The sequence below is a fragment of the Mycobacterium kubicae genome, assembly GCF_015689175.1.
Lineage (GTDB): Bacteria > Actinomycetota > Actinomycetes > Mycobacteriales > Mycobacteriaceae > Mycobacterium > Mycobacterium kubicae.
In genome coordinates this window covers 1,720,388-2,643,133 of the sequence record NZ_CP065047.1, presented here as the reverse complement: position 1 = coordinate 2,643,133, position 922,746 = coordinate 1,720,388, and the positions used below count along the sequence as shown (strand labels likewise).

831 protein-coding genes, 7 tRNA genes, 22 pseudogenes and 1 riboswitch (1 of these 861 running past the window's edge) are annotated in these 922,746 nt (G+C 66.8%); of the genes and pseudogenes, 298 read left to right on the top strand and 562 right to left on the bottom strand.

The annotated features are described in order from the left end of the window. The 7 genes in view from recN to I2456_RS12365 are tightly spaced (at most 44 nt apart) and all read right to left on the bottom strand, a layout consistent with a single transcriptional unit that may run on beyond the window. Positions 1–430: the start of a DNA repair protein RecN gene (recN, locus tag I2456_RS12395; RefSeq protein ID WP_085075423.1), read on the bottom strand. Its footprint begins 1,319 nt before the window's first position; only the first 430 of its 1,749 coding nucleotides appear in the window; its start codon is at positions 428–430; its stop codon lies beyond the left edge, outside the window. A gap of 4 nt (positions 431–434) precedes the next feature. Continuing rightward, positions 435–1,358 carry an NAD kinase gene (locus I2456_RS12390; RefSeq protein WP_082952199.1) on the bottom strand — a complete coding sequence of 308 codons (924 nt, stop codon included), beginning with the start codon at positions 1,356–1,358 and terminating at the stop codon, positions 435–437. Beyond that, a complete protein-coding gene (locus I2456_RS12385) occupies positions 1,355–2,164 on the bottom strand; it encodes a TlyA family RNA methyltransferase (RefSeq protein ID WP_068029907.1) in 810 nt (269 codons plus the stop codon). The genes I2456_RS12390 and I2456_RS12385 overlap by 4 nt, the downstream gene beginning before the upstream one ends. Positions 2,165–2,172: 8 nt before the next feature. Beyond that, positions 2,173–2,343: a hypothetical protein gene (locus tag I2456_RS12380; protein ID WP_116645642.1), complete on the bottom strand. Its 171-nt coding sequence runs from the start codon at positions 2,341–2,343 to the stop codon at positions 2,173–2,175. A gap of 24 nt (positions 2,344–2,367) precedes the next feature. Next, positions 2,368–3,387 carry an HAD-IIA family hydrolase gene (locus I2456_RS12375; protein WP_085075425.1) on the bottom strand — a complete coding sequence of 340 codons (1,020 nt, stop codon included), beginning with the start codon at positions 3,385–3,387 and terminating at the stop codon, positions 2,368–2,370. A gap of 19 nt (positions 3,388–3,406) precedes the next feature. Beyond that, positions 3,407–4,237, bottom strand: a complete 831-nt coding sequence (locus I2456_RS12370) for a tetratricopeptide repeat protein (protein ID WP_082965724.1) — start codon at positions 4,235–4,237, stop codon at positions 3,407–3,409. A 44-nt stretch (positions 4,238–4,281) separates the two neighbouring features. Continuing rightward, a complete protein-coding gene (locus I2456_RS12365) occupies positions 4,282–4,596 on the bottom strand; it encodes a DUF732 domain-containing protein (RefSeq protein ID WP_371869924.1) in 315 nt (104 codons plus the stop codon). 618 nt (positions 4,597–5,214) lie between these two features. Between I2456_RS12365 and I2456_RS12360 the strand changes: the two genes are divergently transcribed. Both I2456_RS12360 and I2456_RS12355 read left to right on the top strand, forming a co-directional pair. Then, positions 5,215–6,462, top strand: coding sequence for a YcaO-like family protein (locus I2456_RS12360; protein ID WP_085073103.1), 1,248 nt, complete (start codon positions 5,215–5,217; stop codon positions 6,460–6,462). After that, positions 6,459–7,892, top strand: a complete 1,434-nt coding sequence (locus tag I2456_RS12355; protein ID WP_085073104.1) for a TfuA-like protein — start codon at positions 6,459–6,461, stop codon at positions 7,890–7,892. Before I2456_RS12360 ends, I2456_RS12355 begins: the two co-directional genes overlap by 4 nt. On the opposite strand, the gene tyrS is transcribed toward I2456_RS12355, so the two are convergent. The 3 genes from tyrS to I2456_RS12340 all read right to left on the bottom strand — a co-directional run bounded on the left by tyrS (position 7,889) and on the right by I2456_RS12340 (position 11,024). Continuing rightward, positions 7,889–9,172, bottom strand: coding sequence for a tyrosine--tRNA ligase (gene tyrS, locus I2456_RS12350; RefSeq protein ID WP_085073105.1), 1,284 nt, complete (start codon positions 9,170–9,172; stop codon positions 7,889–7,891). The two genes, I2456_RS12355 and tyrS, sit on opposite strands and share 4 nt — an antisense overlap. A gap of 11 nt (positions 9,173–9,183) precedes the next feature. Then, complete coding sequence (locus I2456_RS12345) at positions 9,184–9,795, bottom strand: DNA-3-methyladenine glycosylase (RefSeq protein WP_085073106.1); 612 nt, start codon at positions 9,793–9,795, stop codon at positions 9,184–9,186. Positions 9,796–9,881: 86 nt separating this feature from the next. After that, positions 9,882–11,024 carry an NHL repeat-containing protein gene (locus I2456_RS12340; protein WP_139823042.1) on the bottom strand — a complete coding sequence of 381 codons (1,143 nt, stop codon included), beginning with the start codon at positions 11,022–11,024 and terminating at the stop codon, positions 9,882–9,884. Between the two features lie 185 nt (positions 11,025–11,209). Here I2456_RS12340 and I2456_RS12335 point away from each other — a divergent pair, with 185 nt between their 5' ends. The 5 genes from I2456_RS12335 to I2456_RS12315 all read left to right on the top strand — a co-directional run bounded on the left by I2456_RS12335 (position 11,210) and on the right by I2456_RS12315 (position 14,711). Continuing rightward, positions 11,210–11,560 carry a hypothetical protein gene (locus I2456_RS12335; RefSeq protein WP_139823043.1) on the top strand — a complete coding sequence of 117 codons (351 nt, stop codon included), beginning with the start codon at positions 11,210–11,212 and terminating at the stop codon, positions 11,558–11,560. Beyond that, the gene (locus I2456_RS12330) at positions 11,557–12,144 is read left to right on the top strand and encodes a hypothetical protein (RefSeq protein WP_139823044.1); all 588 of its coding nucleotides are present in this window, start codon (positions 11,557–11,559) and stop codon (positions 12,142–12,144) included. The genes I2456_RS12335 and I2456_RS12330 overlap by 4 nt, the downstream gene beginning before the upstream one ends. 416 nt (positions 12,145–12,560) lie before the next feature. Continuing rightward, the gene (locus I2456_RS12325) at positions 12,561–13,334 is read left to right on the top strand and encodes an ABC transporter ATP-binding protein (RefSeq protein WP_085073109.1); all 774 of its coding nucleotides are present in this window, start codon (positions 12,561–12,563) and stop codon (positions 13,332–13,334) included. A gap of 2 nt (positions 13,335–13,336) precedes the next feature. Next, positions 13,337–14,086 carry an ABC transporter permease gene (locus tag I2456_RS12320; protein WP_241007980.1) on the top strand — a complete coding sequence of 250 codons (750 nt, stop codon included), beginning with the start codon at positions 13,337–13,339 and terminating at the stop codon, positions 14,084–14,086. 1 nt (position 14,087) lies between these two features. Further along, positions 14,088–14,711, top strand: coding sequence for a TetR/AcrR family transcriptional regulator (locus tag I2456_RS12315; RefSeq protein WP_068026160.1), 624 nt, complete (start codon positions 14,088–14,090; stop codon positions 14,709–14,711). Here the strand turns inward: I2456_RS12315 and I2456_RS12310 are convergent. Together I2456_RS12310 and I2456_RS12305 are read right to left on the bottom strand one after the other, a co-directional pair. After that, complete coding sequence (locus I2456_RS12310; protein WP_085073111.1) at positions 14,677–14,889, bottom strand: Trm112 family protein; 213 nt, start codon at positions 14,887–14,889, stop codon at positions 14,677–14,679. The two genes, I2456_RS12315 and I2456_RS12310, sit on opposite strands and share 35 nt — an antisense overlap. Then, entirely contained in the window at positions 14,882–17,920 is a 3,039-nt protein-coding gene (locus tag I2456_RS12305) for an acyl-CoA synthetase (RefSeq protein WP_116672369.1), read from the bottom strand. The genes I2456_RS12310 and I2456_RS12305 overlap by 8 nt, the downstream gene beginning before the upstream one ends. 144 nt (positions 17,921–18,064) lie before the next feature. On the opposite strand from I2456_RS12305, the gene I2456_RS12300 reads away from it, so the two are divergent. Both I2456_RS12300 and I2456_RS12295 read left to right on the top strand, forming a co-directional pair. Next, positions 18,065–19,837 (top strand): ABC-F family ATP-binding cassette domain-containing protein, encoded by a 1,773-nt coding sequence (locus tag I2456_RS12300; protein ID WP_085073112.1) that lies wholly within the window; start codon positions 18,065–18,067, stop codon positions 19,835–19,837. Beyond that, positions 19,834–21,128 (top strand): annotated as a pseudogene (locus tag I2456_RS12295) (cytochrome P450). Before I2456_RS12300 ends, I2456_RS12295 begins: the two are co-directional and overlap by 4 nt. Here the strand turns inward: I2456_RS12295 and I2456_RS12290 are convergent. The 22 genes and pseudogenes from I2456_RS12290 to I2456_RS12185 form a co-directional block, all read right to left on the bottom strand. Beyond that, positions 21,111–22,172: a type III polyketide synthase gene (locus I2456_RS12290; protein WP_085073113.1), complete on the bottom strand. Its 1,062-nt coding sequence runs from the start codon at positions 22,170–22,172 to the stop codon at positions 21,111–21,113. The pseudogene I2456_RS12295 and the gene I2456_RS12290 overlap by 18 nt on opposite strands. 167 nt (positions 22,173–22,339) lie before the next feature. Continuing rightward, entirely contained in the window at positions 22,340–25,396 is a 3,057-nt protein-coding gene (locus I2456_RS12285) for a type I polyketide synthase (RefSeq protein WP_139823045.1), read from the bottom strand. Beyond that, positions 25,397–31,750, bottom strand: a complete 6,354-nt coding sequence (locus I2456_RS12280) for a type I polyketide synthase (RefSeq protein WP_139823050.1) — start codon at positions 31,748–31,750, stop codon at positions 25,397–25,399. It lies immediately after the preceding gene. 20 nt (positions 31,751–31,770) lie between these two features. Then, positions 31,771–38,115 (bottom strand): type I polyketide synthase, encoded by a 6,345-nt coding sequence (locus I2456_RS12275; protein ID WP_085073114.1) that lies wholly within the window; start codon positions 38,113–38,115, stop codon positions 31,771–31,773. A 66-nt stretch (positions 38,116–38,181) separates the two neighbouring features. Next, complete coding sequence (locus tag I2456_RS12270) at positions 38,182–39,243, bottom strand: type III polyketide synthase (protein WP_085073115.1); 1,062 nt, start codon at positions 39,241–39,243, stop codon at positions 38,182–38,184. Between the two features lie 108 nt (positions 39,244–39,351). Beyond that, positions 39,352–40,764: an argininosuccinate lyase gene (gene argH, locus I2456_RS12265; RefSeq protein ID WP_085073116.1), complete on the bottom strand. Its 1,413-nt coding sequence runs from the start codon at positions 40,762–40,764 to the stop codon at positions 39,352–39,354. A gap of 88 nt (positions 40,765–40,852) precedes the next feature. Further along, positions 40,853–42,049, bottom strand: coding sequence for an argininosuccinate synthase (locus tag I2456_RS12260; protein WP_068026193.1), 1,197 nt, complete (start codon positions 42,047–42,049; stop codon positions 40,853–40,855). A 38-nt stretch (positions 42,050–42,087) separates the two neighbouring features. Next, entirely contained in the window at positions 42,088–42,588 is a 501-nt protein-coding gene (locus I2456_RS12255; protein ID WP_068026197.1) for an arginine repressor, read from the bottom strand. Beyond that, positions 42,585–43,511, bottom strand: a complete 927-nt coding sequence (gene argF / locus I2456_RS12250) for an ornithine carbamoyltransferase (RefSeq protein WP_085073117.1) — start codon at positions 43,509–43,511, stop codon at positions 42,585–42,587. Before argF ends, I2456_RS12255 begins: the two co-directional genes overlap by 4 nt. Then, entirely contained in the window at positions 43,508–44,695 is a 1,188-nt protein-coding gene (locus I2456_RS12245; RefSeq protein WP_085073118.1) for an acetylornithine transaminase, read from the bottom strand. Before I2456_RS12245 ends, argF begins: the two co-directional genes overlap by 4 nt. Then, positions 44,692–45,573 carry an acetylglutamate kinase gene (argB, locus tag I2456_RS12240; RefSeq protein WP_068026208.1) on the bottom strand — a complete coding sequence of 294 codons (882 nt, stop codon included), beginning with the start codon at positions 45,571–45,573 and terminating at the stop codon, positions 44,692–44,694. The genes I2456_RS12245 and argB overlap by 4 nt, the downstream gene beginning before the upstream one ends. Continuing rightward, a complete protein-coding gene (gene argJ, locus I2456_RS12235; RefSeq protein WP_085073119.1) occupies positions 45,570–46,784 on the bottom strand; it encodes a bifunctional glutamate N-acetyltransferase/amino-acid acetyltransferase ArgJ in 1,215 nt (404 codons plus the stop codon). Before argJ ends, argB begins: the two co-directional genes overlap by 4 nt. Further along, positions 46,781–47,840: pseudogene (argC, locus tag I2456_RS12230) on the bottom strand (N-acetyl-gamma-glutamyl-phosphate reductase). The gene argJ and the pseudogene argC overlap by 4 nt, the downstream one beginning before the upstream one ends. 111 nt (positions 47,841–47,951) lie before the next feature. Then, entirely contained in the window at positions 47,952–55,055 is a 7,104-nt protein-coding gene (locus tag I2456_RS12225) for a PE family protein (protein WP_174814183.1), read from the bottom strand. 354 nt (positions 55,056–55,409) lie between these two features. Next, on the bottom strand, positions 55,410–55,748 hold the full coding sequence (locus tag I2456_RS28895; protein ID WP_176603531.1) for a hypothetical protein: 339 nt from the start codon (positions 55,746–55,748) through the stop codon (positions 55,410–55,412). Between the two features lie 8 nt (positions 55,749–55,756). Then, positions 55,757–57,592, bottom strand: coding sequence for a PE family protein (locus I2456_RS12215; RefSeq protein WP_085073120.1), 1,836 nt, complete (start codon positions 57,590–57,592; stop codon positions 55,757–55,759). A 174-nt stretch (positions 57,593–57,766) separates the two neighbouring features. Beyond that, on the bottom strand, positions 57,767–59,212 hold the full coding sequence (locus tag I2456_RS12210; RefSeq protein ID WP_068159303.1) for a PE family protein: 1,446 nt from the start codon (positions 59,210–59,212) through the stop codon (positions 57,767–57,769). Between the two features lie 300 nt (positions 59,213–59,512). Further along, positions 59,513–61,165 (bottom strand): PE family protein, encoded by a 1,653-nt coding sequence (locus tag I2456_RS28890; protein ID WP_085073121.1) that lies wholly within the window; start codon positions 61,163–61,165, stop codon positions 59,513–59,515. Positions 61,166–61,342: 177 nt separating this feature from the next. After that, a complete protein-coding gene (gene pheT / locus I2456_RS12200; protein WP_085073122.1) occupies positions 61,343–63,838 on the bottom strand; it encodes a phenylalanine--tRNA ligase subunit beta in 2,496 nt (831 codons plus the stop codon). Continuing rightward, on the bottom strand, positions 63,838–64,887 hold the full coding sequence (gene pheS, locus I2456_RS12195) for a phenylalanine--tRNA ligase subunit alpha (RefSeq protein ID WP_068026232.1): 1,050 nt from the start codon (positions 64,885–64,887) through the stop codon (positions 63,838–63,840). Before pheS ends, pheT begins: the two co-directional genes overlap by 1 nt. A 200-nt stretch (positions 64,888–65,087) precedes the next feature. Further along, entirely contained in the window at positions 65,088–65,894 is an 807-nt protein-coding gene (locus I2456_RS12190) for a rhomboid-like protein (protein WP_068159205.1), read from the bottom strand. Between the two features lie 9 nt (positions 65,895–65,903). After that, positions 65,904–66,758, bottom strand: coding sequence for an adenylate/guanylate cyclase domain-containing protein (locus I2456_RS12185; protein WP_277395766.1), 855 nt, complete (start codon positions 66,756–66,758; stop codon positions 65,904–65,906). Between the two features lie 269 nt (positions 66,759–67,027). Between I2456_RS12185 and I2456_RS12180 the strand changes: the two genes are divergently transcribed. Continuing rightward, a complete protein-coding gene (locus I2456_RS12180; protein WP_085073145.1) occupies positions 67,028–68,080 on the top strand; it encodes an oxygenase MpaB family protein in 1,053 nt (350 codons plus the stop codon). Here I2456_RS12180 and I2456_RS12175 read toward each other — a convergent pair. The 4 genes from I2456_RS12175 to infC form a co-directional block, all read right to left on the bottom strand. Continuing rightward, positions 68,077–68,853 carry a TrmH family RNA methyltransferase gene (locus I2456_RS12175; protein ID WP_085073123.1) on the bottom strand — a complete coding sequence of 259 codons (777 nt, stop codon included), beginning with the start codon at positions 68,851–68,853 and terminating at the stop codon, positions 68,077–68,079. The two genes, I2456_RS12180 and I2456_RS12175, sit on opposite strands and share 4 nt — an antisense overlap. Positions 68,854–68,861: 8 nt before the next feature. Further along, positions 68,862–69,251: a 50S ribosomal protein L20 gene (gene rplT / locus I2456_RS12170; RefSeq protein WP_068026243.1), complete on the bottom strand. Its 390-nt coding sequence runs from the start codon at positions 69,249–69,251 to the stop codon at positions 68,862–68,864. A 70-nt stretch (positions 69,252–69,321) separates the two neighbouring features. Further along, positions 69,322–69,516 (bottom strand): 50S ribosomal protein L35, encoded by a 195-nt coding sequence (rpmI, locus tag I2456_RS12165; protein WP_067409096.1) that lies wholly within the window; start codon positions 69,514–69,516, stop codon positions 69,322–69,324. Between the two features lie 47 nt (positions 69,517–69,563). After that, entirely contained in the window at positions 69,564–70,145 is a 582-nt protein-coding gene (infC, locus tag I2456_RS12160) for a translation initiation factor IF-3 (protein ID WP_082952081.1), read from the bottom strand. Positions 70,146–70,578: 433 nt separating this feature from the next. On the opposite strand from infC, the gene lysX reads away from it, so the two are divergent. The 7 genes and pseudogenes from lysX to I2456_RS12125 all read left to right on the top strand — a co-directional run bounded on the left by lysX (position 70,579) and on the right by I2456_RS12125 (position 79,075). Next, complete coding sequence (lysX, locus tag I2456_RS12155) at positions 70,579–73,905, top strand: bifunctional lysylphosphatidylglycerol synthetase/lysine--tRNA ligase LysX (protein ID WP_186246633.1); 3,327 nt, start codon at positions 70,579–70,581, stop codon at positions 73,903–73,905. Between the two features lie 90 nt (positions 73,906–73,995). Further along, on the top strand, positions 73,996–75,459 hold the full coding sequence (locus tag I2456_RS12150) for an alpha/beta hydrolase (RefSeq protein WP_371869923.1): 1,464 nt from the start codon (positions 73,996–73,998) through the stop codon (positions 75,457–75,459). Between the two features lie 5 nt (positions 75,460–75,464). Continuing rightward, positions 75,465–75,884 (top strand): DUF6653 family protein, encoded by a 420-nt coding sequence (locus tag I2456_RS12145; RefSeq protein WP_313958029.1) that lies wholly within the window; start codon positions 75,465–75,467, stop codon positions 75,882–75,884. Between the two features lie 9 nt (positions 75,885–75,893). After that, positions 75,894–76,127, top strand: coding sequence for a hypothetical protein (locus I2456_RS12140; RefSeq protein ID WP_068026253.1), 234 nt, complete (start codon positions 75,894–75,896; stop codon positions 76,125–76,127). Continuing rightward, a pseudogene (locus I2456_RS29130) lies at positions 76,120–77,184 on the top strand (serine/threonine-protein kinase); the annotation flags it as partial. The gene I2456_RS12140 and the pseudogene I2456_RS29130, both read left to right, overlap by 8 nt. A gap of 231 nt (positions 77,185–77,415) precedes the next feature. Continuing rightward, complete coding sequence (locus I2456_RS29125) at positions 77,416–77,862, top strand: sensor domain-containing protein (protein ID WP_169717182.1); 447 nt, start codon at positions 77,416–77,418, stop codon at positions 77,860–77,862. Between the two features lie 16 nt (positions 77,863–77,878). Continuing rightward, positions 77,879–79,075: a winged helix DNA-binding domain-containing protein gene (locus tag I2456_RS12125; protein ID WP_085073125.1), complete on the top strand. Its 1,197-nt coding sequence runs from the start codon at positions 77,879–77,881 to the stop codon at positions 79,073–79,075. Here I2456_RS12125 and uvrA read toward each other — a convergent pair. Next, the gene (gene uvrA, locus I2456_RS12120) at positions 79,065–81,977 is read right to left on the bottom strand and encodes an excinuclease ABC subunit UvrA (protein WP_085073126.1); all 2,913 of its coding nucleotides are present in this window, start codon (positions 81,975–81,977) and stop codon (positions 79,065–79,067) included. The two genes, I2456_RS12125 and uvrA, sit on opposite strands and share 11 nt — an antisense overlap. 83 nt (positions 81,978–82,060) lie before the next feature. Between uvrA and I2456_RS12115 the strand changes: the two genes are divergently transcribed. Further along, positions 82,061–82,738 (top strand): MBL fold metallo-hydrolase, encoded by a 678-nt coding sequence (locus I2456_RS12115; RefSeq protein ID WP_085073127.1) that lies wholly within the window; start codon positions 82,061–82,063, stop codon positions 82,736–82,738. A gap of 7 nt (positions 82,739–82,745) precedes the next feature. Here the strand turns inward: I2456_RS12115 and I2456_RS12110 are convergent, their stop codons facing one another. Continuing rightward, a complete protein-coding gene (locus I2456_RS12110; RefSeq protein ID WP_068026274.1) occupies positions 82,746–83,186 on the bottom strand; it encodes a universal stress protein in 441 nt (146 codons plus the stop codon). A gap of 307 nt (positions 83,187–83,493) precedes the next feature. On the opposite strand from I2456_RS12110, the gene I2456_RS12105 reads away from it, so the two are divergent. Further along, on the top strand, positions 83,494–85,086 hold the full coding sequence (locus I2456_RS12105) for a mannosyltransferase (RefSeq protein ID WP_085073148.1): 1,593 nt from the start codon (positions 83,494–83,496) through the stop codon (positions 85,084–85,086). Positions 85,087–85,098: 12 nt separating this feature from the next. On the opposite strand, the gene I2456_RS12100 is transcribed toward I2456_RS12105, so the two are convergent. The 4 genes from I2456_RS12100 to I2456_RS12085 all read right to left on the bottom strand — a co-directional run bounded on the left by I2456_RS12100 (position 85,099) and on the right by I2456_RS12085 (position 92,300). Next, positions 85,099–86,505, bottom strand: a complete 1,407-nt coding sequence (locus I2456_RS12100; RefSeq protein ID WP_068159222.1) for an MFS transporter — start codon at positions 86,503–86,505, stop codon at positions 85,099–85,101. Continuing rightward, complete coding sequence (locus I2456_RS12095) at positions 86,502–87,944, bottom strand: MFS transporter (RefSeq protein WP_085073128.1); 1,443 nt, start codon at positions 87,942–87,944, stop codon at positions 86,502–86,504. Before I2456_RS12095 ends, I2456_RS12100 begins: the two co-directional genes overlap by 4 nt. After that, entirely contained in the window at positions 87,941–90,097 is a 2,157-nt protein-coding gene (gene uvrB / locus I2456_RS12090; protein ID WP_085073129.1) for an excinuclease ABC subunit UvrB, read from the bottom strand. The genes I2456_RS12095 and uvrB overlap by 4 nt, the downstream gene beginning before the upstream one ends. Before the next feature lie 118 nt (positions 90,098–90,215). Beyond that, a complete protein-coding gene (locus I2456_RS12085) occupies positions 90,216–92,300 on the bottom strand; it encodes a serine/threonine-protein kinase (RefSeq protein WP_085073130.1) in 2,085 nt (694 codons plus the stop codon). A gap of 298 nt (positions 92,301–92,598) precedes the next feature. Here I2456_RS12085 and I2456_RS12080 point away from each other — a divergent pair, with 298 nt between their 5' ends. Then, positions 92,599–95,208: an FHA domain-containing protein gene (locus tag I2456_RS12080; protein ID WP_163703831.1), complete on the top strand. Its 2,610-nt coding sequence runs from the start codon at positions 92,599–92,601 to the stop codon at positions 95,206–95,208. Between the two features lie 10 nt (positions 95,209–95,218). Here I2456_RS12080 and I2456_RS12075 read toward each other — a convergent pair whose 3' ends face one another. Beyond that, the gene (locus I2456_RS12075) at positions 95,219–95,965 is read right to left on the bottom strand and encodes an SDR family oxidoreductase (protein WP_139823047.1); all 747 of its coding nucleotides are present in this window, start codon (positions 95,963–95,965) and stop codon (positions 95,219–95,221) included. Positions 95,966–96,136: 171 nt separating this feature from the next. Here I2456_RS12075 and I2456_RS12070 point away from each other — a divergent pair, with 171 nt between their 5' ends. Next, complete coding sequence (locus tag I2456_RS12070; protein ID WP_163703859.1) at positions 96,137–96,580, top strand: DUF402 domain-containing protein; 444 nt, start codon at positions 96,137–96,139, stop codon at positions 96,578–96,580. 55 nt (positions 96,581–96,635) lie between these two features. After that, complete coding sequence (locus I2456_RS12065) at positions 96,636–97,253, top strand: dihydrofolate reductase family protein (RefSeq protein WP_085073149.1); 618 nt, start codon at positions 96,636–96,638, stop codon at positions 97,251–97,253. On the opposite strand, the gene I2456_RS12060 is transcribed toward I2456_RS12065, so the two are convergent. After that, positions 97,232–97,729, bottom strand: a complete 498-nt coding sequence (locus I2456_RS12060; RefSeq protein WP_085073134.1) for a hypothetical protein — start codon at positions 97,727–97,729, stop codon at positions 97,232–97,234. The genes I2456_RS12065 and I2456_RS12060 overlap by 22 nt on opposite strands. A 67-nt stretch (positions 97,730–97,796) precedes the next feature. Here I2456_RS12060 and I2456_RS12055 point away from each other — a divergent pair, with 67 nt between their 5' ends. Further along, a complete protein-coding gene (locus I2456_RS12055) occupies positions 97,797–98,450 on the top strand; it encodes a TetR/AcrR family transcriptional regulator (RefSeq protein ID WP_163703858.1) in 654 nt (217 codons plus the stop codon). Here the strand turns inward: I2456_RS12055 and I2456_RS12050 are convergent. The 4 genes from I2456_RS12050 to I2456_RS12035 all read right to left on the bottom strand — a co-directional run bounded on the left by I2456_RS12050 (position 98,437) and on the right by I2456_RS12035 (position 103,261). Beyond that, positions 98,437–99,411, bottom strand: a complete 975-nt coding sequence (locus I2456_RS12050) for a DUF2889 domain-containing protein (RefSeq protein WP_085073135.1) — start codon at positions 99,409–99,411, stop codon at positions 98,437–98,439. The genes I2456_RS12055 and I2456_RS12050 overlap by 14 nt on opposite strands. A gap of 4 nt (positions 99,412–99,415) precedes the next feature. Further along, complete coding sequence (gene coaE, locus I2456_RS12045; protein ID WP_085073136.1) at positions 99,416–100,630, bottom strand: dephospho-CoA kinase; 1,215 nt, start codon at positions 100,628–100,630, stop codon at positions 99,416–99,418. A 12-nt stretch (positions 100,631–100,642) separates the two neighbouring features. Further along, the gene (rpsA, locus tag I2456_RS12040) at positions 100,643–102,088 is read right to left on the bottom strand and encodes a 30S ribosomal protein S1 (protein ID WP_068159245.1); all 1,446 of its coding nucleotides are present in this window, start codon (positions 102,086–102,088) and stop codon (positions 100,643–100,645) included. A 261-nt stretch (positions 102,089–102,349) separates the two neighbouring features. Continuing rightward, positions 102,350–103,261 (bottom strand): manganese catalase, encoded by a 912-nt coding sequence (locus I2456_RS12035; RefSeq protein WP_068032301.1) that lies wholly within the window; start codon positions 103,259–103,261, stop codon positions 102,350–102,352. 172 nt (positions 103,262–103,433) lie between these two features. On the opposite strand from I2456_RS12035, the gene I2456_RS12030 reads away from it, so the two are divergent. Then, on the top strand, positions 103,434–104,153 hold the full coding sequence (locus I2456_RS12030; protein WP_085073151.1) for a hemerythrin domain-containing protein: 720 nt from the start codon (positions 103,434–103,436) through the stop codon (positions 104,151–104,153). On the opposite strand, the gene polA is transcribed toward I2456_RS12030, so the two are convergent. Then, a complete protein-coding gene (gene polA, locus I2456_RS12025) occupies positions 104,150–106,813 on the bottom strand; it encodes a DNA polymerase I (protein WP_085073137.1) in 2,664 nt (887 codons plus the stop codon). The two genes, I2456_RS12030 and polA, sit on opposite strands and share 4 nt — an antisense overlap. Positions 106,814–106,964: 151 nt before the next feature. Here polA and I2456_RS12020 point away from each other — a divergent pair, with 151 nt between their 5' ends. Beyond that, positions 106,965–107,405 carry a Zn-ribbon domain-containing OB-fold protein gene (locus I2456_RS12020; protein ID WP_068032297.1) on the top strand — a complete coding sequence of 147 codons (441 nt, stop codon included), beginning with the start codon at positions 106,965–106,967 and terminating at the stop codon, positions 107,403–107,405. Further along, positions 107,402–108,601: a lipid-transfer protein gene (locus tag I2456_RS12015; RefSeq protein ID WP_085073138.1), complete on the top strand. Its 1,200-nt coding sequence runs from the start codon at positions 107,402–107,404 to the stop codon at positions 108,599–108,601. The genes I2456_RS12020 and I2456_RS12015 overlap by 4 nt, the downstream gene beginning before the upstream one ends. A gap of 94 nt (positions 108,602–108,695) precedes the next feature. On the opposite strand, the gene I2456_RS12010 is transcribed toward I2456_RS12015, so the two are convergent. Next, positions 108,696–109,301: an ANTAR domain-containing response regulator gene (locus I2456_RS12010; RefSeq protein WP_068032481.1), complete on the bottom strand. Its 606-nt coding sequence runs from the start codon at positions 109,299–109,301 to the stop codon at positions 108,696–108,698. Between the two features lie 80 nt (positions 109,302–109,381). On the opposite strand from I2456_RS12010, the gene I2456_RS12005 reads away from it, so the two are divergent. From I2456_RS12005 to I2456_RS11995, 3 genes are all read left to right on the top strand, one after another. After that, positions 109,382–109,455 (top strand) — tRNA-Leu (locus I2456_RS12005). A 69-nt stretch (positions 109,456–109,524) separates the two neighbouring features. Continuing rightward, on the top strand, positions 109,525–110,856 hold the full coding sequence (locus I2456_RS12000) for an adenylate/guanylate cyclase domain-containing protein (protein WP_085073139.1): 1,332 nt from the start codon (positions 109,525–109,527) through the stop codon (positions 110,854–110,856). Positions 110,857–110,904: 48 nt separating this feature from the next. Beyond that, positions 110,905–111,504: an HdeD family acid-resistance protein gene (locus tag I2456_RS11995; RefSeq protein WP_139823048.1), complete on the top strand. Its 600-nt coding sequence runs from the start codon at positions 110,905–110,907 to the stop codon at positions 111,502–111,504. A 33-nt stretch (positions 111,505–111,537) separates the two neighbouring features. Here I2456_RS11995 and I2456_RS11990 read toward each other — a convergent pair whose 3' ends face one another. After that, complete coding sequence (locus tag I2456_RS11990; RefSeq protein WP_068159253.1) at positions 111,538–112,404, bottom strand: acyl-CoA thioesterase II; 867 nt, start codon at positions 112,402–112,404, stop codon at positions 111,538–111,540. Continuing rightward, positions 112,405–113,823 carry a pyruvate kinase gene (pyk, locus tag I2456_RS11985; RefSeq protein WP_068032289.1) on the bottom strand — a complete coding sequence of 473 codons (1,419 nt, stop codon included), beginning with the start codon at positions 113,821–113,823 and terminating at the stop codon, positions 112,405–112,407. A gap of 216 nt (positions 113,824–114,039) precedes the next feature. On the opposite strand from pyk, the gene I2456_RS11980 reads away from it, so the two are divergent. Beyond that, positions 114,040–114,801: a cutinase family protein gene (locus I2456_RS11980; protein ID WP_068032287.1), complete on the top strand. Its 762-nt coding sequence runs from the start codon at positions 114,040–114,042 to the stop codon at positions 114,799–114,801. Positions 114,802–114,866: 65 nt separating this feature from the next. Here the strand turns inward: I2456_RS11980 and I2456_RS11975 are convergent, their stop codons facing one another. From I2456_RS11975 to I2456_RS11940, 8 genes and pseudogenes are all read right to left on the bottom strand, one after another. Beyond that, a complete protein-coding gene (locus tag I2456_RS11975) occupies positions 114,867–115,298 on the bottom strand; it encodes a DUF2752 domain-containing protein (RefSeq protein WP_085073140.1) in 432 nt (143 codons plus the stop codon). Then, the gene (locus I2456_RS11970; protein ID WP_085073141.1) at positions 115,288–115,680 is read right to left on the bottom strand and encodes an NINE protein; all 393 of its coding nucleotides are present in this window, start codon (positions 115,678–115,680) and stop codon (positions 115,288–115,290) included. Before I2456_RS11970 ends, I2456_RS11975 begins: the two co-directional genes overlap by 11 nt. A 486-nt stretch (positions 115,681–116,166) precedes the next feature. Then, a pseudogene (locus I2456_RS11965) lies at positions 116,167–117,579 on the bottom strand (prolipoprotein diacylglyceryl transferase); the annotation flags it as partial. Then, positions 117,576–118,388, bottom strand: a complete 813-nt coding sequence (gene trpA, locus I2456_RS11960) for a tryptophan synthase subunit alpha (protein WP_116645687.1) — start codon at positions 118,386–118,388, stop codon at positions 117,576–117,578. The pseudogene I2456_RS11965 and the gene trpA, both read right to left, overlap by 4 nt. A gap of 4 nt (positions 118,389–118,392) precedes the next feature. Next, the gene (gene trpB / locus I2456_RS11955; protein WP_085073143.1) at positions 118,393–119,661 is read right to left on the bottom strand and encodes a tryptophan synthase subunit beta; all 1,269 of its coding nucleotides are present in this window, start codon (positions 119,659–119,661) and stop codon (positions 118,393–118,395) included. 35 nt (positions 119,662–119,696) lie between these two features. Then, entirely contained in the window at positions 119,697–120,515 is an 819-nt protein-coding gene (gene trpC / locus I2456_RS11950; RefSeq protein ID WP_068032258.1) for an indole-3-glycerol phosphate synthase TrpC, read from the bottom strand. A 94-nt stretch (positions 120,516–120,609) separates the two neighbouring features. Then, entirely contained in the window at positions 120,610–121,272 is a 663-nt protein-coding gene (locus I2456_RS11945) for a TIGR02234 family membrane protein (protein ID WP_068032254.1), read from the bottom strand. Next, positions 121,269–122,804 carry an anthranilate synthase component I gene (locus I2456_RS11940; protein ID WP_068159260.1) on the bottom strand — a complete coding sequence of 512 codons (1,536 nt, stop codon included), beginning with the start codon at positions 122,802–122,804 and terminating at the stop codon, positions 121,269–121,271. The genes I2456_RS11945 and I2456_RS11940 overlap by 4 nt, the downstream gene beginning before the upstream one ends. A gap of 50 nt (positions 122,805–122,854) precedes the next feature. On the opposite strand from I2456_RS11940, the gene I2456_RS11935 reads away from it, so the two are divergent. After that, positions 122,855–123,319 (top strand): peroxiredoxin, encoded by a 465-nt coding sequence (locus tag I2456_RS11935; protein WP_068159262.1) that lies wholly within the window; start codon positions 122,855–122,857, stop codon positions 123,317–123,319. A 10-nt stretch (positions 123,320–123,329) separates the two neighbouring features. Here the strand turns inward: I2456_RS11935 and I2456_RS11930 are convergent, their stop codons facing one another. Next, entirely contained in the window at positions 123,330–124,412 is a 1,083-nt protein-coding gene (locus I2456_RS11930; RefSeq protein ID WP_068032246.1) for a calcium:cation antiporter, read from the bottom strand. A 154-nt stretch (positions 124,413–124,566) separates the two neighbouring features. On the opposite strand from I2456_RS11930, the gene I2456_RS11925 reads away from it, so the two are divergent. Together I2456_RS11925 and I2456_RS11920 are read left to right on the top strand one after the other, a co-directional pair. Further along, the gene (locus I2456_RS11925; RefSeq protein WP_085073144.1) at positions 124,567–126,078 is read left to right on the top strand and encodes a serine/threonine-protein kinase; all 1,512 of its coding nucleotides are present in this window, start codon (positions 124,567–124,569) and stop codon (positions 126,076–126,078) included. A 120-nt stretch (positions 126,079–126,198) separates the two neighbouring features. Continuing rightward, positions 126,199–127,281 (top strand): IS110 family RNA-guided transposase, encoded by a 1,083-nt coding sequence (locus tag I2456_RS11920; RefSeq protein ID WP_170291478.1) that lies wholly within the window; start codon positions 126,199–126,201, stop codon positions 127,279–127,281. 305 nt (positions 127,282–127,586) lie between these two features. On the opposite strand, the gene hisI is transcribed toward I2456_RS11920, so the two are convergent. From hisI to hisD, 8 genes and pseudogenes are all read right to left on the bottom strand, one after another. Continuing rightward, positions 127,587–127,934, bottom strand: coding sequence for a phosphoribosyl-AMP cyclohydrolase (gene hisI / locus I2456_RS11915; protein ID WP_068032239.1), 348 nt, complete (start codon positions 127,932–127,934; stop codon positions 127,587–127,589). After that, the gene (hisF, locus tag I2456_RS11910) at positions 127,931–128,728 is read right to left on the bottom strand and encodes an imidazole glycerol phosphate synthase subunit HisF (protein ID WP_082952281.1); all 798 of its coding nucleotides are present in this window, start codon (positions 128,726–128,728) and stop codon (positions 127,931–127,933) included. Before hisF ends, hisI begins: the two co-directional genes overlap by 4 nt. Beyond that, positions 128,718–129,518: an inositol monophosphatase family protein gene (locus tag I2456_RS11905; protein ID WP_068032236.1), complete on the bottom strand. Its 801-nt coding sequence runs from the start codon at positions 129,516–129,518 to the stop codon at positions 128,718–128,720. Before I2456_RS11905 ends, hisF begins: the two co-directional genes overlap by 11 nt. A 5-nt stretch (positions 129,519–129,523) precedes the next feature. Next, entirely contained in the window at positions 129,524–130,264 is a 741-nt protein-coding gene (gene priA, locus I2456_RS11900) for a bifunctional 1-(5-phosphoribosyl)-5-((5-phosphoribosylamino)methylideneamino)imidazole-4-carboxamide isomerase/phosphoribosylanthranilate isomerase PriA (protein WP_068032233.1), read from the bottom strand. Next, entirely contained in the window at positions 130,261–130,881 is a 621-nt protein-coding gene (hisH, locus tag I2456_RS11895; protein WP_068032230.1) for an imidazole glycerol phosphate synthase subunit HisH, read from the bottom strand. The genes priA and hisH overlap by 4 nt, the downstream gene beginning before the upstream one ends. Beyond that, entirely contained in the window at positions 130,878–131,516 is a 639-nt protein-coding gene (gene hisB, locus I2456_RS11890; protein ID WP_371869936.1) for an imidazoleglycerol-phosphate dehydratase HisB, read from the bottom strand. Before hisB ends, hisH begins: the two co-directional genes overlap by 4 nt. A gap of 212 nt (positions 131,517–131,728) precedes the next feature. Further along, positions 131,729–132,817 (bottom strand): annotated as a pseudogene (locus tag I2456_RS11885) (histidinol-phosphate transaminase); the annotation flags it as partial. After that, complete coding sequence (gene hisD / locus I2456_RS11880) at positions 132,814–134,130, bottom strand: histidinol dehydrogenase (protein WP_116672468.1); 1,317 nt, start codon at positions 134,128–134,130, stop codon at positions 132,814–132,816. The gene hisD and the pseudogene I2456_RS11885, both read right to left, overlap by 4 nt. A gap of 109 nt (positions 134,131–134,239) precedes the next feature. On the opposite strand from hisD, the gene I2456_RS11875 reads away from it, so the two are divergent. Then, positions 134,240–134,650 carry a nitroreductase family deazaflavin-dependent oxidoreductase gene (locus tag I2456_RS11875; protein ID WP_068032220.1) on the top strand — a complete coding sequence of 137 codons (411 nt, stop codon included), beginning with the start codon at positions 134,240–134,242 and terminating at the stop codon, positions 134,648–134,650. Positions 134,651–134,819: 169 nt separating this feature from the next. Here I2456_RS11875 and nadC read toward each other — a convergent pair whose 3' ends face one another. From nadC to nadA, 3 genes are read right to left on the bottom strand one after another with little or no spacing between them, the layout of a single operon-like run. Continuing rightward, positions 134,820–135,677 carry a carboxylating nicotinate-nucleotide diphosphorylase gene (nadC, locus tag I2456_RS11870; protein ID WP_068032468.1) on the bottom strand — a complete coding sequence of 286 codons (858 nt, stop codon included), beginning with the start codon at positions 135,675–135,677 and terminating at the stop codon, positions 134,820–134,822. Beyond that, on the bottom strand, positions 135,677–137,245 hold the full coding sequence (locus I2456_RS11865; protein ID WP_085075683.1) for an L-aspartate oxidase: 1,569 nt from the start codon (positions 137,243–137,245) through the stop codon (positions 135,677–135,679). Before I2456_RS11865 ends, nadC begins: the two co-directional genes overlap by 1 nt. Continuing rightward, complete coding sequence (gene nadA / locus I2456_RS11860; protein ID WP_085075684.1) at positions 137,242–138,288, bottom strand: quinolinate synthase NadA; 1,047 nt, start codon at positions 138,286–138,288, stop codon at positions 137,242–137,244. Before nadA ends, I2456_RS11865 begins: the two co-directional genes overlap by 4 nt. A 47-nt stretch (positions 138,289–138,335) precedes the next feature. On the opposite strand from nadA, the gene I2456_RS11855 reads away from it, so the two are divergent. Both I2456_RS11855 and I2456_RS11850 read left to right on the top strand, forming a co-directional pair. Then, positions 138,336–139,040 (top strand): NUDIX hydrolase, encoded by a 705-nt coding sequence (locus I2456_RS11855; protein WP_068032471.1) that lies wholly within the window; start codon positions 138,336–138,338, stop codon positions 139,038–139,040. 211 nt (positions 139,041–139,251) lie between these two features. Beyond that, positions 139,252–140,592 carry a lipase family protein gene (locus I2456_RS11850; RefSeq protein ID WP_068032466.1) on the top strand — a complete coding sequence of 447 codons (1,341 nt, stop codon included), beginning with the start codon at positions 139,252–139,254 and terminating at the stop codon, positions 140,590–140,592. 6 nt (positions 140,593–140,598) lie between these two features. Here the strand turns inward: I2456_RS11850 and I2456_RS11845 are convergent, their stop codons facing one another. From I2456_RS11845 to bioB, 3 genes are read right to left on the bottom strand one after another with little or no spacing between them, the layout of a single operon-like run. Next, positions 140,599–141,285 (bottom strand): DUF2567 domain-containing protein, encoded by a 687-nt coding sequence (locus I2456_RS11845; protein ID WP_371869922.1) that lies wholly within the window; start codon positions 141,283–141,285, stop codon positions 140,599–140,601. Further along, positions 141,282–141,521 (bottom strand): biotin synthase auxiliary protein BsaP, encoded by a 240-nt coding sequence (gene bsaP / locus I2456_RS11840; protein WP_082952279.1) that lies wholly within the window; start codon positions 141,519–141,521, stop codon positions 141,282–141,284. Before bsaP ends, I2456_RS11845 begins: the two co-directional genes overlap by 4 nt. A gap of 8 nt (positions 141,522–141,529) precedes the next feature. Continuing rightward, positions 141,530–142,579: a biotin synthase BioB gene (bioB, locus tag I2456_RS11835; protein WP_068032209.1), complete on the bottom strand. Its 1,050-nt coding sequence runs from the start codon at positions 142,577–142,579 to the stop codon at positions 141,530–141,532. A gap of 200 nt (positions 142,580–142,779) precedes the next feature. On the opposite strand from bioB, the gene I2456_RS11830 reads away from it, so the two are divergent. The 4 genes from I2456_RS11830 to I2456_RS11815 all read left to right on the top strand — a co-directional run bounded on the left by I2456_RS11830 (position 142,780) and on the right by I2456_RS11815 (position 146,566). Next, positions 142,780–142,938, top strand: a complete 159-nt coding sequence (locus I2456_RS11830) for a hypothetical protein (RefSeq protein ID WP_165605713.1) — start codon at positions 142,780–142,782, stop codon at positions 142,936–142,938. 115 nt (positions 142,939–143,053) lie between these two features. Further along, the gene (locus I2456_RS11825; protein WP_068162718.1) at positions 143,054–144,835 is read left to right on the top strand and encodes a hypothetical protein; all 1,782 of its coding nucleotides are present in this window, start codon (positions 143,054–143,056) and stop codon (positions 144,833–144,835) included. Between the two features lie 4 nt (positions 144,836–144,839). Next, entirely contained in the window at positions 144,840–145,205 is a 366-nt protein-coding gene (locus I2456_RS11820) for a hypothetical protein (RefSeq protein WP_085075685.1), read from the top strand. Further along, on the top strand, positions 145,202–146,566 hold the full coding sequence (locus tag I2456_RS11815) for a hypothetical protein (protein WP_085075686.1): 1,365 nt from the start codon (positions 145,202–145,204) through the stop codon (positions 146,564–146,566). The genes I2456_RS11820 and I2456_RS11815 overlap by 4 nt, the downstream gene beginning before the upstream one ends. 6 nt (positions 146,567–146,572) lie before the next feature. On the opposite strand, the gene I2456_RS11810 is transcribed toward I2456_RS11815, so the two are convergent. The 4 genes from I2456_RS11810 to I2456_RS11795 are packed head-to-tail and all read right to left on the bottom strand — an operon-like array spanning position 146,573 to position 150,212. After that, a complete protein-coding gene (locus I2456_RS11810; RefSeq protein ID WP_085075687.1) occupies positions 146,573–147,082 on the bottom strand; it encodes a 2'-5' RNA ligase family protein in 510 nt (169 codons plus the stop codon). Next, a complete protein-coding gene (bioD, locus tag I2456_RS11805) occupies positions 147,082–147,756 on the bottom strand; it encodes a dethiobiotin synthase (protein WP_085075688.1) in 675 nt (224 codons plus the stop codon). The genes I2456_RS11810 and bioD overlap by 1 nt, the downstream gene beginning before the upstream one ends. Further along, a complete protein-coding gene (locus I2456_RS11800) occupies positions 147,753–148,901 on the bottom strand; it encodes an 8-amino-7-oxononanoate synthase (RefSeq protein WP_085075689.1) in 1,149 nt (382 codons plus the stop codon). Before I2456_RS11800 ends, bioD begins: the two co-directional genes overlap by 4 nt. 6 nt (positions 148,902–148,907) lie before the next feature. Then, a complete protein-coding gene (locus I2456_RS11795) occupies positions 148,908–150,212 on the bottom strand; it encodes an adenosylmethionine--8-amino-7-oxononanoate transaminase (protein ID WP_085075690.1) in 1,305 nt (434 codons plus the stop codon). Positions 150,213–150,295: 83 nt separating this feature from the next. Between I2456_RS11795 and I2456_RS11790 the strand changes: the two genes are divergently transcribed. The 7 genes and pseudogenes from I2456_RS11790 to I2456_RS11760 all read left to right on the top strand — a co-directional run bounded on the left by I2456_RS11790 (position 150,296) and on the right by I2456_RS11760 (position 161,133). Continuing rightward, positions 150,296–150,739 carry a hypothetical protein gene (locus tag I2456_RS11790; protein WP_068032456.1) on the top strand — a complete coding sequence of 148 codons (444 nt, stop codon included), beginning with the start codon at positions 150,296–150,298 and terminating at the stop codon, positions 150,737–150,739. 354 nt (positions 150,740–151,093) lie between these two features. Further along, positions 151,094–151,771 (top strand): annotated as a pseudogene (gene ripD / locus I2456_RS11785) (NlpC/P60 family peptidoglycan-binding protein RipD); the annotation flags it as partial. A 326-nt stretch (positions 151,772–152,097) separates the two neighbouring features. Continuing rightward, complete coding sequence (locus I2456_RS11780) at positions 152,098–154,248, top strand: acyltransferase family protein (protein ID WP_085075692.1); 2,151 nt, start codon at positions 152,098–152,100, stop codon at positions 154,246–154,248. Between the two features lie 36 nt (positions 154,249–154,284). Then, positions 154,285–156,465 (top strand): glycogen debranching protein GlgX, encoded by a 2,181-nt coding sequence (gene glgX / locus I2456_RS11775; protein ID WP_085075693.1) that lies wholly within the window; start codon positions 154,285–154,287, stop codon positions 156,463–156,465. A 3-nt stretch (positions 156,466–156,468) separates the two neighbouring features. Then, a complete protein-coding gene (treY, locus tag I2456_RS11770; RefSeq protein WP_085075694.1) occupies positions 156,469–158,766 on the top strand; it encodes a malto-oligosyltrehalose synthase in 2,298 nt (765 codons plus the stop codon). Continuing rightward, on the top strand, positions 158,759–160,504 hold the full coding sequence (treZ, locus tag I2456_RS11765; protein WP_085075695.1) for a malto-oligosyltrehalose trehalohydrolase: 1,746 nt from the start codon (positions 158,759–158,761) through the stop codon (positions 160,502–160,504). Before treY ends, treZ begins: the two co-directional genes overlap by 8 nt. 26 nt (positions 160,505–160,530) lie before the next feature. After that, positions 160,531–161,133 carry a mismatch-specific DNA-glycosylase gene (locus tag I2456_RS11760; RefSeq protein WP_085075696.1) on the top strand — a complete coding sequence of 201 codons (603 nt, stop codon included), beginning with the start codon at positions 160,531–160,533 and terminating at the stop codon, positions 161,131–161,133. Here I2456_RS11760 and I2456_RS11755 read toward each other — a convergent pair. Continuing rightward, positions 161,111–162,436: an aminotransferase class I/II-fold pyridoxal phosphate-dependent enzyme gene (locus tag I2456_RS11755; RefSeq protein ID WP_085075787.1), complete on the bottom strand. Its 1,326-nt coding sequence runs from the start codon at positions 162,434–162,436 to the stop codon at positions 161,111–161,113. The genes I2456_RS11760 and I2456_RS11755 overlap by 23 nt on opposite strands. A gap of 41 nt (positions 162,437–162,477) precedes the next feature. Between I2456_RS11755 and I2456_RS11750 the strand changes: the two genes are divergently transcribed. Beyond that, positions 162,478–163,122, top strand: coding sequence for a pyridoxamine 5'-phosphate oxidase family protein (locus I2456_RS11750; RefSeq protein ID WP_085075697.1), 645 nt, complete (start codon positions 162,478–162,480; stop codon positions 163,120–163,122). A 101-nt stretch (positions 163,123–163,223) separates the two neighbouring features. Here I2456_RS11750 and ilvA read toward each other — a convergent pair whose 3' ends face one another. Together ilvA and I2456_RS11740 are read right to left on the bottom strand one after the other, a co-directional pair. After that, complete coding sequence (gene ilvA, locus I2456_RS11745) at positions 163,224–164,507, bottom strand: threonine ammonia-lyase (RefSeq protein WP_068032158.1); 1,284 nt, start codon at positions 164,505–164,507, stop codon at positions 163,224–163,226. A 33-nt stretch (positions 164,508–164,540) separates the two neighbouring features. Further along, complete coding sequence (locus I2456_RS11740; protein WP_068032449.1) at positions 164,541–164,978, bottom strand: nitroreductase family deazaflavin-dependent oxidoreductase; 438 nt, start codon at positions 164,976–164,978, stop codon at positions 164,541–164,543. A gap of 114 nt (positions 164,979–165,092) precedes the next feature. On the opposite strand from I2456_RS11740, the gene I2456_RS11735 reads away from it, so the two are divergent. After that, positions 165,093–165,323 carry a hypothetical protein gene (locus I2456_RS11735; RefSeq protein WP_068032155.1) on the top strand — a complete coding sequence of 77 codons (231 nt, stop codon included), beginning with the start codon at positions 165,093–165,095 and terminating at the stop codon, positions 165,321–165,323. Here I2456_RS11735 and I2456_RS11730 read toward each other — a convergent pair. Together I2456_RS11730 and fadD11 are read right to left on the bottom strand one after the other, a co-directional pair. Then, positions 165,295–167,202 (bottom strand): lysophospholipid acyltransferase, encoded by a 1,908-nt coding sequence (locus I2456_RS11730; RefSeq protein WP_085075698.1) that lies wholly within the window; start codon positions 167,200–167,202, stop codon positions 165,295–165,297. The two genes, I2456_RS11735 and I2456_RS11730, sit on opposite strands and share 29 nt — an antisense overlap. Before the next feature lie 13 nt (positions 167,203–167,215). Then, on the bottom strand, positions 167,216–169,042 hold the full coding sequence (gene fadD11, locus I2456_RS11725; RefSeq protein WP_068032149.1) for a fatty acid--CoA ligase FadD11: 1,827 nt from the start codon (positions 169,040–169,042) through the stop codon (positions 167,216–167,218). Positions 169,043–169,248: 206 nt separating this feature from the next. Between fadD11 and I2456_RS11720 the strand changes: the two genes are divergently transcribed. Further along, positions 169,249–169,599: a winged helix-turn-helix transcriptional regulator gene (locus tag I2456_RS11720; protein WP_085075699.1), complete on the top strand. Its 351-nt coding sequence runs from the start codon at positions 169,249–169,251 to the stop codon at positions 169,597–169,599. A 27-nt stretch (positions 169,600–169,626) separates the two neighbouring features. On the opposite strand, the gene I2456_RS11715 is transcribed toward I2456_RS11720, so the two are convergent. From I2456_RS11715 to I2456_RS29120, 3 genes and pseudogenes are all read right to left on the bottom strand, one after another. Continuing rightward, positions 169,627–170,457: an enoyl-CoA hydratase/isomerase family protein gene (locus I2456_RS11715; RefSeq protein WP_068032140.1), complete on the bottom strand. Its 831-nt coding sequence runs from the start codon at positions 170,455–170,457 to the stop codon at positions 169,627–169,629. 106 nt (positions 170,458–170,563) lie between these two features. Then, the gene (locus I2456_RS28885) at positions 170,564–170,689 is read right to left on the bottom strand and encodes a hypothetical protein (RefSeq protein ID WP_255322632.1); all 126 of its coding nucleotides are present in this window, start codon (positions 170,687–170,689) and stop codon (positions 170,564–170,566) included. A gap of 6 nt (positions 170,690–170,695) precedes the next feature. Further along, positions 170,696–170,890: pseudogene (locus I2456_RS29120) on the bottom strand (hypothetical protein); the annotation flags it as partial. Here I2456_RS29120 and I2456_RS11710 point away from each other — a divergent pair. After that, on the top strand, positions 170,829–171,971 hold the full coding sequence (locus I2456_RS11710) for a GMC family oxidoreductase (RefSeq protein ID WP_085075700.1): 1,143 nt from the start codon (positions 170,829–170,831) through the stop codon (positions 171,969–171,971). The pseudogene I2456_RS29120 and the gene I2456_RS11710 sit on opposite strands and share 62 nt — an antisense overlap. Positions 171,972–172,135: 164 nt before the next feature. Further along, complete coding sequence (locus I2456_RS11705; RefSeq protein ID WP_163703829.1) at positions 172,136–172,819, top strand: TetR/AcrR family transcriptional regulator; 684 nt, start codon at positions 172,136–172,138, stop codon at positions 172,817–172,819. 74 nt (positions 172,820–172,893) lie between these two features. Here the strand turns inward: I2456_RS11705 and I2456_RS11700 are convergent, their stop codons facing one another. After that, a complete protein-coding gene (locus I2456_RS11700) occupies positions 172,894–173,985 on the bottom strand; it encodes an alpha/beta hydrolase (RefSeq protein ID WP_085075701.1) in 1,092 nt (363 codons plus the stop codon). A 554-nt stretch (positions 173,986–174,539) separates the two neighbouring features. Between I2456_RS11700 and I2456_RS11695 the strand changes: the two genes are divergently transcribed. Continuing rightward, positions 174,540–175,190 (top strand): nitroreductase family protein, encoded by a 651-nt coding sequence (locus I2456_RS11695; RefSeq protein ID WP_068165840.1) that lies wholly within the window; start codon positions 174,540–174,542, stop codon positions 175,188–175,190. Positions 175,191–175,265: 75 nt separating this feature from the next. Next, entirely contained in the window at positions 175,266–176,234 is a 969-nt protein-coding gene (locus tag I2456_RS11690) for a nitronate monooxygenase (protein ID WP_068032445.1), read from the top strand. Between the two features lie 31 nt (positions 176,235–176,265). Here I2456_RS11690 and I2456_RS11685 read toward each other — a convergent pair whose 3' ends face one another. The 5 genes from I2456_RS11685 to I2456_RS11665 form a co-directional block, all read right to left on the bottom strand. Continuing rightward, entirely contained in the window at positions 176,266–176,991 is a 726-nt protein-coding gene (locus tag I2456_RS11685) for a TetR/AcrR family transcriptional regulator (protein ID WP_163703828.1), read from the bottom strand. Positions 176,992–177,057: 66 nt separating this feature from the next. Continuing rightward, positions 177,058–177,957: an SAM-dependent methyltransferase gene (locus I2456_RS11680; RefSeq protein ID WP_085075703.1), complete on the bottom strand. Its 900-nt coding sequence runs from the start codon at positions 177,955–177,957 to the stop codon at positions 177,058–177,060. A 2-nt stretch (positions 177,958–177,959) separates the two neighbouring features. Beyond that, entirely contained in the window at positions 177,960–179,411 is a 1,452-nt protein-coding gene (locus I2456_RS11675) for an aldehyde dehydrogenase (RefSeq protein ID WP_085075704.1), read from the bottom strand. A gap of 199 nt (positions 179,412–179,610) precedes the next feature. Beyond that, entirely contained in the window at positions 179,611–180,618 is a 1,008-nt protein-coding gene (locus I2456_RS11670) for an aldo/keto reductase (RefSeq protein ID WP_085075705.1), read from the bottom strand. Between the two features lie 112 nt (positions 180,619–180,730). Beyond that, positions 180,731–181,120, bottom strand: coding sequence for a MerR family transcriptional regulator (locus tag I2456_RS11665; protein ID WP_085075706.1), 390 nt, complete (start codon positions 181,118–181,120; stop codon positions 180,731–180,733). A gap of 59 nt (positions 181,121–181,179) precedes the next feature. Here I2456_RS11665 and I2456_RS11660 point away from each other — a divergent pair, with 59 nt between their 5' ends. Together I2456_RS11660 and I2456_RS11655 are read left to right on the top strand one after the other, a co-directional pair. Then, a complete protein-coding gene (locus I2456_RS11660) occupies positions 181,180–181,626 on the top strand; it encodes a PPOX class F420-dependent oxidoreductase (protein WP_085075707.1) in 447 nt (148 codons plus the stop codon). Continuing rightward, positions 181,623–182,558, top strand: a complete 936-nt coding sequence (locus I2456_RS11655) for an MBL fold metallo-hydrolase (RefSeq protein WP_085075708.1) — start codon at positions 181,623–181,625, stop codon at positions 182,556–182,558. Before I2456_RS11660 ends, I2456_RS11655 begins: the two co-directional genes overlap by 4 nt. A 34-nt stretch (positions 182,559–182,592) precedes the next feature. Here I2456_RS11655 and I2456_RS11650 read toward each other — a convergent pair whose 3' ends face one another. From I2456_RS11650 to I2456_RS11640, 3 genes are all read right to left on the bottom strand, one after another. Further along, entirely contained in the window at positions 182,593–182,916 is a 324-nt protein-coding gene (locus tag I2456_RS11650) for a hypothetical protein (RefSeq protein WP_241007923.1), read from the bottom strand. A gap of 540 nt (positions 182,917–183,456) precedes the next feature. Continuing rightward, on the bottom strand, positions 183,457–186,990 hold the full coding sequence (gene dnaE, locus I2456_RS11645; protein WP_085075709.1) for a DNA polymerase III subunit alpha: 3,534 nt from the start codon (positions 186,988–186,990) through the stop codon (positions 183,457–183,459). Positions 186,991–187,135: 145 nt separating this feature from the next. Next, positions 187,136–187,567, bottom strand: a complete 432-nt coding sequence (locus tag I2456_RS11640) for a type II toxin-antitoxin system Rv0910 family toxin (RefSeq protein WP_068032089.1) — start codon at positions 187,565–187,567, stop codon at positions 187,136–187,138. A gap of 85 nt (positions 187,568–187,652) precedes the next feature. On the opposite strand from I2456_RS11640, the gene I2456_RS28880 reads away from it, so the two are divergent. The 3 genes from I2456_RS28880 to I2456_RS11625 are packed head-to-tail and all read left to right on the top strand — an operon-like array spanning position 187,653 to position 193,065. Continuing rightward, a complete protein-coding gene (locus tag I2456_RS28880; RefSeq protein WP_085075710.1) occupies positions 187,653–189,533 on the top strand; it encodes a serine/threonine-protein kinase in 1,881 nt (626 codons plus the stop codon). Then, the gene (locus I2456_RS28875; protein ID WP_085075711.1) at positions 189,530–191,401 is read left to right on the top strand and encodes a serine/threonine-protein kinase; all 1,872 of its coding nucleotides are present in this window, start codon (positions 189,530–189,532) and stop codon (positions 191,399–191,401) included. The genes I2456_RS28880 and I2456_RS28875 overlap by 4 nt, the downstream gene beginning before the upstream one ends. Continuing rightward, complete coding sequence (locus I2456_RS11625) at positions 191,401–193,065, top strand: hypothetical protein (protein WP_085075712.1); 1,665 nt, start codon at positions 191,401–191,403, stop codon at positions 193,063–193,065. The genes I2456_RS28875 and I2456_RS11625 overlap by 1 nt, the downstream gene beginning before the upstream one ends. On the opposite strand, the gene I2456_RS11620 is transcribed toward I2456_RS11625, so the two are convergent. Both I2456_RS11620 and I2456_RS11615 read right to left on the bottom strand, forming a co-directional pair. Continuing rightward, the gene (locus tag I2456_RS11620) at positions 193,062–193,865 is read right to left on the bottom strand and encodes an SDR family NAD(P)-dependent oxidoreductase (protein ID WP_068032076.1); all 804 of its coding nucleotides are present in this window, start codon (positions 193,863–193,865) and stop codon (positions 193,062–193,064) included. The two genes, I2456_RS11625 and I2456_RS11620, sit on opposite strands and share 4 nt — an antisense overlap. 4 nt (positions 193,866–193,869) lie before the next feature. Then, positions 193,870–194,889 (bottom strand): SDR family NAD(P)-dependent oxidoreductase, encoded by a 1,020-nt coding sequence (locus I2456_RS11615; RefSeq protein ID WP_068032073.1) that lies wholly within the window; start codon positions 194,887–194,889, stop codon positions 193,870–193,872. Positions 194,890–195,095: 206 nt separating this feature from the next. On the opposite strand from I2456_RS11615, the gene I2456_RS11610 reads away from it, so the two are divergent. Both I2456_RS11610 and I2456_RS11605 read left to right on the top strand, forming a co-directional pair. After that, positions 195,096–195,506 carry a group I truncated hemoglobin gene (locus I2456_RS11610; protein WP_068032070.1) on the top strand — a complete coding sequence of 137 codons (411 nt, stop codon included), beginning with the start codon at positions 195,096–195,098 and terminating at the stop codon, positions 195,504–195,506. A gap of 86 nt (positions 195,507–195,592) precedes the next feature. Next, entirely contained in the window at positions 195,593–196,369 is a 777-nt protein-coding gene (locus I2456_RS11605; RefSeq protein ID WP_085075713.1) for a class I SAM-dependent methyltransferase, read from the top strand. Here the strand turns inward: I2456_RS11605 and I2456_RS11600 are convergent. Both I2456_RS11600 and lspA read right to left on the bottom strand, forming a co-directional pair. Next, complete coding sequence (locus I2456_RS11600; protein WP_082952274.1) at positions 196,352–197,278, bottom strand: RluA family pseudouridine synthase; 927 nt, start codon at positions 197,276–197,278, stop codon at positions 196,352–196,354. The genes I2456_RS11605 and I2456_RS11600 overlap by 18 nt on opposite strands. 50 nt (positions 197,279–197,328) lie before the next feature. Further along, entirely contained in the window at positions 197,329–197,940 is a 612-nt protein-coding gene (gene lspA, locus I2456_RS11595) for a signal peptidase II (RefSeq protein WP_082952273.1), read from the bottom strand. A gap of 66 nt (positions 197,941–198,006) precedes the next feature. On the opposite strand from lspA, the gene I2456_RS11590 reads away from it, so the two are divergent. Then, positions 198,007–198,933, top strand: a complete 927-nt coding sequence (locus tag I2456_RS11590; protein ID WP_068165865.1) for an asparaginase — start codon at positions 198,007–198,009, stop codon at positions 198,931–198,933. On the opposite strand, the gene I2456_RS11585 is transcribed toward I2456_RS11590, so the two are convergent. From I2456_RS11585 to I2456_RS11560, 6 genes are all read right to left on the bottom strand, one after another. Continuing rightward, positions 198,898–200,304, bottom strand: a complete 1,407-nt coding sequence (locus tag I2456_RS11585; protein WP_085075714.1) for a DNA polymerase IV — start codon at positions 200,302–200,304, stop codon at positions 198,898–198,900. The two genes, I2456_RS11590 and I2456_RS11585, sit on opposite strands and share 36 nt — an antisense overlap. Positions 200,305–200,344: 40 nt before the next feature. Then, positions 200,345–203,485, bottom strand: a complete 3,141-nt coding sequence (gene ileS / locus I2456_RS11580) for an isoleucine--tRNA ligase (RefSeq protein WP_085075715.1) — start codon at positions 203,483–203,485, stop codon at positions 200,345–200,347. Between the two features lie 357 nt (positions 203,486–203,842). Beyond that, the gene (locus I2456_RS11575; RefSeq protein ID WP_085075716.1) at positions 203,843–204,085 is read right to left on the bottom strand and encodes an Rv1535 family protein; all 243 of its coding nucleotides are present in this window, start codon (positions 204,083–204,085) and stop codon (positions 203,843–203,845) included. A gap of 276 nt (positions 204,086–204,361) precedes the next feature. Further along, a riboswitch (M-box (ykoK) riboswitch) is annotated at positions 204,362–204,531 on the bottom strand. Positions 204,532–204,682: 151 nt separating this feature from the next. Continuing rightward, on the bottom strand, positions 204,683–205,813 hold the full coding sequence (locus I2456_RS11570; protein ID WP_085075717.1) for an NAD(P)H-dependent flavin oxidoreductase: 1,131 nt from the start codon (positions 205,811–205,813) through the stop codon (positions 204,683–204,685). Positions 205,814–205,823: 10 nt separating this feature from the next. Beyond that, complete coding sequence (locus I2456_RS11565) at positions 205,824–206,417, bottom strand: carboxymuconolactone decarboxylase family protein (protein ID WP_085075718.1); 594 nt, start codon at positions 206,415–206,417, stop codon at positions 205,824–205,826. A 37-nt stretch (positions 206,418–206,454) separates the two neighbouring features. Further along, on the bottom strand, positions 206,455–208,203 hold the full coding sequence (locus I2456_RS11560; RefSeq protein WP_163703827.1) for an AMP-binding protein: 1,749 nt from the start codon (positions 208,201–208,203) through the stop codon (positions 206,455–206,457). Between the two features lie 552 nt (positions 208,204–208,755). Here I2456_RS11560 and pks2 (I2456_RS11555) point away from each other — a divergent pair. From pks2 (I2456_RS11555) to I2456_RS11535, 5 genes are all read left to right on the top strand, one after another. Next, a complete protein-coding gene (gene pks2, locus I2456_RS11555) occupies positions 208,756–215,043 on the top strand; it encodes a sulfolipid-1 biosynthesis phthioceranic/hydroxyphthioceranic acid synthase (RefSeq protein WP_085075789.1) in 6,288 nt (2,095 codons plus the stop codon). 628 nt (positions 215,044–215,671) lie between these two features. Then, positions 215,672–221,956, top strand: a complete 6,285-nt coding sequence (gene pks2 / locus I2456_RS11550) for a sulfolipid-1 biosynthesis phthioceranic/hydroxyphthioceranic acid synthase (protein ID WP_085075719.1) — start codon at positions 215,672–215,674, stop codon at positions 221,954–221,956. A gap of 55 nt (positions 221,957–222,011) precedes the next feature. Then, positions 222,012–223,457 carry a condensation domain-containing protein gene (locus tag I2456_RS11545; protein WP_068032038.1) on the top strand — a complete coding sequence of 482 codons (1,446 nt, stop codon included), beginning with the start codon at positions 222,012–222,014 and terminating at the stop codon, positions 223,455–223,457. Positions 223,458–224,098: 641 nt separating this feature from the next. Next, entirely contained in the window at positions 224,099–230,353 is a 6,255-nt protein-coding gene (gene pks2, locus I2456_RS11540) for a sulfolipid-1 biosynthesis phthioceranic/hydroxyphthioceranic acid synthase (RefSeq protein ID WP_085075720.1), read from the top strand. Positions 230,354–230,358: 5 nt separating this feature from the next. Continuing rightward, a complete protein-coding gene (locus I2456_RS11535) occupies positions 230,359–231,606 on the top strand; it encodes a glycosyltransferase (protein ID WP_085075721.1) in 1,248 nt (415 codons plus the stop codon). Here I2456_RS11535 and I2456_RS11530 read toward each other — a convergent pair. The 3 genes from I2456_RS11530 to I2456_RS11520 are packed head-to-tail and all read right to left on the bottom strand — an operon-like array spanning position 231,603 to position 234,484. Then, positions 231,603–232,388: a glycosyltransferase family protein gene (locus tag I2456_RS11530; protein ID WP_085075790.1), complete on the bottom strand. Its 786-nt coding sequence runs from the start codon at positions 232,386–232,388 to the stop codon at positions 231,603–231,605. The two genes, I2456_RS11535 and I2456_RS11530, sit on opposite strands and share 4 nt — an antisense overlap. Positions 232,389–232,435: 47 nt before the next feature. Next, the gene (locus I2456_RS11525; protein WP_085075722.1) at positions 232,436–233,680 is read right to left on the bottom strand and encodes a glycosyltransferase; all 1,245 of its coding nucleotides are present in this window, start codon (positions 233,678–233,680) and stop codon (positions 232,436–232,438) included. Between the two features lie 18 nt (positions 233,681–233,698). Further along, positions 233,699–234,484, bottom strand: coding sequence for a phthiotriol/phenolphthiotriol dimycocerosates methyltransferase (locus tag I2456_RS11520; protein ID WP_068032024.1), 786 nt, complete (start codon positions 234,482–234,484; stop codon positions 233,699–233,701). Positions 234,485–234,776: 292 nt separating this feature from the next. On the opposite strand from I2456_RS11520, the gene I2456_RS11515 reads away from it, so the two are divergent. Beyond that, positions 234,777–238,205 (top strand): MMPL/RND family transporter, encoded by a 3,429-nt coding sequence (locus I2456_RS11515; RefSeq protein ID WP_085075723.1) that lies wholly within the window; start codon positions 234,777–234,779, stop codon positions 238,203–238,205. Positions 238,206–238,571: 366 nt separating this feature from the next. Next, positions 238,572–240,812 (top strand): acyltransferase family protein, encoded by a 2,241-nt coding sequence (locus tag I2456_RS11510; protein ID WP_085075724.1) that lies wholly within the window; start codon positions 238,572–238,574, stop codon positions 240,810–240,812. Positions 240,813–240,833: 21 nt separating this feature from the next. Here I2456_RS11510 and I2456_RS11505 read toward each other — a convergent pair whose 3' ends face one another. Further along, complete coding sequence (locus tag I2456_RS11505) at positions 240,834–242,588, bottom strand: AMP-binding protein (RefSeq protein WP_085075725.1); 1,755 nt, start codon at positions 242,586–242,588, stop codon at positions 240,834–240,836. 143 nt (positions 242,589–242,731) lie between these two features. Here I2456_RS11505 and I2456_RS11500 point away from each other — a divergent pair, with 143 nt between their 5' ends. Continuing rightward, complete coding sequence (locus I2456_RS11500; RefSeq protein WP_085075726.1) at positions 242,732–244,045, top strand: hypothetical protein; 1,314 nt, start codon at positions 242,732–242,734, stop codon at positions 244,043–244,045. 22 nt (positions 244,046–244,067) lie between these two features. On the opposite strand, the gene I2456_RS11495 is transcribed toward I2456_RS11500, so the two are convergent. The 3 genes from I2456_RS11495 to I2456_RS11485 form a co-directional block, all read right to left on the bottom strand. Then, positions 244,068–245,180 carry a hypothetical protein gene (locus tag I2456_RS11495; protein ID WP_085075727.1) on the bottom strand — a complete coding sequence of 371 codons (1,113 nt, stop codon included), beginning with the start codon at positions 245,178–245,180 and terminating at the stop codon, positions 244,068–244,070. A 93-nt stretch (positions 245,181–245,273) separates the two neighbouring features. Continuing rightward, positions 245,274–246,254, bottom strand: a complete 981-nt coding sequence (locus tag I2456_RS11490; protein WP_085075728.1) for a glycosyltransferase family 2 protein — start codon at positions 246,252–246,254, stop codon at positions 245,274–245,276. 43 nt (positions 246,255–246,297) lie between these two features. Continuing rightward, positions 246,298–247,044, bottom strand: coding sequence for a GAP family protein (locus tag I2456_RS11485; protein ID WP_163703826.1), 747 nt, complete (start codon positions 247,042–247,044; stop codon positions 246,298–246,300). Between the two features lie 469 nt (positions 247,045–247,513). On the opposite strand from I2456_RS11485, the gene I2456_RS11480 reads away from it, so the two are divergent. Continuing rightward, on the top strand, positions 247,514–248,410 hold the full coding sequence (locus I2456_RS11480) for a glycosyltransferase (protein WP_241007977.1): 897 nt from the start codon (positions 247,514–247,516) through the stop codon (positions 248,408–248,410). A 32-nt stretch (positions 248,411–248,442) separates the two neighbouring features. Here I2456_RS11480 and I2456_RS11475 read toward each other — a convergent pair whose 3' ends face one another. Both I2456_RS11475 and I2456_RS11470 read right to left on the bottom strand, forming a co-directional pair. Beyond that, on the bottom strand, positions 248,443–249,444 hold the full coding sequence (locus tag I2456_RS11475; protein WP_139823340.1) for a rhamnan synthesis F family protein: 1,002 nt from the start codon (positions 249,442–249,444) through the stop codon (positions 248,443–248,445). A 125-nt stretch (positions 249,445–249,569) separates the two neighbouring features. After that, positions 249,570–250,346, bottom strand: a complete 777-nt coding sequence (locus I2456_RS11470; RefSeq protein WP_085075732.1) for a class I SAM-dependent methyltransferase — start codon at positions 250,344–250,346, stop codon at positions 249,570–249,572. A gap of 410 nt (positions 250,347–250,756) precedes the next feature. Here I2456_RS11470 and I2456_RS11465 point away from each other — a divergent pair, with 410 nt between their 5' ends. From I2456_RS11465 to I2456_RS11455, 3 genes are all read left to right on the top strand, one after another. Then, positions 250,757–251,770, top strand: a complete 1,014-nt coding sequence (locus I2456_RS11465; protein WP_085075791.1) for a glycosyltransferase — start codon at positions 250,757–250,759, stop codon at positions 251,768–251,770. 618 nt (positions 251,771–252,388) lie between these two features. Then, the gene (locus tag I2456_RS11460; protein WP_163703825.1) at positions 252,389–253,141 is read left to right on the top strand and encodes a class I SAM-dependent methyltransferase; all 753 of its coding nucleotides are present in this window, start codon (positions 252,389–252,391) and stop codon (positions 253,139–253,141) included. 274 nt (positions 253,142–253,415) lie between these two features. Next, positions 253,416–255,398, top strand: coding sequence for an acyltransferase family protein (locus I2456_RS11455; protein ID WP_163703824.1), 1,983 nt, complete (start codon positions 253,416–253,418; stop codon positions 255,396–255,398). Positions 255,399–255,405: 7 nt separating this feature from the next. Here I2456_RS11455 and I2456_RS11450 read toward each other — a convergent pair whose 3' ends face one another. The 4 genes from I2456_RS11450 to I2456_RS11435 are packed head-to-tail and all read right to left on the bottom strand — an operon-like array spanning position 255,406 to position 260,783. Beyond that, positions 255,406–256,992 carry a hypothetical protein gene (locus tag I2456_RS11450; protein ID WP_085075735.1) on the bottom strand — a complete coding sequence of 529 codons (1,587 nt, stop codon included), beginning with the start codon at positions 256,990–256,992 and terminating at the stop codon, positions 255,406–255,408. A 16-nt stretch (positions 256,993–257,008) separates the two neighbouring features. Beyond that, positions 257,009–258,478, bottom strand: a complete 1,470-nt coding sequence (locus I2456_RS11445; RefSeq protein ID WP_085075736.1) for a glycosyltransferase — start codon at positions 258,476–258,478, stop codon at positions 257,009–257,011. Between the two features lie 29 nt (positions 258,479–258,507). Beyond that, on the bottom strand, positions 258,508–259,527 hold the full coding sequence (locus tag I2456_RS11440) for an NAD-dependent epimerase/dehydratase family protein (RefSeq protein WP_068031968.1): 1,020 nt from the start codon (positions 259,525–259,527) through the stop codon (positions 258,508–258,510). Further along, positions 259,524–260,783, bottom strand: a complete 1,260-nt coding sequence (locus tag I2456_RS11435) for a nucleotide sugar dehydrogenase (protein WP_068031965.1) — start codon at positions 260,781–260,783, stop codon at positions 259,524–259,526. The genes I2456_RS11440 and I2456_RS11435 overlap by 4 nt, the downstream gene beginning before the upstream one ends. 215 nt (positions 260,784–260,998) lie before the next feature. On the opposite strand from I2456_RS11435, the gene I2456_RS11430 reads away from it, so the two are divergent. Both I2456_RS11430 and rfbG read left to right on the top strand, forming a co-directional pair. Beyond that, complete coding sequence (locus I2456_RS11430) at positions 260,999–261,457, top strand: GtrA domain-containing protein (protein ID WP_085075737.1); 459 nt, start codon at positions 260,999–261,001, stop codon at positions 261,455–261,457. A 50-nt stretch (positions 261,458–261,507) separates the two neighbouring features. Beyond that, positions 261,508–262,524, top strand: a complete 1,017-nt coding sequence (gene rfbG / locus I2456_RS11425; RefSeq protein WP_085075738.1) for a CDP-glucose 4,6-dehydratase — start codon at positions 261,508–261,510, stop codon at positions 262,522–262,524. Position 262,525: 1 nt separating this feature from the next. Here the strand turns inward: rfbG and lipL (I2456_RS11420) are convergent, their stop codons facing one another. The 4 genes and pseudogenes from lipL (I2456_RS11420) to mutA all read right to left on the bottom strand — a co-directional run bounded on the left by lipL (I2456_RS11420) (position 262,526) and on the right by mutA (position 269,013). Further along, a complete protein-coding gene (gene lipL, locus I2456_RS11420; RefSeq protein WP_085075739.1) occupies positions 262,526–263,812 on the bottom strand; it encodes an esterase/beta-lactamase LipL in 1,287 nt (428 codons plus the stop codon). Positions 263,813–263,864: 52 nt separating this feature from the next. Beyond that, positions 263,865–264,862 (bottom strand): annotated as a pseudogene (meaB, locus tag I2456_RS11415) (methylmalonyl Co-A mutase-associated GTPase MeaB). Positions 264,863–264,879: 17 nt separating this feature from the next. Next, a complete protein-coding gene (gene scpA, locus I2456_RS11410) occupies positions 264,880–267,144 on the bottom strand; it encodes a methylmalonyl-CoA mutase (RefSeq protein ID WP_085075741.1) in 2,265 nt (754 codons plus the stop codon). After that, positions 267,145–269,013 (bottom strand): methylmalonyl-CoA mutase small subunit, encoded by a 1,869-nt coding sequence (mutA, locus tag I2456_RS11405; protein WP_085075792.1) that lies wholly within the window; start codon positions 269,011–269,013, stop codon positions 267,145–267,147. A 178-nt stretch (positions 269,014–269,191) separates the two neighbouring features. Between mutA and I2456_RS11400 the strand changes: the two genes are divergently transcribed. Continuing rightward, on the top strand, positions 269,192–269,944 hold the full coding sequence (locus I2456_RS11400) for a TVP38/TMEM64 family protein (RefSeq protein WP_068031947.1): 753 nt from the start codon (positions 269,192–269,194) through the stop codon (positions 269,942–269,944). A gap of 47 nt (positions 269,945–269,991) precedes the next feature. Here the strand turns inward: I2456_RS11400 and I2456_RS11395 are convergent, their stop codons facing one another. From I2456_RS11395 to I2456_RS11375, 5 genes are read right to left on the bottom strand one after another with little or no spacing between them, the layout of a single operon-like run. After that, on the bottom strand, positions 269,992–270,843 hold the full coding sequence (locus I2456_RS11395; protein ID WP_085075742.1) for a hypothetical protein: 852 nt from the start codon (positions 270,841–270,843) through the stop codon (positions 269,992–269,994). Between the two features lie 22 nt (positions 270,844–270,865). Further along, positions 270,866–272,053: a hypothetical protein gene (locus I2456_RS11390; protein ID WP_085075743.1), complete on the bottom strand. Its 1,188-nt coding sequence runs from the start codon at positions 272,051–272,053 to the stop codon at positions 270,866–270,868. A gap of 2 nt (positions 272,054–272,055) precedes the next feature. Next, positions 272,056–272,340 (bottom strand): hypothetical protein, encoded by a 285-nt coding sequence (locus I2456_RS11385; protein WP_308203653.1) that lies wholly within the window; start codon positions 272,338–272,340, stop codon positions 272,056–272,058. A gap of 36 nt (positions 272,341–272,376) precedes the next feature. Further along, positions 272,377–273,855, bottom strand: coding sequence for a sensor histidine kinase (locus I2456_RS11380; RefSeq protein ID WP_085075744.1), 1,479 nt, complete (start codon positions 273,853–273,855; stop codon positions 272,377–272,379). Continuing rightward, on the bottom strand, positions 273,852–274,586 hold the full coding sequence (locus I2456_RS11375) for a response regulator transcription factor (protein WP_085075794.1): 735 nt from the start codon (positions 274,584–274,586) through the stop codon (positions 273,852–273,854). Before I2456_RS11375 ends, I2456_RS11380 begins: the two co-directional genes overlap by 4 nt. Positions 274,587–274,695: 109 nt before the next feature. Between I2456_RS11375 and I2456_RS11370 the strand changes: the two genes are divergently transcribed. Together I2456_RS11370 and I2456_RS11365 are read left to right on the top strand one after the other, a co-directional pair. Then, complete coding sequence (locus I2456_RS11370; RefSeq protein WP_139823341.1) at positions 274,696–275,001, top strand: hypothetical protein; 306 nt, start codon at positions 274,696–274,698, stop codon at positions 274,999–275,001. 74 nt (positions 275,002–275,075) lie between these two features. Further along, positions 275,076–275,510, top strand: coding sequence for a hypothetical protein (locus tag I2456_RS11365; RefSeq protein WP_241007921.1), 435 nt, complete (start codon positions 275,076–275,078; stop codon positions 275,508–275,510). A 33-nt stretch (positions 275,511–275,543) separates the two neighbouring features. Here I2456_RS11365 and I2456_RS11360 read toward each other — a convergent pair whose 3' ends face one another. The 4 genes from I2456_RS11360 to I2456_RS11345 form a co-directional block, all read right to left on the bottom strand. Beyond that, a complete protein-coding gene (locus I2456_RS11360) occupies positions 275,544–276,332 on the bottom strand; it encodes an alpha/beta hydrolase (protein WP_085075745.1) in 789 nt (262 codons plus the stop codon). A gap of 92 nt (positions 276,333–276,424) precedes the next feature. Continuing rightward, positions 276,425–277,972 carry a GMC family oxidoreductase gene (locus I2456_RS11355; protein WP_139823342.1) on the bottom strand — a complete coding sequence of 516 codons (1,548 nt, stop codon included), beginning with the start codon at positions 277,970–277,972 and terminating at the stop codon, positions 276,425–276,427. Between the two features lie 238 nt (positions 277,973–278,210). Then, positions 278,211–279,134, bottom strand: coding sequence for an alpha/beta hydrolase fold domain-containing protein (locus I2456_RS11350; RefSeq protein ID WP_085075796.1), 924 nt, complete (start codon positions 279,132–279,134; stop codon positions 278,211–278,213). Between the two features lie 263 nt (positions 279,135–279,397). Next, positions 279,398–280,114, bottom strand: a complete 717-nt coding sequence (locus I2456_RS11345; protein ID WP_139823343.1) for an SDR family oxidoreductase — start codon at positions 280,112–280,114, stop codon at positions 279,398–279,400. Positions 280,115–280,184: 70 nt separating this feature from the next. Here I2456_RS11345 and I2456_RS11340 point away from each other — a divergent pair, with 70 nt between their 5' ends. From I2456_RS11340 to I2456_RS11330, 3 genes are all read left to right on the top strand, one after another. After that, positions 280,185–281,081: a LysR family transcriptional regulator gene (locus I2456_RS11340; protein ID WP_085075746.1), complete on the top strand. Its 897-nt coding sequence runs from the start codon at positions 280,185–280,187 to the stop codon at positions 281,079–281,081. Between the two features lie 31 nt (positions 281,082–281,112). Next, positions 281,113–281,700, top strand: coding sequence for a TetR/AcrR family transcriptional regulator (locus I2456_RS11335; protein ID WP_068031910.1), 588 nt, complete (start codon positions 281,113–281,115; stop codon positions 281,698–281,700). Between the two features lie 167 nt (positions 281,701–281,867). Next, positions 281,868–282,785 (top strand): alpha/beta hydrolase, encoded by a 918-nt coding sequence (locus I2456_RS11330; protein WP_174814189.1) that lies wholly within the window; start codon positions 281,868–281,870, stop codon positions 282,783–282,785. A 36-nt stretch (positions 282,786–282,821) separates the two neighbouring features. Here the strand turns inward: I2456_RS11330 and I2456_RS11325 are convergent, their stop codons facing one another. From I2456_RS11325 to I2456_RS11315, 3 genes are read right to left on the bottom strand one after another with little or no spacing between them, the layout of a single operon-like run. Beyond that, complete coding sequence (locus I2456_RS11325; protein ID WP_068031904.1) at positions 282,822–283,175, bottom strand: DoxX family protein; 354 nt, start codon at positions 283,173–283,175, stop codon at positions 282,822–282,824. A 9-nt stretch (positions 283,176–283,184) separates the two neighbouring features. Continuing rightward, positions 283,185–284,330 carry an SPFH domain-containing protein gene (locus I2456_RS11320; protein WP_068031901.1) on the bottom strand — a complete coding sequence of 382 codons (1,146 nt, stop codon included), beginning with the start codon at positions 284,328–284,330 and terminating at the stop codon, positions 283,185–283,187. 21 nt (positions 284,331–284,351) lie between these two features. After that, entirely contained in the window at positions 284,352–284,786 is a 435-nt protein-coding gene (locus tag I2456_RS11315; RefSeq protein ID WP_068031898.1) for an NfeD family protein, read from the bottom strand. A 57-nt stretch (positions 284,787–284,843) separates the two neighbouring features. On the opposite strand from I2456_RS11315, the gene I2456_RS11310 reads away from it, so the two are divergent. Further along, complete coding sequence (locus I2456_RS11310; RefSeq protein WP_085075747.1) at positions 284,844–285,776, top strand: hypothetical protein; 933 nt, start codon at positions 284,844–284,846, stop codon at positions 285,774–285,776. Here the strand turns inward: I2456_RS11310 and I2456_RS11305 are convergent, their stop codons facing one another. The 3 genes from I2456_RS11305 to fabG1 are packed head-to-tail and all read right to left on the bottom strand — an operon-like array spanning position 285,777 to position 288,427. Continuing rightward, positions 285,777–286,796, bottom strand: a complete 1,020-nt coding sequence (locus I2456_RS11305; protein ID WP_068164689.1) for a ferrochelatase — start codon at positions 286,794–286,796, stop codon at positions 285,777–285,779. 6 nt (positions 286,797–286,802) lie between these two features. After that, entirely contained in the window at positions 286,803–287,612 is an 810-nt protein-coding gene (gene inhA / locus I2456_RS11300) for an NADH-dependent enoyl-ACP reductase InhA (RefSeq protein ID WP_068031886.1), read from the bottom strand. 47 nt (positions 287,613–287,659) lie between these two features. Next, complete coding sequence (fabG1, locus tag I2456_RS11295; RefSeq protein ID WP_085075748.1) at positions 287,660–288,427, bottom strand: 3-oxoacyl-ACP reductase FabG1; 768 nt, start codon at positions 288,425–288,427, stop codon at positions 287,660–287,662. A gap of 218 nt (positions 288,428–288,645) precedes the next feature. Here fabG1 and I2456_RS11290 point away from each other — a divergent pair, with 218 nt between their 5' ends. Further along, positions 288,646–289,491, top strand: a complete 846-nt coding sequence (locus tag I2456_RS11290; RefSeq protein WP_085075749.1) for a hypothetical protein — start codon at positions 288,646–288,648, stop codon at positions 289,489–289,491. A gap of 75 nt (positions 289,492–289,566) precedes the next feature. Here the strand turns inward: I2456_RS11290 and I2456_RS11285 are convergent, their stop codons facing one another. The 6 genes from I2456_RS11285 to I2456_RS11260 all read right to left on the bottom strand — a co-directional run bounded on the left by I2456_RS11285 (position 289,567) and on the right by I2456_RS11260 (position 295,798). Then, complete coding sequence (locus I2456_RS11285; RefSeq protein ID WP_068031877.1) at positions 289,567–290,574, bottom strand: VWA domain-containing protein; 1,008 nt, start codon at positions 290,572–290,574, stop codon at positions 289,567–289,569. Positions 290,575–290,620: 46 nt separating this feature from the next. Further along, positions 290,621–291,574, bottom strand: coding sequence for a DUF58 domain-containing protein (locus I2456_RS11280; RefSeq protein ID WP_068031874.1), 954 nt, complete (start codon positions 291,572–291,574; stop codon positions 290,621–290,623). Continuing rightward, on the bottom strand, positions 291,571–292,686 hold the full coding sequence (moxR1, locus tag I2456_RS11275; protein ID WP_068031871.1) for a chaperone MoxR1: 1,116 nt from the start codon (positions 292,684–292,686) through the stop codon (positions 291,571–291,573). Before moxR1 ends, I2456_RS11280 begins: the two co-directional genes overlap by 4 nt. A gap of 141 nt (positions 292,687–292,827) precedes the next feature. Next, positions 292,828–293,550: an NlpC/P60 family peptidoglycan endopeptidase RipB gene (gene ripB, locus I2456_RS11270; RefSeq protein ID WP_085075750.1), complete on the bottom strand. Its 723-nt coding sequence runs from the start codon at positions 293,548–293,550 to the stop codon at positions 292,828–292,830. A 9-nt stretch (positions 293,551–293,559) separates the two neighbouring features. Continuing rightward, positions 293,560–294,987: an NlpC/P60 family peptidoglycan endopeptidase RipA gene (ripA, locus tag I2456_RS11265; protein ID WP_085075751.1), complete on the bottom strand. Its 1,428-nt coding sequence runs from the start codon at positions 294,985–294,987 to the stop codon at positions 293,560–293,562. 238 nt (positions 294,988–295,225) lie between these two features. Continuing rightward, positions 295,226–295,798: an Rv1476 family membrane protein gene (locus I2456_RS11260; RefSeq protein WP_085075752.1), complete on the bottom strand. Its 573-nt coding sequence runs from the start codon at positions 295,796–295,798 to the stop codon at positions 295,226–295,228. A 248-nt stretch (positions 295,799–296,046) separates the two neighbouring features. Between I2456_RS11260 and I2456_RS11255 the strand changes: the two genes are divergently transcribed. Together I2456_RS11255 and I2456_RS11250 are read left to right on the top strand one after the other, a co-directional pair. Then, entirely contained in the window at positions 296,047–298,866 is a 2,820-nt protein-coding gene (locus I2456_RS11255) for an aconitate hydratase (protein ID WP_139823344.1), read from the top strand. Positions 298,867–298,888: 22 nt separating this feature from the next. Further along, positions 298,889–299,452, top strand: a complete 564-nt coding sequence (locus I2456_RS11250) for a TetR/AcrR family transcriptional regulator (protein WP_068164699.1) — start codon at positions 298,889–298,891, stop codon at positions 299,450–299,452. A 15-nt stretch (positions 299,453–299,467) separates the two neighbouring features. Here I2456_RS11250 and I2456_RS11245 read toward each other — a convergent pair whose 3' ends face one another. The 5 genes from I2456_RS11245 to I2456_RS11225 form a co-directional block, all read right to left on the bottom strand. Continuing rightward, the gene (locus tag I2456_RS11245) at positions 299,468–299,659 is read right to left on the bottom strand and encodes a helix-turn-helix domain-containing protein (RefSeq protein WP_068164703.1); all 192 of its coding nucleotides are present in this window, start codon (positions 299,657–299,659) and stop codon (positions 299,468–299,470) included. A 93-nt stretch (positions 299,660–299,752) separates the two neighbouring features. Further along, on the bottom strand, positions 299,753–301,381 hold the full coding sequence (locus tag I2456_RS11240) for an ABC-F family ATP-binding cassette domain-containing protein (protein WP_085075753.1): 1,629 nt from the start codon (positions 301,379–301,381) through the stop codon (positions 299,753–299,755). A gap of 20 nt (positions 301,382–301,401) precedes the next feature. Continuing rightward, positions 301,402–302,238: an enoyl-CoA hydratase gene (locus tag I2456_RS11235; protein ID WP_255322627.1), complete on the bottom strand. Its 837-nt coding sequence runs from the start codon at positions 302,236–302,238 to the stop codon at positions 301,402–301,404. Between the two features lies 1 nt (position 302,239). Then, entirely contained in the window at positions 302,240–302,602 is a 363-nt protein-coding gene (gene trxA, locus I2456_RS11230; protein WP_068031848.1) for a thioredoxin, read from the bottom strand. A gap of 7 nt (positions 302,603–302,609) precedes the next feature. Continuing rightward, complete coding sequence (locus I2456_RS11225) at positions 302,610–304,634, bottom strand: heavy metal translocating P-type ATPase (RefSeq protein ID WP_085075755.1); 2,025 nt, start codon at positions 304,632–304,634, stop codon at positions 302,610–302,612. Between the two features lie 203 nt (positions 304,635–304,837). Here I2456_RS11225 and I2456_RS11220 point away from each other — a divergent pair, with 203 nt between their 5' ends. The 3 genes from I2456_RS11220 to I2456_RS11210 all read left to right on the top strand — a co-directional run bounded on the left by I2456_RS11220 (position 304,838) and on the right by I2456_RS11210 (position 308,285). Continuing rightward, complete coding sequence (locus I2456_RS11220) at positions 304,838–306,667, top strand: acyl-CoA dehydrogenase (protein WP_085075799.1); 1,830 nt, start codon at positions 304,838–304,840, stop codon at positions 306,665–306,667. A gap of 72 nt (positions 306,668–306,739) precedes the next feature. Further along, entirely contained in the window at positions 306,740–307,477 is a 738-nt protein-coding gene (locus tag I2456_RS11215; protein ID WP_085075756.1) for a DUF5666 domain-containing protein, read from the top strand. 85 nt (positions 307,478–307,562) lie between these two features. Then, positions 307,563–308,285: an SDR family NAD(P)-dependent oxidoreductase gene (locus I2456_RS11210; protein WP_085075800.1), complete on the top strand. Its 723-nt coding sequence runs from the start codon at positions 307,563–307,565 to the stop codon at positions 308,283–308,285. 3 nt (positions 308,286–308,288) lie between these two features. Here the strand turns inward: I2456_RS11210 and I2456_RS11205 are convergent, their stop codons facing one another. After that, positions 308,289–309,179, bottom strand: coding sequence for an alpha/beta fold hydrolase (locus I2456_RS11205; RefSeq protein ID WP_085075757.1), 891 nt, complete (start codon positions 309,177–309,179; stop codon positions 308,289–308,291). A gap of 121 nt (positions 309,180–309,300) precedes the next feature. Here I2456_RS11205 and I2456_RS11200 point away from each other — a divergent pair, with 121 nt between their 5' ends. After that, positions 309,301–310,194, top strand: coding sequence for a LysR family transcriptional regulator (locus I2456_RS11200; protein ID WP_085075802.1), 894 nt, complete (start codon positions 309,301–309,303; stop codon positions 310,192–310,194). Here I2456_RS11200 and I2456_RS11195 read toward each other — a convergent pair. From I2456_RS11195 to I2456_RS11165, 7 genes are read right to left on the bottom strand one after another with little or no spacing between them, the layout of a single operon-like run. Continuing rightward, positions 310,184–310,531: a metal-sulfur cluster assembly factor gene (locus I2456_RS11195; RefSeq protein ID WP_068031834.1), complete on the bottom strand. Its 348-nt coding sequence runs from the start codon at positions 310,529–310,531 to the stop codon at positions 310,184–310,186. The genes I2456_RS11200 and I2456_RS11195 overlap by 11 nt on opposite strands. Beyond that, positions 310,506–310,994, bottom strand: coding sequence for a Fe-S cluster assembly sulfur transfer protein SufU (sufU, locus tag I2456_RS11190; RefSeq protein ID WP_085075801.1), 489 nt, complete (start codon positions 310,992–310,994; stop codon positions 310,506–310,508). Before sufU ends, I2456_RS11195 begins: the two co-directional genes overlap by 26 nt. Next, positions 310,991–312,244: a cysteine desulfurase gene (locus tag I2456_RS11185; RefSeq protein ID WP_085075758.1), complete on the bottom strand. Its 1,254-nt coding sequence runs from the start codon at positions 312,242–312,244 to the stop codon at positions 310,991–310,993. The genes sufU and I2456_RS11185 overlap by 4 nt, the downstream gene beginning before the upstream one ends. Before the next feature lies 1 nt (position 312,245). After that, positions 312,246–313,028 carry a Fe-S cluster assembly ATPase SufC gene (sufC, locus tag I2456_RS11180; RefSeq protein ID WP_085075759.1) on the bottom strand — a complete coding sequence of 261 codons (783 nt, stop codon included), beginning with the start codon at positions 313,026–313,028 and terminating at the stop codon, positions 312,246–312,248. After that, on the bottom strand, positions 313,025–314,197 hold the full coding sequence (sufD, locus tag I2456_RS11175; RefSeq protein WP_085075760.1) for a Fe-S cluster assembly protein SufD: 1,173 nt from the start codon (positions 314,195–314,197) through the stop codon (positions 313,025–313,027). Before sufD ends, sufC begins: the two co-directional genes overlap by 4 nt. Continuing rightward, positions 314,194–315,642 (bottom strand): Fe-S cluster assembly protein SufB, encoded by a 1,449-nt coding sequence (gene sufB / locus I2456_RS11170; RefSeq protein WP_085075761.1) that lies wholly within the window; start codon positions 315,640–315,642, stop codon positions 314,194–314,196. Before sufB ends, sufD begins: the two co-directional genes overlap by 4 nt. Then, positions 315,639–316,472 (bottom strand): helix-turn-helix transcriptional regulator, encoded by an 834-nt coding sequence (locus I2456_RS11165; protein ID WP_139823346.1) that lies wholly within the window; start codon positions 316,470–316,472, stop codon positions 315,639–315,641. The genes sufB and I2456_RS11165 overlap by 4 nt, the downstream gene beginning before the upstream one ends. 81 nt (positions 316,473–316,553) lie before the next feature. Here I2456_RS11165 and mptB point away from each other — a divergent pair, with 81 nt between their 5' ends. Genes mptB through I2456_RS11150 form a run of 3 tightly spaced genes read left to right on the top strand, consistent with a single transcriptional unit; the run spans position 316,554 to position 319,998 of the window. Continuing rightward, on the top strand, positions 316,554–318,290 hold the full coding sequence (gene mptB / locus I2456_RS11160) for a polyprenol phosphomannose-dependent alpha 1,6 mannosyltransferase MptB (protein ID WP_068031813.1): 1,737 nt from the start codon (positions 316,554–316,556) through the stop codon (positions 318,288–318,290). After that, complete coding sequence (locus tag I2456_RS11155; RefSeq protein ID WP_116645882.1) at positions 318,287–319,228, top strand: ABC transporter ATP-binding protein; 942 nt, start codon at positions 318,287–318,289, stop codon at positions 319,226–319,228. The genes mptB and I2456_RS11155 overlap by 4 nt, the downstream gene beginning before the upstream one ends. Continuing rightward, positions 319,225–319,998: an ABC transporter permease gene (locus I2456_RS11150; RefSeq protein WP_085075763.1), complete on the top strand. Its 774-nt coding sequence runs from the start codon at positions 319,225–319,227 to the stop codon at positions 319,996–319,998. Before I2456_RS11155 ends, I2456_RS11150 begins: the two co-directional genes overlap by 4 nt. Before the next feature lie 6 nt (positions 319,999–320,004). On the opposite strand, the gene I2456_RS11145 is transcribed toward I2456_RS11150, so the two are convergent. After that, on the bottom strand, positions 320,005–320,853 hold the full coding sequence (locus tag I2456_RS11145) for an aldo/keto reductase (RefSeq protein WP_085075764.1): 849 nt from the start codon (positions 320,851–320,853) through the stop codon (positions 320,005–320,007). 223 nt (positions 320,854–321,076) lie between these two features. Here I2456_RS11145 and I2456_RS11140 point away from each other — a divergent pair, with 223 nt between their 5' ends. Beyond that, a complete protein-coding gene (locus I2456_RS11140; protein ID WP_139823350.1) occupies positions 321,077–322,006 on the top strand; it encodes a COX15/CtaA family protein in 930 nt (309 codons plus the stop codon). Here the strand turns inward: I2456_RS11140 and I2456_RS11135 are convergent. Continuing rightward, complete coding sequence (locus I2456_RS11135) at positions 321,956–322,810, bottom strand: ATP-grasp domain-containing protein (RefSeq protein ID WP_085075766.1); 855 nt, start codon at positions 322,808–322,810, stop codon at positions 321,956–321,958. The two genes, I2456_RS11140 and I2456_RS11135, sit on opposite strands and share 51 nt — an antisense overlap. A gap of 20 nt (positions 322,811–322,830) precedes the next feature. Here I2456_RS11135 and I2456_RS11130 point away from each other — a divergent pair, with 20 nt between their 5' ends. After that, positions 322,831–323,808: a quinone oxidoreductase family protein gene (locus I2456_RS11130; protein WP_085075803.1), complete on the top strand. Its 978-nt coding sequence runs from the start codon at positions 322,831–322,833 to the stop codon at positions 323,806–323,808. 3 nt (positions 323,809–323,811) lie between these two features. Here the strand turns inward: I2456_RS11130 and I2456_RS11125 are convergent, their stop codons facing one another. Continuing rightward, positions 323,812–324,759 (bottom strand): heme o synthase, encoded by a 948-nt coding sequence (locus I2456_RS11125; protein WP_068031800.1) that lies wholly within the window; start codon positions 324,757–324,759, stop codon positions 323,812–323,814. A 261-nt stretch (positions 324,760–325,020) separates the two neighbouring features. Here I2456_RS11125 and tkt point away from each other — a divergent pair, with 261 nt between their 5' ends. The 6 genes from tkt (at position 325,021) to I2456_RS11095 (ending at position 331,934) form a co-directional block, all read left to right on the top strand. Further along, complete coding sequence (gene tkt, locus I2456_RS11120; protein ID WP_068031798.1) at positions 325,021–327,111, top strand: transketolase; 2,091 nt, start codon at positions 325,021–325,023, stop codon at positions 327,109–327,111. Positions 327,112–327,126: 15 nt separating this feature from the next. Beyond that, a complete protein-coding gene (gene tal, locus I2456_RS11115) occupies positions 327,127–328,245 on the top strand; it encodes a transaldolase (RefSeq protein WP_068032399.1) in 1,119 nt (372 codons plus the stop codon). Further along, a complete protein-coding gene (gene zwf, locus I2456_RS11110) occupies positions 328,242–329,786 on the top strand; it encodes a glucose-6-phosphate dehydrogenase (protein ID WP_085075767.1) in 1,545 nt (514 codons plus the stop codon). Before tal ends, zwf begins: the two co-directional genes overlap by 4 nt. A gap of 81 nt (positions 329,787–329,867) precedes the next feature. Further along, positions 329,868–330,779 (top strand): glucose-6-phosphate dehydrogenase assembly protein OpcA, encoded by a 912-nt coding sequence (gene opcA, locus I2456_RS11105; protein ID WP_085075768.1) that lies wholly within the window; start codon positions 329,868–329,870, stop codon positions 330,777–330,779. After that, complete coding sequence (pgl, locus tag I2456_RS11100) at positions 330,776–331,519, top strand: 6-phosphogluconolactonase (protein WP_085075769.1); 744 nt, start codon at positions 330,776–330,778, stop codon at positions 331,517–331,519. Before opcA ends, pgl begins: the two co-directional genes overlap by 4 nt. A gap of 16 nt (positions 331,520–331,535) precedes the next feature. Next, entirely contained in the window at positions 331,536–331,934 is a 399-nt protein-coding gene (locus tag I2456_RS11095) for an ATPase (protein WP_085075770.1), read from the top strand. A 17-nt stretch (positions 331,935–331,951) separates the two neighbouring features. Here the strand turns inward: I2456_RS11095 and I2456_RS11090 are convergent, their stop codons facing one another. Together I2456_RS11090 and ppc are read right to left on the bottom strand one after the other, a co-directional pair. Further along, on the bottom strand, positions 331,952–332,767 hold the full coding sequence (locus I2456_RS11090; RefSeq protein ID WP_085075771.1) for a DUF1206 domain-containing protein: 816 nt from the start codon (positions 332,765–332,767) through the stop codon (positions 331,952–331,954). A gap of 16 nt (positions 332,768–332,783) precedes the next feature. Further along, positions 332,784–335,591, bottom strand: a complete 2,808-nt coding sequence (gene ppc, locus I2456_RS11085) for a phosphoenolpyruvate carboxylase (RefSeq protein ID WP_085075772.1) — start codon at positions 335,589–335,591, stop codon at positions 332,784–332,786. A gap of 70 nt (positions 335,592–335,661) precedes the next feature. Between ppc and secG the strand changes: the two genes are divergently transcribed. Continuing rightward, positions 335,662–335,895, top strand: coding sequence for a preprotein translocase subunit SecG (secG, locus tag I2456_RS11080; RefSeq protein WP_068031776.1), 234 nt, complete (start codon positions 335,662–335,664; stop codon positions 335,893–335,895). 7 nt (positions 335,896–335,902) lie between these two features. After that, positions 335,903–336,319 (top strand): hypothetical protein, encoded by a 417-nt coding sequence (locus tag I2456_RS11075; protein ID WP_241007920.1) that lies wholly within the window; start codon positions 335,903–335,905, stop codon positions 336,317–336,319. 13 nt (positions 336,320–336,332) lie between these two features. Here I2456_RS11075 and I2456_RS11070 read toward each other — a convergent pair whose 3' ends face one another. Next, positions 336,333–336,899, bottom strand: coding sequence for an FKBP-type peptidyl-prolyl cis-trans isomerase (locus I2456_RS11070; protein WP_085075773.1), 567 nt, complete (start codon positions 336,897–336,899; stop codon positions 336,333–336,335). Between the two features lie 161 nt (positions 336,900–337,060). Here I2456_RS11070 and I2456_RS11065 point away from each other — a divergent pair, with 161 nt between their 5' ends. The 5 genes from I2456_RS11065 (at position 337,061) to I2456_RS28440 (ending at position 342,974) form a co-directional block, all read left to right on the top strand. Further along, positions 337,061–337,468 carry a VOC family protein gene (locus tag I2456_RS11065; protein WP_068164760.1) on the top strand — a complete coding sequence of 136 codons (408 nt, stop codon included), beginning with the start codon at positions 337,061–337,063 and terminating at the stop codon, positions 337,466–337,468. A 565-nt stretch (positions 337,469–338,033) separates the two neighbouring features. Beyond that, on the top strand, positions 338,034–340,787 hold the full coding sequence (locus I2456_RS11060) for a helix-turn-helix transcriptional regulator (RefSeq protein WP_085075774.1): 2,754 nt from the start codon (positions 338,034–338,036) through the stop codon (positions 340,785–340,787). A gap of 57 nt (positions 340,788–340,844) precedes the next feature. Continuing rightward, a complete protein-coding gene (locus tag I2456_RS11055; RefSeq protein ID WP_085075775.1) occupies positions 340,845–341,132 on the top strand; it encodes a hypothetical protein in 288 nt (95 codons plus the stop codon). 258 nt (positions 341,133–341,390) lie between these two features. Beyond that, positions 341,391–341,858 (top strand): lipoprotein LpqH, encoded by a 468-nt coding sequence (locus I2456_RS11050; RefSeq protein WP_085075776.1) that lies wholly within the window; start codon positions 341,391–341,393, stop codon positions 341,856–341,858. Between the two features lie 327 nt (positions 341,859–342,185). After that, complete coding sequence (locus I2456_RS28440; protein ID WP_241007919.1) at positions 342,186–342,974, top strand: MAP_0585 family protein; 789 nt, start codon at positions 342,186–342,188, stop codon at positions 342,972–342,974. Between the two features lie 45 nt (positions 342,975–343,019). On the opposite strand, the gene tpiA is transcribed toward I2456_RS28440, so the two are convergent. The 3 genes from tpiA to gap are packed head-to-tail and all read right to left on the bottom strand — an operon-like array spanning position 343,020 to position 346,069. Continuing rightward, positions 343,020–343,805: a triose-phosphate isomerase gene (gene tpiA, locus I2456_RS11040; protein ID WP_085075777.1), complete on the bottom strand. Its 786-nt coding sequence runs from the start codon at positions 343,803–343,805 to the stop codon at positions 343,020–343,022. Beyond that, positions 343,802–345,037, bottom strand: coding sequence for a phosphoglycerate kinase (locus tag I2456_RS11035; RefSeq protein WP_085075778.1), 1,236 nt, complete (start codon positions 345,035–345,037; stop codon positions 343,802–343,804). Before I2456_RS11035 ends, tpiA begins: the two co-directional genes overlap by 4 nt. Positions 345,038–345,049: 12 nt before the next feature. Then, positions 345,050–346,069 (bottom strand): type I glyceraldehyde-3-phosphate dehydrogenase, encoded by a 1,020-nt coding sequence (gene gap, locus I2456_RS11030; RefSeq protein WP_068031754.1) that lies wholly within the window; start codon positions 346,067–346,069, stop codon positions 345,050–345,052. A 924-nt stretch (positions 346,070–346,993) separates the two neighbouring features. Between gap and I2456_RS29115 the strand changes: the two genes are divergently transcribed. Beyond that, positions 346,994–347,530 carry a hypothetical protein gene (locus I2456_RS29115; protein WP_390639550.1) on the top strand — a complete coding sequence of 179 codons (537 nt, stop codon included), beginning with the start codon at positions 346,994–346,996 and terminating at the stop codon, positions 347,528–347,530. 118 nt (positions 347,531–347,648) lie between these two features. Next, positions 347,649–348,464: a L,D-transpeptidase gene (locus I2456_RS11020; protein ID WP_085075780.1), complete on the top strand. Its 816-nt coding sequence runs from the start codon at positions 347,649–347,651 to the stop codon at positions 348,462–348,464. Positions 348,465–348,487: 23 nt separating this feature from the next. Here the strand turns inward: I2456_RS11020 and I2456_RS11015 are convergent, their stop codons facing one another. Both I2456_RS11015 and I2456_RS11010 read right to left on the bottom strand, forming a co-directional pair. Then, a complete protein-coding gene (locus tag I2456_RS11015) occupies positions 348,488–349,918 on the bottom strand; it encodes a phytoene desaturase family protein (protein WP_085075781.1) in 1,431 nt (476 codons plus the stop codon). Further along, entirely contained in the window at positions 349,915–351,672 is a 1,758-nt protein-coding gene (locus tag I2456_RS11010; RefSeq protein WP_085075782.1) for a DUF3556 domain-containing protein, read from the bottom strand. The genes I2456_RS11015 and I2456_RS11010 overlap by 4 nt, the downstream gene beginning before the upstream one ends. A 179-nt stretch (positions 351,673–351,851) precedes the next feature. On the opposite strand from I2456_RS11010, the gene I2456_RS11005 reads away from it, so the two are divergent. From I2456_RS11005 to I2456_RS10995, 3 genes are read left to right on the top strand one after another with little or no spacing between them, the layout of a single operon-like run. Then, complete coding sequence (locus tag I2456_RS11005) at positions 351,852–352,592, top strand: lysophospholipid acyltransferase family protein (protein ID WP_276052442.1); 741 nt, start codon at positions 351,852–351,854, stop codon at positions 352,590–352,592. A 3-nt stretch (positions 352,593–352,595) separates the two neighbouring features. After that, positions 352,596–354,215: an acyl-CoA ligase FadD12 gene (gene fadD12 / locus I2456_RS11000; RefSeq protein ID WP_085075784.1), complete on the top strand. Its 1,620-nt coding sequence runs from the start codon at positions 352,596–352,598 to the stop codon at positions 354,213–354,215. Next, positions 354,215–355,483, top strand: a complete 1,269-nt coding sequence (locus I2456_RS10995; protein ID WP_068031734.1) for an alpha/beta hydrolase — start codon at positions 354,215–354,217, stop codon at positions 355,481–355,483. Before fadD12 ends, I2456_RS10995 begins: the two co-directional genes overlap by 1 nt. Before the next feature lie 3 nt (positions 355,484–355,486). On the opposite strand, the gene I2456_RS10990 is transcribed toward I2456_RS10995, so the two are convergent. The 25 genes and pseudogenes from I2456_RS10990 to I2456_RS10875 all read right to left on the bottom strand — a co-directional run bounded on the left by I2456_RS10990 (position 355,487) and on the right by I2456_RS10875 (position 377,607). Further along, on the bottom strand, positions 355,487–356,875 hold the full coding sequence (locus I2456_RS10990) for a WS/DGAT/MGAT family O-acyltransferase (protein WP_085075785.1): 1,389 nt from the start codon (positions 356,873–356,875) through the stop codon (positions 355,487–355,489). 40 nt (positions 356,876–356,915) lie between these two features. Continuing rightward, positions 356,916–357,893: a DNA-binding protein WhiA gene (whiA, locus tag I2456_RS10985; protein WP_082965732.1), complete on the bottom strand. Its 978-nt coding sequence runs from the start codon at positions 357,891–357,893 to the stop codon at positions 356,916–356,918. Then, a complete protein-coding gene (locus I2456_RS10980) occupies positions 357,890–358,918 on the bottom strand; it encodes a YvcK family protein (protein WP_085075786.1) in 1,029 nt (342 codons plus the stop codon). The genes whiA and I2456_RS10980 overlap by 4 nt, the downstream gene beginning before the upstream one ends. Further along, positions 358,915–359,826, bottom strand: coding sequence for an RNase adapter RapZ (gene rapZ, locus I2456_RS10975; RefSeq protein WP_068031721.1), 912 nt, complete (start codon positions 359,824–359,826; stop codon positions 358,915–358,917). The genes I2456_RS10980 and rapZ overlap by 4 nt, the downstream gene beginning before the upstream one ends. After that, complete coding sequence (uvrC, locus tag I2456_RS10970) at positions 359,823–361,769, bottom strand: excinuclease ABC subunit UvrC (protein WP_068158579.1); 1,947 nt, start codon at positions 361,767–361,769, stop codon at positions 359,823–359,825. The genes rapZ and uvrC overlap by 4 nt, the downstream gene beginning before the upstream one ends. 106 nt (positions 361,770–361,875) lie before the next feature. Then, entirely contained in the window at positions 361,876–362,190 is a 315-nt protein-coding gene (locus I2456_RS10965) for a hypothetical protein (protein ID WP_241007918.1), read from the bottom strand. A gap of 100 nt (positions 362,191–362,290) precedes the next feature. After that, positions 362,291–362,467, bottom strand: coding sequence for a hypothetical protein (locus I2456_RS10960; RefSeq protein ID WP_163703845.1), 177 nt, complete (start codon positions 362,465–362,467; stop codon positions 362,291–362,293). 19 nt (positions 362,468–362,486) lie between these two features. After that, positions 362,487–363,623: a hypothetical protein gene (locus I2456_RS10955; RefSeq protein ID WP_139823051.1), complete on the bottom strand. Its 1,137-nt coding sequence runs from the start codon at positions 363,621–363,623 to the stop codon at positions 362,487–362,489. Positions 363,624–364,175: 552 nt separating this feature from the next. Then, positions 364,176–364,649 carry a phage protease gene (locus I2456_RS10950; protein WP_085073153.1) on the bottom strand — a complete coding sequence of 158 codons (474 nt, stop codon included), beginning with the start codon at positions 364,647–364,649 and terminating at the stop codon, positions 364,176–364,178. 21 nt (positions 364,650–364,670) lie between these two features. Beyond that, positions 364,671–365,555, bottom strand: coding sequence for a major capsid protein (locus I2456_RS10945; protein ID WP_085073154.1), 885 nt, complete (start codon positions 365,553–365,555; stop codon positions 364,671–364,673). 20 nt (positions 365,556–365,575) lie between these two features. After that, positions 365,576–365,956 (bottom strand): capsid cement protein, encoded by a 381-nt coding sequence (locus I2456_RS10940; protein WP_085073155.1) that lies wholly within the window; start codon positions 365,954–365,956, stop codon positions 365,576–365,578. Positions 365,957–365,973: 17 nt separating this feature from the next. Then, positions 365,974–366,555: a hypothetical protein gene (locus tag I2456_RS10935; protein ID WP_241007717.1), complete on the bottom strand. Its 582-nt coding sequence runs from the start codon at positions 366,553–366,555 to the stop codon at positions 365,974–365,976. Then, entirely contained in the window at positions 366,552–367,010 is a 459-nt protein-coding gene (locus I2456_RS10930) for a helix-turn-helix domain-containing protein (protein ID WP_085073156.1), read from the bottom strand. Before I2456_RS10930 ends, I2456_RS10935 begins: the two co-directional genes overlap by 4 nt. Continuing rightward, a complete protein-coding gene (locus I2456_RS10925; protein ID WP_085073157.1) occupies positions 367,007–367,789 on the bottom strand; it encodes a hypothetical protein in 783 nt (260 codons plus the stop codon). Before I2456_RS10925 ends, I2456_RS10930 begins: the two co-directional genes overlap by 4 nt. A gap of 187 nt (positions 367,790–367,976) precedes the next feature. Next, on the bottom strand, positions 367,977–368,309 hold the full coding sequence (locus I2456_RS10920; RefSeq protein ID WP_139823052.1) for a hypothetical protein: 333 nt from the start codon (positions 368,307–368,309) through the stop codon (positions 367,977–367,979). 129 nt (positions 368,310–368,438) lie between these two features. Beyond that, the gene (locus I2456_RS28435; protein ID WP_169717183.1) at positions 368,439–369,740 is read right to left on the bottom strand and encodes a DNA primase family protein; all 1,302 of its coding nucleotides are present in this window, start codon (positions 369,738–369,740) and stop codon (positions 368,439–368,441) included. Between the two features lie 186 nt (positions 369,741–369,926). Beyond that, positions 369,927–370,514: pseudogene (locus tag I2456_RS28430) on the bottom strand (AAA family ATPase); the annotation flags it as partial. Between the two features lie 473 nt (positions 370,515–370,987). Beyond that, positions 370,988–371,344 carry a hypothetical protein gene (locus I2456_RS10910; protein WP_085073162.1) on the bottom strand — a complete coding sequence of 119 codons (357 nt, stop codon included), beginning with the start codon at positions 371,342–371,344 and terminating at the stop codon, positions 370,988–370,990. Then, positions 371,341–372,708, bottom strand: a complete 1,368-nt coding sequence (locus I2456_RS10905; protein ID WP_241007848.1) for a recombinase family protein — start codon at positions 372,706–372,708, stop codon at positions 371,341–371,343. The genes I2456_RS10910 and I2456_RS10905 overlap by 4 nt, the downstream gene beginning before the upstream one ends. Beyond that, positions 372,614–373,906, bottom strand: coding sequence for an HNH endonuclease signature motif containing protein (locus tag I2456_RS10900; RefSeq protein ID WP_241007917.1), 1,293 nt, complete (start codon positions 373,904–373,906; stop codon positions 372,614–372,616). The genes I2456_RS10905 and I2456_RS10900 overlap by 95 nt, the downstream gene beginning before the upstream one ends. Positions 373,907–373,957: 51 nt before the next feature. Further along, a complete protein-coding gene (locus tag I2456_RS10895; protein ID WP_085072981.1) occupies positions 373,958–374,617 on the bottom strand; it encodes a hypothetical protein in 660 nt (219 codons plus the stop codon). Continuing rightward, positions 374,614–375,075 carry a PH domain-containing protein gene (locus tag I2456_RS10890; RefSeq protein ID WP_371869920.1) on the bottom strand — a complete coding sequence of 154 codons (462 nt, stop codon included), beginning with the start codon at positions 375,073–375,075 and terminating at the stop codon, positions 374,614–374,616. The genes I2456_RS10895 and I2456_RS10890 overlap by 4 nt, the downstream gene beginning before the upstream one ends. Positions 375,076–375,077: 2 nt before the next feature. After that, entirely contained in the window at positions 375,078–375,560 is a 483-nt protein-coding gene (ribH, locus tag I2456_RS10885; protein ID WP_085072982.1) for a 6,7-dimethyl-8-ribityllumazine synthase, read from the bottom strand. Continuing rightward, positions 375,557–376,834, bottom strand: a complete 1,278-nt coding sequence (locus tag I2456_RS10880) for a bifunctional 3,4-dihydroxy-2-butanone-4-phosphate synthase/GTP cyclohydrolase II (RefSeq protein WP_068031704.1) — start codon at positions 376,832–376,834, stop codon at positions 375,557–375,559. The genes ribH and I2456_RS10880 overlap by 4 nt, the downstream gene beginning before the upstream one ends. 161 nt (positions 376,835–376,995) lie before the next feature. Next, the gene (locus I2456_RS10875) at positions 376,996–377,607 is read right to left on the bottom strand and encodes a riboflavin synthase (protein ID WP_068158463.1); all 612 of its coding nucleotides are present in this window, start codon (positions 377,605–377,607) and stop codon (positions 376,996–376,998) included. Positions 377,608–377,691: 84 nt separating this feature from the next. Here I2456_RS10875 and I2456_RS10870 point away from each other — a divergent pair, with 84 nt between their 5' ends. Continuing rightward, complete coding sequence (locus tag I2456_RS10870) at positions 377,692–378,396, top strand: LppX_LprAFG lipoprotein (RefSeq protein ID WP_068031699.1); 705 nt, start codon at positions 377,692–377,694, stop codon at positions 378,394–378,396. Positions 378,397–378,401: 5 nt separating this feature from the next. Next, a pseudogene (locus I2456_RS10865) lies at positions 378,402–379,931 on the top strand (MFS transporter); the annotation flags it as partial. 27 nt (positions 379,932–379,958) lie between these two features. On the opposite strand, the gene ribD reads toward I2456_RS10865, so the two are convergent. Genes ribD through fmt form a run of 4 tightly spaced genes read right to left on the bottom strand, consistent with a single transcriptional unit; the run spans position 379,959 to position 383,996 of the window. Beyond that, positions 379,959–380,981, bottom strand: a complete 1,023-nt coding sequence (gene ribD, locus I2456_RS10860) for a bifunctional diaminohydroxyphosphoribosylaminopyrimidine deaminase/5-amino-6-(5-phosphoribosylamino)uracil reductase RibD (RefSeq protein ID WP_085072983.1) — start codon at positions 380,979–380,981, stop codon at positions 379,959–379,961. Further along, on the bottom strand, positions 380,978–381,676 hold the full coding sequence (rpe, locus tag I2456_RS10855) for a ribulose-phosphate 3-epimerase (RefSeq protein WP_116645801.1): 699 nt from the start codon (positions 381,674–381,676) through the stop codon (positions 380,978–380,980). The genes ribD and rpe overlap by 4 nt, the downstream gene beginning before the upstream one ends. Before the next feature lie 23 nt (positions 381,677–381,699). After that, positions 381,700–383,067, bottom strand: a complete 1,368-nt coding sequence (locus I2456_RS10850) for an RsmB/NOP family class I SAM-dependent RNA methyltransferase (protein ID WP_085072984.1) — start codon at positions 383,065–383,067, stop codon at positions 381,700–381,702. Continuing rightward, positions 383,064–383,996: a methionyl-tRNA formyltransferase gene (gene fmt, locus I2456_RS10845; protein ID WP_085072985.1), complete on the bottom strand. Its 933-nt coding sequence runs from the start codon at positions 383,994–383,996 to the stop codon at positions 383,064–383,066. Before fmt ends, I2456_RS10850 begins: the two co-directional genes overlap by 4 nt. Before the next feature lie 119 nt (positions 383,997–384,115). On the opposite strand from fmt, the gene I2456_RS10840 reads away from it, so the two are divergent. Next, complete coding sequence (locus I2456_RS10840) at positions 384,116–384,931, top strand: class I SAM-dependent methyltransferase (protein ID WP_085072986.1); 816 nt, start codon at positions 384,116–384,118, stop codon at positions 384,929–384,931. A gap of 5 nt (positions 384,932–384,936) precedes the next feature. Here I2456_RS10840 and I2456_RS10835 read toward each other — a convergent pair whose 3' ends face one another. From I2456_RS10835 to I2456_RS10825, 3 genes are all read right to left on the bottom strand, one after another. Next, the gene (locus tag I2456_RS10835; protein ID WP_068159713.1) at positions 384,937–385,422 is read right to left on the bottom strand and encodes a MarR family transcriptional regulator; all 486 of its coding nucleotides are present in this window, start codon (positions 385,420–385,422) and stop codon (positions 384,937–384,939) included. Between the two features lie 83 nt (positions 385,423–385,505). After that, positions 385,506–387,449 carry a primosomal protein N' gene (locus I2456_RS10830; protein ID WP_085073022.1) on the bottom strand — a complete coding sequence of 648 codons (1,944 nt, stop codon included), beginning with the start codon at positions 387,447–387,449 and terminating at the stop codon, positions 385,506–385,508. A 52-nt stretch (positions 387,450–387,501) separates the two neighbouring features. After that, positions 387,502–388,227: a lysoplasmalogenase gene (locus I2456_RS10825; protein ID WP_085072987.1), complete on the bottom strand. Its 726-nt coding sequence runs from the start codon at positions 388,225–388,227 to the stop codon at positions 387,502–387,504. Here I2456_RS10825 and I2456_RS10820 point away from each other — a divergent pair. Genes I2456_RS10820 through I2456_RS10810 form a run of 3 tightly spaced genes read left to right on the top strand, consistent with a single transcriptional unit; the run spans position 388,226 to position 391,667 of the window. Further along, the gene (locus tag I2456_RS10820) at positions 388,226–389,185 is read left to right on the top strand and encodes an alpha/beta hydrolase (RefSeq protein WP_068159720.1); all 960 of its coding nucleotides are present in this window, start codon (positions 388,226–388,228) and stop codon (positions 389,183–389,185) included. The genes I2456_RS10825 and I2456_RS10820 overlap by 2 nt on opposite strands. Positions 389,186–389,210: 25 nt before the next feature. After that, positions 389,211–390,173 (top strand): alpha/beta hydrolase, encoded by a 963-nt coding sequence (locus tag I2456_RS10815; protein ID WP_068032376.1) that lies wholly within the window; start codon positions 389,211–389,213, stop codon positions 390,171–390,173. Positions 390,174–390,182: 9 nt separating this feature from the next. Continuing rightward, positions 390,183–391,667: a flavin-containing monooxygenase gene (locus I2456_RS10810; protein WP_085072988.1), complete on the top strand. Its 1,485-nt coding sequence runs from the start codon at positions 390,183–390,185 to the stop codon at positions 391,665–391,667. Between the two features lie 9 nt (positions 391,668–391,676). On the opposite strand, the gene I2456_RS10805 is transcribed toward I2456_RS10810, so the two are convergent. Next, the gene (locus I2456_RS10805) at positions 391,677–393,305 is read right to left on the bottom strand and encodes a GMC oxidoreductase (protein ID WP_241007916.1); all 1,629 of its coding nucleotides are present in this window, start codon (positions 393,303–393,305) and stop codon (positions 391,677–391,679) included. A 156-nt stretch (positions 393,306–393,461) separates the two neighbouring features. Between I2456_RS10805 and I2456_RS10800 the strand changes: the two genes are divergently transcribed. Both I2456_RS10800 and I2456_RS10795 read left to right on the top strand, forming a co-directional pair. Beyond that, the gene (locus I2456_RS10800; RefSeq protein WP_241007915.1) at positions 393,462–394,787 is read left to right on the top strand and encodes an alkane 1-monooxygenase; all 1,326 of its coding nucleotides are present in this window, start codon (positions 393,462–393,464) and stop codon (positions 394,785–394,787) included. Continuing rightward, positions 394,705–395,229 carry a pyridoxamine 5'-phosphate oxidase family protein gene (locus I2456_RS10795; RefSeq protein ID WP_241007975.1) on the top strand — a complete coding sequence of 175 codons (525 nt, stop codon included), beginning with the start codon at positions 394,705–394,707 and terminating at the stop codon, positions 395,227–395,229. Before I2456_RS10800 ends, I2456_RS10795 begins: the two co-directional genes overlap by 83 nt. A gap of 16 nt (positions 395,230–395,245) precedes the next feature. Here I2456_RS10795 and metK read toward each other — a convergent pair whose 3' ends face one another. From metK to pyrR, 12 genes are all read right to left on the bottom strand, one after another. Further along, complete coding sequence (gene metK / locus I2456_RS10790) at positions 395,246–396,457, bottom strand: methionine adenosyltransferase (RefSeq protein ID WP_068031672.1); 1,212 nt, start codon at positions 396,455–396,457, stop codon at positions 395,246–395,248. Positions 396,458–396,582: 125 nt separating this feature from the next. Beyond that, positions 396,583–397,836 carry a bifunctional phosphopantothenoylcysteine decarboxylase/phosphopantothenate--cysteine ligase CoaBC gene (coaBC, locus tag I2456_RS10785; RefSeq protein WP_371869934.1) on the bottom strand — a complete coding sequence of 418 codons (1,254 nt, stop codon included), beginning with the start codon at positions 397,834–397,836 and terminating at the stop codon, positions 396,583–396,585. A gap of 16 nt (positions 397,837–397,852) precedes the next feature. Then, complete coding sequence (rpoZ, locus tag I2456_RS10780; protein ID WP_068031669.1) at positions 397,853–398,185, bottom strand: DNA-directed RNA polymerase subunit omega; 333 nt, start codon at positions 398,183–398,185, stop codon at positions 397,853–397,855. Positions 398,186–398,223: 38 nt separating this feature from the next. Continuing rightward, positions 398,224–398,865, bottom strand: a complete 642-nt coding sequence (gene gmk / locus I2456_RS10775) for a guanylate kinase (protein WP_174814188.1) — start codon at positions 398,863–398,865, stop codon at positions 398,224–398,226. A 9-nt stretch (positions 398,866–398,874) separates the two neighbouring features. Next, the gene (mihF, locus tag I2456_RS10770; protein WP_067415791.1) at positions 398,875–399,192 is read right to left on the bottom strand and encodes an integration host factor, actinobacterial type; all 318 of its coding nucleotides are present in this window, start codon (positions 399,190–399,192) and stop codon (positions 398,875–398,877) included. 409 nt (positions 399,193–399,601) lie between these two features. Continuing rightward, positions 399,602–400,423 (bottom strand): orotidine-5'-phosphate decarboxylase, encoded by an 822-nt coding sequence (gene pyrF / locus I2456_RS10765; RefSeq protein ID WP_085072991.1) that lies wholly within the window; start codon positions 400,421–400,423, stop codon positions 399,602–399,604. Further along, on the bottom strand, positions 400,420–403,770 hold the full coding sequence (carB, locus tag I2456_RS10760) for a carbamoyl-phosphate synthase large subunit (RefSeq protein ID WP_085072992.1): 3,351 nt from the start codon (positions 403,768–403,770) through the stop codon (positions 400,420–400,422). Before carB ends, pyrF begins: the two co-directional genes overlap by 4 nt. Positions 403,771–403,879: 109 nt before the next feature. Then, on the bottom strand, positions 403,880–405,010 hold the full coding sequence (carA, locus tag I2456_RS10755) for a glutamine-hydrolyzing carbamoyl-phosphate synthase small subunit (protein WP_174814187.1): 1,131 nt from the start codon (positions 405,008–405,010) through the stop codon (positions 403,880–403,882). Beyond that, complete coding sequence (locus I2456_RS10750) at positions 405,007–405,516, bottom strand: PH-like domain-containing protein (RefSeq protein ID WP_068031656.1); 510 nt, start codon at positions 405,514–405,516, stop codon at positions 405,007–405,009. The genes carA and I2456_RS10750 overlap by 4 nt, the downstream gene beginning before the upstream one ends. Next, positions 405,513–406,817, bottom strand: coding sequence for a dihydroorotase (locus I2456_RS10745; protein WP_085072993.1), 1,305 nt, complete (start codon positions 406,815–406,817; stop codon positions 405,513–405,515). Before I2456_RS10745 ends, I2456_RS10750 begins: the two co-directional genes overlap by 4 nt. Further along, the gene (locus I2456_RS10740) at positions 406,814–407,770 is read right to left on the bottom strand and encodes an aspartate carbamoyltransferase catalytic subunit (RefSeq protein WP_068031650.1); all 957 of its coding nucleotides are present in this window, start codon (positions 407,768–407,770) and stop codon (positions 406,814–406,816) included. Before I2456_RS10740 ends, I2456_RS10745 begins: the two co-directional genes overlap by 4 nt. Then, positions 407,767–408,324 (bottom strand): bifunctional pyr operon transcriptional regulator/uracil phosphoribosyltransferase PyrR, encoded by a 558-nt coding sequence (gene pyrR / locus I2456_RS10735; protein ID WP_068031648.1) that lies wholly within the window; start codon positions 408,322–408,324, stop codon positions 407,767–407,769. Before pyrR ends, I2456_RS10740 begins: the two co-directional genes overlap by 4 nt. 151 nt (positions 408,325–408,475) lie before the next feature. Between pyrR and I2456_RS10730 the strand changes: the two genes are divergently transcribed. After that, positions 408,476–409,159 (top strand): class I SAM-dependent methyltransferase, encoded by a 684-nt coding sequence (locus tag I2456_RS10730; RefSeq protein ID WP_085072994.1) that lies wholly within the window; start codon positions 408,476–408,478, stop codon positions 409,157–409,159. Here the strand turns inward: I2456_RS10730 and I2456_RS10725 are convergent. The 5 genes from I2456_RS10725 to I2456_RS10705 form a co-directional block, all read right to left on the bottom strand. Next, positions 409,156–409,584, bottom strand: a complete 429-nt coding sequence (locus tag I2456_RS10725) for a cellulose-binding domain-containing protein (RefSeq protein ID WP_085072995.1) — start codon at positions 409,582–409,584, stop codon at positions 409,156–409,158. The genes I2456_RS10730 and I2456_RS10725 overlap by 4 nt on opposite strands. A gap of 115 nt (positions 409,585–409,699) precedes the next feature. Further along, positions 409,700–410,650, bottom strand: a complete 951-nt coding sequence (locus I2456_RS10720) for a sulfotransferase domain-containing protein (protein ID WP_085072996.1) — start codon at positions 410,648–410,650, stop codon at positions 409,700–409,702. A 5-nt stretch (positions 410,651–410,655) separates the two neighbouring features. Beyond that, positions 410,656–411,837, bottom strand: a complete 1,182-nt coding sequence (locus I2456_RS10715; RefSeq protein ID WP_085072997.1) for a type III polyketide synthase — start codon at positions 411,835–411,837, stop codon at positions 410,656–410,658. Then, positions 411,834–413,300: a cytochrome b5 domain-containing protein gene (locus tag I2456_RS10710; protein WP_139823027.1), complete on the bottom strand. Its 1,467-nt coding sequence runs from the start codon at positions 413,298–413,300 to the stop codon at positions 411,834–411,836. The genes I2456_RS10715 and I2456_RS10710 overlap by 4 nt, the downstream gene beginning before the upstream one ends. 197 nt (positions 413,301–413,497) lie before the next feature. Continuing rightward, the gene (locus tag I2456_RS10705; protein WP_085073026.1) at positions 413,498–414,379 is read right to left on the bottom strand and encodes an LppX_LprAFG lipoprotein; all 882 of its coding nucleotides are present in this window, start codon (positions 414,377–414,379) and stop codon (positions 413,498–413,500) included. A gap of 335 nt (positions 414,380–414,714) precedes the next feature. On the opposite strand from I2456_RS10705, the gene I2456_RS10700 reads away from it, so the two are divergent. Both I2456_RS10700 and I2456_RS10695 read left to right on the top strand, forming a co-directional pair. Continuing rightward, the gene (locus tag I2456_RS10700) at positions 414,715–415,920 is read left to right on the top strand and encodes a serine hydrolase domain-containing protein (RefSeq protein WP_085072998.1); all 1,206 of its coding nucleotides are present in this window, start codon (positions 414,715–414,717) and stop codon (positions 415,918–415,920) included. Beyond that, the gene (locus I2456_RS10695; RefSeq protein ID WP_085072999.1) at positions 415,917–416,456 is read left to right on the top strand and encodes a GNAT family N-acetyltransferase; all 540 of its coding nucleotides are present in this window, start codon (positions 415,917–415,919) and stop codon (positions 416,454–416,456) included. The genes I2456_RS10700 and I2456_RS10695 overlap by 4 nt, the downstream gene beginning before the upstream one ends. Positions 416,457–416,556: 100 nt before the next feature. Here the strand turns inward: I2456_RS10695 and I2456_RS10690 are convergent, their stop codons facing one another. From I2456_RS10690 to I2456_RS10640, 11 genes and pseudogenes are all read right to left on the bottom strand, one after another. After that, on the bottom strand, positions 416,557–419,256 hold the full coding sequence (locus I2456_RS10690; RefSeq protein ID WP_174814186.1) for a fumarate reductase/succinate dehydrogenase flavoprotein subunit: 2,700 nt from the start codon (positions 419,254–419,256) through the stop codon (positions 416,557–416,559). Next, positions 419,253–419,912, bottom strand: a pseudogene (locus tag I2456_RS10685) (ABC transporter ATP-binding protein); the annotation flags it as partial. The gene I2456_RS10690 and the pseudogene I2456_RS10685, both read right to left, overlap by 4 nt. An 89-nt stretch (positions 419,913–420,001) precedes the next feature. After that, positions 420,002–420,856, bottom strand: a complete 855-nt coding sequence (locus tag I2456_RS10680; RefSeq protein ID WP_068031623.1) for an ABC transporter permease — start codon at positions 420,854–420,856, stop codon at positions 420,002–420,004. Then, entirely contained in the window at positions 420,853–422,232 is a 1,380-nt protein-coding gene (locus tag I2456_RS10675) for an ABC transporter substrate-binding protein (protein ID WP_371869933.1), read from the bottom strand. The genes I2456_RS10680 and I2456_RS10675 overlap by 4 nt, the downstream gene beginning before the upstream one ends. 45 nt (positions 422,233–422,277) lie before the next feature. Beyond that, positions 422,278–422,508 carry a 4Fe-4S dicluster domain-containing protein gene (locus I2456_RS10670; protein ID WP_067413441.1) on the bottom strand — a complete coding sequence of 77 codons (231 nt, stop codon included), beginning with the start codon at positions 422,506–422,508 and terminating at the stop codon, positions 422,278–422,280. Beyond that, positions 422,505–423,242 carry a GntR family transcriptional regulator gene (locus I2456_RS10665; protein ID WP_085073002.1) on the bottom strand — a complete coding sequence of 246 codons (738 nt, stop codon included), beginning with the start codon at positions 423,240–423,242 and terminating at the stop codon, positions 422,505–422,507. The genes I2456_RS10670 and I2456_RS10665 overlap by 4 nt, the downstream gene beginning before the upstream one ends. Before the next feature lie 211 nt (positions 423,243–423,453). Beyond that, entirely contained in the window at positions 423,454–426,279 is a 2,826-nt protein-coding gene (locus I2456_RS10660) for an aminotransferase class I/II-fold pyridoxal phosphate-dependent enzyme (protein WP_085073003.1), read from the bottom strand. 130 nt (positions 426,280–426,409) lie between these two features. Beyond that, the gene (locus tag I2456_RS10655) at positions 426,410–426,817 is read right to left on the bottom strand and encodes an antitermination protein NusB (RefSeq protein WP_068031614.1); all 408 of its coding nucleotides are present in this window, start codon (positions 426,815–426,817) and stop codon (positions 426,410–426,412) included. Further along, positions 426,814–427,314, bottom strand: a complete 501-nt coding sequence (gene nusB / locus I2456_RS10650; RefSeq protein ID WP_085073004.1) for a transcription antitermination factor NusB — start codon at positions 427,312–427,314, stop codon at positions 426,814–426,816. The genes I2456_RS10655 and nusB overlap by 4 nt, the downstream gene beginning before the upstream one ends. Positions 427,315–427,316: 2 nt before the next feature. Further along, positions 427,317–427,880: an elongation factor P gene (efp, locus tag I2456_RS10645; protein ID WP_068031609.1), complete on the bottom strand. Its 564-nt coding sequence runs from the start codon at positions 427,878–427,880 to the stop codon at positions 427,317–427,319. Positions 427,881–427,894: 14 nt separating this feature from the next. Next, positions 427,895–429,004, bottom strand: a complete 1,110-nt coding sequence (locus I2456_RS10640; protein WP_085073005.1) for a M24 family metallopeptidase — start codon at positions 429,002–429,004, stop codon at positions 427,895–427,897. A gap of 33 nt (positions 429,005–429,037) precedes the next feature. Here I2456_RS10640 and I2456_RS10635 point away from each other — a divergent pair. Continuing rightward, positions 429,038–429,763, top strand: a pseudogene (locus tag I2456_RS10635) (B-4DMT family transporter); the annotation flags it as partial. Between the two features lie 88 nt (positions 429,764–429,851). Here the strand turns inward: I2456_RS10635 and aroQ are convergent. From aroQ to I2456_RS10585, 10 genes are all read right to left on the bottom strand, one after another. Beyond that, positions 429,852–430,295, bottom strand: coding sequence for a type II 3-dehydroquinate dehydratase (gene aroQ, locus I2456_RS10630; RefSeq protein ID WP_068031602.1), 444 nt, complete (start codon positions 430,293–430,295; stop codon positions 429,852–429,854). Continuing rightward, positions 430,288–431,379, bottom strand: a complete 1,092-nt coding sequence (aroB, locus tag I2456_RS10625; protein WP_085073006.1) for a 3-dehydroquinate synthase — start codon at positions 431,377–431,379, stop codon at positions 430,288–430,290. The genes aroQ and aroB overlap by 8 nt, the downstream gene beginning before the upstream one ends. Beyond that, positions 431,376–431,918 carry a shikimate kinase gene (locus tag I2456_RS10620; RefSeq protein WP_068165711.1) on the bottom strand — a complete coding sequence of 181 codons (543 nt, stop codon included), beginning with the start codon at positions 431,916–431,918 and terminating at the stop codon, positions 431,376–431,378. Before I2456_RS10620 ends, aroB begins: the two co-directional genes overlap by 4 nt. Before the next feature lie 7 nt (positions 431,919–431,925). Next, entirely contained in the window at positions 431,926–433,140 is a 1,215-nt protein-coding gene (gene aroC / locus I2456_RS10615) for a chorismate synthase (protein WP_085073007.1), read from the bottom strand. Between the two features lie 20 nt (positions 433,141–433,160). Further along, positions 433,161–433,589 carry a prepilin peptidase gene (locus I2456_RS10610; RefSeq protein WP_068165715.1) on the bottom strand — a complete coding sequence of 143 codons (429 nt, stop codon included), beginning with the start codon at positions 433,587–433,589 and terminating at the stop codon, positions 433,161–433,163. A gap of 11 nt (positions 433,590–433,600) precedes the next feature. Further along, positions 433,601–434,410 (bottom strand): shikimate dehydrogenase, encoded by an 810-nt coding sequence (locus tag I2456_RS10605; protein ID WP_085073008.1) that lies wholly within the window; start codon positions 434,408–434,410, stop codon positions 433,601–433,603. Next, positions 434,407–435,651, bottom strand: coding sequence for an endolytic transglycosylase MltG (gene mltG, locus I2456_RS10600; RefSeq protein ID WP_068031582.1), 1,245 nt, complete (start codon positions 435,649–435,651; stop codon positions 434,407–434,409). Before mltG ends, I2456_RS10605 begins: the two co-directional genes overlap by 4 nt. Next, the gene (gene ruvX, locus I2456_RS10595; protein WP_068031578.1) at positions 435,644–436,168 is read right to left on the bottom strand and encodes a Holliday junction resolvase RuvX; all 525 of its coding nucleotides are present in this window, start codon (positions 436,166–436,168) and stop codon (positions 435,644–435,646) included. The genes mltG and ruvX overlap by 8 nt, the downstream gene beginning before the upstream one ends. Next, a complete protein-coding gene (gene alaS, locus I2456_RS10590; RefSeq protein WP_085073009.1) occupies positions 436,169–438,865 on the bottom strand; it encodes an alanine--tRNA ligase in 2,697 nt (898 codons plus the stop codon). Between the two features lie 88 nt (positions 438,866–438,953). Beyond that, positions 438,954–439,343, bottom strand: a complete 390-nt coding sequence (locus I2456_RS10585; protein ID WP_172826616.1) for a secondary thiamine-phosphate synthase enzyme YjbQ — start codon at positions 439,341–439,343, stop codon at positions 438,954–438,956. 164 nt (positions 439,344–439,507) lie between these two features. Here I2456_RS10585 and I2456_RS10580 point away from each other — a divergent pair, with 164 nt between their 5' ends. Continuing rightward, the gene (locus tag I2456_RS10580; protein ID WP_085073010.1) at positions 439,508–440,131 is read left to right on the top strand and encodes a hypothetical protein; all 624 of its coding nucleotides are present in this window, start codon (positions 439,508–439,510) and stop codon (positions 440,129–440,131) included. A 14-nt stretch (positions 440,132–440,145) separates the two neighbouring features. Here the strand turns inward: I2456_RS10580 and I2456_RS10575 are convergent, their stop codons facing one another. Next, complete coding sequence (locus tag I2456_RS10575; protein WP_085073011.1) at positions 440,146–440,481, bottom strand: hypothetical protein; 336 nt, start codon at positions 440,479–440,481, stop codon at positions 440,146–440,148. Beyond that, the gene (locus tag I2456_RS10570) at positions 440,478–441,839 is read right to left on the bottom strand and encodes a replication-associated recombination protein A (RefSeq protein WP_085073012.1); all 1,362 of its coding nucleotides are present in this window, start codon (positions 441,837–441,839) and stop codon (positions 440,478–440,480) included. The genes I2456_RS10575 and I2456_RS10570 overlap by 4 nt, the downstream gene beginning before the upstream one ends. A gap of 158 nt (positions 441,840–441,997) precedes the next feature. Between I2456_RS10570 and I2456_RS10565 the strand changes: the two genes are divergently transcribed. Both I2456_RS10565 and I2456_RS10560 read left to right on the top strand, forming a co-directional pair. Then, positions 441,998–443,074: a hypothetical protein gene (locus I2456_RS10565; RefSeq protein ID WP_085073013.1), complete on the top strand. Its 1,077-nt coding sequence runs from the start codon at positions 441,998–442,000 to the stop codon at positions 443,072–443,074. Between the two features lie 146 nt (positions 443,075–443,220). Continuing rightward, positions 443,221–445,887: a circularly permuted type 2 ATP-grasp protein gene (locus I2456_RS10560; protein WP_085073014.1), complete on the top strand. Its 2,667-nt coding sequence runs from the start codon at positions 443,221–443,223 to the stop codon at positions 445,885–445,887. Positions 445,888–445,891: 4 nt separating this feature from the next. On the opposite strand, the gene I2456_RS10555 is transcribed toward I2456_RS10560, so the two are convergent. Both I2456_RS10555 and I2456_RS10550 read right to left on the bottom strand, forming a co-directional pair. Beyond that, complete coding sequence (locus I2456_RS10555) at positions 445,892–446,956, bottom strand: zinc-binding metallopeptidase family protein (protein WP_068031560.1); 1,065 nt, start codon at positions 446,954–446,956, stop codon at positions 445,892–445,894. Continuing rightward, positions 446,949–447,872 (bottom strand): transglutaminase family protein, encoded by a 924-nt coding sequence (locus tag I2456_RS10550; protein WP_139823032.1) that lies wholly within the window; start codon positions 447,870–447,872, stop codon positions 446,949–446,951. Before I2456_RS10550 ends, I2456_RS10555 begins: the two co-directional genes overlap by 8 nt. A 167-nt stretch (positions 447,873–448,039) precedes the next feature. Between I2456_RS10550 and I2456_RS10545 the strand changes: the two genes are divergently transcribed. After that, positions 448,040–449,287 (top strand): esterase/lipase family protein, encoded by a 1,248-nt coding sequence (locus I2456_RS10545; protein ID WP_085073015.1) that lies wholly within the window; start codon positions 448,040–448,042, stop codon positions 449,285–449,287. 63 nt (positions 449,288–449,350) lie between these two features. Then, positions 449,351–449,740, top strand: coding sequence for an MmcQ/YjbR family DNA-binding protein (locus tag I2456_RS10540; protein WP_068031555.1), 390 nt, complete (start codon positions 449,351–449,353; stop codon positions 449,738–449,740). Here the strand turns inward: I2456_RS10540 and I2456_RS10535 are convergent. Genes I2456_RS10535 through aspS form a run of 3 tightly spaced genes read right to left on the bottom strand, consistent with a single transcriptional unit; the run spans position 449,732 to position 453,072 of the window. Next, positions 449,732–450,808 (bottom strand): FUSC family protein, encoded by a 1,077-nt coding sequence (locus I2456_RS10535; RefSeq protein WP_085073029.1) that lies wholly within the window; start codon positions 450,806–450,808, stop codon positions 449,732–449,734. The genes I2456_RS10540 and I2456_RS10535 overlap by 9 nt on opposite strands. A 41-nt stretch (positions 450,809–450,849) precedes the next feature. Further along, complete coding sequence (locus I2456_RS10530) at positions 450,850–451,293, bottom strand: nitroreductase family deazaflavin-dependent oxidoreductase (RefSeq protein WP_085073016.1); 444 nt, start codon at positions 451,291–451,293, stop codon at positions 450,850–450,852. 6 nt (positions 451,294–451,299) lie between these two features. Next, the gene (aspS, locus tag I2456_RS10525; RefSeq protein ID WP_139823030.1) at positions 451,300–453,072 is read right to left on the bottom strand and encodes an aspartate--tRNA ligase; all 1,773 of its coding nucleotides are present in this window, start codon (positions 453,070–453,072) and stop codon (positions 451,300–451,302) included. 73 nt (positions 453,073–453,145) lie between these two features. Between aspS and I2456_RS10520 the strand changes: the two genes are divergently transcribed. From I2456_RS10520 to ypfJ, 3 genes are read left to right on the top strand one after another with little or no spacing between them, the layout of a single operon-like run. Continuing rightward, complete coding sequence (locus I2456_RS10520) at positions 453,146–454,033, top strand: oxidoreductase (protein WP_186246632.1); 888 nt, start codon at positions 453,146–453,148, stop codon at positions 454,031–454,033. 20 nt (positions 454,034–454,053) lie between these two features. Next, positions 454,054–454,557 carry an SRPBCC family protein gene (locus I2456_RS10515; protein WP_085073018.1) on the top strand — a complete coding sequence of 168 codons (504 nt, stop codon included), beginning with the start codon at positions 454,054–454,056 and terminating at the stop codon, positions 454,555–454,557. Positions 454,558–454,602: 45 nt separating this feature from the next. Next, positions 454,603–455,484, top strand: coding sequence for a KPN_02809 family neutral zinc metallopeptidase (ypfJ, locus tag I2456_RS10510; RefSeq protein ID WP_068031546.1), 882 nt, complete (start codon positions 454,603–454,605; stop codon positions 455,482–455,484). Positions 455,485–455,489: 5 nt separating this feature from the next. On the opposite strand, the gene I2456_RS10505 is transcribed toward ypfJ, so the two are convergent. Both I2456_RS10505 and I2456_RS10500 read right to left on the bottom strand, forming a co-directional pair. Further along, on the bottom strand, positions 455,490–456,374 hold the full coding sequence (locus I2456_RS10505; RefSeq protein WP_085073019.1) for a dihydrodipicolinate synthase family protein: 885 nt from the start codon (positions 456,372–456,374) through the stop codon (positions 455,490–455,492). A gap of 11 nt (positions 456,375–456,385) precedes the next feature. Then, complete coding sequence (locus I2456_RS10500; RefSeq protein ID WP_085073020.1) at positions 456,386–457,171, bottom strand: aldolase; 786 nt, start codon at positions 457,169–457,171, stop codon at positions 456,386–456,388. Positions 457,172–457,265: 94 nt separating this feature from the next. Between I2456_RS10500 and I2456_RS10495 the strand changes: the two genes are divergently transcribed. Beyond that, a complete protein-coding gene (locus tag I2456_RS10495) occupies positions 457,266–457,739 on the top strand; it encodes a helix-turn-helix domain-containing protein (RefSeq protein WP_085073031.1) in 474 nt (157 codons plus the stop codon). 6 nt (positions 457,740–457,745) lie between these two features. Here the strand turns inward: I2456_RS10495 and I2456_RS10490 are convergent, their stop codons facing one another. Continuing rightward, the gene (locus I2456_RS10490) at positions 457,746–458,186 is read right to left on the bottom strand and encodes a hypothetical protein (protein ID WP_068031536.1); all 441 of its coding nucleotides are present in this window, start codon (positions 458,184–458,186) and stop codon (positions 457,746–457,748) included. Between the two features lie 99 nt (positions 458,187–458,285). Between I2456_RS10490 and I2456_RS10485 the strand changes: the two genes are divergently transcribed. After that, positions 458,286–459,878, top strand: a complete 1,593-nt coding sequence (locus I2456_RS10485; RefSeq protein ID WP_085073032.1) for a purple acid phosphatase family protein — start codon at positions 458,286–458,288, stop codon at positions 459,876–459,878. Here I2456_RS10485 and I2456_RS10480 read toward each other — a convergent pair. Together I2456_RS10480 and I2456_RS10475 are read right to left on the bottom strand one after the other, a co-directional pair. Next, entirely contained in the window at positions 459,875–460,906 is a 1,032-nt protein-coding gene (locus I2456_RS10480) for an Rv2578c family radical SAM protein (RefSeq protein ID WP_085073021.1), read from the bottom strand. The two genes, I2456_RS10485 and I2456_RS10480, sit on opposite strands and share 4 nt — an antisense overlap. Before the next feature lie 44 nt (positions 460,907–460,950). Next, positions 460,951–462,309, bottom strand: coding sequence for an HNH endonuclease signature motif containing protein (locus I2456_RS10475; protein ID WP_163703819.1), 1,359 nt, complete (start codon positions 462,307–462,309; stop codon positions 460,951–460,953). A 79-nt stretch (positions 462,310–462,388) separates the two neighbouring features. On the opposite strand from I2456_RS10475, the gene I2456_RS10470 reads away from it, so the two are divergent. Continuing rightward, positions 462,389–462,970, top strand: a complete 582-nt coding sequence (locus I2456_RS10470; protein WP_139823021.1) for a hypothetical protein — start codon at positions 462,389–462,391, stop codon at positions 462,968–462,970. Here the strand turns inward: I2456_RS10470 and hisS are convergent. Next, on the bottom strand, positions 462,888–464,150 hold the full coding sequence (gene hisS, locus I2456_RS10465) for a histidine--tRNA ligase (protein ID WP_085072946.1): 1,263 nt from the start codon (positions 464,148–464,150) through the stop codon (positions 462,888–462,890). The two genes, I2456_RS10470 and hisS, sit on opposite strands and share 83 nt — an antisense overlap. After that, on the bottom strand, positions 464,147–464,821 hold the full coding sequence (locus I2456_RS10460) for an MBL fold metallo-hydrolase (RefSeq protein WP_068032344.1): 675 nt from the start codon (positions 464,819–464,821) through the stop codon (positions 464,147–464,149). Before I2456_RS10460 ends, hisS begins: the two co-directional genes overlap by 4 nt. 128 nt (positions 464,822–464,949) lie before the next feature. On the opposite strand from I2456_RS10460, the gene I2456_RS10455 reads away from it, so the two are divergent. Together I2456_RS10455 and I2456_RS10450 are read left to right on the top strand one after the other, a co-directional pair. Next, on the top strand, positions 464,950–465,831 hold the full coding sequence (locus tag I2456_RS10455; protein ID WP_085072947.1) for a peptidylprolyl isomerase: 882 nt from the start codon (positions 464,950–464,952) through the stop codon (positions 465,829–465,831). 47 nt (positions 465,832–465,878) lie between these two features. Beyond that, the gene (locus tag I2456_RS10450) at positions 465,879–467,576 is read left to right on the top strand and encodes a protein kinase domain-containing protein (RefSeq protein ID WP_255322622.1); all 1,698 of its coding nucleotides are present in this window, start codon (positions 465,879–465,881) and stop codon (positions 467,574–467,576) included. Positions 467,577–467,585: 9 nt separating this feature from the next. On the opposite strand, the gene I2456_RS10445 is transcribed toward I2456_RS10450, so the two are convergent. The 6 genes from I2456_RS10445 to yajC all read right to left on the bottom strand — a co-directional run bounded on the left by I2456_RS10445 (position 467,586) and on the right by yajC (position 475,918). After that, entirely contained in the window at positions 467,586–469,955 is a 2,370-nt protein-coding gene (locus I2456_RS10445; RefSeq protein WP_068032341.1) for a RelA/SpoT family protein, read from the bottom strand. 216 nt (positions 469,956–470,171) lie between these two features. Next, complete coding sequence (locus I2456_RS10440) at positions 470,172–470,729, bottom strand: adenine phosphoribosyltransferase (RefSeq protein ID WP_082966037.1); 558 nt, start codon at positions 470,727–470,729, stop codon at positions 470,172–470,174. Next, positions 470,711–472,396 (bottom strand): ABC transporter substrate-binding protein, encoded by a 1,686-nt coding sequence (locus I2456_RS10435; RefSeq protein WP_082966038.1) that lies wholly within the window; start codon positions 472,394–472,396, stop codon positions 470,711–470,713. Before I2456_RS10435 ends, I2456_RS10440 begins: the two co-directional genes overlap by 19 nt. A gap of 5 nt (positions 472,397–472,401) precedes the next feature. Continuing rightward, positions 472,402–473,730, bottom strand: a complete 1,329-nt coding sequence (secF, locus tag I2456_RS10430; RefSeq protein WP_085072948.1) for a protein translocase subunit SecF — start codon at positions 473,728–473,730, stop codon at positions 472,402–472,404. A gap of 4 nt (positions 473,731–473,734) precedes the next feature. After that, positions 473,735–475,498 carry a protein translocase subunit SecD gene (secD, locus tag I2456_RS10425; RefSeq protein ID WP_163703818.1) on the bottom strand — a complete coding sequence of 588 codons (1,764 nt, stop codon included), beginning with the start codon at positions 475,496–475,498 and terminating at the stop codon, positions 473,735–473,737. A 69-nt stretch (positions 475,499–475,567) separates the two neighbouring features. Next, positions 475,568–475,918, bottom strand: coding sequence for a preprotein translocase subunit YajC (gene yajC, locus I2456_RS10420; RefSeq protein ID WP_068165065.1), 351 nt, complete (start codon positions 475,916–475,918; stop codon positions 475,568–475,570). Positions 475,919–476,150: 232 nt separating this feature from the next. Between yajC and gabT the strand changes: the two genes are divergently transcribed. The 3 genes from gabT (at position 476,151) to I2456_RS10405 (ending at position 485,246) form a co-directional block, all read left to right on the top strand. Beyond that, positions 476,151–477,491: a 4-aminobutyrate--2-oxoglutarate transaminase gene (gabT, locus tag I2456_RS10415; RefSeq protein ID WP_085073300.1), complete on the top strand. Its 1,341-nt coding sequence runs from the start codon at positions 476,151–476,153 to the stop codon at positions 477,489–477,491. A gap of 188 nt (positions 477,492–477,679) precedes the next feature. Next, positions 477,680–481,198, top strand: coding sequence for a carboxylic acid reductase (gene car / locus I2456_RS10410; protein WP_085073299.1), 3,519 nt, complete (start codon positions 477,680–477,682; stop codon positions 481,196–481,198). Positions 481,199–481,424: 226 nt separating this feature from the next. Further along, positions 481,425–485,246, top strand: a complete 3,822-nt coding sequence (locus I2456_RS10405) for a PE family protein (protein WP_205880200.1) — start codon at positions 481,425–481,427, stop codon at positions 485,244–485,246. Positions 485,247–485,317: 71 nt separating this feature from the next. Here the strand turns inward: I2456_RS10405 and I2456_RS10400 are convergent, their stop codons facing one another. The 6 genes from I2456_RS10400 to I2456_RS10375 form a co-directional block, all read right to left on the bottom strand. After that, entirely contained in the window at positions 485,318–485,983 is a 666-nt protein-coding gene (locus I2456_RS10400) for a hypothetical protein (RefSeq protein WP_085073165.1), read from the bottom strand. A 152-nt stretch (positions 485,984–486,135) separates the two neighbouring features. Beyond that, complete coding sequence (locus I2456_RS10395; protein ID WP_085073166.1) at positions 486,136–486,522, bottom strand: DUF1304 domain-containing protein; 387 nt, start codon at positions 486,520–486,522, stop codon at positions 486,136–486,138. Between the two features lie 28 nt (positions 486,523–486,550). Next, positions 486,551–487,591, bottom strand: a complete 1,041-nt coding sequence (gene ruvB, locus I2456_RS10390) for a Holliday junction branch migration DNA helicase RuvB (RefSeq protein ID WP_068031495.1) — start codon at positions 487,589–487,591, stop codon at positions 486,551–486,553. Further along, positions 487,588–488,184, bottom strand: a complete 597-nt coding sequence (gene ruvA, locus I2456_RS10385; RefSeq protein WP_085073167.1) for a Holliday junction branch migration protein RuvA — start codon at positions 488,182–488,184, stop codon at positions 487,588–487,590. Before ruvA ends, ruvB begins: the two co-directional genes overlap by 4 nt. After that, a complete protein-coding gene (gene ruvC / locus I2456_RS10380) occupies positions 488,181–488,735 on the bottom strand; it encodes a crossover junction endodeoxyribonuclease RuvC (RefSeq protein ID WP_068032335.1) in 555 nt (184 codons plus the stop codon). The genes ruvA and ruvC overlap by 4 nt, the downstream gene beginning before the upstream one ends. Before the next feature lie 49 nt (positions 488,736–488,784). Next, on the bottom strand, positions 488,785–489,396 hold the full coding sequence (locus tag I2456_RS10375; RefSeq protein WP_085073168.1) for a TetR/AcrR family transcriptional regulator: 612 nt from the start codon (positions 489,394–489,396) through the stop codon (positions 488,785–488,787). Between the two features lie 39 nt (positions 489,397–489,435). Here I2456_RS10375 and I2456_RS10370 point away from each other — a divergent pair, with 39 nt between their 5' ends. Both I2456_RS10370 and I2456_RS10365 read left to right on the top strand, forming a co-directional pair. After that, positions 489,436–490,320 (top strand): alpha/beta fold hydrolase, encoded by an 885-nt coding sequence (locus I2456_RS10370; protein ID WP_371869919.1) that lies wholly within the window; start codon positions 489,436–489,438, stop codon positions 490,318–490,320. 45 nt (positions 490,321–490,365) lie between these two features. Then, the gene (locus tag I2456_RS10365; RefSeq protein WP_068160891.1) at positions 490,366–490,881 is read left to right on the top strand and encodes a DUF2617 family protein; all 516 of its coding nucleotides are present in this window, start codon (positions 490,366–490,368) and stop codon (positions 490,879–490,881) included. On the opposite strand, the gene I2456_RS10360 is transcribed toward I2456_RS10365, so the two are convergent. From I2456_RS10360 to I2456_RS10305, 12 genes are all read right to left on the bottom strand, one after another. After that, positions 490,878–491,630 carry a YebC/PmpR family DNA-binding transcriptional regulator gene (locus tag I2456_RS10360; protein ID WP_068160888.1) on the bottom strand — a complete coding sequence of 251 codons (753 nt, stop codon included), beginning with the start codon at positions 491,628–491,630 and terminating at the stop codon, positions 490,878–490,880. The genes I2456_RS10365 and I2456_RS10360 overlap by 4 nt on opposite strands. 213 nt (positions 491,631–491,843) lie before the next feature. Beyond that, the gene (pdxT, locus tag I2456_RS10355; RefSeq protein ID WP_085073170.1) at positions 491,844–492,440 is read right to left on the bottom strand and encodes a pyridoxal 5'-phosphate synthase glutaminase subunit PdxT; all 597 of its coding nucleotides are present in this window, start codon (positions 492,438–492,440) and stop codon (positions 491,844–491,846) included. Next, a complete protein-coding gene (gene tesB / locus I2456_RS10350) occupies positions 492,437–493,282 on the bottom strand; it encodes an acyl-CoA thioesterase II (RefSeq protein ID WP_068031477.1) in 846 nt (281 codons plus the stop codon). The genes pdxT and tesB overlap by 4 nt, the downstream gene beginning before the upstream one ends. A 9-nt stretch (positions 493,283–493,291) precedes the next feature. Beyond that, positions 493,292–494,140 (bottom strand): pyridoxal 5'-phosphate synthase lyase subunit PdxS, encoded by an 849-nt coding sequence (gene pdxS / locus I2456_RS10345; protein ID WP_241007972.1) that lies wholly within the window; start codon positions 494,138–494,140, stop codon positions 493,292–493,294. Positions 494,141–494,261: 121 nt separating this feature from the next. Continuing rightward, positions 494,262–495,311 (bottom strand): NUDIX hydrolase, encoded by a 1,050-nt coding sequence (locus I2456_RS10340; RefSeq protein ID WP_068031470.1) that lies wholly within the window; start codon positions 495,309–495,311, stop codon positions 494,262–494,264. Then, entirely contained in the window at positions 495,311–496,435 is a 1,125-nt protein-coding gene (locus I2456_RS10335) for a glycosyltransferase family 4 protein (protein ID WP_085073171.1), read from the bottom strand. Before I2456_RS10335 ends, I2456_RS10340 begins: the two co-directional genes overlap by 1 nt. After that, positions 496,435–497,373, bottom strand: a complete 939-nt coding sequence (locus I2456_RS10330) for a phosphatidylinositol mannoside acyltransferase (RefSeq protein WP_085073172.1) — start codon at positions 497,371–497,373, stop codon at positions 496,435–496,437. The genes I2456_RS10335 and I2456_RS10330 overlap by 1 nt, the downstream gene beginning before the upstream one ends. 11 nt (positions 497,374–497,384) lie before the next feature. Next, positions 497,385–498,038: a phosphatidylinositol phosphate synthase gene (pgsA, locus tag I2456_RS10325; RefSeq protein ID WP_085073173.1), complete on the bottom strand. Its 654-nt coding sequence runs from the start codon at positions 498,036–498,038 to the stop codon at positions 497,385–497,387. A gap of 9 nt (positions 498,039–498,047) precedes the next feature. Next, the gene (locus I2456_RS10320) at positions 498,048–498,629 is read right to left on the bottom strand and encodes an ATP adenylyltransferase (protein WP_068031462.1); all 582 of its coding nucleotides are present in this window, start codon (positions 498,627–498,629) and stop codon (positions 498,048–498,050) included. Continuing rightward, positions 498,626–500,677 carry a threonine--tRNA ligase gene (gene thrS, locus I2456_RS10315; RefSeq protein ID WP_085073174.1) on the bottom strand — a complete coding sequence of 684 codons (2,052 nt, stop codon included), beginning with the start codon at positions 500,675–500,677 and terminating at the stop codon, positions 498,626–498,628. Before thrS ends, I2456_RS10320 begins: the two co-directional genes overlap by 4 nt. Before the next feature lie 97 nt (positions 500,678–500,774). Then, the gene (locus I2456_RS10310; protein WP_085073175.1) at positions 500,775–501,398 is read right to left on the bottom strand and encodes a PaaI family thioesterase; all 624 of its coding nucleotides are present in this window, start codon (positions 501,396–501,398) and stop codon (positions 500,775–500,777) included. A gap of 24 nt (positions 501,399–501,422) precedes the next feature. Then, a complete protein-coding gene (locus I2456_RS10305; protein ID WP_085073176.1) occupies positions 501,423–502,289 on the bottom strand; it encodes an aldo/keto reductase in 867 nt (288 codons plus the stop codon). A 57-nt stretch (positions 502,290–502,346) separates the two neighbouring features. Between I2456_RS10305 and I2456_RS10300 the strand changes: the two genes are divergently transcribed. Next, a complete protein-coding gene (locus I2456_RS10300) occupies positions 502,347–502,850 on the top strand; it encodes a DUF1990 family protein (protein ID WP_085073177.1) in 504 nt (167 codons plus the stop codon). On the opposite strand, the gene I2456_RS10295 is transcribed toward I2456_RS10300, so the two are convergent. Next, positions 502,836–503,324: a DoxX family membrane protein gene (locus I2456_RS10295; RefSeq protein WP_085073178.1), complete on the bottom strand. Its 489-nt coding sequence runs from the start codon at positions 503,322–503,324 to the stop codon at positions 502,836–502,838. The genes I2456_RS10300 and I2456_RS10295 overlap by 15 nt on opposite strands. A 91-nt stretch (positions 503,325–503,415) precedes the next feature. Here I2456_RS10295 and I2456_RS10290 point away from each other — a divergent pair, with 91 nt between their 5' ends. Continuing rightward, a complete protein-coding gene (locus I2456_RS10290; protein WP_068165602.1) occupies positions 503,416–504,120 on the top strand; it encodes a helix-turn-helix transcriptional regulator in 705 nt (234 codons plus the stop codon). Here the strand turns inward: I2456_RS10290 and I2456_RS10285 are convergent. From I2456_RS10285 to I2456_RS10270, 5 genes and pseudogenes are all read right to left on the bottom strand, one after another. After that, positions 504,097–505,044: an NAD(P)H-dependent flavin oxidoreductase gene (locus I2456_RS10285; RefSeq protein WP_085073179.1), complete on the bottom strand. Its 948-nt coding sequence runs from the start codon at positions 505,042–505,044 to the stop codon at positions 504,097–504,099. The genes I2456_RS10290 and I2456_RS10285 overlap by 24 nt on opposite strands. Before the next feature lie 2 nt (positions 505,045–505,046). Further along, a complete protein-coding gene (locus tag I2456_RS10280) occupies positions 505,047–505,391 on the bottom strand; it encodes a cupin domain-containing protein (protein ID WP_068031441.1) in 345 nt (114 codons plus the stop codon). Between the two features lie 13 nt (positions 505,392–505,404). Continuing rightward, positions 505,405–505,830, bottom strand: coding sequence for a hypothetical protein (locus I2456_RS10275; protein ID WP_085073180.1), 426 nt, complete (start codon positions 505,828–505,830; stop codon positions 505,405–505,407). Then, positions 505,827–506,027, bottom strand: a pseudogene (locus I2456_RS28425) (transcriptional regulator); the annotation flags it as partial. The gene I2456_RS10275 and the pseudogene I2456_RS28425, both read right to left, overlap by 4 nt. Before the next feature lie 186 nt (positions 506,028–506,213). After that, a complete protein-coding gene (locus I2456_RS10270; protein ID WP_241007914.1) occupies positions 506,214–507,383 on the bottom strand; it encodes an alpha/beta fold hydrolase in 1,170 nt (389 codons plus the stop codon). Between the two features lie 243 nt (positions 507,384–507,626). Here I2456_RS10270 and I2456_RS10265 point away from each other — a divergent pair, with 243 nt between their 5' ends. Next, positions 507,627–508,889 carry a fatty acid desaturase family protein gene (locus I2456_RS10265; RefSeq protein WP_068031431.1) on the top strand — a complete coding sequence of 421 codons (1,263 nt, stop codon included), beginning with the start codon at positions 507,627–507,629 and terminating at the stop codon, positions 508,887–508,889. A gap of 208 nt (positions 508,890–509,097) precedes the next feature. Beyond that, positions 509,098–509,319, top strand: coding sequence for a hypothetical protein (locus tag I2456_RS10260; RefSeq protein ID WP_174814185.1), 222 nt, complete (start codon positions 509,098–509,100; stop codon positions 509,317–509,319). Here the strand turns inward: I2456_RS10260 and I2456_RS10255 are convergent. The 5 genes from I2456_RS10255 to I2456_RS10235 form a co-directional block, all read right to left on the bottom strand. Further along, positions 509,306–510,547 (bottom strand): lyase family protein, encoded by a 1,242-nt coding sequence (locus tag I2456_RS10255; protein WP_085073182.1) that lies wholly within the window; start codon positions 510,545–510,547, stop codon positions 509,306–509,308. The two genes, I2456_RS10260 and I2456_RS10255, sit on opposite strands and share 14 nt — an antisense overlap. Further along, the gene (pcaG, locus tag I2456_RS10250) at positions 510,544–511,116 is read right to left on the bottom strand and encodes a protocatechuate 3,4-dioxygenase subunit alpha (protein WP_068032326.1); all 573 of its coding nucleotides are present in this window, start codon (positions 511,114–511,116) and stop codon (positions 510,544–510,546) included. Before pcaG ends, I2456_RS10255 begins: the two co-directional genes overlap by 4 nt. 1 nt (position 511,117) lies before the next feature. Then, a complete protein-coding gene (pcaH, locus tag I2456_RS10245) occupies positions 511,118–511,834 on the bottom strand; it encodes a protocatechuate 3,4-dioxygenase subunit beta (RefSeq protein WP_241007913.1) in 717 nt (238 codons plus the stop codon). Between the two features lie 153 nt (positions 511,835–511,987). Next, positions 511,988–512,473, bottom strand: a complete 486-nt coding sequence (locus I2456_RS10240) for a hemerythrin domain-containing protein (protein ID WP_068031423.1) — start codon at positions 512,471–512,473, stop codon at positions 511,988–511,990. Continuing rightward, a complete protein-coding gene (locus I2456_RS10235) occupies positions 512,470–513,432 on the bottom strand; it encodes a Rieske (2Fe-2S) protein (protein WP_068031420.1) in 963 nt (320 codons plus the stop codon). The genes I2456_RS10240 and I2456_RS10235 overlap by 4 nt, the downstream gene beginning before the upstream one ends. Before the next feature lie 274 nt (positions 513,433–513,706). On the opposite strand from I2456_RS10235, the gene I2456_RS10230 reads away from it, so the two are divergent. From I2456_RS10230 to I2456_RS10205, 6 genes are all read left to right on the top strand, one after another. Beyond that, a complete protein-coding gene (locus I2456_RS10230; protein ID WP_068032320.1) occupies positions 513,707–514,990 on the top strand; it encodes an aromatic ring-hydroxylating dioxygenase subunit alpha in 1,284 nt (427 codons plus the stop codon). Further along, positions 514,987–515,505, top strand: a complete 519-nt coding sequence (locus I2456_RS10225) for a 3-phenylpropionate/cinnamic acid dioxygenase subunit beta (protein ID WP_068031417.1) — start codon at positions 514,987–514,989, stop codon at positions 515,503–515,505. The genes I2456_RS10230 and I2456_RS10225 overlap by 4 nt, the downstream gene beginning before the upstream one ends. Then, entirely contained in the window at positions 515,502–515,780 is a 279-nt protein-coding gene (locus I2456_RS10220) for a dihydrodiol dehydrogenase (RefSeq protein WP_068031416.1), read from the top strand. The genes I2456_RS10225 and I2456_RS10220 overlap by 4 nt, the downstream gene beginning before the upstream one ends. Beyond that, a complete protein-coding gene (gene hcaB, locus I2456_RS10215) occupies positions 515,764–516,570 on the top strand; it encodes a 3-(cis-5,6-dihydroxycyclohexa-1,3-dien-1-yl)propanoate dehydrogenase (RefSeq protein WP_068031413.1) in 807 nt (268 codons plus the stop codon). The genes I2456_RS10220 and hcaB overlap by 17 nt, the downstream gene beginning before the upstream one ends. Continuing rightward, positions 516,567–517,301 (top strand): 3,4-dihydroxyphthalate decarboxylase, encoded by a 735-nt coding sequence (gene phtC, locus I2456_RS10210; RefSeq protein WP_068031410.1) that lies wholly within the window; start codon positions 516,567–516,569, stop codon positions 517,299–517,301. The genes hcaB and phtC overlap by 4 nt, the downstream gene beginning before the upstream one ends. 155 nt (positions 517,302–517,456) lie before the next feature. After that, entirely contained in the window at positions 517,457–518,293 is an 837-nt protein-coding gene (locus I2456_RS10205) for a polysaccharide deacetylase family protein (RefSeq protein ID WP_068032318.1), read from the top strand. A gap of 6 nt (positions 518,294–518,299) precedes the next feature. Here I2456_RS10205 and I2456_RS10200 read toward each other — a convergent pair whose 3' ends face one another. Together I2456_RS10200 and I2456_RS10195 are read right to left on the bottom strand one after the other, a co-directional pair. Continuing rightward, on the bottom strand, positions 518,300–519,085 hold the full coding sequence (locus I2456_RS10200; RefSeq protein WP_085073185.1) for an IclR family transcriptional regulator: 786 nt from the start codon (positions 519,083–519,085) through the stop codon (positions 518,300–518,302). A gap of 111 nt (positions 519,086–519,196) precedes the next feature. Then, positions 519,197–520,834: an acyl-CoA synthetase gene (locus tag I2456_RS10195; protein WP_085073186.1), complete on the bottom strand. Its 1,638-nt coding sequence runs from the start codon at positions 520,832–520,834 to the stop codon at positions 519,197–519,199. 105 nt (positions 520,835–520,939) lie between these two features. Here I2456_RS10195 and I2456_RS10190 point away from each other — a divergent pair, with 105 nt between their 5' ends. Continuing rightward, positions 520,940–521,623, top strand: coding sequence for a DedA family protein (locus tag I2456_RS10190; protein WP_068031401.1), 684 nt, complete (start codon positions 520,940–520,942; stop codon positions 521,621–521,623). Here the strand turns inward: I2456_RS10190 and I2456_RS10185 are convergent. Beyond that, positions 521,596–522,222 carry a TetR/AcrR family transcriptional regulator gene (locus tag I2456_RS10185; protein WP_085073233.1) on the bottom strand — a complete coding sequence of 209 codons (627 nt, stop codon included), beginning with the start codon at positions 522,220–522,222 and terminating at the stop codon, positions 521,596–521,598. The genes I2456_RS10190 and I2456_RS10185 overlap by 28 nt on opposite strands. A gap of 158 nt (positions 522,223–522,380) precedes the next feature. On the opposite strand from I2456_RS10185, the gene I2456_RS10180 reads away from it, so the two are divergent. Further along, positions 522,381–522,818 (top strand): anti-sigma factor antagonist, encoded by a 438-nt coding sequence (locus I2456_RS10180; RefSeq protein ID WP_068031395.1) that lies wholly within the window; start codon positions 522,381–522,383, stop codon positions 522,816–522,818. A 2-nt stretch (positions 522,819–522,820) separates the two neighbouring features. Here the strand turns inward: I2456_RS10180 and I2456_RS10175 are convergent, their stop codons facing one another. Continuing rightward, positions 522,821–523,480: a TetR/AcrR family transcriptional regulator gene (locus I2456_RS10175; RefSeq protein WP_085073187.1), complete on the bottom strand. Its 660-nt coding sequence runs from the start codon at positions 523,478–523,480 to the stop codon at positions 522,821–522,823. Positions 523,481–523,702: 222 nt separating this feature from the next. Between I2456_RS10175 and I2456_RS10170 the strand changes: the two genes are divergently transcribed. After that, positions 523,703–524,824 (top strand): carboxylate-amine ligase, encoded by a 1,122-nt coding sequence (locus I2456_RS10170; protein WP_085073188.1) that lies wholly within the window; start codon positions 523,703–523,705, stop codon positions 524,822–524,824. A gap of 22 nt (positions 524,825–524,846) precedes the next feature. Here the strand turns inward: I2456_RS10170 and I2456_RS10165 are convergent, their stop codons facing one another. Further along, positions 524,847–525,614 carry a sulfite exporter TauE/SafE family protein gene (locus I2456_RS10165; protein WP_276052748.1) on the bottom strand — a complete coding sequence of 256 codons (768 nt, stop codon included), beginning with the start codon at positions 525,612–525,614 and terminating at the stop codon, positions 524,847–524,849. A gap of 164 nt (positions 525,615–525,778) precedes the next feature. Between I2456_RS10165 and I2456_RS10160 the strand changes: the two genes are divergently transcribed. Both I2456_RS10160 and I2456_RS10155 read left to right on the top strand, forming a co-directional pair. Next, on the top strand, positions 525,779–526,810 hold the full coding sequence (locus I2456_RS10160) for a nitronate monooxygenase (protein WP_085073234.1): 1,032 nt from the start codon (positions 525,779–525,781) through the stop codon (positions 526,808–526,810). Between the two features lie 15 nt (positions 526,811–526,825). After that, positions 526,826–527,617, top strand: a complete 792-nt coding sequence (locus I2456_RS10155; RefSeq protein WP_085073235.1) for an MBL fold metallo-hydrolase — start codon at positions 526,826–526,828, stop codon at positions 527,615–527,617. Positions 527,618–527,649: 32 nt separating this feature from the next. On the opposite strand, the gene I2456_RS10150 is transcribed toward I2456_RS10155, so the two are convergent. Next, positions 527,650–528,522 (bottom strand): hypothetical protein, encoded by an 873-nt coding sequence (locus I2456_RS10150; RefSeq protein WP_068160807.1) that lies wholly within the window; start codon positions 528,520–528,522, stop codon positions 527,650–527,652. A 223-nt stretch (positions 528,523–528,745) separates the two neighbouring features. Continuing rightward, a complete protein-coding gene (locus tag I2456_RS10145) occupies positions 528,746–529,036 on the bottom strand; it encodes a hypothetical protein (protein ID WP_085073190.1) in 291 nt (96 codons plus the stop codon). A gap of 137 nt (positions 529,037–529,173) precedes the next feature. Between I2456_RS10145 and I2456_RS10140 the strand changes: the two genes are divergently transcribed. Then, positions 529,174–529,635, top strand: coding sequence for a thiol-disulfide oxidoreductase DCC family protein (locus tag I2456_RS10140; protein ID WP_241007911.1), 462 nt, complete (start codon positions 529,174–529,176; stop codon positions 529,633–529,635). Between the two features lie 18 nt (positions 529,636–529,653). Here the strand turns inward: I2456_RS10140 and I2456_RS10135 are convergent, their stop codons facing one another. From I2456_RS10135 to I2456_RS10115, 6 genes and pseudogenes are all read right to left on the bottom strand, one after another. Then, the gene (locus I2456_RS10135; protein ID WP_085073191.1) at positions 529,654–530,460 is read right to left on the bottom strand and encodes an alpha/beta hydrolase; all 807 of its coding nucleotides are present in this window, start codon (positions 530,458–530,460) and stop codon (positions 529,654–529,656) included. Further along, positions 530,457–530,729 (bottom strand): annotated as a pseudogene (locus I2456_RS28420) (GMC oxidoreductase); the annotation flags it as partial. The gene I2456_RS10135 and the pseudogene I2456_RS28420, both read right to left, overlap by 4 nt. Continuing rightward, positions 530,725–531,015, bottom strand: a complete 291-nt coding sequence (locus I2456_RS28415) for a hypothetical protein (RefSeq protein ID WP_338106141.1) — start codon at positions 531,013–531,015, stop codon at positions 530,725–530,727. The pseudogene I2456_RS28420 and the gene I2456_RS28415, both read right to left, overlap by 5 nt. 26 nt (positions 531,016–531,041) lie before the next feature. Further along, positions 531,042–532,571 (bottom strand): GMC family oxidoreductase, encoded by a 1,530-nt coding sequence (locus I2456_RS10125; RefSeq protein WP_085073193.1) that lies wholly within the window; start codon positions 532,569–532,571, stop codon positions 531,042–531,044. Between the two features lie 15 nt (positions 532,572–532,586). Beyond that, on the bottom strand, positions 532,587–533,621 hold the full coding sequence (locus tag I2456_RS10120; RefSeq protein WP_241007910.1) for an AraC-like ligand-binding domain-containing protein: 1,035 nt from the start codon (positions 533,619–533,621) through the stop codon (positions 532,587–532,589). Between the two features lie 315 nt (positions 533,622–533,936). Continuing rightward, positions 533,937–534,008: transfer RNA gene (locus I2456_RS10115), tRNA-Val, on the bottom strand. A gap of 181 nt (positions 534,009–534,189) precedes the next feature. Here I2456_RS10115 and I2456_RS10110 point away from each other — a divergent pair. The 6 genes from I2456_RS10110 to I2456_RS10085 all read left to right on the top strand — a co-directional run bounded on the left by I2456_RS10110 (position 534,190) and on the right by I2456_RS10085 (position 535,524). Next, a tRNA-Gly gene (locus I2456_RS10110) sits at positions 534,190–534,262 on the top strand. Between the two features lie 29 nt (positions 534,263–534,291). After that, positions 534,292–534,365, top strand: a tRNA-Cys gene (locus I2456_RS10105). Positions 534,366–534,378: 13 nt separating this feature from the next. Further along, positions 534,379–534,453: transfer RNA gene (locus tag I2456_RS10100), tRNA-Val, on the top strand. Positions 534,454–534,517: 64 nt separating this feature from the next. After that, entirely contained in the window at positions 534,518–534,730 is a 213-nt protein-coding gene (locus tag I2456_RS10095; protein WP_068160867.1) for a hypothetical protein, read from the top strand. 130 nt (positions 534,731–534,860) lie between these two features. Then, positions 534,861–535,184 (top strand): hypothetical protein, encoded by a 324-nt coding sequence (locus I2456_RS10090; RefSeq protein ID WP_068025600.1) that lies wholly within the window; start codon positions 534,861–534,863, stop codon positions 535,182–535,184. 100 nt (positions 535,185–535,284) lie between these two features. Beyond that, positions 535,285–535,524: a DUF2510 domain-containing protein gene (locus I2456_RS10085; RefSeq protein WP_241007909.1), complete on the top strand. Its 240-nt coding sequence runs from the start codon at positions 535,285–535,287 to the stop codon at positions 535,522–535,524. Between the two features lie 5 nt (positions 535,525–535,529). Here I2456_RS10085 and I2456_RS10080 read toward each other — a convergent pair whose 3' ends face one another. Both I2456_RS10080 and I2456_RS10075 read right to left on the bottom strand, forming a co-directional pair. Next, positions 535,530–536,483, bottom strand: a complete 954-nt coding sequence (locus I2456_RS10080; protein WP_068025598.1) for an alpha/beta fold hydrolase — start codon at positions 536,481–536,483, stop codon at positions 535,530–535,532. 76 nt (positions 536,484–536,559) lie between these two features. After that, positions 536,560–536,868, bottom strand: a complete 309-nt coding sequence (locus I2456_RS10075) for a DUF732 domain-containing protein (RefSeq protein ID WP_085073194.1) — start codon at positions 536,866–536,868, stop codon at positions 536,560–536,562. A 99-nt stretch (positions 536,869–536,967) separates the two neighbouring features. Here I2456_RS10075 and I2456_RS10070 point away from each other — a divergent pair, with 99 nt between their 5' ends. The 3 genes and pseudogenes from I2456_RS10070 to I2456_RS10065 all read left to right on the top strand — a co-directional run. After that, on the top strand, positions 536,968–537,711 hold the full coding sequence (locus tag I2456_RS10070; RefSeq protein WP_085073195.1) for a Clp protease N-terminal domain-containing protein: 744 nt from the start codon (positions 536,968–536,970) through the stop codon (positions 537,709–537,711). An 80-nt stretch (positions 537,712–537,791) separates the two neighbouring features. Further along, positions 537,792–538,316: a hypothetical protein gene (locus tag I2456_RS28410; RefSeq protein WP_241007908.1), complete on the top strand. Its 525-nt coding sequence runs from the start codon at positions 537,792–537,794 to the stop codon at positions 538,314–538,316. Then, positions 538,309–538,839 (top strand): annotated as a pseudogene (locus tag I2456_RS10065) (GNAT family N-acetyltransferase); the annotation flags it as partial. The gene I2456_RS28410 and the pseudogene I2456_RS10065, both read left to right, overlap by 8 nt. Here I2456_RS10065 and zapE read toward each other — a convergent pair. Next, positions 538,823–539,938 carry a cell division protein ZapE gene (gene zapE, locus I2456_RS10060; RefSeq protein ID WP_085073197.1) on the bottom strand — a complete coding sequence of 372 codons (1,116 nt, stop codon included), beginning with the start codon at positions 539,936–539,938 and terminating at the stop codon, positions 538,823–538,825. The pseudogene I2456_RS10065 and the gene zapE sit on opposite strands and share 17 nt — an antisense overlap. Between zapE and I2456_RS10055 the strand changes: the two genes are divergently transcribed. From I2456_RS10055 to msrB, 4 genes are read left to right on the top strand one after another with little or no spacing between them, the layout of a single operon-like run. Then, complete coding sequence (locus I2456_RS10055; RefSeq protein WP_085073198.1) at positions 539,937–540,710, top strand: pyrimidine reductase family protein; 774 nt, start codon at positions 539,937–539,939, stop codon at positions 540,708–540,710. The two genes, zapE and I2456_RS10055, sit on opposite strands and share 2 nt — an antisense overlap. A 9-nt stretch (positions 540,711–540,719) precedes the next feature. After that, positions 540,720–542,297 carry an alpha/beta fold hydrolase gene (locus I2456_RS10050; protein WP_139823053.1) on the top strand — a complete coding sequence of 526 codons (1,578 nt, stop codon included), beginning with the start codon at positions 540,720–540,722 and terminating at the stop codon, positions 542,295–542,297. A gap of 22 nt (positions 542,298–542,319) precedes the next feature. Continuing rightward, positions 542,320–543,630 carry an arabinofuranan 3-O-arabinosyltransferase gene (aftC, locus tag I2456_RS10045; RefSeq protein WP_085073200.1) on the top strand — a complete coding sequence of 437 codons (1,311 nt, stop codon included), beginning with the start codon at positions 542,320–542,322 and terminating at the stop codon, positions 543,628–543,630. 11 nt (positions 543,631–543,641) lie between these two features. Next, positions 543,642–544,052 (top strand): peptide-methionine (R)-S-oxide reductase MsrB, encoded by a 411-nt coding sequence (gene msrB, locus I2456_RS10040; RefSeq protein WP_163703852.1) that lies wholly within the window; start codon positions 543,642–543,644, stop codon positions 544,050–544,052. A gap of 28 nt (positions 544,053–544,080) precedes the next feature. Here the strand turns inward: msrB and I2456_RS10035 are convergent, their stop codons facing one another. The 4 genes from I2456_RS10035 to hemE are packed head-to-tail and all read right to left on the bottom strand — an operon-like array spanning position 544,081 to position 547,947. After that, positions 544,081–544,836 (bottom strand): class I SAM-dependent methyltransferase, encoded by a 756-nt coding sequence (locus I2456_RS10035; protein WP_085073202.1) that lies wholly within the window; start codon positions 544,834–544,836, stop codon positions 544,081–544,083. After that, entirely contained in the window at positions 544,833–545,528 is a 696-nt protein-coding gene (hemQ, locus tag I2456_RS10030; RefSeq protein WP_068025565.1) for a hydrogen peroxide-dependent heme synthase, read from the bottom strand. Before hemQ ends, I2456_RS10035 begins: the two co-directional genes overlap by 4 nt. A gap of 5 nt (positions 545,529–545,533) precedes the next feature. Further along, positions 545,534–546,901, bottom strand: coding sequence for a protoporphyrinogen oxidase (locus tag I2456_RS10025; protein ID WP_082952043.1), 1,368 nt, complete (start codon positions 546,899–546,901; stop codon positions 545,534–545,536). Beyond that, entirely contained in the window at positions 546,898–547,947 is a 1,050-nt protein-coding gene (hemE, locus tag I2456_RS10020; protein ID WP_068025559.1) for a uroporphyrinogen decarboxylase, read from the bottom strand. The genes I2456_RS10025 and hemE overlap by 4 nt, the downstream gene beginning before the upstream one ends. A 52-nt stretch (positions 547,948–547,999) precedes the next feature. Here hemE and I2456_RS10015 point away from each other — a divergent pair, with 52 nt between their 5' ends. The 3 genes and pseudogenes from I2456_RS10015 (at position 548,000) to I2456_RS10005 (ending at position 550,811) form a co-directional block, all read left to right on the top strand. Beyond that, positions 548,000–548,806, top strand: a complete 807-nt coding sequence (locus I2456_RS10015; protein ID WP_139823054.1) for an enoyl-CoA hydratase/isomerase family protein — start codon at positions 548,000–548,002, stop codon at positions 548,804–548,806. Between the two features lie 36 nt (positions 548,807–548,842). Beyond that, positions 548,843–549,498 (top strand): annotated as a pseudogene (locus I2456_RS10010) (DUF3000 domain-containing protein). After that, on the top strand, positions 549,498–550,811 hold the full coding sequence (locus I2456_RS10005; RefSeq protein WP_085073203.1) for a ribonuclease D: 1,314 nt from the start codon (positions 549,498–549,500) through the stop codon (positions 550,809–550,811). Before I2456_RS10010 ends, I2456_RS10005 begins: the two are co-directional and overlap by 1 nt. On the opposite strand, the gene dxs is transcribed toward I2456_RS10005, so the two are convergent. The 4 genes from dxs to I2456_RS09985 all read right to left on the bottom strand — a co-directional run bounded on the left by dxs (position 550,808) and on the right by I2456_RS09985 (position 557,662). Next, entirely contained in the window at positions 550,808–552,727 is a 1,920-nt protein-coding gene (gene dxs, locus I2456_RS10000) for a 1-deoxy-D-xylulose-5-phosphate synthase (protein WP_085073204.1), read from the bottom strand. The genes I2456_RS10005 and dxs overlap by 4 nt on opposite strands. 71 nt (positions 552,728–552,798) lie before the next feature. Next, positions 552,799–554,262 (bottom strand): cation:proton antiporter domain-containing protein, encoded by a 1,464-nt coding sequence (locus I2456_RS09995; RefSeq protein WP_085073205.1) that lies wholly within the window; start codon positions 554,260–554,262, stop codon positions 552,799–552,801. 209 nt (positions 554,263–554,471) lie between these two features. Beyond that, a complete protein-coding gene (locus I2456_RS09990; RefSeq protein WP_139823055.1) occupies positions 554,472–555,668 on the bottom strand; it encodes a class I SAM-dependent RNA methyltransferase in 1,197 nt (398 codons plus the stop codon). Then, a complete protein-coding gene (locus tag I2456_RS09985) occupies positions 555,665–557,662 on the bottom strand; it encodes an APC family permease (RefSeq protein ID WP_068025538.1) in 1,998 nt (665 codons plus the stop codon). The genes I2456_RS09990 and I2456_RS09985 overlap by 4 nt, the downstream gene beginning before the upstream one ends. A 101-nt stretch (positions 557,663–557,763) precedes the next feature. Between I2456_RS09985 and I2456_RS09980 the strand changes: the two genes are divergently transcribed. Continuing rightward, a complete protein-coding gene (locus I2456_RS09980; RefSeq protein WP_116645718.1) occupies positions 557,764–558,435 on the top strand; it encodes a potassium channel family protein in 672 nt (223 codons plus the stop codon). Positions 558,436–558,567: 132 nt separating this feature from the next. Then, a complete protein-coding gene (locus tag I2456_RS09975) occupies positions 558,568–559,230 on the top strand; it encodes a potassium channel family protein (RefSeq protein WP_068025533.1) in 663 nt (220 codons plus the stop codon). Between the two features lie 101 nt (positions 559,231–559,331). Here the strand turns inward: I2456_RS09975 and I2456_RS09970 are convergent, their stop codons facing one another. Further along, on the bottom strand, positions 559,332–559,997 hold the full coding sequence (locus I2456_RS09970; protein ID WP_085073206.1) for a DUF3159 domain-containing protein: 666 nt from the start codon (positions 559,995–559,997) through the stop codon (positions 559,332–559,334). Between the two features lie 22 nt (positions 559,998–560,019). Continuing rightward, entirely contained in the window at positions 560,020–560,388 is a 369-nt protein-coding gene (locus I2456_RS09965; RefSeq protein ID WP_068025527.1) for an OB-fold nucleic acid binding domain-containing protein, read from the bottom strand. Positions 560,389–560,543: 155 nt separating this feature from the next. Between I2456_RS09965 and I2456_RS09960 the strand changes: the two genes are divergently transcribed. After that, positions 560,544–561,242: a hypothetical protein gene (locus tag I2456_RS09960; protein WP_085073207.1), complete on the top strand. Its 699-nt coding sequence runs from the start codon at positions 560,544–560,546 to the stop codon at positions 561,240–561,242. Here I2456_RS09960 and I2456_RS09955 read toward each other — a convergent pair. Together I2456_RS09955 and dut are read right to left on the bottom strand one after the other, a co-directional pair. Then, a complete protein-coding gene (locus tag I2456_RS09955) occupies positions 561,239–561,922 on the bottom strand; it encodes a DUF3710 domain-containing protein (RefSeq protein ID WP_241007969.1) in 684 nt (227 codons plus the stop codon). The two genes, I2456_RS09960 and I2456_RS09955, sit on opposite strands and share 4 nt — an antisense overlap. A 103-nt stretch (positions 561,923–562,025) precedes the next feature. Continuing rightward, the gene (dut, locus tag I2456_RS09950; protein ID WP_068025517.1) at positions 562,026–562,490 is read right to left on the bottom strand and encodes a dUTP diphosphatase; all 465 of its coding nucleotides are present in this window, start codon (positions 562,488–562,490) and stop codon (positions 562,026–562,028) included. 25 nt (positions 562,491–562,515) lie between these two features. Here dut and I2456_RS09945 point away from each other — a divergent pair, with 25 nt between their 5' ends. Further along, complete coding sequence (locus tag I2456_RS09945) at positions 562,516–562,998, top strand: DUF3093 domain-containing protein (RefSeq protein WP_068025514.1); 483 nt, start codon at positions 562,516–562,518, stop codon at positions 562,996–562,998. 9 nt (positions 562,999–563,007) lie between these two features. On the opposite strand, the gene I2456_RS09940 is transcribed toward I2456_RS09945, so the two are convergent. Next, positions 563,008–563,310, bottom strand: a complete 303-nt coding sequence (locus I2456_RS09940; protein WP_068025511.1) for a DUF4193 domain-containing protein — start codon at positions 563,308–563,310, stop codon at positions 563,008–563,010. A gap of 192 nt (positions 563,311–563,502) precedes the next feature. Here I2456_RS09940 and cei point away from each other — a divergent pair, with 192 nt between their 5' ends. After that, on the top strand, positions 563,503–564,153 hold the full coding sequence (cei, locus tag I2456_RS09935) for an envelope integrity protein Cei (RefSeq protein ID WP_068025509.1): 651 nt from the start codon (positions 563,503–563,505) through the stop codon (positions 564,151–564,153). Between the two features lie 4 nt (positions 564,154–564,157). On the opposite strand, the gene I2456_RS09930 is transcribed toward cei, so the two are convergent. Beyond that, the gene (locus tag I2456_RS09930; RefSeq protein ID WP_139823057.1) at positions 564,158–565,036 is read right to left on the bottom strand and encodes an inositol monophosphatase family protein; all 879 of its coding nucleotides are present in this window, start codon (positions 565,034–565,036) and stop codon (positions 564,158–564,160) included. A gap of 105 nt (positions 565,037–565,141) precedes the next feature. On the opposite strand from I2456_RS09930, the gene ppgK reads away from it, so the two are divergent. Then, entirely contained in the window at positions 565,142–565,951 is an 810-nt protein-coding gene (gene ppgK / locus I2456_RS09925; RefSeq protein ID WP_068025507.1) for a polyphosphate--glucose phosphotransferase, read from the top strand. Positions 565,952–566,128: 177 nt separating this feature from the next. Continuing rightward, on the top strand, positions 566,129–567,694 hold the full coding sequence (locus I2456_RS09920; protein ID WP_085073243.1) for an RNA polymerase sigma factor: 1,566 nt from the start codon (positions 566,129–566,131) through the stop codon (positions 567,692–567,694). Positions 567,695–567,715: 21 nt separating this feature from the next. On the opposite strand, the gene I2456_RS09915 is transcribed toward I2456_RS09920, so the two are convergent. Beyond that, positions 567,716–567,871 (bottom strand): hypothetical protein, encoded by a 156-nt coding sequence (locus tag I2456_RS09915; RefSeq protein ID WP_165605676.1) that lies wholly within the window; start codon positions 567,869–567,871, stop codon positions 567,716–567,718. A 74-nt stretch (positions 567,872–567,945) separates the two neighbouring features. Between I2456_RS09915 and I2456_RS09910 the strand changes: the two genes are divergently transcribed. After that, the gene (locus I2456_RS09910; RefSeq protein ID WP_085073209.1) at positions 567,946–568,317 is read left to right on the top strand and encodes a RidA family protein; all 372 of its coding nucleotides are present in this window, start codon (positions 567,946–567,948) and stop codon (positions 568,315–568,317) included. On the opposite strand, the gene I2456_RS09905 is transcribed toward I2456_RS09910, so the two are convergent. Continuing rightward, positions 568,302–568,667, bottom strand: coding sequence for a DUF952 domain-containing protein (locus I2456_RS09905; RefSeq protein ID WP_085073210.1), 366 nt, complete (start codon positions 568,665–568,667; stop codon positions 568,302–568,304). The two genes, I2456_RS09910 and I2456_RS09905, sit on opposite strands and share 16 nt — an antisense overlap. A gap of 124 nt (positions 568,668–568,791) precedes the next feature. Here I2456_RS09905 and I2456_RS09900 point away from each other — a divergent pair, with 124 nt between their 5' ends. Further along, a complete protein-coding gene (locus tag I2456_RS09900; protein WP_068025452.1) occupies positions 568,792–568,977 on the top strand; it encodes a DUF7455 domain-containing protein in 186 nt (61 codons plus the stop codon). A 67-nt stretch (positions 568,978–569,044) separates the two neighbouring features. Then, positions 569,045–570,034, top strand: a complete 990-nt coding sequence (locus I2456_RS09895) for a YihY/virulence factor BrkB family protein (protein ID WP_085073211.1) — start codon at positions 569,045–569,047, stop codon at positions 570,032–570,034. Here I2456_RS09895 and I2456_RS09890 read toward each other — a convergent pair whose 3' ends face one another. Then, entirely contained in the window at positions 570,035–570,274 is a 240-nt protein-coding gene (locus tag I2456_RS09890) for a DUF3039 domain-containing protein (protein ID WP_068025446.1), read from the bottom strand. It lies immediately after the preceding gene. Between the two features lie 57 nt (positions 570,275–570,331). On the opposite strand from I2456_RS09890, the gene I2456_RS09885 reads away from it, so the two are divergent. The 3 genes from I2456_RS09885 (at position 570,332) to I2456_RS09875 (ending at position 572,735) form a co-directional block, all read left to right on the top strand. After that, positions 570,332–570,748: a DUF3099 domain-containing protein gene (locus I2456_RS09885; RefSeq protein ID WP_082952041.1), complete on the top strand. Its 417-nt coding sequence runs from the start codon at positions 570,332–570,334 to the stop codon at positions 570,746–570,748. 164 nt (positions 570,749–570,912) lie between these two features. Beyond that, the gene (gene sigB, locus I2456_RS09880) at positions 570,913–571,872 is read left to right on the top strand and encodes a sigma-70 family RNA polymerase sigma factor SigB (protein WP_068025440.1); all 960 of its coding nucleotides are present in this window, start codon (positions 570,913–570,915) and stop codon (positions 571,870–571,872) included. Between the two features lie 170 nt (positions 571,873–572,042). Then, positions 572,043–572,735 (top strand): iron-dependent transcriptional repressor DtxR, encoded by a 693-nt coding sequence (locus I2456_RS09875; RefSeq protein ID WP_068025437.1) that lies wholly within the window; start codon positions 572,043–572,045, stop codon positions 572,733–572,735. A gap of 1 nt (position 572,736) precedes the next feature. Here the strand turns inward: I2456_RS09875 and I2456_RS09870 are convergent, their stop codons facing one another. Beyond that, on the bottom strand, positions 572,737–573,795 hold the full coding sequence (locus I2456_RS09870) for a DUF4192 domain-containing protein (protein WP_085073212.1): 1,059 nt from the start codon (positions 573,793–573,795) through the stop codon (positions 572,737–572,739). 111 nt (positions 573,796–573,906) lie between these two features. On the opposite strand from I2456_RS09870, the gene sthA reads away from it, so the two are divergent. Then, the gene (gene sthA, locus I2456_RS09865; protein WP_139823059.1) at positions 573,907–575,313 is read left to right on the top strand and encodes a Si-specific NAD(P)(+) transhydrogenase; all 1,407 of its coding nucleotides are present in this window, start codon (positions 573,907–573,909) and stop codon (positions 575,311–575,313) included. Here sthA and I2456_RS09860 read toward each other — a convergent pair. Continuing rightward, a complete protein-coding gene (locus I2456_RS09860) occupies positions 575,310–576,140 on the bottom strand; it encodes a trypsin-like serine peptidase (RefSeq protein ID WP_068160038.1) in 831 nt (276 codons plus the stop codon). The two genes, sthA and I2456_RS09860, sit on opposite strands and share 4 nt — an antisense overlap. A gap of 171 nt (positions 576,141–576,311) precedes the next feature. Here I2456_RS09860 and I2456_RS09855 point away from each other — a divergent pair, with 171 nt between their 5' ends. From I2456_RS09855 to I2456_RS09845, 3 genes are read left to right on the top strand one after another with little or no spacing between them, the layout of a single operon-like run. Further along, the gene (locus I2456_RS09855; protein WP_085073213.1) at positions 576,312–577,289 is read left to right on the top strand and encodes a proteasome assembly chaperone family protein; all 978 of its coding nucleotides are present in this window, start codon (positions 576,312–576,314) and stop codon (positions 577,287–577,289) included. A gap of 37 nt (positions 577,290–577,326) precedes the next feature. Beyond that, positions 577,327–578,352 carry an alpha/beta fold hydrolase gene (locus I2456_RS09850; protein WP_068025424.1) on the top strand — a complete coding sequence of 342 codons (1,026 nt, stop codon included), beginning with the start codon at positions 577,327–577,329 and terminating at the stop codon, positions 578,350–578,352. 19 nt (positions 578,353–578,371) lie between these two features. Then, positions 578,372–579,058 (top strand): PhzF family phenazine biosynthesis protein, encoded by a 687-nt coding sequence (locus I2456_RS09845; protein ID WP_085073214.1) that lies wholly within the window; start codon positions 578,372–578,374, stop codon positions 579,056–579,058. Positions 579,059–579,062: 4 nt separating this feature from the next. Here the strand turns inward: I2456_RS09845 and I2456_RS09840 are convergent, their stop codons facing one another. From I2456_RS09840 to I2456_RS09830, 3 genes are all read right to left on the bottom strand, one after another. Beyond that, positions 579,063–579,548 carry a peroxynitrite isomerase gene (locus tag I2456_RS09840; protein WP_068160045.1) on the bottom strand — a complete coding sequence of 162 codons (486 nt, stop codon included), beginning with the start codon at positions 579,546–579,548 and terminating at the stop codon, positions 579,063–579,065. A gap of 26 nt (positions 579,549–579,574) precedes the next feature. Continuing rightward, positions 579,575–580,039: a transcriptional regulator NrdR gene (gene nrdR / locus I2456_RS09835; protein ID WP_068025416.1), complete on the bottom strand. Its 465-nt coding sequence runs from the start codon at positions 580,037–580,039 to the stop codon at positions 579,575–579,577. A gap of 123 nt (positions 580,040–580,162) precedes the next feature. Then, positions 580,163–580,669 (bottom strand): LysM peptidoglycan-binding domain-containing protein, encoded by a 507-nt coding sequence (locus I2456_RS09830; RefSeq protein WP_068160064.1) that lies wholly within the window; start codon positions 580,667–580,669, stop codon positions 580,163–580,165. Between the two features lie 296 nt (positions 580,670–580,965). Here I2456_RS09830 and lexA point away from each other — a divergent pair, with 296 nt between their 5' ends. Next, entirely contained in the window at positions 580,966–581,673 is a 708-nt protein-coding gene (lexA, locus tag I2456_RS09825; RefSeq protein WP_085073215.1) for a transcriptional repressor LexA, read from the top strand. Positions 581,674–581,682: 9 nt separating this feature from the next. Here lexA and I2456_RS09820 read toward each other — a convergent pair whose 3' ends face one another. After that, complete coding sequence (locus I2456_RS09820; RefSeq protein WP_174814184.1) at positions 581,683–583,980, bottom strand: LGFP repeat-containing protein; 2,298 nt, start codon at positions 583,978–583,980, stop codon at positions 581,683–581,685. 290 nt (positions 583,981–584,270) lie between these two features. On the opposite strand from I2456_RS09820, the gene I2456_RS09815 reads away from it, so the two are divergent. After that, complete coding sequence (locus I2456_RS09815) at positions 584,271–585,452, top strand: TerC/Alx family metal homeostasis membrane protein (protein WP_068025410.1); 1,182 nt, start codon at positions 584,271–584,273, stop codon at positions 585,450–585,452. Between the two features lie 14 nt (positions 585,453–585,466). Here I2456_RS09815 and I2456_RS09810 read toward each other — a convergent pair whose 3' ends face one another. The 7 genes from I2456_RS09810 to I2456_RS09780 all read right to left on the bottom strand — a co-directional run bounded on the left by I2456_RS09810 (position 585,467) and on the right by I2456_RS09780 (position 592,733). Then, a complete protein-coding gene (locus I2456_RS09810; RefSeq protein WP_068160049.1) occupies positions 585,467–586,627 on the bottom strand; it encodes an acyl-CoA dehydrogenase family protein in 1,161 nt (386 codons plus the stop codon). 118 nt (positions 586,628–586,745) lie between these two features. Continuing rightward, positions 586,746–588,182, bottom strand: a complete 1,437-nt coding sequence (gene hflX / locus I2456_RS09805; protein ID WP_068025405.1) for a GTPase HflX — start codon at positions 588,180–588,182, stop codon at positions 586,746–586,748. Positions 588,183–588,228: 46 nt separating this feature from the next. Beyond that, positions 588,229–589,101, bottom strand: a complete 873-nt coding sequence (gene dapF, locus I2456_RS09800; protein ID WP_085073217.1) for a diaminopimelate epimerase — start codon at positions 589,099–589,101, stop codon at positions 588,229–588,231. Between the two features lie 4 nt (positions 589,102–589,105). Further along, complete coding sequence (gene miaA, locus I2456_RS09795) at positions 589,106–590,035, bottom strand: tRNA (adenosine(37)-N6)-dimethylallyltransferase MiaA (RefSeq protein WP_085073218.1); 930 nt, start codon at positions 590,033–590,035, stop codon at positions 589,106–589,108. Beyond that, positions 590,032–590,721, bottom strand: a complete 690-nt coding sequence (locus tag I2456_RS09790; protein WP_085073219.1) for a class III extradiol ring-cleavage dioxygenase family protein — start codon at positions 590,719–590,721, stop codon at positions 590,032–590,034. Before I2456_RS09790 ends, miaA begins: the two co-directional genes overlap by 4 nt. Positions 590,722–590,740: 19 nt before the next feature. Beyond that, on the bottom strand, positions 590,741–591,676 hold the full coding sequence (locus tag I2456_RS09785) for a DMT family transporter (protein WP_163703817.1): 936 nt from the start codon (positions 591,674–591,676) through the stop codon (positions 590,741–590,743). A 136-nt stretch (positions 591,677–591,812) separates the two neighbouring features. Next, positions 591,813–592,733 (bottom strand): DMT family transporter, encoded by a 921-nt coding sequence (locus I2456_RS09780; protein ID WP_082952063.1) that lies wholly within the window; start codon positions 592,731–592,733, stop codon positions 591,813–591,815. A 400-nt stretch (positions 592,734–593,133) separates the two neighbouring features. Here I2456_RS09780 and I2456_RS09775 point away from each other — a divergent pair, with 400 nt between their 5' ends. After that, positions 593,134–594,519, top strand: a complete 1,386-nt coding sequence (locus I2456_RS09775) for a DUF349 domain-containing protein (protein WP_068025394.1) — start codon at positions 593,134–593,136, stop codon at positions 594,517–594,519. Here I2456_RS09775 and I2456_RS09770 read toward each other — a convergent pair. From I2456_RS09770 to recA, 4 genes are all read right to left on the bottom strand, one after another. Next, positions 594,516–595,112 (bottom strand): Rv2732c family membrane protein, encoded by a 597-nt coding sequence (locus I2456_RS09770; protein WP_068025786.1) that lies wholly within the window; start codon positions 595,110–595,112, stop codon positions 594,516–594,518. The genes I2456_RS09775 and I2456_RS09770 overlap by 4 nt on opposite strands. After that, positions 595,109–596,629, bottom strand: coding sequence for a tRNA (N6-isopentenyl adenosine(37)-C2)-methylthiotransferase MiaB (miaB, locus tag I2456_RS09765; RefSeq protein WP_085073220.1), 1,521 nt, complete (start codon positions 596,627–596,629; stop codon positions 595,109–595,111). The genes I2456_RS09770 and miaB overlap by 4 nt, the downstream gene beginning before the upstream one ends. Before the next feature lie 101 nt (positions 596,630–596,730). Further along, positions 596,731–597,252, bottom strand: a complete 522-nt coding sequence (gene recX, locus I2456_RS09760; RefSeq protein WP_068025386.1) for a recombination regulator RecX — start codon at positions 597,250–597,252, stop codon at positions 596,731–596,733. After that, positions 597,218–598,258, bottom strand: coding sequence for a recombinase RecA (gene recA, locus I2456_RS09755; RefSeq protein WP_068025384.1), 1,041 nt, complete (start codon positions 598,256–598,258; stop codon positions 597,218–597,220). The genes recX and recA overlap by 35 nt, the downstream gene beginning before the upstream one ends. 169 nt (positions 598,259–598,427) lie before the next feature. Between recA and I2456_RS09750 the strand changes: the two genes are divergently transcribed. Then, positions 598,428–599,072, top strand: coding sequence for a (2Fe-2S)-binding protein (locus I2456_RS09750; protein WP_068025381.1), 645 nt, complete (start codon positions 598,428–598,430; stop codon positions 599,070–599,072). A 259-nt stretch (positions 599,073–599,331) separates the two neighbouring features. On the opposite strand, the gene I2456_RS09745 is transcribed toward I2456_RS09750, so the two are convergent. Then, positions 599,332–599,526: a DUF3046 domain-containing protein gene (locus I2456_RS09745; RefSeq protein ID WP_068025378.1), complete on the bottom strand. Its 195-nt coding sequence runs from the start codon at positions 599,524–599,526 to the stop codon at positions 599,332–599,334. 22 nt (positions 599,527–599,548) lie between these two features. After that, entirely contained in the window at positions 599,549–600,715 is a 1,167-nt protein-coding gene (locus tag I2456_RS09740; RefSeq protein ID WP_085073221.1) for a glycosyltransferase, read from the bottom strand. Positions 600,716–600,767: 52 nt separating this feature from the next. Between I2456_RS09740 and I2456_RS09735 the strand changes: the two genes are divergently transcribed. Beyond that, positions 600,768–601,199 carry a limonene-1,2-epoxide hydrolase family protein gene (locus I2456_RS09735; RefSeq protein WP_085073245.1) on the top strand — a complete coding sequence of 144 codons (432 nt, stop codon included), beginning with the start codon at positions 600,768–600,770 and terminating at the stop codon, positions 601,197–601,199. Then, positions 601,199–601,597 (top strand): DUF5313 domain-containing protein, encoded by a 399-nt coding sequence (locus I2456_RS09730; protein WP_068025369.1) that lies wholly within the window; start codon positions 601,199–601,201, stop codon positions 601,595–601,597. The genes I2456_RS09735 and I2456_RS09730 overlap by 1 nt, the downstream gene beginning before the upstream one ends. Positions 601,598–601,608: 11 nt before the next feature. Here the strand turns inward: I2456_RS09730 and pspM are convergent, their stop codons facing one another. The 4 genes from pspM to pgsA (I2456_RS09710) all read right to left on the bottom strand — a co-directional run bounded on the left by pspM (position 601,609) and on the right by pgsA (I2456_RS09710) (position 604,460). Continuing rightward, on the bottom strand, positions 601,609–602,424 hold the full coding sequence (gene pspM / locus I2456_RS09725; protein WP_068025366.1) for a phage shock envelope stress response protein PspM: 816 nt from the start codon (positions 602,422–602,424) through the stop codon (positions 601,609–601,611). An 11-nt stretch (positions 602,425–602,435) separates the two neighbouring features. Beyond that, positions 602,436–603,260: a phage shock protein PspA gene (pspA, locus tag I2456_RS09720; RefSeq protein WP_068025362.1), complete on the bottom strand. Its 825-nt coding sequence runs from the start codon at positions 603,258–603,260 to the stop codon at positions 602,436–602,438. 152 nt (positions 603,261–603,412) lie between these two features. Then, the gene (clgR, locus tag I2456_RS09715; protein WP_068025359.1) at positions 603,413–603,745 is read right to left on the bottom strand and encodes a transcriptional regulator ClgR; all 333 of its coding nucleotides are present in this window, start codon (positions 603,743–603,745) and stop codon (positions 603,413–603,415) included. Between the two features lie 124 nt (positions 603,746–603,869). Beyond that, positions 603,870–604,460, bottom strand: a complete 591-nt coding sequence (gene pgsA / locus I2456_RS09710) for a CDP-diacylglycerol--glycerol-3-phosphate 3-phosphatidyltransferase (RefSeq protein ID WP_068025356.1) — start codon at positions 604,458–604,460, stop codon at positions 603,870–603,872. 58 nt (positions 604,461–604,518) lie between these two features. On the opposite strand from pgsA (I2456_RS09710), the gene I2456_RS09705 reads away from it, so the two are divergent. Continuing rightward, positions 604,519–605,043, top strand: a complete 525-nt coding sequence (locus tag I2456_RS09705; RefSeq protein ID WP_068025353.1) for an amino-acid N-acetyltransferase — start codon at positions 604,519–604,521, stop codon at positions 605,041–605,043. 7 nt (positions 605,044–605,050) lie between these two features. Here the strand turns inward: I2456_RS09705 and I2456_RS09700 are convergent, their stop codons facing one another. Continuing rightward, positions 605,051–607,660 (bottom strand): FtsK/SpoIIIE family DNA translocase, encoded by a 2,610-nt coding sequence (locus I2456_RS09700; RefSeq protein ID WP_082966067.1) that lies wholly within the window; start codon positions 607,658–607,660, stop codon positions 605,051–605,053. Positions 607,661–607,763: 103 nt separating this feature from the next. On the opposite strand from I2456_RS09700, the gene I2456_RS09695 reads away from it, so the two are divergent. Genes I2456_RS09695 through I2456_RS09685 form a run of 3 tightly spaced genes read left to right on the top strand, consistent with a single transcriptional unit; the run spans position 607,764 to position 609,787 of the window. Further along, positions 607,764–608,078 carry a putative quinol monooxygenase gene (locus tag I2456_RS09695; RefSeq protein ID WP_085073222.1) on the top strand — a complete coding sequence of 105 codons (315 nt, stop codon included), beginning with the start codon at positions 607,764–607,766 and terminating at the stop codon, positions 608,076–608,078. Then, complete coding sequence (locus I2456_RS09690; RefSeq protein ID WP_068025344.1) at positions 608,078–608,911, top strand: mycofactocin-coupled SDR family oxidoreductase; 834 nt, start codon at positions 608,078–608,080, stop codon at positions 608,909–608,911. Before I2456_RS09695 ends, I2456_RS09690 begins: the two co-directional genes overlap by 1 nt. A 3-nt stretch (positions 608,912–608,914) precedes the next feature. Then, entirely contained in the window at positions 608,915–609,787 is an 873-nt protein-coding gene (locus tag I2456_RS09685) for an SAM-dependent methyltransferase (RefSeq protein ID WP_068025341.1), read from the top strand. On the opposite strand, the gene I2456_RS09680 is transcribed toward I2456_RS09685, so the two are convergent. From I2456_RS09680 to I2456_RS09640, 9 genes are all read right to left on the bottom strand, one after another. Further along, the gene (locus I2456_RS09680) at positions 609,784–611,460 is read right to left on the bottom strand and encodes a ribonuclease J (protein ID WP_085073223.1); all 1,677 of its coding nucleotides are present in this window, start codon (positions 611,458–611,460) and stop codon (positions 609,784–609,786) included. The genes I2456_RS09685 and I2456_RS09680 overlap by 4 nt on opposite strands. A gap of 7 nt (positions 611,461–611,467) precedes the next feature. Then, the gene (gene dapA, locus I2456_RS09675) at positions 611,468–612,370 is read right to left on the bottom strand and encodes a 4-hydroxy-tetrahydrodipicolinate synthase (RefSeq protein ID WP_085073224.1); all 903 of its coding nucleotides are present in this window, start codon (positions 612,368–612,370) and stop codon (positions 611,468–611,470) included. 69 nt (positions 612,371–612,439) lie between these two features. After that, positions 612,440–613,192 carry an FAD-dependent thymidylate synthase gene (thyX, locus tag I2456_RS09670; protein ID WP_085073225.1) on the bottom strand — a complete coding sequence of 251 codons (753 nt, stop codon included), beginning with the start codon at positions 613,190–613,192 and terminating at the stop codon, positions 612,440–612,442. Positions 613,193–613,203: 11 nt separating this feature from the next. Continuing rightward, positions 613,204–614,328, bottom strand: a complete 1,125-nt coding sequence (locus I2456_RS09665) for a restriction endonuclease subunit S (protein ID WP_085073226.1) — start codon at positions 614,326–614,328, stop codon at positions 613,204–613,206. Next, on the bottom strand, positions 614,319–615,719 hold the full coding sequence (locus tag I2456_RS09660; RefSeq protein WP_085073227.1) for a type I restriction-modification system subunit M: 1,401 nt from the start codon (positions 615,717–615,719) through the stop codon (positions 614,319–614,321). Before I2456_RS09660 ends, I2456_RS09665 begins: the two co-directional genes overlap by 10 nt. Beyond that, positions 615,719–616,957, bottom strand: coding sequence for a winged helix-turn-helix domain-containing protein (locus tag I2456_RS09655; RefSeq protein WP_085073228.1), 1,239 nt, complete (start codon positions 616,955–616,957; stop codon positions 615,719–615,721). The genes I2456_RS09660 and I2456_RS09655 overlap by 1 nt, the downstream gene beginning before the upstream one ends. Before the next feature lie 26 nt (positions 616,958–616,983). Continuing rightward, positions 616,984–617,718 carry a DivIVA domain-containing protein gene (locus I2456_RS09650; RefSeq protein ID WP_085073229.1) on the bottom strand — a complete coding sequence of 245 codons (735 nt, stop codon included), beginning with the start codon at positions 617,716–617,718 and terminating at the stop codon, positions 616,984–616,986. A gap of 90 nt (positions 617,719–617,808) precedes the next feature. Next, positions 617,809–618,303, bottom strand: a complete 495-nt coding sequence (locus tag I2456_RS09645; protein WP_085073230.1) for a dihydrofolate reductase — start codon at positions 618,301–618,303, stop codon at positions 617,809–617,811. Further along, the gene (locus tag I2456_RS09640; protein WP_085073231.1) at positions 618,300–619,100 is read right to left on the bottom strand and encodes a thymidylate synthase; all 801 of its coding nucleotides are present in this window, start codon (positions 619,098–619,100) and stop codon (positions 618,300–618,302) included. Before I2456_RS09640 ends, I2456_RS09645 begins: the two co-directional genes overlap by 4 nt. A gap of 154 nt (positions 619,101–619,254) precedes the next feature. Between I2456_RS09640 and I2456_RS09635 the strand changes: the two genes are divergently transcribed. Beyond that, positions 619,255–619,995, top strand: coding sequence for an alpha/beta fold hydrolase (locus I2456_RS09635; protein ID WP_085074513.1), 741 nt, complete (start codon positions 619,255–619,257; stop codon positions 619,993–619,995). 48 nt (positions 619,996–620,043) lie between these two features. On the opposite strand, the gene I2456_RS09630 is transcribed toward I2456_RS09635, so the two are convergent. From I2456_RS09630 to I2456_RS09615, 4 genes are all read right to left on the bottom strand, one after another. Next, a complete protein-coding gene (locus tag I2456_RS09630) occupies positions 620,044–620,421 on the bottom strand; it encodes a cupin domain-containing protein (RefSeq protein ID WP_085074512.1) in 378 nt (125 codons plus the stop codon). A gap of 234 nt (positions 620,422–620,655) precedes the next feature. Then, positions 620,656–621,759, bottom strand: a complete 1,104-nt coding sequence (locus I2456_RS09625; RefSeq protein ID WP_085074511.1) for an acyl-CoA dehydrogenase family protein — start codon at positions 621,757–621,759, stop codon at positions 620,656–620,658. After that, positions 621,756–622,940: an acyl-CoA dehydrogenase family protein gene (locus I2456_RS09620; RefSeq protein ID WP_085074510.1), complete on the bottom strand. Its 1,185-nt coding sequence runs from the start codon at positions 622,938–622,940 to the stop codon at positions 621,756–621,758. The genes I2456_RS09625 and I2456_RS09620 overlap by 4 nt, the downstream gene beginning before the upstream one ends. Continuing rightward, entirely contained in the window at positions 622,937–623,704 is a 768-nt protein-coding gene (locus tag I2456_RS09615) for an SDR family oxidoreductase (RefSeq protein ID WP_085074523.1), read from the bottom strand. Before I2456_RS09615 ends, I2456_RS09620 begins: the two co-directional genes overlap by 4 nt. A 102-nt stretch (positions 623,705–623,806) precedes the next feature. On the opposite strand from I2456_RS09615, the gene I2456_RS09610 reads away from it, so the two are divergent. Continuing rightward, positions 623,807–624,145 carry a PE-PGRS family protein gene (locus I2456_RS09610; RefSeq protein ID WP_085074522.1) on the top strand — a complete coding sequence of 113 codons (339 nt, stop codon included), beginning with the start codon at positions 623,807–623,809 and terminating at the stop codon, positions 624,143–624,145. Between the two features lie 6 nt (positions 624,146–624,151). On the opposite strand, the gene I2456_RS09605 is transcribed toward I2456_RS09610, so the two are convergent. From I2456_RS09605 to I2456_RS09570, 8 genes and pseudogenes are all read right to left on the bottom strand, one after another. After that, the gene (locus tag I2456_RS09605; protein WP_085074509.1) at positions 624,152–627,370 is read right to left on the bottom strand and encodes an acetyl-CoA carboxylase family protein; all 3,219 of its coding nucleotides are present in this window, start codon (positions 627,368–627,370) and stop codon (positions 624,152–624,154) included. A 27-nt stretch (positions 627,371–627,397) separates the two neighbouring features. Next, a pseudogene (locus I2456_RS29110) lies at positions 627,398–627,520 on the bottom strand (hypothetical protein); the annotation flags it as partial. Between the two features lie 48 nt (positions 627,521–627,568). Next, positions 627,569–628,711 (bottom strand): PPE family protein, encoded by a 1,143-nt coding sequence (locus I2456_RS09595; protein ID WP_085074508.1) that lies wholly within the window; start codon positions 628,709–628,711, stop codon positions 627,569–627,571. A gap of 316 nt (positions 628,712–629,027) precedes the next feature. Beyond that, the gene (locus I2456_RS09590) at positions 629,028–630,554 is read right to left on the bottom strand and encodes a class I adenylate-forming enzyme family protein (protein WP_085074507.1); all 1,527 of its coding nucleotides are present in this window, start codon (positions 630,552–630,554) and stop codon (positions 629,028–629,030) included. 3 nt (positions 630,555–630,557) lie between these two features. Then, entirely contained in the window at positions 630,558–631,010 is a 453-nt protein-coding gene (locus I2456_RS09585; protein ID WP_085074506.1) for a flavodoxin family protein, read from the bottom strand. Further along, positions 631,007–631,471 (bottom strand): hypothetical protein, encoded by a 465-nt coding sequence (locus I2456_RS09580; RefSeq protein ID WP_068025277.1) that lies wholly within the window; start codon positions 631,469–631,471, stop codon positions 631,007–631,009. The genes I2456_RS09585 and I2456_RS09580 overlap by 4 nt, the downstream gene beginning before the upstream one ends. Further along, entirely contained in the window at positions 631,468–632,205 is a 738-nt protein-coding gene (dapB, locus tag I2456_RS09575; protein ID WP_085074505.1) for a 4-hydroxy-tetrahydrodipicolinate reductase, read from the bottom strand. The genes I2456_RS09580 and dapB overlap by 4 nt, the downstream gene beginning before the upstream one ends. Positions 632,206–632,262: 57 nt before the next feature. Next, a complete protein-coding gene (locus tag I2456_RS09570; protein ID WP_085074504.1) occupies positions 632,263–633,078 on the bottom strand; it encodes an LLM class F420-dependent oxidoreductase in 816 nt (271 codons plus the stop codon). A gap of 203 nt (positions 633,079–633,281) precedes the next feature. Here I2456_RS09570 and I2456_RS09565 point away from each other — a divergent pair, with 203 nt between their 5' ends. Beyond that, on the top strand, positions 633,282–633,782 hold the full coding sequence (locus tag I2456_RS09565) for a YkgB family protein (RefSeq protein WP_085074521.1): 501 nt from the start codon (positions 633,282–633,284) through the stop codon (positions 633,780–633,782). 98 nt (positions 633,783–633,880) lie between these two features. Then, the gene (locus I2456_RS09560; protein WP_082965830.1) at positions 633,881–634,348 is read left to right on the top strand and encodes a GNAT family N-acetyltransferase; all 468 of its coding nucleotides are present in this window, start codon (positions 633,881–633,883) and stop codon (positions 634,346–634,348) included. Here the strand turns inward: I2456_RS09560 and I2456_RS09555 are convergent. Genes I2456_RS09555 through aldR form a run of 5 tightly spaced genes read right to left on the bottom strand, consistent with a single transcriptional unit; the run spans position 634,331 to position 639,082 of the window. After that, entirely contained in the window at positions 634,331–635,413 is a 1,083-nt protein-coding gene (locus tag I2456_RS09555) for a PDR/VanB family oxidoreductase (RefSeq protein ID WP_085074520.1), read from the bottom strand. The two genes, I2456_RS09560 and I2456_RS09555, sit on opposite strands and share 18 nt — an antisense overlap. Positions 635,414–635,415: 2 nt before the next feature. Next, positions 635,416–637,170, bottom strand: coding sequence for an SDR family oxidoreductase (locus I2456_RS09550; protein ID WP_085074503.1), 1,755 nt, complete (start codon positions 637,168–637,170; stop codon positions 635,416–635,418). A 3-nt stretch (positions 637,171–637,173) separates the two neighbouring features. Further along, positions 637,174–638,088 (bottom strand): metal-dependent hydrolase, encoded by a 915-nt coding sequence (locus I2456_RS09545; RefSeq protein WP_085074502.1) that lies wholly within the window; start codon positions 638,086–638,088, stop codon positions 637,174–637,176. After that, positions 638,085–638,546 (bottom strand): SRPBCC family protein, encoded by a 462-nt coding sequence (locus I2456_RS09540; protein ID WP_068162568.1) that lies wholly within the window; start codon positions 638,544–638,546, stop codon positions 638,085–638,087. The genes I2456_RS09545 and I2456_RS09540 overlap by 4 nt, the downstream gene beginning before the upstream one ends. Positions 638,547–638,566: 20 nt before the next feature. Next, the gene (aldR, locus tag I2456_RS09535) at positions 638,567–639,082 is read right to left on the bottom strand and encodes an HTH-type transcriptional regulator AldR (RefSeq protein WP_186246619.1); all 516 of its coding nucleotides are present in this window, start codon (positions 639,080–639,082) and stop codon (positions 638,567–638,569) included. Positions 639,083–639,149: 67 nt separating this feature from the next. Between aldR and ald the strand changes: the two genes are divergently transcribed. Further along, positions 639,150–640,265, top strand: coding sequence for an alanine dehydrogenase (ald, locus tag I2456_RS09530; protein ID WP_085074501.1), 1,116 nt, complete (start codon positions 639,150–639,152; stop codon positions 640,263–640,265). Here the strand turns inward: ald and bla are convergent. The 7 genes from bla to I2456_RS09495 all read right to left on the bottom strand — a co-directional run bounded on the left by bla (position 640,262) and on the right by I2456_RS09495 (position 648,036). Next, positions 640,262–641,080 (bottom strand): class A beta-lactamase, encoded by an 819-nt coding sequence (gene bla / locus I2456_RS09525; RefSeq protein ID WP_085074519.1) that lies wholly within the window; start codon positions 641,078–641,080, stop codon positions 640,262–640,264. The two genes, ald and bla, sit on opposite strands and share 4 nt — an antisense overlap. Positions 641,081–641,129: 49 nt before the next feature. After that, positions 641,130–642,152, bottom strand: coding sequence for a nitronate monooxygenase (locus tag I2456_RS09520; RefSeq protein ID WP_068162581.1), 1,023 nt, complete (start codon positions 642,150–642,152; stop codon positions 641,130–641,132). A gap of 61 nt (positions 642,153–642,213) precedes the next feature. Then, entirely contained in the window at positions 642,214–643,545 is a 1,332-nt protein-coding gene (locus I2456_RS09515) for a M16 family metallopeptidase (protein ID WP_085074500.1), read from the bottom strand. Continuing rightward, complete coding sequence (locus I2456_RS09510) at positions 643,523–645,802, bottom strand: polyribonucleotide nucleotidyltransferase (protein WP_085074499.1); 2,280 nt, start codon at positions 645,800–645,802, stop codon at positions 643,523–643,525. The genes I2456_RS09515 and I2456_RS09510 overlap by 23 nt, the downstream gene beginning before the upstream one ends. Before the next feature lie 342 nt (positions 645,803–646,144). Further along, the gene (lppU, locus tag I2456_RS09505) at positions 646,145–646,663 is read right to left on the bottom strand and encodes an LppU family putative lipoprotein (protein WP_068025243.1); all 519 of its coding nucleotides are present in this window, start codon (positions 646,661–646,663) and stop codon (positions 646,145–646,147) included. 12 nt (positions 646,664–646,675) lie between these two features. Next, positions 646,676–646,945 carry a 30S ribosomal protein S15 gene (rpsO, locus tag I2456_RS09500; RefSeq protein ID WP_066950523.1) on the bottom strand — a complete coding sequence of 90 codons (270 nt, stop codon included), beginning with the start codon at positions 646,943–646,945 and terminating at the stop codon, positions 646,676–646,678. A 119-nt stretch (positions 646,946–647,064) separates the two neighbouring features. Beyond that, positions 647,065–648,036 (bottom strand): bifunctional riboflavin kinase/FAD synthetase, encoded by a 972-nt coding sequence (locus I2456_RS09495; protein ID WP_068025241.1) that lies wholly within the window; start codon positions 648,034–648,036, stop codon positions 647,065–647,067. A 161-nt stretch (positions 648,037–648,197) separates the two neighbouring features. Between I2456_RS09495 and mntR the strand changes: the two genes are divergently transcribed. Continuing rightward, positions 648,198–648,890 (top strand): manganese-binding transcriptional regulator MntR, encoded by a 693-nt coding sequence (gene mntR / locus I2456_RS09490; RefSeq protein ID WP_085074498.1) that lies wholly within the window; start codon positions 648,198–648,200, stop codon positions 648,888–648,890. A gap of 47 nt (positions 648,891–648,937) precedes the next feature. Here mntR and I2456_RS09485 read toward each other — a convergent pair whose 3' ends face one another. The 5 genes from I2456_RS09485 to I2456_RS09465 form a co-directional block, all read right to left on the bottom strand. Then, positions 648,938–650,185 carry an acyl-CoA dehydrogenase family protein gene (locus tag I2456_RS09485; protein WP_085074497.1) on the bottom strand — a complete coding sequence of 416 codons (1,248 nt, stop codon included), beginning with the start codon at positions 650,183–650,185 and terminating at the stop codon, positions 648,938–648,940. A 9-nt stretch (positions 650,186–650,194) separates the two neighbouring features. Further along, positions 650,195–651,400: a lipid-transfer protein gene (locus I2456_RS09480; RefSeq protein ID WP_371869918.1), complete on the bottom strand. Its 1,206-nt coding sequence runs from the start codon at positions 651,398–651,400 to the stop codon at positions 650,195–650,197. 353 nt (positions 651,401–651,753) lie between these two features. Next, complete coding sequence (gene truB, locus I2456_RS09475; RefSeq protein ID WP_085074496.1) at positions 651,754–652,656, bottom strand: tRNA pseudouridine(55) synthase TruB; 903 nt, start codon at positions 652,654–652,656, stop codon at positions 651,754–651,756. After that, positions 652,653–653,333, bottom strand: coding sequence for a 4'-phosphopantetheinyl transferase PptT (gene pptT, locus I2456_RS09470; RefSeq protein ID WP_085074495.1), 681 nt, complete (start codon positions 653,331–653,333; stop codon positions 652,653–652,655). Before pptT ends, truB begins: the two co-directional genes overlap by 4 nt. After that, positions 653,330–654,289 (bottom strand): metallophosphoesterase family protein, encoded by a 960-nt coding sequence (locus I2456_RS09465; RefSeq protein WP_085074494.1) that lies wholly within the window; start codon positions 654,287–654,289, stop codon positions 653,330–653,332. The genes pptT and I2456_RS09465 overlap by 4 nt, the downstream gene beginning before the upstream one ends. A gap of 161 nt (positions 654,290–654,450) precedes the next feature. On the opposite strand from I2456_RS09465, the gene I2456_RS09460 reads away from it, so the two are divergent. Beyond that, a complete protein-coding gene (locus I2456_RS09460) occupies positions 654,451–655,026 on the top strand; it encodes a DUF3558 domain-containing protein (protein WP_068025220.1) in 576 nt (191 codons plus the stop codon). Between the two features lie 25 nt (positions 655,027–655,051). Continuing rightward, positions 655,052–656,677, top strand: coding sequence for a CocE/NonD family hydrolase (locus I2456_RS09455; RefSeq protein ID WP_085074493.1), 1,626 nt, complete (start codon positions 655,052–655,054; stop codon positions 656,675–656,677). Here the strand turns inward: I2456_RS09455 and I2456_RS09450 are convergent. Further along, complete coding sequence (locus tag I2456_RS09450; protein ID WP_085074492.1) at positions 656,674–657,219, bottom strand: DUF1802 family protein; 546 nt, start codon at positions 657,217–657,219, stop codon at positions 656,674–656,676. The two genes, I2456_RS09455 and I2456_RS09450, sit on opposite strands and share 4 nt — an antisense overlap. Further along, positions 657,216–657,491, bottom strand: coding sequence for a DUF2277 domain-containing protein (locus tag I2456_RS09445; protein WP_068025212.1), 276 nt, complete (start codon positions 657,489–657,491; stop codon positions 657,216–657,218). The genes I2456_RS09450 and I2456_RS09445 overlap by 4 nt, the downstream gene beginning before the upstream one ends. Before the next feature lie 190 nt (positions 657,492–657,681). Between I2456_RS09445 and I2456_RS09440 the strand changes: the two genes are divergently transcribed. Together I2456_RS09440 and I2456_RS09435 are read left to right on the top strand one after the other, a co-directional pair. Further along, positions 657,682–658,431 carry an enoyl-CoA hydratase gene (locus I2456_RS09440; RefSeq protein WP_085074491.1) on the top strand — a complete coding sequence of 250 codons (750 nt, stop codon included), beginning with the start codon at positions 657,682–657,684 and terminating at the stop codon, positions 658,429–658,431. 59 nt (positions 658,432–658,490) lie between these two features. After that, positions 658,491–658,817 carry a hypothetical protein gene (locus I2456_RS09435; RefSeq protein ID WP_139823187.1) on the top strand — a complete coding sequence of 109 codons (327 nt, stop codon included), beginning with the start codon at positions 658,491–658,493 and terminating at the stop codon, positions 658,815–658,817. 3 nt (positions 658,818–658,820) lie between these two features. Here I2456_RS09435 and I2456_RS09430 read toward each other — a convergent pair whose 3' ends face one another. The 7 genes from I2456_RS09430 to rimP all read right to left on the bottom strand — a co-directional run bounded on the left by I2456_RS09430 (position 658,821) and on the right by rimP (position 666,539). Next, positions 658,821–660,161 (bottom strand): MATE family efflux transporter, encoded by a 1,341-nt coding sequence (locus I2456_RS09430; protein WP_085074489.1) that lies wholly within the window; start codon positions 660,159–660,161, stop codon positions 658,821–658,823. A 6-nt stretch (positions 660,162–660,167) separates the two neighbouring features. Continuing rightward, positions 660,168–661,181, bottom strand: coding sequence for a DHH family phosphoesterase (locus I2456_RS09425; RefSeq protein WP_068025196.1), 1,014 nt, complete (start codon positions 661,179–661,181; stop codon positions 660,168–660,170). Next, complete coding sequence (gene rbfA, locus I2456_RS09420; protein ID WP_068025193.1) at positions 661,156–661,641, bottom strand: 30S ribosome-binding factor RbfA; 486 nt, start codon at positions 661,639–661,641, stop codon at positions 661,156–661,158. The genes I2456_RS09425 and rbfA overlap by 26 nt, the downstream gene beginning before the upstream one ends. Beyond that, positions 661,641–664,442 carry a translation initiation factor IF-2 gene (infB, locus tag I2456_RS09415; protein ID WP_085074488.1) on the bottom strand — a complete coding sequence of 934 codons (2,802 nt, stop codon included), beginning with the start codon at positions 664,440–664,442 and terminating at the stop codon, positions 661,641–661,643. Before infB ends, rbfA begins: the two co-directional genes overlap by 1 nt. A gap of 74 nt (positions 664,443–664,516) precedes the next feature. Beyond that, positions 664,517–664,768 carry a YlxR family protein gene (locus tag I2456_RS09410; protein WP_241007967.1) on the bottom strand — a complete coding sequence of 84 codons (252 nt, stop codon included), beginning with the start codon at positions 664,766–664,768 and terminating at the stop codon, positions 664,517–664,519. 188 nt (positions 664,769–664,956) lie between these two features. Further along, positions 664,957–666,000 carry a transcription termination factor NusA gene (gene nusA / locus I2456_RS09405; protein WP_068025188.1) on the bottom strand — a complete coding sequence of 348 codons (1,044 nt, stop codon included), beginning with the start codon at positions 665,998–666,000 and terminating at the stop codon, positions 664,957–664,959. After that, positions 665,997–666,539 carry a ribosome maturation factor RimP gene (rimP, locus tag I2456_RS09400; protein ID WP_085074487.1) on the bottom strand — a complete coding sequence of 181 codons (543 nt, stop codon included), beginning with the start codon at positions 666,537–666,539 and terminating at the stop codon, positions 665,997–665,999. The genes nusA and rimP overlap by 4 nt, the downstream gene beginning before the upstream one ends. 217 nt (positions 666,540–666,756) lie before the next feature. On the opposite strand from rimP, the gene I2456_RS09395 reads away from it, so the two are divergent. Beyond that, positions 666,757–667,287: a hypothetical protein gene (locus I2456_RS09395; protein WP_068157850.1), complete on the top strand. Its 531-nt coding sequence runs from the start codon at positions 666,757–666,759 to the stop codon at positions 667,285–667,287. Continuing rightward, positions 667,284–667,772 carry a ferritin-like domain-containing protein gene (locus I2456_RS09390; protein WP_068025180.1) on the top strand — a complete coding sequence of 163 codons (489 nt, stop codon included), beginning with the start codon at positions 667,284–667,286 and terminating at the stop codon, positions 667,770–667,772. The genes I2456_RS09395 and I2456_RS09390 overlap by 4 nt, the downstream gene beginning before the upstream one ends. On the opposite strand, the gene I2456_RS09385 is transcribed toward I2456_RS09390, so the two are convergent. The 8 genes and pseudogenes from I2456_RS09385 to mqo all read right to left on the bottom strand — a co-directional run bounded on the left by I2456_RS09385 (position 667,773) and on the right by mqo (position 678,451). Further along, positions 667,773–669,521, bottom strand: a complete 1,749-nt coding sequence (locus tag I2456_RS09385) for a proline--tRNA ligase (RefSeq protein WP_085074486.1) — start codon at positions 669,519–669,521, stop codon at positions 667,773–667,775. It lies immediately after the preceding gene. Between the two features lie 297 nt (positions 669,522–669,818). Beyond that, entirely contained in the window at positions 669,819–671,411 is a 1,593-nt protein-coding gene (locus tag I2456_RS09380; RefSeq protein WP_068025174.1) for an MFS transporter, read from the bottom strand. 22 nt (positions 671,412–671,433) lie between these two features. Continuing rightward, positions 671,434–672,641: pseudogene (gene cobA / locus I2456_RS09375) on the bottom strand (uroporphyrinogen-III C-methyltransferase). Continuing rightward, positions 672,638–674,026: a cobyrinic acid a,c-diamide synthase CobB gene (locus tag I2456_RS09370; protein ID WP_085074484.1), complete on the bottom strand. Its 1,389-nt coding sequence runs from the start codon at positions 674,024–674,026 to the stop codon at positions 672,638–672,640. Before I2456_RS09370 ends, cobA begins: the two are co-directional and overlap by 4 nt. After that, the gene (gene cobO, locus I2456_RS09365; RefSeq protein ID WP_085074483.1) at positions 674,020–674,634 is read right to left on the bottom strand and encodes a cob(I)yrinic acid a,c-diamide adenosyltransferase; all 615 of its coding nucleotides are present in this window, start codon (positions 674,632–674,634) and stop codon (positions 674,020–674,022) included. Before cobO ends, I2456_RS09370 begins: the two co-directional genes overlap by 7 nt. Before the next feature lie 21 nt (positions 674,635–674,655). Further along, a complete protein-coding gene (locus I2456_RS09360) occupies positions 674,656–676,500 on the bottom strand; it encodes a magnesium chelatase subunit D family protein (RefSeq protein WP_085074482.1) in 1,845 nt (614 codons plus the stop codon). Next, positions 676,497–676,967, bottom strand: coding sequence for a GNAT family N-acetyltransferase (locus I2456_RS09355; protein WP_085074481.1), 471 nt, complete (start codon positions 676,965–676,967; stop codon positions 676,497–676,499). Before I2456_RS09355 ends, I2456_RS09360 begins: the two co-directional genes overlap by 4 nt. Next, positions 676,964–678,451: a malate dehydrogenase (quinone) gene (gene mqo / locus I2456_RS09350; protein ID WP_085074480.1), complete on the bottom strand. Its 1,488-nt coding sequence runs from the start codon at positions 678,449–678,451 to the stop codon at positions 676,964–676,966. Before mqo ends, I2456_RS09355 begins: the two co-directional genes overlap by 4 nt. A gap of 84 nt (positions 678,452–678,535) precedes the next feature. On the opposite strand from mqo, the gene I2456_RS09345 reads away from it, so the two are divergent. Both I2456_RS09345 and mtr read left to right on the top strand, forming a co-directional pair. Continuing rightward, positions 678,536–679,546 (top strand): alpha/beta hydrolase, encoded by a 1,011-nt coding sequence (locus I2456_RS09345; RefSeq protein ID WP_085074479.1) that lies wholly within the window; start codon positions 678,536–678,538, stop codon positions 679,544–679,546. A gap of 11 nt (positions 679,547–679,557) precedes the next feature. Next, entirely contained in the window at positions 679,558–680,937 is a 1,380-nt protein-coding gene (gene mtr, locus I2456_RS09340; RefSeq protein ID WP_085074517.1) for a mycothione reductase, read from the top strand. Positions 680,938–680,939: 2 nt separating this feature from the next. Here mtr and I2456_RS09335 read toward each other — a convergent pair whose 3' ends face one another. After that, positions 680,940–681,473 (bottom strand): Fur family transcriptional regulator, encoded by a 534-nt coding sequence (locus I2456_RS09335; protein WP_082952057.1) that lies wholly within the window; start codon positions 681,471–681,473, stop codon positions 680,940–680,942. Positions 681,474–681,611: 138 nt separating this feature from the next. On the opposite strand from I2456_RS09335, the pseudogene nicT reads away from it, so the two are divergent. The 3 genes and pseudogenes from nicT (at position 681,612) to I2456_RS09320 (ending at position 685,212) form a co-directional block, all read left to right on the top strand. Next, positions 681,612–682,748: pseudogene (gene nicT / locus I2456_RS09330) on the top strand (Nickel transporter NicT). 47 nt (positions 682,749–682,795) lie between these two features. After that, positions 682,796–683,926, top strand: a complete 1,131-nt coding sequence (locus tag I2456_RS09325) for an alkaline phosphatase family protein (RefSeq protein WP_085074478.1) — start codon at positions 682,796–682,798, stop codon at positions 683,924–683,926. Between the two features lie 296 nt (positions 683,927–684,222). Continuing rightward, positions 684,223–685,212, top strand: a complete 990-nt coding sequence (locus tag I2456_RS09320; RefSeq protein WP_163703816.1) for a PPE family protein — start codon at positions 684,223–684,225, stop codon at positions 685,210–685,212. Here the strand turns inward: I2456_RS09320 and I2456_RS09315 are convergent. From I2456_RS09315 to dxr, 13 genes are all read right to left on the bottom strand, one after another. Continuing rightward, positions 685,194–685,970: a 3-oxoacyl-ACP reductase gene (locus I2456_RS09315; RefSeq protein ID WP_068025140.1), complete on the bottom strand. Its 777-nt coding sequence runs from the start codon at positions 685,968–685,970 to the stop codon at positions 685,194–685,196. The two genes, I2456_RS09320 and I2456_RS09315, sit on opposite strands and share 19 nt — an antisense overlap. Then, entirely contained in the window at positions 685,971–687,335 is a 1,365-nt protein-coding gene (locus I2456_RS09310) for an aldehyde dehydrogenase family protein (RefSeq protein ID WP_068025138.1), read from the bottom strand. A 2-nt stretch (positions 687,336–687,337) separates the two neighbouring features. After that, entirely contained in the window at positions 687,338–688,159 is an 822-nt protein-coding gene (locus I2456_RS09305; RefSeq protein WP_085074476.1) for a gamma-glutamyl-gamma-aminobutyrate hydrolase family protein, read from the bottom strand. Further along, positions 688,059–689,417, bottom strand: coding sequence for a glutamine synthetase family protein (locus I2456_RS09300; protein WP_085074475.1), 1,359 nt, complete (start codon positions 689,415–689,417; stop codon positions 688,059–688,061). The genes I2456_RS09305 and I2456_RS09300 overlap by 101 nt, the downstream gene beginning before the upstream one ends. A gap of 60 nt (positions 689,418–689,477) precedes the next feature. Continuing rightward, positions 689,478–690,032: an alpha/beta hydrolase gene (locus tag I2456_RS09295; protein ID WP_068025741.1), complete on the bottom strand. Its 555-nt coding sequence runs from the start codon at positions 690,030–690,032 to the stop codon at positions 689,478–689,480. A 73-nt stretch (positions 690,033–690,105) separates the two neighbouring features. After that, a complete protein-coding gene (locus I2456_RS09290) occupies positions 690,106–691,605 on the bottom strand; it encodes a cobyric acid synthase (RefSeq protein ID WP_085074474.1) in 1,500 nt (499 codons plus the stop codon). Between the two features lie 79 nt (positions 691,606–691,684). Next, on the bottom strand, positions 691,685–692,542 hold the full coding sequence (gene map / locus I2456_RS09285; protein WP_068157810.1) for a type I methionyl aminopeptidase: 858 nt from the start codon (positions 692,540–692,542) through the stop codon (positions 691,685–691,687). A 14-nt stretch (positions 692,543–692,556) separates the two neighbouring features. Beyond that, positions 692,557–693,153, bottom strand: a complete 597-nt coding sequence (locus I2456_RS09280) for a DUF1707 SHOCT-like domain-containing protein (protein WP_068025124.1) — start codon at positions 693,151–693,153, stop codon at positions 692,557–692,559. 82 nt (positions 693,154–693,235) lie between these two features. After that, positions 693,236–695,047 (bottom strand): penicillin-binding transpeptidase domain-containing protein, encoded by a 1,812-nt coding sequence (locus I2456_RS09275; RefSeq protein ID WP_068025121.1) that lies wholly within the window; start codon positions 695,045–695,047, stop codon positions 693,236–693,238. An 80-nt stretch (positions 695,048–695,127) separates the two neighbouring features. Then, positions 695,128–695,982, bottom strand: coding sequence for a GNAT family N-acetyltransferase (locus tag I2456_RS09270; RefSeq protein ID WP_068025118.1), 855 nt, complete (start codon positions 695,980–695,982; stop codon positions 695,128–695,130). Between the two features lie 50 nt (positions 695,983–696,032). Further along, the gene (gene ispG / locus I2456_RS09265) at positions 696,033–697,205 is read right to left on the bottom strand and encodes a flavodoxin-dependent (E)-4-hydroxy-3-methylbut-2-enyl-diphosphate synthase (RefSeq protein ID WP_085074473.1); all 1,173 of its coding nucleotides are present in this window, start codon (positions 697,203–697,205) and stop codon (positions 696,033–696,035) included. A 22-nt stretch (positions 697,206–697,227) separates the two neighbouring features. Continuing rightward, on the bottom strand, positions 697,228–698,442 hold the full coding sequence (locus I2456_RS09260) for a M50 family metallopeptidase (RefSeq protein ID WP_085074472.1): 1,215 nt from the start codon (positions 698,440–698,442) through the stop codon (positions 697,228–697,230). A gap of 8 nt (positions 698,443–698,450) precedes the next feature. Next, positions 698,451–699,638, bottom strand: a complete 1,188-nt coding sequence (dxr, locus tag I2456_RS09255; RefSeq protein WP_085074471.1) for a 1-deoxy-D-xylulose-5-phosphate reductoisomerase — start codon at positions 699,636–699,638, stop codon at positions 698,451–698,453. Between the two features lie 226 nt (positions 699,639–699,864). Here dxr and I2456_RS09250 point away from each other — a divergent pair, with 226 nt between their 5' ends. From I2456_RS09250 to I2456_RS09240, 3 genes are all read left to right on the top strand, one after another. Continuing rightward, a complete protein-coding gene (locus tag I2456_RS09250; protein WP_085074470.1) occupies positions 699,865–701,592 on the top strand; it encodes a cytochrome c biogenesis protein DipZ in 1,728 nt (575 codons plus the stop codon). 96 nt (positions 701,593–701,688) lie between these two features. Further along, on the top strand, positions 701,689–702,270 hold the full coding sequence (locus I2456_RS09245) for a fasciclin domain-containing protein (protein WP_085074469.1): 582 nt from the start codon (positions 701,689–701,691) through the stop codon (positions 702,268–702,270). Positions 702,271–702,351: 81 nt separating this feature from the next. Beyond that, a complete protein-coding gene (locus tag I2456_RS09240) occupies positions 702,352–702,606 on the top strand; it encodes a DUF2631 domain-containing protein (RefSeq protein WP_068025738.1) in 255 nt (84 codons plus the stop codon). 171 nt (positions 702,607–702,777) lie between these two features. On the opposite strand, the gene I2456_RS09235 is transcribed toward I2456_RS09240, so the two are convergent. From I2456_RS09235 to I2456_RS09205, 7 genes are all read right to left on the bottom strand, one after another. After that, positions 702,778–703,632: a cytochrome c biogenesis CcdA family protein gene (locus tag I2456_RS09235; protein ID WP_085074468.1), complete on the bottom strand. Its 855-nt coding sequence runs from the start codon at positions 703,630–703,632 to the stop codon at positions 702,778–702,780. Beyond that, positions 703,629–704,123, bottom strand: a complete 495-nt coding sequence (gene dsbE / locus I2456_RS09230) for a disulfide bond-forming protein DsbE (protein ID WP_068025098.1) — start codon at positions 704,121–704,123, stop codon at positions 703,629–703,631. The genes I2456_RS09235 and dsbE overlap by 4 nt, the downstream gene beginning before the upstream one ends. Positions 704,124–704,194: 71 nt before the next feature. Next, positions 704,195–705,289, bottom strand: a complete 1,095-nt coding sequence (rlmN, locus tag I2456_RS09225) for a dual-specificity RNA methyltransferase RlmN (protein ID WP_085074467.1) — start codon at positions 705,287–705,289, stop codon at positions 704,195–704,197. 34 nt (positions 705,290–705,323) lie between these two features. After that, positions 705,324–706,235 carry a phosphatidate cytidylyltransferase gene (locus tag I2456_RS09220; RefSeq protein ID WP_068025092.1) on the bottom strand — a complete coding sequence of 304 codons (912 nt, stop codon included), beginning with the start codon at positions 706,233–706,235 and terminating at the stop codon, positions 705,324–705,326. A gap of 23 nt (positions 706,236–706,258) precedes the next feature. Beyond that, on the bottom strand, positions 706,259–706,816 hold the full coding sequence (gene frr, locus I2456_RS09215) for a ribosome recycling factor (protein ID WP_068025089.1): 558 nt from the start codon (positions 706,814–706,816) through the stop codon (positions 706,259–706,261). A gap of 11 nt (positions 706,817–706,827) precedes the next feature. Next, a complete protein-coding gene (gene pyrH / locus I2456_RS09210) occupies positions 706,828–707,625 on the bottom strand; it encodes a UMP kinase (protein WP_068025086.1) in 798 nt (265 codons plus the stop codon). A gap of 143 nt (positions 707,626–707,768) precedes the next feature. After that, positions 707,769–709,259, bottom strand: coding sequence for an FAD-dependent oxidoreductase (locus I2456_RS09205; RefSeq protein ID WP_068025083.1), 1,491 nt, complete (start codon positions 709,257–709,259; stop codon positions 707,769–707,771). Positions 709,260–709,511: 252 nt separating this feature from the next. On the opposite strand from I2456_RS09205, the gene mbp1 reads away from it, so the two are divergent. Both mbp1 and I2456_RS09195 read left to right on the top strand, forming a co-directional pair. Next, positions 709,512–709,751, top strand: coding sequence for a microaggregate-binding protein 1 (gene mbp1, locus I2456_RS09200; protein ID WP_068025080.1), 240 nt, complete (start codon positions 709,512–709,514; stop codon positions 709,749–709,751). 213 nt (positions 709,752–709,964) lie between these two features. After that, positions 709,965–710,699 (top strand): winged helix-turn-helix domain-containing protein, encoded by a 735-nt coding sequence (locus I2456_RS09195; RefSeq protein ID WP_068025077.1) that lies wholly within the window; start codon positions 709,965–709,967, stop codon positions 710,697–710,699. A gap of 7 nt (positions 710,700–710,706) precedes the next feature. Here I2456_RS09195 and I2456_RS09190 read toward each other — a convergent pair whose 3' ends face one another. Further along, positions 710,707–711,675 (bottom strand): lysophospholipid acyltransferase family protein, encoded by a 969-nt coding sequence (locus I2456_RS09190; RefSeq protein ID WP_371869931.1) that lies wholly within the window; start codon positions 711,673–711,675, stop codon positions 710,707–710,709. Between the two features lie 108 nt (positions 711,676–711,783). Then, positions 711,784–712,260, bottom strand: a complete 477-nt coding sequence (locus tag I2456_RS09185; protein WP_068025071.1) for an MPT63 family protein — start codon at positions 712,258–712,260, stop codon at positions 711,784–711,786. Between the two features lie 185 nt (positions 712,261–712,445). On the opposite strand from I2456_RS09185, the gene I2456_RS09180 reads away from it, so the two are divergent. Continuing rightward, on the top strand, positions 712,446–713,174 hold the full coding sequence (locus I2456_RS09180) for a GAF and ANTAR domain-containing protein (RefSeq protein WP_068025067.1): 729 nt from the start codon (positions 712,446–712,448) through the stop codon (positions 713,172–713,174). 15 nt (positions 713,175–713,189) lie between these two features. On the opposite strand, the gene I2456_RS09175 is transcribed toward I2456_RS09180, so the two are convergent. Beyond that, positions 713,190–713,408, bottom strand: coding sequence for a hypothetical protein (locus I2456_RS09175; protein ID WP_068025064.1), 219 nt, complete (start codon positions 713,406–713,408; stop codon positions 713,190–713,192). Between the two features lie 95 nt (positions 713,409–713,503). Between I2456_RS09175 and I2456_RS09170 the strand changes: the two genes are divergently transcribed. Continuing rightward, complete coding sequence (locus I2456_RS09170; RefSeq protein WP_068025061.1) at positions 713,504–713,929, top strand: MarR family winged helix-turn-helix transcriptional regulator; 426 nt, start codon at positions 713,504–713,506, stop codon at positions 713,927–713,929. Here the strand turns inward: I2456_RS09170 and I2456_RS09165 are convergent. Genes I2456_RS09165 through rpsB form a run of 3 tightly spaced genes read right to left on the bottom strand, consistent with a single transcriptional unit; the run spans position 713,926 to position 717,015 of the window. Next, complete coding sequence (locus I2456_RS09165) at positions 713,926–715,332, bottom strand: amidase (RefSeq protein ID WP_068157771.1); 1,407 nt, start codon at positions 715,330–715,332, stop codon at positions 713,926–713,928. The two genes, I2456_RS09170 and I2456_RS09165, sit on opposite strands and share 4 nt — an antisense overlap. 11 nt (positions 715,333–715,343) lie before the next feature. Beyond that, positions 715,344–716,162 carry a translation elongation factor Ts gene (gene tsf, locus I2456_RS09160; protein ID WP_068025055.1) on the bottom strand — a complete coding sequence of 273 codons (819 nt, stop codon included), beginning with the start codon at positions 716,160–716,162 and terminating at the stop codon, positions 715,344–715,346. Between the two features lie 13 nt (positions 716,163–716,175). Beyond that, positions 716,176–717,015, bottom strand: coding sequence for a 30S ribosomal protein S2 (gene rpsB / locus I2456_RS09155; RefSeq protein WP_068025052.1), 840 nt, complete (start codon positions 717,013–717,015; stop codon positions 716,176–716,178). A 309-nt stretch (positions 717,016–717,324) separates the two neighbouring features. On the opposite strand from rpsB, the pseudogene I2456_RS09150 reads away from it, so the two are divergent. Further along, positions 717,325–717,789 (top strand): annotated as a pseudogene (locus tag I2456_RS09150) (M23 family metallopeptidase); the annotation flags it as partial. A gap of 64 nt (positions 717,790–717,853) precedes the next feature. On the opposite strand, the gene I2456_RS09145 reads toward I2456_RS09150, so the two are convergent. The 8 genes from I2456_RS09145 to I2456_RS09110 form a co-directional block, all read right to left on the bottom strand. Then, positions 717,854–718,762: a tyrosine recombinase XerC gene (locus I2456_RS09145; protein WP_085074465.1), complete on the bottom strand. Its 909-nt coding sequence runs from the start codon at positions 718,760–718,762 to the stop codon at positions 717,854–717,856. 33 nt (positions 718,763–718,795) lie between these two features. Continuing rightward, on the bottom strand, positions 718,796–719,968 hold the full coding sequence (locus I2456_RS09140) for a lactate 2-monooxygenase (protein WP_085074464.1): 1,173 nt from the start codon (positions 719,966–719,968) through the stop codon (positions 718,796–718,798). 22 nt (positions 719,969–719,990) lie between these two features. Next, a complete protein-coding gene (locus I2456_RS09135; RefSeq protein ID WP_085074463.1) occupies positions 719,991–720,842 on the bottom strand; it encodes a siderophore-interacting protein in 852 nt (283 codons plus the stop codon). Between the two features lie 33 nt (positions 720,843–720,875). Continuing rightward, positions 720,876–722,030, bottom strand: a complete 1,155-nt coding sequence (gene dprA, locus I2456_RS09130) for a DNA-processing protein DprA (protein ID WP_371869930.1) — start codon at positions 722,028–722,030, stop codon at positions 720,876–720,878. A gap of 14 nt (positions 722,031–722,044) precedes the next feature. Then, positions 722,045–723,556, bottom strand: coding sequence for a YifB family Mg chelatase-like AAA ATPase (locus tag I2456_RS09125; RefSeq protein WP_068025017.1), 1,512 nt, complete (start codon positions 723,554–723,556; stop codon positions 722,045–722,047). Further along, entirely contained in the window at positions 723,556–723,933 is a 378-nt protein-coding gene (locus tag I2456_RS09120) for a YraN family protein (RefSeq protein ID WP_068025732.1), read from the bottom strand. The genes I2456_RS09125 and I2456_RS09120 overlap by 1 nt, the downstream gene beginning before the upstream one ends. A gap of 103 nt (positions 723,934–724,036) precedes the next feature. After that, entirely contained in the window at positions 724,037–724,858 is an 822-nt protein-coding gene (gene fdhD / locus I2456_RS09115; RefSeq protein ID WP_085074461.1) for a formate dehydrogenase accessory sulfurtransferase FdhD, read from the bottom strand. Between the two features lie 34 nt (positions 724,859–724,892). Continuing rightward, the gene (locus I2456_RS09110) at positions 724,893–725,876 is read right to left on the bottom strand and encodes an NAD-dependent epimerase/dehydratase family protein (RefSeq protein ID WP_068025010.1); all 984 of its coding nucleotides are present in this window, start codon (positions 725,874–725,876) and stop codon (positions 724,893–724,895) included. A 126-nt stretch (positions 725,877–726,002) separates the two neighbouring features. On the opposite strand from I2456_RS09110, the gene I2456_RS09105 reads away from it, so the two are divergent. Further along, a complete protein-coding gene (locus I2456_RS09105) occupies positions 726,003–727,361 on the top strand; it encodes a WS/DGAT/MGAT family O-acyltransferase (protein WP_085074460.1) in 1,359 nt (452 codons plus the stop codon). A 104-nt stretch (positions 727,362–727,465) separates the two neighbouring features. Beyond that, positions 727,466–728,227 (top strand): GAF and ANTAR domain-containing protein, encoded by a 762-nt coding sequence (locus I2456_RS09100; RefSeq protein WP_068025004.1) that lies wholly within the window; start codon positions 727,466–727,468, stop codon positions 728,225–728,227. Positions 728,228–728,239: 12 nt separating this feature from the next. Here the strand turns inward: I2456_RS09100 and I2456_RS09095 are convergent, their stop codons facing one another. From I2456_RS09095 to rplS, 4 genes and pseudogenes are all read right to left on the bottom strand, one after another. Next, a complete protein-coding gene (locus tag I2456_RS09095) occupies positions 728,240–728,545 on the bottom strand; it encodes a DUF2469 domain-containing protein (protein ID WP_012393608.1) in 306 nt (101 codons plus the stop codon). Then, positions 728,542–729,362, bottom strand: a pseudogene (locus I2456_RS09090) (ribonuclease HII). Before I2456_RS09090 ends, I2456_RS09095 begins: the two are co-directional and overlap by 4 nt. 3 nt (positions 729,363–729,365) lie before the next feature. Next, positions 729,366–730,199: a signal peptidase I gene (lepB, locus tag I2456_RS09085; protein ID WP_085074459.1), complete on the bottom strand. Its 834-nt coding sequence runs from the start codon at positions 730,197–730,199 to the stop codon at positions 729,366–729,368. Between the two features lie 45 nt (positions 730,200–730,244). Next, positions 730,245–730,586, bottom strand: a complete 342-nt coding sequence (gene rplS / locus I2456_RS09080) for a 50S ribosomal protein L19 (RefSeq protein WP_068024994.1) — start codon at positions 730,584–730,586, stop codon at positions 730,245–730,247. Between the two features lie 349 nt (positions 730,587–730,935). On the opposite strand from rplS, the gene I2456_RS09075 reads away from it, so the two are divergent. Further along, complete coding sequence (locus I2456_RS09075) at positions 730,936–731,880, top strand: serine hydrolase (protein ID WP_085074516.1); 945 nt, start codon at positions 730,936–730,938, stop codon at positions 731,878–731,880. A 101-nt stretch (positions 731,881–731,981) separates the two neighbouring features. Here I2456_RS09075 and trmD read toward each other — a convergent pair whose 3' ends face one another. The 6 genes from trmD to I2456_RS09045 all read right to left on the bottom strand — a co-directional run bounded on the left by trmD (position 731,982) and on the right by I2456_RS09045 (position 735,022). Further along, positions 731,982–732,668 (bottom strand): tRNA (guanosine(37)-N1)-methyltransferase TrmD, encoded by a 687-nt coding sequence (gene trmD / locus I2456_RS09070; RefSeq protein ID WP_085074458.1) that lies wholly within the window; start codon positions 732,666–732,668, stop codon positions 731,982–731,984. A 4-nt stretch (positions 732,669–732,672) separates the two neighbouring features. Next, positions 732,673–733,194, bottom strand: a complete 522-nt coding sequence (gene rimM, locus I2456_RS09065) for a ribosome maturation factor RimM (RefSeq protein ID WP_085074457.1) — start codon at positions 733,192–733,194, stop codon at positions 732,673–732,675. Between the two features lie 22 nt (positions 733,195–733,216). After that, positions 733,217–733,459: an RNA-binding protein gene (locus I2456_RS09060; protein ID WP_003878715.1), complete on the bottom strand. Its 243-nt coding sequence runs from the start codon at positions 733,457–733,459 to the stop codon at positions 733,217–733,219. An 8-nt stretch (positions 733,460–733,467) separates the two neighbouring features. Then, positions 733,468–733,959: a 30S ribosomal protein S16 gene (rpsP, locus tag I2456_RS09055; RefSeq protein ID WP_068024985.1), complete on the bottom strand. Its 492-nt coding sequence runs from the start codon at positions 733,957–733,959 to the stop codon at positions 733,468–733,470. Positions 733,960–734,117: 158 nt separating this feature from the next. Beyond that, complete coding sequence (locus tag I2456_RS09050; protein ID WP_085074456.1) at positions 734,118–734,399, bottom strand: CDGP domain-containing protein; 282 nt, start codon at positions 734,397–734,399, stop codon at positions 734,118–734,120. Between the two features lie 203 nt (positions 734,400–734,602). Next, positions 734,603–735,022 carry a nuclear transport factor 2 family protein gene (locus tag I2456_RS09045; protein ID WP_068024979.1) on the bottom strand — a complete coding sequence of 140 codons (420 nt, stop codon included), beginning with the start codon at positions 735,020–735,022 and terminating at the stop codon, positions 734,603–734,605. A 52-nt stretch (positions 735,023–735,074) separates the two neighbouring features. On the opposite strand from I2456_RS09045, the gene I2456_RS09040 reads away from it, so the two are divergent. Beyond that, on the top strand, positions 735,075–735,947 hold the full coding sequence (locus I2456_RS09040; protein ID WP_068024977.1) for a D-alanyl-D-alanine carboxypeptidase family protein: 873 nt from the start codon (positions 735,075–735,077) through the stop codon (positions 735,945–735,947). 49 nt (positions 735,948–735,996) lie between these two features. Here I2456_RS09040 and I2456_RS09035 read toward each other — a convergent pair whose 3' ends face one another. The 4 genes from I2456_RS09035 to ffh form a co-directional block, all read right to left on the bottom strand. Continuing rightward, positions 735,997–736,602: a TetR family transcriptional regulator gene (locus tag I2456_RS09035; protein WP_085074455.1), complete on the bottom strand. Its 606-nt coding sequence runs from the start codon at positions 736,600–736,602 to the stop codon at positions 735,997–735,999. 1 nt (position 736,603) lies between these two features. Continuing rightward, positions 736,604–738,403 carry an N-acyl-D-amino-acid deacylase family protein gene (locus I2456_RS09030; protein WP_085074454.1) on the bottom strand — a complete coding sequence of 600 codons (1,800 nt, stop codon included), beginning with the start codon at positions 738,401–738,403 and terminating at the stop codon, positions 736,604–736,606. A 747-nt stretch (positions 738,404–739,150) separates the two neighbouring features. Then, the gene (locus tag I2456_RS09025; protein WP_085074453.1) at positions 739,151–740,239 is read right to left on the bottom strand and encodes a metal-dependent hydrolase family protein; all 1,089 of its coding nucleotides are present in this window, start codon (positions 740,237–740,239) and stop codon (positions 739,151–739,153) included. A gap of 6 nt (positions 740,240–740,245) precedes the next feature. After that, a complete protein-coding gene (gene ffh / locus I2456_RS09020; protein WP_068024964.1) occupies positions 740,246–741,838 on the bottom strand; it encodes a signal recognition particle protein in 1,593 nt (530 codons plus the stop codon). Between the two features lie 169 nt (positions 741,839–742,007). Between ffh and I2456_RS09015 the strand changes: the two genes are divergently transcribed. Together I2456_RS09015 and I2456_RS09010 are read left to right on the top strand one after the other, a co-directional pair. Next, the gene (locus I2456_RS09015) at positions 742,008–742,799 is read left to right on the top strand and encodes an alpha/beta hydrolase (protein WP_085074452.1); all 792 of its coding nucleotides are present in this window, start codon (positions 742,008–742,010) and stop codon (positions 742,797–742,799) included. A gap of 81 nt (positions 742,800–742,880) precedes the next feature. After that, positions 742,881–744,605 carry a DEAD/DEAH box helicase gene (locus tag I2456_RS09010; protein WP_371869917.1) on the top strand — a complete coding sequence of 575 codons (1,725 nt, stop codon included), beginning with the start codon at positions 742,881–742,883 and terminating at the stop codon, positions 744,603–744,605. A 12-nt stretch (positions 744,606–744,617) separates the two neighbouring features. Here the strand turns inward: I2456_RS09010 and I2456_RS09005 are convergent, their stop codons facing one another. The 7 genes from I2456_RS09005 to I2456_RS08975 all read right to left on the bottom strand — a co-directional run bounded on the left by I2456_RS09005 (position 744,618) and on the right by I2456_RS08975 (position 754,920). Further along, positions 744,618–747,047, bottom strand: coding sequence for a [protein-PII] uridylyltransferase (locus I2456_RS09005; RefSeq protein ID WP_139823189.1), 2,430 nt, complete (start codon positions 747,045–747,047; stop codon positions 744,618–744,620). A gap of 81 nt (positions 747,048–747,128) precedes the next feature. Continuing rightward, the gene (gene glnB / locus I2456_RS09000) at positions 747,129–747,467 is read right to left on the bottom strand and encodes a nitrogen regulatory protein P-II (protein WP_036354580.1); all 339 of its coding nucleotides are present in this window, start codon (positions 747,465–747,467) and stop codon (positions 747,129–747,131) included. Positions 747,468–747,469: 2 nt separating this feature from the next. Beyond that, complete coding sequence (locus tag I2456_RS08995; protein WP_116672338.1) at positions 747,470–748,897, bottom strand: ammonium transporter; 1,428 nt, start codon at positions 748,895–748,897, stop codon at positions 747,470–747,472. A gap of 144 nt (positions 748,898–749,041) precedes the next feature. Further along, on the bottom strand, positions 749,042–750,370 hold the full coding sequence (gene ftsY, locus I2456_RS08990) for a signal recognition particle-docking protein FtsY (protein WP_085074449.1): 1,329 nt from the start codon (positions 750,368–750,370) through the stop codon (positions 749,042–749,044). A 79-nt stretch (positions 750,371–750,449) separates the two neighbouring features. After that, complete coding sequence (gene smc, locus I2456_RS08985) at positions 750,450–754,049, bottom strand: chromosome segregation protein SMC (protein WP_085074448.1); 3,600 nt, start codon at positions 754,047–754,049, stop codon at positions 750,450–750,452. Positions 754,050–754,241: 192 nt separating this feature from the next. Beyond that, positions 754,242–754,520, bottom strand: coding sequence for an acylphosphatase (locus I2456_RS08980; protein WP_068024951.1), 279 nt, complete (start codon positions 754,518–754,520; stop codon positions 754,242–754,244). After that, a complete protein-coding gene (locus I2456_RS08975) occupies positions 754,510–754,920 on the bottom strand; it encodes an OsmC family protein (RefSeq protein WP_068024948.1) in 411 nt (136 codons plus the stop codon). Before I2456_RS08975 ends, I2456_RS08980 begins: the two co-directional genes overlap by 11 nt. 34 nt (positions 754,921–754,954) lie before the next feature. On the opposite strand from I2456_RS08975, the gene I2456_RS08970 reads away from it, so the two are divergent. Then, on the top strand, positions 754,955–755,731 hold the full coding sequence (locus I2456_RS08970; RefSeq protein ID WP_085074514.1) for a PIG-L deacetylase family protein: 777 nt from the start codon (positions 754,955–754,957) through the stop codon (positions 755,729–755,731). Positions 755,732–755,742: 11 nt separating this feature from the next. Here I2456_RS08970 and mutM read toward each other — a convergent pair whose 3' ends face one another. The 5 genes from mutM to I2456_RS08945 form a co-directional block, all read right to left on the bottom strand. Further along, a complete protein-coding gene (mutM, locus tag I2456_RS08965) occupies positions 755,743–756,630 on the bottom strand; it encodes a DNA-formamidopyrimidine glycosylase (protein WP_068024944.1) in 888 nt (295 codons plus the stop codon). Continuing rightward, positions 756,631–757,344: a ribonuclease III gene (gene rnc, locus I2456_RS08960; protein ID WP_068024940.1), complete on the bottom strand. Its 714-nt coding sequence runs from the start codon at positions 757,342–757,344 to the stop codon at positions 756,631–756,633. It lies immediately after the preceding gene. Next, entirely contained in the window at positions 757,341–757,934 is a 594-nt protein-coding gene (locus tag I2456_RS08955) for a YceD family protein (RefSeq protein WP_085074447.1), read from the bottom strand. The genes rnc and I2456_RS08955 overlap by 4 nt, the downstream gene beginning before the upstream one ends. An 83-nt stretch (positions 757,935–758,017) precedes the next feature. Then, positions 758,018–758,755, bottom strand: coding sequence for a cell division protein SepIVA (gene sepIVA, locus I2456_RS08950; protein WP_068025718.1), 738 nt, complete (start codon positions 758,753–758,755; stop codon positions 758,018–758,020). 183 nt (positions 758,756–758,938) lie between these two features. Next, the gene (locus I2456_RS08945) at positions 758,939–760,102 is read right to left on the bottom strand and encodes an AAA family ATPase (protein ID WP_085074446.1); all 1,164 of its coding nucleotides are present in this window, start codon (positions 760,100–760,102) and stop codon (positions 758,939–758,941) included. Between the two features lie 122 nt (positions 760,103–760,224). On the opposite strand from I2456_RS08945, the gene I2456_RS08940 reads away from it, so the two are divergent. The 3 genes from I2456_RS08940 (at position 760,225) to I2456_RS08930 (ending at position 764,127) form a co-directional block, all read left to right on the top strand. Further along, entirely contained in the window at positions 760,225–761,397 is a 1,173-nt protein-coding gene (locus I2456_RS08940; RefSeq protein ID WP_241007966.1) for a permease, read from the top strand. A gap of 84 nt (positions 761,398–761,481) precedes the next feature. After that, entirely contained in the window at positions 761,482–762,810 is a 1,329-nt protein-coding gene (locus I2456_RS08935) for an HNH endonuclease signature motif containing protein (protein WP_163703815.1), read from the top strand. A gap of 219 nt (positions 762,811–763,029) precedes the next feature. Continuing rightward, the gene (locus tag I2456_RS08930) at positions 763,030–764,127 is read left to right on the top strand and encodes an IS110 family RNA-guided transposase (protein ID WP_085072901.1); all 1,098 of its coding nucleotides are present in this window, start codon (positions 763,030–763,032) and stop codon (positions 764,125–764,127) included. 178 nt (positions 764,128–764,305) lie between these two features. Here I2456_RS08930 and coaD read toward each other — a convergent pair whose 3' ends face one another. The 6 genes from coaD to I2456_RS08900 all read right to left on the bottom strand — a co-directional run bounded on the left by coaD (position 764,306) and on the right by I2456_RS08900 (position 771,369). Beyond that, positions 764,306–764,788 (bottom strand): pantetheine-phosphate adenylyltransferase, encoded by a 483-nt coding sequence (coaD, locus tag I2456_RS08925; RefSeq protein ID WP_068024926.1) that lies wholly within the window; start codon positions 764,786–764,788, stop codon positions 764,306–764,308. A 24-nt stretch (positions 764,789–764,812) separates the two neighbouring features. Next, a complete protein-coding gene (gene rsmD / locus I2456_RS08920; protein ID WP_085073489.1) occupies positions 764,813–765,370 on the bottom strand; it encodes a 16S rRNA (guanine(966)-N(2))-methyltransferase RsmD in 558 nt (185 codons plus the stop codon). Further along, positions 765,367–768,750 (bottom strand): pyruvate carboxylase, encoded by a 3,384-nt coding sequence (locus I2456_RS08915; protein WP_085073400.1) that lies wholly within the window; start codon positions 768,748–768,750, stop codon positions 765,367–765,369. The genes rsmD and I2456_RS08915 overlap by 4 nt, the downstream gene beginning before the upstream one ends. Before the next feature lie 13 nt (positions 768,751–768,763). After that, positions 768,764–769,396 carry a vitamin K epoxide reductase family protein gene (locus I2456_RS08910; RefSeq protein WP_139823079.1) on the bottom strand — a complete coding sequence of 211 codons (633 nt, stop codon included), beginning with the start codon at positions 769,394–769,396 and terminating at the stop codon, positions 768,764–768,766. A 5-nt stretch (positions 769,397–769,401) separates the two neighbouring features. Then, positions 769,402–770,166, bottom strand: coding sequence for a DsbA family protein (locus I2456_RS08905; RefSeq protein ID WP_068024920.1), 765 nt, complete (start codon positions 770,164–770,166; stop codon positions 769,402–769,404). A gap of 84 nt (positions 770,167–770,250) precedes the next feature. Then, a complete protein-coding gene (locus I2456_RS08900; protein ID WP_085073401.1) occupies positions 770,251–771,369 on the bottom strand; it encodes an alpha/beta hydrolase in 1,119 nt (372 codons plus the stop codon). On the opposite strand from I2456_RS08900, the gene I2456_RS08895 reads away from it, so the two are divergent. Continuing rightward, positions 771,368–772,189 carry an aldo/keto reductase gene (locus I2456_RS08895; protein ID WP_085073402.1) on the top strand — a complete coding sequence of 274 codons (822 nt, stop codon included), beginning with the start codon at positions 771,368–771,370 and terminating at the stop codon, positions 772,187–772,189. The genes I2456_RS08900 and I2456_RS08895 overlap by 2 nt on opposite strands. Before the next feature lie 21 nt (positions 772,190–772,210). Beyond that, a complete protein-coding gene (locus I2456_RS08890) occupies positions 772,211–773,056 on the top strand; it encodes an aldo/keto reductase (RefSeq protein ID WP_116672334.1) in 846 nt (281 codons plus the stop codon). Here I2456_RS08890 and I2456_RS08885 read toward each other — a convergent pair whose 3' ends face one another. Genes I2456_RS08885 through I2456_RS08875 form a run of 3 tightly spaced genes read right to left on the bottom strand, consistent with a single transcriptional unit; the run spans position 773,057 to position 777,656 of the window. Then, complete coding sequence (locus tag I2456_RS08885; RefSeq protein ID WP_085073403.1) at positions 773,057–773,770, bottom strand: HNH endonuclease family protein; 714 nt, start codon at positions 773,768–773,770, stop codon at positions 773,057–773,059. Continuing rightward, positions 773,767–775,977: an ATP-dependent DNA helicase RecG gene (gene recG, locus I2456_RS08880; protein ID WP_085073404.1), complete on the bottom strand. Its 2,211-nt coding sequence runs from the start codon at positions 775,975–775,977 to the stop codon at positions 773,767–773,769. The genes I2456_RS08885 and recG overlap by 4 nt, the downstream gene beginning before the upstream one ends. Positions 775,978–775,979: 2 nt before the next feature. Next, positions 775,980–777,656 carry a DAK2 domain-containing protein gene (locus I2456_RS08875; RefSeq protein WP_085073405.1) on the bottom strand — a complete coding sequence of 559 codons (1,677 nt, stop codon included), beginning with the start codon at positions 777,654–777,656 and terminating at the stop codon, positions 775,980–775,982. A 209-nt stretch (positions 777,657–777,865) separates the two neighbouring features. Here I2456_RS08875 and rpmB point away from each other — a divergent pair, with 209 nt between their 5' ends. Further along, complete coding sequence (gene rpmB, locus I2456_RS08870) at positions 777,866–778,060, top strand: 50S ribosomal protein L28 (protein WP_067413144.1); 195 nt, start codon at positions 777,866–777,868, stop codon at positions 778,058–778,060. 11 nt (positions 778,061–778,071) lie between these two features. Here the strand turns inward: rpmB and I2456_RS08865 are convergent, their stop codons facing one another. From I2456_RS08865 to I2456_RS08850, 4 genes are all read right to left on the bottom strand, one after another. Next, a complete protein-coding gene (locus tag I2456_RS08865; protein ID WP_085073406.1) occupies positions 778,072–778,722 on the bottom strand; it encodes a nitroreductase in 651 nt (216 codons plus the stop codon). Between the two features lie 62 nt (positions 778,723–778,784). Then, complete coding sequence (locus tag I2456_RS08860; RefSeq protein WP_085073407.1) at positions 778,785–779,468, bottom strand: uracil-DNA glycosylase; 684 nt, start codon at positions 779,466–779,468, stop codon at positions 778,785–778,787. After that, a complete protein-coding gene (locus tag I2456_RS08855) occupies positions 779,465–779,755 on the bottom strand; it encodes a DUF1330 domain-containing protein (protein WP_068024894.1) in 291 nt (96 codons plus the stop codon). The genes I2456_RS08860 and I2456_RS08855 overlap by 4 nt, the downstream gene beginning before the upstream one ends. Before the next feature lie 100 nt (positions 779,756–779,855). Further along, positions 779,856–780,845 carry a GlxA family transcriptional regulator gene (locus tag I2456_RS08850; protein WP_068157397.1) on the bottom strand — a complete coding sequence of 330 codons (990 nt, stop codon included), beginning with the start codon at positions 780,843–780,845 and terminating at the stop codon, positions 779,856–779,858. Positions 780,846–780,915: 70 nt separating this feature from the next. Between I2456_RS08850 and I2456_RS08845 the strand changes: the two genes are divergently transcribed. Both I2456_RS08845 and I2456_RS08840 read left to right on the top strand, forming a co-directional pair. Beyond that, the gene (locus tag I2456_RS08845) at positions 780,916–781,644 is read left to right on the top strand and encodes an HD domain-containing protein (RefSeq protein ID WP_085073491.1); all 729 of its coding nucleotides are present in this window, start codon (positions 780,916–780,918) and stop codon (positions 781,642–781,644) included. Then, a complete protein-coding gene (locus tag I2456_RS08840) occupies positions 781,641–782,360 on the top strand; it encodes an MBL fold metallo-hydrolase (protein ID WP_085073408.1) in 720 nt (239 codons plus the stop codon). The genes I2456_RS08845 and I2456_RS08840 overlap by 4 nt, the downstream gene beginning before the upstream one ends. A 117-nt stretch (positions 782,361–782,477) precedes the next feature. On the opposite strand, the gene I2456_RS08835 is transcribed toward I2456_RS08840, so the two are convergent. After that, positions 782,478–783,434: a thiamine-phosphate kinase gene (locus tag I2456_RS08835; protein ID WP_085073409.1), complete on the bottom strand. Its 957-nt coding sequence runs from the start codon at positions 783,432–783,434 to the stop codon at positions 782,478–782,480. 63 nt (positions 783,435–783,497) lie between these two features. On the opposite strand from I2456_RS08835, the gene I2456_RS08830 reads away from it, so the two are divergent. Continuing rightward, on the top strand, positions 783,498–784,016 hold the full coding sequence (locus I2456_RS08830; protein WP_241007906.1) for a DUF3515 domain-containing protein: 519 nt from the start codon (positions 783,498–783,500) through the stop codon (positions 784,014–784,016). Positions 784,017–784,020: 4 nt separating this feature from the next. Here the strand turns inward: I2456_RS08830 and I2456_RS08825 are convergent, their stop codons facing one another. After that, positions 784,021–785,133: a D-alanine--D-alanine ligase family protein gene (locus I2456_RS08825; RefSeq protein ID WP_068024876.1), complete on the bottom strand. Its 1,113-nt coding sequence runs from the start codon at positions 785,131–785,133 to the stop codon at positions 784,021–784,023. 76 nt (positions 785,134–785,209) lie between these two features. Then, positions 785,210–786,217, bottom strand: coding sequence for an NAD(P)H-dependent glycerol-3-phosphate dehydrogenase (locus I2456_RS08820; protein WP_068025683.1), 1,008 nt, complete (start codon positions 786,215–786,217; stop codon positions 785,210–785,212). Between the two features lie 101 nt (positions 786,218–786,318). On the opposite strand from I2456_RS08820, the gene cofC reads away from it, so the two are divergent. The 3 genes from cofC (at position 786,319) to mutT1 (ending at position 790,283) form a co-directional block, all read left to right on the top strand. Next, entirely contained in the window at positions 786,319–786,969 is a 651-nt protein-coding gene (gene cofC, locus I2456_RS08815) for a 2-phospho-L-lactate guanylyltransferase (protein ID WP_085073410.1), read from the top strand. A gap of 93 nt (positions 786,970–787,062) precedes the next feature. After that, on the top strand, positions 787,063–789,264 hold the full coding sequence (locus I2456_RS08810) for an RNA degradosome polyphosphate kinase (RefSeq protein WP_068157426.1): 2,202 nt from the start codon (positions 787,063–787,065) through the stop codon (positions 789,262–789,264). 77 nt (positions 789,265–789,341) lie between these two features. Further along, entirely contained in the window at positions 789,342–790,283 is a 942-nt protein-coding gene (mutT1, locus tag I2456_RS08805) for an 8-oxo-(d)GTP phosphatase MutT1 (protein ID WP_068024870.1), read from the top strand. Between the two features lie 59 nt (positions 790,284–790,342). Here the strand turns inward: mutT1 and I2456_RS08800 are convergent, their stop codons facing one another. The 3 genes from I2456_RS08800 to leuC all read right to left on the bottom strand — a co-directional run bounded on the left by I2456_RS08800 (position 790,343) and on the right by leuC (position 793,270). Continuing rightward, entirely contained in the window at positions 790,343–791,008 is a 666-nt protein-coding gene (locus I2456_RS08800) for an HU family DNA-binding protein (RefSeq protein ID WP_068024867.1), read from the bottom strand. 217 nt (positions 791,009–791,225) lie between these two features. Continuing rightward, the gene (gene leuD, locus I2456_RS08795; RefSeq protein ID WP_068024863.1) at positions 791,226–791,822 is read right to left on the bottom strand and encodes a 3-isopropylmalate dehydratase small subunit; all 597 of its coding nucleotides are present in this window, start codon (positions 791,820–791,822) and stop codon (positions 791,226–791,228) included. A gap of 23 nt (positions 791,823–791,845) precedes the next feature. Beyond that, positions 791,846–793,270 carry a 3-isopropylmalate dehydratase large subunit gene (leuC, locus tag I2456_RS08790; RefSeq protein WP_068024859.1) on the bottom strand — a complete coding sequence of 475 codons (1,425 nt, stop codon included), beginning with the start codon at positions 793,268–793,270 and terminating at the stop codon, positions 791,846–791,848. Between the two features lie 79 nt (positions 793,271–793,349). Here leuC and I2456_RS08785 point away from each other — a divergent pair, with 79 nt between their 5' ends. Further along, positions 793,350–794,051, top strand: coding sequence for an IclR family transcriptional regulator (locus I2456_RS08785; RefSeq protein ID WP_068024857.1), 702 nt, complete (start codon positions 793,350–793,352; stop codon positions 794,049–794,051). Between the two features lie 136 nt (positions 794,052–794,187). Then, entirely contained in the window at positions 794,188–794,709 is a 522-nt protein-coding gene (locus tag I2456_RS08780) for a PPOX class F420-dependent oxidoreductase (protein WP_085073411.1), read from the top strand. A 1-nt stretch (position 794,710) separates the two neighbouring features. On the opposite strand, the gene I2456_RS08775 is transcribed toward I2456_RS08780, so the two are convergent. The 4 genes from I2456_RS08775 to I2456_RS08760 form a co-directional block, all read right to left on the bottom strand. After that, a tRNA-Glu gene (locus I2456_RS08775) sits at positions 794,711–794,786 on the bottom strand. Between the two features lie 72 nt (positions 794,787–794,858). Beyond that, positions 794,859–794,930: transfer RNA gene (locus I2456_RS08770), tRNA-Gln, on the bottom strand. 134 nt (positions 794,931–795,064) lie between these two features. Further along, on the bottom strand, positions 795,065–796,471 hold the full coding sequence (gltX, locus tag I2456_RS08765; RefSeq protein WP_241007965.1) for a glutamate--tRNA ligase: 1,407 nt from the start codon (positions 796,469–796,471) through the stop codon (positions 795,065–795,067). 74 nt (positions 796,472–796,545) lie between these two features. Then, on the bottom strand, positions 796,546–797,343 hold the full coding sequence (locus I2456_RS08760) for a fumarylacetoacetate hydrolase family protein (RefSeq protein ID WP_085073413.1): 798 nt from the start codon (positions 797,341–797,343) through the stop codon (positions 796,546–796,548). A 189-nt stretch (positions 797,344–797,532) separates the two neighbouring features. On the opposite strand from I2456_RS08760, the pseudogene I2456_RS08755 reads away from it, so the two are divergent. After that, positions 797,533–798,540 (top strand): annotated as a pseudogene (locus tag I2456_RS08755) (MFS transporter); the annotation flags it as partial. Positions 798,541–798,721: 181 nt separating this feature from the next. On the opposite strand, the gene I2456_RS08750 reads toward I2456_RS08755, so the two are convergent. Then, positions 798,722–799,738 carry a 3-isopropylmalate dehydrogenase gene (locus tag I2456_RS08750; protein ID WP_085073414.1) on the bottom strand — a complete coding sequence of 339 codons (1,017 nt, stop codon included), beginning with the start codon at positions 799,736–799,738 and terminating at the stop codon, positions 798,722–798,724. Next, a complete protein-coding gene (gene serA, locus I2456_RS08745; RefSeq protein ID WP_068165667.1) occupies positions 799,735–801,321 on the bottom strand; it encodes a phosphoglycerate dehydrogenase in 1,587 nt (528 codons plus the stop codon). Before serA ends, I2456_RS08750 begins: the two co-directional genes overlap by 4 nt. Positions 801,322–801,530: 209 nt before the next feature. On the opposite strand from serA, the gene wrbA reads away from it, so the two are divergent. Further along, positions 801,531–802,130, top strand: coding sequence for an NAD(P)H:quinone oxidoreductase (gene wrbA, locus I2456_RS08740; protein WP_068024825.1), 600 nt, complete (start codon positions 801,531–801,533; stop codon positions 802,128–802,130). 10 nt (positions 802,131–802,140) lie between these two features. Here the strand turns inward: wrbA and ilvC are convergent, their stop codons facing one another. The 3 genes from ilvC to I2456_RS08725 form a co-directional block, all read right to left on the bottom strand. After that, a complete protein-coding gene (ilvC, locus tag I2456_RS08735; RefSeq protein ID WP_068025677.1) occupies positions 802,141–803,142 on the bottom strand; it encodes a ketol-acid reductoisomerase in 1,002 nt (333 codons plus the stop codon). A 73-nt stretch (positions 803,143–803,215) separates the two neighbouring features. Continuing rightward, positions 803,216–803,731 carry an acetolactate synthase small subunit gene (gene ilvN, locus I2456_RS08730; RefSeq protein WP_085073415.1) on the bottom strand — a complete coding sequence of 172 codons (516 nt, stop codon included), beginning with the start codon at positions 803,729–803,731 and terminating at the stop codon, positions 803,216–803,218. After that, entirely contained in the window at positions 803,731–805,599 is a 1,869-nt protein-coding gene (locus I2456_RS08725; RefSeq protein WP_085073416.1) for an acetolactate synthase large subunit, read from the bottom strand. The genes ilvN and I2456_RS08725 overlap by 1 nt, the downstream gene beginning before the upstream one ends. Before the next feature lie 385 nt (positions 805,600–805,984). Between I2456_RS08725 and I2456_RS08720 the strand changes: the two genes are divergently transcribed. Continuing rightward, positions 805,985–806,323 (top strand): PH domain-containing protein, encoded by a 339-nt coding sequence (locus tag I2456_RS08720; protein ID WP_085073492.1) that lies wholly within the window; start codon positions 805,985–805,987, stop codon positions 806,321–806,323. A 2-nt stretch (positions 806,324–806,325) separates the two neighbouring features. On the opposite strand, the gene I2456_RS08715 is transcribed toward I2456_RS08720, so the two are convergent. Beyond that, complete coding sequence (locus tag I2456_RS08715) at positions 806,326–807,162, bottom strand: DoxX family protein (protein ID WP_085073417.1); 837 nt, start codon at positions 807,160–807,162, stop codon at positions 806,326–806,328. A 116-nt stretch (positions 807,163–807,278) separates the two neighbouring features. Here I2456_RS08715 and I2456_RS08710 point away from each other — a divergent pair, with 116 nt between their 5' ends. Continuing rightward, positions 807,279–807,482: a hypothetical protein gene (locus tag I2456_RS08710; RefSeq protein ID WP_139823080.1), complete on the top strand. Its 204-nt coding sequence runs from the start codon at positions 807,279–807,281 to the stop codon at positions 807,480–807,482. A 39-nt stretch (positions 807,483–807,521) separates the two neighbouring features. Continuing rightward, positions 807,522–808,643, top strand: a complete 1,122-nt coding sequence (locus I2456_RS08705; protein WP_068024811.1) for a PQQ-dependent sugar dehydrogenase — start codon at positions 807,522–807,524, stop codon at positions 808,641–808,643. 85 nt (positions 808,644–808,728) lie between these two features. Here the strand turns inward: I2456_RS08705 and gatB are convergent, their stop codons facing one another. From gatB to I2456_RS08645, 12 genes are all read right to left on the bottom strand, one after another. Beyond that, on the bottom strand, positions 808,729–810,258 hold the full coding sequence (gatB, locus tag I2456_RS08700; RefSeq protein ID WP_085073418.1) for an Asp-tRNA(Asn)/Glu-tRNA(Gln) amidotransferase subunit GatB: 1,530 nt from the start codon (positions 810,256–810,258) through the stop codon (positions 808,729–808,731). Positions 810,259–810,384: 126 nt separating this feature from the next. Next, positions 810,385–811,389, bottom strand: a complete 1,005-nt coding sequence (locus I2456_RS08695; RefSeq protein WP_241007905.1) for a MinD/ParA family ATP-binding protein — start codon at positions 811,387–811,389, stop codon at positions 810,385–810,387. A gap of 300 nt (positions 811,390–811,689) precedes the next feature. After that, the gene (locus tag I2456_RS08690; RefSeq protein WP_241007904.1) at positions 811,690–812,613 is read right to left on the bottom strand and encodes a MinD/ParA family ATP-binding protein; all 924 of its coding nucleotides are present in this window, start codon (positions 812,611–812,613) and stop codon (positions 811,690–811,692) included. A gap of 351 nt (positions 812,614–812,964) precedes the next feature. Beyond that, positions 812,965–813,996 (bottom strand): ATP-dependent 6-phosphofructokinase, encoded by a 1,032-nt coding sequence (locus I2456_RS08685; RefSeq protein WP_068024802.1) that lies wholly within the window; start codon positions 813,994–813,996, stop codon positions 812,965–812,967. Between the two features lie 116 nt (positions 813,997–814,112). Then, positions 814,113–815,594 (bottom strand): Asp-tRNA(Asn)/Glu-tRNA(Gln) amidotransferase subunit GatA, encoded by a 1,482-nt coding sequence (gatA, locus tag I2456_RS08680; RefSeq protein ID WP_068024800.1) that lies wholly within the window; start codon positions 815,592–815,594, stop codon positions 814,113–814,115. Further along, complete coding sequence (gene gatC / locus I2456_RS08675; RefSeq protein ID WP_085073421.1) at positions 815,591–815,890, bottom strand: Asp-tRNA(Asn)/Glu-tRNA(Gln) amidotransferase subunit GatC; 300 nt, start codon at positions 815,888–815,890, stop codon at positions 815,591–815,593. The genes gatA and gatC overlap by 4 nt, the downstream gene beginning before the upstream one ends. A 33-nt stretch (positions 815,891–815,923) precedes the next feature. Continuing rightward, the gene (locus I2456_RS08670; RefSeq protein ID WP_085073422.1) at positions 815,924–816,733 is read right to left on the bottom strand and encodes a hypothetical protein; all 810 of its coding nucleotides are present in this window, start codon (positions 816,731–816,733) and stop codon (positions 815,924–815,926) included. Beyond that, positions 816,730–817,794 (bottom strand): vWA domain-containing protein, encoded by a 1,065-nt coding sequence (locus I2456_RS08665; protein ID WP_085073423.1) that lies wholly within the window; start codon positions 817,792–817,794, stop codon positions 816,730–816,732. Before I2456_RS08665 ends, I2456_RS08670 begins: the two co-directional genes overlap by 4 nt. After that, positions 817,791–818,873: a hypothetical protein gene (locus I2456_RS08660; protein ID WP_085073424.1), complete on the bottom strand. Its 1,083-nt coding sequence runs from the start codon at positions 818,871–818,873 to the stop codon at positions 817,791–817,793. Before I2456_RS08660 ends, I2456_RS08665 begins: the two co-directional genes overlap by 4 nt. Then, positions 818,864–819,340: a hypothetical protein gene (locus I2456_RS08655; protein WP_085073425.1), complete on the bottom strand. Its 477-nt coding sequence runs from the start codon at positions 819,338–819,340 to the stop codon at positions 818,864–818,866. The genes I2456_RS08660 and I2456_RS08655 overlap by 10 nt, the downstream gene beginning before the upstream one ends. Beyond that, positions 819,330–820,202 carry a DUF58 domain-containing protein gene (locus I2456_RS08650; protein WP_085073426.1) on the bottom strand — a complete coding sequence of 291 codons (873 nt, stop codon included), beginning with the start codon at positions 820,200–820,202 and terminating at the stop codon, positions 819,330–819,332. The genes I2456_RS08655 and I2456_RS08650 overlap by 11 nt, the downstream gene beginning before the upstream one ends. A gap of 3 nt (positions 820,203–820,205) precedes the next feature. Next, a complete protein-coding gene (locus I2456_RS08645; protein ID WP_085073427.1) occupies positions 820,206–821,207 on the bottom strand; it encodes an AAA family ATPase in 1,002 nt (333 codons plus the stop codon). Between the two features lie 142 nt (positions 821,208–821,349). On the opposite strand from I2456_RS08645, the gene I2456_RS08640 reads away from it, so the two are divergent. Next, positions 821,350–822,006, top strand: coding sequence for an ACT domain-containing protein (locus I2456_RS08640; protein WP_139823083.1), 657 nt, complete (start codon positions 821,350–821,352; stop codon positions 822,004–822,006). Here I2456_RS08640 and I2456_RS08635 read toward each other — a convergent pair. The 7 genes from I2456_RS08635 to I2456_RS08605 all read right to left on the bottom strand — a co-directional run bounded on the left by I2456_RS08635 (position 822,003) and on the right by I2456_RS08605 (position 830,210). Further along, positions 822,003–824,900 (bottom strand): MMPL/RND family transporter, encoded by a 2,898-nt coding sequence (locus I2456_RS08635; RefSeq protein WP_085073428.1) that lies wholly within the window; start codon positions 824,898–824,900, stop codon positions 822,003–822,005. The two genes, I2456_RS08640 and I2456_RS08635, sit on opposite strands and share 4 nt — an antisense overlap. Continuing rightward, positions 824,897–825,328, bottom strand: coding sequence for an MmpS family transport accessory protein (locus I2456_RS08630; protein ID WP_186246616.1), 432 nt, complete (start codon positions 825,326–825,328; stop codon positions 824,897–824,899). Before I2456_RS08630 ends, I2456_RS08635 begins: the two co-directional genes overlap by 4 nt. Before the next feature lie 165 nt (positions 825,329–825,493). Further along, positions 825,494–826,102: a TetR/AcrR family transcriptional regulator gene (locus I2456_RS08625; protein ID WP_116645587.1), complete on the bottom strand. Its 609-nt coding sequence runs from the start codon at positions 826,100–826,102 to the stop codon at positions 825,494–825,496. Positions 826,103–826,126: 24 nt separating this feature from the next. Beyond that, positions 826,127–828,208, bottom strand: a complete 2,082-nt coding sequence (ligA, locus tag I2456_RS08620; RefSeq protein ID WP_085073429.1) for an NAD-dependent DNA ligase LigA — start codon at positions 828,206–828,208, stop codon at positions 826,127–826,129. Between the two features lie 96 nt (positions 828,209–828,304). Then, positions 828,305–828,640, bottom strand: coding sequence for an ArsR/SmtB family transcription factor (locus tag I2456_RS08615; RefSeq protein ID WP_085073430.1), 336 nt, complete (start codon positions 828,638–828,640; stop codon positions 828,305–828,307). Further along, positions 828,637–829,119 (bottom strand): SRPBCC family protein, encoded by a 483-nt coding sequence (locus tag I2456_RS08610; RefSeq protein WP_085073431.1) that lies wholly within the window; start codon positions 829,117–829,119, stop codon positions 828,637–828,639. The genes I2456_RS08615 and I2456_RS08610 overlap by 4 nt, the downstream gene beginning before the upstream one ends. Positions 829,120–829,184: 65 nt before the next feature. Further along, positions 829,185–830,210 (bottom strand): uroporphyrinogen decarboxylase/cobalamine-independent methonine synthase family protein, encoded by a 1,026-nt coding sequence (locus I2456_RS08605; RefSeq protein ID WP_085073432.1) that lies wholly within the window; start codon positions 830,208–830,210, stop codon positions 829,185–829,187. Positions 830,211–830,305: 95 nt separating this feature from the next. Here I2456_RS08605 and I2456_RS08600 point away from each other — a divergent pair, with 95 nt between their 5' ends. Continuing rightward, positions 830,306–830,935 carry a sensor domain-containing protein gene (locus tag I2456_RS08600; protein ID WP_068024758.1) on the top strand — a complete coding sequence of 210 codons (630 nt, stop codon included), beginning with the start codon at positions 830,306–830,308 and terminating at the stop codon, positions 830,933–830,935. 4 nt (positions 830,936–830,939) lie between these two features. Here the strand turns inward: I2456_RS08600 and mnmA are convergent, their stop codons facing one another. The 5 genes from mnmA to I2456_RS08575 are packed head-to-tail and all read right to left on the bottom strand — an operon-like array spanning position 830,940 to position 835,475. Next, positions 830,940–832,028, bottom strand: coding sequence for a tRNA 2-thiouridine(34) synthase MnmA (gene mnmA, locus I2456_RS08595; RefSeq protein WP_085073433.1), 1,089 nt, complete (start codon positions 832,026–832,028; stop codon positions 830,940–830,942). Further along, entirely contained in the window at positions 832,029–833,207 is a 1,179-nt protein-coding gene (locus tag I2456_RS08590) for a cysteine desulfurase family protein (RefSeq protein ID WP_085073434.1), read from the bottom strand. 57 nt (positions 833,208–833,264) lie between these two features. Further along, the gene (locus I2456_RS08585) at positions 833,265–833,765 is read right to left on the bottom strand and encodes a DUF427 domain-containing protein (protein ID WP_085073435.1); all 501 of its coding nucleotides are present in this window, start codon (positions 833,763–833,765) and stop codon (positions 833,265–833,267) included. Positions 833,766–833,790: 25 nt separating this feature from the next. Next, positions 833,791–834,630 carry a lysophospholipid acyltransferase family protein gene (locus I2456_RS08580; RefSeq protein WP_068156131.1) on the bottom strand — a complete coding sequence of 280 codons (840 nt, stop codon included), beginning with the start codon at positions 834,628–834,630 and terminating at the stop codon, positions 833,791–833,793. Then, entirely contained in the window at positions 834,630–835,475 is an 846-nt protein-coding gene (locus I2456_RS08575) for a GNAT family N-acetyltransferase (protein WP_085073436.1), read from the bottom strand. Before I2456_RS08575 ends, I2456_RS08580 begins: the two co-directional genes overlap by 1 nt. Positions 835,476–835,708: 233 nt before the next feature. Here I2456_RS08575 and I2456_RS08570 point away from each other — a divergent pair, with 233 nt between their 5' ends. Both I2456_RS08570 and I2456_RS08565 read left to right on the top strand, forming a co-directional pair. Beyond that, positions 835,709–837,190, top strand: a complete 1,482-nt coding sequence (locus I2456_RS08570; RefSeq protein WP_085073437.1) for a cryptochrome/photolyase family protein — start codon at positions 835,709–835,711, stop codon at positions 837,188–837,190. A 16-nt stretch (positions 837,191–837,206) separates the two neighbouring features. After that, on the top strand, positions 837,207–837,608 hold the full coding sequence (locus tag I2456_RS08565) for an SRPBCC family protein (RefSeq protein ID WP_085073438.1): 402 nt from the start codon (positions 837,207–837,209) through the stop codon (positions 837,606–837,608). Here the strand turns inward: I2456_RS08565 and I2456_RS08560 are convergent. Then, positions 837,605–838,561: an electron transfer flavoprotein subunit alpha/FixB family protein gene (locus I2456_RS08560; RefSeq protein ID WP_068024738.1), complete on the bottom strand. Its 957-nt coding sequence runs from the start codon at positions 838,559–838,561 to the stop codon at positions 837,605–837,607. The genes I2456_RS08565 and I2456_RS08560 overlap by 4 nt on opposite strands. 34 nt (positions 838,562–838,595) lie before the next feature. Beyond that, positions 838,596–839,387 (bottom strand): electron transfer flavoprotein subunit beta/FixA family protein, encoded by a 792-nt coding sequence (locus tag I2456_RS08555; RefSeq protein WP_068024735.1) that lies wholly within the window; start codon positions 839,385–839,387, stop codon positions 838,596–838,598. 206 nt (positions 839,388–839,593) lie between these two features. Between I2456_RS08555 and I2456_RS08550 the strand changes: the two genes are divergently transcribed. The 4 genes from I2456_RS08550 (at position 839,594) to I2456_RS08535 (ending at position 844,665) form a co-directional block, all read left to right on the top strand. Then, positions 839,594–840,403, top strand: a complete 810-nt coding sequence (locus I2456_RS08550) for a class I SAM-dependent methyltransferase (RefSeq protein WP_068024732.1) — start codon at positions 839,594–839,596, stop codon at positions 840,401–840,403. A gap of 26 nt (positions 840,404–840,429) precedes the next feature. Further along, positions 840,430–841,980 (top strand): 1,4-alpha-glucan branching protein domain-containing protein, encoded by a 1,551-nt coding sequence (locus I2456_RS08545; RefSeq protein WP_139823085.1) that lies wholly within the window; start codon positions 840,430–840,432, stop codon positions 841,978–841,980. 90 nt (positions 841,981–842,070) lie between these two features. After that, positions 842,071–843,300 carry a glycosyltransferase family 4 protein gene (locus I2456_RS08540; RefSeq protein ID WP_068024727.1) on the top strand — a complete coding sequence of 410 codons (1,230 nt, stop codon included), beginning with the start codon at positions 842,071–842,073 and terminating at the stop codon, positions 843,298–843,300. 9 nt (positions 843,301–843,309) lie between these two features. Beyond that, complete coding sequence (locus I2456_RS08535; protein WP_085073440.1) at positions 843,310–844,665, top strand: TIGR01777 family oxidoreductase; 1,356 nt, start codon at positions 843,310–843,312, stop codon at positions 844,663–844,665. A gap of 13 nt (positions 844,666–844,678) precedes the next feature. Here I2456_RS08535 and I2456_RS08530 read toward each other — a convergent pair whose 3' ends face one another. The 4 genes from I2456_RS08530 to I2456_RS08515 all read right to left on the bottom strand — a co-directional run bounded on the left by I2456_RS08530 (position 844,679) and on the right by I2456_RS08515 (position 847,714). Then, a complete protein-coding gene (locus tag I2456_RS08530; protein ID WP_085073441.1) occupies positions 844,679–845,758 on the bottom strand; it encodes an NAD-dependent epimerase/dehydratase family protein in 1,080 nt (359 codons plus the stop codon). Between the two features lie 20 nt (positions 845,759–845,778). Next, positions 845,779–846,459, bottom strand: a complete 681-nt coding sequence (locus I2456_RS08525; protein ID WP_085073494.1) for a catalase family protein — start codon at positions 846,457–846,459, stop codon at positions 845,779–845,781. 98 nt (positions 846,460–846,557) lie between these two features. Beyond that, positions 846,558–847,040, bottom strand: a complete 483-nt coding sequence (locus tag I2456_RS08520; RefSeq protein ID WP_085073442.1) for a DUF4383 domain-containing protein — start codon at positions 847,038–847,040, stop codon at positions 846,558–846,560. Beyond that, positions 847,037–847,714 carry an Rv1815 family serine proteinase gene (locus I2456_RS08515; RefSeq protein WP_241007903.1) on the bottom strand — a complete coding sequence of 226 codons (678 nt, stop codon included), beginning with the start codon at positions 847,712–847,714 and terminating at the stop codon, positions 847,037–847,039. The genes I2456_RS08520 and I2456_RS08515 overlap by 4 nt, the downstream gene beginning before the upstream one ends. A 505-nt stretch (positions 847,715–848,219) precedes the next feature. On the opposite strand from I2456_RS08515, the gene I2456_RS08510 reads away from it, so the two are divergent. After that, on the top strand, positions 848,220–848,714 hold the full coding sequence (locus I2456_RS08510) for an STAS domain-containing protein (protein ID WP_085073443.1): 495 nt from the start codon (positions 848,220–848,222) through the stop codon (positions 848,712–848,714). Between the two features lie 34 nt (positions 848,715–848,748). Here the strand turns inward: I2456_RS08510 and I2456_RS08505 are convergent, their stop codons facing one another. Continuing rightward, positions 848,749–849,246 carry a MarR family winged helix-turn-helix transcriptional regulator gene (locus I2456_RS08505; RefSeq protein ID WP_068024713.1) on the bottom strand — a complete coding sequence of 166 codons (498 nt, stop codon included), beginning with the start codon at positions 849,244–849,246 and terminating at the stop codon, positions 848,749–848,751. Between the two features lie 360 nt (positions 849,247–849,606). Between I2456_RS08505 and I2456_RS08500 the strand changes: the two genes are divergently transcribed. From I2456_RS08500 to I2456_RS08465, 8 genes are read left to right on the top strand one after another with little or no spacing between them, the layout of a single operon-like run. Further along, positions 849,607–850,713, top strand: a complete 1,107-nt coding sequence (locus I2456_RS08500) for a polyprenyl synthetase family protein (protein WP_241007902.1) — start codon at positions 849,607–849,609, stop codon at positions 850,711–850,713. A gap of 19 nt (positions 850,714–850,732) precedes the next feature. Further along, entirely contained in the window at positions 850,733–852,250 is a 1,518-nt protein-coding gene (crtI, locus tag I2456_RS08495; protein WP_085073496.1) for a phytoene desaturase family protein, read from the top strand. Then, a complete protein-coding gene (locus I2456_RS08490) occupies positions 852,247–853,188 on the top strand; it encodes a phytoene/squalene synthase family protein (RefSeq protein ID WP_085073497.1) in 942 nt (313 codons plus the stop codon). The genes crtI and I2456_RS08490 overlap by 4 nt, the downstream gene beginning before the upstream one ends. Further along, the gene (locus tag I2456_RS08485; RefSeq protein WP_085073445.1) at positions 853,185–853,508 is read left to right on the top strand and encodes a lycopene cyclase domain-containing protein; all 324 of its coding nucleotides are present in this window, start codon (positions 853,185–853,187) and stop codon (positions 853,506–853,508) included. Before I2456_RS08490 ends, I2456_RS08485 begins: the two co-directional genes overlap by 4 nt. Continuing rightward, positions 853,505–853,816 (top strand): lycopene cyclase domain-containing protein, encoded by a 312-nt coding sequence (locus I2456_RS08480; RefSeq protein ID WP_068024708.1) that lies wholly within the window; start codon positions 853,505–853,507, stop codon positions 853,814–853,816. The genes I2456_RS08485 and I2456_RS08480 overlap by 4 nt, the downstream gene beginning before the upstream one ends. After that, positions 853,803–854,522: a class I SAM-dependent methyltransferase gene (locus I2456_RS08475; protein WP_068024705.1), complete on the top strand. Its 720-nt coding sequence runs from the start codon at positions 853,803–853,805 to the stop codon at positions 854,520–854,522. Before I2456_RS08480 ends, I2456_RS08475 begins: the two co-directional genes overlap by 14 nt. Continuing rightward, positions 854,519–856,039, top strand: a complete 1,521-nt coding sequence (locus I2456_RS08470; protein ID WP_085073446.1) for a hydroxysqualene dehydroxylase — start codon at positions 854,519–854,521, stop codon at positions 856,037–856,039. The genes I2456_RS08475 and I2456_RS08470 overlap by 4 nt, the downstream gene beginning before the upstream one ends. Beyond that, positions 856,036–857,043, top strand: coding sequence for a DUF5914 domain-containing protein (locus I2456_RS08465; protein ID WP_068024692.1), 1,008 nt, complete (start codon positions 856,036–856,038; stop codon positions 857,041–857,043). The genes I2456_RS08470 and I2456_RS08465 overlap by 4 nt, the downstream gene beginning before the upstream one ends. On the opposite strand, the gene I2456_RS08460 is transcribed toward I2456_RS08465, so the two are convergent. Next, complete coding sequence (locus I2456_RS08460; protein ID WP_085073447.1) at positions 857,019–857,270, bottom strand: hypothetical protein; 252 nt, start codon at positions 857,268–857,270, stop codon at positions 857,019–857,021. The genes I2456_RS08465 and I2456_RS08460 overlap by 25 nt on opposite strands. Positions 857,271–857,394: 124 nt before the next feature. Here I2456_RS08460 and I2456_RS08455 point away from each other — a divergent pair, with 124 nt between their 5' ends. The 4 genes from I2456_RS08455 to I2456_RS08440 all read left to right on the top strand — a co-directional run bounded on the left by I2456_RS08455 (position 857,395) and on the right by I2456_RS08440 (position 859,107). Further along, complete coding sequence (locus I2456_RS08455; protein WP_241007901.1) at positions 857,395–857,871, top strand: hypothetical protein; 477 nt, start codon at positions 857,395–857,397, stop codon at positions 857,869–857,871. A gap of 6 nt (positions 857,872–857,877) precedes the next feature. Continuing rightward, the gene (locus tag I2456_RS08450; protein ID WP_068024682.1) at positions 857,878–858,093 is read left to right on the top strand and encodes a hypervirulence associated TUDOR domain-containing protein; all 216 of its coding nucleotides are present in this window, start codon (positions 857,878–857,880) and stop codon (positions 858,091–858,093) included. An 18-nt stretch (positions 858,094–858,111) separates the two neighbouring features. After that, positions 858,112–858,444, top strand: coding sequence for a DUF3140 domain-containing protein (locus I2456_RS08445; RefSeq protein ID WP_068158723.1), 333 nt, complete (start codon positions 858,112–858,114; stop codon positions 858,442–858,444). A 102-nt stretch (positions 858,445–858,546) separates the two neighbouring features. Continuing rightward, positions 858,547–859,107 (top strand): MarR family winged helix-turn-helix transcriptional regulator, encoded by a 561-nt coding sequence (locus I2456_RS08440; protein ID WP_085073449.1) that lies wholly within the window; start codon positions 858,547–858,549, stop codon positions 859,105–859,107. A gap of 8 nt (positions 859,108–859,115) precedes the next feature. Here the strand turns inward: I2456_RS08440 and I2456_RS08435 are convergent, their stop codons facing one another. Further along, positions 859,116–860,366: a glycosyltransferase gene (locus I2456_RS08435; protein ID WP_068024671.1), complete on the bottom strand. Its 1,251-nt coding sequence runs from the start codon at positions 860,364–860,366 to the stop codon at positions 859,116–859,118. A gap of 11 nt (positions 860,367–860,377) precedes the next feature. Then, positions 860,378–861,439 (bottom strand): type 2 isopentenyl-diphosphate Delta-isomerase, encoded by a 1,062-nt coding sequence (gene fni / locus I2456_RS08430; RefSeq protein WP_241007900.1) that lies wholly within the window; start codon positions 861,437–861,439, stop codon positions 860,378–860,380. 78 nt (positions 861,440–861,517) lie between these two features. Here fni and I2456_RS08425 point away from each other — a divergent pair, with 78 nt between their 5' ends. The 4 genes from I2456_RS08425 (at position 861,518) to I2456_RS08410 (ending at position 866,106) form a co-directional block, all read left to right on the top strand. After that, on the top strand, positions 861,518–863,605 hold the full coding sequence (locus I2456_RS08425; RefSeq protein WP_139823081.1) for an MMPL family transporter: 2,088 nt from the start codon (positions 861,518–861,520) through the stop codon (positions 863,603–863,605). After that, a complete protein-coding gene (locus I2456_RS08420) occupies positions 863,602–864,081 on the top strand; it encodes a TspO/MBR family protein (protein WP_085073451.1) in 480 nt (159 codons plus the stop codon). Before I2456_RS08425 ends, I2456_RS08420 begins: the two co-directional genes overlap by 4 nt. Positions 864,082–864,088: 7 nt before the next feature. After that, complete coding sequence (locus tag I2456_RS08415) at positions 864,089–865,420, top strand: cryptochrome/photolyase family protein (RefSeq protein WP_085073452.1); 1,332 nt, start codon at positions 864,089–864,091, stop codon at positions 865,418–865,420. A gap of 131 nt (positions 865,421–865,551) precedes the next feature. Beyond that, on the top strand, positions 865,552–866,106 hold the full coding sequence (locus I2456_RS08410) for an anti-apoptotic protein (RefSeq protein WP_085073453.1): 555 nt from the start codon (positions 865,552–865,554) through the stop codon (positions 866,104–866,106). 3 nt (positions 866,107–866,109) lie between these two features. Here the strand turns inward: I2456_RS08410 and I2456_RS08405 are convergent, their stop codons facing one another. Further along, the gene (locus I2456_RS08405) at positions 866,110–866,847 is read right to left on the bottom strand and encodes an acyltransferase (protein ID WP_068024654.1); all 738 of its coding nucleotides are present in this window, start codon (positions 866,845–866,847) and stop codon (positions 866,110–866,112) included. Between the two features lie 150 nt (positions 866,848–866,997). Between I2456_RS08405 and I2456_RS08400 the strand changes: the two genes are divergently transcribed. Continuing rightward, positions 866,998–868,299, top strand: coding sequence for an outer membrane protein assembly factor BamB family protein (locus I2456_RS08400; RefSeq protein ID WP_241007899.1), 1,302 nt, complete (start codon positions 866,998–867,000; stop codon positions 868,297–868,299). A 21-nt stretch (positions 868,300–868,320) separates the two neighbouring features. On the opposite strand, the gene I2456_RS08395 is transcribed toward I2456_RS08400, so the two are convergent. The 8 genes from I2456_RS08395 to ctaD all read right to left on the bottom strand — a co-directional run bounded on the left by I2456_RS08395 (position 868,321) and on the right by ctaD (position 876,751). Continuing rightward, positions 868,321–869,004 (bottom strand): esterase, encoded by a 684-nt coding sequence (locus tag I2456_RS08395; protein WP_068024648.1) that lies wholly within the window; start codon positions 869,002–869,004, stop codon positions 868,321–868,323. 73 nt (positions 869,005–869,077) lie between these two features. Then, complete coding sequence (locus I2456_RS08390; RefSeq protein ID WP_082952021.1) at positions 869,078–870,265, bottom strand: THUMP-like domain-containing protein; 1,188 nt, start codon at positions 870,263–870,265, stop codon at positions 869,078–869,080. Beyond that, complete coding sequence (locus I2456_RS08385; protein WP_068025645.1) at positions 870,262–871,245, bottom strand: class I SAM-dependent methyltransferase; 984 nt, start codon at positions 871,243–871,245, stop codon at positions 870,262–870,264. The genes I2456_RS08390 and I2456_RS08385 overlap by 4 nt, the downstream gene beginning before the upstream one ends. A 10-nt stretch (positions 871,246–871,255) precedes the next feature. Next, positions 871,256–872,020 carry an enoyl-CoA hydratase gene (locus I2456_RS08380; RefSeq protein ID WP_068162197.1) on the bottom strand — a complete coding sequence of 255 codons (765 nt, stop codon included), beginning with the start codon at positions 872,018–872,020 and terminating at the stop codon, positions 871,256–871,258. Further along, positions 872,017–872,787 (bottom strand): NUDIX hydrolase, encoded by a 771-nt coding sequence (locus I2456_RS08375; protein WP_276052965.1) that lies wholly within the window; start codon positions 872,785–872,787, stop codon positions 872,017–872,019. Before I2456_RS08375 ends, I2456_RS08380 begins: the two co-directional genes overlap by 4 nt. Positions 872,788–872,837: 50 nt before the next feature. Next, entirely contained in the window at positions 872,838–873,680 is an 843-nt protein-coding gene (locus tag I2456_RS08370) for an ABC transporter ATP-binding protein (protein ID WP_085073456.1), read from the bottom strand. A 61-nt stretch (positions 873,681–873,741) separates the two neighbouring features. Next, positions 873,742–874,977 (bottom strand): phosphoserine phosphatase SerB, encoded by a 1,236-nt coding sequence (gene serB, locus I2456_RS08365; protein WP_068024637.1) that lies wholly within the window; start codon positions 874,975–874,977, stop codon positions 873,742–873,744. A gap of 25 nt (positions 874,978–875,002) precedes the next feature. Beyond that, positions 875,003–876,751 (bottom strand): aa3-type cytochrome oxidase subunit I, encoded by a 1,749-nt coding sequence (gene ctaD, locus I2456_RS08360; RefSeq protein WP_068025642.1) that lies wholly within the window; start codon positions 876,749–876,751, stop codon positions 875,003–875,005. Between the two features lie 231 nt (positions 876,752–876,982). Between ctaD and I2456_RS08355 the strand changes: the two genes are divergently transcribed. Continuing rightward, positions 876,983–878,023, top strand: coding sequence for an iron-siderophore ABC transporter substrate-binding protein (locus I2456_RS08355; protein ID WP_085073457.1), 1,041 nt, complete (start codon positions 876,983–876,985; stop codon positions 878,021–878,023). Positions 878,024–878,103: 80 nt separating this feature from the next. Beyond that, a complete protein-coding gene (locus tag I2456_RS08350; protein ID WP_085073458.1) occupies positions 878,104–879,144 on the top strand; it encodes an NAD(P)-dependent alcohol dehydrogenase in 1,041 nt (346 codons plus the stop codon). Here the strand turns inward: I2456_RS08350 and I2456_RS08345 are convergent. Next, positions 879,133–879,543: a DUF3349 domain-containing protein gene (locus tag I2456_RS08345; RefSeq protein WP_068025641.1), complete on the bottom strand. Its 411-nt coding sequence runs from the start codon at positions 879,541–879,543 to the stop codon at positions 879,133–879,135. The genes I2456_RS08350 and I2456_RS08345 overlap by 12 nt on opposite strands. 163 nt (positions 879,544–879,706) lie before the next feature. Between I2456_RS08345 and I2456_RS08340 the strand changes: the two genes are divergently transcribed. Together I2456_RS08340 and I2456_RS08335 are read left to right on the top strand one after the other, a co-directional pair. Beyond that, entirely contained in the window at positions 879,707–879,871 is a 165-nt protein-coding gene (locus I2456_RS08340) for a hypothetical protein (RefSeq protein WP_165605707.1), read from the top strand. Positions 879,872–879,943: 72 nt separating this feature from the next. Beyond that, positions 879,944–880,510 carry a dihydrofolate reductase family protein gene (locus I2456_RS08335; protein ID WP_068162162.1) on the top strand — a complete coding sequence of 189 codons (567 nt, stop codon included), beginning with the start codon at positions 879,944–879,946 and terminating at the stop codon, positions 880,508–880,510. 61 nt (positions 880,511–880,571) lie between these two features. Here the strand turns inward: I2456_RS08335 and nrdF are convergent, their stop codons facing one another. The 12 genes from nrdF to I2456_RS08275 all read right to left on the bottom strand — a co-directional run bounded on the left by nrdF (position 880,572) and on the right by I2456_RS08275 (position 892,701). After that, positions 880,572–881,546, bottom strand: a complete 975-nt coding sequence (nrdF, locus tag I2456_RS08330) for a class 1b ribonucleoside-diphosphate reductase subunit beta (RefSeq protein ID WP_067417167.1) — start codon at positions 881,544–881,546, stop codon at positions 880,572–880,574. A 120-nt stretch (positions 881,547–881,666) separates the two neighbouring features. Next, positions 881,667–882,749 carry a YncE family protein gene (locus I2456_RS08325; protein WP_241007898.1) on the bottom strand — a complete coding sequence of 361 codons (1,083 nt, stop codon included), beginning with the start codon at positions 882,747–882,749 and terminating at the stop codon, positions 881,667–881,669. A 23-nt stretch (positions 882,750–882,772) separates the two neighbouring features. Beyond that, a complete protein-coding gene (locus I2456_RS08320; protein WP_085073459.1) occupies positions 882,773–884,338 on the bottom strand; it encodes a flavin-containing monooxygenase in 1,566 nt (521 codons plus the stop codon). A gap of 141 nt (positions 884,339–884,479) precedes the next feature. Then, complete coding sequence (locus tag I2456_RS08315) at positions 884,480–885,220, bottom strand: TetR/AcrR family transcriptional regulator (protein ID WP_068025639.1); 741 nt, start codon at positions 885,218–885,220, stop codon at positions 884,480–884,482. Positions 885,221–885,296: 76 nt separating this feature from the next. Then, positions 885,297–886,271, bottom strand: coding sequence for an AraC family transcriptional regulator (locus tag I2456_RS08310; protein ID WP_085073460.1), 975 nt, complete (start codon positions 886,269–886,271; stop codon positions 885,297–885,299). Then, positions 886,268–886,624, bottom strand: a complete 357-nt coding sequence (locus I2456_RS08305) for an LLM class flavin-dependent oxidoreductase (protein WP_085073461.1) — start codon at positions 886,622–886,624, stop codon at positions 886,268–886,270. Before I2456_RS08305 ends, I2456_RS08310 begins: the two co-directional genes overlap by 4 nt. Before the next feature lies 1 nt (position 886,625). Further along, on the bottom strand, positions 886,626–887,552 hold the full coding sequence (locus I2456_RS08300) for an NADP-dependent oxidoreductase (protein ID WP_085073462.1): 927 nt from the start codon (positions 887,550–887,552) through the stop codon (positions 886,626–886,628). A 123-nt stretch (positions 887,553–887,675) separates the two neighbouring features. Continuing rightward, positions 887,676–890,537 carry an MMPL/RND family transporter gene (locus tag I2456_RS08295; protein ID WP_085073463.1) on the bottom strand — a complete coding sequence of 954 codons (2,862 nt, stop codon included), beginning with the start codon at positions 890,535–890,537 and terminating at the stop codon, positions 887,676–887,678. Next, a complete protein-coding gene (locus I2456_RS08290) occupies positions 890,534–890,977 on the bottom strand; it encodes an MmpS family transport accessory protein (RefSeq protein ID WP_085073499.1) in 444 nt (147 codons plus the stop codon). The genes I2456_RS08295 and I2456_RS08290 overlap by 4 nt, the downstream gene beginning before the upstream one ends. 490 nt (positions 890,978–891,467) lie before the next feature. Beyond that, complete coding sequence (locus tag I2456_RS08285) at positions 891,468–891,848, bottom strand: DUF4267 domain-containing protein (protein ID WP_068024603.1); 381 nt, start codon at positions 891,846–891,848, stop codon at positions 891,468–891,470. A 21-nt stretch (positions 891,849–891,869) separates the two neighbouring features. Next, positions 891,870–892,187, bottom strand: a complete 318-nt coding sequence (locus I2456_RS08280; protein ID WP_068024600.1) for an NIPSNAP family protein — start codon at positions 892,185–892,187, stop codon at positions 891,870–891,872. Between the two features lie 37 nt (positions 892,188–892,224). Then, the gene (locus I2456_RS08275) at positions 892,225–892,701 is read right to left on the bottom strand and encodes a DUF1772 domain-containing protein (protein ID WP_085073464.1); all 477 of its coding nucleotides are present in this window, start codon (positions 892,699–892,701) and stop codon (positions 892,225–892,227) included. 102 nt (positions 892,702–892,803) lie between these two features. Between I2456_RS08275 and I2456_RS08270 the strand changes: the two genes are divergently transcribed. Beyond that, positions 892,804–893,379, top strand: coding sequence for a TetR/AcrR family transcriptional regulator (locus I2456_RS08270; RefSeq protein ID WP_085073465.1), 576 nt, complete (start codon positions 892,804–892,806; stop codon positions 893,377–893,379). Between the two features lie 2 nt (positions 893,380–893,381). Here the strand turns inward: I2456_RS08270 and nrdE are convergent, their stop codons facing one another. From nrdE to I2456_RS08250, 4 genes are all read right to left on the bottom strand, one after another. Further along, positions 893,382–895,547 (bottom strand): class 1b ribonucleoside-diphosphate reductase subunit alpha, encoded by a 2,166-nt coding sequence (gene nrdE, locus I2456_RS08265; RefSeq protein ID WP_085073466.1) that lies wholly within the window; start codon positions 895,545–895,547, stop codon positions 893,382–893,384. Continuing rightward, the gene (nrdI, locus tag I2456_RS08260; RefSeq protein ID WP_068024588.1) at positions 895,517–895,960 is read right to left on the bottom strand and encodes a class Ib ribonucleoside-diphosphate reductase assembly flavoprotein NrdI; all 444 of its coding nucleotides are present in this window, start codon (positions 895,958–895,960) and stop codon (positions 895,517–895,519) included. Before nrdI ends, nrdE begins: the two co-directional genes overlap by 31 nt. Positions 895,961–896,049: 89 nt before the next feature. After that, positions 896,050–896,289, bottom strand: a complete 240-nt coding sequence (locus I2456_RS08255) for a redoxin NrdH (RefSeq protein ID WP_068024585.1) — start codon at positions 896,287–896,289, stop codon at positions 896,050–896,052. 491 nt (positions 896,290–896,780) lie between these two features. After that, a complete protein-coding gene (locus tag I2456_RS08250; protein WP_068024582.1) occupies positions 896,781–897,347 on the bottom strand; it encodes an NAD(P)H-dependent oxidoreductase in 567 nt (188 codons plus the stop codon). Between the two features lie 89 nt (positions 897,348–897,436). Between I2456_RS08250 and I2456_RS08245 the strand changes: the two genes are divergently transcribed. Continuing rightward, a complete protein-coding gene (locus I2456_RS08245; protein ID WP_068024580.1) occupies positions 897,437–898,033 on the top strand; it encodes a TetR/AcrR family transcriptional regulator in 597 nt (198 codons plus the stop codon). 11 nt (positions 898,034–898,044) lie between these two features. Continuing rightward, positions 898,045–899,085, top strand: a complete 1,041-nt coding sequence (locus tag I2456_RS08240) for a DNA polymerase IV (RefSeq protein WP_085073501.1) — start codon at positions 898,045–898,047, stop codon at positions 899,083–899,085. Here I2456_RS08240 and I2456_RS08235 read toward each other — a convergent pair. Beyond that, the gene (locus I2456_RS08235; RefSeq protein ID WP_085073500.1) at positions 899,047–899,955 is read right to left on the bottom strand and encodes an SDR family oxidoreductase; all 909 of its coding nucleotides are present in this window, start codon (positions 899,953–899,955) and stop codon (positions 899,047–899,049) included. The genes I2456_RS08240 and I2456_RS08235 overlap by 39 nt on opposite strands. Then, the gene (locus I2456_RS08230) at positions 899,952–900,626 is read right to left on the bottom strand and encodes a TetR/AcrR family transcriptional regulator (RefSeq protein ID WP_085073467.1); all 675 of its coding nucleotides are present in this window, start codon (positions 900,624–900,626) and stop codon (positions 899,952–899,954) included. Before I2456_RS08230 ends, I2456_RS08235 begins: the two co-directional genes overlap by 4 nt. Before the next feature lie 117 nt (positions 900,627–900,743). Between I2456_RS08230 and I2456_RS08225 the strand changes: the two genes are divergently transcribed. Then, complete coding sequence (locus I2456_RS08225; RefSeq protein WP_085073468.1) at positions 900,744–902,246, top strand: cytochrome P450; 1,503 nt, start codon at positions 900,744–900,746, stop codon at positions 902,244–902,246. Positions 902,247–902,256: 10 nt separating this feature from the next. On the opposite strand, the gene I2456_RS08220 is transcribed toward I2456_RS08225, so the two are convergent. Next, entirely contained in the window at positions 902,257–902,793 is a 537-nt protein-coding gene (locus I2456_RS08220; protein WP_169717188.1) for a 2-isopropylmalate synthase, read from the bottom strand. A 404-nt stretch (positions 902,794–903,197) separates the two neighbouring features. Here I2456_RS08220 and I2456_RS08215 point away from each other — a divergent pair, with 404 nt between their 5' ends. Next, entirely contained in the window at positions 903,198–903,344 is a 147-nt protein-coding gene (locus tag I2456_RS08215; RefSeq protein ID WP_163703814.1) for a hypothetical protein, read from the top strand. A gap of 151 nt (positions 903,345–903,495) precedes the next feature. Here the strand turns inward: I2456_RS08215 and I2456_RS08210 are convergent, their stop codons facing one another. The 3 genes from I2456_RS08210 to I2456_RS08200 form a co-directional block, all read right to left on the bottom strand. Further along, a complete protein-coding gene (locus I2456_RS08210; RefSeq protein ID WP_085073469.1) occupies positions 903,496–904,464 on the bottom strand; it encodes a sensor histidine kinase in 969 nt (322 codons plus the stop codon). A 118-nt stretch (positions 904,465–904,582) separates the two neighbouring features. Next, positions 904,583–906,034 (bottom strand): FadR/GntR family transcriptional regulator, encoded by a 1,452-nt coding sequence (locus I2456_RS08205; RefSeq protein WP_241007897.1) that lies wholly within the window; start codon positions 906,032–906,034, stop codon positions 904,583–904,585. A 29-nt stretch (positions 906,035–906,063) separates the two neighbouring features. After that, entirely contained in the window at positions 906,064–907,257 is a 1,194-nt protein-coding gene (locus tag I2456_RS08200) for a thiolase family protein (protein ID WP_085073503.1), read from the bottom strand. 55 nt (positions 907,258–907,312) lie between these two features. Between I2456_RS08200 and I2456_RS08195 the strand changes: the two genes are divergently transcribed. Further along, on the top strand, positions 907,313–907,654 hold the full coding sequence (locus I2456_RS08195) for a Zn-ribbon domain-containing OB-fold protein (RefSeq protein ID WP_068164277.1): 342 nt from the start codon (positions 907,313–907,315) through the stop codon (positions 907,652–907,654). Between the two features lie 71 nt (positions 907,655–907,725). On the opposite strand, the gene I2456_RS08190 is transcribed toward I2456_RS08195, so the two are convergent. From I2456_RS08190 to I2456_RS08180, 3 genes are all read right to left on the bottom strand, one after another. After that, positions 907,726–909,891: an acyl-CoA dehydrogenase family protein gene (locus tag I2456_RS08190; protein ID WP_085073471.1), complete on the bottom strand. Its 2,166-nt coding sequence runs from the start codon at positions 909,889–909,891 to the stop codon at positions 907,726–907,728. Between the two features lie 98 nt (positions 909,892–909,989). Further along, positions 909,990–910,748 carry an SDR family NAD(P)-dependent oxidoreductase gene (locus tag I2456_RS08185; protein WP_068024563.1) on the bottom strand — a complete coding sequence of 253 codons (759 nt, stop codon included), beginning with the start codon at positions 910,746–910,748 and terminating at the stop codon, positions 909,990–909,992. Positions 910,749–910,911: 163 nt separating this feature from the next. After that, entirely contained in the window at positions 910,912–911,577 is a 666-nt protein-coding gene (locus tag I2456_RS08180) for a chemotaxis protein CheB (RefSeq protein WP_085073472.1), read from the bottom strand. A 96-nt stretch (positions 911,578–911,673) separates the two neighbouring features. Between I2456_RS08180 and I2456_RS08175 the strand changes: the two genes are divergently transcribed. The 6 genes from I2456_RS08175 to lipL (I2456_RS08150) all read left to right on the top strand — a co-directional run bounded on the left by I2456_RS08175 (position 911,674) and on the right by lipL (I2456_RS08150) (position 920,637). Then, on the top strand, positions 911,674–912,381 hold the full coding sequence (locus I2456_RS08175) for a Crp/Fnr family transcriptional regulator (protein WP_085073473.1): 708 nt from the start codon (positions 911,674–911,676) through the stop codon (positions 912,379–912,381). 48 nt (positions 912,382–912,429) lie between these two features. Then, a complete protein-coding gene (locus I2456_RS08170; protein WP_085073474.1) occupies positions 912,430–913,959 on the top strand; it encodes an ATP-dependent DNA ligase in 1,530 nt (509 codons plus the stop codon). Between the two features lie 51 nt (positions 913,960–914,010). Next, entirely contained in the window at positions 914,011–916,275 is a 2,265-nt protein-coding gene (locus I2456_RS08165; RefSeq protein WP_085073475.1) for a carbon starvation CstA family protein, read from the top strand. Positions 916,276–916,314: 39 nt separating this feature from the next. Continuing rightward, positions 916,315–917,841 carry an Hsp70 family protein gene (locus tag I2456_RS08160; protein ID WP_085073476.1) on the top strand — a complete coding sequence of 509 codons (1,527 nt, stop codon included), beginning with the start codon at positions 916,315–916,317 and terminating at the stop codon, positions 917,839–917,841. Between the two features lie 155 nt (positions 917,842–917,996). Continuing rightward, positions 917,997–919,238: a glycosyltransferase 87 family protein gene (locus I2456_RS08155; RefSeq protein ID WP_085073477.1), complete on the top strand. Its 1,242-nt coding sequence runs from the start codon at positions 917,997–917,999 to the stop codon at positions 919,236–919,238. Positions 919,239–919,362: 124 nt separating this feature from the next. Next, positions 919,363–920,637 (top strand): esterase/beta-lactamase LipL, encoded by a 1,275-nt coding sequence (gene lipL, locus I2456_RS08150; protein WP_085073478.1) that lies wholly within the window; start codon positions 919,363–919,365, stop codon positions 920,635–920,637. Between the two features lie 22 nt (positions 920,638–920,659). On the opposite strand, the gene I2456_RS08145 is transcribed toward lipL (I2456_RS08150), so the two are convergent. Then, on the bottom strand, positions 920,660–921,094 hold the full coding sequence (locus I2456_RS08145; RefSeq protein WP_085073479.1) for a DoxX family protein: 435 nt from the start codon (positions 921,092–921,094) through the stop codon (positions 920,660–920,662). Positions 921,095–921,184: 90 nt separating this feature from the next. On the opposite strand from I2456_RS08145, the gene I2456_RS08140 reads away from it, so the two are divergent. The 3 genes from I2456_RS08140 to I2456_RS08130 all read left to right on the top strand — a co-directional run bounded on the left by I2456_RS08140 (position 921,185) and on the right by I2456_RS08130 (position 922,733). Next, entirely contained in the window at positions 921,185–921,508 is a 324-nt protein-coding gene (locus I2456_RS08140; protein WP_085073504.1) for a DMT family transporter, read from the top strand. Next, positions 921,505–922,053, top strand: a complete 549-nt coding sequence (locus I2456_RS08135) for a TetR/AcrR family transcriptional regulator (RefSeq protein ID WP_085073480.1) — start codon at positions 921,505–921,507, stop codon at positions 922,051–922,053. The genes I2456_RS08140 and I2456_RS08135 overlap by 4 nt, the downstream gene beginning before the upstream one ends. A gap of 116 nt (positions 922,054–922,169) precedes the next feature. Beyond that, a complete protein-coding gene (locus tag I2456_RS08130) occupies positions 922,170–922,733 on the top strand; it encodes a hypothetical protein (protein ID WP_085073481.1) in 564 nt (187 codons plus the stop codon). Positions 922,734–922,746 lie beyond the last annotated feature (13 nt).

The following is a 922,746-nucleotide window of genomic DNA, read 5'->3' as shown; positions in this document are numbered from 1 at the left end:
TCAGCCGCAGTTGATCGTTTTGCCCGTGCAGGGTCAGCAGTTCGTTGGTGAAACCGCTCAGCGACTTGGCGGGCACGCTGCGACCGCCGAGGTAGGCGCGCGACGGCCCGTCGCGGTTGACCGATCGCAACGCAATGACGCTGCCGTCCTCGTCCCGTTCGGCGCCGGACGCGTCGAGAATCTCGCCGAGATGCGCGGCCGTCGCCTCGTCGAGATCGGTTGTGGTGAAGCGACCTTCGACGACCGCACGCTCGGCTCCGGACCGGACCCGGGTGGCGTCGGCGCGCGCCCCGCCGAGCAGATGCAGCCCGGTGACCACCATGGTCTTACCGGTGCCGGTTTCGCCCGTGAGCACCGTCAGCCCCCGATCGAACTCAGCGGTGGCAACGCTGATGGCGCCCAGCGACTCGATTCGGATTTCCGTCAGCACGCCATTACTGCCCGCGCCACCCGGTCACCGGCAACCGGAACTTCTTCACCAGCCGGTCGGTGAATGGCGCGCTGTCCAGCCGGGCCCATTTGACCGGCGTGTTGCAGCGAGTGACCTCGAGCCGACTGCCCGCCGGCACCACCATCTCGCGGCGGCCGTCGCAGAACACCAGGGCGTCGTGTCCACCGGCCTCGATCTCGATCGCGATGATGGCGTCGGGGCTGGTGACCATGGGCCGGCCGAACAGCGCGTGAGCGTTGTTGGGTACCACCAGGATCGCCTCCAGGTCGGGCCACAGGACCGGACCCCCGGCGGAGAAGGCGTACGCCGTCGACCCGGTGGGTGTGGAGACCAGTACGCCGTCGCAGCCGAACGTCGATACCGGTCGTCCGTCGATCTCGACGACTACACCGAGCACCCCTAACCGCGGGCCTTTTTCCAGGCTGGCTTCGTTCAGAGCCCAGCCCTGGTCGATGGTTTTGCCGCCTTGGCGTACCGCGACGTCGAGGGTCATGCGGTTCTCGACCTGGTAGTCCTTGGCGACGACGTGCTGCAGGACCAGGTCGAGTGCCTCGGCCTCGGCTTCGGCCAGGAATCCGATGCGGCCCAGATTGACGCCCAACACCGGAATGCCGACGTTGCGGGCCAGTTCGGCCGCCCGCAGGAAAGTGCCGTCGCCACCGAGTACCAGGACCAGTTCGCAGCCGTCCGCGGCCTGCGGGTCGGCGTCGATGACGTCGATCTCGACGCCCATGGCGCGCATGTCGTTGTCGTCCAGCCGTAGCGAGCCTCGGTCGACGGCCTCCGCGGACAGCGCGCGCATCGCGATGCCGTTGTCGTTCAACACCTTTTCGACACGTCGCGCGGTTTCGGTCGCTTCCTCGCGTCCGGTGTGCACGACCATCAGGACGGTGCGTTGAGCAGTCACTGCGGACCCTCCTTGACGGCCCCGCGCACAGCGTCGGCCAGTGCCGCATCGGCCAGCGCCCGATCAGTCTCGGCCCGCAACCACAGGAAGTATTCGACATTGCCCGACGGGCCCGGCAGCGGACTGGCGGTGACATCGACGGTGTGCCAGCCGAGCGCCTCGGCGCTGCGCGCGACGGCCAGCAACGCCCCCGCCCGCAACTGCGGGTCATGAACCACCCCACCGGGGCCCACCTGGCCCTTGCCCACTTCAAACTGCGGCTTCACCATGGGAACGATATCCGCGCCGGGCGAAGCGCAGCCAACCAGCGCGGGCAACACTGTCGCCAACGAGATGAAGGACAGGTCGGCCACCACCAGGTCGACGGGCCCGCCGATCGCCTCGGTGGACAGGTGACGCACATTGGTGCGCTCGACGACCACTACGCGCGGGTCGCTGCGCAGGGACCAGGCCAGCTGGCCGTACCCGACGTCGGCGGCGACGACTTGTGCGGCGCCCCGGTCCAGCAGGACCTCGGTGAAGCCTCCGGTGGACGCCCCGGCGTCCAGGCAACGACGGCCCTGCACGTCAAGAGCGAACGCGTCCAATGCACCGATCAGCTTGTGCGCCCCCCGCGACACCCAGGCGCGTTCGCCGTCGGCGCTCACCGTCAGCGATGCGGTCGCCGACACGGCGGTGGCGGGTTTCACCGCCGGCAGGCCGTCGATGCGTACCTTGCCGGCACCGATCAACTCGGCGGCCTGCTGACGGGACCGGGCCAGACCCCGCCGGACCAACTCGGCGTCAACCCGGGCATGCCGTGGCATGCGGCCACTCAGCCCTTCTCCGCCGACTCCAGCGCCGCCAGCAGTACCTCATGCGCCTCGGAGAGGCGGCGGGCGATGTCTTCCAGTTCGCTCAGCGAAGGCGGGTTGTCGGCGGCGTCGGGAAGTTGAGCCAGCAGCGCCTCAATTTCCCCGCGGATCTGGTCCGGATCGATAGTCATTGCGGTCCCTACGCTAGTGGTCGCCTAGTCGGCGCGCATTAACGACCAGCGCCGCAACCCCTCGCGGGCCTGGTCGTCGGCGCCCTCGATGTCGAAGTCGGGCTCGTCGAAGTCGGCGTCCCAGACCGCGCTGGCGACCGCCCGCACCATTGCCAGCCCGTCATCGTCGGCGCGGTCGTCTTCGCCCGTCGCACTCACCGTCACGGTCCGGTCTTGGATCTCGACGTGCCAGCCCGGCTGCGATCCCACCGCGAGCGTGGCGCCGTCGCGGTGCAACGAACGCAGATCGTGGCCGATGTAGGTGGGCCGGTGCACCGGTTCGGCGTACACGGCGTCGCGAGCGGAGTTCACCCCGGTCAGCACCATCAGGCTGGGCAGACCGGCGGCGTTGGCGCCCTCGATGTCGGTGTCCAGCCGGTCACCGACCACCAGCGGGTTGCGGAAGTCGCCGCGGCCGACCGCATCCTTCATCAATTGCGGACCCGGCTTGCCCGCCACCTGCGGCTGTGCCCCGGTGGCAGTGCGTAAGGCGGCCACCAGAGACCCGTTTCCCGGCAGCAGGCCTCGTTCGGTGGGCAGCGTCGGGTCGATGTTGGCGGCCACCCACACCGCACCGGCCTGGATGGCCAGCGCCGCCTCGGCGAGCTCGGGCCAGGCGACGGTCTTCGACAGGCCTTGTACGACCGCGACCGGATCGTCGTCGTAGTTGTGCACGGGGCACAGACCGGCCGCGGCGACCTCGTTGGCCAGCGCATCGGTGCCCACGATCAGCACCTTGGAGCCGGCCGGCAGCTGACCCGCCAACAGATGCGCGGCGCTTTGGGCACTGGTGACGACGTCATCCCCGGTGGCGGTGAATCCGAGTTCGCGCAGGTGCTCGGCCACTTCGTCGGCGCTGCGGGAGGCGTTGTTGGTGACAAACAGCGTCCGGCTGTTGACCGCATCCAGCGACTCCACCGCCCCATCGGTGGGCTGGTGGCCGCGAAACACCGTCCCGTCCAGATCCACCAGCAGGCAGTCGTATTCCTGGGCGAGTGTCTTGATGCCCTGCGAGCGCGTCACGTCAGCCAAGCTCGCTGACGCGATCTTCGGCATCGGTGACGCCTTCGACATCGGCGGCCGCCGATCGCAGGAACCAATCCAGCGCTTCGTTGGTGCGTCCCAGCGCCAGCAGGGTGTCGGCGTAGGCGTAGAAGAGCCGGGCTGCCGTCGAGCCGGTGCGGCTGGGGTCGAGTTGCGGGGTGGACAACACCGTCAGCGCCTGCTCGAGCTGCCCGAGGTCGGAGCGGGCCCCGGCCGCCACGATGCGCAACTCGTCGGCGTCATCACCGGTGAGCTGGGCAGCCTCCGGGCCGCGCGCCAGTTCGATGGCCCGTTCCGGACGGCCCAGGCCCCGTTCGCAATCGGCGATCAACGCCAGGAGTTGGGACTTGCTGCCCATGCGCCGGGCGGCGCGCAATTCGGCCAGCGCCTGCGCCCAGTCACCGGCCTGGTAGGCAGCGATTCCCACGGCTTCACGGACCGCGGCGATCCGGCTGGCGCGGGCCCGCGCGGCACGTGCGTGACTGAGAGCGGTTTGCGGGTCGTCGTCGATCAGCTCCCCGGCGGCCACCAAGTGCCGCGCCACGGCATCGGCGGTCGCGCGATCCAAGGTGCTCAGTTCGCGGCGGACTTCCGGCGCCAGCTGCCTGGCATCGATGTCGGGCGGGATCGGCGGACCGCTGTCGGTGGGGCGGTCGCTGTGCGCCGGAGTGCTGCGCGGTTGGGCCGTTCGCGCCCGGCCGGGACCGGACCACTGCCCGTCCTGCTCGCTCCGTGGCCGACGCCGAGGCGCTTCGCCAGATGCCGATCGCGGACGCCGCTCGTTACCGCGACCGTGCCGTTCGTCCACCACCTGGTCAGGTTACGGGCACGCGGGATCGGCGTGCACTTCCGGTGCTAGGCCTGCAGCCGGTGCGGCATGAGTGGGGCGATGACGGCGGGGCAGTATGTCGCAATCGCGACGATGGTGAAGGAGGCAGCCATGTCGCGGGCCATCCCGGTTTGTTCGGCCATTTCGGCAGTGATGAATTCGAACGTCCTGTTCCGCTCGACCACCATGGGGCAGACGGATCGGCCCAGCGCCATTGTGCTGGCCGGCTGGCTGTAAGGGATGCCCGCATTGTTCAAGGCCGTCAGAAACGCGTTGCCCATCATGTCGGCATGCGTCGGCGCCGCCACGACCGCCGACACGCCGAATGCCCCTGCAGTCACGCCCAGTACTCGCCAGGCTGCCGCAGTCCATGACGCACCGTGTGACGTTCCAAGCACCGTGACCACACTCCCTGTCCAGAGTCACGTTCTGCGCACAGTCCGGTAAAGGTTCGGCAGTGGCGCGTTGTGTCGTCAGTCTCGCGCCTGCACCAGCTAACGCGGTGGGTTTTCGCGAAGGTGGCACCGCGGTGTCCCCCGATCAGTGGACACCGCGCTCGGCAGGTTGGCGGAGCAGATATTCCACCCGACCATCAACTGGTTGTGGGATACCCGGGCGCTGCGATCGGCTCAATGATGGTTCTCGAAGCGGAAAACGGTTTCAGCGCAGATCCGCTCCCGATCGCATGAAAGTGAGGAGGTGACCACATGTCCCACGAGCTTCTGTTCTGCGAGACCGAGAACTCCTACTCGGCTCCGGCGTTCCGCGCCGATGACGCCGTCGAGTGACGTTCGCTGCCAGACCTCGGCGGGGGTCTCACCACCTCCCAGTCCCCCTCGAAGTGAGACCCCCGCCGAACATCCCAGACCCCCAGCGGGGTCTCATCGGTTCCCCCTCCCCCGTCCCCCCCGATGAGATCCCGCTGGATCATTTTTCCCACCCCTAAGTAGCGTGAGGCCATGTCGGAACTGCCAGGCCCAGGCACCGCCGCCCTGGCCGGACCGGATTGGTCGCACTGGCCGGCACGCATCCTCGGCCACGCCGATCCGCTGACCATCGACCACCAGGCCGGCACGCATCGCATCATCTCTCCGGAACGGACTTGGCAGGCTGTCCAGCCGCTACTGCAACCAGCCGGCATCACCCGGGTTGCCGACCTGACGTGGCTCGACGACCTCGGAATTCCTACCGTGCAGGCGGTGCGACCCGCCTCTCTGACGCTCTCGGTCAGCCAGGGCAAGGCCACCACCTACCGGGCGGCACAAGTCTCCGCCGTCATGGAGTCCCTGGAGAACTGGCACGTCGAGAACCTCACTCCTGATCTAAAAGCAACGGCCACAACAGATCTCGCCGCCGAGCTGACTTATGACCCGGCTGACCTCAACCGCCCGGCCGGCAGCCTGTATCACGCTGGCGCCAAGCTCGATTGGATGGTCGCCACGACCTTGCTGACCGGCCGTCGTACTTGGGTGCCGTGGTTGGCCACCGTCGTGAACGTGTCCGTCACCGACGCGTGGGGCCCACCGATGTTCGGCATGGACACCACGGGGTTGGCTTCGGGCAACAGCTATCACGAGGCCACCTTGCACGCGCTGTACGAGATCATGGAGCGCCATGCCATAGCCACCGCCATTCCGGGATCGACGTTGTTCGGTGTGCCACAACGCGAAGCGATTCGGTCCGACTGCGCTCAGTTGTTCGACATGGTCGAATCGGCCGGCAGCTCATTGCAGATTGCCCGCATCGACGCGTGGGACGGCTTCTATTGTTTTGCCGCCGAATTGACTTCGCCGATGATGGAAGTGCCGTTCAACGGCAGCGGGTTGCACCACGACCCGAACGTGGCGTTATCCCGCGCGATAACCGAAGCCGCGCAATCACGGCTGACCGCCATCAGCGGCGCCCGCGAGGACCTGCCGACCGCGATCTATCAGCGGTTCGCCCGCATGCACACCTACGCCCCGGCCACTCGGTCGATGCAGGCGATGCCCGACGCCGACCCGACACCCTGGCGCGCCGAGTACAGCAACAACCTGGCCGACCTGCTGGCGGCCGCCGCAACCGCCATCGCCGCCCGGACGGGCACCGAACCGCTGGCGGTGGTGTGTGACTTCCCCGCCGCCTGCGTTCCGGTGGTAAAGGCCGTCGCCCCCGGACTGGCGGCATCGATCAAGTCACCGATGCGTACCCCGCTGCAGGAAGCATGACGGGCCCCGGACGCGTCGTCGTCACCGCAGGCCCGACGATCAGCGCCGCAGACATCCACGCGATCATTCCCAACGCCGAAGTGGTGCCGCCGATCTCCTTCGGTCACGCGTTGGGATACGGGCTACGGCCAGGTGACACGCTGCTCATCGTCGACGGCTTGTTTTTTCAGCACGCATCGGTGCGGCACAAGGAACTACTCACCCTGATCGCCGACGGTGTGCGGGTGGTCGGTTCGTCGAGCATGGGCGCGTTGCGGGCGGCCGAGTTGCACCCGTTCGGAATGGAGGGCTACGGCTGGGTTTTCGAGGGTTACCGGGACGGGCTGCTCGAAGCCGACGACGAAGTGGGCATGGTGCATGGTGATCCCGATGACGACTACCCGGTCTTCGTCGATGCACTGGTCAATATTCGTCACACGGTGGCGCGGGCGGTCGAGTCCGGTGTTCTGTCCACGGCCTTGGCCGACCGCCTCATCGAGACGGCCCGCGCCACACCGTTCACCATGCGGACGTGGACGCGCCTACTGGATGCGGTAGGAGAGACCGAAAGTCGAAGCCTGGCAGCGCAATTGCGGTCGATGCGAGTCGACGTCAAACATGCCGACGCGCTGCTTGCCCTGGCCAAGGTGTTGCACGGTCCGCCCGCCGCCGCGGTGCGGCCGGGCCCGCCTCCGACGGTCTGGTCGGAGCGTTGGCGACAGCGCTGGGCACCGCCGACACCTGTACCTGCAGGCGACACGGTGGTCAAAGTCACTGATGCACAGGTCTTATCGCTGCTCAGTGTCTGCGCGATGGATCGATGGGCCTATCTGCCGGCACTGGAGCAAGTGGCCGCCTGGTATTGGCGCTCAATACATCCCGACGACGACAGCAGCGTTCGCGACCGTGCCGGGCGGGCGGTGGAACACGTCACCGCCGACACCTACCAGCGAGCCTTGGAAACCGTGGCACACCGCTACGCCGAGGCCACCGGAGTCATCGACGGCGACGGCTTCCCCGACACCATCCGTTCCTACTGGCTCACCGCCGCCGAGGAGCAGGAGCTGGCAGCCGACCCCGTGGGAGTGTCGGCCCGAATAGCGACCCGCACTTTGTTTTTCGCCCGGTCGTTGCCGGCCACACAGCACTTTCTCGATCTGGTGCGCCAGGATGCTCGGCTGTCCGAATGGCGCGCCGTCGCAGCGCACGCGTTGGCCAGGCGGGACGAATTGGCCCGGCAGAAGCCGCATTTGAATCTGCATCGGCCGGACCCGTTGCAGCTCAAGCGACTCTTCGGCCACCGGTGGGGCGCGCCGGTGGACCGAATCGAGCTGGCCTGCCGCGGCCTGATGAGCGACGACGCCTTCTACTCCGCGGCAACGCTGTTCGCGGTGGCAGCCGCCGACGACCAACTGCCCTCGATCGCGGTGGGCGCCTTGGGCAGCGGCTAACCGACGCGTTCTACCCCCGCAACGTTCCGCTTGCCGCGACGCAGCACCAGCCAGCGGCCGTGCAGGAAATCGCTGCCCTGCGGTGTCCATTCGTCGGACTCGATGCGGATGTTGTTGACCGACACGCCGCCCTCGCTGATCGTGCGTCGAGCCGCGCCCTTGCCCGCGGACAGCCCAGTGGCGACCAGCAGGTCGACGATCCCATCGGGAGCCCCGGGTTTCAGCTCCGCGACGGCGGTTTCGCGTAACGCGGCGGCCAGCGTCGCCTCGTCGAGTCGTTCCAGTTCACCGCGTCCGAACAGCGCCCGGCTGGCATGCTCGACGGCCTCGGTGGCAGCTTCCCCATGCACCAGCACGGTCAATTCGGTGGCCAGCCGGCGTTGGGCGGCCCGTTGCTGGGGACGCTCGGCGGTGGCCTGTTCCAGCTCGGCCAACTCCTCGGCCGACAGAAACGTGAACCACCGCAAGTAGCGGATGACATCGGCGTCGGCGGTGTTGATGAAGTATTGGTACCAGGCGTAGGGGCTGGTCATTTGCGGGTCGAGCCATAGGCTGCCGCCACCGGTGGACTTGCCGAACTTGGTGCCGTCCGCCGCCGTCACCAGGGGAACCGTCAGCGCATGCACGGTGGCACCGAGTTTCTGGCGTACCAGCCGCACCCCGGCGATGATGTTTCCCCACTGGTCCGAACCACCGATCTGCAGTGCGCAGCCGTGGCGTCGGTGCAGTTCCACGTAATCGTTGGCCTGCAGCAGCATGTAGCTGAATTCGGTGTAGGAGATGCCCTCGCCCTCGAGACGCCGCCGAATGGTGTCGCGGTCGAGCATTACATTGACCGAGAAGTGCTTTCCGAGATCACGCAGGAATTCGATGGTGGACATGGCTTGTGTCCACTCCAGGTTGTTCTCGACGATCGCCCCGGTCGGCGAGTCGTCGAAATCGACGAAGCGTTCCAGCTGTCCGCGAATCCGCTCGGTCCATTCGGCGACGGTGTCGACCTCCTGCAGGCTGCGCTCACCCACTTCGCGTGGGTCACCGATCATGCCGGTCGCCCCGCCGGCGAGGACCACCGGCCGGTGCCCGGCGCGCTGGAAGCGGCGCAACGCCAACAAAGGCACCAGATGCCCGGCATGCAGGCTCGCCGCGGTCGGGTCGAAACCGGCATACACGGTGATCGGGCCGCGCTGCGTTTCGGCGGCCAACGAGTCCAGATCGGTCGACTGCGCGATCAATCCGCGCCAGCCCAACTCGTCCAGAATCGGTGCAGACTGTGAAGACATCGCGCACGACTTTAGTCGCTGGCACCGGGTGCGGGCGCTCGCGGGCTGCGCCGGTAGGCCGACACCTCGGGTCGGCCCGCCAGCCACAATCGCCACGGCCGGTCGGCGGCTTGGGAGACGCCAACGCGCGGGCCTGCGGTGGCGGTGAGCGGTTCGCGCAGTTGCAGGGTCACCGCGGCGGCCGGGTCGAACACGTCGATGCCGTTGTCGTCCATGGTGATTCCCAGTGCAGAGCACAGATTTCCCGGCCCGCGGGCCAATGCGGCCGTGCGAACCAGTTCCCCGCGCCTTCGCCGTGCCACCTCTATGCCGTCCTCGATCGCGCAGGCCCGCAGCAACACCGCAGCGGCCGTCCCGTCGGGTCCGCAGGCGACGTTGGCGCACACATGGATTCCGTGGCTGCGGTAGGTGTACAGCCGCCCGGGCGGTCCGAACATGACGGCGTTACGGCCGCTGCGGCCGCGGTAGGAATGCGCCGCGGCATCGGGCCACGGCCCGTCGGGAACACCGCCGTATGCCTCCACCTCGACGACGAGGGCGCGCACGCCCCGGCTGACGAGGGTCGCGCCGAGCAGTCGATGCGCGGCCGCGACCGGGTCGACCAACAGCTCGTCTGCAGGCACCCACCGAACCTACCGGGGACGCGAGCAGCGCAATTTCCCGGTTGCTCCCGCGGCAAAGGTGGGCCTGCTCGCGGCGCCGTGGGCGATCAGCGCGCCGGTAGCTTGAGCACGAAACCCTCAGAGTCGTCGGACGCGAGTTCCCATTTATCGAATAGAGTTTCGGGCTGCCGCGAACCGGTGTGATCTGTGACGTACAGGTTTCCGCGGGTGTCCACGGCTAAACCCTGGGGGTCGACGAAGGGGAATCCCCCGGGCAACTCCGTCCAGGTGTCCGATCCCGGGGCCCACCTCATGACGCCTCCTTTGTCGCCGGACGTGATCACGTAGAGGTCGCCGGCGGGGCCCACGGCCACGTACTGCTCCGTGCCGGCGGACGGCAATGTGGTCCAGCCGCCCGCCCCGGGCGCCAGCCTCACCAGGTAACTGCAGTTGCTCTTTCTGCAGCTGGTGTTGACGCTGGCGTAGAGGGTGCCCATGGCATCGACCGCTAGATCGTTCGGACTGACCCATCGGCCCAACGACGGCAGCTCGGTTTGAGTTTTCGACCCCGCCGCAAGCTTCACCACCCGATAGTCATTACGGTCCGCGACGTAGACAGTGCCGGCGGCGTCCACCGCTAATCCCTCCGGAAAGTCCAGACCCCGGAACGGCAGCACAGTTTGGGAGCTCGACCCGACCGCCAGCTCGAGCACCCGATTGTGGCCGCTGTCGGTGACGTACACGTTGCCATCGCCATCCACCGCGATACCGCCGGTGGAGTTGTCGACGACGCCCGCGGAGAGGTCGAGTCCGGTAAACGGCAGCACGATTTGCGTGTTCGACCCGGCCATCAGCTTGAGCACCCGATTGGTGCGCCCGTCGGTGACGTAGACGTTGCCTGCGGCATCCACCGCCACGCCATGCGGAACACGCAGGTCGGTGAACGGCAGCGCGAACGGCCGTTCCCGGTCCGCCTTCAGCTGCTGGTCTTTGCGTTGCTGGCTGCCCCAGATGCTGCTAACGCTCATCATCATTGCGGGAACCACGACGAACATGACCGCGGCGACGATGACGCCATAGATCCAGAGCTTGCGTTTGGGCCGGGCCAGTGGCGCACCACCCGGGGTGGCCGCGACGTTGCCGTCGGCCCCGGCCCTGTCTTCCAACTGGGCCACCAGGCCGAATTTCTCGACGAGCGTCAGCCAATCGGCGTCCGAGACGATGAACGCCGGTTGATCGGCCGAAGGCACCTGGCCGCGCCACGCAAACCGGTAGGTGAGCTTTGCCTTGCCGCTGCACCCCGGCCTGTGGCGGACCGGCGAAATCAGGACACCCGATGGTCAGTGGATGCGAACTAGCAACGCGCACAATCAAAACCGCCATCGTCATCGCACCTGCGTAGGGAGCCGAGCGGGTACTTGCCGCCGGTGACGCGATGACGTGCGGTGGCGAAGCCGAGGCGATGCGGGCGTTGCTCGCCAGGTCGACCACCGAGATCGCGTCGTCACCAACGTCGATGGCCACGGTCGGTTGTGGCGGGTTGGTGTTGAGCCGCAGCGCGGTCGCGGTGTTCTTGAACGACCCGAAAACCGAGGAGGAGAACTTTCTCGCGACGTTCGGGACCAGCAGGCAGCGGGTCGGTTCTCCAGCTGCGGGCCCGCGTGCGTCGAGTGCCGACCGGCGACCGATAGCGGTGAGCAGGTCATCGAACTCCGGGGCCCACATTGTCGCGTCCACGCTGTCGACCGGCGGTGCGTCCAGCGGGGTTCCGGTGGCGACACGATGATCTTGTCCACCGATGACAAACCGGTGCGGGCCGCTTCGCAGGTGCAGCGCCGTGCCTTTCGCCGTTTCGCCATAACCCGCAATAGTCCATTTGCCCAACTGCGCCTCCCCGAACGGAAAATTATCGCCGGGGCTCGCGCTGATGGTCACACCTCCGCTGACGATGTCGACGACGACCGTCTTCTTGCGATTCATCCGCCGCTGGAACAGCCCGAAAGCCGGCATGGCAAGCAAGAGGAACGCGATGAACACCACGAAGCCGCCGACCTGCATGACACTTTCGGCGTCCAGCACGGCACCGACCCAAAAGAGCAGCAGGTAGATCACGCCGAGCGACGCCATGGCCCCGAGCATCATCAGGTTGGTGTACTTCATCATCTGCCTGGAGCTGGGCGGGGCGGCGGATATCAGGAAACGGCGCGAGGGTGCCGCGTCCTGCGGACCAGACGGCAGCAGACCTGCAGCCCGGTTTCGATCGGCACGCTGGTGGTCGAGATCGGCGATACGTTTTTCGGGATCGCCGTGGTCTGTCAGCACATCGTTCATGGCCGTTCCTTCCCCGCGGCAGCGGAGCCGTCCGTTTAGCGCGGACCGATTGCGGAATCCTTGCGTCGGCTTCGCGACCGATTCGGCCGTTGAACATGGCCGGCAAAATCGTCCCACCGCAACGCCGCCGGGTTACGCCCGCAGCTTTTGCACTGGCGGACGGCGGCCCGACCCGCCAGATTCGGTTGACAAGCCGCCATGTTCGGCGCTTGGGGGGTCGTGCGGCTACGCCGTTGCCGAGGCGGGCTGCTCCGGCAACTGTTGGCCAGCGTGCCCCAACAGGCCTGCCCAACTCATGGGGAAAACTCCCTATTTATGTCCGCCTGCTGCTCCGCCGGCGAGCGGTAACCGATCGCATCACCGCCCACACCTTTGCGGCGTGGTCGGCGCGGATTGCACATCCGCGCCGTCAGCAGGGTCTTGACAAGGGTGACCACACGGAGCATATTCATCGCATGATGACTTCATCACACGATGAATTACCTCGTCGCTCGCCTGAGCCGGCCGTCAGCATCAAGCACCTACGGGTGGTCCGCGGCAAACACACCGCGTTGCACGACTTCTCGGTGGACATCGGCGCGGGGTCCATCACCGGCCTGCTCGGCCCGTCGGGCTGCGGGAAGAGCACCCTGATGCGCTGCATCGTGGGAACCCAACTGGTGACCGGACCGTCAAAGGGCAGCGTCACGGTGCTCGGCCACCCGGCCGGGTCGGCTCCGCTGCGCCGGCGGGTGGGCTACCTACCCCAGGACGCGGCGATCTATCACGACCTGCGCGTGGTGGACAACGTCCGCTACTTCGCCGCGCTGTACGGCTTCGACGCCCACGCCGCCGATCACGCCATCGACCGGGTCGGCCTGGCCGACCATCGAGACGCTTACTGCGGCAACCTCTCCGGAGGTCAGCGCACCAGGGTTTCCCTGGCCTGCGCGCTGGTCTGTCAACCGGCCCTGCTCGTGCTCGACGAACCCACCGTCGGCCTCGACCCGGTACTGCGCGCCGACCTCTGGGAGCAATTCGCCGAACTCGCGCAGGGCGGCACCACGCTGCTGGTCTCCAGCCACGTGATGGACGAGGCCGATCACTGCCGCGACTTGCTGCTCATGCGGGACGGCCACCTGATCGCCCACACCACACCGGCCCAACTACGAGAGGAAACGGGATGCAGCTCACTGGAGGACGCGTTCCTGTCCATCATCAAACGCAGCACCGTGCGCCAAGCAGGCTGAGCCTGCACGGGTACACCTCGACCACGGCGCGCATCTTGCGTCAGTTGGCCGCCGATCACCGCAGCGTCGCGATGATCCTGGTGGTGCCGAGCGCGATCATCACGCTGATGTACTTCATGTTCGAAAACGCACCGCACCGCCCGGGCGCACCGACGCCGTTCAACGGCGCCTGCTTGATTCTGCTGGGCCTGTTCCCGCTACTGCTGATGTTTCTGATTACATCGATAACCATGCAGCGCGAACGTGCCTCCGGAACGCTGGAGCGCATCCTGACCACGCCGCTGCGCCGGCTGGACCTGCTGGCGGCCTACGGAACCGCCTTCTCGGTCGCGGCCGCGGCGCAGGCCACGCTGGCATGTGTGGTGTCCTTCTGGTTCCTGGGACTCGACACCTCCGGAAATCCTCTGTGGGTGTTCATCATCGCCATCATCAACGCGGTCCTCGGCGTCGGCCTGGGCTTGCTGTGCAGCGCGTTCGCCCGCAGCGAGTTCCAGGCGGTTCAGTTCATGCCGGTGGTGATCGTGCCGCAGCTGCTGCTGGCCGGGGTCATCGTGCCCCGCGCCACCATGCCGGACTGGCTGGAGTGGATCAGCAACGTCATGCCGGCCAGTTACGCGCTGGAAGCCCTGCAGCAAGTCGGCGCGCATGCAGAGTTGACCGACGTCGCGGTGCGCGACATCGTCGTCGTGTTGGCTTTCGCCATCGCTGCGCTGTGTCTGGCTGCCGCAACGCTGCACCGACGGACGCCATAACGTGGCAACGACAAAGGCCAGTCGCAAGCGACCCGGGCGACCCGCCGGAAATTCCGATACCCGTGACCGGATTCTGGCCAGCGCCCGAGAATTGTTTGCCCGCAACGGGATCGGAAATACCTCGATCCGCGCGGTGGCCGCGGCGGCCGGTGTCGATTCGGCTCTGGTGCACCACTACTTCGGCACCAAGGAAAAGCTGTTCGCGGCGGCCGTGCACATCCCTATCGATCCGATGAGCATCATCGGCCCATTACGGGAAGTGCCGGTCGAGGAAATCGGCCTGCGGCTGCCGTCGATGTTGTTGCCGCTCTGGGATTCTGAGATCGGCGCGGGGTTCATCGCCACCTTGCGGTCGATCCTGTCCGGCTCAGAGGTCAACCTGTTCCGCTCGTTCATTCAGGACGTGATCGCGGTGGAAGTCGGCAACCGCGTGGACAATCCCCCGGGCACCGGGATCATTCGCGTTCAATTCGTCGCGTCCCAGCTGGTCGGCGTGGTGATGGCCCGCTACATCCTGCAACTGGAGCCGTTCGCCTCGCTGCCGGCCGACCAGGTCGCGCGTGTCATCGCGCCGAATCTGCAGCGTTACCTCACTGGGGATCTGCCGGACGACCTCGTGCCATGAGCCGCTCGTGTTCTTTCTCGTCGACGTCGCGAGCCTCGTCCACCAACAGCACCGGAATGCCGTCTTCGATACGGTAGGCACGCCGCAGCCGCGGGTTGTAGAGCACGTCGTCGACCAAGATCAATGGACCCCGGTCGGCGGGACAGACCAAAATGTTCAGCAGTGCATCATCAAGCATCGGTGGTCGCGTGCTTTCCGCTCAGTTCGGTACGGACCCCGGGGGTCAGCTTCCGGAATTCCTTCGTGTTGGGGTCGAAATACCAGGCGTTTCGCCCCTTGGGGATCCCAGCCGCCCGCAGTGGGCTGGCCGTGGGGCGGTACGTCGCGCTCAGCGTCATGTCGGAAACCACGTGCACGATGTCGGGCCCCAGGCCCACCGGCATGCGGGCCGCGGCTTCGGTCAAATCGGCCGCGGTGATCGTCGCGCCCGGGCACAGCGTGACGGCCGAGACGGCGAACGTCTGTTCCCCCACCGAGACGTCGTAGGTCACGGCCAGTTCCACCGCGTCGATGAAACCTAGTGCGTCGGTGACCAATTCCGGGAAAACGAGGCCTCGGGCGGTGCGGATCACCGAACCTCGCCGAGCCGCAAGCCAGTAATCGCCGTCTTCGTCCCGGCGGAACAGGTACTCGGTGGAGATCCAGGTGTCGGCCGGCGCGAAGACACCGCGCTTGACCGAGGCGGTCGGGTCGATCGGCCCCCGGGATTGGGCCAGCAGCACGCCGATCTGGTTGACGTCGGCCACTTGCACGAAACCGCGATCGTCTTCCAGGATCAGGTCGTTTTCGGCGTCGTACGCCGCGAGTTCGACTCGCCCGACCCCGGGCAGCGGGCGGCCCTTACTGCCGGCCTTGGCGCCGGAGACGTTGGCCAGCACCGCTTGACCATCGGTGGTGGCGAAGAACTCGACGACATGCGCGGGCGCGAATTGGCTGCAGACCCGCTGCCACAGACCGGTCGGCATACCCGAGCCGATGAACAACCGAATGGGGTGATTGCCGTGCAAGGAGAACTCCGGATGATCGACGACATCGCGCAGCATCGCCCAGGTGTAGGACACGACGGTGACCCCGTACTGGCGTACTTCGGCGATGAAGCGGTCCGGGCGCATGCCGCGGGTCAGCGCGATGCGAGTGCCGCCGACTACGGCGCCGCCCAAGCTGACCAGCAGCGCCGATTCGTGATGCAGCGGCGTCAGGCAGTAGACGGTGTCTCTGCGGTCCAGCGCCGCGGTCGATGCGGTGCCGAACGCCGACACCGCCCAGCGGTAGTTGGTGATCTGCTTGGCCACCAGCTCACCGCCGACCGCGCTGAACGCGATGAACGCCAGGTCGCGGGCCAGTCCCGGGTTGGGCCGGTACCAGGCGGGCAGCTCGACCGCGTCCGGGTCGATCTGCTCCATGTCGATGACTTGGCCCTTGTCCACGGCATCGGCCGGCAGGTGTAGATCACGCGTCTCCCCGCCGCCGAGCACGAGAATCTGGCCAGGTAGTTCGCGAGCCGCGTCGAGATGGGTGGGGTCGGTCATGATTTCACTGACGCCCCCAAGCCGGACCGCGGCAGCCAAGTCGGAGTCGGGGCGCAGCAGCACGGCGATCGCGCCCAGGCGGGACAACGCGGCGATGGCGACCAGGGCGCTGGGCCGGGTCTCCATCAGTACGCCCACCCGGTCACCCTGGCGTACCCCGACTTCGATCAGGCCGCGCACGACATTGTTGATGCGGCGGTTGACGGCCTCGTAGGTGTGGACGCGGCCGTCGAACAACAGGAACTCACCGCGCGGCGCATCGTGTGCCTGCTCTTCGATGATGCGGCCCAGCGAGATCCGGGTGTGGTCGTTGAGCTGGCCGAGACGTGCCAGGCGCGGCAAGGTGCGAGCGGTTTCCACGGCCAGCGTCCGCATGGACTTGTTAGCGGCGACCACCGCGTCGGCGGCTCCGCGCGCCACCGACAGCGCCGCCTCGGACACCTCACCCAGGCCATGCGCGATCCGGGAACTGAACAGCACACCGCTGTCGGTGTGTTCAGCCGGCTGCTCGACCATCACGCTGATGCTCGGCGGCTTGTCGCCATCGCTGGAAATCCACCGCACCCACTCCGCGACGGTCGGCCAGCTCTGCACGGCTGCTTTGGTTCCGACGACCAGGCCGAAATGCCCTGTGCGGATGTCGCATTCGTAGACTTCGGTGTTGGGTGCCGCGCGCCGGATCCCGCGCACCGACGCCGGCTGACCGATGTCGTCGACCTCACCGACGAATGCCAGTATCGGGCAGGTGATGTCGGTGAGCGTCACCAATTGACCGTTGATGGCGAACCCGCCGGTCATCATCCGATTGTGCGCGATGAACTGCTTGAGTAGTTCGGAAACCGCCGGCCCGGACCAGGCGATCCATCCTTCGGACTCGAGGAACCTGCGCTGCTGTTCGCGCGGGAGCAAAGCCTCACGGTCGTGCAGCTGACGGACGAAGTCGATGCGGGCCTTCGCGGTCTTGAGTGGGTCCAGCAATTGAAAGCCGGTGCGGGCCAACCAGCTTGGGATGTCCAAGCGGTTGAAGACGTGGTCCGCCATGAAGTTGGCGGCGGCCGCGCCGAAGTTGGCCGGAATGCCCATCGGTAGTGCGGCCAACGTGTCCACCGGCGAGCCGAACGTGACGATGCTGGCAAGGTTTTTCGACCGCCGGTAGGCGGCGACCTGATAGCACCACATCCCGCCTTGGGAGTAACCGACGAGGTGCACGTCCTGGCCGGTGGCGTCCTTGACCGTGTCGATGGCTTGATCGAGCGCGACGATGTGGTCGGCCAGGTTGCGTCGCATGCCGCCCTCGACCTTGTCCGGTGAGCCGAAGTCGATGACCCAGGGGTCAAGGCCGCTGGCGTGCAGAATGCCCACCGCGCCGTCCTCGCGGGTCACGTCCCACATGTCCGCCGACATCATCATCGGGTGCACCATCAGCACCGGCGGGCCGACCCGAGGCTGACCGGGCCGCTTGTCCGGCGGGAAGTATCGCCGGAGCTTGTACATCGGCACACTCTCGACGATCTGTGACGGCGAGGGGACGCTGCCGGTTTCCAGGCCGCCGAGGCGCAGCACTTCCAGACCGTTCTGCGCGGTGGCCACCAGACGCTCGACGGGCCGGGTGACCATCGAAAAATTGAGATCCACTACTGCTCCTGGGTGCCCCTGAGTACGCCTTGACAGCTTGGTCATCATGGCACATCGGTCGCGCCCGCGGTTTTATGCCGGCTTCCGAGTCCGCCGCGGTCCTCTTATTTGCCGAGCCGGTACTTTCGCAGGCCGTCACTGGTACTTCTGCTGCAATTCTTCGGGCTGGCTTCGACTAGCGTCGGCCGGGTGGCGCACCTGCTCGGAGCCGAAGCGATCCACCTGGCCTACCCGAACCAGGTGGTGTTCGATTCGGTCACGCTCGGCGTCAACGACGGTGCACGCATCGGTATCGTCGGCCGAAACGGCGACGGGAAATCCAGCCTCCTCGGGCTGCTCACGGGTGCGCTGCAGCCGGATTCCGGCCGGGTCACCCGGCGCAGCGGCGTGCGCGTCGGCGCCCTGAGCCAGGCCGACACCCTCGACTCCGCCCGCACCGTCGGCTGGACACTGGTCGGCGACCGACCCGACCACCAATGGGCGGGCGACCCGCGCATCCGCGATGTCGTCGGCGGGCTGGTCTCCGATATCGCCTGGGACACAACAATCGCCACTCTCAGCGGCGGTCAGCGGCGTCGCGTCCAGCTGGCCCAACTGCTGGTCGGCGAGTGGGACATCATCGCCCTCGACGAGCCCACCAACCACCTCGACATTGAAGGCATCACCTGGCTGGCCAACCATCTGCAGCAACGCTGGGCGCGCAACTCCGGCGGTTTGCTGCTGGTCACCCACGACCGGTGGTTCCTGGACGAGGTCGCCACCACCACCTGGGAGGTCCACGACGGCATCGTCGAGCCCTTCGAGGGAGGTTATGCCGCCTACGTGCTGCAGCGCGTCGAGCGGGACCGGGTGGCCGCCGCCGCGGAGGCGAAACGACAGAACCTGATGCGCAAAGAGTTGGCCTGGTTGCGCCGCGGCCCACCGGCCCGCACGTCCAAGCCGAAGTTCCGCATCGATGCGGCGAACCAGCTGATCGCCGACGTCCCGCCGCTGCGCAACACCGTCGAGCTGGCGAAGCTGGCGACCGCCCGGCTGGGTAAAGACGTGATCGATCTGCTCGACGTGTCGGTCACCTTTGACGGCCGTCCGATTCTGCGCGATGTCGAATGGCGGATTGCACCCGGTGAACGCACCGGCATCGTCGGGGCCAACGGCGCGGGCAAATCAACGCTGCTGGGGTTGCTGGCCGGCACCATCCAGCCCGACACGGGCCGGGTGAAGCGGGGCAAGACGGTGCGTCTGGCCGTGCTCGACCAGCGCGGCGACGAGCTGGCCAAGTTCGCCGACGACCGGATCGTCGACCTACTGGGCAGCTTGCGCGGCGGCTATGAGGTCGAGGGCCGGGAAGTCACACCCACGCAGTTGCTGGAGCGGCTCGGTTTCGGCGGCGGTCAGCTCTCCTCACGCGTCGGCGACCTGTCGGGCGGCCAACGGCGGCGTCTGCAGCTGATGCTCACCTTGTTGTCCGAACCGAACGTACTGCTGCTCGACGAGCCCACCAACGACGTCGACACCGACATGCTGACCGCCACCGAAGACCTGCTCGACTCCTGGCCAGGCACCTTGATCGTCGTCTCCCACGACCGCTATTTGCTGGAGCGGGTGACCGATCAGCAATACGCGGTTCTCGACGGCAAGCTGCGGCACCTGCCCGGTGGGATCGACGAATATCTGCGGTTGGCCGCCCGTCCCGCTGACACCCGCGCGGCCGAACCGTCAGCGCCGCCAACCCAAGCCATGTCCGGCGCCCAGCGTCGTGCCGCGGAGAAGGAAATCACATCACTGGACCGCCAACTCGCTCGCCTCGCCGACCGGATCGCGGCCAAGCACACCGCGTTGGCCGAGTACGACCAATCCGATCACGTGGGATTGGCGCAGCTGACCCAGGAGTTGCGGGCGCTGGAAGAGGAGGTGACTGCCGTGGAGAGCCGCTGGCTGGAGGTGTCGGAGGTGCTCGAATGACGCTTGTCCGCTACCCACCTGGCGACGCCCTGCTGGCGCTGTACCGCAGACGGGGCCCGGTCATCAGCACCGGGGTCGGCAGCCACGGGTACACGTATCTGCTGGGGCCAGAGGCCAACAAGTTCGTCTTCGCCAACGCCGAGGCGTTCAGTTGGCGAGAAACCTTCGAGAATCTGGTACCTGTCGACGGGCCGACCGCGCTGATTGTCAGCGACGGCGAAGACCACCGCAGACGGCGCAGTGTGGTCGCCCCGGGGTTGCGGCACCGTCAGATTCAGGACTATGTGGACACGATGGTGTCCAACATCGACGCCGTGATCGACACCTGGCAAGTGGGCGAGAGAAACTGGATCTCTACCAAGCCTTCCGCAACACGATCCGGCGCAGCACCGCCGATAGCCTGTTCGGGCAGCGACTGGCCGCGCATTCGGATTTCCTGGGCGAACAACTCGAACCGCTACTAGCTCTGACGCGTCGACCGCCGCAGGTGATGCGGGTGCAAAAGCGGCTGAACTCCCCCGGCTGGCGGCGCGCGATGGCCGCTCGCAGGCGCATCGACGACCTCGTCGACGCGCGGATCGCCGAGGCGCGGTCACAACCGAGACCGGATGACCATATGTTGACGACGTTGATCAACGGCCGCTCCGATGACGGGGAAGGTCTGCAAGACAACGAGATCCGCGACGCGATCGTCTCCATCATCACCGCGGGTTACGAGACCACCAGCGGCGCCTTGGCCTGGGCCGCGCACACGTTGCTGACCGCGCCCGGTGCATGGGATGCCGCAGCGGCGGAGGTGGACGCCGTGCTGGGCGGCAGGCCCCCGACGGCCACCGACCTCACGGCGCTGACCTATCTCAACGGCGTGGTGCACGAGACACTTCGGCTCTACCCGCCCGCGGTGATATCGGCCCGCCGGGTGATCCGCGACCTGCGCTTTAAGGGGCACCGGATCCGAGCGGGTCGGTTACTGATCTTCAGCGCCTACGTCACCCACCGGCTCCCCGAAATATGGCCTGCTGCAACGGAGTTCCGACCGCGACGGTGGGACACCGACGCACCCGACTACCGTAAGCCCGCACCGCACGAATTCATTCCGTTCAGCGGTGGGTTGCACCGGTGCATCGGAGCGGCGATGGCGACAACGGAGATGACGGTAATGCTGGCACGGCTCGTGGCGCGCACGACGCTGCGGTTACCGCCTCAGCGCATCCGCGCCGCGCACTTCGCCGCGTTATCTCCCTCGCCGGGATTGACGGTCGAAGTGGTCGGCTCAGCGCCAGCGCAGTAGCACCAGTTCGGCGCAGAAGCCGGGTCCCATCGCCAGCATCAGGCCCGGGCTTCCGCTGGGCGGCCGCTTTTCGATGGTGTCGCGCAGAATGTGCAGCACCGACGCCGACGACAGGTTCGCGATCTCGCCGAGCGAGCGCCACGTCAGTTCGAGTGCGTCCGGGGGCAGGTCGAGACTTTTAGTGATCGCGTCGATGACCTTGGGACCGCCGGGGTGGCTCACCCAAGCACCGATGTCGTCCCTGGTCAGGCCGTGCATACCGAGGAACGCGTCGACATCGTCGGCCAGATACCGCTCCACAAGCGTGGTCAGTTCGGGCGAAAGGCGTAGCTGCAGGCCATGGGAACCGACGTCCCAGCCCATGATGTGCAAAGAGTCCGGGTAGAGGCTGCTGCGCGAGTCGAGGACGTCGGGTCCGCTCGGACTCAACTGTTCAGCCCGCCGGTCGCCCACCGCAACCACCGCGGCCGCGCCGTCACCGAACAGCGCGGTGCCGACCAGACCCGAAACCGTCGGCTTGACCGCCGGGTAAGTCAGCGAGCACAGCTCGACTGAGATCAACACGGCGACGTCGTCGGGTGCACCGCGCAGGTAGTCGTGCAACCGGGCCACCCCGGCGGCACCGGCGACGCAGCCCAAACCGAACAGCGGCGTGCGGCGAACGTCGGGGCGCAGGCCGATGCGCCCGGCGATGCGGGCGTCCAAGGACGGTACTGCTACCCCGGTAACGGTGGTAGTGGCGATCATGTCGATGTCTTGCGGTGTCAGACCGGCTTCGTCCAGGGCACCCATCAGGGCCTCAATGGCCAGGTCGACCGCCTTTTCGATGAAGATCTCGTTGGCGTCGCCGAAGTCGGTCAGCGTCGGATACTGCTCCAGCGGGAGGACGAAGTGCCGGCTGTTGACCTTGGCTGCGGCATGCAGGCGCCGGACGATTTCCTCGTGCTCTTCCAGGCCCGGGAACTTGACGAACTGGTCAGTGATCTCACTTTGGCTGTACCGGTGCGGCGGCAATGCACCGTAGACACCTGCAATGACGCTCATGCCCCTGCTCTCGCTTTGTTCACTTGACTCGGCCAGCCCGCCCGAACAGACTCCTTAAAAGTCAAAGTTTAAGCGGCTTCACCCAGTCCCGCAAAAGAGATCCCTATTACACATCTGTCGGATTTCGCCGCAACAGTAAGCCGATTTTATTGTCGACTGCCGCGCAGCTAATCCGAATCTCCATTTTCATTGTCTTGACGCAGCGCAAGCGCGATGAGCGCATCGGGACTCAACGAGTCGATCTCGTCGTCGCCGATATCGGCCGCCAAGCTGGCGTTTTCCGGCGCATCGGTTAACGCCATCAGTTTTTCCAGCAATCCGGTTCTGCGCAGCTCTGCGATGGGAATTGTCCGCAGTCGAGACCAAAGGTCTTTCTCGTTTGACTTAACCGGAAATTCATCGTGTGCCAGCTGCCGAGCAAGGTGATCGGCCAAAGCGGCGGGGGTGGGATAGTCGAATATCAACGTGCGCGAGAGTGACAATCCGGCCAGCCCGGTTACTTTCTTGAGGCGGTCGCGCAACTCGACTCCGGCCAGAGAAGTGAACCCGAGGTCTTGGAATGGGCGATAGGCGTCGATGTCGTGGCCGTTATGGTGACCCAGCACCGTCACCGCGTGCGAGCACACCAGCTCCACCAGTTCCCGGCGCTGCTCGGTCGGGGAAAGCCGGCGTAACCGGTCGATCGTGTCGGGGTCGCTCGGAGTCGGGTCGATCAGTAGATCTTCACCGCCGCCCAACCAATACCGCTGCCGCGCGAACCCGTACGTCGGCAATTCGACCCGGGCGGGACGCATTCCGTCGAACACCGGTCGCCAGTCCACACTCGCGCCGGCACTGAACAGCCGGCCCAGCGCGGAAAGCACCGACTCAGCCTCGGGACGATCCTGCGGCAGCGTCGTGACCGTCAGTGCCCGATCGTTACTCAACGACTGTTCCACGGCCGACGTCAGTCCCCCGCCGGGACCCACCTCGACGAAGACTCCGGCGCCGCGCGTCTGCGCGGCCGCGACGCTGTCGGCGAACCGGACCGGCCGACGCACGTGGTCCACCCAGTACTGCGCCGACCCGTAGCCGCGCTCGGCGAGCTGCCCGGTTACGTTGGTCAGCAAGCCGATTCGCGGTTCCTGGGCGGCAAGGCCCGAAAGTGCGTCAGCGAACCGCAGCAGCATGGGCTCCGTCAGCGCCGAATGGAACGCATGTGAAACCGCCAACCGATGCACCTGCCGGCCGTGGTCGACCAAGCGTTCGGCGACTGCGCCGACGGCTGCCTCCGGGCCGGAAATGACCACCGAGGTGGGGCCGTTGTACGCGGCGATTTCGACGCCGGCCGGCAACAATGGCGTCACCTCCTCCGCGCTGGCCAGCACCGCCACCATCGCGCCACCAGCGGGCAGTGCGGCCATCAATTGACCGCGCCGCGCCACCACCCGCGCGGCGTCCGGTAGCGCCAGTACTCCCGCGACATACGCCGCGGCGACCTCCCCGACCGAGTGGCCGATCACGAAGTCTGCCGTTAGGCCGCAGGACCGCAGTAACGCTGCCAGCGCGACCTCGACGGCGAACAGCGCCGGCTGAGCGAACTCGGTATTTTGCAGCAGCGCGGCGTCCGTGCCCCACATGACCTGCCGCAGCGGCATCCGCAGATGCGCGTCCAGCGCGCCTGCGGCTTCGTCGAATGCCGAAGCAAACACGGGAAACCGCTCATAGAGCCGTTGGCCCATGCCCAGCCACTGTGCGCCCTGGCCTGGAAACACGAACACCGTCTTACCCGTCCAGCCGACCCGACCGGTGACAGCTGGTTGAGCCAGCCCTGCCAGGAGGGCCGGGCGATCAGCGCCCACGACGACAGTCCGGTGCTCGAAGACGGCGCGGGTCGAAATCAGCGACCACGCCACATCGACCGGGTACAGGTCGGTGCGTTCATCCACCCAGGCCGACAACCGCGTGGCCTGATTGGCCAGCGCCTCAGCTGAGGCGGCCGACAGCACCCACGCGACAGCGGTATCCGCCTTGCTGGCAGGGCTTTTGGCTGCCTCGGGGGCCTGCTCGACGATCACGTGCGCGTTGGTCCCGCCCATCCCGAACGACGACACTCCGGCCCGTCGCGGCTGGCCTGCCCACGGGGTCAACGCCGTGTGAACGCGCAGTCCAAGACCTTGCAGATCGACGCCTGGGCTGGCGGCGGAATAGTTGAGACTTGCTGGCAGCTGGGCGTTTTCGAGGGCCAGGACCACCTTGAGCAAACCGGCTATCCCCGCGGCGGCCCCGGTGTGGCCGATGTTGGTCTTCACCGACCCCACGGCCACCGGATCGTCCCGGCGGCCGGTGAAGACGTCACCGAGAGCGGTCGCCTCAATCGGGTCGCCGATCTCGGTGCCGGTGCCATGTGCTTCGACATAGTCGATTTGGCCGCTGTCCAAGTCGGCGCTGGCCAGGGCCCGCTGTATGACGTTCACTTGCCCGGCAACCGAGGGGACGGTCAACCCAGCGGCACTACGTCCGGCGTTGCCCACGGCGCTGCCGCGGATGACGGCCCGAATCTGGTCACCGTCGGCCACCGCCGCGGCTAACGGTTTGAGCAGGACCAGGCCGGCGCCTTCGCTACGCACATACCCGTCGGCGCGGCCGTCGAAGGCATAGGTATGGCCGGATTCCGACACCGCACCGAATTCGGTTTCCAGTGGGGCTGTTTCACTTGCCAGGTTCAGGTGCACACCGCCGGCGACGACGAGCGGTGATGCACCGCCGCGTAGGGTTTCGCAGGCCAGGTGGACGGCGACCAGCGCCGAGGATTGCCCGGAATCCACCGTCACGCTGGGGCCGTGCCAGTCGAACAGGTACGACACCCGATTGGCGATCATGCCTCTGCTGATGCCGGCGAACGAGTGGTGGTCCACGTGGCCCGTCGCGGTGGTCAGAAAGGCGTAGTCGTCGTTCATCGCGCCGACGTACATCGCAATCGGTTGTCCGCGCACCGAATCGGGGACAACGAAAGCGTCTTCGAGCACCTCCCAGGTCAATTCGAGCATCAATCGTTGCCGCGGGTCCATGGCGCTGGCCTCACGGGGCGAGACGTTGAAGAAGTTGGCGTCGAACTCGGCGACGCTGTCCAAACCGGCCGGCGTGGCTTCGCGTGCTTCACACAACAGCCGCCAGAATTCCTGCGGGCTGGTCGCGCCGGGGAATCGGCAGGCAACGCCGATGATTGCCACGTCCTCAGACATCTACGGGCCGAAATCCTCGTCGAGGATGGCGAACAGTTGGCTGTCGGTGGCTGTGGTGATGTCGTCATCAACGACAGGCTCGACAGGCTCGTCAGGCAGCGGCGCCGGCACGGTCAGGCCGGTCACGATCGTCTGCAGGCGTGCGCTCAGGTGTGGCTTGTCGTCGGGCTTCCAGTCGGGCTGGTCGAGCAGGGTCTGCAGTTCTCTTGTGATCTCGTTGAAGCGGGCCAACAGGTTTGGTTCCGCTCCGGCGGCGACGGGAGCGCTGGCCAACTGGGCGTCGAGGTGCTCGGCCAACGCGGCCGGGGTCGGGAAGTCGAAGATCAGGGTCGGTGTCATGGTGAGCCCGGTCGCGGCCTTGATCCTGTTGCGCAACTCCACCGCGGTCAACGAGTCGAACCCCAGGTCTTGGAATGCGTCGTCGGCCTTGATGTCTGCGCTGCGCGCGTCCCCGAGCACGACGGCGGCGTTGCTGCACACCAGCTCGGTGAGTTCGCGGCGGCGTTGCTCGAGGGTCATGCCACGCAGGCGGGAGGCGACCGCCGATGTCGAGGCCACCGGTCCGGAGGCCGCACTGGCCCGCCGCGCCGAACCGCTGACCAACCGGCTGAACAGCGGCGGCACGGCGCCGCCGGCACCGGCGAGGGCGGAGCGATCCAGCCGCGCGCCCACCACCGACGCCCGGTCGGACACCAATGCCGTATCCAACAGCCCCAGGGCTTGGTCAGTGGGCAACGGCGCCAGGCCAACCCGTGTCATGCGGGTCAGATCCCGCTCGCTCAGGTGCCGCGTCATCGCGGACTCCTGCTCCCACAAGCCCCACGCGACCGACAATCCCGGCAAGCCGCGCGCACGCCGATACGCCGCCAAGCCGTCCAAGAAGGCGTTTGCCGCGGCGTAATTTCCCTGACCCGGCGCGCCCACCATCCCGGCCAGGGAGGAGAACATGACGAACGCCGACAGGTTCCGGTCCGCGGTGAGCTCGTGTAACGCCCAGGCCCCATCGACTTTGGCACGCAACACCACGTCGACCTGCTCGGGGGTCAAGCCGGTGAGCACCGCATCGTCGAGCACGCCGGATGCGTAGAACACCGCGCTGAGATCCGGCAGCTTCGCAACCACGCCTGCCAACGCGTCGCGGTCGGCCACATCGCAAGCCACCGCCTCCACTTGACCGCCCGCCGAAGCCAATTCGGCGATCAACTCCGAAATCCCGTCCGCCAACGGGCCACGACGGCTGAGCAACACCAGACGGCGCACGCCATATCGCTGCACCAGGTGACGCGCCAGCGCCGCACCGGCCATTCCGGTGCCGCCGGTGATCAGCACCGTGCCGCTCGCCCACGCATTCGGCATGGTCAATACCACCTTGCCGACGTGGCGGGCCTGACTCAAGAACCGGTAGGCCTCCGGTGCCTGGCGTACGTCCCAGGACTTGGTCGGAAGTCGGTGCAGCACACCCACTTCGAACAGTTCGATCAGCTCTGCGAGCATTTGCTCGATGTGCTGCGGGCCGGCCTCCATCAGATCGAACGCCCGATACCGCACCCCGGGATGAGCCTGGGCGATGACCTCTGCGTCACGCAGATCGGTCTTGCCCATCTCGAGGAAACGACCACCGCGGGGCAGCAGCCGCAGGGACGCGTCGATGAACTCTCCGGCCAGCGAATTGAGCACCACATCGACACCGCGGCCGTCGGTCGCCAACCAGAACTTGTCCTCGAAGGCACAGGTGCGCGAATCGGCGATATGGGTGTCGTCAAATCCCATCGCTCGCAACGTGTCCCACTTAGAGCGACTGGCGGTCACGAACACCTCCAGCCCGTAGTGCCGGGCCAGTTGTACCGCTGCCATGCCCACCCCACCCGCGGCGGCGTGCACCAGCACCGACTCCCCCGGCTGCACCTGCGCCAGGACGCGCAAGGCGTAGTAAGCCGTCAAGAACACGACGGGAATGCCCGCGGCTTCGGTCATGGACCAACCTGCCGGCACCTTGGTGACCATCCGGACGTCCACCACCGCCTCCGAGCCGGCCACGCCGAGCAGCCCCATGACCGCGTCACCGATGGCGAATCCGCCCACTTCCGGGCCGACTTCGGTGATGATTCCCGAACCCTCGGCACCCACCGACGCAGCACCGGGATACATGCCCAACGCCACCAGAACGTCGCGGAAGTTCACGCCCATCGCGGTGACAGCAACCCGCACCTGCCCGGGGGCCAGCTCCACGCTTTCCGCCGGCACCAATGCCAGCTCGTCCAAGGTTCCGTCGCCGCTCGCGACCAACCGCCACGGGCTTTGCGGCACTTGCAGCATCGGTTGCGGGGTGACGGGCACCAGGCGGGCTCCGTGTGCGACACCGGAGCGGATGACCAATTGTGTTTCACCGCAACCGACTACGTCCCTAACAGGAATGGAGTCATCGGTGTCGACCAGCATGATTCGATCCGGATGCTCCGCCTGGGCCGAACGCACCAGTCCCCATACCGCGGCTCCGGCCAAATCGGTGACATCGTCACCGGTCAAGCCGATCGACCCGTGCGTGAGCATCACCATCTTCTCGGGATGCTCCTCAGACAGCCACGCCTGTAGCTCTGCCAGGGCTTGATGGGTGGCCGAGTACACCGACTTCACATCCACGCCTGGTTGCGATGGGCATATCACGGCATTGTCGTCGCGGTCGGCCGCGGCCAACGCCACGGGCATCCAGGCCACCTCCAGCAGACCGCGACTGGCGTCGCCAGCGGCGGCGGCGGACAACTGCTTGGCCGATACCGCACGCATCACCAAGGTCCGCACCGACAGCACCGGTACCCCGGCCGGGTCGGCCAGCTCGACTGACACGGCGCCGTCCCCTGCCGGGGCGAGTCGCACCCGCACGCGGGACGCCCCGCTGGCGTGCAAGGAAACCCCTTGCCATGCGAAAGGCAACACCGTGGTCTCCTGCGCATCGTCCATCCCCTGGTCCATCCCCTGGTCCATCCCCAGGGCATGTAACGCCGAATCCAGGATCACCGGATGAATTCCGAAGCCGTTGAGTGTCAGGCCCGCATCGTCGGGCACCGCAACCTCGGCGAAGATTTCCGACTCTCGCCGCCACATGGCCGTCAGCCCGCGGAACGACTGGCCGTACGCGTAGCCCCGGGTTGAGAACCGGCCATAGGCATCCGCGACGTCGACCTGGTTGGCACCAGCCGGTGGCCACTCGGAGAGCTCGACCGCTGGAGTGACGGACTTGGCTCCGAGCACCCCTTGGGCGTGCAATGTCCATTGCGAATCCGGCTCGGCCACCCGGGAATACACCGCTACCGGACGCTGAGCCGACTCGTCTGCCGCACCCACCGTGACCTGCAACTGCACGCGACTGGTCGGCGGCAACACCAGTGGTGCCAGCACCGTCAACTCCTCAACCGCGTCACAACCGACCTCGTCGGCGGCCCGCAACGCCAACTCCACGAACGCCGCGCCGGCGAACAGCACGGAGCCGCCGATCATGTGGTCGCCAAGCCACTTCTGCTCGGGGACCGACAGCCGGCCCACCATCACCACGCCGCCGGACTCCGGTTGTTCGACCACCGCCCTGAGAAGGCCGTGCTGCGCTTCCGCCAGACCCATGCCGCTGATATCCGGAGATCCCGTCGCGCCCAGCGGCAACCAGAATCGGCGTCGCTGGAATGCGTAGGTGGGCAAGTCCACTCGCCGCCCGCCTGATTCGAACACCGCTGACCATTGCACTGGCATACCGGCGGAGAACAGGCGCGCCAACGCCTGAAGCAAACCCGGCAGTTCCGGACGATCCCGACGCACCGCCACCGCGCACACCGTCTCCTGGGTCGGCAGGGATGCTTCGATCAGTGCCGTCAATCCACCGCTCGGGCCGACCTCGAGGAACCGGGTGGCACCGGCTTGCGCCAGGGACTGCACGCCGTCGGCGAACCGGACCGGACGCCGCACGTGGTCCACCCAGTACCGCCCCGAGCCGTAGCCCGGTTCGGCCAGTCGGCCGGTGACGTTCGACAACAACGGGATTCGTGGTTCGCTGACTTCGATGCCGGAGGTCATCCGCGTGAAGTCGCCGAGCATGGGGTCCATCAACGGCGAATGAAACGCGTGCGACACGGCCAGTCGCTGCACGCGACGGCCTTGGCGTGCGAGTTCGGCCGCTGCGGCGTTGACCGCCGCCTCGGTGCCGGAGATCACCACCGACCGCGGCGCATTGATCGCCGCGATGGCGGCGCCATCGGCGAGCAACGGCAAGACTTCCCGCTCAGTGGCTTCCACTGCGACCATCACGCCACCGGCCGGCAGCTTGGCCATCAATCTGCCCCGCGCCGCGACCAAACCAGCGGCATCCGACAGTGACAACACCCCGGCCACATGCGCGGCCGCGATCTCGCCCACCGAATGGCCGACCACGAAGTCAGGGGTAATGCCCCAGCGCTGCAACATGTTTGCGAGCGCGACTGCCACCGCGAACAGCGCCGGCTGGGCGAATTCGGTGCTGGTCAACTGCTCTTGCGCACCGTCCCACAGCACGCGGCGCAGCGGTAGGCGCAGGTGGCGGTCCAACACGTCGGCTACCTCGTCGAACGCTGTCGCGAACGACGGCACCTGCGCGTACAGCTGCGCCCCCATGCCGACCCACTGCGCGCCCTGCCCGGGGAAGACGAAGACGGTCTTGCCCGTCGACCGGGCCCGGCCCACCGCCACATCGGGATTCGGTTCGCCTGCGGCCACCCTGGACAACTCGGCCATGAGTTCCTCACGGCCCTGGCCCACCACCACGGCCCGGTGGTCGAATACCGATCGCGTCGCCGCCAGTGACCACCCGACGTCGACGGGATCAAGCTCGGGACGCTCGCGCACCCAGTGCAGCAGTCGCGCGGCCTGCGCGGCCAGCGCCTCGCCCGACCGGGCGGATACCACCCACGGCACCGCCGGGGCACGGGTAGAGCTGTGAGCGGCAACGGGTTCCGCCGCGGCGGGTTGTTCGATGATGACGTGCGCGTTGGTGCCGCTGATGCCGAATGACGACACCGCCGCCCGGCGCGGCCGATCCACGACCGGCCACGGCCGCGCCTCGGTGAGCAACGACACCGCCCCGGCCGACCAATCCACATGCGGTGTCGGCTCATCCAAGTGCAGGGTCTGCGGCAGCAGGCCATGGTGCATCGCCTGCACCATTTTGATCAGCCCCGCCACCCCCGCCGCCGCCGACGTGTGGCCGATGTTGGATTTGATCGACCCCAACCACAGAGGCCGCTCGGCCGGACGGCCTTGACCGTACGTCGCCAAAAGCGCTTGAGCCTCAATGGGATCCCCCAACGTGGTGCCGGTGCCATGCCCTTCCACCACGTCGACGTCAGCGGTGCCCAGCTGTCCATTGGCCAGCGCCGCCCGGATCACCCGCTGCTGGGCGGGACCATTCGGGGCGGTCAAGCCATTGGAGGCACCGTCCTGGTTCACCGCCGTCCCACGCACCAGGGCCAGCACCGGATGCCCTAACCGCTGAGCATCGGCCAACCGTTCGACCACGAGCATGCCGGCGCCCTCTGACCATGCCGTCCCGTCGGCGGCGCCGGCGTAGGCCTTGCACCGCCCGTCCGGGGCCAACGCCCGCTGCCGGCTGAACTCCACGAACGCCGCCGGGGTAGCCATCACCGTGGTGCCTCCGGCCAGCGCCAGATCGCATTCCCCGGATCGCAATGCCTGCGCGGCCAGATGCAGCGCCACCAACGACGACGAGCAGGCCGTGTCCACCGACACGGCCGGGCCTTCCAGTCCGAGCACGTAGGCTATGCGTCCTGAGGCCACACTCAACGTCGAGCCGGTCAACCCGTAGCCTTCCAACTCGCCTTTCACCCAGCCGCCGTAGCCGGCGTGAATGACCCCGGCGAACACGCCCGTCGCCGAACCGCGCAACGTCGTCGGGTCAATGCCCGCGCGCTCCAGCGCCTCCCACGACACTTCCAGCAACAGCCGCTGTTGAGGATCCATCGCCAGCGCCTCGCTCGGTCCGATCCCGAAAAACCCGGCATCGAAATCACCAGCGTCACTCAAGAATTGACCGCGGCGGGTATACATCTTTCCCGGCGCATCAGGATCGGGATCATAGAGCGAGTCCACATCCCAGCCTCGGTCGTCGGGAAACGCCGACACCGCATCGCGGCCGTCAATGACCAGCTGCCACAGCGCTTCCGGTGAGTCGATGCCACCGGGATAACGGCAGCCCATTCCGACCACCGCCACCGGCTCGGTGAGCCGCGCTTCCAGATCCGCAAGCTGGCGACGAGACCGCCGAAGATCGGCGGTGAGGCGCTTGAGGTAATCGACATGCTTGGCTTCGCCCGGCATCGGCGCTCCTGGTCGGGTCATCAGTTGCCCAGCTCTTCGTCGATGATCGCGAAAAGCTCACTTTCACTTGCTGTTTCGAGGTCATCGTCAAGCGAGTCTGGGTATGGATCAAGGTCGATCAACAGGCTTTGGATACGAGCGGACAACTTCGCCTTTTCCTCCGGGTCCCAGTCGGGGCGGTTGAGCAGCGCTTCGAGTTCGCGGGCAATGTCGTCGCCCCGCGCGCGCTGCTCGGCTTGGTCGCCGGGGGTGGCGGCCAACCGCGTGTCCAGCAGATCAGCCAGCGCCACCGGAGTCGGATAGTCGAAGATCAACGTGGGCGAAAGCGTCAGTCCGGTGGCAGTTTTAAGCCGGTTACGCAGTTCAACGGCGGTCAGGGAGTCGAACCCCAACTCTTGGAAGCGGGCGTTGACGTCGGTGACGCTGGAGTGCCCGAGCACGGTCGCCGCATGGCTGCATATCAGCTCCACCAATTCGCGCTGCCGCTGCTCTGGCCGCATTCCCTGCAGTCGAGAGGCCAACACCGTCTTCGAGGTATCGGGTTCGATCTGGTCGATGACCCGCCGCACCGGACCGGTGACCACGTTGTGCAGCAGCGGTGGAACCGGCGTACCGCTGCTGGCCAGCGCCGCCGTGTCCACCCGAGCGGCCACCAGCATCGGACGGTCGGTTAGCAGAGCGGTGTCCAACAGTCGCAGCGCCTGCTCGGTCGTCAACGGCGCCAAACCGATTTGCACCATCCGGGCTTTATCCCGCTCACCCAGGTGGCGGGTCATCGCCGACGCCTGCTCCCACAGTCCCCAGGCCACCGAAAGTCCGGCCAGTCCCTGCGAGCGCCGATGAACTGCCAACCCGTCCAGGAACGCGTTGGCTGCCGCGTAATTTGCCTGACCGGGGGTGCCCACAACACCCGCCATCGATGAAAACAGCACGAATGCCGAGAGATTCAGGTGCGCGGTCGCTGTGTGCAGATGCCACGCGCCGTCCACCTTGGCGCGCAACACCGCGTCGACCTGCTCGGCCGTCAACCCGGTGATCACCGCGTCGTCCAATACGCCGGCGGCATGAAAGACACCACGCAGATCCGGCAGACTCGCCACCAGGTTCGTAACCGCCTCACGATCCGCCACATCGCAGGTGACCACCTGCACTGCCGCGCTGTCCTGACTGAGTTGCGCCACCAACTGCTCGGCACCCTCGGCCTGCCTGCCACTGCGACTCACCAGCACGACGCCGGCAACGCCGTACCGCTGCACCAAGTGACGGGCCACCGCCGCGCCGGCCATCCCGGTCCCCCCGGTGATGAGCACCGTACCGCCGGCCAGTCCCGCGCCGGCCCCACTGCTGACCTGATCGTCCGGGGCCGCCGGGACGGTCAGGACGACCTTGCCGACATGACGGGCCTGACTGACATAGCGATAAGCCTCCCGCGCACACCGCACATCGAACGTCGTCACCGGGAGCGGGGCCAGCACACCGGCTTCCGACAACCCGACGATCTCGGCCAACATCGACGCGATGCGTTGCGGCCCAGCATCGATCAAGTCGAACGCCTGATACCGCACTCCGTCATGGTGGGCCGCCACCCACTGCGGATCACGGATGTCGGTCTTGCCCATCTCGACGAATCGGCCACCCGGGCCCACCAAGCGCAGCGAGGCGTCGACGAATTCCCCCGCCAAGGAGTTGAGCACCACATCGACCCTGCCGGCGACCGCGCCGAACTTCTCCTCGAACTCACACGTCCGCGAGTCGGCGATGTGGTCTTCGTCAAACCCCATCGCGCGCAACGTGTCCCACTTGGGACGACTGGCCGTGGCGAACACCTCCGCCCCCCAGTGCCGAGCCAGCGCGACGGCGGCCATGCCCACTCCGCCCGTGGCGGCGTGCACCAACACCTTCTCCCCGGCCCGCAATTCCCCCAGCATCGACAAGCCGTACATCGCCGTCAGGTAGACCACCGGCACCCCGGCGGCCTGCACCAACGACCATCCTGCCGGCACCCTGGTCACCAACCGCTGATCGACGACCGCCTCAGAGCCGACCACCCCGAGCAGCCCCATGACCGCGTCACCCACGACCAGCCCGTCGACCGCGGGCCCTACCTCGACGACTACGCCGCCACCTTCCACGCCCAACTCACCGCCACCGGGGTACATCCCCAACGCAACCAGGACATCCCGGAAGTTGACGCCCACCGCCGACACCGACACCCGTACCTGCCCGGCCGCCAACGCGACCCGAGCGGATCGGGCCACCACCACGTCCTCGAGGGTCCCGCCGCCGCCGACGGCGAGCCGCCAATTAGCGGAACCGGCCGGCAGGTCGAGCAACGCCTTCGTGGCGACCAACCGCGCCGCGTAGGGCACACCGCAACGCACGGCCAACGCCGGCTCACCGCAACCCAAAACCGACGCCAGATCCACCGATCCGTCTGAATCGACCAGCATGAGCCGACCGGGGTGCTCGGCTTGCGCCGAGCGCACCAGGCCCCATACCGCCGCACCCGCAAGATCGGTGATGTCTTCGCCGCCGAGCGCCACCGCCCCCCGCGTGACGATCGCCATCACCCCGGCGTCGTCGCTGCGCAGCCACGACTGCACCGCAGTCAGCGCCTCGTGCACAGCCTGATAGACCGAGCGCAGCGCCCCGTCGCGCGCGGCGCTGACGTTCCATTGCTTAACGGGACCGCCACTCGCGGTGTCCGGCGACGGCGCCGGTGACCAGGCGACCTCGAACAGCCCGGCGACGCCGGTAGCCGCGGCCGACAGCGTCTGCGCGGTTACCGGGCGAACGGTCAGTTGCCGCACCGTCAGCACCGGAAGACCCGATCCGTCGGCGAGTTCCACCGAGACCGCATCCGTGCCCGCCGGGGCCAACCGCACCCGAGCCCGCGAGGCTTCCGCCGCGTGGAGGCTGACTCCCTGCCACGAAAACGGCAACACCGTCTGCGGCTCCGGTTCGGTCGCCACCCAGGCGTGCAAGGCTGCGTCCAGCACCGCGGGATGGATACCGAAACCGCCGACCGCGAGGCCCTCGGGTATTGCCACCTCCGCGAACACTTCGCTCTCCCGGCGCCATACCGCGCGCAGGCCGCGAAACGCCATCCCGTACTCGTAGCCGCGCGCCGCCAGCACGCCGTAGGCGTCGGCGATGTCCACCGGCTGGGCACCTGCCGGCGGCCACACCGACAAGTCGGCGGCGGCGGGCACCGCGGGCCCGGCCAGGAGGCCTTGGGCGTGCAATGTCCATCCCGAATCTTGCTGAGCCGCAGACGAATACACTGATACCGCGCGGGTGCCCGTCTCGGTCGCCGCATCGAGCACAACCTGTATCCGGGCGCCGCCGCTGGGCAACACCAGCGGCGTCACCATCGTCAATTCCTCGACCGCGCGGCAGCCGACCTCATCGCCGGCCCGCAGCGCCAATTCCACGAACCCGGCAGCCGGAAACAGTGCCACCCCGGACACCGCATGATCGGCCAACCAGGCGTGCGCGCTCACCGAGAGCCGGCCCGTCAGCACCAGCCCGCCGTCGTCGGGCCGCTCCACCAACGCGCCCAACAGCGGATGGTGCGCCTGCGACAACCCCACACCGCTGACATCGGCGGAACGCTCCTCAACCAGCCAGAACCGTTGGCGCGCAAAGCCGTAGGTGGGCAACTCGACGCGCTGTGCGCCAAGACCGGCGTATGCGGCCGGCCAGTCCACTGGCACACCGGTGACATGAGCTTGCCCGACCGATGACCAGAATCGTTGCAGCCCACCATCGTGGCGGCCCAGGGTAGGGATGACGACGGGCTCCCCGGCGCCACCGCTCGCCGCGCCGGCCAGGGTCTCTTCGATGCCGGCGATCAATACCGGGTGCGCACTGCATTCGATGTACACGCGATACCCGCCGTCACGGGCGTAGCGAATGGCTCTCTCGAAGTGAACTGGCTGCCGGATGCTGCGGAACCAGTAGTTGGCATCCAATCCGGCGGTGCCCATGGGAGCCCCGGTAACGGTGGAGACGAACGTGATCGGTGAAGGCCGCGGCGCAAGGCCGGCCAGCGCCTCGGTCAGGGGCGCACGAATCGCGTCCACCTGCGCCGAATGCGATGCGTAGTCCACGTCGATCCAGCGGGCGCGGATGTTGTCTGCCTCGCAGCGCTGCACCAGTTCGGCCAAGGCGGTGACGTCGCCCGCGACCGCGACCGCCGAAACACCGTTGATCGCAGCAATATTCACTCGATCGCCCCACTGAGTAATCAGCTGCAACGCCTGGCGCTCCGGGCAGGCCAGCGACACCATGCCACCGGCACCCGACAACCGCACCAGGAGCCGGCTGCGCAGCGCGACCACCCGCGCGGCGTCTTCCAGCGACAGCGCACCGGCCACGTAGGCGGCCGCGATCTCTCCTTGCGAATGCCCGATCACAGCGTCGGGACGCACACCCATCGAGCGCCACAGCTCGGCCAGCGACACCATGACCGCCCACAGGACCGGTTGCACCACATCGACCCGGTCCAGACTCGGTGCGCCGGGCGCGCCCCGGATCACATCGAGCAGTGACCAGTCCACGTACTCCCCGAGCGCTTTGCCGCACCGCTGCATCTGCTCGGCGAAGACGGGTGCCGCATCGAGTAATTCGGCGCCCATCCCGATCCACTGCGAGCCCTGTCCCGGAAACACGAACACGGTCTTGCCGGCCGAGCGCGCGCGACCGACCACCACCCCGTTACCCGGCTCGCCGGCGGCCAACGAGGCCAAGCCGGCCAGCAGCTGGTCCCGGTCGCTGCCCACCACCACGGCCCGGTGCTCAAACACCGAGCGGGTGGTGACCAGTGACCACCCCACATCGGCAGATTCAAGCTCGGGACGCTCACCGACCCAGGCCCGTAACCGTGCGGCCTGGCGGGCCAGCGCGTCGGCCGATCGACCCGACACCACCCACGGCACGGCGTTGTGCACTGGGCTATGCTGCCGGACAACGTCATTGGTGTCAGTGGGGGCCTGTTCGATGATGACGTGTGCGTTGGTGCCGCTGATGCCGAATGACGACACGCCCGCCCGCCGCAGCCGATCCACCGCCGGCCACGGACGTGGCTCGGTGAGCAATGACACCGCGCCCGCCGACCAATCCACATGCGGCGTGGGCACGTCCACGTGCAAGGTCTGCGGCAGCAGGCCATGCCGTATCGCCTGCACCATTTTGATCACCCCGGCCACCCCGGCCGCCGCCGAGGTATGGCCCATGTTGGATTTGATCGACCCCAACCACAGGGGCCGGTCCGCCGGACGGCTTTGCCCGTACGTCGCCAAAAGCGCTTGGGCCTCAATGGGATCCCCCAACGTGGTGCCGGTGCCATGCCCTTCCACCACGTCGACGTCCGCCGGACCCAACCGCGCACCGGCCAGCGCCGCCCGAATCACCCGCTGCTGCGCCGGACCATTGGGCGTGGCCAAGCCGTTGGAGGCACCGTCCTGGTTGACCGCCGTCCCGCGCACCACAGCCAACACCGGATGCCCCAACCGCTGGGCATCGGTCAACCGCTCCACCACCAAAACACCCACACCCTCGGCGAACCCGGTTCCGTCGGCCGCGCCCGCGTACGCCTTACACCGCCCGTCGGCAGACACCGCCCGCTGCCGGCTGAAGTCGACGAAGAACGCCGGGGTGGCCATGACCGTCACGCCGCAGGCCAACGCCAGGTCACATTCACCCGACCGCAAGGACTGAACCGCCAAGTGCAACGCCACCAACGACGACGAGCACGCGGTGTCCACCGACACCGCGGGGCCTTCCAACCCGAGCACGTAGGCCACTCGTCCGGACGCCACACTGAGCGTCGAACCGCGCAGCCCGTAGCGCTCCAGATCACCGGGCATTCTGCCCTGACCACCGTAGGAGCCGTGGAAAATTCCGGTGAATACGCCCGCTGGCGAGCCCTTCAGGCGCAGCGGGTCAATTGCGCTGCGCTCCAACGCTTCCCACGCCACCTCCAGCAGCAGCCGCTGTTGTGGATCCATTGCCAGCGCTTCGCTGGGTGCGATGCCGAAGAAGGTGTTGTCGAAACCGGCTACGTCAGCCAGGAATCCGCCGGCCCTGGCGTATGACTTACCGATCGCGTCGGGGTCGGAGTCGAACAGATTCGCCAGCTCCCAGCCGCGGTCAGCGGGGAACTCGGAGACGACGTCGCGGCCGGTCGCGACCATCTCCCACAGCGCGTCGGGTGAATCGACGCCACCAGGGTAGCGGCACCCCATGCCGACGATCGCGATGTCGGTTCGCGCCAGGAATTCGCGGTTTTCACGCTTGAGCCGCTCGTTTTCCTTCAGCGTTGCCCGCAGCGCCCTGACCAGTTCGTCTTGAGTGCTGTTCATCCAACCCAGCCTCTCGTACTGCTCAACCGAACCGGCAACGGATGCCTCGGCGTTGCCTGCGGCACATCAGGGCCAGCGCAGCAACACAAGCTCGGAACAGAATCCGGGGCCCATCGCGATCATCAGTCCCGGGCTGCCGCTCGGTGGTGGTTTGGCAAGGGTGTCGCGCAGCACGTGCAGCACCGACGCCGACGACAGGTTGCCGATCTCGCTCAACGAGCGCCAGGTCAATTCCAATGCGTCCGGGGGCAAGTCAAGGCTCTCGGTGATCGCTTCGATGATCTTGGGGCCGCCGGGATGGGTGACCCACGCGCCGACGTCGTCGGTGGTCAGGCCGTGCACGGACAGGAAGCCGTTGATGTCGTCGGCCAGATATTGCCGGACGACTTGGGCCAGGTCCTTGGACAGGACCAGTTCGAATCCGGCGGCGCCGACGTCGTAGCCCATGGTGCGCAGCGAGTCGGGATAGAGATTGCTGCGCGAGTCGATGATGGCGGGTCCGCGCGCGTCGATCTGCTCGGCGCGACGCTCGCCGACGGCCACCACGGCGGCGGCTCCGTCGGCGAACAGCGCGCTGCCTACCAGGCCGGCCACCGAGGGTTTGTATCCGGGGTAGGTCAGCGAACACAGCTCGACCGAAATGAGCGCCGCGATGCCGTCCGGCGCGCCGCGCAGGTAGTCGTGCAGTCGGCCTACCCCCGCCGCGCCGGCCACGCAGCCCAAGCCGAACAGCGGGACCCGGCGCACATCCGGTCGCAGACCGAGCTTTCCGGCGATGCGGGCATCCAGCGACGGCACCGCCAATCCGGTGACCGTCGTGGTGATCAGCACGTCGAGGTCCTGGGGTTGCAGCCCGGCCTCTTCCAAGGCGCCCAGGAGCGCTTGGCAGCCCAGGTCGACCGCCTTTTCGATGAAGATGGAGTTGGCGCGGCCGAAGTCGGTCAGCGTGGGATAGGTCTCGATCGGCAGGACCAGGTGGCGGCTGTTGACCTTGGCGCTGGTGTGCAGCTGCCGGACGATGTCTTCGTAGTCGTGGAAATCGGGAATGCTGACGAAGAAGTCAGTCAGCTCTCTCTGGGAATACCGATAGGGCGGCAGTGCACCGAATACGCCTGAAATGACGCTCATTGGATCCACCCCTTGGTGACGATCATCCAGGCCGACCGGTTCAACCCGCTTGCCATAAAGGTTGAAGTTTAGTCGGGCGGCCGCAGACCGACAAAGCAGCGACGCCGGTCAGCGCCTCAGCTGTTCACCCAGCCGTTGAGCGGTGACCCGTACCGCGTCCAGCTGCTTGGCGACCTGAGCCGGGGCAGTCCCGCCGCGGGAATCCCGCGACGACACCGAGCCCTCGATGGTCAGCACCTCCCGCACCTGCGGCGTCAGCTCGGGGCTGATGGCGGCCAGTTCGTCGTCGGTCAACTCCGGCAGCCCGACACCGCGCTGCTCGGCGACCCGCACCGCGGCGCCCGCCGCCTCATGCGCGGAACGGAACGGAACACCTTGTCGCACAAGCCATTCCGCGATGTCGGTGGCCAAGGTGTAGCCGGCCGGAGCCAACGCGGCCATCCGCTCGACGTCGAACGTCAGGCTGGCGACCAGACCGGCCATGGCAGGCAGCAACAATTCCAGCTGCGCCACCGAGTCGAATACCGGCTCCTTGTCCTCCTGCAGGTCGCGGTTGTAGGCCAGCGGCTGCGCCTTCAGGGTTGCCAGCAGGCCGGCCAGATTGCCGATCAGTCGCCCGGACTTGCCGCGGGCGAGTTCGGCGATATCCGGGTTCTTCTTCTGCGGCATGATCGAGCTGCCGGTGGACCAGGAATCATGCAGCCGCACATAGCCGAATTCCGTCGAACTCCACACGATGATGTCCTCGGCGAGCCGCGACAGGTCGACGGCGATCATGGCGAACACGAACGCGGCTTCGGCGGCGAAATCCCGGGCGGCGGTCGCGTCGACGGAATTCTCGGCGGCGGTGGTGAACCCGAGATCGGCGGCGATGGCGTCGGGGTCCAGGCCCAGCGACGACCCGGCCAGGGCGCCCGATCCGTACGGGGAGACCGCCGCGCGTTTGTCGAAGTCGACGATCCGGTCGACGTCGCGCAGCAGCGGGTGGGCGTGGGCGAGCAGATGGTGGGCCAGCAGGATGGGCTGGGCGGACTGCAGATGCGTCTTGCCCGGCATGATGGCTTCGGGGTGGGCGGCGGCCTGGTCGGCCAGTGCGGTGACGACGTCGAGCGCACCGGCGGCGACACGGCGTACCGCGTCGCGCAGCCACATCCGGAACAGGGTCGCTATCTGGTCATTGCGGGACCGGCCGGCCCGGAGCCGGCCGCCGAGGTCAGGGCCGACCCGCTCGATCAGCCCCCGCTCCAGCGCGGCGTGCACATCTTCGTCGGTGACCAGCGGGCCGAAGCTGCCGTCGGCGACATCCTGGGCCAGGCTGTCCAATCCGGCCAGCAGTCCGTCCCGTTGCTCGTCGGTGAGCAGCCCCGCGCGGTACAAGACCACGGTGTGGGCGCGGGAGGCGGTGATGTCGTAGGGCGCCAGGACCCAGTCGAAGTGGGTGGACTTGCTCAGCGCGGCCAGCGCGTCGGAGGGACCACCGGCGAACCGCCCGCCCCACAGCGACCCCTGGTTGGTGCTCACGAGGTCACCTTCGCCCGGCGAGCAGACGCAGACTCGTACCAAAGTGGGCCGTAATGTGCGACTTTGTGTCTGCTCGCGGCGGAGATCCTCACCGCAGATCCCGGCGGGCGGCCAGCTTGGACGACAACCCGTGTACGTACACGAAACCCTTGGCCGCGGACTGGTCGAAGGAGTCGCCTTCGTCGTAGGTGGCCAGGTTGAAGTCGTACAGCGACTCCGCGCTGCGCCGGCCGTTGACCGCGATGTGACCGCCGTGCAGCACCAGGCGCACCTCGCCGGAGACGTGCTCCTGGGTCTTGGCGACGAAACTTTCCAGCGCGATCTTCAGCGGCGAGTACCACAGCCCGTCGTATACCAGTTCGGCCCACCGCTGGTCGGTGGTGCGCTTGAACCGGCCCAGGTCGCGTTCCAGGGTGACGTGCTCGAGTTCGGTGTGCGCGGTGATGAGCACCATGGCTCCGGGCGCCTCGTAGATCTCGCGGCTCTTGATGCCCACCAGCCGGTCCTCGACGACGTCCAGGCGTCCCACCCCCTGCGCGCCGGCGCGGCGATTGAGCTCCTCGATGGCTTGCAGCATCGACACGCGGTTGCCGTCGATGGACACCGGGACGCCGCCCTCGAAGCCGACGATCACCTCGTCGGGCGTGTTCCAGTTGACGGTCGGGTCTTCGGTGTAGGCGTAGATGTCTTTGGTGGGCGCATTCCACAGGTGCTCGAGGAAGCCGGTCTCCACCGCGCGGCCCCACACGTTCTGGTCGATGGAGAACGGGGAGCGCTTGGTGACGTTGATCGGGATGGCGTTCTCCTCGGCGAACGCGATCGCTTTCTCACGCGTCCACGCGTAGTCACGGACCGGCGCAAGGACCTCCAAATCCGGTGCCAGTGAAGCGAATCCGACTTCGAACCGGACTTGGTCGTTGCCCTTGCCGGTGCAGCCGTGCGCGACGGTGCTGCCGCCGTGCTCGCGCGCCGCCGCCACCAAATGCTTGACGATCAGCGGCCGGCTGATCGCCGAGACCAGCGGGTAGCGGTCCATGTAGAGCGCATTGTTCAAGATGGTGGGCAGGCAGTACTGTTCGGCGAATTCGTCACGCGCGTCGACGACGACCGCCTCGACGGCGCCGCAGTCCAGCGCGCGTTGGCGCACCACCTCCATGTCTTCGCCGCCCTGGCCGAGGTCGATCGCCACCGCCACCACCTCGCGGCCGGTCTCCTTGCCGATCCAGCTGATGGCCACCGAGGTGTCCAGACCGCCGGAGTACGCCAGGATGACGCGATCTGACATGAACCAATCTCCTTAACTTCGGCCGAAACGGCAGCAGCTTATTTCAGGCGTTCCAGCGCGGCGGCCAGCTCGGCGCCGGTCATCGGCTCTCGGGCCGCCACGAATACGGTGTCATCGCCGGCGATGGTGCCGACCACGTACGCTAACGCGGCGCGGTCGATGGCGCTGGCCAAATAGTGCGCCCCGCCGGGTGGGGTGCGTAGTACCGCGAGGTTTGCGCTGGCGTCGGTGGACACCAGCAATTCGCCCAGCAACCGCGACAGTCGGCTGGTGCCGCCGGCGACGCCGCGCACGGGGCTGCCGTCTTCGGGCACGACGTAGACGCCGACGCCGCCGTCGGCCCCGCGCAGTTTGACCGCACCCAATTCTTCGAGGTCGCGCGACAGCGTGGCCTGGGTGACCTCGATGCCTTCGGCGGCCAGCAGGGAGGCCAGTTCGGTCTGGCTGCGCACCTGTTCGGTCGACAGGATGGCCACGATGCGGGCCTGGCGGCCGGCGCGGTTCGCGCTGACCTCGGGGGCTTTGGATGCGCCGCTCATCGGGACCGCTCCAGTAGCCACACCAGGAGGGCTTTTTGCGCGTGCAACCGGTTCTCGGCCTCGTCCCACACCACGCTGGCCGGGCCGTCCATCACCTCATCGGTGATCTCGTCACCGCGGTGGGCCGGAAGACAATGCAGCACAAGGGCTTCCGAATCGGCCAGGCTCAGTAGCCGGTCGTTGATCTGGTAGGGCCGGAAGGGTTCGACGCGATCCAGCCCGTCGTCTTCTTGGCCCATGGAGGTCCAGGTGTCGGTCACCAAGATGTCGGCGCCGCGGGCGGCCGCGTCACCGTCGGTGGTCACGGTCACCGAGGCGCCGGTCGCTTCGGCGCGCTGCTCGGCCGCGACCAGCACGTCGGCGTCGGGCAGGAACCCGTCGGGACCGGCGATGGTCACGTGCATCCCGGCGGTGACCCCGCCCAGCATCAGGGAGTGCGCCATGTTGTTGGCGCCGTCGCCGAAGTACGACATCCGCAGTCCGCTCAACGAGCCTTTGCGTTCGGCGATGGTCTGCAGGTCGGCCAGGACCTGGCAGGGGTGGAACTCGTCGGAGAGCGCGTTGACGACGGGCACGGTCGCGGTGGAGGCCATGGCGGTCAGGCGCTCCTGCCCGAAGGTGCGCCAGACGATGGCGTCGACGTAGCGGGACAGGACTCGTGCGGTGTCTTCCAGGGTTTCCGCGCGGCCGAGCTGGGTGCTGCGGGCATCGACGACGACGGCCTGGCCGCCGAGCTGGGAGATGCCTACCTCGAAGGAGAACCGGGTGCGGGTGGAGTTCTTGTCGAAGATGACCGCGACGCCGCGGGGTCCGTCTAGTGGGCGGCGGCTGAACGGGTCTTTCTTCAGTTCGGCGGCCAGCTGCAGGACTTCGGCCTGCTCGGCGGGCGAGAGGTCGTCGTCGCGCAGGAAGTGGCGGGTCACGAGTGCGCTCCAGCCGCATCCAGGATGCTCGGTAGGGCGGCCACGAAGCCGTCGAGCTGCGCTTCGGTGATGATCAGCGGCGGCGCCAGCCGGATGACGTTGGGAGCGGCCGCGTTCACCAGGTAACCGGCGTCGCGGGCGGCCGCCTCGGCGGCCTTGGCGTGGGGAGCGGTCAGGACCACGCCCTGCAGCAGGCCCCGGCCCCGGACGTGGTCGACCAGCCGATGACCGAGCGATTCCACCCCGTGCTGGAAGGACTTGCCCAGCGCCGCGGCGTTGGAGATCAGGTCCTCGGTCGCCAGCACCTGCAACACCGCCAAGGCCGCGGCGGTGCAGATCGGGTTGCCGCCGAAGGTGCTGCCGTGCAGGCCCGGGGTGAGCAAGTCCGCGGCCGGTCCCACGGCTAGGCAGGCGCCGATGGGCAGCCCTCCGCCGAGACCTTTGGCCAGGGTCACGACATCGGGGGTGACCTGCTCGTGCTGGTGAGCATAGAAGAGGCCGGTGCGGCCCATACCGGTTTGGACCTCGTCGAGGACGAGCAGCGCGCCGTGCTCGGTGGTGATCCGGCGGGCCGCGGCGAGGTAGCCCTCGGGAGGAACGACGACGCCGCTCTCCCCCATGATCGGTTCCAGGAACACCGCGGCGGTTTCGTCATCGACGGCGTCGGCCAGCGCGTCGGAGTCGCCGTACGGGACGTGGGTGACGTGACCGGGCAGCGGTTCGAACGGCGCCTGCTTGCTCGGCTGGCCGGTCAGCGCCAGCGAGCCCATGGTTCGGCCATGGAAAGCCTCTTGTGCGGCAACGACTTTCGTCCGGCCGGTGAGGCGAGAGATCTTGAAGGCCACCTCGTTGGCTTCGGTGCCCGAGTTGCAGAAGAACACCCGCGCCGGGGCTTCGGTGCTCAGGTGAGCGACCACTTGTTCGGCCAGCGCGATACCGGGTTCGGTGGCATACAGATTCGACGTGTGACCCAGGGTGGACAGCTGCCGGGTGACGGCTTCGATGACCGCGGGGTGGCGATGCCCGAGCACGTTGACCGCGATGCCACCGAGTAGGTCGAGGTAGGTGTTGCCGTCGGCGTCGCTGACAACGGCACCTTCGCCGCTGGCCAGCGCCAACGGCGGGGTGCCGTAGTTGTTCATCATCACGGCTTCCCACCGGGCGCGCAGGTCTGCGGTACTCATGCCTTGACCACCTTGGTGCCGGTTCCGGCGTCAGTGAAAAGCTCGACCAGCACACAGTGTTGGACTCGCCCGTCGATGACGTGCGCGCTGGGCACGCCGGCGTTGACCGCCCGCAGGCACGCTTCGACTTTGGGAATCATCCCTGTCTCCAGCGTTGGTAGCAGTTGCGCCAAGGTGCCGGTGTCGATCTCGCTGACCAACGAATCGCGGTTCGGCCAGTCCGTGTACAGGCCTTCGACGTCGGTGAGCATGAGCAGCTTTTCGGCGCCCAACGCCTCGGCCAGTGCCGCCGCGGCGGTGTCGGCATTGATGTTATGCACCACGCCGTCGGCGTCGGGCGCCAGCGTGGACACCACCGGAATGCGCCGCGCGGTGATGAGATCAAGCACCGCGGCGGTATTCACCAAGTCGACGTCGCCCACCAAACCGATGTCGGTGGCCACCCCGTCGACGGTGACACTGCGCCGCACCGCGGTGAACAATTGCGCATCCTCACCGGTGATGCCGACGGCGTAGGGCCCGTGCGCGTTGATCAGGTTGACCAATTCCCGGCCTACTTGGCCGAACAACACCATGCGCGCCACGTCGAGCACTTCGGGTGTGGTGACCCGGAATCCGCCCTTGAAGTCGCCTTCGATGCCCAGCCGGCGCAGCATGGCGGTGATCTGCGGCCCACCGCCATGGACGACGACGGGATGGATTCCGCAGTTGCGCAGAAATGCCATGTCGGCGGCGAACGCTTGCCGCAGCGTCGCGTCGGTCATGGCATTGCCGCCGTATTTGACGACGACGATCTGGCCGTGCAGCTGCTTGAGCCACGGCAGGGCCTCGGCGAGCACCTGCGCCTTGACGGGGGTGGGCAACACGTGGACGGTCATGAGCTGTAGGCCGAGTTCTCTTCGACGTAAGCGTGGGACAAGTCGGTGGTGCGGATCGTGGCGTGCCCGTCACCCACGGCAAGGTCGACGGTGATGTCGATGTCCGGCGTCGACAGGTCGACCTCGCGCGCGCCCGGCGCGCCGACGCTGTTGACGCAGACCGGGAAACCGTTGAAGGACACGGTAATCCGATCGGCATCCAAGGTGATCGGTGCCATGCCGACGGCAGCCAGCACTCGGCCCCAGTTGGGATCGGAGCCGAATACCGCGGTCTTGACCAGGCTGTCGCGGGCGATGATGCGGGCGGCGGTCAGCGCGTCGTCCTCGGTGGCCGCTCCGGTGACGGTGACGGCGACCCGCTTGGTGACGCCCTCGGCGTCGGCTTGCAGTTGCGCGCACAGGTCGTCGCAGACGCGCAGCACCGCGTCGTCCAGGTCGGCTTGCGACGGCGCGACCTCGCTGGCCCCCGATGCCAGCAACAACACCGTGTCGTTGGTGGAGCAACTGCCGTCGATGTCGAGCCGGTCGAAGGTTCGTGCGGTCGCCCGGCGCAGCGCCTGATCGAGTGCTGCGGAGTCAGCGACCGCGTCGGTGGTGAGCACACACAGCATGGTGGCCAGCGACGGCGCCAGCATGCCGGCGCCTTTGGCCATCCCGCCCACCGTCCAGTTGTTCTGGTGGTGCAGCGCAACCTGTTTGGGCACCTTGTCGGTGGTCATGATGGCGTGGGCCGCGTCGTCGCCCCCGGTCAGGCCACCGGCCATTTCGTGCACGATGTGGGTGACCCCGGCAAGCACCTTGTCCATCGGCAGGCGGTCGCCGATCAGCCCGGTGGAACAGACCGCCACTTCGATGGCGCCGGTCTCGGTTCCCCAGTCCGACAACGCCGCGGCCACCGCCTCCGCGGTGGCGTGCGTGTCCTGGAATCCGCCGGGGCCGGTGCAGGCGTTGGCGCCGCCGGAGTTGAGTATGACCGCGCGCAGCCGGCCGGTGGTGAGCACCTGTTGGGTCCACAGCACAGGGGCGGCTTTGACTTTGTTGCGGGTGAAGACCCCGGCGGCCGAGTAGTCCGGACCCTCGTTCAAGACCAAGGCCAGGTCCAGAGCACCCGACGCTTTGATCCCCGCAGCGATGCCGGCGGCGCGGAATCCGGCCGGCGCGGTGACGCCTTGGGCGCGCAGCAGTTTCGGGTGATCGGTGACGTCAGTCATGGCGCCACTCCCACCACCGACAGTCCTTCGGCCTCGGGCCAGCCCAGCGCCAAGTTCATCGACTGCACAGCGGCACCCGCCGTGCCTTTGACCAGGTTGTCGATGGCCGCGATCGCCACGAACGTTTCGGCGGCCTCGTCCACGGCGACGGCGATGTGCGCCGCGTTGCTGCCGATCACCGCGCCGGTGCGGGGCAGTTGTCCCTCCGGCATGAAATAAATGAAAGGTTCGGCGTCATAGGCCTTTTCGTAGGCCGCGCGCAGCGCCGACAGCGGCGCCCGGGTCCGCGCGGTGCACGTGGCCAGGATGCCGCGAGAGGTTGGGATGAGCACTGGGGTGAACGACACAGTGACTTCACGGTCGCTGACGGCCCGCAGGCCCTGGGCGATCTCCGGGGTATGCCGGTGGACTCCGCCGATGTTGTAGGCGCGCGCCGATCCGATGACTTCCGCGCCGAGCAGGTCAGTTTTGGCGGCCCGACCGGCGCCCGAGGTGCCGCTGACGGCGACCACCGTCACGGCCGGCTCGATCAGGTCCTCGGCCACGGCGGGCGCCAACGCCAGCAGTGCGGCGGTGGGATAACACCCCGGCACCGCGATGCGGCGAGCGCTCCTGAGCCGGTCACGGTGATCGGGCAACTCGGGCAGCCCGTAGGGCCAGCTGCCGGCGTACGCGGAACCGTAGAAGCGTTCCCACGCCGCCGCATCGGTGAGGCGGAAGTCGGCCCCGCAATCGATGATCACGGTGTTCGGATCGAGTTGTTCGGCCAGGGCCGCCGAATGTCCGTGCGGCAGGCCGAGAAAGACGACGTCGTGACCGGACAGTACGTCCAAGTCGGTGGGTTCGATGACGCGCTGCGCCAACGGCGTCAGGTGTGGATGTTGCTCGCCGAGTGTGCTGCCGGCGCTCGACGCGGCGGTCAACGAGCCGATTGTCAGACGCCCCTGGGCATAGGCTGGGTGCCCGAGCAGAAGCCGGAGAATCTCCCCACCCGCGTATCCGGTGGCGCCGGCAACCGCAATCCTGATCTCGTCGGCCATTTCGACGATTCTGCATGGTTATGCAGGTGTTTGCAAATCAATTCCTGCCGGGCTCGCGACGCCACGAGGGCTGGCCCAGAGGAGGCGGTGAGCCTGCCTGAACCAGCCCTCGATGACGTGACAGCGCCTAGCCGATGTTGACCCCGAAGCTCGCGCTCAGCGCGGCCTGGATGGCCAGTTGCAGGTTCGCCAGGGCAGCGCTCACGCTGGCGGCCAGCCCCAGCGCACCGGCATCCAGGGACGTGAGGATCGCCCCACCGGTCTGAGCAAGCCCCGCGATCGCGTTCGTAACGCCCGTAGCGAGCGCGACGCCGGTCTGTGCCAGGGCCGGGGCCGTGACACCGAGGCTGGCCCCCAGGGCGCCGCTCAGTGCCGAACCCACCTCGAGGACGGTGTTGCGCCAGATCCCCATCAGCGCTTCACCGGTCTGCAGCAGTCCGGAAGCGCCCGCGCCCAGGCTGCCTGCCAGAGCCTCACCGGTGTTGACCAGCCCCAGAAGCCCTGAGCCGAAGCCAGCGGCAAGGCTCTGACCCGTCTGCGCCAGCCCGGTCACCAACCCCGTCAAAGCGTTGTTGATGCCCGCCCCGAACATCGCGTTGAGCGACGCTGAGATGTTGGCGCTCAGGTTGGTCGAGAGCAACTGGTTCAGCAGCGCCCCGAGGTTCTGCCCGGTCTGAACGAGCGCATTCAACCCGCCAGCGAAGTTGGCTGCCAGGGTGCTGGCCAACGTTCCGCCGGTCTGCAGCAGGCCGTTGAGGCCGCCGTTGAACGCCGCGATCAGAGCCGGCAGTCCACCGCCGAGGTTGGCCTGCAACGCCGCACTCAGCTGGGCTGCCAACGTCGGCAAGCTGATGCCACCTGACAGCGCGGCCGCGAAGTTCTGGCCGAGCTGGATCAGGCCGTTCAGACCGCCGCCGAAGGTGGCCGCCAGGTTGGCCGCGAAGTTCTGCCCGAGCTGAGCCAAGCCGTTCAGACCGCCGTTGAGGGCCGCCACCAGCGCCGGGAAGGACCCGCCGAAGCTGGCCTGCAGTGCAGCGCTGAGGGAGGCCGCCAGGGCGGGCAGGCTGAAGCCGCCGGCCAGGTTGGCCAGGAAGACCTGGCCGGCCTGGATGAGGCCGTTCAGACCGCCACCGAAGGTCGCCGCCAGGTTGGCCGCCAGGTTCTGCGCGGCCTGGGCCAGCCCGGCCAGGTTGGCGTTGAAGCTGGCCACCAGCGCCGGGAAGTTGGCACCCAGGTTGGCCTGCAGCGCAGCGCTGATGGATGCCGCCAGGTTGGGCAGGTTGAAGCTGCCACTCAACGCGGCGCCCAGGTTCTGCGCCGCCTGGAGGAATCCGTTCAGGCCGCCACCGAAGCTGGCTGCGAGGTTGGCAGCCAGCGCCTGACCGGATTGGATCAACCCGTTCAGACCGCCGGTGAACGCTGCCACCAGGGCCGGGAAGTTGGCCCCGAAGTTGGCCTGCAAGGCGGCGCTGATCTGCGCGGCCAGCGCCGGCAGGTTGAAGCCGCCCGAGAATGCCGCCCCCAGGTTCTGCAGCGCCTGCAGGAACCCGTTCAAGCCGCCCCCGAAGGTCGCCGCCAGGTTGGCCGCGAAGTTCTGCGCGGCCTGGGCCAGCCCGGCCAGGTTCGCGTTGAAGCTGGCAACCAAGGCCGGGAAGTTGGCACCGAAGCTGGCCTGCAGCGCCGCGCTGATCGAGGCCGCCAGGTTGGGCAGGCTGAAGCTGCCCGCCAACGCGGCCGCGAAGTTCTGCGCGGCGTTGATCAGGCCGTTCAGACCGCCACCGAACGTCGCCGCCAGGTTGGCCGCGATGTTCTGCCCCAGCTGAGCCAGGTTGTTCAGGCTGCCGGTGAACGCCGCAACCAGATCGGGGAAGGAACCACCGAAGCTGGCCTGCAGCGCCGCACTGATCGATGCGGCCAGGTTGGGCAGGCTGAAGCTCGCGGCCAGGTTGGCTGCGAAGTTCTGCCCCAGCTGAACCAGTCCGGTGAAGCCACCGTTGATCGCGTTGACCAAGGCCGGGAAGTTGAACACCGCCGCCAGGTTGGTGGCGAAGTTCTGTCCCAGTTGCGCCAAGCCGTTGAGGCCACCGGTGAGGGTTGCCACCAACTGCGGGAAGTTGGCGCCCAGGTTGGCCTGCAAGGCAGCGCTGATCGAGGCGGCCAGGTTGGGCAGGCTGAAGCTACCCGCCAACGTGGCACCCAGGTTCTGCGCCGCGGTGATCAAGCCGTTCAGACCACCGCCGAACGTCGCCGCCAGGTTGGCCGCAATGTTCTGTCCCAGCTGGGCCAAGTTGTTCAAACCGCCGGTGAACGCCGCCACCAACGCCGGGAAGTTGGCGCCCAGGTTGGCCTGCAAGGCAGCGCTGATCGAGGCGGCCAGGTTGGGCAGGCTGAAGCTACCCGCCAACGTGGCACCCAGGTTCTGCGCCGCGGTGATCAAGCCGTTCAGACCGCCACCGAAGGTCGCCGCCAGGTTGGCCGCCAAGTTCTGCGCGGCCTGAGCCAGCCCGGCCAGGTTCGCGTTGAAGCTGGCCACCAAAGCCGGGAAGTTGGCACCGAAGCTGGCCTGCAGAGCAGCGCTGATCGACGCGGCCAGGTTAGGCAGGTTCAAGCTGCCCGAGAACGCGGCACCCAAGTTCTGCAAGGCCTGCAGGAACCCGTTCAAGCCGCCACCGAACGTCGCCGCCAGGTTGGCCGCCAGGGCCTGACCGGTTTGAATCAGCCCGTTCAGGCCACCGGTGAACGCTGCCACCAGGGCCGGGAACGATCCACCGAAGCTGGCCTGCAGAGCGGCGCTGATCTGCGCGGCCAACGCCGGCAAGCTGAAGCCGCCCGACAGTGCAGCCGCGATGTTCTGCGCCGCGTTGATCAGCCCGTTCAGACCGCCACCGAAGGTCGCTGCCAAGTTGGCCGCCAACGCCTGACCCGTCTGGACCAATCCGTTGAGACCGCCGGTGAAGGCCGCCACCAGGGCCGGGAAGTTGGCCCCGAAGTTGGCCTGCAAGGCGGCGCTGATCTGCGCGGCCAGCGCCGGCAGGTTGAAGCCGCCCGAGAATGCCGCCCCCAGGTTCTGCAGCGCCTGCAGGAACCCGTTGAAGCCGCCGCCGAAGGTCGCCGCCAGGTTGGCCGCGAAGTTCTGCGCGGCCTGGGCCAGCCCGGCCAGGTTCGCGTTGAAGCTGGCAACCAGCGCCGGGAAGTTGGCACCGAAGCTGGCCTGCAGCGCCGCGCTGATCGAGGCCGCCAGGTTGGGCAGGCTGAAGCTGCCCGCCAACGCGGCACCGATGTTCTGCGCGGCGTTGATCAGGCCGTTCAGACCGCCGCCGAAGGTGGCCGCTAGGTTGGCCGCGATGTTCTGCCCCAGCTGGGCCAGACCGTTGAGGCCACCGTTGATCGCCGCGACAAGCGCCGGGAAGTTGGCGCCGAGGCTGGCCTGCAACATCGCGTTGATGGTCGCGCTCAGGCTGGGCAGGCTGAAGCTGGCAGCCAGACTTGCCGCCAGGTTCTGCCCCAGTTGGACCAGCCCGTTGAAGCCACCGTTCAAGGCCGCCACCAGCGCGGGGGCGTTGAAGGCTGCCGCCAGGTTGGCCGCCACATTCTGTGCGGTGGTGACCAGCCCGTTCAGCCCGGCGTTGAGCGCCGCTGCCAGCGCGGGGGCGTTGAAGGCCGCCGCCAGGTTGGCCGCGACGTTCTGCCCCAGCTGGACCAGCCCGTTGAGTCCGCCGGTGAGTGCCGCGGCCAGCTGCGGGAAGTTCGCTCCCAGGCTGGCTTGGATTGCGGCGCTGAACGACGCGGCGAGGTTCGGCAGGCTGAAGCTGCCGGCCAGCGCGGCCGCGAAGTTCTGCGCCGCGTTGAGGAAGCCGGTCAGACCGCCGCCGAAGGTGGCCGCCAAGTTGGCCGCGATGTTCTGCCCCAGTTGGGCCAGCCCGTTGAGGCTTCCGGTGAAGGCCGCCACCAACGCCGGGAAGTTCGCCCCGAAGCTGGCCTGCAACGCCGCATTGATGGTGGCGGCCAGGTTCGGCAGGCTGAAGCCGCCTGAGAACGCGGCACCCAAGTTCTGCAAGGCCTGCAGGAACCCGTTCAAGCCGCCACCGAACGTCGCCGCCAGGTTGGCCGCCAGGTTCTGCGCCGCCTGGGCCAGTCCGGCCAGGTTCGCGTTGAAGCTGGCAATCAGCGCCGGGAAGTTGGTGCCGAAGCTGGCCTGCAGAGCAGCGCTGATCGACGCGGCCAGGTTAGGCAGGTTGAAGCCGCCCGAGAACGCGGCACCCAGGTTCTGCAAGGCCTGCAGGAACCCGTTCAAGCCGCCACCGAAGGTCGCCGCCAGGTTGGCCGCCAGCGCCTGACCGGTTTGAATCAACCCGTTCAGGCCACCGTTGAACGCGGCGATCAGGGCCGGGACCGAGCCGCCGAAGCTGGCTTGCAGAGCAGCACTCAGCTGGGCCGCCAGGGCGGGCAGGCTGAGGCTTCCGGTCAGGGCAGCCGCAAAGTTCTGGCCGAGCTGGATCAGCCCGTTGAGGCCGCCGAGGTTAGCCGCCAGATTGGCCGCCAGCGCCTGACCGGTTTGAATCAACCCGTTCAGGCCACCGTTGAATGCCGCCACCAGGTCCGGGAAGGCTCCGCCGAAGCTGGCCTGCAGGGCAGCACTGAGGTTCGCGGCCAGGTTGGGCAGGCTGAAGGCGCCGCCCAGGGCCGCGGCGAAGTTCTGCGCCGCGGTGAGGAACCCGTTCAGACCGCCACCGAATGCGGCGGTCAAGTTGGCCGCGAGGTTCTGGCCGAGCTGAGCGAGCCCGTTCAGGCTGCCGTTGAATGCCGCCACCAGCGCCGGGAAGTTAGCGCCGAAGTTGGCCTGCAGAGCAGCGCTCAACGACGCCGCCAGCGCCGGCAGGCTGAAGCTGCCGGCCAGGTTGGCCGCAAGCGTCTGACCTGCCTGGATGAGGCCGTTCAGGCCACCACCGAAGGCGTTTGCCAGGTTGGCCGCCAGGTTCTGCGCGGCCTGGGCCAGCCCGGTGAGGTTGGCGTTCAAGCTCGCAACCAATGCCGGGAAGTTGGTGCCGAAGCTGGCCTGCAACGCCGCGCTGAGCGACGCTGCCAGGTTGGGCAGGCTGAAGCTTCCAGCCAGGCTTGCCGCGAAGTTATTGCCCAGCTGTAGCAGCCCATTGAACCCACCGTTGAAGGCGTTGATCAATGCTGGGAAGTTGAATGCCGCCGCCAGATTGGCCGCGAAGTTCTGGCCTAGCTGAGCCAGCCCGTTGATGCCACCGGTGAGCGCCGCCACCAGCTGTGGGAACGACGCTCCGAAGTTGGCCTGCAGCGTCGCGCTCAGCTGAGCGGCCAGCGCCGGCAAGCTGATCCCACCGGAGAGGGCGGCCGCGAAGTTCTGACCCAGCTGGGCCAGCGCGTTCAGTCCGCCACCGAGGTTGGCCGCCAGGTTGGCAGCCAGTGTCTGACCGGTCTGGACCAGGCCGTTCAAGCCACCGTTGAGGGCCGCCACCAACGCCGGGAAGTTGGCGCCGAAGTTGGCCTGCAGGGTGGCGCTCAATTGCGCCGCCAGCGCCGGCAAGCTGATGCCACCGGTCAGGGCCGCCGCGAAGTTCTGACCCAGCTGCGCCAGGCCGTTCAGCCCGCCAGCCAGATTCGCCGCCAGGTTCGCCGCCAGCGTTTCACCGGTCTGGACCAACCCGTTGAGACCACCGTTGAGGGCGGCCACCAGAGCCGGGAAGTTGCCACCGAAGTTGGCCTGCAACGCCGCGCTCAATTGCGCGGCCAAGGCCGGCAGGCTGAACCCGCCGGACAGCGCCGCGGCCAAGTTCTGACCCGTCTGGATCAGCGCGTTGAGCCCGCCACCGAAGTTGGTCGCCAAGGTCGCTGCGAGCGTCTGACCGGTCTGGACCAGCCCGTTCAGGCCACCGTTGAGCGCGGCCACCAGAGCGGGGAAGTTGGCGCCGAGGTTGCCCTGCAACACCGCGCTCAGTTGCGCGGCCAGAGTCGGCAGGCTGATGCCACCGGTCAGGACGGCGGCGAAGTTCTGGCCCAGCTGTGCCAGTCCGTTGAGACCGCCGCCCAGGTTGGCCGCCAGGTTCGCGGCCAGCGTCTGACCCGTCTGGACCAGCCCGTTCAGACCACCGTTGAGGGCGGCTACCAGAGCCGGGAAGTTGCCGCCCAGGTTGGCCTGCAACGCCGCGCTCAGCTGTGCGGCGAGCGTCGGCAGGTTGATCCCACCGCTCAGCAGCGCCGCGAAGTTCTGACCCAGCTGCGCCAAACCGTTCAGCCCGCCACCGAGGTTGGCCGCCAGGTTGGCCGCCAAGGCCTGTCCGGTGTCGATGAGGCCGTTGATACCACCGCTGAAGGCAGCGACCAGCGCCGGGAAGTTAGCGCCGAGGTTGCCCGAGAGGGCGGCGCTGAGCTGCGCCGAGATGGCCGGCAGGTTGGCACCGAAGTTGGCGACCAGGTTGCCGCCGGTTTGGGCCAAGGCGGCCAGCCCGTTGGTGAAGCCGCCGATGAGGTTGGTGCTCAGCGTCTGGCCGGTCTGGACGAGTCCGCCCAGGCCGCTGTTGAACGCGGCGATCAGCTCTGGCAGACCGAGGTTCAAGTTGCCCGAAAGGTTGACTCCCAGGGAGGCGCTCAACTGAGCGCCCAAGTTTGCCGCTTGCTGCAAGGCCGCGTTCGCCTGCGCGCTCAGGTTGGCGCCGGCGGTCGACAGCAACGCGCCGAAGCCTTGCAGGTTCTGCCCGGCATTGACGATCGCCTGACCGGTCTGGGCGACTACCGTCCCGAAACCGCTCGTCAGTGCGCCGCCGGTTTGCAGTGCGAAACCGGAGATGCCCGCGGTGAACGCCCTGCCCAGGTTGCCGAGGGCCTCGAGGGCGAGTTCGACGTTCAAGCCGGCCGACAGGCCGCCGCTGAGGTTGCCACCGATCGCGGCGGCGGCGCCCGGGCTGGCCAGCAGGGCTGCGCCGTTGACGATTTCGGACTCCAGGTAGGAGGCCGCGCCGCCACTCAGCAGCTTCACGAACTCGCCATGGAAGGCGGACGCTTGCGTGCTGACCGCCTGGTACTCCTCACCGAAGGTGCCGAACAGAGCCGCGATCGCGGCTGACACTTCGTCTTCGGCGGCAGGTACCAGCCGTGTGATGACTCCCGCTGCGGCCTGATTGACCTCGGCTAGCGACGTGTTGATCCCAGCGAGACTCTGAGCCGCAGCTTCGACAGCTTCCGGCATTACGAGCACAAGTGACATGTCCATCTCCCCTAATGACCCAAATGAACCATGTGATCCGATGACCCCAAGATCATCGAAGCACAAGTGCGCAGTCGTTTTGCCCAAAAACGCGGATACATAAACGGGCAATTTTCACAAATTTTTCAACCGCGGCTCGAGGCGTTTGCGCAGCTCAGAGCATACGAATAGGTGAAGGCAGCGCCTAAGGTCTCGACGCGTGCAGCGCCGGCGCGGGTGCCTTCAACTGGGGTCTGTTGATGCGCAAGCTTATTTGGGGTTGCGACATTTCACTGGGTTTTCGCCAGATCCGTTGGATTCATAGGAACGACCCGCCGAGGTGGTTGCGAAGCAGAGCGGCGCAGCTTGCGGCCATCAGGAGCCGTCGCTGCCACGCGCGCCGGACTCACCGGAGGCGCCGGGTTGGCCGTGCGCTCCGGGTGGGTTGCCCTCCCCGCCTCGTCCTCCAGGTCCCCCAGTCCCGCCGATACCGCCGGGTCCGCCGGCGCCACCTGCACCGCCGGCACCGCCGGCGCCGCCGGCACCACCTGCGCCGCCCCGACCGCCCATGCCGCCGCGGCCCCCGGCTCCGCCTTGGCCCCCTTTACCACCGTGGCCGCCGGCTGTCCCGGGTTGGCCGGGAGCACCGTCCTGGCCGTCGGCCCCGGGCTGGCCGGGCTCGCCGTCGGCGCCGCTGTGCGCAGTGTTGGTCACTGACGGGCCTAGTTGGCGATCGCGTCGGCGAGGGTGCGGAAGCCGGTGTTGGCCAGGAGTTGGGCCAATCCGCCGAACTTCGTGCCGCCGAGCGTGAGGTCGATGGGAATCTGAATGCCTAGCAGGTCCAGCGGCACCGTGGCAGTTATGGCGTGCGGCGGAACGATCAGACCGTTGAACGGCAAGTGCACCTCGACCGGCACGTTGATGTCCAGTCCGAGCAAGCTGAAGCTCACCGGAAGCGGCAAGTTCACGATGGCTTCGCCGTTGAGCAGTCCGTCCAGCACGTAGGCGGGCGCGTCGATAAGACCGCTGAGCACTTGCAAAGGATTGCCCGTCGCGATGCCGCTGCCGATCACCGTTCCTGCCGTCGCGAGTCCATTGAGCCCGGCGACCGGCGTCCCCGCTACGCCGAAGAGCAGCTGCAACGGCAGGCCGAAGTTCGCGCCGAGCTGCAACTGCGGAGTCGGAAGTAGCGATCCCGAGATCGTCGTCGACACGCTCGTATCGGCAAGGGCGGTGAAGAACCGGCCCAGGTTGGCCGTCATCTGCGCCGGAATCGAGTGGGCGGGCATCAGCGTGCTGGCCCCGAGTATCTGCTGACCCGGAAGGCTCAGCACGGGGAACAGATCGCCCACCGGACCCACGAGTTTGATGTCGGCCAGATTGCTGGTGTCGAAGCCACTCAAGAAGACATTGAGGACGGCCCTGGTCCCGTCGCTGACCGCCAGGTTGTACTGCCCAGCGGCGATGTCTTGGCCGACCACCGACCAGTCGGCCGGGAACTTGGCCAGGTTGATCTGCAGGTCGCGGCTGAAGGCGGCAAACGACGTGTTGAGCGTCTGGAAGCTGCCCAGGGTGCCGTTGGCGAAGGTCTGCGCGTAGTAGGCCGGGTTGAAGGCCGCGAGAGTCTGCACGCCGTTTTGGATGGTCTGCGGGAGATTCGCGATCTCGGTGGGCAAGTTCTGGAAGGCCAGCGCGAGGTCCCGGCCGGTCAGGTAGGCGTAGCCCTGCTGATTGGCGATGACCTGCCGCAGCAACGGGAACGGATCGGCACCGAACGCGGCGCCAAGTGCCTGCAGGTTGGCTGAGGTGTGGAGGAAGAGCTGCTGCCACGCGCCCCCAAAGGCGGGAATGGCCGGCGCGCCCCCGGTCTGCGGGAAAAGCCCCGGCAGCAGGACTTGAAGCGGGTTGGTGAACAGGCTGCCGTTGATCAATGCCGACACGGTGTTGCCGAACTGCTGGCCGATACCGTTAAACAACGGGCCCAACGGTCCGCCGCCGATCAGCGAGCTCAAGATGCCGTTGCCGCCGATGAGCGGGCCGAGCAAGCCGCCGGTGCCGCCGAACAGGATCGGGTCGAGTATTCCGCCGCTACCGCCGAGCAGTCCGCCCAGGCCGCCGAGGAGGCCGCCGCCAGTGCCGCCACCGAGGACCGGCACTTCGGGCAGACCGGGAATTCCGAGGAGCGGCGCTGCCGCGGGAACCAGCGCCGCGGCGGCCGATGGCCCCAGCAGCGTCTGCGCAGGAGCGTTGACCACGTTGAGCAGGTTTTGCTCGGCGTTGGCCAGTTCAGTGCTCAGGTATGCGACCGCGCCGCCGTTCAGTAACCGCACGAACTCGGCGTGAAACGCGGCTGCCTGGGCGTTGATGGCCTGAAAATCTTGGCCGAAAGTGCCGAAAAGGCGGGAAACCGCCGCCGATATCTCATCGGCGGCCGCCGCGGCCACTTGGGTCGTCGGAGCCGCCGCCGCAGCGGCCGCCTCACTCAGAGCCGACTGAATGCCGGACAAATTGCCTGCCGCCGCGATCACTGCTCCCGAATCGGCGATTACATACGACACAGCAATCTCCTCTCGACGCAGCGCAGCACGCGCTCACCCGGTCGCTATTCAACCCAAACCCAATAAGGACCCTTACTCGGGTTCCCTCCGCAGCGCAATAGATTCCGCCGATGTGGTCGACGCCTTGGTTGCCAAGCGGCGGAAGTGATAGCGGCGTTGGCTGCTGCGCGGCGGCTACCCCACCGGCTTGATGACAGTGGCCAGCTGTCCTGAGGCACTCAGCAGACCGGGAAGCAGTCCACCAAACTGCGTGCCGCCCAACGGGATCTCCTGTGTGATGGGCGGTCCGATCAGGTGCACCACCGCCGTTGCCACGACTGGCTTGGCCGGAGCGAGGATGCCGCCAATCGGGATGGCGGCGGTCAGGGATTGCGTTCCCGCGACCGGCGACAGCGAAGTCGGCAAAGCCAGCGTGATAGCGCCTTGACCGTTCAAAAAGCCGTTGGCGATGACGGCAGGTGCGTCGACCAAGGCCCCGAATGCGCCGGCAGCATCACCTGCTTGGAGCGCGTTGAGGAATGTGGTGCCGCTTTGCAGCGCCGCCTGCGCTGACAGAATCGGCGCCCCGAGCGCATCCAAAGCCAGCGTCAACGGCAGGCCCGTCGTGAATGACGGATTGACCAGCGAAATGTTGGTGGTGATCGACGCATCCGTCATCGTCTTGAGGACGTTGGTCATGTTCTGCGAAATGACACCGGGGATAGCGGCGATCGGGAGCAGGTCGCCCAAGGCGCCTTCCAGCGTGACGGTTGGAACGTTGCTGTAATCGAACCCGGTGAAAACCAGGTTCAAATAGCCCTTTCCCAAGGCTTGAGCAGCGGCGCTGACGTCGCCCGCGGCGAGGGCTTGCAACGTTGCCTGATAAGCCGCCGGGAGCGCGGCCAGGCCCGCGCCGAAGTCGTGGGCGGCGCTTTGAAGAGCTGAGCCGAACGTTTGGGCATAGGACTGCTGGTTGGCGATGACCTGGGCGAGGAACGGCGCCGGATTGGCCGACCACGTCTGGTTCAGCAACGCCAGATTCGCCTGCGTAGTGGCGAACAGGCTTTGGTACGCACCACCGACAGCAAGCGGGCCCGTGGCTGCTGGGCGAAGCAGTGCCGGTGACCCGAACAATGCCGACTGTGCGCCTAACAGCGGTGCCGACACGGCCTGCACATCCGCGGCGACGCTGCCAGCCAGCAAGGACGCAGCACCGCCGCGCGATGCACTGGACAACGCATTCTTGACGCTGGCCCTAAGCGCGGCGGCGCCGGCATTCATACCGTCGGCGCCTTTCGCGGCTTGCGCCAATAGTGCTTGGGCGGGTGCGTTAATTGCGTGCAGCAGGTTTTGCTCCGCGTTTGCTATCTCGGTCGTGAGGTAAGCGTTCGCACTGCTGTTCAGCAATCGCACAAATTCGTCGTGAAACGCGGACGCTTGCGCATTGAGACTTTGGAATTGGTGACCATACGAACCGAAGAACTGTGAGACTGCTGCCGAAATATCGTCGGCGGCCGCCGCGGCAACGCTTGAAGTGGGGCCCGCCGCCGCGGCCGCCGCATCACCGAGTAAAGACCGAATACCGGCCAAATTGCCGGCGGCTGCGGTCAATGCTTCTGGCGCAGTGGTCAAATACGACATCATCGGCTCCCTCGACACCCCCGACGGCAATAAAGGTGAGAGTGGGAGCCTAGCCAGGCAAAGTGTTAACCGGAAGGAAATTGCGCGTTTTGTTATCGGAGCGCCCGCTGGGGGGCCGCTCGTCGGTCAGGGCGTATCGAATGCCGAGAGTGCATTCCTGGCTTTCAGTGTGCGGCCGTGGCGGCCGATCACCGCATATCGCTGCCTGGACGCTCACTCGGATGCGCTGTGGCACAGCCGATCCCGCGGCCGAGCTCGTCGGCCCGCCGAGCAGCGCTGGCGGGCCGACATCGGTGACTACTAGAAGATGAATTGCGGCAGAATCGGCGGCGGCAGCGCAATCGCCTGCGCCAGTTGCGACCCGAAGCTCAGGAAGCCGGGAATGATGCCACCAATCTGCGTGCCGGGAACCGGGCCTAAGCCACCACCGAGGTTGATCGGGCTTAGCGGAGTGAGCAGACCCCCTAGCGGCAGTTCGGCCGTCGAGGTCAAGGCGGTGACCGGAAAACCACCGGCTGTGACATTTATCGTCAGCGCCGGCAAGTCGATCAGCGTTTGCCCGTTGAGGAAGCCGTTGGCGACGTTCGCCGGAGCGGTTAGGAAAGCCGCTGCCGCGCCTGCTAAGTCACCGGTTTGTACCGCACTCGCCAATGCTGTGGCGCTTGAATTCGCTGCGCTCAACGCGTTGATCGGCGCGCCGATGCCGTCAAAAAGAACCTGCAGAGGTAATCCGAAAGTCACACCAAGATTTCCCGGATTGAATGTCGCACCGAAATCTGTGACCGTCGTCAGCACGTTGGTGAAGTTCTGCGCCATCAGCGCCGGGATGGAACCGGCCGGCAACAGGTTGGTGAAGTTCTGCGCCATCTGGCCCGGAATGGCGAGGATCGGCGCGAGGTCCCCTAGTGGTCCCAACGGGGTGATAGCCAGCGGCACGGCTGTCGGCGACCCGAGCTCGCTGATGTCGATGCTCAGCTGCTGGAAACCAGGTAGGAAGACGTTCTGGACACCCTGACTGACGGCGTTCACCGCACCCTGGAAGTCACCGGCGATAAGCGCGTTCCCGGCCGTTTGGAAAGCCGAGGGCAACCCGAGCAGGCCGTTGCCGAGGTCTTGGGCGGCACTTTGCAGCCCGGTGGCAATCGTCTGGGCGTATCCGACCTGGTTGGTGATGAACTGCTGCACCAACGGCGCCGGATTGAAGGAGAGCAGCTGTTGGACGCCGGCCTGGACGGTTGCTGGAAGGTTGGCCAACTCGGCGGGAAGGTTCGTGATGCCCGTTCCGATCGCGTTGGCGATCGTCTGGCCGTACAAGATCTGGTTGTTGACGAGTTGGTGCAGGAAGGGAAATGGGTTGGCGCCGAACGTGTTTTCGATCGCCTGCAAGTTGTTGACCGTATTGGCGACCAGCGCCTGATACGGGGCGGCAACCGTCGCGCCAAAGGCGTTCGCATTGTTGATCAGCGCCGGCAACCCGCCAGTCAGCGCATCGCCGCCGGTGGTCTCGAGTGCGCTGAGCAGACTTGACACCCCGGGCACGCCACTGATGCCGCCGGTGAGCGCCTGCACGCCCGCTTGGATCTGACCGGTCAAGGCAGCGCCGCCGCCGAGCAACGGCTGACCGAGGAAAGCCTCGACGGGCGCAACCGCAGCGCTCAGCAGCGTCTGGGTGCCCGCGGCTTCAGCGCTGGCATAGGCGCCGGCACCTGCATTGAGCAGGCTGACAAACTCCTCGTGGAAGGCCGCGGCCTGGGCGTGGAGCGCCTGGAACTCCTGGCCGTGCGCACCGAAAAGCTGGGAAATCGCCGCGGATACTTCATCGGCGCCAGCCGCCACCAAGTTCGTGGTCGGGGCCGCCGCCGCGGCAGTGGCCGTGCTCAACGCTGAGCGGATTCCAGCCAGGTCCTGAGCCGCCGCCTCGAGCAATTGGGGCGCCGCGGACACAAACGACATTACGTCTCCTCTCGACCCCCCGGTCTCCTCTTTGGCCCCCCGCACAGTGACCGCCGGTCACCACGACTGAGAATGTAATGACTGGCAGTCACTAAGACAACCAATATAAATGGCTGTGAGTCAACTCACAGGAAACTGTGCGGAAGCTCGCCTCAACGGCCCAGCTCAACCGCTAAGTCAGCCGCGCAACGCGGCCCCGACGCGGTCGGCGGCGCAGCGCACCGCGGCGTCACGGGCCGCGCTGGCGTCGTCCTCGGTGAGCGTGCGATCCTTCGCGCGGAAGCGCAACGAGAAGGTCAGCGATTTGCGTCCTTCCCCGATCTGCGGGCCCGCGAACACGTCATACAGCTGCACGTCTTCCAGCAGTTCGCCCGCCCCGTGGCGCACCGCGTCCAGCACCGATTGCGCGGGAACATCGGCGGACACCACCAAGCTGACATCCTGGAACACCGCGGGAAACGGAGACACCTTAGGCGCCGGCAGCGTTTCTACGATCGGGATCGCGTCGAGATTCAATTCCAAGGCGCAGGTGCCTTTCGGCAGTCCGGCGCGCTCGATGACGGCGGGATGCAGCTGGCCAGCGTGACCGATCGAAACGTCACCGATGAGCACCTCCGCACACCTGCCCGGATGCCACGGCAAGTACTGCGCCGCTTGCAACGTCAGGTCAACCCCGCTGGCGCGGGCGATGATTCGCACGGCCTCGAACGCGTCCCACGCCTGAGCCGGACGACCGGGACCCCAGGGCCCGCGCGGTTCGCGCAGCCCGGCCAACACCGCCGCCACGTGCTGGGGTTGCCGGGGCAGCGAGGCGTCGAGCAGCGCGATCTCGGCATCGGAGGGCCGCCGGTGCACCGGGATCAGTTCGACGCCGCGCGTCTGGTCGGTGGGTCGGACCACCTGGGCGACGGCGAACAACGCGACATCGACGAGTCCGCGAGAAACGTTGCGGTGCAACGCTTCCAGCAGTCCCGGGAGCAGGGTGGTAGCCAGCTGCGGCCGGTCCGCCTCCAACGGGTTGACCACGTCGGTGGTGGCGCGTCGCGCGTCGTCGTCCGGCAGTCCCCACAAGTCGAACACACCCGCCGGCAGAAACGGCGTCGGCAGGATCTCGACGAAGCCCGACTGCGCCAACGACTTGCCGACCGCCCGGCGACGCTTCTGCACCGCGGTGAGCCCTCGGCCCGCCGGCGCGGACGGCAGCACCGACGGCACGACTTCCAACCCTTCCAGCCGCAGGACCTCCTCGACCAGGTCGGCCGGCTGGACCAGGTCGGGCCGCCAACTGGGCGGCGTCACCGTCACCGTGTCACCGTCCGGTACCACCGCGGCGCCGATCTGGGTCAGGCGGCGGGCGGTCGTCCCGGGCGGATACGCCACACCGGCAAACCGGTCCGGCAGGTCGACGTCGATGCGGATCGGCGGCATCGACCAGTCCTGGCGCGGCGGGTCGCCACGCCAATCGGTCAGGCTGGGCGACACCGCTCCCCCGGCGATGTCGGCGAGCAGCGCGGCACACCGGTCCAGCGCGACGACGCTGATGGCGGGGTCGACGGCGCGCTCGTAGCGGCGGGCCGCCTCGCTGGGCAAATGCAGACGGCGTTGGGTGCGGGAAACCGCCGCGGCATCCCACACCGCCGCCTCGAGCAGCACATCGGTGGAGTCCGCCCGCACTTCGGTGCTGGCCGCGCCCATGACGCCGCCGATCGCAGCGGTCGCGACGTCATCGACGATGAGCACGTCGGCGGGGTCGAGGCGGCGCTCGACGTCGTCGAGGGTGACGACGGTTTCACCGGGCCGGGCAAAACGCACACCCAAGGCGCCGGTGATCCTGTTGCGGTCGTGGGCGTGCATGGGGTGGCCGAGTTCCAGCATCACGTAGTTCGTCACGTCCACCGCCGGCGACGTCGTGCGGATGCCGCACAACAGCAATCGGCGCTGCAACCACCACGGTGACACGGCGGCCGGGTCGATCCCGGTGACAGGCCGCAACGCGAACCGGCGCACGCCGGTCTCGGGTGCGACGCTCAGCGGCCACGCCTCGCCTTCCACCGGAAGCGGCGGCACCACGGCCGCGGAGGCGGGGTCGACGAAGTCCAGGTCATAGGCGCAGGCGATCTCGCGGGCCAAACCGCGCACCGACATCCCGTAGCCGCGGTCGGGGGTGATGGCCAGGTTGAAGACCACGTCGTCGAGACCCAGCACCTGGGCACCGTCGGCACCCGGTGCGGCGGTGCCCGGCGGTAGCACCAGGATGCCGGAATGGTCTGCGCCCAAGCCCAACTCAGCTGCCGAACAGATCATGCCGTCGGAGGGGCGGCCGTAGGTCTTGCGCGAGGTGATGGTGAAGCCACCCGGCAGTGTGGTCCCGGGCAACGCCACCACGACCAGATCACCCACCGCGAAATTCGTTGCGCCACAAACGATGTCTTGCGACGGGCCATTCCCGACGTCCACCACACAGGCCCGGATCGGCTTTTTGAACCCGGTGAGCTCCTCGATTTCGGCGACACGACCCACCGTGAGTGGTCCGTCGACCGGACCAAGGGTGATCACCTCTTCGACCTCGTGGCCGATGCGCACCAGCGCCTGCTCGAGATCGGCGGGGGCGACGTCCCACTCGGGTGCGCCAACGGCGACGACGTCGCGCAGCCAGCTATAGGGAACGCGCATCAGGCGCCCACCCCGAACGGCAACGAGAAGCGGACGTCACCTTCGACCATGTCACGCATGTCGGGAATACCGTTGCGGAACTGCAGAGTTCGTTCCAAACCCATACCGAACGCGAAGCCGGAGTAGACGTCGGGATCAATACCGGCAGCACGCAACACATTTGGATGCACCATTCCGCAACCACCCCACTCGACCCAGTCGGCGCCACCTTTCTTGTTGGCGAACCACACGTCGACCTCGGCCGAGGGTTCGGTGAATGGAAAGAAGTGGGGACGGATCCGGGTGCGGGCCAGCGGCCCGAACTCGGCGCGCGCGAAGGCGTCCAGCGTTCCGCGCAGGTGGGCCATGGTGAGCCCACGGTCCACGGCCAAGCCCTCCACCTGATGAAAGACGGGCGTGTGGGTGGCGTCGAGTTCGTCGGTGCGGAACGTGCGGCCGATCGAGATGATGTAGACCGGCAGCTCGCGCTCCAGCAGCGTGCGCACTTGTACCGGCGAGGTGTGGGTGCGCAGCAGCTGGCGCGAGCCTTCCGGCGCAATGTAGAAAGTGTCCTGTTCGCTGCGGGCGGGGTGATCCGGCGGGAAGTTCAGGGCATCGAAGTTGAACTGCTCGGTCTCGACCTCGGGCCCCTCGGCCAGTTCCCAGCCCATCGCGATAAAGGTGTCGGCGATGTGCTCGGCCAGAATCGTGATCGGGTGACGGGCGCCGAGCGGCTGCCGGGTCGAGGGCAGCGTCACGTCGATGCCTTCGGCCACCAGCACGGCCGCGTCACGCTCGGCGCGCAGCGTCGCCAACCGTTCGTCGTAACTGCGCTGGGCTTCGGTTCGGGCGATGTTCACCCGCTTGCCGGCGTCGGCACGTTCGGCCTTGGGCAGCGTGGCCAGCGCTTGTCGCGCCAACGCCAGGGGCGAGCGGTCACCGAGGTGCTCGGTCTTGATTCGCGCCAGCGCCTCCAAGCTGTCCGCCGCCGCGATGGCCTGCTGCGCGGCGTCGACCGACTTGGCCAATCCTTCCGGTGACAACACGGACTCGACGGGTTGATCACCCACGCGGCGACACTCTCCTTGTCAATCCTTTTCAATGAGGCTGAGCGCCCGCATCGTCGCGAGCGAAGCAGGAGCTGCCTACAAGAGCACTACGTGAGCACTGCCCGCGACGGCGTAGCGCAAAAGCCGATCATAGGTGATGCGGCGCGGCGCGCTTGGTGTGCGCGTTCCGGCGCGGAGAAAGCCGGCGAGTTGGGTGATCCTCAGGCGCTGAGCGCAGGTTGCGCGACCGTGAGCGCCTCATCGGGCGCCGCTGGGCTGCGTCGGTCAGTCCAACGAGCGAACTCGTGGGCTGCCACGGCTCCCAGCGCGCCCAACACCAGGCCGACGCCCATCGCCCACCAGGTGTGGGCCAGCAACAGGAAACCGAATCCTGCCGAACCCAGCAGCATCAAGCAGCGCACCGGCGTCCAGTGAATCGGCCGACGGATCCGGAGGGCAAGCAGGATGCCCAACAGGAGCGCGACCGCGTGACCCGCGTTGGTGAATTCGCCGCCGATGATGGCGGCGGCAACGCTCAGCGAAATCCACCAGCCGATCCACGCCGGCCGCCATCGCCGCGGAATCGCGGCGGTCAGCGCGCCCAGCGCGGCCAGCGCGCCGTAGCTCATCCCGACGTCGCTGGCTCGGGCGATCGACCGCGGCAGCCAGCCGAACTCGACACCCCCGGCCAAAGCGGCCGCCACCACCAGCGTTGCCCCGATGTGACCGACCAGGAATGCGGCGATGAGCCGAATGGTGCGCAGATGCAGCTCGACCAACGCCAGCAGGCAGGTCAGGAACGGCATCCAGAAGTACAGCGGACCCGCCTCGACGACGAAGGCGCTGCCCAGCAGCGTCAGCAGGCGCCCGTGCGCCAGGTTGTGCAGGTTGGTGCTGGCATGCCGAATCAGCCGGTCGTGCGCCTGGGGACTGAGCATCAGAATGGTAGTGCTGACGGCAGCCAACGAGGCGACATATCCGACGGTGAACCACACCCGGCCGAGCCGGGAGAAGAAAGCCGAAATCATCGCCTTCCACTATGCATCTGCGTTTGTCTCATCTTTGTTAGCGGAAGCTGTCAAATCCCTATTAGTTCTGAGCCGGTAGATCGCCAGGTCCGGCGGGATCCCGGTCAATTTGCTGGCGAACATGGGTTTGCGGGCCCGCTTGGCGACGACGCCCAACTCGTCCAATTCGTTCTGCGAGATGAGGTCGAGGGTGGGGCTGGAGATCATGATGCCGCCTTTGGTGGCGCGTTCCATCACGCGCGCGGCGATGTTGACGTCGACACCCAGCCAATCCGCACCCAACCGCTGCGGGCGCCCGGTGTGGATGCCGACGCGCATCCGGGGGGTGTAACCGTCCACTTCGACCGACTTCACCGCGTCGCGCGCGTTGACCACGGCTCGCACCGCGACGCTGGGATTACGGAACACCGCCATGATCCCGTCGCCCATACGCTTGACGATGTGTCCGCCGGCGTCCAACAGCGGCGGCTCGACGGCGCGGGCCACCTGCCGGAGCAACGTCAGGGCGGCATCGTCGCCGGCCTGCAGCGACCAGCTGGAGAACCCGACCAGATCGGTGAAGACCAGTGTCACCTCGGGATTTGCCGGCCGACGGGAAACGGCTTCGGTCAACGCCTGCCAGACCTGCAAGACACTCAGGCTGACCTCGCGCGAAGCCGCGTCGCGGTCCCCCAGCAGCCGGTCGGCGGCGCGGGCCGCCGCACGCGGGCCGCCATCGCCGGCGGTGGACAACGGATCGCCGAATTCGGGGTCTCCGGGCAAAAGCCGGCGTGCACGGCGAATGAAGTCGACAACGCCTGGATTGTGATTGGTGGAGCGCAACCACTTCGCCGGGGACCGGGTCCGATCGCCTCTTTCCGCCACCGCGGTCGCTGAGGCTGTCGAATCACCCGCCACGCCGGGCTCCGAATCGTCAGACTCGACCTCCACCTGGCCAGGGTAGGTGCTGTTGGTTGACGCAGGCAACGACACTATTGACGGTTGTGTCACAGCTCGCACGGAACGCGCTGATCACGCCGTGGCGGCAGCGCTATTGAGACTGAGTAACGCCCGCGCGGGGCATAATCGGAAATGGTAGACAACGTGCGTTGTCAACGCATATCGTGAGCCCAGGGACGCGCATGGAGGCCGTGATGACTGTTGTACCAACGACATCCGCGGAGCCGCTCGGTCCGGGGTCACTGACCTGGAAGTACTTCGGCGACCTGCGCACCGGCATGATGGGCATCTGGATCGGCGCCCTGCAGAACATGTATCCCGAACTCGGCGCGGGCGTAGAAGAGCACTCGATCCTGCTGCGTGAGCCGTTGCAACGGGTCGCCAGGTCGGTGTACCCGATCATGGGCGTGGTCTACGACGGCGACCGGGCGGCCAACACCGGTCAGCAGATCAAGAGTTACCACCGCACCATCAAGGGCGTCGACGCCCAGGGGCGTCGCTATCACGCGCTGAATCCCGAGACGTTCTACTGGGCGCACGCGACGTTCTTCATGCTCGTGATCAAGGTGGCCGAGTACTTCTGTGGTGGCCTGACCGAGGCCGAGAAGCGACAGTTGTTCGACGAGCACGTGCAGTGGTACCGCATGTACGGGATGAGCATGCGCCCGGTGCCCAAAAGCTGGGAGGAATTCCAGGAGTATTGGGAGCGGGTCGGTCGCGATGAGCTGGAGATCAACCAGGCGACCCTGGATATCTTCCAGATCCGCATCCCGAAGCCGAAGTTCGTGCTGATCCCCACCCCGATCTGGGACCAGATGTTCAAGCCGCTGGTGGCCGGTCAGCGCTGGATCGCCGCCGGACTGTTCGAGCCGGCCATCCGGGAGAAGGCCGGCATGCATTGGACGCCGGGCGACGAGGTGCTGCTGCGCCTGTTCGGCAAGTTGATCGAGTTGGCGTTCCTGGCGGTGCCCGACGAGATCCGGCTGCACCCGCGGGCGCTGGCCGCCTACCGGCGCGCCGAAGGACGCATCCCCACCGATGCGCCATTGGTCGAGGCGCCGGCCTTCATGGGCCCGCCCCGGGACCGGCGAGGGCTACCCATGCATTACTTCCCGCCGGGCCCCCGCTCTCCCCTCGACCCCGCGCGGGCGATCATGGAGCGCGCCGGATCGCTGGTCCACGGCACGTTGTCGCTGGCTGGGCTGCGCTCCGGCCGGGGGCCCAAGAAGGGCCCGCGGGCCGCCTAGGAAGGCTTGACGACGCCCAACGCCCGGGCGCTCTGATACAGACAAATCGCGGCGGCGGCCGCCACATTGAGGCTTTCCGCGCCGCCGGCCATCGGGATGCGCACCCGCCGATCGGCGGCGGCAGCGATGTCGGCGGGCAAGCCGTGGGATTCCGGCCCGAACACCCATGCCGTCGGGGCGGTGAGATCGGCGTCGTCGAGCAACGTTTCGCCGTCCACGGTCGTCGCGAGCACTTGCAGACCCGCCGACTGGACGGCGGCGAGGGCCGCGTCGGTTTCCGGCGCAACCACGACGGGGATGGCGAAGATGCTGCCGGTCGACGCGCGCAGGCACTTGCCGTTGTACGGGTCGACGCTGTGTCCGGCGAGGATCACGCCCGCGGCACCCATGGCGTCGGCAATGCGGATCACCGTCCCGGCGTTGCCGGGCTCGTTGATATCGACGGCAACGACGAGCAGTTGCGGTGCGGTCGCCAGCACGTCGTGCAGGTCGGTCGTCGGCATCTCGCACACCGCGACCAGTCCGGTCGGGGTCACCGTGTCCGACAACGCTTTTGCCGCACGCTCGGTGACCAGATGGACCGGTCCGGTCAACAAGGAGGCAAAGCGTCGGGCCGCGTCCTCGGTGACGAAGAGGTCGCGGACCAGCCCGCGAGCGGACGCGGCTTCGACCAGGTTCGGGCCTTCGGCCAGGAAACGGTTGGCCCGTTGCCGGCCGACGTGACGATGCAATTTGACCGCCGCGACCACCCGGGCCGAGCGTTCGGTGAGCACCTGGAAGGTCAGGCAGCCTCTCCGGACGGCGCGTTGACGTCCTCGGGCAGCGCGGCCCGGGCGACCTCGACGAGCGCGGTGAACGCCGCCGGATCGGTGATCGCAATGTCGGAGAGGTTCTTGCGGTCGACTTCCACACCGGCGGCCTTGAGGCCTTGGATGAGCCGGTTGTAGGTGATGTCGTTGGCACGGGCGGCGGCGTTGATCCGCGAGATCCACAGCTTGCGGAACTCGCCCTTGCGGGCACGGCGGTCGCGGAAGGCGTAGTTCAGCGAATGTAGTTGCTGCTCTTTGGCTTTGCGATAGAGCCGAGACCGCTGGCCGCGATAGCCCTTCGAAGCCTTCAGGACGGAGCGCCGCTTCTTGTGGGCGTTGACTGCCCGCTTCACGCGTGCCATGGATGTTCCTACTCTCGTTGGGACGAAATTTGGTCAGGGCCGGGCGTCAGCCCGGTGTGGCGGTCGCCGCTCAGCCGTTGAGCATCGCGTTGACGCGCTTGGCGTCGTTGGCCGAAACGTCGGTGCGGCCGGCCAGCCGTCGGGTACGCGTGGTGGGTTTGTGCTCGAACAGGTGGCGCCGGTTGGCTTTCTGCCGAACGATTTTCCCGGTCCCGGTGCGCCGGAACCGCTTGGAGGCCCCGCTGTGGGTCTTGGCCTTGGGCATGTTTCCTCTTCTGCTTCTTGATTTCGCCGCCAGCTAGTCGCTGACGGTCAGCTTTCGTCTGCTGTGTCGGTCGGCCCCGCAGCTTCGCCAGGTTGCCGCGCCCGGGCGCGGGTCTTGGCGCCGCGGTGCGGTGCCAGCACCATCGTCATGTTGCGCCCGTCCTGCTTGGCGGAGGTCTCGACGAATCCGTAATCGGCAACGTCAGCGCCCAGCCGCTGCAGCAAGCGGTATCCGAGCTCGGGTCGTGACTGCTCACGTCCGCGGAACATGATGGTGACCTTGACCTTCGACCCGGCCTCCAAGAAGCGGACCACGTGGCCCTTCTTGGTTTCGTAGTCGTGATCGTCGATCTTCGGCCGCAGCTTCTGTTCTTTGACGACGGTCTGCTGCTGGTTTCTGCGCGATTCGCGCGCCTTCTGCGCCGCCTCGTATTTGTACTTGCCGTAGTCCATGATCTTGCAGACCGGCGGCCTGGCGTTCGGGGCCACTTCGACGAGGTCGAGGTCGGCGTCCGCGGCGACGCGGAGTGCGTCTTCGATGCGCACAATGCCTACCTGCTCCCCTCCTGGGCCTATCAGTCGAACCTCAGGTACGCGGATGCGCTCGTTGACGCGGGTCTCAGTGCTGATGGGGCCTCCCTGGTCGGCTTATCTTTCGTCGCGGCCTGCCGGACGGTCCGAAACAGCAGTGGGAGGACACCAAGCCAACGGCAAAAAAGCCCTGCATCAGCAGGGCCCATTGCCGACCGATCGCGGCTTGAGGCTGCTCAAGCCGTCTACGCCTCGCGCAGACCAGGCATTGCACGATGCCTGTGACCGGACCGCTAAGCCTTGAAGAACGCTTCGTGACTCGCGGTGGGAGTGGGACTCCACTTAACTGTCCCGAGCCGTGGCCGGGATGGTCGCAACAGCCAGTCTAACAGCCAAGACGGCTCGTACTGACATCTTGCCCGCGCCCGCGGGAGCCCGCGGATCCCCCGCACGCGGAAAACGCGTCGGCGCAACGGGGGGATCGTCAGGAATTTCCGAGTTTCAACGAATATCCTCGCGGTCTGTGACCCTCATGAAGCCTCGCTCCAGGAGCAGGCCGGCGTCCCGGTATCACTGGGTTCCTCCGACCGCCGGCTGGATTGTCGGAGTCATCGCGACCTTGTCGTTGTTGGCAAGCGTGTCGCCGCTGATCCGTTGGCTCATCAAGGTCCCGCGCGAGTTCATCAACAGCTACCTGTTCAACTTCCCCGACACCAGCTTCGCCTGGTCCTTCGTGCTGGCGCTGCTGGCCGCCGCCCTGGCCGCGCGCAAACGGATCGCCTGGCTGCTGCTGCTGGGCAACATGGTCATCGCTGCCGGGCTGAACGTCGGGGACATCGTCGCGGGTGGAAACACCGCCGCGGAAAGCTTCGGCGAGAACCTGGGGTTCGCGTTCCATCTGGTGGCGATCGTGCTGCTGGTGCTGAGCTACCGGGAATTCTGGGCCAAGGTCCGCCGGGGCGCGCTGTTCAAGGCGGCGGCGACGCTGGTGGTCGGCGGCGTCATCGGCATTCTCGCGTCGTGGGGGCTGGTCGAGATGTTCCCGGGAACGCTCGCGCCGCAAGACCGGTTGCCCTACGTCGCCAACCGGGTCGTCGGGTTCAGCCTCGCCGATCCGGACTTGTTCACCGGCCGACCGCATGTCTTCCTCAACGCGATCTTCGGTTTGTTCGGCGCGTTCGCGTTGATCGCGGCGACGATCGTGCTGTTTCAGTCGCAACGCGCGGAAAATGCGCTGACCGGCGAGGACGAGTCGGCCATCCGCGGCTTGCTCGAACTGTGGGGAAAGAACGACTCACTGGGATACTTCGCCACCCGCCGCGACAAATCGGTGGTGTTCGCGCCCAGCGGCCGCGCGGCCGTCACCTATCGCGTTGAAATCGGTGTCTGTCTGGCCAGCGGTGACCCGGTGGGCGACCCTCGGGCTTGGCGCGCCGCCGTCGACGCGTGGCTGGAGCTGTGCCAGACCTACGGCTGGACACCCGGCGTGATGGGAACCAGTTCCCAAGGCGCGCAGACGTATCGGGAAGCCGGCCTCAACGCGCTGGAGTTGGGTGACGAGGCGATCCTGCATCCCTCGGAGTTCAAGCTGTCCGGGCCGGAGATGCGCGGCGTACGCCAAGCCGTGACGCGGGCGCGCCGGGCCGGCTTGACCGTGCGGATCCGACGGCACCGCGACATCTCCACCGAGGAGATGGCCGAAACCATCAGGCGCGCCGACGCGTGGCGCGACACTGAGTCGGAGCGCGGGTTCTCGATGGCGCTGGGCCGGTTGGGCGACCCGGCGGATTCCGATTGTCTGCTGGTGGAGGCCGTCGACCCGGCCGACCAGGTGGTGGCCATCCTGTCGTTGGTGCCGTGGGGATCCACCGGCGTCTCGCTGGACGTGATGCGCCGTTCCCGGCAATCCCCCAACGGCACCATCGAACTCATGGTCAGCGAGCTCGCGCTGCACGCGGAAACTTCTGGGATCACCCGCATCTCGTTGAACTTCGCGATGTTCCGGGCCGCCTTCGAACAAGGCGAACAACTCGGTGCCGGTCCGATTGCGCGGCTGTGGCGGGGGCTGCTTATCTTCTTCTCTCGGTGGTGGCAGCTCGAGACGCTGTACCGCTCGAACATGAAGTACCAGCCCGAATGGGTGCCCCGGTACGCCTGCTACGACGACGCCCGGTCGGTGCCCAAGGTGGGCGTCGCCTCGGCTTTGGCCGAGGGGTTCCTCAGTATGCCGTTCAGTCGGCGCGACAAGTCGCACACCGGTCACCATCCCGCCGTCCCGGAACGGTTGGCGGCCAGCGGCCTGTTGCACCCCGACGGCTCGGCGCCGGACGTCAGTGGCCTCAAACCGGCCGAGGGCATCAATGGCGACGAGCTCGTCGGTCGCCGCCTGCCCGAGCAGGTGCGGGTTCGGCTGAACAAGTTGCAGAACCTGCGCAATAACGGCGTCGACGCCTACCCGGTGGGCCAATCGCCCAGCCATACCGTCGCACAGGCGATGGATGCGGACGATCAGGACACCATTTCGGTGTCTGGACGCATCTTGCGAGTACGCAACTACGGCGGTGTGCTGTTCGCTCATCTTCGTGACTGGTCCGGCGAATTCCAAGTGTTGCTTGACAATTCGCGGTTGGAGCAGGGGCGGGCCGCCGACTTCAACGCGGCGATCGACCTGGGTGACCTGGTGGAGATGACCGGGCACATGGGTTCGAGCAAGACCGGCACCAGATCCCTGATCGTGACGCGCTGGCGGCTGATCGGTAAATGCTTGCGGCCGCTGCCCAACAAGTGGAAAGGGTTGACCGACCCTGAAGCGCGCGTGCGCACCCGCTACGTCGACCTTGCGGTCAACGCCGAGTCGCGAACGCTGATCACCGCGCGCAGCGCCGTGTTGCGATCGGTGCGAGAGACGCTGTTCGGCAAGGGCTTCATCGAAGTGGAGACCCCGATGCTGCAGCAGATCCACGGCGGGGCGACCGCGCGGCCGTTCATGACGCACATCAACGCCTATTCGCTAGACCTGTTCCTGCGCATCGCGCCCGAGTTGTACCTGAAGCGCTTGTGCGTCGGCGGCGTGGAGCGCGTCTTCGAACTCGGCCGGGCATTCCGCAACGAAGGTGTCGACTTCAGCCACAACCCCGAGTTCACCCTGCTGGAGGCCTACCAAGCGCACGCCGACTACCGGGTGTGGATCGACGGTTGCCGGGAATTGATCCAGAACGCCGCGGCGGCAGCCAACGGCACACCGACGGTGATGCGGCCTAAGACTCGCGATGATTCCAGCGGCGGAAGCCAACTGGAGCCCGTCGACATCTCGGGGGTGTGGCCGGTGAAGACGGTCCACGACGCCGTCTCGGAAGCGCTCGGTGAGCACATCGACGCCAACACCAGCCTCACGACGCTCCGCAAACTCTGCGACGCCGCGCACATCCCGTACCGGGCGCAATGGGACGCGGGCGCGGTGGTGCTGGAACTGTACGAGCACCTGGTCGAGTCCCGCACCGAGAATCCGACGTTTTACATCGACTTTCCGACGTCGGTGTCCCCGTTGACGCGACCGCACCGCAGCGAGCCGGGCGTGGCCGAACGGTGGGATCTGGTGGCGTGGGGCGTGGAGCTGGGCACCGCTTACAGCGAACTCACCGATCCGGTGGAGCAGCGTCGCCGGCTGCACGAGCAATCGCTGCTGGCGGCCGGCGGTGATCCCGAGGCGATGCAGCTTGACGAGGACTTTTTGCAGGCGATGGAGTATGCGATGCCTCCAACCGGCGGTCTGGGCATGGGCATCGACCGGGTGGTCATGTTGATCACCGGTCGCAGCATCCGGGAGACGTTGCCCTTCCCGCTTGCCAAGCCGCATTAGCTGCGACGCTCGGGGGCTTGCCAGTTAACTCACAGGAAATATTCTGGAAACATGCATCCCGATGGACCGTTACCAACCCACAATTGACTCGTGACCGCGCCGACGTCATCTGTCGCATCGCAGTCGCTGGCAAGCGCTCACACCTCGCTGATGCATGGCTGGGTGCCGCTCACCGTTCAGGCGGTGACCGCGGTGGTGTTGGTGGCGGCCATCGGCTGGCGATCCCGCCTGTGGCGGCAGCGTCGGCTGCCGGTGGCGGTGGCCGCCGGTACCGCATCGGCTTACGGGATCCGCTGGTACGTGACGGCCGACGGGCTGGCCGCCGAGCCCGCGCCCAGCGCGTTGTGGCTTTGGGTGGCGTTGTCCGGGCTGGCCGCAACGGTGGTGGTGCTGGGTTGGCGTAGCGCGCGCCGATGGCGTCGTGGCATGTCGCTGCTGGCGGTACCGCTCTGTGTGCTCTGCACGGCGCTGACGCTGAATCTGTGGGTCGGTTACTTCCCGACCGTGCAGGCCGCCTGGAACCAGCTGACCTCCGGCCCGCTGCCCGACCAGACCGATCAGGCCACGGTCACCGCGATGGCCTCCAAGGGCACACGTCCCGCGCACGGCAGCGTCGTGCCGGTGGACATCCCGTCGGACGCCTCCCACTTCAAGCATCGGGGCGAACTGGTGTATCTGCCCCCGGCGTGGTTCGCCAGCTCTCCCCCGCCACGGCTGCCGGCGGTGATGATGATCGGCGGCCAGTACAACACCCCAGCCGACTGGGCACGTGCCGGCAACGCGGTCAAGACGATTGACGACTTCGCCGCCGCGCACGACGGCAACGCGCCCGTCCTGGTGTTCGTCGACTCCGGCGGCGCGTTCAACAACGACACCGAGTGCGTCAATGGAAGGCGCGGCAATGCGGCCGACCATCTCACCAAAGATGTTGTGCCCTATATGGTCTCGAAATTCGGCGTCAGCGCCGAGCAGCCCAACTGGGGCATCGTGGGCTGGTCGATGGGCGGAACCTGCGCGGTGGATCTGACGGTGATGCACCCGACGATGTTCAGCGCCTTCGTCGATGTGGCGGGGGATCTGTACCCGAACGCGGGGAACAAGGCCGAAACGATCGCCCGATTGTTCGGGGGTGACGCCGAGGCCTGGGCGGCGTTCGATCCGACGACGGTCATCACCCGGCACGGGCCGTACACCGGTGTGTCCGGTTGGTTCGCCATCAACACCGGACCGCCGACGCCGCGACACGACATGCCGATCATTGACACTCCGACCATGCGGTGGGCCGGGCGGGATGCGGCCGCCAACCCGAGTAACCAGACCGCCGCGGCTAACGCGCTGTGTGCCGTCGGCCGGTCCAACGGCATTGATTGTGCCGTGATCCCCCAGCCCGGCAAACATGACTGGCCCTTCGCCGATCAGGTATTCGCGGCGTCACTGCCGTGGCTGTCCGGTCAGCTCGGCACTCCGGGCGTGCCCCGGGTTGCGCTGCCGGGCACGTCGCTTCCCCCCGCGCCGGCGGCGGGCCAAGCGCGGATCGCTGCCGCAGGTAAGTAGCTGTGGTGCCGTTGATCGCGCGTTTGCGCCGCGCCATGTTCGCCCGGCACTGCAATCCCTGGAGCGCCTGGAGCAGGTGGGCGAGCACGCCGCTGCTGCTGGTGCCGGCCTGGACCCGCCGACGCAGTCACGCCGTGCTCTTGGCCGGCTGGCTGGCGCTCAACCCGTTCGTCTTCGGCGAGCCCGCCGACCATCGCAATTGGGCGACCCGCGCCATGCTGGGTGAAGAGCTATGGATCATCCGGCGCCCCAAAGACGGCGCGACCGTAACCAGTTTCGTCACGTCAGCCGCCGCCTTTGTGGCCATCGTCGCAGCTCGACGCCATCGCCTGGGCATCGCGCTAGCCGCCACCGCAATTCAGATGGGGCTGACACTGGTGTACTGGCAGCAGATGGTGCGCTACTTCGACGGGCGGTCGCAGTAGCGTTGCTACATGCCCGACGAACCTGAGCCTGGATACGACAGCTCCGGAGTGCCGACCTTCGACTCCGTCCGGGAGAAGATCGAGACCCGGTACGGTGCCGCGGTGGGTGCGGAGGAACTCGACGCCGAGACCCCCGAGGGCCGGCAAGTCGAGGAGCAGTACGAGAAGCGCCAGCAAGCGGCGGCGGAACGGTTAGCGCAGATCCGGGAGTCGATGAAGAACACCACTCGCGCTGATGAGTGACACCGTGCCGACGTCGCGGGCCGGCACCCAATTGGGGCCCTACCGTCTGCGGCGGCTGCTCGGGCGCGGCGGCATGGGTGAAGTGTACGAAGCCCACGACACGGTCAAAGATCGCACCGTCGCCCTGAAACTCATGTCCCAACAATTGAATTCGGACGCGTCTTTTCGCCGGCGCATGCAACGCGAAGCGCACACGGCCGGGCGTCTGCAAGAACCGCACATCGTGCCCATCCACGACTACGGCGAAGTCGACGGGCAGTTGTTCATCGATATGCGCTTCATCGAAGGCAGCGACCTGGGAACGTTGCTGCACCGCGACGGCGCGCTGGACCCGCCGCGCGCGGTGGCGATCATCACCCAGGTCGCGGCCGCCCTCGATGCCGCCCATCGCGCCGGCGTCGTGCACCGCGACATCAAGCCGGAGAACATCCTGATCACCGGCGACGATTTCGCCTACCTGGTCGACTTCGGCATCGCCTCGGCGGCCAGCGATCAGAACTTGACCAAGATTGGCACCGCGGTGGGTAGCTGGAGCTACATGGCGCCCGAGCGATTCGTCGACGACGAGGTCACCTACCGGTCGGACATCTACGCGCTGGCCTGCGTGCTCTACGAATGCCTCACTGGCACACCGCCGTACCAGACGCAGAACCTCAGCGCGCTCATGGGCGCGCATCTGCTGCAGCCCATCCCCCGACCCAGTCAGCAACGGCGCGGGATCCCGGCCGCCTTCGACGCAGTCATCGCCCGGGGCATGGCCAAGACGCCCGCCGATCGGTATCCGACCGCCGGCGAGCTGGCGCGGGCAGCACAACAGGCACTGAGTGCACCCGATCGCGACGAAGCAAGGACGATGATCGCGCACAGCCAGCAAGTGGCTGCGCCCCCGAGCGGTCCTATCGCCTGGCAACCTCCACCACCGCAGCCCCCGCAGTGGGCTTCGCCGGTGCATGCGGCGCCGGGCGTGCCGGGTAACCGGCGGCGACCGTGGCTGATCGTCGGCGCGCTCCTCGCGGTGGTCGCGGTGCTGGCCGGCACCGGTATCTGGTTGGCGCTGGGCAACTCCGATGACGACCAGGCCACCAGCGACGGCACGAGCACCGGCGCGGTGAGCACCCCGGTCACGACTCCCACCACGACCGCGCCCAGCGCTGCCCCGACAGTGGCTCCGGCACAACTGGCTTCGCTGCTGCTGTCACCGGATCAGGTCAACTCGATCGTGGCCACGACGGGCATCATCGTCGATCACAATGTCACCGAGACGACCGATCCCGGTCCGTAGAACACGGTGTCGGACGAGAAGTGCCTTGGGGCGCTCATCGGTTACCAGACCACGACATACAAGAGCAGCGGCTACACGGCGATGCTTGCCCAACTGATGAAGAAGCCGAACAGCAATCCTGGCTATGTGGTGGTCCAAGGTGCGGTACTTTTCGCCTCCGCCGATCAGGCCCTCAATTTTGTGGCCGGTCAGGCCGAACAGTGGCGAAACTGCGCCGGGCGAACCGTGACTCAGGTGAACAACGGCAACACCTCAGAGTGGACCTTCCGCGAGGTGAGCGGCAATCCGCCCAATATCGCGCTGCAGCGCACGCTGGCCGGCAGCCCCGTGGTCTGCCAGCACGTGCTGAACGTCGTCTCGAATGTGGTCCTGGACGTCAACGTGTGCGCACCCGACACCGTCAACCAAGCAAGGCTGATGGCCAACCAAATGGCCGCCAAGGTGCCCAAGTAATCGCGTGAGTAGCGGCGTGCGAAAGTTCGGCGTCCCCGAGCGACGAAACCGATTGGCTCGCAGGCACTTTCTTCTCGCTGAGACGCAGTCGCTGCCGGAGATCACCGCTGGCCTGGTGGGGCTACATGCCACCGACGCGGCGACTCCCTATCTGTCACTGTGGGCGCGCGCCCCGGGTTTCGTGGTCACCGACCTCGACGACGAGCTCTACCAGAAGCGATCCCTGATCCGGCATTTGGCGATGCGACGGACGTTGTGGATCATTGCCGCCGACGATCTGCCGGTGGTGCAGGCCGCGGCCAGTGCACGGGTGGCCGACAACGAGCGGCGGCGGTTGATCGCCGATGCGCAAAAGGCCGGTGTAGCCGAGGATGGTCAGGGTTGGCTGGATCGGGCCAGCGCGGCGGTGCTGCGGCACTTGAATGCGCACGGGCCCGCCTCCGCCACGGAACTGCGCACGGCGTTACCCGAACTGGCGGGCAGCTACGACCCGGCGCCCGGAAAACGTTGGGGCGGTGAGGTTCCCATCGCGCCGCGGGTGCTCACCGTGCTGTCTGCCGGCGGCGACATCGTGCGCGGCCCCAACGACGGCGGCTGGACCACCTCGCGCCCGCGGTGGAGCGCCACCGCGGCATGGCTCCCCCAGCGCGGCGAGCCGTGGCCGGAAGCTACGGCGCGAGCCGAGCTGACCCGCCAGTGGCTGCGGGCATTCGGGCCGGCTACCGTCGACGACCTCAAATGGTGGCAGGGCACGACGCAGGCCGCGGTCCGCGCCGCGTTGGCCGATATCGGCGCGGTCCAGGTCGACCTGCACGGCAGCCCCGGGTATGCGCTGCCCGACGACCTCGAGCCCGAACCCGAGGCGCCGCCCTGGTGTGCGCTATTGCCGAGCCTGGATCCCACCACCATGGGCTGGTACGAGCGCGACTGGTACCTCGGCGAGCATCGCGGTAAGCTGTTCGACCGCAACGGCAATGCGGGTGCCACCGCGTGGTGGAACGGACGCGTGGTCGGCGGCTGGTATCAGGACGCCAACGCTCGCGTGCAGCTGCTCTTGCTCGAAGATCCCGGTCGATCCGGGCGGCAAGCGTTGGAGCGACGCGCCCGGGAGCTCACTTCGTGGCTGGACGGTGTGCGCATCAGCCCACGCTTCCCTTCACCGCTGGCGAAGTCGGCGATGGTGACGCAGGCCGAAAGCGCGATCAGGCGCTGACTTTGCGCCGCCGGCTGGCCCGAGGTGCAGGTGCGGCGGCGCGTCCCCCGGCCAGGACCTCGGCCAGGAACTTGCCGGTGTAGCTTTCGGGCACCACGGCGACGTCTTCTGGAGTTCCTTGCGCCACGACGGTTCCGCCGCCGGCACCGCCTTCGGGGCCCATGTCGATGATCCAGTCGGAGGTCTTGATGACGTCCAAGTTGTGTTCGATGACGATCACCGTGTTGCCCTTGTCGACCAGACCCGTGATGACCATCAACAACTTGCGGATGTCGTCGAAATGCAGACCGGTAGTGGGCTCGTCGAGAATGTAGATGGTCCGACCGGTCGAGCGCTTCTGCAATTCGGAGGCCAGCTTGACCCGCTGCGCCTCACCGCCGGACAGCGTCGGCGCCGGTTGGCCCAGCCGCACATAGCCCAGCCCCACGTCGACCAGGGTGCGCAGATAGCGGTGGATACCGGAGATGGGCTCGAAGAATTCCGCCGCCTCCTCGATCGACATGTCCAGCACTTCGGAGATCGTCTTGCCCTTGTAGTGGACTTCCAGCGTTTCCCGGTTGTACCGGGCGCCATGGCAGACCTCACACGGCACGTACACGTCGGGCAGGAAGTTCATCTCGATCTTGATGGTGCCGTCCCCGGTACACGCCTCGCACCGGCCGCCCTTGACGTTGAACGAGAACCGGCCCGGCTGGTAGCCGCGCACCTTGGCTTCGGTGGTGGCGGCGAACAGGGTGCGGATCTTGTCGAAGACGCCGGTGTAGGTGGCCGGGTTGGACCGCGGGGTACGGCCGATCGGTGACTGGTCGACGCGCACCAGCTTGTCCAAGTGGTCCAGTCCGGTGACCCGGGTATGCCGGCCCGGCACCTGGCGCGCGCCGTTGAGCTTGTTGGCCAAGACCGCGGCCAGGATGTCATTCACCAGAGTCGACTTGCCCGAACCGCTGACGCCGGTCACCGAGGTCAACACCCCCAACGGGAACGTGACGTCGATGCCGCGCAGGTTGTGTTCCCGGGCGCCGACGACGGTGATTTGCCGCTTGGCGTCGACCGGCCGCCGCATGGCGGGCATCTCGATGCTCTCCCGGCCCGACAGGTAAGCGCCGGTGATCGACTCCTTGTTGCGCAGCAGCTCGCTGTACGGGCCGCTGTGCACAATCCGGCCGCCGTGCTCACCGGCCCGGGGCCCGATGTCGACGATCCAGTCGGCGTGCTCAATGGTGTCCTCGTCATGCTCGACGACGATCAGCGTGTTGCCCAGATTCTTCAGCCGAGTGAGCGTCTCGATGAGCCGACGATTGTCCCGCTGGTGCAGGCCGATGGACGGCTCGTCGAGCACGTAGAGCACCCCGACCAAGCCCGAACCGATCTGGGTGGCCAGCCGGATGCGTTGCGCCTCACCGCCACTCAGCGTCGCCGCCGCCCGAGACAGCGACAGGTACTCCAACCCGACGTCGAGCAGAAAGCCGAGCCGCGACTGGATTTCCTTGAGCACCTGCCCGGCTATCGCCTTCTCGCGCGGGCCCAGGGTCAGGGCGTTCAGGAAGTCCGCACAGTCCGCGATCGACAGCTCACACACCTCGGCGATGGACATGTGTCCCCGCTCGCCCGCGGCCAGCGTGACGGCCAGGATCTCCGGCTTGAGCCGAGTGCCCTCGCAGACCGGGCAGGGCACGTCGCGCATGAAGCCCTCGTAGCGTTCCTTCATCTGCTCGGATTCGGTTTGCGCCATCTTGCGCTGCAGGAACGCCAGCACGCCTTCGAAGTCGGCGTAGTAGGACCGGGTGCGGCCGTAGCGGTTGCGGTAGCGCACGTGGACCTGCTCGTCGCAGCCTTCCAGAATCGCCTTGCGGGCCTTGGCCGGCAGCTTGCGCCAGGGGGTGTTGACGTCGAAGCCCATCGCGTCACCCAGTCCGGCCAGCATCCGGGTGAAGTACTCCGCGGTGTGCCCCGTCGACCACGGCGCCACCGCACCCTCGGCCAGCGTCAGGTCCGGGTCCGGCACCACCAGGTCGGGATCGACCTCCTTGCGGATGCCCAGGCCGGTGCACTCGGTGCAGGCGCCGTAGGGCGAGTTGAACGAGAAGGAGCGGGGTTCCAAGTCGTCGACCGCCAGGGCGTGCCCGTTGGGGCAGGCCAGCTTCTCGGAGAACCGCTGCTCACGGTGCGGCGCACCCGGCTCATGATCGACGAACTCCAGCACCACGATGCCGTCGGCGAGGCCCAGCGCGGTCTCCACCGAATCGGTGAGCCGCTGCTTGGCGGTCGCCTTGACGGTCAGGCGATCCACCACCACCTCGATGTCGTGCTTCTCCTGCTTTTTCAGCTTCGGCGGGTCGGTCAGCGGATGCACCACGCCGTCGACCCGGACCCGGCTGTAGCCCTGGGCGTTGAGCTTCTCGAACAGGTCGGCGAACTCACCCTTGCGGGTGCGCACCACCGGCGCCAGCACCAAAAACCGCGTGCCTTCGGGCATGGCCAGCACCTGATCGACGATTTGCTGGGGCGTCTGGCGCGCGATGCGCTCGCCGCAGACGGGGCAATGCGGTGAGCCCGCCCGCGCGTACAGCAACCGCAGGTAGTCGTATACCTCGGTGATGGTGCCGACCGTCGACCTCGGGTTGCGGTTGGTCGACTTCTGGTCGATGGACACCGCCGGGGAAAGACCCTCGATGAAGTCGACGTCCGGCTTGTCCATCTGGCCCAGGAACTGGCGGGCATACGCCGAGAGCGACTCGACGTAGCGCCGTTGACCCTCGGCGAAGATGGTGTCGAACGCCAACGAAGACTTGCCCGACCCGGACAGGCCGGTGAAGACGATCAGCGCATCACGGGGCAGATCAAGGTCGACACCGCGCAGATTATGTTCCCGCGCACCCTTGACGATCAGGCGCTCAGCCAATGGATTCCCTTCGCAAACAGACCTCGTTCCCCATGCTATGTGGCCGTACCGACAAGCGAGCGCAGACCAGTAACCTGACCCATATGACTGCCCTGGACGACAACTACACCGGACATGTCGACCCCGGTACCGCGGCCCGGCGCACCCTGCCGGGCGCCACCATCCTCAAGGCGTCGGTGGGCCCCATGGACAACAACGCCTACCTGGTGACATGTTCCGCGACCGGCAAAACACTGCTGATCGACGCCGCCAACGACGCCGACGTGCTGATCGACCTGATCCGCCGGTACGCGCCCAAGTTGACGCTGATCGTCACCAGCCATCAGCACTTCGACCATTGGCAGGCCTTGGCAGCCGTTGCCGAGGCCACCGGGGCCCCGACAGCCGCCCACGAGATCGACGCCGAGCCGCTGCCGGTCAAACCAGACCGTTTGCTGGCCAACGGTGACACGGTGCAGATCGGTGAGCTGACGTTCGATGTGATTCACCTGCGCGGCCACACGCCCGGGTCGATCGCCCTGGCCTTGACCGGTCCGGCCGCCGGCGGGGTCACCCAATTGTTCACCGGCGACTGCTTGTTCCCCGGCGGCGTGGGCAAGACGTGGCAGCCCGGAGACTTCACTCAGTTACTCGACGACGTGACCACCCGGGTGTTCGACGTGTACGACGACTCGACGGTCATCTACCCCGGCCACGGGGACGACACGGTGCTGGGCGAGGAACGCCCCCACCTCGCCGAATGGCGCGAACGCGGTTGGTAGCGGCCGTTTAGGTGGTGTGCACGATCAGCACGTCGACCTTGGCGCGGCGGGAGACGTTGGCGGGCACCGAGCCCAGCAACCGGCCCGCGATCGTGCTCAGCCCGACGTTGCCGACCACCAGCAGATCGGCCTTCTCTTCTTCGGCCAGGTGCACCAGTGCGTCGACCGGAGCACCGACGATCGGCCGCTCCTCGACGTTCCTCGCGCCGGCGTTGTGCGCCCGTTCCTTGGCGTCGTGCAAAATTTCGTAAATGGGCGCCGTGCCCGTGACTTTGTAGCTTTCGTCCTTCAGGACGTCGGCGGCTCGAGAATCCTCATGCTGAGGCAGGTACGCCGAGGCGATGATCAGCTTGCAGTCCGCTCCCGCCAGCCGGGCTGCCCGCTCTACCGCGCGCATCGAGGAGTCCGAGCCGTCGGTCCCTACGACCACGGTTTGATAGGCGCCCATATACCCTCCAGTGTCGTTGCTCAGCCAACCCAAGACAGTATCGCGTTGCCTGCTGAATTATTGGTCAGATTAACCACACCGCCATGGCGTGGCGCAATCCCGCTTTTGCCCGGCCGCTGCTCGGTATCGACGGCCCAGGCCCGGACGGAGTGAGCGGCGCGGCGGTCGTTGGGCGAAACCGGTTATAACGCAGTACATTTGGATTTCACCGAGATGACAACTAGGCGGTGGGCCCGTTGACCGGCGACGCACCGGCCGGACGGCTGGTGACCAGGATCATCGCGGGAACCTTAAGGTGACAGGCATCATGTCCGTTTCCACCGTTGAGCAGCCCGAGCCGGCCGTCGATGACGGAAATACTCCGCCGGAGCCGCCCGGACGGTTGCGCGACCCGTTAGTCATTGGCGTGCTGGCGGCTGTGATCAGCGGCGCCTGGGCGAGCCGGCCGTCGTTGTGGTTCGACGAGGGCGCCACCATTTCCGCAGCGGCCAGTCGCACCCTGCCCGAGCTGTGGAAGTTGCTGGGCCACATCGACGCCGTACACGGTTTCTATTACCTGCTGATGCATGGCTGGTTCGCCATCTTCCCGCCGACTGAGTTCTGGTCTCGCGTCCCGAGCTCTCTGGCGATCGGAGCCGCCGCGGCCGGTGTGGTGGTCTTCACCCGACAACTGGCACCACCGGCGTCCGCGCGAACCCTCTCGCTTTGTGCCGGTGCCGTTTTCGCGATTCTGCCGCGGGTGACGTGGGCGGGCATCGAAGCTCGTTCCTCGGCACTGTTGGTGGCGGCCGCCGTGTGGGTGACCGTACTGTTTGTCGCCGCGGCGCGGCGCAATCGGGCGCGGTTGTGGGTGGCGTACGCGTTCGCGCTGATGCTGTCGATCCTGATCAGCATCCACTTGGGGCTGCTCGTGCCGGTGCATGCCGTGATGCTGCCGCTGCTGACCCACGCGAAGGCACGCAAATCGCCGTTCCTGTGGTGGTTGGTAACCTCCGTGATCGCCCTTGGCGCCATGACACCCTTCGCGCTGTTCGCCCACGGCCAGGTGTGGCAGGTCGGCTGGATCGGTGGTCTGACCCGCAATCTCTTTCTCGACGTCGTGCACCGGCAGTATTTCGATCACAGCGTCCCGTTCGCCATCCTGGCCGGTGTGGCCGTGGTGGCGGCGGTCGCCGTCCATATGGTTGCGGCGAGGAGGGGCGGCAGACCGGACGCCGGCACCCGTCAGCTCCTGTTGATAGCCACGGCATGGATCGTCGTTCCCAACGCCGTGGTCCTCATCTACTCGGTGACCGTCGAGCCGATGTACTACCCCCGCTACCTGATCCTCACCGCTCCGGCGGCCGCCGTGGTGCTGGCGTTGTGCATCGTCACGATCGCCCGAAAGCCATGGCTTGTGGCCGGTCTCGTCATCGTGTTCGCCGGCGCCGCCTTCCCGAACTACTACTTCACCCAGCGCGGGCCGTACGCCAAGGAGGGCTGGGACTACAGCCAGGTCGCCGACCTCATCAATGCTCACGCCACGCCGGGTGATTGCTTGCTTGTCGACAACACCGTGCCGTGGAAGCCCGGGCCGATCCGTGCGCTGCTGGCAACCCGCCCCGCCGCGTTCCGTTCCCTGATCGACGTGGAACGCGGCGTGTACGGACCCAAGGTGGGCGCACTGTGGGACGGTCACATCGCCGTGTGGCTGACGACGGCCAAGATCAACAAGTGCCCGACGTTGTGGACGATCACCAACCGCGACAAGGCGTTGCCGGATCGCCAGGTGGGGCAGTCACTTCCGCCGGGCTCGGCTTTCGGACGTGCCCCGGTCTACCAGTTCCCGAGCTACTTGGGTTTCCGCATCGTCGAACGGTGGCAGTTCCACTATTCGCAGGTCGTGAAATCGACGCGGTGATCGCGGATCGACCTACGTACTGTGTCGGTGCGCCGCCTGGTAGGAGGCGATGAACCCGAGGGCGGCCAGCGCGGTGAATACCGCGTATAACCAGCGGGCTCCCACCACCTCCCCTCCCGGGGCGGCATTGACCACAGCTCCCGCCAGCCCGGCGCCGATTGCCGCTGAGCTCAGTTGGACGACATTGATGGCCGCTGCTGCCGCACTGCTTTCCACCGGGTCGTCGCCGGAGCCCATCGCCCGCACGGCAAGGTGGGGCCACCCGATCCCGATGCCTGCCCCCGTAATCAGTAGAGCCAGGGCCCACAGGGCCACGAACCCGAGCGGGGCGTACGCGCGCTGCGTCACCGCGCCCAGCCCCAGGCCCGCCGCCATCACGAGCGGTGCGGCCGCCACTGCATGCTTGATCACTTGCTGATCGGTGATCGAAGCGCTGACAATCTCACCGATCGTCCACCCCGTGGCGAGCGCCGCACCGAGAAAACCGGCCTCGACCGGGCTCAGGTCGGCGAGTTTCTGACCGAACAACGGCACGAAGATGTTGGCCATCGCCGCGGCCATCTGTACGGACATGGTCAAGTAGATCCACTTCAACGGTCCCGGCTTGAAGACATTGCGCGGCAACACCGCAACATGCATGCGCCGATCCATCAGCACGAAGATGGCGATCAAGACGGCACCGGCGGCGAGCAGCCCGAAGGTGCCGGGCAAGTTGTCGGGAAGCGACGCGACGCTGATCACCAGTGCGGCCGCGCCCATCAGCAGCAGTGACCAGATGGGCACCTTCCGGACGGGTGGCGCCGGTTGGTCTCCAGTCGAGTCGACTTCAGCGCGGTCCAGCACGGTCATCACCAACAGCGCCATCACTACAGCGATGACGCCCATTGCGGCGTAGGCCCACCGCCACAGGTCGAGCTGCGCGAAGATCCCGCCGGCCACCGGTCCGATCAGCGTCGACACACCCCACATGGCCGAAACCAGCGCCGAGCCCCGGGTCCACAGCGAACGCGGCAACGCGGAGTTGATCAAGGCATACCCGAGGCCGGCCAGCAGCCCACCCGCCACACCGCGCAACGTGCGTCCGGCGACCAGGATCTCCATGCTGGGCGCCGCCGCATTCACCGCGCTGGCGAGCGCGAACGCGCCCAACCCGACCAGATAGGACGATCGTGCCCCGATGCGCTGCAGCATCGGATGGACGACGGTCGCCGCGACCACCGAACCGACCAGATACAACGTCGTGGCCCAGGCGAACAGCCGACCACCGCCGATGTCGGTGACGATGGTCGGAAGCATGCTGACCGTGAGAAATTCGTTGGTGGAGTAGAGCAGAACGCCACCTGCCAGGACCGTGGCCGTACCCAGATGCTGGCCGAGCAGCTCACGCCAACTACCGGTCTCACTGGCCGTGTAGGTCACCCATACACCGTATGGGGCGTCCGGGCGTGTCGATTGCGCCGGCTCGCCTTCGCCGAAGCGACGAACCCGACCGCGGCAAGCACCGCGAACACCCCGTACATCCAGCGAGCCGCGGCCAGTTCACCGCCCGGTGCGTGGTTGACCACGACGCCGGCCACGCCCGCGCCAATGGCGGCCGAGATCACCTGCACCGTGTTGATCGCCGCGGCGGCGGCCCCGCTCTCAGACGGATCATCGACCGACTCCATTGCCTGCACGGAAAGGTGTGGCCAGGCCATCCCGATACCCGTTCCGGCGATCAACAACGCCAGCGCCCAGACGACCACAACCCCGACCGGCGCGTCGCCGCGTTGAGTGAGCGTCGCCAGGGCCAGCCCTGCGGCCATCACCAGCGGGGCGACCGCGACGACGTATCCAACCAGCCGTGGGTTGTTCAACGACGCGCTCGCGATCTCGCTGACCGTCCAGCCGACGGCCAGGGCCGCACCCAAGAACCCGGCCACGACCGGCGACAAATGCCCCAGCCGTTGACCGAACAGCGGCACGTAGGTGTCGACCAGCACCGCCATCATCTGCACCGCCATGGTCAGGTAAATCCAGCGCAACGGCCCGGAACCAAACACGCTGGGCGGCAGGACCGCTGCGGTGCTGCGCCGGTCCACCACGACCGCCGCCCCGACCAAGAGCAAGCCCGCCGAGAGCAATCCGGCGGTCGCCATGCCGTTGCGCGGCAACTGCGCAACGCTGAGCGCCAACGCCGCGGCGCCCACCAACAGCAGCGACCACACCGGCACTCCCGTGGCGGTGGGCCTGGAAACCGTAGCCGCCGGGCCACCACGCTCCGTGGGGCCGGCGGGCAGGGCGAGCGGCACCAGGATCGCCATCAGCACCGGCAGGACCGCCATGGCGCCGAACGCCCACCGCCACAGCCCGAACTGCGCGAACAGACCACCCGCAGCGGGTCCGATCACGGTTGCCACACCCCACATCGCCGATACCAGCGCTGAGGCGCGGGTCCACAGCCATTTGGGCAGCGCAGAGTTGATCAGCGCGTATCCCAAGCCCGCAAGCAGACCGCCGGCAACCCCTTGCAAGGCGCGGCCGGCGATCAACACCTCCATATTCGGCGCCACAGCGCAGATGACGCTGGCACTGGCGAAGACCAACAGCCCCAGCAGAAATGACCTACGGGCGCCGAAGCGCAGCAGCACCGTATTGACGGTGGTTGCCGCCACGACGGAGCCGACGAGGTAGAGGGTGACCACCCACGCATACAGCCGGGCGCCGCCAATTTCCGCGATTGCGCTAGGCAGCAGACTGACGGTCAGGAACTCGTTGGTCGCATACAGTCCGACACCGCCGGCCAGCACGGTGGCGGTGCCCAGATATCGCCCGAGCAGTTCGCGCCAACTACCGGTCCGGCTCTCTGCCTCCGTCACTTCAGGCCGGCCGCGTCCATCCCGCGCAATTCCTTTTTCAGATCGGCGATTTCGTCGCGGAACCGCGCCGCCAACTCGAATTGCAAGTCGCGCGCGGCGGCCATCATCTGCTCGGTGAGATCTTTGATCAGGTCGGCCAGCTCCGCGCGCGGCATGCTGGTGGTGTCGCGTCCCTCGAACACCCCGGCGCTGACCGCCCGACCGGCTTCACCGGGGGCCCGTCGGCCGCGGGAGGCGTTGCGTCCGGACCCGCCGATCTCGACGTCGGTGTCGTCGGCCTCTCGATACACCTGATCGAGGATGTCGGCGATCTTCTTGCGCAGCGGCTGCGGGTCGATGCCGTGCGCTTCGTTGTAGGCGATCTGCTTGGCGCGGCGGCGCTCGGTCTCGTCGATGGCCTCTTTCATCGAGTCGGTGATCTTGTCGGCGTACATATGCACTTCACCCGAGACGTTGCGGGCGGCACGGCCGATGGTCTGGATCAGGCTGCGGGTGGAGCGCAGGAACCCTTCCTTGTCGGCGTCGAGGATGGCCACCAGCGACACTTCGGGCAGGTCCAGTCCCTCTCGCAGCAGGTTGATGCCGACCAGCACGTCGTAGTCGCCCAACCGCAGCTGCCGCAGTAGCTCCACCCGCCGCAGTGTGTCGACCTCGGAATGCAGGTAGCGCACCCGGATACCCATCTCGAGCAGGTAATCGGTGAGGTCCTCGGCCATTTTCTTGGTCAACGTGGTGACCAGCACCCGCTCGTCGGCGTCGGTGCGTTTGCAAATCTCGCCGATCAAGTCGTCGATCTGGCCCTTGGTCGGCTTGACCACCACCTTCGGATCGACCAGACCGGTCGGGCGAATCACCTGCTCGACGAACTCACCGGCAGACTGGCTCAGCTCGTACGGGCCGGGAGTCGCCGACAGATACACCGTCTGCCCGATCCGGTCGGCGAACTCCTCCCACGTCAGCGGCCGGTTGTCCACCGCCGAGGGCAATCGGAATCCGTATTCGACGAGGTTGCGCTTGCGCGACATGTCGCCCTCGTACATGCCGCCGATCTGCGGCACGGTGACATGCGACTCGTCGATGACGAGCAGGAAATCTTCCGGAAAGTAGTCCAGCAGTGTCGCCGGCGGCGATCCCGGCCCGCGACCGTCGATGTGGCGCGAGTAGTTCTCGATGCCCGAGCAGAACCCGACCTGGCGCATCATCTCGATGTCGTAGTTGGTGCGCATGCGCAGCCGTTGGGCCTCCAGCAGCTTGCCCTGCGACTCCAATTCGGCCAACCGCTCGGCGAGTTCCTGCTCGATGGAGGAGATCGCCTGCGCCATCCGCTCCGGCCCGGCCACGTAGTGAGTGGCGGGAAAGATCCGCAGCGACTCGACCTGGCGAATCACCTCGCCGGTCAGCGGGTGCAGGTAGTACAGGGCCTCGATCTCGTCGCCGAAGAACTCGATCCGGATCGCCAGCTCCTCGTAGGAGGGGATGATCTCCACGGTGTCCCCGCGCACCCGAAACGATCCGCGGGTGAACGACAGGTCGTTGCGGGTGTACTGCACGTCGACCAGCAGCCGCAACAACCCGTCGCGCGGTACCTCCATGCCGACCTGCAGCTCGACCGACCGGTCCAAGTAGGACTGCGGCGTACCCAGGCCGTAGATGCAGGACACCGAGGCCACCACCACCACGTCGCGACGCGACAGCAGTGACGAGGTCGCCGAGTGCCGCAGCCGCTCGACGTCGTCGTTGATCGAGCTGTCCTTTTCGATGTAGGTGTCGGTCTGGGCGATGTATGCCTCGGGTTGGTAGTAGTCGTAGTACGACACGAAGTACTCGACCGCGTTGTACGGCAACATCTCGCGCAGTTCGTTCGCCAGCTGAGCGGCCAGCGTCTTGTTGGGCGCCATGACCAGGGTGGGCCGTTGCAGCCGTTCGATCAGCCAGGCGGTGGTCGCCGACTTCCCGGTGCCGGTAGCGCCCAGCAGCACGACGTCGCGCTCCCCCGCGCGGATGCGTCGTTCCAGCTCGTCGATGGCGGCGGGCTGGTCGCCGGCCGGTGCGTGCGGGCTGACCACCTCGAACGGGCGGCCGGTGCGTACGGCCGCCTCGACCGCGCGGTATTCCGAGTGCGCGACTACTGGGTGTTCGGTGGCGAAGGCCATAGCACCAGGGTAGAACCAGGTACCGACAACCTTTGTTCCGCGCGCGAGCGTGCGCAGAATGCCGCTCCCACCGGCGTGTTACTGAACAGACACGCACGCTCGCGGGCCGGCGGACTGCCTAGTGGTGGCGGTTCCACATCCGGGTGACCGGGTCACATTCGAGCAGGTAGCCGTCGTTGGACGCGGACATGGCGAACACCGGGATGTCGGGCCGGTCGCACGACGAGCCCGCAGCGTGCACGCCGGTGGTGATCGGCGCCTTGTCCCAGGTGTTGCCTTCGCAAACCACCTGCTCGTTGCTGGTCTGGTCGTAGCCCAGCTTGTCCGCGTCGCTGCACACCCCGCCGAGGACCGGCGGTGACGGCTTGCGGGCCGGCGAGGTGGGCGCGCTCAGCGTTTGCGCTGGATCGGCCAACTTGATGCCCGGCGGCACGTCACCGACCCGGGTGGCGACCACGGGCACCCGCAACACCGCGCCCTGGGCACCACATTCGTTGCTCACCACGGTCTCGGTCTCGACGCCGCGCAGCGTGCCGTCGGACTGCGGCGCCAGCGACCACGCGACCGTTTCCTGCTGAGTCGCCCGCACCGGCCCGTTCGGCTGTTTGCAGCCCACCCGCGCCTGCTGCGGAGTGCCCTGCCAGTACCCCGCGATGAAGCGCAGCGCGTTGGTCTGACCACCGTCGGCGGTGCTCACGACTTGGTGATTGGTGTCGTCGAGCTGGACACCGCTGGCCGCGCACCCGTTGGCGGTGCACACCGAGTGGAACGCCCACCAATTGGTGTCGGCGCCGTCGTGCCGGACTGGCACGCCGTTCGTTGTGCGCTTGGACCGGTCGTAGTTCAACCGGTAGGTGCCGTCGAGGACGCGCGCGGGCGGTCCGGCAACGGGTGTGGCCGGGTTCGCCGCGGGATCTCCGGGTCGGGCGGCCAGCGCCGGTTTGGGTTGCGTCGGATCGGTCTGAATGGTGTAGAGGGTCGACCAGGTCGCGGCCACCGCGATCAGCACCGCACAGACCAGCGCGGCGGCCACCCGGGTGCGCGCCGAGAACTTCTGGTGCAGCCCCCCCAGGATGCGGCGTTTGCCAGCCGGCTCCTGGATTTCATGCTCGGTGTCGACCGCGTCCTCGGCCACGCTGGCCAGCTGTTCGCGGACCGCGGCCGAAAACGCCCGACACCGCTCGAACCTGTCCTCGGGGTTCTTCGCCAGCGCCCGGAAGAAGATGTCGTCGAGGTGCGCCAGTTCCGGGCGGTATTCGCTGAGCCGGGGCGGGTCGTCGTGCAGGTGCTGGCTGATCACCGCGATCGGATTGGGATGCTGAAACGGCGGCGCCCCGGTCAGCAGGTGAAAAGCGGTGGCCGCCAACGCGTATTGATCGGCGCGGCCGTCGATATTGCCACCCGCCAGCTGTTCAGGCGCCGCGTAGGCGACGGTGCCCACCGCGACGTTGGTCTGGGTGATGCCGCTGATGTCCCCGAGGTGCCGCGCTACGCCGAAATCCGCCAACAGGATTCGACGATCGTCGTCGTCGACATGGGTGAGCAGGATGTTGGCGGGCTTGACATCGCGGTGCAGCAGTCCGCGGTCGTGGGCGTAGTCGAGCGCACCGGCCACCGCGGTCAGGATCGCGCACACCTCATCGGTCGGCATGCCGTCGGGGTAGCGCTCTTTGACCAGTCGGGAGGCGTCGGTGCCCTCCACGTAATCCATGGAAATCCAGAGCTGACCGTTGAATTCACCGCGATCGTGAACGCCGACGATGTGCGGGTGCCACAGCGTCGCGGCCAAGTCGGCTTCCCGGTTGAACCGCTCCCGGAATTCGCTGTCGGCCGTAATCGCCTCGGCCAGAACCTTGATGACGTCGCGGCGTGGCAACCGGGGATGCAATGCCAGATAGACCTCGGCCATGCCGCCGGCGCCCAGCCGCCGCAGGATCGTGTATCCGGCGATGCACGCGCCCCGATCCATCTCCAGGCGCGGCGTACTGCCTTCCCGCTCAGGCTTCGCGGGGCTGGCCGGGACGGGCGGAACTTCGGCATTGGGCGTCGAGTTCACCGGCGGGACGCGGCGCAGGAAGTGCGCGACGGTGGCCGACGGCAGTGACTGAAAGCCCGCTCGCAGCGCCGCTCGCGCCAGACCTGGGTTGCTCAACAACCGCCGGCCTGAGTTGAGACGCCGGGTACCGCCGGATTGATCGTCCATCTGCCGCTCCCCTCCCTTCACGCTGCCAGCCAGTCGCGGCTATGTGGTTGCGGTGCACTTGAGCGTTCCGCCGGCCTGGTCAACCTGACCGGCGCGGCCCTTCCGTCTGAGTACGCCGAGTTCTCGAGTTGTCTGCTCGGCCCTACAGACATTCCCCAACCTGAAATCATGCCGCAAGATCGCCAGTTGTGGTTCGGCATAGGCTGTGTAGCAGCTATGAGTGGCCGAACCGAAACAAAGCGGCGTCACAGGTGCGTCACACAGAGCACACTCAGAAACTCCACCGATACTAGTTGTCGTGAGTCGACCAGCCCCGCCTGCGCTGACCATCCGACATAACGGGTCCCAAGTCTCCTTTGAGGCCGGTTACGAGGTGGTCATCGGACGTGACCTGCACGCCGACCTGCGTATCCCAGATCCGCGCATCTCTCGCGCCCACTTGATACTTCGCTTCGACCAGGGCCGCTGGCTGGCCATTGACAACGGCTCCCTGAACGGGACCTACGTCAACGGCTACCGCATGCCCGTCGTCGACATCCACGACGGGCAAAGCATCCACGTCGGCAACCCCGCCGGTCCGCGGCTGACCTTCCAGATCGGACCTCAACGCGGACAAGCGAGCCGGCCACCGCACGCGGTCAAGGCCAGATCCATGCACGACAGCGGACCGCCGACGCTGGCTTGGTCGGTGACGCCGCCACCCCCACCGCCACCGGCACCGCCGCAGCGCCCGCACGGTGGTCCCCCGCCCGGTCGGCCCAAACCGCCCCCGCCGCCGCCCCCGCGGCGCCCGCAACGGCCACCCGCACCCGCAGCACGAGTGATGCCGCCGGAAGAAGCGACCTCGGTCAACATCGAGACACCGCCGGCCGAGTTCACCCTGGTCGACGCCAAGTCGGCCGATGTCTCCAATCTGGCGACCAGATTTGTGAAGATCCTCACCCAACGGTCCGCCGGGCCGACCAAGACGACCGGTTCGGCCACCATCGGTCGCGCTGCGGACAACGACATCGTCGTCTCCGACGTGTTGGCCTCCCGCCAGCACGCGACGCTGCAGACGACGCCGTTGGGCACCGAGATCCAGGACCGCAGCATCAACGGGACGTTCGTCAACGGCACCCGGGTGGGCTCGGCCATCTTGAGCGACGGCGACGTGGTCACCATCGGCAACGTCGACTTGGTCTTCAGCAAGGGAACGTTGGTGCCGCGCAGTGAATCTGCGACCCGCACCGGCGGCTTGGAGGTGCGCAACGTCAAGTACGTCGTCGACAACGGCAAACAACTGCTCGACAACATCTCGCTGACTGCACGGCCCGGCACCCTGACCGCCGTCATCGGCGGTTCGGGCGCGGGCAAGAGCACCCTGGCCCGGCTGATTGCCGGGTACGCCCGCCCTACCTCGGGGTCGGTCAGCTTCGAGGGCCACGACATCCACGCGGAGTACGCGTCGCTGCGCAGCAGGATCGGCATCGTCCCCCAAGACGACGTCGTGCACCGGCAGTTGACGGTGAACCAGGCGTTAAGCTACGCGGCCGAGTTGCGACTGCCGCCCGATACCAGCAAGGCCGACCGGGCCAAGGTGGTCGCGCGGGTGCTCGGAGAACTCGACCTGACCAAGCACGCCGACACCCGCGTCGACAAATTGTCCGGCGGGCAGCGTAAACGCGCTTCGGTGGCGCTCGAATTACTCACCGGCCCTTCGTTGTTGATCCTCGACGAGCCGACATCAGGACTCGACCCGGCCCTGGACTATCAGGTCATGATGATGCTGCGCCAGTTGGCCGACGCCGGTCGGGTGGTGATCGTGGTGACGCACATGCTGTCCTACCTCGACACCTGCGATCAGCTGCTGTTGGTGGCGCCGGGCGGCAAGACCGCCTACTGCGGTTCGCCCGACCAGATCGGCGACGCGATGGGCACCACCAACTGGGCGAAGATCTTCACCAAAGTCGGCGCGGACCCCGAAGAGGCCAACCGGCGGTTCGTGGCCCAGACCGAGGCCGAGAAGCGACCGCAGAAACTCGCACCGGCCCGCGACGACGAGGAGCCGGGCGAACTCGGGGAACCCGTGCACACCAGCGTGCGGCGCCAGATATCGACGGTGGCCCGACGGCAGGTTCGCCTGGTGATTGCCGACCGTGCGTACTTCATCTTTCTCGCGGTGTTGCCGTTCATCCTGGGTTCGCTCTCCCTGACAGTGCCGGGCAGCAACGGGTTTCACGCCCCCGGCCCGAACGCCGGGACGCCCGACGAGGCTGCGCAGATCCTGGCGCTGCTGCTACCGGCCGCGGCGTTCATGGGAACGGCGCTGACGATCCGTGACCTGGTCGGCGAACGGGCCATCTTCCAGCGCGAGCAGGCGGTCGGGCTGTCCACGACGGCATATCTGCTGGCGAAAACGGCGGTGTTCTGCGGCTTCGCCATTGTGCAGTCGGCGATTGTCACCGCCATCGTGGTGATCGGTAAGAGCGCGCCGACGCGGGGCGCGGTGCTGCTGGGACACTCGACGACCAGTGCCTCCGTGGAACTGTTTTTCACCGTCGCCGCGACGTGCGTCGCCTCCGCCGTGCTGGGTCTGGCGATTTCCTCGCTGGTGCGCTCCAGCGAGCAGATCATGCCGCTGTTCGTGGTGACGGTCATGGCGCAACTGGTGTTGTGCGGCGGGATGGTGCCGGTGACAGGCCGGCTCGGGCTGGACCAGCTGTCGTTTTCGATGCCAGCGCGGTGGGGCTACGCCGCGGCGGCGTCGACAGTCGATTTGCGCCACCTGGTGCCCGGCACGCTGGTGTCCCAAGACCGGTTCTGGGAGCACACCTCGAAGGGCTGGCTCATCGATATGGGGATGCTGGGCGCACTGTCGTTGTTCTACGCGACGTTCGTCAGGTGGAAGATTCGGTTGCGTCGATAGGCAGGGCTGCCTAGATCTGTTCGGCGCCGCCGTCGACGAAGATTTCGCTGCCAGTCATGAAGCTGCTCTCGTCGGAGGCGAGGAACAGCACCGCCGCAGCGACCTCCTCGGGCCTGCCGAGACGTCCCATGGGGACCGCGGCCGCTTGGCTCTCCCTGAGCTCCTGCTCTCGGTCCGCCGGTGCCAGACCCAAAAGTCCCGGCGTCTCGACCGGTCCCGGGACGATGGTGTTGACGCGGATCTCGCGGCCGACCAGCTCGGCGGCCCACGTCCGCCCGAACGAGCGAATCGCAGCCTTGGTCGCCGCGTAGACGCTGAATGCCGGGGTGCCGTTATAGGCCGCGGTTGAACCGGTCAGCACAATCGATGAGCCTCGATTGAGCAGTGGCAGCATCGCTTGCACGGTGAACAGCGTTCCCCCCACGTTGGTCATGAACGTGGAGGTGAAGTGTTCGACGGAAATCTCGCCCAAAGCCGCGAATTCACCGCCGCCGGCATTGGCGAAGATCACGTCGAGGCCTTGTCCGCGGGACTTGACGGCTTCGGCTACGGCCGCCAAGTCGTCCGGGTTGGCCACGTCAGCGCGGATGCCCGTCGCTCGGTCACCGATCGAAGCCACCGCGGCGTCGATGGTCTGCTGATTACGGCCGGTCAGGACCACGTGGGCGCCTGCGGCGGCTAACCGTTGCGCGGCTGCCAGTCCAATACCCGAGTTTCCCCCGGTGATGAGGGCTGTCTTTCCGCTGAGGTCGCTCACAGTTGCTCGCCCGCCCGAACTGACCTCAACATGGCGCCGCCTTTCTCCGCTGTGGTGGGATGACTGACCGGGACTCTCCCGTCGCGCGGCCGTTAGAGTGAGCCTATCCATCCCCCCAAACGCGAGACATTCGATTTGATCGCCCGCACGAACACCGATCCGAAGGGCATCGTGCGGGCCGTCGACGACTATGTCGTCCAACCGTGGGGGCTCTATTTGGCCCGGCCCACGCCCGGGCGCGCGCAATTCCACTACCTCGAGTCGTGGCTGCTGCCGTCACTTGGCCTGCGCGCCACGGTGTTTCACTTCAACGCTGGGTACGAGCGAGACCAGGACTACTACCTCGATGTCGGTGAATACACTGCCGGCGCCGCAGTGTGGCAATCCGAAGATCACTACCTGGACATCGAGGTGCGCACCGGACGCGACGTCGCGCTGGTCGATGTGGACGAACTCTTCGAGGCCGTCCGCCATGGCTTGCTCAGCGTCGACGTCGCCGAGCGGGCGGTGCGACGGGCCACCGCCGCCGTCGCTGGGCTGGCCGGCAACGGCTATGACCTGAACCGGTGGCTGGCCGGCGACGGCATGCAGCTCACGTGGCGCGGGGGGAGATAGTTTCCGTCGCGATCCTCACCCGATGAGTTATCAAGACTTGCGCGGTCTAACCGTCGTGAACAAAACGAATCTGTCGATGTCGATCTCCGCGGACGGCTACGTCGCGGGCCCGCATCAAAGCCTTGATGAGCCGCTCGGCATCGGCGGCCGTGCTCTGCACCAGTGGCACCTCGGTCCCACCAAGGATCATCCGGTCAACCGGCAGGTGGTGTCGGACATGATGGACGGGATGGGCGCAACCATCATGGGCCGCAACATGTTCGGCCCCATCCGTGGTGAGTGGGGAGACTCGGACTGGCGGGGATGGTGGGGTGACGTCCCGCCCTACCGGTGTCCGGTCTTCGTTCTCACCCACTATGCGCGTGACCCGATAACCATGGGGGGCGGCACCACATTTCATTTCGTCACCGACGGCATCCGATCCGCACATGCTCAGGCGCAGGCCGTCGCCGGCGACCGGCCCATCTCCATTGCCGGCGGCGCCTCCTGCGGGCGGCAAGCTATTGCGGCCGGACTCGTCGACGAGATCGACCTGCAAGTGAACCCGGTGCTTCTCGGTTCTGGTGAACGGCTGCTCGACGGCTTCGCCCCCGGTGAGCCCGAACTCGAACTCGTTCGGGTGCTCGAGGCGCCGGGCGTGGCCCACCTGCGTTACCAGGTGGTCCGGCGTTGATCGACCGAATTGGTCTGCGGCAGTTGCGGTGTCATATGCCGATGCACCAGTTTCCGCCAGCGCCGCTGCCGGTAGCGGTATATCTTGCTCGCAAGCGCGACCACGGCGCCCGTCATCATTCCGGCGTCGATGTCGACGGTGTCGCTGTAGCGGCAGGACTCGTGCCCAAGCGGTTCGACATGCAGAGTGTGATTCCACGCCTTCAGGACGCCGCCGTGTTCCCGGGTGCGGATCGTCCCGCTCGCCTCATCAACCTCCACCACCTCGATCGTGTGCCGATACGCGGGAATGACGTGGAACGCAAAAAGCCATCCGGTGCCCCGCTCACCCAGACGTAGCGCTTCGGTGCGCCCGGCCAACGCGGGAAAGCCGAACAGACCCTTGCAGACGTAGAGGAAGGTCGCCGGGGACAACATTGCCGACCAGACCCGGTCGGAGCTGGTCGGCAGGATGGTTTCCACGTGAACGGTGCGCACGGCTGGCTCCTTCGGACGTTAAGCTCCCTAAATCTTGACGGCCTCAGTGCCGGATGACTACTCGCTTTTGCTCAGGAGACGCGCCATCGCCCCTACGGACCGATTTCGCGAGCGCAAGCAGCCCAAACAGGTGCGGGCCGCCGAAACCAGGCAGCGCATCTTGGCTTCGGCCGCTCAGGTTTTCGCCGAATACGGCTACGCGGCGGGGACCACTAACCGCATCGCCGAGCGGGCCAGGGTGTCGATCGGATCGCTGTATCAGTACTTCCCGAACAAAGATGCCGTGCTGCGGGCGCTGATGGACGCACATGTGGAAGCGGGAGCTCAGTTGCTCGGCGAGCGCCTGTCTATCGGTCTGCCGGAGCGACTCGATGACCTGCTGCGGATGTTCGTGCGCGCCACCATCGACAACCATCGGGACAACCCGCGACTGCACCGCGTGCTGTTCGAAGAGGCGCCGCGGGCACCGCAGTTCCTTGATCGACTGCACCAATTGGAACTGTTCAGTGTGGATATGGCCGCACGGTTACTCCAGCAGCATCCTGATGTGCGGCCCACCAGCCGATTACACGCGCAAGTCGTGGTCGCCACCATCGAGTCGCTGGTGCACCGACTGGTCACGTCAGACGATCCGTCGGACTTCGACGAAGTCGAAGACGAGATCGTCGTGCTACTTTCCGGCTACCTGAGCCGCACAACCTCGCCTCTCATCGAAGATTGAGCAGGGCGTCCAAGTCCGCGATCGCCCGCAACGTGTCATTGAGATGCGTACACGTACTGGTGCCGACGAATTCACCGCGAACTCGGTCGCGTAATTCGGCGAGCGACATGCCCTGGATGCGCGCGGCACTTCCGATGGCGCCGGGGCATTCCTGCCACGGCAGCACCCGCACCTCGGCACGCACCGATTGAACGGTTCGCGTGGCCTCATCGACCGTGCCGGCGACCGTGTACTCGTGCACGATCGTCTCGACGAGGTCGTCGTCCATGTGCGAATCGCGAAAGTGCGCGTCGAAGTCCACCAAACCCGGTGCAGCCGGCCACATATCGAGCCGGCGGAACCTGCGCATCCCGTGCGCCCGAAGCGGTTCCACCTCATGAAGTCCGTGCAGCGTCGGCGCCTGCGGCCCGCGGCCCGTCGGAATCATTTCGTGGCGCCGGGCATACCCGATCAACGATGCCTGCGGCGCGAAACCCGCGCAGATTCCGGTGATCCGATCAGCGACGCCCGCGGGCAGCTTCTGCTCGGTGCCCGAGACGATCGCCGCGTACTGAGTCGCATATCCCGACACCAGCGCCGCACCGACCCAGTCGTCCAGCAGGAGGTGCAGCAGGCTTGCCCGCTGCACCTCCTCGGGGAGCAACTTGCTGACCTTCGATCGAAATCCTGGGCCGACACGGCTGCCCCGCAGTGCGCCCAGACCGCTCACCTTCGGCGCCGAACTGATGTCATCGATGACCTGATCACTCAGGTGTGCGCTGATGCGGATTTCGCCCACCACCTCGACGCCGCCAGCGCCGGCCCCCACCGCGTCACGAGCGCGTAGATCCACCACGGAGCCCCGGTGTTCGTCCGGATGGGTGTCGATGGTGCTGGTGCGTCGCCGCCGCCCCACTACCAGCGGTGGTGTTTCGTCACCGACAGGTCGCCGGGGTCCGAGGATGTCGGTGACGAAAGGCATGGATTCAGGGCGTCCAGCCGGTGGCGTCGGCCCACTCCCACGCCCGCCGGTAGGCCTCGGTGAACCACGGCTCCTTCGCGGTGACGTAACGGACGATGTCGCCGTCGGCGCCATCCGCTGCCGCCCGTTTCACCTGGGCGTAGTTGGCGCGCGCCTCCGGGTTGGCCTTGAGCCAGTCGACGAAGAGGAGGGCGAATTGCTGATTGGGCCGCCCCAATGCGCGGATATGCACGTTAGTCGGCCGGCCGGGATCCGCGGAGGCGTGAAGTCGCTTGTCCCACAACGACGTATTGACGCTGTGATCGTAATGCGTTGTTGTGCTGCGCAGGTCGACCTGGGCGGCATCCTGCATGATGTGCTCGAGGCGCGGGTAGCCGGCGGCCAGCAACGGTTCGACCAGTTCGTCGGCCACATCCAGTGACTCGACGGTGATTTGGATATCGATGACATCCTTGGCGTCGAAGTCAGGAACGGCGGTCGACCCGATGTGGTCGATCCGCACTGCGCGGTGACCGCATGCGGTTTTCAGCCGGTTGACGATGCGGCGCGCCTGGTCGGCCCAAGTGGGATGGGCCGGCACCAACCGTACGGGGGCACGGGCGTACTGGCGCGCGCTGAGGTTGTGCGCGAACGGAAGTATCCGGTTGTCCCAGACGTCACGGGCACGGTCGGCCAACGACTCTGGGCTACCCGAATTGTCCATCCAGATGTCGGCGACGGCGCGGCGCTGATCATCCGTGGCCTGGGCGGCGATCCGGGCCCGCGCGTCCTCTTCGGACATACCACGCTGCTCGACCAGGCGCTTCACCCGCAGTTCCACATCGGCGTGCACGATGACCACCAACGGAAACAGCGGCGCCATCCCCGATTCCACCAGCAGCGGGATGTCCTCGACCACAACCGCATCCTGGGACACCGCGGCGATGATCTCCGCTCGCCGCTTCCCGACCAGCGGGTGGACGATGCCGTTGAGCTTCGCGCGCGCTTCGTCGTCGCGAAACGCCTTGGCAGCCAACGCCGGTCGGTCCAAGGCCCCGTCCGGGCGCAAGATGTCCTCACCGAAGGCGTCGACGAGTGACGCCAATCCCTCGGTGCCTGGCTCGACTACCTCGCGGGCTATCACATCGCCGTCGACGATGATCCCGCCGCGCTGCGAGAACGTGGCGGACAGCGCCGATTTCCCGGCGCCAATGCCACCGGTGAGCCCGATCCGCAGCATCCGCTGACCGGATTACGCGCTGCCGGCGAGCTTTTCCCGCAGGGCGGCCAACTGCGCGTCGCTGGCCAGCGAACCGCCGGCGCTCTTCTCCGACGAGGAGCTGCTGGACGACGACTGGTCGCCGCCGCCGTGGCCGGCGGCTTCGGCAGCCGCGAACTTCTCCATCTGCGCGGTGTGCATCTTGTGCCGGCGCTCGGCCTCGGCGTACCGGGCCTCCCACTCGTTGCGCTGGGCGTCGAAACCTTCCATCCACTCGTTGGTTTCGGCGTCGAAGCCCTCGGGGAAGATGTAGTTGCCCTGCTCGTCGTAGCTGTCGGCCATGCCGTACTTCGCCGGGTCGAACTCGTCGGTGTAGTCCTCGTTGGCCTGCTTGAGCGACAACGAGATTCGGCGCCGCTCCAGGTCGATGTCGATGACCTTGACCATGGCGTCGTCGCCGACGGCAACCACCTGGTCGGGCACCTCGACGTGGCGCTCGGCCAGCTCGGAGATGTGCACCAGGCCTTCGATGCCCTCCTCGACCCGGACGAACGCACCGAACGGAACCAGCTTGGTGACCTTGCCGGGGACGATCTGCCCGATGGCGTGGGTGCGGGCGAAGTGCCGCCACGGGTCTTCCTGAGTTGCCTTGAGCGACAACGACACCCGCTCGCGGTCCATGTCGACGTCGAGCACCTCGACGGTGACCTCGTCGCCCACCTGAACCACCTCGGACGGGTGGTCGATGTGCTTCCAGGACAGCTCGGAGACGTGCACCAGGCCGTCCACCCCGCCCAGGTCGACGAATGCGCCGAAGTTGACGATCGAGGACACCACACCCTTGCGGATGGCGCCCTTTTGCAGCTGGTTGAGGAACTCGCTGCGCACCTCGGACTGGGTCTGCTCGAGCCAGGCCCGCCGCGACAGCACCACGTTGTTGCGGTTCTTGTCCAGCTCGATGATCTTGGCTTCGATTTCCTTGCCGATGTAGGGCTGCAGGTCGCGCACGCGACGCATCTCGACCAGGGACGCGGGCAAGAAGCCGCGCAGTCCGATGTCGAGGATCAGACCGCCCTTGACCACCTCGATGACCGTGCCCTTGACGGCCTCGTCCTTCTCCTTGAGCGCCTCGATGGTGCCCCAGGCGCGCTCGTACTGCGCACGCTTCTTGGAGAGGATGAGCCGGCCCTCTTTGTCCTCCTTGGTGAGGACCAGGGCTTCCACCTCGTCACCGACGGACACAACCTCGTTGGGGTCGACGTCGTGCTTGATGGAGAGCTCGCGGGCGGGGATGACCCCTTCGGTCTTGTAGCCGATGTCGAGGAGCACCTCGTCCCGGTCAACTTTGACGATCGTGCCTTCGACGATGTCGCCATCGTTGAAATATTTGATCGTTTTGTCTATTGCTGCGAGAAAGTCCTCGGCGGAGCCAATGTCGTTGACGGCTACTTGCGGCGAGGTGACGGCGGGACTCGGCATATTGTTGGGTTGCTCCGGACAGGGTGAGTCGTAGGGACGTGGGACTTGAGTTATTGATGTGACCCGCCATCGAGCATCGACGGGTATCTGTCGAGGCTACTCGACTGCATACATGCTGGACAAACTCGGCCAGCTCAGCTGGGAGATCATAGGCAGCTTAGCGGCCCGCTTGGGCACCCGCAGCAGGACCCGCCATACCCCAGCCCAGAGGTATGGCGGGTGGCTGCCGCAGTCAGATTCGATGCTGAAGCCCACTGAGGCCTAGGTTTTGTCGGGGTCGAACACGTCCTTGATCTTGCCGACAACACCTTTTTCGGTACCGAATGCAGGCGTACGGGGCTCGCCCCAACTGCCGTCATAGGTGACATAGAGCTTGGGGTCCGGCGGCGGCCCGTGCTGGAGGTCACCCAGCGGGGTCGTGTCGGTCCGGAACCGCATGGCGTGGCTGCCGTCGGGGCCGGTACCGAAGGCCCAGCGGCCCTTGTCGGCGTCGGGGCCGTCGGACAGGTGCCACAGCTCGCTGGCATGCTCCTGGTATTCCTCGTCCAGCAGGTCGTTGGGCGCCACCACGCCTTCCAACCCGTCGGCTTGAAGTTCCTCGATCGCGGCCAGCCACATGTTCTGGTGGTAGGTGTCGCGCGCCAGGTTGAACTTCAGCATGGCCTTCACGCCCGGGTCGTCAGTCATGTGCCACAACCGTGCGGTCTGCACCCGGCCTTGCGCTTCAGCGGCGACGTTGGCGTAGAAGTCAGCGAGCAGATTCCCCGATGCCACAACGTACTTGCCGTTCCACGACTGGCCTTGGCTGTCCGAGAGCGTCGGTGCACCGCCGGACACGATGGCCTGTTGCGGATCCATACCGCCCATCACGGCGGCCACTACCGGATCACCGAGGGCGTTCTGCGTGGCGTCGGTTGCTGGAGCACCTTCCAACAGCCGCGCGATCATGGTGGCGATCATCTCGACATGACCCATTTCCTCGGTCGCGACGTCCATGATCAGGTCCTTGTACTTACCTTTCATACGACAGTTCCAGCCCTGCATCAGGTACTGCATGGTGACTGTCATCTCCCCGAACGCGCCGCCGAGTAGTTCTTGCAGCTTGCGCGCGTAGACGGGGTCAGGCTTCTCCGGCTTGACGTCGAACTGCATGTAGTCGGTATGCCTAAACATCAAAAACCCCAATTCAATTGCCAATTGGTCGGCCCCGCAGGCCGCGACCCCGCACCAGGCTGTACGGGCCTCCACGCAGTACCCGGGCCCAAGTAAGGCAAACCTAAAACGTCGAAAAGCTTTGCGTGTTTAGGCACTCCCACGCAGGGAACCGCTGGCGGTGGAGGAGATCATGACATCGCTTGCAGACCAAAGCCTCACTGAACTGGGGGGCGCACGCAGTGTGCTCGCGCGGCAGAAGCGCGATCACATCGAACTCGACCGGCTGATCCAGGCCGTCGACGCATCCAGCGGACCGGAACGCCAAGAATACCTAACTCGCTTGTGCCGCTTGGTGTTTCCACACGCTTTCGCCGAGGAGTCGGTGCTGTGGCCGGCCATTCGCCGGTGGGTGCCCGAGGGGGAACACCTGACGCTGGAGATCGAGCGCGAACATCAGGAGATCAACCAGCTGTTCGCCAAACTGGAAAAGCTCAATCCGGACGGCGCTGAACATCACGAACTGTTCAAGCGCATTGTGCGCCTGCTACGCGAGGACGTCCGCGACGAAGAGGACCGGCTGTTGCCGATGCTGCAGCGTGCGATGAGCCGGCGCCGGTTGGTGGCACTGGGCTTCGCGTGGGAAGCGGTGCGCCGCACCGCGCCCACTCGGCCGCATCCCGTGGTAGCCCGGCGCCCACCGGGCAATGCATTGGCCGGCGCGCCGCTGACCGTCTTGGACCGCGGCCGCGACCGGCTCGACCGGGTCAGCCGCCGGTCCACCGGTCGGATGCACGGGGCCAGTCAGAGGTTGAGCAAGAGGCTGGCACGGGCGGCGGGCACGATCGAGCACGTGCCGCCGTTGACGCGCGGGGAAGATGCCAGCACGAACTATCGCCGCAACCAGGATTAGTGCGCCGCGGCGTCCCACGAACGGCCGTACCCCACCGACACCTCCAGCGGGACGTCCAGCGGGTAAGCGCCGCCCATCTTTTCGCGGGCCAGCGCCTCGACCTGCTCGCGCTCGCCGGGGGCGATTTCGAACAACAGCTCGTCGTGCACCTGCAGCAGCATGCGTGAGGCCAGGCCCGCTTCTTTGATGGCCTTGTCGACCTCGATCATCGCGACTTTGATGATGTCGGCGGCGCTGCCCTGAATCGGCGCGTTGAGCGCGGCACGTTCGGCGGCCTCGCGGACCTGCCGATTGCTGCTGTCCAGTTCCGGGAGGTAGCGGCGACGGCCCAGGACGGTGGAGGTGTAGCCGTCCTTGCGGGCCTGCTCCACCACCGCGAACAGGTAGTCCCGAATCCCGCCGAACCGGGCGAAGTACTGGTCCATCTGCACCTTCGCCTCCTCGGTGGAGATGTTCAGCTGCGCGGCCAAGCCGTAGGCGCTCAGCCCATAGGCCAGCCCGTACGACATCGCCTTGACCCGGCGGCGCAGTTCGGCGGTCACCTCTTCGATCGGGACACCGAAGGCTCGGGATGCCACGAACGAGTGCAGGTCCTCCCCGGTGTTGAACGCCTCGATCAAGCCTTCGTCTCTGGACAGATGCGCCATGATGCGCATCTCGATCTGGCTGTAGTCCGCGGTCATCAGCTCGGCGTAGCCTTTGCCGACGATGAACGCGTCGCGGATCTGCCGGCCGGCGTCGGTGCGGATTGGGATGTTCTGCAAGTTCGGTTCGGTGGACGACAACCGCCCGGTCGCGGCGATCGTCTGGTTGAACGTGGTGTGGATGCGGCCGTCGCCGGCTACCGAGTTCAGCAAACCGTCGACGGTGACTTTGAGCCGGCTGACGTCGCGGTGGGCCAGCAGATGCTGCAGGAATGGGTGCCCGGTCTTGTCGAACAGTGACTGCAACGCGTCGGCGTCGGTGGTGTAACCGGTTTTGGTGCGCTTGGTTTTCGGCATGCCGAGTTCGTCGAACAGCACTACCTGCAGCTGTTTGGGCGAGCCGAGATTGATCTGCTTGCCGATCACCGCATAAGCGGCCTCGGCCGCGTCGCGGATCTGATCGGCGAACTGGCTTTGCAGTTCGGTGAGCATGGGCAGATCGACGGCGATCCCGTGAGCTTCCATGTCGGCCAGCGCCCGCAGCACCGGCAGCTCCATGTCCCCCAGCAGTGCGGTGGAGTCGATGCGGGCCAACTCGGCGTCCAGCGCATCGGCAAGATCGATGACGGCCCGAGCCCGCAGAATGGCGGTCTGGACGGCCTGATCGTCCACCCCGTCCATATCGTCGAGTAACGAAAGTTGTTGCTGTTCAGGTGAATCCGCGCGGAGCTCGCGGCGAAGGTAGCGCAGCGACAAATCATCGAGGGCGAAACTGCGCTGGCCCGGCCGCACCAGATAAGCCGCCAGTGCGGTGTCGGAGGTGATGCCGTTCAAGGTCCAGCCGCGGCCCGCCACGTCGTGGATGGCCAACTTGGCCTCGTGTAGGGCCTTGGGCTTGGCGGGGTCGGACAGCCAGTCGCCGAGTGCTTGGTCGTCCTCGGGAGTCAGGGTGGCGGTGTCGATGTAGGCACCGTCGCCGTCGGCGGCGGCGATCGCCAGCGCGGTGGCGTCCCCACCGTGGGGCAGGTGGGTGCCCACCACGGTCAGGCCGGAGCGGCGCCCGTCGCCGGCGTGCTCGGCCAGCCACTGCGCGACCGTGCCAGGTTCCAGCGCGCCGCCGCGCACGTCGAAGCCCTCGTCGACTTCGGGTTCGACGGCGGCCAACGTCTCGAACAGCCGGTCGCGCAGCACCCGGAACTCCAGGTCGTCGAACAGGCGGTGGATGTGGTCGCGGTCCCAGGGCTGTAGCCGCAGCGTGTCCGGCGTCTGGGCCAGCGGTACATCGCGGATCAGTTCCGTCAGGTCGCGGTTACGGATCACGTTGGCCAGGTGCGCGCGCAACGCATCGCCCACCTTGCCGCGCACCGAATCGACATTGTCGACCAGTGATTGCAGGGAGCCGTACTCGATGATCCACTTCGAGGCGGTCTTCTCCCCCACTCCCGGGATGCCCGGAAGGTTGTCGCTGGGGTCGCCGCGCAGCGCGGCGAAGTCCGGGTATTGCTTCGGGGTGAGCCCGTATTTCTCCACGACGGCTTCGGGGGTGAATCGGGTGAGCTCGCTGACGCCTTTACGCGGGTAGAGCACCGTCACGTCCTCGGAGACCAGTTGCAGCGAGTCGCGGTCGCCGGTGACCACCAGCACGCGGTAGCCCTCATGCTCGGCTTGGGTGGCCAAGGTGGCGATGAGGTCGTCGGCCTCGAACCCGGGCTCGGACAGCACGGTGATGCCCAGCGCGTTGAGCACTTCCTTGGTGATGTCGATCTGCCCGTGGAACTCGTCGGGCGTCGCGGACCGGTTGGCCTTGTATTCGGGGTAGCGCTCGGAGCGAAACGTCTGCCGCGACACGTCGAATGCCGCCGCGATGTGCGAGGGTGCTTCGTCGCGCAGCAGGTTGATCAGCATGGCGGTGAAGCCGTAGACCGCGTTGGTGGTCAGCCCACCGCGGGTCTTGAAGTTTTCCGCGGGCAGCGCATAGAACGCCCGAAACGCCAGCGAATTGCCGTCCAGCAACATCAGAGTCGGCTTGGCGGAATCCTCACTGGCGGCGACGGCAGTACTCACGGCTCACACTCTAGGCACCCGGTGTGACGCACGACGCCGGCGTGGCCGCCCGCAGAACTGCAACACGTTTCAGTTTTGTGGTCGCTGCGGATAGGCTGGCCCGGTGCCAGAGGTCAGCTTGCAACAACCGGCAATCGACGGGTGGTTTGCCACCGACGACGCGGACAACCCGTATCTGATCGGCAGTAAGTGCCCGCAGTGCGGCACCTACGTATTCCCGCCGCGCGAGAACAATTGCCCCAATCCCGGCTGCGACGGCGACGAACTAGAGTCCGTCGCGTTGTCGCGCCGCGGGACGCTGTGGAGCTACACCGAAAACCGCTACGCACCGCCGCCGCCCTATCCCTCCCCGGACCCCTTCGAGCCGTTCGCGGTGGCCGCGGTGCAGTTGGCCGACGAGGGCCTGATCGTCCTGGGCAAAGTGGTCGAGGGGACCCTGGCCGCCGATCTCAAGGTCGGTATGGAGATGGAATTGACGACGATGCCGCTGTTCACTGACGACGACGGCGTCGAGCGGATCGTTTACGCGTGGAGGATCGCATGAGTGCTGAACCGCTGTACATCCTCGGCGCGGGCATGCACCCGTGGGGCAAGTGGGGACGCGACTTCACCGAATACGGTGTGGTCGCCGCCCGAGCCGCCCTTGCCGAGGCTGGGCTGGATTGGCGTCAGATCCAGTTGGTGGCCGGCGCGGACACCATCCGCAACGGCTACCCGGGGTTCGTCGCCGGCGCGACGTTCGCTCAGAAGCTGGGCTGGAATGGGGTGCCGGTCAGCTCCAGTTATGCGGCGTGTGCCAGCGGTTCGCAGGCCCTGCAGAGCGCCCGCGCTCAGATCCTGGCCGGGTTCTGTGACGTCGCGTTGGTCATCGGCGCCGACACGACGCCGAAGGGCTTCTTCGCCCCGGTGGGCGGAGAGCGCAAGAGTGACCCCGACTGGCAGCGCTTCCACCTGATCGGCGCGACCAACACCGTCTACTTCGCCCTGCTGGCGCGGCGGCGGATGGACCTGTACGGCGCGACCCTCGAAGATTTCGCGCAGGTGAAGGTCAAGAACGCCAAGCACGGGCTGAACAACCCAAATGCCCGTTACCGCAAGGAAAGTTCGATCGAGGATGTGCTGGCCAGTCCCGTCGTCTCCGATCCGCTTCGGCTGCTTGACATTTGCGCCACCTCCGACGGTGCTGCCGCACTGATCGTGGCGAGCAAGTCGTTCACCGAGAAGCACCTGGGCTCGACCGACGGGGTGCCGTCGGTGCGCGCGATCAGCACCGTGACGCCGCAGTATCCCCAGCACCTGCCCGAATTGCCGGACATCGCAACGGATTCGACGGCCGTGGTGCCTGCCCCGGAGCGGGTGTTCAAGGATCAGATCCTGGACGCTGCCTACGCCGAGGCGGGTATCGGTCCCGACGATTTGAGCCTGGCCGAGGTGTATGACCTGTCCACCGCGCTGGAGCTCGACTGGTACGAACACTTGGGTCTGTGCGCCAGGGGTGAGGCCGAGTCGCTGCTGCGCAGTGGGGCGACCACCATCGGCGGGCGTATCCCGGTCAACCCGTCGGGCGGGTTGGCGTGTTTCGGCGAGGCCATTCCGGCGCAGGCGATCGCTCAGGTGTGCGAGTTGACCTGGCAGCTGCGGGGACAGGCGACCGGCCGGCAGGTGGAGAATGCCAAGGTCGGCATCACCGCCAACCAGGGCCTGTTCGGACACGGGTCGTCGGTGATAGTCGCGCGCTAGTCGCTCCCCCGGGCTTTCTGGGTCGCGAGCGTGCGCAGTTGTACGGCCGTCACGGCGTGTCTGTGTACAGACACGCACGCTCGCGGCGGTGACGTCAGGTGTCGAGCGTCTCCAGCACCACTTCGGCGACGCGTTTCATCGTGGTGCGGCGGTCCATCGCGGCCCGCTGAATCCACTTGAAGGCTTCCGGCTCGGTCATGCCCTGCTTGGTCTGCAGCACGCCCTTGGCGCGTTCGACGAGCTTGCGGGTTTCCAGCCGGTCGGTGAGGGTTTCGACTTCGCGTTCCAGCGCGGTGAGCTCACCGAAGCGGCTGACCGCCAATTCGATGGCCGGGACCAGGTCGCTGGCGGTGAACGGCTTGACCAGATACGCCATCGCCCCGGCGTCACGCGCCCGCTCGACCAGGTCGCGTTGGCTGAACGCCGTCAGCACCACGATGGGCGCGATGCGCTTGCTGGCGATCTCGGAGGCCGCGTCGATCCCGTCGCGGCGCGGCATCTTCACGTCCATGATCACCAGATCAGGCGTATGCCGCTCGGCGAGCTCGACGGCTTCTTGGCCGTCGCCGGCTTCGCCGACAATCTCGTACCCCTCCTCTCGCAGCATTTCGGCCAGGTCCATACGGATGAGCGCTTCGTCCTCAGCGATCAGGACCCGGCGCGGCGGAGCGGCGTTGGCGTCGGTGGTGGGGCCCGTCATGACGGACATTGTCTCGTGGGCGGCTGTGAACAGTCACCTGGGGGCCTCATCTAAGGTAGGGAGCCGAAGAAGTCAGAGCCGCCCTCGTATCCCAACTGGCAGAGGAAACGGATTCAAAACCCGTACAGTGTGAGTTCGAATCTCACCGAGGGCACCGCGATAAGACGCCGTAAATCATTGCTGGCATCGCTAAACGTCGAGCTCAACCGTTACCCTTGGCTTTGTGGTGGCTAAGAGGTGCGGCGCCCCACCGACGGAAGCGGACCGACTGAATCAACGCCCCGACTGTGTAGCGGCGGTGCGGGCGCACAACCGCGCTCCCAGACAGCACTACGACGACACCGCCGCTCGCCGAGTCCGGGTCCTCAACATCACCGCGGCCATGGCCGTCATCGTCTGCGCCTGCTTCACCGTATTGGGCGTCTGGCCGGGTCCCTTGGTCTGGCACATTCAGGCGATCAACACCGCCGCCGCGATAATCTTCGCGACGGTGCCGCTGCTGCATCGCTTCGGAGAGCTGGTCGCGCCGCTGACCTTCACCTTCTCGGCGTACCTGGTGATCTTCCTGATCTGCTGGAATCTGGGCACCGGCTCGGGCGTGCAGTTCTACTTGATCACCAGCGCCAGCCTGGTGGTGCTGCAGCTCGGCGTTGAGCACATTCGGCTAGCCGTCGCGTTGGCGATCATCGGCGCCACCCTCGTCATCAGCCTGCAGTTCGAGGTGCCCCGCTCAACCGGCATCGAGTCGCCCCTGACGCTGTCCTTGAGCTTCATCGTGACGACGTTCTCCGCCTGCCTGATGGTGGTCGTGACGGTGTGGTTCGCGCTGCGGGACACTCAACGCGCCGAGGCGATCATGGAGGCCGAGTACGCGCGGTCGGAGGCCTTACTCGCCAACATGTTGCCGACCAGCATCGCCGATCGGCTCAAGGACCCGGAACGGCGCATCATTGCGGACAAATACGACGACGCTTCGGTGCTGTTCGCAGACATCGTCGGCTTCACCGAACGGGCCAGCAGCACCGCACCCGCCGACCTCGTCCGCTTCCTGGATCGCCTCTACAGCGCCTTCGACGCCCTAGTGGACAAGCACGGCCTGGAGAAGATCAAGGTCAGCGGCGACTCGTACATGGTCGTCAGCGGCGTGCCCCGACCACGGCCCGATCATCTGCACGCACTGGCCGACTTCGCCCTCGACATGGTCGCCGCGGCCGCCGAACTCAAAGACCCACACGGCCGATCGGTGCCGCTGCGGGTGGGCCTGGCGGCTGGACCCGTCGTCGCCGGCGTGGTGGGTTCACGCCGCTTCTTCTACGACGTCTGGGGCGATGCGGTCAACGTCGCATCACGGATGGAGTCGACCGACTCCGTCGGCCAGATCCAGGTTCCCGACGACGTCTACCAGCGCCTCAAGGACGACTTCGACTTCGAGGAACGCGGCCGGATCAACGTCAAGGGCAAAGGCATCATGCGCACCTGGTATCTCACCTGCCGTAAGCAGACCGAACAGGCCAGTGACACCCTCGTCGAGGACGCCGACACCGCCCGCGTCTGAGCCTGCAGACCCTGTACCAGACCCGCCACATGCGTCACACTGTTGGCCATGGAACCAAGCCACGTGTCCAGTCCCGCTCCCGCTCCCGCTCCCAACCCCGTCCCGAATCTGCTGCCGCATCTGTGGAAGTCGACGCTGGTGTCCGGTCTTCTGTCGGTGGCCCTGGGCATCCTCGTCCTGGCCTGGCCGGGGATCTCAATCCTGGTGGCCGCCATCGCCTTCGGCGTTTATCTCATCCTGACCGGGATCGCGCAGGTCTTCTTCGCGTTCAGCCTGCACGTGTCGGCCGGTAGCCGCATCTTGTTGTTCATCAGCGGCGCCGCTTCACTCATCCTGGCGGTGCTCGCCTTCCGTCACTTCGGCAATGCCGTTCTGCTGCTTGCGATTTGGATCGGCATCGGCTTCATCTTCCGCGGCGTGGCCACCACCGTTTCGGCGATCCATGATCCGACGCTGCCCGGCCGAGGATGGAACATCTTCATCGGCGTCATCAGCCTGATCGCCGGCATCGTCGTACTGGCCTCGCCGTTCGAGTCGATCCTCACCCTGGCGCTGGTCGTCGGTATCTGGCTGGTAGTGATCGGCGTATTCGAGATGGTGTCGGCGTTCGGCATCCGCAAGGCATCGCAGGAACTGGCTCCTCGTTAACCGCGGATCGGACGTACCGCGGTCGTCGGGGGTCTAGCGGCGGACGGCGGGAAAGTATTTCAGCACGCCTTCTTGCACCACGGTGGCGATGAGTTGCCCGCTGCTGTCGAAGATGTGTCCGCTGCCCAGACCGCGGGAATCGGCCGCGACCGGCGAGGACGTCGAATACAGCACCCACTCGTTGAAGTCGACCGGCCGGTGAAACCACACCGAGTGGTTCGCGGACGCCGCGAAGATGCGGTCATAACCCCAGGACAACCCATGGGTGGTGATCACCGAGTCCAACACGGTGGTGTCCGAGGAGTACAACATCGTCGCGGTGTGCAGGACCGGGTCGTCGGGCAGCACGCCCAGCGCCTTCACCCAGACCCGGTTGTAGGCGAGCCGTCCCCCCTTGTCCCGCATCACCCAGGCCGGGTCGTTGGTGTAGCGCCATTCGATCGGCTGCAAGGCGTTGACGAAGTGCGGGACCGTCTTCTCGTAGCCGCGCAACAAATCACCGATCGTCGGCAGGCTGTGCGGCGGCGGGACTTGCGGCGGCTCGACGGCGTGCTCGAGTCCCGCTCCGCCGGACATGTAGGAGATCATCGCCGACGACAACAAGACGCCGTCCTGGACCGCGTCGACGCGGCGGTTGGCGAAGCGCCGTTCGTCGCGCAGGCGCGTCACCTGAAATTCGATGTCCTTGGACGTATCGCCACCGTTGATGAAGTGCACCGAAAGCGCACTGGGCGGTAGGTCGTCGCGGGTCAGCGTGCGACTGCTCGCGACGAACGACTGAGCCATCAGCTGGCCGCCGAAGGTGCGCATCGGATTTTTGGTGGGATGGCACCCGATGAACCGGTCGTCGGCGACCCGGTTGAGATCCAGTCCCGCCAGCAACTCGTCGAAGTCGGACAACTAGACGTCGTCCTCCCCGATCCGGTGCACGTGGATCAGGTTGGTTGAGCCGACGGTGCCCGGCGGCGCGCCGGCCACGATGACGACCAAGTCGCCGCGCTTGTAGCGGCCCAGTTCGAGCAGCGACTTGTCGACCTGGCGGATCATGCCGTCAGTGGACTTCATGTGCCCGACGATGAACGTCTCGGTGCCCCATGTCATGGCCAATTGGCTGCGCACCTCGGGCAGGTCGGTGAAGGCGAGCAGCGGCAACGGAGTGTGCAGCCGCGCCAGTCGCCGGACGGTATCCCCGGATTGGGTGAACGCGACCAGGGCCTTGGCGTCCAGTCGCTCGCCGATGTCGCGTGCTGCGTAGGAGATAACGCCCCGCTTGGTGCGCGGCACGTGCGTCAACGGCGGCGCGGCCGTCGAATTCTGCTCCACCGCACACACGATCCGCGACATCGTCTTGACCGCCTGCAGCGGGTACTTCCCCACCGACGTCTCCCCAGACAGCATCAGCGCGTCGGCGCCGTCGAGCACGGCGTTGGCGACGTCGGAGGCTTCGGCGCGGGTGGGACGCGAATTCTCGATCATCGAGTCCAGCATCTGGGTGGCCACAATCACCGGCTTGGCGTTCTCCCGCGCGATCTGGATGGCCCGCTTCTGTACCAGGGGAACCTCTTCCAGCGGCAGCTCGACACCCAGGTCGCCGCGGGCCACCATGACGGCGTCGAAAGCCAGCACGATCGCTTCGAGGTTGTCGACGGCCTCCGGCTTCTCCAATTTGGCGATCACCGGCACGCGCCGCCCAATTCGGTCCATCACCTCATGGACCAGCTCGACATCCGAGGGCGAGCGCACGAAAGACAGCGCCACCATGTCGACGCCCAAGTTCAACGCGAAAGTGAGGTCCTCGATGTCCTTCTCCGACAGGGCGGGTGCGGACACGTTCATGCCGGGCAGCGAAATGCCTTTGTTGTTGCTGACCGGGCCGCCCTCGGTGACGGTGCAGACGACGTCGTCGCCGTCGACGTGATCGACCACCAGTCCGACCTTGCCGTCGTCGACCAACACCCGGTCACCGGACGTGGCGTCCTCGGCCAACCTCTTGTAGGTGGTGGAAACGCGGTCGTGGCTACCTTCGCAGTCGGCCACGGTGATCCGAATGGTTTCACCGTCCGCCCAGTAGGTGGGCCCGCTGGCGAATCGGCCCAGCCTGATCTTCGGGCCCTGCAGGTCGGCGAGCACACCGACCGCTCGGCCGGTCGCGTCCGAGGCGGCCCGCACCCTCTTGTAAGCGGTCTCGTGATCGCTGTAGTCGCCGTGGCTGAAATTCAATCGGGCGACGTCCATTCCGGCTTCGACCAGCGCTCTGACCAAGTCATCTTTGGCTGTGGCCGGTCCCAGAGTGCAGACGATCTTCCCGCGTCTAGTCACGACGACAAAGCATAGTCCCGCTAACCGGCCTGAGGGTGGCGCGACGGCGTCTACCTCGGGTTCTTCTGAGGATTCTTGTGATGATCGCCACGACGGGCGGAATCGATGCAGGTAGAACAGTCGACATCAGTCGCGTCACATTATTGCCACGTGCAACAATGGTGCGGCGAACAGGCACCAACTTCGAAAAATTGACCGGTTTGACGGAGGGCTGGTATGGGCACTTATCGCGACATGATTTCACGGCACGTTGCTCGCTTCGTCGGTCCGGCGGTGATCACCGCGTGGGGGATGAGCGCATCGATTCTTTCCGGCTCTGCCGTCCCGATCGCTTCCGCCGAGCCCTGCCCTGATGCAGAGGTGGTCTTCGCGCGCGGCACCGGTGAGGCTCCGGGTGTCGGGCCGACGGGCGAGGCCTTCATCAACGATTTACGTCCGCGCATCGGCGGGAAGTCGTTGGGCGTGTATGCGGTCAACTACCCCGCCAGCGACCAGTGGGCGACGGGTGTGGACGGGGTTCGGGACGCCGGCGCCCACGTGAACAACATGGCGCACACGTGTCCCAAGACGCAGATGGTGCTCAGCGGCTTCTCCCAAGGAGCGGCCGTGATGGGGTTCGTCACGTCGGCGGCAGTCCCGGACGGGGTGGACCCCAACACTGTGCCGCGACCGCTGGATCCCGAGGTGGCCAATCACGTCAGCTCCGTTGTGCTGTTCGGCTTGCCGAATACCCGCGCCATGGAGTTCTTGGGTCAGCCGCCGGTCGCTATCGGCCCGCTGTATCAAGCCAAGACGATGAAGATATGCGCCACCGATGACCCGGTGTGCTCGGAGGGGCTGAACTTCGCCGCGCACAACAGCTACGCCGACGGTGGGGCCATGATCGACCAGGGTGCGGCCTTCGCGGCCAGCCGCCTTGGCGCTGCCCCGGGCGGTCCGCCGCCTCCGCCGGCCGAGCCAAGCGGCTTCGGCGAGTGAGCTTCTGACCAGTCGGCGGGTGCTGCTGCGGGTCGCATGACCCAAGGCGGCACCCGCTTGCTGCGCTAACCGCCGGAAATTGTTGGCATCAAGGGGAAGCCCGGCAGATTGCGGACGACGGTCCAGGCGATCATCGCGACCACCACGGTGACGACGGCCGGGATTGATAACGCGGTCCGGCCGCGGTAGCGGCGCGTGATCACCCAGCCGGCCAACAGGGGTAGGCCGACCAGCAAGAAGATGTTGTCGTTGATGCTGGCGGCCAGGTCGCCGTGCAGCAGATCGTGCATCATCCGTAGGCCGCCACAGGCCGGGCAATTCCAGCCGGTGAAGGCTTTGAACGGGCACTGCGGGTAGACCGAGTTCGTGTTGTGCGGGTCCACGAGTGCGACGTATCCGAGCGCGCCCGCCAGCAGGACGGCCGAACCAGCAGCGGCGTATGCGCCGCCCCGGTGACCACGAAGCCCCGGTGGCCGGGAGGCTTGTTCAGGTTCCATCGCGCAACGGCCGACCGGACGGGTCGGCAACGCGGTCGGTCAGTATCAGTAATGCGTCGATGGTGCCCCAGACGATCGCGCCCACGCCGCAGGTGAACCAGCCCACCAACAGTTGGATGACGCCCAACCCGGTCTGACCGATGTAAATGCGGCCCATACCGGCGATTCCGAAGAGTCCGAGCAACTGCAGCAAGCCGGCCACCGTTTTCGACTTGTCCGAGAACGGTTGGCCGGTCACGGGATGACGACCGAACGGGGCCGAGGGGTCGTAGTAACCGCTCGGCCGCGAGTATTCGGGGTGGTATGGCGGTGGAAACGGCGGCGGGTATCCCGGCTGCTGGTACGGGGGGCCAGGCTCGGCGGCCGATGGCTGGTCGGTCACGGTCCCAGCATGCCAGAACAGCCGGCTTCTGCCAGCCGGCTATCGGCCCGAGCGCCGCCTGATGGTTCTCAGTCGATTCCGCCAACCCGGGCGCGTCGAGCCGGCATCGTCCGACGTGGGCCGCGCGGCGGGGCTGGGCGCGGCGTCGGCTTCGGTGGTAGGCGCTTCGGTCCCGGCGTCGTCCGCCTCGGTTTCCTGGGCGTCGGGCTCGCTCGGTGCCGCGTCGACGGCCTCCGCCTGCGCGGCCGCCCCCTCGGCTTCCGGCTCTGCCGCCTCACCCTCGGCAACGTCAGCCTCCGCCGCGGGCGCGGTCACCTCCGGCGCCTCCGGCTCCAGCTCCGGTTCAGCCTCAGGCTCGGACTCGCTCGGCGCTTCGTCGACGGCCTCGGCCTGCGCGGCCGCCCCTTCGGCTTCCGGCTCTGCGACAGGCTCCGGCTCCGGGGCCGCCGCCTCGGCCTCGGCCTCGGCCGGCGTTTCGTCGACCGCCTCGGCCTCGGCCGGCGTTTCGTCGACCGCCTCGGCCTGCGCGGCCGCCCCCTCGCCTCCCGGCTCCGCGGCAGGCGCCTCCACCTCCGCGACAGGCTCCGGCTCCACCACCTCCGGCTCCGCCTCGGCCTCGCTCGGCGTTTCGTCGACCGCCTCAACCTGCGCGGCCACCCCCTCGGCCTCTGGCTCCGCGACGAGCGCCGGCTCCGGGGCCTCGGGCTCCGCCTCGGCCTCGCTCGGCGTTTCGTCGACCGCCTCAACCTGCGCGACGGCCCCCTCGCCTTCCGACTCCGGCGAAGGCGCGTCAGGCGCATCGGCCTCAGCTGCATTCGGCGCCGCAACGTCTCCCTCGACGGTCTCCGCCTGCGTGGTCACTGCTTCCGTTTCGGGCTCGGCCGTCTCCGCCTGCTCCGTGGTGTCGGCAGCAGCACCCGACTCCGGACCCGCGGCGGTGTCCGCCGCAGCCCCTCCTGCGGCGGCGGCTGACCCGACGGTGACAAGCTCCGCGGCCGGCTCCGGCTCGGCTGCGTCCGCCTCTTCGTCGACGTAGCCGCGCACGGTCGCCGGATCTTCTCGGCCCTTCGGCGCCAGCATCACGTAGACGATCGCCCCGATGAACACAAACGTCGAGGTGAACGAATTGATCCTGATGCCGGCGATGTGTGTGGCCGTGTCGTCACGCAACAACTCGACGCAGAACCGGCCGACGCAATAACCCGCCACGTAAAGGGCGAACAGGCGGCCATGGCCGAGGGTGAATCGGCGGTCCAGGTAGATCAGGACGACGAAAACCAGCACGTTCCATAGCAATTCGTAAAGGAACGTCGGCTGCACCACGAGCGCCAACTGGCCCGTCGAGACGCCGTCGAGCGAATGGACATCGACGAAGCCGGCCGGGTCACGGCGGTAGAAGATTTCCAGCCCCCACGGCAGGGTGGTTTCCCGGCCGTAGAGCTCTTGATTGAAGTAGTTACCGAGCCGGCCGATCGCCTGAGCCAACACGATGCCGGGCGCTATCGCGTCGCCGAAGGCGGGCAGCGGAATCCCCCGCCGCCGGCAGCCGATCCACGCCCCGACACCGCCGAGCGCTACCGCACCCCAGATGCCCAGCCCGCCGTCCCAGATTCGCAGTGCCGCGCCCAACCCGGCGCCACCCCGACCGAAATACGTCGGCCAGTCGGTGGCCAGGTGATAGAGCCGGCCGCCGATCAACCCGAAGGGCACCGCCCACAGCGCGATGTCGTAGATCACGCCGCGCTCGCCACCACGGGCAGCGAACCGTCGGTCGCCGATCAGCAGGGCGACGACGATGCCGGTGATGATGAACAACGCATAGGCACGAATGGGTAGCGGCCCGAGGTGCCACACACCTTGGGGTGGACTCGGGAAGTATGCCAGCACGGTTGTCGTCATGCGGAGATCCTCTGCCGCACACCAGTGGCGAGTTCCTCGGTCAGTTTCCGCAGGGCAGGCAGACCCTCGCCCAACGCGGAGACCAAGGCCGAACCGACGATCACGCCGTCGGCGTAGCTGCCGATCTGCGCGGCCTGCTCTTTGGAGCGCACGCCCAGTCCGACGCCGACGGGTATGTCCGACACCTCCTTGACCCTGGCCACCAACTGTGGGGCGGCGTGCGAGACGGCGTCACGGGCGCCGGTCACGCCCATCGTGGATGCCGCATAGACGAATCCGCGCGACGCGTTGACCGTGTTCACCAAGCGCTCGGGTGTCGACGCCGGTGCCACCAGGAAGATTCGGTCCAACCGATGTTGTTGCGACGCCGCGATCCACTGCTGCGCCTCGTCCGGGATGAGGTCAGGGGTGATCAAACCTTGCCCGCCGGCCGCGGCCAGGTCTCGGGCGAACGCGTCGATTCCGTAGCGCAACACGGGGTTCCAGTACGTCATCACCACGGCGCTGCCACCGGCTTGACTGATCGCCTCGACGGCCGCCAGGGTGTCGCGGACCCGTACTCCCCCACTCAGCGCCGCCTCGGTGGCCCGCTGAATCGTCGGCCCGTCCATGCCAGGATCGGAATACGGCACACCCACTTCGACGATGTCACAACCGGCTTCGACGAGGGCGGTCATCGCCGCCACCGACGTCTTCACATCGGGATAACCGGTGGGCAGGTAGCCGATCAGGGCCGCGCGATCGTCGCTGCGACACGACTCGAACAGCGGCCCCAACCGACTTGTTTCGCTTTGTTCGACCGTCATCATCTGCTCAAGCCTGAGCGCCCGACGGGCCCATCAGGCCGAACCACTTCGCGGCCGTCTCGACGTCCTTGTCCCCACGGCCAGACAGGTTCACCACAATGACCGCCCCCCTTCCCATCTCCTTGCCCAACTTGAGGGCACCGGCCACCGCATGCGCGGATTCGATGGCCGGGATGATGCCTTCCATCCGACTGAGCAGGCCGAAGGCCTCCATTGCTTCCGAATCGGTGATGGGCTCGTATTGGACGCGTCCGGTGTCTTTCAGCCAAGCGTGTTCGGGGCCTACGCCGGGGTAGTCCAGACCCGCTGAGATGGAGTGCGATTCGATGGTCTGACCGTCTTCATCCTGCAGCAGGTAGGAGAACGAGCCCTGGAACGCGCCGGGTGAGCCGCCGGTGAATGTTGCCGCGTGACGGCCAGTTTCGACACCGTCACCCGCGGCCTCATATCCGACCAGGCGCACTGCGGGGTCATCGATGAACGGGTGGAAGATGCCGATGGCGTTGGAGCCGCCGCCGACACACGCCACCACCGCGTCCGGCAGTCGGCCGGCCTGTTGCTGAATTTGAAAACGCGCTTCCAGGCCGATGATTCGCTGAAAATCCCGGACCATGGTGGGGAACGGATGCGGTCCGGCGGCGGTGCCGAAACAGTAATAGGTGTTGTCGGCATTTGTGACCCAGTCCCGAAACGCCTCGTTGATCGCGTCTTTGAGGGTCCTGGAACCGGTCTCCACCGACACCACGTGGGCGCCGAGCAGGCGCATCCGTGCCACATTCAGCGCTTGACGGGCGGTGTCGACCGCGCCCATGTAGATGACGCATTCCAGACCCAGCAGCGCGCAGGCCGTTGCGGTGGCCACCCCGTGCTGGCCTGCGCCGGTCTCGGCGATGACTCGGGTCTTGCCCATCCTGCGGGCCAGCAACGCTTGGCCGAGCACGTTGTTGATCTTGTGAGAACCGGTGTGGTTCAGGTCTTCTCGCTTGAGGAAGATCCGCGCCCACCCGGCGTGCTCGCCCAGCCGAGTGGTTTCGTACATCGGCGACGGCCGGCCGGCGTAGTGCGTCTGCAGGTTGTCCAGGGTGTCCAGGAAGTCCTGATTGACGCGTTCCTTCTCGTACGCGGTGGTGACTTCTTCGATCACCGCCATGAGCGCCTCGGGAACGTAACGACCTCCGTAGACGCCGAAGTGTCCTCCCGAATCTGGCTCGTGCCGAGTGGGTTCGGCAATGGCGGCACTGGTGCGCGGAAGACCCGGGCGGGATAGATCTGCCATGACTAAGGCTCGATGCGGATGGGGCTCAACAACGGTTAGCGAACCGGTTTGGGACAGGACGGATGGGTGCCCGCGGTAACCAGGTCGGCAACCGCGGCGCGTGGGTCACCGCTCTTGACCAGACCTTCACCGACCAGCACAGCATCAGCACCTGCACCCGCGTAAGCCAGTAGATCACCGGTGCCCCGCACACCGGATTCGGCGATTCTGATCACCTTGCTGGGCAGCCCGGGGGCGATTCTCGCGAAACAATCGCGGTCGACCTTGAGCGTCATCAGATCGCGTGCGTTGACGCCGATCACGCTGGCGCCGGCCTGCAACGCGCGATCGGCTTCTTCTTCGGTGTGCACCTCGACCAACGCGGTCATACCCAGTGATTCGGTGCGGTCCAGCATCGACACCAAGGCCGATTGGTCCAACGCGGCGACGATGAGCAGCAACATGTCGGCGCCGTGCGCGCGGGCCTCGTGGATCTGGTAGGGCTGCACCACGAAGTCCTTGCGCAGCACCGGGATTGAGACGGCGGCACGGACCGCGTCGAGATCGTCGAGGGAACCGTGAAAGCGCCGCTCCTCGGTCAGCACGCTGATGATTCGCGCGCCGCCGTCCTCGTAGGCCTGGGCGAGCTTCGCCGGATCGGCGATGGTGGCCAAAGACCCGGCCGATGGGCTGGCGCGCTTGACTTCGGCGATGACGCCGATGCCGGGCTGGCGCAGTGCGGCCATCACGTCGCGCGGAGGCGGCGCTGCTGCTGCGGCCGCCTTGATTTCCGCGAGACTCACGCGGGCTTCGCGCGCGGCAACGTCGGCCCGGACCCCCTCGAGGATGGAGTCAAGCACGGTTGCCGGACTCATGCCTGCGGTTCCTTCCCGTCGTGACCCGCCGTCACCCAAACCAACCGAATGCGACGACGTTCAAGAAGGGTAGCGGTCTTCAGCGTGCCCCCCGTCACCGACCCTCGGTGTCCGACTCGCGCGGCGCGTCGGTTGGGTCTTCTCCCTCGTCGAGAGCATCCCAGATCATCCGCTCCGACATGTGAGAACCGCTTTCTTCGCCCGAGTCGGCGTCGGCCTGCCGCGCCATCGAACGCCGCGCGGCCGGGGTTACGTACTTGGTGGTGTCCCCGGAAGACGATGCGGAGGTGGCGGCTGACCGCAGCAATAGCACCGCGGCGATCAAGGTCCCCAGCGCCGCGACCACCGAGATCACCGCTCCGGGGTAGCGGCGTGCGCTGCCCACCAGGGTGACCAGTGGCACGTGCGCCAACTCTGCCCCCCGCGCCGCCACGTCGGGCACGACCCAGAAGCTGACGCCCAGGTAGCCGATCGCGAAACTCGCCGCGGCCAACAGCACGGCCAGCGCCCGCAGCGGCCAACCACGGACCGCGAGCGCGGCGATGGCCGCGGCCAGCAACAGCACCGCCAGCGGCAGCAACGCCGTCGACCAGGACGCACCGGACAAGGTCACGTCCTTGGGCGGGCCCAGCCCGTCGAACGAGCGGATGACCACCCACGGCAATCGCGACGCGGTCCATAACGCCGCAGCGGCCAGGACCAGCAACACCTGCGCGATCGCGACGGTGCGACGGCCCGGCCGACGTTCAGAACTCACCCTTGACCCGCATCCGGTGCCGTCAGGGTTTCGGCGGCGGCGATCGCGTTGAGCACCGCGCGCGCTTTGTTGCGCGCCTCGTTGTACTCGTAGGTTCCGTTGGAGTCGGCCACCACGCCGCCGCCTGCCTGCACGTAGGCGGTGCCATTGCGCATCAGGGCGGTGCGTATCGCGATCGCGAAGTCAGCGTTGCCGGCGAAGTCCAGATATCCGACGACACCGCCGTACAGTCCGCGCCGGGTCTTTTCGACCTCTTCGATGAGTTCCATGGCCCGCACCTTCGGCGCGCCGGACAAGGTGCCGGCCGGGAAGCAGGCGGTCACCGCGTCGAGGGCGGTGCGGCCCTCGGCGAGTGACCCGGTCACCGTCGACACCAGGTGCATGACGTGGCTATAGCGCTCGATGTGGCTGTAGTCCTCCACACGCACCGTGCCGGGCGCGCAGACCCGGCCGAGGTCATTGCGGCCCAGGTCGACCAGCATCAGGTGCTCGGCCAGTTCCTTCTCGTCGGACAGCAGTTCCTTTTCCAGCAACTGATCTTCTTCGTCGGTCTCGCCACGCCACCGGGTGCCGGCGATCGGGTGCGTGGTGGCCTGACCGTCGTGCACCGTGACCAGCGCCTCCGGGCTGGACCCGACGATGGAAAAGTCAAGCGCGCCAGCCTGATTCGGCACCTGCAGCAAATACATGTACGGGCTTGGGTTGGTCACGCGCAGCATTCGGTACACGTCGATGGCGTCGACGTCAGTGTCCATCTCGAAGCGCTGGGACGGCACCACCTGGAACGCCTCCCCGGCGGCGATCTGCTCGACCAGGTAGTCGACGATCTTGCCGTACTCCTCGACGGTGCGCTGCGCGCGGTGGCGCGGCTCAGGTTTGCTGAACGTGGCCACCGTGGAGGGCAACGGCTGACCCAGCGCGGCGGTCATGACGTCCAGCCGCGCGACCGCGTCGTCGTAGGCCCAGTCGACCCGTTCGTCAGTCCCGTTCCAGTTCACCGCATTGGCGATCAGGGTGATGGTGCCCTCATGGTGGTCGACCGCGGCCACATCAGTGGCAAGCAGCAGCAACATGTCGGGCAGGGCCAGGTCGTCGACGGCTAGCTCCGGCAGGCGCTCCAGGCGGCGAACCATGTCGTAGGCGAAGAAGCCGACCATGCCACCCGACAGCGGCGGCAGCCCCGGCAGCGCGGCGGTGGCCAGCAGCTCCAGGGTGGCGTGCAGCGCCTGGATCGGGTCGCCGCCGGTGGGCGCGTCGTGCGGTACGGCGCCCAGCCAAACCGCTTGGCCGTCCCGCACGGTCAGCGCGGTCGGCGCGCCCGCCCCGATGAACGACCACCGCGACCACGACCGGCCGTTCTCGGCTGACTCCAGCAGGAAGGTGCCGGGCCGGTTGGCGGCGAGCTTGCGGTAGGCCGAGAGCGGCGTTTCGCTGTCGGCCAGCACCTTCCGGGTCACCGGGACCACCCGGTGCTCGGCCGCCAGCGCGCGGAAATGTTCCCGCGTCGTCGTGGTGGCGAGGTTGGCGTGCACCGAACTATCCAACCAGATGTGCTGATCAGAGCGGGCGTAGCCTTGCCGCCATGAAAACTGGTGACACGGTGGCGGACTTCGAACTTCCCGACCAGACCGGCACGCCGCGCAAACTGAGCGCGCTACTCGCCGACGGGCCCGTGGTGCTGTTCTTCTACCCCGCCGCGATGACTCCCGGATGCACCAAGGAAGCCTGCCACTTCCGCGACCTGGCGCAGGAGTTCGCCGCCGTCGGCGCCAACCGTGTCGGTATCAGCGCCGATCCGGTGCACAAGCAAGCCAAGTTCGCCGACATGCAAGGCTTCGACTACCCGCTGTTGTCGGACACCGAGGGCGCCGTCGCCGCCCAGTTCGGCGTCAAGCGGGGCTTGCTGGGCAAGCTGATGCCGGTCAAGCGCACCACCTTCGTCATCGACACCGACCGCACGGTGCTCGACGTCATCGCCAGCGAATTCAGTATGGACAGCCACGCCGATAAGGCGTTGGCCACGCTGCGCGCGCGGTCCTCGGCCTAGCCGTCGGCACTTACGGGATGGCCTCGAGGAACATGTAGGCGGCCAGCAGCATCAGGTGCAGTTCGCCTTGCAGCCGGGTGGCCCGGCCGGGCACCACCGTCAGGACGCTGACCACTACCGTCAGCGCCAGCAGCGCCATCTGCGTGGCGCCCAGACCCAGAACCAGCGGGCCGCTCAACCACAGCGAGGCCAGCGCAATGGTGGGAATCGTGAGCCCGATGCTGGCCATCGCGGAGCCGTAAGCCAGGTTGAGACTGATCTGCACCCGGCCTTGGCGGGAGGCACGGGCGGCCGCGAGCGTCTCGGGAAGAAGCACCAGGGTCGCGATCACCACCCCGACGAAAGACTGCGGGAAGCCGATCGCCGATACCGCGCGCTCGACCAACGGCGATTCCACCTTGGCCAGGCCGACCACCGCAACCAAGGCCACCAGCAGCAACGCCAGGCTGGTGAGCGCCGCGCGGCGGCTCGGCGGGTCCGCGTGCCCGTCATCCTCGTAGGGTCCGTCTTCGCCCACCGGCAGGAAAAAGTCCCGGTGGCGGACCGTTTGGGTGAACACGAACATCAGGTAGAGGCTCAGGGAGGCGAGCGCGGCGAAGGTGAGTTGGCCCGGCGTGAACTCCGGGCCCGGGTGACTGGTGGTGAACGTCGGCAACACCAGACTCAACGTGGCCAGGGTGGTGACCGTGGCCAGCGCGGTGCCGCTGCCATGGGCGTTGAACAACGCCACCCCGTACCGCTGGGAACCCAGCAGCAACGACAGTCCGGCGATGCCGTTGGTGGTGATCATGACCGCGGCAAACACGGTGTCGCGCGCCAGCGTCGCGGCCTCGGTTCCGCCGGACACCATGAGCGTGACAATCAGTGCCACCTCGATGACGGTCACCGCGACGGCCAATATCAGCGATCCGAACGGCTCGCCGACCCGGTGTGCGACCACTTCGGCGTGATGGACCGCCGCCAGCACGCCCCCGGCAAGCAGCACTGCCTCGAACAGGCCCAGCACTGTTCCCACCTTGACGCCCCAGGTCAACACCAGCGCGACCAGGGCCAGCGGCGGCACCACTACGTTCCAGCTCATACGTTTCGACATCGTCGACCATTCTCATCGACGCCACCCCATTGCTGAGCACCCGCAATCGGCCCAGGACCGGTGTTCGCCCAATCGCCGCGTGAATCGCATTGCGGCTCAGTGTGAATCAGAGAAAAACGGTTTGCTGTGTTCCCCGTCTCTATAGCATGCTCACATGCCGCCAACGGATGGGCAAAGTGAAGGCCTCGCAGAAGGAGAAGTGTTCGCCGGGTACACCATTGTGCGGCGACTAGGCGCCGGCGGGATGGGCGAAGTGTATTTGGCGCAGCACCCCCGGCTGCCGCGACGCGATGCCCTGAAGATTTTGACCCGCGAACTGACCGCGAACGAGGACTTCCGGAAGCGCTTCAACCGGGAAGCCGACCTGGTGGCAAGTCTGTACAACGAGCACATCGTCGGCATCCACGACCGCGGCGAGTACGAGGGGCAGTTGTGGCTGTCCATGGACTACGTGGAGGGCACCGACGCCGGTGATTTGCTGTACACGCGGTATCCGTCGGGGATGCCGCCCGCGGACGTCATCGAGATCATCACCGCGGTCGCCGACGCGCTCGACTACGCCCATGCCCGCGGGTTGCTGCACCGCGACGTCAAGCCGGCCAACATTCTGCTCGGAGAGGGGACGCTGCGCCGGCGCATTCTGCTTGCCGATTTCGGCATTGCCCGCGAACTCGGGGACATCAGCCGCCTGACCGCGACCAACATGTTGATGGGAACCACCGCGTACTGTTCGCCCGAGCAGTTGCAGGGCGCCGATCTCGACGGGCGCGCCGACCAGTACGCGCTGGCGTGCACGGCGTTTCACATGTTGGCGGGCTCCGCCCCGTTCCAGCACTCGAACCCCGCGGTGATCATCACCAAGCACTTGACCGCGCCGCCGCCGCCGATCAGCGAGCGGCGGCCCGATCTCGCCGACCTCAATCCGGTCCTGGCCAAGGCGCTGTCCAAGAACCCCGCCGAGCGCTATGCGAACTGCACAGAATTCGCGGCCGCACTCGCCGGCCAACTCGGCGTCGGCACGCCTGAGGCGACCGCTCCCACGGGGTACGTCAGCATGCCGACCGAGGCGATCTCGACCACGGGAACGAAGCCGTTGAGCAAGCTGCGCAGCCGGGTGCGACCGGCCACAGTGGCCGCTGCTGTGGTCGCCGCCGTGCTGGTCACCGTCGCGGTGATCCTCGGGGTCAGAGTCTTCCGGTCCGACCGGCCCGCCAGCAGCCCCGCCCCGGCCCAATCAGTGGCTCCCGAGCAGGACGGTGCCGCGACCGCGACACCGGCACTGGAGCTGACCACCCTGGTCACCGACCAGGCCAAAGTGCTGACCCCGCCCGAGCACGCCGCGGTCGAGCGGGCCCTGGACAAGCTCTACGACGAACGCGGCACCCGGCTGTGGGTGGTCTACGTCAAGGACTTCGGCGGGCTCAAACCGGCGCGATGGGCAGAAGAAACGGTGCGCGCCAACGGTTTCGTCGACACCGACGCCATCCTTGCCGTGGCCACCGACCGGCCGGCGTTCGCGTTTCGGGTGCCGGCGGCGATCACCGTGGACAAACCCATCGACGTCGAGGTGATTCGCCGTGACCGCATCGAACCGGCCATTTCGCGGCATGAATGGACCCGCGCCGCGTTGGCGGCGGCCAACGGCTTGGACGTTCCGGTCCGCTAGCTAGACGGTATGGAGGCTGACTCGAGGCCGAAGGCCTCGGGCTGCAATCGGACGTGGGTTGCCGGTGTCGGGTGAACACTCGCACGGGTAGAGCCACAGTTGCAGATCAGGAGGCCTCCGGTGAGTTTCAACGGTACGAGTGTCGGGTTGGACGTGCACGCGCTTTCGGTGGTTGCTCATGCCGTCGATGAACAGACGGGTCGAGTCGAACGGGCGCGGTTGTGTCCTGATCACGGTGAGATCTTGGATTGGTTGCACCGGTTGCGAGGCCCGGTGCGAGTGGCCTATGAGGCCGGGCCAACGGGGTTTGGTCTGGCACGAGCTCTAGCGGATGCCCAGATCGACTGCGTGGTCGCCGCGCCATCGAAGCTGATCCGCCCGGCCGGGGATCGGGTCAAGACCGATGCTCGTGATGCTGCGCATCTGACCAGGTTGCTGCGGTTGGATGAGATCACTGCGGTTACGGTGCCCGACGTTGAGGTCGAGGCGGTGCGAGATTTGGTTCGTGCTCGCGAGGACGCCCGTGCGGATCTGATGCGTGTTCGGCACCGGTTGTCGAAGCTGTTGCTGCGCCAAGGCCGGGTCTACTCAGGTGGTCAGGCCTGGACCGGAGTGCACGAAACGTGGCTTAGGCGCCAACGATTCGACGATGTCCACACCGCGGCGGCGTTTGATCATCACTTTGACGCGGTGCTCACCGCTACCGCGGCCAGGAACCGTCTCGACGAGCAGATCGTCATGGTCGCGGCCTCACCGCGCTGGGCCGATCCGGTCAACCGGCTGGGCTGCCTACGCGGGATCTCGGCGTTGACTGGTCTGGCCTTAGCCGTAGAAATCGGGGACTGGACCCGATTCACCGGTGCCTCGATCGGCGCCTACGTCGGTCTGGTGCCCACCGAGTACTCCTCGGGGACTTCACGGGTCCAGGGTTCGATCACCAAGGCTGGCAACGCCCACGTCCGCAGACTGCTGATCGAATCGGCCTGGCACCACCGCGCCGGCTACCGCACCCCCGGTCCGACGATGCGGGCCCGATGGGCCAAGGTCGACCCAGCGCTCAAGGACCGCGGGCACGCCGGAAACCGCCGTTTACATCAGCAGTGGTGCCGGTTCAATGAGCGCAAGAAGCCCCACGTCGTGGCCAACGTCGCGGTCGCTCGTCAACTGGCCGGTTGGTGTTGGTCGCTGGCCACGCTGACATAAGCGCAGCCGCCCGAAGCTTGATCGGAGTCAGCCGGTCGGCGGTGAGGTAGGCGAACTGGACCTGCGTTACAGCTATGAGCAACAACAGCATTCGACCAATGCTGATGTGACGCCCGCCCCTAGAAAGCAGCCACCGTTCGCGCCGAACCATCGTCTTGCGGTACCCAACCCGCGTATATCAGTCTGACACCACCGTCGTTGACCAACGACCGCCGCGACGCCCGACTGACCCCGATCAAACGAAAGCCGCCCCGGCCCATACCGGGGCGGCTTTCACCTGCCTATTGACAAACAGTGCCTACATATCAGCTGTCCGGCGACAGCAACACGTCGCCGTCGAAGCAACTGTGGTCACCGGTGTGGCAGGCGCCGCCGACTTGGTCGACGGTCAGCAGCACCGTGTCGCCGTCACAGTCCAAGCGCACCGAGTGGACGTGCTGGGTGTGGCCGGAGGTGGCGCCCTTGATCCACTGCTCACCGCGGGATCGCGAGAAGTAGGTCGCCTCGCGGGTCTTGAGGGTTCTGGCCAACGCCGCGTCGTCCATCCACGCGACCATGAGCACGTCACCGCTGCCGCGCTCTTGCACGACGGCGGTGAACAGGCCGTCGGCGTTGCGCTTCAACCGCGCGGCGATCTGCGGGTCCAGCGTCATCGGACGGTGATCTGTTCTGCCGCCATGGCGGCCTTCACCTGACCGATGGTCAGCTCGCGGAAGTGAAACACGCTGGCGGCCAACACCGCATCGGCGCCGGCGGCCACCGCGGGCGCAAAGTGCTCGACGGCTCCCGCGCCCCCGCTGGCGATGACCGGCACCGTGACCGCGGCCCGCACCGCGCGCAACATGGCCAGGTCGAACCCCGCTTTGGTGCCGTCGGCGTCCATCGAGTTCAACAGGATCTCCCCTACGCCCAGTTCGGCGCCGCGAGCCGCCCATTCGACGGCGTCAATGCCGGTGCCGCGCCGGCCGCCGTGCGTGGTGACCTCCCAGCCCGACGGGGTGGGCGGTGACCCCGCCGGCACGGTGCGCGCGTCGACCGACAGCACAATGCACTGGGAGCCGAATTGGCGTGACATTTCGGCCAGCAACTCCGGCCGCGCGATGGCCGCGGTGTTGACCGAGACCTTGTCGGCGCCGGCTCGCAGCAGGACATCGACGTCGGCGACCGTGCGCACCCCGCCGCCGACCGTCAGCGGGATGAACACCTGTTCGGCGGTGCGGCGCACCACGTCGAGCATGGTGGCCCGGCCCGACGAGGAGGCCGTCACGTCCAGGAAGGTCAGTTCGTCGGCGCCTTCGGCGTCATAGGCGGCGGCGAGTTCGACGGGATCACCGGCGTCGCGCAGGTTTTCGAAGTTGACTCCCTTGACCACGCGGCCGCCGTCGACGTCCAGGCATGGAATGACCCGCACGGCAACACCTTCGCGCAGGTGCAGCTCAGTAGTCATCGGGCTCGCCTGTGTCGCGCAGGATTTCCAGGATCTCGGCATGTGCGCCGGGCGCGGCGGCCAGCGCGGACTTCGATGCGGGCGTCCACTGCTCACCGGCCAGATTGGTGACGACGCCGCCCGCCGCACGCACCAGCGCAACCCCGGCGGCGTGATCCCAGACGTGGCTGCCGAAACTGATTGCCGCACCCAATATCCCGTCGGCGACGTAGGCCAGGTCGATGCCTGTGGAGCCGTGCATCCGCAGCCGCGACGACACCCGGCTCAGATTCTCCAACAGGGCCACCCGATACTGTCCCGGGAAACGGCCGCGCGAATCCGCACTGAAGGAACCGGCCGCGACCAACGCGTCGGCCAGCTCGGTGTGGCCTAATTTTGGTTGTGCGACACCGTTTTTCATCAACGGGCCGCCTTCGACAGCGGTGTAGCGCTGGCTGGTGAACGGCAGCCAGGTCAGCCCTGCCACCGGCTCGCCATTTCGCAGCAGCCCCAACAGAATGGCGGCCATGGGTGACCCGGCGGCGTAGTTGAAGGTGCCGTCGACGGGGTCGAGTACCCACACCCACGGCGAGTTGACGTCGGGGCCGCCGAATTCTTCGCCGTGCACTCCGATTCCGGTCGCCTTGACCAGCGCGTCGACCACCTGCCGTTCGATGGCCAAGTCGACTTCGGTGGCGAAATCGTTGCCCTTCTTGGCAACCGCTGAGTCGGCGCGGTGACCGGCCAGGAAGGGTTCCGTGGCGTCATCGAGGATGGCCGAGGCCTCGGCCACCAGCGCCTCTAGATCCATCGCGCTTACCCCCGCACCGCGGCCAGCGCTTGCGGCAAGGTGAACCGCCCGGCATACAGCGCCTTGCCGACGATGGCGCCCTCGACCCCTTGGCCGGTGAGGGTGGCGATGGCGCGCAGGTCATCCAGGCTGGACACGCCACCGGATGCGATCACCGGGGCCTCGGTGCGCTCGGCGACTCGGGCCAGCAATTCCAAGTTGGGTCCGCCCAACGTGCCGTCCTTGGTGACGTCGGTGACCACGAATCGCGAACAGCCTTCACCGTCCAGGCGGTCCAGCACCTCCCACAAATCACCGCCATCGGTTTCCCACCCCCGGCCGCGCAGCCGGTGTTGCCCGTCGACGATCTGCACATCCAAGCCGACGGCGACCTTGTCGCCGTGCTCGGCGATCATCCGCGCGCACCACTGCGGGTTCTCCAGCGCGGCGGTGCCCAGGTTCACCCGCGCGCAACCGGTGGCCAGCGCCGCCACCAGCGAGTCGTCGTCGCGGATGCCGCCGGACAGCTCCACCTGCACGTCCAGCTTGCCGACAACGTCGGCCAGCAGTTCGCGGTTGGAACCGCGCCCGAACGCCGCGTCCAGGTCCACCAGGTGGATCCATTCGGCGCCGTCGCGCTGCCAGCCCAGTGCGGCGTCCAGCGCTGAGCCGTACTCGGTTTCGCTGCCGGCCTTACCCTGCACCAGGCGCACGGCGCGGCCGTCGACCACATCCACTGCGGGCAGCAGAATCAGGGGCGTCGTCACAAGTTCTCCACCCAGTTGCTCAGCATGGCCGCGCCGGCGTCACCGCTCTTCTCCGGATGGAACTGGGTGGCCGACAGGGCGCCGTCCTCGACCGCGGCCAAAAACGGCACCTGGTGGGTCGCCCAGGTCAGCCGGGCCTCAGGGGAACCTTCCCACTGTTGGGCGGCATAGGAGTGCACGAAGTAGAACCGGGTGTCGGACGGCAAGCCTTTGAACAGCGCGCTGTCTGGCGCGGATTGCACCACGTTCCAGCCCATGTGCGGGATGACCGGGGCCTCCAACTGCGTGACGGCACCCGGCCATTGCCCGCAGCCGGTGGATTCCACGCCGAACTCCACGCCGCGGGCGAACAGAATCTGCATGCCCACACACACTCCCAGGACCGGACGGCCGGCGGCGACGCGCTCGGCGATGATCTGTTCGCCGCCGATCTTGCGCAGCCCGGTCATGCAGGCCTCGAAGGCGCCCACGCCGGGCACGACCAGCCCATCGGCGGCGGCGGCCGCTTGGGCGTCGGCGGTGACCTCCACATCGGCACCCACGCGCTCCAGCGCACGTTGCGCCGAGCGCAGATTCCCCGAGCCGTAATCCAATACGACTACTGATTTCGTTGTCACAGAACACCTTTGGTGGATGGCACACCCGACACCCGGGGATCGGGTTCGACCGCTTGACGCAGCGCGCGGGCGACGGCCTTGAATTGAGCTTCGGTGATGTGGTGCGGATCGCGACCGTAGAGCACCCGCACATGCAGCGCGATGCGGGCGTTCATCGCCAGCGATTCGAACACGTGCCGGTTGATGACGGTGTGGTAGGGCACCGAGTTGCCGGCAATGGTGGTGTGCCGCAGGTGGTCCGGTTCTCCGGTGTGCACACAGTATGGGCGCCCGGAGACGTCGACGGCGGCGTGGGCCAGGGCCTCGTCCATCGGGATGAACGCGTCGCCGAACCGGCGAATGCCCTTCTTGTCGCCGAGGGCCTGAGCGAGGGCTTGGCCCAGCACGATGGCGGTGTCTTCGATGGTGTGGTGCGCTTCGATCTCCACGTCGCCCTTGGTGCGCACGGTCAGGTCGAAGCTGGCGTGGCTGCCCAGCGCGGTGAGCATGTGGTCGTAGAACGGGACGCCGGTGTCGATGTCGACCTGTCCGGTGCCGTCCAGGTCGAGTTCGATGACGATGTCGGACTCGCGGGTGCGCCGTTCGATGCGCGCGCGGCGGGTCGGAGTTGCGGTGGCTGTCACGGTGCTCCTAATACATGGTCGCGACCCGCTTCGCCCGGCTGCGCCGCGCTCGCGATCGCTCCTGAAACATGCTCGCGACCCGCTTCGCCCGGCTGCGCCGCGCTCACGATCGCTCCTGAAACATGCTCGCGACCCGCTTCGCCCGGCTTCGCCGCGCTCACGATCGCTCCTGAAACATGGTCGCGACCCGCTCTGACCGAACTGGGAGCGGCAACTTCCGCCGCGGCGATCCGGGCACTTGCTTGTAAGAACGCGTCGTTCTCCTCGGCTAATCCCGTGGTGACGCGCAGGTAGCCGGGAATGCCGACGTCGCGTATCAGGATCCCGGCATCCAGATAGCGCTGCCAGACCGCCGGGGCGTCGGCGAACTCACCGAACAAGACGAAGTTGGCGTCGCTGGGAATCACGCGAAATCCCAAGCGCACCAGCTCAGCCGACACTCGCTTCCGCTCGGCGATCAATGCGGCGACGCTGCCCAGCGTGTCGTCGGCATGGCGCAACGCCGCCCGGGCCGCGGCCTGCGTCACCGACGAAAGGTGATACGGCAGCCGCACCAGCAACATCGCGTCGACCAACGCCGGCGTGGCGACCAGATAACCCAGCCGTCCCCCGGCGAATGCGAATGCCTTGCTCATGGTCCGGGTGACGACGAGCTTGGTCGGGAATTCGCTGACCAGCGCGACCGCGCTTGGCTGCGAGGAGAATTCGCCGTATGCCTCATCGACGATCAGGATGCCGGGCACCACGTCGAGCAGCCGGCGCAGGTCATCCAGCCCAACGCTCTGTCCCGAGGGGTTATTGGGGCTGGCGATGAACACCACGTCGGGTTGACGGTTCACCACGGCCGCCACCGCGGCCGCCACGTCCAGGCTGAAGTCGTCGGCGCGGACGGTCTCGAGCCACTCGGTGTGGGTACCGTCGGAGATGATCGGGTGCATCGAATACGACGGGGTGAACCCGATCGCCGACCGGCCCGGCCCGCCGAACGCCTGCAGCAGTTGCTGCAGGATCTCGTTGGATCCGTTTGCCGCCCAGACACTTTCAACTCCGAGCCGGACACCGGTCTGGGCGGTCAGGTAGGCGGCCAAATCGCTGCGCAATTGCACCGCGTCGCGGTCGGGGTAGCGGTGCAAGTCGACGGCGGCCTGCTGCACCGAACGCACCACGTCCTCGACCAACGCCTGGCTGGGCGGGTGCGGGTTCTCGTTGGTGTTCAACCGCACCGGCACCGCCAATTGCGGTGCGCCATACGGTGATTTGCCGCGCAAATCCTCGCGCAGCGGCAAGTCGCTCAGGGTCGGTTCGCCGGTCATCGTTCGAACCTTCGCCGTATCGCCTCGCCGTGCGCGGGCAGATCCTCGGCCTTGGCCAACGTGATGACGTGGCCCGAGACGTCTTTGAGCGCCGCCTCGCTGTAGTCCACGACGTGAATGCCGCGCAGGAAGGTCTGGACCGAAAGGCCGCTGGAGTGCCGGGCGCAGCCCGCGGTGGGCAGCACGTGATTGGAACCCGCGCAGTAGTCACCGAGGCTGACCGGAGACCATGCCCCGACGAAGATGGCTCCCGCCGAACGGATCCGGCCCGCCACCTGCTGGGCGTCGACGGTCTGAATTTCCAAATGTTCGGCGGCGTAGGCGTTTACCACCTTGACGCCGCTGTCCACGTCGTCGACCAGGATGATGGCCGACTGTCGTCCGCTCAGCGCGGCCGTCACGCGCTCGCGGTGCACGGTGGTCTGCAGCTGGGACGCCAATTCGGCGTCGGTCGCGTCGGCCAACTCCGGGCTGGGGGTCACCAGCACACTGGCGGCCATCTCGTCGTGCTCGGCTTGGCTGATCAGATCGGCGGCAACATGGGCCGGATCGGCGGTGTGGTCGGCGAGGATGGCGATTTCGGTGGGGCCGGCTTCGGCGTCGATGCCCACCTGCGAGCGGCACAGCCGCTTGGCGGCGGTGACATAGATATTGCCGGGGCCGGTGATCATGTCGACGGGCGCCAACTCCGCGCCGTCCAGATCGGTACCGCCGTAGGCCAGCAGCGCCACGGCCTGCGCTCCCCCGACGGCCCACACTTCGTCGACTCCCAACAGGCGGGCCGCGGCCAGGATGGTCGGGTGCGGTAATCCGTCGAAGTCGCGCTGCGGCGGGCTGGCGACCACCAACGAGTCGACGCCGGCGGCCTGGGCGGGCACCACGTTCATCACCACGCTGGACGGGTACACCGCGTTGCCGCCGGGCACATACAGGCCCACCCGCTGCACCGGAACCCACCGCTCAGTGACCGTGGCGCCCGGGCCCAGCGTCGTGGTGACGTCGGAGCGGCGCTGATCGGCATGCACCACGCGGGTGCGCTCGATCATCACCTGCAACGCGTCGCGCACGCCGTGGTCCAACCGAGCCAGCGCGTCCTCCAAGGCGGAATCGGGCACCCGCACAGAAGCGGGGCGAACCCCGTCGAATGACGCGCCGTAGTCCAGCGCGGCCTGCGCCCCGCCTTCCGCGACCGCCTGCACGATGGGCCGCACCGTCGGCAGCACACTTTCCACGTCGGCGCCGCCACGGGGCAAAGCGGCCCGCAGCCGGGCCGCCGTCAACTGCGCACCCCGTAAGTCAATACGGGTCAGCACGGCCGGCGATGGGGTCACATCGACCATTGTCCCAGAGCAATTCAAGTTGATATCCGACCGGTACAGTGCCCGTGAGGCCGCTCACACTGCCTGACCTCTGGGAGGCGCCATGTCCGCGAAGGATCACCCCAATAACGCCCCGGGCGTGCCGATGTTGTACCCGCCCTGGTTCGAGCGCTGGCAAATCAAGTACATGAACCCGGTGGTCAAGCCCATCGCCCGCTACATGCCGGGCGCGGCGACCATCACCCACCGCGGCCGCAAGTCCGGGAAGACCTACCAGACCGTCGTGACGCCTTACCGCAAGGGCAATCTGCTGACCGTCGCGTTGGGCCATGGGAAAACCGACTGGGTCAAGAACGTGTTGGCCGCCGGTGAAGCGGACGTGCGGTTCAGCCGTCGCGAGGTACACATCACCAACCCCCGCATCTTGCCCGCCGGATCCGATGGCGAAGGGCTGCCGTTTCTGGCGCGGTTGCAACTGCGCCGGATCGCGGTGTTCGTCGCCGATATCGCCTGAGCCGCCGGAGGGCGACGAGTGTGCGCTGGTGGCTTCGGCTGTGCGCTCACGGTTGAATTTCGGCGGATTTGCCGCCCTGGACGCACACTCGACGCCCTAGACGCACGCTCGACGCCTCAAGCGCACGCTCGACGCCCCAAGCGCACACTCGAGCAGCTCAGGCGCGCCGCTACATATCCAGGCCGATGTCGAGCACCCGCACCGAGTGCGTCAGCGCCCCGACCGCCAGAAAGTCCACACCGGTGCTCGCATAGGTGGCAGCGGACTCCAAGCTCAGCCCACCCGAGGATTCCAGCAGCGTCTCGGGGGCGCGCGCGTCACGGCGTTGCACCGCAGTCTGCGTCTGCCACACCGGGAAGTTATCCAGCAGCACCAGCTCCGGTTTTTCCGCCAGCACCGCGTCCAGCTGCTCCAACGAATCCACTTCGACCTCGCACGGCAGGTCGGGGGCCGCGGCCCGTACTGCGCGCAGCGCATCGACCACAGATCCGGCCGCCGCCACGTGGTTGTCCTTGATCAACGCCGCGTCGCCCAGGCCCAGGCGGTGGTTGACACCGCCGCCGACGCGCACCGCATACTTCTGCAGCGCGCGCAGCCCAGGCAGCGTCTTGCGGGTATCGCGGATTCTGGCCTTGGTGCCCTGCACGGCATCGACCCACGCCGCGGTCACCGTGGCGATTCCAGACAGGTGACACACCAGGTTGAGCATGGTCCGCTCCGCGGTCAACAGGCCCCGCGTCTCGGCCCGCAGCGTCAACAGCTTCTGACCCGGATGCACCCGGACGCCGTCCTCGACGCGATGCAGCACCTGGTAACCGGATCGGCCCAGCACCTCGTCGAGCACCAGTAGCGCGACGTCCAGCCCGGCGATCACACCCGGTTCGCGGGGCACCATGGACGCGGTCGCCACGGAGTCGGCCGCCACCGTCGCGATGGTCGTGACGTCCGGCCCATAGCGAAGGTCTTCGTTGAGACCGCGCCGAATGGTGTCCAGCGCCGCAGCCCGGTCCAGCTCGGGCGGCGTCATCAGCACACCGCCGCCAGTGTCTGGACACACACCTGATCGGCGTTCCGGCGAACCAGGATGCTGCGCGCCTGCCCCGGGCATTCGGACGGATGCTCGGCGCGATGATGGCAGCCCCGGCTCTCGGTGCGTGCCAGCGCCGCGACGGCGACCGTCCGGGCGGCCATCGTCAGCGCGACGTCCTCGAAATCGCACCGGCCCGCGATGGTGCGCGGCGGCGCGGCGGACAGCGTCTCCGAAAGACGTTGCAGCCCAACCGCATCACGCACCACCGAGGCGTCTCGACTCATGGCGTGTTGCAGGTCAGCGCGGTGCGGCGCGGTGTGCTCGATCGGCTCCGGCATGGTTGCGCGCCGGTTCCCGGTCGCCTCGGCGTGGGCGGCCGCGGCTTTCCCGGCGCGCCCGCCGACTACCAAACCTTCCAGCAGGCTGTTCGAGGCCAGCCGGTTGGCGCCGTGCATGCCCGTGCGGGCCACCTCACCCGCGGCGAACAACCCGGGTAGTTCGGTCTGGCCGTAGACGTCGGCGACGACGCCGCCGCAGCTGTAATGCGCGCCCGGAACCACGGGGATGGGTTGACGAACAGGATCGATGCCCGCGGCGCGGCACGCGGCGGTGACCGTCGGGAACCGCGCTTCGAAACCGTTGATGGCTCGCGCGTCGAGGTATACGCACGGGTCGCCGATGGCCTTCAGCCGCGCGTCGATGGCGCCGGCAACCACATCGCGCGGTGCCAGGTCGCCCATGGGGTGGACACCGGCCGTGACCGAGTTGCCCTGGCTGTCGATCAAAACTGCGCCCTCACCGCGAATCGCTTCGGTGATCAGCGGTCGTCGCCCACCGCCACCGCCGAAGAGCATCGTCGGATGGAACTGGATGAACTCGAGGTCGCTGACCGCGACGCCGGCCCACAACGCCAATGCAATGCCGTCGCCGGTGGACCCGTCGGGATTAGTGGTCGCGGTGTAGAGATGCCCAAGGCCGCCGGTGGCCAGGATGACCGATGGGGCGCTGATGATGCCGCAGCCGGCGGGATTGCCCACGAGTACACCGGTCACCGCGCTGTCATCGTGCAAGATCCGTAGGGCGACGTGGCTGGTGCGGATGTCGAGCATGTCGGCGGCGTGGTCGAGGGCCCGCTGCACTTCGGCGCCGGTGGCGTCGCCACCGGCGTGCACGATGCGGCGCCGGGAATGCCCGCCTTCGCGGGTAAGGTCCCACCGGCCCGGTTGAGATTCGTCGAATCGTGCGCCGTCGCTGACCAATTCGCTGACCGCCCGGTAACCGTCGCCGACGATCGAGTAGACCGCATCCGGGTCGCACAACCCCGCTCCGGCGGTCAAGGTGTCAGCCACATGGGCGTCGATCGAATCGTCGTTGTCCGGGAGCACGACGGCGATGCCGCCCTGGGCGTAGTGGGTGGCGGTCACGGCGCGGGTATGCGCGGCCTTGTTGAGCACCACGACTTTGCGTCCGGCACGGTGGGCGGCCAATGCGGCGGCCAACCCCGCGACACCGGTGCCGACCACGACGACGTCGGCGGTATCGCGCCACGCCGGAGCGGTCGTCATTCGCCACCGCCGGGCTGACCGATTTCGATCATCCGCTGCACACTGCGCCGCCCGGCCGCGGCCGTTTCGGGGTCGACGTGCACTTCGTCGGCGCCTTCGACCAAACAGCGCAGCAGGGCTGCGGGGGTGATCATCTTCATGTACTTGCACGATGCGCGGTCGTTGACCGCCTGGAAGTCGACGCTCGGCGCAGCGCGGCGCAACTGGTGCAGCATGCCGACCTCGGTGGCCACCAGCACCTTGCGCGCGCGGGTCTCGTGCGCGGCGTCCAGCATGCCGCCGGTGGACAAGATCTTCACCCGCTCAGCGGGAAAGGCGCCTTCCCCAGCGAGGTACAACGCCGATGTGGCACAACCACATTCAGGGTGCACGTACAGTTCGGCGTCCGGATTTGCCCGCGCCTGTTCGGCGAGCTCGTCGCCGTTGATGCCGGCGTGCACGTGGCATTCACCGGCCCACACGTGCATGTTGGTGCGACCGGTCACCCGCCGCACGTGCGCGCCGAGGAATTGATCGGGGCAGAACAGCACCTCGCGGTCGGGGTCGATGGAGGCGACGACGTCCACGGCGTTGGACGACGTGCAGCAGATGTCGGTCAGCGCCTTGACCGCCGCGGTGGTGTTGACGTACGAGACGACGACGGCGTCGGGGTGTTCGTCTTTCCAGGCGCGAAGTTCCTCGGGCGTGATGGAGTCGGCCAGCGAGCAACCGGCCCGCTGATCCGGGATCAGCACGGTCTTTTCCGGGCTGAGGATTTTGGCGGTCTCGGCCATGAAGTGGACTCCGCAGAACACGATGGTGTCCTCGGGAGCTTCCGCGGCGATCCGCGACAGAGCCAGCGAATCCCCTACGTGGTCGGCGACATCCTGAATCGCCGGCAGTTGGTAGTTGTGCGCCAGCACGGTGGCCCCGCGCAGGCGCGCCAGTCGGCGAATCTCGGCGGCCCACTGTTCGTCGGCATCAATTCCGGTGTAACCGGTTTGGGAATTGACGATCTGGGCAGTCAGGTCGGCGGGCGTATCCATGCGGGTCAACACCGTCATGGGGGCTCCTTTCGCACCCGGGAGGTTTTCGACTTATGATCGAAAACATGCCCCATCGTAGCACCGCGCATGAAGTGCTGGCGGTCGTGTTCCAGGTTCGCGACCTGAAGGGAACCGCTCGTCTGGGGAAACCCCAGCTGAACGTGCTGTTATGGCAGCGTGCCCGCGATCCGCAGAAGGGCGCGTGGTCCTTACCGGGTGGCCGGCTGCGCACCGACGAAGACATGACCACTTCGGTGCGGCGCCAACTGGCGGAGAAAGTGGACCTGCGCGAACTGTCCCATCTCGAGCAACTCGCGGTGTTCTCCGACCCGAACCGAGTGCCCGGCGCCCGTGTCATCGCCTCGACGTTCCTGGGCCTTGTGCCCTCCCCCGCGACCCCCGAACTGCCCCCGGACACGCGTTGGCACCCGGTCGACGCGCTGCCGCCGATGGCGTTCGACCACGGACCGATGGTGACTCACGCCCACGCCAGACTGGTCGCCAAGATGTCCTACACCAATATCGGATTCGCCTTGGCGCCAAGGGAATTCGCTCTCTCGACGCTGCGCGACATCTACGGTGCGGCGTTGGGTTATCAGGTCGACGCGACGAATCTGCAACGCGTCCTGGCCCGTCGCAACGTCATCAGCCAGACCGGCACCATCGCGCAATCGGGCCGCAGCGGCGGCCGGCCGGCGGCCCTGTACCGGTTCACCGAATCCCAGTTACGGGTCACCGACGAATTCGCCGCGCTGCGGCCTCCCGGGTGAGTGCGCTTCGTGGTCGCTGTGACACGCCCCACTGCTCGCGGATGCCTGGATTGGCGTGGGTTACCGGTAAGTTGCTTAAGAGATAATTAAGAAACGGTGGCGTCGATGTGGGCGCTGGGCTAAGTGCCAGTGGCGCTGGACGCTCGTCAGTTGAGTTTGGTCGACGATCAATCGTGCGCCAGAATGCCGAAAGGCCATGAAGGGAGCCTCAATGGTTGAGCTCGGCAACCTGGCAGACGCGCGCGCCGCAGAGTGGATCGGCAAGCCGCCGCACGAAGAACTGCAGCGCAAGGTGCGCCCGCTGCTCCCGTCCGACGACCCCTTCTACCAGCCGCCGCCGGGGTTCCAGCACGCGCAGCCCGGGACGGTGCTGCGCTCGCGCGACGTCGAGCTGGCATTTCTGGGTCTGGTACCGCAGTCGGTCAAAGCGGTCCAGCTGCTGTACCGCACCACCGACATGAACGGTAATCCGGAGGCGACGGTGACCACGGTGGTCGTCCCGGCCGAACGTGCGCCCGGCCAGACCTGCCCGTTGTTGTCCTATCAGTGCGCGATCGACGCCATCTCCACTCGCTGCTTCCCGTCGTACGCCATGCGGCGCCGGGCGAAGGCTCTGGGCTCGCTGGCTCAGCTGGAGCTGTTGCTGGTCAGCGCCGCGTTGGCCGAAGGATGGGCGGTGTCGGTGCCCGACCATGAAGGCCTCAAGGGATTGTGGGGCGCGCCCTACGAACCCGGCTATCGCGTCCTCGACGGCATCCGGGCGGCGCTCAGCTCCGAGCGTCTGGAGCTTTCTCCGTCTTCGCCGATCGGGCTGTGGGGGTATTCCGGCGGCGGGTTGGCCAGCGCCTGGGCGGCCGAGATGTGCGGTGACTACGCGCCGGAACTCGACATCGTCGGCGCCGTGCTGGGGTCACCGGTCGGCGACCTGGGCAACACCTTCCGCCGACTCAACGGCAGTCTGCTGGCCGGGTTGCCCGCGTTGGTGGTCGCCGCGCTGGCGCACACCTATCCCGACCTGGACCGGATCATCAGGGAACACACCAACGAGGAGGGACGCGCTCTACTGCTGTCGCTGGAAAAGATGACCACCGTTGAGGCGGTCGTCCGGATGGCGCACAAGGACATGGGCGACTACCTCGACGAACCACTGGAAGACATCCTGTCGACTCCGGCCGTCTCGCACGTCTTCGAGACCACCAAGCTGGGCGCCGCGGTGCCCACACCACCGGTACTGATCGTGCAGGCAGTGCACGACTACCTGATCGACGTCCACGACATCGACCTGTTGGCCGACGCCTACTCGGCCGGCGGCGCCGACGTGACCTACCACCGCGACGCGTTCAACGAGCACATGATCTTGCACCCGCTGTCGGCGCCGATGACCCTGCGCTGGCTGACCGACCGGTTCGCCCGCCGCCCCCTCAGCGACCACATCATCCGAACCAAGTGGCCGACCGCGTTCAACCCGATGACCTATGCCGGGATGGCGCGCCTGGCGGTCATCGCGGCCAAGGTGATCACCGGCCGGAAGGTGTGCCGCCGCCCGCTGTGACGGCGCCTAGGACACCGCGGCTTCTGCCGGGCCGGGGCCGGGGGTGACGATGTTTTCCCGTTGCACAGCGGGGACCGGCGGATAGCCGCCCAGGTCGTCGCGCGCGGTACCGGCCGCCATAACCGCGTACACCAGTGACGCCGTGGCGACCGGCGACAGCAGCGTCGCGGCCACCTGCAGCGGCTTGCGGGCGAAGAACACCGGCGGGGCCTGCACCACGTACGTCACCGAGTGCTCACCGGAGGCCAGCGCAACGGTGTCGAAATCGAGTACGCCATAGCGCAGCCGAACCAGCAACACACCCACACCAGCCGCCACCGCGGCGGCGGCCACCAAACCCACCGCCAGGCCGACGACCATCTCGGGCCCGCGGTGTTCACGCCACTGCCAGACCAGGACCGCGGCCACCACCGCGACCACGCCCAGTAGGCCGAGCAGCAAGAAGGGTGCGACGAAGAAGTTCTGCGATTCGCTGCCCAGGTAGTCGTGCACCCGCTCCCCCTGCCGGGTGACGGCCACGACCGCATGAATCGGCGGAGCCATCCACGCCCACACCAGCCCGACCACCACACCGGTCACCGACAAACCGAGCACCACGGCGGTGAGCGCGCGCCTGCGCGACGTGCCAGGTCCCGGCGACGGCTGCACTGGCTCCACCGCGGGCGGCGGCGGCGCCACAGGTTGTTCGGTCACCGCTGTGCCTCCAGATCGGTCGAATCGACTTGGCCGTGCCGGGAGCAGCGCGCCCACCACCCGTCAGGGCGCACCTGCACCACCATGCGGCGGCCGCATTCGGCACAGAAGCGCGGCGGCTCCAACCCCAGCTGCGCTGCCGTCGGCAACGCCGTGCCAGCCCGCTCCCCGGTGTACACGTTGTAAACGCCGGCAGCCACCGGAGCGCCTAGCGGGCCCTTTTCCGATCCCACGATCGCGCTCTCTACAAGCTGGCGTTCAGCGCCTTGATCGGCATCTGCAGGTCGTCGAGCAGTTCCAGATCGGCTTCGGCGGGCCGACCCAGGGTGGTCAGGTAGTTGCCGACGATGACTGCGTTGATGCCGCCCAGGATGCCACGCTTGGCGCCCAGGTCACCCAGCGTGATCTCACGACCGCCGGCGAAGCGCAACATGGTCCGCGGCAGCGCCAGCCGGAAGGCCGCCACCGACTTCAGCGCCTCGGCGGCCGGCAGCACCTCGAGGTCCCCGAACGGGGTTCCGGGTCGCGGATTCAGGAAGTTCAGCGGCACCTCGTCGGGTCCCAGCTCGGCCAGGTCGGCGGCGAATTCGGCGCGCTGCTCCAGCGTCTCGCCCATCCCGAGGATGCCGCCGCAACACACCTCCATGCCGGCATCGCGCACCATCGTCAACGTCTGCCAGCGCTCTTCCCAGGTGTGCGTGGTGACGACGTTGGTGAAAAACGAGCGCGCGGTCTCGAGGTTGTGGTTGTAGCGGTGCACGCCCATCTCGGCCAGCCGGTCCACCTGTTCGGCGGTCAGCATCCCCAGCGAGCAGGCGATGTTGATCTCGACCTCGTTGCGGATGGCTTCGATGCCGGCGGCCACTTGGGCCAGCAGTCGCTCGTCGGGTCCGCGCACCGCGGCCACGATGCAGAACTCGGTCGCACCGGACTTGGCGGTTTGTTTGGCCGCTTCGACCAGGCTGGGAATGTCGAGCCAGGCGCTGCGCACGGGCGACGCGAACAGGCCGGACTGAGAGCAGAAGTGGCAGTCCTCGGGGCAGCCGCCGGTCTTGAGGCTGATGATGCCTTCGACCTCCACCTCGGGCCCGCACCAACGCATCCGAACCTCGTGCGCCAGTCCGAGCAGTTCCTCGAGGCGGTCGTCGTCGAGCTGCAACACCTGCAGCACCTGTTCCTTGCTCAACCCTTCGCCGCGTTCGAGGACTTGCCGGCGCGCTACCGCGAGGATGTCTGGGTCGAACACGCCATCCTGGCCGGCGTCGGTGGTCGGTCGAATCGGCGCTTGAGTCACTAGTACTCCCCTGCAATTTCCGTCGTGCCCCAGTGCGGACACAGCTACGTTCCGAAGGCCGCATGCGGATCGTGGCGACCCGAAGCTATCGGCGGTCAGGCCTAGGGTAACGGTCCCTACGTCGACCTATGCCGCTCGGGCGGTGATCGGCCACCCCGTCTGCACGGGTACGGAGTCGTCCGGCAGAGTAAGTAGTCGCTATGACCACGCAGCACCTCGAGTACCTGGCCGACCAGTACCTCGCCGACCACGGGATCTGGTTGGCGATACCGGCGTTTCTACCGGCGATAATCGTCGTCGGCGTGGTGTTGTATATCGCTATGCGAAACCGGCGAAGCTCGAACCAAAAGCAGGATTGACCAGCGCTGCAATTGGGCATTCGAGGTTCGTCTACGTCAGTCGGGCAAGACATGGGAGGCGATTGCGGTGGAACTGGCAGTGGTTGCGGAGGCGCCGGCGGCCCGCGGGGCCGCGCTGAATCAGGTCATCGGTTTGTCAGTTGCTGCGCTGGTCATCACGCTGATCATGCTGGCCATTGGCTGGGCGCACCGCAATCGTCGCATCACGTGGCTGGAGAGATTCGCTGACTGGCTGGGCGTCAAATTCAGGCGCCCGTCCTGGGTTGCGCTGCCGGTGCTGGTGTACACCACATCCATCATCTGCGCGCTGTTCGGCTTCATCTGGGACGTCAGCTGGCATATCGGAGAGGGCCGTGATCCCGGCCCGCTGGCAAACCCCGCGCATTACTTCATCATCATCGGCCTGTTCGGGATCTTCCTGGGCGGCATGATCGCGATCGTGCTGCCGTTCGACAAGCCCGGCCCCGCGTCGGTGCGGATCACCGACAATTGGCATGCGCCCGTCGGCGGTGTGCTGATGGCCGGGTGCGGTATATACGCGCTTTTTGGCTTCCCGCTCGACGACATCTGGCACCGCATCTTCGGTCAGGACGTCACCCTGTGGGGTCCCACCCACCTCATGATGATCGGCGGGGCGGGCCTGTCGCTGTTCTCGGTGCTGATGCTGGAGTACGAAGGCGGGCGCGCGCTTCCGGATGCTCCTCCGGAGAAGCCGTTCGTCCGGTTCCTGCGTTACCTGTCCTGCGGCGGGCTGTTGATCGGCCTGTCGGTTTACCAAATCGAATACGACTTCGGCGTTCAGCAATTCCGCCTGGCCTTCCACCCCATGATGATCGCCGGCGTCGCGTCGCTCGGACTGGTAGTCGCTCGCATGACGCTCGGCAAGGGCGCGGCGATCATCGCGGCCCTGTTCGCCATCGCCCTGCGCGGTGCGGTCGCGTTCACCGTCGGGCCCGTCCTGGGAGCGCCCCTCAACTGGTTCCCCCTGTATCTCGGGCCCGCGCTGATCGTCGAGCTACTGGCGCTGACTCCGTTGTTCAAACGCCCGATGGTCTACGGCGCCGTTACGGGCCTGCTGGTCGCGACCATCGGCCTCTGGCTGGAATCGCTGTGGATCGGGGCGGTCTACCACTACCCCTGGCCGACCAGCATGTGGGGTGAGGGCCTGGCGATGGCAGTGCCGGTGGCAGTGCTGATGGGGCTGTGCGGAGCGCTGACCGGAATGGTGCTCACCGGCCAGCCCCTGCCGCGCCGTGCGATCGGCATCTCGATTGTCGCGGCGACGGTCGTGGTGATCGGGGGCGCGATCGCGAACGGTCTGCACATCGTGATCCCGAGCAAGAACACCGCAACCATCAAGTTGACGGAACTGCCCAGCGAGCCCGGGAAGCGGATGGTGTCCGCCGACGTCCAGATCAACCCGCCTGATCTAATCAAGGACCAGCCTGACTGGGTGTCGATCACGTCCTGGCAGGGCAAGATGGAGAACAACCGCGGCCTGGTCATCGACCGGCTGCAGAAGGTCGGCCCCGGGCACTACCGCACCACAGAACCCATTCCCGTCTGGGGTTCCTGGAAGACGCTGCTGCGGGTACAGGACGGCTACACGATGACCGCCGTGCCCATCTATGAGCCGGCCGATGAGGCCATTCCGGCCGCCGAAGTTCCGGCCCAGGCTGAGATGACCCGGCCGTTCGTCCTGGAGAACACCATCCTGCAGCGCGAACGCGACCCGAGTGCCCCGGAGTGGCTGTTCACCGTCGGCTCGATTCTGGTGGCCATCTTCACGCTGATGGTCATCGCGGGGCTCACCTGGGGCGCTGGCCGGATCAACGGCGAAACGACCAAGCCCAAGCAGGTGGACGAACAGAAGCATCCGCTACCGGAAGCGGCGTAACTCGATGACCGTAGGACGCACCCTCGTTGCGGCGTGGGCGGGCTTGCTGATGTGTGCGCTTGTCGCCTGCGGCGGCAACTCACCCACCAAGCCCGCCAGCCAGGGCCTCACGATCGACGTCACCATCGCCAACAGCCAGGTCAACCCGACCAATGCCACGCTGCAGGCCAAGGTGAAAGAGCAGATCACGCTGCATGTCACCAGCGATGTCGCCGACGAGGTGCACGTGCATTCGGTGCCGGACCACAAATTCCAGATCGCCGCCGCACCCAACCAGACATTCCAGTTCAGCGTCGACGTCCCCGGCAACGTCGACGTGGAACTGCACCACCTCAAGCGCACGATCGCCACCATTCAAGTCCAGCCGTGACCGGCGGTGCTTCCGCGTCGGTGCTGGCGCATGGGCTCGGCGGGTCCAACGATCTCCCGGTGCCGTACACGTTCGCGTTGATCGGGGCGGCCTGGGCGCTGACGTTCACCTTCGCGTTGGTCGCCCTGGCGTGGAAGCGGCCCCGATTTGATCCCGCCAAGCCGGGGCGCCCCTTGCCCGACGCGGTGACCAGGGTGGTGGATGCCCGGGCCACCCGCTGGGCGGTGGCGGGCGTGGCGTTCCTGTTTGCGGTGTGGGTGGTCCTAGCCGGGGTGTTCGGTCCGCAGACCCAAGCGAACGGGCTGTTGGGCGCGTTTTACGTGTTGCTCTGGGTCGGGTTGGTCGCGCTCTCGTTGCTCTTCGGGCCGATATGGCGCGTCATCTCGCCGATCCGCACGCTCTACCTGCTGCTGCGCAGCTTGCCGGATCGGATCAGCCGGCCACGCCGTGCTTACCCCGAGCGTTGGGGATACCGGCCCGCCGCGGTAGGTCTGTTCGCGTTCGTCTGGATGGAGTTGGCCAGTCCCGATTCCGCCTCGTTGCCTGCAGTCAAGACGTGGTTGCTGGTCTATGCCGTGGTGACGTTGGGCGGGGCGTGGTTGTGTGGTCCGCGCTGGTTGTCGCGCGCCGACCCGTTCGGCGCGTACAGCATGGCAGTATCGCGGCTTTGTCCGTTCCGGCGGAATCCCGACACCGGCAAGATCGTCGTCGGCAACCCGTTCGACCACCTGCCGTCGCTGCCGGTACGCCCCGGCGTGGTGATGATGCTGGCCGTGCTGCTCGGGTCTACCGCGTTCGACAGCTTTTCGGCGGCACCGGCCTGGCGCAACTTCGCCGACGGTGTGGCCCGCGCCGCACACGGCGTTCCGGAGACGCTGACCTCCTCGGCGCTGCGGACCGTTGGCTTGCTCATCTTCATTTCCGTTGTGGCCGTGACCTTTTCGTTGGCCGCACGGGCCACCGGCGGAGTCGACGCCGAGCAGCGCCGCGCCCTGCCCGGTCAGATGGCGCATTCGCTGATCCCGATCGTGGTGGGCTACATCTTCGCCCATTACCTGACCTACCTGGTGGAACGCGGACAGCAGGCGATCATCGCGCTGGCCGATCCGTTCGGTCGAGGGTGGAACCCGTTCGGGCTGGCGCACGCGCACGTGGCGTATGTGTTGTCGATGCACCCCGCGGTGCTGTCGACGATCAAGGTCACCTGCGTGGTCACCGGGCACATCGTGGCGGTCATCGCGGCGCACGACAAGGCGCTGCGGTTGCTGCCGGCGGCACACCAGCTCACCGGCCAGCTCACCATGATGCTGGTGATGGTCGGCTACACGTTCATGGGCTTGTATCTGCTGTTCGGAGGTTAGCCCGCTTCAGCTGATGTGGTACTCGGCGCGCTTGTCGCCGTCCCAACGCCGCAGACCGGCGAAGTGGCCGTCAAGCTGTGCCGGCTTCCCCGCAACGGTCACCGCTTGTCCCAGATAAGCGGCGTCCACCCTGCGGGCCAGGGTGACGTGAGCGGTCCACTGTCCTGGCAGGCTGTTGGCCATCGGTTCGGGCACGAGATGCGGACCGCATAATCGATGCACCTCAGCGTGCAGGTCCAGTAGCTCCCGCGACGGCACGATCAGCCGGGTGAACACCACGTTGGCCCTGCCGAACAGCACCGGCGCGCCGATCATGCAGCGCAACGGCAACGTGTGGGCCACCGCGCGCAGCAGTTCGTCGACGTCCGCGTTGATGCGTTGGGCGACGGCCACCGTCACGTGGGGACGACCCGGCGGTATCCGGCTGGGGATGTCGGCGGCGCCCAACTCGTCCCACAACTGCCGAAGCGCGGATTCGGTTGCCGGGTCGAAGAGCAGCTCGATCGAGTGCACCATCAGCGCACCAGCGTCCGGACCCAGTCGGTGTCGAACGCTGCCGCGCTCATAGCGGCGAAGTCGGTCATCGTGGCGGCCCCGGCCGGCAGTGTCGCCCGCACCGGAGCCAGCCTGCTCAGGGCCGAGCGGTTGGACTCTTCGACCAGCCCGGGCTGGCGCGGCCAGCTGCCGATCACCAATCCAGCGCACGAAACCCCGCGTGCGGCAAGGGATTCCAGCGTCAGTGCGGTGTGGTTGAGGGTCCCCAGTCCCGCGCCCACGACGACCAGCGCCGCCGCGCCCAGTTCGACGGCGATGTCGCGGAGTGTGGCCCCCTCCTCGGCCAGTTCCACCAGCAGCCCACCGGCGCCTTCGACCAGCGTCAACCGGCCGGGGCGGTCCAGGTCAGTGATCAGTTGCACTAGCTGGTCGCGGGTGGGCAACGACATTCCCGCCTGTTCGGCCGCCGCGGCGGGCGCCATCGGCAACGGAAAGCGCGCCAGCCCGGCCAGCTCAGTGACCCCGGAGAGCCGGCCCACCTCGGCAAGGTCGTCATCGCCGTCTTGGGTGCCGGTCTGCGCCGGTTTGCACACCGCGACGTCGATACCGGCCTGCTGGGCATGAGCCGCCAGTGACGCCGTAGCGATGGTCTTGCCGACCCCCGTACCGGTCCCGGTCACGACCAGAACCGTCAACGGCGCGTCACAGACAGCACGTCGGTGAGCACCCGGCGGGCCAACTCGACATCGTCGGGGCTCAGCGATGCCCGCGCGGTCAGCCGCAGCCGGGATGTCCCGGCCGGCACGGTCGGAGGCCGGAAGCAGCCCACCTTGACCCCGGCATCGAGGCAGGCCGTCGCCGCGGAGAGCGCCACCTCCGGATCGCCCAGGATCACCGACACCACCGCCGACGTCGGCACCTCGGGTACATCACACGCCCGAGCCAGCTCAGCGGCGAAGCGCAGCACCGCATCCGGTCGCCACGGTTCGGCCTGCAAGACCCGCAACGCGGCAAGCGCAGCGCCCACCGCCGCGGGCGCCAGGCCGGTGTCGAAGATGAACGGACGCGCGGCGTCGATCAGGTGAGCCCGTACCGCGGCGGGCCCGAGCACCACACCGCCCTGGCTGCCCAGCGCCTTGGACAGCGTCGTCGTCATCACCACATCCGGCGCTCCCGCCAGACCCACCTCGTACAACAGACCGCGGCCACCGCCGCGCACGCCGAGGCCGTGGGCTTCGTCGACGATGAGCAGGGCGCCATGGCGGCGGCACACCGCGTACAGGTCCCGCAGCGGAGCCAGCGCACCGTCAGCGCTGAACACCGAGTCGGTGACCACGACGGCACGTTCCTCGTCCCTACTTGCCAGTGCCGCCGCTACCGCGTCGACGTCGCGGCTCGGCGTCACCACCACCCGGGCCCGTGAGAGCCGGCAGGCATCGACCAGCGAAGCATGCGAGTAGGCGTCGGACACCAATAAGGAACCGGGTCCGGACAGACTCACCACCGCACCCAGATTCGCCGTGTAGCCGGAGGAGAACAGCAGCGCCGAGGATGCGCCGACGAAGTCGGCCAGCTCTGACTCGAACTCCTGGTGCAGTTCGGTGTTGCCGGTGACCAGGCGTGACCCGGTGGAACCCGCACCCCAAACCCGCAACGCCTGTACCCCGCCGTCGATGACGTCGGGATGCTGGGACAAGCCGAGATAGTCGTTGGACGCCAGATCCAGCTCGGTCGCCACGGCGGGACGCGGCCGCAGCGAGCGGCGCAGTCCGGCGTTGCGGCGCTGCCGCTCGACCGTCTCCAGCCAGGCCAGCGGTGACGTCTCGATCTCTGCCTTCATCGGGGTTCAGCCTACGAGTCGCGCCACCTCGACCATCGCCGAGGTGATCTGGGCGATTTGCTCGGGTGGGCAGATGTAGGGCGGCATCGCGTAGATCAAGTTCCGGAAGGGGCGCAGCCATACGCCGCGGTCCAGCGCGGCGGGGGTGGCGATCGCCAGGTCCACCGGGCGGTCGCATTCGATGACACCGATCGCTCCGCACACCCGCACGTCGGTCACCGTCGGCAGCGCGCGGGCAGGCTCGAGACCGGCTGCCAGTCCCGCCGATATCTCTGCAACACGGGCTTGCCAGTCCTGGCTGAGCAGCAACTCGGTGCTGGCCACCGAGACCGCGCACGCCAGCGGGTTGGCCATGAATGTCGGGCCGTGCATCAGGGCGCCTGCCTCACCCGTGCTGATGGTGTGCGCGATCTCGGTGCTGCACAGGGTGGCCGCCAGGCTGAGGTAGCCCCCGGTAAGGGCTTTGCCGACGCACATGATGTCCGGGCTGACGCCGGCGTGGTCGGCGGCGAACAACTCACCGGTGCGCCCGAAGCCGGTGGCGATCTCGTCGAAGATCAGCAGCACCTGGTGACGTCGGCAGATGTCGCGCAGGTCCAGCAGATAGCGCGGGTCGTGGAAGCGCATGCCCCCGGCGCCTTGGACGACGGGCTCGACGACCACCGCCGCGAGTTCATCGGCGTGCCGCGCCAGTTGCTGCTCGAACGCCGCGGTGTAGTCGGGGTCGTAGTCGCGCGGCACATGCGGGGCGAACACCTGAGGCGACAGCACGTCGGTCCACAGGGAGTGCATCCCGCCCCCAGGGTCACAGATGCTCATCGGCGTGAAGGTGTCGCCGTGATACCCGCCGCGCCAGGTCATGAGCCGCCGCTTGGCGGGCAGCTGGCGGCTGCGCCAGTACTGCAGTGCCATCTTCACCGCGACCTCGACCGACACCGAGCCGGAGTCGCTGAAAAAGACGGTGTCCAGACCCGCCGGGGTGATGTCCACCAGCAGCTTGGCCAGCCGGGCCGCCGGCTCGTGGGTCAGACCGCCGAACATGACGTGGTTCATCGCGCTCAGTTGCGCCGCCAGCGCCGCGTCCAGGTCGGGGTGTCCGTGACCATGTATGGCGGTCCACCAGGAACTCATCGCGTCGAGCGCTTGAACCGGCCGGCCGTCGCGGATCAGCGTCAGCCAAGCCCCGCGGGCGGCGACCGCGACCACGGGCCGCACCGCCTCGGCACCGATCGTGCTGTACGGGTGCCACAGATGGGCGGCGTCGATCGCGCTGATCTGCTCGGGGGTCAACCCCGGACTCGCCGCAGCCATGGAGATCGAGACTAATGCAGCCGCACGACGGCCCTGTCGCTGGAAAGTCGCACAAACCCCGCCCATCGGGAAGCATGCATGGCATGGCTTCGCCGAACCAGCCCGACAACGCCCACCCCGGCCCTACCGCCGACTATCCGGTGGACGAAGGCCCGGTCGACCTGCCACCGAAGGTCCTCAAGCTGCGGATCGCCCCGTGGGACGTGTTCTGCACCCTCGCGCTGTTGGGTGTGCTTCTTTACCTGGTCACCAGCACCGGCTGGACGGAGCAGTTGTTCGCCTTCACCGACCGCGTGTGCCTGAACGAAGACTGCCCGCCGGTGCCCTACGGCGTTAACTACTACATCTTTCCGGTGATGTGGGGCGGCATCGGCGCCGCGGTCGCCGCCGCGGTGCTCGGACCGTTCGTCTCGATGTTGAAGGGCTGGTACATGTCCTTCTGGCCCATCATCGCCATCGGCGTCCTGACTCTGGCCTCAGTGCTCGGTTACGCGTTGACCGGCTTCAGCGAGCGTTACTGGCACTGAGCAACGGCACGCGCGGGCATTGCACGCTCTAGACCGAGCGTGCGGTGATGGCGTTGAGTGTGCTGCCACGTCGTCGACACGCCGAGTAGCCCCACCGCAGACGCACAGTCGACGCACAGTCGACGCCGCAGTCACCGTCCGATCACGTTCCGACAAAAAATGTTTGCATCGCTGGCTATCGCTCTTTTGTGTTGTCAGAGTGTCTGTAGTGACTGGTGTGAAATAGCGCGGGCTACCCGACTGCTTCACATGCCCCAATGTCATGCAGCGGCGTTAGCCCCGACGTGGCGGCCAACGCGCGCAGTCACCGCGCGACGGCACTAAGGGTCCCAGGGCCCAGGAGGTTGGAACCCCATGAAACGGATCTCGTCCTTCGCGATCGGCCTGGCCATGCTGGCCGCCCCGATCGCGGCTCCTATGGTGATCGTCCCCGGTGTGGCCGCCGCCGATCCGGCTACCCGGCCGATGGATTACCAGCAGGTCACCGATGCGGTGATCGCCCGCGGCCTGTCGCAGCGCGGCGTGCCGTTCTCTTGGGCCGGCGGCGGTGTCAACGGTCCCAGCCGAGGCACCGGGACCGGTATCAACACCGTCGGATTCGACGCCTCCGGCCTGATGCAGTACGCCTACGCCGGTGCCGGCCTGAAGTTGCCGCGATCCTCCGGTCAGATGTACCGGGTCGGCCAGAAGGTGCTGCCGCAGCAAGCCCGCAAGGGCGACCTGATCTTCTACGGCCCCGAAGGCACCCAAAGCGTCGCGATGTACCTGGGCAACGGTCAGATGCTCGAGGTCGGTGACGTCGTGCAGGTTTCGCCGGTCCGCTCCAGCAACATGGCGCCGTACCTGGTCCGCATCCTCGGCGCCACCAACCAGCAGGCACCGGCACCCCAGGCACCCGCACAGCAGGCGCCCGCGCAGCAGGCTCCCGCGCAGCAGGCGCCCGCGCAGCAGGCGCCCGCACAGCAGGCGCCACTGCCCCAGGCGCCCGGCCAGCAAGCGCCGCTGCAGCAAGCCCCGCTGCAGCAGGTCCCGGGTCAGCAAGCTCCGATGCAGCAGGCCCCGTTGCAGGCCGCCGCCCCGCAGGCACCGCTGCAGCCCGCGCAGCCCGCGGCGCCTCTGCAGCAGGCGCCGCTGCAGCAGATGCCGCTGATCCAGCCGCCTGGGCAACAGGGACCAGTGGTGCCCGCTCAGCAGGCACCGTTGTTGCCCGCGCCCGTCGGCCCGACCGGGTAAGCGCTCCCGGCGCCGCCACCTGCTTCCCCGCCGCGGAGCTGGTGATTCCCAGCCCGCTGAACAGCCACGCCGAGAAGGTGAGCGCCAGGAAGCCAGTGGCGCCTTTCGGTAAATTAACGGAGATCATGCAGACGCTGTCCCCGCCTCCCTCATCGGCTATCGCTACGGCCGGCATGGGTAGGCGGGATGCGGGTTTCTACCGGCATGATCTCGACGGTTTGCGCGGCATAGCGATTGCCCTGGTCGCCGTCTTCCACGTGTGGTTCGGCCGAGTCTCGGGCGGGGTGGACGTTTTCCTGGCGCTGTCCGGATTCTTCTTCGGCGGCAAGATCATTCGCTGCGCGCTGCAACCCACTCCGTCTTTGGCGCCGGTCACCGAAGCGGTCCGGCTGGTCCGGCGCCTGCTTCCGGCGCTGGTCATCGTGCTGGCCGGCTGCGCCCTGCTCACCATCGGCGTGCAGCCCGAAACCCGCTGGGAAACGTTCGCCGACCAAAGCTTGGCCAGCCTCGGCTACTACCAGAACTGGGAACTGGCCAACACGGCGTCGAACTACCTGCGCGCGTCCGAAGCCGTCAGCCCCTTGCAGCACATCTGGTCGATGTCCGTGCAGGGCCAGTTCTACATCGCCTTCCTGCTCCTGATCACCGGCTGTGTCTACCTGTTCCGCGGACCGCTGCACCGCCACCTGCGCACCGTCTTCGTGCTGGTGCTGAGCGCGCTGACGGTCGCGTCGTTCGTCTACGCCGTCTCCGCCCACCAAGCCGACCAAGCGACCGCTTACTACAACAGCTTCGCCCGGGCCTGGGAGCTGCTGTTGGGGGCTCTCGTCGGTGCGCTCGTCCCCTACATTCGCTGGCCCAGGTGGTTGCGTACCGTCGTCGCGACGGTCGCGCTAGCGGCCATCTTGTCCTGCGGCGCCCTGATCGACGGAGTCAAGGAGTTTCCCGGACCGTGGGCGCTGGTTCCCGTCGGCGCCACCATGCTCATGATTCTTGCCGGCGCCAACCGGCAAAGCCGTCCGGACACCAGCGACCGGATGTCGCTACCCAACCGCGCGCTGGCCGCCGCGCCGTTGGTCACGCTGGGCGCGATGGCGTATTCGCTGTACCTCTGGCACTGGCCGCTGCTCATCTTCTGGCTCTCCTACACCGGCCACCGCCGCGCGAACTTCATCGAGGGCGCGGCAGTGCTGCTGATCTCCGGGGTGTTGGCGTACCTGACCAACCGGTTCGTCGAGGAGCCGCTGCGATACCGAAAACCGGCCGGCACGACCGCGTCCGCCGCCGTCCCGTGGCAGCTACGGCTGCGCCGCCCGACGATTGCGCTGGGCTCGGTGATCGCGTTGCTGGGCGTCACGCTGACCGCGACGTCGTTCACCTGGCGCGAGCACCTGATCGTCGAACGGGCCTCCGGCAAAGAACTCAGCGGGCTCAGTGCCCTGGACTACCCCGGCGCCCGCGCCTTGACCGAGCACGTGCGGGTTCCGAAGCTGCGCATGCGGCCCACCGTGCTGGAAGTCAAGAACGACCTGCCCGCATCCACCCGAGACGGCTGCATCAGCGACTTCTTCAACCCTGCCGTGGTCAACTGCACCTACGGCGACACCGACGCCCCCCGGACCATTGCCCTGGCCGGTGGGTCGCACGCCGAACACTGGCTGACCGCATTGGATCTGCTGGGCCGGTTGCACCACTTCAAAGTCGTGACATATCTGAAGATGGGTTGCCCGCTGTCCACCGAGCAAGTTCCGCTGATCATGGGCAACAACGCGCCCTACCCCCAGTGCCGGGAATGGGTGGAGACGACGATGGCCAAGTTGGTCAACGACCGTCCCGACTACGTGTTCACCACCTCGACGCGTCCCTGGAACATCAAGCCGGGCGACGTCATGCCGGCCACTTACACCGGTATCTGGCAGACGTTGTCGGACAACAACATTCCGATCCTGGCCATCCGAGACACCCCGTGGCTGGTCAAGGACGGGCAACCGTTCAATGCCGCGGACTGTCTGGCCAAGAACGGCACCGCTGACTCCTGCGCACTCAAGAGGTCCGACCTGCTCTCGGATTACAACACCACGCTGGATTTCGTCGGGCAGTTCCCGTTGCTCAAACCACTGGACATGTCGGATGCGATTTGCCGGTCCGACGTGTGCCGGCCGGTGGAGGGAAATGTGCTGGTCTACCGCGATCCGCACCATCTCACGCCGACCTACATGCGGACCTTGGCCCCCGAGCTGGGCCGGCAGATCGCGGCCAACACCGGTTGGTGGTAGCACTCGGCGCGGCGCCAACCCCGTTAAGGTCGAATGATGTCGTCGACCGAGGGATCTTTCGACAACGCCGACACAGCCCCGTCACTGGCGACGGTTTGGCCCGGCACACCGTTTCCGCTCGGGGCCACTTACGACGGCACAGGGACCAACTTCTCGCTGTTCTCTGAGGTGGCGGAGGCGGTCGAGTTGTGCTTGATCGCCCGCAACGGCGAGGAAACCCGCATCGATCTCGACGAAGTCGACGGCCACATCTGGCATTGCTATCTGCCCGGCATCACTCCCGGCCAGCGCTACGGCTTTCGCGTGCATGGGCCGTGGGATCCCAATTCAGGTCATCGGTGTGATCCGAGCAAGCTGCTCCTGGATCCCTACGGCAAGTCGTTCGTCGGGGAGTTCAAGTTCGGGCAAGCGCTGTTCTCCTATGACCGAGAGGTCGCGGCCAAGGACCCGTCGGAAACCGGGACTCCCCCCATGGTCGATTCGCTCGGCCACACCATGACGACCGTGGTGATCAACCCGTTCTTCGACTGGGGCTCCGACCGCGCGCCCGGCACGCCCTATCACGAAACGGTGATCTACGAGGCGCACGTCAAAGGCATGACGCAAACCCATCCGGCCATCCCTCAGGAGTTACGCGGCACCTACGCCGGTCTCGCCCACCCGGTGATCATCGACCACCTGAAGTCGCTCAACGTCACGGCGATCGAACTCATGCCAATACACCAGTTCATGCACGACGAGCGGCTCCTGGACCTCGGACTGCGTAATTACTGGGGGTACAACACTTTCGGCTTCCTGGCGCCGCACTACCAGTACGCCGCCAACCGCCATGCCGGCGGCGCGGTGCCCGAATTCAAGGCCATGGTCCGCGCCTTCCACGACGCCGGCATCGAAGTCATCCTCGACGTGGTCTACAACCACACCGCCGAGGGCAACCACTTGGGGCCGACCATCAACTTCCGCGGCATCGACAACGCCGCCTACTACCGGCTCGTCGACGGTGATTTGCGCCACTACAAAGACTTCACCGGCACCGGTAACAGCCTCAACGTCCGCCACCCGCACACGCTGCAGCTGATTATGGATTCACTGCGGTACTGGGTGCTCGAAATGCACGTCGACGGCTTCCGCTTCGACCTGGCGGCGACCCTGGCCCGCGAGTTCTACGACGTCGACCGGTTATCGGCGTTCTTCGACCTGGTGCAGCAGGACCCGGTGGTCAGTCAGGTCAAGTTGATCGCCGAACCGTGGGATGTCGGTGAGGGCGGCTATCAAGTCGGCAATTTTCCAGGTTTGTGGACCGAATGGAACGGGAAATACCGCGACACCGTTCGCGACTACTGGCGAGGCGAGCCCGCAACCTTGGGCGAGTTCGGTTCCCGGCTGACCGGGTCGTCGGACCTGTACGAGGCTACGGGCCGGCGCCCCAGCGCCAGCATCAATTTCGTTACGGCGCACGACGGATTCACCTTGAAAGACTTGGTGTCTTACAACAACAAACACAATGAGGCCAACGGTGAGGACAACAAGGACGGCGAAAGCCACAACCGGTCCTGGAACTGCGGCGTCGAAGGCCCGACCGACGACCCGCAGATCGTTGAGCTGCGTTGCAAACAGATGCGCAACATCATGGGCACCTTGATGGTCAGCCAGGGCACTCCGATGATCTCGCATGGCGACGAGATCGGTCGCACCCAGCTGGGCAACAACAACGTCTACTGCCAGGACTCCCCGGTGTCCTGGATGGACTGGTCCTTGGTCGAGAAGAACGCCGACCAGCTGGCGTTCACCCGCCGGGTGACGGCTTTGCGCAAGAAACACCCGGTATTTCGTCGCCGTCGCTTCTTGAAAGGCCAGCCCATCCGCAGCGGCGCGGAAGTGCACGACATCGCGTGGCTGACCCCGGCCGGCAAAGAGATGACGGCACAAGACTGGGACAACTATTTCGGCAAGAGCATTACGGTGTTCCTCAATGGCGAGGCGCTGAACGAACGCGGCCGACGCGGTGAGCGGGTAGTCGACGACTCATTTCTGTTGTGCTTCAACGCCCACGAGCATGAGGTGAATTTTGTGATGCCCAACCACGACTACGCCCGACAGTGGACGGTGGAACTGGACACCACCAGTCCCACCGGCGCCGCAGAACTGGTGGTCAACGACTGCGACGAAATCGTGCTGCCGGCACGGTCTTTGCTCGTGCTGCGTAAGACGTTGTGACACATGGGATTCCCAATACTTTCCACTTACCGGCTCCAGCTGCGCGGTGAGTCCAGCGGATTCGCGTTCACCTTCGCCGACGCCGAAGGCCTGCTGGACTACCTCGACGACCTCGGTGTCTCGCACCTGTACCTGTCGCCGATCATCACTGCGGTCGGCGGCTCAACCCACGGCTACGACGTCACCGACCCGACGACCGTGTCAGCCGAACTCGGTGGCCCCGAAGGGCTGGCCCGGCTTTCCGCCGCAGCGCAGGAGCGCGGCATGGGCCTGGTGGTCGACATCGTGCCCAACCACGTCGGGATCGACAAACCCGAACAGAACCCGTGGTGGTGGGATGTCTTGCAGCACGGCCGGGATTCGCAATACGCCACCTACTTCGACATCGACTGGGACCTCGACGGCGGCCGAATCGTGTTGCCGGTGCTGGGATCTGACGAAGATGTCGCCGACCTGACCGTCGACGGTGACCGACTGCGGCTCGGGGACTTGGCGTTCCCGATCGCCCCCGGCACCGGCGAGGGCAGCGGACCCGACGTTCACGACCGTCAGCACTACCGACTGGTCGGCTGGAAACGCGGCATCTGCGGCTACCGCCGATTCTTCTCGATCACCTCGCTGGCCGGCCTGCGTCAAGAGGACCGCGCGGTGTTCGAGGCCAGCCACGCCGAAGTGGCCCGCTGGTTCACCGAGGGATTGGTCGCCGGGGTCCGCATCGACCATCCCGACGGCTTGTCCAACCCGTGCGGCTACCTGGAATGGTTGCGCGAACTGGTCGGCCCGGACGCCTGGATCGTCATCGAGAAGATCTTGGCGGTCGACGAGGCGCTCGAGCCGACGCTGCCCGTGGCCGGCACCACCGGATATGACGCGCTGCGCGAAGTGGGCGGAGTCTTCATCGACCCGAGCGGACAACCCGCGCTCACCGAGCTGGTCGAATCCGCGGGTGTGGACTACCACGAGATGCCAGAGGTGTTGCGAGAGCTGAAGATTCGCACGGCCACCAACACCCTGGCCAGCGAACTGGCTCGGCTGAGCAGAACGATCACCGCAACCACCGGCGCCGAGCAGCCACAGCTGCCCGAGGCGATAGCCGCCCTACTGAGCCACGTCGGCGTGTACCGATTCGACTACCCGGGTCTGGCCGCCATCCTGCCTACCGCGTTAGCGGAAACCCAAGCGGCGCAACCGGAGTTGGGGCCGGCGCTGCAGGTGATCGCCGCGGCGTTGGCCCACGGCGGTGAGCCGGTCACGCGCCTGCAACAGCTGTGCGGCGCGATGACCGCCAAGTCGGTAGAGGACTGCCTGTTCTACCGCGACGCCCGATTGGTGTCGCTCAACGAGGTGGGTGGCGAACCGCACCGCTTCGGGGTAGGCGCCGCGGAATTCCACCACAGCGCCGCCACCCGCGCCCGCAACTGGCCCCACACCATGACCACGTTGACCACACATGACACCAAGCGCGGTGAAGATGTGCGGGCCCGCATCGGCGTGCTCTCCCAAGTGCCCTCGCTGTGGACAGAGTTTCTGTCGCGGTGGGAGGCCCATGCCCCCTCCCCTGACCCCGCGACCGGACAATTCCTGTGGCAGAACATCTTCGGGGTGTGGCCGGTCACGGGCGAGGTGACCGACGAGCTGCGACAGCGCCTGCACGCCTACACCGAGAAGGCGATCCGGGAAGCGGCCTGGCACACCACCTGGAACGACCCGGAAACCGAATTCGAAGACGGCGTGCACCGCTGGATCGATTCGGTGCTCGACGGGCCGGTGGCATCCGAGCTCACCGGCCTGGTCGCCCAACTCAACCCGCACGCCGAAAGTGACGCGCTGGGTCAGAAATTGCTCGCGCTCACCGGCCCCGGCATACCGGACGTCTACCAGGGCACCGAGCTGTGGGACGACAGCCTGGTCGATCCGGACAACCGTCGCGAAGTGGACTATGCCGCGCGGCGTGCGGCTCTCAAGGAACTGCAGCACCCGAAGGTCCGCGTCGTCAACGCGGCTCTGCGGCTGAGGCGCGCTCGTCCGGACAGTTTCCTGGAGGGCGGTTACCTTCCGGTGTTGGCCACCGGTTCATCGAGCGATCACGTCGTCGCGTTCCGCCGCGGTGACGACGTCCTGGTCGCGGTGACACGGTGGACGGTGCGGTTGCACGACGAAGGATGGGGCGACACGGCGGTGCCACTGCCGGAAGGAACTTGGACCGACACCCTCACCGGCACCCGCCACAGCGGAACCACGCCGGCCGGCGATCTGTTTGCGCAGTTGCCCGTTGTTCTCTTGGAGCGTGCTGATGACTGAATTCCGGGTGTGGGCGCCGAAGCCGGAGCGGGTGCGGCTGGACGTCGACGGCACCGTGCATGACATGAGCCGATCGGATGACGGCTGGTGGCACACGACCGTGGACGCGGCCCCGGATGCACGCTACGGGTTTGTGCTCGACGACGACGAGACGGTGCTGCCCGATCCGCGCTCAGCGCGCCAACCCGACGGCGTCCATGAACGCTCGCAGTTGTGGGATCCCGCGGGTGCCACCTGGACGGACAGCGACTGGGAGGGCCGCCCGGTCGAAGGATCGGTGATTTATGAACTGCACATCGGCACGTTCACCGATGCGGGCACCTTCGATTCGGCGATCGAAAAGCTCGACTACCTCGTCGATCTCGGCGTCGACTTCGTCGAGGTGATGCCGGTCAATTCGTTCTCCGGCACGCACGGCTGGGGTTACGACGGCGTGTTGTGGTACAGCGTGCACGAACCCTACGGCGGTCCCGACGGCCTGGTCCGGTTCGTCGACGCCTGTCATGACCGCGGCTTGGGTGTGCTCATCGACGCGGTCTACAACCACCTCGGCCCATCCGGCAACTACCTGCCCAAGTTCGGGCCCTACTTGTCGTCGGCGAGCAACCCGTGGGGTGAAGGCATCAACATCGCCGACGCCGACTCTGACGAAGTACGCCGCTACATCATCGGATCCGCGCTGCGCTGGATGCGTGACTTCCACGCCGACGGCCTACGCCTGGACGCCGTGCACGCGCTGGTCGACACCACCGCCATTCACATCCTCGAAGAACTCGCCACCGAAACCAATTTGCTGTCAAGGCAATTGGGCCGTCCGCTGTCGCTGATCGCCGAAAGCGACCTCAACGACGCCAAGATGATCACCCCCAGCGACGGTTACAAGGGCGGTTACGGCATTACCGCGCAGTGGGACGACGATATCCATCACGCCATCCATACCGCGGTATCGGGCGAACGGCAGGGCTATTACGCCGACTTCGGATCCATTGCCACGCTGGCCCAGACGCTGCGCCATGGCTTCTTTCATGCCGGCACCTACTCGTCATTCCGGCGCCGCCGGCACGGACGTCCGCTGGACACCACCGCGGAGACCGGGACCCCGGCCACCCGGCTGCTCGCTTATACCTGTACCCACGACCAGGTCGGCAACCGCGCGCTCGGCGATCGCCCCTCCCAGAACCTGACCGGCGGCCAGCTGGCCGTCAAAGCCGCGCTGGTGCTGGCCTCGCCCTATACCGCGATGCTTTTCATGGGCGAGGAATGGGGTGCGTCCACACCGTTTCAGTTCTTCAGCTCCCACCCCGAACCGGAGCTGGCCCGCGCTACCGCTGAAGGCCGCAAGGCCGAATTCGCCGAGCACGGGTGGGACGCTGCAGAGATCCCCGACCCGCAGGACCCCGAGACATTTCAGCGCAGCAAACTGAACTGGGGCGAACTGGACTCCGATGAGCACGCCCGGCTGCTGCAGGTGTATCGGGACTTGATTATGTTGCGGCACAACGAAGCAGACCTATCCGACCCCTGGTTGGACCACCTCGCCGTCGAATACGACGAAGACGAACGCTGGATTGTGCTGCGCCGCAATACCATAACCGTCGCCGCCAATCTGGGCACCGCGGCGGTCAAGGTTCCGGTGAACGGTGAGCTGATGTTGGCCTGGGATGCGCCGAATATCGGTGCGGAGACCACTGAGTTGCCCGGACAGTCGTTTGCGATACTCCGCTCCCCCGTGAGGTAGCGGACCCCTGGTCAGGACGTTGGACTATGGATCAAGTCCGGTTCACCCGCGACGAACTCACGAAGTTCCGCGGCCGCACCGTGCCGGACTTGATCTCCGATGATGTCCGGCTACTGTTCGTCGGAATCAATCCGGGGCTGAGAACCGCTGCGGTGCAAGCGCACTTCGCCCCGCGCGGCAACAGGTTCTGGCCGGCGCTCTTCCGCGCCGGCATCACCGATCACCTGATCGACGCTTCGTCGGGGTTCACCGCCGCGGACCGGGAATACCTGTTGCGCCGCGGGATCGGCATCACGAACCTTGTGGAGCGAGCCACCGCGGGCGCGGACGAACTCACCCCCGGCGAACTGGTCGAAGGAAGGCAGAAGCTGGACCGGATGATCGCCGAGCTGTCGCCCCCGGTCGTCGCCATCCTCGGAATCAGCGCATACCGGGCGGCCTTCAACGACCGCGCAGCCAAATCGGGAAAACAGGCGACACCTTACGGCGCAAGCGACCTGTGGGTTCTGCCCAATCCGAGCGGCCGCAACGCCCACACGACTTTGCCCCGCCTGGCGGTCGCCTACGCCGAAGCCGCCCGAGCCGCCGGCATCCGCCTCGCGCCGGCTACACGCTACGACGACCCGTAGCCTGCACGGCCTGCGCGACGGCGTCGGCCAGCGGTTCAATCTCGTCATCGGCCAACGCGGCCACGGTGATGCGGATGCCCGGCGGTGTGCCGATTCGGAACCGGGTGCCCGGCGCCGCGGCCCAACCGGCGTTGAGCAGCCGGGTGATGGCCACCGCCTCGTCTGGCACCGGCACCCAAACGTTGAGCCCGGATCGACCGTGCGCAGTCACCGCGCGCTTGGCCAGCGCCGCGCGAAGCCGCTCCCGGTTGCTCGTGTACCGCTGTTCGGCTTTGCCTACCAACCGTGTCGCCGCCTCATCCGACCACAGACCGACCGCCAGATCTTGCAGTATCCGGCTCACCCAGCCCGGCCCGAGCCGCAACCGGCCGTGCACCCGTTCGACGGTGCGACGATCCCCGGCCAACACCGCCAACCGCAGGTCCGGCCCGTAGGCCTTCGCCACCGACCGTACGAACGCCCACCGGCGGGTGGCCCCGGCCAAGGTGTGCAGCGGCGCCCCGGCGATGCCGGCGCAGTGGTCGTCCTCGACGACCAGCACATCTTCGGACCGGCTGGCCAGCAGGCTGCGTAGCGCACCGGCGCGATCTGGGGACAACGCGGCTCCCGTCGGGTTATGTGCGCGACCGGTCACCACGACCGCCCGCACACCCCGCCGTAGCGCCCGCGCCATGTCCAAGAGCAGCGGGCCGTCGTCGTCGACCCGTACCGGCTCGACGGAATATCCATGTGCGGCAATAAGATCGAGCAGGTTGGCCCAGCCCGGATCCTCGACGGCCACTCGGTCACCAGGCCGCAAGTGCGCGATGAGCGCCCGTTCGATGCCGTCCAGTGCGCCGCTGGTGACCGCCAGGTGATCGGCCGGGACGCCGTCAGCGGCCAGGGCCGCGCGGGCGTGCTCGACCAATTCCGGCGACATCGCCGGCTCGCCATAGAGCACCGGCGCTCCCGACCGGATCGGCAACGCCGCCGTAGTGATGGGAAGCAGCGACGGGTCCGGATTGCCGGTGGACAGATCGCGCGCACCCGCCGGGACGCCCAGGCCGAGTGAGGACCGCGGCGTCGTCGCGGGCCGGTCCCGAACACGAGTCCCGCGCCGGCCGCCGGTTTCCACGGCCCCGCGATCACGCAAGATGCGGTACGCCGCCGCGACGGTGTTGGCGTTCACCCCGAGTTGGGCGGCGACCTCCCGAATCGACGGGAGCGTCGCGCCGGGCGGGAGGGCACCCTGGGAGATGGCCCCTTCGACGTTCGCGGCTATGGACTCCGCGCCCGTTCCCTCGATCCGGTATTGTACTGGCACACTCGTCATTATGTACTAGTACGAAAAAGAAGGCCAGTGCCATGGACTCCGCTTACCGACCGACGCCTCGCACCACCCCGACCCGCTATCGCGACCGGGCCAGCTACGAGCGGCAGACGGTCCACGGCATCCTCGATGAGGCGCTGATCTGCCACCTGGGCTACATCAGCGACGGTCGACCGGTGGTCTTGCCGACCACCCATGCCCGGGTGGAGGAAATCCTGTACCTACACGGCTCGACCGGAAGCGGGCCCATGCTGGCCGCGCAGCCCTCCGGCCTGTCGGTGTGCGTCACCGTCAGCTTGGTCGACGGGCTGGTCCTGGCCCGCTCGGCGATGCACCACTCGCTGAACTACCGCTCGGCGGTGGTGCTGGGCACCGCGCGCCTGGTCGAGCATCCTGACGAGAAGCTGCGTGCGCTCAACGCGCTGCTCGACCACATCCGGCCGGGTCGCGCCGCCGACTGCAGACCTCCGGATGCGCGTGAGCTGGCCGCGACGGCGCTGCTCGCCCTTGACCTGGTCGACGTGTCGGCCAAGGTGCGCGCGGGCGGGGTTTCCGACGAGCTACAGGACAGTACGCTGCCGCACTGGGCCGGCGTGGTGCCCCTGACGTTGACCGCCGGGACACCCGTCCCGGCCGAGGATCTCGACGCGGCCATCCCGGTGCCCGTCTACCTGCGCTAACCCCGACCGCGAAACCCCGCGAGCGTGCGTGTCTGCACAGCGACACGCCGCACAAGGGGTACAACTGCGCACCCTCGCGGCTGCAGCGGCGCAGCGTGGGGTTAGAACAGCAGGTACCGGTAGGCCGGTGACCCGGGCCGTAGCGCTTCGAAGTGGATCTCGGTAGCCCGCATCCGCGCCAGCAGACCGTCCAGGTCGGCGGCCGATCCCAGTTGGATACCGACCAGCGCCTCTCCGGTCTCCCGGTTGTTGCGCTTGACGTACTCGAACAGCGTGATGTCGTCGTTGGGACCCAGGACTTCGTCGAGGAAGCGGCGCAAAGCACCCGGCTCCTGCGGGAAATCGACCAGGAAGTAGTGCTTGAGACCCAGGTGGATCAGCGAGCGTTCCAGCACCTCGCCGTAGCGGGAGACGTCGTTGTTGCCGCCGGAGATCAGGCAGACCACCGTCGAGCCGGGCTCGATGTCGGTCTCCAACAGGCCGGCAACCGACAGCGCGCCCGCCGGCTCGGCGATGATGCCCTCGTTCTGATAAAGGTCGAGCATCGCGGTGCACACTGCCCCTTCGTCGACCGTGGTGATCGACACCATGTCACCGGCAGCCGCGAGTGCCGCGTAGGGCAACGTGCCCGCCCGGTTCACCGCGGCGCCGTCGACGAACTGGTCGACGTGGTCCAAGGTGACCGGCTCACCGGCGGCCAGGGCGGCCATCATCGCGGCGGCACCGGCCGGCTCGACTCCCAGCACCGCGGTGTTGCTGGTGCGCTCGGCCAGGTAGGTGGTGATGCCCGCGATGCAACCGCCGCCGCCGACCGGGACCACCACCCGGTCCGGCTCCTCGTCGAGCTGGTCGAGCAGCTCGACGGCAATAGTGCCCTGGCCGGCCATGGTGCGCAGATCGTCATAGGGCGGCACCAAGGTGGCGCCGGTGCGTGCCACGTCCTCCCGGGCGGCCGCAGCGGCAAGGTCGTACGTCGACCCGCCCACGATCAGCTCGATGAACTCCCCGCCGTGGTAGCGGATCCGGTCACGCTTTTGTTTGGGCGTTTTGGCCGGTACATAGATGCGCCCGTGCACACCCAGTGACCGGCAGGCGTAGGCGAAGCCCTGGGCGTGGTTTCCGGCCGAGGAGCACACCACCCCGTGCGCCAGTTCGTCGTCGGACAGCTGGACCAGCAGGTTGTAAGCACCGCGCAGCTTGTAGGACCGCACGACTTGCAGGTCTTCGCGTTTGAGGTAGACGTTCGCGCCGGTGATCTGCGACAGCCGGTCGCTGAGCTGCAGCGGGGTCGGGGTGACCACCGGCGCAATGCGCTTGGCAGCCCCGTCGATGTCGGCCGCAGACAGCGGCGACGTGCTCGGGGTCTGGCTCAGTTCAGCGGACACCGATCAATGGTGCCATGCCGCCCAACAGGTCTTTCAGTTCACCGGGGTCAGCACGAAGACCGGGATCTGGCGATCGGTCTTCGTCTGGTACTCGGCGTAGTCCGGCCACGCTTCGACGGCGCGCTCCCACCAGGTGGCCTTCTCGTCGCCGAACACCTCGCGGGCGTCGTAGTCGCGGGTGACGCTGCCGTCCTGCAGTTCGACCCGCGGATTCTTCTTGATGTTGTAGTACCAGACCGGGTTCTTGGGTGCGCCACCGAGCGAGGCGACCACGGCGTACTCGCCGTTGTGCTCGACGCGCATCAGGGGCGTCTTGCGAAGCTTGCCGGTCTTGGCGCCGACGGTGGTCAGCACGATGATCGGTTTGCCCTTCATGTCGGCGGCTTCAGCACCGCCGGATTCGGTGTACTTGTCGGCTTGTTCGCGAGCCCAGTCCCACGGGCTGGGGGCATATTCACCTGACAGCGGCATGTAACCCACTCTAAGCCGTGCCTTTTAACCGACTGCGCCGGCAGCCCGCCGGCAGCCCACCCACATCCAGGGTTTCGTTTGACCGAAAATTCAAGTGCCTAGTACTCTGAAACTATGACGACTTCCGAGCATGTCCGCTCACTCAGCGCTGCGAGCAGCTCTGATGTGCTGATCGCGGGTGTGCCCTGGCCGCGGCACAAGGTGTTCGCGGTGCTCGCCGGTGTCGTCGCGCTGCTCATCATCGGGGCCGTTACGGCAAGCCCGGCGCCGGCTGTTCTCGGCGCCGCCGGCCTAGCCGTCGCGGTAGGACTGGTTCTCAGGGTGCTGGAGCAACCGCGCGCCTGACCCGCGTTCTGGCGAGTTCGGCGATCACATTCACCCGCCGGGTGGCGGCGGCAATCTCGTCGGCGAATTCTTGACGCCGCTTGGCGATGTGTTCAGGGTCGGAACCGTCGACCAGCTCCCGATGCCGGGCCAACCGCAGGGCGGTTTTGAACAGCTCCATCGACCGCGACTCCGCGTTGGCGATCCTGCGTTGCAGCTCCCACTGCTTGCCCACCTCGAGGCATTCGGCCAGAAATGCTTCTTCGTCGAGAGATTCGTCTTCCAGGGCGGCCAGCCGGTCGGCGACGATGTGGTAGGCGTCCAGGAAGGGCCGCAGCACCAGATGCGCCAGCAACACGTCGGCCGATTCCAGTAACCCTCGCACCGCACCGGCGTCGGCGGCCTTGCTGGTGTCGACCGCACCGATCAAGCGAACCTCGTCGGCTAGCTCCTTCTCGAACTGCGCGCGGGCGGAGAACAAGAACTCGAACTTGAGCAGCTCCCGCAGCCGCAGCGCCTCGTCACGGACCGTTGCCGGTGCCACCGAGCCATCCCCCGCGCTCCCCGCGGTCTCTCCGACTTCTACGGCCGCAAGCAACGCCGTCTCGGCGATGGCGCGGTCGACGAGGATGTGGATCGCCGTGTTGCGGTAGAAAGCCGCAACCAGGTGCTTATCCGGGCAGATTCCCCATACCGCCTCGGTCCCGGCGTCGTAGACACTGAGCACGCCCGAGGCGACCATCTGGTGCAGGGTCCAGCGGATGGTCGACCGGTTCGTCAGATCGGCGGCACCAGCCACCGTCCAGTTGCGTGCCGCGATGTAGCTGGCCAAGGGTTGCACGGTGGCCAGCACTTCACTGATGGACAGGGATCGGTCCGCACCGAGCAGCGCCAGGCTCACCACCGCGGTGGGCGTCACCGGCGTAGCACGGTTGATTCGGTGTTCGACGTCCAAAGCGATGCGCTCGACTTCGGTTCCGGTCGCCGATTCTTCGGCGCGCAGTTCCTCGAGGCGCTTGCGCAGCGGAAGGGGTTCTCCGAAGTCGAGATACGCGCGGCCGAGCCGTTCGCCTTGCTGGCGAGCCAGCCTGATCAGGAAGCGGAAGTCCTCGGGTCGCTTCACGGCGCCGTAGGCCTCGTTGGTCATGGCCGCCACCTCGTGCAACTGGTCGTACACGATGGAGGTGGGGATCAGATACGCTTCCGGTCCGTCGATTTCGTCGACCGCATCGGTGAGGTAGCGCAGAATCCCGAACACCGGGGGACGCAGCTTGCCGGTGCGGGTGCGTCCACCTTCGATCGACCAGGTGAGGTTGGCGTGATTTTGCACCAGTTGTGCTGCGTAAGCGCGCAATACGAAGCGGTAGACCGGGATGTCCTTGGTCTGGCGCCTGATGAAAATGGTTCCGGTGCGCTTGGCCCAGCCGCCCATGGGGAAGAAATTCAGGTTCGATCCGCCGAAGGTGAGCGCCGGTGAAAGCCGGTTCGCGACGATCGCCTCGGGAAGCAGCAACCCGTCCAGGTAGGAGCGGTGCGAGAAGGCGAACGCCAGCGTCGCCTTGCGGTCCAGTTTGCGCAGCGCGGCGATCTGGTCCTCGTCGACCAGAACGTCGTAGGCCCGCATCAGCCAGCGACTGAAGCCGCGCCAGGCCTGTACCGGTCGTTCGTTGAGCGACGCCGCCATTTCGCGCAGATAACTTGCGGCCTCGGCGCGCACGCTGGCGGGTTCGCGGCTCAGCTCGTCGGCAAGGGCGTTGAGCCGATCGCCGAACCACTTGGCGCTGAGCAGTTGGGCGACCTCGTCGGGGTCGGTTGGCAACGCGGTGCCGGATTCCTCGACGATTCCGGTGCGCTGCAGTACTTTTCGTACTCCGACCCGGCCGACTTCGCGCACTGTCATATCCGCTCCCCCGTCACGCTGGTTGAGCCGTCGGCGCGGCCGTGGGCTCGTGGACATTCGGCCCTGGATCGGCGGCATACAGCTCTTCGATCTCGGCGGCGTATTTCTCTTTGATGGGTCGGCGCTTGAGCTTCATCGTCAACGTAATCTCGTCGCCACCGGGCTCCCACAAGGTGGGCAACACTCGGAACCGCTTGATCTGTTCGACCCGAGCCAGTTTGGCGTTGCCCTCGGCGACTCCGGCGGCAATCCGGGCGATCACTTCCGGGTTCGCCGCCAGCGCCTCGGGTGAGGCGTCCGGCAGTCCGTGTTGGGCCGCATACGGGCCTACCGAGTCGGCGTCGAAGACCAGCAGCGCGGTGTTGTACGGACGTCCGTCCCCGATGACGATCATCACGCCGATCATGGGGCAGGCGGCCAAGATGGTGTTCTCTATGTTGGCCGGGGACATGTTCTTTCCGGCCGCATTGATGATCAGCTCTTTCTTGCGGTCGACCACGCGCAAGAAGCCGTCCGCGTCGACATCGAAGATGTCACCGGTGTGCAGCCAACCCTCTGCGTCAATGGCCTCGGCAGTCTTGGCGGGCTCCTTGCGGTAGCCCTTCATCACCAGCGGTCCGCGGACCAGATACTCGCCGTCTTCGGCGATCTTGCCCTCCAATCCGGGCAACAATCTGCCGACGGTGCCCAGCCGCAGTTCGCGCGGATGATAGGCGGTGGCGGCACAGCTCAACTCCGACATTCCCCAGACCTCCGCGATGGGGATGCCGATGCCGGCAAAGAAAGCCAGCGTTTCCCGCGGGATGGGCGCTGCTCCGGAGATGGCCCAGCGCAGCTCGCCGAAGCCGAGGCGTTCCCGCAATTTGGACAACACCAGCTCGTCTGCCTGTGCCCACTCGGCGGCTGCGTCGTCCGACATCGGTTCCCCGGCCAACAAGGCGGCCGCACGTTTGTCGGCCACCGACATCGCCCACTGCAATGCCGCTCGCTTCATCTCGTCGGTTTCGTTGCCGACGGTGAACTCGATTCCGGCCTTGAGCTTCTCCCAAACCCGCGGCACTGCACCCCAGACGGTGGGCCGCACGTCCGGCAGGGCGGCGACGATGGCGCGCGGATCGGACACCGTGGTGATCTGGGTCCCGAACATCTCCTGGATGTACAGGTTGCACATCCGGTCGGCGATGTGCGCCGTCGGCAGGTAAGAGGTGCCTCGGTCCCCGAACTCAACGCCCAGCACGGCATCGATCGCGCGTCCCTCGAACAGCAGGTTGGTGTGGGTCATCTCCACACCCTTGGGGTTTCCGGTGGTTCCGGATGTGTAGATCAGGGTGACGATGTCATCAGGTTGTACCGCCCGCCACGTCGATTCGAAGTCGAAGTTTTCGTCGGCCGCCGCGTAGAGGTCAGTTACCGACAGCGTGCCCTCGGGGTGACCGTCGATGCAGATGATGTGCTCGATCGGGGCGCCGCTGGCGCGGATCCGGTCGACGTACTGCTCCTCGCAGATCATGACTTTGGTGCCGGCGTTGTCGAACACGTACGTCAGTTGCTCGGCGGGTAGCGTGTTGTACACCGAAAAAGACGTCGCGCCAACGTGTTGCGCACCCACCTCGAGCGGGTAGAACTCGACGCGATTAGCCATCATCAGCGATACCGTGTCGCCCCGGCGAACGCCCAGCCCTGCCAGTCCGGCCGCGACTCGCTGCACCTGCTCGGCGTACTCGCGCCAGGTCAGGGTCTGCGTATTTCCCGGCGTCCGGAGGGCCACGGCGTCTGGATCGATTGCTGCCGTGCGCTGGAAGGCTTCGCACATGGTGACCGGCCGCTCGGCTGCTGACATCTCCGCTCCCCTCAGGTGTGTCGCCGGCTTGCAGACCGGCCCCATCACAAAGCTGAGCCTACGTCCGGCGTCGGGAGCCGCGGAATACATCAAGAGATATCCAGTCGCTGAGAACATACTGGCGGTCCTCGGCGCGGTCTGTCAGGAGTCGGTCCAGGCCGCACACCGATTCGCGCCGGGCGGTTGGCGCCCGCTACACTGACTCCATGAGTTCAGCTTCTGCACTCAGTAAGAACGGCCCGCGAGTGTGTCCGATCGCCGACGCGCTGCAATTGATCGGCGACCGGTGGGCGTTGCTTGCGCTGCGCGAAATAGGCTTGGGTGTAACCAGGTTCAACGACATCTGCCAAAATACCGGCGCTCCACGGGCCAGTCTGGTCGCCCGGTTGCGTGAGCTCGAAGACGTCGGGCTGGTGCAACGCCGACCCTACAGTGACCACCCGCCCCGCGACGATTACCTGCTCACCGATGCCGGCCGGGACTTGGCCCCGGTACTGCGTGAGCTGCGCAAGTGGGGCGAGCAGCATGCCTCTCCCCAGGTACGCGCCGGCCGGTGACCAGCGACACCGCCCGCCACTGCGCCGCTAAGGGGCGATCCTGGCAAGTGCCGCTCCTAGATCGGCCTCGGTTGCGCCGTCGGTTTGAAGACCCTGCTCGAACAACGCCTTGATCCGGGCTTGGAACTCGGGCCGTTGGGCGCCCTGCAAGAACAACCGACCGTCCTCGTCCAGCTCAGAGACTCGCGCGAGGGTGATCTCGTTGACGCGTCGCTTGGTGTCGGCTAACGCAGCCAGGGGGAACCGAGCGATCCTGCGGGCGAGCGCGTCGACGAACGGACCGAGGTCTTCATCAGGCAAAGCGCGGTTTACCCACCCGTATCTCTCGGCGAGGTCAGCGGAATAGTCGTCTGAGCCGAGCAACACTTCCAGCGCGCGGCCACGCCCCAACAGCCGCGTAAGGTGCTGCGCTGCACCAGCTCCGGGAATAGCACCGACGCCGACTTCGGGTTGGCCGAACAGCGCATGTTCTCTGGACGCGAAGCGCATGTCACAGGCCAGGATGAATTCGCTCCCGGCTCCGCGAACCCTTCCGGCAATGGACGCGATCGTGACTTGATCGAGAGTGCTGATCCGGCGATACAGTCCGCCCAGGGTGCAGCCGTCGCCCAGACGGGCGGCTTCCGCACGTACTCCCGGAACATTCAACATGTCGACGTGCGCGCTGAAGAAGTGGCGATTGGCGCTGTCGAAGACCACCACCGCGACTTCGTCGCCTGCTGTCTGCAGATACTGAACCAGCGAAACAAGATCTCGAACCATTTCTGCCCCAACCAGGTTCAGCGGCGGCGCATCCAGGGTGGCAAAGAGAACTTTCTCTTCGAGGCGGGTTCGGAAGACCTCGAGCGATGGTGTCACGATTCTCCTTTCGGGTCGGGATCAGCAATCGGTGGTACCGGGTAGACGGTGTGGTGGGTAGCAGGGTTCGGTCTCTATGAACTCGGACCGGGTGAATTGCGGGACATCACACCAGCGGTGATATCCGTTCGGCAACGCCGAGCAACGACTTGCCGTAAATCTCGTACCCGACATGGACGTTGAGTGCGGCATGTCGCGCAGCGACGCTGGCATCACGCCAATATTGCTGCATCCGACTGGCCTCTGCGAATCCCCCGGTACCGCAGACATCGAGAAGAGTCTGAACGGCCTCCATTGTCTGCCGAGCGGCGAATGCGCATTGTGCCCGGACCCGAGCCCGCCGTGGGTATCCCGCTTCACCCGCGACGAGCGTGCCCGCGTCCAACTCGTCGGCGACGTCGAAAACCAGCAAGCCGGCCGACCGCAACTTCAGCTTCGATCCGTTGCACCCGATAGCGGCCGCGGGCCTGGATGCAGCGGCCGAATGCGGGTATCGGCGAGCCGTCGACATCGGTGGCGGCCTCGAGGTCGGCTTTGGGCCCACGTTGAACAACATCGTCGACGGGAAACGGCTGAGCGCTGCGGATGCATACCTATTGCCCGCGTTGAGCCGACCGAATCTGACCTTCGTTCCCGATGCGATGGTGCAGCGAATTCGCATTGAAAACGGCCGGTGTACGGGTGTCGAATTCACGGTGGGGCAAACTAAGTCGGCTACCGTCGTCCGCTGCGGCGAAGTCATGCTGGCCGCCGGCGCGATCGGATCGCCGCATTTACTGATGTTGTCCGGAGTGGGCCCGCACGGACATCTTCGCGAAGTCGGCGTCGGTGTCCAGCTCGACCTACCCGGCGTCGGCGCAAATTTGCAGAACCATGTGCTGGCACGGGTGGTGTACGACTCCGCAAGGCAAATTCCGCCAAGCTGCAGCGGGCATTGCGAGGTCATCGGATTGGTCGAGACCGAGTGCGCCACCGACGGCCCCGACATCCAAATCATGGTGATCAATTCCACCGGAATCGGCCTGCCGGGCGATGACGGCGCGGTGGCCGGTTACGCGATCGCAGCTGCACTCATGCAACCGTTCAGTCGCGGCACTATCAGGCTATCGGGGCCGGATGCCGGTGACAGACCGGCCATCGATCCGAACTACTTCAGCGATGACAGAGACTTGCGCACACTTGTCGAGGCGCTGCGGCGCGCACGTCAACTCGGCGAAGCGACCGCGTTCGACCGGTGGCGCTGTGCGGAGGCCGCGCCCGGGCCCGTCGTCGACGACGAGGAGGCCTGGCGCAGCTACGCCAAAAATGCCTTCCAGTCCTACATCCACCCCGTCGGAACCTGCGCCATGGGCGATACCGACATGTCAGTCGTCGACGCCCAACTACGGGTCCACGGCATCAGCGGCCTTCGAATCGCCGACGCGTCGATTATGCCGTCGACCCCCTCCAACAACACTGCTGCGACGGTGTATGCGATCGGTGAACGAGCAGCCGAATTGATAACCACCGCTTAGCATCGGCGGGCGCGCCCCGCAGTCAACCCCGGTGACCACATCCCCGGTCTTGCAACGCTTGGTAGCAACTACCCGATACCATCGTTAACATGCTAGAGCAGACTCGACGCCGTAAGTCACCTGGGGCAGGCGTCGACGCCGAACCCCCCACTCGGTCGGAGAAGGTGCTGCGGGCCGCCGCAGAATTGTTGCGAACCGGCGGCATTGAAGCCGTTTCAACTCGAGCTGTCGCGACGGCGGCGGGTGTGCAGCCACCGGTCATCTATCGGGAATTCGGCGGGAAAGACGAGCTGCTCGATGCGGTGTCACATTTCGTTCTGGCTGACTACATAGGAAGCAAGCGCCGTCGCCTCCTAAGCGCATCCGGTGACACCTTGCAAGACTTTCGCCAGTTATGGGATGCACACGTGGAATTCGGCCTTTCCCACTCAGATACCTATGTGTTGACATTCGTACAATCGCGCCCCGGTGCTCCGAGTTCAGGTGCAGCCGAGGCCATCAAACTCCTCGAGCAGATAGTCACCAAGCTCGCGGACGACGGCCGGCTGCGGATGAGTGTTGAGCGCGCGACCAAGCTGGTTCACGCCGCCGCAGTAGGTACGGTGTTGACGCTCATCGCCGTACCGCCCGAAGAGCGCGAGATGCAGTTGTCGGCACTGGGACGCGACAACGTGCTGTCGGCAATAACGAGCAAGAAGAGCGCGGTGGCCGCGAAATCTCCGGTGCTGACCGCTCGTGCTGTCGCCCTGCGGGAAGCGATCCGGCGTTCGGATGACACACCACTGACCTCCGCAGAACGGGACTTGTTGTTGGAATGGCTCGTCCGCTTGGCCAACCGCAACTCTTGATCCGTTGAGGTGCGCCGACACCAGTTGAGCGGTCGGGGAACAACTGGGAGCGGCGTTTCCCTAGAGCCAGTCAGTCAGCGTACCGGTGCGGCCCCGGCGCCCCTGCCGATATGGGCGCGCAGCGCGCACACCATCTCCGTAGTGGCAGCGGCGCTGTCGCCACCGATGGGAAATAACATGGCGAACCCGTGAGTCAGCGAACCGCACTCGCGATGATCTACGAAGACACCCGCAGCCCGCATGGCTTCCACGTACTGCTTACCCTCGTCGCGCAACGGGTCAAATCCCGCGGTCAGCACCAGCGCCGGTGGCAAGCCTGACAAGTCGTCAGCCAGCAGCGGTGAAACGCGCGCGTCGGACAACTCGACACCGGCGCCGTCGAGATAATTGTGCCGGAACCAAGCAAGATCGCTGCTATTGAGCAAGAACCCGTCGGCGAACAACGCTCTTGAGCGAGTCGCGTTGAGGTAATCGGTTCCCGGGTAGATCAGCAATTGCAGAGCAGGCAGTTGCAAACCCTGGTCGCGTGCGAGCTGCGATACCACGGCGGCGAGAGTTCCGCCCGCACTGTCGCCCCCAACCCCAACACGTTTCGGGTCCGCGCCGAGTTCGACAGCGTTATCGACAGCCCACCTGTATGCCGCGAATGCGTCGACGACGGCGGCAGGGAACTTGTCTTCCGGAGCCAACCGATAGCCGATGGATAGCACGGGAAGTCCGGCATCCCGACAAATCAACCGGCATTGATCATCGTGGGTGTCGACGCTGCCGAGTGTGAAGCCACCACCGTGGTAAAAGACCAAGAGCGCAGTGGAGACGCAATTAGATCCAGCCGCGCTTGCGTCCGGGCGGTAGTGCCGGGCGGGGATGGGTCCGGCAGGTCCGGGTATCGAAAGGTTGCAAACGGCAGCCACGTTGATGTCCTGTTTGATACTCGCGGTCAACAATTCAAGTCGTGAACGCTCGGCGACAACGTCGTCGCTTGACACCAGCCCTTCCCTTCCTGCGACGCGTTGCATGGCAAGCAACAGCTGCAGGGTGGTGTCGAGGGCATTGCCGTCGATGACGATCGAACGACCGCCCAGAAGCAGCCGCTTTACAGGGTTGGGTATCCGGGGAAGCGCGCGCATTGTGATGCCAGTCGCCGCGTTGACGATCGCATCCATGCGGCCGCTCTTAACGTTCACCTCAGTAACCTCCTAGCATTCAGAACATGTCTCGCTTCTCCATGCCACGACGGTATGGCGAAAAGGGCGATAGATAATCAGAGCGCGTGGCGGTTTGAACAAACCACTCACCCGGCGGACGTACTCCTGAAGCTGATTGATGCGCCGTCACGTTAAGGTCCTGCCCTGCGGTTGGTATGACCCACGCCGATTTTGGCCTGCGGGACGGGCCGGGTACGTATCGGCGCGGCGGCGCGCCCTCTCATCAAAATCTCCAAATCTCCGTAGCCGCAACACCTTCTGCATAGCCGCAACACCAGTATGCCCGGAGGTCTATGCGCGAGCAGGGATGAGCCATGGCGTAGCTGTTATGAGTGCCGCTCGTGGCCACCGCGGTACATGCCGACGGCGGTCAAGGAATGACAACCTCAGAAGGTCTGTGAGTGCGAGATGAGCTCCCCATGGTGCCCCCGCGGCGCTCCATTCTCTCGCGATGTTTTCGACGGTATCACTCATCTGTTTACATTGGAAACACCGCCCGTTAATCTCAAGCCATGGCATTGAATCTGTCCGTCGACGAAGTGCTGACCACCACCCGCGCGGTACGCAAGCGCCTCGACCTGGATAAGCCCGTACCACGCGAAGTGCTCTACGAGTGCTTAGACCTGGCGCTGCAGGCGCCCACCGGCGGCAATTCTCAAGGCTGGCAATGGGTATTCGTGGAGGATCCGGTGAAGAAGATGGCGCTCGCCGAACTCTACCGAGCGGCCGCGACACCATACATCGACGCAATACCGCAATCACCGTATGGCGACGGACGCGACAAATCGATGCCGTCGATCGTCAGTTCAGGCAGATACCTCAGCGAGCACCTACACGAAGTCCCGGTGCTTCTCATTCCCTGCCTCAACGGCCGACCCGAGAACGTTGACCACCTTCCTGGGGCCGGAGCTGCCTTTTGGGGATCGTTGCTCCCCGCGATATGGAGCTTCATGCTTGCATTGCGTTCGCGCGGGCTCGGATCTGTGTGGACGACGTTTCACCTCGGCGGCGATGGTGAGCAACGGGCTGCTGACATTCTGGGCATACCGCACGAGACGTACACCCAAGGCGGGCTCTTTCCGATCGCCTACACCAAAGGTGTCGACTTCCGGCCCGCCAACCGCATACCCGCTGCCCAGCTCACTCATTGGAACACCTGGTGACGGGCGTCCAAAGGGGTTGTTGTGTTTGACCGATTCAGTCTGGCCGACTTGACCGTTCGGGTGGTCGGCGCACCGATGGCCGGCGGCCCCACAACGCCATTGTTAGCCGCGGCGGTTAGCAATGCCGGCGGTCTCGGATTCTTGGCCGCCGGTTCCATGTCCGCAGACGAGTTGGCCGCCGCGATCGTTGCGACGAGGAAGCTCACGTCGGGGCCGATCGGTGTGAACTTGTTCGCCCCTCAGCAATCGACGAGCTGTCCGGAAAATCTCGCCGAGTTCGCGGCGGCATTGGCGCCGGATGCCGAACACTACGGAGTCACACTTGGCGAACCGCGGACGCACGACGATGAGTGGGCCACAAAGCTGGAGGTGGTCTGTGACTTGCGCCCGGAAGTTGTGTCGTTCACCTTCGGGTTACCGACCAGCGAGCTGTGCGCCCGCCTCACGAGGACCGGAATTGTGACCGTCGCTACGGTCACCACGGTCCTGGAAGGGGTGATCGCCTTGAGCCGAGGAATAGACGCACTGGTAGCCCAAGGGCCAAGCGCCGGCGGGCACCGGGCGACCTTCGACGCGCTCGCCACACCCCCCGACGACCCGCTCGACGACCTGGTGACCGCACTGGTCGCCTGTTTCGACTGTCCTGTCATCGCGGCCGGAGGCGTGGGTACGCCGAACGACGTAAGGCGGTTACGCGATGCCGGCGCTACTGCCGTGCAACTGGGAACCGCGCTGCTGCTGGCCGACGAGGCCGGAACCAACCCGGTGTACCGCGCGGCGCTACGCGACCCCTGCTTCACCGAGACAGTGCTGACGCGTGCCTTCACCGGACGCTATGCGCGCGCGTTACGCAACCGGTTCATCGAAGCGCATGAAGGACAAGCCGTGTCCGACTTCCCCCGGGTGGCCATGATCACCGCGCCGCTGCAGGCGGCCGCGATCGCCAAGGGCGATCCACACGGCATCGCCTTGTGGGCCGGCGCACAATTCCGGCACGCGAGGACGGGTCCGGCAACCGACATTGTCCGTGAATTGGCAGGTTGATCCTGCGCCAATACACTCGAGCACTACCTGGCTAGGCTTCGTCGGCCAGCCGCACTAACCATTCACCCAGCAGCTTTCGTTCAGCGTGGGTGAGCTTGCAATCCTCAGTGCTGCGTAGCTTTTCGTGCAATGCGAGGGCGCGCCCAGGGAGATCGGAAGGCGTTGACGGCAAGGCCGGTTCGTCATTGACGATCGCCGACAGAGTGTTGTCTCGCATGGTGTCGGATAACTGCAGGTCCCGCTCGTGTGGTGGTAACGCGATGAGCGCGAGAACCACACCCCGCGCGGCAGAACGAATCAGGTCGGCGGCACGCTCGACGCTCAACCGCAGGCGGCCCTGACTGCCCAGCGCAGTGACCACGTGCCGGAGCAGTTCGAACGACTGAGCCGCGCACGATGACAACCTGGTGTGCTCCGCGTGGATATAAGCACGCAAATAGCAATGCGGATTGGTCAGCCCGAAATCCACGTGCAACTCCCACATTTGCTCGAGTTTGCGAAGCGGATCGGTGCTAGCGGCTATCAGCCGTCGGTTTTCGCTGATGTACCTGTCGAAGACGAAAAGTGTCAGAGCATCGAGAAGACGCTTCTTACCGCCGAACTGGCGGTAGATGGCGGGTGGCTGGACGCCCGCCGCAGTTGCGACGGACCTCGTTGACAGCGCGTCGATGCCACCGGTATGCAACAGCTCGGCGGCCGCTTGGAGTATGGGATCCTGCGGCGCCGGTAAGTCGTCGGCCGTGGGTCCGGAGAACACGTTTCCAACGATATCAATATCCAGTTTCCGTCGCTACCATTGATGCGATGCCGACCATACTAGATTTCAAGCGAGCATCCCGGTGAGAAAGCGCATGAACTCCACGGCCGCGGGCCACGATGCCCTCGCCGGCGCCGGGCGCCCGGCGACCCGGAACAGATCAGTCAGCTGGGCGTTATGGGTGACCCAGCCGCGCTTGGCCAGGTGTACTGCCGGATCTTCGCGTCCCCCCGGGAAAGTCAGGTCGCGCAGATTGACGTTTGGGTCGCGCTGTCGGCAGATCTCGTGCATGTCGTTGAGGGATTCGGCCAGTATGTCGTGCCTCCCGCAGAAATGATCGGCCGCGATGCGACTGCCGCGGGCGCTCAATGCGGTCACCGAATTGAGTATCTGCTTCTGCGCCGACGGCGGCAGATAGCCGATCAGGAGCCCCTCAGCGATCCACGCGGTCGGCGTCGCGGGGTCAAATCCCGCTTCGCGCAACGCGATCGGCCAATCGTGCCGTAGATCGATGCCCACGGGGTGGTGCCGTACTGTCGGCGTATGACCGAGATCGGCCAGCATAGCCTGTTTCCAGTTGATCACCTCCGGCTGGTCGATCTCATAAACTGACATTGCCGACGGCCACTTCAACCGGTAGGCGCGGCAATCCAACCCCGACGCCAGAATTACCGCTTGGCGAATCCCGGCTTGGCAGGCCATGCCGAAGAATTCGTCGAAGGCGCGTCCACGAATACCGAAAAACCACGGCGCCCAGTCGGCACCGATCTCCTCGAAATCAACTGTGCCGTCGACGATCTGAGTGAAGAGGTCGAGATCTACGGCGCGCACCAGCAGCTCGGCAAACGGATCGTCTATTACCGGGTCCGATTGCCTGCTGGCTACCGCTCTGGCTGCGGCCACCATGGTCGCGGTGGTACCGACACCGGTCTTGAGATCCCAGCTGTCGTCGCTCGTTCGTGTCATCGTCACTCGCTTCCAATGCTATTCGGCGGGCCGGCCCGGAAAATCGACTTGACCGTCTGGTAAGCGGCGAGCCCTTCCGGGCCAAACTCACGCCCGACACCACTTGCCTTGACTCCGCCGAATGGCGCATCGATGTCCGGTTGATATTGGTTCACTCCGATGGTTCCGGTCTGCACCGCGCGGGCGATTTCCGTCGCCCGGGTCTCGTCAGACGAGAAGACGGTCCCGGCCAGACCGAACTCGGAGTCGTTGGCGATGTCGACCGCCTCACTATCAGACCCATACGGAATCACCGACACAACAGGGCCGAAGATCTCCTCGCGGGCGATGCGCGCTGAGTTGTCCAGATCAGCGAATACCGTCGGCGCGACGAACCAGCCTCGTGTGTGATTTGCCGGCTTGCCGCCGCCGGTGACCACTCGAGCCCCCTCGGCCTTGCCGGCCTCTATATAACCCAACACCCGCTCCTGTTGCCGTGAACTGACCAGCGGGCCGATGTCCACGTCGTCGTCGAGCGGGTTCCCGACGACCAGGGAGCTCGCCATGTCTGCCAGCGCCGTTACGACCTCGCTGTAACGCGATTTGGGAGCAAGCACGCGTGAGTTGGCGATGCAGATTTGGCCGTTGTTGCCGAAGGACAGCATGCGCAGCTCCCGCATGGTCAAGTCCAAGTCAGCGTCATCGAGCACAATGGCAGCGGATTTTCCACCGAGCTCCAAGGTGACGGGTCGCATGAGCCGTCCGCACGTCTCGGCGATTTGACGCCCAACCTCCGTTGAGCCGGTGAATGCCACCTTGTCGATGCCCGGGTGGCGGACGAGGTAGGCACCCGCTTCGTCGCCACCGGGAATGACGTTCAGTACTCCGGGCGGCAGTCCGGCTTCTGCGGCCGCTTCCCCGAATACCCTTGCGTCAAGCGCGGTCTCGGGTGCCGGCTTCAAGACCACGGTGCAGCCCGCGGCCAAGGCAGGGCCCATCTTCGCCGCGCCCAATACTTGGGGCACATTCCACGGAACGATGGCGCCGACGACGCCGACCGGCTCGCGGCGCACAATGGTATGTCCGGTGAGGCTCGGCCGAAACTCTTCTGAGTCCATCTTCGCCGCCAGCCCGGCATAGTAGCGAAGTATTGCCACCGGAAGCGCACTGTTGTAGGTCCGCGACATTGTGATCGGCATGCCGATTTCGCGCGTGCACAGCTCATTGGTGTGGTCGGCGCGCGACTCCACGGCGTCGGCTAGCCGTTCGATCAGCTGGGCTCGCTCGACCGCCGGCGTCGCCTTCCAGTCAGGCAACGCCTCGCGCGCCGAGGCAACGGCGTCGTCGACATCGGCGAGCGTCGCGCTGGGCCCCTTGCCGAGCAGAAGCTCCGTCGCGGCTTCTATGACTGGCTCGGCGCCGTCAGCGCGACGAAACTGTCCGTCTATAAAGAGCTCGGGTTCAACGACTTTCATCGCGGCCTCCATCGAAAAGCGGGTGTGATGCTTAAGGTGCACCGTGGCGCGGTGACACCCGTCAGCGTATCACTGGAAACGATAGAGAGATAGCGTTGAAAACATGTTCCTCTGCCGCCCGGCGTAGTGACACCCGGGCCGAGCACTGATTGCGTGGGCGATCAGCTACGCCACTGGAAGGTCGCCGGCTTCGACCGCGTCAGCTTTTGCCCCCGGCCAACTCCTGCGCCGAATCACCGATGACGCCGTAGGGATAGATCCGTGACACTGCGCTCACCTCGTCGAGGTGTGCGACTTGTTCGGCGGTCAGCACCACTTGGGTCGCGCCGAGATTATTTCTCAGCTGTGCCAGGGTGCGCGGTCCGATGATCGGCAACGACCCCTTGGCCGCAACCCAGGCGATGGCCACCTCACTGGGGGTCAGATCGGCCTGATCAGCGACGGTTAGAAGCCCGTCCAAGATGGCGGTGCGGTGCGGCGAGTCCTCGGGCTGAAACACCCTGCCGCCGAACCCCTCTGCCCGTCCCCGCTCACCCTGACGGTACTTCCCAGTCAAAATTCCGCCACCCAGCGGAGACCACGCCGCGACGCCGAGGCCAAGGGCGCGGGCCGCCGGGAGCAGCTCGAACTCCGTGCTTCGCTCGACCAAACTGTGTTCCAGCTGAAGTCCGACGATAGGGGCTAGGCTCCGCAACTCGGCGAGGGTTACCGCCCGTGCCACACGCCAGGCTGGGAAGTTCGACAGGCCCGCGTACAAGATCTTGCCCGCCCGGACCAAGTCGTCGAAGCCACGAACGATCTCCTCGGTGGGCGTGACGCCGTCGGCCATGTGCAGCCAATACACGTCGATCCGGTCTGTTTTGAGCCGCTTGAGGCTTGCCTCGAGCGAGGTAACCATGGCACGACGGCTATTGCCGGTAGCGAGCAGCCCAGCTTGGGGATTGGTGCCCATGGTGAACTTCGTGGCCAACACAAACTCGTCACGGCGCCCAGTGAGCAGGCCACCGAGGATTTCCTCTGATTGGCCGAATTGGTAGCTGTTGGCCGTGTCGATGAAGTTGCCGCCGGCGTCGGCATAGGCATCAAAGATCCGACCCGCCTCATCGGGTTCGGCCCCATGTCCCCATCGCGTGCCGAAGTTGCCAGTCCCCAGGATGAGCTCGGAGACCCGAAGACCGGTGTGTTGCCCGAAAAGCTTGTACCGCATGGCTGCCCCTTTCCCACCGCTAGTTAGTTCACTATCCGAACTCACCGGCGCCACGCTAGCCGGGGTGAGTCTGAAAATCAAACTCTGGTGTCGCCCGCGGGTAAAGTCCCGGTCAGCCCGGCGTTGCGGCGTGCACGCCACACGTGCAGGCATCGATTGAGGGACAGGTGCAGCGCATCCCCCACTCGATGACGGCTCGGGCCCGGGCCAACGCGGCCAATTGAGCGTCGATTTCGGCGAGTTTGGCTTCGGCCAGGGCGCGACTGGCCGGGCGTCCTGGAGCTTCGTCGGCGAACAACACCTGAATCTCCTCGAGGGCGAACCCGGCAGTCTTGCAGAGCCGAATCACTTCCAGGCGGGCCAGGACCGAACCGTCGTAACGGCGCTGACCGCCCAATCGGGATGGAGGCGGTAGCAGACCGATCTGCTCGTAGTAGCGCAACGTGGTCGCCGCTACCCCGGTTTCGCGTGCCACCTCTCCGATCGTCATGCCGCTGGCCATCACACCTCCGCTCATCGACGGCTTGACTTCGAGTTAACTCTAAGTTGTCCACTGAAGCTATGCATTCACTCGAGTTCGATGAACTTGCCCACTCGCGCTACGTTCTGCTGCGGTCGTACCGTCGAGACGGCACCGCCGTGGACACCCCGGTCTGGTTCGCGGTCGACGGCCGTACCCTACTGTTCCGCACCAAGGTCGGCCCGAAAACCCGGCGCCTGAAGACATGCCACGATGTGCAACTGGTTCCCTGCGACTATCGGGGCCGAGCGCACCCGAGTGCGCCCAAGGTAGCGGGCCGGGCGACGATCCTCGCCGGCGCGGAGGCTGAGCGCGCCAATGACATACTGCGGAAACGGTACGGCTGGCAGTGGAACATCGTCCCGCTGATCAGCGTTCCGGGCGTGACCAACGTGCACCAGGACCTGTGCATAGGTGAGAAGTTGCGTCGCGCCCGGTATCGCGGGGTATGGCCGGACAGTGTCATCGTCCGGGTGGACCTACCATGACTCAAGTGTCCGACCGGGTCCGCGTCCCCACCGTCTTCCAATGCTGTGCCGCTGCAGCCGGATTGGTGCACGGCTTGGTCCGCCCGAAGCGCCTCGACGAACGGTTCATCCGCAGCGTCGTCGACGCGGGACTGCCGCAACCCCGCAACACCGTGACGGTGGCTGCCCTGCCCCAGATTCCCCGGCCGGTGCCGACCGCCGCGATCGTCGAAGGCGTATTCACTCCTCGGCGGGTCGAAAACTCGCTGACATCGTTTGTCGTCGAGCATCCGCAAGCGTCGTTCATCATCGACCCCGCCGTGTGCCGGCACGCCGAACAGCGAGCCATCGCGCAACTACCCACCGTGTTGCGGGTGGCGGTCCGGCCGCCCGCGGCCACCATACCCACCGTCGATGCACTGCAACGGCTTCCGGAACCGCCGCGGCTGGATTTTGCTCTGCCCACCCACGCGCACTGGGACCATGTCTCCGGGCTGCTCGACATGCCGGGTCTCGCCGTGCATCTGCACCGCACCGAACAGGAGTGGATCGGCGCAGGGGGTGTCGCGCCGGTGGGCGGTGTCCGCGATTCGCTGCGCGATCGACCCGTAGTCCCCTTTGAGCTGGATGGTCCACCGGTGCTCACCTTCACCAGGAGCCGAGATCTGTTCGGAGACAACTCCGTCGTCCTCGTCGACCTGGCCGGGCATACTCCGGGCAGTATCGGTGTGCTGCTGCACACCGAAGGCGGCTGGGTGCTGATCGCCGGCGACGCGGCCTGGCACGAGCTGCAAATCGAGAGGGTTCGGCAAAAGGCAAGCTATCCGGGCCTTTTGGTGGACGATGATCGCGAGGAGACTTACCGGACGCTGCAGCGGTTGCATTTAGCGAGGCACGCGGTCACCATCATCCCGACCCACGACCACCAGGCCGCGCTACGGTTGGCCGGTTAACCGCCCAGCGGCGAACGCTCGACTTCGACAAGCATTACACTGCGCCGTCGCAGCCGCCCGGCGGTGCCGGCACCGGGTCCGGTGACCCATTGTCGATGACGCAATGCGTACCGATGTTGAGGTCGTCGGGCATATAAAAAGGTGTGTCGCCGATCTGCAAAAGAGTAGCGCGCCAGAAACTTCCATCCGGATACTTCGTCCCGTCGCAAGTCGCATTGCCGAAGAATGGCTGCGACTTGCCACCGGGGCAATAGGCAAAGGAGGGGTCCGGAACATGCGGGTCCGAATCCGCGCGCGCCATTGCCGGAAACAACGCACTGAACAGCAGCACGACGAAGAGCCACGATGCTTTTCTCACAACGCAAAGCATATAAAAAATGCCGGTAATTCTTAACCGCCCAAACAGCCCGGCCCCAGCAGCGCCTTGAGGTCACCCAGTCGGCAGACTGACCGCGGGTGTGCGGCTAGCCGCACAGTCAGACGCCAACGGGCGGCTAGCCGCACACTCGGCAGCCGCCCCTACTTCGTGGCTTGGCTTATTGCACCGCGCCGTCGCAGCCGCCGGGAGGCGCGGGCACCGGTGACCCGTTATCAACCACGCAGTTCGGCCCGACGGTATAGAAATCTTGCTCCCAAATAAGGCATCGGAGTTCCATAGCCGTAAACTTCGATATGCCAGTAACTTCCGTCCGGGTATTTGATTCCGTCGCAGTTCCCACTACCAAACAGCGGTGGATTCCCGCTTCCTCCACCCGGACAGAAGTTGGTGTGGGGGTCAGGCATGTGCGGGTCGGGATCGGCTTGGGCCACCGCCGGAAGTGAGATACTGAGCAAGAGAACAACGATCAGCAACCACGCGTTTCTCATCACCCAAGCGTATGAAGCGAAGCCAAGAGGCTCAACCGCCTAAACAGCCCGGCCCCAGCAGCGCTTTGAGGTCACCCATCAATGCGGGCGAGGGCGTCACCCGCAAGGACTGGTCCAGCTCCAGCGTGGTTATCCGGTCGCCGCTTATCAACCGCAGATGGACCTGCGAGGTACCGGGATGACGGGTCAGCACCTGCTTGAGCGCGCTCACCTTGTCCAACGTGCATTGCCGAGTCGGCAGACTGACCGCCAGTGGGCGGTTGACCTGGGCGGTGGAGAAGTCGGGCACCACGAGTTCGTTGGCAATCAGCGAGACCCGGTCATCGCGGATCGCCACCTTCGCGTTGACCAGCACTACGACGTCATCGGCGATCTCCGCACCGTAGTTGGAGTAGGTGTGCGGAAAGAACATCACCTCGATGCCACCGGTCAGGTCTTCCAATTGCGCTGACGCCCACGGCATCCCGTTCTTGTTGACGCGCCGGTTCACCGACGCCAGGATGCCGCCGACGCGCACTTGGGTGTCGTTGGGCACGTCCCCGTCCAGAATCGCCGGGATGGCGGTGTCGACCTGGGCGGCCAGCAGGTGCGCCACGCCGTTGAGCGGATGACCGGATACGTACAACCCAAGCATCTCGCGTTCCAGGGCGAGCTTGTGTTTGTCCTCCCACTCGTCCTCGGGGACCTTGATGGTGAAGACCGACTCGGTGCCGGCATCGGAGCCGCCGAACAGGTCGAACTGCCCCATCGCCTCGGCCTTCTTCGTGCCGAGCACGCTGTCGACGGCGTCGGTGTGCACCAGGAACAGGCCCTTGCGGGCATGCCCCAGGGAATCGAACGCACCGGCTTTGATGAGCGACTCCGTGACCTTCTTGTTGCAGGCCGAGATGTCGATCTTGTTGAGGTAGTCGGAGAAGTCGGTGAACTTGCCTTTGTCGCTCCGGGTTTGGATCAACGAACCGACGACGTTAGCGCCGACGTTGCGCACCGCGCCCAAGCCGAACCGGATGTCGTTGCCCACCGAGGCGAAGTTCTGCACCGACTCGTTGACGTCGGGGGGCAACACGGTGATGCCGAGCTTGCGGCAGTCCGCGAGGTATACCGCGGCCTTGTCTTTGTCGTCGCCTACCGAGGTCAGCAGGCCGGCCATGTACTCGCTGGGGTAATTCGCTTTCAGGTACGCCGTCCAGTAGGACACCAGCCCGTAGCCGGCCGCGTGCGACTTGTTGAACGCGTATCCGGCGAACGGAAGAATGGTGTCCCACAGCGCTTTCACCGCTTTGTCGGAGAAACCGTTGGCGGTCATGCCTTCGTAGAAGCCCTTGTACTCGGCCTCGAGCACCTCGAGCTTCTTCTTGCCCATGGCCTTACGCAGCGCATCGGCCTTGCCCATGGTGTAGGAGGCGACCTTTTGCGCGATGAACATGATCTGCTCTTGGTAGACGATCAATCCGTATGTCTCGGAGAGGATCTCGCGCAGCGGTTCTTCGAGTTCGGGGTGGATCGGCTTGATCGGCTGGCGGTTGTTCTTGCGGTCGGCGTAGTCGTTGTGCGCGTTCATGCCCATCGGTCCGGGCCGGTAGAGCGCAAGGACCGCGACGATGTCGTTGAACTCGGTGGGCTGCATGCGGCGCAACAGATCCCGCATCGGCCCGCCGTCGAGTTGGAACACACCCAGGGTGTCGCCGCGACCCAGCAATTCGTAGGTCGGCGCGTCGTCGAGTGGCACCGATTCCAGGTCGAGGTCGATGCCCCTGTTGGCCCTGATGTTCTCGATCGCGTCGCCGATGATGGTCAGGTTGCGCAGGCCAAGGAAGTCCATCTTCAGCAGGCCGATGGCCTCGCACGACGGGTAGTCCCAGCCGGTGATGATTGCGCCGTCCTGGGGCCGTTTCCACAGCGGGATGGCCTCAGTCAGCGGCTCACTGCTCATGATCACCGCGCACGCGTGCACACCGGCGTTGCGGATCAGCCCTTCCAGCCCCCGCGCCGTCTGGTAGATGGTGCGCACGTCGGGGTCGGTTTCGATCAGGCTGCGGACCTCGGCGGCTTCCTTGTACCGCTCGTGGGCGGGGTCGGTGATACCCGACAGCGGAATGTCTTTGGCCATGATCGGCGGTGGCAGCGCCTTGGTGATCCGGTCGGCGATCGCGAAGCCGGGCTGCCCGTAGTGGATGCGGGCCGAATCCTTGAGTGCGGCTTTAGTTTTGATCGTGCCGAAAGTGATGACCTGGGCGACCCGGTCGTGCCCCCACTTCTCGGCGGCATAGCGCACCATCTCACCACGACGACGGTCGTCGAAGTCGATGTCGATGTCGGGTGCCGACGGGCGCTCGGGGTTGAGGAAGCGCTCGAACAGCAGCCCGTGCGGGATGGGGTCGATGTTGGTGATGCCCAGCGCGTAGGCCACCAGCGAACCTGCCGCCGATCCACGGCCCGGGCCGACCCGGATATCGACCGACTTGGCGTGGTTGATCAGGTCGGCGACGATCAGGAAGTACGCGGGAAAACCCTTGTCGCAGATGACCTTGATCTCGTACTCGGCCCGGTCGATGTAGTCCTGACCGACCCCGCCCGGAAAGCGTCGTTGCAGCCCGGCCATCACCTCGTGGTGCAACCAGGAGGCTTGGTCGTGGCCGTCGGGAACGGGGAATATCGGCATTCGATCGCGCGGAGTCCACACGTCGGCGTAGGACTGCACCCGCTCGGCGATCAACAGGGTCGAGTCGCAGGCGCCGGGCACCTGGTCATCCCAGAGCTTGCGCATGTCGGCGGCGGACTTGAGGTAGTAGCCGTCGCCGTCGAACTTGAACCGGTTGGGATCCGACAGTGTCTTTCCGGTCTGCACGCACAGCAGCGCCTCGTGGTTGTGGGCGGCGTCGCGGGTGACGTAGTGACAGTCGTTGGTGGCCAGCGGCGGAATGTTGAGCTTGCGGCCGATCTCCAGCAGACCTTCGCGGACTCGCTGCTCGATCGACAGCCCGTGGTCCATGAGCTCGAGGAAGTAGTTCTCGGCGCCGAAAATCTCGCGCCACTTGGCCGCGGACTCCAGGGCTTCGCGGTGGTGTCCCAGCCGCAGCCGGGTCTGCACCTCGCCGGACGGGCAGCCGGTGGTGGCGATGATGCCCTCGGCGTGCTCGGCGACGAGTTCGGCGTCCATGCGCGACCACTTGCCGAGCTGGCCTTCGAAGGAGGCCAGCGAAGACAACTTGAACAGGTTGCGCAAGCCGGTCGCATTCTCGGCCACCATCGTCAGGTGCGTGTAGGAGCCGCTACCGGAGACGTCGTCACCCTTCTGGCTGGGGTCACCCCAGGTGATGCGACGGGTGTCGAAGCGGGAACCGGGCGCGATATAGGCCTCGACGCCGATGATCGGTTTGATCCCCGCCTTGGTGGCTGTGTTGTAGAACTCGCTGGCGCCGAACATGTTTCCGTGGTCGGTCATCCCGACCGCCGGCATCCCCAGCCGCTCCACCTCGGCCAGCATCGGCGTGATCTTCGCGGCACCGTCGAGCATCGAATACTCGGTGTGGTTATGCAGGTGCACGAAGGATGACTGGTTCATAGGGACGCCAGTCTATGACCGACCGCCGACAGGTTTCGGGCGTGTCGCGAAGTGTGTTGCGATGATTCCGCGGCGACCCGCCAGCTGATTCCGTGGCGACCCGCCGCGCCGGCTTACGCCGCGCTTGCGATCGCCACGGGGCGGTCTACCCGTACAGCTCGACGAACTGCTTGAGCGACTTCTGCACGTCTCCTTTGACCGCGCGCGCCGCGGCGGAACCGACCGGGCCGAACAGGGGACGTCCGCCCAGCTCAAGACGCAGCCCGAGGTTGGAACCGTCTTTGGTGGGCCGGACGGTGAGCGTGACGGCATACTTCGCGCCGCCCTTTCCGGCGCCCGACATCGCCACTTCGTGCGGCGGATCCCACTTGGTCACCGTCCAGGTAACCCGGTTGCGCAGGCCTTTCGAGCGCGCCACACCCACGATCTCGGTGCCTTCGGTGATCTCGTCGGGCAATTCGCTGCGCCAGCCCTCGTGCATGACCAGCCAATCGCCGAGTGTGGACAGGTCAGAGACGTGGTCCCACATCTTCTGGGGAGCCATCGGAACGTCCAGGGTCATGTCAACGGCGGCCATAGCCGCTGAGCGTAACGCCCCGTCATCTCCGGCGGAATTTTTGCTAATCGCGTTACGCTCGGCGGCGAGTGGAGGGAATACATAGTTGACCGAGGATCGGGCGGGTTCGGAGTTCGGGCCATATCGGCTGATTCGACTGCTGGGCAGCGGCGGCTATGGCGAGGTCTACGAGGCCGAGGACACCACCATGCACCGCACGGTGGCGCTCAAGCTGCTCAGCAGCACCTTCTCCCAAGACCCGGTGTTCCGGGAGCGACTCTTCCGGGAAGCCCACACGGCCGGGCGCCTCCGCGAACCACACGTCCTGCCGATCCACGGATGCGGGGAAATCAACGGGCAGGTCTACATCGACATGCGACTTGTGCGCGGCGTGGACCTGGACACCGTGCTCAAGCGCGATGGCCCCATGCAGCCCGCTCGGGCAGTCAATCTGATCCGCCAGGTTGCCGGTGCGCTGGATGCCGCGCACGCCGAGTCGGTGCTGCACCGCGACGTCAAACCCGCCAACATCTTGCTGTCGGGCCAGGCCGGGCAAGACTTTGCCAGCCTGGTCGACTTCGGTCTGGCCAACGCGGCAGGCGACGCCCGGCTCACCAAACCCGGCAAGGCCGTCGGCACCTTCGATTACGTTGCACCGGAGCGGCTTTCCGGCGGCGCGGTCGATCAACGCTGCGACGTGTATGCGCTGGCCTGCGTGCTGTACGAACTACTGACCGGGGCGCCACCGTACGCGGAGCGGCGCGACCTTCCTGCGCTCATGCAAGCTCACTTGACCGCGCCGGTGCCGCTGGCCAGCAAGCACCGCGCGGGAATTCCGTCCGAAATGGATACGGTGATCGCGCGCGGCATGGCCAAGAACCCCGATGAGCGCTACCCGAGCGCCGGGGAGTTGGCCGAGGCCGCTCAGCGAGCCTTGGCTCCGGCCGCGCCGACCAAGGAATGGCCGCTCAGCCCGGCTCCGCCGCCGCCGTGGGATGCCGGCCCAGTGCCATACCAGCCCGTACCCCCGCCGCCCGCGTGGGCTCAGCCGCGTAGCCGAAGAACCGGCCGCCGCACCACGATTGCGGTGGCCATCGTCGCCGTGGTGGCCGTGGTCGCGACGGTGGCGATTATCGTTTTCGCGCATCGCCCAGCGTCGTCGACGCCCGCCGCCAGCAGCTCGCCGCGACCCTCGTCGACCATCCCGACACCGTTGAAGTTTCCCGACCTGGTGCAAGTCCGCGGCGTGGCCGTCGACGAGGCCGGCGACGTGTACGCCGCCGAGCTGGGGTCACGGTCACCCGACGGTCGGGTGCTGAAGTTGGCGGTTGGCCAGTCCGCGCCCGCCGAGTTGACGTTCGGGGAGATCTATGCCGAGGGAGTCGCAGTGGACTCGGCCGGAAACGTCTACGTCGCCGACTACCATGCGCCGGGAGTTTGGAAGCTGACGCCCGGCGCCCGCGGACCGACTCCGTTGCCCTTCGGGCATCTCGGCCACCCGCTAGGCATCGCGATGGGCAAAGACGGCAGCATCTACGTCTCGGACAGCGTTCTGCGGCAGGTTCTCAAATTGCCACCCGGAGCATCGAGCGCGACCGTGCTGATGCCGACCACTCCACTGAGTACGCCCACGGGTGTGGCGGTGGACAGCGACGGCAACCTCTATGTCGCGGACGCAGAGGCGCGGCACGTGCTCAAGCTGGCTGCTGGGGCGGATACTCCCACCGAGCTGCCAATCGGCGGACTGCAACGACCCTACGGCGTGGCCGTCGACGGGAAAGGCACCGTCTACGTCTCAGATCTCGACACGCAGGGCATCTTCAAGTTGGCCCCCGGCGCAACCAGCGCCACCCGGGTAACCCGCCCCGGGCTGAACTACACGTTCGGGATAGCCGTCGACAAGAACGGAGACCTCTTCCTTACCGACTGCCACCGGGGCGATACGTGCGCCACCGGCAAGGTGTTGGAATTGGGTGCCCCGTCATGACTTCCGTATCTCGAGTGGGTAGCCGGTTCGGGCCCTACCTGTTACGGCGACTACTCGGCACCGGCGGCTTCGGCGAGGTCTACGAAGCCGAAGACACCGTGATGCACCGCGTGGTGGCGCTCAAATTGCTGTCCAGCAGTTACTCGCACAACCCGGCGTTTCGCGAGCGGTTGTTTCGCGAAGCCCGCACCGCCGGACGGCTGCACGACCCGCACGTGGTTCCCATCCACGGCTGCGGCGAGATCGAGGGCCAGCTTTACATCGACATGCGGCTCATCGACGGCACGGACCTGCAAAGCGTCCTGGAACGCGAAGGCGCACTGTCTCCATCGCGGGCCGTCACCATCGTGCGCCAAATCGCCGCTGCGCTGGACGCCGCGCACGCCGAGACGGTGATACATCGCGACGTCAAACCCGCCAACATCCTGCTGGGCAAAGACGACTTCGCTTGCCTGGTGGACTTCGGGCTGGCCAATGCCGCCACCGACACCAAACTGACCAGCGAAGGCACCACGATCGGCTCTTTCGCCTACCTCGCTCCAGAACGCCTGGCCTCCGGTGAAGTCACACCCGGCGCTGACATCTACGCACTGGCGTGTGTCCTGTACGAGTGCCTGACCGGGTCGGCGCCCTATGAGAGCCGTACCGAGATACCGGCCCTGGTCGCCGCCCACCTGACCAGTCCCCCGCCGCAACCGAGCCGGGACCATCTGGGAATCCCGATCGGATTCGACGAGGTGATTAGCCGCGGCATGGCCAAAGAGCCGCAGGATCGATACCGCAGCGCCGGCGAATTGGCGGGCGCCGCCCAGCGGGCCCTCGATACCCCGGTGCGCCAACGGAATTGGGCGGTTCCGCCGCACCAGGCAGCCACTACGCAACCTTGGACTTCCGGCGGTGCGCCGAGAATCCGGGCTCCGGCACTGATGCCTTCCCCGATGCATCGAAAGTCACGTCGCAACGTCCTCATCGCGGCCGCCGTCGCGGTGGTTGCCCTCACGGCGGCGGTGGTTGCGGTCGTGGCCGTTCCCGACTCCTCGCAGCACGCCACGGTCAGCACCAGCACGACAGCGGTGTCCAGCAGCACCGCACCGCCGACGACCAGCGCGGCCCCGCCGCTCAACGCCACCCGATTGACAATCATCGGCTACGGGGAGCTCAACGGGATAGCGCTCACGCCGGGCGGCGACATCTACGTCGTCGGTACCAGCGAGCCGCGCGTATACAAGTTATCGCCGAATTCCACTGCGCCGGTTGATGTTCCGTTCCCCGGGTTGACCCGGCCCAAGCGGGTCAGTGTGGACGGCGCCGGCGCCATCTACGTCACCGACTTCCCACGCGGCGACAACGTCGGCATGGTGATGAAGCTGGACCCGGGCGCCGCCAACCCGGTGGAATTACCCTTCGGACGGTTTTACCCCAACGGGATCGCCACCGACGCCGCCGGTACCGTTTACGTAGCGTCCAACGAACGGGTGCTGCAATTGCCGGTCGGGGCCACCACACCGAACGTCCTGCCTTTCGGTGGTGGACCATTCGAGGATGTCACCGTCGACGGCGCGGGCAATGTGTATGCGCTGCAAGCGGGTCGGGTGTTGAAGCTGAAGCCCGGTGACGCTGTCCCGAATCAGCTTCCGTTCGGCCAGTTGGGTTACGCCCAGAGCATTGCGGTCGACGCGCCGGGCAACATCTATGTCATCGACAATTCCGAAAGCATGGGCAGGCTGCTGAAATTGGCGGTCGGCGCCGAATCGGCCATTCGGATGTTCGCACCGGAGAACCAGCGATTCGGTGGTATGGCGGTCGATGCCACGGGCGCGATCTACCTGACGGAGAACAACCGAGTGCTCAAAGTCGGAGCCAGTTGATGGCCCACAGCCTCAAAGATCAACTCGCGCAGGGCGGCCCGCTCGATCCCACTCGCGCGGTCAACGTGGTACGCCAAGTCGCGGCCGCCATCGACCACGCCCATACGCACCACAGCAGCCACCGCGAGGTCACTGTGGACACCATCCTGCTCGGTGACGGGGACTCCGTGCACCTGACCGACACCCGTGGTGCCGCGCCGTCTTCCGACCGAACCCGCACGCTCGTCACCGACCCTGCGGCGACGTACCGCGCCGACATTGCCGCGCTGGCGGCGGTGTTGTACGAGTGCTTGACCGCGCGCCGGCTGACCACTTCCGGAACAACTCCGGTTCCGGCGGCGAGCGAACAACGCGCCGGGGTTCCGGCCGGGTTCGACGATGTCATCGCCCGTGGACTGCAGACCGACCCCCGTCAGCAATACCGGAGCGCCGCGGAGTTGGCTGCCGCCGCCGAAGGTGTTCTATCCGCCCTAGCCCCTGCGCGACCTGATCCGCCGGCGGCCGCGACCCGAAGCGTGCAACTGCCGCAACCGGCGCCATCCCCCAACTCGGCTGCGCCGCAATGGGACCCAATCCGCAGTCGCTTCCCCACGGTGTCATATCCGCACTCGCGTCCAGCGCCAATGCCGCTGCTGCCACCGGCGGGTCACGCATCTCGGTTGCGGCGTTACCTCGCCCCGACTATCGCAGCGGTACTAGTGGTCGCCGCCGTGGTGGCGGGTGTCATCGCCATTCCACGAATTGTCGGCCAGCACGGCGCCACCGCACCGAAGACCTCGTCGGCCCCTACTGGTTCCGGACCTCGACGGAGATATTCAGGCCAGCCCATCGAGTTGCCGTTCCCGGGTATGCACCCGACGGTGACCGTGGCCGTAGACGGCGCCGGCAACGTCTACGCGCTGGCCGGCCTCACGCCACCACCTGGGGCAGGCACGTTCGACCTCCCGCCGGAGCAGTTGTTCAAGCTGGCACCGGGCGCGAGCGGCCCAACGACACTGGAGTATCCCGGGGCAACGTTCCGGTACGCGTCGGATCTGACCGTCGACCACGCCGGCAACATCTACTACAGCTACGGTGCGCAGGTGTGGCTCGTGGAATCGGGCAAGACCATCCCGATTCGGTTGCCGTTCCGGGGGTTTTCGAAGATTGCCGCCGTCGCGGTCGATGCGGCCGGCGTCGTCTACGCGGCTGGTTCACTCCAAGAGGATTCAGGTCTGAAGTTCGGCGTCAAGAAGCTGGCTCCCCGGGACACCAGGCCGACCGACCTGCCCTTCGAAGGTCTCGACCTACCGCGCGGGATCGCAGTGGACAGATCCGGCGCCGTTTACGTCTCCGGCAGCGTGAAAGGCGCTGGCCGCGGTCGGATTCTCAAGCTGGGCGCCGGCGCCACCACATCCACCGCAGTGCCGCTGTCAGGGCTGCTCGAGCCCCGGCACCTGGTATTCGACAGCACCGGAAATCTGTTCATCACCGACGGCTTCAACCGGGCGCTGTGGGAAGTCCCGCCGGACGGCAATCCGATCAAGATCGATCTGCCGGCCTACACCCACGGGGTGGCCATCGACGCGGCGGACAACCTCTACGTGCTGACCGGCGCCATGAACAACAATTCCGACAAGATCACTCAGCCCGGCCAGGTGTTGAAACTCCCGCCCGATGCCTAACGGCCGGGGCCGCCGCGCAGCGCGTTGCCGATCCGAATTCCGGGCAGCAGCAGGCTACGTGGAATGAGTCGGCCGCTGGTGCTGACGGCCTTGGGCACCGCGCCGGGCACCACCGTGCGCTTACCGGCGAGCATGCCCTGAATCGCTTGCTTGGCCACCTCATGCGGCGAGGTCTGCAGCAACGGGAGGCTAAACCGCTCGGCGTCGGCGATCTGGGCCCACTCGGTGGGCACCGGTCCGGGACACAGGGCGGTCACCGACACCCCCGTGCCGTGCAATTCCTCCTGCACCGCTTCGGAGAACGTCAACACGAACGCCTTGGTCGCCGAGTAGACCGCCATGTACGGGATCGGCTGGAAGCCGGCGATGGACGCGATGTTCAGGACCGCCCCGGCGCCCCGCTCGACCATCCCGGGCAAAGCGGCCCGGGTGAGCTCCATCAGGGCCAGCGCGTTGAGGGTGACTTGGTCGCTCTCCCGTTCAGGGGGAAGTTCGAAGAAGCGCCCGCTGGTGCCGAAACCCGCGCTGTTGCACAAGCCGCCGATCGGATCGCTACGGAGGCGGTCGGCCAGCTGTGCCCGGCCGTCGGCGTCGGAGAGGTCCAGCGGCAGGACTTCCACCTCGACCTGATGCTCGGCACGCAACTTGCCGGCCAGCTCGTCCAGACGCTCGCGACGCCGCGCGACCAACACCAACGGAAAGCCACGGCCGGCCAGGCCGCGCGCCAACTCGACACCGATGCCCGACGAGGCGCCGGTGATGACGACGGGGGTCTCTTTGTTCGGTTTGGGCAGGCTCATAACGTCACCAATGTATTCCTCGTGTCGCGCGCACGAATGTTTCGCTTCGCTTGTCGATTTCCGATGGGTCCGTGTGGGATTGGTCGGATCCTCGGGCCGCCGCGGAGTCCTTGAACATGCTGAACGCGCGGTTGCGCACCCGGTCCATCACCGCGGGATTGACCGCGTCGGCCACGGCGGCGAATTGCCCGAACGGTGAACTGGACCGCCGCGGCCGGTGCACCAGGGCATCGGCGATGACTCCGGCGGCTTGATCCGGTGTCAGGGCCGGGAACTTGTCGTACATGGTGGTGGGGCTGATCATCGGGGTGCGCACCAGCGCCATGTGCACGGTGGTGAACCGGACGTTGTCGTTGACCGTCTCGGCTTGCAGCGCATCACAAAGGCTGTCCAGGGCGGCCTTGCTGGCGATGTAGGCGCCGAACCGGGGGGCGCGCGTCTGCACCCCGACCGACGAGACGTTCACGATGTGCCCGAAACCGCGTTCCCGCATGCCGGGGATGAACTTCAAGATGAGCTGCACCGCACCGAGATAGTTCAGCTGCATAGTCCGTTGATAGTCATGAATGCGCTCGTAGGACAGCTCCAGGGACCGCCGGATCGACTTGCCCGCGTTGTTGATCAGGATGTCCACGCCCCCGAGATCGGCGAGCACCTGGTCGGCCATCTCGGCGATGGCGTCCATGTCGGACAGATCGCACGGGTATACGTGGGCCGTGCCGCCCTCGTCGCGAATCTCCTCGGCGACCTTCTCCAAATTCTCCCGGGTCCGCGCGACCAGCGCCACGGCGCCACCAGCGTCGGCAATTTTCTTTGCCGCCGCCTCGCCGATGCCCGACGAACCGCCCGTGATCAGGATGGTCTTGCCGTCGACAGCCTCTTTCAGCGTGTGACCCTGCACCGCGTCGAGCAGGTTGCGCCAGTAGAACGGTCGGTATCGCCCAGCCGAGTTCGGGGTGTTGATGATGTGGGACACCGCCGCGATCGGCTTCTCCACAATGTTCGTCAGGTCACCAAGATTCATCGATTGTCACTCCTGATGGCTGTGTGGTTGATGTGACACAGGTCATAAATCAACCTAAGGCATGCATGAAACCGCGGCTGCACAGGGCTGCCTATCGGCGCGGAGCAGGCCGGTCGAGTCCGACGGAGGAGTGCTTGTTACGGCCAGTAATCCGGGCGTGACGGTGGCCTAACGGAGCGGCAATCACACGGTGCTGGGCTGGCGTGATGGGACTATTGCCACGCTTGCGCAAGCGGGAGCCGGCCAGCATCTACGACCGGATCGGCGGGTACGAGGCCATCGAAGTGGTGGTCGAGGACTTCTACGCCCGGGTGCTTGCCGACGACCAGCTGTCCGGTTTCTTCACCGGGACCAATATGAGCCGCCTGAAAGGCAAACAGGCCGAGTTCTTCGCAGCCGCTTTGGGCGGGCCGCAGCCCTACACCGGTGCCCCGATGAAGCAGGTGCACCAAGGACGTGGGATCACCATGCACCACTTCACCCTGGTTGCCGGCCACCTGGGCGACGCGCTGACGGCGGCCGAGGTGGCGCCCGGAACCGTCGCCGAGATCCTGGGAGCGATCGCACCGCTCGCCGCCGACATCGCTTCCGGTGAGAGCAGCACGGCGAAGGTTTGAGCGACTCGCAGTCCGCCGTGTGTGACGCACCGTGACGGCGGCATGCCGCACGACATGAGCGGCCGTCGCATACGACAATGCCTGACGTGGGTCGCACTTTTGAGCAACTAGTGGCCGAGGCGGAGTCCGCGCCGATTGCCGGCTGGGACTTTTCTTGGCTCGACGGCCGGGCGACCGAGCAGCGGCCGTCATGGGGCTATCAACGGATGATGAGCGCGCGCCTCGCGAATGTGTCTGCGGCACTTGACCTTCAGACTGGTGGTGGGGAGGTTTTATCCGGTGCGCAAACCTTTCCGCCGACCATGGCCGCCGTCGAGTCGTGGCCGCCGAACGCGGCGTTGGCCACTCAGCGCTTGCACCCGCGCGGCGTGGTGGTGGTCACCACCCCGTCCGAATCCGTGTTGCCCTTCGCCGACGAGGCGTTCGATCTGGTCACCAGCCGGCACCCCAACAGCGTGTGTTGGACCGAGATCGCCCGGGTGTTGCGACCTGGGGGCGGCTACCTTGGCCAACACATCGGACCCGCGACGGCAGCGGAGTTGGTGGAACATTTCATCGGACCACAGCCCGAGGCGTGGGCGCGGCGTCATCCCGACACCGAAGCCGCGCAGGCGCGGGCCGCCGGTCTTGACATCATCACCATGCGCGCCGAGCGGCTTCGGCAGGAGTTCTTCGACATCGGCGCCGTCATCTACTTCCTGCGCAAAGTGATTTGGACGGTGCCCGATTTCAGCGTGCAGCAGTATCGGCGGCAATTAGAAGAACTGCATGAGCGCATCCAAGCCGAGGGGTCCTTCGTCGCCCACGCCGCGCGCGTTCTGGTCGAAGCTCGTAAACCCGGCCCGTCAGCCTTCGGCGCGTAACACGTCCAAGGCGTGCTGCAGGTCGGCCGGATAGGGGCTCACAATCTCTATCCGCCTCCCGTCTGCGGGATGGGCGAACGCCAGCGAACGCGCATGCAGCCATTGACGTTCCAGCCCGAGCCGTTTGGCCAACACCGGGTCGGCACCGTAGACCAGGTCACCACAACAGGGATGATGCAGGGCGGCGAAATGCACTCGAATCTGGTGCGTGCGACCGGTTTCCAGGTGCACGTCGAGCAAACTGGCGGCGACGAAAGCCTCCACGGTGTCGTAGTGGGTGAGGCTGTGCCGGCCGTTCTTGGTGACCGCGAATTTCCACTCCGGGCCCGGGTGCCTGCCGATCGGTGCGTCGATCGTCCCGCTGGACGGATCGGGATGTCCTTGCACCAGCGCGTGATAGCGCTTGTCGACGGTGCGTTGTTTGAATGCCCGCTTGAGCACCGTGTACGCGCGTTCGGACAGCGCGACCACCATGACCCCGGAGGTGCCGACGTCCAGGCGGTGCACAATGCCCTGGCGCTCCGGCACGCCTGAGGTGGTGATGCGATATCCCGCGGCCGCCAACCCGCCGAGCACGGTGGGCCCGGTCCAGCCGACCGACGCGTGCGCCGCGACCGCTGCGGGCTTGTCGACGGCGACGATGTCGTCGTCGGAGTACAGGATGGTCATGCCTTCGATGTCGACGGGGGTGTTCTGCGGCGGCGCCGGTGGCTCGGGCAAGCGCACCTGCAGCCAGGCCCCTGGCGTCAGGCGGTCCGACTTTCCCGCCGCAACGCCGTCCAGTTCCACCCCGCCGTCTTCGGCAATGGCCGCGGCGGCGCTGCGCGACAGCCCCAGCAGCCGCGCCAATCCCGCATCGACCCGCATCCCCGCCAATCCCTCGGGGACGGGCATCGAACGATCAGTCACCCGTGCCGCTCCTCGTCATCGCCCCGCCTCGCATTTGTCGTCGGCAGGGATCAGGGCTGGTCGGGCTCACGCTGGGCGCCGGGGTCTTCACCGAATCTGCGGCGGCCCACGGCGTCGAAGTCGTACCCGAAGATGGACAGCACCACCAGCAAGATGGCCCCGCCGACCACGGCGGGGTCAGCGACGTTGAAAACCGGCCACCAACCGACCGACAAGAAGTCGACGACATGTCCGCGCAGGGGGCCGGGCGCGCGGAAGAAACGGTCGACCAGGTTGCCCATCGCTCCGCCCAGGATCATGCCGAGTCCGACGGCCCACCAAGGCGACACCAGGCGCCGGCCCATCCAGAAGATGCCGACCACCACACCGGTCGCAATCAATGTCAGGACCCAGGTGTAGCCGGTGGCCATGGAGAACGCCGCGCCGGAATTACGCACCAAGGTCCAGGTCACCGTGTCGCCGATGATGGATACCGGCTGGCCAGGCGGCAACAGCTTGACCGCCAGCACCTTGGTGATGATGTCCAGCGTCAACACCCCGGCCGCGACCGACATCAGCAGCCGCAGCCGCCGCGGCGACGCGGTGGGTTCGGACTCCCCCGTCGCCCTGGCGTCACCGGATGAAGTCAGTGGATCGGCCGATCCGGTTGGTTCGTCAGGCACTCAACCATCATCCCCTAAGTCCGGCGGCGCACGGCGCCCATGCCGCCGGTGCGAGATGATCCCACCATGAGCCGCCTCACCGTCATCACCACCGGAGGGACGATCTCGACCAGCATCGGTGCGGACGGCGTGCGCCGACCGGCGCGCAGCGGCGCGCAGCTGACGTCGGGTCTGGACGTCGATGTGGTGGACCTGATGGCCGTCGACAGCTCGCAGCTGGTGCCGGCCGATTGGGATCGGATGAGCGCAGCCATCCGGGCCGCCATCGCCGGCGGCGCCGACGGCGTGGTCGTCCTGCACGGGACGGACACCATGGAAGAGAGCGCGCTGTGGCTGGAACTGAGTCATGGGGCGGAGGTTCCGGTGGTGTTGACCGGTGCCATGCGCAGCGCCGACGCGCCCGACGCCGACGGGCCCGCCAACGTGCGGGACGCCTTGGCCGTGGCGGGCCACCCGGCGGCGCGCTCGCTGGGTGTGCTGGTGTGCTTCGCCGGGCGCATCTTGCAGCCGCTTGGCATGCGCAAGGTGGCGACCGAGGATCTGAGCGGATTCACCGGAGAGTTGCTGGGCACCACCCATGGTGGAGTGTCGCTGACGGAGGCCAAGACGCGACCGTATGTCGGTGAGGTCAGGGCCGCCGACGCGCCGCGGGTCGACATCGTTGCGGCCTACCTCGGCAGCGACGCGGTGGTGCTGGATGCGTGCGTGGCCGCCGGTGCACGGGCCGTGGTGCTGGAAGCTCTCGGATCCGGCAATGTCGGTGACGCCGTCGTCGACGGGGTGCGCCGCCATTGCCGCGACGGCGTGGTCGTCGCGGTTTGTACCCGGGTCCCCGGCGGGCGGGTAAGCGCGAGTTACGGTCCGGGACACGCCCTGATGCAGGCGGGCGCCGTGATGGTGCCGCGGCTGGCGCCCCCGCAGACCCGCGTGCTGCTCATGGCGGCACTGGCGGCGGGTTTACCGGTCGCCGACGTCGTTGACCGCTGGGGATGAGGCTTCGTCGTCATCGCGCAACGCGGCGACGTAGTCCGGCCAGTCCAAGGACTCGACCGGGTTGGCGCTGACCAGGTCTGCGGTGTCGGCGGGAAACGTCCGGGCCTGACCCGGTCCGGAAGCCCGGGTCTCAAACCGCACGGTCACCACCCCGTGGCCGGCGCCCTGCACCCACCCGTGCCCGAATTCGCGGTGCTTTACGTCGTCACCGATGCGCCACGGCGAGGGTTCGGCGGCGGGCGCGAACATGGCGGTGGTCGCCGTCTCGACGGTGTCCGACCGTTCCGGCTCGGACTGGTCGAGTTCCAAGTCGGGGAACAGCGACTCCTGACGGACGTCGCTCAACCCCGAGAATCCGACCCCCAGCAGCCGGATCGGACCGATCTGCACCGGATCGAGCAGCAGACGGCGCGCCACCGCGACCAGCGCACCCGCCTCGGTGGTGGCATAAGGCAGAGTCGCCGAGCGAGTCAGCGTGCTCATGTCGGACTTCTTCAGCTTGACCGTGACGGTGCGGGCGCCGCGGCCGTCGCGCACGAGCCGTTGATGGGCGTGTTCAGCGATCGGATCGATCGCCTCCCGCAACTGCTCGAGGGTGGTCAGGTCGGCCGCGAAAGTCGATTCGGAGCTGATCTGCTTGGCCTCGGCCCGCTCGGCAACGGGCCGATCGTCGATACCACGGGCCAGCCGATGCAGCGCGGGCCCGACCGTCGCGCCCAGGATATTGGCCGCCTCGGCGTCGGTCAGGGCGGCCAACTGTCCGATCGTCTCGATGCCCAGCCGATGTAGCTTGTCCTCGGCGACCGGGCCGATCCCCCACAGTCGGCGCACCGGCAACGCGTCGAGTAGCACCCGTTCTTCGGCGCGATCGACGACCCGGACGCCGTCGGGCTTGGCCAGGCCAGACGCGATCTTGGCGATCTGCTTGCCCGAGCCCGCGCCGACCGAGGCGATCAGCCCGGTCTCCTCGCGCACCCGTCGTCGCAGCCCCTCACAGAACGCCGCGACCTCGCCGACCGACGCACCGGCCAGCTGCGGCGGTTCGCCGAAACCCTCGTCGTGGGAGAGCTGCTCGACGACCGGAACCAGGCTGCGCACCGTGTGGAAGACCCGTCGGCTGGCTACGCCATACACCACGCCGCGCGGGGGCAATACCACCGCGGTGACGCCGACGAGCCGTCGTGCCTGGTGCATCGGCATGGCCGACCGGGCACCGAACACGCGCGCTTCATAGCTGGCTCCGGCCACCACGCCGCGCCCGCCAGTGCCTCCGACCAGAACCGGCCGCCCCCTCAGGGTCGGCCGGGTCAGTTGTTCGACGGAGGCGAAGAACGCGTCCATGTCCAGGTGCAGCACCCAGCGGGTCTCCACGAAACGCCATGCTATTCGTGCTCGCCAAAGTGGCGGCGCGTCAGCCCGCTTTCGCTATCGAAACCCGCACGCCGTCACCGATATCGACACCGTCGGGCGGATCACCGAATTCGAAACTGGTGGCAAGTATTTCGCCGGCAATCAGATCTCGATGGGTTTGTGCCCACGCGGCCCGCGCTGCGGGCACCGCCATCACCACGCTGATGCGGTCCGACACATCCAGACCGGTCGACTTGCGCAGTTCCTGCAGTTCGCGGATGCGATCCTTGGCCCAGCCTTCGGCTTCCAGTTCTTCAGTCACCGTGCCGTCCAACACGACAAGACCCGCGCCATCGGGCAGCGCTGCGGTGTAGTCAGGGTCGGCCGCCACCAGCCGAGAGCTGTACTCGCCGGGTTGCAGCACCGCCGGACCCGCGCTGAGCGTGCCATCCGGGTTGACGACACCTTGCCCTGCCTTGACCGCCTTGATGGCGGCCTGCACGTCCTTGCCCAGCCGGGGTCCGGCTACCCGGGCATTGACGGTGAGCTCGAATCGGCCGTAGGTGTCGATCGCGTCGGTCAATTCGACCTGCTTGACATTGAGTTCGTCACCGATCAGGTCGACGAACGGCTTGAGCCGCTCCGGGTGCTCTACCGCCACAGTCAGTTTCGGCAACGGCAAGCGCACCCGCAGCTTCTTGGCCTTCCGCAACGAGGACCCGGCCGAGCACACTTCCCGGACCTGGTCCATGGCTGCCACCAGGTCGGGGTCGGCGGGCAGGTCATCGGCGTCCGGCCAGTCGGTGAGGTGCACCGACCGCTGCCCGGTCAGGCCGCGCCAGATCATCTCCGTGGTCAACGGCAGCAATGGAGCGGTGAGCCGCGCGGTTACCTCCAGCACGGTGTGCAGCGTGTCAATGGCGTCGGCGTCTTCCTCCCAGAACCGCGAACGCGACCGCCGCACATACCAATTCGTCAAGGCCTCGGCGAACTGGCGCAGCTGCTCGCAGGCCCCGGAAATGTCGCACACCTCCATCGACTCGGTCAGCTCGTCGCGCAGCGCGGCCAGCTTGGCCAGGACGTAGCGGTCCAGCACATGCGTCGAATGTGTCCGCCAGACACCGACTTTGGGGGCGTAGAGAGCCAGGAAGCTGTAGGCGTTCCACAGCGGCAGCAGGACTTGGCGCACCCCTTCACGGATGCCCTGTTCGGTGACGATCAGGTTGCCACCGCGCAGGATCGGCGAGGCCATCAAGAACCACCGCATGGCATCGGAGCCGTCGCGGTCGAACACCTCGGTGACGTCCGGGTAGTTCCGCAGCGACTTGCTCATCTTCTGCCCGTCGCTGCCCAGCACAATCCCGTGTGACACACACGTTTTGAATGCCGGACGGTCGAACAGCGCGGTGGCCAGCACGTGCAGCGTGTAGAACCAGCCGCGGGTCTGGCCGATGTATTCGACGATGAAGTCACCCGGGTAGTGCCCGTCGAACCAGTCGCGGTTGTTGAACGGGTAGTGCACCTGTGCGTATGGCATCGATCCCGAGTCGAACCAGACATCGAGCACGTCGGGGATGCGGCGCATGGTGCTGTTGCCGGTGGGATCGTCGGGATTGGGCCGGGTCAACTCGTCGATGTAGGGCCGGTGCAAATTGCTGGGCCGCACACCGAAGTCGCGTTCCAATTCATCCAGGCTGCCGTACACGTCGATGCGCGGGTAGGCCGGGTCGTCGGATTTCCACACCGGAATCGGCGTGCCCCAGTAGCGATTTCGAGAGATCGACCAGTCGCGCGCGCCCTGCAGCCACTTGCCGAACTGCCCATCCTTGACGTGCTCGGGGTACCAGGTGATCTGCTGGTTGAGTTCCACCATGCGGTCCCGGAAAGTCGTGACTGCCACAAACCACGACGAAACCGCCCGGTAGATCAGCGGGTTGCGGCATCGCCAGCAGTGCGGGTAAGGGTGCTCGTAGGTTTCGTGGCGGATCAGGATAGCCCCGTTGGCCGCCGCCGGGCCGGTCTGGTTCTTCAGGTCCCGGATGATGTGCGGGTTGGCCTCAAAGACGTGCTGTCCCTGGTAGTCCGGAACGGTCGCGTCGAAGCGGCCTTTGGAGTCCACGGGTGTGACCGGCGCGATGCCGACGGTGTCGGTGGTCGCCATGTCGTCCTCGCCGTAGGCCGGTGCCATGTGCACGATCCCGGTGCCGTCCTCGGTGGTGACGAAGTCACCGCGCAGCACCTGAAAAGCGTTGGGCGCGTCCATGAAATAAGGAAACGGCGGCAGGTAACGGGTGCCCAGCAGGTCGGCGCCGCGGTAGGTGCCAAGGATCGCCGGTTCGTCGCCGAGTTCGCGGGCATAGGCGGCCAGTCGCGCCTCGGCCAATACGAATCGATGGTCGCCGACCTGGACGTGGACGTAGGTCATCGCGGGGTTGACCGCAACGGCGAGGTTCGACGGCAGGGTCCATGGCGTGGTCGTCCAGATCAGCAGGTAAGCGCCGGCCAAATCGCCGCCGACCACCTGGAAACCGACGGTGACGGCCGGGTCCTGGCGGCTTTGGTAGACGTCGTCGTCCATCCGCAATTCGTGGTTGGACAACGGCGTTTCGTCGCGCCAGCAGTACGGCAACACGCGGTAGCCCTCGTACGCCAGGCCCTTGTCCCACAGTTGCTTGAACGCCCAGATCACCGACTCCATGTAGGACGGATCCAGCGTCTTGTAATCGTTGTCGAAATCGACCCAGCGGGCCTGGCGGGTCACGTAGGCCTGCCATTCGTCGGTGTAGCGCAACACCGACGCGCGGCAGGCGTCGTTGAACGCGGCAATGCCCATGACGTCGATCTGCGATTTGTCGGTGATGCCCAGTTGGCGTTCGACTTCCAGCTCGGCCGGCAGGCCGTGGGTGTCCCAGCCGAAGCGGCGCTCCACCTTGCAACCGCGCATGGTGCGGTAGCGGGGCACGATGTCTTTGACGTAGCCGGTCAGCAGGTGCCCGTAATGGGGCAGGCCGTTGGCGAACGGCGGCCCGTCGTAGAACACGTACTCTTCGGCGCCGTCACGACGGGAAATGCTGGCGCGGAAGGTGTCGTCGTGGAACCAGTACTCGAGAACCTGTTGTTCGAGTGCCGGGAAGTCGGGGGCTCCCTCGGACAGCTTCGGATAGGCCTTGAAGTCGGCCTGCAATTCAACATTGTCGGTCAAAGTGCGTCGTCTCCCGTGTGCCCCTGTGGCTGCGTGCCTATGGCCAGGCTCCGGGGACGACGCTGCGCTGGTGCGCGAACGCCGCGGTACCACCCCGCTTGCCACGCTGGCGCGTGACCGCTCAAGTGTCAGGCTGTGACGGGCCCACCCGTTCGGCTCTACTGGGCCATGCTGGCTGTTCTTCCGAAGGCTCCCCGGTGATGGCCGGATCAGTGCCGATTGCCCAATTCTACGGGGCTGCGCAAATCCAGATGATGTGCCGAGTCCCAGGGGCTACCTGACCGCAGGCCAGTCCTGCAGTCGGGTAACCCCTGGGAGCCCGGGTTGTTCGCTATCCATTCGAACCATCGACCCTTATCAAGCTTGGACGTCCAGCACACCGGCCCGCCAAAGCGCCGCGTACAGGTGACGCAACGGCACGGTGAGCAGCCGAGCGGCACCGTCAACCAGCGGGTCGCCTCCGGCGCCGAAAGGCTGGTCCTCGCGGCGGCGCGTCACCTTCTTGACCACGGCAGCCTCGGTCGGCGCGACGTTCGGCACCACCGTCAGCTTCGGAGCGGGCGCGATGGCAACTACTTCGTCGTACAGGGCAGCGGTCATGATCGCCTCCTAGAGAATTTCGAAACAGGATTCTGTGGACTGTGTTCTGCTCAGTCCCGTCCCGTATCGGTTCGGATCCGATCGCTGCTGGTGAGTTTCGACTCAGCGTGCAACGTCGCGCCGGAGACCGGTTGGGGACGAAACGGAGCCCGGATATCGAGCCGGACTGTCACTGGAACTCATGCGTCCCTCACCTCCTCTACGGCCGCGAGCAGCGGTTGACCCGCTCTTTTCTGCGCGCACAAAGGAGTACAGAATTGCCGACTTCCGTCGGAATTCGCACCCCACTCGTTAGAGCTTTGGCACTACACGACGTGTCCGGTGAACCGGAAGCCACCTGGGCTCAACCCTTAAGCCGGGAGGAGCTGTCCTGACCCGGGGCGTCTTTCGACGTTCGGGGTCAGTGGCCTGTGTTCGTGTAGCCGCCTCACCTATCGAGGTGCTTACCGGACCGATGATGCACCACCGGTTGGACTGGGTCAACTCCACCACGCCGGGTTTTCCGGTTTTTATGGCAACCTGAGGTCCGCCCTCGGCTGCTGCCCAGCGAAGGCGCTGCGACCAGCGCAAACACCGGCAACCCGGCTGTGCGCGACATCACAGTCCGGAGTCGGTGAGGCCTTCGAGGCGGCTGACGGTGTCGATGTATTCCTCCACCATGTCCAGCACCACGGCGCGGGCGGGCCGCACTCGATCCAGCGACCCCACCACCTGGCCTACGAAGTAAGTCGCCAGTTCGCGAGCCTTGGCGCCGGGCTGAGCCGCGGCCTGGTTGATCCGGACCTGCGAATCGGTGACCAGAGCGGTCTGCAGCGGCATGCCCAACGGGTTAGGTGTGTCGGGCCGCTCCCACTCGTCGGTCCAGGCCGTGCGCAGCATGCGAGCCGGCTTGCCGGTCATCGATCGGGACCGCACTGTGTCCGACGATGTCGCAGCCAGGAACTTCTCTTTCACCACCGGCGCGGTCTCGGCTTCCTCGGTGGTCAACCACACCGACCCGCACCACACCCCTTCTGCGCCCAGAGCCAACGCCGCAGCGATCTGGCGGCCGCGGGCGATGCCACCGGCGGCCAGCACAGGGGTCGGCGCGACCGCATCGACGACTTCGGGAACCAGCACCATGGTCGCCACCTCACCGGTGTGCCCACCCGCCTCGGTGCCTTGCGCGACGATCAGGTCGACGCCGGCAGCGGCATGCCGGCGCGCGTGCTGCGTGGTCCCGGCCAGCGCCGCCACCAGCACGTCGTGGCTGTGCGCTCGCTCGACCAGGTCGACCGGCGGCGGCCCCAGCGCGCTGGCAATCAGCCGGATGCGGTGCGAGAACGCCACTTCCAGCAGTGGCTCGTAACCCTTGGGCGAGATGTTGAGACCGCCCCGGATCGCCAGGTCGGGATCGGCGTGCTGCGCCACGCCGTAGCGGTCCAACAACTCTTCGACGAACGCGCGATGCTCTTCGGGCAGCAGACCTTGTGCCTGCTTTGCGTTGACGCCGCCTTCGTCAGCGCCGACGTACTTCGGCGGCAGGAGCAGGTCGACGCCGTATGGTTTACCGCCGGTCTGCTCGTCGATCCAGTTCAGCTCGCTCTCCAACCGCCGCGGGCTGTGCGCGGTCGCGCCCAGGACCCCGAACCCGCCGGCGTTGGTCACCGCGGCGACCACGTCCCGGCAATGGCTGAAAGCGCAGATCGGAAACTCAACGCCGAGCATTTCGGCGACCCTGGTTCGCATGCCGCCGACGCTACGCCGAGCCGGTAGGTGACGGCGACCGGCCATCGGGAGGCCAGCTTGCCACCCCTTCCTCCAACGGGACCTGAAGGCTCTGCAGGATCGAGGCGACCATCCGCCAGGCACCGATGGCGGTGACAAGTTCGATGAGAACCGTTGTGTCGGAATTCAATTCCCGCTGACACTCGGTCCAGCTGGCGTCGCTCACCGCGCCGTGCCGCACTACGTCATCGGTCGCCGCCAGCACGGCGCGTTCCGTGGCGCCAAACCCGTTGCAACTGCGCCACTCCCGCACACCGAGCAGATCTTCGGCCGACACTCCCAAGCGCGAAGCGACGCGCCAATGCTGGGTCCACTCGTAGTCGCACCCAGTGAGCCAGGCGATCCGCATGATCACCAGTTCCCGCAATCTGCGGTCCAGAGCCCCATGCCAGAGCATGCTGGCCAGCAGGTCGTTGAAGACCCCGGCGAGCAGTGGATGATTCAGCAGCACCTGGAAGATGCTCAGCTCGGCCATGTAATCGGGCACGCCGGCTTGGTCGGCAGCAGCTTTGGCTTCGCCGACAGGCAGGAGCGGTATCCGGGGCGGCTTACTGGCTTGGGTCACGATGCAAGCCTCCCTGCTTGTGCCACAGGCGGTTTCGTCACACGTCCAGCCGGGCGAACGCCGCTTGCTGGTACATCTCGACCGACTGCGCCCGTCTGATCTTGCCGCTCGTGGTGATGGGAATCGATCCGGGCGACACCAGAACCAGGTCGGCGACGCTCAATCCGTGGGAGTCGAAGATCGCCGCGGTGATCTCGCGTTTGAGGGCATTCAGTCGCTGCGCCAGGTCTGGTGCCGATTCGTCTTTTTTCTGCTTGACCTCGACGATGGCGGCCAGTTTCTCCACCCCGTCCTGCGGAATGGCGATTGCCGCGCAACGGCCGGCGCTGATCTCTTGGATGGTGGCCTCGATGTCGTCGGGAGAGTGATTGCGCCCGTAGACAATCAGCAGGTCCTTGATGCGGCCCATGATGAACAGTTCACCGTCGGAGTAAAAGCCCGAGTCCCCGGTGCGCAGCCACGGCCCTTCGGGGGTCTCTGCTGACGGGTTGGTGATCTTCGCACCGAAAGTCCGCGCGGTTTCCTCCGGCTTCTGCCAGTAACCCGAAGCGACATTGCCCCCGTGCACCCAGATTTCCCCGACTGTTCCTTCCGGGCACTCCACACAGGTGTCCGCATCGACGATGCGCACCCGCGGCGACTTCGGGACGCCGTAACTCACCAACGGTGTGCCGCTCTCGACCCGTACCACCTGACCGTCGGGCAGCTTTTGCGGGTCGAAGTGGACGATCTCCGGCGGATGGCCCACCTGCCGAGTCGCGATGTACACGACCGCTTCGGCCATGCCGTAGGCCGGGCGCAACGCCTTGGACTGGAACTTGAACGGCGCGAACCGGTCCGCGAACCGCTTCAGGGTGGCGGGTTGTACCCGCTCACTGCCGTTGAGGATGGAGTGCACCAAGCTCAGATCCGAGCCCGTCATGTCCTCGTCGGATGTCTTGCGCACCGCGATTTCGAAGGCGAAGTTCGGTCCCGCCGAAATGGTGCGGCCGTAACGCGCCAGCAATTGCATCCATCGGGCGGGCCGCTGCAAGAACGCCACCGGACTGGTCAACACGGTGTGTCTGCCGGCCAGGATAGGCATGATCGTCCCCAGCAACAGCCCCATATCGTGATACAGCGGCAACCAGGACACGACAGTGAGGTCGGAGGGCGGCACGCCTCCCTCGTTGACGAAGAAGTCCGCCATGATCTGTTCAAAGTTGGCGAAGACGTTGTCATTCGAGACGGTGACGCCGGCGGGGGTCCGCGTAGAACCGGACGTGTACTGCAGATAGGCCGTGAGTGGTCCCTCGTCACCGGCACTTCGCGACGGGCGAGAGGATCGGGGCCGCGCATCCAGATCCAGCGAATCGACTTCGATGATGGCCGGCACGCGCTGCCCGCTCTGGGACTCGACGCAGTCCTTGACATTGGTGACGGCCGCCGATGTCGTCAGAATGACCGCCGGGGCCGTGTCTGCCAAGACTGACGTGGTCCGCTCGTCGTGGGCGCCGCCGTGCGGAACCGAAAGCGGGACCGCGATCAATCCGGACTGCATCGCCGCGAGAAATGCGACGACATATTCCAGGCCTTGGGGCGACAAAATCAGCGCGCGGTCACCGGCCGACCCAGATTGCTTGATTTGCTCGCCGACATTGAGCATGCGGCGGTACAACTGCGACCAGGACAGCGTTTCTTCAACGCCGTCCCAGTCGTGGTCATAGTCGATATAGGTGATCGCCGGGCCATTGGGGTTCAAACTGGCGCGCTCACGCAGCATGGCGGGAATCGAAGAGGCGACCACGGTCTCGCACATTACCTGCCGCCGGACTTCGTTCGTGGTCTGTATCGCGGAAACCCGGCCGGTGAACTGCGACGGCGCCGACGGAACCGTCGGTGCATCCGGGAGCTGAGCTCAGCCGCTTCACAGTCCTCGGTGCGCCACTTGTGGCCGCCCCTTCCCTGGCGGCAGGAGAGGGGGAAGGGGCTCGGGGACCGGTCGGGTGCCGCGCCTGCGAAACTCCGCCGGTGATGAGGCTGGCACCGCCCCTCAGCTGGCTCTTTGCGCTCGGACGAGCCGCTTAGCGCACGGTTGCGGGCGCCACATCCGGTTGGGGCGGACGATCTTTTTTTGTACGTCCGCACGATTTTCCCGGATGAGTCGAGCCGAACCGTTACGCTGCTGATCACGCCAACTACGACGTTGTCGTCTTGGACATCAGTGGGTGCGTCCGCTACTGCGGGTAGTCCGCGCGGACACTGCGACGAGCACCCGCCAGTAGGGCTTGACGCGCGGTTAAGGAGATGGGAAACAACCGTGGATAGGACGACCGTGACGCCGGTTGCTGTGATCGGGATGGCGTGCCGGCTGCCGGGGGGCATTGGGTCACCTGTCGAGTTGTGGGAAGCATTGCTGCGGGGCGAGGATTTCGTCACCGAGGTACCGCCCGATCGCTGGGACGTCGACGAGTACTACGACCCCGAACCCGGAGTGCCGGGACGTTCCCATTGCAAATGGGGCGCGTTCATGGACGACCTGGGCGACTTCGATCCTGACTTCTTCGGCATCTCGGAAAGAGAAGCCATTGCCATGGATCCCCAGCACCGCTTGTTGCTGGAGACCTCGTGGGAGGCGATGGAACACGCGGGTCTGACGTCGAGTCAGATGGCCGACTCGCTGACCGGGGTGTTCATCGGTTTCACCCACGCCGACTACCAGTTCGTGCAAGCCGAGACCGGCACCCTCGAAGGTCCCTACGGCAACACCGGAACCAATTCCTGCATGGCGTCGGGTCGCGTCTCCTATGCCCTCGGCCTGCGCGGCCCCGCGGTCTCCGTGGACACGGCATGCTCCTCCGGGTTGTTCGCCGCGCACTTGGCCGCCCGCAGCCTGAACGAGGGCGAAAGCGACCTCGCGTTCGCGGGCGGGGTCTACGCGATGCTGGAACCTCGCCGGTTCGCCTCGGGTTCGGCCAACGGCATGCTGTCGCGCAGCGGCCGCTGCCACGCGTTCGATGTCGAAGCCGACGGGTTCGTCTCCGGCGAGGGCGCAGTGGTGCTGTTGCTCAAGCGGTTGCCCGACGCCCAACGTGACGGAGACCGGATCTTGGCCGTCATTCGAGGGACCGCCGCCAATCAGGACGGCCACACGGTCAACATCGTGACGCCGTCGGCCGACGCACAGGAGGCTGTATACCGCGCGGCACTGGCCGCCGGTGACGTGGACCCCGCCACGGTCGGCATGGTCGAAGCGCACGGTCCGGGCACCCCGGTGGGTGACCCACTTGAGTACAAGAGCCTGGCCGCGGTCTATGGCGCCGACGGTCCCTGTGCGGTCGGGTCGGTGAAGACCAACTTCGGCCACACCCAATCGACCGCCGGTGCGCTGGGCCTGATGAAGGCGATCCTGGCCGTGCAGCACGGCGTGGTTCCGCAGAACCTGCACTTCAACACCATGCCCGACACCATCGCCGCGATCGATACGAATCTGTTTGTGCCGCAAGAGGTTACACCCTGGCCGATCAGCGACTCGGACCAGCCGCGGCGGGCCGCGGTGTCCTCGTACGGCATGTCCGGCACCAACGTGCACGCAATCGTGGAACAGGCGCCCGCCCAGGCACCCGCAGCCAGCGTCGTGGATTCCGACGGCAGCACCGGTCTGGACGGTGTCCTGGTCGTTCCGGTGTCGGCCAGTTCCGAAGAGGCGCTGCGCGAAACCGCAGGGCGACTTGCCGATTGGATCGACACACAAGACAAGACGAAGATTTCGGACCTGGCCTACACGCTGGCGCGCCGCCGCGGGCACCGACCCGTGCGGACCGCCGTGCTGGCCGGCACTACCGCCGAACTGTCCGCGGGGCTGCGGGAAATCGCCGCTGGTGAGCTGCCTCATCCGCCCGCGGTCGGCCAGGACGACAAGGGTCCGGTGTGGGTGTTTTCCGGGCAGGGCTCGCAGTGGGCGGAGATGGGCAAGGATCTGCTGGCCAGCGAGCCGGTGTTCGCTGCCAAGATCGCCGAGATCGAACCACTGATCGCCGCCGAATCCGGCTTCTCGGTCACCGAGGCGATGACCGCGCCCGAGAAAGTGACCGGCATCAACCGCGTCCAGCCCACCCTGTTCGCCATGCAGGTCGCGCTGGCCGCCACCATGAAGGCCTACGGCGCCGTACCCGGCGCCGTCATCGGCCACTCCCTGGGTGAATCGGCAGCCTCCGTCGTCGCCGGCGCCCTGTCGCTCGAAGACGGCGTCAAGGTCATCTGCCGACGCTCCCAACTCATGACCCGCATCTCCGGAGCCGGCGCCATGGCCTCGGTGGAATTGCCCGCCCAACAAGTCTTTTCAGAATTGTTGGGCAGCGGCATCACCGATGTGACCGTTGCGGTGGTCGCCTCGCCGCAGTCCACGGTGATCGGCGGGTCCACCGAGAAGGTGCGCGAGTTGATCGCGGCGTGGGAAGAGCGCGACATCATGGCCCGCGAGGTGGCCGTCGATGTGGCCTCGCACTCCCCGCAGGTCGACCCGATCCTCGACGACCTGACCGAAGCACTGGCCGACATCACCGGCTTGGAGCCCGAGGTTGCCTATTACTCGTCGACCTCCTTCGACCCCCGCGAAGAGCCCTACTTCGACGCCTATTACTGGGCCGACAACCTGCGCCACACCGTGCGCTTCGCGGCGGCAGTGCAAGCCGCCCTCGAGGACGGCTTCCGCGTCTTCACCGAGTTGTCCCCGCACCCGCTGCTCACCCACGCGGTCGACCAGACCGCGCGCGGCCTGGACATGTCGGCCGCCGCCCTGGCCGCGATGCGGCGCGAACAGCCGCTGCCGCACGGGCTGCGCGGGGTGGTGGGCGACCTGTACACCGCGGGAGCCGCCGTGGACTTCGGCGTGCTCTACCCCAACGGGCAACTCGTCGATGCGCCGTTGCCGGCATGGAACCATCGCCGGCTGTTGTTGGTGGAGAGCACCGATCGGCTCGCCCACGCCAATACCGTTGCGGTACATCCGTTGTTGGGTGCGCACGTACGGCTGCCCGAGGAGCCGGAGCGCCACGTCTGGCAGGGTGACGTCGGCACCGAGGCACAGCCGTGGTTGGCCGATCACAAGATTCGCGGTGCCGCCGCCTTGCCCGGTGCCGCCTATTGCGAGATGGCGTTGGCCGCGGCCCGCACCGTGCTGGGCGAGCATGCCGAGGTCCGCGACGTCCGCTTCGAGCGGCTGCTGCTGCTCGACGAGGTGAGTGCCATCGGCGCCACCGCCACGGTCGAAGCTCCCGGCGTGGTCCCCTTCGTGGTGGAAACGAATGACGGCGGCGAACGCTCGCGGCGCGCCTCGGCGATGCTGCATGCTGCGCCGAACGAACCGGAGGCGGACGCCGAGGCGAGCCCGGCCGCCTATGACATCGAAGCGCTGCTCGCAACGCACCCGAACCCCACCGAAGGGGACGACCTGCGCCACCAGTTCGACCTGCGCGGCATCCAGTACGGTTCGGCATTCGGCGGCCTCACCGCGGCGCACATCGCCGACGGTGCCGGTGACACTGTGCTGGCCGAAGTTGCGGTACCGAGCTCCATCCGCTCCCAACAGGGTGCCTACGGGGTACATCCCGCCCTGCTGGACGCCTGCTTCCAATCGGTGGCGGCGCACCCCAGCGTCCGCAATGCCGGCGGTGGCGGCCTGCTGCTGCCGCTGGGGGTACGCCGGTTGCGCGCCTACGGTCCGGCCCGCCATGCCCGCTACTGCCTGACGACGGTTACCCCCGCCGGCAACGGCGCCAACGAGCTGGTAGCGGACCTCGACCTCCTGGACGAGCACGGCACCGTCCTGGTGACGGTGCGTGGTCTGCAGATGGGCACCGGCGCCTCCGGGACCAGCGAGCGCGACCGCCTCCTCAACGAGCGGCTGCTGACCATCGAGTGGCGACAGCGCGACCTGCCGGAGAAGACCGTCACCGAACCCGGCAACTGGTTGCTGATCAGCACCTCCGACGCCGCCGACATGACGGCGACCCAGCTGACCGACGCCTTGAAGATGCACGACGCGCAGAGCACGACGCTGTCCTGGCCGCTGCGCGACGACCACGCCGCCCAAGCCGGCCGGCTGCGCGAACTGCTCACCGCCAGTGCGTTCAACGGCGTAGTCGTCGTCACCGCGCCAAGCAACGCAGACTCGGACAAGGAAGCCGCGGTACCCGTTGTTCGGGGCAGCGAATACGTCGAGCACCTGGTGCGCATTGCCCGGGAACTCCCCGACATCGAGGGCCAGACCGCTCGCCTGTATGTGATGACCCGAAATGCCCAGCCGGTGCTGAGTGACGACCGCCCCAACCTCGAGCAGGGCGGCCTGCGCGGTCTGTTGCGGGTGGTCAGCGCGGAGCATCCGCACCTGCGCGTCACCTACATAGATGTCGACGAGCACACCGGCGCCGAACAGGTCACCCGCCAACTGCTGCTGGCCGAATCCGACGAAGACGAAACGGCATGGCGGAACGACGATTGGTACACCGCGCGGCTGAGCCCTACTCCGCTGGGCCCAGACGAGCGTCAAACCACCGTCGTCGAACACCAGCAGCACGGTATGCGCCTGCAGATCCGCAATCCCGGGGATCTGCAGACGTTGGAGTTCGCCGCGTTCGACCGGGTGCCGCCCGGTCCGGGCGAGATCGAGGTCGCTGTCGGCGCATCCAGCATCAACTTCGCCGACGTGCTGGTCACGTTCGGCCGCTATCAAACGGCCGACGGGCAGCAGCCCCAGTTGGGGACCGACTTCGCCGGTGTGGTGAGCGCGGTCGGACCCGACGTCACCGACCTCAAAGTCGGTGACCGGGTCGGTGGGCTCTCCGCCAGTGGCTGCTGGGCCACCTTCGTCACCTGTGACGCGCGCTTGGCCACCCCCATACCCGACAGCTTGACCGACGCCGAAGCGGCCGCGGTCACCACCGCATCGGCCACGGCCTGGTACGGCCTGCAGGACTTGGCCCGCATCAGGTCCGGCGACAAAGTGCTCATCCACTCCGCAACCGGCGGGGTCGGCCAGGCCGCGATCGCGATAGCGCGCGCCGCCGGTGCCGAAATCTATGCCACGGCCGGCAGCGAGCAACGTCGACAACTGTTGCGCGACATGGGTATTGAGCATGTCTACGATTCCCGTAGCGTCGAGTTCGCCGAGCAGATTCGCCGCGACACCGACGGCTACGGTGTGGACATTGTGCTCAACTCGGTATTCGGCGCCGGCCAGCTGGCCGGAATCAAATTGCTGGCCCGGGGCGGTCAGTTCGTCGAGATCGGTAAGCGCGACATCTACGGCGACACCAAACTCGGGCTCTTCCCGTTCCGGCAGAACCTGTCCTTCCACGGCTTGGACCTGGGATTGCTGTCCAGCACCGACCCGGCCGCGGTTCGCGAGCTATTGAGCACGGTGTATCACGCCACCGCCGAGGGCGTACTGCCCAAGCCCGAGAGCACCAGTTACCCGCTCGCCGATGCGGCGACCGCAATCCGGGTCATGGGCGCAGCCGAACACACCGGCAAGCTCATCCTCGAGGTCCCCCATACCGGGCGCAGCAGCGTCGTACTGCCACCGGAGCATTCGCAGGTGTTCCGCAGCGACGGCGCCTACATCATCACCGGCGGATTGGGTGGCCTCGGCCTGTTCCTCGCCGAGAAGATGGCCACTGCCGGCGCCGGGCGCATCGTGCTCAGCTCCCGCTCGGCGCCAAGCCAAAAGGTCTTGGAGACAATCGAATTGGTCCGCTCGATCGGATCCGACGTGGTTGTGGAGTGTGGTGACATCGCCGCAGCCGACACCGCCGAACGGCTGGTTGCCGCGGCGACCGCCACCGGTCTGCCGTTGCGCGGAGTTCTGCACGCGGCCGCCGTCGTGGAGGACGCCACCCTGCCCAACATCACCGACGAACTCATCCAGCGCGACTGGGCACCCAAAGTGCACGGAGCGTGGCATCTGCACGAAGCCACCCGGGAACACCAACTGGACTGGTTCTGCTCGTTTTCCTCGGCAGCGGCCCTGGTCGGCTCACCGGGTCAGGGCGCCTACGCCGCGGCCAACAGCTGGCTGGACGCGTTCACCCACTGGCGCCGCTCTCAAGGGCTGCCGGCGACTTCGATCGCCTGGGGAGCTTGGGAGGAGATCGGCCGAGCGACCGCCTTCGCTGAGCAGTCCGGTGAAGGCGACGCGATCGGCCCGGACGAAGGCGCCTACGCGTTCGAGGCGCTGCTCCGGCACAACCGCGCCTACACCGGCTATGCGCCGGTGATCGGCTCCCCCTGGTTGACCGCTTTCGCGCAGCGCAGTCCATTCGCTGAGTTGTTCAAGTCGACGAAGGGTCGGTCGGGCTCGAGCAAGCTGCTCTCCAAGCTGATGGAGCTTCCGGAGGAAGACTGGCCGGGCCAGCTGCGACGCCTGATATCCGAGGGAGTGAGCCTGATCCTGCGGCGCGCCGTCGATCCGGATTGGGCGCTGTCGGAGTACGGGCTCGATTCACTAGGCAATCTCGAGTTGCGCACCCATATCGAGACGGAGACAGGGATCCGGCTGACCTCCAACGAAATCACCACGGTGCGGGATTTGGCTGACCGCCTTTGCGAACGACTCGCGCCCGCTCAGGACGCGTCGACGTCGTCGTAACAGGATCTGTCGCTCAAGCTCCGCCGAGGGAACCCGCCGCGCTCGAATTCGCAACCACGTGACGGTCAACGACCGATGACGCCGGGTGAATAATCCCGGAATTTCACCGTCGACCGCACCGCATTCGCCTAGCCTGATAGGCGGAGTTCGGTCTGCTCCCCCCACACTTCGGCGGTCCGTCCTCCAACGCAGGAAAACCGGATGCGCGGGGCCTCGATCAGCTACCTGAACGGTGCGACGACAGGTCGCCGCTCACCATGACATTCCTGCCGATCAGGCAGGGAAGGGAAGTTGAACCGCGAGGCGCCCAGCGCCTCCGGAACCACTCTCCATAGCGGCTCGCCAGCTCGATACGCTGGGAGTTTGCCGTTGAACGCGGGCGTCGTTCGGGCTGGCAGACGCTTGTGATTGCGGTCACTCTGGGCCGATTTTTTTGTACGTTCGCACGATTTTTCTCCATGCGACGTACCAACCCGTTACGCTTCTGCTCACGCAAAACTATGACGTTTGGCGGTGAGGTGTGGGGGGCCGGTGAGCGCATGCCGCCGCTGCGGATGCCGCAGCGCGGAGCGTGGTTCGACGAGCCGTTGAGGGCTTGAAGCGCGGGCTAAGGAGATGAAGTACGACCGTGGACAAAGCACGCGTTGCGCCGGTTGCAGTCATTGGTCTGGCGTGCCGGTTGCCAGGGGGCATCAACTCACCTGAACAACTCTGGCAGGCACTGCTGCGCGGAGACGACTTCGTCACCGAGGTGCCACTGGAGCGCTGGGACGTAGACGAGTACTACGACCCCGAACCCGGCGTTCCTGGGCGCTCTCACTGCAAGTGGGGCGCGTTCCTGGACAACATCGGCGACTTCGACCCTGATTTCTTCGGTATTTCGGAGAAGGAAGCCACAGCCATGGACCCGCAGCACCGTCTGGTGCTGGAGACCTCTTGGGAAGCCATGGAGCACGCCGGTCTGACGCCCAGCCAGATGGTGAACACCCAGACCGGCGTGTTCATCGGCCTCAACCACGGCGACTACCAATTCGTGCAGGCCGAGACGGGCGCCCTCGAGGGCCCGTACGGCAATACCGGCACCAACTCGTGCATGGCGTCCGGTCGCGTCTCCTATGCCCTGGGTTTGCGCGGCCCGTCGGTCACTGTGGACACCGCCTGCTCGTCCGGATTGTTCGCGGCGCACCTGGCGTTCCGCAGCCTCAGCGAAGGCGAAAGCGACCTGGCATTCGCCGGCGGGGTCTACGCGATGCTGGAGCCTCGCCGATTCGCCTCGGGCTCGGCCAACGGGATGCTTTCGCGCACCGGCCGTTGCCACGCGTTCGACGTCGACGCGGACGGGTTCGTGTCCGGTGAAGGCGCGGTGGTGCTGCTGCTCAAGCGCCTCGAAGACGCACAGCGTGACGGTGACCGGATCCTGGCCGTCATGCGGGGCACGGCCGCCAACCAGGACGGCCACACGGTCAACATCGTGACGCCGTCGGTCGACGCCCAGGAGGCGGTGTACCGCACGGCATTGGCAGCCGCCGACATAGACCCGAACACGGTCGGGATGGTCGAGGCGCACGGCACCGGCACCCCGGTCGGTGACCCGATCGAGTTCGCCAGCCTGGCGGCGGTGTACGGCAACGACGGCCCCTGCGCACTCGGGTCGGTGAAGACGAACTTTGGCCACACCCAGTCCACCGCCGGTGCGCTGGGCCTGATGAAGACGGTCCTGGCCGTGCAGCACGGCGTGGTTCCGCAGAACCTGCACTTCAACGCCATGCCGGACAAGATCGCCGAGATTGGCAGCAATCTTTTTGTGCCGCAAGAGGTTACGCCGTGGCCAAAGGACGATGCGGGGGCTCCTCGGCGGGCTGCGGTCTCGTCGTACGGCATGTCGGGCACCAATGTGCACGCCATCGTGGAGCAAGCGCCCGAACCCAGCGCGTCTCAGGATGCCGCCGGGACCAGCGGCTTCGGCGGCACGCTGATCTTCCCGATTTCGGCCAGTTCCGAAGACGCGCTGCGCGAGACCGCGGGCCAGCTCGCGGATTGGGTCGAGGCGCAGGGAAACGACTTGCCGCTGTCGGACCTGGGCTACACGCTGGCGCGCCGCCGTGGACACCGGCCCGTGCGCACCGCCGTGCTGGGCGGCACCTGCGCAGAGGTGCGTGACGCGTTGCGTGAGGTCGCCAACGGAGAGACGCCCTACCCGCCCGCGGTCGGGCAAGACGACAAGGGCCCGGTGTGGGTGTTTTCCGGGCAGGGCTCGCAGTGGGCGGAGATGGGCAAGGATCTGCTTTCCAACGAGCCGGTGTTCGCGGCCAAGATCGCCGAGATCGAACCGCTGATCGCCGCCGAATCCGGCTTCTCGGTCACCGAGGCGATGACCGCCCCGGAAAAGGTCACCGGCATCGACCGCGTCCAGCCCACTTTGTTCGCCATGCAGGTCGCGTTGGCGGCCACCATGAAGGCTTACGGGGTAAGCCCCGGCGCCGTCGTCGGCCACTCCCTGGGTGAATCGGCAGCCTCCGTCGTCGCCGGCGCCCTGTCGCTGGAAGACGGCGTCAAGGTCATCTGCCGACGCTCCCAGTTGATGACCCGCATCTCCGGAGCCGGCGCCATGGCCTCGGTGGAATTGCCTGCGCAACAAGTGCTTTCGGAGTTGATGGCACGTGGTATCAATGACGCCGTCGTTGCGGTGGTCGCCTCACCGCAGTCCACGGTGATCGGCGGGGCGACGCAGACGGTTCGCGAGCTGGTCGCGGCGTGGGAAGAGCGCGACATCATGGCCCGCGAGGTGGCCGTCGACGTGGCCTCGCACTCCCCGCAGGTCGACCCGATCCTCGACGACCTCACCGAAGCACTGGCCGACATCACCGCACTCGAGGCTGAGGTCCCGTACTACTCGGCGACCTCGTTTGACCCGCGCGAAGAGCCGTACTGCGACGCGTACTACTGGGCGGACAATCTGCGCCACACCGTGCGCTTCGCCGCGGCGGTCCAGGCTGCCCTTCAGGACGGTTTCCGCGTCTTCACCGAGCTATCCCCACACCCGCTGCTCACCCACGCGGTCGACCAGACCGCGCGCAGCCTGGACATGTCGGCCGCCGCGCTGGCCGCGATGCGCCGCGAGCAACCGCTCCCGCACGGGTTACGCCGACTAGTGGGTGACCTGTATGCCGCAGGGGCCGCGGTGGATTTCTCCGTGCTGTACCCCAGCGGACGGCTGGTCGACGCGACGCTGCCGGCGTGGGCGCACCGCCGGCTGATGCTGCTGGAAAGCACCGACCGCCTGGCACACACCCACGCTGTCGCCGTACACCCACTGCTGGGTTCGCATGTGCGGCTGCCCGAGCAGCCGGAGCGCCACGTCTGGCAGAGCGATATCGGCACCGAAGCGCTGTCCTGGCTGGCCGATCACCAAATCCACGGAGCGCCAGCCCTGCCGGGCGCCGCCTATTGCGAGATGGCGTTGACCGCGGCCCGCACGGTCTTGGGTGACGCCGCTGAAGTCTGCGACGTCAAGTTCGAGCAGTTGCTGCTGCTCGATGACGAGACCCCCGTCGGGACCACCGCAACCGTGGAAGCCCCGGGAGTGGTTTCGTTCACGGTGGAGACGATTCAAGCGGACGACCGTTCGCGGCGAGCGTCGGCAGTCCTGCGCTCGATCAAAGACGAAGATGTGCCGGCGTCACGCGACATCGATGCCCTGCTGACCAGCCACCAGAACTCCATCAAGGGCGACGACCTGCGCCAGGAGGCCGACGCACGCGGCATCCAGTTCGGACCCGCCTTCTGTGGCCTGGCCACCGCATACACCGCCGAAGACGAAGCAACGGTGCTCGCCGAGGTGGGGCTGCCCGGTTCCATCCGCTCCCAGCAAGGCGCCTACGGGATCCATCCGGCACTGCTCGACGCGTGCTTCCAGTCGGTGGCGGCCCATCCCAGCGTGCGTAACGTCGGCAATGGCGGTCTGCTACTGCCGTTGGGCGTCAGCCGGATTCGTTCTTATGGCCCAGCCCGCAACGCCCGGTACTGCCACACCACGGTCACCCCGGCGGGAAGCGGTGTGGACGCCGACATCGACATCCTGGACGACAACGGCGCGGTGTTGCTGTCGGTGCGGGGCCTGCAGATGGGCACCGGCGCCTCAGCGAGCAGTGAGCGCGATCGCATTCTGAGCGAACGGTTGCTGGCGATCGAATGGCAAGAGCGCGAGCTGCCCGAGAAAACCGTCACCGAACCCGGCCATTTCCTGCTCGTCAGCACCTCTGACGGCGCCGACATGATGGCTACTCAGCTGACCGACGCCCTGAAGATGCACGACGCCCAGAGCACGACCATGTCCTGGCCACTGCACGACGACCACGTAGCCCTGGCACAACGGCTGCGCGCGCAATTCGAGACCGGTGGATTCTCGGACCTGGTTGTGCTCACCGACCGGCAAGCAGGTGCGGATCGGGAATCGATCGCACGGGGCGCCGAGTACGTCAAGGCTGCGGTTCGCATCGCCCGGGAGTTGCCTGAGCTGGTGGGCCAGTCGCCGCGCCTCTACGTCATGACCCGCAACGCCCAGACGGTGCTAACCGAGGACCGCCCCAATCTCGAGCAAGGTGGACTGCGCGGACTGCTGCGGGTGATAGGCGCCGAGCACCCCCACTTGAAGGTCAGCTACATCGACGTCGACGAACAGACTGCCGCCGAGCAGGTGGCGCGTCAGCTCCTGCTGGCGACTGACGAAGACGAGACTGCGTGGCGAAACGACCAGTGGTACACCGCCCGGTTGTACCCGACGCCGCTGCGGCCGGAGGAACGTCACACCACCGTCGTCGAACACCAAAAGCAGGGCATGCGGCTGCAGGTCCGCACGCCCGGTGACCTTCAGACGATGGAATTCACCGCCTTCGACCGGGTGCCCCCTGGCCCGAACCAGATCGAGGTGGCGGTCAGCGCCTGCAGCATCAACTTCGCCGACGTCCTGGCGGCCTACGGTCGCTGCCCCACCTTCGACGGCAAGCAACCACCGCTCGGCCTGGATTTCGCCGGTGTGGTGACCGCGGTCGGTCCCGAGGTCAGTGACCACGAGGTTGGTGACCACGTCGGCGGCCTGTCCCCCGACGGCTGCTGGTCCACTTTCGTCACCTGTGACGCTAGTTTGGCCACGAAGCTGCCCGAGGGGCTCACCGATGCACAGGCCGCCGCCGTGACCACAGCGTCGGCCACCGCCTGGTACGGCCTGGTCGAGTTGGCCCGCATCCGGGCCGGCGACAAGGTGCTGATCCACTCCGGTACCGGCGGGGTGGGCCAGGCGGCGATCGCCATCGCTCGCGCCGCCGAGGCCGAGATCTACGCCACCGCCGGAAGCGAGAAGCGTCGACAAATTCTGCGTGACATGGGAATCGAGCACGTCTACGACTCCCGCAGCACGGAGTTCGCCGAGCAGATCCGCCGCGACACCGACGGCTACGGCGTGGACGTCGTCCTCAATTCCGTCACCGGCGCCGCCCAGCTTGCCGGCATCAGGCTGCTGGCCATGGGCGGGCGGTTCGTCGAAATCGGCAAGCTCGACATCTATTCGGACACCAAGGTCGGCCTCTTCCCGTTCCGGCAGAACCTCGCCTTCTACGGCGTCGACCTGGCGCTCATGTCGCGTACTCATCCGGCGCACGTTCGAGGCCTGTTGAACGCGGTCTATCAACAGACGGCCAACGGCACGCTGCCGCTGCCTCAAGCCACGCACTACCCGCTGGCTGAGGCGGCTACCGCCGTCCGGGTCATGGGTGCGGCCGAACACACCGGCAAGCTGATCCTCGACGTTCCGCACTCCGGTCGCAGCAGCGTCGTCCTACCGCCCGAGCAGGCCCACGTCTTCCGCAGCGACGGTTCGTACCTCATCACCGGTGGCCTCGGTGGGCTCGGCTTGTTCCTGGCCGAGAAGATGGCCGGCGCCGGCGCCGGTCGCATCGTGCTCAGTTCTCGCTCGCAACCCAGCCAGAAAGCCCTGGAAACTGTCGAGCTGATCCGTGCCATCGGGTCCGACGTGGTGGTGGAGTGCGGCGACATCGCCGAGGCCGGCACCGCGGCGAGGTTGGTGGCCACCGCTACCGCCACCGGCCTGCCGTTGCGCGGGGTACTGCACGCAGCCGCAGTCGTCGAGGACGCCACCCTGCCGAACATCACCGACGAGCTCATCGATCGGGACTGGGCGCCTAAGGTGTACGGCGCCTGGCACTTGCATGAGGCGCTGCAGGACGCACAGGCCAACGACTCGCTCGACTGGTTCTGCTCGTTCTCCTCGGCAGCGGCTCTGGTCGGTTCCCCCGGTCAAGGCGCCTACGCGGCGGCCAATAGCTGGCTGGACGCCTTCACCTTGTGGCGGCGGGCCCAGGGCTTGCCGGCCAGCTCCATCGCCTGGGGCGCCTGGGCGGAGATCGGCCGTGGCAGCACGTTCGCCGAGACCTCCGGAGACGCGATCGGACCCGACGAAGGCGCCTACGCCTTCGAGGCACTGCTGCGGCACAACCGGGCCTACACCGGCTATGCGCCCGTCAACGGCTCGGCCTGGCTATCCGCCTTCGCCCAGCGCAGTCCTTTCGCGGAAGCCTTCAAGTCCGCCGGCAAGGGCCGCTCGGGCAGCAGCAAATTCCTGGCCGAGCTCATGGAGCTGGACCGAGAAGAATGGCCGGCTCGCTTGCGGCGGATGATTTCCGAGCAGGTGGGCCTGATTCTGCGCCGCGCTGTCGACGTCGACCGGCCGCTCTCCGAGTTCGGATTGGACTCCCTCGGCAACCTCGAACTGCGCACGCACATCGAGTCCGAGGTCAAGATCCGCGTCACGACGACCGACATCACGACGGTCCGTGGTCTGGCAGATCACCTTTACGACGAATTGACATCAAAAGGCGACATAGCAACACCCTCATGATGTAGAAAAGGACGAGCGCCACTGTTTGACAGTCGGCTGATATCGAGGAGGAAGCGTGATCATAGGCGGGGGATCAGCAGACGTCACTCTCGGCGTAGGAATCGTCTACGACTGGGAGCCAGGACCGGGTTCGGTCGTGACGTGGCAGCCGACACCGGCATCGCGCGCGAAAGCCAAGCAAGCACCGGTCGTTGACGTGCCCCCGAGTTCCATGCAAGCCGGCCATTTACGCGGATATGTGGAATTCGGCGAGCGCGGTCTCGATTATTCACGGCTGGTTATGGGCTCCTGGGAGATTCCCGGCAAGTGCGACATCCGTACGATGACGCACGTCATCAATGCGCATGTGCGCCGGCACGAGACCTACCGCAGCTGGTTCGAGTACAACGGGCCGAAAGAAATCATTCGGCACAAAATTCAGAACCCCCGCGAGATTCAGCTCGCTCCGATTCAACACGGTCAGTTGACGCAGCCGGAATGGCGCGACCTCGTGGTTTCCACGCCGCCCCCGCTGGAATGGGATTGCTTCCGGTTCGGCTTGATTCAGCACGAAAATCACTGCTCGCTCTTTGCGATCGTCGACCACCTGCACTGCGACCCCGCCGTCGTTTCGTCGCTGTACGTCGAGATCCTGACCAACTACCGCGCGCTGCTCGAAGGCAAACCGCCGCTGGTCATGCCGGAACCGGGCAGCCACGACAACTTCTGCATCCGTGAAGCCAAGACATCTGCCGACTGCACCCTGGACTCCCCCGACGTCCGCAAATGGATCGACTTCGCCGAGAACAATGGTGGCGGGCTGCCCGAATTCCCGTTGCCGCTGGGTGAGCAGACGCTGACCTGCGGTGGCGACATCTTGATCGAGAAGCTGCTGACACCGGAGCAAACAGCGAAGTTCGAAGCCAGGTGCATGGCGGCGCAGGCCCGGTTCAGCGGCGGCCTGTTCGGTTGCGTCGCGCTGGCCCACCACGAACTGACCGGCCAGGAAACTTATTACGGGATGACGCCGGTCGACAAGCGCACTTCGCCCGAGGAATACCTGTCGATGGGCTGGTTCACCGGTGCGGTGCCTTACACCGTCGCGATCGACCCGAACTCGTTCGAGGAAACCGCCCGCTCCACCCAAGCCTCATTCGACGAGAACATGAATATGGCGAACGTGCCCTACGAGCGCGTACTGGAATTGGCGCCCTGGCTGAAGCGGAATTCGTCACAGTTCTTCATGACGAATTACATGGACGCCGGCCTGCCGCCCCTTTCTGCGGTTGTGGCCACCGCACTGAAAGGTGCGAATGCCACGGCATACAACGATGGCAGAAACCCGGCTTACCTGTATTTCTCGGTGATTCGCCTTTTCGATGAGGTTTCCGTCATGGTGAACTTCCCGAATAACCCAGTCGCCCGGGAGTCGGTGACGCGCTATCTCGAGGTTCTCAAGTCTGTGTTCGAGCGGGCCGCCGAGGGTCAGTTCGCAAACGCGGCAGTTCAGGTCGCGCAATAAAGATTTGACGCACCGGCTTTACGTTCCCGAGGCGGAAATAGGGAACGTAAAGCCGGGAATGCGTTAAGTTGGGTGTCGCGTCACACGCCAGTAATTCAACCGAAATTGCGCCGACATTGAATAACGGCGTCAGCAAACTCACTGACGGCGATATCCCGGTCGGCCGCGAGCTACCGTCATGGTCCCGCGGTACCGAGTGAGAAGCATATGACGTGGGCAGGATCCGCGTGAGCGGTTTCCAAAAATCGAGGACTTTCTTCCTTGCGTGCAGCAAGCCGGACCTGCCCGCGCGGGCAGGAGTGCGGCTGGCTCGAACTGCGGGGCCCCGGTCAAAGCCCAGATGAGACGGCATGTCGCCGGAAATCGATCAGGAACTTTTTAGTACGACCGCACGATTTTTCCACATCCGGCAAGCCGAGCAGATACGCTGCTGATCAGTCACGGACTGCAGGTGGGCTTCGACGCAGGGGTTGTAGCCGGCGCGAGCCGCCGCTCCGTTCCCCGGCCGGACGATGCATTTGGCACCGCTGCTGGGAAGGCCCATGCCACCAGGAAGCCCGCCGACATGAACCCAATACGTGGGTAGGGAGAGGTGAACGACCGTGGACCGGACTGGTGTCACTCCAGTTGCCGTCATCGGTATGGCGTGCCGACTGCCGGGAGGCATCGACTCCCCTGAGTCGTTGTGGGAAGCGTTGCTGCGTGGCGACGACTTCGTTACCGAAGTTCCCGCCCACCGCTGGGATGTCGAAGAGTTCTATGACCCCGAGCCGGGCGTGCCTGGTCGAACGGTGTGCAAGTGGGGGTCGTTCCTGGACGACGTCGCGGACTTTGATCCGGAGTTCTTCGGAATCACCGAGCGCGAAGCGACCGAGATGGATCCCCAGCACCGATTGCTGCTGCAGACCTCCTGGGAGGCGATGGAGCACGGCGGCCTGACGCGCGAAGCCTTGGCCAGCGTCCGGTCCGGCGTCTTCGTAGGCCTCATGCACGACGACTACTTGTTCATGCATGCCGATGCCGACACCTTGAGCGGGCCCTACGGGTACATGGGTAACAGTTTCGCCATGGGGTCCGGCCGGATCTCCTACGCCATGGGACTGAGCGGACCGGCGATGACCGTCGACACGGCCTGCTCCTCGGGCCTGTCGGCGATCCACCTGGCCTGCCAGAGCCTGCACGACGGCGAAAGTGACATCGCCCTGGCCGGCGGCGCTTCGGTGACACTGGAGCCTCGCAAAGCCGCTTCCGGTTCGGCCATCGGCATGTTGTCGGCCACTGGGCATTGTCACGCGTTCGACGTCCAGGCCGATGGCTTCGTGTCGGGCGAGGGCGCGGTGATGATGCTGCTGAAGCGCCTAGAGGACGCCCAGCGCGACGGCGACCGAATTCTGGCGGTGATCCGCGGTACCGCCGCCAACCAGGACGGCCGCACCGTCAACATCGTCACGCCGTCGCGGCCCGCTCAGGTCGCGGCGTACCGGGCGGCGCTGGCCGCCGGCAATGTCGATCCCACCACCGTCGGTATGGTCGAAGCCCACGGCACCGGCACGCCGATCGGTGACCCCATCGAATACGCGAGCCTGGCCGAGGTCTACGGGACGAGCGGGCCTTGTGCCCTCGCCTCGGTCAAGACCAATTTCGGGCACACGCAGTCAGCCGCCGGTGCGCTGGGGCTGATGAAAGCTGTTCTGTCCGTGCAGCACGGCGTGATCCCGCAGAATCTGCACTTCACCCAGATGCCGGAGAAGTTCGCCGAGATACAAACCAATCTCTTTGTGCCGCAGGAGAATACGCCGTGGCCGATAGAGGCGACGCCGCGACGTGCGGCCGTGTCGTCGTACGGGTTCTCCGGCACCAATGTGCACGCGGTGGTGGAACAAGCCCCGGTGCAGGCTGCCGCGGGTGCGGCCACGACGGTCGAGGCCGACGGCAGTGCCGCGCTGGACGGTGTGCTGATCTTCCCGTTGTCGGCGTCATCTGAGGATGCGCTCCGTCAAACGGCGGCCCGGCTCGCCGACTGGCTCGACGCACAAGACGACGTGGACATTTCGGACCTTGCCTACACGCTGGCCCGCCGCCGTACCCCGCGAGCGGTGCGCACCACCGTCCTGGCCGACAGTCGCGCACAACTGACTCGCGCGCTGCGCGAGGTCGCTACCGGTGAGGTGCCCTATCCGCCGGCCATCGGCCAGGACGACAAGGGCCCGGTGTGGGTGTTTTCCGGGCAGGGCTCGCAGTGGGCCGAGATGGGTAAGGACCTGCTGGCCACTGAACCGGTGTTCGCGGCCAAGATCGCCGAGATCGAACCACTGATCGCCGCCGAATCCGGCTTCTCGGTCACCGAGGCGATGACCGCGCCGGAAAAGGTCACCGGCATCAACCGCGTCCAGCCCACTCTGTTCGCCATGCAGGTCGCGCTGGCCGCCACCATGAAGGGCTACGGCGCCGCACCCGGCGCCGTCATCGGCCACTCCCTGGGTGAATCCGCCGCCTCCGTCGTCGCCGGCGCCCTGTCGCTCGAAGACGGCGTCAAGGTCATCTGCCGACGCTCCCAGCTCATGACCCGCATCTCCGGAGCCGGCGCCATGGCCTCGGTCGAATTGCCCGCCGAAGAGGTCATCACGCAGCTGGTTGCGCGCGGCGTCAGTGACGTCGTGGTGGCGGTGGTCGCCTCGCCGCAGTCCACGGTGATCGGCGGCGACACCCAGACGGTGCGCGACCTGCTCGCGGCGTGGGAAGAGCGCGACGTGCTGGCCCGCGAGGTGGCCGTCGACGTGGCCTCGCACTCCCCCCAGGTCGACCCGATCCTCGACGACCTGTACGAAGTGCTGGCCGATATCGAGCCGCTCGAGGCGCAGGTGCCCTACTACTCGGCGACCTCCTTCGACCCGCGCGAGGAGCCGTACTGCGACGCCGGTTACTGGGCCGACAATCTCCGTCACACGGTGCGCTTCGCGGCGGCGGTGCAAGCCGCCCTGGAGGACGGGTTTCAGGTCTACACCGAGCTGTCCCCGCACCCGCTGCTGACGAATGCGGTCGACCAGACCGCCCGTAGCCTCGACAAATCGGCCGCCGCGCTGGCCGGCATGCGGCGCGAACAGCCGCTGCCGCACGGGCTGCGCGGCCTGGTGGGCGACCTGTACACCGCGGGTGCGGCGGTGGACTTCTCGGCGCTCTATCCCACCGGGCGGCTGCTCGATGCGCCGTTGCCCAGCTGGAATCAGCGTTCGCTGTTCCTGGCGACCAGCGGTTTGGATTCGGTCGCGCGCCGCAGTGCGCTGGTTCCCGCCCATCCCCTGATGGGTGTCCACGTTCGCCTGCCCGAAGAGCCGGAACGCCACGTCTGGCAGGGCGAAGTCGGCACCCAGGCCATCCCCTGGCTGGCCGACCACCAGATCCGTAAGTCGGCGGCCCTTCCGGGCGCCGCCTACTGCGAGATGGCGCTGGTGGCTGCCCGAACCGTACTCGGAGACTCCGCCGAAGTGCGCGACTTGCGCTTCGAGCACTCCCTGGAACTCGACGAAGTGACCCCGATCGGGATCACCGCGACCTTCGAAGCGCCCGATGTGGTTGCTTTCACGGTGGAAAGCAACCAGGAGGGCCGCTACGAGCGGCAGGCGACCGCCGTGCTGCATGCGGCCGACCCGTCGGATGAGCCACAGACGCACGACTTGGCCGCACTGCTTGCAAAGCACCCTCGACCCGTCGACGGCGACGAGATCCGCAAGTGGTTGGACAAGCGTGGTCACCGGCTCGGCGCGGCGTTCACTGGCCTTGGCGGCGCGCACATCGCGGAAAGCGCCGGTAACACCGTGCTGGCCGAGGTTTCGTTGCCCGGCCCACTACGCCCCCAGCAAGGCACCTACGGCCTGGTCCATCCGGCGCTGTTGGATGCGTGCTTCCAGGCCGTGGCCGCCCATCCCAGTGTGGGTAGCCACGACAGTGCCGCCTCTGGTGGGTTGCTGGTGCCGTTGAGCATTCGTCGGCTGCGCGCCTACGGCTCGGCCCGCCACGCCCGGTACTGCTACGCGACCGTAACTGCCTGTGGCGCCGGCGGAGTCGAGGCCGACCTCGACATCGTCGACGAGAACGGCGCCGTCCTCATGGCCGTGCGGGGCCTGCAGTTGGGCACCGGCGCTTCCCCGGACAGTGAGCGCCGTCGCGTCTTGGGCGAGCGATTGCTGACCATCGAATGGCAATCCCGAGAATTACCCGAGAAGGCGGTGACGGAGCCCGGCGTGTGGCTGTTGATCAGCACTTCCGACGCCGCCGACCTGACCGCAACCGCGCTCACCGACGCACTCAAAGTCCATGATGCGCAGGCGAATACACTGTCCTGGCCGTTTGCCGGCGACCACGCCGCACACGCCCAGCAGCTGCGCAGCGAACTGGAGGCGGGCGCGTTCCACGGCGTGGTGCTGATCACCGCGCCGCAGCACAGCGCCGACCGGGAAGCAGCAGACCGCGGCGGGCAGTACGTCGAGCATGTGGTGCGGATCGCCCGGGAGCTGCCGGAGTTGCTGGGCTCGCCGCCGCGGCTGTATGCGTTGACCCGCAACGCCCAGACGGTACTGGCCGACGACCGCGCCAACCTCGAGCAGGGCGGCCTCCGTGGTCTGCTGCGGGTGATCGGCTCGGAGAATCCGCAATTGAAAGTCAGCTACATCGACGTCGATGAGCAGACCGGGGCCGAGCAGGTGGCGCGCCAACTGTTGCTGGCCACCGACGAGGACGAGACCGCCTGGCGCAACGACGAGTGGTACACCGCCCGAATGCTGCCCGCTCCGTTGCAGCCCGAGGAACGTCGGACCACCATCGTCGATCACGACGAAGCCGGCGTCCGCCTGCAGATCCGGGCCCCGGGCGACCTGGAGACACTGGAGTTCGCCGCGTTCGACCGCGTGGCGCCGGGCCCCGGTGAGATCGAGGTCGCCGTGAGTGCGTCCAGCGTCAACTTCGCCGATGTGCTGGCCACATTCGGCCGCTACCAAACCTTCGACGGGCAACTGCCCGAGCTGGGTATGGACTTCAGCGGCGTGGTGACCGCGGTCGGCTCAGAGGTCACCGACCACAAGGTTGGTGACCACGTTGCCGGACTGTCCAATAACGGCTGCTGGGCCACTTTCCTCAACTGCGACGCGCGCCTGGCCGCAACGGTGCCCGACGGGATGACCGATGCCCAGGCGGCCGCGGCCACCACCGCCTACGCCACCGCCTGGTATGGCCTGCATGAGCTGGCCCGCATCCGCTCCGGGGACAAGGTGCTGATTCACTCCGCGACGGGTGGGGTGGGCCAGGCGGCGATCGCAATCGCCCGCGCCGCGGGTGCCCAGATCTTCGCCACAGCCGGCAGCCCGGAGCGTCGAAAAATGTTGGGCGACATGGGGATCGAGCACGTTTACGACTCCCGCAGCACATCGTTCGCCGACGAAATCCGCCGCGACACCGAGGGCTACGGCGTCGACATCGTGCTCAACTCACTGACCGGCGCCGCCCAGCAGGCGGGAATCAAACTGCTCGCTCTGGGTGGACGATTCATCGAGATCGGTAAGCGCGACATCTACTCCAACACCCGGCTGGAGTTGTTCCCCTTCCGGCAGAACCTTGCGTTCTACGGCGTGGATCTGGCACTGATGGCCGACAGTCATCCCGCTCAGGTCCGCGAGTTGCTGAGCACGGTGTATCAGCAGGTCGCAACCGGCGCCCTGCCCGCCTCGGAGATCACCCGCTACCCGATGGCCGACGCGGCCACGGCCATTCGCGTGATGGGCGCTGCCGAACATACCGGCAAGCTGATTCTCGACATCCCACATGTGGGGCGCAGCAGCGTGGTGATGCCGCCCGAGCAAGCCCCGGCATTCCGGGGCGACGGCTCGTACATCATCACCGGTGGCCTCGGCGGCCTCGGGTTGTTCTTGGCCGAGAAAATGGCCAGCGCCGGCGCCGGCCGCATCGTGCTCAGCTCTCGCTCCCAGCCCTCCCAAAAGGCTTTGGAGACAATCGAAATGGTCCGCGCGATCGGATCCGACGTGGTGGTGGAGTGCGGCGACATCGCCGAGGCCGGCACCGCGGAGCGGTTGGTGGCCACTGCGACTGCCACCGGTCTGCCGTTGCGCGGGGTGCTGCATGCGGCCGCCGTCGTCGAGGACGCCACCTTGCCCAACATCACCGAGGATCTCATTCGCCGCGACTGGGCGCCCAAGGTGCACGGGGCGTGGAACCTGCATGAGGCGCTCCAAGAGGTGGAACATGACCAGCCGTTGGACTGGTTCTGCTCCTTCTCCTCAGCGGCGGCCTTGGTCGGTTCACCCGGCCAGGGAGCGTACGCCGCAGCCAACAGTTGGCTGGACGCATTCACCCACTGGCGGCGGGCCCAGGGCTTGCCGGCCACCTCCATCGCCTGGGGCCCGTGGGGTGAGATCGGCCGCGCTACGTCTTTCGCCGAGGCGGCGGGCGACGCCATCCAACCCGAAGAAGGCGCTTACGCCTTCGAGGCATTGCTGCGGCACAACCGCGCTTACAGCGGTTACGCGCCCATCATCGGCTCACCATGGCTCAACGCGTTCGCCCAGCACAGTCCGTTCGCGGAGGCGTTCCGCGCCACGGCCAAGCACGCCGGCAACAGCAAGTTCCTCAACGAACTGGACAGGCTGCCGCAGGAGGAGTGGCCGGCACGACTCCGTCGCATGGTTTCCGAGCAGATCGGGTTGATTCTGCGCCGCACCATTGATGTCGACCGGATGCTGACCGAGTACGGACTCGACTCACTCAGCAGCCAGGAACTGCGCACCCGTATCGAGTCCGAGACCGGGATACGCATCACCGCGACCAACATCAACACGACGGTGCGCAGCCTGGCCGATCTGTTGTACGACGAGCTGACCTCCGCCTGACGTCGATGAAATTTGTGCTGGCGACGCATGGCACCCGCGGCGATGTCGAGCCATGTGCCGCAGTCGGTATGGAACTACTACGTCGAGGACACGACGTCTGCATGGCGGTTCCGCCCAACCTGATCGGGTTCGTGGAGGCCGCGGGCTTGACCGGTGTCGCGTACGGGCCGGACTCCGGGATACAGATCAACCAGGTCGCAGCCTTCGTGCATAACCTCACCAAGGCGCAGAATCCCTTCAACCTGGCACAAGCGGGCAAGCAATTGTTCGTCGAAGGCTGGGCCGAGATGGGCAGGACGCTGACCGAACTGGCCGACGGCGCCGACCTGCTGATGACGGGTCAGACCTATCACGGGGTTGTCGCCAATGTCGCTGAGTATCACCACATTCCGATCGCCGCCCTGCACCACTTCCCCATGCACGTCAATGGGCAGGTGGGGCTGCCGTCGGTGCCGATGCCGGCCGAGGTCGCCCGTACCGTCGGCAAAGCGTCCTGGCGCCTGTATTCCTACACCACCAAGGACGCCGACCGCGCCCAGCGACGGGAGCTGGGCCTGCCGCCTGCCTCAGCCCCCGCGCTCAAACGCATCGTGGATTCCGGGGCGCCGGAGATTCAGGCCTACGACCCGGCGTTGTTTCCCGGACTCATCGAAGAGTGGAACGGCCAGCGGCCGTTCGTCGGTCCGCTGTCGATGCAGCTGCACACCGAACCCAACCACGAACTGGAAGCGTGGATCGCGGCTGGAACACCGCCGATCTACTTCGGTTTCGGTAGTACGCCGGTGCAATCACCGGCCGAGACGGTCGCGATGATCGCGGACGTGTGCGCGGAACTGGGCGAGCGTGCGCTCATCTACTCCCCCGCCGACCAGCCCATCGTCCGGCAGCCCGAACACGTGAGAATCGTTGGGCTGATTGACTATTCGGCAATCTTACCGAAGTGCCGCGCGGTGGTTCACCACGGCGGGGCGGGCACCACCGCCGCGGGACTGCGTGCCGGGATGCCGACGTTGATCCTCTGGGACGTGGCCGATCAGCCCATCTGGGGAGCGGCCATCCAACGATTGAAAGTTGGCTCGACTCGGCGTCTTTCGAGGATCAACCGGAAAGCTTTGGTCAAAGAGATCAGGTCCATCCTGGCACCGGACTACGTGGCACGCGCGCGGGACATCTCGGCAAAGATGGCCAATCCGGCGGATGCCGTGGCGAAGGCGGCGGATCTATTGGAGGAAACGGCGCGGGTCCGCGCCTAATCGCTGGTATTGCGGTCGAGCGGAAACGACTTGTACCACTTACGTCGATGGGCGGCGCCCATCTCCCGCAAGATGCCCATTGCGGCGGGCCACCCGTGCGTCCGGCTCAATCCCCGGATCATTGTGCTGCTGGCACCCCAGTGATACTGGCGGCCACCGAAGTGTGCGTTGGCGGTCTTGCGCCCGAAGTGGTTGATATATGCCATTTCCGTTGTGTACAAACCAAATCCGGACTTTCGAGCACGCAGCGCCAAGTCGAGGTCAAGTCCCCATCCGAAGCGCCCGAAGGTCGACAAATCCATACCGCCCACCGCATCCCAGCACTCCCGCGACATCGCCAGCGCCGTTCCCTCCACGGCCGGCACGACTCGGTACAGCGGACGAGGAATGTAGTCAGCGGCGTCTGCCTTCTCGCCGGCTACCGCGTACGGGAACCCCGCGTCGAACATCGGTCCCACGATTCCCGCGTCGGCCGGTAGCCGACGGTCGAGCAACCCGGCCACAAAGCCTTTCGAGATTCGGGTGTCGTTGTTGAGTGTCATCGCATGCGAGTAGCCCTCGCTGAACGCAGTCCGGAAGCCCAACTCACTGCCCCCGGCCCAACCGAGATTCTCACCGGGTGTGCTCACCCGCTCGTTGCTGATCCTCGGGTAATCGCCACGGTTGTCGACGATCAGATAGTCGGCACCCTCGCGCTCCAAGTCAGCGACTAGCGCGTGCGTGTACTCGTGCTGACCGTAAACCGGCACTGTAATCAGCAGGGACACAAGCGAATCGTACACTGATCGCCCTTCCATCGAGATCTATTCTGCAATCCGGTCAACTGGCACTAACGATGGCCGGCATGCTCTTCGAGCAAGTCGGCGGTGGCCACCACACTGGCATCCGCTTTCGTCATCCGGGACGCGAGTTCGCGCGCCCGGCTCACACATTCAGGGGTGAGGATCGCCTTGAGGTCGGCCACCAGAGTCCGGGTGGTGGCCGCCGAATATCGCCGACCTCGCCCAACCTTCAGCTGCTGCACTTGGGCCGCCCAGAACGGCTGATCGGAGGTGACCCAGAGAATCAGGCTGGGGATTCCGGCGCGAAGTCCTGCGGCGGTGGTGCCCGCGCCGCCATGGTGCACGACCGCGCGGCAAGCGGGGAAAATTGCCGCGTGGCTGACCGCGCGCACCACCTTCACGTGATCGAGCCGGGGTATCCCGGTCGAGTCGCTTGGGCCAGAGCAGATCAATGCCCGCTCGCCCAACTGCGAACACGCTGCGCCGATCATGTCGACCCGTTCCGCGAGGGATCCCACCGGCATGCTGCCGAAGCCGAAATAGATCGGCGGCGTACCCGCAGCGATCCACGACATGACCTCGTCGTCGGCGTCGGTGGGAAGACCCATGGTGAGCGCACCGACGAACGGCCGCCGGCCACCCCATTCAGCGGACAACCCGGGAAAGCAGACCTCGTCGTAGGCCTGGATCTCCAACGCTCCACGCGCGGCCATGCGCTTGGGCGCCGGACTGGACGCTTTGGGCAGACCAAGTTCACGGCGCTGGGCGTCCTCGACGCCCTTGGTCAGACGCCAGTAGAGCCAGTCCGTGGTGTGGATCGTGGAACGAACCACCGCTCCCGGTAACCGGGCCGCCGAAAATCCGAGCTGACCGTTGGCGCGCATCGGATAAAAATGCAGTGCGGCAAGCGGAATTTCGTAGTGCTCTGCGACGTTGGCCGCGACTTCCTGATAGATCTGACCGGTCAAGAGCAGGTCGGCGCCCGCGGCGACGGGAGTCAGCATGGCACTGAGTTCGAGCCAGCCCTCGGTCACCGGCGCCATCGCCTGCCGTGCCAGCTTGACCGGATTCTGGACTTTCCACCCGTTGTGCAGGAACTGCTCGTCCAGTTGCAGTTGCGAGTCACGAGTGCCGTAGGCAACAGCTTCAAGACCGGCTTCTTGTACGAAGCCAATGAGATTGGGCGGCACCGCAAGGCACACATCGTGCCCACGCCGCTGCAGCTCCTGGCCGACAGCGGCACATGGTTCGATGTCGCCGCGCGTGCCATAGGTGGCCACGACAAATCTCATGAGACGGACCGCTTTACGTTAGTCCTTGGCGAAGAGGTAGATCCGGTAGGTGAACCCGCCGCCGCGCTTCAGATCGCGGTCCAACACATTGACCGCATAACGGGTGAGACCGGTCAGGAATGATGGCGCCCGACGGCTGATGATTTCCTGCGTCCGTCGGGTGTTGGCGTCCAGCCCGCGCTTGGCCTCGTCTTGGATGTCGCGCTGAGCGACCTTCCGCAGCGGGATGTTGGCAAGCGCTGATTCCCATTCGGCCACAACGGGGTTGCGCCGCGAATCGGTGTACAGGAAGTGACCGCCTGGACGGAGCACGCGCGCTACTTCAGCCAGGAAGCCGGAAAAATCGGGGTACTGATGCGACGCTTCGACATTCACCACCGCATCGAAGGATTCGTCCGGGAACGGAAGGTTCTGCGCGTCACCCTGGACGAAATCGAGCCCCGGTAGCTGGTGCCTTTCCCGGCACTTCTCAATGCTGGCCGGATTCAGATCGAGCCCCGTGTACGAAGCGGGTCCCAGGTTGCGCGTGATGTACGAAGCGCCGCCACCGGCGCCACAGCTGACTTCCAGCACCTTCTTGCCGGTGAGGTCCACCTGGCTTGCTGTCTGATGATAGAGCTGGATGCAGTAGCGGTTCGGCTCGTCGGACGGGTCCAACGGCAAGCCCATCGGCGGGTCTTCCTCGTAACCGAAGTTGAAGAACACCACATCGTCGCCGACCTGGCGGGTGCCCAGGGGCAGCAGGTACCTCGTGGTGATCTTCCCGACCAAGGGATTCGATTGCAGGCGGTATCTGAGAGCCACGGGGGAGAGTGTCGCATGACTCGGCCGCGCGGCGTGCCAAAAAGGCCAACGTCGGTAACCGCCAGAACAGCACAGGCGTGCAACTTTCTTAACAGTGAGTTACCGTCCGCGGGACCGGACCCACTGCTCCGGAACCACCCGCGACCGCCCTGAGTTGCTCCCGGCACGAGCCCTGATCAGGTCTTTTCTTGCTCACGTTCGGCTAAGCCCGGTCACCCACCGGCACAGACGCGGTTAATGCCGAATTTTCGATTCCCCCCCTCACCCGCACTCTTCCTTGTACGTTTGAGAGGTGGCTGGGCAGGCGAGATCACACGACGAAGCAAAAATCGGGGGGGTCTTCGACCGGGTCGGAGACTTCGTCATCAAGTGGCCGTGGCTGGTCATTGCCGGCTGGGTTGCCGTCGTCGCTGTTCTGGCCCTGACCTTCCCTCCGCTGCAGGTGCAGGCCGCCAAGCACGAGACGAAACCGCTGCCCGACAACGCGCCGACCATGATCGCGCAGCGCGAGATGGACAAAGCCTTCGCCGCCCCCGGCAGTGACGGGTCCGGGGCGAAAGGCGGTGACGCCAAACCGGCTGGATCCTTGCTGTTGGTCATCCTGACCGACGAGAACGGGCTGGGTCCCGCCGACGAGGAGACCTACCGCAAGCTCCTGGCCAACCTGCACGAGGACACCCAGGACAAGATGTCCGTGCAGGACTTCATGGGCACGCCGGAATTGCGTCAACTGCTGGAAAGCAAAGACAAGAAAGCCTGGAACCTCCCGATCAACTTGCCGGGCCCGGAAACAGCTCCCGAGACGCAGGCCGCATTGATCAACATCAGGGCGATCATCAATAAGACGGTCGCGGGGACATCCCTGACCGCCAACGTCAGTGGTCCGGTAGCCACCGCCGCGGACGTCCAAAAGCTCGGTGAAGATGACGTGCAGATCATTGAAACCGGCACCATCCTCAGCGTCCTGATCATCCTGATCCTCGTCTACCGCAACCTGGTCACCATGCTGCTGCCACTGGCCACCATCGGCCTATCCATTGGTGGCGCGCAAGGCGTCTTGTCGGTGTTGTCGGAACTCGGCCTCACCGTGAACATGCAATGCATCGTGTTCATGAGTGCCGTCATGATCGGCGCCGGCACTGATTACGCCGTCTTCTTGATCAGCCGATATCACGACTACGTACGACATGGCGAAACCTCCGATCGTGCCGTGAAAAAAGCACTGATGTCGATCGGCAAGGTCATCGCCGCATCAGCGGCCACCGTGGCGGTCACGTTCCTGGCCATGGTCTTCACCAAGTTGGAAGTGTTCTCCGCAGTCGGCCCGGCGATCACCGTCTCGATCATCGTGTCACTGCTGACCGCCACAACGTTCCTGCCCGCCGTCATGGTCCTCACTGGGCGACGCGGCTGGATCAAGCCCCGCAAAGAGATGACCACACGCTTCTGGCGGATTTCGGGAACACGGATTGTGCGGCGCCCGAAGTCGCATCTCGTCGCGAGCCTGCTGGTGCTGGCAATTCTGGCCGGCAGTGCCGCCTTGATCCAGTTCAATTACGACGACCTCAAGACGATGCCACAGGACATGGACAGTGTGCGGGGCCTCAACGCATTGAATCGCCACTTCCCCATGAACTCAATGACTCCCATGATGCTCTTTGTCCACTCCCCACGTGACCTGCGCACCCCGGCCGCGCTGGGTGACCTGGAGGTGATGTCGCGCCGGATCACCGACCTGCCCGACATCGTCATGGTGCGCGGCCTGACCCGGCCCAACGGTGAACCGCTCAAGGAAACCAAGGTGTCGTTTCAAGCCGGCGAGGTCGGCGGCAAACTGAACGAGGCATCCAACGCCATCACCGACCACGGTGGCGACCTGGACCATCTAGTCGGCGGCTCCCGGCAGCTGGCCGACGCCCTGGCCGGAGTCCGCTCCCAAGTCAACGAAGCCGTCGCCAGCTCCGCCGGCATGGTCGCAATGCTGGAGAATATGCTGCAGCTGATCGGCGGCGACAAAACCATTCAGCAACTCGACACCGCCTCCCAGTACGTGGGACGGATGCGGGCACTAGGCAACAACCTCAGCGGAACCGTCCAGGACGCCGAGCAGACCGCGGTGTGGGCCAGCCCGATGGTGGCGGCGCTGAATGAAAGTCCCAGTTGTAATGCCGATCCCGCGTGCGTGCGGTCCCGGTCGCAACTGGCGGCGATCGTCGAATCCGGGAACAACGGCCTGTTGCGTTCTATCGCCGCCTTCGCCGTCACGCTGCAGCAGACGGAGGGGTACCAGAATCTGGCGATGACGGTCGGCAAACTGCATGACCAGCTGAAGCAGATCGTCGCCACGCTGAGGATGGTGCAGGGCCTTCCGAATACTCTGTCGCAACTCCAGGCGGGCGCGGGCGCCCTGGCCGACGGCAGTGGAGCCGTGGCCGACGGGGTGCAGGCACTGGTGGATCAGGTCAAGAAGATGGGCGGTGGGCTCAACGAAGCCTCCGACTTCCTGCTCGGAGTGAAGCGCGACGCGGAGCGGCCTAACATGGCCGGCTTCAACATCCCACCGCAGATCATGACGCGGGACGAATTCAAGAAAGGCGCACAGTTCTTTCTGTCGCCCGACGGGCACGCGGCGCGGTACTTCGTTCAGAGCGCGCTCGGCCCGTCCTCCAAAGAGGGCATGGATCAAGTCAACAAGATCCTCGAAGCAGCCCGGTCGGCGCAACCCAACTCCGAGTTGGCCGACGCCAAGGTGGAACTGGTAGGAGTCCCGAGTGGGCTTCGGGACACCCGCGAGTTCTACAACCACGACATCAAATTCATCGTCATCGCCACGATCATTATCGTTTTCTTCATCCTGGTCATCTTGCTGCGGGCGATTGTGGCACCGCTTTATCTCATTGCCTCAGTTTTGATTTCGTTCCTGTCAGCCTTGGGCTTAGCGGTCATTGTCTTCCAATTGATCTTGGGAGAGCCAATCCACTGGAGCTTGCCCGGGTTGTCGTTCATTTTGTTGGTCGCGGTCGGTGCCGACTACAACATGTTGCTGATCTCGAGAATCCGCGATGAGTCGCCGCACGGAGTGCGGGTCGGGGTCATCCGCACGGTCGGCTCCACCGGTGGTGTGATCACCTCCGCAGGTTTGATCTTCGCCGCATCGATGTTCGGTCTGATAGCAGCCAGCATCACCACCATGGCTCAGGCCGGTTTCACCATCGGCATCGGGATTGTGATCGACACCTTCTTGGTGCGCACCATTACCGTGCCCGCGGTTGCTGCATTGCTCGGCCAGAAGAACTGGTGGCCGTCCAAGGTGGGCCAAACCGGAAAGAGCAACCAACCCGGGCAACTGGAAGTCTGGCTCAACCGGGCCAAGCAAGTCTTGTCCGGCAAACCGCCGGCGAAAGCCACTGTCACGACAGCCAAAACGAAGCCGGTCCCAAAGACCGCGAAGCCGCTCTCTGCGTCGAGCGAGGCGCTACCACGACATTCGCTGCCTCTCTTCGGCCTCACCACCGTGCGGACCTACGACTTAGCAAAGTGTTTGTCGGTAGCCGAAGTCAAGGCCAACGGCATCGGCAACGAACCGGTCGACCACCTCCTGACTCACTCGCTGCCGTTGTTCGGTCTCGGTTACCAGCTTCTGGAACGCGAGTCGAACGGGAACGGCAAACGCGCCGTCAACGGGGTGAAGCCAAAGCCGGACAGGTCGGTAATCACCTAACCGAGAACCCGCACCTCGAGCATCGTGTGGACGCCGACGCGGGTTACCTCGAGTCACGACTCGTGCTTCGAAGAAAGTGTTGTGCCAAGGAAATTCAATCGCTCAGCCCCTTGCCAGCAACGAGTCATGAAGGCCGCCAACGCTTTCCACCGAGACCGCCGCGCTGACACACCGGGTCGGTCATCGTTGAACCTTAAAGACACCGGCACCCAACGGTGTTGGCGGCGCTGAACCCGGGCCGCATTGCCTTGACGCAACATTCGCCGGCGACCTTGCACTCAATCATGGCCGCCGAACGCTAATGACACCGAATATCCGATAGGCCACATTCCCGCGTCCACCTCCACTTAATATGAGTGCGTGACCATGCGCCAGTCAGACAGTGTCAGCCCTTCTGACGGCGTCCTCCCAGCTCCCGGCGCGCAGGAGAAGCGCACACCACAAAGCGGATTCCGCAACGACATCGAGGGCCTGCGCGGGTTCACACTGCTGGCCATTGTGGGCTGGCACATCTCCATGCCCGGTGTGAGCGGTGGCTTCGTCGGCCCGGACATATTCTTCGAGATCTCGGGCTTCGTCATCACGGGCCAGCTGTGGCGCCAGGTCAGTACCACCGGCACCGTCGGGCTGCGTAAGTTTTACGCGGCGCGGGCCCGCCGACTGCTGCCGGTGTCGGCCACAGTGGGCGTCGTCACCGCAATTGCCGCGGCTCTTCTGCTGCCCGTGGTGCAAGCCCAAGGGGCCTTGAAGGACGCCATTGCCTGCGCGTTGTATGTGCCGAACTTCTGGTTCATAGTCCAGCAGGTCGACTATTTCGCCGGGGGCGCGCCGTCGCCGTTCCAGCACTATTGGACGTTGGGCGTCGAGGAACAGTTCTACTTGTTATGGCCACCCCTGATTGTCGGCACGGCATGGTTGATCCGGCGGTTGCGTCGGCGCGCCAAGGACGACGCACCGTCGTCGAAGAGTCCGTCGAAGAATCCATACCTGGCGCTCGTGACGTTCATCGCGCTCTCTTCCTTCGTGTTGTCACTGCTGATCACCTACGTGATGCCGCTGGCGGCGTATTTCTCCCTTTTCACCAGGGCGTGGCAGTTGGCTGTCGGCGCCTTGGTGGCCCTGACCGCCGAGTACTGGAGCCGGCTTCCGGCGCGAGCTGCGGTAGCCACGGGATGGATCGGGACGGCCATGGTGCTCTGGGCCTGCACCGTTTTCACCCCAGACATCCCGTATCCGGGTACTGCCGCGCTATTGCCCGTGCTGGGCACTGCGCTCGTTCTCGGCGCCGGCTGTTCCACACCCAACCAAGGTGCGGGGCGCGTACTCGGCTGGTCACCGATGCGGGTCATCGGACGGTTGTCGTACTCGTGGTATTTGTGGCACTGGCCGGTGCTGGTGTTCGCACCGATCTTGGTGGGCCACCGGCTGGGTCTGTTCGGCAACTTCGTCGCGGCTGTGGTCGTCTCCGGTGGGCTCGGGTGGCTCACCCTGCGGCTCGTCGAGAACCCGCTGCGATATGCCACCGCCCTGAAGCGGTCCCCTTGGAAGAGTCTGGCGTTCGGCGGTGTCGCCTCGGCCGCAGCGGCCTGTGTGGGCGTGGCGCTGCTGATGTGGGTGTCTTCCATACCGATGCCCGTTGCGGTCGCGCACGGCGCGGCGGCCCCGCCTCTGACGATCACTTCGCCCCCCATTCCCACCGGGGACAACGTCGCCGCTTACGACGCTGCGGTGCAGAACGTGTTCGCGCAGGTCCAAGCGGCGGTCGCGGCATCTGCCGACGTCAAGGCCGTACCGTCGAACCTGAACCCGTCGCTTGCCGGAGCTGCGGGTGAACTGGGCAAAATGATGTTCGACGGCTGTCTGCGCCTGCCCGTCCAAGCAGGACAACCTGAGTGCGCGATGGGCGATACCTCTTCGAAGACGACGGTAGCCGTGATCGGCGACTCGCATGCGTCGATGTGGATCCCAGCCTTCGAGCAGGTGGGCAAGCAACGACCGTGGCGAATCGAAACCATGGCCAAAGCGGCCTGCCCGATGCTGGACCTGCCCATCGCCAACCGCTTCGTCGCCCCCATCGTCGAGTACCTGCAGCACTGTGAGCAATGGCGCGGGCAGGTCATGGACCGGTTACGTGCCGAGCACCCGCGGTTGGTCGTGTTGAGCGTGTTCCGGGGCTACACCGCCACCCACAGCAACGGCTTCCTATCAGGTTTCTCGTCATACGATTCGGCGTGGAACGACAGCCTCACCCGACTGGTGCAGCAGCTGCGCGGCATCGGCGCCAAGGTGCTGGTGCTGGGGCCGCTCCCCCACCTGGACACCGCGGTCCCGGGCTGCCTATCGGAGCACCTCGACGACGCGACGGCTTGCTCGCCGCCCATGTCATCTGCGTTCAACCGACCCGGCATCGTCGCCGAGTCCGCGGCGGTCAAAGCCGGTGGCGGGCAATACGTTGAGGTCGAAGGACTGTTCTGCACCAAGCAGCGCTGCCCAGTCATCGTCGGCAACACCTTGGTCTACGTCGATGCGGGCCACCTGACGCTCGAATACTCCAAGCTGCTGGCACCGGCACTGGCGGCGCTGTCTGACCGCGCCCTGCACAGCTGACGTCCGGGGGTTGTGGGCGGCTTAAGCGTCTAAGCGCGAAAAACCGTCCTGCCGGTAAATTTCTACGCACTGGGCGCGCCGGGGTTTGCCGCTGGTGGTGATTGGAATAGAACCCTGCGGCACCAGAACAAGATCGGACGCGCTCAGCCCGTGCCCTTTCGAAATTGCCGAGGTGACTTCGCGTTTCACAAAGCCATACCGCTCGGCCGCCTCCTCCGCCGACTCGTCCTTCTTCTTCAGTTCGATGATTGCGACGAGTTTCTCGATACCGTCCTGGGGAACCGCGATCGCCACACACCGGCCGGGACTGATCTGCTGGATGGTTGCCTCGATATCGTCCGGAGAGTGGTTGCGGCCGTAAACGATTAGCAGATCCTTGATGCGACCCACGATGAAAAGCTCTCCGTGGGAATAGAATCCGGAATCCCCGGTCCGCAGCCATGGCCCTTCCGGTGTGCCGGGAGTAGGGTTGACGATCGACGCACCGAAGGTTTTCGCTGAGGTTTCGGGCTTGTTCCAGTAGCCCGAGGCGACATTGCCGCCGTGCACCCAGATTTCGCCGACCGTTCCCTCCGGGCACTCGATGCTGGTGTCGGGATCGACGATGCGCACTAGTTGCGTGTCCACCGCGCCGTAGCTGACAAGCGGTGTGCTGCTTTCGCTTTCGCTTTCCAACCGTTCGGCGTGTCCGTCGGGCAACTTCGTGGAATCGAAGTGGACGATTTTAGGGGGCTCCCCCGCCTGGCGGGTTGCGATATAGACCGTGGTTTCGGCCATCCCATAGGAGGGACGGATGACCGCGGGGTCCAGTCCGAAGGGCGCGAACCGGTCGATGAATCGTTTCAGCGTGACGGGCTGTACCCGCTCGCTGCCATTGAGGATGGCGTGGATGCCGCTGAGGTCGAGACCTTCGAGATCCTCGTCTTTGGTTTTCCGCGATGCCAAGTCGAACGCGAAGTTAGGCGCGGCGGTGAATCCAAGGGTGTTGTTGGCGAGCATCTGCATCCATCGGGCGGGCCGCTGCAGGAACCCGATGGGACTGGTCAACTTCGCCGGCATGCCCGTCAGAATGGGCATGATCAGTCCCAATATGAAGCCCATGTCGTGATAGAACGGCAGCCACGAGACCACCGTCGATCCCGGTGGGGCGAGCTTGCCGTAGACGCCGTAATAGGCGGTCATGATTTGTTCGAAATTGGTCATCAAATTCTTGTTCGAAATCATGACCCCGGCCGGTGTCCGCGTGGAGCCGGAGGTGTACTGCAGATAGATGGTGTCCGGCTGGTCGTATTTGGCGCGCGCTGCGGCGCCCGGCCGACCATCGAGGTCCAGCCGATCGAGCTCGATGATTTGGGTCTTCTGCTCGCCTGGCTGCGCCCGTACGTACTCGGCGACATTGTCGACCACCGATGATGCCGTGAAAATTACGGCGGGCGAGGTGTCGGCCAGCACCGACGCCGTGCGTTCGTCGTGCGCGCCACCCATCGGAACCGAAAGCGGCACGGCGATGACGCCGGCATGCAATGAGGCAAGGAAACTCACCACGTAGTCGAGGCTCTGCGGCGCCAGGATAAGCGCCCGGTCACCTGTTGTCGCATGCTGCCGCATCAGCGCAGCAAGGTTCAGCATTCTCTTGTACAGCTGAGCCCATGTCAGGCTGAGTTCGACACCGTCCCACGAATGGTCGTAATCGATGTAGGTCAACGCAATGTCGTTGGGCTGCAAACTCGCACGTTCGCGTACCACGCTGGGAAGTGAGGATTCAACCACGGGCATCAGACTACCGTTGCCGGGGATGCATCTCTGCAAAATGCGGAACCCGCAAAGCACTGAACTTTTGCTAGCCGGCGCGGTTGCGCGCCGTTCTCCAAGCATAAGTAGTGGATAATTACCGTCTCGTGGACAACCGACTCGCACACATGGACCAGGTGTCATTCCTGGGAGTGCGGGCGCTCGGCTACGGCACCCTGGCGCAGGTCGTATGGATATACAACCGTCCGGCCGATCTGGAGGGGTTACGTCGCTTCCACCGCAACCTCGGCCGCAGCTTGCTGGGCCGCCGGATCGAACGCTCCCCGTTGCCGTTTGCGCGCGATCGGTGGGTCGCATCGCCCGGTCCCGCCGACCTCGAGATCGCGGAGACGCCGCGGCCGCGAACCGCGGTGAATGAATGGGCTTACGAGCGGGCGTGCCTGCCGATCGATCCGGAGGTCGGACCTGGCTGGCATTTGGGTGTGCTGCCCATCGAGGGCGGCGGAACCGCGGTGAGCCTCGTGGCGTCACACACGCTGGTAGACGGACTGGCGGTGTGCCAGGTTATTGCGGATGCGGCTCAGGGCAGGACCTATGATCTCGGCTATCCCTCGCCCGGATCGCGCACGCGGCCCAGAGCAATCCTCGAAGACGCCCGGCAGACGCTGGCGTCAACACCCGAACTGGCACGTGCCGTGGCGACCATGGTGCGACTGGCCCGGCAGGGTCGCCAAGAACTCGCCTCGTCGATCGCGGCGGCGCCACCGCCCCCAGGCGCACGCCGCGACGACCCCGCCGTGGTGCCCACCTTGGCCGCCTTTGTCGACTTAGCGGAATGGGATGACTGCGCGAAAAGACTGGGCGGTACGAGCAATTCGCTTTTTGCGGGATTCGCCGCACGGCTAGGCGTGCGGATGGGGCGCCGGCTCGACGATGGATCAGTCACGCTGGCGTTTCCGGTGGGCGAACGCAAGGACGGCGATACCCGGGGCAACGCCTTGACATTCGCCTCCATCACGGTCGACCCGACGAATGCGGCGGTTGATCTCGGGGAGATCCGCGGCAAGCTCAAGCGGGCTCTCACCGAGCTTTCGGCCGAGGCCAACGAAATGCTGGGTTCGCTTCCGTTGGCCGCAATGACCCCGAAGTGGGTAGCCCGGCGACTGGTGGGCGTTGGCCTGGGCAATGCCGGTCTGCCCATCGGGTGCTCCAACTTGGGGCAGTTGGATCCCGCAACGGTTCGACCGGATGGCACCGAAGCCGACTACGTTTACGGGCGTTTGATCGAGCCAGGCATCACCAGGGCGGCGCTGGAAAGGATGGGCGGGCAGCTGTTCGTGGCTTCCGGGCGAACCCCGGACAAAGTGTTCGTCACGGTGATCGCCTACCGCCCGGGCCGACCCAATTCTCCGGAGGAGTTGCGCGAGGCGGTATTCAAGACCTTCGCCGAGTTCGGGTTGAAAGCAGAGATCGATTGCTGATCGACCGGCGAATGAGGTGCCATCATTGAGCCGGCGCTGCCGAGATTGCTGGGTTGTGAGTTGCTCGAGCCCGCGCATTCATCAGCACCAGGGCTCCGATGAGAAGTGGTAGCGGGAAGGTGATATAGATGCTCCCTTCCCAATCCCAGCGGGGCGACTGGGCAAACTCCTTTATGGCTTCCGGTGTGAAGAGGGAGAACATCGTCAGGTACATGCCAAGCATCCAGTACGAGGGCGTCGGCTTCATGCGCAGAGCGATCCAGCCGAGGCTGCAGGCTAACAAGATGATCACCGCCACGCGCGCACCGAGTCCTGCACCGTTGGAGGCACGACCGAATATGTGCATCGGTTGATACATGTGACCCAAGCGGACAGACCAGAGAGCAAAGATCCCGTGTAGCACCAAACAGGTCAGCAGCATCGACACGGTGAAGTAGCAGCCCGTGCGGCGGTCCTTGCGGAAAACGCCGTACCCAAGGATGGTCGTCATCAACACAATCGGTATCCGGGCTGTGGCCACAACTCCCGCCAGTACTCCCAGTAAGACAGCCTTGCGGGCCGAGTCATCAAGTCGTGCAGCGGCGATCGCGAGGCAAACCAGCGCGATCGAGACGACAAACAAGTCCTGACCGTTGGTGATCTGCGCCTGGAAGCTGGGCTGGAGAAACATCAAGACGAAAAAGACACCGGCCGCGTATCGGTTCTCTCGTCGAAGAAGAAACACGACCAAACCGAGCGACAACGCGCCCAGGATGGCGGTCAGATGCGTAAGCGTTAAGGGAGACAACAACATAAACCAGCCGGGTCCAGGGCTGATCGGCGCGCCGTCGGCTAGGTGGTCACGATACGGTTCATGGCCGTGGACGAGCAGCCAAGCGGGCACTTCCAGTGCCGGAGCTGAAGTCGCGAAGTGCGGCGTGTTGCGCATCGCCAGGTAGTGCCGCTCGTTGCTTGCCGCCACCAGCACGAGGAGCACGACAATCGCTATGACCACGGGCAACCCGCCACCGAGGAACGACAGCTTGGCCGGCTCGCGCAAGGTCCACCAGGCAAGCGCCGTCAACAGGGCGGCATATACGGTCCCGATAACAAGGCCGTGTGATGATTGGACGGTGGTGACAGCAATCGAGCTCACCCAGGACAGCAGCCCGAATTGAACAAGTAGTCCGATTCTCCAGGCAGACGTATCGTCGTCTGCCGACGCCGAACGAGACACTTGCGCCACCCCCTAGGAGCCACTCACCGCCGAGGCCGGTTCGCGCACGCTGATGTTTGCGCGAAACTGACGGGCGCGCCGGAACTCACCGAACAACGCGGCGACCATTGCCTTAACGTGCCGCCACCGTTGCGGCCCGAGAATCGCCACCTCGATCAGCATTGCCAGCCAGGCGGGTAACCACCACGCGGCAGCAGTAAGTCGGACGCCGGGCGGTGCGGCGGGATCCAAGATCATCCAGGTGAGAATGCGGTGCTGGTCGAGCAGGTTGCGCCGAGCGGCCATGAGCCGCGTGGTTTCGGTGGCGGCGGTATGGCTTCGCACGGAAAGTTGCTCTGGCACAAAGCAGACAACTGATCGCAACATCAAACGCGACCAGAAATCGACGTCGACGAGTTGGTAGATGTCGGCACGGAAGCCTCCCGCATCCAAGGCCAGTTGCCGCCGGAACATTACGCAGGTCGGTTCTCCGATCCAGTTCTCCTTTCCACCGCGCAGCAACATCTGCTGCACCAGTGACGACCCGCAATTAAGGTCGCGGAGATTGCGGAAGCGGCTGTGGACGTTGCCATATCGCTCTGCCCACCGTCGGTCTTCGCCGGCAATCCGGCGGGGCGCGAACGCCATGCCGACGGTCGCATCGTCGAAGCGGGGCACCAGTGTCTGCAAGGCTCCGGGTAGCAACCAGTCGTCACCGTGCACGAATTGGATCAGGTCGCCGCGCGCCAGCTGCAGGCACTTGTTGTGGTTGTCGTTCAGACCCAAGCGCGGCTTGTTGCGGACCAGACGATCCTGAGGCCGCAGCAGCGCCGAGGCGATGGCGACACAGTCGTCGGTCGAATCGTCGTCGACCACCAAGATCTCGAACTCCACGCCCTGCTGATCGAGGATGCTGCGTAGGCAACGGTCGATCGTCGCGCTGTTGTTGTACATCGGCACGCACACCGAAACTCGCGGGGGCGCCGAAGACCGTTCAATCTCGTTGACGTTCATAGACTGTGAGGTCGGGCATCCTCGCTGGACGCCCGGGGCGACATCAGAGACGAGCTATACCCTGGAAGATCAGGATGACGCCGGTGAAACCGACGATGGTCTGGGTGATCTGTAGCCGGTACGTACGCAGCCAGTCTTGAATCCGCTCCATCACCGCATAAGTCTTCGCCGGCACCGCTAGATAGCAAACCAGTGGAATCTCCACCACCGCAAGCACCAGCAGCATGAACACCATCAACGCGCTGAACTGAGTCGTCACGGCGGCACCGGAGGCAAGGATGACCGTCACGATCACCCAGCCTTCGTAGGGCGGAAAGGACGAGGAAAGGCCGACAAAGAAGGCTGGCCAGAGGCGGTCGCCGCTCAAGATTTCCTGGGTGCGAGCACCCATCCGCTGGAAGATATTGGAGGGGCGCTCTTCCACCAAGGTGACCGTATGGCCGCCGCCCGCATTCAATCGCGCCGTCGCCCGTGCGCGTTTTGTCATCAGCGCGAGCATCAGCAGCGCGAATAACCCAATGGCTATATGCAGTCGACCACCCATGAAGATGACGGTTGTGGTCCGGATGTAGGTGAAGGTGTCGCCGACGAAGTGCAAGGCACCCAGTGTGACTTCGCGCATCAACACGAAGGCCGAGAGTCCAATCGCCAGCCCCATCGCGACGCCGCCGAGCCAGAACGCCATGAGGTTCCGGAAAGCCCGCCGCTGGGACATGATGACGATGGCGAGCGCGATCCGCACGGGATCAATCGCCATGCCGAGCCCGGTTATGATCACTATCGTCCACATCACTGGGGACGCTACTATGCGGCAACCAATCTCGCGGCGTAACTGAGAAATTGCCAATAAGTGTTGTCTGAACAGCCATAACACTCGGCGACGGCGGGTCATTCCGGACGTTCCCGCGGCTCAGGACCGGCACGCCCGTACGAGAAAGCTCTGACAGCTCGAGCTAAGTCACCAGCCGGTCGGACGAGCGCACCCGCTGCTTAATGCGCCCTTCAACTGTTCGATACACGCTGAGTGGATGACAGCATCCGATGTCATGGACTGCCCACGCCGGCAAACGCGGCTATCGGCCGTTCGACAGTTCGGCGCGCGGCTATGCTGACGGCGGTTCGTGTGAGGGACCGGCGACAGCCGCATGGATGCGATACAGCACATCGGCCTCGACAACTCGCTACGCAGACTAGGGAGCGTCACACCGTTGATCCCCAACCCAATCGAAGGGCACCCGCGGGTTTCGGTGTGTGTGCCGATGTACAACAACAGTGAGACGATCGAACGTTGCCTACGCAGCATCCTCGATCAGGACGGTGTCGACTTCGAGATTGTGGTCGTTGATGACGATTCGACCGACGATTGCGCTGCCATCGTTTCGGCGCTGCTGCGGCCTGAGGATCGTCTGGTTTGCAACAAGCCGCGCCTGGGTCTGAACGGCAACCACAACAAGTGCCTGGAGCTGGCACATGGCGACCTGATCCAGTTCGTGCACGGCGACGACTGGTTGCTCCCAGGGGCGCTGCGGACTCTTGTGACGAGCTTCGATGATCCAACTGTGGGAATGGCGTTTGCGCCTCGGCGGGTAGTCCAAGACGAAGGCTTGCCATGGCGTCGGAGGGTCGGCGCGGCTCACAAACATTTTTGGAGGCTGCGTGATCACAACAGCGGGCGGTGGTTAGCCGCGCAGATGATCGTGCGTGCCGGGGCGGGCAACTGGATCGGAGAACCGACCTGTGTCATGTTCCGGCGTGAGCTCGGACTCGACGCCGGGGGCTTCCGCACCGATATTTTCCAGCTTGTCGACCTCGATTTCTGGTACCGGCTCATGGTGAGGTCGGCGGTGTTCTTCATTCCACAAGAGCTGTCCGTGCGGACTCACACGGTGACCACCGAATCGATGCGCATCGTGAAGGCAGGGCAGAATTGGCTCGACCAACTGCGGATTCTGACATGGCTGATGGTAGATCCGGCGTCCCCCAACGCAATTCGCTTCCTCGCCGCCGTTCGTTGGTCGCTCACCTGGTTGTCCACCACAGTGAAGTCCGCGGCATTGGGACCGAATCGCAAGGCGCGCCTCAAGACCTTAGCGCGAGCGCCTGTTCGCGAGTTCGCCCATGCTCGGCAATGGCGTGAGGGCTTAGTCAACGCTTGAAGCCAAGGTCACAACGAGAATTTCGATTCGCGTCAGGAGGACGCGCCGGTTGGTCTGACCCACGATTGCGCTCCGCAGCCAAGCCTCATCACGTTTTGTTCGATGAGATCGTAGGGGTAACCGGTGTGCTGTTCTATGAACTCGCGTAGTTGTGCCATCGAGTCATGCCAGGGCTGATTGTGGCGCGGCAAGATCGTCTTGAGGAATGGGAACCGGTGGTGAGTGATTAGGCCGTCCCAGAAGAAGAGGGTGTTGTTGAACGGGTCCCCGGAAAACTTGCTCGCCCACTCATGTGACGGCGCTTGAGCATAGGTAGCTTTGATGCTCTCCGCTGAGACGAATGGCTTGATGCGCAGCCCAGCCGCACGAGCACGTTCGGTTAGGCCAATCTCGTACTCGCGGACCAGGTTGACCTTGTCGACGATGTACTGGAAGCTGTGCCAGAAGTCGTTGAGGAAGGGGCGGGTTCGCTCATTGAGGTCCCACGCCAGGAAGAAGGACTGGAGATGGAGGCCGAACTCTTCACTTTCGATGGCGCCGTACATGTCGGCGTTACGAAACGAACTCCACATTTCTGTTAACGGGAACAGAGGACCGAACACACTGTCGTTGGCCAGGACCAGGCGGTCGAACTGGTCGAGTGACCAACCGCGTTGTCGCAGAAGCTCGTACGCGAGGTGCCAGGATCCGAAATCCATCGCGAGCGTGCGGCGGGTATAGATCCCCGCGCACAGGGCACGGATGGGATCCACCGACTCCGGTTTGAGCTTCGGCGAACCCGAGACGAACACGATTGTGGCGCCTAGGGCGTGCAGCGCATTGAGGTAGTACGTGACGTACGGGTCGATCATCCGTTGGGGATCGAAGTGCGCGAAGAGCACAAGCGTGCGACGTCCAGAAGGCGGATCGGGCGGTAGCTCCTGATGAGTTTGGCGGACAAAGCGCAGGGCGTTGCCCCTCCAGCGATACGGCACTGCAGCGAGGTATCTGCGGTAACGGTCGGATTCGACACGCAACCTGTCGAAATGCTTCAAGGTGACTTCGCGGGCCCGGGCGATGCATTCGGCGTCACGGTCGAACCGTGCGGTGACGGCGGATCTCGTCTTCGAGACCACGAGCGGATGTCTATCGTTCGCGAGCGAGACTACCTCTAAGCTGGCTATGTCTCGTCAGCCTTACTTGCCAAGGCAAAGAAGTCACTGTCGGTGGCTGTTACGTCTTCCACCTCTAACCCGATGTGTTCCAGCATCTTCTCTATGAGGTTCACATCGAATACATGATGATGCAGCGTTCGGTTCTCGAAGTTCCTCAGGCTTCGCTTCCTGAAATGGTCTAAGTCACCGGCGGGTGGATCTAAGGCCAGATCATGGAGCTCCAAGATTTCATCCAGGTGGGTAAGATCATCCTCGCCAACGTCATGAGTGAAGTCGTCCAACAGGTGCTGAAACTGGGTAACCGGACGCCGGTGGTCGAAATTGCTGTCCTTGTTGGGGAGGACCAAGATCATCACACCGCCTTCCTTTATCACCCGTTTCCATTCTATGAGGGCTTTGAAGGGATTCGCGACATGCTCGAGGCAGTTCGATGAAAGCAGAAAGTCATAGTGGGCGGACTTGATTTCGCCTAAGTCGGTGGCGTCTGTAATAAACTGACGGCCTGATTTCTTAAAGTAGTACTTGTAAGCCTGACCATGTTCAATCTTGCCCTCCCAGATGGTATCGGTCGCGAAGTTCACACCATCCAACTCATTGACAAAAGGATACAGCGGCAGAACAGTTTTGAAGAGAACGCTTGGGCCACCGATCTCGATGCCGCATTTGCCTGCAACGGACACCCGATACTTGTCGCTATTGCGCAACCGGACAGGAGCGTATTTGAGGGAGTAGTAGAGATCGACCGCCGATTGTGGTCCGAGTTCTCTCAACGCTTGGCGCATTTTTCTCCCTTTTCATTCGGAAACTGTGGGGGCTCATAGATACTGCCGTCAGTGATTGCAACGACCGCGCTCGCCGCAGCTTGCACCCTCCCCCTCACAATCTTCCCAGACGCAGAGGTTGCAGTCTTGGTAATCCCATGAATCCCTCGGTTCTACTGAAGTGGCGCCAGCTCACCACATCGTTCGAGTCGCGTGGTGCTCGATTCCATCGCCATATCGAGGCCTTCTAGTTATGCTTCACGGGCGTGTGCTCAAGCTCCGGCAACCTGCCATGGCCGCTCGGAAATACTGCTACGCCTGGACGTCTCCCCACTAACCTCTGGCCAGGACGACGCTGTGCGCGGCCTGGCAGTCGCTTCTAGAGAAGGGATCCCGTAGTGACCGAAGGGAGCGCGGCGGACTCACCCAAGGTGAGTATCGTGTCGACCACCTACAATCAAGAGGCCTACGTCCGCCGAACCTTCGACGGAGTTCTCGCGCAGCGGACCGACTTCCCTGTCGAATTCGTAGTGTCTGATGATGCTTCGACCGACGCGACGCCCGCAATAATCCGAGAATACGCAGAGCAGCACCCACAATTATTCAAGCCCATTTTTAGAACCGAGAACGTCGGCTACAAGACAAACTTGATTGGCGCATTCGCGGCCACTCGCGGTGAGTACATCGCGTGGTGCGAGGGTGACGATTATTGGATTGATCCGACGAAGCTAACCAAACAGGCGTCGTACCTCGACCAGCATCCGGAGACGGCAGTCTGTTTCCACCCCGTACGAGTAAGTTGGGAAGGCGGCGTAGCCGAGGATTATGAGTTCCCCCCGCTCGACTGGCGCTTCGATCTGAGCCTGGAATGGTTGCTCAGGCGGAACTTCATTCAGAACAATTCGGTCATGTACCGTCGACTCGCTCGCTATGACGATGTGCCGGCCGCCGGGGCGTGTTTCGATTACTACTTACACTTGCTGCATGCGATCCACGGCGGCATCGTGATGTTGCCAGATACGATGGCAGTATATCGACGCCATCCGGAAGGCATGTTCACTGACGCCGTAGTGGATCGAAGAAAGTTCTGGCTAACCCACGCGCCGGGACATGCTGCGACATTCGACGTGATGATCGACTTGTTCGCTGACGATCCCGACCGAGAGGAAATTCTTGGAGAGCAGGTCGACCGAATTCTCTCCGAGATCGCTGGCATCCCTGGCCCCGAAGGGCGTGCAGTGCTCCTACAGACGATCGCAGAGCACCCGAAGTTTGCAATGGTGGCCCTGCGGTACCGCTGCGCCCAGCCGCGATGGCGGCGCTTGAAAAACAAGCTCTCTTACGAGGTTTCGGGCTTCAGAGCACGCGCCTATGTCAACTCCGGTCAAGTTATTCGTCGTATTGGACGAGGTATGCGTCGTGAGGACTCCTACGCCGACAGGTGATGAGCCGTCGCCTGCAAGGTCAAAACCGGACCGCTCGCCTGGTAAGGAAACGCTGCTATCGGGCTGAATCGATGTCACAACGCACAGCAATCGCATGAAGGTTCCGTCGATACGGCGGCCGGTTGGCCAGATCGTGGTGGACAGCGGACGTTGCAATACCGGGGTCAAGCGACTGGACCAAGTACGACCTGAAGGCAACAGCATCAAAGGCTAGGATCCGACGGCCCAAACTTAGTTAAGCACCTGCGCGCCGTGCTAGGCCTACCATACGTCGCGCTCAGCGCACACTTGCAACTCACGGCCAACGAGTCCGCCGCGTCTTCAACCCGCTCTCCGAGTGGCCCGGAGTTTGCAGTTAATAACACTAATTATGACGTGACTGGGGTCGGCTGCACCGGCGGCGACAGCAGGCCCATAGGTTCAGCGTACAACGACGACTTCCGCGGCATCCGTTGAGGCATGAAGCTCGGTGCGCATTTAGCCTGCCTCGACGAGCCAGATGAAGGACCTCAGGGACATGAGCAGACTTCGAACAGAAGCTCAGAACAGCGGCGCTTCACCCCGTATAGTGACTGCACAGGCGTTTCCGATGGGGCAGCGCTAGATAGGAATGAGCCGATGACCGCGCTATATGACGACCGCTTCTATGCCGATCAGCGCGGCATGTCGACCTCGTCGGCCAGTGTAGTTGTACCCATAATCCAGGAAATCGCCGATCCCCATTCTGTACTTGATGTGGGCTGCGGTGTGGGTACATGGATTAGCGTTTGGACAGCCGCCGGGGTCAGCGACGTGAACGGCGTTGACGGTAACTATGTAAACAGAGCCTTGCTTGAAATTCCGCCCGATCAATTCGTAAGCCACGATTTAACAAAACCCTTAGATATGGGTCGGAGATATGACTTGGTCACTTGCCTCGAAGTGGCCGAGCACTTGCCGCCCGCATCGGCGCCCGTCCTGGTCGAATCACTTGTGCGCCACGCCGACGTAATCGTATTTTCCGCCGCAGTTCCCGGTCAAGGTGGTACTGGACATGTCAATGAGCAGTGGCCGTCATACTGGGCCGAGCACTTCGCAGAGTTCGGATTTCGGCCATTTGACGTGTTTCGCGATCGCATATGGTTCAACGAGCGAGTTGAGTGGTGGTACCGACAAAACTGTCTTCTGTTTGCGACAGACAAAGCTGCGCTGAGGTTACGGCTTGCGTCTATTGCCGGCCCTTTGGACGTGGTCCATCCTCTGTTATATCAACGCGGCGCCGCGAGGCCCCTCTCACTTCATGCCCGACTAACAGTCAAGGCCCAGGCAGGAATAAAGGCTGTTAAGGACGCGCGACTGCGCCGTACTCTGCGGGGGATCAAACGGTCCTAATAGAGCATGTATCCTCAATTGGGCGCGCTATGCGTCCGCAATATAGGCGCCTTGCGATCGGTTAAAATCCGCCACGGTTATCTGCGGCGCCACCGCATCGCTGCCGGTCGCGCTGTTTGTTCAGCAGTGAATCCAGCGTATCCGTTGAGATCTCGATGGATGACCTGAACCAACGACTATGCGTGACAACTCTCTTACCGGCAACCACCACCCCTGAGGCATGGGACGTGCGCCCCGCACCACTGGCTCTTTCCGTGCACTAGTCTGGCTCGGCGTGATTGCCGTGGAAGGTGTGTCTCGGGCCGAGGGCCGTGCTCCTGGCGACAACCGGCGGTTCGACATCCAAGGGCTTCGCGCAGTCGCGGTCCTCCTAGTCGTCGCCTACCACGGCGGGTTCCCGGTGCCAGGGGGATTTGTCGGTGTTGATGTCTTCTTCGTGATCTCTGGCTTCGTGATCACCGGCATGATCGACCGAGAGCACCGAGCAACCGGGCGTTTCAAATTCGGCCGCTTCTATCTCAGGCGGTTCAAACGCCTCACCCCTGCTTTGTCGCTCATGGTTGGCGTGACGATGGTGCTGGCGTTTTGCCTACTGTCGCCTTTCGTCATCCAGCAGGTCACGGCGCAAACGGGCATGGGCGCCATGCTTCTCGTTGCGAACTTTGCGATCGCCCAGAACACCGGCGGCTATTTCGATGCGGCGGCGGAACTCAACCCGCTTTTGCACACCTGGTCACTGTCCGTTGAAGAGCAGTTCTACCTTGTATTTCCGGCGATTCTGCTGCTCGGTTGGGTGCTCACTCAACGCGGACACCGACGCGTGCCATGGACGATAGTCCTTGTCAGCGCGGCTGCTCTCATCTCTTTCTCCTTAGCAATGGCGGGCCCCGACGCACTCGGTTCATCCTCCGCGAAATTTCTCGTGGGTTTTTACGGCCCGGTCTCCCGGGCGTGGGAGTTCGGCGCAGGTGCGCTTCTCGCCTACTCCACCACGAGATTTGCTTTGGGATCCGACAGACGTGCCCAATACCTCGCGTGGCTGGGCGCGGCGTTGCTCGTCGCATCTGCGTGGTTCATCAACGGACACACGCCATTTCCCGGGCCGTGGACCACGCTTCCCGTCGTCGGGACACTTTTTGTGATCGCCGCTGGCACGCACCAGACACCCGTGGTCACTCGTGTCCTTGCACTCCCCGCCGTCGTCAAGATCGGAGACTGGTCCTACTCGATCTATCTCTGGCACTGGCCTTTCCGGGTTTTCGCCGATCACCTCTGGCCGGAAGTGCCGTATGCCGTTCCCCTAGCGACAACATTGTCCATTGTGCCCGCGGTCGCGTCCTACCGGTGGCTTGAACAACCGTTCCGGCGGCTGCCGCCACAATCGCGTAGCCGAACCACTGCGCTCATCGCCGCTGTGCTTTGCCCATCTCTCCTACTCGCAGCGGGTCTACATGTCGGCGCCAATGACTACTGGAAGCCGCGGTATAAGTCCGGCGCCGTACCCGTTATCCACCCGGGGGACATCGAGTGGACGGACTTCTACACCTATCTGCGCGACACCTACTACCCGTGCTCGGATCAGGCGTTGCGAGACATCGCCTACAACTGGGAAGGCATCACGCGCTGCCGGCAGTCCAAGCCCGGCACTCACATCGACGTTGCCGCCGTCGGTGATAGCCACGCCGAGCAATTGTTTCTTGGCTTGGCCGAGGCGCTTCCCGACAAAAACGTCGTGTACTACATCAGAGAACTTCCGGTCAGATCGATACGCGGGATGGACCTGATCATCGACCATGTCGCGGCAGACCCGGGGATAAAGACGGTGATCGTCACTGCGGAGTGGTCTTTCCGCGGTGTACCTGATCAGCTGGCGAAGACTTTTGAGACGTTCACCTCGAAAGGAAAATCCGTCTTCGTCACCGATGACGTCCCTACCTTCCCCTTCGACGCAGTTGCTTGCAAATACCGCCTTTCTCCGGTCCTGCCGTTTTCCAAATGCAGCGAGGACCTCAAGCTGTTTCGAAGCGCCCATGACAGATATGGCCCGCTACTCAAGAAGGCGGCGGACGAGGTGCCGGGAGTGCAACTGTTGAACACAGCGCAGTACTTCTGCGACGATTCGGTGTGCAGCATGAACAAGGGTCAAGCACTCCTGTACCGAGACACCAACCATGTCAACAACATTGGCAGCAGGTATCTGGTAGATCGGATGCTTGTCGATTACCCGCAGCTCAGTACGGCGCTAGGTCGAAGGTAAGCCGCCTCTAACGCTTCGGTACGCGGTCAGCAAGCGCGAGGCGTGTTGCCACCGCAAAGAACAGAGCCACCCCGACTGCCAAGAAAGCCGGACCAACGAAGAGCAGCAGGTTAACAACAGCGGCGGTGGCAGCCGCCGAGGATCCCTTGAGCCACATGTGGTTACGAGCTCCGGCGAGGTCGGCGTCCGCCGGCCGCAATTCGCCGGGCAGGATGGCCCGCACGTCAGGATCGCCCAATACCGCGGCCAGCCGCTGGGAATTCGGATAGGCGACGTCGATCGTCTGTCCTGGCTTGCGCCGCGACTTCAACTGGTCGAGATTTTTCGTGGCGAGGTAGGCCTGTGCGTTGGTCAGTTGCTCACGTGCGGAATCGCTCCATTGCGTGGCGCCAACGCCGAATATGTAACCCATTACCCCGAACATCGCTACGACAAGGAACACTCCGGCCGCGGCGCCGGGTGCTGCATACCGACCGAACCGCGTTGCGCCGTCTGTGTTGTCCACTAGCAAGAGCACCGCTACCACCGCCAAGGGGTAGACGAGAAGCACAATGTCCATATACCGCACGGCGATGTCGTTCCCGCGGCCGTAAGCCAGCAGTACGAGCTGAATCACAACCCATCCGCTGATTCCGATTGCCACCCAAGCGCGGTCGGATGCGGCCGCACGCCTCGCCAAGGTGTGACGCCAATACCAGGCGATCGGTATGAGTGCGATGACCGTTCTGGCGGCAAGCAACGCCAGCCCCTGCAGGAACGTCCACGGGGTGCTGGTCGGGTGCGCCCGGGAGGCCGACCAGAAGATCATCGCGCAGGCGACCAATGCCAGAGCGGCAACGCCGGCGAGCTCGCGACCACTTCGTTTCCTGATGCTGCTGAGCAACTGCAGACCCACCAGCGCGCCCGCCGCAAGGATCGTCGCGACACCTGTGGCGAAGGAGAAGTAACTGAGGATCGCCGCCGCTACGCCACACGTCCACCGCACGGAGAACGGCCGAGCCGATGCCAACGCCACCAGAGCCGCGATACCGAAAAGCAAGCTGAAGTACAGCTGGCATTGGAAGCCCGAGAGTGTGTTCTCGTACCCGAAGGGAATTGCGAAGAAGAAGGTGACGAAGCACGCCAAGAGCAACCGGCGCCGCGCCGCGACAAGAGGCATCAACAAAGCCAGGAACCAGGTAATCGCGGCAGTATGAATGATGGCGCCCAAAACCATTTCGAGGCGCGGGTTCCACTCGCCAGCGAGCTCGAGATGTGTCAGCGCGAACAAGCGGAAGACGAAGATTCGGTGCTCGTTGTGCGGGGCAAAGAGATCGCCGAAGGTCAGCGTCCCCTTCAGATACGGCGCATACAGCCCAGCGGCCTCGCCGTCCCACTGGTCAGCCAGCGGCATCGGTGACCCGAGGAGTGAGATCACGATCAGTTTGGCACCAAGAACCACACAGGCGACCGCAGCCAACACGGCGACCGTGCGGCTGCGTCGTGGCGGTGGGTCGGAACGGTCGGCGGTCGAAGTCGGGGAAGGTTCGTCGTGGTCGGGCGAACCTTCCGCGGGCGGTGTGCCCACACGTCGCTTGACCCAATTGGTCGTCATGACAAACCTTGCGCCTTCACTTCCGGCGGTCACCGCGCTGACGTCGCCGCAAGAGGCCTGCTGCCCCTAACGAGGCGAGACCTCCGCCAGCCAAGCGCAGCACGGGACGGCGCATGGCCAGCCCATACCAATGCAGATACGCGGGCAACCAGCCCACCAGATCGAATTTGCTTTCCCCCGCGGTGCGATCCTCCCAACTGCTGGGGATCTCATCGACTCGATACCCGAGGAGGTGAGCCTTGGTCGTTAGCTCCAATCCCACTTCGAAGCCACGCACACTCTCGACCGGGACCTGCTGAAGAAATCGGTGGCTGTAGGCGCGAAAGTTCGTGGTGGCATCGTGCGTCGGCACTCCGCCGACGTAGTGCAGACTCAGCCCGGCCGTGCGCGACATCAGTGTCTTCAAACGCGGACCGCCAGTCTGTGACCCGCCAGGCATGTAGCGCGAACCGCTGACGACGTCAGCGCCCTCGCGAATCTTGGCCGCCATCAACGGAATCACCGACGGCGGATCAGACAGGTCAGCCATGCTGGTGACGATGACATCACCACGTGCGGCCGCGAATCCGGCGATGAGCGCATTAGCCACACCCTTGCCCAACGAGTTGCGCACCAATCGCACCGTCGCGGGCTTGTCGGGCATGGCGGCCAATGCCGCGAGGGTGCTGTCTTCGTCGAAGTCGTAGCAAACGAGCAGTTCGTGCTCCATGTCCGTCAAGGCCTCGGTGAGTCGCCTGATGCAGAGCTGGATGTTCTCGCCCTCGTTGTAGACCGGAATCACCACGCTTACCAGACGCTGATCAATCGCGGTGGGATCCTGCACTTTACGAGCGCGAATCACGAACTGCTTGCCGAGGATGGGCCAAGCGAGCTGGGTACGCAGATACATTCGCACCAGAATCGGCGCTTGCGGCAGCGGGGATGCCGACGTGTAAGGCAGAAAGCGGTCATAGCTGTTGGTGATCTCGAAGTGACACGACTCGAGCAGCTCGGTAAGCGAACGATCGCTGATCGGCACATTGTGATCCCAGAAGTCCCAGTAGTCGCCGGGGACATAGCGAATGTTCGGTCCCATGGCGATCAGGTGGCCACCGGGCTTGAGCACTCGACGGGCTTCGGCGATTGTGCGCTCGACGTCTTCCTTGCTTCGCAGGTGTTCGAGCAAGTTGCTGGTGAAGACGACGTCCACCGACGCCTCGTCCAGGAACGACAGGTCATCGGCTGGGCCGTGGTGGAATTCGATGCCCGTCTCGAGCATGCCGGCGCTGTCCGGATTCAAGTCGACACCGATGCGGCGGGCAGCGCTCACGTGGTTGAGGAATTCGCCGTAGCCACAACCGAGGTCTACGACGGTATCGCTGCGCCGGATCCAGGCTTGAAAGAAGTCGCGAACCAGCACGGCCCAGATCGCCGAACGCGATTCGAGGGCATGGCCGAAGCGGTTGCGGTAGAGCTCCCCGAGGTCGGGCTTACCCGCAATGTGCATGGCGTTCCAGTGGCGCGAGCCAGTGCACGTCAGATGGTCCCGGCCTCAACGGCGTCGACGATCCAGGGTATGACTTCGTCCAGCATGGAATCGAGTGTGGTCCTCGCCTCGAACCCGAGCATCTCGGATGCTTTCTGCACATCCGGCGAGCGTAACTGCACGTCGTGTTCGAACGGCGGGTCACTTTCATAGCGGAACGGGGTGTCGGGGCGCATCTTCTTCCAGATGACTTCGGCCAGCTCCAAGACCGTGGTGGCCTCCGGCGTGGAAAGGTTGAAATCGCTGTTCAGCGCGGCAGGGTGTTCCATGCAGGTGCGGATGCCGCGAGCCAGGTCACCACCATAGGTGTAGTGCCGCACCTGGGTGCCGTCGCCGAGGACGTGCAACGGGTCTTGACCCTTTGCGACTTTCTGAATGAGGTCCGGTACCACGTGACTCATCGCCAATTTGACATTGCCACTGGGGATTTCGCGCCCACCAAGTGCCCGCTGTTCGCCCGTGCCGACGCAGTTGAAGGGCCGGATTATCGTGTAGGGCAGACCGTACTGTTCATACGCACCATGCGCGAAGTATTCACAGGCCAGCTTCTGAAACCCGTAAGTGCTTGTCGGCGGCGGGCATTCGGTGATGTGCTTCTCCGGCGTCGGGAACACGGAGGCGTTCTCAAACACCATCGACGAGCTGATCACGTTGATCTTCTTGAGCCAGCCCTTGCGGTAGGCGTATATCGCCGTGTCGAAGTGGGCCGCGGCGATGCGTTCATTTTCGGCTAGCAGGTCGTAGGCATACTCGTGGAAGTAGGTGATGCCGCCGATACGAGCCGCACTCGCCACCATCTGGTCGCACCCCTCGACCAGGCGGAACATCAGATCGATGTCTTTGACGTCTCCCTCGACGAAGTGATAGTTCGGGTGATCGTCATAGCTCTTCTTGACTTTGCCGTACTTCGAGTAGTTGTCGATTCCGACGACCTCGTGCCCGGCCCGGAGCAACTCGTCGACGACGTAGCCGTTGATGAACCCCGCGCTACCCGTTACGAGAACTCTCACTTGGCCGCGGCTCCGGTGCCCAGCGTCGCCAGTGGGGTCGCGTTGGCATTGCCTTCCTCGACCTGGCTCACGTCCAAACAACCCCAGACATCTTCGACGACCTTGCCCGGCTGGATCTGCACGCCCCGGTAGATCGAGTGTGGCACTCCGACGACGATCACATCGGCGCGACCAAGCACGGCGTCCAGGGGGTAGTAGTCCGGCCCCTCCAGGAATGGATCGTGCAGCATCACTTTCTTCGCTTCCAACATCAGCAGGTGCCGCAGTTTGAAGCTGAGCGAGTCACGGGTGTCATCACAATCAGCCTTGAACGTCATACCGAGGATGCCAACGGTCTTGTCCCGCAGGTCAACTCGACGCTTGAGCATATTGACGATGAATTGTGGCTGGCCTTCGTTGATCAGCATGGCCGCGTGTCCCAGCATGAAGTTGTTGTTGCTGAACGCGGCGAGCTGCATGGTGTCCTTGAGCAGGCAGGGGCCGGCCGCCAGCCCGGCTTTCGGCATACTGTCGACGCGACCGTTCTTGTAGGTAGCCGCATGGTGAACGCGGTTGAAGTCCAGTCCGGCTTCCCGGCTGAGCAGGTAGAACTGGTTGGCGACCGCGAATTGGATATAGCGGTAGCTGTTGCAGAACAGCTTGGCCAGCTCGGCTTCCTGCGGTTCCACCTCGATGATCTCGCTGGTGATGCGGGAGAAGAAGTCGCGGACGATCCGGCGCCCCTCCTCGTCGAAGCCACTGATGATCTGAGGGATCATCCGGAGCTCCCGTATGGAGTGGCCTTGGGCGATGCGCTCCGGGCAGAAGGTGACGTGGACGCCGATCCCCCGCTGCCGGAACATGTCGTTCACGCGTTGGCTCAGTCCCGGGTACACGGTGCTGCGCAGTATCAGCGTCTGTCCGTCGCGGAAGTAGGGGCTGATCTCGTCGATGATGCGAAAGAACGTGTGCGCCTGCGGTGTTAGGTATTCGTCGACCGGCGTACCGACGACGCAGATCACGATGTCGGAGTTTCTGACTGCCCAGGAGTCGGTGGTCGCCGAGATTCGTCCGGTCGGCAACAGACGTTTCAGTAGCTCCTCGGCCCCGTTTTCAACGAACGGCATCCGGCCGGCCATGATGGACTTCAAAGCAGCCGCGTTCGTATCCAAGATGTCGACGTGGAACCCCTCGTCGGCAAGCACCAGCGCCAGCGGGAGCCCGACGTGTCCGGCACCGCCGATGATGCAGACTCGTTCTGTGGGTTGAGTTGTCATGAGAAGCGCCCCCTCGGCGTCTTGCCACCTCGCCGCGAAGGCCATGACAAGATCGAGTTCTCGTTTGCAGTCGTCCCGTGGTGGGAGCCTAAAAGATCGCCCACCGCCCACGTGGCGTTTTCGGCCAAAATCGGCGTCGGGTTTCTGGACAGCTGGCCGAAATCGCTTGCCCATTTCGGCCACGACTAAGTGCTTCGGCGAGTATTTTCTTGTGCATGCAGGTCGCGGGGGGCGTGATCGCGGGCGCCGACTCGATGGGTGCGCACAAGAAGTTGCGCTACCTTGCCGTGGCGCTTGCCTTCCTACCGATCGGCCAGGGCTTGATCCAACTTCTGGGCCCGTGGCTTGACGACTACACCGCAGCCTCACTGTTGGCGGCATCCATCGTCACGGTGCCCAATTTCTTCGCCAACAAGCGCTTCGTATGGCGAGTCACGTCGTCAGACAATCTGCGCAAACAGGTGCTGGTCTTTTGGGTAGTGGTGATGCTGGCGGTGTCGCTGGCCACGGCGTTGACTTACCTGGTCGACAACGCGCTGACCGGCCAGACTTCTGCGGTTCGCGGCGCAGCGGTGTTCGTGGTTCAGGTGCTCGGATTCGGCGTGGTGTGGATCGGCCGGTTCCTCATCTTGGATCGCTGGTTCTCGATATCCAGTCCCGACGCGGTGGGTTGAGCCGACCACTTGTCTAGCGGGCTGCGCAGGCTGCCGAATACTAGGGAGCCGTGCACTACCTGATCACCGGGCACACCGGATTCAAAGGACCGTGGCTCGCGCTGCTTCTGCTCAGCCGCGGACACCGGGTGTCCGGGCTCGCGCTGAATCCGACCCCACGCAGCTTGTTCGAGCGAGCCGGGATCGCCGATCACCTTGTTTGCGACTTGCGGGTCGACATCAGGGACGCCCCGGCCACCGCGGCCGCGGTGTCGGCGGCGGCTCCGGACGTTGTCCTGCACTTGGCCGCCCAATCATTGGTCCGGGAGTCCTACCGCAATCCGCGCTATACCTACGAGACCAACGCGATGGGCACGCTGAACGTGCTGGAGGCCGTTGCGGCGACCCCGTCCGTGCGCGCGCACCTCGTCATCACCACCGACAAGGTCTACCGCAACGTCGATCAGGAGGCCGGCTACGTCGAAACCGACCCCCTGGGCGGCGACGATCCCTACAGTGCGTCGAAGGCAATGGCCGATCTGTTGAGCCAATCCTGGATCCGTAGCTTTCCCGGCTCCCCTACCGCAATCGCCCGCGCGGGCAACGTCATTGGCGGCGGCGACGTCAGTCCCGATCGGCTCTTTCCGGACCTGATGACCGCTTACGCGAATGGTCGAGCCCCGCTGTTGCGGTTCCCGCGCGCAGTGCGGCCCTGGCAGCACGTGCTCGACTGCCTCAACGGCTACCTCACCTTGGCCGACGCGCTGTTAGCCGGCTCTGGGTTGGGCGAGTGGAATTTCGGGCCGGGCCGCGACAGCTTCGTGGAGGTGGGTCAGGTGGCCACGCTGGCTGCCGAGCTGTGGGGCGGCGGCGCCCACTGGGAACGCCAACCCGGTGAGCACCCGCATGAGGCGAACCTGCTGGCTCTCGACAGCACCAAGGCCCATCGGGAGCTGGCCTGGCGCAACCGACTTGGCTTCCGCGACGCGGTGGGCTGGACTGTCGACTGGTACCGACGCGTGCACGCCGGCGAGGACCCGCTAGCGGTCACCCAGCAACAGATCGCGGCATTCGAAAACCTCGAATGACTCAGCCGGCGACGGCTCCCGGCTCACTCAGCGGCGACCCGAACTCGGTGATCGCATCGAAGCCGCGCCTACGAGCGCGCTTGGCCCCTTGGCGAATCAAGTTACCCAGCGTGGCCAGGCCCGCGTGATCCAGGGCGAAGAACGGCGACAGCAACCGGTTGTGCACGTAGGCGAACGACATCCCGGTTGCCGGATCCGCCCAGCCGACCGATCCGCCCATCCCGACATGTCCGAACCCGGGCATCACATTGCCGAATGGCAGGCAGTGGTAGCCCAGGTGGAACGACAACGGCAAGAACAGGTTTGCGTCTCTGCGCAAACTCTTGCGACCGGTCAGCCCCGCAACCAGGTCACGGGACAAGAACTGGATGCCGTCGATCTCGCCGCCGTTGGCGATCGCCCCGTACATCCGCGCCAGCGCACGAGCGGTCACCACGCCGTTGGCAGCCGGCATTTCCGCATCGAGCAGCGGGATCTCGCCCCGCACCGCGGCCATGACGCCGTCGAAGTACATGGAGCGGAAGCCGCCGGACAACCGGGAGGCGGCTTTGTGGACGGCATAGTTGACCGCCGGGTGCCCCGGCATGCTCTGCGGCATGATGATCTGCGCGACCTTGGTCGGCGATTCGGCGGGTGGCCGGCCCAGATGGATGCCTTCGGCGCCCAACGGCTCGGCGAGCTCTTCGCGGAACAGCGTGCGCATGCCCTTGCCGGTGACCGCACGGGCCAGCCCGGACATCAGCCAGCCGAACGTCAGCGCGTGGTAGGCGGGTTTGCCCAGCAGCCGTCCCGGCGGCGCTGCGGCCAGTCGTTGTTCCATCACCAGGTGATCCAGCAAGTCTTCTTGGGTGGCGCCGCGCAGCCCCGACAAGCCGGCGCGGTGTCTCATCACCTCGCGCACGGTCAACTGTGACTTGCCGTTGGCGGCGAACTCCGGCCAGTACTCGGCGACCGGGACGTCGTAGTCGATCAGTCCGCGATCGTGCAGGCGATGAATGACCGTAGCGGCCATGCCCTTGGTCGCCGAGAACACCATCGGGGCAGTGTCTGCCGTCCACGGCCGCTGACCGGCACGATCTGCCCACCCGGTCCACACGTCGACGACCGGTTGGCCGTCGAGGTAGACAGCCAGAGCGCCGCCGCCGAACCGACGACCGGGAAACAAGCTGGAGAAGGCACGAATGACGCAACCGAAGTTTGAGTCCGCCGTGCCGAACACACGATGACCTGCGTCAGGGCCGTCGTGGGAAGGGACCGCGCGGCGATTGACTCCTATGTCTACCGTCACAACTTTGAATTTACTTCCTATTGACTCCGGCGAAGCGCAAACAAAGATTAATTTACCTATCCGTTAGGACGACGCGATGTCGATTATTTGCTGGGCGGCTAGGGCCGGGGTCAACTCCCCCGCACGGACTTGCCGTTCGACGTCACCGCGGGCCTTGCGAACCGCCGGGTTCGACAGCACCCGGTCGAGCACCGTGTCGCGAACCATCTGCCACATCCAGTCCACCTGCTGGGCGCGCCGCCGCGCCTCGAACTCGCCGGCTTCGCTCAGCACCTCGCGGTGCCGCTCGACGGTTTCCCACAGCTGCGCCAGACCAGTCCCTTCGACCGCGCTCATGGTGAGGACCGGTGGGCGCCACAGGCTTTCGCGCGGATAGATCAATCGGATCGCCGCCGAGAGCTCGCGGGCGGCGGACTTCGCGTCGCGCAGGTGCGCGCCGTCGGCTTTGTTGACCACGACGATGTCGGCCAGCTCCAAGACACCCTTCTTGATGCCCTGCAGCTGATCTCCGGTGCGCGCCAGCGTCAACAGCAAGAACGTGTCGACCATATTGGCCACCGCCACCTCGGACTGGCCGACGCCGACCGTTTCGATCAGAATCACGTCAAATCCCGCTGCCTCCAACAAGACAACAGTTTCCCGGGTGGCCTTTGCCACCCCACCCAAGGTCCCCGATGTCGGCGACGGCCGAATGTAGGCATCAGGGTGCATCGCCAACCGCGCCATCCGTGTCTTGTCACCGAGAATCGATCCACCGGTGCGTGTGGACGACGGGTCGACGGCCAATACCGCCACGCGGTGGCCTCGTTCGATCAGATGCATGCCGAGGGCTTCGATGCTGGTGGATTTCCCGACCCCGGGCACCCCGGTGATGCCTACCCGGTGGGCGTTACCGGAATCCGGCAGTAACTCCAACAACAGCTGTTGTGCCTGCTCGCGGTGGTCCGCGCGGGTCGACTCCAGCAGGGTGATCGCCCGCGGCAGCGACGCGCGGTCACCGTTGCGGATCGCCGCGACCAGCTTGTCGACCGGGCTGCTATCAGACGTCATCTACCGGAGGAACCGCGTCAGTCCAGCGCGTATCCGAGCCGCTCGGCGAGCTTGTGCAACAAGCCGACCGCGGCGTCGGCGATCACCGTTCCCGGCGGGAAAATAGCGGCCGCCCCGGCTTCGTAGAGTTCGTCGAAGTCACCGGGCGGAATCACGCCGCCAACCACCACCATGATGTCGGGTCGCCCCACCTCGGCCAGCGCATCGCGCAGTGCCGGCACCAAAGTCAGGTGCCCGGCCGCCAGTGAGGACACCCCGACCACGTGTACGTCGTTGTCGGCGGCCTGCCGGGCCACTTCCTCGGGTGTGGAAAACAGCGACCCGACGTCGACGTCGAAGCCGATGTCGGCGAAGGCTGTCGCGATCACCTTCTGGCCGCGGTCGTGCCCGTCCTGACCCATCTTGGCCACCAGGATGCGGGGCCGGCGACCGTCGGCCTCGGCGAACTTCTCGACGAGTTCTGTGGCGGTAGCGATGTTGGCGGCCTTTCCGACTTCATCACGGTAGACGCCGGCGATGGTACGGATCTCGGCCTGGTGGCGCCCGTAGACCTTCTCCAGCGCGTCGGAGATCTCCCCGACGGTGGCCTTGGCGCGCGCCGCATTGATGGCCAGCGCCAGCAGGTTGTTGCCCAGCCCGTCTTCCCCGGCGCGGCCGTGCGCCGCGGCGGCTCGACTCAACTCCGCCAGAGCTGCCTCGACCGCCTGCGGGTCCCGGTTGGCCCGCAGCTCTTGCAGTTTCGCCAGCTGCTCGGCGCGCACCCGGCTGTTCTCGACTTTGAGTACCTCGACTTCTTGGTCCTCGTCGACCTGGTACTTGTTGACCCCGATGACCGGCTGTTGACCGGAGTCGATGCGGGCCTGCGTGCGTGCCGCGGCTTCCTCGATGCGCAGCTTCGGGATGCCGTCATTGATGGCTTGCGCCATGCCGCCGTGCTCGGCGACCTCGGCGATGTGGGCCCGCGCCCGCTGTGCGAGTTGGTGGGTCAGCCACTCCACGTAGTACGAACCGCCCCAGGGGTCGATGGGCCTGGTGGTTCCGGACTCCTGCTGCAGCAGCAGCTGGGTGTTGCGGGCGATGCGGGCGGAGAAGTCGGTGGGTAGCGCCAGCGCCTCGTCGAGGGCGTTGGTGTGCAGGGACTGGGTGTGCCCCTGCGTTGCGGCCATGGCCTCGATGCAGGTGCGTGCGACGTTGTTGAAGGCGTCCTGAGCGGTCAGCGACCATCCCGAGGTCTGGGAATGTGTGCGAAGCGACAGTGATTTCGGGCTCTTGGGTTCGAACTGGGCGACCAGCTCGCTCCACAGCAGCCGGCCGGCCCGCAACTTGGCCACCTCCATGAAGAAGTTCATGCCGATGCCCCAGAAGAACGACAGCCGGGGTGCGAACTTGTCGATGTCCAGGTCGGCGGCCAGGCCCGCCTTGATGTAGTCGACTCCGTCGGCCAAGGTGTAAGCGAGCTCCAAATCGGCTGTGGCACCGGCTTCTTGGATGTGATAGCCGGAGATGGAGATCGAGTTGAACTTGGGCATCTTGGCGCTGGTGTAGGCGAAGATGTCGGAGATGATGCGCATAGACGGCTCGGGCGGATAGATGTAGGTGTTGCGCACCATGAACTCTTTGAGGATGTCGTTCTGGATGGTGCCGGCCAGCTTCTCCGGCGGCACCCCCTGCTCCTCGGCCGCCACCACATACAGAGCGAGGATGGGCAGCACCGCGCCGTTCATCGTCATGGACACCGACACCGTTGACAGGTCAATCCCGTCGAACAACTGCCGCATGTCGAGGATGGAATCGATTGCCACCCCGGCCATTCCGACATCGCCTTGGACGCGGGGATGGTCGGAGTCGTAGCCGCGGTGTGTCGCCAGGTCGAAGGCGACCGACAAGCCTTTCTGCCCAGCGGCCAGATTGCGGCGATAGAAGGCGTTCGAGTCGGCGGCGGTGGAGAATCCGGCGTACTGGCGGATGGTCCAGGGCTGGTTGACATACATCGTCGGGTAGGGCCCGCGGACGAAGGGTGGCTCACCGGGGAAACTGTGCAGCGGGTAGCCGTCGGCTTCGGCGGCGCGGCGATCGGCGGCGATGTAGACCGGGTTGACGTCGATGCCTTCGGGCGTGTGCCATTGCAGTTGGTCGGGTGTGTACGAGTGCGCCGCAGCAGCCGCGGCGACATACTCTTGCACCGCGGCTTCGGTGGCCGGTTGCGCGGCGCGCTCACCATGCAGGGGAACATCGGCGAAGCTGCCGACGAAGCTGCCGGGTACAGGTGTTGTGGTCGTCATCTACGCTCCCAACCGAGTTAGCAGGTCCGAGAGTGCTTGTACCGCATTGATTTTGGCAGTCAGGTAGTCGTCGGGCCGGTCGCTGGCATCCCCGATCGCCTTCTCCGGCCCGGCCAGGTAGATACGTGATATTCCGGCAGCGCGGGCGGCCCGCACCACACCGGCGGCTTCTTCGTGATAGCGCTTGTCAGTGCCGCAGACCACCGCCACCGAGGGCGACTGTGCCTCCTTGACGGCGTTGCCCACGCCGTCGGCATCGACTGGGCCCGGGTTGATCGCTTCGATACCGCCCGACGCCAACAAGTTTGACGCGAAGGTGGTCCGGATGTTGTGCTCGGCCAACGGGCCCAGCGGCAACAGCAGCACCTGAGGCCGCGCCCCGGTGCGGGCCAGGTAGACGTCCGAGCGGTCGCGCAGCGCCTCGAATTGCGTGGCGTAGCGCACCAGATTTCCGACGCGGTTCAGCGAGTTCGTCGAATCGTCCTGTGCCCTGGGCGGTTCGGTGAGATTGGGGAACTCGTTGACACCGGTGATGGCGGTACGGCGGTGTGCGATGTCCTCAGCGCGGCGAGCCGCGATCTCGGCGATCTGGCCGGCGACGTAATCACGGGCGTCGGCGAATCCGCCGCGGGCCTCGATGTCCTGGAAGTGCTGCCACGCATGCTGGGCCAACTCTTCGGTGAGGTCTTCGACAAACCACGAGCCTCCGCCAGGATCCAATACCTGCCCCACGTGCGACTCTTCCAACAGCAGAAGCTGCACATTTCGGGCCATGCGGCGCGCGAAACTGGCCGCCACTCCGGGGAAGCCGCCGGGAATGGCCACATCGAAGGGGAACACCAGGACGGTGTCGGCTCCGCCGACCCCCGCGCCGAACGCGGCCAGCGTAGTGCGCAGCATGTTCACCCACGGATCGCGCTGGGTCATCATCGGCAGCGACGTCTCGGCGTGAATGCGCACCGCGCCGCCGTCCGCGTCGCCGGCCACCTCGGCGACGCGTGCCCACAACTGCCGCGCGGCCCGCATCTTGGCGATCGTCATGAACTGGTCGTCGTCGGCAGCCAACCGGAAACTGATCTGTCGCAACGCCTGGCTGACCGAGAGTCCGGATTCGGTGAGCAGCCGGACATAGGACACCGCCGCGCCGATGGTGGCCGCCAGTTCCCAGGCGGCGTTGGCACCCAGGTTGTGGAAGCTGGGCCCGTCGACGGTGATCGCACGGATCCCATGGTTGTCGGCGACCTGGGTGGCGATGGCGACGATCTCTTCGACCGATGGAGCGGGACGCCCGCTCAGTGCCGCGGTGAGCGGGTCACCGCCCAGGTCGATCGACAGCGTCGCCCGTTGGTCGGGTTCCAGCCGGGCCGCCAGGGCGACCATGACGTCGCTGGCCGCGGCGAAATCGGCGCCGGAGTCCAGAATGATCGGCGCCAGCTCGAGGTAGACGCCGTTGAGCAGGGCGTCGAGCTGTTCGGGTGGGACACCGGACCCGCCGACGCGGATCAGCAGCGCGCTGACACCGTCACCCAGTGCGCCCAGCAACGCTGCGTTGGCGTCCGCGGCGGCCGTGCCCATGACCGGATACGCCTCAGCGACCTTCCAGCCGGCATTGACGTCGCGCCGCGCGTCGCCGCCGCGTACATACGGCCACTCGCCCGGAAGGGGCTGCTCGGGCAACTCGTCGAACGCGGTGTACAGCGCCCGAACGGCGAACCCCTCATAGGTCCGCGTCTCCAGCAGCTGCTCGGGCTGCTCCCCCAGCTCTTCTGGGTCCTTGCGGCTGCTCTTGGCCAATACACCGGCGACCGCACTGCGCCAACGCCCGCGAACCTGTTCTAGGTCCGCCAGCTCGGGTACGTCAATGGACACCGACTGCTCCTGTTTTCCCAGCAACTAGCGACTTTGCTCCGGGGTGTTAAGTGTTAATAAGGCTAATTGATGAGCGTCGCGATCCGGTCGCCCAGGTGCTCAGAATGGTGCTTTCCAGCGTGGAAACGCCAGCCTCGGGCAACGAGATATTCACCTTCGGCCCGTACCCTTGGAACCCGTGACGGCCCCCGCGACCTGCAAAGCCACCGGTACGGTGCGCGGCGTCGTCAACGCCGTCGGCGCTGTCGCACGGCAAGTGTCTCCGTTGCGCCTCCTGGCCTCAGTGGCCGGAATCACAGCTCTGATCGCCATAGCGGTGCTGGTGCCGCTCCCGACCGCGGTGCAGATGCGGGACTGGGCGACGTCGGTGGGCCCATGGTTCCCGCTGGCGTTTCTAATGGCCCACATCGTCGTCACGGTCGCGCCGTTTCCGCGGACCGCCTTCACGCTGGCCGCCGGGCTGTTGTTCGGGCCGGTGTTCGGGATCGTGATCGCCGTTGTCGCCAGCACGGCGAGCGCGGTCCTTGCCCTGCTGCTGGTGCGGGCCACGGGGTGGCGACTCAACCGCCTGGTGCGCCGCCGCGCCATGGAAAGCCTCGACTTGCGGCTGCGCGAGCGAGGCTGGATGTCCATTTTGTCGCTGCGTTTCATTCCCGCCGTCCCGTTCTCGGCCATCAACTACGCCGCCGGCGCATCGTCGATCCGAGTGCTGCCTTACACCTGGGCCACACTGGCTGGTCTGCTTCCCGGCACCTCGGCGGTGGTGATCTTGGGTGACGCGCTCGCCGGTGACGGCAGTCCCCTGCTGGTGCTGGTGTCGGTCTGCACGGGCGCGCTCGGGGTGGCCGGGTTGATTCTGGAGATCCGGCACTACCGGCGGCAGCACCGGTCGTCGCACGATCCCACGCCGGAGCCTGCCGTCGCTTCCTGACGGGTTGCGTCGACGCCGCGCTCACAGTGCCCAATCGGGTGCGCGCGTTACTCGGCGACGCGGTAGGCGCTGTCTCGGAACAATGCGGATCGCTCGGGAGTGACGACCTTCCGCTGGATCGAGCGGAGCAGTGGCGCGGCCTTCTCGTCGCGAATGTTGGTCGCGAAGTCAATTCCCGAGCCAACTACGTCACTAGCCCAGCCGATCTCGGTGAGGAACACTGCTTGCGCCCAGTCAAGGTCGGACAGCGGCTCCTTCCTCTTAACGCCGTCGATGAGTCTCGACAAGAATCCACGGAACTCTTCGGTATTTGACAGCCCCACCAGCGGCGTCAACAAGGGCATTGCTCGTTTTGCTGACCCGCGGTACTCGTTCAGACCATGAACGATGAGCAAGCGCTCGTCGTCCGTGAGATCGATTGCGACGGCGCGTCCGGTGGGCGTCACCCGCGAATTGGGCTGAGTAGACGGCGTCGAGGAGCCCACAAGCGGCAGACTCCACTTTGTGCGGCCGACCGACGTCGCGTTGTCTTGGAGCATTTGATACCGGCCGAGGAACATGACCTCGCGCTGGATTGAACGCAGCAGCGCAGTTGCAACTTCATCGGGGACCTTGGCCGCGAGAATGCTTCCGGCACCGGCCAGTTCACTGGCCCAGGAGACTTCAGTGAGGAACAAGGCGCGCGTCCAGTCGAGTTTGGACATCGGTGCCTGCTCACGAATGGCGTCGTACAGCCTTTGCACGAGCGTGTTGAACTCGTCGCTACCGGCGACGCCGAGGATCGGACCCAACAGCGGTTCAGCTCTTGTCGCCGAATTGAGGTACTCGTTGAGCCCGTGGAGCATCAGCATGCGCTCGTCATCGGTCAGATCGAACGCAATCACCTCCCACGCGGTCATATGGGTAACCTCTCCGGTGCCGTCATGGTGATTCGTTGAACTCATCTAAGTCCGGGAGCTCGTCCTTACCGAGGACCGGTGGTCCGTGGTGGCTGTGCGGTGGATGCACCGGGTGCGGGGTGGATTCGGGCGGCACCGGGCCGCCGCCAAAGGCCCCCGGAGTTCTCACGGCCGGTGGTGCCGGACGTACTGGTGGCTCAATTGGGCGTGGCTGTGCGGGACTTGGTGGACGGGCAGGTGCGTCCTGCAGTTCCCCGGGAGGTATCGAGGTGACTCTGGTCGGCGCTTTCTCAGCCACATATTTCGGAATGTCGGGCGCATCCGGCTTGTAGACGGTCCCAGCGTCGAGCGCTTTCGGGTCACGGATGACCAGCACGTTAGTTTTCGGGTCGTACAAGACAGGTGCGCCATCCGAGGTGCGTCCGATCACGAGGCTGCCGGGATTGTCGAAGTTCCGCCTGAACATGTCTTCAACGATTCGCGCCAGCTCGTCTTTGGAAAGTCCGGGGAATTCCTTGGCATGGTCGGTACCAGCATGCCCGTACGCGATCTTCTGAGCCGCCCGTTTGAGCGGGTCGCTGCTCCACCCGCCCGGCGGCGGCTCCGGCTCAACCTTGGGCCGCTCGGGTATCGGTGCGTGGTGGTCGACGGCTTGCACGGACGGCTTTCCATGGGTTCCGCCCGCGCCGAACTTGACGTCGCCAATCCCGCTCACCGCGTTGGTAATTCGCCCGGCCACGTCTTGATCAAGGTGCACGAGTTGTTGCGCGCGGCCGCGAATCTCGACCGCCAACGCACGCGCTCTGGCTGCTCGCACTGACCGGAGCGCCGGCGAACCTCCGACGAAGCGATCGGTTACCGAGAGGTCCTCCCCCACAGCGAATCCGGCCGTACGGGCGTCCTCGACGGCATACTGCAAACTCGAGCGGGCCGCATACAGCTCGGATGCGGCACCGCGAGCAAGCTTCGCTGCTGCCTCTAGTTGATCGTGTACCGCGCTGACCGTCGTCTTGTCGGCGAGGGTTCGAGCGTGCAGGCCGCCGGCGGCCTCGCCGCTCCAGTCCACCGACATCGAGTCGAGCCACACCTGGTCGGCCATGTCATAGCATCGGACACCGGTGGCGTGCCAATAATCGGCCGCCTCCGTCAAATGTTCGGTCGGCCAAGCCACCAGCTCCGCAAGACTGGGGAAGGACCCGACGGTCACCATCGCTAAACCACCACTGCAGCAAGATTCCCAGCCGATCCTGCCTCATTGGCCACGTACCCAGCATCGGCCTCGGCGACTTGGCTTGCCCGTGCCCGCATGCGCCCGACCAACGCTGCCCGGAAAGCCGCGACGTCAGCATGAGCGGCCGACACCGCCACCGCGCTGGCCTGACAGGACAACCCCGAACATGCTGGCGTTGCAACCTGTTTCAGCTCCCCCGCCAAACCGTCCCAGCGTCCCGACATCACCCGCACCTCTGCGGTATTTACCCGAAGCTGCTCAGCCACGCCAAAAGTGTAGAAACGGCCGCCGATTGGCGCTATTCACCCGCCGGCTATCGGCAGACTCAATCGGAACCGTGCGCCCCCGTCGTGCGGTACACACTCCAGCTCGCCGCCGTGCGCGCGGGCCAGCGCGCGAGCGATCGGTAGACCCAATCCCGCACCGCCGTTGTCGCGGGCGCGACCGGCGTCCAACCGCACCAACCGCTTGAAGATGCGCAGACGCTCGTCGTCGGGCACCCCGGGGCCGGTGTCGGTGACGGTCACCTCGATGGCTCGAAGACCGGTGCTGAAATCGACGGTGATCGAGCCGCCCGGTGGGGTGTACCTGCGTGCGTTGTCGAGCAGATTCGACAGGATCTGCGCGATACGAGTCGGATCGGCCCGGAGGTGGACCGCATCAGCGCCCGTCCGGATCACCTCGAGCTGCGGGGCGAGCATCGCCGCACGCTGCACTTCGGCATCCACGATCGCGGATAGATCGGTGTCTTGCAGGTCTAGCGGTAGACCCGCGTCGATGCGGCTCAGATCCAGCATGTCGGCCACCAGCCGGCCGGCGCGACGGGCATCGGACTGCAGCAGGCTCGCCCGGCGATGCTGCGCGCTGGACTCCGAATCATGGGCGGCCAGTTGCTCCGCGGCAGCCTGAATTCCGGCGATCGGGGTGCGGAGCTCGTGTGCGGCGTCCACGAGGAATTGCCGCGTCTGCGCCTCGGCGCGCTGGGCGTCCGCCGCGGCCTGTCGGGCCCGCGTCTCTGACTGCTCAAGCGCGTCCAGCATGCCGTCGAATGCGCTTGCCGCACGACCCAATTCAGTCTCGGATCGGTCCGGCCGTAGGCGCCGCCCACGATCTCCAGTGGTGATGTCCTTGGCCAGCGCGGTGAGCCTATCCAGCGGCCGCAGGGCCGCCCGGCTCACCGCAATCAGCAACAGTGCCGCCACCCCCAACGTCACCACCACCGCGGCGATCATCAGCTGACGCAGCTGGCGAGTCACTTGGGTGGTTTGCGTGGTGTCGGCGACCAGGATGACCCGCGCCCCGTCGGGCAATGGGTGCACCACCACCGTCGCGGTCCCGTCGGGCGGCATCCCGGGCGGCGGAGGCGGCGGCAAAGGCGGAAATCCGTTTGGCGGGACCGGCGGAGGCCCCGGAAGTTCGGGTGGCGGAAGACCGGGTGGTGGGGTCATCGGCCCCGGCTTGGTATCAGGGCTGATTCCCGCGTCGCCATACGCTGTGCCGTCGGCGGTGACCACCAGCGCCCGCACGCTACCGCCATTGAGCTGAGCGGCAATGAGATTGGGAGAGGTCCCCGCCGCGGCCAACGCATCCGCGCGCGAGGTCGCGGCCACCAGCCGGTCGTGCAGGTTGCGGCGCGCTTGCAGACCCAACGTGAAGTCGATGGTGAGGGCCAAGGCGACCAGCAGCACCGCCAGCAGACCCACCACCAGGACGACCACACGTCGCTGCAACGACGGTGTCGGGGTGGGCGGGTCGAGCGGCGAACCGGTCGCTGCGGTCATGACCGCAGCGGACGCAGTCGGTAGCCGATGCCGCGAGCGGTATGCAGAATCCGTGGCCCGTGCGCTTCGAGTTTGCGCCGCAGTCCACTGACGTGCACCTGCACCAGGTTGGGGTCGTAGGCGTCATAGCCCCAGACCGCGTTGAGGATCTGGTTGGCACTGACGATCCGGCCGCGCTGTTCCACCAGAAACCGCAGCAGCCGTAGCTCGGTGGCGGTCAGGTCCAACGGCTGGCCGTTGCGGGTGGCGACGCCCGCCTCGACGTCGAGCACCAAGTCACCGACCTGCACGACCTGGGGCAACCGACCCCGTCGGCGCAGTACCGCGCCGACCCGCGACACCAGTTCGGCGAGCTCGAATGGTTTCACGACGTAGTCATCGGCCCCGCCGTCCAGCCCGCGCAATCGATCCGATAACCCGTCGCGAGCGGTGATCAACACGATGCCGATGTCACCCCATTCCCGGATCACATCGATGAGGGCGAACCCGTCTCGCCCCGGCAACATCACATCCAGCACCACCAAATCGGGTCGCAAACCTTCCAGAGCTTCCTCTAAATCGGTTCCATCGCAGAGATTTTCGGTGAGGTAGCCGGCGTCGGCCAGCGCCTCACTGACCATCTCGCGGATCGTCTCGGAGTCTTCTACGACCAGCACTCTCGGCGCACCGACACTGAACTGATCGGCAACCGAGCGGGTGCCGGCCCGGCCGGTCCGCGAGCAATCAGTCATGAGCCCATTCTTAACGCGTCCCGCTGAGATGAGCCTGAAGAACGCTAGTTTCCGGCGTTTCCGACCATTACCGTCTCGGTTAGCCACTTCCGACGACATGGGAGCCGCGATGACCTCCGGCAACACCAATCGGCCGCCAGTCGCGGCACCACCGGCCGCCGCCGCGGCACCCGGGCGACATTCCACCGCCGTGGTGATCGGCGCGGGCCTTGCGGGCGCGGTGCTTGGCGCGATCGCCGCCTTCGCCATCACCGGCCTGGTATTCACCGTCCGAGTTGAGCTGCCGCCGCCGCCCTACCCGCAGGTGTCCTCGACCCCGCCGGTAACTCCACCCCCTGCTCCGACGCCGAGCGCCAGCCAAGTCCCCGGGGTCGTACCCGGCCCACCGGCGCCGCCCAGACTCCCAGGGCCATAACTTTCTTCAGATCCACTTCAACTTCGCTCACTACCGTCCCCGGTATCGACGAACTGAAGGAAGTGGAGGTCCGCATGACCAGCGAAGACACCGGTGCCCGCGGCACAGACCAAGGCTCGGTCGCCAATCCCCCGCCGACTGTTGCCCCGGCCGTGCCCCAGCCGGCGCCGCAGCGCCGGGGCCACTCCACCGCGACGGTAATAGGCGCCGGCGTGGGGGGATTAGTCGTCGGCACGCTTGCCAGCGCGGTGACGTCCCTGTTCCTCTGGGCCTTTGCTGTCGAACCACCCCCGCCGCCACCGGGACCCATGGGACCGGCGGCCGCGCCGATGGGTCCGATGAATTGGCAACATCAGGGACCGCCCCCCGGCTTCGGCGGTCCGCCCGGATTCCACTTCGGCCCACCGCCGGGCGCACCGGCGCCGGGACAGCCTCCGGGCGCCGGTGCGCCCGGTCCGCAGCCGCCCGCGCCGACACCGGGTCCGACCACCTCGGCACCACGCCCCTGAGAACAGCCCCCTCACAACGGCTAGGCGTAAGGGTCATAGTCGTAGGTTGCCCAGCCAGGAAGCGATTGTGTGGGCGACCGTGGCCCAACCTGGTTCCAACATGAGCTCGTGTCCCATCTTCGGGAAAAACACGGGTTCCGTGTTATAGGCCTTGGCGGTTCGGCGCACGTCGCTGGTGGCATAGATCCGGTCCTCTTGTCCGCCCAGCACAAGTACCGGTGTGCTTACCTTCCTGGTGTTGACCAAGTTGGTGGCGACCATGTCGAAAAAGATGGCGCGTGCGCTTTCGGGCTGGAGTCGCGTTGTGACGGCTTCGACGAGCGAATCGGAAGCCTGGCCGCCGAAGAACAGTGCTCGAGCGCCCGCTGTAGAGCCGTACAAGTGAGCAGGATTACCGGTGAGCGCAAATCTGGTGCAGCGTAGAGGATGTCGGCGCATCGACCGCAGCAAGGAGTGTAGCTGTCCTCGCGGTGGCGTTGAGGCGATAAGTATCGCGGCGGGGAGATGGTGGGTCTCCAGGTACTTCTGAACCAAGAAACCGCCCATTGAATGGCCCACCAACACCGGGGTCTCGGGAAGGTTCTGTACGACGGATGCTAAGTCGGTGAGAAAGTCTGAAATTGAACTGGTATGAAGCGATCTCTCAATCGGACTCCAGCCGTGCCCACGCAGACTCAGGGCAATCGCGCGGAACCCCCGGTTAGCAAAAAAGTCCAGAAAATGTTCGTTCCAACACCATCCACCATGCCACGCACCGTGAACGAAAAGCAGCGGGTAACGGTGGAGCTCGCTGGTTTGCCCCTTCTCGAACATTTCCAGCATGGGGTTTCTCCTCACACTCAACGTTAAGTCCCTGCTTTGTTCGTTAGATACTTGTGTCGCAGAACATTTCAGACCTGCGGCCGGCAGGAATCTCAGATTCGGTGTTCGGCTTGGATGAATTGAGCGGCGCGTTCACCGACGACGACGCACGGTGCCATGGTGTTTGACGTCGTGATTCGGGGAATGATGGACGCATCGGCGACGCGCAGGCCCTCGATGCCGTAGACCTTGAGGTGTCCGTCGACCACCGACATGGAGTCGCGGCCCATCTTTGCTGTACCGCATTGGTGCCAGTATGTGGTGACGGCGTCACGCAGATAGTTCTCCAACTCAACGCCCGTCAGGTCACCCGGCATCACCTCGCGCGCGACAAAGGGGCGAAGCTCTGGGGAGTTGCCGATTTCGCGCAGCGTCTCGATGCAAGCGATCGCGGTCTTGAGATCTTCGGGATCCGATAGCGCGTTGGCTTCGACCCGGATGGGATCGGTCGGGTCGTTGCTCGACAGCCGAAGCCGACCGCGGCTGCGGGGGTGTGTGGGTGAGCCGAACAGGGTCCACCCGCTCTGCGGCAAGCCGTATTTCGCAGCGTTTTCCGCGGTGGCTTTGGGGAAGGGTCCGGAACATGCGAACAGGTCTGGTCCTTGGACGTCGGCCGCTCCCGAGTCCCAAAATAGTGCCGTCCCTACCTGAGTGCTGCCCTGGATGGTCTCGGGAAACTCCCACACGCAGTCGAACCCGAAGTGGTCTTGAAGGTTGCGCCCCACTCCGGGCAGGTTCTGGCGAACGGCGACGCCCACTCGACACAGTTCGTCTTCATCACCGATGCCGGACTGCATCAGAACCTTGGGCGTGTGAATGGCACCGAGCGACAGGACAACTTCCGCACTAGCAGCCACCCGATGAACCGCGCCGTCATGGACGACCTCGACACCGGTGGCCCGCTCGCCGTCGAAAATCAAGCGAGTGACCAGCGCGTGCGGCACGACGGTCAGATTCTGCTGATCTGGGCCGGTGTAGGTGCGAAACACCGATAGGCGTTTTTCGTCGCGCCAGCGCAGATCGACAATGGCAGCGCCGCGGGTCTCTTCCATCAGGCGGCCATTGGGGCTTTGGTAAGTCGGGATCCCCAACGCCCGGGCCGCTTTCAACGTTGCCGCGGCGAGCGGATGAGCGTCCGGCGCTGGTTGGACGAATACCGGCCCACCCTTGCCCCGATGATTGGGCTCGCCGACACCGTGCCAATCCTCGATCCGACGGTAAAGATCGAGGACTGGCTCGTATCCCCAGGCGGGCTCGCCGGATTCGGACGCGTAATAGTCCCAGTCGCTGCGGTGTCCTCGGGCCCAGATCATCAGGTTGATGCTGGACCCGCCGCCTAGTACTTTGCCCATTGAAAATGGGATCGTGCGCCCATGAAGCCGCGGGTCCGGATCGGAGACAAATCCCCAATCACGTTCGCTGCCAAGATTAGATGGCCACTGTCTGGCATCGGTTACGCTGGGAACCTCGTCGCTTCCGCCGGCCTCCAGAAGTAGGACCCTGACGTCGGGGTTTTCGGCCAACCGACCGGCGATCACCGATCCTGAGGACCCAGCACCGCACACGATGACGTCGTACCACGGCTCGAGCACAGTATTCACGCAGTTCTCCTGACTTCTTGCTGGGTATAGCGGCAGATACTTAAAGTCACGGTCGGAAATGGCCTGCGGTTCAATTGATCTACGTCCCAGTGCGGCCATTGAACGCGTGCCCGCGGCGGTTTCCGCGGGAACTTCGACGCGCAGCACCGTCACCTCGTCGAATGAACGGCCGGAGTTTTTGCGCGTACGCGAAGTCACGACTCCGTAGGTGAACTCACGAGAGTTGTTGCGGTAGAGGCTACGCCACCGCGGTTTGAAGTCCTAGCGTAGAGCGCAACCAAAGACCCATTTCGGCGATGGCGCGGTCCACCTCATCTACACGACCGGCTCCGATAATGAAAGAATGCTGACCCTCCTCCACCCGCCGGACGACGACGTCATTGCCTGCCTCCTTTGCCTTTTGGGCGAAGGCGACGGCGTCCGACGCGAGCAGTTCATACTCGCCGTAGTACACCCCGAGTGGAGGTAACCCGGACAGGTCGGCACCGAGCAGGTGCACCCGTGGGTCGGCGAATCCCACATCGGTTCCGTCGAGCCAGCAGGACCGGAACAGCTCGAGCAATCCTCGCGTGAGCAGCTTGTCCCGCTCGGCGTTGGTTTCGATGGATTCGCCCGACAGTGTGACGTCGGCCCAGGGCGAAATGGACAATACCGCGCCAGGCAACGCCTCACCCCGATCTCGCAGTCGCAGCACGAGTTCGACCGCGAGAAAGCCGCCGATCGAGTGGCCGACGCTGGCAATCTTGTTGGGCCGGTAGCCCTGATCGAGTAGCCAGCGGTAGGCGCGTTGCACGTCTTCGACCTGCGCCGGGTACTTGTGCTCCGGAGAACGACGGAAGTTCAGGACCAGCGAGCGCGCGCCGGCCGCCTTCGCTATGTGCGCGGCGGCCTTTCGGTCCGAATGCATCGACATCAATACGCTGCCACCCATATGCGTGTGCAGGAGAGCCGATTCCGGGTCACTGTCGACAGGAATACACCACAATGCCTCAACCCCGCCGGCGTCGACCTCGGCATAGGTGACTCCTTCGGGTTCCTTGGTCGCCTGATGGATGTTCTCAGTCACGTCACGAATCGTCTCGAGCCCGAAGTTGGGATTCGAGGCTCGCCGGCCGATATCGGCCAGGAACTCGGCGAACTCGACCGCCTGCTTGCTTGCCATGATGCTGCCTTCCCTCGGAATCATAGAATAACGATCAATATATAACGATCGATATCTTATGGCTAGCCCTTGCCCGCACTGCAAGAAAGTATCGCCGCCGCGTCCGGCATCCTGAAATCTGCTTGGTGCAAGCGCTTTTGAAGGTAAGTAGCCACGGAAGGTCCGCACTGCGGGTGTGCACCGCTAGGTACGCCGCCACGACGACGTTATGCAAAGCCAGGTAGTGGCGAACGGCGTCACCGGCGCTGGACCACGGCTGACGTCTAGACGAGGACGCTGCCGCCGTCGACCTTGACGACCGCTCCGGTGGAGTACGTCTGCTCGATGCAGAACAGGTAAGCCCGCGCCACCTCCTCGGCATCGGCGACCCTGCCTAACGGAATCCGTTCTGCCGCATCGGAAAACATCGCTTCTCGGTCCTCCTCGCCCATGTTGCGCCACAGCGGGGAGCGCACCATGCCCGGCGCGACACTATTGACCCGCACCGGTGCCAGTTCGACGGCCAGGGCGGCGGTCAGCGCGTTCATCGCGCCGCACAGGCTGACCGGCAACGCACCGAAATCCGGTTGCTCGGCGGCCGATCCACTGGTCAGCGTGATCGAGCCGCCCGCGGCCAGTCGTCGGCCGAACACCCGAACCGTGCTGCACGCCCCGATGAAGCGGGTTTGGTAGAAGGCGGCGATGACGTCCGGCGTCAGACTTGCCAACGGAACCGTCTCTAGCGGCTCGCCCGCGGTGTAGACGACGTGATCGACGGGGCCGGCCCACTCGGCCAGCCGCTCGATGGATGCGGGGTCGGCGAGGTCGACCGTTGCGCCACGAGCCCCGGCGGGCAGCAGTCCCAGCGCGCGGTCGACGCTGGATGATCGGCGCGAGGCGACGACGGGCGTGGCGCCACGCTCGGCGACCGCGGCGGCCACCGCCAGGCCGATGCCCGACGTCCCCCCGATAATCAGGACGATTTGGTTGCACAGACTCATGCATCCAGGGTCAAGGCGTGGGCTTCGCTCGTCCAACACTCTTTTCGTCCAGGCACGATACCCTTTCGGTATGACCACGGTGGATCTCGACATACGCAAACTGCGCTACTTCGTCGCCGTGGCGGAGGAGCTTAACTTCGGCCGCGCCGCCGCGCGGCTGCACATTGCCCAGCCTGTGCTCTCGCGTCAGATTCGCGCGCTCGAGCGCGAACTGGGGATCAAGCTGCTCAATCGGGACACCCGCGGGACGACGCTGACCCCCGCTGGATCGCGGCTGCTCGACGAGGGCCGGTTCCTGCTTACCGAGGTGCAGGCGCTGCGGCAGCGGCTATCGCAGGCTGAAGCCCCCGCCGTCGTGATCAAGGTCGGGGTCCTGCCCGGGCTGTTGGCGACCGCTGCCGCACGGGCTTTCGAGGCGGGTGACCCGGCGCGGCGCGCGGTGATCGTGCCGGTGACGTGGAACGAGCAGGCCGAGGTGATCCGTCGCGGCGACGTGCACGTGGTCTACGCTCGCTCGCCGTTCGACCTGTCCGGCCTGGCGACGGCGCCGTTGCTGGAGGAGCCACGTGACGTAGTACTCGCCGCCGGTGATCCGCTGGCCGAACGGCGGTCGGTATCGCTACACGATCTGGCATCGCGGCGGCTGCTGCAGAACCCCGCGTCGGTGCCCGAGTGGTATGCCGTCGCCAGCCCGGAGCAGCGCCGCGCGGCGGTGCAGTCCTCGGTCAGCGGGATCGAGCAGAAGCTCGAATTAGTCGCCGCGCGCGCCGGTTTCGCGGTACTTCCCCGGTCCATAACCACGTCGTACCGAAGGCCGGACTTGCGGGTGGTGCCGGCCGATGGCCTCGCGCCCAGCCGGATAGTGCTGGCCTGGGACGCAACGGTCCAGGACGCGGCGCGCGACGAGTTCATCGCTGCGGCGCTGGCCTGTGCCGGACAGACGATCGATCCGGTCTCTCTATCGTAAGATATCGATAGTTATACTAAGAGTCACAGCCATGAGATACCCCGCAGACCAGAAGGCCAAAGCGCGCGCCGCGTTACTACGTGGGGGCACGCGCTCGATGAAGGTCGCCGGCTTCAACGGGATCGGGGTGGACGGGCTGGCCGCCGCGGCCGATGTGACGTCGGGGGCGTTCTATTCGAATTTCGCCAACAAGGAAGCGATGCTCGAGGCCATCGTCGAGGCCGCCGTCGGTGAGCCGTTCGTTTCCGATACGGAGTCCGGCAGCAAGGCCGAGCGCCGCTCCAAACTGAAAGCCTTTGTCGCCGAATACCTAAGCGCCTACCACGTCAACAATCCGGCTGAAGGATGCGTGATGCCGACCCTGAGTGCCGACGTGGCACGGGCGGGTTCGGCCACGCGGGAGGCATACGAACACAAGATCGCCGCGTTGGCAGGTCGAATGGCGGAGTTGCTCGACGGCGCGGACCGCGAACGCCGGGCGTGGAGCATCGTCGCGCTGATGGTTGGGGCGGTGTCGATATCGCGTGCCATGGCCGACGCCGCCACGCAGGTGGAAGTGCTCGACGCCGCGCGGGAAACCGCGGACATACTCATTTCTCCCGGCAAGCGACGCAAGTAAGTCGGGCCGCCTGGTTGCAGATCGTGACCAACGCAGGCGCCTAACCAAGAAGCCAAAACCAAGGTGATGCTTCAAAGGTATTACCGCGCGCCCGATTCGGTATTGGACCGAGTTCGATTCGCTGTGGAAATGTGGGCGCTGCAAGCCATTTCGAGGAGTTATGAGCAATGCTGCGCGAAGACGTCACGTTCGACGCCGAGGGAGCCACTCTCCACGCGTGGTGGTATCCCGCCCGGCAGGAACACCAAGCTGGGACGGCGAGCCCCTGTGTGGTCATGGCGCATGGGTGGACGTCGACGAAGAAGATGTACCTCGACAAGTTCGCCGAAGTGTTTGCGGAGGCGGGAATTTGCGTGCTGGTCTTCGACAATCGGGGCTGGGGTGACTCCGGGACAGCGCGCGGCAAGCCGCGCCATGAGGTCGACCCGTGGGAGCAGATCGGCGACTACCGGCATGCGATCACCTTTGCGCAGAACCGACCCGAGGTTGATCCCGATCGCATCGGCGTGTGGGGAACCAGTTTCTCGGCCGCGCACGCTTTCGTCGTCGCGGCGATCGACCGGCGGGTGCACGCTGTTTGCGGCCAGGCCCCCTTCATCAGCGGCAGGGTCACCTACGCCAGCCTGGCCCGGGTGAACAACCAGGTGGTCGGCCCGGAGCGCTTCACCGCCGACCGGCGCGCCCGCGCACGCGGCGACGCGCCGACCATGGTGCCGGTCATCGGTAAGGACCCGACCACGCTGGTGGGTTTGCCCACGCCCGACGCCTACGCATTCTTCACCGAAGCACGCGTAACGCTGGATCAGCAATGGCCCAACGAGGTGACGTTGCGCAGCCTGGACAACTTTTACGGCTACGAACCGGCGCGCCACCTGCCCGACATCGCGCCGACCCCGCTGCTGATGATCGTCGCCCAAGAGGATGGCCTGACCGGCGGGAGCCTGGCGGCGGCCGCGTACCAGACTGCGGCCGAACCGAAACGAATCGTCTTCATTCCGGGCGGCCACTTCGCGGCCTACACCGGCCAGGGGTTCAAACTGGCGTCGCAGGCCGCGCGGGACTGGTTTACGACGCACCTCTGTTAGGACAGCGCGTCGTGCTGTCGTCGCGGACGGAGTGAACTAGCTACCGTCCGGGCCCTTGGCCGTCATCGCCGCGAACAGCGTCAGAAACGACACCGCGGGAATGGCACGAAGGAAATCCCGGACGCGAAGATGCGCCGCGACCGCCAACACGAAGTACAGCGTCAGCATCGCAGTGGTCAGCCGGGCCAGGCCCGGGAATCGGGTGACGGCCGCCAGACCCACCGCTGAGGCGGCCTTGGCGATCGGCATGACGGGCCGCACACTTTCCGGGACGCCGAGATCGTCGAGCAGCTCGGCGATCGGCGGCAACGGGATGGCACACGCCACCGCATCACCAGCCTGGAATGCGGCGAGCGCCGCATAGGTTTTCGGTGCAGTCAAAAGGCTCATGGGCCAAGCCTATTGCCGAAGCTCCGGCGGCGACGCCGCCGCACCGTCGACCGGTTTGCCGGCGATCGCCTCGGCCTTGGCCACCGCCTGCGCGACCGCGGGGTCGGTTTCGGTGGAGAACCAATCCGCGACCTCCGCGTCGTCGCCGTCGGCGGCATGCCGGGGCGCGTCCTCGACCGGAGACGGTTCGAACCGGAACACCCCGTCCTCGCCGGGCGTGCCCAACAGCCGGGTGAACCCTTGCAGCGCGGCGCTGAAGTCGCTGGGCACCACCCACACCTTGTTCGCGTCACCACGCGCCATCTCAGGCAGTGTTTGCAAGTACTGGTAGGCCAACATCTCCGGAGTGGGCCGGCCCGCCTTGATGGCGGCGAATGTCTTCTCGATCGCTTTGGCCTGCCCCTGCGCCCGCAGGTAGGCGGCCGCTCGCTCACCCTGAGCGCGCAGCACCCGTGACTGGCGGTCGGCTTCAGCGGTCAGGATGGCGGCCTGCTTGGCGCCTTCGGCGGCGAGGATCTGCGCAGCCTTCTGTCCCTCCGCCTGCATGATCGCTGCTTGCCGGGTGCCTTCGGCGGTCAAGATCATCGCGCGCTTTTCCCGGTCGGCCTTCATCTGCTTTTCCATCGAGGCCTGAATCGATGGCGGCGGGTCGATGCTGCGCAGCTCCACGCGTGCGACCCGCAAACCCCAGCGGTTGGTCGCCTCGTCCAATACGCCGCGCAGCTGTCCGTTGATCATGTCGCGGGAGGTCAGCGTCTGCTCGAGGGTCATGCCGCCGACGACGTTGCGCAGCGTGGTGGTGGTGAGCTGCTCGACGCCGACGATGTAGTTGCTGATCTCATACACCGCGGCCTGCGGAACGGTGACCTGGAAATAGACGACGGTGTCGATGTTGAGGGTCAGGTTGTCCTCGGTGATGACGGGCTGCGGCGGGAACGACACCACCCGCTCCCGCAGGTCCACCCGGGCCCGGACACGGTCGATGAAGGGCACCAACAACGTCAACTGCCCGCTGACCGTGCGGCTGTACCGCCCGAGCCGCTCGATCACCGCGGCCTCGGCCTGCGGGATCAGCGCGACCGATTTGGCGACGATGATGATGGCGAATATCACCAAGACGACCAACAACACCAACCCAGCAACTGCACCGTTCACCCGAGTTCCTTTCTCGATGCGTTACACGTTCTTGAAGACCACCGCCGTGGCGCCGTCGATGTGCACGACGGTTACCTGCTGGCCGGGCTCGTAGGTATCACCCTCGTTGAGCGGGCGCGCCGTCCACACCTGACCGTCCAGCTTGACCTGCCCTTCGTCGCGGGCCACCCGGTCCAGCACGAGCGCGTTCTTGCCCTCCAGCGCCTGCACACCCATCACCGCGCCCTTGGCCGGGGTCAACCGCCGCCGCAGGGCCGGGCGCACCGTCATCACCAGCAGGACCGAGACGACGAGGAACACCGCCCCGTCCGCCCAGACCGGCCAGTCCGTCAGCCAGCTGGTCCCGGCGGCCGCCAACGCTCCCCCGCCGAGCATCAACAAGAACATGTCGCCGGTGAGCGCTTCCGCGCCGGCTAGCACCAATGCTGCAATTAGCCAGATCAGCGCCACAGGCATGGCTTGAGAATACTCGTGATCGGCCTTAGTCGTGGCAAACAACTACACTGCGAGATCATGTGGTGTCCCAGTGTTTCGCTGTCGATGTGGGCCAATGCCTGGCTCGCCGGCAAGGCCGCGCCCGACGACGTCTTGGACGCGTTATCCCTGTGGGCGCCAAAGCAATCCGTCACGGCCTACGATGCTGTCGCCGCCGGTCACACCGGCTTGCCGTGGCCCGACGTGCACGATGGCGGCACGATGTCGCTGCTGCAGACCGTGCGTGCGGCGGCGGGCCGGAACACGGGCTGCGCGGCGGACCGCCTGCACGGGCCGATCAGCGTAGTCCTGCCGGTCCCCGGTGACGTGCGAGGCTTGGCCGCCGGCACCCAGTTCCAGCGCGACGCGCTGACCGCCGGCGAGGCGGTGATCATCACCAACGCAGCGGACCCGAGCACCGCCATCGGGCTGGTTCCGGAATTTTTCTACGAGGACATTGAAGACGGCGAGGCCGACGACAGTTCCGCAATTCCGGAGATAACCGCGCTGTCCTGGGTCGTCTACTCGCTGCCCGCTACGCCGCTGACCGACCACTACGAGCTGGGTGACGCGGAATACGCCTTGCGCTCAGCGGTGCGTTCGGCCGCCGACGCGTTGAGTGCCATCGGATTGGGCTCGGCGGCAACCGGCGTCGACAATCCGCGCGCGATGGTCGAGCAACTGCTGGAATCCACGCGACAACATTGCGTTCCGGACCACGCCCCGTGCCGCGCATTGCGGGTGCTGGAGAACGCGGCGCACGTCGACGCCATCATCGCGGTCAGCGCCGGCCTGAGCCGGCTACCCGACTCCACGACCTCACGCATTGCGGCCGGCATAGAGCCCCTTGGCACGCAATCGACCTCGGAAGCGCACATGGCCAACAGTGCGCTGCGACCGCTGACCGCCGTGGTGCGTTCGGCGCGGTTGGCTGCCCTGAACGCGATCCTGCACTCGGCTTGGTTCGACTGATTACTCGCTGCCGTCGGCGTTTTCGCGCGCGCAATGCGGTGGACGGCACGCCTCGCCGTTGACACTGGCCAAACAGCCCGGCACCGGGTCTGAACCGAGCACCCGGGCGGGCGCGCGGCCGTACCGCAGCTCGTCCATCAAATCGATTGCCAGCCGGGCGAATCGAGGGTCGGCGTTCGGGGTGGTGGCTCTGGCCAACGCGATTCCCATGACCTGGGCCTCTTCCTGCAGCTCCTGATCAAGGTCCCACACGACTTCGATATGGTCGGCGACGAAGCCGATAGGGCAAACGATGACGGCGCGGACACCGTCGTCGGACAGTGCCTTGAGATGATCGGCGACGTCGGGTTCCAGCCAGGGCACCCGCGGCGGGCCCGAGCGGGACTGCCAGGCCAGGTCATAGTCGTCGTATCCGGCGGCCTTAGCCACAAGACTTGCGGCATAGGCGACTTGGCGGCTGTAGAGGTTCGGCCCCAGCCGACGGTCCGCGGCGAGCGGAATGGAATGCGCGGTGAACACCAATCTGGCGTCGGCCGGTCCGGTCGCGGCGGCCGCGGCGACGGCGTCGGCGAACATCTCCACGAACAGTGGATGGTCGAAGTAGGGGCGCAGTTTGGTCAATCGCGGCGCCTGGGGGCCGGCGGCTTGGCGGGCGCGAGCTAGGTCTTCGACGTACTGTGTGCAGCTGGAATACCCGCTCCACGCCGACGTGGTGAACACCGCTGCTTGTCGAATCCCATTGTCCCGCATGGTAGTAACGGTCTCTTCGACATAGGGTGCCCAGTTGCGGTTGCCGAAGTAGACCGGCAGATCTTGCTGAGCGCGGATCTCCTCGATCAGCGCGCGGTTGATCCCGTTGATCGGTGACACCCCACCGAAGTGCAGGTAGTGCTCGGCGACCGCGTCCAGCCGCTCCGGCGGCACCCCGCGGCCGCGCGTGACATTTTCCAGGAAAGGCCGCACCTGCTCGGGACCTTCCGGCCCGCCGAAAGACAACAGCAGGACCGCGTCGAATTCCATTGCCGGTTACAACAATTGGGTGTGTGCGCCGCCGTCGGCGAAGATGATGTCGCCGGTGGTGGCCGGTAGCCAGTCCGAAAGCAGGGCGCACACGGTCTTGGCGACCGGCGTGGGGTCCTTCATGTTCCAGCCGACCGGAGCGCGCTGATCCCAGCCCTCTTCAAGCAACTGGATCTGCGCACCGGCTTCCTCGCCCAGCGCCCCGCCGACGATCGCGGCCATCGCCAGCGTCCGGATAGGCCCGGCAGCAACAAGATTGGAGCGGACCCCGTACTTACCTGCCTCACGTGCCACGAACCGGTTGACCGACTCCAGCGCACTCTTGGCCACAGTCATCCAGTTGTAGGCCGGCATGGCGCGGCTCGGGTCGAAGTCCATGCCGACGATCGAGCCCCCCGAGTTCATGATCGGCAGCAGCGCTTTGGCCAGCGAGGCATAGGAATACGCCGAGATGTGGATGCCCTTGGAGACGTCCTCGTACGGGGCGTCGAAGAACGGGTTGATACCCATCCCGCTTTGCGGCATGAAGCCGATCGAGTGCACGACGCCGTCGAGCTTGTTGCCTTCACCGATCACCTCGGTGACGCGGGCGGCCAGCGTGTTCAGGTGCTCTTCGTTCTGGACGTCGAGCTCGATCAGCGGCGCCTTTTCTGGCAGCCGGTCCACGATGCGCTGGATCAGCCGCAGCCGGTCGAATCCGGTGAGCACCAGTTGCGCGCCCTGCTCCTGGGCCACCCGCGCGATGTGGAAGGCGATCGAGGAGTCGGTGATGATCCCGCTGACCAGGATTCGTTTGCCTTCGAGCAGTCCTGCCATGTGTCGTCCTTAATGTGATGGTTGAAGCCCTTGTGTCGCGGTTGCGGTCAGTGGCCCATGCCCATGCCGCCGTCTACGGGGATGACCGCACCGGAGATGTAACTGGCGTCCTCGGATGCCAGGAAGCTGACCACCCCGGCGACCTCGGCGGCGGTGCCAACCCGCTTGGCCGGGATGAATTGCAGCGCCCCCTCTTGAATGCGCTCGTCCAGCGAACGGGTCATGTCGGTGTCGATGTAGCCCGGCGCCACCACGTTTGCGGTCACGTTGACCTTGGACAGCTCGCGGGAGATCGAGCGGGCCATGCCGATCACACCGGCCTTGGAGGCCGCGTAGTTCGCCTGGTTGCCGATGCCCCAGGTGCCGGAGACCGATCCGATGAAGATCATGCGGCCGAACTTCTTTCGCTGCATGCTGCGCGCAGCCCGTTGCGCGACCCGAAAGGCCCCGGTGAGGTTGGCGTCGATGACCTTTTCGAACCTTTCCTCGGTCATCCGGATGAGGAACGCGTCGGCGGACAGGCCGGCGTTGGACACCAGCACCTCGACCGCGCCCTGGTGCTCCTCGACCTCCTTGAAGGCGCGGTCGACGGTGTCGTTGTCGGTGACGTCGCACTCGACGCCGAACAGGCCCTCGGGCGCCCCGGATCCACGGTGGGTGACGGCAACCTTGTGTCCGTCGGCGGCCAGCCGCTGTGCGATCGCCAGACCGATCCCCCGGTTTCCGCCCGTCACCAGTACAGAACGGGATACGAATGCGGGTTTGCCGCCGTCTGCAGCACTTTCGGTGGTGTTGTCAGTGGCCGTGTCAGTCACCCCGTCAACCTATCGCCTCCGTCCGGTTGGCCGAAATCGGCTCGCCAGCTACCCCGAGCACCGCGAGTGGAACCAGGCTGCCAGTCTCAGGCCTGAATACGTCGGTGAGGTTCCATTCGCGGTCCAGGCCATCCTCAGCTCGCCGAATATCCACAACCAGGCACCATTCGCGGCGCAAGGGCCGCCGATCCGTCGGAGTGGCAAACCACGCTACGGCCATGATCGAGCCCTTTTTGGGCAGCGAAGCCCTATCTTCGGGCGCCGTTACGCCCTACCAATTGCGCAGCCAATACGTCGCGCTCCATAAAGACGTCTACGTGGCGGGCAACCAGGAGCTGACCGCGTCGCTGCGGGCAAAAGCGTTATGGCTGCGCTCGCGCCGCCGTGGCGTGTTGGCCGGCTATGCGGCCGCCGTATTACATGGAGCCAGATGGATCGGCGGGGATAAGCCTGTGGCGATCATCGACACAAACCACCGTCAAGCACCGGGAGTGCAGGTCTGGAGAGACCGGATCGAGGCCGACGAAATCGGCGTCATCGACGGCATGCGCGTGACGACACCCGACCGGACGGCTCTTGACCTGGCCAGCCGATATCCGCTGGTCACTGCGGTCGCCGCGGTCGACGCCTTGATGCAGGCGACCCAGGTGAAGGTGGCTGATGTCAACCTGTTGGCCGAACGCTATCGAGGCCGTCGCGGCATCAAGTCCGCGCGCGCGGTCCTCAACCTGGTTGACGGCGGCGCCCAATCTCCCAAAGAGACCTGGCTGCGTTTGTTGCTCATCCGCGCCGGCTTCCCCCGTCCACAGACACAGATTGCCGTTCGCAACCAATGGGGTTGGGCGGAGGCTTATCTGGATATGGGCTGGGAGGACATCAAGGTCGCCGCCGAATACGACGGTGACCACCACCTCGCCGATCGCTACCACATCAAGAAGGACATTCGACGACACGAGAAGCTGACCCACCACTACGGATGGATCGTGGTGCGGGTCGTCGCGGGCGACCATCAGGCCGACATCATTCGCCGGGTAAGAGATGCGCGGGCGTCGCGAGGGGCCTGAAGTCCCCGCGAATGGAACCACACCGTGACAATCTCAGCCGAAAACCTCAGCCAGGGTCCACTCGCGGAAGAGAAACTAGGTCGGCAGCCGCCGGTTGATCAGCAACGCCGCAAAGCCCGCAATCGCCAGCACCAAAGCGCCCAGCCGCAGCCAACCCACGCTGGCGTCGCCCTTGATGGTTTCGTAGCCGATTTGCTGTTGTAGAGAGGAGTAGACGGCCTTCAACTCTTGCAGCGTCGCGGCGTTGTAGGAGTTGCCCCCGGAAAGTTGAGCGACCTTCTTCATCGTCTCGTCGTCGACGGGCACCGGTTGGCGCTGGTCGTTGATCTCGACGAAGCCGTATGGCGTGCCGAAGGAGATCGTCGAGATGGGTACGCCCTGGTCTTTGGCGGTGCGTGCCGCGGTGTAAGCGCCCTTGGGGTTGTCCGGGTTGGTCGGCATCGTCTCCTTGCCGTCGGAGAACAACACCACGCGCGCCGGCGGCGGGGTGTCGCCGCCGCCGATCACCGCGCCCACGGTCGCGATGGCCTGCAACGCGGTGAAGATGGCTTCCCCGGTCGCGGTGCGGTCGGCGAACTGCAACCGGTCGAGCGCATTCTTGGTCGCCTCCCGGTTGGTCGTCGGGGACACCAGCACAGTGGCCGTGCCCGCGTAGGCGATCAATCCGAGGTTGATGCCGGGGGTCAATTCGTCGGCGAACTGCTTGGCGGCCTCCTGCGCGGCGGCCATCCGGTTGGGTTCGACGTCGGTGGCCCGCATCGACTGCGACACGTCGATCACCAGCATGACCACCGCGCGGTTGCGGGGAATCCGTACGTCGTTGGTGGGTCCGGCCATCGCGACGGTGAACAGCACCAGCGACAACGCCAGCAGGATCGCCGGGAGGTGCCGCCAGCGCGACGGCCGTTTGGGCGCAACGCTTTCCAGCAGTTCCATGTTGGCGAACCGCAGCATCCGCTTCTGGCGCGCCAGTTGCAGGATCACATACAGCGCGATCAACCCGGCGACCACCAGCAGGAACAGGAAGAACCAGGAGTGTTCGAAGCCGGACAGTGTCATCGGCCCAAGCAAGGGCAACGTCATATCAGACCCGTCATTGTGTCAGTGCTCGGCACCGCAACTGCGCCCGTCACCGTCGGCCCGCCATTGCCCCGCGCCGGCGGGAAGCGACGAAACGGACGATGTCAGCGATCCAGTCGCGGTCGGTGCGCAGCGTCATCACCGGTGCCCCGCAGCCGCGGATGGTGCGGGCGACGTCGGCGCGATGAGCCGCTGCGGCCTTGGCGAAGTCGGTTTGCAGTTGGGAATCGATGGTGAATTCGCGGGTGACGCCGGATTCGGCGTCTTGCAGGATGACGTCACCGATGTCGGGCAGTTCGATGTCACGGGGATCGAGCACCTCGATCGCCAGCACCTCGTGCCGGGCGGCGATGCCACGCAGCGGCCGCATCCAGTTGATTGGGCCGAGGAAGTCGCTGATGATCACCGCCATCCCGCGCCGGCGTTCGGGGCGCCGCAGCGCGTCGATAGCGGCAGCCAGGTCCCCCCGCACCCCGACCGGCGCACGCGGGGTGGTGGCGATGGTGCGCAACATGGTCTGCACGTGCTGGCGTCCGGACCGCGCGGGTACCCGAATGGTGTTGACGCCGTTGGAGATCAGCGCGCCGAGCCGGTTGCCGCCGCCGGTGTTCAGGAACGAGATCGCCGCTGCCGCCGCGACCGCGAGGTCACGCTTTTCGCACACGGCGGTGCCGAAGTCCAGGCTGGCCGACATGTCGACCACCAGCCAGGTTTCCAGTTCCCGGTCGGCGATCATCTGCCGGACATGCGGGTGGGTGGTGCGCGCGGTGACCGCCCAGTCCATCCGGCGGACGTCGTCACCGGGCTGGTACATGCGCGACTCGCCCGGCTCGGACCCCGGTCCTGGAATCAAGCCCAGGTGGTCGCCGTGCAGGATGCCGTCCAGCTTGCGGCTGACGGTCAGTTCCAGGGTGCGCAGCGCCGCCGCGAGCTTCGGGTCGTCGATGGAGCCGCGTTGCATCGACGGCGGGTGGACGACCGCCGGCGTCTTGCTATCAGTCACCGACCGGCCGCGGCCGTGGCGCCCTGCATCACCGGCGGCACCGAATGACCTGACTGCGGAACGGCATTCACCTGCGGTAGGGCCACCGTCTGCAGGACGCGGTTGATGACGATCTCCGGCGAGATCTCGTCGGCCAGGGCGTCATAGGTCAGCACCAGGCGGTGCCGCAGCACGTCGGGCACCACCTCGATGACGTCCTGCGGGATGACGTAGTCACGCCCGCGGACCAGGGCCAGCGCCCGGGACGCGGCGATGATGCCCAGCGACGCACGCGGCGAGGCGCCGAAGGCGATCCAGCTCTTGACGTCGTTGAGCCCCAGCTGTTCGGGATGGCGGGTCGCGGTAACGACGCGGACCACATAGTCGACCAGCGCGTGGTGGACGAAGTTGTTGGCCGCGATGTCCTGCAGGCGCAGCAGGTCGCCCGAGTTGAGGATCTGCTTGGCCTGAGGCGGCTTGACGCCCATCCGGTAGATGATCTCGCGCTCTTCTTCGGGCGAGGGGTAGCCGACGTTGATCTTGAACAGGAAGCGGTCGCGCTGCGCCTCGGGCAGCGGGTAGACGCCCTCTTGCTCGATCGGGTTCTGGGTCGCCATCACCAGGAAGGGGTTAGGCAACGGGAAGGTCTTGCCACCGATCGACACGTGGCGTTCGGCCATGACTTCCAGCAGCGCCGACTGGACCTTGGCCGGCGCACGGTTGATCTCGTCGGCGAGCAGGAAGTTGACCACCACGGGTCCGAGTTCGGTGTCGAACTCCTCCTTGCCCTGCCGGTAGATGCGGGTACCGATGATGTCGGTGGGCACCAGGTCGGGGGTGAACTGGATACGTGCGAACGTGCCGCCGACGACGCGCGCGAAGGTCTCCACGGCCAGCGTCTTGGCGACGCCGGGTACGCCTTCGAGCAGCACGTGGCCTTTGGCGAGCAGGCCGACCAGCATCCGCTCGACCAGCTGGTCCTGGCCGACGATGATGCGCTTGACCTCGAAGATGGCGCGCTCGAGGGTGTGCACCTCGGCGGCCAGACCGTCGGCACCACCTACGTGCCCCTCTTGGGTCGGGGGTGCCGAATGGGCACCCGGACCCGAGTAACCGCCACCTGCTGATGTCATCAACAACCCTCCACAGCTCTTCCGACACGACTGCCGACCCGACCAATGTCACCGGGCAGCGACGTGCCCGCGTTCAACTATTCCAGGCGTCTGGGATTCCGTCGACGCCGGGCAAATGCCCCTGGACCGCACAGACCCCGGTTAGTAGTCGATGATGCGGGTGACGAACGGAGTCATACCGGGTTTGCGCACCGGGCTGATGGTGACCTTGCCGGCGCTGCCGGAAGCCTCCAGCATCTGACCGTTACCCAGGTACATGGTCACGTGCTGGCTGCCCCCCGGGCCATAGAAGATGAGGTCGCCGCGGCGGGCCTGATCAGGGGGAATGTGCTTGCCGGCGTTGTACTGGTCGCCGGAGAATCGCGGGATCAGCACGCCGACGCCAGAGAAGGCATAACGCATCAGGCCCGAGCAGTCGAAGCCGACGGTGTTGGCGCCGGAGTCGATACCCTTGCTGGGGCCCTCCAGCGTGCCGCCGCCCCACGAATACGGCACGCCCATCTGCGATCCGGCGCGGCGGATCACGTATTCGATGGCTTGCTTGCCGTTGGCGCGCGGTATGCGGCTGGGGCTGGTGTTGCCGCTGCTGGCCGCGGGCACGTCACCGCCGAGGTTGATGCCCAGCCCACCGAGGAACTGCTTGCCCAAGTCGAGCGTGGTCTGGGTGGCCTGAGCGGTGGCTTGCAACGACGCGTTGGCCACCGCGAGCGGATCCCCTGGGGCGCCCGCACTGATGGTGGCTGGCAGGGTGGGATCCCACTGGCCGGGGTCGGCCTCGGCGGGGGCCGCTAAAGCGATCAGCAGCCCGGTCACCAAGGCGGTGATCCAGGCTAGGCTGATCAAGCGAATTCGTCTGTGGCGCATTGATCCTCGTCAGTACTCGATGTAGCGGACCACGAAGGGCGTCATGCCGCTGGTGCGCACCGGCGCCACCCGCACCTTCAGACCGATGTCGGGCGCCTCGAGCATCTGTCCGTCGCCGAGGTAGATGGTCACGTGCTGGCTGCCGCCCGGGCCGTAGAAGATGACGTCGCCGCGGCGCATCTGCGCGGTGGGGATCTTGCGGCCCATGTTGTATTGCGACCCCGAGTAGTGCGGCAGCTTGATGCCGACGCCGGCGAACGAGTACAGGACCAGGCCCGAGCAGTCGAAGCCGGTGATGTTGGCCCCCGAGTCGATGCCTTTACTGGGCCCGGCAGCGTTCCCGCCACCCCAGGAATAAGGAACACCGATCTGGGACATGCCGCGACGGATCACGTACTCGGAGGCCTGCCGCCCATAGACGCGAGGGATCCGGCTTGACGTCCCACCGGTCGGGGCGTTGGTGATGCCGGTGTCGTTGGGCTTGAGGATGCCCAGCTGTTGCAGGAAGTTGCGCCCCATGCTGGCGGTGACCTGGGCGGAGGTGGCGGAGTAACCCAGCACCTGATTGACCACCGCAATCGGGTCGCCCTGGATGTTGGCGCTGGGGACCTGCGGCAGCGTGGGATCCCAGCCGTCCCACTTGCGCGCGCCGGGTTGGGCCGCGTGGTCCCACTGGTCCGCTGCGGGCGGCGAGCCGGGTGCGCCGGCGCCCACCGACCAGCTGTGCGCGGCCGCCAGCCGGGCGGTTTCCAACTTGGCTTGCGCCGCGTCGCGCTCGGCGGCCAGCCGATTGACTTGTTCGCGCTGTTCGTCGAACTTGTGCCGGGTGTCGTTGAGGGCCGCGACCGCCGCCTCCTGGCTTGCCTTGGCGTCGGCGGCGGCCTTGTCCGCCTTGTCCTTGGCGGCCCGTGCGGCCGACTCCTTGTTCACCTGCTCGGTGCGGGCGCGCTGCAGGTTGGCCATCACCGCTTGGGCGCTGGCAGTGAGGGTCCGGGTGGCCGTCGCGGCGGCGATGATGTCGTCGGGGCTTCTCGCGGTCAGGTAGCCGTCGGATGGACCATTCATATAGGTGGCGGCGGCGAAGGTGTTGAACCGGTGCTGCGCGGCCTCGATCGCCGCGTTGGCGTCCTTGACCGCCTGCTGGTTGGTTTCCAGTTCATGTCCGGCCTCGGCGGCGTTGTCGCGGGCGGTTTCCACCGCGACCATCGCCTTGTTGACGCTCTCCTGTTCGGTCTCGACGGTCGCGCTCAGGTCTTCCAGACGCTGGTTGGCCCGGGCGACATCGGCAATGAGGGTGGCGATTGAATCGGTGCCGGGGTCACCGGCGGCCAGACCCGGGGTGCACAGCAACAGTGCCACACTCAGCACCGACGGAATCGCCGGTCGCACCAGTCGGGCGACCGGTCGCGAGGCAGAGCCACGGCGTGTCTGTCTCATCAGACTCAGGTCTCCTAATGGCTCAACACGGGCAAGCGGCAACAGGCCGGACTATCGGAAAAAGCACTAAACAACAACTGCATCATTTGCACCGTACGTCACACCAGACGCCTCGGAAACGAGCGTCACAAACTGCGCTCAGGACGTGTGTTTACTGTGACCGAATGGTGATCTGCCGGGTTTGCCCAGCTGCAGACCGAGCTACGGCGCCAGGGCCGTCGGCCGCCGATACGTGAGGCTAGAGACCTTGACCGGGTTCATCCGCCGGGGTTTCGCCGGTCGGTGGCGTCGTTGCTGACTGCTTGAAGCGGCGCTGGGCAAACCGGGTGCCGACCGCCGCGGCGAGCACGGCGATCAGCACCACGATCGTCCAGGCGGTCCACGGAAATTCGGGCGTGCTCAATTCGTTGAGGAAGTTCTGCGCCGATTGCACCGGGTTGCCGGTTTTCGAGTGATCTTCACCGGCCTCCAACGTGACCCGGGGGAAGTGGGTGCTGTAACTGCCGACATAACTGGGGCTGAGCGTGAGGACGGTGGCGTCGGGGTAGTCGGCTCCCACCACGGTCGAGATGTCACGCAGCGGGGTGTCGTTGGGCGGGTTGTGGTCGAGCAGCACGATCTTGAGGTCGATGCCCTCCTCGCGCGCGTGATGGACCACATCGAGCAATCCCGGGAGGGCCGCTGGTGGGGCGCTGACCCCGGAAGCGGCGACCTGGGCCTTGATCGCGTTCATGTCGACGTCCTGCGGGATGTAGGCCGGCAGGAACGGAATGAACTGCGGTAGCTGCCCGACGAACTCTTGCCCGGTCATCTTCCTCGCTCCTCTCGCACCCGCCGCAGCGCTAGGAGCACCGTACCCGCCGGGTCTGACACGCGGCCTGGCACGCTCCGGTGCAGTCGGTCAGTCAACCGGGTCTTCCAACCCGCGGCCCACGCGACAAGACTGGACTCAGCGAGGGCCACGCAATGCAGGACAAGCGTACTGTTAAAGTGGCTCACGCATTCGATGCACCCGTCGACACGGCCCGTCGGCGGAAGAACTTAATCCTGGGAGTTGAAGTGACTAGCAAAGATTCGGTGAATTCGTTCGGCGCCCGTGACACCCTGAAGGTCGGCGACAACAGCTACCAGATCTATCGCCTTGATGCGGTCCCCAACACGGCGAAACTCCCTTACAGCCTGAAAGTCCTGGCGGAGAACCTGCTGCGGAACGAGGACGGCAGCAACATCACCAAGGATCACATCGAGGCCATCGCCAACTGGGACCCGGAGGCGGAGCCCAGCATCGAGATCCAATACACGCCGGCGCGGGTGGTTATGCAGGACTTCACCGGTGTGCCCTGCATCGTCGACCTGGCCACCATGCGTGAGGCGATCGGCGACCTGGGCGGCAAGGCGGAGAAGGTCAACCCGCTGGCACCGGCCGATCTGGTGATCGACCACTCGGTGATCGCCGACCTGTTCGGCCGCGCCGACGCGTTCGAGCGCAACGTCGAGATCGAGTACGAGCGCAACGGCGAGCGCTACCAGTTCCTGCGCTGGGGACAGGGCGCATTCCGCGACTTCAAGGTGGTGCCGCCGGGCACCGGCATCGTGCACCAGGTCAACATCGAATACCTGGCGCACGTGGTGATGGAACGCGACGGGATCGCCTACCCGGACACCTGTGTGGGCACCGACTCCCACACCACGATGGTCAACGGCCTCGGCGTGTTGGGCTGGGGCGTCGGCGGCATCGAAGCCGAAGCCGCGATGCTGGGCCAGCCCGTGTCGATGCTCATCCCGCGAGTGGTCGGGTTCAAGTTGACCGGTGAGATCCAACCGGGCGTGACCGCCACCGACGTCGTGCTGACCGTGACCGAAATGCTGCGCAAGCATGGCGTGGTCGGAAAGTTCGTGGAGTTCTACGGCGACGGTGTCGCCGAGGTCCCGTTGGCCAACCGCGCCACGCTGGGCAACATGAGCCCCGAATTCGGTTCTACCGCAGCCATTTTCCCGATCGACGAAGAGACCATCTCTTACCTGCGCTTCACCGGTCGCAGCGAGGAGCAGCTGGCCCTGGTCGAGGCCTACGCCAAAGAGCAAGGCATGTGGCACAACTCGGAGCACGAGCCGGCATTCTCCGAATACCTCGAGCTGGACCTGTCCGAGGTGGTGCCGTCGATCGCCGGGCCCAAGCGCCCGCAGGACCGGATCGCCTTGTCGGAAGCCAAGTCCACGTTCCGCGGCCAGATTCCCAACTACGTCGGTGACGACCCGGAGAAGAAGGACTACTCCAAGCTCGACGAGGCGGTGGACGAGTCCTTCCCGGCCAGCGATCCCGGCCAGCCGCAGAACGGCCATGCCGACGACAAGCCGAAGGTGCATTCGGCTGCCGCGCATGCCGAAGGAAGGGTCAGCAACCCGGTGCGGGTGAAGTCCGACGAATACGGCGAGTTCGTACTGGACCACGGCGCCGTGGTGATCGCCGCGATCACCTCGTGCACCAACACCTCCAACCCCGAGGTCATGTTGGGCGCAGCCCTGCTGGCCCGCAACGCCGTCGACAAAGGCCTGACCTCCAAGCCGTGGGTGAAGACCACCATGGCGCCGGGCTCCCAGGTGGTCAACGACTACTACGAAAAGGCCGGTCTCTGGCCGTATTTGGAGAAGCTCGGCTTCTATCTGGTGGGGTACGGCTGCACCACCTGCATCGGCAACTCCGGCCCGCTGCCAGAAGAGATCTCCAAGGCCGTGAACGACAATGACCTCTCGGTGGCGGCCGTGCTGTCGGGCAACCGCAACTTCGAAGGCCGGATCAACCCCGACGTGAAGATGAACTACCTCGCGTCGCCGCCCTTGGTGGTCGCCTATGCGCTGGCCGGGACCATGGACTTCGACTTCGAGTCCGAGGCGCTGGGGCAGGACAAAGACGGCAACGACGTCTTCCTCAAAGACATCTGGCCGTCGCAGAAGGATGTCTCGGACACCATCGCGTCGGCGATCAACCAGGAGATGTTCACCAAGAACTACGCCGATGTGTTCAAGGGTGACGAGCGGTGGCAGAACCTGCCGACGCCGAGCGGTGACACTTTCGAGTGGAACCCGGAGTCGACGTACGTGCGCAAGCCGCCGTACTTCGACGGGATGTCCGCCGAACCGGAACCCGTCACCGACATCAAGGGCGCTCGGGTGCTCGCGCTGCTCGGCGACTCGGTGACCACCGACCACATCTCCCCCGCCGGCAGCATTAAGCCGGGCACCCCGGCGGCGAAGTACCTCGACGAGCATGGCGTCGAGCGCAAGGATTACAACTCCTTCGGTTCGCGGCGCGGCAACCACGAGGTGATGATCCGCGGCACGTTCGCCAATATTCGGTTGCGCAACCAGTTGCTGGACGACGTCTCGGGTGGCTACACCCGCGACTTCACCCAGGATGATGCGCCGCAGGCGTTCATCTACGACGCCGCGCAAAACTATGCGGAGCAGGACATTCCGCTGGTTGTGCTGGGCGGCAAGGAGTACGGATCCGGTTCGTCACGCGACTGGGCCGCCAAAGGCACCTGGCTGCTGGGCGTGCGCGCGGTGATCACCGAGTCGTTCGAGCGTATTCACCGCTCCAACCTGATCGGAATGGGCGTCATACCGCTGCAATTCCCCGAAGGAAAGTCGGCGGAATCGTTGGGGCTCGACGGTACCGAGGTTTTCGACATCACCGGCATCGAGGAACTCAACGACGGCAAGACGCCCAAGACCGTGCACGTCAAGGCCAGCAAGGACTCCGGCGATCCGATCGAGTTCGACGCGGTGGTGCGCATCGACACACCCGGTGAGGCGGACTACTACCGCAACGGCGGCATCTTGCAGTACGTGCTGCGCAACATGCTCAAGTCGGGCTAGCCGGCGACCCCCGCCCTGGCCCATGCCCAAAGTCAGCGAGGACCATCTGGCGGCTCGCCGCCGCCAGATCCTCGACGGCGCTCGCCGTTGTTTTGCCGAATACGGTTACGACAAGGCCACGGTCCGGCGGTTGGAGAAGGCGGTCGGCTTGTCGCGCGGTGCGATCTTCCACCACTTCCGCGACAAGGACGCGCTGTTCTTCGCCCTGGCCCACGAGGATGCCGAGCGAATGGCCGACGTCGCCTCCCGCGAGGGGCTCATCCAGGTGATGCGCGACATGCTCGCCGCACCGGACGAGTTCGATTGGCTGGCCACCCGATTGGAGATTGCGCGCAAGCTGCGCAACGATCCGGCGTTCAACCGCGGCTGGGCGGAGCGTTCGGCGGAACTGGCAGCGGCAACGCACGATCGGCTGCGCCGGCAGAAGGAAGCCAACCGGGTCCGCGACGACGTCCCCGATGACGTGTTGCAGTCCTATCTGGAGCTGGTCCTGGACGGCTTGGTGGCCCGGCTGGCTTCCGGTGAGGACCCGCAACGACTGACCGCCGTATTGGATTTGGTGGAAAACTCGATGCGGCGCAGTTGATTCGAGTGGGCGCGGCTACGTCGCGCGTGACCGGTGGTTGGGCCCACCGCGGCTGCGCATCGTCGTTCCCGACTCGCGCAGCATGTTGTGGATGCAGCCGTAGGAACGTCCGGTGGTGGCGGCCAGATTGCGGATGCTGGCCCCGCCCTCATAGGCGTGGCGCAACTCGAGCAGCAACTGCTCGCGTGTTTTTCTCGGCTTCCGCATCGGCGCCTCCCCGTCTCGTCCCGATCTCAGCCACTCAGCGTAAGAACCAGGTGTCGACGGCGGGCGAATTTGGCCGAAAATGGGGGGACGGTTTCAGGCCAGCTCGATCAGATCGCGATACTCCTCGGACCAGTAATCCTCGGTGCCGTCCGGCAATAGCACCACGCGTTGCGGCTCGAGGGCCTCGGCCGCGCCCGGGTCGTGCGTCACCAGCACCACCGCGCCGCGGTAGCTGCGCAGCGCATCGAGGACCTGCTCGCGCGATGCTGGGTCGAGGTTGTTGGTCGGCTCGTCCAGCAGCAGCACGTTGGCGGTCGAGGCCACCAGCCCGGCCAGCGCCAGTCGGGTTTTCTCACCACCGGACAGCGTGCCGGCGGGCTGGTCGAGTTGCGCGCCGCTGAACATGAACGCGCCCAACAATCCCCGTAGATCCTGCTCACCGGATTCGGGCGCTGCGTGCCGGATGTTCTCCCACACCGTCGCGTCGTTGTCGAGCGTGTCGTGCTCCTGCGCGAAATAGCCGATGCGCAAACCGTGTCCAGGCTCCAGGCCGCCGGTGTCCGGCTTCTCGGTACCCGCCATCAGCCGCAGCAGCGTGGTCTTACCGGCACCGTTGAGACCCAGCACCACCACGCGCGAACCGCGGTCGATGGCCAGGTCGACACCGGTGAAGACCTCGAGGGATCCGTAGGACTTGCTCAGCCCCTTGGCCACCAACGGGGTGCGCCCGCACGCGGCGGGCTCGGGGAATTTGATGCGGGCCACCTTGTCAGCGACGCGCTCCTCGTCGAGTGCGGCCATCATCCGGTCGGCGCGACGCAACATGTTTTGTGCCGCAACGGCTTTGGTCGCCTTGGCGCCCAGCTTGGCGGCTTGGGTGCGCAGCGCGGCGGCCTTACGCTCGGCGTTGGCGCGTTCCCGGCGACGACGCTGCTCATCGGTGGCGCGCGCGTCGAGGTACTTCTGCCAGCCCATGTTGTAGACGTCCATCTCCCCGCGCACGGCGTCGAGGAACCAGACCCGGTTGACCACGTCGGATATCAGGTCGACGTTGTGGCTGATCATGATCAGCCCTCCGGTGTGCGATCGCAGGAAATCCCGTAACCAGCCAACCGAATCCGCGTCGAGGTGGTTCGTCGGTTCGTCGAGCAGCAGGGTGGTGGACGAGCCGGCACCGGACTCGGAGGCGGAGAACAAAATGCGCGCCAGTTCCACCCGGCGGCGCTGACCACCGGACAGCGTGCGCAGCTTCTGCGTCAGAACCCGTTCGGGCAGGCCAAGACTCGCGCAGATGCGAGCCGCTTCGCTTTCGGCGCCGTAGCCGCCCAGCGCGACGAAACGCTCCTCGAGTTGGCCGTAGCGGCGGATCGCGCGGTCCCGCGCGTCGTCGTCGGCGACCTCGGCCATCAACGCCTGCTGCTTCTCCAAGTCGGTGAGCAGCACGTCCAGACCGCGCGCCGACAGCACCCGGTCGCGGGCCAACACATCGAGGTCGCCTTCTTTGGGATCTTGTGGCAGGTAACCGATTTCGCCGTTACGCAACACCGATCCGGCGTACGGCTCGCTCTCGCCGGCCAGGATGCGCAGGGTCGTCGTCTTGCCGGCCCCGTTGCGCCCGACCAGACCGATGCGGTCGCCGGGCTGCACCCGCAGGTCGGGGCCGTCGGGTGAGAGCAGGATGCGCGCTCCAGCGCGGACCTCGAGGTCCGTAGCCGTGATCACGATCGCTCTCCTTGTCCTGACTACTTGTCGTCGGTGAAGACCGCCGGCCGCTTCTCTGCGCGCGCGGCGACCGCCTCTTCGAAGTTGGCGGTGAGCAGACGGACGAAAAGCTGGCCCAGGCCTTCGGCCTGCATGTGCCCCTCCAGACTGCCAGCGTCCAGTCCACTCCATAGTGTGCGTTTGGTCAATTCGATCCCCGGCCGGGAGAACGCCGCCATCCGGGCCGCGATCGCATAACAGGTGTCCAGGAGCTGATCCGGAGGCGCCTGACAGGACACCAGCCCGATCCGCTCGGCCTCCTCGGCGCTGACGTCGCGGCCGGTGAGCATGATCTCGAACGCCCGTGACGATCCGATGGCGCGCGGCAGCAGATAGCTCAGCCCCAATTCGCTCGCGGTCAGGCCGTTGTTGATGCCGGCAGCCCGGAAGTACGCGCTGGTGGACGCCACCCGGATGTCTGCGGCCAGCGCCAGGCACAAGCCCCCGCCGATGGCCGGTCCGTTCACCGCGGCGATGACGGGCTGGTGCATCCGTCGCAGCGACAGGATGACGTCGTCCAGCAGCTCCATGGACCGCAGCGCATAGGTGGGCCGCGTCAGGTCCTCGACGTGCGGCACCGAGCCGGCTGACTTGTGGTCTGCGCCGGAGGAGAACCCTCGGCCCGCCCCGGTCAGCACCACGACTCGCACGGAGTTGTCGTAAGTGACCTGTTCCAGCGCCGCCTTGAGCGGAACCATGACGTCAAAAGCCATGGAGTTCATCCGCTCGGGGCGGTTCAGGGTGATCAGCGCTATTTCGGGCCGCGGGTGCTCGACGAGGACCAAACTCACCTGTCGAAAGTAGCCCACCTGCGGCAAATCAGGCTTGTTCGGCGTCTCCGGGCTGGGCCACGGCGTCCACGTCGAAAGCCTTGAGCTGCTCGATCAGGTCCTCCAACGCCGCGGGAGGCAGCGCGCCGGCCTGATTGAACAGCAATTTGCCCTTCTTGAAAGCCATCAACGTGGGGATGGACCGGATCTGAGCGGCCGCCGCCAGTTCTTGCTCGGCTTCGGTGTCGACCTTGGCGAACACCACGTCCGGGTGCTTCTCCGAGGACGCCTTGAACGTCGGCGCAAAGGCGCGACACGGGCCACACCAGGAGGCCCAGAAGTCGACCAGGACCATATCGTTGTCGTTGATCGTGTCGTTGAACTGCGCTGCAGTGATGTCTTGGGTAGTCACGTCTGCGCTAACGCCCCGGGGCGCTCGGTTGTTCCAGCAACGCGGTTCCAGCGGGCGTCAGCAACGCCGGGGCCGCCGCCGCCCGCCAGGACCGGTCGGTCAGGAGGCGCATGCCGTTGAGCGCGACCAGCAGAGTCGATCCCTCGTGCCCGGCCACCCCGACCGGCAGTGGCAGGTCACCGAGCAGGTCCCACAGCACCAGGACGGTGATGAACGTGGCGGCGATGGCCAGGTTAGCGGCCATTACCCGGCGCGCCTGCCGAGCCAGGGCGATGATCGTGGGGATGGCGTGCAGTTCGTTGCGGACGGTGACCGCGTCGGCGGTCTGCAAGGTGAGGTCCGCGCCGGCGCCCATGGCGATCGAGGCGTGCGCGACGGCCATGGCCGGTGCATCGTTGACGCCGTCGCCGACGACCAGCACCCGGTGGCCGCCGGCCTGCAGGTCACGCACCGCGTCGACCTTCTGCTCCGGCAGCAGCGCGGCGCGCACATCGCCGATTCCGGTGTCCTGGGCGATTCGGGTGGCCGCGCGCTCGTGGTCGCCGGTCAACAGCACCGGCGGCGTACACGTCATCGCCGCCAGGGATGCGATGGACCGCGGCGCGTCCTGCCGGATCTGATCGGTCAGTCCGAGCAGCCCAACCGCCACTCCGTTCACCAGCACGATGGCCGCGGTGGCGCCGGCGCCCACGATCGGGGCGACCTGGGGCAGCGGGGCACCGGTGTAGCCGTGCGCGCTGCAGACTTCGACGAAAGCGCGGCCTACCGCGGCGCGGACCCCGCGCCCTGGCAACGCGCGGAAATCCTCGGCCGCCGGGATGCTGACGCCGCGCCTGCGCGCCTCGTCGACAACGGCTCGACCGAGGGGATGTTCGCTGAATTGCTCTGCCGCTGCGGCTAACTCGAGCAGGTGGTGTGCGCTGTATTGTTCGGGGCGCAACGGCTCGACGATGGTCAGCTGAGGGTTACCGCCGGTCAGTGTGCCGGTCTTGTCCAGCGCGACGATGCTGGTTTCGGCGAGGCGTTCGACGACCACCGCCGATTTGAGCAGCACCCCATGTCGGCCGGCGTTGGCGATGGCCGACAGCAGCGGCGGCATGGTCGAAAGCACCACTGCGCACGGCGACGCGACGATCATGAACGTCATGGCGCGCAGCAGCACCGGCTGCAAGGCGGCACCCATCAGCAGCGGAACAGCGATCAGGGCCACCGTGGCGGCGACCACACCCACGGAGTAACGCTGCTCGATCTTTTCGATGAACAACTGGGTTCTTGCCTTGCTGGCCGAGGCTTCGGCCACGAGTTCGACGATGCGCGCGACGACGCTGTGCGCCGGGTCGCGGGTGACCACGACCTGCAGCACACCGGATCCGTTGCCCGTGCCGGCGAAGACCTCGTCACCGGCGCTTTTCGCCGCTGGCATCGACTCGCCGGTGATCGAGCACTGGTCCACCTCGGAGGAGCCGCAGGCGACCACCCCGTCGGCGGGAATCCGCTGCCCGGGCCGCACCACGACGCGGTCCCCCACCACCAAGTCACCGGCGGGCACGACGCGCTGGGTGCCGTCGCCCCCGACCAGCACGGCTCGGTCGGGCGCGAGGTCTAGTAAGCCTTTTACCGAGTCCGCGGTGTGCTTGGTGGCCACCTCGTCGAGCGCGGTGGAGGTGGCGAAGATGACGATCAACAGCGCACCATCGAAGATCTGACCAATGGCGACGGCGCCGATCGCGGCAACAACCATCAGCAAGTCCACGTCAAGGGCCTTGTTGCGCAACGCTTGCGCCCCAGCCCACGCCGATCCCCAGCCGCCGGCGAGGTAGCAGGCCAGATACAGGGTCCAGCAGAGCGCGTGCGGAGCACCGCAGACCTGACCCGTCACGCCGGCCAGGAAGAGGCCCAAAGCGGTTGCGGCCCAACGCACCGAGATAACCGACCACAGCACCGTCCGCCACTGCGCGGGCCGTCGGGTGATGGCTGGACCAACACCCGATTCGGCTGTAGCAGTAGTTCTTTCGAGCGTAGGCAAAATCATGCCGGGCGGCCTCGCAGCGGATCGGTGGCAATGACCCGGCCGAGTCTATCGACGCAAAGATGTTGGTAAGTCTCGGTTTTGTTGCGGTATGCCATTGGATCGGATTGCGCAGCACAATCGGCTGCGCCGAGGTTACGGTTGCGTACGTTTTCCGGCGTCGGCCACACTGAGGGCCTGATTCGCCGGAAGTGAAGGGAACCACGTTGGGCCACTACATCGCCAATGTGCGCGATCTCGAGTTCAACTTGTTCGAGGTCCTCGACGTGGGCGCCGTCCTGGGTACCGGTCGCTACAGCGATCTCGACGCGGACACGGTGCGCACCATCTTGACCGAGGCGGCGCGGCTAGCCGAGGGCCCGATCGCCGACTCGTTCGCGTTCGCCGACCGTAATCCCCCCGTCTTCGACCCCAAGACCCACAGCATCAGCGTGTCCCCCGAACTGGTGAAGACCGTTGACGCGATCAAAGAAGCGGGATGGTGGCGGCTGGGACTGGCCGAAGAGATCGGCGGCATGCCCGCCCCAGCGCCGCTGATCTGGGCGGTCAACGAAATGATCTACTGCGCCAATCCATCCGCTTGCTTCTTCAACCTCGGCCGCACGCTGTCTCAGTCGCTCTACATCGAGGGCAACGAGCAGCAGCGGCACTGGGCGGCGATCGGCGTCGAGCGCGGATGGCAGGCCACCATGGTGCTCACCGAGCCGGACGCGGGCTCCGACGTGGGCGCCGGACGCACCAAGGCCGTCGAGCAACCCGACGGCACCTGGCATATCGAGGGCGTGAAGCGCTTCATTTCGGGCGGCGACGTCGGCGACACGGCGGAAAACATCTTCCACCTGGTCCTGGCCCGGCCGGAAGGCGCCGGCCCAGGCACCAAGGGGCTCAGCCTGTTCTACGTTCCCAACTACCTGTTCGACCCCGACACCGGTGAGCTGGGTTCCCGCAACGGCGTCTATGTCACCGGCCTGGAACACAAGATGGGCTTGAAGTCCTCACCAACCTGCGAGCTGACGTTCGGTGCCACCGATGTGCCGGCCGTCGGTTATCTGGTGGGCGGTGTGCACAACGGCATCGCGCAGATGTTCACGGTGATCGAGCACGCGCGCATGACCATCGGCGTGAAGTCCTCTGGCACGTTGTCCACCGGTTATCTCAACGCGCTGGCGTACGCCAAGGAGCGAGTGCAGGGCGCCGATCTGACCCAGATGACCGACAAGACGGCGGCGCGAGTGACGATCATGCATCACCCGGACGTACGCCGCAGCCTGATGACGCAAAAGGCCTACGCCGAAGGTCTGCGCGCGCTGTACCTCTATGCCGCCGCGCATCAGGATGACGCTGTGGCGCAACGTGTCTCAGGTGCCGACCCGGACATGGCGCATCGTGTCGACGACCTGCTGTTGCCGATCGTCAAAGGCGTGGGCTCCGAGCGGGCCTATGAGATTCTGACCGAATCGCTACAGACGCTGGGTGGTTCGGGCTTCCTGATGGACTATCCCATTGAGCAGTACATCCGCGACGCCAAGATCGATTCACTCTACGAAGGCACCACGGCCATCCAGGCATTGGACTTCTTCTTCCGCAAGATCGTCCGCGACCACGGCAAGGCGCTGCAATTTGTGACGAGTCAGATCAACGACAGCATCGAAAACTTCGACCCGTCGCTGAAACCACAAGCCGAGCTGCTGCAAACCGCATTGGACGACGTCACCGCAATGACCGGCGCGCTCACCGGATACCTCATGTCGGCCGCGCAGCACGCCACTGATATCTACAAGGTGGGGCTGGCATCGGTTCGCTTCCTCATGGCGGTAGGAGACCTGTTGATCGGCTGGCGGTTGCTGGTGCAGGCCGACGTCGCACACGCCGCTTTGGCCGACAGCCCGTCCCGTAACGACGAGGCGTTCTACCAGGGCAAGGTGGCGGTCGCGGCCTTTTTCGCCAAGAACATGCTGCCCAAGCTGACCGGCGTGCGCGCTGTCATCGAGTCGATCGACGACGAAATCATGCGCATTCCCGAAGACGCGTTCTGAACACACAGCAAGCACAAAGCTGCCGGGGGTAGACCCGTTCGTTGGGACCCGCCCACGATTGGAGCAGCTTTGATGTCTGGCACTTCACCCACTGTCCGGCCCGCCCGGTTCGCCGTCCTGGCCGTCGCCGCGGCAGCGGCCCTATCGGTTGCCGCTTGCGGTTCATCGTCGAACACCTCAGGCCCCACCACAACACCAAGCCCGCAGAGTTCGGCACCGAGCACGTCGACCGCCGCACCGCCGCCAGCCCACGGCCAAGCGCGGGTCAGCGGCCTGATCGCATCGGTGTCGGGCAACGCCGCCCAAGTTACGCAGGAAAACGGCAATGCCACAGTGAATTTCACGCCGTCCACCAAGGTCACCGATGTCACCCCGGCCGCGCTGACCGATGTCGCGACGGGCAGTTGTGTCACCGTGCGGCCCGGGGACACCGAAGGCAACCAACCCGTCACGGCGGTAGCGGTCCAGGTCAGCCCGGCAGTCGACGGCAAATGCCCGCAGGCTAAACAACCCACACCCGGATCACCCGCGAAACGACCCCCGATCAAGGGCACGGTCGCTTCGGTGGCGGGAGACACCATCAACGTCACCAGTGGCGACAACACCAAGACCGCGGTGACCGTCAACGGCAAAACCCGCTACACCAAGCAGAACGCCGCCACTACGCAAGCCATCGCCGCGGGCAAATGCCTGACCGCACAGGGAAATCAAGACAACGGCGGCGCGCTGCAGGCAACGTCGATCAACCTGCGCCCGGCGAACGACGGCAAGTGCGGACCCAACGGCAAGCCGCACGGGCATGGCGGGTGACCCATTGGTGTGACCTATGGGCAGCATCGCGGATCGGTATGGCGAGGACGGATGGTTGCGACCGATCGGCGACTTCAATGTGGCTATGGAACTTGAATCGCATATCGCACTGATCACCGGCGGCACCGCGGGCATCGGTCTGGAAACCGCACGATTGTTCGCCGCGCACGGCGCCGAAGTAATCCTCACCGGTCGCGATGACGAACGCGGAGCGAACACCGTTGCCGATATTGGCGGCAAAACCCGGTTCGTGCGGGCAGATCTGGGCGACATGGGTTCGATCGCCCACCTGGCGAGCGAAGCCGGAGAGGTCGACATACTCGTCAACAACGCCGGCGCATTCCCGGTGGCGCCCACCGTCGAGCAAGACTTGGCGTCGTTTCAGTCGATGTTCGACACCAATGTGCGTGGCAGCTACTTCCTGGTCGCCGAACTGGCCAAGGGCATGCTCGCGCGCGGGCGCGGCAGCATCGTCAACGTCACGTCGTTGGCTGCGGTGAAAGGCATGCCTGGAGCGTCGGTGTACGGTGCGACGAAGGCGGCGCTGGCATCCTTCACCCGCACCTGGGCGGCCGAGTTCGGCCCCAAAGGCGTTCGGGTGAACAGTGTTTCGCCGGGTCCGACTCGCACCGCAGGAGTGCTGGCCGAGTGGGGCGAATCCATCGAGGGACTCGGCGCCGCGTTGCCGTTGCAGCGCACGGCAGCACCGGCCGAAATCGCCGAAGCCATATTGTTTCTGGCCTCACCGCGGGCCAGTTATGTGACCGGCTCCACCCTGTACGTCGACGGCGGCGGTTCGGCGGTGTGACACCTAACCGTCGCCGGCGGCGGCGATCCGGGCCACCGCCGCGGCGATTTCTTCTGGACAGTCTTCCTGCAAAAAGTGCTTGGCAGGCAACAACATCGACGTACTGACCCCGGAAGCGCGCTGCGCCGCAACCCCATAGCGCCGCCACGGGAGCATGGTGTCGCGCGCGCCCCACACCACTTGCACCGGGTAGGACCTGCCGCCAACCGCATCCAGGTACAAGCGCTGTTTGTCCGCGGTCAACTCGAAGCCACGCATGATTTTCAGGAAAGCGCGGCCACCGTCGTCACCGAACAGCAGTGGCAGCCAGCATGCTAGTTCGGCACTCGGTACCCGGCGGCTGACCCCGACAAGTCGCATGATCGACGAAAACGCACCCGGCACCCGTAGCGATGCCAACCATGCCTCACCGATCCCTCGGTGCGCGAACGGCTCCATCGGCCACGGCCGGTGAAACGACGACACCTCGATGATGGTGTTGAGCAGTGTCAGCGACAGCACCCGCTCGGGTACCGCGGTCGCCACTTCGAATCCGATGGGACCGCCGATGTCATGCACCAGCAGATGGAAGCGGTCGAGGTGCAGGGCGTTGATTGCCGACAACAGCCACCGGCCGAGGCCGGTCCAGGTGTAGTCGGCGTCGGGCGGCCGGCCGGCGAAGCCGAGCCCCGGCAGGTCCACCGCAATGCCGCGCAAGCCGGCCGCGGCCAGTTCGGGGACCACCTTGCGGTAGAGGTATGCCGAGGCGGGCACGCCGTGCACACACACCACCGCGGGCGCGTCGTGCGGCCCCTCGTCGAGCACAAACGACGTGATGCCGTCGGCGCGAAAGGACCGGCCCGAGGACCGATACCGCTCGAGCAATTGATTGACCGCTGCGGATTTGGCTGCCATGTTCGTGTACCACGAGACAACGCGGCGCGGGGTTGTGTGTCAACCCGTTCCGGTTCGCGATGACCGCTATCACAAACGGCAATGGATCTCGTGCCGCTGCGCCACTAACGTTTGCGGGTGCATGGACATCTGGGATTTGCGAGCCTTCGTCGCCGTAGTCGAGGACGGCGGGCTGTCGGCAGCGGCACGTCGTCTGCACATCAGCCAGCCGTCACTGTCCCAGACCATGCAAGCCTTGGAGAAGCATCTGGATGTGCAACTGCTGACCCGCAGCAGCGCCGGGGTGACGCCGACCCCTGCCGGCATGACGCTGCTGGCCGAGGCCCGTGCCGTCATCGCCCGCTACGACCAGGCGATGGCGGCCATGGCGAAGTACTCCTCGGAAGTCGGCCGATCGTTGCGGATCGGGGTGCCTCTGGAGTTGCCGCCCCAGCCGTTGTCCGGGGCATTGGCGTCGTTGGCGACGGCGTTCCCGCTGACGGTCGTGGAGATCCGGCATCTGTCCTCTGCCAAGCAGATTGAGGCGCTGAACGCCGGCGAGTTGGATGTCGGCTTGGTGCGAGAGCGACCGCTGGGTGATCACCTGGATGTCACGACGGTGCTGGAAGAACCACTTGGTGTGTTGCTGGCGGTGGAGGATGCCGAAGCATTCTCGGATGGAGCGGTTCGTCTGGACCGGTTGTCCGGGCTGCAGTGGTTGGGCTTTCCGCGCGAGGGCAGTCCGGCTTGGTATGACGAGCTGACGGCGGTGCTGCGCAGTCACGGCGTGCAGCCGGGTCCGGCGACGTCCTACACCCAAGACCTGTTGCCGGAGGTGAAAGTGGCCACGGTCAGCTCGGGCGGCAGGTTCGCGTTGGCGCCGGCCGGCCGCTTCGAGCCGCTACCGGACTCGGTGCGCTGGCTGCCGCTGGCCGGACGGCCGCTGGTGCGCCGCACTTGGGTGGCGTGGCCGGCGTCGTCGCGGCGGCGGGATATCGCGCACCTGGTCGCAGCGCTGGAAGACGTCAGACAGTGAAGCCGAGAGCGCGCAGCTGTTCGCGCCCGTCCTCGGTGATCTTGTCCGGGCCCCACGGCGGATTCCACACCCAGTTGATGCGGATCTCGTCGACCAGGCCACTGCCGACCAACGCGCTGCGCGACTGGTCCTCGATGACGTCGGTGAGCGGGCAGGCCGCCGACGTCAGCGTCATGTCGATCAACGCAACGGTTCCCTCGTCGCCCTCTTCCAGGTTCATCCCGTAGACCAGGCCCAGGTCGACGACATTGATGCCGAGCTCCGGGTCGACGACGTCGCGCATCGCCTCCTCCAGGTCGGCGAGGAATTCCTCACCCGGCGCGGTGGTTTCGCTCATCTGACACCTCCTCCAAGGCGTGGCTGGCTTGGGCCAGTGCGTCCTTAAACGCCATCCATCCCAGCAGCGCGCATTTGACCCGCGCGGGATATTTGGCGACTCCCGCGAACGCTACTCCGTCACCCAGGACGTCTTCGTCGCCTAACACGGTGCCGCGGGAGGACACCATTTCGGTGAAAGCATCGACGGTCTTCAGCGCCTCGGGGACGCTTTGGCCGATCACCTGCTGGGTGAGCACCGACGTCGCCGCCTGGCTGATCGAACAGCCCTGTCCGTCATAGGAGATGTCCGCAACGCTGGCGCCGTCGTCGGACAAGGCGACTCGCAGGGTCACTTCGTCACCACAGACCGGATTGACGTGGTAGACCTGCGCGTCAAACGGTTCACGGAGTCCGCGGTGCTGTGGGTGTTTGTAGTGATCGAGGATCACGTCTTGGTACATCTGCTCGAGACGCACGGTCAGGGTCTCCCGAAGAAGTCGAGCGCGCGACGGACACCGGCCACCAACCGAGCGACCTCGTCGGCGGTGTTGTAGATCGCGAACGACGCTCGGGCGGTAGCCGCCACGTTGAATCTGCGGTGCAGCGGCAGGGCGCAATGATGTCCCACCCGCACGGCGACGCCTTCGTCATCGAGCACCTGCCCGACGTCGTGCGCGTGCACCCCGTCGACGACGAACGACACCGGTGATCCGCGATTTTCCATTGCGGTCGGTCCGATGATGCGGACCCCTTCGATGCCGGTCAGACCGTCGAGGGCCGCGGCGACCAGTGCGCGTTCGTGGGCTTCGACCGCCTCCATGCCGATGGCATCGAGATAGCGCGCCGCGGCGGCCAATCCGACGACCTGCGAGGTCATCGGGGTACCGGCCTCGAAGCGCTGCGGCGCCGGCGCGTAGGTGGCGGACTCCATGGTCACCGTCTCGATCATCGAACCGCCGGTGAGAAATGGGGGCATGGTGCTCAGCAATTGACGACGCCCATAGAGCACACCGATCCCGTTGGGCCCCAGCATCTTATGACCGGAGAAGGCGGCGAAGTCGACACCGAGTGCGTGGAAGTCGACGGGCTGGTGCGGCACCGACTGGCAGGCGTCCAAGACGGTCAGCGCACCGACGGCCGTGGCGCGGCTGACCAGCTCGCTCACCGGCGCCACCGCGCCGGTCACGTTCGAATGGTGGCTGAAGGCAACCACTTTCACCCGCCCATCGAGCTGCAGGCTGTCCAGGTCGATGCGGCCGTCTTCGGTCACGCCGTACCAGCGCAAGGTGGCGCCGGTACGCCGGGCCAGCTCCTGCCACGGGATGAGGTTGGCGTGGTGCTCGAGTTCGGTGGTGACGATGACGTCGCCCGGACCCACCGCCCTTTCGAAACGGTCGTCGCCCAACACATAGGACACCAGGTTCAGCGCCTCGGTGGCGTTCTTGGTGAACACCAGTTCGTCGGTGTCGGCTCCGACGAAGGCGGCGATGTCGGCACGGCCCTGTTCGTAGGCGTCGGTCGCCTCTTCCATCAGCTGGTGCGCGCCCCGGTGCACCGCGCCGTTGGAGGTGAGCAGGAATTCCCGCTCGGCGTCGAGCACCTGCAGCGGTCGCTGCGACGTCGCGCCGGAATCCAGATATGCCAACTGATTTCCGCTGCGCATCACGCGCTGCAGGATGGGGAAATCGGCGCGGATCGCCGCGATGTCGGGCCGGCTCACCGAAAGGGTCATCTCAGGCTCCGGTTGCCGCCGCTTGGCTGAAGCGAACGTAGCCGTTTTCCTCGAGCTCGTTGGCCAGCTCCGAGCCGCCGGATTCGGCGATGCGGCCGCCGACGAAGACGTGCACGTATTCGGGCTGGATGTAGCGCAGGATCCGGGTGTAGTGGGTGATCAGCAGAATGCCGCCGTGCTCGGTTTGCGCGTAGCGGTTCACACCCTCGCTGACGACGCGCAACGCGTCGACGTCCAAGCCGGAGTCCGTCTCGTCCAGGATGGCGATCTTGGGCTTGAGCAGCTCGAGTTGCAAGATCTCGTGACGCTTCTTCTCGCCGCCGGAGAATCCTTCGTTGACGTTGCGCTCGGCGAACACCGGATCGATGTCCAGGCCGCTCATCGCCGCCTTGACCTCTTTGACCCAGTGCCGCAGCTTCGGCGCCTCGCCACGCACGGCGGTCGCCGCCGAGCGCAGGAAGTTGGATACCGAGACCCCAGGCACCTCGACGGGGTACTGCATGGCCAGGAAGATGCCGGCCCGGGCGCGCTCGTCGACGCTCATGGACAGCACGTCGGCGCCGTCCAGCGTGATCGATCCCGATGTCACCCGGTACTTGGGGTGACCGGCGATGGCGTAGGACAAGGTGGACTTGCCCGAGCCGTTGGGACCCATCAGCGCGTGCGTCTCACCTGATTTCACGGTCAGGTCGACCCCTCTGAGGATGGGGATTTCTCGCTCCCCGTCGGCCGCGTTGGGATTGTCGACGCTGACGTGCAGGTCCTTGATTTCCAGTGTCGTCATGAAGTCGTCTTTTCCGTGATTTCCAGTTCGTGTTCGATGGCTGTGGTCAGGCGCTCGCGTATGTCGGGCACCGCGATCTTGGAGATGATCTCGCCGAAGAAGCCGCGCACCACCAGTCGGCGGGCCTGCTCTTCGGGAATGCCGCGCGAACGCAGGTAGAACAACTGCTCGTCGTCGAATCGCCCGGTGGCACTGGCGTGTCCGGCGCCGACGATTTCTCCGGTCTCGATTTCCAGGTTGGGCACCGAGTCGGCGCGGGCGCCGTCGGTGAGCACCAGATTGCGGTTCACTTCGAACGTGTCGGTGCCGGTGGCTTCGGCGCGGATCAGCACATCGCCCACCCAGACGGTGTGCGCGTCGGGCCGCGACGAGCCCGGATCTCCTTGCAACGCACCCTTGTACAGCACATTGGATCTGCAGTCGGGCTGGGCGTGGTCGACGAGCAGCCGCGACTCCAGATGCTGGCCGTCGTCGGCGAAGTACAAGCCCAGCAGTTCGGCGTCGCCGCCGGAGGCGGTGAACCGCACGTTGGCGGTCAACCGCACCACCTCGCCGCCCAGGGTGACGGTGACGTGCCGCAGCACCGCATCCTTGCCCAGCCGGGCGTGGTGGGCGCTGACGTGTACGGCGTCGTCGGCCCAGTCCGCGATCCACACCACGGTGAGCCGCGCGGCGTCATCGACGACGAATTCGACGTTCTCGGCGTACGTTCCGCTCCCCCGGTTGTCGATGACCACCACGGCCTCGCCGAGTTCGGCGACCCGGATCTGGATGTGTCCGTAGGCCACCGCTCCCTCGCCAGGACCGGTGACGACGATCTGCACCGGCTCGCCGACCTGTGTGTCGCGGCCGACGGTCACCACCGTGGCGACGTTGAACGAGGAAAACGCTTGTGCGGCAACGCGATCGGTTGGCACACCGCCCTGCCCGAGGCGCTCATCCCCGCGGCGCACGGATTCGACCTGGACGCCGGGACGCTCGCTGACGGTGATCTGCGCGCTGCCCGTGGCGTGCGCGGTTCCGTCGTGCAATCCACGCAGCCGCCGCAGCGGGGTGAACCGCCAGATTTCGTCGCGGCCGTGCGGAACTTCGAAGGCGTCGACGTCGAAGGAGGCGAAGAGCTCTCCCTTGTTCAGCGCGGCAATCGACGATCCCACTGGTGCGGTCATCCGACCGCACCCTCCATCTGCAGCTCGATCAGCCGGTTGAGTTCCAGCGCGTATTCCATGGGCAGTTCCTTGGCGATCGGCTCGACGAAGCCGCGCACGACCATCGCCATCGCCTCGTCCTCGGTGAGCCCGCGGCTCATCAAGTAGAACAGCTGGTTGTCGCTGACCTTGGACACGGTGGCTTCGTGGCCCATCGTGACGTCGTCCTCGCGGATGTCGACATAGGGGTAGGTGTCGCTGCGGCTGACCGTGTCCACCAGCAGCGCATCGCATTTCACGCTGGAGCGCGACCCGTGGGCGCCCTTGTTCACCTGCACCAGGCCGCGGTAGGAGGTGCGGCCACCGCCGCGCGCCACCGACTTGGACACGATGTTGCTCGACGTGTTCGGTGCCAGGTGCAGCATCTTGGCGCCGGTGTCCTGGTGCTGGTCCTCTCCGGCGAACGCCACCGAGAGCACCTCGCCCTTGGCGTGCTCGCCGGTCATCCAGACCGCCGGGTACTTCATGGTGACCTTGGACCCGATGTTGCCGTCGATCCACTCCATGGTGGCGCCGGCCTCGGCGCGGGCCCGCTTGGTGACCAGGTTGTAGACGTTGTTAGACCAGTTCTGGATGGTCGTGTAGCGCACGCGCGCATGGGGTTTGACGATGATCTCGACCACCGCGGAGTGCAGCGAGTCCGACTTGTAGATCGGCGCGGTGCAGCCTTCGACGTAGTGCACATAGGAGCCCTCGTCGGCGATGATCAGCGTCCGCTCGAACTGGCCCATGTTCTCGGTGTTGATCCGGAAGTAGGCCTGCAGCGGGATGTCGACGTGCACGCCCGGCGGGACGTAGATGAACGAGCCGCCGCTCCACACCGCGGTGTTCAGCGCCGAGAACTTGTTGTCGCCGGCCGGGATGACGGTGCCGAAGTACTCCTTGAAGATCTCCGGGTGCTCCCGCAGGCCGGAGTCGGTGTCCAGGAAGATGACGCCCTGGGCTTCCAGGTCCTCGCGGATCTGGTGGTAGACGACCTCGGACTCGTACTGCGCCGCCACACCCGAGACCAGGCGCTGCTTCTCGGCTTCCGGGATACCCAGCTTGTCGTAGGTGTTGCGGATGTCTTCGGGCAGGTCATCCCACGTCGCGGCCTGCTTCTCGGTGGAGCGCACGAAGTACTTGATGTTGTCGAAGTCGATGCCCCCGAGGTTGGAGCCCCAGTTCGGCATCGGCTTCTTCTCGAAGATGCGCAGCGCCTTGAGCCGGGTTTCCAGCATCCACTCGGGCTCGTTCTTCTTGCCCGAGATATCGCGGACCACCGCCTCGGACAGCCCGCGCTGTGCGCTGGCACCCGCGACGTCGGAGTCGGCCCAGCCGTAGCCGTACTTGCCCAGGGAGGCGATCGCCTCCTCCTGGCTCAGCGGCGCGGCCGGAACCTTGCTCGCCTCGGGTGTGAGAGTCATACGGACGCTCCTTTATTGCTCGTGGTGTCAGTCATGTGGCGCCGCTCCTGCGCATCGCTTCGCTTTGCATCGTCGACGGCGCGGCGCGGGCTGGGCGCCGGGATAAGAGGGACATGGGTGGTGCAGGCGCAGTCGCCGTTGACGATGGTCGCCAGCCGCTGCACGTGGGTTCCGAGCACCTCGGCCATCGCCTGCTGCTCGGCTTCACACAACTCGGGGAATTCCTGAGCGACGTGCGACACCGGGCAGTGATGTTGGCAGATTTGCACACCGTGGACCGGGCCGCCCACCCGGGTGGTGGTGGCGATGTAGCCGGCTTTGCTCAGTGCACCGGCGATGCGCTCGGCGGCGTCTTCCACCGCGTCTTCGTCGGGCCCGTCGGCGGCGGCCACCCCGGACAGGATGCCGTCGATGCGGCGCCGGGCGAACAGTCGCACCGCGTCGTCGCCGCCAATTTCGCGCAGTTGACGGATAGCGGCGGCCGCCAGGTCGTCGTAGGCGTGGTCCAACTTGGTTCGACCGGCCGGGGTCAGGCGGTACCGCTTGGCGGGCCGCCCTCGACCCACCTGCTGCCACGCGGCGGCCGGCGCGGACTCGGCGTCCCCGGCGTCGATCAGCGCGTCGAGGTGGCGCCGCACCCCAGCGGCCGACAAGCCCAGACGGTCACCGATCTCGCTGGCGGTGATGGATCCGGACTCGACCAACAGGCGCACGATCGCGCGGCGCGTGTGACCATCCGAACCCGCAGCGGCGGCTGCGCGCACAGCAGCGTCCTGCGATTGGATTTTCACAACACCAGTGTGACGCAATTCCGGCCGACGGTCCAGCAAGGGTGCCCTGGGTACGGGGTCGTATCGGTCACACCAAGTGGGATTGCGTGGCGGTTCTCGGCGTGCCGTTAGGCTGCAGAAATGGCAGCCCGCCACCACACGCTGAGCTCGTCGATCGCCAGTCTGCACGGCGACGAGCAGGCGGTCGGCTCGCCGCTGAACGCCGCCGAACTCACCGCACTTCGGCGTACCCGCCTGTTCGGCGCCACCGGCACGGTGCTGATGGCGATCGGTGCGCTGGGCGCGGGGGCTCGGCCGGTGGTGCAGGACCCGACATTCGGAGTGCGACTGCTCAACCTCCCGTCGCGGATCCAGACGGTGTCACTGACCATGACCACTACCGGAGCGGTGATGATGGCGCTGGCGTGGTTGATGCTGGGCCGGTTCGCGATGGGACAGCGACGCATGTCGCGCGGCGATCTGGACCGCACGCTGCTGTTGTGGATCCTGCCGCTGCTCATCGCGCCCCCGATGTACAGCAAGGACGTCTACTCCTACCTGGCGCAGAGCCAGATCTCGCTGCAGGGACTCGATCCCTATCGGGTCGGTCCGGCGTCCGGTCTCGGCCTGGGCCACGTGTTCACCCTTTCGGTGCCCAGCTTGTGGCGGGAGACCCCCGCGCCCTACGGACCGCTGTTCTTGTGGATCGGACGCGGCATCTCGGCGTTGACCGGCGAGAACATCGTCGCGGCCGTGCTCTGCCACCGGCTGGTGGTGTTGGTCGGTGTGGCGTTGATCGTGTGGGCCACGCCGCGGCTGGCCCGGCGGTGCGGGGTCGCCGAAGTCAGCGCCCTGTGGCTGGGAGCGGCCAACCCGCTGCTGTTCATGCATCTGGTGGCGGGCATCCACAACGAGGCGCTGATGCTGGGTCTGATGCTGGCCGGCGCGGAGTTCGCGCTGCGCGGCGTCGATGCTGACCGTCCGCTCAAGCCGGCGTCCTGGCAGGCCTCCGACTGGCAACCGCTGGGCATGCTGCTGGCCGGGTCGACCCTGATCATTCTGTCCTCCCAGGTGAAACTGCCCTCGCTGCTGGCGCTGGGCTTCGTCGGGACGGCGCTGGCCTACCGGCGCGGGGGCAACCTGCGGGCGCTGGCGCAGGTCGGTGGGCTGATGGCCGGGTTGTCGGTGGCCGTGATGGCCCTCGTCGGATGGGCCAGCGGACTTGGTTTTGGGTGGATCTTCACGCTGGGCACCGCGAACGTGGTGCGCAGCTGGATGTCACCGCCGACCCTGCTGGCCTTGGGCACCGGGCAGGTGGGCATCCTGCTGGGCCTGGGTGATCACACCACCGCCGTGCTGTCGCTGACCCGTGGCATCGGCGTGCTGATCATCATGGTGATGGTGTGCTGGCTGTTGCTGGCGGTGTTCCGCGGCCGGCTGCACCCGATCGGCGGTCTGGGCGTGGCGCTGGGGCTGACGGTGCTGCTGTTCCCCGTCGTCCAGCCCTGGTATCTGCTGTGGGCCATCATTCCGCTGGCCGCCTGGGCCACCCGGACGGGTTTCCGCGTCACGGTGATCATCATCACGCTCATCGTCGGCATCTTCGGCCCGACCGCCAACGGGGACCGGTTCGCGCTGTTCCAGATCGTGGACGCCACGTTGGCCAGCGCGCTGATCGTCGTGGTGCTCATCGCGCTGACCTACCACCAATTGCCTTGGCGCGCCCTGCCGTTCCTCACCGACGCGCCGGACCGGGAGCCGGTCGTCGCGCCGGAGCCGCAGCCCGAACCCGTCGCGGCCGCTGCGACCGGGCGGGCCGCCCCTGGTTCCACCCCTTCCTCAGGCGCGGCAACCGACGCCTACGCTGATTCCACGTGAGCTCGGACCCGAATGCCCGCCCGGTCGTCCTGCGACTGCGCGGCGTCAGCAAGCGATACGGGTCCGTGGCCGCCGTCAACAACCTCGATCTCGACGTGCACGCCGCCGAGGTGATGGCCTTGCTGGGTCCCAACGGCGCGGGCAAGACCACGACGGTCGAGATGTGTGAAGGCTTCGTCCGACCCGACGCCGGGTCCATCGAGGTGCTGGGGCTCAACCCGATCACCGACAACGCCCGGCTGCGGGCTCGGATCGGGGTGATGCTGCAGGGCGGCGGCGGCTACCCGGCCGCGCGCGCCGGCGAGATGCTCAACCTGGTGGCCTCCTATGCCGCCGACCCGCTGGACCCGCAATGGCTGTTGTCCACGCTGGGTCTCACCGAGGCCGCGCGCACCACCTACCGGCGGCTGTCCGGGGGTCAACAGCAGCGGCTGGCGCTGGCCTGCGCGCTGGTCGGACGGCCGGAGCTGGTGTTCCTCGACGAGCCCACCGCGGGCATGGACGCCCACGCCCGGCTGCTGGTGTGGGAGCTGATCGATGCGCTGCGTCGCGATGGCGTCACCGTCCTGCTGACCACGCATCAGCTCAAAGAGGCCGAAGAGCTGGCCGACCGGCTGGTCATCATCGACAACGGCGCCAAGGTGGCCGAAGGCACGCCGACGGAGTTGATGCGCGCCGGCGCCAAAGACCAACTGCGGTTCACCGCCCCGCCGCGGCTGGACCTGTCGTTGTTGGCGTCCGCGCTGCCGGAGGACTATCAGGCCAGCGAGGTGACCCCGGGCGAGTATCTGGTCGAAGGCCCGGTCGATCCTCAGGTGCTGGCGACCGTCACCGCCTGGTGCGCCCAGATCGACGTGCTGGCCACCGACATGCGCGTCGAGCAGCGCAGCCTCGAAGACGTGTTCCTCGATCTGACCGGCAGGAAGTTGCGGCAATGACCGACGTTTTCCCCGCGGGCACCTTCACCCCAGATCCGCGTCCCAACGCGGTCTCCCGCATGCTGGCCGCGCAATTTGGGCTGGAGCTCAAGCTGTTGTTGCGCAACGGCGAGCAGCTGTTGTTGACCATGTTCATCCCCATCACGCTGCTGGTCGGGCTGACGCTGCTGCCGCTCGGCTCCTTCGGCCAGCATCGCGCCGCCACCTTCGTGCCGGTCATCATGGCGCTGGCGGTGGTGTCGACCGCGTTCACCGGACAGGCCATCGCCGTGGCTTTCGACCGCCGCTATGGCGCGTTGAAAAGGCTTGGCGCAACGCCACTTCCGGTGTGGGGCATCATCGCCGGCAAGTCGTTGGCCGTGGTCGCCGTGGTCTTCTTGCAGGCTCTGATCCTGGGCGTCATCGGGTTCGCGTTGGGCTGGCGACCGGCGCTGGCCGCCCTGGCGCTCGGCGCGGCGGTGATTGCCCTGGGCACCGCCGGTTTCGCGGCGCTGGGGTTGCTGCTCGGCGGCACGTTGCGCGCCGAGATCGTGCTGGCCGTCGCGAACCTGATGTGGTTCGTGTTCGCGGGGTTCGGCGCCCTCACTTTGGAAACGGACATGATCCCGGCGTCGGTGAAATGGTTGTCGCGGCTGACGCCGTCCGGCGCACTGACCGAGGCCCTGTCGCAAGCGATGATCCTGTCGGTGGACTGGTTCGGGATCGTCGTACTCGCGGCGTGGGGCACGCTGGCCGCGCTGGCCGCGCGACGCTGGTTCCGTTTCACCTGACGCCGGTCAGTCCGGTATGTAGTCGAACGTATCGGGGTTGCCACCGGTTCTGCCGGCTTCGCCCTTGTCGAGAGCGGAGATCGCGTCCATATCCGAGGTGGCCAGCTCGAAATCGAACAGCTCGAAATTCGACTTCATCCGCTCGGGAGACACCGACTTGGGAAACACGATGTCACCGCGCTGGATGTGCCAACGCAACACGACCTGCGCGGGCGACTTGCCGCATTTGTCGGCGATTCGCCCGAGGACCGGGTCATCGAGAACCTTGCCCTGAGCGATCGGCGACCACGCCTCGGTCGCGATTCCGTGCTCCTTGCCGTAGGCGCGGACCTCGTCGTTCAGGAAGTAGGGATGTGCCTCGATCTGGTTCACCGCGGGCACGGTGTCGGTTTCTTTGGCCAGCAACTCGAGGTGGGCCGGCTGAAAGTTCGAGACGCCGATGCTGCGGGCCCGCCCGTCCCGGGCGAACTCTTCGAGCACCCGCCAGGTGGAGACGAAATCGCCGCCGTATCGCGTGGGCAACGGCCAGTGGATGAGGAACAGGTCGACGTAGTCGGACTCGATGGCGCTCAGCGTGGCGTCGAACGCGCGGCGGGCGTCGTCGGGCTGGTGAAAACCGTTGTTGAGCTTGCTGGTGATGAAGACATCGGCCCGGTCCAGGCCCGCCTTTTGGATGCCCTGAGCGACTTCCTTCTCGTTGCCGTACATCTGCGCGGTATCGATGTGCCGATAACCGATTTCCAGCGCGGCTGCCACCGCCGCGGCGGTTTCCTTGGGCTCGATCTGGAAGACACCGAAACCGAGTTGCGGGATGTGCGCGCCGTCGTTGAGTTCGATGGTCGGGATCTTGCTCATGTAGGTTTCCCTCTTCTGTCGCTCCGCTGATGTCTGGCCTACCGTCCTCGTCCATAGTGCCCGCCGGTAGGCCCGCCCAGCAGTCAGCGAGATCACCGTCACGGTCGCGGCAACGCTCACGGCACAACCCTCACCGCAATCTCGGCGCCACCCGCCCGCTTCTACTACGCCCCGTAGTCGTCGCTACCATCGGGCGGTGCCCGTCAAACGAACGCTGAGGCGGTTGGTGGATCTGCTCCCCGACCCCAGTCTTGGTGTCCAGCGGGTCATCGCCTTCGCCGTCATCCTCACGCAGGGCGGCATTGCTGTCACCGGCGCCATCGTCCGGGTCACCGCCTCCGGGCTCGGCTGCCCAACCTGGCCGCAATGCTTCCCCGGTAGCTTCACCCCGGTAGCGGTCTCTGAGGTGCCGCGCATCCACCAGGCGGTCGAGTTCGGCAATCGCATGATCACCTTCGCCGTGGTGATCACCGCGGCGCTGGCGGTGCTGGCCGTCATCCGGGCGCGTCGGCGCACCGAGGTGTTGGTCTACGCCTGGCTGATGCCCGCCTCGACGGTGGTGCAAGCCGTGATCGGCGGGATCACCGTGCGCACCGGCCTGCTGTGGTGGACGGTGGCCATTCACCTGCTGACCTCGATGACCATGGTGTGGCTGTCGGTGCTGCTCTACGTCAAGGTCGGGGAACCCGACGACGGCGTGGTCACCGAGCGCGTCCCCAGGCCGCTGCGTCTGCTGACGGTGTTGAGCGCGCTGAATCTGGCGGCCGTGTTGGTGACGGGCACGCTGGTCACCGCGGCCGGGCCACACGCCGGTGACAAAAGTCCCAGCCGGACGGTGCCCCGCCTCAAAGTGGAAATCACCACGCTGGTGCACATGCATTCGTCGCTGCTGGTGTCCTACCTGGCGCTGCTCGTCGGGCTGGGTTTCGGACTGCTGGCGGTACAAGCCAGCCGCGCGGTGGTGCTGCGGCTGGGGGTGCTGGTGGCGCTGGTCTTCGCCCAGGCGGGCGTCGGCACGACCCAGTACTTCACCGGGGTGCCGGCCGCGCTGGTCGCCGTCCATGTGGCCGGTGCCGCGGCGTGCACGGCGGCCACCGCCGCCCTATGGGCGTCGATGCGAGAACGGGCCAAGCCCGAGCCGCTGCAAAGCTGACTCCACGGCCAACGCGAAGTTGCGTTGAGCCAGGCCGCGGGTATGGGCGTCCAAGTGCCGCCACCCCAGCGACGGGTCGATCAACTGCACTTCGAGCACCCGCACGCCTACCAATTCGACTCGGGCACAGAGCAATTCGTCGGCCCCGACACCGGCCTGGCCCGCGGCGGCGGTGAGCGCGAGGGCGCCGGCGTCCCAGATCTCGAAATCCGCCTCGCCTTGATGCAGCGCGTCGCCGCGGGGCACGAACGCGTGCGACGGTGTGCTGCCGACGAAGACCAGCACCGTGTGCGGCTCTGAGGAACCCGGCTGCACCAGCACGCCGCGGCCGGTGGCGTGCAGCTCGGCGATATAGGTATGCGCCGCGGACCGGTCACTGAAGCGCCGCGACCCGGTCCCGACGGACGGTCCGACGAAGACGTGCTCGGCGTCGGGCCAGTCGACCTGCTCCCCCGGCCGATAGGTGCGCCCCGCCACGGTCGGCACTCCCCCGTTCGCCAGGTCCTGCAAATACCGGCGGTCGGCGTTCCAGGCCACCACGGCCGCCGGGTTGAGCAGGTTGGGCACCGTGGTGGTCCAGGCTAGGAAATCGTCGAGCCGCTCGCCGTAATCGCGGGGGGCTCGCAAGATCACCAGATGCGCGTCGGCGGTGTCCGGGTCGTCCCAGGACAACCACCGGGCGTGCAGGCCCCGGCTGCGCAATGCCGCCACCAGCCCGGCGTCGTCGCCGTCACCGGCGACCTTACGCGGACAGCCGGCCAAGACGATGCGCGGGTGGAAGACGTCCGGCCGGGCCAGTCTCATGCTCGGGCATGATATTCCACGTGCACGCAATCGAAGTCGGCCAAACCGGCGGCCCCGAGGTCCTGAACTACGTCGAGATGCCCGCGCCCGAACCAGGGCCCGGCGAACTGGTGATCAAGGCCGAAGCGATCGGCGTCAACTACATCGACACTTACTTTCGCTCCGGCCACTATCCGCGTTCGCTGCCGTTCGTCCTCGGCTCGGAGGTCGCCGGGACGGTGTCGGCGCTGGGTGAGGGCGCCGATTCGGGTTTCGCCGTGGGCGACCGGGTGGTGAGCGCCTCGGCGGCGGGGGCGTATGCCGACTTCTCGGTTGCGCCAACGACGTTGACCGCCAAGCTGCCCGACCACGTCACCGCCGAGGTGGCGGCTTCGGTCCTGTTGAAGGGACTGACCGCCCACTACCTGCTGACGTCGGTATATCCAGTGCAGGACGGCGACAGGGTGCTGGTCCACGCCGGCGCCGGCGGCGTCGGGCTGATCCTGACGCAGTGGGCCAAACACCTGGGCGCGCGGGTGATCACCACCGTGTCCACCGACGAAAAGGCCCGCCGGTCCAAGGAGGCCGGCGCCGAGGAAGTGCTTCCCTACCCTGACGACCCCCAGGCATTCGGCGACAAGGTGCGTGCGCTGACCGACGGCGCAGGTGTGGCCGTCGTTTACGACGGCGTCGGCGCCAGCACCTTCGACGCGAGCCTGGCCAGCCTGGCCGTGCGCGGCACCTTGGCGCTGTTCGGTGCCGCCAGCGGACCGGTCCCGCCGTTCGATCCGCAACGGCTCAACGCCGCCGGGTCGGTATACCTCACCCGGCCGTCGTTGGCGCACTTCATCCGCAGCGGCGAGGAATTCAGCCGGCGCGCCGGCGAGCTTTTCTCCCTGATCGGCGATGAAGCCGTCACCGTCGAGGTCTGTGGGCGTTACCCGCTGGCCGACGCGGCTCGTGCGCATCGAGATCTGCAGGGCCGGAAGACAACCGGCTCGATCGTGTTGCTGCCGTGAGCGTCAGAGCAACGTCGGCAGCGCGATGACCGAGTCGACGGCGAGCGCGCAGAACACCACGGCCAGGTAGTTGTTCGATTGCAGGAACAGCCGTAGCGGCTTCACCGGTTCACCGGCGCGGACCCCGGCATAGAGCTGGTGCGCCATCGCCAGGAACCACACCCCGGCTACCAACGCCACGGCCGCGTACAACCAGCCAGTGGCCAACGCCAGCGCCAGCGTCGCCAGCACGGTCAGCCACGTGTAGATGAGGATCTGTTTGGTCACCTTCTGCTCGGTGGCCACGGCGGGAAGCATCGGCACCCCGGCCGCTTTGTAGTCCTCTTTGTATCGCATCGCCAACGCCCAGGTGTGCGGCGGCGTCCAGAAGAAGATGATCGCGAACATCACCAGAGCCGGCCAGGTGATGGTGCCGGTGATCGCCGACCAACCGATCATCACCGGCATGCAGCCGGCCGCGCCGCCCCACACCACGTTCTGCGAGGTGCGGCGCTTGAGCAGCAGCGTGTAAACGAAGACGTAGAACGCGATGGTGGCCACGGCCAGCAGCCCGGACAGCAGGTTCGCCGTCCACCACAGCCAGAAGAACGAGCCGACACTCAGCAGCAACCCCAGAACCAGGGCGTTTCGGGTGGGTACCGCGGCCCGCGCCAAAGGTCGCCGCGCCGTGCGTTTCATGACCTTGTCGATATCGGCGTCCGCCACACAGTTGAGCGTGTTGGCGCCGGCAGCGGCCATCATGCCGCCGATGAGCGTGTTGAGGATCAACAGCGGATGAACGGCGCCACGGTCGGCCAGCAGCATCGCCGGGATCGCGGTGACCAGCAACAGCTCGATCACCCGTGGCTTGGTCAACGCCACATAAGCCAACACAGGGGCCAGCACCCGTGCCAGAGCCCGGCGGGCGGTGCCAGTGCTTCGGCTCGGCGCGACGCGCCCGCGAACGCTCACGCATTAACTCCTCGGGGATTGCAGCCGCGCGCAGCTTCTACTACGCACGATGGTAGACCGGATGACCACCGTGGCAGCGCCGCAGGGTCGGTTCAGGCGATTTTTCCGGTATCGACGCCCGGAATGCAAAGCGGGAATCGTCAACAACAATTTTTCACAACGCGCGCGTTGGGTACACCCCATTCTGGGCCTGCACCAGCCCCCCATCCGGCACTAGGGTGGGATTGATCAGTTTGATGACCCAGTACTGAGGACTGAACTTTGACCACTACCGAAGAGATCTCCGCCCTCACCCGACCGAGCCACCCCGACGACTGGACCGAGATCGATTCGGCTGCGGTCGACACCATCCGGGTACTGGCCGCCGATGCCGTCCAGAAGGTCGGTAACGGCCACCCCGGAACGGCGATGAGCCTGGCGCCGCTGGCCTACACCTTGTTCCAGCGCACGATGCGCCACGACCCCAGCGACGTGCACTGGCTGGGCCGCGACCGGTTCGTGTTGTCGGCCGGACACAGCAGCCTGACCCTGTACTTGCAGCTCTACCTCGGCGGGTTCGGCTTGGAACTGGACGACATCGAGTCGCTGCGGACCTGGAAGTCGAAGACACCCGGGCATCCGGAGTTCCGGCACACCAAGGGCGTGGAGATCACCACCGGCCCGCTGGGCCAGGGACTGGCTTCCGCGGTCGGCATGGCCATGGCGTCGCGCTATGAGCGCGGCTTGTTCGATCCCGACGCCGAACCGGGCACCAGCCCCTTCGACCACTTCATCTATGTCATCGCCTCCGACGGCGACATCGAAGAAGGCGTGACCTCCGAGGCGTCGTCGCTGGCCGGTGTCCAGCAACTGGGCAACTTGATCGTCTTCTACGACCGCAACCAGATCTCGATCGAGGACGACACCAACATCGCGCTGTGCGAGGACACCGCCGCCCGCTACCGCGCCTACGGCTGGCACGTGCAGGAAGTCGAAGGCGGCGAGAACGTCGTCGCCATCGAGGAGGCCATCGCCAACGCCAAGGCCGTCACCGACCGGCCCTCGTTCATCGCTGTGCGCACCATCATCGGCTATCCGGCTCCCAACCTGATGAACACCGGTAAGGCGCACGGCGCCGCGCTGGGCGACGAAGAAGTCGCCGAGGTCAAGAAGATCCTCGGCTTCGACCCGGACAAGACGTTCGAGGTGCGCGACGAGGTCATCGCCCACACCCGCAAGCTGGTGGATCGGGGCAAGGAAGCGCACGAGAAGTGGCAGACCGAGTTCGATGCGTGGGCGCAACGCGAGCCCGAGCGCAAGGCGCTGCTGGACCGGTTGACCGCCGAGGAGTTGCCCGACGGCTGGGATGCCGAGTTGCCGCACTGGGAACCGGGCTCCGATGAGATCGCCACCCGTAAGGCCTCGAACGAAGTGCTGAACGTGTTGGGCTCGAAGCTGCCCGAGCTGTGGGGAGGTTCGGCCGACCTGGCGGGCAGCAACAACACCACGATCAAGGGCGCCGATTCTTTCGGCCCGCCGTCGATCTCGACCAAGGACTACACCGCCCACTGGTACGGCCGCACCCTGCATTTCGGGGTGCGCGAACATGCCATGGGCGCCATCCTGTCCGGCATCGTGCTGCACGGTCCCACCCGCGCCTACGGTGGCACCTTCCTGCAGTTCTCCGACTACATGCGCCCGGCGGTGCGGTTGGCGTCCCTGATGGACATCGACACCATCTATGTGTGGACGCACGACTCGGTCGGTCTGGGCGAAGACGGCCCGACCCATCAACCGATCGAGCACCTTTCGGCATTGCGCGCCATTCCCAACCTCTCGGTGGTGCGGCCCGCCGACGCCAACGAGACCGCCTACGCGTGGCGCACGGTGTTGGCCCGCGGCAACGGCAGCGGGCCGGTGGGGTTGATCCTGACCCGCCAGAATGTGCCGGTGCTCGAAGGCACCAACATCGACGGTGTCGCTCGGGGCGGCTACGTGTTGGGCGACGATAGCGGTGAGGATCCCGACGTCGTGCTGATTGCCACCGGCTCCGAAGTCCAACTCGCCGTCGCCGCGCAGAAGTTGTTGGCGGACAAGGACATTGTCGCCCGGGTGGTGTCGATGCCGTGTGTGGAGTGGTTCGAAACCCAGCCGCAGGAGTACCGCGACAGCGTGCTGCCGCCGTCGGTGTCGGCCCGGGTGGCCGTCGAAGCCGCCGTCGGGCAGTCCTGGCACAAACTGGTGGGTGACACCGGCGAGATCATCTCGATCGAGCACTACGGCGAATCCGCCGACTACAAGACCTTGTTCCGTGAGTACGGCTTCACCGCTGAAGCCGTCGCCGACGCGGCGGAACGAGCACTGGACAACTGAGAAAGGGTGATCCAGATGACCCAGAACCCTAACCTTGCCGCGTTGAGCGAGGCCGGAGTATCCGTTTGGCTCGACGACTTGTCCCGCGACCGGTTGAAGTCAGGCAATCTGCAAGAGCTGATCGACACCAAGAGTGTCGTCGGCGTGACGACCAACCCGTCGATCTTCCAGAAGGCGTTGGCCGACAGCGACACCTACAACGATCAGATCGCCGAATTGGCCGAGCGCGGCGCCGACGTGGAAGCCACGATCCGCACGGTGACCACCGATGACGTGCGCAACGCCTGCGACGTCTTGCGGCCGCAGTGGGAGTCCTCCGATGGAGTCGACGGCCGGGTGTCCATCGAGGTCGACCCGCGCATGGCGCGCGACGCTGACAAGACCATTCAGCAGGCCATCGAGCTGTGGAAGATCGTCGATCGGCCCAACCTGTTCATCAAGATTCCCGCCACGGAGGAAGGCATTCCGGCCATCAGCTCCGTTCTCGCCGAAGGCATTTCGGTCAACGTCACCCTGATCTTCTCGGTGGAACGCCACCGCGCGGTCATGGATGCTTACCTCGAGGGACTGGAGAAGGCGAAGGAAGCCGGCCACGACCTGTCCAAAATCCATTCGGTGGCCTCCTTTTTCGTCTCCCGCGTGGACACCGAAGTGGACAAGCGGCTGGAGAAGATCGACTCCGACGAAGCGCGCGCACTGCTCGGGCAGGCCGCCGTCGCAAACGCGCGGCTGGCTTACGCGGCCTACCAAGAGGTTTTCGAAGGCGGCGAGCGCTTCGAGGCGCTCAAGGCCGACGGCGCCCGGGTGCAGCGACCGCTGTGGGCGTCGACGGGCGTCAAGAACCCCGACTACTCCGACACCCTCTATGTCACCGAGCTGGTGGCGCCGAACACCGTGAACACCATGCCGGAGAAGACGATTGAGGCCGTCGCCGACCACGGCGAGATCAAGGGCGACACCGTCAGCGGCACCGCGTCGGAAGCTCAGCAGGTCTTCGACAAGTTGAAGGACATCGGCATCGACCTGGACGACGTGTTCATCGTGCTGGAGAACGAGGGCGTGGATAAGTTCGAGGAGTCTTGGAACGAGCTGCTCAAGGAAACCCAGGCGCAGCTCGACTCCGCGGACAAATGAGTTCGAATTCCGCCGCCACTCAATGGCAAAACCCGTTACGGGACAAACTGGATAAACGGCTTCCCAGAATCGCGGGCTCGTGCGCGATGGTGATCTTCGGTGTCACCGGCGACCTGGCCCGCAAAAAGGTGATGCCGGCGATCTACGACCTGGCCAACCGCGGGCTGCTGCCGCCCACCTTTGGCCTGGTCGGCTTCGCCCGGCGGGACTGGGAAACCCAGGACTTCCAGAAGGTGGTGTACCAGGCCGTCAAGGAACACTGCCGCACTCCGTTCCGGCAGGAGAACTGGGATCGCCTGGCCGAGGGATTCCGTTTCGTCCCAGGGGCTTTCGACGACGACGACGCGTTCGACCGACTCGCCGAGACGCTGGACAAGCTGGACGCCGAGCGGGGCACTGGCGGCAACCATGCGTTTTATCTGGCGATCCCGCCCAAGTCGTTTCCGGTGGTCTGCGACCAGCTGCACCGGTCCGGGTTGGCGCGCCCGCAGGGTGAGCGCTGGAGCCGCGTGGTCATCGAGAAACCCTTCGGCCACGACTTGGACAGCGCCGAGGACCTCAACAAGTCGGTCAACGCGGTGTTCCCCGAAGAGGCCGTCTTTCGCATCGACCACTACCTGGGCAAGGAGACGGTTCAGAACATCCTGGCGTTGCGGTTCGCCAATCAGTTCTTCGACCCGATCTGGAACGCGCACTACGTCGACCACGTGCAGATCACCATGGCCGAAGACATCGGCCTGGGTGGCCGGGCCGGCTACTACGACGGTATCGGCGCGGCTCGCGACGTCATCCAGAACCACCTGATGCAGTTGCTGGCGCTGACCGCCATGGAAGAGCCGGTCAGCTTCAACCCGCGAGCGTTGCAGACCGAGAAGATCAAGGTGTTGTCGGCGACCCGGTTGGCCGAACCGCTGGACGAGACCACCAGCCGCGGCCAATATGCCGCCGGTTGGCAGGGCGGTGAGAAAGTGGTCGGTCTGCTCGACGAGGAGGGGTTCGCCAAGGACTCCGTCACCGAGACATTCGCCGCCATCACCTTGGAGGTCGACACTCGCCGGTGGGCCGGGGTGCCGTTCTACCTGCGCACCGGAAAACGGCTGGGCCGCAGGGTCACCGAGATCGCCCTGGTGTTCAAACGCGCGCCCCATCTGCCGTTCGACGCCACCATGACCGACGAACTCGGCGCCAACGCGATGGTCATCCGGGTGCAGCCCGACGAGGGCATCACCTTGCGGTTCGGATCCAAGGTGCCGGGCAGCGCGATGGAAGTCCGCGACGTCAACATGGACTTCTCGTACGGATCGGCGTTCGCAGAGGATTCTCCGGAGGCCTACGAGCGGCTGATCCTCGATGTGCTGCTCGGCGAGCCGTCCCTGTTCCCGGTCAATGAGGAAGTCGAATTGGCCTGGCAAATACTGGATCCCGCCTTGGACAATTGGGCCTCGCACGGCAAGCCCGATCCGTACGAAGCGGGGACGTGGGGCCCGGAGTCGGCTTTTGAGATGCTGCGCCGGACCGGCCGCGAATGGCGGCGCCCGTGATTGCGCATGAGGAGGAGGAGCGGCGCCAATGATCCCCGCCGGCGACGATGCAGAGCGAAGCGATGAGGAGGAGCGGCGGAGATGATCGTCGACCTGCCTGAAACCACCACCACGGCGATCAACAAGAAGCTGGACAAGCTGCGTGACGAGATCGGCGCCGTCACGATGGGCCGGGTGCTGACGCTGATCATCGTGCCGGACAGCGATGCCGTACTGGAAGAGTCGATCAAGGCAGCCAACGACGCCAGCCACGAACACCCCAGCCGCATCATCGTCGCCATGCGCGGCGACCCGTATGCCGAGAAAGCCCGCCTGGATGCGCAACTGCGCGTCGGGGCGGACGCGGGCGCCGGTGAAGTGGTGATCCTGCAGCTTTCGGGACCGCTGGCCAACCACGCTGACAGCGTGGTCATTCCCTTCCTGCTGCCCGACATCCCGGTGGTGGCGTGGTGGCCCGACATCGCTCCGGCGAAACCCGCCGAGGATCCGGTGGGTAAGTTGGCGATTCGGCGAATCACCGATGCCACCAACGGGACCGACCCGTTGTCGGCCATCAAGAGCCGGTTGCCCGGATACACCGGCGGGGACACCGATCTGGCCTGGAGCCGCATCACCTACTGGCGGGCGCTCCTGACCTCCGCCGTCGACCAGCCGCCGCACGAGCCGATCGAATCCGCACTGGTGTCGGGCTTGAAAACCGAACCCGCGCTTGATGTTTTGGCAGGCTGGCTGGCCAGCCGGATCGACGGCCCGGTGCGCCGAACGGTCGGTGAACTCAAAGTGGAACTGGCGCGCAAGAGCGAGACCATCGTGTTGAGCCGCCCGCAGGAGGGGGTGACGGCGACACTGAGCCGCACCGCACGGCCCGATGCGCTGGTTCCGTTGGCGCGCAGGGAAACCGGTGAGTGTTTGGCCGAGGACCTGCGCCGGCTCGACGCCGACGAGATCTACTTGGCCGCACTCGAAGGCATCAAGAAAGTGGAGTACGTGTGAGCCCCGACGTCCTAGTCTTTCCCGACAGCGACGCCCTGGTCGAGGCGGCCGGAGACCGCCTGATCGAGGCCATCCGGTCCGCGGTGGCGGACCGGGGTCGGGCGCTGATCGTGCTGACCGGAGGCGGCAACGGCACTGCGCTGATGAAGTATCTGCGCGCCCGCTCCCCCGAGATCGATTGGTCGAAGGTGCATTGGTTCTGGGGCGACGAACGCTACGTGTCCGAAGACGACGACGAGCGCAACGAGAAGCAGGCCCGTGAGGCGCTGCTCGACCACGTCGACATACCCGCCAGCCAGGTGCATCCGATGGCTGCCAGCGACGGCGAATTCGGCGCTGACTTGGATGCCGCGGCCCTGGCCTACGAGCAACTGTTGGCCGCCAACGCCGACGGGGGCGACCCGGCCCCGGATTTCGACGTGCACCTGCTGGGCGTGGGGCCCGAGGGGCATATCAACTCGCTGTTCCCCGACACCCCGGCCGTGCGCGAGACCACCCGCATGGTGGTGGCGGTCGAGGACTCCCCCAAGCCGCCGCCACAGCGAATCACATTGACACTGCCCGCAGTTCAGCGTTCTCGGCAGGTGTGGTTGCTGGTGTCGGGGGCGGGAAAGGCCGAGGCGGTGGCCGCTGCGATCGGCGGGGCCGACCCGGTATCGCTGCCGGCGGCCGGAGCGGTGGGCCGCGAAGCGACGCTCTGGCTGCTTGACCAGGACGCCGCATCCAAGCTTTCGGGTTAGCCGCACCGGGGTCATAATGACCCACATGGCAGACAGAACCGCGCGCAACGGGCCCGAGCGAAGCCGGCTCAAGACTCTCACCCAGGCCGCGTTGAACGCCGACAAGACGGTGGTTCAGGTCGAAGACGTGCTCGATGGTCTGAGCAACACGATGAATGAACTGAACAATTCACTGTCGAATCTGAACGCCACAGTTGAACGTCTGGAGAGTGGGCTGGATCATCTCGACCGCACCATGTCCAGCCTGGACGACCTCGCCAAGCGGCTCCTGGTGCTCGTCGAGCCGGTGGAAGCCATCGTTGCGCGGATCGATGACATCGTGACCATGAGCGAAACCCTGATGTCGCCGCTGTCAGCCACCGAGCACGCGGTGCGAGGTGTTCTGGACCGGTTGCGTAACCGGTCGGTGCGTTAAGTCGCGCGTCCGGTCACTCACATCTTGGTTCGCCTCGCCAACGCGAAGCAATACAGGCCGTAGGTGATGATCCCCAGCCCTGCGGCAATCAACAGCGCGGTCCCGTAAGGCTGGGCCCCAAGGGTTTTGAGCGCGCCGTCGAGTCCGGTGGCTCTCTTGGGCTCCGAGCGCAACGCGGCAACGACGACCAGCGCGCCGGCCCCGGCGATCACCGCGCCCTTGCCGATGTAGCCGACGATGCCCAATCGCCGCAGCAGGTTCCCGGACCTGCCGTGCAGGTCGTCGAGGAAGTTGCGGCTGGCGCCCTTGTGAATGTGGTAGACACCGACTCCGACGATGATCAGGCCGCAGGCGATCAGCGCGAGGGTACCCGCGGTGTGCTGCATCAGCCGTGCACTGACCGTCGAGTTCTGCTCGCTGGCGGATTTCCCTGCGCCCCGGGCGAACCCGAAGGTGGAGTAGGCGAAGGCCAGATAGACGACGGCGACTCCGAAGGCCTTTGCCCGGTCCAGCGCACCCGACGACGATGAGCCGTCCCGGGCTCGATCCGTGGCCCGCCCGAGAAAGGTCTCGATCAACCGCCACAGACCCAACGTCAGCAACGCGGCGGCGGCGATCCACAGCGCCACGGGCCCACCTGGCTTGGTCGCCAACGTCGCCAGCGCCCCGGACTGGTCGGCAGCACCGCCGTCGCCGAAGGCCACCCGGATGGCGAGGTAGCCGACGATCAGATGCAACAGCCCGCTCGCGACGAACCCGGCGCGGGCCACTCGCTCGAACACCGAGTTCTGGGCCACCTGGGCCGCAGTGATGGACGACGCGTTGTCGGACATCTGGCCCGGATGCCCGTTATCCGCTGTTGCGTAACGCGCTGGCCAACCCGTTCATGGTCAACAGGATGCCGCGCTGCACCAGCTCGTCGTCCGCACCCGAGCGGTAGCGGCGCAGCAGCTCCACCTGGAGATGGTTCAGCGGCTCGAGGTAGGGGAACCGGTTGAACACCGAACGGGCCAACGCCGGATTGTCGGCGAGCAGGTCGTCTTGGCCGGTGATCAGCTTGTACATGGCGATGGTGCGGCGGTGCTCGTCGACGATCTTGTCAAACACCCTGTGCCGCAACGCCTCATCATCCACCAACTCGGCGTAGCGGGCAGCCAGACCCAAGTCGCTCTTGGCCAGCACCTGCGCCATATTGGACAGCACGCTGCGGAAGAACGGCCACCGCTGATACAGGTCGTGCAGGATCTGCTGCCGCTGCGCTGAACTCTCCGGCCCCGCCGCGATCCACTGCTCGAAGGCGGTGCCGGTGCCGTACCAACCCGGCAGCATCACGCGGGACTGGCTCCACGCCAACACCCAGGGGATGGCACGCAAGTCCGAGATCGACTCGGTGGGCTTGCGGGAGCTCGGCCGGCTGCCGATATTGAGCGAACCGATCTCGCTGACCGGCGTGGATGCCTTGAAATACTCCACGAAACCCGGTGTGTCGTGCACTAATTCGGCGTAGGCGCGCTGGGCCAGAGTGGCCACCTCGTCGAGCACCGCGTAGGCGGGTTCGGCTTCGTCGCCGAGTCCCTCGACATCGAGCAGGGTCGATTCAAGGGTGGCGGCCAGCAGGCTCTCCAAGTTGCGGCGGGCCATCTGGGGTTCGGCGTACTTAGCGGCGATCACCTCACCCTGCTCGGTCAGGCGCAGCGACCCGTTCACCGCTCCCGGCGGCTGCGCCAGAATCGCTTGGTAGCTGGGCCCGCCGCCGCGCCCGACGGTGCCGCCGCGACCATGGAAGAGCCGCAACCGGATTCCCGCCTTGCGGGCGGCTTCCACCAGCGCCAACTCGGCACGGTAGACCGCCCAACTCGAGGCCAGATAGCCGCCGTCCTTATTGGAGTCGGAATAGCCGAGCATCACTTCCTGAATGTCACCGCGGGCGGTGATCATCCCCCGATAGACCGGAAGGTCCAGCATCGCTTGCACAATCGCCGCCCCGTTGTGCAGGTCGTCGATGGTTTCGAACAGCGGCGAGATCCCGACCGGACAGTACGGCTCGGCACCCGAAGCGTCGAGCAGTCCTGCTTCTTTGAGCAGGATCGCCGCTTCCAGCACGTCGGACACCGACCGGCACATGGAAATGACGTAATTGGGCACCGCGGCCGGACCGTACCTTTTGACCGCGTGTGCGGCGGCGGTGACAATGTCCAGCTCGCTGCGGGCCAGGTCGGACAGTTTCGCTCCGGCGCGCACCAAAGGGCGGCGGGTGGCCAGCTCGGCAGCCAACAGTTCGACCCGTTCGTCTTCTGGCAACGACGCATAGTCGGGATGCACACCGGACCAGGCCAGCAACTCCGCGACGACTTCCTCATGGACGTCGGAGTTCTGTCGTAGATCCAGACCAGAGAGGTGGAAACCGAAGATGTGCACGCCTTCGCGCAGCAACGCCAGCCGGTCATCGGCCAGCAATGCGCTGCCGTGGGTGCGCAGCGACGCATCGATGGTGTCGAGATCGGCTCGCAGCTCGGCCGGGGTCGCGTAGGCCGGCAATCCCAGATCGAGGGTGTGCTGCGGTTGCTCGTCGAGGATGGCGGCGGCTGTCGCAGTAAGCCGGGACCGCACCACTCGCACTGCCCGCCGATAAGGCTCGTCGGCGCGCGCCTTTTCCTGGCACGCCTCGGCCAGGGCGTCCAGGTCCGGCGTGACTTTGAGCAGCCGCGACGACATGGACAGCTCCTGCTCCAACTCGGTGAGTTCGGCCAGATAGTGCGCCAACGCGGTGTAGGCGGCGCTGCCGGTGGCCAGCCGCACCACCTGGGCAGTCACGTTCGGGTTGCCGTCACGGTCCCCTCCGATCCAGGATCCGGGCTGCAGGATCGGCTGCGACAGCAGGGCGGCGTCAGGCCAGCGCTCCCGCAACGCTTGGCGGACCTCGGCGTTCACTTTGGGCAGCACCTCGAAGAACGCCGAGGAATACAACCGCAGTCCGACCGCGATCTCATCTTCGATCTGCAGCCGCGAGAGCCGGATCAGCGCGGTCTGCCACAAGGTCAGCACCTGGCGGCGCAGCTCCGATTCGACGCTGCGGCCGTTGTCGGTCTGGGTGTGTCCCTCGGCGTGCAGCCGCATCAATTCAGTGATCCGGCGCTGGGTGACGAAGACGGTGCGCCGTCGGGTTTCGGTGGGGTGGGCGGTGATGACCGGAGACACCACCGCACCTGTGAGGGCCTCGGCCACGGTGCTCGAATCCAGTTGCGCCTCTTCGAGTTTCCGGTACGTCGCGGCCAGGCTGCTGTCCTGCGGCGGCTCCCCTGCGGCGATGTGGACGGCGCGGCGACGCTCCCGATGGATGTCCTCGGCGACGTTGGCCAGCAGCGCGAAGTGGCTGAAGGCGCGGATGACCGGGATGGCTTCGTGGATGTCGATGCCTTCGAACATGCGCGACACCTCGGACCGGTCGATCTCGGATCGCCGCACCCGAAACGATTCCACCCGGGCGCGCTCGACCAGCTCGAAGACCTCTTCGCCGTTTTGTTCGCGCACCGTGTCGCCGAGAATGGCGCCCAACAGCCTGATGTCGGCCCGCATCGGCTCGGTCGCGTCGCGGCCCACCTTGGTGCGATGGACGTCGCCGATGGGCTCGAGTGCGGTGTCGGAAACCTCAACCATGCGTCCCAGTATTAGCGACCTTCCCGCCCGGCGCCTGTCGCGTGCTCCCGCATTCGGTAGGCTGCCGGTCATGGAATTGGCCCTGCAGATCACCCTGGTGGTCACCAGCGTGCTGGTCGTGTTGCTGGTGCTGCTCCACCGGGCGAAGGGTGGCGGCCTGTCGACGCTGTTCGGCGGTGGTGTGCAGTCCAGCCTGTCGGGGTCGACGGTGGTGGAGAAGAACCTGGACCGGTTGACGCTGTTCATCACCGGTCTGTGGCTGGTGTCCATCATCGGCATGGCCCTGCTGATCAAGTACCGCTGATCGGGCCTTGACCTATCCGCAGTACGGGCGGCCTCCCCAAGGCCTGGCCGTCACCACGCATTTCTCGCCGCTGTCGTTCATGCTGGCGCTGTTCAAGCCGAAGGTGCTGATCGACGGCTACGAGACACCGGTCACCGGGTGGGGCCGCACCGTGCTGCCGGTGCCGCCCGGCCAGCACCGGGTCCACGTGCACGTGCCCTACCTGCTGCCCGCACAGATCGGGGCGGCCGACACCGTGGTCGACGTCTATCCGGGTCGTCTGGTCGAACTCGAGTACAAGGCGCCGGTGTGGGGCTTCAGCCCCGGGTCCCTGGGTTACCCGCCGCAGCCCTACAACGGCGTCAGCATCCTGGTTGCGGTGCTGGCGATCCTGCTGGTCGTGCCGTTCTTGTTGCTGTTCCTGCTGGTGCTGATCGCTATCTGAACCGGCGCGCCGCTCAGCCGGCGGCGCTGAGGATCTTGATGGCGAACACCAGCGAGTCGCCCGGACGGATTCCCGCGCTGGATTGCCCGTCGGGGTAGCCGTCCGCGGGCGTCATCGCGACCCCGACCGTGGACCCGACTTTTTGTCCGGCGATGGCTTTCTGAAAGCCGGTGATCACGCCGGTGAGGGGAAAGTCGACCGGGGCGCCGCGTTCGTAGCTGTTGTCGAACACCGTGCCGTCACGCCCGTTGACGCCCATGTAGCAGACGGACACCCGGGCGATGTTCGAGACGACCGGGCCGGTTCCCGCCTGCAGAGTGTGCACTTGAGTCTGGCTGACGCTGAACGGTGTGGTGACGGTCACGCGGGGCGCTGTCGCATCCGTGGATCCGGTGACCGCGACGCTGCCGGTGGTGCCGCTCAGCGTCCAGTCCGGCGCTGCGCCACTCGGCGGCGCCGCGGTGGGGCAGGAACCGGCCGCGGTCGCCGTGCCCGACGCGGAGAAGGTCAGAACGGATGCTGCGGCACAGGCCGCCAGCGCGATAGCAGAGTAGATCCGCGAGGAAGTCACGGCCGTCACGCTACAGAGGCGAATTGCGTCCGCTGTTGGTGCCCGTGCGCTCGGTGACCGCGCCGAAGGGAGGCGCTGCGGTAGGCGCCCCCGATGAGTTCCACTCGGGCGGCGGGTCAAAGTGTCCGACGGCAGTCGAGGGAGAGTGCCGCGGACCACAGGAGCAATCGATGCACGCAATGATGTTCGTTCACCTGCCCGTTGCCGACATCACCCGCTCGCGAGAGTTTTTCACCGCTCTCGGCTACGGCTTCAACGAGAGGTTCTGCGATGAACGAGCCCTCGCACTGGCCCTGGGCGACAACCAGTTCGCCATGCTGACGCAGACCGACCTCTTTGACAGCTTCCATCCAGTTGCGACCACCGATGCGTCCAAGGCGAAAGAATGCGTCCTGTGCCTGAGCGTTGACAGTCGTGACGAGGTGGACGCGCTGGTTGAGCGTGCCATCGCCGCGGGGGGCACCGCCGGCGACACCGAGGATGAGGACTTCATGTACGGCCGCAGCTACGACGACCCGGACGGCCATTCCTGGCAGATCTTCTGGATGGCCCCGCAGACCGCCGAACGAGCGCAGTAGCCCGGCCTAATCCCGTCACGGGAGTGGCCCAGGCGCGCGTCGGCTAATCGCAGTACGAGAGTCGGCGATTTCAGACCAGGTAGCTCCGGCATCGGCCCCGGGTGACTATCGGCCCCGTCGGGTGTGCGGGACCGCCGCCAGCGACGATCAGGCGGCTGTGCATTTCAGAGCATCTTCGCGCACTCACCGGGTCCGGAGATTCGGCCAGCCGCGTCTGCCGGTAAAGCGTTGCCAAGACCAGTGGCACGTCTGGCCGCTTGCCGACTTGCCGCCGCGGCGGGACGAACGTACGTCGAACGGTGCACAACATCCAGCCGAACTTTGCTCCACCGGTCTCCATGCCGATTTCTATGTTTGCCGGATACGGCAGAGGTTGGGCGGCGCACGGTTTGCCGCACCGGTAAGAATCCCCAGGAGACGGGTTACTTCGACGCATTTATTGCCGGTGACCCGGAAAGGTGCCACAGTACAAGGGTGTCGGGCGCGCGCAGCCTCTCGGTTACTGGCGGCCGGAGCGGGCCTTTGCCCGACGCGGCCGGCTGAAGAGGGGACCGGGGGTTCGGGAATGGTGCCACACGTCATCGGCCGGCAAGCAGAAGAGCAGGCGCTACGTGAGTTCCTCGACGCGATCCCGCGTGAACCTCGAGCGCTGATCCTCGAAGGTGACCCGGGCATCGGCAAGACGACCTTGTGGCTGGAAACCCTCGAGTGCGCCCGAAGGACCGGCATTCAGACCTTGAGTTGTCGAGCTGCGGGCGCCGAATCTGTCATGGCCTACAGCGTGTTGGCAGATTTGCTGAACGAGATCGACGAGTCCAACTGGGCGAACCTGCCTGCGCCACAGCAACAGGCCCTGGACGGGGCACTGTTGCGCCGCCGCCTCGACGGCGAGGACATCGATCCGCGAGCGGTATCAGCCGCATTCTTGTCCGTCATCCGGCAGCTCTGCGCTGACCGGCCCTTATTGATCGCGATCGACGACTTGCAATGGGTGGATGCATCGAGCGCGAACGCGGTGTCGTTCGCGGCGCGACGGCTGCCCGTGGGTGCCGCATTGTTGTGTACGAAACGGACCGAAGAACCCGGGCCGCAGCTGCGGCTGCCAAAACTCGATGACGTGCACCAAATTCGGTTGCAGCCCTTGACTTTAGCGGAATTGCGGCAGGTATTGCTCGTTCGTTTGGGTACGTCGTTCCCACGGCCGACGCTGTTGCGTCTGCATCAGATCTCCGACGGCAACCCGCTTTTCGCTCTGGAACTGGCGCGGCAGCTGGGCCACGCGCTGGACGGTTCGGCAGCCGCATTGCCGCACAGTCTCAACGAGGTGGTGAGCGGACGGATCCAGCGAGTCTGCGCCGGCGCGGAAGAAGCACTGTTGGCCATGGCCAGCTTGCCCGACCCGACAACCTCGGTGGTGGCCCGAGCCGCCGGGACGACTCCGGACGACCTCGCCGAATCCCTCAGCGAAGCCGAGACCCAGCGAGTGGTGGTCATCGACGGCCACCGGCTGCGCTTCACCCATCCGATCCTGTCGCACGGCGTCTACAGCGAGGCGCCGCCCCATCGTCGTCGCGACATGCATCGTCGCCTGGCCGGACTGGTCGAGGACCCTGAGCTCAAAGCTCGGCACCTGGCCCTGTCCAGCACCACCGCCGAACCGGCGACCGTGGCGGCACTCGACGTGGCCGCCGACATCGCCCGCCGCCGCGGAGCACCCGCCGCCGCCGCCGAACTGCTCGAGCTCGCCATCGGGCTGGGCGCCGACGACCCACCGCGCAGAATCCGCTGCGCTGCAGATCATTTCGCTGCCAGCAACTCCGGTTCGGCACGGCAGATGCTCGAAGCGATCCTCGACGAACTTCCCCAGGGCACCACGCGCGCCGAGGCTCTGCTGCAACTGGGACTGGTCCGCCTCTACGACGACAGCTTCCCCGAAGCTGCGGAGATATTCGCCTCCGCGCTGCACGACGTCGACATCGATCCCAGCTTGCGGGTACGCATCCTGATCTCTTCGTCCTACGCGCTGCTCAACGCCGGCCAGGTCGCCCTGGCCTACGAGCACGTGCAGCGCGCGGTCACTGAAGCCGACGAGCTGGACCTGGCCGAGCTCAGCAGCTCGGCCCTGGGTATGCGGGCCATGATGGATTTCATGGCCGGCCGCGGCGTCGATCATGCGGCCCTGGAACGCGCCATGACCGCCGAGGTGCCCAACCGGCGCCTTCCGGTGCCATTTCGACCGCAAGTCCAAGTCATTCTCCTGCGCGCGTGGACCGGAGAACTTCAGGCTGGACGCGAGGGACTGGCGGCCCTGCATCACCAATGCACCATTTCCGGTGAGGAAAGCGAGCTGATCTTCGTCGACTTCCACCGCACCCTGATCGACATCTGGCTCGGCGACCTGGGTAGCGCGACCCAGATCGCCCACGAAACGGTGGAACGGGCAACGCAGCTCGGTGGCGACTTGCCCCTGTTCATCGCGCTGACGCTGCGTGCCGCGGCATCTGCCCATGCCGGTCGCTTCGCCGAGGCTCGCCGCGACCTCACCGATGCCATTGCGGCGGCCCAGCGCTGTGGTTCTCGGCGGCTGGCCGAGTGGCCGGCGACGCTCGGCGGGTTCATCGGCGTGTCCTGCGGCGACTACCAGGAAGCGCTCAACGCGCTCGAACCGCTGCTGCCGATGGTGCACATGTTCCCGGACGCCAGCGAAATGATCACCTCGTCGTTCGTGCCCGAAGCCGTCGAGGCGATGATCGGCCTGGGTCGGCTCGACGATGCCGAGCCGCTGATCGCCACTCTGGAACGCAACGGCCGCCGGCTGGACCGGCCCTGGACGCTGGCCATGGCGGCCCGGTGTCGGGCCATGCTGCAGGCGGGGCGCGGCGAATTGGCGGCGGCAACGAGCACCGCCGAGCTTGCGATGACGGAACATGAGCGCCTGCCCATGCCGTTTGAACGCGCCCGAACACAACTGCTACTCGGCCAGCTGCAACGACGACAACGTCACCGCGAGGCCGCCATAGCAACGCTGCAGGACGCCTTGCACACCTTCGAACGACTCGGCACGCAGGCATGGTCGGAGCGCGCCCAAGCCGAGCTGGCTCGGTGCGGGTCAGGCAAACGCCCGTCCACCGCACTTACGCCGACCGAGAAGTGTGTCGCCGATCTGGCACTGTCCGGCATGACCAATCAAGACATCGCCGCGGCCTTGTTCATCAGCCCCAAGACCGTCGAAGTCAACCTCACCCGCGTCTACCGGAAGCTGAAAATCCGTTCGCGCACAGAGCTGCACCGGGTGCTCAGCGCCGACATACAGATTTGATATGAGTAGGAATTCCCCTGATGTGAGCCGTCACCGACGCCGAATAACGTGACGCCAATGGCGACCACTGGCGCACACCCGGAGCAGTTCCTGGTCGAATGGTACGGACCTGATGCGCCGGTTCAGACCATCGTGGACACCGCCGGAGCCCTCGCCGACCAGGCGACCGCCATCTCCGCCCGCGGTGAAGAGGTTCGACTGCTGATGGCCATGGCCATCCCGGCGGACGATTACGCGTTCGGCGTTTTCGCCGCGGAGTCGGCGACCACTGTCGCGCAGGTGTGCAATGACGCCAACGCGCCTGCCGAACGCATCAGCAAAGCCATCGGCTGGGTGCACACCTAACCACTAAGCCGCGACGCGCCACAAGACCCGCGTTATCGAAAGTGTAGGGGAATCCCTAATTGATCGGCCGGCCGTCCGGGGCCTTAGCTAGCTGATAGCCATCGTGCGGGTGGTGGTTGCCGCAATCGGCTGGTGAGAGGCCGGCGTCGGTGGGCGGCCATTCCGCCGGACGCACTGGGGCGGACCGCAAGTGCCAACACATTTGCCGATGTTGAGGTGTGCGTGAACGAGGCACCCGTGACACATAGGAGAGCAGCGGTGAAGCGTGGGATCGTCGTAGGCGTAGCCGGCGTGGGCATCGTGGTCGCCAGCTGTGCCGGCTGTTCCAGCAACAAGTCGAATCAGGGCGCGTCGAATTCGCCGACGCCGGGAGCGGCCGCGCCGCAGGTCATCGTCGACGGCAAGAACCTGAATGTCACGGGTCCGGTCACCTGCAACCCCAACGGCGACAACATCAACGTCGGCATCGGCGACGCGGCCAACGGCATCGGCGCGGTGGTCAGCAAGGACAACCCGCCCATCGTGCACGCGGTCGGCCTGGGCACCGTCGACGGCATCACCCTCGGCTTCTCCGATGCCGCACAGGGTCAGGGCGGGAGCGCCGGAGCCGCAGCAAGCGGCAAGTTGTTGCAGATCAAGGGCACTGCGGTCGGTCCCGATCTGAGCAATCCGCAGGAGCCGCGGCAGGTAACCAAGCCGTTCGAATTGACCATCACCTGCCCGTAGCGCGGGCCCACAGACATCACGGGCAGAAGCCCTGGAGGGGACGCAACCAATGTCTATGAAACGTCTTGCCGCAGCAGCGGCGGTCGCCGCAGGCCTCGGGATGTATGCGACGGTGTTCGACTCGGGCTTCGCCAGCTCGGATCCGACGCCCTGCCCGAACTGGAACAAGGCCTGTAGCGGCGGCACAACTCCGCCTAACCCGGGTCCCGGGTACGGCGGCACCGGGACCGTGCCTCCGCCGGGTTCGAGTGTTCCGGGAGCCGGCAAACCGTCGGCGACGGTGACCAGTCCGGCGCCTAAGCCGACGGCCTCGGCACCGCCGACGACGTGGAGCGGCGCACCTGCGCCGACCACAACTCCGCCGACGACGGGTTGGACGACAACCATGGCGCCCCAGCCCACGACGACCGGGCCGTGGGGCGGCAGCACGCCACAACCCTCACCCACCGGACCTGGGGCGGCAGCACGCCACAACCCTCACCCACCGGAACCTGGGGCGGAAGCACGCCACAACCCTCACCCACCGGAACCTGGGGCGGAAGCGAGCCGCAACCCTCACCCACCGGGCCGTGGGGTGGCGGCACGCCCCAACCGACCGGGGCCGGACCATGGGGTGGCGGCACGCCCCAACCCACCGGGGCCGGACCATGGGGCGGGGGCCCGCAACCCACCGGCGCGAGCGGTGCCTACCCGTCGCCAGTGGTCAACGCGCCGACCACGCAGCCGCCACACCCGCCGTACTATCCGCCGCACGGTGACATCCCTCGCGGCAATTCCCAATACGGCGGCCCGGTCGACCTACCGGGTGGCTTCTGGCTCCCAGGCCGTGGCGCACCGACTCCACCCCGGCCGAGCGGCTATGGCTGGAACGACGGCCCGCCCCCTGGCTCTCCCCCGCCGAACTGGGAAGGCCCGCCGCCTGCTGGCGGCTGGAACGGGCCGCCGCCTCCCGGTGGTTGGAACCGTCCGTGGGTCGGACCGCCGCGCGACGTGAGCTACGGACAGCGCTTCTTCGCCCCGTTCACCTACAACACCTACACCGTCATTCCAGTTTTCAACTGGCAGTACGGGGGTTGGGGTTACTGGTTCGACGGAATCTGGGCGCCGCTGTACTGATACGCGAGCGCTGGTCGGACGACCGTTAGGCGCCGAATGGCGGCCCTAGGGCAACGGTCCCCCGGCGGCGATGGCCGCCAGCGTCGCGAACTGCTCTCCGTCCAGCGACGCCCCGCCGACCAGACCGCCGTCCACGTCTTCCTGGGCCACCAGGTCGCCGACGTTCTTGGCGTTCACCGAGCCGCCGTAGAGCACCCGCACGGTATCCGCGATCTGCGGCGAGGCCAGCTCGCATAGCTCCTTACGAATCGCCGCACACACCTCTTGGGCGTCGGCGGAACTGGCCACCCGGCCGGTGCCGATCGCCCAGACCGGCTCATAGGCGATGACGACCTGCCCGATCTGCTCAGCCGACAGACCGCCGAGCGATCCGCGCAGCTGCTCGAGGTTGTGCTCGACGTGGTTTCCGGCCTCGCGGACCTCGAGGTGCTCTCCGATGCAGACGATCGGGATCAGCTCGTGCTTGAGCGCCGCGGCGGCCTTGGCAGCGACCAGAGAATCTGACTCGTTGTGGTAGGTGCGCCGCTCCGAATGTCCAACGACGACGTAGGTGCAGCCCAGCTTCGACAGAAACGCTCCGCTGATCTCGCCGGTATAGGCGCCGGCGTCGTGCTGGGACATGTCCTGTGCGCCGTAGGTGAGGCGGAGCTTGTCGCCGTCGACCAGGGTCTGCACGCTGCGCAGGTCGGTGAAGGGCGGGATCACCGCGACATCGACCTTGTCGTAATACTTGTCCGGCAAGGAGAAGGCGATCTTCTGCACCAGCGCGATCGCCTCGAAGTGGTTGAGGTTCATCTTCCAGTTGCCGGCGATCAACGGCTTGCGCGTCACGACTCTCCTCCGGTCGGCTGAGGGCTGCCAAGCACTTCGATGCCGGGAAGTGACTTGCCCTCGAGGAATTCCAAGGATGCGCCGCCACCGGTGGAGATGTGAGAGAACGCGTCCTCACCGATGTCGAGCGCGCGTACCGCGGCCGCCGAGTCGCCGCCGCCGACCACGCTGAACGCACCCTTGCCGGTGGCGGCGACGATGGCCTCGGCCACACCTTTGGTGCCCGCGGCGTAGGCGGGGAATTCGAACACGCCCATGGGTCCGTTCCAGAACACCGTCTTGGCGTTGGACAACAAGTTGGTGAACCGTTTGACCGAGCCGGGTCCGATGTCCAGGCCCATCAGCTCGTCGGGAATGGCGCCGGCGTCCACGGTCTGCGGCGGCGAATCGGCGGCGAAGTTTTCTGTCGCGACGATGTCGACCGGCAACCGCAGCACGTCGTGGTATGTCTCGAGAAGCTGCCGACAGGTGTCGACCATTTCCTCTTCCAGAAGTGACTTGCCAACCGAATGTCCTTGTGCGGCAAGGAAGGTAAAGCACATGCCGCCGCCGATCACGATGCTGTCGGCCTTGGTGGCCAGCGACTCGATGACGCCGAGCTTGTCCGACACCTTCGATCCGCCGAGCACCACCGCATACGGCCGCTCGGTGGAGCTGGTCAGCTGCTCGAGCACCCGGACCTCGTCGGCGACCAGCGTGCCCGCATAGTGCGGCAGCAGGGTGGCCACGTCGTAGACCGACGCCTGTTTGCGGTGCACCACACCGAAGCCGTCGGAGACGAAAGCGCCTCCCGGACTGACCAATTCGGCCAGCTGCCGGGCCAGCGCCAAGCGCTGGCCGTCGTCTTTGCTGGTTTCACGCGCATCGAAGCGGACGTTCTCCAGGAGCAGGATGTCACCGTCGGTCAGGCCCTCGGCACGGGCCAGCGCGTCGCTTCCGACGACATCACCGGCCAACTGCACGTGCCGACCCAGTTGCTCACCCAGCGCCGCGGCGACGGGCGCCAGCGACAGTTTGGGGTCGGGGCCGTCTTTGGGACGGCCTAGGTGCGCGGCGATGACCACTTTGGCGCCGGCGTCGACCAGCGCACGCAGCGTCGGGACCGACGCGGTGATGCGGCCGGGATCGGTGATTTCGCCGTCATCGAGCGGGACGTTGAGGTCGGAGCGCACCAACACACCGCGACCCGAAACACCCTCGGAGAGAAGATCTTCCAGCGTCGGAATAGCCACGGCTGCCCTGTCCTACAGGGACTTGCCGACCAGCTCGACCAGGTCAACGAGGCGGTTGGAGTACCCCCACTCGTTGTCGTACCAGGAGACCACCTTGGCTTGGCTGTCGATCACCTTGGTCAGGCCCGAGTCGAACAGGGAGCTGTGCGGGTCAGTGACGATGTCGCTGGAGACGATGGGTGCGTCGTAGTACTTCAGGATGCCCTTGAGCTTGCCCTCGGCTGCTGCCTTGAACGCCGCGTTGATGTCCTCGACGCTGGCCGACTTCGACAGATCGGCGGTCAGGTCGGTGACCGAGCCGGTGGGAATCGGCACCCGCAGCGCGTACCCGTCCAGCTTGCCCTTGAGGTTGGGCATGACCAACCCGATCGCTTTGGCCGCTCCGGTGGAGGTCGGCACGATGTTCAGCGCGGCGGCGCGGGCCCGGCGCAGATCCTTGTGTGGCCCGTCCTGCAGGTTCTGGTCCTGGGTGTAGGCGTGGATGGTGGTCATCAGCCCCCGCACGATGCCGAACTCGTCGTCGAGGACTTTGGCCAGGGGGGCAAGGCAGTTGGTGGTGCACGAGGCGTTGGAGATGATGTTCTGGCTGCCGTCGTACTTGTCGTCGTTGACGCCCAGCACGATGGTGATGTCTTCGTCGGTGGCCGGTGCGGAGATGATCACCTTCTTGGCGCCGGCCTCCAAGTGGCCCTTCGCCTTGGCTGCATTGGTGAACAGACCGGTGGATTCGACGACCACGTCGACGCCGAGGTCGCCCCACGGCAGTGCCGAGGGCCCCTCTTTCACCGCCAGCCCCTTGATCTTGTTGTTGCCCACGACGATGGTGTCTTCCCCGTCGAGGCTGACGTCGTAAGGCAACCGGCCCAAGATCGAGTCGAACTTGAGCAGGTGGGCCAGGGTGTTGTTGTCGGTGATGTCGTTGACCGCCACCACCTCGAGGTCGGCACCGCCATGCTCTTTCTGGGCCAGCAAGGCCCGGTAAAAGTTGCGTCCGATTCGACCAAAGCCGTTGATGCCTACTCGGACCGTCACGTCTTTCTCCCTTGTCGTATTACTCGGCTGAAGAACCGCTCGTGTTCAGCCTAGTTGAGTAGGACGAACCCTTGCCGGGCCGGTCAGCGGGGGTGGCTCCGGCAGGTATGCGGAATGGTTGAAGGGCACCGACGGACGTATGTGACAACCATCCGTGATGCCCTTCCATTTGGAAGATTAAAGGACTGCCGACCGGCCGCGCGACGGAATGGAAGTGCGTTCCGTCACACCCGATTCCGGGTCGGCGGCCAGCCGATGTCACGGGCGAGTGTCACGCCGCCGAGGACAGCTCAGCCGCCTGGCCCGACAAACCGCTGGCCACGACCACGAGCCCGAGCCAAACGTAACAATTTGAAACGACGCGGTGCGCCGTGGCATGTCTTCCACATTTGCTTCTGACAATCGTCTCGTTCGGCTAGACACGAGTTCAGTAAGGCATATGCGTGTTTGCTGACCAACTGCGGAATTACGAGCGCTAATAAAGAGGAGTCAACGCTGATGACGGTCTTTGATCGGTTCAACATCAAAGTTGTTGCCACCGTTGGGTTGTGTGGGATCGCTATAGCGTTGAGCCCGGAAGCGGCCGCCACCCCGCTGAAGACCGGCGGCGGTTATGCGTGCTACCAGGGGCAGTCGGGCGAGCTAGCGCCGACTGCCGGCGGACCAGGAGCAGCCGGCGGAGCGGGAGCCGCCGGCGGGGCCGGAGCGGGCGGAGCCGGCGCGCCGGCACACCCTGGGTGCTATCCGTGTGACACGGCAACGGCACCCGCAGCCGGCGGCCCGGGCGGACCCGCGGGCGCCGGTGGCGCTGGCGGACCTGCCCCCGCCGGCGGACCTGCCCCCGCCGGCGGACCGGCGCCGGCCGGTGGACCCGCACCGGCTGCGACCGGCCAAGTGTGCACCGCCAGCGCTCTGCTCAATGACATGTCCGGCGTACCCGCGGTGGTGCCGGGCCCCGTACCGGCGCTGCCGGCGGGTGCTCCCCTGATTGACCTTGCGGGGCCGGTCCCGGTTGGCGCTCCCGTCCCGGTCGGCGCCCCGGTCCCCGTCGGCGCCCCGCTCCCCGTCGGCGCCCCGCTCCCCGTCGGCGCCCCGGTCCCCGTCGGCGCACCCGTCCCCGTCGGCGCACCCGTCCCCGTCGGCGCACCCGTCCCGGTCGGCGCTCCCGTCCCGGTCGGCGCCCCGGTCCCGGTCGGCGCCCCGGTACCCGTCGGCGCACCCGTCCCGGTCGGCGCCCCGGTCCCGGTCGGCGCACCGGTCGTCGCGCCGATGCCCGCTGGAGTTCCGTTGATTGCGCTGGGACCCGTGCCAGCGGGTGCGCCGTTGCCGGCGGGTGCTCCGGTCACCGACATGTCCGGCAGCTATGCGGGCAAGGGTGACCCGACCGGTCCTGCGCCGACTGGTGGCCCGGTGCCCGGTCAGCCCTACCGCCCTGGCCCCGCGGGTGGTGGCGCGAGCTGAGTCGAAGCGGCCACCCAGTCAGCGGTGACAAGTCGCGCTTGGCCAAGTAACAAGCGCTCGCAGCGTCACTGCCAGCATCACCTAATTGAAAACTTCGTTGATTAAAGGATTCGGAGTCATGCGTGCGGTCGTTCGCTGTTTTCTTACTGTCATCGCAATTGCTGCGACTGTCCTTTCGGGTCAGGGCGGCGTAAGCCTGACAGCGGCGAGCCAGTCGTATGGCTTTGCCATCGCGTCGGTTCTACCGAGGCGGGGTGACACGGTTGGCGTTGCGCATCCCGTCGTCGTCACATTCAGCGCGCCCATAACCGACACAGCTAAGCGGCGCGCGGCCGAGCGGGCCATCAAAGTCACATCGGCCAATGGGATGACAGGTACGTATGAATGGCTCGACGACCACGTCGTGCAATGGAGCCCGTCCAGATTCTGGCCGGCGCACAGCACGGTGGCGCTGTCGGTGGGCAGCGTGGCAACGGACTTCAAAACCGGTCCGGCCGTCGTCGGCGTGGCGAATATCTCCAATCACACATTCACCGTGAGCGTCGACGGAGTCGGGGAAGGACCGCCGCCTTGGCTGCCGGCGCCACATCACCGGCCGCATTGGGGAGAAGAAGGCGTGATGCCGGCTTCGATGGGCAGGCCGGAATACCCCACGCCCGTCGGCTCCTACACGGTGTTGGCCAAGGAACGGTCGGTGATCATGGATTCCAGCAGCGTCGGCATACCCGTCGACGATCCCGACGGATACCGGATCTCGGTGGATTACGCCGTGCGCATCACCAACCGGGGTCTCTACGTCCATTCGGCGCCCTGGGCGCTCAATGCGATGGGACTGGAGAATGTCAGCCACGGCTGCGTCAGCCTGAGCTCGCAGGACGCCGAGTGGTACTACAACACGGTCAACATCGGCGACCCGGTGATCGTGCAGGAATGACCACGGCGGCGCGCCAGCCCCATTCAGCGCGAGCGCAACCACCGCAGCGCCGACTGCGCGGCGTGGTATCCGCACAACCCGTGAATGCCGGCGCCCGGCGGCGCGGACTGCGAACACAGATACACCCCCGGCACGCCGATCGCGTAGGGGTCGAGGGCAATCCGCGGACGAAACAGGACCTGCAGCCGGTCATTGGCCCCGCCGATGATGTCGCCGCCGATGAAGTTGGGGTTGTAGGCCTGCAACTCGCTGGTCGACTTGCTGACCGAGGCCACGATGCGGTCGCGGAACCCGGGAGCGAACCGCTCGATCTGGGCGGTGACCGCGGCGGTCGCATCCCCGCGGTAGCCGAAGGGCACGTGCGCATACGCCCAGATCGGGTTGATGTTGCCGGCGCTGCGCGACGGGTCGGCCAGGTACTGCTGGCCGAGCAGAACGAACGGTCGCTGCACCATCTTTCCTTGTGTCCGTTGACGTTCGGTGTCGGCAACTTCCTCGGCACTGCCGCCCAGATGCACGGTGCCCGCGCGCCCGCAGTCCGGATTGGTCCAGGGAATGTCGCCCTCGATGGCGTAGTCGACCTTGAACGCCGACGATCCTTCGCGATACCGCCGGTAAGACCGCTGAATCCGGGTGGGCATGGCGTCGCCATAGATTTGCAGCACAGCCGTCGGGCTGAGGTCGAGCATCACGATGTCGGCGGTGGGAATGTCACGGCGGCGGGTGACGGTGACGCCGGTCTCGACGCGTCCGCCGTAAGCCCTCAGAGCGCCGGCGAGCGCCTCGGTGATCGCGCCCGATCCGCCTTCTGCCACCGGCCAGCCGTAGCGGTGGCCGCTGGCCAGGATCATCAACCCCAGTGACGCGGTCAGCGGGCGGTCCAGCCGGGTGTAGACGTGGGCGGCCGTGCCGGCGAACAGCGCGCGCGCCTGCTCGGTCTTGAACCAGCGGGCCACCACCGTCGCGGGCAACAGCGCCCGCGGACCGAATGCGGCCAGCCGGATCGGGTGGCGGGGAATGTTGAGCACTGGCCGCAGCAGGTCCTCGGACAAATCGTCGAACCCGGCGGCCAGACCACCAACGGCGGCGCGCCAGCGGTTGCCGTCTGGCCCCAGGCGCGCAACGGTCTCCTCGATCGAGCGAAGCAGCACACCTGCGGTGCCGTCGTCCAGCGGATGGGCGCAGTCGATCTCGGGCCACTTCCACCTCAGCCCGTACTGGGCGAGGTCGATGTCTTTCCAGAACGGCGAACCGACACCCATCGGGTGGAACGCCGAGCAGTGGTCGTGGATGACCCCGGGCACGGTCAGTTCACCCGAACGCGCTCCCCCGCCGATGGTGTCGGCGGCCTCGAGCACCTGAACGTCGATGCCGTTGCGAGCCAACTGGATCGCGGCGGCCAGCCCGTTGGGCCCGGCGCCGACGACTATCGCCTTCTCCGAGGCTTTCGTCATGAGCGGCCGGCGCTGCTGCGTTGATTCGTGACGTGGACGGGGAATTCGTCGCCGGGCTCGGGCCATGGTTGGCGGGTGAGCATGTCCTTGACCTCGACGTAACCCTCCTCGATCAGCCCGGTCTTGGCGTCGAAGATGCGATACCACTGCCGCTGGCTGTGAATGGGTTGGCCTTCCAGGACGATGAGGCGAACCTCGCCCTCGTCGAAGTGACAGCGCCGCTGCAGGGCCTCGAGCAGTTGCTCGTTGTGCAGGTGGCCTTCGCCGAAGTTCCATCCGACCAACGGCCCGGCGACGATTTCACCCTCGCGGATCTTGTAGTCGGCTTCGTTGTCGATTGCGCGGGGCAACAGGCCGTTGAGCGCCCGGCCGTGGGTGTGCATCGCCCGGAACGCGGCGGTCTTGTCGGCCATGATCTCCGCGGTCTCCGCGTCATACAGCTTCGCCAGCTGATTGACCACCAGCGCAGAGCTTTTCACCACGTTGGCCTCGATCTTGTCCTCGGCGCCGGCGCGGAAACACCACACGCTGGTCGCCCAGTTGCCGGCGTAATAACGCATGGCGGGCAAAAACGAGATCTTCTTGGGGAACATGTTTCCCACGATCACGACGACTACCGCGGCGGCGATCAAGGCGAGCAACAGCGGTGACCGAAGATCGGTGGCGCGGATCGCGCCGTAATGGCCGAACAAATAGAAGAGCGAGAAGATGAAGAACACGTTCCACTCCAACGGCACCCCCATGGGCAGGTTGGACAGGATGTTGAAGTGGAAGATCACCATGAACCCGATGAGGAACCAGCGCCAGGGTTGATCGCCGGCGACGAACACCAGCACCGTCGGCACGATGAACTCCGCCGTGGTGCCGCCGACATGGGCCATCATCTTCGGCAACCAGGTGGGGCGCAGGTCGTTCACCGGGTCGAGGTACAGCCGATGCTTGATCGGGGTGAACAACCGGCTGCGCAGCAACGCGTTGTTGCTTGTCATCACCGACACCACGTACGGGAAGTGGTGGTTGAGCTTGGAGGTCGCCGCACCCCACCACAGGAACAGCATGATGATCTTGAAAGCCGCGATCTGATCGGTGAACGGAAAGAAGAACACGAACAACTTCAGCCAGTAGTGTTCACCGCGAGCGGCCAGGAATATGGTCTTGTCCCGCAGACCCACCAGGGCCAGAGCCACGATCGTCGGGATCACCCGCACGGGGTCCATCAGACCCACGTCTCCGGCGGCGGTAACCGACCCGCCGTGACCGGGTGACAGCAGCGCCCACACCCCGCCGATCAGGACGACGGCATACAGCGCAACATCGACGATGCTGCGGCTGTCACCGCTGGTGAAGGGCACCTTCCCCGGCCACGGCGGAAGCCGAATTGTCTTGGGCCGCAACCAGTACAGGATCCCGCCGATCGGCGGCATGAATCGTCCGGTCAGCGGACCAGAGCCGCAGCCCAGGCCCGTCACCTCGAACAGCAGCGTGAAGATGATGACCTTCTGATAAACGATCGGCTGAGTCCACCAGTCCCCGATGCGCCCTAATCCGCCCAAGCCGGGGGTGAACGAAATGATCACCGCGGGGACTGCGACGTACAGGGCGATCTTGATCAGATACAGCAGGTACACCGCGTACGGCGTACCGAAGCCGTGTTCGGCCCAGTGCCGGGTCACGACCTGCAGTCGCTCCGCCCGTGGCCGGTCGGGCCAGGTCTTGGCGTCGACGTCGGGAAGCTCCGGTGACATGAATCCCATGGCGGCCTCATTCTCGGGGTGAAACCAGATGGTGAGTCCAATGTATCGCCCTGGTCGCTACGATCTAGGGACTCGATGGCAAAGACGCCTCGAGGGAGCCGCTAAGGAGGAACGTGAGCGACACCGACAACGGCGAACCGGAGATCGGCAAATATGATCCCGGCCTGACACAACGGCTCATGAGCGTGATGCGTCCCGTGTTGAAGACGTACTTCCGCGCCGAAGTCCGGGGCCTGGACTCCTTCCCGCCCGGCGGCGCCCTGGTGGTGGGAAACCACTCGGGCGGCATGTTCCCGATGGACGTCCCGATCTTCAGCGTCCACTTCTACGAGAAGTTCGGTTACGACCGGCCGGTCTACACGTTGAGCCACGACATCTTGTTCATGGGGCTGACCGGGTCGCTGTTCCGGCGCACCGGCTACATCCGGGCCAATCGCGAGAACGCGGCCGAGGCGTTGCGCTCCGGTGGCGTGGTCGTGGTGTTTCCGGGCGGGGACTATGACGCCTACCGGCCCACGACGGCGGAGAACGTCATCGACTTCAACGGCCGCAAGGGATACGTCCGGACCGCGATCGAAGCCGGCGTGCCCATCGTCCCGGCGGTGTCCATCGGCGGCCAGGAAACGCAGCTGTATCTGTCGCGCGGCACCTGGCTGGCCGAGCGGCTCGGCATAAAACGGTTGCTGCGCAGCGATATTCTGCCGTTGTCGTTCGGTTTCCCGTTCGGGCTGAGCGCGGCGATCCCGCCCAATCTGCCGTTGCCGGCCAAGATCGTGACCCAAGTGCTCGAACCCATCGACATCGCCGCGCAATTCGGCGACGACCCCGACGTCGACAAGGTGGACGAACACGTCCGCTCGGTCATGCAGCAGGGGCTCAACGAACTGGCTGCCCAACGTCGCTTCCCGATTCTGGGCTGAGCCATGGCATCTCGTATTTCGCAAACCCTCGAGCTCGTCTCCACCATGAGGCGGGCCCGGTTGATCGCGCCGATGCGGCCCGACCGCTACCTGAAAATCGCCGCGGCCATGCGCCGCGAAGGCCTGGGGTTCACGTCCGGTTTCGCCGGGGCCGCGCAACGCTGCCCCGACCGGCCCGGACTGATCGACGAACTGGGCAGCCTCACGTGGCGGCAGCTCGAAGAGCGCAGCAATGCCCTCGCCGCGGCGCTGCAAGGGCTGCCGGGCGGGGCGCCGCGAGTCGTCGGGGTCATGTGCCGCAACCACCGCGGCTTCGTCGATGCACTGTTGGGAGCCAACAGGATCGGGGCCGACGTCTTATTGCTCAACACCTCGTTCGCGGGCCCCGCGCTGGCCGATGTGGTGACCCGCGAAGGTGTCGACGCCGTCATCTACGACGAAGAATTCACCGACACGGTCAACCGCGCGTTCGCCGACAAGCCCGACGCCACCCGCATCGTGGCGTGGGCCGACCAACAGCATGACTTGACCGTCGAGAAACTGATCGCCGACCACCGAGGCCAGGGTCCCCAGCGCACCGGCGACAAGGGCAAAGTTATTCTGCTCACCTCCGGAACGACCGGAACTCCTAAGGGCGCCAAGCACTCTGGGGGTGGCGGTGGAGTCCAGACCCTCAAGGCGATCCTGGACCGCACACCGTGGCGCGCCGAGGAACCGATCGTCATCGTGGCGCCGATGTTTCACGCCTGGGGCTTCTCCCAACTCGTGCTGGCTTCCTCGCTGGCGTGCACCGTGATCACCCGGCGCAAGTTCGACCCGGAAGCGACGCTGGACCTGATCGATCGGCATCAGGCGACGGCCTTGGCGGTGGTGCCGGTGATGTTCGACCGGATCATGGACCTGCCCGAAGAGGTGCTCAACCGCTACAGCGGCCGCTCCTTGCGGTTCGCCGCCGCGTCGGGCTCGCGGATGCGTCCCGACGTGGTCATCTCGTTCATGGACCGGTTCGGCGACGTCATCTACAACAACTACAACGCGACCGAAGCCGGCATGATCGCCACGGCGTCCCCGCAGGACCTGCGCGCCGCGCCCGACACCGCGGGCCGGCCCGCCGAAGGAACCGAAATCCGCATCCTGGACCAGGATTTCAACGACCTGCCCACCGGTGAAGTCGGCACCATCTACGTCCGCAACGACAGCCAGTTCGACGGCTACACCTCAGGTGCCACCAAGGACTTCCATGCCGGCTTCATGTCGTCGGGCGACGTCGGCTATCTCGACGAGTCCGGGCGGCTGTTCGTGGTGGGGCGCGACGACGAAATGATCGTCTCGGGCGGGGAGAACGTCTATCCGATCGAGGTGGAGAAGACGCTGGCCGCTCACCCCGACGTGGCCGAAGCCGCGGTGATCGGCGTGGACGACGAGCAGTACGGCCAGCGGCTGGCGGCCTTCGTGGTGCTGGAGCCGGGCGCACGGGCAACCGTCGACGCGCTCAAGCAGCACGTCCGGGACAACCTCGCCAATTACAAGGTGCCCCGCGAGATCGCCATCCTCGACGAGCTGCCCCGCGGCAGCACCGGCAAGATTCAGCGAGCCGAGCTGCAGGCGAAGGCCAGCGGCTGATGGCGCACTGGTTACGACGGCCCCGGCCGCTGGTCCGTGCCGCTGTCGAATTGGCCAACGCCGCCAACGGATTACGACCCTTGGCCCGTAAGGGTTACACCACCGTGCTGGTGTTCTGGTTCGGCTGGCCGACCTCCGAAGTGCCGGGCGTGTACTTCACCGTGTCCGCACTCGATGCGCTGCGTCGCGGCCGCCGCGGTGACTTCGCCGGCCGCCGCGGGAAAGTCGCGCTGGCGCTGACCGCGGCGTCCTGGGCCATCCTCGGGGTCATCCGCTATCGCGGCGCCACCACGCCGGGCCCGGTGCTGGAAGCGGGGCTGCGCCAAGAGCTGGGCGACGACTACGCCGACGCGTTGTCCGAGCTGCCGGAGCAGCCGACGCGGCGCGGACGGCGCAACCTACCGCTGCGCAACGTCGTCGTGCGCCGCCGTTACGTCGAGAAGGACAACATCGTGTCCTACGGCCCGCACGGACGGGCCAATCTCGCCGACATCTGGCGGCGCCGGGACCTGCCGCGCGACGGCAAGGCGCCGGTGTTGGTGCAGGTGCCCGGCGGTGCCTGGGTGATCGGCTGGCGCCGCCCGCAGGCCTATCCCCTGATGACACATCTGGTGGCCCGCGGCTGGGTGTGCGTGTCGCTGAACTACCGGGTTGCACCCGCGCACACCTGGCCGGACCACATCGTCGACGTCAAGCGCGCGCTGGCCTGGGTCAAGGAGAACATCGCCCAATACGGCGGTGACCCCGACTTCGTGGCGATCAGCGGCGGGTCCGCGGGCGGTCACCTGTCCGCCCTGGCGGCGTTGACGCCCAATGACCCGAAGTTCCAGCCCGGCTTCGAAGAAGCCGACACCTCGGTGGTGGCCGCCGTCCCGGTCTACGGGCGCTACGACTGGTTCTCCACCGAGGGTGAGGGCCGCCCGGAGTTCGTGTGGCTGCTGGAAAAGCTGGTAGTGAAAAAGGAACTCAGCACCGACCGGGACGTGTTCCTCGATGCATCGCCCATCCGGCAGATAAAGCCCGATGCGCCACCGTTTTTCGTCTTGCACGGCCATGACGACTCGCTGATTCCAGTGGGGGAAGCGCGCGAGTTCGTCGACGAATTGCGGGCGGTGTCAAAGGCACCGGTGGCTTACGCGGATCTGCCCAACGCCCAGCACGCCTTCGACATCTTCGGGTCACCGCGAGCGCACGCATCCGCCGACGCGATAGCGCGGTTCTTGTCCTGGGTGTATGTGACAACCCGAGGGTCCGCCGGCGGTCAGTAGCGCCTATTGCAGTTCGGCGGCGCGCTCTAGTTCGGTCAGTGCGAAGTCCAGCGCGTCGGCCATCTCGTCGATGTCGTTGGCGACTTCCGGTGTCGTCACGAAACCGAAGTCCAGGTGGTCCTGGTAGGAGAAGCAGGTGATGTTCAGCGCCACGTCCATGACCGGCGGGCCAAGGGGCACAAGGGATTCCAGCTTGGCCCCGGCCATGTACAGCGGGAACGGCGGACCCGGAACGTTGGACACCACGAGGTTGATCGGGGCCAGGTTGGACGATAGCCCGGTCGCCGTGTAGGCGCGGGCGGCCAGTTGCAGCAGTCCCGGCGGTGTGGTTTCGGTGAGCCCCATGATCTGATGCGCCGAAAGCGCCTTGGCCATTTCCTTGGCGCTCTGCGTGCTTTCGAAGATCGCCTTGAGCCGCTCGGCGGGGTCCTCGATGTCGGTGGCAAGCGATGCGGTCATCGAGCTGATCTGGTTGCCCACGTCGGACTTCGACTCCTCGGTCCGGGTGGAGACCGGGATCTGCGCGATCAGCGGTTTGGTGGGTAGCTCGTCGCGCTTCTTCAGGTACTCGCGGGCCGCCCCGGCCACGATGGCCAGCACGACGTCGTTGAGCTTGACCCCGAAGGCGTCCTTGACGGCCTTGGCCCGGGCCAACTCGACGCGCGCGCTGGTGACCCGCCGGTGCGGGGACACCGGCGCGTTGAACCGCGTCTTGGGCGCATCGAAGTAGCCCGGCGGTCGGGAATTGACGCCCAGGGCGGCGATCTGTTGGCGCACGGTCTGCTCGAGCAACCGGGCGATGCGAAACGGTGTCATGATGCCGACATTGATCAGCGCACCGATCGCCCGCCGCTCCAGCCGGGGAAGCTGAAAGCCGGTGAGAGATCCCACTTTTTCTATTTGGGTTGGCCGTGGTTGCGGAGTGACGTCCAGCAGAATTTCGCCCAGCCCGGCACCGGAGACGCCGTCGACGATGGCGTGATGCATCTTGGTGAGCGTCGCGATACGGCCACCTTCGACCCCTTCGATGACCCACAGTTCCCACAGCGGCCGGGAGCGGTCGAGTTTGTAGGACATCAGTCGGCCGACGAGTTCGTCGAGTTCGCGCCGGCCGCCCGGAGCCGGAACACCGATGCGACGGACGTGGAAGTCGACGTCGAGTTCCTCGTCCTCGACGAACCACGGCCGGTCCAGTCCCAGCGGCGCTCCGGTGACCCGCCAGCGCAGCTGCGGCAGTTCGGTCAGCCGCTCGCTGATCAGCTCGCGGAGTCGTTGAAAGCTGTAGTCCGGCGCGTCGCTCGGATCGCAAACCGCCAGCGCGCCCACGTGCATGTGCCAGCCTGCTGTCTCCGCCGACCAAAACGCCGCGTCAACACTCGAGAGCCGCTTCATGCCATGAACCGTAGCTCCCGGATGCCGCGGCCGGAAGGGTTTAGGCGTCCTCCAGCAAATCCGGAGTGACCGCCGATTCGGTGTCCGGAATACCCTCGACCTTGGCTTTGCGGTCGGCCATTGACAACAAACGCCGAATACGACCCGCCACCGCGTCTTTGGTCATCGGCGGATCAGCAAGGCGGCCCAGCTCCTCCAGCGAAGCCTGCCGGTGCTCGACGCGCAGCTTCCCGGCGGTGGCCAGATGATCGGGCACGGTGTCGCCGAGGATCTCGAGTGCCCGTTCTACTCGGGCGGCCGCGGCGACCGCGGCCCGCGCCGAGCGGCGCAGGTTGGCGTCGTCGAAGTTGGCCAGCCGGTTCGCCGTTGCCCGCACCTCGCGGCGGAGCCGGCGCTCCTCCCAGATCAGCCTGGTGTCCTGGGCGCCCATCCGGGTCAGCAAAGCGCCGATCGCTTCGCCGTCGCGCACCACGACACGGTCGGCGCCGCGCACTTCGCGGGCCTTGGCGCTGACGCCGAGCCGGCGTGCCGCACCGACGAGCGCGAGCGCGGCCTCGGGCCCGGGGCAGCTGACCTCCAAGGCCGAGGAGCGCCCCGGCTCGGTCAGCGAACCGTGCGCCAAAAACGCTCCGCGCCAGGCGGCTTCGGCGTCACCGATGCTGCCGCCCACCACTTGCGCGGGTAGGCCGCGCACCGGGCGCCCGCGCATGTCGAGCAGGCCGGTTTGCCGGGCCAGCGCTTCGCCGTCGTTGGCCACCCGCAACACATATCGGGTGTTCTTGCGAATGCCGCTGGCCGACAACACATGCACCACGGCGTTGTAGCCGTACAGGTCGAAGATGTCTTTGCGCAGTCGCCGAGCGATGCTGCCCAGGTCGACTTCCGCCTCGACGACCACCCGGCCCGCCACGATGTGCAGCCCGCCGGCGAACCGCAGCAGGGAGGTGACTTCCGCGCGTCGTGCGCTGACCGATTTGACTACCAGACGGCTCAACTCGTCTTTGACTTCGGTCGTCATCGCCACGCGTCGTCACCCCTTGGTCGTGCACTCTCGTGTGTGGCTGTCACCTGTGGCACCGCCGGGTCCCGGTCGCGGGCTCGCACCCCGTCCAGGACCGCCGCCAGCTTGCCCGGGTCATGTAAAGGTGTACCAGGTCTGGCCACGTCGGCGAAGTGCACCTCGGCCCGCAACAGCTTCGCGGTGCGGCGCAATTGCTCCCGCTCCCGATCGCTGGGCACCGAGTCGGCGTCGATGATGATGTCGTGCACCGAAAAGCCCGGCGCGTGCTGGGCGAGCACATGCAGGTGCCGCTCCACCGAGAAGCCGGCCGTCTCCCCCGGTTCGGCGACCAGGTTGAGCACCAGGGCGCGGCGGGCGGTGGTCTCTTGCAGCGCCTTGCGCAGGCCGGGTACCAGGACGTGCGGGATCACGCTGGTGAACCATGACCCGGGCCCCAGCACCACCAGGTCGGCGGCCATGATGGCGTCGACGGCCTGCCGGGTGGCGGGCGGGTCGGCCGGCAGTAGCCGCACCCGCCGCACCTTGCCCGGTGTGCTCGCGATTGCCACCTGACCGCGCAACACCCGGAACATGCGCGGGTCGGATTCCAGGCCGGACACGTCGGCCTCGATCTGCAGCGCGATCGGGCACATCGGCAGCACGCGGCCCTTGACGCCGAGGATGCGACCGAGTTCGTCGAGTGCGGCGACCGGATCGGCCAGCACCTCCGACAGCCCGGCAAGCAGCAGGTTGCCGATCGGGTGTCCGGCCAGCGCGCCGTTGCCGCCGAACCGGTGCTGCAGGATGGTGGCCCACAGTCGTCCGTAGGGGCTGTCGGATGCCAACGCCGCCAACGCCATTCGCAGGTCCCCTGGCGGGACCACGTCCAGTTCGCTGCGCAGCCGGCCCGATGAGCCGCCGTCGTCGGCGACGGTCACCACGGCGGTGACGTGGGGGGTGAGCCGGCGGGCCGCCGAGAGCGTCGCGTACAGGCCGTGGCCGCCGCCCAGCGCGACGATGCCATCGCTCGTCGGCGGGCTCATTCGCGCCCCAGATCCCGGTGCAGCACCCGCACCGCCAGTTGCGAGTCGGCGTCCAACAAGCCCATCAGCGCCTCGGCGATCGCGACGCTGCGATGTTTGCCGCCGGTACAGCCGATGGCGACCGTCATGTAGCGCTTTCCCTCCCGGCGGTAGCCCTCGACGACTTGGGATAGCAATCGATGGTAGGTCTCGAGGAACTCCGCCGCGCCCGGTTGGCCCAGCACGTAGTCGCGCACTTCGGGATTCTGACCGGTCAGGGGGCGCAACTCGTCGACCCAGTGCGGGTTGGGCAGGAACCGGACGTCCATGACCATGTCGGCGTCCATGGGCAGGCCGTACTTGAAGCCGAACGATTCGATGGTGACGCTGGTGGTCGCGCCGACGCTGCCGCCGAATGCCCGCTCGATGCTTTCCCGGAGGCCCCGCACCGAGAGGGTGGAGGTGTCGATGATGAGGTCGGCGGTGGCGCGGACGGGCGCGAGCATGCGGCGCTCTGCGGCGATGCCTTCGGCGAGCGTCTGCTGTCCCTGCAGCGGGTGGCTCCGGCGATTCTGCTCGTAGCGGCGCACCAACATGTCGTCGGAGGCCTCCATGAACACCACGCGCGGGGAGATGTTGCGGGTGGCCAATTCGTTGCGTACCTCGTCGAGGTCCCCGGTGAATCCGCGGGAGCGCACATCCATCACCACCGCCAACTGGGTGATGCGGGAGCCGGCGGCGAGACCGAAGTCCACCATGCGGGTGATCAGCTGCGGCGGCAGGTTGTCGGCGACATACCAGCCGAGGTCCTCGAGCACCTTGGCGGCCGTGCCGCGTCCGGCCCCCGACAGTCCGGTCACCAGTACGACATCGATGCCTGCGTGGTTGTCGCTCCGCGAATTCTCGCTGTCGGCAACGTGATTGGTCATTCGGCGGCCGCCTTCGTTTCGGTGGGCCGCAGCGCCTCGAGGACGGCGGTGGCGGTGGCCACACCGATTCCGGGAACGGCGGTGATCTGGTCGACGGTGGCCTCCCTGAGGCGGGCGATGGAGCCGAAGTGGGTGACCAGCGCTTTGCGCCGATGTTCGCCCAGACCGGGGACGGAATCCAGCGCCGAGGCGGTCATCCGCTTCGAGCGTTTGCTGCGGTGGTAGGCGATGGCGAACCGGTGGGCCTCGTCGCGCACGCGTTGCAACAGGTACAGGCCTTCGCTGTTGCGCGGCATGATGATTGGGTCGGGCTCCGAGGGCACCCAGATCTCTTCCAACCGCTTGGCCAGGCCGATGACTGCGACGTCGGTGATGCCTAGTTCTTCCAGGACGGCACTGGCCGCGTTGACTTGCGGCGCGCCGCCGTCGACGACGTAGAGGTTGGGCGGGTAGGCAAATCGGCGTGACTTGCCTTCTGCCGAGAGCATATTGGGGTCCTGCTTGTCATGCAGGTGGCGCATGAACCGGCGCCGGGTGACTTCGGCGATGGAGGCGACGTCGTCAGAGCGTCCTTGCCCGGCCGCTTCTCGGATGCCGAAGTGCCGGTAATCCGATTTGCGGGGCAGGCCGTCTTCGAACACCACCAGCGAGCCGACCACGTCGGTGCCCTGGACGTGGCTGATGTCGACGCACTCGATGCGCAGCGGCGCGTCGGCCAGACCCAGGGCGTCCTGAATGTTCTGCAGCGCGGCCGATCTGGCGTTGAAGTCACCGGCCCGCTTGAGTTTGTGCTGCTGCAGCGCGTCTCTGGCGTTGCGTTGCACGGTGTCGGCGAGTGCTTTCTTGTCACCCCGGCGCGGCACCCGCAGCGTGACCCGCGAGCCGCGCAGGTCGGACAGCCAGCTGCTCAGTTCTTCGGTGTTGGACGGCAGACACGGCACCAGGACCTCGCGTGGGACCGGGTTGGTGGATTCGTCGGCGGCGCCATCGAGTTCGGCCTGCTCGCCGTAGAACTGGGTGAGGAATTGTTCGACCAACTGCTCTTCGCCGGAATCGCTGGGATCACCGGGCTTTTCGACGATCCAGCCACGCTGACCGCGGACCCGGCCGCCGCGGACGTGGAACACCTGGACCGCCGCTTCCAGTTCGTCGTCGGCGAAGGCGACTACGTCGGCGTCGGTGCCGTCGCCCAGCACGACGGCCTGTTTTTCCATGGCCCGCTTCAGCGCGCCCAGGTCATCACGCAGCCGGGCGGCCCGTTCGAAGTCCAGTTGTTCGGCCGCGGCGTTCATCTGCTGTTCCAGCTCGCGGGCGAACCGGTCGGTTTTGCCGGAGAGGAAGTCACAGAAGTCCAGCACGATCTGGCGGTGTTGTTCGGCGCTGACCCGGCCCACGCACGGGGCCGAGCATTTGTCGATGTAGCCGAGCAGGCAGGGGCGATCGATCTGCCTGTGCCGCTTGAACACTCCGGCCGAGCAGGTGCGGGCGGGGAACACTCTGGTCAGCAGGTCGAGCGTTTCGCGGATGGCCCAGGCGTGGGAGTAGGGCCCGAAGTACCGCACGCCCTTGCGTCGGGGTCCGCGATAGACCATCAGCCGCGGATATTCCTCGTTGAGGGTGACGGCGAGCGCCGGGTAAGACTTGTCGTCGCGGTAGCGGACGTTGAAGCGCGGATCGAACTCTTTGATCCAGTTGTATTCCAGCTGCAGCGCCTCGACCTCGGTGTTGACCACCGTCCACTCGACCTTGGCGGCCGTGGTGACCATTTGCCGGGTGCGGGGATGCAGGCTGGCGATATCGGAGAAGTACGACGTGAGCCGGCTGCGCAGGCTCTTGGCCTTGCCGACATAGATGACGCGCCCGTGCGGATCGCGGAACCGGTACACGCCGGGCTCGACCGGGATGGACCCGGGCGCGGGGCGATAGGTTGCGGGATCTGGCACGTATCCAGGCTAGTGGTCGCTCACCGGGCGCGGGGTCGTCGGGACCGGGCGACGAGTGCAAAATCTTGGACTCCGACGCGCCCTCACATAAGCCGGTGACCGGTCGTCAAAACGGTGGCGGCTCGTCGTCGGCGCTGTCGGGCGGGGCGAGCCCGCGGTAGCTGACGGATTCGGCGCGTGCGGCCACGCGGGCGTCTCGGTTGTGGCGGCGTTCGGCGGCGATCGCCTGGGCGCGGTTTTGTGCGCGAGTCCGCTTGCGCAGCGGCATCCTGGCCAGGCGCTGGGCGCAGTGCTCGGCGGGTGGGGCGGGAGTGAGGTCGCCCGTCGGGGCGCACAGGCCGGGAAACAGCAGGACGCTGCCCGGCGTCGTCACGTATGTCTGGTTGCCGGGCAGTCGCCAGATGACGGTGCCGTCGGGCAACTGTTGATCGCGCCAGCCCCAGAACGTCTTCAGCAGATGATGGCACTAGCGGCGCGAAGTACATTTCACGCATACAAACGCGGCGCCGCCCACCTCACTATCAGGAGTCATCATCCCTGGTCGCGGCAATCACCCGACGCAGCACGTCAAGCATGGGTTCCTTCTCGACGGGCAGAGCAATTTGCTCGCCTTCAAACACGTCGCCGTAGCTATGGGCGGTGGCCGTGTATGTGACTGCTATCTCGTCGGCCTCGAGACCGGGGTCCACAACAACCACTATGTCGTCTCCGTACTCGTCACTTCGCCACTCTGGATGCGGCCTTAGCTGCGGCAACGTGACCGTCACTTCGAGGTCCCCGTCGTCGTTGTGCCGCCATTCGATTGGGTAGTCCGACGGCGGGGCCAGCCGGGGCATAGCCGGCAGTGCGGTATAGAACAGCGGGTCCACCGGACGCTGCCAACTCGGGTCCGGAACCTTGTCGAATTCGAAAGCCTTCGAGATCCTCGAAGTTGACACCCCGTGCCCCGTGGAAGGTCAGGATGACCTGTACATCGTTGAGGAAACTTCTTGCCTCGTTCTTGATCCGAAACCGCAGGCCCGGCCACGCGACACCAGCGAGGTAGTCCCGGCACGCGGGCCAGCGCGCTTCTAGGCCTGCCCGGTATGCGGCTACCCTTTCCGTGATCTGCGCCTCGTCCAGCGGCTGTGGCGGCGTCGGCGGATTGATCCCCAGCGTCTTGTACAGCAGTTCCTCCCGTTTGGCGTCGTCCATCAGAGAGTCACGGCCTTGAACCTGACCAAGGTTGTAATACGGACGTTGACCGAGCATGTCGGTCATCCGTGGGATGGGGGTACCAGCTAGATCCCACGGCCTCTTTGGCCCGAGTTCCCGCAGCCTTTCCTGCTGCGCCTCCTCCGCCGCCTCGCGCGCCGCGGCCGCGGCCGCGCGCTCTCGTCTTTCGCGTTCGGCGCGTTCCTTCGCTTCGCGTTCGGCGCGAACGCGCGCATGCCCCTTATCGGACCGTTTTCGAATCCGCTGCTCATACATCTTCACGAAGGTTTCGAGTACAACCCTGTCATCAGTGAATGCATGAGCAGGCCCAAGTATGGACGCCTTGATTAGCATCGGCGGGGGGCCGGCGACGATATCGAGAAACTCCTCGCGGGTCCGGGCGTACTGAGGTTCGTTGAGGATTTGGGTGACCTTCAACAGATGGAACAGGTGGACCTTGAGGTCAGGGTCCAATTGCTCCCATTGCTCGCGCTCCGCCAGGGTGATCTCCTGATTGGTGACGAACGCGATGCCCACCCCGCCCTTGGCTTTCGCGCCCTTCATGTCTTGCAACAGCTTCTTCTTGATCGTGGCCGGCGTCTTCTGACCTAACGGGAAATAGGCCGCCATCACCCACGTCTCGCCATCCCGCTCACACATGGCGTCCCCACCACCGTCAGGGCCTCCGTGTGTATGTGCCGGGTCAATACGGGTGTAGCCCTCAGCCCCAATCACCTGCCACGCCAGCATCTCGGACTTGGATTGGCCACCTGTCCAATCGCGTAGCCGATGCCAGGTCTCGTCAAATCGGTTTCTCGGGACAGTCACGGTGCTCCACTTCGCCCCCGAATCGGGGATTCGTCACATCACAGCCCAAACGCTACATCCGCCATCAGACGGCACTCGTTGCGCTTCGAGCCCGATCTTTTTCGAGCCGCGCAAAAAATCCATGGCTACCCCGTGGGAGCCACCCCGAGGGGGGAGCCGAAGATTTTCGGGGGTGGGTGGCATCGGTGTGCCGCCGAGCCGAGGGCTGGCCGCGGCCCGCTGGCTGCTGGCTGTCTGGGCGCCCACCGCGGGCCTGGGCCGCCGTCTCGGGGGTCGTGGGCGGCGCCCCGGCAGCCAAGGACGAGTCGGAACCGGGGCGCCTGCCCACGCCGCGCCGGGGTGTGTGCGGGCTGTTGCACCCACCCGGCAGCGCGGTCTAGGTGGTCAGTAGAACCACTGGCCGGATGGGTTGGGGTCGGGCGTTGCGTCGGCGCTGTGCCCGACTTCGCTGAGTGGGACGGCGGTGCCGGGTGCGATGGAGGCCAGGTGCGGCAGCATCGTTTCGTCGTTTTCGCACAGGGTGATCCAGTGTTTCTTGCTGCTGGCCATGATGCGGCCGGTGTCGATGGCGTGGTCAACGGCGGCCTCGACTTTGGCCTTGGCTGCCGCGGCGATGACCCGTCTGCCTTCTTGGGCGTCGCGGCGCAGTGCGTCGGCGGTGGGCTTGTCGATGACCTCCATGCCGTGCCGTGCGGCTGCGGCGACGACGGCGCTGGCCTTGGCGGTGTCGAGGCCCTGGACCTGGGTGGCGAGGTCCTTGGCGGTGTCCACCACCAGGTTGGCGTCGTCGGTGTCGGCTGGTAGGCCCAGTGCGTCGAGTAGCGCCGCGGTCTGGGTGTCGTCAAGCGTGAGTGCCATGGTGTGCGTTTCCCTTCTGGGCTAGCTGAGGCCGGTGATTTTCTTGGCGGCGTAGGGCCGGTCGACGGCCATGGCGGGCACGGCGTAGACCTGCAGCACCCACGACCGGGTGCCCTTCTCTTCCCAGATGTCCACGGTGAGCGGCAGTTCGAAGCCGACCGTGCCCACTGCGCCCTGTTCGAGGACGAAAGCTTGCCCGATGGGGATGCGGGGGTTGGCGAACATGCCGTTGGTGAAGCCCGCGGATTCCAGTGCGGCGTCCAGGTTCTCGGCGTAGGCGACGCGTAGCTGCTTGGCCTGCTCTGGGTGCACAATGAGCAAATCGTGTTGCACACCAAGCTCTTCCAAATCGGCCATCTCTTGCGCCTCGGCCCAGTGGGCACTTGGCCGGTCTGCCGATGGGGTGATGGCATCCAGCGGCCCCACCATGACCAGGTCATCCCATCCGGCCGCGGGTGCCAGGCTGCCGATGCTGGCGGCCTGGAGGGCGGCCACCGCACGGGTATCCAACTTACGAGCAAGGGTATTCGAGAGCTGAGTTACAGTGTTGTCCAACAGGTTTGCGTCATTCCGCAAGATCGCCTCGGCAGGCAGGATGGCCTTGGCGCCCCAGTCCTCCACGGGTGCTAGCCGCGGCTCGGGTGCCACGCCTTCGATGACGGCGTACTCCGCGCCCGGTGTGCGCTTCTCCATGCCACCTGCGGCGTAGTAGTCGGCGGCGGTGATGGTGCTGTAGAGCAGCGCGCCGCCCTGCACCTGCGTTCCCAATTGGCGGAAGAACTTGCCGAGCAGCAGTTGCTTGTCGGCCAGCTTGGCGATGCGGGTCTGGATGATTGACGGATGCTTGAGCGCGGCATCGACGGTCAACTGCTGCCCGGACAGGGTGGGGATGAGCGGTGAAGTCATGGCGGTTCGGTTCCTTTCGGTTAGGCGTAGAACGCCACTTCGGCGACGGCGCCGTCGGCGGCCCCGGTGACGGCGAACCCGACCACGACGCCCGCCGCGGCGGTTGAGGCTGCACCCCCTGCGCCGACCTGGACGGCGGCACCGGCGGCGATGGCCCCGGAGGCAAGGACTTTGACGACGCCGCCGCGGGCCACGTGCACCAACTGACCGGTCGCGGCGTCGTGGGCGGCCACTCCGAACGCGCGGTCCCCTGCTGCGGCTGGCGCTACCGCGAGGTTGCCTGCGGCGGTGCGGTTGCCGCTGATCTTGACGAACTTGCGGGCGCTGATGGTGGCGGTGGCTTCGCCGGTGATGTTCGCGCCGGGGGCATACGAGTAGGGGTTGATGCGGGTAGTCGACATGCGGGTGTCCTTCCGGGTTAGACGGCCAGGGTTCGGGTGCTGCGGGTGCGTCGGGCACGTGCCACCGCGACAGCGCGGGCACGCTGGCTGGTCGCCTCGCCGCGCGGTGGTGCGGCCAGCACTAGGCGGCGCGCTGATGCTGCTGCGACGCCGTACAAGTCGGTGATGTCGGCCAGCGTCTCGATACCCGGCGCGGTGGCACCGAGTAGCGCCACCGCGGTCAGCACCAGCGGCCACACAGTGCCATCGGGTGCGGTGTAATCCACCAACGCCTCCACCGACCGCGAGGGATAGCTGTGCGGCAGCAGCGCGGCGATGGCGGCTGGCACGTCCACAAAGTCGCCGACCAACGTCGCACCGGCATCGGCCAGGCGCAGGTTATCGACGCGGCCAAGTGCGGGACCGCCGTCGAAACGGGGGTCGCTGTGCCCGATTTTGAGCCGAGCCCGCGGCAGCACACCCGCGGCGTGCGCGGCGACGACGGCGGCCAGATCGTCGGCCGTCACCGTCCAGCCATCGGGGTGGCTTGCGGTCTGCCACGTTCCGACCCGCATCAACTCCACGCCGCGGATGGTGCGCAGGTTAGGCACAACGCTCACCTGCCCTGCGCCGCGGCCCTCCGCTGGCTAAAAGCGGTGACGGCTGCGGCGTCGAACTGCCAGCGGGTGCCGGTGCGGCTGGCCGGTAGGCGGCCGCGGCGGGCAAGGTCGCGGACCCCGTTGGCTGAGATGCCGAGGAGGCGTGCGGCCTGGCCGGTGCCCATGGTGCCGGTGACATGCGGACCAGCGTGCACCGAATCACGTTGCAGTGCACGCACACTGGCGGTTGTTTCTGGCGGTTGCGCCGAATGCTGCTGCTCAGCAACCGAATCGGGCACTGGTGGTTGTGCTGGCGGTTCGGCCGAGTGGCGCACAGCGCGGCGCAGCTTCGCCGTCACCGACTCCAGGCGCGCCGGGGTCGGCCCAGCCGTCAACTGCGCCAAGCGGTCCAGCGCTTCCACAACAAACGCGCCGTCATAGGCATCGAGGTACACACCGGCCAGCCGCTGAATCACCGCGCACCCACATCGGCATCGGGGTAAACCATCAGCGAATCGAGGCGCACCAACTCCGCCTGCAACAACGCCACTAGGGCATCGGGTGCAAGGTCGGAGGCCATGCGCGCTACCGCAGGAGCGGCCACGCACCAGACGCCGCGGGGCGTCAGACCGCCGAACGGCTGTTCGCGGCACTCGCGCACGGTCAGGTCATGGGCAGCCGATGCCATGTCGTCAGCGTCGGTGATCTGTGCAATTGCTAGCACGTAACCCGCACGCAGACAACGTAACTCAAAGTCGTCATCGCCGCCTGTGCACCGCACCCGCAGGTCTTCGCGCTGGTGGTCGGTCAGCAGGTCGCGCAGCCGGTTGATGATGCGCCACACTAGCAACTCGACCTGCGGGCGGTCACGGGCACAGCACGTCGGCAGCACCACAGCGGCGCCGCGAATGACGGCATCGTCCAGCACCCGGCGGGCGTCACCGACCAAACGCACATCCGCGGCGCGGAACACTTCGTACGGCATTGACGCCAGGCCAACATCGTCCGGGCAGCACTCGCACGGCGTGCTGGCATGGTCCACAGCTGCCGCGAAGCCCACATCAAGGCCAGCCAGCCCAAACCACAGGGCCATGGCAGCCGTGGCATCGGCGCGCACCTGCCGCCGCACATCGGCGGGGTCGGCGTCGGTGACCGGGTTGACGGGCTTCCGCGGCCGGTTCCGCATCCGGGCAGCCACCCGCGCCACCACAGCCTCGTCATCGTCGGCCGGTTCGCCGCTACTTACCTCGCTCATTTTCCCTCCTGTGTTGTGCCGTGAACGGTTGTGCTGCGGAGTGTTTCGGCTGCCTCGACTAGTGCATCGGCCAATGCGAACGCTTCGGCCGGTGACACCGTCAGGATCACCGGCCCCGCGCGGATGCTCACGCGGCGTGTGCGGAGCTTGGGCACCACCGCAACCGCGTAGTCGCCGCCGTGGACGGTCAACCGCATGCCGCACCGGCATTGGGGTGCTCGTGTAGCGGCTCGCTGGGATCGCGCGCGACGGGCGGGTCGGCGGCGTTGTGGCCGCAGCGCACGGCCGGGTCCAACGGCACTCCATCCGCGCCCAGACGCCACCCTGACGGGTCGCAGCCGCGGCAAGCACGAATGGCTGCCGCGCGCGCCGCCCGCGCCGCCTGCGCCGCACCACGGCCAGTACGGCCCTCCAGGGCGGCGGCCACCTCGCGGGGCTCCGCTCCCGCGGCCAAGCCCGCAACGGCAACGATGCGAGCCCAGTCCTGCGTGCTGACCCAGCGGCCACCGGGCATGCTCACCGCACACGCTCGCCGCTGCGCTGGCCGCCCTCGGGCCTTTGACCTGCGGCAGTACGCAAAGCACGCAATTTCTGTATGACGACATAGGCGCGCGCGTACTGGTGAACCCCCAATTGCGTACTTTGCGTGCTATTCGCCTTCATCGTCGCTCACCTTCACCGCAATTCCGGTGCGCCATCGTTTGCCGTTGGTAGGACGCCCGGCCTGGTAGCCAAGGCGGTCTAGCGCTGAACCGAACGCCCGCTGCGACATCGCCTCGGCGCCATCACGCACCCGCCACCGCTCGAAGGCCTCGTGAAGCTGCGCGGTGGTTGCCTTGAGCGCCGGACTCGTCGTCACGCACTCTTCCGCTATGAAGCGGCGCGCCGCATCGCTCTCGGACTGGTAGTCGTCGGTTGCCGTGCGCACCTGTTCGGGTTCGTCAAGGCCCCAGGCAAGGTAGTCGGCAAGGCCCGCGACAGCCCAGGACAGAATGCCGTCAGCTTCGCAGTGCAGCTTTGTGTCCAGTTCGGTGTCCTGGTCGTGGCTGGGGATGCAGACGGCGAACGGCACCACGCGGATACGCGCCCAGACGGCCGGGTCGTCACCGGACACCTTCGGCAGGTGGTTGGTGACCAGGATCGGCAGGTGCGACGGGGTAAAGGTGACGAAGTTGCGGCGCATGTGGCGGGCGGTGACGGGGTCGCCCCCGGTCAGCCGCTTCATGGTGGCCTCGGCCAGTCGGCGGTCGCGGTCAGACTCCGACACCACTATCAGGCGCCGCCCCAAAAGGTCCATCTGGCCGGTGGGATGCGCCCCTTCGCGGTGCATGAACAGATCCGGTTCAGCCACGTGACCGTAATCGTCCAGCGCGTACAACAGCGCCTTGTACAGGGTGCCTTTCCCGTTGCGGCCGGTGCCGGTGAAGATGGGCAGGATGTGTTCACGCACCTCGCCCAGCAGCGCAAGCCCGGCCAGGCGCTGCACGAATCCGCGTACAGCCCCATCGGGTAGCACCCGCGCCAGGAACGCCTCCCACACTGCTGGTTGTGCCGCCTCGGGGTGGTACGCGCCGCGGCACACCTTTGTGATGCGGTCGGCCGGGTTGTGCGGCCGAAGCTCCTGCGTGCGTAGATCAAGTGTGCCGTTGGCGGTGTTCAGCAGATATGGGTCGGCGTCCAAGTCGCGCACGGTGGCCGCGAAAACCGTTAGCGCAGCGGCGATCTCCAGCACACCTGCAAGCCCGGCAGCGGATTCGCACTTGCGCACGTCCGCCCGCAACTCCCTATCGCCCAGCGACTCTGCCAAGGCTCGCCGCAGCACATCGAGAACGGCGCGGTGGGCGGCCCCGGTGTCGTCGGCTGCCCACCGTCGCCCGTCCCACTGATGCCAGCCGATGCCGTGGACGTGTAGCAGCTTGTTCTCGTAGGCCGCGGCCAACAGGTACGCCATGCGCACCTGCCCGGAATGTTTGGCCTGCTCGGCGTCCCGGATGCCGTGCGCTTGCCCGCTGTCGCCGACCGGCAAACCATTGCGGGCCTCTTCGACTGCCACGAGGTCGTCTAATCCCAACCCGGCGGCGATGTGGTCCGCCAAATCCTTGCCAGCCCTGGCTTCCACGATGCGCACCGATGCGGCGATGCCTTGAAGTTGCTCGGCTACCTGGTAGGCATGCCGGCGGCCGGGCTCGTCGCGGTCGGCGACGATCACGACCGGATGGTCGCGCAGTGGCGTCCAGTCGAACTTGTGGGCTTTACCGGCGCCCATTGCGCCGCACACCGCGACTGCACCTACCGCCCTTGCGGCCTCGACGTCCTTCTCGCCCTCGACGGCGTACACGGTGCCGTGCGCACCGATGTTGTCCACGCCGTATAACGCGCGGCCGCTGGTGTTACCGGATTGCGCGAATTTCTTGCCGGGCTTTCGGTGCACCTTCCGTCCATCGGTGTAGGTGTAGGTGCGGCTTGGGTTGTACGCCGCACGGATACGCGGCTCGTCGAAAAGGTCGCGGTCCGTCAGCCCGATGGCGCCCAAAATGTCCCGGTGGTCGCAACCGGCGTGGCAGTACACCACCACACCTGTGCCGTCACGGCGTTGCTTGATCGACAGCGACGGGTTGCTGTCGTCGTGAGCAGGGCACTGCGCGGCAAGCTGATCACCGCGCTCAACGACGTGTTTTCCGTTGCTGCGCAACGCCTCTGCAATCGCTATCAGCGCCGCACTCATTGCCGACCTCGCTGCGCTGTTCCGGCGCTGCGGCCTAACAGCGTCCCGGCGGTACGCTCAGTGTGCAGTTGTTGTGATGAAGCCTCCCCGAATGCCCGTTCTGGGAGGCTTTTTCGTTCATTCACGCCTGCGCACCACCCAACGCGGCGGTGCGGGCTGGCTTCAGCAACTGGGCAAGTTTCGTCCGCTGGGCATCTGTGAGCGGCGGCGCCTTCGCAAGGGTGTCGCGTATGTAGTCATCGAGGCGAGCTGCGGCGAAGTCGCGCCGCGCCTCAGTCGTCTCGGCCGAATCTCGCCCAGTGGCGTGGGCAGACTGCGCCAACCTGGCGCGAGCGGACCGCGATTGCGGCGAAGTGGGCACAGGCATCGGAGGGAACTCCCAAGGGGCACAAGAAGTGGCCCCTCCGATGAGAGGGATTTCAACGCGTCAGCGGCTGATCGGCAATTGCTTCCGACCGGCGGCGTTACCCGCGCTAACGGGAAACGATACCAGCTATCGCATGTAGAGGAAGTTCCGTCTGACCTGTAGCCGCCCAGGCATCGAGCGCCTCCACCATGCGGGCGTGCGCGCGGGTCTCGCGGGTTTCGTCGAAGACGACCTGGGCGCTGAGGCGGCAACCGCCATTACCGCACCTCAAATCAATCCGGTCACGTCCTTGGCCGCTCTGGTCGGCTCCGTGTCCACGACCGCCGTCGCGTGCAACAGCCCACCCGCGCGCGTCGTCCATGCGAAGTGTTCGCACCATCCGCGCCACGTACAGCCGTGTGTGGGGCGCACCCGGCGCGCCGTCGCAATGAACCTCGATAAGGTGTACGTCATCGTCGCTCATTTCCAGTTCACCTTCACTCTCTCGGGATTGAACACCTTGCCGCCCTTGCCAACTGGGGCAACTTCGAACTCCACCAACACGTCGATGACCGCGCGCAGGCGGTCCGCGGACAGCGCCCGGACCCGCTCGGCGACTTCTGGTGTCCCGAGCGGCAATCCGTCGAATACGCGCAACCGTTCCTGATCGTGCTGGCGGCGCTCGATGCCGGCCAACTGCTCGTTAATGCGATCGGTCATGGCGCGGTAACCCTTGCCGTCGATCAGGCCGTCGGCCCGTTCGATGGCGATGTCGTCCAGGCGCGCCAGCAGCGTCGCCCGCTCACCGCGTAGCCGCTCCGCTTCGGTGGTGTCGTGCAGTTCGGCTTTCAACAGGTCCACCGCGTCCGGCTGCGCCAACCGCCCCGCTACGACGCCGTAGACCAGCGGCTCAACGTGCTCAGCGCGCACCGACACCCCGCGGCACGTCTTGCACGCGTAGGTGATTCGTTTGTCGAGGGTCTGCATCCCGGACAGGTAGCCGCCGCAACCGTCCTTGCCGCATTGCAGCACGCCGGTTAACAGGTGGCGGCGCACCGTCTTGCGGCCCGGTGCCCGTCCGGGCGCTTCCAGCACGCCTTGGACGGCGCGCCACGTGTCCTCGTCCACCAGCGCTGGCCACGTGCCTTTGCCGACGACGACACCGTTGTGGTCCCGCAAACCGGCATTGCGGGGCTTGCGCAGAAAGTTCGAGACCTGCGGCTGCGTCCACTTGCGCCGTTCCACTACGGGCTGCGCGTCGCGGATCGTTTGGCCGTCGGCGTTCTTGGGCTTCACCCAGCGCTGCGTCAGCGCGCCCGCGTCGTTCCACATCCGGCACACGTCGCCGAGAGAGGCCCCGGCAAGGACCGCCGCGTACGCCTCACGCACCAGCGGCGCCACCGCAGGATCGGGTTGGTAGGTGTCACCGATGTAGCCGAAGGCGCGCCGCCACTTCGGTGCGCCGCTCGCGGCTAACTGCTTGGCCGCGGCCCGCTGCCGCTCACCCTTGTGCTCGGACTCCTGCGTCGACACGCTGCCGATGATGGTGGCCAGCATGCGCCCGGTGGCGTTGGAGAGGTCCATGTCGCCGCCGTTGACGGTGCGAATCTCCACCCCGGCGGCCACGTCCAGCAACCGCACCAGGTCAGCAAGACGCCGGTAGAGGCGGTCGGGGTGCCAACAGATCAGCGAGTCGATCTCGCCGCGCTTCATCGCATCCAGCAGCGCCTCGAACTGCGGCCGCGTCTTGCCGTTATAGGCGGATAGGTCGTTGTCGTCGAAGCGGGCCACCACGTTCCAGCCGAGGCGTTCGGCCAGTGCGGTGCAGTCCTCGAGTTGCCTGGTCACGCCGTGGCGTTGGCCGGAACGGTCCAGGCTGATACGGGTGTAGATGGCGGTAGCTTGGCGCATCCTTAAAATGTACTACGGATATCAGGTGATGGTGCCGGCACAGGCACTTCAGGTTCGATGGATGAGTCGGGCCGCCGTCGGCATACGGGACGGTGTGGTCGATATCGGCCTGGCTCGCCGGGCGGTCACACCCTGGGGCGCGGCAGGTCAGATCCCGCGCCCGCACGAACGCTGCCAAACCGGCCGACGGCAGGTAGCCCGACTCGGCCCCGTCGGGGATATCCAATGGGCGCCGGCGCGCCGATTGCGCGAGCTCAGCGATGACCTCGGCCGGCAACACCGTGTCCGCGCCCAGCAGTGACCCCGGCGCCTGACCGCGCCCCTCGACCGTGGCCTGCTCGGCGAGGACGTGAATGATCACCGAACTGCTCGGCTTGGCTCCGCCGCCCGGGCAATCCGGTGTGCCGCAGCGACACTCCAACCGAACCGCGTTCGCCGCCAAAGCGCCCAACGCGTCGGCGCGCCGCTGCTCGCGGGTGCGCGGATCACCGGCACACACCGTGCCTGCCAGCGCGTTCAGGCGCTCGTCGAGCGCGCTGGCGTGCGGAGTCAGCAATCGTCCGTTCAACTCCGACATCCCATCGGAGGACTCCCAGATCGATACCGACCGATCACTGACCTCCTGGGCGCGTCGGCGCACTGCGTCGGGGTCGATCGCGCCGACCACCCGATCGATCTCCCCGGCCAACCGGCCCCGCGTCATCGACGGCCACCGCCGCGCCCGCACCGCCAACCTTGCATCCGCCGTCGCCAGGACCTCGGGGTCGCTGATCAGATCGGTGCGATACACCAGTGTCTGGAACAGCCTGAAGTCGATCTCACCGGCTCGAAACACCTCGGCAACCGCAGGCAATCGCTCGCGCATCGCCCGCGCATAATGCAAATAGCTTCCCGCGATGGCCAGACTGGTGCGCAACGCCGCGGCGACCTCCGCCCCCACCGCGGCCCAGGTATCCACCGCCCGGTCCGCGGACTCCCCCCGCTCCACGCGGCGCAGCTCGAACAATTCGCCGATCGCATCGAGCCGCGCAGCGCCAGCCCGCGCCTCGGCCCGCCCCGCCTCACGCATCCGCGCAATCAACGCCCGCGAGTCGGGCCCATCCGACGGGTCCCATCGCTCCGCTAATTCGAACATACGTGCGAGTATAGCGAGGGAGTACGACACAAACCCGGCGATCGGGCTGCGCTAGGCCGTGCGACGGTCCAACTGCGCCTTGCGTTTCGCCGCCCACTCCGCCATGGGGAATCCCGGCTGGGATTCGCACGCCGAGATCAGCAGGACCACCCGGGTCAGCGCCGCCAAGCCGTAGGTGCACGTCCAATCCGGTCGGCCCATGGCCCAGTGGAAGACGGTGTCTTGGGGTACGTCGAATTCGGTGACTCGCATCGGCTGGAATGTTCCGCTGGGGGTCACCCCGACGGCGTCGTCACGGCAGTCGGAGACGTCGCTGAATGCCCGCCAGACCACACCGTGGGTGTCCAGGTCCTGGTCGTAGACATCGATCGATTCGGCGTATAGGGCTGGGCCGCTGAACTGGAAGGCCGCGTCGGCGAAGTCCCGTGCGTCCGGTGGGCGCAGCGGCGAATTCTTGAACAGCAGGGCCGCCGAACATATGGACGGCTGAACGCTGGTGAAGTAGTTGTCGCCGACGGGCGTCGCGCGTGCCGGCCCCAACGGCGTGTCATCTCCGTCTTGCAGCAGCAATTCGCGAGCCGAAACGACAGTGGGCAACTTGCCCGCAGCCCGCACCGGCCGGCCCGGCACCGAGGTGGTGCAGGCGCCCAGCGCCATGGTGGCGACGAGCAGGGCCAGCGCCACCCCGCGACGCCGGCGACCCGCCGTCATCGCTCGGGCAGATCGGGCCGATAACGGGCCAGCAGCGAGCGCACGGTGTCCATGGCCGTGACGGCACGTTCCTTGTCGACGGCCTGAATGGCCATCAGGGGTATGTACTCATCGTCGGGCAGATCGATTCGCGCCCAACGACTACCGACCGGAAAAGACACACCGACAATGTCGCTCCACGGAATCAGCCTGTCGGACACCACATTACGCACCGAGAGTCCCGCCGCACCCACTCGTAGTCGCGGACGTGCGAGCAGCAGCACCAAGCCGGCGAGGATCAGCCCCAGGACACCCATCGCCACTTGATCGGCGGTCTGAAACACCACTCCACTGGAGCTGACCTTGAGCAGCAGGCCAACCACGATCAGGGCGACAGCGATCACCGCCGCCGCGGCGTAGGCGAACAGCGGGGTAAGTCGGGGACGCACCACGACATCCCAGTCGGAATCCGACTGCACCGTCACTTCTGCGCCCGCAGTTCCCGCAGGGTCAGGGCGGTGGTCAATGCCGCCGCGGCCGCTTGGGCGCCTTTGTCCTCTGTCGAGGTGGAAAGTCCCGCTCGATTGAGCGCCTGCTCTTCGGTGTTGGTGGTCAGCACCCCGTTGGCCACCGGCGTCGACGCGTCCAGCGAGACTCGCGTCAGCCCTTGCGTCACGGCGTCGCACACGTAGTCGAAATGGGGCGTTTCACCGCGGATTACCACCCCGAGGGCGACGACGGCGTCGTGATTGCGCGCCAACTCTTGTGCCACGACGGGGATTTCGATAGCACCGAGGACTCGGACGATGGTCGGGTTGTCCACGCCGGAGTCGGTCACTACTTTGCGCGCGCCGTCCAGCAGTGCATCACAGATCTTGGTATGCCAGGTGCTGGCGACGATGGCGACTCGCAGACCGGATGCATCCAGAGCCGGCATGTCCGGCACGCCGGCGGCGGGGCTCACAATGCCCCGCCGAATTCGCCTGGCATATGGGCTGATTCGTGGAACTCGTCGAGCCCCACCAGATCGTGGCCCATCCGGTCGCGCTTGGTCATCAGATAGCGGATGTTCTCGGCATTGGCCCGCACGGGCAACGGCACCCGTTCGATGATGTGCAGACCGTAACCGTCCAGGCCCACCCGCTTGGCGGGATTGTTGGTCAGCAGCCGCATCGATCGCACACCCAGATCCACCAGAATCTGCGCACCGATTCCGTAATCCCTTGCGTCAGCTGGCAATCCGAGTTTCAAGTTGGCGTCCACGGTGTCGTCACCGGCGTCCTGCAGTTGATAGGCCTGCAACTTGTGCATCAGCCCGATGCCGCGGCCTTCGTGCCCGCGCATGTACAGCACGATGCCGCGGCCCTCGCGGGCGACCATCGCCATGGCGGCGTCCAACTGAGGTCCGCAGTCGCAACGCCGGGAACCGAACACGTCACCGGTCAGGCACTCGGAGTGCACCCGGACCAGCACGTCGTCACCGTCGGCGGTGGGACCCGCGATCTCGCCGCGCACCAGCGCGACATGCTCCACGTCTTCATAGATGCTGGAATAGCCGATGGCCCGGAATTCGCCGTGCCGGGTGGGGATGCGCGCCTCGGCGATCCGCTCGATGTGCTTCTCGTGCTTGCGCCGCCACTCGATCAGATCGGCGATCGTGATCAGCGCCAGTCCATGCTCGTCGGCGAAGACCCGCAACTCGTCGGTCTGAGCCATCGCGCCCTCGTCCTTTTGACTGACGATCTCGCAGATGGCTCCGGCGGGCTGCAGCCCCGCCATTCGGGCCAGGTCGACAGCGGCCTCGGTGTGCCCTGGCCGACGCAGCACGCCACCGTCCTTGGCGCGCAACGGCACTACGTGACCCGGGCGGGTGAAATCGTCTGCGGCGCTTGACGGATTTGCCAGCAACCGCATGGTCGTCGCTCGGTCAGAAGCCGAAATACCGGTACCCACACCGAGTTTCGCGTCCACGGTCACGGTGTAGGCGGTGCCGTGCTTGTCTTGGTTCACCGCGTACATCGGCAACAGACCGAGCCGGTCACAGATGGCACCGTCCAGCGGGACACACAGATATCCCGAGGTGTAGCGGACCATGAACGCCACCAGTTCGGGGGTGGCCTTCTCGGCGGCGAAAATCAGGTCGCCCTCGTTTTCGCGGTCCTCGTCATCGATGACGACGACGGCCTTGCCGGCCGCGATGTCGGCAACCGCCCGTTCGACGGAGTCCAACCTCGTCATGTATTACCTTGCCCGCCCCCGCCCGCGGCGAGAACTTTGTTCAAACGGCTCACACGAGAAGCCCACGTGTCGCATTCAGTATGAACCACCAGTACACCCAACTTATTGCGATGGCGCTTCGTAGGCTTCAGAGGACCTGGAGAGGGCTTGGTCACACATATTCAGGGTGTCGAAGTGGCTTGCAGGAGCCGTTCCACATACTTCGCGATGACGTCCACCTCGAGATTGACCTGCGTCCCGACCGGCGCGGACCCCAGTGTGGTCAGTTCGCGCGTCGTCGGGATCAGTGAGACCTCGAACCAGTCCCGCGGTTGCGCCCCCAGGGCGGACACGGTCAGCGAGATACCGTCCACGGTGATGGAGCCCTTCTCGACGACATAGCGGGCCACGGTTGCGGGCACCTCGATCCGGACCACCTCCCAGTGTTCGGACGGGGTGCGGGACACGATTTGACCGGTGCCGTCCACGTGGCCCTGCACGATGTGCCCGCCGAGCCGGCTGTTCAGCGCCGCGGCCCGCTCCAGGTTGACCGAACTCCCCTGCGCCAGCGCACCCAAGTTGGACCGATTCAACGTCTCGGCCATCACATCGGCGCTGAACTGGCCATCGGGCAACACGTCCACGACCGTCAGGCAGACGCCGTTCACAGCAATCGAGTCGCCATGCCCGGCGTCGGCGGTGACGGTGGGCCCGCGGATGATCAATCGGGCGGCGTCCGCGAGGTCTTCCCGGCCGGTCACCTGGCCAAGTTCCTCGACAATTCCGGTGAACATCGCACCAGGTTAATGAGTATTCCCGGGCCGGTGCACCCCACTATGTCACCGGTCGCGTCACACCCACCCTTTACGATGCAGGGTATGCATTTTCGCCGCGGCCTTTTTGCCGCTCTCGCCGCCCTGGGCGTGGCTACCACCTTGGTGGCCGGATGCTCATCCGGATCCAAGCAGAGCGGCGGGCCGCTGCCGGACGCGACGACGTTGGTCAAGCAGGCCGCCGAGTCAACCAAGACCGTCAAGAGTGGTCACATCGTGCTGACGGTCAACGGCAAGATCCCAGGTCTGTCGTTGAAGACGTTGAGCGGTGATCTGACCACCACCCCCACCGCGGCCAAGGGCAACGCGAAGATCACTTTCGGCAGCTCTGACATAGACGTCGACTTTGTGGTCATCGACGGCAACCTGCTTGCCACGCTCACCCCCAACAAGTGGAGTGACTTCGGCCCGGCGTCCGACATCTATGACCCGTCGCAGATTCTGAGCCCGGACAAGGGCTTGGCCAACCTGCTGGCCAATTTCACCGACGCCAAAGCCGAAGGCCGCGAGACGATCAACGGGCAGAGCACCATTCGCATCACCGGAAAGCTCACCCCGCAATCGGTCAACGCCATCGCGCCTCCGTTCAACGCCACCGACCCGGTGCCGGCGACGGTCTGGATTCAGGAACAAGGTGACCATCAACTGGCCCAGGCCAAGATGGAACGCGGTTCGGGCAACTCGGTCCAGATAGCCCTGTCGAACTACAACCAGCAGGTTCAGGTGACGAAGCCACCGGTGAGCGGATGACCACCATGCGGGCAGGACGCAGAGTCGCAATCAGCGCGGGCAGCCTCGCGGTACTGCTGGGCGCCCTGGACACCTATGTCGTCGTGACCATCATGCGCGACATCATGGACAGCGTCGGTATCCCGGTGAACCAGCTGCAGCGGATCACCTGGATCGTCACGATGTATCTGCTGGGCTACATCGCCGCCATGCCGCTGCTGGGTCGCGCGTCGGACCGGTTCGGCCGCAAGCTCATGCTGCAGGTCAGCCTGGCCGGCTTCATCGTGGGCTCGGTGGTGACCGCCCTGGCCGGCCATTTCGGCGACTTCCACATGCTGATCGCCGGCCGCACCATCCAGGGGGTGGCCAGCGGCGCCCTGCTGCCGATCACGCTGGCCCTCGGCGCCGACCTGTGGGCGCAGCGCAACCGCGCCGGCGTGCTCGGTGGTATCGGCGCCGCGCAAGAACTCGGCAGCGTGCTGGGTCCGCTGTACGGCATCTTCATCGTCTGGCTGTTCCACGACTGGCGCGACGTGTTCTGGATCAACGTCCCGCTGACCCTGATCGCCATGGCGTTGATTCAGTTCAGCCTTCCCGCGCACGACCGTAGCGCCGAGCCGGAGAAGATCGACCTGGTCGGCGGATTCCTGCTGGCGCTGGCCTTGGGCCTTGCCGTCATCGGCCTCTATAACCCCAACCCAGACGGCAAACAGGTACTGCCCAGCTACGGGCTGCCGCTGGTCGTCGGCGCGATTGTGGCGACTGTGGCGTTCTTCGTCTGGGAGCGCTTCGCGCGCACCCGACTCGTCGAACCTGCCGGCGTGCACTTCCGGCCGTTCCTGGCCGCGCTGGGTGCATCGGTGTGCGCCGGCGCGGCTCTGATGGTGACGCTGGTCAACGTCGAGCTGTTCGGTCAAGGTGTGCTCGGCAAGGACCAGAACCAAGCGGCCGGCATGCTGCTGTGGTTCCTCATCGCCTTACCGATCGGTGCACTGGCAGGCGGCTGGATCGCCACCCGGGCCGGTGACTGGCTGGTGACCTTCGTGGGGCTATGCATCGCGGCCGTCGGATACTGGCTGATCTCGCTCTGGCGGGAGAACCTGCCCGATCAGGAGCACAACATCTTCGGCCTGTTCAGCGTGCCGGCCATGCACGCCGACCTGCTGGTGGCCGGCCTCGGCTTGGGACTGGTCATCGGTCCGCTGTCGGCGGCGACACTGCGGGCCGTCCCGGCGGCGCAGCACGGCATCGCCTCGGCCGCGGTGGTGGTGGCCCGCATGACCGGCATGCTGATCGGGGTCGCCGCGCTGAGCGCCTGGGGCCTGTACCGCTTCAACCAGATCCTGGCCGGCCTGAATGCGGCCATCCCGCCCAACGCCACGCTGATCGAGCGGGCGGCGGCGATCGCCGGCCAGTATCAGAAGGCCTTTGCGTTGATGTACGGCGACATCTTCAAGGTGACTGTGGCGATCTGCCTGATCGGCGCGCTGCTGGGCCTGTTGTTGATCGGCGCCCGCCATCGCGGGGTCGACGAGCCCGAGGATGTCGGCGAGCCGGTCGCCGTCGGTCACGGCGGCGGGTCGTTACCGCGCCACCAAGCTGAGCAGCAGGTCGGGTCCAACCTGTTCGACGGCGTCGAACTGCCACCGCAGCGCGTGGGCGATGGTCGTTACCCCGACGTCGTCGACCGCGGTGACGGGCCCGCCTAACAAGATCGGTGCCATGTAGGCCAAGATCCGGTTGATGCCGCCGGCCCGCAAGAAGGCGCCGGCCAGGGTGGGACCGCCCTCCAGTAGGACGTCAGTGCGGTCCGACAGCGCCCGCAGCACCTCTACGGGCTCGTGGGTGCGGATCACCATGGTGCGGGAATCGTCGTTGAGCACCTTGGCGTCCGGGGGGATGTCGCGCTTGCCCACCACCACGCGCAGCGGCTGCTGCGGGGCGAGTGAACCGTCGGGCAGTCGCGCGGTCAACGCCGGGTCGTCGGCGAGGACGGTGCCGGTGCCGACCACGATCGCGTCGGCCAGGGCGCGCCGGCGGTGCAGATCCATCCGCGAGGCCTCGCTGGAGATCCACTGGCTGGACCCGTCGGCGGCGGCGCTGCGGCCGTCGATGCTGGTGGCGTACTTCCATGTCACGTGCGGCCAGCCGGTGCGCTGCTTATGCAGCCACTCACGCAGCGGTCCGGCCGCCACCCGGTCGGCCAGGATGCCCGAACGCACCTGCACCCCCGCCGCCGACAGCCGGCCGGCGCCACCCCCCGCGATCCCGTTCGGGTCGTCGACGCCATAGATCACCGTGCCAACCCGGGCCTCGATCAACGCGTTCACACACGGCGGAGTCTTCCCGTAGTGGTTGCACGGCTCCATGGTGACCACCGCGATGCCGCCGGCGGCCAACCCCCCGGCCCGGCGCAGCGCCACCACTTCGGCGTGGTCGCCGCCGGCCGGTTGGGTGCCGCCGACCCCGACCACCCGCCCCTCTTGGTCGATGATGACGGCGCCAACGGGCGGGTTCGGATATGTGGTGCCCTTGACTTGGTAGGACTGCTGGATGGCGAGGACCATCGCCTCTTCGATGCTTTTGACCTGCTCCACTTCGCTCATAGCTGCAGATGAGGAGACGCGGCAGCGGCCTGGCGACGTAACGCCTCGACAGCGGCACTCGGATCCTGCGCGCCGTACACCGCCGATCCGGCGACGAAGCAGTCCACGCCCGCCTCGGCCGCCTGTTCGATGGTGTCGTCGTTGATGCCACCGTCGATCTCGACCAGGATTCGCAACTCCCCCGAGTCGACCATCTTGCGGACGGTGCGGACCTTGCTCAACACCTCGGGAATGAATTCCTGACCGCCGAAGCCCGGTTCGACGGACATGATCAGCAGCGTGTCGAACTGCGGCAGGATTTCCAGGTACGGGTCCAGCGGAGTCTTGGGCTTGACGCTGATGCCCGCCTTGGCTCCCGCCGCGCGGATGTCGCGGGCCACGCCGATCGGGTTGTCGGTGGCTTCGGCGTGGAAGGTGACGTTGTAGGCACCGGCCTCGGCGTACGGCGGCGCCCACCGGTCCGGGTCTTCGATCATCAGATGACAGTCCATCGGGATATCGGTGACCGCGAGCAAGCTCTCGACCACCGGCAGGCCGATGGTCAGATTCGGGACGAAGTGGTTGTCCATCACATCGACATGGAGCCAATCCGCCCCCGTCACCGCCGCCGCTTCGTCGGCGAGGCGGGCGAAATCGGCGGCGAGGATGGATGGCGCGATGAGTGGACCCCCCGTGCTGCCAGACATGTGCGACACATTACTGAGCCCGGGGCCCATCCTCACGTTAGGCGGCGCAGCGCGGCGGCGAACATCGCGTCGGTGCCGTGCCGGTGCGGCCACAGCTGCACCGCGGCGCCCTCGGGGGACTCCACGGGCTCGAACAGCGGCCGGGTGTCGATCGCCTCGACCGGATGGCGGCGCAGCGCGTCGGCCACCACCCCGGTGGTCTCCGCCAGGTGCGGCGAACAGGTCGCGTACAGCACCACGCCGCCCGGGCGGGTCAGCGCGATCGCGGCGGCCAGCAGCTCACGTTGCAGCTTGGCCAACCCCGGCACATCGGCCGGCTGGCGACGCCAGCGGGCCTCGGGCCGCCGGCGCAACGCACCCAGCCCGGTGCACGGCGCATCCACCAGCACCCGGTCGAAGCCCGGTTCCAGACCGGATTGGCGCCCGTCGACCCGCACTACCTCGACCGGCAATCCGCGGGTGTTCTGCACCACCAGGTCCGCCCGGTGGGCCGATGGCTCCACGGCGGTGACCCGGGCGCCCGACGCGACGGCGATCGCGGCCAGCAGCGCCGTCTTCCCGCCCGGACCGGCGCACAAGTCGAGCCAGCGCCCGGTGTCCCCGTCGACCGGCGCCAACGTCAGCGCTCGGGCCACCAGTTGGCTGCCCTCGTCCTGCACCAGGGCCTGACCGTCGCGCACCGGTTCGAGCGACGCCGGGTCACCACCCGGTAGATACACCGCATACGGCGAGTAGCGGCCCACGGTGCCGTGCACCGCCGCGGCCAGTTCGTCGGCGGTCAACACGCCGGGCCGGGCCGCCAGGTGCACCAGGGGCCGTTCGTCGTCGCTGGCCAGCACCGCGTCGACTTCCCCGGCGGCCGCACCCAACGCGTCGGCGAAGGCCTGGGCGATCCAGCGAGGGTGGGCGTGCACGAAGGCGGCGTGCCCGATAGGGTCTGCCCGCGGATCGGGCGCCAGTTCGGTCACCCACGACTGCTCGTCGCGACGGGAGATGGTGCGCAGCACGGCGTTGACGAATCCGGCTCGCGCCGAATCGAATTCGATGCCGGCTTGTTCGACGGTGGTTGACACCGCGGCGTGTGCGTCGACGCGGGTGCGCAGCAGTTGGTAGGTCCCCAACCTCAGCAGGTCGAGCAGTACCGGATCGATCGCCTGCGGGGAACGATTGGCGGCCGCGCCGATCACCGCGTCGAGCAGGCCCTGCGTCCGGCATGCGCCGTAGGTCAATTCGGTGGCGAATGCCGCGTCCCGTCCGGTGATCCCGCGCTCGCGCAGCAGCGCGGGCAACACCAGGTTGGCGTAGGCGTTTCGCTCGCTCACCGCCCGCAGCGCGTCGAACGCCGCCCGGCGCGCGGGGTCCAGCGGCCGGCGGCGCGGCCGGCGGTCTTTCGCGTTCACGACGCGCGCACAGCAGTGTCGAGCCGGGCTCCGCGCGCCCAGTCCGCGGCATTCATCAGTTTCTTACCGGGCGGCTGAATCTGCCCGAGCCGCACCGGATCCGATCCGGTGCCGACCCAGACGTGTTTGCGGTCGACATGAATCTCGCCGGGCTGCAACGGGATTGGCGCTTCGGTTGCCAGCTGCACCGGCCCCACCTTGACCCGCAGATCACCGATGACCGTCCAGGCACCCGGATTGGGCGTCACCGCCCGGATGCGCCGCTCGACGACGGGAGCGGGCAACTCCCACCGAATCCGCGCTTCCTCGACGGTGATCTTCGGCGCCAGGCTGACCCCGTCGGCCGGTTGGGGCCGCGCGGTCAACGTCTGATCGGCGATGCCGTCCAAGGTGGCCGACAACAGCGCGGCACCAGACACCGCAAGCCGCTCGAGCAGATCACCCGCCGTATCGGTCGGCCGGATGGTCTCGGTGACGACGCCGTACACCGGTCCGGAGTCCAGGCTCGGCTCGATCTGGAACGTCGTGGCCCCGGTGATGGTGTCGCCGGCCGCGATCGCCGCCTGTACCGGGGCTGCGCCGCGCCACGCGGGCAGCAACGAGAAGTGCAAATTGATCCAACCGTGCGGGGGGACCGCCAGCAGCCCTTCGCGCAGCAGCGCCCCATAGGCCACCACCGGGCAACACTCGGGCGCCAACTCCGCCAGTTCGGCCACGAACTCCGGCGAATTCGGCCGGGCGGGGCGCAGCACCGGAATCCCCCGGTCGAGCGCCTCACGGGCCACCGGCGACGGCTCGGGCTTACCGCGGCGGCCGGCAGCGGCATCGGGCCGGGTCAGCACGGCGACCACTTCGTGGCGGGGCGACTCGATCAGGCGACGCAACGCGGGCAGCGCGGGTTCGGGGGTACCGGCGAAGACAAGACGCACCGGGCCAGTCTAGGAAGGGCTGCCGCCGGCACGTCACGGCTAATCCCGAAACTCTTACCTCAATCTAATGTTGCATATGCATACTGTGTCCTACCAGAAGTCTTGTTCAAGGAGATGCGATGACGACCATGCACACTGACCCCTCCCTGGCCGCGACCCATCGGAAGATGTGGGCGCTGGGCGACTACGCCTTGATGGCCGAACAGGTAATGGCACCGCTGGGCCCCATCCTGGTCGCCGCCACCGGAATCGGTCCCGGCGATCGGGTGCTCGACGTCGCCGCCGGCTCCGGCAACATCTCACTGCCCGCCGCCAGGACCGGAGCCTGCGTCATGTCCACAGATCTCACCCCGGAACTGCTGCGCCGCTCACAGGCCAGAGCGGCCCGGGAAGGCCTCCGGCTGCAATACCAGGAAGCTGACGCCCAAGCCCTGCCATTTGGTGACGGCCAATTCGACATCGTGATCTCGGCGATCGGCGTGATGTTCGCGCCCGATCACCAACGCGCGGCCAACGAACTGGTCCGCGTCTGCCGACCGGGCGGCATCCTCGGGGTGATCAGCTGGACCCACGAGGGCTTCTTCGGCCGGATGCTGGCCACCCTGCGCCCCTACCGGCCCAGCCTGTCGGCGGCGTTGCCCCCGTCGGCGCTGTGGGGACGCGAGGCCTACCTCACCGGGCTACTCGGTGACCGGGTCGTCGGGGCCGACGTACGGCGCGGGCTGCTCAAGGTGGACCGGTTCAGCACCGCCCAGGCCGTCCACGACTACTTCAAACACCACTACGGGCCCACGATCGAGGCGTATGCCAACATCGGCGGCAACGCGGTGCTGGCCGCCGAACTCGACGCTCAGCTGGTCGAACTCGCCGAGGAATACCTGCACAACGGCGTCATGGCGTGGGAGTACCTACTGCTCGTCGCCGACAAGCGATGAGCCGCCTACAGCTGATCGATATCGACGTGGGCGTCGGGTTCACCGCCGGCGGCCGTGAACGCCGTCAGGGCGCGTACCAGCCCGTGTCGTTCGGCCGGCGGCATCTTCTCGACGATGCGCGCGATCTCGGTTCGACGGTTGGCGGTCACCTTGGCGACGACCTCTCGCCCCTTCTTGGTCAACGCGGCGAGCAGTTCCCGGCGTGACGTGGGGTGCGGTAGGCGATCGATCATCCCGGCGCTGACCAGCCGATCCACCATCCGCCCGGTCGCCGAGGGCTGCACACCGAGCAGTGTCGCCAAGGTCGCCAGGTTGATCGGGCCCCGATTGGACAAGATCACCAAGGTGCGGAACTGCGGGATGGTGAGGCTGTCGTCGACCATCGCGATGGAATGAGCCGAGATCGCGACCAGCAACCGCGACGCGGTCAGCAGCGCGTCGGTGATGACGTCGAGCGACTCGTCGGCTGCTGCTGCGTTCTGCGTGGTCATGGTGGCCCCTTCCCCGTGCACCGGGCACAGCAAAAGCAAAGTGTAACTATCTATTGCGGATAGTTGCTAGGGGGCATGGTCGGTTATCCAATGTGCAGGGGGTCGATTTGCACGCGCACCGGCTCTTGAGTCTGTCGAGCGCTGAGCACCCCGACGGCGCCGCGCAAAGCCGCCGCCAGCGCGAGACCGTGCTCACGACGCACGCGTACCAGCATTCGGGTGACCGGTCCGTCCGTGGGCGCGCCCGCGGGGCGACGTGCGCCCGGGGGTAGGTCTACCGGCCCCAACAGGTCCGCGTCGTCGGGCAACCGGGTCTCCTCGAGTAGAGCGGTCACCGCATGTGCCGGGCCGTCCAGCGCGGCGATATGCACGCTGGGCGGCAACCCGACCTCGGCTCGGGACGCCAGCTCACCGTCGGCATGACCCACCGGATCCCAGCGGATCAGCGCCTGCACGGTCGGAATGGACGATTCGGCCACCACCAGCACCACCCCACCGTCACCACGCGCGCGCACCAGCGCACCCGCACTCATCCAGCGCCACAGCGCGTGCTCGGCGGCGCGCAGATCTTGACGGCCCAGCAACGCCCACGTGTCGAGCAACAGCGCCGCGCCGTAACCGCCGTCGGCGTGCGGTTCGGCGCCCGGGGTGGCGACCACCACCGCCGGCTTGCCGCCGACTGCGGACACAATCGACTCACCGGCCGACGTGATCACCGGCGTCCCAGGAAACGCTCGGCCCAGTTCTTCGGCGGTGCGCCGCGCCCCCACCACCACCGCCCGCAAGGCATCCGACCCGCACCGCCCGCACCTGGGCGCCGCATCTACCCGGGCGCACCACCGGCACACCGTTGCGGCGCCGCCATCCAACAGCGACAAGGGACCCGTGCAGTGCCGGCAGCGCGCGATCGCCCGGCAGCGTCCGCAGGCCAGCGACGGGACGTATCCGCGCCGCGGCACCTGGACCAACACCGGCGCATCGGCCTCTAGTGCGGATCGGGCGGCGCGCAGTGCGATGGACGGCAGCCGGGCGGTGCGCGCCGCCGGATCACGTTCGTCGGCGTATCCGCTGTCGTCCAGCGCGACGACGCGCGGACTGCGTGCCCGCACCACCGGACGGGCCGCGACGATGTCGTGCGCCCACCCGCTGCGAACCAGCGCATGGGCTTCGGCGGTGCGGGCATAGTCGCCGATCAGCGCCGCGCAGCGGGCTTGATGCGCGCGCAGCATGGCGACCTCCCGAGCATGGGGATAGGGCGCGCGGGGCTCGGCCAGGCTGTCGTCGGCGTCCGCCCACACCATCACCAGCCCGAGGTCGCTCAACGGCGCAAATACGGCGCTGCGGGTGCCGATCACCATGCGTGCGCTGCCCCGCAGCACCGAAAGCCAGCGCCGGTAGCGGGCGGCCGGGCCGAGTCCGGCCGACAGCGCCGCGACTGCCGCCTCGTCGATATGTGCCGTGACGGCCTGCGACAACAGGTCCAGGTCGCGCTGGTCGGGCACGATGGCCAGCACCGAGCGGCCGGCCTGGACGGTGTGCGCGGCCGCTTCGGCGAACCGCTCGGCCCAGCGCTCCCCCGGCAGCGCCTGCCACACGGCCCGGGCAGCGCGCCCCTGGGACAACGCGGTCAGGAACTGCCCGCCGCGGTGGTAGGCCTGCCACCCCGCCGGGTCGACCGGCGCGACGACCGGCCGCTGCGCCACCGCGGTCGGTTCCTTCTCCACCCGGGCATGGCGGGCCGGGATGGCCAGGCGCAGCACGTCGGGTCGGGTGCCGGCATAACGGGCCGCCACCGCCTCGGCCAACCGCCGGATTTCGGCGGTGAGCACCGGTTCTGGAGACACCACGCGGTCAAGCCAGCCCAGCTTGCCCTGGTGATCGGTGTCGTTGCGGCGTTCCAGGACGAATCCGTCGACCAGCCGGCCGTGGAATCGGACCCGGACCCGCACTCCGGGTTGAGCGTCGTCGGACTGCTCGGCGGACACCAGGTAATCGAACTCGCGGTCCAGGTGCGGCACCGTGAGCATGGGCAGCACTCGCGCGATCGGCTCGACCTCGACGGGTGTGGGAGAGTTGTTGCTAGACAACAGGTTCCGGGGCGGACGTCGGGACCTCGCGGCCGAAGAAGAAGCCGGCGGTGATCAGGACAAGGGCGGCGGCGTAGGACCACCAGATCGGGACCGCCAGCGCCTCATTGCCGAGGACGAATCGGCTGATCGCGATCATCGAGTCCGACACCGCAAAACACACCGCGCCCACCGCCGTCCAGATGGTCGGCAACTCCGCTAACAGCGCGGCACACACCATGGCGCACAGCACGGCGATGTAGACCGTCACCGGAAGGGTCAGCTTCTGTTCACCGAGGTGCGGCCAGAACCAGACCAGCAACGACACCGACGCCACGCACATCAAGACGGCGGCAGCGATGCGTGGGCGCGACGGAGCGGCAAGAGGTACCAGCGCACCGAGAAAGCACAAGTGCGCCAACAAGAACGAGCCCAAGCCGAAGACGAACGACGGCGACCACCAGGGAATCGCCAGGAACCAGTCGCCGCAAGCCGAGAACACCAGCGCGGGAACCAGCCAGCGCCGTTCTCGGACAAGGGGATGGGCCAGCGCGGCCACGGCCAGCAACACCGCCATGGACGCCTTGAACGCGGGTTGGGCGACCCAATGTCCGGTCAACTCGCTCCCCGGCGGCAAACGCAGGGCCACCACCGTCAAGTAGATGCCGTAGGCCAGGGCCGCCCACCCGGCGACCACCCAGGCGCCGGCGACCACGCGGGGTGCGTACGGTACCTCCATGCCCAGTTTGGACCGCACCGCTGCGGAGAGACCCGCTATCGACCCCATCCTGCAGAAGGTACTGGATGCTGTTCCGTTTCAGCTATCCACCGACGACGGCATCGACGCGGCGCGGCAGCGGTTGCGCGACCTGCCCCGCCGACCGATACATCCGGAGTTGCGGGTGCAGGACCGGACCATCGAGGGGCCGGCGGGTGACATCGGCATCCGGATCTACTGGCCGTCAACCGAAGTGGCCGCAAATTCGCCGGCAGTGGTGTTCTTCCACGGCGGCGGCTTCGTGATGGGCGATCTGGACACCCACGACGGGACCTGCCGCCAGCACGCCGTCGGGGCCGACGCCATCGTGGTGTCCGTCGACTATCGGCTGGCCCCCGAGCACCCCTACCCCGCTGCGGTCGAAGACGCTTGGGCGGCAACGGTATGGGTGGCCGAGCACGGCGGGGAACTCGGCGCGGACACCACGCGCCTGGCCGTGGCCGGCGATTCGGCGGGCGGCACCATCGCCGCGGTGATCGCCCAACGAGCCCGGGACAACGGCGGACCGACATTGGCCTTTCAACTGTTGTGGTATCCCTCGACGCTGTGGGACCCGTCGCTGCCCTCGTTCACCGAGAACGCCGGGGCCCTGATCCTGGACGCGAAAGCCATTGCGGCGTTTTCTCGTTGGTATGCCGGGGATGTCGACATGACCAACCCGCCCCCGGGTATGGCGCCGGGGCGGGCGAAGGACCTGTCCGGACTGCCGCCGGCCTACATCGCCGTGGCCGGGTATGACCCGTTGCGCGACGATGGAATCCGTTACGGCGAATTGCTGAGCGCCGCCGGGGTGGCGGTGCAGGTGCACAACGCCGAGACCATGGTGCACGGCTACATCGGTTACGCCGGGGTGGTTCCCGCCGCTACCGCCGGGCTGGACCGCGGCCTGGCCGCGTTGCGTGCCGCTCTACACCCCTAGCGACGACGTTGCGTACGGTGAAGCCATGACGGAGCCGACCACCTCCCGAGCCGAGATCGACCCCTTCCTCAAGATGCTGCTGGACGCCGTCCCGATGACCTTCAGCGCCGAGGAGGGCGTCGAGGTTGCCCGCGCGCGGATGGCGCAATTGAAGGCACCCCCGGAGCTGTTGCCGGATCTGCGCATCGAGGACCGCACGGTCGGGTATGGCGAGTTGACCGATATACCGGTGCGCATTTATTGGCCACCGGTCGCCGCGCAGGAGAACCTTCCGGTCGTCGTCTTCTACCACGGCGGGGGCTGGTCACTGGGCAGCCTGGACACCCACGACCCCCTCGCGCGCGCCCACGCCGTCGGGGCCGAAGCCATCGTGGTGTCCGTCGACTACCGACTGGCGCCAGAACACCCGTTCCCGGCGGGCATCGAGGACAGCTGGGCGGCGCTGCGCTGGGTCGGCGAACACGCCGCGGAGCTGGGGGGTGACCCCAATCGCATTGCCGTTGCCGGGGATTCGGCCGGCGGCAACATCTCGGCGGTGATGGCCCAGTTGGCCCGCGACAACGGCGGCCCCCCACTGGCCTTCCAGCTGTTGTGGTACCCGACGTGCATCGGCGACATCACGCTGCCGTCGTTCACCGAGAATGCCAACGCCTACATCCTGGATCTCGAGGTCATCGGCGCCTTTCTGACCTGGTATGTGCCCGACGTCGACGTCAACGACTACACCAAGCTGCCTGCCACGCTGGCCCCCGGGAACGGCAACCTGACCGGCCTGGCCCCGGCCTACATCGGCACCGCCGAACACGACCCGCTGCGCGATGACGGCGCCCGCTACGCGGAGTTGCTGCAGGCCGCCGGTGTTCCGGTGGAGTGGCACAACGAGATGAACATGGTGCACGGCTACGCCAGCTTCGCGGTGGTCGTGCCGGCCGCGGCGGAGGCCACCAATCGTGGGCTGGCGGCGCTGAACAAGGCGCTGCATTCGTAGACTCAGGTGATGAGTGACACACCCGATCACCACGTTCTGATCGTCGGCGCCGGGTTCTCCGGCATCGGCGCCGCCATCAAGCTCGAAGAAGCGGGATTCACCGACTATGTGGTGATCGAAGCCGGCGACGGGGTCGGCGGCACCTGGTACTGGAACAACTATCCCGGCATCGCCGTGGATATCCCGTCATTCTCCTACCAGTTCTCCTTCGAACAGAGCCCCAACTGGTCACGCACCTACGCGCCCGGGCGCGAGTTGCGGGCCTACGCCGAACACTGCGTGGACAAGTACGGCATCCGGTCGCGAATTCGCTTCGGCACCAAAGTGATTGCTGCCCATTACGACGACGAGAACGACTTGTGGCGCGTACAAACCGATCCCGGTGGCGAAGTCACCGCCCGATTCATCATCAGTGCCAGCGGCGTCCTGACCGTCCCGAAGCTGCCCGACATCGCCGGAGTGGACTCCTTCGCCGGCATCACCATGCACACCGCGCGCTGGGATCACGGCCAAGACCTGACCGGTAAGCGGGTCGCGATCATCGGCACCGGCGCGTCGGCCGTACAGATCATTCCCGAGATCGCGCCAATCGTCGCTGCTCTCACGGTTTTCCAGCGCACACCGATCTGGTGTTTTCCCAAGCTGGACCTGCCGCTGCCGGCCCCGGCCCGCTGGGCGATGCGGGTGCCCGGCGGCAGCGCCGTGCAGCGGTTACTCAGCCAGGCGTTCGTGGAAGCCACCTTCCCGATCGCCGCGCACTACTTCAAGGTGTTCCCGTTGGCGCGCTGGATGGCCGCGGCGGGACGACGCTACTTGCGCCAGCAGGTGAAAGACCCGGTGGTGCGCGACCAGCTGACCCCGCGATACGCCGTCGGATGCAAGCGGCCCGGGTTCCACAACTCCTATCTCGCGACGTTCAACCGCGACAACGTGCGGCTGGTGACGGATCCGATCGACAAGATCACGCCCGACGCGGTGGTGACCTCCGACGGCAACCGCCACGAGATCGACGTGCTGATCCTGGCCACCGGATTCAAGGTGCTCGACACCGAAGAGGTGTTGACCTACACGGTTTCCGGCAGCGGTGGGCGGTCACTGAGCGGGTTCTGGGACGAACACCGCACCCAGGCGTACGAGGGTGTGAGCGTGCCGGGTTTTCCGAATTTCTTCACCGTGTTCGGCCCCTACGGCTACGTCGGGTCGTCCTACTTCGCGCTGATCGAGACCCAGGTGCACCACATCATGCGCTGCCTGAACCGTGCCCGCCGCGACGGCGCCACCCGGGTGGAGGTGACCGACGAGGCCAACGCCCGGTACTTCGCCGAGGTCATGCGCCGGCGCTACCGCCAGGTCTTCTGGCAGGATAGCTGCCGGCTGGCCAACAGCTACTACTTCGACAAGAACGGCGACGTTCCGCTGCGTCCCACCACCACCGTCGAAGCATATTGGCGCAGCAGGCATTTCGACCTCGACGACTACCGCTTCACCGCCTAGCGGTCGACCTCACTTGCGTCCCTGCAGGATGCCTTCGATATTGCGCTCGGCCAGCGCGGTGATCGTCATGAACGGATTGCAACCCAGGTACCCCGGCAGCAGCGACGCGTCGTTGACGTACAGCTTGGAATAGCCCTTGACTCTGCCGTAGCCGTCGGTGGCCCGACCGCGCACGCAGCCACCCATCGGGTGCACCGTGTTGGCCGCGAACACTTGTCCGGCGAACAGGTCGTCGCGGTAGTCCACGCCGTTGGCATGCGTCACCTTGTCGAAGACCCGTCGCGCCCGTGCGCGCAGATGTTCGGTGTAGTCCTCGGGCCACTTGATGGCGATCGAGTTCGACGCCCGGTTATAGGTGATGTCGGCCCGGTCGCCGGTCCTGACCATCACGTAATAGCCCAGCGCGAGCGTCTCCACCGGAAGGGGCAGCGAGAACATGCTGGCGTACACCGGGTTCTCGGGGTCGTCGCGGCCGTCGAGGTTGATCATGCCCAGCAAGGACTGTTGGGTGCCCGCCGGATCCCCCGCCGCAAGCATGTGGGACACCATGATGTCCCCGTTGTTGCCGTAGCCGCGGCCGACCTCCTCGCTCAGATCGGGCAGGGTCCCCGTTTCGCGGGCCCGCAGCAACAGTTCGGTCGTACCGAGCACTCCGGCGCTCAGATACAGCTCGTCACAACCGATCTCGTCTCGTCGCAGCTCCTTGCCGAACCGATCGATCTCGCGAGTGGACACCACGTATTCGCCGGATCGCTCCCGGCGGATCCCGGTTACCTCGGTCAGGGCCTTGAGGGTCACCTTGCCGGTGGCCAGGGCCGCGGCGATGTAGGTCTGGTCGACACTGCCCACCCGGCCGTAGTTGTTGCCGTACTGCTGCTCGAAATCGAGTGCCGAGCGCGGTACTTGACCGGCTTCTTCCCGACGCAGGTAATCGAATGAGTAGGCGCTGCCGTTGTAGTCGACCCGGTAGCCGGCCGCTGCGGCGTATTGCCTTCCCACCCTTGCGTATTGGAACCATGGCGTTCGCTCGAACCATTCCATGTCGCGATAACTGATGTGCAGCATCGATTTCGCGCGCTCGATATAGGTCCGGTGAAACACGGTGGGATCTATATCGGGAAACGCCGCCCGCAGCTGACCGGGAGTCGGGATGGCGGCGATGGCCGCGTTGATCATCGAGCCACCACCGACTCCGATGCCGCGGAACACCGAGTGCGCACCGTGCACCACCTTGTCGCAGATGCCGGCCTGGACCGGCTGCGGCGACGGCGCATGCTTGGCCACCTGCTCCATCGAGACGCCCCGGAACGACGGCACCAGACTGGGCGGCACCGAGGTGAACCATCCGGAGCGGTTATCCGCCGGCAGCATGCGGGAGAAGCGTTTGCCGTCGGTGTCGGCACTGTCCCACAACCTGCCCTTCTCCAGGATCAGGGTCTGAATGCCGGCCTGACCCAGCCGAAGCGCCGACACCCCACCGCCATAACCGCTGCCGATGACGACGGCCCGGTAGTGCGGCCGCAAGGGGGCGTCTTGTCGCGGCAGGAAGAATTCCAGCGCGCCCGCCCCGGCGGCCCCGGCGGCCAAGCCGGCTGCCGCGCCGAGGAAGCGCCGCCGGGAGAGGATTGTTCGTGGCACCGCGTCGCTCATGTGTGACTTAGCCCCCCCTCGCCTAGCCAACCAAAGGTCGCTTGATCTATCGTTAACCATACCGTAGGTATGGGAAGAGCGTAATCTATGGAGGGGGAAGTTTGGTATGAGTCTGAGTTACGGCCATGTAATAGAAATCACGCCATGGTCACCACCAGCTTTCGCGCCGGGCACGTAACCGGGCGCCTGACCAGCTCGGACCAGAGCTGGCGCGACCCCAAGAGGTACCTGTGGCTGCTGGGCGCGGGCGTGCCCGTCTTGGTCTCGGCGTCGTGGGTGCTGGTATTGACCACCGGCCAAGCCGTGTTCTGGTGGCTCGGGCCCGTCTTGGCATTCGGGCTGATCCCGGTGCTCGACCACATCGTCGGCAAGGACGCCGAGAATCCACCGGACAGCGTCCTGGCTTGGCTGGAAAGCGATCCGTTCTACCGCTGGACCACCTATCTCTATCTGCCCAATCAGTATGGGTCGGTGGTGCTCGCCTGTTGGCTGTGGGCCGGAGGTGGTTGGGTCGCAATGGATTTGGTCGACAAGGCCGGGTTGATGACGACGGTCGGGCTGATCGGCGGGCTGGCCATCAACGCCGCGCACGACTTGGGGCACACCCGCCAGCGATGGGAACGACGCTTGTCGAAGATCGCACTGGCCCAAACCTGCTACGGGCACTTCTTCGTCGAGCACAACCGGGGCCACCATGTCCGGATTGCGACCCCGGAAGATCCCGCCAGCGCCCGCTTGCAGGAGAGCTTGTACGCGTTCATCCCGCGATCGGTACTGGGCGGATTGCGCTCGGCGTGGCAACTGGAAAAGCACCGCTTGACCGGCCGGGGCAAATCACACTGGACGCTGCGCAACGAGGTGCTCAACGCCTGGCTGATCAGCGTCGTGATGCTGGCCGTACTGGCAGTCTGGTTCCGCCCGGTCGTGCTGCCCTGGCTGTTCGGCCAAGCAATCATCGGCTTCTGCTTGCTGGAGACGGTGAACTACATGGAGCACTACGGGCTGCGACGGAAGAAACTGCCCAGTGGTCGTTACGAGCGGGTACGGCCGGCGCATAGCTGGAACAGCAACACGGTGGTTGCCAACGTCTTTCTCTTCCACCTGCAACGACATTCCGATCATCACGCCAACCCATTGCGCCGGTATCAAGCCCTGCGGCATGTGGACGAGACGCCGCAGCTACCCAGCGGGTACGCCACCATGTTTCTGTTGGCCTTGCTCCCGCCGCTGTGGCGGCGCGTGATGGACCCTCGGGTGCTGGACTTCTACGGCGGCGATATCCGATTGGCCGCGTTGCCACCGAAGCGGAAGTTGCCCCAGCGACAACGCGTAGGCTCAGGCGATGGCCAAAGAGTTCTCGCGTATCGACGAGGCGCTGCGGGAGTTCATGGCAAAGCAGGCCATGTTCTTCGTGGCCACCGCGCCGTCGGTCGGCGGTCGAATCAACCTGTCGCCCAAGGGCTATCGTGACACCTTCGCGGTGCTCGACGAGCACACCGTGGCCTACCTCGACTTGTTCGGCAGCGGCGTCGAGACCATCGCGCATCTGCGCGACAACGGCCGCATCACCATCATGTTCTGCTCGTTCAGCCGCAACTCACGCATCTTGAGACTGTTCGGCACCGGGCGGGTGGTCCGGCCTGACGACGCCGAATTCGAGCGGGTGGCAACACATTTCGCGGAGCCTCACCCGGGCCTACGCGCCGCGATCGTCGTCGACGTCGAGCGCATCGCCGACGCCTGCGGATTCGCCGTGCCCTACTACGAACTCGTCGACGAACGGCCGGTGCTCGACGCGCACCACGCCAAGGCGCCGCCCGAAGCGTACGTAAGCGCGCTGGAACGCAATCAGCGCAGCATCGACGGCCTGCCGGGCCTAGACCCCGACCATCCCCTGCCGCCCGGCCGCTGAGAGCGCGGCGGGAAACCTAGATCGCGTTCTTGAGGTCGTCGACCTTGTCCAGGCGCTCCCAGGGCAGGTCCAGATCGCTGCGGCCGAAGTGACCGTAGGCGGCCGTCTGAGCGTAGATCGGCTGCAGCAGGTTCAGGTCGCGGATGATGGCTCCGGGCCGCAAGTCGAACACCTCACCGATGGCTTTTTCGATCTTGACCGGGTCGACCGCCTCGGAGCCGAACGTCTCGACGAACAGGCCGACCGGGGCCGCCTTGCCGATGGCGTAGGCCACCTGCACCTCGACCCGTTCGGCCAGGCCGGCGGCGACGACGTTCTTGGCGACCCAGCGCATGGCGTAAGCGGCCGAGCGGTCCACCTTGGACGGGTCCTTGCCGGAGAAGGCGCCGCCACCGTGGCGGGCCCAGCCGCCGTAGGTGTCGACGATGATCTTGCGCCCGGTCAGCCCGGCGTCTCCCATCGGGCCGCCGAGCACGAACTTGCCGGTCGGGTTGACCAGCACCCGCGTCGACGACGAGTCGAGGGTTTCGTGGGCGAGGTCCTCGAGGACCGATTCCAGCACGTGCCGGCGAATGTCGGGGTCCAGCTGCTTTTCCAGGTCGACGTCGCCGGCGTGCTGGGTGGACACCACCACGGTGTCCAGCCGTACCGGCACGTTGTCCTCATAGGCGATGGTGACCTGGGTCTTGCCGTCCGGACGCAGGTAGGGCAGGACGCCGTTCTTGCGGACCTCGGTCAGCCGCCGTGACAGCCGGTGCGCCAGCGCGATGGGCAGCGGCATCAGTTCGGGGGTGTCGTTGATCGCGTAGCCGAACATCAGGCCCTGGTCACCGGCGCCCTGGGAGTCCAGCGGGTCGGCAGCGCCCTCCACCCGGGCCTCGTGGGCGGTGTCGACGCCCTGGGCGATATCGGGCGATTGCGCGCCGATGCCGATGTTCACCCCGCAGGTGGCGCCGTCGAACCCCTTGTCCGACGAGTCGTAACCGATTTCGAGGATGCGCTCACGAACGGTGTTGGTGATGTCGGCGAACGCTTCCTTCGCCGAGGTGGTGACCTCGCCCACCACGTGCACCTGCCCGGTGGTCACCAGCGTCTCGACTGCGACCCGGGAGCGGGGGTCATCCGCCAGCAGTGCGTCGAGGACCGAGTCACTGATCGCGTCACAGATCTTGTCTGGATGCCCTTCGGTCACCGACTCACTGGTAAACAGCCGACCCTTCTCGCTCACCCTGTCATCCTTCCAGTCATGCCAAAAGCTTAGTTAGACGAATTATTATTTCATGCCCTTGCGCCCCCGGCCAGCCCGGCACGCACCCGCGGGGTCAACCCCGATGAGCCACGCTGCCCGGCACGCTACCCGCTGTCGTTATGCAGGAACGTGACAATCGCATCAACGATACGGCTAGCCATCAGCGTCTTGGATCCGTGCTCCAACGCGGACTCTGTTCCGTCCGCCGCCAGCAGCCAGCCGTCGTTGTTGTCCACCTCGAAGGCCCTGCCGTCGCCGACGGCATTGACGACCAGTAAATCGCAACCCTTGCGGTGCAACTTCGCCCGGGCATGGAACAACACGTCGCCGTTGGCGTCACCGGTCTCGGCCGCGAAGCCGACGATCGCTCGCATGTTGGGCAGCTGACCGTGAGCCCGTGCCCGTACCGCCCCAGCCAATACGTCGTCATTGCGGACGAGGTCGATGGCCGGCGGTGCGTCCTGGCTGTCGGGGCTTTTCTTGATCTTGGCGGTGGCCACCTGCGCGGGTCGGAAGTCCGCGACGGCAGCGGCCATGACCAGCACGTCGGCGTCGGGGGCGTGCTTGGACACCGCGTCGGAGAGCTGCTGCGCGGAGCTGACGTGCACCACGTCCACGCCAGCCGGATCGATCAGCCCGGCGGTGTGGCCGGCGATCAGCGTCACGTCGGCGCCGCGCTGGGCGGCCACTCGCGCCAGGGCGTAGCCCTGCTTGCCCGAGCTGCGATTGCCGATGAAGCGCACCGGGTCGATCGCCTCGCGGGTGCCGCCGGCGGTGACCAGCATCTTGCGGCCGGCGAGGTCGTAGGGCAGCGCGTCGTGCCGCTCCAGGAGCAGCTGGGCCAAGGTGGTGATCTCCTCGGCCTCGGGCAGCCGGCCCGCCCCACTGTCGGCGCCGGTGAGGCGACCCGATGCCGGCTCGAGCACTACCGCGCCGCGCCGGCGCAACGTGGCGACGTTGTCGACGGTGGCCGGGTGTAACCACATCTCGGTGTGCATCGCGGGCGCGAACAAGACCGGACAGCGGGCGGTCAGCAGCGTCGCGGTCAGCAGGTCATCGGCGCGCCCGGTGACGGCGCGGGCCAGCAGGTCGGCCGTGGCCGGCGCCACCACGACCAGGTCGGCCTGTTGGCCGAGCCGGACGTGCGGCACTTCGGACACATCGGAGAAGACGCCGGTGTGCACCGGCTGACCGGACAACGCTTCGAAGGTGGCGGCACCGACGAACCGCAGCGCGGACTCGGTCGGGATGACGCGAACTTGGTGCCCGGCCTCGCTGAGCTGACGGACAACGGTGCACGCCTTGTAGGCGGCGATGCCTCCGGAGACGCCGACAACAATCCGTTTGCGGTCCATCACCTCCGGCACTGCCTTGTTACTCGCCTTCGGTGTGTTCGAGCAGGTCGGCGTGAATTTCGCGCAATGCGATCGAAAGCGGCTTCTCTTGCAGACCCGGCTCGACCAGCGGACCGACGTACTCGAGGATGCCCTCGCCGAGCTGGTTGTAGTAGTCGTTGATCTGACGGGCCCGCTTGGCGGCGTAGATCACCAGGGCGTATTTGCTCGAGACGCGGTCCAGCAAGTCGTCAATGGGCGGGTTGGTGATGCCCAGTGGGGTGTCGTAGGCCTCGGCCGCCGGCGACGAGGAATCGAACTGATCCCCGGCTGGGACGGCGGTCAACGACGCGTCGGACGGCGAAATACTCACGTAGCTAATCTCCTGGCGGCTTGAATCGGCTTAAAAAGCTAAGAACTGGACGAATCTCGGGCTTCCGGAGCGGTTCCCACCAGCAAGGATACCAATTCTGCGCACGCAGACTCTAATTGACTGTTGACGACCACCGCATCGAAGTCCGGTTGAGCTGCCAATTCGATGCGCGCGGTGTCCAGCCGGCGCTGGATGACCTCGGGTGTCTCGGTGCCGCGACCGACCAATCTGGCTTCCAGATCCGCCCACGTGGGCGGCGCCAGGAAGACGGTGAGGGCTTCGGGCATCGCTTTCTTGACTGCCCGGGCCCCGGCCAGGTCGACCTCAATGAGCACCGGCACCCCGGCCGCGGTGGCGTCCCGGACCGGTTGGGCCAGCGTGCCCGATCGATGTAATCCGCCGTGAATTTCGGCCCACTCCAGCAGCTCGCCCTCGTCGATGAGGCGCTGGAACTCAGCCGGGCTGACGAAGTGGTAGTCGACGCCGTCTACCTCGCCCGGCCGCGGCGCCCGCGTGGTCGCTGAGACGCTGAAGTGCAGGTCGGGGATCCGCTCGCGCAGACAGCGGACCACTGTGGACTTACCGACAGCAGAGGGACCGGACAGCACGACCACCCGACCCGTAACGGGTCGCCCGAGAGGTGTGGCGCGTTGGTTGTCCGGTCCCCCGCTTGCGCTCACCGGCGCGAGCTAGGCAGAGCCGAACTTCTCCAGCAGCGCCTTGCGCTGACGGTCGCCCAGGCCCCGCAGGCGGCGGGTGGGGGCGATTTCCAGCTCGGTCATGATCTCCTGCGCCTTGACCTTGCCCACCTTCGGCAGGGCCTCGAGCAGCGCCGAAACCTTCATCTTGCCCAAGACCTCGTCGGTCTCGGCGTCCTTCAGCACCTGCGAGAGGTTGGTGCCGCCACGCTTGAGCCGATCCTTGAGCTCTGCTCGTGCTCGACGTGCGGCGGCAGCCTTCTCCAACGCGGCCGCGCGCTGCTCGTCGGTCAACTGGGGAAGGGCCACGATTCCTCCGTCTCTCATCGATAACAATCGATCGTCGTTTGTCTCAGCCGGGTACTCCAGGCCAGCGCAGACGACCGTACTCACGGTCCCTGACGAAATCTAACCCGACCCCCCGGTTTCGGGGGCATTTGTCCTGCATGGACCGCTCCTGACGGTCCCGTGAGCCGACGCTGAGCGCCCGGCCGGGCAACGCGGATACCGGCCGGGTGAACACCCGTTCCGGCACGGCAGCAGCCGTTCAGCCGACCCAGATACGAAGCTGACCTGCGCTTTTGTTCCGTGGAACCGCTTTGATCGGCCGCGCTGGTCGCCGACGATCGAGTCACCCGGTGACTCAGCGGCTGAGAATTGGACGTCGCAGTGCCGGGGATCACGGATTTTCGTCGGTGCTCGCGCGTGTCGCCGCGCGCTATCCCGCCAGGTAGGCGACGGCGTCGCGCATGCGTTCGGCCGCCGCGCGCAGGTCAGCAACGCTGGGGCCGGCGCGCAGCACCTCTCGCGACACCGCCGGCAGGAGGTGTTGGGGCGGTGCGCCGCCCAGTCCGGCGAGCGCGTCGGGCCGACCGCCCTGCGCCCCGACGCCGGGCACCAGCACCGGCCCGCCGATGTGGGTGAGGTCGGGGACCTGGAACACCGTCGCTCCGACGACCACGCCGATCGATCCGGGGGCGGGCTGCGCGGCCTGGTTGGCGCCTGCGACGTGGTCGACGATCAACTGGGCCACCGTGCGCCCGTCGGTCTGCGCGCGCTGCACGGTCGCGCCCTCCGGGTTGGACGTCGCCGCCAGCACGAAGACGCCGCGGTCATTGGCCGTGGCGACCTCCAGCAGCGGCCGTAGTGACCCGAAACCCAGGTACGGGGAGGCGGTCACGGCGTCGGCGGCCAGCGGCGAGTCAGCGGCCCAGGCGGCTGCGTACGCGGCCATGGTGGTTCCGATGTCGCCGCGCTTGGCGTCGGCGAGCACCAGCACCCCGTTGGCGCGCAGCGCCGCCATGGTGCGTTCCAGCACCGCAAAACCGGCCGCTCCGTACGCCTCGAAGAACGCGACCTGAGGTTTGACGATGGCGAATCCGACGTAGGCCTCGACGCAGATGTCACAGAACGCGGACAGCCCGTCGGCCGTAACCGGCAGGCCCCAGGCGCGCAGCAGTTCGGGGTGCGGATCGATCCCCAGACACAGCGGTCCGCACCGCGATTTGGCGTCGGCCAGCCGAACGCCGAAACTGGTCAACCGTCGCTCCGCGAGCCCAGCGCACGGTGCAGTTCCTGCAGCGACAGCACACCGATGTCACCCCGGATCCCCGCCTCGATGCCTTGCACGGCGGCCGAGGCACCTTGCACGGTGGTGACGCAGGGGATGTTGACAGCGACAGCGGCAGAACGGATTTCGTAGCCGTCGATGCGCGGGCCGGAATTGCCGTAGGGCGTGTTGATCACCATGTCGACCTCACCGGCGCGGATGGCGTCGACCGCGGACAACGCGGGCCGGCCCTGTTGCGGCCCCTCGAAATGCTTGCGCACTTCGTCGCAGGGAATACCGTTGCGGCGCAACATTTCTGCGGTTCCCTCGGTGGCCAGAACGCGGAAACCCAGATCGGCCAGTCGCTTGACGGGAAAGACCAGGGATCGCTTGTCGCGGTTGGCGACCGAGACGAACACCGTGCCGTCGGCCGGCAACGACCCGTAGGCGGCGGTTTGGCTCTTGGCGAAGGCGGTGCCGAAATCGCGGTCGATTCCCATGACTTCGCCGGTCGACTTCATCTCTGGGCCGAGCAGCGAGTCGATGGCCGCGCCGTCGATGCGGCGGAACCGGTGAAACGGCAGCACCGCTTCCTTGACCGCGATCGGGGCGTCGGGTGCGGCATTGGCACCGTCCCCGGCGGCCACCAGCATCCCCTCCTCGCGCAGCTGAGCGATGCTGGCGCCCAGCATGATTCGCGAACACGCCTTGGCCAGCGGAACGGCTGTGGCCTTGGATACGAAAGGAACGGTACGGCTGGCTCTGGGGTTGGCTTCCAGGACGTAGAGCACGTCGTCTTTGAGCGCGTATTGGACGTTGAGCAGGCCCACCACCCCGATGCCGTGCGCGATGGCCTCGGTTGCGGTGCGCACCTTCTCGATGTCGCTGCGGCCCAACGTCACCGGGGGCAGTGCGCAGGCCGAGTCGCCGGAGTGGATGCCGGCTTCCTCGATGTGCTCCATGATGCCGCCGATGTAGACCTCGGTGCCGTCGCACAGCGCGTCGACGTCGATCTCGACCGCGTCTTCGAGGAAGCGGTCGACGAGCACCGGGTGTTCGGGCGACAACTCGGTAGCGCGGGTGATGTAGCCCTTGAGCGTTTCCTCGTCGTAGACGATCTCCATGCCGCGCCCGCCCAGCACATACGACGGCCGCACCAGCACCGGATAGCCGATGTCGGCGGCGATCCGCTGCGCCTGCGCGAACGTGGTTGCGGTGCCGTACTTGGGTGCCGGAAGGCCCGCGGTGTGGAGCACGTCACCGAACGCGCCGCGGTCTTCGGCGAGGTCGATGGCTTCCGGCGGGGTCCCGACGATGGGAACGCCGGCGTCGGCAAGCCGCTGCGCCAGGCCCAGCGGGGTCTGGCCGCCGAGTTGGACGATGACCCCCGCGACGCCCGGCCCGCCCGCACCCGACTGCTCCTCGGCGCGGAACACCTCGAGCACGTCCTCGAAGGTGAGCGGCTCGAAATACAGCCGGTCGGCGGTGTCGTAGTCGGTGGACACCGTCTCCGGGTTGCAGTTGACCATCACGGTCTCGAACCCGGCTTGCGACAACGTCGTTGCCGCGTGCACGCAGCTGTAATCGAACTCGATGCCCTGCCCGATGCGGTTGGGCCCGGAACCCAGGATCAGCACCTTGGGCTTCTCGGTCTGCGGGGCGACCTCGGTCTCGGCGGCCGGGTCGAGTTCATAGCTGCTGTAGTGATACGGCGTCTTGGCCTCGAATTCCGCGGCGCAGGTGTCCACCGTCTTGTACACCGGGTGGACGCCGAGCCGCTCGCGCAGCGACCGCACCCCGTCTTCCCCGGCCAATTCCGGGCGCAGCGCGGCGATTTGGCGGTCGGAGAGTCCGTTGTGCTTGGCGCGGCGCAGCAGGTCGGCGTCCAGCACGGGTGCGGCGGCCACCTCGGCGCGGAGCTTGACCAGCTGGCCGATCTGGGCGACGAACCACGGATCCACCCCGCTGGCTTCGGCGACCCGCTCGATGGATGCGCCCAGTCGCAACGCCAGTTCCAGGTCGTAGAGCCGGCCTTCGGTCGGGGTCTGGAGTCGTTTGAGGACGTCGTCGACGGCGCCGTCGGGATCCGGCTTCGTCCAGAACCCGGCGCGGCTGGTCTCCAGTGACCGCATCACCTTGCCGAGCGCTTCAACGAAGTTGCGGCCCAACGACATCGCCTCCCCGACAGACTTCATCGTGGTGGTCAGCGTCGCATCGGCACCCGGGAACTTCTCGAAGGCGAACCGCGGCGCCTTGACCACGACGTAGTCCAGCGTGGGTTCGAAACACGCTGGGGTTTCCTTGGTGATGTCGTTGACGATCTCGTCGAGGGTGTAGCCGATGGCCAGCTTGGCGGCGATCTTGGCGATCGGGAAGCCGGTCGCCTTGGACGCCAGCGCACTGGAGCGGGATACCCGGGGATTCATCTCGACGACGATCAGCCGGCCGTCGCGCGGGTCGATCGCGAACTGGATGTTGCAGCCGCCGGTGTCCACGCCGACTTCGCGCAGGATCGCGATGCCGAGGTCGCGCATGCGCTGGTATTCCCGGTCGGTCAGCGTCATGGCCGGCGCGACGGTGACCGAGTCACCGGTGTGCACGCCCATCGGGTCGAGGTTTTCGATCGAGCACACCACCACCACGTTGTCGTGGCCGTCGCGCATCAGCTCGAGTTCGAATTCCTTCCAGCCGAAGATCGACTCTTCGATCAAGACATTGGCGCTGGGGCTGGCGGCCAGCCCGGCCCCGGCCATCCGGTCGACCTCCTCGGCCGATTGCGCCATGCCCGAACCCAGCCCGCCCATGGTGAAGCTGGGCCGCACGACCACCGGCAGACCCAGTTCCTCGACCGTTTCGCGGACCTCGTCCATGGTGAAACACACTCGGCTGCGGGCGGATTCACCACCGACCTTGGCGACGATGTCTTTGAACCGCTGGCGGTCCTCGCCGCGCTGGATCGCGTCGAAGTCGGCACCGATGAGTTCGACGCCGTAGCGGTCCAGCGCCCCGTTCTCGTACAGAGCGACGGCGGTGTTCAGCGCGGTCTGCCCGCCCAGGGTGGCCAGCAGCGCGTCGATTTTGTTGCCGCGCTCAGCTTGTTGGGCGATCACCTTCTCCACGAACGCCGGCGTGATCGGTTCGACGTAGGTGAAGTCGGCGTACTCCGGGTCGGTCATGATGGTGGCCGGGTTGGAGTTGATCAGGCTGACCTGCAGGCCCTCGGCACGCAGCACCCGGCAGGCCTGGGTACCGGAGTAGTCGAATTCGGCCGCCTGGCCAATGATGATCGGCCCCGAGCCGATCACCAGCACGTGGCGCAAGTCGGTGCGACGCGGCACTAGCGGTCCCCTTCCTGCGCGCGCCCAGCCTGGGCGCGAGGGTGCGCAGTTGTACGGATTGTGCGGCGTGTCGCTGTACAGACACGCACGCTCGCGAGAAGACGTTGGGTCATCGGTGCTCGCCCGCCATCAGGTCGATGAACTGGTCGAACAGGTACTCCGCGTCGTGCGGGCCGGCGGCGGCCTCCGGGTGGTACTGCACGGAGAACGCGCGTCCGTCCTGCAGTCTCACTCCCTCCACGACCCCGTCGTTGGCGCAGGTGTGACTGACGATCGCCGTGCCGAACGGTGTGTCGAAGGACTGCCCGGCCTCGCCTTCCAGTGCGAACCCGTGATTCTGGGAGGTGACCGCGACCCGGCCGGTGGCGTGGTCCATCACCGGGATGTTGATCCCGCGATGACCGAACACCATCTTGTAGGTGGACAGTCCCAGCGCGCGGCCCAGGATCTGGTTGCCAAAACAGATGCCGAACAACGGGATTCCGGCGTTCAGCACCTCCTGGGTCAAGGCGACGACATGGTCGGCGGTGGCGGGGTCACCGGGTCCGTTGGACAGGAACACCCCGTCCGGCTTGATGTCGGCGATCTGGTCAAAGCCGGCCGAGGCGGGCAGCACATGGCTGCGGATCCCGCGCCGGGCGAAGTTGCGCGGCGTGTTGGTCTTGATGCCCAGGTCCAGTGCGACCACGTTGAACCGTTGCGGCCCTTCGGGTTCCACGACGTAGATCTCGGGTGTGCTGACTTCACCGGCCAGATCGGCGCCCAGCATGGACTCTTGAGACCGGACCCGCCCTACGAGCTCGTCGGAATCGGCAAGCGCCGGGCCGGAGAATATCCCCGCCTTCATCGAGCCCCGGCTGCGCAGGTGGCGCACCACCGCCCGGGTGTCGATACCGGCGATGCCGACGATGTGCTGGCGGACCAGTTCGTCTTCCAGGGTGCCGCTGGCGCGCCAGTTGGAGGGCTGCGGCGACGGGTCGCGCACCGCGTAGCCGGCAACCCAGATCTTGTCGCCGCGGCTTTCGGCGTCTTCGCCGTTCCATCCGGTGTTGCCGATCTGCGGGGCGGTCGCCACCACGATCTGACGGTGATAGCTCGGATCGGTCAGCGTCTCCTGGTAGCCGGACATGCCGGTGCTGAAGACGGCTTCGCCCAGCGTCTGACCGATGGCGCCGAAGGGCGTCCCGGTGAAGATGCGGCCGTCCTCGAGCACCAGTAGGGCCCGGTTGTGGTCTGTCACGCGACTCCCTCCGGCTGGCCGTCCAGCCACTCCTCGTATTCGCTGCGGTTGTTCGCGCGGAACCCGGTGTCGATCTCGACACCCGCGGGCAGCCGCCACCGGATCGCCAGGATGCCGTTGCGGGCGGCGACCTTGCCGGCGATCCCCCGTTCGGTGCGGATCGCGGTGATCGACTCCTGCGGTATCCAGATCGGTTGGGCCCGAATGCGTTCCATCAAGATGCCCTCGGGGTAGCGGGTGAGCACGGCCTTGCTGCGGTAGCCGAGATCGCCGGCGGTGACCCGCTCGTTCCAGGCCGGCGCCAGGGTGGAGCCGACATAGAGGCCGCGGCTGACGCCCAGCGCCCCACCCACGACATCGGGCACGGTGGGCAGCGTGCCGATCAGCTCTTGTTGCCGCTCACCCCGACGCCGCCAGCCGAGCATCATCAGCTGAATCACGACGGCGATGGCGATCACCACGATCCCCGCGAAGATCAGCGACCCCACCAGTGTGCCTGAATTCATGCGGGGCTCTTTCCGTCACGGGCCGTGACCTTTCCGCGCAGCAGCGTCGCGGTGACGGTGGCGGGCAGGGTCATCGATTCGAAGGGTGTGTTGGCCGACCGGCTGGCCAGATCGGCCCCGGCGACGGTCCAGGTGGCGTCGGGATCGACCACGGTGAGGTTGGCCGGCTCCCCCACTTCCAGCGGCCGGCCCTGGTCGGGCAAGCCGACGATGCGTGCGGGGTTCTCGCTCATCACCCGGGCGACATCGCGCCAGGTCAGCAGTCCGGGCTCCACCATGGTCTGCACCACCACCGACAACGCCGTCTGCAGTCCCAGCATGCCGGGGCGTGCGGCGGAGAACTCGACGCACTTCTCGTGTTCGGCATGCGGGGCGTGATCGGTGGCCACACAGTCGATTACACCGTCGGCCAGCGCTTGGCGCAGCGCGACCGCGTCGTCGGCCTCGCGCAGCGGCGGGTTGACCCGGTTGGCCCCGTCGTAGCTGGCCAGTCTGCTGTCGTCGAGCAGCAGATGATGCGGGGTCACCTCCGCGGTGATGGAAATGCCCTGCTCCTTGGCCCATCTGACGATCTCCACGGTGCCGGCCGTGGAGGCGTGACAGATGTGCACCCGCGCGCCGGCGTCACGGGCCAGCAGTGCGTCGCGGGCCACGATCGACTCCTCGGCGGCCCGCGGCCAGCCCGCCAGCCCCAGCCGCGCGGCCGCAGGACCCTCGTGCGCGACGGCGCCGACGGTCAGCCGGGGCTCCTCGGCGTGCTGGGCGATCAGCACCCCCAGGCCGGTGGCGTACTCCAGCGCCCGGCGCATCACCAGCGGGTCGTGCACACAGATGCCGTCGTCGGAGAACATCCGAACCTGGGCCACACCGGCGTTCATCATGCCCATCTCGGTCAGCTCGACCCCGGCCAAGCCGACCGTGACCGCGCCGACCGGATGCACGTCGACCAGCCCGACCTGCTGACCGCGGTGCCACACGTGGTCGGTGACCACCGGCGTGTCGGCGACCGGGTCGGTGTTGGCCATCGCGAACACCGCCGTGTATCCGCCCAAAGCGGCTGCGGCCGAGCCGGTTTCGATGTCTTCAGCGTATTCGCGGCCGGGCTCGCGCAGATGGGTGTGCAGATCGACGAACCCGGGCAGCAGGACCTGTCCGGTGGCGTCGATGACGTCGGCCAGTTCCGGGATCGCCAGATTCGGGCCGATGTCGGCGATCTGACCGGCGTACCCGTCACTGTCGACGAGCACGTCGACTTGGTCGCCCTCACCGTAGAGCCGCACCCCGCGTAGCAGCACGCTCATGCCGCCCCCTCTTTCCCGGCCGATTCGGTCCCGACCAGCACATGGAACAACACCGCCATGCGCACGTGCACACCGTTGGAAACCTGTTGCAGCACCGCCGATTGCGACGAGTCGGCCACCGAAGAGGAGATCTCCATGCCGCGCAGCATCGGGCCCGGGTGCAGGACCACCGCGTGGCCGGGCAGCAGTGCCTGGCGCCGCGCGGAAAGCCCGTAGCGGGTGGAGTATTCACGCACCGACGGGAAGAACCCACCGTTCATCCGCTCGGCCTGCACGCGCAGCATCAGCACCGCGTCGGCGGCGGGCAGTTCGGCGTCGAAGTCACCCGCGACGGTCACCGGCCAGTCCTGGACGCCGACCGGCAGCAGTGTCGGCGGCGCCACCAGCACCACCTCGGCCCCGAGGGTGTGCAGCAGCATGACGTTGGAGCGGGCGACCCGGCTGTGCAGGATGTCCCCGACGATCACGATGCGCCGGCCTTCGATGGCCCCGAGCCGTTGCCGGATGGTCAGGGCATCCAGTAGCGCCTGGGTGGGGTGCTCGTGGGTGCCGTCACCGGCATTGATCACACAGGGGCCGCCGTCTTTCGTCGCGGTCCACTCGGCCAGCAGGTGCGCCGCCCCGGAGGCGGGGTGGCGGATGATCAGCGCGTCCGCGCCGGCCGCGCGCAGGGTCAGGGCGGTGTCGCGCAGCGATTCGCCCTTGCCCACCGAGGATCCGGCCGCACTGACGTTGATCACGTCGGCGCTCATCCACTTGCCGGCCACCTCGAACGACACCCGGGTGCGGGTGGAGTTCTCGTAGAACATCGTGACGACGGTGCGACCGCGCAGCGTCGGAAGCTTCTTGATCTCCCGGCCCACCAACGCCTGGGCGAAGCGATCGGCGTCGTCGAGGATGGCGATGGCCTCGTCGCGGGTCAAGTCGCCGGCGGCGAGCAGGTGCCTGCTCATGACGCATCCCGCTCGATGACGACACCGTCGCGGCCGTCGTGCTCGCTGAGTTGCACGTGCACACTTTCGGTGCGGGAAGTGGGAACGTTCTTGCCGACGTAGTCGGCGCGCACCGGCAGTTCGCGGTGACCGCGGTCGACCAGCACGGCCAGTTGCACCGCCCGCGGCCGGCCCACGTCGCGCAGCGCGTCCAGGGCCGAGCGCACCGAGCGGCCCGAGTAGAGCACGTCGTCGACGAGGATCACCAGTGCGTCGTCGATGCCCCCGGCGGGGATGGAGGTGGCTTCCAGCGGCCGGGGCGGCTTGATCATCAGGTCGTCGCGATACAGCGTGATGTCCAGCGCGCCGTGGTCGACCGCGACGCCGCTGTATTCGCCGATGTTGGCAGCCAGCCGATCGGCCAGCAGCACCCCTCGGGTCGGAATGCCGAGCAACACCACGCGCGGCGAATCTCCGCCGTCCAGCGCGGTTTTCTCGATGATCTGATGTGCCATGCGGGAAATGGTCCGACCGACGTCGGCCGCTGACATCAATTCTCGGGGTGCAGCACCCATGCGAGACCTTGACCTCCTTCTCCGCCTCTCTGGACGGGTCGTTAAAGGATGTCGACTGCGGGGCAGCCTAGCACTGACTGGGCCGACGGCAGCGAAGCGGGTCGCGTGACGCGTTCGGTGATGTGCCGCGATCGGGTCTACCCTGGCGAAAATGACGGGTCCGAGCTCTTCACGGCGTATTGACTTCGATGCCCTCTATCGCGGCGAAAGTCCCGGCGAAGGCCTTCCGGCGGTGCAGACACCACCGTGGGACACCAAGGAACCGAAAGAGAACGTCATCGCCTGGATGGCCGAGGGCTTGATTCACGGCGACGTCCTCGACATCGGCTGCGGGCTCGGCGACAACGCCATCTACCTGGCCAAAAACGGGTACCGGGTGACCGGACTCGACATCTCGGCGACCGCGCTGGCCACCGCGCGCCAGCGCGCCCAGGACGCCGGAGTGCAGGTGACGTTTGCGGTCGCGGACTCGACCAAGCTCGACGGCTACACCGATGCCTTCGACACCGTGATCGACAGCGGCATGTTCCATTGCCTCGACGACGACGGCAAGCGCAGCTACGCCGCGGCCGTCCACCGCGCGACCAGGCCGGGGGCCACCCTGCTGCTCAGTTGTTTCTCCGACGCCAATCTCGCCGACGAAGAGTGGCCGCGCCCCGCGGTGTCGGAGCAGACGCTGCGCGAGGTTTTGGGCGACGCCGGTTGGCAGATCACCTCGCTGGAGCCCAGCACGTGGCGTCGGGAACTGGACGGGACCGAGGTCGAGATGTCGTTCTGGTACCTACGCGCTCAGCGCGTCGACGCGGATGAGACCGGAGAGCAGCCCGGCCTCTAGCTGCACCGATATTGCCCGTTGAGCACGCAATTCGACGGTGGCGTGTAGGTACCGCTCAGCACGCCCCGGAAACCGCCGGTGGCCGACCCACCGGGTGCGATCATGCGATTCCAGTTCGCCGGGCTGAGCACGAAGTGGGTGCCGGATTGCGCAATGGTGCTGTTCCACGTGTGCAGGACGGATTGTCCTGCCGGCATGTCGAATTCGAGCCGCCAATCACTGAGCGGCGCCAGGCTCGCGTTCGTGATGGAGAAGTTGGCGATGAAGCCGGTCTGCCACGTCGATGTCACCGACAACGTCGCTGTGGCCGCAGCCGCATGAGCAAGGGGGGGCGTGCCGAGTCCGAGGACGGCGACGAAGAACGCCGACAAAGCTACGTGAAGTGCTGTGCGCCAGCGCTTCTCGCAACGGTTCAGTCCGGTCATAGGAGCCCACACTATAGCCGAACAGGCGATACCGGCCCTCAGATCGCCGGTTAGCTGCACGAACTTTGCTCAACCGAAACCGTCACGAGATTTCCCCGAAGCGGCGTAGCGGGTGCTATGCGGCCGGGTCGCAGCCCTGACGTCCCTCGTGCGCCCAGGCGAGCAGATCGGGCGGGGCGAGTTGGTTGATCCGGTCGTAGTAGCGCCGATACACCGCGTCGTCGAAGAAGTGTCGCCATTCGCCGCGGCTCCCGGCCCGGAAGAACTGCTCGTTGCTGCGCCAGATGCCTTCGGTGGCTTCGGGGGCCAAAGCCGAAGCGTGCGCACGCATCTCGTCGAGTCGGGCGTGTTCGGCGAGCTCGGCGGCGCGCTCGCGGCTCAGCTGGTAGCCCAGGGCGTGTCCCAGCCGTACCAGCTCACCGACCAAGTCGGTCTGCAGGTCCAGGTAGTGGAACATCGCCACATTGGGTTGGTGGCGTCGGGACCACACCGTCCAGAAGTGGTGCAGGATGTTCGACAGGGAGCCCATATGCTTGGCCGGCGGCAGAAAGCCCGGCCGGTCCGGCGGGACGATGGGGCCCTCCAGCCAGTCCCGGAACGCCTCGTGCGGGCTGCGGTCGCGCGGTGCGCCCGCGGCTTCGAGCGAACGGTTCAGCGTCGAGTGGTTCATGTTGTCCCACTGGGCCAATTCCGACATCGCGGCATCACGCGGATCGCGCCCGACGCCGAGGTAGGTGACGCGGTCGTCGAGAACCAGCCCGTCCAGCGGCGTATGCGTCTTGATGAACCGGCGGTGGCGCTGGGCCTCGAGGCCGGCGACCACTTCCTCGATCGGGCGCACGGTGCGGTCCAGCCACGGCGAGACGATCGACAGCGGCCCCGGCAATCGTGGCCCGTCGAAGATCAGCAGCGACACCAGGCGCTGGGTCCAGGTCACGCCGCACTTGGACGGCGCGGAGATGACGATGTCGCCCTCCCGTAGCGCCAGCGCGTCCCAGCGCCGGTTGTCGCTGATCCACGAGCGGTACTCAAACCGGTCGGCCACCGCGCTCGCGCCTCGACTCATCGCTCTCACCCGCCCACGATGTCGAACAGCATGCCTTCGACGGTGACCCCGGGTGCGAACGCAAACGCCACCCCGGTGGAAAGCGGTCTGGCCGCAACGGCTTGAGCCACCATCGATTCCAGAACGAACAGCAGCGAGACGCTCAGCATGTTGCCGAACCGGGCCAGCACCTCCCAGCTGTGCGCCGCCCGCTCGGTCGCCAACCCCAGTGAACGCACCGATTGCTCGATGATCCGCGGTCCGCCGGGGTGCACGGCCCACAGGTCGATGTCGGACTTCTGTAACCCGTTGTCGTGCAACATCGCTGACACCACGGGATCGACGCCGTCGTAAATGTAGTCAGGCAGATCCGGCGACAACTCGCAGGTGATGCCGTTGTGGTTGACGCCGAGCACAATGCCGTCCTCGGCGTCATCGAGCAGATGTGAGAAGCTGCTGCGGATCACCACCTTGCCCGGCTCCAGCTTTTCCTGCACCTGACTGGCACCGATGACCAACGCGCCGCACCCGTCACCGAACAGGCTGTGGATGACCACGTCGTTGATGTCGTCGGCGAAAACCGCGTTGACCGAGCTCAATTCGAGGCACACCACCATCGCCTTCATCGCGGGGTGGGAACGTACGTAATTGCTGGCCACCCGAATGGCGTTCATCGCGGCCGCGCATCCCATGAAGTTGACCACCACCCGCGACACCGAACGGGATAGGCCGAGTTGCTTGACGATGGCCGCGTCCACACCCGGCGCGATGAAACCGGTGCTGGTGACGAATACCAGCAGGCCGATGTCGGTGACGCCGTAGGGTACCCCGGCCAGGGCGCGTCTGCTGACCTCGACCGCCAGCGGCACCGCGTGCTGGTAGAACAGGTTCATCCGGTCCCGGATGCTCCCGACACTTGCTCGCAAGGCGTCGAAGTCGGGGCCGGTTGGGTCCACCGCCATCTGCCGGGTGGCTATCTGTGTGTTCTGGTATATCCGCGTGATGCGTTGCCGCTGTTCGGGATTGGTGAAGTAAGTGGCGATACGGCCAGCGGCCTGCGCCTGATCGACAACTCGCGGCGGCGTACCGGTGGCGATGCTCTCGATGACCGCCACCGTGGTGGGCGGCGCGGGCGGCAACTGGGTCAGGTCGTAGTGCGGTCCTTCGTCGGCGGGGCGTACCGCGTGGCCGTCAGTAGGGGTGCTCATACCGACCCGATTCCGACGAATCCCGAAGCCACGTATTCGGCGCTGGCCTTCCACGCCGTCGGCGAGAAGTGCTCGCGCACCACGCCCCAGTTGAGGTCTCTGGCCTGTCGCGACGGCGACAACAGGTAGGTGCGGCACAGTTTGGGCAAGCGGTCGGTGAGAAAGCTTTTCGCGGGCAGCCACTCGACACCGGATTTCGCCGCCTCCTCGCGCAGCACGTCCTCGGTGACGATGTTGGCGAACCCGCTGCGCTGGAACGGCAGCACGTGATGGACGCGGTGTGAGCTCAGGCCGGCCGACAGGAAGCAGTCGAGGTAGCGATTCCCCACCACTTTGAGGTCGTTGGCGTGGACCACTTGGTCGACGCCCCAGTCTTCACCGGCCAATTCGGGTTCGTGTTCGTCTTCGAACTCGTGGCTGGCCACCACCAGAAAAGTGCTGACCCACAGGGTGGCGACGAATTGCAGCGCCCAGGCCCAGAAGTCGCCGGCGGCCAGGAAGATCACCAGCTCACCGACCAGAAGGAGCCGGACCGCCGATGACCCGAGGAAGTGCGGGAGCGCGTTGCGCCAACTACCATAGCCTTCTTCCACACCGACCTTGCGTGTCATGTTCCACACGTCGGCGACGCGAAAGGCCATGCCGCTGAGCAGGTGTCCGAACTTGTGCAGCGTGTGAACGGGGACCCGGTACAGCCGGGGCAGCCGCATCATCATCGTGAAGACGTTCTTCTTGATATCGACGTCGCTTTGCGTATACGGGTGATGCAGCAGAGTATGTCCGTCGGCGACCACCAACGAAAGCGCCACATAGTTGAGATCAAAGGCGTTGGCGAAGAATCGGTTCATGCCCCGTTGCGCGCGGTGCAAAGCGTAGTGGCCGTACCCGACCAGCGAACTGCGCAGCAGGACCATCCCAGTCACGAACGCCCACAACGGCATCCAGTGCGGTGTGACCAGTCGCACGCCCTGCACTGCGAAGTAGGCGATGGCCAGCAACACGACGACGACGTTGAACAGCGTGTCCATGCGCCGAATCCGCGTCGCGAGCGCCGGTTCCTCGAGACGCTGCTTGACCCGGTGCATCAGGTCGTTGTCGTTGTCGAAGCGGTACCGGGGGGTGTCGCGCCAGCTGTTGAAGTCCTCTTTGAACAAGAACGGCGGCGCGTTGTGTTTGGGGTGGATGTCTCGCGGAGTTGCGTCGCGGCCCAACGCATATCGGCTTTCCAGGAGGCGCTCGACCTTGGCCGGATCGCGGTGGTAGGCCGCAATGATGGCGGTGATGTCGCGGTTCTTGGTGCGGCCGATGAAGAAGGCGCCGCCGGGGTGCTTGGCGATCCAGTCGCTCAGGTCGTACGCCCGTCCGTTGTACACCCAGACATCCGACAGCGGCGGCCCACCCGGCGGAGGCGCGGGCCGCGGACCGGCGGCACGCTCCCGGACTTCGGGAAGGTCGTTGGTCATCGCAGTTCCTCCAGGTCTGATCAGGCGAAATCGGGCTCGGGCCGGGGCTTTCCGGCTATCTGACTCAGATAGTGGGGCCACGGCCTTGGTGAGGCCTTGGAGGTTTCTCAATACATTCCTGGCCCGACGCGGACCGGGCCCGGGAACCGGCCCGCGACGAACTCGGACCGGTTCGCTCTCCGGGTTTCACTCCCGCACTAGCCCGTCGGGTTGGGGATGGTGACGGGTGCTCCCCAGTTGGACAGGGTGATGTTGACGTTGCCCTGGCCCTTGTTGATCACCATCTGCACCAGGTTCGCCGCCGCGCCGGGCGCCGGCGTCGGCGATGCAGGCGTGGAGATGGCCGGGGGGCCGGCGTTGACGTCGACGATCCACAGTGTGATCGGCAGCGTGCCACCGCCCTTGCCAAGCTGCGGCACGATCGGGTCGACGATCGAGGCGTCGATGGTGCCCGCCACCTTGACCGTCGCGATGCCGTTGACCGTCTCGTGACCCTGAATGTTGGGGTTCTGTACCTGCCCGATCACGGCGCCGAGACCGCGGTCCTTGTCCAGGATGATGCCCGGGTCGTAGATCCGTTCAGCGGGACCCACCGAGTTATAGGCGCCGTCCTTCTTGGTGTACATCGTCTTGTTGGAGACCAGGAAGTCGGTGTCGACTGCCGGGGTGTTGGGCTGCATCCGAACCTTGGCTCGTCCGACGGCCTGGCCATTGCCCTGCGGCTGATTGGTCACGTCCGCGTCGACGTTCTCGAACGGCAGATCCGGGAGGCCGATGACGTTGACCGTCACGTGGACCGAATGCAGGCCTTTGGTTGCCTTGGAGCTGTCCTGCAGGATCTGCTGGGCCTGCGGCGCGGCCGCTCCGGAGGTCCCGGATGCTCCCGAAGTCCCCGAGGTCGCCGACGACCCGGACGGTTGCGAGGTCTGCGATGACCCCGTGCTCGATTTCTGCCCGCACCCGGAAATGAGAGTTGCTAGGAGCGCCATGGCAAACAGCACGGCCATTGCCCCGAGCTTCGGAGTTTTATGTGAGTGACGTCGGTGGAAGGTTTGAACTGGGTAGATCAAGCCAATCATGGCCAGCCTTTGCTGAGTTGTCCAACCGGTGGTGATCAGTAGCGGGTCGCTCCGCTCGTCATTGGGCATGGACGGAGCCGGGAGTGCGGCCCGTCCATGGTTGCGGATCTTGGTGACTGCACACCCGCACCCTGGTTCACCAACAACGGCATCACCGTCCTCAGCGTGCCGTCGCGCTCGCAGCGTGTTCCCCAGATCGCATTTGCCGGAGAGCGCGACAGTAACATGCGTCGGGTACGCGGGAAACCGTTTCGAGCAACCAACGACCGGCACAGCGTTGCCAGCCGGTTCCTCCGGGATGCTTCGCCGGGCCGGGGGCGGCTACCCTGAGCCGCGTGAATCTCGACGGCAATCAGACCACCATCCGGGAGATTTGTGACGCCGGTTTGCTGTCGGGCGCGGTGACGGTGGTTTGGCAGCGCGGCGATGTGTTGCAGGTCAACGAAATCGGATACCGCGACGTCGACGCCGGCTTGCCGATGCAACGGGACACATTGTTCCGGATCGCGTCGATGACCAAGCCGGTGACCGTCGCAGCGGCCATGAGCCTGGTCGACGAGGGCAAGCTGACGTTGCGCGATCCAATCGCGCGGTGGGCGCCCGAATTGGCCAAGCCCCGGGTGCTCGACGATCCGGCCGGCCCGCTGGACCGCACGCATCCGGTACGTCGGCCCATCCTGATCGAGGATCTGCTCACCCACACCAGCGGACTGGCGTACAGCTTCTCGGTCTCTGGACCGATCTCCCGGGCCTACATGCAACTCCCCTTCAACCAGGGTTCTGATGCGTGGCTGGCCGAATTGGGCGCGTTGCCGCTGGTACACCAGCCCGGCGAGCGGGTGACCTACAGCCACTCCATCGACGTGCTGGGCGTCCTCTTGTCCCGCATCGAGGACAAGCCGTTCCATGAGGTGCTCGACGAGCGGGTGCTGGGTCCGGCGGGGATGCCGGACACCGGGTTCTTCGTCTCGAGTGAAGCCCGGGGCCGCGCCGCCACGATGTACCGACTCGACGAAAACGACACGTTGCGCCACGACGTGATGGGTCCGCCCCACGTCAAGCCGCCGTCGTTCTGCAACGCCGGGGGCGGGCTGTGGTCGACCGCCGACGACTACCTGCGGTTCGTGCGAATACTGCTGGGCGACGGATCAATTGACGGGGTTCGGGTGTTGTCGCCCGAGTCGGTACGGCTGATGCGCACCGACCGGCTGACCGAGGAGCAGAAACGGCACAACTTCCTGGGCGCACCGTTCTGGGTGGGGCGTGGGTTCGGGCTGAACCTGTCGGTGGTGACCGATCCGGCCAAGTCCAGGCCGTTGTTCGGTCCGGGCGGACTCGGAACGTTCAGCTGGCCGGGCGCCTACGGCACCTGGTGGCAGGCAGATCCCACCGCGGATCTGGTTCTGCTCTACCTGATCCAGTTCTGTCCTGACCTGTCGGTGGATGCGGCCGCGGCCGTCGCGGGGAATCCGGCCCTGGCGAAACTTCGCTCCGCACAACCGAAGTTCGTCCGCCACACCTATCGCGCACTCGGGCTGTGACCGACTTCCCGCCCGATCACATCACCGGCCCACGGCTGCTGCTGCGGCCGCCGGCGCTCGAGGACGCCGACGCCATCTACGACAGAATCGCCAGCGATCCAGAGGTCACCCGGTTTCTGCTGTGGAGTCCGCACCCCGACGTCGCCGAGACCCGCCGGGTCATCATCAACCAGTTGCTCAAGAACAATCACGAACGCAGTTGGGTGATCACCCTGCGCAACAGCGGCGATGTCGTCGGGTTGATCAGTTGCCGCCGGCAGGTGCCGCACTCGGTGGAAGTGGGGTACTGCCTCAGCCGGCAGTGGTGGGACAAGGGTGTGATGTCCGAAGCGCTCAACGCGCTGGTGGCCGAGCTGGCCAACGATCCTCGGGTGTTCCGCATCTGGGCCACCTGCCACGTCGACAATGCGCGGTCCGCGCGACTACTGCAGCGAGCGGGATTCGCCTTGGAAGGCCGGTTGGTCCGGCACGCCGTCTACCCCACCATGGGCGTCGAACCACACGACAGCCTGCTCTACGCCCGGATTCTGCGCTGAGCGCCACACCTGGGCGCTCACTGTTGCACCTGGGCGGGAAATCGCGCGAATCGTCGCCCTGGCGGCACACTGGGCGCCGCGGGTGCACACTCGAAACCGGCTAGACGGTCACCTGCTCCAATGCCCGACGCGCATAGGCGCGCACGTCAGCGTCGTTGTCCTTCAGCGCAATTCGCAACGCCTCGCGCGCCGCGGGGTGATCGGCCCAGCGGGTCAGGCTGAGCACCGCGGCTTTGCGGACATCGAGATGGGCGTCGCAGACCGCTTCGCTCAGTCGCGGTATCGCATCGTCGGCCGGCGCTCCCGCCAGGGCGCGAGCCGCGCCTTCGCGCACCTGCCACGCCGGCGCCCGCAACGCCTGTGCGACAACGCGCAAATTCGTTGCGTCACAACCGATCCGTCCCAACGCCGCCAACGCCGCCGCGCGCACCAGCGGATCCGGGTCGTCGATCAGCGCGCTGACCGCATCGGCGCCACCACCCAGCGTGGCCAGGCCACTGGCCGCGGCGATGCGTACCTCGCGGTTCTCGTCACCAGTGGCGGCTTGGACACCACCCACATCGTCGACGGAAACCAGTGCACGCACGGCTTCGATGCGCACCCGGTGGTCGGCGTCGGTCAGCGCGCGACGGTATTGCTCGGCGTCACCGACGCGCCGCGCGGCCAGCACATAGATCGCGGCCGCACGCACCACCGTGTCCGGGGACTCCGCGTAGGCCCGGACGTCGGTGGCCTCGGGCAGCACTTCGACCAGTTCGCGGATGCCCTCGGCGGCGCCGCGGCGCACCGAGGCGTCGGCGTCGTCGAGTGCGGCGATCAGCGCCTGCGCATAGCCGTCGGGCATGTGCTCGGTCAGCGTCGCCACCGCGGTCCGCCGTACTCCCGGGTCCGCATCGCTCAGGTAGGGGGCCAGCTCGGCCAGTCCGGGTTCTTCGAGGGCCAGCACCTCGGCGATCCGCGGCGACGGCGGGTTCACGGTCACCGCAGGGGCGATGCGGGATCCGGTGGCGGCCGGGGCCTGACCGCCGATCAGCGCCGGCTGCTCCACCTCGCGTACCGATTGATCGGACGGCGGCAACCCGTCCAATTCCGGAACCGAGACGAAATACGGCGCCACGGGCCGCTTCAGGAAAAGCATCTGGCCGTCGGGCCCCTGGTGCAGGTTGAGGTGATAACCCCACTGGCTGTCGTCGCGACCCGGCAGGTCGGCGCGGTCGTGGTAGAGACCCCACCGCGATTCGGTACGGGTGAGCGAGGACCGGGCGGCCATCTCGGCGCAGTCCCGGATGAACGACACCTCCACCGCACGCATCAGCTCATGCGGTGTCCGAGCGCCCATCTCGGCGATCTCCGCACGCATCCGCTCGAAGGTGCGTACCGCGATGGACAGCTTCGCGGCGCTCTTCGGCGGCGCGACATAGTCGTTGACGAAACGACGCAGCTTGTATTCGACCTGCGGCTGGGGCGGCCCGTCGGGATGGCGCAGCGGCCGGTAGATCAGTTCGTGCGCCGCGCGCAGCTGGTCATCCGGAAGGTGCTGCGGCGCTTCAATTTCCGCGGACGTGCCGGCGGCGTGGGCGCCGGCCAGGTCACCGAAGACGAACGCCCCGATCATGTAGTTGTGTGGCACACATGCCAGGTCGCCCGCGGCGTACAGGCCCGGCACCGTGGTGCGGGCATGCTCGTCGACCCATACCCCGGACGCGGAATGCCCACTGCACAAGCCGATTTCGGAGATGTGCATCTCGATGTCGTGGGTGCGGTAGTCGTGGCCGCGGTTGGCGTGGAAGGTGCCGCGGGTGGGCCGTTCGGTGGTGTGCAGGATGTTCTCCAGCGCGGTCAGCGTCTCATCCGGCAGGTGTGACACCTTGAGATAGATGGGACCGCGAGCCGAGTCGATCTCGGTCTTGACTTCTGCCATCATCTGCCCCGACCAGTAATCGGAGTCGACGAACCGCTCGCCCTGCGCGTTGACCTGATACCCGCCGAACGGGTTCGCCACGTACGCGCAGGCCGGGCCGTTGTAATCCTTGATCAGCGGGTTGACTTGGAAGCACTCGATGCCGGACAACTCCGCGCCGGCGTGGTAGGCCATCGAATACCCGTCACCGGCGTTGGTCGGGTTCTCGTAGGTGCCGTACAGATACCCCGAGGCCGGCAGACCCAGGCGCCCGCACGCGCCGGTCGCCAGGATCACCGCCTTGGCGCCGATGGCGACGAATTCGCCGGTGCGCGTGTGCAATGCGGCGGCACCGACGGCTCGGCGTTCCCCAGAAGAGTCGTCGGTGAGCACCCGCACCGGCATCAACCGGTTTTCGATCCGGATCTTCTCCCGCATGTTCTTCTGCCGCAGCACCCGGTACAGCGCCTTCTTGACGTCTTTGCCCTCGGGCATGGGCAGCACATACGAGCCGGATCGGTGAACGCGGCGCACCGCGTACTCGCCGTGCTCGTCCTTTTCGAACTTCACCCCGTAGCGCTCCAGCCGCTGGACCATGGCGAAGCCGCGGGTGGCGGTCTGATAGATGGTGCGCTGGTTGACGATTCCGTCGTTGGCGCGGGTGATCTCGGCAACGTAGTCCTCAGGTTCGGCCTTGCCCGGGATGACGGCGTTGTTCACCCCGTCCATGCCCATCGCCAGCGCACCGGAGTGGCGCACATGCGCTTTCTCCAACAGCAGCACCTGCGCGCCGTGCTCGGCGGCGGTCAGCGCCGCCATGGTGCCCGCGGTGCCGCCGCCGATGACCAGCACGTCACAGTCCAGCCGCAGCGGTGCGGCGGGGTCGGGAATTTGCATCATGCTGCTGCCTCCGAACTGTTCAGTGCGGCAATGACTTCGGCGCGCAGCGCGGCGCGGGACAGGTCAGTGCGCGGGTCCGGCACGTCGAGCAACGCGCGCAGCGGCTCACCGGCGCGGCCCAGCACCGCGATCCGGTCCCCGAGGATCAACGCCTCGTCGACGTCGTGCGTGACGAACACGATCGTGGTCGGGTGCGCGCGCCAGGTCTGAATCAGCAGCCGCTGCATGGCCGCGCGGGTTTGGGTGTCCAGCGCGCCGAACGGCTCGTCCATCATCACCGCGCGCGGCGCCCCGGCCAAACCGCGGGCCAGCTGGACGCGCTGGCGCATTCCGCCGGACAGGCTCTTGGGCAGATAGTGGCCGAAACCGGTCAACCCGACCTCACCGATCCAGCGCTCGGCCTGGGCGCGGCGGGACCCGCGCGGCTCGCCACGCAAGCGCAGTGCCAGCTCGATGTTGGACCGTACGGTGCGCCACGGCAGCAGCGCGTTGTCCTGGAAGACCATGCCGCGGTCGCCGGAGGTGGTGGTCACTTCGGCGCCGTCGGCCAGCACCCGTCCGGCCTGCGGCGCCATCAGGCCGGCCAGCGCGCGCAGCACCGTCGACTTGCCGCAGCCCGAGGGCCCGGTGAGCACCAGAATCTCCCCCGGACGCACCACCAGGCTCAGCCCGTCGATCACCGGGGCGCCGGTGTAGGACAACCGCACCCGGTCCAGTTCCAGGCTCATCCCGACGTTCTGTGCGCTCATCGCGCGTTCTCCTCACCACGCGGCAGCCACCGGGTCGCCCGGCGGCCCACCAGCTCCACAGCCGCCGACGTGGCGAAGCCGAGCACGCCGATGGTGATGATCCCGACGAACACCTGCGGGTAGGCCAGCACGGTGTAGTTCTGCCAGGTGCGGTACCCGACCCCGAGCCGCCCGGAGATCATCTCCGCCGAAATCACGCAGATCCAGGCGACGCCCATGCCGACCGACAACCCGCCGAACACCCCGGGCAGGATGCCGGGCAGCACGACCTGGCTCAGCACGTCCCGCCGCCGGCCGCCCAGGGTGCGCACCGAGTCCTCCCACAACGTGGGTAGCGCCCGCACCGCGTGCCGGGTGCTGACCATGATCGGGAAGTAGGCCGCCAGGAAGGTGATGAAGACGATGCCTTCCTCGTCGGTCGGAAACAGCAGGATCGCCACCGGCACCACCGCGATCGCCGGAATCGGCCGGGCCAGCTCGGTCAGCGGGCCGAACACGTCGGCGAACAGCCGCGAGCGGCCCAGCAACACGCCCGTTGCGACGCCGACGACAGCGGCCAGGCCGAAACCGGTGAGGATGCGCAGCAGTGACTGCGCTAGATCCAGCCAGTACTCGAAGGCACCCAGCCGCCGGGTCAGCGCGGTCGCGATCTCGGTGACGGTCGGCAGCGTGTCGAAGCGCAGCCAGAACCGGACCTTGCCGGCGGTGAGCAGCTGCCACAGCCCAATCGCGGCGATCACCGCCACCAACCGCAGCAGCCGCGAGCGCCATGGGGAGGCGGATCGTCGGGTCGTGACAAAGGCAGGTGCGGGCACCGCCCCGACCACCCGTTCGGTCAGCTCGGCAGTCATAGTGAACCTCCCAGTGCCTGTTGGTAACTCACGGCGACGCTGCCGGGGTGGGTGGTGGTGTATCGGCGCGCTCCGGCCACGGTGCCGAACGGGCGGTAGTCCTTGCCGTCTTGCACCCAGACCGCCTTGTCGGCGAACCATCGGGTGCCCAGTTCGGCGTCAGGAACATAGGCCGCCCGGACCTTAGACCCGCGTCCCGTCGCTGCCCTGATCGCCTGCAGCAGGTCGGTCGGGTTGGCGACGGTCTGGGTGGAATCGGCTCCGTCCAGCCACAATTCGCTGGCCAAAGCCGGATCGCCGCGCAGCAGTGACGGGTTGGTGGTTTGCGCCCTGGTCGCGTCGTAGTTCAGCCCGCGAGCGCCGAACACCGCCCGCAGCGGTTGGTCCTCGACGAACTTGGGCACGTCGAGGTCGGCGAAGTCACCGATCGACTTCAAGTACGGCACATCGCCTTTCAGCGCGTCGACCAGCGCGGGCTTGAGCGTGGTGTCGAACGACGTGCCACCGGGGCCGTTGTAGAGGTAGACGACTTCGGGCGGCAGGCCGCTGGCCTGCGCGACGATGCGGGCCGCCTCCAGCGGCTTGGTGTTCAGGAAGTCGGTGGCATCCAATTGCGCCTGCAAGAAGGCGGCGAGCACCTCCGGGTGCGCCCCGGCGTAGGAACGTCGCACCACCACGCCGTGCAGGGTGGGCACGTTGAGTTCGGCGCCGTCGTAGAGCAGTTTGGCCTTGTCCTGGTAAACCAACAGCCCCGGCCACGCGACGAATTGCGAAAGTGCCTGTACCTGGCCGGATTCCAAAGCCGACGCACCCACTTGGGGCTGCTGGTTGAGCACGTCGACGCCGTGGACGCCGGCTCTGTCGAGCGCGCGCACCAACGTGCCGTGCCCGGCGGAGCCCACGCTGGCCGAGACCTTCTTGCCGGCCAGGTCGGTCAGCGCGGTGGCCGACGAATCGGGCGTCACCACAACCATATTCAGCGCACCCTTGGGGTTGTAGCCGGTGACCGACACCATCTCGGTGCGCGCCAACGGGTTCGCCTGGGTCTTCGAGCCGTTGATCAGCATGGGGTAGTCCCCCATCGAGCCGATGTCGATCTTCTCGGCGAGCATCTGCGCGGTGATGGGAGCACCGGTGTCGTAGTCCTGCCACCGGACGGCGTATTTGGTGCCGGTGCGGGTGGTGATGTCGGCCAACCGGTGCTCGAGGTAGCCCTGCGCGCGCAGCAGCGTGCCGGCGGTGACGGTGTTGATGGTCTTGGATTGGTAGCCGACGACCACGTTGACCACACCCGCGGACTCCGACAGCGACTCGAGTGAGCACCCGGAGGTGAGTGTGGTGACGGGGCTGGTCATGGCGACCACGACCGACATCATCGCGACGACGTGTCGTTTCATGAGAGTTCCTGGGCTGTGACGAAACTAGCGAAGCAGATACGGCATGTTGACCGTGACCGCGCCGGTCGGACAGCGGGCCGCACATGGACCGCAGTACCAGCATTCGTCGACGTGCATGTAGGCCTTACCGGTGTCGGGATTGATGGCCAGCGCGTCCAGCGGACATACCTCGACGCACAAAGTGCAGCCGTCGATACACAGCGATTCGTCGATGGTGACCGGCACGTCGGCGCGCATGTTGTTGACCAGCGTCATGGCCTGCTCCTTAATAGGTTGCCCCGCATGGTGATTCGATCACCGCGCATCCGGATGTATTCCAGGTCGACGGGTCTGCCGTCGTCGAGGCTGGTGAGCCGCTCCAGCATGAGGAGCGGCACGCCGTCGGGAACCTGCAGCGTTGCAGCCGAATGCGCGTCGGCGGGGATGGCTTCCAGCGCCAGCGACGCGGCGCCGAGGCGTTGTCCGCTGACCTCTTCGATGAGCGCGAACAAGTCGTTGTTCTCCAGCGAATGATCCAGGATCTGCGCCCCGATGTCGGGCGCCAGGTAGGTGAGGTCGAGGCTGAGCGGCAGATCCCCGAGATAGCGCAGCCGCTCGATGAACACCGCCTGTTCGCCGGGCTTCAGTTGCAGCCGGTGTGCCACCGCCGGCGGCGCGGCCAGTAGCATGGCGGCTCGCACCTCGTTGCGGACCTCACCGTGATTTTTGAAGGTTTCCTTCAGCCCCAGCAGCGCTTCGAGCCCATGGTCGTACTTGCGTTGTGCGACGTGGGTGCCCACCTTGGGTCCGCGGTCGATCAGGCCTTCGTTCTTGAGGATGGCCAACGCTTGGCGAATGGTGTTGCGCGAGACGAAGAATTCGGCGGCCAGTTCGTTTTCGCCGGGTAGACCGTCGGGATACGCGCCGGCGTGGATCTGCTGGCGCAGCACGTCGGCGGCCCGACGCGCCCGGTCGGCCCGGGCTCCCTGGATCGGCACTGCTTCTGCCACGCCGTCACGCTAACCCAGCTCTGAGGCCTCTTTGCGCTGCTCAGTGGCCTGCCGCCGCCCAGCTTCAGCGTATTGCGCCGGTCCGGGCTCCGCGGCGACCAGCCAAAACCGGACGCCGGTCGGCTATTGCGCCACCGCGACCGCCGAACAGCCCTTCTGATCCCGCTGAGCGAAACCTCACCCGCCGAGGCTGACGTATCGCGAACGAAGCTCAGTTCACTTGCACGGTGTGCTCGTTGGCGACCAGCGTCGCTTCCGAGCCGGTGGCCGGCTCGGAGCCGTTGCCGTTCGCGCTGGCGACGGCGACCGCGCTGCGGGTGGCCTCCATGCGGGTCAACGCTTCCTGGGTGAACACCGACAACCCCAGTTCGGGGTTGTAGCCATGGATCTCTTTGACGTCGAGCTGGGCCAGGAAGTAGATGATCTCTTTGCTGATCACCTGACCCGGCACCAGGACGGGGAACCCGGGCGGGTACGGCACCACAAAGGTGGTCGACACCAACGTCTTTCCCTCGGCGAGCCGGCGTCCCGCCGTGCCGATCAACACATATTCCCGGTCGGACTCCTCGTAGCCGGCGTAGAACGCCGAGCGGGTGTCGCCGTAGGAGGTCGCCCCCTCCGGCCGGAAGGCCACGTCGAATTCGCTGAAGTCAGGCAGGTGCGGCAGATCCTCGGTGATCTCCTCGACGCGACGTTCGTGCAGCGACCAGTCGGCGGTGCTGGCCATCTTCTTGGCCCGGTCGAAGTCGGTGGCCACCCGGCGCAGCACGTCGAGCAGATGGTGCACGCTGGACCACGTGACGCCGATGGTGAAGATCAGCAACACACTGTTGATCGACGTCTTGTTGATCTGGATGCCGAATCGGTCCATCAGGATCTTTTCGCGGAAGTCGTAGCCCGTCATCCCGGTCTTGCCGAGGAACAGCGTGACCCGCGTCGGGTCCAGCACGAATTGATCGGAGCGCCACGCCTCGTTCCACTCGTCGAGGGCACCCTGCCTGACCTCGCGGTAGGAGCTGACGCAAGACGCCCGGTACTCCTCGGGCACGAGATCGGATTCGTCGAGGATGCGGAACCATTTGCTGATCAGCCGGTCTTTTCGAACGCGGTGCCGGAACACCAGCGCCATGTCGTAGACCTGCCGGACCAGCTGGAAACCCTCCATGTCGACCTGCCGCCTTGCCAGATCCAGGGAGGCCAACAACTGCTGGTTGGGCGAGGTCGACGTGTGGGTCAGAAACGCTTCGCCGAAGGCGTCCCGGGCGCGGGCGTTGAAATCCTGGTCCCGGATGTGAATCATCGACGCCTGCCGGAAGGCGGACAGCGACTTGTGCGTGGAATGGGTCGCGTACACGCGCACCCGCGCGCGGTCGGGATCGGGCAACAACCGCCGGTCGGCCCACTCCGCGCGGGGCACCCCTTCCATCGAGGCCACCCACTTGCGGTATTCGGCACGGTACTCCGGCGAGGTCAGCTTCTGCTCGAGGTGCTCGGCGGCCACCATCGCGGTGCGTTGGCGGGCCCACGGCACGGCGGTGGCGAACGCGTACCACGCCTCATCCCATAGGAAGCAGATGTCGGGCTTGATCGCCAGCACTTCCTCCATCACCCGGCGGGGGTTGTAGACCACCCCGTCGAAGATGCAGTTGGTCAACAGCAGCATGCGCACCTTGTGCAGCTGTCCGGCCGCCTCGAGGTCGAGCAGCGCTTTCTTGATGGTGCCCAGGGGTACCGCCCCATAGATCGCGAACTGCGGCAGCGGATAGGCGTCCAGGTACAGCGGGTACGCACCGGCCAGTACCAGGCCGTAGTGGTGCGACTTATGGCAGTTGCGGTCGATGAGGACGATGTCGCCGGGGCGGGTCAGCGACTGCACGACGATCTTGTTGGCGGTGGAGGTTCCGTTGGTGACGAAGTAGGTGTGGTCGGCGTTCCAGGTGACCGCGGCCTTGTCCATCGCCTTCTTGATGTTGCCGTGCGGGTCCAGCAGCGAGTCCAAACCGCCCGACGTGGTGGACGTTTCGGCCATGAAGATATTGCGGCCGTAGAACTCGCCCATGTCCTGTAACGACTTCGAGTTGAAGATGCTGGCGCCGCGGGCGACGGGCAGGGCGTGGAATTGACCGACCGGTGCGGCGGCGTAGACGCGCAGCGCGTCGAAGAACGGGGTGGCGAAACGGTTGCGCAGGCCCGCGACGACTGTGCTGTGCAGATCGGTGACGTCGTTGAGCCGGTAGAAGGTCCGGTCATAGATGTCTGGATCGTCGTCGGCGCCCGCCGCGATTGACTCGTCGGTGAGCAGGTACAGATCGATGTGGGGCCGCAACTCGCGGATCCACTCGCCGCATTCCACCCAGTCGTGGGTGTGCTCGGAGACTCCGACGTCCTCGTTGGCGCCCAGCAGCGTCGTCATCAACGGCACCCGGTCCCGGGACCGCAGCGGTAGGTCATGCCGGATGATGGCCGCCTGGATCTCGCCGTTGAGCGCCACCGCGGTGATGGCGTCCTCGACGCTGGGCGCCACCAAGATCTCAAATTGAATGTCGTCGGCCGGATTGCGCAGCGCGCGCAGGCATTCGACCAGGCTCTCCGGCGCGGTAGGCGGCGAATCGTCGGCGAGCAACACGGTGTAGAACTGCTGCTGCTTGGCCCGGGCCACCAGCTCCTGCTCGGCCAGTGGCGCCGAGATGTCGAAAAGCGCTGTGCGGTCACCGTATTCGGACAACAGGCGCACGGCCAACGCGACCTCTTCGGCGAGGCGCACCGTGGACAAGCTCTCCAGGTGAGCGCGGAAGGTCGCCAGATTCGCCGCACCGGGATACAGCCAGTACCGCTCGTAGGCGTCCAGCCGGTCCATCAGCCGTTTCACCTTGGCCAGGTCGTGGGTTTTGTCCAGCCCGGCCAGGTCGACTTCGGCGAGATGGGCGCAGGCGTCGTCGAGCATGTTCCAGGTGTCGACCCGCGTGTACGACGGGTTGGCCACCGCCGCCAGCGCCGAAACCCGGAGGCGGCGGGGTCGGGAGCTGTATTCGTTCATGTCGTCACCTGTTCTCGGGTAGCGGCCCCGGCGCCCGCTGTGAGTGCTCTCATCATTAGCAGCTTCCCATCGGTAAACCGCTATTGTGTCGCGTTCGCGAGTGCCGGCGCGATCATTTGGCTCAGGTCGATCAGCCGTTCAGCTCGTCGTCACCCGCGGTGGCGCGCTTGCTCGTCCAGCCGCCCAGCGGGTTCTCCACCCACCGCAGCACCGGCAGTTGCGGGAATTCCCAACGGCGCGACGGCAATTCGGTGACATCGCTGATCGATCGCACTACGGCCTGAGTCAGACCCATGATGGCGGCCATCACCGGAAGCAACGGCTGTAGCGGCTTGGCCGCGGTGCGTACCGTGCTGATGCGGCGGGCCACGACCAGGCGCTCGATCGAGTGATACAGCCAGGCGCCCGCCCCGAGCGCATAGATCGCCAGCACCGACGAGGCGATGGACCAGTCATAGGCCGCGCACACCACGGCGCCGATCACCACGGCCGCGGCCAGCCACGCCGCGATCACGACGCGCAGCTCCAGGCGCGTCATGACGCTGGGCCCCGCATGGCTTGGGCGGCCGCCCGGATCTGCGGCGTGACGAGCATGACCTGGCCCAGCACCCCGTTGACGAAACCGGGTGAGTCGTCGGTGGACAGCGCCTTGGCCAGTTCGACGGCCTCGTCGACGGCGACCGGTTCGGGTACGTCCTCGGCGTGCAGCAACTCCCACACCGCCACGCGCAGGATCGCGCGGTCCACCGCGGGCAACCGGTCCAGCGTCCAGCCCTGCAGATGCGAGGTGATCAGGTCGTCGATGTGGGCGGCGTGCTCGCTGACTCCCCGCGCGACGGTGGCCGTGTACGGATGCAGCGCCGCCACCTCCGGCTTGGCCTGCGCCAGCGCGGTGCGCGATTCGACCAGTTCGACCGGGCTCATGCCGCGGGCCTCGGCCTCGAACAACAGGTCGACGGCGCCCTTGCGGGCCTGATGGCGCCCGCGGACCGGTCGGGCCGGCTTCTCGCCAGACTTCTTTCGTCCGTCCGGCATCGTCAGGCGTTGACCCGGCCCAGGTAGCTGCCGTCGCGGGAATCGACCTTGAGCTTGTCACCGGTGTTGATGAACAGCGGCACGTTGATCTGCGCGCCGGTCTCCAAGGTGGCCGGCTTGGTGCCCGCGCTGGACCGGTCGCCCTGCAGACCGGGCTCGGTGTGGGTCACTTCCAGCTCCACGGTCACCGGCAATTCGAGGTACAGCGGCGCACCGTTGTGGAAGGCAATCTGGACCGGTAAGCCTTCCAGCAGAAACCGCGCGTGGTCCCCGACCAGGGATTCCGGCAGCGGATGCTGCTCATAGTCCTCGCTGTCCATGAACACGAAGTCGGACCCGTCGCGGTACAGGTAGGTGGCGTCGCGCCGGTCGACGGTGGCGGTGTCCACCTTCACTCCGGCGTTGTAGGTCTTGTCGACGACCTTGCCCGAAAGCACGTTCTTGAGCTTGGTGCGCACGAAAGCCGGGCCCTTGCCCGGTTTGACGTGCTGGAACTCGGTGATCTGCCACAGCTGGCCGTCAATGACCAGGACAAGTCCGTTCTTGAAGTCAGCAGTGCTCGCCACGATCGGTGAATCTCCTACAAAATGGCCAGTTCCTTGGGGAACCGGGTCAACAATTCCGGGGTCTGCCCGGCGGTTTGTGAAGCGCTGTCGGGCACGACCAAGGTGTCCTCGATGCGGACACCGCCGCGGCCGGGTAGATAGACGCCGGGCTCCACAGTTACCACGGAGCCCGCAAGAAGTGTACCGGCGGAGGTCGCCCCGATGCCCGGCGCTTCATGGATCTCCAAACCGACCCCATGACCGAGCCCGTGGCCGAAGTGGTCACCGTAGCCGGCGTCGGCGATCAGCCGGCGCGCCGCGGCGTCGACCTCGCGTAACTCGATTCCGGCCCGCAACGCCTCGCGGCCGGCTCGTTGGGCCTCGGACACCAACTGGTAGATCTCGAGCTGCCAATCGGCGGCCGAGCCCAGCACAAAGGTGCGCGTCATGTCGGAGTGGTAGCCGGCAGCCAGGGCGCCGAAATCGATCTTGACGAAGTCGCCGGCCGCCAGCACCGCGTCGGTGGGCCGGTGATGCGGGATCGCCGAATTCGGGCCGGCGGCCACGATCGTCTCGAACGACACCGCCTCGGCGCCGTGATCGAGCATCAAGGCCTCCAGCTCGCGGGCGACGTCGCGTTCGGTGCGGCCCGGCCGCAGCCCGCCGCGTTCGACCAGGTCGCTCAGGGCGGCGTCGGCGGCCTCGCAGGCCAGCCGCAGCAACGCCAGCTCGCCGGCGTCCTTGATCTCACGAAGCCCTTCGACGATGCCCGAAGCCCGCACCAACTCGGTGTTCTGCTCACTGACCGCCCCGGTCAACGCGTCCAGCCCGTCGACGGTGACCACGTGGGATTCGAAGCCGAGCGTGCGCACGCCGTCGGTGGCGGCGCGGCCGGCCAGGTACCGGGCGACGGCCCGTTCGATGACCACTTCGAGGTCGGGTGCCTGGTGCGCGGCTTGGGTGCGGTAGCGCCCGTCGGTGGAGAGCACCGCCTCGCGCTCGTCGGCAAACACCAGCAACGCGCCGTTGGAGCCACTGAAACCGGATAGATATCGCACATTTATCAGGTTCGTGACCAGCATCGCATCTAGTCCGGAGGCAACGATTTGGGCTTTGAGGTTGGCACGACGCTGGGAATGTGTCACACCCCTTGACGCTACTCGCTACGCTGATGCCCCATGAGCAACTGGATGGTGCGGGGATTGGCGTTCGCCGCCGCGATGGTCGTTCTTCGCCTGTTTCAGGGCGCGCTGATCAACGCATGGCAAACGCAGTCGGGCTTGATCAGCATTGTCCTGCTGCTGCTGTTTGTGATCGGCGCGGTGGTGTGGGGGCTGCGTGACGGCCGCGCCGACGCGCAAGCCAACCCTGACCCGGATCGGCGCGCGGACCTGGCCATGACCTGGCTGCTGGCCGGCCTGGCGGCGGGTGTGATCAGCGGCCTGGTGTGCTGGATCATCGCCCTCTTCTACAAGGGCATCTACACCGGCGGGTTGTTCAACGAGGTGACGACGTTCGCCGCGTTCACCGCGCTGCTGGTCTTCATCTTCGGCATCATCGGCGTGGCCATCGGCCGGTGGCGGGTGGACCGAAAGGCTCCCGAGCCGGACAAACGCGACCACGACCACAGCCACAAGAGCGAGGACCGAGCCGATACCGACGTGTTCACGGCCGTGCGCGGTGACGACAGTCCGACCGGGGAGATTCCGGTGGGCGACGGCGGCAAAACCGAGGAGCGGACCTCGTCGGTGGCCACCGCGGAACGCGGCAGGGAAGAACGCACCGCCGAACGCGAGGCGCCTACCGAAACCATTCCCACCCGCGACCACGAGGCGCGCACCGAGACGATCAACACCGGCGACCGCGACGCCCGCACCGAGACCATCAACACCGGCGACCGCGACACGCGCACCGACGCGATCTCGACTCACCACAAGGACGACGCGCCGACCGAGGTGATCCGCACCGACGATCACACCAAGCCGGGCGACGCTAAGAAGGGTTAGCGGCCAGATACCGCAGGGCCAGCAGATAGCCCTGCACGCCGAGCCCGACGATCACGCCGGTCGCAATGGGGCTCAAGTAGGAGTGCCGCCGGAAGTCTTCGCGGGCGTGCACATTGGAGATGTGCACTTCGATCAGCGGGGCGGTGAGTTCCGCGCAGGCGTCGCGCAGCGCCACCGAGGTATGCGTCAGACCGCCGGCGTTGAGCACCACCGGTTCCCCGGCGTCGGCGGCAGCATGAATCCACTCCAGCAGTTGGGCTTCGCTATCGCTTTGGCGGACAACTGCTTTCAATCCGAGCTCGGCGGCTTCCCGGTCGATCAGGGCGGCCAGGTCGTCATGGGTGGTGCTGCCGTAGACCTCCGGCTCGCGCCGGCCCAGCCGACCCAGGTTGGGGCCGTTGATGATCTGCACGGTCGCCGCGTCAGTCATGGGCGCACACCCCGGCATAGGCGGTGACCAACAGCCCCGGGTCGGGCCCGACCAAACGGCCCGGCTTGGCCAGCCCGTCGAGCACCACGAACCGCAGCACGCCGGCGCGAGACTTCTTGTCCCCGGCCATGAACTCCAATAGTTGCGGCAACGCGTCCGGGTCGTAGCTGACCGGCAGGCCCAGCGAGGACAGGATGGCCCGGTGGCGTTCGGCGGTGGCGTCGTCGAGGCGTCCGGTCAGCCGCGCCAGTTCCGCCGCGAACACCAGCCCGACGGACACCGCGGCGCCGTGCCGCCACTGGTAGCGCTCCCGGCGTTCGATCGCGTGGCCCAGCGTGTGCCCGTAGTTGAGGATTTCGCGCAGTTCGGATTCCTTCTCGTCGGCCGCGACGACCTCCGCCTTGACGGCGATGGCCCGGCGGATGAGCTCCGGCAGCACCTCATCGTTGGGATCCAACGCGGCTTGCGGGTCGGCTTCGATGAGGTCCAGGATGACCGGGTCGGCGATGAACCCCGCCTTGACCACTTCGGCCATCCCGGCCACGATCTCGTTGTGCGGCAACGTTTCCAGTGTCGCCAGGTCGACCAGCACGGCCAGCGGCTGGTGGAACGCGCCGACCAGGTTCTTGCCGGCGTCGGTGTTGATGCCGGTCTTGCCGCCGACGGCGGCGTCGACCATGCCCAGCAAGGTGGTGGGCACGTGCACGATGGATACCCCGCGCAGCCACGTTGCGGCCGCGAAACCGGCGACGTCGGTGGCCGCCCCGCCGCCCAGGCTGATCAGGGCGTCCTTGCGGCCGATGCCGATGCGGCCCAACACTTCCCAGATGAAGCCGACGACGGGCAGGTCCTTGCCGGCTTCGGCGTCGGGGATCTCGATGCGGTGCGCGTCGACGCCCTTGTCGGCCAGGTGGCTGCGAATAGCCTCGGCGGTGTGGGCCAGCACCGGCTGGTGCAGGATGGCGACCTTGTGCCGGTCGGAGAGCAGCCCTTCCAACTCGCTGAGCAGGCCGCGCCCGATGATGACCGGGTAGGGCGGGTCGACGGCCACCTCGACGGTGACCGGTGTGCTCGGATCGCTCATGTGGCTGCCTGGTTCTCGGTTGCGGCGGACTCGGTGGACTGCAGGCGCGAAACGATGTAGCGCACCACCGCCCCCGGGTTGCGCCGGTTGGTGTCGACCCGCAAGGTGGCGACCCGGCGGTACAGCGGCGCGCGTTTGGCCATCAGGGCTCGGTACTTCTCCGCGCGATCGGGTCCGGCGAGCAGCGGCCGTACGGCGCTGCCGCCTGTGCGGCGCACGCCTTCGGCGGCACCGATTTCCAGGTAGATGACGGTGTGGCCGGCCAGCGCCTCGCATACGCCGGGGCTGGTGACCGCCCCGCCGCCCAGCGACAGCACGCCGTCGTGGTCGGCGAGCGCGGCGCGCACCACCTGTTCCTCGATGCGCCGGAACTCCGCTTCGCCGTCGGTGGCGAAGATCTCGGCGATGCTGCGCCCGGTCTGCTGCTCGATCGCGACGTCGGTGTCGAGCATGCTCACGCCGAGTGCCTTGGCCAGCCGGCGCCCGATGGTCGATTTCCCCGAGCCCGGTAGTCCGATCAGTACCGCTTTGGGTGCCACTGGTGCGCTACCCCTGGCTTACCCGCGCCCGAGTGGCCGGAGCCTCCCGTTCGGCGACCGTCCGTTGGTAGGCCTCGATGTTGCGGCGGGTTTCGGCAAGCGAGTCGCCGCCGAACTTCTCCAGCACCGCGCGCGCCAACACCAGCGCCACCATGGTTTCGACGACGACGCCGGCGGCGGGCACCGCGCAGACGTCGGAGCGCTGGTGGATGGCGACGGCCTCGTCGCCGGTGGCCATGTCGACGGTGGCCAGGGCGCGGGGCACGGTGGAGATCGGCTTCATCGCCGCGCGCACCCGCAGCGGCTGGCCGTTGGTCATCCCGCCTTCCAGGCCGCCGGCCCGGTTGGTGGAGCGGACGACACCGTCCGGGCCCGGGTACATCTCGTCGTGGGCGCGGCTGCCGCGGCGGCGCGCGGTTTCGAATCCGTCGCCGATCTCCACGCCCTTGATGGCCTGGATGCCCATGACCGCGGCGGCCAGTTGGCTGTCGAGCCGGTTGTCGCCGCTGGTGAACGAGCCCAAGCCGATGGGCAGGCCCAGCGCCACCACCTCGACGATGCCGCCCAGGGTGTCGCCGTCCTTCTTGGCGGCTTCGATTTCGGTGATCATGGCCTGCTCGGCGGCCTTGTCGTAGGCGCGCACCGGGCTGGCGTCGATGGCGGGCAGGTCTTCGGCGTGCGGCGGCGGGCCGTCATAGGGCGCCGACGCGCCGATCGAGACGACATGGGACAGCACCTCGACGCCGAGCGCCTGACGCAGGAATGCCCGTGCGACGGTGCCCGCGGCGACGCGGGCGGCGGTCTCGCGGGCGCTGGCGCGTTCCAGCACCGGGCGGGCGTCGTCGAAGCCGTACTTGAGCATGCCGGCGTAGTCGGCGTGGCCGGGCCGGGGCCGGGTGAGCGGTTCGTTGCGCGCGCTGTTCTCCAGCTCAGCAGGGTCGACGGGATCGGCGGCCATCACCGTCTCCCACTTCGGCCATTCGGTGTTGCCGATCTCGATGGCGATCGGGCCGCCCAGGGTGGTGCCGTGGCGGACCCCGGACAGCACGGTCACCGCGTCCCGCTCGAACTTCATCCGGGCGCCGCGGCCGTAACCGAGCCGACGGCGGGCCAGCTGATCGGCGATTTCGGTCGAGGTGACCGCCACCCCGGCGACCATGCCCTCGACCACGGCGACCAAGGCACGGCCGTGCGACTCCCCCGCGGTAATCCAGCGCAACACCCGTCCATCTTCCCACGGGCTCAACCCAGCAGGGCCGACCCCGCCGCCCAAGCGCTGGCCACGCACATCGACGGACCGTGCGGCACCGACCGCGCGCCACGCGTCAGGGCCAGCAGTCCGAACAGCGCGGTGAGCAGCGGAGCGGCCAATGCCGCGAGGAACCACTGCGCCGCGCCGAAACAACCGCACAGCCCGCCCAACCCGATCGCCAGCTTGACGTCCCCGGCGCCCATCGCCGCCGGGGTGATCAGGTGCACCGCCAGGTACAAGCCGGTCAAGCCCGCGGCGCCGGCCAGCGCCGGCAGGCCGTCGCCCACGCAGGCGGCGCCCGCCAGGATCACCGCCGCGCCGGGCAGCGTCAGCCAGTTGGGCAGTCGGCGCTGCCGGAGGTCGTAGCAGCTCAACATCGTCAGCCAGGCCAGTACCACCGCGGCCGCCGCAATCCGCATGCAGCGGCAGGTTAATCCAGGCCGGTCAATGCGCAAGTCATCGCCTCGCGCGGGGCGGGCCGCCCGGTGAACTGTTCCACCTGCGCGAATGCCTGATGCAGCAGCATCTGCAGGCCGCTGATGACCCGTCCACCCGCGGCGCTCACCGCGGCGGCCAGCGGCGTGGGCCACGGGTGGTAGATGGCGTCCAGCAGGACTGGTATACCGGCGAACGTCGCGGCATAACGCGCTGCGACGTCGGCCGGGATGGTGCTGACCAGGACGCTGGCGGCCGCCACCTGCTCGGCCAGGCCGGGGCTGTCCAGGTCGGTGAAGCGGGTCGCCATGCCCAGTCGCGCGCCCAGGTCCTGCAAGCGGGCGGCTTTGTCCCGGTTGCGTGCCACCACGGTGATCTCGGTGACACCCAGCTGGGCCAGCCCGACGACGGCCGCCGGTGCGGTGCCCCCTGAACCGCAGACCAGCGCGTGGCCGCCGGCCTGTCCAAGCGCGCCGGCGACGCCGTCGACGTCGGTGTTGTCGGCCCGCCAGCCGCCCGGCGTGCGGACCAGGGTGTTGGCCGAGCCGACTTGTTCGGCGCGCTGGGTGCGCTCGTCGGCGAAGCGCAGGGCGGCGAACTTGCCGGGCATGGTGACCGATACCCCGACCCATTCCGGGCCGAAGGCGCCGACGACGCCGGGCAGCCGCTCGGCGTCGCACTCGATGCGGTCATAGGTCCAGTCGTGCAGTCCCAGCGCGCGATAGGCGGCCAGGTGCAGCTGCGGGGATCGGGAGTGGGCGATGGGCGAGCCGAGCACGGCCGCTTTTCGCGGCGCTTCACTCATCGCGCGGAATCGAGGACACCGTTGCGTTTGGCCAGTTCGATGTTGGCCAGGTGCTGCTGGTAGTCCCGGGTGAACAGCGTCGTGCCCTGTGAGTCGATGGTCACGAAGTAGAGCCAGTCACCGGGCTCGGGATGCTCGGCGGCACGCAGCGCGTCCACTCCAGGCGAGCAGATGGCGGTGGCCGGTAGTCCTTCGGACATGTAGGTGTTCCAGGGCGTGCGCAGGCCGCGGTCGCCGTCACTGGTGGCCACCTCCCGGCGGTCCAGCGGATAGTTGACGGTGGAATCGAATTCCAGCGTGCGGTGCTCATGCAGCCGGTTGTAGATGACCTGCGCCACCTTCGAGAAGTCCTGGGCGTTGGCTTCCTGCTGCACCAGCGATGCCACCACCAGGATGTCGTAGGGCGACAGGCTCAGCGCCTTGGCGGTGTCCACCAGACCCGACTTCATGTACGCCACGGCGCCGGCGTTGATCAGCGTCGCCAGAATGGTCTCGGCCGACGCGGACGGATCGATGTTGAACGTCCCCGGAGCGATCAGGCCCTCGATGCGGCGATGGTCGTCGCCCAGCTCGTTGACCGGCTCGACCGCCCAGGGCGGCACCTGCAGCGCGACGGGGGTGCTCTTGCTCGCCGCGGTGCGCAGGTCCGCCACCGATACGCAGCGCTGGTTGCCGTCCAGGTTCACGCAGGTGGCGCGCGAGATCAGCGTCAGGATTCCGGGGTTGACGACGTTGCTTTTCATGTCGGTGGTGTCGTCGAGCTGCCGGCCTTCGGGAATCACCAGCTTGCCGACCCGGCTCTTGGGGTCGGCCAACCGGGCGACGGCATTGGCCGCCGGAATCTCGGTACGCATGCGGTAGAAGCCTGGCTGAATCGAGGAGATCGCGGCGTTGCCGTGGGCGGCGTCGACGAACGCCCGTACGGTGCGCACCACTCCGCGATTGAGCAGGGTTTCCCCCACGGCGGTGGTCGAGTCACCGGCCTGGACCTGGATGACGACGTCGCGCTTGCCATTGCCGGTGTAGTCGTCGTCGGCGCCCGACAGGGACCGCCACAGCTTGGAGCCGAGGAAGACGGCGGCCACCACGACCACCACCAGGAGGCTGAGCGCGATGCCGCCCACGATTCGTCGCCGCCGCCGGTGACGCTCGGCGCGCTTGCGGTCGGCGCGGGACCTGCGGTGGCGGGTTGGCGCCACGGCCACGGGCTCGGCCCGGTGGCGGTGGTCCTCGTCAGCCATCGACACCTTCCCCAGTCCCCGAGATCGCCCGACTTTCGGTCACCATCTTGCGACGTTGATCCAACCACCCCTGCAGGATCGCCACTGCGGCCGCCTGGTCGATCACCGATCGCTGGTTGCGGGCCCGCACCCCGGCCTCGCGCAGTGATCGCTGCGCGCTGACCGTGGTGAGCCGCTCGTCGGCGAGGCGCACCGGGATGGGCGCGATCCGCTGGGCCAGCGCGTCGGCCACGTCGATCGCGTCGCGGGCCGACGGTCCGGTGCGGTCGGCCAGCGTGCGCGGCAACCCGACGATCACCTCGACCGCTTCGAACTCCGCGGCGAGTGCGGCCAGTCGGCGCAGGTGCCGGCCGGACCGCTCGCGACGCACTGTTTCGACCGGGGTGGCCAGGATGCCGTCCGGGTCACTGCTGGCGACGCCGATTCGCACACTTCCCACGTCGATGCCGAGGCGTCGTCCCCGCCCGGGGTCCTGGTCGCCGGGCCGGTCGGGTGGGCGGTGCTGCTGCGAATCCACTCAACCGACCCGTGCGATCTCCGCGCGTACCGCCTCGAGTGCGGCGTCGATGCCGGTCGGGTTCTTCCCCGAACCCTGGGCCAGGTCGGCCTTGCCGCCGCCGCGGCCCTCGACCGCCACGGCGAGTTGTTTGACCAGATCGTTGGCGCGCAACCCGAGGTCCTGGGCGGCGGAGTTGGCGGCGACGGCATACGGCACGGTCTGGCTCTCCCCCTCGGCGATCAGCGCCACCACCGCGGGGTCGCTGCCGAGCTTGCCGCGGATGTCGCCGACCAGCGAACGCAGGTCGGCGGCGGTCATGCCGGCCGACATGCGCTGCGCGACGAGCCGGACGTTACCGATGCGCTCGGCGCCGGCGGCGGCGTTGGTGGCGGCCGCGCGGGCGCTGGCCAGCCGGGCCCGCTCGAGTTCCTTCTCGGCGGCCTTGAGCCGGTCCACCAGGTTGGCCACCCGGGCCGGCACCTCTTCGGACGGCACCTTCAATGACGACGCCAGCCCCGCCATCAGCGCGCGCTCCTTGGCCAGGTGCCGGAATGACTCCAGCCCGACGTAGGCCTCCACGCGGCGCACACCGGACCCGATCGACGATTCGCCCAGGATGGTCACCGGGCCGATCTGCGCGGAGTTGTGCACGTGGGTGCCCCCGCACAACTCGAGGGAGAACGGGCCGCCGATCTCCACCACCCGCACCTGGTCGGGGTAGCTCTCGCCGAACAGCGCCATCGCGCCCATCGCCTTGGCCTTGTCGAGGTTCTCGAGGAAGGTGTGCACTTCGAAGTCGGCCTGCACCGCCTCGTTGGTCACCTCTTCGATCTGCGTGCGCTGCTGCTCGGTCAGCGGACCCTGCCAGTTGAAGTCGAACCGCAGGTAGCCAGGGCGGTTCAGCGAGCCGGCCTGAACGGCGTTGGGGCCCAACACTTGCCGTAACGCGGCGTGCACCATATGGGTTCCCGAGTGGCCCTGTGTGGCGCCCTTGCGCCAATTGGGGTCCACCGCGGCGATGACGCTGTCGCCCTCCACGAATTCGCCGGATTCCACGTTCACCCGATGCGCGTGCAGGGTTTTCGCGATCTTCTGCACGTCGGTGACCGCGGCCTTGGCACTGCCGCCGGCACCGGTTCCGCTGATCGAACCCAGATCGGCGATCTGGCCCCCGGATTCGGCGTAGAGCGGGGTCCGGTCCAGGATCAGCTCCACCCGGTCTGCGTTGACGCCGTCGGCGTGGGAGACCACCGGCACCCGCTTGCCGTCGACGAAAATCCCCAAAATCCTTGCCTCGGAGGCCAGTTCGTCGAACCCGGTGAACTCGGTGGGGCCGGCGTCGACCAGGTCGCGGTAGGCGGTCAGGTCGGCGTGCGCGTGCTTACGTGCGGCGGCGTCTGCTTTGGCGCGCCGACGCTGCTCGGCCATCAGTTCCCGGAACCCGGCCTCGTCCACACCCAGGCCCGCCTCGTTGGCCATCTCCAGGGTGAGTTCGATGGGGAAGCCGTAGGTGTCGTGCAAGGTGAACGCATCCGAACCCGAAACAACTACGGCGCCTGAGGATTTCGTGGCACCGGCCACCTCTTCGAAGAGCTTGGAGCCCGAGGCCAGGGTGCGGTTGAACGCCGTCTCCTCGGCCACCGCGATGCGATTGATGCGGTCGAAGTCGCTGACCAATTCCGGGTAGGACGGGCCCATCGAGTCGCGCACGCTGGTCATCAGATCGCCGACGATGGGGGTGTCGATGCCCAGCAGTTTGGCCGAGCGCACGACCCGGCGCAGCAGGCGGCGCAACACGTAACCGCGGCCGTCGTTGCCGGGGCTGACGCCGTCCCCGATGAGGATCGCCGCGGTGCGGCTGTGGTCGGCGATGATGCGGTAGCGCACGTCGTCTTCGTGGTTGCCCACGTCATAGGGGCGCGGTGCCCGGGCGGCGACAGTGTCGATCACCGGCCGCAGCAGGTCGGTTTCGTAGACGTTGTGCACGCCCTGCAGGACCAGCGCGATCCGCTCGACGCCCATGCCGGTGTCGATGTTCTTGCGCGGCAACGGCCCCAGGATCTCGTAGTCCTCTTTCGACGTTCCCTCGCCGCGCTCGTTCTGCATGAACACGAGGTTCCACACTTCGAGATAGCGGTCCTCGTTGACGATCGGGCCGCCCCCGGGGCCGTATTCGGGGCCCCGGTCGTAATAGATCTCCGACGACGGTCCGCACGGCCCGGGGATGCCCATCGACCAGTAGTTGTCGGCCATGCCGCGACGCTGGATACGTTCGGCGGGCAGACCGGCGATTTCCTGCCACAGCCCCGCCGCCTCGTCGTCATCGAGATACACGGTGGCCCAAAGTTTTTCCGGGTCGAGTCCGTATCCCCCGGCGTCGACGCTGTTGGTCAGCAGCGACCAGGCCAGCTCGATGGCGCCCCGCTTGAAATAGTCGCCGAACGAGAAGTTGCCGGCCATCTGGAAGAACGTGTTGTGGCGGGTGGTGATGCCGACTTCGTCGATATCGGGAGTGCGGATGCACTTTTGGATGCTGGTGGCCGTCGCGTACGGCGGGGTGCGCTGACCCAGGAAGAACGGCACGAACTGCACCATGCCGGCATTGACGAACAGCAGGTTGGGGTCGTCGAGGATCACCGACGCACTGGGCACCTCGGTGTGACCGGCCTTCACGAAATGATCAAGGAACCGCTTCCTGATCTCGTGTGTCTGCACTGTTTTCCGCTTCCTCGTTTGCTCAGCAGGTCACCCAACAGCCTATTCGCCGGCCAAGGCGCAGGCTGGCAGAGACCGATCTCGGCCTTCAGCCTTCCATAAAGCTCAACCGCACCGAGCGCTGCGGATTGTCCCGGTTCAGGTCGACAAGTACGACACTTTGCCAGGTGCCCAGCATCGGCTCGCCGTGCGAGACCGGCACCGTCACCGACGGCGACACGATGGCAGGCAGTACATGGTCAGCGCCGTGGCCTGGCGAGCCGTGCGCATGCCGGTAACGGTCGTCACGCGGCAACAGCCGCTCCAACGTGTCCACCAAGTCGTCGTCGGAACCGGCGCCGGTCTCGATGATGGCGACCCCGGCGGTCGCGTGCGGGACGAACACGTTGCACAGACCGTCTCCGTAGCTGAAGCAGAACCTGCGCACCGCGTCGGTGAGATCCACGATGCGGCGGCGCGAGGTGTCCACCTCCAGCACGTCGGTTTGCATCTGACCAGCCTACGGCGCAACCGCTGTAGGCAGCCAATCGTTTGTGAGCGCGACCACACCTGGCCATTGCGGCGGTCGCCGGTCAAGAGGAAGGTATCTGGTGGGACCGGTGGCGCCGCCGGGGCGCTGCCCCGACGGTTAAGGGAGCCAACGTGTACGCACGATCCACCACCATCCAGGCGCAACCCTTGTCGGTCGACATCGGCATCGCGCATGTCCGCGATGTCGTGATGCCCGCGCTGCAGGAGATCGACGGATGTGTCGGGGTATCGCTATTGGTCGACCGGCAAAACGGCACCTGCATAGCGACCAGCGCATGGCACACCTTGGAAGCGATGCGCGCCAGCGCCGAGCAGGTGGCGCCCATCCGCGACCGTGCCGGACTGATGTTCGACGGCAGCCTGCGAGTCGAAGAGTGGGAGATCGCCTCGGTGCACCGTGATCATCGGTCGCGGGAAGGTGCATGCGTGCGCGCCACCTGGCTGAAAGTAGTGCCCGACCAGCTCAACCGCTCCCTGGACTTCTACCGCACCGCCGTGCTGCCGGAGATGGAGCAGCTCGAAGGGTTCTGCAGCGCCAGCCTGATGGTCGATCACCCGGCCTGCCGACGGGCGGTGTCGTGCTCGACGTTCGACAGCATGGACGCGATGGCCCGCAACCGCGACCGGGCCTCGGAGCTGCGCAGCCGGCGGGTGCGGGATCTGGGCGCCGAGGTTTTGGATGTGGCCGAGTTCGAGCTGGCGATCGCCCACCTGCGGGTGCCGGAGCTGGTCTAGGCGGTCGCCTGCATTCAGGGCAGCGCGTCGCCGGGGAAGCCGAGGCAAGGGTGCACCTGGTAGGTGAACACTCCGGCCACCACCCCGGGGTCGGCGTTCATGATCGCGATGGTCTCCTCCACCGTCGCGGCGAACACCCCGATGCCGCACAAGTCGGATCCGTCGGTGACCGGCAGCACCACCGCGAGCACGCCGTCGTCGCGCAGGCCGAAGTTGCGGCGGCCGTGCTCCCACACGACTGCGGGCGTGGTGTCATCACCGAAGTTGGGCCCCTGCTTGAGGATCGCGACGCTGTAGGCCTTCGCGGTGGGCAGTAGCCGACCCATCTCCTCGTCGGTGAACGTCTTCATGCCCGTCCCCTCTTGCGGATGATCGCGCGCAGCCGGTCCAGGCGACCGACAAGCTCGCGCTCGGCGCCGCGGCCGGTGGGCCGGTAGTAGTCCACCCCGACCAGCTCGTCCGGCGGATATTGTTGTGCCACAACGCCGTCGGGGTCGTCGTGGGAATATTTGTAGCCCTGCGCGTGGCCCAGGCCCGCCGCACCCGAATAGTGCCCGTCACGCAGATGGGCCGGTACCAGGCCGGCCTTGCCGGACTTGATGTCGTTCATTGCCGCGCCCAGCGCGGTGGTGACGGCGTTGGACTTCGGCGCGGTGGCCAGATAGATGGTGGCATGCGCCAGCGTCAGCTGGGCTTCGGGCATACCGATCAGCGCCACCGTCTGCGCGGCCGCGACGGCGACCTGCAACGCGGTCGAGTCGGCCATGCCGATGTCCTCGCTGGCCAGAATCATCAGCCGGCGCGCGACGAAGCGCGGGTCCTCACCGGCGATCAACATGCGCGCCAGGTAGTGCAGCGCGGCGTCGACGTCGGATCCGCGCACCGACTTGATGAACGCGCTGATGACGTCGTAGTGCTGGTCGCCGTCGCGGTCGTAGCGGACGGCGGCCTTGTTCAGGGACTGCTCGATGGTTTCGACGGTGACCGGTTGGCCGGCCGCTTGGGCCGCCTCGGCGGCGACCTCCAGCGCGGTCAGCGCACGGCGGGCGTCGCCGGCGGCCAACTGCACCAGCACGTCGATCGCGTCGGGCGTCACTTCGACCCGCCCACCCAGGCCCCGTTCATCCTCGATCGCCCGGTGCACCACCGTGCGGATGTCGTCGGCCGTCAGCGGCCGCAACTGCAGGATGAGCGACCGCGACAACAGCGGCGCCACCACCGAGAACGACGGGTTCTCCGTCGTGGCGGCCACCAGCAGCACCACCCGGTTTTCCACCGCGGACAACAGCGCGTCCTGCTGGGTTTTGGAGAACCGGTGCACCTCGTCGATGAACAGCACGGTCTGCTCACCATGCAGCAGCGCTCGTCGCGCCCCGTCGATCACGGCCCGGACGTCCTTCACCCCGGCCGACAACGCCGACAGCGCCTCGAACCGGCGACCGGTGGCGTGCGAGACGAGCGCCGCCAATGTTGTCTTCCCGCTGCCCGGCGGTCCGTACAAAATGGCCGACGCGACGCCCGAACCCTCGACCAGGCGACGCAGGGGCGACCCGGCCGCCAGCAGGTGGTCCTGGCCCACCACCTCGTCCAGGGTCGCCGGGCGCATCCGCACCGCCAGCGGCGCGCCGGCCGATACGCCCAGGCCTGGGCGAGCGCCGTCATCGGCTCCCGCCGGTGCGCCGGGCAGGTCGAACAGACCATCGGACACGGTTCAGGCATACCACGCCGGGCGTCGAGGCAGCCGACACGCGGACGCGCTCAAAAATCAGACGAGCGCAATGCGGGCGTCGCGGACGCTTATTTGCTAAGTTCCGCATTGCTAAGTTCCGCGCGCCTACCGAACTACAAGCAAATTAGGACGGGGCAATGAGCCAGCCACCAGAGTATCCAGGTCATCATTCGGCAGATCCCCAGGGCGGAAGTCACAGCCCTTCGGGCTACCCGCCGCCCCCGCCTCCCGGTTACGGCGCCCCGCCACCACCACCGCCCGGATACGGTGCACAACCGCCCAGTTACGGCGCTCCCCCACAGCAATCTGGGTACGGCCAGCCGCAAGGCGGCTACTCGCCTCCGGGCTACAGTCCCCCGCCGCCCCCGCCACCCGGCTATGGCGAATACGGCGGCCAACCCGGCGGTGGGCCGTCCGGCGGCTACCCGCAACCGGGCTACGGCAGCCAGCAGCCGTTCAGTGTGGGCGATGCGGTCAGCTGGGCCTGGAACCGGTTCACCCAGAACATCGCCACGTTCGTGGTCCCGGTACTGCTCTACATCGTGGGGCTGGGCATCCTCGGCGGTGTGACGTTCGGGCTGGGCTTCGGCCTGTCGGACACCACCACCACGAGCTACACGAACGAATACGGCGGCACCAGTGAAGCGGTGAACTCCAGTCTCACCCCCGCCGGCGGCATCGTCTTGTTCCTCGGCTCCCTGGCCCTGGCTTTCCTGGCGCTGTACATGCAGGCCGGACTCGCCACAGCCAGCCTCGACATCGCCGACGGCAGACCGGTGAGCATCGGCACCTTCTTCAAGCCGCGCAATGTGGGCTCGGTGATCGTCACCGCGCTGCTCTCGCTCGTCGGTGTCGCCATCGGCTACGTGCTGTGCATCATCCCCGGCCTGATCTTCGCCTTCCTGGCCCAGTTCGCCATTCTGTTCGCCATCGACAAACGCACCTCGCCGGTCGATTCGATCAAGTCGAGCATCGCGACGGTCAGGGCCAACGTCGGCAGCAGCTTGTTGTCGTGGTTGGTGCAGTACGCAGCGGTGCTGATCGGCCAACTGCTGTGCTACGTCGGCCTGCTGGCGGGCATTCCGGTCGCCTCACTGGTGCAGACCTACACCTACCGCAAGCTGACCGGCGGCCAGGTCGTCGACCCGAACCAACAGCAGGGCGCCCCCGGCGGTTACCCGTCCGGCCCTGCGCAGGGCGGGCAGTTCGCCTAGTCTGCGCGCCGGCGCTCGGTGTGCTGCACACCGCTGAATCATGTGATGGGATCAGCGGTTATGAGGAGTCGGTCGCAAGGCCCGCACGGCGTGCGCCCGGGCAGCGAGCGCGCTGAGCTGCGACGCGTGGGCACGAAGTAGCGCTGATGGTGCCCGCGCACACCGCAATCGGCACCTCCGCCGCCGGGGCGGATAGCTACGACGCCGACCACCTGCTGGCCGGATACCGCAGCGCCCGCGCTCAGGAAGCGCTGTTCGACCTGCGGCCCACCGGCACCGTGGGCCCGGGCACGAACTACGACGAGTTCGTCGACGCCGAAGGTCACGTGCGGCCGGCCTGGGCCGAGGTCGCCGATGCGATCGCCGACCGCGGCCGCTCCGGATTGGATCTGCTGCGCTCGGTGGTGGACGGGCTGATCGACCACGACGGCATCACCTACACCGAGGTCGCGCCCCAGCGCGACGGACCCGGTCACGGCCTGGAACCGCGGCCGTGGAGTCTGGACACCCTGCCGGTCGTCCTGTCCGCGGGCGACTGGGATGTGCTCGAGGCCGGATTGGTGCAGCGGTCCCGGCTTCTCGACGCCGTGCTCGCCGACCTGTACGGACCGCGCCAGTTGCTGCTGGAAGGTTTGCTGCCCCCGCAACTGGTGTTCGCCCATCCCGGCTACGTGCGCGCCGTCAATGGCATCCAGGTGCCCGGCCACCACCAGTTGTTCCTGCACGCCTGCGACGTCAGCCGACTGCCCGGCGGCAGCTTTCAGGTCAACGCCGACTGGACCCAGGCGCCGTCGGGTGCGGGATATGCGCTGGCCGACCGGAGGGTCATCGCACACGCGGTGCCAGACCTGTACGAGCGGATCGGCCCGCGCCCCAATTCGCCGTTCGCTCAAGCGTTGCGACTGGCGCTGATCGACGCGGCACCCGATGTCGCGCAGGATCCCGTCGTCGTGGTGCTCAGCCCCGGCATCTTCTCCGAAACGGCTTTCGATCAGGCGTATCTGGCGTCGCTGCTGGGCTTCCCGCTGGTAGAAAGCGCGGACTTGGTGGTGCGCGACGGCAAGTTGTGGATGCGCTCGCTGGGCACGCTCAAGCGGGTGGACGTCGTGCTGCGCCGCGTCGACGCCACCTATGCCGATCCGCTGGATTTGCGGGCCGATTCGCGCCTCGGGGTGGTCGGTTTGGTGGAGGCACAACACCGCGGCACGGTGACCGTGGTCAATACGCTGGGCAGCGGCATCCTGGAAAGCCCTGGGCTGCTTCGGTTTCTGCCCGATCTCGCCGGACGCTTGCTGGGTGAAGATCCGCTGCTGCCCACCGCCCCGGTCTATTGGGCCGGCATCCCCAGCGAGCGTTCCCATGTGCTGGCCAACCTGTCCTCGCTACTGCTCAAGCCCACCGTCGGTGGGGAAACCCTGGTCGGACCGGCGCTTTCGTCGGCTCAGCTCGCCGAGGTGGCGGCTCGGATCGAGGCGCAGCCGTGGCAGTGGGTAGGTCAGGAACTGCCTGCCTTCTCCTCGGCCCCCACCGATCATGGCGGCGTGCTGTCCGCGGCCGGGGTCGGCATGCGGTTGTTCACCGTGGCACAACGCGGCGGATACGCCCCGATGATCGGCGGCCTGGGCTATGTCCTGGCCCCGGGTCCCGCCGCTTACACGTTGAATACCATTGCCGCCAAAGATGTTTGGGTACGCCCGACGGAACGGGCGATAGTGGAGACGGTGACGCTGCCGGCGGTGGGGCTGCCGGTGAAAACCGGAGTCGGCACGTCAGGCGTCAGCTCGCCGCGGGTGCTGTCCGACCTGTTCTGGATGGGACGATACGGCGAGCGCGCGGAGAACATGGCCCGCCTGCTGAACATCACCCGCGAGCGCTACCACGTGTTCCGGCATCATCCGGACGCCGAGGACAGCGAGTGTGTGCCGGTGCTGATGTACGCGTTGGGCCGCATCACCGGAACCGACCTGGGCGTCGAACACGACCATGCCGACATGATCGCCGTCGTCCCGTCGACCCTGTGGTCGATGACGGTGGATCCGGACCGGCCGGGCTCGCTCGCCCAGTCGGTGGAGGGGCTGGCGCTGGCCGCGCGGGCGGTGCGTGACCAGCTGTCCAACGACACCTGGATGGTGCTGGCCGGCGTGGAACGCGCGCTGGCGCACCAGCCTGATCCGCCCGAGTCGCTCGGCGAGGCCGACGCCCTGCTCGCTTCGGCCCAATTTCAGACGCTGGCCGGAATGCTGACGTTGGCGGGGGTGGCCAGCGAGTCGATGGTGCAAGACGTCGGCTGGACGATGATGGACATCGGCAAACGCGTCGAACGTGGGCTGTGGCTGACCGCGTTGCTGCGCGACACCCTGACCACGGTGCGCAGCAGCGCCGCCGAGCAATCCATCACCGAGTCCACGCTGGTGGCCTGCGAGTCGTCGGTGATCTACCGCCGCCGCACCCTGGGCATGGTCAGTGTCGCGGCGGTCACCGAACTGATGCTCTTCGACGCGCAAAACCCGCGGTCGCTGGTGTACCAACTGGAGCGGCTGCGCGCCGACCTGCGCAGCCTGCCCGGCTCGTCGGGATCCTCGCGCCCGGAGCGGCTGGCCGAAGAGATCAGCACCTGGCTGCGCCGGTTCGACCCCGCCGAACTCGAACAGGTCAGCGCGGACGGCCAGCGGGCGCAGTTGGCGGAGCTACTCACCGGGATCCACAACGCGCTGCGCGACCTGGCCGAGGTCATCACCGCCACGCAGCTGGCGCTGCCCAGCGGCATGCAGCCGCTGTGGGGCCCCGAGGAACGACAGGTGACGCCGACCTGACCGCCTAGCTCGCCGCGGCATTCGGGGCGGCCGGGCCGCGTGCCTGCGAGGTGACCTCGTCGATGACGGTGTAGATGAACTGCATCTTCTCCAGCACCGCGGTCGGTAACACGAACGGATACAGGTCGTCATGACCCATCGAGCGGTTCACCATGTTCAGCGACCAGGACAGCGGCAGCCACAGGTCGATGATGGTCTGAAAGGCGCTGGGCCCCAACAGCGGCCGGTCGAAAGTGGCCGACGCCGGCGCCAGCCCACACCAGGCGGAGGTGTCCAGCGCGTCGCGGATGTGCAGGTAGTGGGCGAAGGTTTCCGCCCAGTCTTCGGCCGGATGCATCGTGGCATACGACGAGACAAAGTTCTGCTGCCAGCCCTCGGGTGGACCTTCGCTGTAGTGACGGTCCAGCGCCTTCTGGTAGTCGGACTCGTGATCGCCGAACAATTCGTTGAACCGGGCCACATACTCACTCGACGGGCTGACCAGGCGGTAGTAGTAATAGTGGCCGATCTCATGACGGAAGTGGCCGAGCAGGGTGCGATACGGCTCGTCCATCTCCACCCGCAGTTGCTCGCGGTGCACGTCGTCGCCTTCGGCCAAATCCAGTGTGATGACGCCGTTTTCATGGCCCGTCATCACCGTCTCGTGAGCGCTGGACAACAGCCGAAACGCCAACCCGTAGTCCGGGTCTTCATTGCGTCCGATGATCGGCAGCTTCAACTCGTGCAACTCGGCGATCAGTCGTCGCTTGGCCGCCTCGGCGCGGGCGAACTCCGCCAGACCGACCGTGTCGGCGTCGTTGGGCCGCTCCACGGTCAGCGCGCAGGACACGCACAACCCGCCGGGCTGCCCTTTGGGCACCAGCCAATTGCATTCGGCCAGATACAGATTGGCGCACAGCTGGTATTCGTCCTCGGCCACCGCGCCGGCATGGTCGCTGTCGTCGCGGTTGGCGATCACCAACAGAGCCATCTGCTCGAGCGAGAAGCCCAGCGAGCTGCCACACGACAGACACTCCGAATTCTCGAACGTCAGACGCTGCCCGCAGTTCGGGCAGTGAAAGTCACGCATACAACACATCCCCTTCAAAAGGCACGACATCGACCGCGACGTCGATCACGCTGTTTTGTGAATTGGTGTAGATGATCCCGCGCAGCGGCGGCACGTCCGCATAGTCCCGGCCGCGGCCGACGACGATGTAGCGCTGGTCGACCATCTGATCATTGGTGGGATCCAGCCCCAGCCACTCGAATTGACCGGGTTGCTGCGGAGTCCAGACCGAAGCCCAGGCATGGGTAGCGTCGATTCCGATCATCCGGTCCTTCCCCGGCGGTGGGTCCGTTGCCAGATAGCCCGAGACGTAGCACGCCGCCAGACCGTTGGCACGCAGGCAGGCGATCGCCAGCCTCGCGAAGTCTTGACATACCCCTTCTCGGGCGGCCAGAACCTCGTTGACGCGGGTCGAAATGGCCGTCGACCCGGAGCGATAGGCGAAGTCGGTGTGGATCCGAAACGCGAGGTCGCGCAACACCTCCACCAGCGGGCGCCCGGCCGCGAAGCTCGGCGCGGCATAGTCCCGCACGGCGTCGGTGATCTCCGGCGGATCGAGGTCCAGGGTGAAGTCGACCGCCAACGCCCCCTGCCGGCCGGTGGGCCGGGCGGCCTCCCACGGCTGCAGCGCCGGTCCGCTGCTGTACAGCCCGGAAACCGGCGGCAACACGTCGACGATGGAGTCGCTGATGATCTTCAAGGTGCGGTGCGGTTCGGTGACATGAAAGTAGGAGCTGATGTTGCCGTAGCCGTCGCGGCTGGTGGAGCTGTCCGCGGGGGTGGGTTCGATGGTCAGTTGGTGGGCGACACACCGCTGCCGCTGGGAGTCGCGTGGCGTGAGGAAGCCACGGCCATAGGAGCTGGTGACGACGTCGGAGTAGCGATATTCGGTGCGGTGCGTGACTCTGTAACGCTGAGAGCCCGGCCAATCATCCAGATCTTCGAACGGAGCTTGCGACAACCCAATCTCCTTGCCTGACGCCGCCGCGGCGCTACTCGACCTGATCACACCACACGGCGGGTCGCCATGACGGGTGACAAGTGAGCCGCCGCGGGAAAATGGGAACCTTACGTCCAGTGGGCCCAACTGAGAGGAGCTGGCTCGTGCAGCGACAGGAAATCCGGTCACTGGCCGACCTTGCCGGTGAAGGCACCCGGGTGCTGACCACGTTGGTCCGCGACGTGCACCACGGGATCGCCAGCCGCGTCTTCGACTCCATCGGGCCGGCGTCCAAGCCGGTACAGGTGATTCACGACACCACCGCTGCCCTGACCTACCGCCTGGTCGACGGCGCCGTCCGCGGATCGCTACATGGCGTCGGCGCGTTGGCCGCGGAGACGTTGAGCAACGAGGACGACGACACGGTGCAGGCACGTCCCCGGATCGCCGGCGCGATCGCGGCAGTCAACGGCATCTACGGTGACGAGTTGACCAACCGGAACAACGGCTTCGCGCTGACGATGCAGATCCGCCGCAAGGGCAAGCCCGTCGACCTGACCGCCGACGCCATCGCGGCTGCTTTCCCGCGCGCCACCGGCCGGATAGTGGTCTTCGTGCACGGTTGGTGCATGACCGAACGGTCCTGGTGGCGTCCGCCGCGCACCGGAGAAACGCTGCGCCCCTACGGCAAACGGCTGCGCAAGGACCTCGGCTTCACCCCCGTCTACCTTCGGTACAACACCGGCTGGCACATCTCGGAAAACGGGCAGGCGCTGGCCGATCTGCTGCACCAACTGCAGGAGCTCTGGCCCACACCGGTGGAGGACACCGTGCTGGTCGGCCACTCGATGGGCGGGTTGGTCTCGCGCAGCGCCTGCCACTACGGGATGGAGCACAAGCACGACTGGACCAAAGCCGTTCGCCATGTCGTGTGCCTCGGCTCCCCGCATCTGGGCGCCGACCTGGAAAAAGGCGTCAACGCCGCTTCCTGGGCGCTGGCCAAGCTACCCGAGACCCGCGGCCTGGCCGCCTTCCTCAACGCCCGCAGCGCTGGGGTGAAGGACCTGCGCTACGGCTCCCTGCTGCACGAGGACTGGCGGGACTGCGACCCCGACGAGTTCCTGCGCGACCGTTGCCACGAGGTGCCCTTCCTGCCCGACGCCGTCTACCACTTCGTCGCCACCTCGGCCGCGCCGCGCGCGCTCGGCTTACTGTTCGGCGACAGCCTGGTGCGCCCGAACAGCGCGTCCGGGCGCGGCCGGTCGCGCCGGATTCCGTTCGAGGCGGCGCACGGGCTGACCTTGACCGGTCTGAACCACTTCGATCTGCTCAATCACCAGGCGATCTACGAGAAGCTGCTGGAATGGCTGGGTCAGCCGGCGCTGACGGCGAACACGGAGTCCGCGGGTTAGCAAATGCGGTAATCGGCACCGAAAACCTGTCGCGGCGGCGCGCGTCGGGCGCACAATCGAGTCGTGGCCACCTGGGACGACGTCGCCCGCATCGTCGGTGAGCTGCCGCTGACCACCGAGCAGGCACCGCATGAGTGGCGGGTCGGCAAAAAGTTGATGGCGTGGGAACGCCCGCTGCGCAAGTCGGACCGCGAGGCGATGGCCCAAGCCGGCGTAGCACCGCCGGCAGGCGACATTCTCGGTGTGCGGGTGTCCGACGAGGGCGTCAAGTTCGCCTTGGTCGCCGACGAACCCGAGGTCTACTTCACCACGCCCCACTTCGACGGCTATCCGGCGGTTCTGGTCAAGCTGGCCGAGATCGACGTCATCGCCTTGGAAGAGCTGCTTACCGAGGCGTGGTTGACTCAGGCGCCGAAGAAGCTGGTCAAAGAGTTCCTCGCCGGCTCACCCTGACGCCGGTCGGGCCGCTTTATCCGCCATGACGACCACCCGGTGCAGGTCGTCGACGCAGGCCGCGACGGCATCGGCGAGCAACACCTCCGTTCTGCGCTGCGCGATCGAAGCGAACTCGTCGGCGTGGCTGCGCGCCCTGGCGGCGTGCGCGGCGGCGGTCGCCGGATCGCTGTCGGCGACTTGCGTTCCGGCAACCAACTCCGTCAGCGCGGCGTGCACCGGCCGCGGCAGGGAACCGCAGGCGTCCAGCGCCGGCCCGACGGCCCGAGCCAGATGAACGACCGACACGGCGAACATCGCCACCCGGGCGGCTTGCTGGTCGGCTGCGGAGAAGGTCCCGCGCGCTGACCACCGTCGCGGCGCCACCCGCACGACCTGGCGGGCGGTGGTGCGGGCTTGGATCAGGCCACCCAGTTGCTCGTGCACCCGATCGATCGCCGAAGAGGGCCAGTCCCGCGGGGCCGTCGTTGCGCCGTCCGCGATCTGGGCGGTCCGCGCCAGCACGTCATGCAAGCCCGCCAGCACGCTGTCGCGCGCAGAGTGCAGCACCGCGAAAGGATTGGCCGGGAAGAGCAGGATGCTGAACACCAGGGCCAGGCTGCCGCCGATCAGCGAGTCGAAGAGGCGCTCGCCGACGATGCCGTTGTGCGGCAGGGCCAGCACCAGGATCGCTGACACCGCCGTCTGGTTGACGAACATCAAGCCTTGCGCGATGAAGCCGTGCCCGATCGACACCGCCGTGCTCAGCGCGATGAACACCGCGACACCGACCGCGACCGAGCCGGTACCCAGCGGCCCCTGCACCAGAGCGCCGATGCCGATGCCCAACGCCACGCCGATCATCATCTGGATGGCGCGGATCCCGCGCAGCACGTTGCTGGCCGACAGGCACACCGCCGCGGCGACGGGCGCAAAAAACGGCTGCGGATGTTTGAGCAGGTCGTGCGCGATCAGCCAGGCCAGGCCCGCGGCCACCGACGTCTGGGTGAGCGTGAACCACAGTCCGCGCAGCCGCCCGACGGCCGCCAGCGTGCCGTCGACAGCGGTGCTCAACAGCGAAGCGGTCATCAGGCTTGAATACCGCACACCCGCGCCGCAGCGCGAACCGGTCAGCGCGCTGGGGAGCGCTGCAACTCGAACAGCGGGATGACCCGGCTGGTCTTGTTCTGGTACTCGGCGAAGCCGGGCGCGGCCGCGGCGACCTTGGCGAAAATCTCGTCGCGCTCGGCGGGTGGCAGTTCGTGGGCGGTCACGTCGAACGACTCGGTGCCCACTTCCACGTGCGCCTGGGGGTTGGCCCGCAGGTTGTGCACCCAGGCCGGATTTACCGGGGCACCGGCGAAGGACCCGACGATGATCAGCTTGCCGTCGATGGTCAGGTAGGCCAGCGGTGAGGTGCGCTGCTCGCCGGACTTGGCGCCGGTGGTGGTGAGCAGCAGGAGGTCCGATTCGGCGAACTGGCCGCCGACCTTGCCGCCGTTGGCCCGGAATTCCTCGACAATGCCGGCATTGAACGCCTTGACCGTTTCGGCGTCTGGAATCTCTTGTGTCATGACCGGTCAAACCTGCTTCGGTTTGGCGTCTATTCCGGATTCCTTGCGTTGCTGGGCGGTGATCGGCGCCGGCGCATCGGTCAGCGGGTCGACACCGCCGCCGGTCTTGGGGAATGCGATTACCTCGCGGATCGAGTCGACCCGAGACAGCAACGCGTTGATGCGGTCCCAGCCGAAGGCGATCCCGCCGTGCGGGGGCGCACCAAAGGTGAACGCCTCCAACAGGAATCCGAACTTCTCTTCCGCTTCGGCTTGGTCCAGACCCATGACTTTGAAGACGCGCTCCTGGATGTCGCGGCGGTGAATACGGATCGATCCGCCGCCGATCTCGTTGCCGTTGCAGACGATGTCGTAGGCGTCGGCCAACACCGCGCCCGGGTCGGATTCGATGCGGTCCTGCCACTGCGTCTTCGGTGAGGTGAAGGCGTGGTGCACCGCCGTCCATGCGCCGGACCCCACCGCCACGTCCCCGGCGGCCGTGGCCTCGTCGGCAGGCTCGAACAACGGCGGATCCACGATCCACACGAAGGCCCACTCGTCGGGGTCGATCAGATCGAGCCGGTGCGCGATTTCGATCCGGGCCGCGCCGAGCAGAGCGCGCGAGGAGCGCACCGGCCCAGCCGAGAAGAAGATGCAGTCGCCCGGGTTGGCCCCGACATGGGCGGCCAGGCCGTCGCGTTCGGCGTCGGACAGGTTCTTGGCGACCGGGCCAGCCAGGGTGCCGTCCTCGCCGACCAGTACATAGGCCAGGCCGCGGTGCCCGCGTTGTTTGGCCCACTCCTGCCAGCCGTCGAGCGTGCGGCGCGGCTGCGAAGCCCCGCCCGGCATGACGACCGCACCGACATACGGGGCCTGGAAGACACGAAACGTGGTGTCGGAGAAGAACTCCGTGCACTCCACCAGCTCCAGCCCGAACCGCAGATCGGGCTTGTCGGAGCCGAAGCGGCGCATGGCCTCGGCGTAACTCATCCGCGCGATCGGGGTCGGGATCTCGTAGCCGATCAGCGCCCACAGCGCGGTGAGAATCTCCTCCGAGATGCCGATGATGTCCTCGGCGTCGATGAAGCTCATCTCCATGTCGAGCTGGGTGAACTCCGGCTGCCGGTCGGCGCGGAAATCCTCGTCCCGATAGCAGCGGGCGATCTGGTAGTACCGCTCCATCCCGGCCACCATCAGCAGCTGCTTGAACAGCTGCGGGCTTTGCGGCAGGGCGTAGAAGGAGCCCGGATGCAACCGCGCCGGGACCAGGAAGTCGCGTGCCCCTTCCGGCGTCGAACGGGTGATGGTCGGCGTCTCGATCTCGACGAACTGATGACGCGCCAGGACCGCACGGGCCGCGGCATTCACCCTGGACCGCAACCGAATTGCCACGGCCGGGCCGTCGCGGCGCAGGTCGAGGTAGCGGTACTTGAGCCGCAGCTCCTCCCCCGCCGGCTCGTCCAATTGGAAAGGCAGCGGCGCACTTTCGCCGAGCACGGTCAGGGTCCTGGCGTTGACCTCGATGTCACCGGTGGCGATCTCGGGGTTGGCGTTGCCTTCTGGACGCACTTCGACGACACCGGAGACGGCGACGCAGAACTCCGAGCGCAGCCGGTGGGCCTGGGCCAGCACGTCGGCCTCGCGGAACACCACCTGGGCCACGCCCGACGCGTCACGCAGATCGATGAAGATGACACCGCCATGGTCGCGGCGGCGCGCCACCCAGCCGGCCAAAGTGACCTGCTGCCCGGCGTCGCCCTCCCGTAATGAACCAGCGGCGTGGCTGCGCAGCACGAACACTTCCCTTCGGTTGGATGACTGCTCAGTCTAGAGGGCCGGTCGGATTGCCCGATCCGCCCGGTACGTTGGGCCTATCACGGAAAACATCGCGCTCGTCGGACCCGGCGCCGTCGGTACGACGGTCGCGGCGCTGTTGCACCGGGCCGGACATCCGGTGCTGTTGTGCGGGCGCACCGGCCGCGACGGCATCGAACTGCGGCCCGACGACGCGGACCCGATCTTGGTGCCCGGGCCGGTGCACACCGATCCCGCCGACGTCACCGCAGGGGTCGACGTGGTGATCCTGGCGGTGAAGGCGACGCAGAACGAGCAGGCCCGTGCCTGGCTGACCCGGCTCTGCGACGAGCACACCGTCGTGGCGGTGCTGCAGAACGGCATCGAGCAGGTCGAGCAGGTCGCGCCGCTGTGCCCTTCGTCGGCGGTGGTTCCCGGCCTGGTGTGGTTTTCGGCCGAGACCATGCCGGGCGGCTGGGTGCGGTTGCGTGGCGAAGCGGCGCTGGTGCTGCCCACCGGACCCGCCGCGGAGTCGCTTGCCCAACTGCTGCGCAGCGCGGGATGCCGGGCCGACTGCGACCCCGACTTCATCACCGCCGCCTGGCGCAAGCTGTTGCTCAACGCGCTGGCCGGTTTCATGGTGCTCTCCGGGCGGCGATCGGGCATGTTCCGCCGCGACGACGTCGCCGCGTTGTCCCGCCGCTATCTCGCGGAATGCCTGTCGGTGGCGCGCGCCGACGGCGCCCGCCTCGACGAGGGCGTGGTCGAGGAATTGGTGAACCTGTTCCGGTCCGCGCCGGAAGACATGCCGACCTCGATGCTGGCCGACCGGGAAGCTCACCGCCGGCTGGAGTGGGACCTGCGCAACGGGGTGATCATCCGCAAGGCCCGTGCCCACGGGCTACCCACCCCGATCAGCGACGTGGTGGTGCCGCTGCTGGCCGCGGCCAGCGACGGGCCGGGATAGCCGGCGTTACGCTCGCGAGCATGCACTCCTGCCAGCGGGTCGACCTGAGCTTCCTCGAGACGGCGCCATATGTCTTTCACAGCAGCGTCGATCTGGCCATCACCCCTAAGCAGTTGTTCGAGGTGCTTTCCGACGCCGAGTCGTGGCCGCAGTGGGCGCCGGTGATCACCAAAGTGACTTGGACCAGTCCCCAGCCTTATGGCGTCGGCACCACCCGCACCGTCCACATGCGCGGCGGCCTGGTCGGTGACGAGGAGTTCCTGGTCTGGGAGCCATTTACCCGCATGGCTTTTCGGTTCAATGAGTGCTCCACCCGAGCCGTGAGGGCGTTCGCCGAGGAGTACCGGGTGCAGGCGCAGCCGGGCGGCTGCCGGCTGACCTGGACCATGGCTCAGCAGCCTGCCGGTCCCGCCGGACTGGGGATGTTTCTGGCCCGTCCTTTGCTGCAGCGAGGGCAGCGACGTTTTCTGGCGAACCTGCGGAGGTATACCGACACTCGATACGCCACCGGCAGCCGGCGATAGGCTGGTTGCGCCGACTGCTAGGTCCGAACCCCGGGGAGCGATGCGATGGTTTTCAACGAGGGCATGCAGATCGACACGAGCACCGCGTCCTCCTCAGGTGGTGGGGGCGGCCGGTTGGCCCTGGGCGGCGGGCTGGGCGGATTGCTCATCGTGGTGGTGGCCATGTTCCTCGGAGTCGACCCTGGCGGCATCGTCAGCCAGCAACCGCTGAACACCCGTGACGACGTCGCACCCGGCTTCGACCTCAACCAGTGCAAGACCGGAGCGGACGCGAACAGGTTTGTGCAGTGCCGGGTGGTGGCCACCGGCAACTCCGTCGACGCGGTGTGGAAGCAGTTGATGCCCAACCGGTACACCCGCCCGCACATGCGTCTGTTCAGCGGGCAGGTGAGCACCGGCTGCGGACCCGCCAGCAGCGACGTCGGCCCGTTCTATTGCCCGGTGGACAAGACCGCCTACTTCGACACCGACTTCTTCCAGGTGCTGGTCACCCAATTCGGTTCCAGTGGTGGGCCCTTGGCCGAAGAGTATGTGGTGGCCCACGAATACGGCCACCACGTGCAGAACCTGCTGGGCGTGCTCGGTCGCGCCCAACAGGGAGCGCAGGGCGCCGGCGGCAACGGCGTGCGCACCGAGCTGCAAGCCGACTGCTACGCCGGGGTGTGGGCCCACTATGCCTCGACTGTCAAGCAGGAGAGCACCGGTGTGCCGTATCTGCAACCGTTGAGCGACAAGGACATTCAAGACGCGCTGTCGGCCGCGGCCTCGGTCGGCGACGACCGCATCCAGCAACAGGCGACCGGCCACACCAACCCCGAGTCCTGGACGCACGGCTCGTCGGCGGAACGCCAGAAGTGGTTTACCACCGGCTACCAGACCGGTGACCCCAACAAATGTGACACGTTCAGCGCCAGCGACCTCGGGTAGACGGCTTATTCGCCAGTCAGAAGGGTTTGCAACTCTTTTCGGCCCTGCTCATCCAGCGGCAGCAGTGGTGCCCGCGGGTCTCCGGCCGGGAAGCCGAGCAGGTCGAGGCCGGCTTTCACCGTGGTGGCCAGTCCGCCCGCGACGATGTATTCCAGCAAGGGCTTGAGGTCGTCGTAGAGAACCTGGGCCTTCTCCAGGTCGCCGGCGCGCACCGCCTGGTAGAGGTCGATGCACGGTTGTGGCCGCAGATTCGGTGCCGCCGTGCACCATCCGGATGCGCCGGCCTTGAGCGCCTCGAGCACCAAGGGGTTGCTGCCGTTGTAGAAGGGCAACTGGCCCCCGCTGAGTTCGGCGATGCGCCGCATCCGGGACAGGTCACCGGTGGATTCTTTGACCATGGTGAGGTTGTCGGTGGTCTCGAACATGCTGACCAGCAGTTCCGGGCTCATGTCGACGCCGCTGGTGGCCGGGTTGTTGTAGGCCATGATCGGTATGTCGATCGCCTCGCCGATGCTGCGGTAGTGCTGGGCGATCTCGCGCTCGGACAGCTTCCAGTACGACACCGGCAAGATCATCACGGCATCGGCGCCCGCGCGTTGCGCATACTGGGCGCGCCGAATCGTCTTGGCCGTGGTGACATCTGAGACACCGGTGACCACCGGCACCCGCCCGGCCACGGTCGCGATGGTGGTGTCGACGACGGTGTCGAACTCGGCCTCGTCGAGGTAGGCCAACTCGCCGGTGCTGCCTAACGGGGCGATCGCGTGGACTCCCGAGGAGACCAGCTTCTCCACCAGGGCGGCCAAGCGCTCGGTGTCGATGCCGCCCGAGCTCGCGAATGTTGTTACCGGATAAGCGATGATGCCGCGGATCTTCGGCGTCTCGGACACAGATGAGCTCCTTAGCTGGTCAGGGCGTCGGGATGGCGCTGCAATGCGCGGCGCGCGTAGTAGGCGAAGTTGGCCCGGCTCCGGGCCGGCGTGAGCGTCCAATCGTGGGCTTCGCGCGCCAAGGCTTCCGGAAGTTCTTTGACCGTACCGGCGGCCATGGCGGCCAGCTGCAGTTTGGCGGCGCGCTCGATCAGTACCGCCAGCGAGCACGCCTCTTCGATGCTGGCGCCGGCGACGACTTGGCCATGATGCGCGAGCAGCACCGCCTTCTTGTCGCCCAGGGCGGCGGTGATGATGGCGCCCTCCTCGTTGCCGACCGGAACCCCCGGCCAGTCGGGCAAAAACGCGCAGTCGTCGTACAAGGGGGTGGTGTCCATGTGTGAGACCACCAGTGGCACCTCGAGCATCGACAGCGCCGCCACGTGGAAGGGGTGAGTGTGCACGATGCACTGCACGTCGGGGCGGGCGCGGTAGATCCAACTGTGAAAGCGATTGGCAGGGTTGGCCATTCCGTCGCCGTCGAGCACGTTCAGGTCCTCGTCGACCAACAGCAGATTGTCTTCGGTGATCTCGTCGAAGCCAAGACCTAGGCGCTGGGTGTAGTAGGTACCGGGCTGCTCGGCCCTCGCGGTGATCTGGCCGGCCAATCCGGAGTCGTGTCCGGCGTCGAACAACGCCCGGCACGTCAGGGCGAGTTTTTGCCTGGTGCTCAATTGCGACTCGGCGTCGTGGGCGGCCAGCCGATCCTGCGCCCGTCGCATCAGCTCAGCTTTGGAGTCGGTGAAAGTGCTCGCCATGTGACACACTGTACTCAATAGGAAACTTTGTGTCATTGGGGGTGCCGCGGTGAAACTACGCGCCGTCCGCCGGCAGCGCGGCTTGACACTCGACATGCTGGCCACCCAAACCGGGCTGACGAAGAGCTACCTCTCCAAGATCGAGCGCGGCCAGAGCACGCCGTCGAGCGCGGTGGCGCTCAAGGTCGCCCGCGCACTGGACGTCGATGTCGGGCGGTTGTTTTCCGACGAAACGGCCGAGGAGAAGATCACCGTCGACCGCGCGGCCCATCGCATCGGCGACCGCTACCGGGTGCTGGCGTCACCGTTGCTGGGAAAGTCCATGTCGCCCTTCGTCGTCCGGCCGACCGCCGGGCCTGCGGACGATCCCCATCCCGAGCACGCCGGGCAGGAATTTGTGTTCGTGCACCAGGGCCGCGTGGAACTGGTGTACGGCGATACGACCATCACGCTCGACGCCGGCGACAGCGCGTACTTCGATGCGTCCGTCAGCCACAAACTAAGGGCGCTCGACGAGCAGCCGGCAGAGGTGATCGTGGTCGCCCATGCCGATCCCGGGAGACGCTGAGTCCAGTTACCAGGGCCGCGTCGAGCAGGTGACCCCGGTCGTCGCCCGTTGCTCGACCACCACCTGGCCGTCCACGGCGATCTGGCAGTGCAGTTCAGGGGTGCTGCCCGAGCCGCAGTCCGGCCAGTGACAGCCGCCGCTGGCGCTGACGATCGCCCACTGGTTCGGGTTCGCCAGCGTGGCGGTGTACACCAGCGGTTGGTCGGCGGTAAAGGTCGCCGGCGCGGTGGTCATGAACTGCGACGAGTTGGCGTCATAGGCCGCCTGGCTGGGCGGATCGCTGCTCATGTATCGCACGTTGCCGGTCAGATTGCCGGTTGTGGTGACGGTGTAGGTCACTTGATGTCCGGCCGGATCCGCGTATGAGGTCGCGGGCGCGATGAGCCCCACCACCGCTGCAACCAGCGCCATCGCGACCGCGCTTGCCAATATTCGCACGTTCGTCATATCGAAAACGCTACCGGATTCGTTACCCGTGCTGCTGCGGCCGCGGGCGCCAGCAGCGCGTTTACCGGGGGGTTGCCTGGCTCGGGTATGAAGCAGGGCATGAGCGACGAGGTGCCCCCGGCCGAGGAGGGAAGTCCCGCCCCGAGTGGAATCAGCCGCCGCAGACTACTGGCCACCAGCGCGGCCTCCGCCGTGATCGGTGCGGGTGTCGGCGCGGGCGGCGTTGCGTTGCTTCGAGCACGGTCGGCCAGCCCGGACGTCTGGTCCCAACCCGATCGCACCGGGGCGCCGCCGGTACACGGTTTGCACCTGCAGTTCGGCAGGAACGCCAGCACCGACGTGGTGGTGTCCTGGCACACCACCGACGCCGTGCGCAATCCGCGAGTCATGTGGGGCAGTCCGACCTCCGGGTTCGGTGAGGTGGTAGCAGCCGAAACACGAACCTATCGAGATGCCAAGTCCAACACCGAAGTTCGGGTGAACCACGCCCGCGTCAGCGGATTGAATCCGGACACCGACTACGTCTACGCCGCCGTGCACGACGGCACCGACCCCGCGCTCGGCACCGTGCGGACCGCGCCGTCGGGCCGAAAACCGTTCCGGTTCACCAGCTTCGGCGACCAAGGCACGCCAACTCTGGGCAAGTTGGTGAACGGCAAGTACGTCAACGACAACAACGGCTCCCCCGTGGCCGGTGACACCACCACAGCCATCGAACGCATGGCGCCGCTGTTCAATCTGGTCAACGGCGACCTGTGCTATGCCAACCTGGCGCAAGACCGGATCCGCACCTGGTCGGACTGGTTCGACAACAACACCCGCTCCGCCCGCTACCGGCCGTGGATGCCGGCCGCGGGCAATCACGAGAACGAATTGGGCAACGGCCCCATCGGATACGGCGCTTACCAGACCTACTTCGCCGTGCCCGATTCCGGCGCCAGCCAGGAGTTACGCGGCCTGTGGTACTCGATCACCGCGGGTTCGGTGCGGGTGATCGTCTTGAACAACGACGACATCTGTTTTCAGGACGCCGGCAACTCCTACGTGCACGGCTACTCCGGTGGCGAGCAAAAGCGCTGGCTGCAAAGCGAACTCGCCGCCGCACGCCGCGACCCGGCGATCGACTGGGTAGTTGCCTGTATGCACCAGACGGCGATCTCCACCGCCGACCACACCAACGGCGCCGACCTCGGCATCCGCCAAGAATGGCTGCCGCTGTTCGACCAGTACGAGGTCGACCTGGTGGTGTGCGGCCACGAACACCACTACGAACGGTCCCATCCGCTGCGCGGGACGATGGCCACCGACACCCGCACGCCCATCCCGGTCAGTACCCGCACCGACCTCATCGACCCGACCAAAGGCACGGTGCATCTGGTGATCGGCGGCGGTGGCACCGCCAATCCGAGCAACGCGATGTTCTTCCCCCAACCGCGTTGCCGCGTGGTCACCGGCGTCGGTGATTTCGATCCGGCGCTGCGGCACAAGGCGCCGATCTATGTGCAGGAGGACGCGCCCTGGTCGGCGTTTCGGGACCGCGAGCACCCGTACGGTTTCGTCGCTTTCGACGTCGATCCCGGTCCGGCGGGCGGCAACACGTCGATCACGGCGACCTACTACGCGGTCAGCGGACCGTTCGGCGCGGTCACCGAGGTGGACCACTTCACGCTGAGCAAGCCGCGCCGCGCTTAGAACAGCGTCGGCTGTAGGGGTTCGGGCGTTGTGGCGGCTTCGGCGACCGCGGGCACCTCGCGATGATGACGCCCGTTCAGCCGATATTTGGCGACCAGCGGTGCGGCGCGGTCGCGCAGCATGTCGCGGTAGTGCGGCGGCAGGTAGGCGCCGCGTCGATACAGCTCGCGGTACCCGGCGACCAGCTCGGGATGCGTGCGCGCCAGCCACGACATGAACCAGCCGCGGGTCGAGCCGCGCAGGTGCAGACCGAACACGGTTACGCCGGTGGCACCGGCGGCCGCGATCTGGCCCAGCAGCCCGTCGAGGTGCTCGACGGAGTCGGTGAGATACGGCAGCACCGGCGCGACCATCACATGGCAGTTCAGCCCGGCGTCGCGGATGGCGGTGATCAGCGCCATCCGCGCTTGAGGCGTGGGCGTACCGGGCTCGACGTCGCGGTGCAGGTCGGGGTCACCGACGGCCAGCGAGATCGACACCGAGAGCGGCACCAGTTGCGCGGCCTCGGCGATCAACGGTAGGTCGCGGCGCAGCAGGGTGCCCTTGGTCAGGATGGACATCGGCGTGCCAGATGCGGCCAGGGCGCCGATGATGCCCGGCATCAGTGCGTAGCGGCCCTCGGCCCGCTGGTAGGGGTCGGTGTTGGTGCCCAGCGCTACGGTTTCGCGCCGCCACGAGGGCCGACGCAGTTCCCCGCGCAGCACCTCGACGACGTTGGTCTTGACCACCAACTGGGTGTCGAAGTCGGTGCCGCAGTCGAAGTCGAGGTACTCGTGGGTGGGGCGGGCGAAACAGTAGCGGCAGCCGTGCGAGCAGCCGCGGTAGCCGTTGACGGTGTAGCGGAACGGCAGCGCGGCGGCGTTGGGCACCTTGTTCAGCGCTGACTTGCACAGCACTTCATGGAAGGTGATGCCGTCGAACTGCGGCGCCCGCACGCTGCGGACCAGGCCGAGCCGCTGCAGTCCGGGCAGCGCGCCGTCGTCGACCGGTGTGCCGTTCACCGCAACGGCTTGGTCAGCCCAACGCATACCATCAGTCGAACACTAGTTCGATGCACTGTCAAGCGTCGCCGTCACGGGTCGTCGCCTGTTTTCAGCAAGGCCTCCTCGGGGTGGTGGTAGGTGTTGGTGCGGGGTTGGCCGTGGTCCAGGTGTGGTGGGGGGATCCATTCGGTGTCGCCTCGGGTGTTGGTGCGGGTGGTGTAGCCCTGTTCGGCGAGGGGGTGGTGGCCGCCGCAGGCCAGGGTGAGTTGGTTGATGTCGGTGGTGCGGGATTGCGCATACGGGATGACGTGGTGGACTTCGCAGTAGTAGCCGGTGACGTCGCAGCCCGGTGCGGTGCAGCCGCGGTCTTTGGCGTACAACACGATGCGCTGGGCCGGGGAGGCCAGGCGCTTGGTGTGATACAGCGCTAAGGCTTTGCCGCGGTCGAAGATGGCCAGGTAGTGGTGGGCGTGGCGGGACAACCGGATGACGTCGGACATGGGCAGCAGCGTGCCCCCGCCGGTTAAGCCTTTCCCGGCGGCGGCTTCGAGGTCGCGCAGGGTGGTGGTGACGATAATGCTGGCGGGTAGGCCGTTGTGCTGGCCCAGCTCACCGCTGCACAGCAGGGCCCGACACGCGGCCAGCATCCCGTCGTGGTTGCGTTGGGCCGCCGAGCGCAGATCGTGGCGGACCGCGTCTTCGGACGGCGCCCCTTCGACGCACGGGGTGTCGTCGTCGGGGTTGCACATGCCCGGGGCGGCCAGTTTCGCCAGTACCGCTTCCAGGGCGGCGCGCGCTTCAGGGGTCAAATAGCCCGTCAGCCGCGACATGCCATCGACGTCCTGCTTACCCAACATGACCCCGCGGCGCCGCGCGCGGTCGTCGTCGGTGTAGTCCCCGTCCGGGTGCAGGCAGTCCATCAGGCGTTCGGCGAGTTTGGCCAACTGGTCTGGCCGGTACTGACCGGCCAAGCGCGCGAGATGGGCTTCGGCCTTCTCCTGCGTCTCCACATCCACATGGGCCGGCAGGTGCTTGACGAAATCCCGGATGACCCGCACGTGCCCGTCCCCGATTCGGCCGGCGCGCTGCTCCTTCGCCGTGGCGGTCAGTTGTGGCGCCAACGCCTCCCCGGTCAACGCGCGGCGCGCACCGAGATCGGCGGCTTCCCCGATCCGCCGACTGGCCTCACCGCGAGTGATCCGCAACCGCGACGCCAACGCCGCAGGCAACCGACCACCCAGTTCTTCCTCGCCGGCTTGGGCGGCGAGCTGATTGATCAACTCATGGCGCGCCGCCGGCAACCGTCGCGCCACCCGCTCCAACCGCTCCAACAACCGCAACCGCTCCGGAGTGGTCAACGCATCAAACGACAAACCACACAAGCGATCCAGGTCGGCATCGAGCGCGTCGAAGACCTCACCGATCTCCTCCCGCGTACTCGAACTCATGTTCGAATAATACGAGCACCCACCGACAAAACGCCGTGCATTGTTGCTCCTGAAACAGAAGTGGCACAAGATATTTGGCATGCAGGCAGACAAGCGACGCCGACTCCATTACGCCCTGGGCGCGGCGCTCCTCATCGTCGGCGCGCTCCTCACCATGATCCTGTTCGCCACCGCCGCGAAGCGAATCACCACCCGAGTGCCAACCGATGTCGAGGTCTTCAGCGACGGGCAGCGATCGATGCTGCGGGTGCGGGCCGGTGAAACGAAAACGATCTACGCCAAGGGCTCCTCCGGCCATGATGTGCGCTGCACCATATACGCGGCCCCATTGCCCACCCCGAACCTGTCCCCCTACGACTTCCGGCTGCGCCCGACACAATGGCGAGCGGTCTACCGTTTCACCCCTCAGGCCGACGGCAACTATGCGGTCAGCTGCACCGGCCCCGCCGATGCGCGCTATGCCGTCGGCGAGTACATCGGCGCCGAGCAGTTCACCGTCCCACTGGCAGGCATCGGCGCGGGCGTCGTCCTCATGCTCGCCGGGACGGTGGTCCTGGCCAGGACGGCCATGAAGAAGCCTACTGACCTAGCCGCGAAAGAACCTCTGCCACAACAGAATCGGATTCCACCGACACCTGATCCCCCGTCCCAAGGTCCTTGACGCCAATGGTCCCCGCCTCGATGTCGCGGTCCCCGGCGATCAACGCGAGGCGAGCACCGGAGCGGTCGGCCGCCCGCATCGCTCCCTTGAGCCCACGATCACCGTAGGCAAGGTCGACCCGCACACCGGACGAACGTAATTGGCCAGCCAGCACCGCAAGTCGCAGCTTCGCCGCGTCACTCAGTGGCACCGCGAACACCTCGCAGCGGGCGGTCTCCCCCACGCTCTTGCCCTCGGCGCGCAAAGCCAGCACAGTACGGTCCACCCCCAGCCCAAAACCAATGCCGGACAAGTCCTGTCCGCCGAGTTGACACATCAGGCCGTCATAGCGCCCGCCGCCGCCGATGCCGGATTGTGCGCCTAGCCCGTCGTGCACGAACTCGAATGTGGTCTTGGTGTAGTAATCCAGACCGCGCACCATGCGCGGGTTGATGACGTAGGGCACCCCGAGCGCATCCAGGTGAGCCAGCACCGTGTCGAAATGCTGCTTGGCGCCATCGGAGAGATGATCGAGCAGCACCGGCGCGTCGGCGGTCATCGCGCGTACCTCGGGTCGCTTGTCATCGAGCACCCGCAACGGGTTGATCTGGGCGCGCCGCCGGGTGTCCTCGTCGAGATCGAGCCGAAACAGGAAGTCCTGCAACAGTTCCCGGTACTGCGGGCGGCAGGTCTCGTCACCCAGGGAGGTGATCTCCAGACGGAACCCGTCTAGGCCCAGCGACCGGAACCCGGCGTCGGCCACGGCGATCACCTCGGCATCCAGCGCCGGATCGTCGACGCCGATCGCCTCGACGCCGACCTGTTGCAATTGGCGGTATCGTCCGGCCTGCGGGCGTTCGTAGCGGAAGAACGGGCCGGCATAAACCAGCTTGATCGGCAGCCCGCCGCGGTCCAGCCCGTGTTCGATCACCGCGCGCACCACCCCGGCGGTGCCCTCGGGTCGCAGCGTCACCGAGCGGTCGCCGCGATCGGCGAAGGTGTACATCTCCTTGGACACCACGTCGGTGGATTCGCCGACGCCGCGGGCGAAAAGCGCGGTGTCCTCGAAGATCGGCAACTCGATGTGGCCGTACCCGGCGCGGCGGGCAGCTTCCAGCAGACCGTCACGCACGGCGACGAACTGCACCGAATCCGGCGGGACGTAGTCCGGCACGCCTTTGGGGGCCGAGAATTCCGTCACGGACTCAAGCCTTCGAGGAACGGATTGAATCGACGCTCGGCGCCGATGGTGGTCGAGTTGCCATGCCCGGGTAGTACCACGGTCGTGTCGTCGAGCACCAACAATTTATCGACGATGGAGCGCAGCAGATCCCGGCCGCTGCCCCCGAACAAATCGGTGCGGCCCACTGAGCGCTCGAACAGGGTGTCGCCGGTGAAGACCACGTCGGCGTCGTTCTCGGCGGCCTGCAGGATGCGAAAGCACACCGATCCGCGCGTGTGCCCGGGCGTGTGGTCGACGTTGACCGAGATGCTGCCCAGATCGATCTTGTCGCCGTCGCGATCCAGCTCGACGACCTGCTTGGGTTCCCGGAAGAACGCACCGGCGACCAGCTGGGCCATTCGCGGACCCAGGCCGTAAATCGGGTCCTTGAGCATGAAGCGGTCTTCGGGATGGATGTAGGTGGGGCAGCCGAAGGTGTCGGAGACCTTCTGCGCCGACCACATGTGGTCGATATGGCCGTGGGTGATCAGTACCGCAGCCGGGGTCAGCCGATTCTCGTCGAGGATGCGCCGCAGCGGACCCATCGCACGCTGCCCCGGATCCACGATGATCGCGTCGGTCCCGGGGCGCTCAGCAAGCACGTAACAGTTGCACTGCAGCAACCCCGCGGGAAATCCGGTGATCAACACGCTGCCCAGTTTCCCATCTCCGCGCGATGCGGCCCGACCGCGGGCCACTTGACACGGGTCGCAGCGCCCACATTAGCCTGGGCTGGCCACTCGGCCCGATTCACCGGACAGCAGGGAGGACATCGGCCGTGCCCACCAATCAGCAGCGCCGTGCGAACGCCAAGCGCAAACTCGAACGGCAGCTGGAGCGCCGCGCCAAGCAAGCCAAGAGGCGCCGCCAGCTGGCGATCATCGGGGGCTCGGTCGCGGCGGTGGCCGTGATCGCGGCGGTGGTGATCACCCTGGTCGTCACCAAGCACGACGACAAGAGCAAGCCGTCGGCGAGTCCCACCTCGTCGGCGACCACGTCGGCACCCGCTCCGGGAGCCGCCCCGCCGTTGCCGTCGTTCAAGCCGTCGGCCAACGTGGGAGCGAATTGCCAGTACCCGCCGTCACAGCAGCCTGCAGCCAAGCCGGCCAAGCCGCCGCGCACCGGCAAGATCCCCACCGACCCGGCGTCCATCAGCGTCAGCATGGTCACCAGCCAGGGCAATATCGGCATCATGCTGGCCAACAACGAATCGCCTTGCACGGTCAACAGTTTCGCGAGCCTGGTGGGTCAGAGGTATTTCAACGACACCAAATGCCACCGGCTGACCACCTCGCCCAACCTGGGCGTGCTGCAGTGCGGCGACCCCACCGGCGAAGGCACCGGTGGCCCCGGATACCAGTTCGCCAACGAATACCCCACCGACCAGTACCCGCCCAACGATCCCGCGCTGCAGCAACCCGTGCTGTATCCGCGCGGAACGCTGGCCATGGCCCACTCCCGGGTCCCCAACAGCAACGGCAGCCAATTCTTCATGGTCTACAAGGACTCACAGCTGCCGCCTGACTACACCGTCTTCGGCACCATCCAGGCCGACGGATTGGCCACCCTGGACAAGATCGCCGCGGCCGGGGTAGCCGGCGGCGGTGAGGACGGTGCGCCCGCCACCGAAGTCACCATCAAGTCGGTGCTGCTCGACTAACGCACGTCCGCGCAGGCGGATGCGGGAAGGACACGGAAAGGACGCCGGTGACCGGTAGCGAATCCGAAACCACCTTCGGGCGATACCGTTTGCTCGGATTGCTGGGCCGCGGCGGCATGGGGCAAGTGTTCCGCGCCTACGACACCGAAACCGACCGGGTCGTCGCCATCAAGGTCCTGCCGCCCCACCTGGTGGAGGACCGCGAGTTCGAACATCGATTCCGCCGCGAGGCACGCACCGCCGCCGCCCTCAACGACCCGCACATCGTGCCGATTCATAGTTTTGGTGAAATCGACGGCCGGCTCTATGTCGACATGCGCCTCATCGAAGGGCGCGACCTGGGCGCGTTCATCGCCGAAAACGGCGGCCGGCTCGACCCGGCCACCGCCGTGGCGATCGTCGAACAAGTCGCCGGGGCGCTCGACAGCGCGCACCAAGTCGGGCTGGTCCACCGCGATGTCAAACCGTCCAACATCCTGGTCGCCAACGCCCGAAACTTCGTCTACCTCATCGACTTCGGTATCGCGCGCGCCACCACCGACACCGCCATCACCACCACTGGACACACCATGGGCACGCTGGCCTACATGGCCCCCGAGCGGTTCCGGGGCAACACCGATCCCCGCGCCGATGTGTACTCGTTGGCGTGCGTGCTCTATGAGTGCCTGACCGGCCGGCGCCCCTACCCCGGTGACAGCCTGGAAGAACAAATCAGCGCGCACCTCAACAACCCGCCGCCGCGGCCGTCGACCACCACAGCCGGGATACCACCGGCCTTCGACGAGGTGATCGCCCGTGGCATGGCGAAAGATCCGCAGCTTCGCTACCAGTCGGTGCACGAACTGGCCGAGGCAGCACGTGCGGCGCTGACAAACACCGCGTTACCGAACCCGCACGCCCCCAGCCCACCGGCCCCCGCACCGCCGCACGCGTCTAACTGGTCGATCTGGGTTGGCGTCGCCGCGGCGGCGGCGCTGATCTTGGTGGTGGCCGTGGTTGCTGTCTACGTGCTGCGCGACCACAAGACGTCGAACAACACCGCGTCGCCGGCGCCGAGCAGCGCCCGGGTGACCGACGTCCCCGGAACAGCACAGGCTGAGCCGAAGGTGCCTGCGCTGCCGGCTTTTTCGCCGCCGGCCAATGTGGGCGCCAACTGTCAGTACCCGCCCTCGACGGATGCGGCGGCCAGACCGGTCAAGCCGCCACGAACCGGCCGGGTGCCCACCGATCCGGCCGAGGTGGGGGTCACCATGACCACCAATCAGGGCGCTATCGGTCTGCAGCTGGCCAACAACAAGGCCCCCTGCACGGTCAACAGTTTCGTGAGTCTGGCGCAGCAGGGGTTCTTCGACGACACCGGTTGCCACCGCCTGACCGCGGCGCAGACGCTCAGCGTGCTGCAGTGCGGCGATCCGAAAGGTGACGGAACCGGCGGCCCCGGTTACGAATTCGCCAACGAGTATCCAACCAACCAATTCGCCGCGCGTGATCGAGCGCTGACCCAGCCGATGCTGTATCCGCGTGGAACCATCGCCATGGCCAACGCCGGACCCGACACCAACGGCAGCCAATTCTTCCTGGTCTACGACGACTCCGAATTACCGCCGCAATACACGGTTTTCGGCACCATGGACGAGGCTGGGACGGCCGTCGTGGAGAAGATCGCCAAGGGCGGCATCGTGGGCGGCGGAGAGGACGGAACCCCGGCAACCGCCGTCACGATCGCCTCGGTGCGTCTGGACTAGTTCGCGGCGCTAGGCGGCGGAGGTCACCCGGTAGACGTCGTAGACGCCTTCGACATTGCGGACCACGTTGAGCAGATGGCCGAGGTGCTTGGGGTCGCCCATCTCGAAAGTGAAGCGGCTGATGGCCACCCGGTCACCGGACGTGGTCACCGAGGCGGACAGGATGTTGACCTTCTCGTCGGCCAACACCCGGGTCACGTCGGAGAGCAGACGGTGCCGGTCGAGCGCTTCGACCTGAATCGCCACCAGGAACACCGATGACGGCGACGGCGCCCACAGCACCTCGATGATGCGTTCGGATTGCTGCTGCAGCGACGCGGCGTTGGTGCAGTCGGTGCGGTGCACGCTGACTCCGCCGCCGCGGGTGACGAACCCCATGATCGCGTCTCCGGGCACCGGCGTGCAGCACTTGGCCAGCTTGGTCAGTACGCCCGGCGCGCCGGGCACCGAGACACCGACGTCGTCGGTGCTGCGCTGGCGACGCGGAATGGTGGTCGGCGTGGACCGCTCGGCCAGGTCTTCCTCGGCCTGGTCGATGCCGCCCAGCTCAGCCAGCAGCCGCTGCACGGCGTGTTTGGCCGACACGTGCCCTTCGCCGATCGCGGTGTAGAGCGCAGAGACGTCGGTGTAGTGCAGTTCGCGCGCCACCGCCGACATGGACTCGGCATTGACCAAGCGCTGCAATGGAAGTCCGCCGCGGCGAACCTCGCGAGCCATGGCTTCCTTGCCGGCCTCCAGCGCTTCTTCGCGGCGCTCCTTGGCGAACCACTGCCGGATCTTGGTCTTGGCGCGCGGTGACACCACGAACTGCTGCCAGTCCCGCGACGGCCCGGCGTTGGGCGCCTTGGAGGTGAAAACCTCCACCACTTCCCCGTTTTCGAGTTTGCGTTCCAGCGCGACCAGCCGGCCGTTGACACGCGCGCCGATGCAGCGGTGCCCCACCTCGGTGTGCACCGCGTAGGCGAAGTCCACCGGCGTCGACCCGGTCGGCAAGGTGATGACGTCACCCTTGGGGGTGAACACGAAGATCTCTTGGACGGCAAGGTCATAGCGCAGCGATTCCAGGAACTCGCCGGGGTCGGCGGCCTCCCGTTGCCAATCGAGCAGCTGACGCATCCAGGCCATGTCGTCGATCTCGGCCGCGGCATGTGGATGCGGAACTCCGTTGCGGCCCTTGGCTTCTTTGTAGCGCCAGTGCGCGGCGATGCCGTATTCGGCGGTGCGGTGCATGTCGCGAGTGCGGATCTGCACCTCCAACGGCTTGCCCTCCGGCCCGACGACGGTGGTGTGCAGCGACTGGTATACGCCGTAGCGCGGCTGGGCGATATAGTCCTTGAACCGGCCCGCCATCGGCTGCCACAGCGAATGCACCACGCCCACAGCGGCATAGCAGTCGCGGATCTCGTCGCACAGGATGCGGATGCCGACCAGGTCGTGGATGTCGTCGAAGTCGCGGCCCTTGACGATCATCTTCTGGTAGATCGACCAGTAATGCTTGGGCCGGCCTTCGACCGTCGCCTTGATCTTCGACGCGCTCAGGGTGGCGATGATCTCGGCGCGGACTTTGGCCAGATAGGTGTCGCGCGACGGTGCGCGCCCGGCCACCAAGCGGACGATCTCTTCGTACTTCTTGGGGTGCAGGATCGCGAACGACAGATCTTCCAGTTCCCACTTGACGCTGGCCATACCCAGCCGGTGGGCAAGGGGCGCAATGACTTCCAGCGTCTCGCGGGCCTTGCGTGCCTGCTTCTCCGGCGGCAGGAAACGCATGGTGCGCATGTTGTGCAACCGGTCGGCCACCTTGATGACCAGCACGCGCGGGTCGCGGGCCATCGCAGTGATCATCTTGCGGATGGTCTCGCCCTCGGCGGCGCTGCCCAGCACCACTCGGTCCAGCTTGGTCACCCCGTCGACGAGGTGCCCCACCTCTTCGCCGAATTCCTCGCTCAGCGCCTCGAGGGTGTACCCGGTGTCCTCCACCGTGTCGTGCAGCAGCGCGGCCACCAACGTCGTGGTGTCCATGCCCAACTCCGCCAGGATGTTGGCGACGGCCAGCGGGTGGGTGATGTAGGGATCCCCGGAGTGGCGCAGTTGGCTGGCGTGGCGCTGGTCGGCAACCTCGTAGGCCCGCTGCAGCATCGACAGGTCCGCCTTGGGGTAGACCTCGCGGTGCACGGCCACCAGCGGCTCGAGCACCGGGTTCAGCGCGCTGCGCTGGGCGGTCATCCGCCTTGCCAGGCGGGCCCGCACCCGCCGGGATGCGCTGCTCGATGTCTTGAGGGTTTCGGCGGGCGGCTCGGGTGTTTCGGGCACCGCCTCGACGACAGCGCTGGCGTCCGAGGGCGCAACAGCCTGCACTGTGGTCTGGTCGTCGGCCACGGTCGTCACCTCCGACCTCGAGGATATCTCGTCAATTTCCCTTGCCCGTCGCTTCCGACGCTACGGGGCCAGTGTGCGCTGACGGTCTCGAGTGTGCACTCGCGGCGGGAAAACCGGCGCAATCCCGCCCTGGGCGCACACTCGGAACCGCCAACTCACCGTCGATGCCCGCCGCCGCCACCCCTGGCCGCCATGACCCGGAACAGGGACCCGGCCCTACGCCTGGCTCAAGCTGTGCACGGACAACGGCGCCACCGCCTCGCGGCCACCCAGCGCCGGAAGCTCCACCACCACCGCCGCCTTGGTGACGTTGGCGCCCGCCCGCTCGAGCAGCCGGTTGGCCGCGCCCAGCGTGCCGCCGGTGGCCAGCACGTCGTCGATGATCACCACGTTGAGGCCGGCGAGTTCCAGGCCGTCGGCCGGAATCTCGATGGTGGCCGGGCCGTACTCCCGCTCGTAGTCCTCACGCAGCACCGGCGGCGGCAGTTTGCCGCTCTTGCGGATGGACAGCACGCCGGTGCCCAGCCGGGCCGCGATCGCCGCGGCCACCAACGAGCCGCGCGATTCGATGCCGGCGACCAGATCCGCACCGGAGGCGATCTCGGCCAACGCGTCAATCACCGCGTTCATCGCTTCCCGGTCGGCGAACAACGGGGTCAGGTCTTTGAACTGGACCCCGGGCTGGGGGAAGTCGGCGACGTCGCGCGTCAACGCCGCAATCACCTGGGCCACAGAAGGGATGTCGCTAGCAGTCGTCACTGCACCAAAGCCCATCGGTCCATGTTCCAGCCCGCTCCCCAGCGGGTTGGGTTCCTGCTCACGGCATACATCTTCTTCGACATCAACAACGTCCGCTGCTGCCGGTACAGCGGCAACGTCGGCATGTCACCCCACAGTACCGGCGCACCATCGCCGAGCAATCGAACCCGCTCGGCGGGGTCAGCGGATACCGCCAGCGCCCCAATGATGCCGTCTACCTGCGCATTCGAATAGCCGGAGAGGTTGTTTCCGTTGCCGCTGTGCAGGTCGTAGGCATCGATCGGGGACGACCCGCTGGACCCGCTACCGGTGGCCCCGCCGGTGCTGGCCAGCAACGCGTCGATCTTGCCTTCCCGCAGCGCCTGTGGTCCCGGGGTCGTCAAGCTCACATCGGAGACGGTGATCCCGGCCGGTCCGCAAGCCTTCGCGATGGCACCCACGGTGGCGGCCAGGCGCGCGTTGGGTCCCCGATAGCCGATCCGCACGGTCAACGGCGCACCCCCAAGCGCGGTGCGCGCGGCGACGGGATCGGCCCGGGTGAACTGGCCGGCCTCGGCGGAACCGTCGGCCGCGGCAACGGCGTCGTCGGTCGCCGGGCTGAGCCGGGAGTTGGCGATCGCCACCCCCGCGTCCTTGGCGATGGTGTCGCGCGGTGTGCACAGCGCCACCGCGCGCCGGGTGCGCGCCTGTGCCAGCTCGCCCTGCGGCGCGAAGATCAGCTGCTGAATCCCCGCCGAGGCGTAGTCGGAGCGTTCGTAGTTGTCCGGGGTGGTCAGGGCGCCCGACGATCCGGCGGCGACGTCGACCACATCGACGTTGCGGCTGTTGATGCGGTCTTGGATATCGACCGCCTGCGGCCACACCGTGACACGTTTGGTGATCGCCTTGGCGCCCCACCAGCGGTCGTTGGCGACCAGCACCACGCCCCCACCGTCCAGGACGGACTCGATCTTGTACGGGCCCGACGACGGGAAGCGTTTGACGTCGATACCGGGCTTGAGGTCCCAGGTGGTGTTCCACGCTTTGGCGATCTGTTCGATCACCGGTGTCTTCTTGGTCAGCAACGCCGCGGTGACGTCGGTGCTCAGCAGGTCGCCGATCACATGTGAGGGCATCATCGAAGTCGCGGTGAACAGCTGCGTGTAGTCGACGACGCTGCGGTCCGGGATGAACGACACTCGGGCCTTCTTCTGCCCCGGCGCGCACTCGACGTTGGCGATGTCGGTGTAGCCGGCTTGGGTGGCGGCGTCGAAGCCGGGGAAACGCCCGGACTGCGCCGCCCACGCCAGCACCATGTCGTCGCAGGTCACCGGCTTGCCATCGGAGTAGACGGCGTTGTCGGCGATCTGGTAGTCGAGCACCAACGGCGCACCGCCGACCACCGAGATGGTGCCGAAGTCGTGGTCGGCGACCACCTGCCCGTCCGGCCCGTGATAGCCGAACCCGGTCAGGGTGCGGGCGAACGCCTGCGCTGTGGCCGAGGAGGCGCCGACGACCGTGTTGGCGTTGTAGGTGGGAATCGTCCCGTCGACCACGTAGTCGATTTGACCGGCCGCGCTACCCGAGCAGCCGGTGAGCGCGCCGGCCACCAGGACGGCCGCCACCGCGATGGCCGACAGCGCTCGCCGAAAGCCGGCCGACGAGCCAAGGTCTCCCCTAAGACGCCGACGCCAGCTGGCCATCGCCGCTACCGCCGACCGGCGTTTCGCTTGCCGGTCGGTCGCCGGGTGCCGGTGGGACGGACCGGACGGGCACCAGGCGCCGGCTTGCTCGACGTCGCCGCCTTGGTCGTCGCGGGTTCGGGCGCAGTGGCCGCGTTGGCTGCAGCGGTGTCAGTGGCTTCGATGGCTTCGGTGGCTTCCGGGGCTTCGGATGACTCGCTCGGGTCGGCGCCGGTGGCCGAGGCGGTACGGCGCCGACGTTCGACCCGGCGGGTGTGGTTGCGCACCAGTTCGGTGCGTTCCCGCAGGGTGACCAGCAGCGGCGTGGCGAAGAAGATGGAGGAATAGGTGCCGACGATGATGCCGATCAGCTGGACCAGCGCCAAGTCCTTCAGCGTTCCGACACCCAGCAGCCACACGGCGACGACCATCAGCGCCAGCACCGGCAGCACGGAGATGAGGCTGGTGTTGATCGAGCGCATGAATGTCTGGTTGACCGCCAGGTTGGCGTGTTCGGCGAAGGTGCGCCGGGTGGTGTGCTGGAAGCCGTGCGTGTTCTCCTCGACCTTGTCGAACACGATGACGGTGTCATAGAGCGAGAACCCGAGGATGGTCAGCAGGCCGATGACGGTGGCCGGCGTGACTTCGAAGCCCACCAGCGAATACACGCCGGCGGTCACGGTCAGGTCGAACACCATGGCCGCCAGCGCCGACAGGGTCATGTAGCGCTCGTAGCGCACGGTGATGTAGAGCGCGACCAGCACCAGGAAGACCACCAGCGCGATCACGGCCTTCTTGGTGATCTGACCGCCCCAGGTCTCGGACACCGCCGCGTCGCTGATCGCCTTCTTACTGGCCTTGCCGTCGGGCCCTCGCGGCTGGAACTCGTCGAACAGGGCGTTGCGCAGCTTCTCGGTCTGGTCGTTGGACAGCGTTTCGGTCCGGATCTGCACTGTCGCCGACGATCCCTTGCCGACGGTGACCACCGACTCCGGATCGTGGCCGAGGGTCTTCTTGAAGACGTCTTCGACCTGGGCGACCTGGACCGTGCCCTTATCGCCCGAGGCGGGGAACGACACCGTCGTGCCGCCCTTGAAGTCGATACCGAAGGTGAACCCGCGCAGGATGATGCTGAGCACCGCGATGGCCATGATCGCGCCGCTCACGCCGTACCAGAGCTTGCGCCGTCCCACCACCTCGAACGCGCCGGTGCCGGTGTAGAGGCGAGACAGGAAGCTGTGCTGGGGCGCCTTACTCTTCGCGGGGGTCAGCGGCGCCGCTTCCTTGGTGGCCTCCGTGATCTCGACCGCCTTGGTGTCAGCATCGCTCTTGTCAGTCTTGGCTTTTGCCGCCATCGCGCTATCCCCGTCCCGTCTTGGAAGCCACCGCGCGGCGTTCACGTGCGATCTGTTGCACGGCGCCCAGGCCGTTGTAGGTCGGCTTTGCCATCCGCGGGGACTTGGAGGCCAGATACACCAGCGGCCACGTCACCAGGAACACCACGACCAGGTCCAGGATGGTGGTGAGCCCCAGGGTGAAGGCGAACCCCTTGACCTGGCCGATCGCCAGGAAGTACAGCACCGCAGCGGCCAGGAACGTCACCGCGTTGCCCGACACGATGGTCTTGCGGGCACGCGCCCAGCCGCGGGGAACGGCCGACCGGAAGGAACGGCCTTCCCGGATCTCGTCTTTGATGCGTTCGAAGAACACCACGAACGAGTCGGCCGTGGTCCCGATACCGATGATCAGACCGGCGATGCCGGCCAGGTCCAGCGTGTAGTTGATATATCTTCCCAGCAGCACCAGGATCGCGAAAACCATTGCGCCCGAAGCTGTCAGTGACAGCGCCGTCAGCAATCCCAGTACCCGGTAATAGAGCAGCGAGTACGCCAGCACCAGTGCCAGACCGATCGCGCCGGCGATCAACCCGGCCCGCAGCGACGTCAAACCCAGTGTCGCCGAGACTGTTTGGGCTTCTGAGGATTCGAATGACAGCGGCAGCGATCCGTACTTCAGCACGTTGGCCAGCTGGCGGGCGGTGGCCGCGTTGAACGGCGGCTCCCCACCACTGATTTGAGTGCGGCCACCGGGAATCGCTTCATTGATCACCGGGGCGCTGACCACCTGGGAATCCAGGGTGAAGGCGGTCTGAGTGCCGACGTGCGCGGCGGTGTAGTCGGCCCAGACGTTGGCCGCCGGGCCTTTGAACTGCAGGTCGACGACGTAGCCGATGCCGCGCTGATCCATGCCCGACTGCGCGTTCTCGATCTGGTCACCGCTGATGATGGACGGCGCCAGCAGGTAGGCGGTCTTGTGATCGGTCGAGCAGGTGACCAGCGGCAATTTCGGGTCGTCATTGCCGGCCAGGATGTCCTCTTTGTCGCAGCGGGTGGCCTCGAACTGCAGGGCCACCATCTGGATGTACTGGCTGGTGCTTTGCCGCCACTTCTTCTCCTGGGCGATGCGCTCAGCGAGGTCCTTGCGCGGGTCCGGCGGCGCGGGCGCGTCGGCCGGCGGTGGTGTGTCTCCCGCAGGCGCGTTCGTCGGCGCCGGGGCGGGAGCCGGGCTCGGCGCGGGCGCGGGGCTCGGGGCGGGGGTGGGCTCTTGCGGATAGGGCCGCGGCTGTGGTGCCGGTCCTGGCGGCGGCCCCCCGGGCGCACCGGGCTGACCAGGGGGCGGAGCCGGTTGGGCTCCCGGCGCCGGCGCAGGGGCGGGTTTGGGTTCTGGCGGCGCCGCGCCTTGGGCCGGGACCGAGTTGAGAACCGGCCGGATGTACAACCGGGCGGTCTGACCGAGGTTGCGGGCTTCGTTGCCGTCGGTGCCGGGCACCGTGATGACCAGGTTGTCGCCGTCGACCACGACTTCGGAACCGGAGACCCCCAGGCCGTTGACGCGGGCGCCGATGATCTGCTGCGCCTGGGCCAGCGCTTCCCGGCTGGGGCGCGAGCCGTCCGGGGTACGCGCCGTCAAAGTGACCCGGGTGCCGCCCTGCAGGTCAATGCCCAGCTTGGGACTGGCCTTCTTGTCGCCGGTGAGGAACACCAGCAGATAGACGCCGACCAGCATGAGCAGGAACACCGACAGGTAGCGGGCAGGATGCACTGGCGCCGAAGACGATGCCACGTTCCTTATATCTCCTTGCGAATCGGTTTTGCCCCCGACAGAGCCTACGTGTCGTGTCGGCGACTTCGGTCAGGACTCTTTGCCCGAATCTTTGATGACGGGATCGGCGCCGGCCTCCTCGGCCGGTTCGACGTCGATGTCATCTTCATCGAATTCGTCGTCCGGCAGGATCCGGTCGCGTATCGCCAACTTCATCCACCTGGTCACCACGCCTTCAGCGATTTCCAGGTCGACGGTGTCGTCGGTCAGCGAAACGATGGTGGCTTCCATGCCGGAGGTGGTGTGCACCCGGTCGCCGGGCTGCAGCGACTCGTGCAGGTCGATGGTGGCCTGCATGGCACGCCGCTGGCGCCGCGACGCGAAGTACATGAACCCGCCCATGATGAGCAGGAACGGCAAGAACAGAACGAAACTCTCCATCAAAAACGCCTGTCTGTCGTATCGGTAGTCACCGGCCAGTCTGCCATTCCCGCAGGTCGTAAACCGACGGCCCCGCGCGACCCGCCTTGGCGGTAGCGGCCCGACCGTGAAGCCAGCCGCACGCTGGGCCGCGACCGTGAAGCCAGCTGCACGCTCGGCACGGCAACCGACGCCGGCCAGCAGCTAGGCTTTATCCGCGACGCGACTGGCGCGCCGCGGAAGAGGAGGATCCGTGGCCAGCCTGGAGCAGAGTCGCCATCTGGTCACCGAAATTCCCGGTCCCGCATCACTCGAGCTGACCAAGCGCCGCAACGCGGCGGTGTCGCACAGCGTGGGCATCAGCATGCCGGTCTACATCGCCCGGGCGGGCGGCGCCATCCTCGAGGACGTCGACGGCAACCGGCTGATCGACCTCGGGTCCGGCATCGCCGTGACCACCATCGGCAATGCGGCGCCCCGGGTGGTCGACGCGGTGCGCGCGCAGGTCGAAGAGTTCACCCACACCTGCTTCATGGTCAACCCCTACGAGGGTTACGTCGCCGTCGCCGAAACGCTCAACCGGATCACGCCCGGCTCCGGCGAGAAACGTTCGGTGCTGTTCAACTCCGGCGCCGAAGCCGTCGAGAACGCCATCAAAATCGCCCGATCCTTCACCGGCCGGTCCGCCGTCGTCGGGTTCGACCACGCCTACCACGGGCGCACCAACCTCGCGATGGCCCTGACCGCCAAGTCGATGCCCTACAAGAGCGGCTTCGGCCCGTTCGCCCCCGAAATCTACCGCGCGCCACTGTCCTATCCCTACCGGGACGGATTGATCGACAAGGAACTGGCCACCGACGGCGAGAAGGCCGCCGCGCGGGCCATCACCGTGATGGACAAGCACGTCGGCGCCGACAATCTCGCCGCGGTGATCATCGAGCCCATCCAGGGCGAAGGCGGGTTCATCGTGCCGGCCGAGGGTTTCCTGCCCGCGCTGCTGGACTGGTGCCACCAGAACGACGTGGTCTTCATCGCCGATGAGGTGCAGTCCGGCTTCGCCCGCACTGGAGCGATGTTCGCCTGCGAGCACGACGGCATCGAACCCGACCTCATCGTCACCGCCAAGGGCATCGCCGACGGCTTCCCCCTCTCCGGGGTCACCGGCCGAGCCAAGATCATGGACGCCCCCCATTCCGGCGGCCTGGGCGGGACATTCGGCGGCAACCCGGTCGCCTGTGCCGCCGCGTTGGCCACCATCGAGACCATCGAAGAAGAGGGCCTGGTCGAGCGAGCCCAACACCTGGAGGGGTTGATCACCGAACCGCTGCGCCGGCTGCAGTCCAGCGACGACCGCATCGGTGACGTGCGCGGCCGCGGCGCCATGATCGCGATCGAGTTGGTGAAATCGGGCACCGCCGAGCCGGATCCCGAGCTCACCAACCAGCTGGCCACCGCCGCGCACGCTGCCGGCGTCGTGATCTTGACCTGCGGCATGTTCGGCAACGTCATTCGCCTGCTGCCGCCCCTGACCATCAGCGACGAACTGCTCACCGAAGGCATGGAGATCCTGACCGGCCTGCTCGGTGATCTCTAGCCACACCTGGCAGTTACCTGACAGAACGCACCGCGCCGGTTTCTGCAACTGGGCGTGGGTAACCTCACACCGCCGCGATCGGCGTGACCGTTGAGGAATAGCCGTTAGTTTCGCTAACGTTTTATAGATCAGCGCCGCAGAGGCGCAAGCAACGCCTAAAGCATCTTCCAGTCATTAGAGGACCAGTTATGTCAACTCCCACTCTCGACGAGCGCCTGGAGCGCCGCATCGAGCAACTCATCGCCAACGACCCGCAATTCGCAGCCGCCGCTCCGGACCCGGCAGTCGGCGCCGCCCTGGAGCAGCCGGGCATGCGACTGCCGCAGATCATCCAGACGGTTCTGGATAGTTACGCCGACCGGCCGGCTTTGGCGCAGCGGGTGGTGGAGTACGTCAAGGACCCGGCGACCGGGCGCACCTCGATGGAGTTGCTGTCCCGCTTCGAGACCCTCACCTACGGCGAGCTGAGCGAGCGCGTCGGGGCGCTGGGGCGCGCCTTACTCAACGAGTCGGTGCGCGCCGGGGACCGGGTGTGCGCGCTCGGATTCAACAGCGTCGACTACGCGACCATCGACATGGCGCTCGGACAGATCGGCGCGGTGTCGGTTCCTCTGCAGACCAGCGCCGCGATCACCCAGCTGCAGCCCATCGTCGCCGAGACAGAGCCCACCCTGATCGCCTCGAGCGTCGCGCAACTCCGGGACGCCGTCGCATTGATCCTGTCCGGCGAGCACAAGCCCGCGAAGCTGATCGTGTTCGACTACCACCCGCAGGTTGACGACGAGCGGGAAGCCGTGGAGGACGCCCGTGCACAACTGAGCGACGCGGGGGTTGCCGTCGAAACGCTGTCCGACGTCGTGGAGCGCGGCAAGGGGTTGCCCGCCGCGCCGGCCCCCGCGTCCGACGACGACGACCCGCTGGCTCTGCTGATCTACACCTCCGGCAGCACCGGTGCCCCCAAAGGTGCGATGTACCCGCAGAGCAACGTCGGCAAGATGTGGCGCCGGTCCAGCCGCAACTGGTTCGGGGAAAGCGCCGCCTCGATCACGCTCAATTTCATGCCGATGAGCCACGTCATGGGACGCGGCATCCTCTACGGCACGTTGGGCAACGGCGGCACCGCCTACTTCGCCGCCAAGAGTGACCTTTCCACGCTGCTCGAGGACCTCGAGTTGGTGCGGCCCACTGAGCTCAACTTCGTGCCGCGGATCTGGGAGACGCTGTTCGGCGAGTTCCAGCGCCAGGTCGAGCGCCGCCTCGCCGAAGCCGGTGACGCGGCCGACCGGACGGCGATCGAGGCCGAGGTCCTGGCCGAGCAGCGCCAGTACCAGCTGGGCGGCCGGTACATCTTCGCGATGACGGGCTCGGCGCCCACCTCCCCTGAGCTACGGGCCTGGGTGGAGGCACTGCTCGAGATGCACCTGATGGATGGCTACGGCTCGACCGAAGCCGGCATGGTGCTGTTCGACGGTGAGATCCAGCGTCCCCCGGTCATTGACTACAAGCTGGTCGACGTCCCGGACCTGGGCTACTTCGGCACCGACCGCCCCTATCCCCGCGGCGAGCTGCTGCTGCGGACCGAGAACATGTTCCCCGGCTACTACAAGCGCCCGGAAACCACCGCCAGTGTCCTCGACGAGGACGGGTGGTACCGGACCGGGGACGTCTTCGCCGAGGTCGAACCCGACCACCTCGTCTACGTCGACCGCCGCAACAACGTGCTCAAGCTGGCGCAGGGCGAATTCGTCACCCTGGCCAAGCTGGAAGCCGAATTCGGCAACAGCCCGTTGATCCGGCAGATCTACGTCTACGGCAACAGCGCACAGCCCTACTTGCTGGCGGTCGTGGTGCCCACTGAGGAGGCGCTGGCGCGCTGGGACCTGGAGACACTGAAGCCCAAGATCGCCGACTCGCTGCAGACCGTGGCTCGGCAGGCCAACCTGCAGTCCTACGAGGTGCCGCGCGACTTCCTCATCGAGACCACGCCGTTCAGCCTGGAGAACGGTCTGCTGACCGGTATCCGCAAGCTGGCGTGGCCGAAGCTCAAGCAGCACTACGGCGAACGGCTCGAAGCGCTCTACGCCGAGCTGGCCCAGGGGCAGGCCAACGAACTGGCCGAGTTGCGGCGCAACGGTGCCGACGCGCCGGTGCTGCAGACGGTCAGCCGGGCCGCGGCCGCGATGCTGGGAACGGCGGCCAGCGACTTGTCTCCCGACGCCCACTTCACCGACCTGGGTGGGGACTCGCTGTCGGCCCTGACGTTCGGGAACTTGCTGCGCGAGATTTTCGACATCGACGTGCCGGTGGGTGTCATCGTCAGCCCGGCCAATGACCTGGAGGCGATCGCGGCCTACATCGAGGCCGAGCGCCAGGGCACCAAGCGGCCTTCGTTCGCGGCCGTGCACGGGCGTGGCGCCACCGAGGTGCACGCCAGTGACCTGACGCTGGACAAGTTCCTCGACGAAGCCACGCTGGCGGGTGCCCGCGACCTACCGAAGCCCACCGCGGAGGTGCGCACGGTCCTGCTGACCGGCGCCACCGGCTTCCTGGGCCGCTATCTGGCTCTGGAGTGGCTGGAACGCATGGACCTGGTCGACGGCAAGGTGATCGCGCTGGTGCGGGCCAAGTCCGACGAGGAGGCCAGGGCCCGGCTGGACCGGACCTTCGACAGCGGTGACCCGAAGCTGCTGGCGCACTACCAGGAGCTTGCCGCCGACCACCTGGAAGTCATCGCCGGCGACAAGGGCGAGGCGAACCTGGGCCTGGAACCCCAGGTGTGGCAGCGGCTGGCCGACACCGTCGATCTGATCGTCGACCCGGCCGCCCTGGTCAACCACGTGCTGCCCTACAGCGAACTGTTCGGCCCCAACGCGCTGGGCACCGCCGAGTTGATCCGCATCGCGCTGACCAGCAAGCAGAAGCCCTACACCTACGTGTCAACGATCGGTGTGGGCGACCAGATCCAGCCGGGCCAGTTCACCGAGGACGCCGACATCCGGCAGATCAGCGCGACCCGTCAGATCAACGACAACTACGCCAACGGCTACGGCAACAGCAAGTGGGCCGGCGAGGTGTTGCTGCGCGAAGCGCACGACCTGTGCGGGCTGCCGGTGGCGGTGTTCCGCTGCGACATGATCCTGGCCGACACCACCTACGCCGGTCAGCTCAACGTGCCGGACATGTTCACCCGGATGATGCTCAGCCTGGTCGCCACGGGCATCGCTCCGGCCTCATTCTACGAACTCGACGCCGACGGCAACCGGCAACGCGCCCACTACGACGGGCTGCCGGTCGAGTTCATCGCCGAGGCCATCTCCACGCTGGGCGCGCAGAACGTCGGCGAGGGATTCCAGACCTACCACGTCATGAACCCCTACGACGACGGCATCGGGATGGACGAGTTCGTCGACTGGCTCATCGAGGACGGCAACTCGATCCAGCGCATCGCCGACTACGGGCAATGGCTGCAACGGTTCGAGACCTCGCTGCGCGGGCTGCCGGAAAAGCAGCGTCAGGCCTCATTGCTGCCGCTGCTGCACAACTACCAGCAGCCGGAGAAGCCGCTGCGGGGATCGCTGGCGCCGACCGACCGGTTCCGCGCCGCCGTGCAGGACGCCAAAGTTGGCCCCGACAAGGACATTCCGCACATCTCCCCCGCCATCATCGCCAAGTACGTCAGCGACTTGCGCCTGCTCGGCCTGCTGTAGCACCGCACGACACTCCGATTGCCAGCCCAAAGTGGGCTGGCAATCGGTGTTTTGGCGCCCGGATGTTCTCTCACCCGGGAACGGCTATCAATGAATGACTTTCCTGATAGGTGCTGACGGCGCTGAACTTCCATGCCATTTAGCAAAATTGGCGCCACACCTCGTGCGGCTCGCGTAGCGTTCCCCGCGCAATCGTGTCGATCGCCTGAGGTCAGGAGGACCCGGAATGTCGTCTTTTGTGTTCGCAACACCTGAGGCGCTGGCCGCAGCGGCGGGCGATTTGCGCGGAATTGAGGAGGTGCTGCAGGCGGCCACCACCGCCGCGGCGCCGCTGACCACGGCGATCGTCCCGATGGCGAGTGATGAGGTGACTGCGGCTGTCACCAGGTTGTTCGGCACCTTCGGTCAGGAGTTCCAAACGCTCAGCGCGCAGGCGGCCCTGTTCCAGGACCAGTTCATGCAGGCGTTGGCGGCAGGAGGCGGCGCGTATGCGGCGGCCGAGGCCGCCAACGGCGGGTGGCTGCAGAACGTGGAGCAAAACGTATTGGGGTTGATCAACGCGCCCACCAACACGTTGCTGGGGCGCCCGCTGATCGGCGACGGTACCAACGGTGCGGCAGGCACCGGGCAAGCCGGTGGCGCCGGCGGGATCTTGTGGGGCAACGGCGGCGTCGGCGGGTCGGGGGCTGCGGGCCGGACCGGCGGTCGCGGCGGTGACGCCGGCCTGTTCGGAAATGGCGGAGCCGGCGGAGCTGGCGGAACGGGTGCGGCCGGGGCCGCTGGTGGTGTCGGTGGAGCGGGCGGTGCCGGCGGCCTGTTGAGCGGGTTCGGGGGCGTCGGAGGCGCGGGTGGCACTGGAGGTGCCGGGGCCGGCGGCGTCGGCGGAGCCGGCGGGGTCGGCGGTGCGGGCGGAGCCGGCCGGGCACTGTTCGGCGGAGGCGCCGGCGCCGGTGGCGCGGGCGGGATGGGCGGCGCCGGCGACATCGGTGCCACTGGAACAGCCGGTGCGGGAGCGGTGGGCGGCCACGGCGGTACCGGGTTCGCCGGTGGCGCCGGTGGGGCCGGTGGTGACGGCGGGGCCAGTTACGGGCTACTGAGTGCCGGTGGAGCCGGTGGGGTCGGCGGCACCGGAGGCACCGGCGGCCACGGTGGGACCGGCGGTACCGGCGTTGGTTACAGCGTCGACGGCGGCACAGGCGGCACTGGCGGCAACGGTGGCAGCGCCGGAGCGGGCGGGACCGGCGGCAGTGGCGGATTCCTGGGCGCCGCTGGACACGCTGGCGGCGCGGGCACTGGCGGTGTTGGTGGCACCGGCGGTACCGGCGGTCAAGGCGATGCTGGCGTGGCGGGCATGTCAGCTGCCGTGCCGAGCATGGGTGGGCAGGGCTGGCAAGGCGGGGCGGGCGGTCAAGGCGGCAATGGTGGCGCCGGTATCGGCGGGGTCGGCGGCGGCGCCGGCGGTCACGGCGGCACTGGCGGCGGCGGGGGCGGCGGCGGTAACGGCGGCAATAACACAGGCATCGCCAGTGGCGGAGTCGGCACCGGCGGCATGGGCGGCCAGGGCGGCACCGGCGGCGCCGCGGGAGCAGCGGGCATGGGCGTCGACGGTGGTGCCGCAGGCGCGAATGGCGCCGGCGGGACCGGCGGTCATGGCGGCAATGGCGGTATGGGAGCCACCGGAGCCGACGGCAAAAACAGCATGTTCAGCCCGACTGCGGGTGGACAGGGCGGTCAGGGCGGCGCCGGGGGCACGGGTGGCACTGGCGGGGCCGGCATTAACGGAGTCGGCGGCGGGCAAGCCGGCACCGGGGGCACGGGTGGCAGCGGCGGCACAGGCGGCAACGGCGGCACCAACACCGGCACGACCAGCACCGGAGCCACCGGCGGCGGCGCCGGCGCCCAAGGCGGCCAAGGCGGCACCGGCGGCGCTGCCGGCGCGGCAGGCGCCGTCACCGACGGCGGAAAAGCCGGCAGCATCGGCACCGGAGGCACGGGCGGCCACGGCGGCACCGGCGGCAATGGCGCCACCGGCGCCAACGGCGTCGACGACAGCACGAGTCCCACCGCCGGCGGGCAGGGCGGTCAGGGCGGCGCTGGCGGACGGGGCGGCACGGCCGGCGCCGGAATCAACGGCAGCGGTGGCGGGCAGGCTGGCACCGGCGGCACCGGTGGCAACGGCGGCGGCGGCGGTAACGGCGGCACGAACACCGGCATCACCAGCACCGGAGCCAGCGGAGGCGGCATGGGCGCTGATGGCGGTCAGGGCGGCACCGGCGGCGCCGCAGGCGCGGCAGGCGCCGTCACCGACGGTGGAAAAGCCGGCAGCGTGGGCACCGGAGGCACGGGCGGCCACGGCGGCACCGGCGGCAATGGCGCCACCGGCGCCAACGGCGTCGACGACACCACGAGTCCCACCGCCGGCGGGCAGGGCGGTCAGGGCGGCGCAGGCGGACGGGGCGGCACGGCCGGCGCCGGAATCAACGGCAGCGGTGGCGGACAGGCCGGCACCGGCGGCGCCGGTGGCAACGGCGGCGGCGGCGGTAACGGCGGCACCAACATCGGCATCACCAGCACCGGGGCCAGCGGCGGCGGCATGGGCGCCCAGGGTGGCCAGGGCGGCACCGGCGGCAGCGCGGGGGCGTCAGGCGCCGTCATTGACGGCGGAAAAGCCGGCGGCAACGGCACGGGAGGCAACGGCGGCACGGGCGGAAACGGCGGCGACGGCGCCACCGGTGCCGATGGCCTCAACGGCCTCGACCCCACCCCTGGCAACCAAGGCGGCCAAGGTGGCGCGGGCGGACAGGGCGGCAGCAGCGGCGCCGGCATCAACGGCGTCGGCGGCGGGAACGCAGGAAACGGCGGCATCGGCGGCCGCGGCGGCAACGGAGGTGACGGCGGCATCAATGCCGGCTACACCGAAACCGCACCTAGCGGCGGCGGCACGGGCGTCCACGGTGGTCAGGGTGGCACAGGAGGTACCGCAGGAGCGGCGGGCTCGCAGGTCGACGGCGGCGCAGCGGGCTTCAACGGCACTGGCGGCACCGGCGGCACGGGCGGGGCCGGCGGCACTGGTGCTTCTGGTCTAAACGGCACGTCGGGAGCCACACCTACCGAGGGCGACCAGGGCGGCGCCGGCGGGGCGGGTGGCGCCGGCGGCACGGGCGGGGCCGGCATCAATGGAATCGGCGGCGGGGCCGGCGGTCAAGGCGGCGTCGGGGGCTTCGGCGGATCCGGTGGACAGGGCGGCATTAACACCGGCAGTTCCCCGCTGCCCTTCAGCGCGAACGGCGGCCAGGGCGGCACGGGCGGCATCGGCGGTACCGGCGGAGCGGCTGGCGCTGGTGGCACCAGTGGTGGTGAAGGCGGAGCAGGCGGTACCGGCGGCAACGGCGGCAACGGCGGCCAAAGCGTTCTCCTCGGCGGGGGTGGCGGCGGTGGAGGTGCGGGTGGCCAAGGCGGCGCCACTGGAGGCGGCGGAGCCGCCGCTGGCCAAGGCGGCACTGGCGGTACTGGCGGCACCGGTGGCCAGGTCAACGCTCCCGCCCAAAATGCACTTGCCGCCGGTGGCAGTGGCGGTGGCGGAGGAGGCGGCGGATTGGCTGCAGGTGACGCGCCCGGCATGGGCGGAGGCGGCGGTGGTGGCGGCGCGGGAGGCGGTCTCGCGTTCGGCTCAATGCTGGGTGGAGGCGGCGGGGGCGGCGGTGCGGCGGGCGGCCCCGGCGGCACCGGCGGGAACGGCGGCGCCGGCGGTACCGCTGTTGCCCTGGACGCGGGAAACCTTGGTATCGGCGGGCCGGGCGGTGCCGGGTCCTCGGGTGGTACCGGCGGCGGAGGTGGCCAAGGTGCCGCGGCGAACGCCACCTATCCCAACTCGGCGGGCAACGGTGCTTCGGGCAGTGATGGGAGTGCCGGCGGTGCCGGCGGCGGACCCGAACAGACAGCGCAGGGCGGTCAGGGCGGCACCGCGGCTGGACAAGGCGGCAGTGGCGGCTTGGCGTACGAGCAATTCTTCTCCGACCACTCCGGCGGTGCGGGCCAGTCCAGCTGACGCCTGGCGCCATAGTGTCGAACACCCAGAACGCCCAGGCCGCGTGGCCTGGGCGTTCTGGTGGGGAGGTGTCAGGCGTTCACGCCGTGGTGCCGGCGCCACAACCCGTGTCGCCGTTGGGGCGCCGCGTCGGGCTCGTACTGCTGTGGCCGCGGGGCGGTCATCGCCTGCGAAGAGACATCGGTGTGATCCGTCTCGACCGGGTGGGCGTACGCCTGCGACGCCGGCGTGGCGGGCTCGACGGCAGTCGCCGGGGTGACGGGCACGACGTCGCGGGCCAGCCGGACCGCCAGGCGGGACAGCACGGCACCGCCCAGGAAGACGATCAGGGTGCCCAGCCCGGTGAAGTAGGCCAACTCCAGCACGGCGCGCTTGCGGTCGGTGACGGCCACCGGGTCGCCGACGGACCCGGTGCGCAGCAGCGGCGCGAGCGTGGTGCCGACTATGAACCATGCGCCGCCGAAGGTGGCCAGCCAGCCGCCGAGCATCGCGGTGGCACGGTTCCTGGAAACGATCAGGAGCAAGCCGCCGACCGCGGTGGCGGCACCCGGGAGCACCTCGAGCCAGCCGCGTGCCGCGGTCCAGGACTGCCCTGGCGTGTAGGCGAAATCGAAGTTGGGACCCACGAACGGGATCAGCGCACCCCAGGCCCCGAGGAGGACTAGCAGTAATCCGGTCACCGCGCCGCGGGAGCGTGGCATACGCATCCGGGCGGGACGGTCTTCTGTGTGCTTCATGACCGACGGATACCCGAGGAGTCGGCGGCGTAACCGGCTGCAGCACAGCGTTGGCCGACTCTTAGGAAATCGATACCAACGCTCTTATCGCCTTCCGTGCCAGGTCAAGCCGTTGCAGGTGTGACTCCAGTTAACAATGTGAAAGTTGAGTGTTAAGTCGCCAGCGCGAGAACCAGCAAGACGATGGCGATCACCGGGAACAGGCCTTGGGTCACCGCGGCGCGCGCCTTGTCGCGTGCGGAGATCAACAGAACCAGCGCAGCAGCGGCCATCGACCCCACGCCGGCGAATATCAGCGCCGACCCGATGCCATGGTGTCCGGTCGCGACGGCGGCGATGCCGATGCCGGTGATGATGGCTAGGAACAGGTTGTAGAAGCCCTGGTTGAAGGCCAGCAGCTTGGTGGTTTCGGCTTCCTCCCGCGTGGTCCCGAAGGTGGCTCGCGTGCGCGGCGAGGTCCAGGTCAGCGACTCCATGGTCCAGATGTAGACGTGCAATACCGCGGCCAGCCCGGCGACTATCAACGCGGCGGTGAGCATGGCGCCTCCTATCCTGTCGTCCGACCAGCTAGTCGAACAGCCCTGGTTGCGCCACGCCGGCTGGTGGCGTCATGCCCAAGTGAGTCCAGGCCAGCGCGGTCGCCACCCGGCCTCGCGGGGTACGGGCGACCATACCGGCACGCACCAGGAAGGGCTCGCACACCTCCTCCACGGTGGCCGCCTCCTCCCCGACCGCCACCGCCAGCGTGGACACCCCGACGGGCCCTCCGCCGAAACTGCGGGTCAGTGCCGACAACACCGCCCGGTCCAGCCGGTCCAGACCGAGTTCGTCGACGTCGTAGACCTCCAACGCGGCCTTGGCCACATCGCGAGTGATGATGCCGTCGGCGCGCACCTCGGCGAAGTCGCGAACCCGGCGCAGCAGCCGGTTGGCGATCCGTGGCGTGCCCCGCGACCGGCGCGCGATCTCCGCGCCGGCCTCGGCGCCCAACTCGATACCCAGAATCCCGGCCGAACGAGCCAGCACCCGCTCCAGCTCGGGCGGCTCGTAGAAATCCATGTGCGCGGTGAACCCGAACCGGTCGCGCAACGGACCCGTCAGCGCGCCGGATCGGGTGGTCGCACCGACCAAGGTGAAGGGCGCGACCTCCAACGGAATCGACGTGGCGCCCGGCCCTTTGCCGACCACCACGTCCACCCGGAAGTCCTCCATCGCCAGGTAGAGCATCTCCTCGGCGGGCCGCGCGATGCGGTGAATCTCGTCGATGAACAGCACATCGTGTTCGACCAAGTTGGACAGCATCGCGGCCAGATCGCCGGCGCGTTCCAGCGCCGGGCCCGAGGTCACCCGCAGGGAGGACCCGAGTTCGGCGGCGATGATCATGGCCAGCGACGTCTTCCCCAGCCCCGGCGGCCCGGACAGCAGGATGTGATCCGGAGTGCCGCCGCGGTTCTTGGCCCCCTCGATCACCAGCTGCAGCTGTTCGCGCACCCGCGCCTGCCCGATGAACTCCCCCAGCGAACGCGGCCGCAGGCTGACGTCGACGTCACCCTCACCCACCGTCAACGCCGGCGACACGTCGCGCTCCGGCAGGTCGTCGTCTCTCATCGGGCCTTGCCCAGCAGCGACAGCGCGGCCCGCAGCGCGCTGGACGTGGTGGCACCCGGCTCACCGGCCAACACCTTGTCGGTGGCCTCCTCCGCCTGCTTGGCCGCAAAACCCAGCCCGACCAAGGCCTCCACCACCGGACCACGCACCGCGTGCCCGTTGACCGCCGGGACTCCGGACGAGGATGCGCCGACCGGGCCGATCTTGTCCCGCAGCTCCAGCACCATTCGTTCGGCGCCACGTTTGCCGATACCCGGCACCCGCGTCAGAGCGGTGACGTCACCGTCGGCCAGCGCTTGCCGCAGTGCGGCCGCGTCGTGCACGGCCAGTGTGGCCATCGCCAGTCGCGGCCCGACGCCCGACACCGACATCAATGTCAGGAACAGGTCGCGGGTCTCGGTATCGCAGAACCCGTACAGCGTCATCGAGTCCTCACGCACGATCATCGCGGTGATCAGCCGCGCCTCGGCGCCTTGCCGCAGCGTCGCCAGCGTCGACGGGGTGGCGTTCACCCGATACCCGACCCCGGCCGCCTCGATCACCACGTGATCGAGCGCTATGCCGAGCACCTCACCACGGACCGAGGCAATCATCGGGCGGCTTTCAGCTTGTGCAGGTAGGCATTTCGTTGCTGGGCCGCCATCGCCTCGGCCTTGGCCAGACGGGCCAGCATCGGCGCCCGCCAGCAGTGGCAGATCGCCAGAGCCAGCGCGTCGGCGGCATCGGCTGGTGTCGGTTTGGCTTGTAGCGCAAGGATTCTGGTGACCATCGCGGTGACCTGAGCCTTGTCGGCGGCGCCGTTGCCGGTCACGGCGGCCTTGACCTCGCTGGGGGTGTGGAAGTGCACGTCGATGTCACGCTTGGCCGCGGCCAAAGCGATCACGCCGCCTGCCTGCGCGGTGCCCATCACCGTGGAGACGTTGTGCTGGGAGAACACGCGCTCGATGGCCAGCACGTCGGGCCGGTGGGTGTCCAGCCAATGTTCGACGGCGTCGCTGATAGCCAGCAGCCGTTTGGCCAGCGCCGCCTCCGCGGGGGTGCGCACCACGTCTACGTCGAGAGCCGTGATCTGTCGGCCGCGCCCACTTTCGACCAGGGATAGGCCGCATCGTGTCAACCCGGGGTCGACTCCCATCACCCGCACCGCAACCGCCCCTACCTTGTGCATTCGGCCCGAACAGCTGTTCGATAGCCTAGCGGCCCGGCCCGACACCGGCCGTCGCGACACGCGGTGCCAACGCCACGCCACGATATTGCGCGCCCAGCACGCGTCCGGCCGTCAGCAGCGGCTCGGTATCCCGCAGCGTGCGGGCCAGCACGAACGCCCCTTCCAGCGCCGCGACCAGTGCGACGATGACCTCTCTGGCGACCTCGGGCGCCACGCCGCGCCCGACGAAATACGCGGCGCCGTAGTCGAACCAGCCGCGGAACACATCGGCGCAGACGTCTCGAAGCGGCTCGACCGTGTCGGCTACTTCGGCGGCCACGCTGGCCACCGGGCACATGTTGGCGAAGCCCGTATCACGCATGTCCTCGGCGGCCTGGGTGAATGCCGCGTCAATGCCCTCGCCCAGGTCGGTGTAGCCGTCGATGATCGACGGGATGAGCAGTGCGTAGGCCGCTCCGGCGTTGGCCAGCGCTTCGCCGGCGATCTGCACCTTGCCGTCGCGGAAGTGGTGGTACAGCGACCCGATTGGCGCGCCGGACGCCGCGACCACGTCTTTCATGCCGACTGCGCCGTAGCCCTTGCGCCGCATCAGTTCGGTGGCCGCGGTGAGGATCGACTCTTTGGTGGTCCTTGCCATTTTCGCCTCCCAGTAACAGACTAGAGCATACGTTCTAGAATGATCGTTCTAAAGAAGGGCTCGCCGATGCGCACCGTGGAAGTCGCCGCCGGAACACTGGAGTACCGCGAGGAGGGCGACCCGCAGGGACCACCCGTCGTGCTGTTGCACGGCTTGCTGATGAACGACGCGCAATGGGACTTGGCGCTCCCGCTGTTGCCGTCGGGGTTTCGCTACCTGCTGCCGGTGCTCCCGATGGGCGGTCACCGCATCCCGATGCGCCCTGACGCCGACCTGACCATGCCCGGAATGGTCGGCATCGTCGCCGACTTCCTCGACGCGCTCGACCTGCGGGACGTGACGCTCGTGGTGAGCGACTGGGGTGGAGCGTTGCTGCTCACCGACAAGGGCCGCGACACACGCGTTGGCCGGCTGGTGATCTGCCCGAGCGAAGCGTTCGAGAATTTCCCGCCCGGGTTTCCGGGCAAGGTTGCCTGGCTGGCCACCCGCAATGCCGCCACGGTCTCCCTGGCGATGCGGCAACTCCGGATCGGCTGGCTGCGCCGCCGATGGCTGCTTTTCGGCCAGATGGCCAAAAAGCCGGTGCCACAGGGCATTGTCGAGAAATGGTTGGCGCCCGGCCTGGCCGACAAGCGGGTGCGCGCGGACCTGGTCAAGTACGGGCACAGCAAATTCCGGCGCGACGAGCTGATCCGGGCGACCAATGCGCTGGCCGGCTTCTCCGGCCCAGCGCTGGTGTTGTGGAGCGACAACCCGGTGATGCCGATGCGGCATGCGCAGCAGCTGACCAAGCTGATGCCCAACGCGCAGCTGCAGCTCATCGAGGATGCCTACGTGTTGACCATGCTGGACCAGCCCGAGGCGACGGCCGCCCGGATCGGTGCGTTCCTGCACCAGGTGATCGGCGCGCCACCGCCACGCTGAGGGCTGTTAACTTCGAAGCGTGTTCGTCACGGTAGGGCCGGCTCGGTGCCGCTGCATCGGCTCGCGGTAGCGCCGGCCGACGTGTCCGGGGCCCGGCTGGCGCTGGCGCTCAACGGGCCCGCACCTCAGCCGTTGGCCACCTGGCGACTGGACCACCCTGCCGGCGGCACGCTGTTGTTAGGCGTCCTGGGCGCATCCCATGTGATCACCATCGACCATGGCGGCCGCAGCTTCTCCGAGCAGGTGTCCTGCACCGCGAGCGTGGGCGGCGGCTTGCCGGAGCGCACCGAAGCCCCCGGCTACTGCCTGCAGTCCAAGACCGATAGCCAGGACGAGGCGACATTTCGGGCAATCGCCCAGAACCTACGCCGACGCTGCCGCGACGAGACCGGCTGGCTGGGCGGAGTCTTTCCAGGGGACGACGCCGCATTGACGGCGCTGTGCGCACACCCCGACGAATCCGGCTGGCAATGGCAGACCTGGCACCTGTATCCGCGCCGCCCGTTGGGCACCGGCGGGATGGTGGTGCACACCGCGAGCCGGTGGGCGCCCCGCGACTAAGCCTCGATCTGCGCCAGTATCTCGTCGGGGATGTCGGCGTTGGTGTAGACGTCCTGGACGTCGTCGCTGTCTTCGAGCGCGTCGACGAGTTTCATGACCTTGGCCGCGCCCTCGGCGTCGAGCGGGACGGTCACCGACGGCTGAAAACCCGCCTCGGCGGAGTCGTAGTCGATGCCCGCCTCCTGCAAGGCGCTGCGCACCGCGACCAGATCGGACGGTTCGGAGATGATCTCGAAGCTGTCACCCAGATCGTTGACGTCTTCAGCACCGGCCTCCAGCACCGCGGTCAACACGTCGTCTTCGGTGAGCCCGTTCTTCTCCAGGGTGATGACCCCTTTGCGGCTGAACAGGTAGGCGACCGAGCCAGGGTCGGCCATGGTGCCGCCGTTGCGCGTCATCGCGACCCGGACCTCACTGGCGGCCCGGTTGCGGTTGTCGGTCAGGCACTCGACCAGCACCGCGACGCCGTTGGGGCCGTAGCCCTCGTAGGTAATGGTCTGCCAGTCGGCCCCGCCGGCCTCTTCACCGGCGCCGCGCTTGCGCGCTTTCTCGATGTTGTCATTGGGCACCGAGCTTTTCTTGGCCTTCTGGATCGCGTCGTACAGCGTCGGGTTGCCGGCGGGGTCACCGCCGCCGACGCGGGCCGCAACCTCGATGTTCTTGATCAGCCGGGCGAACATCTTGCCGCGGCGAGCGTCGATCACGGCCTTCTTGTGTTTGGTGGTGGCCCACTTGGAATGGCCGCTCATCGGTGTCTCTTACCCCTCTTGTTGCATGAAAGTCGCCCAACGAGTCTATGTGGTGATCCGGGTGGGCGGCCCAGTGCGGTTGTCCGACCACTCCCCGACCGGCTTGGCGGCAGGTGCCGAAGTGCCCGCCTCACAGCGACACCTCGGTTTGTCGCTGTGAGGCGGGCACAAAGCCGAGTCACTGATCTGGCGACGCAAGTGACGAATGTGACGTCAGCGCCGCCCGTTGACGATGTCGACGAACAACTGATGGACGCGACGGTCGCCGGTCACCTCCGGGTGAAACGCGGTCGCCAACACCGATCCCTGCCGCACCGCCACAATGTGATCCGCCGCTCGGGCCAGGACTTGGACACCCTCGCCGGTTCGCTCCACCCAGGGCGCGCGGATGAACACCGCCCGCACCGGGTCGTCCAGCCCGGCGAACGGGATGTCGCCCTCGAACGAGTCCACCTGGCGGCCGAATGCATTGCGCCGCACCGTCATATCGATGCCACGCAGCGGCAGTGCGGCGCGCCCCTGCGCGCCGGCGTCCTCGATTTCGCTGGCCAGCAGGATCATGCCGGCGCACGCGCCGTAGGCCGGCAACCCCTCAGCCAGCCGCGCGCGCAGCGGCTCGAGCAACTCGAAGTCGGCCAGCAGGTGGCTCATCGCCGTCGATTCCCCGCCCGGGAGCACCAGCGCGTCCACCGAATCGAGTTCACTGCGCCGGCGCACCGTCATCGGCTCGGCGCCGGCTTCCTCCAGCGCCGCGAGGTGTTCTCGGGTGTCGCCTTGCAGCGCTAGGACACCGACGCGGGGTCCGCTCACTTCCCCGCGGGCTGATAGTCGCGCTTGAAGCGGGTCAGGCCCTCTTGCATCACCGCGGCCACCAGTTCACCGCGCTGGGTGAAGATCTTGCCGTGGCATAGGGCGCGGCCACCCCCCGCCGACGGCGAGGACTGGTCGTAGAGCAGCCATTCGTCGGCCCGGAACGGCCGCATGAACCACATCGCGTGGTCCAGCGACGCGACCTGCAGGTGCTCGCGCTCTTTCATGTGCGTGACCTGCGCCGAACCCAGCAGCGTGAGGTCGCTCATGTACGCCAGCGCGCAGATGTGCAGCACCGGGTCGTCGGGCAACGGGTCGCGGTGGCGGAACCACACCTGCTGCTGGGAGGCCTTGCCCGGCAACAACTGCAGGCGGTCGCGCGGCACGATGCAGACGTCCCACTCCTCGAACTGTTTGAAGCCGGCGTCGTCGAACACCTTGATCGAGCTCAGTCCGGGCAGACCGTCGGGAGGCGGCGCGGCCGGCATCGCGTCCTGGTGCTCGATGCCGTCCTGGTGGGTCTGGAAGGACGCCGCCATGCTGAAGATGGTTTCGCCGTGCTGGATCGCGTTGACCCGTCGGGTGGCGAACGAACCGCCGTCGCGGATGCGCTCGACGATGAACACCGTGCGCTCCTTGGCATCCCCGGGCCGCAGGAAGTAGCCGTGCAGGGAGTGCACCAAGAAGCCCGGCTCGACGGTACGCACCGCCGACACCAGCGACTGCCCGGCCACATGGCCGCCGAAGGTGCGCTGGAAGTAGCCGGATTCCGGGCTGAAGACGCTGCCGCGGTAGATGTTGATCTCGAGTTGTTCGAGATCAAGGATCTCTTCGATCGCCACGGAGAATTCTTACCAGCCGCGTTCGGCGAGGCGGTGTGACTGCGCGAGTTGCTCGACGTTGATGCCCACCATCGCCTCGCCCAGGCCGCGCGACACCTTGGCCAGCACGTCGGGGTCGTCGTAGAAGGTGGTCGCCTTGACGATGGCGGCGGCGCGCTGCGCGGGATCGCCGGACTTGAAGATCCCCGACCCGACGAACACGCCCTCCGCACCCAGCTGCATCATCATCGCGGCGTCGGCGGGGGTGGCGATGCCGCCCGCGGTGAACAGGGTCACGGGCAATTTGCCGGCCCGCGCGACCTCGACGACGAGCTCGTAGGGGGCCCGCAGTTCCTTGGCGGCGACGAACAACTCGTCCTCGGACAGCGACGTCAGGCGGCGGATCTCGCCGCCGATGGCCCGCATGTGCGTGGTCGCGTTGGAGACGTCGCCGGTGCCGGCCTCGCCTTTGGAGCGGATCATCGCCGCACCCTCGCTGATGCGGCGCAGTGCTTCACCCAGGTTGGTCGCGCCGCACACGAACGGCACGGTGAACTTCCACTTGTCGATGTGGTGGGTGTAGTCGGCCGGGGTCAGCACCTCGGACTCGTCGACGTAGTCGACGCCGAGGCTCTGCAGGATCTGCGCTTCGACGAAGTGGCCGATGCGGGCCTTGGCCATCACCGGGATGGTGACCGCGTCGATGATGCCCTCGATCATGTCGGGGTCGCTCATCCGCGACACCCCGCCCTGGGCTCGGATGTCGGCCGGCACCCGCTCGAGCGCCATGACCGCGACGGCGCCGGCGCCCTCGGCGATGCGGGCTTGCTCCGGGGTGACGACGTCCATGATGACGCCGCCTTTGAGCATTTCGGCCATGCCCCGTTTGACGCGTGCGGTCCCGGTCTGGCTGGCGCCCTGGACGTCCACTTACCTGCTCTCCTTCAAATTGGTGCCACTCCACTCTAGTGGTGGGGCGGCGACCGGCCTATTTGCTCGATCAGCGGATGGACTGCGGGACACCCGCGTCGCGTACCGCTGCGCCGTCGGCCGTCCCGTCGGCGAGCTGGTTGGCCAGCGGCAACAATTCTCCCAGCTGGACCGGGTACACCAGCTCACCGGCCGCGACCAGCCCGGCGATGTCGTCAGCATCACACCAGCGCGCGCCGTGGATGTAGCGGCGTTCCAGCTCGGTGCGCCCGTCGAGGGTGGGTTCGAAGCGGCGGGTGCGGTGCACGAGGTAGAACTCCTCGCTGTCGATCACCGACCCGTTGAACTCGAAGACTTCGTCGCGTCGCCAGATCGGGCCGACCATGTCCGCGGGGTCCACCCGCAGGCCGGTTTCCTCGGCCAGTTCCCGGGCGGCCGCCTCGGCCAGACGTTCGCCCGGCCGCACCTCGCCGCCCACGGTGAACCACCACTTCGGTGCGTGGCCGTCAGTGATGGCCGGGTCGGAACCGCAGAGCAGCAGCACTGCGCCGTATTCATCGAGCAGGACCACCCGCGCCGAGGTGCGGTGATTGACCCCGTGGTGGTCCCCGTGAGCCAACGCGTGCGGATGCTCGACGATCTCGAAGTAGGTGGGCAGGGTCGCCGTCCCGCCCAGGTGCAACTTGCGGACCAGCGGCCGCCCGCCCAGGGCCAGGGTGTCGCGTACGGCGTCGTTGTGGAAGCGGCGGGCCAGCAGGACCCGGGCCTCGGCGTCGGCCAGTTCGGCGATCAGCGCCGCCGGCAGCGACGCCGGATCCACCATCGCCAGCGCGGCCGACAGTTCGTTTTCGGCGTTCTCGCGTAGCTGCCGGGGCGCGCGTTCGGCGGCGGCGGCCAGGGCGGCCAACCGTCTGCCCTCCGGCGCGCCGCCGTAGGCGTCGGTGGCCACGGCCCGCGCCACCACCGCACGCCGGGCCAGCGCGCTGTCCAGCGCCTGCCAGGACAGGTCATAGCGGACGTTGAGCCGGTTCAACCGGTTGGCCGTCTGGTAACTCCAGGCGGCGAAGATCAGCAGCAGCACCAAGACCAGCACCGCGATGGCTGCCGCGAGCCACAGCATCAGCTGGCCACTTCCACCTTGACGCCCGACCCGGCGACCGTCTCGTACACCCGCATGATCTGACTGGCCACCACCGACCAGTCGTAGCGGCGGACCGCTTCGCGGCCGGCGGCCACGTAGCGCTCCTGCAGCACGTCGTTGCCCAGCATCGAGATCAGCGCGTCGGCCAGCGCGGCGCTGTCGTCCACGGCCACCAGGCAGCCGACTTCACCGTCGCGCAGCACCCGGCGGAAGGCGTCCAGGTCACTGGCCACCACCGGGGTGCCGGCGGCCATCGCCTCGACCAGGACGATGCCGAAGCTCTCGCCGCCGGTGTTGGGCGCGCAATAGACGTCGGCGCTGCGCATCGCCGACGCCTTGGCCGCGTCGTCGACCTGGCCGAGGAAGCGGATGTGCTTGGCCCACCGGCCTGCCTGCTGCCGCAGTTCGTCTTCGTCGCCGCGTCCGACGATCAGCAGTTGCACGTCGGGGAAGGACTCGACCACCTTGGGCAGCGCGTCCAGCAGCACCGCAACGCCTTTGCGAGGCTCGTCGTAGCGACCCAGGAACAGCACTGTCTTGCCCGGGCGTGGATAGCCGTCCAGCAGCGGCGCCGTGGCCAACGACTCGACGTCGACGCCGTTGGGAATTTCCACCGCGTCCGATCCCAGCGCTTCCATCTGCCAGCGCCGGGCCAGATCCGACACCGCGATGCGGCCGATGATCTTTTCGTGCCAGGGCCGCAGCACCCCTTGGAACACGCTCAGCGTCAGCGATTTGGTGGTCGACGTGTGGAAGGTCGCCACGATCGGGCCCTCGGCCACCCGCAGCGCCCACATGGACAGGCTGGGCGCGTTGGGCTCATGCAGGTGCAGCACGTCGAAATCGCCTTGGGTGAGCCACTTTCGGACCCGCCGATGCACGGCGGGGCTGAATTGCAGCCGCGACACCGAGCCGTTGTAGGGAATCGGGATGGCGCGGCCGGCGGAGACGACGAAGTCGGGCAGCGGGGTGTCCGGCGACGCCGGCGCCAACACGCTGACCTCGTGGCCGCGGGCGCGCATCACCTTGGCCAGCTGCAGCACGTGTGACTGCACCCCGCCCGGCACGTCGAGCGAGTACGGACAGACCATCCCGATCCGCATCAGCCGTCCCTCAGCCGGGCCTGTCGCTCATCGGACAGGTCGGCCAGCCACTGCGGTTGCAGCATGTGCCAGTCTTCGGGCTTCGCGGCGATGTTGCGCTCGAATTCGCGCGCCAGCGCCTGCGTGATCGCCTGCACGTCGCCGCTGCTGGTGTCCAGCGGCGTCTGCATGTTGCAGCTCCAGCCGTCGCCCTCGAACCAGCAATGCGACGGCAGCAACGCCGCCCCGGTCGCGATCGCCAGCTTCGCCGGCCCGGCCGGCATCCGGGTGGGTTCGCCGAAGAAGTCGACCTCGACTCCGGTGCGGGTGAGATCGCGCTCGGCCATCAACGCCACGATCCGGTTGTCCCGCAGCCGATCACACAGCACCTCGAAGGGCGGTCGGTCGCCGCCGGAATGCGGAATGACCTCGAATCCCAAGCCCTCGCGGTACTCGATGAAGCGCCGATACAGCGATTCGGGTTTTAGACGCTCGGCGACCGTGACGAAACTGTCATAGGTCTGCGCCAGCCACACCCCGTTCATGTCCCAGTTGCCACTGTGCGGCAACGCCAGCACCACGCCGCGGCCCGCGGCCAGGCCCGCGTTGAGGTTGTCTTGTCCGCCAGTTGAGCTGTCCAGGCGCTGCGTCAGTTCGCGCAGATTCATGGTCGGCAGCCGGAACGCTTCGCGCCAATACCGCGCATAGGACGCCACCGAGGCCCGCATCAGCGAGTCCGGCACTTGGGCGGGCTGGACCCCGATGACGCGCGCCAGGTTTTTGCGCAGCTGCTCTGGTCCGCCGCGGCGCGCCGCGTAGCGCGCTCCGGCGGCAAAGACGTTGCGCGCGGCGGATTCCGGCAGCGCGCGCACCGCCATCCAGCCGGCCGCGTACGACCAGTCCGTGGCGGCGCCGGTGACGACTTCGCGCGGCCGGCGCCCGGGCAACCTGAGGCTCACTGACGGTGGTATCACTGCTCGCTCTTTCCCGGTATGGCAATGCGATCCACGGCTCCCGGCGAGGTCCGAACCGCGTATATGCGCTGCGCGCAGGTGATCACACTGAGCACCGCCAGCAGCCACATCCCGATGGGCAGCGCCGGGGGCCAGGCGACGAACGGGAAATCGGACACTCCGGCGCCGCTGAGCACGATGATCAACCGTTCCGGACGTTCGATGAAGCCACCGTCACCGCGTAACCCGCTGGCCTCAGCCCGGGCCTTGATGTAGGAGATCACCTGCGAGGTGACCAGGCAGATGAGGGTCGCCACGGTCAACAGCCGGTCGTGCAGGTGAAAAGCGATCCACCACAACAGTCCGCAGAACACCGCCCCGTCGCTGATTCGGTCGCAAGCCGCATCGAGCACCGCGCCGAACCTGGTGCCGCCGCCGCGTTCTCGGGCCATGGCGCCGTCGAGCATGTCGAACAACGTGAAGAACCAGACCACGCAGCCACCGATGAACAACTTGCCCATGGGGAACAGGATCAACGCGCCGGCCACCGACGCGGCGGTGCCGATGACGGTGGCGGCATCCGGGGTCAACCCGACCCACAGGGCGGCCCGCGCGACCGGCTCGGTGACGCGAGCGAACGCCGCCCGCGACAAGAAGGGCAATTTACTCATGGTCGGGCCTCATGATTGCCGCGCCCACTCGGCGGCCAGCAGACGGCGGGTGTCGCGCAGCAACTGCGGGATGACCTTGGAGCCGCCGACGATGGTGATGAAGTTGGCGTCGCCACCCCACCGCGGCACCACATGTACGTGCAGATGTTCGGCCAGCGAGCCGCCGGCAGAGGAGCCCAGGTTGAGTCCGACGTTGAAGCCGTGCGGCCGCGACACCTTCTTGATGACGCGAATCGCCTTCTGGATGAACGCCATCAGCTCGGCGCTCTCCTCCTGGGTCAGGTCTTCGAGTTCGGATAGCCGGCGGTACGGGACCACCATCAGGTGACCGGGGTTGTACGGGTAGAGATTGAGCACCGCGTACACGAGTTCGCCCCGGGCGACTACCAGTCCGTCTTCGTCCGACAACTGCGGAATGTCGGTGAACGGCTGCGCGCGCTCGGCTTCGTCGCGTTTCATGGGCGCTTCGGCCAGATAGGTCATGCGGTACGGCGTCCACAACCGCTGCAGGTGATCGCGCTCGCCGACACCGCGGTCCAGGATCGTGTCGTCGCCGCGCTCGGCGCGCTCTGCCGGATCCTGCTCGCTCACCTGCCGGTCACCTTCACCAAATCGGCTGTCGGCGTTGCGTTTTCACGGTCGGCAAGCCACTTGACGATGGTGGACACCGCGTCGTCGCGGGGCACGCCGTTGATCTGGGTGCGGTCACCGAACCGGAAGCTCACCGCACCGGCCTGCACGTCCCGGTCACCGGCCAGCAACATGAACGGGACCTTCTGGTTGGTGTGGTTGACGATCTTCTTGGCCATCCGATCGTCACTGGCGTCCACTTCCACCCGCACACCGTGCGAAGCGAGTTGAGCCGCAACGTCTTCCAGGTAGGCGACGTGGTCGTCGGCGACCGGGATACCAACCACCTGCACCGGTGCCAGCCACGCCGGGAACGCACCGGCGTAGTGCTCGGTCAGGATCCCGAAGAATCGCTCGATCGAGCCGAACAGCGCGCGGTGAATCATCACCGGACGCTGCCGGGTCCCGTCGGCGGCGGTGTATTCCAGCTCGAAGCGGTCCGGAAAGTTGAAGTCGAGCTGAATGGTCGACATCTGCCAGGTACGGCCCAGCGCGTCTTTGACCTGGACCGAGATCTTGGGCCCGTAGAACGCCGCGCCACCGGGATCGGGGACCAGGTTCAGCCCGGATTCGGCGCCGACCTCGGCCAGCACGCTGGTGGCTTCCTCCCACACCTCGTCGGATCCGACGAACTTCTCGGGATCCTTGGTGGACAGCTCCAGGTAGAAGTCAGTCAGGCCATAGTCGCTGAGCAGATCGAGCACGAAACGCAGCAGTGAGCGGAGTTCGTCGCGCATCTGTTCGCGGGTGCAGAAGATATGCGCGTCGTCCATGGTCAGCCCGCGGACCCGGGTCAAGCCGTGCACGACGCCGGACTTCTCGTAGCGGTACACCGTGCCGAATTCGAAGAGCCGCAGCGGCAATTCGCGATAAGACCGCCCGCGCGCCCGGTAGATCAGGCAGTGCATGGGGCAGTTCATCGGCTTGAGGTAGTAGTCCTGCCCGGGTTTGCGCACCGAGCCGTCGTCGTTGTGTTCCGCGTCGATGTGCATCGGGGGGAACATGCCGTCGGCATACCAGTCCAGGTGTCCCGAGGTGTGGAACAGCTGCGCCTTGGTGATGTGCGGGGTGTTGACGAACTGGTAGCCGGCGTGCGCGTGCTTGCGCCGGGAGTAGTCCTCCAGTTCCCGCCGCACGATGCCGCCCTTGGGGTGGAAAACCGCCAACCCGGAACCGATTTCGTCGGGAAAGCTGAACAGGTCCAGCTCGACGCCGAGCTTGCGGTGGTCGCGGCGCTGGGCTTCGGCGATCAGCTCGAGGTGGTGGTCCAGCGCCTCCTGCGATTCCCACGCCGTGCCGTAAATCCGTTGCAGACTGGCGTTTTTCTGATCACCGCGCCAGTAGGCCGCCGAGCTTCGGGTCAGCTTGAAAGCCGGAATGTGTTTGGTGGTCGGGATGTGCGGGCCGCGGCACAGATCCCCCCAAACCCGTTCGCGGGTGCGGGGATTGAGGTTGTCGTAGGCGGTGAGTTCGTCGCCGCCCACCTCCATGATCTCCGCGTCGCCGGATTTGTCGTCGACCAGCTCGAGCTTGTAGGGCTCGTCGGCCAGCTCCGCGCGAGCCTCGTCCTTGGATTCGTAGACCCGCCGGGAGAACAGCTGGCCGTCCTTGACGATCTGGCGCATCCGCTTCTCCAGCGCCTCGAGGTCCTCGGGCGTGAACGGCTCCGCGACGTCGAAGTCGTAGTAGAAGCCGTCGGCGATGGGCGGCCCGATGCCCAGCTTGGCTTGCGGGAACAGCGATTGCACGGCTTGGGCCAACACGTGGGCGGTCGAATGCCGGATGACGCTGCGACCCTCGTCGGTGTTGGCCGCCACCGGCACGACTTCGGCGTCGACGTCAGGCACCCAGTTGAGGTCGCGCAGCTTTCCCTCGGCGTCGCGCACCACCACGATCGCGTCGGGCGTGCCGCGCCGCGGCAGCCCCGCCTCCCCGACCGCGGCGGCCGCGGTAGTCCCGGCAGGCACCCGGATAGGGGTTCCTGGCGTGGCGTGTGCGGGGGCGCTCATCAGGTCGCGGTCTCCAACAGTCGGTGTTCAAACGATCGCGACCATGCTATCGGTGCGCAGCTCGCCCAACCCAAGCCGCCGGATGGGCCGCAGCGGTTCAGGGCTGGCCCGGCTTGAGCCGCACGAACAGTGCGTCGGCTTCGGTGAGCACCGTGTCGCCGTCGCACAACCGCCCGGAGACGAAGATCTTGCGCCCCTCCACCTGGTCGATCCCCGCGTCGATCTGCAGTTCTTTCTCGATCGGCACGATGGCGCGGTAGTTGATCTTCAAATATGCGGTGCGCTGGCGCGGGCTGCCGGTGAGCACCGACGCCGTCAATCCCAGCACGGTGTCGAACAGCAGACCCAGCGCGCCGCCGTGTACCGCACCGTTTCGGCCGAGGTGAAACCGGGCGAAACGGGCCGTTCCCCCGATGCGCCCATCGGGGGTTTTCTGCGCCTTCATCGGCACCGTCAGGATGTTGCCGCGCACCGGCAGATCCATGCGCCGTCCCGACGGCGAACTCCACTCGTCGGCGTCGAACGGTTGCAGCAGCGCCGACACCTTCTCCAGCAGGTCCGCGGCCTCGGTGATGACGTCGTCGGGCGCGTCGACGGCGCGGGCGTGGTCTTGCAGCGTGCGCACCGCGTCGATGAACCGGCCGTAGTCCGGGCCGCCCTTGGTGGTCGGTTCCGGCGGGTTGAAGCCCCCGCCGGGATGCCCGGGCTGTTCGCTGCTCACCAGGACACCGTATTGGGCGCTTCTTTACTTCTCCGCGGCGGCCGCTATGGTGTCGAACTCCTCGTCGGACAGCGTGATCTCAGCGGCGGCGACGTTCTCCTCCAAATGCTTCACGCTCGAGGTGCCCGGGATCGGCAGCATGACCGGTGAGCGCTTCAGCAGCCAGGCCAGCGCCAGCTGGGACGGCGACGCGTCGTGATTTTCCGCGATCTGGTGCAGGGGACCGTCCGGGGCGGCCAGCGGTCCGGCGGCCAGCGGGAACCACGGAATGAAGCCGATGCCCTGCTCGGTCGCGGCGTCGACCAGCTTCTCGGCGCCCCGGGAGGCCAGGTTGTACATGTTCTGCACCGACACGAGGGTCGTGATCTGCTGTGCGGCGGTGAGCTGGTCGACGTCCACCTCCGACAGCCCGATGTGGCGGATCTTGCCTTCGTCCTTCAGTTTGACGAGCTCGCCGATCTGGTCGTCGAGCGGAAAATTCTTGTCGATGCGGTGCAGCTGGAAGAGATCGATGGTGTCCACGTCCAGCCGGCGCAGGCTCATCTCACACTCCTGGCGCAGGTAACTGGGATTGCCCAGCGGAACCCACACGTCCGGGCCGGTGCGCAGCAAACCGGCTTTGGTCGCGATCACCAAACCCGAATACGGATGCAGCGCCTCGCGAATGATCTCCTCGGAGACGTACGGACCGTACGAGTCGGCGGTGTCGATGAAGTTCACACCGAGTTCGACCGCGCGCCGCAAAACCCGCACGCACTCGTCCCGGTCGGCCGGCGGGCCCCACACCCCTTTGCCGGTCAGGCGCATCGCGCCAAAGCCCAGTCGATTGACCGTCAGGTCTCCGCCCAGGGTGAAGGTTCCGGATGCTGCAGCGACTGTTTGTGTGGTCATTTCACAGACCGTACGCGTCAACCCTGGAATTTGCTGTACGCGTGGCAAGCTGAGCGCATGGACCTCGACTCGCTCGCCGAGCTTCCGTTGACCTACTCCGAAGTGGGCGCCACGGCGTCCGGTCAGCTGCCTGCCGGCTACGCCCACTTGCGAATGTCCACCCAAATCGGCACGGGCCGAGAACGTTTCGAGGAGGCCGCCAACGCCGTGCTGCACTATGGCATGCAGCACGGGGCGGGACTGCGCGTGCAGGCCAGCTCGGAGGTCGCCGAGGTTTCGGCGATCGTGGTGGTCAAGATGATGGGCGTGCTCAGTGCGCCGTGCCGGGTGGTCTACGTCGTCGACGAGCCCGATGAGCGCGGGTTCGGATATGGCACCCTGCCCGGTCACCCGGCCTCCGGTGAGGAGAGGTTCGCGGTGCGCTACGACGCGAGCACCTCCGCGGTGTACGCGGAGGTGTCGTCGTTTTCGGTGCCCGCAACGTGGTGGGGCAAGTTGGGCAGGCCCGTGCTGCCGGTGGCTCAGCGCATGATCGCCAAGCGGTATCTACGTGCCCTGTGACTGGTCTGGCCGCGGCGGGCCAGCGTGGCCGATGGTGCGAATGTGGACGCCCTGCGCCAGCCGGGCCAGCGCGACCGCGCCCGCAAGCAAACCGAAATCGCGCAGCGCCACGTCGTAGAAGCCCGGCCCGCTGACCAGGTCGACGATGATTCCGGCCAGCCAGGCCGCGACCACCCAAGCACCGATGCGCGGCGCGACCGCAACCAGGACACCGGCCGCGATCTCGACCACTCCCACCACATACATGCATTGGTCAGCGGTGCCAGGAACCAGGCCGTCGATCCAGCCGGCCAGATACATGCTCCAGTGGTGAGGATGGGTCAGCAGGTTGAAGAACTTGTCCAGCCCGAACACGATCGGCGCGACGGTGAACACGGTGCGAAGCAGCAGGTACGCCGAGTAGGCCGGGTCCCTCAGCTGTGCGGATAGTGAGCGGGCGGCTTTGTCCTGGACGGTGTCATGTCGAGTGGCCATGGCTACTCCCTTCTATCGGATAATAATCTGTACGTTAGAACGGCTAGAATGTAGCGTCAAGATTTTTGTTCGTTAGAAAGTGGTTGCCGACATGGTTGCGCAGCGCGACGCCTCTGGCATCGGAGCCTTGGCGGACCCGGTTCGGCATCGGCTCTACGAGTTCGTCTGCGCCCAACCCGATCCGGTGAGCAGAGAGCAGGCCGCTGACGCCGTCGGCATCCCGCACCACCAGGCGAAATTTCACCTGGACCGACTCACCGCCGAGGGACTGCTCGAGACCGACTACGGGCGCTTGACCGGGCGAACCGGCCCCGGCGCCGGACGGACCGCCAAGCTGTACCGGCGAACTCGTCGCGACATCGCGGTCAGCCTTCCGCAGCGCGAGTACGAGCTCGCCGGCCGGCTGATGGCTGCGGCCATCGCCCGGTCGACGGCTACGGGTGAGCCCGTAGCAGAGGTGCTCGACGAGGTCGCTCACGACTATGGGCAGGCCATCGGCGCCACCGCCGACAAGCCCGCAGACACCGCCGCGGCGCTAGAGGTGGGGTTGGCACTGTTGGCCGAGTACGGCTACGAACCCCGCCGCAACGACGGCCACGTGGAATTGGCCAACTGCCCGTTCCACGCCTTGGCTCAAGAGCAAACCGCATTGGCCTGCGGCATGAACCATGCGCTCATCGCCGGCGTCTGCGACGCGCTGGCGCCGTATGGCCCCGACGCCGTCCTGGAGCCGGGTCCGGCTCGGTGTTGCGTGGTGCTCAAATCACGGAGGTCAAACGCGCCAGCGAGCCAGTAATTCCTCGGCGCCGGCGCACATTTGCCCGATGACGTCAGCCACCGACGCGTCGTCGCGGATCATTCCGACGCCCTGCCCGGCGTCGACGGGCGCAACGCGCGTGTCGTCGGCCGCGGCGGCCGCGGCTAGTTCATCGCGGACCGACCGGTCGGCGGCCAACACATCCTCCTTGCCGCTCCAGCGTTCGACGAACTCGTTGACCAACACGCGGGACGGGAACTGGGCCGGCCACGGCAGCCCACCGGCGACGTCGAAGACGCGAGTGGTGCGGGTATCGGTTTCGCGCGCCGCGATCAGTGCCCGACGGCTCGCGTCGCCCGTGAGCGCCTCGGGGCACGCCGCCAGCCGAGTGCCCACCCAGGCGCCGCTGGCACCGGCGGCCAGGACGGCGGCCAGGCTTCGCGGCGATGCGATGCCGCCACCGGCCAGTACCGGCACCTCTACGGCAGCCAGGACTGCGTCGAGCAACGGGAGCGTCCCCAGGCGCACCGCACCGTGGCCGCCACCTTCGGCCCCGCGCGCCACCAGCACATCGACCCCCGCGTCGGCCGCCTGACGCGCACCGACGCTGTCGTAAACCTGTGTCGCCGTGGCGATTCCGGCGTCGTGCGCTTCGCTTACCCAGGACCAGTCAGTACCGAAGCTGACCGAGAGCAACATTGGCCGCGCCGCCAGCGCGTCCTGCAGTAGCCCGGACTCTTTGCGCATCACCCAGTCCACCAGGCCGATGCCGAACCTGCCGCTGACGTGTTGGAGTTGGGCCGCCAGGGTGGCCCTGGTGGCGGTGCTGCCCATGCCGACCATGCCCAGGCCGCCGGCGGCACTGACCGCGGCGGCCAGGCGTCCACCGGCGACACCGCCCATGGGCGCATTGACAATCGGCACACGCAGACCGAAACTTTGCGACCACGCCGTAGCGAGCACTCCTAGTGCGCATCCGGCTGCGCTTTGAGCACGGTCAGAATCACCACGGAATCCTCGACGGCGTGCAGGGCATGACGCTGGTGTGGGATCGCCACGTAGTCACCGGTCTTGCCGTCCCAGCTGTCCTCGCCCGCGGTGAGTCGGACGTGGCCCTGCAGTACCTGCAATGTCGCTTCCCCGGGGCTGTCGTGTTCGGACAGGTCGTGGTCGGCCAGCAGGGCCACCACGGTCTGGCGCAGTTCGTGGGTGTGGCCGCCATGGATGGTGTGCGCGGCGCGGCCGCTGTGCGACTTGGCGGCCTCAGCCAACTTCTCCGATGCCAGCTCGGTGAGCGAAATGGATTCCATCAGGTGAGTCCTTTCAGCCGTTCAATAGCAGTATCCCCGCCGTCACCAGCGCCGCTACCTTGACCACCTCGAAGCCGACGTAGGCGTAGTGGCCGTGGGACCGCGGCGCGTCCAGGCCGGCGAGCACTTGGTCCGACCGGCGGGTCAGCCGGGGCCGCACCGCAATCAGCTGAACGGCCAATGCGGCGAACGCGACGCCGAAGGCGACCACGATGGAAACCGGTGTGGGGCCGGCCGCCGCGAAGGCCCCGAGAAGGAGCGCGAAAACCACTTCCACGGTGTTGAGCGCCCGAAAGACCAGTCGGCCGATGCTCAGGCCGATTTGCAGAGTCACATTGGGCGCCCGAAATTTCAGCGGCGCTTCCAGGAACGAGATGGCCAGCACCATGCCGAGCCACACGAAGGTGACGGCAACTTCGATCGCGCGTCCGGTGCTCACTTCTCTCCCCCTGTCGCGGCCAGATGGGCCAGACACATATCAGTTTTCACGAACGCGTCGAGCCGGTCGACGGTAACGGGCGCGCCCCACTGACGCAAAGCTCCTTGCATGGCACCTAGGTGAACCGAACACACTATCGGAGAACGGGGTTCGGCGAGTTCCACAGATTGGCAGTGCCGCACACCGATGCGTCGATCGCGGCGGGCGCCGTTCCGGAGAGTCGAGTCGCCTCCCCCAGTCCCGACCTGCGCTGAGCGAATCTCGTTAATTGGCAGGATATTCCATTTACCCACCGCCCGGAACATTGCCGGCGGCCGCTTCGGTCCGCGGTGGGCGTGTCACTCATTCCGACGCTGCCTCACGCGTCCGAATCTACACAAGGGTCAGTGTAAGAACGACAGCACCGACAGAGGCGGCAACACCCGCCTCCGCCCGGGCGCGGAGGTCCATCGCGCCGAGGATGAATCGGGGCGCACCGCAGGTTCGGTTCCGCCGCTGTCGAGACGAATGTCCGGGTGGGTGAGCCGGTCGACCCAGGACTCCTCTGAGTAACTGAAAGGGACCGTCGAGGACAGAAAGGCCTGCATTGGCGGGAGTAACTGAGCGCTGGCGGTCTCGTGCGGGTAGTGTCCCGCGCCCGGGATTTCGACCGTCAAGGCTGCGGGGACTCGTTCTGCGAACGCCCGGTGGTGGTGCGGGGGAATCGTGGTGTCGTCGGCTCCCCACGCCACCAGGACTGGCACGCCGTGCAACAGAGCGGTCTGCCGTTGCGCGCTGACCGCCTGCCCGCGCCAGTCGATCACTGAACGGGCTGTGCGAAGAAATGCGGTCCGTCGCTTGGTGCCGCGCAGTCCGTACAACAGGCCGGAGAGGAGGCTCGCGTCGGGTCCGGACAGGGATTTCGGCAACACGGCCAGGGCCCGGTTCGTCACTGCCGGGGGTATCGCGCTCAAGGCGGCGATGACGGCGTCGGCACCGGGCAGCGTTGCCGCTCGCAAGGCGATACTCACCTCTGAACCGAGTCCGCCGCTGCCGATCAGGATGAGCCGGTCGATGCGTTCGGGGAATTGATAGGCCGTTTGTAGGGCGATGCCGCCGCCCAGGCTATGGCCTACCAGCGAGAAGCGCCGATGCCCCAGCGACAACAGCAGATCCCGCAGGGCGCAAGCATGGGCGCCCAGCGAGTAGTCGCCGGCGGGCGCGTCGGACTCGCCGTGGCCGGGCAGATCCGGCGCGATAACAGTGTGCGTGCGGGCCAGGGTTCCGATGATCTGCCGCCACGTCCCTCGGTTGCCGCCGAGCCCGTGGATCAGCAACAGCGCGGGACCGTCACCGGCGACGGTGTAGGCGATGGAACCGCCGGAAAGGTGAATTCGGCCCTCGCGGATGTGGCGGGCCGAGACGGCATTGCGCGGGCCTGAACTTCTGCAGAGTGCGTTGATGGCTACTCCCGTGGTCGATGATGAGGTAAAGCCGCGCCATGGGCTGACGGCCGAACCCGAACCGCCGCTGGAATACCCGCTGCATGCGGAACTATCAGTGATGGCCGCCACTGTCGGTGTGCGTCCGGCTGCCCGGCCGTTTGAACTGGGCCAACGAACTGCTCGCGGTCTAGGAGGGGGCGCTGCCTTAGCTGTGGCGCGATATGATCGCGGGCGACGTCGTGGCGGCGCGTTTTATGCCTTCGCGGCCGGGTACTTGCCTGTGGACGTCGCGTCCTGTCTGGGCGTCGGTGTACATCTATGCGCATTTCGTCGACGGAGACGGCGCTGCTTGTAAAAGCGAGGAATTGATTGATGGCGATCTCAGACATCGCACAGTACGCGCATCTAAGCCCGGCGGACATCGAGGCGCTGGGCGCCGATCTCGACGAAATCCGCCGCGACATCGAGACGTCTCGCGGCCAGCGCGACGCGGCGTACATTCACCGCACCATCGCGTTTCAGCGAGCACTGGAGGTCGGGTCGCGCCTGCTACTCGGCGTTAGCCCCTCATGGGTGGGCTGGGCGGTAGGCACGGTGACACTGGCCTTGGCCAAAAGCGTGGAGAACATGGAGATCGGGCACAACGTGGGCCACGGTCAATGGGATTGGATGAACGACCCGGAAATCCATTCGAATACCTGGGAGTGGGACATGGCGGGGGTCTCCTCCCAGTGGAGATACGCGCACAACTACCGGCATCACGTCTTCACCAACGTCCTGGAGATGGACGACGACCTCGGCTTCGGGTTCATGCGCGTCACTCGTGATCAGCCGTGGCAACCCCGGCATCTGTTGCAGCCGATACGAAATGTGCTGTTAGCCATCACCTTCGAGTGGGGAATCGCCTTACACGACCTGCGCGCCGTCCAGACTCAGGCGTCCACGACTCCGCGGACGACGCACCTGAGAAACGCGCTGCTGCGCAAGACTGCCCGCCAGGCCGTCAAGGACTATCTTGTGTTTCCCGCGCTGAGCGGAAGACGGTGGCGCCGCACCCTCATCGCCAACACGACTGCGAACGTGCTGCGCAACCTGTGGGCGTACATGGTGATCTTCTGTGGTCACTTCCCCGATGGCGCCGAGAAGTTCACCGCCGCTGTCGTCGAGGACGAGAGCAAAGCCGAATGGTACTTACGGCAGATGCTCGGCACGGCGAATTTCGACGCAGGGCCTGCGTTGGCCTTCTGGAGCGGCAACCTCTGTTACCAGATCGAGCATCACCTGTTTCCCGATCTACCCAGTAACCGCTACGCCGAGATCGCCGAACGGGTGCGGGCGTTGTGTAACGACTATGACCTGCCCTATACCAGCGGATCACTGGTGCGCCAATTCTGGTTGACGATGCGAACTCTGCACAAATTGGCGTTACCCGACCGGGTCTTGAGTGCGACGCCCAATGACGCGCCGGAGACGGCATCAGAGCGAAAGTTCTTTGACACGGCACTGGCCCCCGCCCCGGTGGCCGCCGACGGGTCGTCGCGGCGAAGCGGTCTGCGTACCGCGTTGCGCAATCGCGCCACCAAGGCACCCGAACGAACAAAACGTGCCCGAAAAATGTCGATCAGTGCCGCATAGGCCGGCGCCCGGCAAGGGCGCAATTACGACGGCATATTCAGGTCAGTGAACCCGTAATCTTCTCCCTACCGCGGGTACCTGGTGCGGCCGTGGAAATCAATCCGCAATGTGGCCGTGACAAAACAACAACCTGGCGCCCGTAAGTTGACTGCGGCGGATGCCGACTCAAAAGGGGGAAATGACGCGTATGGGTGGAGTCCCAGCTGGATTGACCGATTCCGATGTCGAGCATTTAGCTTGGGAATTCCTCCAGTCAGGATATGTCGGTACGACTTTCGCCAACTGGTCGCTTGATCGGCGCCTCGACAAGTTTCTCCGGCGGCGCAGCCTGTCCCGCGTCGCCGACGACGGTGATCTTTCCAACATCGTGCTGGATCGCATCATGACCTATTTGGCGGGTCGGTCGCCGCTGCGGGCTATCCGCGTCTAGCCGGCCGGCGCGTCAGCGCCCGCTCGGCACGTTGCAGGCTCTCGTCGACCAAGCGCTCGGCCGCCCCGAAATAGGTTGTCGACGGGGCTATCTCGACCAGGTCGGCAATCGCGCGTTGCTCGCCACGCACGTCTGCGGCAGCCAGATTCTCACCCATCCGCTCGGTATGGATCTGCAGCCCCGACAGCAGTTCACTGCACTGAGAACCGGCGGCCACCGTACGTCGTGCCAAAGTGCGCACCGTCTCCCACTCGACATGCCATGCGCCGTCAGGGCGTTCGTCGTGAGCCAGTGCGGCGGCGGTGTGCAGCGTCGCCGCGAGCGGTGGGGCGGCGATGGCGGCGCGCCGAATCAGTATGGACAACACCGGGTTGCGTTTATGCGGCATCGCCGATGACCCGCCGCGGTGCGCGCTGACCGGTTCGTCCAATTCGCCGGTCTCGGGGCGAGCCGAGGTGACGACGTCCGACGCGATGTGACCCCAGCAGTCGGTGCAATCCACCAACGCGTCGGCCACCGCGGTGACCGGTGTGCGCGTCGTGTGCCACGGTAGCCTGAAGTCCAATCCCAGATCCGTTGTGGCGCTGCGGACCACATGGTCGGCGACTGCCGCCGGGTCGCCGCTGCCCGTCAGCAACGTCGCTAATTCCGTGGTGGCCGACCATATTCCGACCGCACCACCGAACTGCGCCGGAGTGGCAAGCTCGCTGAGCCGGTGATAGGCGTCGACGACGCCGTTGAGCCATCCGGCAGCTTTGGCGCCGAACGTGGTCGGCGCCGCGTGCTGGGTGAGAGTACGCGCCACCATGGGTGTGGCCCGGTGTGTTTGCACCAGGGCTGACAATGCCGAGATCTGTTCGCCGAGTTGGCCGCTGATTTCGTTGACGACACCACGCAACCCCACCATCAGGCTGGTGTCGACGACATCTTGGCTGGTCAACCCGCGGTGGATCCACGGCCCGATCACCGGGTCGGCGCGCTGGCGCAGTAACGAGACCAATCCGATGACCGGGTTGCCGCCGTCCTCGGCGGGCACGGCCAGTACGTCACAGTCAACGGAGCCGACGAGATGCGACAGATCGACACCGACACAGTCCGGCGGGGCCAAGCCGGCACCGGCCAGCGCCCGCAGCCATGCGGATTCGACCGCCACCATGGACCGCAGGAACGCTGGGTCGCTCATGTGCTCACCGGCCCGATGTTCGCCGGGCCACAGCAGGTTGGTCATGGCCAACCATCCCGGTAATCCAGGAACACGGTCTCGTGTGCGCCTTGCAAGTGGATGTCGAAACGCAGTGCGGGCCGGCCGGAATCGTCTTCGGCGACACAGGTCAGGGTCTCGCGCCGCGCTGCGGCGACACGCGCAGCCAACGGGTCGGCGGCCAGATCCTCCGCGGTCAAGTAGGCACGGGTGAACAAGCGATGCAACAGGCCTCGGGCGAAGACGGCGACGGCGAAGAACCTCGGCGCCCCCGGACTCACCGCACCCGGCGGCACTGTGGTGAAGCTGTATCGTCCGTCGGTGTCGGTCGCCGCTCTGCCCCATCCGGTGAAGGTCCAGCCGTCTCGCCGCAAGGAGCCGAACGACCGCGAGATGCGGCCTGCGGTGTCGGGTTGCCAGATCTCTACCAACGCGTCGGGCACGGCGTCACCGGCGCCGTCGTAAACGGTGCCGCGTAGACGGATCGCGCCGGGGAACTCATCACCGACCAATTCGCTGTCGCGCGGATATGACAGGCCGAGTCCGAAGAAGGGGCCTACCGTCTGCCCTGGGGTGCTGAGCGACTCGGCGCTGATCTCAGTCACCGCCGCCGCCTTGGGTCCGGGCACTGCCAGGCAACACGATGTCCCATCGGTAGCCGGTCGCGTATTCCGGTTCCGACAGGCCGTGGTCATAGGTGGCGACAAGGCGTTGGCGGGCAACGGGATTGAGGATTGACTGATAGATCGGGTCCAAATCGAACAGCGGATCACCTGGGAAGTACATCTGGGTGACCAGCCGCTGGGTGAATGCCGTTCCGAAAAGCGAGAAGTGGATGTGCGCCGGCCGCCAGGCGTTGTGGTGGTTGCGCCACGGATACGGGCCGGGCTTGACGGTTTTGAAGCGATACGACCCGTCGGGTCCGGTCAGACACCGGCCGACGCCGGTGAAGTTGGGGTCCAGCGGAGCGGGATGCTGGTCACGCTGGTGGCGGTAGCGGCCGCTGGCGTTGGCCTGCCAGATCTCGACCAGCTGGCCCGCCAATGGCTTGCCGGACCGGTCGAGCACCCGGCCGCTGACGAAGATGCGCTCCCCGATGGGTTCGCCGCGCTGACCGGCGGTGAGGTCGGCGTCGGCGGGGTCGACGTCTTGGTGCCCGAAGCAAGGCGCCCAACGCTCGAGTTCTTCGGGGTCGACGGCCAGCAGCGGGTTCTGCGGACAGCGCAGGGCGCTGCTGCGATAAGGCGGGTAGTGCAACAGGGGCTGAGCCTCGTCCCGGCCCGAGCGCCGCCGATCAGACGCGATGGCGGTCATTTCTGCGCTGATTTCACCTTGTGACGCAAGGCGCTCGGGTGGGGCCTCCACGAAGCGTGAGGCTACTCTGGTGCCGCCATTGCGGGCAGGCATAGCGGAAACGGCGTGCCGAGCGCTACGTCGAGGACCCAGCGTTTGCCGCGGCGCGGTGGGCTACAGCGTCCGGACCAACGCGGCCCTGCCCTTGGTGCGGAGTTTGTGCAACGTGGAACCGCGCAGCTCCTCGATGCGCGCCGCCATCTTGTTGCCCAGTTCCTCCAGCTCGGCGTCGGTGATCTTGACCTCGGGCGGCGCCGGAATCATGTCGCGTTCCTCTTCGTCGGCGTGTGCCTCGAGAACGGTCTTGAAGGAGTTCCACTCGTCCTCATAACGCGGGGAGGTCTGCGGGGTGCGCAGCAGCACGGAAAGTTGGTCGACCACCTGCCGATGCTCGGCATGAGCCACCGCGATCAATTCGCTGGCCGCCGCCAACGCCGGGTAGTACAGATCGTCCTCGATGCGAAAATGGATATCCAACTCCATCAGCATCTCGTCGAAAAGGCTATGGCGCTCTTCGCTGTTCACCGGCGCCTCACTGACCTTGCGTCCCAGGCCCTTGAGCACGACGTGGTGTTCTTTGAGAACCTCATATGCGTTCACTTGGCCACTCCATCCCCGCTTGTGAGTGCCGGCTCCCCACCGCGCACTTCGATGACTCCGTCGACCAGTCGGGCCTCGTAACACGGCAACGGTGCCGTGGACGGGCCGCGCAGCACTTCCCCGGAGTCCAAGGCGAACCGGGACCCGTGCCACGGGCACACCAGCCGGCCACGATCCACCCAGCCATCGGCCATCGGTGCGGCCAGGTGCGGACAAAACTCGCCGAACGCCGACACCTCGCCGGGCTTGGTCTGGCATACCACCAAACCCACCCCGTCGACCTCGACCCGAACCGGCTTACCGTTCAACGCACTCGCCGGCAACACCGGCGTCCAGTCCTTGTTGCGCAACCGCTGACCGGACTGGTCGATGCCGATACCCGACTCGAATACCAGGGCACCACCCAGATAGCTGCCGCCCAGCGTGACGCCGTAACCCAAAGCGCTGGTTGCCATTCCGCGAAGACGACGGCCACGACGCCGGTCCCACCACGACAGGGCGTACAGGGCGGTTGCGGCGGTGTTCACCACACCGTGCACCAGACCCACGCGACGGTCCTTGTCGTGGGTGTGCTGCCAGTCGGTCACCCCGGTCACCGCGGCGCCGACGCTGGCCAGAATGCCGAGCCCCAACGACCGCGACGCGAACTGTGCTGCCTGAACGTTCTCGGCGGCAGGCCGACCCGGGAGCAGGCTCAGCGCATCCAACGCAACCGTCGTGCCGAGCGCTCCGCTGGCGAAGGAGGCCAGCGGCGGGTGTACCGGGTGACCCAGCCAGACCCCGTTGAGCGCGTTGGCCACGCGGTCACGGGCATCACCCAGGCCGTTGTAGGCGAAACTGAGCAGGTGCTCAAGCCGATAACTGGGCCGATCGAGCCACTCCTGGCGCCCGATCGCGGCCAGCACTCGCGGCCCGAGCTTGCGCAGTCGACTATCGGCTCCTGCGGACCGATTGACCATGACACCAGTCCTTCCCACTATGGCGTTGCGCGCACCGATCGCCCTTACCTCCCGGTCTGCTCACGATCACGAGCGCGGCTAGGTTCACCGTAACGTCGTTGCGCATGCGCAATTTGTGAGCGGACTGTGAGTCAGCCACCGGGCTGCTGTATGGCAGAATTCTGGATAGCAGAAGGCGTGTCTGGGCAGCAGAGCAGCTGCGGGACGGAGATGACCTGCAGTGACCGGATACGCGGACGTCCTCAGCGACGTCGTCGCCAATGTGGGTCGGGGCATGATCCCGGCACACATCTACAACGACGCCGACCTGTTCGCGCTGGAAAAGGACCGTCTCTTCAGTCGTGCCTGGGTGTTCGTGGCGCACGAATCCGAGATTCCGCAGGACGGCGACTATGTGGTGCGCCGGATGCTGGAAGACTCCTTCATCATCACCCGTGACTCGGGCGGCGCGGTGCGCGCGCTGTTCAACATGTGCCTGCACCGGGGCATGCAGGTGTGCCGCGCGGAGATGGGCAACGCCTCCAATTTCCGCTGCCCCTACCACGGTTGGACCTACCGCAACGACGGCCGGCTGACCGGTCTGCCATTCCACCGGGAGGCGTATGGCGGCGACGACGGATTCGCCAAAGAGCAAACGCTGCTGCCCGCGCCAAAGATGGCCAGCTACAACGGCCTGATCTTCCTCAACATGGACCCCGCTGCCGAGCCGCTCGAGGGCTTCCTCGGCGACTTCCGGTTCTACCTGGACTTCTACACCCGCCAAAGCAGCCACGGCCTGGAAGTGCGCGGACCACAACGCTGGCGCATCAAAGCCAATTGGAAGATCGGCGCCGAGAACTTCGCCGGCGACATGTACCACACCCCGCACACGCATGCCTCGATCGTGGACATCGGTCTGTTCCGCGAACCACGCGCGCAGAAGCGCAAGGACGGCGCCACTTACTGGGCACGATGCGGCGGCGGTACCACCTACAAATTGCCCCCGGGCGGCTTCGCCGAGCGCCTGCGCTACGTCGGCTATCCCGACGAGATGATCGCTCGCATGCAAGGCGTGTGGAATCCAGCCCAACAACAGCTGGTTGGCGAGGACGGGTTCATGATCTCGGCCGCCACCTGCTTTCCCAACCTCAGCTTCGTGCACAACTGGCCGAAGCTGCCCAACAGCGATCAGGTGTTGCCGTTCATCTCGATTCGCCAATGGCAACCCATCAGCGCCAACGAAACCGAAGTGTGCTCGTGGTTCGCGGTGGACGCCGCCGCTCCGCCACAGTTCAAGAAGGACTCCTACAAGGCCTATTTGATGTGCTTCGGGTCCACCGGCATGTTCGAACAGGACGACGTGGAGAACTGGGTGTCGCTGACCACCACGGCGGGTGGCTCGATGGCCCGGCGCCTGTTGCTGAACAGCCGCATGGGACTGCTGGCGGACGACTCCCCCGTGATCGACGACCTGCCGGCCGAGCTGTTCCACGGGCCGGGTCGCGCCCAGGTCGGTTACAACGAGTACAACCAGCGCGCGCTGCTGAAGATGTGGGCACAGCATCTGGCGGCGTCATGACAAAGCCGTTGGCGTTCAACGATATCCGGCACTTACAAGCGCACCAATTCCTGGTTGACGAGGCATATCTGTTGGACGCCCAACAGTACGAGTCGTGGCTGGACACCCTGACCGAGGACGTGCGCTACCTGATGCCGGTTCGGGTGACCACTGCGCGTGGCGCCGGGTTCGACACCTCGCCGGGCATGGCCCATTTCGACGAGGACAAATACGCCCTGCGTCAACGCGTCGCCCGCTTTGCGACCGAGCACGCCTGGACCGAGGATCCGCCGTCGCGGCTACGCCATTTCATCACCAACGTGCGCACCTTCCCCACCGACGACGACACGCACCTGGCCGTGCAGTCGGCCGAGTTGCTGTTCCGCAGCCGTGGGGACGTGAACGAGAGCGCGTTGCTGTCCTGCGGGCGCAACGACCTACTACGCTGGTGCGAGGATCGCTGGAAACTGGCTCGCCGCACGATCACTGCCGACGAGTCGGTGTTGCGGATGCAGAACTTGGCGGTGTTCTTGTGACGGACGAGCTTGCGCAGCTACTGGCCGGCGCCGTTGGTGAACCTCTGGTCGTGGCAAACGAATTCACCGAGGTACAGCTACGCCGAGTGGATACCCGCAACGGGTCTCGGCTGCTGATCACCGCGCCGAAAAGCGGCCAGTGGATCAGCCTGGATGCGCTGGAAGTCGAGGCCCTCACGCGGCAGAACGCCCGCACGCTGGCGGCCATGGTGGGCAACACGCATGCTCCGCTGCTTCCTGACGAGCCGGAAGCCTCCGATGACCGGATGGCTTGACGGCAAACGGGCGCTGGTCGTCGGCGCCGGTTCCGGAATCGGCCGAGCCGTCGTCGAGGCGTTCCGGACCGAGGGCGCCAAAGTTGCTGTGTTGGAGCGCGACCCGACCAAGTGTGACCGGTTGCGCGCAGAGCTTCCAGACCTGCCGGTCACCGAAGGCGACGCCATCACCCGCGAGGCCAACGAGCGGGCGGTCGCCGCAGCGGCCGATGCCTACGGTGGCCTGGACACCCTGGTCAACTGTGTCGGCGTCTTCGACTTCTACCAAGGCGTCAAGGACATATCCGCCGACGACCTGCCCGCGGCGTTCGACGAGATGTTCCGCACCAATGTGCTCAGCCACGTGCAGTCGGTCAAAGCCGCTATCCCCTTGCTGCAGAGGGGAATCGGTCCGTCGATCGTGCTGACGGAATCCGCGTCCTCGTATTATCCTGGCCGCGGCGGACTACTGTATGTGGCGTCGAAATTCGCGGTGCGCGGACTGGTCACTTCCTTGGCGCACGAGCTGGCGCCGCACATCCGGGTCAATGGCGTGGCCCCGGGCGGAACGCTGAACACCGACCTACGCGGTCTGGCCAGCCTCGGTCTGGACGACACCCGACTCGACGAATCACCCAACCGGGCACGCGATGTGGCCGCGCGCAGCCCGCTCAACGTCGCGCTCTCCGGGCAGGACCACGCGTGGAGTTATGTGTACCTGGCGTCGGATCGGTCCCGCGGACTGACCGGAGAAACGGTTCACCCCGACGGCGGGTTCCGCCTCGGCGCACCGAAGTCGGCTCAGCCGTGACGAATGCGCTGGATCAACAGCGGGTCCTGGTCGCCCAAGCGTGCCGAGTCGCCGCGGCGCGCGGTTTGGTCGACGGCACCCTCGGGCATCTGAGTGTGCGGGTCGACGACGACCACCTCCTCATTCGCTGCCGCAGTGACGACGACACCGGGGTGGCGTTCACCCGCCCCCGCGACATTCGGTTGATCACCTTCGACGGGCGCCCCGGGGCCGCAGGGGAACTCGACGGTTACCGGGTGCCCAACGAGCTTCCCATCCATGTCGAGACCCTGCTGGCCGATTCCCGGCACCGGGCCGTCGCGCACTTGCACCCGCCGGCCGTCGTCGCCGCCGACCTGGCCGGCATCGAGATCCGGCCCATCTATGGCGCCTACGACATCCCCGGGGCCCGGTTGGCCCGGGGCGGGGTCCCGGTGTACAAGCGGGCCGTGCTCATTCGGAATTCGGCGCTGGGTAAGGAGATGGTGGCCGCAATGGGCGGCGCACCGGTGGTGATCTGCCGCGGGCATGGAATCACCAGCGCCGCGGGCAGTGTGCAGCAGGCGATCCTGCAGGCGATCAGCGTCAACGAATTGGCGCGGATGTCGTTGCGCGTGCGTGCCGCCGGTGGCACGCTGCGTGACATCGACGAATCCGACTGGGCCGACCTGCCCGACCTGGGATCCGCATTCACCGTTGCGTCGGCCTGGCGCCACGAGGTCGCCCGGCTCGGTACACCGCATCAGCGGTGAGTCCGATCGCAACGACTGCGTAACGCTTTGGCAGCCAACAGGTTTCATCGGGCCGTTAGCCGCCGACACTCGACGGATGTGCCGGGATCGCACCGGCGGTGCGCTTAGCCTAACCAGGTCTTCCATCCGACCTGAGGAGTACGCACGTGGGCGAGCTGGACCGGCGGCGCTTCCTGGTCGCGGTGGCGGCAACCGTCGCTGTCGCGGGCATCTCCTGGTCCGGCGGCGCGCCCGAACAGGCAGTAGCGAGAGCCGATGTTTCCGGAGCTGCGCCGAAGCCCGCGACCCCACCGCTGCCGCCGTTGTTGCCGCCGCCGCACCCGGGATCGCGGGTGCCGTTGCCTGGTGGCGGGGTGCTCAAGAAGCTTCCCGGACAAGGTGATCTGCTGGCATGGACGGTCGACGACGGCGCCAACACCGAGGTGGTGCGGGCCTATACAGAGTTTGCCAAGGACACCGGTGTGCGGCTGACCTACTTCGTCACCGGGTCCTACCACTCCTGGACCGACAATGCGGCCCTGCTCAGACCGCTGGTGGACTCGGGCCAGATTCAGCTGGCCAACCACACCTGGTCCCACCCGGACTTGACGGCCCTGCCGGCCAAGCAGGTCGCCGACGAACTGCGCAGTACCGATGTCTTCCTGCGCAATACCTATGGCGTCGACGCCGCTCCGTACTTCCGGCCGCCGTTCGGCCACCACAATGCCCTGGTCGACACAGTGGCCGCCGATCTCGGGTACCAGGTACCCACGCTGTGGTCCGGCGACCTGAGGGACTCCGCACTGCTGACCGATCAGCAGGTTTTCCTGACGGCCTACCAGTCCTTCACCGCGCAGAACATCGTGATCGGCCACCTCAATCACCCGACGATCACCCATGTCTACGGGCAGCTGGTCGACATGATCCGGGCGCGCAGCCTACGCACCGTGACACTCAATGACGTGTTCGTGCGACCGCCGATTGCGCGCCGGACGCCTGGCTTGGCCGGCTGAGCGGTATCAGCCGAGCTGAGCACCAATCTCGTTGGCGGCGTTGATCAGTGCGCTCACCATTACGGGGTGGTTTGCTTCGTCGATCCGGTGGCACGGGGCCGCGGCGTTCAGGGCCAGCCGTAGGCCCGGCGCCCGGGTGGGTATCGACACCGCAACAGAGGCGACTCCTTCTTCGCTCTCTTCCCGATTGACGGCGAACCCACGCTCGCGGATGCGGGCCAGCTCGGATTCCAGTTCGGCGCGGTCGCCGATCGAATGCTGGGTGATCCGCGTCAGGTCGTTGCCCGGAAGCGCTTGACGCAATTCAGATTCGGTAAGCTGCGCCAGCAAGACCTTGCCCGTCGAAGTGCAATGGGCAGGCATGGTGCGTCCCAATCGGGAGGCCACTCGCACCGCGGCGGGACCTTCCACCGCAGCGATGAACCGGACGTTGGCGCCGTCGAGCATCCCGATGTGAATCGTTTCGCGTAGCCGCTCACTCAACTCGCGCATGACGGGCGCGGCCGTGCGGGCGACGTCGATGCGACCGAAAACGGCGAACGCGACGCTGGTGAGCGCCGGACCGGGCAGGTACGCCTTGGACACCGGATCCTGCCGGACGAAACCTCGATAACTCAACATCGCCAGCAATCGGTGCGCCGTCGACGACGCCACCCCCAGATACCGGGTCGCCTCGCTCAAGCGGATCTCCGGCCGCTCCCCCAGTAACAGCAGCAGCTTCAACGCGTTGTCGACCGACTCGATCGGGTACTGCGGGACCGGCGGATCGATCGCCGGTTGCTCTTTCCGCATGACAGTGACGGTACCGATGCGGCACCTCGGGCAGCTACAGATCGGGCCCGAACAACTCCGGTATCGGCAGCTCCGGCGCCTACAACGCCAGCGACAACCAGTCAGCCTTCTTCAACTAAGCTGCGACGCAATCTTTTTGGCCCAACGATAATCGGCTTTGCCGGACGGGGAACGCTGCACCTTGTCGCAGAAGATAATGTCTTTGGGCAGTTTGTAGCGCGCGATATGCCGGGCGGCCTCGGTCAGGATGCTCGCGGCGTCGGCGTTTTGACCGGCGGCCATCTGCACAACCGCAACGACTTCGCTTCCCCACCGGGCGCTCGGCCGACCGGTGACCACCACGTCATAGACGGCCGGGTGTTCGGCAATGGCGGCCTCGACCTCTTCGGCGAAGATCTTCTCACCACCGGAGTTGATGGTCACCGAATCGCGGCCCAGCAACTCGATCTGACCGTCGGCATGCCAGCGCGCCCGATCGCCGGGGACCGAATGCCGGATTCCCTCGATGACGGGGAACGTCCGAGCGGTCTTGTCGGGGTCGCCGAGATAGCCAAGCGGAATGAAGCCCTGTTGAGCCAGCCACCCGATCTCGTCGTCGCCCGGTGAGAGGATCCGCGTCATGTCCTCGCTGACCACCACCGCACCCGGATTCGGCAGGAATCTGCCCGACGCGGCCTGCAGGCGAGACGAGACCTGACCCATCTGAGCGCCGGACTCCGAGGATCCGCCGGTGTCCAAAATCGTTATGTGGGGCAGCAATTCGACGAACCGTTGTTTGACCGGCGCGCTGAGTGCCGCCCCACCGGTGACCACCGCCACCAGAGCGGACAGGTCGTAGCTAGCGGCCGCCAGTTCCTCGACCAACGGCCTGCCGAAGGCGTCACCGATGAACGACAACGACATCACGCGTTCCCTGCTGGCCAGTGCCAAGGTCTCGGCCGGGTCGAAGTGGGTGGTCGTTGCCGCCATGACGAACGGGCGTCCGCTGCACATCGTCAGGAACGCCGCCCACTGCGCCGCGCCGTGCATCAGCGGGGCCGCGGTCAGCGAACCCGGTCCGCCCGGGCGCGAGCGTTCGACGATGTCGTCGAGAGTGGTCACCATGTCGTCGGCGCCGAAGCTCCGGCCGCCCATGGTGTTCATGTAGATGTCGTGCTGGCGCCACAGCACGCCCTTGGGCATGCCGGTGGTGCCGCCGGTGTAGAGCATGTAGAGGTCATCGGGGGACACGGCGAGGTCGAGGGGTTCCTCGGAAGCGGCCGCCAACACCTCCTCGTAACGCACCGCCGTAGGTAGCGGCTCGTTGCCGGATCCGTCGTCGACATGGATCAGGCGAGGCTGCCGGCCGTACTTGTGCAGCGCTTCGGCCAGTGTGGGCGCGAACCGCGCGTGGTACATGACCGCGTCCGCACCGGCGTTGTCCAATAGGTACACCAGTTCATCGGCGACGTAGCGATAGTTGATGTTGAACGGGGCGACCCGGGCTTGGTAGGACCCGATCATCGCCTCGAGGAACTCGTTGCAGTTGGCCATGTACAACCCGAGATGGCTTTGGCCGGACTCGTAGGGCGCCAAGTGCGCGCGTTCCCGGCGCGCACCCAGCCCCCAGTCGTGCAGTACCCGCGCGAATCGACGAGCCCGCTGGTCGGTCTGGGCGAAGGTCAACCGCCGGTCCCCGAACACGATGCAGTCGCGATCCGGGTTCGCCGCCGCGACCGCGGTGAACACTTGGGCAAGGTTGAATTCCACTGCGTCTCCCGAAGATCTCCGCTGACCCGGTAACGCCACGACACTATCGGCACCAACGCAAGCCAATGATGCGCGCATCGGCCGTTCGTCAGGCATCCTTTACGCATGGACGTCGAGGCCCTACTGCAGACGATCCCTCCTCTCGCGGTGTACCTGCTGGTTGGCGGTGTGGTCGGTGTCGAAAGTCTCGGCATCCCGCTGCCGGGTGAGATTGTGCTGGTGAGTGCCGCGCTGATGTCCTCGCATCACGATCTCGCCGTGAACCCCATCGGTGTCGGGCTGGCCGCGGTGATCGGCGCCGTGGTCGGCGACTCGATCGGCTATTCGGTGGGCCGCCGCTTCGGCATGCCGCTGTTCGACCGGCTGGGCCGGCGATTCCCCAAACACTTCGGCCCGGGTCACGTATTGCTGGCCGAGCGAACCTTCGAACGCTGGGGCGTGCGGGCGGTGTTCTTCGGCCGCTTCATCGCGCTGCTGCGCATCTTCGCCGGCCCGCTGGCCGGCGCGTTGAAGATGCCCTATCCGCGGTTCCTGGTCGCCAACATCTCCGGAGGCATCTGCTGGGCCGGTGGCACGACCGCGGCGGTCTACTTCGCCGGTATCGCCGCCGAACGCTGGCTGCAGCGGTTCTCCTGGATCGCGCTGGTCATTGCCATCCTCTGCGGTGTCACCGCCGCGCTGCTGCTGCGGGAGAGGACGTCGCGCGCGATTGCCGAGCTAGAGGCCGAGCACTATCGCAACGCCGGCAGCACCGGGCCAGATCAACCGGCCACCTCGTCGGCTTCCTGACGAGCTAGATTCTCGGGTCGGTGCTGCTCGATCAGGGCGCGCGCCATCGACTGAGCCCGCATCGCCGCATTCGCGTCACCCACGGCCGCCAGGATGATGGCGCCTTTCATCAGGATGTGCCACGACCACGCGAAGTCCTGGACGTCGGCCAATCCGGCCGCCAGCGCGCGCCGGCGCACGATGTCCCGGACGTTGTCGATATGAGCAATACAGGCCTGCCCGACGGGATGGTCGGCCCCCACTTCGAGCAACACGTTGATGAAGGAGCAGCCTTCGTAACCGTCGCCCTCCTGAATCCAGTCGTGCAAGACGTCGAAGATGGCCAGCAACTGTTCTTCTGGCGTCGTGCCGCGCCGCTCGGACTGCGCCTCGATCAAACCGTGGGTCCACAGCTGCTCGCGCCGCTCCAGCACCGCCAGGACCAGGTCGTTCTTTGTCGCGAAATGCCGATAGAGGGTCGCCTTGGCCACTGCGGCGCGTTCGATGACCTCGTCGGTGCCAACCGCACGAATCCCCCGTCGGCTGAACAGCTCATAGGCCGCAGTCAAAATCCGCTCGCGAGCAGGCACGAAAGGAGTTATCTCGTTAGGCGATGCCATAACGAGGATCACCATACCCTTAGCCCGCCTATATAGACAGACCGCCCTGTCTTGTTATAGAACTGAGACTCACAGGGCGATAAGTCTGTCTGTCTTCAGCCTCGCAGGACGGGCATCCATCGCGGCGGAAATATGCGCCAGTCGATTAGGAGTGCACGATGAGCCTGGTCATTGCAGAGTCGTTTTCGACGCACCTGACCCTCAGCACACGGCTGGTCTACGAACTCGGCGACCCGCGCAGCAGACTGCGCGCCACGACCGACCGCAGCGGCGAAGCGGTAGTGATCCACGCCGGCGGGGAGATCGACGCGTGCAACGAGCAGACCTGGCGTCATCTGGTGAGCGAAGCGGCCGCCGGCGTTACCCTGCCCGGCGTTTTGGTGGTCGACGTCCGCGATGTGGAATTCATGGGTTGCTGTGCTTTCGCCGTACTGGCCGAAGAAGCGCAGCGGTGCCGTCGCCGCGGGGTGGAGATGCGCTTGGTCAGCGCCACCCCGGTCGTCGCCCGGATCGTCGCAGCCTGCGGATTGAGCGACACCCTGCCGATTCACCGCACGGTGGACGACGCTCTTGCCACACCGACGGCCAGTTGGTGACGCTATGCGTTGCCGCCGCGGTGACCGCCGACCATGACTAAGTCGCGTTCCGCATTCGGCGGCGGTCCGACGCTCAGCACCGACTGCACCGCGGCCCGTAGGTAGCCACGCACCACGGGCATGCTGTAGCGCTTGCCGCGCAGGGCGATCCATTTCGGCAGATCGATGATGCACGCCGCAATCAGGTTGACCGCATCGTCGTCGCAACGACCCCACAACCGCTGCGCCAACTGCGTGAGGACATGAGCGAGTTCGCATTGCAGGGCAGCCAACTGGTCGGCCACCTCAGGCGGCATCGGCTGGGTGGTTACCTCATCCCGGCGCACCGTCATGAGCAACGCCGCGGACCCCGGATACATCTCGGGGTAGATCAGCGACGTCTCCGCTGCGGCGTGCACCGCCTCGAGCGGGTCCGCGGCGGACCGTTCGCGGGCCTCGTCGACCGCGCTGGTCAACAGGGTCAGAAAGCGGCGCTCGGCTCGAATCCAGGTGCGTCCCAGCAGGCCCCCGCGTGATTCGAATGTCCGGTAGATGGCGCCGTTGGACACACCAGTGGCCCTGGTGAGCGCCCGGATCGTCAGCGCCTCCGCGCCGTCCTGGGAAACCAATTGTTCGACAGAGTCGAAGACGTGGTCGGGGTCGTGCACCCGAGGACTTGACACAGCTTGACTACTCCCTCAACTGAACGTGCAATGCGCGCCGCGCATACGCAACCGGAGATGCCCGACATCGTCACGGTTTTCGTCCCAGTCATCTTCCCGAATGAATCTGGTCTCGACAGCAAAATGGTGAAGTTCGCCCACACCCGTCATGTCCGGTGAGATCTCGCTGACAGTACGTTGCCAACATGGTTTGCCGGACAGACCCAGGGGTAGCTTGCGCGTATGAGTCCGGGGTCCTTCGACAGCGACCTGCCCACCATTGGCGTCGAGGAGGAGTTCCTTCTCGTCGACCCTGGCACCGGTGAACCGGCCCCCCGCAACCAGGCAGTGGCCGAGGAGGCCGCGCGCCGAGGCGCCGAATTGCAGGTGGAGTTGAGCAGTTGCCAGGTGGAGACCAATTCCGGCGTGGTGGAAACGGCGTCGCAGCTGCGAGACGAGCTCGCCAGATTGCGCCGCGCCGCTGCACAGGCCGCCGAAGCCGCCGGGGTGCAACTGCTGGCGCTGGGGCTCCCACCGGTGACGCCGCACCAGTTCCCGGTGACCGATACCGAGCGCTATCGGCGCATCGGTGAGCAGTACGGCATGGTTGCTCATGAGCAAGGCATCTGTGGTTCCCACGTACACGTGCAGGTCCCCGATCAAGCGGCGGCGATTCACGTCAGCAACTGGCTGCGACCGTGGCTGCCGGCTTTGCTTGCGCTGTCGGCCAATTCGGCGCTGTACCGCAATACCGACTCCGGTTACGCCAGCTGGCGCAGCGTGTTATGGCGTCGGTGGCCGGTTGCCGGCGCGCCGCCGTACTTCACCTCGCCTGAAGAATTCGACCGCACGGTTCAGATGCTGGTGGACACCGGCGTGATTCTCGATCGAGGCATGGTCTATTGGGATGTGCGACCATCGGCGAATTTCCCGACCGTGGAGGTCCGGGTGGCCGACGTGCCCGCGACGATCGCCGAATCGGTGCTGCTGGCCACCCTGATTCGCGCGGCGGTGATGACGGCGCTCGACGAGCGTCACCGCGACGGCCCCGGATCGTCGGCGTTGCGGCTTGCGCCTGCAGCGCTGCGGGCAGCCTATTGGAAAGCCGCGCATGACGGGTTGTCCGGGTACGCCCTTGATCTGGTGGAAGGTCGCGGTGCCGTACCCGCCCGCGAACAACTGCACATGCTGGTGCGCCGCACTCGCCCGGCGTTGGAGGCGCTCGGTGAATTCGACCGTGTCGTTGCCGAACTCGATCGGCTCACCGTCGAGGGCAACGGCGCCATGCGTTCGCGGCGGGTCTGGCACCAGCGCGGCGAAATGATGGATGTCATCGCCGAGGCGGCAGCGGCCACGCTGAGCTGAATCAGTGCCGCAGGGTTTCTCGCTAGATGGTCATCAAGCGATACAGCCCTATGGCGCCGACCACGACGATGTTGGCGCGCAGCGCATTCGGGGAAAGCCGACGCCCATAGCGGGCTCCCAGCAGTCCCCCGACCCAGGAGCCGACGGCGATGACGCCTGCGACGGGCCAACTGATTCGATCGAACGCGACCAACGTATAACTCACTGCGGCAACGACGTTCACCACCAACGCCAGCAGGTTCTTCGCCGCATTCATGCGCTGCACCGACTCCGGCAGCAAGGCACCCATCACGCCGATCAACAAAATCCCTTGGGCGGCAGTGAAATAACCGCCGTAGACGCCCACGGCGAACGTGCCGAAAACCAGCGCAGCCATCCGTCCCGCGGTGATGTGGTCGACCGAGCGCCCGGCCTCTTCGGCTTGCCGCCGCGCCCATGCCTGGATCCACGGCCCAGTAACCACAAGAATCAGTGCGAGCACCAGCAGGGCGGGCACCACCTCGGCGAAAACCTTCTCGGGCAGGTGCAGCAGCAAAAACGCACCGACGACCGCTCCGGCCAGCGACGCCGGGATCTGCCACCGCAACCGGTGCCACTGGCCGCCCAATTCGGCGCGGTAGCCCCAGGTGGCCGATACGCCACCGGCCACCAGACCAACGGCGTTGGACATGGTCGAAGTGACAGGCGGATAGCCCAGGGCCACCAACGTCGGGAAGGTGATCAACGTGCCGGAACCGACGAGGGCGTTGATGACGCCGGCGCCGAACCCGGCCAGGCCGATCAAGGCCAAGTGGGAAAGCGACACGACGCGAACGTAACCTCACCGCACCCCCGCCTGCCAACTTCGTGATAATTCACACTTAACACTGGTCGAAAACACGTCGTGGACTTACGTTTCCAGCCAGTGTTGAGTAGACGCTGCACGGTCTTTCCGCCTGATCGATGGAGGTCGCCATGCACAGCACACTGGCCGGGCTGGGGATGACGATTCCGGTCCTGGCCGCCCCGATGGCCGGCGGTCCGACCACCGCCAAGCTGGTCGTGGCGGCCGCTCAGGCGGGCAGTCTCGGTTTCGTCGCCGCCGGCTACAAGCCACCAGACGTCCTCGCCGAGCAAATCGCCGAAGTGCGCTCCGCAGGTGTGCAATTCGGCGTCAATGTGTTCGCTCCGACCCCAGTCCCCGTGGACGCGGACGCCTATGCGCAATACCGCCGCACCATCGCGCCCGAGGCCGAGCGCTACCAGGTTGATCTGGAGCGCGTGCCGATCACCGAGGACAACGACTACTGGCAGGAAAAAGTCGACCTGCTGCTCGCCAACCCGGTACCGGTGGTCAGCTTCACGTTCGGGGTGCCCGAGGCATCGGTGATCGCGGCATTGCAGAAAGCCGGCAGCGTCGTCGCGCAGACCGTCACGTCGGCGCCGGAAGCCCAGCTGGCTACCGAGCGCGAGGTCGACCTGCTGCTGGTGCAAGCCTCCGCCGCCGGCGGTCATTCGGGGACGTTGACTCCCGAGCGGCTACCGGCCGAGGTGCCGCTGCCCCAACTGCTGAAGGAGGTGGCTACCGTGACCTCCTTGCCGCTGATCGCTGCCGGCGGACTGGGTACCGCCGACGACGTCGCCGCGGCGCTGGGCGCGGGTGCGGTCGCCACCGCCGTCGGCACCGCACTGTTGTGCAGCCAGGAAAGCGGAATATCGGCGCCCTACCGCAAGGCACTCGCCGAGGCCGCAGGCCGAACGACCGTGGTGACCCGGGCATTCACCGGCCGCCCCGCGCGGGGACTGACCAATGTATTCACCGATCGCTACACGGCCGTGGCGCCGCCCGGCTATCCCGCCTTGCATCACCTGACCAGCCCGATCCGCAAGGCGGCCGCCGCGGCCGGCGACCCGGAGCGGATCAATCTGTGGGCGGGCACCGGCTATCGGCACACCCGATCCGAACCGGCGGGCCGCATCCTGGCCGGCCTGGCGGCGAAGGCCTGAGTCATGGGCGTTTCCGTGGACGCGACGCGACGCGACTGTGCAATCAGCGTGCTGGGCGGTCCGACGACGGTGGTGGACATCGCGGGCCGCCGGATCGTGATGGATCCCACCTTCGACCCGCCGGGTGAACACGGCTATCTGACCAAACTCGCCGGCCCGGCGGTCGACGCGGATGCGCTGGGATCGGTGGACGCGGTACTGGTCAGCCACGACCAGCACCCCGACAACTTCGACGACGCGGGTCGACGGTTGGCCCTGGGCGCGCCGCTGGTCCTCACCCACCCCGGCGCCGCCGGCCGGCTGGGACCACCTGCGCACGGGTTGGCCGCCTGGGAATCGTACGAATTCGTCGGCGGGGCCGGTCCGCTTGTGGTGCAGGCGATCCCGGCCGTTCATGGGCCGGCCGACGGGCAGCGCGACGCGGGCGGTTTCGTCAACTGTGAAGTGACGGGGTTCGTGTTGTCCGGGCCCGGCCTGCCCACCGTGTACCTCAGTGGCGACAACGCCTCTATCACCGTGGTGCATGACGTTGCCGCTCGAGTCGGCCCCGTTGATGTCGCGGTGATCTTTGCCGGCGCCGCGCGAGTGCCGAGCAAGGAGCGGGGCCGCCCGCTCACCATGACCGGGGCACGCGCGGCCGCGGCTGCCGAGTTGCTGGGCGCCACGACGGTGATCCCGGCCCACGTCGACGGGTGGGCGCACTTCAGCGAGGGCGTCGACGACTTCGTCACCGCATTCGACCAGGCCGGCTTCGGCGGCGTCGTTCGGGTTGCCGACAACGGCAAGTGGATCGACCTAGCCGTCTAGAGCCTGAGTCGATCCACTCGGCCGCTGTGGTGTTATCCGCTGCCCGGATAGACGCCCGGCAGCCCCGGCAAATTCTGCAGTGACGGCATCGGGCCGCCCTGTTGGAACAATGCGGTGGCGGCGTCTTGCCCGTTGGTAGCGGCCACCAGGTCGCGCACCTGGACGTAGAGGTTGGTGGTGGCCTCGGTGGCGAGCTTGGCTGCCAGGTCGTACATGTTCATGTTGGTGCCGGGCACCGGCTGGCCGCCACGCGGTGTGTTGGGGCCGTCCTTGTTCAGCACCGAGTGGCACTCCTGGAATCCCGGCGGCGGGCCGCCCGCGGGGCAACCTGCGAGCGGGAACTGCTGGGAGAAGTTGATGCTGTAGTACCCGGTGTGCAGATCAGCGGGGAAGTCGGCCGGGTTGCAGGTCGGGAAGATCTGCGGCGCAAGGCGATCCAGCTGACCGATGGCGATGTTGTCCTCGACCCAGTTGGAGTGAGAGTAGAAGTCCTGCTGGGTATGTGCGAGGGCGCCGAATGCCGCACGGGCGGCCGGACCGTTGACCTCCGCGCCGTTGTTCAGCACCGAGCCGCTCAACACGACCGGGGAGAAGGTGTCCCATGCTTGCTGAGCGCGCGCGCACAGATCGACCGGATTGGCCGAGTTGTCGAGGTGACGGAATTCGTCGGTTGCGAAAGCGTCGCTGCCGACGGCTCCGGCGCCAGGTGGCGGGCCCAGCAGGATCTGGTTGACGGCCTGCGGGCTGACCTGGTCTGCCGGAAGCGCGTTACGGGTGATCGTTTCGTGGTTCTTGATGTAGAACGCATGTGCTTTCGGCGCGAACGTGCCGAAGGACGCGGCAACGGCGATGGTTGCCAGGATCGCGACGAGAGCGCCCAGTGGATGTCGGCGGGCAAGTGTCATTGAAACCCTCCCTGCTCGTGGAACGCGGCGTGCACCGCTTTGCTAGACGTTTCCTTATCCACGTCCCGAAAGCAACAGATTGGTCTCGGAATCGGATTTGCTAGAGCGCTGGGCGGGTGGGGATTGGTGGCGTGGTGTGAGTCAGATGTGTGTTGCCAGTGTGGAGGCGCGGCTCTATTGGACCCCTGCCGAATTGCGGTTAGCCAGGCGGCGGTTTTCGACGCTACGCAAAGGGCAGCGTGGTGGTGGCGACCGTCTGTGAGCCGTCGTCGAGCAAGGCGCGCAACCGGTCTTGCAGCGTCGCGGTGTTCTCCGCAACCGGTTTGTCGCAGAAGCGGCAGTGCGCGGTGAATCGCGGCTGCTCGCTTTCCTGCGGCCAGAAGCGGCGCGGACCCACCTGGGCGCCAGGGTCGAACTGCACGGCCTGATGAGCGACCTCTCTGAGAATCCTGCCCACGGGGTGGGCCTGCGGACACTCGAGTTTCAGCGTGCCGATTCCTTCGTTGTAGCTCATCGCTAATGGCCCTTCGTGTAATCCGACAGCAGCGGTCAGAGCCGAAGGTATGCCATTGATCCTTCGGCCGCTGCTTGGCAGGTTAGGCGCAGCCCAAGCAGGGGAACCCGCAGTGCATGAGTAAAAACGGACAGGTCGTGACTCGGGCGCCGAACGCCGCCACCAACGGGTCGGGCCCATACCTTGCCGCCGCACCGGTCCTGCTTTACGACGGTGTCTGCGGCTTCTGCAACCGCGGAGTGCAGACCATTCTGCGGTTCGACCGCAAGGGCACGCTGCGCTTTGCGGCGCTGGAAAGCGACTTCGCGCGAGCGGTCATCGAACGCCATCCCGATCTCGAAGACGTCGACTCCGTGGTGTTCGTCGACAAACCCGGCGAGCGGGCAGAGCGGGTGGCCATCCGAAGCGACGCCGTGTTCCGGGTGATCGACTACTTGGGCGGGCCCTGGCAGCTGCTCCACGTCGCCCGGGTCATCCCGTCACCGCTGCTCGACTGGCTCTACGACCGGGTCGCCGATAACCGGTACCGGATCTTCGGCAAGTACGACGCGTGTCCGCTCCCGGCGCCCGAGGTGCGGGCGCGCTTCCTGGACAGCTGAGCCGGCGCGGTCGGCCGCCTAGAGTCCGCGCTGAGCCAACCACCGGTGGATGTGGTCGGCGCCTATCGCCCATGGCGGTTCCAACATCATCTCGTGTCCGATATCTGCGATGACGGTTGCGTGGGTTCCATAGGCGGCAGCGGTCGCCACTATGTCGGATTCGGGATAGAGCGCGTCGTGGGCTCCCCCGAGCACAAGCATGGGCGTGCTGATGCGCGATGTCTTGACCAGGCCGTGTGCCACCATGTCGAACAGGAGCGCGCGCGTGCTCTCCGGTTGCAGCCGTGCGGTGATCGCACCGACCAGATCCGCCGATGTCTGTGGGCCGAAGAACAATTCACGGGCGCCCGCCACCGAACCGCTGAGGTGCTCGGGCCGGCCGGTGATGCCGAACTTCACCGAGCACCACGGGTGTTGTCGCAGCGAACGCAGCAAAGTACGTAGGTGTCCGCGCGGGGGCGCGGAGGCCAGGAGCACGCCGGCCGGGGCGCTGTGGCTTTCCAGATACTTCTGCACAATGAAGCCACCCATGGAATGGCCTACCAGAATCGGTTCTCTGGCAAGGGAGTTGGCGATCTGCGCGACGTCGGCGACGAAGTCTGCGATGGAACGCAGACGCAGCGGGCCGTCACGCTGGCTCGAGCCGTGACCGCGAAGGCTGGGGGCCACCACGTGAAAGCCTCGTGTTGCGAAGAAGTCGACGAAGTGTGCGTTCCAGCACCAGGCGCCGTGGAAGGCGCCGTGCACGAGAAGCAAGGGGTGTGGGTGCTCACTGCTGAGCTGGCCCCTTTCGATCACTTCGAGCCTGGGAACGTGTCGCTTCACAGTCCGTGCTCAATTCTGATGAATTGTGCTGCCCGCTCGCCGATTACCACACACGGGGCCATGGTGTTGCCGCTGGTGATCCGCGGCATTATCGAAGCGTCAGCGATACGGACATTCTCGATGCCATAAAGCTTGAGCCGCCCATCGACCACCGACATGGCGTCTCGGCCCATCTTCGCCGTCCCCGACTCATGCCAATATGTGTTGACACCGTTGCGCAGGTAGACCTCCGGCGCGTCGTGGGACAGATTGCCGGGCATCACCTCACGCGCAGCGCAGATTGATGCTCGACCCACCGCCCAGGACCTTGCCCATCGACAGGGGAATTCGGCGCCCATACAGGTTAGGGTCAGGCTCGGCGACAAAGGCCCAGTCGCGTTCCCCGCCCAGGTTGGCCGGCCACTGCGCCGCGTCGGTGACGCTGGGCACGCGGTCGGTGCCACCAGCCTCCAGGAGCAACACGTCGACGTCGGCATTTTCCGCAAGCCGGCGAGCGACCACCGAACCCGATGAGCCTGCGCCGCAGACGATGACGTCATAACGTGACTTCAACACACCATCCACCGCTATCCCCCTGTTGCCTAGTCCGCCAGCACGAAATCCGCCGCACGCTCGCCGATGAGGATCGACGGGGCGTTGGTGTTGCCGGAGGTGACGGCGGGCATGATCGACGCGTCGGCCACGCGCAGGCCCTCGACGCCGTGGACCCGCAGCCGTGCATCCACCACCGACGCCGCGTCGGCACCCATCTTGCAGGTGCCTGCCTGGTGGTGGTATGTCATCACGGTTCGGCGAACATAGTCGCGCAGGGCGGGCAGAGAAGCCGTCTCCGGGCCCGGATAGGTTTCCCGAAATGTCCAGTCGCGCAAGGATTTGGTGGCCGCTACTTCACGGCACAGCCGCACCGCGTCGACCAACGCGGTGAGGTCCTCCTCGCAGGTGAACGTCGCAGGATCGATCAGCAGCGGGTCGTCGGGATCAGTGCCCGTCAACCGGATGCTGCCGCGACTGTTCGGTCTGACCATGCCGGCCAGCAGCGAGATCCCATTGTCCGGTCCGGCCATCCATGGCTCGCTGTACAGCGGAAAGGAGAAGGCCAGTGGTTGAATGTCCGGCCCCGGCGCGTCGGGACGACTGCGGGTCCACAAGTGGGTCTGGGCCAACGGCAGCCCGGGTGTCGGGGGGCCGATGGGACGGTCGGTCGTCAGAATGACCGGGGCAAGGAGGTGATCGTGCAGATTGCGCCCGACTCCTGGCAGGTCGACGACGACATCGATACCCACCGCAGCCAGGTGGTCGGCGTCGCCGATCCCGGAAAGCATGAGCAGCCGGGGCGATTCGATGGCACCGGCTGAGACGATCACCTCCTGCCCGGCAGTGGCGGTTTCCACCCGGTTCCCTCGAACCCACTCCACCCCAACACATCGCGTGCCGTTCATCAGCAGCCGGCGGGCTCGGGCGCCGGTCAGCACGGTGAGAGTGGGGCTGGACTCGATAGGCCGCAGATACGCCGCAGCGGTGTTGTGCCGTCGACGATCCTTGATGGTGAACGCCATCGAGGAGACGCCGTCGAGCAGCCCGCTGTTGTAATCCGCGTTGAGCCGTAGACCGAGATCGACGAACCCGCCTTTTACCGCGGCGTGCACCGGATCGGGCGTGTAGCGGCTCAGGATGCGCAGCGGGCCGCCGACGCCGTGCAGGGCGCACGCGCCGCCGTCGTAGTCCTCCATGCGGCGAAATACCGGCAACACGTCCGCCCAGGCCCAGCCCGGGTTGCCCAAACAAGCCCACCGGTCATAGTCCGAGCGGGCACCGCGGACGTAGATCATCGCGTTGAGCGAGCTGGATCCGCCCAGCACCTTCCCGCGGGGCCACGGCAGCCGTCGGTTGGCGGCCTGCGGCTGCGGGACGGTCAGATAGTTCCAATCGTGCGGGGTTGACCATAATTCGAACATGCGCGCCGGGTCCGCGATGGCCGGATCACTATCCGCCCCACCGGCTTCCAGAAGCAGGACGCTGCACCCTGCATCAACGAGCCGACGGGTGACGGCCGCACCGGCTGAGCCTGCGCCCACCACGATCACGTCTGGGTTCGGGCGCGGTGGGGTCATTCGGGTCGTCACCTCTCAGTCGGCCGGCCGGGTCACCTCCCATGTTGGGTCGCTGAGGCATTCATGTTTGCGATCATCTGAATGCGGCTTTGCCGCCCCGCGCACGGGCGCCGGAAAGTGTCCCCGGGCGCGGTATGCCGTCGGGGCAACGCCATAGGCGGCCTTGAAGATACGAGAGAAGTGCGCGGCGTTGACCAGACCCCAGTTGGCGGCCACCGAGCTGACCGGCAGATGTCGGTAGCGGGCGTCTGCGAGGTCTCGGGCACACTGCTGGAGCCGCTTGGTGCGGATCCAGTCGGTCACCGTTTCACCTCTTTCCTCGAACAACTTCTGCAGGTACCGGATCGACATCCGGTTGGCCGCGGCAATATCCGACACTTTCATGCGCGGATTCCCAAGGTTGCGTTCGATATAGGCGCGCACCCGAGCGAGTTGCGCCCGCCGAGCGGCATCCGGATGAGCAGCGTCGGGCGGAAAATGGTCGACGAACAGCGCGCCAACCAAGTCGACGATGGCTTCGGCCAGTTGGGCATTGTCCGAGTGGTCGCCGCGCAGTATGCGACGCCCGACCTGCAACAGAAACGGTGACACCGATGCCCCTAAACCGTACCGGCCGTTGACACCTCGGGCGGTCAGGTAACCCAGCCGCCCAGAGGGCAGGCCCAGCAGCTGTTTTGGAAACATCACTACCAGCAATCGATACGCTTCGGCGAAACGCAGTTCGTACGGCCGGGAGGTGTCGTAGATGGCCAAGTCACCGGTCCCCAGTTCGGACTTGCGATCGTCTTGGTGCACTGTCGATCGGCCGGCGACCTGGATGCCGACCTTGAGGTAGTCCGGGTTGTTGCGGCGAATCAGCCGGTCGGTCCGCCGAACCACCACACCGTTCGACCCGACGTTGACCTCCGAGAGTTGCACCGCTCCCAGGCTGGCTGAGCGCAGCGACCCGCGGAATGTAGAGCGGTCATCGACCGACATGGCCAGCGGCACGAATGTGTCCGACACCGCGCAGCTGAAGGCATCGAAATGTTCGTCAGCGCCGTCGCTCACCATGGTTTCCACGAATCAGCGACGATGCGCCGGCATGTTCGGTTCACCGACGAGCCTCAGACGCTGCCGATCGCGAGCCAACTGCAGGCTCCCCATGCCCTATTGACCACTGCGGCAGGAGAACTGGCTGAGCACCGCCGCATGGGACATACGTTCGCGCCCAGTCAAATGTCGTTCGCGGGGATGCAAGATCATGGGCCGCCGTACGGGATGCCGGTCATCGCGGCTCACGAACTGGCTTACCGCTGCGGTAAGGCGGTGTTAGCGGACCCGGGATGTTTGCGACTTAATGGCGTCGAACCGGGGCTTGACTTGTGGTCCCGGCTGGGATCGAACCAGCGACCTTCCGCGTGTGAAGCGGACGCTCTTCCACTGAGCCACGGGACCGGCGCCGAGAGGCGAACGACGTCGAAGACTAGCACGGCCGGCCTGTGCGCCGGAGCGCGCCACTTGATCCCAGGATGCCGCTCGTCAGCATGGACACGCAAACCACCAAGAGATTTGTGTGCGCCCGCTGACGTGGACTATCGTCGTGCTTCGCACCGGACGATGATCTCGCCCGAGGCGCGCGGATGTAGCGCAGTTGGTAGCGCATCACCTTGCCAAGGTGAGGGTCGCGGGTTCGAATCCCGTCATCCGCTCGAAGGTGCAAGTGGCATCAATCCCCAGCGGTGGAGTGGCCGAGTGGTGAGGCAACGGCCTGCAAAGCCGTGCACACGGGTTCGATTCCCGTCTCCACCTCCAATTTTGTTCCCCAGCGCGATTAGCTCAGCGGGAGAGCGCTTCCCTGACACGGAAGAGGTCACTGGTTCAATCCCAGTATCGCGCACCATGTCTGACCTGGACGAATGGTCATCAGGAACCGGTCTAGCACGTCGCACCGCACGGGTATCGACGTGAGTTGGACGCGGTACCAAGGCAGGGCGCTGGCAGACCCGAGGCTGCACGGCGATGCGTTGCACGTTCAGCTGGAAGACCACGTTCGCGTACATAATCCGCAGTTGACCGACGTTCGGCTGGAGCGCGCCTGCGCGACCGACGAATACGACACCACGCTGCGCCCGCCCAGACGGTGGTACGTCGTCACGTACGTCGCCGAGGGCGTCTGAGTTTGCTGCAGCCGGTTGGGCCCACAAGTCTCGCGGCACACCTCCGTTCTTGGGATCGGTAGCAAACTGCCCCTTGTCTACTGCCCGCAAATGACGCCAACAATGGCGCAATACGGGAAGGAGCAAACACATGAAGCGAATCGTCGCCGCTGCATTGTTTTCGGGCGCCCTGGGTTTGGCCAACGTCGCGGCAGGTGCGGGCACTGCACAGGCCGACCCCGGCACCGGGATCTGCAACCAACTCGCGATGTGTAGCTACGTCTGGTGCCCCGGTAGCCCCTTGCCGATGCCCGACGTGGTGTGGGACATGAACGTGTGCCACCACTACTACGGCGGCAGCCCGGGTCACCCGGGTACCGAGGGCGGCATTCCGGTCGGCGCGCACATCATGGAAGGTGACCCGTCACCGGCCAACACCTGCATGGGAGCACCGATCTGCCTGCCTGGCCTGTGACGATCTGACCGGCGATCCGCCTTCTCTCGAGCGGACGCGATTCAATCACCGATAACATCCGTGTGGCGTCTGGTGTCCGCTTGGGGGAAGGAAGCATTCATTGCTGGCTTACCTACTGCTGGTAGTGGCCGCGCTGATTGGGGTCGTCGTCGTCGCCGGGTTCATCGTCTTGATGATTCGGTTGACCTCACCGAAGCCCGACTCGAATTCCTATGTGCCGCATGGCTGGCAAACTGCACCGACGAGCGCGCCGGGCTGGTATCCGGACGCCCACGATCCGGCTGTGCTGCGGTATTTCGACGGCCAGACGTGGACGGCGGCTACTCGCCGGCGCGGTTGACCGACCTAGGACTGCGCCGCGTAGAACGATTCGATGACCTCGACCAATTCGTTCGGCGCCTCCCAGTTCAGCAGGTGTCCCGCTTCGGGAATCGAGACGAGTCGGGCGCCAGGGATGCCCTCGGCCAGCCGGCGCGAATGGTGCGGCGGCGTCGTGCGGTCCGCGGCTCCAACCATCACCACGGTCGGCACCGCGATCTCGCCCAGCCTCGGATAGCGGTCCTCGCGGGAGAACGCGCGCACGATCGGCAGCAGCGGCCCATGCTGGTCGAGATGCTGCTTGAAGAACTGCTCGAACACCGACACCATCGCCGGGGAGGGCCGCTTCCCGCACTGTGCGGCCAGGAAGAGCACGGCGATGGTCTTGAAACGGATGAGCTGTTGCAGAATCCCGAACTGCAGCAGCGGGATCTGTAGCCGGTTCTGCGGCGCGTTCTCCAGGATGCGGCCCGCCCAGGTCGCAAACAGGACCAGGCCGCGCAGGCGCTCGGCGAGGTTAGGGTCATCGAGCACCGCGCGAATGGAGATGAACCCGCCCATCGAATGCCCGACGAGGACCCCGTCGCGCACCTCGAAGTGCCGCAGGACCGCGGCGAGGTCGGCCGCCATGGGCTGCGAGCCGATACCGTCGGAGCCCAGCGTGGACCGTCCGTGGCCGCGCTGGTCAAAGGCGATGACGCGATAACCCCGCGACAGCAATTCCTCCCAGACGATGTTCCACTCGACGACCGACGCGGTGTAACCGTGCACCAAGACGACCGGCGGTCCTTGGCCGGCGGTCAGCGCCCACAGCACCGTCCCGTCTGGCCGGGTGATGCGGACCTCCTCGCCCTCGGGTTCGACCCGAAGCCGTTCGGGCGGAAAGGGATCGGGGTTGCGTTCGATCTGCGCGACCAGCGCTCGCGCACCGCCCCAACCCAGAAGACCGGTCAATACCGCACCCATGGCCACGGCCCTCATCGCGCACCTCCATGTGCCGACGCAACACTGTGGGCGTCAGGTTACCGATGCCGACGTACACGGGAAGTCCGCCCGGCTAGGAACCGCCCGAAATGGCCTTCGGACAGTAGGCATTGGCCGCGATCGCGGTGAACTTGGCGGCGACTTCTTGGTCGACCGCCGGATTCTGGGATTGGACGGTATTGACGACTTCCATTCCCTTCTTGCCTTGGTCGACCAGCGTGCATACGTACTTGCCGGCACTGACGGCGCGGCTGGGGTCCTGAAATTTGATGCCGGCCGCGCGCAGCGAAGCGAGGAAGAGGTCGTCGGTGCTGTCGGCCTGGGCGGGTCCGGCGAGTGCGATCAACCCGATCGCGGCAGCTAGCGGGGGCAGAAGCCTCATGGGCCCAAATCGTCGCACTGCACCGAACACTTCGCATCTCGAGACGACGAACGTCAACTCCGGGTTGACACCATCGGTCGTCAACCTACCGTTGACGCCATGGTTGACCCCACGAAAATCGCCCATCCCGTCCGGCTCGACGAACTGATCAACGCCATCAAGCACGTGCACACCGATGCGCTGGATCAACTCGCCGACGCGGTGTTGGCGGCTGAGAGTCTGGGCGAGGTCGCCGATCACTTGATCGGCCACTTCGTCGATCAGGCTCGCCGGTCCGGGGCGTCGTGGACCGAGATCGGCAAGGCGATGGGCGTCACCAAGCAAGCCGCGCAAAAGCGATTCGTCCCACGAGCCGAGGCCACCACGCTAGACCCGAATCAAGGCTTTGGGCGGTTCACTCCCCGGGCCCGCAACGCGGTGGTCGCTGCCCAAAATGTTGCGCACGACGCCGGCAATGACGAAATCACTCAGGACCACCTGCTGCTGGGTGTGCTCAGTGATCCCGCCGCCCTGGCCACCGTGCTGCTGCATGCCCAGCAGATCGACACCGAGGCGCTCAAAGCGGCCGTCACCCTGCCCCCGGCCGCGGCCCAGACTCCCGCCCTCATCCCGTTCAGCGGCCCGGCTCGCAAAGTGCTGGAGCTGACCTTCCGAGAAGCACTTCGGCTGGGGCACAACTACATCGGCACCGAGCACCTACTGCTGGCGCTGCTGGAACTCGAGGACGGCGCCGGCCCGCTGCACCGATCCGGCGTCCACAAGGAACGCGTCGAGACCGACCTCGTCGCCGCGCTGGAATCGCTGACCGGCGAGGCGGGCAGTCCGGACGCTGGCGCTACCTGAGAGCGCCAACCCCTCCCCTTCCCGCGAGGGCGTGTGCAATCATGCGAGGGTCCCGGAAAAGGGAGCCGAGGAGGCAACAGGTGCACCGCTGGCTAATCGTCTTGTCCACGTTGTTGGTCGCCGCTGCCGGCGTTTCGGCGGCCGACGTTGCCATCCCGCGCGCCTGGGCCGGCGACGCACCCATCGGCCACATCGGAGACACCCTGCGGGTGGACACCGGCACCTACGTCGCGGACGTGACGGTCAGCAGCGTCGCGCCATGCGACCCGCCACCGGGATTCGGCTACACGCGCAGCGGAGTGCCGGTCAAAAGCTTGCCGGGTAGTTCGGTCAATCGCGCCGACGTGACGGTGCGCTCGGTGCGCGTCCCCAACTCCTTCATCATGGCGACCCACTTCGCCTTCAACGGCGTGACACCGTTCGCTGACGCATACAAGCCACGCGCCTCGGATGCCCCCGACGCGCTGGACAACGTCTTGGTCAACGCGCCACAAGGTGCCATCGTGCGTGGCGGTGTGTATTGGGACGCCTACCGCGACCCGGTTTCCGTCGTTGTGTTGCTGGATAAGAACACCGGTGAGCACCTCGCGCAGTGGAATCTGTGACCTGTACGTAGACCGTGCGACGGCCGACGCCGTCGAGGAACTGGCGACGGTTGCCGCACAGTGCTTTCCGCTAGCCTGTCCCCCGTCGGCGACACCGGAGAACATCTCCGCTTTCGTCGCGGCCAACCTGTCGGCGGCCCGCTTCGCGGAATATCTTTGCGACCCGCAACGGGCAGTTCTCACCGCACACCACGACGGCCGGATCGTCGGTTATGTCATGTTGATTCGCGGCGTCTCCGATGACCCCGACATTCAGCGCGCCGTTCAATTGCGCCCCACGGCCGAATTGTCGAAGATCTACGTGCTCAGCGACTTTCACGGCACCGGAGCAGCATCCGCCTTGATGGGCGCCGCGCTGAGCGCCGTCACCGACTGGGAGGTCCGGTCCGTGTGGCTGGGTGTCAATCAGGAAAACTTTCGGGCACAACGCTTTTACGCCAAGAGCGGCTTTGCGATCACTGGTACCAGAACGTTTCAGCTGGGCGCCGGGCTGGAGAACGACTACGTCATGGTGCGGCGGGTCCGGTCGGATCAACCGCAGTCAGCGCCAACAACCGAGAAGTGGCCCGCAGATACTTCTTTCGGTACCCCCCGGCCAGCATCTCCTCACTGAAGATCGTGTCAAGCGTCGCCCCGGATGCCACCACCGGAATGCCGGCGTCATAGAGGCGGTCGGTGAGCGCCACCAACCGCAGCGCCACATTCTGGTCGTCGATTCTGTGCACACCGGTGATGAACACCGCGGTGACGCCCTCGATCAACGTCAGATACCGCGACGGGTGCATCGTGGCCAGATGGGCGCACAGCGCGTCGAAGTCGTCCAGGGTGGCGCCGGGCACGGTCGCGGCGCGCCCGGTGACCTCCTCGTCGGCCAGCGGCGTGGGGGCCGGCGGTAACCCGCGATGCCGGTAGTCCGGCCCTTCGATGCGTACGGTGGTGAAAATGCTTGCCAGCGTGTTGATCTCACGCAGAAAGTCCTGAGCGGCGAAGCGGCCCTCCCCGAGTTGCTCGGGCAGCGTGTTCGACGTCGCGGCCACCGACACTCCGCGTTCCACCAGCGACGAAAGCAGCCGCGAGATGAGCGTGGTGTTGCCGGGATCGTCCAACTCGAACTCGTCGATGCACACCGCGGTGTAATTCGCCAGCAGCTCAATGCATTCGGCGAATCCGAACACCCCGGCGAGCTGCGTCAGCTCGCCGAAGGCCGCGAACGCCTTGGGATGTTCTGGCGCGTCGGGCCCCTCGCCGGGCAATTGGTAGTAGGACGACGCCAACAGATGGGTCTTGCCCACCCCGAATCCACCGTCCAGATAGAGCCCGACGCCGGGCAGCGTCGCTCGTTTGCCGAAGAGCCGCTTGCGACCGGCCCGACGTTCGACGGCCTGCCGGCAGAAGTCTTGACAGGCGACGACGGCGGCGGCCTGGGTGGGCTCGGCCGGATCGGGACGATACGTGTCGAAACTGACCGCGGCGAAGGTGGGCGGTGGACGCAGCTGCGAAATCAGCCGCTCCGGCGACACCGTCGGACGCCGATCCACCAGGTGGGCCACCTCGGCGGAACCCGTCGCAGAGGTGGACCCAGGCATGCTCGCACTGTAGCGACGTGCTGCAATCGAACTCATGCCCGATTCGGCGGCCGGCGGTCTCTCCCTGACCCTGCTCGGATCGGGCCGCGAAGTCGGCGACGGCGAACTCGCCCGGCTCTACGACTATCCGGCGCGCCACGACGGCACCTGGGTGCGAGCCAACTTCATCGCCAGCCTGGACGGCGGGGCCACCGTCGATGGCACCAGCGGCGCGATGGGTGACGCGGCTGATCGGCTGATCTTCAATACGCTGCGCGGCTTGGCTGACGTCATCGTGGTCGGCGCGGGAACGGTACGCACCGAGGGCTACTCCGGCGCGCACCTGGGCGTCGTCGAGCGCCAGCAACGGCAGGCGCGCCAGCAGCCAGAGGTGCCGCCGCTGGCGATCGTCACCAAGACGGGTCTGCTGGACCGGGACCTGCCGGTGTTCACCCGTACCGAAGTGCCGCCGTTGGTCCTCACCTGCACCGCGGCCCTCGCCGAGACCCGCCGCCGACTGGGCGGATCCGCCGAGGCGATCGACTGCTCCGGTGACGATCCGGGACGGGTCGACGAGCGCCTCGTCCTGTCCACTCTCGAGAGGCGCGGGCTGCGGCGAGTGCTGACCGAGGGCGGGCCCATGTTGCTGGGCGCGCTCGTCGACCGCGACCTGCTGGACGAGCTGTGCCTGACCGTCGCGCCCTGCCTGGTCGGCGGACGCTCGCGCCGCATCGTGACCGGCTCCGGACAACTGATGACGCGCATGCGCTGCGCGCACGTCCTGACCAACGACGCGGGCTACCTCTACACCCGCTACGTCAAGGCGTAGTCGGAGGGGGTGGCTACTGTGGTCGGCATGAGTCGGCGCATTACCTCGGCCACGATCCTGGTCGCGGTGTCCGTGGTGCTGGCCGGCTGCGTCCCGGTCCTGGGCGCCAACCCGCGTTTCGCCACCAATTCCGGCGCGCGCCCGCAGGGCGTGCCCACCTCGACCCCCGCGCCGCACGGCCCCCCGCCGATCGCGGCACCCAAGAACGACCTGTCCTGGCGCGACTGCACGTCGCGGGTCACCTCGGACGCCGGAGTGCCCGCCGCCGCGGGCGTCAAATTGGAGTGCGCCAACTTCGACGCCGACCTGGACCCGGTCAACGGCGGCTCCGGTTCGGTCACCATCGGCGTGGTCCGGGCCCGCTCGCCCCAGACCCCGAAAGACGCCGGTCCGCTGGTCTTCACCACCGGCTCGGACGTGCCGTCGTCGACGCAGCTGCCGGTGTGGCTCGCCCACGCGGGCAGTGACGTCCTCAAGAGCCACCCCATCGTCGCGATCGACCGCCGCGGCATGGGTATGTCGAGTCCGATCGACTGCCGCGACCGCTTGGACCGCGAAGAGATGCGTGACCAGGCGCAGTTCCAGACCGGCGACGACCCGGTGGCCAATCTGTCTGACATCTCCAACACCGCCACCACCAACTGCACCGACGCCATCTCGCCGGGCGCCTCCGCCTACGACAACGGACACGCCGCCTCCGATATCGAGCGGCTGCGCAACCTGTGGGACGTCCCGGCCCTGGCCCTGGTGGGCATCGGCAACGGCGCGCAGGTGGCGTTGGCCTACGCCGGCTCTCGTCCCGACAAGGTGGCCCGGCTGATCATGGATTCGCCGGTGGCGCTGGGGGCCAGCGCCGAAGCCGCCGCAGAGCAGCAGGTCAAGGGCCAGCAGGCCGCACTCGACGCGTTCGCCGCGCAATGCGTCGCGGTCAACTGCGCACTGGGCCCCGATCCGAAGGGTGCGGTGAGCGCGCTGCTCACCGCCGCGAAGTCCAACGGGGGCGCCGACCGGGTGTCGGCGGCGTCCATCGCCAACGCGCTCACCACCGCGCTGGGCTTCCCCACCGGTGATCGCGCCGGCAACACCACCAGCCTGGCCAACGCACTGGCCGCCGCGCGCTCCGGCGACATGAACCAGCTGTCGAACCTGATCAACCGCGCCCAGGCCACCCAGGACACCGACGGACAGTTCGTCAACGACTGCAGCGACGCGATCAACCGCCCCACCCCGGACCGGGTGCGCGAGCTGGTGGTCGCCTGGGCAAAGCTGTACCCGCAGTTCGGCACGATCGCCGCCCTCAACCTGGTCAAATGCGTCCATTGGCCGACCGGTCAGCCGGCGCAAGCACCCAAAGAGCTGAAGATCGACGTGCTGTTGCTCGGTGTGCAGAACGACCCGATCGTCGGCAACGAAGGTGTCGCCGCCACAGCCGCGACGATCATCAACGCCAACGCCGCGAGCAAGCGCGTGATGTGGCAAGGGATCGGCCACGGCGCCAGCATTTATTCGTCGTGCGCGGTGCCGCCGATGGTCGGATATCTCGATTCCGGGAAACTGCCCGGCACTGACACCTACTGTCCCGCCTGACAGTTCACCGCCGATCGCGCCGGTGTACGGTGCGCTGGTGACGGCAGCTGACTCGACCAAAACGGGCTTGCGCGATTCGTTGCAGGCCGCATTCCGTCCCCGCACCAGCACACCCAGCGCGGCGACCATCCTGCGTTCCGCGCTGTGGCCGGCGGCCATCCTGTCGGTGCTGCACCGCAGCATCGTGTTGACCACAAACGGCAACATCACCGACGACTTCAAGCCGGTGTACCGCGCGGCCCTGAACTTCCGGCAGGGCTGGGACATCTACAACGAGCATTTCGATTACGTCGACCCGCACTATTTGTATCCGCCCGGCGGCACGCTGCTGATGGCGCCGTTCGGGTACCTGCCGTTCGCGCCGTCGCGCTATCTGTTCATCTCGATCAACACCGTGGCCATCCTGCTCGCCGCCTACCTGCTGCTGCGGATGTTCCATCTCGCGGTGTCCTCGGTGGCCGCACCGGCGCTGATCCTGGCCATGTTCTGCACCGAGACGGTCACCAACACGCTGGTGTTCACCAACATCAACGGCTGCATCCTGCTGCTGGAAGTGCTGTTCATCCGCTGGTTGCTGGACGGGCGGGCCAGCCGGCAGTGGTGGGCGGGGCTGGCCATCGGTCTGACGCTGGTGCTCAAACCGCTGCTCGGCCCGCTGTTGTTACTGCCGCTGCTGAACCGCCAGTGGCGGGCCCTGATCACCGCGTTGGTGATTCCCCTGGTCTTGAACTTGGCGGCGCTGCCGCTGGTGAGCGACCCGATGAACTTCTTCACCCGCACACTGCCCTACATCTTGGGCACCCGGGATTACTTCAACAGCTCGATCGAGGGCAACGGCGTCTACTTCGGCCTGCCGACCTGGCTGATCGTGTTCCTGCGGCTGCTGTTCACCGTCCTGGCCGCCGGCGCGCTGTGGCTGCTGTACCGCTACTACCGCACCCGTGACCCGTTGTTCTGGTTCACCACGTCCTCCGGTGTGCTGTTGCTGTGGTCGTGGCTGGCGTTGTCGCTGGCCCAGGGCTACTACTCGATGATGCTGTTCCCGTTCTTGATGACGGTGGTGCTGCCCAATTCGGTGATCCGCAATTGGCCGGCGTGGCTGGGCATCTACGGGTTCATGACGCTGGATCGCTGGCTGCTGTTCCACTGGATGCGCTGGGGTCGCGCGCTGGAATACCTGAAGATCACCTACGGCTGGTCGCTGCTGCTGATCGTGACGTTCACGGTGCTGTACTTCCGGTATCTGGATGCCAAGGAGGAGAACCGGTTAGACGAGGGCATCGACCCGGCGTGGCTGACGGTCAAGGGTGAGCGCGCTAGCGTGGATGCATGAGCACCCCCGACTTGTCGCGCCCCAAACTCGCACTATCCGATGACGAGTGGCGCCGGAAGCTGACTCCGGAGGAATTCCAGGTGTTGCGCCGCGCCGGCACCGAGCGGCCCTTCACCGGCGAGTACACCGACACCAAGACCGAAGGCGTTTACCAGTGTCGGGCATGCGGCGCCGAATTGTTCCGCAGCACAGAGAAATTCGAGTCGCACTGCGGCTGGCCGTCGTTCTTCGACACGGCGAACTCCGACGCGGTGATCCTGCGGTCCGACAATTCCTTGGGGATGAAGCGCACCGAGGTGTTGTGCGCCAACTGCCACAGCCATCTGGGCCACGTCTTCGAAGGCGAGGGCTACCCGACGCCGACGGACCAGCGCTACTGCATCAACTCGATTTCGCTGCGCTTGGTCCCGGCAGGCGCGTAGCCGCCACGGGGCGGGTGGGGCGAAAGTGTCAGTCCACCCGGGTGGCGTGCACTTCCCAGAACGGCGCGTGCACCCGGCCGTTGACCAACCACGGCTCCATGGCCCGGAATCGCGCCAACAATTCCTCGGATTGCTCAGCCATATCGGGATTGCGCGCGGCCATCATCTGGATTGACTCCGCGCTGATGTTGACCTGATACGTGGTCTGTCCCAGATAGGTAATCTGCCAACCGCCTAGAGGTAGCACGTCTCGAAAGTCGCTCTGCGACAACGATCGCAGCATGGTGAACCCGTTGACGTTGTGTTCGCCGAACTCGTACATGTACAGCCGCGCGCCGGGTTTGGTGGCCCGGTGCAGCGCCTGCACATAGGACTTCCGCAATTCCGGTTCGGTGCTGAAGGTGTGGTAGAAGGCGCAGTCGATGACGGTGTCGAAGCGGCCGTCGAACCCGTCGAGCTTCGTGGCGTCGGCAACCTGGAAGTCCACCGATACCCCGGCCTTGCGCGCGTTGTCGCGGGCGCGCTCGATCGCGCCCTCCGAGCCGTCGATGCCGGTGGCCGAATATCCCTTGGCCGCGTAATAGATCGCGTGGTGACCGGGTCCGGTGCCGGGGTCGAGCACCTCGCCCTTGACAGCGCCGACGGCGACAAGCTGCTGAACGACGGGCTGCGGACCGCCGATGTCCCACGGTGTCGCTGCGGGCAAGCCGTGGGAGACCCGCTCGTCGCGGTACATCTCCTCGAACCGGGTCGGGTCGGTGGGATCGAACTGAGGATTGGTCATGGCAGGGCGCTCACCAACTGCTCGACGCCCACCCGCGGCCCGGTGAAGAACGGCGTCTCCTCCCGGGTATGCCGGCGGGCGTCGGTGGCGCGCAGCTCGCGCATCAGGTCGACGATGCGGTGCAGCTCGGGAGCCTCGAAGGCCAGGAGCCACTCGTAGTCACCCAGCGCGAAGGCGGGCACCGTGTTGGCGCGCACATCCTTGTATTCGCGGGCCGCCATGCCGTGCTCGGCGAGCATGCGGCGGCGTTCCTCGTCGGGCAACAGATACCACTCATAAGAACGCACAAAGGGATACACGCAGATGTAGGCGCCGGGCTCCTCGCCGGCCAGGAACGCCGGGATGTGGCTCTTGTTGAACTCGGCCGGCCGGTGCAGCGCCACGCTGCTCCACACCGGCGTGCACGCGCGTCCCAGCGTGGTGGTGCGCCGGAAGTCGGCGTACGTGGCTTGCAGGGCTTCCACCCGCTCGGAATGGGTCCAGATCATGAAGTCGGCGTCGGCGCGCAGGCCGGCCACATCGTAGAGGCCGCGCACCACGACGCCGCGTTCCTCCTGCTGCTTGAAGAACGTGGCGGCGTCGTCGATCACGGCGTCGCGCTGGTCACCGAGCTCGCCGGGCCGCACCGAGAACACCGAGAACATCAGGTACCGAACGGTGGCGTTGAGAGCGTCGAAATCGAGGCGGGCCATGGCTTCTATCGTGCCACTTCCGCGGCCGGGCCCTGGCAGGCCTCGATGACGCTGGTGACGGCGCGGCCGGCCGCCCCGATACAGGCCGGCACGCCGATGCCGTCCAGATAGCTGCCGGCCACGCCCAGCGTCGGGGGCAGCCCGGCGCGCAGGTCGGCAACCAGAGCCGCATGACCCGGCCCGTACTGGGGCATCGCGTCGATCCAGCGCTGCACCCGCATGTCAACGGGCTCCACCGCGACACCGAACACGGTGGCCAAATCCTCGACCGCCCAGGACAGAAACTGGTCGTCCGAGGTCGTCGCCGCCACCTGGTCACCGAAGCGCCCGAAGGACAATCGGAGTAACTGCACGTCACTGGATCCGCCCCATTTGCGCGACGACAGCGTAATCGCCTTGGCGCGCAACGGCTCTCCGCTGGCCACCAGAACACCGGAGTTCTGCGGGAACGGGGTGTCGGCGGGCACCGCAAGCGCCACCACCGCCGACGAGGCGCTCACCACCCGGGCGGCAGCGGCTGCGGTGCCCGCGACGTCGAGTCCCTCGACCAGGCGCGCCAGCCGAGCCGCGGGGATCGCGAGGATCACCGCATCGGCGTGCCAGCGGGCGCCGGTGTCGTCGTGCACCACCCAACCCGGCGCCAGCTTTGTCACCGCGGCGTGCACCCACTGCAGCCGGCTGCGCCGCACCAACTCCTCGATCAGCAGCTGGTAGCCGCCGTCCAGCGCGCCGAAGACCGGGGCGCCGGTGGCCGGCGGCATGCCCTGGCGGACCGCATCGGTCAAGCTGGTCGCGCCGCGGTCCAGTGCCGCGGCCACACTCGGCGCGGCCGCGCGCAGCCCGATCGTCGCCGACGAACCGGCGTACACCCCGCTCAGCAGCGGATCCACCGACCGCGCCACGGTCTGCTCGCCGAACCGATCGGCCACCAGCTCCGCGACCGACGGGTCACTGCCCGGCTCCCATCGCAACGGGCGGCCCGGCTCGGCGTCGATGCGGGCCACGGTCTCCTCGTCGACCAGACCGGCCATCGCGGCGGCCGACGACGGGATTCCGACCACCGTGCCCGTCGGCAGCGGGTGCAATCGGCCCTGGCTGTAGATCAGGGGTCGCGCGCCGGTGGTGGTGCGCTGGCGGTCGGCCAGGCCCAGTTCGGCCAGCAGCGCAGGCATTTCCGGGCGGCGTTGCACGAAGGCTTCGGCACCCAACTCCATCGGTTGTCCCCCGACCAGGTCGGTGCGCAGCACCCCGCCGAGTCGGTCGCCCGGTTCGAACAACGTGATCCGCGCGTCGGCCCCGGCCGCCAGCCGAAGTCGATACGCCGCAGTGAGCCCCGAAATACCGCCGCCCACAACGCAATACGAAGCCGTCACAGCGAGTGCACCAACGCCACCAACTCGGTCAGTACGCCCGGGTCGGTCTCCGGCAACACCCCGTGCCCCAGGTTGAACACGTGACCGGCAGCCCCCGCGTCGACGGCTCGGCGTCCGTCGTCGACCACAGCGCGGGCCGCGCCTTCCACCGCCGGCCAGCCCGCCAGCACCACCACCGGATCGAGGTTGCCTTGCAAAGCGGTACCCGGCTGAACCCGGGTCGCGGCGTCGGCCAGCGCGGTGCGCCAGTCCACGCCGACGACGTTCGCCCCGGCCTGCGACATCGCGCTCAGCAGCTCGGCCGTGCCGACCCCGAAGTGCGTCATCGGTACGCCGTATTCGGCCAGCGTGCTGAACACCCGCGTGCTGTGTGGCAGCACGTACTGCCGATACTGCGCGAGCGACAGCGTCCCGGCCCACGAGTCGAACACTTGGATGGCGTCCACCCCGGCGTCGATCTGGCTGCGCAGAAACGCGATGGTGAGGTCGGTGAGCTTCGTCATCAACGCATGCCAACTCGCCGACTCGGCCAGCATCATCGCTTTGGTGCGGGCGTGATTGCGGCTGGGTCCGCCCTCCACCAGGTAGGACGCCAATGTGAACGGCGCACCGGCGAACCCGATCAGCGGCACCTCGCCCAGCGCCGCGACCAACAGCTCAACGGCCGCGACGATCGGCTGAATAGCTTGGCGGTCAACGGGTTTCATGGCGTCGATGGCGGCCTGGGTGCGGATCGGTTGGGCGATCACCGGTCCGACGTCGGGAACGATGTCCAGGTCGATTCCGGCGGCGCGCAGCGGAACGACGATGTCCGAAAACAAGATCGCCGCGTCGACCCCGTAGCGGCGGATCGGCTGCAGCGTGATCTCGCACGCGACCTCGGGTTCGAAGCAGGCCGCCAACATGCTGTGCCGCTCGCGCAGCGCCCGGTATTCGGGCAGCGAGCGACCCGCCTGCCGCATGAACCAGACGGGGATACGGCTGGGCTTACGGCCGGCGACGGCGGCCAGATACGGCGACTGGGAAAGGTCGCGACGATTGCTCATTGGCTTCAATGCTGCCACGAGGCGTCAGCGGCACCTGCGTAACATCGACCCGGTGCCACTCTCCTACGACGACTTCCCGAGCCTGCGCTGCGAACCGCACGACAACGGCGTGCTCGAGGTGGTTCTGGACGCTCCCGGGCTGAACTCGGTCGGACCCCAGATGCACCAAGACCTAGCCGACATCTGGCCGGTGATCGACCGCGACCCGGCCGTGCGGGTGGTCCTCGTCCGCGGTGAAGGTAAAGCGTTCTCCTCCGGTGGCAGCTTCGATCTCATCGAGGAGACGATGGGCGACTTCGAGGGCCGCATTCGCATCATGCGGGAGGCCCGCGATCTGGTGCTCAACCTGGTCAACTTCGACAAACCGATGGTGTCGGCGATTCGCGGGCCCGCGGTCGGCGCCGGCCTGGTGGTGGCGTTGCTGTCCGACATCTCGGTCGCGGGCCGAAACGCCAAGATCATCGACGGCCACACCAAACTCGGGGTGGCCGCCGGCGATCACGCCGCCATCTGCTGGCCGCTGCTGGTGGGCATGGCCAAGGCCAAGTACTACCTGCTGACCTGCGAAACGCTGTCCGGCGAGGAAGCCGAACGGATCGGGCTGGTGTCGACCTGCGTGGACGACGACGAGGTGCTGGCCACCGCGACGCAGCTGGCCGAGAAGCTGGCTCAGGGCGCGCAGACCGCCATTCGCTGGACCAAACGCAGCCTCAACCACTGGTACCGCATGTTCGGTCCTACCTTCGAGACGTCGCTTGGTTTGGAGTTCATCGGTTTCAGCGGGCCCGACGTCCGAGAAGGCCTGGCAGCCCACCGGGAGAAGCGCCCAGCACGGTTTATTGACGGCCCCGACAGCTAGCGGTGGTTCGGCGCGCCTGATTACCCGCGTCGGAGGATGGCGCTACCGTCGGTGGTTGTGACCCGCCCCGACGACCCTGCTGAGCGCAGCGATGAGGAGGAGCGGCGCTCATGACTTCTACGGAACCGGCTCCTTTCCGGGAGGCGGTAGCGGCGATGAATGCCGTGACCGTCCGGCCCGAGATCGAGCTCGGCCCCATTCGTCCACCTCAGCGGCTCGCGCCGTACAGCTACGCGCTGGGAGCCGAGGTCAAGCATCCCGACCTCGACATCGTCCCGGAGCGCTCTGAAGGTGACGCCTTCGGCCGGCTGATTCTGCTGTACGACCCGGACGGCTCCGACGCGTGGGACGGCACCATCCGCCTGGTCGCCTACGTGCAGGCCGATTTGGACTCCCACGAGGCGATCGACCCGCTGCTGCCCGAGGTGGCGTGGAGCTGGCTGGTCGAGGCTTTGGAGTCCCGCACCGAACAGGTGACGGCGCTGGGCGGCACGGTCACCGCGACCACGTCGGTGCGTTATGGGGACATCTCCGGGCCCCCGCGCGCGCACCAGCTGGAGCTGCGGGCGTCGTGGACGGCGACCACGCCCGACGTCTCCAGCCATGTCGAAGCGTTCTGCGGGGTGCTCGAGCATGCCGCGGGTCTGCCGCCGGCCGGCGTCGTCGACCTGGGCTCGCGGTCACGGGCCTGATGGGTGGACCGGAGGCCAATCCGCCGGACAGCACGGAGAGCACGGAAAGCGCCGAAAGCGCGCCGGCCACTCCTGTCCCACTCGTCCACCCGGCCGACGGGATACCGGCCCTCTCGGTCAGCGCACGCCAGATCGAGGCGGCTGCCGCACTGCTCGACCGCGGACATGGGCCCTTCGCGGTGGACGCCGAACGGGCGTCGGGCTTTCGCTACTCCAACCGGGCCTATTTGATCCAGATCCGGCGGGCCGGGGCGGGCACTGTGCTGATCGACCCGGTCAGCCACGGCGGTGATGGGCCGACAGTGTTGGCTCCGGTCGCCGAGGTGTTGGCCAAAGACGAGTGGATTCTGCATTCCGCCGATCAGGATCTGCCGTGCCTGGCCGAGGTCGGCATGTACCCGCCAGCGCTGTATGACACCGAGTTGGCCGGCCGCTTGGCCGGATTCGAACGGGTGAACCTGGCCACCATGGTCGAGCGGCTGCTGGGTTTCGGGTTGGCCAAAGGACATGGTGCCGCTGACTGGTCCAAGCGCCCGCTGCCGATCGAGTGGCTCAACTACGCGGCCCTGGACGTCGAACTGCTCATCGAGTTACGCGCGGCGATCGCTGCGGTGTTGGCCGAGCAAGGCAAAAGTGATTGGGCCGCACAGGAATTCGAGTATCTGCGCACCGCCATTCCGGCGGCCGCCCGCAAAGACCGCTGGCGGCGAACGTCGGGTATCCACCGCGTCCATGACCGGCGCGGCTTGGCGGCAGTGCGCGAGCTGTGGACCATGCGCGACCGCATCGCCCAGCGCCGCGACATTGCGCCCCGAAGGATCCTGCCCGACTCCGCCATCGTCGACGCCGCCCTCGCCGATCCCAAGTCCGTGGCGGATCTTGTCGCGCTGCCGGTGTTCGGCGGGCGCAATCAGCGGCGCAGCGCGGCGATGTGGCTATCGGCGCTGGAAGCGGCCCGCCAAAATCAGCACCCACCGGACGAGGGCGAGCCGGCCACCACGCCGCCACCACCGGCGCGGTGGGGCCGGCGCAAACCCGAAGCGGCCGCCCGGCTGGAGGCGGCGCGCGCCGCCCTGGCGAAGGTGTCGCAACGGGTGACCGTGCCGACGGAGAATCTGGTCTCACCGGATCTGGTGCGACGGCTGTGTTGGGACTGGGACTCGGTGCACGACGGCGACGCCGAACAGGCGGTGGCCGAGTACTTGCGGGCCGGTCAAGCGCGACCGTGGCAACGCGAACTCGTGGTGTCGCCGTTGGCCACGGCGCTATCGCAGGCCGCCAATGTCGCCACCGATGTTCCCACCGACGACTAGTCGAGCGGCTCCCGCAGCTCCGCTTCGGAATCGGTCACCGAAGATCCAAGCGCCGCAACCCATCCCGTGATTCGGCGGGCGACATCCTGATCGGTCAGCCCGAGCCCGGCGAGCACTTCTCCGCGCGATGCATGCTCGAAGAAATCCTGCGGCAGCCCCACGTCGCGGCATGGCACGTCCACCTCGGCGCGGCGCAGCGCCGCCGACACGGCCGACCCGACGCCGCCGTTGACGCCGTTGTCTTCCAATGTCACCAGCAGCTTGTGCTGCTCGGCCAGTTCGCGCACCGCGTCGGAGACCGGCAGCACCCAGCGGGGATCGATCACCGTCACGCCGATGCCCTGGTTGTGCAGCCGCTTGGCGACCGCCAAGGCCATCGACGCGAACGCGCCCACCGCCACCAGCAGGACATCGTGGTTCAAGCCGCCAGCCGGTACGGCCAGGATGTCGACGCCGTCGCGCCGTTCCAGGGCTGGAATGTCTTCGCCCACATCGCCTTTGGGGAATCGCAGCGCCGTGGGTCCGTCGTCGATGTCGAGCGCTTCACCGAGTTCTTCCCGCAGGCGCGTGCCGTCGCGGGGCGCGGCTACGCGCATGCCGGGCACGATGCCGAGCATGGACAGATCCCACATGCCGTTGTGGCTGGGGCCGTCGGAGCCGGTGACCCCGGCCCGGTCCAGCACCATGGTGACCGGCAGCTTGTGCAGCGCCACGTCCATAATGATCTGGTCGAACGCCCGGTTCAGGAACGTGGAGTAGATCGCCACGACGGGGTGCAGGCCGCCCATGGCCAAACCGGCCGCCGACGTCAGCGCATGTTGTTCGGCGATGCCGACGTCGAACAACCGGTCCGGGAAGCGCTGCCCGAACGCGGTGAGCCCGGTGGGGCCGGGCATGGCCGCGGTGATGGCGACGATGTCACGCCGCCGCTGGGCATAGCCGATCAGCGCGTCGGAGAAGGTGGCCGTCCAGCCCGGGCCGGCGATCGTGGTGACTTCGCCGGTCAGCGGGTTGATCGGGACCGTGGAGTGCATCTGTTCGGCTTCGTCGGCTTCGGCCGGGGCGTAACCCATCCCCTTGCGTGTGACGACGTGCACGATCACTGGGCCGCCGAAGCCGCGCGCGCTGCGCAACGCGACCTCGACCGCGCGTTCGTCGTGGCCGTCGACCGGGCCGACGTATTTCAACCCCAGGTCGGTGAACAGCAACTGCGGGGACAACGAATCCTTGATGCCGGCTTTGACGCTGTGCATCAGGTGGTAGCAGACCTCGCCCACCACCGGAACGGAGCGCACGACGTCGCGCCCGCGCTCCAGCAATTGTTCGTAGGCCGGTTGCAGCCGCAAGGTGGCCAGGTGGTTGGCGACCCCGCCGATGGTGGGTGCGTAGCTGCGGCCGTTGTCGTTGACGACGATGACGACCGGACGATGCGATGCGGCGATGTTGTTGAGCGCCTCCCAGCACATGCCGCCGGTGAGCGCGCCGTCGCCGACGACGGCGACCACGTGCCGGTTGCGGTGCCCGGTCAGCTCGAACGCCTTGGCCAGTCCGTCGGCGTAGGACAGCGCGGCGCTGGCGTGGCTGGATTCCACCCAGTCGTGCTCGCTCTCGGTGCGCGACGGGTAGCCCGACAGGCCGCCCTTTTTGCGCAGCGTTTCGAAGTCTTGGCAGCGGCCGGTCAACATCTTGTGCACGTAGGCCTGGTGGCCGGTGTCGAAGACGATCGGGTCGTGCGGAGAATCGAACACTCGGTGCAGCGCCAGCGTCAGTTCGACGACGCCCAGGTTCGGACCCAGGTGTCCCCCCGTGGCGGCGACCTTGTGGATCAGGAACTCGCGGATCTCCTGAGCCAGGTCGCGTAGCTGCCGTTGGGAAAGGTGCTGCAGATCGGCGGGTCCGCGGATCTGTTCCAGCATCTCGTCAGTCTACGCAGCGCGCGCAAGTGGACAGGTCGCAGCGGCGGCGGTCGGTAACTGACCACAACCGGCTACGAGGAGCCGAACAGGTCGGCAAGCGTGTCGTGAAGTTCCGGGTCTGCCAATATGACGACCTCGTCGCCGGCTTGCAGTTCGGTGTCGCCGCGCACCGCCACCAGCCCGGTCGTGCGCACGATGATGCTGACCCAGATGTCACCGACACGCTCACCCAAGCTCTCGACCGTGCACCCCTGGGCAGCAGAACCTGGGGCGACGCTGAAGCGATGGACCCCTTCGGGTTCGTCCGCGAGCCGGACCCCGATCTGCCATGGCTGGGTCTCCACGGTCCGCATGGGCAGTTGCAGGAGCTTGGCGACGCCGGGCACCGAGCTGCCCTGCACCAGCACAGAGAAGATGACGACGACCACCACGATGCCGTACAGGCGCTCGGCGTCGGAGACGTGCGCGGCACGCAGAAACTCGCCGAGCAGGATCGGCACCGCCCCCTTGAGACCGGCGAACAGGATGAACAAGCGTTCGTTGCGCCGCAGTTGCACACCCACCAGGCAGGCGCTCACCGCCAGCGGACGAATCAGCGCCGTGAGGCCCACGCCGAGGATGAGCCCAGGAACCCAGACGTCGGGATGAGCAAGCATGCGGAGGTCGACGGTCAAGCCGAGAACGGCGAACGCGACGATCTCGGCCAGCCCGGCCAGGGCGGCGTGGAAGCGCTTGATCTCGGGCTTGTAGGGCGCGCGAGCGTCGCCGATCATGATGCCCGCGACGAACACCGCCAAGAAGCCGGAGCCGTGCGCCAGGGTGGCGATGCCGTACAACATCAGGGCGCATGCCAGCGTCCGCAGCGCGTAGAGGCCTTCGCTGGGCAATGCCACGCGCCGCATGAACGCCAGCAGCATTCGGCCGCCGAGCACGCCGACAACCGCACCGATAATCATTTGCAGCAGGAATTGCGTTCCCACGTCGATGAATCCGGCAGTGCTGAGACCGCCGGCGGCGATCAGGCCGGCCATCAAGGAGATGCCAACCGGATCGTTGGTGCCGGACTCACCCTCCAGGATCGTGCTGCTGCGGCCGGCGATCTCACGTTTGCCCAGAACAGAGAACACAACGGCAGGATCGGTGGGAGCCACCGCCGTGGCCACGAGCACCGCGAGATACCAGCTGATTCCGCACGCATAGTGCAGCAGCAAGGCGGCGCCGCCGGCGACCACACCGGTTGCCACGACGCCGACCGACAGGATGGGGACTGCTGCCGCGCGGAAGCGGGATACACCGATGTGCATGCCTCCGTCGAACAGCACCAGCACCAGCGCGATGGTGAGCACCCGCTCCACCGTCCGCTCAGAAGGCGGTTGTACGACGGGCACGGCGTGCACGGCCACGGCGGCTCCGACCAGAACCAGCACAGCCACCGGCACCTTCACCCGCTCGGTGAGCCGGTTCGCCAGCACTGCAACCAAACCGACGGCACTGCAGAACAAGACGATCAGCGCGTATCGGGCAGTCTCGTTCACGTTATCGGCCCATGCTCACCACAAACGTGGTCGACTGGCCACACACCCGCGGTCGTGGACCGTTGTTCAGTGGTAGGCACCAGAGCCTTTCGATCGGTCGACAAAGACATCGCCGACCAGACTTCCCGGCACTCCGCGACGGAGTCTAACCTTTCGCAGGACGTCCGTCGCGCTGGTGGTGCAGTACTTGCGCTCCGGCAGGTGGTTTCCTAGCGAATCAGCAGCGCAATGCATTCCACGTGATGAGTCAGCGGAAAGGCGTCGAAGACCGTCAGCTCTTCGACGGCGTAACCATGGCCGAGGTAGAGTCCGATGTCACGGGCGAAAGCGGCTGCCTCACAACCGATGTGGATGATGCGCGGCACGTTCGCCGCAGCCAGTAGGTCGATGACTTCCCGGCCGGCACCCGCGCGGGGAGGGTCGAGCACCGCGATGTCGGCGCTGGTCGGTTCCGCTGCTACCGCGCGGCGCACCGAATCGGTGACGACGTGAACCTGCGGTAGATCTTGCAGCGCCGCCCGCGCGGCACCGGAGGCCCCGCGGGACGTGTCGACGCTGAGCACTCGGCCGGACTCCCCCACCGCCGTTGCCAGTACCGCCGCGAAAATGCCTGCGCCGCCGTACAAGTCCCACGCTATCCCGCCGGCGGCCGGCTGCGCCCAGTGGGCCAGCACCTCGCTGTACACCGTCGCGGCATCGCGGTGTGCCTGCCAGAAAGCGGTCACCGGTAGCCGCCAGCTGCGCGGGCCCACCCGCTGCACCGCGTGATAGTTGCCCTCCTCGACCTGGGTCACCGTCCGCTTGCCGTGGCGCACGGTGCGCACTACGTGACGCTGATCGTCGTCGTCGACCACCACATGCAGGGCGGCGCCGGGCGGCCGGTCCTGTTCCGGCAACCCGTCGAGCATGCCGTCGGGCAGCTGCGCGCAGTACAAATCCGTCACCAACTCGTCGCTGTGATAGCGGTGAAATCCCGGGCGCCGATCAGCTCCCACATCCAAGCGCACCCGGGTTCGCCACCCCGTGGGGCCGGTCTGCGAAAGCGGTTGGGCGGCACCGGCCCAGTGATAGCCGCCGAGCCGTTCAAGCTGGTTGGCCACCACTTCGCCCTTGAGCTTGCGAACCGCCTCCGGGTCGGCGAACGCCAAGTCACAACAGCCGGCGCCGTCCACCCCGGCGATCGGGCACAGCGGCTCGATGCGGTCCGGCGACGGGTCGAGCACCTCCAAAGCTTCTGCGTGCCAATAGGATCCACGTTCGGCGGTGACGCGTGCCCGCACCCGCTCCCCGGGCAGCGCGTATCGGACGAAGACCACCCGGCCGTCGTGGTGCGCCACGCAGCTGCCGCCGTTGGCAGGTGCGCCGGTGACCAACGTCAGATCCTCGCGCACGGCTGCGCGATTCAATCGAAGATGCCTCGCCGTGCGTCGCCGGGAGCCGCATGGGGCTGCAACGTCTTGATTCGCTCCGACGAAGTCAATTGCCAGGGAACCGAAGTCACCATCACTCCGGGCATGAACAGCAGGCGGCCCTTGAGCCGCAGCGCACTTTGGTTGTGCAGCAACTGCTCCCACCAGCGGCCCACCACGTACTCGGGGATGAACACCGTCACCACGGTGCGTGGGGACTCCTTACTGACCCGTTTGACGTAGTCGAGCACCGGTCGGGTGATCTCACGGTATGGGGAGGCGATCACCTTCAGCGGCACGCTGATGTCGCTTTCCTCCCACTTGTGCACCAGTTCACGGGTTTCGGCGTCGTCGACGCTGACCGTGACGGCCTCGAGCACGTCCGGCCGGGTGGCGCGCGCGTAAGCCAGGGCACGCAGCGTCGGCAGATGCAGTTTGGACACCAGCACCAAGGCATGGTTGCGGCTGGGCAACACCACCTCGTTGTCGTGGGCGTCGGCCTGATCCGCGAGTTCACGCGTGACCCCGTCGTAGTGGCGCCGGATCAGCTTCATCACCATGAACAGCCCGGCCATGGTGACCACCGCGATCCACGCGCCGGCGAGGAACTTGGTCACCATCACCACCAGCAGCACCGCGCCGGTCGCGAGGAAACCGATGGTGTTGACCACCCGGGAGCGCATCATCCGCCGACGCGCCGACGGGTCGGTTTCGGTGCGCAGCAGCCGGGTCCAGTGCCGCACCATGCCGATCTGACTCAGCGTGAACGAAATGAACACGCCGACGATGTAGAGCTGAATCAAGGCCGACAGCTCCGCGCGGAACGCGATGATCGCCAGCAGCGCCGACAGCGACAGGAAGCCGATGCCATTGGAGAACGCCAACCGGTCACCACGAGTGTGCAGCTGACGAGGCAGGTAGCTGTGCTGCGCCAGCACCGAGCCGAGCACCGGGAACCCGTTGAACGCCGTGTTGGCGGCCAGCACCAAGATCAGCGCGGTGACCGCGGTGATCAACACGAAGCCGATGTGGAAGCTGCCGAACACCGTCTGCGCCAGCTGCGTGACCAGCGTTTTCTGGTAGTAGTTCGGCGGGGCGCCGGAAAGCTGGGTGGCCGGGTCGTCGACGAGCTGAACGCCGATCTTCTTGGACAACAAGATGATGCCCATCAACAGGGTCACCGCGATGCCACCCAGCAACAGCAGCGTGGTGGCGGCGTTGCGCGACTTCGGCTTTTCGAAAGCCGGCACGCCGTTGCTGATCGCCTCCACACCGGTCAAGGCCGCACAGCCCGACGAGAACGACCGGGCCACCAGAAACACCAGCGCGAAGCCGAGCACCTTGCCGTGCTCGGAATGCATTTGGAAGTTCGCGGATTCCGCCCGCAGCGGGTTACCCAGCACGAAGATCCGGATGAACCCCCAGCCGAGCATCACGATCACCCCGACGATGAACGCGTAGGTGGGAATGGCGAACGCCAGTCCCGATTCCCGCACCCCACGCAGGTTCATCGCCGTCACCAGCAAGATCGCCGCGACACAGAACCACACCTTGTGCTGGGCCACGACCGGGATGGCCGAGCCGATATTGGACATCGCCGATGCCGTCGAAACGGCAACGGTGAGCACGTAATCCACCATCAGGGCGCTGGCCACCGTCAACCCCGCATTGGCGCCCAGGTTGGTGGTCACCACCTCGTAGTCACCGCCGCCGGACGGGTAGGCGTGCACGTTCTGCCGGTAGCTGGCCACCACCACCAACATCACCGCGGCCACCGCCAGGCCGATCCAGGGCGTCAGGGTGTAGGCCGCCAGGCCGCCCACCGACAGCGTCAGGAAGACTTCCTCCGGGGCGTAGGCCACCGAGGACAGCGCGTCCGAAGCAAACACCGGCAAGGCGATGCGCTTCGGCAGCAACGTGTGGCTCAGCCGGTCGCTACGAAATGGCTGCCCAATGAGCAGTCGGCGCGCAGCGGTTGAAAGTTTGGACACGAGAGCCAAGAGTAAGCCCACGGGCGTTTGACGGTAGCGTTCCCTAGGCGAGAACCTGCCGATCCAGTAACGAGGCGCAGCAACAGCCGAAAGGACCTCAAGTGCGGGTGGTTGTGATGGGGTGCGGCCGGGTCGGGTCCTCGGTGGCCGACGGGCTGTCCCGGATAGGCCATGACGTCGCCGTGATCGACCGTGACAGCGCCGCCTTCAATCGGCTCAGCCCGGAGTTTGCCGGCGAACGGGTGCTGGGTCAGGGTTTCGACCGAGATGTGCTGTTGCGCGCCGGGATCGAGGGCGCTGACGCGTTCGCCGCGGTGTCCTCGGGTGACAACTCCAACATCATCTCGGCGCGGCTGGCCCGGGAGACGTTCGGGGTGCGGCGCGTTGTTGCCCGCATCTACGACGCCAAGCGCGCCGAGGTCTATGAACGCCTCGGCATTCCAACCATCGCCACCGTGCCCTGGACCACCGACCGGTTACTCAACGCGCTGACCCAGGAGACGGAAACCGCCAAGTGGCGAGATCCGACCGGGACGGTCGCCGTCGCGCAGGTGGTCCTGCACGAGGACTGGGTGGGGCACCGCGCGACCGAGCTCGAGCAGGCCACCGGCGCCCGCGTGGCGTTCTTGATCCGGTTCGGCACGGGGGTGCTGCCGGAGCCGAAGACCATCCTGCAGGCCGGTGATCAGGTCTATATCGCCGCGATATCGGGCCGCGCGGCCGAGGCGGTGGCCATTGCCGCGCTGCCGCCCAGTGAGGATTTGGACAAATGAAGCCCGCCGATGACGAAGACGCCGGCGTAGCCGGGGTCACGGGGGTACCGCCCGCTTGCGGGGGAGAGTGGCGCAAATGAAGCCCGCCGATGACGAAGACGCCGGCGTAGCCGGGGTCAAGGAGTGGCGCAAATGAAGGTAGCTGTCGCCGGCGCGGGGGCCGTCGGGCGCTCGGTCACCCGGGAACTGGTAGCCAACTCCCATGACGTGACGCTCATCGAGCGCAATCCCGAGCACCTGGACACCGACGCCATCCCGGCCGCGCACTGGCTGCTGGGCGACGCCTGCGAGCTGAGCCTGCTGGAATCGGCGCACCTGGAGGATTTCGACGTCGTGGTCGCCGCGACCGGTGACGACAAGGTCAACGTGGTGCTCAGCCTGCTGGCCAAGACCGAATTCGCGGTGCCGCGGGTGGTGGCCCGGGTCAACGACCCCCGCAACGAGTGGCTGTTCACCGATGCGTGGGGCGTCGACGTGGCGGTGTCGACACCGCGCATGCTTGCCTCACTGATCGAGGAGGCGGTGGCCGTCGGGGATCTGGTGCGGCTGATGGAGTTCCGCAAGGGTCAGGCCAACCTGGTGGAGATCACCCTGCCCGACGACACGCCCTGGGGCGGCAAGCCGGTGCGCAAGCTACAGCTGCCGCGCGACGCCGCGCTGGTGACCATTCTGCGGGGCTCGCGGGTGATCGTGCCCGAGGGCGATGAGCCACTGGAAGGTGGCGACGAATTGCTTTTCGTCGCGGTCACCGAGGTCGAAGAGGAACTGCGAAAGCTGTTGCTGCCCACGCCCTGATCGGCGGTGCGTTGACGGCTTTCAGTGTGTCGTCAGGGCGGCCAAACGGCCGGATCCCCGCCGCACACTCACACTCGAGGCCGTCAGTACCCGCTCGCCGGCTATTCGCGCGCGGTGTCCGTCTCCACCGTCTCCACCGGCTCGGCCGCGACTGGGTCGGCCGGAGCGACCCGCTGCACGGCCTTGATCGCGGCGTAGGTGACCAAGGCGGCCAACGCGGTCAGCGGCCAGCCCATGCCGATACGCGCCACGCCCAGCCAACCGGTTTCGTTGGAGTCGTAGAAGTGTCGCTGCACGACGAACCGCGCGACGAACACCAGCGTCCAGCACAGCGTGGCGACGTCGAAGGCGTACACCGCCCGGGGCACCGCACGCCAGCCCCGGTGGTTGCCACTGATCCAGGCGTAGAGGTAACCGACCACGGGCCGGCGGATCACCACCGAGACCGCGAACACGACCGCCCACACCAGCGACATCCAAATGCCCAGCAAGAAATAGCCCTTGGATTGCCCCAGCAGGTAAGCCACCAGCGCGCAGATCGCAACGCCGAAGAACCCCGACACCGCCGGTTGCACCGATTCGCGACGAATCAGCCGCCAGACCAGGACCAGCGCGGCCGCGCCCAGGGCACTGGCGATCGCCGGAATCAGTCCGGCGGCGCTGGAGATGATTACGAAGATCACGACGGGCAGCGACGAATAGATAAGGCCGCTCACCCCGCCGGCTTGGGCGAGTAGCCGCTCGGCGCTGGTGCGGTTAGCGTTCACGGCCGAAGCGTAACCGGCCGGATTACCGCTGAATTTCGTAGTGCGGGTTGTAGATGGCTTTGTGCCCGTTTTCCAGCTTCCCGACCCGCCCGCGCACCCGCAGGGTGCGGCCCGAGTCGATGCCTGGAATCCGGCGCTGGCCCAACCAGACCAGCGTCACGGTGTCACTGCCGTCGAACAATTCGGCGCGGACACCACCAGAACAACCTTTGCCATTGGTTTCGACGCTGCGCAGCGTGCCGATCATGGTGACCTCTTGGCCGCGTTGGCAGTCGATGACCCGCTGCGCCCCGGTATTGAGGACTTCGTCGGACAACTCTTCGACGTCGCGTTGCTCCGGGTCTTCCGTCAACCGACGGGTGAGCCGGCGCAGATAACCTTGGGCCCCCATGGCCCCTCCTGACAGTTCAACGTCGTTATGAAAGCTCTGCTAGCTATCAGCATTGCACTATGCCAACGGACACCGTAGACCTGTTGGTTCCCGATCGCCACACAGATCAAACTCCTGGTTTTTAATCACCCGAAAACGCAGGGCACTATCAAGGCATGGCTGTCGATCTGCGCGGTGCGACAGCCGTGCTGTTGCCGGGAACCGGTTCCGATGACGACTACGTCGCGCGGGCGTTCTCCGAACCTCTGCAGCGCGCCGGCGCCGTGGTGCTGACCCCTCCCCCGCGACCGGACAGCCTCATCGACGGTTACCGCACGGCCCTCGACGACGCCGCCCGCACCGGACCCATCGTGGTCGGTGGTGTCTCGATCGGTGCGGCGGTGGCAGCCGCATGGGCACTGGCCCATCCCGGCCGCGCCGTCGCCGTCCTGGCCGCGCTGCCGCCGTGGACCGGATCACCGGACTCGGCGCCCGCCGCGCACGCGGCCCGCTATACGGCTTCGCAGTTGCGCTGTGACGGCCTGGCGGCCACCACGACGCAGATGCGCGCCTCCAGCCCGCCCTGGTTGGCCGAAGAGCTGACGCGGTCGTGGCGGGCGCAGTGGCCGCTGCTGCCCGACGCGATGGAGGAAGCGGCGTCCTACATCGCGCCCAGTGCCGCCGAGTTGGCCGGTCTCACCGTGCCGTTGGCGGTCGCCGCCGCCGTGGACGATCCGATACATCCGCTGCAGGTGGGCCGCGACTGGACGAGTGCCGCGCCGCGCGCCGCCTTGCGGGAGGTCACGCTGGATCAGATCGGTGCTGACCCGGCCGCCTTGGGCGCCGCCTGTCTGGCGGCCCTGACCGAGATCTAGCCGCCGGTGCTGCTGCTGCGCAGCTGCTGCATGGCCGACCCTTGGGCGCTGCGCCGAGCGGCCGGCTCGTCGGGCTGCGGTTCGGGTTCGGCTTGCTGGGCGGCCGCGGCTTGGCGCAGCTGCTCCACCATCGGTTCGGGCAATTGCACCGGCAGCGGCGTGCGCACCGGCAACGGTGTGTCGCCGCGGCGAACCACCGTGTCCGCCAACGCTTCGCGAGCTTCCTCGGTCAGCGTGTCGATGGTTTCGTGGGGGCCGTTGACGACGCAGCGGATCATCCAGCGGTAGCCGTCGACGCCGATGAAGCGCACCGCGCCGGTGGCGGTGCCGATCACCTCGCGCCCCCAGGGGCCGTCCTTGATAGAGACGTTGGCACCGTCCTTGCGCAGCGAGTCGGCCAGCTCGCTGGCCACCTCCCGCCACAAGCCGGCGGTCTTGGGCGCGGCATACGCCGCAATGGTGAAACGGCCGTTGGGCGTCACCACCCACACCGCGCTGGGCACCCCGGTCTCGGTCAACTCGACCTGCACCTGGCCCGCGGCCGGCATGGGGATCAGCACCGACCCCAAGTCGAGCCGGGCGACCTCGGCGTCCGACGGGTCGTCGAAGTCTTCGATGTCGAACGGGCCGACCAGCTCCTCGTCGTTCTCGGGCGTCAAGGGTGCCTCGACGTCGGTCAGCGCCTCCTCGGCCGGACCGTTGCTGTCGTCGTCTCTGCGTCTACCGAAACCCACCACCAGCGCCGCTCCTCTTCATCGCTTCGACCTGCATCGTCGCCGACGGTCACAAACTCGCGTGGCCGCCGGAGGAACCGTGACCACCCTCGCCCCGGGAGGTTTCGGCCAACCCCGCCTCATCGAACGACGAAACCTCGACCAACTCAACCAATTCGACCCGCTGCACCAACAATTGCGCGATCCGGTCACCGCGGTGCACGACGATGGGCTCGCTCGGGTCCAGGTTGATCAACGCCACTTTGATCTCGCCACGGTAGCCCGCGTCGATGGTGCCCGGACTGTTCACGATCGACAGACCGACGCGCGACGCCAGTCCAGACCGCGGATGTACCAGGCCGACCATGCCCAACGGTATGGCCACCGCGACACCCGTGCCGACCAGGGCGCGGTGTCCGGGAGCCAGCTCGACGTCTTCGGCACTGAACAGATCCACCCCGGCATCGCCCTCGTGAGCGCGGCTGGGCATGGGAAGTTCCGGATCGAGACGGACAACGGCCAGACTGGTCGACACGGGGCCACAGACTACCCTTGACCCCGTGTCCGGTACGCGCGTCGCACCGCACAGCGTGCGATATCGCGAACGCCTGTGGGTGCCATGGTGGTGGTGGCCGCTCGGCTTTGCTCTCGCCGCGGTGATTTCGTTCGAGATCAATCTGGGAGTCCGCGCGCTCCCCGACTGGCTGCCATACGTATTGCTGTTCACGGTCGCCGCGGCCACGCTGCTGTGGCTGGGTCGCCAGGAGGTCCGCGTCACCGCCGACACCGAACAAGGCGGAGTCGAACTATGGGCCGGCGAGGCGCACCTGCCGGTAAGCGTCATCAGCCGCTCCGCCGAGGTTCCGCGCACGGCCAAGTCGGCGGCACTGGGCCGCCAACTCGATCCGGCAGCGTTCGTGCTGCACCGCGCGTGGATCGGACCCATGGTGCTGCTGGTCCTCGACGATCCCGACGACCCGACACCGTACTGGCTGGTGAGTTGCCGCCACCCCGAGCGGGTGCTGTCGGCCCTGACAAGGTGAGTGCAGCGATCAGGCTGCGCAGTCGGTACAGATCATTTCGCCGTTCTTCTCGCTGGCCAAACGACTGCGGTGCTGCACCAAAAAGCAGCTGGAGCAAGTGAATTCGTCGGCCTGCTTCGGAATGACGCGTACCGACAGCTCTTCGCCGGACAAGTCGGCGCCGGGCAACTCGAAGTTCTCAGCCGTTTCAGATTCGTCGACGTCGACCACGGCCGACGCGGCCTCGTTCCGTCGCGCTTTGAGCTCCTCGAGGGAGTCTTCGGAGACATCGTCGGTCTCGGTACGCCGTGGAGCGTCATAGTCGGTAGGCATTGTTCCGTCCCCTCACATGCCTCGTAATCCCAAGCAAGGTGTTGTACCAGCGTCGAACGCATCCACCAAACGATTCGTGCCCGTATCGCGGGGGGATGAACTGTGATTTGCATCACATTGGAGCATTGACCGTTGTCTTCGGCCTCAAACCGGCCCTAATCGGGCACGTGCAAGTGCGACTACAGTGCACCTGTGGTCGCACTAATCACCGAAGGTACCGCCTTCGACAAGCACGGGCGGCCCTTCCGGCGCCGCAACCCCCGACCGGCCATTGTCGTGGTGGTGTTCCTGATCGTGGTGACCGGCGTGGTGTGGACCGTGGCTCTGACCCGGCCGGTGGACGTGCGGGAGGCCGCGTCGTGCAACCCGCCGCCGCAAACCGCCGACGCGACCCCGACCAAACTCGGTGACGCGGTGTCGCGGACCGAGATGAGCGATGTGGCGCCGGCCAAACTCGCCGACACCAAGGTGCGCGTGCTCAACGCCAGCGGTCGTGGCGGTCAAGCCTCCGACATCGCCGGCGCCTTACAGGATCTGGGTTTCGCCCAGCCGACCGCCGCCAACGACCCGGTCTACGCCGGCACCCGACTGACGTGTCAGGGCCAGATCCGCTTCGGCACCGCCGGACAAGCCACCGCCGCGGCGGTATGGCTGGTGGCACCCTGCACGGAGCTCTACCACGACGGTCGCGCCGACGACTCCGTCGACCTGGCGCTGGGCACCGACTTCACCTCGCTGGCACACAACGACGACATCGACGCCGTGCTCGCCACCCTGCGTCCGGGAACCACCGAGCCCTCAGACCCCGCGCTGCTGTCCAAGATTCACGCCAACAGCTGCTGAGCGCTCAATCCTGAATCGGCTCCAAGCCGTCGAATCGCTGCAGTGCCGCCAACAATTCGTCGGCGACGCCCGGAGCGGCGGCCACCACTATTCCCGCCCCCGCCACATCGGGGCCTGGCAATATCACCCGTGCGCCCGCCTCGGCCGCGATCAGTGCCCCCGCCGCGCTGTCCCACACCTGCAGCCCGTGTTCGTAATAGGCGTCGAGCCGCCCGGCCGCGACCATGCACAGGTCCAGCGCCGCCGACCCGATGCGACGCACATCGCGCACCACCGGCAGCATCCGGGCCAGTAGCGCGGCTTGCACGGTGCGGCGTTGCGGCGAGTATGCAAACCCGGTGCCCACCAATGCCATTGACAGGTCGGCGGCCGTGCTGCAGCGCAACGGGTGGGTGCCCTGCTCGTCGGTGACGTGCGCGCCCAGCCCGCTGGCCGCCGAATAGACCCGTCCGCTCACGACATCGGCGACCGCGCCGGCCACCGACACCCCGCCGACCTGCGCGCCGATCGACACCGCGTACGCCGGGATGCCGTAGACGAAATTCACCGTGCCGTCGATGGGATCGAGCACCCAGGTGACGGCATCGTCGCGGGTGGCCGCGGAATCTTCGGGTCCGCCGCCTTCTTCGCCGAGGACCGGGTCGCCCGGACGGAGCTGCGCCAACCGATCCCGCAACAACCGCTCGGTGTCGGTGTCGACGACCGTCACCGGATCCGTCGGGGTGGTTTTGGTCTGCACGGCGCCGCTGTCCGAGCCGGCCGGTTGGGCGCCGAAGACCTCGGCGCGCCGGCGGCGCACGAACGCGGCGGCCTCTGCGGCAAGGGTTTCGGCCACCGCACGCAACTGCGCCGGCTCCCGGTCCGGTGGCGGAGGTGAGGTCACCGCCCTATCGCATCACAGGCTGGGCCGGCACACCGCGCGTCGTCGCGACTGGGGTCTTCGACTGGCTAAGGTGAGCGCACACCAGATTCTCGCCGAGGAGACGCGATGACCAGCACGGACCCCGGGGCCGACCGCTCGTCTGGCACTGCACCCGACGACAAGGCAGCGCGGCGCGCATTCGGCGTCGATGTCGGCGGCAGCGGCATCAAGGGCGGGATCGTCGACCTGGATACCGGGCAGTTGATCGGCGACCGCGTCAAACTGCTGACCCCGCAGCCGGCCACCCCGTCCGCGGTGGCCAAGACCATCGCCGAGGTCGTCAAGACGTTCGACTGGACCGGCCCACTCGGGGTCACCTACCCCGGCGTCGTCACCCATGGCGTGGTGCAGACCGCGGCCAACGTCGACAAGTCCTGGATCGGCACCAACGCACGCGACGTCATCAGCGCGGAGTTGCACGGCCAGGACGTCACGATCCTCAACGACGCGGACGCGGCGGGCCTGGCCGAGGAGCGCTACGGCGCGGGCGCCAACAAGTCCGGCTTGGTGGTCCTGCTGACCTTCGGGACCGGCATCGGGTCGGCCGTCATCCACAACGGAAAGCTGATTCCCAACACCGAATTCGGCCATCTCGAGGTCGGCGGGAAAGAGGCCGAGCACCGCGCCGCATCGTCAGTCAAGGAACGCAACGACTGGACCTACAAGAGGTGGGTCAAGGAGGTCACCCAGGTGCTGGTGGCCATCGAGAACGCGATCTGGCCAGATCTGTTCATCGCCGGCGGCGGCATCAGCCGCAAGGCCGACAAGTGGATTCCGCTGCTGGAAAACCGCACTCCGGTCGTGCCGGCGACGTTGCAGAACGCCGCCGGGATCGTCGGCGCGGCGATGGCGTCGACCGAGGACGTAACGCACTGATTTTCCGCGCTCGACCAGTACAAGCCCGCAGTGAAGTTACAATGGTCACCGGCGACCGCCCAACCGATAGCGCGCGAGTACTCACGCTGATATCAACGCCGACATTCGACATAGCAGACACTTTCGGTTAAGCACGCCCAGTACCCACCGGAAGTGAGTACGACCGAAGGGGTGTATGTGGCAGTGACTAAGGCAAGCCCGGCGACCGATGAGCCGCTGAAACGCACCGCCGCCAAGTCCCCGTCATCCTCCGCCTCACCCGCCAAGGCCGGCGCCAAGCGAACGGCCGCCAAAGCGGCCAACGGCTCTGCCCCCGCAAAGCGGGCCACCAAGACAGCGGCCCGGGCCGCCAAGACAGGACCACAGGACAGCGACATCGCTAAGAAGACGCCCACCACAGCCAAAGCCGCCAAGGCCGCCTCATCGCGCGGATCCGCCACGAAGGCCAAAGACGCCGCCGAAGACGGCGCCGACGTCGATGTCACCCTCGAGGGTGCCGAGGACTTCGAGAACGAAGACGATCTCGAGGTCGAGCCCGTTGAAGACCTCGAGATCGACGCGGCCGACCTCAGCCTCGACGACCTGGAAGAGGAGGTCGAGGCCGACACCGACGACGCCGAGGACACCGAACTCGAAGCGACCGACGCCGAAGACGGCGAAGAAGCCGTCGCCGTAACGACCACCGCCGCCGGAGTCGCTCCCGCCGAGGACGACGAGGAGATCGCCGAGCCCAGCGAAAAGGACAAGGCCTCCGGCGATTTCGTCTGGGACGAGGACGAGTCCGAGGCGCTGCGCCAGGCCCGCAAGGACGCCGAACTCACCGCGTCGGCGGACTCGGTCCGCGCCTACCTCAAGCAGATCGGCAAGGTCGCCCTGCTCAACGCCGAAGAAGAGGTGGAGCTGGCCAAGCGCATCGAGGCCGGGCTGTATGCGACGCAGCTGATGTCGGAGCTCAACGACCGCGGCGAGAAACTGCCTGCCGCGCAGCGCCGCGACATGCTGTGGATCTGCCGCGACGGCGACCGCGCGAAAAACCACCTGCTGGAAGCCAACTTGCGACTGGTGGTCTCGCTGGCCAAGCGCTACACCGGCCGCGGGATGGCCTTCCTCGACCTGATCCAGGAAGGCAACCTGGGCCTGATCCGCGCGGTGGAGAAGTTCGACTACACCAAGGGCTACAAGTTCTCCACGTATGCGACCTGGTGGATCCGCCAGGCGATCACCCGCGCCATGGCCGACCAGGCCCGCACCATCCGCATCCCGGTGCACATGGTCGAGGTGATCAACAAGCTGGGCCGCATTCAGCGCGAGCTGCTGCAGGATCTGGGCCGCGAGCCAACACCCGAAGAGCTCGCCAAAGAAATGGACATCACGCCGGAGAAGGTGCTGGAAATCCAGCAGTACGCCCGGGAGCCGATCTCGCTGGACCAGACCATCGGCGACGAGGGCGACAGCCAACTCGGTGACTTCATCGAAGACAGCGAAGCGGTGGTGGCCGTCGACGCGGTGTCGTTCACGCTGCTGCAAGACCAGCTGCAGTCGGTGCTGGACACGCTCTCCGAGCGCGAAGCCGGTGTAGTACGGCTGCGCTTCGGGCTCACCGACGGTCAGCCGCGCACGCTGGACGAGATCGGTCAGGTCTACGGCGTGACGCGCGAGCGCATCCGCCAGATCGAGTCCAAGACCATGTCCAAGCTGCGCCACCCCAGCCGTTCGCAGGTGCTGCGCGACTACCTGGACTGAGGCCGCACCGACCGGGCCGCCCTACCTGCGCGACTCGTCGGCCAGGTCATTGCGCGACTGGTGCAAACCGGGAGCGTTCGGGTCGTCCTCGTTTTGATGGTCCAGTTCTGCTTGCATTTCGCGCTGCTCGTCGGTCGGCTTGGTGGCGTCTTCGGGCTTCGAGGTGTTGTCGTCCATCGCAGGAGGATCTCCCAAATCGGCCGTCCGGAAACCGATCGCGTCGATCTGCGCCGGGACCGTACAGTCACCGCATGTCAGCACGCCGCAGATGTGTCTCGTCGGGATCGGACTTCGAATCGGCCGTCGGCTACTCGCGGGCAGTGCGCATCGGTCCCCATGTGGCAGTCGCCGGAACCACCGGCAGCGGCGACGACATCGCCGACCAGACTCGAGACGCCCTGCGTCGCATCGAGTCTGCGCTCGCCGAAGTCCAAGCGACGTTGGCAGACGTGGTGCGCACCCGCATATACGTGACCGATATCGGCCGCTGGCGCGAAGTCGGCGACGTGCACGCAGAGGTCTTCGGCGTCATTCGACCCGTCGCGACCATGGTGGAGGTCTCGGCGCTCATCGCGCCGCACCTGCTGGTGGAAATCGAAGTCGACGCCTACGTCGAGTCGTGAGCTTGCGCCGGCGCGAAGCTGCCGTCCCCGCCCGGCAGGTACGCGGTGGCCTTCGTCACCGCGCGCACCGGCAACGGTCCATACAAGTGCGGGAACAACATGGATTCGGGATCCGTTGGCACTCCAAGTTCCCACCGCAGCGGTGCGTCAAGCAACGAAGCATCGACATGCAGGAGAACCAAGTCCCGACGACCTCGGTACAGCCGGTTAGCCGGCAGGTGCACTTGGTCCAACGTCGACAGGTGAACGAACCCCTCGCCCTCGTCGGGATCAATCCGACCGACCGCCTGGGCCCGCGACCAATCCTGCGGCTCGCACAGGCGAACCAACCCCGCTGAAGTGACGGACATCTCAGCAAGCTTGCCTTATTCCCCCGGCGGGTACTGGTGAGAAACGACACACCCGACAACGGTCGGGGAACAAGGCGAAAACCCCCAACGTCTGACAGAGTGAAGAAACGAGAACGGAGAAGCCATGAACGCAACTCTGACCAGTCCCGAGCTAACTAGAGCAGATCGCTGCGACCGCTGCGGTGCCGCAGCCCGGGTGCGAGCCAAGCTGCCTTCTGGAGCTGAACTCCTGTTCTGCCAACACCACGCCAACGAGCACGAAGCCAAGCTGGTTGAGCTTGCTGCCGTGCTGGAGGTCAGCGGCCAGTAATTCGGGGAGAAACTCGCCACGCGTCAATGTCGATCGCGTGGGTAGTCTTCGGTAATGCTGGACTCGTATGAGTGACCAAGTCCCCGGGCAGACGCCGAAGACGTCCCGCCACCACATTTGGCAACTGGCCCAACGGACGCTCTCCAAAAGTTGGGACGACTCAATCTTTTCCGAGTCAGCACAAGCGGGGTTTTGGTCGGCACTGTCTACACCGCCGTTGTTGTTGGGGCTGCTGGGCGCTTTGGCCTACGTGGCACCGCTATTCGGTCCGGACACGATGGTGTCGATCGAGAAGAGCATCATCTCGACGGCCCATAACTTCTTCTCACCCAGCGTGGTGAACGAGATCATCGAGCCCACCATCCGCGAGGTCACCGTCAACGCCCGCGGCGAGGTGGTCTCACTGGGGTTCTTGATCTCGTTGTGGGCGGGGTCGTCGGCGATCTCGTCGTACGTGGACGCGATCGTGGAGGCCCACGACCAGACTCCGTTGCGACACCCGGTGCGGCAGCGATTCTTCGCGCTGTTCCTCTACGTGCTGATGCTGATGTTCGTCGTTGTGACGGCGCCGGTGGCGGTGATGGGACCACGCAAGGTGAGTGAACACATCCCGTTCAGCCTGGCGAACATCCTGCACTACGGCTACTACCCGGCGATCATCTTGGCCTTGATGGTCGGCGTGATCGTTTTGTACCGGGTATCGCTGCCGGTGCCGCTGCCAACCCACCGGCTGATCCCCGGCGCGGTGCTGGCGATGGTGGTGTTCCTGATCGCGACGTTGGGACTGCGGTTCTATCTGCGGTGGATCACCAGCACCGGCTACACCTACGGCGCGCTGTCCACCCCGATCGCGTTCCTGTTGTTCGCGTTCTTCGGCGGCTTCTCGATCATGATCGGCGCCGAACTCAACGCCGCCATTCAGGAAAGCTGGCCGGCTCCGGCAACCCATGCCCACCGGTTGCGCAACTGGCTGAAGGCCCACGTGGCCGGTTTGACCGGAACGAAGGAATCGGTGTCGCCGCCGCCGAGCGCTGCCGCGGTCGAACCGCCGGGCTGATCAGCCCTTCTTGAGCTGGTCGTAGATCTGTTTGCAGTCTGGGCATACCGGTGAGCCGGGCTTGGCAGCCTTGGTGACCGGAAAGACCTCGCCGCACAACGCGACAACGTGAGTACCCATGACAGCGCTCTCGGCGATCTTGTCCTTTTTGACGTAATGGAAGAACTTGGGAGTATCGCTGCCGGTCCCGTCGTCGACGCGTTCGTCGGTATCGGTGCGTTCGATCGTCTGGGTGTCCATACCTGACATTGTGCATCGTGGGGTATGGCCGGACACGTCTGAGCCGGAATCCGATTCTTGTGGAAGAGTGGAAGTATGACGCGCGGCCCAGAGTTGGGTTTCGACGACGATGGTCGGCCGGTACTGATCACCGCCGCCGCCCCTTCGTATGAGGTGCAGCACCGCGCGCGAGTGCGCAAATACCTGACGCTGATGGCTTTCCGCATCCCGGCGCTGATCCTGGCGGCACTCGCCTACGGCGCCTGGCACAACGGTCTCATCTCACTGGCCATCGTGGCCGCGTCGGTGCCGCTGCCGTGGATGGCCGTGCTGATTGCCAACGACCGCCCGCCCCGCGGCAAGGACGAGCCGCGACGCTTCGACGACATTCCGCGGCGCACTCCGCTGTTCCCGACGGCGGAACGCCCGGCACTCGAGGCGCGTCGCCAGCCGGCTCCGCAACCGGAATGGCGCGTCTTCGACGCCGAGGACTAATCGCGGTTCCGCGTAAATAGCCGCGCGCTCCACTTCTCAGCACATTCTCAGGTCGGCGGCACATTCCCGCACGTCACGGCGTGTGAGATGCGAAAAGCGTGGGAACTCTAGGCCCGGGCAAGTCGTTGAACTCATTGACAAGATAAGCCGATCGGGAGGGCGTAATGGCAAATGCCACCACAAGCCGGTTTGACAGCGATTTAGATGCTCAAAGCCCTGCAGCGGATTTGGTGCGCGTCTATCTGAACGGCATCGGCAAGACGGCGTTGCTCAATGCTGCAGATGAAGTAGAACTGGCCAAGCGCATCGAAGCCGGCCTGTACGCCGAGCATTTGCTGGAAACCCGGAAGCGCCTCGGCGAGAACCGGAAACGCGAACTTGCCGCCGTCGTGCGCGACGGCGAGGCGGCGCGCCGGCACCTGCTGGAAGCGAACCTGCGGCTGGTGGTTTCGCTGGCCAAGCGCTACACGGGACGCGGTATGCCGCTGCTCGACCTGATCCAGGAAGGCAACCTGGGTCTGATCCGCGCCATGGAGAAGTTCGACTACACAAAGGGTTTCAAGTTCTCGACGTACGCCACCTGGTGGATCCGTCAGGCGATCACCCGCGGTATGGCCGACCAGAGCCGCACCATCCGGCTGCCCGTTCATCTGGTGGAGCAGGTGAACAAGCTGGCCCGGATCAAGCGCGAGATGCACCAGAACTTGGGCCGCGAGGCCACCGACGAGGAACTGGCCGCGGAGTCGGGCATCCCGATCGAGAAGATCAACGACCTGCTCGAGCACAGCCGCGACCCGGTGAGTCTGGACATGCCGGTCGGTTCCGAGGAAGAGGCCCCGCTGGGCGACTTCATCGAGGACGCCGAAGCGATGTCCGCGGAGAACGCGGTCATCGCCGAGCTGCTGCACACCGACATCCGCAGTGTGCTGGCGACTCTCGACGAACGTGAGCACCAGGTGATCCGGCTGCGCTTCGGCCTGGACGACGGCCAGCCGCGCACGCTGGATCAGATCGGCAAGCTGTTCGGGCTGTCGCGCGAGCGCGTGCGCCAGATCGAGCGCGACGTGATGTGCAAGCTGCGCCACGGCGAGCGGGCCGATCGGCTGCGCTCATACGCCAGCTAACCGGGGTCGACGCGTCCGCCGCGCGTCGAGAACCGGCTTGATTCGCCAAGCTTGATAGGAGACGGTGTGCCCGCCGCGATCAGCGGCGGGCATACTGCTGCGGTGGAGCGTTTTGACGAACCACTCGCGCGGCTGGCGAAGTAGACTCGGCGGCAACGGAGGATGTGTGAATGAACGACTTGGTTGATACCACCGAGATGTATCTGCGGACGATCTACGACCTCGAGGAAGAAGGCGTCACGCCGCTGCGCGCCCGCATTGCCGAACGACTCGAACAAAGTGGGCCAACCGTCAGCCAGACCGTCTCTCGTATGGAGCGCGACGGGCTGCTGCGCGTGGCGGGTGACCGCCACCTGGAGCTCACCGACAAGGGTCGCGCGCTGGCCATCGCCGTCATGCGCAAGCACCGCCTCGCCGAGCGGCTCCTGGTCGACGTCATCGGCTTGCCCTGGGAAGAGGTGCACGCCGAGGCCTGCCGGTGGGAGCACGTCATGAGTGAGGACGTCGAGCGCCGCCTGGTTCAGGTGCTCAACAACCCGACCACCTCCCCGTTCGGGAACCCGATCCCCGGGCTGCTGGATCTTGGCTATGGATCCGACTCCCGCGCCGAAGACGCCCCCCTGGTGCGGCTCACCGAGTTGCCGCCCGGATCGCCCGTGGCGGTGGTGGTCCGTCAGCTCACCGAACACGTGCAGGGCGACATCGACCTGATCACCCGGCTCAAGGACGCCGGCGTGGTGCCCAACGCGCGCGTGACCGTGGAAACCAACCCGGGCGGCGGCGTGACCATCATCATCCCCGGCCACGAGAACGTCACCCTGCCGCACGAGATGGCGCACGCGGTCAAGGTCGAGAAAGTCTGACCTATCCGGCCCGCTGGCCGAACGTCCGTCGCGGCGGCAACTGCACGCCGAGCTGATCGGCAAGTCGGTACCCGGTGACCGCCAGCTCCCGGATCCGCTCGGGGCGCAGCCCGGACTGCAGCGCCGTGTCCAGCATGCTGGCCATCCGATGGCTCGGCCGGCAGCGCAGGGCGGCGTCCAGTGACACACCCGCCAGCGGCCCGTCGCCGCGCGCGTAGGCGCTGAAGGCCAGCAACACCAACGCTTCGACCCGCCACGGCTCGGGTAGTAGCCGCGTCAGGACCGCCCACAACGCTTCGGCGGCGCCGGCGTCCTCCCCCACGGCCAGCGCGTACAACGTGTCGCGCACTTGCACATCGCTCAGGGCACACCCGAGTTCGGTCAGTTCCGCATCCGACAGCGCCTGCCCATCGGCCACGCGGGCTGCGGCGGCCATCGCCTTTTGCACGTCCTGGCGGCTGCAACCGGCCGGATCCGCGCGACGGGCATGCTTTCGGACGGCTGAATACCGTTGCAGCGCAACACCAAGCTCGGCGCTGCGCGCCGGATCGTCTGCCGCGATGACGGCTTGCAGGTCCGCACGCCGGGCGTAGAGCCGCCGACCGTCCAGCACCGCGGCCGCCGCCAGGGGTGACGCGGCTGGATCGTCGATCACTCCCCCGGCGCCGCACCCGTCGACGCAATGCCACCGCCCGCCCACCGCTATCCGGTCCACCACATGGGCCGCCCACAACACGATGTCGTGCTCGGCCAACGCCTCGCTGAGCTGGTCACACAGCTGGCGATGTTCGGCGTTGCACACCGGACATTGCGCCGCGTCGGCGTCGACGATGACGGCGATCGCGGCTTCGGGCGCCGCCGCGGCGGCCACCTCCGCCAGATGCTCGATCTGGTCACCGAGAGCAGCGGACAGATCGGCGCGCATGACCGCACCCAGTTCACCGTCGTCCAGTGACACCAGCACCAAGGACTTCTCGGGTACGAAGCCGAGAATGGCCGGGATCGCCGCGATCAACGCTGCGGGGCGGTTGAGCTCGAAGTCAGGTCGATGTTTCGTCATGAGCCCACGCTGACGACCGACACCGTCAATTCGTGCTACCGCAACGTAAATCGGCCGCCGTCTGTGGAGAAAGTCCCGACTGTGGGCTCTATGGTCTATCTCATGAGCTCCATGCGCGAATACGACTTGGTCGTCATCGGTTCTGGGCCCGGCGGTCAGAAGGCGGCGATCGCTGCGGCCAAGTTGGGCAAGTCGGTGGCGATCGTCGAACGCGGACGCATGGTGGGCGGCGTGTGCGTCAACACCGGCACCATCCCGTCGAAGACATTGCGCGAAGCCGTCGTCTACCTCACCGGCATGAGCCAGCGGGAGCTCTATGGCGCCAGCTACCGCGTCAAGGACAAGATCACCCCGGCTGACCTGCTGGCGCGCACCCAACATGTGATCGGCAAGCAGGTCGACGTGGTGCGCTCACAGTTGATGCGCAACCGGATCGACCTGGTGTTAGGGCACGGCCGCTTCGTCGACCCGCACACCGTTCTGGTCGAAGAGGACGCCCAGGGTGAGCGCGTCACGCTCAGCGGCGACTACATCGTCATCGCCACCGGCACCAAGCCGGTGCGCCCGTCTGGGGTGGAGTTCGACGAGCGGCGGGTGCTGGATTCCGACGGCATCCTGGACCTGCGATCGCTGCCGTCGTCGATGGTCGTCGTCGGCGCCGGGGTCATCGGGATCGAATACGCGTCGATGTTCGCCGCACTGGGCACCAAGGTGACCGTGGTCGAAAAGCGCGAGACGATGCTGGACTTCTGCGACCCCGAGATCGTCGAGGCGCTCAAGTTCCACCTGCGCGACCTGGCGGTGACCTTCCGGTTCGGTGAAGAGGTCACCGCGGTCGACGTCGGCGCCGCGGGCACGGTCACCACGTTGGCCAGCGGCAAGCAGATCCCCGCCGAGACGGTCATGTATTCGGCGGGCCGGGAAGGCCAGACCGCCACCCTGGGCTTGGAGAACGCCGGCTTGGAGACCGATCACCGCGGACGGATCTTCGTCGATGACCAATTCCAGACCAAGGTCGACCACATCTACGCCGTCGGCGACGTCATCGGATTCCCGGCGCTGGCCGCGACGTCGATGGATCAGGGCCGGCTGGCCGCCTACCACGCCTTCGGCGAACCGACCGAGGGCATGACCGCGCCGCAGCCGATCGGCATCTATTCGATTCCCGAGGTGTCCTATGTGGGCGCCACCGAAGTCGAGCTGACCAAGCAGTCGATCCCCTACGAGGTGGGCGTGTGCCGGTATCGCGAGCTGGCCCGCGGCCAGATCGCCGGGGACTCCTACGGCATGCTCAAGCTGCTGGTGTCCACCACCGACCGCAAACTGCTCGGCGCGCACCTCTTCGGCACCAGCGCCACCGAAATGGTGCACATCGGGCAAGCGGTGATGGGCTGCGGCGGCACCGTCGACTACCTGGTCGACGCGGTGTTCAACTACCCGACCTTCTCCGAGGCCTACAAGGTCGCCGCGCTGGACGTGACCAACAAGATGCGCGCGCTCAGCCAGTTCCGCCGCTAGCAACTGTCGTCGTAATCGGCAGGCTGGGGATCGCCGGGCCCGCCGGCTTCGGCTCGCGCCAGCAGCTGCGCGGTGTGCTCGTCGAACGGCGGCGAGTACGACATGTCGTCGGCGCAACCACCGCCTTCCAGACCACCGATCACGCCGATGACCGTGGAACCGCTGAGCCACGGCGCACCGCTGGTCCCACTCACCAGCCCTTCGCACGGCAACGACGGGAAACCGCTTTCGGTCATCCCTGTGTTGCCCTGACAGCCGACCGGCTGGCCACCCACACCCGCCGGATAGCCCGTGACGGTCACGCGGCTGCCCCGCGCGGGAGCGGCGCCCAGGGTCAGCCCGGCGCCGGCGTGCCGCTCTACCGGTTCATCACCGCTGCCCCGCACCCGCGCGATCGCGTAATCGGCGCGCGGATCCCTGCTGGCAAGCCACCGGTTGTCGTAATAGATGTCGTGGACCGTCCACATGTCCGACGGCGCGGCATCATCGGCGAAGCCGGGCACGAACGCAGCGGTGGAGTCACCGAGCAAACAGTGCGCCGCGGTGAGCACCAGGTCCCCACCGGCCGAATGCAGCACCGAGGCGGTGCAGATGTGCAGCTTCGCCCCGTCGAGGAAAACCGCGCCGACGCGGTTGTCCGGCGGTACCGGACGCGCGGTGCCATCCAGTTGCGGCTCGCCGAGGCGCTGGGCGGGCAAACCGGCACGCGGTGGTGGGCCGCTGGGGTGCGCCGCCGGGCTCGCCGGGCGGCCGCACGATGCCAGAAGCATCGTCAGGCCGACCGACAGGCATAACATTGCCGTCACGCTGCGCATTGCTCCCATCATGCCCGACGCCCGCGTCCGGCAATCGCATCCGAAGCAATGCGCTGCGTCAACTGTCGCTCAGCAAATGACTCCGACCGCGTGACACAGTCGCGGTCGGTTTATGGGAGCCTCTCGATTTGAGAGACACTGGTTAGGGCACCCTGGAAGGGACCCCCGAAAGGAGGCAACACCATGGCCCAAGATCGCGACCCGAACGAGGCGCCCGGCTATTTGCCGGGGCAATCCGGCTTGTACGAGCTGGAGTTCCCAGCGCCCCAGTTGTCGACGAACGATGGCCGCGGCCCGGTGATGGTGCATGCCTTGGAGGGCTTCTCCGATGCCGGTCATGCGATCAAGCTGGCCGCTGCCCACCTCAAAGCCGCGCTGGACACCGAATTGGTCGCGTCGTTCGCGATCGACGAGTTGCTGGACTACCGCTCCCGGCGTCCTCTGATGACGTTCAAGACCGACCACTTCACCAAATACGACGATCCCGAACTGAGTTTGTATGCGCTGCGCGACAGCATCGGGACCCCGTTTCTGCTGCTCTCCGGCATGGAACCCGATCTGAAGTGGGAGCGCTTCATCACCGCCGTCCGACTGCTGGCCGAGCACCTCGGGGTGCGCCAGACCATCGGCCTGGGCACCGTGCCGATGGCGGTGCCGCACACCCGGCCGATCACCATGACCGCGCACTCCAACAACAAGGAACTGATCGCGGATTTCCAGCCCTGGATCTCCGAGATCCAGGTGCCCGGCAGCGCGTCCAACCTGCTCGAGTACCGCATGGCCCAGAACGGTCACGAGGTGGTCGGGTTCACCGTGCACGTGCCGCACTACCTGACCCAGACCGACTACCCCGCCGCGGCCCATGCGCTGCTCGAGCAAGTGGCCAAGACCGGTTCCTTGCAACTGCCGCTCACTGCGCTGGTCGAGGCGGCCGCGGAGATTCGGACCAAGATCGACGAACAGGTTCAAGGGAGCGCCGAAGTCGCTCAAGTGGTGACAGCCCTTGAGCGCCAGTACGATGCATTCATCGACGCTCAGGAAAACAGATCCTTACTAGCGCATGACGAAGAACTGCCGAGCGGAGACGAGCTTGGCGCGGAGTTCGAGCGATTCCTGGCTCAGCAGGCAGAGAAGAAGTTCGACGATGACGACTCGAATTAGACGCCGTTAGTTGGCCAGACAACGAGGTTGGGGCGAGATGACCGAGCGTAAGGGCAATCTTCGCCCAGTGCGGGAAGTGACTGCGCCGACGCTGCAGTTCCGCACGATTCACGGGTACAAACGCGCGTACCGGATCGCTGGATCGGGGCCGGCGATCCTGCTGATCCACGGCATCGGCGACAACTCCACGACATGGAGCGGCATCCAGGCCAAATTGGCCCAGCGGTTCACCGTCATCGCGCCGGACCTGTTGGGCCACGGCAAGTCTGACAAGCCCCGCGCCGACTATTCGGTCGCGGCATACGCCAACGGCATGCGGGATCTGCTCAGCGTGCTCGACATCGAGCGGGTGACCATCGTCGGCCATTCACTGGGCGGCGGTGTGGCAATGCAATTCGCTTACCAATTCCCGCATTTGGTGGAGCGGCTGATCTTGGTGGGCGCCGGCGGCGTCACCAAGGATGTCAACGTCGTCTTCCGGCTGGCGTCGCTGCCGATGGGCAGTGAAGCGTTGGCCCTGTTGCGCCTGCCGTTGGTGCTGCCGGCGGTTCAGCTGGCGGGCCGGTTGGCCGGCCAGGCGATCGGGTCCACCAGCCTGGGCCGGGACCTGCCCAACGTGCTGCGGATCTTGGACGACTTACCGGAGCCGACGGCGTCGGCGGCGTTCAGCCGCACGTTGCGAGCGGTGGTGGATTGGCGCGGGCAGATCGTCACGATGCTGGATCGATGTTATTTGACCGAAGCCATTCCCGTGCAGATCATTTGGGGTCGCCAGGACGTCGTGGTTCCGGTCCAGCACGCATACATGGCGCATGCGGCGATGCCCGACTCCCGGCTCGAAATATTCGAGCGCTCAGGCCATTTCCCCTTCCACGACGACCCGGCTCGCTTCATCGACGTGGTGCAGCGCTTCATAGACAGCACTCAGCCCGCCGAATACGACCAGACCGCGCTGCGTCAGTTACTGCGCACCGGCGGCGGAGAGCGGACCGTTACCGGCTCCGCGGACACCCGCGTCGCCGTGTTGAACGCGATGGGCTCTGACGAACGCAGCGCCACCTGAACCTTCGCAGGTTCCGACGATGGGCGTGGACGTCACCGTATTGCGGGTCTTCACCGACTCGGCCGGTAACTTCGGCAATCCGCTCGGAGTGGTCGACGCCAGCACGGTGGGACCCGGCGATCGCCAGCGACTGGCCACCCAATTAGGTTACAGCGAAACCATTTTCGTCCAACTGCCTGCCGCTGGGTCGACGACGGCGCATGCCACCATCTACACCCCCGGCACCGAGTTGCCGTTCGCCGGTCATCCGAGCGTCGGAGCGCCATGGTGGTTGCGCCAACTGGGCACGCCGATCAACACCTTGCGGGTGCCGGCCGGATTGGTGCAGGTGAGCTACCAGGACGACCTGACCTTCGTCAGCGCACGCGCGGCTTGGGCCCCCGAATTCGCTATTCACGACTTGGGTTCGGCCCAAGCGGTGCTGGCCGCTGACCCCGCCGACTTCCCCGACGACACCGCTCATTACTTGTGGGCGTGGACCGACGAGGACCTCGGAGCGCTGCGCGCCCGGTTCTTCGCCGCCAATCTCGGTGTGACGGAGGACGAGGCAACCGGTTCGGCGGCGATCAGGATGACCGACCACCTCAGCCGCGACCTGGCCATCACCCAAGGCATCGGGTCGGTACTGACCACCAGGTGGGGCGCCGATGGCTGGGTACGGCTCGCCGGGCGCGTCGTCAACGACGGTGTGCGAGAGATGAATTGACCACTCAGCGCTGACGGTGCAGCAGTGCGGCCAGGTGGTGTTGCAGTGGCTGACCGACGGCGCCCATGCGCAGCGAGTAGGACAGCTCGTCGCCGTCGATCCGCAGCGAGCGGCCAAGTGCGGACACCTCTTTGGCCGTCGGGGTCAGTCCGATCTCCGTGGTCGCCATGTCGACTTCGATGACGTTGTCGGTGACCGAATAGGTGCCGACCTCGATCTCGGTGATACCGCTGGGGTGTGCCAACACCAACTCGACGTGCCCGGGTTGTGGCACCCGCAGATATCCCGTCTCGGCGTGCAACGGCTTGCCGTCAGCGACCGCTTTGGTCTTTTGGCCGTACACCAGAAAGGGCTTGCCGACGTGACCGAAGACCACTTCCTCGAAGTATTCGAACGGCTCGATCGTCGGATACTCACCGGCGCCGCGACCCGACCAGACACCCAACAGGGGTGCCAGCGGCGCGACATCAGGATGCAGCTCGGGCGGCATGACAGCAGCCTAGCGGCGCGCGGCGGTCAGCTTGGGGTCGAGACCTGGCGGTGGGAGCGCAGCGCTTCGATCTCCCGTACGAAGTCGTCGGCCGACGAAAAGGACCGGTACACCGAAGCGAAGCGCAGGTAGGCCACTTCGTCCAATTCCCGCAACGGCGCCAGGATCGCCAAGCCGACTTCTTGACTGGGGACTTCCGGTGACCCCGCAGCGCGCACGGTGTCTTCCACCTGCTGGGCCAGCAGGTTCAACGCGTCGTCGTCGACCTGACGACCCTGGCACGCGCGACGCACACCGCTGATGACTTTCTCCCGACTGAACGGTTCGGTGACTCCGCTGCGCTTGACCACCGCCAGAACCGCGGTCTCAACGGTGGAAAACCGCCGACCACACTCCGGGCACGACCGTCGACGACGAATCGCCTGACCCTCGTCGGTTTCCCGGGAATCGATGACCCGCGAATCGGGATGCCGGCAGAACGGGCAGTGCATGGCCGCTCCTTTGCCGCGCTAGCGTCCGAAAACCGAGAACCACTCCGAGCGTACCGGTGCACAGTTTCGGCCGCCCGTCGCCATCACGCTCGGCAGAACCGGCGTGGACGCCGCGGCACGCCCTCAGCCGACCGGTGCGATGAGGGTCTGACCGGCGCTAACCGTCGAGGACGTCAGCCCGTTGAGGTCACGGATCTCCTCGGCGACCTGGCGAGCGGGCGCACCGGGAGCAACCCGGGCGGCGACGTCCTGCAGCGACTCGCCCGGTTCGACGCGCACCACGGCGAGTGAGTCGGGAACACGAGAGGAGGTATCGCCGGACTGGTTGTTCATCGCCCCGCCGAAGTCGGCGATGAGCCCGAGCCACAGGGTGATCAGGCCGGCAAGCACGGCCAACCCGATCGTGGTGGCCACACTGACCGCGCGGCGGCGATGCGGGGCCGTCGACATGGCGACCCCGGTCCCCCGGTACCGCATCGGAGCACCGGCCGGGCGCGACGATGCCGGCCGACGGGAGCGAACCTGCCCGGAGCGGCAGGCCGACGGCTCGTTCAGCGGCCGGGTGATCGGCCGGGAAAGAACCCTGTGCCCGTTCGGCATACGCGACGGGTCTGTGTAGATCATTGTCATTTCGAGTCCTCCGGTCGACTTCTTATCGCTCGTGTGTTCGACCATAGTCGCTCATGTGTTCGACATCCGAACATTTGATCGACGCGTGTCGCACGAGCCAAACGTTAGACGTGACCACCGACAAGCCCTTGCCGGCTGCTAGCAGCTGCATAAGTCGCGGATACCCGATCTATCAAAAAGTTACGCCTTTGTAATTCACTAATCTTTGCCGATTTGAGACATCTTTTTTCGCCCGCACGACACACCGGTCGAACACATGTTTGATTCCTGCCTCGGATGGCGTTACATTCGGTGCCATGAGCGAAAGCAATGACACGTCCGCCCCTGACGGAGTGGCCAGTGATGGCCGCTCGCATAGCTTCGATTCATCGCTGACCGAGCGGCAGCGAACCATCCTCAATGTCATCCGCGCCTCGGTGACCAGTCGCGGATACCCGCCGAGCATCCGGGAGATCGGCGACGCCGTCGGCCTGACGTCGACTTCCTCGGTTGCTCACCAATTGCGCACCCTGGAGCGAAAGGGCTACCTGCGGCGAGATCCGAACCGTCCGCGGGCGGTCGATGTGCGCGGCGCCGACGACGGGGTGACGCCGCCGGTGACCGACGTCGCCGGATCGGACGCGCTACCGGAGCCCACCTTCGTGCCCGTGCTGGGGCGTATCGCGGCCGGTGGCCCCATTCTGGCCGAAGAAGCCGTCGAGGACGTTTTCCCGCTGCCGCGGGAGTTGGTCGGCGAGGGAACGCTGTTCCTGCTCAAGGTGGTCGGTGACTCGATGGTCGAGGCGGCCATCTGCGACGGTGACTGGGTGGTGGTGCGTCAGCAGAACGTCGCGGACAACGGCGACATCGTGGCCGCGATGATCGAGGGCGAAGCGACGGTGAAGACGTTCCGCCGAGCAGGCGGTCAGATCTGGTTGATGCCGCACAACCCGGCCTTCGACCCCATTCCCGGCAACGATGCGACCGTGCTGGGCAAGGTCGTCACCGTGATTCGCAAGGTGTAGCGAGGAGGATCAGTCCGCCTTGACGAAGCCGTTGGCTTGCGCCACATCCTCATTGGCGAACCAGATTTCGGCGAGAGTGTCGTGATACAGCGCGCTGGTCGGCGTGTAGTACAAGCCGAAGCGGGCGCTGGCCTTGATCGGATATCCGTCGGGCGGCTGATAAGGATCGTGGTCCAGCGGCAGATGGATCATCGGGCGCCCTGACGCGTTTGCGCCGGCCGTCGCGGCGGCGACTTGGGTCTGCCCGCCGTATTCGTTGGCCCCTTGCCCGCCTTCTTCAACGGCATCGATGTCGGGGTCGGCGGCTGCATGCCGGCCGCCGCGGCCCTCAGCAGCGGCGTTCGCCCCGTCGGCCGCGGCGCTGTCCAGCACGAGGGACTCGGTGCGCGAGTCACTCGCATAGAAGGTGTCGGGGAACGCCGAGTCCGCCAGATCGTCGTCAGCCGCAACATCGGGTCGGGCGGCTTCTGGAACGTCGGATTCGGGCAGCTGAGTTTCGGGAACGACCACCTCGGCCACGACGGTTTCCGGAACGGCGAAGGCTTCCGGGGCGGCGGTCTCCGGCACGTGCGGCTCGAAAGAGATCGGCTCGGCCAAGTCGGCTTGGGTCACCGGGCGGATGGGTGTGGTGTCCACCGAGTCGGGATCTTCGTCGTCTTGGGACTCGAAGTGTTGCTCGGAGTCGGTGCCATAGGCGCCGCCGCTCGGTACCGGCTCCGGCTCCTCCGGCGGCCCGTCAGCGCCCCGGCGCCAGCTGACCCGCGGCACCACCTCGGCGTCTTCGGCCGCCTGCTCGGGCGGATTGTCGTCGCTCAGCGGGAAACGTTCCGAACCGTAGTCCAGGTCGTCGTGTGACCAGCGGCCCTCGGGATCCGGCTCGTATCCGGCGGCCGGCTCCGGTTCCCGTGCATAAGCGTCCAGGTCGGGCGGGTAGGCGGGGACGGCCGTGTCCTGCCGCGCTCGTCGCCGGCGCATCCCGTTGATCACCAGTACCGACATGACGATCAGCAGCAGCACCGGGACGGCGGCTGCCAGCCACCACCAGTGCCAGGTGAACGTCTTGCCGTGCGGCGGTGGAGTCGACGCGCTGGGCTGGTTCTGCCCGGACACCTGCAGGCCGGACAGCAGTGGTGCCAGGTTGGCCGGATCCGTGCTGAACGTGTTCTTCGCGCGGTTCCACGCGATCTTGCCGCCGGTGAACTTCTGGGCGATCACGTCGCCGTCGACGGTCTGGTCACCGACCGGTGCGCCCAGCTTCCCGCTGGCTCCTTTGAGCTTGTCCCACGCGGCCTTGATGGCCCCGCGCACGACGAACGCGCCATGATCTGGCGTCCAGAAAATCACCGGCTTGTCGGCGGCGGAGAACGTCGCCACCCGACTGGCCGGCCCGATGCCGCCGTCCGCCTCGTTGGCGATCGGGAAACCCAGGTCGCTGCTCACCGGTCCGCCCAGCGACTCGTACTTCGCCAGGATGTCGCTTTCGACGGCGTTGGCACCGGTAGCGGGGCTGAAGAACACCTTGCCGCCGGCGAAGTCCTGCGCTAACCCGTCCCCGCCGATCGGATACTGGCCGCCCTTCTTGGCGCCCAAGGGGCCGGTGGCGCCGCCAGCGGCGCGCCACGCCATATTGATGGCCGCGGTGGGGTCGATGGCAACCTGCAAATCCTTGAGCTGATCGGCCAGGGCCGGCGGAGTGGTGCTGAACTGTTTGGTCTTTCTGTTCCAGCTGATGTCACCGCCGCTGAACTTCTGCGAGGTGACCTCGCCGTCGTAGGTTTCGTCACCCACCGGAACGCCGATCGCACCCCCGGAGCTGCCCAATTTGTCCCAGGCGGCGTTGAGCGCGCCGCGCACCACGAACGCGCCGTGGTCGGGCGTCCAGAAAATGACCGGGTTGTCGCTGGCGGAGAAGGTACTGACCCGACTGTCCGGGCCGGCCAAGCCGGGTACCTCGTTGATGGTCGGGAATCCCAGATCGCTGCCGTCCGGCCCGCCCAGTGCTTGGTACTTGTCGAGGATCGGGCCGTACATGTACTTGGCGCCGGTGGCGGGAGTGAAGAACATTCTGCCGGCGTCGAAGTCGAGCGCGAACCCGTCGCCCACGGGGTAGACGTCGCCCTTGCGGGCGCCGAGAGTTGAAGTGTCGCCGCCGGCCTTGTCCCAAGCCGCCATCATGGCCGCTTCCGCGTCGCCGATCGGAGATGCCGCCACGGTGGGTGCAGCGAATACGGCCAGCACGGCGGTAGCCGCCAAGCTGACCAGTGCCCGTCCGACCAGCCTGCTCAATTGACCTCTCTGCCCGCTCACCAAGCCTCCCAGCCGCTGCCCTGCCCGCCTTGCGAGCCGGCGGTTTTCCCGCCGTGGGCCGTGACCCAGTTACGATCCGCATCGTCGCCAGGCGCGCACAACTTTGCTATGGCGAGCGACAAATGCGAAGCCAAATCAAAAATATTACGGAAACGGATACCCAGCCGATGTCGAAATGATGCCGGACCGCGCGCGCCGCGGGAACCACCGAGGTGCGCCCCTATGAGCGGGTGGGATACCGTGCCGAAGACCGCCGCCGGACCGATGCCCTGAGAGGAAACCCAGCAGCGATGGGTGTTTCCGGAGTTGTCTGGGCCTTCACGATCGTCATGATCGCGGGCCTGCTTTTCTTCGATTACTTCTTCCACGTCCGCGATACCCACGTGCCGACGCTACGTGAAGCGGCAATCTGGTCTGGCATCTATATCGGCATCGCGATCGTGTTCGGCGTCGGGGTCGCCGTCTTCGGCACCACCGGCATGGCCATCGAGTATTTCGCCGGTTATCTGAGTAATGAAGCGCTGTCGGTGGACAACTTGTTCGTGTTCCTGGTGATCATGAGCAGCTTCGCGGTACCCCGGGTAGCCCAGCAAAAGGTTCTGCTCTTCGGCATCGCGTTCGCTCTGGTCGCGCGCACCGTCTTCATCGTGCTCGGCGCAGCGCTCATCGACAACTTCAACATGGCCTTCTATTTGTTCGGGCTGGCGCTGCTGGTCATGGCCGGCAACCTCGTCAAACCCGAAGGGGCCGAGAGCCGCAACGCCGACAATGTGATCATTCGCCTGGCCAACCGGTTCCTGCGGACCTCAGAGCACTATGACGGTGACCGGTTGGTGATCACCGAGAACGGCAAGCGGGTGATGACCCCATTGCTGTTGGTGATGGTCGCCGTCGGTGGTAGCGACGTGCTCTTCGCATTCGATTCGGTACCGGCAATGTTCGGCCTGACTCAAAACGTCTACCTGATCTTCGCCGCTACCGCGTTCTCGCTACTGGGCTTGCGTCAGCTGTACTTCCTGCTGGACAACTTGTTGGACCGACTGATCTATCTGTCCTACGGCCTGGCCGCGATTCTCGGCTTCATCGGCATCAAGCTCATGCTGGAAGCCCTGAACGACAACAACATTCCCTTCATCAACCATGGCAATCCGGTGCCGGTGGTGGAAGTGAGTACGGCGATATCGTTGACGGTCATCGTTGTCGTTTTGGTGATCACCGCCGTGGCGTCGCTGTTCTCCGGGCGCGGGCGTAAGCAGAACGCCGCATCGCGCGCCCGCAGGCACGCCGTGGAATACCTCGATCTGCACCCTGAAGCCGACCGTGCCGAACGCGAGAAACTGTTCGCCGAATTTCTGGACGCCGAGCGCGAAATCGACTTGCTGCCAATGAAATTCCGCATCGAGATCGAGCAGGAAGCCGAACTGACCCAGTTACGGCAGCGCGCCCACGACGCGCACGAGGCACACGGGTAGGCCCACCGCAGGCGTCACACGCCGAGGCTGCGGCCGATGATCTCTTTCATGATCTCGGTGGTGCCGCCGTAAATGGTCTGCACCCGGGCATCGAGATAGGCGCGGGCCACCGGGTATTCGCGCATGTAGCCGTATCCGCCGTGCAGCTGCAGGCAGCGGTCGATCAGGTGGACCTGCTTCTCGGTCGAGTACCACTTGGCCATGGCGGCCTGCTCGGCGGTCAGCTTTCCCTCCAGGTGCAACGCGATGAACTGATCGACCATCATGCGCACCACGGTGGCCTCGGTGGCCAACTCGGCCAGCACGAACCGGCTGTTCTGAAAGTTGCCGATGGATCTGCCGAACGCCTTGCGCTCCTTGGTGTACTGCAGCGTTTGCTCGAGCACCGTCTCCATCGCGGCGGCGGCCATGATGGCGATCGAGATGCGTTCCTGCGGCAGGTTCTGCATCAGGTAAATGAAGCCCATGCCCTCCTGGCCGAGCAGGTTTTCGGCCGGAACATGCACGTCGGTGAACGACAGTTCGGCGGTGTCCTGGGCGTCCAGGCCGATCTTGTCCAGGTGTCGGCCGCGTTCGAAACCGTCCATGCCGCGCTCAACGGCGAGCAGCGAGAAGCCCTGCGCACCCTTCTCCGGGTCGGTTTGGGCGACAACCAGAACCAGATCGGCGTTGATTCCGTTGGTAATGAACGTCTTTGACCCGTTGAGCACGTAGTGGTCACCTTGCTTGACGGCGCGGGTCTTGATGCCCTGCAAGTCGCTACCGGTGCCCGGCTCGGTCATGGCAATCGCGGTGATGAGTTCACCGGTGCAGAACTTGGGCAGCCAGCGCTGCTTCTGCTCTTCGGTGGCCAGCGCCAGCAGGTAGGGCGCGACGATGTCATTGTGCAGGCCGAAACCGATCCCGCTGAAGCGTCCGGCGGTGGTTTCTTCGGTGATGATGGTGTTGTACCGGAAGTCGGGGTCGCCGCCGCCGCCGTACTCTTCGGGCACCGCCATGCCCAGGAAGCCTTGTTTGCCGGCCTCGAGCCACACGCCGCGGTCGACGATCTTGGCCTTCTCCCACTCGTCGTGGTACGGGGCGACGTGGCGCTCCAGGAAGCCACGGTAAGACTCGCGGAACAAGTCGTGCTCGGGTTCGAAAAGAGTGCGCTGGTATTTGACGGCACTGCCCATGCCTACGACCTCCGGCTAATCAATCGAAGCGATCTCTGCCGCCCAAGATATACCAACCAGACGGTTGGTCGGCAGCGGGCGCAGCGGGAGCCGGCGTCCGCGCGTCGCGGCTCGTCGGCTAGGTGGCGTATTGCTGCAGGCTGGCGGCCAGGGCCACGGGCACTCGGGCCTTGATCCGGGTGCCGTGGGAGTTGTGCTCGGCTTCCTGCACGCGGCCATCGGCGTGCACTCGGGCCACCAGGTCGCCGCGGTCGTACGGGATCACCACGTCCACGGCGGTGTCGGTGGGAACGGCAAGCTCGGCCATGCGTCGCCGCAACCCTGCGATACCGTCCCCGGTCCGGGCGGAGACGAACACCGCGCCGGGCAGCTCGTGCCGCAGCTGGGCGAGCATAAGGTCGCTTGCGGCGTCGACTTTGTTGACGACCAGCAGTTCGGCCGGCGCTTCGCCGTTGTGGTCGGCGACGACCTCGGAGACGACCTGCCGCACCGCGCTGACCTGTGCCAACGGGTTGACGTCGGACCCGTCGACGACGTGTACCAGCAGATCGGCGTCGAGGACCTCTTCCAGCGTGGACCGGAACGCCTCGACCAGTTGGGTGGGCAGGTGACGGACGAACCCGACGGTGTCGGTCAGCACAAACGGCCGGCCGTCCTCGAACGCGGCGCGGCGAGTGGTGGGCTCCAAGGTGGCGAACAGGGCGTCCTGCACCAGCACACCGGCATCGGTGAGGGCGTTGAGGATGCTCGATTTGCCCGCGTTGGTGTAGCCGACGATGGCGATCGACGGCATGTCGCTGTGCAACCGGCGGCTGCGCTGGGTGTCGCGGACCTGCTTCATCGCCTTGATGTCGCGGCGCAGCTTGGACATCCGTTCGCGGATGCGGCGCCGGTCGGTCTCGATCTTGGTTTCACCGGGACCACGCAGCCCTACTCCGCCGCCGCTGCCGCCGGCGCGGCCACCGGCCTGCCGTGACATCGACTCACCCCAACCGCGCAGCCGGGGCAGCATGTACTCCATCTGGGCCAGCGCCACCTGGGCCTTGCCTTCGCGGCTGGTCGCGTGCTGGGCGAAGATGTCCAGGATCAGCGCGGTGCGGTCGATGACCTTGACCTTGACGGCCTTCTCCAGCGCGGTCAGTTGGGCCGGTGAGAGCTCGCCGTCGCAGATGACGGTGTCGGCGCCGGTCGCGACGACCACTTGGCGCAGTTCGGCAGCCTTGCCCGATCCGATGTAGGTCGATGGATCGGGCTTGTCGCGGCGCTGGATGAGGCCTTCGAGGACCTGTGATCCGGCGGTCTCGGCCAGGGCGGCAAGCTCGGCGAGGCTCGCCTGGTTCTCGGCGGCGGTGCCGTCGGTCCAGACGCCGACAAGCACGACTCGCTCGAGTCGTAGCTGGCGGTATTCGACCTCGGAGATGTCGGCCAGTTCGGTCGACAACCCCGCGACACGGCGCAGCGCCGAGCGGTCTTCTAAGGCGAGTTCGCCGGTGCTCGGTTCGGCAGCCGGCGCAGTGGAATAAGGAATTTCGGGATGTCTCTCTGGTTGATTCATAGGCAACTTGCAATGTTGCACGCAAAATCGGTGTCGCGCACCTGAATTAACGCTGCTGGGACCGCCACCATTCCTCACTCAGTTCGCCGTGTGCCACCAGTACCGACGGACCGCGCAGGAAGCTGGTGGCGTCGGTGACGGTGACGGTGACGTCACCGCCTGGCACCCGCACGGTAAGCGTGCCGGTCTCGGCTCCGTCGGCTGCCAGTGCGGCGACGGCCGCCGCCACGGTCCCGGTGCCGCACGAACGGGTTTCTCCCACGCCGCGTTCGTGTACCCGCATCCAGATCACCCCATTCGCGGGCCGCGTGAGTACTTCGACGTTGACGCCGTCGGGGAACTGGTCGTGGTCGAAATCGACTGGCGCCGCGACGTCCAAGGCGGCCAGGTCTTCGACGGTCAGCGCCGTGTCGGTGCACGCCAGATGGGGGTTGCCGACGTCGACGGCCACCCCGGTGAACCGCCGGCCGCCGACGGTGGCTTCCCCGGCGCCCAGCTTGTTGGCCTTGCCCATGTCGACGGTGATGTCCGCGCTGGTCTGATCGGCGTGGTGCAGGGTGACCAGGCGTGGCCCGGCCAGTGACCCGACCACGAACTCGTCGCGCCCCTCCAGCCCGCTGGCCTTCAGAAAGTGCGCGAACACCCGGACACCGTTGCCGCACATCTGCGCGACGGATCCGTCGGCGTTGCGGTAGTCCATGTACCAGTCGGTCGCGCCCACACCGTCGGGCAGGCGGTCCAGTACGCCGGCGGAAACCGCGGCCCCCGCGGTGGTGACCCGCAGCACGCCGTCGGCGCCCAGTCCCCGGCGCCGGTCGCACAAAGCGGCAACCCCGGCGGCAGTCAGGGTGAGCTCGGCCTCGACGTCGGGCAGCAGCACGAAGTCGTTCTGCGTGCCGTGGCCCTTGGCGAATCTCACCTGTTCAGGTTACGTCCCGCCACACCCGCAGTGCGTCGTCGACGGCGCGATCGGCTCTGCCCACGTCGATCCAGTGCACGCGATGGTCCCGGCGAAACCACGAGCGTTGTCGGCGTACATAGCGCCGCGTGCCGATGAACGTCTGCTCCTGCGCCTCGTGCAGTCGATCCGGACCACCACCGGCGTCCAGGGCCGCGATCACCTGGGCATAACCCAGGGCCCGCGAAGCGGTGACGCCGTCACGCAGGCCGTGATCGAGTAGGCCGCGGACCTCGTCCACCAGGCCGTCGTCGAACATCGTCAGGGTGCGCCGCTGCAGCCTTTCGTCCAAAATTGTTGTCTCACAATCCAATCCGATGATCGCGGCACCCCAGCGCGGCGGGCCGATGCGTGGTGCGGACGCGGCGAACGGCTGGCCGGTGAGTTCGACCACCTCCAGCGCCCGCACCGTGCGGCGCGGATCGGTGGGCAAGATGACCGCGGCCGCCGCCGGGTCGCGGCGCGCGAGTTCGGCGTGCAGACCGGCCACGCCGACTTCGGCCAGCCGCTGCTCCCACTTGGCGCGCACGCTTGGGTCGGTCGCCGGGAAAGACCAGTCGTCGAGCAAAGACTGGATGTAGAGCATCGACCCGCCCACCACCACGGGCACCGCTCCCCTGGCCGCAATCGCCTCGATATCGGCGGCTGCCGCCTGCTGGTAGCGGGCGACCGAAGCGGTCTGCGTGACGTCCAAGACGTCGAGTTGGTGATGCGGGATGCCCCGGCGCTGCGCGACGGGCAGTTTCGCTGTCCCGATGTCCATGCCGCGATAAAGCTGCGTGGCATCGGCGTTGACGACCTCGGCGGCTACTTCGGCGGCGAGGTGTTCGACGACGTCAAGTGCTAGTTGTGACTTGCCGGTGCCGGTGGGCCCGATGATGGCCAGCGGCCTCATGGCTGCCAGACACCGACGAAATAACCAACCCCATAGGGGGCGCCACGGTAGAGCTCCTTGGCCGCGCGCGGCCCTGGTTCGGCGAGGCCGGCCAGCACCTGAAACGCCACCCGGCCGAGCACCTGTGGCGGTAGGCCGGTCAGGGCGGCGATATCACCGGTGGCCAGCGCCTCGTCGCAGGCCAGCTGCGCATCAGCGTTGGCGGGTTCGTACCCGCCGGGGGCGGCCCGGGTCAGGGTGTGGACGCCGTCGGCGACGACCAGCACACCGATTGATTTGGCCGCCTGGTCGATCTCGGACCGCAGCTGTCGGCCGCGGGCAAGCGCGGCGTCCCCCGCGAGGCCGTCGGCGTAGACGCGAACCTGGGCGCTGCCCTGCGGCCGGACCCGGCCCCGCACCCAGCCGGCCAGGAGCGCGCACAGCGGCAAGTCGCCGGGCGACTCGTTGTCCACCGCTGCCGGGGAAAGCCCCACCCGCAGATCGACGCCGAACCCCGCGAACGTGCCGGTGCGGTCCGTCAGGATTTGCTCGTCGGGGCCTACTCCGACGGCAACCCAGTGCTCGGGAAGCTGTGCTGCCGCCTCGGCCACCGCCGCCGCCAGGTCGGCCAGCTCAACGGCGGCCGTTCCGGCGAGCTCGGGAACGAGCACCGGCGCGCAGGGAATGATCACGATGGCGCTCAGCACGCCACCAAAGTAACTGGCGCTACGGCCGACCCTCTACGGCGACGACCGGGTCGGCGAGTGGCTCGTTGTCGTTGAGCTTGTCCAGGCCGGTCTCGGCGACCATGGTGGCGGCTTCACCGCGGGCCAGTGCGACCGTCGCCGTGATCACCACTGCCACGGCAGCGATCAACACCACCACTTCGGGGCCCTGGACGTGCAGGGTTTCGCCGAGCACGGTGACGCCCAGGATGGTGGCCACCACGGGCTTGGCCACCGTCATCGTCGGTAGGGACGCCGTCAGCGCGCCGGCGCGGAACGCGGATTGCTGAAACACCATGCCGACCAAGGCGACCAGCAACCACGGATAGAACTCCGGTGCCCGCAGCACCGCGCCGAAGCCGTCTTCGAGTACCTCCACGACACCTTTGGTCAGGACGGCGAACAGCGCCAGCGACGAACCGGACACCACGGCCAGCAGGATCGCGGCCACCGGACGGCCAGCGAAGATCCGCGCCAACACCACGCAGAGCACGAGCAGCGGCCCCATGACCGCGCCGACGATGATCCAGGTGTGCAACGACGCGCGCTGATGGCCGGCCGACGGGTCACCGACGCTGATCACCAAAGCCAATGCGGTGGCCAGCACGAGCGCCCACAGCCACTCGTAGCGGGTGATGCGGTGATGGGCGACGCGGGCGTAGATCGGTAGCGCGAACAGCAACGCTGTCACCTGCAGCGCGGTCACCAGCATCACCGACGCCCAGGCCAGCGCCAGGGCCTGCAGGCTGTAATTGAGCACCGCCGCCATGCCGCCGAGCCACCAGCGGGTGTCGCGCAGCGACATCCCGAACAGCGCCAAATGGCCGACCTCTTTGTCGGTGATCTGGTGGGCCGACCGCTGCCGGATGACATCACCGGTCGCAGACGCCAGCGCGGCGAACAGCGCAATGATTGCCGCGATCTCGACCTTTGACATGGGTGACCCCTCAAATCCCAGTTTCCCGCGCAGCGTTCCCCCGACCAGGTCCATGTACACCTGGTGTTAGCTGGCAGTTCAACAACTCTAACGTCCTCGATCCTTGCGCGCTGACCTGAGTATCACCTGTAGCCGGCTATGGGCGAGCTGTGTAAGCGCTGGGTGACAGGTGCGGGAGGTCGGCCTCGCCGGCCTCGTCGCTGGCCACGCTCGCGGCCTCGCCGCGGGCCAATGCGGTCGTTGCCGCCACGATCAGGACGATGGCCGCGACCAAGGTGACCAGTTCCAGGCCGCCGGCTCCGAGTGTCTCGCCGAGCACGGTGACTCCCAGCAGCGAAGCGATCACCGGCTCGGCGACCGTCATCGTCGGCAGCGAGGCAGTCAGCGCACCGGCACGAAACGCCGATTGCTGAAACACCGTGCCCAATGCGGCGACCAGTACCCAGGCGTAGAACTCCGGCGTGCCCAGCAGCGCGGTCAAGCCACCGCCAATCACCCCGACGATGGCCTTGGTCAGCACGGCGAACAGCGCCCACGACGCCGCTGACACCACCGACAGCAACACTGCGGCCACTGCGCCGGACCAGATTCGCGCACCCAAAACGCACAGCACCATGGCCGGACCGAGGATGACGGCCACTACCGCCCAGGCGCCCAGGGAAGCCCGTTGGTAACCGGCCGCGGGCTCACCGACGATGACAAAGATCGCCACCGCTGCGGCCAGCAGCAGCGCCCAGCCCCATTCCCGGCGGCTGAGTCCGTGTTTGGTCAGCCACGCGTATACCGGCAGCGCGAACAGCAAGGCCGTCACCTGCAGCGCCTGCACCAACACCACCGACCCCAACCCCAGCGCGACCGCCTGCAGGGCGGCGCTGACTACGGCCGCGACACCGCCGATCCACCATCGAACGTCGCGCAAGGACAAGCGGAGCAAGTCGACATGGCCGACCTCCTCCTCGGTGATCTCCTGCGCGCAACGCTGGCGAATCACGTCGCCGATACCGGAGATGAGTGCCGCGACCAGCGCGAGCAGCGCGGCGATTTCGACCTTGGTGATGGTGATCCCTCCCCCAACGCAACACAGCCACGGCGGCCCCGAAGCCGCCGAGTCAGCACGCCTTTGGCAACCGTACCGGCCCCGGCAGGCCCCCTGCGTGGTGCAACGGAACGGCAACTGAGTTGTTACCCGCCGCCCGCCAATCGATGCCAGATCGCAAGAGCGAAAAGCGTTTTGACGCCTGGCTCGCCGGGGAGGCCGCCCGCTGCCGCGAGGTGGGAACCCGGCACTGGTGTGAAGGTGGCGGCACGCAGGCCGCCAAGCTGCTTCAATATCGTTTGGAATCGGTTGGATTGATCCGGCAGGCATCGACTAACACCGGGACGGCCAACCGTAGTGGTGCCGCTTCGCGCGGCAGGTGCGCGGGTATTCGACCGCGCGAAGGGTAGGTGACGAGCGCATGACGGCTGACGAGCCCCGTATCGATGAATCGAACCAGCCGCCAGGACCGCAGGCCGCGCCGCTGCCGAGTCCCGCGCCCCGTCCCGTTCCCGGGCCGATACCCCGACCGGGACCGCGACCCGGCGCCCGCCCGGTAGCGCGATCCACCACTCACCCGGCGCCGATACACCCGCACAACGACCCGCACCGGTTCGGCCGCGTCGACGACGACGGCACCGTGTGGTTGGTGACTGCCGCCGGTGAACGCGTCATCGGCTCCTGGCAGGCCGGCGAGCCCGAAGCCGCGTTCGCCCATTTCGGCAGGCGATTCGATGACCTGAGCACCGAAGTGACCCTGCTCGAGGAGCGACTGGCTTCCGGGACCGGTGATGCCCGCAAGATCAGGGCCAGCGCCGCAGCGCTGGCTGAGACGTTGCCGACGGCCACCGTGCTGGGCGACGTCGACGCACTGGCGGGCCGGCTCAGCGCGATTCGAGAGCAGGCGGACTCGATCGCCGCCGCCGAGCGCTCCAAGCGCGACGAATATCGAGCGTCGCAGACCGCCCGCAAGGAAGCGCTGGCCGCTGAGGCCGAGGAATTGGCCGCCAACTCCACCCAATGGAAGACGGCCGGGGACCGGATGCGGGCCATCCTCGACGAATGGAAGACGATCAGCGGTCTGGACCGCAAGGTCGACGACGCCCTGTGGAAGCGCTATTCGGCGGCCCGGGACAACTTCAACCGGCGCCGCGGGGCCTACTTCGCCGATCTGGATCGGGAGCGATCCGGGGTGAAGCAGGCCAAGGAACGACTGTGTAAGCGGGCCGAAGAGTTGTCCGACTCGACTGACTGGGGCCCCACCAGCGCGGAATTCCGCAAGTTGCTGACCGAGTGGAAGGCCGCCGGGCGCGCCAGCAAGGACGTCGACGACGCCTTGTGGCGGCGCTTCAAAGCCGCGCAGGACATCTTCTTCGCCGCCCGCAATGCGGCCACCGCGGCCAAAGATGCCGAGTTGCGGGCCAACGCGTCGGCCAAGGAGGCGTTGCTGGCCGAGGCGGAGAAGTTGGACCCCAGCAACCATGACGCCGCCCGGGCGGCGCTGCGTTCGATCGCCGAGAAGTGGGATGCGATCGGCCGGGTGCCGCGGGAGCGGTCCGCCGAGTTGGAGCGACGTCTGCGGGCGGTGGAGAAGAAGGTCCGCGACGCGGGCGAGGCGGACTGGTCGGACCCGCAGGCGCAAGCCCGCGCCGAGCAGTTCCGCACCCGGGCCGAGCAGTTCGAGCAGCAGGCCGCCAAGGCCGCGGCCGCCGGCCGGACCAAGGAAGCCGAAGAGGCCAAGGCCAACGCCGAGCAGTGGCGCCAGTGGGCGCAGGCGGCAGCCCAGGCGCTGACCCGCAGGTCTTAGCCGGTCTCCCGGTTCTCGTCGCCCTCGTTGTTGAGGGTCTCCAGCAGAGTCATCGACTGCTGCTGGGCGACCAGGCGGCGACGCTGCTCCTCGGCGGCGAACTGCACGATGGTGCGCTGCCACACCACCCGGGCCCAGTGGAACGTCAAGGCGATCACGGTGATCCAGGCGACGATCAGCCCGATTCCGGGACCGGGGTGCCCGACGGCCACGGTTTGACGTGACCACACGGCCAACATTCCGGTGACGCTGGCCAGCGTCGACCCGGCCAGCGCCACCCAGGCCAGGGCCCAGCGCCGGGTCAACAGCGCCAGCATCGAAAAGCCGACCCCGAAGACCAGCGCCAACCAGGTGAACACCCGCGAGGGCAGCGCGACCGCGGCGGCACCGGCGTGATGACTGCTGAACAGCACGTCCCAGCCGCGCACGTCGCCGGTGTGCGGCAGGATGAACGAGGCCGCCAGGACAAAGACCAGGATCGCGACGACCAGAGCGCGGGCGCCCGGCTCGATCTCGCGAGCGACGCGTCGTTCCGCCGCCTCGATCTCGGCCCGAAGCGCCTCGATGTTTCGGGTTTCATGTTCGCTGTTCATCGGCATCCTCCGGCCGTGGTGGTGGGTTGCCCGACGCCGGGCATTCCCAGACCGACACCGTTTGGCCGCTGCCCGGCCTCGTGCATGTCGCCGGCACGAGTGCGGCGGTGGGTCAGGATGCCGGCGTCGGCAATGAGGTAGTGCGGGGCGGCGTCGGTGACCGTCGCGGTGACGATGTCGCCGGGGCGCGCCGGGGTTTCCCGATCGGCGGTGAAGTGCACCAGCCGGCCATCGCGGGCCCGTCCACTCATCCGCGCGGTCAGGTTGTCTTTACGCCCTTCCCCAGTGGCGACGAGCAATTCGACGGTCTGCCCGATTTGGGCCCGGTTCTCGTCCAGGGAGATCTGCTCCTGCAGTTCGATCAGCCGGTCGTAGCGTTCTTGCACCACGGCTTTGGGTAGCTGCTCGGCGAGTTCGGCGGCCGGGGTGCCGGGCCGCTTGGAGTATTGGAAGGTGAAGGCGGCCGCGAAGCGGGCTTGGCGAACCACATCGAGCGTGGCGGCGAAGTCTTCCTCGGTTTCACCGGGGAAGCCGACGATCAGGTCGGTGGTGATGGCGGCGTGCGGCATGGCCGCGCGCACCCGCTCGATGATGCCGAGGTAGCGGTCGGCTCGATAGGAGCGCCGCATGGCGCGCAGCACCCGGTCCGATCCGGACTGCAGCGGCATGTGCAGCGCCGGGCACACGTTCGGGGTCTGCGCCATCGCGTCGATGACGTCGTCGGTGAACTCGGCGGGGTGCGGCGAGGTGAACCGGACCCGCTCCAGGCCGTCGATGCGGCCGCAGGCGCGTAGCAGTTCGGCGAACGCGCCGCGGTTGCGCGCCACGGTGGGGTCGGCGAACGAGACGCCGTAGGCGTTGACGTTCTGGCCGAGCAGGGTCACTTCCAGCACTCCGGCCTGGGCGAGCGTTTTCACCTCGGCCAGGATGTCGTCGGGGCTGCGGTCGACCTCTTTGCCGCGCAAGGCCGGGACGATGCAGAAGGTGCAGGTGTTGTTGCATCCGACCGAGATGGAAACCCATGCGGCGTAAGCAGATTCGCGGGCGCTGGGCAGCGTGGAGGGGAACTGCTGCAGCGCCTCGGCGATCTCAATCTGGGCAACGTTGTTGTGCCGGGCTCGGTCGAGCAGTGTCGGCAGCGAGCCGATGTTGTGGGTGCCGAACACCACGTCCACCCACGGCGCCTTGCGCAGGATGGTGTCGCGGTCTTTCTGCGCCAGGCAGCCGCCGACAGCGATTTGCATGTCGGGGTTGCCGCGCTTGCGCGGCGCCAGGTGGCTGAGGTTGCCGTACAACTTGTTGTCGGCGTTCTCGCGGACCGCGCAGGTGTTGAAGACCACGACGTCGGCGTCGGCGCCGTCGTCCGCGCGCCGGTACCCCGCCGCTTCGAGCAGGCCGGCCAGGCGCTCGGAGTCGTGGACGTTCATCTGGCAGCCGTAGGTGCGGACCTGGTAGGTGCGCCCAACCGACGGCACGGCATTGCCCGCCACACCCGTCTGAGCCACCGTCGAAGTCACTGGGCCATGGTACGGCGACCAGGGCTTGCGGGATTAACCCGCAGGCCCGTGGCGATCGCCAGCGCGGCGAAGCCGGGCGCAGCGGGTCGCCACCATCAGGCCTACACGCGGCGGCGCTCCCGTTCGGCGGCCAGCTCGGCGAAGACCACCTCGCATGCCACGCTCTGGCTGTAACCGCGTCGGGCCAGCAGCGCCACCAGCCGCCGCGTGACCCGCGTGTCGTCCTCACCCAGCGTCTCGCGGCGCAGCTTGGTGCGGATCAACTCCTCGGCCCGTTCCCGCTCGGCGCCGGCGTCGATGCCGGCCAGTACCGCGGTGATCACGTCGTTGTCGACGCCCTTGGTGTGCAGTTCGGCCGCTAACGCGCGCTTGCTCTTGCCGGCCTTCGCTCGCCGCGACGACACCCACTGCTGGGCGAAGTCGACGTCGTCGATCAAGCCGACCGCCGCCAGCCGATCCAAGACTCGATTGCTGACGTCGTCGGGATAACCGCGCTTGGCCAGGTGACCGGACAGCTCGGCTCGCGTCCGAGATCTCGCGGTGAGCAGGCGCAGACACAGCGCCCGCGCCTGCTCTTCGCGGGATGGCTCAGAAGTCGACGGGGGCGGGCAAGACACCGTCATCGGTCACCACTGCGCCAATGCCAAGCTTTTCCTTGATCTTCTTCTCGATCTCGTTGGCCACGTCGGCGTTCTCCAGCAGGAAGTTGCGGGCGTTCTCCTTGCCCTGGCCCAGCTGCTCACCCTCGTAGGTGAACCAGGCGCCGGACTTGCGGATGAAGCCCTGATCCACACCCATGTCGATCAGCGAGCCTTCCCGGCTGATGCCGCGGCCGTAGAGGATGTCGAACTCGGCCTGCTTGAACGGCGGCGACACCTTGTTCTTGACGATCTTCACCCGGGTGCGGTTGCCGACCGCGTTGGTGCCGTCCTTGAGCGTCTCGATCCGCCGCACGTCCATGCGCACCGACGCGTAGAACTTCAGCGCCTTACCGCCGGTCGTCGTTTCGGGCGAGCCGAACATGACGCCGATCTTCTCGCGGAGCTGGTTGATGAAGATCGCGGTTGTGCCCGAATTGTTCAGTGCGCCAGTCATTTTCCGCAGCGCCTGGCTCATCAACCGGGCCTGCAGCCCGACATGGCTGTCGCCCATCTCGCCTTCGAGTTCGGCGCGTGGCACCAGTGCGGCCACCGAGTCGATGACCAGGATGTCCAGCGCGCCGGAGCGGATCAGCATGTCGGCGATCTCGAGCGCTTGTTCACCGGTGTCCGGCTGGCTGACCAGCAGGGAGTCGGTGTCAACACCGAGCTTTTTGGCGTAATCGGGGTCCAGTGCGTGCTCGGCGTCGATGAATGCCGCGACACCTCCGGCGGCTTGAGCGTTGGCCACCGCGTGCAGTGCCACGGTGGTCTTACCCGAGGATTCCGGGCCGTAGATCTCCACCACTCGGCCCCGCGGCAGGCCGCCGATGCCCAAGGCGACGTCCAGTGCGATGGACCCGGTCGGAATGACCGAGATCGGCTGACGCACTTCGTCGCCGAGGCGCATCACCGAGCCTTTGCCGTAACTCTTCTCGATCTGGGCCATTGCCAGTTCGAGGGCCTTCTCGCGGTCGGGGGCTTGCGCCATGATGCTTCTCCTGTGATCGGTGTTCGTGACCGGTTTCGGTCGGTTGGCCGTGACACTAGGCGTGGGGTCCGACAAGTCGGTTCCTCCGAACGCTCACCACAGTAGCCGAACAGGTGTTCGACCCCGGTCAGACACGCCGAGTGTGGCAATATCGCCTACCGAAGAGCACATGGACATCTCCGCGCAGCTTGCCGAAGTTTCCACCTATGGCGGTTTTTTCGCGCTGCCCGTCGGTGGCGATTCAGCCGGATGGCATCCGGTCACCCAGTCGTACGCCGACGGTTTCACCGATCTGATCGACGCCACCGTGCAGCGTTACCGCACCACCGAGCTGCGCGTCGGCGCCTCCCTGGTTCACCTCGGCCATGCCGCGCGATTGTGGTCCCCGGTGCTGGCATGCGTCGTGGGCCACGGCGTCCTTCCCGACCTCACCGGCCTGCAACGCGCCGACGACGGGACGCAGCTCCGGCTACCTGAGCCCGTTGGGCAACCCGTCTCCGTCTCCCCCGACCTGCTGTATGGCGCCGTCGTTCGGGACCACATGGAGCCGTTCGCCGCCGGCCTGCGCGTCAAGCTGGCGCCCGCGCTGCTGTCCGGGAACATCGCGTCGGCGCTGGTCGGAGCCTCGCGCGCGTTGCTTCGGGCACGGCCTGACTTACGCGAGGCGGTCGTCGAGGTCACTGGCGACCTGCTGGCCTTCGGCTGCCTGGCCGGTGCGGGCGTCATGGGCCCGGATTTGGCGTTCCGGCGTCGCAGCTGTTGCCTCTTCTATCGCATCCCCGGCGGCGGCATGTGCGGGGACTGCCCGCTGTAGACCGGGTGTGGGGTTAGGGCGGCGGGTGTGCGGGCCGCAGACCAAGTGTGCGGCTAGGGCGTCGCGTGTGCGGGCCGGCAGACCGAGTGTGCGGCTAGGGCGTCGCGTGTGCGGGCCGGCAGACCGAGTGTGCGGCTAGGGCGTCGAGTGTGCGGCTAGGGCGGCGACACGCCGGGGGTGATCCGCCGCAGGCTCACACTCGACGCCGCACGCTCACACTCGACGCCCCGGCAGCACACGAAACACCCCAGCAGCACACTCACCACTGCTCGCGAGGCACGTCGAAGTCGGCGCACAACGCCCGCCACACGTCGCGGGGCTCGACACCGTCCTCGATCGCCTGCGCGGCGGTGCGGCCACCGAAACCGGACAACACATGGTCGACCAACACCGACGCGCCATAAGCAGCGCCGAATCGCAGGGTGACCCGCTCGTGGAACTCCGTCAGCCGCACGCCAGCCAAGATACCCAGCCGGTTAACCGGCTAAAGCAAGCGCTTCGTGGCACACCCGCACCGGATCGGCGACCCCCGCGACGCTCGCCGCGGCCCGTTGCGCGGCCTCCCGATAGCGCGGCGAGGACAACACCTCGCCCACCGCCGCGACCAGAGCTTCGCTGGTCAGGGGCCGGATGAGCCGCCCGCTGCCTTGCCGCACCACCCGGTTGGCCATCTCCCACTGATCGCCGCCGCCGGGCACCACCACCAGCGGAACCCCGGCCAGCATCGTCTTGGACACCATGCCGTGTCCGCCCCCGCAGACCACCAGATCGGCGTGGGTCAACAGCTCCGACTGTTGACCCAATCCGACCACCGCCCACGGCGGCACCTGCAGATCCGCTCCACCCAACCGCGACACCACCAACCGCGACCCGGCCGGCAGCGTGTCTCCCGGGATCAGGCACTGCAGCGCCAACTCGGGCACGCCGGTGGTTCCGCCCACCACGGTGGACGGCGCGACGACCACCACCGGCCCGTCACCTGGCGGGATGTCGAAGACCCGCTGCGTCGGCTCGAAATGCAACGGCCCCACCACGACGGCTTCGGCGGGCCAATCCGGACGCGGCACCTCCAGGGCGGGCAACGTGGCGATCAGACGTCGCAACGGTCCTGGATCGCGGGCCGGCAGTCCGATCTCCACCCGCACCGCCGAGCGCTGCCGCAGTCCGGCACGCCAGGAACGCGCGGTGAACGCGCGCATCACGGTGTCGCGCAGCTTGCCCTGAATTCCGGTGCCGGGAGCCAGCCCACTACCGATCGGCGGCAGAGCCTTGGACGGCAGATACAGCGGATGCGGGTTGAGTTCGATCCACGGAATGCCCAGCAGCTCGGCGGCCATGCCGCCACCGGCGGTGATGACGTCGGACACCACCAGCTCGGGCGCCAGGTCGCGCAGGGCGGGCACATTGAGCACCGCCATCCGGGCCGCGCGCCGGTGAATCCGCGCCCCAGCGTCGACGTCGTCATCCTCGGCCACCAGGCCGTCCAGTTCGACGGCGTCGATACCGACGGCGCGGGCAGCATCGGTCCACTCAGCACCGGTGAACAGGGTGGGCGTGTCGCCGGCGGCGGCGAAGCGCTGGCACAGTGCGATCGCCGGGAACGAGTGGCCGGGGTCCGGCCCGGCGACCACGGCGACGCGCACCCGGCTAACCCTGCCACAGCGCTCGACGGCCTCGCTCGCCTACGCTGGGGTGATGACCGAGCTGACCGAAACAACCGCCAACAACATCCGCACGGTCGAGGACTTCCTCTACGCCCTGCAGGATCAGGATTTCGAGGCCGTGGCTGCGGGCCTGGACGACGACGTCGTCTACGAGAACGTGGGATTGTCCAGAATTCGGGGCGGCCGCAAGACGGTGAAAATTCTGCGCCAGATGGAGGGGCGCATGGGTTTCGAGGTGAAGATTCACCGCGTAGCCGCCGACGGCGCCGCAGTCCTGACCGAGCGCACCGACGCGTTGATCTTCGGGCCGCTGCGGATCCAGTTCTGGGTGTGCGGGGTGTTCGAGGTGCATAACGCGCGAATCACGTTGTGGCGCGACTACTTTGACTTCTTCGACATGCTCAAGGCGACCGTTCGGGGCTTGGCCGGAGTGGTGGTGCCGTCAGTGCGGGCGACGCTTTAGTGAGCGGTGAACGGGGCCGCACCAAGCCGAACGCACTGCAATACGTTCGCTACTGCTACGGCCACCGACTGCCCGACTCGATGCGGGAGTGGGTGCGCAACGACCTGGCGGGCAAGGGCGCCACGGCGCGGATGATGGCGCGCGTCGCGGTGCCCTGCGTCCTGGTGCTGCTTCCGTTTTGGTTCATCCCCACCACGCTCGACGTGCACCTGAGCATGACGCTGCCGATCTTGATCCCGTTCGTGTACTTCTCACATGCCCTGAACAAGATCTGGCGCCGGCATATGTTGCGGGTGCACGGCCTCAACCCGGACCTGGCGGACGAGCGGGCGCGGAAGCGTGACGCGCACATTCATCAGGCGTACATCGACCGCTACGGTCCGCGACCTCCGGCGTAGCCGACCCGCGGCTACGCCCGGCGCAGCCCGCCGAGTTCGTCGAACGCCTGCGCCCACCCGAGCAGGCGATCGGTCGCTCCGGTCAACTCGTCGCGGTACCGCTGCTGGGAAGCCGCCGCCCCCACCCCGTTGCCGTTGGCCGATGAAACCAATTGGGCGGCGGCGGTGACCATTTCGTTGTACTGACGGACGCCGGCGCCCAATTGCGCGGTGTAGGCGTTGATGGTCGGCACCAGATACTCCCGCGACGACGTCGAGTCGTGGGCGGCTCGTTCCATCGACACCACTTCTGCCGCGGTCGCCGCCATGGCCGCCGAAGTCCGCTTGGCCGCCTCCGTCAGATCAGCGATCTCGTCGGCCGGCAGCATCGCGCCGCGCTCGATCACACCGAGCAGCGAAAAGAATCCCCGTTCCGAGGCGCCCAAGGCGTACATCGCCGGTCGCGCCGCCGACCCCGGCGGCGGCAGCCGACGGCTAATCGCGGGTCGCTGAGCGGGCAGCGGCTCGGACTTCAGCCAGTGGTAGCGGAAGAACAGCAGCGTCGCCGGAATCACTTCGAGCACCGCGATCGCCCCGGTGATCTGCAACAGCAGCGCAAACCAGCCCCAGGCCGCCAAGACCGCGGTCACCAACGCCCAAAAGGCGACCCCGGCGGTGAAGATCCAGGCCCACCGCAATGCCCGCCTGCGGCGACGCAACAACCGGGCCCGCGGATCGGTGGCGGCGCTGATCTTGCGAGCGGCTAGTTCTGCCAGATCGCCGACGGTCTCGAAGCCGCGCTGCAGCAGACCCCGCCGATGCCCCCGCTCACTCGACCTCACCGCCATCTGCGCCGGCCTTACTGGCCGAACGGATTCTCGGGAACAGCGCCACGCTGACTTTCCACGGCCGGCGTGCCGGAGGCCGCGCCCGGCGTGGCCGTGCCGCCGGCGGGCAGCGCCTCGCCGCGCATCGACGCCCGGATCTGCTCCAGCCGAGAGTGACCGGCCATCTGGATGCCGGCCTGTTCGACCTCCATCATGCGGCCCTGCACCGAGCTCTGCGCAAGCTCAGCCGAGCCGATCGCGTTGGCGTAGCGGCGTTCGATCTTGTCGCGCACCTCGTCGAGGCTGGGAGTGTTGCCCGGCGCGGCCAGCTCGCTCATGGACCGCAGCGACGCGCTGACCTGCTCCTGCATCTTGGCCTGCTCGAGTTGGCTGAGCAGCTTGGTGCGCTCGGCGATCTTCTGCTGCAGCACCATCGCGTTGCGTTCGACGGCCTTCTTGGCCTGCGACGCCGCCTGCAGAGCCTGGTCGTGCAACGTCTTGAGGTCTTCGACGCTCTGCTCACCGGTCACCAACTGGGCGGCGAACGCCTCGGCGGCATTGTTGTACTCGGCCGCCTTCGCCGCGTCCCCGGCGGCCGTCGCCTGGTCGGCCAGGGTCAGCGCCTGACGGACGTTCACCTGCAGCTTCTCGATGTCGGCCAGCTGCCGGTTCAGCCGCATCTCCAGTTGGCGCTGGTTACCGATCACCTGTGCGGCCTGTTGGGTCAGCGCCTGGTGCGTGCGTTGCGCTTCCTCGATGGCCTGCTGAATCTGCACCTTGGGGTCGGCGTACTCGTCAATCTTGGAGTTGAACAGCGCAGTGAGGTACTTCCACGCTTTGACGAACGGATTGGCCATCAGTTAGCTCCGCCTTCGCTTCTTATGTGCCGGATCGGCCCGCATGGGCCGCGGACTCACCTAGTGCATACCCTGCCGCTCAATTTATCGGTTGCGGGCCGATCGCCCCACCCATGGTGCGCAACTGGTCGACACGAGTTTGCGGTCAGCGCTCAGGCCACGGCCAGGGAAGCGACCTGAGGAATGACCACCTTGGTGCTGACGTCGATGCTGGCGCGGCTGGCCGGCGCGGCCAGGGCGGCTGCATGTTCTTCACGCGCCATCCGTTCACCGGCGTCGGTGAGCACCTGGGACAACGGAACCTGCAACGCGTCACAAATCGCGTTGAGCAACTCGCTGGACGGCTCCTTGCGGCCCCGCTCGACCTCCGAGAGGTAGCCGAGGCTTACCCGGGCGGAATCGGACACCTCGCGCAACGTCCGGCCCTGCGAAGTCCGGGCTCCGCGCAGAACGTCGCCTATGACCTCGCGCACCAATGACGCCATCGTGCTCTCCTCTGTCAATCGGTATCAATCGCGCCCGCCTGGCACCACACGCAGCAGCCAAGAAAGCAGTAGTCATTTGGTGAACGCCGGCAACAGTGGTGTTGGTTCCCGCTCCGGGCGACGATTAACCGGTCGTCTGACGAATTCCTCGTAGCGTCGACGCCACATAATCGATACCGGTGACGATGGTCAGCACGATCGCGATGCCCATCACGACCACCGCGGCGGTGTGCAGCACACCGGAAAGCGGTAGCACGAACAGCCCGATCGCCACCGCCTGCACGAACGTCTTCAACTTGCCGCCCCAACTGGCGGGAATGACGCCACGGCGAATTACGGCCAGCCGCAACACCGTTACGCCCAGTTCGCGGACCATGATGACCACGGTGACCCACCACGGCAGCTCGCCGAGCATCGACAGGCCGATCAGCGCGGAACCGATCAGCGTCTTGTCGGCGACCGGGTCGACGAACGCTCCGAATTCGGTGGCCATCCCGTAATTTCGGGCCAGCTGTCCGTCGAACCGATCTGTGATGCACGCCACGGCAAAAATCGCCCACGCCACCACGCGGGCCGACGTGTGATGACCATCGGCATAGAACAGCGCCATCAAGAAAATGGGAACCAGCAACAGCCGCAACAAAGTCAGGACGTTGGCGAGATTGGCGATGCGGGCACGAGTCGGGGTCTGTCCAGTTTCCGGGTGCCCCGACACGGCATCAGAATAGCTGCTGACCAGCTCATGCGAATGTCGATGTCGATACTGTGGCGTCGTGACCGAAACTCCTCGGGAATTCCGGCCGTTGGTCCGGCGGGCGCGGACCTCCGATGTGCCGGCAATCAAACAACTCGTCGACACCTATGCCGGAAAGATCTTGCTGGAAAAGAATCTCGTGACGCTGTACGAATCCATCCAGGAATTCTGGGTGGCCGAACTGCCCGATGTACCAGGCAAAGTGGTGGGCTGCGGGGCGTTGCATGTCTTGTGGTCCGATCTCGGCGAAATCCGAACCGTCGCCGTTGATCCCGCCGTGACCGGCCACGGCATCGGCCACGCGATCGTCAACAAACTCCTGGAAGTGGCGCGAGACCTGCAACTGGAGCGGGTGTTCGTGCTGACCTTCGAGACCGAATTCTTTGGCAGGCACGGGTTCAAGGAGATCGAGGGCACCCCGGTCACCGCCGAGGTGTATGAGGAAATGTGCCGCTCCTACGACATCGGTGTCGCCGAGTTCTTGGATCTGAGCTACGTCAAGCCCAACATCCTGGGCAACTCCCGCATGCTGCTGGTGCTGTAGGCCCGCGCTAGTCGTCGTCGCTGCCGTCGGCGTTGGCGCCGCCCCGGATCAGCGCCAGCGTCCCGGCCAGCTCGTCGGGCTTGACCAGCACCTCCCGCGCCTTGGAACCTTCGCTGGGCCCGACGATGCCGCGGGTCTCCATCAGGTCCATCAGCCGGCCCGCCTTGGCGAACCCGACCCGCAGCTTGCGCTGCAGCATCGACGTCGAGCCGAACTGGCTGGACACCACCAGCTCGACGGCCTGCAGGAACACGTCCATGTCGTCGCCGATGTCCGGGTCGACGTCGGCGCGCTCACCGGTGGGTTTGGCGGCGGTGACGCCTTCGGTGTATTCCGGTTCGGCCTGGTCCTTGCACGCGGCGACGACGGCTTGGATCTCCTCGTCGGTGATGTAGGCGCCCTGCAACCGGATCGGCTTGCCCGCCCCCATCGGCAAGAACAGACCATCGCCCATGCCGATCAGCTTTTCCGCGCCGGCCTGATCCAGAATTACGCGGCTGTCGGTCAGCGACGACGTCGCGAACGCCAGCCGCGACGGCACGTTGGTCTTGATCAGCCCGGTGACCACATCGACCGACGGGCGCTGGGTGGCCAGCACCAGATGGATGCCGGCGGCACGGGCCTTCTGGGTGATCCGCACGATGGCGTCCTCGACGTCGCGCGGCGCGGTCATCATCAGGTCGGCCAGCTCGTCGACGATCGCCAAGATGTAGGGGTAGGGCCGGTACTCGCGCTGGCTACCCAGCGGCGCCGTGATGGCACCGGAGCGCACCTTTTCGTTGAAGTCGTCGATGTGGCGAACGCGGGAGGCCTGCATGTCCTGATAACGCTGCTCCATCTCCTCGACCAGCCACGCCAACGCGGCCGCGGCTTTCTTCGGCTGGGTGATGATCGGCGTGATCAGGTGCGGAATGCCTTCATAAGGCGTCAGTTCCACCATTTTCGGGTCGATCAGGATCATCCTGACCTCTTCGGGGGTGGCCCGCGTCAGCAGCGACACCAACATGGAGTTGACGAAGCTGGACTTGCCCGAGCCGGTGGAGCCGGCGACCAGCAGGTGGGGCATCTTGGCCAGGTTGGCCGAGATGAAGTCACCCTCGATGTCCTTGCCCAGCCCGATCACCAGCGGGTGGTGGTCGCGGCGGGTCGACGGCGCGGTGAGCACGTCGGCCAACCGGACCATCTCGCGGTCGGTGTTGGGCACCTCGATGCCGACGGCGGACTTGCCCGGGATCGGGGCCAGCATCCGCACGCTCTCGGTGGCGACCGCGTAGGCGATGTTCTTCTGCAGCGCGGTGATCTTCTCGACCTTGACTCCCGGCCCCAGCTCGACCTCGTAGCGGGTGACGGTCGGCCCGCGGGTGCAGCCGGTGACGGCCGCGTCGACTTTGAACTGGGTGAGCACTTCCCCGATGGCGTTGGCCATGTGGGTGTTGGCCGCGCTGCGCTTCTTCGGCGGGTCGCCGGCGACCAGCAGCTCCAGCGGCGGCAGCGTGTACGGGCCTTCGATGACCCGGTCCAGCGGTTGGGTGTCCTTCTTCTTCGAACGCCTGCGCGAGACCACCGGTTCGGGCACGGTCGGGGCTTCGTCCCCGGCCTCCTCGTCCGGCAGGGCGTTCGCGGACGGCCAGGCCCGCGGTTGGTCGTCGGGACGCGGCGGGGTCTCGTCGTAGTAGCCGTCGGAGAAGTCCTCGCGCGCAACCTCCACGGTGTCGGCGTCATCACCGGGGAAGTCGTCGTCGTATTCCTCGTCGTAGTAGTCCTCGTCATCGAGGAAGGGGCCTTGGAAGAGCCGGGTGCTGAACATGCCGCGCAGGGCGTCGGGCACCTCGCGGATGGTGATGCCGGTCAGCAACAACAGGCCGAACAACCCGCCGATGAACAGCAGTGGCGCGGCGATCCAGGCCGTCAGCCCGTCCGAAAGCGGCCCGCCGATCGCGAAACCGATGAATCCGGCCGCGCGCCTGCGCAGTTCCGGGGCTTCGGGCGAGCCGGCCCACAGGTGGCGCAATCCGAGGATGGACAGGGCGATCAGGCTGCCGCCCAGGATCAACCGAGGCCGGGTGTCGGGCGTCGGCTGGGTGCGCATCAGCACCACGGCCACCCCGGCGGCGACGAGGGGCAGCAGGACGACCGTGGAGCCGACGAACGTCCGCAACACCATGTCGACCCACGCACCCACCGGACGAGCGGCGTCGAACCACGAACTGGCGGCGATGATGACCGCCACGCCCAGCAGAACCAGCGCAATTCCGTCGCGGCGGTGTCCGGGCTCGATGTCACCGGCTCGGCCGATCGACCGCGCCGCGCTGCCGGTGCCTTTAGCGGCCATCAGCCACGCCGCGCGCAGGCCCCGACCACATGCCGATCCGGCCGAGATCAGCAGCGACTGGTTGCGCCGCCGGGTGGGCCGGTTGACCCGTTTGACGGGCTTGTTCGCGCGCTTCCTGGGCGCCCGAGTCGGCGTGGCGGCCCGCCCGCCCCGCGACGCGCCCCGCGAACTGCTGTTTGACCTGCTCGTTCGGCTTCCGGAGCGGGCGACGGTCTTACTAGCCATACCCGCTAGCCTAGTCGCAATAACACCATCTGCACCAACCGCCACACTGGTAACGGTCATGTCTCGGGTTGACGGTCAACGACTGTGAGTAGGGTGACAAACGGTAACGAATCTTTGCTGTGTCACGCCCGCTGAAACCCGCGGAATCCAGGAGGCCCCCCAGATGCCCGTTGTCGTCGTCGCCACGCTGACCGTCAAACCCGAATCGGTCGACACCGTCCGCGACATCCTGACCGCCGCAGTGGAAGAGGTACACGGCGAACCCGGCTGCCAGCTGTATGCGCTGCACCAAAGCGGTGAGACGTTCGTGTTCGTCGAGCAGTGGGCCGACGCCGAGGTGCTCCAAGCGCACAGCACCGCCCCGGCCATCACCAAGATGTTCACCGCGGCCGGCGAGCACCTCGCGGGGGCGCCCGACATCAAGATGCTGCAGCCCGTCCCGGCCGGCGACACCGCCAAAGGACAACTTCGGTCCTGATGGTCCGGCCGGCAGAAGGCCCGCTGAAAGGCCGGGTTGCGTTGATCACCGGGGCCGCCCGCGGCCAAGGGCGCGCACACGCGGTCCGGTTGGCCGCCGACGGAGCCGACGTGATCGCGGTCGACCTGTGCGAGCAGATCGCCAGCGTGCCCTACCCGTTGGCCAGCAGCGAGGACTTGGCGGCCACCGTCAAATTGGTCGAGGACACCGGCGCCCGAATCGTTGCGCGCCAGGGTGACGTCCGGGATGCCGCCTCGTTGTCGTCGGCGCTGCAGGCGGGGCTCGACGAGTTCGGCCGGCTCGACATCGTGGTGGCTAATGCGGGCATCGCCCCCATGGCCGCCGGCGCGGACGGCTGGCGTGATGTCATCGACGTCAACCTCACCGGTGTGCACAACACCGTGGAGGTCGCGAAACCCGTTTTGATCGAACAGGGCAGCGGCGGATCGATCGTGTTGATCAGTTCGGCCGCGGGTCTGGCCGGCATCGGCAGTGCCGACGCCGGCTCCATCGGATACACCGCGGCCAAGCACGGGCTGGTCGGGTTGATGCGGGTATACGCCAATCTGCTTGCAAGGCATAACATTCGGGTCAACTCCCTGCACCCCTCGGGGGTGGACACACCGATGATCAACAACGAGTTCACCCGCCAGTGGCTCGCTGACCTCGTCGCCGAGTCCGGTTCGCCGCCAGACATGGGCAATGCTCTGCCGGTGCAGATCCTCCAGCCCGAGGACGTCGCCAACGCGGTAGCGTGGTTGGCGTCCGACCAGGCCCGCTACATCACCGGTGTCACCTTGCCCGTCGACGCGGGCTTCATAGTTAAGAAGTAATTCATGGCACGAAATCCTGTGGCGCAGACCGCTTTCGGACCGATGGTATTAGCGGCCGTCGAACAGAACGAGCCGCCGCAACGGCGCCTGGTGGACGACGACCTCGCCGAATTGTTTTTGCCGGCCCCGCTGCGCTGGCTGGTCACCGCGACGCGTCCGGCGCTAGCCCGGCGTCTGTTCATCGGCGCGTCGGAATGGACCGGTCGAGGGTTATGGGCCAATCTTGCGTGCCGCAAGCGCTTCATCGGCGACAAACTCGCCGAGGCGATCGGCGATGTCGGCGCGGTCGTCATCCTGGGCGCCGGCCTGGACACCCGCCCCTATCTGTTGACGCGACAAGTTCGCATCCCGGTGTTCGAGGTGGATCTGCCGGTCAACATCGCCCGCAAGGCCAAGACGGTGCGCCGAGTGCTGGGCGGGCCGCCGTTGTCGGTTCGGTTGGTGGCGTTGGACTTCGAGCGCGACGACCTGTTGACCGCCCTGGCCGAACACGGCTATCTCCCCGACTACCGGGTCTTCTTCATCTGTGAGGGAGTGACGCAGTATCTGACCGAACATGCGGTGCGGCGCACCTTGGAGGGGCTGCGCCCGGCCGCGCCGGGCAGTCGCATGGTGTTCACCTACGTTCGGCGCGACTTCATCGACGGGTCGAATCGATATGGCACCCGCACGCTGTATCGCTCGGTGCGTCAGCGACGGCAACTGTGGCACTTCGGTTTACTGCCCGAAGAGGTCGAGGCGTTCATCGGCGAGTACGGGTGGCGGCTGGTGGAGCAGGCCGGACCCGACGAACTGGTGCAGCGCTATGTCGAGCCCACCGGCCGCAAACTCAAGGCCTCGCAGATCGAGTGGTCGGCGTACGCGGAGAAGATCTAGACCTCGATGACCGTGGGCACGATCATCGGCTGACGACGGTAGGTTTCGCCGACCCATTTGCCGACCGTGCGGCGCACGCCCTGAGCGATGCGGATGGGATCGGTGACATTGGCGGCCACCAACTGTTCCAGCTCCGCCTCCACCCTGCGCAACGCGGGCTCCAGCGCCTTGGGGTCTTCGGAGAAGCCCCGAGAGTGCAAGTGCGGGGCGGTAACTGGGCGCCCGGTGCCACGCTTGACCACCACGGTGATCGCGACGAACCCCGACGCCAGTATCAGCCGCTCGCCCAGCGTGATGTCACCGACGTCGCCGGTGATCAGACCGTCGACGAACATCTTGCCGACCGGCACCGCCCCGGCGATCGACGCCTTGCCGGCGACCATGTCGATGCTGACGCCGTTCTCGGCCAACAAGATCGACTCGGCGGGCACCCCGGCGCTGGCGGCCAGTTTCGCGTTGGCCCGCAGCATGCGCCAGGTCCCGTGCACCGGCATGACCTGCCGCGGCCGCACACCGTTGTAGAGGAACAACAGCTCACCGGCGTACGCGTGCCCGGAAACGTGAACGCGCGCTTGGGCATTGGTGACCACTCGGGCGCCGATCTTGGCCAGTGAATCGATGACGCCCAAAACCGCTTCTTCGTTACCGGGAATCAGCGATGAGGACAACACGATCAAGTCGCCGGACGTCAACGTGATGCTGCGGTGCTCGCCGCGCGACATGCGTGACAGCGCCGACATCGGCTCACCCTGGGTGCCGGTGGTGATCAGCACGATCTGATCGGGCGCCATCATCTCGGCGGCCGCGATGTCGACCACGTCGGAATCGGCCACCCGCAAAAAGCCCAGTTCCCGTGCGATACCCATGTTGCGCACCATCGAGCGCCCGACGAACGAGACCCGTCGGCCCAACGCCACTGCGGCGTCGATGATCTGCTGGACCCGGTCGACGTTGGAGGCGAAGCAGGCCACGATGACTCGCCCGTCGGCGCCGCGGATCAACCGGTGCAGCGTCGGGCCCACTTCACTTTCCGACGGTCCGACACCGGGGACCTCGGAATTGGTCGAATCACACAGGAACAGGTCGACACCGGCGTCACCGAGGCGCGACATGCCGGGCAAGTCGGTGGGCCGTTTGTCGAGCGGCAACTGGTCCAGCTTGATGTCACCGGTGTGCAACACCGTGCCCGCCCCGGTGTGCACGGCGATGGCCAGCGCATCGGGAATGGAGTGGTTGACGGCGAAGTATTGGCATTCGAAGACGCCGTGGGTGCTGCGCTGTCCTTCGGCCACCTCCACGAACACCGGTTTGATCCGGTGTTCGCGGCATTTGGCGGCCACCAGCGCCAGCGTGAACTTGGAGCCGACGACGGGAATGTCGGGACGCAGTCGCAGCAGGAACGGGATGGCGCCGATATGGTCTTCGTGCGCGTGGGTGAGCACCAGCGCCTCGATGTCTTCGAGCCGGTCTTCGATATGGCGCAGATCCGGCAGGATCAGGTCGACGGCGGGTTCGTCGTGGGTGGGGAACATGACCCCGCAGTCGATGATCAGCAGCCGGCCCAGGTGTTCGAAAACGGTCATGTTGCGGCCGATTTCGCTGATGCCGCCCAGCGCGGTGACCCGCAACCCGCCCGGGGCCAGCGGACCCGGCGGAGCGAGTTCTTCGTTCACGGTTTGCTCACCGAAGCACCGACGCCGCGCGCATGTCGGCGGCCAACGCCTCGATCTGCTGCGGTGTTGCAGGGACCTGCGGCAATCGGGGGTCACCGACGTCGATGCCCTGCAGCCGCAGGCCGGCCTTGGACAGCGTCACCCCACCGAGGCGACTCATCGCGTTGCACAGCGGCGCGAGCGCGACGTTGATCTTGCGGGCGGTGGGAACGTCGCCAGAGTTGAACGCGGACAACAGTTCCCGCAGCTGGCCGGCGGCCACGTGGGAGATCACGCTGATGAAGCCGGTGGCACCCATCGCCAGCCAGGGCAGGTTGAGCGCGTCGTCACCGGAGTAGTAGGCCAGCCCGGTCTCGGCCATCACCAGCCCCGCGCTGTGCAGGTCGGCTTTGGCGTCCTTGACGCCCACGATGTTCGGGTGGGACGCCAGCGCGCGCAGGGTTTCGGGTTCGATCGGCACCACCGAGCGCGGCGGAATGTCGTAGAGCACCACGGGCAACTCGGTGGCATCGGCGACGGCGGTGAAGTGGGCCAGCAGCCCGCTCTGCGGCGGCCGCGAGTAATACGGGGTGACCACGAGTAGTCCGTGCGCGCCTTCGGCCGCCGAGGCCTTGGCCAGCTTGATGCTGTGCGCGGTGTCATAGGTGCCGGCGCCGGCGATGACCCGGGCCCGGTCGCCGACCGCCTCCAATACCACCCGCAGCAGTTCGAGCTTCTCGTCATCGGTGGTGGTCGGAGACTCACCGGTGGTCCCGGATACCACCAGACCGTCACACCCCTGATCCACCAGATGGTTGGCCAGGCGTGCCGCCGCGGCGGTGTCCAGGGCGCCTTCCGGACCGAATGGCGTCGCCATCGCGGTCAGCAGGGTCCCCAGGCGCGCGGGAGCGTCGAATCCGACGGTGCTCACGGTTGTCCAGGTTACCTGGCGTCGGCAAGCTCTTGAGCAGGCGCGGCTGTGTCTTGGCTGAGCTTGGCGTCAGGCTTCGGTAGCCAGCGGGCTCGTGGCGACCTCGGTGCCGTCGGCCAGTGTGGAGACCTCGAAGTCGGCGAACACCGCGGGCGCGACCGCGACGAGTTGGCGCAGGCATTCGATGGCCAGTCGCCGGATCTCCACGTCGGCGTGCTCGCTGGCCCGCATGGCGATGAAGTGCCGCCAGGCGCGGTAGTTGCCGGTGACGACGATGCGGGTTTCGGTGGCGTTGGGCAGCACCGCGCGGGCGGCTTGCCGCGCTTGCTTGCGGCGCAGCACCGCGTTGGGTTGGTCAGCGAACTTGGCTTCCAGCTTGGCCAGCAGGTCGATGTAGGTGGCGCGGCTGGCGTCGGCGGCATCGGTCAGGATCTGTTGAAGTTCGGGGTCATCCTCCATGCCGGGTGGCACCACGACTCGCGAATCGGTTTCGGGCACATAGCGCTGGGAGAGCTGCGAGTAGGAGAAGTGCCGGTGGCGGATCAGCTCATGGGTGCAACTGCGGGAGATGCCGGTGACGTAGAACGACACGCTGGCGTGCTCGAGCACCGAGAAGTGCCCGACGTCGATGATGTGCTTGATGTAGCCGGCGTTGGTGGCGGTTCGCGGGTTGGGCTTGGACCAACTCTGATAGCAGGCGCGCCCGGCGAACTCGGTCAGGGCCGAGCCCCCGTCGGCGTCGGTGCTCCACGGCACGTCGGGGGGTGCCAAGAAGTCGGTCTTGGCGATCAGTTGCACGCGCAGCGGCGCGGTCTCGGCCACGGCGGTTAACCCTAGCGGGGCGCTCGGATCCGGTGCGAACCTGCGCCGGCGGCCACCACACCGCCCGCAGTGCCTGTTGCAACGCCGACCTGCCCCGACACCAGCAGCGGCAACAGCGTGTCGCGGACGGCGGCCAGCCGGATCTTCTCGGCGCGCCGTGCCTGACACAGGGCGCCCAGGTCGGTGATCAGCTGCGACTGGTCGCGGCTGAGCGCCCGAACGTCCGCGACGGCGATCTCGAGCAGGTCGCGCGGCTGGATCCGCTGGTGGCTGCCCGATGTCCCGGCCACCAGTTGCCGCACGCTGTCCACGACGTCGCGCTGGCGCAGCGCCGCCCACAGCGCCGACGTGTCAATGCCCGTCGGCCGCAGGACGACGAACTCGGTGCTGGCCAGCGCCATCTGCGCCGGGAGGCTGACCACATTCCAGATGCGCGGGACGTGGGGGTTGAGCTTGGCGAAGAGCACACAGGGCTGGGACAGGATGTATTTACCGCTTTTCACCGATGCCGCGGCGACCGGCTGCGGTTGGGCGCCGTCGTCGAACGCCGGCAGGCTGAAGTGGGCGACGACGGGGTCGAATGCGGCCGGCGTGCGCACCGCGGTCGACCGCGTCGCCAGCGTCGACAGCGCGACGCGTTGACCGGCGGCGACCACGGTCGCCACGGTGGCGACCATCACCGCTTCTGCCGACTCGATGACACGGTGGTTGACGGCGATTTTGTCGTCGAGCGCACCGAGCACCTCGGCGATCGCCCCACGCAGCCCGCGGGGCACCGTGCGCACCGTAACCTCGCGCAAGGTGCGCTGGTTGAGCAGCGGCTGGCCGGACCCGCAGCGGTGCTCGTTGAGCCGGCAGGTCTGCAATGCGTAGTACCAATACCGCGTCTGTGCCGGGTCTTCAGCCCGGCAGACGAACGCGTTGTCGGTGACCCACACATCCGATGCGCTGTAGCGCACGCTGCCGCAATACGACCCGACGCGTCCCAGCACGATCAGCGGCCCACTGGCGTTGCAGTCCGGCGCATAGCCAATGACCCCATTGGCGCCATAGACGGCGAAACGACCAGTCGCCGCACGCGCCGGGGCGCTGCTTCCCGTGCGAAAGTCGAGGCACTCCCCTAGCGTCACCTCCATCGCACCCGCTCCAGCTGCTGTCGTACCACCTTGTCGCACTGCGCGGAGTCGTCGAGTGCGGTGAGCAGATCCGCGCTCAACCGCGCAAGTTTGGCGTCCAGGGATTCGTACTCGTCGTCAGCCGCCGGAACACCGACGTATCGCGCCGGCGTCAGGGCGTAACCACACGTTCGGATCTCTTCGAGACTGACCGATCGACAGAATCCCGGAACATCTTCGTACTCAACGTCTTCGGGCGAGCGCGACCAGGCGCGGTAGGCGCCCGCGATCCGCGCGATCTCCGCGCTGGCCAGCACTCGTTCGGCCCGGGCGACCAGGTGACCCAGCTGCCGCGCGTCGATGAACAGCACCTGGCCGCGCCGCTCACCTTTGTCCATGGCGAACAACCACAGGCACACCGGGATTGCGGTGCTGCGAAACAACTGCGCCGGCAGGGCGACCACACCGAACACGAGATCGGCATCGACAATACGGGCCCGAATGTGCCCTTCGCCGTTGGCTTTTGACGTCAGTGATCCGTTGGTCATGACCACGCCGGCGGTTCCGCCCGGTGCCAGCTTGGACACGATGTGTTGAATCCAGGCGAAGTTGGCGTTGCCAGACGGCGGGATGCCGAAACGCCACCGCGGGTCCTGTTCGTCGCGGGCCCAATCCTTGATGTTGAACGGCGGGTTGGCCAGCACGTAGTCCATCTGGGTGCCGGCGTGCAGGTCGGTGACGAAGGTGTCGCCCCGTCGAATGCCGGTGTCGTCGATGCCGTGAACGGTCAAGTTCATCTTGGCCATCCGCCAGGTCTCCTCGACGCTCTCCTGCCCGTAGATCGTCACATTCCCGGCGGCGCCGGGACGAAGTTGAACGAACATCCCGCCCGAACCGCAGCACGGGTCGTACACCCGCCCACTGGACGGTTCCAGGATTTCCACCAGCAACCGCACCACGCTGGGCGGAGTGAAGAATTCACCGCCCCGCTTCCCTTCTGCGCGTGCGAAATTGGCGAGGAAGTACTCGTATACTTCGCCGATCAGGTCTCGCGGGCAGGCGCCGTCGCGCCCCCTGAAGTCCGCGCCGCCGAGCAGACCGACCACCTCGGCCAGCCGACGCTGATCGACGCGGTGATACAGCTGCGGCAACACGCCTGCCAACGTGGGATTGGCGGCCATCAGGGATCCCATTGCCGCGTCGAGGCGCCGACCGACATCCGGCGCCTCGGCGTTGTCTGCCAACGACTTCCATACCGCAGCGGCGGGGACGACGAACGAATTGTGCTCGACGCCGGAGACGTATCTGAGGAAGACCAACCCGAGGATGACGTCTTTGTACTGTGCGGCCGGCAGCGAACCGCGCAGCTTGTTCGCGGCCTTCCACAGGGTGTCTTTCAGTTCGGCAGCCATCAGCTGACTCGCCTTGCGGCACTGCCTAATTCGGCAGCGAGATCGCCGCGCTGCGACACCGTGATCCCGCCCAGGCCCAGCCAGGAGGCCATGGACTCCAGTTCACCGACCAGCGCGGCGGCCACCTGGCCTCGGTGCACGTCGGGTTCGGCGAAGGCGCCGACGACCTGCAGCGTGTCGGCGGCACGGTCGGCTTTCAGGTCGACACGGGCGACCAGTTGACCGTCCAGCAGCAGCGGCCACACGTAGTAGCCGTACTGCCGCTTGGCCGCCGGGGTGTAGATCTCGATGCGATAGTGAAAGCCGAACAGCCGCTCGACTCGGGGCCGGAAGAAGATCAACGGGTCGAACGGGCACAACAATGCGGTGCCGCGGTCCGCGCGTGGCACGCTCTGACCGCTGCGCAGATAGGCCGGCGCTGACCAGCCCTCGACATCGACCTTCTCGATCTCACCAGCCGCGACCAGGTCGGCGATGGCCGGCTTGACCTGCTGCGCGGACAAGCGGAAGTAGTCGCGGATATCCGCCTCGGTGCCGACCCCCAACCCGCCGGCCGCGCGCAACGTCAGTTCGCGGATCGCCTCTTCGTCGTCGACCTGACGGGCCAGCACGTCGGCGGGCAGCACTCGCTCGACCAGGTCGTAGTGGCGGGCGAAGCCGACGCGGGTCGCGGTGGTCAGCACTCCGGATGCGAACAGCGCTTCACACACCCATTTGGTGTCGCTGCGGTTCCACCATGCCCTTTTGATGCCCCCAGCGCCCTGCAGTGGCTCGGCGGCCAGATGTGCTTCGATCTGTCCGGCCGTGCTGGGGCCCAGCTCACCGACCGCGGCGACGACATCCTCGACGAGTTGGGGGTTGGCTTTGACGATGTGGGTGCCCCACCGGCCATGGCGATACTGGCGCATCCGCCAGCGCAGCAGCGGCCAGTCGTCGACGGCCACCAGCGCGGCTTCGTGCGCCCAATACTCGGCCAGCAGCCGCACCGGCCGCGGACCCCAGGCCGCAAGGTCGAGCACGTCACGGTCGTACGGTCCCAGCCGGCTGAACACCGGGGCGTAGTGCGCACGCACCGCGACCGAGACCGAATCCAGTTGCAGGACTTGAATGCGGGATATCAGGCGGCGCAGGTGCGCGCGAGTGATTTTGCCGCTGCGCCGCGGCTCGGTAAACCCTTGTGCCGCAACGGCTATCCTTCGGGCCTGAGCACCGGTGAGCCTGCCGCTAGGGTTCGACACGGCGCTGAGAATACCGGTCTTCGCGGCTAGCCCGTGCTGACTTTGTCGTCTGCGTGTTCGGCGCCGTTCGCCTCCGGGGAATTCTTGCCCTCCTGGTATGCCGCCTCCAGGGCGGCCGGCACCGCCGCGAGATCGCGGTTCACACCCATCAGTTGCTCCAGGATCCTGATGCGTTGCTGACTGGCCTCGTTCACCGCGCGACGCGCCTGCTCGCGCTCCCGATCAGCACGCTGCCTGGCGTCGGTCAGCAACTGTTCGCGCTCGCGCTGGGCGTCCTGCCATGCCTTGTCGATCGCCGCTCGGGCCTCGGCGCGCATCTCGCTCAATTCGGCGTCGAGCCGTTCCCTGGTTTCCTCGCACTCGGCGTCCAGCGATTTGCGTTGCGCCGCCATCTCGGCCAATAGATCTTCGTGCTTTCGCCGCTCGGCCTCGGCCTCGGCTTCGGCCGCCGCGATCAGCGCCTCGGCTTCGGCCCGCGCCTCGGCCTGCATCTGGGAAACCTCGTCGACCGCACTGCGCAGCATCTTGGCCATCCGCTGTTGCACCGCATGCGGCGACGGTGAGGTCTCGGTGAGAAGGGCTACCTCCTTGCGCAGCGCGGCCACTTCGTCGCCGGAGTTCCTCAGCCGGGCCCGTAGGTTCTCCACGTCGTCGCGCAGCAGCTGCTGCCTGGTGGTCAACGCCTCGATCTGGGCATCAACCGCGGCCGGATCGTAGCCCCAGAACTTGCGCGAAAACACTTTTGCGGGTTCGGTTACCACTCCCGATTCCCCCTTTCCTCGAACACCTGGTCAACCCGATGAGGGCCCAAGTTTTTGGTCAAGCCATGCCATTGGTCAGGACATGACCGGTTACGGCCGAGAGTAGCTGTGGAACCGGTAGCGCAGGCCACCGCTGCTGACCAGCCACTCCCCCGTTTCGCCCACCCACGCCTCGTCGAGCAAGGGGGCTAGCGCGTCATCATCGTCGCGCGGCAGATCGATGTCCACCTCGGTGACCTCACATCGGGTGGCCAGCGGCAGTGCCAGCGCATAAATCTCGCTACCGCCGATCACCCACGTGTCGTCATCGGTCAGGGCCTGCTCGAGGGAGCCCACCACCTGCGCTCCGTCCGCCGTGAAACCCCCCTGGCGGGACAGGACGACGTTGCGGCGTCCCGGCAGCGGTCGCACCCGAGCGGGCAGAGAGTCCCACGTGCGGCGGCCCATCACCACGGTGTGACCCATAGTGACCTGTTTAAACCGGGCGAGGTCCTCGGGTAACCGCCACGGGATGTCCCCGCCGCGCCCGATGACGCCGGACGTCGACTGAGCCCACACCAAGCCCAGTTCGGCTGCATGGGTCATACAGCGACGGGGGCTTTGATCGCCGGATGCGGGTCGTAGTTCTCGACTTTGATGTCGTCGTAGGTGTAGTCGAAGATCGAATCGCGCTCAGCCAGAACCAGTTTGGGGTAAGGCCGGGGTTGGCGGCCCAGCTGCTCGGTGACCTGCTCGACGTGGTTGTCATAGATGTGGCAGTCGCCGCCGGTCCAGACGAACTCCCCGACCGACAGGCCGGCCTGGGCGGCCATCATGTGAGTGAGCAGCGCGTAGCTGGCGATATTGAACGGCACCCCGAGAAACAGGTCGGCGCTGCGCTGATACAGCTGGCAGCTCAGCCGCCCGTCGGCGACGTAGAACTGGAAGAAGGCGTGGCATGGCGGCAACGCCATGCGCGGGATGTCGCTGACGTTCCACGCCGAGACAATGATGCGCCGCGAATCGGGGTCGGTGCGCAGCAATTCCAGCGCCGCGCTGATCTGGTCGATGTGCTCGCCCGACGGGGTCGGCCAGGAGCGCCACTGCACTCCGTAGATGGGGCCCAGATCGCCGGTCTCGCTTGCCCATTCGTCCCAGATCGTGACGCCGTGCTCCTGTAACCAGCCGACATTGGACTCGCCGCGCAGGAACCACAGCAACTCGTAAGCCACCGACTTGAAGTGCACCTTCTTGGTGGTGAGCAACGGGAAACCGGCCGACAGGTCGTAGCGGATCTGCTGGCCGAACAGACTGCGGGTGCCGGTGCCGGTGCGGTCGGATTTCGCCGTCCCCGTTTCGAGCACTGTGCGGAGCAGATCCTCGTAGGGTGTGGCGATCGGCACGCGGTCAGCTTAGCGGCGATCGCAAGCGCGGCGAAGCCGGGCGCGGCGGGTCGCCGCCCGAATCTCCCGCGGCGATCGCAAGCGCGGCGAAGCCGGGCGCGGCGGGTCGCCGCCGATGGCCAACCGTCTCGCCCGCAGGAGTAGAACGGGTGCCATGCCGAACATCAAAGACTCCGTCACTACACCGGACGGGACCTGCCCCGTCCAGCTCTTCACCCCCGAAGGACAGGGCCCGTGGCCGGGCGTGATCATGTTTCCCGACGCGGGCGGCGTGCGCGAGACCTTCGACCACATGGCGGCCAAGCTGGCCAGATCCGGCTACGCGGTGCTGCTGCCCGACGTCTACTACCGCGAGGGCGACTGGGCCCCGTTCGATATGGCGACGGCGTTCGGTGACGCCAAGGAACGGGCACGGATCATGTTCCTGATCGGCACCCTGACCCCGGATCGCATCACCCGTGACGCCGGGGCACTTTTCGACTACCTGGTCGCTCGCCCAGAAGTGACTGGGGATCGTTTCGGTGTGTGCGGCTACTGCATGGGCGGGCGAATTTCGGTGCTGCTGGCCGGCCGCCTTCCCGACCGGGTCGCGGCGGCGGCGTCCTTCCACGGCGGCGGACTGGTCACCGACGGTCCCGACAGCCCTCACCTGTTGGCCGACCGGATGAACGCCTTCGTGTACGTCGGTGGCGCGCGCAACGACGCCTCGTTCACCGCGGACCACGCCGAACAGTTGGAGAAGGCGCTGACCGCGGCCGACGTGGCGCACCGCATCGAGTGGTATGAGGCCGGCCACGGATTCGCGGTCCCCGACAACCCGCCCTACAGCGCCTCGGCCGCCGAGCGGCATTGGGAGGCGATGACCGAGGTCTTCGGTGCGGCACTATCGGGTTGAGACCCGCAATCACTCCCGTCCGCCGTGTGGTGAGAAATGCACTTCTCCTCAGGAGAAGTTGCAACCCGGGTCCGATGCGCTGTCAGATGTGGGCGCGCCGGCCGGGTCGACGTAGGTGACTTCTAGAACCAGCGGCACCGTGCCCTCATTGCGCCCGATGTGAACGTGGTCGGCACCGGTCGGGTCGGTGACTGGAGCTCCGACGCCATAAACGCCGTCCTGACGGCAGTCCGCGCCGTAGTGAGTCAGCTCGCCGGCCTTGACGATGCCGTAGATTTCGCCCTGGTGCGTGTGCCACCCGGTACTACCATTCGGCGCGATCGTAATCTGGCTGACGATGTAGTCCTTCCCATTCACGGTTTGTTTCGACAACACCACCGCGCTGACTCCGATGGGCGGCGTCGCGTTGGCCGGAGCCGCGGCCATTGTCGCGATGACAAACGCCAGCCCGGCAGCGAATGACAGCGCTGCACCAGGGGTGAACCTGGCAGTTCTTGTGTGCACGAGCTTCCTTTCGCAATTGTGAGCACGTCCGCTGTGAACAGTGTTGCTATGAACTCGGTTCGAGCGAAAGCGGCGCGGCCCCCACCTCACCCTCGCGAGCAGACGCAGAATCGCGTCAATGAGCCGCGTGTCGTGCGATTCTGCGTCTGCTCGCGGTTAGGTGGGCGGCAGGTCGACCAGGTCGGCTAACCGGGCGCGATGCTGATAAGCGGTGCCGAGGGCCAACTGGTCGCTCTTGGCCCGCTTCAGATACAGGTGTGCTGGATACTCCCAGGTCATCCCGATGCCGCCGTGCAGTTGCACGCACTCCTGGGCGGCGTGCACCGCCACACCGCTGCAGTACGCCTGGGCCAGCGCAGCGGCGACGGCAGCGTCTTGATCACCGCGGGCGCACGTGTCCGCGGCATACCGGGCCGCGGCCGTCGCGGAATTGACCTCCAGCCACAGATCGGCCAACCGGTGCTTGATCGCCTGATACGACCCGATGGCACGCCCGAACTGCTTACGCTGCTTGACGTAATCCAATGTGGTGGCAAAACACCACTGCGCCAGGCCGAGCTGCTCGCTGGCCAGCAGAGCCGCCGCCGTCTGCAACGCCTCCCCGATCGCCGCCTCCGCCGACCCAGTACCGACCCGCGACGACGCGGCGCCCGAGAACCGCACGTCGGCCAGCGGCCGGGTCATGTCGAACGCCAACCGAGGTGACACCTCCACCCCCGCGGCGTCAAGCGAAACGGTATGCAGCTCAACACCCTTCGCACCGGCAACCGGTATGACCAACACGTCGGCTTCGGCGGCACCCGCGACGCTGGCGACCATTCCGGTCAGACCATCGGCAGTACTGGTCACCCCGGCGACCGCGTCGCCCGGTGCGCTGAACCACGACACCACCAGCGCCGCGGTGGTCGCGCCCTCGGCCAGCAACGACACCGTCCCGGTATCACCAGCCAGCAACAGAGCAGTCGTGGCGAGCACCGCACTGGACAGGAACGGCACCGGGGCAACGGCCTGGCCTATCTCCTCCATCACCACGGCGGCTTCGCGGGCACTTGCGCCGGCTCCGCCCAGGGTTTCCGGCACCAACAGGCCGGCAACCCCAAGGTCGGCGGCCAGCGTGCGCCACAACCCGGAAAAGTCATGGGGCGCATCGTCATAGGCTGTAGCTACGGTCTCGGGCGCGCAGCGCTCGGCGAACAACTGGCGCACACTGTCGCGCAACGCCTCCTCGGTGTCGGAGTACAGCAGATCACCGGTGCTCATCGTGGGATGTCCTTCCACGCCACGTCCTTATCGACCCGATGTTCGCCGGGCAATCCGAGCACTCGTTCGGAGATGGTGTTGCGCAGGATCTCCGAGGTGCCACCTTCGATCGAGTTGCCGCGGGCGCGCAGATAGCGGTAGCCGGGGCCGCGGCCGGTCAGATCGACGGTTTCGGGTCGGCGCAGGGTCCAGTCGTCGTAGTGCAACCCGGCTTGGGGGTCCAACTCCAGTTCGAAACCCGAAATCTCCTGCGCAAGACGAGCAAATGCGATCTTCATGCCCGCGCCCTCGGGTCCGGGCTGACCGCTGGCGGCTTGCTGACGCAGCCGCTCGCCGCTGAGCCGCAACACCTCGGCTTCGACCCACAGCCGCATCAACTCGTCGTGCATGGCCGGATTGCGCAGCGTCGGGTCCGCGCGCCAGGCCGCGGTGAGCTTGCCGATGTGATTGCCCTCGCGCGGGGTGCCGGAGCGCGAACCGATGGCGACGCGCTCGTTGTTCAGCGTGGTGGTGGCCACCCGCCAGCCCCCACCTTCGGGGCCGAGCCGGTTGGTGTCGGGTATCCGGACGTCGGTGAGGAACACCTCGTTGAATTCGGCCTCTCCGGTGATCTGGCGCAGCGGGCGAATGTCGATGCCGGGTTGCCTCATGTCACACAGAAAGTACGTCAGGCCAACGTGTTTGGGCACAGTTGGATCGGTGCGCGCGACGAGGATGGCCATCTGCGCGTGCTGGGCCATCGAGGTCCAGACCTTCTGCCCGTTGACAACCCACTCGTCGCCGTCGCGCACCGCGCGCGTCGCCGCGGCGGCCAGATCCGACCCCGCGCCCGGCTCGCTGAACAGCTGGCAGTACAGGTGTTCACCGGTGAACAACGGCCGCAGGAACTTTCGCTTCTGTTCGTCGGTGCCGAACGCCGCGATCGTGGGTGCGGCCATGCCGATGCCGATGATGTTGCGCCCACCACCGGCCGGCGGTGCACCGGCGGCGGCGAGCTGGGCGTCGACTTGGGCCTGATAGGTGTGCGGCAGGCCGAGCCCGCCGAGACCGGGCGGAAAGTGCACCCAGGCCAGTCCGGCGTCGAACCGGGCACCGAGGAAGTCCTGGGCGTCCGTCTTCGCCGGGTCATGCTCGCCGAGCAGGGTGCGCACCCGCTCGGTCAGGTCCGCTTCGGTGCTCACCGGCTCTGGAACCCTTGCGCGGCGCCCAGCACCGTGCCGCCGTCGATGACCATGGTCTCGCCGGTGATCCAGCTCGCCGCATCGGACACCAGGAAGACGACCGCGTCGGCGACGTCGACCGGCTCACCGATCCGCCCCAGGGCGATCGACTGGGCCAGCGGGTCCTCGTGGTCCTTCCACAGCGCCTCGGCGAGCTTGGTTCGCACCACGCCGGGGCAGATCGCGTTGACGCGGATGCGTGGCGAAAGTTCCAGCGCCAGTTGTTTGGTGACGTGAATGAGGGCGGCTTTGGTGGCGTTGTACATGCCCATCGCCGGCGACTGGTGCAGCCCGCCGATGGAGGCGGTGTTGACGATGGCGCCGCCGTGCTCACCCATCCACGACTTGACCACGAGCGAGGTCCACAGCAGCGGGGCCCACAGATTGACGTCGAAGATCTTGGTGAAGCGCGCGTGGTCCTGGTCGATCAGCGGCCCGTATGCCGGATTTGTTCCGGCGTTGTTGATCAGGATGTCGATGCTGCCGAACCGGTCCAAGGTGATGTCGACACACCGGCGGGCGGCCTCCTCGTCGACCGCGTGAGCGCCGACCCCCACCGCGCGCTCGCCGACTTGCGCGGCGGCCGCGTCGGCCGACTCCTGCTTGCGGGCGGTCAGCACCACGTTGGCGCCCGCCTCGGCGAGCCGTTGAGCCGTGGCCAATCCGATTCCGCGGGAAGCGCCAGTGATGATGGCGGTGCGGCCGGTCAAATCCAATGAGGTCATTGCGTATGCCTTCTGTTGCACTTGGTTAGAGGGATTTTGCGGGCGACGTTTGACACGTTGTCGATGTGGTACGCGTCACGAATGGTAGCGATATCAAAGTTCATCAAACCACTAGCGGCTGCGGGGGCTCTGGCCACAGCGATCGCCGCGGCACCGATGGCATCAGCCGATGGCGTCGGGACCGGCCCGGCCATGACGGGCCCGGCCGGCACCCACGTCGTGTTCAAGAGCGACCCGCCCGGCCCGGGCGGGGGCGGTTGCGACGAAAACGGCAACTGCGGCTCCGGCGGCCAGAACAACGGCCCTAACGGTGGTCCGGGCGGCCAAGGTTGTATCCCCGGTGTCGGCTGTGGCGACGGAGGCCAGTTCTGGGGTCCCGGTGGTGAGCCGGGTGGCAGCGGATGCCTGCCGGGCGTCGGCTGCGGCGGCGGCCACGCATAACAACCGCTAAGACGACCGGCTGGCGCCCGCCAGCCTGGTGATCCAGGCCCGGGAGTCCGCCGGGTCGATCACGTCGTCAAGCTCGAAAGTGGTGGCCGAGCGCAGCGCTTTGCCGTGCTGATAGGCCGCAGCGACCAATCGGTCGAACAGCGCTTGCCGCTCGGCCTCATCCGTAGCGGCGGCCAGCTCTTTGCTGAAGCCAAGGCGCACAGCGCCTTCCAGCCCCATGCCGCCGATCTCCCCGGTGGGCCAGGCGATCGTGAACTGCGGTGCGCGAAAAGAACCGCCGGCCATGGCCATCGCGCCCAGACCGTAGCCTTTGCGCAGAATGATCATGCCCAGCGGCACCGTCAGCCGTGCACCGAGGATGAACATTCGGCCGAATCGTCGAACCGCCGCGTCTTTCTCGGCGTCGGGCCCGACCATGAACCCCGGTGTGTCGCACAGCGAGATCAGCGGCAACCGGAATGACTCACACAGGGTGAGGAAGTCGCCGACCTTGTCTGCGGCTTCTGCGTCGATGGCCCCACCGAGGTGGTGACTGCTGTTGGCGATCAGCCCGTATGCCACGCCCTCGACCCGCACCAGCGCGGTGACCACGCCGACGCCGTAGTCGGCGCGCAGCTCCAGCATGGACCCGACGTCGACGATCGACTCGATCGCGCGGTGCACGTCGTAGGCGCGTAACCGGTTCTCGGGAACGACATGTCGGGCCAGTCGCGGGTCGGGCGCCTCCCAATCGGTGCTAGGGCCCTGGAAGTAGGACAGATACTGCTTGGCCAGCGCCACCGCGTGCGGCTCGTCGCGCGCGACCAGACTGACGACACCGTTGTGCCGCTGCACGTCGATCGGCCCGATCGCCTCAGGCGGGTAGACACCGAGTCCCCCGCCTTCGATCATGGCCGGGCCACCCATCCCGATGTTCGCATCCGGTGTGGCGATGAGGACGTCACACACCCCGGCTAAAGCAGCGTTGCCGGCGAAGCACCGCCCGGAGACGATGGCGACCAGAGGGACCCGTCCGCTCAGGCCCGCCAACATCCGAAACGTCGGCACGTCGAGTCCGGCCATGCCACCCACATCGGTGTCGCCGGGCCGGCCGCCGCCGCCTTCGGCGAACAATACGACCGGCACCCGTTTGCGAGCCGCGAGGTCGAATACCCGATCGGTCTTGGCGTGGTTACGCATGCCCTGCGTGCCGGCGAGCACGGTGTAGTCATAGGACACCACCACGGCCTCGGCCGCGGTCGAGCCGAACCGATCCGCGCCGATCGTGGCCAGACCGGCCACCAAGCCGTCGGCGGGCGTGTTGGCGATCAGGTCCTCTTCGGAGCGCCTGCTGCGCTGCGCGGCGATCGCCAGCGCGCCGTACTCGACGAAGCTGCCCGCGTCGACCAGGTCGGCGATGTTCTCCCGTGCGGTGCGACGACCTTGGTTGTGCCGCTTGGCAACCGCGGCTTGGCGGCCCTCGTCGAGCGTCAAGCGATGCCGCTCCCGCACCTCGTCCAGATCGGCGCGGGACCGGTCGAGATCCAACGCGGACGTGGCGGATGTCCCGTCGCCACCGGCGTCGGTGCGGGTGAAGGCGACCAAGGGTTCCCCGGTCCCCACCACCTGCCCGGGCACCACCAGATTGCGCACGGTCTGCAACGCGCTCGGGGCGATCAGCACGTGCTGCATCTTCATCGCCTCGAGCACCACCACTTGCTCTCCGGCCGCGAGTTCGGTTCGCTCTGGGACGATTTCGACGACGGTGCCGGCCAGTTGGGTACGCAGGGCTTCCTCGCCGGGGTACAACTCGACCGGGCCGGCTTGCGGCTCGTGCCGATGCGAGAATGCCGCGGCCGCCAATTCGGGAAGCTTCTCGTCGAGGAAGGTCGTGGTGACCGAACCCGATTCGATCTCCCCGCTTCCCAGCAACTCTCGCAAGAAAGTCAGGTTGGTGCCGATGCCCTCGATGCTGAACTCGGCGAGCGCGGTGCGCGCCTTGCGGACCGCTGCGGGGAACGAGGACCCGTGGACGTGTGTGACGACCTTGGCCAATAGTGAGTCGTAGCGGGGGCTAATCGCCAGGCCGGCCCGGCCGTAGGTATCGACGCGTACGCCGGGACCGCTCGGCGGCGTGAACGCGGTCAGCGTCCCGGTCGTCGGCAGGACCGAGCCGTCGGCGGCAATGCTCTCGGCGTTGACCCGCGTCTGGATGGCGATGCCGCGGCGCCCAGCGGGTTCGCCGATGATCTCCGAACCGTCCGAAGCGATTCCGGCCGGTAATCGCAGCTCGTAATAGGACGCGCCACCGGCGATGGCTAGTTGGACGGCCACCAGATCGACGCCGGTGACCTCCTCGGTGACGGTGTGTTCGACCTGGATGCGCGGATTGATCTCGAGGAAGACGAATCTTTGTTCGGTGACCAGGAATTCGACGGTGGCCAGTCCGCGCAGTCCGACCCGGGCGCACAGCCGGGCCGCGGCCTGGTGCAGATTGCGGCGCATGGCCTCTGAGAGGTCTTGCGCCGGAGCGATTTCGATGAGCTTCTGGTAGCGGCGCTGAATGCTGCAGTCGCGGTCACCGAGCGCCAGCGCCCGCGTGTGGTGTCCCACCGGAGCGGCGACGATCTGCACCTCGATGTGCCGCGCGCCGGCCAGGGACTCCTCGGCGAACACCGCCGAATCACCGAAACCCAGTTGCGCCTCGGCCGCACATTGGCGGAAGGCGTCGTCGATCTGATCGGCGCGCTCGACTCGTCGCATGCCCCGGCCACCGCCACCGGCGAGCGCCTTGAGCATGATTGCGCCGTCGCGCGCGGCGAAGAACGAATGAACGTCCGCCACGGTGCTCGGCCCTTCGGTCGCGGCCAGCACCGGCACACCGGCCGCGACGGCCGCGCCGCGCGCCGACGACTTGTTGCCCACGAGCTCGAGCACGGCGGTGTCCGGGCCGACGAACGTTAGTCCGGCGGCCGCGCAGGCGCGGGCGAATTCGGCGTTCTCGCTGAGGAATCCGTACCCGGGATGGATCAGGTCGGCGCCGGCCTGCTTAGCGGCGGCCAACAGCGCGGCATGGTCGAGATAGGTGGGGACGCCGATCGCTTCGTCGGCCGCGTGCACATGCGGGCTGTCGGCGTCGTCCTCGGCGTAGACGGCGACGGTCGGCATGCCCAGTTCAGTTGCGGTCCGGACTATTCGGAGCGCGATCTCACCGCGGTTCGCGATCAGCAGGGTCATACCGGAAACCGCCGCATAGCGGCTAGGTTACGGCCTGCCCGAGCCGCGGCCCGACACCTCCCCGTCACACCCCACTTGTTTGGGCATCACCGTGGGCTGGAACCCGTATCTCGGGCGCGCGTAGGCGCTGGCGCCCTTGCCCGCCGCGGCGATAACCGACGCGGCCTCGCCAGCGCGGCGCCCACCCGCGGTTACCGGTCAAAACAGGCCTCGAGTGGGCATGACGATCGGCTTGACTCCGTACCGCGGGCCTGCGGCGGACGCGACATCGTCGTCGGGCGCCACCATGCCGGGCGCGGGGGCCCCTGCTGTCGGTTCGTCCTCCACGGGGACCGTCCAACCCGTGCCCTCCACGGGCGCGTCGGCAATCATCGCCGGTGCTGCGGTTGACCAGCCTGGCGGCACGGACAAGCGACCGACGGACGCTGCGGTGCCCGAAGTGGCCTGCAGCGGTGTTGCGGCGACGGTGGTGGGCGTCACCGCGCGGGTCACCTCGGCCGCCGCCGCCGGGCTACCGGCGCTGTCGGCGGCGGCGTCGTCGGCGGGCACAGCCATTTGGAGAAAGCCCACGCCGAAGTCCCAGTACGTCGCCCGGATGTGGTTGGCCGTCTCGAAGAAGGGATGGTCGAGGGAATCGATGCGGGACAGCAGTCCGATGATGTCTGCCACCCCGCCCGCTTCGGCCGCCGCCGGCGAGGCGAGGCTCATGACGGCGTCCGGGCCGGTGCTGACGACGCTGCCCAGAGCGACTTGCTCGGCGGAACCGGACGCAGCGGCCCGGCCGACCGTCGCGGCTTGACTGGCGATTCCGGCCGGATCCGTGGCGTCCGACGGGTTGGTCAGCGGGCTCAGCCGTCCGGCGGCCGCACTGGAAGCGGCGTAGCCGTACATGGCCGAGGCGTCCTGCGCCCACATCTCGCCGTAGCGCGCCTCGGTGGCCGCGATCGCCGACCCGTTCTGCCCGAAGACGTTGGTCGCGGTCAGGTGCGCCAACCGCGCCCGGTTGGCGGCCACCTGGGCCGGCGGCACTGTCGCCGTGAAGGCGGTCTCGAAAGCGGCCACCGATGCCGTGGCCTGTGCCGCCGCGAGCGTCGCGCATTCAGCGGCATAGGCCAGCCAGCTCACGTGGGCTTGCGCCGCGGCAACCATCGACAGCGACGCGGGACCCATCCACTGCTCGGTGGTCAGTCGTGTGACGACCGACTCGAAGGAGGCGGCGGCGGTGCTCAATTCGGCGGCGATGCCGTGCCACGCCGCAGCGGCCGCCAGCAGCGGCGCCGCGCCCGCGCCGGCGTACATGCACGCGGAGTTGATCTCCGGAGGTAGCGCTCCAAAGTCCACTTGGACATTCCGTATTTTCGTCGGGGGCGTCAGCGGCCGACGCTCCGGTTGAGGTGTCCGTTGCCTCGGGCGGACCCGCCGCCCGGATGGCGCCCAGCCCGTTGCAGTCCCCCGCGGCGCCGATGGCGCCGACGACCTCAAGCACGTCGGCGGCCTGAGTCACTAACAATCCGACCGTGTCATTGTTGCCGTAGTCAAGAACGGCGCCGCGTGCTCTAAGAATGTTCAAAAGATGTGAGCCGCGACCTAACACGGCCGTAGCGCACGCGTCATCTGACTGTGGTGCTAGCCCGCAGAAATGACGCCGTTGCTCACGTCAGCGCAGCGCCGGACCCCATTGAACCTGTTCGCGGAGTTTGCCTTTGAGCAGTTTCCCGCCGGCGTTGCGCGGCAGCGGCGACGTCATGACCGTGACGTACTGCGGCACCTTGAAGTCGGCCAGCTGCCCACGGCAGTGCTCGATGACCGCCGGCACGTCGATCTGCTCCCCGACCAGCACTGCGCCGACCTTTTCGCCCATGACGTCGTCGGGGACTGCGAGCACGCAGGCGTCGGCGACGTTGGGAGCAGCCAGGAGCGCGGCCTCGACCTCGACGCTGGAGACGTTCTCACCGCCACGGTTGATGATGTCTTTGAGGCGGTCGATGATGTGCACCCGGCCCGCCTCGTCGACGCGCACCACGTCGCCGGTGTGCAGCCAGCCATCCACGATGGTCGCCGATGTGGTGTCCGGGCGGTTCCAGTAACCCGCGGTGACGTTGGCACCGCGCGCCACCAATTCCCCGACATAAGGATCGTTCCCGTACGGCAGGACCCCGAGTTGCACCGAGGGGACCGCATAACCCACCGAGTCGGCATGCTCGACGGCATCGGCGTCCGGCAGCACGGTCATCAGGGACGCGGTTTCGGTCATGCCATAGCCGTTGAACACGGTCGCCTGCGGGAAAGCGGCTTTGACGCTGCGCACCAGCGAAGGCGCGATGGGTGCACCACCGTAACCCACCCAGCGCACACTGGACACGTCCGCATCGGCAAAGGTCTTGTGACGCAACAGCAGCGAATACACCGCGGGTACGGTCACCAGCGAGGAGATTCGTTCGGCCGCCACCGTGTCGATCAGCCGGTCGAGGTCCAGCGCGGGCATGATGACGGAGCTGCCGCCGGCACGCGCCGCGGTCAACAGCTGCGAGTTGCACCCGGTGACGTGGAACAGCGGCACCGAGATCAGGGTCCGGAACTGTTCACCGAGGTCACTGGATTGTCCGAACGAGCGGAGCATGTTCTCGGTATTGGCCAGGAAGGCTTCGTGTGTGGTCGGTACGCCTTTGGGGTGCCCGGTCGTCCCGGAGGTGTAGAACAGGGCGGCGATGTCGCCGGTTTTCAGGTGTTCGGTCACATACGGGTCGGCGTCGGGCAACGCGCCGTCGGGGGCCAGGTCCACGTGCGCGCCGGCGTCGGCCAATACGAACTCGACCTCGGGCTGGGTGAGGCGCGTATTGACCGGTACCGCAACGCCTCCGGCCATTACCGCGCCCCAGAACGCCAGCACCCAGTTGACGCCCGCGGGATAGCGGATAGCGACACGATCACCGGGGTTCAGCCCGCCGGCCCGCAGCCCTCCGGCAACCCGCGCCGAACGATCCCACAGCTGCCGGTAGGTCAACCGTTCGCCGCCGAGTTCGGCCACCGCCTCGCTGTCCGGGCGCCGATCGACGTGATCGGCGAGCATCTCCAGCAGCGTGGCCGGCAGGTGGTCGTAGTGCGGAATTCCATTGTCGTCGTAGACGACTCCGGTCAGCGGGTACGGGTTGTGCTCGCGGGAGATCGTGGTTATTTCAGGCATTCGTCACTCCATCACTGTCGCGGCCAGCGTGCCGCCCAATTCGTAAGCTCGTTCGCGCACCGCGGCGTCGACGGCTCCGGCGACCTCGAGCACGTCGGCAGCCTGGGTCAGCGCCAATCCGGTCGCAAGCTTGCCGACGGCAGCAGCGGCACCGACGGTGTCGTTGTTGCCGTGTACCCACAAGCCGTAGGGTCGGCCCGCGACGTGGTCCAGGCTCGGGTAGTAGACGGTGTCGAAGAAGTGCTTGAGCGCTCCGGACATATAGCCGAAGTTGGCCGTCGTGCCGAACAGATAACCGTCGGCGGCGAGCATGTCCGGCAGTGTCGCGGCCAGCGCCGGCCGGGAGATCACCTCGACTCCGTAGATCTCAGGGTCGTTGGCGCCGGCGAGCACCGCTTCCAGCAGCTCCCGCGTGGCCGGCGAAGGGGTGTGGTGCACCACCAGCAACGTGGTCATTGCCGCGTTTGCAGCTCGACGGCCGTCTTCATGGCTTCCCGCGCGCGGCGCCGGTCCCCGGCATAGTCGTAGGCCCGCGCCAGCCGGTACCACCGGCGCCAGTTGTCGGGGTCGCCTTCCAGTTCGCTTCGCACGGTGTCGAATAACGCGTCGGCCGCCGCTCTGTCGATGCGGCCTGAGGCGCGCCGGGGCAGGTCGCTGACGTCGAGTTCCATCCCGTCGGCGGCGATGATTTGGGCCAGCTTCTGGTGCGTGAAGCCGGCGCGCAAGGTGGCGATCATGGCCCACAGCCCGATGAACGGCATGACGAGCACCGCCAGTCCGAGTCCGACCGCGGCCACCCGCCCCGAACCGATCATGGTGACGGCGACCCGGCCGAGCATGATGAAGTAGGCCAGCATCGCCACGCACAGGAATGCGATGAGTAGCTGGATGCGCACGGCGCGCCAGGTCTCGGTCATTGCAGGTTGAGCAGCGGCTCGATGCCGACGGTGAGGCCCGGGTGCTCGCGGATGCGTCGCACCGCAAGCAGCACACCGGGAACAAACGACGTGCGGTCCAGACTGTCGTGGCGGATGGTCAGGGTCTCGCCCTCGGTGCCGAACAGCACCTCCTGATGGGCGACCAGCCCGGCCAGCCGCACCGCGTGCACGGGCACGCCGTCGACATCGGCGCCGCGCGCCCCGGGCAGGCTGGTGCTGGTGGCATCCGGATTGGGCGGCAGGCCTTTTCGCGCTTCGGCGATCAGTTTCGCGGTGCGGGTCGCGGTGCCCGAGGGGGCGTCGGCCTTGTTGGGATGGTGCAGTTCGATGACTTCGGCGGAGTCGAAGAACCGCGCGGCCTGTTTGGCGAAATGCATGGAGAGCACTGCCCCAATGGCGAAGTTCGGGGCAATCAGGATCGAGGTGCCGGGTTTGTCGGATAGCCAGGACCCGACTTGGTCCAGGCGCTCGGCGGTGAAACCGGTGGTGCCGACGACCGCGTGAATCCCGTTGTCGATGAGGAACTTCAGGTTGTCCATCACCACGTCGGGGTGGGTGAAGTCGATGACGACTTCGGTGTCGCCGTCGGTCAGCAGGCTCAGCGAGTCACCGGCGTCGACTTCGGCGGACAAGGTGAGATCGTCGGCGGCCGCAACCGCCCGCACCATCGTCGCCCCAACCTTGCCTTTGGCCCCCAGCACGCCTATCCGCATGGCTGCAGCCTACTGCGGCCACCATCGGGCGCTTTCGCGCACGCTCGCCCGGTTGGCTCAGCGGCTCTGATCCCGCCAGGCGATCATGTCCTTGAGCTCTGAGAAGTCATAGCCCTGGTCGGTGGGGTGGATTTCGGTGGTGAACAGGGTGACACCCTCGCGCAGGAATGCGTCGGCGTTGTCACGTCCCGTCCAGTGCACGGCTCGCTCGATCTGCTTCTCGTCGCGCCCGGCCTCGGCGACGAGGTCACGCAGGATGGCGTTCTTGCGCCGGTATTCGTCGACGCTGGCGAAGGTGTGCCAGATGTCGGCGTGCTTGGCCACGATCGGCAACGTCCGCCGCACGCCCATGCCGCCGATCAGGATGGGGATGTGGTGCACCGGGGGTGGTACCAACCGCTCGAGGCGCTGCTCGAGCCTGGGCAGCGACTCTTCGAACAGGTCCATCCGGGTTTTCACCGTGCCGTAGTCGTAGCCGTACTCGGTGTAGTCCTTTTCGTACCAGCCCGAACCGAGGCCCAGGATCAGCCGCCCACCGCTGATGTGGTCGACGGTGCGGGCCATGTCGGCCAGCAGTTCCGGGTTGCGGTATCCGATGCCGGTTACCAGGAGCCCGATTTCGGCGCGGTGGGTGATCTCTCCCCAGGACGCCAGCGCGGTCCACGCCTCGAAGTTGTTGACGTCGGGTTGTTCGGGCAGCAACTGCGGCAGCCCATCTTCGGAGGGGATGGCGAAGGGCTTGTGGAAGTGGTCGTAGCCGAAGATCGCGTCCGCCCCGAGTTCCTCGGCGGTGATGACCGCGGCGCGCCAAGTCTGGTAGTCCGGGGTGCCACCGGGCCATAGCTGGACGCCAACGCGAATGGGGTTCGTCACGGTAGTCCTCCTGGTTGTGCTTGCCGGAAGTGACGGTTTCCGCCGTCGGATCGAATAACTCCCCGGTCGCCGCGAACATGCCCGTCCCGGCTATTGGCATTGGTTATGGCCGCCATCGCCATGGGCAGGAATTGATCCGCCGCAGCCTCGGGTTGCGGGTCATCGGTGGCAGCTGGCCGCCGTTACGAGCACAGGAGGAACTCATGACGACCTACCGCGACGATGCGAGCTCATCTGCAAGCCAGACGCTCTCGAGGGTCGATGGTGTCGCGAGCGTGCTGAGCAGATACGGCTTAGTTGTTGTGATCGGGTGGATCGGCGCGTTGAAGTTCGCCGACTTTGAAGCGCACCAGATTCAGCCGCTGGTCGCGCACAGCCCCTTCATGGGCTGGCTGTACAGCTTCTTGCCGGTGTACACCTTCTCGGCGTTGTTGGGTGTGTTCGAGCTGACGGCCGCGCTGCTGCTGGCGCTCAAGCCGCTCTTCCCGAGGGTGTCTGCGGTGGGCAGCCTGATGGCCATCCTGCTCTTCGTGTCCACCCTGAGTTTTCTGTTCAGCACTCCGGGCGTCAGCGAGCCGGCCGGCGGCGGGTTTCCGGCGTTGTCCCTCACCGGTGAGTTCCTGCTGAAAGATCTGCCGCTGCTGGGTGTGTCGGTGTGGACGCTCGCCGACTCGATCCGCGCGGCCAGGAGCCGTCAGCTCTAGGCTTGGACCATGACCGCGCTACCGGAGGTGCTTGCGTGAGATCCGGGGAGATCCGGATCCGCGAGGCCAAGCCGGGCGATCTGGGCAAAGTCGCGGCGATGCACTATCCGGTATGGCGCCAATCCTGGGACGGCATGCTGGCGCCTTACCTACTGGACATGCTCGATACCCCCAAACGCTGGGTGCAAGAGTTCTACCCGCTGACGCTCAAGCGCGGCGGGTGGAGCATGTGGATCGCCGAGAAGGGCCGTCAACCACTCGGCATGGCGTTGTTCGGCCCGGACCTGTCCAATCCGGAGTTGATCCAGCTCGACGCTCTCTACATCGCCGAGGCAAGCCAGCGCCTCGGCCTGGGCGGCCGGTTACTCGACACGGCACTGCACCTTCATCCCGGCGCGGACATGATCTTGTGGTGCGCTGAGAAGAACCGGAAGGCCCGCGAGTTCTACGAGGGAAGAAACTTCCGGCTCGATGGCCGCAGCTACGTCTGGAAACCGCTGCCCGGGGTCAAGGTGCCGCACGTGGGTTATCGCCTGTACCGATCGGCATCAGGCGTCGATGACTAGCCGATCGCCTTTCGCCCGCGACACGCAGACCAGCATCTCGTCGTCTGCCTCGAGTACGCGGCCGCGCCGGTCGACTTGACCCGCAACGACTTTCACCTTGCACGTTCCGCAGAAGCCCTGCCGGCAGGAGTAAGCGGTGGTCGGGTCCTCATCGAGCATGACGTCAAGCGCCGATCGGTTCGCCGGAACGGCCACTACCCGCCGGGACCGTGCGAGTTCCAACTCGAACGGGATCCCGTCGATGACCGGCGGCGGGCTGAACCGCTCGTAGTGCAGTGGCGCGCTGGCGTGTTCGTCGCGGGCCACCCGCACCGCGTCGAGCATGGCACTGGGCCCACACACATAGACCGCCGTCGTCGACCCGGCACCGGCCAGCAGATCGTCGACGGTGGCGAAGCCGCCCCGCTCGTCATCGGCCCACACCGTGACCCGCTCGGGCGCCGTAGACACGACTTCGTCCAGCAACGGCATGTACTCGCGGCTGCGTCCGGCATAGACTGCACGCCAATCGATTCCGCGTTGGGCGGCCATCCGGATCATGGGCAGGATCGGGGTCACCCCGATGCCGCCGATCACGAACAACACATCGCGCTCACCGGTCCCGAGATAAAACGCGTTGCGGGGGCCCTCGAACACCAAGGTGTCGCCCACCTCGAAAGCGTCGTGCATTTCGATCGATCCCCCGCCGCCATCAGCGATGCGCCGCACCGCTATTCGGTAGTCGGTGCGCCGTCCTGGCGGGCCACACAGCGAGTATTGCCGACGCCGGCCCGAGGGCAGCTGGACGTCGATATGGCCCCCCGGCGTCCAGGACGGCAGCAATCCACCGTCGGGGTCGGCCATTGTCAACGCGACCACGTCGGGCGCCACCATCGCGCGGTCGGTGATTACCGCCGTGTGCGTTCGCCGCACCGGCGCTACCCGCGCGGGCGTCCACCGGGACGCCGAGGCGAATCCGTCGAACACCACGCGCAGACCCCACATCGCGGTGGCGAACCGGTCGCGGTCGCGGCGACCGTACAAGTCGCTCGGCCTGCTGGTCCAAATGCTCTGTGCCACAACCAGCCTTAGACCTGTCGAATGTCCCGGCGGGCGATCAGCCGCAGCACCGAAGGGCTGATGCGGCGCATGGCATAGCCGAGCCGGGATTCGGCGGCGACGGGCACCACCGGCGCCCCGGTGCGGACGGCTTTGACGATCGCTTTGGCCGTCGCCTCCGGGGTGAAGTTGCGCCGCCGGTAAGCCGCATCCGCCTTCGCCCGCGCCCGCTCCTGCTGCTCGGCCGACATGCCGGCGTAGATGGTGCTTTTGGCGATGTTGGTGTTGACGAACCCGGGACACACCGCGGTGACGGTGATCCCTTCGTCGGCGAGGTCGGCGCGCAGCGCTTCGCTGAAGGCCAGCACCGCGGCTTTGGTGGTGCCGTAGGCGATCATCGATTTCGAGGGAACGAAGGCGGCGGCGGAGGAGATGTTGATGATGGTGCCTCCTTCACCGCGCTCGACCATCTGGGCGCCGAACGCCCTGCTTCCGCTGATCACCCCGCGAACGTTGACCGCCATGATGGCGTCCCAGTGCTCGGGTGTCGTCTCCAAGAAGCGCCCCGCCATCCCGATGCCCGCGTTGTTCACCAAGATGTCGACCACGCCGTGATCGTCATGGACTTGTGCGGCAAGGTCATTCATCGCCGCCTCGTCGGTCACGTCGACTTGGTAGACCACGGCGTCGGTCCCGGCCGCGCGGACCGCCGCTGCCGTGTCTTCGGCGGCGGCGACGTCGAGGTCGACGATCACCACTTTGCGGGCGCCCTGGCGGGCCAGCTCGATCGCCGTGGCCCGGCCGATGCCGGCGCCGGCACCGGTCACCAGGGCGAGCTTGTCGGCCACCTGGCGCCTACCGGCGCGTACCACCGATGCGCCAGCGACCACCGCGCCGTTGGCCACCTGGTCCACCCACTGCCCGGTCAGCCGGGCGATGACATCCGGACGCGACGTCACCACCCAATGGCCGCCCTCGATCTCGATGACCCTGCCGCCCGACGGGATAGCACCGGTGAACCGCTGCAACGCGGGACTGACGAATACGTCTTGGCGGGGAATCAGCACCTGGGTGGGGACGGCGGTTTCGGGCAGTTCACCGACCGGCGACAGGAAGGGCGCCGGCATGTTCTCGCGGTACAGGCTGAGCCCGTTGATGTAGTCGCCAATCGAGCGCGGCGGCTTCAGGCGTTGGCTGCGGATGCTGGAGCGGCCGATACCTTCCAAAGCTTCAACGACTTTGACGCCGAGCCGGGATCGGAACGACAACTCCGGCACCACCGGACACAAGAAGAAGCCGATATAGCCCGAGGACAATAGTTGTTTGGCGACGTAGGCCAGGGTGCGCGGGGTTCGACCCGAGCGCAGGAACGCGCCCGCGTACTGCAGGTGTGGTCCCGAGACGGACGTGAACGAGGCGATTTTTCCGGCCACCGACTCGTCGGTGACGGCGGTCCAGGCTTGGATGGACCCCCAGTCGTGGGCCAGCAGATGCACCGGTCCGGCATCCAGGCTGTCGATGACGGCGCCGATGTCGGAGACCAGTTGGTCCAGCCGGTACCCGGATCGCTTTGCCGGACGCGATGATTCGCCGGCACCACGCACGTCGTAGGCGACCACGTTGTAGCGATCACAGAGGCGCTCGGCGACGCCGTCCCACACGTGGTGGTTGTCGGGATAACCGTGCACGGCCAGGATCGTCGGGCGCTGTGGGTCGATGTCGGCGTACCGGTGTACGGCGAGGTTGACGCCGTCGGATGCGGTGATGATGTTGGTGTGGGTCATGTTTCAGTGTGCTGCGCGGGCAGCGGGTGAGACTGCCAGGTAGTCGACGGCCAGCTCCAGCCCACCGAGCTGGGACGGATGGAATCGCGGTTTGTAGTAGTCGCCGACCACCCGCAGTAGTCGCAGCGGCCCGGGCACCAGGCCGCGTCGCGCGGCGCTGAGGTAGTCGCGCCAGCGCGCCTTGGTTCCCGGCGGCAGATAGGGATCGACCGAGTACAGGAACCGCACTCCGCGCACCCACAACAGCAGCAGCACCGGGGAGACGGCCAACTGCGTGCGGACCTGCCGCCAGTAGCCGGCCCGCAGATGCTTCATGGTGTCGAAGGCGACGGCTTTGTGCTCCACCTCTTCTGCGCCGTGCCAGCGCAGCATGTCCAGCATCACCGGGTCGGCGCCGACCGCGTCGAGTTGCGGGGAGTTGAGGACCCACTCGCCCAGCACCGCGGTGTAGTGCTCGATGGCGGCGATGAAAGAAACCTGTTCAAGCAGCCAACTGTGTTGGCGTCGCCTGCTGCGTCGTGGCTTGTCGCCGAGCAGCTTGTCGAACAACCACTTCATCTGGTCGGTGAACGGCGCCAGATCGATGCCTTGAGCCTCGAAGTGGGCCAGTACCGCGGAGTGCGCCTGCGAGTGCATGGCTTCCTGGCCGATGAAGCCCTGGACGTCCAGGCGCAGCTGATCGTCTTTGATCAGCGGCAGCGTCTTTTTGAAGACCTCAACGAAGAACTCCTCACCGGCGGGCAGCAGCAGGTGCAACACATTGAGGATGTGGGTGGCCATCGGCTCGTCGGGCACGTAGTGGAACGGCAGGTTCGCCCAATCGAATTCGACGTCGCGTGCTTCCAGCACCAGGCGCTCGTAGTCGGCGGCGCCGGATGCCTCGTGCGGGCCCACTGCCCGGTCATCGACAGTGCTCATCGCTCCTCCGCCCGTTGTTTGAGCCGCTGCAACGTCAGCCGAATGTTTTCGGTGTTGGTGCTCGCACGGTCCGAGACGCCGGTGGCCCAAGCGCCGACCTTCCGGAACCAGCCGGGCCGCCGGTCCCAGGTGCTTTCGGTGACCTGGCACCCCCCGTTGGCGGCGACCAGGTCGTACTGCCAGCGCGCGACCGGGATGACGGCGCTGCGCACGTCGAACGCGAAGGTGCGCCCGGGTTCGGCGTCGGTGACGGTGCATTTGGTCGTCCAGCGCCGCGCACCGTTGCGGTTGCGCCCGACGAAGACCGCGCCCGGACGAGCCTCCTCGCCCTTGCGCCAGGTCATGGCCACCGCTTCCTCGGCCAGCGTGGCCATTGTCGGTAGGTCGGTGATCAGCCGGTACACCCGCTCGGGGCTGGCGTCGATGTGCACGGTCGCCATTGCGGACGGGTCGGTCATCCGATGATCATATCCAGCGCCTAGATCGGGGCCGCCCCGCGCAGATGCTCGAAGATCAGGGAGGTCTGGGTGCCCGCGACGTCGGCGTCGGCGTTGAGATTCTCGACGACGAAGGCCCGCAGGTCCTCGGTGTCCCGGGCGGCGACGTGCAAGATGAAGTCGTCGGCGCCGGCCAGGAAGTACACGTCCATGACCTGCCGTCGTCGGCGGATCTGCGCGATGAAGCTGCGGATCTTCCCGCGGGCATGCGATTGCAGATTGACCGAAATCATGGCCTGCAGCGGTAATCCCACCGCGACGGGGTCGATGTCGGTGTAGAAGCCGCGGATGACGCCCAGGTCCACCAACCGCCGCACCCGGCCGTGGCACGTCGAGGGTGCGATTCCGACGGCGTCGGCCAGCGCATTGTTGGTGATCCGCGCGTCGCCGTGCAGCACGGTCAGAATGCGGCGGTCCACCTCGTCGATCTCGGCGGCCCGAACATCCTTCGATAGCTCGCCCGCCACACCGCCGTTTGTCGCGATCCCTTCGGTCACATTTGCAGACTACAGAATTATCGTCACGATAATTGCACCTAAGCCGAACGTTTTTCACACTGTAGACATGCGGGTGGGTGTTCCGACCGAGACCAAGACCAACGAATTCCGGGTGGCGATCACCCCGGCCGGCGTGGCCGCGCTGGTCAATCGAGGACACGAGGTGTTGGTTCAGGCCGGCGCCGGTGAAGGTTCGACGATCACCGACGCGGACTTCAAGGCCGCCGGCGCTCAACTGCTCGGTTTCGCTGAACAGGTATGGGAGCGGGCCGATTTGGTGCTCAAGGTCAAAGAGCCGGTAGCGGCCGAATACGGGTTGCTGCGGCGCGGCCAGATCCTGTTCACCTACCTGCATCTGGCCGCTTCGCGACCGTGCACCGAGGCGCTGTTGGCCGCGGGTACCACCTCGATCGCCTATGAGACGGTCCAATCCGCCGACGGCACCCTGCCGCTGCTGGCCCCGATGAGCGAGGTGGCCGGACGGCTCGCGGCTCAAGCCGGCGCCTATCACCTGATGCGGACTCACGGGGGTCGCGGTGTGCTCATGGGTGGCGTGCCGGGTGTCGAGCCCGCAGACGTGGTGGTAGTCGGTGGCGGCATTGCCGGGTACAACGCCGCGCGGATAGCCAGCGGCATGGGCGCGAGCGTGACGGTCTTCGACGTGAACATCAACCGGCTTCGCCAACTCGACGCCGAGTTCGGTGTCGCGGTCCGCACCCGCTACTCGTCGGCATACGAGCTCGAGGATGCCGTCAAGCGCGCCGACCTGGTGATCGGGGCGGTGCTGGTGCCCGGCGCCAGGGCGCCCCAGCTGGTGCCGAATTCGCTTGTGGCGCAGATGAAGCCGGGCGCGGTGCTGGTCGACATCGCCATCGATCAGGGCGGTTGCTTCGAGGACTCGCGACCGACCACCCACGACGACCCGACGTTCGCGGTGCACGACACGCTGTTCTACTGCGTGGCGAACATGCCCAGCGCGGTGCCCAAGACATCGACCGTGGCATTGACCAACGCGACAATGCCCTTTGTGCTCAAGCTCGCCGACCTCGGCTGGCGAGCGGCGTGCACGGCGGATCCCGCTTTGGCCCGCGGCCTTTCCACACACGATGGTGCGCTGCTGGCCCAGCAGGTGGCCGCCGATCTGGGCATGCCGTGCACCACCCTGGCGAGTGTGCTGGCCTAGCCGGCAAGCGCGGGTAACACCGCGCGTGTCACGTCGGCGATCAAGGGTTGGAGCGCGTCGGCGTCTGGGTCGGCCGCCTGCGAGCGGGTCATGATCGCCAGTAGCACCCGCTGCCCATTGGGCCCATAGGCGATCCCGACGTCGTTGGTGCTGCCGTAGTCTCCGGATCCGGTCTTGTCGGCGGTGGTCCATCCCGGCGGCAGTCCCGCCCGCATGGTGGAGGTGACGTTGCCGCGCATCCAGGTCTCCAGCTGGCGACGCTGCGGGGGCGCGAGAACGGTTCCGGCGAGCAGGTTTTGGATGCCGGCGCCCAGCGCCCGCGGCGTGCTGGTATCGCGCGGATCACCCGGAATCGCGGTGTTGAGTTCGACCTCCCACCGGTCGAGTCGGGTGCGGTCGTCGCCGATGGAACGGGCGAACTCGGTGATGGCCGGTGGGCCGCCGATAGCCTGCAGCAGTAAGTTGGCGGCGGTGTTGTCACTGCGCTGCAACGCCGCCGCACACAACTGCGCCAGCGGCATACTATGGCCGGCGTGCGGCGCCGTCACCGGCGAATTGGGTTGCAGCTCATTGGGATCGATGAACGTCGCCTGGTCCAGGTCCAGTTCGCCGCCCTGGGCTTTCTGCAGCACCCGGCCCGCGGCGTAGGCCTTGAACGTCGAGCACATCGCGAATGGGTCGTCGGCGCGGTGCGTCACCGTGTGACCTGAGTCGAGATCCTGCGCGTAGACACCGGCGAAGGCGTGGTACTGGGATTCCAGCTCATCGATCCGGTCGGTCGGCGCCGCGACCGCCCGCGGCCAGCCGGTCAGCATCGGCACCGCTCCCACACCGAAGAGGAGCTGTCGGCGAGAGACCTGCACCTCAGTAGGGACTGAGCGCGGCGACGATATCGGCCACCGGACCCGAGCGGGTAGCACGGTAGGCGGTGCCCGCCCACAGGGTCGTCCCGTGCGGGTCTTCGGCTTGCACCGCTGCCTCCCGGATCGGTTCGGTCATCTGGTGAACTTCCGGATAGCCCAGCGGCGCCACATGATCGAGCAACCGGGTGAAGTTGTTGGCCAGCCCACGTGCGTACCGGCCGGAGAACGCGCGAGTGACCACGGTGGAGTCGAAGTGGGGATTCTTCAGGGCTACCCGATACGCCGGGTCGGTGCCGGCCTCGTCGGCGAGCAGCAACGCCGTACCCACCTGTACGGCGACCGCGCCCCAGCGCAGCGCGGCCGCGACGTCCTCCACGGTGCCCAGGCCGCCGGCCGCGATCAGCGGCACGTCGTGCGTCTTGCCGATCCGATCCAGCAACTGGTGCAGTGATTCTTCCCCGGGCTCCATGTCGGGCGCGAAAGTACCGCGGTGCCCACCGGCAGCGGGGCCCTGCACCACCAGGTTGTCCGCACCCGCCGCGAGGGCCACGCCCGCCTCGTAGGCCGACGTGACGGTCACCGACACCAGCAGGCCAAGCGCACTCAACCGGCGAACGACATCCGGTGGTGGCGCACCGAAGGTGAAGGACACCATTTCCGGGCGGACGTCGGCAAGCACCTCGAGCTTGCGCTCCCACTCGTCGTCGTCGCCGTAGACGGGTCGTCCCACCTCCACGCGGTAGTGCTCGGCGACCTCTTCGAGTTCCTCCGCGTAGTACTCCAACTGGACCCAGTCGGCGACACTCGGTTGCGGCACAAACAGATTCGCACCGATCGGGCCGGTGGTGGCGGCGCGGGCGGCGACGATGTCCTCGGCGAATTGATCGGCGGTGAGGTAGCCACCGGCGACGAAGCCCAGCCCGCCGGCGTTCGACACCGCCGCGGCCAGGGCCGGGGTTCCCGGCCCACCGGACATCGGCGCACCGACGATGGGCACGTCGATATCCCAGAAGCCCAGTACCATCCGGCTAGTCCGTCGACGACGAGCGCCGGCACGGCGCGAGTGAGGAGGCGGACATTTGAGGCTACTTTACCATCGCCCGAAGTTGTTGCGGCAGCGTCCGTTTCGAGCCGTAGGGCCCCACGACGGCGGCGCCGTAGCGCTTACTGAGCAGCCGGCGTGCCACGGCGTTGACCTCCTCGACGGTGACCTGTTCGATCTGGCTCAAGGTGTGCTCGATGCTCCGGTGGGCGCCGTAGTTGAGTTCACTGCGGCCCAGCCGGCTCATCCGTGAACCGGAGTCTTCCAGACCCAGCACCAGGCCGCCACGCAACGAGCCTTTGGCGATCCGGCATTCGGCTTCGGTGATCCCGTCGCGCGCCACCGATTCCAGCACCGCCGTGGTGACCCGCATGACGTCCGGGAACCGTTCGGGCAGGCAGGCGGCATAGACCGACAAGGCGCCGCTGTCGGCGAACATGTCCAGCGCTGAGTAGACCGAGTAGGCCAGGCCGCGCGACTCGCGGACCTCTTGAAACAACCGGGAACTCAGCCCACCGCCGAGCGCGGTGTGTAAGACCGACAGCGCCCAGCGGTGCTCCCAGCCGCGCCCGGGCGTGCGCACTCCCAGCGACACGTGGGTCTGTTCGGCGTCGCGTTTGGCCAGCTGCAGCCCGGGGTGGCCGTTCACCCGGCCCGCGCCCTTGCGCGGGGCGACGGGTTTACGGCCGCGGACCAATCGTTTTCCGAAGTGCTCGCGCACCAACGCCACTACTTCGTCATGGTCGACGTTGCCGGCCACCGCGACAACCATCCGCTCCGGGGTGTAGCGGCGCACGTGAAACGAGTGCAACTGCGAGCGGGTCATCCCCGACACCGATTCCACGCTGCCGATCACCGGCCGGCCCACCGGGTGATCGCCGAACAACGCCGTCAAGAACATGTCCGCCAAAGCGTCCTCGGGGTCGTCGTCGCGCATGGCGATTTCCTCGAGGACGACGTCGCGTTCCAACTCGACATCGTCGGCCGCGCAGCGCCCGTTGAGGACCACATCGGCCACCAGGTCCACGGCCAGGGCGAGGTCGCTGTCCAGCACGTGGGCGTAGTAGCAGGTGTGTTCCTTGGCGGTGAACGCGTTGAGTTCACCGCCGACGGCGTCCATCGCCTGAGCGATGTCCACGGCGGTGCGGGTGGGGGTGGACTTGAACAGCAGGTGTTCAAGGAAGTGCGCGGCGCCGGCGACAGAGGCGCCTTCGTCGCGCGATCCCACCCCGACCCAGACCCCTACCGAAGCGGATCGAACCGCGGGCAAGTATTCAGTAACGACCCGCAGACCGCCCGGCAACGTGCTCCGTCGCACTCCCCCGGTGACCGGGTGCCGGGTGGCCGCAGAATCAGCTGCTGACCGTCGCGGCATCGGCTGTAGCTGCTCCTGAACCCGCGTCGGCGGCGGCGCCCGAGCCGTCGTCCTCGGCGACCAGGATCAGCGAGATCTTGCCCCGCTTGTCGATGTCGGCGATCTCCACCCGCAGCTTGTCTCCGACGTTGACCACGTCCTCGACCTTGGCGATGCGCTTGCCCTTGCCCAGCTTGGAGATGTGCACCAGACCGTCGCGGCCCGGCAACAGGGAGACGAAGGCACCGAAATCGGTTGTCTTGACGACGGTTCCGAGGAACCGCTCCCCCACGGTGGGCAGCTGCGGGTTGGCGATGGCGTTGATCCGGTCGATCGCAGCCTGCGCCGAAGGACCGTCGGTGGCGCCGACGAACACGGTGCCGTCGTCCTCGATGGAGATCTGCGCGCCGGTCTCTTCGGTGATGCCGTTGATGACCTTGCCTTTGGGCCCGATGACCTCACCAATCTTGTCCACCGGGACCTTGATGGTGGTCACCCGGGGAGCGAACGGGCTCATCTCATCCGGGGCGTCGATGGCCTCGGCCATGACCTCGAGGATGGTCAGCCGCGCGTCCTTGGCCTGTTCCAGGGCGCCCGCGAGGACCTGTGACGGGATGCCGTCCAGCTTGGTGTCCAGCTGCAAGGCGGTGACGAAGTCCTTGGTGCCGGCGCACTTGAAGTCCATGTCGCCGAACGCGTCCTCGGCGCCCAGGATGTCGGTCAGGGTGACGAACCGGCGCTCGGTGCCGCCACCTTCGGTTTCGACGTCGTCGGAAACCAGACCCATCGCGATGCCGGCCACCGGCGCCTTGAGCGGCACACCGGCGTTGAGCAGGGCCAGCGTGGAGGCGCACACCGAGCCCATCGACGTGGAGCCGTTGGAGCCCAGCGCCTCGGAGACCTGGCGGATGGCGTACGGGAACTCTTCGACGCTGGGCAGCACCGGCATCAGCGCCCGCTCGGCCAGCGCGCCGTGTCCGATCTCGCGGCGCTTGGGCGAACCGACCCGGCCGGTCTCACCGGTCGAATAGGGCGGGAAGTTGTAGTGGTGCATGTAGCGCTTGCTCGTCTCCGGACCGAGCGAGTCGATCTGCTGGGCCATCTTCATCATGTCCAGCGTGGTGATGCCCAGGATCTGGGTCTCGCCGCGTTCGAACAATGCGCTGCCATGTGCCCGCGGCACCACGGCGACTTCTGCCGACAAGGCGCGGATGTCGGTGATCCCGCGGCCGTCGATGCGGAAGTGGTCGGTGAGGATGCGCTGGCGAACCAGCTTCTTCGTCAGCGAGCGGAACGCGGCGCTGACTTCCTTTTCGCGACCCTGGTAGGTGTCGGCCAGCCGCTCGAGCACCTCGGTCTTGATCTCGTTGGTGCGCTGGTCGCGTTCGGCCTTGCCGCCGATGGTCAGCGCGGCGGCCAGCTCGTCGGTCGCCACCGAGGCCACCGAGTAGTAGACGTCTTCGCCGTAGTCCGGGAACACCGGGAAATCACCGGTCGGCTTTGCCGCAGCGTCGGCCAGTTCCTGCTGGGCGGTGCAGAGTGCGGCGATGAACGGCTTGGCCGCCTCCAGGCCCTCGGCCACGACGCCTTCGGTCGGCGCCTGCGCGCCGCCGTCGATCAGGTCGATGACGTGCTCGGTGGCTTCCGCCTCGACCATCATGATGGCCACATCTTTTTGGTCGCCGTCGCCGACGATGCGGCCGGCCACCACCATGTCGAACACGGCGCGCTCGAGTTGCTCGACGGTCGGGAAGGCAACCCAGGTGCCGTCGATGAGGGCCACCCGGACCCCGCCGATGGGGCCGGAGAAGGGCAGGCCGGCCAGCTGGGTGGAAGCCGACGCCGCGTTGATCGCCAGGACGTCGTACAGGTCGTTGGGGTCCAGGCTCAGGACCGTCACCACGACCTGGATCTCGTTGCGCAGGCCGTCGACGAAGGACGGACGCAGCGGGCGGTCGATGAGGCGGCAGGTCAGGATGGCGTCGGTGGACGGGCGGCCCTCGCGACGGAAGAACGAACCGGGGATGCGGCCCGCGGCATACATCCGCTCCTCGACGTCCACCGTCAGCGGGAAGAAGTCGAAGTGGTCTTTGGGGTTCTTGCTGGCGGTGGTCGCCGACAGCAGCATGTTGTCGTCGTCCAGGTAAGCGGCGACGGCTCCGGCGGCCTGCAATGCCAGCCGGCCGGTCTCGAAACGAATGGTGCGGGTGCCGAAGCTCCCGTTGTCGATGGTGGCGGTTGCCTCGAACACGCCTTCTTCTATTTCAGCTACAGACATGACGTCCGTGCGGCCCTCTCTGGTTATTTGGCTGTTTCGCGTGGTCACGCAAAACCCAGAGGGTTCGCAGCACAGCTCACGGGCTCGAAGCCTGCGAGCCGGCCCGCGAGAGCTTCCCTTAGAGCATGAGCCTGGATGCGGCTACGGCCGTCGATCGAAGCGGCCGACCTGCCCCAGATCCGGGGAGCCCGGCAGCCACTACCGAAGACCGCCCGATACAGGCCGGGGCGCTCCCGTCGTGACTCGCTGGAACGGCACGCGCGGATCTGCGCGAACCGCACCATTTGCTGGGCCGAACCGGCCCATAACGTCCTCACTCTACACGGGTGGCAAGTGCGGCCATTAGCCCCTGGCTCCGCTGACCACGTCCTCGACGCACACGGCGAACCGCCGCTGGGAGTAGGCGTAGCCGACGCCGCTGGCGCACTGGTCGACGCCGACGGGCGGGTCGAGGTCCTTGAGGATCTGAGTGGCTCGCTGGCGGTGCGGCACCGAGGCGTCGTTGCAGTCCACCCGAACCGGGTCGGACCGATGCTGAGGATCGACGCTCATGCAGCCGCCGAGGACCCAATCGATGTCCAGGCACAAAGTGCTGGTGGACCCGTTCATGGCGTTGTGCGTCGAATAGAACGAGTCGACGTCGGCCGGGCATTCCGAGCGGTCCGCGGCGGTGGCGACCACCTTGAAGTTGGACGCCGCGCTGCCGCAGGCTGCTTCGGTGGCCTGCGGGTCATCCGCCGTGCCGCCCAGCTTGAGACAATCACCGACCTTCACGTCGGCCAGGTCCGGGGTGTGGTTGGTCCAGGACGCGCACCCGGTCAGTCCCCCGGCCACCAGGACCGAGATGAGCAAGGCGCGCACCGCGGCCGCGAATCAGCGACGCAGGCCCAGGCGCTCGACGAGGGAGCGGTAGCGCGCGACATCGATCTGAGCCACGTACTTGAGCAGCCGGCGCCGGCGACCGACCAGCAGCAGCAGACCCCGGCGCGAGTGGTGGTCGTGCTTGTGCACCTTCAGGTGCTCGGTGAGGTCGGCGATCCGCTTGGTCAGCAGGGCGACCTGAGCCTCCGGGGATCCGGTGTCGGTGTCATGCAGGCCGTAGGTGCCCAGGATTTCCTTTTTTTGCTCGGCAGTCAGCGCCACGAAATATCTCCATCAATAGGTCCGCGATCAGCGATCTTTCCGGCGCGGCCACCGCGAACCGCAGCACGCGCCGATGTCGTCGGGCAGTTTAGCAGCGCAAGCGCACCGGCCCCGAATCGTCACCCTTTGAGCAGCGCGCGGGTGCGTTCGGTGTCGTTGCCGATTTCCTCGATCAGCTCGGGCACCGAGTCGAACTTGCGCTGACCGCGGATGCGGGCAACGAAGTCCAGCGCCACATGCTGGCCGTACAGGTCGGCGGTGGTGTCGAGCACGAACGCTTCGACCGTGCGGGTGCGCCCGGAGAACGTCGGGTTGGTTCCCACGGAGACCGCGGCCTGATAGCGCTCGCCGGGGACAACGGTGCCGGTCACCGGTCCGTGCCCGAGCACGGTGAACCAGGCGGCATAGACGCCGTCGGCGGGAATGGCGGAGTACATCGGGGGCGCGACGTTGGCGGTCGGGTAACCCAGCTCCACCCCGCGGCCATGCCCGCGCACCACGACTCCTTCGACGCGGTGCGGGCGGCCCAGCGCCTCGGTGGCCGCGACCATGTCGCCGGCGTCGACGCAGGCCCGGATGTAGGTGGAGGAGAACGTCACCGTCTCGTTGCTGTGGTGTTCGGAGAGCAGCGACATCGACTCGACCGCGAACCCGAACCGCTCACCGGCGCGGCGCAACGTCTCGACGTTGCCGGCCGCCTTCTTGCCAAAGGTGAAGTTCTCCCCCACCACCACCTCGACGACGTGCAGGTTCTCCACCAGCAGCTCGTGGACGTAGCGCTCCGGGGTGAGCTTCATGAAATCGGTGGTGAAGGGCATTACCAGGAACACGTCGATGCCCAGGTCTTCGACCAGCTCGGCGCGGCGGGTCAACGTGGTCAGCTGCGCCGGGTGGCTGCCGGGGTAGACCACTTCCATCGGGTGCGGGTCGAAGGTCATCAACACCGCGGGCACGTCTCGCGCGCGGCCGGCCTTGACCGCGTGCGCGATCAATTCGGCGTGGCCGCGGTGCACGCCGTCGAACACCCCGATGGTGAGCACGCATCTGCCCCAGTCCGTCGGGATCTCGTCTTGGCCGCGCCACCGCTGCACGCCGCCAGCCTACGGCTCTGCGGCGGCCGGTGGTGCCGGGGATACGCAGGCTTCACCTGTCTGCCGCTTCGCTGTGCCCGGTCCGTGCTTACCGGCTCGCGGACGGCGCCGTTTGCGGGGTCGACCGCAGAAGGCGGGTAGGTTGCCTAAACTTTCTGGTTGTGAGGACTGAGGAGGAGTCTGGCGGGCTGACCCCGGTCGCCCAGGACTATCTGAAGGTCATTTGGACCGCTCAGGAGTGGTCCCGCGACAAGGTGAGCACCAAGATGCTTGCCGAGAAGCTGGGGGTGTCGGCCAGCACCGCCTCCGAGTCCATCCGCAAGCTCGCCGAGCAGGGCTTGGTCGATCACGAGAAATACGGCGCGGTGACGTTGACCGAGGCCGGGCGGCGCGCGGCCCTGGCGATGGTGCGCCGCCACCGGCTGTTGGAGACGTTCCTGGTCAACGAGCTCGGTTACGCCTGGGACGAAGTGCACGACGAGGCCGAGGTGCTCGAGCATGCGGTGTCGGATCGCCTGGTGGCCCGCATCGACGCCAAGCTCGGCTTCCCCCAGCGCGACCCGCACGGTGACCCGATTCCGGCCTCCGACGGGCAAGTGCCGACCCCGCCGGCGCGTCAGCTGTGGGCCTGTCATGACGGTGACACCGGCACGGTGGCCCGGATTTCCGACGCGGATCCGGAGATGCTGCGCTACTTCGCCAGCGTGGGCATCAGCCTGGACTCGCGGCTGCGCGTGGTGACCCGCCGAGAGTTCGCCGGCATGGTGTCGGTGGCGATCGAGGCCAAGGACGGCGACGCGGCCACCGTCGACTTGGGCAGCCCGGCCGCCCGGGCCATTTGGGTGGTGGGCTAGCGGCGGTCCCAAGCGCGGCGCAGCCGGCCGCCGCCATCAGGACTAGCTCAGCCGGTGAGCAACCCCTTGGCGATGTGGGTGACCTGCACCTCGTTGCTGCCGGCGTAGATCATCAGCGACTTGGCATCGCGGGCCAACTGTTCCACGCGATACTCGGCCATATAGCCGTTGCCGCCGAACAGCTGCACGGCTTCCATCGCGACCTCCGTGGCGGTCTCCGACGAGTACAGCTTGATCGCCGACGCCTCGGCCAGGGTCAGCGGCTTTCCGGCCCGCTGCCGCTCGATGGTCTGAAAGACCATGTTCTGCACGTTCATTCGGGCGATCTCCATCTTGGCCAGCTTCAGCTGGATGAGCTGGAACTGCCCGATGTTCTTGCCCCACAGGGTGCGGGTCTTGGCGTAATCCACACACAGCCGGTGGCATTCGTTGATGATGCCCAGCGCCATCATCGCGATGCCGATCCGTTCGGCGGCGAAATTCTCGCGGGCACTGTCGCGTCCGTCGCCGCTGGCGTGCTGCTCGCTGCCGCCCAACAACCGGTCCGGTGTCAGTCGGACGTTGTCGAAGAACAATTCGCCCGTCGGCGAGGACATCATGCCCATCTTCTTGAACGGCTTGCCCTGCGTCAGACCCGGCATGCCGGCATCGAGCACGAAGACCAACACCGGCCGGTTGCGCCGGTCCACCGACGCATCCCCCTCGTCGAGTTTGGCGTAGACCACCAAGACGTCGGCGTAGGGCCCGTTGGTGATGAACGTCTTCTGCCCGTTGAGGATGTAATCCTCGCCGTCGCGCTTGACGTGAGTTTTCATGCCGCCGAACGCATCCGACCCGGAATCCGGTTCGGTGATGGCCCAGGCCGCGATCGTTTCCAGGGTCATCAGCCCGGGCAGCCAACGCTCTTTTTGGGCCAGCGTGCCGCGACTCATGATGGTCGCCGCGCCCAGACCGAGGCTGACCGAGGCGGTGCTGAGCAACCCGATGCTGACCCTGGCGATTTCGGAGACCAGGACCGCCACCATGGACGCCTGCTCGCCACCGCCGAAACCGCCTGAGCTGCTAGGCTTTTCGTCTGCCCTGCCCGCCTCTTTGGCGCGTTCGCGGTCCAGCATGTTCTTCACCGCCTCGGCCGCCATGGCGTCGAGACCGAACTGGCTGAACAGCTTGCGCGCGATCGGATAAGGCGACAGCTCACCGGTTTCCAGCTCGTCGAGGTGGGGGCGGATCTCTTTGTCGACGAATTGGCGCACGGCGTCGCGCACCATCAGATCGGACTCGGACCACTCGATCAAGGCGTGCCCCTAGCGTTCGGCGCGCTGATAGGCGGTGACGACGGCGGCGCCACCCAACCCGATGTTGTGTTGCAGTGCGGCGGTGACGTTGTCGACCTGACGCTTGTCGGCGGTACCCCGCAGTTGCCAGGTGAGTTCCGAACACTGCGCCAGCCCGGTGGCGCCCAGCGGGTGGCCCTTGGAGATCAAGCCGCCCGACGGGTTGACCACCCAGCGTCCGCCGTAGGTGGTGTCGCCGTTGTCGATCAGCTTGGGCGCCTCACCCTCGCCGCACAGGCCCAGCGCTTCGTAAAGCAGCAGCTCGTTGGCCGAGAAGCAGTCATGCAACTCGATCACCTGGAAGTCGTCCGGGCCCAGACCCGACTGCTGGTAGACGTGTTGCGCCGCTTGCACATTCATGTCGTAGCCGATGATGTTGCGGGCACTGCCGTCGAAGGTGGACTCGAAGTCGGTCGTCATGGCCTGCCCGACGATCTCCACGGCCTGCCCGCCGAGTTCGCGGCGGGCAACGTAATCCTCACTGGCCAGCACCACCGCGGCCGAACCGTCGGAGGTGGGCGAGCACTGCAGTTTGGTGAGCGGGTCGGAGATCATCTTCGCGGCAAGGATGTCATCCAGGGTGTACTCCTCCTGGAACTGCGCGTAGGGGTTGTTGACCGAGTGCTTGTGGTTCTTGAAGCCGATCTTCGCGAAGTGCTCGGCGGTGGTGCCGTACTTCTTCATGTGCTCACGCCCGGCCGCGCCGAACATCCAGGGCGCCACCGGAAACGCGAACTCGTCGATTTCAGAGAGCGCCTTGACGTGCTTGCCCATCGGCGACTCTCGGTCCTGGGCGCCGAGTTGCAGGGCTCCGGGCTGCATCTTCTCGAAGCCCAGCGCCAGCACGCAGTCGGCGAGCCCGCCGCGGATGGCTTGCGCGCCCAGGTAAAGGGCGGTAGAGCCCGTCGAGCAGTTGTTGTTGACGTTGACGATCGGAATGCCCGTCATGCCCAGTTCGTAGAGGGCGCGCTGGCCGCTGGTCGAGTCGCCCGCAACGTAACCGACATAGCCCTGCTCGATGTCGCGGTAGTCGACGCCGGCGTCGGCGAGCGCCTTGGTGCCCGACTCCTTGGCCATCTGCGGGTAGTCCCAGCCCTCGCGGCGACCCGGCTTCTCGAACTTCGTCATACCCACGCCGATGACGTAAACCTTGTTTGGCACCTTGCTAGGCATCATTGCCCCTTCCGAACGACGGTCCTCACAGTGTGCAACTTCGTCGCGGCGAGTGCGCGACGGGATGCCTGTTGTGGGGGCGTCGAGTGTGCGCTGGCGGCGTCGAGTGTGCGCTAGCGGCGCCGAGTGTGCGCTGGCGGCGTCGAGTGTGCGCTCACGGCGGGTTTGCGGCGATATCTCCGCCCAGCACGCACAGTGAAAGCCCACAATGCACGCTCGAGCCATCGACGGCCTTGCAGCGTCGCAGCACTAAAGCGTCGCCGGGCGGTATCCGATTGCCCGGCACCTCCTCGCGCCGCTACCCGGCGCGCATCGTCGCCGGGCGGTATCCGATTGCCCGGCTCCTCCTCGCGCCGCTACCCGGCGCGCATCGTCGCCGGGCGGATCACCACCACCGACTTGGTCCGCGAGCCCTCGTCGCGCAGCAGCGCGATCACCCGCCCACCCGCGTCGGTCGCGGCGTAGACGCCGTCGATACCGGCCGCCGGCAGGGCCCGGCCGTTGGCCGCGGCGTCGGCCTCCTCGGCCGTGAGGTCGCGCCGGGCGAACATCAGCAGACACGCCTGGTCCAGGTCCAGACTCAACCGGGGCCGCTCGCCCAGCTCCTCCAGCGACCACGCCTGGTCCAACCCGAAGCGGCCGACACGGGTACGCCGCAACGACGTCAGATGACCACCAACGCCAAGCGCCGCGCCCAGGTCGCGGGCCAGCGCCCGGATATAGGTGCCCGACGAGCAATCCACTTCGACGTCGAGGTCGACTACCTGAGCCTCGCGCCGCACGGCCAGCACCTCGAACCGGTCGATGCGCACCGGACGGGCTTGCAGTTCGACGGTCTGCCCCGCCCTGGCCAACTCGTAGGCACGCCGGCCGCCGACCTTGATCGCGCTGACCGCCGAGGGCACCTGGCTGATGTCACCGCGCAGACCGGCGACCGTCGCCGCAATCGCCGAGTCCGGGACGCGTTCGGCCGAAATGCATTGCAGCAGTTCCCCATCGGCGTCTTCGGTGGTCGTGGTCTGGCCCAGGCGGATGGTCGCGGCGTACGACTTCGACGCTGCCGTCAGCAATCCGAGGATCTTGGTGGCGCGCTCGACCCCGATCACCAGCACGCCGGTGGCCATCGGGTCCAGGGTGCCGGCGTGACCGACGCGGCGGGTGCCGAAGATGCGCCGACACCGCCCGACCACGTCATGGCTGGTCATGCCCGCCGGCTTGTCGACGACGACGATTCCCGGGCCCAGCGGGCCGGAGCTCATAACACGATCGCGGTCAGCACCAGCCCGCGCTGTACCGACCAGCGCCCGCTCAGCGTCGTCAGCGGCGGACCCGACAGCGCCGACGGGTCGATCAGGATGCGGGAGACGAAACGTCCCGTCGTCGAACTGTCGGCTTCGAAGGTGATGTGCGCGTCCTCGAAACCCAGCCACCGCTGGGTCAGCGGAAACCACGCCTTGTACGTTGCCTCCTTGGCGCAGAACAGGATTCGATCCCAATGCAGCTCGCTGGGCATCTGCTGGGGTATCTCGCCCCGCTCCGGCGGCAGGCTGATGGCCTCCAGCACGCCGTTGGGCAGCACGTCGTGCGGCTCGGCGTCGATCCCCAGCGACCGCACGGCGCTGTCGCGTCCCACCACCGCGCCCCGATAGCCGGTGCAGTGCGTCAAGCTGCCCACCACACCGGCTGGCCAGCACGGTTCGCCCTTCTCGCCCTTGAGGATCGGCACCGGCGGCAACCCCAGCTCGCCCAGCGCGACCCGGGCGCAGTGGCGGACGGTGATGAATTCGTGGCGACGCTTGGCCACCGACTTGGCGATCAGCGGCTCCTCTTCGGGCAACGGCGTAAGCCCCGGCGGGTCGGTGTACACCTCGGCGTACGCCAGGTCGTCATGCACCGTGTCGGGCAGCACCGCCGACACCAGCGTGCCGGCCGTCATCGGTTCTGCCGCTGCTGCAGCCGTTCCCGGAATTGCGTGGCCTGCTGTCGCATCTCGGGAGTGATCACGAAATGACCGCCGAAGTCATTCAAATACCCCGGCGCATACTGCGGGTCCGGCAACACCTGGCGCAACCAGCTGAACGGCTTGCGCCGGCGCCACTCCCGCGGATAACCCACCGACACCTCTTCGAAGCGCACGTCGTCATACCAGGTGGTCCGCGGAATATGCAGATGTCCGTAGACCGAACACACGGCGTTGTAGCGGGTGTGCCAGTCGGCGGTTTTGGTGGTGCCGCACCACAGCGAGAACTCCGGGTAGAACAACGCGTCGCACGGTTCACCCACCAACGGGAAGTGGTTGACCAGCACGGTGGGCTGCACCCAATCCAGGTCTTCCAGCCGGGCGCGCGTCGCTGCGACCCGCTCGTGACACCACGCGTCCCGGGTGGGATACGGCTCGGAGGAGAGCAGGAATTCGTCGGTGGCCACGACGTTGCGTTCCCGGGCGATGGCCAAGCCTTCGGCCTTGCTGGCCGCACCCGCCGGCAAATAGCTGTAGTCGTACAGCAAGAACATCGGCACGATGGTGGCCGGGCCGCCGCGTTCGGTCCATACCGGGAACGGGTGCTCGGGGGTGACGATGCCCATCTCGTCGCACATGTTGACCAGATAGTCGTAGCGGTCCCGGCCGAAGATCTGCATGGGATCGCGCGTAGTGGTCCACAGCTCGTGGTTGCCGGGCACCCAGATCACCTTGGCGAACCGCCGCCGCAGCAAGTCCAGCGCCCAGCGGATCTCGTCGGTGCGTTCGGCGACGTCGCCGGCCACGATCAGCCAGTCGTCCGGCGAGGACGGGTGCAGCGACTCGGTGACCGGCTTATTGCCGAGGTGACCGGTGTGCAGGTCAGAGATCGCCCACAGCGTCGGCTGTCCGGCGTGTTCCTGTCGGGTCACGACTAACCACCCTAACGGCTGCCCGTGCTGCCCTCTTTCTGGTGCGCGTCCCCTGACGCCGGTTTGCCGGCGGATTAGAACAAGTTCTCGTTTGCTCTGTGACGGCGCGGACGCGACTTGTACACTCCCGGCAAAGGGACCGCCAAAGGCAGGGGGATGTCGTGTTCGCCAAGGTGCGTCTGCTCGGGGGGCTTGCCGCGCTGATCACAGCGGTGGTGGTGGGCTGGCAGAGCATCCCGCCGGCGCCGACGGGCGGCGGGCATGTCGAGTTGCGGTCGACGGCCGCGCCGATGTCGACCACGATGAAGAGCCCGATCGTGGAGACCAGCAATCCCAGCCCGTTCGACCCGTGCAACGACATTCCGTTCGACGTGGTGCAGCGGCTCGGCCTGGCGTTCAGCCCGCCCGAGGCCGAGGAAGGGCTGCGTTGCCACTACGACGCGGGTAACTACCAGCTGGCCGTCGAGCCCGTCATCTGGCGCACCTACGCCCAGAGCCTGCCGCCGGACGCGGTCGAGACGACGGTCGCCGGGCACCGCGTCGCGCAGTACTGGGTGCTCAAGCCCACCCAGCGCAACAGCTACTACTACATGTCCTGCATGGTCACCTTCAAGACCAGTTACGGCGTCATCCAGCAGGCGCTGTTCTACTCGAGCATCTACTCCGAGCCCGACGTCGACTGCCCGTCCACCAACCTGCAGCGCGCCAACGACCTGGCTCCCTACTACAAGTTCTGAGCCGGGCGTTCCTTAACCTGGGCGGGTGAGCAAGACCAGGCATCGCGGCGGCAAAGCGGTCGGCAGCGCTCTCGGCCGGCTGCTGGGGCTGCGCCCGGCGACCACGGGGTACAGCGTGCGCACCGTCCGGATTCCGATGCGCGACGGCGTCGACCTGATGGCCGACCACTACGCGCCGGACACCAGCCGGCCCGCCGGGACTGTGTTGGTGCGCGGCCCCTATGGCCGCGGCGTTCCGTTTTCGCTGGTGTTCGCCCGGCTCTACGCCGCCCGCGGCTACCACGTCGTGTTGCAAAGCGTACGTGGCACATTCGGTTCCGGCGGCGAGTTCGAGCCGATGGTCAACGAGGCCGCCGACGGCGCCGACACCGTCGAATGGCTGCGTCGCCAACCGTGGTTCACCGGCCGCTTCGGCACGGTCGGCCTGTCCTACCTGGGTTTCACCCAGTGGGCGCTGCTGGCCGATCCGCCCCCGGAGCTGGCGGCGGCCGTCATCGCGGTCGGCCCGCACGACTTCCGCGACTCGGTGTGGGGCACCGGCACCTTTGCGGTCAACGACTTCCTGGGCTGGAGTGATCTGGTCGCCCGTCAGGAGGAACCCGGCCGCATCCGCGCCGCCCTTCGCCAGGTGCAGTCCCCGCGCAAGGTGGCACGGGCGGTCGCCGAGGTCCCGATGGGTCCGGCAGCGCGCACGCTGCTCGGAGACGGCGCTCCGTGGTTCGAATCGTGGGTGGAACATGCCGATCCCGACGACCCGTTCTGGGACCGGCTGCGCTTCCCGGCCGCGCTGGACCGCGTAGCGGTTCCGGTGTTGCTGCTGAGCGGCTGGCAAGACGTGTTCTTGCGCCAGACGCTGCAGCAGTACCGGCAGCTGCGCGACCGCGGCGTCAACGTCGCCCTCACCGTCGGGCCGTGGACGCACACCCAGATGTTGACCAAGGGCCTGCCGGTGAGCGCACAGGAGTCACTGGACTGGGTCGACGCGCATGTGGGTGACGCGCCGGCGCTGCGTCGGCCCAGCACCGTGCGCGTGTTCGTCACCGGCCAGGGTTGGCGGTATCTGCCGGACTGGCCCCCGGCCACCACCGAACACACGTGGTATCTGCAGCCCCGGGGGCACCTGGGTGTGACAGCGCCGCAGCCCGGCGCGGCCCCGGCGAAATTCCCTTACAACCCCGCCCACCCCACCCGGGCGATCGGCGGCCCGCTGCTGTCGCCCAAGGGGGGCTACCGCGACGACACCCGGCTTGCCGAGCGCGACGACGTGCTGTCCTTCACCGGCACCACGCTGACCCACGACCTCTTCGTCTATGGCAGCCCGGTGGTCGAGCTGACGCACTCCTCAGACAACCCCAACGTCGACGTGTTCGTCCGGGTCAGCGAGGTCGACGCCCGCGGCCGCTCGCGCAATGTCAGCGACGGATACCGGCGCTTGGGTGACGCCCCGCAGACGGTCCGGATCGAACTCGACGCCGTCGCGCATCGATTCCGCGCCGGCTCACGCCTGCGCGTGCTGATCGCCGGCAGCTGGTTTCCCCGCTACGCGCGCAACCTGGGGACCGCCGAGCCGGCGCTGACCGGACGCCAGGTCAAGCAGGCGACCCACGAGGTGCATTTCGGCGAATCCCGACTGCTGTTGCCGGTCGGCTAACCCACGGCGTCGCGGACGCGGGCGGCGACGTCGGCCAGGACGGTGTCGTCGTGCACCGGCGCGCCCAACGCCGGGTCGGCCGGCAACTCCACCCAGCTCCGGCAGCCGGCATATTCCGGGGTGCGGGCCAACCGGACCGGCTGCACCAGCGGCATCGCCGACACCACCAGCACCGCAAGCTTGTGTTTGGGCCGGAAATCGAGCCGGTCGGCGCGCACCGACTCCGCCGTCCAAATGTGCAGATCTTCGATCTTGTCCAGGCCTTCGGGCCGGTTGACCGGCAGCGCGGCCACGACCTTGGCGGCCGCCCGCAGCGTCAGGTCGGAATCAGTGCTGTCGGCGGCGGCCTCGGCCACCAGGTCGCGGTGCTCGGGGCGCACCCGCTCGGCGTGGCTGTGCGCGACCGTCGGGAACAGCAGGAATTCTCTTGCGGCCACGGTGAACCGCTTCTCGCCGATGCCGCCCTTGCGCAGGAGGACGCTTTGGCGCCCATCCAGCAGCGCATGGACGGCCGCGCTCCACTCCTTGAGCGCGGGCGTCACGGCGACGGCGCGGCGGCCAGCCGGGCGATCACTTCCGGCCGGCGCAGCGGCGGTACGGTTTTCGGCGGCTGGCGCCGAGGTGTCAGGGCGTCCAGCAACCGGGTGGTCGTGGCCGTGACCTCGGCGACGGCGGTCTCGAACGCCTCGACGTTGGCGGCCGACGGGTGGGTGATGCCGCTGACCTTGCGGACGTACTGCCGCGACGCGGCGGCGATCTCTTCGTCGGTGGCTGGGGGCTCCAGTCCCCGCAGCTCGGTGATGTTCCGGCACATGCTTCAACGATAGGCGGCAGAGGCGGTTGTCACAGCGGCCACACGTGTCGCTGTTGGGAAGGTGTGTCGTAATGCCCACCTCCGAGCGACAAATCCGGGCGACGGTCCGGAAGTCGCTGTGAGGCGGGCAGAACGGATGCCCCCCGAGGCAGAGACTTGTGGGGCTGATGTGACCGCTACGGTGAATGCCATGACCGACGACATCCTGCTGATCCACACCGAAGAGCGGGTGCGCACCCTGACCCTCAACCGCCCGCAGGCCCGCAATGCGCTGTCTTCGGCGCTTCGGGATCAGTTCTTCGGGGCCCTGTCCGACGCCGAAACCGACGACGACGTCGACGTCCTCATCGTCACCGGCGCCGACCCGGTGTTCTGCGCCGGATTGGATCTCAAAGAACTGGGCGGACAAACCGCGCTGCCCGACATTTCCCCGCGCTGGCCGGCGCTGACCAAGCCGGTGATCGGCGCCATCAACGGCGCAGCGGTCACCGGCGGGCTGGAGTTGGCGCTGTACTGCGACATCCTGATCGCCTCGGAGCAGGCGCGCTTCGCCGACACCCACGCGCGGGTGGGCCTGCTGCCCACCTGGGGGCTCAGCGTGCGGTTGCCGCAGAAGGTCGGCGTGGGGCTGGCCCGGCGGATGAGCATGACCGGTGATTACCTGTCGGCCGCCGACGCGCTGCGCGCCGGCCTGGTCACCGAGGTGGTGCCGCACGAGCAGTTGCTGAGCACGGCCCGTCAGGTGGCGGCGTCCATCGTCGGCAACAACCAGAACGCGGTGCGGGCATTGCTGGCCTCCTACCACCGCATCGACGACACGCAGACCAGCGGCGGGCTGTGGTTGGAAGCGATGGCCGCCAGAGAATTTCGCACCAGCGGCGACGACATCGCCGCCAACCGTGAGGCCGTGCTGCAACGCGGACGGTCCCAGGTCCGCTGACGACGATGGTGCCGCCACCGCGGCGACCGCCGCGGTCCACGGCCGACACCGTTGCGGCCGTGCTGCTCTCTTTCGCGTTGGTTGCGTTGTGCGCGTTGGGGTTGTTGGCGGCGCTGGTGCCGTCGCTGTGGGCGTTCCTGCCGATCTGCAGCGACAACTGCGACGATCCGAAGTTCTCGAAGTTCTTCGATCACACCTTCACCGGGGCGGCCGTCGTGGTCGGCGGTGAGGTGATCGCGGTTGGGGTGGGCGGCATCGGAATGGTGGTCGCGGGCGTCCGCCGATCGGTGTTGTGGATCTGGCCGGCGATCGGCGCGGCAATCGTCGTCGCGGCTTTCCTTGTGGCGCTGTTGATTTGGATCAATGGCATACCGAGCGGTCACTGAGTCCTACGCCGTTCCGGTCACCGCCCAGCGGCCGGACCACGACCGCCACCCCACGAAGATCAGCCGCAACACCACGAAGGTGCTCAACCCCGACCAGATCCCGGCCAGCCCCCAGCCGTAGGCCAGCGACAACCAGATCAGCGGCAGGAAACCGATCAGGGCGCTGACGACGGTGGCGGTCCGCATGAACGCCGCGTCGCCGGCGCCCAACAGGACCCCGTCGAGCGCGAAAACAACTCCGGCGCACGGTAACTGGGCCACCAGGAACCACCACGGCACGTCGATCGCGGCGAGCACCGACCGGTCGTGGGTGAACAAGGCGGGCAGCACCGGCGCCCCCGCGGCCAGCGCGCCCGCCAACACGGCGGCGGCCAGGAAGGAGAACGCGGTCACCCGCCACGCCACCGATTTGGCGTGCGCGACATCTCCGGCCCCCAGCGCGGCACCGACCAGCGACTGTGCGGCGATGGCCAGCGAATCGAGCACCAGCGCAAGAAAACTCCACAATTGCAGCACCACCTGATGGGCGGCCAGCGCCGCCGCACCGAACCGTGCGGCCACCGCACCCGCCGAGACGAAGCAGGTCTGAAACGCCAGGCTGCGCAGGAACAGGTCGCGGGCCAGCACCAATTGCGCACGCAGCACGGGCGCGTCGAGCCGCAGCGGCACCCGCTCGGCCAGCAGCGCGCCGCCGAAGAGCACCGCCGCCGACCACTGACCGGCCAGGTTGGCCACCGCCGAACCCGACAACCCGAAGCGTGGTAACCCCAGCCAGCCGTACACGAGCAGCGGGCACAGCAGCGCGGAGAGCGCGAAGCCGGCGACGACATAGCGTAGCGGCCGCACGGTGTCCTGCACGCCGCGCATCCAGCCGTTCCCGGCCAGGGAGACCAGAATCGCCGGGGCGCCCAAGATGGCGATCCGCAGCCAGGGCAATCCCGCCACCGTGATGTCGTCGGAGCCGCCACCCGCGATCGTCGAAACCAACTGAACCGCAGCGATTTCCACCACGGCGACGACCAAGGCACCCAGCCCCAGCGCCAGCCAGGTCGCCTGCACGCCCTCGTTGACCGCCGCCCCGCGGTCGGCCGCACCGAAGTGGCGCGCCGCGCGCGACGTCGTGCCGTAAGACAGGAAAATCGACTGGGAGCTGACGACGCCCAGGATCAGGCTGCCGACCGCCAGACCTGCCAGCGACACCGCCCCCAACCGTCCCACCACCGCGGTGTCGAACAGCAGGTACAACGGTTCGGCGGCCAACACACCCAACGCCGGCAGGGCCAGCGCGGCGATCTGGCGGCCTCCCGCGGTGGGACGGTCCCGCTCCGGCCGCTCCTGCGTCAAGAGCGGTCAGCCCAGGGCGCCGCGCAGCGCGGAGACGGCGTCGTCGATGGTCCCGCTGGTCGAGTACCCGGCGGCCAACCGGTGGCCACCACCGCCGAACTGCGCCGCCACGGCCGCCAGGTCAACGTCGTTCTTGGCCCGCATCGACACCGACCACTCCTGCGGGTCGATCTCCTTGAATACCGCCGCCACTTCAGCCTGCTGCGTGGTGCGAACGATATCGACGACGCTTTCCACTTCCTCGGGCCGAGAGGTCATCCAATCCTGGTGATGCACAACCGCATAGACCAGGCCGCGACCCCCGGCGGCCTCCGGCAGCAGCCGCGCCGAACCCAGCACCCGCGACAACATCGGCAACCACACGAACGGATGGGTGTCCATCAGGGACCGGCTGATGGCGGCGTTGTCCACGCCCAGATCCACCAGGCGAGCCGCCAGCCGCAGCGCCCGCGCGCTGGCCCACCGGAACGATCCGGTGTCGGTGGTCAGTCCCGCATAGATGCAGTGCGCGACCGCCCGGTCGATCGGCTGGCCCCAGGCATCGAGGACCTCGGCGATCAGCATCGTCGTCGAATCCGCCGACGCATCAACGAAGTTCGCGGTGCCGAACAGCTCATTGGAGGCGTGATGGTCGATGACCAGGATCTCCGGACCGTTGGTGGCCAGATCACTCAGGCCGCCCAGTCGGTTGATGCTCGGAACGTCAACGGTGACAACAAGATCGACGTCGCGACGCATGTCGTCCGGACTCACCAGCAACTGACAACCGGGCAGCGACCGCAACGACTCGGGCAAGTTGGCCGGCGTCGCGAAGCTGACCTCCACCCGTTTTCCGCATCGGTCCAGCACCGAAGCCAGCGCCAGTCCCGCACCGACGGTGTCGGCATCGGGATGGACATGACAGACGACCGCGGTCCGATCCGAATCGGACAACAGCCGGGCGGCGCCGACAGCGTCGACGCGCGCCCCCTTGAGGCGCTGCATGTGTGCCGGCTCAGTCTTCCGGTCGATCGTGGTCATCGCTGTCTTCCTCAGCCAATGGTCCCGTCGATGTCCTGTCTCGATAGGGGTCGGGGTCGCCGGCCGGCTTGGCGCCGACTCGCACGCGCGCCAGGTCCGCGTCTGCGGCACGGGCGCGGGCCAGCAACTCCTCCATGCGGTTGACGTTGTCCGTTGTGGTGTCCCGGAGGAACGTCAAGGTCGGCGTGAAGCGCACGCCGGTGCCGGCGCCGACCTTGGAACGCAGCACTCCCCTGGCCCGCTCCAGCGCCGCCGCGGCGGCCGCGTAGTCCGGCTCGTCGTCGAGGGTGGGTCCCATGACGCTGTAGTAGACCGTCGCATCGTGCAGGTCGGCGGTGACCTTGGTGTCCACGACGGTCACCCCGGCCAGGCCCGGATCCTTGATCTCGAACTCGATGGCCGAGGCGACAATCGTGTTGATCCGCTTGGCCAGCCGGCGCGCCCGTGCCGGATCGGCCATCAGACCCGCTCTTTCTCAACCAGCTCGTAGGACTCGATGACGTCGCCTTCCTTGATGTCCGAGTAACCCAGCGTCATACCGCACTCGAAACCTTCGCGGACCTCGGTCACGTCGTCCTTCTCCCGGCGCAGCGAGTGGATCGTCAGGTTCTCGGCGATCACGATGTTGTCGCGCAGCAGCCGCGCCTTGGCGTTACGGCGCACCACACCGGAGCTGATCATGCAGCCGGCGATGAGGCCCACCTTGGAGGACCGGAACAGCGCCCGGATCTCGGCACGACCGAGTTGCCGCTCCTCGTAGATCGGCTTGAGCATGCCGCGCAGGGCCTTCTCGATCTCGTCGATGGCCTGGTAGATCACCGAGTAGTAGCGGATCTCCACACCTTCGCGGTTGGCCAGCTCGGTGGCCTTGCCCTCGGCGCGCACGTTGAACCCGATGATCACCGCGTCCGAGGCCGACGCCAGGTTGACGTTGGTCTCGGTGATGCCACCGACACCGCGGTCGATGACCCGCAGCTCCACCTCGTCGTCCACCTGGATGCCCATCAGGGCCTCTTCCAGGGCTTCGACGGTACCGGCGTTGTCGCCCTTGAGGATCAGGTTCAGCTGGCTGGTTTCCTTCAGCGCCGAATCCAGGTCCTCGAGGCTGATCCGCTTGCGGCTGCGCGCGGCCAGCGCGTTGCGCTTGCGGGCGCTGCGCCGGTCGGCGATCTGGCGGGCGATGCGGTCCTCGTCGACGACCAGGAAGTTGTCACCCGCGCCGGGCACCGACGTGAAGCCGATGACCTGCACCGGCCGCGACGGCAGCGCCGCCTCGACGTCGTCGCCGTGTTCGTCGACCATGCGGCGCACCCGGCCGTAGGCGTCGCCGGCGACCACCGAGTCGCCGACACGCAGCGTCCCGCGTTGCACCAGCACCGTGGCGACCGGACCGCGACCGCGGTCCAGGTGCGCCTCGATCGCCACACCCTGGGCCTCCATGTCGGGGTTGGCCCGCAGGTCCAGCGCCGCGTCGGCGGTCAGCAGCACCGCTTCGAGCAAGGCCTCGATGTTGGTGCCCTGCTTGGCCGAGATGTCGACGAACATGGTGTCGCCACCGAAGTCCTCGGCCACCAGGCCGTATTCGGTGAGCTGTCCGCGGATCTTGGCCGGGTCGGCGCCTTCCTTGTCGATCTTGTTGACGGCCACCACAATCGGCACGTCGGCAGCCTGGGCGTGGTTGATCGCTTCCACGGTCTGGGGCATCACGCCGTCGTCGGCCGCGACCACCAGGATGGCGATGTCGGTGGCCTTGGCGCCGCGGGCACGCATGGCGGTGAACGCCTCGTGACCGGGGGTGTCGATGAAGGTGACCAGCCGCTCGGTGCCGTCGAGGTCCACGCTGACCTGGTAGGCGCCGATGTGCTGGGTGATACCGCCGGCCTCGCCCTCGCGGACGTTGGCCTTGCGGATGGTGTCCAACAGTCGGGTTTTACCGTGGTCGACGTGACCCATGACGGTCACCACCGGCGGACGGGTCTGCAGGTCTTCCTCGCCGCCCTCGTCCTCGCCGTAGGTCAGGTCGAAGGACTCCAGCAGCTCACGGTCCTCGTCCTCGGGGGACACGACCTGCACGACGTAGTTCATCTCGCTGCCCAGCAGCTCGAGCGTCTCGTCGCCGACCGACTGCGTGGCGGTCACCATCTCGCCGAGGTTGAACAGCGCCTGCACCAGCGCGGCCGGGTTGGCGTTGATCTTGTCGGCGAAGTCGCTCAGCGACGCACCGCGGGCCAGCCGGATGGTCTCGCCGTTGCCATGCGGCAACCGCACCCCACCGACGACCGGGGCCTGCATGTTCTCGTACTCGGCGCGTTTGGCCCGCTTGGACTTGCGGCCACGCCGGGGCGCACCGCCGGGACGGCCGAAGGCACCGGCGGCGCCGCCGCGCTGGCCCGGACGGCCACCGCCGCCACCACCACCGCCGGGACGGCCGCGGAAACCACCACCGCCACCGCCTGGGGCGGCACCAACGCCGCCGCCGCCGCGGTAGTTACCGCCACCGCCATCGGGGCGACCGCCAACGCCACCGGGCCGGCCACCGCCGGGACGAGGCGCGCCGGGACGCGCCGGGCGGGCCTGACCGCCGGCGCCGCCTGGACGCGGCGGCATGTTGCCGGGTGACGCGCCGCCTGGGCGCGGCGCTCCGGGCCTGGGCGCACCGGGTCGGGGCGCCATGGGACGCGGGATGGGACGGTCGACGGGTTGTGCCGACGAGAACGGGTTGTTCCCGACGCGCGGGGTGCGCACACCGGGCTTGGGCATCGGGCTGGGACGTGGTCCCGGGGTCATGCCGGGATGCGGCGCCCGATCACCGGGGGCGGGCTGTCCGGGCTTGGGTCCGGGACGGCCGGGAGGCGCGGTGGGGGTCGGCGGCGCCGGGGGCGCCGGCGTCGCGGTCGTCGGCGCGGGGGCGGGAGCCGCGGGAGCCGGGCTGCCGCCGTCGGCGGCTCTGGCGGGCGCACTGGCCGGCGCGCCGTTGCCCGCGACCGTGTCGATCGCCTTGTCGAGAGCCCGGTCGAGTGATGCGTCGGGCGCCTTGGCCGCCGGGGCGGCGGGCACCTTCGCGGGGGCCTTGGCTCCGTCTTTCGCGGGCGCCGGCTTGCTGCCGCCGAACGATTCACGCAGCCGGCGGGCGACGGGCGCTTCCACCGTCGATGACGCGGATTTGACGAATTCGCCCTGTTCACTAAGCCGGGCGAGCACTTCCTTGCTGGTTACACCGAGTTCCTTTGCCAACTCGTGTACGCGGGCCTTACCTGCCACTACATCTCCTGTCTGTGAGGCGACAGTCGTGGGCCGCGCCTCGGGTTTAGCTATGACGCATGGTCATCGGGACTTCACGGTGTGCTCATGTTCGTTGCTACCTGTTCTGTTGCCTGGTGAGCGGGCCTGTCTGAGGAACCGACGTGCTCGACCACCGCGGATGTGTCCGGTGAACCGGTGATGCGCAGCGCGCGTTGGAAAGCTCGCCGCCGAATCGCCTGATGCACGCACTGCGGTTGAGGATGCACCCACGCACCCCGCCCCGGCAGGCGCCTGCCTGTGTCAACGACCACGGCGTACGTGCCGTTCCCGCTCGACTCAGCCACCACGCGAAGCAGTTCGACGGCCAGCTCACGCTTCCGGCACCCGACACACGTCCGCACCGGTCCGCAGGGGTCCTCCGTGCTTTTGCGCGCCGAGTCCGAAGGCTCGCGCTGGATCACGGCTAAGTCTAGCGTCACTCGCGGGGTGGCCCGAACCACCCGGGACGCGCCTGTGGGTCCGCGACCGTTATTTAGTGTCCGTGCGCCATCCCATGGCTGGCGCCCTGTTCGGGGTGAGCCGCCGACTGGCCCGGCGAATCGCCGCGAATGTCGATGCGCCACCCGGTCAGCCGGGCCGCCAGCCTCGCGTTTTGGCCTTCCTTGCCGATGGCCAGGGACAGCTGGAAGTCCGGCACCACCACGCGCGCGGCCCGCGCGTTCGGGTCGATTACCGACACCGAGACGACTTTGGCCGGCGACAATGCGTTGGCGACGAACCGCGCCGGATCTTCGTCGTAGTCGATGATGTCGATCTTTTCTCCGGACAGCTCGCTCATCACGTTGCGCACCCGCTGCCCCATCGGGCCGATGCACGCGCCCTTGGCATTGAGGCCCGGGACACGGGAAGTGACCGCGATCTTGGAGCGGTGGCCGGCTTCGCGGGCCACCGCGACGATTTCCACCGACCCGTCGGCGATCTCGGGGACCTCCAGCGAGAACAGCTTGCGGACCAGGTTGGGGTGGGTGCGCGACAGGGTGATCAGCGGTTCGCGGGCCCCGCGGGTCACCCCGACCACATAGCAGCGCAGCCGGTTGCCGTGTTCGTAGCTTTCGCCGGGCACCTGCTCGGCGGCCGGGATGACACCCTCGGATGCCTTGGTTTCGGTGCCCATGCGCACGACGACCAGGCCGCGGGCGTTGGCGCGGCTGTCGCGCTGGATGACACCGGCGACGATCTCCCCTTCGCGGGTGGAGAACTCGCCGTAGGTGCGCTCGTTCTCGGCGTCGCGGAAGCGTTGCAGCATGACTTGACGGGCGGTGGTGGCGGCGATGCGGCCGAAACCTTCGGGGGTGTCGTCCCACTCGCTGATGAGGTTGCCGTCCTCGTCCACCTCGCGCGCGATGACGCGCACGACGCCGGTCTTGCGGTCGATCTCGATGCGGGCGTCCATCTGATGGCCCTGGGTATGCCGGTAGGCGGTGAGCAGCGCGGATTTGATCGTTTCCAGCAGCTCATTGACCGAGATGCCGCGGTCCACCTCGATCGCGTGCAGCGCAGCCATGTCGATGTTCATGTTCCGGCCTCCGTCCCACGAGCCCGACCCATTTCCGCCATTCCCGCCAGCTCCAGCTCGGCCGGGGTTGGCGGGGAAAACTCCACTTGCACCACGGCGGTCGCGATGTCGGCGAGCGGGATCTGCCGCACGGTCCACGTGCGGCCCTGCCGGACCACCAGCGCTGTCGCGCCGTCGCGTGTCTCTCCGATGCGCCCGGTCAGCTCGGCGCCGTCGGACATCTTCAGCTGGACCTTGCGACCGCGGGCCCGGCGGAAGTGTTTCTCGCTGGTGAGCGGGCGTTCCACCCCGGGCGAGCTCACCTCGAGGACGTAGCGGTCGCCGACATTGTCAAGCTCGTCTAGCAAAGTCGACGCCGAGCGGGACAGCGCGGCGACGGTGTCCAGGTCGAGGGCCGTATCGCCGTCGGCGATGACCGTTATCCGCGGTGGGCGGGACGCGGAATCGATGACCACATCCTCGATTTCATAGCCTGCACGCGCGAATTCGCCGCCGAGTAACTCGATCACCTGCATTTGCGACGGTAGCCCGGTGGTCACGGCGAGCTCCTCATCTTGAGTTGTCCCGGACACTGGCGGATCTCGCCGCCCTGTTGTTTTGCGTGCGGCTCCCGGCGTTCTTCGGAAGAATTCCGGGAGAACCAGCTATCAACGATACGCCAGAAACGGCGATCGACGAGGGCTTCGATCGCGGCACTACCTCCACAGGCGTCGTGCCCAGCGTCGTTGTGGCGCGCATCGATGGCAGGATGTTGCTGTGCCCAGAGCCGTACCCGTCATCAACAGGCGGGGCGTGCTCGCCGGTGGGGCCGCTCTCGCTGCACTGGGGGTGGTCGTGTCCGCCTGTGGCGAGCCCGCCTCCAAGCCACCGGCAGTCGAAGACCTGCTGGGGCCGCTCGATCAGGCTCGACGCGACAGCGCGCTGGCTACGGCTGCGGCCGGTGCGATCGGCAGTCCGCCGCAGATCGCTGCCGCGCTGACGGTCGTGGCCACCCAACGCGCCGCCCATGCGCGGGCGCTGTCGACCGAGATCTCTCGCGCCTCGGGCAAGCTGGTGTCGTCGAACACCGAGACCAGCAGCACCACTCCCAGCCCGGCTGGGACCGAGCCGCCGCCTCCCCCGCCTCCGGTGTCCGATGTCATCGATTCGCTGCGCGCATCGGCCGAAAGCGCCAGCCGGCTGGTGGCGAGCTCGTCGGGCTACCGCGCCGGGCTGTTGGCGTCGATCGTCGCGTCCTGCACGGCGTCGTACACGGTGGCGTTGGTGCCCGGAGGCCCGTCGATATGACCTCGGCCCAGCCCACGCCCGGCGCCCGGCCGAAACTGTCTCCGTCCGGCAAGGACGCCGACACCACCGCATTGAGCGACGCGCTGACCGTCGAGCACGCGACCATCTACGGGTACGGCATCGTCTCGGCGCTGTCGCCGCCCAGCGTCAACGACCTGGTGGTAGAAGCGCTGAACCAGCATCGGCAACGTCGCGATGACGTCATCGCGATGCTGAGTGCCCGCAAGGCCAACGCGCCCGTCGCGGCGCCGGGCTACCAGTTGCCGTCGCAGGTCGGCAGCCCGGCCGATGCGGCGCGGCTGGCGGTGCGGATGGAGAACGACGGTGCGACGGCCTGGCGCGCGGTGGTCGAGCACGCCGACACCGCTGATGACCGCGCGTTCGCTTCGACCGCCCTGACCCAGAGCGCGGTGATGGCCGCGCGATGGAACAAGGTGCTGGGCGCCTGGCCCATCACCACCTCGTTCCCGGGCGGCAACGAGTAGCTAGCCGCTGACGGCTGCGGCGATCTCGGTGGCCAGCGACTCGCCCGCGCGCAGCTCGCGGGTCTGGCCACCGAACCGGTCCCGCAGTTCGACTACCCCATCGACCCAGCCGCGGCCCACCACGACGACCCACGGCATGCCGAGCAGTTCGGCGTCTTTGAATTTCACCCCGGGTGAGGCCTGGCGGTCGTCGAGAAGCACCTCGATGCCCAGCCGGTCCAGGTCGGCGGCCAACGCGGCCGCGCCGGCGCGGGCTTCGGCGTCTTTGTTGGCGATGACCAGGTGCACACCGAAGGGCGCGACCGCGGCGGGCCAGCGCAGGCCCAGCTCGTCGTGGTGCTGTTCGGCGATGACGGCGACCAGCCGGGAGACCCCGATGCCGTAGGAGCCCATGGTCAGCCGTACCGGCTTGCCGTCCTCGCCGAGCACGTCGGCGGTGAAGGCATCGGTGTATTTGCGGCCGAGCTGGAAGATGTGTCCGATTTCGATGCCGCGGGCCATGACCAGGGGACCCGCACCGTCCGGCGAGGGGTCGCCTTCGCGTACCTGGGCGGCTTCGATGGTGCCGTCGGCGGTGAAGTCGCGGCCGGCCACCAGGCCGACGACGTGCCGGCCGGGCTCGTCGGCGCCGGTGATCCAGCTGGTGCCGTCGACCACTCGCGGGTCGACCAGGTAGCGAACGCCGTTGTCCCGCAAGGCTTTCGGGCCGATGTAGCCCTTGATCAGGAAGGGGTACCTGGCGAAGTCGTCGTCGCCCAGGAAGGCGTAGTCGGCGGGTTCCAGCGCCGCGCCCAGCCGCTTCTCGTCGATGTCGCGGTCACCGGGCACGCCGATGGCGAGCAGCTCCCAGTCACCACCGGGCTGGCGGACTTTGACCAGGACGTTTTTCAGGGTGTCCGCGGCGGTCACGGTGCGGCCCAGATCGGCGCCGTTGGCCCAGTCGACCAGTGTGGCGATGGTCGGGGTGTCGCCGGTGTCGTGCACCACCGCCTCGGGCAGGCCGTCGGTGGGCAAGGTGTCCGGGCTGGCGGTGACGACGGCCTCGACGTTGGCCGCGTAGCCCGATTCCACGCAGCGCACGAAGGTGTCTTCGCCGATCGGGCTTTCGGCGAGGAATTCTTCGGAGGCGCTGCCGCCCATCGCGCCCGATACCGCAGACACGATCACGTAGCGGACCCGCAGCCGGTCGAAGATGCGCTGGTAGGCCTCCCGGTGCGCGTGGTAGGAGTCCTTGAGCCCGGAGGCGTCGATGTCGAAGGAGTAGGAGTCCTTCATGACGAACTCGCGACCGCGCAGGATGCCGGCCCGCGGCCGGGCTTCGTCGCGGTATTTGGTCTGGATTTGGTAGAGGGTGAGCGGGAAGTCCTTGTAGGAGCTGTACTCGCCCTTGACGGTCAGGGTGAACAGCTCTTCGTGAGTGGGGCCCAGCAGGTAGTCGTTGCCCCGGCGATCCTTGAGCCGGAAGACTCCGTCGCCGTACTCGGTCCAGCGGTTGGTGGTCTCGTAGGGTGCGCGCGGCAACAGGGCGGGGAAGAGGATTTCCTGGCCGCCGATGGCGTTCATCTCCTCGCGCACGACGCGTTCGATGTTGCGCAGCACCCGCAGTCCCAGCGGCAGCCAGCTGTACAGCCCGGGCGCGATGGGCCGGACGTAGCCGGCCCGGATGAGCAGTTTGTGGCTGGGCACTTCCGCGTCGGCGGGATCGTCGCGCAGGGTGCGGACGAACAGCTCGGACATCCGGGTAATCACAGCGGGCCAGCCTAGTGGCGACTGCAAGGCCGGCTCTCAGCCGGGCGCAGCAGGTCGCCACCGTGGGAGCTAGTGGCGACTGCAAGGCCGGCTCTAAGCCGGGCGCGCACCGGCGTTGCGGCGGTGTCGAGGCAGGCGATTCGCAGTCACATCCGCCACAGCCGCCTCTGGCAGGGACAGTGGTCTTTTTGCCCACCTCCGAGCGACAACGGAACTTGTCGCTGTGAGGTGGGCACTTCGACTATCACCCCAGCCAGAAACAGACGTGGCTATTGTGACCAAAGAGAACCCGGCGAATTAGATCTCGCCGGCGTCAATCGCTTCCTTGACCTCTTGAGCGTGCGCGACCTGCTCCGGGGTGTAGCCGATGAACAGCGCCGCGGCACCGACGATGATCGCCGCGCCGGCCACCCACAGCAGGCCGTAGGTATAGCCATGGTCCAGCGCATTCAACTGCGCGTCGTTCATGAACTTCACCGGCCCAGTGGTTCCGCCCAGGTACAGCGTGCGGGAGGAGATCACCGCCTGAATGACGGCCAGCACCAGCGGCCCACCCAGGCTTTGTGCCATGAGCGCCATCGCCGACACCGGGCCGATCTGGTCGAAGCCGACCCCGGCGATGGCCGACAGGGTCAGCGGGACGACGGCCATGCCGATGCCGATTCCGCCCACCACGATGGGCGCCACCAAGTTCGGGAAGTAGGGCACGCCGCGGTGCATGGCGAACCAGCCGTACAGCATCGCGAGAACCAGCAGGTAGCCACCGGCGATGGTGAGCACGCGAGGCGAGAACCGCGACACCAGCTGCGAGGACACCCCCAGGCCGATGCCCATCGCGATGACGAACGGAATGAAGCCGACGCCCGCGCGCAGCGCGCTGTAGCCCAGGACGTCCTGCACGTACAGGCCGATGCAGACCGTCAGGCTGAACATGACGCCGCCGGCCAGCAGGATCGCCAGGAAGGTGACCGCCCGGTTGCGGTCCCGGAACAGCTCGAATGGCACGACGGGGTTGTCGGCTGTGCGCTCGACGATGGCGAAGGCCACTGCGGCGGCCAACGCCACCAGGCCCGAGCCGATGGTGGTGACCGAGATCCAGCCCTGTTCGGGCCCCATCGAGAAGGCGAACACGGCCGCGGTGCATGCCAGCGTGGCCAGCATGGCCCCGGTGGCGTCCAGCTTCATGCGCTCACGGTTGGTCTCGCGCAGCGCGGTGCGGGCCAGATAGATCATCACCAGCCCGATGGGCACGTTGACCATGAAGGCCAGCCGCCAGGAAAGCTCGGTCAGCGCTCCGCCGACCACCAGGCCCATCACCGAGCCGATCGCGGTCATCGCGGCGAAGACGGCGGTCGCGGCGTTACGCGCGGGTCCCTTCGGGAACGTCGTCGCGACCAGCGCCAGGCCGGTCGGGGAGGCGATGGCCGAGCCGATGCCCTGCAACAGGCGGGCGATGACCATGGTCACTTCATCCCAGGCCACCGCGCACAGCACCGATGAGATGGTGAACAGGGCCACGCCGACGATGAAGGTGCGCTTGCGGCCGATGGTGTCGCCGAGGCGGCCACCGAGCAGCATCAGCCCGCCGAACGTCAGCACGTAAGCGGTGATCACCCAGCTCCGGCCGGCGTCAGACAAGCTCAGCTCGTTCTGAATCTTAGGAAGCGCGACGATCGCGACGGTGCTGTCCATGGTGGCCAGCAGCTGCATCCCGCCGATGGCGATGACCGCGGCGATGAAGCGCCACGAGGGCAACCACGTCGGGGAATACCTGCTTATCCGCTCGGAGGCGGTCTCCGCCAAGCGCTGCGGGCGCGTCGGGGCCGGCCGTTGCGGGTGTCCGGCTGTCCAGCTCCGGACCGCCCGCTCACTGTCGTTGAGAGCCGTCATAGGAGGTTACCTTACAGTAATCTTAAGAATTGTTTAAAGCCCGAACGCCGCCACAGCCCCGATGACGATGATCGCGGGAGGTCGAATACCCTCCGCGCGGACCTTCTCCGGCGTGTCAATCAGGGTGGCCCGCAACGTCTGCTGAGCGGGCGTGGTTCCGTGCTGCACCACAAGCACCGGAGTATCTGCAGGTCGGCCGCCTTTCAGCAGCGCGTCGACGAAAAGTTCGATGCGTTCGACCGCCATCAGCAAAACGATGGTGCCGGACATTGCTGCCAAAGCGTCCCAATTGACTAACGATTCGGGATGGTCGGGCGCGATATGCCCGCTGACCACGACAAATTCATGATTCATGGCCCGATGCGTGACCGGAACGCCGGCCAAAGCGGGAACTGCTATGGCACTCGTCACACCTGGCACCACCGTCACCGGAATCCCCGCGTCGGCGCATGCCAGCACCTCTTCATACCCGCGGGCGAAGACGAACGGATCGCCCCCTTTGAGGCGCACGACGAATTTGCCGGCCTTCGCCCGATCGATCATCACCTCGTTGATGGCGTCCTGGGCCATGGCCCGCCCGTACGGGATTTTCGCGGCGTCGATGACCTCGACGTGCGGTGACAATTCGGCGAGCAGTTCCGGTGGCGCGAGCCGGTCGGCGACCACGACGTCGGCCTGGGCCAGCAAGCGGCGACCGCGCACGGTGATCAGTTCCGGATCGCCGGGTCCGCCGCCCACCAGCGCTACCCCGCCCCGGACGACGTCGGCGCTTTCGGCGGTGATGACACCTTGTTGCAGCGCCTCGCGGATGGCCGACCGGATCGCCGCCGAGCGGCGGTGCTCACCACCGGCCAACACGCCCACAGTGAGCCCGGCGTAGGTGAACGACGCCGGGGTGACCGCGGTGCCCTCGACGGCGATGTCGGCGCGGACACAGAAGATCTGGCGACGCTCGGCTTCGGCGACGATGGCCGCGTTCACCTCCGGGTCGTCGGTGGCCGCGATGGCGTACCAGGCTCCATCGAGGTCGCCGTCCTGATATTCGCGCAGCGACAGGGTGATCTGTTCCATGGCCTCGACGGCCGGAGTGGCCGAGCGGGAGATGACGTGGACGTCGGCGCCGCTGGCGATCAGGCGGGGCAATCGACGCTGGGCGACCGAGCCACCGCCTACCACGACGACCTTCTTGCCGGTCAGCCGTAGGCCGACGAGGTAGGGGTTCTCGGTCACCCGCCAAGCCTAAATGTCGACCGGTATTGGGCGCCGTGCGCGACGAACCGTGCCACCGCCTCGGGCGTGGCGGCCGGATGAGTGTGCAGGTATGCCGCATGCACGCCGTCGCGCACCACGCCGTCGCGAACGGCGGCCTCGTCGCGGTACACCCACGCCGGCTGGTACTCGTCGGCGAACGTCACTGCGGTGCGGTGGAATTCGTGGCCGACCACCCGCTGGCCGGGCGAGTACAACGCGGAATCGGCGACGGCCACCGCGTCGCGGTACGCCAGCTTGAGCTGCGAGGTGAACCGCGCCGACCCGCGCACCACGCCGCACATCGGGTATCCGTCGAGTTCGTCGACGAGGTAGATCAGTCCGGCGCATTCGGCGTGTACGGGCGCACCGGCGGCGGCCAGCTCCCTGATCTGGCGTCGGACGTCTTCGTTCGCGGACAGTTCCGCGGCCCACTGTTCGGGAAACCCGCCGGGCAGCACCACCGCATCGGTGCCGTCGGGCAGCGAGTCGGTGAGCGGGTCGAAGGGGATCACCTCGGCACCGGCGGCCGCCAGCAGCTCGGCATGTTCGGCGTAGCCGAAGGTGAAGGCTCGGCCCGCGGCCAGTGCGACGGTGGCGTGCCGGTCGGGCGTCTCCCCCACGGCCGTCGCCGCATCCCACGGGGCACCGGCGACGGCCCGGCTCGCGGCGGTCGCGACCACCGCCGCCAGATCGACGTGTTCGGCGACCAGGTCAGTCATGGCGTCGACGGCCTCGCGGGCGCGGCGGCCGTACTCGACGGCGGTGACCAGGCCCAGATACCGGCTCGGCACTTCCATCTCGGCCACCCGCGGGATGGCACCCAGAACCGGCACCCCGGCCTGCTCGCACGCTTGCCGCAAGACCTGTTCATGTCGGGCCGATCCGACCCGGTTGAGGATGACGCCGGCGATGCGGGTCGCCGCGTCGAAGGTGGAGAAACCGTGCAGCAGGGCGGCGATGCTCTGGCTTTGGCCGCGCGCGTCGACCACCAGGATGACCGGGACACCGAGCAGCGCGGCGACGTGTGCGGTGGAACCGGTGGCCGGTGTCGCGGCGACGGGATCGATGCGCCCGTCGAACAGACCCATCACCCCTTCGATGACTGCGAGGTCGGCGCCCTGGGTGCCGTGGGCGTACAGCGGACCGATCAGTTCCTCGCCCACCAGGTTCGGGTCGAGGTTGCGCCCGGGCCGTCCGGCGGCCAATCCGTGATAGCCAGGGTCGATGAAATCCGGGCCCACCTTGAAGGGTGCGACGGTGTGGCCGGCTCGTTGCAGCGCGCCGATGAGACCCGTTGCCAGCGTGGTCTTTCCGCTGCCCGACGCCGGGGCGGCGACGACGACGGCGGGGACCGGCTTTACCACTCGATGCCCTTCTGGCCCTTGCGCCCCACATCCATCGGGTGCTTGACCTTGGTCATCTCGGTGACCAGGTCGGCGGCCTCGAGCAACTGCGGGGGCGCGTCGCGGCCGGTGATCACCACATGCTGGTACCCGGGCCGCGACGCCAGCGCGGCGACCACATCGTCGAGGTCGACCCAGCCCCACTTGAGCGGATAGGTGAATTCGTCCAGCACATAGAAGTCGTGGCGTTGGGCGGCCAGTCGGCGCTTGATCTCGGTCCAGCCGTCAGCGGCCGCGGCGGCGTGGTCGGCGTCGCTGCCGGTCTTGCGCGACCACGACCAGCCCGCACCCATCTTGTGCCATTCGACTGCTCCGCCGACGCCGTGTTCGTCGTGCAGGCTCCCGAGGCGCCCGAACACCGCCTCCTCACCCACTTTCCACTTCGCGCTCTTGACGAACTGGAACACCGCGACGTTGAGCCCGATGTTCCACGCCCGCAAGGCCATACCGAACGCCGCCGTCGATTTGCCCTTGCCGGCACCGGTGTGGACGGCCAGCACCGGCGTGTTGCGCCGGGCCCGGGTGGTCAAGCCGTCGTCAGGCACTTGTAGTGGATTACCTTGTGGCATAGGCGGTTACCTGTTGGTCGCTCATGCCACGCTGCGCACGGCGTGCGTGAGGTGATCGGCGTGCAACTGTTCCAGGCGCAAGACCGGGGCCCCGAGCTTTGCGGCTAGCTCGCCGGCCAACCCCAAACGGACATAGGAGGTTTCGCAGTCGACCACCACCGCGGCCACGCCTTCGGCGGCCAACCGCGCCGCCGCCATTCGGCTGCGCCGCACCGGGTCCGCACCGGCGGTGGCGCGCCCGTCGGTCAGTACCACCACCAGTGGGCGCCGGGCCCGGTCACGCACCCGTTCCCGTAGCACGAGTTCGCGGGCGGCCAGTAGCCCCTCGGCCAGTGGGGTCCTGCCGCCGGTGTCGAATCGGGCCAGCCGCCGGCTGGCGATATGCGCCGACGAGGTAGGCGGCAAAGTGACCCGGGCCTCGTGCTGACGGAAGGTGATCACCGCGACCTTGTCGCGCCGCTGATAGGCGTCGCGCAACAGCGACATGGTGGCGCCGCCCACCGCGGCCATGCGATCTCGGGCGGCCATCGATCCGGACGCGTCGACGACGAAGATGACCAGGTTGCCCTCGCGTCCTTCGCGCACCGCGCGGCGAACGTCATCGGGACTAAGATGCAACCGTCCTGCGCCCCTGGCGTTTTCCGCCGCGGACAACACGGTGGCGAACAGGTGCACTCCGTGTGCCGCGGGATCGCCGGCATCGGCGGCCGCGACGACGCTGCCGGAGGTGTTGCGCGCGCGGGATCGTCGACCGGGGGCACCCTCTCCCACCCCGGGAACGGTGAGCGCGCGGGTGCGAAACGTCTTCGACGGCGGCGCACTGGGTTTGGGTGGTTGCGGCGTGGCCGCCGAGCTCGACTCATGAGGCGGCGCAGCATCATTGGCAGCTTGGCCGTTACCGCCGGGCGGGTCGGGGTCGGGGTCGGGATCGCCCGGTGCGTCGGCGCCGGCCTGGGCCAGCGCCTCATCGAGTTCCTTGGGGTCGATGCCGGGGTCATCGAACGGGTCGCGGCGACGCCGGTGCGGCAGCGCCAGCTCCGCGGCCACCCGAATGTCTTGTTCGGCGACGGTATCCGCGCCGCGCCAGGCGGCGTGCGCGGCCGCGGTGCGAGCCACCACCAAGTCGGCTCGCATACCGTCGACGTCGAAGGCGGCGCACAATGCCGCGATGCGGCGTAATTCGTTGTCGGGCAACGTGACGTCGTCGACGACCGCCCGCGCCGCGGCGATGCGGCGGGCCAGTTCGGCGTCCGCTGGGGCATAGCGTTCGGCGAACCCGTCGGGGTCGACCTCGTACGCCATCCGCTGCTTGATCACCTGCACCCGCACGTCGACGTCGCGGGACGCCTGCACGTCGACGGTCAGACCGAACCGGTCGAGCAGCTGGGGACGCAACTCGCCTTCTTCGGGGTTCATGGTCCCGATCAACACGAATCGCGCCTCGTGCGAGTGCGAAATGCCGTCGCGTTCGATATGCACCCGCCCCATTGCGGCCGCGTCGAGCAATATGTCGACGAGGTGGTCGTGCAGCAGGTTCACCTCGTCCACGTACAGCACCCCGCCGTGGGCGCGGGCCAGCAGCCCGGGTGAGAACGCGTGCTCCCCGTCGGTCAGCACCCGCTGCAGGTCCAGCGAGCCGACCACCCGGTCCTCGGTGGCGCCCAGCGGCATCTCGACCAAGCCGGTCCCGGGGCCGCCGGTGGCCGAGGACAGCAGCGCCGCCAGGCCTCGTACGGCCGTCGACTTGGCGGTGCCCTTCTCCCCGCGGATGAGGGCTCCGCCGATCTCGGGGCGAATGGCGCACAGCAGCAAGGCCAGCCGGAGCTGGTCATGTCCGACGATGGCACTGAACGGATACGGCTTCACCGCTGACCCGCCTGACCTGACCCTGGCCGCACCATCGGCATGTGCGGAACGCCGTCGTCCAGGAAGTCGTCGCCGTCGCGGACGAACCCGTGCTGGGCGTACATGTCGGCGAGATAGGTTTGCGCGTCGATGCGGCACGGGTAGTCGCCTACCTCGGCCAGCGCCGCGCGCAGTAACCGGGTGGCATGGCCCTGTCCGCGCGCGCTGCGCTTGGTGCACAGCCGGCCCAGGCGAAACGCCTTCTCCCCACCGGGGTGTTCCTCCATCAGCCGAAGGGTGCAAATGACCTCACCCTCGGGTGTTTCCAGCCAGAAGTGCCGCGTTTCGGCGAGCAGGTCGCGGCCGTCGAGTTCGGGATACGGGCAAGCCTGTTCCACTACGAACACCTCTACCCTCAATTTCAGCAACTCGTACAGTGTCTGCGCGGCAAGGTCTTTGGCCCAGACGCGGCGCAGGGCTTCGGTCATGAGGCCACACCCAATTGCAGGGCCTTGGCACTCCACGACCGCACCTCTTCGTAAAGCGCTGGCTCTCCGGACAGTTGGGCGCCGAGTGACGGCACCATCTCCTTGAGCGTCGGCAGCCAGGACTGGTATCGGTGACCGAAGCACCGCTGTAGCACGTCGAGCATGATCGGCACGGCGGTGGATGCGCCCGGCGAGCCGCCCAGCAGGCCGATGATGCTGCCGTCGGCGTCACCGACCAGCGTGGTGCTGAATTCGAGCACTCCGCCCCTGCGGTTGTCGCGCCGAATCACCTGCACCCGTTGACCCGCTATCGTCAGTTCCCAGTCGGAATCGCGTGCGCTGGGGGCGAATTCGCGCAGTGCGCGAACCCGGTCGGCCTTGGAGAGCCGCAGCTGACCCAGCAGATAGTTCAGCAGGGTCAACTCGGTGGCGCCCACGCCGAGCATGGACACCGCATTGTGCGGCTTGATCGATCGGGCCAGATCGCTGAAATGGCCGTGCTTCAAGAACTTCGGTGACCAGCCGGCGTACGGCCCGAAAACCAGCCATGGTTTGCCGTTGACGAAGCGCTGGTCTAGGTGCAGCGCACCGAGCGGCGGCGCTCCCGGCGCGGGGACGCCGTAGACCTTGGCGTGGTGTGCCGCGGTGAGTGCCGGGTTGGCGCTGCGCAGGAACCGTCCGCCGATCGGGAACCCGGCGAAGCCCCTGACCTCCCTGATGCCGGACTTCTGCAGCAGCGGCAGCGCGTCACCCCCCGCGCCGACGAAAACGAATCTGGCCTCGAGCTTGTCCCTCTCGCCGGTACGACGATTGCGGATGTTCAGCGTCCATCCGCCGTCCGACCGCCGCGACAGGCCGCGCACTTCGTGCCCGAACCGCGTGGTCGTGCCGTTGCGCACGGCGTAACCGATGAGCTGCTTGGCCAGGGCGCCGAAGTCGACGTCCGTGCCGTCGGCGGCCCAGTTCAGCGCGACCGGCTCGGAGAAGTCGCGGTGGGTGGCCATGAACGGCAGCCGGCGGGCGAACTCGTCGGCGTCGTCGATGAACTCCGTGCCGGCGAACAGCGGGTTGTGCGCCAGCGCGTCGCGGCGCCGTCGCAGGTAGTCCACTCCGGCCGCGCCGTGCACGAAGCTGGCGTGCGGGATCGGATGGAGGAAGGCGCGCACGTCGGTCACGATGCCGGTCTCTGCGGCGTAGGCCCAGAATTGGCGGGTGACCTGGAACTGTTCGTTGATGGCGACGGCTTTGGTGATGTCGATCGAGCCGTCTGCCCGCTGCGGGGTGTAGTTGAGTTCGCACAGCGCCGAGTGGCCGGTGCCGGCGTTGTTCCACGGGCCGCTGCTCTCGGCGCCGACGGCGTCCAGCCGCTCGATCACGGTGATGGTCCAGTCCGGCTCCAGCCGCCGCAGCAACGCGGCCAGTGTGGCGCTCATGATTCCGGCGCCCACCAGCACGACGTCAGCGGTCCTGGCTCGGTTCGACACCGGATCGATGGTTCCTTCCCTCGGGTGTGTCCCAGGTTATCCCGGTCGCGCCCGGCCTCGCGCCGCGCCGACTAAGCTGGCCTGGTGACTGGCTGGGTGCCCGATGTGCTGCCCGGCTATTGGCAGTACACGATCCCACTGGGGCCGGATCCCGACGGCGAGGGAGACGTCGTCGCCACCCTGATCCGGCGCGGGGAAGCCGCGGCGGCCGCCAACGCGGTGTTGGCGGTCCATGGTTACACCGATTACTTCTTCAACACCGCGCTGGCCGATCACTTCGCCAGCCGCGGCTTCGACTTCTACGCGTTGGACCTGCGCAAGTGCGGTCGCTCGCGGCGCCCCGAGCACACGCCTCACTTCACCACCAACCTGGCCTGCTATGACGCCGAACTGGACGAAGCCCTCTCGCTGATCTGCGCGCAGGGCCGCTCGGTCAAGACACTGGTGTACGGCCACTCGGCGGGTGGCCTGATCGTGTCGCTGTGGCTGGACCGGTTGCGGCGGCGCGGCGCCACCGACGACATGGGCGTGCGCGGTCTAGTCCTGAACAGTCCGTTCCTGGACTTGCAGGGGCCGGCGATCCTGCGCCTGGGCGTCACGTCGGCCATGATCGCCGCGATGTCCCGGGTGCGCACCAAAGGGATAGCCCGAGCCGGCGGCAACGGCGGTTATGGATCCAGCCTGCACCGCGACTACCACGGCGAGTTCGACTACAACCTGCAGTGGAAACCATTGGGCGGCTTTCCGGTTACCTTCGGGTGGCTGCATGCCGTGCGCCGCGGCCAGGCGCGGCTGCATCGTGGCCTGGATGTCGGTGTGCCCAACCTGATCCTGCGGTCGGATCACACCGTCTCCGAGGACGCCGGGCCACAAGCCCTGCAGTGTGGCGACGCGGTCCTCGATGTAACTCAGATCGCCCGATGGGCCGGGTGTATCGGCAACCGCAGCAACATGGTTCCGGTGGTGGACGCCAAGCACGACGTGTTCTTGTCGCTGGCAGCACCGCGCCACACCGCGTATCGCGAGCTGGACCGGTGGCTGACTGACTACCTGAGCACTGACACCGACGCCTCGGCATCGTCACGGAAAGGGTGAACGGCCCGCACATGGAAACCTATGACATCGCCATCATCGGAACCGGTTCCGGCAACACCATTGTGAACGAACGCTACGCGGACAAGCGGGTGGCGATCTGCGAGCAGGGCACGTTCGGCGGCACCTGCCTCAATGTCGGCTGCATCCCGACGAAGATGTTCGTCTATGCCGCCGAGGTCGCCAAAACCGTCCGGGAAGCGGCGAAGTACGGCGTCGACGCGCACATCGACGGCGTGCGCTGGGATGACGTCGTGTCGCGGGTCTTCGGGCGAATCGACCCGATCGCGGCCAGCGGCGAGACTTACCGCCGTTCATTGCCCAATGTTGACGTCTACCACCAACACACGCGGTTCGGCCCCGTGCAATCCGACGGGCGCTACCTGTTACGGACCGACGACGGCGACGAGTTCACCGCCGACCAGGTGGTCATCGCGGCGGGATCGCGCCCGGTCATCCCTCCGGCCATCCAGGACTGCGGGGTCGACTACCACACCAGCGACACCATCATGCGGATCAGCGACCTGCCCGAGCATCTGGCGATAGTCGGGAGTGGTTTCGTGGCAGCCGAATTCGCGCACATCTTCTCTGCCCTGGGCGTGCGCGTCACCATCGTCATGCGCGGCGGCACCCTGCTCAAACACATCGACGACACCATCTGCGAACGGTTCACCCGCATCGCCGCCAAAAAATGGGAATTGCACAGTCAACGCAACGTGGTACACGCCGAGAACCAGGGCCCGGGCGTGGTACTGGAACTGGACGACGGGTCCTCGATCGACGCCGATCTGCTGCTGGTGGCGACGGGCCGGGTGTCCAACGCCGACCGCATCGACGCTCCGGAAGCCGGCGTGCAGGTCGAGGACGGCCGGGTGGTGGTCGACGAATACCAGAGGACTTCAGCCAGAGGAGTTTTCGCCCTCGGCGACGTCTCGTCGCCATATCAGCTCAAGCATGTCGCCAATCACGAGGCCCGCGTCGTGCAACAGAACCTGTTGTGCGACTGGGACGACACCGGATCCATGGCCGTCACCGACCACCGCTATGTGCCGTCGGCGGTGTTCACCGATCCACAGCTGGCCAGTGTGGGTCTGACCGAAAACCAAGCGCTGGCACAAGGACACGACATTGCGGTTGCCATCCAAGAATACGGAGACGTCGCCTACGGGTGGGCGATGGAAGACAGCACCGGCACTGTAAAGCTGATCGCTGACCGCAGCACTGGTTTGCTGCTGGGCGCCCACATCATGGGTTACCAGGCCTCGTCGATCATCCAACCCCTGATTCAGGCGATGAGCTTCGGCCTGCCCGCCCAGCAAATGGCTCGCGGCCAGTACTGGATTCACCCGGCGCTGTCCGAGGTGATCGAGAACGCACTGCTGGGCCTGCGCTGAGGTCAGCGTCGGCGCTGGCGGGGATCGCGCCGCCGGGGCGGATGCGGATCGGTGAGGTCGTCGAGGTTCTGCACGTTGTCCTGACATGCCGGGCACAGGCCGCGCAGCGTCAGACCGCCCTGCTCCGACAGCGCGAACGAGCTGCCGGTCATCGCGTGGCTGAGCGCCGAACTGAGTTGCTGCGCTGGCACTTCGATGACGGCACCGCATTGGGTGCACACCGCGTGATGATGGGGCGCGGTCGTCATTCCATAAGTGGTGACGCCGCCGTCCAAGGTCAACGCGTGCAACACACCCTCGTCGACCAACGTGGTCACGGTGCGGTAGATGGTCGCCAGGTCCGGTGGCGACACGCCTGGAGGCAGGAAGGTGGGCAGGCGGTGCGAGATCTCGGCCACCGATAGGTGCCCGTTCACCGGCTCGAGCACCGCCAGCACCTGAATCCGCGACGGCATCCGGCGGAGCCCACGCGCGCGGAGCATCTCGCCGAACCGTTCGGTGACCGCCGGGTCCAAGCCCGACGGCTTAGGTGTCACCGCTTCAGTGTCGCGCCAGACTCGCCGGATTGGCAACGCAACCGCGACTACCGGGCGTTCCTGCAAGTCACTTGCATCGCACCAGAAGCCGACCCTACAGTCGGGACCATTGCGTCTGCCCGTGCGGAAGGGACATGAATGGCCAGCACTGAGCTGGACCGCCGCGACGGGCGGGGGTTGCGAACTCGGCTCAGCGCTGCCCTGTCGGCCTCGGAGTGGGGGCGGCTGGGGCTGATGCTGGCCGTGATCGCGACGCTGCACCTCATCGGCTGGCTCACCCTGGTGCTGGTGGTGGACCCGGCCGGTCTGAACCTGGGCGGCAAGGCGTTTGGGTTCGGCGTCGGGCTCACCGCATACACGCTGGGCTTGCGGCACGCGTTCGATGCCGACCACATCGCCGCCATCGACAACACCACCCGCAAGCTGATGAGCGACGGCCAGCGGCCCTTGAGTGTGGGATTCTTCTTCTCGCTGGGCCACTCGACCGTGGTGTTCGGTCTGGCCGCGCTGCTGGCCAGCGGGCTGAAGACCATCGTCGGGCCGGTCGAAGACGACTCGTCGTCCCTGCACCACTACACGGGGCTGATCGGCACCAGCATCTCCGGTGTGTTCTTGTACGTCATTGCCATCCTCAACGTCATCGTCCTGGTCGGCATCCTGCGCGTGTTCGCCCGGTTGCGCCGCGGCGATTACGACGCCGACATCGACGGCGCTCAACTGGAGCAGCAGCTGCGCAACCGCGGTCTGATCAATCGCTTCGTGGGCCGGTTTACCCAATCCATCACCCGGTCGTGGCACATGTACCCGATCGGCCTGCTGTTCGGGCTCGGGTTCGACACCGCCACCGAGATCGCGCTCTTGGTGTTGGCCGGCAGCAGCGCGGCGGCCGGTCTGCCCTGGTATGCGATTTTGTGTATGCCCGTGCTGTTCACCGCCGGCATGTGCCTGTTGGACACCATCGACGGCTCATTCATGAACTTCGCCTATGGCTGCGCATTCTCCAACCCGGTGCGCAAGATCTACTACAACATCACCATCACCGGGCTGTCGGTGGCGGTCGCGCTGCTCATCGGCAGCGTGGAATTACTCGGCCTGTTCGCCGACTAACTCGGATGGCACGGCCCGTTCTGGAGCTGGTTGGGCGGGCTCGACCTCAACACGGTCGGCTTCGTGGTCGTCGGGATGTTCATTGTCGCCTGGCTCGTCGCCGTCCTGGTATGGCGCTACGGCCGAATCGAAGACAAGTGGACTCCGGCTACTGAACCAGTCAGTTGACAGCGCGCCCGCTGGCGCACATCTAGTTAGTCCGTCAAACTGACCCCATGCCCGGTGCAGCGCCCAAGTCGATATGCGACGTGCTGCCCGCGGCCTCGGCGCTGCTTCATGTGCCCGGCGCGGCCGACCGGCTGGGATTGGCGGAGTGGACCGGTGAGGTGGACCGGGTGGCGGTGGTTCTGGTGGACGGGCTGGGCTGGCACCTGTTACCGCAACTGGCCGCCGACGCGCCGTTGCTCGCCGCGGTGCGCAACGGCGAGGTCGGACAGGCTCAACCGCTCGACTGCACCTTTCCATCGACCACACCGACCAGCTTGGTGTCACTGGGCACCGGCGCACTGCCCGGCCAACACGGCATCCTGGGCTTCACCGTCAACGTTCCCGGGACCGACCGGGTGCTCAACCACATTCGGTGGCGCGACGACCCGCCACACGACCAATGGCAGCCGCTACCAACCTGGTTCGAGCGGCTCGCCCACGCCGGCGTCGCCGCCCGCGCCGTGCTGCCGGAGTGGTTCATCGGCAGCGGGTTGACCGCCGCGGCCTATCGGGGTGCGCAATTCCGTCCGACCAATGCGGCCGAGGACTATCCCCAACGGCTGGCCGATGAGATCGCCATGGGACCGGGGTTGGTCTACGGCTACACAGCCGACCTGGACACCGCGGCGCACGTGTTCGGCATCGGCTCGCAACAGTGGCACGAGGCGGCGACGCGGGTCGACGCCCTGCTGACCAAACTTGTCGAGGCGCTGCCCCCCAGCGCGGCCCTGCTGGTGACCGCCGACCACGGCGGGCTCAACGTTCCGGCGAACGCCCGCATCGATCTGGACGCCGACCCGCGGCTGACGGCCGGTATCCGGGTGGTCGCCGGCGAACCGCGGGTGCGCTACCTGCACACCCGGCCGGGCGCGTTCGCTGACGTGCGGGCGACCTGGACCGAACTGCTCGCCGGGTGGGCCGACGTCCGCAGCCGCGACGACGCGGTGGCAGCGGGCTGGTTCGGGCCCGTGGACCCTCGTCACCTGGACCGAATCGGAGATGTCGTCGTCACCTGCACGTCGGATGCGGCGGTGCTGGCAACTGCGCACGAACCGCCGGAATCGGCACGCCTCATCGGGTTTCACGGTGCGGCCACCGCGGTCGAGGTGGGCATTCCACTGATTGTGTTCAGGCGCTGACTCGCCGGGAACCCGGCCCGCCGACCGAACGGCCGTGGGGGCGCCCTGACAGCTGAAATGGGCTTTCCTCCCACCGTTTTCACAGCTCAGCATCCGGGGTAAGGCAGTTTTCGGCGGTACAGTCGAGCCACTGTGAACGTTCGTGGCCCGGGTACGCGTCGGCGATGGCAATCAGCCATTCGTCGTCATCGCTGCGTTGCCGGGACCCGATCCGGTTCGCCCCCGGCCGATTACGCCAGACCGACGACGTTGACGCAACGGCGTGTAGCCCGATTTCGTCTTCGGGAGACACGTTGTTGACCACATCTCGAACCGTCAGCGAGCTGATTTGTTGCCAGTCAACGGATTTCGGCTCGTTGCCGCCGGAAGTGAACTCCGGCCGCATCTATGCCGGTCCCGGCTCGACACCCATGGCGGCCGCTGCCGCGGCCTGGGACCGGTTGGCCGAGCAGCAGGGCGAACTGCTGCGCACTTGCCGGTCGGGCATTGCCGGCCTGCCCGGCGGCTGGGAGGGCACGGCGGCGATCGCGATGAGGCAAGCCGCGGCACCCTACTTGATGTGGCTGCAGAGCACCGCCGCGCAAGCGGCGCAGACCGCCACTCAGGCCAGGGCAGCCGTGAACGCCTATGAGTCGGCGTATGCCGCGGTGGTGCACCCGCGCGCCATCGAGGCCAACCGGACGCTGCGGGGTTCGCTGGCCGCCATGAACTGGTGGGGCCACACCAGCGCGGCGATCGCGGCCGCCGACGCCGAATACGACGAAATGTGGGGCCAAGACGCCGATGCGATGTATGCCTATGCCGGTGCATCGGCCGCCGCCGCGGCGGTGCGACCATTCGCCGCGCCGCCCTACAACGCCATCGCCGTCGCGCAAGCGTCGTCGGTCGCCTCGGAGGTGATCGTCCGGGGCAACTCGGTGATCGCCGCCATTCCTGAAGTGCTGCACGCGCTGTGCGCCTCACCGCTGACGACGCTGGAGTGGGCCCTGGCGCCGGTGACGGCGGCGCTGTCGAAGTTGGCCTCGCTCTCGGCCCCGAGCGACCTGGCGATCAACCAGCTGAATCTGCTGAACCGAGGGGCCGCGCTGCGCACGCTGCTACCCGCCAAGAATCGGCCGGCCGGCGCGGGAGTTCGCGTGCGTCTGGGCTGCGGCATGTCGGTCGGAGCGCTGTCGGTCCCACCGGCGTGGCCAGCCGCCCACCCGCCGGCGACCCTTGCCGCGCCCATGGCGATCCGCCTCTGCGGCCCTCATGCCGTGCGGGCCGGTCAGAGTGGGGTCACGTAGGCGTTGCTGATGCCGCCGTCGACCAGGAACGTCGACGCGGTGATGAACGACGCGTCATCGCTGGCCAAAAATGCAACCGCAGCGGCGATTTCGTCAGGCTCGGCGAATCGGCCCAGCGGCACGTGCACCAGACGGCGGGCGGCCCGCTCGGGATCCTTGGCGAAAAGCTCTTGCAGCAGTGGAGTATTGACCGGTCCGGGGCACAGCGCATTGACCCGGATGCCTTGCCGGGCGAACTGCACACCCAATTCGCGGGACATGGCCAGCACCCCGCCTTTGGAGGCGGTGTAGGAGATCTGCGAGGTCGCCGAACCCAGCACCGCGACGAAGGACGCGGTGTTGATGATCGAGCCCTTGCCCGCGGGCACCATGTGCCGCAGTGCCGCGCGGCAGCACAGATAGACCGACTTCAGGTTGACGTCTTGAACCCGTTGCCAGGCGGGAAGTTCGGTGTGTTCGATCAGGTCGTCGTCCGGCGGCGAGATGCCGGCATTGTTGAAGGCGATGTCGACCGATCCGTAGGTCTGCGCCACGGTGTCGAACAGCCCGTCGACGGCGTCCTGGTCGGAAACATCCACGGGCACGAACAATCCGGCCAACTCGTCGGCGGCCGCCTCACCCGCCTGCGCATCAATATCAGCGACGACTACTGTGGCGCCTTCAGCGCGCATCCGTCGCCCCGCGGCCAGCCCGATGCCGCTGCCGCCGCCGGTGATGACCGCGACCCGGTCCGCCAGCCGTCGGGTGAGATCGACCACCTAGGCCTCCTTGATGGCGATGAACACGTTCTTGGTTTCGGTGAAGTGCAGCGGCGCGTCCGGGCCCAGTTCGCGGCCCAGGCCGGACTGCTTGAAACCGCCGAACGGGGTGTGGTAGCGCACCGACGAATGCGAGTTGACCGACAGGTTCCCGGCTTCGACCGCGCGGGAGACGCGCAGCGCACGGGACAGGTCGTCGGTCCAGATCGATCCGGATAAGCCGTACGCGGTGTCGTTGGCCAAGGCGATGGCGTCGTGCTCGTCGTCGAAGGCCAGCACGGTGACCACCGGACCGAAGATCTCTTCGGTCACGCTGCGGTCGGTGCGCTGCGGGGTGAGAACCGTTGGCGCAAACCAGTAGCCGGGTCCGGCGGGAGCGGTGCCGCGGAACGCGACGGGAGCGTCGTCGGGTACGTAGGAGGCCACCTTGGCGCGGTGCGCGGCCGACACCAACGGGCCCATCTCGGTGTCACGGGAGGACGGGTCACCCACCACCACGCCCTTGACGGCCGGCTCCAGCAGTTCCATGAACCGGTCATACACGTTGCGCTGCACCAGTATTCGGCTGCGCGCGCAACAGTCCTGACCGGCGTTGTCGAAAACGCCGGCGGGCGCGGTGGCCGCCGCCCGCTCCAAGTCGCAGTCGGCGAACACGATATTGGCGCTCTTGCCACCCAATTCCAGCGTCACCCGCTTGACGTGCGCCGCCGCCCCGGTCATCACTTTCTTCCCGACCGCCGTGGAGCCGGTGAACACGATCTTGCGCACGCCGGGGTGAGACACCAACCGCTCGCCCACCACCGGGCCCTGGCCCGGCAGCACCTGCAGCAGGTCTTCGTCCAGCCCCGACTCGACCGCCAGCTCACCCAGGCGCATGGTGGTCAGCGGCGTCCATTCCGCGGGTTTGACCAGGACCGCGTTCCCGGCGGCCAGCGCCGGGGCGATGCCCCAGGACGCGATCACCATCGGGAAGTTCCACGGGGTGATCACCCCGACCACACCCATCGGTTCGTTGAAGGTGACGTCGATACCGCCGGCGACCGGAATCTGCTTGCCGCTCAACCGTTCGGGGCTCGCCGCATAGTATTGCAGGACATCGCGGACGTTGCCGGCCTCCCACTGCGCCGAGGCGATCGGATGACCGGAGTTGGCCACTTCCAGCGCGGCGAGTTCGTCGATGTGGGCGTCGACCGCAGCGGCGAATGCGCGCAGCGCGCCGGCCCGATCGGCGGGCGCCAACCGGGCCCACCGACGTTGCGCGGCCTGAGCGCGGCGCACCGCGTCGTCGACGCGCGCGGCGTCGGTGTGCTCGACCGAGCGCAAAACCTGCTCGGTCGCGGGGTTGATCACCTCGATGGCGGCCATGATCAGCCGACGTAGGCTCGGGCGGCGTTCACCAGAGCGGTGAACAGCCGCAGGTCGTCCAGCGATTTCTCCGGATGCCATTGCACCGCAAGCGCAAATCCCTCGCCCGGCACTTCCAGCGCCTCGACCACGCCGTCGGTGTCGGTGGCGCTGACCACCAAGCCCTCCCCCACCTTGTCGATAGCTTGATGGTGATAGCACGGCGCGTCGGCGGATTCCCCGATCAGCGCCGCCAATCGGGTGCCGGGCACGGTCCGCACCGGCAACCTGGTGAACACCCCGTTGCCGGCTCGATGCCCGTTGTGGCCCAGCACTTCTGGCAGGTGCTGATGCAACGTGCCGCCGAATGCCACGTTGAGCACCTGCACTCCGCGGCAAATGCCCAGCACCGGCAGCCCCCGGTCCAGCGCCGCGCCCAGCAGCGCGAACTCCCAGGCGTCGCGGTCGGGTCGGGGCTGGTCGGTGGTCGGGTGCGGCTGCTGGCCGTAGGTGGCCGGGTCGACGTCATAACCGCCGGTGATGATCAGCGCGTCCAAGCTGTCCAGGGTGCGGGCGACGACCTGCGGATCGGCCGGCTGCGGCGGCAACAGCACCGCGATGCCGCCGGCCATGACGACGCCCTCGAAGTAGTCGGCGGGCAGGTAACTCGCGGGGATGTCCCAGATCCCGGTCCGCACCTGCTCGAGGTAGGCGGTCAGACCCACCACCGGCCGACTCGCGGATTCAGAGTCGTTCAAACCCACGCATCCTCTCCCAATCGGTGACCGCCGCGTTGAACGCCGCCACTTCCACGCGGGCGTAGTTGAGGTAGTGCGCGACAACATCGTCGCCGAAGGCCTCGGACGCCACCCCCGAGGCCTGGAACGCCGCGGCGGCGTCGGCCAGCGTGGCGGGCAGCCGCTGCAGGCCCGCCGTTTGGTAGGCGTTCCCGGCACTCGGCTCGGGTGGTTGCAGCCCTCGCTCGACACCGTACAGCCCCCCGGCGATCATCGCCGCCACCGCGAGGTACTGGTTGACATCACCGCCGGCTACCCGGCATTCGACGCGCAGGTTGCGCCCGTGCCCGACGACGCGCAGTGCGCAGGTGCGGTTGTCCAGGCCCCAGGCCAGTGCGGTGGGAGCGAAACTGCCGTCGGCAAAGCGCTTGTAGGAGTTGATGTTCGGCGCATAGAACAGGGTCAGATCGCGCATCGTGGCCAACAGGCCGGCGATGAAGCCGCGCAACGTGTCTGACATTCCGTGGGGTCGGCTATCGTCGGCGAACACCGCGGTGCCGTCGGCGTCCCGCAGCGAAAGATGAATATGGCAGCTATTGCCTTCCCGCTCATCGTATTTCGCCATGAAGGTCAGGCTCTTGCCGTGCTGGTCGGCGATCTCCTTGGCGCCGTTCTTGTAGACGGCGTGGTTGTCGCAGGTGACCAGCGCCTCGTCGTATCGGAACCCGATCTCCTGCTGGCCGCGGTTGCACTCCCCCTTGACCGTCTCGGGCCGCAGCCCCGCCCCCTGCATGCCCAGCCGGATATCGCGCAGCAGCGGCTCCATCCGAGACGACGCCAACATCGCGTAGTCGATGTTGTAGTCGCTGGCCGGGGTGAGCCCCCGGTAGCCGCTGGCCCACGCCTGCCGGTACGGCTCGTCGAACACCATGAATTCCAGCTCGGTGGCGACATCGGCGGACAGGCCACGCGCGGCGAGTCGGTCCAGCTGGCGGCGCAGAATGCTGCGCGGGGAGGCGACCACCGGGCGTCCGTCGGTCCAGGTGAGGTCGGCGATCACCAGCGCCGTGCCCGGCAGCCACGGCACCAGGCGCAGCGTGGACAGGTCGGGCACCATCACCATGTCGCCGTAGCCGGTGTCCCAGCTCGACATCGCGTATCCGGGCACCGTATTCATATCGACGTCGACGGCCAGCAGGTAGTTGCAGCAGTCGGCGCCGCCGGCGGCGACCTCGTCGACGAAGAACCCGCCCGCCACCCGCTTGCCGGCCAACCGGCCCTGCATGTCGGTGAATGCCACGATCACGGTGTCGACGTCACCGGCCGCCACCAGGCGCTCCAAGTCAGCCAGTGCCAGCCCGCTCATGAAAACCAGTCAACCATCGATGCGTCGCCGGTGACGGGTTCAGCGACAGCAGGAGGGCGTCTACCAGGCGCTGGCGCGCAGCACGATCTCGGTCGCCAGCTGCGCCGTCGACTCCTGCGCGCTGCGCCGGCCCAGCAGGTCTACCACCCGGTAGTCGGCGTAGACGAACCGCTGGCTTGCGCGCGCGGCTTCCCGGGTGATCGGCGAACTGACCAGCACGGTGGTGGCGACCTCCACCGGCGGGCATTGGCCGTCGCGTGCGGGTCGGCTGCCGTCACCCACCTGCGGGTGCCCGCGGTCGATAGCGACCAGCCCGACGAACCTGCCCAGCCTGGTGGCCGCGAGGTCCCAAGCGAGTTCGGCGCCGGCGCGATCTCCCACCAACACCGCCCAACTGACGCCCAGCGCGTCCAGGATGCCGATCACCGATTTGGCGGTCAGCCGTGGGTCGAACCCGATCACGATGGTCCGGAAGGACGCCGTGTGCAGGCGGTCGCACACCGCGTCATAGGCGGCGGGCGCGCGTTGCTCGGCGGCGAGCACAACCACGACGACGCCGGTTTCCGGGCCGCTCACCGCCACTGGAACAGGGAATCCGTCAAGCGTGGTCATCATCGTGGGCACTTCCCGCAAGTTACAGCATTTTGCCTGCTAGCGCGCCCCCCTCCAAGCGTTCTCTCAGGCCCGGTCACGCCAGCGCGGTGACCAGATGGGGCCGAGGCGGCGGCGGCCCGGCGAGCAGCTCGTCGATGGCCGCGGTGTCCAGGTGCGCCGTGAGCAGGTCGGCCATCAGATCCAATTGCGCATCCCGGCGCGCGGCGACGTCGGTGTCCCCGGCCGCGACGAAGCCGGCCCGACCGGCGGCCTGGGCGACTTGGGCCAGCCATGCCCGACGGAAGTCGTCGTTGTCGAGCAGGCCGTGCCAGTGCGTACCGTAGACCGCGCCGCGCACCACGCCCTGCGGGTCACCGTGGGCGTCGAACCAACTCTGCTCCCCGCACCGGACGACCCGCCCGTGATGAATCTCGTAGCCACGCAAGGGTTGTGCCCAGCGGCGCAGCACCTTGTCGGCGCAGAACACGATGTCGGCGTCCAGCAGTCCCAGGCCCGCGACCGCGCCGGTCCGGGTTTCCACCGTGTCCTCGATGGCGCGGCACAACATCTGGAAACCGCCGCAGATGCCCAGTAGCGGCTTGCCGGCACGGGCATGTTCGACGATTCCGCCGGCCAGGCCCCGCTCGCGCAGCCAGGCCAGGTCGGCCACCGTGGCCTTGCTGCCCGGAATGACGATGAGATCCGCGTCCGCCAGGTCGGCGGGGTCGGTGATCCAGCGCACCAGCACGCCGGGTTCGCAGGCCAGCGCCTCGACATCGGTGGAGTTGGAGATGCGCGGCAACCGGACAGCGGCCACCCGCAACCACTGTGTCCCCTTGGGTTCGGCGGGTGTGCCGACGACGCGGTGCGCGACGACCGACAGCGAATCCTCGGCGTCCAGCCACATCTGGTCCGCATAGGGCACCACCCCGTAGGTGGGGCGGCCGGTCAGCGTAAACAGTTGACGCAGGCCAGGTTCCAGCAGCGCGGGGTCGCCGCGGAATTTGTTGACGATGAATCCTGCGATCAGCGCCTGGTCCTCGGGTTCGAGGACCGCCACGGTCCCGAACAGGTGGGCCAGCAGCCCGCCGCGATCGATGTCACCGACCACTACCACCGGCAGGTTGGCGGCCCTGGCCAAGCCCATGTTGGCCAGATCGGTGGCGCGCAGATTGATCTCGGCGGGTGAGCCGGCGCCCTCGCAGATGACGACGTCGAATTCCGCACGCAAGCTGGACAATTCGTCGAACACAATGCGGGCCAGCCGCTCCCGGTGGGTGAAGTAGCCCGTGGCGGTCACCGAGTCGGCGACCTGCCCCCGGATGACCAGTTGGGACGTGCGGTCGCTGCCCGGCTTCAACAGGACGGGGTTGAACCGCACGCTGGGTTCCAGACCGGCCGCGCGGGCCTGAATCGCTTGGGCCCGCCCGATCTCGCCACCTTCGACGGTGACCGCCGAATTGTTCGACATGTTCTGCGCTTTGAACGGGGCGACCCGGATCCCGTTGCGGGCCAACAGCCGACACAGGCCCGCTACCACCATCGACTTCCCGGCGTCCGAACTGGTGCCGGCGACCAGCAGTGCCCCGCTCACCCCGCTACGACGAGCAGACGCAGAATCGCATTGAGCATGCCGAATCCATGCGATTCTCTGTCTGCTCGCGCAAGATCCGTCACGGCAGGGTGAGGATTTCGGCGCCGGTTTCGGTGACCAGCAAGGTGTGTTCGAACTGGGCTGTCCACTTGCGGTCCTTGGTCACCACGGTCCAGCCGTCGTCCCAGATCTCGTAGTCCAGTGCGCCCAGGTTGATCATCGGCTCGATGGTGAAGGTCATGCCGGGCTGCATGATGGTGTCCACCGCCGGCTGGTCGTAGTGCAGGACCACCAGTCCGTTGTGGAAAGTGGTGCCGATGCCGTGGCCGGTGAAATCGCGAACCACGTTGTAACCGAACCGGTTTGCGTAGGACTCGATGACCCGGCCGATGACCGACAGGGCGCGGCCGGGCTTGACGGCCTTGATCGCGCGCAAGGTGGCCTCGTGGGTGCGTTCGACGAGCAACCGGTGCTCCTCGGAGACGTCGCCGGCCAGAAACGTTGCATTGGTGTCGCCGTGCACGCCGTTGATGTACGCGGTGACGTCGATGTTGACGATGTCACCGTCTTCGATGACCGTCGAGTCCGGGATGCCGTGGCAGATGACCTCGTTGAGCGACGTGCAGCAGGACTTGGGAAATCCCTTGTAGCCCAGCGTCGACGGATAGGCGCCGTTGTCGATCATGTACTCGTGCGCGATCCGGTCCAGCTCGTCGGTCTTGACACCGGGCGCGACAGCCTTGCCCGCCTCGGCCAGCGCGGCTGCGGCGATCCGGCAGGCCACGCGCATGCGTTCGATGACCTCCGGGGTTTGCACCCACGGCTCGGAGCCCTCCTTGGCGGTCGGCTTGCCGACGTATTCCGGACGCGCGATCCACTTGGGCACCGGCAGCGTCGGTGCGAGCACGCCGGGGGAAAGCGCGGTTCGAACAGGCATGGTTGCCAGCTTAGTCAGCTGAATCCGACCCGGCGACGTAACGCCCGGCGGGGTCCCCGGATCACCACCGACCCGAACACCACCTGACCGGTGAGGACGACATGCGGCGTGCCTTCGGCCGGTGCGTCCTTGCGGCGATCGACCGCGCTACCCACGTACACCTCGACGTCGTCGATCGAGGCGCTGGCTCCCTCGGGCAGCCGCAGGTCCAGCGAGCCGAACTTCATGTCGAGTTCGATGACCACCACGGGACCGGCGAAGCGGGCTCTGGTCAGGTCGAGGTCGATGTTGCCGACCCGGCGCACCAGCGCCAGGCGGGTGGGCACCATCCACGCGCCCTGGCGTTTCAGGGAGCCGGCCCAGCCGCGCAGCTCCACCCGGTCGGTCGCGGAGGTGACGATGGCGCCCGGCCCGGGCAGATCGCCGACCAGCCCGTCCAGCTCGTCGCGGGTGCGGGCGAACGACACCCGAGACGACCGCTGCTCGAACTCGTCGATGTCGATCAGCCCGAGGGCCAAGGCGTTGTGCAGGCGGCGCATGGTGCCGTTGCGGTCGGCATCGGAGACGCGCAGTGGCATAGGAGCCACCATGTCCCCACCGCTGTCCGTCATGGCCTTCCCTGATGTCGCCGCCAAATCGAGCAAAGACCAGGTTACAGGCCCGCGCGGCGGCGAAACGCGGCGGAATTCGCCGCTAGGCCAGGTAGCCCGGCGGCAGCGATTCCAGCATGACTTTGGTCATCCGCACCGCGTATTCCGAGCTGCCGCCCCCGACGATCAGTGCCGCGAACGCCAGGTCGCCCCGGTAACCGGCGAACCAGGAGTGCGATCCGCCCGGGAACTCGGCTTCCCCGGTCTTGCCGAACACCTCGCCGCAGCCGGCGATGTCCTTGGCGGTCCCGTTGGTCACCACCAGTCGCATCATCGGCCGCAGCGCGTCCACCATCTTCGGGCTGATCGGCGTGTTGTCGCCGTCGACAGACGTCGGGCGACCGGCGATCAGCTGCGGAACCGGGGTCTTACCCGCCGCGACGGTGGCCGCGACCAGCGCCATGCCGAACGGGCTGGCCAACACCCGGCCCTGCCCGAAGCCGTCCTCGGTCCGCTCGGTCAAGTCGACCGTGGGCGGCACCGATCCGGTCACCGTGGTGATGCCGTCGACCTGGAAGTCCAGGCCGATCCCGTAGCGGGTGGCCGCCTGCGTCAGGCCGCGGGGCGGCAACTTGCTGCTCAACTCCGCGAACGTGGTGTTGCAGGAGCTGGCGAAGGCCCGGGACAGCGGCACCACGCCCAGGTCGAAGCCGCCGTAATTGGGGATGCTGCGGTGGCCGATGTCCAGGTGGCCGGGGCAGCCGAGCATCGTGTTGGGGGTGGCCATGTCGCGGTCGACGGCCGCGCCGGCGGTGACCATCTTGAAGGTCGAACCGGGCGGATAGAGGCCCGTGGTGGCCAGCAGCCCTTCGGCGTCCGCGCCGGCGTTCTGCGCGATCGCCAGAATCTCGCCGGTCGACGGTTTGATCGCGACCAGCATCGCCTTGCCGCCCCGGGTGTCCACGGCGTGCTGGGCGGCGTTCTGTACCGCCCGGTCCAACGTGATCGACACCGAGGGTGCCGGCGCGCCTGCGACTTCGTGCAACACGGCGACGTCGACGTTGTTCTGGTTCACGCTGACCACCCGCCAGCCGGCCTGGCCGTCGAGTTGGTCGACCACGGCCTTCTTCACCTGGCTCACCACCGCGGGCGCGAAGTGCGGATCGGTGGGCAGCAGCTCGGGCTGCTGGGTGATCACCACGCCGTGCAAGTTGCCGATCGCCGGGAAGACCTTGTTGCTGTCGTCGGGAAGCAGCGTGACCAGATCGACCGGTTTGGTGGCAGAGCTGGCCATTTCGGCGAGCAGTTGTGGGTCGTTGAGGGTGTCGTTGAACGGATGCAGGGCCTCCACGACCGCATGCGCTGTCGCGCTCAGGTCCGGACCGGCCGCGGCGGCGTCCAGCATGTAGTGATACAGGAACCCCGGCGCCAGCACGTCGCTGCCGCCCAGTTCGTTGACCGAGGCGCGCGGCGGCGGGTCGGACCGCAAGGCGAACGTCTGATGCTCGCCGAGCTTGGGGTGCAGTCCGGTGGTGGTCCAGCGAACCTGCCAGCGCCCCTCGTCGCGGGCCATCTTCAGCTGGCCGTCGTAACTCCAGCTCCGGTTCTTCGGCAGGTGCCAGGTGAACCGGTAGGCCACCGTGCCGACGTCCTCGGCGTACTTGGCGCTGAGCAGTTGGGCGTCCAAATGAGTGGCTTGCAGACCCGCCCACGCCGCGTTCAACGCCACGCGCGCCTCGTTGGCGTCGTCGGTCACCTGGGCGGCCGTAGCGGTGTCCCCGACCGACAGCGCTTTGAAGAACTTCTCCGCGGCCGGACCCGGGCCCTCGGGGCGGGGCGTGCAGCCCGGCACCGCGACCACCGCCACCGACAGCAAACACATCGCCGCTGAAACCAATGTTGTTCGAGTTACCATCGGTGCTGATGTTAGAGCTGTGACGGCCGCAGCGGCGCCGACACACCGAGATGGAACCGTTATGCGCGCGCCGGGCAGCGCTAGTCGAGCAGGACCGTGGCGAAGGTGCCGACTTCTTTGAAGCCGACGCGGGCGTACGCGGCGCGGGCCACGGTGTTGAAGTTGTTGACGTAAAGGCTGGCGATGCGTCCGCTGCCGACGATCACCGCGGCCAGGGTGGCGGTGCCGGCGGTGCCCAGTCCCAGCCCGCGCCACTCGGGATGCACCCACACCCCCTGGATCTGGCCTACCGACGGCGACTGCGAACCCACCTCGGCTTTGAAGACCACCTGGCCGTGTTCGAAGCGCGCCCAGGCGCGTCCGGCCGCGATCAGGCTGGCCACTCGGCGGCGGTAACCCCGCCCGCCGTCGCCCATGCGCGGGTCGACGCCCACTTCGCCGATGAACATGTCCACCGCGGCCACCAGATAGGCGTCCAACTCCTCGGGCCGCACCTGGCGCACGCCGGTGTCGAGCACACAGTTGGGATGGGTGTCGATCGCCATCAACGGCTGGTCGGCACGCACGTCGCGGGCCGGGCCCCAGGCGCGCTCGAGGCGCTGCCACATCGGCAGCACCAGGTCGGCCCGGCCGACCAGCGACGAGCAGCGGCGCGTGGTGCTCATCGCCTCGTCGGCGAAGGCGTTCAGATCGGCGGGCCCGCCGCGCAGCGGGATCAAGTTGGCACCGGCAAAGCACAGCGACTCGTCCGGGTGACGCCGCGTCCACAGTTCTCCGCCAATGGAATTCGGCTCGACCCCGTAATCGGCCACCCGCGCGGCGACCATGCAGGACTCGACCGGGTTCTCGCCGAGCACCCGCCACACGGCGGCGGCGTCACGCACCACGTTCACCCGTCGCTCGCCGACAAGGCGCATGAGGGGCGGAGCCGACATCCAATCAACTCTCTGTGATGCGAAGTGGCGGCCGGTGAGATTGGCCACTATCAGCTTACGGTCACAATAGGCGAACCGCTTGCCGTCGCGCCCGGATCTCCTCCGGTTTCTGTCTCCAACTCCGAAGCGATCCGCATCGCCTCTTCGATCAGCGTCTCCACGATCTGGGCTTCGGGCACGGTCTTGATCACCTCGCCGCGCACGAAGATCTGGCCCTTGCCGTTGCCGGAGGCCACACCCAGGTCGGCCTCGCGCGCTTCGCCCGGGCCGTTGACGACGCAGCCCATCACCGCCACCCGCAACGGCACCTCGAGGCCGTCCAGGCCGGCGCTCACCTCGTTGGCCAGCGTGTAGACGTCGACTTGGGCGCGACCGCACGACGGGCAGGACACGATCTCGAGCGACCGCGGCCGCAGGTTCAGCGATTCCAGGATCTGGTTGCCGACCTTGACCTCCTCGACTGGCGGCGCCGACAACGACACCCGGATGGTGTCGCCGATGCCCTTGGACAGCAGGGCGCCAAAGGCCACCGCGGACTTGATGGTGCCCTGGAACGCCGGACCCGCCTCGGTGACGCCGAGGTGCAGCGGATAGTCGCAATGGGCGGCCAGCTGTTCGTAGGCGGCGACCATGACCACCGGGTCGTTGTGCTTGACGCTGATCTTGATGTCGCCGAAGCCATGCTCTTCGAACAGTGAGGCTTCCCAGAGCGCCGACTCGACCAGCGCCTCGGGGGTGGCCTTGCCGTACTTCTGCATGAACCGCTTGTCCAGCGACCCGGCGTTGACGCCGATACGGATCGGGATGCCGGCCGCGGCGGCCGCCTTGGCGACCTCACCGACCCGGCCGTCGAATTCCTTGATGTTGCCGGGGTTGACCCGCACGGCCGCACAACCGGCGTCGATCGCGGCGAAGATGTACTTCGGCTGGAAGTGGATGTCGGCGATCACCGGGATCTTGCTTTTCTTGGCGATCGCCGGCAGCGCGTCGGCGTCCTCCTGGCGGGGACAGGCCACCCGGACGATGTCGCAGCCCGCCGTGGTCAATTCGGCGATCTGCTGCAAGGTGGCGTTGACGTCGTGCGTCTTGGTGGTGCACATCGACTGCACCGAAATCGGGTAGTCGCTGCCGACCCCGACGTCGCGCACCATCAGCTGACGGGTGGTGCGCCGGGGGGCAAGCGTGGGCGGCGGCGGCTGCGGCATGCCCAGGCCAGTGGTCACAGTGGACCTTTCTTCCCGGCCCTTACTGGAAGAGCCTGATCGGGTTGACCAAGTCGGCGGTGACGGTCAACAGCATGTAGCCGACGACGAAGACGAGGACGACGTAGGTCGCCGGCATGAGCTTGAGGTAGTTCACCGGCGCCGCGGCGACCTTGCCGCGGGCCGACCGGATGGTGTTGCGGATCTTCTCGTACACCGCGACGGCGATGTGACCGCCGTCGAACGGCAACAACGGCAGCAGGTTGATCGCCCCCAGGATGAGATTGAGCTGCGCCAGGAAGAACCAGAACGCCACCCACAGCCCGTGGTCGACGGTGTCACCACCGATGATGCTGGCTCCCACAACGCTGATCGGGGTCTGCGGGTCGCGCTCCCCCCCGCCGATGGCGTGCACCAGGGCGCCGACCTTGGTCGGGATGGTGACCAGCGCCTTGCCCACCTCGACGGTCAGGTCGCCGGCGAACGCCAGCGTGCCGGGTATGGCCGAGAACACCCCGTATTGCGTGGGCGCATTGCGGGGGGCACCGACGCCGATGGCTCCCACGGTCGCGGGCCGCACCTGCTTGCCCTGCCCGGTGGGCAGCCAGCGTTGCGTCGACTCGACGTTGACGTTGGTGGTGACGGTGGTCCCGTTGCGGTCGACGACGACCGGGATGACGCCGTGCATCTTGCGCACCGCCGCGGCCATCTCGTCGAAGCTGGACACCGGGGTGTCACCGACCTTGACGACGACGTCACCGGGCCGGATACCCGCGATCGCCGCCGGACCCGGGCCGTTGCACTTCTCCAACTTGCCCTGCGCGGTTTCGGTTGCCACACAACCGGTTTCACCGACCACGGCCTTGGTCGACGGGTGCAGGTTCGGCAGGCCCCAGATGACCGCGATGGCGTAGATCAACACCAGGCAGATGACGAAGTTCATGCCGGGGCCGGCGAACAACACCGCCACGCGCTTCCAGGTGGCCTGCTTGTACATCGCGCGGTCGCGCTCGTCGGGCTCGAGGTCTTCGACCGGTGTCATGCCGGCGATGTCACAGAAGCCCCCGGCCGGGATGGCCTTGACCCCGTATTCGGTTTCCCCGCGGCGGGTGGACCACAGTGTGGGACCGAACCCGACGAAGTAGCGCCGCACCTTCATGCCGGTGGCGCGCGCGGCCCACATGTGGCCGCACTCGTGCAGGGCGACCGAGAAGAGGATGGCCAGCGCGAACAGCACTATGCCGGTAACGAACATCATCGGGTGCGTTACGACCTTTCTAAAGCCATGCCGGAAACTTTCACTGGGCTTGCTGCGATCGCGCGTTGCGCTCGCTCGCGGGCCCAACGCTGCGCGTCAAGTACGTCATCCACGGTAGCGGGTGAAGCGGCCCATTGGTCGGCCCCGCGCAGCACGTCGGCGATTGTCGCGACGATGGACGAGAAAGCGATCCGGCCGGTCAGGAACGCTTCGGCCGCCTCCTCGTTGGCGGCGTTGTAGACCGCGGTCATGCAGCCACCGATCTCCCCGGCCTGACGCGCCAACTCCACGGCGGGGAAAACCGCACTGTCCAGCGGCTCGAACTCCCAGCTGGAAGCGGTGCTGAAGTCGCAGCTCAGGGCCGCTCCGGCGACCCGGTGGGGCCAGCCCAACGCCAATGAGATCGGCAGCTTCATGTCCGGTGGGCTGGCTTGGGCGATCGTCGAGCCATCGATGAACGTGACCATCGAGTGAACGATCGACTGCGGGTGTACGACGACCTCGATGCGCTCATAGGCAATGCCGAACAGCAGGTGGGTTTCGATGAGCTCGAGGCCCTTGTTGACCAGCGACGCCGAATTCAGGGTGTTCATCGGCCCCATGGACCAGGTGGGATGCGCGCCGGCCTGCTCCGGGGTGACATCGGCGAGTTGAGCGGCCGACCAGCCCCGGAACGGCCCGCCCGAAGCGGTGAGCACCAGCTTGGCGACTTCCTCGGGGGTGCCGCCGCGCAGGCATTGCGCCAGCGCGGAGTGTTCGGAGTCCACCGGCACGATCTGGCCGGGCTGCGCGGCCCGCAACACCAGCGGACCGCCGGCCACCAGCGACTCCTTGTTCGCCAGCGCCAGCCGGGCCCCGGAGGCCAGCGCGGCCAGGGTCGGACGTAGCCCCAGCGCCCCGACCAGCGCGTTGAGCACCACGTCGGCCTCGGTTTCCTCGACCAGCCGGGTCGCGGCGTCGGGTCCGCGGTAGGGAATGTCTCCGGCCACCTCGGCGGCATGATCGTCGGCGACGGCGATGTTGGTCACGCCGGTTTCGGCGCGCTGGCGCAACAGGGTGTCCAACTGCCGGCCCCCGGCGGCCAGCCCCACCACCTCGAAGCGGTCCGGATTGGCGGCGATGACTTCCAGCGCTTGGGTGCCGATGGAACCGGTGCTGCCCAGCACCAGCACCCGCAGACGGCCATCGGTAGTCACTCACCCATTGTGCCGCTTTCCCACGTCACAATTTCCGGCCCGTCCGGGACGGCTGCGGCTCCGAATCACTTCTGGTGTGTGCCGCGGGCCCATCGCCAATCGACAGCGTGGCGGCTCGTGCGGGACACTGAGGCTATCTCTCCTACGGCAAGGTAGCCCGGGCCGGCGGGCTACCTTGCCATTTCTTTTTGAACCAGCCCGCGGACAGGACCGTATCGAAGGAGACATGTTTACCCTCGCGTTGATCGGGTTCCTCGGCGGCCTCATCACCGGCATATCGCCGTGCATCCTGCCGGTGCTTCCGGTGATCTTCTTCTCCGGCGCGCAAACCTCAACGGGTATCGGTTCCGAACCGGCCGAGGGCGCCGTAGCGGTCCAGGCCCCGCCGGAAGCGAAGGCGCGGCCCTACCGGGTGATCGGTGGACTGGTGCTCAGCTTCAGCCTCGTCACACTGCTGGGTTCGGCATTACTTTCCGCACTGCACCTGCCACAGGACGCGCTGCGCTGGGTGGCGCTGGTCGCGCTGGTGGCGATCGGTGCGGGACTCATCTTCCCGCGCGTTGAGCAACTGCTGGAAAAGCCGTTCTCCCGTATACCGCAACTGCGAATCGCCAATCGCGGCAACGGTTTCGGGCTCGGCTTGGCGTTGGGCGTGCTGTATGTGCCGTGTGCCGGTCCGGTGCTGACAGCGATCGTCGTGGCCGGCGCCACCGCATCCATCAGCCTGGGCATCGTCGTGCTGACCGCGGCGTTCGCTCTCGGCACGGCGATACCGTTGCTGTTCTTCGCGCTGGCCGGTCAGCGTCTGGCCCAGCGGCTGAGCGCCTTTCGCCGTCGTCAGCGCGAAATCCGCATCGGCGCGGGCATAGTGACGATCCTGCTGGCGGTGGCGCTGGTGCTGGACGTACCGGCGGCGCTGCAGCGCGCCATCCCCGACTACACCGCGCCACTGCAGGAAAAGATCGGCGGAGCTGACCTCAACCAACTCAACACCGGCGGCAGCACCGGCGTGAATCCGCTGTTGTCGCTGTGCAGCGGCGGGGGCGAACAGCTGCAGAACTGTGGTCGCGCACCCGATGTCAAAGGCATCACCGGATGGTTCAATACGCCCGGTGATCAGCCGATCGCGCTGAACTCGTTGCGCGGCAAGGTCGTTCTGGTCGACTTCTGGGCGTACTCCTGCATCAACTGCCAGCGGGCCATCCCGCACGTGGCCGGTTGGTATCGGGCTTACCACGACAGCGGCCTGGAAGTCATCGGCGTGCACACGCCCGAGTACGCGTTCGAAAAGGTACCGGCCAACGTGGTCAAAGGCGCACAGGACTTGGGCATCACCTATCCGGTTGCGCTGGACAACAACTACTCCACGTGGACGAACTACAACAACATGTACTGGCCCGCGGAGTACCTGATCGACGCCAACGGGACAGTGCGTCACGTCAAGTTCGGCGAAGGCGATTACGACGTCACCGAACGGCTCATCCGGCAACTTCTTTCCGAAGCCAACCACGACGTCCGCCTCCCGGCGCCCGTCAACGCGCCAGACCGCACCCCGCACGCCATCCAAACGGCCGAGACGTATCTCGCCGTCGGCAAGATCGTCAACTACGGCGGTGGTGGTCATTACGACGAGGGAACGGCCACCTTCGGCTACCCGCCGACCCAGGCACCCGACACCTACGCCTTGACCGGGGTCTGGACGCTGGACCACGAGGGCGCCACCGCCGGCAGCGATGACTCGGGCATCAAACTCAACTACCACGCCAAGGACGTCTTCATCGTCGTCGGCGGGACCGGCACGCTGACCGTCACGCGAGACGGCAAGACCATCACCATGCCGATCAGTGGCCCACCGACGGCACGTCAGATCGTGGCCGACCCGCAGCAGGGGCAGGGCACGCTGGAAGTCCGGCCCAGCAAAGGGCTGCAGGTGTTCTCGTTCACCTACGGCTGACACCCATCCGAACGTCCCGTTGCTCCGAACAACTCATGTCGGGGGTCCACCGAGCCGGCACACCCGGCTCGACACTAACCGAAGGAGCGAACGGTAATGAAAGCTCAAACCAAAACTGCAGCAACGGGTTTCGCTGCGGCCACCCTCGTCGCACTGGCGGTGTCCGCATCCCCAACCGCGTCGGCGGGTGACCTGGTCGGCCCGGGATGCGCGGACTACGCCGCGGCGAACCCGTCTGGCCCGGCCTCGGTCCAGGGCATGTCGCAGGTTCCCGTGGTGGAGGCGGCTTCCAACAACCCGCAGTTGACGACGCTGACGTCGGCACTGTCGGGCCAGCTCAACCCGCAGGTCAACCTGGTCGACACCCTCAACGGCGGCCAGTTCACGGTGTTCGCACCCACCGACGCGGCGTTCGGCAAGCTGCCGGCCTCGACGATCGACCAGCTCAAGACCGACTCCAACATGTTGACCAGGATCTTGACCTACCACGTCGTGCCGGGGCAGGCCTCTCCGGCCAAGGTGGTCGGAACTCACAAGACCCTGCAGGGCGGCAGCGTGACGGTCACCGGACAGGGCAACAACTTGCGGGTCAACAACGCCAGCGTCGTGTGCGGCGGAGTCTCGACGCTCAATGCGACGGTGTACATGATCGACACCGTGCTGATGCCGCCGTCGTAACGATCCGGCCGGCGGGCGGTCGACGGGCGATATGCCAGAATGAGGGCAGCGTCAGTCCGCAGTTCGACCGAAGGGATCGCCGTGGCCAGTACTGAGGTGGAGCACTACACCGGCGTCGACATTGCCGAGGTGCCGTCCGCACAGTGGGGGTGGAGCAGGATCAACCACCGCACCTGGCACATCACTGGTTTGGTCATCTTCGGTTTCCTGCTGGCCATGCTGCGCGGTAACCACGTCGGCCATGTGGAGGACTGGTTTCTGATCGGATTCGCCGCGCTGGTGCTGGTGGTTCTGGTCCGTGACCTGTGGGGCCGCCGGCGCGGCTGGATCAGGTAACCACTGCTGTCACACCGGCCACTTCGCCCCCTGGCGAAAAGCATGTCCGATTTGCCCGCCTCACAGCGACACATCGGGCGTTGATCGCCGTTGTCGCGCTGAGGCGGGCAAATGGCATGCCCGTCAGCCGAGGGGCTGGTGACACCGATGGGACGTCGGAGCATTCCCGGATCACCGTTGCGCCCGCCGTGCCAATGCCGCGGCGAGCACCCCGACCAGCGCCAGCGCCACCAGCCACGGCCCTGCGCCGTGCTGGTGCACCCAGCCGGCCAGCGCGCCCTGCAGCCGACCGGCTCCGCTGATCACCCCGTCTCGGGGATCGGCAGCGGCGCCCAGTAGCCGCACCTCATAACAGCCGTAGTAACTCACGTACAGCCCGACCAGCACCAACACGGCACCGCTGATCCGGTTGAGGTAGGGCAACATGCGGCGCGCCCGGTCGATCACCGCGGAGCTGGCCGTGGCCGTGGCCACGGCCAGAACGCCCACGACCAAGGTCAGACCGGCCACGTACGCCAGGTATATCCCGACGCTGCGCAGCACCGAGCCTGCTCGCAAGCCGGCCCCGGTGACCGCCAGAAACGGCCCGACCGTGCAGGACAGCGAGGCCAGCGCGTAGCTGATCCCGTAGGCATACATCGAGCCCAGCCCGGCGGTCGGAGCCCACCGGGCGCCGAGGCCTCGGGGCGTCGGCGCCGTCAGCTCCCGACCCGAGAGCAGCCAGATTCCCAGCACCACAAGCACCACCCCGATCAGCACCGTCGCGTAGGGCAGATACCGCTGCACCGCCGCGGCGGCGGAGAGGGTCAGCGCGCCGAATGCGCCGAAGACGGTCAAAAAACCCAACGCCATGCCGACCGTCGCTGCCACGGCGCGCCCCGCCGCGGTGAGCGTGCTCTGCCGGTGAGCGGACTGCTGGCCGCCCACCACCAGCACCAGATAGGCGGGCAACATGGCGAACCCGCATGGGTTCAGCGCGGCGACCAGTCCGGCGGCGAAGGCCAAACCCAGCAGGGCATCGTTCACTGCGTCAGCGCGGCTACCCGGCCGGACAACTCCTGCTGCGACATGGCCGCGCTGGGGTTGTTGACGAACGTCGAGGAGCCGTCGGCGCGATAGAAAACCCACGCCGGCTGCCAGGGGACGTTGTAGCGCGCCCAGATGGCGCCGTCGGCGTCGTTGAGATTGGTGAAGTTCAGCCCGTACTTGGCGACGAAGTTCTGCATCGCCGCGACGTCGGAGTGGGCCGCGACGCCGACGAAGCTGACCGCCGGATTGGCGGCGGCCACCTGACTCAAGCCCGGCGCTTCGGAGTTGCAGAACGGGCACCACGGCGTCCAGAACCACAGCACCGCCGGTTTGCCCTGCAGGCTGGCGCCGTTGAAGGGTGCCCCGCTCAGCGTGGTCGCGGTGAACTGCAGACGCTCATCGGCGGCTGTCGCCCGCGGTGGCGTTGTCAGGGCGACCAACAGCACAACCGCGGCAACGGCAGCGAGAAGGGATCGGCGAAGGCTCATGGCGGGACCTCATTTGCTGGTGTTATGCCTTCATCACGAAGTACCCCGGTTGACGGTTCAGTACCGCACCGCTAGTTGCCTTCGGCGGCCAACTGCCCGCACGCGGCGCTGATCTCGCGCCCGCGCGTGTCCCGCACCGTGCAGGACACCCCTTGCGCGCGAACACGTTTGACGAACTCCCGCTCGACGGGCTTGGGGCTGGCATCCCAATCGCTGCCCGGGGTCGGGTTGAGCGGAATGAGGTTGACGTGCACCAGCGGACCCAGCGCCCGGTGCAGCCGCTTACCCAACAGGTCGGCGCGCCAGGGTTGGTCGTTGACCGCACGGATCAGCGCGTACTCCACCGATACCCGGCGACCGGTCACCTCGGCGTAATACCGAGCGGCGTCGAGGGCCTCGGTGACCTTCCACCGGTTGTTGACCGGCACCAGCGTGTCGCGCAGTTCGTCGTCGGGCGCGTGCAACGACAGCGCCAGCGTCACCCCGAGCCGTTCGTCGGCGAGCTTGCGAATCGCCGGCGCCAGGCCCACGGTCGACACCGTGACCGAACGCGCCGAGATTCCGAAACCCGACGGCGGCGCCTCGGTGATGCGCCGCACCGCGGCCACCACGCGGGCGTAGTTGGCCAGCGGCTCCCCCATGCCCATGAAGACCACGTTGGACAAGCGATCGTGGAAATCGTCGCGCAGCGCCGCGGCGGCCGCACGCACCTGCTCGACGATCTCGGCGGTGGACAGGTTGCGCAGCAAGCCGCCCTGTCCGGTGGCGCAGAAGGGGCAGGCCATGCCGCAGCCGGCCTGCGAGGAGATGCACACCGTGTTGCGCTGCGGGTAGCGCATCAGCACCGACTCGATCGTGGCGCCGTCGACGGCGCGCCACAACGTCTTTCGCGTCTGGCCGGCGTCACACGTGACGTCCCGGGTGGCCGTCAACAGGGTGGGAAACATCGTCTGGGCGATCTGCTCGCGCACAGCCGCCGGAAGGTCGGTCATCTGCTGCGGGTCGGCGATCAGCCGGCCGTAGTACTGGTGCGCGAGTTGCTTGGCACGAAACGCGGGCAGGCCGAGCTCGGTGACCGCCGCAGCGCGGCCCGCGGCATCCAGATCGGCCAGGTGCCGCGGGGGTTTGCCGCGGGTGGGAACCTCGAACATCAAATTTGCGACCATGACATGTCCAGTATCCCCGCAATCGGGGGCAGGCCTACGGCAACAGGGTCAGCACCGTCCACGCCGCCACCGCCGAGGGCAAGATGCCGTCGAGGCGATCCATCAACCCCCCATGCCCGGGTAACAGCCGGCCCATGTCCTTGATCCCGAGGTCACGCTTGACCTGGGACTCCATCAGGTCCCCCAGCGTGGTGGTCAGCACGAAGAGCAGACCGAGCAGCGCGCCGACCCACGGCGGCTGGTGGGCGAGGAACGTCGCGGACAGGATGGTGGCGGTGATGCCGCAAACCAGCGAACCGCCGAAGCCCTCCCAGGACTTCTTCGGGCTGATCTTGGGGACCATCGGGTGCTTGCCGAACAGGACGCCCACCGTGTAGCCACCGACGTCGGAGGAGATGACGGCGATCATCATGCAGAACACCCACGCCGCGCCTTCCTGCGGATAGACCAGCATCGCGGCGAAGGTGCCGAACAGCGGCACCCACACGGCCAGGAACACCGTCGCGGACACGTCGCGCAGATAGTTCGTGGACGATGCCGAGCCGTCGTCGTGCTCGCGCCGTTCATCCTGCATGAACAGCCGCCAGATCATGCAGACCACGACCATGCCGCCGAACCCGGCGAGCGCGCCGACGGCCCGATACGGCCAGGTCAGCCAGACGGTGAACTGCCCGCCGACCAGCAGCGGAATGACGGGGATCAGATAACCGGCTTCCCGCAACCGGCGGACCACCTCGTGACTGGCCACCAGGATGGCTCCGGCGCACAGCGCGACCCAGAACCGCGGCGCATAGAGCAGGGTGACGACCAGCACCGCCCCGATGCCGATCCCGACGGCGAATGCCGCCCGCAGGTCACGTCCGGCCCGCGACGTCTTCTTGGCCTGCTGCTGCGATGAATCGACCGGCTCGTCGGGAGTGCCGGCGCCGGCGTCAGTGGTGGCCATCGGACGTGGTTGCTGAGCGGTCGTCAGACCTCCAGCAGCTCGCCTTCTTTGTGTTTGACCAGGTCGTCGATCTGCGTCACGTACTGCTGGGTGGTTTTGTCCAGGTCCTTCTCGGCCCGGCCCACCTCGTCCTCGCCGGCCTCGCCGTCCTTGCGGATGCGGTGCAGCTCCTCCATCGCCTTGCGCCGGATGTTGCGCACCGAGACCTTGGCGTCTTCGCCCTTGCTCTTGGCTTGTTTGACCAGCTCGCGACGGCGTTCCTCGGTCAGCTGCGGCACCGCGACGCGGATGAGGGTGCCGTCGTTGGTGGGGTTGACGCCGAGGTCGGAATTGCGGATGGCGGTTTCGATGGCGTGCAGCTGACTGGCCTCGTAGGGCTTGATGACGACCAGGCGCGCCTCGGGAACGTTGATGCTGGCGAGCTGGGTGATCGGGGTGTGGGTGCCGTAGTAGTCGATGACGATCCGCGAGAACATGCTGGGGTTGGCCCGGCCGGTGCGGATGGTGGACAGGTCGTCACGGGCCACCGACACGGCCTTCTCCATCTTCTCTTCGGCGTCGAAGAGTGCCTCGTCAATCATTGCGCCGCTCCTTAAGTGGTGACCAGCGTTCCGATTTTCTCACCAGAGACCGCGCGGGCGATATTGCCGTCGATCAGCAGGTTGAACACCAGAATCGGCATGCCATTGTCCATACACAGGCTGAAGGCGGTGGCATCGGCTACTTGTAATCCCCGATCCAGCACTTCACGGTGGCTGATCGCGGTGAGCAGTTCGGCGTCGGGGTGCTTGCGCGGGTCGGCGGTGAACACCCCGTCGACGGCCTTGGCCATCAACACCACGTCGGCGTCGATCTCCAGCGCCCGCTGCGCGGCCGTGGTGTCGGTGGAGAAGTACGGCAGGCCCATGCCGGCGCCGAAGATCACCACTCGCCCCTTCTCCAGATGACGCACCGCGCGTAGCGGCAGGTACGGCTCGGCGACCTGACCCATGGTGATGGCGGTCTGCACCCGGGTGACGATGCCTTCCTTCTCCAGGAAGTCTTGCAACGCAAGGCTGTTCATGACGGTGCCGAGCATGCCCATGTAGTCCGATCGGGTGCGCTCCATGCCGAGTTGCTGCAGTTGCGCGCCCCGGAAGAAGTTGCCGCCGCCGATGACCACGGCAACTTGCACACCGCCGCGGACCACATCGGCGATCTGGCGGGCGACCTGCGACACCACGTCGGGATCCAATCCGACCTGGCCCCCGCCGAACATCTCACCGCCGAGCTTGAGCAGGACGCGGCGATATCTCGACGGTGCGTCAGACCCGGGAGAAGCCACCACGCCGTTGCTGCTCGCCGACTGCGGCTCAGGAGCCGCTACGCCGGCGGTCTCGGATTCCGTCATCAGACTCCTCGCATGGGGCTGTACACATGAAGGATCACCGTCCCGGCAACCAGCCACAACGGCATGTCACATCCTGCCTCATCCGGTTGCTGCCGCGTGTGCCGGGTGGACGACCAAGGCCGTCCCGGGAAGCTTTGCCCCGCCTAGGACGACGCTGACAGCCCATGCACCGCCGGGCCCTCCAACAACGTCCCATCCGGGGCGAACCGCGACCCGTGCAACGGGCATTCCCACGCTTTGGTGGCGTCGTTCCAGTTCACGATGCCGCCCAGATGCGGGCACACCGGCGAGACCCGGTGCTCGACGCCGTCGACCGAGCAGCGCGCCTGCAGGTGCCACGGCGGACCGGTGACCGCACCGTCGGCCCCGGACGGACCGCGCCGGACGATCGGCTCGAGCCAGCCTTTGGCCATGTGATAGCCGACCTCGAGGTTGGCCTGGATAGCGGTGGGAATGCCGGAGACCTCGTGCGGGCTCCAGGCCGAGAACGCGCGGCCCCAGTCCATCCGCCCGCCCAGGATGCGCGCGCTGAGCAACAGGCCGGCCGCTATCCCGTTGGTCATCCCCCACTTCTGGAATCCCGTTGCGACAAGGGTCTTTTCGTCACCGGGCAGGATTGGCCCCACGTAGGGCAGGTGGTCGACCGGTGAGTAGTCCTGGGCCGACCATTGGTGGGTCATCACCGCGCCGGGAAAGTGCTGACGCGTCCATGCCGTCAGCTCCTCGAGCTCGGAGACCGGGCTCTTGCGGCCCACCACGTGGCTGGCGCCACCGATGACCAGTCGCTCACCGTCGCCATAGGGCGCGTAGCGCACCGACCTGGTGGGCGAGCCTGCCGAGATGAACATCGGGCGGGTGATCTGACCTGGCACTTCGAAGGCCATGCAGTAGGACCTGCTGGGTTTGAGCCTGGCGAAGAATCCGCCTCGGTCGAAGATGGGCATGCCGGTGGCCAAGACGCAGCGTTGCGCGTCGACCTCGGATTCCCCGGTGCCCGACTTCACGGTCAGTCGCACCCGCCCCTGTTGATAGCGCAACTTCTGCACGCGGGCGCCCTCGACCAGGCGGCCGCCACGGTCGGCGAGCTCTTTGATGTAGCTGGCCAACAAATGCATCGAGTTGATCTGCGCTTGCTGGCGCAGCCGCACACCGCCGTGGAATGGGAATGGCACATCGGCGTCGTCCACCCACTCCACCTCCAGGCCCGCCCGGCGGGCGGCGGCCTGCACGGCGCGGGCCGACGGTACTTCCTTGGCGCTTTGTGCATAGAGGTGGTCGTCCTCGCGCTGCACCGGCACGTCGTTGGTTTCGCAATACCGCAGCAGCCAGTCCTGAGCTTCCCGGTTGCCCTGCACATAGTCGCGGGCCAGCCCGGCGCCGTGGCGAGGAACGATCTGACGCAAGGTCGAGCCCTGCAGCAGGCTGACCTTGCCGGTCGTGTTGCCGGTGGTGACCGCCCCCGCGGTGCGGGCTTCCAGGACCAGCACGTCTTTGCCGGCCCTGGCCAGCAGCACCGCCGTGGTCAACCCGGTGATGCCGGCACCGACGATCACCACATCGGCGGACTCGGATTGCTGAAGATGGTTGGTCTGATCCGTGGGCCGTTCGTGATCGGCCAGCCATATCGATGTCATCTAGGTGCAGTTGCCCGGCTCGGCACTACCGAAACGGACGGCCCCGGCTACCCGCGCCGCGACCAGGCTGTGCGGGGGTGCGCAAATCGTTTGCTGGGAGGCCGGGGGGTTCCGATGTTTAGCGGACATGGCCTTTGGGGAATTCGCTGGATCGCGCCGGCTGCGTGACTGGCCGCACGGGCGCGAGATGAGGACGCAGGACGCGATAGGCGCTGAGCGGAGGGCTCAGCGCACGGGTGATCGAGGAGGATCATGTCGGAGACGGACAAGTCCGGGCCAGCTGAGGCGGTCGAGGGAGTTGTTGAGGGCGTCAAGGGCAAGGCGAAGGAAGTCGTCGGGTCGGTGACCGGTCGTGGCGACTTGATCAACGAGGGCGAGGCGCAGCAGGACAAAGCGCAGGCCCAGCGCGACGCGGCGAAGAAAGAGGCTCAGGCAGAGGCAGCGCGCGCCAGCGCCGAGGCGGCCGAACAGCGCCAGAAGTCCAACCAATAGCTTGCGGGGAAGGATGGGTCCGGTCTGTGCGAAACGGACCGGGCCCATCGACTTTTCGCCGTAGCGCATGCGTTTGCGGCGCTCGGCTGCAACGGCGTTTTTCAGAGTTGGAATAATCGGTGTGACCGGGCACCGGTTGGCCGCGCTGGCAACATCTCCGTATGGGGTGATATCCCAGTAGTGGGCACGCCCTCATGAGTTTGGAGATGGCCGTTGGAAGTGTTGCTGCTTACCAATGAAGCCGATTTCGAATCGGCGCTGCCGTCGCTGGAATCGTTTGCCCTGCAGGTGCGCCGCGCGCCGCTGGAAGGACACGACCGGGCCGTATACGACGGCGTCGACGTGGCCGTCATCGATGCGCGCAGCGACCTGGCCACGGCGCGCCGGGTGTGCCGGCAGCTGAACGCCGACGCGCCGGTCATGGCGGTGGTCGCCGTGGTGGCGCCGCGGGACTTCGTGGACATCGACGTCGACTGGCATTTCGACGATCTGCTCTTGACGCCGGCCGGGGCGGCCGAACTGCAGACGCGCTTGCGGCTGGCGATCCGGCGGCGCCGCAGCGCGTTCGCGGGGACGCTGCAATTCGGTGACCTCATCCTGCATCCGGCCAGTTACAGCGTTTCGCTCAACGGCAAGGACCTGGGTCTGACGCTGACCGAGTTCAAATTGCTGAATTTCCTTGTGCAACATGCCGGTCAGGCGTTCAGCCGGACCCGGCTCATGCACGAGGTGTGGGGTTATGACTGCAACGGCCGGGTTCGCACGGTGGACGTCCACGTGCGCCGGCTGCGCGCCAAGCTAGGTAGCGCTCACGAGTCGATGGTCGACACGGTCCGTGGTGTGGGCTACATGGCGGTGACGCCGCCGCAGCCGCGGTGGATCGTCGGTGAGCCGATGCTCAGCCCGATCTGGACGTCGACGCCGACTACCGACCCCGTCGCGCAGTAGCGTTCACTCACCCGAACAGCGGCAGCGCACGTTTGCGGGCCAGCGCATCCATCCCCCGCTGGATGCTGTCTTCGACCTCGCGGTACTTGCTGTCGATGTAGTCCTCGTCGTCGGCGCGTGCCGGGTCGTGATCGATTTCGACCACCGGCATGAACCGTGTTCTGATCTTGGCCGGCAACGGCAACTGCGGCAGGGCCGCCGGCGCGATGCCCCAGGGCAGGGAGATCGCCACCGGAAATACCTTGAGCCGCAACATCTTGTCCAGCCGCAGGGTGCGCGAGAGGCGGTCACCGCGGATGAGCACCGGCATGGCATCGGCCCCGCCGACCGTGGCGATCGGGACGATCGGAACCCCCGCGCGAATCGCCATCTTGACGAATCCCTTGCGCCCGGCGAGGTTGGCCCGGTCGCGTTCCGACCACGGCCGCAACGAGTCCACTTCACCGCCGGGCCACAGTGCCACGTCGCGTCCTTCGGCCAGTGCGGTGGCGATGGCGTCCGGAGCCGCCGGCAACACTCCCATGGACCGGAAGAACCGGCCGATTCCGGGAATCGCCATCAGGGCGTCGTGCGCGGTCCCGTGCAGCGGACGGTCGGGGCCGAATCGGCGCCACCATTGCAGGCCCACGGTCCAGGCGTCCCACACGAACGGGGCACCGGAGTGAATGCCGATCAGCAGCGCCGGCGGTTCGGGGATGTTCTCCCAACCGTCGATCTCCATGCGAAACCAGTAGTCGACCAGAAGATTCCAGAAGAACTTCTGCCGCTGCAGCGACGTTTCGTCTTGACCGTCGAGGTCCCATTGCCCGGCCCGTGAAGCCACCCATCCGCTCAGGCCGCCGTCCTGTTTCTCGCGCTTCTCCTGCATCGACGAGCGAGCACGCTCGGCGTGTTGCTGCGCTTGGTCGAGGACTTCCGGGGGTCTGGGATCAGCGTGTTGTGCCATTTGCGGGGAGTACCCGATGTGCGTGCACAACTCACTCCAAGAATTCGCACACAAACGCAAACCTCCCCGCGTCACCGGTGACGCGGGGAGGTGTGTGCCCAGTCCGACGGCGATTAGGCCGTCGGGCTGTAGCACCGGTTATGCGTTGTTGGTCCAGACGAGAACGTCCTGGACACCGTCGTTGTAGGCCACGCCGTTCGGCGCCTCACCATTGACGTCGAAGTAGACGGTTCCGGTGGACTGGCCACCCTGGGGGATCGGCGCCGGGCTCAGTCCATTGGGTACCGGCACCGTGTTGACGACGTGGTACGTCTGTCCGGTGGCCGTGCGCGCGTTGAACGCCGACACCAGCGGGGTGACCGTGCCGCTATTGGCCACAGCGGTCACCTGTGCCTGCCACAACTGCCCCTGGGGCTGGTAGCCCGGGATCATCGCGGTGCTGGGCTGCAGGTCGCTCACCGTGTAGGCCGTCACGAGCGGGCCATTGGTGATCGGCGCGCTGGTGCCGAACCCCTGAATGCTGGGGTTGGCGATCGCCGGCGCGGCAGTGAATACGGCCGCCGCAATTCCGGCGGCCCCGATAGCCGATTTAACAGCGTGTTTTCCGAATTTCATACTGATTTTCCTCCCATTCAGTCGTTCGCGTTCCTTGCCCAGCGCACATTTCTGTGCGGATTTGGCAGGACGCCCCCCGTCGTGTTCCATAACCGCTTGTCCGCGCCGCCAAACATGGTCGTCGTGCGCGCAGGCACTAAAAAGCGACAAAACTCGCGCCCTGCTAACGGGTGCATACTTGTCGGATGCGGGGAAATCCTGAGGCGGCTGCCTATTCACAAAGCGAGCTATTTCGCCTCACCGAAATGGTCCGCAATCTGCCGCAACAAGGTGGCGCCGATGCACAAGCGACACTCGATGAGATCACCGAAAGTGCCGCCAAGTCCGTGCCGGGCGCCCAACACGCCGGCATCACCCTGACCAGACACTGCAAAGTCCTCGAGACGCCCTCGGCGACCGCGGGGTACGCCGTTCAGCTCGACGAGATCCAGGGGCGCCTCGGCGAGGGACCCTGTGTGTCGTCGGCGTGGCAGCATCACACCATTCACATCGACGACATCGCCACCGAGGACCGGTGGCCTCGCTATCGCGACGAAGTGCTGCGCCACACCCCCATCCGCTCCATCCTGTCCTTCCTGATGTTCAACGACCGCCAGACCGCCGGTGCGCTGAACTTCTACGCCGAACCGACCCACGCATTCGACGACGATTCGGTGGAAGTCGGTTTTGCGTTCGCCACGCACACGGCGTTGGCATGGAACATCGTGCGCCGCGACGAGCAATTCCACAGCGCGCTCGCCTCGCGCGACATCATCGGACAGGCGAAGGGCATGCTGATGGAACGGTTCAGCATCGATGCGATCGGCGCCTTCGATCTGCTGAAGCGGCTCTCGCAGGAGTCGAACACGCCCGTCGCCGAAATCGCCCGCCGACTGGTCGGTTCCGGGCGTCCCCGCGACCCGGACGTCCCCTAGCCACGCCGCACGCGTTCAGCGCCAAGCGGTTTCGGCTTCCTGCTCATAATTGTCGTATGCCGTGATCAACCCGATCAGCACTTCGGCAGTCGTCTCGAGCAGACCTTGCCCCCGCGGGTCGGCGACCTTCTCGATGATCTCCCGCGCGTGCAGCGCAGCGTCGTTCAGCATCTCTTTCAATTTCACCGTGTGGTGGCGAGGGTCCTCCTCGCCGTACTCTTGTCCATCCGCCATGACGCCTACATACCCTGACCGGTGCGTCGGCAACCAGACGGCGATCTGCGTGGTGCTACGCCATCTGACCGGCCATCTATGTCAAGATGCCTGACATGGGTCAAGTCGACGACGCCCCGTTGGGCTACCTGCTCTACCGGGTGGGCGCCGTGTTGCGGCCCGAGGTTGCTGCCGCACTGAGTCCGCTCGGCCTCACCCTGCCCGAATTCGTCTGCCTGCGGATACTTTCCCAGTCGCCGGGATCGTCCAGCGCCGAATTGGCGCGCCACGCAGGCGTCACCCCGCAGGCGATGAATACGGTGCTGCGCAAGCTGGAGGATTCCGGCGTGGTGGCCCGGCCCGCATCGGTGTCCTCGGGACGCGCGCTGCCGGCCACGCTGACCAGTCAAGGCCGCGCCCTGCTCAAGCGCGCGGAAACCGTCGTGCGCGGAGCCGACGCCCGCATCCTCGCGAAATTGACTGCGGCTCAACAGCGCGACTTCAAGCGGATGCTCGAGCGGCTCGGCTCCGACCAGCGTTAGGCCGGGTCCTGGATGCGCGGCCAAGGCTGCGCTTCCTCGAGCTCGTAGGCCAGTTCCAACAGTCGAGCTTCTTCGCCGATGTCAGCGGAGATCATCAACCCGACGGGCAGTCCGTCGGCGGATTGCCCCAGCGGCAGCGAGATCGCCGGTTCCCCGGTGACGTTCTGCAACGGCGTGAACGCCACCCAGCTGGATAGCCGGTCGATGATCTGCTGATAGTCGGTGGGCGCGAGATAGCCGACCTGGGGCGTCTGGTCAGCAAGCGTCGGCGTCAGAACCGCGTCGTAGGTGGAGAAAAACTGTGCGGTACGCCGTCGCGCGGCGCGCAGCCGCATGATCGCCAGTGGGATGCGATGCAGGTTGCGGTTGGCGTGGCGGAACAGGCCCAAGGTCAAGTTGTCCAGCCGGCTGCGATCGAAGGTCTTGCTGAGGGTGAAGCGGCCGGTACCGACCTGCGCCAGCGACAGCAGTCCCCAATACAGGATGAAGTCTTCTTCGAAACTGCTTGCCACGGGCGGTGTTTCGACGTGCTCGATGCGGTGGCCGAGTTCTTCGAGCAGGCCGGCGGCTTTGAGGGTCAGCTCCTTGACCTGCGGGCTGGCGTCCCGGTTGACCGAGCGGGTCACCACGGCGATCTTCAGCCGCTGTTTGCCCGGCCGCGTGATGTCCCCGATCGGCGGCAGCTTGCGGGGCTGGTAGGTGCGTTCGGCTTCCCGGTAGAAGGCCGCGGTGTCGCGGACGGAGCGACTCACCACGCCGTTGGCCACGACCACGACCGGCATGTGACGCAGCTCCGGGTTCAACGGCAACCGGCCCCGGGAGGGTTTCAGTCCGACCAGGCCATTGCACGCGGCGGGGATCCGAATGGATCCGCCGCCGTCGTTGGCGTGCGCGATCGGCACCACACCGGCGGCGACGAACGCTGCCGAACCCGACGACGAGGCACCGGCGGTGTAGTCGGTGTTCCACGGGTTGCGCACCGGCCCGATGCGGGGATGTTCGGCCGCCGCGCTGAACCCGAACTCCGACATCTGCGACTTGCCCAGCGGTATCAGTCCGGTCGAGGTGAAGACCCGGGTGAACTCGCTGTCAGCGGCGGCATTGCGGGGCGTCCAGGCGTCGGTGCCCAGCATCGTGGGCTGGCCCTCGACGTCGACGTTGTCCTTGATGTAGCTCGGGACGCCGTCGAAGAAGCCGAAGGTCTTCCCCTGCGCTCGGGCCCGCGCCCGGTCGAACGCCGCATACGCGACACCGTTGAGCGCGGAATTGACCGCTTCGGTGCGCGCGATAGCGGCCTCGACCACCTCGGTGCGGGACACTTGTCCGGTCCGGATGGCCTCGGCCAGGCCTACCGCGTCCAGGTCGCCGAGCGCGTCGTCGGCGAAGGCATGTATGCGGGGCATACCCCCAGCCCCTAGGCCTGGCCTACCTCGAAACGCACGAACCGCGTGACCGTGACACCGGCCTCCTCGAGCAGGGCCTTGACGGTCTTCTTGCTGTCGGACACCGACGGCTGTTCGAGCAGCACGGCGTCCTTGAAGAAGCCGTTGAGCCGGCCCTCGACGATCTTGGGCAGCGCCTGTTCCGGTTTGCCTTCGGCCTTGGCGGTTTCCTCGGCGATGCGGCGCTCGCTGGCGACGACGTCTTCGGGCACGTCCTCGCGGGACAGGTAGCGCGCTTTGAGCGCGGCGATCTGCAGCGCCACCGCGTGGGCGGCCTCGGCTCCCCCGTCACCGGTGTACTCGACCAGTACGCCCACGGCCGGCGGCAGGTCCGCGGCCCGCTTGTGCAGGTAGGTCTCGACGGTGCCGTCGAAGTTGGCGACGCGGCGCAGCTCCAGCTTTTCGCCGATCTTGGCCGACAGGGCGGCGATCGCCTCCTCGACGGTCGTGTCACCGGCTTTGGCGGCCTTGAGAGCGTCGACGTCCGCGGCTTTGGCCGAGGCGGCGGCGGTCACCACCTGCTCGGCCAACTGTTGGAATTCAGCGTTCTTGGCAACGAAGTCGGTCTCGCAATTGAGCTCGATCAGCGCGCCGCCCTTGGCCGCGACCAGACCCTCGGCCGTCGCCCGCTCGGCACGCTTGCCGACGTCTTTGGCGCCCTTGATGCGCAGCGCCTCGACGGCCTTGTCGAAGTCGCCGTCGCTGTCGGCCAGCGCGTTCTTACAGTCGAGCATGCCTGCGCCGGTCAGTTCCCGAAGCCGCTTGACGTCGGCAGCGGTGAAGTTTGCCAATGCTCAGCCTTTCTTAGGATGCGTCTGTGGTTGGTTCGGTGGGGCCGGTGCCGGCTTCACCGGCGGGGGTGGCAGTGGCGGTGGCGCCGGCCAGTAGCTCCTGCTCCCACTCGGCCAGCGGCTCGGCGGCGTCCGCCTCCGGTTTGCCGTCACCGCGGCCCACTCCGGCGCGGGCCTGCAGGCCCTCGGCGACCGCGGAAGCGATCACCTTGGTGAGCAGGGCGGCCGAGCGGATGGCGTCGTCGTTGCCCGGGATCGGGTAGTCGACCTCGTCGGGGTCGCAGTTGGTGTCCAGGATCGCGATGACCGGGATGCCCAGCTTGCGGGCCTCGCCGACGGCGATGTGCTCCTTGTTGGTGTCGACGACCCAGACGGCCGACGGCACCTTGGCCATGTCACGGATACCGCCGAGGCTGCGCTCCAACTTGTTCTTCTCGCGGGTCAGCATCAAGATTTCCTTCTTGGTGCGGCCCTCGAAGCCACCGGTCTGCTCCATGGCCTCGAGCTCCTTGAGGCGCTGCAGGCGCTTGTGCACGGTGGAGAAGTTGGTGAGCATGCCGCCCAGCCAGCGCTGGTTCACGTAAGGCATGCCGACGCGGGTCGCTTCGGCCGCGACGGACTCCTGCGCCTGCTTCTTGGTTCCGACGAACATGACGCTGCCGCCGTGAGCGACGGTCTCTTTGACGAACTCGTACGCCTTGTCGATGTAGGTCAGCGTCTGCTGCAGGTCGATGATGTAGATGCCGTTGCGGTCGGTGAAGATGAACCGCTTCATCTTGGGATTCCAGCGACGGGTCTGATGCCCGAAGTGGGTGCCGCTGTCGAGCAGCTGCTTCATGGTTACAACAGCCATTGTCGGCCATTCCTTTGTTCTCGGTTGTCGCCCGGCATCGGGTGAGGCCGGCCCCTGGCGTCTGCTGCGGTGCCGAACCCGTTCGGAAGGGATTCCGGTTGGGACCGCTCGGCATGCTGGTACGAGCTCGAGGAGCTGCGTGCAGGCGCGCGAAGTCAGCCCGCCGAAACGAGCTGCGTTAGGAAGTTTACACCGAGCCAGCTGGTGGTTTTCCCCAGCGGCGAGCCCGTGCACAGGACGGCGACGGGTGACTGGCCGGCGCGCGGGGTGTGTGACTGGACTCAACGGATGCGATGGGTAGCGCTGATCCTGCTGTGCTGGGTGCTGCTGAACGCTCCCCCGGCCGACGCCGACGATGCGCGGCTGAACTGGCCGCTGCGGCCGCCGCCGACCGTGGTGCGCGCCTTCGATGCCCCGTCACCGGATTGGCATCCCGGGCATCGTGGCGTGGACTTGGCGGGGACACCACGCCAGCCGGTGTTTGCCGCCGGTGCGGCCACGGTCGTCTTCGCCGGGTCGCTGGCGGGGCGCCCGGTCGTGTCTTTGGCGCACCCTGGCGGCTTGCACACCAGCTACGAGCCGGTGTGGGCGGCGGTGCGCGCTGGTCAGGTGGTGACGGCCCAGACCGTGCTCGGTGAGTTGGTGGCCGGGCATCCGGGCTGCCCGGTACCGGCCTGCCTGCACTGGGGCGCGATGTGGGGGCCGGCGTCGCGTGCCGACTATGTCGATCCGCTGGGCCTGCTGGTCTCGACCGCTATCCGGCTCAAGCCGCTGGGGGGCTGATTGTTCGCTTGACTCTGAGCGAGCGGCAGATCTGCTGGCGAAAAGCTGAGGCTATTCACGCCCGCGGATGGGCCTGATCATGGACCGCGCGCAACCGTGAGACCGCGACGTGGGTGTAGAGCTGGGTGGTCGCCAGGCTGGAGTGACCGAGGAGTTCCTGGACCACGCGCAGGTCGGCGCCGCCTTCGAGCAAATGCGTTGCGGCGCTGTGCCGCAACCCGTGCGGTCCCATATCGGGCGCGCCGTCCACGGCGGCGATCGTTTGATGCACCACCGTGCGGGCTTGGCGCACGTCGAGTCGTCGACCTCGGGCACCCAGCAGCAACGCCGGTCCCGACTCCGCGGTGGCCAATGCCGGACGCCCCTGGGTCAGCCAGGCATGCAGCGCCTCGGCGGCTGGTCGCCCGAACGGCGCGGTGCGCTGCTTGTTGCCCTTGCCCAGCACGCGCAGCAGCCGATGCCCGGCGTCGACGTCGTCGATATCGAGGCCGCACAATTCACTGACCCGAATCCCGGTGGCGTACAACAGTTCGACGATCAGCCGTTGGCGCAGCGCGAGCGGGTCGCCTTCCTGGGCGCCGGTCTGCGCGGCCGTCATGGCGGCCAGCGCCTGGTCCCGGCGCAGCACCGACGGCAGGATGCGGTGCGCTTTGGGCACCTGCAGCCGCACGGCGGGGTCGGTCGCCAGGATTCCGCGGCGGGTGGCCCACGCGGTGAACGCCTTGATCGACGAGGTGCGCCGGGACAAGGTGGTGCGCGCCGCGCCGGCACCGGCAGACGTCGCCAACCACGCGCGCAAGACCGGCAGGCTCAGCGCGTCCAGATCGGTCTTGCGGTCGTCGAGAAACGCGAACAGCGACCGCAGATCGCCCAGGTAGGCGCGACGGGTGTGCGCCGAGCGGCCGCACTGCAACGCCAGGTACTCGTCGAACTCCTCCAGGATCGCGTCGTAGTTCTGCGGCATGGGACCACGCTGGCAGAAAGGTCCCCGAGGGCATCAGCCGACGCGCCGCAGCGTGTCCGGGGTGAGATCTTTCAGGGTCGGATAGCCGTCGACGGCCATGATCAGGTCGGCCTCGGCGAGCAACATGCGCAGCACGTGCACGATCCCGTCGACGCCGCCCAAAGCCAGGCCGTAGGCGTAGGGCCGGCCGACACCGACGGCAGTGGCGCCCAGGGCCAGCGCCTTGACGATGTCGGCGCCGCTGCGGATACCCGAGTCGAAAAGCACCGGCAGCCCGTCGGCGGCCTCCACCACGCCGGGCAGGCACTCGATCGCGGCCAGGCCGCCGTTGGCTTGCCGGCCGCCGTGGGTGGAGCAGTAGATGCCGTCCACGCCGCCGTCCTTGGCGCGCCGCGCGTCGTCGGGATGGCAGATCCCCTTCAACAGCAGCGGGAGATCGGTCAGGGAGCGCAGCCAGGGCAGGTCATCCCACGTCAGTGGGTTGCCGAAGATCGCGCCCCAACGCAAGACGACGCCTTGCGGGTCTTCCTCGGGCGGGCGGGGCAGGCTGGCGCGGAACACTGGATCGCTGGTGTAGTTGGCCAGGCAGTGACCACGCAACTGCGGGAAGTTGGCGGTGCTCAGATCCCGCGGCCGCCACCCGGGCACCCAGGTGTCGAGCGTGACGATGATGCCCTGGTATCCGGCCGCTTCCGCACGGCTGACCAGGCTGGCGGCCAAGTCGCGATCCCTCGGCGTGTACAGCTGGAAAAACCCTGGCGTGTCACCGAATTCGGCCGCGACGTCTTCCAGGGGGTCGGCCATCAGGGTGGAGCCGACCATGGGGACGCCGGTGGCCGCGGCAGCGCGTGCGGTAGCCAGATCGCCGTGGCCGTCTTGGGCGCACAACCCGATGACGCCGATCGGCGCCATGAACAGTGGCGAGGGGAAGGCGCGGCCGAATAGCTCGACGGACAGGTCACGGTCGGCGGCACCGACGAACATGCGCGGTATCAAGCCCCAGCGTTCGAAGGCCTCGCAGTTGGCGCGTTGGGTGCGCTCGTCACCGGCACCGCCGGCGACATAGGACCACACCGACGGGGACATGGCCATCTCGGCTCGGGCCTCCAGCTCTTTGAACGCCATCGGCAACTGCGGCGCCACCCCGGCGAGGCCTTGGAAGTAGATCTCGAGCTGATAGTCGCCGAACGGCGGTGTCAGGGCCATGGAGTGAGGATGCCGTGACCCGTTACTGCGCGCCAGCCTCAGCCTCGGCGAGTTCCCGCTTCCATTGCCGGAACGTCTCTTCGGTCCGTCCGCGCCGCCAGTAGCCGGAGATCGACGACGCCCACTTCGCCTCGACGCCGCGCTCCTTGCGGATGTAGGGCCGCAGGTTGTGCATGACGGATTGCGCCTCACCGTGGATGAAGACCTGCACCTGCCCGGGTAACCACAGCGCGGTGGTGACCGCTTCGATCAGCGGCGCGTGGTCACCGGCGCGGTCCTCGGGTACCAGGTCGGCGCGCCCGCCCCGGTAGACCCAGTTGACCTGAACGGACTCCGGCGCGGTCAAGGCAATCTCGTCGTCGGGGCCGGCGACTTCGATGAACGCCTTGCCGACCGCATCGGGCGGCAACGCTTCCAGCGCCGCGGCGATGGCCGGTAGCGCGGATTCGTCGCCGGCCAGCAGGTGCCAGTCGGCTGCCGGGTCCGGGGCGTAGGCCCCGCCTGGGCCCATGAGGTAGATCCGCTGGCCGGGTTGGGCTGCTGCCGCCCAAGGGCCGGCCACCCCGTGCTCGCCGTGCAGCGCGATGTCGATGGCGATTTCGCGGGCGGTCGAGTCGACCTTGCGGACGGTGAAGGTGCGCACTGGCGGCTGTTTGACGGCGGGCAGGTCGGCGAAGCTGTCCATGGTCAGCGGCTGCGGTAAGGCGGCCACGTCGATGTCTTCGGCGACGAACGCCAGCTTGACGTAGGAGTCGGTGAAGTCGCTGGGGACGAAGGTGTCAAAGCCGCTACCGCCTAGCCGAACCCGGATCATGTGCGGTGTGATCTGTTGGGTCCCGACGACTTCGAAACTCTGCAGAGGTCGACCCGCCACTTGTCCTCCTGTCCAGTCCCAACCCTTCGTCGACTATACGAGTCGCGCCGTGGTGCTACCGGCCGTGGCCGCAGCCGCTCGGGTGCGGGCCAGCCGCCACCGGCCCTCGCGGCGTTCCACTAACCCGGCCACCTCCAGCATGGCTAGCGGACCGAACACCGACGCCGCTACCAGGCCCGACCCCACCGCGATCTCGTCGATGGTGGCCGCCCCGCGGCCCGGCAACGCCTCGTAGACCTGACGTTCGACCTCGCTGAGCTGGTCGAGTGCGGTCGTGGGGTGCGGCTGTTCGTCTGCCAGCTCTCCGATGTGACCGACCAACTCGACGACGTCGGCGGCCCGGGTCACCAACTGGGCGCCGTTGCGGATCAACACGTGACACCCCGCGGACGCCGATGACGTCACCGGCCCGGGCACCGCGGCCACCACCCGGCCCAATGCCCGTGCCCAGGCGGCGGTGTTGGCCGCGCCGCTGCGCAGTCCGGCTTCCACCACCACCGCCGCGCCGCTGACGGCGGCCACCAGCCGGTTGCGGGTGAGGAAACGATGCCGGGCCGGGCGCACGCCGGGTGGATATTCGGTGACCAGCAGGCCATCTCGGGCGATGCGGTGCAGCAACGCCGAATGCCCCGCCGGGTAGGGGATGTCCACGCCGCCGGCCAGCACCGCGACGGTGAGTCCGTCGCATTCCAGTGCCGCGCGGTGGGCTGCTCCGTCGATGCCGTAGGCGCCGCCGGAAACCACCGCGACGTCATGTTCGGCCAGACCGGTGGCAAGGTCATCGGCCACGCGCTCGCCGTAGCTGGTCGCCGCGCGGGTGCCGACCAACGCGGCCGCGCGCTGAGCGACCTCGTCGAGGCGCGCGGGCCCCAGGGCCCACAACACCAGCGGTGGCCCGCCGCGCGGTCTGGCTCGGGCAGCGGCCCCACCGAAGGAGGCGAACGCGATCACCGGCCACTCGTCGTCGTCAGGGGTGATCAGCCGTCCACCGCGGCGCGCGAGCAGCTCGAGATCTGCCGCAGCACAATCGACGTCGCGCCGCGACTCGGTCTGGCGGGCCAGGTCGTCATCCACCAAGCCGCGGCGCACCCGGTCGGCCGCCGCGACCGGCCCAACGCTGCTCACCAACGCGGCGAGCTCCGCACACGGTGGTTCGGCGACGCGCGACAGGTAAGCCCACGCCCGCATCACCTCCTCGGCGCTCATCGGGCCGCCCCCGCTTGCCGGAAGCTCAGCGCGGTCGCGACTTCGTCGAACCCCGGTGAGGTCCGCCCGGCCAAATCGGCCAAACTCCACGCGACCCGCAGTGTGCGATCCACACCCCGGATGCTGAGCATGCCCCGGTCCAGCGCGGTGCGCAGCGGCTTCATCGCGGCGTGGCTCAACCGGAATTCGCGCCGCAACAACGACCCGCTAACTTCGGCGTTGGTGGTGAACCCGTGCGGCTTCCAGCGTTGGGCGGCCACCTGCCGGGCGGCCGCGACGCGGCGGCGCACCTGCGCCGTCGCCTCGCCGGTTTCGGCCGAGAACGCTTTGGCTCCGGCCGGATGCATTTCCACCCGCAGATCCACCCGGTCCAGCAGCGGGCCGGACAGCTTGCCCAGATAGCGCCGCTTGACCGCCGCCGCGCAGATGCAGTCCTGCGGATCAGCCGGCGCGCAGGGGCACGGGTTGGCCGCCAGCACGAGCTGGAACCGAGCCGGATAGCACGCCACCCCGTCGCGGCGGGCCAAACGAATCTCCCCGTCTTCCAACGGTGTTCGCAACGCTTCCAGCGCGCTGACGCTGATCTCGGCGCACTCGTCGAGGAACAACACACCGCGGTGAGCTCGGCTGACCGCCCCGGGGCGGGCCATGCCCGATCCCCCACCGACAAGCGCTGCGACACTGGAACTGTGGTGCGGCGCCACGAACGGCGGCCGGGTTATCAACGGGGTGTCCCCCGACAGCAGCCCCGCCACCGAATGGATCGCGGTGACCTCCAGCGACTCGGTGTCCGACAATGGTGGCAGTATTCCTGGAAGGCGTTGTGCCAGCATGGTTTTGCCCACTCCCGGCGGCCCGGTCAACATCAAGTGATGGGATCCGGCGGCGGCCACTTCCACAGCGAACCGGGCCTGGGACTGCCCGACCACGTCCGCCAGGTCGGCCGAGTCGTCCTGCGGCGGGGCGGCGGCGACGAGCCTGTCGTCCAGATCGGCGGACCCGTTGAGCCAGTTCTGCAGTTGCCGCAGCGTGCGGACGCCCCACACGTCGATGCCGTCGACCAAGCTGGCCTCGGCCAGGTTGTCGGCGGGAACGACGACCGCGGGCCATCCGTCGCGTTTGGCGGCCAGCACCGCCGGCAGTACGCCGCGGACCGCCCGGACTCGTCCGTCGAGCGACAACTCCCCCAACAACACCGTCTTCTCCAGCTTGTGCCACGGTTTCTTGCGTTGCGCCGACAAGACCGCGGCGGCCAGCGCGATGTCGTACACCGACCCCATCTTGGGCAGCGTGGCCGGTGACAGCGCCAACGTCAGCCGGGCCATCGGCCAGGTGTTGCCGCAGTTGGTGACGGCGGCCCGGACCCGGTCGCGGGATTCCTGCAGCGCCGCGTCCGGCAGTCCCACCAGGTGCACACCGGGCAGCCCGGAGGTGATGTCAGCTTCGATTTCGACTGTCTCTCCGGCCAATCCGCGCACGGCCACCGAGAAGGCACGCCCGAGCGCCATCAGCCCACGCCTTGCAGGTGGGTGATCTCCGGGGTGCGCCGTCGCCCGATCTGCACACCGACCACGTCGAGGCGCACCGCGGCCCAGCGCCGATCTTGGCCGGCCAGCCACAACCCGGCCAGCCTGCGCAGCCGCCGGACTTTGCGCTCGGTGACCGCGTACGGCAACCCGCCGTAGCCCTCCCCGGTGCGGGTCTTGACCTCGACGAACACCACCGTCCGAGTGCCCGGGTCAGAGGCGATCACGTCGAGTTCGCCGTAGCGGCAACGCCAATTACGGTCCAGGATCTGCAATCCCATGCCGGTGAGGTAGTCCACTGCCAGCGCCTCGCCCATGGCGCCCAACTGGACGCGGGTCATTGTCTTCGTGGTGGTCATGGCGGTTAGCTTGCGGGCTGCCCCCGACATGGCGCGTCACCGAAGAGCATGCACCCCCAGGAAAACTATGGGTTATCCCCAGTTGCGGATTCGTCCACAGCGATTACGTGACGCGGTCCGGCCGGGTGTAGACGTTCATCGAGTCGTCGCGCAGAAACGCGACCAACGTGACGCCCGACTCCTCGGCCAACGAGACGGCCAGTGACGACGGCGCGGAAACCGCCGCCAGCACTGGGATTCCGGCCATCACGGCTTTCTGCGTCAACTCGAACGACGCCCGACCGCTGACCAGCAGGACCGTGGTGCCCAGCGGTATCCGGCTGTGTTCCAGCGCCCAGCCGATGACCTTGTCGACCGCATTGTGCCGGCCGATGTCCTCACGCACCACGAGCATGGTGCCGTCCACCGAAAACAGCGCTGCCGCATGTAATCCGCCGGTGCTGGCGAAAACCTTTTGGGCACTGCGCAGTTGATCCGGCATGGCCTGAACGGTGGCGGCGGTGACGGTGGCGGGATCGTCGCCGGGCGCATAGCGGCTGATCAGCCGGACAGCGTCCAGCGACGCCTTGCCGCAGACCCCGCAGGACGATGTCGTGTAGAAGTTGCGCGTGACGTCCAGGCCGGGGGGTTCGATGCCTGGCGCCAACGTCACGTCCAGAACGTTGTAGGTGTTGCGGCCGTCGTCGCCGCGGCCTCCGCAGTAGCGGACGGTCCGCACGTCTTCACGGTCGGCGATGACGCCCTCGGTCAGCAGAAAACCTTGCGCCAGTTCGATATCGGCGCCGGGGGTGCGCATGGTCACCGTCACCGGCGTCCCGTTGACGCGGATCTCCAGCGGCTCCTCGACCGCCAGTGTTTCGGGTCGAGTGATCGACTTGTCACCAGTGAGATGCTTGACCCGCCGGTGCGCCGTTACGTGGCTCACTGCCTCAACGTACCGGTCGAACGTTCGACGACGCTCAGCGAACGGCCGCGGCCAACTGCGCCAAGGTCTCGGCCGAGGTGTGCGTGGGATGCCAGCCCAGTTCGCGTTCTGCCTTGGACGTGTCCATCACCACCGAGGTGCGCGCCGTGTGCAGCCATTCCAGCAGGGACGGAATGAACGGGATCCGGGAGATGGCGGCAGAGGCCGCCGACGCGGCAGCCGCGGGAACCCGCACCGGTCGGCCGCCGAGGGCTTTGGCGACGTCGCTGATCGTGACCACGCCCTTGCCGGCGATGTTGTAGGCCCCCGGCGGCGCGGGAGCCGTGGCCGCCAGCGCGATCGCTTCGGCGACGTCGTCGTGGTGAACAAGCTGCAGCGGCACACCCGGATCGGGGATCATCGGTTTGAGCACCGGGACCGCGCACACCACCCCACGGACCGGAGCCGGAAGCTGGTTCCACGGCATGGCGTCGGCCAGTGCGTGCGCGTCGGGCCCGGCGACGATGCAGGGTCGCAGCACGAACACCTCCAGCGACGAGCCCTTGGTGACCTCGGCCAGCAACTCTTCGCACTCGGCCTTCTGCGCCGAGTAGTAGTGCTCGGCCGAGCCTCGCGTCGGCACGTCCTCGGTTATCGGCACGGGGTTGTCCGAGTGGTACCCATACGCCGCCACCGACGAGGTGTAGACCAGCCGGCGCGGCCGCTGCGCGGCCACCGTCGCTTCGAACACGTTGCGGGTGCCTTGCAAGTTGATGCGGGCGCTCTCCTCGCGGGAGCCCATGATGATGAACGCCAGATGGACCACGACATCGGCCTGTTCGACCAGCGCGTCGACCGCGTCGCGGTCGAGAATGTCGCCTTGCTGGTACTCGGTCTTGACCCAGCCGCGCAGCCTCGGGTCGAACGGCCGGCGCGCCATGCCGATGATTTTCTCGACGGCGGGTTCGCGCTCCAAGGCGGTGACCGCCGAGATGCCAATTTCCCCGGTCGGCCCGGTAACCGCAACAGTTAATCCCACCTGTCGGAGCTTCCCCGCCGCACCGGTACCCAAACCCTCGCAGACCTCCCCAAATTTGAACCGAATGTGTGCGAGCCGCTGGTCATGGTTATCCCGTTGGGAAAAGACCTACCAGGAGAGAAATCCATGAAGCTGATAGAGCCAGCCGATTCAATGTTTCTCGTCGGCGAGTCCCGCGAGCACCCGATGCATGTCGGCAGCCTGCAGCTTTTCCAACCGCCTGAGGACGTCGGTCCGGAGTTTGTGACCGAGGCCTACGAATCGATGCTCAAGTGCACCGATGTCCAGCCAACCTTCCGCAAGCATCCGGCGTTCTTCGGCCCGGTCACCAATCTGGCGTGGTCGTTTGAGAAAGAGGTCGAACTCGACTACCACTTCCGGCGGTCCGCCCTCCCCCGTCCGGGCCGGGTGCGAGAACTGCTCGAACTGGCTTCGCGACTGCATGGCAGCCTGCTCGACCGGCACCGCCCGCTGTGGGAAGCTCACCTGGTGGAAGGGCTCAACGACGGGCGGTACGCGGTGTTCACCAAGTTCCACCATTCGCTGATGGACGGAGTGTCCGCACTCAAGTTGATGCAGCGTGCCTTCACCAGTGATCCCACCGACGACGAAGTCCGGGTGCCGTGGGAGCTCAAGCCGCGCCAACGCCCCGACAACGGCCAGAAGTCCTCCCCGCTGGACATGATTTCCGGTGCCGTGGGATCGGCTGCCGCGCTTGCCCCTTCGACGTTGTCGCTGGCGCGGGCCGCGCTGATCGAACAACAGCTCACCTTCCCGTTCCGCGCGCCCAAGACGATGTTCAACGTCCGCATCGGCGGGGCGCGGCGCATTGCCGCGCAGTCCTGGTCCCTCGAGCGCATCAATGCGGTGAAGAAAGCGGCGGGGGTCACCTTCAACGACATCGTGCTGGCGATGTCTGCCGGGGCGTTGCGCGCTTATCTGGTGGAACAGAGCGCGTTGCCCGACGACCCGCTGATCGCCATGGTCCCGGTGAGCCTGCGCGACGAGAACGACGGCGAGGGCGGCGGCAACAAGGTGGGCACCGTGTTGTGCAACCTCAACACCGACATCGAGGACGCCGGTCGACGCCTGCAGGGGATTCACTCCTCGATGGCCGACAGCAAGAAGGTGTTCATGGGCCTGCCGCGCACTCAGCAGCTGGCACTGTCCGCTTTCATGGCCGGGGGCTTGTTCTTCGGGCTGATTCCGGGATTTATCCGCACGGCGCCACCCCCGTTCAATATCGTGATCTCCAATGTCCCAGGCACCAAGGACCCGCTGTACTGGCGGGGCGCACGAATGGTCGGCAACTATCCGTTGTCGATTGCGTTGGACGGTCAGGCGATGAACATCACCGTCACCAACAACGCGGAGAACATCGACTTCGGCCTCGTCGGCGCCCGGGGCAGCGTGCCGCACTTGCAGCGCATGCTCGGCCATCTGGAGACGTCTTTGAAGGATCTCGAGCGCGCCGTCGGAGTGTGACGTGGTGCTAGGGACCGCTAATCTACGGGAACCCATCGGGGCCGATCGGCTTCCGGTGCACAACGGGGCCAACGGGCCCCCAGGACGCAGAGGGGAGGGCAGACGTGGCGGACCAGCTGGACACCAGCGCCGAAGGGTCTACACCCGGCGGGGCGACGGCGGATCCGGCGACCGTATTCGCTGCCCTCGCCGAGATCATCTATCAAGGCACCGACGCGGCGCAGATGTACGCCGCTATCTGTGTGGCTGCCACGTTGATCGTTCCCGGCTGCGACCACGCCAGCTTGATGGTGCGCCGCAACGATCGCTACGTCACGGTGGGTGCCAGTGACCGGCTCGCGTACCGGATCGACGAACTGGAGCGGCGTGCCGGCGACGGCCCGTGCATCGACGCGATCGAGGAAGAAACTCCGCAGATCGATTCGGATCTGACCACCGGCTCGCAATGGCCCAAGTTCGCGTCGCTGCTGACCTCCGAAACACCGGTGCGCGGCGCTATGGGATTTCGGCTGCTGATCGACAAACGCAAAGGTGCGGCGCTCAACCTCTTCAGCGAAAAGCCCAACGTCTTCAACTCCGAGTCCGCGGGTCGAGCGGCAGTGCTGGCCGCCTTCGCCAGCGTGGCCATCAACGCGATCGCTCAGGGTGAGGACGCGGTGAGCCTGCGTCGCGGGCTGCTCAGCAACCGCGAGATCGGGAAAGCGGTCGGCATGCTGATGATGCTGCACGACCTGAACGAGGACCAGGCGTTCGACCTGCTGCGGCGCCACTCCCAAAGCCTGAACATCAAGCTGGCCGATGTGGCCCGCCGGGTGATCGACCGCCGGGGTCAACCTCCGTTCGACGGCTCGAACGGGAGCGGCTGACCGCTCGGCGGGCTATTCGGGGAGCCGCAGTTCGGGCTTCTCGACTTCCTCGATGTTGACGTCCTTGAACGTCACCACCCGCACCTGCTTGACGAACCGCGCCGGGCGGTACATGTCCCACACCCAGGCATCGGCCAGCCGCAGCTCGAAATACACCTCGCCGTCGGCGTTGCGCGGCACCATCTCCACGCTGTTGGCCAGGTAGAAGCGCCGCTCGGTCTCTACGACGTAGCTGAACTGGCCGACGATGTCCTTGTATTCGCGGTACAGCGAGAGCTCCATCTCGGTTTCATACTTCTCGAGATCCTCTGCACTCATCTGCCACTCATCTGCTCAGACGTCCTTCTCCCAAGCCGGCTTGCCCGGCTCTTGGCCCGCCCGGTCGCCGGGTGGAACCTCGTGTTCCCATCTTTCCTCACCGGTATTCGCCGCCCTCGGCGGGAGGGTCCGCTTTGAATTCGGCCACCACCTTCACCTCCGACCCCGTCGCCACCCGGCGCACGTTGATGAACGAGTACCGGTGTTCGGAGCAGGGCCCCAACTTGGCCAGCGCCCGGCTGTGCGCGCGGGTGCAGTACCCCTTGTGATCGGCGAAGCCATAGCCGGGATGTTCGGCGTCCATCGCGACCATCAACCGGTCCCGGCTGACTTTGGCCAGCACGCTGGCCGCGGCGATGCATGCGGCCGCCGCGTCGCCACCGATCACCGGCAGGGACGGCACGGCCAGCCCGGGCACCCGGAAGCCGTCGCTGAGCACGTAACCGGGCCGCACCGACAAACCGGCCACCGCGCGGCGCATCCCTTCGATGTTGGCCACGTGCACCCCGCGCCGGTCCACCTCGGTCGACGGGATGAACACCACGTGATAGGCCAGCGCGTAGCGGCAGATCAGCGGAAACAGCCGCTCCCGCGCCTTCTCGGTGAGTTTCTTCGAATCATTGAGCGCGGCAAGGCTTTCCAGCCGATTGGGGCCGAGCACGCAGGCCGCCACCACCAGCGGGCCGGCGCAGGCGCCGCGGCCCACCTCGTCGACCCCGGCCACCGGGCCCAGACCGCTGCGGTGCAACGCCGATTCCAGGGTGCGCAAGCCAGACGATTTCCGGATCACCGTCCGGGGCGGCCAGGTGGTGGCCACCGGCTACTGGCCCTGTTGAGGGTTCAGCGAGCCCACACCACCCCACCGCGACGGCGGCCACACGATGAATCTGGCCTTGCCGATGACGTTGGACACCGGCACGGTGCCCGCCGTCGGGTCACCGGTGCACAGCATCGGGCAGTGGGCCCGCGAATCCGCCGAGTGGGTGCGGTTGTCGCCCATCACCCACAGCCGACCCTGCGGCACGGTGACCGGCCCGAACTCGCTGCCCAGGCACGGATACACCGACGGGTCGGCCATCATGGTGCCCGGGTCCAGGTAAGGCTCCTTGAGGGGCTTGCCGTTGACGGTCAACCCGGTGTCGGACCGGCACTGCACGATTTGCCCGCCCACCGCGATGACGCGCTTGACCAGATCGTTCTCGTCGGGCGGGACGAATCCGACGAAGGACAGCGCGTTCTGCACCCAGCGCACCACCGTGTTGGAGGAGCGGATCGACTTGTAACCCAGGTTCCAGGACGGCGGGCCTTTGAAGACGACGACGTCACCGGGTTTGGGCGAAGTGAAGCGATAGGTGAGTTTGTCGACGAGGATGCGGTCCCCGACGCACGTGGCGCACCCGTGCAGCGTGGGTTCCATCGACTCCGACGGGATCAGGTACGGCCGGGCCACGAACGTCAACATGACGTAGTAGAGGACTACCGCGATGACCGCCAGGGTGGCCAGTTCGCGCAGCGTCGACTTCTTGGGTTTGGCCTCCTCGGCAGCCACCGGGTCGGACGCCGGGGCGTCGACGGTCTCCGGGTCGCCGGGCGACGGCGCGGGCTGAGCCGGGTTCGGCTGACGCTCGGGTGTCGGGCCGGAGGTTTCGGTCACGAGACCACCGTAGTGAGCCGGAGTCGGCCGCCGAGGCGCTGCAAGTCAGCGCTTCTCTTTGATCTTGGCTTTCTTGCCCCGTAGTTCACGTAGGTAGTACAGCTTGGCGCGACGGACGTCGCCACGAGTCACCACCTCGATATGGTCGATGTTCGGCGAGTGCACCGGGAAGGTCCGCTCGACGCCGACGCCGTAGCTCTCCTTGCGCACCGTGAACGTCTCGCGGATACCGCCACCCTGCCGGCGGATCACCACGCCCTTGAACACCTGGATACGTTCCTTGGCGCCCTCGATCACCTTGACGTGGACGTTGATGGTGTCACCCGGGTGGAAGGCCGGGATGTCGTCGCGCAGCGACGTCTGATCGACGAAGTCCAGCCTGTTCATTGGAAAGACACTTCCTCGTGGTCGCGGCTTGGTCAACGCTCACACGCGGGCGTGAGGCACTCACCAAGCCGATGGGTTCGGGCTTTATGGGCGTATCTCGCAGCAGGCGGGAAGCGGCCCGGCCGGCTGACACGTCGGAGACAACTGGTCAATTGTGCCAGACGGTGTGCATGCCATGAAAATCACAGGAAATCCGGGTGGTTCGTGCCCAACCGGAACCGGCTGCAAATGGTACATATGACTGGGATCAAACCGCGCAAATCGAACCCTTTGCGTGACGCCCGGGACGATGGCGATGCGGCCGCCCACACACATCTGCACCATGGCAACGGATGACAAAGGAAGTGGTATGCGAGCACGGCCGCTGACACTGCTCACCGCCGCGGCGGCGGTGACGTTGGTGGTGGTCGCCGGCTGCGAGGCCAAGGTGCAAGCGAAGACCTACAACACGCCTACCCGCAGTGTGCAGGACCAGCCCGCACCCATGCCTCAGCAGCAGGTGGTCGAGTTGCTGCTGCACGACGTCGGTCCGTTGCCCGAGGGGCGGGTGCCGATCAGCGGACTCAGCGGCGCGCAGGCCCGTATCCGGCATGCCACCGATCAGGCCGCCGCCAGTGGCGCCACCCTTTCCATCGCCATTCTCGATCGCGCCACCCACCAGCTGGTCTCCAACGGCAACATGCAGATCGTGGGCACCGCGTCGGTGGCCAAGCTGTTCATCGCCGACGACTTGCTGCTGCGCGAGGCCGAAGGCAAGGCCACGCTGTCCGCCGAGGACCATCAGGCGCTGGACCTGATGTTGCAGTCCTCCGATGACGGCGCGGCGGAACGATTCTGGTCGCTGGATGGCGAAGACGCCATCATCACCCAGGTCGCCAGCCGCTACGGCCTGTCGTCGACGCTGCCGCCCAGCGACGGGCGCTGGTGGAACACGGTCAGCTCGGCGCAGGACTTGATCCGCTACTACGAGATGCTGCTCGACGGCACCGGCGGACTGCCGGCGGATCGGGCCAGGGTCATCGTCAACGACTTGGCCCAGTCGACCCCGAACGGCGTCGACGGCTACCCGCAGCGCTTCGGCATCCCAGAGGGTCTGTACGCCGAACCCGTCGCGGTCAAGCAGGGCTGGATGTGCTGCATCGGCGCCGACTGGATGCATCTGTCGACCGGCGTGATCGGCGCCGATCGCCGCTACATCATGGTGATCGAGTCGTTGCAGCCGTCCGACGACGCCACCGCCCGGGAAACCATCACCCAGGCCGTCAAGACGATATTCCCCAACGGGCGCATCTGAGCGCTGCTGCTCCCGCTTTTCTTCCGCGAGCAGACGCAGAATCGCACTATTCGGGGTTCGTCGGGTGCGAGTCTGCGTCTGCTCGCGAGCCTGCGGCGAAGTCAGTCCAGCAGGTCCGGGCGGCGTTCCCGGGTGCGCTGCAGCGACACCTCCCGCCGCCACGCCGCGATCCGGGCGTGGTCACCGGAGAGCAGCACATCGGGAACATCCAGACCGCGCCAGCTCGGCGGCCGGGTGTAGCTGGGGCCCTCCAACAGCCGCTCTTGGCCCGGGGAGAACGAATCCTGTTGATGGGACGCGGGATTGCCCAGGACACCCGGAACCAGCCGGAGCACCGCTTCGATCATCACCACGGCCGCCGATTCCCCGCCGGGCAACACGTAGTCACCGATCGAGACCTCTGCCACGGGCATCCGCCGGGCGGCATCGTCGATCACCCGCTGGTCGATGCCTTCGTAACGGCCACACGCGAACACCAGATGCGCGTGCGCGCTCCAGCGCTGGGCGGTGTCCTGGGTGAACAACCTCCCGGCCGGCGTCGGAACCACCAGAAGCGTTTCCGGCGAACAGATCTCGTCCAACGCCGCGCCCCACACCGGGGCCTTCATCACCATCCCGGGACCACCGCCATAGGGCGCGTCGTCCACCGAATGATGCACGTCGTGGGTCCAGCGTCGCAGGTCATGCACCTGCAGGTCGACCAGACCCGACGCTATGGCCTTGCCGGGCAACGATTCTCGCAACGGGTCGAGGAAGGCCGGAAAAATGGTGACTACGTCGATGCGCACGTCTTCAGCCCATATCCAGCAGACCTTCAGGCGGGTCGATCTCCAGGGTGCCCGCCTCCAGCGACACCGAGGTGACGATCGCGCTGACGAACGGCACCAGCACTTCACCGGCGTCACTCTTGACTGCCAACAGTTCGCCTGCGGCGGTGTGCAACACCTCGGCCACCACACCGACCTCCTGGCCTGCGATGGTGAAAACCCGCAGCCCTTCGAGCTGATGGTCGTAGAAGGTGTCCGGCTCGTCGATCGGCGGCAGGTCCTCGGAGTCGATGACGAACAACATGCCGCGCAGCGCGTCGGCGCCGTTGCGGTCGTCGACACCGTCCAGACGCATCAACAACCGCCCGCCGTGCGCGCGCACACTGTCGACGACATAGTCGCGCTCGGGACCGTCACCACGAGATGGCTTGGCGTGCAGGGTGTTTCCCGGTGCGAACCGGATCTCCGGGTCGTCGGTGCGAACCTCGACCACGATCTCGCCGGTCACCCCGTGCGCCTTGACCACGCGCCCGACGATCAGCTCCATGGATACGCCACGAGCATGACCGTTACTGGTCGGTGTCCACCACGTCGACGCGGATGCCGCGGCCACCGATCCCGGCGACCAGCGTGCGCAACGCGGTCGCCGTGCGTCCTCCGCGGCCGATCACCTTGCCCAGGTCATCGGGATGGACATGAACTTCAACGGTGCGCCCGCGCCGGCTGGTCACCATATCGACGCGGACGTCGTCGGGATTGTCGACGATTCCGCGGACCAGATGCTCGACGGCGTCCACCACAACGGTGCTCATGGAGTCTGTCAGCTTTCCGTGGCCGGCTCGGGCTGCTCGCCACCCTCAGCCGGGGTTTCGGCCGAGCCCTCGGCGGTCTCGGTACCCGCGTCGGCCTTGGCGGCCTTCTTCGGCGCGGCCTTTTTCTTCGGCTTGGTGGCCTCGGTGGTGGGACCGCCCTCGGCCTCGGCCAGCGCGGCGTTGAACAGCTCGAGCTTGCTGGGCTTGGGCGGCTTGACCTTCAATTCGCCTTCGGCGCCGGGCAGGCCTTTGAATTTCTGCCAGTCGCCGGTGATCTTCAGCAGCTTGAGGACGGGTTCGGTGGGCTGGGCACCCACGGAAAGCCAGTACTGGGCGCGCTCGGAGTCGATCTCGATCAGGCTCGGCTCTTCCTTCGGGTGGTAGCGGCCGATGACCTCGATGGAACGGCCGTCGCGGCGGGTGCGCGCGTCGGCGACGGCGATGCGGTACTGGGGATTGCGGATTTTGCCCAGCCTGGTGAGCTTGATTTTCACAGCCATGGTCGAACTCCTGTAGGTGTCACGCTGCAATTCAGCAACCGGGGCGGGATGCCCGGGTCCGGTTTTGCCTCGAGTGTGATGACCGGGACGCGATCCTGATCGCGCCGCGGACAGCCGCCCATTGTGCCAGACAGCCCTGCCCAAGCAGAAATTCGCGCTCAGTCGTCGATGTGCGTGGGTGGGTTACTGAATTCGCCACCCCAAGGATGCAGGTCAGGACCCATCATGTCGCACCGAGTGGCGCCGCGGGAACCCGCTCCGCCGTAGGTGGAGTAGAACACCACGCAGCGTTGCCATTTGCCGTCCGGATCAATCGGTCCGTCACACCTACTCAAGGACAACCCGCCGTACAGGCAGCCGGCGCCGGCGGGTGGCGCCGAGACGATCGAAGCTGCCCCCACCAGTCCCGCCGCCAGCCCTGCCAATAAGGATCGCTTCATGCTCGTGTCCCCCGTTCAACCGTCGATGTGCGCCGCGGGTCGGCGAAGTTCGGGTCACCCGAAGGCTGGTCCAAGCCCACTTCATCGCAGCGCTTCTCCGGCATGAGAAATCAAACCCCCGCCGTGACGGCAGCGGCGAGTCCCCCGACGATGCTGCGCCTCATGGTGCCTCCCGTAACGAAATGGCTGAGCCGGCTCAATCTTCAGATGACCTTCTGGAAGGTCTTGGTCTCCACCCGTCGCGTCATCCGCCATCCCTCGGCCGTGCGGAGGAACTCGTCGTCGTACCACAGCCCGCAGAACAGGACCTGGTCCTTGTCCCCGGGCAACACCATCGGGTTGAAGCAGATGACCCGGGACGAGGCGGTGTCTCCGTCGATGCGGACCGAGAAGTTGCCCAGCATGTGCGCGTAGACCGGGAAGTTGGGCAACACTTCCGACAGCCACTTCTTGACTTCGGGGTAACGCCCGTCGATGCCGCCCAGTTCGCGGTAATCGATGTAGGCGTCCGGAGTGAAGACGTTGTCCAGATCGTCGAAGCGTCGCTGATCGATGGCGGTGGAGTAGTCGACCAGAAGCTGCTGGATCTCCAGGCGGTCCGAAATCTCGGCCAGGCTTAACATGTATCGATTGAAGCATCGTGCGCACGGCGTCAGGTAGATAAACTGTGCGCCCATGCGAAAGCTCCTGGCCGCGGCCGCCGTGTTGTTCGCGGTCGCCACCTTCGGCGCGGCCACCGCGTCAGCGGACACCGATGTGCAGCCCGTCGGCTCGGTGCCGATCCCGGACGGGCCGGCACAGACCTGGATCGTGGCCGACCTCGACAGCGGTCAGGTGCTGGCCGGGCGCGACCAGAACGTCGTGCACCCCCCGGCCAGCACCATCAAGGTGTTGTTGGCGCTGGTCGTGCTCGACGAACTCAACTTGGATTCGACGGTGCTAGCCGATGTCGCCGACACGCAGGTCGAATGCAACTGTGTCGGCGTCAAGCCGGGCCGTACCTACACCGCGCGCCAACTGCTGGACGGACTCCTGTTGGTTTCCGGCAACGATGCCGCCAACACGCTGGCGCACATGCTGGGCGGGCAGGACGTCGCCGTGGCCAAGATGAATGCCAAGGCGGCGTCACTGGGCGCGTCGAACACCCGCGCGGCCACTCCCTCGGGTCTGGACGGGCCCGGCGGATCGGGGGCCTCGTCGGCGCACGACCTCGCGGTCATCTTCCGCGCGGCCATGGCCAACCCCGTCTTCGCCCGCGTCACCGCTGAGCCGACGGCGATGTTCCCCGGGGACAACGGCGAGCAGCCGATCGTCAACCAGGACGAACTGCTGCAGCGCTATCCCGGTGCCATCGGCGGGAAGACCGGCTTCACCGACGCGGCCCGCAAGACGTTCGTGGGCGCTGCCGCCCGCGGGGGCCGCCGGTTGGTCATCGCGATGATGTACGGCTTGGTACATGCCGGCGGACCGACCTACTGGGATCAGGCGGCCAGCCTGTTCGACTGGGGGTTCGCGCTGAGCCCGCAGTCGAGCATCGGCTCGCTTTAGTGTCGATCGCAAGCACGGCGGAACGGCCGGGCGCAGCGGGTCGACACCATCAAGGCGACCGCAGGTCCGGCAGCGCCGCGGTGAGCAGCGCCATCAGCACCGGAATCCGCTGCTGCTCGATTTTCGGTTGCGGCAGAACGCCTTCCACCACGGCGGCACCGTCGAACAGGTTGGTCAGCAGCGCCACGATGACCGGCAACGTCTCCTGCGGAAAGCTGTCGGCCCCGGGCAACGCCCGCGCGGCGTCGTAGATCTTCGCCGAGTACTGCCCAAGCTCGTGTTGCATGGTGAGCTTGAGCTTTTCGTCGGTGCGGGCGGCGATCATCAGTTCGTAGAGGACGGCGTTGATGGGTCCGGTGGTGATGTCCCGCAGTATCGTCAGCCCGGCTTGCAGCGCCGGCCGGTCCGCCGGAATTTCGGCGACCTGCTTGGTGAACGTCTCGAGCTGACGGCGCAACACCTCCGAGGCGGTCGCCGCCATGAAGTCGCCCATGGTCTCGAAGTGCCGGAACAACGCACCCACCGACACCCCGGCGCGTTTGGTGATGACCGCAGCCGATGCCCGCGCGTACCCGACCTCCATGATGGTGTCGATGCAGGCTTGGATCAGCCGCCCGACGGTTTCCTCGCGGCGCTGCTGCTGAGTTCGGGCCATGTCAGGCGGTCGCGTGCAGAGCGGGCCGCTCGGTACCCGCGTGCCGCTCCCCCGCTCGCAGGTACCGGCCGGACTTGACGGTTTTCCCGTAGCCCTCGCGGAACTCACCGTTGCCGAACACCACGGTGCCGTTGACTCCGGTGGCGACGACGGTGGCGTCGTTGCGGTTGACCATGCGCCGCAGGCCGCCGTAGAACGGCACGGCCTCTTCGTTGTAGGCGTCCACCGAGTCGTCCAGGTGGGCCGGGTCGATCACCACGAAGTCGGCGCGGTCGCCCTCCCGCAAGGTGCCGGCGTTGATGCCGAACCACTCGGCGAGTTCACCGGTCAGCCGGTAGACGGCGCGCTGCAGCGTGAGAAACGGCGTGCCGGCAAGGCTGGCCTCCCGTGCGCGCTTGAGCAGTCGCAGACCGAAGTTGTAGAAAGCCATGTTGCGCAGGTGTGCTCCGGCATCGGAGAAGCCCATGTGGATGTTCGGGTCGGCGGCGAGCTTGTCGAGCAGCTTGGGCCGGTGGTTGGCGACGGTGGTGGTCCAGCGCACGTTGCGCTCACCGTTTTCCACCAGGATGTCGAGGAACGTGTCGAGCGGGTGGTGCCCGCGTTCGTCGGCGATGACCCCGAAGCTCTTGCCGACCAACGACTTGTCGGGGCATTCGACGATGACGGCGTCGTGGAAGTCGCGGTGCCACAACGACGGGCCGAGTTTCTTGCGGTCGAACTCGCGCCGGAACCGTCGGCGATATTCCTTGTCTGCCAGCAACTCGTTGCGCTGCAGCTGATCGCGCAGATGCAGGGCGGCGGTGCCCGCGCCGAACTCTTCGAAGACCGGCAGGTCGATGCCGTCGGAGTACAACTCGAACGGGACGGGCAGGTGCTGGAAACGCACGCTGGCGCCCAGGATCTTGTTGAGCAGCCGGGCGCCGCGGCCGAAGATGTGCACCGCCATCGGCATCGACTTGGCGTCGGCGGACACCAGCATGCTCATCCGCACGCCCTTGCGGCGGTTGAGGATTCGGCTGCTGGTCAGGAAAAACATGAACGGGGACACCGGGCTGGCGACGTTGGGGGCGCTCTGTAAAATTCGGCCGCGCCGGCGCAACACGGAGATCAGCCTGCGCCGCTCCCGCCATGTCGCGAACGTCGACGGCAGCGCCCGCGAGCGGAACCGGTCACCGTCGAGCTTGTCGATCGCTGCATCCATTCCTGACATGCCCAGCACCCCGGCGTCGAGCGCCTCGTCGAGCAGCTTGGCCATCTTCTCCAGTTCGGCCTCGGTGGGCCGGACCGTCTCGTCGGTGGCGCGTGCCAGCCCCAACACGGCCGTGCGCAGGTCCGAATGCCCAAGCAGCGAGCCAACATTCGGCCCCAGCGGCAACGCATCGATGGCGGCGATGTACTCCGCGGCCGTCGACCAGGTCTTGTTGGTTTCCAGCGCATCCAAGACGAACTTGCGCGGCACCGCCTCGACCCGGCTGAACAAGTCGGCGGCGTCTTCGGAGCTGGCGTACACCGTCGACAGCGAGCAGTTGCCCAGCAGGACCGTGGTGACCCCGTGCCGCACCGACTCGCGCAGGCCCGGGTCGAGCAGGATCTCGGCGTCGTAGTGGGTGTGCACGTCGATGAAGCCGGGAACCACCCACTTGCCCGCCGCGTCGATCACCTCGGGACAGTCCGTCTCGTCCAGCGACACCGACGACACGGTGGCCACTACACCGTCGCGGATGCCCAACGTGCGGGTCTGCGGCGCAGCGCCGGTGCCGTCGAACCACAGTCCGTCGCGGATGATCACGTCGTAAGTCACGGTTGCCTCCGGGTTTGTCGCGGTGCACCGACGCTATCATAGATAGTGATCACTCGCAATCTTTTGATCAAGGGGTTTCAGGGCTGGCAAGCGCGGCGGTGACATCCCTCTCGATCAGGTCGTGTGCGCGTCTGACAGGTGGAGACGATCACCCCGAACACATGAAGGGAAAGCCGCACCAGGGCTTCTGGGTCGCCTCGGGCGGCGGTGGATCAACACCCTCCCAGATACTGGGGGCAACGTTTCCATGCCCCCACAGGACGCCGTACCAGGTGTGGCAACTACTCATGTCCCAGTCAACTTTCGTGCCCGGACATCCCCGACCGGTATCGGGATGAAGTCCGGATTGTTGATCCCCAGGACAACAGGTATACGGTCCGGTTGCGCCAGGAGGTACTGGCCCGCTCTCCGGCGAGGACCCATGCATCGGCAGCACGGAGTCGGGCTGGGCTTGTGCGTCACCTGCGGCTAGTCCTACTCCGGCCACTGCTACGCCGCCCGACAACACCGCTGCAGCAATGGCTTTCATGAGTATCGGGGTTATACCCACGGTAGTGTCCTTTCGCTGTCTTCGGGCGAGTAGTCAACGCCGTAACTCGCATAATTCTTGGCGCGAGTACTGGCTACCGATCCCAAAGATGCCGATTTCCGGAGGACGGCAGACAGTCCGGTGAATAAGGTTGGCGAACCACCGCTGCGATGAGAAGAATGAGCCGCGGACGTCAAGGTCAGTGGTGCGGGGTGGCCTCAGCTGTGCGGCTGAAACACCCTGCCGCCCAGCACGATCAGATCGGGTCGAGTGAGCACGTCGGGGCCCAGCCGTGGATCTTGCGAGTAGCACAACAGGTCCGCCGGCGCCCCGTGGTCGAGGCCGGGCCGGCCCAGCCAGCGGCGGGCGTCCCAGCAGGCGGCGCCGAGCGCCTCGGTCGGGCTCATGCCGATGGTGGTGAGGGCTGCTACCTCCTCGGCGATGCGGCCGTGTCTGATCATGCCGCCGGCGTCGCTGCCCGCATACACCGGCACGCCCGCCGCCCACGCCGCGCTCAGTCGCTGGTTGCTGCGGGCGTACAGATCGCGCATGTGCGCGGCGTAGGTGGGATAGCGCCCCGCGGAGTCGGCGATGCCGGGGAAGTTTTCCAGGTTGATCATGGTGGGCACCAACGCGGTGCCGTGCTCGAGCATCAGGGCGATGGTGTCGTCGGTGAGGCCGGTGCCGTGTTCGATGCAGTCGATCCCGGCGTTGATCAGGCCGGGCAGCGCGTCCTCGCCGAAGACGTGTGCGGTGACGCGTGCGCCGTGGGCATGGGCGGCGTCGATCGCGGCCACGAGCACGTCGTCGGACCACAGCGGGGCCAGATCGCCCAGTTGGCGGTCGATCCAGTCACCGATCAGCTTGATCCAGCCGTCGCCGAGCCGGGCCTGCTCGACCACAGCGTCGGGCAACTGCGCTTGGTCCTCGAGTTCGATGGCAAAGCCGGGGATGTAGCGCTTGGGCCGGGCCAGGTGCCGGCCGGCCCGGATGATGCGGGGCAGGTCGGTGCGGTCGTCGAGGCTGCGGGTGTCGATGGGTACGCCGCAGTCGCGCACCAGCAGGACGCCGACGTCGCGTTCGGTCTCGGCCTGCGCGATCGCCTCGTCCATTTCGACGCCGCCCTGAGCGCCCAGCCCGATGTGGCAGTGCAGATCGACCAGCCCGGGCAGGATCCATCCGTCACCCGATGCCCCGAAGATGGTCTCGGCGTCGTCAACCGGCTCGGTGCTCAGGTGGCCGTCGGCGACCCACAGGTCGATGGTCTGCTCCTCGGGCAGGCCGACACCGCGCACGTGCAGGGGCACGCGCGGCTACTTCCGGCCGGGGTTGCCCGGGAACTTCAGCTTGGACAGGTCGAAGTCGGCCAAGCCGGGCGGCAGCTCATTGAGGCCTTCGGGCATCTGCGACAAGTCGGGGAAGCCTGCCGGCATCCCCGGCATGCCCATGCCCGGCATTCCGGCGCCGAAGGGACTCTTGACCTTCGGCGGTGTCGGCCCGCGGGCGCCGCCCTTCTTGCCCTTCTTGCCCGCCTTGCCCTTGGCGGCCTTGCTTTTCCGCGTCGCGGACTTACGGCCCATGCCGGGAATGCCCATGCCGCCGAGCATCGACGACATCATCTTGCGTGCTTCGAAGAAGCGGTCGACGAGCTGGTTGACCTCCGACACCGTCACCCCCGAGCCGTTGGCGATACGCAACCGTCGCGAGGCGTTGATGATCTTGGGGTCGGCCCGTTCTTGCGGGGTCATGCCGCGGATGATCGCCTGCACCCGGTCGAGCTGTTTGTCGTCGATTTCGGCCAGCGCGTCTTTCATCTGGCCGGCGCCGGGCAGCATGCCCAGCAGGTTGCCGATCGGGCCCATCTTGCGTACGGCCAGCATCTGCTCGAGGAAGTCCTCGAGCGTCAGCTCGCCGGCGCCGATCTTGGCGGCGGCCTCTTCCGCTTGTTGGGCGTCGAAGACCTGCTCGGCCTGCTCGATCAGGCTCAGCACGTCGCCCATGCCCAGGATGCGGCTGGCCATGCGGTCGGGGTGGAAGACGTCGAAGTCTTCGAGCTTTTCCCCGGTGGAGGCGAAGAGGATGGGAACGCCGGTCACTTCTCGCACGGACAGCGCCGCGCCGCCGCGGGCGTCACCGTCAAGCTTGGTCAGAACCACACCGGTGAAGCCGACGCCCTCGCCGAACGCCTGCGCGGTGGCCACGGCGTCCTGGCCGATCATCGCGTCAAGGACGAACAGGACTTCGTCGGGGTCGACGGCGTCGCGGATGGCAGCGGCCTGCGCCATCAGCTCCGAGTCGATACCCAACCGACCCGCGGTGTCGACGATGACGACGTCGAAGTGCTTCGACCGGGCCTCTTCCAGACCGGCCGCCGCGACGGCGACCGGGTCACCGGGGCCGGATTCCGGAGAAGCCCCGGGGTGCGGCGCGAACACCGGCACACCGGCCCGCTGCCCAACGACCTGCAACTGGTTCACCGCGGCAGGCCGCTGCAGGTCACAAGCCACCAGCAGCGGCGTGTGCCCTTGGCTGCGCAGTCGTGCGGCGAGCTTGCCGGCCAGCGTCGTCTTACCGGAACCCTGCAGACCGGCCAGCATGATCACCGTCGGCGGCGTCTTGGCGAACACCAACTCGCGGGTCTGACCGCCGAGGATGCCGATGAGCTCTTCGTTGACGATCTTGACGACTTGTTGCGCCGGGTTGAGGGCACCGGACACCTCGGCGCCGCGGGCCCGTTCCTTGATCCGGTGCACGAACGCGCGAACCACCGGCAACGACACGTCGGCTTCCAGTAGCGCCAGCCGAATCTCGCGGGTAGTGGCGTCGATATCGGCGTCGGTCAGTCGGCCCTTGCCGCGCAGCCCTTGAAGGGCACCGGTCAACCGGTCGGACAGCGATTCAAACACCCGACCAGCCTAGTGGTGATCGCGAGCGCGGCCTACCCGGGCGAAGCGCGTCGAGCTCGGCGCGAGTGTGCGGCTAGCCGCACACTCGGTACCGAACGTGCGGCTGGCCGCACGCTCGACGGCCCAGAGAGGGCTTGACGCCGCGCCCGCAGCAAACCACAGTCAGCACATGCTCGAGGTGATCGATAAAGGTTCGGCCTCGCCCGCGCATCCCACCCCGCTGCTGTTCGTGCACGGCGGCTGGCATGGCGCCTGGTGTTGGGAGCACTTCCTGGACTTCTTCGCCGACGCCGGTTATCGCGCCGTCGCGATGAGCCTGCGCGGTCACGGCGCCAGCCCGACCAGCAAATCACTTCACCGGTGTTCGATCGTCGACTACCTCGACGACATCGCCGAGACCGCGGACAGGCTCGGCCGCCCGCCAGTACTGATCGCCCACTCCCTGGGCGGCTTCATCGTGCAGCGCTTCCTGGAGACCCATCGCGTCCCGGCGGCGGTGCTGCTGGCGTCGGTGCCGCCCCAGGGTGTCCTCGGGCTGGCAACGCGGGTGTGGCGGCGCCAACCGTGGATCACCGTTCGGTCGTACGCGACGGGCAACTTGGCCGGATTCATCAACACTGCACCCTTGGCCCGGCGGAACCTGTTCTGCGCGCACACCCCGGAGCACATCGTCGCGTCGTGCGCGGCGCGCGTTCAGCCCGAGGGCCTTCGCGCCGCCATGATCGACGCGATGTTCCGCCGCGTCCGGACCAAGCGGGTCAGCACTCCGATACTGGTCCTGGGTGCCACGGAGGACGGCTTGGTCAGCCGCGCCGAGGTCCGCGCCACCGCGCGCGCTTACGGGACGCAGGCGCAATTCTTCCCCAACATGGGCCACAACATGATGATGGAGCCGGGCTGGGTGGACGTGGCCCAACGGATCCACGCCTGGCTGCAGCAGCGCGACCCGCTCATGTCGTAACTGCGCCGAAAAGCGTTGCCATGCTAGGTTTTTACAGCCGCGCACGGCAGGCGCGTCACCAGCAGCTACGGGGGGAATTTGTTGTCGACGCAGCCGGTCAGCGCCGCCGCCGGTGTCGTCGAAGCGACTCGCCCGTTGCGTGGCTGGCAGCGCCGGGCGCTGGTCAAGTACCTGGGCACCGAGCCGCGAGATTTCCTGGCCGTGGCCACTCCCGGGTCCGGCAAGACGCAGTTCGCGCTGCGGGTGGCGGCCGAACTGCTCGCCCATCGGGCCGTCGAGCAGATCACCGTCGTCGTACCCACCGAGCACCTCAAAGTGCAGTGGGCCCAAGCCGCAGGACGGCACGGTCTGTCGCTGGATCCCCGCTTCACCAATTCCAATCCGCAGACCTCGCCGGAGTACCACGGCGTGATGGTGACCTACGCGCAGGTCGCGGCGCACCCGACGTTGCACCGGGTGCGCACCGAACAGCGCAAGACGCTGGTGATCTTCGACGAGATCCACCACGGCGGCGACGCCAAGACCTGGGGTGAGGCCATCCGCGAAGCCTTCAGCGACGCCACCCGCCGGCTCGCCCTGACCGGGACGCCGTTCCGCAGCGACGACAGCCCCATTCCCTTCGTCGCCTACGAGAGCGGCGCCGACGGCATCTTGCGCTCCCAAGCCGACCACACCTACGGCTATGCCGAAGCGTTGGCCGACGGCGTGGTGCGGCCGGTGGTGTTCATGGCCTACTCCGGTCAGGCGCGCTGGCGCGACAGCGCCGGCGAAGAGCACGAAGCACGACTGGGCGAGCCGCTGTCGGCCGAGCAGACCGCACGGGCCTGGCGCACTGCGCTCGACCCGGCCGGTGAGTGGATGCCCGCGGTCATCACCGCGGCCGATCTGCGGCTGCGGCAACTGCGCGAGCACATCCCTGACGCCGGCGGCATGATCATCGCCTCGGACAAGACCGCGGCCCGCGCTTATGCCAAGTTGCTGGAGCGGCTGACCGGTGAGGCGGCGACGGTCGTGCTCTCCGATGACCCCGGATCCTCGGCCCGCATCTCGCAGTTCGCGCAGAGCACCAGCCGCTGGCTGGTGGCGGTTCGGATGGTGTCCGAAGGCGTCGACGTACCGCGTCTGTCGGTCGGGATCTACGCCACCAGCGCCTCTACCCCGCTGTTCTTCGCTCAGGCCATCGGCCGGTTCGTGCGGTCGCGCCGGCCCGGTGAGACGGCGAGCATCTTCCTGCCGTCGGTGCCGAACCTGTTGCAACTGGCCAGTGAACTGGAGGCGCAACGCAACCACGTGCTTGGCCAGCCGCACCGGGAAACACTCGAGGATCCCCTCGACGGCGATCCGGCCACCAAGACGCAGACCGAGCCCAGCGATACCGAGAAGGGCTTCACCTCGTTAGGCGCCGACGCCGAACTCGACCAGGTCATCTTCGACGGATCCTCGTTCGGTACCGCGACCCCGGCCGGGAGCGAAGAGGAGGCCGACTACCTCGGCATCCCGGGGCTGTTGGACGCCGAGCAGATGCGGGCGCTGCTGCACCGGCGCCAGGATGAGCAGTTGCAGCGACGGGCCCAGGCGGCGCAGACGGCGCCGTCGGCGCCCATGACCACGCATGGCCAATTGCGTGAGTTGCGCCGCGAACTCAACGCGCTGGTGTCGATCGCTCATCACCGCACCGGCAAGCCCCACGGCTGGATCCACAACGAGCTGCGCCGCCGGTGCGGCGGTCCGCCCATCGCCGCGGCGACCCGCGATCAGCTCAAAGCGCGCATCGACGCGGTACGCCAGCTCAACTCGGAGCAATAAGGGCAATAAGGCTTAATCCCCGACGGGCTCGTCGACCAGGACGTCCACACGCCCACCCAGCACGGCCATCAGGTGCTTCTCGACGGCGGCTTGCGCGTCGGCGCCCTCGGGCACTGTCACGCAGAAGACGTCGGCCGCGGTGGACCCGAACGTGTTGACCTTGGCCCACTCGATGTCTGCCTGGGCGCGCTCCATCGCTCGGGTGAGCAGCGCGAGCAGACCGGTGCGGTCCATGGCCCGCACTTCCAGGATCAGGTGACCGGGCGTGTCGGTGTCGAGCCACAGGATGCGCGGCGGGGCGGTCGATCGGGTGACGGGCACGCCTACCTGCACCTCCCCGGCGCGGGCGACCGCCGAACTGATGGCCTCGCTGTCCTTCTTCTCCAGCGCCCCGAGCACGTCGACGTCACCGTGCAGCGCGCCGACGAATTGCTGCCGCAGCAAGTCCGCCGCGGGCGGTGAGCCGAACAACGGGGACACCACGAACTCGGTGATCGCCACACCCTGGTGGATGTTGACCGTCGCCGAATGCACCCGCAGCGAGTTCAGGGCCAGCACCGCGGCGGCCTTGGACACCAGGCCGCGTTCGTCGGGTGCGACCATCACCGCCTGGAAGCGTTCGCTTGTGCCGGGCTTGAGTTCCACATGCACACCCTGCTTGGCGGCCAGCGAAAGATAGTGCGGCGCACTGGGTTCGGCCTGCGGCAGCCGCTCACCGGCCATCATCATCCGGCATCGCCGCACCAGGTCTTCGACTAGCGAGGCCTTCCAGTCGCTCCACACACCCGGCCCGGTCGCCTTGGAATCCGCCTCGGTCAGCGCGTGCAGCAGCTCCAGCAGTTGGCCGTCACCGCCCACGGCCTCCGACACGGCCTCGATGGTCTTCGGGTCGTTCAGGTCGCTGCGGGTGGCGGTGACGGGCAGCAGCAGGTGGTGGCGCACCATCTTGGCCAGGGTGTCGGTGTCCGCCGCGGACAGGCCCAGCCGTTCGCCGATCTGCACGGCCAGTTCGGCGCCCAGCACGCTGTGGTCGGTGCCGCGGCCTTTGCCGATGTCGTGCAGCAGCGCGCCGAGGGCCAGCAGGTCAGGTCGGGCGACCCGGGTGGTCAACGGCGCGGCGTGCACGCAGGTTTCGATGACGTGCCGGTCCACGGTCCATTTGTGTGAGACGTCGCGGGGCGGCAGGTCGCGGATCGCGCCCCACTCGGGCAGCAGCTGGCCCCACAACCCCATCCGGTCCAGCGATTCGATGGTCGCCACCGCGGTGGGCCCGGCCAACAGCACCACCAGCAGGTCGTCCAGCGCCTCCCGCGGCCACGGAATCGGCAACTCCGGGGCGCTATCGGCCAGCCGGCTCAACGTCGCGGCGCCGATCGGCACCCCGGTGTCGGCCGACGCGGCGGCAACGCGCAGGACCAGTCCGGGGTCGTGCTGGGGTTGGGCCTCCCGCGCCAACACGATCTCCCCGGCGTACTCGACGACGCCTTCGTCCAGCGGCCGGCGTTTGGGCCGCCGCACCAAAGCCGAGATGCCGCGCCGCGGCAGGGCGTTGACGGCCGTGCGCAGTCCGGTGACGGCGTGGAAGCTGATCGTGCGTCCGGCGTTGGACAACATGCGCGCCAAGTCGAACCGGTCCCCGACGCCCAGCGCGGCGCTGATGTCGTCGGCGAACTGGGCCAGCAGTTGGTCGCGGCCGCGGCCGGACACCCAGTGCAGTTCGGTGCGGACGTCCAGCAGCGTCCGGTAGGCGTCGTCCAACGACCCGGCCGGCACGTCCGGATTCGACATACCGCGGCGGTCGATGAGCTGCGCCAAGGCCAGCGCGTTGAGCAGCTGAACGTCGCGCAACCCACCGCGCCCGGATTTCAAATCGGGCTCGGCGCGGTGCGCGATCCGGCCCAGCCGCAGCCAGCGGGCGTGCGTTGTCTGGACGAGTTCGTCCATGCGAGAACGGATTCCGGTGCGCCACTGCCGCCGCACCCCGTCGATCAGCTCGGTGGACAGCCGAGCTTCACCGGCGATGTGCCGCGCTTCGAGCATGCCCAACGCGGCCGTCAGGTCGGCGTTGGCGGTGTTCAGCGCTTCGCTGACCGTGCGCACGCTGTGGTCGAGGCGGACGTTGGCGTCCCACAGCGGGTACCACAACTTGTCGGCGACGGGTCCCAGCACGTTGGCGGGCTTGCCGTCGTGCAGCAGCACCAGATCCAGGTCCGAATACGGCAGCAGTTCGCGGCGGCCCAGGCCGCCGACTCCGACCAACGCAAAGCCGCTGTCGTCGGTCAGCCCGATTTCTGCGGCCTTGGCGACCAGCCAGTTCTCGTGCAGATCCAGGCACGCTTGGCGCAATTCGGCGGGGTCGAGCTTGGGGTGTCCCTCAGACAGCAGCTCGCGCCTGGCGGCGGCCAAGTCACCCGCCGCGCAGGCGCGTCCTGCTTGTGGCACATCCGGCGTGGATTTGTCGGACGGGTCCGGCTGGTTCACCCCCAGCCGGCCCGTCCGATGTGGTTCAGCAATGTGCAGCTATCAGAGCGCGTCGGGTCCGCGTTCACCGGTGCGCACCCGCACGATGGTGTCCACCGGGCTCACCCAGACCTTGCCGTCACCGATCTTGCCGGTGCGCGCGGCCCGGACGATGCTGTCCACGACCTTGTCGACGATCGAGTCGTCGACGACGACCTCGATGCGGACCTTCGGCACGAAGTCGACCGAGTACTCAGCACCGCGGTAGACCTCGGTGTGGCCCTTCTGCCGTCCGTAGCCCTGGATCTCGCTGACCGTCATACCCAGGACTCCGGCGTCTTCCAGGCTGGTCTTGACGTCGTCGAGCGTGAACGGCTTCACGATTGCGGTGATCAGCTTCATTTCTATTCCGCCTCCACTTTCTCGCCCAATCGCTCTTCCAGGCCGTTAGCGCTGTCCGGGGGCAGGGTGGCCCGAGGAAGAACCGAACCGCTGGCGACTGCGAAGTCGTAGCCACTTTCGGCGTGCTCTGCCTCGTCGATGCCCGCGGACTCTTGTTCTGTACCCAGACGCAGCCCGATTGTGTACTTCAGGATAAGGGCCAAGATAAGCGTGACAATCCCAGAATAGGCAAGGACAGCAAATGCGCCGACCGCTTGCCGTTCCAGTTGGTCGAAGCCGCCGCCGTAGAACAGGCCCTTGGACACGCCCGAGACGCCGTTGATCGCGACGCTCTCGGGTGCGGCCAGCAGGCCGACCAGCAGCGTGCCGGCCAGACCGCCGACCAGGTGAACGCCGACCACGTCGAGCGAGTCGTCGAAGCCGAGCTTGAACTTCAGCCCGACCGCCAGCGCGCACAGCACACCCGCGACGACGCCGATCACCAGCGCGCCCACCACGTTCACCGACGAGCACGACGGGGTGATGGCCACCAGGCCGGCGACGATGCCCGACGCCGCACCCAGCGTCGTGGCCTTGCCGTCGCGGATGCGTTCGGTGAGCAGCCAGCCCAGCATGGCCGCCGCGGTGGCGACGGTTGTGGTGATGAACGTCGAACCGGCGGCACCGTTGGAGCTGGTCGCCGAGCCGGCGTTGAACCCGTACCAGCCGAACCACAGCAGACCGGCGCCGAGCATCACGAACGGCAGGTTGTGCGGGCGGAAGAGCGTGGTCGGCCAGCCCTTGCGCTTGCCCAGCACGATGGCCAGCACCAAGCCCGCCACACCGGCATTGATGTGGACCGCGGTACCACCGGCGAAGTCGATCGCGTGCAGTTTGTTGGCGATCCATCCGCCCCGTGCCGCGGCGAACTTGTCGAACGCGAAGACCCAGTGCGCGACGGGGAAGTAGACGAAGGTCGCCCACAGGCCGGCGAACAGCAGCCAGGCACTGAACTTCAGCCGGTCGGCCACCGCGCCCGAGATCAGCGCGACGGTGATGATGGCGAACATCAGCTGGAACGCGACGAAGACCGTCGCCGGCAGGGTGCCGGCCAGCGGGATGTTGACCGCCGCGGTCTGGGTGCTCGGGTCGGCGGCGACGGCGTTGCCTCCGATGAGCCCCTTGAGGCCGAAGTATTCGGTGGGGCTGCCGACGACGCCGGCCGTGTCGTCGCCGAACGCCATCGAGTAGCCGTAGAGCACCCACAGCACGGTCACCACGCCCATCGCGCTGATGCTCATCATGATCATGTTGAGAACACTCTTGGCACGAACCATGCCGCCGTAGAAGAACGCCAGTCCCGGCGTCATCAACAGCACGAGCGCGGAGCTTGCCAGCATCCAGGCGGTGTCGCCGGTATTTGGCACGCCCATGGTGGGGAAGTCACTCACTCGCTATCACCTCCAGTCAGCGCGTTGGGAGGGCCCCAGAATGATGACTGGTGACCTGTTCCAGAACCATGCGCATAAGTTGTTGCGGCAATGCGGCAGTGATGTTTCGTCAGGATTAACGTAAAAGTCGCTGTGTAATAGCTATTAGCCGAGCAGGGCGTCTACGAATGCTCCGGGCTCGAATGGCGCCAGATCGTCGGGGCCTTCACCCAGCCCGACGAGCTTGACCGGCACGCCGAGTTCTTGCTGGACGCGGAAGACGATGCCGCCCTTGGCCGTTCCGTCCAGTTTGGTGAGCACCGCGCCGGTGATCTCGACGACCTCGGCGAACACCCGGGCCTGGGCCAGTCCGTTCTGGCCGATGGTGGCGTCCAGGACGAGCAAGACCTCGTCGACGGCCGCGCGGCGGGTGACCACCCGCTTGACCTTGCCCAGTTCGTCCATCAGGCCGACCTTGGTGTGCAGCCGTCCGGCGGTGTCGATGAGCACGACGTCGGCGCCCGCGGCGATGCCCTTGTCGACGGCGTCGAACGCCACCGAGGCCGGGTCGGCACCTTCGGCGCCGCTCACCACCTCGGCACCCACCCGCGACGCCCAGGTCCGCAGTTGCTCGGCGGCCGCGGCGCGGAAGGTGTCGGCCGCCCCGAGCACGACGCGGCGGCCGTCGGCGACCAGAACCCGCGCCAACTTGCCGACGGTGGTGGTTTTGCCGGTGCCGTTGACCCCGACGACCAGCAGCACCGAGGGGTGATCGGCGTGGGGTAGGGCGCGGATGGAGCGGTCCATCTCCGGATGCAGTTCTTTGATCAATACCTCACGCAACACCGCGCGGGCATCGGCCTCGGTGCGGACGTTGCCGCTGGCCAGCCGGCTGCGCAACTCGGCGACCACCGACGTGGTGACGACCGGGCCCAGGTCGGCGACCAGCAAGGTGTCCTCGACGTCCTGCCAGGAGTCTTCGTCGAGGTCGCCGCCGCCGAGCAAGCCCAGCATGCTGCGTCCCAGCGCGTTCTGGGAGCGAGCCAGCCGCCCGCGCAGGCGTTCCAACCGGCCCTCGGTGGGCGCGATCTCCTCGATCTCCGGGGCCGCCGGGGCCGGCGGGGGTGCTACCGGTGCCTCGACCGGCGGGGCCGACGCAACCGGTGCCGTGGTCTGCGGCGGTGCTACGTCGGGCAGCTCGACGTCGGAGATGGTGCGCTTGGGCGCGTCACGCGGGATGGCGGCGTCGTCGCCGACCGCCGGCAACCCGGTGGTGTCGATGCGTTCGCGGGGTTCGAGCGTGGTGGTGGGCGTCTGGCTGAAGGTGATCCCCGACGACGCGGTGTAGCCGCCGGAACGGTCGAGGACGTCGGGCGTGGGCCGGGCCGACAGCCTGATCTGGCGCCGGCGGTAGCGCAGCAGGCCGAAGACCAGCGCGGCGATGATGACCAGGGCGGCGACCACCGCGATAGCGATCCAGAGACCTTCCGACACGCTGACTAATCCTTCCCAGGCTGAAATGGGGGGCTGAGGGGGCTGTGGGCCCCACGCTACGGGGGCCGCATAACGGGCCCTACGAGGACTGGGACACCAGCCGATCGACTTGCTGGCCGCGGATCCGCTGGGAGATGACGGTGGTGATGCCGTCGCCCTGCATGGTCACGCCGTACAGGGCGTCGGCGACCTCCATGGTGGGCTTCTGGTGGGTGATGATGATCAGCTGCGAGCGGTCCCGCAGCTGTTCGAACAGCCCGATGAGGCGGCGCAGGTTCATGTCGTCGAGGGCGGCCTCGACCTCGTCCATGATGTAGAACGGCGACGGACGGGCCCGGAAGATCGCCACCAGCATCGCCACCGCGGTCAGCGCTTTTTCGCCGCCGGACAGCAGCGACAGCCTGGTGACCTTCTTGCCCGGGGGCCGGGCCTCCACTTCGATGCCGGTGGCCAGCATGTCGTCGGGCTGGGTCAGCCGCAGCCGGCCCTCGCCGCCCGGGAACAGTGACGTGAACACCGTCCGGAATTCGCGTTCGACGTCGACGAAGGCGTCGCTGAACACTTGCAGGATGCGGGTGTCGACGTCGGCGACGACGTCCAGCAGGTCCTTACGGGCGGCCTTGACGTCCTCGAGTTGGGTGGACAGGAAGTTGTAGCGCTCCTCCAGGGCGGCGAACTCCTCGAGGGCCAGCGGGTTCACCCGGCCCAGTTCGGCCAGCTCCCGCTCGGCGCGTTTGGCGCGGCGCTCCTGGGTGGGGCGGTCGTAGGGCATCGGCGCGGGCATGGTCACCTGTTCGCCGCGTTCACGGGCCTGCTCGAACTCGGCCATTTCCAGCTCGGTCGGCGGCAGCGCGACGTCCGGGCCGTATTCGGCGATCAGGTCGGCGGGCGCCATGCCGAATTGCTCGAGCACCATCTGTTCGAGTTGCTCGATGCGCAGCGCCGCCTGCGCGTTGGCCACCTCGTCGCGGTGCAGCGAGTCGGTCAGCGCGGCCACCCGGGCGGTCAGGGTGTTCACCTCGTCGCGGACCGCCGCCATGGCCGCCGACCGGTGCTGGCGTTCGGCGTTGACCTCGTCGCGCAGCTGGGAGGCGGCGTCGACCACGCTGCGCAGCCGCGCGGCCAGCAGGCGCCCGGACTCGGCGACGGCCGCCGCGACCGTCGCCGCCCGCAGCCGCGCTTCCCGCGCCTGCTGGGCACGCAGTCGCGCCTCGCGTTCCGCGGCGGCCGCGCGGCGCAGCGAATCAGCCCGTCCGCGAACGGCATTCGCGCGTTCCTCGGCAGTGCGCACCGCCAGCCGGGCTTCGATCTCGACGCTGCGGGCGTGTTCGGCCGCCGCGGCGATGGCCTGCCGGTCGACCGGGTCTTCGGCTTGCACCTGCTGGCTCTGCTGAGCGTTGCGCAGCCGGGTCTCCAACTCGAAGACCTCGTCGAGGGTTTGGGCGCGCCCAGCTTCCAGCTCCTCGCGCTGCTGGACCAGCCGCGTCCACTCTTCGTCGGCCGCCCGCGCTTCCTGACCGAGGCGGCCCAGCTGTTCGTACATCGCCGAGATGGCGGTATCGGATTCGTTGAGCGCGGCCCACGCCTGCTCGGCGGAGTCCTGACGAGCGGCTTGCTCGGTGAGCGCCCCGGACAGTGCCGCGCTCAGTTGCGCCACCTGCTCTTCGGCGGCGGCCAGCTCGCTGCGGGCCTTGTCGATTTCCGAGGTGATCTCCAACGTCGACAGCTTGCGGTCCGACCCGCCGCTGACCCAGCCTGCTCCGACCAGATCCCCATCCAGGGTGACCGCGCGCAACTGCGGGCGCGCCGCCACCAGCTCGAGTGCTTGGGCGAGGTCGTCGACCACCGCGACGCCCGAGAGCATGGCCATCAGCGCACCGCGCAGCCGCGCCGGCACTTCGACGAGGTCGAGTGCCCAGTGGGCGTCACCGGGCAGCGGGTCTGGCGCGGGGGGCTCGGGCGTCGGCCAGTCCCCCAGCACCAGGGCGGCGCGGCCCGCGTCGGCCTGCTTGAGGGCGGTGACCGCGCTGCGAGCCGCGCCCAGACTGTCGGCGGCCAACGCGTCGGCGGCCGAGCCGAGCACCGCGGCCAGCGCCGCCTCGTAACCCGAGCGCACCTTCACCAGCTGGGCCACAGAACCGAACAGGCCTGTGCCGCCGTGATGTTGGGTCAACCACGCCGCGCCGTCCTTGCGTTCCAGACCGACCGAGAGCGCGTCGATGCGCGCGCGCAGCGACGCCACCCGACGTTCGGCGTCGCGTTCGGCCGCCTGCAGTTCGGTGACGCGTCCGTCGGCCAGCCGCAACGCGGTAACCGTCCGCTCGTGGTGCTCGTCGAGCCCCACCTCGCCCTGGTCGAGTTCGCCGACGCGGCCCTGCACACCTTCGAACTCCGCGCGGGAGCGCTCGGCGCGCGCGGCGGCCTGCTCGATGCGTTCGGTGAGGCGCGCGACGCTGTCGTCGATCGACTCCACCCGCGCCCGCATGGTTTCGACCTGACCGGCCAGGCGCGCCAACCCTTCTCGCCGGTCGGCTTCCGCGCGCACCGCGGCCAGGTGCGCTCGGTCGGCCTCGGCGGCCTGTCGCTCCCGGTCGGCCAGCTCCGCGCGTGCGGCGTCCAGCCGGGTGCGCGCCTGCGCCAGCTCGGCCAGCAGCTGTTGTTCGGCGACGGCCACCTGCTCGGCTTCGGCGTCCAGTGCGTCGGGGTCGGTGTCGCTGGTCGTCACTGGTTCGACGTCGAGGTGCTGGGCGCGCTCGCTGGCGATGCGGATCGTTGCGCTGACCCGCTCGGCCAGGGCGGACAGCCCGAACCAGGTGTGCTGGATCGACTCGGCGCGGCTGGACAGCTCGGCCAGGGCCGCCTCGTGGGTGGCCAGTTCTTCGGCGGCGATGGACAGCCGGGCGGCGGCCTCGTCGTGCTCGCGGCGCATCGTGGCCTCGGTCTCGAAGATCGCCTCCCGCTCGGTCTGCCGGTTGACCAGGTCGTCGGCGGCCAGGCGCAACCGCGCGTCGCGCAGGTCGGCCTGGATGGTCTGGGCGCGCCGGGCCACTTCGGCTTGCCGGCCCAGTGGCTTGAGCTGACGCCGCAACTCGGTGGTCAAGTCGGTCAGCCGCGCCAGGTTCGCCGACATCGCGTCGAGTTTGCGCAGCGCCTTTTCCTTGCGCTTGCGGTGCTTGAGCACGCCGGCGGCTTCTTCGATGAACGCACGACGGTCTTCGGGCCGCGACTGCAATATTTCGTCGAGCTTGCCCTGGCCGACGATGACGTGCATTTCGCGGCCGATGCCCGAGTCGCTCAGCAGTTCCTGGACGTCCATCAATCGGCAGTTGCTGCCGTTGATCTCGTACTCGCTGGCGCCGTCACGGAACATCCGGCGGGTGATGGACACCTCGTTGTAATCGATGGGCAGCGCGTTGTCGGAGTTGTCGATGGTGACGGTGACTTCGGCCCGGCCCAGCGGCGCGCGCGATGAGGTGCCGGCGAAGATGACGTCTTCCATCTTGCCGCCGCGCAGGGTCTTGGCCCCCTGCTCCCCCATCACCCAGGCCAGCGCGTCGACGACGTTGGACTTGCCCGAACCGTTGGGCCCGACGACGGCGGTGATGCCCGGCTCGAAGCGCAGAGTCGTCGGCGCGGCGAAGGACTTGAAGCCCTTCAGCGTCAGACTCTTGAGGTACACGGCGTGCCAGATTACCGGTGAACTCACTCGCTTCCGCCCGCTCCGGGCGTGTCAGCCGGGGTGGTTGGGTCCCTTAGGCACCGCTGGTCACGGCCGCCACGGGGGTCACTATCGTCTCTTCAGTACCTGGTCAGCCGACACCTATCTTTGTGCCCGCCTCACAGCGACAACGGCCACCGTCGTGCGGCTCGCCTACCGTTCGACGAATCCGGTGAACTGCTCTGTGGGCTCGGACCAGTCGGCAACCACCTTGTCGACGCGGCCCGGCGTGCCCTCACCCCGCAACAGCTCCAGTAGCCGCTCGCCGGCCTCGCGCGGCCCGTTGGCGACCACGAGCACGCGACCGTCGGATTGATTGGCCGCGTAACCGGTCAGCCCCTGCTCGAGCGCACGGCACCGCGTCCACCAGCGGAAACCGACGCCCTGCACATGACCGTGCACCCAGGCGGTCAACCGCACGTCATCCGACATCGGCGACCTCGAACTTCACTTCGGTGCCGGACTTCAGCGTCCGACCGACCGTGCACACAGCGTCGACGGCACGCTCGACGACCAGTCGCACCCGGTCCTTCTCCTCTTCGCTCAGACCGGACAGGTCGAGCTCCAAAGTCTCCTGCAGCAGCGGATAACGCTCCTGCTCGCGATCGGCCGCACCGGACACCTTGACCACCGCTTGGTAGCCGTCGCCGAGACGGCGGGCCAGTGGTTGATCGCTGGACATTCCGCTGCAGGCGGCCAGCGCGATCTTCAGCAATTCGCCGGGAGTGAACACCCCGTCGACATCCTCGGACCCGATGAGCACCTGCGCGCCGCGCGAGCTGTGCCCCGTATAGCGGCGCGTGCCGGTCCGCTCCACCCAGAGTTCGGTCATGGCTACTTTCTACCGGGCCGTCATACTGTCCTCCATGGCCACCGTCGTCGCCTTCCACGCCCATCCGGACGACGAGGCGATCCTCACCGGCGGCACCATCGCCCGGGCGGCGGCAAAGGGTCACCGCGTGGTCATTGTGACCGCGACCGACGGCCGGGTGCACAACGAGGACGAAGATTGCAGGTTGGCCGAATTGCGTTCCAGCGCAGACATTCTCGGAGCACAGCGAGTCGAGTGCCTGGGTTATGCCGATAGCGGGTTCGGGCCGGAGTTCCATCCAGACCCACCCGGACGAGTGCGGTTCGGGCGAGCAGATGTCGACGAGGCGGCGCAGCGGCTTGCGGCGATACTGCGCGAGGAAGGCGCCGACCTGCTCCTGAGCTACCAGGCCAACGGCGGCTACGGTCATCGCGATCATGTGCAGGTGCACCAGGTCGGCAAGCGGGCCGCCGAACTGGCCGCGACCCCGCGCGTACTCGAGGCGACCATGCCGCGCGAATTGCTATGTCCGATCAGCGATCTCGCGCATCTGCTGCGGCTGCCGGCACCCTATGACCGCGACATCGTCGGCAGCGCTTACGCGCCCCGGAAAAGCATCACCCACCGCATCGAGGTATTCCGGTTCGCGCGTCAGAAGCGCGACGCCTTCGCCGCGCACCGCTCGCAGATCGGCAACTCTGGTGTGGGCGCGCGCCTTTTCACCGTGCTGCTGCGGCTACCTCCGCAGGTGTTCGGCTTGCTGTTTCCGCGCGAGTGGTTCGTCGATCCGGCGTTGCCCGCGGGGACGGTGCGCCGCGACATCTTCGAGTGATCTCAAAGCCGTCAGCGCACCTTCGCTGCGCGCGACCGGGGCGCAGGCTGACACTTCGGGCAAAAGCAGGACGAGCGGTTCATGAATTTCTCGCGCCGCATCACCGCCCCGCAGCGCCGGCAGTTCTGGCCTTCACGGCCGTAGGCGTCCAGTGATCGGTCGAAGTAGCCGGATTCGCCATTGACGTTGACGTACAGCGAGTCGAACGACGTCCCGCCCTTGGCCAAGGCTTCGCGCATCACCTCGGCGGCGGCGTCGAGCACGGCCGTGAGTTGCCGGCGGGTCAGCGTGGAGGCAATGCGCGCACCGTTCACCTTGGCCCGCCACAGCGCTTCGTCGGCATAGATGTTGCCGATGCCCGACACCACCTGCTGATCAAGAAGCTGTCGTTTGATCTCAGAATGCTTGCGGCGCAACACATTCACCACCGCATCGGCATCGAATCGGGGATCCAGTGGATCCCGGGCCAGGTGCGCGACCGGGGCCGGCACCACGCTGCCGTCGACGGTCACCAGGTCGGCGAGCAGCCAACCCCCGAAGGTCCGCTGGTCGGCGAAGCTCAGCACGGTCCCGTCGTCGAGCAATGCGGAAATCCGGACATGGTCGGCACGCGGGACGACGCCGAGCAACATCTGCCCGCTCATGCCCAGGTGCACCACCAGCGCGGTATCGGGCGCCGCGGACTCGTCGTCGATATCGAGGTTCAACCACAGATACTTGCCGCGCCGATCGGTTCCGTGGATCCGCGCGCCCAGTAATCGGGCCGTCAGATCGGCGGGACCGGCTTCGTGTCGGCGCACGGCACGCGGGTGGTGCACTCGGACTGCCGTGATCGTCTTGCCCACCACGTGGGCCTGCAAGCCGCGGCGGACCACCTCGACTTCAGGTAGTTCGGGCATCTAGACGGAGGTTTTTCCCGGTACGGCGCTGTCGAGCTGGTTCCAGGCGGCGGCCGCGGCCTTCTGCTCGGCTTCCTTTTTGGAGCGGCCGACACCAGTGCCATATTCGGTTTCCATCACGACCACAACGGCGGTGAACTCCTTGTCGTGGTCGGGGCCGGTGGAGCTGACCAGGTATGAGGGCGCACCCAAACCGCGGGCGGCGGTGAGCTCCTGCAAGCTGGTCTTCCAGTCCAGCCCCGCGCCGAGAGTGGGCGCGGCGTCCAGCAGCGGTCCGAACAACCGCAGGATGGCCTCCCGGGCGACCTCGATGCCGTGTTGCAAGTAGATCGCGCCGAGCAGCGATTCCATGCCGTCGGCCAGAATGCTGGACTTGTCGGCCCCGCCGGTGTTGACCTCGCCGCGGCCGAGCAGCATGTGCGCGCCGAGGCCGTCTTCGGTCAGGTTGCGCGCGACTTCGGCCAGCGCCTGGGTGTTGACGACGCTGGCGCGCAGCTTGGCCAGGTCACCTTCGGAGCGGTCGGGATGACGGTGGTAGAGCTCGTCGGTGATGGTCAGCCCCAGCACGGCGTCGCCCAGGAACTCCAGCCGTTCGTTGGTGGGCAGGCCGCCGTTTTCGTAGGCGTAGCTGCGGTGGGTCAGCGCCAGGCAGAGAAGTTCGTCGGATAGGTCGACGCCGAGTGCGTCCAGGAGTGCTTGCCGTGACGGGCTCACCGTTCCCCCCGCTGCGCACTGTCGGGGTCGTCCGGTTGCAGCATCTGGGCGAGCTTGGCCCACCTGGGGTCAATCTGTTCGTGGTGGTGGTCGGGTTCGGTGGCCAGCGCGACACCGCACTGTGGGCACAGGCCCGGACAGTCCGGCTGACATACCGGCGAAAACGGCAGTTCCAGGCCGACGGCGTCGATGATCGGCTGTTCGAGGCTGATCGTCTCGCCGACGACGTGGCCCACCTCGTCTTCCTCCGTGGTGGCCTCGGTGGTGCTGTTCGGGTAGGCGAACAGTTCGGTCAGATACACCTGCACTCGCCCCTGGGTCTCGGCCAGGCACCGCGAGCATTCGCCGGAGGTGGGGGCGGTGACCGTCCCGGAAACCAGCACGCCCTCGGACACCGATTCCACCCGGAGATCGAGGTCGAGCGGAGCGCCGCGTTCGATCGCGATGAGGTCCAGCCCGATGCGCAACGGGCTGTCCACGGTTTCCCGGATGGCGAACATGGCCCCTGGGCGCCGGCCCAGGCGGGCGATGTCGACCGTCATGGGGGAGTGGGGATGCCGCTGCGTCGTTTGGCTGTGTTGCTTGGCCATAGTGGAAATCCTACGGCGCGTAGCATCCAGATCGAGGGTTCCCGCGTTCCCGGGCGGCGCTGGCCCCCGGTGAAGTGGGATTGTTACCGCGTCGCGTAGTCGTGGGTGCCGGCGGCGGTGCGCAGTTGGTGGCGCCCCCGACCGACCGAGCGAAGCGTTCCGTTGAGGAATTCCTCGAACTCGGCGAGTTTGTTGTCGACGTAGATGTCGCATTCGCCGCGCAACCGGTCGGCTTCGGCGTGTGCGGTGTCGATGAGGCGGGTGGCTTCGGAGTTCGCCGCCATGACCACCTCGTTCTGGGAGACCAGGCGCTGCTGCTCCTTGATGCCCTCTTGCACGGCCTTCTCGTAGGAGATGTTGCCGTTTTCGATCAGCCGGTCGCACTCGGATTTGGCCCGGCTGATGCTGGCCTCGTACTCCCGCTTGGCCGAGGCGGCGATGCGGATGGCCTCCTCGCGGGCCTCGCCGACCATGCGCTCGCTGTGCTGACGCGCCTCGCTGACCATCCGATCGGCCTGAGCCTTGGCGTCCGACAAGAGACGGTCGGCCTCGGCCCGGGCGTGGTTGAGCATCGACTCGGACTCAGTGGTCGCCGAGGACACCATGGAGTCGGCGTGCGTCTTGGCGTCGTGCAGCATCGAGTCGCGGGCGTCCAGCACGTCCTGGGCGTCGTCGAGTTCACCCGGGATCGCATCCTTGATGTCGTCGATCAGCTCGAGCACGTCGCCGCGTGGCACCACGCAGCCTGCGGTCATCGGCACGCCACGGGCTTCTTCGACGATCGCGCTCAGTTCGTCTAGCGCTTCAAAGACTCGGTACACGGCCATACCCTCCTGGCGTCTTGCCCACTGTTGTTATCAGTGTGCCTGGTGTTACGTGTGTGACGGCGGTGGCAACGCCGGTGTGTCGGGCATTGACTCAAAGGGAGTTGGCGCAACCCGGCCTACCGGCCGTTGTTGCTGAAGCCTACGCGTTCGGCTGCTGGTCGACATTTCTCTGGCTCGTCAGCGTTTGCCCCAATCCCACCGGGGTGTGGTCAGCAGGTCCTGGCCGCTGACGCGCGTCTCGCCGAAGTCCTTGTACAGCTCTATCTCCACCGCGTCGTCGCCCGCACCGAGGAAGTCGAGCAGCGCACGCGAATGCGTCACCACCACGATCTGGGTCTGGGTCGCCGCTACCCGGATGAGTGAGGCCAACGGTCCGACCAAGCTGGGATGCAGCGAGGTTTCCGGTTCATTGAGCACCATCAGCGACGGTGCCTGAGGGCTGAGCAGGGCGGCGGCCCAGAGCAGGAACCGTAGGGTGCCGTCGGACAGTTCGGCCGCCCGCAGCGGGCGCAGCATGCCGCGCTGCTGCAATTGCAGATCAAAGAGCCCATCGTTGACGTCGACAGCCAGGGTGGCACCGTCGAATGCCTCGGCGACGATGCGGCTCAGGTCGTCGAAGCCCGCCTCGATGATCGTTTGAATCGCGGCGGCCAGGTCATGACCGTCATCGGAGAGCACCGGCGTGCGGGTGCCCACTTGCCGCTGGCGCGCGGGCGCCGCAGCGTCGACACGAAAGCCGTCGTAGAAGCGCCAGCCGCGCAACCGCTCGCGCACGGCCGCCAATTCAGGCAACGCTTGCGGATGGGCGTATTCGGTGAGCACGCTGCGATAAGACGGCAGCGACCGGCACAGTTCGTCGAATCCGCGTCCTGTTTCGGCACTGACTTCGGCGAAGTCCCGGGTCCGGCGTACCAGCGTGGTGGCGTTGCGCAGCACCGGGCCGGCGAACAACACTTCTCGCTTGATCTCGGGATCGAGCTGGAAAGCCGATGCGATGCCCGCCATCTGGGGCATCCCGAGATCCACCAGGTAGCCGAAATCGTCTGCGGCGAAACCCAATTCGAGCGACACCACCCGGGTACGCCGGGTGCCTTCGGCTTTCCCGGTGCGCCGCGCACCGCTCAGTTGTTCCGGTCCGGCCCATAGCGCGGACTGCAGCCCGCCCTCGCGGGCCAGCGAGCCGATCACTTCACCACGGCCGCAATCGGCCAGCAGTCGCAGCGCGCGATACAGCGACGATTTGCCCGCTCCGTTGGCTCCGGTGACGATGGACAACCGACCCAGCGGCAATACCACCTCACGCAGTGACCGGTATCCCCGAATCGCCACCGTCTGCAGCATGGGGCCGACTGTAGCGGCCGGGTCCGACATCCGTTGCAGGATACCCTCAGGGGGTATAAGATCACCGGGTGGCGGAGAAGGTGCTCAGGGCGCTCGGGCATGCATTGGCGTTGACGGGCTCGATGACGTGGGAAATCCTGTGGGCTCTCATTGTGGGCTTCGCGCTGTCTGCGGTGGTGCAGGCCGTGGTTCGCCGCTCGACGATCGTGAGCCTGATGGGCGATGACCGTCCTCGCACCCTGGCGGTCGCCGCCGGCTTGGGAGCGGCCTCGTCGTCGTGTTCCTATGCCGCAGTTGCGTTGGCCCGCGCGCTGTTTCGCAAGGGCGCGAACTTCACCGCCGCCATGGCGTTCGAAATCGGTTCGACCAACCTGGTAGTCGAGTTGGGCATCATCTTGGCGCTGTTGATGGGTTGGCAGTTCACGGCGGCGGAGTTCGTGGGCGGACCGCTGATGATCATCGTGCTGGCCCTCCTGTTCCGGCTGTTCGTACGCACCCGGCTGATCGATGCCGCGCGCGTCCAGGCGGATCGGGGCATCGCGGGATCCATGGAAGGCCACGCCGCGATGGATATGTCGATCCAGACTCAGGGGTCATTCTGGCGGCGGCTTATCTCGCCGGCCGGGTTGACCTCGGTCTCACATGTATTCGTGATGGAGTGGCTGGCCATCCTCCGCGATCTGATCCTCGGGCTGTTCATCGCCGGGGCGATAGCGGCGTGGGTGCCCGAATCCTTCTGGCAGGACTTCTTTCTGACGAACCACCCGGCCGTGTCGGCACTGTGGGGTCCGATCGTCGGGCCGATCGTGGCGATCGTGTCCTTCGTGTGCTCGATCGGCAACGTGCCACTTGCCGCGGTGCTGTGGAATGGCGGCATCAGTTTTGGCGGTGTGATCGCGTTCATCTTCGCCGACCTACTGATCCTTCCGATCCTCAACATCTATCGGAAGTACTACGGCACCCGAATGATGCTCACCCTGTTGGGCACGTTCTATCTGTCGATGGTGGCCGCGGGCTATCTGGTCGAATTGCTTTTCGGTGCAGCCGATCTCATTCCCAGTCAGCGCAACGCCATGGTGATGGAATCGGGCATTTCATGGAACTACACCACCTGGCTCAACATCGTATTTCTGGTTGTGGCAGCGGTTTTGGTGGCGCGATTCTTCGCGACCGGCGGCATGCCGATGCTGCGGATGATGGGTGGTTCTCCGGACGCCGATCACGACCACGGGGGCCACGAGTGCCATGGCGACCAAGGCGGTCACGCACCCGAGCATGGGCATCACGGGCACTAGAGGTGTCGAATCGGGTTGCGACGCTGGTCTTTTGCCTGTGGATAACTTCGGACGATTGTCACCGTGTTGACGTAGAATTCGAACATGAGTTCGAGTACGCGGGAGGAGATCGCCGCCGCCTATGAGGCGTTGCGGGACGCGGTATCGGGCGTGCTCGACTTGTCATTCGATGTGCTGACTACCCCAGAACGGTTGGCGTTCCTGGTCAAGCTCGAAGATGAGGTGCGCCGGTTGCCGGCGGCGCGGCATCAGTTGATCAATCAGCTCGCCGAGCAGGCCAGCGAGGCAGAACTGGGCGGCCGATTGCCCAAGGCGTTGGCGGCGCGGCTACGTATTACCCCCGGGGAAGCCAGCAGACGCGTGGCCGAGGCCGCAGAACTGGGCGAGCGGCGCGCCTTGACCGGTGAACCGTTGGCGCCACAACTGACCGCCACGGCGCAGGAGCAGCGCGCCGGCCGAATCGGGGACGGACACGTGCGGGTCATCCGGGACTTCGTCAAGCACCTGCCCGCCCACGTGGACGTGGAGACCCAAGAGAAAGCCGAAGCCCACCTGGCGAAGTTGGCCGGCCAGTATCGGCCAGACCAGTTGGCCAAACTCGCCGAACGCCTGATGGACTGCCTACATCCCGACGGCGATTACACCGACGACGACCGCGCCCGCCGCCGCGGAGTCATGTTGGGGAAGCAAGACGTCGACGGCATGTCACGGCTGACCGGCTACCTGACCCCCGAAGCCCGCGCCACCCTAGAAGCGGTACTGGCGAAACTGGCCGCACCGGGCATGTGCAACCCCGACGACGACACCCCGTGTGTCGGGGGGACGCCGTCGGAAGACGCGGTCCGCCACGATCTGCGCTCGACAGCCCAACGCAACCACGACGGGATGCTGGCGGCGTGCCGGGCGCTGCTGTGCAGCGGTGAGCTCGGCCAGCACAACGGCCTACCCGCCTCCATCATCGTCACCACCACCCTGAAAGACCTCGAAGCCGCCGCCGGCACAGGCTTGACCGGCGGGGGCACCCTGCTGCCCATGTCCGACGTCATCCGGATGTCCCGCCACGCCCACCACTACCTGGCCATCTTCGACCGCGGCAACGCCCTGGCGCTGTATCACACCAAACGCCTAGCCTCCCCCGCCCAGCGCATCGTGCTGTACGCCAAAGACCGCGGCTGCACCGCACCCGGCTGCGACGTCACCGGCTACTACTGCGAAGTCCACCACGTCATCCCCTACGCCCAGACCCGCACCACCGACATCAACCAACTCACCCTGGCCTGCGGCGGCCACCACCCCCTCGCCGAACGGGGCTACACCACCCGCACCACCACCCAAGGCGACACCGAATGGATCCCCCCACCACACCTGGACCACGGCCAACCCCGCACCAACACCTACCACCAACTTGTCTAATGCGTGCAGGGAATCAGGTCTGCAGCCATGATTCCTAGGTGATGACCGGTCAAGGCTCGACCTTCCACTGTCGCCTGCTGGCTGACTCCGGGGTGGCTTGCCGGCCGGTCACCACCGCCTCAGGCAAGGAGTGGCTGAAGAGAGGCCTGCGTAGCCGAAAGTTGGTGTGCCCTCCTTGCTTCCAAATTGAGTTCATGAAGAAGGGTTGGTGCTCTTTCGGTGACGACAAATACTCACCTCCGCCGGGTAGTGATTGCCGTTGATCCTCACAAGGGGTCATGGACCGCTGCCGCTGTCGATGCCGCTTTGGTTCCTTTGGCCACCATTCGCGTCCCAGTTAGCCGCGATGGTTACCGGACGCTGCGGCGTTTTGCTCGTCGATGGCCCCACGCAGACTGGGCTATCGAAGGAGCCCCTGGTCTCGGGGCGCCGCTGACCACGCGGCTGCACGCAGAGGGCATCGAGGTCCTTGACGTGCCAGCCAAGCTCGCTGCACGGGTCCGGCTGCTGTCGAGCGGCCACGGCCGCAAAAATGACAATGCCGACGCACTATCAGTGGGTATCGCGGCGCTCACATCGCACGCGCTCAACAGCGCCCAGAACACCGCGGAGACCACGGCACTGCGTGCGATCGTCGAGCATCGCGATGACCTGGTCAAGGTTCGCACTCAGACCATCAACCGACTCCACGTCGTACTGACAAAGCTGGTTCTCGCCGGCGCCGGGCGCAACCTGACCGCAGACCAGGCTGCTGGACTCCTGCGCGCTGCTCGACCTCGCCACCCCGCCTCGAAAGCGTTGCGTAACCTGGCGCTCGATCTGATCAGCGAGGTGCGTCAGCTCGATCGCCGGATCACCAAAGCCACCAATGACATTGATGGCGCAGTCACCGCCACCGGCACCAACCTGACTCAACTAGCAGGCATCGGAGCCCTCACCGCAGGCAAAATCCTCGCGCGGGTTGGAGACATTACCCGTTTCCGCTCGGCGGCCGCCTTCGCCAGCTACACCGGCACCGCTCCCATCGAAGCCTCCTCCGGCGATGTGGTCCGCCACCGGCTATCCCGGGCAGGCGACCGCCAGCTCAACTACTGCCTGCACGTCATGGCGTTGACCCAGATCCGGCGCCCATCCCCAGGCAAGACCTACTACCTGCGCAAACGTTCGGAAGGAAAAAGCCGCAAAGAAGCCATGCGCTGCCTCAAACGGCGCCTATCTGACGTTGTCTACCGCCAATTACAGCGCGAAGCTCCCAGATTCAGGGCTGACCCGGCGGGACACATGGGGGCGGCTCAGAAGTCCCGCGCGGCCGGCTAAAACCCCAACACCGACGCTTCGGACTAAGTCACTCAACCGGGCCAGCTAACAACCACCATATAACCGAACCACCACACCATTGACACAGAGAGGCGCCACCCCGAGAACGTGCTCGCGCAGGAGGATCCGTAGCTACGCCAAAAGTGTTGTGGCGCAAGACAACAAGGCAGAGACGGCGCTAGAACTCCTGGCGTAACCGCTCTTGCATCCGCCGGTTCACCGGTTCGGGTAGCAGCTCGGAGACGTCGCCGCCCAGCATCGCGACCTCCTTCGCCAGTGAGGAAGACACGAAGGAGTATCGCGGCGCGGTTGCTACGAAGAACGTGTCGACTCCGGCGACATGTTTGTTCATCTGCGCCATCTGCACCTCGTACTCGAAATCGGTGCCGGTGCGCAGGCCTTTGACGATCGCGTTCATGCCGCAGGCCCGGACGAAGTCGACCACCAAACCTTCACCGGCCTCCACCGACACGTTGTCCAGGTGTGTCGTCGACTCGTTGATCATGGCGATCCGTTCGTCGATGTCGAACATGCCTCGCTTCGCGGGGTTCACCAGAATGGCGACCACCACTTCGTCGAATTGCGCCGCGGCGCGTTCGAATACGTCGATGTGGCCCAACGTCACCGGATCGAATGACCCCGGGCATACCGCGCCGCTCATGGTGCATGACGCTAGCAGGGGGCTTTAGGAGTCGTATTCGGCCAACTCCAAACGGGTGTCGCCGTACACCCGGTGCGGCCACTGCGCCCACCCCGCCGGCCAGGTCAGCGGCGGGCTCCCGACCCCGCGCTCCACGACGACGACGGTCCCCTCCCGCACCCAGCCGTTCGTTTGCAGCGCAACCACCAATGCCTCGACGTCGGCGGTCTCGACCGCATAGGGCGGATCTGCCAACACCAAATCGACCGGTGCCGAAGTTCCCGCCGCCAACACGGCGGCCACCGTCGCCCGCCGCAACGATGCACCGGCCAGCCCCAGAGCTTCGATATTGCGGGTAATGACCGCCGCCGTGCGCTGATCGGACTCCACGAACAACACCGAGGCGGCTCCCCGGGAAAGCGCTTCGAGTCCCAGGGCACCCGAACCGGCGTACAGGTCCAACACCGCCAGACCGGTCAGCTCCCGCCGCGCAGTCAGGATGTTGAACAGTGACTCCCGCACCCGGTCGGTGGTTGGCCGGGTTCCGCGCGGCGGCACGACGAGGCGCCGGCCCCCGGCGACGCCGCCGACGATGCGGGTCAGCTCACCACCACCAACAAATCGCCGCCCTCCACCTGGGCGGTGCTCGACACCGCAACCCGCTCGACGGTGCCGTCGCTGGGCACGGTGATGGGCGCTTCCATCTTCATCGCCTCGATGGTCGCGATCGTCTGGCCGGCGGTGACCTTGTCGCCCTCGGCCACTCCGACCGTGACCACCCCAGCGAAGGGTGCCGCGATGTGACCGGGATTGCCGCGGTCGGCTTTCTCCGCCGCCGGCACCTCGCTGGCAATGCTGCGGTCGCGCACCAGCACCGGCCGCAGCTGGCCGTTGATGATGCACATCACCGTCCGCATGCCGCGCTCGTCGGGCTCGGAGATGGCCTCCAAGCCGATCAACAATTCCACTCCCGGCTCGAGCTGCACCCGGTGCTCTTCGCCCTGCCGCAGACCGTAAAGGAACTGGTTGGCCGACAACAGCGATGTGTCGCCGTAGGTTTCACGATGGTCTTCGAATTCCTTTGTAGGACCGGGGAACAACAGCCGGTTCAGCGCCGCCTGGCGCTTGGGCCCAGACGAGGCCAGCGCCGCTTCGTCATCCTGCGTCAGATCCTGCACCGGTTTGGCCGGTCCGCGCCCCTGCAGCGCCTTGGTGCGCAGTGGCTCGGGCCAGCCGCCGGCCGGTTCGCCCAGCTCTCCCTGCAGAAAGCCCACCACCGACTCGGGTATGTCGAATCGGGCTGGGTCAGCAGCGAATTCGTCCGCGGTTATCCCGGACCCGACCAACGCCAGCGCCAGGTCCCCGACCACCTTCGATGACGGGGTGACTTTGATCAGCCGGCCCAGCACCCGGTCGGCGCCGGCATAAGCCTCTTCGACCTCTTCGAACCGGTCCCCCAGTCCCAGCGCGATCGCCTGCTGACGCAGATTGGACAACTGACCACCGGGGATCTCGTGGTGATAGACCCGCCCGGTGGGCCCGGGCAACCCGGATTCGAAGGGCGCGTAGACCTTTCGCAGCGCTTCCCAATACGGCTCGAGCGCGCACACCGCCGACAGCGACAGCCCGCTGTCGTAATCGGTGCGCGCGGCGGCCGCAACGATCGAGCTGAGTGCGGGCTGGCTCGTCGTACCGGCCAGCGGCGCGGCGGCACCGTCAACCGCATCCGCACCGGCCTGCCACGCCGCCACATAGCTGGCCAGTTGGCCACCGGGAGTGTCGTGCGTGTGCACATGGATGGGCACGTCGAACCGGCTGCGCAGCGCGGTGATCAAGGTGTGGGCGGCGGGCGCCCGCAGCAGTCCCGCCATGTCTTTGATGGCCAACACATGCGCACCGGCCTGCACGATCCGCTCGGCCAGCTTCAGGTAGTAGTCGAGCGTATAGAGCCGCTCACCGGGATCGGACAGGTCACCGGTGTAGCACATCGCGACTTCGGCAACGGCAGAACCTGTTTCACGCACCGCGTCGATCGCCGGGCGCATCGAGTCCAGGTTGTTCAGCGCGTCGAAGATGCGGAAGATGTCGATTCCGGTGGCCGTTGCCTCCTCGACGAAGGCTGACGTCACCGACTCCGGATACGGCGTGTATCCGACGGTGTTGCGGCCCCGTAGCAACATCTGCAGGCAGATGTTGGGCATCGCCTCGCGCAGCGCCGCCAGCCGCTCCCACGGATCTTCCTTCAGAAACCGCAGCGCCACATCGTATGTGGCCCCACCCCAGCACTCCACCGACAACAGTTGCGGCATCATTCGGGCGACATAGGGGGCCACCATGATCAGGCCGCTGGTGCGCACCCTGGTGGCAAGCAGTGACTGGTGGGCGTCGCGAAACGTCGTGTCCGTGACACCGACCGCCGGCGAGCCGCGGAGCCAGCGGGCGAAACCGTCGGGTCCCAGCTCGGTCAACCGCTGTTTGGAGCCTGCCGGGGGCGCCGCCTCCAAATCGATGTCGGGCAGCTTGTCCTGCGGGTACACCGTCGACGGGCGGCTGCCGTGCGGCTTGTTGACGGTGACGTCGGCCAGGTAGTTGAGGATCTTGGTGCCGCGGTCGGCCGAGGTTCGCGCGGTCAGCAGCTGCGGTCGCTCGTCGATGAAAGACGTGGTGACGCGGCCGGCTTGGAAGTCGTGATCGTCCAGAACCGCTTGCAGGAACGGGATGTTGGTCGACACCCCGCGAATCCGGAATTCGGCCATCGCTCGGCGGGCCCGGTTCACCGCCGTAGTGAAGTCCCGGCCGCGACAGGTCAGTTTGACCAGCATCGAGTCGAAGTGTGCGCTGATCTCCGCGCCCAGAATGGTGTTGCCGTCCAACCGGATACCCGCGCCGCCAGGGGTGCGCAGCGCGCTGATCCGGCCGGTGTCGGGCCGGAAGCCGTTGGCCGGGTCCTCGGTGGTGATGCGGCACTGCAGCGCCGCGCCGTGCGGCTGGATGGCGCCTTGGGTCAGTCCCAGGTCGTCGAGGGTCTCCCCCGCGGCGATGCGCAACTGGCTGGAAACCAGGTCGACGTCGGTGATCTCCTCGGTCACGGTGTGCTCCACCTGAATCCGCGGATTCATCTCGATGAAGACGTACTGTCCGTCCGGGTTCAGCAGGAACTCAACGGTTCCCGCGCAGCTGTATCCGATATGTCGGGCGAAGGCGACCGCATCGGCGCAGATCTTCATGCGCATCTCGGGCGGCAGGTTCGGCGCGGGCGCCAGTTCGATGACCTTCTGATGGCGCCGCTGCACGCTGCAGTCACGCTCGAAGAGGTGGATGACGTTGCCGGTGTTGTCGGCCAGGATCTGCACCTCGATGTGGCGGGGCCGCAGCACCGCCTCTTCCAGATACACGGTGGGATCCCCGAACGCCGACTCCGCCTCCCGGCTGGCGGATTCGATGGCGTCGGACAGTTCGCCGATGTCGGTGACCCGGCGCATGCCCCGCCCACCGCCCCCCGCAACCGCCTTGACGAACAACGGAAACCGCAGACCTGCTGCCGCAGAGACCAGTTCGTCGACCGATTCCGAGGGCTCGGATGACTGCAACACGGGCAGGCCGGCTTCGCGCGCCGCAGCAATCGCCCGGGACTTGTGCCCGGTCAGCTCGAGGACTTCGGCGCGGGGACCGACGAAGGAGATGCCCGCCGCCGCGCACGCCGCAGCCAACTCGGGATTCTCCGACAGGAAGCCATAACCCGGATAGACGGCGTCGGCGCCGGCGCGGCGGGCCGTTTCGACGATTTCCTCGACCGACAGATAGGCGCGCACCGGATGTCCGACCTCGCCGATCTGGTACGACTCGTCGGCCTTGGTCCGGTGCAGGGAATTGCGGTCCTCGTAGGAGTAAACGGCGACAGTCCCGACACCCAACTCGTAGGCGGCGCGGAATGCCCGGATCGCGATCTCCCCGCGATTGGCGACCAGCACTTTGGAGATCACGCCGCGGCCCCTCTCAGATGAGTGTCGACCAATAGTTCCAGAAGCGGACCATGACCAGCAGGAAGACCGCGGTGAACCACAACGTGACGATGGACCACCGCCACTGGTAGAGCACCCGCAGTCCGGCGTTACGCTCGAGCGTCGGGCGAAACGCAACCGTCGCCGCCACCACCAGCAGCGGGATGGTGACGGCCCACACCACCATGCAGTACGGGCACAACGCGCCGATGCGGTACAGGCTCTGGAAGATCAGCCAGTGCACAAAGGCTGCACCGATCAACGTGCCGACCGTCAGTCCGATCCAATACCATTGCGGCAACGGCACTTTGGTCACCGCGAGCAGCCCTGTCACCACCACCACGGTGAAGGCCGCGATACCGAGCAACGGATTGGGGAACCCCAGCACCGAGGCCTGCGGTGTCACCATCACCGACCCGCACGACACGATCGGGTTGATGTTGCACGACGGTACGTAAGACGAATTGAGCAGCAGCTCAATCTTTTCCACCGTCAGCGTCGCCGAGGCGACCAGGCCGGCAATGCCGGCGACCAGCACCCACCAGGCGCTGGGCGCGGGTACCCGCCACCGTGTGTCGTCAGCGGGTTCCACATCGCCGGTCTGCTCGGCAGGTTCGGCGGACACCACGGTGGTCAGGAGTTCGCGCCGGCGGCAACCGAGTCGATGCCCGGCACGTTGCCGACGATCTCTTTGATCTTGCCCACCAACGCGTCCGGCGTCGACCACTCGTACTCGGTGCCGTTGATCTTGACGGTCGGGGTCGCGTGGATGTTCGCGGCCGCCGCCAGGCCGGTGACCTTGGACAGGTACTTCCCGCTGTTGATGCAGTCCGGCACCTTGCCGCCGGCGCCGGATTCGCGGGCGATCTCGATCAACCGGGCATTGTCCGGGAAGGTCTTGGCCGTCTCGGCCGGCTGAATGTCCTTGCTGTACAACGCTTCGTGGAAGCGGCGGAACGCATCCATGTTCTCGTCGGCGACGCAGTAAGCCGCGGCGGCCGCGCGCGACGAATAGTTCTGGGTCCGCGGGCTGTCGAGGATGGTCACCATGGTGTAGTCGGCGGCGATGGCGCCGATGTCGATGAGTTTGGCGACCGTCGACCCGAAGCCGCGCTCGAAGTTGCCGCAGGCCGGGCACAGGAAGTCTTCGTAGAAGGACACCACGGCCTTGGGGTTGGTCGTTCCCGGGTCGGTCACCAACTTGCTCGACGTCACCCGCACCGAATCACCGGGGCCGGTGCCGCCGCCCTTTTTGTGCTGTGAGTTGACGGCGTAGAACACCACGGCGACCAGGAACAGCACGACGATCGCGGTGCCGCCGATCTGCAGCAGCCGGCCGGACTTGCCGTCGCCGGACTTCAGGTCGAATCGCGGGGGGCTTTTCTTCTTGTCGGCCACAGGTTCGCTGGTCCTCCCGTAGGTGGTGTCCGGGCCGCAGTCCGCGGCGGCGCCTCTAGAGTACCGGCGACCTCCGCACCCAGCTCATACCCGGCTCAGGTGCGCCCGCAGCGCCGAGATCAGCTCGTTGGTCGCGGCAGCGCTGCCACCCCCGAGGGGGAACAGGTTGACGAAGCCATGGGTCAGGGAACCGAAGTAGCGGAAGTCGACCGGGGTGCCGGCTTCGCGCAGCGCCTTGGCGTACTCCTCCCCTTCGTCGCGCAACGGGTCGAAGCCACCGACCGCGATCAACGCCGGCGCCAAGCCGGACAACGACTCGGCCAGCGCGGGCGAGACCCGCGGATCGTCGCGGTCGACGCCCGAGTTGCGCAGGTATTGCGACTCGAACCAGTCGATGTCCCGCTTGGTCAGCAAGAATCCGCGCGCGAACAGGCTCAGTGACCGGGTGCGGGCGGTGAAGTCGGTGCGGGGGTAGATCAGCCACTGCAGGACGGGGGTGGGTCCGCCCTTGTCCCGGGCCAGCTGGCTGACGACCGCCGCCAGGTTGCCACCCGCGCTGTCCCCGCCGACGGCCACCTGGCCGGGAATCGCGCCCAGTTCTGCGGCGTGGGCGTGGGCCCACTCGAAGGCCGCGAAGCTGTCGTCGACGGCGGCCGGCGCGGGATGCTCCGGGCCCAGCCGGTAGCCCACCGACAGCACGTGGACACCGGCGTCGCGGCAGGTCAACCGGCACAGCCGGTCGTGGGTGTCCAGGTCGCCGATCGTCCAGCCGCCACCGTGGTAGAAGACCAGCAGGGGCGCAGGTTCGCCGTCGACCGGAACGTAGTGCCGGGCCGGGATGTCGCCGGCCGGTCCCGGTATCGACAGGTCGCGCACCGTGACGTGGATCTGCGGGCCGGGCATTTCCATGCTCGTTTGGCGCATCTGGGCCCGGGAGGCCGGCGGATCGTCGTCGACGGCCAGTCCGTCGATCCCCACCGCGCGCAGCGCCGCCAGCATCAGTTGCAGCGTCGGATCCAGCGTGTTCCCGTCGATGATGACCGAGCGACCGCCCGTCAAGGCACGCTTGGCCGGGTTGGGAATCCACGGGATGACCTTGACGCCAACGTTGGTGATCCGGTTCTGCAGCCGACTCGTCCACCGGATAGCGGTGGCCTTTGCTCCCGGCTGCACATCGTGCGCACCTGGCAGACTTTTGGTCATGGCTGCTGCTCCCTCGATCACCCTCAACGATGGGCACTCGATTCCCGCCGTCGGATTTGGAGTCTTCCAGATCCCACCGCAGGACACCGAGGAGGCGGTGAGTGCTGCGCTGCACGCCGGTTATCGGCACGTCGACACCGCGGCGGTTTACCGTAACGAACGCGAAACCGGGCGCGCGGTCGCCGAGTCGGGCATCCCGCGCGAGGAACTGTACGTGGTGACCAAACTGTGGAACACCGACCAGGGCTACGACAGCACGCTGCGGGCGTTCGACGCCAGCATGCAGCGACTGGGCCTGGACTATCTCGACCTGTACCTCATTCACTGGCCCCAGCCCCGCTTGAACAAGTTCGTCGACACCTTCAAAGCGTTCGCCCACCTGCGTGACCAAGGCCGCATCGGGTCGATCGGTGTCAGCAATTTCGAGCCTGAGCACCTCACCGTCCTGATCGACGCCACCGGCATCGTTCCGGCCGTCAACCAGATCGAACTGCATCCCCGGCTGGCCCAGACCGAGCTGCGGGAGGTGCACGCTCTACGGGGCATCGCGACCGAAGCTTGGTCACCGCTGGGCCAAGGATCGCTGCTGGAACACCCGACAATCACCGCGGTCGCCGAAGGCTGTGGGCGGACACCCGCTCAGGTGTTGATTAGGTGGCATATTCAACTCGGTAATATCGTGATTCCCAAGTCGGTGAACCCCAAGCGGATTGCGAGCAACTTCGACGTGTTCGACTTCGAACTCAGCGCCGCAGATATGGCGTCGATTTCGTCGCTCGATGACGGAACCCGGCTTGGCCCAGATCCGAGAACCTTCTAATTCACAGGTAGGTGATTGACGTTGACTGGCGAGTCGGGCGCCACCGTCCCCTCGGTAACCCTGAACGACGAGAACACGATGCCGGTGCTCGGCCTGGGCGTCGCGGAGTTGTCTGAGGACGAGACCGAACGCGCGGTTTCGGCGGCGTTGGAGATGGGCTGCCGCCTCATCGACACCGCCTCGGCATACGGCAACGAGGCCGCCGTGGGCCGGGCGATCGCGGCGTCGGGCATCCCACGCGCCGAACTGTTCGTCACTACCAAGCTGGCCACGGCCGACCAGGGCTTCAACGGTGCGCAGGAAGCCTGCAGCGCCAGCTTGGAGCGTCTCGGCCTGGACTATGTGGACCTCTACCTGATCCACTGGCCGGCGCCCTCGGTGGGTAAGTACGTCGACTCGTTCGGCGGCATGATTCAGTCCCGCGGGAACGGACACGCGCGCTCGATCGGCGTCTCCAACTTCACCGAGGAGTACCTGTCGATCGTCATCGACCTCACCTTCGTCACCCCGGCGGTCAACCAGATCGAGTTGCACCCGCTGCTCAACCAGGCCGACCTGCGCAAGGTGAACGCGGAACACAACGTGGTGACGCAGTCCTACACCCCGCTGGTGCTGGGCAAGCTGATGGACAACCCGACGGTGACCTCGGTGGCCGGCGAGTACGGCAAGACCCCCGCGCAGGTGTTGCTGCGGTGGAACCTGCAGCTGGGTAACTCGGTCATCTTCCGCTCGGCGAACCCCGAGCGCATCGCCAGCAACTTCGACGTGTTCGACTTCGAACTGGCCGCCGAACACATGGATGCCATCAACGCGCTCGACGACGGCAGCCGGCTGCGTCCGGACCCGGCGACCTACACCGGCGCTTAACTACCTCGTCGGGCAGGTATCGGCGGCCTGACGCAACACCACCGTGGACGCCTGGTCCACCGGTAGCGAGTAACCGCGCAACACCGCAAGGAACTGCATCGCGTACTGGCACGCGAATGCGGTGTTGGGCGGCATCCACTGGGCCGGCGGCGCGTCGCCCTTGTCCTGATTGGCGCGGCCCTGCACGGCCAGCAAGTTGGCCGGGTCGTTGGCGAAGCGCAACCGCACGGGATCCGGCCAGCCATAGGCACCCATGTCCCAGGCGTAGGCCAGCGGGACGATGTGGTCGATCTGCACCGCCTCACCCACCTTGGCGCCGCGCTGGAAGGCGATAACCGTGTTGGTGTACGGGTCGTGCAAGGTGCCGGTGGCCACGGCGTTCGGGCACCGCTTGGTCACGACGAATGTCTTGTCGACGAGGTCGCGGTTGAGGATGTCGTCCCGGGTGTCGCAGCCGTTGTGGCCGCCCGGCGCGTCGTTGTCGTCGTCCCAGGCGTCACCGAACGCCGCCCGCCGGTAGTCGTAGCGGTGCAGCCGCTGGGGCAGCACCGCAATACCCGCGAGCACGTCGGCGCCCGGTTGCACGGTTGGCACGTCGGCGCGTGCGGCGAACTCCTCGGCGCGCTTGGCCGCGGTGGAGCCCAACGTCTGGTACGCGACCACGATGGCCACCACGGCGACGACCGCCAGCCACAGCAGGGTCCGGCGAGTCAAGACTTGTCCAGGTATTCGATGCGGTCGCTGTCGGTGAACCGCGCGGCCAGCAACGCCAGTCCGGGATGCGGGCCGGGCTCTTCGTACGCGCGGGTGCAGAACTCCCGGGCGGCTTCGATGTATTGCAGGTGATCGGCCAGGGACAGCAGTCGCAACGTGATGGCCCGGCCGGACTGGTTGCGGCCCAACACATCTCCCTCCCGGCGTTCCCGCAGATCCAGATCCGCCAGGGCGAAACCGTCCATGGTTTTCGCCACCGCCCGCAACCGGCGCCCGGCCGACGATTCCTCGGAGGCCCACGTCGCCAGCAGACACAGACTGGCATGCTCGCCGCGACCGATGCGGCCGCGCAGCTGATGGAGCTGGCTGATGCCGAACCGATCGGCGTCCATCACCAACATGACCGTGGCGTTGGGAACGTCGACACCCACCTCGATCACGGTGGTGCACACCAGGACATCGACGTCGCCGGCGCGAAACGCCGCCATCGCGGCGTCCTTGTCGTCGGCCGACAGCCGTCCGTGCATGAGACCCAGCCGCAGGTCGGCGAGCTCGTTGGAGCGCAGCCGGGCATACAGGCCCTCGGCGGTCGCCGACGGGCGGGCGTCTTGGGTATCGGCGTCGTCGGATTCGTCGATGCGGGGCGCCACCACGTAGGCCTGCCGACCGGCCGACACCTCCTCGATGAGGCGTTGCCAGGCCCGGGTCAGCCAGTTGGGTTTGTCATTGACGAAGATAACGTTGGTGGTGATCGGCTGGCGTCCGCGGGGCAGTTCACGCAGCGTCGACGTTTCCAGGTCACCGTAGACGGTCAGCGCGACGGTCCGCGGAATCGGTGTCGCCGTCATCACCAGCAGGTGTGGAGTGACGCCCGCACGAGCTTTGGCGCGCAACCGATCTCGCTGCTCCACCCCGAACCGGTGCTGCTCGTCGACCACCACCAGGCCCAGATTGTCGAAGTCCACCGCGTCCTGCAGCAGTGCGTGCGTCCCGATGACGATGCCCACCTGGCCACCGGCGATCTCGCCGCGTACCTGCTTCTTCTGCGCCGCGGTCATGGACCCGGTGAGCAGCGCCACCCGGGTGGCGTTGTCCGCCCCCCCGAGCTGACCACCCATCGCCAACGGACCCAGCACATTGTTGATCGACCGAAGGTGCTGGGCGGCAAGCACTTCGGTGGGGGCAAGCAGTGCGCACTGATAACCCGCGTCGACCAGCTGCAGCATCGCCAGCACCGCGACGATCGTCTTGCCCGAACCCACTTCACCCTGCAGCAGGCGATTCATCGGCCGGGTGGCAGCCAGGTCCGCGGCGATCACGTCGAGCACTTCGCGCTGCCCGGCGGTCAACTGAAAAGGCAGGCGCAACAACAACTGCGCGGCCAACCCGTCCGCCCGCGGCGGTGCCGGCGGGCCCGATTCGGACAACTCGCCGTGTCGCCGGGTCACCAGCGCCCATTGCAGTCCGACGGCCTCGTCGAAGGTCAGGCGCTCCCGGGCGCGATTTCGTTCGGCCTCATCCTCAGAGACATGGATCGCGCGAAGCGCTTGGTCTTCGGGCATCAGCCCGAGCTCATCGCGCAGCTCGGCGGGCAACGGGTCGTCGACGGGATCGAGGACCGCGAGCACCTGACGCACGCAGGCGAAGATGTCCCAGCTCTGCATCTTGGTGCTGGCCGGATAGATGGCGAAGAACCGGCGTTCGAGCGAGGAAGCCAGTTCCTCACCGCTGACCGAGGATGTGTTGGCGATGGTTTTCAGCGACTTGGTGCCGCGGTTCTTGCCATCCGGCGAGTCGAGGATGAGAAACGCCGGATGGGTCAGCTGCATGTCCCCTTTGAAGTAGCCGACTTCGCCGGACAGCATCACCTTGGTGTCTTTGGTGAGGCCCTTGCTCAGATACTTCGCGTTGAAGAACGTGGCGGTGACCTTGTTGCGCCCGCCGCCCACGGTGATGCGCAGGTATTTCTTCGACGGGTCCTTGCGCATCGGCTTGGTCACCGCTTCGTTGATGACGTCGACGATGGTGATGTGCTGACCCTCCTCGGGCCGCTCCCCGTCGGCGCCGAGCCGGGCCGCGCCCTCGGTGTAGCTGCGTGGATAGTGCCGCAGCAGGTCGTCCACGGTCCGAATGCCGAAGAGTTCACTTAGGTTGTCGGCAGCCTTGGCGCCGACGATGTAGTCGAGCCGATCATGCAGCGACACCACGGCTACTCGACCCCGATCAACAGCACGTCGCCGCGGTGGCCGGTGTAATAGGCGACCAACTCGGTGCCGGGGTGATGGTCGTGGATGTGCCTCTCCAAGGTGCGGCCCAACGCGGCGGCTTCCTCTTGTCCGGTGTCGGCGCCCACCAGCACCGTCACCAGATCACCGCCCGAAGCCAGCAGCAGGTCGAGCAGGCCGATCGCGGCCGCGGCCACGTCTTGGGCCACGATCAGCACCTCGTCACCCGCGATGCCCAGCCCGTCACCGGGCTCACAGGATCCAGCCCAGGTCAAGGCGTGTTCGGTGGCGATGCGCACGGATCCGTGCCGGGCGGCGCCGGCGGCGCGCGCCATGGTGTAGCCGTCGTCGACGGCCGGGCTGGCCGGGTCGTGCACGGCCAGCGCCGCCAGCCCCTGCACCATGGAGCCGGTCGGCACGGGTACCACGTCAACGCCCCAGCCGATCGCCGCGGTGCAGCCCGCGACCAGTTCCTCGGCGGCCACATACCCATTGGGCAACACCATCACCTGTGCCGCGCCGGTATCGACGACAGCCCGTACCAACTGGTGCGCGCTGATCTCCGCGGCCGGCGCAGGCGCGTCCGGGCTGGGCCGCAGCACACTGGCGCCTTCGCCGGCGAACAATTCGGCGGCGCCGTCGCCGTCGACGACGGCCAGCACGGCGCGTTCCCGGGTCCAGCCACCGGCGGGCAGTCCGCTGCTGCCCGAACTCAGCGCCGAGATCACGATCCGGCTCGGCCGCCCGGCCGCAAGCCCGGCTTCGACCGCGGCGCCGGCGTCGTCGGTGTGGACATGCACCGAATAACTGTCTTCGGTGTCCGAGGCGGCGATCGCCACCGAATCACCGAGCTCGGCCAGCCGGTCCCGCAGCACGTCGGCCTTCGCGGCGTCGCAGCCGGCCAGCAGGTACATGACCTCGAATTGCGGGGCGGGACGGGCGATGGCGGCCTCCGCGGCCACCGGCCGAGGCGAGGGCGCATACACCGTGCGAGCGGGCGTGTGTCCGGTGATCGTCGAGCGCAGCGCGTCCAGCAAGACCAGCAGGCCGCGTCCGCCGGCGTCGACGGCACCGGCCTCGGCCAGGACGTCGAGTTGTTCGGGTGTCTTCTCCAGCGCGACGACCGCTGCATCTCCGGCCGCGGTGATCGCCTGGGCCAGTCCCTCGCCGGCGTCGGCGCACTGCTCGGCGGCGCCGGCGGCAGCTCGCAGCACCGACACGATGGTGCCCGGTATCTCCTTACCGCCCATGGAGGCGACGACCAACTCGACGCCGCGCCACAGGGCGGCGGCCAGCACGGCGGCGTCGATGGCCTTCAGCGTTCCTCCGGCGCGGGCGGCCGAGCTGGCGGTCGCGTCGGCGATGCCCCGCAGAATCTGGGACAGGATGACCCCGGAATTGCCGCGAGCTCCGTTCAGCGCGCCCGTCGACAGCGCTGCTGCCACCCGGGCGACGTCGTCGTTTCCGGCGCCCGACCTAGAGTCGGCTTCGGCCAGCGCCGAACGCATGGTGAACAGCATGTTGGCGCCGGTATCGGAGTCGGGCACGGGAAAGACATTGAGCCGGTTGATCTCGTCGATATGGGTGATCAGGTCGCTGACCACGGTGTGCGCCCAATCGCGCAACGCCGAGGCGTCCAGGGGACGATCGGATGTGTTCACCCGGACCCCACCTCCTCTGCGCCAGCCCCCAGTGAGCCTAGCCAGACCGGCCGACAGCACCGGTTATAACGCGTCTGGGAGCTGTTGATCGTTTTGGTGCTTGCGCTCGACAGTCGCTATCCTGGGCTATCGTGTACACGCCCGGGTGCTGCCTGGGCTCTGCGCCGGCCAGGTCGCCGGCCCAGCAAGAGACTTGAGGAGTTCGAACAATGGCCGCTGTGTGCGATATCTGCGGGAAAGGCCCCGGCTTCGGCAAGTCGGTGTCGCACTCCCACCGCCGCACCAGCCGCCGGTGGAACCCCAACGTCCAGACGGTGCACACCGTGGACCGTCCCGGCGGCAACAAGAAGCGCGTCAACGTCTGCACCTCGTGCATCAAGGCCGGCAAGGTCACCCGCGGCTAGCCGCTGCTGACTCACTCGTCCACGAACTGGACGTGCTTATCCAGGCCGTCGCGTCCGATGTGTAACGAGTTGGCCGAGAAGTAGGGGTCGGGATAGCCGATCGCCAGTCCACACAGGATCGTTGTCTCAGGGGCTATGCCGAGCTCTTCGCGAACGATTTCGGGGTAGCCGGCGATCGACACCTGCACGCAGGTGCCCAGCCCGCGGGCGGTCAGCGCCAACAGCAGCGTCTGCAGGAACATGCCCACGCCCATGCTGTCGACCAGACCGAAGTCTCGATGCATGAACACCACCGCGCCCACCGGAGCGCGGAAGAATTCCCAGTTGCGCAGCACCGCGATGCGGCGGGCCTCGGCGTCGTCGCGGTCGATGCCCATCGATCCGTAGACCTGCGACCCGAGCTCGCGTCGTAGGTGAGCGAACGCCGCAGGCAGTTCGGGCACCCTGGGTGGCTCCGAGCGCGCCTTGCTCAGCAGCGCCGTCACCAACCGGTCGCGCGCCGGTCCACTGGTCACGACGAGTTGCCACGGTTGCACGTTGGAATTCGACGGCGCGTACATGGCCAGCCGCAGTGATTCCTCGATCAGGTGTCGCGGCACCGGGTCGGGTAGGAACATGCGCGACGAATGCCGCTGCCGGATCGTGTCTTCCAAGTCGTACATGTCTCAACAACCTCGTTCACCCAGGCCACCGCGGCGATGCGCCGCGGGCGCGGTCATCACCGTCACGGCAACCGCCAATCAATCGGTTCGGCACCCATCCCGGCGAGCAGTTCGTTGGCGCGACTGAACGGCCGCGAGCCGAAGAATCCGCGAGACGCCGAAAGCGGTGAGGGATGCGGTGATTCGATGGCGACACAATCACCGGCGGCCAGCATCGGCTTGAGCGTCGACGCGTCGCGGCCCCACAAGATGGCGACCATCGGCTGCGCGCGCGCGACCAACGCGCGAATTGCACACTCGGTCACCGCTTCCCAGCCCTTACCCCGATGCGACGCCGGGCTACCGGGACGCACGGTCAGCACTCTGTTGAGCAGCAATACGCCGCGCTGCGCCCAAGGAGTCAAATCGCCGCAGGAGGGTTGCGGGTGGCCCAGGTCGGCGGTGTACTCGTCGAAGATGTTGGCCAGGCTGCGCGGCAGCGGCCGCACGTCCGGGGCAACCGAGAAGCTCAGTCCCACAGCGTGTCCCGGTGTCGGGTACGGGTCTTGGCCGACGATGAGAACGCGGACGTTGTCGAACGGGAACGTGAACGCACGCAACACGTTTGGGCCTGCGGGTAGGTACCGCTGCCCGGCCGCGATCTCGGCCCGCAGGAACTCCCCCATCTTGGTCACCTGATCCGCGACGGGCTCCAGCGCGGCCGCCCAACCCGCCTCGACGAGTTCGCTCAGCGGGCGCGCGCTCACGCCAACCCCTTGGCCAGCAGCACTACCGTGTCGGCGCCCGCCCGACGGTCCTTCGATATCTCTTGATACTCCGGCGATTGCGCCCACCGGTGAAATGCGGACTCGTCAGGAAACGACATCAACACCACTTTGTCCCGGTCCCAGTCACCTTCGATCACCTGCGGTGACTCGTCGGCCGCCAGCAGCGTTCCTTCGTGACGCGCGAAGACGTCCAGAAATTTCGCCTGGTAACGGAGGTAGGCCGCCCGGTCGGTGAACCTCAGCTGGGCGATCGCATACACGCTCACCGCGCCACCCTAGCGTCCCGGCGCCGGAGGTTAGCCAAGCGCGTCGGCCACCCGCCGGGAAAATATCGGCGGCTCGGCGCGGCAGCGGCCCGGTCAAGCGTCATTGCGCGGCGACGTAGCCCTGTCGATACTTCTGCGGCGAGACGCCGACAGTTCGCAGGAAGTGGTGGCGTAGTGAGGCATACGAGCCGAATCCTGACTGCTCGGCGACCCGGTCGACCGGCAGCACGGTGGCCTCGAGCAGATGCCGTGCGCGGGCGACGCGCATGGAGGTGAGCATCCCCAGCGGTGTGGCGCCGAAGTGCTCTCGAAATTGGCGGTTGAGAGTACGCACGCTCACCGCCGCTTGATCGGCGATGGTCGGCAGATCAAGCGGTTTGGCGGCGTTCTCTTCCATCCAGGCGAGCGTCGGCTGCAACGGATGCTCAGCGACGGCGGGCGCCGCATGTTCGATGTATTGAGCCTGTCCGCCGGCACGCCACGCCGGTACGACGACCCGTCGCGCCGTTGCACCGGCCAGACCAGGCCCGGCGTCTTGGCGGATCAAATGCAGGCACAGATCAAGCCCCGACGCCACTCCAGCCGCGGTCAAGATGTCGCCCTCGTCGACGAACAGCACGCTCGGATCGACCTCGATTCGGGGAAAGCGGCTCGCCAGCTCATCTGCCCACTGCCAGTGGGTGGTCGCTCTTCGACCGTCCAGCAGGCCGGCTGCCGCCAGCGTGAACGCCCCGACACACATAGACGCCATCCGAGCACCAGCCGCGGCGGCATGGCGGAGTGCCGAAATGACCGGCGCGGCAGGTGTTTCCAGGAACGAATGCACTCCCGGCACGATCACGAGGTCAGCGCCGGTCAGCGCATCCAACCCGTAGGGGGTACGGAATTCGACACCGCCCCAGTCAGCGGTGGTAGCGACGCGGCGCTTGGGGCCGCACACCCGGACTTCGTATCGGCGGGCGGCGGGGGCGCCGTCGGTTACCGCGCGGGAAGCCTCCGCGCCTGCCTCGTTGGCCATACCGAAAACCAGGCTCGGAATCATGAGTTCGAATCCCATGACACCGTCTTGCGCGACCACGGCAATGATCATGGCCAGATCTTAAAGCAATATGACGATCTGGCCACTGGTCTGGGCCGTGCCGATCCCGCATGGTGACGGTATGTCACCAGCCAGCAGTTCCACCGAAAACCACGACGCGGACCGCGGCCTCGCCCTGCCGAGTTCGGAATTGGCGGTCGCCGCAAGGGAACTCGTCACCGCGGTATCGCCGCCGTTCGTCGCGCATCACGCGATACGTAGCTATCTCTTCGCCCGGGCGGTCGCCGCCGCCAAGGGTTTGCAACGCGACGTGGACTACGACGATGAACTGGTGTACTTGAGCTGCGTTCTACACGACCTGGGCGTTACCGACCACGGCAACGGTGATCAACGGTTCGAGGTCGACGGCGCTGACGCCGCCGCTCGGTTCTTGCGCACCCATGACGTCGATGAGGACCGCGTCGAAATCGTGTGGCAGGCGATAACACTGCACACCAGTGTCGGTCTGGCGCACCGCTTTGGTCCGGTCCAAGCCGTCAGTCAGATGGGGATCTCGACTGACATCATCGGCGTCGACCGGGGCCTGCTCCCACCCGGATATGCCGAGCGGGTACACGCTCAATGGCCGCGAGACAACCTTGGGTTCGCGCTCGCCGAGGTGATCGCCGACCAGATTGAACGCAACCCGCAGAAGGGTCCGCCGCTGACCTTCCCCAGCCACCTCCACCAACTAATGAAGGCAGCTACACCGGCGCCCAACTGGTTCGACCTCGTCGCGAGCTCAGGCTGGAACGACGAACCCGTCGCGTCACCATCCCACGCAGCGGCAGATCGAAGAAGCGGTTCATGACACCTACCGAGGTGGTCACGATCCCAGTGGTGGGCAGGGCAACGGTGAACGCCTTCCTGCTGCTGGGCCGCAAAGCGGTGATAGTGGACACCGGTGTGCCGGGCAGCGGTCCGCAGATCCTTGCCGCCTTGGCCAAGCGTGACGTCGGCGCGTCGGACGTAGCGGCCCTCGTGATCACCCACGGCCACATCGACCACCTCGGGTCCGCGGCTTACTTGCAGCAGGCGCTCGCAGCGCCGATCATCGCCCACGAAGCCGACCTCGAGGCGTACGCGTCCGGCCGGAGCATGCCAGGTTCGCTGCGACCAACCGGGCCGTTCGGCTGGGTGTTCGCCAAGCTGCCTCCGGCGAACGGTCGCACCGAGCCGTTCGTACCGGACATCGTCGTCGATGGGCCGATGTCGTTGGCGGACAACGGTGTTGACGCCGAGATCCTCATGACTCCAGGTCACACGCCCGGATCGATATCGGTGTTGACCGACGCCGGCGAACTCCTCGCTGCTGACCTGATTGCCGGCTCCTATCTCGGCGCCATTCGACGCAGGCCCGCCAACCCACCGTTTCACCAGGACAGGCTCCTCAACCTCGCCAGCCTGGATGCGGTGTTGAAACTCGATCTCACCGTCATCCATGTCGGCCATGGTGGACCCCTGAATCCCGCACAGGTGCGGAGGTGGGCCCGGCGTGAGCGCCAGAGATTGGCCCGCACAAGTTAGTGCCGCCGACGTGAAACGCGTTGCGGGACATCACGTTGATAGCCATCCTCGGCATTGTCGCTGTGAGGCGGGCATTTAGAGCAATACTTGCGCACACAGCTGCAGTGGCTGATGTGACTAGGCATAGGACTGCCAACCGGGGTTACCTTGCCACTCAGTGCCGTCGACCAGCACGCGGGCCGGCCCGTCGACGACCTCTCCGATCACCCGCCACCCGTCCGGCGGCGCGCCGGGAAAACATGCCACCAAGGCGTGGTCCTCGCCACCACCCAGCACCCATGACCACGCATCGGCACCGACGGCCGCCGCCACCTCGCCGAGCAGTCGATGGTCGGCAGCCAGTGCGGCGGTCGACAACTCGATGCCCACCCCGGACGCGTCGGCGACATGCCCCAGATCAGCGATCAGACCGTCGGAGACGTCGATCATCGCCTGGGCTCCGGCTGCCGCGGCCGCCGGTCCCTGGTCATAGGGTGGATCGGGCACCACATGGCAGCGTCGGAAGGCGTCGAAACCCTCAATACCGCTGTGCCACAACGCGTATCCGGCAGCTGAGCAACCCAGATGGCCGGTCACCGCCACCACGGAGCCGGGCCGAGCCCCCGACCGCAGGACTGGCGCCCGCCCACCCAAGTCACCCAGTACCGTCACCGAGACCACCCACTGTGGGCAGCTGACGAGATCGCCCCCGACGATGCCGGCCCCGATTCGCCCTGCCTCGCTCCACATTCCGTCCACCAACGCGGTCACCTGCGCGACCGGGGTGTCGCTGGGCGCGCCGAAGCCGACCACGAATGCCGTTGTCCGCGCGCCCATCGCGGCGATGTCGGCGCCGTTCTGGGCGATCGCCTTGCGACCGACGTCGTGCGGGGTAGACCAGTCCAGCCGAAAGTGCCGGTCCTGCACCAGCATGTCGGTCGACACCACGATGCGACCGTCACTGGACACCAGCACCGCCGCGTCGTCGCCGGGTCCGACCGCAACCGCGTCCGAAAGCAAGCGACCACGCACCAACCGGTCGATGACGGCGAACTCGCCGACCTGCTGCAGCGTTTCAGAGGCGTCGTCGCCCACGGCACCTCCTGCGAGCTGCGGTAAGTTGATTCCCTGCCGAGTGTAGGAGATCGGAGGTGGCAGGTGCCCGACGCCGACGGGCCGCCCCGCGCCCTGCTCATCGCCGCGGTGGCCCTCGCGGTGACCGCCATCGGCGTCGTCCTGTTCATCGCGGTGTCTCGCCGCCCGCCCCAGCAGCCGGTGACCTTCCCGCCGCTGTCCGCCCCGCACGCCAACGCGCCGGCCTGTCAGGCGCTGATGGCCGCGCTGCCGCAACAACTCGGCGACTATCAGCGGGCCGCCGTCACCCAACCCGCGCCCGACGGGGCGGCGGCCTGGCGGACCCAGGCCGACAGTGAACCGGTCCTGCTGCGCTGCGGGCTGGACCGGCCCGCCGAGTTCGTGGTGGGCTCACCCATCCAAGTCGTCGACCGGGTGCAGTGGTTCGAAGCACGGAAATCGACCTGGTACACCGTGGACCGGCCGGTGTATGTCGCGCTCACCCTGCCCGCGGGGTCGGGGCCCACGCCGATCCAAGCGTTGTCCGACGTCATCGACCACACCATCACCGCGGTGGCCATCGACCCGGCGCCGGCGCGCTGAACCGTCAGCGCAGACCCACACCGCGCGCCAGCGCTGTCTGCACCATGGTGGCGACCAGCGTGGGATAGTCCACTCCGCTGGCCGCCCACATCCGGGGAAACATCGAAATCGTGGTGAATCCGGGCATCGTGTTGATCTCGTTGATCACCGGCCCGTCCTCGGTCAAGAAGAAGTCCACCCGCGCCAGGCCTTGGCAGTCGATGGCTTTGAACGCGCGAATGGCCAACTGCCGCACCGCATCCGCAACGTCGTCGTCGACCTTGGCCGGCACGTCCAGTTCGGCGGCGTCGTCGAGGTATTTGGTCGCGAAGTCGTAGAAAGAGTCTTCCCGTCCCCGCACCCCGGCCACCCGGATCTCCCCCAGCGTGCTGGCTTCGATTGTGCCGTCGGGCATTTCGAGCACACCGCATTCCAGCTCCCGGCCGTTGATGGCCGCCTCGACAATCACCTTCGGGTCGTGGCGGCGAGCCTCGGCGATGGCGGCGGGCAGCTGATCCCAGCTCGTCACCCGACTCACGCCGATTGACGAGCCGCCGCGCGCGGGCTTGACGAACACCGGCAATCCCAGCCGCTCGCGTTCCTCGTGATCCAGGTCCACCCGGGCCGGGCGAAGCACCGCGTGGTCGCCCACCGGCAAGTTGTCGGCAAGCAGCAGCTTCTTGGTGAATTCCTTGTCCATGCCCGCGGCACTGGCCAGCACACCCGCGCCCACGTACGGCACCCCGGCCAGCTCCAGCAGCCCTTGCACGGTGCCGTCCTCGCCATACGGGCCGTGCAGCACGGGGAACACCACGTCGACCGAGCCGAGCACCTCACCGGCGCCGGGCGGCAGCGACACCAGTTGGCCGCCGCGACGCGGATCGGCCGGCAACGCCAACTCGGTGCCCGAGTCCGCGGTCACCGAGGGCAGCTGCCGATCGGTGATGGCCAGCGATTCCGGCGTGGCGTCGGTGAGTACCCAGGAACCCTCCGGGGTGATGCCGACCGCGATGACGTCGAAGCGCTCGGGGTCCAGATGGCGCAGGATGCTGCCGGCCGACACGCAGGAGATGGCGTGCTCGTTGCTGCGTCCGCCGAACACGACGGCAACGCGGATCAGCCGGTCGCTGGCACTCACAAGCTAAAGAGGCTACCGGGTGGGGCGCCGGCAGGCCGGACCTGCGGCGCTGAGCTGGGTTTCCCTGTGTCGCGTCTCATTCCGGCTTGGTTCTGCGGCCCAGCAGCAACGCTATCGCCTCGGTCACCGACAGGCCCCGGTGGCACACTTGGTGTACGGCGTCGGTGAGCGGCATCTCCACGTCGTAACTGGACGCGAGCGACAGAATCGATTCGCACGACGTCACACCCTCGACGACGTGCCCGTCTCGACCGTGCAACGCCACCTCGATGGACTCGCCGCGGCCCAGCCGTTCACCCAGCGAACGGTTGCGGGAATGCGGCGAGGTGCAGGTGGCGACCAGGTCCCCGACCCCGGCCAACCCGGCCAGGGTCGCGCCCTTGGCGCCGAGCGCCAGCCCCAGCCGCATGATTTCGGCCAGCCCGCGGGTGATGATGGCCGCCGCGGTGTTCTCCCCCAGCCCGACGCCCACGGCCATTCCGCAGGCCAAGGCGATCACGTTCTTGCAGGCGCCGCCGATCTCGGTGCCGACCACGTCGGAGTTGGTGTACGGGCGGAAGTAGCCGCTGTTGAAGAAGCGTTGTAACGTCACCGCGCGACCGGAGTCGCTGCAGGCGATGACGGTGGCGGCGGGCTGGCCCTGGGCGATCTCGCTGGCCAGGTTGGGTCCGGAGATCACCGCCACCTGCGACGGGTCCACTCCCGTCACCGAAACGATCACCTGGCTCATCCGCATGAGGGTGTTCAGCTCGATGCCTTTGGCGAGGCTGACCAAGGTCGCGCCCTCGGCCATCAAGCCGTTCCACTGCTCGAGGTTGGCCCGCATTGTCTGCGCCGGGACGCCCAGCAGCACGGTGGAGGCGCCGGCCAGTGCTTCCTGCGGATCGGCGGTGGCGTGGATGCCGGCGGGTAGCGGTGTGCCGGGCAAGTAGTCGGGATTGGAATGGGTGGCGTTGATCTGTTCGGCAACCTGGGGGCGGCGCGCCCACAACGTGACCTCTCCGCCGGCGTCGGCGAGCACCTTGGCCAGCACCGTGCCCCATGCCCCGGCGCCCATCACCGCGACGGTTCCCGTGCTGGCCATCACCACCCCATTCGTCTATCACGCCATCGGCAGCCGCTACACCCTAGAACAGCGACCCGCCGCCGTCACGCGGACGCGACGCTCGCTGGCAGGATGAGCCCATGAGCGGCACACGGGCCGACGGTACGGGTGATGTCGGCTTGATCATCGCCGTCAAACGGTTAGCCGCCGCCAAGACCAGGCTGGCTCCGGTCTTCTCCGCGCAGACGCGGGAGAAGGTGGTGCTGGCCATGCTGGTCGACACCTTGACCGCGGCAACCCGGGTCGACGCCGTACGCATGATCACCGTCATCACGCCCGACGAAGCGGCGGCGGCGGCGGCAACCGAGCTGGGCGCCCAGGTGCTGACCGATCCGACGCCACCCGACGATGTGGACCCGTTGAACACCGCCATCGCCGCAGCCGAACGTGCGTCGGCCGAATCGGCCCCCAATCTTGTTGTGCTGCAAGGTGATTTACCCGCCTTGCAAACCCAGGAGCTGGCGCAGGCAATCGCCGCGGCGCGCCAGCATCAGCGCAGCTTCGTCGCCGACCGGCTGGGCACCGGAACGGCCGCACTGTGCGCCTTCGGCGTCCCACTGGACCCGCACTTCGGCCCGGATTCGGCCGCGCGCCACCGCCGTTCGGGCGCGATAGAGCTCACCGGCGCGTGGCCCGGGCTGCGCTGCGACGTCGACACACCCGCGGACCTTGCCGCGGCCCGCCGCCTGGGCGTGGGACCGGCGACCGTGCGCGCCATCGCACCTCGCTGAAGTACCTCGGCAAAGATTTCCGACGGGTTAATGGCGCACCAACGGGCGGTGCATGCCGGTAATTAGTCCATGGACTGCTGGCAGCACCGCCGGGTGATGAGCAATGATCGCAAGGTGACCGATATCGAAGCCAGCCCAGAGGCCGAGGCCCGCACCGACGAGAATTCGTGGGCTCCAAGCGACTCACTGGCAGCGCCACCGGCCGCCACACCCGCCGCCATCACCGATCAGTTGCCAGATGAGCGGTACCTCAACCGCGAACTGAGCTGGCTGGACTTCAACGCCCGCGTGCTCGCCTTGGCCGCGGACAACTCCATGCCGTTGCTGGAGCGGGCGAAGTTCCTGGCGATCTTCGCCTCCAACCTCGACGAGTTCTACATGGTCCGGGTCGCCGGACTCAAGCGCCGCGACCAGATGGGCCTGTCGGTCCGCTCCGCCGACGGATTGACCCCCCGCGAACAACTGCGCCGCATCGGTGAGCAGACTCAGCAAATCGCCAGCCGGCACGCACAGGTCTTCCTCGATGCGGTGCGCCCGGCGCTCGCCGAAGAAGGCATATATGTAGTCACGTGGGCCGACCTGGACGAGCGCGAGCGCGATGAACTGTCGACCTACTTCAATGAGCAGGTCTTCCCCGTTCTCACCCCGTTGGCCGTCGACCCGGCTCACCCCTTCCCGTTCGTGAGCGGCCTGAGCCTGAACCTCGCCGTGACGGTCCGCCAACCCGAAGACGGCGGACAGCACTTCGCCCGAGTCAAGGTGCCCGACAACGTCGATCGCTTCGTGGAACTCGGCGGGCAGCGGGACGCCGACGGTGAAGAACGGCGGGTACACCGGTTCCTGCCGCTCGAGGAACTGATCGCGGCGTTCCTCCCGGTGCTGTTCCCGGGTATGGAAGTCGTCGAGCACCATGCCTTCCGGATCACCCGCAACGCGGACTTCGAAGTCGAGGAGGACCGCGACGAGGACCTGCTGCAGGCACTGGAGCGAGAACTCGCGCGCCGTCGATTCGGGTCGCCGGTTCGGCTGGAAGTCGCCGACGACATGACCGAAAGCATGCTGGAACTGCTGCTGCGCGAACTCGATGTGCATCCCGGCGATGTCATCGAGGTGCCCGGGCTGTTGGATCTGGCGTCGTTGTGGCAGATCTATGGGGTGGATCGGCCGGACCTCAAGGACCGCACGTTCGTTCCCGCCACCCACCCCGCCTTCGCCGAAAGGGAAACGCCCAGAAGCATTTTTGCCACCCTGCGCGAAGGTGACGTGCTGGTGCACCACCCCTATGACTCGTTCTCCACGAGCGTGCAGCGATTCATCGAGCAAGCCGCCGCGGACCCCAATGTGCTGGCGATCAAGCAGACGTTGTACCGCACCTCCGGTGACTCACCGATCGTGCGGGCTTTGATCGACGCCGCCGAAGCCGGGAAGCAAGTGGTGGCGCTGGTCGAGATCAAGGCTCGTTTCGACGAGCAGGCCAACATTCAATGGGCCCGCGCGCTGGAAAAGGTGGGCGTGCATGTGGCATACGGCATCGTCGGGCTCAAGACGCACTGCAAGACCTGTCTGGTGGTGCGCCGGGAGGGATCGATCATTCGCCGCTACTGCCATGTGGGAACGGGCAACTACAACAGCAAGACGGCGAGACTGTACGAGGACCTGGGTCTTCTGACGGCGGATCCCGACATCGGTGCCGACCTCACCGACCTGTTCAACACCCTTACCGGCTACTCGCGAAAGTTGTCCTACCGCAACCTTTTGGTGGCCCCGCACGGGATTCGCCGCGGCATCATCGAACGCGTCGAGCGCGAAGTCGCAGCGCACCAGGAGACGGGCAACGGCCACATTCGGCTCAAGATGAACGCTTTGGTCGATGAGCAGGTCATCGATGCGCTCTATCGGGCATCGCAGGCCGGAGTGCGGATCGAGGTGGTCGTGCGCGGGATCTGCGCGCTGCGCCCCGGAACCCCGGACCTTTCCGAGAACATCTCGGTGCGTTCGATTCTCGGGCGCTTCCTGGAGCATTCGCGGATCATCCATTTCGGCGCCATCGACGAATTCTGGATCGGCAGCGCCGACATGATGCACCGCAACCTGGATCGGCGGGTGGAAGTCCTGGTTCAAGTCAAGGACCCCAGGCTCACCGCGCAGCTCGACGATCTGTTCGAGTCCGCGCTGGATCCGTCGACCCGGTGTTGGGAACTGGGCTCCGACGGTCAGTGGACCGCGTCGCCACAGGATGGTGAAAGCGTGCGCGATCACCAGGTGTCGCTCATGGAGCGGCACCGCAGTCCCTGACAGCTGTTGTGACGGTAATCCCGGGTCACCGCACTCCCTGCGCGTGGCCCGGGCCGAATTGACCTGCAGGAGTTGAGGTGTCGAACCAGAGCTCGTCGGCGCGCCGGCGTTCCGGAGGCCGGACCGTCTATGCCGCCGGCGCCGTGTTGTGGCGGCCGGCGCCGTCCGAGGCGAAGTCGGTCGAGATCGCCGTGATTCACCGGCCCCGCTACGACGACTGGTCGCTGCCCAAAGGGAAAGTGGATCCCGGTGAGACGGCGCCGGTTGCGGCCGTGCGGGAGGTGCTCGAGGAGACCGGCCAGCACGCGCATTTGGGCCGCCGGCTTGCCACGGTGACATATCCGGTCGACCAGGGCATCAAGAAAGTGCACTACTGGGCGGCGCGCAGCAATGGCGGCACTTTCGCCAGTGGCAATGAGGTCGACGAACTGATCTGGCTGCCGGTGAAAGACGCCATGAAGAGACTTCAATACGCCCAAGATCGAAAGGTCTTGCGCCGGTTCGCCAAGCACCCGCCCGACACGAAGACCGTGCTCATCGTGCGACACGGCACCGCCGGCAACAAGTCGCGGTTCAAAGGCGACGACACCAAACGCCCGTTGGACAAGAAGGGGCGCGCCCAGGCCGAAGCACTGGTTGGCCAGCTACTGGCGTTCGGAGCCACCGATGTGCATTCCGCCGATCGGGTGCGCTGCTATCAGACCGTCGAACCGCTGGCCGCAGAACTGGGCGTGGCCGTCATCGACGAGCCCACCCTGAGCGAAGAGGCCTACGCCAAAAGCCCGAAACGCGGCCGGCACCGAGTGCTGGAGATCGCCGCCGCGCCGGGCACGCCGGTGATCTGCTCTCAGGGCAAGGTGATTCCGGACTTGATCGAGTGGTGGTGTCAGCGCGACGGCGTGCGTGCCGACAAGGCGCGGAATCACAAGGGCAGTACGTGGGTGCTGTCGCTGCGAGAGGGCAAGCTGCTGGCAGCCGACCACATCGGCGGCGCCCTGGCGGCCAACGTCAAGGCCTAGACGCGCGAATACCCTTCGCCAGGCATCGCTGCCAGGCGAAGGGTATTCGCGGTTGAGGACTACTTGCGCCCGCGGCGGGTGCTCGTGGCCTTCTTGGCCGGAGCCTTGCTCGCGGTCTTCTTGGCCGCCGAAGACGTGCTCTTCTTGGCCGGCGCCTTGGTCGCTGCCTTGCGGGCCGGAGCCTTGGTGGTCGTCTTCGAAGCCTTGGTCGCCGTCTTCTTGGCCGGAGCCTTGGTCGCCGCCTTCTTGGCCGGTGCCTTGGTCGCCGCCTTCTTGGCGGGCGCCTTGGTCGCTGCCTTCTTGGCCGGCGCCTTGCTCGCGGTCTTCTTGGCCGCCGAAGACGTGGACTTGCTCGCCGTCTTCTTGGCGGGCGACTTCTTGGCGGTCTTCTTGGCGGCGCCGGCGGTCGAGCCGCGCTTCACCGCGGGGCCCTCGGACGGGAGACGCTGTGCGCCAGAGACAACCGCTTTGAATTGAGCTCCTGGACGGAACGCCGGGACGGACGTCGGCTTCACCTTCACCGTTTCGCCGGTGCGCGGATTGCGAGCCACCCGAGCCGCGCGACGGCGCTGCTCGAAAACACCGAATCCGGTAATGGTGACGCTGTCACCCTTGTGCACCGCACGCACGATCGTGTCCACGACATTCTCGACGGCAGCGGTCGCCTGCCGACGGTCCGAGCCCAATTTCTGTGTGAGTACGTCGATGAGCTCTGCTTTGTTCATCCAAACCCTCCGAAGCTAGTGGGTTCTCGTTTTTCGGAACCGACTAGTGGACACGGTAAACCCTTACCCAGCAAATTTCCAAGAGCCACGCGCAATTTCACGGCCGCGCGACTGCCTATTTTCGCAATCCGGTTGCCGCCCTTGGTCGGTGGCGCACCCCAATTCGGGGGCTCGGGTAAGGCCGGAAGGAGGCCGGAATTCGGCTCCTTCGACGCCGTCAGGAGGTGGGTAAGGTGCGCGGTTTCCAGTCCGGGTAGGCCGCCTCGAAAGACTCGATTTCGTCGAGTTTCCGCAGCGTAAGGGCTATATCGTCGAGACCTTCCAGCAGTCGCCAGGCGGTGTGATCGTCAATCTTGAACGGCAGCACCGCCGTTGCGGCGGTGATATTTCGATCTTGAAGATTGACAGTGATTTCCAGCCCTGGATTCTGCTCGATCAGCTTCCAGAGAAGTTCGACACCATCTTGGTCCACTTCGGCCGCCAGCAGGCCCGCCTTGCCCGCGTTGCCGCGGAAAATGTCGCCGAACCGAGAGGAGATAACCACCCGGAATCCGTAGTCCATCAGCGCCCACACCGCGTGCTCGCGGGAGGACCCGGTGCCGAAATCGGGCCCGGCGACCAAGACCGAACCGCGGTCAAAGGGGCTGAGGTTTAGCACGAATGACGGATCCGAGCGCCAACTCGCAAACAAGCCGTCCTCGAATCCGGTTCGGGTGACACGCTTCAGATAGACGGCGGGAATGATCTGATCCGTATCGACATTCGACCGCCGCAGCGGCACGCCGATACCGGTATGGGTGTGAAAGGCTTCCATCTCTTCCCCTAATTTCGCTCAGGTCAATTCAAATCGGACGGGGCGGACAGGGTGCCGCGCACCGCGGTGGCGGCGGCGACTGCCGGAGACACCAAGTGGGTCCGACCGCCCTTGCCCTGCCGCCCTTCGAAGTTGCGGTTCGATGTCGCCGCACAACGCTCGCCCGGGGCCAGCTGATCGGGGTTCATGCCAAGGCACATAGAGCATCCCGCTTGCCGCCATTCGGCGCCGGCGGCGGTGAAAATCTCGCCCAGCCCCTCGGCTTCGGCCTGCGCGCGGACCCGCATCGACCCGGGCACCACCAGCATCCGCACTCCGTCGGCGATCTTGCGGCCCCGCAACACCTCGGCGACCACGCGCAGATCCTCGATGCGGCCGTTGGTGCAGGAGCCGACGAACACCGCGTCGACGCCGATATCGCGCATGGCCAGGCCGGGTCGAAGGTCCATGTAGGCCAACGCTTTCTCGGCCGCCTGGCGGGCCGCGTCGTCGGTCATCAACTCCGGATCCGGCACGGCGTCGTTCAACGGCACCCCTTGGCCGGGGTTGGTGCCCCATGTCACGAACGGGCTCAGCGAGGCGGCATCCAGATACACCTCGGTGTCGAAGACGGCGCCGTCGTCGGTGCGCAGTTGTTCCCAGTAGGCCAGTGCGGCGTCCCACTGGGCGCCGGTGGGCGCATGCGGGCGACCGCGCAGGAACTCGTACGTCGTTTCGTCCGGTGCGACCATGCCGGCTCGGGCGCCGGCCTCGATGCTCATGTTGCAGATCGTCATCCGGCCTTCCATGGACAGCGATTCGATGGCGCTGCCGCGGTATTCGATGACATGCCCCTGGCCGCCGCCGGTGCCGATCTTGGCGATCAGGGCCAAGATGATGTCTTTGGCCGAGACGCCGGGAGGCAGTTCACCGTCGACGTTGACCGCCATCGTCTTGAACGGACGCAGCCGCAGCGTCTGGGTGGCCAGCACGTGCTCGACCTCCGAGGTACCAATCCCCATGGCCAGCGCGCCGAATGCGCCGTGGGTGGACGTGTGGCTGTCGCCGCACACGACGGTCATTCCGGGTTGGGTGAGGCCCAGTTGCGGCCCGACGACGTGCACGATGCCCTGATCGAGGTCGCCCATCGGGTGCAGGCGGATACCGAATTCTGCGCAGTTGCGGCGCAATGTCTCGACCTGCGTGCGCGACACCGGATCGGCGATCGGCTTGTCGATGTCAAGGGTCGGCACGTTGTGGTCCTCGGTGGCGATCGTCAGGTCGGGCCGGCGCACCGGGCGCCCCGCCAACCGCAGGCCGTCGAACGCCTGGGGACTGGTGACCTCGTGCACCAGATGCAGATCGATGTAGATCAGGTCCGGAGCGTCGGAACTGGCGCCGGAGACCACCACGTGGTCTTCCCACACCTTTTCGGCCAAGGTGCGCGGTGCGCGGGTATCGGCGGACATTTGTGCCTCTATTCGTTCGGTGCGGCTCGCTGACCATCAGGGCTGGTGATCTCACAATGCGAGACGCTAGTATCTCCTTGTGAGACAGCATAGCGGTATCGGCGTGCTAGACAAAGCGGTGGGCGTGCTGCACGCGATCGCGGAATCCCCCTGCGGGCTAGCCGAACTGTGTGAGCGGACCGGCCTGCCCAGGGCCACCACGTACCGGCTCGCGGCGGCATTGGAGGTACACCGCCTGCTCGGGCGCGACGAGGAGGGCCGCTGGCGGCTGGGCCCGGCGGTCACCGAATTGGCCGCCCACGTCAACGATCCGCTGCTGGCGGCGAGCGCGGCGGTGCTGCCGCAGTTGCGCGAGACCACCGGGGAAAGCGTTCAGTTGTATCGCCGGGAAGGCACCTCCCGGGTCTGCGTGGCAGCACTGGAACCGCCTGCGGGGCTTCGCGATACCGTGCCCGTGGGCGCGCGGTTGCCAATGACGGCAGGTTCGGGCGCCAAAGTGCTGCTGGCCTACAGCGACGCCGCGACCCAGGCAGCCGTGCTGCCGGCCGCGAAATTCACCGACCGGGTGCTGGCCGAAGTACGCCGCCGCGGCTGGGCCCAAAGTGTGGCCGAGCGCGAACCCGGTGTGGCAAGCGTTTCCGCGCCGGTGCGAGACAGCCGCGGGATCGTCGTGGCCGCGATATCGGTATCGGGTCCCATCGACCGCATCGGCCGCCGCCCCGGTGCCCGGTGGGCCGCCGACCTGCTGGCCGCAGCCGACGCCCTGGCGCGCCGGCTCTAGCCCCAGTGTGCGCACACGGCTCCGAGTGAGCGGCCACGGCGGGAAATTCGCGGTGTTCCCGCCACCGGCGCACAGTCGGCGCCGCCACTTCACACTCGAAGCACACGGGCGACCCCCGGCCTGACAGACTGACGCCATGGGAACCAACCAGCGCGCCGACATCGTCATGTCCGAGGCGGAGATCGCCGACTTCGTCAACTCGAGCCGTACCGGAACCCTGGCCACCATCGGCCGCGACGGGCAACCGCATCTGACGGCCATGTGGTACGCCGTGGTGGACGGGGAGATCTGGCTCGAGACCAAAGCCAAGTCGCAGAAAGCGGTCAACCTCAAACGCGATCCGCGGGTGAGCTTCCTGCTCGAAGACGGCGACACCTACGACACGTTGCGGGGCGTGTCGTTCGAGGGCACCGCCGAGATCGTCGAGGACCCCGAAGCCCTGCACCGGGTGGGAATCAGCGTCTGGGAGCGCTACACCGGCCCCTACAGCGACGAAGTCAAGCCGTTCGTGGACCAGATGATGAACAAGCGCGTCGGTGTCCGCATCGTCAGCCAGCGGACCCGCTCCTGGGATCACCGCAAGCTGGGCCTGCCGAAGATGCCGGTGGCTGGGACGACGGCGCCGGCCGCGAAGGGCAACGGGCAGATCGGTCAATAACTGGTAGCCCCGATGGGATTCGAACCCACGCTACCGCCGTGAGAGGGCGGCGTCCTAGGCCGCTAGACGACGGGGCCAGAACCGATCCGAGCAGTCAGCATAGCTCACCGCGATACACCCGCCTAATCGCTTGGGCGGGCGAGATTTTGCTGGGGTACCAGGACTCGAACCTAGAATGGCTGAACCAGAATCAGCTGTGTTGCCAATTACACCATACCCCATTGGCCGCCTATAACCGCTGGTCACAGCACTTTTGCGAACTCTTGTCCGCGTGGGTCGAAGCGCTTGATGCCTGCCGTTGTGGGCCGACGTGCAGACTACCAAATCGCCCACTTGGTTCCTATTTAGCGCCGCGCTAGGCGGCTCCGACCTGCTCTCGCGCTGCCTGCAGTCGCTGCAGTGTGCGGTCGCGCCCCAATAGTTCGAGCGACTCGAACAGCGGTGGGCTGATCGTTGTTCCCGTCGCGGCCACCCGGATCGGCCCGAACGCCTTGCGTGGTTTGAGTCCCAGGTCGTCGATCAGCGCGGCCTTGAGGGCGACCTCGATGGCTGTCGTCGTCCAATCCGCGACCCCGTTCAGGGCGACAAGAGCGACGTCCAGCACCGGCCCGCCGTCGGCGGACAGTTCTTTGGCGGCGGCCTTGGGATCGATCGCGTACTCGTCGTCGTTGAGGAACTTCAGCAACTCCCACGCGTCGCTGAGGACGACGATGCGGGTTTGCACCAGGTCGGCGGCGACGGCGAAGGCGGTGTCGTCCAGATCAAGGCGCCGCCCATGGGCGGCGAAGTAGTCACGCAGCCGCCCGGCGAAGTCGGCCGGGTCGAGCAGGCGGATGTGCTCGGCGTTGAGCGCGTCGGCCTTCTTCTGGTCGAACCGGGCCGGGTTGGAGTTGACGTCGACCACATCGAAGGCGGCCACCATCTCCGCCACGCTGAACAGGTCGTGGTCGTCAGCGATCGACCAGCCGAGCAGCGCAAGGTAATTCAGCAAGCCTTCGGGGATGAAGCCGCGGTCGCGGTGGGCGAACAGATTGGACTGCGGGTCGCGTTTGGAGAGCTTCTTGGTGCCCTCGCCCAACACCGTTGGCAGGTGGGCGAATTGCGGTGTCCGCTCGGCAACCCCGATCCGGATCAGCGCCTGGTACAGCGCGATTTGGCGTGGGGTGGACGGCAGCAGGTCCTCGCCGCGCAATACGTGGGTGATTTTCATCAGGGCGTCGTCGCACGGGTTGACCAAGGTGTACAAGGGATCTCCGTTTGCCCGGGTGAGCGCGAAGTCCGGTACCGAACCGGCCGCGAACGTCGTCCGACCGCGCACCAGGTCGTGCCAAGTCAAGTCCTCATCAGGCATCCGCAGCCGCACCACCGGCTGCCGGCCTTCGGCCAGGTAGGTCGAGCGCTGCGCGTCCGTCAGCGTGCGGTCGTAATTGTCGTAGCCCAGCTTGGGATTGCGGCCGGCGGCCACATGCCGGGCCTCGACCTCTTCCGGCGTCGAAAACGCTTGATAGGCCTCGCCCGCCGCGAGCAGCCGAGCCACCACGTCGCGATAGATCTCACCGCGCTGCGACTGCCGGTAGGGCCCGTACGGCCCGCCCACCTCGGGGCCTTCATCCCAGTCCAGACCCAGCCACCGCAACGCATCCAGCAGCGCCAGATAACTTTCCTCGGTGTCGCGCTGGGCGTCGGTGTCTTCGATGCGGAAGACGAACGTGCCGCCGGTGTGGCGGGCGTAGGCCCAATTGAACAAGGCCGTGCGGACCATCCCGACGTGTGGGATGCCGGTCGGCGACGGGCAGAACCGGACCCGGACCGGGGCAGCGTCAGGATTCGGGGTGGTCACGATTTCCCTTTGCGCACAACGGGATTGCTCAGGGTGCCGATTCGTTCGATGGTGATGGAGACGGTGTCCCCATCCTCGATGGGGCCGACCCCCGCGGGTGTCCCGGTGAGGATGAGATCACCGGGCAACAGCGTCATGACGGCCGAAATCCATTCCACGATGGCGCCGACGTCGTGGATCATCAACGAGGTCCGCGAGTGTTGTTTCACGGCGCCGTTGACCTCGGTACGCAACTCGATGTCCGCCGGGTCGATGTCGGTGACGATCCACGGGCCTATCGGGCAGAAGGTGTCATGGCCCTTGGCCCGGGTCCACTGGCCGTCGGCCTGCTGTTGATCGCGCGCCGATACGTCGTTGCCGATGGTGTAGCCGAGGATGTTGTCGGCGGCCTGCGCGGCGGCGACGTCTTTGCAGGGCCGGCCGATGACGACGGCCAGCTCCCCCTCGAAGTGCACCGGTGATGCGTTGACGGGCAATCGGATTGGCACGTTGGGGCCGATGATCGCGGTGTTGGGTTTGAGGAAGATGATCGGGTCCGCCGCGGCGGGACCCGTCTGGCCACCCATTTCGGCGATGTGGTCGGCGTAGTTCTTGCCGACACAGACCACCTTGCTTGCCAATATCGGGGCGAGCAACCGGACATCGGCAAGTGGCCACGAGCGGCCGGTGAAATTCGGTGTACCGAAGGGGTGCTCGGCGATTTCTCGTGCCGTCATGTTGGTGGGGTCGTCGAGTTCACCTTCGATGCTGACGAAAGCGACTCCGTCTGGGCTGGCGATTCGACCAAGGCGCATTCGGATGAGCCTAACCAGTGTCGGGCACCGCCTCGCGGCGGGTCGTGCCGGGCAGTGGCCCTGGGCCGAACTGCATGGCACACCGGCCACACGCGACGTGTCATGCGCGACCATGGTTGATGCCTAGGGACCCGACCGGTGTTTCTGCGCTGCCAACAGGTGAACAGCGGTTTGTGTCAGCATGGTGGGATGCTCAAAAATCCGACCAGCTCCGCTGCCCGCTGGTCGATCGTGGTCGTCTCACTGCTGGTGACGGCTAGCTCGTTTCTGTTCATCAACGGGGTCGCCTTCCTGATCCCGGCGTTGCAGAGCAACCGCGAAACCCCATTGGCCCAAGCGGGTTTGCTGGCGTCGATGCCGAGCTGGGGCATGGTGGTCACCCTGGTCGCCTGGGGTTATGTGCTGGACCGCGTCGGTGAGCGGATCGTCATGACCGTGGGTTCGGTGCTCACCGCGGCCGCCGCCTACGGCGCGGCGTCCATGCATTCCCTGGTGATGATCGGCGTTTTCCTGTTCTTGGGCGGCATGGCCGCCGCGAGTTGCAACAGCGCCGGCGGCCGGCTGGTGTCGGGATGGTTTCCACCCGAGCAGCGGGGCCTGGCGATGGGAATTCGGCAGACCGCCCAGCCGCTGGGCATCGCCTTGGGCGCCATGGTGATCCCCGAACTCGCCGAACGGGGCGCCCAGGCGGGTCTGCTGTTTCCGGCCATCGCGTGCACGGTGGCCGCGGTGGCAAGCGTTATCGGCATCACCGACCCGCCCCGGAAAACCCGGCAGTCGGCCAGCGGCGAGGAGTTGGCCAGTCCCTATCGCGGCTCTTCGGTGTTGTGGCGCATTCACGCAGTGTCCGCGCTGCTGATGATGCCGCAGACGGTGACGGTCACCTTCATGCTGGTCTGGCTGATCAACCACCACCACTGGTCGGTCGCCGCGGCGGGCGGTTTGATGACCATCTCCCAGCTGCTTGGCGCGGTGGGCCGCATCGCCGTCGGCCGCTGGTCGGATCGCATCGGCTCGCGCATGCAACCGGTCGCGGTGATCGCGGTCGCCGCGGCCATGACGCTGTTCCTGCTGGCCTTGTCCGACCACATCGACTCGCTGTACGACGTGCCGCTGATGATGGCGATCTCGGTCATCGCGACGCTCGACAACGGGCTGCAGGCCACCGCGATCACGGAGTTCGCCGGGCCGTTCTGGAGTGGCCGCGCGTTGGGCATCCAGAACACCACCCAGCGGGTGATGGCGGCCGCCGGTCCCCCGCTGTTCGGTGCGCTGATCAGCGCGGCCCGCTATCCCTCGGCGTGGCTCCTGTGCGGCTTGTTTCCGTTGGCGGCGCTGCCTCTGGTGCCGGTTCGGCTGTTACCGCCGGGGTTGGAGCTCAGAGCGCGGCGGCAATCCGTTCGCCGACATCGCTGGTGGCAAGCCGTTCGTTCCCGCGACTTGCGAGGTAGGTCTCGACGGCTCGATCCACCCGAGCAGCAGCATCGTCCTCCCCCAAGTGAGCAAGCAGCAACGCCACCGACATGATCGCCGCGGTGGGATCGGCGATCCCCTGACCGGCGATGTCGGGGGCGCTGCCGTGGACTGGTTCGAACATCGACGGGTTGGTGCGGGTGGCGTCGATATTGCCGCTGGCCGCCAAGCCGATGCCGCCGCAGACCGCCGCGGCGAGGTCGGTGATGATGTCGCCGAACAAGTTGTCGGTGACGATGACGTCGAACCGGCCGGGGTTGGTGATCATGTGGATGGTAGCGGCGTCGACGTGCAGGTAAGCCACCTCGACGTCGGGGTACTTTTCGCCGATCTCCTGCACGGTGCGCCACCACAGCGCTCCGGCGAAGGTGAGCACGTTGTTCTTGTGCACCAACGTCAGATGCTTGCGGCGTTGCCGGGCGCGTTCGAAGGCGTCGGCGACCACCCGACGCACGCCGAAGGCGGTATTGACGCTGACCTCGGTGGCGACCTCGTTGACAGTCCCCACCCGAATCGCCCCGCCGTTGCCGGTGTAAGGCCCCTCGGTGCCCTCGCGGACCACCATGAAGTCGATCTCGGGGTCTCCGGCCAGCGGGCTGGCGACACCGGGGTACAACCGGGCGGGTCGCAAGTTCACATGGTGATCCAGTTCGAAGCGCAGCCGCAGCAGCAGTCCACGCTCCAACACCCCGCTGGGAACCGACGGGTCGCCGATCGCCCCGAGCAGGATGGCGTCGTGCTGGCGCAGCTCACCGATGACCGCTTCCGGCAGTACTTCTCCGGTGGCGTGGTAACGGCGCGCGCCTAGGTCGTACTCGGTCTTCTGCGCGCCGGGAAGCACCGCGTCGAGGACCTTGACGGCTTCGGCGACGACTTCCTGGCCGATGCCGTCGCCGGGAATGATCGCAAGGTTGACGCTCATGACAGGTCGACCACCTCGAGCTTGTTGGCGCCCACGGCCGCGGCGATCTCGGCGCGCACATCCTCGGGCACGTCTTGATCCAGCCGCAACAGGATCGTCGCGCTCGGCCCTTCGGCGTCCTCCGACAGCTGCGCGGCTTGGATGTTGACGCCCGCGGACCCGAGTAGGGTGCCGATCTTGCCCAGCGCGCCGGGCTGGTCGACGTAGTTGATCACCAGGTTGGTGCCCTGGGCCCGCAGATCGAAGTTGCGGCCGTTGATCTGCACGATCTTTTCCACCAGTTGCGGCCCGGACAGGGTGCCCGCGACGTTGACGACCGAGCCGTCCGCGGCAACCGCCCGCACGTCCACCACGCTGCGATGGTTGGGGCTCTCGGTGGCCTTGGTCAGCTCGGCGGTCACTCCCCGTTCGGCGGCCAACGCGGGCGCGTTGACAAAGGTGACCTGGTCTTCGATGACCGCCGAGAACAGTCCGCGCAACGCGGAAAGCTTCAGCACCTCGACCTCTTCGGCCGCCAGTTCACCGCGCACTTGCACCGACAGCGACGCCGGCAGTTCGCCGGAGAGCGCGGCGGTCAGCACGCCCAGCTTGCGCACCAGATCCAGCCAGGGGGCCACCTCCTCGCTGACCACACCGCCGCCGACGTTGACGGCGTCGGGCACGAACTCACCGGCCAGGGCCAGCCGCACACTCTTGGCGACGTCGGTGCCCGCACGGTCCTGGGCTTCAGAGGTGGATGCACCCAGGTGCGGGGTGACCACCACCTGCGGCAGCTCGAACAGCGGGCTGTCGGTGCAGGGCTCGCTGGAGAACACGTCGAGCCCGGCCGCGCGCACATGGCCGCTGCTGATCGCCTCGGCCAGCGCCGTCTCGTCGACCAGCCCGCCGCGGGCGGCATTGACGATGATCACCCCGGGTTTGGTCTTGGCCAGCGCGTCCTTGTCGATCAGGCCCGCCGTTTCCGGGGTCTTGGGCAGGTGCACCGAGATGAAGTCGGCGCGAGCCAGCAGGTCGTCGAGGGACAGCAATTCGATGCCCAGCTGCGCGGCGCGGGCCGCCGAGACGTACGGGTCGTAGGCGACGACGTGGGTGCCGAACGCGGCGATGCGCTGGGCCACGAGTTGGCCGATGCGGCCCAACCCGACTACGCCGACCGTTTTCCCGAAGATCTCGGTGCCGTTGAACGACGACCGCTTCCAGGTGTGTTCACGCAACGAAGCATCGGCGGCCGGGATCTGGCGGGCGGCCGACAGCAGCAGCGCCAGGGCGTGTTCGGCCGCGCTGTGGATGTTCGACGTGGGCGCGTTGACCACCAGCACGCCACGGGCGGTGGCGGCGTCTACGTCAACGTTGTCCAGCCCCACCCCGGCGCGGGCGACGATCTTGAGCTTGGGGGCCGCCGCGAGCACCTCGGCGTCCACCGTCGTGGCCGACCGCACCAGCAGCGCGTCGGCCTCGGGCACCGCGGCCAGCAGCTTTTCGCGGTCCGGGCCGTCTACCCACCGCACCTCGACCTGGTCTCCCAGGGCGGCGACGGTTGACTGGGCAAGTTTGTCGGCGATCAACACCACAGGCAAGTTCACGCGGACAGCCTAGCCGTGTAGCGGCGACCGTCGACGGGTGGACGTCGCCGTGATGCGAATCGCGCTGATTGTCTGGCGTTGAGTCACATTCGCCACAGCTGTCTCTGCTGGAGGCGGTGTGCTTTTCGCCCGCCTCGCAGCGACAACTCAGGCCGAAGGGCCCTTCGGCGACTCTTGGTGTGACCAGACCAGAGTCCTACGCTGACGCCATGACCAAACTCGCGATCATCTATTACTCGGCCACCGGCCACGGCACCACGATGGCCAACCGCGTCGCCGCGGCGGGCGAGGCCGCCGGCGCCGAGGTACGGGTCCGCCATGTCGAAGAAACCCGCGACCCCGCGTCGTTCGCGCAGAATCCCGCTTGGACGGCGAATTACGAAGCCACCAAAGACCTTCCGGCGGCCACCGGCGAAGACATCCTCTGGGCCGACGCGGTGATCTTCGGGTCACCAACTCGGTTTGGTTCGCCCGCAGCGCAATTGCGCACCTTCTTGGACTCCCTGGGCGGGCTGTGGGCCCAGGGCAAACTCGCCGACAAGGTGTACGCGGCCTTCACCTCGTCGAACACCAGGCACGGCGGCCAGGAGTCCACGCTGCTGTCGCTGTACTTCACGCTGATGCATTTCGGCGGGATCATCGTGCCGCCGGGCTACACCGACCCGCTGAAGTTCGTCGACGGGAATCCCTATGGCGTCAGCCTGATCTCCACGCACGACAACATCAACGACCTGGAAGACGCGACGAACAACGCGCTGGACCACATGGCGCGCCGAGTGGTGTCGATAGCCGCGCGCCTGGCCGCTTAGCCGCTGCGGCTCAGGCGGTTTCGGTGATCGGCCGGTCGACCCAGCTCATCAGGTCGCGCAGCTTCTTGCCGGTGACCTCGATGGGGTGCTCGGCGTTCTCCTTACGCAACTGCTCGAGCTGCTTGTTGCCGCCCTCGACGTTGGCGACCAGCTTCTTGGTGAAAGTGCCGTCCTGAATGTCGCGCAGGATGTCGCGCATCCGCTGCTTGGTGTCGGCGTCGATGACCCGCGGCCCGGACAGGTAACCGCCGAACTCGGCGGTGTCGGACACCGAGTAGTTCATCCGCGCGATGCCGCCCTCGTACATCAGGTCGACGATCAGCTTCAGCTCGTGCAGCACCTCGAAGTAGGCCATCTCCGGCGGGTAACCCGCCTCGACCATCACGTCGAACCCGGTCTTCACCAATTCCTCGGTGCCGCCGCACAATACGGCCTGCTCGCCGAAAAGATCGGTTTCGGTCTCGTCCTTGAAGGTGGTCTTGATGACGCCGGCGCGGGTACCACCGATCGCCTTGGCGTAGGACAGCGCCAGCGCCTCGCCTTCGCCGCGCGGGTCCTGATCCACCGCGATCAAGGCGGGCACGCCTTTGCCGTCGACGAACTGGCGGCGCACCAGGTGCCCGGGCCCCTTGGGGGCGACCATGGCGATGGTGACATTGGCCGGCGGCTTGATCAGGTCGAAGTGAATGTTGAGCCCGTGACCGAAGAACAGCGCGTCGCCGTCGTTGAGGTTGGGCTCGATGTCGTTCTTGAAGATCTCGGCCTGCGCGGTGTCCGGGGCCAGCAGCATGATGACGTCGGCCCACTTGGCGACCTCGGCGGGGGTGTCGACCTCGAGGCCCTGCTCCTCGACCTTGGGGCGGGACTTGGACCCTTCCTTGAGTCCGACGCGGACCTCTACCCCGGAGTCGCGCAAGCTCAGTGAGTGCGCGTGGCCCTGACTGCCGTAACCGATCACTCCGACCTTGCGGCCCTGGATGATCGACAGGTCTGCGTCGTCGTCGTAGAACATCTCCAACGTCTGCGCGGGCGCATCTGCCACCTCAATATCTCCTTCTCGTCGGTCTTTTCGAAAGTGTGCAAAATTACTTGGCGGTACCGATAACGCGAGGCCCGCGGGACAACGACACCATGCCCGATTGGGCGATCTCGCGGATCCCGAACGGCTCGAGCACCCGCAGCAACGCTTCGAGTTTGCCGCGATTGCCGGTCGCCTCGACGGTCAACGAGTCCGGCGATACGTCGATCACGTTGGCACGAAACAGGTTAACCGCTTCGATCACCTGACTGCGACTGCCCGCGTCGGCACGCACCTTGATCAGCGCCAACTCTCGCGACATCGAGTTCTCTTCGTCCTGCTCGACGATTTTGATGACGTTGATCAGCTTGTTGAGCTGCTTGGTGATCTGTTCGAGCGGCGTCTCCTCGGCGGAGACGACGATCGTCATGCGCGACATGTCTTTTTGCTCGGTGGCACCCACGGCCAACGACTCGATGTTGAAGCCGCGTCGGGAGAACAGTGCCGCCACGCGGGCCAGCACACCGGGGGTGTCCTCGACGAGCACCGACAACGTATGTGTCTTCGGCGAAGTGGTGGCCATCAGGCGTGTCCTTCGCTCTCGTCGTCGAACAGCGGACGGATGCCGCGCGCGGCCTGGATTTCGTCGTTGCTGGTGCCCGCGGCGACCATCGGCCACACCTGCGCGTCGGCGCCGACGATGAAGTCGATCACCACCGGGCGGTCGTTGATCTCGCGTGCCTGGTTGATCACGTCGGCCACGTCTTCGGGCCGCTCGCAACGCAATCCGACGCAGCCGAGCGCCTCGGCCAGCTTGACGAAGTCCGGGATGCGATGGGAGTGCGTGGCCAGATCGGTCTGGGAGTAGCGCTCCTCGTAGAACAGGGTTTGCCACTGGCGCACCATGCCCAGGTTGCCGTTGTTGATCAGCGCGACCTTGATCGGGATGCCTTCGATCGCGCAGGTGGCCAACTCCTGGTTGGTCATCTGGAAGCAGCCGTCGCCGTCGATGGCCCAGACCTCGGTGTCCGGAAGCGCGAACTTGGCGCCCATGGCGGCCGGAACGGCGTAGCCCATGGTGCCCAGTCCGCCGGAATTCAGCCAGGTGCGCGGCTTTTCGTAGGAAATGAACTGCGCCGCCCACATCTGGTGCTGCCCCACCCCGGCGACGTAAACGGCGTCGGGCCCGGCGATCTGACCAAGCTTTTCGATCACGTACTCCGGGCTCAGGCTGCCGTCGCTCTGTGGCCCGTAGCTCAGCGGGTAGGTCTCCTGCACACCGTCCAAGTAGGCCCACCACTCGCCCATGTCGAGGTGGCCGGGGACGTCGTAGTGGTGCAGCATCGCGATGAGGTCGGTGATGACGGCCTTGACGTCGCCGACGATCGGCACGTCGGCGTGGCGGTTCTTGCCGATCTCGGCGGGGTCGATGTCGGCGTGAATCACCTTGGCTTCCGGCGCGAACGAGTCCAGCTTGCCGGTCACCCGGTCGTCGAAACGGGTGCCCAACGCGATCAACAGGTCGCTGCGCTGCAGCGCCGCGACGGCGGCCACGGTGCCGTGCATGCCGGGCATGCCGAGGTTCTGGCGGTGGCTGTCCGGGAACGCGCCGCGCGCCATCAAGGTGGTGACCACCGGGATGCCGGTCAGGTCGGCCAACTCGCGCAGCTGCTCGGTCGCTTCGCCGCGGATGACACCGCCGCCGACGTAGAGCACCGGCTTGCGCGCCGCTGCGATCAGCTTGGCGGCCTCGCGGATCTGCCGGTTGTGCGGCTTGGTGTTGGGCTTGTAGCCGGGCAGATTCATCCGCGGCGGCCAACTGAACGTGCACTGGCCTTGCAGGATGTCCTTGGGGATGTCGACCAGCACGGCGCCGGGGCGTCCGGAGGCCGCGATGTGGAAGGCCTCGGCCATCACCTGCGGTATCTCGTCGCCGGAGCGGACCAGGAAGTTGTGCTTGGTGATCGGCATGGTGATGCCGGAGATGTCGGCCTCTTGGAAGGCGTCGGTGCCGATGAGTCCGCGCCCGACCTGGCCGGTGATCGCGACCACCGGGATGGAGTCCATCTGCGCGTCGGCCAGCGGCGTGACCAGGTTGGTCGCGCCGGGCCCCGAGGTGGCCATGCACACGCCGACCTTGCCGGTGGCGTGGGCGTAGCCGCTGGCGGCGTGGCCGGCGCCCTGCTCGTGGCGGACCAGCACGTGGCGCAGCTTCTGGGAGTCGAACAGCGGGTCATACACCGGGAGTACGGCCCCGCCCGGGATGCCGAAGATCACCTCGACGTCGAGCTCTTCCAGCGAGCGGATGACCGCCTGCGCGCCGGTAAGTTGGTGCGGTGCAACGTGTTTGCGTTGCGCCGTGGGGGCTGCCGCCGGCGTTTCCGCGGCGTCCGAGGCGATGTCGACCGCGCGCTGCGTCTGCGGGGAGTGCGGCCTGGTTGGTGCGCTCACTGTGCTGTTCGTCCTTAATCGGGTGGAAGTCTCGTTGGTGGGCAACAAAAAACCCCCGTCAGCTCAGCTGCTGCGAGGGTTGCGCGTTGGTGCTGGACCGCTTCGAATGCTAGTCAGGCACCAACGCGCCTACCAATTACTACGAGCATCCCGGGCTGTCCGGCGGTATCCATAGCGTCCGACGGTAGTCTTCGCACTGGTCAGCAGTCAAATCCGGGCCGGCGTATCCAGTGTGCGTCCAGGGCTTCGAGGGTGCGGTCACGGCGGCGACACGCCGCGTGGGGGCGCCGTGGGTTCACGCTGAGCGCGGCGGCAGCCCAGAGGTGGACAGTGAAATGATGCAGGGGTGGCTACTGAATCGCCTGTGGTGATCAAAGTGTCGCCGATGGCGCATCTCGCCGTCGGCTTCGTACTCCTGGCGTTGCTGATACCGGTGCTGACCTGGCCGGCAGCGCTGCCTTTGCTGCTGATCCCGGTGTTGCTGTCGGCATTGATCATTCGCCTGCGTACGGTTGCCGACGACCAGGGCGTGACGGTGCGCACGCTGCTGGGCAGTCAGGCGGTGCGCTGGGAGGACATCGACGGGCTGCGCTTTCACCGCGGGTCGTGGGCGCGGGCGCACCTCAAGGACGGCACGCAAGTGCGGTTGCCCGCAGTGACGTTCGCGACACTGCCGCAGCTGACCGAGGCGAGTCAGGGCAGAGTGCCCAACCCGTACCGCTGACCTCAGGCCAGCGGGTTGACCCCGTTGAGCATCACCCAGACGCCGATCCCGGCGGCCACGCCGACCAGTAACGCCACGAACGACCCGATGAACGGCCGGTGCGACCAGCGCCGGCCCGCGTCCAGTCCGTAGCGGCCGGGCCCGCTGAGGATGACGGCAACGGCCATCACGACCAGGGTGATCTGGTACTCGTGCCCGTTGGGGAGGAAGTAGGCGAACGGGTGCGAATGCCGGCCCGACATGCTGGCCAGCAGGCCGTTGATCAGGAAGGCCAACGCGCCTGCGGCGGCCAGCGGGGTGAACAGTCCGAGCACCAGCAGCACGCCGGCGATGATCTCGCCACCCGCACTGACGTAGGCCAGTACGTCGGCGTGGTGGTAGCCGATGTCGGAGAGCGAGTTTTTGAACCCGTTCAGGCCCGAGCCGTCCCACCAGCCGAACAGCTTCTGCAACCCGTGGGCGATCAGCACCACTCCGAGTCCGGCGCGTAGGACCAGCAGTCCGAAGTTCTGGGTGCCGCGCCGGCCTCCGACGCGCTCACGGTCGTCTTCCTCGTCGAAGTCAACCGCGGCGGGCATCGCCGAAGCTTGTTTGCCCGCTTGCGGCTGGACGTACGGGAGCGGCTCTTGGTGCTCGACCAAGTTGTATCCCGACCCGCCAACGTGGGCGCCCGGCTCGTAAGGCGGGATGACGGTGGTGGTTCCGGTGTGTTCGCGTTGGAACGCCGCCGGGGTCAGATCGTCTTCGGGATCGACCAGCCTCGCCGAGACGGGGGGAGCCGCAATCGGCCCGTGGGGATCGTCCGGGCGCTGCCAGAGTGCGTCATTCGAACTGGTCACGGGTCAAAGGGTAAAGGCACTTGGTCCTGAAACCCGGGATTTGAGCGGCGCTTCGGCCGGTTAAATCCGCAGTTCGCCCGCCGAAATGCGCAAAAAGGGCCGCACGGACCGATCCTTTGGCTCAGCTGCCGCCGCTGCCGCCGTTCCCGAGGCGCAGGCCCACTCCGGTGTTGGACACCCCACCACCGCCGCCGCCTAGGGTCGCCGAACCACCGCCGTTGCCGCCGTTGCCGCCGGTGCCGCCGGCGGTACCGTTGCCCGGATTGGTACCTGACTTCTGCGCGCGCCCCGTCTCCTATGCGTCCCTGCCCCGGTGGTAGGTGGCGGCCGCGATCCCAAATTCCCGTAGCCTGTCGGTCATGCGGATACGGCGGTCGGTTCGTTGCGCGCTCGCGGTGTTGAGCGCGGCGGTGCTGATGTCGAGCGGCTGCGCGCGGTTCAACAACGCCCAGTCGCAGCCGTTCACCACCAATCCCGAACTACGGCCGCCGCCCAGCTCCACGCCTCCCCCGCCGCCGCCACTGCCCCCGACGCCGTTCCCGAAGGCCTGCCCCGCACCTGGGGTGATGCAAGGGTGCCTGGAAAGCACCAGCGGCCTGATCATGGGCATGGACAGCAAGACCGCACTGGTGGCCGAGCGCACGACCGGCGCCCTCGTGGACATCTCGGTCAGCGCGGAGCCCAAAGTGAAAATGGTGATCCCGGTCGATCCGTCCGGCGATGGTGGGTTGATGGACATCGTCCTGTCGCCGACCTACTCGCAAGACCGGTTGATGTATGCCTACGTCAGTACGCCCAGCGACAACCGGGTCATCCGGATTGCCGAAGGTGACATTCCGAAGGACATCTTGACCGGCATTCCCAAGGGCGCGACCGGGAACATGGGCGCATTGATCTTCACCAGCCCCACCACGCTGGTCGTCATGACCGGTGACGCGGGTAACCCGGCGGCGGCCGCGGACCCGAAGTCGTTGGCGGGCAAGGTGTTGCGCATCGAGCAGCCGACCACCATCGGGCAGGCCCCTCCCACGACGGCGCTCTCGGGCATCGGCGCCGGCGGTGGCATGTGCATCGATCCCGTCGATGGCTCGCTGTACGTCGCCGACCGGACACCGACCGCAGACCGGTTGCAGCGCATCACCAAGAAGTCCGAGGTGTCCACGGTGTGGACCTGGCCGGACAAGCCCGGAGTGGCCGGGTGCGCGGCGATGGACGGCACCGTGCTGGTCAATTTGATCAACACCAAGCTCACCGTGGCGGTACGGCTGGCGCCGGCGACCGGTGCGGTCACCGGTGAACCCGACGTGGTGCGCAAGGACACCCACGCCCACGCGTGGGCGTTACGGATGTCCCCGGACGGCAACGTCTGGGGTGCGACGGTGAACAAAACCGCTGGCGACGCCGAAAAGCTTGACGACGTGGTGTTCCCGCTGTTCCCGCAGGGCGGCGGCTTCCCGCGCAACAACGACGACAAGGTCTAACATCTCGGCTTTTGCTGCGCGCGAGCGTGCTGCTGACAACGCCGTATGGGCGAGTCGCGTCGCCGCAACCACACGCGGCGGGTGGTCAGCCCTGCCCGCAGGCCGCTAAGACAAGTTCTCGCACCCGCGCCGCATCCGCTTGCCCGCGTGTGGCTTTCATCACCGCGCCGACGATCGCACCGGCCGCGGCCACCTTGCCGTTGCGAATCTTCTCCGCGACATCGGGGTTGGCGGCCAATGCCTCGTCCACGGCGGCCTGGGTCAGGGAGTCGTCGCGCACCAGCGCCAGACCACGCGCGGTCATCACTTCCTCGGGCTCGCCTTCCCCGGCCAGCACACCTTCGATGACTTGGCGGGCCAGCTTGTTGGACAGCTTGCCGTCGGCGACCAACGTGATCACCGTGGCGACTTGGGCGGGGGTGATGGCCAGTTCGTCGAGGCCGACCTTGGCCTCGTTGGCCTTTTGCACCAGGAAGCTGCCCCACCAAGCACGGGCCTGTTCGCTGGGGGCGCCGTGTTTGACGGTCTCGGTGACCAGTTCGACCGCGCCGGCATTGACCAGGTCACGCATCACCTCGTCGGAGATGCCCCACTCCTGCTGAATCCGCTTGCGGGTCAACCACGGGAGCTCGGGGATCGTCTGGCGGAGTTGCTCGACCAGTTCGCGGCTGGGCGCCACCGGCTCGAGGTCGGGCTCGGGGAAGTACCGGTAGTCCTGGGCGGTCTCCTTGGCCCGGCCCGGGCTGGTGTACCCAGCCTCGTGAAAGTGCCGAGTCTCTTGGATGATGTGGCCACCGGAGGTCAGCACGGCGGCTTGCCGTTGCATCTCGTAGCGGACCGCCACCTCAACGCTTTTCAGCGAGTTGACGTTCTTGGTCTCGGTGCGGGTGCCGAATTCGGTTGCGCCCTTGGGCATTAGGGACACGTTGGAGTCGCACCGCATGGAACCCTGGTCCATCCGGACGTCAGAGACGTCCAGGGCGCGCAACAGGTGCCGCAGCGCGGTGACGTAAGCGCGGGCGATCTGCGGCGCTCGTTCACCGGCGCCGACGATGGGCTTGGTGACGATCTCGATGAGCGGCACGCCGGCGCGGTTGTAGTCGATCAGTGAGGTCGTCGCGCCGTGGATGCGGCCCGTCTCACTGCCGATGTGGGTGAGCTTGCCGGTGTCTTCCTCCATGTGCGCCCGCTCGATCTCGACCCGCCAGGTGGTGCCGTCTTCCAGCGGCGCTTCGAGATAGCCGTTGATGGCGATGGGCTCGTCGTATTGCGAGATCTGGTAGTTCTTAGGCATGTCCGGGTAGAAGTAGTTCTTCCGGGCGAAGCGGCACCAGGGCACGATCTCGCAGTTGAGCGCCAGACCGATGCGGATCGCCGACTCGACCGCCGTCTGGTTGAGCACCGGCAGGGACCCGGGCAGGCCGAGGCACACCGGGCAGACCTGGGTGTTGGGTTCGGCGCCGAAGGCGGTGGCACAGCCGCAGAACATCTTGGTCTTGGTGGACAGTTCGACGTGCACTTCAAGGCCGAGAACGGGATCGAAACGTGCGATCACCTCGTCGTAATCGAGCAGTTCGGCCCCTGCAGCTTTGGGTGCGCCGGCAGCAACAGTCATGACGTTGATCCTAGTGGCGGTCGCGAGGCCGGCGTTGCCGGCCGAAGCGGGCCGCCACCGATCAGGACCCGTGGCGGTCGCGAGGCCGGCGTTGCCGGCCGAACCGGGCCGACTCGAGAGCCCGCCTCACCAAGACCGGTAGTCGTTGCGGCGCACGTCCCTACCTGGGAACCGCTCGGCCACCGCGGCCGCCAGCTCGAGGTAGCAGCGCCGACTCTCCTTGCTCAACCGGTCGATGCCGATCTCTCTACCCTCGTGGATGTGCCGGTCGAAGGGCAGCACCACCGTGGCGGCCACCTGCGCGGCTAACTGCTCGAGTTCCTTGCCCGCCAACGTGTCCAGTTCGCGCGGCTCGGTGTGATTGACCGCCAGCACGGTGGAGGCGATCAGCTTGGCATATCCGTTGCGCCGCAACCACTCCAGCGTCGTCTTGGTCTTCTTGATGGAGTCGATCGAGGCGCTGCTGACGACCACCAGCGCCCTCGACTCCGGCAAGACCGCTTCCATCACGGTGGAATTCAGCGCCTTGACGCAGTCGATGAGCACCAGCGAGTAATGCTTTCGGAGAATCGAAAACACTTTGATGAAATCTTGCCGCTCGACGCGCCAATTGGTGTTGACGTAGTCGGGCAGACCGAGTACCTCGAATCCCGAACTATTCATGTAGGTATGTGCCCGCACATCCGAATACCGCGTGACGGTGATGTCTTGGAGAAGGTCGAGCATGTTGAGATGGCTGCGACGACCATGCCGATCCGACAGGTCCCCACCGTCGAGGTCGATGCCGATGACCGGGTCCCTGCGCACACTGGCCAGCGTCGAGCCGAGCGCTTCGACCACCGACGTCTTGCCGACGCCACCTTTGAGGTTGAGGACCGCGATCGGGAACGCAGTCCCGACGCTGGTCCGGATCCGCTCGCGCAGATCGAGTTCGTAGTTCGCACCCCTGCCCGGGCCGAAATCCATCCGCTTGATCCGCCACACCAGGTCATGCCAGGAGAACTGCGCCGACTCGTCGACGTCTTGCTGATCGAGGCCATCGAGTGCGATCCCGCCGGGGACCCGCTCGCGGGGGCGAACCGGGGCAGGCGCCCGGATCGCTGCCGGCGTGGGCGCCGAGGATTCGCCCAACCTTTGGATCGGCCTGGGGCCGTCTATTCTGCGCAGTTCTGGCACTGTAGGGGCCGCCCAGTCGTCCCGGGCGCGCCAGTTCGGCGCCGCCCTTCGGGTGGCATCCGGTAACACCCCTCCGCGATAACGACCGCGGTTACTCATGACTGAGAAATTGCCAAATTACGTCGGCCGAAAACCTGTCCACGTCAAACAAACGTCCAAACATGCAGTGAACAAGTGCAGCGGCTACCAAGAATTTAGTTCGTCGTTGAATTCAAGCAACCGGTTGTTTGGCGTATTAGTGGCAGTAAAAGCCATTCAACCTGACCGCGCATACGCGCCAATGTGCCCGCGGTGCTCTCGCGGTATCGCGCGCTTGGCGGACATGTCGCTCAGAATCGCGGCCAGTTCCAGATAACGCAGCCTGCTCTTCTTGCTCAACCGGTCCATGCTGATCTCGGTCCCCTCACGCACGTGCGGGTCGAACGGAAGCATCACCACGGTCGCGACCCGAGCAGACAACTGACCGAGTTCGGTGCTCGCCGGGGCGGTCGGTCGACTTCGATCGGTTTGGTTGACCACGAGCACCGTGAACGGGAGCAAATTTTCGAATCCGTTGTCGCGCAGCCAATTCAGCGTAGCTCGAGTCTTCTTCAGTGCGTCCACCGATGAACCGCTGACAATCACCAGGGCTCCGGCTTCCAACAGCACGGCCCTCATCACGCTGCATTTCAGTGACTTGACGCAGTCCATCAGGACCAACGAGTAGTGATTCTTCAGTGCCGACACCGACTTGACGAAGTCGTCGTGCTCGAATCGCCACTCACTGGGCGCGTAATCGGGCAGCCCGAGCATGTCCAGCCCCGAGCCGTTTCGGTACGCGTCCGCGCGCTCATCCATGTACCGGGGAACCGATGCGTCGGTGAACAGATCGACCATGCTGACGTGGTTGCGCCGACCATGCCGTTCGGCGAGGTCCCCGCCATCGAGATCCACGGCGATGACGCGGTCATGGCGCGCTTGGGCGAACGTCGACCCCAGGGCTTCGACCACCGTGGTCTTCCCCACGCCGCCCTTCTGATTCAGCACGGCAATGGGAAAAGGGCGGTCCACGGGGATGGCAATCCGATGCCGCAGCCAATTCAAGTAGGCCTCGTCCCGCTCGGGACGCCGCCACAGCTTGGCGAGGCGACGCAGCAGCACCCGCCAATCGGCCTTGCCGCCGCCTTCGACGGCTTGCACGGACGGGACTGCGACCTCACCCGGCCACTGTGGCGTTGGCTCGGGCCGCACAGCCCGCGTCCGGGGACGTCTCAAGGGCGCTGTCGACGCGGGCGAACCCGGTGGCTGTGGGCGAGCCGCGACACCGGGCGGCCGTAACCTCTGGGGCACGGTGGCCACGTCGAAACGGGGCTGGACAGGGGTTGTCGGCAGGTGTGGCGAAGGCGGCGGGCCGGCAGGCCCGGGTACAGCAACGGGCCGCTGAACCACACCGCGAGCTGGACCGCGGTTGCGCATGGCCCGGCGGTTACCCGGTCGCCGGTGCCGATAACCGGTGCGACGACGCCGTCACACCAAAGTCACAGAGTCCCGTCAGCCGAAGAAGGCCGCCGCGTCGTCATAGCGGGTCTGCGGCACCAGTTTGAGCTGGCGCACTGCGTCGGCTAACGGCACCCGGCCGATGTCCTGCCCGCGCAGCGACACCATCTGTCCGTACTCCCCCGCGTGCGCGGCGTCGGCGGCGTTGACGCCGAAGCGGGTGGCCAGCACCCGGTCGTACGCCGTCGGGGTGCCGCCGCGCTGCACGTGTCCCAGCACGGTCACCCGGACGTCTTTGTTGATCCGCTTTTCCACTTCGACGCCCAGCTGGGCCGCCACGCCGGTGAAGCGTTCATGACCGAACTCGTCAATCCCGCCTTCCAGCAACGAGATTGAGCCAGGGATGGGTTTGGCGCCTTCGGCGACCACGCAGATGAAATGCGAATCTCCCCGCTGGAAGCGCCGTTTGACCAGCCGGCATACTTCTTCGACGTCGAAGGGCTGCTCGGGGATCAGCGTCATGTGCGCGCCCGATGCCAGCCCGGCGTTCAGCGCGATCCAGCCGGCGTGGCGGCCCATCACCTCGACCAGCATCACGCGCTGGTGGGATTCGGCGGTGCTGTGCAACCGGTCGATGGCGTCGGTGGCCACCGTCAACGCGGTGTCATGCCCGAAAGTGACGTCGGTGCAGTCGATGTCGTTGTCGATGGTTTTCGGCACTCCGACCACCGGCACGTTCTCCTCCGACAGCCAGTGCGCAGCCGTCAGCGTTCCCTCGCCGCCGATCGGGATCAGGACGTCGATGCCGTTGTCGTCGAGGGTCTGCTTGATCTGGTCGAGTCCGGCCCGCAGTTTGTCGGGGTGGACGCGGGCGGTCCCGAGCATCGTTCCGCCCTTGGCCAGCAGCCGGTCGTTGCGGTCGTCGTTGCGCAGCTGCATGCGCCGGTTCTCCAGCAGCCCGCGCCAGCCGTCCTGGAAGCCGACCACCGACGAGCCGTACCGGGAGTCGCAGGTACGCACCACCGCCCGGATGACGGCGTTGAGACCGGGGCAGTCGCCGCCGCCGGTGAGAATTCCGATCCGCATGTCCTTTATCTTGCCCCTCGGCGCTGGCCGGTGGCGCGAGCAGACGCAAAATCGCCCAAATCCGCGCGGTCGAGCGCGATTCTGTATCTGCTCGCGGGCGTGGCGCTAGCTGGGCGCTAGATCGCGGTCGGCAGCGGTCCGCGGGCGGCCTCGTAGGCCGCGCCCACCCGGTAGAGCCGGTCGTCGGCCAGCGCCGGCGCCAGGATCTGCAGGCCCACCGGCAGCCCGTCGTCCTCGGACAGGCCGGACGGCACCGACATGCCGCAGTGGCCGGCCAGGTTCAGCGGCAGCGTGCACAGGTCGAACAGGTACATCGCCAGCGGATCGTCGACCTTCTCGCCCAACCCGAACGCGGTTGTCGGTGTGGTCGGCGAGATCAGGACGTCGACGGACTGATAGGCGGCATCCAGGTCGCGCGCGATCAGGGTGCGCACCTTCTGGGCCTGGTTGTAGTAGGCGTCGTAGTAGCCGGCCGACAGCGCGTAGGTGCCGATCATGATGCGGCGCTTGACCTCCGGGCCGAAACCGGCGGCGCGCGTCAGCGCCATCACTTCCTCGGCGCTGTGGGTGCCGTCGTCCCCGACCCGCAGCCCGTAGCGCATGGCGTCGAAGCGCGCCAGGTTGCTGGACACCTCCGAGGGCAGGATGAGGTAGTAGGCGGGCAGCGCATATTCGAAGTGCGGGCAATCGACTTCGCTCACCTCGGCGCCCAGCGCGGTCAGTTGCTCGACCGCGGCCTGGAACGACGACAGCACCCCGGCCTGATACCCCTCGCCGCGCAGTTGCTTGACCACCCCGACCCGCACCCCGCGCAGATCGCCCGCGGCGCCGGCCTTGGCCGCGCCCACCACATCGGGCACGGCCGCCTGCACCGAGGTGGAGTCGCGGGGGTCGTGACCGGCGATCACCTGATGTAGCAGCGCGGTGTCGAGCACCGTGCGCGCACACGGCCCGCCCTGGTCCAGCGACGACGCACACGCCACCAACCCGTACCGCGAGACCGTGCCGTAGGTGGGTTTGACGCCGACGGTGGCGGTCAACGCGGCCGGTTGCCGGATGGAGCCGCCGGTGTCGGAGCCGATGGCCAACGGCGCTTGGAAAGCCGCCAACGCCGCGGCGCTGCCGCCGCCGGAGCCGCCGGGCACCCGCTCGACGTTCCAGGGGTTGCGGGTAGGGCCGTAGGCGGAGTTCTCAGTCGACGAGCCCATCGCGAACTCGTCCATGTTGGTCTTGCCCAGGATCGGTATCCCCGCCGCCCGCAACTGCGAGGTCAGCGTGGCGTCATAGGGCGAGCGCCAGCCCTCGAGGATCTTGGAGCCGCAGGTCGTGGGCATATCGAGGGTGGTGAAGACGTCTTTGAGTGCCAGCGGCACCCCGGCCAGGGGCGAGGGCAGCCGTTCTCCGGCGGCCACCGCGCTGTCCACGGCGGTCGCCGCCGCCAGCGCCTCGTCGGCCGCGACGTGCAAGAAGGCGTGGTAGCGGTCGTCGGTCGCCTCGATCTGGTCGAGGCAGGCCTGCGTGATCTCGACCGACGACAGCTCCTTGGCGGCGATCTTGGCGGCAAGGGTCGCCGCGTCGAGCCGGATGATGTCGCTCACTGACTCTCCCCCAGGATCTGGGGCACGGCGAACCGACCGTCGACGGCTTCGGGCGCCTGGTCCAGCGCCTCCTGCTGGGTCAGGCACGGCGTGGTCTCGTCAGGCCGCGTGACGTTGACGTCCTTGAGTGGATTGTCGGTGGGTTCGACGCCGGTGACGTCGACAGCCTGGATCTGACTGACGTGGGTCAGGATGGCGTCGAGTTGACCGGCGAAGCTGTCCAGCTCGCTGTCGGTCAACGCCAGCCGGGCCAGCCGGGCCAGGTGGGCCACCTCGTCACGGGAGATCTGGGACACGAGCGCACAGCCTAGTGGAGTGGGATCAGTTGTTCATTCCTGGTTGTCGCCGTAGGCGTTGGCATTGTCGAGCAGCTTTCGCAGCAGGTCGAGCGGATCGCCGGTGCCCAGCCGGTGCCCCGGGGGTGCCCCGCCGTCGACGACGGGGAGGCGGTCGGGCGAGATGGGAATCAGCTCGCCCGGGCCGTTCGGGTTCTGCTCGTTGCCGCCCTCCGGCAGCCCCGGCGGGTTGAGGGCCACCGGTGGTGGGCCCGGTGGCGGAGGCGTCGCGGCCGACGGAGGCGCCGGTGGCCGGCGCAGCAGGTCGAGTTTGTGTTGTAGCCGCGAGATGGCATCGGCCCGGATCGCCCGGCGGTCGGGGTCGGGATCGCTGTTGCCGGCGAAGCATGCCGAGGGCGCCTCGGTGGCCAGCCCGATGGCCGCGGTGTAGAACCGCTGTGCCTCTTCGATCTTGGCGGCGCGAAATGCTAGATCCCCCAGCGTCTCTCGTACGAGAAGCAGGTTGACCCGCACCGGGCACGACTGGCTTGCCGGAGTCTGGGACAGAGAGTGGGCGAAGCGGTCATCGGCCTCGTGCAGGCGCCCCTCCAAGACCTTCAGGTCACCGGCCGCAAACGAGGTCTTGGCCGGTTCGATAACGTCGGCGATGCCGAGCCAAGCCACGTCGTGGCGCAGCGCCTCGATGTCGTGGTGGGCGAAATCGGTTGCCGCCCAGTGCCCGACAACGCTGACCAGGATCATCCTGGCCGCCGCCAGCAGCAGCACGACGGCCACCGGCGCGGAGAACAGCCACAGGCGTCTGCGCAGCCGCAGGCGCGCCGACGGCGCCTTCTTCAGCATCATCGGCCGACATCCCGCGTGGACATGCGATTGCGCCGATAGTCTCGCACCGTCAACGCGACCTCGGCCAACACCAGCGCCGCGGCCAGCATGGTGAAAACCCAGTAGAGCTCGAGGCGCCCGAGCAACTGCGCCAGCTGGCGGTCGCTGTCGCTCTGCACGTCGGCGCTGGGTTTCGGCGGGGAGGCAATCCCGCCGAGCGGCTGTCCGCTGTCCCGGTGGACATAGGGAACGTCGAGTTGGGCGGCAATGCTTTGCAGGCGGCTTTCGTCGATCGCCGACATCAACGGCCCGCCCCCGTCCGGATCGCTCTGATACACCTTCCGGCCGCTGGCATAGCCTTGCGGGATCGGCCCACCCGCTGAGGTTCCGTAGCCCAGTACCGCACCGCCGGCGATCTTGGCCCGTCCCAACTCAATGGACGTCGCGGGCGTGCGCGAGCCCGGGGCGCCGGCACCAAGGTAGAAAACGAAGGTTTGCGAGCCCGGGAAAATCTTGCCGGCCTGCTCGACCTTGGTGCGCAACACATCTCGGGCAGCGACGGCGTTGGCCCGGTAAAGCGCGTCGGGGCCCGCCGCGGTGTAGGGCGAGAGCCCTTTGACGACCGATTGCAGGCTGGCCGCGTCGTCGGACAGCGGCCAATCCATTGTGGCGTTGCCCGCAAACGAGATCAGCGCGAACCGGGCGCGCGGATAGTGGTCGATCAGCGCGCCGAGGTCCGCGCGCATGCCCGCCATCCGCGATTTACCGTCACCGAAGTCTTCCACGCGGGAATTCACCGAACGGTCGACGACCAAGAACACGTTCAGGTTGGCCGCGGCCTGGTCGGTGGGCCCCGAATCGGGAGACCCACCGGCAGGATCGCTGTCGAAGCCGGGGCGGCAGGCGGCGATGACCAGCAGGATGACCGCCAGTGTCATGCCGCTCCACCGCAACAGCACCGGCCCGATCCGGCCCGCGCCGGCGCGCAGCAAGAGTCGGTACAAGGCCGCGATCCGGATCAAGACCAGCACCGCGCTGAGGATCACGATCCACAGCGCAGGCAGCACCGGGTAACAGGTCATCGCCGCAGCACCGCCAGCGAGATGGACAGCAGCGCGGCGACCACCACACTGGCGATCAGCAGGATCTCCGGTGAGTCCGCCGACTGGCTGGTGATGACTTTGCCCCCGGGCAACTGTGCGCCGGGCGCATTGGCCTCGATCTCGTCGAGGTGGTGGCTCAGCGTCGAGTCGCTGGTGCCCGCCGGGTTGTAGAGGAAGAACCTGCCGCCGCAGGCCTGCGCGGTGGCCCGTAACGCGTCGGTGTCTTCGGTGGACGAGGCGGCGATGTCTGAACGGACGACGACGTTGACCTGCACACCCTGCTGCACGGCCAGCCGCTGCAGGCTTTCGGAGGTGAACAGGGACGGACGCCGATCAGCGGGATCGCGAAAGGTGCTGTGGCCGAAGTAGATCAACTGCCGCCGGTGCCCGGTTTCGGCCTGGTAGGAGGGAAAACCCGTCATACACAGCGCCAGCACGTCGGCCACGCTCGGGGCATAGTCCACATAGTTGACCGGACGGGAGAATTCTTCGGACCCGCTGGTCAACAACGCACGATCGGCATCCGGCACCGGTTTCCTGGTGTCGAGGCTCTGCTTTATCCCGGCGAGCCGCGACAACGACCCCAGCCGGTCGGCGACAAAGCTATGGTCACGGGTCACCGGGATGACCCGCAAGGTGCTGGAGGTCAGCCCGATCCGGCGGGTGTCTTGCGGCTGCGACCGCTGCGCGGAATCGGCGTAATAGCGCAGGAAATCGGCCGTGCTGGGATCGCTCACGGGCTGACCGACACACAGCATGGTGTCTTCCGGGTGGGCGGCATCGAACGCCTGCTGCGACGACGCTAACCCGGTCGGGCGCGCGCTGGCCGTCAAGGCGGTCAGGAACGTCGCCGCGAGCAACCCGCCGGTCACCAGCACCGAGAGCAGGTACAGCCGGTAGACGCGCGCATATTCCGGGAGCCGGGTGAGTCGGTTCACGTGGGCGAGCGGTCGAAGTACCCGGCGCAGCCGGGCCATTGGCACCAGCGCCGCGGCAGCGACGACGCCCGCCAGGCACAGCAGCCCGACGTAGACCACCGGCCACCACTTCAGTTCCACGAGGAAATCAGCTCCTCGGCCGAGCGTCCCAGAGCGATGACGTCGACGTGCGCTTCCGGGTTGAACTGAGCGTCGTTCAGCCCGTCGATCAAGGGTGCTACCGGGGCGAGTCGGCCGGCGGCGAGTTGCTCGACGTGCAGGTATTGAGCCCTGATCCCGGTCGCCACAGCCAGGAAGCTGCGCAGGGTGCGGCTGATGCGCGCGCTGGCCTGGGCCGGTGTCAGGGTGCCGTCGCGGTATTGCGCTTCAATCCTGCGGATGGCGCGGGCGAATCTGAACCGGTTCACCCGCGCATGGATGCCCTTGACGACGGGCATGCTGCGCAGTCTCGACGGCGGCATCGTCCACACGAATACTGTTGCGTACCAACCGATGACGATGAGCAGCAGGACGATGCCCAGGACCAGCCACCAGGACGAGAACGGCACCGGAGCGCCGATGAAGTGCAGCAGATCGTCAGCCGGCATTGCGGTACGCTTCGCTCAATTCGACTATCCGGGGCCGGATTTCGTCGCTTCCGGTGATCCGCGCGAAGCGCACCCGGTGTGCGGTCAAGAAGGCGTCGAGTTGCTCGCACCGGCGCTCCTCGGCCGCCTGGTAGGCGGCGATCACGCGCGGACCCAGCGCCGAGCCGCCGAGCACGAAACGTCCGGTCGCTACGTCGAAGCCGCCCAGATCGCCCTCTCCCGCCCCGATCGCCGGCATGTCGACGATCATCAGCCAGATCAATTCGTGTCGTCCGCTCAGCCGCTTGAGCACGTCGCCCAAAGCGGGGGTGACGTCGGGCTCGTCGGACACCACGACCAGCAACAGGCGGTGGCGGTGGGACCGGGAGACGAAGTCGAGCTGTCCGACGATGTCGCTGGTGGCCGCATCCCGAGAAGCGTTGGTGTAGAAGCGATCCAGCAGGCTTTCGATGTGCGTCTCGCTGCGCCGGCTGCGGATCGTGACTGAGCCTCGGGAATCGCCGCACACCATGCCCACTTCGTCACTTCGGCCCATGGCGATGAGCCCGATGGCGCCCATCACGTTGGTGGCCACGTCACGCTTGACTTCGCCGCTGGCGGCCAGTGCCGACATGTTGCGGCCCGAGTCTGCCACCAGCAGGATTTTGTGGTGCTTCTCGGACACGAAGCGCTTGATGAGGACCGATCCGGACCGCGCCGAGGCCTTCCAGTCGATGTCGCGGACGTCGTCACCCGGGACATACGGCCGTAGATCGTTGAGCTCCAGGCTTCTGGTGTGCACCAAGGCGTAGCGGCCACCCTCGAGCAACCGGCGGGTGTCGGTTCCGAAATGGGACTTGGCGTGGTTGAGGTGTCGACCCATGATTCAGGGAACTCGAACCGCTTGCAGCACAGCGTCGATCACCATTTCGGGGGTGACGTTGACGGTGGCCGCCTCGAAGCCCAGGATCAGCCGGTGCCGCAGGACGCGATGCGCGAGCTTGCGGATGTCGTCGGGTATCACGTGGTTTCGCCCCGACAGCACCGCCAGCGCTCGGGCCGCCTGGCAGAAAGCGATGGTGGCTCGTGGGCTGGCGCCGTACTCCACCAGCCGGGCCAACTCGGAGGGCAGAAACTGCTCCGCGTTACGCGTGACGTGCACCAGATCACTGACGTAGCGGATCAACGTCGGGTCCAGGTGCACGTTGCGCACGGTGTTCTGCAGACGCACGATTTCGTCGAGGCTCACCACGGGGTGTGGCGGGGCGTCCCGGTCGTACACCCCGGCGTCGATGCGGGCGATCACTTCGACCTCGTCCTCGGGCCGGGGGTAACGCAGCACCTCCTTGAGCATGAACCTGTCGGTCTGCGCCTCAGACAAGGGATAGGTCCCTTCCTGGTCGACCGGATTCTGCGTAGCGATCACCAGGAACGGTTCCGGGATGCGATAGACCTGTCCGGCGATCGTGGTCTGGCGTTCCTCCATCGCTTCGAGCATCGCGCTTTGCGTCTTGGCGCTGGACCGGTTGATCTCGTCGAGCAGCACGATGTTGGCGTGCACCGGACCCAGTTGGGTGGTGAAGGTGTTGGTCGAGGAGTCGAAGATCTGGGTGCCGATGATGTCGCTGGGGAGCAGATCAGGCGTGCACTGGATGCGCTGGAAGCCCCCGGAGATGGCGTCTGCGACCACCCGGGCGGCGGTGGTCTTGGCCAGACCCGGCACCCCTTCGAGCAGGATGTTCCCCCCGGTGAGCATTGCCAGCAGCAGCGACTCGCGGAGATAGTCCTGTCCGACGACCTTGCGCGCGAAGGCCGCAGAGATGGCGTTGACCACGCGGTATGCGTGCTCCATCGCCTGCTGGTCGGGCTGGATGCGGGTAGTAGTCATTCTCTCGGGTACCGAATCGTCGGCCACTCAGTCATTGCGAACCCCCCAATTGTTTCTGTCGCGGATACTGTGGCGCCGCGTTCGGCCTAGGGCGTACCCGGTGAAAGTGCAGCGCATGCATCCCTGTGTAACAGTGTTGGCCGTGCCGTCGTATCTGTTGCGGATCGAACTGGTCGACCGACCAGGCAGTTTGGGGTCACTGGCGGTCGCGCTGGGCTCGGTCGGCGCCGACATTCTGTCGCTGGACGTGGTCGAGCGCAGCGGCGGGCACGCCATCGACGACCTGGTCATCGAACTCCCGCCGGGCGCCATGCCCGACACGCTGATCACCGCCGCCGAGTCGCTGACCGGCGTGCGGGTGGACAGCGTGCGACCGCATACCGGACTGCTGGAAGCGCACCGCGAACTCGAACTGCTCGACCATGTCGCCGCCGCCCCGGACAACCAGTCCAAACTGCAAGTGTTGGCCGACGAAGCACCCAAGGTGCTGCGGGTCAGTTGGTGCACGATCGTGCGCAGCGACGACGGGAAGCTGGTGCGTCTGGCCGTCAGCGCGGGGGCGCCGGAAACCCGGGCGGATTCCGCGCCCTGGCTGCCGATCGAGCGCGCCGCCACGTTGGACGGTGGTGCCGAGTGGGTGCCGAAGGCCTGGCGCGATATGGACACCACCATGGTGGCGGCGCCGCTGCGCGACCCGCATACCGCGGTGGTGCTGGGCCGGCCCGGCCCGCAATTCCGCCCCTCGGAGGTGGCTCGGTTGGGCTACTTGGCGGGCATTGTGGCGACGATGTTGCGCTAGCGCGATCCGGGACTCACCACCGCGTCGTCGTCTTCCCACAGCAGCAACTGGCGCACCGCCGGTCGCGGCCCGTACGGGCGGAGCATGGTGCTGGCCGGGCGCGGACGGACTCGTTGCGGCCACCAGAACCAGCGCCCCAGCAGCGTGGCGATCGACGGCGTCAGGAACGACCGCACGATCAGGGTGTCGAACAACAGCCCCAGCCCGATGGTGGTGCCGATCTGGCCGAGGACCTGGAATCCGCTGAACACGAACGCGCACATGGTGACGGCGAAGACCAGCCCGGCCGACGTGACGACCGAACCGGAGCCGGCCATCGCGCGGATGATGCCCGTCTTCAGTCCGGCGCCGGTTTCTTCTCGGAACCGCGAGATCAACAACAGGTTGTAATCGGACCCGACCGCCAACAACAGGATCACGGCCAACGCCAGCACCACCCAGTACAGCTGAATGCCCAGAATGTACTGCCAAACCAGCACCGACAGCCCGAACGAGGCGCCCAACGACAGGGCCACCGTGCCCACGATGACCAGGGCGGCAACCAGGCTGCGGGTCAAGATCATCATGATCAGCAGGATCAGGCTCAGTGCCGCGATCCCGGCGATCATCAGGTCGTACTTCGCGCCGTCCTGGATGTCTTTGTACGTTGCCGCGGTGCCACCCAGATAGAACTGGGCATCGGACATCGGGGTGCCTTTGACCGCCTCATGCGCGGCCTTGACGATCGGCTCGATGTGTGAAATGCCTTGCGGCGTAGCGGGATCGCCTTCATGGGTGATGATCATCCGGGCGGCCTTGCCGTCGGGTGACAGGAACAGCTTGAGGCCGCGCTTGAAGTCGGGGTTGTCGAACACTTCGGGCGGCAGGTAGAAGGTGTCGTCGTTCTTGGCGATGTCGAAAGCCCGCCCGAGCGCGGTGGCGTTCTCGATCGCGGCGGCCGTTTGCGAATAGATGCCGGACATGGTGGCGTAATTCGCCATCGTCAGGTTGCGGTTGGTCTCCTGGCTGGCGATCTGCGGGGGAATCAGCGCCACCAGTTTGGGCTGCAGCGCGTCGAGCCTGTCCAACGTGGCGGTCAGGTCCTCGAATTTCGCGCTGAGCTGATCGATGCCGTCGAGCGCGTCGAAAATCGACCGCAGCGCGTAGCAGACCGGAATGTCGTAACAGTGCTTCTCCCAATAGAAGTAGCTGCGGATGGGGCGGAAGAAGTCGTCGAAGTTGGCGATCTTGTCGCGCAGCTCGTTGATGGTGGCGATGGTGTCGCGGAAGTTCTGCGCCTCGCTGTGTGTGGTGGCCGCGAGTTCCTGCTGCAGGGTGTACTGCTGCTGAAGAACGTCGATCGTTTTCGACAGCTCACCGGCCTGTCGGAGCAGGTCGTTCGCCCGGTCCCGCTGGTAGGTCAGATTCTCCTGTTGCGTGGCGCTTTGCGTGCTGATCTGAAACGCCAGCGACGTATGGATGAGCGGGGTGCCCAACGGCCGGGTGATCGACTGCACCTGGGCGATGCCGGGGATGTGAAACACCGCCTTGGCCACCCGATCCAAAAGCAGCATGTCGGCGGGGTTGCGTAAGTCGTGATCGGTTTCGACCATCAGCAATTCGGGTTCCAGCCGGGCCCGGGAAAAATGCCGCTCGGCCGCGGCGTACCCGATGTTGGCCGCGGCGCTGTTCGGCATGTAAGGCCGGGTGTCGTAGCTCGTCTTGTATCCCGGCAGGGCAATCAGACCGATGAGGGCCAGCGCGCAGGCCGCCACCAGGACCGGGCCCGGCCAGCGGACGATGGCGGTGCCGATCCGGCGCCAGCCGCGAGTTCTCATCTGGCGCTTGGGTTCGAACACACCGACCAGCGCGCCCAACGTCACCACCGCCGGCGCCAAGGTCAGCGCGGCGGCCAGCGCGATCAGGATGCCCAGCGCGGCCGGCACACCCAGGCTCTGGAAATAGGGCAGCCGGGTGAAACTCAGACAGGCCACGGCGCCCGCCACCGTGAGCCCCGAACCCAGCACAATGTGCGCGGTTCCGCGAAACATGGTGTGATAGGCCGTTTCCCGGTCCTCACCGACGCCCCGCGCCTCCTGGTAACGGCCGACGAGGAATATCGCATAGTCGGTTCCGGCGGCGATGACCAGCAACGTCAGCAGATTGGTCGCGTAGGTCGACAGCCCGATGACCCCGGCGTTGCCCAAGAACGCGACGATGCCTCGCGCGGCGGCCATTTCGATGAGGACCGTGACCAGCACCAGCAGCATGGTGAACAACGATCGGTAGACGAACAGCAGCATCACCGCGATCACCCCGACGGTGATCGTGGTGACCTTCGCGGTGCCCTTGCTGCCGACGTCGAACTGGTCGGCGATCAGGGGTGCTGCGCCGGTGACGTAAGCCTTGACACCCGCGGGCGGTCGGATGTGGTCGACGATGTCGCGCACCGCACCCACCGACTCGTTGGCCAACGCCGAGCCCTGGTTGCCCGCCAGGTACACCTGCACGTATGCGGCCTTGCCGTCGGAGCTTTGCGAGCCCGCCGCCGTCAGCGTGTCACCCCAGAAATCCTGCACGTGCTCAACGTGTTTGCGGTCCTGGTCCAGCCGGTGAATCAGCGTGTCGTAGAACCGGTGGGCGTCGGCGCCCAGCGGCGCGTCGCCTTCCAACACGACCATCGCCGAACTGTCGGTGTCGAATTCGTGGAACACCTGACCGATCCGTTTGATCGCCTTGAGCGAGGGCGCATCGGGTGAGTTCAGCGCGACGTTGTGTGTCTCGCCGACCTTTTCCAGTTGCGGCACAGCGATATTCGTGATGGCCGCCAACGCCACCCAGAACAGCAGGATCGGTACGGCGAGCCGGCGGATGGTGTGCGCGATGCGGGGCCGCGCCGGTGGGGAGTCGCTCATCCGGATTTGTCCAAACAGAAGGTGTAGGCGGCCGGTGTGTTGATGGTGCGTTCGTCCTTCACTTTGCCGTTGACGGTGATACGGCAGCCGATGCTGCCGCCATCGCCTTGTGCCACAACGTTGCCGACGACGGCGGGCTCGGTGGTGGTGATGGTGAACGACCAGGGCAGCGGCGCGTTGCGAACCTGCTGCGGCTGAGCGTTGACATCAAGGTAGTTGATGGTTGCCACCGCACCCGGTGTGCCGAAGACCTCGAGAACAACATTTTTCGGGTTGAACGGAACGATTTCGTCGGACAAGCCCGCGGCGGCGGCCGTGTCGCTCTGCGAGCCGAAGATTCCGTGCAGGCGGTAGATCGCGAATCCCGCCCCCGCCACGACGACCACCGCAACGAACACCATCCATCCCCTTTTCACCAGGGTGGGCATTGAATTCCTCTGCACCCGTTGCCCTTTCGATGGTCGGCTGATGCGGCAGGGCCCGTTGCGGCGGTGCTGACATGCCGCCCCGGGCCGATCGATGGCTATGACAGTACGGTACTGGACCGTACTACACAAGAGACGCGGGCGTGCACTTTCTTGCGGCGGGAACGCCTATCTCGTGGGCCGGGTCAGACCGGGAATGATGAAGTCGTCGACCAGCCCCTGCACCGTTTCGCGGTTGGGCTCCTGCCCTGGCACGATGCACCGGAAGATGAGGTAGTTGGGCAGCAGGTCCCAGAGTTCGTCGTTGATTGCCGCTTCGGCGATCTCTCCCCGGTCGACGGCTTGACGCAGCACGTCCTGGAGCAACGCTTTGCGCTGGTCCAGGAACTGGTGCTGCAAGGCGTCGTTGAGCGCCGGGTGGCGAGACACCTCGACGAGCACCGCCCGAATGGTGCTGGCCTGCTGCCGGCCCTGCTCACAGATCGCCTCACCGAGGGTGAGCAGATCACCGCGCAGGGTGCCGGTGCCCGGCGGGACCGCGATGGGACGAATGCTCTCGATGAACGCGGCCAACACCAGTTCCGCTTTCGAGGGCCAGCGGCGGTACACCGTGGCCTTGCTGGCCCGGGCGGTGTTCGCCACCGCGTCGACGGTCAGCCGGTCGTAACCGTGTTCCTGCAACAGCTGCAACGTCACCGCGAGCAACTCTGCTTCGCGCGGTGACCACGGTGATGCGTCCGCGGACCGATCGGCGGTCTGGGTCATAGCGCCCACCATAGGCCTCGCTGCTGTGCAATGGCGTCAGTCGGTCGCGACGGCGGCGGGTCCCTCCTGCAGAAGCTTCCGGAACCCGTCTTCGTCCAGGATGGGCACACCGAGTTCGACGGCCTTGTCGTACTTGGATCCTGGCGAGTCACCGGCGACGACGTAGGAAGTCTTTTTCGACACCGAACCGGCCGCCTTGCCGCCGCGGGCGACGATCGCCTCTTTGGCGTCGTCTCGGGAGAATCCCGGCAGCGAACCGGTGACCACGACGGTCAGCCCGGCCAGGGTGCGCGGCACGCTGTCGTCGCGCTCGTCGGCCATCCGGACACCGGCGGCCCGCCACTTGTCGACGATCCCGCGGTGCCAGTCGACGCTGAACCACTCGGTGACGGCGGCGGCGATGGTGGGCCCCACCCCCTCGACCGCCGCCAGTTCTTCGGTGGAGGCGGCCATGATGGCGTCGAGACTGCCGAATTCGGTGGCCAGTGCGCGCGCGGCCGTCGGCCCGACGTGGCGGATGGACAGCGCCACCAGCACCCGCCACAGCGGCGCGGCCTTGGCCCTGTCGAGGTTGGCCAGAAGTCGTTTGCCGTTGGCGGACAAGCCCCCCGCCTTGGTGGTGAACAGGTCTGTGCGCAACAGGCTTTCCTCGGTGAGGGCGAACAGGTCGCCCTCGTCAGCGATCACGTTCGCCTGCAACAGCGCGATGCCCGCCTCGTAGCCGAGCACCTCGATGTCCAAGGCGTTGCGGCTGGCGACGTGAAAGACGCGCTCGCGCAATTGGGCTGGGCATCCACGGGTGTTGGGGCAACGGATGTCGGCGTCGCCTTCCTTGGCCGGCGCCAGCGTGGTGCCGCACTCGGGACACGTTGTGGGCATGACGAATTCGCGTTCGGACCCGTCGCGCAAATCGACTACCGGTCCCAGCACCTCGGGGATCACGTCACCGGCCTTGCGGATGACCACGGTATCGCCGATCAGCACGCCCTTGCGCTTGACCTCCGAGGCGTTGTGCAGCGTGGCCTGGCTCACCGTCGACCCGGCTACCTTCACCGGCGTCATCCAGGCGAACGGCGTGACCCGTCCCGTGCGGCCGACGTTGACCTTGATGTCGAGCAGTTGGGTCTGCGCTTCCTCGGGCGGGTACTTGTAGGCGATGGCCCAGCGCGGTGCCCGCGAGGTGGAGCCTAGCCTGCGCTGCAGGGCGACCTCGTCGACTTTGACCACCACGCCGTCGATTTCGTGAGCCACCTCGTGGCGATGCTCGCCCCAGTACTCGACCCGTTCTTGCACCGCGGCCAAGTCATCGACGAGCGTGGTGTGTTCGGAAACCGGCAGGCCCCAGGCGCGCAGCGCCAGGTACGCGTCGTGCTGCGTGACCGGGCGAAAGCCCTCGGTATGACCGAGACCGTGGCAGATCATCCGCAGCTTGCGGCGTGCGGTGACCGCCGGGTCTTTTTGTCGCAGCGAGCCCGCCGCGCTGTTGCGCGGGTTGGCGAACGGCGCCTTGCCCGCCTCGACCAGGCTTGCGTTGAGCGCTTGGAAATCCTCGACCAGGAAGAAGACTTCGCCGCGCACCTCGAGGACCTCAGGCAGGGGGTAGTCGTCGCTGGCGGCGAGGCGTTCGGGGATGTCTTGGATGGTGCGGGCGTTGAGGGTGACGTCCTCGCCGGTGCGGCCGTCGCCGCGAGTAGCCGCCCGGGTCAATCGCCCGCCCCGGTACACCAGGGAGAGGGCCACGCCGTCGATCTTGAGCTCGCATAGGTAGTGCGCGGCGTCGCCCACCTCGGCGTGCACCCGGGCGGCCCACGCACCGAGTTCCTCGGCGCTGAACGCGTTGTCCAGGCTCAGCATCCGCTCGAGATGATCGGCGGGTTCGAAGTCGGTCGCGAATCCGGCGCCGCCGACCAGCTGGGTGGGCGAGTCCGGGGTGCGCAGCTCGGGATGTTCGGCTTCGAGGGCTTCGAGTCGGCGCAGCAGCTGGTCGAATTCGGCGTCGGTGATGATCGGCGCGTCGCGCACGTAGTAGCGGAACTGGTGTCCGCGGACCTCTTCGGCCAGGTCCTGCCATTGCCGCAACACCTCGGGAGCGGTCTGGTCAGCCTCTGCTGAACTCACCCTCGCAGGCTATCGAAGCCGGCCGACACCGCCCAGATTGCCGTGGTGGTCGTCGACGGTGGCGCGATCACGACCGTGGCGGCGATCTCGGCGATATCAGCCCGCAGGGTCGCTCTCGACAAACGCCCGCAACCGGTCCACCGCCGCGTCCCACCGGCGCGACAACTGGGTCAAGTAGTCACTGGCCTGCGCGAGCTGCTCGGTTTGCAGGGTCCATACGCGCTCGCGTCCGCGCCGGACGCTGGTGACCAGTCCCGCCGATTCCAGCAGTTGTAAGTGCTTGCTGGCCGCCTGGCGGGTGACCGGTATCGCCTGGGTGATCCGTGACGTCGAACTGGGGCCTCCTTCGGAGAGGCCGACGACGATGCGCAGGCGATTGGGATCACCCAAGGCGTCGAACAGCGGCGCTTGCACCGCGACGGATCGGCTCACGATTCCACATACTGGCGCACCAGGTGAGTCTGGATTGCCCACCCTTCGGAGTTGGCCTCGAAAGAACTGCGCCGGCGGGCTTCGGGGATGGCGTCGAAGCCCGATTCCACAATGGTGAGCAACACCCCGTCGGGGACCTCGGCCAGCGTGAACTCGACCAGCGTGGTCGGTTCCTGGTCGTAGTCCACCTCAGGGGCGACGGCGAAGGGATGCCAGCGGTAGGCGAACCTGCGCTGGGGTTCCAGCGCGACGATCTCCCAGGTGCTCTTGACCCCGGTGTGCGGTTCCTGCCGCTTGGCGACCTCGTCGTCGACGGCGGTCGGGGTGATGACCGCGGTGACGAAGCCGCCCTCGACGAACGGGCCGTCGAAGCGGACCCCGAACCAGCGACCGAACTCTTCGGCGTCGCTGACCGCGCGCCATACCCGGTCCAAGGGAGCGCGCAGCACGACGCGCTTTTCGATGCGATCCGAACTCATGGGCAACCTCCTGGTTGCCTATCAGTACAACACGACTCCGGTATATACGCAACCAAATGGTTGCCTTATATGGCGTCGGGGTCCTCTGCGAACGCTTCGGCGGCCCGGGCGGCGAGCCCGATCGCGGTACGGGCCCACTGCTGCGTCGCCCCCGCCAGACCACATGCGGGCGTGACGCCGACGCGCGACCGCAACGCCGAGCGGCCGAAGCCGAGGCGGTCGGTCACAGCGACCACCGCCGCGGCCACCTCCTCCACGGACGGATTCCGCTCGGGCGCGCTCGCCGGGACCGCGCCCAGCATGACGGTGCGACCCGACTCGACGAACTCGGCGACGCTGTCCAGATCCGCCGCGCGCAGCGTGCCGGCATCCACCGAAACCGCTCCAATACTGCTGTCCTGCAACACCTTCCACGGCAACTCGGGGGCACAGCTGTGTAGCACCACATCGGTGCCCGCACCGCGGACGCAGGTGTCGAGCAACCCGCCCGCCACCGCTGGGTCCAGCGCGGCGACCGGGCTCAACGCGGTCACTCCGGTCAACCGCCCGCCCAGCGCGGCCGGCAGCGAGGGCTCGTCGAACTGCACGACTACCGGTGTGTCGAGTCGACGCGACAGCGTCGCGCGATGGGCGCCGACACCCTCGGCCAGCGACTCGGCCAGGTCCCGCACCGCACCCGGGTCGGTGATCGCCCGGTGGCCGTTGGCCAACTCGACCTCGGCTGCCAACGTGATCGGTCCGGGCGCTTGCACCTTCACCACCCGCCCGCTGCCCCGCAATCCGGCGATCTCCCATGCCTCTTCGAAGGCGTCCATGTCCTCGTCCAGGAGGCTGACCGCCCTGCGGGTCACCGCGCCAGGTCGGGCGGCGATGCGGTAGCCGCGCGGCACCGTGTCGATGGCGACGTCGACCAACAGGGCACCCGCGCGCCCCAGCAGGTCGGCGCCCACTCCCCTGGCCGGCAACTCGACCAGATGCGCCATAGCGCCGGCCAACTCACCGACCACTACCTCGGCAGCTCGCCGCGCGGCGGTGCCGGGCCACGATCCGATGCCGGTGCCGGTTGCGAACGGCGCTGCGAAATCACTCACCCGACAACCGTATTCGACATGACGTCGCCCGCCACTTGGTAGGGGTGTTTACCGCAATACGACCAGGGTAGTTTCGATGCCCAGAAGGGTGGCAGATGGCGAAACGAACATGGCCGCTGCTGGTGTGTTGGGCGATGGTCTGCACAGCGGCCTGCACGCGGGTGGTCAGCGGTGAAGCGCTGCCGATGTTCGGCGCCGTTCCCCTCGGAGTGCTCGATGCGTCCATGCTCTTACTGGACCAGTCCCGGATGCGCGCGATCACCGGCGCCGGAGACCACCTGACAATCATCCCGTCGATGGACGGCGCCTACCCGGTCGACATCGAGGACCTGGCTGCCACCACACCGCGCGAATGCCGATTCGTCTATGCCGAGACCGCGACCTTCGGTCCCGACGTGGCGGCGTTTCACAAGACGACGTTCCAGAATCCGCCCGAAGGCGGAATCATCTCCGAAGGCGCCGCGAGCTATCGGGACCCCGGCGCTGCGCGACGCGCCTTCGACGCGTTGGTCGCCACCGTGGGTGATTGCGCGTCGACGTCGAACGGCTGGCTGTACGTCGACAAGATGAAGGCCGAGGGTGATTCGCTGCGGTTTCGGCCTGGAGAGTGCGGCCGGGACTACCGGGTGCGCTCCGTGGCCTTGCTGGAAGTCACCTACTGCGGCTTTCCGCCCTCGGTGTCCGAGATCGTGATGACGAACATGGCGGCCAACGTGCCCGGCTGAAAACTCAGGCGCGAGCCAGTCGCGACGTACCGGTGATGGTCGCGCTGCCGAGCACCTCGTCGCCGTCGGGATCGGGACGGTACAGCACCAGCGTTTGACCGCGTGCCACGCCGCGTAGCGGGGTGTGCAACCGCACGACGAGCTCGTCGCCCACCAATTCGGCTTCGGCACTGGCGGTTTCGCCGTGCGCGCGCACCTGAACCGCGCAGTCCAGGCGTCCCGACGGCGCGGTCCCGCCAGTGAACACCGGGGCTCGTCCGGTCAGCGCGTGCACGTCGAGGTCGGCGGCATCGCCGACGTGGACGGTGGCGGTGTCGGCGTCGATGGCGGTCACGTAGCGCGGCCGACCGTCCGGGCCCGGCCCCGCGATGCCCAGACCTTTGCGCTGGCCGATGGTGAAGCCGTGCACGCCGTCGTGTTCGGCCAGCACGGCGCCCTCGGCGTTGACGACGCTGCCGGGGCGCACTCCGATCCGCTGACCCAGAAAGGTTCTGGTGTCTCCCGACGGGATGAAGCAGATGTCGTGACTGTCCGGCTTGTCGGCGACCGCAAGCCCCCGGCGCGCCGCCTCGGCGCGGATCTGCGGCTTGGGAGTGTCCCCGATCGGGAAGACGGCATGACGTAGTTGCTGTGCGGTCAGTACGGCCAGCACATAGGACTGGTCCTTGTCGCGGTCGACGGCCCGGCGCAGCCGGCCTTGCGACAGCCGGGCGTAGTGGCCGGTCGCGACGGCGTCGAAGCCCAACGCGAGGGCCCGGGCCGACAGGGCGGAGAACTTGACCTGCTGGTTGCACCGCACACACGGGTTGGGCGTTTCGCCGCGGGCGTAGGACTGCACGAAGTCGTCGATCACGTCGCGGGAGAACCGCTCAGCGAAATCCCATACGTAGAACGGTATTCCGAGCACGTCGGCGACGCGGCGGGCATCCGATGCGTCCTCCTTGGAGCAGCATCCCCGCGAGCCGGTGCGCAGAGTGCCGGGTGCGGTGGACAGCGCCAAATGCACGCCGACCACCTCATGTCCGGCTTCGACCATGCGGGCGGCGGCGACCGAGGAGTCGACGCCGCCGCTCATCGCGGCGAGAATCTTCACTTACGGTGCCCCCGTGGCGGCCAGGGCGGCGCGGCGCGCGCGAGCCACCGCGGCAGGCAGTACCTCCAGGGCCGCGTCGACATCGGCGTCGACACTGTTGTGCCCCAACGACAGTCGCAGCGAACCGCGCGCGCTGGCCGGGTCGGCGCCCATCGCGATGAGCACATGCGAAGGTTGCGCCACGCCGGCGGTGCAGGCCGATCCCGTCGAGCATTCGATTCCGTTGGCGTCCAGCAACATCAACAACGCATCACCCTCACAACCGCGGAAGGTGAAGTGCGCGTTGCCCGGAAGCCGCAGCGGGTCGCGAGCGCCGTTGAGCCGGACGTCGTCGATGGTGGTAAGCACTCCGTCCACCAGACGATCCCGCAACACCCGCATCCGGGCGCTGTTTGCTTCCAGCGCATCGACCGCAATCTGCGCCGCCGCCGCCATGCCGACCGCTCCGGCGACGTCCGGTGTGCCAGAACGGATGTCGCGCTCCTGCCCACCACCGTGCAGCAGCGGTACGCAGCTGACGTCGCGGCGCAGCAGCAACGCGCCCACGCCGGGCGGTCCGCCGAACTTGTGCGCGGCCACGCTCATCGCCGATAACCCACTGGCGCTGAACGACACCGGCAGTTGCCCGACGGCCTGCACGGCGTCGCTGTGCATGGGCACGCCGAACTCGGCTGCTAGGGCCGCGAGTTCGGCGGTCGGCATGATGGTCCCGACCTCATTGTTGGCCCACATCACCGAGACCAGGGCGACGTCGTCGTGCTCCTGCAGCGTGTCGCGCAGCGCGGCCACCGACACCGACCCGTCGGCCGCGGTGGGCAGCCAGGTCACCTCCGCGCCCTCGTGTTCGACGAGCCAGTTCACCGAGTCCAGCACCGCGTGATGTTCCACCTCGGTGGTGACGATGCGCCGCCGGTTGGGTTCGGCGTCGCGGCGTGCCCAGTAGATGCCCTTGAGCGCCAGGTTGTCGCTTTCGGTGCCCCCGGCGGTGAAGAGGACCTCCGAGGGACGCGCGCCGAGTTTCGCCGCGATCAGTTCCCGGGACTCCTCGATGCGCCGGCGCGCCGCGCGACCGGTGGTGTGCAGGGACGAAGCATTGCCGACGGTGCCCAGCACAGCGGTCATCGCCTCGATGGCAGCGGGGTGCATCGGGGTGGTGGCGGCGTGATCGAGGTAGACCATGACGGGCCCCACGATACCGGTCCAGGCACCGGTCCACCTCAGCCCCGATTGCGCCGCCTACCAGCCCGCCGAACCCGGGATGCCCTTGAACGGCCCGACGACCCAGCTGGTGATCCAGCCGCCGTAGAAGCCACCGGGCTGGGCAATCACCGTTTCGCCGTTGACCGTGCAGCGGTCGACCTGCGCGGCCATGACGGCGATGGCGCCGGCGATCGGCGTGAACGGCCCGGTGGGTCGTTCGTAGGTCCAGGCCGCCCTGGGGGCCTCGCGACCCGGCGTGACCAGGTCGAAGTAGGTGGCCTGCCCTTTCCACTCGCACCACGACGTTCCGGTGGCCCGGCGCAGCACACCCGGGCTGAACGCCTCGCGCGGTACGTAGTACGTCGGCGGGTGACTGGTTTCCAACACCCGGAAGGCTCGTGTTGTCGACGCGATCGTCTGGCCGCCCAGCTCGACGGTGATCGAGCCGGTGAAGTCTTCCAGGCGGGGCGGCCGTGGGTAATCCCACACCGACTCCTGTCCCGCAGCGGGCGGCTCGGGTGTGGGCCAGAGGCTCATGGCGTCAATCCTGCCCCCGAACCACTCAGGCCACCAGCGCGTGCCCTGCCGGGTGACGCACCGGCCCCAGTCCTATCGCGTCCTGACAGCGGGTGGCCAGGGCTCGCCGGTCGGTACCGGGCAGTTGCAGGGATGCCACCCGCACCCGGGCCACGGTGCGCGGTTCCCGCAGGACCCGGTAAACCGACTGCAACAGGGTGTCCTCGCCGACGTAAGCCGGTGCGGTGGACACGCTGCCGTCCACGCGGTGATAGGTCAACCGCACCGGCTGCACCGGTCGGCCGGCGTCGATGGCGGCCTGAAACATCGCCGGATAGAAACTGCCCGAGGCCAGCCCACACCAGGTGGTGCCCTCCGGGAAGGCCACCACGGTGTGGCCGGCCCGCAGTCGGCGCGCCACCGTCTCGACCACCGCGGGTAACCGCCGCAGGCTGGACCGCTCGATCGGGATGATCTGCAGGATGCGAGCCACGATCCCGGTCGCGCGCCCGGTGAACATATCGGCGCGGGCGACGAACGAGCCGGGCAACAGCGCGCCGATGGCGAACGCGTCCAGCCACGACATGTGACTGCTGACCACCAGCACACCTTGCAGGTTGCGAATCGGGCTGCCCGACACAGTGATTCGCACCCCGAAGCAACGCAGCACCAGGCGGCAGTAGGCGCGCTGCACTCGGGTCCCTCCGGGCAACGGGATGCCCAGCAGCGGCAGCCCCGGCGCCAGCAGCAGCGCCCACATCACCCGAAACGCCACCCGCAGCGTTATCAGCACCGTCGGTGACACGGCGGTGTCACCGGGGGCGACACAACTGGCGTCACACGATGCGCGCGGCAGCCAGGAGTGGGCGCGCGGCGGCCGGTCCATCACGCCGCTCCGCTTGCCATTTCGGCGGCCGCCGACACCGAGCGCAGGCGCTTGAGATATCGGGTGTCGGCCTGTCGCTTGTCCAGCAGCACGCAGAAGTCGCCGACGCCGAAGTCCGGGTCGTGGGCCGGCTCACCGCAGGCCCGTGCGCCCAACCGCAGATAGCCCCGCATCAGCGGCGGAACCGTGGGCCGGGGCGGCGGCGCGATATCGTCCAGCGCCCTGCCGTCGAGGACCACCGGCCGGTACGGGCGCACCCGGTACTGGGCGGCATGACGATTCAAGATGAAGTCGCGTACACCGCGCAGCTCGCTGCCCGGCGCTACACCCTGGGAGCCGTCACCGATCGGCACGGACACGCAGCCGGTCACATAGTCGTAGTCGCAGCGGTCGAGGTAGGCCAGGATGCCGGCCCACATCAAAAGCACCACCGCACCGTTGCGGTGGCCGTCGCGTACCACGGCCCGGCCCATCTCCACCAGCGACGGTCGCAGCGGGTCGAAGGCTGCGACGTCGAATTCCGTTGCGGTGTAAAGCCCTCCGGCGGCTATCGCGCCCGCTGGCGGCAGCATGCGGTAGCAGCCCACCAGCTCGCCGGTGTCGTCGTCGCGAACCAGCAGATGGTCACAGTGTTCGTCGAACCGGTCGACGTCTCGGCGCGATCCGTCCGACGTAGGGAGGGTGAAGCCGGGGGTGCTGGCGAAGACGTCGTATCTGAGCTCCTGGGCGGCCTCGATGAGAGTGGGATCGGTGGACAGCAGGAGGGAATAGTGCGGCCCGGTAGACGACCCTGTCGCCGTGCCTCTCGGTTTATCGCTGGCTATGAGGACGGAAGCAACGCTCATGGGTTCAACGTTGCGTAGCCGGTCGGCGTGTCGGCATCGCCGCTGTGACATGTCGGTGCACGTCAGATGACGAAATGACGCGCGAAATCGCTTGGACCTGGCGGTGTTCAGCCGTTGATTGACAGCTGGTCAGCGATCGTTAAGTTGGTGAACAGAGCAACCTTCGCCGCGGTCGAGCCCAGGCCGTCCATACGTAAGCATCTCGACCGAACCGATTCGAAACTGGCGTGGACATGAACCCTGTGGCGCGACGATGGTGTTTCGCTGATCAACTCGGACCGCACTTTCTTGACCAACCCGATCAGCCGGTGCTGCTGATCGAGTCTCGCGCGGTGTTCGAGCGCCGCCGTTTCCACCGTCGCAAGGCGCACCTGGTGCTTTCGGCGCTGCGCCACCGCGCCGCCGAACTCGGTGAGCAGGCGCTGTTCTTGCAGACCCGCACTTACCGCCAAGCGTTAGACCAGGTCGACGGCCCAATCAGCGTGTGTCAGCCCACGACCTGGGCGGCCGACCGGTTCGTGCGGTCGCTGCCCGAAGTCGAAGTGCTGCCGCCGCGCGGATTCTGCACCGGCCGCGACGAATTCGAGAAGTGGGCGGGACGCTCCCGCCACCTGTTGCTGGAGAACTTCTACCGCGATGCCCGGCGCCGTTTCGACCTGTTGATGCATGGCGACCAACCCGCCGCCGGCCGCTGGAACTTCGACGCCGACAATCGCGAGCCGCCCCCGAAAAACGTTGCTGCCCTTCCTATTCCCGCTCCCTGGCAACCAGAGGAAGACGAGATCGATGAACAGGTTCGCGCCGACCTGGACCGATGGGAACGCGAGGGCACCGTCGAGTTCGTCGGCCGGGACGGCCCACGCGAATTCGCGGTCACCGCAACCGAAGCGCAGTCCGCGTTCGGGGTCTTTCTGCGGGATCGGCTGCCGCACTTCGGTCCTCACGAGGATGCCATGCTCAGCGGCGACCGATTCCTGGCGCACAGCCTGTTGTCGGCGACGATGAACCTGGGCTTGCTGGACCCGCTGGACTGCGCGTATGCGGCCGAGGACGCCTACCGTAGTGGCGATGCCCCGCTGGCCAGTGTCGAAGGCTACATCCGCCAACTCATCGGCTGGCGCGACTACATTTGGCACGTCTATTGGCATTTCGGTTCGGACTATCGCCGGCGCAACGCGTTGCAAGCCAATGCGGGGCTGCCGGACTGGTTCACGAACCTGGACGCCGACGCGGTGGACGCGCGATGTCTCAAAGACGTGCTGGGACAGGTGCGCGATCACGGCTGGGTGCATCACATCCCCAGGCTCATGGTGCTGTCGAACTATGCGCTGCAACGCGGCTGGGATCCCGCCGCGATGACCGACTGGTTTCACCGCTGCTTCGTCGACGGCTACGACTGGGTGATGGTGGCCAACGTGGTCGGCATGTCCCAGCATGCCGACGGCGGTTTGATGGCGACCAAGCCCTACGCCGCAGGCGGGGCCTACATCAACCGGATGAGTGACTACTGCGGTCAATGCCCGTATCACCCCGGCGAGCGGGTGGGTGAACGCGCATGCCCGTTCACCGGTGGCTACTGGTGGTTCCTGAGCCGCAACCGGCAATACCTGGCAGGCAATCGCCGGATGAATCAGCCGTTGGCGGGAATGCAGCGGCTCAGCGATCTCGACGAGGTCGTCGAACAACAGCGCCGGCTCGGTCAATCCGCGCCATGACGGGTATCCCGCCAGGATGCCCCCGATAAGCCAAGCCGTCATGCTCACCGTCAACCGGGACATCGCTGCCCCGCCAGAGGCGGTATGGGACCTGCTGGTCGACCTCGATGCGTGGCCCAAGTGGGGGCCGACGATCAGCGGAGCCCGGCTCGACGAGCCGCACACCGAGCTGGGTCCGCAGGTGACCGGCACGGTGCAGACGCCGGTGCTGGTGTCCGCGCCGTTCGTGGTGACCGAGTTCGAGCCGGGCCGGGTGTGGGCGTGGAAAGTGGCCGGTGTCCCGGCCACTCGTCACGCGGTGCACCCGTTAGGCGATGGCGCCCAGGCCAGCATGGCCGTCCCGTGGTGGGCCGCACCGTATCTGACCGTGTGCGCCGTCGCCTTACGGCGTATCGATCACATGCTGACCAGGTCTTAGCCCTTGCGGGTCTTGATGGCCTCGGTCAGTTGCGGGGCCACCTTGAACAGGTCACCGACCACGCCGTAGTCGGCGATCTCGAAGATCGGCGCCTCTTCATCCTTGTTGACCGCGACGATGGTCTTCGAGGTCTGCATGCCAGCGCGGTGCTGGATGGCTCCGGAGATGCCCAGCGCGATGTAGAGCTGCGGGGACACCGTCTTGCCGGTCTGGCCGACCTGGAATTGACCCGGGTAGTAGCCGGAGTCGACCGCGGCACGGGAGGCGCCGACGGCCGCGCCGAGCGAGTCGGCCAGTTCCTCGACCACCTTGAAGTTCTCCGCGCTGCCGACACCGCGGCCACCGGACACCACGACCGTGGCCTCCGTCAGCTCGGGCCGGTCACCGGCCACCGCGGGCTCGCGCGAGGTAATCTTCGTCGCGTTCTCGGCGGGCTCGGGCACCTCGACCTTCACCACCTCGCCGGCGCCGTCAGCCGGCTCGGGGTCAACGGACCCGGCACGGACGGTGATCACCGGGGTGTCGCCGTTGGCCTGGGCCTCCACGGTGAACGAGCCACCGAAGATGGAGTGCACGCCCTTGCCACCTTCCTTGACGCCGACCACGTCGACCAGCAGGCCGGCCCCGATTCGGGCGGCGAGGCGGCCGGCGATTTCTTTGCCGTCGGCGTTGGAGGACAGCAGCACGGCGGCCGGAGCCGACGACTCGGCCAGCGAAGCCAGCACGTCCACATAGGGGGTGATCAGGTACTGGTCGACGATGTCGGACTCGGCGACGTAGATCTTGGCGGCACCGGCCTGCTTCAGCCCGTCGATCAGCGGCTCGGCCGTGCCGGGTGCACCGACCACGACGGCGGCCGGCTCGCCGAGGGCGCGCGCGGCGGTGATCAGTTCGGAGGTGACCTTCTTCAGGGCACCTTCGGCTTGTTCGACAAGCACCAATACTTCAGCCATGGGTTGTATTCGCTCTCTCGTCTATGAGGGTCGCTTAGATGATCTTCTGGGACACCAGGTACTGGGCGATCTGACTGCCGCCCTCGCCCTCGTCGGTGACCTTCTCACCCGCGGTCTTGGGCGGCTTGGGGGTCGAGGACAACACCGTTGAACCGGCGTTGGCCAGCCCGACCTCGTCGCTTTCCACGCCGATGTCGGCCAGGGTCAGGACGGTCACTTCCTTCTTCTTGGCGGCCATGATGCCCTTGAAGGACGGGAAGCGCGGTTCGTTGATCTTCTCGTTGACGCTGACCACCGCGGGCAGCGTGGCCTCGAGGGTGAATACACCGTCGTCGGTCTCGCGCTCGCCGGTCACCTTGCCGTCTTCGATCGCCAGCTTGCGCACGTGGGTGAGCTGCGGCAGGCCCAGGTACTCGGCGATGATCGCCGGCACGGCGCCGCCGGAACCGTCGGTGGCCTCGTTGCCGGCGATCACCAGCTCGGTGCCCTCGATGGTGCCCAGCGCGCGGGCCAGCGCCCAGGCGGTCTGCACGACGCACGAACCGTGCATGCCTTCGTCCTTGAGGTGGACGGCCTTGTCGGCGCCCATGGACAGCGCCTTGCGGATCGCCTCGGTGGCGCGCTCGGGACCTGCGGTCAGCACGGTCACCGACCCTTCGCCGCCTTCGCGTTCGCGGATCTGCAGCGCCTCTTCGACGGCGCGCTCGTTGATTTCGTCCAGCACCGCGTCGGCGGCCTCGCGGTCCAGCGTGTAATCGCCGTCGGACAGCTTGCGCTCCGACCAGGTGTCTGGGACCTGCTTAATCAGGACCACGATGTTCGTCATAAGTGTGGTTCGTCCTCCTCGACGGAGTCCCACAGCGGTCGACTGCGGGACCTAGGTCACCCGTTTGGCGACCGCACAGCCATGTTACTAGGCGGTAACTTTTTGCGGTCTGCTCTCACACCATAGCGGGTCGTAGTGCACGTTCCCGCGCCCGTATCAGGTGCCCGGTTCGCTAATCGGCCGCCACGGGCTAGCCTGCCTTAGCAATGAGCGCATTCGTTCCCGACGTCCCCCGAGCTGCGCCCGCCGACCCTCAATCGGCGGCCCCAGCAGCGTTGATGCTGACCGGCGAGCGCACCATTCCCGGCCTGGACATCGAGAACTACTGGTTTCGCCGCCACGAAGTCGTCTACCAGCGGCTGGCGCCGCGGTGCGCGCGCCGCGATGTTCTGGAAGCCGGATGTGGCGAAGGTTACGGTGCCAACCTGATCGCCGGGGTGGCGCGGCGCGTGGTAGCCGTGGACTACGACGAGACCACGGTTGCCTACGTGCGTCGCCGCTATCCCCGGGTCGAGGTGCTGCACGCCAATCTGGCCGAGCTGCCCCTGCCCGACGCGTCGGTGGATGTGGTGGTCAACTTTCAGGTGATCGAGCACCTGTGGGACCAAGGTCAGTTCGTCCGGGAATGTTTGCGGGTGCTGCGCCCCGCTGGGGTGCTGATGGTCTCGACGCCCAACCGGATCACCTTCTCCCCTGGCCGCGACACACCGATCAACCCGTTCCACACCCGCGAACTCAACGCCGGTGAGCTCACCGAATTGTTGGAGGAGGCCGGCTTCACCCACGTGTCGATGAGCGGCCTGTTCCACGGGGCTCGCTTGTGCGAAATGGACGCTCGCCACGGCGGCTCGATAATCGACGCGCAGATCGCGCGGGCGGTGGCCGACGCCCCGTGGCCGCCGCAGCTGGTCGCCGACGTCGCTGCGGTCACCACCGACGACTTCGACCTGATCGAGTCCGGCGACCGTGACATTGATGACAGCCTGGATCTGATCGCCGTCGCGGTGCGCCCGTGAGCACGCCGCACGACCGGGTGCCCGGGATGTTCACTCTGGTCTTGCACACCCACCTGCCCTGGTTGGCCCACCATGGCCGGTGGCCGGTCGGCGAGGAGTGGCTCTACCAATCGTGGGCGGCGGCCTACCTGCCGTTGTTCCGGGTGCTGCAGGTGCTGGCCGACGAACAGCGCCAAGGTCTGCTCACCCTTGGGATGACCCCCGTGGTCAACGCCCAGCTCGACGACCCGTACTGCCTGGACGGCATGCATCACTGGCTGGCCAACTGGCGGCTGCGTGCGACCGAGGCGGCCAGCATCGGGTCCGCGCCGCGGTCCAAAGCCGCAACCAATGCGTCATGCACGCCGGATGCATTGCGCAGCTTCGGAATTCGCGAGAGCGCGGAAGCCGATCAGGCGCTCGACGACTTCGTCACCGGGTGGCGCCACGGTGCCAGCCCCCTGCTGCGCCGGCTGATCGAGGCCGGCACCGTCGAACTGCTCGGCGGTCCGCTGGCCCACCCGTTTCAGCCGCTGCTCGCACCACGACTGCGCGAGTTCGCATTACGCGAAGGCTTGGCCGATGCGCACCTGCGGCTGGCGCACCGCCCGACCGGAATCTGGGCGCCCGAGTGCGCGTACGCCCCCGGCATGGAACACGACTACTCGGCCGCAGGGGTCACGCACTTCATGGTCGACGGCCCCTCGCTGCACGGCGACACCGCGCTGGGCCGGCCCGTCGGCGACACCGACGTCGTCGCGTTCGGCCGCGACCTGCAGGTCAGTTACCGGGTGTGGTCGCCGAAGTCCGGCTACCCGGGCCACGCCGCCTACCGCGACTTCTACACCTACGACCACCGCACCGGCCTCAAGCCGGCCCGGGTCACCGGTCGCAATGTGCCCTCGGAGGCCAAGGCGCCCTACGACCCCGAGCGCGCCGACCGGGCGGTGGACGGTCATGTCGCCGACTTCGTCGACGTCGTGCGCGCGCGGTTGCAATCGGAGTCCGAACGCATCGGGCGACCCGCGCACGTGATCGCGGCCTTCGACACCGAGTTGTTCGGCCACTGGTGGTACGAAGGCCCGACATGGCTGCAGCGGGTGCTGCGCGCCCTACCCGCGGCCGGTGTGCAAGTCGGGACGCTGCGCGACGCGATCGACCACGGCCTGGTCGGGGCCCCGGTCGAATTACCGCCCAGCTCATGGGGATCCGGCAAAGACTGGCAGGTGTGGAACGGCGAGCAGGTGGCCGATCTGGTTCAGCTCAACACCGAAGTGGTCGACACCGCGCTCACCACCGTCGACAAGGCGCTGGCGCAGACGGCAACCCTGGACGGGCCCATCCCCCGCGACCACGTCGCCGACCAGATTCTGCGGGAGACCCTGCTGACCGTGTCCAGCGACTGGCCGTTCATGGTGAGCAAGGATTCCGCCGCCGGCTACGCCCGCTACCGCGCGCACTTGCACGCGCACGCCACCCGAGAGATCGCCGGCGCGCTGGCCTCGGGCCGGCGGGACAGCGCACAACGACTCGCCGAAGGCTGGAATCGCGCCGACGGCCTGTTCGGCGCTCTCGACGCCCGCCGGCTGCCGCGGTGACCTCCCACCCCGCGAGCGTGCGTGTCGGTACGGCGACACGCCGCACCGCGCGGCATTCCGCGCACCCTCGCGCCGAACAGACCTAGCCGCATGAAGATCCTGATGGTGTCGTGGGAGTATCCGCCGGTGGTGATCGGCGGCCTCGGCCGGCACGTGCACCATCTGTCCACCGCACTGGCCGCCGCCGGCCATGAGGTCGTCGTCCTGTCGCGGCGGCCCACCGGCACCGACGCCAGCACCCACCCCGGTACCGACGAGATCAGCGAGGGCGTGCGGGTGATCGCGGCCGCGCACGATCCGCACGAGTTCACCTTCAGCACCGACATGATGGCCTGGACCCTGGCGATGGGCCATGCCATGATCCGCGCCGGCCTGTCGCTGCATACCAGCTGGCGCCCCGATGTGGTGCACGCCCATGACTGGCTGGTCGCCCACCCGGGGATCGCGCTGGCCCAGTTCTTCGATGTGCCAATGGTTTCCACCATGCATGCCACCGAAGCCGGGCGGCATTCGGGTTGGGTGTCCGGCGCCATAAGCCGTCAGGTGCACGCGGTCGAGTCGTGGCTGGCGCGCGAATCCGATTCGCTCATCACGTGTTCGGCGTCGATGCGAGACGAGATCAACGAGTTGTTCGGACCCGACTTGCCCGAGACCACCGTGATCCCCAACGGTATCGACGTCTCCCGGTGGCAGTTCGCACCGCGCCGCCCGCGGCAGGGACCGGCCGAACTGCTCTTCGTCGGTCGCCTGGAATACGAGAAGGGCGTGCACGACGCCATCGCCGCGCTGCCCCGCATCCGGCGCAGCCATCCGGGCACCACGCTGACCATCGCCGGTGAGGGCACGCAGCTGGACTGGCTCGTCGCGCAGGCCCGTAAGCACAAGGTGCTCAAGGCAACACGCTTCGTCGGGCACCTCAATCACACCGAATTGCTGGCGGCCCTGCACCGCGCTGACGCCGCGGTGCTGCCCAGCCACTACGAGCCGTTCGGGCTGGCCGCCTTGGAGGCCGCGGCGGCGGGCATCCCGCTGGTGACGTCGAACACCGGCGGCTTGGGGGAAGCGGTGATCGACGGGCAGACCGGCGTCTCGTTCGCCCCCCGCGACGTCGCCGGACTGGCCGCGGCGGTGCGAACGGTGCTCGATGACCCGGCCGCCGCTGCGCGACGCGCCCGCGCCGCCCGGGACCGCCTGACCTCCGACTTCGATTGGCAGACGGTCGCCGGCCGAACCGCGCAGGTGTACCTGGCGGCCAAGCGCGGCGAACGACACCCGCAACCGCGGCTGCCCATCGTCGAGCACGCGCTGCGCGGCCGGTAACGTCGACGCATGGGGCTGGTCTACGAGAGCGTGGTCGACGCGCCGCGCGACGAAGTGTTCGCCTGGCATACCCGGCCGGGTGCATTCACCCGGCTGTCGCCGCCGTGGCAGCCGATGAAGCTGGTCACCGAGGCCGAATCCGTCGAGGACGGGCGGGCCACCCTCGCCCTGCCCGGTGGACTGCGCTGGGTTGCCGAGCATCAGGCCGACTCTTACGATCCGCCACGGCGTTTCGTCGACGCCATCGGCGGTGACGGGCTGGCCTCGCTACCGGCACGCGTCGCCGTCAACTGGCGCCACACCCACGAGTTCGAAGAAGTCGGCACCGACCAGACCCGGGTCATCGACCGGGTGGCCACTCCGGTACCGGCCCGGGCGTTGCGCCCCATGTTCGCCTACCGGCACCGCCAACTGGCCGACGACCTGGCCGCGCACCGGCTGGCGGCCGCGCACGGTCTGGCCCCGGCGACAATCGCCATCACCGGGTCATCGGGACTGGTCGGCTCGGCACTGGCCGCGTTCCTGAGCACCGGCGGCCACCGCGTCATCCGCCTGGTCCGCGGTGCTCCCAATGGCAGCGCCGAGCGACGCTGGGACACCGATGATCCCGACCCAGCGCTGCTTGCCGGGGTGGACGCCGTCATCCATCTGGCCGGCGCATCCATCGCCGGACGATTCACCGACAAGCACCGAAAAGCCATCCGCGACAGCCGCATCGGGCCGACTCGCCGACTGGCCGAAGCCGTCGCCCTAACGCCCAACGGCCCCCGCGCGCTGATCTCGGCCTCCGCGATCGGGTACTACGGCTATGACCGCGGCGACGCGACGCTCACCGAGGACAGCGAGCGCGGCGACGGCTTCCTGGCCGACGTGGTCGTGGACTGGGAGGACGCGACCAGTGCCGCCGAGCAGGCCGGTGTGCGGGTGGTGCGGGTGCGCACCGGCATCGTGCAGTCTCCGCGCGGCGGCACACTGCGGTTGATGCGGCCGCTGTTCGGCGCCGGGCTTGGTGGTCGCCTCGGTGCTGGCCGGCAGTGGCTGTCGTGGATCGGCATCGACGACCTGATCGACGTCTATCACCGCGCGCTCTGGGACACCGACCTGTCCGGAGCGGTCAATGCCGTTGCCCCGCAACCTGTTCGCAACAGCGACTACACCCGCACCCTGGCCCGTGTGCTGCGCCGACCGGCGGTGCTGCCGGTGCCGCCGTTGGGTCCGCGGATTCTGCTGGGCCAGCAAGGTGCCCGTGAGCTGGCCTTGGCCAGTCAGCGGGTGCTGCCAGAGCGGCTCACTCGTACCGGGCATCGCTTTCGCCAGCCAGACCTGCAGTCGGCTTTGCGACACCTGTTGGGCCGCAACCGGTAAACCGGCGGGAGCGTTACGGCACCGGCCGTTGAGTCACCGGTCCGCGGGTCAGATTGCGCACGATGGCGGTGACGAATGAGCGAGGTTTGAGGACCGGACTCGGCGTCCCCTTGTCGTGGGTGAACCCGTCGATCAGTTCGGCCAGGGCGTCCAGCGATGTATACCGCGGCGCCCAGCCCAGTTCGTTTCGGGCGCGGTCGGTGTTGAGCAGCGGTGCCGAGAACGCCATGTTGAACCAGCCGCGGTCAATCGGCTGCAGGCGCGCACGCCACGACGCCTGAACCACCGGCCCGAGTAGACCCGCCGGCACATGAATCGGCTTGGCGCCCAGGATCTTCGCGATGTCGTCTCGCGTCACCGGCGGTTCGGCGGCGATGTTGAACGCTCCCAGCGCGCGGCGTTCGATCGCGCGCGCGCAGGCGTCCGCCACGTCGTCGGAGTGCACCATCGCCACGATCAACGAGCGGTCCAGCGGAAGCACCGGCAGCCAGCGCACCCAGCCCGGATCGATATAGGCGGGCAGCACATAGCGGCGCAAACCCGCAGCGGCATTGCGCTGCAGAATCAATCCCGGTCGCAGCCGGGTGATCCCGACGCCGTCGGGATGGCTGCGCTCATAGTCGTCGAGCAGTCGTTCCGCAGCGGCCTTTCCCCTGCTGTAGACCGAGGTGCTCAAGCCTTCCGTCGACCACGTTTCGTCGACCTTCTCCCCGTACCGGCCCGGCGCATAGGTGCCCAACGACGACATGTGCACCAGGTGCGGCACTTTGGCGCTGTCGGCCGCGCGCAACACCGCCGACGTCCCCCGCACACCTACGTCATGCAGATAACGCGCGTTGCGAGTCGGCTGAAAGCCCCACGCCAGGTGAACGACACAGTCCGCGTCGCCGAAGATGCCGCGTAGCTGCGTCTCCGCGCTGTTGTCGGCCAGATCCACTTGATGCCAAGCCACTTTGGCGTACACATCCTCGGCCGGCGGTTGGCGCCGGGTGACGCCGACCAAGTCGTAGTCGGCGCCGTTTTCGGTGAGCCTGCGCAATAAAGACGTGCCGACATTGCCACTGGCACCCGTGATGACGATTCGCTTGCTCACTGCTCTACCTCCCGCTCGGGTCATTCGGCCTCTCTGCCGTCACGGCTGCGCGCGTAGGCGCTGGCCCGCAGATCGGCTAACCACCCCGGATACAGCTTCACTCCTGGGGCGGTGTTGAGCACCGGGTCAAACGACACGTCGTTGCCTGGCCACGGCCCGACCAAGTCGTTGAGGGTCAGCTGCGCCACCTGGTCGAAATCCGCACTGCCGCAAGCCTGGTCGAGGACGACTTTGATGCCGCCGCCCTCGATGCGCTCGCGCACGGCGTCCAGCGACACTCCCGAGCCGTCGATGTCGGTTTCGATGCGTGCTCGCAGCCACCACTTGTGCCCCTGGTAGTTCAACGGCATCAACGTGGTCATGTTCTGGCCTGTCCACGAGGTGACGGGTCGCAGTGCCACCGCTCGGGTCAGCACGCCGGAGCCCGCGGACACCAGCAGGATGTCCCACGGTTTGTCGTCGTCCTGGCCGGACGGCACCCGGATGGCAAGACCGATGAAGTCGGGCAGCGAACCCGGGGTTCCGGTGGCTTTCGACACTCGGACGACCACGTCAGACGAAGGGATGGGCAAGCCATTGCCTTCCGGGGAAACCCGCTCAATGAAGCCTGTCGCGATGACACCGGCTGGGTGGAAGAAGCGCCGGCCCCGGATGGCGGACCCCCACTGAAACGGCAACGCGACGAGTTCGGAAACGTTCACGTCCGGCCGGGTTCCCGTTATCAGCGCCGGGAAACAGGTGGGCGAGCTGACCACCGGTCGCGAAATCGATGAGTCAGCCGCCCGGTCTGTCGACGTTCCTACATGGAATACAGATCGCGGCGCCGGGCGCCGAGCCACAGCCCGAGGCCCAGCATGCCGATGCCCAGCCCCAGGTGCAGCAGGTTGTCGGCGGTGTTGACCGGGATGAAGTTGGCGGCACTGTGATGATCGCCCATGGCCATGCCGTAGATCCACAGCAGGACATAGATGACGCCGCCTGCGATCAGGAACCACTGCGCCCCCTCGATCGTGCGGGCCAGCGCGATCCCCGCCACACCGAAGGCCAAGTGCACGAGATTATGCAATATCGACACGTTGAACAGGCCCAGGAGCAACGCCTGAGAATGATGCCCGGCCCAGCTGAGCTGGTCGTAGTGCGTGGTGAGGCCCGGGATGAAACCACCCGCGCCCACGATCAAGAATGTCGCGCCTACCACCAACGACGCCCTCTGCACTGGTGTGCGCCCTTTGCTAATGGACGCCTGCCTGACCGGATGAGCCGGTCGGTTGTTCGTTGTCATGGCCTTGGGTTCCTTTCTTGGTTCGTCACGCCGCCGTGCCGGCTGATCATGCGCACCTCTACCGGGGGCTGCGGCGCGGTGCGTGAGCGCGTATCGAGATAGAGCTGCTGCATGACGGCTTGCCACGATTGCGCCTCGGGCATCGATTCCCGGGAGCCGTCGAGCAAGCCGACGATGACGGCTCGGTTGTCGTCGGTGAGCACATACACCGGCCCGCCGAGATAACCCTTGTCGGTGGCCATGGCGGTCAGCACAAACCTGCCGTTGCCGGCGGAGCCGATCCGGCCGCAGGATTGCGCACCAACCGATGCCGAGCGACACACGGGTAGCGCCGGCTGCGGATGCACCGCGGGGGTGACATCCAGTGGACGGCCAATGGGCAGCTGCTGTGTCGCACCGACCGAGGGCGACAGCTTGATCACTTCGTATTCCACGCCCGCGGCGGGACCGTTCGAACCGGTGAGCGTGTCGGTGCGGGCGAGCAACACGACACCGATCACCCGATCACGGCTGTCGGTCACAATCGGGTCGACATCGCAGCGGCCGCTGGTCAGCGCTATGCGCATCTGCGGCTCGACGAAGCCCACCACGCACGCCGCGTTGCCCTGGTGAATTTCCATGCCCGGAAATACCGTTACGCCCGGGTCGGCGTTGGCCGGTGCGGGTCTGATCACCGCGAGCACGAGCACAATCGCGGCTGCGAAACCACACACATCACGTCGTAGCGTTTGCAATAGCCGCACCGTCCTCACCCACCGTTCGGAGCAGCGTCGCCGACAATTCTCAGGCGCTCTTGCCGTCCGATCGCCGCCGATTACCCGCTTGCATTCCGGCCAAACTGCGGTCGGGGGGCCAATTCAAGTCGTCGTACGGCCCACCCGGTACACGTGTGGTCACGCCGCGAGGCTCGGCCTGGCCAGTATGCGAACACACTTGCGCGCGGTCGGGCCGCAAAGCGAAATCTTCACCGGATCCTAGTGCCGGGGCTGGCCGGAAACGCCTGTGCGACTTGGGATTTGTTTCTGCGGTTGCGCTGGCGATCCGACGGTCCGACCAGCGGCACCTGCCGGCCGAAGGTAGCATCTTGCCCAGGTTGAGTTAACAGCTGGCACGTCGCGGAACGACGGTTTGGACGGCTGTCGCTCTCGCGCTCACAACCAACTCGATGGGCGCCAATCTATGCATGCTTTGCCGAGCACTGACTCGAAAGAAAAATCTCGCTACCGCTATGTGGTCGACTGCGCCGGCGCGCGACTGCACGTCTACGCGCGCAGCATTGCGACCGTGTTGCGCGTCGACGGCGAGATCGACGCGTCGAACGCCGAATATCTGGGCGCAGAAATCCGCCGCTTCGCCCGAATAAAGAGTCCGTTGATCCTGGATTTCCGGCACCTGGATTTTCTCGCCGTCGACGGTTTTCGGACGCTGCTGGTGCTCAACCACGAACATGAACGGGCGCGGTTGCACTGCAGCGTCATCCCCGGCCCGGCGCTGCGGCCCCTGTTACGCCTGGTGCCCAATCACGGCCTGACGGTGGTCGACTCCATCCCGGAGGCGCTGCAGATGATGCAAGACGCCTTAGGCACCCGCCGTAACTTCCTGGCCGGCCTGGCTCGCCTCCGGCAGCCGAGACAAGGCCCGTGCCTGGCCCGTACCGCCCGAGACGTCGGCTAACACCGCAGTCCCGTCACTTGGCTTGCCGCGGCATTCAGCTCAGCTCCGTTCTGAAGCCGCGCATCGCCTGAATCAGCGAGCAGAAGACGCGGTGCGCGGCCGCCAGGTCACCATCGGGCAGTTCGGTCAGCGCTGTGTGAGTATGCGTCCCCAAGGGCTGGAAGAAAGAGCGGGCGGTGGACAGTCCTGGCTCGGAGTAACGCAGAACTACTTTGCGGCGATCGGCGGGATGGTTCTCCCGTCGAATGTGACCGGACTCGATCATGCGATCCACCAAGTAGGTGATCGCCGCGCTGGACATGCCCATGCGTTGACTGAGGTCGCCAGAGGTCATCGGCCGCCCGGCCGTGTCAGCGACCAGGATGTGCAGCAAGGCCCGAAAGTCGCTGGGCCGCAGGTCGTGTGACACCGCGAACAAGCGGCCGATCTGGTCGGACTCCGTGGACAGCTCGCGTAGATCGGCCGCAATCTGCGACTCCAGTTCGTCCCGACTGGAGGCATGCTCGTCGGGTTTCATAGCTGTGTGCAGCATAACGCTTCATTTAAGTTATTTAACGATTCAGCCGATGAACTAATCTCAGCCGGCCTGGGCCATCCCGATGGCCGATTGAGCAGCGCAAACACCACCGCTACTGCGCCGGTGCGCGGATGGGTGACAGCACCTGGCTAGCGCGCAGCCAGATCGTTCACTAAATTAACTTTTAAGATGGTGAATGAGGGAGAGGCGCCAGATGTCACCGGCACGGACCAGGGCGGACGGAGGTTCCGCGCGCCTGTCAGGGGTTTTGACACCGCAACTGCAGGGTATGACGGGCCGGTGTTCGAAGCGTTCAAGCCGGCGGCTATCCAGCCTTCCGGGAGGGGGTGCGGGGCCACGGTGCGTACTTTTTCAGTGACCCCCCAACCCGATGTGTTGCCGATCGGCGGCACGTGGTCGGTCCCCGGCGACTTCGACGAATGGCGGTCCAACGTGCGACGGGCGGTTCTCGCCGATGTGAACGCGTTCGTCGCTGGACGCCGCGCGGAGTTGGACGGCGCGAGCATCGATGCCGCCGGCGACATCTTGTTGGAGTTCATTTCCGGCGGCAAGTGCCTGCGGTCGACCTTCATGTATCTGGGGTGGCGGTGCGGCGCGCCACCCGACCGCGCGGCGCTCTCGGCGGCCGCCAGCCTGGAGTTGTTGCACGCCTTCGCGCTCTTGCAAGACGACGTCATGGACGATTCGCCCGAGCGGCGCGGCCGGCCCGCCGCACACCTGCAATTCGAGACCTGGCACCGCGAGCGGGGGTTGTCCGGTTCCGCCCGGCGCTTCGGCGAGTCCTGCGCCATCCTGCTGGGGGATCTCTGCTTGATCTGGGCCGAGCAGATGCTGCGGGAGAGCGGGGTGGATCCCCAGTGCCTGCAGCGGGCGTGGTCGCGTTACGACGCGATGCGTACCGAGTTGGCCATCGGCCAGTTCGCCGACCTGACCAGCGACGCTCGCCGCCAGCCGTCCTTGGATACCGTCCTCGACGTGGCCCGGCGCAAGTCCGGCAACTACACGGTTCGCCGACCCCTGGAAATCGGCGCGGCGATGGCCTACTGCGACAACCACACCCTTGCCGGGCTTGGTCGTTACGGAACGGCGGTCGGTGAGGCCTTCCAGTTACGCGACGACATCCTCGGCGTCTTCGGTTCGCCCGCGGTGACCGGCAAGCCGTGCGCCGGAGATCTGCGTGAACGCAAAGCCACCAGCGTCGTGGTGGCCGCGCAGGAGCGAGCCGACACCGCGACCCGACGCGAACTGATGCACCTGATGGCAAGCGATGACCTCGACGATGCGGCACTCGAGCGCTGGAAGTCGCTGATCGAAGCGACCGGGGCGGTGCAACACGTCGAAGACATGATTCGGGAACGCGTCTCGTCTGCGCGAGAAGAGTTGCGCGAGTTGCCGATCGACGAATCCGTTCGTGATGCCCTGGCGAGCATGGCGACCGCCTGCACGGAGCGCGCCGTATGACCGCGGAGCCGAGTTGAGCATGCGTACCACCGGTGGACGCAGTGATCGGATTGTCGTCGTCGGCGCCGGACTGGCGGGCCTGTCCGCCGCACTGCATCTGGCCGGCCGGGGACGTGAGGTCACGGTCGTCGAGCGCTACCCGTGGCCGGGCGGGCGGGCCGGGCGCCTGGACATCGGCGGTTACCGGATCGACACCGGCCCGACGGTGATCACCATGCCCGACATCATCGACGACGTGTTCGCGGCCGTCGGTGAGACCCGGGCGGACCGCCTCGAGCTACTCCCCGTGGATCCGGCCTACCGGGCCGCGTTCGCCGATGGCAGTGCGTTACTCGTTCACACCGACGCCGAGCGAATGAGCGCGGCCGTCGAGGATTTCGCCGGGCCCGACCAAGCGGCGGGTTACCGTCGGCTGCGCCACTGGCTACAGCGGTTGTATCGCACCGAATTCGATGGTTTCATCGCCGCCAATTTCGATTCACCGCTGTCGCTGCTCACCCCGTCGCTGGCCCGGCTGGCCGCCATCGGCGGCTTCCGCAAATGGGACCGGATGGTCAAGCGCCACATCACCGATTCCCGCTTGCAGCGGGTGTTCACCTTTCAGTCGCTCTATGCCGGGGTGGCCCCGCGCGACGCTCTTGCGGTCTACGCCGTCATCGCCTACATGGACACCGTTGCCGGCGTGGTCTTCCCCCGCGGCGGTGTGCGCGCGCTGCCCGACGCCCTGGCCGGCGCGGGCACCGATGCTGGAGTTCGGTTCTGCTACAACGCCACCGTCACCGAACTGGAGCACTCGGGCGGACACGTCAGCGCTGTGCACACCGACCAAGGTGAGCGCATCGACTGCGACGCTGTGGTGCTGACCACCGAATTGCCGCAGACCTACGCACTGCTCGGACGAAAGCCGCGTCGCGTGTTGCCGCTGCGGCCCGCGCCTTCAGCGGTCGTGGCACATGTGGGCTGTGCGGCAGCACCCGATACTGCCCATCACACCATTCTGTTCGGTGAGTCGTGGGATCAGACGTTCACCGACATCATCGACGACGGGCAGCCCATGCGGGATCCGTCGCTGCTGGTCACCCGTCCCACCGCCAGCGATCCAACCCTGGCACCCGACGGACGGGACCTGCTGTATGTGCTGGCGCCCGCACCCAACCTCGACCGCGGCCGCGTCGACTGGGACGCCGACGGAAACCGGTACGTGGACAACATGATCGGCCACGTCCAAGAACGGCTGATGCCCGGACTGCGCGATCACGCGAAGGTGCTCGACGTGGTGACTCCGGCAGATTGGGCGCGGCAGGGCATGGCGGCCGGGAGCCCTTTTGCCCTGGCCCACACCTTCCTGCAGACCGGCCCGTTCCGTCCGGCCAACATGGTGCGCGGTATCGACAATGCGGTGCTGGCCGGCGGGTCCACCGTGCCTGGTGTAGGCGTGCCCACCGCGCTCATTTCCGGGCGGCTGGCCGCGGACCGCATCACCGGCATCGCCGAGCGGTCCACGACGCGCCTCGACATGAAAGCGAGGTGGCCATGATCCGCAGCGAGTTGGACGCCGCCGGGATCGACGATCCGCGCCTGCGCGACGGGTATCGCCGGTGCCGAGAGGTCAACGCCGCGCACGGGCGCACATTTTTCCTGGCGACCCGGCTGCTCGCACCCGACCAACGGCCACCGATCCACGCCCTGTACGGCTTCGCCCGCCACGCCGACGACATCCTCGACGACATCGATCCGCAGTTGGGCACCGACGTTCGCGCCCAACGTCTGCAGCAGCTGTCGGACCGGTTCTTCACCGGCGTTCCCAATGGTGCCGACCACCGCGACGATCCGATCCTCACCGCGGTCATCGACACCGCACGCCGTTACGACATCGGGCTCGAGCTTTTCGAAGACTTCCTGACGTCCATGCGAATGGACTTGACCGTCACCGACTATCCCAACCGGGAAGCGTTGAACCGCTACATGCGAGGCTCCGCGGAAGCGATTGGGCTACAAGTGCTACCGATTCTCGGCACGGTGGTACCCGTCGAGGAGGCCGCACCGTATGCCTCGGCGCTCGGCAGAGCGTTTCAGTTGACCAACTTCCTGCGCGACGTCGATGAGGACTTGCTGCGACACCGGGTGTATCTGCCCGCCGATGAACTGGCCGCACACGGGGTTGACCGAGACCTGCTGATGTGGTGCCACCTGCATCGCCGCAGCGATCCGCGAGTGCGCGCAGCCCTGGCTGCTCAGCATGAGATCGCCCGGCAGACATACCAATTCGCTGCGGACGGGATCGCCATGCTGGCGCCGCGATCACGACCTTGTGTGGCTACCGCGGCTGCGTTGTACGCTGAGATCTTGGACTGCATAGAGGCAAGTGACTTCGCGGTGTTCGGCCACCGGGCCACCGTGGGCAAGGCTCGGCGGCTGCAAGTCGCCGGCGTAGGCCTGATGCGGGCGTGGCGAGCGCGAAAAGCGGCCGCATGACTGATCGCTGGCAATATCTCCTGGTGCTGGCCGCGTGCCTGGCGATCACCGCGCCGCTGGAGATATTCCGGCCCGGCGTCTACCGCCAGTGGCGCCGGTTGCTCCGGGCCGTGGTGCCCGTCGCGGTGGTGTTCTTGATCTGGGACGAAATCGCGGTGGCCGCCAACGTCTGGAAGTACGACAGCACCTACCTCACCGGCCTGACCATTCCGTTCCGGGTACCGATCGAAGAAGTCCTGTTCTTCCTCGTCATTCCCGTCTGCGGCCTGCTGACCTACAACGCGGTCAACGCCATCCTGGACCGGGTCAACCGGCGATGATCGGCCTGGGCTACACGGTGCCGGCCGTGCTGGCGGTGGTTTTGGTCTGCGCCGCCGAAGTGGCTGTGCTGCATACCGGTCTGTTTCGGCGCCCGGCATACTGGCTGTCGATGTTGATCGTGCTCGGTTTCCAGATCCCGGTCGACGGCTGGCTCACCAAACTCAGCTCGCCGATCGTCATCTACGACGATCGCCACATCACCGGTGTGCGTTTCCCGTTCGATATTCCGATTGAGGACTTCTTGTTCGGCTTCGCGCTGGTGACGGCGGTCCTGCTGCTCTGGGAACGGCAACGTGCGCGTCGGTGAAGCGGGTCCCGGCGACCTGTCAAGCGCGTTCGACGCCGGAGCCCCCGCCTACGACCAGCTGGTAGGCGCCAACCCCGGCTATCACAGCGCCCTGCACCTCACCGCGCGGCGGATGCGAATACCTAATCGCGGCAAGGGATTACGACTGTTGGATGCCGGGTGCGGCACCGGCGCCTCCACCGCCGCGCTGCTCGCCGTTGCCCCGGAGGCAGAGATCGTCGCGGTGGACGCCTCACGCGGAATGCTGGACGCGGCGCAAGCCAAGGACTGGCCGCCGTCGGTCCGGTTCGTGCATACGCCCATCGAGGACCTGGCCGAGCACGGCATCACCGGGCCGTTCGATGCCATCCTGGCCGCCTACCTGGTGCGGAACCTGGCTGATCCGGACGCTCAATTGCGGGAATTCCGTAGCCTGCTCCGGCCCGGCGGCACCTTGGCCGTGCACGAGTACTCCGTGCGCGATTCGGCTGTCGCGACGCGCATTTGGCACGCGGTGTGCTGGGGCATCATCATTCCCGCCGGCTGGTGGCGCACCCGTGACGCCGGGCTGTACCGCTATTTGTGGCGCAGCGTGCTGGCGTTCGACGGTGCGACCGCGTTCCGACAACGTCTCACCGACGCCGGCTTCACCGGAGTGCACAGCGAAACCGTACCCGGCTGGGAGGCCAACATCGTGCACACCTTCCTCGCGGACGCGCCGCAATGACCGACCGTCGCCGCGAAACCATTCCCGCGCCAGCAGGTTTGGCGGACGCGCAGGCGCTGCCCAACCGGCCGCGAGTGATCGTCATCGGCGGCGGCATCGCCGGCCTGACCGCCGCCACCGGGTTGGCCGAACGCGGTGTCGCCGTCGAGGTGATCGAACGCGAGCCCTACCTCGGCGGGCGAGTAGGCGGCTGGACCGAGCGCCACGACGGCATGGGCCTGGCCATGAACCGCGGTTTTCACGCCTTCTTCCGGCAGTATTACAACCTGCGCACCCTGCTGCGCCGAACCGACCCGCAATTGCGGAGGCTGACGCCCGTCGAGGACTACCCCCTGATCGACGGCGACGGCCGCCGGGACAGCTTCCGCGGGCTGCCGCGCACACCACCGTGGAACGCGGTGGCTTTCGCCGCCCGCAGCCCCACCTTCCGGTTGCGCGACTTCACCTACATCGACGCTCGCGCGGCCGCACCATTGGCCGCGGTGTCGGTGCCAGAGACCTACCTGCGCCTGGACCACGTCGACGCCGAAACCTTCCTCAAGAACATCCGCTTCCCCGAAGCGGCCCGGCATCTGGCTTTCGAGGTCTTCTCCCGCAGCTTCTTCGCCGACCCGGCACAGCTGTCTGCGGCCGAACTGGCCACCATGTTCCACATCTACTTCCTGGGCTCCAGCGAGGGCCTCATCTTCGACGTTCCGTGCGCGAACTACGACACCGCGCTCTGGCAGCCGCTGCAACGCTACCTCGAACACCGCGAGGCACGGTTCCACCTCGGAGTCGGTGTGCAGCGTATCGCCAAGGACCGTGAAACCTTCACTGTCCACACCGATTCCGGGGAGCGGTTCGACGCCGACGCGGTGGTGCTGGCCACCGATGTGAGCGGCTTGCAGCAGATCGTCGCCGCATCGACCGACCTGGCCGATGCGCAGTGGCGAGCACAGATCGCGCGGATGCGCACCGCGCCACCGTTCGCCGTACACCGGTTGTGGCTCGACCGCCCCGTCGCGGCGGGCCGACCGGCGTTTCTCGGCACCTCCGGGCACGAGCCGCTGGACAACATCAGCGTGCTGGACCGCTATGAGAACGAAGCGGCCGGCTGGGCCCGCGCCCACGGCGGCTCTGTCGTCGAGTTGCATTCCTATGCGCTTGCGTCGGCGTCATCCAGCGCCGATGCGCTGCGTCAGTTGCATCGCATATACCCCGAAACGGCTGCCGCGCAGGTGGTTTGCGAGCGGGTGCTAAAGCGCAGCGACTGCCCGCTTTTTGCGCCCGGCACCTACCTGGACCGGCCCGCCGGGACGACGCCACTTCCGGGTCTGGTGCTGGCCGGTGACGCCATCCGCATCGATTTGCCGGTCGCGCTCATGGAACGGGCCGCCACCACCGGCTGGGCAGCCGCCAACCGCCTGCTGACCCGGTGGGGCCTGGCCGGACACCCGCTGCACACCGTTCCCAGGCAGGGCCGGTCGCGACCGCTGCGCTGGCTCGCCAATCGTGAAAAGGCCGCACTGCGATGAACATTCGTGACCGGATGCGGCAGTTGCGGCCCAGCAACTGGCCCAAAGACTGGCCTATCCAGGCGATCCCGCACATCACCTGGTCCGATCAGCGTCCCACCTACCGCGACGCGCAGCCCGCCATCATCCATGCCGCGCTGGAACGAGCCCAGCGCCGGCCCACCGGAAACTGGTATGTGTTCGCCGGAAGCCGCGAGGTGCGGTCCGATCGGCCGTTCGGTACGCGCGTCGCGGGCGTCGAGGTAGTCGCGTGGCGCGATCAGCAGCACCGACTGCGCGTCGGTCCGCGCAGCTGCCCGCATCTGGGCGCCGACTTGGCCACCGGTGTCATCGACTGCGGCACGCTGGTGTGCCGGTGGCACGGGCTGGCGCTGGACGGGACCACCCGCGAATTCGGGTGGAAACCGATGCCCAGCTACGACGACGGGACGCTGGTCTGGGTGCGGCTGGACCGGGTGGGCGGCGAGACACCACTGGACCAGCCCGTGATCCCGACGCGGCCCAGCGGTGACACCGTGGCCGCCGTGACCCGGTTGGAAGGCGTGTGCGAGCCCTCCGACATCATCGCCAACCGGCTCGACCCCTGGCACGGCGCCTGGTTTCACCCCTACTCCTTCACCCGGCTCGACGTGCTCACCACACCCACCGAGGAGAACGACCAGTTCCTGGTCGCGGTGACCTTCCGACTCGGCCGGGTGGGTGTGCCTGTGATAGCGGAGTTCACCTGCCCGACGGCACGCACCATCGTGATGCGCATCGTGGAAGGGGAAGGGAGTGGCAGCGTCGTCGAAACCCACGCCACCCCAATGGGATTGGCTGCTGACGGGCGGCCCCGCACCGCGGTGCTGGAAGCCGTCATCGCGCACTCGGAACGCCCGGGATTCAAGAAAGCCTGTCAGGTCGCGCCGGTGATCTCACCGTTGATGCGCTACGCCGCTACCAGGTTGTGGCGCGACGACATCGCCTATGCGGAGCGTCGCTACGTCGTGCGGTCCGAGAGCTGACCGGCCGCGGGCGGAACGGTATCCCCCGGCGGGTACGGCTGCGACGTCTCGGCCTGATGCTGAGCGGATCTGCGCTGCCATAACCGCCACGCCACCACCAGGGCCCCGACGACACCCAAGGCCGCGGTCGGGTACAGGGCCAGCTGCGCCAGCCACAACCGGCGTTGTACGCGCAACAGCTTCTGCTCGGCGCGCAACACGCGTCGGGACGCTTCTTTGACCGCCACAGCAACGCCTGTACCCGAGTGCGGACCGCACAAAACAGATCGGCCCATTCGCTTAAACATTAAGAAACTTAATAGATGTATGCCGTGCAGGGTTCGACGGCAGTGGGCGGGGAACCCGAGCAGGGTGAGCGTTGGTAGTAGCGACAACGATCGTCGGTCGGACCGCCCGGAGCGGTCCTTAGCGCGCCGTCCCGCGGGCGTCGACGATACGGCGGTGCAGGCGGCAGGCAAAGTGTCCGAAGCGCTGGAAACCGTCGAGCAGGCCCGCGGACACCTCTACGCGTTCCATCAGCTGATGGGCCGAGCCGACCTGCAGCTCGACGAGGCGGTGAGCACGCTGTGTGAAGGTGGACACGACGAGCTGGCCGAGCTCATCCGTCGGGACCTGATCGGTCGCAACGTGCTTCCGGGACGGTGGACCTTCCAGATTGTGGAGGAATACGACGACGGCTACTACCGGTGCTTCAAAGAGATCGAACGGCAGGTGCGCAGCCAACTCACCAACGGGCGCCGACACGTCTTCGAAGCAGAGATGAAAGAGCGCCGGCGTACCGCCGGCCACCCCGCGCACGCCGCCACACCGAACGATTCGAAGGAGTGACTCGCCATGTCCGACAAAAAGTTCCACAAGGGAGACAAGGTCGAGTGGCAGAGCCACGGCAACACCGTCAAGGGCAAGGTCGAGGGCGAGATCACCTCCGACACCGAGGCGGCCGGACGTAAAGTGCGGGCTTCCAAGGATGATCCGCAGTACCAGGTCCGCAGCGACAAGTCCGGCAAGGACGCGGTGCACAAGCCGAGCGCATTGCGCCCCGCCGACTGAGCCATCCCGGCGATCACAATGGCTGACGACAACGACAGCACATGGAAAGAATTTCGCGATGTGGTCAACATGACCCCGCGCGAGTTGGAGAAGTGGCTCGATAGCGACGAGTCCCAGCAGGTCGGACAGAAGCAAGGCGACAACGAGTCGACCGGTCACGCCAGTGGCCGTCGCATCGTCGAGATCCTCAACGCCAAACGGGCCGACCTGACCAACGATGACTACGCACACATGCGCAAAGTCGTCGGCTACGCCAAGCGGCACCTGGCCCAGCGACCCAACGGCGATGTCACCGACACCGCGTGGCGCTACTCGCTGATGAACTGGGGACACGACCCGGCAAAGTCGTGAGCGTAGGCTCGACACGACAGAAACGCCTCGTCGGTTCGCTGCGCCCATACTTGCGGTGGCCGATACGCTGTTCGGCGTATCGCTACAAAGGAATGCGGGTAAGTGACCAAAGGCGCAGCAGATCGGCGGCTGGACCGCGCCGAACTCGAACAGCTGATGTCGGCAGATCTGCGGGCTCTCACCGCGCAATCCGACCGCATCGGGCGCCATTTCGCGCGCCGCCACGACGTCACGGGCAGCGACTTCCACGCCTTGCTGCACATCATGGTCGCCGAAACGGCCGGACAGCCGTTGACCATGGCTCAGTTGCGCCAGCGCATGGACGTCTCTCCCGCCGCGATCACCTACCTGGTGGACCGCATGATCGAAGCCGGCCACATCAGGCGCGAACCCGATCCAGTGGACCGGCGCAAGTCGCTGCTTCGCTACGAGCAACCCGGAATGGCGCTGGCTCGCGCCTTCTTCGCTCCCCTGGGGTCCGAGGTCCGCGCGGCCATGGCTGACTTGCCCGACCGGGATCTGGTTGCCGCGCACCGGGTTTTCTCCGCAATGATCAATGCGATGGCGACGTTCGAAACCAAACTGGCCGCCGAACAAGACAAACCACCAGCCGCCGAGGCCAAGCGAGGCACGCCGACGGGCCGGCGCCGCGCGGCGCGATAACCCCTCGGTTAACGGATTTGCGGCTCCGCCGCACAGCCAAGTAGTCGCTGTTCGATCAAGTCAGCCCCACGCGAGACCCCGCCGGTTGCGGCCAGACCAGCGGCCACCCGTTGCGCACCGGCTGCCATCGTGACGGCCTGGCGTACCCGCGCGCGAAGCCGTGCGGCGGTCAGTCGCTTGGGGGCCAGCCGAGTACCGCAGCGCGCCACCTGCACGCGTCGAGCCACTTCGGCCTGGTCCCGGGCGAAAGGTACGACGCAGACGGGTACGCCGTGGTCGAGAGCTTTCAGGGTCGTTCCCATGCCGCCGTGCGTGATGGCGCAGCAAGCCCGCTCGAGTATCGCCGCGTGCGGGGCGAATTGGCGCACGGTGGCGTTCGCTGTCTTCGGCAGGTCATCGGGTACTCCGGCCGGGAACGTCGCCACCACATGGACGGGTTCGTCGGCCAGCGCCTGCAAGGCGGTGTGCCCCAACGCGGCATCGAACTGCCGGATCGAAGACGTGTTGACCAGCACCACCGGCCGATCGATGGCCGCCACCCAATCCGGAGTGCTGATCGGCGCCGGCTCGAACACGCAGGCACCGATGTGGTGCACCAGGTCCCCCCAGCCCGGGTGGGGGTACTCGAACGGCTCACCGCCGGCCGCCAACAGCAGCGGGGCCCGTCGCATGAACTCGTCCACCGATGTCACCGGGGGCACCCCCAGGTCGGCGCGAATCCCGTTGACCCGCGGCAGCACCGGCCGGTCGAACAGATACCGCACAAACGGACGCATCGAAGCGTCCCGGATAGCACCCAAAACGCCGGGCAGGGGCCGCAGTCCTGGGCCGAAGGGCGGCACTCCGCGAGAGCGCAGATACGGGGTGAAGGGCGAAAAGACCAGCCAGGGGGTATCTCCGGCGTCGGCTACCGACATGGCACCCCAGCAGTTCGCGTCCACGATGACCGCATCGGGGACGACCGCCGCTACCGCGCGCTGCAGGTCCTCGACTTCCAGCACCGCCCGTCGGCACAGAACTTCGATCGATAACTTCAGCACGCCCAGTGCGTTTCGCGCCTCCCAGTCGTGACCGACGATGGCCTCGATTCGCGGGTCGACGGGTTCGGCATGCAGGCCGGCCGCGCGCATCGTCGCGATGCCGTCGGACATGGTGCGAACATGCACCTCGTGACCGCGCTGGGCCAGCTCGCGCAGCAACGCCCCAAGGGGCAGCAGATGACCCAGCGCGGGCGAACCATAGGCAAGTATCACCGCCACGTCGCGAACACCTACACGCCACTCAACTGGACATTGCTCAACGCGCGCAGATCTTGCGCACCGCAGCCGTGCAGACAGACCCGAAGCTCTTCGATGAAAGGCTCCAGCCAATCCACTACGGCAGCAACGGATTCGATAGCGGCGGCGAGCAGCGGTCGGGCGATCGCCACGACATCGGCGCCTAGCGCTACGGCCTTCGCGGCGTCCATACCCGTGCGAATGCCACCGGAGGCGACCAACGGGATGTCGGGCAGCGCCGCACGCACCTCCACGAGTGCCCGCGCCGTGGGAATACCCCAGTCGGCCAAGTCGGGGTAACGCAGCTCCCCGTACCGGACGAATTGTTCGACCCGTGACCACGACGTGCCGCCGGCCCCGGCGACATCGATTGCCGCGACGGGTATTTCGGCGTCGTCGGCGGTGAGCGCAGCGACGGCCGCGGCACCGATCCCGTGACCGACCTCTTTCAACAAGACGGGGTAATCCAATGCGTCGGCCACCTCACGCAGCCGGTCCATCGACCCGGAGAAATTGGTGTCCCCGTTGTGCTGCATCGCCTCTTGCAGCGGATTGGTATGCACCGCAAGGACATCGGCACCGACTCGGTCGAGCGCCTTGGCGACGTGGTCGACGGCGGCCTTCGTCACCTGAGACAAGCCGATGTTGCCGAACAACAAGATATCCGGCGCAACGTCTCGCACCGTGAAACTGGCGGCGGCTTGCTCCCCCAACGCGCTGTCCAGCATGATGCGCTGGGAGCCCAGCATCATCCCGAGACCCAACTGGTGGGCCGCCGCGGCCAAGTTGCGGTTGATGGTGCCCGACAGTTCCGCACCACCGGTCATGGCGCCGATCAACACCGGCGCGTGCAGGCGTTTACCCAGGAAAGTGGTGGACACATCGATGTCGTCGAGGCTGGTCTGCGTCAACGCGTTGTAGGGCAACGCATAGCGTTCCAGGCCCGTGGTCAGCCCGACGTAGTTCACCTGCTCGGCAAGGCACACGTCGATGTGCCGGCGCTTGCGCGTCTTCATCCTCCCGTGCTCGCCGGGCCGCCCGTCCACAAACTCCATACTGCCTGCTCCTCGTTGGTACCGTCACCCACACTTCGTTAAATTGATTAACACTTAAATAACTGAAATAATAACGCGGTGCTGTGGGAGCGTCTGGCCGCCGGGGTGACGGGCCGACGGTCCTGGCTTATCGCCCTGGGCATCGTGGTCTTCGCGTCGGTGTTCATGGTGCTGATCGGCGCCAACGCCGCGGCAGGTCAGGCGCCGCGATCGGTGCCCACGACTGCCGAATCAGCGAAATCCGACGCGTTGTCGCGTCAGTTCCCGTCCGGGGACAAGGCGCCGGTCATCCTGGTGGTGAGCCGGGTGGACGGCATGGTGCTGGATGCTGCCGACCTCGACGCGACCCAACAAGCCCGCAATCGCATGCACGCGGTTGCCGAACCGGGCACCTCGGCGCCGACGGCACCCGCAGTGGTGTCCGCGGACGGCAAAGCGGGCATCGGGCTGGTTCCCGTCCGCGCCGACCTTTCGGGTCTGCCCCTCAGTGACGCCGTCACCGCGCTGCGCACCGCTGCCCGCGACGGGCTTCCCTCGGGTCTGAGCGCGCATGTCACCGGCGGACCGGCGTTCGGAGCTGACATCGCCAACGCTTTCGCCGACGCCAACATCACCCTGCTGGTGGTGACCGCGTCGGTAGTGGCGCTGCTGCTGATCGTCACGTATCGCTCTCCGGTGCTGTGGTTGGTGCCCCTGCTCGTCATCGCGTTCGCCGATCGGGTGGCAACGGCGGTGGCAACCGCGGTGGCGGCGGCGACCGGCCTGAGCTTCGACGGGTCCACCGCCGGCATCACCAGCGTGCTGGTCTTCGGAGCGGGCACCAACTATGCGCTGCTTCTGATTTCGCGATATCGGCAAGAACTCGGCCGCCACAACGAGCACCGCGATGCGTTGCGCCGCGCCGTGCGGATGGCCGCACCGGCGATCGTGGCCAGCAATGCGACGGTGGTGCTGGCCCTTTTGACCCTCATCTTCGCCTCGACACCGAGCACCCGCAGCCTGGGTGCACTGGCGGCGTGCGGGCTGCTGGTCGCGGCCGGGTCAGTGCTGGTTGTCTTGCCGCCGCTGCTGGCGCTGTTCGGTCGGCGGCTGTTTTGGCCATTCGTCCCGCGCCCGCACGACAATGTGGGAAACGACGGGGGCGGTTTTTGGCATGCCGTCGCCGCCGGCGTCGCCCGCCACCCGGTTCCGGTGGCAGCGGCCACAATCGTGCTGCTGGCGGCGTTGGCCGGCGGTCTGCTGGGCACGCGCATCGGGTTGTCGCAGACCGAGCAGTTTCGGGTCAGGGCGGATTCGGTCACCGGATTCGACATAGTCGCCCAGCACTTTCCGGCCGGGCTGGTGAACCCCACGGTGGTCGTGGCCCCGACAGCGCAGCAGGTTTCACCGGCGATCAGCGCTATCCCCGGCGTCGTCTCGGTCACCGAGGCCGGCAAGTCGGATACCGGCCTGACCAAGTGGTCGGTGGTCATCGATGCCGCGCCGTCATCGGATCGCGCATTCCAAACCGTCTCTGCCATAAGGCATTCCGTCTCCATAATCAGCCAGGACGCCGTGGTGGGCGGACCGGACGCGCAGGCGCTCGACGTGCGCGACGCCGCCGCCCATGACCGGCACGTGCTGATCCCGGCGATCCTGGCCGTCATCCTGGCTGTGTTGTACGTCCTGCTGCGCTCCGCGCTGGCGCCACCGATGTTGTTGCTCGCGACGATTCTGGGCGCACTGGCCGCGTTGGGCCTGGGCGGCTGGGTCAGCATGCATGCGTTCGGATTTCCAGCCCTGGACAACAGCACCCCGTTATTCGCGTTCTTGTTCCTGGCCGCCCTCGGCGTGGACTACACCATCTTCCTGGTGACCCGCGCCCGCGAAGAATCGGTGCACGGCGATACCCGTAGCGGCATGATCCGCGCGGTGTCGGCCACCGGGGGCGTCATCACCAGCGCGGGAGTCGTTTTGGCGTCGGTCTTCGGGGTACTCGGCGTGTTACCCCTGATCGTGATGACCCAACTGGGCATCATCGTCGGCCTTGGCGTATTGCTCGACACCTTCGTCGTGCGCACCCTCGTGATCCCGGCGCTGTTCGCCCTCGTCGGCGACCGCATCTGGTGGCCCACCTACCCTGCCGGGCCATCCCGCGCAGCCCAAACCGGAACGGAGACAACGTGAACAAATCCATTCTGGCCGGTACCAGCTTGGCCGTCGCCGCGGCGGCCGGAGTCGGAAGCGTCGCCAGCCCAGCCCGTCACCCCGCTTGGTACGCGCGCCTGCGCAAACCGCGGTACCAGCCGCCCGGCGCGGTTTTCCCGCTGGTGTGGACCACCCTCTACGCCGATATCGCGGGCACCTCCGCGGTGGTGATCGACCGGTTCGAAACAGCGGCACAACCTGACAAGTCCCGTGCGTACGCCGCAGCGTTGGCCGTCAATCTGATCCTCAACGCCGGATGGAGCTGGCTGTTCTTTTCTCACCACAAGTTGGGCGCCTCGGCGGTCGGCGCGGCAGCCCTCACGCTCAGCAGTGCAGACCTGGCCCGCCGGGCCGGTGAAGCCGACCCCCGGGCGGGGCGGGCGTTGCTGCCCTATCCGTTATGGTGCGCCTTCGCCACCGCGCTATCCACGCACATCTGGCTGCTCAACCGCTAAGCGAATCATGTCCGTACTGTTATGGTTTCGCCGCGACCTACGATTGCACGATCACCCGGCCCTGGCCGCTGCGGCCGAATCCGACGATGTTCTGGCCTGCTTCGTCCTCGACCCACGGCTCGAGGCCTCGTCGGGGCCACGACGGCTTCAGTTCCTGGGTGATTCCTTGCGCCGGCTCGACGAGGATCTCAACGGCCGGCTACTGGTGACCCGCGGGCTACCACCGGATGCGATCCCGCGGCTGGCCAACGAGATTGGAGCGTCAGCCGTGCACATCTCCGAGGATTTCGCGCCGTTCGGGCGCCGGCGCGACGAGCGGGTCGGCCAGGCACTCGGCTCGGTGCCGCTGATCGCGACGGGATCGCCGTATCTGGTTTCGCCTGGCCGCGTAATGAAAAGCGATGGCACGCCGTACCGGGTCTTCACATCCTTCTTTCACAGTTGGCGCGACGCCGGATGGCGTCCGCCGGCCCAAACAGGTGCCGAGTCAGCCCGGTGGATCGACCCGGCGTCCGTGAACGGCAAGCCATGCGACATTCCAGATCCCGGTGTCGCACTCGACCTGGTCGCGGGTGAGGCGGCGGCACTTTCGCAGTGGGCGGAGTTTGTCGGCGACGGGCTCAACCGCTATGCCGAAGATCGCAACCGGCCAGATCGGCCTGGCACCAGCCGTATGTCGGCGCACCTGAAGTTCGGCACGATTCATCCACGCACCATGGTCAGCACGCTGGACATGCAGCACAGTGGTGCCGGAAATTATCTGCGCGAGTTGGCCTTTCGCGACTTCTACGCAGCCGTGCTGTATCACTGGCCGGCCAGCGTGTGGCGGAACTGGAACAGCGATTTCGACTCCATAGAGATGGACACCGGAGATGAGGCCAAGCGGCGTTTCCAAGCCTGGAAGGCGGGCGAAACCGGATTCCCGTTGGTCGACGCCGGGATGCGCCAACTGCGTGAGATCGGATTCATGCACAACCGGGTGCGAATGGTCGTCGCGTCGTTTCTGGTCAAAGATCTTCACCTGCCCTGGCAATGGGGCGCCGAATGGTTCCTGGAGCAATTGGTCGACGGCGACATGGCCAACAACCAGCACGGCTGGCAATGGTGCGCGGGGTCGGGCACCGACGCCGCACCGTACTTCCGGGTGTTCAACCCGGCCCGGCAGGCGGAGAAGTTCGACCCGTCAGGCGATTACATCCGCCGCTGGGTCGCCGAACTGAGCGACGCCGACGATCCTCACTTGCTCAAAGGTCAACGCCCCCAGGGCTATCCAGAGCCGATCATCGATCACCGCACCGAGCGGGCCGAAGCGCTGCGCCGGTACAGCAGCATCAGCTAGCGCCCCGGTCAGTCGTCAACCTTTCAGTGGAGCACGGGTTCCGGCAAACGTTTTGCTGATTCGCTATTCACCAAGCAGCTTCGCATGTAATTATCAGCCGACTCACAGTTGGTTGACGCCAGGGAGGCGACATGGCTTGCTCGTTCGGACGGACGTTGGTGGTCGCGGGTGCTGCCGTGGGCCTGATGGCCGGCGCGAGCGGCTGTTCGTTCTTGGTCGGGAAGTCGTCGTCGCACGCGGTGAGCAAAAGCGATGTGGCCGGCCAGATCACGGCCAAGATGACAGACGCGGCGGGCAACAAGCCCGAATCGGTGACCTGTCCCGGTGACCTGCCGGCCAAGGTCGGGGCACAGCTAAACTGTGAGATGAAGGTCAAGGACTCCACCTACAACGTCAACGTGACGGTCACCAGCGTCGAAGGCAAAGACGTCAAATTCGACATGGTGGAGACGGTCGACAAGAACCAGGTGGCCCGCATCATCAGCGACAAGCTGTACCAACAGGTCGGCGAGCGGCCGGACGCGGTGACATGCCCGGACAATCTCAAAGGCTACGAGGGCGCGACGCTGCGCTGCCAGTTGACCGACGGCACCCAGAAGTACGGCGTCAACGTGACGGTCACCGCCGTCGACGCGGGCGACGTCAACTTCGACTTCAAGGTCGACGACCACCCCGAGCCGAGCTAGCGGCTAGTGCGCTGCCTTCTTGCGTTCGATATCGGCTAGCGCCGCCGCCAGCTCCGCGCGCTGGGCCGCCGAAGTCTCCCAGGACAGCTGCCGGTTCTTCACCACCTTGGCCGGGGCGCCGACCGCGATCGAGAAGTCGGGCACCACGCCTCGCACCACCGCATGCGATCCCAACACGCAGCCGCGACCGATCGACGTGCCGCGCAACACGGTCACCTTGACGCCCACCCAGGTGTCCGGACCGATCCGCACCGGGCTCTTGATGATGCCCTGGTCTTTGATCGGCAGCGTGATGTCGTCCATCCGATGGTCGAAATCGCAGATGTAGCACCAGTCAGCCATCAGTACCGATTCGCCGAGTTCGATGTCCAGATAGCAGTTGATGACGTTGTCGCGCCCGAGCACCACCTTGTCACCGAACCGCAGCGATCCCTCGTGAGCCCGGATGGTGTTCTTGTCCCCGATGTGCACCCAGCGACCGATCTCGAGCTGCGCCAGTTCGGGCGTGGCATGGATTTCCACCCCTTTGCCGATGAACACCATGCCGCGGGTGATGATGTGCGGGTTGGCCAGCTTGAACTTCAGCAGCCGCCAGTAGCGGACCAGGTACCACGGCGTGTACGCACGGTTGCGCAGCACCCACTTCAGGGATGCCACGGTGAGGAATCTGGCCTGGCGCGGGTCCCGCAGCCGCGAGCCGCGCCACCGGCGATGCAGCGGTGCACCCCACATGCTCGTCATGGCCGAAAAGCCTATCTGCACGCCGCGGGGCGCCGAAATGGCGGGCGCGGCAGCCCGGGCAATCGGCGACCGGGAACCGACTCCGGGTTACCCTCACCTGTACTCGATCGCTGCCCATGCCACGCCCGCGGAAGGATTTGGGAAACCGAGGTGCTTGCGCGACGTCTCCAGGCGGCCGTGTTCGCCGCTGTGCTCACGATTGCGCTCGGCGGGTGCGGCAACACCGACTCCTGGGTGCAAGCGGCGCCCGCCGAGGGGTGGTCGGCGCCCTACGGCGACGCCGCCAATAGCAGCTACACCGCCACCGGCGGCGCCAGCAGGCTCACGCTGGGCTGGACCCGGTCGGTCAAAGGCAGCTTGGGCGCCGCGCCGGCGCTGACTCCGCGCGGCTATGTCGCGCTCAACGCCCAGACTCCGGGCGGCTGCTCACTGATGGAGTGGGAGAACAACAACAACGGCAGGCAACGCTGGTGCCTGCGGCTGGTCCAGGGCGGCGGCTTCGCCGGCGCGGTGTTCGACGGCTTCGACAACCTCTATGTCGGTGAGCCCGGCGCGATCATCGCCTTCCCGGTCACCCAGTGGACGCGCTGGCGGCATCCGGTGATCGGCATGCCGTTGACGCCGCGGTTTCTGGGCGGCGGCACCCTGCTGGTCACCACCCACCTCGGCCAGGTGCTCGCGTTCGACGCGCACCGCGGCGAGGTGGTCGGCAGTGCCTTGGATCTCGTCGACGGTGTCGACCCAGGCGACGCCACCCGCGGTCTGGCCGATTGCGGACCGGCCCGGCCCGGCTGCCCCGTCGCGGCGGCCCCGGCCTACTCGCCTGCCAGCCAGACGGTGGTGCTGAGCGTCTGGCAGCCGAGTGCGCCGGCCGCGACGCTGGTCGGCCTCAAGTACCACCCCGGACAGGACCCACTGCTGTCGCGGGAGTGGACCAGCGACGCCGTCAGTGCGGGCATCATCGCCGGCCCGGTGCTGTCCGCCGACGGCAAGACCGTCTATGTCAACGGCCGCGACCAGCGGTTGTGGGCCCTGCACGCCGCCGACGGAAAAGTGAAATGGTCGGTACCGCTGGGCTTTTTGGCGCAAACCCCGCCCGCGGTCACCCCGCAGGGCTTGGTGGTGGCCGGCGGCGGCCCCGACACCCGGCTGGCGGCGTTCCGGGACGCCGGAGATCACGCCGACCAAGCCTGGCGGCGCGAGGATGTCACGCCGCTGACGACATCGAGCCTGGCCGGGGGCGGCGTCGGCTACACCGTTGTGTCCGGCCCCGCCCATGACGGCGGAGCGGGCATGTCGCTGCTGGTCTTCAACCCTGCGAACGGCCAGACGGTGAACAGCTATCCGCTGCCCGCGGCCACGGGTTTTCCGGTCGGGGTGTCTGTGGGCACCGATCGGCGGGTGGTCACCGCCACCAGTGACGGGCAGGTGTACAGCTTCGCGCCGGCTTAGCCCGGACGGTCCACCGCCGAGCTAGATCGCCAGCGGCGGGATGGCGCTGCGCGGCACCTGCGCCTGGGTGGCCCCGGCGAACGACGGCAGCAACTCGCCTTGGGCGAAGTAGAAGATCAGGTCGTCGTCGGTGATGGCGAAGTTCTGATAGTGCGTCGAGTCGAGGCCCGAGGAGGGCAGGATCGCCGCCCCGAACCCGGTCTGGCGTTCCAGTTCGCGCTGCACCACCGGGAAAATGGCGTCCAGCGCATTGGTACCCGGCGCGAACAGCGTGTCGAAGGTGATGGGCTGCTTGGTGCCGAGGTTGTAGTTGAACGCCTTGTACCAGGTGGACGGGTGCGCCCCGCCCAGGTCCTGGAACATCTTGAGCACGACGCTGCGGGTGTTGTGCGGCGGTTGGCCGGCGCTGCGCTGCTCGGTGGTCGCTTCTAACTGGTAGGGCTGGTCGCGCCGGCCCGACCCCTGCGCCACGTTGATGAAGCCGTCCCGGTTCTGCGTGATGTAGTCGGTCAGCGCCTGCTGGTCTGGGTAGTCGACCGGGAAATTCATGTCGAGGGTGTAGGTGGGCGCGGTGGCGTGCAAGTGGCAGATCTGACCGGGATCGACGGATCCGCCGAGGCTGGCGCACGACGGCGGCGCGGCGGCCGCCGGCCAGCTCGACACGACCGCAAGCGCCAACGCGGCGGCCGTCAAGAGATAACGCATGGTTTGAACTGTCCTCGCACAGGAGAAGGGCTGCAGGGCCACATAAAGTAATCGCCGTCAGCGTACCCGGGCGTTACCAAGTGGCTGAGCAAACGTAGGCCTTTGCGGTACCGGCGGTACCGGACCCGATGCGCGCGATCACCACCGACAGGGCTCGACTGCCGCGTAACCGGAGCCGTCGGCGCAGCGCGTCGGGGTCCACCCGGACCCCGCGGACGAGGATTTCCAGCGCCCCGCAGTCCATCGCCGTCAGTGTCTGCCGCAGCCGGCGTTCGTCGAACGCCAGTTGCTCGAGCACCTCGAACCCCCGCTCCCCCGCCGGCAGCCGGTCACCCGACAGGTAGGCGATGTCGGAGTCGAGCTGCCACAGCCCGTGCCGGGCCGCGTACTGGCGGACCAGGCCCGCTCGCACGACGGCGCCGTCGGGATCAACGATCCACCGCCCGGCCGGTGCCACCGGGCAGTCGTCGGGTTCGCCGTCGGTCAGCTGTTCGTTGCGGTCCAGGAGGCTGGCTCGGCGACGCACACCGGGCTCAGCCAACCCGCGCGACCACAAGCAGGCTTCGCGCACCGACCCGCGGTAGGACGTTACCTCGATTTCCCCATCGAAACCCAGGTTCCGCACCTGGCCGAAATCGATTCCGGGAGCACACTTTACGGCCAGATCTCGCGCGGCGTAGGTGTCGAGCAGCGGGCCCAGTGCCGGCTGGTAGTCGGCCGGGCGGAAGTGGCGACGCCCCTTGCTGCGGCGCGCGGGGTCGACGACGACGACCGCGTCGCGGGTCACCGGGCGCAGCGCGTCGGCGCGGCACACTGCGGTGCCCCCGCCCAGGTTGTGGCGCGCCATCAGCAGTCGTACCGGGTCGAGGTCACTGCCCACGACGTGGGCCGCCGTGCCGCGCAGAGCCGCCAGTTCGGTACCGATGGAACAGGTCGCGTCGTGAACGACGCGACCGGCCAGCCGCGCCGCCCGGTGTCGGGCGACGTCGGCCACGGTGGCCTGCTGCAGCGCCTCGTCGGTGAAAAGCCAGCCCGAGATGTCGCCCAGCGCAGCGAGTTTGGCGGCGGCGCGCCTGCGCAGCAGCGTCGTCTCCACCAGGATCGGCGCGCGGTCACCGAAGCGGGCTCGCACGGCCGCGACGTCGGCGATGCGGGTGGCATCGGTCAGCTCCCGCGCCGCGACCTCGTGCAGGGCCGCGACACCGGAGTCCGAGCGCAGGTACGTGACGTCGTCGACGGTGAAGGTGAGGCTGACGCTCAGGAGGGCTTAACCCCGGTCACCATCACGTTGTAGAACCAGCCTTTGGGCGCCACATGCCGCCACACGTTGGCGTCGACCCAGCTCAATGCCTTCCAGCTGTTGAACGCGAACTTCGCCCAGCCCCAGCCCAGCTTGCCCGGCGGCACCGTCGACTCGAACGTGCGTACCGGCCAGCCCAGCATCGCGGCGGTGAACTCCTCGCTGGCGGTGCGAACCTGAACCGCGCCGGCGTTGGTGGCCATCCGCTCCAAGTCGCTGGGCTCGAAGGTGTGCAGGTCGACAATCCACTCGAGGGCCGCCGCGCGCGAGTTCTCGTCGAGCTCGGCCTGAGGCCGGCGCCAGGCACCGAGGCCGGGCAGCTTCACCGCGCGGATGGTGACATTCCAGGTCAGGTCCGCCAGCGCACGGGCGTAGGTGTTGCCGACGGTGGTCGGCTCACCGGCGAATACGAACCGGCCGCCCGGCTTGAGCACTCGGATGACCTCGCGCAGCGACAGCTCGACGTCGGGGATGTGGTGCAAGACGGCATGTCCGACCACGAGGTCAAAGGTGTTGTCGTCGTAGGGAATACCTTCGGCGTCGGCAACCCGGCCGTCGATGTCCAGGCCCAGCGCCTGCCCGTTGCGGGTGGCGACCTTGACCATGCCCGGTGACAGGTCGGTGACTGAGCCGCGCCGGGCGACGCCGGCCTGGATCAGGTTGAGCAGGAAGAAGCCGGTGCCGCAGCCCAGCTCCAGGGCGTTGTCGTACGGGAGCTGGCCGATCACTTCATCGGGAACGATGGCGTCGAACCGACCGCGTGCGTAGTCGATGCAGCGCTGGTCATACGAGATCGACCACTTGTCGTCGTAGCTCTCGGCCTCCCAGTCGTGGTAGAGCACCTGGGCCAGTTTGCTGTCGTGGCGGGCAGCCTCCACCTGTTCGGCGGTGGCATGCGGGTTGGGGGCAGCGTCAGCGGGGGCTTTTGTACTCCTCGTCATGCAGGGCAGCCTAACGGCCGTCGCCGGTGCGGTGCTGGCCAGCACCGTGACCAGCGGCGAAGACCTCGACGTAGCGGCGGCTTTCGGCGGCCAGGCGTTCGTCCGGCGCCAACTCGAGCACGTCGTTGATGCCGGCTTTGGCCGCGGCCAGCGCGTATGCCGGGCCGTCCAGGAACCGCCGCGCCCACTGCGCCGCGGCGTCGTAGACGTCGTCGGGTGCCACCATGTCGTCGATCAGGCCCAGGGTCAGCGCCTCTTCTGCGTCGAAGAAGCGGCCGCTGAACACCAGTTCCTTGGCGCGGCTGGGGCCGGCTACCTGGGTCAGCCGGGCCATGCCCCCGCCGCCGGGGATCAGGCCCGCCAAGATCTCGGTGGCGCCGAACTTGACGTTGTCGCCGCTGACCCGCCAGTCGGCGGCCAGGGCGAGCGTCAGCCCGGCGCCCAACGCGTATCCGGTGATGGCGGCGACGGTCGGTTTCGGGATGGCGGCCACCGCGTCGATGGCCTCGCGCCGCACCCGTGCGGCGGTGTCGGCCTCTGCCGGGGTCAGGGTTCGCAGTTCAGGCATGTCGTCACCGGCGGAGAAGATCTCGTGCCCGCCGAACAAGATCACCACCGCGACGTCGTCGCGCCGGCCCAGTTCGGCGGCCGCGGCAGCGATCTCCCGGTAGACCTGGCGGGTCATCGCATTGGTCGGCGGCCGCGACAACAGCAGCATGGCCAGCCCGGCGTCCTGGGTGCCGTCGCTGACCACGACGTGGACGAACTCGCTCAAAGAGGCCACCCCATGAATCCGCCCGCTTTGCGCGCCTCGTGGTAGCGGTCGGAGTCGAAGAACTCGAAAACCCAATTGTCGCCGCGCATTTCGAGCAGCGGCTGCACCGGAACAATCTGGCGTTCCACGGCCAGCACATCGGCGACCGTGCGCCCGGCCAGCGAGTCGAGCTGAGTCCAGGTGGGCGGCAACAAGACGTTGCGGCCGGCCGCGAAGTCAGCGATCGCGTCGTGGGGCAACGCCCAGCCGGCCCGGTCGGACTCGGTGTTCTCCCCGTCGGCGCGTTGCCCCTCAGGCAGGGCGGCCACGAAGAAGTAGGTGTCGTAGCGGCGGGTGCGTTCGGCCTCCGGGGTGACCCAGTTCGCCCAGGGCCGCAGCAGATCCGAGCGCAGCACCAGGTTCTCACGGCGCAGGAAGTCGGCGAAGGACAGCGTCCGATCGGCCAGGTCGCGGCGGGCGTCGCCGTAGACCGAGGCGTCTTTGACGATGCCGTCGGGGTCGTCGGCAGGTCCGGCGAACAGCACGCCGGACTCCTCGAAGGTCTCCCGCGCGGCGGCGCATACCAGCGCCTCGGCCAGGTCCGGTTCGATCCCGAACCGCTGCGCCCACCACTGCGGCGGCGGACCCGCCCACGCAATATCAGTGTTGCGGTCGCGCTCGTCGACGCCGCCGCCCGGAAAGACGATCACCCCCGGCGCGAACTCCATCGCCGAGTGCCTGCGCATGAGGAACACGGCGATGCCCTCGGGCGTATCGCGCACCAGCATCACCGTCGCCGCCGGGCGTGGTGTCAGCGGCGGTTGGTCCTGCGGTGAACTCACGGTTGCCTCCGGTGGGCGGCGCGGGTGCGGACGCGACGGGCGAAATACCGCCCGTCGACGACGTCCAGGGCGATCTTCTGACCGAACGCTCGGGACAGGTTGTCGGCGGTGAGGACGTCGGGCAGCAGTCCGGACGCGACGACCTGGGCCTCCGACAGCAGCAGGCAGTGACTGAAGCCGGGCGGAACTTCCTCGACGTGGTGGGTGACCAGCACCAGCGCGGGCGCGTCGGGGTCGGCGGCCAGGTCGGCCAGCCGGGCCACCAACTCCTCCCGGCCGCCCAGGTCCAGGCCGGCGGCGGGTTCGTCGAGCAGCAACAGTTCGGGATCGGTCATCAACGCGCGGGCGATCAGCACCCGCTTGCGCTCCCCTTCGGACAGGGTGCCGTAGGTGCGGTCGGCCAGATGCTCAGCGCCCAGGCTTTCCAGCATGTCGACGGCGCGCTGATAGTCGATGTCCTCGTACCGTTCCCGCCACCGGCCCAGCACCGAATAACCGGCCGACACCACCAGGTCGCGCACCACCTCGTCGCTGGGCACGCGCTGCGCCAGCGACGCCGAGCTCAGCCCGATCCGGGCGCGTAGTTCGGAGACGTCGATTCGGCCCAGTCGCTCGCCGAGGATGAAGGCGACGCCGGTCGACGGGTGCTCGGAGGCGGCGGCGATGCGCAGCAGCGAGGTCTTGCCGGCGCCGTTGGCGCCGATGATGACCCAGCGTTCGTCGAGTTCGACGGCCCAGTCCAGCGGGCCGACCAGTACCCGGCCATTGCGGCGCAGCGATACGTTCCTGAAGTCGATCAGCAGGTCGGGGTCGGCCTCATATTCGCCGTTCTCGGGCACTCGACCATCGTGCCGTACCGGGGGGTGGCCAAGGTTGGCGGGTCATCAGCTTCGCGAGCGACTAGTCAGCGGGAATTTCGACGCGCCGCAGCACGCCGTCGGCCGCGTCGGCGGCTTCGATCTCACCGCGCGTCACGCCCAACAGGAACAGCACCGTGTCCAGGTAGGGGTGGCTCAGCGAAGCGTCGGCCACCGCACGCAACGCCGGCTTGGCATTGAACGCGATGCCCATACCGGCCGCGGCCAGCATGTCGATGTCGTTGGCGCCGTCACCGACGGCCACCGTCTGCTGCATCGGTATCCCGAACCGGTCGGCGAATTCGCGCAGTGCCACCGCCTTACCGGGCCGATCGACGATCGGTCCGATCACTCGGCCGGTGAGGATGCCGTCGACGATCTCCAATTCGTTGGCCGCGACGTAGTCCAGCATCAGCTCACGCGCCAGCGGTTCGATGATGCGCCGGAAGCCGCCGGAGACGACGCCGCAGCGAAAGCCCAAGCGCTGCAACGTCCGTACCGTGGTGCGGGCACCGGGCATCAGCTCGAGTTGGGCGGCGACCTCGTCCATGACAGTGGCGGGTAGTCCTGCCAGCGTGGCCACCCGCCGTTGCAACGATTCGGCGAAATCCAGCTCTCCGCGCATGGCAGCCTCGGTGATCGCCGCGACGGTGCCCAGCGCACCGGCGCGGGCGGCCAGCATCTCGATGACCTCACCCTGCACCAACGTTGAGTCGACGTCGAACACGATGAGCCGTTTGGTGCGCCACGCCAGGCCGTAGTCCTCGACCGCGACGTCGACATGTTCGTCGGCGGCCACCTTGGTCAGCGCGCTCTGCAGCGACGCCCCGACCCCGGGCGGCGCGGACACCCGCAGCTCCAAGCCGGTCACCGGATAATCCGATACGCCGCGGATGAAGTCGATGTTCACCCCGAGGCTGGCGACCTCCCGCGCGACCGCGCCGAAAGCGCCGGCGGTGATCGGCCGGCCCAGCACGATGATCGTGTGGGTCGACGGTTCCCGGATGATCGGTATGTCGTCGCTGCGCTCGACCGAGACCTCGAGCCCTTGCTCGTGGATGGCGGACTCGACGTCGCCGCGCAATGCGTCGACCGCGCCGTCGTCCAGCGCCGCCGACACCAACACGGCCAGGGTCAGGCGCCGCCGCACGACCACCTGTTCGACGTTGAGCAGTTCCACGCCGTGGCGCGACAACACCTCGAAAAGCGCGGAGGTCACCCCGGGCTGGTCAACGCCGGTGACGGTGATCAGCACCGACACCTTGGCCGGTGCGCTCACCCGAAATTACCGTCGGGACGGTCCATTAATTGCGGTCCGGCTCCGTCCGCGGGCCGAAGCCTTCCGGCGACTCGAACGCCGTGGGGTGCTTCCCGACGTGTGCCTCAGCGCGCAGCCGTTCGATCATGTGCGGGTAGTGCAACTCGAACGCCGGCCGCTCCGAGCGGATGCGAGGCAGCTCGGTGAAGTTGTGCCGCGGCGGCGGGCAACTGGTGGCCCACTCCAGCGAGTTGCCGTAGCCCCACGGGTCGTCGACGGTGACCACTTCGCCGTAGCGCCAGCTCTTGAACACGTTCCAGATGAACGGGATCATCGACGCGCCCAGGATGAACGCTCCGACGGTCGAGACGATGTTGTAGGGCTGGAAGCCGTCGGTGGGTAGGTAGTCGGCGTAGCGGCGCGGCATGCCCAGGTCACCCAGCCAGTGCTGCACCAGGAAGGTGGTGTGGAAACCGATGAAGGTCAGCCAGAAGTGCAGCTTGCCCAGCCGCTCGTCGAGCAGCCGGCCGGTCATCTTCGGGAACCAGAAGTAGATGCCGGCGTAGGTGGCGAACACGATGGTGCCGAACAGCACGTAGTGGAAGTGCGCGACCACGAAGTAGGTGTCGGTCACCTGGAAGTCCAGCGGCGGGCTGGCCAGCAGCACACCGGTCAGGCCGCCGAGCAGGAAGGTGACCAGGAAGCCGACCGAGAACAGCATCGGCGTCTCAAAGGTCAACTGGCCCTTCCACATGGTGCCGATCCAGTTGAAGAACTTGATTCCGGTGGGCACCGCGATCAGGTAGGTCATGAACGAGAAGAACGGCAGCAGCACCGCTCCGGTGGCGAACATGTGGTGGGCCCACACCGCCACCGACAGCGCCGCGATCGACAGCGTCGCGTACACCAGGGTGGTGTAGCCGAAGATCGGCTTGCGGGAGAACACCGGGATGACTTCGGTGATGATCCCGAAGAACGGCAGCGCGATGATGTACACCTCGGGGTGCCCGAAGAACCAGAACAGGTGCTGCCACAACAGGACCCCGCCGTTGGCCGCGTCGTAGACGTGCGCTCCGAGATGCCGGTCTGCGGCCAGGCCGAACAGCGCGGCGGTCAGCAGCGGGAACGCGATCAGCACCAGGATGGACGTCACCAGGATGTTCCAGGTGAAGATCGGCATCCGGAACATCGTCATGCCGGGCGCACGCATGCACACCACGGTGGTGATCATGTTGACCGCACCCAGGATCGTGCCCAGACCGGCGACGATCAGGCCCATGATCCACAGGTCACCGCCGGGACCGGGCGAGTGCACGGCGTCGGTCAGCGGCGTGTAGGCCGTCCAGCCGAAGTCGGCGGCGCCGCCGGGGGTGATGAAGCCGGCCATACCGATGGTGGCGCCGAACAGGAACAGCCAGAACGAGAAGGCGTTCAGCCGCGGGAACGCGACGTCGGGTGCGCCGATCTGCAGCGGCAGCACCAGGTTGGCGAAGCCGAACACGATCGGGGTCGCATAGAACAGCAGCATGATCGTGCCGTGCATGGTGAACAGCTGGTTGTACTGCTCGTTCGACAGGAACTGCAGACCCGGCGCGGCCAATTCCGCGCGCATGAACAGCGCGAGCAACCCGCCGACGAAGAAGAAGACGAAGCAGGTGACGCAGTACATGATGCCGATCAGCTTGTGATCGGTCGTGGTGATCAGCTTGTAGACAAGGTTCCCTTTGGGACCCATCCGGGCCGGGTACGGACGGACGGCCTCGAGTTCTCCCAACGGGGGGGCTTCGGCGGTCAACTGCTCCTCCAAACATCCATCCGGACAAGGGCGCAAAGGTGTTACTTGTTCGAATCTTAGCCCGCGATCAGGTCGGCGGTAGTTGTGGTCCTACAAACTGTCGTAAACGACGCCCCGCGGCCCGGTTAGGCGTTTCTGCAGACCGCTGTGCCAGGTGGGAAGGATGTTACCGTCGAAGCCGTGCGACTCGGCCGCAAGCGACTGACAGCGCTCGCCGCAGCGGCAGCAATCATGCCGATGGCCTGCACCGGTTGCGGTTCTGATCAGGCTCCCAACTCGGCACGGCCGCTGGTCAACCCGACCACCCAGATCGCCGGAGCCGGCGTGCTGGGCAACGACCGCCAGTCCGACCAGTCGTGCGCGCGAGACGCGGCCGCACCCGATCCCGGCCCGCCCACCCGGCCGGCCCGCAACGCGGCCGGGGTCACCCCGGACGTCGCCCAGGTCCCCGCCGACCCGCAGCGCATCGTGGTGCTCTCCGGTGACCAGCTCGACACTCTGTGTGCGCTGGGCCTGCAGTCTCGGGTGGTCGGCGCGGCCTTGCCCGACGGCTCCTCGAGCCAGCCCGCCTACTTGGGTGCCGTGGTGCACGGCGTGCCCGGAGTCGGGACCCGCAGCGCGCCCGATCTCAAGGCCATCGCCGCGGCCCATCCCGACCTGGTCTTGGGTTCGCAGTTCTTGACGCCGGCGCTCTACGGGCAGCTGTCGGCGATCGCGCCGACGGTCTTCACCGCGGCGCCGGGTGCGGCGTGGGAGGACAACGTCCGCGGCGTCGGCGCGGCGACGGCCCGCAGCGCCGCGGCCGACGCGCTCATCACCGCCTTCCGACAACGCGCGACGGACATCGGGACCAAGCGGGACGCCGCCCACTTTCAGGCGTCGATCGTCCAACTGACCACTACGACCGTGCGGGTCTATGGGGCGAGGAACTTTCCGGCCAGTGTGCTGAGCGCCGTCGGAGTGGACCGGCCGGCGGCCCAGCGGTTCACCGACAAGCCGTATGTCGAAATGGGCGCAACCGACGCCGACCTGGCCAAGGGACCGGACTTCTCGGCGGCCGACGCCGACATCATCTATGTGTCGTGCGCCTCCCCCGCCGCCGCCGAACGTGCGGCCACCGTTTTCGACAGCGATCCGTGGCGCCGGCTCTCGGCCAATCGCGACAACCGTGTGTTCGTCGTCAACGACGAGATCTGGCAAACCGGTGAAGGCGTCGTCGCCGCCCGCGGCATCGTCGAAGACCTGCGCTGGATCAACGCTCCGATCAACTAGCGCGCTGACCGGCCGATTGGCGAGAATCCCTTACCTTAACTAAGCTTTTTAGTTAGCCACGTAACCGAAAAAGGAATTCGATGAGCACTGTTTCCGCGTACGCCGCGACTTCGGCGACTGAACCGTTGACCAAGACCACCATCAACCGGCGCGACCCCGGCCCGCACGACGTCGCGATCGACATCAAGTTCGCCGGCATTTGCCACTCCGACATCCACACCGTGAAAGCCGAGTGGGGCCAGCCGAACTACCCGGTAGTCCCCGGCCACGAAATCGCCGGTGTGGTCAGCGCCGTGGGCTCCGAGGTCTCCAAGTACAAGGTGGGCGACCACGTCGGGGTGGGCTGCATGGTCGATTCGTGCCGTGAATGCAGCAGTTGCCGGGCCGGGCTCGAGCAGTACTGCAAGCGGGGCGCGACCTTCACCTACAACTCCATCGGCAAGGACGGCGAGTCGACGCAGGGCGGGTACAGCCAGGCGATCGTCGTCGACGAGAACTACGTCGTGCGCATCCCGGACTCCCTACCCCTGGACAAGGCGGCGCCGTTGCTGTGCGCCGGCGTCACGCTGTTTTCCCCGCTGCGGCACTGGAACGCCGGTGCCGACACCCGGCTGGCGATCATCGGCCTGGGCGGGCTGGGCCACATGGGCGTCAAGCTGGGCGCAGCAATGGGCGCCGAGGTGACCGTCCTGTCCCAGTCGTTGAAGAAGATGGAAGACGGCTTGCGGCTGGGCGCCAGTAACTACTACGCCACCTCCGACCGCGACACCTTCCGCAATCTGCGGTCCAGCTTCGACCTGATCCTGAACACCGTGTCGGCGAACCTGAATCTGGGCGACTACCTGGGCCTGCTCGATGTCGACGGCACCCTGGTCGAACTCGGCATCCCCGAGCACCCCATGGAGGTCCCGGCGTTCCCGCTGGCGCTGGCACGGCGCAGCTTGTCCGGGTCGAACATCGGCGGCATCGCCGAAACCCAGGAGATGCTGGACTTCTGCGCCGAGCATGAGGTCACGCCCGAGATCGAGGTGATCGAAGCCGATTACGTCAACGAGGCCTACGAGCGGGTACTGGCCAGCGACGTGCGCTACCGCTTCGTCATCGACATCTCAAGCCTGTGAGGTAGCGCGCGACGACGCGATCTCCTCAGCGATCTCCGCGTCTTCGTCGCCCGGGATGACCTCGCTGACGTCGATGCCGGCCAGGGGCCAGCCCGCGGCGGCCAACGTGGCGGCCACGCGCCGGACGTTCTCGGGGCCGGGGTCGTGGTGGGTCAATTCGGAGATGGTTTGGGCGATTTCATTGCCGTCGATCACGCCGTCAACCGCCGCGGGTGATCCCTTCGCGGTGAGTTCGGCGATGACCTCTTGCAGCTGTTCTGCGGTGAGCGGGGTGCTGCGCAGCAACGCCAGCAACGGGACCTGGTCGGGGCCGGGTACGCCGTTGGGGTAGCCGACCTGCAGCCAACGCACGACCGACTTGAAGAACTGGGAAGCGTGAGAAGTACGCGATGTCGTCACCCACTCAGTTTCACGGTAGGTATTGAGCGGCGCCACCGCGGCGGATCAGACCATTCCCAGTATTCATATGCCGTTCACTCCGGGCTTGCGTGACGGACGGCAGCCACATTCTTGGCAGACTGTTTCCAGCGGGTGTTGTCGAATGTCGCGACGAGGAGAAGCCATGTGTTACGCGGTGCAATGCCAGGTCTGCGGCAAGACCACCTGGGCCGGGTGCGGCGAACACGTCGACGAGGTCAAAGCCGGTGTGCCCGATGATCAGTGGTGCGGCGGGCATCCCGAGCTCGATGCTGGGACCGGTGATCGTTCGCCGGCCGGGCGGGGTTAGAAGTCCCAGTCCTCGTCCTCGCAGGCGCCGCACGTCGCGATGACTTTCGCCCGTCGGTGCAGTCTGATCTGCATGGGCAGACTCATCTATGGCTTCAACGTGTCGGTGGACGGGTACATCGCCGACGCGCACGGCAACATCGACTGGTCCGAACCGAGCGAAGAACTGCACCAGTACTGGAACGACTTCGAGCGGGAGACCGCGTGCGCGTTCTACGGCCGGCGGCTCTACGAGCTGATGTCCGCGTACTGGCCGACCGCCGATGAGGCTCCGGACGCCACCCTGTTGATCATCGACTTCGCCCGGATCTGGCGTGACATGCCCAAGGTCGTGTTCTCACGCACCTTGGAGTCAGTCGACTGGAACTCGCGCCTGGAACGCCGCGACCCGGTCGAGGTGGTGAAGAAGCTGAAAGCCGAAACCGACGGCAGGCTGGAAGTGGCCGGCGCGACGCTGGCCGCACCGATTGTGCAGGCCGGACTGGTGGATGAGTACCGAATCGTGGTCGCGCCCACCATCACCGGCGGCGGCACCCCATTCTTCCCGGCACTGCCGTCATGGATCTCGCTGCGACTGTTGGAGAATCGCACCTTCCCCGGTGGTACGGTCCTGCTGCGCTACGAGGCGAAGCACGACTGATCGCGTCACGCGCGTCACTCAGCGCGACCTTCGGCACACTGCTGCGAGTCGCGGAGTCCCTTCAGAAGTCCCAGTCCTCGTCCTCGGTGACCACAGCCTTGCCGATCACGTAGCTGGACCCCGAGCCGGAGAAGAAGTCGTGATTCTCGTCGGCGTTGGGTGAGAGCGCCGAGAGGATCGCCGGGTTCACGTCGGTCTCGTCGCGCGGGAACAACGCCTCGTAACCCAGGTTCATCAGCGCCTTGTTTGCGTTGTAGCGCAAGAACTTCTTGACGTCCTCGGTCAGGCCGACCTCGTCGTAGAGGTCCTGGGTGTACTCGACTTCGTTGTCGTACAGCTCGAACAGCAGCTCGTAGGTGTAGTCCTTGAGCTCGGCGCGCTTGGCGTCGTCGACCAGCGCCAGGCCGCGCTGGAACTTGTAGCCGATGTAGTAGCCGTGCACCGCCTCGTCGCGAATGATCAGCCGGATCATGTCGGCGGTGTTGGTCAGCTTGGCCCGGCTCGACCAGTACATCGGCAGGTAGAAGCCGGAGTAGAACAAGAAGCTCTCCAGCAGCGTGGAGGCCACCTTGCGCTTGAGCGGTTCGTCGCCGCGGTAGTACTCCAGCACGATCTCGGCCTTGCGCTGCAGGTTGGTGTTCTCCTCCGACCAGCGGAACGCGTCGTCGATCTCGGCGGTGGAGCACAGCGTGGAGAAGATCTGGCTGTAGCTCTTGGCGTGCACCGACTCCATGAACGCGATGTTGGTGTACACCGCCTCCTCGTGCGGGGTGAGCGCGTCGGGAATCAGGCTGACAGCGCCGACGGTGCCCTGGATGGTGTCCAGCATGGTCAGACCGGTGAAGACGCGCATGGTCAGCTGCTTCTCGCCGGCGGTCAGCGTCCCCCACGACGGGATGTCGTTGGACACCGGCACCTTCTCGGGCAGCCAGAAATTGCCCGTCAGCCGGTCCCAGACCTCGGCGTCCTTGTCGTCTTGGAGCCGGTTCCAGTTGATGGCTGAGACGCGGTCGATCAGCTTTGCATTTCCCGTCACCAGAACCCCACTTCACCAGGTGCGATTGATCTGCGCTGCGCAGGTCTCAAACACTACCCCTGGGGTACGACAAGCCGGGGCAACACAAGAAGTTGTGTTTTAGCGTGTCGCGGCAGTCGGCTACGGCGCAACGTCAATCACCTGTACGACGCCCGCGGACACCCCGCCGACGAACAAGCGCCCGGTGGCCGAGTCGACGCCCAACGTGTACGGATTCTGCACCGTCGCGAACCGCTGCACTGGGCGTGGCGTGGGGTCGCCCATGTCGTACCCGACGACCTCGTTGGTTCCCGACGACGCGACCCACAACCGGTCCCGCGTGGCATCGTAGGCAATCCCGTACGGACCGCCCGGTTGGGCGACGCTGGCCACTTCTCGGGGTTGGGGCAGCGGGGTGAACACTCGAACGGCGTTGCCTCGGGTGTCGGTTGCGATCATGCGCCCGTGCCGGTCGGCGATGAGGTGGGTGGGGCCCGCACCGGCCGGGGTTGATCCCACGATGGTCAGCCGCTGCGCGTCGTAGATGGTCAGGTCGTTCTTACGCACGTCGAGTACACCCATCGAAGTCCCCACCGGCGCGGTGCCCGCGGGCTGCACACTGTCGGTGAACACCTTGACGATTTGGTCGCCGCGCACGACGGTCACCGTCCCTCCGAGTTCGTTGGCGACGAAGACGGTGCCGTTGGAAGCCTGTGCGGCATCGTGTGGTTCGGTGCCGGTGCGAATCGGTGCCCGCGCCGGCCCCTGGGGCAAGTCCACTCGCACCAGCGAGTCCGCCGACTCCACCGGCACCAGGATGGGCCCGCCGGGGGCGGCCAGCTGCAGGTGACGAACCCTGCCCGGCAACGGAATTCGCCCGGTGCTGGCACCGGAGTCGGCGTTGATGAGGACCAACTGGTTGGGGTCGTGAGTGGCGACGGCGACGGTGCGGGTCAACGCATCCACGACCACACCTTCGGGGGTGCGTCCGACCTGAATGAGCCGTCCCGGCGGCGCACCGCCGGGCGAGGGCGCCTTTTGCGGTTCCGCCGCCGGCGGCAACCCATTGGCCGCCGGGCGATGACCTTCGGTGGGGACCCCGGCCGGCAGCATCCCGGTGGTGGTCGACCCGGCGGGCATCGGTGCGCCCCCGTTATGACCGCACGCCGTCATCGCGAGAACGACAAGGCCAGCGGCAAGCCGCAATTCGATTCGTCGGGTCACTAGCGGGTAGTACCCGCTTGGCCCTAACTCGCCGCGCGAATAGCCTTACGTTTCCTGGACTTGCCCTTGCCCACCCCGAGGAACTCGTACTCGGCGAGTCGGATCTTGCGGGTGGTCCGCCAGTACTGCCAGGTGTACCCGCCCCACAGCACGGTGTTTCTACCGTGTTCGTCGAGATACCAGCTGCTACAACCGCCGCTGTTCCATACCGAGTCGGCGAGCTTGGCCTGCAGCTCGTCGTTGAACTGGTCCTGGGCGGCCCGCGTCGGCGCCAGCGCCTGCGCACCCAACTTGTCGCATGTCTTGATCGCGTCCGCGACATAACGAATCTGCGATTCGATCATGAACACCACCGAGTTGTGTCCCAGCCCGGTGTTGGGCCCAAGCAGGAAGAACAGGTTCGGCATGTTCGCCACGGTGATCCCGCGGTGCGCACCGATGCCCTCGCGGTTCCACCGGTCGACCAGGTCCTCGCCGTGCCGGCCCTTGATCTGCACGTAGGTGTAGGAGTCGGTGACGTGAAAACCGGTCGCATAGACGATGACGTCGGCTGGGCGCTGCGTTCCGTCGCTGGTGACGATTCCGTCTCGGGTGATCTTGCGGATGCCCTCGGTGATCAACTGGGTCTTCGGGTCCGCGACGGCACGATAGTACGTGGAGGAGTTCAGGATTCGCTTGCAGCCGATGCGGTAGTTCGGAATCAGCTTGCACCGCAGTTCACGATCTTTCACCGAGCGCCAGATGTTGTATTTGCAGTACGCCTCAATGAATTTCAGAGCGTTGGGCCGCTTGGTCATACCGAAGGCCAAAGCTTCCTGACCCCAGTAGATGGCCAGCCGCGTCGCAGCCCGCAACCCTGGGACATTCTGCATAGCGCTGCGTAGCCGTGTCGGGATTTCGGGGTTGGAGCGCGGGACCACCCACGGCGGGGTGCGTTGGTAGAGCTGAAGTTCGGCGACCTTGCCGACGATCTCCGGCACGATCTGAATGGCACTGGCGCCGGTGCCGATGATGGCCACCCGCTTGCCCGTCAGGTCGACGCTGTGGTCCCATTCTGCGGAATGGAAAGCGGCCCCGACGAATTCGTCACGACCCTCGATCTCGGGAAACGCCGGGATGTGCAGTGCACCGGCGCCCGATACCAGGAACTGGGCGACGTATTCGCGTCCGTCGGTGGTGAATACGTGCCAGCGGTATTCCTCGTCGTCCCAATAGCCGCGGTCGACGTGTGAATTGAACTCGATGTAACGACGCAGTCCGTACTTCTCGGTGACGCCTTTGAGGTAGTCCCAGATTTCGGGTTGGTAGGAGAACGGGTTCTTCCAATCCGGCTTGGGTTCGAAGGAGAACGAGTACAGATGCGACGGGATATCACAGGCACAACCGGGGTACCTGTTGTCGCGCCAGGTGCCGCCGACATCGTCAGCCTTCTCCAGGATGACGAAATCCACGCCCTGCTGCTGCAGTGCAATCGCCATTCCGAGCCCGGAGAACCCGGTGCCGATGATGACGGTACGGGTATGCACCGGCGGTTGGTCTGACTGCGGTTGGCCGACTATTTCGGTAGCCGGCGTCACGACATCGGTCATGTGGGTAAGTCTTCCTTTTTACGGCTGGTGTCAGCTGTCTCGTGCGGTGCACACAGCACGAGACGCAAAGTACCCGGTACTGCGGGTATCGGATTTACCGAGTCTTATTGATCGTCTCCGCGATGTCAACGGAGCCCTCACTTAGCTCGCGGCGTGGTTGACGGTGACCGCGTCATGAATTGGGCGGTCCGCATCCATGGTGATGCCCAGCGTCTCCGCGGTCCCGACGATTACTCCCAGCATGATGGTGGAAAGGTGTGCGACGAATTGCTCCCTGGACATGCGCCGCGGGCTGTCCGGTTCCGGTCCCAGCCACCATTCGGTGGCCGATGCGGCCGCACCGAAGGCGCTGTGCGCGGCCAATTCGAGTGCCGCGCGATTGAGGTCCATCTCGCGCAATTCGTTGTTGAACAGCTCGGCGAAGGTCAGCGTGATCTCGCGGCCTTCGTTGAGGGTGCGGACCGTGGCCTCCGACTGCTTGGCCGAGCGGCTCTGGATAAAGACGCGCAGCACGTTGGGATGTTGGTCGACCAGGACGACGTACTCCTCCACGCTGCGGCGGATGACTTCCCGCGCGGAGTCGGTGGCCAGGTTGATCGACGGGAAGATCGCGGCCCACAGCATGTCGCGCAGTCGTTCCCCGATCGCTACGAACAGATCGGACTTGTCGGCAAAGTGGCGGTAGATCTTGGGTTTGGCGGTGCCGGCCTCTTCGGCGATTTCCCGCACGCTGAGTTCGGGCCCGAGCCGGTCGATGGCGCGAAACGCGGCTTCGACGATCTCCCCCCGCACTTTCTTGCGGTGTTCACGCCAACGTTCGCTGCGCGCGTCGACTTTCACGCCGGCGTTGGCGCCGGGGTGCGGTCGGGGAATTCTCACCACGTCAAGCACCTTACCGCGCCGCTGCGGCCGACCTGGGTAGTTGTTTCAGCGCCGTCCGCACCGGTCCACACCAGCCCTACGACGCCCGCAACACCTCGCTTGGCGAGCGGCCGAACTCCCGCCGGTAGTCGGCGGCGAACCGGCCGAGATTGCCGAAGCCCCACCGGTATGCGATGGCGGCGACCGTCGTGCCCTCCTCGACGGATGACCGGCGCAGGTCGGCGTGCGCGCGAGCGAGACGAACCGACTTCAGGTACGCCATGGGCGTTGTGTCCAAGTGCCTGCGGAAGGCTTCCTGCAGGGCCCGGGTGCTCAACCGCGCTGCCGCCGCGACGTCACTGATCTGGACGTCCTCAGCGACGGATTCCTCGATGTAGGCGATCGCACGACGAACGGCCGGCGGCCTGACGTCGCCGCTGGAACCCGCAGCGGCCGCATCGCATCCCCCGCAGTAGGCCTCGATGAGGCTGGCCACCAACATCCGACGCAGTTGGGCACGCAGTAACGCCCCGGACGACAGGAGCCCGTTAGGCCCGGCATTTGCGAGCAGGAAACGCATCACCTTCGCGACGGCCACCGTCCCCTGCTTCGACGGATGCCGCCTCAACGGAAATCGGACCAAGTCCGCCTCACCCACGCCGGTCAACTCGCCAACCGAGGCCTCGAACGCGGCGCGAGGAATGCGCACATGGAAAAGGTTGCAGTTCTCCTCCCAGCGCAGCTGATACGCCGTGTGCGCATCCAGCACCACGTGCTCGCCGGGCACCAAGCGCCGTTCCCCACTTGCGGCACGAACCCCCAACCGCCCGCCGATCTGCAACGACACCAAGACAAAGTCGTCGAACGTCGACGACTCCAGCAACGTGACACCGGACCCGTACGACAGGGAGTAGACGCCTAGCCCGCTGGAGCCTCCCTCGGCGTGCCGCGCACGAAATGCCGCCGAATTGCCCCGGACGGTGAGGCGGTGCGGACAGTAGACCGCCGAGATTCGGGCTCGTGCCTCGTCCGGATCCGAGGTGTCGGTCCGGATACGCAGACCGTGGATCATGGTCCGGTGGTCCGTTCGCGCAGCTCCACCGCCGTCTCGTCGGCGCCAGCTTCAGCGGCCGTTCGGACGTCGTCCACGACCTGAGCGACCAAGACCGACGTACCAAGACCTACCTTCTCCGTCACCACCGCCGCTGCGGTCAGCACCGCCAAGGGATCGGCGGCCTGACGCGAATGTTCGGGCCACGGCACGTCCGATCCGGCATCGGGTTCGACGGGCGCTTCCGGGAAGAGCAGTCGTTCATACGTCCACAGGCCTGCATATCCCGCGGATTCGGCCGTTCTGGCCGCCTCGACCACGTCATGTCGCAGATCGACTCCCAATCGCTGGGGCAGCCGCAGTCCAAGTCTCATGTCAGACAACCGGTTCGGGGATCACGACGACGGTCTTGCCGGGGCGGCGAAACGAGGGGTCGAACGCCGAGGGCGCTTCGGCCAGTGGACAGACCGCTCCGACAATCGGGCGCAACCGGCCGTCGCGAAGCCTGCGTTCCAGAGCGGCCAGTTGCAACCGGTCGGGTTCGACGACGAAGAAGATCGCACGTCCGCGCTTCGGTTGAACCAGCGGTGGTTCAGCGATGGTGACCAGCACACCGCCGGGCCGCAGCAATTGCGCAGACCGCTCGAGGATTTCACCACCGATCACGTCGAATACCACATCGACCGCACCGACATCCTCCAGCCGATCCGCGTGCAGGTCCAGGAACGCTTCAGCGCCCAAACCCAGCACAGTGTCTCGGTGCTCGGCACGGCCGCTGCCGATCACGCGCGCTCCGGCATCGCGAGCCAGTTGCACCGCTATGGAGCCAACGGCGCCGGCGGCACCATGAATCAGAACGGTCTGCCGGGCCAGAAGATGGGCGTGATCGAACAGTCCCTGCCATGCGGTCAGTCCGGGAAGCGCCGCCGCGGCTGCGACCGTGTGGTCGATCTCGTCAGCTAACGGCGCGAGGTTGCGTGCCTCCACCGCAACGTATTCCGCGAGGGTGCCGTTGCGGGCCCAGTCGGTGATCCCGAACACCCGCTGTCCTACAGTGAATCCGGTTGTGCCGTAGCCCAGTTCGGCAATCACTCCGGAGACTTCATGCCCTGGGATGGTGGGGGCCCGATCGCGCCCGGCGCGGTCCGTCCACGTCGCGGGCCAGTCGAGCTCACCTGGAGTGAAGCTGGCGGCATGGACTCGCACGATGACATCGTTTTCTGCGGCATGCGGGTAGGGCATTTCGACCAGCGAAAGTCCACGGAAACCCTCAACGCGGTCACGTGCGGCAATCGCTTGCACAGTGGGCACCCCCGATCGAGCTCTCATTTGGTGGATACCATTCAAGCCTGCCCGGGCGCCGTGCATTCCACCATGGCTATTCAGCCGTCCTGTTCACGAAATGCGACACCTCAGCTCGGGCCGTCAACGCAGATCCGCGTACTCGACGGGCGCAACCGGTCGTCGGGTGGTCGCACGCGCCGGCCTGGCCGGGATCAGCCGGGGCCACCAGAAGAACGGCCCGAGCAGGCGGGCCAGCGCTGGGGTGATGAACGACCGCACGATCAGCGTGTCGAGCAGCAGCCCGCATCCGATGATGGAGCCCATCTGGCCGACGGAGACCAAGTCACCGGAAACCATGGCCATCATCGTGACCGCGAACACCAGACCCGCAGTCGTGACCACCTTGCCGGAGTTAGCGACCGCCCGGATCAGACCGGTGTTCAGACCGGCTTTGCTCTCTTCCAGGTAGCGCGCCACCAACAGCAGGTTGTAGTCCGAACCAACCGCCACCAACACGATGAAGCTCAAGGGAAGGCCGAGCCAGCTCAGTGGGATCCCAAGTAGGTGCTGCCAGATCAGGACCGACAGACCGAACGCGCCGGAATAAGAGAACGCCACGGTAGCGATGATGACGAACGCCGCGATCATGCTGCGGGTGATGACCAGCATCACCAGGAAGATCAACGCGAATGCCGCTGTCGCAGCGATGATCAGGTCGGTTTTCGTCGCTTCCTGGATGTCCCAGTACGTCGCCGCCGCACCGCCGAGATAGACGCGCGCTCCGGCCAGAGTGGTGCCCTTCAAAGCCTCCTTGGCCGAAGGCAACAGGGACTGGTCATGGTTGATGCCGTCGGGTGTGAGGGCTTCACCGTCGTGGTAGATCAGGTATCGGGCAGACTTGCCGTCAGGAGACACGAAAAATCTCAGGTCGAGCTGAAAAGTAGGATTACCGAACGCGTCTGGCGGCAGATAGAAGAACTCGTCGTTCTTCGAACTGTCGAAGGCGTAGCCCAGATCCATCATTTGCCGGCTCAACTCATCCAGCTGAGCCAATTGAGGTTCGATCGTGCTGCGCTCGGCGAGGACGATCTGGTGCAGCTGGACCAGCTGGTCGGCGCTTTGGCCGATGAATTGGACGAGTTGTGGCGTCACCGCATCCTGAATCAGCGCGGCTTTGAGATTCTTGTCCATCTGCTCTGCCAGCTGGTCGACCTTATCGGTCATGTCGAACAGTGAACGCAACGACCAGCAGATCGGGATGTCGAAACAGTGCTTCTCCCAATAGAAATAGCTGCGCACCGGGCGCCAGAAGTCGTCGAAGTCGGCGAGGTTGTCCCGCATCGAATCGGTGACGTCTCTCATGCCCCGGGCGGCGTCCACGGCGATGTGAGCCGCTCCGGCCTGCTGTGACGTCAAATCCTGCTGGTGGCGCAACAGCTCGGTCATGCGGTCGGTGACGGTGGCAATGTTGGTGAGTCGATTGTTCAGATCGGTGAGGAACGGCAGCAATTCCTTGATCTTCGTTCCCATGGTACCGATGGTGTAAGTGAACGACGAATGCTCGAGTGGGGTGCCCAAGGGCCTGGTGACGCTCTGAATCATCCCCACACCCGGGGTGTGAAACACAGTGCGCGCCACCCGGTCGAGCGCAATCATGTCCGTGCTGTTGCGGAGGTCGTGGTCGGATTCCACCATCAGCATTTCGCTGTTCAGCTTGCTGACGGGAAAGTGGCGATCACTTGCGGCATAGCCTTGCTTGGACGGGGTGTCATCGGGGACGTAGATTCGGTCGTCGTAATTGGGCCGGTAGGTGGGCAGCATTATCGATCCGACGAGCACCACCACACAACTTGCCAACAGCAGGCGTCCGGGCCAACGCACCACAAGTGTCCCGATTTTGCGCCAAACCCCGGCGCCGGCTCGGCGTTTGGGTTCGAACATTCCGAAGCGGCTGCCTAGGGCCAACAGGGCCGGACCGAAGGTCAAGGCAGCAGCGACCGTGGTGAGCATGGCGACAGCGCAGGGGATGCCGCAGGTATTGAAGTAGTTGAGTCTGGTGAACTCGAGGCACAAGGTTGCGCCGGCCACCGCGAGGCCGGAGCCGAGTATGACGTGCGATACGCCGTTAACCGCGGAATAGTAAGCGGTTTCCCGGTCTTCGCCCGCATGGCGGGCTTCGTGGTAGCGGCCGATCAAGAAGATCGCGTAATCGGTACCCGCACCGAGAATGAGCGACACCAGCAGGTTCGAAGCGATGTCGGCGATGTGGGTGAATTTGTGGAAGGCAAGAAAGGAGACGATGCCTCGACCGCAGTTGAGTTCGACCATGACCATCAACAGGGTAAGCAGGGCGGTGGTGATCGAGCGGTACACGATCAGCAGCATCCCGGTGATGAGGATGATAGTCACGAACATGATCGTGTAAAGGCTCTTGTTGCCAACCTCGAGCATGTCCGCCGACAGCGGCGCCGAACCCGAGACGTACACCCGCAGGCCCGGCGGGGTTGCGATGTGCGACACCAGATCTCGGACTGCCTGAATCGACTCGTCCGACAGCGTGGAACCTTGGTAGCCGGCTACCCGCACCAACGTGTAGGAAGCTTGCCCATCGTTGCTTTGCACCCCGGCCGCGGTGGAACCTTCACCCCACAGGTTCATGACATACTGAACGTGCTTGTCGTGTCGCAACTTTGCCACCAACGCGTTGTAGAACGCGTGGTCTCTTTCGTCCAGTTTGTGGGCGCCCTCCAAGACGACCATCACCATGCTGTTGCTGTCGGATTCCTTGAAGACCTCTCCGATGTGGATGAGCGCTTTTGCCGACGGCGCGTCGAGAGGGACCAAAGAGCTTCGGTTCGCTTTGGTCACCGGTTCGAGTTGCGGAACGACGACGTTGACCACAACCAGCAGCGCCAGCCACGCGAGCACCACCAGCACCGAGTATTTCCGAATGGTCCGCGCAACGAACGGTTTGCGCACGTCGTTGTCCTTGCTGTGCCTCATGCGGACAGCACCTGGCACCACACGCCTGCGTGCTCACCCGTAGCCGAGTGTTCGGACCGAACCTGCCCGTCAACGGTGATGCGGCAGCCAATGCTTCCACCCGCCACCTGCGCGGTGATATCGGCAGTGGCCGTGGTCAATACGGTCGATTCAATGTGCGTCCAGGGCAACGCCGTCAGGTCGACCGCGATGGGTTGGGAGTTGACATCCCAGTAGCTGACCCTCCCCCAGCCGGCGAAGTCCCCGAAGACGTCGTATTCGATCCGTTTGGGGTTGAACTGAACGATCGAGAACTTGCTTCCTGGGCTCCGCGTCCGGTCCTGGGAACCGAAAACGCCGTGCGCGGTATCGATGGTCAGTGCCGCCCCGGCCAGCACGACACACACAAGTGTGGGTAGCCACAACCGGCTGACTAGTCGGCGACGTGGGGAAACACCCATGGTCATTGCACCCTCGTAATAACCTCAGAGCCCCACTGCCGGAACGGTTCTGCGCTAATCGTTCGTAAGCGGCTGCATCGCCGATCGGTCAAGGGCGTGAATTCGGTGAGCTAAGCGTTTTTTCCCGCGCTGAGTGGTCGTTCGCGCTCGATGAAATTCACGAAACTAGGTCCTCCTCGATGGTGGGCAGTCGTCATCGGCGCCGCGACGAAATACCGTTCCGGGCGCCTAGCGATGCCAAAGGTAGGTGCATGGGCACCGGCGGTCTACCCGGAAAACGCGGCCAGTAGCCGAAATACGCGGCTGGGAACTGGCCGGCATGCTTGAGGATTCGAGTATCACGCCTTGGCCGTCATACGACGCTTCACATCGACGACACACTGGACACCGTTTACGGGATCGCCTCACCGGCAGTCGCTGTAATAGGTCGCGACAAAGCCTTTACTTGAGGATGAGTCAAATCGCGCACAGCCGGGGCGGGTAATGCAACTCAGGACGTGAGGAGGAGCGCCGCGGTCACGAGCATGACCGCAGCGGTTACTCCGTGCACTCCCAGGGCAATTGATTTGGAGCCGCGGTTGGCGAGGACGATGGTCGCGTCGGCGAGCGGAATGATGGTGGCGGCGAGTATCACCCAGCCCAGCAGCTGGGTCGCGCCCGCTGCCATCAGGATGAAGACGAATAGTCCCGATGCGATGTCGCGCACGCCCTTGACACTCAAATAGGCGCGCGCGGTGGGGCCAGTGAGATCTTGCGCGACGCCGTAACCGGTGGCGGCCACGCGTGGCGCGACGATGAAGCGCGCGCCGATGAAGATGATGCCAGCGGCGATCAGTCCGGTGAGCGTGTAAGCGACCGCGGTGGTGGTCATGTCGTGGACTCCTCGGTTGGGTCAGTCGATGGGTGAGAATGATGTCGGATCAAGCGCTACCGCCTGGACGTCGACGATCTCGTCGACGTCGAAACCGGCCATGTCTGCGGCGAATTCGGGGCTGGCCATCACTTGTCGGGTGAGTTGTTCGGAATCGACGCCCGGTGGGTAGCGGATCAGCGCAACAAGTCGATTCGCACCACCGCCTGGTTCGGTCCATACACCGTGGGTGGTGATCCCGAAAGCCGGGAAGGTGGTCAGGTGGCGGGCCCAGTGCGTTTCCGCGTACTGCCGCAGAGCTTCTGGAGATCGCAGGGTGTAGATCCTGAGCTGAAACATCGACGTGCTTCTCGAGTCGGCTGGCGGACGGGGCTCGTCAGGCCACCAACACGGCGCCTAGGGCAACCACTGCCAGGCCTTGCAACGTGGCGCGGGCACCGATGATCCGGTCCCAGTTCGCCTGCAACGCACGCCCATTTGGTAGCGGGCGGTTCGCGTCGGCAGCGGCCGTCAATTGCCGATTGATGGGCTTGCTCACTCGTGCGTAGAGCACGATCCACACCAACAGCAGCAGTAGCGCGGTGCCCGCCGCGATGGTCTGCACCCAATGCGCGGAGACCATAGCCAGGACCGCGCATGCCCCGGTGGCGACAATCCCCAGCACCCCGGGCACCGGCATCCGCCGGTCTCCATAACGGTGCACACTGCCCATGACCGAGACCAGAGCCCGGTCGTCTACCGACGCCAAGGCCGGTTGCAGCACGATCGCGCAGAACACGTCGGTGCCGTAAGCCACAGCGGTGCCCAGCAGCGCGATGAGCGCGGCGATACGAGTGATGACGTCTAGTCCCATGTCCAAACTCCTGTCGGTTCGGGAATCGCTAGCAACGCTAACCCCTAGCGCGGGGAGGCGTCAATAGCAGCGCTATATTTTCTAGCCGTGATAACGTCAGGCATGGCCATTGAGCATCGACGGGAGCGAGAGCGGTCCGCGCGCCGGCAGCTGATCATCACGACGGCTCGCAAGCTGGCGGAGGCGGAAGGGTGGGACGCTGTCACCACCCGTCGGCTGTCCACAGAGATCGAATACAGCCAGCCCGTCTTGTACAAGCACTTCGCCGGCATGGAACAGATCGCCGATGCCATCGCCATCGACGGGTTCGGCGAGCTCGCCGAGGTGATTCGAGCAGCGCGCCGCAGCACCGGGTCCGCCGGCGACGCTTTGACCCGGGTGGCGCGCGCGTATCTGGACTTCGCCCGCGACAACCCCGCCGTCTACGACGCGATGTTCACCCGTGCGACGACTTTGCGCTTCGCCGCCGAAGACACTCCGCCTCAGCTGACAGCGGCGTTCGCCGAAGTGCACCAAGCCGTCGGCCTCGTCGCCGAGGAGCGAGACGCGGACACCCGCACCGAGGTGTTATGGGCGGCACTGCACGGACTGGTCACCCTCGGCCGCAACGGGCGACTACGCCCCGGTCATGATTCCGAACGGCTGCAACTGCTCGTCAGACAGTTCACCGGCCGGTGAACTCACAGCATGCAGGAAACGCAGCCCTCGACTTCGGTGCCTTCCAAAGCCATCTGGCGTAGCCGGATGTAGTAGAGCGTCTTGATGCCCTTGCGCCAGGCGTAGATCTGCGCCTTGTTCACATCCCGCGTGGTGGCGGTGTCCTTGAAGAACAGCGTCAGCGACAGCCCCTGATCCACATGCTGAGTGGCCGCGGCGTAGGTGTCGATGATCTTCTCGTAGCCGATCTCGTAGGCGTCCTGGTAGTACTCCAGGTTGTCGTTGGTCATGTAGGGCGCCGGGTAGTAGACCCGACCGATCTTGCCTTCTTTGCGAATCTCGACCTTCGACACGATCGGGTGGATCGAGCTCGTCGAATGATTGATGTAGGAGATGGATCCGGTGGGCGGCACCGCTTGCAGATTCTGGTTGTAGATGCCGTGCGCTTGCACCGACTCCTTGAGCCGTTTCCAGTCGTCCTGGGTCGGGATGCGAATCCCGGCGTCGGCGAAAAGCTGACGCACCTTCTCGGTCTGCGGCTCCCACACCTGTTCGGTGTACTTGTCGAAGAACTCTCCCGAGGCGTACTTCGACCGCTCGAAACCAACGAAGCGCGTACCTCTTTCAATCGCGATGCGGTTGGACGCCCGCAACGCGTGGTAGAGCACGGTATAGAAGTAGATGTTGGTGAAGTCGACGCCTTCTTCGGAACCGTAGAAAACACCCTCGCGGGCCAGATACCCGTGCAGGTTCATCTGCCCCAGGCCGATGGCGTGGGACTCGTTGTTGCCCTGCTCAATTGACGGCACGGAACTGATGTGCGTCTGGTCGCTCACCGCGGTCAGCCCGCGGATGGCCACCTCGATGGTCTGGGCGAAGTCCGGCGAATCCATTGTCTTGGCGATGTTGAGGGACCCGAGGTTGCACGAGATGTCTTTGCCGACACGGGCGTACGACAAATCCTCGTTGAACAACGAGGGTGTGGAGACCTGCAGGATCTCCGAGCACAAGTTGGAGTGAGTGATCTTGCCCTCGATCGGGTTCGCCCGGTTCACCGTGTCCTCGAACATGATGTAGGGGTAGCCGGATTCGAACTGCAATTCGGCGAGCGTCTGGAAGAACTCTCGCGCCTTGATCTTGGTCTTGCGGATGCGCGGGTCGTCGACCATTTCGTAGTACTTCTCCGTCACGGAGATGTCGGCGAATCCCACGCCATAGACCCGCTCGACGTCATAGGGCGAGAACAGGTACATGTCGTCATTGCGCTTGGCCAGCTCGAAGGTGATGTCGGGAATTACCACGCCCAGGCTCAGCGTCTTGATCCGGATCTTCTCGTCGGCGTTCTCCCGCTTGGTGTCCAGGAAGCGGTAGATGTCGAGGTGGTGAGCGTGCAGGTACACCGCACCGGCGCCCTGCCGGGCACCCAGCTGGTTGGCGTAGGAGAACGAGTCCTCGAGCAGCTTCATGATCGGAATGACACCAGAGGACTGGTTTTCGATGTTCTTGATCGGCGCGCCGTGCTCCCGAATGTTGCTGAGCAGCAACGCCACTCCCCCGCCGCGCTTGGACAGCTGCAGCGCGGAGTTGATCGATCGGCCAATCGACTCCATGTTGTCTTCGATGCGCAGCAGAAAGCAGGAAACCGGCTCGCCGCGCTGCTTCTTGCCTGAATTCAGAAACGTCGGGGTGGCCGGCTGGAAACGGCCGTCGATGATCTCGTCGACCAGCTTCTCGGCCAACGACGTGTCGCCGGCGGCCAGCGTCAGCGCCACCATGACTACCCGGTCCTCGAAGCGCTCCAGGTAGCGCTTCCCGTCGAAAGTCTTGAGCGTGTAGGAGGTGTAGTACTTGAACGCGCCCAGGAACGTCGGGAACCGGAACTTCTTGGCGTATGCGCGATCGAGCAGCGTCTTGACGAAGTTGCGGGAGTACTGGTCGAGAACCTCACGCTCGTAGTAGTTCTCGCGGATCAGGTAGTCGAGCTTCTCGTCCTGGTTGTGGAAGAAGACGGTGTTCTGGTTGACGTGCTCGAGGAAGTACTGGCGGGCGGCCAGCACGTCCTTGTCGAACTGAATCTTGCCGTCGGCGTCATACAGATTCAGCATCGCGTTGAGCGCGTGATAGTCGGTCTCCGCTGGCAACGCGTGCGCGCCGGTGGTTACAGGCTCTGCAGTGACGGTTGGTGGCACGTCTGTTCCTTCCAGAATTGAGCCAGACCCGCTTGGACGGCTTCCACGTCGTCCGGGGTGCCCATGAGTTCGAAGCGGTAGAGGTAGGGAACGCCACATTTGCGGGACACCACGTTGCCCGCGTAGGCGAATTCGGCACCGAAGTTGTTGTTGCCCGCGGCGATGACGCCGCGGATCAGCGAACGATTGTGTTCGTTGTTCAAGAACGCGATGACCTGTTTGGGAACATAGCCACCGTCGTTGATGTCGGGTGTGGCCCGGCCGCCACCGTAGGTGGGGAGCACCAGCACGTACGGCTCGTCGACCTCGATGCGGCCATGCAGCGGTATCCGCGTGGCCGGGACACCCAGCTTCTGCACGAAGCGGTGGGTGTTCTCCGACACGGATGAGAAATAGACCAGTGGTGATCGCAAGCGCGGCGCAACCGGGCGTTGCGGGTCGCCACTAGTCCAACCTGGGTTGCGCGACTGCACCGCAACCTCCTCTTCTGCTTCTACCTGCGCTAGGCGCTCAGCGCCGAGCCGGCGAGCGCCTTGATGCGATCTGGGCGGAAACCCGACCAGTGGTCGTCTCCGGCGACCACGACCGGCGCCTGCAGATAACCCAGCGCCATGACGTAGTCGCGCGCCTCGGTATCCAGGCTGATGTCGACCTTCTCGTAAGGGATGCCCTGCTTGTCCAGCGCCTTGTAGGTGGCGACGCACTGGACGCAAGCGGGCTTGCTGTAGACGGTGATGCTCATGGGCGTACCGCTCCTTTGCGGAGGTAGGTGGTGATACGGACTGGCAACGACTTTGGTGGTACATGTGCGCCATATTCAGCGACCCGACGAGCCCCCAGATTCCCGTCTTGCGGCGGCCGGGTCGATGAACCCGGTGACACCGATTCGGAGAAGTCCGTCGAGTTCGGTGGACCAGCCGGAACTCGTCGAACCTGGGATCTGTCGGTCCTCGAAACACTACACCTAGGGGGTGACAACGAGAAGGGATACAACATGTTCGGAATAACAAATCTGAAATTCCCTGGTCGTAAGCCCGCGCGTCGTGTCGCACCGGCGTGTCGCACGTCACAATCCATACCGATAGCGCGCATGATGATCGGTATATCACCGGGCACCGACAACATCGGTCGCCGCAGCCGCCGGCCCCGCAACCAGCAAAGCCGCCAGCGTGTCGCTGGCGGCTTTGACTAGATGCTTGGTGCCGAATCCCCGCTCGGCGGCAAGCGGGCGGTTCAGCCGACCTCGGCGGCGAGCTTGCCCACCACGTCGCGGACGTTGGCGGTGAGTTCGGCATGGTCGGCCGGAGCGCTGCCACCCAGTGTCTGGAACGGCACAGCGAGCTTGATGGCGTCGACGACGCGTGCGCTGGCGATGCCGAATGACTTGCGGGTTTCATCGTGAGCCCACACCCCGCCGTATTGGCCCAGCGAGCCACCGATGACGGCCAACGGCTTTCCCTTGACCGCGCTGTTGCCGTACGGGCGGGACAGCCAGTCGATCGCGTTCTTCAGCACCGCCGGAATGGTGCCGTTGTTCTCGGGCGTGACCACCAGCACCGCGTCGGCAGCAGCCACCGCGTCCCGCAGCGCGCCAACCGCGGCCGGCGGTTGGTCGAGTTGCTCGTTCATCGCGTCGTCGATGTCTTCGTTGTAGAAGGGCACGTCCCCCAACCCTTCGAAGATGGTGACGGTGACGCCCTCCGGGGCGACGGCCGCCGCGAGCTCGGCGATCTGCCGATTGATCGACGCAGCCCGGAGGCTGCCTACCAAGGCCAGGACTTTGATGTCGGTGGTTGGCACGTCTGAATCCCTTCGGTTGTTGGTCTAAACCCTCGCTCGACCTAACCGGACTATAGTCCGGATTATTCCAGCCGCGCTAAAGTGCAGAAGTGAGCAGTGCTGACCGGCTGAGTGAGTTGCCCGTGTCGGCTCCGCAGGAAAGGGGTGACGCGGCGCGCAACCGGGCCTTGCTGCTCGACGCGGCGCGCCGACTGGTGGCCGAACGCGGCGCCGACGCGGTCACCATGGACGACGTTGCCGCGGCCGCCGGGGTCGGCAAAGGGACGGTGTTTCGCCGGTTCGGCAGCCGGGCCGGCCTGATGATGGTGCTGCTCGACGAAGACGAGCGCGCCAGTCAGCAGGCCTTTCTTTTCGGCCCGCCGCCGCTGGGTCCGGATGCACCCCCGTTGGATCGGCTGTTGGCCTTCGGTCGTGAGCGAATCCGCTTTGTTCACGCGCATCATGAATTGCTTTCTGAAGCCCACCCGCTGACCCGCAATAGTGCGCCGGTCGCGGTGCACCGCATGCATGTGCGGATGCTGCTCCAGTCGGCGCAGACCACCGGCGACCTGGACGCCCAGACCGATGCCCTGTTGGCCCTGCTCGACGCCGACTACATCGAACACCGCCTGCACAACCACGGCCATACCCTGCAGACATTGGGTGACGCGTGGGAAAGCGTGGCGCGCAAGCTGTGTGGGCGGTGAATGCGTCGAAGATGCCGCGCTGGGTCCTGCATGTCGACCTCGACCAGTTCCTCGCCTCCGTCGAGCTGCGACGGCACCCCGAACTGGCCGGGCTGCCGGTGATCGTCGGCGGCAGCGGCGATCCGACCGAAGCCCGCAAGGTGGTCACCTGCGCTTCCTATGAGGCTCGGGAGTTCGGAGTGCGCGCCGGCATGCCGTTGCGGGCCGCCGCGCGCCGTTGCCCGGACGCTACTTTCCTGCCGTCGGATCCGGCCGCCTACGACGCGGCCTCCGATCAAGTGATGGGGCTGTTGCGCGACGTGGGTTACCCGGTCGAAGTATGGGGCTGGGACGAGGCGTATGTCGGATTGACCACCGATGATCCCGTCGACCCCGTCGAGGTCGCCGACCACATCCGAACCGTCGTGCTCTCGGCGACCGGGCTGTCCTGCTCGATCGGGATCAGCGACAACAAGCAACGGGCCAAGGTTGCCACCGGATTCGCCAAGCCCGCAGGCATTTTCGCGCTCACCGACGAGAACTGGATGGACGTGATGGGCGCCCGCCCGGTCGACGCATTGTGGAGCGTGGGGCCCAAGACTGCGAAAAAGCTTGCCGCAGTCGGCATTACGACAGTTCGCGAGCTCGCGCACGCCGACGCCGAGTTGCTGACGTCGAAGTTCGGCCCGCGCACCGGATTGTGGCTGCTCTTGCTGGCCAAAGGAGGCGGCGATGACGAGGTCAGCGCCGAGCCGTGGGTTCCGCGCTCCCGCAGCCATGTCGTCACCTTCCCGCGTGACCTCACCGAGCGAGCCGAAATGGATTCAGCCATAACGCGATTGGCGCATCAGGCGCTGGACGACGTGGTAGCAGAAGGCGGGACCGTCACCCGAGTCGCGGTGACAGTGCGGACCGCGACGTTCTACACCCGCACCAAGATCCGCAAGCTGGCTGAACCGACCGTGGACCGCGACGTCATCACCGCCGCGGCGCTACAGATTCTGGACCTGTTCGAACTCGACCGGCCCATCCGGTTACTCGGGGTGCGACTGGAGCTCGCCGACCTGGGGTGAGCGCGTCACCGGGCTGGGCCGCAGCGCACGCGTGAAGATCACGTTCACCTGGCGCATCGCCACACTGTAGGGCCACCACGCCAGGCGTTTGAACGCATACAGAGCCCGGATGTCCGGTGAGGTGTAGATCAGATACCGGTTCTTTGCCACCCCGGCGAGGATCTTCTCGGCCGCCTTCTCCGGCGACACGGCGTGGCCGCTGAATCGGTCGACCCAGCGGGCCACCTTCGGGTCCTCACGGTTGACGCCGGCGATCTCGACGGTGTTGACCAGCGGAGTCTTCACCGCCCCCGGCACCACCACCGACACCCCGATCCGGTGGCGGGCCAAGTCGAAACGCAGCACCTCGGAAAGCCCCCGCAAACCGTACTTACTGGCGCTGTAAGCGGCGTGCCATGGCAGCGCAACCAGGCCGGCAGCCGAGGACACGTTGACCAGATGACCGCCCCGACCGGCCGCCACCATCGCGGGAACAAAACTTTCGATGACGTGGATGGGGCCCATCAGGTTGATCGACACCATCTTGTTCCATTGCTCGTGTGTGAGCCGGTCAACCGTCCCCCATGCCGATACGCCGGCAATGTTGAGCACCACATCCATGCTGGGATGCCGGGCATGGATGTGGTCCGCGAAGGCCGCCACCTCGTCGTAGTCGGAGACATCGAGCACTCGATGCTCGGGCACCTGGGCGCCCAGCGCCCGGGCGTCGGCGACGGTCTGCTCCAGTCCGTCGTCGTTGCGGTCGGTCAGAAAAAGCTCGGCACCTTGCGCGGCGAGTCGCAACGCGGTGGCGCGGCCGATGCCGCTGGCCGCACCGGTGACAAAGCACCGCTTACCCGCGTAATACCGCCCGGCGGCCGTCTGCGTCATGGCCGTGACGATACCGGCGGTACCGAGCCACCCCACAGCGCGTTGAGCCAGATCTGTTCGAGCACGCGCACTCGTCGCTCGATGTCTCGAGGCGGATTGTCGCGGCCGACAAGCAGCGGGTCACCGGTCAACGTCAGCGCGGTGGTGCCGGCCAGAGTGCGAATAAGCGTGGGGAGGTCGGGGCTGATGGGGTGCGCGGTCCCAGCCTTCACCTCGGTGTCGACCACGTCGACGATCTGGCGCAGCACCACCTCGAACTGCTTTTCCAGGATCCCCCGAATCTCGATGTCGGTGTGGCGGGCGGCATTACAGGCGGTCATGACCGGGTCGTTGTGTGCGTAAACCGCGGCCGCGCTGCCGACCATGCGTTTGGCGAACTGCTCGGGCGACTCACCGGGCTGCCGGGGCGCAAAGTACTGCGTCAGTTCTTCGAGTTCCTCGGTGACTTCGGCCAAGATCTGGGCCAGTACCGAGTACTTGGAATCGAAGTAGAAGTAGAAGCCGGAACGGGCCACCCCCGCCCGAAGACTGATCGTGCTGACCGACAGCTCGGAGAAGGGGCGCTCCTCCAATAGCTCGCGCACCGCGTTCAGGATCGCCTGGCGGTGCTTGTCACCGCGGCGCCGCAGCGCCGGCTCGCCCTGGTCCTGCCGCTCGGCGTGGCTATTCACTGTCCATCACCCCATGACCTTTACACCACGCCGCCGGAAAGAAAACTTGACAGGCGTCAACTTTGTTTTGAAGGATAGTGAAAACGTGACGGCTGCCACAGCCGAAAGGGAGCGTCAGTGACGACAAGTAGGGCGACAAGTACCGCGACAATCAGCACCCCGGCATACCTCCTTGACCAGGCCAGGCGGCGCCTGACTCCGTCGGTCAACAACCTTCCCGGGATGGGCCTTGCCGAACGCAAGCTGCTGAACACCCAGTTCCCGGAGACCAAACTCGCCGATCCGCCGCCGGGTAGTGGGCTCAAGCCCGTCGTCGGTGACCGCGGACTGCCGATCCTCGGTCACATGATCGAAATGTTGCGCGGCGGGCCCGACTATCTGATGTTTCTGTACCAGACCAAAGGCCCCCTGGTTTTCGGCGATTCGCCGGTGCTGCCCTTCGTCGCAGCGCTCGGGCCCGACGCCGCTCAAGCGATCTACTCCAACCGCAACAAGGACTACTCGCAGCAGGGCTGGACGCCGGTCATCGGCGCGTTCTTCCATCGCGGTCTGATGCTGTTGGACTTCGAAGAGCACCTGTTTCACCGGCGGATCATGCAAGAGGCGTTTGTCCGTTCTCGGCTCGCGAGCTACGTCGAGCAGATGGACCAGGTCGTGTCGCAGGTGATCAGCCAGGACTGGGTGGTCAACGATGCGCGCTTCCTGCTGTACCCGGCGATGAAGGAGCTGACCCTCGACATCGCGTCCATGGTGTTCATGGGTCACGAACCCGGCACCGACCGCGAGTTGGTGACCAAGGTGAACAAGGCATTCACCATGACGGTGCGCGCCGGCAACGCGGTCATCCGCACCGGCGTGCCGCCGTTCACCTGGTGGCGCGGACTGCGGGCCCGCCGACTGCTGGAGGACTACTTCGCCGAGCGGGTCCAGGAACAGCGCCGCAAAGACGGCGACGACCTGCTTTCGGTGTTGTGCCAGACCGAGGACGAGGACGGCAACCGGTTCTCCGACGAGGACATCGTCAACCACATGATCTTCCTGATGATGGCCGCCCACGACACGTCCACCACCACCGCGACGAACATGGCCTACGAACTGGCCGCTCACCCGGACTGGCAGCAGCGCTGTCGCGACGAGTCCGACCGCTTGGGCGATGGACCGCTGGACATCGAATCGCTGGAGAAACTGGAGTCGCTGGACCTGGTCATGAACGAGGCGATTCGTCTGGTCTCTCCAGTGCAGTGGGCCATGCGCCGGACGGTGCGCGACACCGAATTGCTCGGCCACTACATTCCGGAGGGCACCAACGTCACCGCATTCCCCGGGGTGAATCATCGGCTGCCAGAAATCTGGACCGACCCGTTGACCTTCGATCCGGAACGGTTCACCGAGCCGCGCTGCGAGCACAAGCGGCACCGGTACGCGTGGACTCCGTTCGGTGGGGGCGCGCACAAGTGCATCGGAATGACGTTCGGGCAGTTGGAAATCAAGACGATCATGCACCGCCTGTTGCGCCGCTATCGGCTAGAGCTGCCCCGGCCTGGCTATCAGGCGAAGTGGGACTACCGCACGATACCCGTCCCGATGGATGGCATGCCGATTGTGTTGCGTCCGCTCTGATTTGGGCGGCTTACATCATCAGCCGGTTGGCGCATGCGATCAAGGCACGCAGCGCGGACTGAGTGGGGTCCGCTGACCAGCCTGCGGCCCACTCGGCGCGGGCACCGTTGGTGCCGTAGATGAAAGTGGCGGTGTCAGCGAAGCGTTGAATCTGGTGGAAGCGCAACGTCTCCAGCAGGATTCCGCGGTCGTGCAACATCGCCGTCAGCGCGCCGACCGGTCCGCTCGCCGCGGCGGTCGAGGTGCTGATGGAATCGCCGACGGCGATCATCGCCCGATACGTGCGAGCCTGCGGGCCCAATCGGCCGGCGGGCCGCTCGGGATCGATACACGCCCACTGCCCTAAGCGCAGCGGCCCGGTGTTGGGTGTGAACGTGGTCACAAAGCGCTCCCACGACATGGCCTCGGCCTGTTCGCGGAGTCCGCGCGGCAACCGCGTGGAGAAACGGTGCTCGAACCACGCATTAGCGCTGCTTGGCGACGAGCTGCCCGCGAGAGTCTCGGCGGCGGAAGCATTCCCGATGAAAGCGGGAGAGAAAGTTGTCATGCTGTCGGTCTTCTTTGGCTCGCAGGAGCGACCGACGGTAGTAGCTTTCGACCCACAGCGGGGGGTCGGTCTGGATCAGACCCCGCTGCGGGTGCTGGCTACTACGGCACACGCGGGAAAACGCATGGCAACGACAATAAATGGCCGGTCCCATCGAGGGCAAATCGATTTTCGATCGTTTCCCGGGTCCGCATAGTAAGAGTCCGACCTGCGGACGCTTACCGCACCGAACCCCTACGCTGACAATACTTTTCGCATGCGGCCCTTAGCGTCGTGAAGCGGTTCGGAGAGGACGGCGGAGCTGAGGAACCTCAAAACGCCTCCCATGACTCAAGATCGCGATAGAGTCGGTTGACGGGGGTCATTGACTACGGGTGTGGCTCAGGAGAGGAAAGGCTCACTTGATGAGCGCGAAGAAAGCCAGCAGGGCGGTGCGGATTGTGGTGGCGGCAGCGGCCACAACCGCGGCTGTGCTCTCTGCGGGCTGCGCGCAACAGATGCCTGCTCCGAACCCGATACCCGACGACCCCGGCAACAATCAAGATCGGTAGCCGGAAAAGACCTATAGCGGCGACACCAGACGTCGGGGGTCCGCCGGGGACCGTTGCGCGGCAGCAGCATTGCACAGCAGCGCGGCAGTCCCCGGCGGGTAAGTAATTACCGGCGTCAGGTCAGGTCCGGTTTGCAGCGGCAGCGATTCCGTTACCCGGTCGCGCCCGGCAAGGGATGCAGCGGCAGGTATGCCTGGATCGTCGTGCCACTTGGCGTCGTATGCATGCGCACCAGATCTGCCATCGCGTTGACGAGAAAAAGACCCCGACTGGCCGCGGCGTGCGGCTCCGGCGGATGGTGTCCGATGAGCGGGTTGTCGAACCGCCCGCCGTCGCGCGCCTCGCACACGACGTGTCCGTCGTCCTGCCAAAACGCCAACTGACAGGCTCCGCCGGTGTACTGCAAGCTGTTAGTGGCCAGTTCCGTAGCAATCAGCTGCAGATCTTCGATGCCGTCGTCGGACAGCCCGACCCACCCGGCGTAGTCCACGGCGAAGGAGCGGGCGGGGCGCAGATCCGCGCCACTCCTGACCATGTAGGTGACGGCCCCTGGATTCTGCGGGAGCGGTTGATTGCAGCGGGCCAGCGCGTCCTCGGGCGCATAGTCCGAGCTGCGGTAGGCCGACCCGGACTTCCAGAGCAGCGGATGGGTACTGCGAGCGCCGTTCAGGACCTCTTCGTCCAACCGCTGCGCGTCATACAGGCACAAGCCCATGACGTCTTCGTGCCGCAGTGCCCCATTGACCAGGGCTTCGTGCTCGATACAAGCCACACACTCATCGCGGGTGCGACCGGGCCACACCAGTTGACTGACAATGCGCACCCGTTGCCCGGGGTACTTGTCGACGAAGTCGCGCTTGAGGGCCAGGAACCTGCCCGGGTTGCGGGCGGCTTCGGTGATGTCGACCAGGTTCAATTCGGCGTCGGACCCGGCGCGCGCGTCCAGCAGCGCCGCCCGCAGCCAGGTCAGCTTGTCCCCAGGGATGGCGACCATGACGGGCTCGTCGACGGCGAACCCGTCTGCCACGAACCGCACGACGAAGTCGAGGTACTCCTGCTCGGAGTGGTAGAAAAGTGCGGAATGCACAAAGCCTCGCCGCTTGGTCTCCGTGGTCGTCATACTCAGGGGCTCCGCTTGAGTAACTCACCGGCTCCTTGATGAACCGGCCGTTTCTTGCCCAGTCACGTACCCCAGATCGGCGTGCGCTATGCACGGCTCGAGGTTGAGCCGCGTCACACTAGAACCACCAGGAGGCCGCCGCGTCCAGGTGGCGGCGGATGCGGTAGCGGGCCAGACTGTCGTCGCCATCGCCGATCGCGTCCAGGATCTTCCGATGGGCGTGCTCGACGGCGACGACGTCGCTCCAATCGGGGACCGGTTGGCCGCTGCTGGACCACTGCCGGCGAAACAACTCGACAATGATCCGCAGGAAGAGGTCGAGCAGCGCGTTGCCGGCCAACTGCGCCAGGCCGACGTGGAACCGAAACTCTTCGACGGCGGCCAGGCGCACATCGGCACCGGCGGCGCCAACGTGGTCGGTGGCACGGCGGGTGTCCAGGAACGCGGCCACGTCCGGTTCTGATCGGCGTTTGACGACTCTGGCGACGTTGTCGATCTCGATCGCATCGCGCACACAGCGCAGGTCTTCGCGGGTCGGGTGGCGGTACTGCAAGTACAGGGCGATCGTGTCGATGCTGGCCTGCGCCTGCGGGCGGGTGACAACCAAGCCGCCGCCGGGCCCTCGCCGCATTCGCGCGACCGAGTGATATTCGAGTAGCCGCACCGCCTCGCGTAGCACCGCACGGCTCACCCGGTAGCGCTCCAGCAGCGCCGACTCGGTCCCGAAAACGGCCCCGATCTGCCACCCGCTGGCGGCGATGTCGTCGCCGATGGTGGCTGCCAGCACTTCGGCCAGCTTGCCGCGCGGCGCTTCCGCGTCCAGCCGAGGTGCCCGCCGACGCGCGCGCGCCGGACCGTGGGCACTGTGGCGCCGGTGGTATTTCTGCAGCCAGGCCGTTACGGCTTCGACGTGTCGCTCGGTGAGCGTCTTGGCGCGGGCCGCATCCCCGGCGGTAACCGCGGCGACGACCTCCGAATGGTCGTGGTGCATCTGGTCGACGGCTTCGATGGCTTCGTCAGGCGACGCGGTCCTGGACTGCCGGACGGAACGCCGGGTGAGCCTCATGACGATTTCGATGAAGAGTTGCAACACCGGGTTCTTGGACTGCTCTGCGAGTGCAACGTGGAATTCGTCGCGAAGTGCCGGCATTCCGGGCTGCCACTGCGCTTCGGCGCGCAGCACAGCACGGAGCCGGTCGATACCCGCTTCGTCGATGTGCTCGGCGGCAAGCGAAGCCGCCAAGGGCTCGAGCACCAGCCGGGCGTTGAGCAGGTCATCGAGGTTGATGCCCAAGTACTCGAGATAAATGACGATGGCTCGGGCGGCCGGGCCGGCGTCGGGCTCGCAGACGATCAGTCCGCCGTTGGGCCCCCGACGCATCCTGGCGACCTGGTGGTGCTCGACCAGACGCACAGCTTCGCGCAGCACCGAACGGCTCACGCAATACCGTTCCTGCAGAGCGCTCTCCGAGCCCAGTGACTCCCCAACGACCCAGCCCCGCCGGACGATGTTGGCCTCGATGCGACGGGCGATCTTGGCGGCCCGCTTGTCGGCTTGATCGGTAGTCAAGTGCAGCTCTATGCGGCTAGGTGGCCGGCTCAGCAGCTGAGCAGCATGCATCCCGCGACGGGACCGCCGCCCACCGAAACCACCCCGACCTTCGGGCGCTGCGAAACCTGCCGCTCCCCTGCCTCACCCCGCAACTGCAGGCAGCCCTCGTGCAGCGCCCAGTAGCCGTGCATGCGTCCCGCCGACAGTTGGCCCCCGTAGGTGTTCAGCGGCAAGGCGCCGTCGCGCGCGATCCGTTGACCGCCGTCGACGAACGGACCCGCCTCGCCGTCGCCGCAGATGCCCAGCGCTTCCAGCCATGCCAGCGTCAGGAACGTGAAGCCGTCGTACAGTTGCGCGACGTCGAGATCGGTCGGCGTCAAGTCCGTGCGGGACCACATCTGCGCCGCGGCATCCGACATCGCCATCTTCGGGTAGTCGGCACGATGGAACCACCCGCCCGCGCCGTCGGAGCCCCCGATCGCCTCCACCCGCACCGGGCGGTGCGGGCAGTCGGCGCCGTAGTCCGCACTCGAGACGACCACCGCGATGGAGCCGTCGATGGGGACGTCGCAGTCGAACAACCCGAACGGAGTGGACACCAACCGCGCTGCCAGATAGTCGTCCATCGTCATCGGCTCCCGGTACACCGCAAGGGGATTCAACGCCGCGTTGCGCCGCCCGTTGAGCGCAATCCAGCCCAACTGCTCCTTGGTGGTGCCGTACAACTCCATATGGCGACGACAGTTCAGCGCCAGCCAGTTCGCGGCCGAATACGCCTGTGCGGCAACAAGATCGTTGATGTCGTCCATCGCTCCGACGGCCGGAGGTTCTTCACCCTCGGGGGTCTCGAACATGCGCGCCAGCGGCGGGGGCGGCGCGTCCTCGTCCTGTTTGACGGGCACCGTGCCGCCCAGCATCTGAATCGTCCGGTAGACCACCACGTGCCGGGCGCGTCGCTCTGCCACCGCCCGGCACGCCGACATGACCGGGCTGAGCAGGCCGCCGGTACCGAACCCGCTGCCGCAGTCGGCGGCCTCGATCTGAAGTTCGGCGTTTACCTCGGCGGCGGGAGTATCGCCGAGGGTGGCGATGCCGTCGATATCGGTGGCCGCCAGGCCGGCGTCGGTGATGGCGGCGCGTACGGCCTCCATGGTCAAGTCCCGCCCCGGGATGCCGGTGCGACGGCCGATTCGTGAGATACCGATGCCGGACAGGATCGCGTCTTTTTCGAAATAGCTCATCTGCACCGCCCGCACGCATCGCTGACTGGAATCAATAGAGTGTACTGTATTGCTGGTGTCGGCCGAGACGTCCCCGCTGCTGATCGAACACTGCGACAACTGCGCCAAGTGGATCCATCCCGCGACCGGCACCTGCCGTGACTGTGGCGAGTCGCTGGTCGCACGACCGGTCTCCGGGCAGGGCACGGTGTTCACCTATACGGTCAACTACCACCCGTACAACCCTGAGGTGCCGACGCCGTATGTGATCGCCCTCATCGAACTCGACGAGCAGAGTGGGCTCCGCGTCGCGGCCAATATCGTGGACTGTGAACCGGATTCGGTGACGTGTGGAATGCCCGTCGGCATCCGACCGGAAAAGGGCGCCGGCGGCGCGCCGTTGTTCGCCCCGGCTTGAACGCGAGCAGACGCAGAATCGCACGTAACCGGTGCTGTTGATGCGATTCTGCGTCTGCTCGCCGAGCGAAATCAGTTGATCAGCGGATCGCGCGGCATCCCCAGAATCCGCTCGGCGATCTGGTTGCGCGTCACCTCCGAAGTGCCTCCGGCGATCGCCATGCCGCGAGCACCCATGACCATCCGGCCGACCACCGCTCCAGGTCCGTCGATCAGCGCGATGTCCGGCCCCAACAACGCCGCGGAGATCGCCGCACCCTCGATCATGTGTTCGGCGACCTTCAACTTGGTGACATTGCCCTCCGGGCCGGGGCCGGCGCCTTCTACGCTGCGCGCGGCGCGGCGTAGGTTCAGCAGCCGCAGCGAGTGGTCATTGGCCAGGAAGGCGCCTACGCGGATCTTGCTGCCGGCCAATGCATCTCCCCGGTGCCCAACCAGCTGAACCAGCTTGGACGCCATGCCTTCGTAGTAGCCGCCGCTGCCCCCGATGGTGACCCGTTCATTGCCCAGCGTCGCTCGGGCGACGGTCCAGCCGGAGTTCGGCGCGCCGACCACATCTTCGTCGGGAACGAACACGTCGTTGAAGAACACCTCGTTGAATTCTGAACCGCCGGTGATCTGCCGCAATGGCCGCACCTCGACGCCGGGGCCTTTCATGTCGATGATCACCGTGGTGATGCCCGCGTGCTTGGGCGCTTCCGGGTCGGTGCGCACGGTGGCCAGGCCGCGGGCGCAGAACTGCGCACCACTGGTCCACACCTTCTGCCCGTTGATCTTCCAGCCGCCATCCAGCCGGGTGGCCCGGGTCTTGACCGACGCCGCGTCCGACCCGGCTTCGGGTTCGGAGAACAGCTGGCACCAGATCTCGTCCTGACGCAGCGCATTCTCGACGAATCGTTCGATCTGCCAATCGGTTCCGTGCTGAATCAAGGTGAGAATCACCCAGCCGGTGATGGAGTACTCCGGGCGTTTGATACCGGCCGCGCGGAACTCTTCCTCGATGACCAACTGCTCCACCGCATCAGCCGCACGGCCCCACGGCTTGGGCCAGTGCGGCATCACGTAGCCCGTCTCGATCAGCTTGTCCAGTTGCGCCTTACCCTCCAGCGCAGCGATTTCACCGACATCCGAACGGATCTGGGCACGCAACTCTTCTGCCTCGGGCGGCAGGTCGAGGCTGTTGACCCGCTTGGTCCCGGCCACGGTGCGGTCGACCACGTCGGCGGCCGGCGCGTCACCACCGAACAATCCGGCAACGACCAGCGCCCGCCGCAGGTGCAGGTGCGCGTCGTGCTCCCAGGTGAATCCGATACCGCCGTGCACCTGGATGTTGAGTTCGGCGTTGCGGGCGTAGGCGGGAAACGCCTGCACCGCCGCCACGGCGGCAATCAGGCGGAACTGATCTTCGTCCTCGGCGGCAGCGCGTGCGGCGTCCCACACCGCGGCTATCGCAGACTCGGTGGCCACCAGCATGTTGGCGCAATGATGTTTGATCGCTTGGAAAGTCGCGATAGTGCGGCCGAACTGCTGGCGTACCTTGGCATAGCTCACCGCGGCATCGACGCAGTCGCCCGCACCGCCGACGGCCTCAGCGGCCAACAGCGTGCGCGCCCGCGCCAGCGCCGACGCGTGCGCACCCGACAAGATGTCATCGGCCGTGACGCTGACGTTCTGCAGCCGGACACGTCCGGATCGCCGGGTGGGATCGAAGTTCTCCGGCACCTCGACGGTGACACCCGCCCGGTCACGCTCCAAGACAAGTACGTCGTCACCGGCGGCGACGAGCAGCAGCCCGGCCAGACCCGCGCCGAGCACGATGCCCGCGTCACCGTCGGCGACACCGTCGGCGACGCGAACTTCGCCCGCCAAGCCGATGCCGGCAGTGACCGTTCCGTCGATCAATCCGGGCAGTAGGCGCGTCTTTTGTTCTGCCGTACCGTCTTTGGCGATCACCGCCGAGGCGATCACGGTCGGCACAAAAGGCCCGGGCGCGACGGCGCGACCGAGCTCCTCGACCACCACGACCAGCTCCGGCAGGCCATAGCCGGAGCCGCCGTGTTCCTCGTCGATGTGCAGCCCGAGCCAGCCGAGCTCGGCCAGGTTTTGCCAGAACGGCGGTCGCGTCTCCTCAGCCGCGTCGAGCAGCTCGCGTGCCGCCCAGCGGGCCTTCTGCGAAGTCAGGAACCCACGCGCTACCTCAGCGAGTTCACGATGGTCGTCGGTCAGTGCGATACCCATCAGGGTCCTCCTCGCGGCGCGACGGAGCCAGCGTCGTTGCCCGACTCCGATTGCCTAAAGAGTGTACTTATTCCCGACGAGCCCGACAGGCGGGGGCGTTACTTGGGAGCGAACCGCTGCCCCGCGTCCAGTCGCAGGCACTGACCGTTGAGCATCGGGTTGTCCACGATGGCCGCCACCAGCTTGGCGTACTCCTCGGGGCGGCCCATGCGTTTGGGGAAGGCGGCGTCTTTGACCAGCTGGCTGGCCATCTCGTCGGGAACCATAGCGGTCAAGCCGGTGAGAAAGAGGCTGGGCGCGATCGCCAGCACGCGGATGCCCATCGATCCGAGGTCTCGCGCCATCGTCAGACACATGCCCGCGATTCCGGCCTTGGCGGCGGTGTAGGCGACCTGCCCGATCTGGCCCTCGAAGGCCGCAATGGAGGCGGTGTTGATGATGACGCCGCGCTCTTCGTCTTCGGGCTCATTCTTGGCCATGTGCGCCGCCGCCAGCCGGCTGATGTTGAAGGTGGCGATGAGGTTGAGATCGATCACGGCTTGGAAGGATTCGAGGTCATGCGGGCCGGATTTGGTCAGCGTGCGCTTGGCGATGCCGCCGCCGGCGGTGGTCACCGTGACATGCAGGCCGCCCAAGTCGCCCACCGCCGACTGCAACGCTTCTTCAGTGCCGGCGAAGTCGGTGACGTCGACCGGGTAAAACGGACCGCCGATACCGTCGGCGACGGTTTTGCCGTCGGAGCCTTCGCGGTCCAGGACAGCGACCTGTGCGCCACGCTGGGCCAAGAGCTCGGCACTGGCCCGGCCCATGCCCGACGCGCCGCCGATGACGACGACTTTCTTCCCGCTGATCTCCATTCGGACCTCCTTGTCAGAATCCTTCGAATTTGTAACGTTAAAGAGGCACGCTAGCGCGTCGGCTCGGCGCCGGTGTCGGCAGCCATGCCAAGGCCAGCCACCAGTGACCAGAGAACGTGGTCAGACCTCGGCTACGCGGCGGGTAATTCCCTGAAACGCCGGGTCACGAGGTCAGGCGGGCCCAGGGCGGAATCGGAACGCTGAACAACTCCGCGGCACCCGGCGCGACGGTCAGCGCCAGCAGCGCGGCCGGAATGCGCTGCAAGGGCAGCACGAAGTCGACGCAGCCGGTGCTGATCGCGCTGGCCGGCATACCCGAAGCGCGGGCATCGGAGGGGTCTTGCACCAGAACCCGGCCACCGCCCACCTTGACCGAACGGCACCCGCGGCTGCCATCGGCTTGATAGTCCGTGAGGATCACGGCGATCGTCCGGCCCGCATAGGCTGCGCTGGCCAGCAGGACATCACCGGGACCGGTCGCCTTGGACGTGGGCCGCAGTCGCCACAAGCCGCTTGGGTCGATGGCGGCCGCGGTGGCCCCCGGTACTACCGTCACGCCGGGTTGGTGCGCCGTCACGCCGTCCACGGCGACTCGTACCGGCAGGTGAGTTCTGCGGGACAAAACCGCCGCCAGCGGATCGGGCTGCGCGATCTGGGGGCGGTGTTGCACCACGAGCACCGGCACGGGAAACCATGACGGCAGTCGCGATAGCACGGTGCTGAAGGCCTCCATGCCGCCCAGCGAGGCCACCAAAACAACCCACGAGAATTGCGGTACGAACTCCGGCGCAGCAGTGGATTCACCGGCCGTATGTCGGGTACCGGACATAAGGACAACCTTAGCCCGTGTGTCCGGTCGCGGACATAAGTCGCCGGGACCTGGGTAGTCACCGATCGCACGACAGGACCACAGAGAGCCGCGGAGATGACTTCCGATGATTTTCGGCGCAACGCCATTCTCGGACAGTTACCCGAGCGGGAATACGCCAGGATGCGGCCGCACCTGCGGCTTGAACAGACCCGACTGAAGCAGTCCGGCTATGAACCCCACACCCCGATCGCCGACGTGTATTTCCCACTGTCGTCGGTGTTTTCGCTGGTCGCGGTCACCGATCGGCGCATCGCCGTGGAAGTTGCCACCATCGGTCACGAGGGCATGGTCGGCCTTCCGGTCTACCTGGGAGCAGCGACCAGTCCCCAGGCCTCCTTCTGCCAGATCGCCGGTGAAACCGCCCGCATCAGCGTCGCGGACTTTCAAGAGGCGCTGAGCGGCGACGGCGCACTCCATCAGCTGCTCAATCGCTACACCCAGGCCACCATGGTGCAGGTCGCGCAGAATGTGGTCTGCAACAGCACTCACCCCACCGATGCGCGCATGGCCCGGTGGTTGCTCACCACCCAAGACCGCGTCGGTGCCAATGACATGCTGATGACTCAGGAATTCCTGAGCCAGATGCTCGGAGTGCACCGACCGACCGTCTCGGAAACCGCTCAACGCATACAAGAGCAAGGGATGATGCGCTATAGCCGCGGAACCATCACCATCCTGAACCGCCAAGGGCTCGAAGAGATGGCCTGCGAGTGCTACCGCATCGTCAGGGCGGAGTTCGACGCCCTCCGCAATTTCGCCTGAGAGTGCCGCACCCGTCGAGATGTCGGCCGCCCGTGCCAAGCTCTAAGCGTGCGGCTTTTGGAGGTGGCGACCACGTCGGTCGACGTAGGTAGCACCTCGTCGCGGCTGTCCAAGGTCGCGCACATCGCCGAGCTGCTGCGCCGCGCGGCGCCCGACCCGGAACTGGTCGCCATCGTGGTGTCCTGGCTGTCCGGGGAACTGCGGCAACGCCAGATCGGCGTGGGCTATGCGGCCCTGCGAAGGCTGCCGCCGCCGGCTTCCGATCCGGTGTTGACCGTCGGTGAGGTCGACGCGACGTTCTCGCGGATCGGGGCGGTATCCGGCCCGGGATCCCAAGGGCGGCGCGCCGAGTTGCTCGCCGAATTGTTCTCCGCCGCAACCCAACCCGAGCAGACCTTCCTGTTGCGGTTGTTGAGCGGCGAACTGCGTCAAGGTGCGCTGGTCGGGATCATGGCCGACGCGGTCGCCAAGGCGGCCGGCATCCCCGCTGCGGCGGTGCAGCGCGCCGCCATGCTCGGTGGCGACCTGCCTGCGGTCGCGGCGGCCGGCCTGACCGGCGGAGCGGCGGCGCTGGACGCGTTCACCTTGCGGGTGGGCCGCCCCGTGGGCCCGATGCTCGCGCAAACCGCGACCGGAGTGGCCGATGCCCTGGAAAAGCACAACGGCACAACGCTTTTCGAGGCGAAGTTGGACGGCGCCCGAGTCCAGATCCACCGCGCCGGTGACGAGGTCAAGGTGTTCACCCGAAGCCTTGACGATGTCACCGCCCGGCTACCCGAGGTGGTAGCGGCGACATTGGCATTGCCGGTGCGAGACCTGGTCGCCGACGGCGAAGCGATTGCGCTGCGCCCGGACAATCGGCCGCATCGCTTCCAGGTCACCGCGTCGCGATTCGGCCGGAAGGTCGACGTCGCGGCCGCTCAGGCAGCGCAGCCACTTTCGGTGTTCTTCTTCGACATCCTGCATCGCGACGGCGGAGATCTGCTCGACGCGCCGACCACCGAGCGGCTGGCCGCTCTGGACGCCTTGGTGCCGGCACAGCAACGAGTAGACCGGCTGCTCACCTCGGACGAGTCCGCTGCCCGGGCCTTTCTTGAAGCGATGCTGGCCGCCGGTCACGAGGGAGTCATGGTCAAGGCGCCCGGCGCGCCCTACCAAGCGGGCCGCCGGGGAGCGGGCTGGTTGAAGGTCAAGCCGGTGCACACCCTGGACCTCGTGGTGCTGGCCGTGGAGTGGGGTTCGGGACGCCGTCGCGGCAAACTGTCGAACATCCATCTGGGCGCACGCGACCCGGCCAGCGGCGAATTCGTCATGGTCGGAAAGACTTTCAAAGGAATGACCGACGCGATGCTGGATTGGCAGACCGCGCGGTTCACCGAACTGGCCGTAGACGGCACCGATGGCTACGTGGTCCGGGTGCGACCCGAGCAGGTGGTCGAGGTTGCCATCGACGGAGTGCAGGGGTCGTCGCGATATCCCGGCGGAGTGGCGCTGCGCTTCGCCCGGGTGGTGCGCTACCGGGACGACAAGCCCCCGACCGAAGCCGACACGATCGACGCGGTGCGCGCGCTGTATTGATGTAACCCGCCGGACAGACGCCAGCAGCCTTATCCGCGTAGGGTTTCCCGCGTGGCAGGACTCCACGACAACGTCAGCTACATCCATACCGACGCCGACCTGCCGCCCGTGGCGATCATCGATCGCTCCCCGATCACCGTCAAGCAAAAGGTCTTCTTCGGACTGATCGCGGTCGTCGGCGCCGTCGCGTGGGCCATCATCGCCTTCGTCCGCGGCGAGACCGTCAACGCCGTCTGGCTGGTGGTGGCCGCGGCTTGCACCTATCTCATCGCCTTCCGCTGCTACGCCCGGTTGATCGAACGAAAGATCGTCACCCCTCGCGACGATCACGCCACTCCCGCCGAAGTTCTCGACGACGGCACCGACTACGTGCCGACCGACCGGCGGGTGGTGTTCGGCCACCACTTCGCGGCCATCGCCGGAGCAGGACCGCTGGTGGGTCCCGTTCTGGCCGCCCAAATGGGTTACCTGCCCACCACCATCTGGATCGTCGTCGGCGCGGTGTTGGCCGGGTGTGTGCAGGACTACCTGGTGTTGTGGATCTCCACCCGACGCCGGGGACGTTCGCTGGGCCAGATGGTTCGCGACGAACTCGGCGCCACCGCCGGCGCGGCCGCCCTCATCGGCATCCCGGTGATCATCACCATCGTCATCGCGGTACTGGCATTGGTCGTGGTGCGGGCGCTGGCCAAGAGCCCGTGGGGCGTGTTCTCGATCGCCATGACCATCCCCATCGCCTTGTTCATGGGCTGCTATCTACGATTCCTGCGGCCGGGGCGGGTGACCGAAGTGTCCGTGCTCGGGGTCGGGCTGCTGCTACTTGCCGTCGTGTCGGGTGACTGGGTTGCCAATACCTCCTGGGGTGCAGCGTGGTTCAGCCTGTCGCCGGTCACCCTGTCCTGGTTCCTGATCGGCTACGGGTTTGCGGCATCGGTCTTGCCGGTGTGGTTGCTGCTGGCCCCGCGCGACTACCTATCCACCTTCATGAAAGTCGGCACGATCACGCTGCTGGCCGTCGGCGTGTGCGTGGTGCGCCCGGTGAACGCCGCGCCCGCGCTGTCGACTTTCGCCACCAAGGGCAACGGTCCCGCCTTCGCCGGCTCGTTGTTCCCGTTCTTGTTCATCACCGTCGCCTGCGGCGCACTGTCGGGATTTCATGCGCTGATCTCCTCGGGCACCACCCCGAAAATGCTGGAAAAAGAAGGTCAAATGCGGCTGATCGGGTACGGCGGCATGATCACCGAGTCGTTCGTCGCGGTCGTCGCGCTGATCACCGCGACAATCCTGGACCAGCACCTGTACTTCACCTTGAACGCGCCCGCCGCTCAAACGCACGACACCGCCGCCGGCGCCGCGCGATACGTCAACGGCCTGGGCCTCACGGGCGCCTCGGTGACCGCACAGCAGATCGATCAGGCGGCGGCCAGCGTGGGTGAGCAATCGATCGTGTCGCGAACCGGCGGAGCACCGACGCTGGCGTTCGGCATGTCCGAGATGCTGCACCGGGTGTTCGGCGGTGGCGGCCTCAAAGCGTTCTGGTACCACTTCGCGATCATGTTCGAAGCCCTGTTCATCCTGACCACCGTCGATGCCGGGACGCGGGCGGCGCGGTTCATGGTCTCCGACGGGCTGAGCAACCTGGGCGGTCCGCTGCGCAAGCTGCAGGATCCGAGCTGGCGGGTCGGGGCGTGGATGTGCAGCCTGGTGGTGGTCACCGCGTGGGGCAGCATCCTGCTACTGGGCGTGACCGATCCGGTCGGCGGCATCAACACGCTGTATCCGCTGTTCGGAATCGCCAATCAGTTGCTGGCCGGGATCGCGCTGACGGTCATCACGGTCGTCGTCGTCAAGCTGGGACGCCTGAAGTGGGCGTGGATCCCGGGCGTTCCGCTGCTGTGGGATCTCGCGGTCACCCTGACCGCCTCGTGGCAGAAGGTGTTCTCCGGCGATCCCGCGGTCGGGTACTGGACCCAACACGCGCAATACTCAGCGGCCAGACACGCCGGCAAGACCGCATTCGGCTCGGCGACCGACGCCCATCAGCTCGATGCCGTCATCCGCAACACCTTCATCCAGGGCACCCTGTCGATCCTGTTCGCGGCGGCGGTCGTCATCGTCTTCGTCGCCGGCGTCGTGGTCGGGCTCAAAGCGATTCGTGGAGCGGCCCGCCCACTGGCCGAAGACACCCCGGTCGATTCCAGACGTTTCGCGCCGGCGGGCCTGATCCCCACCGCCGCGGAGCGCGACGTGCAAAGGCAGTGGGACGCCTACGCCGGCACGGGCGGCGCGCCGAGCAACCAGGCTCTGCCTAAGTAACCGCCCAAGGGCCGTCCGGGGCCCCTAAAATTGTGCGGAATGAGAGTCGGCATCGACTTCGGCACCACCCACACCGTTGCTGCGGTCGTCGACCGAGGCAATTACCCCGTCGTCTCCTTCGACGGAATCGACACCTGGCCATCCCTGATCGCCGCGAACACCGCCGGCGAACTGCGCTTCGGTCTGGCTGCCGCCGCCGTCCGCCACGAACCCGGCTGGGCGGTGTTGCGGTCGTTCAAACGGCTGCTCACCGACGCCGGACCGCAAACCCAGGTGACGCTGGCCGGGCGCAGCTACGTACTGGCCGACCTCCTCACCGCCTTCTTGAGCCAGCTCAGAAGCGACCTGTGCCACCGATCCAACGTCACCCCGGCCGCGGATGAGCCCATCGAGGCCGCCATCAGCGTGCCCGCCAACGCCACCAGTGCCCAACGCTTTATCACGCTGGACGCGTTCGCAGCGGCCGGTTTTCAGGTGGTCGCGCTGCTCAACGAGCCGTCGGCGGCCGGGCTCGAATATGCCCACCGTTACCGCTCCACCATCACCGCCAAACGGGAATACGTCCTGATCTACGACCTCGGCGGGGGAACCTTCGACGCGTCCCTGCTCAAGATGGCCGGACACGTCAACGAAGTCGTCGTCAGCGAGGGGATCCAGCGGCTGGGCGGAGACGATTTCGACGACGCGATCGCGCGCCTGGTCCTGGCTGAATCCGGGTTGCAGGCCGATGCCGGCTCCTTCGAGCTGCTCAAGGAGGAATGCGCCGCGCGCAAGGAGGCAGTGGGGCCGCAGACGCGCCGCTTCCTGGTCGACCTCACGGTGATCGACGGCGTCGACCGGCCGCCGTTCTCCTGCGGCGTCGACGACGTCTACGCCGCGTGCGCGCCGCTGGTCGACCAGACCAGCGACCTGCTCGGGCGGGTGCTGCACGACCCGGCCGGTGACGGCAGAAACGTCGCGTGGTCAGAGGTCGCCGGAATCTACGTGGTGGGCGGGGCGGGCAGCTTCCCACTCGTGTCGCGGATGCTGCGCAAGAATTTCGGAGACAAGCGCGTCAAGCGATCGCCGCACCCGTTCGCCGCGACGGCCATCGGCCTGGCGGTCTCGCTGGACCACGACTCGGGATTCGTGCTGTCCGAACGGTTTTCGCGGCATTTCGGCGTGTTCCGCGAGGCGCACGCCGGCGCGGACGTCGTCTTCGACCCGATCGTGCCCAAGGACGCCGCGCTGCCCTCGGACGGACGGACCCCGCTGGTGATCAACCGCCGGTACCGGGCGGCCCACAACATCGGGCACTTCCGGTTCGTCGAGTGCAGCCGACTGGTCAACGGGCGTCCCGACGGTGACGTCACACCCTACGATCCGGTGCTCTTCCCCTTCGACCCGTCACTGCGCGACCGCGACGATCTGCTGCGCCAGCCCGTGGGCCGCTGCAGCGACGGACCCGACGTCGAGGAGCGCTACGTGGTGGCCCCCGGCGGTGCGGTCGAAGTCACTCTGACCACCCACCCCGCGGGCTTCAAGCGCACCTTCCGACTGGAACGGCGCGCCGCCGCACGGTTGTGAGACGCTGAAGCTGCTCTGTCCGCAGCTGGGCGCAAGCTCGTCTTCGCCCACCCAGCCGTCTAGAAGTGAGTGGCGCAATCGCGAAGACTGCGGCGTCGAAATCCGCCGAGGCGCAACCTCGAACCCTGTCCTTGCGTTGGCCGGCTCTAGCGGTCATGTCGATTTGGGCGACCGTCGCGGCCGTGCTGTTGGTGGCGACGGTCCCCGTGCACACACCCCGCGCCGGGCTGTTGGGCGGCGGTGACGATTTCGATGCTTATCGCGACGGTGTGCAGCACGTGCTGGCGCATTCGCCGCTGTATGCCGAACCGCTGATTCACCAGCACCTCTACACCTACCCGCCGTTTTCCATCGTGGCCTTCCTGCCGTTGTCCTGGCTGCCGTTCGGGACCGACACCAACATCTGGCTGGCCTTCAATGTCGTCGTTCTCATCGGGGCGGTGGTGCTGTGCTGGCGCATCCTCGGCTACCGAGTGACGCCCTACCTGATCGCGCAATCGGTGCTGCTGGGCGTGGTGTGCGCATTCCTCGAGCCGGTGCGCAGCACATTGCTGCACGGACAGATCAACCTGGTGCTGCTGCTGCTCGTGCTCTGCGACGGCGCCCGGTCGACGGCGAGTTGGCTCAAGGGAGTTGGCGTCGGCGTCGCCGCGGGTATCAAGCTCACTCCGGGCTACTTCGTCCTGTATTACCTGGCTGTGCGGCAATGGCGGGCGGCCGCGGTGGCGCTGGTGACGATCGCCGTCACCATCGCCGTGGGGTGGGCGGCCCTGCCCAGTGATTCGCGGCAGTACTGGTCGGGAACGTTCGCCGATTCCAAACGCATCGGCGACGACCCCCTGCACCCGTCCAATCAGTCGTTGGGCGGCGCGATCGCGCGCCTGACCTCGCCGCACCCCGACAGTCCTATCGGCCCCTTACCGGGCAATGCGTTACCGACATGGGCGTGGCTGCTGCCCGCGCTGGCGGTGACGGCGGCCAGCATGTGGGTCGTCGTGCGGCTGCATCGCGGCGGGGAGCACTTGTTGGCCTTGACCATCACCGGCTTGACCGCGGCGGTGGTGTCCCCGTTTTCCTGGACGCACCACTGGGTGTGGTTCTTACCGCTGCTCGTGTACCTGGTCCACCGCGCCTCCACCAACGCCTGGTGGTGGCTCCCCGCAGTGGGCTTGTTTCTGACGATCGGTTCCTGGCCGTACCGCTTCCCGATGGATCTCGAACCCCGCATCGGGCTGTTCATGTTTCCCGATACCTGGGGGCCGTGGGAAGTACTGTCCAATCTCTACATCCTGCTGTACGTAGCAATCCTTGCCGCTGCGGCGATATGGCTCATCAGCAACGGGCGAACGCACCGGAAGGCAGTTACCGACGGCGACGAGCCGGCACCACTGCCCTGACGCGCAGACGGGGCCAACGACTGCTAAAACGACATTATCGACATTGGTAACATCGTTCTCATATACCTACACTGCCGCTCTTCGAGCCACTCGCGGCGGTAAGCCTACGCACGGGAGTTCGGTCATGACGCAAGCATCACTCCTGGAGACCGACGACGGTCTTCCGTCGAACGTTCACGGCGCCGCCGACCCGCGGTTTGCCTGCGTCGTCAATACCTTCGGCAAGCTGTTTCCCGGTCCGCGGTTCGGCGGCGGAGCGTTGTCGATCTATGTCGAGGGCGAACCCGTCGTCGACGTCTGGACGGGCTGGTCAGACCGCGACGGTGAACAGCCTTGGGACGCCGATACCGGCGCCATGGTCTTCTCCGCCAGCAAAGGGGTGGCGGCAACCGTCATCCATCGGCTCGTCGACCGCGGACTGGTGTCTTATGACGAGCCCGTCGCCCGCTACTGGCCGGAATTCGGCGCCAACGGCAAGTCGCAGATCACGGTGCGCGACATGCTGGGGCACCGGGCCGGCTTGTCACACCTGCAGGGGGTCAGCAAGGACGAACTGCTCGATCACCGCGCCATGGAACAGCGGCTGGCCGCCGCACCCGTCGACCGCAACGCCGGTCGCGCGGCATATCACGCCTTCACCTATGGCTGGTTGACGTCAGGCTTGGCCCGGGCCGTCACCGGTAAGGGCATGCGCGAGTTGTTCCGCAGCGAGATCGCCGAGCCGCTCGACACCGACGGTATCCACCTAGGCCGCCCGCCGGCCGACGCGCCGACCACAGCTGCGCAGATCATGTTTCCGCAGACCACCCGCGCCAACCCGGTGTTCGACCTGCTGGCGCCCCGGCTTACTCAGCTACCTGTCGCCGGCGGGCTGGGCGCGATGTACGTGCGAGGCATCACCTCCCTCATCCAGGGCGACACTCCGCTGCTGGAAAGCGAGATCCCGTCGGTCAATGCGGTGGTGACGGCGCGCGGGCTGGCGCGGATGTACGGCGCGTTGGCAAACGGCGGTCGCGCCGGCGACACGCAGCTGCTGTCCAAAGATCTGGCTCGTGGCCTGCTCGGCAAGCTGAGCTTGCGGCCCGATCTGAACATGGTCGTGCCCATGTCATTTCACCTCGGCTACCACGGCTCGCCGGTGCCGGGACTGTTGCGGGGCTTCGGGCACGCCGGATTGGGCGGCACCATCGGGTGGGCGGACCCGGCCACCCGCAGCTCATTCGCCTTCGTGCACAACCGGCTGGTCACCCCCATCTTGGTGGATCAAATCCTGATGGGGCCGCTCATCTTCCCCATCCGGCGGGCGACGACGGCCGCGCACGCCAGCGGCTTCAACCCGGTACCGAGCTTCGGTGCGCCGTACTCCGAGCGCGCCTTGCCCAGTTCCAGCGCGCGCTAGCACCCACCAGCGCCGACTGGGGTTACCTGCGCCGAAGTCTGGTGGCGCGCAGCGCGTCGATGGAGTACCTCCCCGGGCCGATGAACACCAGCAGGAAGAACCCAAAACAGAAGAGGATCGCCGGGGTTCCACCGTTGCCGGCCGGCGGATCACCGATGGGCCAGAGGGCATGCGGCTGATGCATCCAGAAGTAGGCCACGGCCATGTTGCCGGAGGCGACGAACGCCGCGGCGCGGGTGAACAGCCCAGCACCGATCAACAGACCGGTGACGAACTCGATCAAGCCGGCATACCACCCCGGCCACTCACCTACCTGCACCGGATGACCCGAATCCACGGGCCACCGAAACAGGATCATCGACCCGTATCCGGCGAACAGCAAGCCGTAGACCAGCCGGTACACGCTCAGCACCACCGGTGAATAACCGGCGAGACGCCGGTCAAGGTTAGTCGTCATGCCCACAGAGGCTACGGCTTGCCTCCGACGAACCGGGCGTCGCGCTGTAGTGTACGTCTGTACATGTACATCCGTACACAAGGAGAGACGTTGGCTTATCTGTTTCTGCTGTGCGCGATCTTCGCCGAAGTGGTGGCGACCAGCCTGCTGAAAAGCACCGAAGGCTTCACCAGATTGTGGCCGACAGCGGCGTGCCTGATCGGCTACGCCGCCGCGTTCGCCCTGCTCGCGATGTCCATCGCGCGCGGGATGCAGACAGACGTGGCTTACGCGTTGTGGTCGGCGATCGGCACGGCGGCCATTGTGTTGATCGCCGTGCTGTTTTTGGGCTCGACGCTGTCGCTGGCGAAGGTGGTGGGCGTGGGTCTGATCATCGCCGGCGTGCTCACCTTGAACTTGGCCGGCGCGCATTGACCGCCGTGGCCGAACGTCGTCCACGCGACCCGGCGGGTCGCCGGCAGGCCATCGTCGAGGCGGCCGCACGGGTCATCGCCCGGGGCGGCCTCAGCCAGCTCACCCATCGCCGGGTGGCCACAGAGGCCGATGTTCCGGTCGGGTCGACGACCTACTACTTCAGCGACTTGGGCGCACTGCGAGAGGCCGCGCTGGCCCACGCTGCCACGAGTGCGACGACATGGCTCGACCTCTGGCGACAGGAATTGGATGCCAACGCGGCCCTGCCCGCGACACTGGCCCGGCTCACCGCCGAATACTTGACCGACCAAGATCGGCACCGCACTCTCAGCGAGTTGTATGTCGCGGCAAGCCATCAGCCGCAATTGCAGCGGCTCGCCCAGTTGTGGCCGGAAGGGCTGATGGCGCTGCTCGAACCGCGTATCGGGCGGCGAGCCGCCGAGGCGGTCACGGTGTTCCTCGACGGAGCTTCGCTGCATTCGCTCATCACCGGTAGGCCGTTGGGCGCGGCCGCACTGACGGATGCGATCGCTCGCCTGATCTGAGTAAGCCCGCGTCGCATCGGCACTTTCCATAAGGAACTTGGGGTTTCAGGTCGCCGGAAACGTGAACCCTGCCTGCGCCCTGGGAAGTCGGGCATATCACGAGAGGAAAGACGTCGATGTCTGCACGCAACACAATTGTTCGTTCCCTGCACGATCTAGGTGCGGCCGCCTGGTTCGGTGGTTCCCTGATGGGCGCCGTCGGAGTCAACGGCGCAGGCGCCGCCGTTCGGGACCCCAAGGACCGCGCTCGTGTCACGGCCGCCGGGTGGGGGAAATGGGGACCCGTCAACGCTGCGGCCATCGGCGCCCACTTGATCGGGGGCGGCGCGATTCTGTACAACAACCGGGATCGCGCCAAGTACCAAAGTGGCGTTACCGCGAACACCGTGACGAAGCTGGTCGTCACCGGAGCGGCGCTGGGAGCCACTGTCTACAGTCGCGCGTTGGGCATGAAAGCCTCTCAAGGACAAGGTGATCCGGTTCAGGGAGCGACTGAACCGGCCCCTTCCACACCCAGTGATGTCGCGGCGGCGCAGCAACAGCTGCGGTATGCACAGTGGCTGGTGCCGGCCCTGACGGGCACGATCATCCTGTTGGGCGCACAGCAGGGCGAACAACAACGTCCCGGCCAGATCGCGACCGGGGTGAGCCGGAAGTTGACCCGGATCGCCGGCAACTGATCTGAAGTAGCTG

Excerpts from the sequence above, each read along its gene's own strand:
- I2456_RS12385 (WP_068029907.1), bottom strand. The coding sequence starts at position 2,164 with ATGCCACGGCATGCCCGGGTTGACGCCGAGTTGGTCCGGCGGGGTCTG.
- I2456_RS12380 (WP_116645642.1), bottom strand. The coding sequence starts at position 2,343 with ATGACTATCGATCCGGACCAGATCCGCGGGGAAATTGAGGCGCTGCTG.
- I2456_RS12360 (WP_085073103.1), top strand. The coding sequence starts at position 5,215 with ATGTCGGAACTGCCAGGCCCAGGCACCGCCGCCCTGGCCGGACCGGAT.
- I2456_RS12355 (WP_085073104.1), top strand. The coding sequence starts at position 6,459 with ATGACGGGCCCCGGACGCGTCGTCGTCACCGCAGGCCCGACGATCAGC.
- tyrS (WP_085073105.1), bottom strand. The coding sequence starts at position 9,172 with ATGTCTTCACAGTCTGCACCGATTCTGGACGAGTTGGGCTGGCGCGGA.
- I2456_RS12335 (WP_139823043.1), top strand. The coding sequence starts at position 11,210 with ATGACGTGCGGTGGCGAAGCCGAGGCGATGCGGGCGTTGCTCGCCAGG.
- I2456_RS12330 (WP_139823044.1), top strand. The coding sequence starts at position 11,557 with ATGATCTTGTCCACCGATGACAAACCGGTGCGGGCCGCTTCGCAGGTG.
- I2456_RS12325 (WP_085073109.1), top strand. The coding sequence starts at position 12,561 with ATGATGACTTCATCACACGATGAATTACCTCGTCGCTCGCCTGAGCCG.
- I2456_RS12310 (WP_085073111.1), bottom strand. The coding sequence starts at position 14,889 with ATGCTTGATGATGCACTGCTGAACATTTTGGTCTGTCCCGCCGACCGG.
- I2456_RS12305 (WP_116672369.1), bottom strand. The coding sequence starts at position 17,920 with ATGACCAAGCTGTCAAGGCGTACTCAGGGGCACCCAGGAGCAGTAGTG.
- I2456_RS12290 (WP_085073113.1), bottom strand. The coding sequence starts at position 22,172 with ATGAGCGTCATTGCAGGTGTCTACGGTGCATTGCCGCCGCACCGGTAC.
- I2456_RS12285 (WP_139823045.1), bottom strand. The coding sequence starts at position 25,396 with ATGTCTGAGGACGTGGCAATCATCGGCGTTGCCTGCCGATTCCCCGGC.
- I2456_RS12280 (WP_139823050.1), bottom strand. The coding sequence starts at position 31,750 with ATGCCGGGCGAAGCCAAGCATGTCGATTACCTCAAGCGCCTCACCGCC.
- I2456_RS12275 (WP_085073114.1), bottom strand. The coding sequence starts at position 38,115 with ATGAACAGCACTCAAGACGAACTGGTCAGGGCGCTGCGGGCAACGCTG.
- I2456_RS12270 (WP_085073115.1), bottom strand. The coding sequence starts at position 39,243 with ATGAGCGTCATTTCAGGCGTATTCGGTGCACTGCCGCCCTATCGGTAT.
- I2456_RS12260 (WP_068026193.1), bottom strand. The coding sequence starts at position 42,049 with ATGTCAGATCGCGTCATCCTGGCGTACTCCGGCGGTCTGGACACCTCG.
- I2456_RS12255 (WP_068026197.1), bottom strand. The coding sequence starts at position 42,588 with ATGAGCGGCGCATCCAAAGCCCCCGAGGTCAGCGCGAACCGCGCCGGC.
- I2456_RS12245 (WP_085073118.1), bottom strand. The coding sequence starts at position 44,695 with ATGAGTACCGCAGACCTGCGCGCCCGGTGGGAAGCCGTGATGATGAAC.
- argB (WP_068026208.1), bottom strand. The coding sequence starts at position 45,573 with ATGACCGTCCACGTGTTGCCCACCCCCGTCAAGGCGCAGGTGCTCGCC.
- argJ (WP_085073119.1), bottom strand. The coding sequence starts at position 46,784 with ATGACTGACGTCACCGATCACCCGAAACTGCTGCGCGCCCAAGGCGTC.
- I2456_RS12225 (WP_174814183.1), bottom strand. The coding sequence starts at position 55,055 with ATGTCACTTGTGCTCGTAATGCCGGAAGCTGTCGAAGCTGCGGCTCAG.
- I2456_RS12210 (WP_068159303.1), bottom strand. The coding sequence starts at position 59,212 with ATGTCGTATTTGACCACTGCGCCAGAAGCATTGACCGCAGCCGCCGGC.
- I2456_RS28890 (WP_085073121.1), bottom strand. The coding sequence starts at position 61,165 with ATGTCGTTTGTGTCCGCGGCGCCCCAATTGCTCGAGGCGGCGGCTCAG.
- pheT (WP_085073122.1), bottom strand. The coding sequence starts at position 63,838 with ATGCGCGTTCCCTATAGCTGGCTGCGCGACGTCGTCGCCGTTGGCGCA.
- I2456_RS12190 (WP_068159205.1), bottom strand. The coding sequence starts at position 65,894 with ATGATTTCGGCTTTCTTCTCCCGGCTCGGCCGGGTGTGGTTCACCGTC.
- I2456_RS12180 (WP_085073145.1), top strand. The coding sequence starts at position 67,028 with ATGACTGTTGTACCAACGACATCCGCGGAGCCGCTCGGTCCGGGGTCA.
- rplT (WP_068026243.1), bottom strand. The coding sequence starts at position 69,251 with ATGGCACGCGTGAAGCGGGCAGTCAACGCCCACAAGAAGCGGCGCTCC.
- rpmI (WP_067409096.1), bottom strand. The coding sequence starts at position 69,516 with ATGCCCAAGGCCAAGACCCACAGCGGGGCCTCCAAGCGGTTCCGGCGC.
- lysX (WP_186246633.1), top strand. The coding sequence starts at position 70,579 with ATGAAGCCTCGCTCCAGGAGCAGGCCGGCGTCCCGGTATCACTGGGTT.
- I2456_RS12140 (WP_068026253.1), top strand. The coding sequence starts at position 75,894 with ATGCCCGACGAACCTGAGCCTGGATACGACAGCTCCGGAGTGCCGACC.
- I2456_RS12115 (WP_085073127.1), top strand. The coding sequence starts at position 82,061 with ATGACTGCCCTGGACGACAACTACACCGGACATGTCGACCCCGGTACC.
- I2456_RS12110 (WP_068026274.1), bottom strand. The coding sequence starts at position 83,186 with ATGGGCGCCTATCAAACCGTGGTCGTAGGGACCGACGGCTCGGACTCC.
- I2456_RS12105 (WP_085073148.1), top strand. The coding sequence starts at position 83,494 with ATGTCCGTTTCCACCGTTGAGCAGCCCGAGCCGGCCGTCGATGACGGA.
- uvrB (WP_085073129.1), bottom strand. The coding sequence starts at position 90,097 with ATGGCCTTCGCCACCGAACACCCAGTAGTCGCGCACTCGGAATACCGC.
- I2456_RS12085 (WP_085073130.1), bottom strand. The coding sequence starts at position 92,300 with ATGGACGATCAATCCGGCGGTACCCGGCGTCTCAACTCAGGCCGGCGG.
- I2456_RS12050 (WP_085073135.1), bottom strand. The coding sequence starts at position 99,411 with ATGCCTTTCGTCACCGACATCCTCGGACCCCGGCGACCTGTCGGTGAC.
- coaE (WP_085073136.1), bottom strand. The coding sequence starts at position 100,630 with ATGCTGCGGATCGGGCTCACCGGTGGCATTGGCGCCGGGAAATCGGCG.
- rpsA (WP_068159245.1), bottom strand. The coding sequence starts at position 102,088 with ATGCCGAGTCCCGCCGTCACCTCGCCGCAAGTAGCCGTCAACGACATT.
- I2456_RS12035 (WP_068032301.1), bottom strand. The coding sequence starts at position 103,261 with ATGTTTAGGCATACCGACTACATGCAGTTCGACGTCAAGCCGGAGAAG.
- I2456_RS12030 (WP_085073151.1), top strand. The coding sequence starts at position 103,434 with ATGACATCGCTTGCAGACCAAAGCCTCACTGAACTGGGGGGCGCACGC.
- polA (WP_085073137.1), bottom strand. The coding sequence starts at position 106,813 with ATGTTGCTGGACGGCAATTCGCTGGCGTTTCGGGCGTTCTATGCGCTG.
- I2456_RS12015 (WP_085073138.1), top strand. The coding sequence starts at position 107,402 with ATGAGTGCTGAACCGCTGTACATCCTCGGCGCGGGCATGCACCCGTGG.
- I2456_RS12010 (WP_068032481.1), bottom strand. The coding sequence starts at position 109,301 with ATGACGGGCCCCACCACCGACGCCAACGCCGCTCCGCCGCGCCGGGTC.
- I2456_RS11995 (WP_139823048.1), top strand. The coding sequence starts at position 110,905 with ATGGAACCAAGCCACGTGTCCAGTCCCGCTCCCGCTCCCGCTCCCAAC.
- I2456_RS11980 (WP_068032287.1), top strand. The coding sequence starts at position 114,040 with ATGGGCACTTATCGCGACATGATTTCACGGCACGTTGCTCGCTTCGTC.
- I2456_RS11975 (WP_085073140.1), bottom strand. The coding sequence starts at position 115,298 with ATGGAACCTGAACAAGCCTCCCGGCCACCGGGGCTTCGTGGTCACCGG.
- trpA (WP_116645687.1), bottom strand. The coding sequence starts at position 118,388 with ATGATGACGGTCGAACAAAGCGAAACAAGTCGGTTGGGGCCGCTGTTC.
- trpB (WP_085073143.1), bottom strand. The coding sequence starts at position 119,661 with ATGGCAGATCTATCCCGCCCGGGTCTTCCGCGCACCAGTGCCGCCATT.
- trpC (WP_068032258.1), bottom strand. The coding sequence starts at position 120,515 with ATGAGTCCGGCAACCGTGCTTGACTCCATCCTCGAGGGGGTCCGGGCC.
- I2456_RS11935 (WP_068159262.1), top strand. The coding sequence starts at position 122,855 with ATGAAAACTGGTGACACGGTGGCGGACTTCGAACTTCCCGACCAGACC.
- I2456_RS11930 (WP_068032246.1), bottom strand. The coding sequence starts at position 124,412 with ATGTCGAAACGTATGAGCTGGAACGTAGTGGTGCCGCCGCTGGCCCTG.
- I2456_RS11925 (WP_085073144.1), top strand. The coding sequence starts at position 124,567 with ATGCCGCCAACGGATGGGCAAAGTGAAGGCCTCGCAGAAGGAGAAGTG.
- hisI (WP_068032239.1), bottom strand. The coding sequence starts at position 127,934 with ATGACGCTGGACCCGCAGATCGCCGCGCGGTTGAAGCGCAACGCCGAC.
- hisF (WP_082952281.1), bottom strand. The coding sequence starts at position 128,728 with ATGACTACTGAGCTGCACCTGCGCGAAGGTGTTGCCGTGCGGGTCATT.
- I2456_RS11905 (WP_068032236.1), bottom strand. The coding sequence starts at position 129,518 with ATGGATCTAGAGGCGCTGGTGGCCGAGGCCTCGGCCATCCTCGATGAC.
- I2456_RS11875 (WP_068032220.1), top strand. The coding sequence starts at position 134,240 with ATGTCCGCGAAGGATCACCCCAATAACGCCCCGGGCGTGCCGATGTTG.
- nadC (WP_068032468.1), bottom strand. The coding sequence starts at position 135,677 with ATGACGCCGCCCGAGCTGGACCGGGCTGCGGCGCTGGACACCATTCGG.
- I2456_RS11865 (WP_085075683.1), bottom strand. The coding sequence starts at position 137,245 with ATGACGACCGCTCCGGCGTGGCGCGATACCGCCGACGTCGTCGTGGTC.
- nadA (WP_085075684.1), bottom strand. The coding sequence starts at position 138,288 with ATGACGGTGTTGACCCGCATGGATACGCCCGCCGACCTGACTGCCCAG.
- I2456_RS11855 (WP_068032471.1), top strand. The coding sequence starts at position 138,336 with ATGCCCCATCGTAGCACCGCGCATGAAGTGCTGGCGGTCGTGTTCCAG.
- I2456_RS11850 (WP_068032466.1), top strand. The coding sequence starts at position 139,252 with ATGGTTGAGCTCGGCAACCTGGCAGACGCGCGCGCCGCAGAGTGGATC.
- I2456_RS11830 (WP_165605713.1), top strand. The coding sequence starts at position 142,780 with ATGACCACGCAGCACCTCGAGTACCTGGCCGACCAGTACCTCGCCGAC.
- I2456_RS11820 (WP_085075685.1), top strand. The coding sequence starts at position 144,840 with ATGACCGTAGGACGCACCCTCGTTGCGGCGTGGGCGGGCTTGCTGATG.
- I2456_RS11810 (WP_085075687.1), bottom strand. The coding sequence starts at position 147,082 with ATGGTGCACTCGATCGAGCTGCTCTTCGACCCGGCAACCGAATCCGCG.
- I2456_RS11800 (WP_085075689.1), bottom strand. The coding sequence starts at position 148,901 with ATGAAGGCAGAGATCGAGACGTCACCGCTGGCCTGGCTGGAGACGGTC.
- I2456_RS11795 (WP_085075690.1), bottom strand. The coding sequence starts at position 150,212 with ATGGCTGCGGCGAGTCCGGGGTTGACCCCCGAGCAGATCAGCGCGATC.
- I2456_RS11790 (WP_068032456.1), top strand. The coding sequence starts at position 150,296 with ATGGCTTCGCCGAACCAGCCCGACAACGCCCACCCCGGCCCTACCGCC.
- I2456_RS11780 (WP_085075692.1), top strand. The coding sequence starts at position 152,098 with ATGCAGACGCTGTCCCCGCCTCCCTCATCGGCTATCGCTACGGCCGGC.
- glgX (WP_085075693.1), top strand. The coding sequence starts at position 154,285 with ATGTCGTCGACCGAGGGATCTTTCGACAACGCCGACACAGCCCCGTCA.
- treY (WP_085075694.1), top strand. The coding sequence starts at position 156,469 with ATGGGATTCCCAATACTTTCCACTTACCGGCTCCAGCTGCGCGGTGAG.
- treZ (WP_085075695.1), top strand. The coding sequence starts at position 158,759 with ATGACTGAATTCCGGGTGTGGGCGCCGAAGCCGGAGCGGGTGCGGCTG.
- I2456_RS11760 (WP_085075696.1), top strand. The coding sequence starts at position 160,531 with ATGGATCAAGTCCGGTTCACCCGCGACGAACTCACGAAGTTCCGCGGC.
- I2456_RS11750 (WP_085075697.1), top strand. The coding sequence starts at position 162,478 with ATGGACTCCGCTTACCGACCGACGCCTCGCACCACCCCGACCCGCTAT.
- I2456_RS11740 (WP_068032449.1), bottom strand. The coding sequence starts at position 164,978 with ATGCCGCTGTCAGGTGAATATGCCCCCAGCCCGTGGGACTGGGCTCGC.
- I2456_RS11735 (WP_068032155.1), top strand. The coding sequence starts at position 165,093 with ATGACGACTTCCGAGCATGTCCGCTCACTCAGCGCTGCGAGCAGCTCT.
- I2456_RS11730 (WP_085075698.1), bottom strand. The coding sequence starts at position 167,202 with ATGACAGTGCGCGAAGTCGGCCGGGTCGGAGTACGAAAAGTACTGCAG.
- fadD11 (WP_068032149.1), bottom strand. The coding sequence starts at position 169,042 with ATGTCAGCAGCCGAGCGGCCGGTCACCATGTGCGAAGCCTTCCAGCGC.
- I2456_RS11720 (WP_085075699.1), top strand. The coding sequence starts at position 169,249 with ATGAGTTCAGCTTCTGCACTCAGTAAGAACGGCCCGCGAGTGTGTCCG.
- I2456_RS28885 (WP_255322632.1), bottom strand. The coding sequence starts at position 170,689 with ATGCAGCAATATTGGCGTGATGCCAGCGTCGCTGCGCGACATGCCGCA.
- I2456_RS11700 (WP_085075701.1), bottom strand. The coding sequence starts at position 173,985 with ATGGATGCGATCGTCAACGCGGCGACTGGCATCACAATGCGCGCGCTT.
- I2456_RS11695 (WP_068165840.1), top strand. The coding sequence starts at position 174,540 with ATGGCATTGAATCTGTCCGTCGACGAAGTGCTGACCACCACCCGCGCG.
- I2456_RS11690 (WP_068032445.1), top strand. The coding sequence starts at position 175,266 with ATGGCCGGCGGCCCCACAACGCCATTGTTAGCCGCGGCGGTTAGCAAT.
- I2456_RS11680 (WP_085075703.1), bottom strand. The coding sequence starts at position 177,957 with ATGACACGAACGAGCGACGACAGCTGGGATCTCAAGACCGGTGTCGGT.
- I2456_RS11675 (WP_085075704.1), bottom strand. The coding sequence starts at position 179,411 with ATGAAAGTCGTTGAACCCGAGCTCTTTATAGACGGACAGTTTCGTCGC.
- I2456_RS11670 (WP_085075705.1), bottom strand. The coding sequence starts at position 180,618 with ATGCGGTACAAGCTTTTCGGGCAACACACCGGTCTTCGGGTCTCCGAG.
- I2456_RS11665 (WP_085075706.1), bottom strand. The coding sequence starts at position 181,120 with ATGGCCAGCGGCATGACGATCGGAGAGGTGGCACGCGAAACCGGGGTA.
- I2456_RS11660 (WP_085075707.1), top strand. The coding sequence starts at position 181,180 with ATGCATTCACTCGAGTTCGATGAACTTGCCCACTCGCGCTACGTTCTG.
- I2456_RS11655 (WP_085075708.1), top strand. The coding sequence starts at position 181,623 with ATGACTCAAGTGTCCGACCGGGTCCGCGTCCCCACCGTCTTCCAATGC.
- dnaE (WP_085075709.1), bottom strand. The coding sequence starts at position 186,990 with ATGAACCAGTCATCCTTCGTGCACCTGCATAACCACACCGAGTATTCG.
- I2456_RS11640 (WP_068032089.1), bottom strand. The coding sequence starts at position 187,567 with ATGGCCGCCGTTGACATGACCCTGGACGTTCCGATGGCTCCCCAGAAG.
- I2456_RS28875 (WP_085075711.1), top strand. The coding sequence starts at position 189,530 with ATGACTTCCGTATCTCGAGTGGGTAGCCGGTTCGGGCCCTACCTGTTA.
- I2456_RS11625 (WP_085075712.1), top strand. The coding sequence starts at position 191,401 with ATGGCCCACAGCCTCAAAGATCAACTCGCGCAGGGCGGCCCGCTCGAT.
- I2456_RS11620 (WP_068032076.1), bottom strand. The coding sequence starts at position 193,865 with ATGAGCCTGCCCAAACCGAACAAAGAGACCCCCGTCGTCATCACCGGC.
- I2456_RS11615 (WP_068032073.1), bottom strand. The coding sequence starts at position 194,889 with ATGAATCTTGGTGACCTGACGAACATTGTGGAGAAGCCGATCGCGGCG.
- I2456_RS11610 (WP_068032070.1), top strand. The coding sequence starts at position 195,096 with ATGGGACTATTGCCACGCTTGCGCAAGCGGGAGCCGGCCAGCATCTAC.
- I2456_RS11590 (WP_068165865.1), top strand. The coding sequence starts at position 198,007 with ATGAGCCGCCTCACCGTCATCACCACCGGAGGGACGATCTCGACCAGC.
- I2456_RS11575 (WP_085075716.1), bottom strand. The coding sequence starts at position 204,085 with ATGACCGCTGCCCTGTACGACGAAGTAGTTGCCATCGCGCCCGCTCCG.
- I2456_RS11570 (WP_085075717.1), bottom strand. The coding sequence starts at position 205,813 with ATGCGAACCAGGGTCGCCGAAATGCTCGGCGTTGAGTTTCCGATCTGC.
- pks2 (WP_085075789.1), top strand. The coding sequence starts at position 208,756 with ATGGCGTGCCGGCTGCCGGGGGGCATTGGGTCACCTGTCGAGTTGTGG.
- pks2 (WP_085075720.1), top strand. The coding sequence starts at position 224,099 with ATGGCGTGCCGACTGCCGGGAGGCATCGACTCCCCTGAGTCGTTGTGG.
- I2456_RS11535 (WP_085075721.1), top strand. The coding sequence starts at position 230,359 with ATGAAATTTGTGCTGGCGACGCATGGCACCCGCGGCGATGTCGAGCCA.
- I2456_RS11525 (WP_085075722.1), bottom strand. The coding sequence starts at position 233,680 with ATGAGATTTGTCGTGGCCACCTATGGCACGCGCGGCGACATCGAACCA.
- I2456_RS11510 (WP_085075724.1), top strand. The coding sequence starts at position 238,572 with ATGCGCCAGTCAGACAGTGTCAGCCCTTCTGACGGCGTCCTCCCAGCT.
- I2456_RS11505 (WP_085075725.1), bottom strand. The coding sequence starts at position 242,588 with ATGCCCGTGGTTGAATCCTCACTTCCCAGCGTGGTACGCGAACGTGCG.
- I2456_RS11500 (WP_085075726.1), top strand. The coding sequence starts at position 242,732 with ATGGACCAGGTGTCATTCCTGGGAGTGCGGGCGCTCGGCTACGGCACC.
- I2456_RS11490 (WP_085075728.1), bottom strand. The coding sequence starts at position 246,254 with ATGAACGTCAACGAGATTGAACGGTCTTCGGCGCCCCCGCGAGTTTCG.
- I2456_RS11485 (WP_163703826.1), bottom strand. The coding sequence starts at position 247,044 with ATGTGGACGATAGTGATCATAACCGGGCTCGGCATGGCGATTGATCCC.
- I2456_RS11480 (WP_241007977.1), top strand. The coding sequence starts at position 247,514 with ATGTACAACAACAGTGAGACGATCGAACGTTGCCTACGCAGCATCCTC.
- I2456_RS11470 (WP_085075732.1), bottom strand. The coding sequence starts at position 250,346 with ATGCGCCAAGCGTTGAGAGAACTCGGACCACAATCGGCGGTCGATCTC.
- I2456_RS11460 (WP_163703825.1), top strand. The coding sequence starts at position 252,389 with ATGACCGCGCTATATGACGACCGCTTCTATGCCGATCAGCGCGGCATG.
- I2456_RS11450 (WP_085075735.1), bottom strand. The coding sequence starts at position 256,992 with ATGACGACCAATTGGGTCAAGCGACGTGTGGGCACACCGCCCGCGGAA.
- I2456_RS11445 (WP_085075736.1), bottom strand. The coding sequence starts at position 258,478 with ATGCACATTGCGGGTAAGCCCGACCTCGGGGAGCTCTACCGCAACCGC.
- I2456_RS11435 (WP_068031965.1), bottom strand. The coding sequence starts at position 260,783 with ATGACAACTCAACCCACAGAACGAGTCTGCATCATCGGCGGTGCCGGA.
- I2456_RS11430 (WP_085075737.1), top strand. The coding sequence starts at position 260,999 with ATGCAGGTCGCGGGGGGCGTGATCGCGGGCGCCGACTCGATGGGTGCG.
- scpA (WP_085075741.1), bottom strand. The coding sequence starts at position 267,144 with ATGACGACCACAACACCTGTACCCGGCAGCTTCGTCGGCAGCTTCGCC.
- I2456_RS11395 (WP_085075742.1), bottom strand. The coding sequence starts at position 270,843 with ATGACCGCGTGGGAGGTGATTGCGTTCGATCTGACCGATGACGAGCGC.
- I2456_RS11390 (WP_085075743.1), bottom strand. The coding sequence starts at position 272,053 with ATGGTGACCGTCGGGTCCTTCCCCAGTCTTGCGGAGCTGGTGGCTTGG.
- I2456_RS11380 (WP_085075744.1), bottom strand. The coding sequence starts at position 273,855 with ATGACCGCAGCGACCGGTTCGCCGCTCGACCCGCCCACCCCGACACCG.
- I2456_RS11375 (WP_085075794.1), bottom strand. The coding sequence starts at position 274,586 with ATGACTGATTGCTCGCGGACCGGCCGGGCCGGCACCCGCTCGGTTGCC.
- I2456_RS11370 (WP_139823341.1), top strand. The coding sequence starts at position 274,696 with ATGACCTCCGGCAACACCAATCGGCCGCCAGTCGCGGCACCACCGGCC.
- I2456_RS11365 (WP_241007921.1), top strand. The coding sequence starts at position 275,076 with ATGACCAGCGAAGACACCGGTGCCCGCGGCACAGACCAAGGCTCGGTC.
- I2456_RS11360 (WP_085075745.1), bottom strand. The coding sequence starts at position 276,332 with ATGCTGGAAATGTTCGAGAAGGGGCAAACCAGCGAGCTCCACCGTTAC.
- I2456_RS11350 (WP_085075796.1), bottom strand. The coding sequence starts at position 279,134 with ATGGCAAGCAAGCAGGCGGTCGAGTTCGCCGAGTTCCTGGCCGATATC.
- I2456_RS11345 (WP_139823343.1), bottom strand. The coding sequence starts at position 280,114 with ATGAGTCTGTGCAACCAAATCGTCCTGATTATCGGGGGGACGTCGGGC.
- I2456_RS11340 (WP_085075746.1), top strand. The coding sequence starts at position 280,185 with ATGACCACGGTGGATCTCGACATACGCAAACTGCGCTACTTCGTCGCC.
- I2456_RS11335 (WP_068031910.1), top strand. The coding sequence starts at position 281,113 with ATGAGATACCCCGCAGACCAGAAGGCCAAAGCGCGCGCCGCGTTACTA.
- I2456_RS11330 (WP_174814189.1), top strand. The coding sequence starts at position 281,868 with ATGCTGCGCGAAGACGTCACGTTCGACGCCGAGGGAGCCACTCTCCAC.
- I2456_RS11325 (WP_068031904.1), bottom strand. The coding sequence starts at position 283,175 with ATGAGCCTTTTGACTGCACCGAAAACCTATGCGGCGCTCGCCGCATTC.
- I2456_RS11315 (WP_068031898.1), bottom strand. The coding sequence starts at position 284,786 with ATGCCTGTGGCGCTGATCTGGCTAATTGCAGCATTGGTGCTAGCCGGC.
- I2456_RS11310 (WP_085075747.1), top strand. The coding sequence starts at position 284,844 with ATGTGGTGTCCCAGTGTTTCGCTGTCGATGTGGGCCAATGCCTGGCTC.
- I2456_RS11305 (WP_068164689.1), bottom strand. The coding sequence starts at position 286,796 with ATGGAATTCGACGCGGTCCTGCTGTTGTCTTTCGGCGGGCCGGAAGGT.
- inhA (WP_068031886.1), bottom strand. The coding sequence starts at position 287,612 with ATGGCAGGACTGCTCGAAGGCAAACGAATCCTGGTCAGCGGGATCATC.
- I2456_RS11290 (WP_085075749.1), top strand. The coding sequence starts at position 288,646 with ATGATCGAGCCCTTTTTGGGCAGCGAAGCCCTATCTTCGGGCGCCGTT.
- I2456_RS11285 (WP_068031877.1), bottom strand. The coding sequence starts at position 290,574 with ATGACGTTGCCCTTGCTTGGGCCGATGACACTGTCCGGCTTCGAACAC.
- moxR1 (WP_068031871.1), bottom strand. The coding sequence starts at position 292,686 with ATGACATCAGCAGGTGGCGGTTACTCGGGTCCGGGTGCCCATTCGGCA.
- ripB (WP_085075750.1), bottom strand. The coding sequence starts at position 293,550 with ATGCGCCACAGACGAATTCGCTTGATCAGCCTAGCCTGGATCACCGCC.
- ripA (WP_085075751.1), bottom strand. The coding sequence starts at position 294,987 with ATGAGACAGACACGCCGTGGCTCTGCCTCGCGACCGGTCGCCCGACTG.
- I2456_RS11260 (WP_085075752.1), bottom strand. The coding sequence starts at position 295,798 with ATGACCGGGCAAGAGTTCGTCGGGCAGCTACCGCAGTTCATTCCGTTC.
- I2456_RS11250 (WP_068164699.1), top strand. The coding sequence starts at position 298,889 with ATGCCCAAAGTCAGCGAGGACCATCTGGCGGCTCGCCGCCGCCAGATC.
- I2456_RS11245 (WP_068164703.1), bottom strand. The coding sequence starts at position 299,659 with ATGCGGAAGCCGAGAAAAACACGCGAGCAGTTGCTGCTCGAGTTGCGC.
- I2456_RS11225 (WP_085075755.1), bottom strand. The coding sequence starts at position 304,634 with ATGATTTTGCCTACGCTCGAAAGAACTACTGCTACAGCCGAATCGGGT.
- I2456_RS11215 (WP_085075756.1), top strand. The coding sequence starts at position 306,740 with ATGTCTGGCACTTCACCCACTGTCCGGCCCGCCCGGTTCGCCGTCCTG.
- I2456_RS11210 (WP_085075800.1), top strand. The coding sequence starts at position 307,563 with ATGGAACTTGAATCGCATATCGCACTGATCACCGGCGGCACCGCGGGC.
- I2456_RS11205 (WP_085075757.1), bottom strand. The coding sequence starts at position 309,179 with ATGGCAGCCAAATCCGCAGCGGTCAATCAATTGCTCGAGCGGTATCGG.
- I2456_RS11200 (WP_085075802.1), top strand. The coding sequence starts at position 309,301 with ATGGACATCTGGGATTTGCGAGCCTTCGTCGCCGTAGTCGAGGACGGC.
- I2456_RS11195 (WP_068031834.1), bottom strand. The coding sequence starts at position 310,531 with ATGAGCGAAACCACCGCGCCGGGTGAGGAATTCCTCGCCGACCTGGAG.
- I2456_RS11185 (WP_085075758.1), bottom strand. The coding sequence starts at position 312,244 with ATGACCCTTTCGGTGAGCCGGCCCGACATCGCGGCGATCCGCGCCGAT.
- sufC (WP_085075759.1), bottom strand. The coding sequence starts at position 313,028 with ATGACGACACTGGAAATCAAGGACCTGCACGTCAGCGTCGACAATCCC.
- sufD (WP_085075760.1), bottom strand. The coding sequence starts at position 314,197 with ATGACCGCACCAGTGGGATCGTCGATTGCCGCGCTGAACAAGGGAGAG.
- sufB (WP_085075761.1), bottom strand. The coding sequence starts at position 315,642 with ATGACTCTCACACCCGAGGCGAGCAAGGTTCCGGCCGCGCCGCTGAGC.
- mptB (WP_068031813.1), top strand. The coding sequence starts at position 316,554 with ATGGCAGCCCGCCACCACACGCTGAGCTCGTCGATCGCCAGTCTGCAC.
- I2456_RS11150 (WP_085075763.1), top strand. The coding sequence starts at position 319,225 with ATGACCGACGTTTTCCCCGCGGGCACCTTCACCCCAGATCCGCGTCCC.
- I2456_RS11145 (WP_085075764.1), bottom strand. The coding sequence starts at position 320,853 with ATGAGCAAGATCCCGACCATCGAACTCAACGACGGCGCGCACATCCCG.
- I2456_RS11135 (WP_085075766.1), bottom strand. The coding sequence starts at position 322,810 with ATGAGACTGGCCCGGCCGGACGTCTTCCACCCGCGCATCGTCTTGGCC.
- tal (WP_068032399.1), top strand. The coding sequence starts at position 327,127 with ATGACCCAGAACCCTAACCTTGCCGCGTTGAGCGAGGCCGGAGTATCC.
- zwf (WP_085075767.1), top strand. The coding sequence starts at position 328,242 with ATGAGTTCGAATTCCGCCGCCACTCAATGGCAAAACCCGTTACGGGAC.
- opcA (WP_085075768.1), top strand. The coding sequence starts at position 329,868 with ATGATCGTCGACCTGCCTGAAACCACCACCACGGCGATCAACAAGAAG.
- I2456_RS11095 (WP_085075770.1), top strand. The coding sequence starts at position 331,536 with ATGACCCACATGGCAGACAGAACCGCGCGCAACGGGCCCGAGCGAAGC.
- I2456_RS11090 (WP_085075771.1), bottom strand. The coding sequence starts at position 332,767 with ATGTCCGACAACGCGTCGTCCATCACTGCGGCCCAGGTGGCCCAGAAC.
- ppc (WP_085075772.1), bottom strand. The coding sequence starts at position 335,591 with ATGGTTGAGGTTTCCGACACCGCACTCGAGCCCATCGGCGACGTCCAT.
- secG (WP_068031776.1), top strand. The coding sequence starts at position 335,662 with ATGGAATTGGCCCTGCAGATCACCCTGGTGGTCACCAGCGTGCTGGTC.
- I2456_RS11065 (WP_068164760.1), top strand. The coding sequence starts at position 337,061 with ATGCACGCAATGATGTTCGTTCACCTGCCCGTTGCCGACATCACCCGC.
- I2456_RS11060 (WP_085075774.1), top strand. The coding sequence starts at position 338,034 with ATGGTGCCACACGTCATCGGCCGGCAAGCAGAAGAGCAGGCGCTACGT.
- I2456_RS11055 (WP_085075775.1), top strand. The coding sequence starts at position 340,845 with ATGGCGACCACTGGCGCACACCCGGAGCAGTTCCTGGTCGAATGGTAC.
- I2456_RS29115 (WP_390639550.1), top strand. The coding sequence starts at position 346,994 with ATGTCCGGCGTACCCGCGGTGGTGCCGGGCCCCGTACCGGCGCTGCCG.
- I2456_RS11020 (WP_085075780.1), top strand. The coding sequence starts at position 347,649 with ATGCGTGCGGTCGTTCGCTGTTTTCTTACTGTCATCGCAATTGCTGCG.
- I2456_RS11015 (WP_085075781.1), bottom strand. The coding sequence starts at position 349,918 with ATGACGAAAGCCTCGGAGAAGGCGATAGTCGTCGGCGCCGGGCCCAAC.
- I2456_RS11010 (WP_085075782.1), bottom strand. The coding sequence starts at position 351,672 with ATGGGATTCATGTCACCGGAGCTTCCCGACGTCGACGCCAAGACCTGG.
- I2456_RS11005 (WP_276052442.1), top strand. The coding sequence starts at position 351,852 with ATGAGCGTGATGCGTCCCGTGTTGAAGACGTACTTCCGCGCCGAAGTC.
- fadD12 (WP_085075784.1), top strand. The coding sequence starts at position 352,596 with ATGGCATCTCGTATTTCGCAAACCCTCGAGCTCGTCTCCACCATGAGG.
- I2456_RS10995 (WP_068031734.1), top strand. The coding sequence starts at position 354,215 with ATGGCGCACTGGTTACGACGGCCCCGGCCGCTGGTCCGTGCCGCTGTC.
- I2456_RS10990 (WP_085075785.1), bottom strand. The coding sequence starts at position 356,875 with ATGAAGCGGCTCTCGAGTGTTGACGCGGCGTTTTGGTCGGCGGAGACA.
- whiA (WP_082965732.1), bottom strand. The coding sequence starts at position 357,893 with ATGACGACCGAAGTCAAAGACGAGTTGAGCCGTCTGGTAGTCAAATCG.
- I2456_RS10980 (WP_085075786.1), bottom strand. The coding sequence starts at position 358,918 with ATGAGCCCGCCGACGAGCGATGGCATCGTCGCGCTGGGCGGCGGCCAC.
- rapZ (WP_068031721.1), bottom strand. The coding sequence starts at position 359,826 with ATGACCAATCACGTTGCCGACAGCGAGAATTCGCGGAGCGACAACCAC.
- I2456_RS10955 (WP_139823051.1), bottom strand. The coding sequence starts at position 363,623 with ATGTGTGAGCGGGATGGCGAGACGTGGGTGATGGCGGCCTATTTCCCG.
- I2456_RS10950 (WP_085073153.1), bottom strand. The coding sequence starts at position 364,649 with ATGGCACTCACGCTTGACGACACCCAGACCGCGGCGCTACTCGACGCA.
- I2456_RS10945 (WP_085073154.1), bottom strand. The coding sequence starts at position 365,555 with ATGACTTCACCGCTCATCCCCACCCTGTCCGGGCAGCAGTTGACCGTC.
- I2456_RS10940 (WP_085073155.1), bottom strand. The coding sequence starts at position 365,956 with ATGTCGACTACCCGCATCAACCCCTACTCGTATGCCCCCGGCGCGAAC.
- I2456_RS10925 (WP_085073157.1), bottom strand. The coding sequence starts at position 367,789 with ATGAGCGAGGTAAGTAGCGGCGAACCGGCCGACGATGACGAGGCTGTG.
- I2456_RS28435 (WP_169717183.1), bottom strand. The coding sequence starts at position 369,740 with ATGGCGTACCTGTTGGCCGCGGCCTACGAGAACAAGCTGCTACACGTC.
- I2456_RS10910 (WP_085073162.1), bottom strand. The coding sequence starts at position 371,344 with ATGAGCGACGATGACGTACACCTTATCGAGGTTCATTGCGACGGCGCG.
- I2456_RS10900 (WP_241007917.1), bottom strand. The coding sequence starts at position 373,906 with ATGTTCGAATTAGCGGAGCGATGGGACCCGTCGGATGGGCCCGACTCG.
- I2456_RS10895 (WP_085072981.1), bottom strand. The coding sequence starts at position 374,617 with ATGACGGCGGGTCGCCGGCGTCGCGGGGTGGCGCTGGCCCTGCTCGTC.
- I2456_RS10880 (WP_068031704.1), bottom strand. The coding sequence starts at position 376,834 with ATGACGAGGTTGGACTCCGTCGAACGGGCGGTTGCCGACATCGCGGCC.
- I2456_RS10875 (WP_068158463.1), bottom strand. The coding sequence starts at position 377,607 with ATGTTCACCGGAATTGTCGAGGAACTTGGCCAGGTGACCGGCCGGGAA.
- I2456_RS10870 (WP_068031699.1), top strand. The coding sequence starts at position 377,692 with ATGCATTTTCGCCGCGGCCTTTTTGCCGCTCTCGCCGCCCTGGGCGTG.
- ribD (WP_085072983.1), bottom strand. The coding sequence starts at position 380,981 with ATGAGCGAAGTGGAGCAGGTCAAAAGCATCGAAGAGGCGATGGTCCTC.
- I2456_RS10840 (WP_085072986.1), top strand. The coding sequence starts at position 384,116 with ATGACGACCATGCACACTGACCCCTCCCTGGCCGCGACCCATCGGAAG.
- I2456_RS10835 (WP_068159713.1), bottom strand. The coding sequence starts at position 385,422 with ATGACCACGCAGAACGCAGCAGCAGCCGACGAGTCGCTCGACGTCATC.
- I2456_RS10830 (WP_085073022.1), bottom strand. The coding sequence starts at position 387,449 with ATGCTCACGGTGCCGCACCTGGACCGCGAGTTCGATTACCTGGTGTCC.
- I2456_RS10820 (WP_068159720.1), top strand. The coding sequence starts at position 388,226 with ATGCCCAGTTTGGACCGCACCGCTGCGGAGAGACCCGCTATCGACCCC.
- I2456_RS10825 (WP_085072987.1), bottom strand. The coding sequence starts at position 388,227 with ATGGAGGTACCGTACGCACCCCGCGTGGTCGCCGGCGCCTGGGTGGTC.
- I2456_RS10815 (WP_068032376.1), top strand. The coding sequence starts at position 389,211 with ATGACGGAGCCGACCACCTCCCGAGCCGAGATCGACCCCTTCCTCAAG.
- I2456_RS10810 (WP_085072988.1), top strand. The coding sequence starts at position 390,183 with ATGAGTGACACACCCGATCACCACGTTCTGATCGTCGGCGCCGGGTTC.
- I2456_RS10800 (WP_241007915.1), top strand. The coding sequence starts at position 393,462 with ATGGTCACCACCAGCTTTCGCGCCGGGCACGTAACCGGGCGCCTGACC.
- I2456_RS10795 (WP_241007975.1), top strand. The coding sequence starts at position 394,705 with ATGGCAAAGCAGGCCATGTTCTTCGTGGCCACCGCGCCGTCGGTCGGC.
- I2456_RS10750 (WP_068031656.1), bottom strand. The coding sequence starts at position 405,516 with ATGAATTCAGGCACACTGGTGGGGTCGCTGATCTTCGCGGGGATCGTG.
- I2456_RS10745 (WP_085072993.1), bottom strand. The coding sequence starts at position 406,817 with ATGAGCGTGCTGCTACGCGGGGTGCGGCTCTACGGTGAGGGCGACCAA.
- I2456_RS10740 (WP_068031650.1), bottom strand. The coding sequence starts at position 407,770 with ATGAGCAGGCACCTGCTCGCCGCCGGCGACTTGACCCGCGACGAGGCC.
- pyrR (WP_068031648.1), bottom strand. The coding sequence starts at position 408,324 with ATGGGTGCTGCACCCCGAGAATTGATGTCAGCGGCCGACGTCGGTCGG.
- I2456_RS10730 (WP_085072994.1), top strand. The coding sequence starts at position 408,476 with ATGACGGGTCCGAGCTCTTCACGGCGTATTGACTTCGATGCCCTCTAT.
- I2456_RS10725 (WP_085072995.1), bottom strand. The coding sequence starts at position 409,584 with ATGACCGGACTGAACCGTTGCGAGAAGCGCTGGCGCACAGCACTTCAC.
- I2456_RS10720 (WP_085072996.1), bottom strand. The coding sequence starts at position 410,650 with ATGAGTCGAGGCGCGAGCGCGGTGGCCGACCGGTTTGAGTACCGCTCG.
- I2456_RS10715 (WP_085072997.1), bottom strand. The coding sequence starts at position 411,837 with ATGAGCACCCCTACTGACGGCCACGCGGTACGCCCCGCCGACGAAGGA.
- I2456_RS10710 (WP_139823027.1), bottom strand. The coding sequence starts at position 413,300 with ATGACCAACGACCTTCCCGAAGTCCGGGAGCGTGCCGCCGGTCCGCGG.
- I2456_RS10705 (WP_085073026.1), bottom strand. The coding sequence starts at position 414,379 with ATGATTGGCTTGATCTACCCAGTTCAAACCTTCCACCGACGTCACTCA.
- I2456_RS10690 (WP_174814186.1), bottom strand. The coding sequence starts at position 419,256 with ATGATGCAAATTCCCGACCCCGCCGCACCGCTGCGGCTGGACTGTGAC.
- I2456_RS10680 (WP_068031623.1), bottom strand. The coding sequence starts at position 420,856 with ATGACTGCCGAGCTGACCGAACGGGTGGTCGGGGCGGTGCCCGCACCT.
- I2456_RS10675 (WP_371869933.1), bottom strand. The coding sequence starts at position 422,232 with ATGATGTCGGTCGTGGTCGCCATGACCAGCCCCGTCACCACACTCACC.
- I2456_RS10670 (WP_067413441.1), bottom strand. The coding sequence starts at position 422,508 with ATGACGCTGGTCAACAACATGCGCGCCGACGTGCCGGTCACCATCGAC.
- I2456_RS10660 (WP_085073003.1), bottom strand. The coding sequence starts at position 426,279 with ATGAACGAATACAGCTCCCGACCCCGCCGCCTCCGGGTTTCGGCGCTG.
- I2456_RS10655 (WP_068031614.1), bottom strand. The coding sequence starts at position 426,817 with ATGACGCGCCTGGAGCTGCGCGTCGTGATCGCGGCGTGGCTGGCCGCG.
- nusB (WP_085073004.1), bottom strand. The coding sequence starts at position 427,314 with ATGCCGGACGGACGAAAGAAGTCTGGCGAGAAGCCGGCCCGACCGGTC.
- aroQ (WP_068031602.1), bottom strand. The coding sequence starts at position 430,295 with ATGACTGACGCGGCGACCGTGCAGATCATCAACGGCCCCAACCTGGGT.
- aroB (WP_085073006.1), bottom strand. The coding sequence starts at position 431,379 with ATGAGCGATCCGAGCACACCGGTCACCGTCGAGGTGGCCGTCGACCCG.
- I2456_RS10610 (WP_068165715.1), bottom strand. The coding sequence starts at position 433,589 with ATGCGGATTGCGGCGGCCGCGGTGGTACTGGCCTGGCTGACGATGTTG.
- I2456_RS10605 (WP_085073008.1), bottom strand. The coding sequence starts at position 434,410 with ATGAGTGAAGCGCCGCGAAAAGCGGCCGTGCTCGGCTCGCCCATCGCC.
- mltG (WP_068031582.1), bottom strand. The coding sequence starts at position 435,651 with ATGGCTGACGAGGACCACCGCCACCGGGCCGAGCCCGTGGCCGTGGCG.
- I2456_RS10575 (WP_085073011.1), bottom strand. The coding sequence starts at position 440,481 with ATGAAGACGTTCACCGACGAGGAGATGGGTCGGCTACTGCCCACCGCG.
- I2456_RS10565 (WP_085073013.1), top strand. The coding sequence starts at position 441,998 with ATGAGCCAGCCACCAGAGTATCCAGGTCATCATTCGGCAGATCCCCAG.
- I2456_RS10560 (WP_085073014.1), top strand. The coding sequence starts at position 443,221 with ATGGTGCCCGCGCACACCGCAATCGGCACCTCCGCCGCCGGGGCGGAT.
- I2456_RS10555 (WP_068031560.1), bottom strand. The coding sequence starts at position 446,956 with ATGCGTGACTTTCACTGCCCGAACTGCGGGCAGCGTCTGACGTTCGAG.
- I2456_RS10535 (WP_085073029.1), bottom strand. The coding sequence starts at position 450,808 with ATGACCGCTTCGCTGTTGAGCACCGCTGTCGACGGCACGCTGGCGGCC.
- I2456_RS10530 (WP_085073016.1), bottom strand. The coding sequence starts at position 451,293 with ATGACACAAGAGATTCCAGACGCCGAAACGGTCAAGGCGTTCAATGCC.
- I2456_RS10515 (WP_085073018.1), top strand. The coding sequence starts at position 454,054 with ATGCACTCCTGCCAGCGGGTCGACCTGAGCTTCCTCGAGACGGCGCCA.
- ypfJ (WP_068031546.1), top strand. The coding sequence starts at position 454,603 with ATGGTTTTCAACGAGGGCATGCAGATCGACACGAGCACCGCGTCCTCC.
- I2456_RS10500 (WP_085073020.1), bottom strand. The coding sequence starts at position 457,171 with ATGGCGAGCACTTTCACCGACTCCAAAGCTGAGCTGATGCGACGGGCG.
- I2456_RS10495 (WP_085073031.1), top strand. The coding sequence starts at position 457,266 with ATGCTGGCCACCCAAACCGGGCTGACGAAGAGCTACCTCTCCAAGATC.
- I2456_RS10490 (WP_068031536.1), bottom strand. The coding sequence starts at position 458,186 with ATGACGAACGTGCGAATATTGGCAAGCGCGGTCGCGATGGCGCTGGTT.
- I2456_RS10485 (WP_085073032.1), top strand. The coding sequence starts at position 458,286 with ATGAGCGACGAGGTGCCCCCGGCCGAGGAGGGAAGTCCCGCCCCGAGT.
- I2456_RS10480 (WP_085073021.1), bottom strand. The coding sequence starts at position 460,906 with ATGCGTTGGGCTGACCAAGCCGTTGCGGTGAACGGCACACCGGTCGAC.
- I2456_RS10475 (WP_163703819.1), bottom strand. The coding sequence starts at position 462,309 with ATGAGTTCGAGTACGCGGGAGGAGATCGGTGAGGTCTTCGACGCGCTC.
- I2456_RS10470 (WP_139823021.1), top strand. The coding sequence starts at position 462,389 with ATGCAGGCAGACAAGCGACGCCGACTCCATTACGCCCTGGGCGCGGCG.
- I2456_RS10440 (WP_082966037.1), bottom strand. The coding sequence starts at position 470,729 with ATGGGCTTTGGTGCAGTGACGACTGCTAGCGACATCCCTTCTGTGGCC.
- I2456_RS10435 (WP_082966038.1), bottom strand. The coding sequence starts at position 472,396 with ATGGCCAGCTGGCGTCGGCGTCTTAGGGGAGACCTTGGCTCGTCGGCC.
- secF (WP_085072948.1), bottom strand. The coding sequence starts at position 473,730 with ATGGCGGCAAAAGCCAAGACTGACAAGAGCGATGCTGACACCAAGGCG.
- yajC (WP_068165065.1), bottom strand. The coding sequence starts at position 475,918 with ATGGAGAGTTTCGTTCTGTTCTTGCCGTTCCTGCTCATCATGGGCGGG.
- car (WP_085073299.1), top strand. The coding sequence starts at position 477,680 with ATGTCAACTCCCACTCTCGACGAGCGCCTGGAGCGCCGCATCGAGCAA.
- I2456_RS10405 (WP_205880200.1), top strand. The coding sequence starts at position 481,425 with ATGTCGTCTTTTGTGTTCGCAACACCTGAGGCGCTGGCCGCAGCGGCG.
- I2456_RS10400 (WP_085073165.1), bottom strand. The coding sequence starts at position 485,983 with ATGAAGCACACAGAAGACCGTCCCGCCCGGATGCGTATGCCACGCTCC.
- I2456_RS10395 (WP_085073166.1), bottom strand. The coding sequence starts at position 486,522 with ATGCTCACCGCCGCGTTGATAGTCGCCGGGCTGGCCGCGGTATTGCAC.
- ruvB (WP_068031495.1), bottom strand. The coding sequence starts at position 487,591 with ATGAGAGACGACGACCTGCCGGAGCGCGACGTGTCGCCGGCGTTGACG.
- ruvA (WP_085073167.1), bottom strand. The coding sequence starts at position 488,184 with ATGATTGCCTCGGTCCGTGGTGAGGTGCTCGGCATAGCGCTCGATCAC.
- I2456_RS10375 (WP_085073168.1), bottom strand. The coding sequence starts at position 489,396 with ATGGCAAGGACCACCAAAGAGTCGATCCTCACCGCGGCCACCGAACTG.
- I2456_RS10370 (WP_371869919.1), top strand. The coding sequence starts at position 489,436 with ATGATCGTTCTAAAGAAGGGCTCGCCGATGCGCACCGTGGAAGTCGCC.
- I2456_RS10360 (WP_068160888.1), bottom strand. The coding sequence starts at position 491,630 with ATGAGCGGCCATTCCAAGTGGGCCACCACCAAACACAAGAAGGCCGTG.
- pdxS (WP_241007972.1), bottom strand. The coding sequence starts at position 494,140 with ATGGCCGAAATGCTCAAAGGCGGCGTCATCATGGACGTCGTCACCCCG.
- I2456_RS10340 (WP_068031470.1), bottom strand. The coding sequence starts at position 495,311 with ATGCTGTGGCTCGCGGCAGCCATCGCGGTGCTGGTCTTGGTGCTGCTG.
- I2456_RS10335 (WP_085073171.1), bottom strand. The coding sequence starts at position 496,435 with ATGCGGATCGGGATGGTCTGTCCGTACTCGCTCGACGTGCCGGGCGGG.
- pgsA (WP_085073173.1), bottom strand. The coding sequence starts at position 498,038 with ATGAGTAAATTGCCCTTCTTGTCGCGGGCGGCGTTCGCTCGCGTCACC.
- thrS (WP_085073174.1), bottom strand. The coding sequence starts at position 500,677 with ATGAGCGCCCCCGCACACGCCACGCCAGGAACCCCTATCCGGGTGCCT.
- I2456_RS10305 (WP_085073176.1), bottom strand. The coding sequence starts at position 502,289 with ATGACCACACAAACAGTCGCTGCAGCATCCGGAACCTTCACCCTGGGC.
- I2456_RS10300 (WP_085073177.1), top strand. The coding sequence starts at position 502,347 with ATGGACCTCGACTCGCTCGCCGAGCTTCCGTTGACCTACTCCGAAGTG.
- I2456_RS10295 (WP_085073178.1), bottom strand. The coding sequence starts at position 503,324 with ATGGCCACTCGACATGACACCGTCCAGGACAAAGCCGCCCGCTCACTA.
- I2456_RS10290 (WP_068165602.1), top strand. The coding sequence starts at position 503,416 with ATGGTTGCGCAGCGCGACGCCTCTGGCATCGGAGCCTTGGCGGACCCG.
- I2456_RS10280 (WP_068031441.1), bottom strand. The coding sequence starts at position 505,391 with ATGGAATCCATTTCGCTCACCGAGCTGGCATCGGAGAAGTTGGCTGAG.
- I2456_RS10265 (WP_068031431.1), top strand. The coding sequence starts at position 507,627 with ATGGCGATCTCAGACATCGCACAGTACGCGCATCTAAGCCCGGCGGAC.
- I2456_RS10255 (WP_085073182.1), bottom strand. The coding sequence starts at position 510,547 with ATGACCAACCTGCTGTGGCCCGGCGAACATCGGGCCGGTGAGCACATG.
- pcaH (WP_241007913.1), bottom strand. The coding sequence starts at position 511,834 with ATGACCGCCATCGCGTCTGATCGGCGGCGCTCGGGCCGGGACGAGGCT.
- I2456_RS10235 (WP_068031420.1), bottom strand. The coding sequence starts at position 513,432 with ATGGTCAATCGGTCCGCAGGAGCCGATAGTCGACTGCGCAAGCTCGGG.
- I2456_RS10230 (WP_068032320.1), top strand. The coding sequence starts at position 513,707 with ATGATCCCGGCACACATCTACAACGACGCCGACCTGTTCGCGCTGGAA.
- I2456_RS10225 (WP_068031417.1), top strand. The coding sequence starts at position 514,987 with ATGACAAAGCCGTTGGCGTTCAACGATATCCGGCACTTACAAGCGCAC.
- hcaB (WP_068031413.1), top strand. The coding sequence starts at position 515,764 with ATGACCGGATGGCTTGACGGCAAACGGGCGCTGGTCGTCGGCGCCGGT.
- I2456_RS10200 (WP_085073185.1), bottom strand. The coding sequence starts at position 519,085 with ATGCGGAAAGAGCAACCGGCGATCGATCCGCCGGTCCCGCAGTACCCG.
- I2456_RS10190 (WP_068031401.1), top strand. The coding sequence starts at position 520,940 with ATGGACGTCGAGGCCCTACTGCAGACGATCCCTCCTCTCGCGGTGTAC.
- I2456_RS10185 (WP_085073233.1), bottom strand. The coding sequence starts at position 522,222 with ATGGCATCGCCTAACGAGATAACTCCTTTCGTGCCTGCTCGCGAGCGG.
- I2456_RS10180 (WP_068031395.1), top strand. The coding sequence starts at position 522,381 with ATGAGCCTGGTCATTGCAGAGTCGTTTTCGACGCACCTGACCCTCAGC.
- I2456_RS10170 (WP_085073188.1), top strand. The coding sequence starts at position 523,703 with ATGAGTCCGGGGTCCTTCGACAGCGACCTGCCCACCATTGGCGTCGAG.
- I2456_RS10160 (WP_085073234.1), top strand. The coding sequence starts at position 525,779 with ATGCACAGCACACTGGCCGGGCTGGGGATGACGATTCCGGTCCTGGCC.
- I2456_RS10150 (WP_068160807.1), bottom strand. The coding sequence starts at position 528,522 with ATGACACTTGCCCGCCGACATCCACTGGGCGCTCTCGTCGCGATCCTG.
- I2456_RS10145 (WP_085073190.1), bottom strand. The coding sequence starts at position 529,036 with ATGAGCTACAACGAAGGAATCGGCACGCTGAAACTCGAGTGTCCGCAG.
- I2456_RS10125 (WP_085073193.1), bottom strand. The coding sequence starts at position 532,571 with ATGACCCCACCGCGCCCGAACCCAGACGTGATCGTGGTGGGCGCAGGC.
- I2456_RS10090 (WP_068025600.1), top strand. The coding sequence starts at position 534,861 with ATGAAGCGAATCGTCGCCGCTGCATTGTTTTCGGGCGCCCTGGGTTTG.
- I2456_RS10080 (WP_068025598.1), bottom strand. The coding sequence starts at position 536,483 with ATGAGGGCCGTGGCCATGGGTGCGGTATTGACCGGTCTTCTGGGTTGG.
- I2456_RS10075 (WP_085073194.1), bottom strand. The coding sequence starts at position 536,868 with ATGAGGCTTCTGCCCCCGCTAGCTGCCGCGATCGGGTTGATCGCACTC.
- I2456_RS10070 (WP_085073195.1), top strand. The coding sequence starts at position 536,968 with ATGGTTGACCCCACGAAAATCGCCCATCCCGTCCGGCTCGACGAACTG.
- I2456_RS10055 (WP_085073198.1), top strand. The coding sequence starts at position 539,937 with ATGCCCGATTCGGCGGCCGGCGGTCTCTCCCTGACCCTGCTCGGATCG.
- zapE (WP_085073197.1), bottom strand. The coding sequence starts at position 539,938 with ATGAGTTCGATTGCAGCACGTCGCTACAGTGCGAGCATGCCTGGGTCC.
- I2456_RS10035 (WP_085073202.1), bottom strand. The coding sequence starts at position 544,836 with ATGACCAATCCTCAGTTCGATCCCACCGACCCGACCCGGTTCGAGGAG.
- hemQ (WP_068025565.1), bottom strand. The coding sequence starts at position 545,528 with ATGGCCCGCCTCGATTTCGACGCTCTCAACGCCACCGTTCGGTACCTG.
- hemE (WP_068025559.1), bottom strand. The coding sequence starts at position 547,947 with ATGAGCAATCGTCGCGACCTTTCCCAGTCGCCGTATCTGGCCGCCGTC.
- I2456_RS10005 (WP_085073203.1), top strand. The coding sequence starts at position 549,498 with ATGGGTGGACCGGAGGCCAATCCGCCGGACAGCACGGAGAGCACGGAA.
- dxs (WP_085073204.1), bottom strand. The coding sequence starts at position 552,727 with ATGCTGGAACAGATCCGCGGACCCGCCGATCTGCAGCACCTTTCCCAA.
- I2456_RS09975 (WP_068025533.1), top strand. The coding sequence starts at position 558,568 with ATGAAGGTAGCTGTCGCCGGCGCGGGGGCCGTCGGGCGCTCGGTCACC.
- I2456_RS09965 (WP_068025527.1), bottom strand. The coding sequence starts at position 560,388 with ATGGGGGCCCAAGGTTATCTGCGCCGGCTCACCCGTCGGTTGACGGAA.
- I2456_RS09960 (WP_085073207.1), top strand. The coding sequence starts at position 560,544 with ATGGCTGTCGATCTGCGCGGTGCGACAGCCGTGCTGTTGCCGGGAACC.
- I2456_RS09940 (WP_068025511.1), bottom strand. The coding sequence starts at position 563,310 with ATGCCTACCGACTATGACGCTCCACGGCGTACCGAGACCGACGATGTC.
- ppgK (WP_068025507.1), top strand. The coding sequence starts at position 565,142 with ATGACCAGCACGGACCCCGGGGCCGACCGCTCGTCTGGCACTGCACCC.
- I2456_RS09915 (WP_165605676.1), bottom strand. The coding sequence starts at position 567,871 with ATGGACGACAACACCTCGAAGCCCGAAGACGCCACCAAGCCGACCGAC.
- I2456_RS09910 (WP_085073209.1), top strand. The coding sequence starts at position 567,946 with ATGTCAGCACGCCGCAGATGTGTCTCGTCGGGATCGGACTTCGAATCG.
- I2456_RS09905 (WP_085073210.1), bottom strand. The coding sequence starts at position 568,667 with ATGTCCGTCACTTCAGCGGGGTTGGTTCGCCTGTGCGAGCCGCAGGAT.
- I2456_RS09900 (WP_068025452.1), top strand. The coding sequence starts at position 568,792 with ATGAACGCAACTCTGACCAGTCCCGAGCTAACTAGAGCAGATCGCTGC.
- I2456_RS09895 (WP_085073211.1), top strand. The coding sequence starts at position 569,045 with ATGAGTGACCAAGTCCCCGGGCAGACGCCGAAGACGTCCCGCCACCAC.
- I2456_RS09890 (WP_068025446.1), bottom strand. The coding sequence starts at position 570,274 with ATGGACACCCAGACGATCGAACGCACCGATACCGACGAACGCGTCGAC.
- sigB (WP_068025440.1), top strand. The coding sequence starts at position 570,913 with ATGGCAAATGCCACCACAAGCCGGTTTGACAGCGATTTAGATGCTCAA.
- I2456_RS09875 (WP_068025437.1), top strand. The coding sequence starts at position 572,043 with ATGAACGACTTGGTTGATACCACCGAGATGTATCTGCGGACGATCTAC.
- I2456_RS09870 (WP_085073212.1), bottom strand. The coding sequence starts at position 573,795 with ATGACGAAACATCGACCTGACTTCGAGCTCAACCGCCCCGCAGCGTTG.
- sthA (WP_139823059.1), top strand. The coding sequence starts at position 573,907 with ATGCGCGAATACGACTTGGTCGTCATCGGTTCTGGGCCCGGCGGTCAG.
- I2456_RS09860 (WP_068160038.1), bottom strand. The coding sequence starts at position 576,140 with ATGATGGGAGCAATGCGCAGCGTGACGGCAATGTTATGCCTGTCGGTC.
- I2456_RS09855 (WP_085073213.1), top strand. The coding sequence starts at position 576,312 with ATGGCCCAAGATCGCGACCCGAACGAGGCGCCCGGCTATTTGCCGGGG.
- I2456_RS09850 (WP_068025424.1), top strand. The coding sequence starts at position 577,327 with ATGACCGAGCGTAAGGGCAATCTTCGCCCAGTGCGGGAAGTGACTGCG.
- I2456_RS09845 (WP_085073214.1), top strand. The coding sequence starts at position 578,372 with ATGGGCGTGGACGTCACCGTATTGCGGGTCTTCACCGACTCGGCCGGT.
- I2456_RS09840 (WP_068160045.1), bottom strand. The coding sequence starts at position 579,548 with ATGCCGCCCGAGCTGCATCCTGATGTCGCGCCGCTGGCACCCCTGTTG.
- nrdR (WP_068025416.1), bottom strand. The coding sequence starts at position 580,039 with ATGCACTGCCCGTTCTGCCGGCATCCCGATTCGCGGGTCATCGATTCC.
- I2456_RS09830 (WP_068160064.1), bottom strand. The coding sequence starts at position 580,669 with ATGACAATGATCTACACAGACCCGTCGCGTATGCCGAACGGGCACAGG.
- lexA (WP_085073215.1), top strand. The coding sequence starts at position 580,966 with ATGAGCGAAAGCAATGACACGTCCGCCCCTGACGGAGTGGCCAGTGAT.
- I2456_RS09815 (WP_068025410.1), top strand. The coding sequence starts at position 584,271 with ATGGGTGTTTCCGGAGTTGTCTGGGCCTTCACGATCGTCATGATCGCG.
- I2456_RS09810 (WP_068160049.1), bottom strand. The coding sequence starts at position 586,627 with ATGGGCAGTGCCGTCAAATACCAGCGCACTCTTTTCGAACCCGAGCAC.
- hflX (WP_068025405.1), bottom strand. The coding sequence starts at position 588,182 with ATGAATCAACCAGAGAGACATCCCGAAATTCCTTATTCCACTGCGCCG.
- miaA (WP_085073218.1), bottom strand. The coding sequence starts at position 590,035 with ATGAGGCCGCTGGCCATCATCGGGCCCACCGGCACCGGCAAGTCACAA.
- I2456_RS09785 (WP_163703817.1), bottom strand. The coding sequence starts at position 591,676 with ATGTCAAAGGTCGAGATCGCGGCAATCATTGCGCTGTTCGCCGCGCTG.
- I2456_RS09775 (WP_068025394.1), top strand. The coding sequence starts at position 593,134 with ATGACGGCTGACGAGCCCCGTATCGATGAATCGAACCAGCCGCCAGGA.
- I2456_RS09770 (WP_068025786.1), bottom strand. The coding sequence starts at position 595,112 with ATGAACAGCGAACATGAAACCCGAAACATCGAGGCGCTTCGGGCCGAG.
- recX (WP_068025386.1), bottom strand. The coding sequence starts at position 597,252 with ATGACGGTGTCTTGCCCGCCCCCGTCGACTTCTGAGCCATCCCGCGAA.
- recA (WP_068025384.1), bottom strand. The coding sequence starts at position 598,258 with ATGGCGCAAGCCCCCGACCGCGAGAAGGCCCTCGAACTGGCAATGGCC.
- I2456_RS09750 (WP_068025381.1), top strand. The coding sequence starts at position 598,428 with ATGGACATCTCCGCGCAGCTTGCCGAAGTTTCCACCTATGGCGGTTTT.
- I2456_RS09735 (WP_085073245.1), top strand. The coding sequence starts at position 600,768 with ATGACCGAGCTGACCGAAACAACCGCCAACAACATCCGCACGGTCGAG.
- pspM (WP_068025366.1), bottom strand. The coding sequence starts at position 602,424 with ATGGCGGTGAGGTCGAGTGAGCGGGGGCATCGGCGGGGTCTGCTGCAG.
- pspA (WP_068025362.1), bottom strand. The coding sequence starts at position 603,260 with ATGGCCAATCCGTTCGTCAAAGCGTGGAAGTACCTCACTGCGCTGTTC.
- clgR (WP_068025359.1), bottom strand. The coding sequence starts at position 603,745 with ATGGCGTCATTGGTGCGCGAGGTCATAGGCGACGTTCTGCGCGGAGCC.
- I2456_RS09700 (WP_082966067.1), bottom strand. The coding sequence starts at position 607,660 with ATGACCGTTACCAGTGTGGCGGTTGGTGCAGATGGTGTTATTGCGACT.
- I2456_RS09695 (WP_085073222.1), top strand. The coding sequence starts at position 607,764 with ATGCCCGTTGTCGTCGTCGCCACGCTGACCGTCAAACCCGAATCGGTC.
- I2456_RS09690 (WP_068025344.1), top strand. The coding sequence starts at position 608,078 with ATGGTCCGGCCGGCAGAAGGCCCGCTGAAAGGCCGGGTTGCGTTGATC.
- I2456_RS09685 (WP_068025341.1), top strand. The coding sequence starts at position 608,915 with ATGGCACGAAATCCTGTGGCGCAGACCGCTTTCGGACCGATGGTATTA.
- I2456_RS09665 (WP_085073226.1), bottom strand. The coding sequence starts at position 614,328 with ATGGAGGTGACGCTAGGGGAGTGCCTCGACTTTCGCACGGGAAGCAGC.
- I2456_RS09660 (WP_085073227.1), bottom strand. The coding sequence starts at position 615,719 with ATGGCTGCCGAACTGAAAGACACCCTGTGGAAGGCCGCGAACAAGCTG.
- I2456_RS09645 (WP_085073230.1), bottom strand. The coding sequence starts at position 618,303 with ATGACCCATGCAGCCGAACTGGGCTTGGTGTGGGCTCAGTCGACGTCC.
- I2456_RS09635 (WP_085074513.1), top strand. The coding sequence starts at position 619,255 with ATGCCGAACATCAAAGACTCCGTCACTACACCGGACGGGACCTGCCCC.
- I2456_RS09630 (WP_085074512.1), bottom strand. The coding sequence starts at position 620,421 with ATGGCCGCGGCTCCGGCCAACGCGACGCCGCCCATCGGAGTCAGCGCG.
- I2456_RS09625 (WP_085074511.1), bottom strand. The coding sequence starts at position 621,759 with ATGAGCACCGGTGATCTGCTGTACTCCGACACCGAGGAGGCGTTGCGC.
- I2456_RS09615 (WP_085074523.1), bottom strand. The coding sequence starts at position 623,704 with ATGACCTCATTGGATTTGACCGGCCGCACCGCCATCATCACTGGCGCT.
- I2456_RS09605 (WP_085074509.1), bottom strand. The coding sequence starts at position 627,370 with ATGACCCTGCTGATCGCGAACCGCGGTGAGATCGCGCTCCGAATAGTC.
- I2456_RS09590 (WP_085074507.1), bottom strand. The coding sequence starts at position 630,554 with ATGCCTGAAATAACCACGATCTCCCGCGAGCACAACCCGTACCCGCTG.
- I2456_RS09585 (WP_085074506.1), bottom strand. The coding sequence starts at position 631,010 with ATGACCACGTTGCTGGTGGTGCACCACACCCCTTCGCCGGCCACGCGG.
- I2456_RS09580 (WP_068025277.1), bottom strand. The coding sequence starts at position 631,471 with ATGACCGAGACCTGGCGCGCCGTGCGCATCCAGCTACTCATCGCATTC.
- dapB (WP_085074505.1), bottom strand. The coding sequence starts at position 632,205 with ATGCGGATAGGCGTGCTGGGGGCCAAAGGCAAGGTTGGGGCGACGATG.
- I2456_RS09565 (WP_085074521.1), top strand. The coding sequence starts at position 633,282 with ATGACGACCTACCGCGACGATGCGAGCTCATCTGCAAGCCAGACGCTC.
- I2456_RS09560 (WP_082965830.1), top strand. The coding sequence starts at position 633,881 with ATGCACTATCCGGTATGGCGCCAATCCTGGGACGGCATGCTGGCGCCT.
- I2456_RS09550 (WP_085074503.1), bottom strand. The coding sequence starts at position 637,170 with ATGACCCACACCAACATCATCACCGCATCCGACGGCGTCAACCTCGCC.
- I2456_RS09545 (WP_085074502.1), bottom strand. The coding sequence starts at position 638,088 with ATGAGCACTGTCGATGACCGGGCAGTGGGCCCGCACGAGGCATCCGGC.
- I2456_RS09540 (WP_068162568.1), bottom strand. The coding sequence starts at position 638,546 with ATGACCGACCCGTCCGCAATGGCGACCGTGCACATCGACGCCAGCCCC.
- ald (WP_085074501.1), top strand. The coding sequence starts at position 639,150 with ATGCGGGTGGGTGTTCCGACCGAGACCAAGACCAACGAATTCCGGGTG.
- bla (WP_085074519.1), bottom strand. The coding sequence starts at position 641,080 with ATGCTGACCGGCTGGCCGCGGGCGGTCGCGGCGCCGACCGACCGGATC.
- I2456_RS09520 (WP_068162581.1), bottom strand. The coding sequence starts at position 642,152 with ATGGTACTGGGCTTCTGGGATATCGACGTGCCCATCGTCGGTGCGCCG.
- I2456_RS09515 (WP_085074500.1), bottom strand. The coding sequence starts at position 643,545 with ATGCCGCGACGGTCAGCAGCTGATTCTGCGGCCACCCGGCACCCGGTC.
- I2456_RS09510 (WP_085074499.1), bottom strand. The coding sequence starts at position 645,802 with ATGTCTGTAGCTGAAATAGAAGAAGGCGTGTTCGAGGCAACCGCCACC.
- I2456_RS09480 (WP_371869918.1), bottom strand. The coding sequence starts at position 651,400 with ATGATGCCTAGCAAGGTGCCAAACAAGGTTTACGTCATCGGCGTGGGT.
- truB (WP_085074496.1), bottom strand. The coding sequence starts at position 652,656 with ATGAGCTCCGGCCCGCTGGGCCCGGGAATCGTCGTCGTCGACAAGCCG.
- pptT (WP_085074495.1), bottom strand. The coding sequence starts at position 653,333 with ATGACGGCCGGCACGCTGGTGTCGGCGGTGCTGCCCGACACGGTGCAT.
- I2456_RS09445 (WP_068025212.1), bottom strand. The coding sequence starts at position 657,491 with ATGTGCCGGAACATCACCGAGCTGCGGGGACTGGAGCCCCCAGCCACC.
- I2456_RS09440 (WP_085074491.1), top strand. The coding sequence starts at position 657,682 with ATGACCGACGACATCCTGCTGATCCACACCGAAGAGCGGGTGCGCACC.
- I2456_RS09425 (WP_068025196.1), bottom strand. The coding sequence starts at position 661,181 with ATGACCACGATCGACCGGAAGACTGAGCCGGCACACATGCAGCGCCTC.
- rbfA (WP_068025193.1), bottom strand. The coding sequence starts at position 661,641 with ATGGCCGATCCGGCACGGGCGCGCCGGCTGGCCAAGCGGATCAACACG.
- nusA (WP_068025188.1), bottom strand. The coding sequence starts at position 666,000 with ATGAACATCGACATGGCTGCGCTGCACGCGATCGAGGTGGACCGCGGC.
- I2456_RS09390 (WP_068025180.1), top strand. The coding sequence starts at position 667,284 with ATGACCTCGGCCCAGCCCACGCCCGGCGCCCGGCCGAAACTGTCTCCG.
- I2456_RS09380 (WP_068025174.1), bottom strand. The coding sequence starts at position 671,411 with ATGACGGCTCTCAACGACAGTGAGCGGGCGGTCCGGAGCTGGACAGCC.
- cobO (WP_085074483.1), bottom strand. The coding sequence starts at position 674,634 with ATGCCACAAGGTAATCCACTACAAGTGCCTGACGACGGCTTGACCACC.
- I2456_RS09355 (WP_085074481.1), bottom strand. The coding sequence starts at position 676,967 with ATGACCGAAGCCCTGCGCCGCGTCTGGGCCAAAGACCTTGCCGCGCAG.
- mtr (WP_085074517.1), top strand. The coding sequence starts at position 679,558 with ATGGAAACCTATGACATCGCCATCATCGGAACCGGTTCCGGCAACACC.
- I2456_RS09325 (WP_085074478.1), top strand. The coding sequence starts at position 682,796 with ATGCCCGGTGCAGCGCCCAAGTCGATATGCGACGTGCTGCCCGCGGCC.
- I2456_RS09310 (WP_068025138.1), bottom strand. The coding sequence starts at position 687,335 with ATGGCCGCCATCGAGGTGATCAACCCCGCGACCGAGCAGGTTTTGCGC.
- I2456_RS09305 (WP_085074476.1), bottom strand. The coding sequence starts at position 688,159 with ATGTTGTCGCGCACTACCTCAACTACGCCCGCGTGGAAGTGGCGGCGT.
- I2456_RS09300 (WP_085074475.1), bottom strand. The coding sequence starts at position 689,417 with ATGAGCGGGCTGGCACTGGCTGACTTGGAGCGCCTGGTGGCGGCCGGT.
- I2456_RS09295 (WP_068025741.1), bottom strand. The coding sequence starts at position 690,032 with ATGATGACCACGCTTGACGGATTCCCTGTTCCAGTGGCGGTGAGCGGC.
- map (WP_068157810.1), bottom strand. The coding sequence starts at position 692,542 with ATGCCTGTTCGAACCGCGCTTTCCCCCGGCGTGCTCGCACCGACGCTG.
- I2456_RS09280 (WP_068025124.1), bottom strand. The coding sequence starts at position 693,153 with ATGACGGACAGCGGTGGGGACATGGTGGCTCCTATGCCACTGCGCGTC.
- I2456_RS09275 (WP_068025121.1), bottom strand. The coding sequence starts at position 695,047 with ATGGTAACTCGAACAACATTGGTTTCAGCGGCGATGTGTTTGCTGTCG.
- I2456_RS09270 (WP_068025118.1), bottom strand. The coding sequence starts at position 695,982 with ATGTCGGCTCCGCCCCTCATGCGCCTTGTCGGCGAGCGACGGGTGAAC.
- I2456_RS09260 (WP_085074472.1), bottom strand. The coding sequence starts at position 698,442 with ATGATGTTCGTTACCGGCATAGTGCTGTTCGCGCTGGCCATCCTCTTC.
- I2456_RS09250 (WP_085074470.1), top strand. The coding sequence starts at position 699,865 with ATGTTTACCCTCGCGTTGATCGGGTTCCTCGGCGGCCTCATCACCGGC.
- I2456_RS09245 (WP_085074469.1), top strand. The coding sequence starts at position 701,689 with ATGAAAGCTCAAACCAAAACTGCAGCAACGGGTTTCGCTGCGGCCACC.
- dsbE (WP_068025098.1), bottom strand. The coding sequence starts at position 704,123 with ATGAGCCTTCGCCGATCCCTTCTCGCTGCCGTTGCCGCGGTTGTGCTG.
- rlmN (WP_085074467.1), bottom strand. The coding sequence starts at position 705,289 with ATGGTCGCAAATTTGATGTTCGAGGTTCCCACCCGCGGCAAACCCCCG.
- I2456_RS09220 (WP_068025092.1), bottom strand. The coding sequence starts at position 706,235 with ATGGCCACCACTGACGCCGGCGCCGGCACTCCCGACGAGCCGGTCGAT.
- frr (WP_068025089.1), bottom strand. The coding sequence starts at position 706,816 with ATGATTGACGAGGCACTCTTCGACGCCGAAGAGAAGATGGAGAAGGCC.
- pyrH (WP_068025086.1), bottom strand. The coding sequence starts at position 707,625 with ATGACGGAATCCGAGACCGCCGGCGTAGCGGCTCCTGAGCCGCAGTCG.
- I2456_RS09205 (WP_068025083.1), bottom strand. The coding sequence starts at position 709,259 with ATGACATCGATATGGCTGGCCGATCACGAACGGCCCACGGATCAGACC.
- mbp1 (WP_068025080.1), top strand. The coding sequence starts at position 709,512 with ATGTCGGAGACGGACAAGTCCGGGCCAGCTGAGGCGGTCGAGGGAGTT.
- I2456_RS09185 (WP_068025071.1), bottom strand. The coding sequence starts at position 712,260 with ATGAAATTCGGAAAACACGCTGTTAAATCGGCTATCGGGGCCGCCGGA.
- I2456_RS09180 (WP_068025067.1), top strand. The coding sequence starts at position 712,446 with ATGCGGGGAAATCCTGAGGCGGCTGCCTATTCACAAAGCGAGCTATTT.
- I2456_RS09175 (WP_068025064.1), bottom strand. The coding sequence starts at position 713,408 with ATGGCGGATGGACAAGAGTACGGCGAGGAGGACCCTCGCCACCACACG.
- I2456_RS09170 (WP_068025061.1), top strand. The coding sequence starts at position 713,504 with ATGGGTCAAGTCGACGACGCCCCGTTGGGCTACCTGCTCTACCGGGTG.
- I2456_RS09165 (WP_068157771.1), bottom strand. The coding sequence starts at position 715,332 with ATGCCCCGCATACATGCCTTCGCCGACGACGCGCTCGGCGACCTGGAC.
- rpsB (WP_068025052.1), bottom strand. The coding sequence starts at position 717,015 with ATGGCTGTTGTAACCATGAAGCAGCTGCTCGACAGCGGCACCCACTTC.
- I2456_RS09145 (WP_085074465.1), bottom strand. The coding sequence starts at position 718,762 with ATGCCGCAGAACTACGACGCGATCCTGGAGGAGTTCGACGAGTACCTG.
- I2456_RS09140 (WP_085074464.1), bottom strand. The coding sequence starts at position 719,968 with ATGGCCCTGACACCGCCGTTCGGCGACTATCAGCTCGAGATCTACTTC.
- dprA (WP_371869930.1), bottom strand. The coding sequence starts at position 722,030 with ATGCGGGCGTGGGCTTACCTGTCGCGCGTCGCCGAACCACCGTGTGCG.
- I2456_RS09125 (WP_068025017.1), bottom strand. The coding sequence starts at position 723,556 with ATGGCGCTCGGGCGTGCCTTCTCGGTGGCCGTGCGCGGATTGGCCGGA.
- I2456_RS09120 (WP_068025732.1), bottom strand. The coding sequence starts at position 723,933 with ATGACCACCACGAAGACAATGACCCGCGTCCAGTTGGGCGCCATGGGC.
- I2456_RS09105 (WP_085074460.1), top strand. The coding sequence starts at position 726,003 with ATGAAGCTGATAGAGCCAGCCGATTCAATGTTTCTCGTCGGCGAGTCC.
- I2456_RS09095 (WP_012393608.1), bottom strand. The coding sequence starts at position 728,545 with ATGAGTGCAGAGGATCTCGAGAAGTATGAAACCGAGATGGAGCTCTCG.
- rplS (WP_068024994.1), bottom strand. The coding sequence starts at position 730,586 with ATGAACAGGCTGGACTTCGTCGATCAGACGTCGCTGCGCGACGACATC.
- I2456_RS09075 (WP_085074516.1), top strand. The coding sequence starts at position 730,936 with ATGCGAGCACGGCCGCTGACACTGCTCACCGCCGCGGCGGCGGTGACG.
- rimM (WP_085074457.1), bottom strand. The coding sequence starts at position 733,194 with ATGGAGCTGATCGTCGGGCGCGTGGTCAAGGCGCACGGGGTGACCGGC.
- I2456_RS09060 (WP_003878715.1), bottom strand. The coding sequence starts at position 733,459 with ATGAGCACCGTTGTGGTGGACGCCGTCGAGCATCTGGTCCGCGGAATC.
- rpsP (WP_068024985.1), bottom strand. The coding sequence starts at position 733,959 with ATGGCTGTGAAAATCAAGCTCACCAGGCTGGGCAAAATCCGCAATCCC.
- I2456_RS09050 (WP_085074456.1), bottom strand. The coding sequence starts at position 734,399 with ATGAAGCGATCCTTATTGGCAGGGCTGGCGGCGGGACTGGTGGGGGCA.
- I2456_RS09045 (WP_068024979.1), bottom strand. The coding sequence starts at position 735,022 with ATGTTAAGCCTGGCCGAGATTTCGGACCGCCTGGAGATCCAGCAGCTT.
- I2456_RS09040 (WP_068024977.1), top strand. The coding sequence starts at position 735,075 with ATGCGAAAGCTCCTGGCCGCGGCCGCCGTGTTGTTCGCGGTCGCCACC.
- I2456_RS09035 (WP_085074455.1), bottom strand. The coding sequence starts at position 736,602 with ATGGCCCGAACTCAGCAGCAGCGCCGCGAGGAAACCGTCGGGCGGCTG.
- I2456_RS09015 (WP_085074452.1), top strand. The coding sequence starts at position 742,008 with ATGCTCGAGGTGATCGATAAAGGTTCGGCCTCGCCCGCGCATCCCACC.
- glnB (WP_036354580.1), bottom strand. The coding sequence starts at position 747,467 with ATGAAGCTGATCACCGCAATCGTGAAGCCGTTCACGCTCGACGACGTC.
- I2456_RS08980 (WP_068024951.1), bottom strand. The coding sequence starts at position 754,520 with ATGTCGGATGACGTGCGGTTGACCGCCTGGGTGCACGGTCATGTGCAG.
- I2456_RS08975 (WP_068024948.1), bottom strand. The coding sequence starts at position 754,920 with ATGACCGAACTCTGGGTGGAGCGGACCGGCACGCGCCGCTATACGGGG.
- I2456_RS08970 (WP_085074514.1), top strand. The coding sequence starts at position 754,955 with ATGGCCACCGTCGTCGCCTTCCACGCCCATCCGGACGACGAGGCGATC.
- mutM (WP_068024944.1), bottom strand. The coding sequence starts at position 756,630 with ATGCCCGAACTACCTGAAGTCGAGGTGGTCCGCCGCGGCTTGCAGGCC.
- I2456_RS08955 (WP_085074447.1), bottom strand. The coding sequence starts at position 757,934 with ATGGCCAAGCAACACAGCCAAACGACGCAGCGGCATCCCCACTCCCCC.
- I2456_RS08945 (WP_085074446.1), bottom strand. The coding sequence starts at position 760,102 with ATGCTGCAGACGGTGGCGATTCGGGGATACCGGTCACTGCGTGAGGTG.
- I2456_RS08940 (WP_241007966.1), top strand. The coding sequence starts at position 760,225 with ATGACGTGGGAAATCCTGTGGGCTCTCATTGTGGGCTTCGCGCTGTCT.
- I2456_RS08935 (WP_163703815.1), top strand. The coding sequence starts at position 761,482 with ATGAGTTCGAGTACGCGGGAGGAGATCGCCGCCGCCTATGAGGCGTTG.
- coaD (WP_068024926.1), bottom strand. The coding sequence starts at position 764,788 with ATGAGCGGCGCGGTATGCCCGGGGTCATTCGATCCGGTGACGTTGGGC.
- I2456_RS08895 (WP_085073402.1), top strand. The coding sequence starts at position 771,368 with ATGGCTGCTGCTCCCTCGATCACCCTCAACGATGGGCACTCGATTCCC.
- I2456_RS08900 (WP_085073401.1), bottom strand. The coding sequence starts at position 771,369 with ATGACCAAAAGTCTGCCAGGTGCGCACGATGTGCAGCCGGGAGCAAAG.
- rpmB (WP_067413144.1), top strand. The coding sequence starts at position 777,866 with ATGGCCGCTGTGTGCGATATCTGCGGGAAAGGCCCCGGCTTCGGCAAG.
- I2456_RS08865 (WP_085073406.1), bottom strand. The coding sequence starts at position 778,722 with ATGTACGACTTGGAAGACACGATCCGGCAGCGGCATTCGTCGCGCATG.
- I2456_RS08850 (WP_068157397.1), bottom strand. The coding sequence starts at position 780,845 with ATGATCATTGCCGTGGTCGCGCAAGACGGTGTCATGGGATTCGAACTC.
- I2456_RS08845 (WP_085073491.1), top strand. The coding sequence starts at position 780,916 with ATGTCACCAGCCAGCAGTTCCACCGAAAACCACGACGCGGACCGCGGC.
- I2456_RS08840 (WP_085073408.1), top strand. The coding sequence starts at position 781,641 with ATGACACCTACCGAGGTGGTCACGATCCCAGTGGTGGGCAGGGCAACG.
- I2456_RS08820 (WP_068025683.1), bottom strand. The coding sequence starts at position 786,217 with ATGGCCAGCACGGGAACCGTCGCGGTGATGGGCGCCGGGGCATGGGGC.
- cofC (WP_085073410.1), top strand. The coding sequence starts at position 786,319 with ATGAGCGGCACACGGGCCGACGGTACGGGTGATGTCGGCTTGATCATC.
- I2456_RS08800 (WP_068024867.1), bottom strand. The coding sequence starts at position 791,008 with ATGAACAAAGCAGAGCTCATCGACGTACTCACACAGAAATTGGGCTCG.
- leuD (WP_068024863.1), bottom strand. The coding sequence starts at position 791,822 with ATGGAAGCCTTTCACACCCATACCGGTATCGGCGTGCCGCTGCGGCGG.
- leuC (WP_068024859.1), bottom strand. The coding sequence starts at position 793,270 with ATGTCCGCCGATACCCGCGCACCGCGCACCTTGGCCGAAAAGGTGTGG.
- I2456_RS08780 (WP_085073411.1), top strand. The coding sequence starts at position 794,188 with ATGGGAACCAACCAGCGCGCCGACATCGTCATGTCCGAGGCGGAGATC.
- gltX (WP_241007965.1), bottom strand. The coding sequence starts at position 796,471 with ATGGTCCGCACGGCCTTGTTCAATTGGGCCTACGCCCGCCACACCGGC.
- I2456_RS08760 (WP_085073413.1), bottom strand. The coding sequence starts at position 797,343 with ATGCGCCTTGGTCGAATCGCCAGCCCAGACGGAGTCGCTTTCGTCAGC.
- I2456_RS08750 (WP_085073414.1), bottom strand. The coding sequence starts at position 799,738 with ATGAGCGTCAACCTTGCGATCATTCCCGGCGACGGCATCGGCCAGGAA.
- wrbA (WP_068024825.1), top strand. The coding sequence starts at position 801,531 with ATGACCAAACTCGCGATCATCTATTACTCGGCCACCGGCCACGGCACC.
- ilvC (WP_068025677.1), bottom strand. The coding sequence starts at position 803,142 with ATGTTCTACGACGACGACGCAGACCTGTCGATCATCCAGGGCCGCAAG.
- ilvN (WP_085073415.1), bottom strand. The coding sequence starts at position 803,731 with ATGGCCACCACTTCGCCGAAGACACATACGTTGTCGGTGCTCGTCGAG.
- I2456_RS08720 (WP_085073492.1), top strand. The coding sequence starts at position 805,985 with ATGGCGCATCTCGCCGTCGGCTTCGTACTCCTGGCGTTGCTGATACCG.
- I2456_RS08705 (WP_068024811.1), top strand. The coding sequence starts at position 807,522 with ATGCGGATACGGCGGTCGGTTCGTTGCGCGCTCGCGGTGTTGAGCGCG.
- gatB (WP_085073418.1), bottom strand. The coding sequence starts at position 810,258 with ATGACTGTTGCTGCCGGCGCACCCAAAGCTGCAGGGGCCGAACTGCTC.
- I2456_RS08685 (WP_068024802.1), bottom strand. The coding sequence starts at position 813,996 with ATGCGGATCGGAATTCTCACCGGCGGCGGCGACTGCCCCGGTCTCAAC.
- I2456_RS08670 (WP_085073422.1), bottom strand. The coding sequence starts at position 816,733 with ATGATGCTGAAGAAGGCGCCGTCGGCGCGCCTGCGGCTGCGCAGACGC.
- I2456_RS08665 (WP_085073423.1), bottom strand. The coding sequence starts at position 817,794 with ATGACCTGTTACCCGGTGCTGCCTGCGCTGTGGATCGTGATCCTCAGC.
- I2456_RS08655 (WP_085073425.1), bottom strand. The coding sequence starts at position 819,340 with ATGCCGGCTGACGATCTGCTGCACTTCATCGGCGCTCCGGTGCCGTTC.
- I2456_RS08650 (WP_085073426.1), bottom strand. The coding sequence starts at position 820,202 with ATGGGTCGACACCTCAACCACGCCAAGTCCCATTTCGGAACCGACACC.
- I2456_RS08645 (WP_085073427.1), bottom strand. The coding sequence starts at position 821,207 with ATGACTACTACCCGCATCCAGCCCGACCAGCAGGCGATGGAGCACGCA.
- I2456_RS08635 (WP_085073428.1), bottom strand. The coding sequence starts at position 824,900 with ATGAGCGACTCCCCACCGGCGCGGCCCCGCATCGCGCACACCATCCGC.
- I2456_RS08630 (WP_186246616.1), bottom strand. The coding sequence starts at position 825,328 with ATGCCCACCCTGGTGAAAAGGGGATGGATGGTGTTCGTTGCGGTGGTC.
- I2456_RS08625 (WP_116645587.1), bottom strand. The coding sequence starts at position 826,102 with ATGGTGGGCGCTATGACCCAGACCGCCGATCGGTCCGCGGACGCATCA.
- I2456_RS08610 (WP_085073431.1), bottom strand. The coding sequence starts at position 829,119 with ATGAGTTCGGATCGCATCGAAAAGCGCGTCGTGCTGCGCGCTCCCTTG.
- I2456_RS08600 (WP_068024758.1), top strand. The coding sequence starts at position 830,306 with ATGGCGAAACGAACATGGCCGCTGCTGGTGTGTTGGGCGATGGTCTGC.
- I2456_RS08590 (WP_085073434.1), bottom strand. The coding sequence starts at position 833,207 with ATGGTCTACCTCGATCACGCCGCCACCACCCCGATGCACCCCGCTGCC.
- I2456_RS08585 (WP_085073435.1), bottom strand. The coding sequence starts at position 833,765 with ATGAGCCTCTGGCCCACACCCGAGCCGCCCGCTGCGGGACAGGAGTCG.
- I2456_RS08580 (WP_068156131.1), bottom strand. The coding sequence starts at position 834,630 with ATGGACCGGCCGCCGCGCGCCCACTCCTGGCTGCCGCGCGCATCGTGT.
- I2456_RS08575 (WP_085073436.1), bottom strand. The coding sequence starts at position 835,475 with ATGAGCGTTGCTTCCGTCCTCATAGCCAGCGATAAACCGAGAGGCACG.
- I2456_RS08570 (WP_085073437.1), top strand. The coding sequence starts at position 835,709 with ATGAACCCTGTGGCGCGACGATGGTGTTTCGCTGATCAACTCGGACCG.
- I2456_RS08565 (WP_085073438.1), top strand. The coding sequence starts at position 837,207 with ATGCCCCCGATAAGCCAAGCCGTCATGCTCACCGTCAACCGGGACATC.
- I2456_RS08560 (WP_068024738.1), bottom strand. The coding sequence starts at position 838,561 with ATGGCTGAAGTATTGGTGCTTGTCGAACAAGCCGAAGGTGCCCTGAAG.
- I2456_RS08555 (WP_068024735.1), bottom strand. The coding sequence starts at position 839,387 with ATGACGAACATCGTGGTCCTGATTAAGCAGGTCCCAGACACCTGGTCG.
- I2456_RS08550 (WP_068024732.1), top strand. The coding sequence starts at position 839,594 with ATGAGCGCATTCGTTCCCGACGTCCCCCGAGCTGCGCCCGCCGACCCT.
- I2456_RS08545 (WP_139823085.1), top strand. The coding sequence starts at position 840,430 with ATGTTCACTCTGGTCTTGCACACCCACCTGCCCTGGTTGGCCCACCAT.
- I2456_RS08540 (WP_068024727.1), top strand. The coding sequence starts at position 842,071 with ATGAAGATCCTGATGGTGTCGTGGGAGTATCCGCCGGTGGTGATCGGC.
- I2456_RS08535 (WP_085073440.1), top strand. The coding sequence starts at position 843,310 with ATGGGGCTGGTCTACGAGAGCGTGGTCGACGCGCCGCGCGACGAAGTG.
- I2456_RS08520 (WP_085073442.1), bottom strand. The coding sequence starts at position 847,040 with ATGACAACGAACAACCGACCGGCTCATCCGGTCAGGCAGGCGTCCATT.
- I2456_RS08510 (WP_085073443.1), top strand. The coding sequence starts at position 848,220 with ATGCATGCTTTGCCGAGCACTGACTCGAAAGAAAAATCTCGCTACCGC.
- I2456_RS08505 (WP_068024713.1), bottom strand. The coding sequence starts at position 849,246 with ATGCTGCACACAGCTATGAAACCCGACGAGCATGCCTCCAGTCGGGAC.
- crtI (WP_085073496.1), top strand. The coding sequence starts at position 850,733 with ATGCGTACCACCGGTGGACGCAGTGATCGGATTGTCGTCGTCGGCGCC.
- I2456_RS08490 (WP_085073497.1), top strand. The coding sequence starts at position 852,247 with ATGATCCGCAGCGAGTTGGACGCCGCCGGGATCGACGATCCGCGCCTG.
- I2456_RS08485 (WP_085073445.1), top strand. The coding sequence starts at position 853,185 with ATGACTGATCGCTGGCAATATCTCCTGGTGCTGGCCGCGTGCCTGGCG.
- I2456_RS08480 (WP_068024708.1), top strand. The coding sequence starts at position 853,505 with ATGATCGGCCTGGGCTACACGGTGCCGGCCGTGCTGGCGGTGGTTTTG.
- I2456_RS08470 (WP_085073446.1), top strand. The coding sequence starts at position 854,519 with ATGACCGACCGTCGCCGCGAAACCATTCCCGCGCCAGCAGGTTTGGCG.
- I2456_RS08465 (WP_068024692.1), top strand. The coding sequence starts at position 856,036 with ATGAACATTCGTGACCGGATGCGGCAGTTGCGGCCCAGCAACTGGCCC.
- I2456_RS08450 (WP_068024682.1), top strand. The coding sequence starts at position 857,878 with ATGTCCGACAAAAAGTTCCACAAGGGAGACAAGGTCGAGTGGCAGAGC.
- I2456_RS08445 (WP_068158723.1), top strand. The coding sequence starts at position 858,112 with ATGGCTGACGACAACGACAGCACATGGAAAGAATTTCGCGATGTGGTC.
- fni (WP_241007900.1), bottom strand. The coding sequence starts at position 861,439 with ATGGAGTTTGTGGACGGGCGGCCCGGCGAGCACGGGAGGATGAAGACG.
- I2456_RS08415 (WP_085073452.1), top strand. The coding sequence starts at position 864,089 with ATGTCCGTACTGTTATGGTTTCGCCGCGACCTACGATTGCACGATCAC.
- I2456_RS08410 (WP_085073453.1), top strand. The coding sequence starts at position 865,552 with ATGGCTTGCTCGTTCGGACGGACGTTGGTGGTCGCGGGTGCTGCCGTG.
- I2456_RS08405 (WP_068024654.1), bottom strand. The coding sequence starts at position 866,847 with ATGACGAGCATGTGGGGTGCACCGCTGCATCGCCGGTGGCGCGGCTCG.
- I2456_RS08395 (WP_068024648.1), bottom strand. The coding sequence starts at position 869,004 with ATGCGTTATCTCTTGACGGCCGCCGCGTTGGCGCTTGCGGTCGTGTCG.
- I2456_RS08385 (WP_068025645.1), bottom strand. The coding sequence starts at position 871,245 with ATGACGAGGAGTACAAAAGCCCCCGCTGACGCTGCCCCCAACCCGCAT.
- I2456_RS08375 (WP_276052965.1), bottom strand. The coding sequence starts at position 872,787 with ATGCTGGTGCGCGATACGCCCGAGGGCATCGCCGTGTTCCTCATGCGC.
- I2456_RS08355 (WP_085073457.1), top strand. The coding sequence starts at position 876,983 with ATGCCGATGGCCTGCACCGGTTGCGGTTCTGATCAGGCTCCCAACTCG.
- I2456_RS08350 (WP_085073458.1), top strand. The coding sequence starts at position 878,104 with ATGAGCACTGTTTCCGCGTACGCCGCGACTTCGGCGACTGAACCGTTG.
- I2456_RS08340 (WP_165605707.1), top strand. The coding sequence starts at position 879,707 with ATGTGTTACGCGGTGCAATGCCAGGTCTGCGGCAAGACCACCTGGGCC.
- I2456_RS08335 (WP_068162162.1), top strand. The coding sequence starts at position 879,944 with ATGGGCAGACTCATCTATGGCTTCAACGTGTCGGTGGACGGGTACATC.
- I2456_RS08320 (WP_085073459.1), bottom strand. The coding sequence starts at position 884,338 with ATGACCGATGTCGTGACGCCGGCTACCGAAATAGTCGGCCAACCGCAG.
- I2456_RS08310 (WP_085073460.1), bottom strand. The coding sequence starts at position 886,271 with ATGATCCACGGTCTGCGTATCCGGACCGACACCTCGGATCCGGACGAG.
- I2456_RS08305 (WP_085073461.1), bottom strand. The coding sequence starts at position 886,624 with ATGAGACTTGGACTGCGGCTGCCCCAGCGATTGGGAGTCGATCTGCGA.
- I2456_RS08295 (WP_085073463.1), bottom strand. The coding sequence starts at position 890,537 with ATGAGGCACAGCAAGGACAACGACGTGCGCAAACCGTTCGTTGCGCGG.
- I2456_RS08290 (WP_085073499.1), bottom strand. The coding sequence starts at position 890,977 with ATGGGTGTTTCCCCACGTCGCCGACTAGTCAGCCGGTTGTGGCTACCC.
- I2456_RS08285 (WP_068024603.1), bottom strand. The coding sequence starts at position 891,848 with ATGACCACCACCGCGGTCGCTTACACGCTCACCGGACTGATCGCCGCT.
- I2456_RS08280 (WP_068024600.1), bottom strand. The coding sequence starts at position 892,187 with ATGTTTCAGCTCAGGATCTACACCCTGCGATCTCCAGAAGCTCTGCGG.
- I2456_RS08275 (WP_085073464.1), bottom strand. The coding sequence starts at position 892,701 with ATGGGACTAGACGTCATCACTCGTATCGCCGCGCTCATCGCGCTGCTG.
- I2456_RS08270 (WP_085073465.1), top strand. The coding sequence starts at position 892,804 with ATGGCCATTGAGCATCGACGGGAGCGAGAGCGGTCCGCGCGCCGGCAG.
- I2456_RS08255 (WP_068024585.1), bottom strand. The coding sequence starts at position 896,289 with ATGAGCATCACCGTCTACAGCAAGCCCGCTTGCGTCCAGTGCGTCGCC.
- I2456_RS08240 (WP_085073501.1), top strand. The coding sequence starts at position 898,045 with ATGCCGCGCTGGGTCCTGCATGTCGACCTCGACCAGTTCCTCGCCTCC.
- I2456_RS08235 (WP_085073500.1), bottom strand. The coding sequence starts at position 899,955 with ATGACGCAGACGGCCGCCGGGCGGTATTACGCGGGTAAGCGGTGCTTT.
- I2456_RS08220 (WP_169717188.1), bottom strand. The coding sequence starts at position 902,793 with ATGACAACTTTCTCTCCCGCTTTCATCGGGAATGCTTCCGCCGCCGAG.
- I2456_RS08215 (WP_163703814.1), top strand. The coding sequence starts at position 903,198 with ATGAGCGCGAAGAAAGCCAGCAGGGCGGTGCGGATTGTGGTGGCGGCA.
- I2456_RS08210 (WP_085073469.1), bottom strand. The coding sequence starts at position 904,464 with ATGACGACCACGGAGACCAAGCGGCGAGGCTTTGTGCATTCCGCACTT.
- I2456_RS08200 (WP_085073503.1), bottom strand. The coding sequence starts at position 907,257 with ATGAGCTATTTCGAAAAAGACGCGATCCTGTCCGGCATCGGTATCTCA.
- I2456_RS08190 (WP_085073471.1), bottom strand. The coding sequence starts at position 909,891 with ATGGGTATCGCACTGACCGACGACCATCGTGAACTCGCTGAGGTAGCG.
- I2456_RS08185 (WP_068024563.1), bottom strand. The coding sequence starts at position 910,748 with ATGGAGATCAGCGGGAAGAAAGTCGTCGTCATCGGCGGCGCGTCGGGC.
- I2456_RS08180 (WP_085073472.1), bottom strand. The coding sequence starts at position 911,577 with ATGTCCGGTACCCGACATACGGCCGGTGAATCCACTGCTGCGCCGGAG.
- I2456_RS08175 (WP_085073473.1), top strand. The coding sequence starts at position 911,674 with ATGACTTCCGATGATTTTCGGCGCAACGCCATTCTCGGACAGTTACCC.
- I2456_RS08160 (WP_085073476.1), top strand. The coding sequence starts at position 916,315 with ATGAGAGTCGGCATCGACTTCGGCACCACCCACACCGTTGCTGCGGTC.
- I2456_RS08155 (WP_085073477.1), top strand. The coding sequence starts at position 917,997 with ATGTCGATTTGGGCGACCGTCGCGGCCGTGCTGTTGGTGGCGACGGTC.
- lipL (WP_085073478.1), top strand. The coding sequence starts at position 919,363 with ATGACGCAAGCATCACTCCTGGAGACCGACGACGGTCTTCCGTCGAAC.
- I2456_RS08145 (WP_085073479.1), bottom strand. The coding sequence starts at position 921,094 with ATGACGACTAACCTTGACCGGCGTCTCGCCGGTTATTCACCGGTGGTG.
- I2456_RS08130 (WP_085073481.1), top strand. The coding sequence starts at position 922,170 with ATGTCTGCACGCAACACAATTGTTCGTTCCCTGCACGATCTAGGTGCG.